The organism is Halomonas sp. E19, assembly GCF_052439355.1.
Classification (GTDB): domain Bacteria; phylum Pseudomonadota; class Gammaproteobacteria; order Pseudomonadales; family Halomonadaceae; genus Halomonas.
Genome location: NZ_JBNFWU010000001.1, coordinates 1539908 through 2462653, shown reverse-complemented (window position 1 = coordinate 2462653; position 922746 = coordinate 1539908). Strand labels below are relative to the sequence as shown.

The 922746-nt window shown below is 65.1% G+C and carries 690 protein-coding genes, 22 tRNA genes, 1 other RNA gene, 222 pseudogenes and 1 riboswitch (2 of these 936 only partly in view); of the genes and pseudogenes, 567 read left to right on the top strand and 368 right to left on the bottom strand.

Annotated features, from left to right (window positions below; all coding sequences use genetic code 11):
* Positions 1-1915: pseudogene (gene purL / locus ACUDAL_RS12910) on the top strand (phosphoribosylformylglycinamidine synthase) (it extends 2035 nt beyond the left edge of the window).
* An 81-nt stretch (positions 1916-1996) separates the two neighbouring features.
* On the opposite strand, the gene ACUDAL_RS12905 reads toward purL, so the two are convergent.
* A complete protein-coding gene (locus ACUDAL_RS12905; protein WP_444678399.1) occupies positions 1997-2458 on the bottom strand; it encodes a hypothetical protein in 462 nt (153 codons plus the stop codon).
* Between the two features lie 557 nt (positions 2459-3015).
* Between ACUDAL_RS12905 and ACUDAL_RS12900 the strand changes: the two genes are divergently transcribed.
* The 8 genes and pseudogenes from ACUDAL_RS12900 (at position 3016) to nadA (ending at position 9806) form a co-directional block, all read left to right on the top strand.
* Positions 3016-3600, top strand: coding sequence for an enoyl-CoA hydratase-related protein (locus ACUDAL_RS12900; RefSeq protein ID WP_444678398.1), 585 nt, complete (start codon positions 3016-3018; stop codon positions 3598-3600).
* A 12-nt stretch (positions 3601-3612) separates the two neighbouring features.
* Positions 3613-5517 (top strand): DEAD/DEAH box helicase family protein, encoded by a 1905-nt coding sequence (locus tag ACUDAL_RS12895; RefSeq protein WP_444678397.1) that lies wholly within the window; start codon positions 3613-3615, stop codon positions 5515-5517.
* A gap of 99 nt (positions 5518-5616) precedes the next feature.
* Positions 5617-6557: pseudogene (locus tag ACUDAL_RS12890) on the top strand (segregation and condensation protein A).
* Positions 6554-7471, top strand: coding sequence for an SMC-Scp complex subunit ScpB (scpB, locus tag ACUDAL_RS12885; protein ID WP_444678396.1), 918 nt, complete (start codon positions 6554-6556; stop codon positions 7469-7471). The pseudogene ACUDAL_RS12890 and the gene scpB overlap by 4 nt, the downstream one beginning before the upstream one ends.
* Positions 7389-8245: pseudogene (rluB, locus tag ACUDAL_RS12880) on the top strand (23S rRNA pseudouridine(2605) synthase RluB). The gene scpB and the pseudogene rluB overlap by 83 nt, the downstream one beginning before the upstream one ends.
* A 96-nt stretch (positions 8246-8341) precedes the next feature.
* A tRNA-Lys gene (locus ACUDAL_RS12875) sits at positions 8342-8417 on the top strand.
* A 30-nt stretch (positions 8418-8447) separates the two neighbouring features.
* Positions 8448-8523: transfer RNA gene (locus tag ACUDAL_RS12870), tRNA-Lys, on the top strand.
* A 255-nt stretch (positions 8524-8778) separates the two neighbouring features.
* Positions 8779-9806 (top strand): annotated as a pseudogene (nadA, locus tag ACUDAL_RS12865) (quinolinate synthase NadA).
* Positions 9807-9871: 65 nt separating this feature from the next.
* On the opposite strand, the pseudogene ACUDAL_RS12860 reads toward nadA, so the two are convergent.
* Positions 9872-11335: pseudogene (locus tag ACUDAL_RS12860) on the bottom strand (M48 family metalloprotease).
* A 146-nt stretch (positions 11336-11481) separates the two neighbouring features.
* Between ACUDAL_RS12860 and ACUDAL_RS12855 the strand changes: the two are divergent.
* Positions 11482-11730 (top strand): sulfurtransferase TusA family protein, encoded by a 249-nt coding sequence (locus ACUDAL_RS12855; RefSeq protein ID WP_444678395.1) that lies wholly within the window; start codon positions 11482-11484, stop codon positions 11728-11730.
* Positions 11727-12830, top strand: a complete 1104-nt coding sequence (locus ACUDAL_RS12850; RefSeq protein WP_444678394.1) for an AI-2E family transporter — start codon at positions 11727-11729, stop codon at positions 12828-12830. Before ACUDAL_RS12855 ends, ACUDAL_RS12850 begins: the two co-directional genes overlap by 4 nt.
* A 41-nt stretch (positions 12831-12871) precedes the next feature.
* Here ACUDAL_RS12850 and ACUDAL_RS12845 read toward each other — a convergent pair whose 3' ends face one another.
* Complete coding sequence (locus ACUDAL_RS12845) at positions 12872-13348, bottom strand: peroxiredoxin (RefSeq protein ID WP_444678393.1); 477 nt, start codon at positions 13346-13348, stop codon at positions 12872-12874.
* 184 nt (positions 13349-13532) lie between these two features.
* Between ACUDAL_RS12845 and dapA the strand changes: the two genes are divergently transcribed.
* The 5 genes and pseudogenes from dapA to purC all read left to right on the top strand — a co-directional run bounded on the left by dapA (position 13533) and on the right by purC (position 16997).
* The gene (gene dapA / locus ACUDAL_RS12840; protein WP_444678392.1) at positions 13533-14417 is read left to right on the top strand and encodes a 4-hydroxy-tetrahydrodipicolinate synthase; all 885 of its coding nucleotides are present in this window, start codon (positions 13533-13535) and stop codon (positions 14415-14417) included.
* Positions 14418-14595: 178 nt separating this feature from the next.
* The gene (locus ACUDAL_RS12835; protein ID WP_444678391.1) at positions 14596-14898 is read left to right on the top strand and encodes a hypothetical protein; all 303 of its coding nucleotides are present in this window, start codon (positions 14596-14598) and stop codon (positions 14896-14898) included.
* Positions 14899-14900: 2 nt separating this feature from the next.
* Positions 14901-15434 carry a hypothetical protein gene (locus ACUDAL_RS12830; protein ID WP_444678390.1) on the top strand — a complete coding sequence of 178 codons (534 nt, stop codon included), beginning with the start codon at positions 14901-14903 and terminating at the stop codon, positions 15432-15434.
* A 38-nt stretch (positions 15435-15472) separates the two neighbouring features.
* Positions 15473-16242 (top strand): annotated as a pseudogene (locus ACUDAL_RS12825) (MBL fold metallo-hydrolase).
* A 42-nt stretch (positions 16243-16284) separates the two neighbouring features.
* A pseudogene (purC, locus tag ACUDAL_RS12820) lies at positions 16285-16997 on the top strand (phosphoribosylaminoimidazolesuccinocarboxamide synthase).
* Positions 16998-17058: 61 nt separating this feature from the next.
* Here the strand turns inward: purC and tsaA are convergent.
* Positions 17059-17746: pseudogene (gene tsaA, locus ACUDAL_RS12815) on the bottom strand (tRNA (N6-threonylcarbamoyladenosine(37)-N6)-methyltransferase TrmO).
* A 120-nt stretch (positions 17747-17866) separates the two neighbouring features.
* Between tsaA and ACUDAL_RS12810 the strand changes: the two are divergent.
* A complete protein-coding gene (locus ACUDAL_RS12810; RefSeq protein ID WP_444678389.1) occupies positions 17867-18400 on the top strand; it encodes a GNAT family N-acetyltransferase in 534 nt (177 codons plus the stop codon).
* A 49-nt stretch (positions 18401-18449) separates the two neighbouring features.
* Here the strand turns inward: ACUDAL_RS12810 and nadC are convergent.
* A pseudogene (gene nadC / locus ACUDAL_RS12805) lies at positions 18450-19303 on the bottom strand (carboxylating nicotinate-nucleotide diphosphorylase).
* 79 nt (positions 19304-19382) lie between these two features.
* On the opposite strand from nadC, the gene ampD reads away from it, so the two are divergent.
* The 6 genes from ampD to ACUDAL_RS12775 all read left to right on the top strand — a co-directional run bounded on the left by ampD (position 19383) and on the right by ACUDAL_RS12775 (position 27477).
* The gene (gene ampD / locus ACUDAL_RS12800) at positions 19383-19955 is read left to right on the top strand and encodes a 1,6-anhydro-N-acetylmuramyl-L-alanine amidase AmpD (protein ID WP_444678388.1); all 573 of its coding nucleotides are present in this window, start codon (positions 19383-19385) and stop codon (positions 19953-19955) included.
* Between the two features lie 315 nt (positions 19956-20270).
* Positions 20271-22943: a pyruvate dehydrogenase (acetyl-transferring), homodimeric type gene (gene aceE, locus ACUDAL_RS12795; RefSeq protein WP_444678387.1), complete on the top strand. Its 2673-nt coding sequence runs from the start codon at positions 20271-20273 to the stop codon at positions 22941-22943.
* Positions 22944-23004: 61 nt separating this feature from the next.
* Positions 23005-25029 (top strand): pyruvate dehydrogenase complex dihydrolipoyllysine-residue acetyltransferase, encoded by a 2025-nt coding sequence (gene aceF, locus ACUDAL_RS12790; RefSeq protein ID WP_444678386.1) that lies wholly within the window; start codon positions 23005-23007, stop codon positions 25027-25029.
* Between the two features lie 237 nt (positions 25030-25266).
* Positions 25267-25923 (top strand): adenylate kinase, encoded by a 657-nt coding sequence (gene adk / locus ACUDAL_RS12785; protein WP_444678385.1) that lies wholly within the window; start codon positions 25267-25269, stop codon positions 25921-25923.
* A gap of 136 nt (positions 25924-26059) precedes the next feature.
* The gene (tsaB, locus tag ACUDAL_RS12780; protein WP_444679377.1) at positions 26060-26764 is read left to right on the top strand and encodes a tRNA (adenosine(37)-N6)-threonylcarbamoyltransferase complex dimerization subunit type 1 TsaB; all 705 of its coding nucleotides are present in this window, start codon (positions 26060-26062) and stop codon (positions 26762-26764) included.
* On the top strand, positions 26761-27477 hold the full coding sequence (locus tag ACUDAL_RS12775; RefSeq protein WP_444678384.1) for a class I SAM-dependent methyltransferase: 717 nt from the start codon (positions 26761-26763) through the stop codon (positions 27475-27477). The genes tsaB and ACUDAL_RS12775 overlap by 4 nt, the downstream gene beginning before the upstream one ends.
* Before the next feature lie 88 nt (positions 27478-27565).
* Here ACUDAL_RS12775 and ACUDAL_RS12770 read toward each other — a convergent pair whose 3' ends face one another.
* Genes ACUDAL_RS12770 through ACUDAL_RS12760 form a run of 3 tightly spaced genes read right to left on the bottom strand, consistent with a single transcriptional unit; the run spans position 27566 to position 29948 of the window.
* Positions 27566-28777 (bottom strand): hypothetical protein, encoded by a 1212-nt coding sequence (locus tag ACUDAL_RS12770; RefSeq protein WP_444678383.1) that lies wholly within the window; start codon positions 28775-28777, stop codon positions 27566-27568.
* Positions 28744-29154 (bottom strand): 1-acyl-sn-glycerol-3-phosphate acyltransferase, encoded by a 411-nt coding sequence (locus ACUDAL_RS12765; protein ID WP_444678382.1) that lies wholly within the window; start codon positions 29152-29154, stop codon positions 28744-28746. Before ACUDAL_RS12765 ends, ACUDAL_RS12770 begins: the two co-directional genes overlap by 34 nt.
* Entirely contained in the window at positions 29082-29948 is an 867-nt protein-coding gene (locus tag ACUDAL_RS12760) for a hypothetical protein (RefSeq protein ID WP_444678381.1), read from the bottom strand. The genes ACUDAL_RS12765 and ACUDAL_RS12760 overlap by 73 nt, the downstream gene beginning before the upstream one ends.
* A 117-nt stretch (positions 29949-30065) precedes the next feature.
* Between ACUDAL_RS12760 and ACUDAL_RS12755 the strand changes: the two genes are divergently transcribed.
* The 3 genes and pseudogenes from ACUDAL_RS12755 to ACUDAL_RS12745 form a co-directional block, all read left to right on the top strand.
* On the top strand, positions 30066-30392 hold the full coding sequence (locus ACUDAL_RS12755; protein WP_444678380.1) for a phospholipase D-like domain-containing protein: 327 nt from the start codon (positions 30066-30068) through the stop codon (positions 30390-30392).
* A 38-nt stretch (positions 30393-30430) separates the two neighbouring features.
* Positions 30431-31750, top strand: a complete 1320-nt coding sequence (locus tag ACUDAL_RS12750; protein WP_444677628.1) for an IS1380 family transposase — start codon at positions 30431-30433, stop codon at positions 31748-31750.
* 165 nt (positions 31751-31915) lie between these two features.
* Positions 31916-32764, top strand: a pseudogene (locus tag ACUDAL_RS12745) (phospholipase D-like domain-containing protein); the annotation flags it as partial.
* A gap of 4 nt (positions 32765-32768) precedes the next feature.
* Here the strand turns inward: ACUDAL_RS12745 and ACUDAL_RS12740 are convergent.
* Positions 32769-33443 (bottom strand): YecA/YgfB family protein, encoded by a 675-nt coding sequence (locus ACUDAL_RS12740; protein ID WP_444678379.1) that lies wholly within the window; start codon positions 33441-33443, stop codon positions 32769-32771.
* Between the two features lie 110 nt (positions 33444-33553).
* On the opposite strand from ACUDAL_RS12740, the gene ACUDAL_RS12735 reads away from it, so the two are divergent.
* Both ACUDAL_RS12735 and acs read left to right on the top strand, forming a co-directional pair.
* Positions 33554-34126, top strand: coding sequence for a SprT family zinc-dependent metalloprotease (locus ACUDAL_RS12735; protein WP_444678378.1), 573 nt, complete (start codon positions 33554-33556; stop codon positions 34124-34126).
* 144 nt (positions 34127-34270) lie between these two features.
* Positions 34271-36220, top strand: coding sequence for an acetate--CoA ligase (gene acs / locus ACUDAL_RS12730; RefSeq protein WP_444678377.1), 1950 nt, complete (start codon positions 34271-34273; stop codon positions 36218-36220).
* A 53-nt stretch (positions 36221-36273) separates the two neighbouring features.
* Here the strand turns inward: acs and ACUDAL_RS12725 are convergent, their stop codons facing one another.
* The 6 genes and pseudogenes from ACUDAL_RS12725 to ACUDAL_RS12700 all read right to left on the bottom strand — a co-directional run bounded on the left by ACUDAL_RS12725 (position 36274) and on the right by ACUDAL_RS12700 (position 41727).
* On the bottom strand, positions 36274-36675 hold the full coding sequence (locus ACUDAL_RS12725; protein ID WP_444678376.1) for a hypothetical protein: 402 nt from the start codon (positions 36673-36675) through the stop codon (positions 36274-36276).
* Positions 36672-37550 carry a non-homologous end joining protein Ku gene (gene ku / locus ACUDAL_RS12720; protein WP_444678375.1) on the bottom strand — a complete coding sequence of 293 codons (879 nt, stop codon included), beginning with the start codon at positions 37548-37550 and terminating at the stop codon, positions 36672-36674. The genes ACUDAL_RS12725 and ku (ACUDAL_RS12720) overlap by 4 nt, the downstream gene beginning before the upstream one ends.
* Positions 37543-38319, bottom strand: a complete 777-nt coding sequence (gene ku / locus ACUDAL_RS12715; RefSeq protein ID WP_444678374.1) for a non-homologous end joining protein Ku — start codon at positions 38317-38319, stop codon at positions 37543-37545. The genes ku (ACUDAL_RS12720) and ku (ACUDAL_RS12715) overlap by 8 nt, the downstream gene beginning before the upstream one ends.
* A complete protein-coding gene (locus ACUDAL_RS12710; RefSeq protein WP_444678373.1) occupies positions 38319-38537 on the bottom strand; it encodes a hypothetical protein in 219 nt (72 codons plus the stop codon). The genes ku (ACUDAL_RS12715) and ACUDAL_RS12710 overlap by 1 nt, the downstream gene beginning before the upstream one ends.
* A gap of 27 nt (positions 38538-38564) precedes the next feature.
* Positions 38565-41107: pseudogene (ligD, locus tag ACUDAL_RS12705) on the bottom strand (DNA ligase D).
* 167 nt (positions 41108-41274) lie between these two features.
* On the bottom strand, positions 41275-41727 hold the full coding sequence (locus tag ACUDAL_RS12700) for a hemerythrin domain-containing protein (RefSeq protein ID WP_444678372.1): 453 nt from the start codon (positions 41725-41727) through the stop codon (positions 41275-41277).
* A gap of 252 nt (positions 41728-41979) precedes the next feature.
* Between ACUDAL_RS12700 and ACUDAL_RS12695 the strand changes: the two genes are divergently transcribed.
* On the top strand, positions 41980-43269 hold the full coding sequence (locus ACUDAL_RS12695) for an ATP-grasp domain-containing protein (protein ID WP_444678371.1): 1290 nt from the start codon (positions 41980-41982) through the stop codon (positions 43267-43269).
* Between the two features lie 17 nt (positions 43270-43286).
* Positions 43287-45328: pseudogene (locus ACUDAL_RS12690) on the top strand (CocE/NonD family hydrolase).
* A gap of 197 nt (positions 45329-45525) precedes the next feature.
* On the opposite strand, the gene ACUDAL_RS12685 reads toward ACUDAL_RS12690, so the two are convergent.
* The 3 genes and pseudogenes from ACUDAL_RS12685 to ACUDAL_RS12675 form a co-directional block, all read right to left on the bottom strand.
* Positions 45526-46044 carry a ferritin-like domain-containing protein gene (locus ACUDAL_RS12685; RefSeq protein WP_444678370.1) on the bottom strand — a complete coding sequence of 173 codons (519 nt, stop codon included), beginning with the start codon at positions 46042-46044 and terminating at the stop codon, positions 45526-45528.
* Between the two features lie 40 nt (positions 46045-46084).
* Positions 46085-46920 (bottom strand): annotated as a pseudogene (locus ACUDAL_RS12680) (manganese catalase family protein).
* A 160-nt stretch (positions 46921-47080) separates the two neighbouring features.
* A complete protein-coding gene (locus ACUDAL_RS12675; protein ID WP_444678369.1) occupies positions 47081-47509 on the bottom strand; it encodes a general stress protein in 429 nt (142 codons plus the stop codon).
* Between the two features lie 309 nt (positions 47510-47818).
* Between ACUDAL_RS12675 and ACUDAL_RS12670 the strand changes: the two genes are divergently transcribed.
* Positions 47819-48481: a LuxR C-terminal-related transcriptional regulator gene (locus tag ACUDAL_RS12670; protein WP_444678368.1), complete on the top strand. Its 663-nt coding sequence runs from the start codon at positions 47819-47821 to the stop codon at positions 48479-48481.
* A 100-nt stretch (positions 48482-48581) separates the two neighbouring features.
* On the opposite strand, the pseudogene ACUDAL_RS12665 reads toward ACUDAL_RS12670, so the two are convergent.
* From ACUDAL_RS12665 to ACUDAL_RS12650, 4 genes and pseudogenes are all read right to left on the bottom strand, one after another.
* Positions 48582-52528 (bottom strand): annotated as a pseudogene (locus ACUDAL_RS12665) (hybrid sensor histidine kinase/response regulator).
* Between the two features lie 36 nt (positions 52529-52564).
* On the bottom strand, positions 52565-53140 hold the full coding sequence (locus ACUDAL_RS12660) for a hypothetical protein (RefSeq protein WP_444678367.1): 576 nt from the start codon (positions 53138-53140) through the stop codon (positions 52565-52567).
* 95 nt (positions 53141-53235) lie between these two features.
* Positions 53236-55030, bottom strand: a pseudogene (locus ACUDAL_RS12655) (sodium:solute symporter family protein).
* A gap of 6 nt (positions 55031-55036) precedes the next feature.
* Positions 55037-55296: pseudogene (locus ACUDAL_RS12650) on the bottom strand (DUF4212 domain-containing protein).
* Between the two features lie 736 nt (positions 55297-56032).
* On the opposite strand from ACUDAL_RS12650, the gene ACUDAL_RS12645 reads away from it, so the two are divergent.
* The 3 genes from ACUDAL_RS12645 to ttcA all read left to right on the top strand — a co-directional run bounded on the left by ACUDAL_RS12645 (position 56033) and on the right by ttcA (position 59558).
* On the top strand, positions 56033-57853 hold the full coding sequence (locus tag ACUDAL_RS12645) for a putative nucleotidyltransferase substrate binding domain-containing protein (protein WP_444678366.1): 1821 nt from the start codon (positions 56033-56035) through the stop codon (positions 57851-57853).
* Positions 57854-57900: 47 nt separating this feature from the next.
* Positions 57901-58434, top strand: coding sequence for an exonuclease domain-containing protein (locus ACUDAL_RS12640; RefSeq protein ID WP_444678365.1), 534 nt, complete (start codon positions 57901-57903; stop codon positions 58432-58434).
* A gap of 164 nt (positions 58435-58598) precedes the next feature.
* Positions 58599-59558, top strand: coding sequence for a tRNA 2-thiocytidine(32) synthetase TtcA (ttcA, locus tag ACUDAL_RS12635; protein ID WP_444678364.1), 960 nt, complete (start codon positions 58599-58601; stop codon positions 59556-59558).
* 112 nt (positions 59559-59670) lie between these two features.
* Here the strand turns inward: ttcA and fnr are convergent.
* The 11 genes and pseudogenes from fnr to ccoN form a co-directional block, all read right to left on the bottom strand.
* A pseudogene (fnr, locus tag ACUDAL_RS12630) lies at positions 59671-60415 on the bottom strand (fumarate/nitrate reduction transcriptional regulator Fnr).
* A gap of 117 nt (positions 60416-60532) precedes the next feature.
* Complete coding sequence (gene hemN / locus ACUDAL_RS12625; RefSeq protein WP_444678363.1) at positions 60533-61948, bottom strand: oxygen-independent coproporphyrinogen III oxidase; 1416 nt, start codon at positions 61946-61948, stop codon at positions 60533-60535.
* Between the two features lie 102 nt (positions 61949-62050).
* Positions 62051-62743, bottom strand: a complete 693-nt coding sequence (locus ACUDAL_RS12620; protein ID WP_444678362.1) for a sulfite exporter TauE/SafE family protein — start codon at positions 62741-62743, stop codon at positions 62051-62053.
* Complete coding sequence (gene ccoS / locus ACUDAL_RS12615) at positions 62743-62958, bottom strand: cbb3-type cytochrome oxidase assembly protein CcoS (RefSeq protein ID WP_444678361.1); 216 nt, start codon at positions 62956-62958, stop codon at positions 62743-62745. The genes ACUDAL_RS12620 and ccoS overlap by 1 nt, the downstream gene beginning before the upstream one ends.
* Positions 62955-65430 (bottom strand): annotated as a pseudogene (locus ACUDAL_RS12610) (heavy metal translocating P-type ATPase). Before ACUDAL_RS12610 ends, ccoS begins: the two are co-directional and overlap by 4 nt.
* A gap of 28 nt (positions 65431-65458) precedes the next feature.
* Positions 65459-65953, bottom strand: a pseudogene (locus tag ACUDAL_RS12605) (FixH family protein); the annotation flags it as partial.
* A 21-nt stretch (positions 65954-65974) separates the two neighbouring features.
* A pseudogene (ccoG, locus tag ACUDAL_RS12600) lies at positions 65975-67412 on the bottom strand (cytochrome c oxidase accessory protein CcoG).
* A 129-nt stretch (positions 67413-67541) separates the two neighbouring features.
* Positions 67542-68470: pseudogene (gene ccoP / locus ACUDAL_RS12595) on the bottom strand (cytochrome-c oxidase, cbb3-type subunit III).
* Positions 68467-68706, bottom strand: coding sequence for a cbb3-type cytochrome oxidase subunit 3 (locus ACUDAL_RS12590; RefSeq protein ID WP_444678360.1), 240 nt, complete (start codon positions 68704-68706; stop codon positions 68467-68469). Before ACUDAL_RS12590 ends, ccoP begins: the two are co-directional and overlap by 4 nt.
* 1 nt (position 68707) lies before the next feature.
* Positions 68708-69316, bottom strand: a complete 609-nt coding sequence (ccoO, locus tag ACUDAL_RS12585) for a cytochrome-c oxidase, cbb3-type subunit II (protein WP_444678359.1) — start codon at positions 69314-69316, stop codon at positions 68708-68710.
* A 22-nt stretch (positions 69317-69338) separates the two neighbouring features.
* Complete coding sequence (ccoN, locus tag ACUDAL_RS12580) at positions 69339-70766, bottom strand: cytochrome-c oxidase, cbb3-type subunit I (RefSeq protein WP_444678358.1); 1428 nt, start codon at positions 70764-70766, stop codon at positions 69339-69341.
* 588 nt (positions 70767-71354) lie between these two features.
* Between ccoN and ACUDAL_RS12575 the strand changes: the two genes are divergently transcribed.
* From ACUDAL_RS12575 to ACUDAL_RS12535, 9 genes and pseudogenes are all read left to right on the top strand, one after another.
* A tRNA-Val gene (locus ACUDAL_RS12575) sits at positions 71355-71430 on the top strand.
* Between the two features lie 38 nt (positions 71431-71468).
* Positions 71469-71545, top strand: a tRNA-Asp gene (locus ACUDAL_RS12570).
* A gap of 29 nt (positions 71546-71574) precedes the next feature.
* Positions 71575-71651 (top strand) — tRNA-Asp (locus ACUDAL_RS12565).
* A 112-nt stretch (positions 71652-71763) separates the two neighbouring features.
* Positions 71764-71840 (top strand) — tRNA-Val (locus ACUDAL_RS12560).
* Positions 71841-71843: 3 nt separating this feature from the next.
* Positions 71844-71920, top strand: a tRNA-Asp gene (locus tag ACUDAL_RS12555).
* Positions 71921-72222: 302 nt separating this feature from the next.
* Positions 72223-74165, top strand: a pseudogene (locus tag ACUDAL_RS12550) (FAD-dependent oxidoreductase).
* A 390-nt stretch (positions 74166-74555) separates the two neighbouring features.
* Positions 74556-76475, top strand: a pseudogene (locus tag ACUDAL_RS12545) (PrkA family serine protein kinase).
* Between the two features lie 23 nt (positions 76476-76498).
* A complete protein-coding gene (locus tag ACUDAL_RS12540; RefSeq protein WP_444678357.1) occupies positions 76499-77779 on the top strand; it encodes a YeaH/YhbH family protein in 1281 nt (426 codons plus the stop codon).
* Between the two features lie 18 nt (positions 77780-77797).
* Positions 77798-79356: pseudogene (locus ACUDAL_RS12535) on the top strand (SpoVR family protein).
* A 47-nt stretch (positions 79357-79403) separates the two neighbouring features.
* On the opposite strand, the gene ACUDAL_RS12530 reads toward ACUDAL_RS12535, so the two are convergent.
* On the bottom strand, positions 79404-79718 hold the full coding sequence (locus tag ACUDAL_RS12530; RefSeq protein ID WP_444678356.1) for a high-potential iron-sulfur protein: 315 nt from the start codon (positions 79716-79718) through the stop codon (positions 79404-79406).
* A gap of 255 nt (positions 79719-79973) precedes the next feature.
* Between ACUDAL_RS12530 and ACUDAL_RS12525 the strand changes: the two genes are divergently transcribed.
* A complete protein-coding gene (locus ACUDAL_RS12525; protein WP_444678355.1) occupies positions 79974-80393 on the top strand; it encodes a CopD family protein in 420 nt (139 codons plus the stop codon).
* A 54-nt stretch (positions 80394-80447) separates the two neighbouring features.
* On the opposite strand, the gene ACUDAL_RS12520 is transcribed toward ACUDAL_RS12525, so the two are convergent.
* Positions 80448-80912, bottom strand: a complete 465-nt coding sequence (locus ACUDAL_RS12520) for a DUF2231 domain-containing protein (protein WP_444678354.1) — start codon at positions 80910-80912, stop codon at positions 80448-80450.
* A gap of 21 nt (positions 80913-80933) precedes the next feature.
* On the opposite strand from ACUDAL_RS12520, the gene ACUDAL_RS12515 reads away from it, so the two are divergent.
* From ACUDAL_RS12515 to ACUDAL_RS12490, 6 genes and pseudogenes are all read left to right on the top strand, one after another.
* Complete coding sequence (locus tag ACUDAL_RS12515; protein ID WP_444678353.1) at positions 80934-81311, top strand: hypothetical protein; 378 nt, start codon at positions 80934-80936, stop codon at positions 81309-81311.
* The gene (gene coxB / locus ACUDAL_RS12510; protein WP_444678352.1) at positions 81269-82012 is read left to right on the top strand and encodes a cytochrome c oxidase subunit II; all 744 of its coding nucleotides are present in this window, start codon (positions 81269-81271) and stop codon (positions 82010-82012) included. The genes ACUDAL_RS12515 and coxB overlap by 43 nt, the downstream gene beginning before the upstream one ends.
* Positions 82009-84536: pseudogene (ctaD, locus tag ACUDAL_RS12505) on the top strand (cytochrome c oxidase subunit I). Before coxB ends, ctaD begins: the two are co-directional and overlap by 4 nt.
* The gene (locus ACUDAL_RS12500) at positions 84533-84883 is read left to right on the top strand and encodes a hypothetical protein (RefSeq protein ID WP_444678351.1); all 351 of its coding nucleotides are present in this window, start codon (positions 84533-84535) and stop codon (positions 84881-84883) included. The pseudogene ctaD and the gene ACUDAL_RS12500 overlap by 4 nt, the downstream one beginning before the upstream one ends.
* Before the next feature lie 138 nt (positions 84884-85021).
* Positions 85022-85297, top strand: coding sequence for an Lrp/AsnC family transcriptional regulator (locus ACUDAL_RS12495; protein WP_086508531.1), 276 nt, complete (start codon positions 85022-85024; stop codon positions 85295-85297).
* A 77-nt stretch (positions 85298-85374) separates the two neighbouring features.
* Positions 85375-86259 carry a DNA/RNA non-specific endonuclease gene (locus ACUDAL_RS12490; protein WP_444678350.1) on the top strand — a complete coding sequence of 295 codons (885 nt, stop codon included), beginning with the start codon at positions 85375-85377 and terminating at the stop codon, positions 86257-86259.
* Between the two features lie 209 nt (positions 86260-86468).
* Here the strand turns inward: ACUDAL_RS12490 and ACUDAL_RS12485 are convergent.
* The 3 genes from ACUDAL_RS12485 to ACUDAL_RS12475 form a co-directional block, all read right to left on the bottom strand.
* Positions 86469-86555, bottom strand: a tRNA-Leu gene (locus ACUDAL_RS12485).
* A 44-nt stretch (positions 86556-86599) separates the two neighbouring features.
* Positions 86600-86686: transfer RNA gene (locus ACUDAL_RS12480), tRNA-Leu, on the bottom strand.
* Between the two features lie 67 nt (positions 86687-86753).
* Positions 86754-86840 (bottom strand) — tRNA-Leu (locus ACUDAL_RS12475).
* A 221-nt stretch (positions 86841-87061) separates the two neighbouring features.
* On the opposite strand from ACUDAL_RS12475, the gene rnr reads away from it, so the two are divergent.
* From rnr to ACUDAL_RS12430, 9 genes are all read left to right on the top strand, one after another.
* A complete protein-coding gene (rnr, locus tag ACUDAL_RS12470; protein ID WP_444678349.1) occupies positions 87062-89458 on the top strand; it encodes a ribonuclease R in 2397 nt (798 codons plus the stop codon).
* Positions 89459-89555: 97 nt separating this feature from the next.
* Entirely contained in the window at positions 89556-90290 is a 735-nt protein-coding gene (rlmB, locus tag ACUDAL_RS12465; protein WP_444678348.1) for a 23S rRNA (guanosine(2251)-2'-O)-methyltransferase RlmB, read from the top strand.
* Positions 90291-90448: 158 nt separating this feature from the next.
* Complete coding sequence (rpsF, locus tag ACUDAL_RS12460; protein ID WP_444678347.1) at positions 90449-90832, top strand: 30S ribosomal protein S6; 384 nt, start codon at positions 90449-90451, stop codon at positions 90830-90832.
* A 23-nt stretch (positions 90833-90855) separates the two neighbouring features.
* Entirely contained in the window at positions 90856-91083 is a 228-nt protein-coding gene (gene rpsR, locus ACUDAL_RS12455; RefSeq protein ID WP_010629658.1) for a 30S ribosomal protein S18, read from the top strand.
* A gap of 12 nt (positions 91084-91095) precedes the next feature.
* A complete protein-coding gene (locus ACUDAL_RS12450) occupies positions 91096-91950 on the top strand; it encodes a hypothetical protein (RefSeq protein ID WP_444678346.1) in 855 nt (284 codons plus the stop codon).
* 15 nt (positions 91951-91965) lie between these two features.
* Positions 91966-92412 (top strand): 50S ribosomal protein L9, encoded by a 447-nt coding sequence (gene rplI, locus ACUDAL_RS12445; RefSeq protein WP_444678345.1) that lies wholly within the window; start codon positions 91966-91968, stop codon positions 92410-92412.
* 201 nt (positions 92413-92613) lie between these two features.
* Positions 92614-94002, top strand: coding sequence for a replicative DNA helicase (gene dnaB / locus ACUDAL_RS12440; RefSeq protein ID WP_444678344.1), 1389 nt, complete (start codon positions 92614-92616; stop codon positions 94000-94002).
* A gap of 72 nt (positions 94003-94074) precedes the next feature.
* Entirely contained in the window at positions 94075-94368 is a 294-nt protein-coding gene (locus tag ACUDAL_RS12435) for a hypothetical protein (RefSeq protein WP_444678343.1), read from the top strand.
* A 132-nt stretch (positions 94369-94500) separates the two neighbouring features.
* Positions 94501-94803: a DUF6482 family protein gene (locus ACUDAL_RS12430; RefSeq protein WP_444678342.1), complete on the top strand. Its 303-nt coding sequence runs from the start codon at positions 94501-94503 to the stop codon at positions 94801-94803.
* Positions 94804-94950: 147 nt separating this feature from the next.
* On the opposite strand, the gene ACUDAL_RS12425 is transcribed toward ACUDAL_RS12430, so the two are convergent.
* Positions 94951-95142, bottom strand: coding sequence for a hypothetical protein (locus tag ACUDAL_RS12425; RefSeq protein ID WP_444679376.1), 192 nt, complete (start codon positions 95140-95142; stop codon positions 94951-94953).
* Positions 95143-95365: 223 nt separating this feature from the next.
* Between ACUDAL_RS12425 and hemH the strand changes: the two are divergent.
* A pseudogene (gene hemH, locus ACUDAL_RS12420) lies at positions 95366-96452 on the top strand (ferrochelatase).
* 88 nt (positions 96453-96540) lie between these two features.
* On the opposite strand, the gene ACUDAL_RS12415 reads toward hemH, so the two are convergent.
* From ACUDAL_RS12415 to ACUDAL_RS12390, 6 genes and pseudogenes are all read right to left on the bottom strand, one after another.
* On the bottom strand, positions 96541-96975 hold the full coding sequence (locus tag ACUDAL_RS12415; protein WP_444678341.1) for a Na+/H+ antiporter subunit G: 435 nt from the start codon (positions 96973-96975) through the stop codon (positions 96541-96543).
* Between the two features lie 12 nt (positions 96976-96987).
* Positions 96988-97257, bottom strand: coding sequence for a K+/H+ antiporter subunit F (locus ACUDAL_RS12410; RefSeq protein ID WP_444678340.1), 270 nt, complete (start codon positions 97255-97257; stop codon positions 96988-96990).
* Positions 97251-97748 (bottom strand): Na+/H+ antiporter subunit E, encoded by a 498-nt coding sequence (locus tag ACUDAL_RS12405; RefSeq protein WP_444678339.1) that lies wholly within the window; start codon positions 97746-97748, stop codon positions 97251-97253. The genes ACUDAL_RS12410 and ACUDAL_RS12405 overlap by 7 nt, the downstream gene beginning before the upstream one ends.
* Positions 97745-99294: pseudogene (locus tag ACUDAL_RS12400) on the bottom strand (monovalent cation/H+ antiporter subunit D). Before ACUDAL_RS12400 ends, ACUDAL_RS12405 begins: the two are co-directional and overlap by 4 nt.
* Positions 99291-99631 (bottom strand): annotated as a pseudogene (locus ACUDAL_RS12395) (Na+/H+ antiporter subunit C). The pseudogenes ACUDAL_RS12400 and ACUDAL_RS12395 overlap by 4 nt, the downstream one beginning before the upstream one ends.
* Positions 99631-102440, bottom strand: a pseudogene (locus ACUDAL_RS12390) (monovalent cation/H+ antiporter subunit A). The pseudogenes ACUDAL_RS12395 and ACUDAL_RS12390 overlap by 1 nt, the downstream one beginning before the upstream one ends.
* Positions 102441-102889: 449 nt before the next feature.
* On the opposite strand from ACUDAL_RS12390, the pseudogene ACUDAL_RS12385 reads away from it, so the two are divergent.
* The 8 genes and pseudogenes from ACUDAL_RS12385 (at position 102890) to ACUDAL_RS12350 (ending at position 110154) form a co-directional block, all read left to right on the top strand.
* A pseudogene (locus ACUDAL_RS12385) lies at positions 102890-105219 on the top strand (putative monovalent cation/H+ antiporter subunit A).
* The gene (locus ACUDAL_RS12380; protein ID WP_444678338.1) at positions 105212-105643 is read left to right on the top strand and encodes a Na+/H+ antiporter subunit B; all 432 of its coding nucleotides are present in this window, start codon (positions 105212-105214) and stop codon (positions 105641-105643) included. The pseudogene ACUDAL_RS12385 and the gene ACUDAL_RS12380 overlap by 8 nt, the downstream one beginning before the upstream one ends.
* Positions 105644-105694: 51 nt before the next feature.
* Positions 105695-106041 (top strand): annotated as a pseudogene (locus ACUDAL_RS12375) (Na+/H+ antiporter subunit C).
* Positions 106038-107611: pseudogene (locus tag ACUDAL_RS12370) on the top strand (Na+/H+ antiporter subunit D). Before ACUDAL_RS12375 ends, ACUDAL_RS12370 begins: the two co-directional pseudogenes overlap by 4 nt.
* Positions 107608-108081, top strand: a complete 474-nt coding sequence (locus ACUDAL_RS12365; protein ID WP_444678337.1) for a Na+/H+ antiporter subunit E — start codon at positions 107608-107610, stop codon at positions 108079-108081. Before ACUDAL_RS12370 ends, ACUDAL_RS12365 begins: the two are co-directional and overlap by 4 nt.
* Positions 108082-108105: 24 nt before the next feature.
* Complete coding sequence (locus ACUDAL_RS12360) at positions 108106-108375, top strand: monovalent cation/H+ antiporter complex subunit F (protein WP_444678336.1); 270 nt, start codon at positions 108106-108108, stop codon at positions 108373-108375.
* Positions 108368-108772, top strand: coding sequence for a monovalent cation/H(+) antiporter subunit G (gene mnhG, locus ACUDAL_RS12355; protein ID WP_444678335.1), 405 nt, complete (start codon positions 108368-108370; stop codon positions 108770-108772). The genes ACUDAL_RS12360 and mnhG overlap by 8 nt, the downstream gene beginning before the upstream one ends.
* Before the next feature lie 104 nt (positions 108773-108876).
* Complete coding sequence (locus ACUDAL_RS12350; protein WP_444678334.1) at positions 108877-110154, top strand: lytic murein transglycosylase; 1278 nt, start codon at positions 108877-108879, stop codon at positions 110152-110154.
* Between the two features lie 45 nt (positions 110155-110199).
* Here the strand turns inward: ACUDAL_RS12350 and ACUDAL_RS12345 are convergent, their stop codons facing one another.
* Positions 110200-110784 carry a hypothetical protein gene (locus ACUDAL_RS12345; RefSeq protein WP_444678333.1) on the bottom strand — a complete coding sequence of 195 codons (585 nt, stop codon included), beginning with the start codon at positions 110782-110784 and terminating at the stop codon, positions 110200-110202.
* A 154-nt stretch (positions 110785-110938) separates the two neighbouring features.
* Between ACUDAL_RS12345 and rloA3 the strand changes: the two genes are divergently transcribed.
* Positions 110939-111553 carry a retropepsin-like aspartic peptidase RloA3 gene (rloA3, locus tag ACUDAL_RS12340; RefSeq protein ID WP_444678332.1) on the top strand — a complete coding sequence of 205 codons (615 nt, stop codon included), beginning with the start codon at positions 110939-110941 and terminating at the stop codon, positions 111551-111553.
* Positions 111554-111564: 11 nt separating this feature from the next.
* Here the strand turns inward: rloA3 and ACUDAL_RS12335 are convergent.
* Positions 111565-112274: pseudogene (locus ACUDAL_RS12335) on the bottom strand (16S rRNA (uracil(1498)-N(3))-methyltransferase).
* 92 nt (positions 112275-112366) lie between these two features.
* On the opposite strand from ACUDAL_RS12335, the gene phaR reads away from it, so the two are divergent.
* The 6 genes and pseudogenes from phaR to coq7 form a co-directional block, all read left to right on the top strand.
* Complete coding sequence (phaR, locus tag ACUDAL_RS12330; RefSeq protein ID WP_444678331.1) at positions 112367-112858, top strand: polyhydroxyalkanoate synthesis repressor PhaR; 492 nt, start codon at positions 112367-112369, stop codon at positions 112856-112858.
* 160 nt (positions 112859-113018) lie between these two features.
* Positions 113019-114311 (top strand): annotated as a pseudogene (gene purD, locus ACUDAL_RS12325) (phosphoribosylamine--glycine ligase).
* Between the two features lie 35 nt (positions 114312-114346).
* Positions 114347-114787, top strand: a complete 441-nt coding sequence (locus tag ACUDAL_RS12320) for an acyl-CoA thioesterase (protein WP_444678330.1) — start codon at positions 114347-114349, stop codon at positions 114785-114787.
* Positions 114787-115654 (top strand): annotated as a pseudogene (locus tag ACUDAL_RS12315) (phosphoribulokinase); the annotation flags it as partial. The gene ACUDAL_RS12320 and the pseudogene ACUDAL_RS12315, both read left to right, overlap by 1 nt.
* Before the next feature lie 162 nt (positions 115655-115816).
* The gene (locus ACUDAL_RS12310; protein ID WP_444678329.1) at positions 115817-116161 is read left to right on the top strand and encodes a histidine triad nucleotide-binding protein; all 345 of its coding nucleotides are present in this window, start codon (positions 115817-115819) and stop codon (positions 116159-116161) included.
* A 164-nt stretch (positions 116162-116325) separates the two neighbouring features.
* Positions 116326-116891: pseudogene (gene coq7 / locus ACUDAL_RS12305) on the top strand (2-polyprenyl-3-methyl-6-methoxy-1,4-benzoquinone monooxygenase); the annotation flags it as partial.
* Positions 116892-117068: 177 nt separating this feature from the next.
* On the opposite strand, the pseudogene ACUDAL_RS12300 reads toward coq7, so the two are convergent.
* The 3 genes and pseudogenes from ACUDAL_RS12300 to ACUDAL_RS12290 all read right to left on the bottom strand — a co-directional run bounded on the left by ACUDAL_RS12300 (position 117069) and on the right by ACUDAL_RS12290 (position 119257).
* Positions 117069-117487 (bottom strand): annotated as a pseudogene (locus ACUDAL_RS12300) (OsmC family protein).
* A 65-nt stretch (positions 117488-117552) separates the two neighbouring features.
* Positions 117553-118220 (bottom strand): annotated as a pseudogene (murU, locus tag ACUDAL_RS12295) (N-acetylmuramate alpha-1-phosphate uridylyltransferase MurU).
* Positions 118217-119257, bottom strand: a complete 1041-nt coding sequence (locus ACUDAL_RS12290) for an aminoglycoside phosphotransferase family protein (RefSeq protein ID WP_444678328.1) — start codon at positions 119255-119257, stop codon at positions 118217-118219. The pseudogene murU and the gene ACUDAL_RS12290 overlap by 4 nt, the downstream one beginning before the upstream one ends.
* Positions 119258-119422: 165 nt before the next feature.
* Between ACUDAL_RS12290 and ACUDAL_RS12285 the strand changes: the two genes are divergently transcribed.
* The 8 genes and pseudogenes from ACUDAL_RS12285 to ACUDAL_RS12250 all read left to right on the top strand — a co-directional run bounded on the left by ACUDAL_RS12285 (position 119423) and on the right by ACUDAL_RS12250 (position 127284).
* Positions 119423-121837: an LPS-assembly protein LptD gene (locus tag ACUDAL_RS12285; protein ID WP_444678327.1), complete on the top strand. Its 2415-nt coding sequence runs from the start codon at positions 119423-119425 to the stop codon at positions 121835-121837.
* Between the two features lie 45 nt (positions 121838-121882).
* Positions 121883-122548 carry a SurA N-terminal domain-containing protein gene (locus ACUDAL_RS12280; protein WP_444678326.1) on the top strand — a complete coding sequence of 222 codons (666 nt, stop codon included), beginning with the start codon at positions 121883-121885 and terminating at the stop codon, positions 122546-122548.
* A pseudogene (gene pdxA, locus ACUDAL_RS12275) lies at positions 122548-123611 on the top strand (4-hydroxythreonine-4-phosphate dehydrogenase PdxA). Before ACUDAL_RS12280 ends, pdxA begins: the two are co-directional and overlap by 1 nt.
* Positions 123612-123636: 25 nt before the next feature.
* Positions 123637-124447, top strand: a pseudogene (gene rsmA, locus ACUDAL_RS12270) (16S rRNA (adenine(1518)-N(6)/adenine(1519)-N(6))-dimethyltransferase RsmA).
* A complete protein-coding gene (apaG, locus tag ACUDAL_RS12265) occupies positions 124444-124842 on the top strand; it encodes a Co2+/Mg2+ efflux protein ApaG (RefSeq protein ID WP_444678325.1) in 399 nt (132 codons plus the stop codon). Before rsmA ends, apaG begins: the two are co-directional and overlap by 4 nt.
* A gap of 48 nt (positions 124843-124890) precedes the next feature.
* On the top strand, positions 124891-125718 hold the full coding sequence (locus ACUDAL_RS12260; protein ID WP_444678324.1) for a symmetrical bis(5'-nucleosyl)-tetraphosphatase: 828 nt from the start codon (positions 124891-124893) through the stop codon (positions 125716-125718).
* 101 nt (positions 125719-125819) lie between these two features.
* A complete protein-coding gene (gene glpE, locus ACUDAL_RS12255; protein WP_444678323.1) occupies positions 125820-126149 on the top strand; it encodes a thiosulfate sulfurtransferase GlpE in 330 nt (109 codons plus the stop codon).
* Positions 126136-127284 carry a polynucleotide adenylyltransferase gene (locus tag ACUDAL_RS12250; protein WP_444678322.1) on the top strand — a complete coding sequence of 383 codons (1149 nt, stop codon included), beginning with the start codon at positions 126136-126138 and terminating at the stop codon, positions 127282-127284. Before glpE ends, ACUDAL_RS12250 begins: the two co-directional genes overlap by 14 nt.
* 15 nt (positions 127285-127299) lie before the next feature.
* Here ACUDAL_RS12250 and ACUDAL_RS12245 read toward each other — a convergent pair whose 3' ends face one another.
* The 3 genes and pseudogenes from ACUDAL_RS12245 to folB all read right to left on the bottom strand — a co-directional run.
* Positions 127300-128229, bottom strand: coding sequence for an exopolyphosphatase (locus ACUDAL_RS12245; protein WP_444678321.1), 930 nt, complete (start codon positions 128227-128229; stop codon positions 127300-127302).
* 60 nt (positions 128230-128289) lie between these two features.
* Positions 128290-128786 (bottom strand): annotated as a pseudogene (gene folK, locus ACUDAL_RS12240) (2-amino-4-hydroxy-6-hydroxymethyldihydropteridine diphosphokinase).
* A 7-nt stretch (positions 128787-128793) separates the two neighbouring features.
* Positions 128794-129150 (bottom strand): annotated as a pseudogene (gene folB / locus ACUDAL_RS12235) (dihydroneopterin aldolase); the annotation flags it as partial.
* 131 nt (positions 129151-129281) lie between these two features.
* Between folB and plsY the strand changes: the two are divergent.
* Positions 129282-129872, top strand: coding sequence for a glycerol-3-phosphate 1-O-acyltransferase PlsY (gene plsY / locus ACUDAL_RS12230; protein ID WP_444678320.1), 591 nt, complete (start codon positions 129282-129284; stop codon positions 129870-129872).
* Positions 129873-129874: 2 nt separating this feature from the next.
* Here the strand turns inward: plsY and tsaD are convergent, their stop codons facing one another.
* On the bottom strand, positions 129875-130912 hold the full coding sequence (gene tsaD / locus ACUDAL_RS12225) for a tRNA (adenosine(37)-N6)-threonylcarbamoyltransferase complex transferase subunit TsaD (protein WP_444678319.1): 1038 nt from the start codon (positions 130910-130912) through the stop codon (positions 129875-129877).
* Between the two features lie 258 nt (positions 130913-131170).
* Here tsaD and ACUDAL_RS12220 point away from each other — a divergent pair, with 258 nt between their 5' ends.
* Complete coding sequence (locus tag ACUDAL_RS12220; RefSeq protein WP_444678318.1) at positions 131171-132670, top strand: nitrate- and nitrite sensing domain-containing protein; 1500 nt, start codon at positions 131171-131173, stop codon at positions 132668-132670.
* Positions 132579-133259, top strand: a complete 681-nt coding sequence (locus ACUDAL_RS12215) for a methyl-accepting chemotaxis protein (RefSeq protein WP_444678317.1) — start codon at positions 132579-132581, stop codon at positions 133257-133259. The genes ACUDAL_RS12220 and ACUDAL_RS12215 overlap by 92 nt, the downstream gene beginning before the upstream one ends.
* Before the next feature lie 13 nt (positions 133260-133272).
* On the opposite strand, the pseudogene ACUDAL_RS12210 reads toward ACUDAL_RS12215, so the two are convergent.
* Positions 133273-136754 (bottom strand): annotated as a pseudogene (locus ACUDAL_RS12210) (EAL domain-containing protein).
* Positions 136755-137283: 529 nt separating this feature from the next.
* Between ACUDAL_RS12210 and rpsU the strand changes: the two are divergent.
* From rpsU to rpoD, 3 genes and pseudogenes are all read left to right on the top strand, one after another.
* Positions 137284-137499, top strand: a complete 216-nt coding sequence (gene rpsU / locus ACUDAL_RS12205) for a 30S ribosomal protein S21 (RefSeq protein ID WP_444678316.1) — start codon at positions 137284-137286, stop codon at positions 137497-137499.
* 142 nt (positions 137500-137641) lie between these two features.
* Positions 137642-139474, top strand: a pseudogene (gene dnaG / locus ACUDAL_RS12200) (DNA primase).
* A 222-nt stretch (positions 139475-139696) separates the two neighbouring features.
* On the top strand, positions 139697-141553 hold the full coding sequence (rpoD, locus tag ACUDAL_RS12195) for an RNA polymerase sigma factor RpoD (protein WP_444678315.1): 1857 nt from the start codon (positions 139697-139699) through the stop codon (positions 141551-141553).
* Between the two features lie 128 nt (positions 141554-141681).
* Here the strand turns inward: rpoD and ACUDAL_RS12190 are convergent.
* Positions 141682-142619 (bottom strand): annotated as a pseudogene (locus ACUDAL_RS12190) (LysR substrate-binding domain-containing protein).
* A gap of 147 nt (positions 142620-142766) precedes the next feature.
* Here ACUDAL_RS12190 and ACUDAL_RS12185 point away from each other — a divergent pair.
* The 6 genes and pseudogenes from ACUDAL_RS12185 to ACUDAL_RS12160 all read left to right on the top strand — a co-directional run bounded on the left by ACUDAL_RS12185 (position 142767) and on the right by ACUDAL_RS12160 (position 149293).
* Positions 142767-144144 (top strand): annotated as a pseudogene (locus tag ACUDAL_RS12185) (L-serine ammonia-lyase).
* A 299-nt stretch (positions 144145-144443) separates the two neighbouring features.
* Complete coding sequence (locus tag ACUDAL_RS12180) at positions 144444-145214, top strand: ABC transporter ATP-binding protein (RefSeq protein ID WP_444678314.1); 771 nt, start codon at positions 144444-144446, stop codon at positions 145212-145214.
* Complete coding sequence (locus ACUDAL_RS12175; protein WP_444678313.1) at positions 145211-145963, top strand: ABC transporter ATP-binding protein; 753 nt, start codon at positions 145211-145213, stop codon at positions 145961-145963. The genes ACUDAL_RS12180 and ACUDAL_RS12175 overlap by 4 nt, the downstream gene beginning before the upstream one ends.
* A gap of 174 nt (positions 145964-146137) precedes the next feature.
* Complete coding sequence (locus ACUDAL_RS12170; protein ID WP_444678312.1) at positions 146138-147358, top strand: ABC transporter substrate-binding protein; 1221 nt, start codon at positions 146138-146140, stop codon at positions 147356-147358.
* Between the two features lie 59 nt (positions 147359-147417).
* Positions 147418-148305 carry a branched-chain amino acid ABC transporter permease gene (locus tag ACUDAL_RS12165; RefSeq protein ID WP_444678311.1) on the top strand — a complete coding sequence of 296 codons (888 nt, stop codon included), beginning with the start codon at positions 147418-147420 and terminating at the stop codon, positions 148303-148305.
* A 4-nt stretch (positions 148306-148309) separates the two neighbouring features.
* Positions 148310-149293: a branched-chain amino acid ABC transporter permease gene (locus ACUDAL_RS12160; protein ID WP_444678310.1), complete on the top strand. Its 984-nt coding sequence runs from the start codon at positions 148310-148312 to the stop codon at positions 149291-149293.
* Between the two features lie 67 nt (positions 149294-149360).
* On the opposite strand, the pseudogene ACUDAL_RS12155 reads toward ACUDAL_RS12160, so the two are convergent.
* Positions 149361-150256, bottom strand: a pseudogene (locus tag ACUDAL_RS12155) (LysR family transcriptional regulator).
* A gap of 123 nt (positions 150257-150379) precedes the next feature.
* Between ACUDAL_RS12155 and ACUDAL_RS12150 the strand changes: the two are divergent.
* The 3 genes from ACUDAL_RS12150 (at position 150380) to mtgA (ending at position 153201) form a co-directional block, all read left to right on the top strand.
* Positions 150380-151489, top strand: coding sequence for an S-(hydroxymethyl)glutathione dehydrogenase/class III alcohol dehydrogenase (locus ACUDAL_RS12150; RefSeq protein WP_444678309.1), 1110 nt, complete (start codon positions 150380-150382; stop codon positions 151487-151489).
* Between the two features lie 125 nt (positions 151490-151614).
* The gene (fghA, locus tag ACUDAL_RS12145; RefSeq protein WP_444678308.1) at positions 151615-152469 is read left to right on the top strand and encodes an S-formylglutathione hydrolase; all 855 of its coding nucleotides are present in this window, start codon (positions 151615-151617) and stop codon (positions 152467-152469) included.
* A 66-nt stretch (positions 152470-152535) separates the two neighbouring features.
* Complete coding sequence (gene mtgA / locus ACUDAL_RS12140; protein ID WP_444678307.1) at positions 152536-153201, top strand: monofunctional biosynthetic peptidoglycan transglycosylase; 666 nt, start codon at positions 152536-152538, stop codon at positions 153199-153201.
* A gap of 7 nt (positions 153202-153208) precedes the next feature.
* Here the strand turns inward: mtgA and ACUDAL_RS12135 are convergent, their stop codons facing one another.
* Positions 153209-154123, bottom strand: a complete 915-nt coding sequence (locus ACUDAL_RS12135; RefSeq protein ID WP_444679375.1) for a DMT family transporter — start codon at positions 154121-154123, stop codon at positions 153209-153211.
* 287 nt (positions 154124-154410) lie between these two features.
* Between ACUDAL_RS12135 and ACUDAL_RS12130 the strand changes: the two are divergent.
* From ACUDAL_RS12130 to ACUDAL_RS12120, 3 genes and pseudogenes are all read left to right on the top strand, one after another.
* Positions 154411-154799, top strand: a pseudogene (locus ACUDAL_RS12130) (DUF4168 domain-containing protein).
* 120 nt (positions 154800-154919) lie between these two features.
* Positions 154920-156827 (top strand): DUF294 nucleotidyltransferase-like domain-containing protein, encoded by a 1908-nt coding sequence (locus ACUDAL_RS12125; RefSeq protein ID WP_444678306.1) that lies wholly within the window; start codon positions 154920-154922, stop codon positions 156825-156827.
* A gap of 1 nt (position 156828) precedes the next feature.
* Positions 156829-157551 (top strand): 3'-5' exonuclease, encoded by a 723-nt coding sequence (locus tag ACUDAL_RS12120; protein ID WP_444678305.1) that lies wholly within the window; start codon positions 156829-156831, stop codon positions 157549-157551.
* Positions 157552-157560: 9 nt separating this feature from the next.
* Here the strand turns inward: ACUDAL_RS12120 and ACUDAL_RS12115 are convergent, their stop codons facing one another.
* From ACUDAL_RS12115 to ACUDAL_RS12100, 4 genes and pseudogenes are all read right to left on the bottom strand, one after another.
* On the bottom strand, positions 157561-158013 hold the full coding sequence (locus tag ACUDAL_RS12115; RefSeq protein ID WP_444678304.1) for an EAL domain-containing protein: 453 nt from the start codon (positions 158011-158013) through the stop codon (positions 157561-157563).
* Entirely contained in the window at positions 157920-158336 is a 417-nt protein-coding gene (locus ACUDAL_RS12110; protein WP_444679374.1) for an EAL domain-containing protein, read from the bottom strand. Before ACUDAL_RS12110 ends, ACUDAL_RS12115 begins: the two co-directional genes overlap by 94 nt.
* Before the next feature lie 78 nt (positions 158337-158414).
* Positions 158415-158779: pseudogene (locus tag ACUDAL_RS12105) on the bottom strand (diguanylate cyclase domain-containing protein); the annotation flags it as partial.
* A 26-nt stretch (positions 158780-158805) separates the two neighbouring features.
* Positions 158806-159171 (bottom strand): GAF domain-containing protein, encoded by a 366-nt coding sequence (locus tag ACUDAL_RS12100; protein WP_444679373.1) that lies wholly within the window; start codon positions 159169-159171, stop codon positions 158806-158808.
* A gap of 53 nt (positions 159172-159224) precedes the next feature.
* On the opposite strand from ACUDAL_RS12100, the gene ACUDAL_RS12095 reads away from it, so the two are divergent.
* Positions 159225-159377: a hypothetical protein gene (locus ACUDAL_RS12095; protein ID WP_444678303.1), complete on the top strand. Its 153-nt coding sequence runs from the start codon at positions 159225-159227 to the stop codon at positions 159375-159377.
* A 146-nt stretch (positions 159378-159523) separates the two neighbouring features.
* Here ACUDAL_RS12095 and ACUDAL_RS12090 read toward each other — a convergent pair.
* Positions 159524-161184 (bottom strand): annotated as a pseudogene (locus tag ACUDAL_RS12090) (BCCT family transporter).
* Positions 161185-161631: 447 nt separating this feature from the next.
* Between ACUDAL_RS12090 and ACUDAL_RS12085 the strand changes: the two are divergent.
* From ACUDAL_RS12085 to ACUDAL_RS12075, 3 genes are all read left to right on the top strand, one after another.
* Complete coding sequence (locus tag ACUDAL_RS12085) at positions 161632-162039, top strand: hypothetical protein (RefSeq protein WP_444678302.1); 408 nt, start codon at positions 161632-161634, stop codon at positions 162037-162039.
* Positions 162040-162156: 117 nt separating this feature from the next.
* Positions 162157-162621, top strand: a complete 465-nt coding sequence (locus ACUDAL_RS12080) for a hypothetical protein (protein ID WP_444678301.1) — start codon at positions 162157-162159, stop codon at positions 162619-162621.
* On the top strand, positions 162606-162911 hold the full coding sequence (locus tag ACUDAL_RS12075) for a hypothetical protein (RefSeq protein WP_444678300.1): 306 nt from the start codon (positions 162606-162608) through the stop codon (positions 162909-162911). The genes ACUDAL_RS12080 and ACUDAL_RS12075 overlap by 16 nt, the downstream gene beginning before the upstream one ends.
* Before the next feature lie 363 nt (positions 162912-163274).
* On the opposite strand, the gene ACUDAL_RS12070 is transcribed toward ACUDAL_RS12075, so the two are convergent.
* From ACUDAL_RS12070 to ACUDAL_RS12040, 7 genes and pseudogenes are all read right to left on the bottom strand, one after another.
* On the bottom strand, positions 163275-163556 hold the full coding sequence (locus tag ACUDAL_RS12070; RefSeq protein WP_444679372.1) for a helix-turn-helix domain-containing protein: 282 nt from the start codon (positions 163554-163556) through the stop codon (positions 163275-163277).
* Positions 163533-164665: pseudogene (locus ACUDAL_RS12065) on the bottom strand (sigma-54-dependent transcriptional regulator); the annotation flags it as partial. The pseudogene ACUDAL_RS12065 and the gene ACUDAL_RS12070, both read right to left, overlap by 24 nt.
* Positions 164662-166119, bottom strand: coding sequence for an ATP-binding protein (locus ACUDAL_RS12060; RefSeq protein WP_444678299.1), 1458 nt, complete (start codon positions 166117-166119; stop codon positions 164662-164664). The pseudogene ACUDAL_RS12065 and the gene ACUDAL_RS12060, both read right to left, overlap by 4 nt.
* Complete coding sequence (locus ACUDAL_RS12055) at positions 166059-166373, bottom strand: hypothetical protein (RefSeq protein ID WP_444679371.1); 315 nt, start codon at positions 166371-166373, stop codon at positions 166059-166061. Before ACUDAL_RS12055 ends, ACUDAL_RS12060 begins: the two co-directional genes overlap by 61 nt.
* On the bottom strand, positions 166300-167130 hold the full coding sequence (locus tag ACUDAL_RS12050; RefSeq protein ID WP_444678298.1) for a PQQ-dependent sugar dehydrogenase: 831 nt from the start codon (positions 167128-167130) through the stop codon (positions 166300-166302). The genes ACUDAL_RS12055 and ACUDAL_RS12050 overlap by 74 nt, the downstream gene beginning before the upstream one ends.
* Positions 167067-167306, bottom strand: coding sequence for a hypothetical protein (locus ACUDAL_RS12045; RefSeq protein ID WP_444678297.1), 240 nt, complete (start codon positions 167304-167306; stop codon positions 167067-167069). The genes ACUDAL_RS12050 and ACUDAL_RS12045 overlap by 64 nt, the downstream gene beginning before the upstream one ends.
* Before the next feature lie 107 nt (positions 167307-167413).
* The gene (locus ACUDAL_RS12040) at positions 167414-168289 is read right to left on the bottom strand and encodes an AEC family transporter (protein ID WP_444678296.1); all 876 of its coding nucleotides are present in this window, start codon (positions 168287-168289) and stop codon (positions 167414-167416) included.
* Between the two features lie 243 nt (positions 168290-168532).
* Here ACUDAL_RS12040 and ACUDAL_RS12035 point away from each other — a divergent pair, with 243 nt between their 5' ends.
* From ACUDAL_RS12035 to ACUDAL_RS12025, 3 genes are all read left to right on the top strand, one after another.
* Positions 168533-169366 (top strand): extracellular solute-binding protein, encoded by an 834-nt coding sequence (locus ACUDAL_RS12035; RefSeq protein WP_444678295.1) that lies wholly within the window; start codon positions 168533-168535, stop codon positions 169364-169366.
* A 52-nt stretch (positions 169367-169418) separates the two neighbouring features.
* Positions 169419-169577: a hypothetical protein gene (locus ACUDAL_RS12030; protein WP_444678294.1), complete on the top strand. Its 159-nt coding sequence runs from the start codon at positions 169419-169421 to the stop codon at positions 169575-169577.
* 61 nt (positions 169578-169638) lie between these two features.
* On the top strand, positions 169639-171459 hold the full coding sequence (locus ACUDAL_RS12025) for an ABC transporter ATP-binding protein (protein WP_444678293.1): 1821 nt from the start codon (positions 169639-169641) through the stop codon (positions 171457-171459).
* Positions 171460-171623: 164 nt separating this feature from the next.
* Here the strand turns inward: ACUDAL_RS12025 and ACUDAL_RS12020 are convergent, their stop codons facing one another.
* Positions 171624-172220: a YceI family protein gene (locus ACUDAL_RS12020; RefSeq protein ID WP_444678292.1), complete on the bottom strand. Its 597-nt coding sequence runs from the start codon at positions 172218-172220 to the stop codon at positions 171624-171626.
* A 145-nt stretch (positions 172221-172365) separates the two neighbouring features.
* On the opposite strand from ACUDAL_RS12020, the gene ACUDAL_RS12015 reads away from it, so the two are divergent.
* Positions 172366-172442: transfer RNA gene (locus tag ACUDAL_RS12015), tRNA-Ile, on the top strand.
* Positions 172443-172629: 187 nt separating this feature from the next.
* On the opposite strand, the pseudogene ACUDAL_RS12010 reads toward ACUDAL_RS12015, so the two are convergent.
* Positions 172630-173678, bottom strand: a pseudogene (locus ACUDAL_RS12010) (bile acid:sodium symporter family protein).
* Between the two features lie 5 nt (positions 173679-173683).
* On the opposite strand from ACUDAL_RS12010, the pseudogene ACUDAL_RS12005 reads away from it, so the two are divergent.
* A pseudogene (locus ACUDAL_RS12005) lies at positions 173684-174523 on the top strand (helix-turn-helix domain-containing protein); the annotation flags it as partial.
* A 101-nt stretch (positions 174524-174624) separates the two neighbouring features.
* Here ACUDAL_RS12005 and ACUDAL_RS12000 read toward each other — a convergent pair.
* The 6 genes and pseudogenes from ACUDAL_RS12000 to ACUDAL_RS11975 form a co-directional block, all read right to left on the bottom strand.
* Positions 174625-176286, bottom strand: coding sequence for a methyl-accepting chemotaxis protein (locus tag ACUDAL_RS12000; RefSeq protein ID WP_444678291.1), 1662 nt, complete (start codon positions 176284-176286; stop codon positions 174625-174627).
* Positions 176283-177715: pseudogene (locus tag ACUDAL_RS11995) on the bottom strand (uracil-xanthine permease family protein). The gene ACUDAL_RS12000 and the pseudogene ACUDAL_RS11995 overlap by 4 nt, the downstream one beginning before the upstream one ends.
* Before the next feature lie 298 nt (positions 177716-178013).
* Positions 178014-178427: an endonuclease/exonuclease/phosphatase family protein gene (locus ACUDAL_RS11990; RefSeq protein WP_444679370.1), complete on the bottom strand. Its 414-nt coding sequence runs from the start codon at positions 178425-178427 to the stop codon at positions 178014-178016.
* Positions 178379-179659 carry an ExeM/NucH family extracellular endonuclease gene (locus tag ACUDAL_RS11985; protein ID WP_444678290.1) on the bottom strand — a complete coding sequence of 427 codons (1281 nt, stop codon included), beginning with the start codon at positions 179657-179659 and terminating at the stop codon, positions 178379-178381. Before ACUDAL_RS11985 ends, ACUDAL_RS11990 begins: the two co-directional genes overlap by 49 nt.
* Positions 179660-179809: 150 nt before the next feature.
* Positions 179810-180334, bottom strand: coding sequence for an S-ribosylhomocysteine lyase (luxS, locus tag ACUDAL_RS11980; RefSeq protein WP_444678289.1), 525 nt, complete (start codon positions 180332-180334; stop codon positions 179810-179812).
* Between the two features lie 101 nt (positions 180335-180435).
* Positions 180436-180927 carry a YciE/YciF ferroxidase family protein gene (locus tag ACUDAL_RS11975; RefSeq protein WP_444678288.1) on the bottom strand — a complete coding sequence of 164 codons (492 nt, stop codon included), beginning with the start codon at positions 180925-180927 and terminating at the stop codon, positions 180436-180438.
* 229 nt (positions 180928-181156) lie between these two features.
* Between ACUDAL_RS11975 and ACUDAL_RS11970 the strand changes: the two genes are divergently transcribed.
* The 3 genes from ACUDAL_RS11970 to ACUDAL_RS11960 are packed head-to-tail and all read left to right on the top strand — an operon-like array spanning position 181157 to position 182657.
* Positions 181157-181432: an FAD-dependent oxidoreductase gene (locus tag ACUDAL_RS11970; protein ID WP_444678287.1), complete on the top strand. Its 276-nt coding sequence runs from the start codon at positions 181157-181159 to the stop codon at positions 181430-181432.
* Positions 181417-181782, top strand: coding sequence for a hypothetical protein (locus ACUDAL_RS11965; protein ID WP_444678286.1), 366 nt, complete (start codon positions 181417-181419; stop codon positions 181780-181782). The genes ACUDAL_RS11970 and ACUDAL_RS11965 overlap by 16 nt, the downstream gene beginning before the upstream one ends.
* Positions 181689-182657 carry an FAD-dependent oxidoreductase gene (locus ACUDAL_RS11960; RefSeq protein WP_444678285.1) on the top strand — a complete coding sequence of 323 codons (969 nt, stop codon included), beginning with the start codon at positions 181689-181691 and terminating at the stop codon, positions 182655-182657. Before ACUDAL_RS11965 ends, ACUDAL_RS11960 begins: the two co-directional genes overlap by 94 nt.
* A 26-nt stretch (positions 182658-182683) precedes the next feature.
* On the opposite strand, the gene ACUDAL_RS11955 is transcribed toward ACUDAL_RS11960, so the two are convergent.
* On the bottom strand, positions 182684-183439 hold the full coding sequence (locus ACUDAL_RS11955; RefSeq protein ID WP_444679369.1) for a cytochrome c oxidase assembly protein: 756 nt from the start codon (positions 183437-183439) through the stop codon (positions 182684-182686).
* Between the two features lie 31 nt (positions 183440-183470).
* Positions 183471-183853 (bottom strand): annotated as a pseudogene (locus tag ACUDAL_RS11950) (DUF2243 domain-containing protein).
* A 202-nt stretch (positions 183854-184055) separates the two neighbouring features.
* Here ACUDAL_RS11950 and ACUDAL_RS11945 point away from each other — a divergent pair.
* The 3 genes from ACUDAL_RS11945 to ACUDAL_RS11935 all read left to right on the top strand — a co-directional run bounded on the left by ACUDAL_RS11945 (position 184056) and on the right by ACUDAL_RS11935 (position 185753).
* Positions 184056-184700 carry an NnrU family protein gene (locus ACUDAL_RS11945; RefSeq protein WP_444678284.1) on the top strand — a complete coding sequence of 215 codons (645 nt, stop codon included), beginning with the start codon at positions 184056-184058 and terminating at the stop codon, positions 184698-184700.
* A gap of 115 nt (positions 184701-184815) precedes the next feature.
* Entirely contained in the window at positions 184816-184989 is a 174-nt protein-coding gene (locus ACUDAL_RS11940) for a hypothetical protein (protein WP_444678283.1), read from the top strand.
* Positions 184990-185012: 23 nt separating this feature from the next.
* Entirely contained in the window at positions 185013-185753 is a 741-nt protein-coding gene (locus tag ACUDAL_RS11935) for a zinc-binding dehydrogenase (protein WP_444678282.1), read from the top strand.
* A 204-nt stretch (positions 185754-185957) separates the two neighbouring features.
* Here the strand turns inward: ACUDAL_RS11935 and ACUDAL_RS11930 are convergent.
* From ACUDAL_RS11930 to ACUDAL_RS11915, 4 genes and pseudogenes are all read right to left on the bottom strand, one after another.
* A pseudogene (locus ACUDAL_RS11930) lies at positions 185958-187894 on the bottom strand (alkaline phosphatase D family protein); the annotation flags it as partial.
* Between the two features lie 297 nt (positions 187895-188191).
* A complete protein-coding gene (locus ACUDAL_RS11925) occupies positions 188192-189085 on the bottom strand; it encodes an isocitrate/isopropylmalate family dehydrogenase (protein ID WP_444678281.1) in 894 nt (297 codons plus the stop codon).
* Positions 188983-189924 (bottom strand): hypothetical protein, encoded by a 942-nt coding sequence (locus ACUDAL_RS11920; RefSeq protein ID WP_444678280.1) that lies wholly within the window; start codon positions 189922-189924, stop codon positions 188983-188985. The genes ACUDAL_RS11925 and ACUDAL_RS11920 overlap by 103 nt, the downstream gene beginning before the upstream one ends.
* A gap of 135 nt (positions 189925-190059) precedes the next feature.
* Positions 190060-190961, bottom strand: a pseudogene (locus ACUDAL_RS11915) (LysR family transcriptional regulator).
* A gap of 172 nt (positions 190962-191133) precedes the next feature.
* Between ACUDAL_RS11915 and ACUDAL_RS11910 the strand changes: the two are divergent.
* The 13 genes from ACUDAL_RS11910 to ACUDAL_RS11850 all read left to right on the top strand — a co-directional run bounded on the left by ACUDAL_RS11910 (position 191134) and on the right by ACUDAL_RS11850 (position 205487).
* On the top strand, positions 191134-192645 hold the full coding sequence (locus ACUDAL_RS11910; RefSeq protein WP_444678279.1) for a CoA-acylating methylmalonate-semialdehyde dehydrogenase: 1512 nt from the start codon (positions 191134-191136) through the stop codon (positions 192643-192645).
* Between the two features lie 19 nt (positions 192646-192664).
* Positions 192665-194314 carry a GMC family oxidoreductase gene (locus ACUDAL_RS11905; RefSeq protein WP_444678278.1) on the top strand — a complete coding sequence of 550 codons (1650 nt, stop codon included), beginning with the start codon at positions 192665-192667 and terminating at the stop codon, positions 194312-194314.
* A 200-nt stretch (positions 194315-194514) separates the two neighbouring features.
* Complete coding sequence (locus tag ACUDAL_RS11900; RefSeq protein ID WP_010629501.1) at positions 194515-194721, top strand: cold-shock protein; 207 nt, start codon at positions 194515-194517, stop codon at positions 194719-194721.
* Positions 194722-194910: 189 nt separating this feature from the next.
* Entirely contained in the window at positions 194911-196680 is a 1770-nt protein-coding gene (locus tag ACUDAL_RS11895; RefSeq protein ID WP_444679368.1) for an SLC13 family permease, read from the top strand.
* Between the two features lie 78 nt (positions 196681-196758).
* Positions 196759-197424, top strand: coding sequence for an alpha/beta hydrolase (locus ACUDAL_RS11890; RefSeq protein WP_444678277.1), 666 nt, complete (start codon positions 196759-196761; stop codon positions 197422-197424).
* A 5-nt stretch (positions 197425-197429) separates the two neighbouring features.
* Positions 197430-198362 carry a prenyltransferase gene (locus ACUDAL_RS11885; protein WP_444678276.1) on the top strand — a complete coding sequence of 311 codons (933 nt, stop codon included), beginning with the start codon at positions 197430-197432 and terminating at the stop codon, positions 198360-198362.
* Between the two features lie 89 nt (positions 198363-198451).
* Positions 198452-199654 (top strand): tryptophan synthase subunit beta, encoded by a 1203-nt coding sequence (trpB, locus tag ACUDAL_RS11880; RefSeq protein WP_444678275.1) that lies wholly within the window; start codon positions 198452-198454, stop codon positions 199652-199654.
* Between the two features lie 133 nt (positions 199655-199787).
* Complete coding sequence (locus ACUDAL_RS11875; protein ID WP_444678274.1) at positions 199788-200015, top strand: hypothetical protein; 228 nt, start codon at positions 199788-199790, stop codon at positions 200013-200015.
* 10 nt (positions 200016-200025) lie between these two features.
* Positions 200026-200700, top strand: coding sequence for an NADH-quinone oxidoreductase subunit K (locus tag ACUDAL_RS11870; protein ID WP_234261459.1), 675 nt, complete (start codon positions 200026-200028; stop codon positions 200698-200700).
* Complete coding sequence (locus ACUDAL_RS11865) at positions 200697-201974, top strand: complex I subunit 5 family protein (RefSeq protein WP_444678273.1); 1278 nt, start codon at positions 200697-200699, stop codon at positions 201972-201974. The genes ACUDAL_RS11870 and ACUDAL_RS11865 overlap by 4 nt, the downstream gene beginning before the upstream one ends.
* An 11-nt stretch (positions 201975-201985) precedes the next feature.
* Positions 201986-202186 (top strand): hypothetical protein, encoded by a 201-nt coding sequence (locus ACUDAL_RS11860; RefSeq protein WP_444678272.1) that lies wholly within the window; start codon positions 201986-201988, stop codon positions 202184-202186.
* A complete protein-coding gene (locus tag ACUDAL_RS11855) occupies positions 202183-203688 on the top strand; it encodes a proton-conducting transporter transmembrane domain-containing protein (protein ID WP_444678271.1) in 1506 nt (501 codons plus the stop codon). Before ACUDAL_RS11860 ends, ACUDAL_RS11855 begins: the two co-directional genes overlap by 4 nt.
* Positions 203685-205487 carry a proton-conducting transporter transmembrane domain-containing protein gene (locus ACUDAL_RS11850; protein WP_444678270.1) on the top strand — a complete coding sequence of 601 codons (1803 nt, stop codon included), beginning with the start codon at positions 203685-203687 and terminating at the stop codon, positions 205485-205487. The genes ACUDAL_RS11855 and ACUDAL_RS11850 overlap by 4 nt, the downstream gene beginning before the upstream one ends.
* 50 nt (positions 205488-205537) lie before the next feature.
* Here ACUDAL_RS11850 and ACUDAL_RS11845 read toward each other — a convergent pair.
* Both ACUDAL_RS11845 and ACUDAL_RS11840 read right to left on the bottom strand, forming a co-directional pair.
* Positions 205538-206952 (bottom strand): annotated as a pseudogene (locus tag ACUDAL_RS11845) (PhoH family protein).
* A gap of 280 nt (positions 206953-207232) precedes the next feature.
* Positions 207233-207718 carry a phosphate-starvation-inducible PsiE family protein gene (locus ACUDAL_RS11840; protein WP_444678269.1) on the bottom strand — a complete coding sequence of 162 codons (486 nt, stop codon included), beginning with the start codon at positions 207716-207718 and terminating at the stop codon, positions 207233-207235.
* A gap of 312 nt (positions 207719-208030) precedes the next feature.
* Between ACUDAL_RS11840 and ACUDAL_RS11835 the strand changes: the two genes are divergently transcribed.
* The 3 genes from ACUDAL_RS11835 (at position 208031) to ACUDAL_RS11825 (ending at position 210795) form a co-directional block, all read left to right on the top strand.
* A complete protein-coding gene (locus ACUDAL_RS11835; protein WP_444678268.1) occupies positions 208031-208405 on the top strand; it encodes a CidA/LrgA family protein in 375 nt (124 codons plus the stop codon).
* Positions 208402-209112, top strand: coding sequence for an LrgB family protein (locus ACUDAL_RS11830; protein ID WP_444678267.1), 711 nt, complete (start codon positions 208402-208404; stop codon positions 209110-209112). Before ACUDAL_RS11835 ends, ACUDAL_RS11830 begins: the two co-directional genes overlap by 4 nt.
* Before the next feature lie 474 nt (positions 209113-209586).
* Positions 209587-210795, top strand: coding sequence for a hypothetical protein (locus tag ACUDAL_RS11825; protein WP_444678266.1), 1209 nt, complete (start codon positions 209587-209589; stop codon positions 210793-210795).
* Positions 210796-210992: 197 nt separating this feature from the next.
* Here the strand turns inward: ACUDAL_RS11825 and ACUDAL_RS11820 are convergent, their stop codons facing one another.
* The gene (locus ACUDAL_RS11820) at positions 210993-211733 is read right to left on the bottom strand and encodes a dienelactone hydrolase family protein (protein ID WP_444678265.1); all 741 of its coding nucleotides are present in this window, start codon (positions 211731-211733) and stop codon (positions 210993-210995) included.
* Positions 211734-211929: 196 nt separating this feature from the next.
* Here ACUDAL_RS11820 and ACUDAL_RS11815 point away from each other — a divergent pair, with 196 nt between their 5' ends.
* Both ACUDAL_RS11815 and ACUDAL_RS11810 read left to right on the top strand, forming a co-directional pair.
* Positions 211930-212493, top strand: coding sequence for a hypothetical protein (locus ACUDAL_RS11815; RefSeq protein WP_444678264.1), 564 nt, complete (start codon positions 211930-211932; stop codon positions 212491-212493).
* A 296-nt stretch (positions 212494-212789) separates the two neighbouring features.
* On the top strand, positions 212790-213560 hold the full coding sequence (locus ACUDAL_RS11810; RefSeq protein WP_444678263.1) for an NERD domain-containing protein: 771 nt from the start codon (positions 212790-212792) through the stop codon (positions 213558-213560).
* A gap of 190 nt (positions 213561-213750) precedes the next feature.
* Here the strand turns inward: ACUDAL_RS11810 and ACUDAL_RS11805 are convergent, their stop codons facing one another.
* Positions 213751-214716 (bottom strand): integron integrase, encoded by a 966-nt coding sequence (locus tag ACUDAL_RS11805; RefSeq protein WP_444678262.1) that lies wholly within the window; start codon positions 214714-214716, stop codon positions 213751-213753.
* A 558-nt stretch (positions 214717-215274) separates the two neighbouring features.
* Between ACUDAL_RS11805 and ACUDAL_RS11800 the strand changes: the two genes are divergently transcribed.
* The 6 genes and pseudogenes from ACUDAL_RS11800 (at position 215275) to ACUDAL_RS11775 (ending at position 219725) form a co-directional block, all read left to right on the top strand.
* Entirely contained in the window at positions 215275-215718 is a 444-nt protein-coding gene (locus ACUDAL_RS11800; RefSeq protein WP_444678261.1) for a hypothetical protein, read from the top strand.
* 151 nt (positions 215719-215869) lie between these two features.
* The gene (locus ACUDAL_RS11795) at positions 215870-216232 is read left to right on the top strand and encodes a cupin domain-containing protein (RefSeq protein WP_065761995.1); all 363 of its coding nucleotides are present in this window, start codon (positions 215870-215872) and stop codon (positions 216230-216232) included.
* A 167-nt stretch (positions 216233-216399) separates the two neighbouring features.
* Positions 216400-216762 carry a cupin domain-containing protein gene (locus ACUDAL_RS11790; RefSeq protein WP_065761995.1) on the top strand — a complete coding sequence of 121 codons (363 nt, stop codon included), beginning with the start codon at positions 216400-216402 and terminating at the stop codon, positions 216760-216762.
* Positions 216763-217695: 933 nt separating this feature from the next.
* Complete coding sequence (locus ACUDAL_RS11785; protein ID WP_444678260.1) at positions 217696-217926, top strand: FAD-dependent oxidoreductase; 231 nt, start codon at positions 217696-217698, stop codon at positions 217924-217926.
* Between the two features lie 379 nt (positions 217927-218305).
* On the top strand, positions 218306-218884 hold the full coding sequence (locus tag ACUDAL_RS11780; RefSeq protein WP_444678259.1) for a flavin monoamine oxidase family protein: 579 nt from the start codon (positions 218306-218308) through the stop codon (positions 218882-218884).
* 356 nt (positions 218885-219240) lie between these two features.
* Positions 219241-219725 (top strand): annotated as a pseudogene (locus ACUDAL_RS11775) (VOC family protein).
* An 85-nt stretch (positions 219726-219810) separates the two neighbouring features.
* Here the strand turns inward: ACUDAL_RS11775 and nirD are convergent.
* The 5 genes and pseudogenes from nirD to ACUDAL_RS11750 form a co-directional block, all read right to left on the bottom strand.
* Positions 219811-220182 (bottom strand): nitrite reductase small subunit NirD, encoded by a 372-nt coding sequence (gene nirD / locus ACUDAL_RS11770; protein WP_444678258.1) that lies wholly within the window; start codon positions 220180-220182, stop codon positions 219811-219813.
* A gap of 71 nt (positions 220183-220253) precedes the next feature.
* A pseudogene (gene nirB, locus ACUDAL_RS11765) lies at positions 220254-222775 on the bottom strand (nitrite reductase large subunit NirB).
* The gene (locus ACUDAL_RS11760; RefSeq protein ID WP_444678257.1) at positions 222772-224100 is read right to left on the bottom strand and encodes an NAD(P)/FAD-dependent oxidoreductase; all 1329 of its coding nucleotides are present in this window, start codon (positions 224098-224100) and stop codon (positions 222772-222774) included. The pseudogene nirB and the gene ACUDAL_RS11760 overlap by 4 nt, the downstream one beginning before the upstream one ends.
* A gap of 266 nt (positions 224101-224366) precedes the next feature.
* Positions 224367-225406, bottom strand: a pseudogene (locus ACUDAL_RS11755) (CmpA/NrtA family ABC transporter substrate-binding protein).
* The gene (locus tag ACUDAL_RS11750; RefSeq protein ID WP_444678256.1) at positions 225403-226023 is read right to left on the bottom strand and encodes an ANTAR domain-containing response regulator; all 621 of its coding nucleotides are present in this window, start codon (positions 226021-226023) and stop codon (positions 225403-225405) included. Before ACUDAL_RS11750 ends, ACUDAL_RS11755 begins: the two are co-directional and overlap by 4 nt.
* Positions 226024-226610: 587 nt before the next feature.
* Here ACUDAL_RS11750 and ACUDAL_RS11745 point away from each other — a divergent pair.
* From ACUDAL_RS11745 to ACUDAL_RS11735, 3 genes and pseudogenes are all read left to right on the top strand, one after another.
* A pseudogene (locus ACUDAL_RS11745) lies at positions 226611-229399 on the top strand (nitrate reductase).
* A complete protein-coding gene (gene cobA, locus ACUDAL_RS11740) occupies positions 229359-230321 on the top strand; it encodes a uroporphyrinogen-III C-methyltransferase (RefSeq protein WP_444678255.1) in 963 nt (320 codons plus the stop codon). The pseudogene ACUDAL_RS11745 and the gene cobA overlap by 41 nt, the downstream one beginning before the upstream one ends.
* Positions 230322-230448: 127 nt before the next feature.
* Positions 230449-231513: an AI-2E family transporter gene (locus tag ACUDAL_RS11735; RefSeq protein WP_444678254.1), complete on the top strand. Its 1065-nt coding sequence runs from the start codon at positions 230449-230451 to the stop codon at positions 231511-231513.
* Positions 231514-231574: 61 nt separating this feature from the next.
* Here ACUDAL_RS11735 and ACUDAL_RS11730 read toward each other — a convergent pair whose 3' ends face one another.
* Both ACUDAL_RS11730 and ACUDAL_RS11725 read right to left on the bottom strand, forming a co-directional pair.
* Positions 231575-232054: a peroxiredoxin gene (locus ACUDAL_RS11730; protein WP_444678253.1), complete on the bottom strand. Its 480-nt coding sequence runs from the start codon at positions 232052-232054 to the stop codon at positions 231575-231577.
* A gap of 84 nt (positions 232055-232138) precedes the next feature.
* The gene (locus tag ACUDAL_RS11725) at positions 232139-232561 is read right to left on the bottom strand and encodes a GFA family protein (protein ID WP_444678252.1); all 423 of its coding nucleotides are present in this window, start codon (positions 232559-232561) and stop codon (positions 232139-232141) included.
* Between the two features lie 200 nt (positions 232562-232761).
* Here ACUDAL_RS11725 and ACUDAL_RS11720 point away from each other — a divergent pair, with 200 nt between their 5' ends.
* Positions 232762-234027, top strand: a complete 1266-nt coding sequence (locus ACUDAL_RS11720) for a phospholipase D-like domain-containing protein (RefSeq protein ID WP_444678251.1) — start codon at positions 232762-232764, stop codon at positions 234025-234027.
* Here the strand turns inward: ACUDAL_RS11720 and ACUDAL_RS11715 are convergent.
* From ACUDAL_RS11715 to ACUDAL_RS11705, 3 genes and pseudogenes are all read right to left on the bottom strand, one after another.
* A complete protein-coding gene (locus tag ACUDAL_RS11715) occupies positions 234021-235172 on the bottom strand; it encodes a histone deacetylase family protein (RefSeq protein WP_444678250.1) in 1152 nt (383 codons plus the stop codon). The genes ACUDAL_RS11720 and ACUDAL_RS11715 overlap by 7 nt on opposite strands.
* Positions 235173-235444: 272 nt before the next feature.
* Positions 235445-236796 (bottom strand): annotated as a pseudogene (locus tag ACUDAL_RS11710) (MFS transporter).
* A 270-nt stretch (positions 236797-237066) separates the two neighbouring features.
* Complete coding sequence (locus ACUDAL_RS11705) at positions 237067-237783, bottom strand: murein L,D-transpeptidase catalytic domain family protein (protein WP_444678249.1); 717 nt, start codon at positions 237781-237783, stop codon at positions 237067-237069.
* A gap of 214 nt (positions 237784-237997) precedes the next feature.
* On the opposite strand from ACUDAL_RS11705, the pseudogene ACUDAL_RS11700 reads away from it, so the two are divergent.
* The 3 genes and pseudogenes from ACUDAL_RS11700 to ACUDAL_RS11690 all read left to right on the top strand — a co-directional run.
* Positions 237998-239170 (top strand): annotated as a pseudogene (locus tag ACUDAL_RS11700) (peptidoglycan-binding protein); the annotation flags it as partial.
* A gap of 116 nt (positions 239171-239286) precedes the next feature.
* Positions 239287-239355: pseudogene (locus ACUDAL_RS11695) on the top strand (hypothetical protein); the annotation flags it as partial.
* A gap of 93 nt (positions 239356-239448) precedes the next feature.
* The gene (locus tag ACUDAL_RS11690; protein WP_444679447.1) at positions 239449-239628 is read left to right on the top strand and encodes a hypothetical protein; all 180 of its coding nucleotides are present in this window, start codon (positions 239449-239451) and stop codon (positions 239626-239628) included.
* A gap of 15 nt (positions 239629-239643) precedes the next feature.
* On the opposite strand, the gene ACUDAL_RS11685 is transcribed toward ACUDAL_RS11690, so the two are convergent.
* The 3 genes from ACUDAL_RS11685 to ACUDAL_RS11675 all read right to left on the bottom strand — a co-directional run bounded on the left by ACUDAL_RS11685 (position 239644) and on the right by ACUDAL_RS11675 (position 244460).
* Entirely contained in the window at positions 239644-241440 is a 1797-nt protein-coding gene (locus tag ACUDAL_RS11685) for an ABC transporter ATP-binding protein (RefSeq protein WP_444678248.1), read from the bottom strand.
* A 172-nt stretch (positions 241441-241612) separates the two neighbouring features.
* Positions 241613-243328, bottom strand: a complete 1716-nt coding sequence (locus ACUDAL_RS11680) for a peptidoglycan DD-metalloendopeptidase family protein (protein WP_444678247.1) — start codon at positions 243326-243328, stop codon at positions 241613-241615.
* A gap of 280 nt (positions 243329-243608) precedes the next feature.
* Complete coding sequence (locus tag ACUDAL_RS11675) at positions 243609-244460, bottom strand: pirin family protein (protein WP_444678246.1); 852 nt, start codon at positions 244458-244460, stop codon at positions 243609-243611.
* Between the two features lie 94 nt (positions 244461-244554).
* On the opposite strand from ACUDAL_RS11675, the gene ACUDAL_RS11670 reads away from it, so the two are divergent.
* Positions 244555-245448, top strand: coding sequence for a LysR family transcriptional regulator (locus tag ACUDAL_RS11670; protein ID WP_444678245.1), 894 nt, complete (start codon positions 244555-244557; stop codon positions 245446-245448).
* Between the two features lie 95 nt (positions 245449-245543).
* Entirely contained in the window at positions 245544-246548 is a 1005-nt protein-coding gene (locus tag ACUDAL_RS11665) for a glutathione S-transferase family protein (RefSeq protein WP_444678244.1), read from the top strand.
* A 7-nt stretch (positions 246549-246555) separates the two neighbouring features.
* On the opposite strand, the gene ACUDAL_RS11660 is transcribed toward ACUDAL_RS11665, so the two are convergent.
* The gene (locus ACUDAL_RS11660; RefSeq protein WP_444678243.1) at positions 246556-247005 is read right to left on the bottom strand and encodes a YaiI/YqxD family protein; all 450 of its coding nucleotides are present in this window, start codon (positions 247003-247005) and stop codon (positions 246556-246558) included.
* Between the two features lie 436 nt (positions 247006-247441).
* Here ACUDAL_RS11660 and ACUDAL_RS11655 point away from each other — a divergent pair, with 436 nt between their 5' ends.
* Positions 247442-249175, top strand: coding sequence for a DEAD/DEAH box helicase (locus ACUDAL_RS11655; protein ID WP_444678242.1), 1734 nt, complete (start codon positions 247442-247444; stop codon positions 249173-249175).
* A gap of 245 nt (positions 249176-249420) precedes the next feature.
* A pseudogene (locus tag ACUDAL_RS11650) lies at positions 249421-250538 on the top strand (alkene reductase).
* Positions 250539-250571: 33 nt separating this feature from the next.
* Here ACUDAL_RS11650 and argE read toward each other — a convergent pair.
* Positions 250572-251723 carry an acetylornithine deacetylase gene (argE, locus tag ACUDAL_RS11645; RefSeq protein ID WP_444678241.1) on the bottom strand — a complete coding sequence of 384 codons (1152 nt, stop codon included), beginning with the start codon at positions 251721-251723 and terminating at the stop codon, positions 250572-250574.
* A gap of 220 nt (positions 251724-251943) precedes the next feature.
* Between argE and katG (ACUDAL_RS11640) the strand changes: the two are divergent.
* Positions 251944-254167 (top strand): annotated as a pseudogene (katG, locus tag ACUDAL_RS11640) (catalase/peroxidase HPI).
* A gap of 249 nt (positions 254168-254416) precedes the next feature.
* Here the strand turns inward: katG (ACUDAL_RS11640) and ACUDAL_RS11635 are convergent.
* The 5 genes from ACUDAL_RS11635 to ACUDAL_RS11615 form a co-directional block, all read right to left on the bottom strand.
* Positions 254417-255295, bottom strand: a complete 879-nt coding sequence (locus tag ACUDAL_RS11635) for an alpha/beta fold hydrolase (RefSeq protein WP_444678240.1) — start codon at positions 255293-255295, stop codon at positions 254417-254419.
* Between the two features lie 129 nt (positions 255296-255424).
* Positions 255425-257431, bottom strand: a complete 2007-nt coding sequence (locus tag ACUDAL_RS11630) for an SbcC/MukB-like Walker B domain-containing protein (protein WP_444678239.1) — start codon at positions 257429-257431, stop codon at positions 255425-255427.
* Positions 257419-258720: an AAA family ATPase gene (locus ACUDAL_RS11625; protein WP_444678238.1), complete on the bottom strand. Its 1302-nt coding sequence runs from the start codon at positions 258718-258720 to the stop codon at positions 257419-257421. The genes ACUDAL_RS11630 and ACUDAL_RS11625 overlap by 13 nt, the downstream gene beginning before the upstream one ends.
* A 70-nt stretch (positions 258721-258790) precedes the next feature.
* Positions 258791-259489, bottom strand: coding sequence for an exonuclease SbcCD subunit D C-terminal domain-containing protein (locus ACUDAL_RS11620; protein WP_444678237.1), 699 nt, complete (start codon positions 259487-259489; stop codon positions 258791-258793).
* Positions 259456-260037 (bottom strand): metallophosphoesterase family protein, encoded by a 582-nt coding sequence (locus ACUDAL_RS11615; RefSeq protein ID WP_444678236.1) that lies wholly within the window; start codon positions 260035-260037, stop codon positions 259456-259458. Before ACUDAL_RS11615 ends, ACUDAL_RS11620 begins: the two co-directional genes overlap by 34 nt.
* Positions 260038-260169: 132 nt before the next feature.
* On the opposite strand from ACUDAL_RS11615, the gene nfi reads away from it, so the two are divergent.
* Positions 260170-260865: a deoxyribonuclease V gene (gene nfi, locus ACUDAL_RS11610; RefSeq protein WP_444678235.1), complete on the top strand. Its 696-nt coding sequence runs from the start codon at positions 260170-260172 to the stop codon at positions 260863-260865.
* Positions 260866-260910: 45 nt separating this feature from the next.
* Positions 260911-261477, top strand: a complete 567-nt coding sequence (locus tag ACUDAL_RS11605) for a DUF1415 domain-containing protein (protein WP_444678234.1) — start codon at positions 260911-260913, stop codon at positions 261475-261477.
* Here the strand turns inward: ACUDAL_RS11605 and ACUDAL_RS11600 are convergent.
* Positions 261474-262363: pseudogene (locus tag ACUDAL_RS11600) on the bottom strand (aldo/keto reductase). The gene ACUDAL_RS11605 and the pseudogene ACUDAL_RS11600 sit on opposite strands and share 4 nt — an antisense overlap.
* A gap of 132 nt (positions 262364-262495) precedes the next feature.
* Between ACUDAL_RS11600 and ACUDAL_RS11595 the strand changes: the two are divergent.
* Positions 262496-262927, top strand: a complete 432-nt coding sequence (locus ACUDAL_RS11595; RefSeq protein WP_444678233.1) for an OsmC family protein — start codon at positions 262496-262498, stop codon at positions 262925-262927.
* A gap of 50 nt (positions 262928-262977) precedes the next feature.
* On the opposite strand, the gene ACUDAL_RS11590 is transcribed toward ACUDAL_RS11595, so the two are convergent.
* Positions 262978-263649, bottom strand: a complete 672-nt coding sequence (locus tag ACUDAL_RS11590) for a gamma-glutamyl-gamma-aminobutyrate hydrolase family protein (protein WP_444678232.1) — start codon at positions 263647-263649, stop codon at positions 262978-262980.
* Positions 263646-264664, bottom strand: a pseudogene (locus ACUDAL_RS11585) (amidoligase family protein). The gene ACUDAL_RS11590 and the pseudogene ACUDAL_RS11585 overlap by 4 nt, the downstream one beginning before the upstream one ends.
* A 163-nt stretch (positions 264665-264827) precedes the next feature.
* On the opposite strand from ACUDAL_RS11585, the gene ACUDAL_RS11580 reads away from it, so the two are divergent.
* The 4 genes and pseudogenes from ACUDAL_RS11580 to ACUDAL_RS11565 all read left to right on the top strand — a co-directional run bounded on the left by ACUDAL_RS11580 (position 264828) and on the right by ACUDAL_RS11565 (position 269644).
* Positions 264828-265316: a hypothetical protein gene (locus ACUDAL_RS11580; RefSeq protein WP_444678231.1), complete on the top strand. Its 489-nt coding sequence runs from the start codon at positions 264828-264830 to the stop codon at positions 265314-265316.
* Positions 265317-265395: 79 nt separating this feature from the next.
* Positions 265396-267138: a mechanosensitive ion channel family protein gene (locus ACUDAL_RS11575; RefSeq protein ID WP_444678230.1), complete on the top strand. Its 1743-nt coding sequence runs from the start codon at positions 265396-265398 to the stop codon at positions 267136-267138.
* Positions 267139-267270: 132 nt separating this feature from the next.
* Positions 267271-268764: pseudogene (locus tag ACUDAL_RS11570) on the top strand (hypothetical protein).
* Between the two features lie 187 nt (positions 268765-268951).
* A complete protein-coding gene (locus ACUDAL_RS11565) occupies positions 268952-269644 on the top strand; it encodes a CBS domain-containing protein (RefSeq protein ID WP_444678229.1) in 693 nt (230 codons plus the stop codon).
* A gap of 55 nt (positions 269645-269699) precedes the next feature.
* Here the strand turns inward: ACUDAL_RS11565 and ACUDAL_RS11560 are convergent.
* Positions 269700-270823 (bottom strand): annotated as a pseudogene (locus tag ACUDAL_RS11560) (aminotransferase class V-fold PLP-dependent enzyme).
* Positions 270824-271026: 203 nt separating this feature from the next.
* Positions 271027-271629 carry a class I SAM-dependent methyltransferase gene (locus ACUDAL_RS11555; RefSeq protein ID WP_444678228.1) on the bottom strand — a complete coding sequence of 201 codons (603 nt, stop codon included), beginning with the start codon at positions 271627-271629 and terminating at the stop codon, positions 271027-271029.
* Between the two features lie 332 nt (positions 271630-271961).
* Here ACUDAL_RS11555 and ACUDAL_RS11550 point away from each other — a divergent pair, with 332 nt between their 5' ends.
* From ACUDAL_RS11550 to ACUDAL_RS11525, 6 genes are all read left to right on the top strand, one after another.
* Positions 271962-272540: an ABC transporter ATP-binding protein gene (locus tag ACUDAL_RS11550; protein ID WP_444678227.1), complete on the top strand. Its 579-nt coding sequence runs from the start codon at positions 271962-271964 to the stop codon at positions 272538-272540.
* Entirely contained in the window at positions 272438-273046 is a 609-nt protein-coding gene (locus ACUDAL_RS11545) for an ABC transporter ATP-binding protein (RefSeq protein WP_444678226.1), read from the top strand. The genes ACUDAL_RS11550 and ACUDAL_RS11545 overlap by 103 nt, the downstream gene beginning before the upstream one ends.
* 92 nt (positions 273047-273138) lie before the next feature.
* On the top strand, positions 273139-273675 hold the full coding sequence (locus ACUDAL_RS11540) for an extracellular solute-binding protein (RefSeq protein ID WP_444678225.1): 537 nt from the start codon (positions 273139-273141) through the stop codon (positions 273673-273675).
* An 85-nt stretch (positions 273676-273760) separates the two neighbouring features.
* The gene (locus ACUDAL_RS11535) at positions 273761-274198 is read left to right on the top strand and encodes an extracellular solute-binding protein (RefSeq protein ID WP_444679367.1); all 438 of its coding nucleotides are present in this window, start codon (positions 273761-273763) and stop codon (positions 274196-274198) included.
* Between the two features lie 97 nt (positions 274199-274295).
* Positions 274296-275561: an ABC transporter permease gene (locus tag ACUDAL_RS11530; protein ID WP_444678224.1), complete on the top strand. Its 1266-nt coding sequence runs from the start codon at positions 274296-274298 to the stop codon at positions 275559-275561.
* Between the two features lie 3 nt (positions 275562-275564).
* Positions 275565-276389, top strand: coding sequence for an ABC transporter permease (locus tag ACUDAL_RS11525; protein WP_444678223.1), 825 nt, complete (start codon positions 275565-275567; stop codon positions 276387-276389).
* A gap of 40 nt (positions 276390-276429) precedes the next feature.
* Here the strand turns inward: ACUDAL_RS11525 and pta are convergent, their stop codons facing one another.
* From pta to ACUDAL_RS11510, 3 genes and pseudogenes are all read right to left on the bottom strand, one after another.
* The gene (gene pta, locus ACUDAL_RS11520) at positions 276430-278604 is read right to left on the bottom strand and encodes a phosphate acetyltransferase (protein WP_444678222.1); all 2175 of its coding nucleotides are present in this window, start codon (positions 278602-278604) and stop codon (positions 276430-276432) included.
* Positions 278601-279662, bottom strand: a complete 1062-nt coding sequence (locus tag ACUDAL_RS11515) for an acetate/propionate family kinase (RefSeq protein ID WP_444678221.1) — start codon at positions 279660-279662, stop codon at positions 278601-278603. The genes pta and ACUDAL_RS11515 overlap by 4 nt, the downstream gene beginning before the upstream one ends.
* Positions 279663-279702: 40 nt before the next feature.
* A pseudogene (locus tag ACUDAL_RS11510) lies at positions 279703-279780 on the bottom strand (hypothetical protein); the annotation flags it as partial.
* 192 nt (positions 279781-279972) lie between these two features.
* On the opposite strand from ACUDAL_RS11510, the gene ACUDAL_RS11505 reads away from it, so the two are divergent.
* The 3 genes from ACUDAL_RS11505 (at position 279973) to ACUDAL_RS11495 (ending at position 281455) form a co-directional block, all read left to right on the top strand.
* Positions 279973-280731: an EamA family transporter gene (locus ACUDAL_RS11505; protein ID WP_444678220.1), complete on the top strand. Its 759-nt coding sequence runs from the start codon at positions 279973-279975 to the stop codon at positions 280729-280731.
* Positions 280637-280873 (top strand): EamA family transporter, encoded by a 237-nt coding sequence (locus ACUDAL_RS11500; protein WP_444679366.1) that lies wholly within the window; start codon positions 280637-280639, stop codon positions 280871-280873. The genes ACUDAL_RS11505 and ACUDAL_RS11500 overlap by 95 nt, the downstream gene beginning before the upstream one ends.
* A gap of 78 nt (positions 280874-280951) precedes the next feature.
* A complete protein-coding gene (locus tag ACUDAL_RS11495) occupies positions 280952-281455 on the top strand; it encodes a porin family protein (protein ID WP_444678219.1) in 504 nt (167 codons plus the stop codon).
* Between the two features lie 76 nt (positions 281456-281531).
* Here ACUDAL_RS11495 and ACUDAL_RS11490 read toward each other — a convergent pair whose 3' ends face one another.
* The 9 genes from ACUDAL_RS11490 to ACUDAL_RS11450 all read right to left on the bottom strand — a co-directional run bounded on the left by ACUDAL_RS11490 (position 281532) and on the right by ACUDAL_RS11450 (position 290953).
* Positions 281532-282767 carry a Card1-like endonuclease domain-containing protein gene (locus ACUDAL_RS11490; protein WP_444678218.1) on the bottom strand — a complete coding sequence of 412 codons (1236 nt, stop codon included), beginning with the start codon at positions 282765-282767 and terminating at the stop codon, positions 281532-281534.
* A 126-nt stretch (positions 282768-282893) separates the two neighbouring features.
* Positions 282894-284783 (bottom strand): phosphomethylpyrimidine synthase ThiC, encoded by a 1890-nt coding sequence (gene thiC, locus ACUDAL_RS11485; RefSeq protein WP_444678217.1) that lies wholly within the window; start codon positions 284781-284783, stop codon positions 282894-282896.
* A gap of 41 nt (positions 284784-284824) precedes the next feature.
* A complete protein-coding gene (gene tenA, locus ACUDAL_RS11480; RefSeq protein ID WP_444678216.1) occupies positions 284825-285493 on the bottom strand; it encodes a thiaminase II in 669 nt (222 codons plus the stop codon).
* 78 nt (positions 285494-285571) lie between these two features.
* Positions 285572-285705, bottom strand: a riboswitch (TPP riboswitch).
* A 52-nt stretch (positions 285706-285757) separates the two neighbouring features.
* Positions 285758-288040 carry a hypothetical protein gene (locus tag ACUDAL_RS11475; protein WP_444678215.1) on the bottom strand — a complete coding sequence of 761 codons (2283 nt, stop codon included), beginning with the start codon at positions 288038-288040 and terminating at the stop codon, positions 285758-285760.
* The gene (locus ACUDAL_RS11470; protein ID WP_444678214.1) at positions 287944-288393 is read right to left on the bottom strand and encodes a hypothetical protein; all 450 of its coding nucleotides are present in this window, start codon (positions 288391-288393) and stop codon (positions 287944-287946) included. The genes ACUDAL_RS11475 and ACUDAL_RS11470 overlap by 97 nt, the downstream gene beginning before the upstream one ends.
* Before the next feature lie 2 nt (positions 288394-288395).
* Positions 288396-289130 (bottom strand): hypothetical protein, encoded by a 735-nt coding sequence (locus tag ACUDAL_RS11465; protein WP_444678213.1) that lies wholly within the window; start codon positions 289128-289130, stop codon positions 288396-288398.
* Between the two features lie 56 nt (positions 289131-289186).
* Positions 289187-290029 carry a lysophospholipid acyltransferase family protein gene (locus tag ACUDAL_RS11460; protein WP_444678212.1) on the bottom strand — a complete coding sequence of 281 codons (843 nt, stop codon included), beginning with the start codon at positions 290027-290029 and terminating at the stop codon, positions 289187-289189.
* An 89-nt stretch (positions 290030-290118) separates the two neighbouring features.
* A complete protein-coding gene (locus ACUDAL_RS11455) occupies positions 290119-290493 on the bottom strand; it encodes a DUF4870 family protein (protein ID WP_086511184.1) in 375 nt (124 codons plus the stop codon).
* A 67-nt stretch (positions 290494-290560) separates the two neighbouring features.
* Positions 290561-290953 (bottom strand): VOC family protein, encoded by a 393-nt coding sequence (locus ACUDAL_RS11450; RefSeq protein ID WP_086511183.1) that lies wholly within the window; start codon positions 290951-290953, stop codon positions 290561-290563.
* 39 nt (positions 290954-290992) lie between these two features.
* Here ACUDAL_RS11450 and ACUDAL_RS11445 point away from each other — a divergent pair, with 39 nt between their 5' ends.
* The 6 genes and pseudogenes from ACUDAL_RS11445 to ACUDAL_RS11420 all read left to right on the top strand — a co-directional run bounded on the left by ACUDAL_RS11445 (position 290993) and on the right by ACUDAL_RS11420 (position 298900).
* Positions 290993-291643 carry a class I SAM-dependent methyltransferase gene (locus tag ACUDAL_RS11445; RefSeq protein ID WP_444678211.1) on the top strand — a complete coding sequence of 217 codons (651 nt, stop codon included), beginning with the start codon at positions 290993-290995 and terminating at the stop codon, positions 291641-291643.
* Positions 291644-291882: 239 nt separating this feature from the next.
* Positions 291883-293291 (top strand): annotated as a pseudogene (locus ACUDAL_RS11440) (MFS transporter).
* Positions 293292-293451: 160 nt separating this feature from the next.
* Positions 293452-295244 (top strand): annotated as a pseudogene (locus ACUDAL_RS11435) (acyl-CoA dehydrogenase).
* A gap of 81 nt (positions 295245-295325) precedes the next feature.
* Positions 295326-296955, top strand: a pseudogene (locus ACUDAL_RS11430) (acyl-CoA synthetase).
* Positions 296956-296969: 14 nt separating this feature from the next.
* Positions 296970-297818, top strand: coding sequence for a 3-hydroxybutyryl-CoA dehydrogenase (locus tag ACUDAL_RS11425; protein ID WP_103970546.1), 849 nt, complete (start codon positions 296970-296972; stop codon positions 297816-297818).
* 308 nt (positions 297819-298126) lie between these two features.
* Positions 298127-298900 (top strand): enoyl-CoA hydratase-related protein, encoded by a 774-nt coding sequence (locus ACUDAL_RS11420; RefSeq protein WP_086511176.1) that lies wholly within the window; start codon positions 298127-298129, stop codon positions 298898-298900.
* Between the two features lie 75 nt (positions 298901-298975).
* Here the strand turns inward: ACUDAL_RS11420 and ACUDAL_RS11415 are convergent, their stop codons facing one another.
* The 3 genes from ACUDAL_RS11415 to ACUDAL_RS11405 all read right to left on the bottom strand — a co-directional run bounded on the left by ACUDAL_RS11415 (position 298976) and on the right by ACUDAL_RS11405 (position 300697).
* The gene (locus ACUDAL_RS11415) at positions 298976-299857 is read right to left on the bottom strand and encodes a DMT family transporter (RefSeq protein ID WP_444678210.1); all 882 of its coding nucleotides are present in this window, start codon (positions 299855-299857) and stop codon (positions 298976-298978) included.
* A 111-nt stretch (positions 299858-299968) separates the two neighbouring features.
* Positions 299969-300349, bottom strand: a complete 381-nt coding sequence (locus ACUDAL_RS11410) for a Rieske (2Fe-2S) protein (protein WP_191225009.1) — start codon at positions 300347-300349, stop codon at positions 299969-299971.
* A 75-nt stretch (positions 300350-300424) separates the two neighbouring features.
* Positions 300425-300697 carry a DUF5666 domain-containing protein gene (locus ACUDAL_RS11405; protein WP_086511173.1) on the bottom strand — a complete coding sequence of 91 codons (273 nt, stop codon included), beginning with the start codon at positions 300695-300697 and terminating at the stop codon, positions 300425-300427.
* 109 nt (positions 300698-300806) lie between these two features.
* Here ACUDAL_RS11405 and ACUDAL_RS11400 point away from each other — a divergent pair, with 109 nt between their 5' ends.
* The 8 genes and pseudogenes from ACUDAL_RS11400 (at position 300807) to trkA (ending at position 308065) form a co-directional block, all read left to right on the top strand.
* Entirely contained in the window at positions 300807-301682 is an 876-nt protein-coding gene (locus tag ACUDAL_RS11400) for an MOSC domain-containing protein (RefSeq protein WP_444678209.1), read from the top strand.
* Positions 301683-301926: 244 nt separating this feature from the next.
* The gene (locus ACUDAL_RS11395) at positions 301927-302367 is read left to right on the top strand and encodes a YtoQ family protein (RefSeq protein ID WP_086511171.1); all 441 of its coding nucleotides are present in this window, start codon (positions 301927-301929) and stop codon (positions 302365-302367) included.
* An 86-nt stretch (positions 302368-302453) separates the two neighbouring features.
* Positions 302454-303955, top strand: a pseudogene (gene trkI, locus ACUDAL_RS11390) (Trk system potassium transporter TrkI).
* Positions 303956-303964: 9 nt separating this feature from the next.
* The gene (locus ACUDAL_RS11385; RefSeq protein ID WP_444678208.1) at positions 303965-304195 is read left to right on the top strand and encodes a hypothetical protein; all 231 of its coding nucleotides are present in this window, start codon (positions 303965-303967) and stop codon (positions 304193-304195) included.
* Positions 304192-305607 carry a DUF4118 domain-containing protein gene (locus tag ACUDAL_RS11380; protein WP_444678207.1) on the top strand — a complete coding sequence of 472 codons (1416 nt, stop codon included), beginning with the start codon at positions 304192-304194 and terminating at the stop codon, positions 305605-305607. Before ACUDAL_RS11385 ends, ACUDAL_RS11380 begins: the two co-directional genes overlap by 4 nt.
* Positions 305583-305966, top strand: coding sequence for a sensor histidine kinase (locus tag ACUDAL_RS11375; RefSeq protein ID WP_444678206.1), 384 nt, complete (start codon positions 305583-305585; stop codon positions 305964-305966). The genes ACUDAL_RS11380 and ACUDAL_RS11375 overlap by 25 nt, the downstream gene beginning before the upstream one ends.
* Positions 305956-306669, top strand: a complete 714-nt coding sequence (locus ACUDAL_RS11370) for a response regulator (RefSeq protein WP_444678205.1) — start codon at positions 305956-305958, stop codon at positions 306667-306669. Before ACUDAL_RS11375 ends, ACUDAL_RS11370 begins: the two co-directional genes overlap by 11 nt.
* 22 nt (positions 306670-306691) lie before the next feature.
* Positions 306692-308065: a Trk system potassium transporter TrkA gene (gene trkA, locus ACUDAL_RS11365; protein ID WP_010626617.1), complete on the top strand. Its 1374-nt coding sequence runs from the start codon at positions 306692-306694 to the stop codon at positions 308063-308065.
* Positions 308066-308123: 58 nt separating this feature from the next.
* On the opposite strand, the gene ACUDAL_RS11360 is transcribed toward trkA, so the two are convergent.
* The 8 genes from ACUDAL_RS11360 to ACUDAL_RS11325 all read right to left on the bottom strand — a co-directional run bounded on the left by ACUDAL_RS11360 (position 308124) and on the right by ACUDAL_RS11325 (position 314023).
* Entirely contained in the window at positions 308124-308567 is a 444-nt protein-coding gene (locus ACUDAL_RS11360) for a DUF411 domain-containing protein (protein ID WP_444678204.1), read from the bottom strand.
* Positions 308564-308716: a hypothetical protein gene (locus ACUDAL_RS11355; protein ID WP_176342912.1), complete on the bottom strand. Its 153-nt coding sequence runs from the start codon at positions 308714-308716 to the stop codon at positions 308564-308566. The genes ACUDAL_RS11360 and ACUDAL_RS11355 overlap by 4 nt, the downstream gene beginning before the upstream one ends.
* 14 nt (positions 308717-308730) lie before the next feature.
* On the bottom strand, positions 308731-309834 hold the full coding sequence (locus ACUDAL_RS11350; protein ID WP_086511163.1) for a YncE family protein: 1104 nt from the start codon (positions 309832-309834) through the stop codon (positions 308731-308733).
* Between the two features lie 69 nt (positions 309835-309903).
* Positions 309904-310215 carry a hypothetical protein gene (locus ACUDAL_RS11345; RefSeq protein WP_444678203.1) on the bottom strand — a complete coding sequence of 104 codons (312 nt, stop codon included), beginning with the start codon at positions 310213-310215 and terminating at the stop codon, positions 309904-309906.
* Positions 310216-310293: 78 nt separating this feature from the next.
* Positions 310294-310455 carry a DUF2933 domain-containing protein gene (locus tag ACUDAL_RS11340; RefSeq protein WP_444678202.1) on the bottom strand — a complete coding sequence of 54 codons (162 nt, stop codon included), beginning with the start codon at positions 310453-310455 and terminating at the stop codon, positions 310294-310296.
* Positions 310456-310553: 98 nt separating this feature from the next.
* Positions 310554-312833 carry a heavy metal translocating P-type ATPase gene (locus ACUDAL_RS11335; RefSeq protein ID WP_234251127.1) on the bottom strand — a complete coding sequence of 760 codons (2280 nt, stop codon included), beginning with the start codon at positions 312831-312833 and terminating at the stop codon, positions 310554-310556.
* A 70-nt stretch (positions 312834-312903) separates the two neighbouring features.
* Positions 312904-313515: a Spy/CpxP family protein refolding chaperone gene (locus tag ACUDAL_RS11330; RefSeq protein WP_234251128.1), complete on the bottom strand. Its 612-nt coding sequence runs from the start codon at positions 313513-313515 to the stop codon at positions 312904-312906.
* Between the two features lie 109 nt (positions 313516-313624).
* The gene (locus ACUDAL_RS11325) at positions 313625-314023 is read right to left on the bottom strand and encodes a hypothetical protein (RefSeq protein ID WP_444678201.1); all 399 of its coding nucleotides are present in this window, start codon (positions 314021-314023) and stop codon (positions 313625-313627) included.
* 703 nt (positions 314024-314726) lie between these two features.
* Here ACUDAL_RS11325 and lgt point away from each other — a divergent pair.
* From lgt to ACUDAL_RS11310, 3 genes and pseudogenes are all read left to right on the top strand, one after another.
* On the top strand, positions 314727-315542 hold the full coding sequence (gene lgt / locus ACUDAL_RS11320) for a prolipoprotein diacylglyceryl transferase (protein ID WP_191224375.1): 816 nt from the start codon (positions 314727-314729) through the stop codon (positions 315540-315542).
* A pseudogene (gene cls, locus ACUDAL_RS11315) lies at positions 315542-317003 on the top strand (cardiolipin synthase). Before lgt ends, cls begins: the two are co-directional and overlap by 1 nt.
* Positions 317004-317114: 111 nt before the next feature.
* Positions 317115-318199, top strand: a pseudogene (locus ACUDAL_RS11310) (L,D-transpeptidase family protein).
* 54 nt (positions 318200-318253) lie between these two features.
* On the opposite strand, the gene ACUDAL_RS11305 reads toward ACUDAL_RS11310, so the two are convergent.
* Positions 318254-318613 (bottom strand): c-type cytochrome, encoded by a 360-nt coding sequence (locus ACUDAL_RS11305; RefSeq protein WP_086511154.1) that lies wholly within the window; start codon positions 318611-318613, stop codon positions 318254-318256.
* A gap of 45 nt (positions 318614-318658) precedes the next feature.
* Between ACUDAL_RS11305 and ACUDAL_RS11300 the strand changes: the two genes are divergently transcribed.
* From ACUDAL_RS11300 to ACUDAL_RS11260, 9 genes and pseudogenes are all read left to right on the top strand, one after another.
* A complete protein-coding gene (locus tag ACUDAL_RS11300) occupies positions 318659-319009 on the top strand; it encodes a hypothetical protein (protein ID WP_444678200.1) in 351 nt (116 codons plus the stop codon).
* Positions 319010-319658: 649 nt separating this feature from the next.
* A complete protein-coding gene (locus ACUDAL_RS11295; RefSeq protein ID WP_140162527.1) occupies positions 319659-319991 on the top strand; it encodes a hypothetical protein in 333 nt (110 codons plus the stop codon).
* 71 nt (positions 319992-320062) lie between these two features.
* Positions 320063-320562: pseudogene (locus ACUDAL_RS11290) on the top strand (multicopper oxidase domain-containing protein); the annotation flags it as partial.
* A 15-nt stretch (positions 320563-320577) separates the two neighbouring features.
* On the top strand, positions 320578-321699 hold the full coding sequence (locus ACUDAL_RS11285; protein ID WP_444679365.1) for a multicopper oxidase family protein: 1122 nt from the start codon (positions 320578-320580) through the stop codon (positions 321697-321699).
* A gap of 72 nt (positions 321700-321771) precedes the next feature.
* Entirely contained in the window at positions 321772-322284 is a 513-nt protein-coding gene (locus tag ACUDAL_RS11280; RefSeq protein WP_444678199.1) for a WD40/YVTN/BNR-like repeat-containing protein, read from the top strand.
* Between the two features lie 65 nt (positions 322285-322349).
* Positions 322350-322640 carry a WD40/YVTN/BNR-like repeat-containing protein gene (locus ACUDAL_RS11275; RefSeq protein WP_444678198.1) on the top strand — a complete coding sequence of 97 codons (291 nt, stop codon included), beginning with the start codon at positions 322350-322352 and terminating at the stop codon, positions 322638-322640.
* 68 nt (positions 322641-322708) lie between these two features.
* Positions 322709-323479 carry a ferric reductase-like transmembrane domain-containing protein gene (locus tag ACUDAL_RS11270; protein WP_254914247.1) on the top strand — a complete coding sequence of 257 codons (771 nt, stop codon included), beginning with the start codon at positions 322709-322711 and terminating at the stop codon, positions 323477-323479.
* 137 nt (positions 323480-323616) lie between these two features.
* Complete coding sequence (locus tag ACUDAL_RS11265; protein WP_191224382.1) at positions 323617-323985, top strand: cation transporter; 369 nt, start codon at positions 323617-323619, stop codon at positions 323983-323985.
* A 127-nt stretch (positions 323986-324112) separates the two neighbouring features.
* Positions 324113-324400, top strand: coding sequence for a hypothetical protein (locus ACUDAL_RS11260; protein ID WP_444678197.1), 288 nt, complete (start codon positions 324113-324115; stop codon positions 324398-324400).
* A gap of 140 nt (positions 324401-324540) precedes the next feature.
* Here the strand turns inward: ACUDAL_RS11260 and ACUDAL_RS11255 are convergent, their stop codons facing one another.
* From ACUDAL_RS11255 to ACUDAL_RS11245, 3 genes and pseudogenes are all read right to left on the bottom strand, one after another.
* Entirely contained in the window at positions 324541-325500 is a 960-nt protein-coding gene (locus ACUDAL_RS11255) for an AI-2E family transporter (RefSeq protein WP_444678196.1), read from the bottom strand.
* 132 nt (positions 325501-325632) lie between these two features.
* The gene (locus ACUDAL_RS11250) at positions 325633-326064 is read right to left on the bottom strand and encodes an ATPase (protein ID WP_444678195.1); all 432 of its coding nucleotides are present in this window, start codon (positions 326062-326064) and stop codon (positions 325633-325635) included.
* A gap of 224 nt (positions 326065-326288) precedes the next feature.
* Positions 326289-327541, bottom strand: a pseudogene (locus tag ACUDAL_RS11245) (IS256 family transposase).
* 426 nt (positions 327542-327967) lie between these two features.
* On the opposite strand from ACUDAL_RS11245, the gene ACUDAL_RS11240 reads away from it, so the two are divergent.
* The 3 genes from ACUDAL_RS11240 to ACUDAL_RS11230 all read left to right on the top strand — a co-directional run bounded on the left by ACUDAL_RS11240 (position 327968) and on the right by ACUDAL_RS11230 (position 329590).
* On the top strand, positions 327968-328633 hold the full coding sequence (locus tag ACUDAL_RS11240) for a response regulator transcription factor (RefSeq protein ID WP_234245965.1): 666 nt from the start codon (positions 327968-327970) through the stop codon (positions 328631-328633).
* Positions 328634-329017: 384 nt separating this feature from the next.
* A complete protein-coding gene (locus ACUDAL_RS11235; RefSeq protein WP_444678194.1) occupies positions 329018-329212 on the top strand; it encodes a hypothetical protein in 195 nt (64 codons plus the stop codon).
* A gap of 129 nt (positions 329213-329341) precedes the next feature.
* On the top strand, positions 329342-329590 hold the full coding sequence (locus ACUDAL_RS11230; RefSeq protein ID WP_255777370.1) for a hypothetical protein: 249 nt from the start codon (positions 329342-329344) through the stop codon (positions 329588-329590).
* Positions 329591-330117: 527 nt separating this feature from the next.
* Here ACUDAL_RS11230 and ACUDAL_RS11225 read toward each other — a convergent pair.
* The 5 genes from ACUDAL_RS11225 to ACUDAL_RS11205 form a co-directional block, all read right to left on the bottom strand.
* Positions 330118-330471, bottom strand: coding sequence for a hypothetical protein (locus tag ACUDAL_RS11225; RefSeq protein WP_444678193.1), 354 nt, complete (start codon positions 330469-330471; stop codon positions 330118-330120).
* Positions 330468-330983, bottom strand: coding sequence for a hypothetical protein (locus tag ACUDAL_RS11220; protein WP_444678192.1), 516 nt, complete (start codon positions 330981-330983; stop codon positions 330468-330470). Before ACUDAL_RS11220 ends, ACUDAL_RS11225 begins: the two co-directional genes overlap by 4 nt.
* Positions 330984-331247: 264 nt before the next feature.
* A complete protein-coding gene (locus ACUDAL_RS11215) occupies positions 331248-332294 on the bottom strand; it encodes a multicopper oxidase domain-containing protein (RefSeq protein ID WP_444678191.1) in 1047 nt (348 codons plus the stop codon).
* On the bottom strand, positions 332291-332635 hold the full coding sequence (locus ACUDAL_RS11210) for a hypothetical protein (RefSeq protein ID WP_444678190.1): 345 nt from the start codon (positions 332633-332635) through the stop codon (positions 332291-332293). Before ACUDAL_RS11210 ends, ACUDAL_RS11215 begins: the two co-directional genes overlap by 4 nt.
* Positions 332636-332667: 32 nt before the next feature.
* Entirely contained in the window at positions 332668-333993 is a 1326-nt protein-coding gene (locus ACUDAL_RS11205; RefSeq protein WP_234245954.1) for a TolC family protein, read from the bottom strand.
* A 50-nt stretch (positions 333994-334043) separates the two neighbouring features.
* Between ACUDAL_RS11205 and ACUDAL_RS11200 the strand changes: the two genes are divergently transcribed.
* On the top strand, positions 334044-334817 hold the full coding sequence (locus tag ACUDAL_RS11200; protein ID WP_444678189.1) for a hypothetical protein: 774 nt from the start codon (positions 334044-334046) through the stop codon (positions 334815-334817).
* On the opposite strand, the gene ACUDAL_RS11195 is transcribed toward ACUDAL_RS11200, so the two are convergent.
* The 7 genes from ACUDAL_RS11195 to ACUDAL_RS11165 form a co-directional block, all read right to left on the bottom strand.
* Positions 334814-335686: a copper resistance D family protein gene (locus ACUDAL_RS11195; protein ID WP_234245948.1), complete on the bottom strand. Its 873-nt coding sequence runs from the start codon at positions 335684-335686 to the stop codon at positions 334814-334816. The genes ACUDAL_RS11200 and ACUDAL_RS11195 overlap by 4 nt on opposite strands.
* 9 nt (positions 335687-335695) lie before the next feature.
* A complete protein-coding gene (locus tag ACUDAL_RS11190; RefSeq protein WP_234245945.1) occupies positions 335696-336061 on the bottom strand; it encodes a copper resistance CopC family protein in 366 nt (121 codons plus the stop codon).
* A 73-nt stretch (positions 336062-336134) separates the two neighbouring features.
* Complete coding sequence (locus ACUDAL_RS11185) at positions 336135-336707, bottom strand: DUF2231 domain-containing protein (RefSeq protein WP_234245943.1); 573 nt, start codon at positions 336705-336707, stop codon at positions 336135-336137.
* 488 nt (positions 336708-337195) lie between these two features.
* Positions 337196-337915 (bottom strand): response regulator transcription factor, encoded by a 720-nt coding sequence (locus tag ACUDAL_RS11180; RefSeq protein ID WP_444678188.1) that lies wholly within the window; start codon positions 337913-337915, stop codon positions 337196-337198.
* A 362-nt stretch (positions 337916-338277) separates the two neighbouring features.
* Complete coding sequence (locus ACUDAL_RS11175; protein WP_444678187.1) at positions 338278-339594, bottom strand: ATP-binding protein; 1317 nt, start codon at positions 339592-339594, stop codon at positions 338278-338280.
* A gap of 544 nt (positions 339595-340138) precedes the next feature.
* Positions 340139-340561 carry a hypothetical protein gene (locus tag ACUDAL_RS11170; protein ID WP_444678186.1) on the bottom strand — a complete coding sequence of 141 codons (423 nt, stop codon included), beginning with the start codon at positions 340559-340561 and terminating at the stop codon, positions 340139-340141.
* A gap of 131 nt (positions 340562-340692) precedes the next feature.
* A protein-coding gene (locus ACUDAL_RS11165) for an IS630 family transposase (RefSeq protein WP_234245936.1) occupies positions 340693-341705 on the bottom strand; the annotation gives its coding sequence in 2 pieces (ribosomal slippage) (positions 340693-341318 and positions 341318-341705; 1014 coding nt in all).
* A gap of 64 nt (positions 341706-341769) precedes the next feature.
* Here ACUDAL_RS11165 and ACUDAL_RS11160 point away from each other — a divergent pair.
* Entirely contained in the window at positions 341770-341922 is a 153-nt protein-coding gene (locus ACUDAL_RS11160) for a transposase domain-containing protein (protein WP_422674304.1), read from the top strand.
* A 105-nt stretch (positions 341923-342027) separates the two neighbouring features.
* Here ACUDAL_RS11160 and ACUDAL_RS11155 read toward each other — a convergent pair whose 3' ends face one another.
* Entirely contained in the window at positions 342028-343167 is a 1140-nt protein-coding gene (locus ACUDAL_RS11155) for a DcaP family trimeric outer membrane transporter (RefSeq protein WP_444678185.1), read from the bottom strand.
* 185 nt (positions 343168-343352) lie between these two features.
* Here ACUDAL_RS11155 and ACUDAL_RS11150 point away from each other — a divergent pair.
* A pseudogene (locus tag ACUDAL_RS11150) lies at positions 343353-343664 on the top strand (transposase); the annotation flags it as partial.
* Positions 343665-343829: 165 nt separating this feature from the next.
* Here the strand turns inward: ACUDAL_RS11150 and ACUDAL_RS11145 are convergent.
* From ACUDAL_RS11145 to ACUDAL_RS11135, 3 genes are read right to left on the bottom strand one after another with little or no spacing between them, the layout of a single operon-like run.
* On the bottom strand, positions 343830-344639 hold the full coding sequence (locus tag ACUDAL_RS11145; RefSeq protein ID WP_444679364.1) for a heavy metal sensor histidine kinase: 810 nt from the start codon (positions 344637-344639) through the stop codon (positions 343830-343832).
* Positions 344564-345253 (bottom strand): hypothetical protein, encoded by a 690-nt coding sequence (locus ACUDAL_RS11140; protein ID WP_444678184.1) that lies wholly within the window; start codon positions 345251-345253, stop codon positions 344564-344566. Before ACUDAL_RS11140 ends, ACUDAL_RS11145 begins: the two co-directional genes overlap by 76 nt.
* Entirely contained in the window at positions 345253-345930 is a 678-nt protein-coding gene (locus tag ACUDAL_RS11135; protein ID WP_086511142.1) for a heavy metal response regulator transcription factor, read from the bottom strand. The genes ACUDAL_RS11140 and ACUDAL_RS11135 overlap by 1 nt, the downstream gene beginning before the upstream one ends.
* A 208-nt stretch (positions 345931-346138) precedes the next feature.
* Here ACUDAL_RS11135 and ACUDAL_RS11130 point away from each other — a divergent pair, with 208 nt between their 5' ends.
* The 5 genes and pseudogenes from ACUDAL_RS11130 to ACUDAL_RS11110 all read left to right on the top strand — a co-directional run bounded on the left by ACUDAL_RS11130 (position 346139) and on the right by ACUDAL_RS11110 (position 352923).
* Positions 346139-346555 (top strand): hypothetical protein, encoded by a 417-nt coding sequence (locus tag ACUDAL_RS11130; RefSeq protein WP_444678183.1) that lies wholly within the window; start codon positions 346139-346141, stop codon positions 346553-346555.
* Positions 346556-346701: 146 nt separating this feature from the next.
* Entirely contained in the window at positions 346702-347943 is a 1242-nt protein-coding gene (locus ACUDAL_RS11125) for a TolC family protein (RefSeq protein WP_444678182.1), read from the top strand.
* Positions 347940-349400 carry an efflux RND transporter periplasmic adaptor subunit gene (locus ACUDAL_RS11120; protein WP_086511139.1) on the top strand — a complete coding sequence of 487 codons (1461 nt, stop codon included), beginning with the start codon at positions 347940-347942 and terminating at the stop codon, positions 349398-349400. The genes ACUDAL_RS11125 and ACUDAL_RS11120 overlap by 4 nt, the downstream gene beginning before the upstream one ends.
* Before the next feature lie 11 nt (positions 349401-349411).
* Positions 349412-352377 (top strand): annotated as a pseudogene (locus tag ACUDAL_RS11115) (efflux RND transporter permease subunit); the annotation flags it as partial.
* 15 nt (positions 352378-352392) lie between these two features.
* Entirely contained in the window at positions 352393-352923 is a 531-nt protein-coding gene (locus ACUDAL_RS11110; RefSeq protein WP_444679363.1) for a copper-binding protein, read from the top strand.
* A gap of 58 nt (positions 352924-352981) precedes the next feature.
* Here the strand turns inward: ACUDAL_RS11110 and ACUDAL_RS11105 are convergent, their stop codons facing one another.
* The 4 genes from ACUDAL_RS11105 to ACUDAL_RS11090 are packed head-to-tail and all read right to left on the bottom strand — an operon-like array spanning position 352982 to position 356531.
* Positions 352982-353614: a response regulator transcription factor gene (locus ACUDAL_RS11105; RefSeq protein ID WP_086511136.1), complete on the bottom strand. Its 633-nt coding sequence runs from the start codon at positions 353612-353614 to the stop codon at positions 352982-352984.
* Complete coding sequence (locus ACUDAL_RS11100; protein ID WP_444678181.1) at positions 353611-355191, bottom strand: PAS domain-containing sensor histidine kinase; 1581 nt, start codon at positions 355189-355191, stop codon at positions 353611-353613. The genes ACUDAL_RS11105 and ACUDAL_RS11100 overlap by 4 nt, the downstream gene beginning before the upstream one ends.
* A complete protein-coding gene (locus ACUDAL_RS11095; protein WP_444678180.1) occupies positions 355191-355850 on the bottom strand; it encodes a 2OG-Fe(II) oxygenase in 660 nt (219 codons plus the stop codon). The genes ACUDAL_RS11100 and ACUDAL_RS11095 overlap by 1 nt, the downstream gene beginning before the upstream one ends.
* Positions 355851-355886: 36 nt before the next feature.
* Positions 355887-356531 carry a CoA pyrophosphatase gene (locus tag ACUDAL_RS11090; protein WP_103970125.1) on the bottom strand — a complete coding sequence of 215 codons (645 nt, stop codon included), beginning with the start codon at positions 356529-356531 and terminating at the stop codon, positions 355887-355889.
* A gap of 70 nt (positions 356532-356601) precedes the next feature.
* Here ACUDAL_RS11090 and ACUDAL_RS11085 point away from each other — a divergent pair.
* A pseudogene (locus ACUDAL_RS11085) lies at positions 356602-357157 on the top strand (NUDIX hydrolase).
* 51 nt (positions 357158-357208) lie between these two features.
* Here ACUDAL_RS11085 and ACUDAL_RS11080 read toward each other — a convergent pair.
* A complete protein-coding gene (locus ACUDAL_RS11080; RefSeq protein ID WP_444678179.1) occupies positions 357209-357520 on the bottom strand; it encodes an NGG1p interacting factor NIF3 in 312 nt (103 codons plus the stop codon).
* Between the two features lie 228 nt (positions 357521-357748).
* On the opposite strand from ACUDAL_RS11080, the gene ACUDAL_RS11075 reads away from it, so the two are divergent.
* The 5 genes from ACUDAL_RS11075 to ACUDAL_RS11055 all read left to right on the top strand — a co-directional run bounded on the left by ACUDAL_RS11075 (position 357749) and on the right by ACUDAL_RS11055 (position 364047).
* The gene (locus ACUDAL_RS11075) at positions 357749-358255 is read left to right on the top strand and encodes a fasciclin domain-containing protein (RefSeq protein ID WP_444678178.1); all 507 of its coding nucleotides are present in this window, start codon (positions 357749-357751) and stop codon (positions 358253-358255) included.
* Between the two features lie 220 nt (positions 358256-358475).
* A complete protein-coding gene (locus tag ACUDAL_RS11070) occupies positions 358476-359453 on the top strand; it encodes a lipid A deacylase LpxR family protein (RefSeq protein WP_444678177.1) in 978 nt (325 codons plus the stop codon).
* Between the two features lie 315 nt (positions 359454-359768).
* On the top strand, positions 359769-360779 hold the full coding sequence (locus ACUDAL_RS11065; RefSeq protein ID WP_444678176.1) for an efflux RND transporter periplasmic adaptor subunit: 1011 nt from the start codon (positions 359769-359771) through the stop codon (positions 360777-360779).
* Entirely contained in the window at positions 360779-360901 is a 123-nt protein-coding gene (locus tag ACUDAL_RS11060; RefSeq protein WP_444678175.1) for a hypothetical protein, read from the top strand. Before ACUDAL_RS11065 ends, ACUDAL_RS11060 begins: the two co-directional genes overlap by 1 nt.
* Positions 360901-364047 (top strand): efflux RND transporter permease subunit, encoded by a 3147-nt coding sequence (locus tag ACUDAL_RS11055; protein ID WP_444678174.1) that lies wholly within the window; start codon positions 360901-360903, stop codon positions 364045-364047. The genes ACUDAL_RS11060 and ACUDAL_RS11055 overlap by 1 nt, the downstream gene beginning before the upstream one ends.
* Before the next feature lie 42 nt (positions 364048-364089).
* On the opposite strand, the gene ACUDAL_RS11050 is transcribed toward ACUDAL_RS11055, so the two are convergent.
* From ACUDAL_RS11050 to ACUDAL_RS11030, 5 genes and pseudogenes are all read right to left on the bottom strand, one after another.
* A complete protein-coding gene (locus ACUDAL_RS11050) occupies positions 364090-364863 on the bottom strand; it encodes an efflux RND transporter permease subunit (protein ID WP_444678173.1) in 774 nt (257 codons plus the stop codon).
* A gap of 130 nt (positions 364864-364993) precedes the next feature.
* Positions 364994-367141, bottom strand: a pseudogene (locus tag ACUDAL_RS11045) (efflux RND transporter permease subunit); the annotation flags it as partial.
* 10 nt (positions 367142-367151) lie between these two features.
* Positions 367152-367721 (bottom strand): efflux RND transporter periplasmic adaptor subunit, encoded by a 570-nt coding sequence (locus tag ACUDAL_RS11040; RefSeq protein WP_444678172.1) that lies wholly within the window; start codon positions 367719-367721, stop codon positions 367152-367154.
* The gene (locus tag ACUDAL_RS11035; protein WP_444678171.1) at positions 367718-368203 is read right to left on the bottom strand and encodes an efflux RND transporter periplasmic adaptor subunit; all 486 of its coding nucleotides are present in this window, start codon (positions 368201-368203) and stop codon (positions 367718-367720) included. Before ACUDAL_RS11035 ends, ACUDAL_RS11040 begins: the two co-directional genes overlap by 4 nt.
* A gap of 108 nt (positions 368204-368311) precedes the next feature.
* On the bottom strand, positions 368312-368947 hold the full coding sequence (locus ACUDAL_RS11030; RefSeq protein ID WP_444678170.1) for a TetR family transcriptional regulator: 636 nt from the start codon (positions 368945-368947) through the stop codon (positions 368312-368314).
* Positions 368948-369104: 157 nt separating this feature from the next.
* Here ACUDAL_RS11030 and ACUDAL_RS11025 point away from each other — a divergent pair.
* A pseudogene (locus ACUDAL_RS11025) lies at positions 369105-370132 on the top strand (succinylglutamate desuccinylase/aspartoacylase family protein).
* 6 nt (positions 370133-370138) lie between these two features.
* Here ACUDAL_RS11025 and dusA read toward each other — a convergent pair.
* Entirely contained in the window at positions 370139-371134 is a 996-nt protein-coding gene (gene dusA, locus ACUDAL_RS11020) for a tRNA dihydrouridine(20/20a) synthase DusA (RefSeq protein WP_444679362.1), read from the bottom strand.
* A gap of 694 nt (positions 371135-371828) precedes the next feature.
* Between dusA and ACUDAL_RS11015 the strand changes: the two genes are divergently transcribed.
* Together ACUDAL_RS11015 and ACUDAL_RS11010 are read left to right on the top strand one after the other, a co-directional pair.
* Positions 371829-372404 carry a hypothetical protein gene (locus tag ACUDAL_RS11015; protein ID WP_444678169.1) on the top strand — a complete coding sequence of 192 codons (576 nt, stop codon included), beginning with the start codon at positions 371829-371831 and terminating at the stop codon, positions 372402-372404.
* Positions 372405-372524: 120 nt separating this feature from the next.
* Positions 372525-373124 carry a hypothetical protein gene (locus ACUDAL_RS11010; protein WP_444678168.1) on the top strand — a complete coding sequence of 200 codons (600 nt, stop codon included), beginning with the start codon at positions 372525-372527 and terminating at the stop codon, positions 373122-373124.
* 10 nt (positions 373125-373134) lie between these two features.
* Here ACUDAL_RS11010 and ACUDAL_RS11005 read toward each other — a convergent pair whose 3' ends face one another.
* Positions 373135-373728 (bottom strand): helix-turn-helix domain-containing protein, encoded by a 594-nt coding sequence (locus ACUDAL_RS11005; protein ID WP_444678167.1) that lies wholly within the window; start codon positions 373726-373728, stop codon positions 373135-373137.
* Between the two features lie 227 nt (positions 373729-373955).
* On the opposite strand from ACUDAL_RS11005, the gene gltX reads away from it, so the two are divergent.
* From gltX to ACUDAL_RS10990, 3 genes are all read left to right on the top strand, one after another.
* Complete coding sequence (gene gltX / locus ACUDAL_RS11000) at positions 373956-375437, top strand: glutamate--tRNA ligase (RefSeq protein WP_444678166.1); 1482 nt, start codon at positions 373956-373958, stop codon at positions 375435-375437.
* A 168-nt stretch (positions 375438-375605) separates the two neighbouring features.
* Positions 375606-375681 (top strand) — tRNA-Ala (locus tag ACUDAL_RS10995).
* A gap of 20 nt (positions 375682-375701) precedes the next feature.
* A tRNA-Glu gene (locus ACUDAL_RS10990) sits at positions 375702-375777 on the top strand.
* Between the two features lie 477 nt (positions 375778-376254).
* On the opposite strand, the pseudogene ACUDAL_RS10985 reads toward ACUDAL_RS10990, so the two are convergent.
* Positions 376255-377138, bottom strand: a pseudogene (locus ACUDAL_RS10985) (NAD(P)-dependent oxidoreductase).
* Between the two features lie 133 nt (positions 377139-377271).
* Positions 377272-378555 (bottom strand): citrate synthase, encoded by a 1284-nt coding sequence (gene gltA, locus ACUDAL_RS10980; protein ID WP_444678165.1) that lies wholly within the window; start codon positions 378553-378555, stop codon positions 377272-377274.
* A gap of 457 nt (positions 378556-379012) precedes the next feature.
* On the opposite strand from gltA, the gene sdhC reads away from it, so the two are divergent.
* The 9 genes and pseudogenes from sdhC (at position 379013) to sucD (ending at position 390565) form a co-directional block, all read left to right on the top strand.
* On the top strand, positions 379013-379390 hold the full coding sequence (sdhC, locus tag ACUDAL_RS10975; RefSeq protein ID WP_444678164.1) for a succinate dehydrogenase, cytochrome b556 subunit: 378 nt from the start codon (positions 379013-379015) through the stop codon (positions 379388-379390).
* The gene (sdhD, locus tag ACUDAL_RS10970; protein ID WP_444678163.1) at positions 379384-379731 is read left to right on the top strand and encodes a succinate dehydrogenase, hydrophobic membrane anchor protein; all 348 of its coding nucleotides are present in this window, start codon (positions 379384-379386) and stop codon (positions 379729-379731) included. Before sdhC ends, sdhD begins: the two co-directional genes overlap by 7 nt.
* A gap of 3 nt (positions 379732-379734) precedes the next feature.
* Positions 379735-381507, top strand: coding sequence for a succinate dehydrogenase flavoprotein subunit (gene sdhA, locus ACUDAL_RS10965; protein WP_444678162.1), 1773 nt, complete (start codon positions 379735-379737; stop codon positions 381505-381507).
* A 13-nt stretch (positions 381508-381520) separates the two neighbouring features.
* Entirely contained in the window at positions 381521-382225 is a 705-nt protein-coding gene (locus ACUDAL_RS10960) for a succinate dehydrogenase iron-sulfur subunit (protein ID WP_444678161.1), read from the top strand.
* A 270-nt stretch (positions 382226-382495) separates the two neighbouring features.
* Positions 382496-385324, top strand: a pseudogene (locus tag ACUDAL_RS10955) (2-oxoglutarate dehydrogenase E1 component).
* A gap of 42 nt (positions 385325-385366) precedes the next feature.
* Entirely contained in the window at positions 385367-386968 is a 1602-nt protein-coding gene (gene odhB / locus ACUDAL_RS10950; RefSeq protein ID WP_444678160.1) for a 2-oxoglutarate dehydrogenase complex dihydrolipoyllysine-residue succinyltransferase, read from the top strand.
* A complete protein-coding gene (lpdA, locus tag ACUDAL_RS10945) occupies positions 386952-388391 on the top strand; it encodes a dihydrolipoyl dehydrogenase (RefSeq protein WP_444678159.1) in 1440 nt (479 codons plus the stop codon). The genes odhB and lpdA overlap by 17 nt, the downstream gene beginning before the upstream one ends.
* Before the next feature lie 136 nt (positions 388392-388527).
* Complete coding sequence (sucC, locus tag ACUDAL_RS10940; protein ID WP_444678158.1) at positions 388528-389694, top strand: ADP-forming succinate--CoA ligase subunit beta; 1167 nt, start codon at positions 388528-388530, stop codon at positions 389692-389694.
* Positions 389694-390565: pseudogene (sucD, locus tag ACUDAL_RS10935) on the top strand (succinate--CoA ligase subunit alpha). The gene sucC and the pseudogene sucD overlap by 1 nt, the downstream one beginning before the upstream one ends.
* 101 nt (positions 390566-390666) lie before the next feature.
* On the opposite strand, the gene siaD reads toward sucD, so the two are convergent.
* From siaD to ACUDAL_RS10885, 10 genes and pseudogenes are all read right to left on the bottom strand, one after another.
* Positions 390667-391437 (bottom strand): biofilm regulation diguanylate cyclase SiaD, encoded by a 771-nt coding sequence (gene siaD, locus ACUDAL_RS10930; RefSeq protein WP_444678157.1) that lies wholly within the window; start codon positions 391435-391437, stop codon positions 390667-390669.
* Complete coding sequence (gene siaC / locus ACUDAL_RS10925) at positions 391434-391823, bottom strand: biofilm regulation phosphoprotein SiaC (protein WP_444678156.1); 390 nt, start codon at positions 391821-391823, stop codon at positions 391434-391436. Before siaC ends, siaD begins: the two co-directional genes overlap by 4 nt.
* Positions 391824-391840: 17 nt before the next feature.
* Entirely contained in the window at positions 391841-392362 is a 522-nt protein-coding gene (gene siaB, locus ACUDAL_RS10920) for a biofilm regulation protein kinase SiaB (RefSeq protein WP_444679361.1), read from the bottom strand.
* Positions 392363-392377: 15 nt separating this feature from the next.
* Positions 392378-394447, bottom strand: coding sequence for a biofilm regulation protein phosphatase SiaA (gene siaA, locus ACUDAL_RS10915; protein ID WP_444678155.1), 2070 nt, complete (start codon positions 394445-394447; stop codon positions 392378-392380).
* Between the two features lie 275 nt (positions 394448-394722).
* A pseudogene (locus ACUDAL_RS10910) lies at positions 394723-396661 on the bottom strand (exoribonuclease II).
* Positions 396662-396862: 201 nt separating this feature from the next.
* Positions 396863-397303: a universal stress protein gene (locus tag ACUDAL_RS10905; protein ID WP_444678154.1), complete on the bottom strand. Its 441-nt coding sequence runs from the start codon at positions 397301-397303 to the stop codon at positions 396863-396865.
* 104 nt (positions 397304-397407) lie between these two features.
* Entirely contained in the window at positions 397408-397845 is a 438-nt protein-coding gene (locus ACUDAL_RS10900; RefSeq protein ID WP_444678153.1) for a TIGR01620 family protein, read from the bottom strand.
* Positions 397833-398465, bottom strand: a complete 633-nt coding sequence (locus tag ACUDAL_RS10895) for a hypothetical protein (RefSeq protein WP_444678152.1) — start codon at positions 398463-398465, stop codon at positions 397833-397835. The genes ACUDAL_RS10900 and ACUDAL_RS10895 overlap by 13 nt, the downstream gene beginning before the upstream one ends.
* A complete protein-coding gene (locus ACUDAL_RS10890; RefSeq protein WP_444678151.1) occupies positions 398462-399853 on the bottom strand; it encodes a YcjX family protein in 1392 nt (463 codons plus the stop codon). The genes ACUDAL_RS10895 and ACUDAL_RS10890 overlap by 4 nt, the downstream gene beginning before the upstream one ends.
* A 96-nt stretch (positions 399854-399949) precedes the next feature.
* Positions 399950-400129 carry a hypothetical protein gene (locus tag ACUDAL_RS10885; RefSeq protein WP_444678150.1) on the bottom strand — a complete coding sequence of 60 codons (180 nt, stop codon included), beginning with the start codon at positions 400127-400129 and terminating at the stop codon, positions 399950-399952.
* A 97-nt stretch (positions 400130-400226) separates the two neighbouring features.
* Here ACUDAL_RS10885 and ACUDAL_RS10880 point away from each other — a divergent pair.
* A pseudogene (locus tag ACUDAL_RS10880) lies at positions 400227-400779 on the top strand (DUF924 family protein).
* 86 nt (positions 400780-400865) lie between these two features.
* The gene (locus ACUDAL_RS10875) at positions 400866-401108 is read left to right on the top strand and encodes a GlsB/YeaQ/YmgE family stress response membrane protein (protein WP_444678149.1); all 243 of its coding nucleotides are present in this window, start codon (positions 400866-400868) and stop codon (positions 401106-401108) included.
* A 69-nt stretch (positions 401109-401177) separates the two neighbouring features.
* Here the strand turns inward: ACUDAL_RS10875 and ACUDAL_RS10870 are convergent, their stop codons facing one another.
* The gene (locus ACUDAL_RS10870; RefSeq protein WP_444678148.1) at positions 401178-401852 is read right to left on the bottom strand and encodes a hypothetical protein; all 675 of its coding nucleotides are present in this window, start codon (positions 401850-401852) and stop codon (positions 401178-401180) included.
* Positions 401853-402088: 236 nt separating this feature from the next.
* Between ACUDAL_RS10870 and katE the strand changes: the two genes are divergently transcribed.
* Complete coding sequence (katE, locus tag ACUDAL_RS10865) at positions 402089-404239, top strand: catalase HPII (RefSeq protein ID WP_444678147.1); 2151 nt, start codon at positions 402089-402091, stop codon at positions 404237-404239.
* An 82-nt stretch (positions 404240-404321) separates the two neighbouring features.
* On the opposite strand, the pseudogene gabT reads toward katE, so the two are convergent.
* Both gabT and ACUDAL_RS10855 read right to left on the bottom strand, forming a co-directional pair.
* Positions 404322-405616: pseudogene (gene gabT, locus ACUDAL_RS10860) on the bottom strand (4-aminobutyrate--2-oxoglutarate transaminase).
* 34 nt (positions 405617-405650) lie between these two features.
* Positions 405651-407095 (bottom strand): annotated as a pseudogene (locus ACUDAL_RS10855) (NAD-dependent succinate-semialdehyde dehydrogenase).
* A gap of 251 nt (positions 407096-407346) precedes the next feature.
* On the opposite strand from ACUDAL_RS10855, the gene ACUDAL_RS10850 reads away from it, so the two are divergent.
* Complete coding sequence (locus ACUDAL_RS10850; RefSeq protein WP_444678146.1) at positions 407347-409824, top strand: DUF1266 domain-containing protein; 2478 nt, start codon at positions 407347-407349, stop codon at positions 409822-409824.
* Positions 409825-410063: 239 nt separating this feature from the next.
* Positions 410064-410684 (top strand): C40 family peptidase, encoded by a 621-nt coding sequence (locus ACUDAL_RS10845; protein ID WP_444678145.1) that lies wholly within the window; start codon positions 410064-410066, stop codon positions 410682-410684.
* Positions 410685-410697: 13 nt separating this feature from the next.
* On the opposite strand, the pseudogene ACUDAL_RS10840 reads toward ACUDAL_RS10845, so the two are convergent.
* A pseudogene (locus tag ACUDAL_RS10840) lies at positions 410698-411584 on the bottom strand (LysR family transcriptional regulator).
* A 107-nt stretch (positions 411585-411691) separates the two neighbouring features.
* Here ACUDAL_RS10840 and ACUDAL_RS10835 point away from each other — a divergent pair.
* A pseudogene (locus tag ACUDAL_RS10835) lies at positions 411692-412891 on the top strand (MFS transporter).
* Positions 412892-413009: 118 nt separating this feature from the next.
* On the opposite strand, the gene ACUDAL_RS10830 reads toward ACUDAL_RS10835, so the two are convergent.
* Complete coding sequence (locus ACUDAL_RS10830; RefSeq protein WP_444678144.1) at positions 413010-413492, bottom strand: FKBP-type peptidyl-prolyl cis-trans isomerase; 483 nt, start codon at positions 413490-413492, stop codon at positions 413010-413012.
* Positions 413493-413695: 203 nt separating this feature from the next.
* On the opposite strand from ACUDAL_RS10830, the gene ACUDAL_RS10825 reads away from it, so the two are divergent.
* Entirely contained in the window at positions 413696-413980 is a 285-nt protein-coding gene (locus ACUDAL_RS10825) for a hypothetical protein (protein WP_444678143.1), read from the top strand.
* Positions 413981-414122: 142 nt separating this feature from the next.
* On the opposite strand, the gene ACUDAL_RS10820 is transcribed toward ACUDAL_RS10825, so the two are convergent.
* The 10 genes and pseudogenes from ACUDAL_RS10820 to ACUDAL_RS10775 form a co-directional block, all read right to left on the bottom strand.
* Positions 414123-414590, bottom strand: a complete 468-nt coding sequence (locus tag ACUDAL_RS10820; protein ID WP_444678142.1) for a hypothetical protein — start codon at positions 414588-414590, stop codon at positions 414123-414125.
* A gap of 288 nt (positions 414591-414878) precedes the next feature.
* Positions 414879-416473: pseudogene (locus ACUDAL_RS10815) on the bottom strand (isocitrate lyase).
* Positions 416430-417233 carry a GNAT family N-acetyltransferase gene (locus tag ACUDAL_RS10810; protein ID WP_444678141.1) on the bottom strand — a complete coding sequence of 268 codons (804 nt, stop codon included), beginning with the start codon at positions 417231-417233 and terminating at the stop codon, positions 416430-416432. The pseudogene ACUDAL_RS10815 and the gene ACUDAL_RS10810 overlap by 44 nt, the downstream one beginning before the upstream one ends.
* A gap of 4 nt (positions 417234-417237) precedes the next feature.
* Positions 417238-418409, bottom strand: a pseudogene (locus ACUDAL_RS10805) (JmjC domain-containing protein).
* A 67-nt stretch (positions 418410-418476) separates the two neighbouring features.
* On the bottom strand, positions 418477-419250 hold the full coding sequence (locus ACUDAL_RS10800; RefSeq protein ID WP_444678140.1) for a cob(I)yrinic acid a,c-diamide adenosyltransferase: 774 nt from the start codon (positions 419248-419250) through the stop codon (positions 418477-418479).
* A gap of 28 nt (positions 419251-419278) precedes the next feature.
* Positions 419279-420644 (bottom strand): annotated as a pseudogene (gene purB / locus ACUDAL_RS10795) (adenylosuccinate lyase).
* Between the two features lie 45 nt (positions 420645-420689).
* A pseudogene (gene hflD / locus ACUDAL_RS10790) lies at positions 420690-421326 on the bottom strand (high frequency lysogenization protein HflD).
* A pseudogene (mnmA, locus tag ACUDAL_RS10785) lies at positions 421323-422434 on the bottom strand (tRNA 2-thiouridine(34) synthase MnmA). The pseudogenes hflD and mnmA overlap by 4 nt, the downstream one beginning before the upstream one ends.
* Before the next feature lie 184 nt (positions 422435-422618).
* Positions 422619-423071 carry an NUDIX domain-containing protein gene (locus ACUDAL_RS10780; RefSeq protein ID WP_444678139.1) on the bottom strand — a complete coding sequence of 151 codons (453 nt, stop codon included), beginning with the start codon at positions 423069-423071 and terminating at the stop codon, positions 422619-422621.
* Positions 423068-423674: pseudogene (locus ACUDAL_RS10775) on the bottom strand (pseudouridine synthase). The gene ACUDAL_RS10780 and the pseudogene ACUDAL_RS10775 overlap by 4 nt, the downstream one beginning before the upstream one ends.
* 284 nt (positions 423675-423958) lie before the next feature.
* Between ACUDAL_RS10775 and ACUDAL_RS10770 the strand changes: the two are divergent.
* The 4 genes and pseudogenes from ACUDAL_RS10770 to clpA all read left to right on the top strand — a co-directional run bounded on the left by ACUDAL_RS10770 (position 423959) and on the right by clpA (position 430533).
* Positions 423959-426195: pseudogene (locus tag ACUDAL_RS10770) on the top strand (NADP-dependent isocitrate dehydrogenase).
* A 138-nt stretch (positions 426196-426333) separates the two neighbouring features.
* Positions 426334-427590, top strand: a complete 1257-nt coding sequence (icd, locus tag ACUDAL_RS10765) for an NADP-dependent isocitrate dehydrogenase (protein ID WP_444678138.1) — start codon at positions 426334-426336, stop codon at positions 427588-427590.
* 188 nt (positions 427591-427778) lie between these two features.
* Complete coding sequence (gene clpS / locus ACUDAL_RS10760; RefSeq protein ID WP_444679360.1) at positions 427779-428117, top strand: ATP-dependent Clp protease adapter ClpS; 339 nt, start codon at positions 427779-427781, stop codon at positions 428115-428117.
* Between the two features lie 140 nt (positions 428118-428257).
* Positions 428258-430533, top strand: a pseudogene (gene clpA / locus ACUDAL_RS10755) (ATP-dependent Clp protease ATP-binding subunit ClpA).
* Positions 430534-430627: 94 nt separating this feature from the next.
* On the opposite strand, the gene infA reads toward clpA, so the two are convergent.
* From infA to aat, 3 genes and pseudogenes are all read right to left on the bottom strand, one after another.
* The gene (gene infA / locus ACUDAL_RS10750) at positions 430628-430846 is read right to left on the bottom strand and encodes a translation initiation factor IF-1 (protein ID WP_010627817.1); all 219 of its coding nucleotides are present in this window, start codon (positions 430844-430846) and stop codon (positions 430628-430630) included.
* A gap of 113 nt (positions 430847-430959) precedes the next feature.
* A pseudogene (locus tag ACUDAL_RS10745) lies at positions 430960-431712 on the bottom strand (arginyltransferase).
* A pseudogene (gene aat / locus ACUDAL_RS10740) lies at positions 431678-432465 on the bottom strand (leucyl/phenylalanyl-tRNA--protein transferase). Before aat ends, ACUDAL_RS10745 begins: the two co-directional pseudogenes overlap by 35 nt.
* 235 nt (positions 432466-432700) lie before the next feature.
* On the opposite strand from aat, the gene ACUDAL_RS10735 reads away from it, so the two are divergent.
* The 4 genes and pseudogenes from ACUDAL_RS10735 (at position 432701) to ACUDAL_RS10720 (ending at position 438539) form a co-directional block, all read left to right on the top strand.
* On the top strand, positions 432701-434044 hold the full coding sequence (locus tag ACUDAL_RS10735) for a DNA translocase FtsK 4TM domain-containing protein (RefSeq protein ID WP_444678137.1): 1344 nt from the start codon (positions 432701-432703) through the stop codon (positions 434042-434044).
* A gap of 146 nt (positions 434045-434190) precedes the next feature.
* Positions 434191-436032: a DNA translocase FtsK gene (locus ACUDAL_RS10730; protein ID WP_444678136.1), complete on the top strand. Its 1842-nt coding sequence runs from the start codon at positions 434191-434193 to the stop codon at positions 436030-436032.
* A 120-nt stretch (positions 436033-436152) separates the two neighbouring features.
* Positions 436153-436781, top strand: a pseudogene (gene lolA, locus ACUDAL_RS10725) (outer membrane lipoprotein chaperone LolA).
* Positions 436782-437098: 317 nt separating this feature from the next.
* Positions 437099-438539 (top strand): annotated as a pseudogene (locus ACUDAL_RS10720) (APC family permease).
* Positions 438540-438610: 71 nt separating this feature from the next.
* Here ACUDAL_RS10720 and ACUDAL_RS10715 read toward each other — a convergent pair.
* Positions 438611-439945, bottom strand: a complete 1335-nt coding sequence (locus ACUDAL_RS10715; protein ID WP_444678135.1) for a replication-associated recombination protein A — start codon at positions 439943-439945, stop codon at positions 438611-438613.
* Positions 439946-440169: 224 nt separating this feature from the next.
* Between ACUDAL_RS10715 and ACUDAL_RS10710 the strand changes: the two genes are divergently transcribed.
* The 5 genes and pseudogenes from ACUDAL_RS10710 to ACUDAL_RS10690 all read left to right on the top strand — a co-directional run bounded on the left by ACUDAL_RS10710 (position 440170) and on the right by ACUDAL_RS10690 (position 448901).
* Positions 440170-440715: a hemerythrin domain-containing protein gene (locus tag ACUDAL_RS10710; RefSeq protein ID WP_444679359.1), complete on the top strand. Its 546-nt coding sequence runs from the start codon at positions 440170-440172 to the stop codon at positions 440713-440715.
* A 96-nt stretch (positions 440716-440811) separates the two neighbouring features.
* On the top strand, positions 440812-441588 hold the full coding sequence (gene murI / locus ACUDAL_RS10705; RefSeq protein ID WP_444678134.1) for a glutamate racemase: 777 nt from the start codon (positions 440812-440814) through the stop codon (positions 441586-441588).
* Positions 441589-441627: 39 nt separating this feature from the next.
* Positions 441628-442737 (top strand): tRNA (uridine(54)-C5)-methyltransferase TrmA, encoded by a 1110-nt coding sequence (gene trmA / locus ACUDAL_RS10700; protein ID WP_444678133.1) that lies wholly within the window; start codon positions 441628-441630, stop codon positions 442735-442737.
* Positions 442738-442930: 193 nt separating this feature from the next.
* Positions 442931-447768: pseudogene (locus ACUDAL_RS10695) on the top strand (NAD-glutamate dehydrogenase).
* A 107-nt stretch (positions 447769-447875) separates the two neighbouring features.
* Positions 447876-448901 carry a quinone-dependent dihydroorotate dehydrogenase gene (locus ACUDAL_RS10690; RefSeq protein WP_444678132.1) on the top strand — a complete coding sequence of 342 codons (1026 nt, stop codon included), beginning with the start codon at positions 447876-447878 and terminating at the stop codon, positions 448899-448901.
* 90 nt (positions 448902-448991) lie between these two features.
* On the opposite strand, the gene rmf is transcribed toward ACUDAL_RS10690, so the two are convergent.
* Positions 448992-449198, bottom strand: a complete 207-nt coding sequence (rmf, locus tag ACUDAL_RS10685; RefSeq protein WP_043516906.1) for a ribosome modulation factor — start codon at positions 449196-449198, stop codon at positions 448992-448994.
* A gap of 277 nt (positions 449199-449475) precedes the next feature.
* Here rmf and rlmKL point away from each other — a divergent pair.
* Together rlmKL and ACUDAL_RS10675 are read left to right on the top strand one after the other, a co-directional pair.
* A pseudogene (gene rlmKL, locus ACUDAL_RS10680) lies at positions 449476-451665 on the top strand (bifunctional 23S rRNA (guanine(2069)-N(7))-methyltransferase RlmK/23S rRNA (guanine(2445)-N(2))-methyltransferase RlmL).
* Positions 451662-451955, top strand: a complete 294-nt coding sequence (locus ACUDAL_RS10675; protein WP_444678131.1) for a glutaredoxin family protein — start codon at positions 451662-451664, stop codon at positions 451953-451955. The pseudogene rlmKL and the gene ACUDAL_RS10675 overlap by 4 nt, the downstream one beginning before the upstream one ends.
* 77 nt (positions 451956-452032) lie before the next feature.
* Here ACUDAL_RS10675 and ACUDAL_RS10670 read toward each other — a convergent pair.
* A pseudogene (locus ACUDAL_RS10670) lies at positions 452033-452313 on the bottom strand (hypothetical protein).
* A gap of 153 nt (positions 452314-452466) precedes the next feature.
* On the opposite strand from ACUDAL_RS10670, the gene ACUDAL_RS10665 reads away from it, so the two are divergent.
* The 4 genes and pseudogenes from ACUDAL_RS10665 to ACUDAL_RS10650 all read left to right on the top strand — a co-directional run bounded on the left by ACUDAL_RS10665 (position 452467) and on the right by ACUDAL_RS10650 (position 455369).
* Entirely contained in the window at positions 452467-452829 is a 363-nt protein-coding gene (locus ACUDAL_RS10665; protein WP_444678130.1) for a hypothetical protein, read from the top strand.
* Positions 452774-453189, top strand: a pseudogene (locus ACUDAL_RS10660) (NAD(P)-dependent oxidoreductase); the annotation flags it as partial. The gene ACUDAL_RS10665 and the pseudogene ACUDAL_RS10660, both read left to right, overlap by 56 nt.
* A 147-nt stretch (positions 453190-453336) precedes the next feature.
* Entirely contained in the window at positions 453337-453642 is a 306-nt protein-coding gene (locus tag ACUDAL_RS10655) for a DUF3410 domain-containing protein (RefSeq protein ID WP_444679358.1), read from the top strand.
* A gap of 438 nt (positions 453643-454080) precedes the next feature.
* A pseudogene (locus tag ACUDAL_RS10650) lies at positions 454081-455369 on the top strand (sensor domain-containing phosphodiesterase).
* Between the two features lie 21 nt (positions 455370-455390).
* Here ACUDAL_RS10650 and htpX read toward each other — a convergent pair.
* The 4 genes and pseudogenes from htpX to msrB all read right to left on the bottom strand — a co-directional run bounded on the left by htpX (position 455391) and on the right by msrB (position 459167).
* Positions 455391-456290, bottom strand: a complete 900-nt coding sequence (gene htpX, locus ACUDAL_RS10645) for a protease HtpX (RefSeq protein ID WP_444678129.1) — start codon at positions 456288-456290, stop codon at positions 455391-455393.
* 128 nt (positions 456291-456418) lie between these two features.
* Positions 456419-457651, bottom strand: coding sequence for a pyridoxal phosphate-dependent aminotransferase (locus tag ACUDAL_RS10640; protein WP_444678128.1), 1233 nt, complete (start codon positions 457649-457651; stop codon positions 456419-456421).
* Positions 457652-457715: 64 nt separating this feature from the next.
* Positions 457716-458695, bottom strand: a pseudogene (ylqF, locus tag ACUDAL_RS10635) (ribosome biogenesis GTPase YlqF).
* A 70-nt stretch (positions 458696-458765) separates the two neighbouring features.
* Positions 458766-459167, bottom strand: a complete 402-nt coding sequence (msrB, locus tag ACUDAL_RS10630) for a peptide-methionine (R)-S-oxide reductase MsrB (protein WP_444678127.1) — start codon at positions 459165-459167, stop codon at positions 458766-458768.
* Positions 459168-459318: 151 nt separating this feature from the next.
* On the opposite strand from msrB, the gene ACUDAL_RS10625 reads away from it, so the two are divergent.
* The 12 genes and pseudogenes from ACUDAL_RS10625 (at position 459319) to ACUDAL_RS10570 (ending at position 464057) form a co-directional block, all read left to right on the top strand.
* Positions 459319-459393 (top strand) — tRNA-Glu (locus tag ACUDAL_RS10625).
* 48 nt (positions 459394-459441) lie between these two features.
* Positions 459442-459516, top strand: a tRNA-Gly gene (locus tag ACUDAL_RS10620).
* A 37-nt stretch (positions 459517-459553) separates the two neighbouring features.
* Positions 459554-459629 (top strand) — tRNA-Glu (locus tag ACUDAL_RS10615).
* Between the two features lie 52 nt (positions 459630-459681).
* Positions 459682-459756 (top strand) — tRNA-Gly (locus tag ACUDAL_RS10610).
* A gap of 18 nt (positions 459757-459774) precedes the next feature.
* A tRNA-Glu gene (locus ACUDAL_RS10605) sits at positions 459775-459850 on the top strand.
* Between the two features lie 45 nt (positions 459851-459895).
* Positions 459896-459970 (top strand) — tRNA-Gly (locus ACUDAL_RS10600).
* Between the two features lie 160 nt (positions 459971-460130).
* A complete protein-coding gene (locus ACUDAL_RS10595) occupies positions 460131-461093 on the top strand; it encodes an ABC transporter ATP-binding protein (RefSeq protein WP_444678126.1) in 963 nt (320 codons plus the stop codon).
* The gene (locus ACUDAL_RS10590; RefSeq protein WP_086511757.1) at positions 461090-461863 is read left to right on the top strand and encodes an ABC transporter permease; all 774 of its coding nucleotides are present in this window, start codon (positions 461090-461092) and stop codon (positions 461861-461863) included. Before ACUDAL_RS10595 ends, ACUDAL_RS10590 begins: the two co-directional genes overlap by 4 nt.
* The gene (queF, locus tag ACUDAL_RS10585; RefSeq protein WP_444678125.1) at positions 461860-462693 is read left to right on the top strand and encodes an NADPH-dependent 7-cyano-7-deazaguanine reductase QueF; all 834 of its coding nucleotides are present in this window, start codon (positions 461860-461862) and stop codon (positions 462691-462693) included. The genes ACUDAL_RS10590 and queF overlap by 4 nt, the downstream gene beginning before the upstream one ends.
* Before the next feature lie 104 nt (positions 462694-462797).
* On the top strand, positions 462798-463358 hold the full coding sequence (locus tag ACUDAL_RS10580) for a nitroreductase family protein (RefSeq protein ID WP_444678124.1): 561 nt from the start codon (positions 462798-462800) through the stop codon (positions 463356-463358).
* A gap of 3 nt (positions 463359-463361) precedes the next feature.
* A pseudogene (locus ACUDAL_RS10575) lies at positions 463362-463864 on the top strand (YiiD C-terminal domain-containing protein).
* A gap of 105 nt (positions 463865-463969) precedes the next feature.
* A tRNA-Ser gene (locus tag ACUDAL_RS10570) sits at positions 463970-464057 on the top strand.
* A 133-nt stretch (positions 464058-464190) separates the two neighbouring features.
* On the opposite strand, the gene ACUDAL_RS10565 is transcribed toward ACUDAL_RS10570, so the two are convergent.
* Positions 464191-464388 carry a hypothetical protein gene (locus ACUDAL_RS10565; RefSeq protein WP_444678123.1) on the bottom strand — a complete coding sequence of 66 codons (198 nt, stop codon included), beginning with the start codon at positions 464386-464388 and terminating at the stop codon, positions 464191-464193.
* A 969-nt stretch (positions 464389-465357) separates the two neighbouring features.
* Between ACUDAL_RS10565 and ACUDAL_RS10560 the strand changes: the two genes are divergently transcribed.
* Positions 465358-465624 carry a DUF3617 domain-containing protein gene (locus ACUDAL_RS10560; protein WP_444678122.1) on the top strand — a complete coding sequence of 89 codons (267 nt, stop codon included), beginning with the start codon at positions 465358-465360 and terminating at the stop codon, positions 465622-465624.
* A gap of 122 nt (positions 465625-465746) precedes the next feature.
* Here ACUDAL_RS10560 and ACUDAL_RS10555 read toward each other — a convergent pair.
* Both ACUDAL_RS10555 and ACUDAL_RS10550 read right to left on the bottom strand, forming a co-directional pair.
* Positions 465747-468867: pseudogene (locus ACUDAL_RS10555) on the bottom strand (efflux RND transporter permease subunit).
* Positions 468867-469999, bottom strand: a pseudogene (locus ACUDAL_RS10550) (efflux RND transporter periplasmic adaptor subunit). The pseudogenes ACUDAL_RS10555 and ACUDAL_RS10550 overlap by 1 nt, the downstream one beginning before the upstream one ends.
* Before the next feature lie 238 nt (positions 470000-470237).
* Between ACUDAL_RS10550 and ACUDAL_RS10545 the strand changes: the two are divergent.
* The 3 genes from ACUDAL_RS10545 (at position 470238) to ACUDAL_RS10535 (ending at position 474515) form a co-directional block, all read left to right on the top strand.
* Positions 470238-471443, top strand: a complete 1206-nt coding sequence (locus ACUDAL_RS10545; protein ID WP_444678121.1) for an NAD(P)/FAD-dependent oxidoreductase — start codon at positions 470238-470240, stop codon at positions 471441-471443.
* Positions 471444-471545: 102 nt separating this feature from the next.
* Entirely contained in the window at positions 471546-473816 is a 2271-nt protein-coding gene (gene egtB / locus ACUDAL_RS10540; RefSeq protein WP_444678120.1) for an ergothioneine biosynthesis protein EgtB, read from the top strand.
* Between the two features lie 45 nt (positions 473817-473861).
* Positions 473862-474515: a hypothetical protein gene (locus ACUDAL_RS10535; RefSeq protein ID WP_444678119.1), complete on the top strand. Its 654-nt coding sequence runs from the start codon at positions 473862-473864 to the stop codon at positions 474513-474515.
* 68 nt (positions 474516-474583) lie between these two features.
* Here ACUDAL_RS10535 and ACUDAL_RS10530 read toward each other — a convergent pair whose 3' ends face one another.
* From ACUDAL_RS10530 to ACUDAL_RS10515, 4 genes are all read right to left on the bottom strand, one after another.
* On the bottom strand, positions 474584-474907 hold the full coding sequence (locus ACUDAL_RS10530; protein WP_444678118.1) for a YqjK family protein: 324 nt from the start codon (positions 474905-474907) through the stop codon (positions 474584-474586).
* Positions 474888-475286 carry a phage holin family protein gene (locus ACUDAL_RS10525; protein ID WP_444678117.1) on the bottom strand — a complete coding sequence of 133 codons (399 nt, stop codon included), beginning with the start codon at positions 475284-475286 and terminating at the stop codon, positions 474888-474890. Before ACUDAL_RS10525 ends, ACUDAL_RS10530 begins: the two co-directional genes overlap by 20 nt.
* Complete coding sequence (locus ACUDAL_RS10520) at positions 475286-475618, bottom strand: DUF883 family protein (protein WP_444678116.1); 333 nt, start codon at positions 475616-475618, stop codon at positions 475286-475288. The genes ACUDAL_RS10525 and ACUDAL_RS10520 overlap by 1 nt, the downstream gene beginning before the upstream one ends.
* A 91-nt stretch (positions 475619-475709) precedes the next feature.
* Positions 475710-476723, bottom strand: coding sequence for a phospholipase A (locus ACUDAL_RS10515; RefSeq protein ID WP_444678115.1), 1014 nt, complete (start codon positions 476721-476723; stop codon positions 475710-475712).
* A 140-nt stretch (positions 476724-476863) separates the two neighbouring features.
* Here ACUDAL_RS10515 and ACUDAL_RS10510 point away from each other — a divergent pair, with 140 nt between their 5' ends.
* The 4 genes and pseudogenes from ACUDAL_RS10510 to ACUDAL_RS10495 all read left to right on the top strand — a co-directional run bounded on the left by ACUDAL_RS10510 (position 476864) and on the right by ACUDAL_RS10495 (position 480280).
* The gene (locus tag ACUDAL_RS10510) at positions 476864-477436 is read left to right on the top strand and encodes a hypothetical protein (protein WP_444678114.1); all 573 of its coding nucleotides are present in this window, start codon (positions 476864-476866) and stop codon (positions 477434-477436) included.
* Positions 477433-477654, top strand: a pseudogene (locus ACUDAL_RS10505) (hypothetical protein); the annotation flags it as partial. The gene ACUDAL_RS10510 and the pseudogene ACUDAL_RS10505, both read left to right, overlap by 4 nt.
* Positions 477655-478307: 653 nt before the next feature.
* Positions 478308-479240 (top strand): hypothetical protein, encoded by a 933-nt coding sequence (locus tag ACUDAL_RS10500; RefSeq protein ID WP_444678113.1) that lies wholly within the window; start codon positions 478308-478310, stop codon positions 479238-479240.
* On the top strand, positions 479198-480280 hold the full coding sequence (locus tag ACUDAL_RS10495; RefSeq protein WP_444678112.1) for a mechanosensitive ion channel domain-containing protein: 1083 nt from the start codon (positions 479198-479200) through the stop codon (positions 480278-480280). The genes ACUDAL_RS10500 and ACUDAL_RS10495 overlap by 43 nt, the downstream gene beginning before the upstream one ends.
* Before the next feature lie 9 nt (positions 480281-480289).
* Here the strand turns inward: ACUDAL_RS10495 and ACUDAL_RS10490 are convergent.
* Positions 480290-481053, bottom strand: a pseudogene (locus ACUDAL_RS10490) (TlyA family RNA methyltransferase).
* 94 nt (positions 481054-481147) lie between these two features.
* On the opposite strand from ACUDAL_RS10490, the gene ACUDAL_RS10485 reads away from it, so the two are divergent.
* The 3 genes from ACUDAL_RS10485 to ACUDAL_RS10475 all read left to right on the top strand — a co-directional run bounded on the left by ACUDAL_RS10485 (position 481148) and on the right by ACUDAL_RS10475 (position 484230).
* Complete coding sequence (locus ACUDAL_RS10485) at positions 481148-482170, top strand: AbrB family transcriptional regulator (RefSeq protein WP_444678111.1); 1023 nt, start codon at positions 481148-481150, stop codon at positions 482168-482170.
* Between the two features lie 69 nt (positions 482171-482239).
* A complete protein-coding gene (locus tag ACUDAL_RS10480) occupies positions 482240-483703 on the top strand; it encodes a cation:proton antiporter (protein WP_444678110.1) in 1464 nt (487 codons plus the stop codon).
* Positions 483631-484230 carry a TrkA C-terminal domain-containing protein gene (locus ACUDAL_RS10475; protein WP_444678109.1) on the top strand — a complete coding sequence of 200 codons (600 nt, stop codon included), beginning with the start codon at positions 483631-483633 and terminating at the stop codon, positions 484228-484230. The genes ACUDAL_RS10480 and ACUDAL_RS10475 overlap by 73 nt, the downstream gene beginning before the upstream one ends.
* 3 nt (positions 484231-484233) lie before the next feature.
* Here the strand turns inward: ACUDAL_RS10475 and ACUDAL_RS10470 are convergent, their stop codons facing one another.
* The 3 genes and pseudogenes from ACUDAL_RS10470 to ACUDAL_RS10460 form a co-directional block, all read right to left on the bottom strand.
* Positions 484234-484581, bottom strand: coding sequence for a P-II family nitrogen regulator (locus ACUDAL_RS10470; protein WP_086508445.1), 348 nt, complete (start codon positions 484579-484581; stop codon positions 484234-484236).
* 77 nt (positions 484582-484658) lie between these two features.
* Positions 484659-486678, bottom strand: a pseudogene (locus tag ACUDAL_RS10465) (hypothetical protein).
* A 66-nt stretch (positions 486679-486744) separates the two neighbouring features.
* Positions 486745-487968 carry an ATP-grasp domain-containing protein gene (locus ACUDAL_RS10460; RefSeq protein ID WP_444678108.1) on the bottom strand — a complete coding sequence of 408 codons (1224 nt, stop codon included), beginning with the start codon at positions 487966-487968 and terminating at the stop codon, positions 486745-486747.
* 190 nt (positions 487969-488158) lie between these two features.
* On the opposite strand from ACUDAL_RS10460, the gene ffs reads away from it, so the two are divergent.
* Positions 488159-488255: signal recognition particle sRNA small type (ffs, locus tag ACUDAL_RS10455), an RNA gene on the top strand.
* Positions 488256-488570: 315 nt separating this feature from the next.
* On the top strand, positions 488571-488876 hold the full coding sequence (locus tag ACUDAL_RS10450; protein ID WP_444678107.1) for a hypothetical protein: 306 nt from the start codon (positions 488571-488573) through the stop codon (positions 488874-488876).
* Positions 488877-489042: 166 nt separating this feature from the next.
* Here the strand turns inward: ACUDAL_RS10450 and ACUDAL_RS10445 are convergent, their stop codons facing one another.
* Entirely contained in the window at positions 489043-490254 is a 1212-nt protein-coding gene (locus tag ACUDAL_RS10445; protein ID WP_444678106.1) for an iron-containing alcohol dehydrogenase, read from the bottom strand.
* A gap of 41 nt (positions 490255-490295) precedes the next feature.
* Positions 490296-491504, bottom strand: a complete 1209-nt coding sequence (locus ACUDAL_RS10440) for an NAD(P)/FAD-dependent oxidoreductase (RefSeq protein ID WP_444678105.1) — start codon at positions 491502-491504, stop codon at positions 490296-490298.
* Positions 491505-491807: 303 nt separating this feature from the next.
* Between ACUDAL_RS10440 and dnaX the strand changes: the two are divergent.
* From dnaX to ACUDAL_RS10410, 6 genes and pseudogenes are all read left to right on the top strand, one after another.
* Positions 491808-493850 (top strand): annotated as a pseudogene (gene dnaX / locus ACUDAL_RS10435) (DNA polymerase III subunit gamma/tau).
* 31 nt (positions 493851-493881) lie between these two features.
* Entirely contained in the window at positions 493882-494208 is a 327-nt protein-coding gene (locus ACUDAL_RS10430) for a YbaB/EbfC family nucleoid-associated protein (RefSeq protein WP_444678104.1), read from the top strand.
* A 132-nt stretch (positions 494209-494340) separates the two neighbouring features.
* The gene (recR, locus tag ACUDAL_RS10425; RefSeq protein WP_444678103.1) at positions 494341-494982 is read left to right on the top strand and encodes a recombination mediator RecR; all 642 of its coding nucleotides are present in this window, start codon (positions 494341-494343) and stop codon (positions 494980-494982) included.
* On the top strand, positions 494972-496126 hold the full coding sequence (gene rnd, locus ACUDAL_RS10420; RefSeq protein WP_444678102.1) for a ribonuclease D: 1155 nt from the start codon (positions 494972-494974) through the stop codon (positions 496124-496126). Before recR ends, rnd begins: the two co-directional genes overlap by 11 nt.
* A 7-nt stretch (positions 496127-496133) precedes the next feature.
* Positions 496134-496445: a YcgL domain-containing protein gene (locus ACUDAL_RS10415; protein WP_444678101.1), complete on the top strand. Its 312-nt coding sequence runs from the start codon at positions 496134-496136 to the stop codon at positions 496443-496445.
* Positions 496446-496895, top strand: a complete 450-nt coding sequence (locus ACUDAL_RS10410; protein WP_444678100.1) for a YcgN family cysteine cluster protein — start codon at positions 496446-496448, stop codon at positions 496893-496895.
* 15 nt (positions 496896-496910) lie between these two features.
* Here ACUDAL_RS10410 and ACUDAL_RS10405 read toward each other — a convergent pair whose 3' ends face one another.
* The 3 genes and pseudogenes from ACUDAL_RS10405 to ACUDAL_RS10395 form a co-directional block, all read right to left on the bottom strand.
* Entirely contained in the window at positions 496911-497102 is a 192-nt protein-coding gene (locus ACUDAL_RS10405; RefSeq protein WP_444678099.1) for a prolyl oligopeptidase family serine peptidase, read from the bottom strand.
* 101 nt (positions 497103-497203) lie between these two features.
* Positions 497204-497515 (bottom strand): annotated as a pseudogene (locus ACUDAL_RS10400) (prolyl oligopeptidase family serine peptidase); the annotation flags it as partial.
* Positions 497398-498929: pseudogene (locus ACUDAL_RS10395) on the bottom strand (hypothetical protein). The pseudogenes ACUDAL_RS10395 and ACUDAL_RS10400, both read right to left, overlap by 118 nt.
* A gap of 146 nt (positions 498930-499075) precedes the next feature.
* Here ACUDAL_RS10395 and ACUDAL_RS10390 point away from each other — a divergent pair.
* The 10 genes and pseudogenes from ACUDAL_RS10390 to ACUDAL_RS10345 all read left to right on the top strand — a co-directional run bounded on the left by ACUDAL_RS10390 (position 499076) and on the right by ACUDAL_RS10345 (position 512023).
* A complete protein-coding gene (locus tag ACUDAL_RS10390; RefSeq protein WP_444678098.1) occupies positions 499076-499552 on the top strand; it encodes a hypothetical protein in 477 nt (158 codons plus the stop codon).
* Positions 499553-499827: 275 nt separating this feature from the next.
* Positions 499828-500343, top strand: coding sequence for a hypothetical protein (locus tag ACUDAL_RS10385; protein ID WP_444678097.1), 516 nt, complete (start codon positions 499828-499830; stop codon positions 500341-500343).
* Between the two features lie 76 nt (positions 500344-500419).
* Entirely contained in the window at positions 500420-501400 is a 981-nt protein-coding gene (locus ACUDAL_RS10380; protein WP_444678096.1) for a hypothetical protein, read from the top strand.
* A pseudogene (locus tag ACUDAL_RS10375) lies at positions 501393-502210 on the top strand (class II glutamine amidotransferase). The gene ACUDAL_RS10380 and the pseudogene ACUDAL_RS10375 overlap by 8 nt, the downstream one beginning before the upstream one ends.
* A gap of 234 nt (positions 502211-502444) precedes the next feature.
* Positions 502445-504122: pseudogene (locus tag ACUDAL_RS10370) on the top strand (AMP-binding protein).
* 211 nt (positions 504123-504333) lie between these two features.
* A pseudogene (gene hrpA / locus ACUDAL_RS10365) lies at positions 504334-508277 on the top strand (ATP-dependent RNA helicase HrpA).
* A 92-nt stretch (positions 508278-508369) separates the two neighbouring features.
* On the top strand, positions 508370-509491 hold the full coding sequence (locus tag ACUDAL_RS10360; RefSeq protein ID WP_444678095.1) for a beta-ketoacyl-ACP synthase III: 1122 nt from the start codon (positions 508370-508372) through the stop codon (positions 509489-509491).
* Positions 509492-509528: 37 nt separating this feature from the next.
* Positions 509529-510307 (top strand): annotated as a pseudogene (locus tag ACUDAL_RS10355) (MlaA family lipoprotein).
* Positions 510308-510318: 11 nt separating this feature from the next.
* A pseudogene (locus ACUDAL_RS10350) lies at positions 510319-511524 on the top strand (PP2C family protein-serine/threonine phosphatase).
* A complete protein-coding gene (locus ACUDAL_RS10345; protein ID WP_444678094.1) occupies positions 511511-512023 on the top strand; it encodes an STAS domain-containing protein in 513 nt (170 codons plus the stop codon). Before ACUDAL_RS10350 ends, ACUDAL_RS10345 begins: the two are co-directional and overlap by 14 nt.
* Positions 512024-512153: 130 nt before the next feature.
* Here ACUDAL_RS10345 and tal read toward each other — a convergent pair whose 3' ends face one another.
* Entirely contained in the window at positions 512154-513098 is a 945-nt protein-coding gene (gene tal, locus ACUDAL_RS10340; protein WP_444678093.1) for a transaldolase, read from the bottom strand.
* 149 nt (positions 513099-513247) lie between these two features.
* On the opposite strand from tal, the gene ACUDAL_RS10335 reads away from it, so the two are divergent.
* The 9 genes from ACUDAL_RS10335 to ACUDAL_RS10295 all read left to right on the top strand — a co-directional run bounded on the left by ACUDAL_RS10335 (position 513248) and on the right by ACUDAL_RS10295 (position 520387).
* Positions 513248-514432, top strand: coding sequence for a multidrug effflux MFS transporter (locus tag ACUDAL_RS10335; protein WP_444678092.1), 1185 nt, complete (start codon positions 513248-513250; stop codon positions 514430-514432).
* Positions 514425-515159: a sulfite exporter TauE/SafE family protein gene (locus tag ACUDAL_RS10330; RefSeq protein WP_444678091.1), complete on the top strand. Its 735-nt coding sequence runs from the start codon at positions 514425-514427 to the stop codon at positions 515157-515159. The genes ACUDAL_RS10335 and ACUDAL_RS10330 overlap by 8 nt, the downstream gene beginning before the upstream one ends.
* Before the next feature lie 137 nt (positions 515160-515296).
* Complete coding sequence (locus tag ACUDAL_RS10325; RefSeq protein ID WP_444678090.1) at positions 515297-516313, top strand: substrate-binding domain-containing protein; 1017 nt, start codon at positions 515297-515299, stop codon at positions 516311-516313.
* A gap of 72 nt (positions 516314-516385) precedes the next feature.
* Positions 516386-517756 carry a phosphate ABC transporter permease subunit PstC gene (gene pstC, locus ACUDAL_RS10320; protein ID WP_444678089.1) on the top strand — a complete coding sequence of 457 codons (1371 nt, stop codon included), beginning with the start codon at positions 516386-516388 and terminating at the stop codon, positions 517754-517756.
* A 6-nt stretch (positions 517757-517762) separates the two neighbouring features.
* Positions 517763-518077 (top strand): DUF3333 domain-containing protein, encoded by a 315-nt coding sequence (locus ACUDAL_RS10315; protein ID WP_444678088.1) that lies wholly within the window; start codon positions 517763-517765, stop codon positions 518075-518077.
* Between the two features lie 103 nt (positions 518078-518180).
* Positions 518181-518573, top strand: coding sequence for a DUF3333 domain-containing protein (locus ACUDAL_RS10310; RefSeq protein WP_444678087.1), 393 nt, complete (start codon positions 518181-518183; stop codon positions 518571-518573).
* Entirely contained in the window at positions 518570-519130 is a 561-nt protein-coding gene (locus tag ACUDAL_RS10305; protein ID WP_444679357.1) for a PstA family ABC transporter permease, read from the top strand. The genes ACUDAL_RS10310 and ACUDAL_RS10305 overlap by 4 nt, the downstream gene beginning before the upstream one ends.
* 2 nt (positions 519131-519132) lie before the next feature.
* Positions 519133-519945: a phosphate ABC transporter ATP-binding protein PstB gene (pstB, locus tag ACUDAL_RS10300; RefSeq protein ID WP_444678086.1), complete on the top strand. Its 813-nt coding sequence runs from the start codon at positions 519133-519135 to the stop codon at positions 519943-519945.
* Positions 519946-520033: 88 nt separating this feature from the next.
* Positions 520034-520387, top strand: a complete 354-nt coding sequence (locus ACUDAL_RS10295) for a metalloregulator ArsR/SmtB family transcription factor (RefSeq protein ID WP_444678085.1) — start codon at positions 520034-520036, stop codon at positions 520385-520387.
* Between the two features lie 7 nt (positions 520388-520394).
* Here ACUDAL_RS10295 and ACUDAL_RS10290 read toward each other — a convergent pair.
* A pseudogene (locus tag ACUDAL_RS10290) lies at positions 520395-521596 on the bottom strand (MFS transporter).
* 52 nt (positions 521597-521648) lie between these two features.
* A complete protein-coding gene (gene arsB, locus ACUDAL_RS10285; protein WP_444678084.1) occupies positions 521649-522719 on the bottom strand; it encodes an ACR3 family arsenite efflux transporter in 1071 nt (356 codons plus the stop codon).
* Positions 522720-522850: 131 nt separating this feature from the next.
* On the opposite strand from arsB, the gene ACUDAL_RS10280 reads away from it, so the two are divergent.
* Positions 522851-523465: an ABC transporter ATP-binding protein gene (locus tag ACUDAL_RS10280; protein WP_444678083.1), complete on the top strand. Its 615-nt coding sequence runs from the start codon at positions 522851-522853 to the stop codon at positions 523463-523465.
* Complete coding sequence (locus tag ACUDAL_RS10275; protein ID WP_444678082.1) at positions 523462-524265, top strand: ABC transporter permease; 804 nt, start codon at positions 523462-523464, stop codon at positions 524263-524265. The genes ACUDAL_RS10280 and ACUDAL_RS10275 overlap by 4 nt, the downstream gene beginning before the upstream one ends.
* A gap of 38 nt (positions 524266-524303) precedes the next feature.
* Here ACUDAL_RS10275 and ACUDAL_RS10270 read toward each other — a convergent pair whose 3' ends face one another.
* Together ACUDAL_RS10270 and ACUDAL_RS10265 are read right to left on the bottom strand one after the other, a co-directional pair.
* On the bottom strand, positions 524304-525080 hold the full coding sequence (locus ACUDAL_RS10270; protein ID WP_444678081.1) for an alpha/beta fold hydrolase: 777 nt from the start codon (positions 525078-525080) through the stop codon (positions 524304-524306).
* Positions 525080-526267, bottom strand: coding sequence for an acetyl-CoA C-acyltransferase (locus ACUDAL_RS10265; protein ID WP_444678080.1), 1188 nt, complete (start codon positions 526265-526267; stop codon positions 525080-525082). Before ACUDAL_RS10265 ends, ACUDAL_RS10270 begins: the two co-directional genes overlap by 1 nt.
* A gap of 220 nt (positions 526268-526487) precedes the next feature.
* On the opposite strand from ACUDAL_RS10265, the gene ACUDAL_RS10260 reads away from it, so the two are divergent.
* From ACUDAL_RS10260 to ACUDAL_RS10245, 4 genes and pseudogenes are all read left to right on the top strand, one after another.
* Positions 526488-527036, top strand: coding sequence for a TetR/AcrR family transcriptional regulator (locus tag ACUDAL_RS10260; RefSeq protein WP_444678079.1), 549 nt, complete (start codon positions 526488-526490; stop codon positions 527034-527036).
* Between the two features lie 220 nt (positions 527037-527256).
* Positions 527257-528932 (top strand): annotated as a pseudogene (locus ACUDAL_RS10255) (AMP-binding protein).
* Positions 528933-528948: 16 nt separating this feature from the next.
* The gene (locus tag ACUDAL_RS10250; RefSeq protein ID WP_444678078.1) at positions 528949-529716 is read left to right on the top strand and encodes an SDR family NAD(P)-dependent oxidoreductase; all 768 of its coding nucleotides are present in this window, start codon (positions 528949-528951) and stop codon (positions 529714-529716) included.
* Positions 529717-529953: 237 nt separating this feature from the next.
* A pseudogene (locus ACUDAL_RS10245) lies at positions 529954-531763 on the top strand (acyl-CoA dehydrogenase C-terminal domain-containing protein).
* A gap of 156 nt (positions 531764-531919) precedes the next feature.
* Here the strand turns inward: ACUDAL_RS10245 and ACUDAL_RS10240 are convergent.
* Positions 531920-532960 carry an alpha/beta fold hydrolase gene (locus ACUDAL_RS10240; RefSeq protein WP_444678077.1) on the bottom strand — a complete coding sequence of 347 codons (1041 nt, stop codon included), beginning with the start codon at positions 532958-532960 and terminating at the stop codon, positions 531920-531922.
* Positions 532957-533258, bottom strand: a pseudogene (locus tag ACUDAL_RS10235) (winged helix-turn-helix domain-containing protein). Before ACUDAL_RS10235 ends, ACUDAL_RS10240 begins: the two are co-directional and overlap by 4 nt.
* 211 nt (positions 533259-533469) lie before the next feature.
* On the opposite strand from ACUDAL_RS10235, the gene ACUDAL_RS10230 reads away from it, so the two are divergent.
* Complete coding sequence (locus tag ACUDAL_RS10230; RefSeq protein ID WP_444678076.1) at positions 533470-533730, top strand: hypothetical protein; 261 nt, start codon at positions 533470-533472, stop codon at positions 533728-533730.
* A gap of 21 nt (positions 533731-533751) precedes the next feature.
* Here the strand turns inward: ACUDAL_RS10230 and ACUDAL_RS10225 are convergent, their stop codons facing one another.
* On the bottom strand, positions 533752-534177 hold the full coding sequence (locus ACUDAL_RS10225; RefSeq protein ID WP_444678075.1) for a DUF721 domain-containing protein: 426 nt from the start codon (positions 534175-534177) through the stop codon (positions 533752-533754).
* A gap of 274 nt (positions 534178-534451) precedes the next feature.
* Here ACUDAL_RS10225 and ACUDAL_RS10220 point away from each other — a divergent pair, with 274 nt between their 5' ends.
* The 4 genes and pseudogenes from ACUDAL_RS10220 to ACUDAL_RS10205 all read left to right on the top strand — a co-directional run bounded on the left by ACUDAL_RS10220 (position 534452) and on the right by ACUDAL_RS10205 (position 539966).
* On the top strand, positions 534452-534775 hold the full coding sequence (locus tag ACUDAL_RS10220; protein ID WP_444678074.1) for a hypothetical protein: 324 nt from the start codon (positions 534452-534454) through the stop codon (positions 534773-534775).
* Between the two features lie 85 nt (positions 534776-534860).
* Positions 534861-537592: pseudogene (secA, locus tag ACUDAL_RS10215) on the top strand (preprotein translocase subunit SecA).
* 86 nt (positions 537593-537678) lie between these two features.
* Positions 537679-538906, top strand: a pseudogene (gene argJ, locus ACUDAL_RS10210) (bifunctional glutamate N-acetyltransferase/amino-acid acetyltransferase ArgJ).
* Positions 538907-539006: 100 nt separating this feature from the next.
* Positions 539007-539966 (top strand): Nudix family hydrolase, encoded by a 960-nt coding sequence (locus ACUDAL_RS10205; protein ID WP_444679356.1) that lies wholly within the window; start codon positions 539007-539009, stop codon positions 539964-539966.
* Between the two features lie 313 nt (positions 539967-540279).
* Here the strand turns inward: ACUDAL_RS10205 and ACUDAL_RS10200 are convergent.
* Together ACUDAL_RS10200 and ACUDAL_RS10195 are read right to left on the bottom strand one after the other, a co-directional pair.
* A pseudogene (locus ACUDAL_RS10200) lies at positions 540280-541180 on the bottom strand (carbon-nitrogen hydrolase).
* Entirely contained in the window at positions 541177-542238 is a 1062-nt protein-coding gene (locus tag ACUDAL_RS10195; protein ID WP_444678073.1) for an agmatine deiminase family protein, read from the bottom strand. Before ACUDAL_RS10195 ends, ACUDAL_RS10200 begins: the two are co-directional and overlap by 4 nt.
* A gap of 185 nt (positions 542239-542423) precedes the next feature.
* Between ACUDAL_RS10195 and ACUDAL_RS10190 the strand changes: the two genes are divergently transcribed.
* Positions 542424-543665, top strand: coding sequence for a lipoprotein-releasing ABC transporter permease subunit (locus ACUDAL_RS10190; protein WP_444678072.1), 1242 nt, complete (start codon positions 542424-542426; stop codon positions 543663-543665).
* Complete coding sequence (locus ACUDAL_RS10185; protein WP_444678071.1) at positions 543658-544389, top strand: ABC transporter ATP-binding protein; 732 nt, start codon at positions 543658-543660, stop codon at positions 544387-544389. Before ACUDAL_RS10190 ends, ACUDAL_RS10185 begins: the two co-directional genes overlap by 8 nt.
* Positions 544390-544484: 95 nt before the next feature.
* Here the strand turns inward: ACUDAL_RS10185 and ACUDAL_RS10180 are convergent.
* Positions 544485-545023 (bottom strand): annotated as a pseudogene (locus ACUDAL_RS10180) (DUF2062 domain-containing protein).
* A gap of 126 nt (positions 545024-545149) precedes the next feature.
* Here ACUDAL_RS10180 and ACUDAL_RS10175 point away from each other — a divergent pair.
* From ACUDAL_RS10175 to murB, 10 genes and pseudogenes are all read left to right on the top strand, one after another.
* Positions 545150-546190 (top strand): ComEC/Rec2 family competence protein, encoded by a 1041-nt coding sequence (locus ACUDAL_RS10175; RefSeq protein ID WP_444678070.1) that lies wholly within the window; start codon positions 545150-545152, stop codon positions 546188-546190.
* Positions 546118-547425, top strand: a complete 1308-nt coding sequence (locus tag ACUDAL_RS10170; RefSeq protein ID WP_444678069.1) for a ComEC/Rec2 family competence protein — start codon at positions 546118-546120, stop codon at positions 547423-547425. Before ACUDAL_RS10175 ends, ACUDAL_RS10170 begins: the two co-directional genes overlap by 73 nt.
* A gap of 50 nt (positions 547426-547475) precedes the next feature.
* Complete coding sequence (locus ACUDAL_RS10165) at positions 547476-548162, top strand: MotA/TolQ/ExbB proton channel family protein (RefSeq protein ID WP_444678068.1); 687 nt, start codon at positions 547476-547478, stop codon at positions 548160-548162.
* Entirely contained in the window at positions 548159-548587 is a 429-nt protein-coding gene (locus tag ACUDAL_RS10160; RefSeq protein WP_444678067.1) for an ExbD/TolR family protein, read from the top strand. The genes ACUDAL_RS10165 and ACUDAL_RS10160 overlap by 4 nt, the downstream gene beginning before the upstream one ends.
* A complete protein-coding gene (gene msbA, locus ACUDAL_RS10155; protein WP_444678066.1) occupies positions 548584-550338 on the top strand; it encodes a lipid A export permease/ATP-binding protein MsbA in 1755 nt (584 codons plus the stop codon). The genes ACUDAL_RS10160 and msbA overlap by 4 nt, the downstream gene beginning before the upstream one ends.
* Positions 550335-551365 (top strand): annotated as a pseudogene (gene lpxK / locus ACUDAL_RS10150) (tetraacyldisaccharide 4'-kinase). The gene msbA and the pseudogene lpxK overlap by 4 nt, the downstream one beginning before the upstream one ends.
* 30 nt (positions 551366-551395) lie before the next feature.
* Positions 551396-551605, top strand: a complete 210-nt coding sequence (locus ACUDAL_RS10145; RefSeq protein WP_444678065.1) for a Trm112 family protein — start codon at positions 551396-551398, stop codon at positions 551603-551605.
* Positions 551605-552378, top strand: coding sequence for a 3-deoxy-manno-octulosonate cytidylyltransferase (gene kdsB, locus ACUDAL_RS10140; RefSeq protein ID WP_444678064.1), 774 nt, complete (start codon positions 551605-551607; stop codon positions 552376-552378). Before ACUDAL_RS10145 ends, kdsB begins: the two co-directional genes overlap by 1 nt.
* A 12-nt stretch (positions 552379-552390) precedes the next feature.
* Complete coding sequence (locus ACUDAL_RS10135) at positions 552391-552870, top strand: low molecular weight protein-tyrosine-phosphatase (RefSeq protein WP_444678063.1); 480 nt, start codon at positions 552391-552393, stop codon at positions 552868-552870.
* 11 nt (positions 552871-552881) lie between these two features.
* Positions 552882-553874 carry a UDP-N-acetylmuramate dehydrogenase gene (gene murB, locus ACUDAL_RS10130; RefSeq protein ID WP_444678062.1) on the top strand — a complete coding sequence of 331 codons (993 nt, stop codon included), beginning with the start codon at positions 552882-552884 and terminating at the stop codon, positions 553872-553874.
* Positions 553875-554721: 847 nt separating this feature from the next.
* Here murB and rne read toward each other — a convergent pair.
* A pseudogene (gene rne, locus ACUDAL_RS10125) lies at positions 554722-557000 on the bottom strand (ribonuclease E); the annotation flags it as partial.
* A 574-nt stretch (positions 557001-557574) separates the two neighbouring features.
* Here rne and ACUDAL_RS10120 point away from each other — a divergent pair.
* From ACUDAL_RS10120 to sppA, 3 genes and pseudogenes are all read left to right on the top strand, one after another.
* A pseudogene (locus ACUDAL_RS10120) lies at positions 557575-558523 on the top strand (RluA family pseudouridine synthase).
* Between the two features lie 18 nt (positions 558524-558541).
* On the top strand, positions 558542-559192 hold the full coding sequence (locus tag ACUDAL_RS10115) for an HAD family hydrolase (RefSeq protein WP_444678061.1): 651 nt from the start codon (positions 558542-558544) through the stop codon (positions 559190-559192).
* 23 nt (positions 559193-559215) lie between these two features.
* The gene (sppA, locus tag ACUDAL_RS10110; protein WP_444678060.1) at positions 559216-560295 is read left to right on the top strand and encodes a signal peptide peptidase SppA; all 1080 of its coding nucleotides are present in this window, start codon (positions 559216-559218) and stop codon (positions 560293-560295) included.
* A 38-nt stretch (positions 560296-560333) separates the two neighbouring features.
* Here sppA and ACUDAL_RS10105 read toward each other — a convergent pair whose 3' ends face one another.
* A complete protein-coding gene (locus tag ACUDAL_RS10105) occupies positions 560334-560930 on the bottom strand; it encodes a Maf family protein (RefSeq protein WP_444678059.1) in 597 nt (198 codons plus the stop codon).
* 132 nt (positions 560931-561062) lie between these two features.
* Here ACUDAL_RS10105 and ACUDAL_RS10100 point away from each other — a divergent pair.
* From ACUDAL_RS10100 to ACUDAL_RS10005, 20 genes and pseudogenes are all read left to right on the top strand, one after another.
* Positions 561063-561585, top strand: a pseudogene (locus ACUDAL_RS10100) (YceD family protein); the annotation flags it as partial.
* 37 nt (positions 561586-561622) lie between these two features.
* A complete protein-coding gene (rpmF, locus tag ACUDAL_RS10095) occupies positions 561623-561793 on the top strand; it encodes a 50S ribosomal protein L32 (protein WP_102588615.1) in 171 nt (56 codons plus the stop codon).
* A gap of 35 nt (positions 561794-561828) precedes the next feature.
* Complete coding sequence (gene plsX, locus ACUDAL_RS10090; RefSeq protein ID WP_444679355.1) at positions 561829-562866, top strand: phosphate acyltransferase PlsX; 1038 nt, start codon at positions 561829-561831, stop codon at positions 562864-562866.
* Between the two features lie 5 nt (positions 562867-562871).
* Positions 562872-563825, top strand: a complete 954-nt coding sequence (gene fabD, locus ACUDAL_RS10085) for an ACP S-malonyltransferase (RefSeq protein ID WP_444678058.1) — start codon at positions 562872-562874, stop codon at positions 563823-563825.
* Positions 563826-563883: 58 nt separating this feature from the next.
* Positions 563884-564627: a 3-oxoacyl-ACP reductase FabG gene (gene fabG, locus ACUDAL_RS10080; RefSeq protein ID WP_444678057.1), complete on the top strand. Its 744-nt coding sequence runs from the start codon at positions 563884-563886 to the stop codon at positions 564625-564627.
* Positions 564628-564750: 123 nt separating this feature from the next.
* The gene (gene acpP, locus ACUDAL_RS10075; RefSeq protein ID WP_008956801.1) at positions 564751-564984 is read left to right on the top strand and encodes an acyl carrier protein; all 234 of its coding nucleotides are present in this window, start codon (positions 564751-564753) and stop codon (positions 564982-564984) included.
* A gap of 191 nt (positions 564985-565175) precedes the next feature.
* On the top strand, positions 565176-566417 hold the full coding sequence (gene fabF / locus ACUDAL_RS10070) for a beta-ketoacyl-ACP synthase II (protein ID WP_444679354.1): 1242 nt from the start codon (positions 565176-565178) through the stop codon (positions 566415-566417).
* 24 nt (positions 566418-566441) lie between these two features.
* Entirely contained in the window at positions 566442-567263 is an 822-nt protein-coding gene (gene pabC, locus ACUDAL_RS10065) for an aminodeoxychorismate lyase (RefSeq protein ID WP_444678056.1), read from the top strand.
* 10 nt (positions 567264-567273) lie between these two features.
* The gene (gene mltG / locus ACUDAL_RS10060) at positions 567274-568278 is read left to right on the top strand and encodes an endolytic transglycosylase MltG (protein ID WP_444678055.1); all 1005 of its coding nucleotides are present in this window, start codon (positions 567274-567276) and stop codon (positions 568276-568278) included.
* A 35-nt stretch (positions 568279-568313) separates the two neighbouring features.
* Entirely contained in the window at positions 568314-568967 is a 654-nt protein-coding gene (gene tmk, locus ACUDAL_RS10055; protein ID WP_444678054.1) for a dTMP kinase, read from the top strand.
* An 11-nt stretch (positions 568968-568978) separates the two neighbouring features.
* On the top strand, positions 568979-569959 hold the full coding sequence (locus ACUDAL_RS10050) for a DNA polymerase III subunit delta' (protein ID WP_444678053.1): 981 nt from the start codon (positions 568979-568981) through the stop codon (positions 569957-569959).
* 25 nt (positions 569960-569984) lie between these two features.
* Positions 569985-570320 (top strand): PilZ domain-containing protein, encoded by a 336-nt coding sequence (locus tag ACUDAL_RS10045; protein ID WP_444678052.1) that lies wholly within the window; start codon positions 569985-569987, stop codon positions 570318-570320.
* 38 nt (positions 570321-570358) lie between these two features.
* Positions 570359-571213, top strand: a complete 855-nt coding sequence (locus tag ACUDAL_RS10040; RefSeq protein WP_444678051.1) for a TatD family hydrolase — start codon at positions 570359-570361, stop codon at positions 571211-571213.
* A gap of 53 nt (positions 571214-571266) precedes the next feature.
* Positions 571267-571616, top strand: a pseudogene (locus tag ACUDAL_RS10035) (DUF1285 domain-containing protein).
* A complete protein-coding gene (locus ACUDAL_RS10030; RefSeq protein WP_444678050.1) occupies positions 571562-571819 on the top strand; it encodes a DUF1285 family C-terminal domain-containing protein in 258 nt (85 codons plus the stop codon). Before ACUDAL_RS10035 ends, ACUDAL_RS10030 begins: the two are co-directional and overlap by 55 nt.
* Positions 571816-574043 (top strand): annotated as a pseudogene (locus ACUDAL_RS10025) (ATP-dependent helicase). The gene ACUDAL_RS10030 and the pseudogene ACUDAL_RS10025 overlap by 4 nt, the downstream one beginning before the upstream one ends.
* A 260-nt stretch (positions 574044-574303) precedes the next feature.
* Positions 574304-574858 (top strand): sulfurtransferase, encoded by a 555-nt coding sequence (locus tag ACUDAL_RS10020; RefSeq protein WP_444678049.1) that lies wholly within the window; start codon positions 574304-574306, stop codon positions 574856-574858.
* 82 nt (positions 574859-574940) lie between these two features.
* On the top strand, positions 574941-575849 hold the full coding sequence (locus ACUDAL_RS10015; RefSeq protein WP_444678048.1) for a Gfo/Idh/MocA family oxidoreductase: 909 nt from the start codon (positions 574941-574943) through the stop codon (positions 575847-575849).
* Positions 575850-576679: pseudogene (locus ACUDAL_RS10010) on the top strand (DegT/DnrJ/EryC1/StrS family aminotransferase); the annotation flags it as partial.
* A 110-nt stretch (positions 576680-576789) separates the two neighbouring features.
* The gene (locus ACUDAL_RS10005; protein WP_444678047.1) at positions 576790-577017 is read left to right on the top strand and encodes a DegT/DnrJ/EryC1/StrS family aminotransferase; all 228 of its coding nucleotides are present in this window, start codon (positions 576790-576792) and stop codon (positions 577015-577017) included.
* Between the two features lie 202 nt (positions 577018-577219).
* Here ACUDAL_RS10005 and ACUDAL_RS10000 read toward each other — a convergent pair whose 3' ends face one another.
* Positions 577220-578890 (bottom strand): electron transfer flavoprotein-ubiquinone oxidoreductase, encoded by a 1671-nt coding sequence (locus ACUDAL_RS10000; RefSeq protein WP_444678046.1) that lies wholly within the window; start codon positions 578888-578890, stop codon positions 577220-577222.
* A 354-nt stretch (positions 578891-579244) separates the two neighbouring features.
* Between ACUDAL_RS10000 and ACUDAL_RS09995 the strand changes: the two genes are divergently transcribed.
* The 10 genes from ACUDAL_RS09995 to ACUDAL_RS09950 all read left to right on the top strand — a co-directional run bounded on the left by ACUDAL_RS09995 (position 579245) and on the right by ACUDAL_RS09950 (position 587066).
* Entirely contained in the window at positions 579245-579994 is a 750-nt protein-coding gene (locus ACUDAL_RS09995) for an electron transfer flavoprotein subunit beta/FixA family protein (protein ID WP_444678045.1), read from the top strand.
* 70 nt (positions 579995-580064) lie between these two features.
* Entirely contained in the window at positions 580065-580991 is a 927-nt protein-coding gene (locus ACUDAL_RS09990; RefSeq protein WP_444678044.1) for an electron transfer flavoprotein subunit alpha/FixB family protein, read from the top strand.
* 206 nt (positions 580992-581197) lie between these two features.
* Positions 581198-581809: a superoxide dismutase gene (locus tag ACUDAL_RS09985; RefSeq protein ID WP_444678043.1), complete on the top strand. Its 612-nt coding sequence runs from the start codon at positions 581198-581200 to the stop codon at positions 581807-581809.
* Between the two features lie 218 nt (positions 581810-582027).
* Positions 582028-582735 carry a DUF3450 family protein gene (locus tag ACUDAL_RS09980; RefSeq protein WP_444678042.1) on the top strand — a complete coding sequence of 236 codons (708 nt, stop codon included), beginning with the start codon at positions 582028-582030 and terminating at the stop codon, positions 582733-582735.
* Positions 582717-582917 (top strand): DUF3450 family protein, encoded by a 201-nt coding sequence (locus ACUDAL_RS09975; protein WP_444678041.1) that lies wholly within the window; start codon positions 582717-582719, stop codon positions 582915-582917. Before ACUDAL_RS09980 ends, ACUDAL_RS09975 begins: the two co-directional genes overlap by 19 nt.
* Entirely contained in the window at positions 582914-584287 is a 1374-nt protein-coding gene (locus ACUDAL_RS09970) for a MotA/TolQ/ExbB proton channel family protein (RefSeq protein ID WP_444678040.1), read from the top strand. The genes ACUDAL_RS09975 and ACUDAL_RS09970 overlap by 4 nt, the downstream gene beginning before the upstream one ends.
* A gap of 66 nt (positions 584288-584353) precedes the next feature.
* On the top strand, positions 584354-584818 hold the full coding sequence (locus ACUDAL_RS09965; RefSeq protein WP_444679353.1) for a MotA/TolQ/ExbB proton channel family protein: 465 nt from the start codon (positions 584354-584356) through the stop codon (positions 584816-584818).
* Positions 584811-585218: an ExbD/TolR family protein gene (locus tag ACUDAL_RS09960; protein ID WP_234250975.1), complete on the top strand. Its 408-nt coding sequence runs from the start codon at positions 584811-584813 to the stop codon at positions 585216-585218. The genes ACUDAL_RS09965 and ACUDAL_RS09960 overlap by 8 nt, the downstream gene beginning before the upstream one ends.
* Entirely contained in the window at positions 585215-585982 is a 768-nt protein-coding gene (locus ACUDAL_RS09955) for an energy transducer TonB (RefSeq protein ID WP_444678039.1), read from the top strand. Before ACUDAL_RS09960 ends, ACUDAL_RS09955 begins: the two co-directional genes overlap by 4 nt.
* A 4-nt stretch (positions 585983-585986) precedes the next feature.
* A complete protein-coding gene (locus ACUDAL_RS09950) occupies positions 585987-587066 on the top strand; it encodes a hypothetical protein (protein ID WP_444678038.1) in 1080 nt (359 codons plus the stop codon).
* A 51-nt stretch (positions 587067-587117) separates the two neighbouring features.
* On the opposite strand, the pseudogene xthA reads toward ACUDAL_RS09950, so the two are convergent.
* Both xthA and ACUDAL_RS09940 read right to left on the bottom strand, forming a co-directional pair.
* Positions 587118-587947 (bottom strand): annotated as a pseudogene (gene xthA / locus ACUDAL_RS09945) (exodeoxyribonuclease III).
* Positions 587947-588195 carry a hypothetical protein gene (locus tag ACUDAL_RS09940; RefSeq protein WP_444678037.1) on the bottom strand — a complete coding sequence of 83 codons (249 nt, stop codon included), beginning with the start codon at positions 588193-588195 and terminating at the stop codon, positions 587947-587949. Before ACUDAL_RS09940 ends, xthA begins: the two are co-directional and overlap by 1 nt.
* 147 nt (positions 588196-588342) lie before the next feature.
* Between ACUDAL_RS09940 and rhlB the strand changes: the two genes are divergently transcribed.
* Both rhlB and dinG read left to right on the top strand, forming a co-directional pair.
* On the top strand, positions 588343-589617 hold the full coding sequence (gene rhlB, locus ACUDAL_RS09935; RefSeq protein WP_444678036.1) for an ATP-dependent RNA helicase RhlB: 1275 nt from the start codon (positions 588343-588345) through the stop codon (positions 589615-589617).
* A 204-nt stretch (positions 589618-589821) separates the two neighbouring features.
* Positions 589822-591953: pseudogene (gene dinG / locus ACUDAL_RS09930) on the top strand (ATP-dependent DNA helicase DinG).
* 123 nt (positions 591954-592076) lie between these two features.
* On the opposite strand, the pseudogene ACUDAL_RS09925 reads toward dinG, so the two are convergent.
* Positions 592077-593152, bottom strand: a pseudogene (locus tag ACUDAL_RS09925) (3-deoxy-7-phosphoheptulonate synthase).
* 298 nt (positions 593153-593450) lie between these two features.
* On the opposite strand from ACUDAL_RS09925, the gene rpoE reads away from it, so the two are divergent.
* From rpoE to acpS, 11 genes and pseudogenes are all read left to right on the top strand, one after another.
* Complete coding sequence (rpoE, locus tag ACUDAL_RS09920; protein ID WP_444678035.1) at positions 593451-594056, top strand: RNA polymerase sigma factor RpoE; 606 nt, start codon at positions 593451-593453, stop codon at positions 594054-594056.
* A gap of 180 nt (positions 594057-594236) precedes the next feature.
* Positions 594237-594935 carry a sigma-E factor negative regulatory protein gene (locus tag ACUDAL_RS09915; protein ID WP_444678034.1) on the top strand — a complete coding sequence of 233 codons (699 nt, stop codon included), beginning with the start codon at positions 594237-594239 and terminating at the stop codon, positions 594933-594935.
* 55 nt (positions 594936-594990) lie between these two features.
* Positions 594991-595920, top strand: a complete 930-nt coding sequence (locus ACUDAL_RS09910) for a MucB/RseB C-terminal domain-containing protein (RefSeq protein ID WP_444678033.1) — start codon at positions 594991-594993, stop codon at positions 595918-595920.
* Between the two features lie 191 nt (positions 595921-596111).
* Positions 596112-597525, top strand: a pseudogene (locus tag ACUDAL_RS09905) (DegQ family serine endoprotease).
* A 191-nt stretch (positions 597526-597716) separates the two neighbouring features.
* Positions 597717-599532: pseudogene (gene lepA / locus ACUDAL_RS09900) on the top strand (translation elongation factor 4).
* Between the two features lie 13 nt (positions 599533-599545).
* Positions 599546-600349: a signal peptidase I gene (gene lepB, locus ACUDAL_RS09895; RefSeq protein WP_444678032.1), complete on the top strand. Its 804-nt coding sequence runs from the start codon at positions 599546-599548 to the stop codon at positions 600347-600349.
* Positions 600350-600373: 24 nt separating this feature from the next.
* The gene (rnc, locus tag ACUDAL_RS09890) at positions 600374-601066 is read left to right on the top strand and encodes a ribonuclease III (RefSeq protein ID WP_444678031.1); all 693 of its coding nucleotides are present in this window, start codon (positions 600374-600376) and stop codon (positions 601064-601066) included.
* Complete coding sequence (era, locus tag ACUDAL_RS09885) at positions 601063-601962, top strand: GTPase Era (RefSeq protein WP_444678030.1); 900 nt, start codon at positions 601063-601065, stop codon at positions 601960-601962. The genes rnc and era overlap by 4 nt, the downstream gene beginning before the upstream one ends.
* A gap of 3 nt (positions 601963-601965) precedes the next feature.
* Positions 601966-602651: pseudogene (gene recO / locus ACUDAL_RS09880) on the top strand (DNA repair protein RecO); the annotation flags it as partial.
* 46 nt (positions 602652-602697) lie between these two features.
* The gene (gene pdxJ, locus ACUDAL_RS09875) at positions 602698-603498 is read left to right on the top strand and encodes a pyridoxine 5'-phosphate synthase (RefSeq protein WP_444678029.1); all 801 of its coding nucleotides are present in this window, start codon (positions 602698-602700) and stop codon (positions 603496-603498) included.
* Complete coding sequence (gene acpS / locus ACUDAL_RS09870) at positions 603495-603872, top strand: holo-ACP synthase (protein WP_444678028.1); 378 nt, start codon at positions 603495-603497, stop codon at positions 603870-603872. Before pdxJ ends, acpS begins: the two co-directional genes overlap by 4 nt.
* Here acpS and ACUDAL_RS09865 read toward each other — a convergent pair.
* The 4 genes from ACUDAL_RS09865 to ACUDAL_RS09850 are packed head-to-tail and all read right to left on the bottom strand — an operon-like array spanning position 603812 to position 606538.
* Positions 603812-604714: a response regulator gene (locus tag ACUDAL_RS09865; protein ID WP_444678027.1), complete on the bottom strand. Its 903-nt coding sequence runs from the start codon at positions 604712-604714 to the stop codon at positions 603812-603814. The two genes, acpS and ACUDAL_RS09865, sit on opposite strands and share 61 nt — an antisense overlap.
* A gap of 35 nt (positions 604715-604749) precedes the next feature.
* Positions 604750-605427, bottom strand: coding sequence for an ATP-binding protein (locus ACUDAL_RS09860; RefSeq protein WP_444678026.1), 678 nt, complete (start codon positions 605425-605427; stop codon positions 604750-604752).
* Positions 605343-606152, bottom strand: a complete 810-nt coding sequence (locus tag ACUDAL_RS09855; RefSeq protein ID WP_444678025.1) for a histidine kinase dimerization/phospho-acceptor domain-containing protein — start codon at positions 606150-606152, stop codon at positions 605343-605345. Before ACUDAL_RS09855 ends, ACUDAL_RS09860 begins: the two co-directional genes overlap by 85 nt.
* Positions 606143-606538, bottom strand: coding sequence for a hypothetical protein (locus ACUDAL_RS09850; protein WP_444678024.1), 396 nt, complete (start codon positions 606536-606538; stop codon positions 606143-606145). The genes ACUDAL_RS09855 and ACUDAL_RS09850 overlap by 10 nt, the downstream gene beginning before the upstream one ends.
* Before the next feature lie 118 nt (positions 606539-606656).
* Between ACUDAL_RS09850 and cysM the strand changes: the two genes are divergently transcribed.
* The 6 genes and pseudogenes from cysM (at position 606657) to ppc (ending at position 614808) form a co-directional block, all read left to right on the top strand.
* Positions 606657-607553, top strand: a complete 897-nt coding sequence (gene cysM, locus ACUDAL_RS09845) for a cysteine synthase CysM (RefSeq protein ID WP_444678023.1) — start codon at positions 606657-606659, stop codon at positions 607551-607553.
* A 7-nt stretch (positions 607554-607560) separates the two neighbouring features.
* Positions 607561-608211 carry a TRAM domain-containing protein gene (locus ACUDAL_RS09840; RefSeq protein WP_444678022.1) on the top strand — a complete coding sequence of 217 codons (651 nt, stop codon included), beginning with the start codon at positions 607561-607563 and terminating at the stop codon, positions 608209-608211.
* Positions 608212-608512: 301 nt separating this feature from the next.
* Positions 608513-608971, top strand: coding sequence for a class I SAM-dependent RNA methyltransferase (locus ACUDAL_RS09835; protein WP_444678021.1), 459 nt, complete (start codon positions 608513-608515; stop codon positions 608969-608971).
* 2 nt (positions 608972-608973) lie between these two features.
* A pseudogene (relA, locus tag ACUDAL_RS09830) lies at positions 608974-611244 on the top strand (GTP diphosphokinase); the annotation flags it as partial.
* A complete protein-coding gene (mazG, locus tag ACUDAL_RS09825; RefSeq protein ID WP_444679352.1) occupies positions 611245-612210 on the top strand; it encodes a nucleoside triphosphate pyrophosphohydrolase in 966 nt (321 codons plus the stop codon). It abuts the pseudogene before it with no gap.
* Positions 612131-614808: pseudogene (gene ppc / locus ACUDAL_RS09820) on the top strand (phosphoenolpyruvate carboxylase). The gene mazG and the pseudogene ppc overlap by 80 nt, the downstream one beginning before the upstream one ends.
* A gap of 102 nt (positions 614809-614910) precedes the next feature.
* Here the strand turns inward: ppc and ACUDAL_RS09815 are convergent.
* The 3 genes from ACUDAL_RS09815 to ACUDAL_RS09805 form a co-directional block, all read right to left on the bottom strand.
* Complete coding sequence (locus ACUDAL_RS09815; RefSeq protein ID WP_444678020.1) at positions 614911-615636, bottom strand: hypothetical protein; 726 nt, start codon at positions 615634-615636, stop codon at positions 614911-614913.
* A 108-nt stretch (positions 615637-615744) separates the two neighbouring features.
* Positions 615745-616095 (bottom strand): ketopantoate reductase family protein, encoded by a 351-nt coding sequence (locus tag ACUDAL_RS09810; protein ID WP_444678019.1) that lies wholly within the window; start codon positions 616093-616095, stop codon positions 615745-615747.
* Positions 616092-616643 carry a 2-dehydropantoate 2-reductase gene (locus tag ACUDAL_RS09805; RefSeq protein ID WP_444678018.1) on the bottom strand — a complete coding sequence of 184 codons (552 nt, stop codon included), beginning with the start codon at positions 616641-616643 and terminating at the stop codon, positions 616092-616094. The genes ACUDAL_RS09810 and ACUDAL_RS09805 overlap by 4 nt, the downstream gene beginning before the upstream one ends.
* Positions 616644-616775: 132 nt before the next feature.
* On the opposite strand from ACUDAL_RS09805, the gene ACUDAL_RS09800 reads away from it, so the two are divergent.
* Positions 616776-617873 carry an SDR family oxidoreductase gene (locus ACUDAL_RS09800; RefSeq protein ID WP_444678017.1) on the top strand — a complete coding sequence of 366 codons (1098 nt, stop codon included), beginning with the start codon at positions 616776-616778 and terminating at the stop codon, positions 617871-617873.
* Here ACUDAL_RS09800 and ACUDAL_RS09795 read toward each other — a convergent pair.
* Positions 617827-619766: pseudogene (locus ACUDAL_RS09795) on the bottom strand (DNA topoisomerase III). The gene ACUDAL_RS09800 and the pseudogene ACUDAL_RS09795 sit on opposite strands and share 47 nt — an antisense overlap.
* Positions 619767-619973: 207 nt before the next feature.
* On the opposite strand from ACUDAL_RS09795, the pseudogene ACUDAL_RS09790 reads away from it, so the two are divergent.
* Both ACUDAL_RS09790 and ACUDAL_RS09785 read left to right on the top strand, forming a co-directional pair.
* Positions 619974-621217 (top strand): annotated as a pseudogene (locus tag ACUDAL_RS09790) (ABC1 kinase family protein).
* Between the two features lie 89 nt (positions 621218-621306).
* Positions 621307-623122 (top strand): annotated as a pseudogene (locus tag ACUDAL_RS09785) (SEC-C metal-binding domain-containing protein).
* Between the two features lie 37 nt (positions 623123-623159).
* Here ACUDAL_RS09785 and ACUDAL_RS09780 read toward each other — a convergent pair.
* Positions 623160-624488 carry an AmpG family muropeptide MFS transporter gene (locus tag ACUDAL_RS09780; protein ID WP_444679351.1) on the bottom strand — a complete coding sequence of 443 codons (1329 nt, stop codon included), beginning with the start codon at positions 624486-624488 and terminating at the stop codon, positions 623160-623162.
* A 196-nt stretch (positions 624489-624684) separates the two neighbouring features.
* Here ACUDAL_RS09780 and rfaH point away from each other — a divergent pair.
* The 7 genes and pseudogenes from rfaH (at position 624685) to ACUDAL_RS09745 (ending at position 628778) form a co-directional block, all read left to right on the top strand.
* Positions 624685-625223: pseudogene (gene rfaH, locus ACUDAL_RS09775) on the top strand (transcription/translation regulatory transformer protein RfaH).
* A gap of 188 nt (positions 625224-625411) precedes the next feature.
* Positions 625412-625528, top strand: a complete 117-nt coding sequence (gene ccoM / locus ACUDAL_RS09770) for a cytochrome c oxidase subunit CcoM (RefSeq protein WP_444678016.1) — start codon at positions 625412-625414, stop codon at positions 625526-625528.
* 161 nt (positions 625529-625689) lie between these two features.
* On the top strand, positions 625690-626175 hold the full coding sequence (locus ACUDAL_RS09765; protein ID WP_444678015.1) for a hypothetical protein: 486 nt from the start codon (positions 625690-625692) through the stop codon (positions 626173-626175).
* Positions 626176-626201: 26 nt separating this feature from the next.
* Positions 626202-626729 carry a hypothetical protein gene (locus tag ACUDAL_RS09760; protein ID WP_444678014.1) on the top strand — a complete coding sequence of 176 codons (528 nt, stop codon included), beginning with the start codon at positions 626202-626204 and terminating at the stop codon, positions 626727-626729.
* The gene (locus tag ACUDAL_RS09755; protein ID WP_444678013.1) at positions 626729-627289 is read left to right on the top strand and encodes a GGDEF domain-containing protein; all 561 of its coding nucleotides are present in this window, start codon (positions 626729-626731) and stop codon (positions 627287-627289) included. Before ACUDAL_RS09760 ends, ACUDAL_RS09755 begins: the two co-directional genes overlap by 1 nt.
* Positions 627290-627446: 157 nt before the next feature.
* On the top strand, positions 627447-628340 hold the full coding sequence (locus tag ACUDAL_RS09750) for an alpha/beta fold hydrolase (RefSeq protein ID WP_444678012.1): 894 nt from the start codon (positions 627447-627449) through the stop codon (positions 628338-628340).
* Between the two features lie 222 nt (positions 628341-628562).
* Positions 628563-628778, top strand: a complete 216-nt coding sequence (locus ACUDAL_RS09745; RefSeq protein ID WP_444678011.1) for a hypothetical protein — start codon at positions 628563-628565, stop codon at positions 628776-628778.
* Here the strand turns inward: ACUDAL_RS09745 and ACUDAL_RS09740 are convergent.
* The 3 genes and pseudogenes from ACUDAL_RS09740 to ACUDAL_RS09730 form a co-directional block, all read right to left on the bottom strand.
* Entirely contained in the window at positions 628770-629183 is a 414-nt protein-coding gene (locus ACUDAL_RS09740) for a lytic transglycosylase domain-containing protein (RefSeq protein WP_444678010.1), read from the bottom strand. The genes ACUDAL_RS09745 and ACUDAL_RS09740 overlap by 9 nt on opposite strands.
* Positions 629180-629395: a hypothetical protein gene (locus ACUDAL_RS09735; protein ID WP_444678009.1), complete on the bottom strand. Its 216-nt coding sequence runs from the start codon at positions 629393-629395 to the stop codon at positions 629180-629182. Before ACUDAL_RS09735 ends, ACUDAL_RS09740 begins: the two co-directional genes overlap by 4 nt.
* Before the next feature lie 37 nt (positions 629396-629432).
* Positions 629433-631153 (bottom strand): annotated as a pseudogene (locus tag ACUDAL_RS09730) (proline--tRNA ligase).
* Between the two features lie 371 nt (positions 631154-631524).
* On the opposite strand from ACUDAL_RS09730, the gene ACUDAL_RS09725 reads away from it, so the two are divergent.
* On the top strand, positions 631525-631962 hold the full coding sequence (locus tag ACUDAL_RS09725; protein WP_444678008.1) for a hypothetical protein: 438 nt from the start codon (positions 631525-631527) through the stop codon (positions 631960-631962).
* Positions 631963-631968: 6 nt separating this feature from the next.
* Here the strand turns inward: ACUDAL_RS09725 and ACUDAL_RS09720 are convergent, their stop codons facing one another.
* Positions 631969-632877, bottom strand: coding sequence for an N-acetylmuramoyl-L-alanine amidase (locus ACUDAL_RS09720; RefSeq protein WP_444678007.1), 909 nt, complete (start codon positions 632875-632877; stop codon positions 631969-631971).
* A gap of 31 nt (positions 632878-632908) precedes the next feature.
* On the bottom strand, positions 632909-633676 hold the full coding sequence (locus ACUDAL_RS09715) for a DUF3307 domain-containing protein (protein WP_444678006.1): 768 nt from the start codon (positions 633674-633676) through the stop codon (positions 632909-632911).
* A gap of 34 nt (positions 633677-633710) precedes the next feature.
* Between ACUDAL_RS09715 and ACUDAL_RS09710 the strand changes: the two genes are divergently transcribed.
* A complete protein-coding gene (locus ACUDAL_RS09710; protein WP_444678005.1) occupies positions 633711-634367 on the top strand; it encodes a hypothetical protein in 657 nt (218 codons plus the stop codon).
* 77 nt (positions 634368-634444) lie between these two features.
* On the opposite strand, the pseudogene ACUDAL_RS09705 reads toward ACUDAL_RS09710, so the two are convergent.
* The 5 genes and pseudogenes from ACUDAL_RS09705 to ACUDAL_RS09685 form a co-directional block, all read right to left on the bottom strand.
* Positions 634445-635622 (bottom strand): annotated as a pseudogene (locus ACUDAL_RS09705) (vWA domain-containing protein).
* A gap of 3 nt (positions 635623-635625) precedes the next feature.
* The gene (locus ACUDAL_RS09700; protein ID WP_444678004.1) at positions 635626-636480 is read right to left on the bottom strand and encodes an AAA family ATPase; all 855 of its coding nucleotides are present in this window, start codon (positions 636478-636480) and stop codon (positions 635626-635628) included.
* 82 nt (positions 636481-636562) lie between these two features.
* Positions 636563-637270 carry an SDR family oxidoreductase gene (locus ACUDAL_RS09695; protein ID WP_444678003.1) on the bottom strand — a complete coding sequence of 236 codons (708 nt, stop codon included), beginning with the start codon at positions 637268-637270 and terminating at the stop codon, positions 636563-636565.
* A gap of 69 nt (positions 637271-637339) precedes the next feature.
* A pseudogene (locus ACUDAL_RS09690) lies at positions 637340-638154 on the bottom strand (NAD(P)-dependent oxidoreductase).
* A gap of 316 nt (positions 638155-638470) precedes the next feature.
* The gene (locus ACUDAL_RS09685) at positions 638471-639046 is read right to left on the bottom strand and encodes a hemerythrin domain-containing protein (protein ID WP_444678002.1); all 576 of its coding nucleotides are present in this window, start codon (positions 639044-639046) and stop codon (positions 638471-638473) included.
* Between the two features lie 437 nt (positions 639047-639483).
* Between ACUDAL_RS09685 and ACUDAL_RS09680 the strand changes: the two genes are divergently transcribed.
* The 6 genes and pseudogenes from ACUDAL_RS09680 (at position 639484) to ACUDAL_RS09655 (ending at position 644468) form a co-directional block, all read left to right on the top strand.
* Complete coding sequence (locus ACUDAL_RS09680; RefSeq protein WP_444678001.1) at positions 639484-639957, top strand: cytochrome-c oxidase; 474 nt, start codon at positions 639484-639486, stop codon at positions 639955-639957.
* 109 nt (positions 639958-640066) lie between these two features.
* Entirely contained in the window at positions 640067-640348 is a 282-nt protein-coding gene (locus ACUDAL_RS09675; RefSeq protein ID WP_444678000.1) for a DUF503 domain-containing protein, read from the top strand.
* 507 nt (positions 640349-640855) lie between these two features.
* Positions 640856-641845: a patatin-like phospholipase family protein gene (locus tag ACUDAL_RS09670; protein ID WP_444677999.1), complete on the top strand. Its 990-nt coding sequence runs from the start codon at positions 640856-640858 to the stop codon at positions 641843-641845.
* Positions 641846-642038: 193 nt separating this feature from the next.
* Positions 642039-642434, top strand: a complete 396-nt coding sequence (locus ACUDAL_RS09665; protein ID WP_444677998.1) for a hypothetical protein — start codon at positions 642039-642041, stop codon at positions 642432-642434.
* A gap of 209 nt (positions 642435-642643) precedes the next feature.
* Positions 642644-643531: pseudogene (locus tag ACUDAL_RS09660) on the top strand (cache domain-containing protein); the annotation flags it as partial.
* 4 nt (positions 643532-643535) lie between these two features.
* Positions 643536-644468, top strand: a complete 933-nt coding sequence (locus ACUDAL_RS09655; protein WP_444677997.1) for a methyl-accepting chemotaxis protein — start codon at positions 643536-643538, stop codon at positions 644466-644468.
* 136 nt (positions 644469-644604) lie between these two features.
* Here ACUDAL_RS09655 and ACUDAL_RS09650 read toward each other — a convergent pair.
* From ACUDAL_RS09650 to ACUDAL_RS09610, 9 genes and pseudogenes are all read right to left on the bottom strand, one after another.
* A pseudogene (locus tag ACUDAL_RS09650) lies at positions 644605-645251 on the bottom strand (ABC transporter ATP-binding protein).
* A 71-nt stretch (positions 645252-645322) separates the two neighbouring features.
* Entirely contained in the window at positions 645323-646378 is a 1056-nt protein-coding gene (locus ACUDAL_RS09645) for an ABC transporter transmembrane domain-containing protein (protein WP_444677996.1), read from the bottom strand.
* 139 nt (positions 646379-646517) lie between these two features.
* Positions 646518-647531, bottom strand: coding sequence for a nucleoid-associated protein YejK (yejK, locus tag ACUDAL_RS09640; protein ID WP_444677995.1), 1014 nt, complete (start codon positions 647529-647531; stop codon positions 646518-646520).
* A 158-nt stretch (positions 647532-647689) separates the two neighbouring features.
* A pseudogene (locus tag ACUDAL_RS09635) lies at positions 647690-648450 on the bottom strand (ABC transporter permease).
* Positions 648447-649369, bottom strand: a pseudogene (locus ACUDAL_RS09630) (ABC transporter ATP-binding protein). Before ACUDAL_RS09630 ends, ACUDAL_RS09635 begins: the two co-directional pseudogenes overlap by 4 nt.
* A gap of 212 nt (positions 649370-649581) precedes the next feature.
* Positions 649582-649860 (bottom strand): peptidylprolyl isomerase, encoded by a 279-nt coding sequence (locus tag ACUDAL_RS09625; protein WP_444677994.1) that lies wholly within the window; start codon positions 649858-649860, stop codon positions 649582-649584.
* An 80-nt stretch (positions 649861-649940) separates the two neighbouring features.
* On the bottom strand, positions 649941-650117 hold the full coding sequence (locus ACUDAL_RS09620) for a DUF1330 domain-containing protein (RefSeq protein ID WP_444677993.1): 177 nt from the start codon (positions 650115-650117) through the stop codon (positions 649941-649943).
* Positions 650117-650227 carry a DUF1330 domain-containing protein gene (locus ACUDAL_RS09615; RefSeq protein ID WP_444677992.1) on the bottom strand — a complete coding sequence of 37 codons (111 nt, stop codon included), beginning with the start codon at positions 650225-650227 and terminating at the stop codon, positions 650117-650119. Before ACUDAL_RS09615 ends, ACUDAL_RS09620 begins: the two co-directional genes overlap by 1 nt.
* Positions 650228-650260: 33 nt before the next feature.
* Positions 650261-650581, bottom strand: coding sequence for a hypothetical protein (locus ACUDAL_RS09610; protein WP_444677991.1), 321 nt, complete (start codon positions 650579-650581; stop codon positions 650261-650263).
* A gap of 303 nt (positions 650582-650884) precedes the next feature.
* On the opposite strand from ACUDAL_RS09610, the gene ACUDAL_RS09605 reads away from it, so the two are divergent.
* The 8 genes and pseudogenes from ACUDAL_RS09605 (at position 650885) to ACUDAL_RS09570 (ending at position 658046) form a co-directional block, all read left to right on the top strand.
* Positions 650885-651388, top strand: a complete 504-nt coding sequence (locus ACUDAL_RS09605) for a hypothetical protein (protein WP_444677990.1) — start codon at positions 650885-650887, stop codon at positions 651386-651388.
* A 10-nt stretch (positions 651389-651398) separates the two neighbouring features.
* Positions 651399-652595 (top strand): methyltransferase, encoded by a 1197-nt coding sequence (locus tag ACUDAL_RS09600; protein WP_444677989.1) that lies wholly within the window; start codon positions 651399-651401, stop codon positions 652593-652595.
* 94 nt (positions 652596-652689) lie between these two features.
* The gene (locus ACUDAL_RS09595; protein WP_444677988.1) at positions 652690-654099 is read left to right on the top strand and encodes a PAS domain-containing protein; all 1410 of its coding nucleotides are present in this window, start codon (positions 652690-652692) and stop codon (positions 654097-654099) included.
* Entirely contained in the window at positions 654087-654695 is a 609-nt protein-coding gene (locus ACUDAL_RS09590; RefSeq protein ID WP_444677987.1) for a GGDEF domain-containing protein, read from the top strand. The genes ACUDAL_RS09595 and ACUDAL_RS09590 overlap by 13 nt, the downstream gene beginning before the upstream one ends.
* Positions 654696-654909: 214 nt before the next feature.
* On the top strand, positions 654910-655914 hold the full coding sequence (locus ACUDAL_RS09585) for a M28 family peptidase (RefSeq protein ID WP_444677986.1): 1005 nt from the start codon (positions 654910-654912) through the stop codon (positions 655912-655914).
* A gap of 68 nt (positions 655915-655982) precedes the next feature.
* Positions 655983-656528, top strand: a complete 546-nt coding sequence (locus tag ACUDAL_RS09580) for a PH domain-containing protein (protein ID WP_444677985.1) — start codon at positions 655983-655985, stop codon at positions 656526-656528.
* Positions 656525-656986 (top strand): annotated as a pseudogene (locus tag ACUDAL_RS09575) (PH domain-containing protein); the annotation flags it as partial. The gene ACUDAL_RS09580 and the pseudogene ACUDAL_RS09575, both read left to right, overlap by 4 nt.
* 256 nt (positions 656987-657242) lie before the next feature.
* A complete protein-coding gene (locus ACUDAL_RS09570) occupies positions 657243-658046 on the top strand; it encodes a PH domain-containing protein (RefSeq protein ID WP_444677984.1) in 804 nt (267 codons plus the stop codon).
* On the opposite strand, the gene ACUDAL_RS09565 is transcribed toward ACUDAL_RS09570, so the two are convergent.
* Positions 658025-658429, bottom strand: a complete 405-nt coding sequence (locus ACUDAL_RS09565; protein ID WP_444677983.1) for a glutaredoxin family protein — start codon at positions 658427-658429, stop codon at positions 658025-658027. The genes ACUDAL_RS09570 and ACUDAL_RS09565 overlap by 22 nt on opposite strands.
* 224 nt (positions 658430-658653) lie before the next feature.
* Between ACUDAL_RS09565 and ACUDAL_RS09560 the strand changes: the two genes are divergently transcribed.
* The 5 genes and pseudogenes from ACUDAL_RS09560 (at position 658654) to ACUDAL_RS09540 (ending at position 664049) form a co-directional block, all read left to right on the top strand.
* A complete protein-coding gene (locus tag ACUDAL_RS09560) occupies positions 658654-658989 on the top strand; it encodes a hypothetical protein (protein ID WP_444677982.1) in 336 nt (111 codons plus the stop codon).
* Between the two features lie 41 nt (positions 658990-659030).
* Positions 659031-660134, top strand: coding sequence for a heparan-alpha-glucosaminide N-acetyltransferase domain-containing protein (locus ACUDAL_RS09555; RefSeq protein ID WP_444677981.1), 1104 nt, complete (start codon positions 659031-659033; stop codon positions 660132-660134).
* A gap of 164 nt (positions 660135-660298) precedes the next feature.
* The gene (locus tag ACUDAL_RS09550; RefSeq protein WP_444677980.1) at positions 660299-661276 is read left to right on the top strand and encodes a serine hydrolase; all 978 of its coding nucleotides are present in this window, start codon (positions 660299-660301) and stop codon (positions 661274-661276) included.
* Positions 661277-661430: 154 nt separating this feature from the next.
* Positions 661431-662845 (top strand): annotated as a pseudogene (locus ACUDAL_RS09545) (bifunctional enoyl-CoA hydratase/phosphate acetyltransferase).
* 199 nt (positions 662846-663044) lie between these two features.
* Positions 663045-664049 carry an acetate/propionate family kinase gene (locus tag ACUDAL_RS09540; RefSeq protein ID WP_444677979.1) on the top strand — a complete coding sequence of 335 codons (1005 nt, stop codon included), beginning with the start codon at positions 663045-663047 and terminating at the stop codon, positions 664047-664049.
* 111 nt (positions 664050-664160) lie between these two features.
* Here the strand turns inward: ACUDAL_RS09540 and ACUDAL_RS09535 are convergent, their stop codons facing one another.
* On the bottom strand, positions 664161-664460 hold the full coding sequence (locus ACUDAL_RS09535; protein ID WP_444677978.1) for a hypothetical protein: 300 nt from the start codon (positions 664458-664460) through the stop codon (positions 664161-664163).
* Positions 664445-665461 carry an aminotransferase-like domain-containing protein gene (locus ACUDAL_RS09530; RefSeq protein ID WP_444677977.1) on the bottom strand — a complete coding sequence of 339 codons (1017 nt, stop codon included), beginning with the start codon at positions 665459-665461 and terminating at the stop codon, positions 664445-664447. The genes ACUDAL_RS09535 and ACUDAL_RS09530 overlap by 16 nt, the downstream gene beginning before the upstream one ends.
* A gap of 135 nt (positions 665462-665596) precedes the next feature.
* On the opposite strand from ACUDAL_RS09530, the pseudogene ACUDAL_RS09525 reads away from it, so the two are divergent.
* A pseudogene (locus tag ACUDAL_RS09525) lies at positions 665597-666159 on the top strand (LysE family translocator).
* An 18-nt stretch (positions 666160-666177) separates the two neighbouring features.
* On the opposite strand, the pseudogene ACUDAL_RS09520 reads toward ACUDAL_RS09525, so the two are convergent.
* From ACUDAL_RS09520 to ACUDAL_RS09505, 4 genes and pseudogenes are all read right to left on the bottom strand, one after another.
* Positions 666178-666883 (bottom strand): annotated as a pseudogene (locus ACUDAL_RS09520) (threonine ammonia-lyase).
* Positions 666874-667122, bottom strand: a complete 249-nt coding sequence (locus ACUDAL_RS09515; RefSeq protein ID WP_444677976.1) for a pyridoxal-phosphate dependent enzyme — start codon at positions 667120-667122, stop codon at positions 666874-666876. Before ACUDAL_RS09515 ends, ACUDAL_RS09520 begins: the two are co-directional and overlap by 10 nt.
* Before the next feature lie 9 nt (positions 667123-667131).
* Positions 667132-667539 carry an exopolysaccharide biosynthesis protein gene (locus tag ACUDAL_RS09510; protein ID WP_444677975.1) on the bottom strand — a complete coding sequence of 136 codons (408 nt, stop codon included), beginning with the start codon at positions 667537-667539 and terminating at the stop codon, positions 667132-667134.
* 290 nt (positions 667540-667829) lie between these two features.
* Positions 667830-668735 (bottom strand): cation diffusion facilitator family transporter, encoded by a 906-nt coding sequence (locus tag ACUDAL_RS09505; protein ID WP_444677974.1) that lies wholly within the window; start codon positions 668733-668735, stop codon positions 667830-667832.
* Between the two features lie 205 nt (positions 668736-668940).
* Here ACUDAL_RS09505 and ACUDAL_RS09500 point away from each other — a divergent pair, with 205 nt between their 5' ends.
* Entirely contained in the window at positions 668941-669831 is an 891-nt protein-coding gene (locus ACUDAL_RS09500) for a cytochrome P450 (protein ID WP_444677973.1), read from the top strand.
* Positions 669759-670286, top strand: coding sequence for a cytochrome P450 (locus ACUDAL_RS09495; protein ID WP_444677972.1), 528 nt, complete (start codon positions 669759-669761; stop codon positions 670284-670286). The genes ACUDAL_RS09500 and ACUDAL_RS09495 overlap by 73 nt, the downstream gene beginning before the upstream one ends.
* 27 nt (positions 670287-670313) lie before the next feature.
* On the opposite strand, the gene ACUDAL_RS09490 is transcribed toward ACUDAL_RS09495, so the two are convergent.
* The gene (locus tag ACUDAL_RS09490; protein WP_444677971.1) at positions 670314-671843 is read right to left on the bottom strand and encodes a diguanylate cyclase; all 1530 of its coding nucleotides are present in this window, start codon (positions 671841-671843) and stop codon (positions 670314-670316) included.
* Between the two features lie 206 nt (positions 671844-672049).
* On the opposite strand from ACUDAL_RS09490, the gene ACUDAL_RS09485 reads away from it, so the two are divergent.
* Positions 672050-672883, top strand: coding sequence for a helix-turn-helix domain-containing protein (locus tag ACUDAL_RS09485; RefSeq protein ID WP_444677970.1), 834 nt, complete (start codon positions 672050-672052; stop codon positions 672881-672883).
* A 23-nt stretch (positions 672884-672906) separates the two neighbouring features.
* On the opposite strand, the pseudogene ACUDAL_RS09480 reads toward ACUDAL_RS09485, so the two are convergent.
* A pseudogene (locus tag ACUDAL_RS09480) lies at positions 672907-673475 on the bottom strand (LysE family translocator).
* Here ACUDAL_RS09480 and ACUDAL_RS09475 point away from each other — a divergent pair.
* Positions 673405-673569, top strand: a complete 165-nt coding sequence (locus ACUDAL_RS09475) for a hypothetical protein (RefSeq protein WP_444679446.1) — start codon at positions 673405-673407, stop codon at positions 673567-673569. The pseudogene ACUDAL_RS09480 and the gene ACUDAL_RS09475 overlap by 71 nt on opposite strands.
* 56 nt (positions 673570-673625) lie before the next feature.
* Here ACUDAL_RS09475 and ACUDAL_RS09470 read toward each other — a convergent pair whose 3' ends face one another.
* Positions 673626-674312 (bottom strand): type 1 glutamine amidotransferase domain-containing protein, encoded by a 687-nt coding sequence (locus ACUDAL_RS09470; RefSeq protein ID WP_444677969.1) that lies wholly within the window; start codon positions 674310-674312, stop codon positions 673626-673628.
* A gap of 138 nt (positions 674313-674450) precedes the next feature.
* Between ACUDAL_RS09470 and ACUDAL_RS09465 the strand changes: the two are divergent.
* Positions 674451-674908, top strand: a pseudogene (locus ACUDAL_RS09465) (GFA family protein); the annotation flags it as partial.
* A gap of 32 nt (positions 674909-674940) precedes the next feature.
* Here ACUDAL_RS09465 and ACUDAL_RS09460 read toward each other — a convergent pair.
* Entirely contained in the window at positions 674941-675366 is a 426-nt protein-coding gene (locus ACUDAL_RS09460) for a DCC1-like thiol-disulfide oxidoreductase family protein (RefSeq protein ID WP_444677968.1), read from the bottom strand.
* Between the two features lie 231 nt (positions 675367-675597).
* On the opposite strand from ACUDAL_RS09460, the gene ACUDAL_RS09455 reads away from it, so the two are divergent.
* The 17 genes and pseudogenes from ACUDAL_RS09455 to ACUDAL_RS09375 all read left to right on the top strand — a co-directional run bounded on the left by ACUDAL_RS09455 (position 675598) and on the right by ACUDAL_RS09375 (position 695281).
* Complete coding sequence (locus tag ACUDAL_RS09455) at positions 675598-675981, top strand: nuclear transport factor 2 family protein (protein WP_444677967.1); 384 nt, start codon at positions 675598-675600, stop codon at positions 675979-675981.
* Between the two features lie 30 nt (positions 675982-676011).
* Positions 676012-676710, top strand: a complete 699-nt coding sequence (locus ACUDAL_RS09450; RefSeq protein ID WP_444677966.1) for a GNAT family N-acetyltransferase — start codon at positions 676012-676014, stop codon at positions 676708-676710.
* Positions 676613-677319: pseudogene (locus ACUDAL_RS09445) on the top strand (SDR family oxidoreductase). The gene ACUDAL_RS09450 and the pseudogene ACUDAL_RS09445 overlap by 98 nt, the downstream one beginning before the upstream one ends.
* Before the next feature lie 132 nt (positions 677320-677451).
* A pseudogene (locus ACUDAL_RS09440) lies at positions 677452-679643 on the top strand (OsmC domain/YcaO domain-containing protein).
* Between the two features lie 106 nt (positions 679644-679749).
* On the top strand, positions 679750-680226 hold the full coding sequence (locus ACUDAL_RS09435; protein WP_444677965.1) for a LabA-like NYN domain-containing protein: 477 nt from the start codon (positions 679750-679752) through the stop codon (positions 680224-680226).
* Between the two features lie 210 nt (positions 680227-680436).
* Positions 680437-682633: pseudogene (katG, locus tag ACUDAL_RS09430) on the top strand (catalase/peroxidase HPI).
* Positions 682634-683029: 396 nt separating this feature from the next.
* Positions 683030-683185, top strand: coding sequence for a cold shock domain-containing protein (locus ACUDAL_RS09425; RefSeq protein WP_444677964.1), 156 nt, complete (start codon positions 683030-683032; stop codon positions 683183-683185).
* 179 nt (positions 683186-683364) lie between these two features.
* Positions 683365-683643: a DUF1294 domain-containing protein gene (locus ACUDAL_RS09420; RefSeq protein WP_444677963.1), complete on the top strand. Its 279-nt coding sequence runs from the start codon at positions 683365-683367 to the stop codon at positions 683641-683643.
* Positions 683644-683910: 267 nt separating this feature from the next.
* Positions 683911-684243: a hypothetical protein gene (locus tag ACUDAL_RS09415; RefSeq protein WP_444677962.1), complete on the top strand. Its 333-nt coding sequence runs from the start codon at positions 683911-683913 to the stop codon at positions 684241-684243.
* A 199-nt stretch (positions 684244-684442) separates the two neighbouring features.
* Entirely contained in the window at positions 684443-685675 is a 1233-nt protein-coding gene (locus ACUDAL_RS09410; RefSeq protein ID WP_444677961.1) for an ABC-three component system protein, read from the top strand.
* Entirely contained in the window at positions 685665-686330 is a 666-nt protein-coding gene (locus ACUDAL_RS09405; protein WP_444677960.1) for an ABC-three component system middle component 1, read from the top strand. Before ACUDAL_RS09410 ends, ACUDAL_RS09405 begins: the two co-directional genes overlap by 11 nt.
* Positions 686305-688632, top strand: a complete 2328-nt coding sequence (locus ACUDAL_RS09400) for an AAA family ATPase (protein WP_444677959.1) — start codon at positions 686305-686307, stop codon at positions 688630-688632. Before ACUDAL_RS09405 ends, ACUDAL_RS09400 begins: the two co-directional genes overlap by 26 nt.
* Before the next feature lie 624 nt (positions 688633-689256).
* Positions 689257-689964, top strand: coding sequence for a class I SAM-dependent methyltransferase (locus ACUDAL_RS09395; RefSeq protein WP_444677958.1), 708 nt, complete (start codon positions 689257-689259; stop codon positions 689962-689964).
* Positions 689965-690133: 169 nt separating this feature from the next.
* The gene (locus ACUDAL_RS09390; RefSeq protein ID WP_444677957.1) at positions 690134-690802 is read left to right on the top strand and encodes a hypothetical protein; all 669 of its coding nucleotides are present in this window, start codon (positions 690134-690136) and stop codon (positions 690800-690802) included.
* Between the two features lie 167 nt (positions 690803-690969).
* Positions 690970-691482, top strand: coding sequence for a GIY-YIG nuclease family protein (locus ACUDAL_RS09385; RefSeq protein ID WP_234239118.1), 513 nt, complete (start codon positions 690970-690972; stop codon positions 691480-691482).
* A gap of 141 nt (positions 691483-691623) precedes the next feature.
* On the top strand, positions 691624-692160 hold the full coding sequence (locus ACUDAL_RS09380; RefSeq protein ID WP_444677956.1) for a hypothetical protein: 537 nt from the start codon (positions 691624-691626) through the stop codon (positions 692158-692160).
* A gap of 1198 nt (positions 692161-693358) precedes the next feature.
* A complete protein-coding gene (locus ACUDAL_RS09375; protein WP_444677955.1) occupies positions 693359-695281 on the top strand; it encodes a hypothetical protein in 1923 nt (640 codons plus the stop codon).
* A 53-nt stretch (positions 695282-695334) separates the two neighbouring features.
* Here ACUDAL_RS09375 and ACUDAL_RS09370 read toward each other — a convergent pair whose 3' ends face one another.
* Positions 695335-696645 (bottom strand): hypothetical protein, encoded by a 1311-nt coding sequence (locus ACUDAL_RS09370; RefSeq protein ID WP_444677954.1) that lies wholly within the window; start codon positions 696643-696645, stop codon positions 695335-695337.
* 107 nt (positions 696646-696752) lie between these two features.
* Positions 696753-697058: an FAD-dependent oxidoreductase gene (locus ACUDAL_RS09365; protein WP_444677953.1), complete on the bottom strand. Its 306-nt coding sequence runs from the start codon at positions 697056-697058 to the stop codon at positions 696753-696755.
* A gap of 259 nt (positions 697059-697317) precedes the next feature.
* Here ACUDAL_RS09365 and ACUDAL_RS09360 point away from each other — a divergent pair, with 259 nt between their 5' ends.
* The gene (locus tag ACUDAL_RS09360; RefSeq protein ID WP_444677952.1) at positions 697318-698259 is read left to right on the top strand and encodes a hypothetical protein; all 942 of its coding nucleotides are present in this window, start codon (positions 697318-697320) and stop codon (positions 698257-698259) included.
* Between the two features lie 67 nt (positions 698260-698326).
* On the top strand, positions 698327-698551 hold the full coding sequence (locus ACUDAL_RS09355; RefSeq protein WP_444677951.1) for a hypothetical protein: 225 nt from the start codon (positions 698327-698329) through the stop codon (positions 698549-698551).
* Between the two features lie 114 nt (positions 698552-698665).
* Here ACUDAL_RS09355 and ACUDAL_RS09350 read toward each other — a convergent pair whose 3' ends face one another.
* The 6 genes and pseudogenes from ACUDAL_RS09350 to ACUDAL_RS09325 form a co-directional block, all read right to left on the bottom strand.
* A complete protein-coding gene (locus ACUDAL_RS09350; RefSeq protein WP_444677950.1) occupies positions 698666-699592 on the bottom strand; it encodes a hydroxymethylglutaryl-CoA lyase in 927 nt (308 codons plus the stop codon).
* Positions 699593-699603: 11 nt separating this feature from the next.
* A pseudogene (locus ACUDAL_RS09345) lies at positions 699604-701650 on the bottom strand (acetyl/propionyl/methylcrotonyl-CoA carboxylase subunit alpha).
* A pseudogene (locus tag ACUDAL_RS09340) lies at positions 701647-702473 on the bottom strand (enoyl-CoA hydratase/isomerase family protein). The pseudogenes ACUDAL_RS09345 and ACUDAL_RS09340 overlap by 4 nt, the downstream one beginning before the upstream one ends.
* Before the next feature lie 7 nt (positions 702474-702480).
* Positions 702481-704088: a carboxyl transferase domain-containing protein gene (locus tag ACUDAL_RS09335; RefSeq protein ID WP_444677949.1), complete on the bottom strand. Its 1608-nt coding sequence runs from the start codon at positions 704086-704088 to the stop codon at positions 702481-702483.
* 79 nt (positions 704089-704167) lie between these two features.
* A complete protein-coding gene (locus ACUDAL_RS09330; RefSeq protein WP_444677948.1) occupies positions 704168-705337 on the bottom strand; it encodes an isovaleryl-CoA dehydrogenase in 1170 nt (389 codons plus the stop codon).
* Positions 705338-705778: 441 nt separating this feature from the next.
* Positions 705779-706720: a sodium-dependent bicarbonate transport family permease gene (locus ACUDAL_RS09325; protein WP_444677947.1), complete on the bottom strand. Its 942-nt coding sequence runs from the start codon at positions 706718-706720 to the stop codon at positions 705779-705781.
* A gap of 138 nt (positions 706721-706858) precedes the next feature.
* Here ACUDAL_RS09325 and ACUDAL_RS09320 point away from each other — a divergent pair, with 138 nt between their 5' ends.
* A complete protein-coding gene (locus ACUDAL_RS09320) occupies positions 706859-707824 on the top strand; it encodes a LysR family transcriptional regulator (RefSeq protein ID WP_444677946.1) in 966 nt (321 codons plus the stop codon).
* A gap of 87 nt (positions 707825-707911) precedes the next feature.
* Here the strand turns inward: ACUDAL_RS09320 and ACUDAL_RS09315 are convergent.
* Positions 707912-709386: pseudogene (locus ACUDAL_RS09315) on the bottom strand (sodium/glutamate symporter).
* A gap of 173 nt (positions 709387-709559) precedes the next feature.
* Here ACUDAL_RS09315 and corA point away from each other — a divergent pair.
* Positions 709560-710645 (top strand): magnesium/cobalt transporter CorA, encoded by a 1086-nt coding sequence (gene corA / locus ACUDAL_RS09310; protein WP_444677945.1) that lies wholly within the window; start codon positions 709560-709562, stop codon positions 710643-710645.
* Between the two features lie 52 nt (positions 710646-710697).
* Here the strand turns inward: corA and ACUDAL_RS09305 are convergent, their stop codons facing one another.
* The 9 genes and pseudogenes from ACUDAL_RS09305 to ACUDAL_RS09265 all read right to left on the bottom strand — a co-directional run bounded on the left by ACUDAL_RS09305 (position 710698) and on the right by ACUDAL_RS09265 (position 719294).
* The gene (locus ACUDAL_RS09305; protein WP_444679350.1) at positions 710698-711810 is read right to left on the bottom strand and encodes a pyridoxal phosphate-dependent aminotransferase; all 1113 of its coding nucleotides are present in this window, start codon (positions 711808-711810) and stop codon (positions 710698-710700) included.
* 11 nt (positions 711811-711821) lie between these two features.
* Positions 711822-712565, bottom strand: coding sequence for a DMT family transporter (locus ACUDAL_RS09300; RefSeq protein ID WP_444677944.1), 744 nt, complete (start codon positions 712563-712565; stop codon positions 711822-711824).
* Positions 712565-712753, bottom strand: a complete 189-nt coding sequence (locus tag ACUDAL_RS09295; protein ID WP_444677943.1) for a hypothetical protein — start codon at positions 712751-712753, stop codon at positions 712565-712567. The genes ACUDAL_RS09300 and ACUDAL_RS09295 overlap by 1 nt, the downstream gene beginning before the upstream one ends.
* A 133-nt stretch (positions 712754-712886) precedes the next feature.
* Positions 712887-714513: pseudogene (locus ACUDAL_RS09290) on the bottom strand (ABC transporter ATP-binding protein).
* Between the two features lie 14 nt (positions 714514-714527).
* The gene (locus ACUDAL_RS09285; RefSeq protein WP_444677942.1) at positions 714528-715244 is read right to left on the bottom strand and encodes an ABC transporter permease; all 717 of its coding nucleotides are present in this window, start codon (positions 715242-715244) and stop codon (positions 714528-714530) included.
* Positions 715245-715299: 55 nt separating this feature from the next.
* Positions 715300-715362: pseudogene (locus ACUDAL_RS09280) on the bottom strand (hypothetical protein); the annotation flags it as partial.
* A pseudogene (locus ACUDAL_RS09275) lies at positions 715359-716335 on the bottom strand (ABC transporter permease). The pseudogenes ACUDAL_RS09280 and ACUDAL_RS09275, both read right to left, overlap by 4 nt.
* Positions 716336-716397: 62 nt before the next feature.
* A complete protein-coding gene (locus ACUDAL_RS09270; RefSeq protein ID WP_444677941.1) occupies positions 716398-717948 on the bottom strand; it encodes an ABC transporter substrate-binding protein in 1551 nt (516 codons plus the stop codon).
* An 83-nt stretch (positions 717949-718031) separates the two neighbouring features.
* Positions 718032-719294, bottom strand: coding sequence for a M20 family metallo-hydrolase (locus ACUDAL_RS09265; protein ID WP_444677940.1), 1263 nt, complete (start codon positions 719292-719294; stop codon positions 718032-718034).
* A gap of 30 nt (positions 719295-719324) precedes the next feature.
* Between ACUDAL_RS09265 and ACUDAL_RS09260 the strand changes: the two are divergent.
* The 8 genes and pseudogenes from ACUDAL_RS09260 to ACUDAL_RS09225 all read left to right on the top strand — a co-directional run.
* A pseudogene (locus ACUDAL_RS09260) lies at positions 719325-719555 on the top strand (helix-turn-helix domain-containing protein); the annotation flags it as partial.
* Between the two features lie 308 nt (positions 719556-719863).
* Positions 719864-720346 carry a LysR family transcriptional regulator substrate-binding protein gene (locus ACUDAL_RS09255; protein WP_444677939.1) on the top strand — a complete coding sequence of 161 codons (483 nt, stop codon included), beginning with the start codon at positions 719864-719866 and terminating at the stop codon, positions 720344-720346.
* Between the two features lie 271 nt (positions 720347-720617).
* A complete protein-coding gene (locus ACUDAL_RS09250; RefSeq protein WP_444677938.1) occupies positions 720618-721697 on the top strand; it encodes a M20/M25/M40 family metallo-hydrolase in 1080 nt (359 codons plus the stop codon).
* A 267-nt stretch (positions 721698-721964) separates the two neighbouring features.
* Positions 721965-722732 carry a histone deacetylase family protein gene (locus ACUDAL_RS09245; RefSeq protein ID WP_444677937.1) on the top strand — a complete coding sequence of 256 codons (768 nt, stop codon included), beginning with the start codon at positions 721965-721967 and terminating at the stop codon, positions 722730-722732.
* Positions 722710-723018: a hypothetical protein gene (locus tag ACUDAL_RS09240; RefSeq protein WP_444677936.1), complete on the top strand. Its 309-nt coding sequence runs from the start codon at positions 722710-722712 to the stop codon at positions 723016-723018. Before ACUDAL_RS09245 ends, ACUDAL_RS09240 begins: the two co-directional genes overlap by 23 nt.
* 1 nt (position 723019) lies before the next feature.
* Positions 723020-723961 (top strand): ornithine cyclodeaminase family protein, encoded by a 942-nt coding sequence (locus ACUDAL_RS09235; protein WP_444677935.1) that lies wholly within the window; start codon positions 723020-723022, stop codon positions 723959-723961.
* A complete protein-coding gene (locus ACUDAL_RS09230; protein ID WP_444677934.1) occupies positions 723958-725103 on the top strand; it encodes a class II histone deacetylase in 1146 nt (381 codons plus the stop codon). Before ACUDAL_RS09235 ends, ACUDAL_RS09230 begins: the two co-directional genes overlap by 4 nt.
* Positions 725100-726068 carry a branched-chain amino acid transaminase gene (locus ACUDAL_RS09225; protein ID WP_444677933.1) on the top strand — a complete coding sequence of 323 codons (969 nt, stop codon included), beginning with the start codon at positions 725100-725102 and terminating at the stop codon, positions 726066-726068. Before ACUDAL_RS09230 ends, ACUDAL_RS09225 begins: the two co-directional genes overlap by 4 nt.
* A gap of 58 nt (positions 726069-726126) precedes the next feature.
* Here the strand turns inward: ACUDAL_RS09225 and ACUDAL_RS09220 are convergent, their stop codons facing one another.
* Genes ACUDAL_RS09220 through ACUDAL_RS09210 form a run of 3 tightly spaced genes read right to left on the bottom strand, consistent with a single transcriptional unit; the run spans position 726127 to position 728800 of the window.
* Complete coding sequence (locus tag ACUDAL_RS09220) at positions 726127-726798, bottom strand: hypothetical protein (RefSeq protein WP_444677932.1); 672 nt, start codon at positions 726796-726798, stop codon at positions 726127-726129.
* A gap of 8 nt (positions 726799-726806) precedes the next feature.
* Complete coding sequence (locus ACUDAL_RS09215) at positions 726807-727571, bottom strand: GntP family permease (RefSeq protein WP_444677931.1); 765 nt, start codon at positions 727569-727571, stop codon at positions 726807-726809.
* The gene (locus tag ACUDAL_RS09210; protein ID WP_444677930.1) at positions 727568-728800 is read right to left on the bottom strand and encodes a patatin-like phospholipase family protein; all 1233 of its coding nucleotides are present in this window, start codon (positions 728798-728800) and stop codon (positions 727568-727570) included. Before ACUDAL_RS09210 ends, ACUDAL_RS09215 begins: the two co-directional genes overlap by 4 nt.
* Before the next feature lie 194 nt (positions 728801-728994).
* On the opposite strand from ACUDAL_RS09210, the gene ACUDAL_RS09205 reads away from it, so the two are divergent.
* Complete coding sequence (locus tag ACUDAL_RS09205; protein WP_444677929.1) at positions 728995-729177, top strand: hypothetical protein; 183 nt, start codon at positions 728995-728997, stop codon at positions 729175-729177.
* A 110-nt stretch (positions 729178-729287) separates the two neighbouring features.
* Here ACUDAL_RS09205 and ACUDAL_RS09200 read toward each other — a convergent pair whose 3' ends face one another.
* Complete coding sequence (locus ACUDAL_RS09200) at positions 729288-729413, bottom strand: hypothetical protein (RefSeq protein WP_444677928.1); 126 nt, start codon at positions 729411-729413, stop codon at positions 729288-729290.
* A complete protein-coding gene (locus ACUDAL_RS09195) occupies positions 729410-730618 on the bottom strand; it encodes an MFS transporter (RefSeq protein ID WP_444677927.1) in 1209 nt (402 codons plus the stop codon). Before ACUDAL_RS09195 ends, ACUDAL_RS09200 begins: the two co-directional genes overlap by 4 nt.
* 162 nt (positions 730619-730780) lie before the next feature.
* Here ACUDAL_RS09195 and ACUDAL_RS09190 point away from each other — a divergent pair, with 162 nt between their 5' ends.
* From ACUDAL_RS09190 to ACUDAL_RS09170, 5 genes are all read left to right on the top strand, one after another.
* Positions 730781-730957 (top strand): hypothetical protein, encoded by a 177-nt coding sequence (locus ACUDAL_RS09190; RefSeq protein WP_444677926.1) that lies wholly within the window; start codon positions 730781-730783, stop codon positions 730955-730957.
* Between the two features lie 172 nt (positions 730958-731129).
* Positions 731130-731432, top strand: coding sequence for a hypothetical protein (locus tag ACUDAL_RS09185; RefSeq protein ID WP_444677925.1), 303 nt, complete (start codon positions 731130-731132; stop codon positions 731430-731432).
* Between the two features lie 149 nt (positions 731433-731581).
* Positions 731582-732616, top strand: a complete 1035-nt coding sequence (locus ACUDAL_RS09180) for a histone deacetylase family protein (RefSeq protein ID WP_444677924.1) — start codon at positions 731582-731584, stop codon at positions 732614-732616.
* 64 nt (positions 732617-732680) lie between these two features.
* A complete protein-coding gene (locus ACUDAL_RS09175) occupies positions 732681-733049 on the top strand; it encodes a RidA family protein (RefSeq protein ID WP_444677923.1) in 369 nt (122 codons plus the stop codon).
* A 132-nt stretch (positions 733050-733181) separates the two neighbouring features.
* On the top strand, positions 733182-734186 hold the full coding sequence (locus ACUDAL_RS09170) for an Lnb N-terminal periplasmic domain-containing protein (RefSeq protein ID WP_444677922.1): 1005 nt from the start codon (positions 733182-733184) through the stop codon (positions 734184-734186).
* Between the two features lie 268 nt (positions 734187-734454).
* Here the strand turns inward: ACUDAL_RS09170 and ACUDAL_RS09165 are convergent, their stop codons facing one another.
* The 5 genes from ACUDAL_RS09165 to ACUDAL_RS09145 all read right to left on the bottom strand — a co-directional run bounded on the left by ACUDAL_RS09165 (position 734455) and on the right by ACUDAL_RS09145 (position 739167).
* On the bottom strand, positions 734455-735189 hold the full coding sequence (locus tag ACUDAL_RS09165; RefSeq protein ID WP_444677921.1) for an RNA methyltransferase: 735 nt from the start codon (positions 735187-735189) through the stop codon (positions 734455-734457).
* 48 nt (positions 735190-735237) lie between these two features.
* Positions 735238-736032 carry a sensor domain-containing diguanylate cyclase gene (locus ACUDAL_RS09160; RefSeq protein WP_444677920.1) on the bottom strand — a complete coding sequence of 265 codons (795 nt, stop codon included), beginning with the start codon at positions 736030-736032 and terminating at the stop codon, positions 735238-735240.
* 398 nt (positions 736033-736430) lie between these two features.
* The gene (groL, locus tag ACUDAL_RS09155) at positions 736431-738071 is read right to left on the bottom strand and encodes a chaperonin GroEL (protein WP_444677919.1); all 1641 of its coding nucleotides are present in this window, start codon (positions 738069-738071) and stop codon (positions 736431-736433) included.
* 59 nt (positions 738072-738130) lie between these two features.
* Positions 738131-738424 carry a co-chaperone GroES gene (locus ACUDAL_RS09150; RefSeq protein ID WP_010628243.1) on the bottom strand — a complete coding sequence of 98 codons (294 nt, stop codon included), beginning with the start codon at positions 738422-738424 and terminating at the stop codon, positions 738131-738133.
* Positions 738425-738651: 227 nt separating this feature from the next.
* Positions 738652-739167 (bottom strand): FxsA family protein, encoded by a 516-nt coding sequence (locus ACUDAL_RS09145; protein ID WP_444677918.1) that lies wholly within the window; start codon positions 739165-739167, stop codon positions 738652-738654.
* Positions 739168-739425: 258 nt separating this feature from the next.
* On the opposite strand from ACUDAL_RS09145, the gene ACUDAL_RS09140 reads away from it, so the two are divergent.
* Complete coding sequence (locus tag ACUDAL_RS09140) at positions 739426-740187, top strand: SDR family oxidoreductase (RefSeq protein WP_444677917.1); 762 nt, start codon at positions 739426-739428, stop codon at positions 740185-740187.
* 147 nt (positions 740188-740334) lie between these two features.
* Here the strand turns inward: ACUDAL_RS09140 and ACUDAL_RS09135 are convergent, their stop codons facing one another.
* The 3 genes from ACUDAL_RS09135 to phhA all read right to left on the bottom strand — a co-directional run bounded on the left by ACUDAL_RS09135 (position 740335) and on the right by phhA (position 742208).
* On the bottom strand, positions 740335-740601 hold the full coding sequence (locus tag ACUDAL_RS09135; protein ID WP_444677916.1) for a ComEA family DNA-binding protein: 267 nt from the start codon (positions 740599-740601) through the stop codon (positions 740335-740337).
* A 381-nt stretch (positions 740602-740982) separates the two neighbouring features.
* Positions 740983-741324: a 4a-hydroxytetrahydrobiopterin dehydratase gene (locus tag ACUDAL_RS09130; protein WP_444677915.1), complete on the bottom strand. Its 342-nt coding sequence runs from the start codon at positions 741322-741324 to the stop codon at positions 740983-740985.
* Positions 741325-741377: 53 nt separating this feature from the next.
* Positions 741378-742208, bottom strand: a complete 831-nt coding sequence (gene phhA, locus ACUDAL_RS09125; RefSeq protein WP_444677914.1) for a phenylalanine 4-monooxygenase — start codon at positions 742206-742208, stop codon at positions 741378-741380.
* A gap of 135 nt (positions 742209-742343) precedes the next feature.
* Here phhA and ACUDAL_RS09120 point away from each other — a divergent pair.
* A pseudogene (locus ACUDAL_RS09120) lies at positions 742344-743563 on the top strand (sigma 54-interacting transcriptional regulator); the annotation flags it as partial.
* Positions 743564-743650: 87 nt separating this feature from the next.
* Positions 743651-744046, top strand: coding sequence for a TyrR/PhhR family helix-turn-helix DNA-binding protein (locus ACUDAL_RS09115; RefSeq protein ID WP_444679349.1), 396 nt, complete (start codon positions 743651-743653; stop codon positions 744044-744046).
* Here the strand turns inward: ACUDAL_RS09115 and ACUDAL_RS09110 are convergent.
* Positions 744019-746019 carry a RecQ family ATP-dependent DNA helicase gene (locus ACUDAL_RS09110; RefSeq protein WP_444677913.1) on the bottom strand — a complete coding sequence of 667 codons (2001 nt, stop codon included), beginning with the start codon at positions 746017-746019 and terminating at the stop codon, positions 744019-744021. The genes ACUDAL_RS09115 and ACUDAL_RS09110 overlap by 28 nt on opposite strands.
* Positions 746020-746298: 279 nt before the next feature.
* Here ACUDAL_RS09110 and ACUDAL_RS09105 point away from each other — a divergent pair, with 279 nt between their 5' ends.
* From ACUDAL_RS09105 to ACUDAL_RS09080, 6 genes are all read left to right on the top strand, one after another.
* Positions 746299-749079, top strand: coding sequence for an ATP-binding protein (locus ACUDAL_RS09105; protein WP_444677912.1), 2781 nt, complete (start codon positions 746299-746301; stop codon positions 749077-749079).
* On the top strand, positions 748971-749972 hold the full coding sequence (locus ACUDAL_RS09100) for an ATP-binding protein (RefSeq protein ID WP_444679348.1): 1002 nt from the start codon (positions 748971-748973) through the stop codon (positions 749970-749972). Before ACUDAL_RS09105 ends, ACUDAL_RS09100 begins: the two co-directional genes overlap by 109 nt.
* A 41-nt stretch (positions 749973-750013) precedes the next feature.
* Positions 750014-750640 (top strand): condensin complex protein MksE, encoded by a 627-nt coding sequence (locus tag ACUDAL_RS09095; protein WP_444679347.1) that lies wholly within the window; start codon positions 750014-750016, stop codon positions 750638-750640.
* Positions 750637-751875 carry a hypothetical protein gene (locus ACUDAL_RS09090; RefSeq protein WP_444677911.1) on the top strand — a complete coding sequence of 413 codons (1239 nt, stop codon included), beginning with the start codon at positions 750637-750639 and terminating at the stop codon, positions 751873-751875. The genes ACUDAL_RS09095 and ACUDAL_RS09090 overlap by 4 nt, the downstream gene beginning before the upstream one ends.
* A gap of 10 nt (positions 751876-751885) precedes the next feature.
* Positions 751886-752680 (top strand): hypothetical protein, encoded by a 795-nt coding sequence (locus tag ACUDAL_RS09085; RefSeq protein ID WP_444677910.1) that lies wholly within the window; start codon positions 751886-751888, stop codon positions 752678-752680.
* A 115-nt stretch (positions 752681-752795) separates the two neighbouring features.
* Positions 752796-753101, top strand: coding sequence for an MTH1187 family thiamine-binding protein (locus ACUDAL_RS09080; RefSeq protein ID WP_444677909.1), 306 nt, complete (start codon positions 752796-752798; stop codon positions 753099-753101).
* A 5-nt stretch (positions 753102-753106) separates the two neighbouring features.
* Here the strand turns inward: ACUDAL_RS09080 and ACUDAL_RS09075 are convergent.
* A pseudogene (locus tag ACUDAL_RS09075) lies at positions 753107-754041 on the bottom strand (LysR family transcriptional regulator ArgP).
* A gap of 107 nt (positions 754042-754148) precedes the next feature.
* Here ACUDAL_RS09075 and ACUDAL_RS09070 point away from each other — a divergent pair.
* The 13 genes and pseudogenes from ACUDAL_RS09070 (at position 754149) to urtE (ending at position 769834) form a co-directional block, all read left to right on the top strand.
* Positions 754149-754697 carry a LysE/ArgO family amino acid transporter gene (locus tag ACUDAL_RS09070; protein WP_444677908.1) on the top strand — a complete coding sequence of 183 codons (549 nt, stop codon included), beginning with the start codon at positions 754149-754151 and terminating at the stop codon, positions 754695-754697.
* A 363-nt stretch (positions 754698-755060) separates the two neighbouring features.
* On the top strand, positions 755061-756161 hold the full coding sequence (gene hppD, locus ACUDAL_RS09065) for a 4-hydroxyphenylpyruvate dioxygenase (protein ID WP_444677907.1): 1101 nt from the start codon (positions 755061-755063) through the stop codon (positions 756159-756161).
* Positions 756162-756323: 162 nt separating this feature from the next.
* Positions 756324-757784, top strand: coding sequence for a sodium-dependent transporter (locus ACUDAL_RS09060; RefSeq protein WP_444677906.1), 1461 nt, complete (start codon positions 756324-756326; stop codon positions 757782-757784).
* Positions 757785-757874: 90 nt separating this feature from the next.
* Positions 757875-759583 (top strand): annotated as a pseudogene (locus ACUDAL_RS09055) (ATP-binding protein).
* Between the two features lie 47 nt (positions 759584-759630).
* On the top strand, positions 759631-760377 hold the full coding sequence (locus ACUDAL_RS09050; RefSeq protein ID WP_444677905.1) for a response regulator: 747 nt from the start codon (positions 759631-759633) through the stop codon (positions 760375-760377).
* Between the two features lie 164 nt (positions 760378-760541).
* Positions 760542-761542: pseudogene (locus tag ACUDAL_RS09045) on the top strand (tripartite tricarboxylate transporter substrate binding protein).
* A gap of 109 nt (positions 761543-761651) precedes the next feature.
* The gene (locus tag ACUDAL_RS09040) at positions 761652-762134 is read left to right on the top strand and encodes a tripartite tricarboxylate transporter TctB family protein (RefSeq protein WP_444677904.1); all 483 of its coding nucleotides are present in this window, start codon (positions 761652-761654) and stop codon (positions 762132-762134) included.
* 19 nt (positions 762135-762153) lie between these two features.
* Positions 762154-763650, top strand: coding sequence for a tripartite tricarboxylate transporter permease (locus ACUDAL_RS09035; RefSeq protein ID WP_444677903.1), 1497 nt, complete (start codon positions 762154-762156; stop codon positions 763648-763650).
* Positions 763651-764018: 368 nt separating this feature from the next.
* Positions 764019-765364, top strand: a pseudogene (urtA, locus tag ACUDAL_RS09030) (urea ABC transporter substrate-binding protein).
* A gap of 210 nt (positions 765365-765574) precedes the next feature.
* Positions 765575-767154 (top strand): annotated as a pseudogene (gene urtB / locus ACUDAL_RS09025) (urea ABC transporter permease subunit UrtB).
* Positions 767155-767157: 3 nt separating this feature from the next.
* Complete coding sequence (urtC, locus tag ACUDAL_RS09020; protein ID WP_444677902.1) at positions 767158-768300, top strand: urea ABC transporter permease subunit UrtC; 1143 nt, start codon at positions 767158-767160, stop codon at positions 768298-768300.
* On the top strand, positions 768297-769136 hold the full coding sequence (gene urtD, locus ACUDAL_RS09015; RefSeq protein ID WP_444677901.1) for an urea ABC transporter ATP-binding protein UrtD: 840 nt from the start codon (positions 768297-768299) through the stop codon (positions 769134-769136). The genes urtC and urtD overlap by 4 nt, the downstream gene beginning before the upstream one ends.
* Complete coding sequence (gene urtE, locus ACUDAL_RS09010; protein WP_444677900.1) at positions 769136-769834, top strand: urea ABC transporter ATP-binding subunit UrtE; 699 nt, start codon at positions 769136-769138, stop codon at positions 769832-769834. Before urtD ends, urtE begins: the two co-directional genes overlap by 1 nt.
* A gap of 45 nt (positions 769835-769879) precedes the next feature.
* On the opposite strand, the gene ACUDAL_RS09005 is transcribed toward urtE, so the two are convergent.
* Positions 769880-770437: a phosphoribosyl-AMP cyclohydrolase gene (locus ACUDAL_RS09005; RefSeq protein WP_444677899.1), complete on the bottom strand. Its 558-nt coding sequence runs from the start codon at positions 770435-770437 to the stop codon at positions 769880-769882.
* Between the two features lie 373 nt (positions 770438-770810).
* On the opposite strand from ACUDAL_RS09005, the pseudogene ACUDAL_RS09000 reads away from it, so the two are divergent.
* From ACUDAL_RS09000 to ACUDAL_RS08930, 15 genes and pseudogenes are all read left to right on the top strand, one after another.
* Positions 770811-771705 (top strand): annotated as a pseudogene (locus ACUDAL_RS09000) (urease accessory protein UreD).
* A gap of 17 nt (positions 771706-771722) precedes the next feature.
* Positions 771723-772024: pseudogene (locus tag ACUDAL_RS08995) on the top strand (urease subunit gamma).
* Between the two features lie 10 nt (positions 772025-772034).
* Positions 772035-772403 (top strand): urease subunit beta, encoded by a 369-nt coding sequence (locus tag ACUDAL_RS08990; protein ID WP_444677898.1) that lies wholly within the window; start codon positions 772035-772037, stop codon positions 772401-772403.
* Complete coding sequence (gene ureC / locus ACUDAL_RS08985; protein WP_444677897.1) at positions 772400-774115, top strand: urease subunit alpha; 1716 nt, start codon at positions 772400-772402, stop codon at positions 774113-774115. Before ACUDAL_RS08990 ends, ureC begins: the two co-directional genes overlap by 4 nt.
* 249 nt (positions 774116-774364) lie before the next feature.
* Positions 774365-774910: an urease accessory protein UreE gene (ureE, locus tag ACUDAL_RS08980; protein WP_444677896.1), complete on the top strand. Its 546-nt coding sequence runs from the start codon at positions 774365-774367 to the stop codon at positions 774908-774910.
* On the top strand, positions 774888-775622 hold the full coding sequence (locus ACUDAL_RS08975; protein WP_444679346.1) for an urease accessory protein UreF: 735 nt from the start codon (positions 774888-774890) through the stop codon (positions 775620-775622). Before ureE ends, ACUDAL_RS08975 begins: the two co-directional genes overlap by 23 nt.
* 276 nt (positions 775623-775898) lie before the next feature.
* Positions 775899-776537, top strand: coding sequence for an urease accessory protein UreG (gene ureG / locus ACUDAL_RS08970; protein ID WP_444677895.1), 639 nt, complete (start codon positions 775899-775901; stop codon positions 776535-776537).
* A complete protein-coding gene (locus ACUDAL_RS08965; RefSeq protein ID WP_444677894.1) occupies positions 776530-777177 on the top strand; it encodes a HupE/UreJ family protein in 648 nt (215 codons plus the stop codon). Before ureG ends, ACUDAL_RS08965 begins: the two co-directional genes overlap by 8 nt.
* A 112-nt stretch (positions 777178-777289) precedes the next feature.
* A complete protein-coding gene (locus ACUDAL_RS08960; RefSeq protein ID WP_444677893.1) occupies positions 777290-777514 on the top strand; it encodes a lipopolysaccharide assembly protein LapA domain-containing protein in 225 nt (74 codons plus the stop codon).
* Entirely contained in the window at positions 777511-778533 is a 1023-nt protein-coding gene (locus tag ACUDAL_RS08955; RefSeq protein ID WP_444677892.1) for a CHASE3 domain-containing protein, read from the top strand. The genes ACUDAL_RS08960 and ACUDAL_RS08955 overlap by 4 nt, the downstream gene beginning before the upstream one ends.
* A 144-nt stretch (positions 778534-778677) precedes the next feature.
* Positions 778678-779997 (top strand): IS1380 family transposase, encoded by a 1320-nt coding sequence (locus tag ACUDAL_RS08950; protein WP_444677628.1) that lies wholly within the window; start codon positions 778678-778680, stop codon positions 779995-779997.
* 183 nt (positions 779998-780180) lie between these two features.
* The gene (locus ACUDAL_RS08945) at positions 780181-780783 is read left to right on the top strand and encodes a sensor histidine kinase (RefSeq protein WP_444677891.1); all 603 of its coding nucleotides are present in this window, start codon (positions 780181-780183) and stop codon (positions 780781-780783) included.
* A complete protein-coding gene (locus ACUDAL_RS08940; protein WP_444677890.1) occupies positions 780783-780977 on the top strand; it encodes a hypothetical protein in 195 nt (64 codons plus the stop codon). Before ACUDAL_RS08945 ends, ACUDAL_RS08940 begins: the two co-directional genes overlap by 1 nt.
* Positions 780961-781170: a response regulator gene (locus ACUDAL_RS08935; protein WP_444677889.1), complete on the top strand. Its 210-nt coding sequence runs from the start codon at positions 780961-780963 to the stop codon at positions 781168-781170. The genes ACUDAL_RS08940 and ACUDAL_RS08935 overlap by 17 nt, the downstream gene beginning before the upstream one ends.
* Before the next feature lie 15 nt (positions 781171-781185).
* Positions 781186-781954 (top strand): annotated as a pseudogene (locus ACUDAL_RS08930) (YaiO family outer membrane beta-barrel protein).
* 84 nt (positions 781955-782038) lie between these two features.
* On the opposite strand, the gene ACUDAL_RS08925 reads toward ACUDAL_RS08930, so the two are convergent.
* Complete coding sequence (locus ACUDAL_RS08925) at positions 782039-782239, bottom strand: hypothetical protein (protein WP_444677888.1); 201 nt, start codon at positions 782237-782239, stop codon at positions 782039-782041.
* 609 nt (positions 782240-782848) lie between these two features.
* Between ACUDAL_RS08925 and ACUDAL_RS08920 the strand changes: the two genes are divergently transcribed.
* Both ACUDAL_RS08920 and ACUDAL_RS08915 read left to right on the top strand, forming a co-directional pair.
* Entirely contained in the window at positions 782849-783073 is a 225-nt protein-coding gene (locus ACUDAL_RS08920) for a HEAT repeat domain-containing protein (RefSeq protein WP_444677887.1), read from the top strand.
* 9 nt (positions 783074-783082) lie between these two features.
* Complete coding sequence (locus tag ACUDAL_RS08915; protein ID WP_444677886.1) at positions 783083-784453, top strand: glycosyltransferase family 2 protein; 1371 nt, start codon at positions 783083-783085, stop codon at positions 784451-784453.
* Positions 784454-784486: 33 nt separating this feature from the next.
* Here ACUDAL_RS08915 and ACUDAL_RS08910 read toward each other — a convergent pair.
* The 3 genes and pseudogenes from ACUDAL_RS08910 to ACUDAL_RS08900 form a co-directional block, all read right to left on the bottom strand.
* Positions 784487-785397: pseudogene (locus ACUDAL_RS08910) on the bottom strand (YihY/virulence factor BrkB family protein).
* A gap of 402 nt (positions 785398-785799) precedes the next feature.
* The gene (locus tag ACUDAL_RS08905; protein WP_444677885.1) at positions 785800-786327 is read right to left on the bottom strand and encodes a hypothetical protein; all 528 of its coding nucleotides are present in this window, start codon (positions 786325-786327) and stop codon (positions 785800-785802) included.
* On the bottom strand, positions 786282-786761 hold the full coding sequence (locus tag ACUDAL_RS08900; protein WP_444677884.1) for a serine hydrolase: 480 nt from the start codon (positions 786759-786761) through the stop codon (positions 786282-786284). The genes ACUDAL_RS08905 and ACUDAL_RS08900 overlap by 46 nt, the downstream gene beginning before the upstream one ends.
* A gap of 398 nt (positions 786762-787159) precedes the next feature.
* Between ACUDAL_RS08900 and ACUDAL_RS08895 the strand changes: the two genes are divergently transcribed.
* From ACUDAL_RS08895 to dcd, 4 genes and pseudogenes are all read left to right on the top strand, one after another.
* On the top strand, positions 787160-787585 hold the full coding sequence (locus ACUDAL_RS08895) for a hypothetical protein (protein WP_444677883.1): 426 nt from the start codon (positions 787160-787162) through the stop codon (positions 787583-787585).
* A 135-nt stretch (positions 787586-787720) separates the two neighbouring features.
* The gene (locus ACUDAL_RS08890; protein ID WP_444677882.1) at positions 787721-788860 is read left to right on the top strand and encodes a hypothetical protein; all 1140 of its coding nucleotides are present in this window, start codon (positions 787721-787723) and stop codon (positions 788858-788860) included.
* A gap of 170 nt (positions 788861-789030) precedes the next feature.
* A pseudogene (gene apbC, locus ACUDAL_RS08885) lies at positions 789031-789833 on the top strand (iron-sulfur cluster carrier protein ApbC).
* Positions 789834-789929: 96 nt separating this feature from the next.
* Entirely contained in the window at positions 789930-790496 is a 567-nt protein-coding gene (gene dcd, locus ACUDAL_RS08880; protein ID WP_444677881.1) for a dCTP deaminase, read from the top strand.
* A 4-nt stretch (positions 790497-790500) separates the two neighbouring features.
* On the opposite strand, the pseudogene purN reads toward dcd, so the two are convergent.
* Positions 790501-791228: pseudogene (gene purN / locus ACUDAL_RS08875) on the bottom strand (phosphoribosylglycinamide formyltransferase).
* Positions 791225-792300: pseudogene (gene purM / locus ACUDAL_RS08870) on the bottom strand (phosphoribosylformylglycinamidine cyclo-ligase). Before purM ends, purN begins: the two co-directional pseudogenes overlap by 4 nt.
* A gap of 155 nt (positions 792301-792455) precedes the next feature.
* On the opposite strand from purM, the pseudogene ACUDAL_RS08865 reads away from it, so the two are divergent.
* Together ACUDAL_RS08865 and hda are read left to right on the top strand one after the other, a co-directional pair.
* Positions 792456-793531, top strand: a pseudogene (locus tag ACUDAL_RS08865) (AI-2E family transporter).
* Positions 793528-794225: pseudogene (hda, locus tag ACUDAL_RS08860) on the top strand (DnaA regulatory inactivator Hda). Before ACUDAL_RS08865 ends, hda begins: the two co-directional pseudogenes overlap by 4 nt.
* Before the next feature lie 3 nt (positions 794226-794228).
* Here hda and ACUDAL_RS08855 read toward each other — a convergent pair.
* From ACUDAL_RS08855 to ACUDAL_RS08845, 3 genes are all read right to left on the bottom strand, one after another.
* Positions 794229-794780 carry a carboxypeptidase-like regulatory domain-containing protein gene (locus tag ACUDAL_RS08855; protein ID WP_444677880.1) on the bottom strand — a complete coding sequence of 184 codons (552 nt, stop codon included), beginning with the start codon at positions 794778-794780 and terminating at the stop codon, positions 794229-794231.
* Between the two features lie 154 nt (positions 794781-794934).
* Positions 794935-795309: a phasin family protein gene (locus tag ACUDAL_RS08850; RefSeq protein WP_444677879.1), complete on the bottom strand. Its 375-nt coding sequence runs from the start codon at positions 795307-795309 to the stop codon at positions 794935-794937.
* Between the two features lie 184 nt (positions 795310-795493).
* A complete protein-coding gene (locus tag ACUDAL_RS08845; protein ID WP_444677878.1) occupies positions 795494-796243 on the bottom strand; it encodes a GGDEF domain-containing protein in 750 nt (249 codons plus the stop codon).
* A gap of 502 nt (positions 796244-796745) precedes the next feature.
* On the opposite strand from ACUDAL_RS08845, the gene ACUDAL_RS08840 reads away from it, so the two are divergent.
* Positions 796746-797495, top strand: coding sequence for a helix-turn-helix domain-containing protein (locus ACUDAL_RS08840; protein WP_444677877.1), 750 nt, complete (start codon positions 796746-796748; stop codon positions 797493-797495).
* On the opposite strand, the gene ACUDAL_RS08835 is transcribed toward ACUDAL_RS08840, so the two are convergent.
* A complete protein-coding gene (locus ACUDAL_RS08835) occupies positions 797492-797989 on the bottom strand; it encodes a hypothetical protein (protein ID WP_444677876.1) in 498 nt (165 codons plus the stop codon). The two genes, ACUDAL_RS08840 and ACUDAL_RS08835, sit on opposite strands and share 4 nt — an antisense overlap.
* Positions 797990-798263: 274 nt before the next feature.
* On the opposite strand from ACUDAL_RS08835, the pseudogene ACUDAL_RS08830 reads away from it, so the two are divergent.
* Positions 798264-799641 (top strand): annotated as a pseudogene (locus tag ACUDAL_RS08830) (class II fumarate hydratase).
* 7 nt (positions 799642-799648) lie between these two features.
* Here ACUDAL_RS08830 and glpD read toward each other — a convergent pair.
* Together glpD and ACUDAL_RS08820 are read right to left on the bottom strand one after the other, a co-directional pair.
* A pseudogene (gene glpD / locus ACUDAL_RS08825) lies at positions 799649-801150 on the bottom strand (glycerol-3-phosphate dehydrogenase).
* Positions 801151-801292: 142 nt separating this feature from the next.
* A complete protein-coding gene (locus ACUDAL_RS08820) occupies positions 801293-802051 on the bottom strand; it encodes a DeoR/GlpR family transcriptional regulator (protein ID WP_444677875.1) in 759 nt (252 codons plus the stop codon).
* Between the two features lie 161 nt (positions 802052-802212).
* On the opposite strand from ACUDAL_RS08820, the pseudogene glpK reads away from it, so the two are divergent.
* From glpK to ACUDAL_RS08805, 3 genes and pseudogenes are all read left to right on the top strand, one after another.
* Positions 802213-803699: pseudogene (glpK, locus tag ACUDAL_RS08815) on the top strand (glycerol kinase GlpK).
* Positions 803700-803791: 92 nt separating this feature from the next.
* A tRNA-Val gene (locus ACUDAL_RS08810) sits at positions 803792-803868 on the top strand.
* A gap of 18 nt (positions 803869-803886) precedes the next feature.
* Positions 803887-803963, top strand: a tRNA-Val gene (locus tag ACUDAL_RS08805).
* A gap of 130 nt (positions 803964-804093) precedes the next feature.
* Here the strand turns inward: ACUDAL_RS08805 and ACUDAL_RS08800 are convergent.
* The 3 pseudogenes from ACUDAL_RS08800 to ACUDAL_RS08790 form a co-directional block, all read right to left on the bottom strand.
* Positions 804094-804910: pseudogene (locus ACUDAL_RS08800) on the bottom strand (MetQ/NlpA family ABC transporter substrate-binding protein).
* Positions 804911-804981: 71 nt separating this feature from the next.
* Positions 804982-805634: pseudogene (locus ACUDAL_RS08795) on the bottom strand (methionine ABC transporter permease).
* Positions 805615-806702: pseudogene (locus ACUDAL_RS08790) on the bottom strand (methionine ABC transporter ATP-binding protein). The pseudogenes ACUDAL_RS08795 and ACUDAL_RS08790 overlap by 20 nt, the downstream one beginning before the upstream one ends.
* A gap of 407 nt (positions 806703-807109) precedes the next feature.
* Between ACUDAL_RS08790 and ACUDAL_RS08785 the strand changes: the two are divergent.
* The 7 genes and pseudogenes from ACUDAL_RS08785 (at position 807110) to ACUDAL_RS08755 (ending at position 813122) form a co-directional block, all read left to right on the top strand.
* The gene (locus tag ACUDAL_RS08785; protein ID WP_444677874.1) at positions 807110-807739 is read left to right on the top strand and encodes a riboflavin synthase subunit alpha; all 630 of its coding nucleotides are present in this window, start codon (positions 807110-807112) and stop codon (positions 807737-807739) included.
* 219 nt (positions 807740-807958) lie between these two features.
* Positions 807959-809250 (top strand): annotated as a pseudogene (locus ACUDAL_RS08780) (NCS2 family permease).
* A 24-nt stretch (positions 809251-809274) separates the two neighbouring features.
* Positions 809275-809820 (top strand): adenine phosphoribosyltransferase, encoded by a 546-nt coding sequence (locus tag ACUDAL_RS08775; RefSeq protein ID WP_444677873.1) that lies wholly within the window; start codon positions 809275-809277, stop codon positions 809818-809820.
* Between the two features lie 18 nt (positions 809821-809838).
* Positions 809839-810306 (top strand): annotated as a pseudogene (gpt, locus tag ACUDAL_RS08770) (xanthine phosphoribosyltransferase); the annotation flags it as partial.
* 16 nt (positions 810307-810322) lie between these two features.
* Positions 810323-811007: pseudogene (gene ung / locus ACUDAL_RS08765) on the top strand (uracil-DNA glycosylase).
* A gap of 120 nt (positions 811008-811127) precedes the next feature.
* On the top strand, positions 811128-811757 hold the full coding sequence (gene upp / locus ACUDAL_RS08760) for a uracil phosphoribosyltransferase (protein ID WP_444677872.1): 630 nt from the start codon (positions 811128-811130) through the stop codon (positions 811755-811757).
* 123 nt (positions 811758-811880) lie between these two features.
* Positions 811881-813122, top strand: a complete 1242-nt coding sequence (locus tag ACUDAL_RS08755) for a uracil-xanthine permease family protein (RefSeq protein WP_444677871.1) — start codon at positions 811881-811883, stop codon at positions 813120-813122.
* A gap of 126 nt (positions 813123-813248) precedes the next feature.
* Here the strand turns inward: ACUDAL_RS08755 and ACUDAL_RS08750 are convergent.
* A pseudogene (locus tag ACUDAL_RS08750) lies at positions 813249-813716 on the bottom strand (helix-turn-helix domain-containing protein); the annotation flags it as partial.
* Positions 813717-813998: 282 nt separating this feature from the next.
* On the opposite strand from ACUDAL_RS08750, the gene mobA reads away from it, so the two are divergent.
* The 6 genes and pseudogenes from mobA (at position 813999) to ACUDAL_RS08720 (ending at position 817857) form a co-directional block, all read left to right on the top strand.
* A complete protein-coding gene (mobA, locus tag ACUDAL_RS08745) occupies positions 813999-814496 on the top strand; it encodes a molybdenum cofactor guanylyltransferase (RefSeq protein ID WP_444677870.1) in 498 nt (165 codons plus the stop codon).
* Positions 814493-815067 (top strand): annotated as a pseudogene (gene mobB, locus ACUDAL_RS08740) (molybdopterin-guanine dinucleotide biosynthesis protein B). Before mobA ends, mobB begins: the two are co-directional and overlap by 4 nt.
* 96 nt (positions 815068-815163) lie before the next feature.
* Positions 815164-815964, top strand: coding sequence for a cyclic pyranopterin monophosphate synthase MoaC (moaC, locus tag ACUDAL_RS08735; RefSeq protein WP_444677869.1), 801 nt, complete (start codon positions 815164-815166; stop codon positions 815962-815964).
* 1 nt (position 815965) lies between these two features.
* Positions 815966-816408 (top strand): annotated as a pseudogene (moaE, locus tag ACUDAL_RS08730) (molybdopterin synthase catalytic subunit MoaE); the annotation flags it as partial.
* A gap of 9 nt (positions 816409-816417) precedes the next feature.
* Positions 816418-817416, top strand: a complete 999-nt coding sequence (moaA, locus tag ACUDAL_RS08725; RefSeq protein WP_444679345.1) for a GTP 3',8-cyclase MoaA — start codon at positions 816418-816420, stop codon at positions 817414-817416.
* A 151-nt stretch (positions 817417-817567) separates the two neighbouring features.
* A pseudogene (locus tag ACUDAL_RS08720) lies at positions 817568-817857 on the top strand (H-NS family histone-like protein).
* Between the two features lie 347 nt (positions 817858-818204).
* Here the strand turns inward: ACUDAL_RS08720 and ACUDAL_RS08715 are convergent.
* The 3 genes from ACUDAL_RS08715 to ACUDAL_RS08705 form a co-directional block, all read right to left on the bottom strand.
* Positions 818205-819065, bottom strand: a complete 861-nt coding sequence (locus ACUDAL_RS08715) for an HDOD domain-containing protein (protein WP_444677868.1) — start codon at positions 819063-819065, stop codon at positions 818205-818207.
* Between the two features lie 17 nt (positions 819066-819082).
* Positions 819083-819367 (bottom strand): hypothetical protein, encoded by a 285-nt coding sequence (locus ACUDAL_RS08710; RefSeq protein ID WP_444677867.1) that lies wholly within the window; start codon positions 819365-819367, stop codon positions 819083-819085.
* Between the two features lie 80 nt (positions 819368-819447).
* A complete protein-coding gene (locus ACUDAL_RS08705) occupies positions 819448-820227 on the bottom strand; it encodes an EAL domain-containing protein (RefSeq protein WP_444677866.1) in 780 nt (259 codons plus the stop codon).
* Between the two features lie 239 nt (positions 820228-820466).
* Between ACUDAL_RS08705 and ACUDAL_RS08700 the strand changes: the two genes are divergently transcribed.
* From ACUDAL_RS08700 to ACUDAL_RS08680, 5 genes are all read left to right on the top strand, one after another.
* Positions 820467-821285, top strand: a complete 819-nt coding sequence (locus ACUDAL_RS08700) for a motility protein A (RefSeq protein ID WP_444677865.1) — start codon at positions 820467-820469, stop codon at positions 821283-821285.
* Positions 821278-821466: a flagellar motor protein MotB gene (locus ACUDAL_RS08695; RefSeq protein WP_444677864.1), complete on the top strand. Its 189-nt coding sequence runs from the start codon at positions 821278-821280 to the stop codon at positions 821464-821466. The genes ACUDAL_RS08700 and ACUDAL_RS08695 overlap by 8 nt, the downstream gene beginning before the upstream one ends.
* A gap of 59 nt (positions 821467-821525) precedes the next feature.
* A complete protein-coding gene (locus tag ACUDAL_RS08690; protein WP_444677863.1) occupies positions 821526-821972 on the top strand; it encodes an OmpA/MotB family protein in 447 nt (148 codons plus the stop codon).
* Positions 821973-822048: 76 nt separating this feature from the next.
* The gene (locus ACUDAL_RS08685; RefSeq protein ID WP_444677862.1) at positions 822049-823599 is read left to right on the top strand and encodes a PAS domain S-box protein; all 1551 of its coding nucleotides are present in this window, start codon (positions 822049-822051) and stop codon (positions 823597-823599) included.
* Positions 823487-824659, top strand: a complete 1173-nt coding sequence (locus ACUDAL_RS08680; protein WP_444679344.1) for a putative bifunctional diguanylate cyclase/phosphodiesterase — start codon at positions 823487-823489, stop codon at positions 824657-824659. Before ACUDAL_RS08685 ends, ACUDAL_RS08680 begins: the two co-directional genes overlap by 113 nt.
* A 161-nt stretch (positions 824660-824820) precedes the next feature.
* Here ACUDAL_RS08680 and argF read toward each other — a convergent pair.
* A pseudogene (argF, locus tag ACUDAL_RS08675) lies at positions 824821-825740 on the bottom strand (ornithine carbamoyltransferase).
* Positions 825741-825901: 161 nt separating this feature from the next.
* Between argF and ACUDAL_RS08670 the strand changes: the two are divergent.
* Together ACUDAL_RS08670 and ACUDAL_RS08665 are read left to right on the top strand one after the other, a co-directional pair.
* On the top strand, positions 825902-826255 hold the full coding sequence (locus tag ACUDAL_RS08670) for a Grx4 family monothiol glutaredoxin (protein ID WP_444677861.1): 354 nt from the start codon (positions 825902-825904) through the stop codon (positions 826253-826255).
* A 224-nt stretch (positions 826256-826479) separates the two neighbouring features.
* Entirely contained in the window at positions 826480-827124 is a 645-nt protein-coding gene (locus tag ACUDAL_RS08665) for an HPF/RaiA family ribosome-associated protein (protein WP_444677860.1), read from the top strand.
* 90 nt (positions 827125-827214) lie between these two features.
* Here the strand turns inward: ACUDAL_RS08665 and rnt are convergent, their stop codons facing one another.
* A complete protein-coding gene (gene rnt / locus ACUDAL_RS08660; protein ID WP_444677859.1) occupies positions 827215-827880 on the bottom strand; it encodes a ribonuclease T in 666 nt (221 codons plus the stop codon).
* 204 nt (positions 827881-828084) lie between these two features.
* Between rnt and ACUDAL_RS08655 the strand changes: the two are divergent.
* The 3 genes and pseudogenes from ACUDAL_RS08655 to ACUDAL_RS08645 all read left to right on the top strand — a co-directional run bounded on the left by ACUDAL_RS08655 (position 828085) and on the right by ACUDAL_RS08645 (position 830889).
* Positions 828085-829304 (top strand): annotated as a pseudogene (locus ACUDAL_RS08655) (argininosuccinate synthase).
* A 72-nt stretch (positions 829305-829376) separates the two neighbouring features.
* Positions 829377-829676, top strand: a complete 300-nt coding sequence (locus ACUDAL_RS08650; RefSeq protein WP_444677858.1) for an HlyU family transcriptional regulator — start codon at positions 829377-829379, stop codon at positions 829674-829676.
* A 91-nt stretch (positions 829677-829767) separates the two neighbouring features.
* Positions 829768-830889, top strand: coding sequence for a DUF294 nucleotidyltransferase-like domain-containing protein (locus ACUDAL_RS08645; protein ID WP_444677857.1), 1122 nt, complete (start codon positions 829768-829770; stop codon positions 830887-830889).
* Between the two features lie 120 nt (positions 830890-831009).
* Here the strand turns inward: ACUDAL_RS08645 and ACUDAL_RS08640 are convergent, their stop codons facing one another.
* From ACUDAL_RS08640 to ACUDAL_RS08610, 7 genes and pseudogenes are all read right to left on the bottom strand, one after another.
* Positions 831010-831282: a hypothetical protein gene (locus ACUDAL_RS08640; protein ID WP_444677856.1), complete on the bottom strand. Its 273-nt coding sequence runs from the start codon at positions 831280-831282 to the stop codon at positions 831010-831012.
* On the bottom strand, positions 831279-832895 hold the full coding sequence (locus ACUDAL_RS08635) for a methyl-accepting chemotaxis protein (RefSeq protein WP_444677855.1): 1617 nt from the start codon (positions 832893-832895) through the stop codon (positions 831279-831281). Before ACUDAL_RS08635 ends, ACUDAL_RS08640 begins: the two co-directional genes overlap by 4 nt.
* A gap of 340 nt (positions 832896-833235) precedes the next feature.
* A pseudogene (locus tag ACUDAL_RS08630) lies at positions 833236-835966 on the bottom strand (ATP-binding protein).
* A gap of 3 nt (positions 835967-835969) precedes the next feature.
* On the bottom strand, positions 835970-836167 hold the full coding sequence (locus ACUDAL_RS08625) for a hypothetical protein (RefSeq protein WP_444677854.1): 198 nt from the start codon (positions 836165-836167) through the stop codon (positions 835970-835972).
* A pseudogene (locus ACUDAL_RS08620) lies at positions 836164-838224 on the bottom strand (exonuclease domain-containing protein). Before ACUDAL_RS08620 ends, ACUDAL_RS08625 begins: the two are co-directional and overlap by 4 nt.
* Positions 838224-838595, bottom strand: coding sequence for a response regulator transcription factor (locus tag ACUDAL_RS08615; RefSeq protein ID WP_444677853.1), 372 nt, complete (start codon positions 838593-838595; stop codon positions 838224-838226). Before ACUDAL_RS08615 ends, ACUDAL_RS08620 begins: the two are co-directional and overlap by 1 nt.
* Before the next feature lie 149 nt (positions 838596-838744).
* The gene (locus ACUDAL_RS08610; protein WP_444677852.1) at positions 838745-839005 is read right to left on the bottom strand and encodes a hypothetical protein; all 261 of its coding nucleotides are present in this window, start codon (positions 839003-839005) and stop codon (positions 838745-838747) included.
* 323 nt (positions 839006-839328) lie between these two features.
* Here ACUDAL_RS08610 and ACUDAL_RS08605 point away from each other — a divergent pair.
* From ACUDAL_RS08605 to ACUDAL_RS08595, 3 genes and pseudogenes are all read left to right on the top strand, one after another.
* Positions 839329-841001: pseudogene (locus ACUDAL_RS08605) on the top strand (carbon starvation CstA family protein).
* 15 nt (positions 841002-841016) lie between these two features.
* A complete protein-coding gene (locus tag ACUDAL_RS08600; protein ID WP_444677851.1) occupies positions 841017-841319 on the top strand; it encodes a cory-CC-star protein in 303 nt (100 codons plus the stop codon).
* 2 nt (positions 841320-841321) lie between these two features.
* Positions 841322-842329 (top strand): ArsA family ATPase, encoded by a 1008-nt coding sequence (locus ACUDAL_RS08595; protein WP_444677850.1) that lies wholly within the window; start codon positions 841322-841324, stop codon positions 842327-842329.
* A 9-nt stretch (positions 842330-842338) separates the two neighbouring features.
* Here the strand turns inward: ACUDAL_RS08595 and ACUDAL_RS08590 are convergent, their stop codons facing one another.
* The 5 genes and pseudogenes from ACUDAL_RS08590 to metG all read right to left on the bottom strand — a co-directional run bounded on the left by ACUDAL_RS08590 (position 842339) and on the right by metG (position 848748).
* Entirely contained in the window at positions 842339-843397 is a 1059-nt protein-coding gene (locus ACUDAL_RS08590; RefSeq protein WP_444677849.1) for a hypothetical protein, read from the bottom strand.
* Between the two features lie 112 nt (positions 843398-843509).
* Entirely contained in the window at positions 843510-844148 is a 639-nt protein-coding gene (gene nth, locus ACUDAL_RS08585; protein WP_444677848.1) for an endonuclease III, read from the bottom strand.
* 11 nt (positions 844149-844159) lie between these two features.
* Positions 844160-844939, bottom strand: coding sequence for an RnfABCDGE type electron transport complex subunit B (locus ACUDAL_RS08580; protein ID WP_444677847.1), 780 nt, complete (start codon positions 844937-844939; stop codon positions 844160-844162).
* Between the two features lie 197 nt (positions 844940-845136).
* Positions 845137-846515, bottom strand: a pseudogene (locus tag ACUDAL_RS08575) (diguanylate cyclase domain-containing protein); the annotation flags it as partial.
* A gap of 192 nt (positions 846516-846707) precedes the next feature.
* Positions 846708-848748 (bottom strand): annotated as a pseudogene (gene metG / locus ACUDAL_RS08570) (methionine--tRNA ligase).
* Between the two features lie 138 nt (positions 848749-848886).
* On the opposite strand from metG, the gene ACUDAL_RS08565 reads away from it, so the two are divergent.
* The 5 genes from ACUDAL_RS08565 to ACUDAL_RS08545 all read left to right on the top strand — a co-directional run bounded on the left by ACUDAL_RS08565 (position 848887) and on the right by ACUDAL_RS08545 (position 852205).
* Positions 848887-849435 (top strand): DUF421 domain-containing protein, encoded by a 549-nt coding sequence (locus tag ACUDAL_RS08565; protein ID WP_444677846.1) that lies wholly within the window; start codon positions 848887-848889, stop codon positions 849433-849435.
* Between the two features lie 238 nt (positions 849436-849673).
* The gene (locus tag ACUDAL_RS08560) at positions 849674-850045 is read left to right on the top strand and encodes an alpha/beta fold hydrolase (RefSeq protein ID WP_444677845.1); all 372 of its coding nucleotides are present in this window, start codon (positions 849674-849676) and stop codon (positions 850043-850045) included.
* 59 nt (positions 850046-850104) lie between these two features.
* Positions 850105-851130 (top strand): alpha/beta hydrolase family protein, encoded by a 1026-nt coding sequence (locus ACUDAL_RS08555; RefSeq protein ID WP_444677844.1) that lies wholly within the window; start codon positions 850105-850107, stop codon positions 851128-851130.
* Positions 851130-851330: a hypothetical protein gene (locus tag ACUDAL_RS08550; RefSeq protein ID WP_444677843.1), complete on the top strand. Its 201-nt coding sequence runs from the start codon at positions 851130-851132 to the stop codon at positions 851328-851330. Before ACUDAL_RS08555 ends, ACUDAL_RS08550 begins: the two co-directional genes overlap by 1 nt.
* 233 nt (positions 851331-851563) lie before the next feature.
* Positions 851564-852205 (top strand): penicillin-insensitive murein endopeptidase, encoded by a 642-nt coding sequence (locus ACUDAL_RS08545; protein WP_444677842.1) that lies wholly within the window; start codon positions 851564-851566, stop codon positions 852203-852205.
* A 51-nt stretch (positions 852206-852256) separates the two neighbouring features.
* Here ACUDAL_RS08545 and ACUDAL_RS08540 read toward each other — a convergent pair whose 3' ends face one another.
* Positions 852257-853408 (bottom strand): LBF_2804 family protein, encoded by a 1152-nt coding sequence (locus ACUDAL_RS08540; protein ID WP_444677841.1) that lies wholly within the window; start codon positions 853406-853408, stop codon positions 852257-852259.
* Positions 853409-853580: 172 nt separating this feature from the next.
* Between ACUDAL_RS08540 and ACUDAL_RS08535 the strand changes: the two genes are divergently transcribed.
* Positions 853581-853853, top strand: coding sequence for a hypothetical protein (locus ACUDAL_RS08535; protein ID WP_444679343.1), 273 nt, complete (start codon positions 853581-853583; stop codon positions 853851-853853).
* 294 nt (positions 853854-854147) lie between these two features.
* Here ACUDAL_RS08535 and ACUDAL_RS08530 read toward each other — a convergent pair whose 3' ends face one another.
* The 4 genes and pseudogenes from ACUDAL_RS08530 to ACUDAL_RS08515 all read right to left on the bottom strand — a co-directional run bounded on the left by ACUDAL_RS08530 (position 854148) and on the right by ACUDAL_RS08515 (position 857906).
* Complete coding sequence (locus ACUDAL_RS08530) at positions 854148-854822, bottom strand: penicillin-binding transpeptidase domain-containing protein (RefSeq protein WP_444677840.1); 675 nt, start codon at positions 854820-854822, stop codon at positions 854148-854150.
* Between the two features lie 20 nt (positions 854823-854842).
* Entirely contained in the window at positions 854843-855997 is a 1155-nt protein-coding gene (locus ACUDAL_RS08525) for a hypothetical protein (protein ID WP_444677839.1), read from the bottom strand.
* On the bottom strand, positions 855988-856710 hold the full coding sequence (locus ACUDAL_RS08520) for a transglycosylase domain-containing protein (protein WP_444677838.1): 723 nt from the start codon (positions 856708-856710) through the stop codon (positions 855988-855990). The genes ACUDAL_RS08525 and ACUDAL_RS08520 overlap by 10 nt, the downstream gene beginning before the upstream one ends.
* 915 nt (positions 856711-857625) lie before the next feature.
* Positions 857626-857906: pseudogene (locus ACUDAL_RS08515) on the bottom strand (hypothetical protein).
* A gap of 528 nt (positions 857907-858434) precedes the next feature.
* On the opposite strand from ACUDAL_RS08515, the gene ACUDAL_RS08510 reads away from it, so the two are divergent.
* From ACUDAL_RS08510 to ACUDAL_RS08485, 6 genes and pseudogenes are all read left to right on the top strand, one after another.
* Positions 858435-860576: a TolC family outer membrane protein gene (locus ACUDAL_RS08510; RefSeq protein WP_444677837.1), complete on the top strand. Its 2142-nt coding sequence runs from the start codon at positions 858435-858437 to the stop codon at positions 860574-860576.
* Between the two features lie 162 nt (positions 860577-860738).
* Positions 860739-862845, top strand: a pseudogene (locus ACUDAL_RS08505) (type I secretion system permease/ATPase).
* Positions 862845-864287 (top strand): HlyD family type I secretion periplasmic adaptor subunit, encoded by a 1443-nt coding sequence (locus tag ACUDAL_RS08500; RefSeq protein WP_444677836.1) that lies wholly within the window; start codon positions 862845-862847, stop codon positions 864285-864287. The pseudogene ACUDAL_RS08505 and the gene ACUDAL_RS08500 overlap by 1 nt, the downstream one beginning before the upstream one ends.
* 188 nt (positions 864288-864475) lie before the next feature.
* A complete protein-coding gene (locus ACUDAL_RS08495) occupies positions 864476-864898 on the top strand; it encodes a response regulator transcription factor (protein WP_444677835.1) in 423 nt (140 codons plus the stop codon).
* Between the two features lie 263 nt (positions 864899-865161).
* Positions 865162-871455, top strand: a complete 6294-nt coding sequence (locus ACUDAL_RS08490) for a retention module-containing protein (protein ID WP_444677834.1) — start codon at positions 865162-865164, stop codon at positions 871453-871455.
* A gap of 95 nt (positions 871456-871550) precedes the next feature.
* Positions 871551-871883, top strand: a complete 333-nt coding sequence (locus tag ACUDAL_RS08485) for a tryptophan synthase subunit beta like protein (RefSeq protein ID WP_444677833.1) — start codon at positions 871551-871553, stop codon at positions 871881-871883.
* A 58-nt stretch (positions 871884-871941) separates the two neighbouring features.
* On the opposite strand, the gene ACUDAL_RS08480 is transcribed toward ACUDAL_RS08485, so the two are convergent.
* From ACUDAL_RS08480 to ACUDAL_RS08460, 5 genes are all read right to left on the bottom strand, one after another.
* Positions 871942-873885, bottom strand: a complete 1944-nt coding sequence (locus ACUDAL_RS08480) for an EAL domain-containing protein (protein ID WP_444677832.1) — start codon at positions 873883-873885, stop codon at positions 871942-871944.
* Between the two features lie 60 nt (positions 873886-873945).
* Positions 873946-874650, bottom strand: a complete 705-nt coding sequence (locus ACUDAL_RS08475; RefSeq protein ID WP_444677831.1) for a transglutaminase-like cysteine peptidase — start codon at positions 874648-874650, stop codon at positions 873946-873948.
* A gap of 122 nt (positions 874651-874772) precedes the next feature.
* Positions 874773-875948, bottom strand: coding sequence for a cation diffusion facilitator family transporter (locus tag ACUDAL_RS08470; protein WP_444677830.1), 1176 nt, complete (start codon positions 875946-875948; stop codon positions 874773-874775).
* Positions 875945-877096: a 1-acyl-sn-glycerol-3-phosphate acyltransferase gene (locus tag ACUDAL_RS08465; RefSeq protein ID WP_444677829.1), complete on the bottom strand. Its 1152-nt coding sequence runs from the start codon at positions 877094-877096 to the stop codon at positions 875945-875947. Before ACUDAL_RS08465 ends, ACUDAL_RS08470 begins: the two co-directional genes overlap by 4 nt.
* 64 nt (positions 877097-877160) lie before the next feature.
* Positions 877161-878093: a recombination-associated protein RdgC gene (locus ACUDAL_RS08460; protein ID WP_444677828.1), complete on the bottom strand. Its 933-nt coding sequence runs from the start codon at positions 878091-878093 to the stop codon at positions 877161-877163.
* Positions 878094-878302: 209 nt separating this feature from the next.
* On the opposite strand from ACUDAL_RS08460, the gene ACUDAL_RS08455 reads away from it, so the two are divergent.
* The 7 genes and pseudogenes from ACUDAL_RS08455 to rpsA all read left to right on the top strand — a co-directional run bounded on the left by ACUDAL_RS08455 (position 878303) and on the right by rpsA (position 888900).
* Positions 878303-878728: an acyl-CoA thioesterase gene (locus ACUDAL_RS08455; RefSeq protein ID WP_444677827.1), complete on the top strand. Its 426-nt coding sequence runs from the start codon at positions 878303-878305 to the stop codon at positions 878726-878728.
* A 188-nt stretch (positions 878729-878916) separates the two neighbouring features.
* Positions 878917-881655 carry a DNA gyrase subunit A gene (gene gyrA / locus ACUDAL_RS08450; protein ID WP_444677826.1) on the top strand — a complete coding sequence of 913 codons (2739 nt, stop codon included), beginning with the start codon at positions 878917-878919 and terminating at the stop codon, positions 881653-881655.
* A 180-nt stretch (positions 881656-881835) separates the two neighbouring features.
* On the top strand, positions 881836-882921 hold the full coding sequence (serC, locus tag ACUDAL_RS08445; protein WP_444677825.1) for a 3-phosphoserine/phosphohydroxythreonine transaminase: 1086 nt from the start codon (positions 881836-881838) through the stop codon (positions 882919-882921).
* A gap of 4 nt (positions 882922-882925) precedes the next feature.
* Positions 882926-883999: pseudogene (gene pheA / locus ACUDAL_RS08440) on the top strand (prephenate dehydratase); the annotation flags it as partial.
* 55 nt (positions 884000-884054) lie between these two features.
* Positions 884055-886351 (top strand): annotated as a pseudogene (locus ACUDAL_RS08435) (bifunctional prephenate dehydrogenase/3-phosphoshikimate 1-carboxyvinyltransferase).
* Positions 886348-887036: pseudogene (gene cmk / locus ACUDAL_RS08430) on the top strand ((d)CMP kinase). Before ACUDAL_RS08435 ends, cmk begins: the two co-directional pseudogenes overlap by 4 nt.
* 188 nt (positions 887037-887224) lie before the next feature.
* Positions 887225-888900 (top strand): annotated as a pseudogene (gene rpsA / locus ACUDAL_RS08425) (30S ribosomal protein S1).
* 114 nt (positions 888901-889014) lie between these two features.
* Here rpsA and rimO read toward each other — a convergent pair.
* Positions 889015-890375: pseudogene (gene rimO, locus ACUDAL_RS08420) on the bottom strand (30S ribosomal protein S12 methylthiotransferase RimO).
* A 128-nt stretch (positions 890376-890503) separates the two neighbouring features.
* On the opposite strand from rimO, the gene ACUDAL_RS08415 reads away from it, so the two are divergent.
* From ACUDAL_RS08415 to ACUDAL_RS08405, 3 genes are all read left to right on the top strand, one after another.
* Positions 890504-890914, top strand: a complete 411-nt coding sequence (locus ACUDAL_RS08415) for an SRPBCC family protein (protein WP_444677824.1) — start codon at positions 890504-890506, stop codon at positions 890912-890914.
* Between the two features lie 128 nt (positions 890915-891042).
* On the top strand, positions 891043-891198 hold the full coding sequence (locus tag ACUDAL_RS08410; protein ID WP_444677823.1) for a hypothetical protein: 156 nt from the start codon (positions 891043-891045) through the stop codon (positions 891196-891198).
* A gap of 76 nt (positions 891199-891274) precedes the next feature.
* The gene (locus ACUDAL_RS08405) at positions 891275-891949 is read left to right on the top strand and encodes a TVP38/TMEM64 family protein (RefSeq protein ID WP_444677822.1); all 675 of its coding nucleotides are present in this window, start codon (positions 891275-891277) and stop codon (positions 891947-891949) included.
* A gap of 142 nt (positions 891950-892091) precedes the next feature.
* On the opposite strand, the gene ACUDAL_RS08400 is transcribed toward ACUDAL_RS08405, so the two are convergent.
* The 10 genes and pseudogenes from ACUDAL_RS08400 to pilB all read right to left on the bottom strand — a co-directional run bounded on the left by ACUDAL_RS08400 (position 892092) and on the right by pilB (position 901742).
* Complete coding sequence (locus ACUDAL_RS08400; RefSeq protein WP_444677821.1) at positions 892092-892919, bottom strand: universal stress protein; 828 nt, start codon at positions 892917-892919, stop codon at positions 892092-892094.
* Positions 892912-895359 carry a Lon protease family protein gene (locus ACUDAL_RS08395; protein ID WP_444677820.1) on the bottom strand — a complete coding sequence of 816 codons (2448 nt, stop codon included), beginning with the start codon at positions 895357-895359 and terminating at the stop codon, positions 892912-892914. The genes ACUDAL_RS08400 and ACUDAL_RS08395 overlap by 8 nt, the downstream gene beginning before the upstream one ends.
* A gap of 126 nt (positions 895360-895485) precedes the next feature.
* Entirely contained in the window at positions 895486-896355 is an 870-nt protein-coding gene (locus ACUDAL_RS08390) for a DNA replication terminus site-binding protein (protein WP_444677819.1), read from the bottom strand.
* A complete protein-coding gene (gene yacG, locus ACUDAL_RS08385; RefSeq protein WP_444679342.1) occupies positions 896352-896582 on the bottom strand; it encodes a DNA gyrase inhibitor YacG in 231 nt (76 codons plus the stop codon). The genes ACUDAL_RS08390 and yacG overlap by 4 nt, the downstream gene beginning before the upstream one ends.
* 69 nt (positions 896583-896651) lie before the next feature.
* On the bottom strand, positions 896652-896936 hold the full coding sequence (locus tag ACUDAL_RS08380; RefSeq protein WP_444677818.1) for a type II toxin-antitoxin system RelE family toxin: 285 nt from the start codon (positions 896934-896936) through the stop codon (positions 896652-896654).
* Positions 896926-897072 carry a hypothetical protein gene (locus tag ACUDAL_RS08375; protein WP_444677817.1) on the bottom strand — a complete coding sequence of 49 codons (147 nt, stop codon included), beginning with the start codon at positions 897070-897072 and terminating at the stop codon, positions 896926-896928. The genes ACUDAL_RS08380 and ACUDAL_RS08375 overlap by 11 nt, the downstream gene beginning before the upstream one ends.
* A 156-nt stretch (positions 897073-897228) precedes the next feature.
* Positions 897229-897831, bottom strand: a complete 603-nt coding sequence (coaE, locus tag ACUDAL_RS08370; protein ID WP_444679341.1) for a dephospho-CoA kinase — start codon at positions 897829-897831, stop codon at positions 897229-897231.
* 19 nt (positions 897832-897850) lie between these two features.
* Positions 897851-898687 carry a prepilin peptidase gene (locus ACUDAL_RS08365; protein WP_444677816.1) on the bottom strand — a complete coding sequence of 279 codons (837 nt, stop codon included), beginning with the start codon at positions 898685-898687 and terminating at the stop codon, positions 897851-897853.
* Positions 898684-899915 (bottom strand): annotated as a pseudogene (locus ACUDAL_RS08360) (type II secretion system F family protein). The gene ACUDAL_RS08365 and the pseudogene ACUDAL_RS08360 overlap by 4 nt, the downstream one beginning before the upstream one ends.
* 38 nt (positions 899916-899953) lie before the next feature.
* Positions 899954-901742 (bottom strand): annotated as a pseudogene (gene pilB / locus ACUDAL_RS08355) (type IV-A pilus assembly ATPase PilB).
* Between the two features lie 251 nt (positions 901743-901993).
* Between pilB and ACUDAL_RS08350 the strand changes: the two are divergent.
* A complete protein-coding gene (locus ACUDAL_RS08350) occupies positions 901994-902350 on the top strand; it encodes a prepilin-type N-terminal cleavage/methylation domain-containing protein (RefSeq protein WP_444677815.1) in 357 nt (118 codons plus the stop codon).
* A 1126-nt stretch (positions 902351-903476) separates the two neighbouring features.
* Positions 903477-903859 (top strand): annotated as a pseudogene (locus ACUDAL_RS08345) (histone-like nucleoid-structuring protein, MvaT/MvaU family).
* Between the two features lie 128 nt (positions 903860-903987).
* Here ACUDAL_RS08345 and ACUDAL_RS08340 read toward each other — a convergent pair.
* On the bottom strand, positions 903988-904404 hold the full coding sequence (locus ACUDAL_RS08340) for a hypothetical protein (RefSeq protein WP_444677814.1): 417 nt from the start codon (positions 904402-904404) through the stop codon (positions 903988-903990).
* Positions 904405-904430: 26 nt separating this feature from the next.
* Positions 904431-904805, bottom strand: coding sequence for a helix-turn-helix transcriptional regulator (locus ACUDAL_RS08335; protein WP_444677813.1), 375 nt, complete (start codon positions 904803-904805; stop codon positions 904431-904433).
* 509 nt (positions 904806-905314) lie between these two features.
* Here ACUDAL_RS08335 and ACUDAL_RS08330 point away from each other — a divergent pair.
* The 16 genes and pseudogenes from ACUDAL_RS08330 (at position 905315) to pseI (ending at position 918883) form a co-directional block, all read left to right on the top strand.
* Entirely contained in the window at positions 905315-905611 is a 297-nt protein-coding gene (locus ACUDAL_RS08330) for a hypothetical protein (protein ID WP_444677812.1), read from the top strand.
* 7 nt (positions 905612-905618) lie between these two features.
* Positions 905619-906044 carry a hypothetical protein gene (locus tag ACUDAL_RS08325; RefSeq protein WP_444677811.1) on the top strand — a complete coding sequence of 142 codons (426 nt, stop codon included), beginning with the start codon at positions 905619-905621 and terminating at the stop codon, positions 906042-906044.
* A 565-nt stretch (positions 906045-906609) separates the two neighbouring features.
* On the top strand, positions 906610-907146 hold the full coding sequence (locus ACUDAL_RS08320) for a hypothetical protein (RefSeq protein WP_444677810.1): 537 nt from the start codon (positions 906610-906612) through the stop codon (positions 907144-907146).
* Positions 907100-907522: a hypothetical protein gene (locus tag ACUDAL_RS08315; RefSeq protein WP_444677809.1), complete on the top strand. Its 423-nt coding sequence runs from the start codon at positions 907100-907102 to the stop codon at positions 907520-907522. The genes ACUDAL_RS08320 and ACUDAL_RS08315 overlap by 47 nt, the downstream gene beginning before the upstream one ends.
* A 101-nt stretch (positions 907523-907623) precedes the next feature.
* Positions 907624-909099, top strand: coding sequence for a UDP-glucose dehydrogenase family protein (locus tag ACUDAL_RS08310; protein WP_444677808.1), 1476 nt, complete (start codon positions 907624-907626; stop codon positions 909097-909099).
* Positions 909096-909773, top strand: a complete 678-nt coding sequence (locus ACUDAL_RS08305) for an MBL fold metallo-hydrolase (protein WP_444677807.1) — start codon at positions 909096-909098, stop codon at positions 909771-909773. Before ACUDAL_RS08310 ends, ACUDAL_RS08305 begins: the two co-directional genes overlap by 4 nt.
* Complete coding sequence (locus tag ACUDAL_RS08300) at positions 909710-910270, top strand: hypothetical protein (protein WP_444677806.1); 561 nt, start codon at positions 909710-909712, stop codon at positions 910268-910270. Before ACUDAL_RS08305 ends, ACUDAL_RS08300 begins: the two co-directional genes overlap by 64 nt.
* On the top strand, positions 910270-910536 hold the full coding sequence (locus ACUDAL_RS08295; RefSeq protein ID WP_444677805.1) for an MBL fold metallo-hydrolase RNA specificity domain-containing protein: 267 nt from the start codon (positions 910270-910272) through the stop codon (positions 910534-910536). Before ACUDAL_RS08300 ends, ACUDAL_RS08295 begins: the two co-directional genes overlap by 1 nt.
* Positions 910537-910587: 51 nt before the next feature.
* Positions 910588-911367, top strand: coding sequence for a Wzz/FepE/Etk N-terminal domain-containing protein (locus tag ACUDAL_RS08290; RefSeq protein WP_444677804.1), 780 nt, complete (start codon positions 910588-910590; stop codon positions 911365-911367).
* A gap of 1066 nt (positions 911368-912433) precedes the next feature.
* Positions 912434-913051: a lipopolysaccharide biosynthesis protein gene (locus tag ACUDAL_RS08285; protein ID WP_444677803.1), complete on the top strand. Its 618-nt coding sequence runs from the start codon at positions 912434-912436 to the stop codon at positions 913049-913051.
* An 81-nt stretch (positions 913052-913132) separates the two neighbouring features.
* Positions 913133-914129: pseudogene (pseB, locus tag ACUDAL_RS08280) on the top strand (UDP-N-acetylglucosamine 4,6-dehydratase (inverting)).
* 112 nt (positions 914130-914241) lie between these two features.
* On the top strand, positions 914242-915291 hold the full coding sequence (gene pseC, locus ACUDAL_RS08275) for a UDP-4-amino-4,6-dideoxy-N-acetyl-beta-L-altrosamine transaminase (protein ID WP_444677802.1): 1050 nt from the start codon (positions 914242-914244) through the stop codon (positions 915289-915291).
* Positions 915288-916019 (top strand): pseudaminic acid cytidylyltransferase, encoded by a 732-nt coding sequence (pseF, locus tag ACUDAL_RS08270; RefSeq protein ID WP_444677801.1) that lies wholly within the window; start codon positions 915288-915290, stop codon positions 916017-916019. Before pseC ends, pseF begins: the two co-directional genes overlap by 4 nt.
* Positions 916016-917185, top strand: a complete 1170-nt coding sequence (gene pseG, locus ACUDAL_RS08265; RefSeq protein WP_444677800.1) for a UDP-2,4-diacetamido-2,4,6-trideoxy-beta-L-altropyranose hydrolase — start codon at positions 916016-916018, stop codon at positions 917183-917185. Before pseF ends, pseG begins: the two co-directional genes overlap by 4 nt.
* The gene (locus ACUDAL_RS08260; RefSeq protein WP_444677799.1) at positions 917182-917841 is read left to right on the top strand and encodes a formyltransferase family protein; all 660 of its coding nucleotides are present in this window, start codon (positions 917182-917184) and stop codon (positions 917839-917841) included. Before pseG ends, ACUDAL_RS08260 begins: the two co-directional genes overlap by 4 nt.
* Positions 917828-918883 (top strand): pseudaminic acid synthase, encoded by a 1056-nt coding sequence (gene pseI, locus ACUDAL_RS08255; RefSeq protein ID WP_444677798.1) that lies wholly within the window; start codon positions 917828-917830, stop codon positions 918881-918883. The genes ACUDAL_RS08260 and pseI overlap by 14 nt, the downstream gene beginning before the upstream one ends.
* Before the next feature lie 988 nt (positions 918884-919871).
* On the opposite strand, the gene ACUDAL_RS08250 is transcribed toward pseI, so the two are convergent.
* The gene (locus ACUDAL_RS08250) at positions 919872-920081 is read right to left on the bottom strand and encodes a hypothetical protein (RefSeq protein ID WP_444677797.1); all 210 of its coding nucleotides are present in this window, start codon (positions 920079-920081) and stop codon (positions 919872-919874) included.
* A 48-nt stretch (positions 920082-920129) separates the two neighbouring features.
* Between ACUDAL_RS08250 and ACUDAL_RS08245 the strand changes: the two genes are divergently transcribed.
* Both ACUDAL_RS08245 and gmd read left to right on the top strand, forming a co-directional pair.
* A complete protein-coding gene (locus ACUDAL_RS08245; protein ID WP_444677796.1) occupies positions 920130-922262 on the top strand; it encodes a glycosyltransferase in 2133 nt (710 codons plus the stop codon).
* Positions 922262-922746: the beginning of a GDP-mannose 4,6-dehydratase gene (gmd, locus tag ACUDAL_RS08240; RefSeq protein ID WP_444677795.1), read on the top strand. Its footprint extends 652 nt past the window's final position; only the first 485 of its 1137 coding nucleotides appear in the window; the start codon lies at positions 922262-922264; its stop codon lies off the right edge, out of view. Before ACUDAL_RS08245 ends, gmd begins: the two co-directional genes overlap by 1 nt.

The following is a 922746-nucleotide window of genomic DNA, read 5'->3' as shown; positions in this document are numbered from 1 at the left end:
CCCGCGACCAGATGGTCGGCCCGTGGCAGGTGCCGGTGGCCGACGTCGCCGTGACCACGGCGAGCTACGATACCCATGCCGGCGAGGCGATGGCCATGGGCGAGCGTCCGCCGGTGGCGCTGATCGACCCCGCGGCCAGCGCCCGTCTGGCGGTGGCCGAGACCATCACCAACCTGGCGGCCGCGCCGATCGCCAAGCTGTCCGACATCAAGCTCTCCGCCAACTGGATGAGCGCCGCCGACCATGTCGGCGAGAACCAGGCGCTGTTCGATGCCGTGCATGCGGTGGGCATGGCGCTGTGCCCGCAGCTCGGCATCGCCATTCCGGTGGGCAAGGACTCCATGTCCATGCGCACCGCCTGGCAGGCCGAGAACGACAAGGGCGAAAGTGAAGAGAAGAGTGTCACCGCGCCGCTGTCGCTGGTGGTCACCGGCTTCGCCCCGGTCACCGATGCGCTGCAGACCCTGACCCCGCAGATCAACCTGGAGCAGGACGAGTCCGATCTGATCCTGATCGATCTGGGGGGCAAGAACCGTCTGGGCGGCTCGGCGCTGGCGCAGGTCTACGGCCAGCTCGGCAACGAGTGCCCCGACCTCGACGATCCCGAGGACCTCAAGGCATTCTTCGCCGTGATCCAGGGGCTCAACGCCGACGGCAAGCTGCTGGCCTATCACGACCGCAGCGACGGCGGCCTGCTGGTCACGCTGCTGGAGATGGCCTTTGCCGCCCATGCCGGCCTCGAGATCAAGCTCGACTGGCTGATCGACGAGCCGACCCAGGCGGTGGATGTGCTGTTCGCCGAGGAGCTTGGTGCGGTGATTCAGGTCAACCGCCAGTACACCGAGGAGGTGCTGGCCCAGTTCGCCGCCGCCGGCATCGAGACCTGTGGCGTCATCGCCCGGCCGCGCTACGACGACCAGGTGCGCGTGACCCTGTTCGAGGAGCCGCTGCTCGAGACCACCCGGCTGCTGGCCCAACGCACCTGGGCCGAGACCAGCTATCGCCTGCAGGCGCTGCGCGACAACCCCGACTGCGCCAAGAGCGAGTTCGACGGCCTGCTCGACGGTCGCGACCCGGGCCTCTCCGCGAGCCCCACCTTCGATGTCAACGAGGACATCGCGGCGCCGTTCGTCAACACGTCACGCCCGGCGGTGGCCATCCTGCGCGAGCAGGGGTCAATGGACACCTGGAGATGGCCTGGGCTTTCCACCATGCCGGCTTCGAGGCGGTGGACGTGCACATGAGCGACATTCTCGCCGGGCGTGTCGATCTTGCCTCGTTCAAGGGGCTCGTCGCCTGCGGCGGCTTCTCCTATGGCGACGTGTTGGGCGCTGGCGGCGGCTGGGCCAAATCGGTGCTGTTCAACCCGCGGGCGCAGGAGCAGTTCGCGGCGTTCTTCGAGCGCGACGACAGCTTCGGCCTCGGCGTGTGCAACGGCTGCCAGATGTTCTCCCAGCTGAAGGAGCTGATTCCCGGCGCCGACAGCTGGCCGCGCTTCGTACGTAATGAGTCCGAGCAGTTCGAGGCCCGGGTGGCGCTGGTGCAGGTGGAGCAGAGCCCGTCGATCCTGCTTGCCGGTATGGAAGGCTCGCGGCTGCCGATCGCCGTGGCGCACGGTGAAGGGCGTGCCGAGTTCCGCGACAGCGCTCACCTGCGCAGCATGCAGGGCAGCGCCCAGGTCGCCCTGCGCTACGTCGACAACTACGGCCAGGTGACCACCCACTACCCGGCCAACCCCAACGGCTCGCCTTCCGGCATTACCGGGCTGACCACGCCGGATGGCCGGGTGACCATCATGATGCCGCACCCCGAGCGGGTGGTACGGGCGGTCACCAACTCCTGGCGGCCCGCGGAGTGGACCCGCGACGGCGCCTGGATGCGGCTGTTCCGCAATGCCAGGGTATGGCTGGGCTGAGGCAGTCGATGCAGCAAGGACACGAGGCGACCCGCGGGTCGCCTCGTCGTTGAAGTTGCCGACCGTACGTCGGCGGATGGCTCAGGCGCGTTGCGCCATCGGCTCCAGCTCGATGCGTGAGGCGAGGAATTCTTCCAGCAGCGCATGCTCGCGGCGTTTCTGCTTGAGAATCGCCGTCAGCGCAGGGTAGAACGCCGCAACGCTGCTGGTGTCGCGTAGATGGCGATAAAAGCGCACCGAATAGTCGGCGTCGATCACGCTCTGCATGATGGCCTCAAGCGCCATGGTGGGGTTGGCCATGAACAGCAGCGGCGAGGCGGTAGCCGGCGCGCCATGGTCACGAAAGTCGGTGGGCGGGAGTCCCAGCTGCCGAACCAGGCGCCGCTGCTCCTCCAGGCAGGCTTCACACTGGATGCCCAGCGACGCCATCAGGTGGCTGACGGCGGTATCGTAGGGCAGGAAGCTGAACGCAAGGCGACGATAGCGGGTCAATTCTGCCCGCTCATGGGCCTCCGCCAGGTTGAGCTGTTCGGTGGGAGTCAACACAAGCCGAGTTGTCTTTGTTTGAATTTCTGGCATGGCAGTGTCCTCGAAACGGGCTTCACAGACGCTACCTGAGCATCCTGCGAAAGCGCTTGTCCTTTTTACATGATCTTCGTCAAGTCAAAGGGCATTCTTGATTGATAGACCAGTGATTCCATTCGCTAAGCATGACGAATTCCATTCCCACTATCCCCCTGGCCCTGAGCGGGTAAGGAATTCGTCTGACACGGCTCTGAAGCTTCACTATAGCCAAAGCGCAGGGGAAAACCTGGAAAGAAATAAAACAGATGTTTGACAATTGTCACGCCGCGGCCAGACTGGCTGGATCCACTCCGTCGAGGTGCTTGCATGACACAGCCATCTTTCCATGAACGTGTGACGCTTTCCTTTCACCGGCACGTGGCCGAGGTCGCCCTCGCCCGGCCCCGCGAACATAATGGCCTCGACTGGGCGATGATCGACGGCCTGCTGGCCGCCCAGCGGCACCTGTGCGAGCTTGAGGACCTGCGCGCGGTGGTGCTCACGGGGAGGGCGAGAGCTTCTGCGCCGGGCTCGACATGGCGGCGGTCATGTCGCGGCCCGAGCGGCTTCCCGCGCTGTTGGCACCCGACGAGCAAGGCATCAATCCGGTGCAGCGTCTGGCGCTGGGCTGGCGCGATGCCGGCGTGCCGGTGATCGCCGCGCTGCACGGGCACGTCTACGGCGGCGGGCTGCAGATCGCCCTGGGGGCGGATATTCGCGTGGTGCATCCCGAGGCTCGGCTGGCGGTGCTCGAGATCGTCTGGGGCATCATTCCCGACATGGGCATCAGCGTGACGGGGGAGGCGGTTCGCAGCGACGTGCTGCGCGAGCTGACCTGGACCGGGCGTAAGGTCGACGGGCATGAGGCGGTGAGCCTGGGGCTCGCCACGCGCCTGGCCGACGATCCGCTGGCCGTGGCCCGCGACATTGCCGCGGCGGTGGCGACGCGCTCGCCCCGGGCGGTGGCGGCGTCACGCGAGCTGTTCACCCGCGCCCCCGGCATGTCAGAGCGCGAGCGGCTGGCGCTGGAGGCCAGCCTGCAACGCGGCCTGCTGGGCAGCGAGCAGCAGCAGGAGGCGGTGGCGGCACGCCTGGCCGGGCGCGAGCCGCGCTTTACCTGAGGCTGCCCGGCCATGACCACCGCGCCCACTCCCGATTTTCGGCCCGCCGCCCCGACGCTGCGCCCCTACCAGCAGGAGGCGGTGCGCCGTGTGGTGGCGCATTTCCGTGGCTCCGACGAGCCTGCGGTGGTGGTGTTGCCCACCGGCAGCGGCAAGTCGCTGGTCATCGCCGAACTGGCGCGCCTCGCCCGCGGGCGGGTGCTGGTGCTGGCCCACGTGCGCGAGCTGGTGGAGCAGAACCACGCCAAGTACCTGGCCTACGGCCTCGAAGCGGATATCTTCAGCGCCGGCCTGGGGCGCAAGGAGAGCGCGCGGCAGGTGGTGTTCGGCTCGGTGCAGTCGGTGGTGCGCAACCTGGCGCGCTTCGATGCCTCGGCACAGGCACAAGGCCAGTTCACGCTGCTGGTCATCGACGAGTGCCACCGGGTCGCGCCGGACAAGGACGCCAGCTATCGCCGCGTGATCGAGGCGCTGAGGCGGGCCAATCCGCGGCTCAAGGTGCTGGGCCTGACCGCCACGCCCTATCGCCTGGGCCAGGGCTTCATCTACCACCGCCATTACCACGGCATGGTGCGCGGCGGCGACGACGGCTTCTTTCGCGACTGCGTGTTCGAGCAGCCGCTGCGGCTGATGGTCAAGCAGGGCTACCTGGCCGAGCCTAGGCGCGTGGATGCCGCCGTGGAACGCTACGATTTTTCCGCGCTGGTGCCGGGGGCGGGCGGGCTGTACCGCGAGGAGGAACTCAACCGCGTGGCGGCGGGCAACCGCGCCACGCCGGGTATCGTCGCCGAGATCGCCGAGCGCGCGCGCAGCCGCCAGGGCGTGATGCTGTTCGCCGCCAGCGTGGCTCACGCCGAGGAGGTGCTCGGCTACCTGCCGGCCGCCGAGGCAGCGCTGATCACCGGCGAGACGCCGTCGCGCGAGCGTGAGCGCATCATCGCCGCCTTCAAGGCGCGCGAGCTCAAGTATCTGGTCAACGTGGCGGTACTCACCACCGGTTTCGACGCACCTCATGTCGACCTGATCGCGATCCTGCGGCCCACCGAGTCGGTGAGCCTCTATCAGCAGATCGTCGGTCGCGGTCTGCGCCTTGCCTCGGGCAAGCGCGACTGCCTGATCCTCGACTACGCCGGTAACCCCTGGGATCTCTACGCGCCGGAAGTGGGCAGCCCGCGCCCGGCCTCGGACACCGAGCCGGTGCAGGTCGAGTGCCCCGCCTGCGGTCACGCCAACCTGTTCTGGGGCCGCAAGGAGGGCGAGATCGTCATCGAGCACTTCGGCCGCCGCTGTCAGGGGCTTGTCGAAAGCGCCCGAAGCCCCGCTCAAAGCGAAAAAACAGCAACGATGGCGGGTGGCGCTGATGGAGGCCATGGCGCGGCTTCGGGCGCCTGTAAACCGGAGCAGTGCTCGTTTCGCTACCGCTTCAAGGTGTGCGGCGAGTGCGGCGCCGAGAACGACATCGCCGCGCGGCGCTGCCACGGCTGCCAGGTGCTGCTGGTGGATGCCGATGACAAGCTCAAGGAGGCGCTGCGCCTCGGGGATGCCCGGGTGCTGCGGGTGGCCGGCATGCAGCTCGAGGCCACCATCAACGGCCGCGGCCTGCCGCGGCTCAGGGTTACCTACCACGACGAGGACGGCGCTAGCCTGAGCGAGTGGTTTGCCCTGGAGACCCCGGCTCAGCGCGCCGCCTTCAGCGCAGTGTTCCTGCGCCATCATCTGCGCGCGCCGGGTATCCGCTGGCAGCCGGTCAGCGCGGAAGAGGTCATCGCCGAGCGCCGGCGCCTGCGCCACCCCGACTTCGTGGTAGGGCGCAAGGTGGGGCGCCACTGGCAGGTGCGCGAGAAGCTGTTTGACTACACCGGGCGCTATCGCAAGGCCGAGGCGGCGGAGTCGGTGCTGTCGCCGGGCAAGCACTGAGCGAGCGAGGGGCGGTCGCATGGCAGCAGCGCTGTCTCTCAACCTGCCATCTTGCTAGACTGCGCTGTTGATCGTGTTCCCCGAGAGGCCAGCCCCCGCGTGAGCGAGACGCCCCCCACGGCTGTTGCCGAGCAGCCGGCCGCGAACGACGCCGAGACCCGGTCGGCGGTGCTGGCGCGGCTGTTCGACGAGCCGATCACCGAGCTGCCCGAGGATCTCTACATCCCCCCGAGGCGCTGCGTATCTTTCTCGAGGCCTTCGAAGGGCCGCTCGACCTGCTGCTTTACCTGATCCGCCGCCAGAACCTCGATATCCTGGCCATCGACGTGGCCGCCATCACCCGCCAGTACATCGAGTACGTCGAACTGATGAAGGCGATGGAGATCGAGCTGGCTGGCGAATACCTGCTGATGGCCGCCATGCTCGCCGAGATCAAATCGCGCACGCTGCTGCCGCGCCCGCCCCGCGAGGCGGGAGAGGACGACGAGGCCGACCCGCGCGCCGAGCTGATCCGGCGGCTGCAGGAGTACGAGCAGCTCAAGAGCGCCGCCGAGGCCCTGGCCGCACTGCCCCGGCTGGGGCGCGACTGGTTCCCGGCGCGGGCGGTGCTGCCGCCGCTGCAGGCGCGGGTGATTCATCCCGATGTGGAGCTGGGTGAGCTGCTGGGGGCCCTGGCCGGCATCCTGCGCCGGGCCGAACTCAATCAGGCCCACCAGATCGGGCGCGAGGTGCTCTCGACCCGCGAGCGCATGCTGGCGATCATGGAGCGGCTCAACCATGAGCACTACACCCCGTTCGAGGCGCTGTTTAGCCTGGAAGAGGGGCGCGCCGGGGTGATCGTCACCTTCATGGCCATTCTCGAGCTGGCCAAGGAGGCGATGATCGAGATCGTGCAGAATGCCCCGCTGTCGCCGATTCACGTGCGCGCCCGGGCGCCGCGCGAGTACACCGAGGAGGCGCCCTTCGAGGGTGAAGGCGACGAGGGCGAGAGCCCATTCGCCGAAGCGGACGAATTGCCGGGAGAGGACGACGGCGCATGACGGCCATGGAACTGCCTGACAGCCTCGATGAGATTCTCGAGGCGGCGCTGCTGGCGGCCGCCGAACCGCTCTCGCTGGAGCGGCTCGAGGCTCTGTTCGACGACCACGAGCGGCCGCGGCGGAGAAACCTGCGCGAAGCGCTGGAGCGGCTGGCCGGACGCCATGATCGCGGTGCGCTGGAGCTGATCGAGACCGCTTCGGGCTACCAGCTGCGCATCCGCCCGCGGCTGTCGCCCTGGGTGTCGCGGCTGTGGGATGAGCGGCCCCAGCGCTATTCTCGAGCGCTGCTCGAGACCCTGGCGCTGATCGCCTACCGCCAGCCGGTGACCCGCGGCGACATCGAGGAAGTACGTGGTGTGGCGGTCAGCAGCTCGATCATGCGCACCCTGGCCGAACGCGGTTGGATTCGCGTGGTCGGACAGCGTGACGTGCCAGGGCGCCCGGCCGTCTACGCCACCACGCGTCAGTTTCTCGACGACTTCGGCCTCAAGACGCTGGACGAGCTGCCGCCGATGCACGAGCTTAGAGGCATGGCGGAGCCGGTGTTCGAGGATGAGGCCGTGCCGCCGCCGAGTGCGCTGCTGGCCCAGGCCGATGCGGGACATGACGCGGAAGAGGGCGACGCGAACGACGAGGATGAGTGGGTCGATGACGACGACACGCTAGCCGACACGACGGCCGGGACGGCCGACGCAGCACACGCCGGGAAGGCGTCCGACCGGCCAGGGCTGAGCTTCGCCGATCTAGAAGCGCGCCTGGCCGAACGTGCCCGCACCAGCGTCGACGATGACGGCGGGGCGGGGCGGAATTCACCGACGACGAGAAGTCAGAATGACGAGCACTACCGAAAAATTGCAGAAGGTCCTGGCTCGTGCCGGGCTGGGTTCACGCCGCGAGATGGAGGCGGCCATTGAGGCTGGCCGCGTCAAGGTCAACGGCAAGGTGGCCACCCTGGGCGATCGTATCGAGATGCGCGACCGGGTCACCTTCGACGACCGCCCGGTGACCCTGCGCGGCGCCGAGGAGACCCGCGCCGCGTGATCATGTACAACAAACCGGAAGGCGAGCTGTGCACGCGCAAGGACCCGGAAGGGCGGCGCACCGTGTTCGAACGCCTGCCGCGCCTGAAGGGCGAGCGCTGGATCGCCATCGGCCGCCTGGACATCAACACCAGCGGCTTGCTGCTGTTCACCACCGACGGCGAGCTGGCCAACCGGCTGATGCACCCCTCCACCCAGATCGAGCGTGAGTACGCCGTGCGGGTGATGGGCGAGGTGCGCAAGGAGCACGTCAAGGCCATGGTCGAAGGCGTCATGCTCGAGGACGGCCCGGCGCGCTTCACCGACGTGCAGGAGTTCGGCGGCGAGGGGATCAATACCTGGTTCCATGTGGTGATCATGGAAGGGCGCAACCGCGAGGTGCGCCGGCTGTGGGAGTCCCAGGGGCTCACGGTCAGCCGCCTCAAGCGGGTTCGCTACGGCAATATCTTCCTCGACAAGCGGGCCAAGGCGGGCGAATGGGTCGAGCTGTCCCAGGACGAAATCGATGACCTGGCGCTGGCCGCCGGCCTGGCGCCGCGCAAGGTGCCTGAACTCACACCGGACGAGAAGAACCGCTGGAGCCGCGACAAGCACAAACGTCGCCCGGTGCAGGCGATGCGCAAGCCGAGTGGCGGCAGGGGCCGCTAGGTCTCGCCGATGGCGGTTCGGCTTGGCCTACGCCGAAAGGCGAAAAAATCCTTGCCAGAAAAGGGTGTGGCCAGTAACATCTGCCCCCGTTCGGAAGGGTCGTTAGCTCAGTTGGTAGAGCAGTTGGCTTTTAACCAATTGGTCGTAGGTTCGAATCCTACACGACCCACCACTCCGAACCTGGATGCTGTTTGCAAGCGTCGGGTCGTTAGCTCAGTTGGTAGAGCAGTTGGCTTTTAACCAATTGGTCGTAGGTTCGAATCCTACACGACCCACCAGATTCCACACCCCGCCTCGAAGAGGCGGGGTGTTTTTGGTCTTGGCGGGCGAAAAGCCAACGGCTCACTTCGGCCTGGCGAGATGAGCAAAGTGCCGGGGGTAGGCAAGGCCCTGCCAATGTGGTTTACAATGGCACGATGGGCCACGGCGAGAGACGCCGATGACCCGCAGGCGTATCGCCCGTGCGGAGTGCACGACACGCGATGCACCCGGCACATGCAGGGGGAGCCCTGCCAGTCACAGTGGTAGACACGATGACGATCATGACTTCCCAAATCGAGGTGCGTGAGCATCTTGCCCGCGCCTACTGCCCGACCCGCATCCCGGCTGAAGACGAAGCGCGTATCGAAGAGATCAAGCGCTTGCTCGTCCAGCACAATGCGGTGCTGGTGGCGCACTACTACACCGATGACGCGATCCAGCAACTGGCCGAAGAGACCGGCGGCTGCGTGGCCGATTCGCTGGAGATGGCCCGCTTCGGGGCGCGTCACTCGGCCGATACCCTGGTGGTGGCCGGCGTGCGCTTCATGGGCGAGACGGCCAAGATCCTCTCCCCGAGAAGCGTGTGCTGATGCCTACCCTGGAGGCGACCTGTTCGCTCGACGTGGGCTGCCCGGCCGATGCCTTCAGCGCCTTCTGCGACCAGCATCCCGACCGCACCGTAGTGGTCTATGCCAACACTTCGGCGGCGGTGAAGGCGCGCGCCGACTGGGTGGTAACCTCCTCCATCGCGGTGGATGTCATCGAGCACCTGCAGGCGCGCGGCGAGAAGATCCTGTGGGCACCGGACAAGCACCTGGGCGGCTACATCCAGCAGAAGACCGGGGCCGACATGCTGTTGTGGGATGGCGCCTGCATCGTCCACGAGGAGTTCAAGGCCAAGGGCATCGAGGATCTCAAGGCGATCTACCCCGATGCTGCCGTGCTGGTGCATCCGGAGTCGCCGGCTTCGGTGGTGGCGCTGGCCGATGTGGCCGGCTCGACCTCGCAGCTGATCAAGGCGGCCACGGAGCTGCCCAATGACAAGCTGATCGTGGCCACCGATCGCGGCATCTTCTTCAAGATGCAGCAGATGGTGCCGGGGAAGACGCTGTTCGAGGCCCCTACCGCCGGCAGCGGCGCAACCTGCCGGAGCTGCGCGCACTGCCCGTGGATGGCGATGAACGCGCTGGACAACCTTGCCGGCGCCCTGCGTGAAGGCAGCGGCGAGATCTTCGTCGACGCCGAGCTGCGCCAGAGGGCGCTCAAGCCGCTGGAGCGCATGCTCAACTTCCAGAAGTGAAAGGGGCGGTTACACCGCTGGACTTATGAGCCTCAAGCCGCCGCGCACCAGCGCGGGCCTTTGCGTTATCTAAACTTATCCATTGTCTCGCGATAGCCCACAAAGGCCTCGCGCCGCTGCTCGATGCGTGCCGCCGCGTTGGCGTCGCCGCTCTGCTCTGCGACCTGGCGTGCCACGTCGAGCTGGCGAATGGCGCGCTGGATGTCGCCGGTGAGCTGCATGTGCTCGGCGCGCGCCAGGTGGCCCCAGGCTTCGCGGCCGCTGCGCCCGGCGGCTTCAGCCAGCAGGTTGAACACCTGAGGGTCTTCCGGTCGCTGCTCCGCCAGCTCGCGCAGGATCCGGTAGGCCTCGTTGGGGTCGCGCTGCAGCAGCGCTTCGCCCAGAATGCGGGTCGCCGGCATGTAGCCGGGCATCACCCGCAGCAGGCGGCGGCTGCGTTCGATGGCGTCGTCGTAGCGACCGGCGGCGAAGGCTACCTCGGCGGTGCTGGCCCGCAGCAGAGCCAGGTCGGGCATTTCCTGGGCCAGCGCGTCGAGTTCGCGCAGGGCCGTGTCGGTCTGCCCGCGCTGTGCCGCGATCAGCGCGTCGAGGTAGCGCCGCGCCGAGGCGGGGCTGCGTCCTGCTCCATGCGCGTGGCGGCCTGCTGCGGGTCGCGCTGATGCGTCGTCAGCAGCGCTCTGGCGCGAATCATGGAATAGATGGGCCCGTCATGGCGCGAGGCGACCGGTTCGAGCTGGCTGGCGCGGTCTTCGGCGTCGCTGATGCGCGACTCTGTCAGCGGGTGGGTAAGCAGGAACTCCGGTGGGTTGCCCCCTGCAGGCTGGCCTGGCGCTGCATGGCGCGGAACATCCGCACCATAGCCTGGGGTCGAAGCCGGCCTGAGCCATGGTCTGCAGGCCGAGGCGGTCGGCTTCCTGCTCGAAGCGGCGGGAATAGGCCAGCTGATCCTGAATGAAGGCGGCCTGGGAGCCCATGGCGGCGGCGATGCCGGCCTCGCCGCCGCCGCTGGCGGCGATCAGCATGCCGGCCAGCATGGCGGCCATGGCCGGCAGCTGGGTCTGCTCGGCGCGCGCCTGGCCGCGAGCGTAATGGCGCTGGGCGAGGTGGCCGAGCTCATGGGCAAGCACCGAGACGACGGCGTCCTCCTCGTCGGCGAAGGCGAACAGGCCCGCATTGACGCCGATTACCCCGCCCGGCACCGCAAAGGCGTTGAGCGTGCGGCTATCCACTAGGGTCACCACGGTGCGGCTATCGTTGATGCCGCTATGGGGGGCGAGGCGTGACAGCAGGCTCTCGACATACTCCTGGGCGATGGCGTCGTGCCAGATAGGCGCGCGCGCGCGGAACTGTCTGAGCCAGGCGCGGCCCAATCGATACTCCTCGCCGCTCATGGCCTGACTGCTGCCCATCAGACTGGGCAGGCCGTAGTCATCCGCGGCGGCTGCCGGCGCTGGCGCCACGGCAGAGAGGGAGAGCGCCAGCGCCAGGGTGCCGGCGGTGCTCAGGTGGGTCAAGGGCTTGCGCAGCATGTGCCTGTCTCGCTCGAAGAGGCCTTGGGGTTAGCATCCGACATTGATTCGACCTGCAAAGTGCCTTTAAATCTCAAGGGTTTCGTCGTTGTCTGCAAGAGCGCTTCCAGGCGGCAAACCCCTCACGCATTCTCCCGGGAGACAACATGGCTGTGCAACCAGATGACGTACTTGATGCCTGCGGCCTGCCCTGCCCCCTGCCGCTGCTCAAGGCGAAGCAGGCGCTGGCACGGCTCAGTGCCGGCCAGCTGCTCGAGATCATGGCGACCGATGCCGGCTCCTGGCGCGACTTCGAAACCTTTGCCGAGCACAGCAATCACGAGCTGGTAGGGCGCGAGGCGCGAGGCGAGGTCTACCATTACTGGCTTCGCAAGGGCGAGGGGCGCACTACATGACCCTGCGGCAAGTCTTCAAGGGCTGGGTGGATCACTACTTCTCCGATGAGGAGGCGGTGATCCTGCTGGTCGTGCTGATCCTGGGCTTTGCCGCGGTGATCCTGTTCGGCCGCATGCTGGCCCCGTTTCTCACCGCGCTGGTCCTGGCCTTCCTGCTGCAGGGGGCGGTCAATGCATTGACGCGCCGCGGGGTGCCGCATCTGATCGCCGTCACGCTCATCTTCCTCGGCTTTCTTGGTGCACTGCTGGCGCTGGCCTTCATCCTGGTGCCATTGATATGGAACCAGCTGGTGGGGCTGGTGCAGGAGACGCCACGCATGTTCGCCAGCGGCCAACGCTGGCTCGATGACATGCAGGCGCGCTACCCAAACCTTGTCACCCCCGACCAGGTCCAGGAGTGGATCGGCGTGGCCGGGCGCGAGATGACCCAGTTCGGCCAGCGTGCCCTGACCCTGTCGCTGGCCTCGCTGGGCAACGTGCTGTCGCTGATCATCTACCTGGTGCTGGTACCTATCCTGGTGTTCTTCCTGCTCAAGGATCGCGAGCAGCTGGTGAATTTCACGCTGTCTCTGCTACCCCAGCAGCGGACCCTGATGACGCGGATCTGGAAGGAGATGGACGACCAGATCGCCAACTATGTGCGCGGCAAGTTCATCGAAATCATCATCGTCGGCACGGTATCGTTCTTCACCTTTGCCTTCTTCGGCCTGCCCTATTCGGCGCTGCTGGCCGTGCTGGTGGGGTTCTCGGTGCTGGTACCCTACATCGGCGCCGCCGTGGCCACCCTGCCGGTGGCCGCCGTGGCGGGGTTCCATTTCGGCATGAGCGAGCAGTTCCTCTACGTGCTGGTCGCCTACGGCGTGATCCAGGCGCTGGATGGCAACGTGCTGGTGCCGATCCTGTTTTCCGAGGCGGTGAACCTGCACCCGGTGTCGATCATTGTGGCGGTACTGTTCTTCGGCGGGATCTGGGGCTTCTGGGGGATCTTCTTCGCCATTCCGCTGGCGACGCTGCTCAAGGCGCTGGTCTATGCCTGGCCAAGGGGCATGAAGCAGCATCAGGCCGAAGAGGCGCGGATCGCGGAGCCGGCGGGCAAGTGAGGCAGTGCCGGCCGGGCCTGGCGGCTCGGCCGGCCGGTCACTCAGCTCTCGGCGTGCAGGGCCTGGGCGGCTTCCAGTACTTCCTGGGCGTGGCCGCCGACCTTGACCGCGCGCCATTCACGGGCAAGCCGACCTTCGGTGTCGATCAGGAAGGTGCTGCGTTCGATGCCGAGATGCTCCTTGCCGTACAACTTCTTCAGCTTGATGACGTCGAACAGCTTGCAGACTTCCTCGTCCTTGTCGGAGATGAGTTCGAAGTTGAAGGCCTGCTTGGTCTTGAAGTTCTCCTGGGCCCGCAGGCCGTCGCGGGAAACGCCGATCACCACCGTATTGGCCTCATCGAACGCTTCCTTGCGGTCGCGGAAGTCGCCACCTTCGGTGGTGCAGCCGGGCGTGCTGGCCTTGGGGTAGAAGAAGATCACCACCTGGTGGCCCTTGAGCGCCGACAGGGACAAGGTGGTGGCGCCGGTGGCGGGAGCGGTGAAGTCCGGAACGGACTGGCCGATGGCAAGCGTCATGCAAGACTCCTTGGCGGATGGAAGCCCTTCATTACACGCAGCGCGACAGCCGCTGTCAAAGAGCGCGTCGGCCGTGCTGTACAGGCCTGTGCGGCCTGAGTACCATTTACCCTTTGCTCGTGGCGGCGGCGGCGTACGACGCCCGGGTACGGCCTGAGCAGTCAATGCGTAGAGGAACGAGAGGATGATCACTGGCAGTATCGTCGCCCTGGCGACGCCGATGAAGCCCAATGGCGATATCGACTGGGAGGCGCTGCGCCGCTTGGTGAACTTCCACTTGGAGAACGGCACTGACGGCATCGTGGCGGCCGGCACCACCGGTGAACCCACCACCATGTCGTTCGCCGAACACTTCGACGTGATTCGCGCCGTGGTGGAGGAGGTCAACGGCCGCATTCCGGTCATCGCCGGCACTGGGGCCAACGCCACCTCCGAAGCCGTCGAGCTGGCCCGTTACGCCAGCGAAGTCGGCGCCGATTACTGCCTTTCCGTGTGCCCGTACTACAACAAGCCCACCCAGGAAGGCCTGTATCGCCACTTCAAGGCGGTAGCCGAGGGCAGCCGCCTGCCGGTGATCCTCTACAACGTGCCCGGCCGCACCTGCTCCGATCTCTACAACGAGACCGTGATGCGCCTGGCCGAGGTCGACGGTATCGTTGGGCTCAAGGATGCCACGGGCAACCTGGAGCGGGCCGAGGATCTGATCGCGCGCCTGAAGGGCAGCGACTTCATGCTCTACTCCGGCGACGATGGTACCGCCTGCGAGTACATGCTGATGGGGAGCAACGGTGACATCTCGGTGACCGCCAACGTTGCACCCAAGGCCATGCACGAGCTGTGCGTGGCGGCCGTGGCGGGTGACACCGACCGTGCGCACCAGATCAACACGCGCCTCATGCCCCTGCATACCAATCTGGGCATCGAGTCCAACCCGATTCCGGTCAAGTGGGCGCTGCACCGCATGGGCATGATCGACAAGGGCATTCGCCTGCCGTTGACCTGGCTGTCCGAAAAGTACCATGCAACGGTGGACGAGGCGCTGCAACTGGCCGGCGTGATCGAAGATTGACCGAGAGCGAGCCCCGCTGCCCGATAACCTGACTGCAAGGTGGATGCATGAAGTGTGCGCTGAAATGGATGCCGCTGGTGGCAATCGCTGCCATGGCCACCGCCGGCTGTGCCCGGGACGGCTTCTACGATGACCGCAATATCGACTATCGCGAGGCCCGGCTGAGCACACCCTGGCCTTGCCCGAAGGCCGCGACATGCAGCGCTACCGCGACATCATGCCGGTGCCGGAGGCCAGCGGCTCGCTGCGCGAGCAGGAGGGCCGCTTCCGTGCGCCGAGCCCCGAGCGCATGGTGGCGGGCAGTGCGGCCGAGCGCGACTACGTCGAGCGGCGTGAGATCGGTAGCGATCGCTGGCTGGTGATCGGCGCCGACCCCGGCATGGTTTGGCCGCAGCTGCAGGACTTCGCCCGCGCCCGCGGGCTGCAGGTGCAATCCAGCGATGATGCCCGCGGCGTGCTGGACACGGCCCAGGGCGGCTGAGCGTGCGTCAGGGGCTGCGTGCCGGCGACAGCGAGGTGCGCTGCGACCAGAACGGTCGCCCGGTGGCTGCCTGCCTCGATGCGCTGGAGCAGCACTTCAGCGCTCGCAGTGCCACCGCCAGCGCGGCCTCGCTGGCTGGCCAGCGGATGACCAGCGAAGACCGCCTGCGCTTCGAGCAGCTTGCCGGCGGCGACTGGGTAGTGCGCATCCCGCTTGACATCGATCGCGTCTGGGCCGAGCTGAGCCACCAGCTGGAAGCCGATTTTGCCGTCGAGGGCCGCCGCGAGCTGCTTGAGCAGAATCCGCAGCAGCATGACTTCCTGGTCAACTACATGACCGTATCGGAGCGCGGGCGAGGCTTCCTGCAGATCGCCCTCAGCCCCGACGTGCGCCAGATGCCTCAGGAGATTCGCCTGGTGCTTGAAGCCGACGGCAGCGGGCGTACCACGCTGCGGGCCGTCAACGAGAGCGAGCGTCGCTTCGAGGCCGAGGATGCACGCGAGCTGCTGGAACGGGTAGCGGGCCTGCTGCGCTGATGCAACCACCGCAGCCGGGCAAGGCACCACCCAGCGGGATGGCGCGTCTGCGCTTTGCCTCGCTGGGCAGCGGCAGCAAGGGCAATGCCACCCTGGTCAGCGACGGTGAAACCCAGGTGCTAGTCGACTGCGGTTTTGGCCTGCGCGAGACCGAGCGGCGGTTGGCGCGCCTCGGCGTGCACCCGCGCCAGCTCGATGCCGTGCTGGTCACCCACGAGCACGGCGACCACCTGCGCGGCGTGGGCCCCTGGCGCGGCGCTATCAGCTTCCGGTCTATCTGACCCCGGGGACCTGGCTCTCGGGCCGGTTGGGCGAGGTGGCACAGCGGCACTGGATCACGCCGCAGTCGCGCTTCGCGGTGAAGAGCCTCACCATCGACCCGGTTACGGTGCCCCACGATGCCCGCGAGCCGGTACAGTTCCGCTTCCGGGCCGGCGACCGCCACCTGGGGGTACTGACGGACCTGGGCCATGTCAGCGAGCATGTGGTCGAGGCGTTTCGCGGCTGTGATGCGCTGATCCTCGAGTGCAATCACGACCGCCATCTGCTCGAGGTCGGCCCTTACCCGCCGCGGCTCAAGCGCCGCGTCGGCGGCAACTGGGGGCACCTTGCCAATGCGCAGGCGGCGACCCTGCTGCGCCGGCTGGGGCTCGACCGCCTGCAGCAGATCGTCTGCTCGCATCTGTCCGAACATAACAACCGCCCCGAGCTCGCTCTCGAGGCCCTGACGCCGCTGCTCGACGGCGATGCGTCTCGTCTGACCGTGGCCGCCCAGGATGATGGGCTGCACTGGCAGGCGGTGAATTGAGTTGCCCCTTCAGGTCACGCGAATTCCTCTCTGGAGACTCCCATGGAAAAGCGCCAAGAACTCTACGCCGGCAAGGCCAAATCGGTGTACGCCACCGACGATCCCGATCTGCTCGTCCTGCACTTCCGTGACGATACCAGCGCCTTCGACGGCCTGCGCATGGAGTCGCTCGATCGCAAGGGCATGGTCAACAACTGCTTCAACGCCTTCATCATGGAGAAGCTCGCCGCGGCGGGTATCCCCACCCATTTCGAGAAGCGCCTGTCCGCCACCGAGAGCCTGGTCAAGAAGCTCGACATGATTCCGGTCGAGTGCGTAGTGCGCAACCTCGCCGCCGGCGGCCTGGTCAAGCGCCTCGGCGTGGAGGAGGACGCGAGCTGACGCCGCCGACCTTCGAGCTGTTCCTCAAGAACGACGCCCTGCACGACCCGATGATCAATGAGTCGCTGGCCGAGACCTTCGGCTGGGCCACGCCGGAGCAGCTGGCCGAGATGAAGGCGCTGACCTTCAAGGTCAACGCGGTGCTCAAGCAACTGTTCGCCGATGGCGACCTGCTGCTGGTGGACTACAAGCTCGAGTTCGGCCTGTTCAAGGGCCAGGTCGTGCTCGGCGACGAGTTCTCGCCGGACGGCTGCCGGCTGTGGGATGCCAAGACGCGCGACAAGATGGATAAAGACCGCTTCCGCCAGGGGCTGGGTGGCGTGATCGAGGCCTACGAGGAAGTGGGTCGCCGCATCGGCGTCACCTTCGCCTGACCGCGAGCTGCCGGCGTCGGAGAACCTGAAGGGCCCCGCGGGCCCTTCGTCGTGTTCGGCGTCAGGCGGGGACGAGGTCGAGCACTTCCAGCAGGGTGGCCTGCGCTTCCTCGCCGGCGCGAAAGTGCACGTCGACGTCACGCAGGCGCACGCCGTAAGTGCGGTTTTCGGCGCCCCTGCGGTAGGCCGGGCGCGGGTCCTGGGCCAGCACCTGGCGAATCAGCTCGCGCAGCGAGTCGGCATCCTGGCGGGCGGCCAGTGCAGCCTCGGCCTCCTTGCTAAAATGTACCGCCAGCCGCGGCGGGGGCGTGGGGGCGAAGCCGGCGCGGGCGTCGGGGCGTGCCTCGGCCCAGGGTAGGTAGGGCTTGATGTCCAGCACCGGGGTGCCGCTGATCAGGTCGCAGCCGATCAGCGTCAGGCGCACGCCGCGCCGCGTATCGATCTCGCCAAGTTCGACCAGCGACAGCCCCAGCCGATTGGGGCGGTGCGTGCTGCGGCTAGCGAACACCCCGACCTTGGCGTTGCCGCCGAGCCGTGGCGGACGCACCAGCGGCGACCAGCGCTCGGGGCTGTGGTGGAACACGAAGGTCAGCCACAGGTGGCTGAAGGCCTCGAGGCCGCGTACCGCCAAGGGGTCGTCGTAAGGGGGTGAGCACCAGGGTGGCGCGGGCCGCCGGCGCGAGACCGGGCTGGCGCGGCACGCCGAACTTGTCGGGAAAGTCACTCACGACGTAGCCGATGGGCGGCATCATGTAGTGGCTGGGCGCAGGCGGGGAGGTGGACATGGCCGCGATTATGCCTGCCATTGGCCGCGGCGGCGAGCTTGTGTAATCTGCAGGCGGCTATTTCACTCGAGGGACAGGCAATCGATGAATGCGAAGACGAGGGACGGGGAGTCGTCGACGTCAACCAGCCCGCGGATCATCTACCGCCAGGCGAGGGCGCGGGACGGTGCCGATCAGGCCGAGGTCTATCATCACGCCGTGATGCAGGGTGCGGCCGCGCACTACAGCGTGGAGGAGCGCGAGGCGTGGGCCGCGACGATGCCGCGCGAGGCCAGCGTCTGGGTGGCGCGCCAGGCGCTCTATACCACCCTGGTGGCCACCTGCGATGGGCGCTGCGTGGGGTTTCTCGAGCTCGATGTCCCAGGCGGGCGCATCCATACGCTCTACGTCTGGCCCTCGCTGGCGCGGCGAGGCATTGGCTCGACCCTGCTGGTGCACGCCGAGCGGATGCTGCTGGAACAAGGCCACGGCGTTGCCACCATCAATGCCAGCCGCATGCTGGCGGAGAGCCTGCTGCGCCGCGGCTGGCGCGACCAAGGCGTCGAATGGGTGACACGCGACGGGGTAAAGCTCGAGCGTCGGCGCCTGGAGAAGCGCCTCGCTGCCATCGAGACCTGAGCGCGCTCCTCCGTGGCGCGCCATTCGTCTCCTGGCAGGGAGCGCCGCTTCAGGTTTCGCGCAGCTCGATGATGCGCATCGACAGGTCGATCGCCTTGACGTCCTTGGTCAGGGCGCCGCTGGAGATGCAGTCGACGCCGGTTGCGGCGATCTGCCTCAGGGTGGTCTCGTCGACGTTGCCGGAGGCCTCCAGCGTCGCTCGCCCCGCAGTGCGCCTCACCGCCTCACGCATATCGTCCAGCGTGAAGTTGTCGAGCATGATGATGTCGGCCCCTGCCGCCAGCGCCTGGTCGAGCTCGTCGAAGGTTTCCACCTCCACTTCCACCGGCAGGTCGCGGGCGATGCTGCGCGCCTCCTTGACCGCGGCGGCGATACTGCCACAAGCGGCAATGTGATTTTCCTTGATCAGGAAGGCATCGTAGAGGCCGATGCGATGGTTGTGGCCGCCGCCGCAGGTGACCGCATACTTCTGCGCCAGGCGCATGCCGGGCAGGGTCTTGCGCGTGTCGAGCAGGCGTACGCCGGTGCCTTCGAGTAGGTCCACGTAGCGGCGGGTGCGGGTGGCGGTGGCGGACAGGGTCTGCAGCAGGTTGAGAGCGGCACGCTCCCCGTCAGCAAGCTGCGGGCGGGGCCTTCAAGCTCGAGAAAGCACTGGCCGGCGTCGAGGCGGTCGCCATCGGCGGCGCTCCAGCGCAGGGACACGCTGATATCCAGCCGGCGAAAGATCTCCTCTACCCAAGCCACGCCGCACAGGATGGCTGGCTCGCGGGTGATGACCCGGGCCGTGCCCCACTGGCTGGCGGGAATCAGCTGAGCGGTGATGTCGCCGGGGCCGACGTCCTCGGCCAGCAAGTGAGCGGCGGCTTCGCGGATCGCTTCGACAAGGGCGTCCTGATAATGCATGCGGCGGGCCTTTTCATGTTCATGGGGCGTCGGGAGCGTCATTATAGGGAATCCATGTCCGGCACGTCAGGGGAGCGAGATGAGAATCGAGGATGGCTGGCTTGAAGGGGCCCGGCGCGTGCCGTCGCCCAACCAGGACGCACGCCCCGGCGGCGAGGTTTCGGCGGTGGTGTTGCACTCGATCAGCCTGCCGCCCGGTGAGTTCGGCGGGGCGTACATCGAGCGCCTCTTCACCAATTCGCTGGATCCTGCCGCACATCCCTATTTTGCTGATATCGCTCACCTGCGGGTGTCGGCCCACCTTCTCATCCGCCGCAGCGGCGAATGCGTACAGTTCGTGCCCTTCGGCCGGCGTGCCTGGCATGCCGGCCGGTCGTGCTGGCTCGACCGAGGACGCCCACGGAGTGCGCTGAACGATTTCACCGTGGGCATCGAGCTCGAGGGTGACGAGGTCCATGCCTATCGCGATGCTCAGTACCGGGCCCTTGCCCTGGCTACCCAGGCGCTGATGGTGAGCTACGCTGAAATCGAGCCCGCGCGTATCACCAGCCATGCCAGGGTGGCGCCACTGCGCAAGAGCGATCCGGGACCCGCGTTTGACTGGGCCTATTTCAGGCAGTGTGTCGACTGCCTGGAACCGAGAAGTGATTGATTTCGCGGCGTTGCGCTTAATCATACGGTAGTTTTATTACATACCCGGCATTTTCGGCTGAAACTATCGCGAAGGCTCGTAACACCCTGTGTTGCAATGCAATATTGGTGTTTTGGAAAAAATTCCATTCTATTCCGATTGGCAGAAGAGGCGCTTTGCGGTATGTTCTACGCCATTCGTTGTATACGCTTCTGTAAAATGACTACAACAGCCGCGTCGCGGCCTGACATTCCCCTGATCGTCAGCAGTGCGAACCGCCCCGGTACCATCGCCAGGGGCTAGACTGACATCACATTGTCACTCGGAGAGACGTCTATGAGTCTGGAGGCAAGAGAAGATTTCGATCCGGTCGAAACCACGGAATGGTTGGATTCCCTGGAGTCGGTCCTGGATCGTGAGGGCGAGGAACGCGCCCGGTTCCTGCTGTCACGCCTGGCCGACCGGCTGCGCCGTGACGGCATGCAGGCACCCTTCTCGGTGACCACGCCGCATCGCAACACCATTCCGGTGCACCGCGAGGCGCCGATGCCGGGCGACCTGTTCATGGAGCGTCGTATCCGCTCGCTGATTCGCTACAACGCGATTGCCCAGGTCATCCGCAATAACCGCGCCAACCCCGGGCTCGGCGGCCACATTGCCAGCTTTATGTCCGCCGCCACGCTCTACGACGTCGGCTTCAACCACTTCTTCCGCGCGCCCAACGGCGACTTCGGCGGTGACCTGGTCTACATCCAGGGCCACGTGGCGCCGGGGGTGTATGCCCGGGCCTATCTGGAGGGGCGTCTCACCGAGGCGCAGATGGACAAGTACCGTCAGGAAGTCGATGGCGACGGTCTGTCCTCCTACCCCCATCCGTGGCTGATGCCGGACTTCTGGCAGTTCCCCACCGTCTCCATGGGGCTGGGGCCGATCCAGGCGATCTACCAGGCTCACGTGATGAAGTACCTCGACTCGCGCGAGCTGCGTGATATGCAGGATCGCAAGATCTGGTGCTTCATGGGCGACGGCGAGTGCGACGAGCCGGAATCGCTGGGTGCCATCCATCTGGCCAGCCGCGAGAAGCTCGACAACCTGATTTTCGTCATCAACTGCAACCTGCAGCGCCTCGACGGCCCGGTGCGCGGCAACGGGCGCATCATGGACGAACTCGAAGGCGTCTTCCGCGGTGCCGGCTGGAACGTGCTCAAGGTGGTCTGGGGCCGGCTGTGGGATCCGCTGTTCGAGAAGGACAAGAAGGGCATCCTGCAGAAGCGCATGGACGAGGCGGTGGACGGCGAGTACCAGAACTACAAGGCCATCGACGGCGGCTACACCCGCGAGCACTTCTTCGGCAAGTACCCGGAAACCGCCGAAATGGTCAAGGACATGTCCGATGAGGACATCTGGCGCCTCAACCGGGGCGGCCACGACCCGTTCAAGGTCTACGCGGCCTACCACGAAGCGGTGAACAACGCCAACGGCCGTCCCACCGTGATCCTGGCGCATACCGTCAAGGGCTACGGCATGGGCAGCGGCGAGGGCGAGGCTTCCATGGAAGCTCACCAGGTCAAGACCATGGAGTACGAGGCGCTGCGCAAATTCCGCGACCGCTTCGGCATTCCGCTGACCGACGAGCAGCTCAAGGAGGTGCCGTACTACAAGCCGGAGGACGACTCGCCCGAGCTCAGGTACATGCACCTGCAGCGCGAGCGCCTGGGCGGCTACCTGCCGCAGCGCCGCAGCGACTTCGAGGCGCTGACGATCCCGTCGCTCGAGGACAAGACCTTCGCTACCCAGCTGGCGGGCTCCAAGGGGCGCGAGGTGTCCACCACCATGTCGTTCGTGCGCATCCTCAACGGCCTGGTGAAGGACAAGAAGATCGGCCAGCAGGTGGTGCCGATCGTGCCCGACGAGGCGCGTACCTTCGGCATGGAGGGGATGTTCCGCCAGCTCGGCATCTACACCTCCGAAGGCCAGAAGTACGAGCCCGTCGACAAGGGCCAGATCATGTTCTACCGCGAGGATAAGAAGGGCCAGATCCTCGAGGAGGGCATCACCGAGGCCGGGGCGATGTCGGCGTGGATTGCTGCGGCGACCTCCTACAGCAACCACAACCTGCCGCTGCTGCCGTTCTACATCTACTACTCGATGTTCGGCTTCCAGCGCATCGGCGACCTGGCCTGGGCGGCCGGCGACCTGCAGGCGCGCGGCTTCCTGGTTGGCGGCACCGCCGGGCGTACCACGCTCAACGGCGAGGGGCTGCAGCACCAGGACGGCCACAGCCACCTGCAGGCGGCCACCATTCCCAACTGCCGCAGCTACGACCCCACCTATGGCCATGAGGTCGCGGTGATCGTGCAGGACGGCCTGAAGCGCATGTTTGCCGACAAGGAAAACTGCTTCTACTACCTGACGGTGATGAACGAGAACTACGAGCACCCCGAGCTTGAGAACGTGCCCGTCGACGACATCATCAAGGGCATGTACCTGCTGCGCGAGCACCAGGGCGACAAGGGCCACGTGCAGCTGCTCGGCTCCGGCACCATCCTGCGCGAGGTGGAAGAGGCGGCGCGCATGCTGGCCGACGAGTGGGGCGTGGGCTCCGATGTGTGGAGCGTCACCAGCTTCAACGAGCTGCGTCGGGAGGCGCTGCTGCTCGAGCGCGAGGCGTTCCTGAACGCCGCCGACGAGCCGGTCAAACCGCACGTTACCCGCTGCCTGGAAGGTCGCAAGGGGCCGGTCATCGCCTCCACCGACTACATGCGCCTGTTCGCCGACCAGGTGCGTGCCTGGGTGCCGATGGACTACCACGTGCTCGGCACCGACGGCTACGGCCGCTCCGACACTCGCGAGAAGCTGCGCCATTTCTTCGAGGTCGACCGCTACTTCGTCACCGTCGCCTCGCTCAAGGCGCTGGCCGATCGTGGCGAGCTGGATCGCAAGGTGGTCGCCGAGGCGATCAAGAAGTACGGCATTGATCCCAACAAGCCCAATCCGCTGACGAGCTGATCCGGCGGCCAGGCGGGCTTTGGCCCGCCTGTTCCAGGCACGATTTGGAAGGAGCGCGACCTTGAGTAGCGAAATCATCAAAGTTCCCGATATCGGCGGCAGTGAAGACGTCGAGATCATCGAAATCGCCGTATCCGAAGGGGATGTCATCCAGCCCGAGGACACCCTGATCACGCTGGAGTCCGACAAGGCCAGCATGGACGTGCCGTCGCCCAAGGGCGGTAAGGTGGTGCGCGTGCTGGTGAAAGAGGGCGACACCGTCTCCGAGGGCGACGACATCGTCGAGCTCGAGGTGGAAGGCGGCGGCAGCGGAGACGCCGGTGGCCAGGAGCAGGGCGCCAAGTCCGAGCCCAAGCGCGACGCAGCGCCGCAGAAGGCTGCCGAGCCTGCCGCAGAGAAGCCGGCGGCGAAGAAGGCCAGTGGCGGCGGCAAGCGTACCGTCGAGATCAAGGTGCCCGACCTGGGCGGCTCCGAAAACGTCGAGATTATCGAAGTGGCGGTTGCCGAAGGTGACGAGGTAGCTGAAGAGGACACCCTGATCACGCTGGAGTCGGACAAGGCGTCGATGGATGTGCCGAGCCCTTACGGCGGCAAGCTGGTCACGCTCACCGTCAAGGAGGGCGACACCGTCTCCGAAGGTGACGTGATCGGTACCATGGAGATTGCCGGCGAGGGCGGTGATGAGGCCGATGGCGGCGAGTCCGAGGCCGTCGAGACCACCGCGGAACCCGCCGAGCAGGCCGAAGCGCCGGCCGAGGAGGAAGCGGTGAGCGGCGAGCCCGAGCGCCGCGAGATCCGCGTGCCCGACCTCTCCGGCGCCAGCGACGTGCCGATCATCGAGATCGCCGTTAGCGCCGGCGACGAGATCAACGAAGAAGACCCGCTGATCACCCTGGAGTCCGACAAGGCCTCCATGGACGTGCCGAGCCCCTACAAGGGCAAGCTGATCGAACTCACCGTCAAGGAGGGCGACAGCGTCTCCGAGGGTGACCTGATCGGCTATATCGAGGTGGCCGGAGCCAAGCCGCGGGCGGCCACGCCGAAGTCGAGCCCGGCGCCCAGCGAGCCCTCCGAGAAGCCGGCCTCGCCCACCCAGGCCAAGCCGACCCCGGCCGGCACGCCTAGCCCCGAGGCGCAGATGGCGGCCCACAAGCCGCGCGACGGCAAGCTGGTGCATGCCGGCCCTGCGGTGCGCATGCTGGCGCGCGAGCTCGGCGTCGACCTGGGGCTGGTCAAGCCGAGCGGACCGAAGGACCGCGTGCTGAAGGAAGACGTCCACGCCTACGTCAAGCAGGCGATGGCGGGCAAGGGCCAGGCGGCTGCCGCCGCGCCGGCGGCGGCCGGAGGTGCCGGCATCCCGCCGGTCCCGGACCAGGACTTCAGCCAGTACGGCGAGGTCGAAGAGAAGGCGATGGGACGCCTGCTCAAGATGGGCGCCACCAACCTGCATCGCAGCTGGCTCAACGTACCTCACGTGACCCAGTTCGACGAGGCGGACATTACCGAGCTCGAGGCCTTCCGCAAGTCGATGAAGGCCGAAGCCGAGGCCCAGGGTGCCAAGCTCACGCCGCTGCCGTTCCTGATCAAGGCGTGTGCCTTCGCCCTGCGCAAGTTCCCGCAGTTCAACGTCAGCCTGAAGAGCGACGGCGAGACCATGGTGTGGAAGAAGTATGTCCATATCGGTATCGCGGTCGATACGCCCGATGGCCTGATGGTGCCGGTGATCCGCGATGCCGATAAGAAGTCGCTGATCGAACTGGCCAAGGAGAGCGTGGAGCTGGCCGGCAAGGCGCAGTCGAAGAAGCTCAAGCGCGAGGAGATGACCGGTGGCTGCTTCACCATCTCTAGCCTGGGCTCCATTGGCGGCACCGCCTTCACGCCGATCGTCAACGCGCCGGAGGTCGCCATCCTCGGCGTCTCCAAGGCGCAGATGAAGCCGGTGTGGAACGGCGCTGAGTTCGAGCCGCGCCTGATGATGCCGCTCTGTCTCTCCTATGACCATCGCGCAGTCAACGGTGCCGATGCGGCGCGCTTCACCGCCTTCCTGGCGGCGGCGCTAGGCGATCTACGGCGCTTGCTGATGTGATGCCCGCGTAGCGAGAACGGCGGCGCCTCACGAGGCGCCGCCGTTGTTTTGGTGCCACCGCCAGGTGGGAATACCAAAGTGCAACTAAGCAGCTAACCTTATGAATTTCTTGCGGCTTCAGCAGCAATTGGCGAAGCGGCCGGCGTAGCTGCGGTTGTCTGGCTGCGGTGGCACGGTTATCGTTCACGACAGTCCATTTCTCGGTAAAGATTTTCCACTTTTTAAAGGAGCAGCCAGATGCGTTTGATCCTGTTGGGCGCCCCGGGGGCCGGCAAGGGCACCCAGGCCCAGTTCATCTGCGAACGGTTCAATATCCCGCAGATTTCCACCGGCGACATGCTGCGTGCTGCGGTCAAGGAGGGCAGCGAACTGGGGCTCAAGGTCAAGGAGATCATGACCAGCGGTGGCCTGGTCTCCGATGACCTGATCATTGCCCTGGTCAAGGAGCGCATCAGCCAGCCCGACTGCGAGAATGGCTTCCTGTTCGACGGCTTTCCGCGCACCATTCCCCAGGCCGACGCCATGAAGGAAGCCGGGGTCAAGATCGATCACGTGCTGGAGATCGCCGTGGCCGACGAGGAGATCGTCAAGCGCCTGGCGGGCCGTCGGGTGCACCCGAGTTCTGGTCGCGTCTATCACGTCGAGTACAACCCGCCGAAGGAAGAGGGCAAGGACGACGTCACCGGCGAGCCGCTGATCCAGCGTGATGACGACCGCGAGTCCACCGTACGCAACCGCCTGGCGGTCTACCACGAGCAGACCGCTCCGCTGGTCGACTACTACCAGCAGTGGGCCGAGGAAGATCCGCAGGCGGCGCCGGCCTACCACCGTGTGGAAGGGGTCGGCAGCGTCGACCAGATCACCGCCCAGGTGATCGAGGCGCTGAAAGGCTGAAGCCTCGCTGACTGGCTGTGCCCGAGTGAACGACGCTGGCCCGCTTTGGCGGGCCAGCGTCGTTTCCGCCATCGTCCCGCGCCCGGCGGCAACGTATAATGTTCGCCCCATTCCCATTCCCGAGCGAAATCCCGCTATGCCGATTCTGCTGGCGCTCGACGCCTCTTCCAGTGCCTGCTCCGCTGCCCTGTTGCTCCAGCGTGAGGGGCACGAGGCCACCCTGGTCTCGCGCTTCGCGCTCACGCCGCGCGAACACACCCGGCGGCTACTGCCGATGGTCGACGAGGTGCTTGCCGAGGCGGGCATCGCGCCGTCGGCGCTGGATGCCGTGGCCTATGGCCGTGGCCCCGGCTCGTTTACCGGGCTGCGTATCGCAGCAGGCACCGCGCAGGGCCTGGCTTACGGCCTGGAGCGGCCCCTGCTGGGGGTGTCGACCCTTGAAGCGCTGGCGCTGGCCGCCCATCGGCGCGACGGCGTCGAGCATGCAGTGACGGCGCTGGATGCGCGCATGGGCGAGATTTACGTGGCCGCCTGGCGCTGCCGTGCGGGTGCCACCGAGGCGCTGCTGGATGAAGCGGTGCTTGCACCGCAGCGTCTTGTGCTGTCGGCGCTGGACGAAACGGCCGACTGGTACGGCATCGGCTCCGGCTGGGCGCTGCGCGATGCGATGCCGGCCGCCGTCCAGGCCGCGGTGACGCGCTTCGACAGCACCGCAGAGCCGGCCGCCGAAGCCATGGTGCTGCTGGCCGCGCGCGATTTTGCGCTGGGCATGCGTCCGGCTCCCCACGAGAGCCAGCCGATCTACCTACGTGACCAGGTCGCATGGCAGAAGGGCGGATGAGCCGCGGCGACCCGAGGGTGTCAGCGGAGCCGGCAGAAAAGCTGGTCCTGCGTCGTGAAGAGGGTGCCCTGGTGCTGATCGGTGACCCGGTTCGCCATGGCAAGCCGCTGCGCGTCGATTTCGCCGAGGGGCGAGCCGCTCACCGGCGCCGCTTCGGCGGCGGCCGCGGCCAGCTAATCGCCCGCGCCTGCGGCCTTGCCGCCGGGGTCACGCCCAGCGTGGTCGACGCCACCGCCGGCCTTGGCCGAGATGCCTTCGTGTTGGCGAGCCTCGGTGCCGAGGTGCTGCTCGTGGAGCGTGTGGCTCAGATCCACGCGCTGCTAGAAGACGGCCTGGCACGTGCCGCCCGGGATGCCGACACGGCCGAGATCGTCGCCCGCATGCACCTGGCACATGGCGACGCCACCCGCGATCTGGCGGCGCTGGTGGCCGCCAGCGGTGTCGCACCCCAGGTGGTGCACCTCGATCCGATGTTCCCCCACCGCGAGAAGTCGGCGCTGGTGAAGAAGGAGATGCGCCTGTTTCGCGAGCTGGCCGGCGACGACGACGACGCGCCGCGGCTGCTGCAAGCGGCGCTCGATGTCGCCACCCACCGCGTGGTGGTAAAGCGTCCGCGCAAGGCGCCGCCCATCGCAGGGCCGGCGCCGCAGCATGTCATCGAAGGCAAGACCAGCCGCTACGACCTCTACGTCCACCGCTCGCTCAAGGCGTGAGATGGAGTTTTCCCGCGCTGCCCGCCGGTTTTACGCCACGCCACAAGCGCTCATCGCTAGCCATGGCTGACGAGCTGCAGCCGATGCCTCAGCGCCGGGTCGTACAGCTCGCCGGTGCGCTGTGCGGCGCTGCGCAGCCGCTCGTCGTAGCACAGTACCCTGCCTCCTCACGGACCCACCCTTCGGCCTCCAGGTTCTGGATCAGGCTGGCGAACAGCGTGCGATCGAAGTACTCCGGCGCATCGCGCCCGGAAAGCAGGGCCAGCCGCTGAGTCAGCTGCTGGCTGCGCTCGGCGAGCGCCTCGCGATCGAGCGTGCCGGAAGGCTCGCCGAGCAGCAGGCTCAGTAGCAGGTAGCCGCGCTCGAGCGAGGGCTGCATCAGCCGCCCGAGCAGGCGCAGCTGCTCGCCAGCCTCGAGCGACCGGGAGCGCTGCCAGCCGCCCTCGCAGGGGACCAGTAGCCCTTGACTGCACAGGGCATCCAGCATGCTGGGCAGCCCCTGGTGCAGGTCGTCCGGCCCCAGGAAAAGCTCACGGGCCAGGATTGGCCAGGGCGGGGCAAGTCGGGCCAGCAGGCCTTCCAGGTCCTGCATCGGCGTGTGGCGAAACGCGAAGGCGCTCAGGCTCGCCAGGGCGAAGAGGTGCAGCACATTGTTGCGATACCACACCAGCAGGTTGGCCTGGTCGGGGGTAGCCACCAAGATATCGCCCAGCGCATGCGGGCGACGCTCGATCATGCCCAGCGAGACCACTTGGGCGATCCAGTCGTCGGGTTCACCGCTTGGCAGGCTGTAGTCGCGTCCGCCGGGGCAGTGGCGCTGCAGTGCGCTTAGCAGCGCGAGCTGGCGCGCCATCAGGCTGGCTTCGATGGCGCGGTGGGGCGTGGCCAGTAGCACCAGGGCCACCAGGTTGACCGGGTTGAGGGCCGCCGCGGCGTTGATGCGCCGGGCCAGCTCTTCACCGAGGCGAGGCACGGCCTGACTGAGCCAGGCCGGCTTCGGCGAGACCTCGTCGCGCCAGCCGGGAGCGCCCGCATCGAGCCAGGGCCCGAGCGCCAGCGGTTCACCCACGTTGACCGTCACCTTGCCGAACGGCTGGCGCAACTGGCCGAGCACGCGCAGCAGCCCCCAGGGCGTTTCCTTGGGTTTCTTGCCGCCACGCAGCTCGCGCTGATAGCTTCCGCCTTCGATGATCTTCTCGTAGCCGATATAGACCGGGATGAAGGCGAACCGCGAGGCATCGCTGCAACGAGCGAACGAGCGCAGGGTCATCGCCAGCATGCCGGGGCGCGGCGCCAGCATCCTGCCGCTGCGCGAGCGACCCCCTCCATGAAGTACTCCAGCGGATGGCCATGGGCCAGCAGCCGGTGCAGGTATTCGTGGAACACGGCGGCATAGAGCGGCTTGTCGCGAAAGCTGCGGCGCATGAAGAAGGCGCCGCAGCGGCGCAGCAACGGGCCGATCATCGGCATGTTCAGGTTGCGCCCGGCGGCGATGTGCGGCGGCATCAGGCCGTCGCGATAGAGCACGTAGGAGAGCAGCAGGTAGTCGATGTGGCTGCGATGGCAGGGCACGTAGACCAGCGTATGGTCGCCGGCCAGTGCCTTCACCCGGTCGAGCCCGTGCACCTCGACGCCGTCGTAGAGCCGGTTCCACAGGCGCCGCAGCAGGCCGTCCATGAAGCGCAGCACCGGGTACGACATGCTGGAGGCGATCTCGTGGCCGTAACGCAGGGCGCGGCGCTGTAGCCGGGCGGGGAACGTTTTTCGGTCGACGCCAGGGTATCGATGACCTCGCGAACCTCGGGGCTCTTGGCCACGCCTTCGATCAGCGTACGGCGATGCGAGAGATCCGGGCCCAGCACGCGTGTGCGCATGCGGCGAAAGTGAACCCGCAGCAGGCGTGCACACTTGCGGTTGGCCAGCGCGGCGCCGCGGGCGTCGAGCAGGTTGCTGAGCTTCAGCGGCGCACCGAACTGCACCTCCACGCTGCGGGTGTGCAGCAGGATCGACAGCGCCCGCCGCAGCCTGCCGGTGAGCTGCCAACTGTCGGCCGCCAGCAGGTGCCAGAGGCCGAAGCGCTTGCCGGGCGCGCGGCCCCAGAAGATGCTCACGGGCACCAGCTGGAGGTCTGTCCCGGGGTGCTGCGCCACCTGGTCGAGCGCCTCCTGAAAGGGCGCCTGTAGGCCGCTGCCGCGCCGCCACAGTCGGCGCTGCGGTGCCGGCAGCGCCAGGCAGGCGGGCAGGGCGACCTCCCCGATCAGGTGGCGGCCGCGGGCGGGAGGCAGGCCATGGCGTTCGCACAGGGTCTCCAGCAGCAGCGTGTCGGAGAGCGCGACATGGGGCAGGACGTACACGACGGGAAGCGAGGGGTCCAGCGGCAGCGCCTGCGGCGCGGGTTCGATGTGCCGGGCCTCGACCCAGGCTTTGATCAGGCGGCGCAACGGGGTGCGAAGGAAAGTGCCAGCTACCATTCCACGGCCTCGGCTTGGGGCGAAAAGCCAGTATAGACGCCTCGCCGGGGCCGGGTCAGGTGCTTTCCCTCGACACGCAAACGTGCGTCAATCACGGCTCGGATGAGGGGGCAGGCCATGCATGGCGTGTGGCGGGATGGTAATCGGTTTGAACTCTTGGCGGAGTCGGCGCGTTTCCTGCCGGCGATGTTTGCAGCCATCGAACGGGCGCAGCACTCGATCCTGATCGAGCTCTACCTGATGGAGTCCGGGCAGCTGGCTTCGGTGCTGATCGACTCGCTCACGCATGCCGCCGAGCGCGGCGTGAAGGTGGCGCTGATGCTGGACGGCTATGGCGCCATGGGGCTGGCGGGAGAGGACCGGCGGCGGCTGGAAGAAGCGGGAGTGGCGCTTAGCCCGAATATTGCACCAGGCATGAAAAAAGCGGCTGAAAATCGGTTATAATTCAAGAGCCTAACCAAGAATTAGCCGACACAGCCGCCATGACAAAATGTACCACGCCCACCGCCACCTTTCCACGCTGCAAAGGCCGTCAGATCACCGCCAGCTTCGATGGCGGCGAGGTCACCTCTGACGGTGGCATCCTGCTGCTGCGGCAGCTCGACCGCGAGATGGGCCTGACCCGCGCTATCGCTCGCCGGCTGAGTGATGACCGCGATCCTCAACGCTGCCTGCATCGCACCGAAACCCTGGTTCGGCAGCGCGTGTTTGGCCTGGCGCTGGGCTACGAGGATCTCAACGACCACCAGGCGCTGCGTCACGACATCGCCCTGCAGACCGCCGTCGATACCGACGGCGTGCTGGCCAGCCAGTCCACGCTGTGTCGCTTCGAGCAGCAAGCCGATCGGGACTGGGCGGTCACCATCCACGAGGAAATGATCGAGCAGTTCATCCGCTCGTTCCGGCGGCCACCCAAGAAGCCGCTCTACCTCGACTTCGATGCCACCGACGACCGGGTGCACGGCCAGCAGCTCGGGCGGCACTTCAACGGCTACTACAACCACTACATCTTTCTGCCGCTGTTCGTGTTCTGTGGCGATCAGCTGCTGGTCAGCTACCTTCGCCCGGCCTACCGAGATGCCGCCCACCACGCCGGCGCCATTCTTGCCCTGCTGGTTCGGCGGCTGCGCCAGGCGTGGCCTGAGGTAAAGGTCGTATTCCGCGGCGACAGCGGCTTCTGCCGCCCGCTGATCCTCAGTTGGTGCGAGCGCCACGGTGTCGACTACATCGTCGGCCTCGCCGGCAACCCGCGGCTGGCCAAGCTAGCCCTGGATATCGACTACGAGTCAGCTATCCGCTTCGAGAAGACCCGTGAGAAGCAGCGAGTCTTCGGCTTCATCGAGTACGCCGCCAAGAGCTGGAAGAAGCGCCGACGAAAGGTGGTCGTCAAATCCGAGACCAGTTGGCGTGGCTTCAACACCCGCTACGTGGTGACCAACCTGCGCGGCTGCAGCGCAGAGTGGCTCTACGACCACCGCTACTGCGCCCGAGGCGAGATGGAGAACCGCATCAAGGAGCAGCAGCTCCTGTTCTCAGACCGCACCAGCTGCCACCAATGGTGGTCCAATCAGTACCGACTGCTGCTCTCGGGGCTGGCCTACCTGCTCCTGGAGCGGCTGCGTCGGATTTACCTTAAGCGCACCGCCTTCGCCCAAGCCCAGGTCAACACCATCCGCCTGAAGCTGCTGAAGATCGGCGCCGTCATCACTCGCAACACACGGACCATTCGGCTGATGTTGAACAGCCAGTATCCGGAGCAGGACCTCTTCCTGATGTTGGCCAGCAAGCTGGTGCCGGGATAGCGTCGCGGCGTGCTGTCCCCGGCACAGAAAAGACATGGGGGTGGGGGAGGTGCGCCCTGAGCACAGGAACTTGATCAAAAAGCAGCCAAACTCCACCCCAGATCCCTTTTATCCCCACCGAGCCTGGCATCTGGGGACTTCTGACTGACCCGGTGCAACATCCGGGTTAGGTTCTTCAATCCGCTGGGCTTTCACTCGCTGGCGCTCAACCTCACCCGCGATCATCGCAAGCTGATGGTGATCGATGGCCAGGTGGCCTTCACCGGTGGCTTCGGGGCGGTCGACGAGTTTCTCGATGCCTGGTACGAGGTAGCGGTGCGCATCGAGGGGCCGGTAGTGGCCGACTGGGTGCGCTTGTTCTCGCGACTATGGGACTCCCCGCTGACGCGCGGCGGCGGCGATCCCGGCCTGGTGCGCGATCTGGGCCTGGCCTATACCCTGCGCGAGGATTACCGCGGCATGCGTGGCCGCGTGGTGTGGGGGCAGGGCTATCGCTACCAGGCCATTCGCCACTCCCTCTATGCGCGGGTCTCGGCATCGCAGCGGCGTATCTGGCTGTGCACGCCCTATTTCGTACCCACTTTCAGCCTGCGGCTGCGCCTGGTGCGTGCCGCACGGCGTGGTGTCGATGTGCGCCTGCTGCTGCCCGGCGTCGACCACGACCATCCCTGGGTGCGCTACGCCGGCCAGCGTTTCTATCGCCGCATGCTGCGTGCCGGAGTGCGCATCTACGAGTTCCAGCCCACCTTCATCCACGCCAAGTTCTCGCTGGTCGACCAGTGGTCGAGCGTCGGCTCGTGCAACTTCGACCACTGGAGCCTGCACTGGAACCTGGAAGCCAACCAGGAAGTGGAGGATGCCCGCTTCGCCGGGGAGGTGGCGGCGCTGTTCGAGCGCAACTTCGCCGCCAGCCGCGAGATCACCTATCAGATCTGGCTGCAGCGACCCCGCTGGCAGCGCTTCAAGGAGTGGATCTTCGGCACCTTCGACGCCTGGCTGACGCGGCTGCGGTAATCGGCTATCGCTTGCCGCCCGGCTTGCCCTTGCCAGAGCCCTTGCCAGAGCCGCGGCCTGCCGGCTTCTTCTTACGCGGCATGGGCTTGGGCGTTTCTGGGGGTACGCGATAGTGCAGGTAGAGGTCCAGCACCAGGTCGGGCAGCTGGGCCACCAGCGACTCCAGGCGAGCCCCGTCCGCTACCATCTCGGCCATGTCGGGCTCGTCATCGAACAGCCCCGACAGCGCCATGAACGGCAGTAGCAGCGTGGCCACCGTCTCCTCGTCCTGGGCGAACCAGGCGTCTTCGTCGAGGAACACGCCCTCCATGAAGCCCGCGCACCAGTCGCCGACCGGGGTCTCCTCTGCGGGCAGGCCTTCCAGGGTCAGGTCGAAGGGCAGCTCGGGCAGCCCGCCCTGCTCCAGGGTGTCGATGGCATTGACACGCAGTTTCTCAAGCAGGCCGAGGATCTCGCCGCGTTCGGCATCGTCGGCGAAAGTCGGCTCGCCGTGGAACAGCTCGGCGACCCAGGTGGCGGCATCGTGCTCCCGCGGGGCCACGGCCAGGGCCACGAGGAAGCCATGGGCCGCGATCAGGTCTAGGGCATCGGGATCGACGCTTTCCGAGTCGAGGAATTCATCGAGGCGCTCGAGCTCTTCGTCCTCGAGCAGGGGCTGGGGCAGGGGCGTGTCGGACATTGGGCCTCTCGCATGGCTTCGTGACATGACTTCGTGGCAAGGCTTCGTGAAGCGGGCGGCGGCCAGCCTGGGCTGGACGTCGCCGGGGCGGGGCGTCATTCTAGCACCCCATGAGACAACCCGCGCTGCCTGATCCTTGCCCACAATGGCTCGCTCGCCTCGACGATGCGGCGCTTCACCAGGCCTTGCTGGACCGCGTGGAGGCCGCCTGGCAGCTGTGCCGCCGCTACCACCCCGGGCTGCCGCGGCCGAAGGTTTGGTGCGACCTGCGCGGCCAGTGTGCCGGCCAGGCCCACTATGGCCGCGGCGGGCTGCGCTTCAACCCGGTGCTGCTGGGCGAGAACCGCCAGGCCTTTCTGGTTGAGGTGGTGCCGCACGAGATGGCCCATTGGCTGGTGCGGCACCTGAGCGACGGCCGCCAGGCCAGGCCTCACGGTCGGGAGTGGCGCACCGTGATGGCCCGCCTGTTCGGCCTCGAACCGCGGGTCACCCACCGCTTCGATACCCGGCGCGCGAGCCCGTCGCCCTTCCGCTACCACTGCGGATGCCAGGCCCATTTCTTCACTTCCCGGCGCCATTTGCTGGCCCGCGGCGGGCGGCGCTACCGCTGCCTGAGCTGCGCTCAGACCTTGGTCTATCAGCCCTTTGTCGACCCGGAGTCGACTTCCAACTCTATGAATTGAAACAGAAATTTCTTGATACCAAGGTCTAAGGGGAAGGCCGCTTCAGGCGGTATATCCTTGCTCATCATCAAGGTGCCGGCGCAGCCAACAATAACGGGCCGGTGAATACACCGAGAGGGTGCATCTCCTGGAAGAGGCTATTCAATGACCGATCAACAGAAACTCTATCCGGTACGCGACGAGGTCGCCGCCAATGCCTGGATCGATCGTGAAAAATATCAGGCCATGTATCGGCAGTCCGTGGACGACCCCGAGGGCTTCTGGGCCGAGCAGGCCAAGCGCGTCGACTGGATCAAGGCACCCACCAAGATCAAGCACACCTCCTTCGACCCGCACAATGTCGACATCCGCTGGTTCGAAGACGGCACCCTGAACGCCAGCGCCAACTGTCTCGATCGCCACCTGGAGACGCGCGGCGACCAGACCGCCATCATCTGGGAGGGCGACGATCCCAAGGATTCCAAGCACGTCACCTACCGCGAACTGCACGCCAAGACCTGCCAGCTCGCCAATGCCCTCAAGGAGCTCGGCATCGGCAAGGGTGACGTGGTCACGCTGTACATGCCGATGATCCCCGAGGCCGCCGTGGCCATGCTGGCCTGCGCCCGCATCGGGGCGGTGCACTCGGTGGTGTTCGGCGGCTTCTCCCCGGACGCCCTCGCGCAGCGCATCGTTGGCGCCGACTCCCGGCTCGTGATCACCGCCGACGAGTCCGTGCGTGGCGGCAAGCACGTTCCGCTCAAGGACAACGTCGATGCCGCCCTGACCCGCCAGGGCACCGAGGTCTGCGAGAAGGTGCTGGTGGTCAAGCGCACCGGTGGCGAGATCGAGTGGAAGGAAGGCCGCGACGTCTGGTACGACGAGCTGGTCGACAAGCAGTCCAGCGACTGCGCGGCCGAGGCGATGAACGCCGAGGATCCGCTGTTCATCCTCTATACCTCCGGCTCCACCGGCGCACCCAAGGGCCTCAAGCACACCACCGGTGGCTATCTGGTCTATGCCAGCCTGACCCACCAGTACATCTTCGACTACCAGGACGGCGAGACCTACTGGTGTACGGCCGACGTGGGCTGGGTCACCGGTCACAGCTACATCGTCTATGGCCCGCTGGCCAACGGCGCCACCACCCTGATGTTCGAGGGCGTGCCGAGCTATCCGACCCACGGTCGCATGGGCGAGATCGTCGACAAGCACAAGGTCAACATCCTCTACACCGCGCCGACCGCCATCCGCGCCCTGATGGCCCACGGCGACGGCGTGATGGACTCCAGCAAGCGCGACACTCTGCGCATCATGGGTTCGGTCGGCGAGCCGATCAACCCCGAGGCCTGGGAGTGGTATTACCGGGTCATCGGAAACGCTAAGTGCCCTATCGTCGACACTTGGTGGCAGACCGAGACCGGCGGCATCATGATCGCGCCGCTGCCCGGCGCCATGGACCTCAAGCCGGGCTCGGCCACGCTGCCGTTCTTCGGCGTGCAGCCGGCGCTGCTCGACAGCGAAGGCAACGAGCTCCAGGGTTCGGTTGACGGCAACCTTGTGATCAGCGACTCCTGGCCCGGCCAGGCGCGCTCGATCTGGGGCGACCATGACCGCTTCATCCAGACCTACTTCTCCACCTACAAGGGCTACTACTTCACCGGCGACGGCTGTCGTCGTGACGAAGACGGCTACTACTGGATCACCGGCCGCGTCGACGACGTGCTCAACGTCTCTGGCCATCGCATGGGTACCGCCGAGATCGAGTCCTCGCTGGTCGCCCACGAGGCCGTGGCCGAGGCTGCCGTGGTGGGCTTCCCGCATGACATCAAGGGGCAGGGTATCTACATCTACGTGACCCTGAACGACGGCATCGAGCCCAGCGACGAGCTCAAGAAGGAGCTGACCCAGTGGGTGCGCAAGGACATCGGTCCGATCGCCTCGCCGGACGTCATCCAGTGGGCGCCGGGGCTGCCCAAGACGCGTTCGGGCAAGATCATGCGCCGGATCCTGCGCAAGATCGCGGCCAACGAGTGCGACGGCCTGGGCGATACCAGCACCCTGGCCGATCCGAGCGTGGTCGACGACCTGATCGAGAATCGCGCCATTCGTTGAGCACTAGCCTGAGCCAACGACTCTCAGCCGGCCCCAGGGCCGGCTGTTTTGTGTTAGTCCAGTTTCGCGATCGCCTCGATCAGTTCGGCCTTGCTCATGCGGCTGCGGCCGGGCACGTCGTGCCGCTGGGCGCGGGCGTAAAGCGCATTGCGGCTGAGGCTTTCCAACGTGGCGGCGTGGCGCTTGCCGCGCGGTTTCTCCTTGGCGTCGCCTCGGGCGGCGTTCTGCTTTCGCGTGGTGTGCGGGTCTGACGACCCTTTCTTCGCCTCGCTGCGTGTGCCCTGCCGGCCGCTGTGGGTCATGTCGCGCTTGTTGCTCTTGGCGCTCTCGTTGTTCTTGCCGCTCTCTCTGTCCTGGCTGTTCGCGTTGCTCTGGCCAGTGTCGTTGCGGGTCGCCTGGCCGGGCGGACGGCCTTCGGCCAGGCTCTGCTTAAGCACCTGCATCAGGTCGATCACCTCGCCGCCTGCTTCCGCTGCCTCGTCGGGCGGGGCTCCTCGGCCAGGGCGATGACATCCTCGCCGCGTGCGAGCTTCTCCTCGGCCCGGGCGACGATGCGCTGGCTCTGCAGGTCCGTGAGTTCGTCACGCGAGAAGTCGTCCTCGGTCAGGGCCGCCATCGCCTGCTGCATGGCCTTGACCCGCTGGGCGTCGGCTTCGCCGGCTTTGGGCAGGGGCAGGTCGGCGGGGGCGCGCAGCTCATCGGCAAAGCGCAGCGTCTCGGCGCGCAGGATGCCGCGCTCGGCGATGATCGCCACCAGGTACTCCTTGCCGCGCATGACGAAGGTGGCAATGCCGGCACGCCCGGCGGACTCCATGCTTTCGGCCAGCAGGCGGTAGGCCTTGGTCACGCCCTTGTCGGGGGTCATGAAATAGGCACGCTGAAAGTACATCGGGTCGATCTCGTCCAGGCCGACGAAGCGCTTGAGGTCGATCTCCTGGGTCTTCTCCGGGGCCAGCGAATCGAGCTCGTCGTCCTCCACCACCACGAATTCGTCCTTCGCCACCTCGTAGCCGCGCACCAGCTCGTCGTGGTCGAGCACGCGGGCCTCCTTCTCGCAGAAGTAGCGTCGCGCCAGCGGGGTGCCTTCACTGTCGACCATGCGCAGCGACACCGGCTTGGCCCGGTTGGCCGGGTAGAGGTTGACGGGCAGGCTGACCAGGCCGAAGGTAATGGTGCCCGACCACAGCGGGCGTGGTCCGCTGGTGTGGAAGCGTGCCTTCTCCTCACCCTGGGGCGGCTCGCTCTTTTCCTTCTTCTTGCGGTTCGCCTTTGGGTCGGTGTCCTTCGGACGGGTCTTTGCCTTGGTGTTGGCTTTGCTGGGGCTAGGCACGCTTGCGCTCCTTCTTCAGGCTGGCCTCGAGCGCCTTGGTGAGATCGTCGGAGGGTTCGCGGCGGCGAATCGGCGTGACCTTGGGACGCTTGCCCTGCCGCTTGGCCTCGATCAGCGCCAGCACACGCTCGCGGTAGTCGTCGTGGTATTCGGTGGGGTCGAACTCGGCCTCCAGCATACCGATCAGCTGGCGCGCCATGCCCAGCTCCTTGGCGTCCAGCGCCTTGCCCCCGGGCGGCTCGAGGGCGTCGACCGAGACCACCTGCTCGGTATGGCGCAGCGACATCAACATCGGCACGCCGCGATGCAGGCGCAGGGCGCCAACGTAACTCTTCTTGCGCATGACCCAGTGCGCCAGCCCCTCCTTGCCGCTATTGCCCAGCGCCTCGGCCAGCGCGGCGTAGAGCGCCTCGCTGCCGTCGGGGCCCAGATAGTAGGGTCTGTCGTACCAGCGGTGGTCGATGGCCTGGGGCGGCATGAAGCGCAGCACCTCGATGTCGCGGCCAGTATCAGGCTCCAGCGCCTCAAGCTCTTCCTTGTCGAACACCACCAGGCTGCCCTTATCGGTGCGATAGGCGCGCCGAGTCTCGGCATAGGGCACGACCTCGTCGGTCTCGGGGTTGACCATGGCCTGCTTGACCGGCGAGCGGTCCTTCGCGTGGAGCAGGCGAAAGTGCACGCTGCGGTCCTGCACCGCGGAGTAGAGCTTCACCGGTACCTCCACCTCGCCGAAGCGGATCACGCCTTTCCACAGCGCCCGGGCGCTCATCAGCGCTCCTCCTGACGGGTAGCGTCTTCACTGCGGCATGCCTCTTCGTGGCACTCGGGGCACAGTGTGTCGCGGCTCGCGAAGCGCGCTGCCACGCAGCCGGGGCAGATCGGCCGGTCGCAGTCGACGCAGTAATGACCCGCCTCGTAGTGGAAGGTGCACAGGCAGAACAGGCAGGTCTCGGCGCCGGCTTCCAGCCACCAGGGTGCTTCGCTCATGTCGTTCTCTCCGGTACAAGGCCAGCGTCACTTAACGCCCATGGCCTTGAGCAACTTGGCATCCAGCGGGCGTGCCGCCTCGGCGAAATCCGCCCAGGGGTCGTGGCGCAGGGCGGAGAGCCGGCGGCGCAGATTCTGGACGTTGTAGCGATCGGCGCGCAGGGCGGCGTTGAGTTCGTCCCAGCGAATCGGCACTGCAACCGGGGCGCTCTCGCGGGCGCGCACCGTGTAGGAAGCCACCGCCGTGGCGCCGCGCCCGTTGCGCAGGTAGTCGATGAAGATGCGCCCCTCGCGCTTGGCCTTGGCCATGTGGGTGGTGAGCCGCTGCGGATCGTCCCTGGCGTGGGCTTCGGCGACGCCCTTGGCGAAGGCCTTGGCCTGCTCCCACTCGGCGCTGGGTTCGATCGGCACCACCAGGTGCAGCCCTTGCCGCCGGTGGTACGCAGGAACGGCGTGAGGCCCAGCGATTCGAGGCGCTCGCGCAGGGTGCCGGCGACGCGCAGGATCTCCTTCCAGGCCATGCCTTCATCCGGGTCGAGGTCGAACACCAGGCTGTCGGGCTGCTCGAGGTGGTCGATGCAACTGCCCCAGGGGTGGATCTCCAGGGCACCGGCCTGCACCAGGCCGATCAGGTCGGCGGCGGACTCGACGTAGACATACTCGGCGCTGCCTTTCTTCTCGGGCACGTCGATGCGCGGCACGTCGGCAGGAATGGCGCGGCGCGGGTGCTTCTGGAAGAAGCATTCGTCGGTGCGGCCCTGGGGGCAGCGCACCAGCGACAGCGGCCGGCGCGCCAGCCGGGGCAGCACCCACTCATGGATCTGTGCATAGAAGCGTGCCAGGTCAAGCTTGGTCAGCCCCTGTTCGGGAAACAGCACCCGGTCGGGGCTGGTCAAACGCACGCCAAGCAGCGAGGTCTCGTCCTTGCGCCTGCGTGCGCTGGGCTTGCCCGCTGGCGGGGTCGGCTCCGCAGCGTCGTCGGCAGCCAGCTCCTTGGTCGGGGTCATGCGGATCTCCTCGGGGTTGCGATCCTCGCGCAGGCCGCGGAAGGACGGGTGGCGCAGGCGACCGTCGCGGGTGCGCTCGGTGAACTCCACCTCGATCACCAGCTCGGGGCGCACCCAGTGCACCGCACGGCTGTCCGGTACGCTGCCATGGAAGGGCGAGCGCTTCACTTCGCGCTCCTGCAGGGTGGCGCTCAGCTGATCGAGCAGGCGATGGCTGAAACCGGTGCCCACGCGCCCGGCATAGACCAGCCCCTGCTTGCCGTAGGCGCCCATCAGCAGCGAGCCGAAGCCGCTGCGCGACCCGCTGGGCTCGGTGTAGCCGCCGACCACGAACTCCTCGTGGCTGACGCACTTCACCTTGAGCCAGTCGCGGCTGCGCTTCTGCTGGTAGCGGCTGTCGGCGCGCTTGCAGATGATGCCTTCGAGTCCCATCTGGCAGGCGCGCTCGTGAAAGGCTTCACCCTGGTGGTCGAGATGATCGGAGTAGCGTAGGGTGCCGGCCTGGAGACCGGCGGCGTCGAGCAGCGCGGCGAGGGTGCGTTTGCGCTCGCGCAGCGCGACGCCGGAAAGGTCATGGCCTTCGAGGTAGGGCAGGTCGAAGAGCTGGTAGACGAGGGCTGACGTGCGGCCGCTGGAGAGCGCCTCCTGCAGCTCGCCGAAGCGGCTGATGCCATCCTGGCCCAGGGCCACCACCTCGCCGTCGAGCAGCGCCGAGGTCACTGGCAGCGGTGCCAGCGCCCGGGCGATCTCGGGGAAGCGGTGGGACCAGTCCTTGCCGTTGCGGGTGATCAGCCTTACATCGCCCTGCTCGATGCGGGCCAGCAGGCGGTAGCCGTCGAGCTTGATCTCGTAAAGCCAGTCGCCCTTGGCCGGCACTTCGCGTGCCAGGGTGGCCAGCTGCGGCTTTACGTCTCTGGGCAGCCTGGCCTTGCGCGCCCCTTCGAGGCGGCTGGGGGCGGGTACGTTGCGCTTGCCGGCCTCGGCGGTGCCCCAGGTGTTGTCGCGATCCTCAGCGATCTCGGCCATGCTGCGGCCGCTGGCTATGCTTTCATCGAGCTCCGCGGTTAGCGAGGTGTCCATGCGCGGCTTGTCGTCGTGGCGCTTGATGAGCAGCCAGTTGCGTCCGTGCTTGTCCTGGCGCTTGCCGCTCATGCGGGCCAGGGTCCAGCTGCCCTTGAGGCGTTCGCCGTCGAGTTCGATGTCGATCCGGTCCTGTCTGGGTTTGCCCTTGAGCTTCCAGCGGCCGCGGTCCCACAGCATCACGCTGCCGCCGCCGTAGGCCTTTTCGGGGATCACCCCTTCGAACTCGCCGTACTCCAGCGGGTGGTCCTCGACCTCCACGGCCAGGCGCTTTTCGCCGGGTGCGAGGCTCGGCCCCTTGGGCAGCGCCCAGCTCCTGAGCACCCCGTCCTGCTCCAGGCGCAGATCGAAGTGATCGTGGCTGGCCGCGTGCTTGTGCATCACATAGCGATCGCCCGGGCCGGCAGCCCCGCCGCTGTCGCCGGCGGGCTCCCGGGTATGCGTGAAGTCGCGCTTGCGGCGGTACGCCTCGAGTCGTTCCATCGGCTGCATCCTTGGCCGCTGTCCAGACCGCTGGTTCGAGCCCGTAGTCGAGGGCTCCACCGTTCAGCCTAGTCGCCCCCTGCCGCTGCGCCAGTGCGGCGTAACGCAGGGGCCCGGCATTTGCCAGGCCCCTGTCCTTGCCTTGGCGCTGGTAGACCGGTGCAGACCTAGGCGGCCATGAGCTCCTTCTTGCGCGCCTGCATCTTCTCACCGAGTTCCTCGAGCTGGCGCTGCGACATGGTCTTGCGCGCCTGGGGGAACATCTCCTCCTCTTCCTCCTCGGCGTGATGCTCGATCAGCTCCTTGAGCACCTTGGCCCGCCCCGAGAACTGGGTGCTGGCGGGGTCGGCCTTCTTGAGGTCGGGCAGCACCAGGTCCTCGACGGCGCGATGTTCCTCATGCGCTTCGTAGTACATCTTGTCGTTGGCCTTGCCGCTTGCCTCCTTAAAGGCGGGGTAGAAGATCTCTTCCTCGATCTGGGTGTGGACCTTCATTTCCTTCTCGATTTTCGCCAGCAGCTCGGGCCGTTTCTTTTCGGCCCGCTCCGTGGTGTTGACCAGCTGTTCCAGCAGATCGCGCACCTTGTCGTGGTCTTCCTTGAGCAGCTCGAGTGCATTCATGACGTTACCTCCTGTAGTCATCCAGCCGGCAACTGGCGCCGGCCTGCGGCGTCACTTGTTCAACGTAGCCAGACCTGTGCCGCTGTCAAACCAGGGCCGGAGGTGTGCTACGGCTTTGTTTCGTGCGGGTTTGAATGCGTAAAGAATCGTCCTGTCCATGGAACCTTCGTTGGGCCCTGCATATCTTGAGTGGGGCATAGGGAAGAGCGGGGGCCTGAGCGCCCCTATCGATACTGTCAAGGAGAATGACGGATGAAGCGTAATATCTTTGTCGTGGCGCTTGAGGCGCAGCAGCGGGAAGAGCTGAAGACCCTGCGCCACTCAGAGGAGTTCGAAGTTCACAGCCTGCTGTCGGTCAAAGATGCCGTGGAAGCCCCCAGCTTCTCATTCGATGCGCTGCTCGACGAGGCGCGCCGCAAGCTCGACGCTTTCGACGGCTCGGTGGATGCCATCGTGGCTCAATGGGATTTTCCCACCAGCGTGATGGTGCCCATCCTGTGCCAGGAACGAGGCATTCCGGCTCCTTCGGTCGAAAGCGTGCTCAAGTGCGAGCACAAGTATTGGAGCCGCCTGGAGCAGCAGAAGGTCATTCCGGAAGTAGTGCCCGAATTCTGTGCCGTCGACCCCTTTGCCGACGACCCCCTCGCCCAAGTGACCCTGGATTACCCGTTCTGGATCAAGCCGGTCAAGGCGTTCTCGTCCCACCTGGGTTTCAAGATCGAAAACGAGGCGCAGTTCAACGAGGCCATCAAGGAGATCCGTGAAGGTATCCGCCAGCTGGGCGATCCCTTTAACGAAGCGCTTCGGCACGTCGAGCTGCCGCCGGAAATCCGGCAGATGGACGGCAACTCCTGTATTGCCGAACAGATCGTTTCCGGTGCGCAGGGCGCCCCGGAGGGCACGGTCTTCCATGGTGAATTCAATGTGCATGGCATCATTGCCCAGCCCAACTCGGTCAGCAAGGACATCCCCTACGACCGCCTGGAGTACCCGAGCAACCTGCCCGAGCGCGTGCATCGCCAAATGATCGATGTGTCGCGGCGTTTCCTTGAGCATATCGGCTACGACAACGGCTGCTTCAACGCTGAATTCATGTGGGACGAGGCGACCGACAAGCTCTGGCTGATCGAATTCAACACCCGGATCTCCCAGTCCCACAGCGAGATCTTCATTATGGTCGATGGCATGTCGAACCATGAGGTGGCGGTCGACATCGCCTTTGGCGAGCGTCCCTCGATGGCCAATCGCCAGGGCATCGCGGCCGTGGCGGCCAAGTGCTACATCCCCTACGAGCATCGTGACGGAATCGTCAAGCGAGTGCCGAGCGAGGCGGAGGTCCAGGCGATCTGCGAGCGTTTTCCCGGCACCAAGGTGCGGCTCGACGTGGAGCCCGGCATGCGCCTGGGCGATCTCATGCACCAGGACAGCTTCAGCTATCGCCTGGGAACGCTCTATGTGGCGGGCGAGGATCACGAGGAGATTGAGCAGCGCTATAAGGCGTGCCTGGAGGCGCTCCAGTTCGAGATCGAACCCATCGGATGAACCCAGGAGGAGGAGCCGTGAGCATCGTGGATTCGTTTCCCTACAAGGTTCGCGAGATCGAAAACGTCTTCATCCCGATGCGCGACGGGGCGCAGCTGGCCGCGCGGATCTGGCTGCCGGAGGAGGCCGAGCACACGCCGATGCCGGCAATTCTGGAATACATCCCCTATCGCAAGCGGGATATCACCCGGGCCCGTGACAATGCCAACCACGCCTATCTTGCTGGGCATGGCTATGTCTGCATACGCGTGGACATGCGCGGCAGCGGCGATTCCGACGGCGTGCTCACCGATGAGTACACCCAGCAAGAGCAGGAAGATGCGGTGGACGCCATTGCTTGGCTGGCGGAGCAGGCGTGGTGCGATGGCAAGGTGGGAATGTTCGGTATCTCCTGGGGTGGCTTCAACAGCCTGCAGGTAGCGGCCAAGCAGCCACCTGCATTGAAGGCGATCATCAGCCTCTGCTCGAGCGACGATCTCTACGCAGACAACATGCACTACATGGGCGGCTGCCTGCTGGGCGACAACCTCTCCGAGGCCACCGTCATGTTCGCCTTCAATACCTTGCCGCCCGACCCGCAGATCGTCGGCGACCGCTGGCGCGACATGTGGTTCGACCGGATGGAGAACAGCGGCCTATGGCTCGAACCGTGGCTGGAGAACCAGCGACGCAACGCCTATTGGACGACCAGTTCGGTGTGCGAGTACTACTCGGCGGTCCAGTGCCCCGTTTATGCCATCGGCGGCTGGGCCGATGGCTTCACCAATACCGTGCTGCGGTTGATGCAGCATCTCGAGGTGCCGCGCAAGGGGCTGATCGGCCCTGGGGGCACAAATATCCCCACCAGGGGCTGCCGGGGCCTGCCATCGGCTTTCTGCAGGAGGCGCTGCGCTGGTGGGACTACTGGCTGAAGGGCAAGGAGACCGGGATCATGGCCGAGCCGATGCTGCGCGCCTGGCAGCAGGACAGCGTGCCGCCCGATACCTCCTACGAGGAGCGGCCGGGGCGCTGGATCGGTGAGTCCGGCTGGCCGTCGTCCAACATCACCGAGCGGCGCCATGCGCTGGGCCCCTATACCATTGCGCTGGGGGAGGGGCATGGCGGCGCCCACCAGCGCCAGGGCCAGGAGAGCGTGCTGGCGCTTCAGTCGCCACTCAGCGTCGGCATGGCCGCAGGCAAGTGGTGCTCATATGCCGCCACGCCCGACCTGCCCGGTGATCAGCGCGAAGAGGACGGCGGCTCGCTGATCTTCAGCAGCCGCGAACTGGTCGAGCCGCTCGATATCTTCGGCATGCCGGAGCTGGAGCTTGAGATTTCCAGCCACAAGCCGCAGGCCATGCTGGCGGTGCGCCTGTCCGACGTGGCGCCGGATGGCAAGGCGACCCGCGTAACCTACGGCCTGCTGAACCTTTCCCACCGTGACGGCGATGCCAACCCCGAGCCGCTGGTGCCGCACCAGCGCTACCGGGTGCGTATTCCCATGAATGGTATCGCCCAGCGATTCCCCGTCGGGCACCAGCTGCGTGTTTCGGTCTCCACTTCCTACTGGCCGCTGGCCTGGCTGCCGCCCGAGCCGGCCCAGGTGGATATCTATCCCGACAGCAGCGCCCTGATCCTGCCCGTGCGTACGGCGGGGCAGGAAGATGCCCGCCTGCCCGAGTTCGACGAGCCGCAGGAAGCGCCGCCACTGGAGGTGACGACCTTCGAAGCGAGTGAGCATAACTGGCTGTTGTACCGCAACCTGGCGACCAAGGAATCGACCCTGGAAGTGATCAACGACCAGGGGCATTTTCGCATTGAGGATATCGGCACCGAGGTACGGCGCAGCACGCGAGAGTGGTACAGCACCGCCAACGACGACTTCTCCTCGGCGCGGGGCGAGACCTACACCGAGCGCTCCTTCAAGCGCGACGACTGGAATGTGGAGATCTACACCCGCACCGTGCTCAGTTGCACTGAGACCGACTTCCATATCCATGCCCAGCTGGACGCCTACGAGGACGACTACCGCGTCTTCTCTAAGAACTGGGAAAAGGTGATCCCGCGCGACCACATGTAGCGCAATCGCGCTAGATGGCACCACGGCCGCAGGCTCACTGAGTCTGCGGCTTTTTTCCGCTTTGTGCAGCGGGGCGCCCTGTTGGCGAGCGTTTGATTGCGGTTCGATGCAGTGGCAAACCGGAGCAGAGCGGAGCTAATAAAAGGCCCGGGTGGAATCCCGGGCAAGGAGGGGCATGGATAATAGGGGAAACGGGTTCAAGTCTTGGCGCGAAGATCGCCATCTTCTGAGCGTGCCAGGAACTGGCGAGTGGTATCGTCAAGGTGGTCGCCGAGCCACTGCGCCATGGCTTCCTCCTCTTTGAGAATTTCCTGGCAGATCCTCGCAATCTCGGACTTGCCGACGGTTTCGGCGGCCTGGATCAGCGCCTTGTAGCTGGCAATTTCGAAGTGCTCGAAGGCGTAATGGGCCAGGCCAGCCTTCATCACTTCGTCGCCAGACATCATGGCCCCCATGGCTTGGCCAAAGGCGCTCATTTGGGCGCCCAGGTCCTTGAAGGTAGAGACATCGGTGCCGAGCAGCGACAGGCATTGCTCGATCCGCTCGGTCTGGCCGCGGGTCTCGGTCAGGTGCTGTTCAATGCGCGCCTGCAGCTGCGGATAGTGCTCGAGGCGCTTGGCATGCGTCTCCAGCATCTGCTCTGCCTGCTTTTCCATGGCATGTGCATCGCGCAGCCAGTCTTCCAGATGCTTGGGTGCCTGCGGTTCGGTGCCCATAGGTTACCTCCTTGCGTGATGTGCATGATCCTGCCGGGTGTCACTTCGGCGGGTTGATCTGCTCTTCCTGAGCCCCGGAGTGGGGCTTGGCCGGGCCTAGCTTGGGCTCCTGGCCTTCCGGTGCCGGCTGGTTTCTGACCGAGAACTCGCCGCGGCCGTCGAACGAGGGCCCCTGGCCCCAGCGGCCCTGCGGTGCTTCCTTGTCCAGCAGGGTGTTGAGGTAGTAGTAGGAGTGTTCGGTCGCTTCATGGGCTTCAGGGGTGGAGTTGGGTATCGGAAGCTGGGCCTGCAGGCCGCCCATCTCCTCGATCACGGCCAGCCACTGCTGCTGATGCATGGTGTCGCGTGCAATGAGGAAGGCGAGAAAGTCCTTCATGCCGTGGTCGTCGGTCCAGTTGTAGAGCCGTGTCGCCAGCACTCGGCCACCAGCCTCGGCGGTCACGTTGGCCAACATGTCGGCTGCCACGTTGCCGGTAGCGTAGATATGGCTCATGTCGAACGGCACGCCGTTGGCATTGACCGGCATGGCCGACAGGCCCGACGAAAGCAGGTGGCGCGGGTTGGTGCCGCCGAGAATGGCGCGGATCACCGGGTCCTTGGCCGATTCCTCCTGATACGAGACCGGAGCGCCTTCCAAGTTGAGTGCCACGGCGTGGCCCAGCATCTCGATGTGCGAAAGTTCTTCGGTGGCCGTCGACAGCAGCAGGTCGCGAATACGGTCGTCGCCACGGGCGCCCATGGCCTGGAAAAAATACTGCATGGCCACGCGAATTTCTCCTCCACGCCGCCGATGGCCTGCTGCAGCAGCATGGCGAACTGTGGGTCGGGCTTGTCCACCTTGACCGGATATTGCAGCTTCGAGGAATGATGGAACATCGATAACTCCTTCGCTCTTCGTTACGCCATGACATCCCTGTCTTGGCCACTCGGGGACATGATAAGGCGCGGTATAAGGGGGAATGAAGCCCTAATCACCCAGCAACCAGTCGGGCTTCACGACTAAGGCTGCTGGAGTGACATCCAGCAGCCCCAGGGATCAATGCCCTTGGCTTTTGCCACCCTTGCGGCCGGCTTCGGCAGCTTTCTGGCGGTCGTTGGCGAAATTGCCACCGCTGTTCTTTCCGCCTTTCTGGCCAGCCGACGATGCCTTTTGCGTGTCGTTGGCGAAATTTCCACCGCTGTTCTGGCCGCCCTTGCGCCCTGCCTCGGAGGCTTTCTCCGGGTCGTTGGCGAAGTTTCCACCGCTGTTCTGGCCGCCCTTGCGGCCTGCTTCTGCCGCTTTCTTGGGGTCGTTGGCAAAGTTGCCGGGGTTCTGATTGCGCTGCGCCATGACTGACTCCTTCAGGTTGGTGCTGCAAACGGAACACGGTGTTCCGGTGCAATCCGTACTTCCTTTTATCGGCATTCCGGCGCGACTGGTTTCGCCGTTGACTTCAAAGTAGGTAATGAGAAGAAATTGCAGCAAGAACTAAGCTGTTTCCGTGTGAAAAGAAAGGTGTCGCTATGAGGGTGGGTAGGAAAATCAGGAAAAAGGGATGGGGCGGTGGGAAAGTTCACGCTACGCTTGGCAACAACCGTGCAGTTCAGAGGCGGTCGCTTGCTCCGGATGCGATTTCTGACCCAGGTCAGTAAGAGAGAGCTGGCCCCATGGCATTGTCGACAACGGCCGGGATAGGCTTGGGAAAGCCTTCCTGCATGGGGTAACATGCGGTATCACAAGATCAGCCCAGTGTGGCGGCTCAGGCCCGCTGCGCAAGGAACCGGAGGAGAATCCATGGCCTTTGCCCAGAAATTCATCGTTGCCGATGATCATCCGCTGTTCCGAGCAGCCTTGACCCAGGCGCTGCGCCAGCTGGCGCCCCAGGCTGAGATCGTGGAAGCCGACACCATGGCGGCGACCAGCGAAGTGGTCACACGCCACCCCGATGCGGACTTGATCCTGCTGGATCTGCATATGCCGGGTGCGCACGGCTTTTCCGGGCTGATTCAACTCCGTGGGCAGACCCCCGATATTCCGGTGGCGGTAGTATCAGGCAGCGACGAGCCGCACGTGGTGCGTCGGGCCATCGACTATGGTGCTTCGGGCTTCATCCCCAAATCCTCTTCGCTGGCGCTGATCGCCGAGGCCGTGGGCGAGATCCTCGACGGTGAAGTGTGGCTGCCCAAGGAGCTCGCCGATGTGATGGGTGACTCCAACGAAGAGGAGACGCGTTTTGCCGAAGCGATCGCCTCGCTCACGCCGCAGCAGTTCCGCGTGCTCAATATGTTGACCGAGGGGCTGCTCAATAAGCAGATCGCTTACGAGCTCAACGTTTCGGAAGCCACGATCAAGGCGCATGTCACGGCGATCTTGCGCAAGCTCGGGGTGCATTCGCGCACCCAGGCCGTGATTGCCGCTCAGAAGCTCGAGGTCGAGCCGCCCAAGGTCGACTCCTGATCCTCCCCGGCGATTCTCACCTACGCATCGGCCCGGCATCTGCCGGGCCGATGCGCTGAGCGGCGCCATAACGGATCACTCGCAGGCCTACTCGCGGCTTTCACTCTTCCAGGCGGTTGGCCCGGCTGGCCTGCAGGGTCCTTGTCAGCAGCGCGCGCAGGGCGGCGGGGCGCACCGGCTTCTGCAGCAGGTGGTAGCCGCTGCGACGGATCTCCTCGGCCACCTCCTCGGTACGATCCGCGGTGATCACGATGCCTGGTACGGCGCCCTGCAGCCGTTCGCTGATCGCCTCCAGCGCCATCAGTCCGGTGATCTCATTGTCGAGGTGGTAATCGGCCAGTATCGCGTCGGGCTCGCCATCGAGATTACGCAGGATCGACTTGGCGCCACCGATGGTGGTGGCGGTGAACACTACGCAGCCCCAGCCCGATAGCATCGCCTTCATGCCTTCCAGGATGAGCGTTTCATTGTCGATGCACAGGATGTGGGTGCCGGCGAGCTTGTTGCCGGCGCGTCGCGGGGCCTGCTCCTGCTCTTCCTGATGGGGGCGAGCGGCCACGATGGGCACCGTGACCGAGAACACCGTGCCGATGCCCTCCCACGAGCGTACCCGAATCGGATGGTCGAGCACCCGGCTCATGCGATCGGCGATCGACAGCCCCAGCCCCAGCCCCTTCTCGCTCTCCTTGTGCCGCGACGCCTGATCCAGGCGGCGAAACTCCTGGAAGATCTCGGTCTGCTTCGATTCGGGTATCCCTGGTCCGCTGTCCCAAACCTCGATCGACAGGCGCTGGCCGTGACGGCGGCAGCCGAGCAGCACGCGTCCCTCCTGGGTGTAGCGAATGGCGTTAGAGAGGAAGTTCTGAATGATTCGCCGCAGCATCTGGGGATCGCTGTCGACCCACTGACGAGTGGGCACCATGGCGAGATCGAGGCCGCGGTCATCGGCCATGACGGCAAACTCGGCGTACAGCGGCTTGAGAATGTCGGTGAGGGGGAAGTGGTTGCGCCGCGGTGTCAGCGCCCCGGCATCGAGCTTGGAAATGTCAAGCAGGGTGCCCAGCAGCTCCTCGGCGGCCTGCAATGAGTTGTCGATATGGCCGATGGTGCGCTTCATGGTGTCATCGGTCACATCCTGCGACAGTGCAGAGGTGAATAGGCGGGCCGCGTTGAGCGGTTGCAGCAGGTCGTGGCTGGCCGCGGCCAGGAAGCGGGTCTTGGAGGCGTTGGCGTCCTCGGCGAGCTGCTTGGCCTGGCGCAGGGCTTGCTCGGCCTCCGCGCGCACGCGATTCTCCTGGCGCAGCGCGGCGTTGGCCTCGGAGAGAGCCAGGGTGCGCTCGCGTACGCGCACTTCCAGGGTCTCGTTGGTCTCCTTGAGCGCGATCTCCGCCAGGCGTCGCTCGGTGATGTCCTGATACAGAGAGAAGAAGCCGAGGATGGCGCCGCTGTCGCCGAAGTGGGGAGTATAGGTCACCAGCATGTAGCGCAGCCCTTCTTCGCTGTGCATCGACACTTCGAAGCTGACCCGTTCGCCGGCCAGGGCGCGACGAATCCAGGGTTCGCGCTCCAGGGCCAGGTCCCCGCCGATCACCGAGTTGACATGCTTGCCGATCACCTCGTTGCGGTCGATGCCGAACGCCTGCTCGTAGGCACGGTTGGTGAAGAGGTAGCGGCACTCCTTGTCGAAGTAGGCGATCAGGGCCGGCACGTTGTCGGTGTAGATGCGGATATTGTTCTCGGAGCGAATCAGCGCTTCCTCGATGCGCTTCTGCTGGGTGATGTCCTGGTAGGTGTAGACGAAGCCGCCGCCCGGCATGGGGTTGCCCTGCACCTCCAGCACGCTGCCGTCCTGTCGGTAGCGCACGTAGCGGTGGGGCTGGCCGTCGCGGATATTGTCGATCAGCAGCTGAACGTGCTCCTCGGGGTCGCCGGGGCCGTATTCGCCGTTATGGGCGTTGTAGCGGAAGATCTTGTCGATGGGCGCCCCGACCCGGATCAGATGATCCGGGAAGCGGAACAGCTCGAGGTAGCGCTGGTTCCACACCACCAGGCGCATGTTCTGGTCGACCACGCTGATGCCCTGGTTGATGTTCTCGATGGTGGCCTGCAGCAGGGCGCGGTTGAACTCCAGCACCTGCGAGGCTTCGTCGACGATGGATATCACGTCGGAGATGCCGATCCCGCGCCCCTGCAGCGCCGAGTTGACCACGATGCGCGCCGACGAGGCGCCGAGCACCGAGGCGAGGAAGCGCTCGGTGAACTGGATCACGTCGATGGAGGCGCGGTTGCCGTCTTCCAGGGGCTTGCTGGTGCGTCGGGCATAGTCATCAAAGGCCCGCTGAACCTGGTTGGCGCCGAGGAAGCGTTCGCACAGCACCTTGAGATCACCCACCGTGGTGGCGCCGGTCCAGGGGCGGTTGATCGAGGTCTGACGGGTCTCGACGCTGTCGACGAACAGCGAGGCCTGGATTCTCTCCACGACACGCTGGGAAGTGACCTGCGAAATGAAGATGTAGCAGAACAGGTTGACCCCCAGCGAGAGCATCACGCCGTGAGTGAAGGTATCGCCGAAGTTGAGGCCGAACAGCGAGGTGGGAGTCAGCCAGGCGATGCCGAAGGGCCGCCGGCCAGCCAGTGGGCGGGTAACACGCCGCCCTGGATCATCGCCGGCATCAGCAGGCTGTAGGCCCAGATCAGGAAGCCGGCGTTCATGCCGACGATCACCCCCAGGCGATTGCCGCGTTTCCAGTACAGGCCGCCCAGCAGGGCCGGCGCGAACTGGGCGGCAGCGGCAAAGGAGAGCATGCCGATCGCTGCCAGCGAGCTGAATTCGCCGATCAGGTGATAGAAGCCGTAGGCCAGCGCCAGGATAAACACGATGGTGATGCGCCGCGCCTGCAGCACCAACCTGCCATAGTCGCGCGGCCGCGTATCCAGCCAGCGCAGGCGGAACAGCAGCGGGATGACAATCTCGTTGGAGATCATGATCGACACCGCCACCGTAGCCACGATGACCATGCCGGTGGCCGCCGAGAAGCCACCGATGTAGGTCAGCAGCGTCAGCCAGTCGTTCCCCGCTGCCATGGGCAGGGCCAGCACGAAGGTATCGGGCTCGACCGAGCCGTCGGGGAACAGGGCCAGGCCGGCCGCGGCGATGGGCAGGATGAAGAAGGCGAAGGCGATCAGATAAAGCGGGAAGAGCCAGCGCGCCTTGGCCGCATCGTCCGGGTGGGTGTTCTCCACCACGGCGACATGGAACTGACGCGGCAGGCAGAAGACCGCCAGCATGGCCAGCAGCGTCTGGGCCCAGAAGCTCTGACCGAAATTCTGGTCGGCCAGCTGGCGCTGCAGTTCAAGCTGGCTATCGGCCCGGCTCATCAGGTCGCCGAGGCCGTTGAACATCCCCCAGGTGACGTAGGCTCCGAGGAGCAGGAAGGCAAGCAGCTTTACCAGCGACTCGAAGGCGACTGCGTGAATCAGCCCCTCGTGGTGCTCCGTCGCATCGGTGTGCCGGGTGCCGAACAGAATGGCGAAGGCCGCCATGACCAGTGCCACATAGAAGGCTGTGTCGGCAAACAGCGGGGTGTGGGTGATGTCCGTGGCGTCGGTGAGCACCGCAAAGGAAGTGGCGACCGCCTTCAGCTGCAGGGCGATGTAGGGCAGGGTGCCGATCAGAGCGACCAGGCTGGCGAAGGCGGCCAGCGACTGGGTCTTGCCGTAGCGCGAGGCGATGAAATCGGCGATGGAGGTAATGTTCTGGCGCTTCGCCACCCGGATCATCTTGGCCAGTACGGGCCAGAACAGCAGGAAGGTCAGGATCGGCCCCACATAGATGCTGGCAAAGGACCAGCCGGCCGTGGCGGCCTGGCCGACCGCCCCGTAAAAGCTCCACGAGGTGCAGTAGATCGCCAGCGCAAGGATATAGATGATCGGCCGGCGGCGGCTAGCCCCATGCTTTCGCGCATGGCGATCGCCGCGCCAGGCGATGGCGAACAGTACGGCAATGTAGAGCAGCGAGACGGTAACCAGCAGCCAACCGGAATACATGCGTAGCCCCTGGGTGTCGCGTTTCATTCTATGGGATTACGGTGTCAGGAACAGCCGCGCTGGGTGCATGGCCGGCATGGTGAATGCCGGCCCGCCAGGGTCAGGCGTGGCAGACTGCCTGATAGAGTCGAGACTGCCTGTCGATGGCGCGCAGCTGTGAAACGCGCGGTTGGCGAGGTTCACCGGCCAGGGGGCCATTTCGGCGGAAGTGCAGTTCATCAGGTACGCCTGGTGCGAGAGCCTGTCGACGTAATCCTTCTCGAAGCGATAGAGGATGAATTCGACCAGTTGGTGCTCGTCGCTCTGGTAGACCGCCATGCTGGCGGTATCCACCACGGTGAAGGCAATGGTCATGGGGAAGAAGAAGGTCCAGGGGCGCCAGTACGCCTGGCCCTGTTCGGTCTCGACCACCTGGGAGGTGGCAGGGAGCTGGCTCTGCTTGTGGTCGATCCAGGTGTATTCATAGTGAATCTGATAGCCCAGCATGCCGAGGCCGGCAAACACCGGAATGATCCACCGCGGCAGGCGCTTGCCGCTGGCAAAGCGCAACAGTAAGCCAATGCCTGCGGCCCCCAGGCCAGCGAAGGCGGCTGCAATCAGATGCCAAATCATATGCCTTTTTCCTGAAAGAAATCGGGCTTCCCGAGGGAAGCCCGATCCAGATTGAGTCCCGGCCGGCATGGGCCGAGCCGGGATGCCATTATGGCTTAGTGGTCGATGGCTGCGCCAGCGCCTTCGGATAGCGCACGCTTTCCACCAGGTCCTGGATCTCCTGCGGCGGCTCCGCGGTGACGCTGGAGATAGCGTAGGCGACGCCGAAGTTGATGAGCGCACCGACGGCTCCGAAGGAGAGCGGCGAGATGCCCATGACCCAGTTCGGCTCCGTGTTGGGCAGCATGTTGGTGCCCGGAATGAAGAACCAGCCCAGGTAGGTGAAGATGTAGAGCAGCGTCGAGAGCAGGCCGGCCAGCATGCCGACGATGGCGCCCGTGCTGTTCACCCGCTTGGAGAAGATACCCATCATGATGGCCGGGAAGAGTGACGCACCGGCGATACCGAAGGCCAAGGCAACCACCTGCGCGGCAAAGCCAGGCGGGTTCAAGCCCAGGTAGGTTGCCAGCAGGATGGCACCAGCCATGGCGATCCGCGCGGCAAGCATTTCCCTTTCTCGGAAATGTTGGGATTGATGGTCTTCTTGATCAGGTCATGACTGATGGCGGAAGAGATCGCCAGCAGCAGGCCCGCTGCGGTGGAGAGTGCGGCGGCAATACCACCAGCGGCGATCAGGCCCACGACCCACGGCGGAAGGTTGGCGATTTCCGGGTTGGCCAGTACCAGAATGTCGTTGTTGACCACCAGCTCGTTGCCGGCCCAGCCGCGCTCTTCTGCGGTTCCCGCGAACGCCGGGTTGGCATCGTTGTAGAGCTGGATGCGGCCGTCGTTGTTGTGATCCGTGAAGGTGATCAGACCGGTGTCTTCCCAGGTACGGAACCAGTCCGGACGCTCTTCATAGAGGATCGGCTCGGCCATGGCGTCTTCGTAGCTGGCAACCTGGCCGGCCGCCTCGGGATAGACGGTGGTCAGCAGGTTCAGGCGTGCCATGGAGGCCACTGCCGGTGCGGTCAGGTAGAGCAGGGCGATGAACACCAGCGCCCAGCCGGCAGACCAGCGTGCATCGGCCACCTTCGGTACCGTGAAGAAGCGAATGATGACGTGGGGCAGACCCGCGGTACCCACCATCAACGATAGGGTGAACAGCGTCATGTTCAGCTTGTTGTCCACGTCTGCGGCGTAGTCGCGGAAGCCCAGTTCGACCAGCACTTCACTCAGCTTGGCCAGCAGCGGCATGCCGGACTCGTTGTGCGTGCTGAACATGCCGAACATCGGGATCGGGTTGCCGGTCAGCTGCAGGGCAATGAACACCGCCGGGATGGTGTAGGCGATGATCAGAACGATGTACTGCGCCACCTGGGTGTAGGTGATGCCCTTCATGCCGCCGAAAACGGCATAGAAGAAAACGATGATCGCCGCGATCCAGATGCCCGTGTTGTTGCTCACCTCGAGGAAGCGTGAGAACGCCACGCCGGCACCGGTCATCTGACCGATAACGTAGGTGACGGAAGCGATGATCAGACACACCACCGCCACGGTACGCGCCGTGGTGCTGTAGAAGCGGTCACCGATGAAGTCGGGCACGGTGAACTTGCCGAACTTGCGCAGATAGGGCGCAAGCAGCATGGCCAGGATGACGTAGCCACCGGTCCAGCCCATCAGGAACGAGGAGTTGGCGTAGCCGCCAGAGGCCAGCAGGCCGGCCATGGAGATGAACGAGGCCGCGGACATCCAGTCGGCCGCCGTTGCCATGCCGTTGGTCACGGGGTGCACGCCGCCACCGGCGACGTAGAAGTCTTTAGTGGAGCCGGCACGCGCCCAGATGGCGATGCCGATGTAGATGGCGAAGGAGCCGCCTACGAATAGCAGGTTGATGGCAAACTGACTCATACTGGCTTACTCCCCGAGGCCGTACTTCTGGTCCAGCCTGTTCATCTTCCATGAGTAGAAGAAGATCAGGCCGATAAAGGTCAGAATGGAACCCTGCTGGGCGAACCAGAAGCCGAGATCCGTTCCCCGATGGGGATGCCTGACAGCAGGGGGCGCAGGAGAATGGCGAAGCCATAGGAAACCAGGGCCCAAACGATCAAACAGCCTGTGATCAGGCGAAGGTTCGCCGACCAGTACGCAGCAGCATTGGATTTATCATCTGCCATAGTGTTGCTCTCCACTTGTTTTTGAGGTTGGGGAATTGCTCGGAGCGTTACCATGCCTCATCAGGGTCACCTACAAAGTCAAAGGACAGGTCGCTTTTTTGTCAGCGCTCGCTAGCGCCTTTTCTTGTCATGCTTCCTTGGTCTCGTGTCGCTGACAGCGTCGCCTTTTATCCTGGTGGCGAAGCGCTATTTTGATGTGCGTATGCCCTGTGTGACTCAGAAGCAATACTGGTCAATAACCCTCAAAAATAAATCCCAGACTTTGGTATCATGAGCAAAATGTAATCGACTGGTTTTTATTTTTCACGTTTTAAATCAATAACTTAATATTGTAATTAGAGTAAGATCGCCGCAAGATCCCCGCCGGGGTTGGACGATTGTCTAGCGCCGTATTCTCTTTGACTTTTGTCTATAAGGTGGAGGGTTATACCATCGTCTAGTGTTGTTGATGTCAATGTAACGTTCACCGGGTGCGCTAGGACGATGGTCTAGCTTATATCGCAAAAGATGAAGTTGTTATTCTGCCCTTGATGAAGCGCGTGCAGTGTGCGGATGCAGCATTTTCGTCACGGCCGGGGCTCACGGCTTGCCGCATCAAGCCGGTCTCGGTATCCGGTCAGCATGTGCGATAGCGACGGAAGCCGGCCTGCTTCGGCAGCGTCACGCGTCGGCGACTTCAGGGTGCCCATGAACAGGATTGAATCCGGCCGAGGCCGAACTACGAGGGCAGCAGCACATGGTCGATGTGGATCTCTCTCAGCCGCCGTTCTCCTTTCTGGATGAAGCCGGGCGTGAGCGCGTTCGTGGTGGCATCGACCTGGCTTACTTCGATCGTGACGAGATCATCCTCGAAACCGGGCAGCCGGGAGAGTACGTCTTCCTGATCCACAAGGGTGAGGTCGCCGAACTCGACACCACCCTGCCGGGCGCCCGCGAACGGATCGGCCACTACACGGCGGGCGATCTGTTCGGTGCCATCAGCATCCTGAACGGCAAGAGCCGCTACCGCTTCCGCGCCGAGCAGGAGAGCCTCTGCTACCTGCTGCCCAAGGCGCTGTTCCTGCAGCTGTGCGAAGATTTTCCTCCCTTTGCTGAGTTCTTCCGCCAGACCCTGGCCCATAAGGCGCGCCTGCTGACCGAGCAGCGCGCGGAGGGCGGGGTGACCATGGCGGGGTTCATGTTGGCGAAAGTCAGCGAATGCATGCGCGCCCCGTTATGCGTGGGGCCTCAGGCGACCATTGCCGAGGCGGTGGCCACCTTGCACGACAGCCATGCCGACAGCCTGCTCGTCAAGGATACCCAGGGCGCCGGGATGGTCACCAAGACCGACCTGCTCAATGCGCTGGTGCTCGAGGGGAAGGCGCTCGATAGCCTGATTCGGGATGTCGCGCATTTCGAACTGGTGACGGTGGGTCCGGACCAGTACCTGTTCGAAGTGCTGGTGACCATGACGCGCTTCAAGGTCGAGCGAGTGGTGGTCATGGACGCAGCAACGCCCATCGGGGTTGTCGAGCTGACCGATGTGCTGAGCTACTTCTCCAGTCGCAGCTATGTGGTCAGCCTGCAGGTCGAACAGGCCGAGAGCCTGGACGCGCTGTTCCGCGCCAGCCGCCGTACGCCGGAGCTGGTCAAGGCGCTGATGGCCCAGGGCGTCAAGCTGCGCTTTGCCATGGGGCTGTTGGCAGCGCTGAACGGCCGAATCATGTCGAAGGCGTGGGGCTTTCTCATCGACGAGCGCTACCACCGCGACAGCTGCCTGATGGTGATGGGTAGTGAAGGGCGCGGCGAGCAGATCCTCAAGACCGACCAGGACAATGGGCTGATCCTGGCCGACGGCCTCGAATGGCCCGATGTGCAGGCGCAGATGCAGCGGCTCACGGAGACCCTGATCGAGCTGGGCTATCCGCCGTGCCCCGGCAACATCATGGTATGCAACCCGGAGTGGGTCGGCAGCGTGGCGAAATGGCGCGAGCGAATTGCGCGCTGGGCGCGGGCCCGTGACGGCGACAGCCTGATGAAGCTGGCCATTCTGCTCGACTCCCATGCAGTGGCGGGTAACCCCGCGCTGCTGGACAGGGTGCGCGAAGCGATGTTCGAGCACTGTTCCCGCGACGAGATACTGCTCTCCTATTTTGCCCGTGCGGCGCTGCGTTTTTCCACACCGCTGACGCTGTTCGGCTCGCTGAAAAAACCGCAGCACGGTATCGACATTAAGAAGGGCGGGATCTTCCCCATCGTGCACGGGGTGAGGACCATGGCGCTCGAGCGGCGCATCAAGCCCACCTCGACGCTGGAACGGCTCGAGGCGCTGGCGGCCGACGGCCGCCTGGAGGAGCGCATGGCCGAGGATCTCGCCGAGGCGCTGTCACTGTTCACCGAGCTCAGGCTCAAGCAGCAGCTGGCACGCCTCGACGGCAAGGCGGAAGGCAAGAGCCCCGACCGTGTCGTGGTGCAGCAGCTGTCGTCGCTGGAACGCGACCTGTTGCGCGAAGCCCTGCATATCGTCAAGGAATTCAAGCAGCACCTCTCACAACGCTACCACCTGGAGTATTCCTGATCCGCAGGGTCGGAGGCCAGGCTTAGGACAACAACAGGAGGTCCTGAATGTTACGCGCACTGCGCCGGGTCAACGATCGGCGCCGACACGCCAATGGCGAATATGCCTGGCTGTTCCACCCCTATACCGGCGACGAGCTGGTGGCCATCGACTGCGAAACGACAGGTACCGACCCGCGTAAGGCAGAGCCTGTTTCCATCGCTGCCGTCAAGGTGCGGGGCGACCGGGTGCTGACCAGCGAGTCCCTGGTTCTGCATCTGCAGCGCCCGGCCACGCTGACCGGCGACTCCATCCGCATCCACGGGCTGCGAGGCGTCGACCTGGTCGATGGCGAGAACCTGGATCAGGCTCTGGACAAGCTGCTCGATTTCATCGGCAATCGCCCCCTGCTGGGCTGGCGGCTGGAGTTCGATCTGGCGATTCTCAACCGCCAGCTGAGGCCGCGCTTCGGCTTCGACCTGCCCAACAGCGGAATCGATGTTGCCCAGCACTATTTGCGCCAGCAGCGGCGCAGCGTCATGGAACCCGAGGCTACGGGGTTCGCTTCGAGGCGGCGGCGGAAAGCCTCGGCGTGCCGGTGATGGGTCGCCATACTGCCCTGGGTGACGCCGTTACCACGGCGCTGATCTACCTTCGCCTCGAGCAGGGTGCGCTGCCGCTGTGCCAGCAGGCGTGACGGCCGGCGCGGCATCGCCTGGCGACTCGGGTAATGGTAGGATGTGCGCCCATTACCCACCCCGTTTTCATGGCAGCGCCGACCATGCTCAACCCGATGACCTTCGATCCGCGTCACCTCGATGTGCGTAGCGACGCCGTTGTTCCCGAATCGCCAGGCAGCGTGAGGAACGACCCGCTTGCCGAGCTCGATGCCAAGCAGAAGCGCGAGTTCAACAAGCTGCAGAAGCGCCTGCGGCGCCAGGTCGGACACGCGATCATCGATTACGGCATGATCCATGAGGGTGATCGCGTGATGGTGTGCCTGTCCGGCGGCAAGGACAGCTACACGCTGCTGGAAATCCTGCGCAACCTGCAGCGCAATGCGCCGGTGAATTTCTCGCTGGTGGCGGTCAACCTGGACCAGAAGCAGCCCGGCTTTCCCGAGCACGTGCTGCCGGCCTATCTCGATTCGATCGGCATCGAATACTACATTCTGGAGCGCGACACCTATTCGGTGGTGAAGGAGAAGACCCCGGAGGGCAAGACCACTTGCGCGCTCTGCTCCCGGCTTCGCCGCGGCTCGCTGTACGGCTTTGCCGAAGAGATCGGTGCCACCAAGGTGGCGCTCGGCCATCATCGGGAAGACATACTGGAGACACTGTTCCTGAACATGTTCTACGGTGGCAGTCTCAAGGCCATGCCGCCCAAGCTGCTTTCCGATGATGGTAAGAACATCCTGATTCGCCCGCTGGCCTACTGCCGCGAGGCTGATATCGCCGAGTTTGCGAGGCTGATGGATTTTCCGATCATCCCCTGCAACCTGTGCGGCTCGCAGCCCAACTTGCAGCGCCAAATCGTCAAGGAGATGCTGGCCGAGTGGGAGGCCAAGCATCCGGGGCGGCTCGAGACCATGTTCAAGGCGGTGACCAATGTGGCACCCTCACAGCTGGCCGACCGCGATCTGTTCGACTTCGCCGGCCTGGAAGAGGAGCGCTCACGGCGGCGCGCCAACCGCATCGACGCCCTGGAGCTGGGCCGCCACGCCTGAGTTGGCCAGGCGGCGCTTGCCGCAAGCCACAGCATGAACAACCCCTGCGAAGCTTGCCTCGCAGGGGTTGTTGCTTTACGTCGTCTTGTTCAGGAGTGCGCGAGCGCGGTGTTCAGTGGTCGTCCTGGGCCTGGGCAATCAACGCCTCGAGGTTGAGGATATTGACCTCGCGACCGGAGACCTCCACCAGGCCCTGCTGCTGGAAGCGCCCGAGAATGCGGCTGACCGTTTCCACGGCAAGCCCCAGATAGTTGCCGATATCGGCACGCGACATGGAGAGCCGGAAGCTGTACGGCGAGTAGCCACGCCTCCGGAAACGGTCCGACAGGCTGGAGAAGAAGCTCGCCAGGCGCTGGTCGGCGGTCTTGCGTGACAGCAGTCGCATCATGCGGCGGTCGTCGCGCAGCTCCTTGCTCATGCTGCGATAGAGCTGGCCGCGCAGCTCTGGCAGCTGCTCGGAGAGCGAGTCGAGACGGTCGAAGGGATCTCGCAGACCGTGGTGGTCTCCAGCGCGATCACGCTGCCGGGGTAGACCTCTTCATCGATACCGTCGAGGCCGACCAGTTCGCTGGGCAGGTAGAAATTGGTGACCTGGTCGTCACCCGAGCCTTCGGTGGTGATCTGCTTGAGGCTGCCGGAGCGCACCGCAAAGACGCTGTTGAAGGCATTGCCCTGCCGAAACAGCGACTCGCCTTTTTCAGCGGGGCGCGCCGCCGAATGATGGCGTCAAATTGCTCCATGTCTTCCAGCTCGAGGGCGAGCGGAAGACAGAGAGAACTCAGGCTGCAGTTCTGGCACCGGGTCTCATGCAGTAGCGAACGCCGCTTGCCGACCGCATTGGCCGCATCGACAGCCATGGCCGCCTCCTTGATGGGGATCATGGAGGCATTATGGAACATTCTGCCTTCGGGGAAAATGCCCCCTTGTCGATTAGTGCACCATTTTCCTGACAGGGTGTCGCGAGGCGCCGGAGACTACAGGATTCGTGAGTAGCGAGCGGCGGCGTGCGGCGCTAGCCGACCGTCGAAAGCCATGGCCAGGTGCCGTACCAGCAGGCGTCCCATAGGGGTGGCAACGAGGCGCCGACCGTCGAACTCGACCAGCCCATCCTGCTGGGCAATCTGAAGCCGGGCCAGGGCCTCGGCGAAATAGCGCAAGGCATCGATGCCGAAGCGTTCACCCAGTAGGCCGAGATCCAGCTGCATGTCGCACATCAGCCGTTCGATGGCATAGCGCCTGACGCGGTCGTCGAAGCTCAGGCGAATGCCGCGGGCTATGGGCAGATGGCTGGCGTCCAGCGCCGTCTCGTAGTCGTCCATGTTGGTGGCGTTCTGGGCGTAGACGTCGTCGATGCAGGAGATCGCCGACATGCCCAGCCCCACCAGGTCGCACTGGGCATGGCTCGAATAGCCCTGGAAGTTGCGCTGCAGGGTGCCCTGGCGCTGGGCGATGGCCAGGCTGTCGCTGGGTCTGGCGAAGTGGTCCATGCCGATGTGAACGTAGCCCGCCTCGGTCAGCATAGTGATGGTGGTGCGCAGGATGGCCAGCTTTTCTTCCGCGCCGGGTAGGTCTTCCTCGCGGATGCGCCGCTGAGGCGCGAAGCGATCCGGCATGTGGGCATAGTTGAAGATTGATAGCCTGGCCGGGGCCATGGCGATCACTTGCTCCAGGGTGGCGGCGAAGCTATCACGGGTCTGGAAGGGCAGGCCGTAGATCAAATCTAGGTTCAATGAGCGAAAGCCGAGGCGGTCGGCCTCGTCGAGCAGTGCCTCGGTCAGGATGCGCGGCTGCACGCGATTGACGGCGCGCTGAACGCGGGGGTCAAGATCCTGAACCCCGAGGCTGAGCCGATTGAAGCCCAGTGCCTGAATATGGCGAAGGGTGAAGACGTCGGCCTCGCGCGGGTCAATCTCGATGGCATAGTCACGGCTACGGTCGCTGGAAAGGCCGAACCGGGCATCGAGGCGGTCGATGAGGTCGCTCATCTGGTCGAGGCTGAAATAGGTAGGCGTACCGCCTCCCCAGTGCAGCTGGGCTACCTCGCGACGGGTGTCGAGGTGCGACCTGGCCAGGACCATTTCCCGGTCCAGCCGCGAGATGTAGGGCTCGACCACCCGCGTCGCCTTGCTGACGATCTTGTGGCAGGCGCAGTAGGAGCAAGTCCTGCGGCAGAACGGGATATGCACGTAGAGCGAAAGCGGTTTGCCGCCGGCATTGCTGCGTGCCAGCGCCGAAACATAGTCCGCTTCGGTGAAGCGTTCCTCGAAGGAGAGCACGGTCGGATACGAGGCATACCTCGGGCCGCTGGTGTCGTAGCGGCGCAGCAGCGCCTCGTCCCAGACGAAGGGATCGGACATCGCTCGATGCTCGGACATCGCAGGGACTGACATGTGGGCACTCCGCAGTGCGTTGGGTGTTCACATGCTAGCGGCAGGCGGCTTTAGGCGGATTGAGCTGAGTCAAGCGAAGTGAAATGTGCCGTTAAAGTCGCGTCAATGGCCGTGCGGCAGTGCGGCGAACAGTTGCCAGACGGCGAATAGGATGATGAGCAATGCCGCCAGGGTGCGCGTGGCGCGGTGGCGTATGAGTGCCCCCAGCTGGCGCGCGGCCAGGCCGGTGGCCAGCAGCGCAGGCAGGGTGCCCAGGCCAAAGGCGCCCATCAGCAGCGCGCCTTGCAACGGCTGGGCCGTGGCGAGGCTCCAGGCCAACATGGAGTAGACCAGCCCGCACGGCAGCCAGCCCCATATTGCGCCCAGCGCCAAGGCCTGGGGTACCTTGACCACGGGCATCAGGCGCCGGCTGAAGGGCTCGAGGTGACGCCACAGCCGCTTGCCCATCGCTTCGACCCTGAGCAGCCCCTTCCACCAGTCGGCGATGTAAAGTGCCATCAGGATCAGCATGATTGCAGCGAAGACCTGCATCGCCAGGCGGGTGGCGGGCGCCAGGGCGATCACGGTGCCGAGCGCGGCGACCAGCGCACCGGCCGCCATGTAGCTCAGGATTCGCCCCAGGTTATAGCCGAGCAGCAGCCCGCTCAGACGGGCAGGGCTGCGCATGCTGGGCGGCACGGCGAAAGTCAGCGCGCTCATGATGCCGCCGCACATGCCGATGCAGTGGGCCCCGCCGAGCAGGCCGAAGACGAAGGCCGCCAGCAGCGGCGGCAGGCCGAGCCCCGTCGGGTCCATCAGTGCTTCGCCGGCCCGTCGTGCTTCTCGGCCGGCTTGCGACGCTTCTCGCGCTCCTCCGCGGTCAGGTCGTTCTCGTCCTCGTCGAACAGGATGCGGTGGGCAGGGCCTTCCAGGTCCTCGAACTGATCGTTCTTCACCGCCCAGAAGAAGGCCCATACGGCCAGGCCGAGCAGAATCAGCGAGAGCGGAATAAGCAGGTACAGAATGGTCATGCATTCACCAATCGTGCGTCGGGTGTCGGCACCGGCGCCGGGCGCAGCCGGAAACGGTTGAGCCGCAGGGCATTGCCCACTACCACCAGCGAGCTGCCCGACATCCCCAGCGCAGCGACCCAGGGCGGCACGATGCCGATGGCGGCCAGGGGCAGCGCCGAGAAGTTATAGCACACTGACCAGATCATGTTCTGGCGCATGATGCGCCGGGTGGCGCGGGCGATCTCGATCGCCTCGACGATACGCAACAGGCGCGGACTCAGCAACACGGCGTCGGCGCTGGTCCGGGCGAGGTCGGTGGCGCCATTCATGGCGATCGAGACATCGGCGCCGGCCAGCACCGGGACGTCGTTGATGCCGTCGCCGATCATGGCCACTTTCTCGCCGGCCGCCTGGCACTCGCGAATGCGCGCCAGCTTGTCCTCGGGGCTGGCGCCGGCCTGCCAGGTGTCGATGCCCAGCTGCTCGGCCATGCCGCGCACGGCCTCGGCGGTATCCCCGGAGAGCAGCTCGACCTGAATGCCGCGGTTTTTTAGCTCGACAATGGTATCTACTGCGTCTTCGCGCAGTCGGTCGCGCAGGGCGAACCAGGCGCGGGCTCCCCTCTTCGCCGAGCAGTAGCCACTGGCCTTCCCCGGGCGGCGCAAGGGTGAGATCCGGCGCAACGAAGTCGGCGCGTCCCAAGCGCCAACGCTTGCCATCTATCACCCCTTCGACCCCTTGGCCGGTGCGGCTGGCTCTGTCGCTGGCATCCACCGTGGCCTGACGCCATGGGCGGAAGGCGCGGGCAATGGGGTGCTCCGAGTGCGCTTCCAGGGCGGCGGCGAGGGTGCGTGCCCGCTCGCCGGTAATGCCTTCGAAGGGGCGGGTGTCGATGAGCTGCATTTCACCGCAGGTCAGGGTGCCGGTCTTGTCGAAGATCACCCGGTCCACCTGTGACAGCGACTCGATGGCGTCGGCGCGGGTGATCAGGATGCCCCGGCGGCGCAGCTGACCGTGGCCGGCGGTTAAGGCGGTGGGGGTGGCCAGCGCCAGGGCGCAGGGGCAGGTCACCACCAGCACCGAGAGCATCACCCACAGCATGCGGCTGGGGTCGATGAACCACCAGGCGGTGGTGACACAGACGGTCACCAGCAGCAGCCGCAGCACGAACAGGTGCGACATGCGTGCGGCCAGTTGGGCCAGGCGCGGGCGGCTGGCGAAGGCGCGGTCGGTCAGGTCGACGATGCTCGCCACCCTAGCGTCCTTGCCGGCATGGGTGACGCGCACCACCAGCGGGCTTTCGATGTTCTGGCTGCCGCCGGTGATGCTGTCGCCGACGCGGCGGGTCACCGGCAGATATTCGCCGGTGAGCATTGACTCATCGAGGCTCGATTCTCCCTCCTCGATGACCCCGTCGGCGGGCACCCCATGGCCAGGCTTGATCAGCACGCGATCGCCGGCGACGAGCTCGCTGGCCGGCAGAATGCGCTCTTGACCTTCAGGCTCCAGGCGCATGGCGGAAAGCGGCAGGGCGCCGGCCATGGCGTTGCCGCTGTGGCCGCTGCGGCGCCGCGCGCGGGCTTCTACATAGCGGCCGAACAGCAGGAAGAAGGTGAACATGGCCACCGAGTCGAAGTAGACCTCACCGGTGTCGGCAAGCACCGCGTAGCCGCTGGCGAGATAGGCGCCACCGATGGCGATGGAGACCGGTACGTCCATGCCCAGCACGCGGGTGCGCAGGTCGCGTACCGCATTGCGGAAGAACGGCATGGCCGAGAAGAACACCACCGGCGTGGCCAGGGCGAACGACAGCCAATGGAACAGGGCGTAGAAGTCCTCGCTGATCTCGCCGGGGCCGGACATGTAAATGGGGATCGAGAACATCATGACCTGGGCCATGCCCACCGCCGCCACGATCAAGCGACGAATGTTCATGCGCTCCTCGAACTGCAGCCGCTGCTGGGCGGCGTCCGGCTCGTAAGGCTGGGCGCTGTAGCCGATGGCGGCCATCTCGGCGAGGATACGCGACAGCTTGAGCCGGGCCGGGTCCCAGGCTACGCGGACGCGATGGTGGCTCAGGTTGACGGCACTGGACGTCACCCCCTCGAGGGCATTGAGCCGATGCTCGATCAGCCAGGCGCAGGCGGCGCAGGTGATGCCGTCCACCGCCAAGGTGGCGTACAGCTCCCCATCGTCCCCTTCCGTATGCACGAACTGGCGCTGCAACCCCGGGTCGTCGAACACTGCCCAAGTCTCGGCCTTGACCGCCTGGCGCTCGTCGGGGCGCTCGGGCAGCTCGGTGCGAAAGCGATAATAGCTGCCAAGACCGCCGTCGACGATGGCGTGGGCCACCGCCTCGCAGCCGGGGCAGCACAGCGGGTGCGTCCTGTCGTCCAGAACGATGGTCCAGGGCGCCCCTGGCGGTACGCTGCTGCCGCAGTGATAGCAGCCGGTGTCGGCCGGCTCCATCGGGTCGACTGACTGAGTCATGGTGGGCTGGCTCAAGGCGTGGCTCGGCTCACGTGCGTGCCGGTACGCCCGGCGTCAGATCAAAGCTCGTTTCGCTGGGAAAGCTGGCTTCGCCGACCAGGCGCCACTCGGGCTGCTGCTCGCTCGGATGCAGCTGCAGGTACCAGCGGTAGCGCAGGTTGTCGGGCGCCTGGCCAAGATAGCGGCCGTCGCGTACATGCTCGAGCACCAGGTCTTGGTCGCGGTTGTCCTGGGTGGGGAAGATCAGACGCAGGTAGAGCCGCTCGGGGCGGTCGTCGCCGTCGAGCTGGACGATGATGTCACTGGTCAGCGGGTCGACGCGCAGGTCGGCCGCAAGATTGAGCTCATGGGCGCGCTGCTGCTTGGCCAGCACCATGTTGATGGCGCGGCCGTGTTCGTAGTAATCCTCCTGCACCATGCCGTCCGCTGAGCGTACGGCGAGCACGGCGAAGGTGGAGCTGACGCTGATCGACAGCATCAGCAGGCTGAGCAGGAACCAGGGCCAGAACTGCTTGTACCAGGGGAGGGAGTCGTCGTCATGGGGTCATCTCCGGGTGTCGCCGATGAAGCGAGTGTCGCGATCGATGCGGATCTGCGTGTTTTGCTGCGACGCCAGGTGCAGCTGAATCGGATGGCTGGGGAGTTCCAGCACCGCAGGGTCTGCCGTGACCTGTACGGCGAACAGGCGCGAGCTCCCGGCGGGCACGCTGAGCGTTGCGGTGTCGAGTGCCAGCCCCGGCAGGCCGCTGGCGCTCAGGTCGTATACGTGGTCGCTGTCGTCGAGGTTGCGCACGGTGAGGGTGTAGACATTGCTGATACGGCCGTCGCGGGTCATGTGGTAGAGCTGGCCACGCTCGCGCTCCACTTCGAAGCCAAGCGGCATGCGGTCGCCCAGCGCCCACACGAACAGGCCCACCATCACCACCAGAGCGGCGAAATAGCCAAGCAGGCGCGGCCGCAGGATATGGGACCGCTTTCCTTCCAGGGCGTTCTCGGTGGTATAGCGAATCAGCCCGCGCGGGTAGTTCATGCGGTCCATCACGCTGTCGCAGGCGTCGATGCAGGCCGCGCAGGTGATGCACTCGTACTGCAGCCCCTTGCGAATATCGATGCCGGTGGGGCAGACCTGCACGCAGAGGTCGCAGTCGATGCAGTCGCCGTGCCCGGCGGCGCGCGCCTGCTCGTGGGTCAGGCTTTTTTCGTGAGCCGCGGGGCTCACCGCGGGCCGCGTCGTAGGAGACGATCAAGGTGTCGGCGTCGAACATCACCGACTGGAAGCGGGCATAGGGGCACATGTAAATGCACACCTGCTCGCGTAGCCAGCCGGCGTTGAGATAGGTGAAGACAACGAAGAACCCGACCCAGAAATAGGACCAGCCGTGGGCCCGCAGGGTAGGGAGTTCGATCACGAGTTCGCGGATCGGCGTAAAATAACCGACGAAAGTTACCCCGGTGGCCAGGGCGATGGCCAGCCACACGGCATGCTTGGCGCTCTTGCGCCAGGCCTTATCGAAGCTCATCGGCTCGCGGTCGAGCTTGATACGGCGATTGCGCGAGCCTTCCAGGCGGTGCTCCACCCAGATATAGAGATAGGTCCAGACGCTTTGCGGACACGTATAGCCGCACCAGACGCGGCCGGCAAAGACGGTGATGAAGAACAGTCCGAAGGCGCAGATGATCAGCAGCCAGGAGAGCAGAATGAACTCCTGGGGATAGAAGGTGGCGGCAAAGATATGAAACTCACGCCCCGGCAGGTCGAACCAGATCATCGGCCGATCGCCCCAGGTGAGCCAGGGCAGGGCGAAGAAGGCCAGCATCAGGGCCCAGTTCGCAACACGCCGCACCCGCTGAAACAGTCCCTTGATTTCACGCACGTAGATGTGCTGCCGCTTGGCATACATCTCCTGCTGGACGGTGCCAGGCGTCGCTGGCTGAACCGCCGGTTCCGGGGTCACGTCTTGCGTTGGGATTTTCTGGCTCATGTCGGACTCGCGGCGGGGTTGAGGGGCCCGCAGAAGGAGGGCAATGAAGAGGCTTCATTGTACCGAGCGCCCTGACTTAAACGGCTGGCCTGCGACAGGAGGTCGCAGGCCAGCCATGCCTGGCGTCGATTAATCGCGGAAACGCAGACTGTAGACGTAGGCGGCGACCAGATGGACGCGTTCCTCACCGATATAGGCAGCCTGAGCCGGCATGTGGCCGTTACGCCCGTTGCGCAGCGTCTGGCGCACGGAGTCGGCCACGCTCTGACCAGGGCCTGATACAGCCAGATATCGTTGGTCAGGTTGGGTGCGCCCAGCGCCTGGTTGCCGGTGCCGCTGGGGCCGTGGCAGGCCGCACACACCGAGGCGAAGACCGCGGCGCCCACTTCGGCCCGCTCGGCATCGTGCTCGAGGCCCGACAGCGCGAGCACGTGCTGGGTCACGTTCTCGATGTTGTTCTCGCCCAAGGTCTGGAACGAAGGCATGAGGCCGTTGCGGCCACGCACCAGCGTGGTCATGAGCTGTTCGGGCTCACCGCCGTAGAGCCAGTCGTCGTTGGTCAGGTTGGGGAAGCCGTAGCCGCCCTGGGCGTTGGCGCCGTGACAGACCGCGCAGTTGTTCTGGTAGATTCGCTCGGCGACCTGCATGGCCTCGGCGTCCCGCGCCAGCTCGGGGATGGGGATCTCCTGGAAGCGGGAGAAGATCGGGGTGAAACGCTCTTCGGCGCGCGCTACCTCGCGCTCCCACTGGCCTTCCTGGCTCCAGCCCAGTAGCCCGGTGAAGTTGCCCAGGCCCGGATAGAGCAGCAGGTAGCCCAGCGAGAACACCACGGTGGCCACGTAGAGTTGGAACCACCAGCGCGGCAGAGGGTTGTCGTACTCCTCGATCTCGTCGGCCGCGTGCCCGGTGGTTTCCACGTTGCCATCGGCATCCGGCACCTTGTCGGTCTTGCGGTTGGCGTAGAGGATCCAGAAGGCGAAGGCGATGGAGCCCAGCGTCAGAATGATGATCCAGGCACTCCAGAACCCGGAAAGGGAGTCATCCCAGAAGTTGCTCATGTGTTCTTGTCTCCCCTGTCTTTTCGGGAATCTGCGTCGCCTTCTTGACCACTCTGCGAGTACGGCTGCGAGGCGCTGCTGTCACGGTTGAGTTGCTCATCGTCTTCGGCGAAGGGCAGTTGGGCTGCCTCTTCGAAATCCGGCTTGCGCCGCCGGGAGTAGGCCCACCAGGTAATGCCCAGGAAAGCCACGATCAGCAAAAAGGTAATGATGCCGCGAAACGTCCCGGTATCCATGTCAGCGCGTGCCCTCGAGCACGGTGCCCAGCTGCTGGAGGTAGGCGACCAGCGCGGTGATCTCCTGCTGTCCGCGCACGTCGCGCGTGGCGTTGGCGATGTCCTCGTCGGTGTAGAGCACGCCCAGCCGGCGCAGGGCTTCCATCTTGCGCGGCGTGTCGCGGCCGTCGAGGGTGCGCTCGAACAGCCACGGATAGGAGGGCATGATCGAGGTGGGCACCACGTCGCGCGGGTTGTACATGTGGGCACGGTGCCAGTCGTCGCTGTAGCGGCCGCCAACGCGCGCCAGGTCCGGGCCGGTGCGCTTGGAGCCCCACAGGAAGTTGTGCTCGTAGATGAATTCGCCGGCCACGCTGTAATGACCGTAGCGCTCGGTCTCGGCGCGGAACGGGCGGATCATCTGCGAGTGGCAGCCGACGCAGCCTTCGCGACGGTAGATGTCGCGGCCTTCGAGCTCCAGGGCGGAGAGCGGGCGCAGCCCGTCGACCGGCTCTGTGGTCTGCTTCTGGAAGAATAGCGGCACGATCTCGGCCAGGCCGCCGAAGCTGATCACCACCAGTATCAGCACGGCAAGCAGGCCAACGTTCTTTTCGACAATCTCGTGTTTCATGGGTGACGTTTTCCCTGTTTGCTCAGGCGGTCTGTGCCAGCGGCTGGCGCTCGGCGGCTTCGCTGCGCTTGATGGTCATGAAGACGTTGTACGCCATGATCAGCATGCCGACGATCCAGAACAGGCCGCCGATGAGGCGTACGACATAGCCCGGACCGCTGGCCTCGACCGACTCGATGAAGGTGTACATCAGCGTGCCGTCGGGGTTGATGGCGCGCCACATCAGGCCCTGCAGGATGCCGTTGACCCACATGGAGGCGATGTAGAGCACGGTGCCGATGGTGGCCAGCCAGAAGTGCACGGCGATGAGCCCGACTGAATGCATCTCGGTGCGGCCGAACAGGCGCGGAATCAGGTGATACATGGAGCCGATGGTGATCATCGCCACCCAGCCCAGGGCGCCGGCGTGGACGTGACCGATGGTCCAGTCGGTGTAGTGGGAGAGGGCGTTGACGGTCTTCACCGCCATCATCGGGCCTTCGAAGGTCGACATGCCGTAGAAGGAGAGGGCGACGACCAGGAAACGCAGGGTCGGGTCGGTGCGCAGCTTATGCCAGGCGCCGGACAGGGTCATCATGCCGTTGATCATGCCGCCCCAGGAGGGCGCCAGCAGGATGATCGACATGACCATGCCCAGCGACTGCGCCCAGTCGGGCAGCGCGGTGTAGTGCAGGTGGTGCGGGCCGGCCCACATGTAGATCATGATCAGGGCCCAGAAATGCACGATCGACAGGCGATAGGAGTAGATCGGGCGCTCGGCCTGCTTGGGCACGAAGTAGTACATCATGCCGAGGAAGCCGGCAGTCAGGAAGAAGCCCACCGCGTTGTGGCCGTACCACCACTGCACCATGGCATCGATGGTGCCGGCGTAGATGGAGGTGGAGTACATGAAGGTGACCGGGATCGCCGCGTTGTTGACGATGTGCAGCACCGCCACGGTGAGGATGAAGGCGGCGAAGAACCAGTTGGCCACGTAGATGTGGGAGGTCCTGCGCTGCTTGATGGTCATCAGGAAGACAACGGCATAGCTGACCCATACCACGGCGATCAGGATGTTGATCGGCCACTCCAGCTCGGCGTACTCCTTGGTGGTGGTGTAGCCCAGCGGCAGGGTGATGACCGCCGACACGATGACGGCTTGCCAACCCCAGAAGGTGAAGGCCGCCAGCTTGTCGGAGAACAGCCGGGTCTGGCAGGTGCGCTGCACCACGTAATAGGAAGTCGCCATCAGGGCGGAGCCGCCGAAGGCGAAGATGACGGCGTTGGTGTGCAAAGGCCGCAGGCGGCCGAAGCTCGTCCAAGGCAGATCGAGGTTGAGTTGCGGCCAAACCAGCTGTGCGGCAAGGATGACACCGAGGAGCATGCCCACGATGCCCCACACCACTGTCATGATCGCAAACTGCCGAACTACTTTGTAATTGTAGGTCGGGTGCTCTAATGCTGTGCTCATGTCAGGTTCCCATCGAACGCGTAACGAGAGCCAGCATGGCGGGCTGCCATGGCTGACGCTCCCGGTTGGGTGATGCAGGTCGAAAAATCAGAGCGATTCTATCGCAGCCGCAGCAAAGACTGAAACACGCCCAATGGCGAAACTCGTATAGGAATTTGACGATTGTCGAACTTTGCACGAGTTGAGCCTGGTGCGTGAAGGCTTGGGCGGCTTGGTGATCGAGTGGTCACGGGGCTCTGGCAATAGGCGGTGCGAGGCAGCATGGTAGAAGAATTCTGCCGGGGGTGCGACATTCTGCCGCACCTGGGCGGAGGTACCTCGTCGCAAAGGACGCCTGGCGGGCGCGCAAGCGGGACCTGGCGGCGGCGTCGCCAGGCGGAGAAAATCGGCCTTCGGCAAATCGAATCGGCGCGACAACTGAGATCAGGTTTGGCAAGTGCCAACCGGTGGTCGTTGCGAGCGGGTGTCGTGGGTGCGGCGTCGGCTGAGCGGTCGGCTCTGCCTTGAAAACGCTGAATTCGCAGGGCTGGTTTCGAAGGGCGTTGACAACGTACGGAATCTCTGTAGAATTCAGCGCCACGTGACTAGGGGTGGTTAGCTCAGCTGGGAGAGCACCAGCCTTACAAGCTGGGGGTCACAGGTTCGAACCCTGTACCACCCACCATCGCCTCGGCGATCCCGATCACGTAGGAAGCACGCAGCGGACCGGTAGTTCAGTCGGTTAGAATGCCGGCCTGTCACGCCGGAGGTCGCGGGTTCGAGTCCCGTCCGGTCCGCCAATGTTTCCACCGCTAGTGTCATCGATTGTGGACCGGTAGTTCAGTCGGTTAGAATGCCGGCCTGTCACGCCGGAGGTCGCGGGTTCGAGTCCCGTCCGGTCCGCCACGATGGCATGACGGCAAAAGGTTAGTGGTAGTAAAAAGGCTAGTTGAAGTAATCGCATAGCCTGCAAAAAATTGTGCTAGCAAAACTAGCAGTAAGTCGTTGCGTTATCCGTGGGTGATTAGCTCAGTTGGTTAGAGCACCAGCCTCACATGCTGGGGGTCACTGGTTCGAATCCGGTATCACCCACCACGCGGACCGGTAGTTCAGTCGGTTAGAATGCCGGCCTGTCACGCCGGAGGTCGCGGGTTCGAGTCCCGTCCGGTCCGCCATCGAATTCCGAGACCCTGAGCCTATGCTCGGGGTCTTCTCGTTTTTGTCTATACTCCTTGCTCTGCCGGTTCCGTGACCGGGCCTGCCTGAGCGCGTGCCTCCAGGACGCGCCGAGCCAGCGTGGCCTGCAATACCCGTCGCTCTCGCCAAATCGCGCTTTTCCTTTGCGCCCGCCGCCTGGCTATCATACAGTTGTTTGAAAATAACCGTGACTCGACCCAAGAAGGAGTTCGGCGTGCGCTATCCTCATCTTTTCCGTCCGCTCGAGGTGGGCCACCTGACGCTGCCCAACCGTGTGCTGATGGGCTCCATGCATACCAACCTTGAAGAAACGCGAGGCGGCTTCGAGCGGCTTGCCGCCTTCTATGCCGAACGTGCCCGTGCCGGCGTCGGCCTGATCGTCACCGGGGGTATCGCGCCCAATCCGGAAGGGGCGGTATTCCAAGGGGCGGCCACGCTGGAGCGCGCCGAGCAGGTGGAAGACCACCGCCAGGTGGTCGAGGCGGTGCATGCCGAAGGTGGCCGGCTGTGCATGCAGATTCTCCACGCGGGGCGCTATGCGTATTCGCCCGAACTGGTGGCACCGTCGCCGATCCAGGCCCCGATCAATCCCTTTGCGCCGCGTGAGCTCAGCGACGAGGAAGTGGAAGGGCAGATTGCCGACTACGTGCGCTGCGCTTCTCTGGCGCGCGAGGCGGGTTACGACGGCGTCGAGGTGATGGGTTCCGAAGGTTACCTGATCAACCAGTTTCTGTGTCGGCGCACCAATCAGCGCGAGGATCGCTGGGGTGGGCCTTTCGAGCAGCGCATGCGCTTCGCCGTCGAGATCGTGTCGCGAATTCGCCAGGCGGTGGGCGACGACTTCCTGATCATCTTCCGTCTGTCGATGATCGACCTGGTCGAAGAGAGCAGCACCTGGGAGGAAGTGGTGACGCTCGGGCGTGCCGTCGAGGCGGCCGGCGCCAGCCTGATCAATACCGGCATCGGCTGGCACGAGGCGCGGGTGCCGACCATCGTCACCAGCGTGCCGCGGGCGGCCTTCACCGAGGTCACCCGGCGCATGAAGGCCGAGCTCTCGATCCCGCTGATCACCACCAACCGCATCAACATGCCGGAGGTGGCCGAGCGGGTGCTGTCCGAGGGGCATGCCGACATGGTCTCAATGGCGCGCCCGTTCCTCGCCGACCCGGCGTGGGTGGCTAAGGCGGCTGAGGGGCGCGACGACGAGATCAATACCTGCATCGCCTGCAACCAGGCGTGCCTGGACCACACCTTCCAGGGCAAGCTCACTTCGTGCCTGGTCAACCCCCAGGCCTGCCACGAGACCGAGCTGGTGATCGAGCCGGCCGAGACGCCGCGAGATGTCGCCGTGGTGGGCGGTGGGCCGGCGGGGATGGCGGCGGCGCTCACCGCGGCACGGCGTGGACACCGGGTGGTGCTGTTCGAACGCACCGCTGAGCTGGGTGGGCAGTTCAACCTCGCCCGCAAGATTCCCGGCAAGGAGGAGTTCGACGAGACGCTGCGCTACTTCAAGGTAATGCTCGACAAGCACGGCGTCTCGATCCGGCTGCGTACCGAGCCCGACGTGCAGCGGCTGCTCGAATTCGATGCGGTCATCCTGGCCTCGGGGGTGCGCCCGCGGCGGCTGGAGCTGCCGGGCATCGACCATCCCAAGGTCATGAGCTATCCGGCGGCCATCCTCCACCCCGAGCGCGTGGGGCGTCGGGTGGCGGTGATCGGTGCCGGTGGCATCGGCTTCGATGTGGCCGAGCTTCTGACCCATATCGGTCATCCGGCCCTGGATACTGCCGCATGGTGTGCCGAGTGGGGGTCGACCTCAGCGTATCCGGGCGCGGTGGCCTGGCGCCTCCCAGCAAGCCTGAAACGCCGCGTGAGGTGGTGCTGCTGCAGCGCAAGCACTCCAAGCCCGGCAAGGGGTTGGGCAAGACCACGGGCTGGGTGCACCGGGCGTCGTTGAAGCACCGCGGCGTGGAGACCCTGGCTGGCTGCGAGTATCTCGCGATCGACGATGAGGGGCTGCATATCCGCCACCAGGAGCAACAGCGGCTGCTCGAGGTGGACACCGTGGTGGTTTGTGCCGGGCAGGAGCCGGTGCGCGAACTGCTCGAGCCGCTGCAGGCAGCCGGCGTGGCCGTGCATTTGATCGGTGGTGCCGATGAGGCCGCGGAGCTGGATGCCAAGCGTGCCATCGACCAAGGCACGCGCGTGGCGGCGGGGCTGTAGCGACAAACGTTGACAGCAGTTTGTGCCGTATCGGCTACGCTGGCGATAATCCTCTGCGTGACTTCCTTCTCGCTGTGAAGCTTCCGCTGCGACCCGCCTTCCGGCGGGTCGCATTGTTTTTCCGTCTGTAGGGTGCACATGCACGGCGCGGCGTGTCGTCTACGGTTTTCCAGTCCGGCAGCCCGGTTTTTTTACCAGCGTCCTTTCAGCGTTTAAACCCTGAATGCGCGCAAGCGAACCCTCTCCCTGATCGGTACTCTCAAGTGGTGACTGCCCCCTGCGTTGAGAATTTGTCCCCATGTCGCCCGGAAGCTGTCTAGTCTGATGGGTAACTCATGACGACTAACCGGCTAACGGATCGTCGTCGGGGTGGGCAAACAGGAGGTTTCGATGAGCATCTTTGATCATGTGCAGAACCGCTTTACTCAGGTCCAGCAGGAAGAGATGAGCCTGCAGGAGTATCTGGAACTGTGTCGTGAGGACCCCATGGCCTACGCCAGTGCTGCCGAGCGCATGCTCAAGGCCATCGGCGAGCCGGAAGTGATCGACACCGCCAGAGATTCGCGGCTCTCCAGGATCTTTTCCAACAAGGTGATCCGCCGCTATCCGGCTTTTTCCGAGTTCTACGGCATGGAGGAGGCGATCGAACAGATCGTGGCCTACTTCCGTCATGCCGCCCAGGGCCTGGAGGAGCGCAAGCAGATCCTGTATCTGCTGGGGCCGGTGGGGGCGGCAAGTCATCGCTGGCCGAGCGGCTCAAGCTGCTGATGGAACGGATTCCCTTCTATGCCATCAAGGGTTCGCCGGTCTACGAGTCGCCGCTCGGGCTGTTCTCTCCGGAAGAGGATGGCGAGCTGCTGGAGAAGGAGTATGGCATTCCCCGCCGCTACGTGAAGAGCATCATGTCGCCCTGGGCGGCCAAGCGGCTCAAGGAGTACGGGGGGACATCACGCAGTTCAAGGTGGTGCGCCTGTACCCGTCGCGGCTCAACCAGGTGGCGATCTCCAAGACCGAGCCGGGCGACGAGAACAACCAGGACATCTCCTCGCTGGTGGGCAAGGTCGACATTCGCCAGCTCGAGCTCTACTCCCAGGACGATCCGGATGCCTACAGCTTCTCCGGCGGCCTGTGTAAGGCCAACCAGGGCCTGATGGAGTTCATCGAGATGTTCAAGGCGCCGATCAAGGTGCTCCACCCCTGCTCACCGCCACCCAGGAGGGCAACTACAACCCCACCGAGGGCATGGGGGCGATCCCCTTCGACGGCGTCGTGCTGGCCCACTCCAACGAGAGCGAGTGGCAGGCGTTTCGCAACAACCGCAACAACGAGGCCTTCCTCGACCGCGTCTACATCGTCAAGGTGCCCTACTGCCTGCGCGTGACCGAAGAGATCAAGATCTACCAGAAACTGCTCGAGCACTCTTCGCTCGACCAGGCGCCCTGTGCGCCCGATACCCTGCGCATGCTGGCGCAGTTTTCGGTGCTCTCGCGGCTCAAGGAGACGGAGAACTCCAGCATCTACTCCAAGATGCGCGTCTACGACGGCGAGAACCTCAAGGACACCGACCCCAAGGCCAAATCGATCCAGGAGTACCGCGACGCCGCAGGAGTCGACGAAGGGATGGACGGGCTCTCGACCCGCTTTGCCTTCAAGATCCTGTCGAAGGTATTCAACTTCGACAATCACGAGATCGCCGCCAACCCGGTGCACCTGCTGTATGTGTTGGAGCAGCGCCTGGAGCAGGAGCAGTTGCCCAAGGATACCTTCGATCGCTACCTGCGTTTCATCAAGGAGTTCCTGGCACCGCGCTACGTCGACTTCATCGGCAAGGAGATCCAGACCGCCTACCTGGAGTCCTACTCCGAGTACGGCCAGAACATCTTCGACCGCTACGTCACCTACGCCGACTTCTGGATTCAGGATCAGGAGTACCGCGATCCGGAAACCGGCGAGCTGTTCAACCGTCAGTCGCTCAATGAGGAGCTGGAGAAGATCGAGAAGCCGGCCGGGATCTCCAACCCCAAGGACTTCCGCCACGAGGTGGTCAACTTCGTGCTGCGGGCGCGTGCCCAGAACAACGGCATGAACCCGAGCTGGCAGTCCTACGAGAAGCTGCGCGGCGTGATCGAGCACAAGATGTTCGCCAATACCGAGGAGCTGCTGCCGGTCATCTCCTTCAACGCCAAGGCCTCGGCCGCCGACCAGAAGAAGCACGAGGACTTCGTGGCCAGGATGAAGGATCGGGGCTACACCGAGAAGCAGGTGCGGCTGCTTTCCGAGTGGTACCTGCGGGTGCGCAAGTCGCAGTAACCGGCGTGGCTTCAGGAGGTCACATGACCTATTTCATCGATAGACGCGCCAATGCCAAGCGCAAGAGTGCCGTGAATCGCCAGCGCTTTCTCGACCGCTACCGGACGCATATCAAGCGTTCGGTGGAGGAGGCGGTCAACCGGCGCTCGATCACCGACATGGAGCGTGGCGAGAAGGTCTCGATTCCCAGCCGCGACATCTCCGAGCCGGTGTTCCAGCATGGGCCGGGCGGCAAGCGCACGATCGTCAGCCCCGGCAACAAGGAGTTCGTGCAGGGGATCGCATCCGCCGCCCCGGAGGGGCGGCGGCGGTGGCGGCTCCGGCGAGGGCAACGCTTCCGACCAGGGCGAAGGCATGGACGAATTCGCCTTCTCCCTCTCCCGCGACGAGTTCCTCGACTTCGTATTCGACGGACTGGAGCTTCCCACCTCGAGCGCAAGGCGCTCAAGGATCTCGAGGAAGTGAAACCGGTTCGCGCCGGGGTCACCCGCGACGGTGTGCCGTCGCGGATCAATATCGTGCGCTCCATGCGCGAGGCGCAGGCGCGGCGCATCGCCATGCGCGCGCCCATTCGGCGTGCGCTGCGCGACGCCCAGGAAGCGCTGGATGAGGAGGAGCGCAAGGATCCTGTGCTGCGCAACCCGGCGCGGATCGCCGAGCTCAAGGCCGAGATCGAGCGGCTGGAGAAGCGGCTCGATGCGGTGCCGTTCATCGACACCTACGACCTGCGCTACAACAACCTGGTGAACCAGCCTCAGCCCTCGAGCAAGGCGGTGATGTTCTGCGTAATGGATGTCTCCGGCTCCATGACCCAGGCCCACAAGGACATCGCCAAGCGCTTCTTCCTGCTGCTCTACCTCTTTCTCGAGCGCAACTACGAAAAGGTCGAGCTGGTGTTCGTGCGCCATCATACGGCGGCCAAGGAGGTCGACGAAGAGGAGTTTTTCTACTCGCGCGAGACCGGCGGCACCATCGTCTCCAGCGCCCTGACCCTAGTCGACGAGATCATCACCCGCCGCTATCCACCAAGCCAGTGGAATCTCTACGTGGCGCAGGCATCGGACGGCGATAACTGGGACGACGATTCGGTGTCCTGCCGTGAGCTGCTGATGAAGAAGCTCATGCAGCGGCTGCAGTACTATACCTACGTGGAGATCACGCCGCATGCCCACCAGGCGCTGTGGGAGGAGTATGAGACGGTGGCGGCCGAGTTTCCCCAGCGTTTCGCCATGCGCCAGATCGTCGAGGCGGGGGACATCTATCCCGTGTTCCGCGAGCTGTTCCGGCGTCGAGCCGTCAACTAGGGCGTACGAGGAGGCACCATGACCCGACGCAAGCCGATCGCCACCGGCTCCGACTGGAACTTCGAGATTCTGGAAACCTTCGAAAAGGAGCTGGCACGCCTGGCCGACGAGTATCGGCTGGATACCTACCCTAACCAGATCGAGATCATCACTACCGAACAGATGATGGATGCCTATGCCAGCGTGGGCATGCCGGTGGGCTACCATCACTGGTCGTTCGGCAAGCAGTTCCTGGCGGTGGAACAGGCCTACCGCCGTGGGCAGATGGGGCTCGCCTACGAGCTGGTGATCAACTCCGACCCCTGTATCGCCTATCTGATGGAGGAGAACACCCTGATGATGCAGGTGCTGGTGATGGCGCACGCCTGCTACGGGCACAACTCCTTCTTCAAAGGAAACTACCTGTTCCGCGCCTGGACGGACGCCAGCTCGATCATTGATTACCTGGTCTTTGCCCGCAAGTACGTGGCCCAGTGCGAGGAGCGCCACGGTATCGCGGCGGTGGAGCAGCTGCTCGATGCCTGCCACGCGCTGCAGAACTACGGCGTCGATCGCTACAAGCGGCCTTCGCCGATCTCGGCCGAAGAGGAGATGCGCCGCCAGGCGGAGCGCGAGGAGTACCTGCAGGCGCAGGTCAATACCCTTTGGCGCACCATTCCGGGGCGTCCCTCGGCAGATAGCCTGCCCGGTTCGCTGAGCAGTGAGGAGGATCCCCTTGGCCTGCGCGAAGGCGGACGCTATCCGCCCGAGCCCCAGGAAAACCTGCTCTATTTCATCGAGAAGAACGCGCCGCTGCTGGCACCCTGGCAGCGCGAGATCGTGCGCATTGTGCGCAAGCTAGCCCAGTATTTCTACCCGCAGCGCCAGACCCAGGTGATGAACGAGGGCTGGGCCTCGTTCTGGCACTACACGCTGATGAACCGTCTCTACGACGATGGGTTGGTCGACGAGGGGCTGATCCTCGAATTCCTGCAGTCGCATACCGCGGTAGTCAACCAACCCGACTTCGATAGCCCCTACTACAGCGGCATCAACCCCTATGCGCTGGGGTTCGCCATGTTCAGCGACATCAAGCGAATGTGCGAAAACCCCACCGACGAGGATCGCGCCTGGTTCCCCGATACCGCGGGCGGCGACTGGCTGGAGGCCGTGCACTTCGCAATGCGCAACTTCAAGGACGAGTCGTTCATCCAGCAGTACCTCTCGCCCAAGGTGATTCGCGACCTGAAGCTTTTCACCGTGGTGGACGACGACCAGGAGGAGATGCTGGAGGTAACCGCGATTCACGACGAGCGTGGCTACCGCCGGGTGCGCGAGGCGCTGGCCACCCAGTATGCGCTATCGCTGCGGGAGCCCAATATCCAGGTCTACTCGGCCAATGTGCGCGGCGACCGCTCGCTGACCCTGCATCATGTGCAGGACAGCCGCCGCCCCTTGGCGCGCAGCGTCTACCCGGTAATTCGCCACCTGCACCAGCTGTGGGGTTCCCCGTCTATCTTGAATCGCTCGGCGGGGAGGGGGCGGTGGCGCGGCGCTATCAATGGCCACTGCCCGACGAGGAGGGGCGGGGGAACTGAAGCGGCACGAGTGGGCCAGGCCTGCTCGTGCCGTGCGTCCCAAGGGTTCAGTTCGCCGATACCCAGGACTGGCACCACCCCTGGGGTTCCACGCTGTGCTGCGGGAACAGCTGGCAGCCTTCGGTCGCGGGGTCAAAGAACATGCAGTTGCGACAGGCCTCGCCCGGTGCGTAGGCGGGGTGATCGCTGGCCTGCTCGGCTCGCGTCACGTAGTTCAGCGCCTGGGCCTGCTCGTCGGCTGGGTTGAGTCGCGGCAGCGTCTGGGCGAAAGCTTGGCGTGAAACGAGGCCGATGCCCAGGGGCAGTGCAGCGGCACCGAGAAGGGTAATGCGCAGAAAATCGCGGCGACTCTGTTTGGCCATGGTGTCTCCTTGGGGCTCGGAACCAGAGGGGTGAGCATACCCGGTTTTTCCGGCCCTGCCGCTGGGGTTCATGTGGGGGCGTAGGGAAATGTTCCGAGAGCGTGGGCAAGCGCTGACTCACCAGCTACGACCCGACCGCTGGTCGGAAGTTCGCACCGGCGGCGCGTGGCCGGCGTTTCAGCGCAAGCGAAGCCCTGGCGCTTGCTCCCCACTTTGGCTAGGGTGGGTGGACACCGCAACTGCAAGGATGCTGTCATGCCGTGGATAAAAATTGTTCATATCGCCACACTGCTGTGCTGGTGCGGCGTTCTGCTCTATCTCCCGGCACTGCTCATCACCAGCGCCAGGCCGCGAGCGGCATCGTCCCTCGACGTGCCGGCGCCGGTCGTCCTGCGGTTTCTCTTCACCCGAGTGGCCACCCCTTTTGCCCTGCTGGCCATCGCCAGCGGCACCCTGCTGTTCATCGTCGGGCAGCTGATCGGCGGCTGGCTGGCGCTGAAGCTTGGCGCTGTGACCGGTATGGTGCTGTGCCATGTGCTGTGCGGCGCCCTGATCGTGCGCCTGGAGCAGGGCAAGCGCTGGGGGCTGGTGCCGATCAGTGCGGCCATCGCAATGCTGTCGGCCGCGCTGATGCTGGCGGTGCTGGTGCTGGTACTCAGCAAGCCCTTCGATTGAGGCTGGACAAGGAGAGTCAAGATGCGCGATTCACCAGGGCGCGAGTGGCCAGCGCTACTTGTCGTCGATTTCCACCCCCACCGCCTCGTCATAGACGAGCATGCCACCGAGAATGCCGGCCAGCATGATCAGGCCCGCCGTGAGCAGGGTCAGCCCGATGGCCCAGGGCAGCAGGTCGACGATATCCTGATAGCGCCACAGCCAGTTGAGCGAGGCGAGCGACAGCATCATCACCGCCAGGATGGCATGACACCAGCCCAGAATCATGTGCCGAATGCGGCGCACGGTGACCAGGTCGATCAACCCCGCGACGCTGGCGACCCAGCCGCCCAGCGCGCCGATTCCCGCCAGCCACAGGCTGACGCGAGCCCAGAACAAGTCCTCGGTGTAGAGGAAGGCGCCGTCGCTGAGCACCAGCAGCATCAGGCAGGCGATGGGGAAGTGGATCATCACCGGGTGAAGCGGGTGGCCGGCAATGGCGGCACGACTCTTGATCGAACGGGGTTGTGTCTCGGCCATGTTCGCGTCCTTTGCGATCGGATGGGTTTGTCTACTGGCATTCAACGCGCCTGCTGCCGGTGGGTCAACCGCCTGCGCCGGCCTGCGATGCTGGCCACGGCGCCCGCCCTGTTGCTGGCAGGCTGCGGCGGGGAGATGTCGATCCTCGATCCCTCCGGCCCGGCGGCACGCTCCCAGTACTGGGTGTGGTGGGCCATGCTGATCGTAAGCCTAGTGGTCTCCGTCGCACTTTTCTCGCTCTGGCTCTACACGTTCTGGCGAAAAGCGCCGCCGCCGGAGCGCACCGCCCAGCAGGAGCACCGCATCATGCTGCGCTGGGTGCTGGGGGTGGCCTGGCGCTGCCCATCATCAGCATCGTGCTGCTGCTGGTCTTCGCCGCCCCCACCGGGCGCAGCATGATTCCGCTGCCGCTGCCCGACGGGGGCAGCGCCGAGGTCATCGAGGTGATCGGTCACCAGTGGTGGTGGGAGATTCGCTACCCCGGTGACGAGGAGGGCGAGGTGGTGACGGCCAACCGGCTGGTGATGCCGGCCGGCGAGCCCGTCGATTTCCGCATCACCAGTGCAGACGTGATCCACGCGTTCTGGATCCCCCGCCTGGGCGGCAAGCGCGATATGGTGCCGGGCCGCCACACGACCATCCGGCTAGAAGCCGATGCGCCTGGCGTGTTCGGCGCCCAGTGCGCCGAATTCTGCGGCGCCCAGCACACCAACATGCTGCTACACGTGGAGGCGGTGGAGCGCGAGGAGTACGACGCCTGGCTGGCGGCACGCCGTACGGCGCCCGCGCAGCTGGCCGGCCATGACGATGCGCGCGAGGCCTTCGGCGAGCACTGCGCTGCCTGCCACCGGGTTGACGGTTTTCCCGCCGAGTTGATTCACGATGACGTGGCCCATGACATCCTCGGGCCCGATCTCAGCGATATTGGCTCGCGCCCGACCCTGGGGAGCGGCGTCATGGCCCGGGAGGAGGGGGCGATCGCCTACTGGCTGCAGTTCCACCAGACACTGAAGCCGGGCAACCGCATGCCGCCCCACAACCACCTCGATAACGAGACGCTGCAGGACATCGGCGCCTGGCTGGAGACGTTGCAACCATGAGCGATACCTCGAACGCTTCCCTGCCCCCCGAGACCCGGCGGCTGCACGAAGGCCTGGATCGGGTGTGGGGCAATCCTAAGGGCCTAAGGGCGCTGACTGTGGTGAACCACACCACCATTGGCCTGCGCTTCATGGTGACCGGGGCGATCTTCTTCCTGATCGGTGGCCTGCTGGCGATGCTGATCCGCACCCAGCTGGCCTTTCCCGATAACGCCTTCATGTCGCACGAGATCTACAACCAGGTCTTCACCATGCACGGCACGGTGATGATGTTCCTGTTCGCCATTCCCATTCTCGAGGGGCTGGCGATCTACATGATCCCCAAGATGATCGGTGCGCGGGATCTGGTGTGCCCGCGCCTGACCGCCTTCGGCTACTACTGCTACCTGTTCGGCGGCATCATCCTGGCTTCCAGCATGGTGCTCGAGATGGCGCCGGAGAGCGGCTGGTTCATGTATACCCCGCTGAGCAGCGGCGACTATTCGCCTGGGCCTGGCTCCGACTTCTGGCTGCTGGGCATCACCTTCGTCGAGATCTCGGCGCTCTCCGCCGGCGTGGAGCTGGTGGTGTCGATCCTGCGCACCCGCACCCAGGGCATGGCGCTGCACAAGATGCCGCTGTTCGCCTGGTACATCCTGGCCATGGCATTGATGATCGTGGTCGGCTTCCCGCCGCTGATCCTCGGCAGCATCCTGCTGGAGCTCGAGCGCGCCGCGGGCATGCCATTCTTCGAGGTGGCGGGGGCGGCGACCCGGTGCTATGGGCACACCTGTTCTGGCTGTTCGGCCACCCCGAGGTCTACATCATCTTCCTGCCCGGCGCGGGATCGTCTCGACGCTGATCCCCGTGTTCGCCGGACGCCCGATCGTGGGCTACGCCTGGGTGGTGGCGGCGATCGTCATCATGGGCTTCGTCAGCTTCGGCCTGTGGGTCCACCACATGTTCACCCTGGGCATCCTGCAGCTGGCGCTGGCCTTCTTCTCGGCGGCCAGCATGCTGGTGGCCATTCCCACCGGCATCCAGATCTTTGTCTGGCTCTCCACCCTGTGGCTGGGCCGGCCGAAGATGACGCTGCCGATGCTGTGGATCGTCGGCTTCCTGGTGATCTTTGTACTGGGCGGCCTGACCGGGGTGATGCTGGCGCTGGTGCCGTTCAACTGGCAGGTCCACGACACCCACTTCGTGGTCGCCCACATGCACTACGTGCTGGTGGGGGATGCTGTTCCCGCTGCTGGCCGGGCTCTACTACTGGCTGCCGCAGGTGTCCGGACGCATGCCGTCGGAGCGGCTGGGCAAGTGGAGCTTCTGGCTGATCTTCCTGGGCTTCAACGTCACCTTCCTGGTCATGCACTGGACGGGGCTGCTGGGCATGCGGCGGCGCGTTTTCACCTACGACACCGCCATGGGCTGGGATATCTATAACCTGATCTCCTCGGTGGGCGGCTTCATGATGTCGGCCGGGGTGGCCCTGCTGATCCTGGATGTGGCGCTGCACTTCCGCTTCGGCAGAAAGGCGCCGCAGAACCCCTGGAACGCCGATGGCCTGGAGTGGGCCATGCCCAAACCCCCCACGGCGTACAACTTCGTCAGCCTGCCCGCGGTGGAGACGCGTCACCCGCTATGGGAGCGTCCCGAGCTTTCGCGCACCCTCTACGAGGGCCAGCATGGCCTCAATACCATCGACCATGGACGGCGCGAGACTTGGGGCAGCGACGCCCTGACCGGCAAGCTGCGCGAGACCATTCACCTGCCCACCAACTCCTGGTGGCCGCTATTCTCCTCACTGATGCTGGCGGTGGTCTGCATCGGCCTGCTGGTGCGGGTCTACTGGGTGGCGGCAGCGGCGGCGCTGGTGGCAGTGGTGCTGCTGCTGCGCTGGTCGTGGGAGAACGGCGCGCATCCCAATGTGGCGCCCGGGGCCAGCCGAGCGCCGACTGAACCGCCGCTGCACTACCGCACCATGAATGGTCCTGGTGTTTGGTGCATGTCGGTCTCTCACCTGGCCAACGGCTCGCTCTACCTGTCGCTGCTGTTCGGCTGGTTCTACCTGTGGGTGGTGGCACCTGAGTGGCAGATGCCCGACAGCTCACCGCTCTCGCTGCCGCTGCTGGTCGCGGCCGGCGTGGCGCTGACCCTGGGCACGCTGCTGCTGGCGAAGCTGGTAGCCCGGTTGCGCCGCCGCGAGGCCGCCGGACTCGGTGTACTGATGTATAGCGCAGGGGCGCTGGGTACGCTCGCGGCGGGGCTGGTCGTGGCGGTCATGTGGCTAGCCGACCTGGCCCCCACCGACAACGCCCACGACGCCACCCTGTTCGTGGCGCTGAGCTATGTACTGATTCTGACCTCCCTGGGTGGCGTGCTGTGCCTGCTGCAGGGGCTGCGCGTGGGATATGGGTATGTCGGCCTGGAGGCGCCCATGGAGCCGGTGGTGGTGCAGCGGCTGTGGTACTACAACCTGGTGGTTTACTGGACCCTGTTCGTGGCGATCTGGGTCATGCCGACCCTACTGGGAGGGGACGCATGAGACATCTGCTGCGACTGACTCATCCCATTCACCTGGTGGGCGGTGTCACGCTCTGGGGGATCTGGTTCGTGGCGATCTACGCCGGTCTCTCTGTGGCCTGCTCGGTGGCGCCGCCGGACCCCGGGCGCGACATGCTGACCGGCATCAACCTCGGGGTGGGGCTGGCCACCCTGGCAACCACCCTGGGGCTGCTGTGGCTGACCTGGGCCGGCGTCAAGGCGGCGCGCCGGGCGGAAGTGCGCCGCGACTGCTACTTCGCCTATACCTCGGCCGGCGTCTACTTCTTCTCGGCGGGGGCGACGCTGTTTGTCGGCTACCCGGTGGTGTTCCTGCCACCCTGCCTATAGGGCGCCATTAAAGCGTGACTAAGGCGTGACGCTAGCCGTCAGAGCGAGCCATTCAGCCGCCGCGGCTCGCCTGCTATACTCGCGCCAGGCTGCGGCGGCCCCATGCCGCCCGCGGCAATGCCAAACGGGGGAGTGTCGATGCAGAATGCCGTGATCCTGATCAATACCGAAAAGGGGCAGGTGAAGGCGGTGGCCGAGCGGCTTGCCGACGTCGAAGGAATCAGCGAGGTCTATTCCACCTGCGGTCGCTACGACCTGGTGGCGATTGCCCGAACCCGCGATTTCGAGAGCCTGGCCGAGCTGGTCACCGAGCGCCTCAATGCCGTCGAGGGCATCCGCGACACCGAGACGCTGAATGCCATGCAGGTACACTCCCGGCACGACCTTGAAACCATGTTCTCGCTGGGCTGGTAGCCCGGCGAGTCTCCTCTGGCTGACCTCGGCCTGCCGGTGCCCAAGCGTGCCGGCGGCGCCACCCTTCGGATCGAGACATGGCCCTAGCACGTTCCCGCGGCAGGCGGCGTCGCTCCCTGCTTTCCACCGGGCGCTTCCGCCTCCGCCAGTTCGGCATCACCCTTATTTTCGTGCTGGTGGGCAGCGGCCTGTGGTACGCCCAGGAGCAGGAGTATCGTGACCAGCTGAGCTGGATGGGCGTGCCCACCTGGGACAGCCTGACCCCGCTGACTGTGCACCGCGTGCTGCGCAACGACGGCTTCCTGGTGGGCTGGTCGGACGTGCGGGTCAATCCGCTGTGGGTCAGCTACCTGCTGCATGAGGTGGAGGAACCGCGCGCCGGCCCCCGACCCGAGTTCCGCAGCGATTGGCGCACGCTGTGGCCGATCGCCGCCGACAGCTATTTCGGCAGCGGCTACGATCGCGGCCACCTGGCGCCCAACTACGCTATCGCCGTGGTCCATGGTCGCCAGGCCCAGGAGCAGTCGTTCCTGATGAGCAACATCTCGCCCCAGCGTCCCGACCTCAACCGGCGGCTCTGGCAGCGCCTGGAAGAAGTAGTGATCGACCACTTCGTGCCGCGTTTCGGCGTGGTGCAGGTCATCACCGGTCCGGTCTTCCCCGAGCGCTTCATCGACAACGTCACCAACCGGGTGGGGCTGGTCGAGATTCCAGAAGCCTTCTACAAGATTATCGTGGTGCCGGCCGAGGCGCCGATGGCGCTGGCCTTCATCATGCCCCAGGAGGTACGCGGCAACGAGCCGCTGGACGCTTACCTGGTGAGCATCGACGAGGTGGAGGCGCGTACGGGGCTCAACTTCTTCCCGCGCTTGCCCGACGGCGTGGCGGAAGTGCTGGAAGGGGAAGTGGTGGCGGAAGGCTGGGACCTGGACAGGGTGGCTCGCCTGCCTGCCCGCTTCTAAAAGATGCAACGCTGCGCGAGCGGATTCCAAATGCAAGCCAGGCAAAAACCAGGCACAAAAAAACCGCGGTAGGTCGCGGTTTCTTGGATTGCTGCGTTGCTCGCAGCATTTCTTGCTCTTGCTCTTGCTCTTGCTCTTGCTCTTGCTCTTCTTGCTTCGGCCATTGCTAGGCCTTCAGCTTGCATGACGCAGTTCGCTCGAAAGAGCGGTGGTGCCCAGGAGAGGACTTGAACCTCCACATCCGTAAGGATACTAGCACCTGAAGCTAGCGCGTCTACCAATTCCGCCACCTGGGCGCATCATGCAGTCGTCATCTTGCGTCGTGTTCGCGTGTCTGGGCTGGTGCCCAGGAGAGGACTTGAACCTCCACATCCGTAAGGATACTAGCACCTGAAGCTAGCGCGTCTACCAATTCCGCCACCTGGGCGAACACGAGCGACTCGAACTGACAAAGAGCGTGGGTGCCTACCCGACCAGACCCTCGAAGAGAGCGATGGTGCCCAGAAGAGGACTTGAACCTCCACGTCCGTAAGGACACTAGCACCTGAAGCTAGCGCGTCTACCAATTCCGCCATCTGGGCAGGCGACGCGTATCTTACCCAATTCATGGCCCAATGCAAGCGTGTCGCTGTGCATGAGCAGAATTTTCGCCCGGGATCGGTGTTGCCACGGTTGGGTGGAGCCTGCTCCAGCGCTATACTGCCGGCATGACAAACGACTTCATTAGCAACACCCTACGTACGCGGCCCTCTGCCCGCGCCTTTCCCGTGACGCTGCTCCCGTTTCCAAGGATGCCTTACGCATGACTCACTGGACGCTCAGCGACGACCCCCATGCCAGCCGTGAGGCCCACAAGTACGACAATCCGGCTCCCAGCCGAGAGTACCTGCTGGCGCGCCTGGAAGAGTACGGCAAGCCGATCACCCACGAGAAGATGAGCCGCATGCTGGGCCTCGACGACGAGGACCTGCAGGAGGCGGTGCGCCGCCGCCTGGCGGCCATGGAGCGTGACGGTCAGGTGCTGCGCAACCGCGCCGGCGCCTATGCGCTGATCGACAAGCTCGACCTCATCAAGGGCAAGGTGCTGGGCCATCGTGACGGCTTCGGCTTCGTGCTGCGCGACGACGGCAAGAAGCCCGACCTGGTGCTGCCGCCACGGCAGATGCGCCGGGTCTTCCACGGCGACTACGTGCTGGTGCGTGTCAGCGGGCGCGACCGGCGCGGCCGCGACGAGGCCACCATTGCCGAGGTGCTTGCGCGCAACACCCAGACCATCGTCGGCGTCTATCGCGAGAACACCCCCGAATTCGGCGTGCTGATTCCGGAGAATCCGCGCATTACCCAGGAGGTGATCATCCCGCACAGCGCCTGTGGCGGTGCACGCGACGGCCAGGTGGTGTCGGCCCGGGTCGTGCAGCAGCCCGAGACGCGCGTACAGCCGGTAGGCGAGGTGGTCGAGGTGCTCGGTGAGCGCATGGACCCGGGGATGGAGATCGACATCGCCATCCGCAGCTACGAGATCCCCGCCGAGTTCCCGCCGGAAGTGCACGACCAGATCGCCGAGATGTCCGCCGAAGTGGTCGAGCAGGACAAGCAGCACCGCGTCGACCTGCGCGACATTCCGCTCGTCACCATCGACGGCGAGGACGCCAAGGACTTCGACGACGCGGTGTGCGCCTGGAAGACCAAGTCCGGCAGCTGGAAGCTGATCGTCGCCATTGCCGACGTCTCGCACTACGTGCGCCCCGGCAGCGCGCTGGACGAAGAAGCGATTCGGCGCGGCAACTCGGTCTATTTCCCCGGGCAGGTGGTGCCGATGCTGCCCGAGCTGCTCTCCAACGGCCTGTGTTCGCTCAACCCCCACGTTGACCGCCTGGCCATGGTCTGCGAGATGAACATCTCGAAGCAGGGCGTGATCAGCCGCTACCGCTTCTATGAGGCGGTGTTCCGCTCCCATGCGCGGCTGACCTACAACAAGGTGGCGGCGATCCTCGAAGGCGAGGATGCCGAGGCGGATGCGCTGCGTGAAGAGTACCGCGACCTGGTCAAGCCGCTGCAGGGGCTGCATGAGCTCTACAAGGTGCTGCGTCAGGCCCGCGAGGAGCGCGGCGCCATCGACTTCGAGACCACCGAGACGGCAATCCTGTTCAACGAGGAACGCAAGATCGAGAAGATCGTGCCGCGCACGCGCAACGATGCCCACAAGCTGATCGAGGAGTGCATGTTGGCGGCCAACGTGGCCACCGCCCGCTTCCTCGACAAGCACGACCTGCCGGCGCTCTACCGCATCCATGAGCGCCCCTCGCCGGAGCGGCTCGACAAGCTGCGCCTGTTCCTCAACGAGCTGGGGCTTGCGGTGGGTGGCGGCGACGAACCGACGCCGCAGGACTACCAGACCCTGGCCGAGGCGATTCGCGGCCGGCCGGATGCTGACGTAATCCAGACCGTGATGCTGCGCTCGATGAGCCAGGCGGTCTACTCGCCGCAGAACGAAGGGCACTTCGGCCTGGCCTATCCGGCCTATGCCCACTTCACCTCGCCGATTCGCCGCTATCCCGACCTGCTGGTGCACCGCGCCATCCGCTCGGTGATCCGCGGGCCGCGTCAGACCAATACCGTACTGCGCGTCGAAGGGGCGCCGGTCGAGCCGCCCAGCAAGTGGTGTCCTTACACCTTCGAGCAGATGCTCGAGCTCGGCGAGCACTGCTCGATGACCGAGCGGCGCGCCGACGATGCCACCCGAGACGTCGAGGACTGGCTAAAGTGCGAGTTCATGTCCGACAAGCTCGGCGAGGTCTATGAAGGCACCATCGCCTCGGTGACGCAGTTCGGCATCTTCGTGCGCCTCGATGAGGTCTATGTCGAGGGCCTGGTTCACGTCACCTCGCTGCCCTCGGACTATTATCACTACGAGCCCGAAAAGCACCGCCTCAAGGGTGAGCGCACCGGCATGAGTTATCGGCTCGGCGACGGTGTCACCGTTCAGGTGGCGCGCGTCGACCTCGAGGAGCGCAAGATCGACTTCGTGCTCGAAGACGAGAAGCCGCGGCCCAAGCGCCAACCGCGCAAACGGCGCGGCGACGGCGAGGCGGGCGTCACGCTCGACGCCGCGGCGCCGAAGAGTGCGGCGGATGAAGGCGAGCGCGGCAAGGGCGGCAAGCGTCGCCGCGGGCCGCGTCGGTCGAGGTCGCGCGGCTGATGGCTCAGGGACGCAGCAAGGAGAGGTCGCGAGCACAGGGCAGGGGGCACCGCGGCGCAAGCCGGAGCTGCCCGGTGTCCCAGGCGGCCTCGATGCCGTGTTCGGCGTGCATGCGGTGCGCGCCCTGCTGGACCGCGGTGAAACGATCAGGGTGCTGTGGGTGCAGGAGGGTGAGGCGCAGCAGCGCCTGGGCGACCTCGTCGAGGCGGCACGCAGGGGCGGCGCGCGCGTGGAGCCGCACCCGCGCGACGATCTCGATCGCTTGGCGCAAGAGGCCTCGCACCAGGGCGTCATCGCCTTCGCCGCACCGCTCGCCTGCGAAAGCGAAGCGGCGCTGTGGTTCAAGCTCGAAGCCTGGCCCCACGCCGCGCCGCCGCTGCTGCTGGTGCTCGATGGCGTCACCGACGTGCATAACTTCGGCGCCTGCCTGCGCAGCGCCGATGCCGCCGGCGTGCATGGGGTGATCGTGCCCAAGGACAAGGCCGCGCCGCTCAACGCCACGGTGCGCAAGGTGGCCTGCGGCGCCGCCGAGAGCGTGCCGGTCTATCAGGTGACTAACCTGGCCCGTGCCCTGGCCCGGCTCAAGGCGTACGGAGTGTGGATCACCGGCACCGCTGGCGAGGCCGAATCCCTGCTCTATGCCGCCGATTTCTGCGGCCCCACCGCACTGGTGATGGGCGCCGAGGGCAAGGGCATGCGTCGGCTCACGCGTGAAGCCTGCGATGGGCTGGTCAAGCTGCCCATGGCCGGCAGCGTTTCCAGTCTCAACGTCTCGGTGGCCACCGGCATCTGCCTGTTCGAGGCGGTGCGTCAGCGCGGCGGTGTCCGCTGAGCCGCCGCTTGGGTTGCGCCTTGCAAGTCGCGCCTCGGCTCACTAGAATGCATGCGCCCGTTCCTGTGTGAGCGGGCGTTGCCATTTCGACTATCACCTCCTTGCTTCCCCGGGGTCCTCGACCTCATGCGGAAGCTGCCAACCCGAAAGGAGATCCCATGCGTCATTACGAAATCGTGTTCATGGTCCACCCGGACCAGAGCGAGCAAGTGCCGTCCATGGTTGAGCGTTACTCCAGCATCGTCACCGAAAGCGGTGGCACCGTGCATCGTCTGGAGGACTGGGGCCGCCGTCACCTGGCCTACCCGATCAACAAGATCCACAAGGCTCACTACGTGCTGATGAACGTCGAGTGCAGCGGCGAGGTTCTCGAGGAGATCGAGAACATCTTCCGCTTCAACGACGCCATCATTCGCAGCCTGGTGGTGCGCTGCAAGGAAGCCATCACCGAAGCTTCGCCGATGATGAAGCCGGCAGACGACAAGCGAGCGCGTCGCGAAGAGCGTCCGCGCTCTGAAGAAGAAACTGCCGAAGCCCACTGATCGCACGTACCGAGGAGTCTCCCATGGCACGCTTTTTCCGTCGCCGCAAGTTTTGCCGTTTCACCGCTGAAGGCGTGAAGCAGATCGACTACAAGGATCTGGATACGCTCAAGGCCTACATCACCGAGACCGGCAAGATCGTACCCAGCCGTATCACCGGTACCAAGGCCCGTTACCAGCGTCAGCTGGCGACTGCCATCAAGCGCGCGCGCTACCTGGCCCTGCTGCCCTACACCGACAGCCACCAGTAAGCCGCCGACTCGATGCTGCCGATTGCTCGATGGCTGATGCGCGGCACGCCCTACGCCGTTGGCGGGGCGGCGCTGGCCGCGGTCATCCCCTGGCTGTTCTGGCTCAGTGGCGCCATCGTGGCCCTGGTCACACTGCGCCGCGGCCTGTCGCCGGCGCTGCCGGTGCTGGTGGCCGCGGCGGTGCCGGCCGGCTGGTGGTGGACCCAGGGTGACGCCATTCCGCTGGCCAGCGTGCTGCTGGTCACGCTTATGGGCGTGGTGCTGCGCTCGCGCACGCGCTGGAGCGAGGCGCTGATCGTCGGCACCCTGGCCGCGGCGGCCATGATCCAGCTCGGCGTTTTCGTGCCGCCAGGCGGAACCGGTCCGCTGCTGGAACAGCTGCGCCAAGGCTCGACCGAGATCGACCGCATGCTGACCGAGCTCGGCCGCCAGGGTTTCGACACTGAGGAGCTGGCGACGCTGCTGATCGGCGGCGTCACCGGGCTGATCGTGCTGCTGGCCGCCATCGGCTGTCTGGCCCTGGCGCGCAGCTGGCAGGCCGGGCTTTACAATCCCGGCGGCTTCCGCGAGGAGTTCCACGCGCTGCGCCTGGTGCCGCGTGAACTTGGCCTGCTGGTCCTGCTCGGCGTGGTGGGCATGGTGCTGGGGCTGCCGTCGCTCTCTATGCTGGCCTGGGTGCCGCTGCTGGTGGCCGGTATTGCCCTGGTGCACGGCTTCATCGGGCTAAAAGGTATGAACGGGCTGTGGCTGATCGTGTTCTACGTACTGCTGATCACCACCTGGCCCATGATTCTGATCGTGCTGCTGGCGGCCTTTATCGACGTGTTCGTGGATTTCCGCGGCCGTCTGGCCTCTCGCAGCGACTGACACGAGGTTAACGAGATGGAAGTCATTCTGCTCGACAACATTGGCAAGCTGGGCGGCCTGGGCGACAAGGTTGCCGTCAAGGCTGGCTACGGCCGTAACTATCTGGTGCCCTACGGCCTGGCCGTGCCGGCCACCAAGGACAACCTGGAGGCCTTCGAGGCCCAGCGCGCCGAGCTCGAGGCCCAGGCCTCCGAGCGCAAGGCGATCGCCGAATCCCGCGCCGCTCAGCTGGCCGAGATCGAGCTGTCGCTGGTCGCCAAGGCCGGTGACGAAGGCAAGCTGTTCGGCTCCATCGGTCCGCGTGACCTGGCCGAAGCGCTGGGCCAGGCCGGCATCGAAGTCGCCAAGAGCGAAGTCCGCATGCCCGAAGGTCCGATTCGCCAGACCGGCGAGTACGACATCGACCTGCACCTGCATGCCGAAGTCGACGCCACCGTTCGCGTGGTCGTGGTAGCCGAGTAATTCGCTGCCGCATGCTGCGAGGGCGCGGGGAGACCCCGCGCCCTTTCTGTGTCTGTACTACACGAATCCCCTCTCCCGACTCCCCGTTCCCTTGCCCAGATCGTCGGCGCACGAACCGGCCGCCTCAGTCATGCGCGGGCGCTAGGGTAAGCTCGGCGTTCGGGTAGAATGGCTACGCATGTTTCATCGAGGTTGCCCGCCATGAACGATACCTTCGAGCTCGACCAGGAAACCGCCGCCTTGAAGGTGCCGCCCCATTCACTGGAAGCGGAGCAGTCGGTGCTGGGCGGCCTGATGCTCGACAACCAGGCCTGGGATACGGTATCCGAACGCCTGGTGGCCGACGACTTCTATCGCTACGAGAATCGCCTGATCTTCAATGCCATGACGGGCCTGGCCGAAGCCGGGCAGCCGCTGGATGTGGTCACGCTTTCCGAGGCGCTGGAGCGGCGCGACCACCTGGATACGGTTGGCGGACTCGCCTACTTGGCCGAGCTGGCGCGCAATACGCCTTCGGCCAGCAACATTCGCGCCTATGCCGACATCGTTCGCGAGCGGGCTACCCTGCGCAAGCTGATCCGCGCGGCCAACCAGATCGCCGACGGGGCCTTCAGCCCCCAGGGGCGGCCGGCCGACGAACTGCTCGACGAGGCGGAGCGGCTGGTGTTCCAGATCAGCGAGGAGCGCCCCAAGTCGGGCGGTCCCATCGGCATGAGCGAGCTGCTGGCCAAGGCCGTGGACCGCATCGACGAGCTGTTCAACATGAAGGGCGAAATGACCGGCCTGTCCACCGGGTTTCGCGACCTCGACGAGATGACCTCGGGGCTGCAGCCCTCCGACCTGGTGATCATCGCGGGACGCCCCTCCATGGGCAAGACCACGTTCGCCATGAACCTGGTGGAGCATGCGGTGATCGCCAGCGACCGACCGGTCATGGTGTTTTCCATGGAGATGCCCGCCGAATCGCTGATGTTGCGCATGCTCTCCTCCCTTGGCCGCATCGACCAGACGCGGGTGCGTACCGGCCAGTTGGAAGACGAGGACTGGCCGCGCCTGACCTCGGCGGTCAACCTGCTCAAGGACAAGCAGCTGTTCATCGACGATACGGCGGCGCTGTCGCCCAACGAGATGCGCTCGCGCATCCGGCGCGTGGTGCGCGAGCACGGCAACATGGCGCTGATCATGATCGACTATCTGCAGCTGATGCAGATTCCCGGCTTCTCCGAGAACCGTACCGGCGAGATCTCGGAGATATCGCGCTCGCTCAAGGGCATGGCGAAGGAGTTCGGCTGCCCGGTAGTGGCGCTGTCGCAGCTCAACCGCTCACTGGAGCAGCGCCCCAACAAGCGCCCGGTCATGTCGGACCTGCGCGAGTCGGGCGCCATCGAGCAGGACGCCGACCTGATCGCCTTCGTCTACCGCGATGAAGTCTACAATCCGGATAATCCCGATAACCAGGGGCTGGCCGAGCTGATCATTGGTAAGCAGCGTAACGGGCCCATCGGTACGGTGCACATGGCGTTCATCGGCCGCTATACGCGCTTTGAGGACCTGGCGCCAGACAGCTACGGTGAAGCGTTTGGGGAGTGACAATGGGGGTTGAGCCCTGCGTACGGCCCCGTATAATGCCGGGCCCCGGACGGTAGATTGCAAGGAGACAACATGGCGGGCGGATTTCGGCGCGGCAAGCGCCAACGTACACCCAAGCTCGAGGCGCGCGGCGTGCTGCAATCGCTGGAGCGGGAAGGGCCCTTCAAGGAGTGGCTCGGCATGCCGGATCTCTATCGCTTCCGGCTGATGGTCGATGGCGAAACCTACAGCTACCAGACCGAGGACGCCGAACTCACGGTGGCGGTAGGCGACCGCGTGGTATTTCGCTACAAGGAAACCAAGGCGGGGAAGTGGGTCGATCGCAACTCGCTTGGCAAGGCCATCGATCCGTCCAGCCTATCCTAGGTTTTCCCGGGTGACAGGAACCTCTCCTGCGTAGCGGTGGTCATACCAGTGTTATGCTACTGTCATGAAGCTGATATCGGGCACAGAGATACTGTGCCCGACTTGTATCAGTTGACCGTCATGGAGGGAGCCATGGAATTCAAAGATCTCAAGGCATTTGTCGGCCGCCACGACAACTTCGAAGTTCGCGTCATCACCCATACCGGCAGCCACTGCTACCAGGTGGAGCTGGAAGATGTGGAAGGGAAGCGCCACATGCTGTCTCGGCGCGGCAAGCCGGCGGTGTTCCGCTCGCTGGAGGATGTCTACCTCGAGCTGCAGCGCGCCGGCATCCACCGTGCCTATCTGGTGCAGCATGTGCCGCATGAGGAGGTGATCGGGCGCGATGCGCATTACCACGACCCGTTGACCTCACGCATGCCGCTGGTGTTTTGACCCGCGCTGCGTGATAGCTCCGACTGGCGCTATCCCTTTCTCGCCGTCGCCTCGCAGTCATCCAGCGCCCCAGGCGCACGCGGCGGCGGGCACACAGGTAGCTGGCATCCAGCAGCGGGGCCAGGCCGGGCAGCAGACTCAGCCTGATCAGCCAGCGCTAGCCCAGCACCGCGTACAAGGCGCGGCTGGCGTCCATTCCGATATACCACCTCCCTGGGCATCAAGCGCATGCATCCTGCCCATCATCTTGGTGAAGGCCGTGCCCAGCGGTGCGGCATCGAAGTCTTTCGCCCGTATATCGACGAAGAGCCCCCTGTCGCTGTGCCGCTGTGCGGTCAGCCAGTCGACCTCCTTGCGGCACAGCGGGCATCGGCCGTCATAGAACGGCGTGGCCGGGGGGCCTGGGCGCGCAGTGTCTCGGCTCGATTCATCGTGCTCCTGGTGGGATCCACCCTGATCATTAGCTGTACAATTTTATGCGATAGTACAACTTCATTCCCGGCGACGCGACGACCCTGATAGACTAGCCGGCATGGCGACATCGACCTCAAGGAGCTCATGAATGACCACGCCTTCCCGGGACCCAGCCTCCGTCCTTCCGGACTCGGCAAGCCAGTATTGCCCGGTACATGCGCCGTCGGACCACCCCCGTGAATCGCCCTCGCGTCGGCGTGCTGCTGGCCAATCTAGGGACGCCCGACGGCACCGATTACTGGTCGATGCGTCGTTACCTCAATGAGTTCCTCTCCGACAAGCGGGTGGTCGACTACCCCAGCTGGAAGTGGCAGCCGCTGCTGCAGCTGATCATTCTTACCCGCCGTCCGTTCAAGTCGGGCGAGGCCTACCGCGGCATCTGGAACCAGGAGCGCAACGAAAGCCCGCTGCTGACCATCACCCGCGAGCAGACCCGCAAGGTGGCAGAGTCGCTCAAGGCGCTGTACGGCGATAGGGTGATGGTCGACTTCTGCATGCGCTACGGTAACCCTTCGACCGAGAGCGTGCTGCGCCGCATGCAGGCGGCCGGCTGCGATCGCATTCTCTTCTTCCCGCTCTATCCGCAGTACGCCTCGCCCACCACCGCCACCGCCAACGATCAAGCCTTCCGCACCCTGATGAAGCTGAAGTGGCAGCCGGCCATTCGCACCGTCCCGGCCTATTTCGAAGAGCCGACCTATCTCGATGCGCTGGCCGCTTCCGTGCGCGAGGCCTACGATGCGGCCGAATCCCGCCCTGAAGTGCTGGTGGCGTCCTACCACGGCGTGCCCAAGCGCTTCCTGATGGAAGGCGATCCCTACCACTGCCAGTGCCAAAAGACCACGCGCCTGCTGCGCGAGCGGCTCGGCTGGAAGGAGAGCGAGGTCCAGACGGCCTTCCAGTCCCAGTTCGGGCCGGAGGAGTGGGTCGGGCCGCAAACGGTGGACCACGTGGCCGCGCTGGCGCGCCAGGGCAAGAAGCATATTGCCGTGGTGTCGCCGGCCTTCTCGTCCGACTGTGTCGAGACGCTGGAGGAGATCAACGAGGAGATCAAGGAGAGCTTCTTGCATGCGGGCGGTGAGCGCTTCACCTACGTGCCGTGCCTCAACGCTCGCGGGGACCATGTCGCGGCGCTGACTGCGATCATTCGCCGCGAGCTGTCAGGCTGGTGTTGAAAGGCTAAGATGAAACGAAGAGGCGGCCCGCAGCCATGCTGCGGGCCGCCTCTCATGCTGGCGGCAGCTCCTTGCGACAGCGGCTATATCAGCGCTGCAGCCGCGAGCGCTTGGCCTTGCGGTACTTCCACGGATGCTTGGCGCTGGCAGGACGCGCCACCCGGCTCTGGCCCACGTCCTCGTCGCGGAACTCCGGCACCGAGCCGCGGGTGCCGGTGATGAAGCGCAGATGCATGTGCAGACCTGTCTTGGCCAGCATGTGGCCGGTGACCGGCGCGGTGATGAACAGGAACAGCGTGATCAGCAGTTCCTGCACGTGGAGTTCGCGTTGGGTGATGGAAAAGTAGAGCATCGAGGCGATCAGCACGCAGCCGATGCCCAGGGTAGTGCCCTTGGTGGGCCCGTGCAGCCGCATGAAGAAATCCTTGAACTGCAGCATGCCCAGCGAACCGGTGAAGGCAAAGATGCCGCCGGCCACCAGCAGCAGGGCGATCACGGCTTCGGCAATGACGTACAGGGTCATGGCACTGTCTCCTTATTCGATGATGTCGCCGCGCAGCAAGTAGCGACAGATGGCCATGGTGCCGACGAAACCCAGCATGGCAATCAGCATCGCCGCCTCGAAGTAGGTCTTGGTATTCAGCCATAGCCCCAGCAGCACGATCAGCGCAATGGAGTTGACGTACAGGGTGTCGAGGGCCAGCAGGCGGTCGGGCACATCGGGCCCGACGGCGAGGCGATAGACGTTCATCCCCATGGCCAGCACGATCAGGGCCAGGCTGATGAGCAGCGCGGTATCTAGCATTCGAAGATCTCCTTGAGCGGCCGCTCGTAGCGCTCGCGAATCTCGCGGATCAGCGCCTGTTCGTCGGTCATGTCCAGCACGTGGATCAGCAGCGAGGAGCCGTCCAGGCGAACGTTGGTGGAGACGGTGCCCGGCGTCATGGTGATGGTGTTGGCCAGCAGCGTGATGGTCAGGCGATCAGTGACTTCCAGCGGATACTCGACGAAGCCGGGGTGCGGCTCGCGCTTGGGCAGCAGGATCAGCAGGCTCACGTGTATGTTGGCCTTGACGATGTCATACAGCACCACCAGCACGAACCAGGCCAGCTTGAGCGGATGCTTGACCCTTGGCAGCGGGTCCCGAAAATTCTGCGTCAGCAGCGGGATGACCACGGCGAGGAAGGCCCCCAGCAGCAGCTGGCCCGGCGCGATGCTGCGCACCATCAGCAGCCACACCACCAACAGGACCAGCGACAGGGTGGGCGTGGGCAGGTAGCGACCCATGGCTTTCATAGTGCCTCTCCTTGTTGGCCTTGCGGCGTCACGCGCTGGGCTGGGACCTGGGCAAGCGGATCGCCGAGCAGCTGCTGGATCGGCTCGTGGGGAGCGGCCAGCCGGGCGGCGGTGGCCTGGGTGTAACTGCTGACCGGGCCGCCGAAGATGACCAGCAGCGGGGCGGCGGCCAGTAGCCATACGACGCCGGCCAGCTGGGCGCGACTGACCTTGCCCGAGGCCACTTCGCCCTTGTAGCTGGCCCAGAAGAAGACCGAGCCGGCACGCGACATGGCGATCAGGGCGGCCAGGCTGGCCAGCAGCAGCAGCGGCCAGAGCCACAGGCGGGCCGAGCCTTCTACTGCCTGCATCAGCAGCAGCTTGCCCAGCGCGCCTGCCAGCGGCGGCAGGCCCACCGCGCCGATGGCGGCAATCAGGAACAGCCCCCGAGCAGGAAGCGCTGGTGCAGGCGGCGGCCGCGCACCAGGCGCGTACCCGCCTTGCCGCGCTGCTGGCCGATCAGTTCGGCGATTAGGAACAGGGCGCCACAGATCAGCGTGGTATGCGGCAGGTAGTAGAGCAGGGCGGTGTTGGCTTCCGGCGTGCCCAGCGCGGTGCCGGCCAGCAGGGTGCCGACCGAGACCAGCACCAGATAGGCCACCAGCGGGCGCAGGTCACGTGCGGCGAGCACGCCAATACCGGCCAGCACGATGGTGGCCAGGCCGGACCACCACAGCCAGGCGGTGATTGCCGGGGCGGCCTCGCTGTCGATGAAGATCAGGCTCTGTACCCGCAGGATCGCGTAGAGCCCCACCTTGGTCATGATCGCGAACAGCGCCGCCACCGGCGCCGGGGCGGAGGCGCAGGTGCGCGGCAGCCAGAAGTAGAGTGGCAGCAGCGCGGCCTTGAGACTGAAGACGACGATCAGCAGCAGCGCACCGGCGGTGGCCAGGGCGGCCTGGTCGCCGGAAAGCTGGGCGACGCGGCGCGCCATGTCGGCCATGTTGAGCGTGCCGGTGGCGCCGTAGAGTACGCCGAGCGCGATCAGGAACAGCGCCGAGCCGGCCAGGTTAAGGATGACGTAGTGCAGCCCCGCCCCCACCCGCGCCTTGCCGCCGCCGTGCAGCAGCAGCGCATAGGAGGCCAACAGCAGGATCTCGAAGAACACGAACAGGTTGAACAGGTCGCCGGTCAGGAAGGCGCCGTTCAGGCCCATCAGCTGGAGGTGGAAGATGCCGTGGAAGTTGCTGCCCTGCACGTCGTCGCCGGCGCAGGCGAAGAGCACGCAGCCCAGCGCCAGGAAGGCGGTAAGGATGAGCATCAGGGCGGCCAGGCGGTCGAGCATCAGCACGATGCCGAAGGGTGCCTGCCAGTTGCCGAGGGCGTAGAAGGTCAGCTCACCGCCGGCCGCCTGGCGCAGAAGCAGCAGGTTGATCACTACCAGCAGCGCGGTGATCCCGACGCTGAGGCGACGATGCGTCGCGTGGCTGGCCTTGCTGGTCAGCAGCAGGACGATGGCGCCGACCATGGGGACTAGGATGGGGAGGGCGATCAGGTGTTGCATCAGCGTACGTCTCCATCTTCGCCTTGCTGGCCGTCCACATGGTCGGAGCCAGCTCGCCGCGGGCGCGAATCGCCAGGATCACCACGAAGGCGGTCATGGCGAAGCCGATCACGATGGCGGTCAGTACCAGCGCCTGGGGCAGCGGGTCGGTCGGGGTGATCGACTCGCCAATCACCGCGGCGGCGTGGGTGTTGAGGCCGCCGGTGGAGAACAGGAACATGTTCACGGCATAGCCGAGCAGTGCCAGGCCCACGATCACGGGGAAGGTGCGCCCGCGCAGCAGCAGGTAGATGCCGCTGGCGGTCAGAACACCCACCACGAGCGAGTAGATAGCTTCCATCAGCGTTCCTCCAGTCGAGGGCGGTCTTCGGTGGTGACACTGCCCAGGTTGACCAGGATCATCAGGGTGGCGCCGACCACCGCCAGATAGACCCCGATGTCGAAGAGCATGGCCGAGGCCAGCTCGAACTCACCGATCAGCGGGAGGTGGAAATGACCGAAGGCGGAGGTGAGGAACGGGTAGCCGAACAGCCAGCTCGCCAGACCGGTGGCCGTGGCCACGGCCAGGCCGGAGACGGCCACCGCGGAGTAGGATAGCGGCAGCCGCTCGCGGGTCCAGTCGTGGCCGCGGGCCATGTACTGCAGGATCAGCGCCACGGCGGTGATCAGGCCGGCGATGAAGCCGCCGCCGGGCTGGTTGTGGCCGCGCAGGAAGATGTATACCGACACCAGCAGCGCCAGCGGCAGCAGGATCTGGGCCACCACGGCAAGGATCAGCGGATAGCGGTGGCGCGACCAGCGAATCCCTTCCAGGTTGCCCGAAGGCTTGAACAGACGCAGGCGATTGAGCAGCTTGAAGGTGGCAAGCCCGGCCAGGGTCAGCACGGTGATTTCACCGAAGGTGTCGAAGCCGCGGAAGTCGACCAGGATGACGTTGACCACGCTGGTGCCGCCGCCGCCGGGGACCGATTCGCGCAGGAAGTAGTCGGCGATGGACAGGGTCTCGCGGGTCAGCAGGGCGTAGTTGAGCATTGCTACCGCCAGGCCCAGCGAGGCCGCCAGGAACAGGTCGCGCAGGATGCGCCGGCCCGACACCAGCAGCGGCGGGCGCTGCGGCAGGAAGAACAGCGCCAGGATCATCAGGATCATCGAGACCACTTCCACCGACAGCTGGGTGAGCGCCAGGTCCGGTGCGGAAAAGCGCACGAAGGTCAGCGACACCGTCAGGCCCACCACCGAGAGCATCAATAGCGAGACCAGGCGCCAGCGGTGGCTGAGCGCGCTGCCGATGGCGCCGAACACCATCAGCGCCGCACCCAGCACCAGGATGCCATCGACTGGCTGCACGCCGCGCTCGCCGGTCAGGTTGCCGAGCTGGGAGAGGCCGATGCCGGCCATGATCAGAGCACACAGGATCAACAGCGCCTGATAGCGCTGCAGCGAGCCGTTCTCCAGGCGCAGCGTGAGCCAGAGGGTGGCCTTGATGATGCGCAGCATGATGGCTTCGAAGAGCAGGCTGGCGTTGCGGGCCGGGAACAGCGAAGCGATGCGGGCGAAGCGGCGGTGCTGGCTGAGCACGGCCACACCCCTGCTACCGCGGCAAGGCTCATGATCAGCGGCAGGTTGATGCCGTGCCACAGAGCCAGCGTGAACAGCGGGGTGGTATCGCCCTGAACGGCCAGGCTGGCGGCATGCACCAGCGGGGCGGCCAGGGTCATCGGGAACAGGCCCACCAGCAGGCTCATGGCGGCAAGGAACAGGCCGGGCAGCAGCATGCCGCGCGCCGGGTCGTGGACCTTCATCGGCGGCAGCGCCTTCTGCTCGCGGGTCAGCTTGGGGGCGGCAAAGAACAGGCTGTAGACCAGGCGCATAGAGTAGGCCACCGAGAGCGTGGCGCCCACCATGACCAGCAGCGGGATCAGGGTGCTGAGCGCGCCGAACACGTCGTTGACCAGGCTCTGCTCGAACAGCATCTCCTTGGACAGGAAGCCGTTGAATGGCGGAAAGCCCGCCATGGCAGCGCCGGCCAGCAGGGTCATGGTGCCGGTCAGCGGCATCATCGACCACAGTGCGCCGAGGCGGTCGATGTCGCGGGTGCCGGTCTCGTGGTCGATGATCCCCACGCTCATGAACAGCGCCGCCTTGAAGGTGGCGTGGTTGAGGATATGGAAAACCGCGGCGACAATGGCCAGCGGGCTGCCGAGACCCAGCAGCAGGGTGATCAGGCCCAGGTGGCTGACCGTGGAAAAGGCCAGGATGCCCTTAAGGTCGCGTTCGAGCAGGGCGAACCAGGCGGCGTACATCAGCGTGGCCAGGCCCACCAGGGAGAGCGTGATGGCCCACAGCGGGGTATCGCCCAGCGCCGGATTGAGCCGCGCCAGCAGAAACACGCCGGCCTTGACCATGGTGGCGGAGTGCAGGAACGCGGAGACCGGCGTCGGTGCGGCCATGGCGTGGGGCAGCCAAAAGTGAAACGGGAACTGCGCCGACTTGGTGAAGGCGCCGAACAGCACCAGCGCCACGATCAGCGGATAGTTCGCCGAGGTGCGAATGGTGTCGCCAGCGGCCAGCACGTCGCCCAGCGCATAGCTGCCGGCGGCCTGGCCAAGCAGCAGCAGGCCGGCCAGCAGGGCCAGGCCGCCGGCGCCGGTCACGGTCAGCGCCATCCGGGCGCCGCGGCGGGCATCGCTGCGATGCCCCCAGAAGCCGATCAGCAGGAACGAGGAGATGCTGGTCAGCTCCCAGAACAGCCACAGCAGGATCAGGTTGTCGGCCATCACGATGCCGATCATGGCGGTCATGAACAGCATCATGTAGGAGAGGAAGCGGCCGTCGTCCTCCTCCTTGGAGAGATAGTGCCCGGCATAAAACAGGATCAGGCTGCCGATGCCGAGGATGAGCAGGGCGAACAGCAGGGTCAGCCCATCGATGCGCAGGGCGAGGTCGAGGCCCAGCAGCGGCATCCAGGACAGCCGCAGGCTGACGACGTTGCCGCCGATCACCTCGGGGGCATGCAGCAAGGCGATGCCCAGCGCCAGCAGCGGGGCGATCAGCGTGGCCGAGACGCATTTCTTGCGGCCATGGCGGGACGTCATCACCGGCACCAGGGTGCCGATGATGGTAAGTAGGGGTATCCACAGCAGCGACATGGGTGATTCGTCCATTCTGGTGGCGAGTCGGCGTCGAATCGCCACGTCACCGAAGGGGCGTGGCGTTGCTGCGCCTGTGACCACTAGGCTTAGTTGGAGCGATCGCAAGATCGACAGCGGGCCGTTGGAGGCGACGATGAAGAGACGGCAGAAAATCGTTATACTACAAGCCGTTTCGCTCAGGCTTCGGGGCTTGCCATTGCCAGCTGCGGCGCCGAGTTTAAAACTTTTGCGATGCAATAAACAGCCTGGCGAGGCGCTGTAGACTCATACCTTGGGCGTATCTTCTGCTAAAGAAGTGGCAATTGATCCAAGGCAAAAAATGCCCCGCTCGTGCGGGGCGAAACGACGCTGCCCAGTGGCGGCGGAATGATCTTGACGAGCTCGAAGCCCCTTGGTGGTAGCGCTGAGGGCGGCTCGGCACAGGAAAAGGGATTAGGGAGCTGCTGATGCAACTAGCCGTGCTGTCGGGTTTCGTGCTGGCCGCCTTTGCGCCCCTGCTGCATCGCTGGTTCGGCGAGCGAACCAGCTTCGTGCTGGCGGCCTTTCCGGCGCTGCTGGCGCTAGGATTCATGGTCCAGCTGCCGGCGGTGATGGCGGGTGATACGCTGCACTTCGCGCTGGAGTGGGTGCCTTCGCTGGGCATGAGCCTGACCTTCGTACTCGATGGCCTGTCGCTGTTGTTCGCCCTGCTGATCACGGTGATCGGCACCTTCGTGCTGATCTACGCGGGGGCTACCTGCGCGGGCATCCCGACCTGGTGCGCTTCCATATCGTTATTCTGGCCTTCATGGTCTCGATGCTGGGGCTGGTGCTGGCCGATGGCCTGCTGACGCTGTTCGTGTTCTGGGAGCTGACCAGCATCACCTCCTACCTGCTGATTGGCTTCAGCCACGCCGACATCGAGGCGCGCAAGTCGGCGCGCCAGGGCTTGTTCGTGACCTTCGCCGGAGGCCTGGCGCTGATGGCCGGGCTGGCTATGCTGGGCGTCGCCGGCGGCAGCTGGTCGCTCAGTGAGCTCAACGGCATGGGCGACGTGCTGCGTGAGCACGATCTCTACCTGCCGCTGCTGCTCTGCCTGCTGCTGGGCGCCTTCACCAAGTCGGCACAGTTCCCGTTTCACTTCTGGCTGCCCAACGCCATGGCCGCGCCCACGCCGGTCTCGGCGTTCCTGCACTCGGCCACCATGGTCAAGGCCGGCATCTACCTGATGGCGCGGCTGCAGCCGAGTCTGGGAGGCACCGAGGCATGGGTCGGCATCCTGACGGTGGTGGGGGCGCTGACGATGTTTACCGGGGCCTTCCTGGCCATCCGCCATACCAATATCAAGAAGCTGCTGGCGTACTCCACGATCATGGCGCTGGGCACCCTGACCATGCTGCTGGGCATCGGCACCGAAGGGGCGCTGATCGCCTTCGTCACCTTCCTGCTCGCGCACTCGCTCTACAAGGGGGCGCTGTTCATGGTGGCGGGGATTCTCGATCACGAGACCGGCACCAAGGACGTCACGGCCATGGGCGGGCTGCGACCGCTGATGCCGGTCACGGCCATCGTGGCGCTGATCGCCGCGCTGTCGCTGGCCGGGGCACCGCCGCTGTTCGGCTTCATTGCCAAGGAGCTGATGTTCGAGGCGGCGCTGGAAGCGGAGGTCTATGGCCTGCTGGTGCTGCTGCTGGCCTTCCTGTCGGCGTTTCTCACCATCGCCGTGGCCGCCATCGTCTCGCTGCGGCCGTTCTTCGGCGAGCGTCGGGCCACGCCCAAAGTGGCCCACGAGGCGCCGCTGTCGATGCTGCTGGGGCCGGGCGTGCTGGCGGTGCTGTCGCTGCTGCTGGGGCTGCTGCCGGTCATGGCCGGCATGGGCGTGCTGACTGCCGCGGCCTCGGCGGTGATGGGCGAGCCGGTGACCGTCTACCTGTCGCTGTGGCATGGCATCAACCTGCCGCTGGTCATGTCACTGCTCAGCCTCGGGCTCGGCTTCCTGCTGTTCAAGCGCTGGGACCGCGTGCGTGCGCACCTGGCCAGGCTCGATCCGCTGATGGCCCGCGGCCCGGAAGCGGGGTACGAGGCTTTCATGCACGGGGTCACGGTGGTGTCCGACTGGCAGACCCGCATTCTGCAGAACGGCTACATGCGCAACTACATCATGGTCATGGTGCTGGTGGTGATCGCCCTGGTGGGCAATTCGCTGCTGCTGCGCCATCCGTTGCAGATCGCCTTCGAGCTCGACGTGCGCTTCCATGAGGTGGTGGTGGTCACCATGATGGTGATGGGGGCGCTGTTTGCCGCCATCGCGCGGTCGCGGCTGGGCGCGGTGGTGTCGGTGGGCATCATGGGTTTCTCCATCGCGCTGACCTTCATCCTGTTCAGTGCCCCCGACCTGGGCATCACCCAGCTGCTGGTGGAGACGCTGACGGTGATCCTGCTGGTGCTGGTGCTGTTCCGCCTGCCGCGCTTCGCCAGCCTGTCCACGCCTGTCGAGCGGGTGCGCGACATCCTGGTGGCGGGCGCCTTGGGCGTACTGGTCACGCTGCTGATCCTGACGGCCTGGGGCGTGGACCAGTTCGTGCCGATCTCCGACTACATGATCGAGCAGAGCGTGCCGCTCGCCCATGGTCGCAACATCGTCAACGTGATTCTGGTGGACTACCGGGCGCTGGACACCCTGGGTGAGATCTTCGTGCTGGCGCTGGCCGCCATCGGCGTGATCGCCATGCTCAAGCTGCGGGCGCCGGTGAGGCCGGCCAGGGCGATCCCGGAAAAGGAGACGAAGGATGGTTAAGTCCGGCACCCTGATCCTGCACACGGCAGCGCGTATCCTGATGCCGCTGCAGCTGCTGTTTTCGGTGTTCCTGCTGCTGCGCGGCCACGATGAGCCGGGCGGCGGCTTCATCGCCGGGCTGGTGGCGGCGGGCGCCTTCACCCTCTACCTGTTCGCCTTCGGCGTCTCGGCCACCCGCGAGGTGCTGCGCATGGTCGATCCGCGCGACCTGATCGGCATGGGGCTGCTGCTGGGCATGATCTCGGTGTTCCCCGCCTGGTTCGTTGGCCAGCCGTTTCTCACCGCGCAGTGGTGGACCCTGCCCGGCGTCGACTTCTATGCCTCGACGCCGCTGATCTTCGATATCGGCGTCTACCTGGCCGTACTGGGGTCGGTGCTGGCCATGGTCATGACGCTGATGGAGGTGGACAAGGATGAGCCATGAACGCCTCGGCGCCCGCCGCGCCGCTTTGCCAATCCGCCCGGGAGGTTCGCCATGGAGCCGGTAATGGCCGTGTCCATCGGCCTGATGCATGCGGCCGCCATCTTCCTCATGCTGCGTCGTTCGATCGTCAAGCTGGTGATCGGGCTGATGCTGCTGTCGAATGCCGCCAACCTGCTGATCTTCACCTCGGCCGGCATGACCCGCGGCGCGCCGCCGCTGATCCCCGAGGGGCTCGCCGCCCCGCTGGGGCGGTCGCCGACCCGCTGCCCCAGGCCGTGGTGCTGACCGCCATCGTGATCGCCTTCGGCGTGCTGGCCTTCGCCGTGGTGCTGATTCGCCGTGCCTACGAGATCGTCAAGGCCGATGACCTGGACAAGATGAAGGATACCGACACGTGAGGCCTGAAGTTGCTCTGCCCGTTCTTCTGCCGCTGCTGTCGGGAGCCATCTCGCTGCTGTTCTGGCGCTCGCGGCCCATGCAGCGCTTCGTGGCGGTGGTCGGCAATGCGGCGCTGCTCGGCGTGGCGCTGTGGCTGCTGGCATCCGTCAGCCAGGATGGCTACGTGGTCATCCAGATGGGCGGCTGGGAGGCGCCGATCGGCATCACCCTGATCGCCGACACCCTAAGCGCGGTCATGGTGGTGCTGACCGGCATCATCGGCCTGGCGCTGGCCATCTACGCTCTGGCCTCGACCGGTCCCGGCCACGAGCGCTTCGGCTACTATCCGCTGATGCACCTGCTGCTGGCCGGTGTGGCCGGCGCCTTCCTCACCGGCGACATCTTCAACCTGTACGTGTGGTTCGAGGTGATGCTGGTGGCCTCCCTTGCGCTGCTCATCCTGGGCGGCGAGAAGGCGCAGATGGAGGGCGCGATCAAGTATGTGACCCTCAACCTGCTGGCTTCGGTCATCTTCCTCACCGCGATCGGCCTGACCTACGGCATGGTCGGCACGCTCAACATGGCCGACATCGCCCAGCGCCTGGCGGTGGCCGAGCACCAGGGTATGGTCGAGGTGCTGGCGGTGATGTACATGATCGCCTTCGGCATCAAGGCGGCGGCGTTTCCCCTGTTCTTCTGGCTGCCTGCCTCCTATCACACCCCGCCGGTGGCGGTCTCCGCCCTGTTTGCCGGGCTGCTCACCAAGGTCGGCGTCTACGCGCTGTTCCGCGTGTTCACGCTGATGTTCGACCAGACCATGGGCTACACCCAGGATTTGCTGCTGTGGGGTGCGGCGCTCACTATGGTGACCGGCGTGCTGGGAGCGGCGGCGCAGTTCGAATTCAGGCGCATCCTGTCGTTCCATATCGTCAGCCAGATCGGCTACATGATCCTGGGGCTCGCTCTCTACACGCCGCTGGCCATCGCCGGCGGGGTGTTCGCGGTGATGCACAACATCATCGTCAAGACCAATCTGTTCCTGATCAGCGGCATCACTCGGCGCCTGCAGGGCACCTACGAGCTGAAGAAGATGGGCGGGCTCTACCGCGAACGGCCCTGGCTGTCGGTCGCCTTTTCCTTTCCGCCTTCTCGCTGGCCGGGATACCGCCACTGTCGGGCTTCTTCGCCAAGTTCGTCATCGTGCGCGCCGGCATCGAGGCCGAGGCCTATGTGGTTACGGCGGTGGCGCTCGCGGTCGGCCTGCTGACCCTCTATTCGATGGTGAAGATCTGGAACGAGGTATTCTGGAAGACCCTGCCGGAGGACAACCTGGTGCCGGCCGAGGAAACCGTGATCGGCGACGACAGCCGCATGGTGCCGCCGAGCCTGTGGTTGATGTACCTGCCGGTGGCGGTGCTGGCGCTGTTTGCGCTGCTGATCGGCGTGTTTGCCGAGCCGCTGATGGGGATGATGAACCAGATCGGTGACCAGCTGATGCACCCGCAGGGCTATATTGAGGCGGTGCTGGGCAGCGTGGGTGGGGTGGAAGATGCATTCATTGAGCCCCTGGAACAGGAGGAGTGGCCATGACAGGCGCGATCTGGAACCTGCTGCTGGCGCTGGCCTGGGTCATCCTGTCCGGTGACTTCTCGGGCCTGAACCTGGTGGTCGGCCTGGTCTTCGGCTATATCACCCTGGTCCTGATCGAGCCCCAGGTCGAGGCGCTCGCCGGCTACCCGGCTCGAATACCGAGGATCCTCGGCTTCATCGGCTTCTTCATCAAGGAGCTGGTCCAGGCCAACCTGCGCGTCGGCTTCGACATCCTGACTCCGCCCTGGCACATGAAGCCCGGCGTGATCGCCATGCCGCTGGAGGCGCGCACCGAGCTGGAGATCACCATGGTGGCCAACCTGATCTCGCTGACGCCGGGCACGCTGAGCCTGGACGTGTCCGACGACCGCCGGGTGCTCTACATCCATGCCATGTTCCTTGACGACGAAGAGGAGCTCAGGCGCAACCTCAAGGAGATGGAGTCCCGTGCCCTTGCGCTGTTCCGCTGAGCCTGCCGATGACGAGAGAGTGATATGGAGACTGTGATCCTGATCAGCCAGGTGCTGATGAGCCTGGCCCTGGTGCTGGCATTCGTGCGCGTGGTGCGGGGCCCTAGCCTGCCCGACCGCGTGGTGGCGCTGGAGCTGTTTGCCAGCATCGTGGTGGGCCTGGTCGGGGTCTATGCGATCAAGGTGGATGTCTCCAGTTTTCTGGATGCCGCCATCGTGATTGCGCTGATGGGCTTTCTCGCCGCCATCGGCTTTGCCCGTTTCCTGGAGCGAGGAGGTCCGCGCGATGATTGAGGTGATCAAGGGCTTTCTGGTGCTGACCGGGGCTATCTTCATGCTGCTGGCCGCGCTCGGCATCCTGCGCCTGCCGGATCTGCTGACGCGCATGCACGCCACCACCAAGGCGGCAGCGCTGGGGGTGATCCTGATCATGCTGGCGGTGGCGCTGCACTTCGCCGAGGTGGCGGTCATGGCACGGGCCTTCGCCATCATCGTGTTCGTGCTGATGACGGCGCCGGTGGCGGCCCACGTGATCGGCCGGGCGGGCTACTTTGTCGGCTCGAAACTGTGGGCTGGCACCGTCAAGGATGAGCTACGTCCCAATTACGACCCGCTGACCCATGAGCTGAAGAGCGGTCTCGAGACCGAAGCCAATGCGATTCACCAGTCCCGCGACGACGATCCGCGCTGAGGCGGGCGTTACATGAAAGCCACGTTCCGTGGGGCTTGGATACTGGCCTGGTTTGCGCTTCTGAGCCATTATCGGTGCCAAATCGGCTTAGGAACGTCATCACCATGATTCGCCAGACATTACCCGCCTCACTGCTGCTCGTGCTGCTGGCAGGCTGCCAGAGTCCCCCGGTCCAGGAGGCTGCGGCCAGCGGGTCTGAGCCCTCCGCGACGGCTACCCAAGGGCAGGCGGCGTCGGCAGCGCCACAGGCCGAGCCGGCGGCACCGGCCGATTTCCAGGCATGGCTGGCGTCATTTCGGCGCGATGCCCGGGCCGAGGGCGTCAGCGAGGCGACCTTGGAGCGTGCCCTGACCGGTGTTCGCTATCGCCCGCGCGTGATTGAGCTCGATCGCTCGCAGCCCGAGTTCGTCCGCCCGATCTGGCAATACCTCGACTCTGCCGTGTCCGCCGCCCGGGTCAGCCAGGGGCGCGCCAAGCTCGATGAGCACCGCGCCACCGCGCAGCGCATGGCCCAGCAGTACGGCGTGCCTGCCGAGGTGATCGTGGCGATCTGGGGAATCGAGAGCAATTACGGGGGCAACTTCGGCGACTTCTCTACCCTGGAGGCTCTCGCTACCCTGGCGTTCGACGGCCGCAGGCGGGATTTCGCCCGCGGCGAGCTGATGGCTGCGCTGCGGATTATCGATGCCGGGGATATCGCCCTCGAGCGCATGGTCGGCTCCTGGGCCGGGGCCATGGGGCATACGCAGTTCATTCCCTCGAGCTTCGAGTCCTACGCCGTGGATGGTGACGGCGACGGGCGGCGCGACATTTGGGGCAGCATCCCCGATGTCATGGCCTCCACCGCCAACTACCTGGCGCGGGCCGGCTGGCAGCCCGGCGAACCCTGGGGCGTGGAGGTGCGTTTGCCGGCGCAGTTCGACTACGCCCAGACCGAGCTGAGCACCCGGCGCTCGAGCCGCGAGTGGGCCGACCAGGGCGTGCGCAGCCTCAGCGGTGCCGCGCTGCCGGCCTTCGACCAGGCCTCGGTCATCGCGCCCGCGGGTGCGCAGGGGCCGGCCTTCCTGGTCGGGCCCAATTTCCGCGCCATCCTGCGCTACAACAACGCCACCAGCTATGCCTTGGCCGTGGGCACCCTGGCGGATCGCATCGCCGGGCGTGGCGGCATCCAGTCCGACTGGCCGCGTGATGAGCAGCCGCTGAGCCGCAGCCAGGTTCGCGAGCTGCAGCAGGCCCTGAACGCGCGCGGCTTCGATGTGGGCACCCCCGACGGCATCATGGGGCCCAATACACGCAGCGGGTTGCGCCGGTACCAGCAGTCCATCGGCGTCACGCCGGATGGCTTCGCCACGGTCAGCCTGCTGCAGCGGCTGCAGCGCTAGCTGCACTCGGCCCCGGCGTGATTGCCGGGGCCGACAGGATCGGAATCAGTTGGTCGACCAGCGGTCGAAGGTTTCGCTGATGGTACGGCCGGCTCGATCAGCGCCCTCCTGGGTGCGCTGCCAGGCCTCGTCGGCGGCATCGCCGACGCGGTGTGCGCCGCGCTGGGTCTGGTGCCAGGCGCTCTCGGCGCCTTCACCGGCGCTGTGCCACACTTCGCGCGTGCGCTCGCGGGCCATATCCCACCACTGGGCGTCGTAGCGCGGCATCTCGTCCAGCGCATCGGCATCGATGTGCACGATGATGTCATGGGCGGTCTCGCCCTCTTCCTCGTGATTGACGAGGCGGAAGTGCGCATTGGTGAGCACCAGGCGGTCGCCGTTCTGGCCCACCTCATCGTGGGTATCGATGACCAGCGCGTGGACCCGCTTGTCGTCGCCCATCAGCATATCGAAGACGCTGCTGGGCGGGCTGTCGGGGGCCGATTCGAAGTGCACGTCGGCATTGAAGATGGCGCGTGCCGAATAGAGGCCCTGGGGATCGTATTGGGCGTGGGCAGCGAGCGCCAGGCTGCCCATGACCAGGCCGGCGGAGACGGCGAAGGCCGTCTTGGTCAGGCGTTGCATCCGCATGGTATTGCCTCCTTGTGGTACGTTTCACCCTTCCAGTGTAGACGACGACCTTTCTGCAGCGCCGAGCGCCGCCAGGCGAACGGCGAGCCTTACTGGCTGGCGCTCCGCCATCCGGCGGGGCCAAGACCAGCAACACAACAGGGAGTGTAGTGGTATGAAGCATCGTTTCGCATCAATGCGTGCATTTTCCGGGCGTGGACTGATCGTGGCCGGTAGCCTGCTGCTGGCCGGCTGGGCTGGTTCACTGGCGGCGGACGAACGGCCGGTGTTCGGCTGGGTCGAGAAAGGCACCCTGGAACCCTGGGGCGTCGAGGTCAAGACCAAGCTCGACAGTGGGGCGCTCACCTCGTCGCTGGATGCGCGTGACATCGAGACCTTCGAACGGGACGACGAGGAGTGGGTACGCTTCCGCCTGGAGCTGACCGATGAAGCGAGCGGTGAGGCGTTCGAGGAGCAGCTGGAGCTGCCGCTCTATCGCGACATTCGCGTGCGCGGCGCCGGCGGGCGCGACGAGCGTCCCGTGGTGCTGATGAAGATCTGCATGGGCGGTACCGTCTACGAGGAGCAGTTCAGCCTGCGTGACCGCGAGGAGATGATCTATCCCATACTGCTGGGGCGTCGCACCATCGGGCACCTGGGGCTGCTCGATGTGACCCGCACCTTCTTGCAGGCCCCGGGCTGCGATGCCGACTCCGACGTGATGCGCTACGAGGATGAGAGCGACGAAGAGCTCGAGGACGAAGAGGAGTTCGAGGACGACGAGGCCTAGGCACGGCTCGTTCAGAACAGCCGGGCAAGCAGGGCGGTGACCGCCGTTTCTACGCGCAGGATGCGGGGGCCAAGGTGGATGCCCTCGCAGCCGGCTTCGAGCAGTCGCGCCACCTCGTGGGGGATGAACCCCCTCCGGTCCCACCAGCAGCAGGGTGGGTTCGTCGATGCCGCGGGGCAACGCCTGCGGCATGCCGGGGTGAGCGAGCAGGCCACGGCGTCCGGCCAGCAGTCCCGGCAGCTTGTCCTCGATGAAGGGACGAAAGCCCTTGGCCAGCTCGACTTCGGGCAGGATCGTGTCACGTGCCTGCTCCAGCCCCAGCACGAGGTGCTGGCGAATCTTCTCGGCCTCGAGTTCCGGCGACTGCCAGTAGCTTTTCTCCACTCGGCGAGTGTGCAGCAGGGTGATCTGCTTCACTCCCAGCGCCGTGACGTGTTCCAGGCTGCGGGCCAGCATGCGCGGCCTGGGCAGCGCCAGCACTAGGTGCACCGGCAGGGGCGGCGGCGGGGCTGGTCCAGGCCTTCCAGGGAGAAGTGTGCCTCGTCGTCGCTCAGCAGCGTCAGCGTGCCGCGCCCGACGCCGCCCCTTCCACGCCAAGGGTGAAGCAGTCGCCGGGGCGGGCGCGGTGAACCTCGCGCAGGTGCTGCAGGCGGCGCGGGTCGCGCACGCAGGCCAGGTGCGGCTGGGGAACATCCTCGGCGGCCAGCAGAATCAGGTTCATCGCATCTCGTTGAGTCAGTTGGTTTTGCAAGGGCGGTGGCGCGGTGCACAATACGCTTAGGGCAAGCCTGCCTACCGACAAGGAGTGCCACTGTGCGCGTAATTCGCAAGTATGCCAATCGTAGGCTCTATGATACCCAACAGAGCCGCTATGTGACGCTCGAGGATCTGCGCCGCCTGATCCTCGACGAGGAGCCGTTTCGGGTCGAGGACGCCAAGAGCGGTGAAGACCTGACCCGCACCATCCTGCTGTCGATCATCATCGAACAGGAGCAGGCGGACGGCGAGGCCGAGGTTTTCTCCAACGACCTGCTGGCCCAGTTCATTCGCGTCTACGACATGGCCCAGCCGCTACCGCTGGCGCGCTATCTGGAGCAGGGCACGCGCCTGATGCTCGAGCAGCAGAAGCGCATGCAGGACCAGTGGCAGCAGGCCATGCGTCACTCGCCCATGGAGCTGATGCGGGAAATGGCCGAGGAGAACATGAAGTTCTGGCAGCAGGCGATCGGCCAGGGGCAGGCGGACAAGAAGGATCCCGGCACGCCAGGCGACGACAAGCAGCGGGATGACCCTACCGACCGATAGCGGCGTCGGCAGCGGCTTTCTGCCATAATGCCGCGATGTTTCCCCGGACGGATGCCGTGGCCGGCCGCCTGGCCGTGCGCAAGGCGCCTGGACGTTTGACAGGCTCGGTACGCCGCGCCGACTTCACAGCCCGACAGTATCGGTATAGGTAGAGCAGCGGATGAAGGTTCTGATCATCGGCGGCGGTGGCCGCGAACACGCCCTGGCCTGGAAGGTCAGCCAGTCCCCCGGGTCGAGGGTGTCTTCGTGGCTCCCGGCAATGCCGGCACGGCGCGCGAGCCAGGCTTGACCAACGTGGCCATTGAGGTGAGCGAGCTCGAACGGCTGGTGGCGTTTGCTCGTGACGAACGTATCGCGCTGACCATCGTCGGCCCAGAGGCGCCACTGGTCGAGGGGGTGGTGGACCGTTTCCGCGAGGCGGGGCTGGCCATTTTCGGCCCCACCCAGGGCGCCGCCCAGCTCGAGGATCCAAATCCTTCACCAAGGACTTCCTGGCGCGCCACGCCATTCCCACCGCGGCCTACCGCACCTTCACCGAGGTCGAGCCGGCGCTGGCCTACCTGGCCGAGCAGGGCGCACCCATCGTGATCAAGGCCGACGGCCTGGCGGCGGGCAAGGGCGTGATCGTGGCCATGACCCTGGCCGAGGCCGAGGCCGCGGTGCGCGACATGCTCGAGGCCAACGCCTTCGGCGATGCCGGCGCCCGGGTGGTGATCGAGGAGTTCCTCGAAGGTGAGGAGGCGAGCTTCATCGTCATGGTCGACGGCACCACGGTGCTGCCCATGGCCACCAGCCAGGACCACAAGCGCGCCCTCGACGGCGACCAGGGCCCAACACCGGCGGCATGGGCGCCTACTCGCCGGCCCCGGTGGTGACCGACAGCGTGCATGAACGGATCATGCAGCAGGTCATCATGCCTACGGTGCACGGCATGGCGGCGGAGGGGCATCCCTACACCGGCTTCCTCTATGCCGGGCTGATGATCGACGCTGAAGGCAACCCCAAGGTGATCGAATACAACTGCCGTTTCGGCGACCCGGAAACCCAGCCGATCATGCTGCGGCTGCGTTCCGACCTGGCCGAGCTGTGCCTGGCCGGGGCTCGTGGCGAGCTGGCCGGGCATACCTGCGACTGGGACCCGCGCGCCGCGATCGGCGTGGTGATGGCCGCCGCCGGCTATCCCGGGAGCTATCCCAAGGGCGACGCGATCACCGGCCTCGAGGCAGCGGCCGCCACCGGTTGCCTGGTGTTCCATGCCGGCACCGCGGAGAACGATCAGGGTCAGGTAGTGACCAGCGGTGGGCGGGTGCTGTGCGTGACGGCGCTAGGCGAAGGGGTCTCCCGTGCGCGCGACCTGGCCTATGCCGGCGTCGCCGAGATTCACTGGAACGGGGCGCAGTTCCGTCGCGATATCGCCTATCGGGCCATCGAACGGGAAACGCGGCGCGACTGACAGGACCCGGCCACTACGAGCATCAGGGAGCGAGAATGGAACGCATCAAGCTGGATTTTCCGGAAACCGCCATCCTGCACCGTCATCCGCTGACGGTGCGTATCACTGACATGAACTACGGCCGGCACCTGGGCCATGACACCCTGGTATCGCTGCTGCACGAGGCGCGCATCCAGGCGTTCGGTGCCCTGGGCCTGACCGAGTGGGACATGGGCGGCTTCCCCAGCGTGGTGGCCGATCTCGCGGTGCAGTATCAGTCCGAGGCACGCTGGCCGGATGCGCTGGTGATCGAGACGGCCATTCCCGAGCCGGCGGGCAAGGCGATGACCGTCTACCAGCGGATCCTTCATGCCGAAGGCGGCCGGCCGGTGGCCACGGCGCGCCTGAACGTGATGCTGGTCGACCCCGCTCAAGGGCGCAGCGTGGCCATTCCCGAGGGCGTGCGCCAAGCCATCGCCGGGGCGGAGCGCGCCTGATGTCGCGCGAATACCCGATCATCGCGGTCACCGGCTCTTCGGGGGCCGGGACCACTACCGTCAGGCGCACCTTCGAGCGCATGTTCGCCCGCGAGGACGTGCATGCCGCCTTCGTGGATGGCGACGCCTTCCATCGCTATACCCGCGACGAACTGGCGCGCATCTACCGCGAGGAGCCGGAGCGCAAGGACCAGCTCTCCCACTTCGCCGTGGAAGCCAACCTGCTGGACCGCCTCGAGGCGCTGTTCCATGAGTACGGCGAGGAGGGAACCGGCACCTATCGGCACTATATCCACGCCGAAGACAAGCAGATGATCGAGGCCGGCCAGCGGGTCGGAACCTTCACCGAATGGCAGCCGCTGCCCTGCGGCACCGACCTGCTGTTCTACGAGGGGCTGCACGGGGGCTGGTGACGGCCGAGCACGATATCGCCCGCCACGTGGATCTGCTCGTCGGGGTGGCGCCGACCATGAACCTCGAGTGGATCCAGAAGATCGACCGCGACATCAAGCTGCGCGGCTACTCCCAGGAGGCGGTGATCGACACCATTCTGGGGCGCATGAACGACTATGTGCGCTACATCCAGCCGCAGTTCTCGCGCACCCATATCAATTTCCAGCGCGTGCCCACGGTGGATACCTCCAACCCCTTCGAGGTGCAGGACATCCCCAATGACGCCGAGTCGTTCGTGGTGATCCGCTTTCGCGACCCCTCGACGGTGGACTTCCCTGGCTGCTGGCGATGATCCAGGATGCCTTCATGAGCCGCCCGCACACCCTGGTGGTGCCCGGGGCGCGCATGTCGCTGGCCATCGAGCTGATCCTGGCGCCGCTGGTGCGTCACCTGCTGGCTCAGCGGCGCTTTCGCCGAGGCCGGTGCCAAAGTGTCTCAACGGTAATGCGTCGAAGCATCAATGTGTCGAAGCGTCAACGTGTCTAAGCTCAATGACGTTGGCGAAGCCCCGCCGCGCTTGCCCGGCGCCGGACCGGCCTCGCCCTCAACCCATGTGATCCCAAGGAGCACAAGCCGATGCAAGACTGCCTGTTCTGCAAGATCATCCAGCGCCAGATCCCGGCCGACATCGTCTACGAGGATGAACATGTCCTGGCCTTCCGCGACATCAACCCGCAGGCGCCGACCCATATCCTGATCATCCCCAAGCGGCATATTGCGACCCTCAACGATATCGAGGAAACCGACCTGGCGCTGGTCGGACGACTGCAGTTCACCGCCGCCAGGCTGGCCCGTGAGCTGGGCTTTGCCGATGCCGGCTACCGGGTGGTGATGAACTGCAATGACCAGGGTGGGCAGACGGTCTATCATATTCATATGCACCTGATGGGCGGTCGACGCTTTACATGGCCGGCTGGCTAGCCGGCGCTCTGCGGATGCTTCCGCGCGCGTCGTGGCGTGCGACGCATCAGGTGCACCTGCTTCTGGCGGCGCCACCCCGCGGGTGGCGCCGCTGTGGTTTGCTGCCAGTAGCGGGTCACCAAGGGAGAGGCAGCGATGCCGCACCAAGATCGTGAGAGGGTGAGATGAACCGCAACTATTCCCGTGCCGACAACCTGATCCACCAGTTCGATACCGTGATGCGGACCCTGATTCCGGGCACCGCCCGCTCGTCGCGGCCGTCGCCGGTGACTGCCGATATCCAGGACGAGCCGATGACGGATGAGGAGCGCCGCCACGCCGCCGGGTTGATGCGCGTGAATCACACCGGCGAGGTGTGCGCCCAGGCGCTCTACCAGGGCCAGGGGTTTACCGCACGGCTGCCCGCAGTGCGCGAGCAGATGGAGCAGTCTGCCCAGGAGGAGATCGATCACCTGGCCTGGTGCGACGAGCGGCTGAAGGAGCTCGACAGCCACCCCAGCGTGCTCAACCCGCTGTTCTATGCCGCTTCCTTCGGCATGGGGGCGGTGGCGGGGCGATCGGCGACCGCATCAGCCTGGGCTTCGTCGCCGCCACCGAGGAGCAGGTCGGGCGACACCTGGAGGATCACCTGGTCAGGCTGCCGCCCGGTGACCACCGCTCGCGGGCGGTGCTGCGCCAAATGGCCATCGACGAGGCGCACCATGCCCAGCTCGCCCTGGAGGCGGGAGGGGCTCGCTTTCCGGCGCCGGTGAAGTTCGGCATGTCGCTGATGTCCAAGGTGATGACCAAGAGCGTCTACCGCTGCTAGGCCGCATGGCCGTGCAGGCGCCCGCGGCCCGCTACGGCGGGCCCTGGCGTTTTAGCACTGGAGCGCTTCAGGTTTTGGGCGTGTCAGGACGGGAGCGTCTCAGGCTTCCACAATGAAGAACGAGTGGCTTAGCGCCACACCGCCCTTGGCCAGCATGATCGAGGCGCTGCAGTACTTTTCGGCCGACAGCTCCACGGCTCGCTTCACCTGGCTCTCCTTGAGGCTGCGGCCGGTGACGGTGAAGTGAACGTGGATCTTGGTGAAGACAGCCGGGACGGCATCGGCACGCTCCGCCTCCACCTGGGCGCTACAGTCGGTTACCTCGGCGCGCGACTTCTCGAGGATCTCCAGCACGTCAAAAGAGGCACACGCGCCCATGCCCATCAGCAGCAGCTCCATGGGGCGGGGCCGGTGTTGCGACCGCCGTGGTCTGGCGGGCCGTCGATGACCACGCTGTGGCCGCTGCCGGACTCGGCCACGAACTGGCGGCCGTCGGTCCACTTGACGCTGGCTTTCATGGGTTGGGTTTCCTTGCAGGTAGTGAACGAGTGATGGCGCAGCATAGCACCCCGCGGCGCGGCGCTCAGCCCCGGCCGCGCAGTGCGTGGTCGAGCTCGGCCAGGCGCTGCGGCGTCCCGACGTCGACCCAGCCGCCGTGATGGTGGGTGCCGCCGACCCGCCCCGCCGCCATGGCCTGGCGCAGCAGCGGGGCCAGGGGAAGGCACCCGGCGGCCGGGCGGCCACCAGTGCCGGGTCGAGCAGGCTGATGCCGGCGAAGGTGAGCCGCGGCCCGCCGTTCGCCTGCACGCGGCCGGCTGCGGTCAGGTGGAAGTCGCCGTCGGGATGGTGGCCCGGGTTGTCGACCAGCACCAGATGTGCAAGATCGCTCCCAAGGGCCGGCAGCCCGCGCGGGTCGAGGTCGCACCAAACATCGCCGTTGACCAGCAGGAACGGAGCCTGGCCCAGCAGCGGCAGCGCTTGGCGCAGGCCGCCGCCGGTCTCCAGCGGCTCGCTTTCCCGGCTCCAGGCGATCGACACGCCGAAGGCGGCGCCATCGCCCAGCGCCTGGAGGATCTGCTCGGCGCGGTAGCTGACGTTGATCACTACCTCCTCGATGCCGGCCGCCGCCAGGCGCTCCAGGTGGTGGACGATCAGCGGCTTGCCGGCGACCGGCAGCAGCGGCTTGGGGCAATGGTCGGTCAGCGGACGCATGCGCGTGCCGAGCCCGGCCGCCAGGATCATCGCCTTCATGGCGCCGGCTCCGCGGCGGCGAGGGCCAGCCGGTGCGTCATGGCGGGCTGGAAGTGGTCGACGAGCCATTGCCGGAAGGCGGCGTGCTCGGGCAGATCGGCGAGGCTGTCCTGGAGGTGGTCGAGGAAGTGCGGCAGGCGCTCGAGGTAGCCGGTGCGCGCGTCGCGCAGGGTCAGGCGGCAGAAGATGCCGAGCACCTTGAGCGCGCGCTGGGCCGCCATGGCCTGTACCTGGCGGTGGAAGGTGGCCTCGTCCAGGCTGCCGCTCAGCCGGCCTTCGGCGACGGCCCGACGGCGGAAGGCGGCGACCCAGGCGGCGAAGCGATCGGCCGGGAAACGGCAGTAGCGCCCGCGCAGCAGTGAGATCAGGTCGTAGCTGATGGGGCCGGCCACGGCGTCCTGGAAGTCGATCACGAAGAGCCGATCGTCGCGGACCATCAGGTTCATGGCGTCGTAGTCGCGGTGCACCGTGACCACCGGCTGGGCCAGGGCGGCCTCGACCAGCGCCGTGCGCAGGGCGGGCCAGCTCGGCGGAGGCGGCAGCGACAGCCAGCGCTCGAGGCACCAGTCGGTGAACAGGTCGAGTTCACGGCCCAGCAGCTCGGCATCATAGGCGGGAAGGGCGTTCGGGTTGGCGCGGTTCTGCAATTCGTGGATCAGCGCCAGGGCGTGCTCGTGCCAAGCCAGCGTGTCCGGGTGGGCCTCGCCGGCCAGGCGTAGCTGCAGCGGCGTATCGCCGAGGTCCTCCAGTTCCAGGAAGCCGGCCTCGAGATCGGCGGCATGCAGTACCGGCACCGGCAGGCCGCCGGCGTGCCAGCGCCGGGCGATCTCGACGAAGGCGCGGCTGTCCTCTTTATCTGGCGGGGCGTCCATCAGCATGCGCGTGGCGCCGCCTGGCAGGGTCAGGCGGAAATAGCGGCGAAAGCTGGCGTCGCCCGCGGCCAGGCGCAGCTCGAGCGCGCTGTGGGGAAGTCCATGCCGCTCGGCGGCCCAGCGGTGCAGGGCATCAAGTCGCGGCGAAGTATCGGCCTGGGGCATGCGGGTTCCTCGGTAGTCTCGGGCGGCGGCGGTTGACGCCCGCTGGGCACCGCCGCATGCTGACCCGCTCAAGGAGCATACGACAGGCTGGATGCGGCCTGTATAATACCGATTCTCTTCGCCAAGGACATCGAGGGACATGGGCAAGCGACACGCAGGTGGCACTTGGGTTGGGCTGATCGCTTCCGCATTGGCGCTGGGAACGTCGCAGGCGGCGGCACTCGAGCCCTGCCGGCCGCCGAGCTGGACTGGCGCCCCTGGGGCGAGGATCGCCCGGCCGGCGCGCTGTGCCGCGGCACCTACGTGATGCCTGCCTACCGGCTTCCCGCCGCCGAGCCGTCGGACCTGGTGCAGACCGAATCCGATTCGGCCTACCACGGCGAGCAGGGCGAGGTGACCCTGGCCGGCGAGGTGGTGCTGCGGCGTGGCGACAGCCAGCTCGAATCGCCGCGGGTGAGCGTGCCGGCCAGCCGCGAAACCGCCCATGCCGAAGGGCCTCTGGCGCTGCGCGACCTCAACCTGCTGGTGCGCGGCGCCGAGGCCGAGGTCTCGCTGGTCAGTGATGAAGCCCGCATCGCTTCGGCGCACTACGTGCTCCACGACGAATTCCTGCGCGGCAGCGCGCTGCAGCTCTCGCGGCTCGAGGATGGCCGCTTCCGGCTCTCGTCGGCCAATTTCACCACCTGCGAGCCCGGCAACGAGCTGTGGCGGCTGGCCACCAGCGACCTGGTGCTCGACCGCGAGAGCGGCTTCGGCACCGCACGCCATGCGCGCCTCGAGCTGGGCCAGGTGCCGGTCTTCTACTGGCCCTGGGTGCGCTTTCCCATCGACGACCGCCGTCATACCGGCTTCCTGTGGCCCGAACTGGGTGTCTCCAGCGGGGGCTACGAACTCTCCACGCCGTTCTACTGGAACATTGCGCCCAACCAGGATGGCACTCTGACGCCGCGCTGGATCAGCGATCGCGGCCTACTGCTGGGCGGCGAGTATCGCTACCTCTTCCCCACCGATGCCGGGCAGCTGGAGGGGGCCTACCTGGCCAATGACGGCGGCGGCACGGATGAGCCGGGCACGCCGTCGCGGCGCTACGAAGGCGAGGAGCGCTGGTACCTCGACTATCGCCACAGCGGCTATTTCGATGCGCGCACGCGCTATAACCTGCGCTACGGCGCCGCCAGCGACGGGCGCTACTTCAATGATTTCGGCAGTGTCTTCGGCGACGACCCCGACAACCTGCAGCGTCTGGCCCAGATCGGCTACCAGGGCGAGCAGTGGCGGCTCGACGCCCGGGCCCAAGGCTTCCAGCGCCTGGACGACCCGCTGCGCGACAGCGACAAGCCTTTCTACCGCCTGCCGAGCCTGACCGCCAGCTCGCGCTGGACGCTTCCGGCAGGGATCTACCAGGAGTGGCGCTCCAACCTGACCTACTTCTGGCGCGACGTAGATCCCAACCGCGTGCCGCTGCGCGAGGCGGCGACAGGCAGCCGCCTGCACCTTTCGCCGGCCAGCGGCTGGCGCTTCGACGAGAGCTGGGGCCACCTCGAACCGCGGGTGGAGTGGCTCTACACCGCCTACGACCTCGACTACGGAGCGCGCGACACCGATCGCGACACCGCACCCCAGCGGGCGGTGGCGGTCTCCTCCATCGATGGCGGGCTGGTCTTCGAGCGCGAGCTGGACCTGGGCGGGCGCGACTATCGCCAGACGCTGGAGCCGCGGCTCAACTACGCCTATGTGCCGGCCCGCGACCAGAGCGAGTTCCCGAGCTTCGACGCCAGCGAGCGTGCCTTCTCGTGGAACCAGCTGTGGTCGCCGTATCGCTTCTCCGGCGCCGACCGGGTGGGCGATCTCAACCGGCTGTCGGTGGGCCTCGATTCGCGCCTGATCGAGGACGCCCGCGGGCGCGAGCGGCTGGCCGTCGGCGTGGGGCAGGCGTTCTACTTCGACGACCGTTTCATCGACATGAACGGCGACCCCGATACGCTGCCACGTGCGCCGGAGGCGGGCGGCAATTTCATGCGCTACTACAATGCTACCCGCGACCGCTCGCCGCTGGTGGCGCGGCTCGACTGGCGCATGACCGACGCCTGGCGCAGCCGCTGGGAGTGGCTCTACGACGACCACCTGCAGCGCACCGAGAGCACGTCGCTGAACCTGCACTATCGCAGCCCGGCCGGCCACGTAGTGAACCTCGGCTACCGTTGGGAGCTCCAAGGCTTCGACCCCTCGCTGCAGCCCGGCGATGACGACTACCGCAACTACAACCGCGAGGAGTACGACCTGTCGTTCGCCTGGAAGGCGTCGCATCGGGTCGACCTGATCGGGCGAGCGGTCTACGACCACACCAACCGCCGCTTCCTCGAGCAGCTCGGCGGGGTGCAGTGGAACGACTGCTGCTACGGCGTGCAGCTCGTGTGGCGCGAGTGGGTCGAGAACAACGATTCGGCGCGCATCGACAACGATACCACCGAGCGTGGCCTGTTCCTGCGCTTCGTCCTCAAGGGGCTGGGCGGGGTGGGCGGCGATGCCGGCAACTACTTCGAACGCGCCATTCCCGGCTACCGGGCCACGGCTTTCTAGCACCGTGACACTATGACACGCATCACCATGAGAGGAATGAACGACATGCGCACACCGCGAAATGCCGCCCTGGGGGCGCTCCTGGCCGCGGCGATCTGGCTGGGCGGCGTGCCGCTGGCGGCCCAGGCCCAGGACTTCCAGCCGGTGCAGCGGCAGTCGCTGGACCGCATTGTGGCGGTGGTCAACCAGCAGGCGATCATGCACAGCCAGCTGGCCGAGCGGCTGGCCCAGGCACGCAGCCAGATCGCCGCCCAGGGCCAGGGCCTGCCTCCCGAGGCCATGCTGCGTGAGCATGTGCTCGAGCAGATCATCCTCGAGGAGATCCAGCTGCAGCTGGCCGAAAACGCCGGCCTGCGCGTGGACGATACCGAGCTGAACCGCCAGATGCGTGCCATTGCCGAAAGCAACGGCATGTCCCTGGACCAGTTTGCCGACGCGCTGGAGGCTGACGGCCTGACCATGGCGGCGGTGCGCGAAGAGGTGCGCCGCGAAATGCTGCTGCACGAGCTGCACCAGCGCCAGGTGGGCAGCCGCGTCAATGTCAGCGAGCGCGAGGTGGAACGCTTCATCGAGCAGCAGGGCGGGGCGGTCAGCCGCGAGCAGGCGCGCCAGCAGGTGTTCCAGCGCAAGGCCAACGAAGCGCTGGACGCCTGGATCCAGGAGGTCCGCGCCGAGGCGTTCGTCGACAACCGCCTGAACAGCGGGCGCTGATGGCTCGCCCGCAGCCCCCGTCGCCGTCTCCCGTGCTGGCCCTCACCACCGGCGAGCCGGCCGGCATCGGCCCGGAGCTGGCCCTGCAGTTGGCCGCCGCCGAGACGCTGCCGGCCGCGCTGGTGGCGGTGGGTGACCCGCAGCTGCTGGCCGAGCGCGCGGCCCTGCTGGGTCTCGAGGTCGCGCTGCCGGTGCTGGCGCCAGGCATGGCGGTGCCGGCCCATCGGCCGGGCGTGCTGCCGGTGTGGCCGGTGGCGCTGCGCGAGCCGAGCCGGCCGGGGCGGCTAGCCACGGGCAATGCGGCCTACGTGCTCGAGACCCTCGATGTGGCCATCGCGGCATGCCGCAGCGGGCAGGCCGACGGCATGGTGACCGCGCCGCTGCACAAGGGCGTGATTCTCGATGCCGGCCACGCCGGTTTTCGCGGCCACACCGAATACCTGCGCGATGCCTGTGGCGTCGACGAGGTCGTGATGATGCTGGCCACCGACAGCGCGCTGCATGCACGGCAGCCGGAATGGGCGCAGGGCAAGGCGCTGCGGGTGGCGCTGGCCACCACGCATCTGCCGCTGCGCGAGGTCGCCGAGGCGATCAGCGGGCCGGGGCTGGCACGCATCCTGCGGATCCTGCACGACGACCTGCAGCGCTGGTTCGGCATCGAGGCACCGCACATCGCCGTCTGCGGGCTCAATCCCCACGCCGGCGAAGGGGGCATCTGGGCCGCGAGGAGCTCGACGTCATCGCGCCATGCCTCGAGCGGTTGCGCCGGGAGGGGCTGCACCTGGAGGAGCCGCTGCCGGCCGACACCCTGTTCACACCGCGCCACCTGGCGGGGGCGGATGCCGTGCTGGCGATGTATCATGACCAAGGCCTGCCGGTGCTCAAGTACGCCGGCTTCGGCCGCGCCGCCAACATCACCCTGGGCTTGCCGCTGGTGCGTACCTCGGTCGATCACGGCACGGCGCTGGACCTGGCCGGGCGAGGCGTGGCCGATCCCGGCAGCCTGCGCGTAGCCGTGGCGCTGGCCGCCGACATGGCGCGGCGCGGTGCAATTAACTCCTGAAGAACCTCACGACAAGGACACTTTCATGGCTGTGCGCCCGCCCGTCCATCGCGCCCGCAAGCGCTTCGGTCAGAATTTCCTGCGCGATCCCGGCATCATCTCGCGTATCGTGCGGGCCATCCAGCCGCGCCCGGGCGATCGCCTGGTGGAGATCGGGCCCGGCCAGGGGCGCTGACCGAGCCGCTGCTCATGGCCGCCGACGGCCACCTCGAGGTGATCGAGCTGGACCGCGACCTGGTGCCGGGGCTGCGTGTGAAGTTCTTCAACCAGCCGGGCTTCGTGGTTCATGAAGGCGATGCGCTGAAGTTCGACTTTCGCGCGCTGCGCGGCGAGGTGCGGCGCTGCGCGTGGTGGGTAACCTGCCCTACAACATCTCCACGCCGCTGATCGCGCATCTGCTCGATGCCGGCGATGCCATCGCCGACATGCACTTCATGCTGCAGAAGGAAGTGGTCGAACGCCTGGCCGCCGAGCCGGGCGGACCCGATTGGGGGCGCCTGTCGGTCATGGCGCAGTATCGCTGCCGCGTGGACTCGCTGTTTCTCGTGCCGCCCGAGGCGTTCGTACCGCGGCCCAAGGTCGATTCGGCCATCGTCAGACTGACTCCCCATGCCACGCTGCCGCATCCCGCCAAGGACGAGGCGCTGCTGTTCCAGCTGGTACGCCAGGCCTTCGCCCAGCGGCGCAAGACCCTGCGCAATAACCTCAAGGGGCTGGTCGAGGCGGAAGCGCTCGAGGGGCTGGGCATCGACCCGGCGCGCCGACCGCAGACGCTTGGCATCGACGAGTACGTGCGCATCGCCAACCATCTGGCCGACGCGGAGGTGAGGCCATGACCCAGCCGACCGGCACGGCGCCCGCCGAGGAGATCTTCGTCGATGTGGTGCCCACCTTTCGCGAGGAGGAGTCCTCGGCGGGTGAGTCGCGCTACGTGTTCAGCTACACCGTGACGATCCACAACCGCTCGGCGCACAGCGTTCAGCTGCTGGCACGTCATTGGAAAATCACCCAGGGCAGTGGCAAGGTGCAGGAAGTGCGCGGCAAGGGCGTGGTGGGCCAACAGCCGCTGATCGGCCCCGGCCAGACCTTTCGCTACACCAGCCGTGCCATCCTCGACGGCCCGGTAGGCGTGATGGAGGGTGCCTACACCTGCATCGAGACGGCCACCCAGCGCCCCTTCGAGGTAGCCATTGCGCCGTTTCGCCTGGCCAACCCCAGCCAGGTTCACTGAGCGCCGCCCAGGGATTCGCGCGTCGTAGAGCAGAGAAAAGGGAGAGTCATGACCACCTACGCCATTGGAGACCTGCAAGGCTGCCACGCGGAATTCGTCGAGCTGCTCGAGCGCATCGAGTTCGAGCCGCGCCGCGATCGCCTCTGGGTCGCGGGCGACCTGGTCAATCGCGGCCCGGCCTCGCTCGACTGCCTTCGCGAAGTGCAGCGCCTGGGCGATGCCGCCCGGACGGTGCTCGGCAACCATGACCTGCATCTGCTGGCGGTGGCCCGCGGCGGGGCGCGGCTCAATCGCAAGGATACCCTTGGCGGCATCCTGGAGGCGCCCGACCGCGAGGCGCTGCTTGACTGGCTGCAGGCGCAGCCGCTGCTGGTGCGCGCAGCCGAAGCCGGCCAGGATGCCACCGTGATGACCCACGCCGGGCTGCTGCCGCAGTGGTCGCTCGACGAGGCCGAGGCGCTCGCCGGGGAAGTGGCCCAGGCGCTTTGCGGCGAGCGCAGCGGCGCCTTCCTCGAGCGCATGTACGGCAACCAGCCGGCCTGCTGGCAGGCCGAGCTGGAAGGCATCGACCGGCTGCGCGCCATCGTCAACGTGCTGACGCGCATGCGCTTCATCGACGCGGCAGGCTGCCTCGACTTCCACGCCAAGGAGGGGCTCGACAGCGCCCCCGCAGGCTTCGCCCCCTGGTTCTGCTATCCACGCCAAGACGACGCCCGCCTGGTGTTCGGGCACTGGGCGGCCCTGGAGGGTCAGGCACCGGGCGCCAGGGTGCGGGCCGAAGCCCTGGACACCGGCTGCGTGTGGGGCGGCAGCCTGACTGCGCTGAACCTGACCACGGGCGAGCGGCTGCAGGTTCCCAGCCGCCAGCACCGCTGAACGGCGGAGCAAAAGAGCGCCAAGCAGGGCGTTAAGAAAAGGCGACAAGCAAAGGCGACAAGCAAAGGCGACAAGAGCGCAAAGCCAGAAAGGAGAGCCCCATGGCGTTTCACCACCTCGATATCGCCACGCTGCAGGCGTGGCTCGAGCGCGAAAAACCGCTGACGCTGGTCGATATCCGCGACCCGGCGAGCTTCGGTGCGGGCCATATTCCCGGCAGCGCCCACCTCGATAACGATAGCGTCGCGGCACTGCTCGCGGCCGCCCCGCGCGACCAGCCACTGGTGGTGGTCTGCTACCACGGCCACTCCAGCCAGCAGGCGGCGGCCTGGCTGGCCGGGCAGGGCTTCGACACGGTCTACAGTCTCGACGGCGGCTTCACCGAATGGGCGCACCGTCACCCTCAGCGGATCGATCGTGACTCCGCATGACGCCGCATGCGACCGCCGCCTGCAGGGGCTGGCGGTCTATCGCGTCGGCGGTGCGGTGCGCGATGCCCGGCTGGGCTGGCCCGTCGCCGACACCGACTGGGTCGTGGTGGGTGCCACCCCAGAGCAGCTGCGCCGGCGCGGCTTTCGCCCGGTAGGGCGCGACTTTCCGGTTTTTCTGCACCCCGATACCCATGAGGAGTACGCCCTGGCGCGTACCGAGCGCAAGTCGGGCCACGGCTATACCGGCTTCGAGGTGCATGCCAGCCCCGAGGTCACGCTGGAGGAGGACCTGGCCCGGCGCGACCTCACCCTCAATGCCATGGCCGAGACGCCGGAGGGTGAGCTGATCGATCCCTACGGCGGCCTGGCGGACCTAGAGGCGCGGGTGCTGCGACATGTTTCGCCGGCCTTCGTCGAGGATCCGCTGCGCGTGCTGCGCACGGCGCGCTTCCTGGCCCGCTATGCTTCGCTCGGCTTCGTCATCGCCGGGGAGACGCAGCGGCTGATGCAGGCGCTGGTGCAGAGCGGCGAAATTGGTCATCTGGTAGCCGAGCGGGTCTGGACCGAGACGGAAAAGGCGCTGGGGGAACCGCAGCCGGCGGTCTATTTCGACACCCTGGCGGCGTGCGGAGCGCTAGACGTGCTGATGCCCGAGCTGAGCCGTGATACGGCGACGCTGTCCCGGGCGCTGGCGAGAATGGCGCGGCTGCCGCCCGAACTTGCCGACGCCGAGCGGCCACGCTGGCGCTGGGCGCGGCTGGTCGAGCATCTCGACGATGCAGCCCGTGACGCGTTGGCTGAACGGCTGCGCCTGCCGCGGGCCTACCGTGACCTGGGGCGGCAGGCGGCATTGACGCGGCAGCTGCGCGAGCTGGCCGCGGCGGATGCCGATGCGGTGGAGGCCTGGTTCGGCGGCATCGATGCCTGGCGGCGCAGCGAGCGGGTCTCGCCGCTGCTGGCGCTGATGGCACTGGACGCCCCTGAGCTGGCTAATCGGCTCGCACGCGCCTGGGCCAAGGCCGCGGCGTTAGAGGCGAAGGCGCTGGTAACGGAAGGCTTTTGTGGCGGGGCGCTGGGCGAGGAGCTGGCCCGGCGGCGCCGGGCCATCATCGAGGCCGAGCTGGAGGCGCCGTAGCCAGCTCGGGAAGGCTCAGCCGTCGGCGTTGATACGCGCGATGATCTCGCCCAGTCGGGCTTCGGCTTGATCGTTGTCGATCTGGCAGGTGCCGGCGTTGAAGTGCCCGCCGCCGCCGTACTCCAGGCACAGCTGACCGACATTGGTGCGGCTGCTGCGATCGAGGATCGACTTGCCGATGGCGAAGACGGTGTTCTGCTGCTTGAGGCCCCACAGCACGTGGATGGAGATGTTGCACTCGGGGTAGAGCGCATAGATGACGAAGCGGTTAGTCGCGTAGATGGTCGCTTCGTTGCGCAGGTCTAGCACCACCAGCTTGTCGTGCACCCGCGCGCAGCGCTCGATCTGCTCTCGCGCCAGCTTGCCGTGCTCGCGGTAAAGGTCGATGCGCTCGCGCACGTCGGGCAGATCGAGAATCTGCTCGATCGAGTGATCTCGGCAGTAGTCGATCAGCTTCATCATCAGCTGGTAGTTGGAGATGCGGAAGTCGCGGAAGCGGCCGAGCCCGGTGCGGGCGTCCATGATGAAGTTGAGCAGCACCCACCCCTGCGGGTCGAGCACCTCGTCGCGGCTGAACTGGGCCGAATCGCCCTTGTCCACCGCCTCCATCATGTCGTCCCAGCGCTGGGGAAACGCCTGGTGGCCGCCGTAGTGCCGCCACACCACCCGTGCCGCCGAGGGGGCTTCGGGGTCGATCACATGGTTGTCGGCGCGATCGACGTTGCGCAGCGTCTCGCTCAGGTGGTGGTCGAAGGCGAGGTGGCAGCCGGCCACATAGGGGAGGTTGGTGGTGATGTCGCGTTCGCCGATGGCGATCTTGCCATCCTGCATATCCTTGGGATGGACGAAGAGAATGTCATCGATCAGGTCGAGGTGCTTGAGCAGGGCTCCGCAGACCAGACCGTCGAAATCGCTGCGCGTGACCAGGCGAAACTTGGCGGACATTGCCGACTCCTTCTTGTTGTCGGTTTTTCGAGTGCACTGCGCGTGAGTCTACCGCAATAGTTAACTATTGCTAACTAATGTAACGGGCCACAGGCGCTGGTTGTCCGCCCGGAATTCGGACCACAGTTCGGCGTAGCGGCGTCCCGCTACGGGGTGGGGGTGTCGGGCAGCAGCTCGGCGAGCGGCAGCAGCACGAAGGCGTGATGCAGGATCTCGTCGCGTGGCAGCATGACACCGTCGTGCTCGCCGACCAGGTCGCCCACCGTCAGCAGGTCAATGTCCAACGTGCGCGGGCTGAACTTGGGCGTGCCGTCCCGTCGGCCGTGCTCGCGCTCGATGCGCTTGCACCAGGCCTGGAGCTCGCCCACCGACCAGTCGCTGTCGAAGACGACCACCAGGTTGTAGAAATTGCGCCCGTCCTCGAAGCCTACCGGCTCGCTCTCGTATACCTGCGATACCGCCAGGTGGCCGAAGGTGGCGGCAAGCGCCGCCAGACAGGCCTGCACATGGTATTCGCGCTCGATATTGCTGCCGATGCTGACGCTGACCAGGGCCATCAGGGGCCTCCGGCCGCGTGCCGCGCTCGATGCGCACGCCGACGGCCGCGGCCGTGGCGACTGCGCCGGGCTTGCGCACGGTCAGGCGCAGCCAGGGAATGGCGAACTCTGTCGTCAGCAGCGCCGCCAGGCGCTCGGCGAAGGTTTCCACCAGCGCGAAGTCATGTGCTTCGGCGAAGCGGGCGATGCGCTGGCTGATGGCGGCATAGTCCAGGGTCAGCGCCAGATCGTCCGCTGCCGCCGCGGGGCGAATGTCGGTGGCCAGTTCCAGGTCGAGCACCAAACGTTGGCGTAGGCTGCGCTCCCAGTCGTAGACGCCAATGACCGTCTCGATCTCGAGCGATTCGATCAGTACGCAATCCATGGGCGGCTTCCGTGTCGGCTTTAGGGAGTCCGATTGTACGTGAGCGCTTTCGGCGAGGACAGCGCACGGCGCTGTTCCCGTGGCGGCGGGGCTGGCAGAATCGGGGCATTAACCAGGGAGGTGCGGGTGGCGTGACGTTAGAGGCAGGACTGCTGCTGAGTTTGATGCTGCTGGGATACCTGTGCGGCTCCTGGCTGGGGGCGCTGTGGGTATGTCGGTTGGCTGGCGTGGGCGACCCGCGCCGGGCGGGCTCCGGCAACCCCGGCTTTTCCAACGTGCTGCGCCTGCATGGGCGAGGGCTGGCCGCCCTGACCCTGCTGCTGGATGCCGCCAAGGGCATGCCGGTACTGTGGCTGTCCATGGCGCTGGGGCTGGCGCCCTGGGCACAGGGCATGGTCGGGCTGTCCGTGCTGCTGGGTCACAGCTTTCCGCTCTGGCATCGTTTTCGCGGGGGCAAGGCGGTGGCCAGCGCCTTTGGCGTCATGCTGGTGCTGACGCCCTGGGTGGCGCTGTGCTGTGCCCTGCTGTGGGCGCTGTTGGCGTGGAAGGTGCGCACCGCGGCGATCGCATCGCTGGCCAGCGCCGCGGTCGCCCCGCTGGCCAGCCTATGGCTGGCCCCGGCCTACGTGGGGGTAGTGCTGGTCTTCACCGGCCTGGTACTGCTGCGCCATCTGCTCAATATTCGCCGTCTTGGCCGGGGTGACGAACCCAGCCTGCATTGAGCCTAGGGCTTGGCAGGCGGCAGCAGGCTTTCCATGGGCCAGCGCGGCACCGCTTTCATCTGGCCTACGACATCGTGCTCGCCGGCCAGCAGCCGCTGGGCGCCGGTGTAGGCGATCATCGCACCGTTGTCGGTGCAGAAGCGTCCGCGCGGGTAGTAGACCTGCGCACCGCGCTGGCCCGCCTCGTACTCCAGGCGCTCGCGCAGCCGCGCGTTGGCGCTCACGCCGCCCGCCATCACCAGCCGCTTCAGGCCGGTGTCGTCCAGCGCGCGCCGGCACTTGATCACCAGTGTATCTACCACCGCTTCCTCGAAGGCCCGCGCCACGTCTGCCTTGGCCTGGTCGTCCAGATCGTCGGCCTGTTCGAGCTGGCGCAGGGTGGTCAGGGTGTGGGTCTTGAGCCCGGAAAAGCTGAAGTCGAGGCCGGGACGGTCGGTCATGGGCCGCGGGAAGCGGAAGCGCGTCGGGTCGCCGGCTTCGGCCAGGCGAGCCACCTGCGGGCCGCCGGGATAGGCCAGCCCCAGCATCTTGGCGGCCTTGTCGAAGGCTTCGCCAGCGGCATCGTCCACCGACTCGCCTAGCAGCCGATAGCGGCCCAGGCCCTGCACCTCCACCAATTGGGTATGCCCGCCGGATACCAGCAGGGCGACGAAGGGAAACGCCGGCGGAGCCTCCTCGAGCATAGGCGCCATGAGGTGGCCTTCCATGTGATGCACCCCAAGCACCGGAATGCCAAGGGCGCGCGCCATGCCGTGGGCGGTGCTGGCGCCGACCATCAGCGCACCGACCAGGCCGGGCCCGGCGGTGTAGGCGATGGCATCGAGCTGGTGGCAGCTGATGCCGGCACCGTCGAGCACTTGCTGGATCAGCGGCAGCAGGCGGCGGGTATGGTCGCGAGAGGCGAGTTCGGGCACGACGCCGCCAAACTCGGCATGCATGGCCACCTGGCTGTAGAGCGCGTCGGCGGTGAGGCCACGCTCGGTATCGTAGATCGCGACGCCGGTTTCATCGCAGGAGGTTTCGATGCCAAGGACTCGCATGGTTCAGGCTCATGAAAAAGTGGGAGGCGGACATTCTAGCAAACTCACCGGAGCCTCGGCTGGCGTTAGTGCCGGGAGCGGAAAAGCAAGCCCTGAGTTTGGGCGCCATTCAACGCCTTGCCTCCGGTCGAGGCTGGAGTGTTATCGGAAAACTTGATCTGAATCATGGGGAAAATTGGGTATTGGCCTAGGCTGCGGGGTTGGGAACAACAATAACAAGCTTGGCAGAGCGCTGCCGGCGCGTCTCGGGGGATCGTCATGCACCTGTTTCGTCATATTTCCATCGGCCACAAGATACTGCTGGCGCTGATGCTGCCGCTGCTGGCCATGGGAGGCTTCGCCGGCCTGCAGGTGGTAGAGCGTCTGCAGCTTGCCAGCAGCATGAGCCAGCTGCACCAACTCACCGGCCTGGCCCTGACCGCCGGTGATCTGGTCCATGAGCTGCAGCGCGAACGGGGCGGTAGTGCCATCTTTCTTGGTACCCAGGGGCGCCAGTACGGCGCCGAGCTGCAGGCGCAGCGAGCGCAGACAGACCGACGAATCGAGCGTTTCGAAACGCGACTGCAGGCGCTGGGGCAGGGCGATGGCAGCGATCCTGCCTGGCAGACGATGGGGGTCGTCAGTGATCACCTTGCCGGTCTGGCCGCACTTCGCCAACGGGTGGATGCCCACGCGGCCTCGGCCTCCGAGGTGACCGGCCGCTATACCGAGCTCAACGCCGAGCTGATCGGGATCGTGGGGCGGCTCACCCATGTCACCGGTGAGGCGCAGACCACTCGCAGCCTGGCAGCCTACTACAGCCTGCTGCGCGCCAAGGAGCTGGCCGGCATCGAGCGGGCGCTACTCTCGGGCGCGTTCGGAGCGGACCGCATCGATGGTCAGGCGTACCAGCGCTTCGTCTCGCTGATCGGTGCCCAGGACGCACAGCTGAGCACCTTCCAGATCCTCGCCTCCTCGTCGCAGCGCGCGCTGCTCGCTACTCAGCTGGCCGGCCCTGAGGTCGAGCGGCTGGAAGCGCTTCGGGAAACGGTGCTGCTCAGTGCCGCTCGCCAAGGCTTCGGCATCGACCCGGAGCGCTGGTTCGAGTGGCAGTCGGTCAAGATCGATCGTCTCAAGGTCGTCGAGGATACCGTCGCCGAGAGCGTACTGGCGCTGGTGGCCGGGCTGCGCGACGGCGCTCGGCGCGACCTGGTGCGCAACGGCGTGATAGCCGCCGTGATCGCGGGGCTGGTGGTGCTGGTGGCGGTGTCGATCGGGCGCAGCACCGTACTGCGGCTGCGCCAGACGGCGCAGGCCATGCGCGAGATTGCCGAAGGCGACGGCGACCTGACGCGCCGCCTGAGTGTGACTCACCATGACGAGATCGGTAGCCTCGCTGCCCAGTTCAATGCCTTTGCGGCGCGCATGCAGGGGCTGCTGCTGGACGTCAAGGAGAGCGCCCAGCGGGTCTATCTCAGCGCCGAGGAGATCGCCCAGGGAGCGAGACCCTGGCCACCCATGCCGAGCAGGAGGCGTCGAGCCTGCAGGAGACCTCGGCTTCCATGGAGCAGATCACCGCGACGGTCAACCATAGCGCCGACTCGGCCCAGCAGGCGGACGCGCTGGCACAGTCCACCGCCGAGGTGGCCCGCAGGGGAAGGCTGCCATGCAGGAGGTGGGCGGCACCATGGAAGACATCAGTACGTCTGCGGGGCGTATCGGCGAGATCATCACGCTGATCGACAGCATCGCCTTCCAAACCAACATCCTGGCCCTTAACGCCTCGGTGGAGGCGGCCCGCGCCGGCGAGCACGGGCGCGGTTTCGCCGTGGTGGCCCAGGAAGTGCGCACCCTGGCCAGCCGCAGCGCCAATGCCGCCCACGAGATTCGTCAGCTGATCGATGTCTCGGTAGTGAATACCCAGCGTGGGGCGCAGATCGTGGAGCATGCCGGCGCGACCATGGAGGAGATACTCACCAGCGTCGAGCGGGTCAGTGCGGTGATTGCCGAGATCAGCGCCGGCGCCCGCGAACAGAGCGCAGGCATCGTTCAGGTCAACCAGGCTGTCGGCGAACTGGATGGCAACACCCAGCGCAACGTCGCTCTGGTGGAGCAGACTTCCAACGCCGCTACCGACATGCGCGAGCAGGCCGAGCACCTCAATGCCTTGATGAACGCCTTCGTCCTGGGACAGCGTGAGCGGTGCGAACCCGAAGCCGCCTCCTCGCTGCCGGCTCCTGGGAGAAGCCGCTGCCGGCGCTGGCCTGAGCGCCAGGAGCAGGATGGCACGGCGAAGCGAGACGGCAAAGGGCGAGCCGAGGCGCAGCCGCTGTGCCAGGCGTGGCATCAGCGGCAGCTGCCGAAGTAGCAGTTTCACGGTGTTACGCTCGACGGGTCGGGGAGAAGGCCGCCTCCACCTGGGCGACCAGCGTCTCCGCCTGGCTGCCCGGGTCGATCCAGCTGTAGAGCACACCTTGCTCGACGGCGGTGGTGGCCAAGGGGGCGTCCTTCGCGGCGGCAAAGGCGAGACAGGCGATCTCGGGATAGAGCGCCCTGACGCGGCGGTGGAATTCGAGTCCCGGCATGTCAGGCAGGTGCATGCTGCCGATCACCACGCCGATGCCGTTCATGGCCAGCAGGTCGAACGCTTCGTTGCTGCGAGTGGCCGTCAGGGGCCGGTAGCCGGCTGCACGCAGCGGGTTGCTCAGTGCCGCGACGACGTCTGGGTTAGGGTCCAGCAGCAGCAGCGAGCGCTTGTCGGCAGCCGTGTCGATGGCCGGCAGCTCCAGCCGCCGCCGTGCTTGCAGCAGCTCTGTCATCTGCGCGCCTGGCAGTGGACGGCTGTACAGGTAGCCCTGCAGCTGGTCACAGTGCCGGCGGCGCAGGTAGGCCGCCTGAGCCAGGGTTTCCACCCCTTCGGCCACTATCTGCAGGCGCAACCCGTGGCCCATGGCGATGATGGTCTGCGCGATGGAGGCTTCATCGGGCGACGTGGTGACATTGGTAATGAAGCTGCGGTCGATCTTCAGGGTGTCGAAGGGGAAGCGGCGCAGATAGGCCAGGCTGGAGTAGCCGGTACCGAAGTCGTCGATGGCCAGGCGCACGCCTTGGGCCTTCAGCGCATTCAGCACGGCGATGGTCTCTTCGGGCCGCTCCATCACTGCGCTTTCGGTCAGCTCCAGCTCGAGGCTTTCCGGGGAAAGCCGCTGTCGGCCAGGATCCTGCCCACCGAGTCTGCCAATTCTGGCTGATGCAACTGACGTGCCGAGAGATTGACCGCAAGGATCAACGGACCCAGCCCCTGCTCCTGCCACATCCGGCCTTGCCGACAGGCCTCGCGCAGTGCCCATTCGCCCAGCGGCTGGATCAGTCCGGTCTCTTCGGCCACCGGGATGAAGTGCATGGGTGAGATAGGGCCTTTGCTGGGGTGGTGCCAGCGAGCCAGGGCTTCCACTCCCACTACCTTGCCGCTGGCAAAGTCCACCTTGGGCTGGTAATGCAGCTCCAGGGCGCCTTGCTCCAGGGCGCGGCGCAGGTCCTGCTCGAGCGAGAGTCGCATCAAGGCAGCGGTGTTGAGGTCCTCGGTAAAGAAACGGAACACCCGCTGCCCCTCACGCGCGGCGATATGCTGGGCGGTGGTGGCATTGCTGAGCAGGGTCTCCAGATCCTGGCCGTCCTGTGGCAGTACGCTGATGCCCGCATGCATGTTGATGTGCAGCTCGTGGCCGTCGATGGATATTGGGCGGTAGACGGCGTCGATCATGCGCTGGGCCACTGCGGCAATGCCGTCATAGTGGGGTATGTCGCTGAGGAGCACCACGAACTCGTCGCCGGCATAGCGGGCCACCGTGTCCTGGCCCCGGGCGCAGTCGGCAAGCCGTTGGCCGACTCTCTGCAGCACCTTGTCGCCGGTGCGGTGGCCCAGGCTGTCGTTGATCAGGTGGAAGCGGCTGATGTCCAGCGAGAGTACGGCGACCTGCTGGCCCCGTTGCAGCGCCCGTTCGGCGAGCTTGTCGAAACGCTTGGCCAGCAGGGTGCGGTTGGGCAGGCCGGTCAGGTCGTCGTAGTAGGCAAGCTGATTGATCTGTTCTTCCATCTGCTTGCGCTCGCTGATGTCGTACTGGATGCCCACGAAGTGGGTGACGATGCCGTGCTGGTTGCGTACCGGGCTGATGGAGGTCAGCTCCCAATAGGGTTCGCCATTCTTGCGGCGGTTGAGGATCTCGCCTTCCCACACCTTGCCCTGCTGCAAGGTGCGGCGCATGTTCTGGTACTGGCTGCGGGGGAGGTGCCCCGGCTCCAGCAGCGGGATGCGTCGTCCCTTGATCTCTTCGGGGTGGTAGCCGGTGGTGCGCGTGAACTGGGGATTGACGTATTCGGTGATACCGCTGGCGTCGGTAATGACGATCGAGCTGACGCTTTGGTCGATCGCCTGGTTGAGTTTCTTGAGCTCCTGCTCCGTGCGCATCCGTTCGGTCACGTCGCGCCCGTTGGCCACGTAGTGGCTGATCGCTCCGGCGTCATCGTACAGCGGCGAGACGGTGATCTCTTCGTAGTAGAGCTCGCCCTGGGCGCTGAGGTTGATCAGGATGGTGCGGAAGGCCTCGCCTTTTTCCAGCGCCTCGCGAAAGCCCTGGTAGACCTCCGGGGAGTTGCGCTCATGGCTTTTCAGCAGGCGGGCGTTCATGCCGATGATGTCCTCGCGGCGGTAGCCGCGTAGCTGCTCGAAGGCGCGGTTGACGTACTCGATGTTGCGGTGGCGGTCGGTGATGATTACCGAGTCCGCGCTCTGTTCCACAGCGTGGGAGAGCTTGCGCAGCTCGGCTTCACTGGCTTCGCGCCGTGCAATGTCCTCGACCAGGCTGGTGCGTAGCTGCTCGAAGGCGCCCGCCACGGTGCCGATTTCATCACGGCTGAAAGGCGGCAGCGGGCGGTCGAGATGGCCCTCGGTCACTTGGTTCATCGACGTTTCGAGCCGCCGCAGCGGATGCAGGATGCGGCGCCGTATGGACCAGACGGCAAACAGAAAGACGCTGACGGCGGTCGTGATCGATATGGCTACCATCAGCAGCGAGAGTCGGGCGTAATTGTGCAGCTGCTCCAGGTGGGCTTCGAAGTGCCCGCTGACCGCCTCGGAGAGGGCCAGCAGCGTGCCGATGCCGCTGGTTGAGCGCCGGTACCATTCACTGGCGCTGACCGGGTAGGGGTGGCCACTGCGGCTGGCCGCGTAGACCTCCTGGCGCAACGACTGATAATCCCCTAGGAATTCGGCCTCCAACGCTTTCCTGGCCGCGACCAGTCCGGGGACATCGGAAAGCTGCTCGATCAAGGCGTGAGCGCGTTCCAGCGAGGCGTCGACGGTATCGCGATAGCGCTGCAGCTGTGCCAGCTCGGCTCCGCTCAGTGGACGCCCTTGGGCAATGGCGGCGCCGACGAGGGCGCGCTCACGGCCGGCATGTTCGCTGGCGTTGAACAGCACTTCCTTGATGATCGGGTTGGAGGTATGGGAATAGAGGTTGCCTGGCTTGGGCTGGTTGGCCGCGTCGCGCAGATTGGAGAGTGCCTCGATATGGCGGGTTGCCAGCTGGATCCACTGCTGCTCGTTCAAGGGTGCGGCGTCGCCGACGATCAGCCGGTCCACCTGATGGCGTGCGTCGACGAGCGCTTCGCGTTGGCCGACCAGCTGGGCCAGGCTGCGCGATAGCGGCAGGTCGGCGTTAGCGGCGGTCAGCTCCGTCGCCAGCGCTTCGAGGGAGCGGTATAGCTCATCGCCGCTGCGGCGCTGCTGGGCCATCTCGTAAAGCATCTCCGGGTTGCCCCGGTCGGAAAGCGACAAAATGGCGGCGGTGATGCCCCGCTCCATGGCCATGACGCCGCTGGCGCGCAGGGAAAGGTCGGCCACCTGGTTGTTCTGGTGCACCCAGCGGGCGGCGTCCTGCTTGGCTCGAAGCTCGCGAACTTCCCAGCTGGAGCCGATCAGGATCAATAGCCCCATCACGGTCAGTAGCATGGTCAACAGGTTACGGATGGTCATCGGCGAAGCCACCTCTCGGCCCTGCCCACGCGTGATCGCGACTGGGAGCTCAGGGTTGATATTCTTGTAAAAAATTCATGTGTTGCTAATGCACCATGGCGCACGCTATCCCGTGGGGCGGATGGCTGGCAATCCACCCGTGTCAACGACTTCGGCCAGGTCAAGGGGAGGTGAGGTTCGCCCCTCGAGCGTTTGCAAAGCATCGATGCGACGACTAAACTACCGTGCGCTGTACAACTGGGTCGTGCATCCAGTGGCGTTTTACTCGTCGTTCATGCGGCTCTGGCCCAGGCGACGAGGCGTCGAAGAGGGTGTGCGTACAAACCGAACTCATGATCCTAAGGTAGGTGAGTGCTTAATGCCTTCTGTTAAAGTACGTGACAACGAGCCGTTTGACGTCGCCCTGCGTCGCTTCAAGCGTTCCTGCGAAAAAGCCGGCATTCTCTCTGAAGTTCGCCGTCGCGAGCATTACGAGAAGCCGACTTCCGAGCGCAAGCGCAAGGCAGCCGCTGCAGTCAAGCGTCATGCCAAGAAGCTGCAGCGCGAGCGCAAGCGCTTCGAACGGCTCTATTGATCCGTACAGAAGGAAGCGGCGAGGCGTCAGCTTCGGCCTTCCTGGAAGGATGAGCAAGCGGCCGCCGTTGGGTGGCCGCTTGTTTTTCACGCCCTAGCTCCATTCTTTGTTCATCTGCCTGCCAGGAGGTGGTATCGCTTGCATGGCCGGACAGATACCCCAACGCTTCATAGATGACCTGCTGGCTCGTGCCGATGTGACCGAAATTGTCGGCGAACGAGTGACGCTGAAAAAGACGGGTCGCAATTTCTCTGGCCTGTGTCCCTTCCATCAGGAAAAGACGCCGTCCTTCACCGTCAGTGCGGACAAGCAGTTCTACCACTGCTTCGGCTGCGGAGCGCACGGCAATGCGCTGCGCTTTCTGATGGAGTACGACAAGTTGCGCTTTCCCGAGGCGGTGGAGCAGTTGGCATCCCGTCTGGGGCTCGAGGTGCCGCGCGAGGGGCCGACGACCCCCGCGCCCAGGCGCGCGAGCGCAAGCGCCAGGAGGGTGTCAACCTGCTGGAGCTGGCGGCGAGCTTCTTTCGTGAGCGCCTCAAGATGGCCGAAGGGCAGCATGCCCGCGACTACCTGGCGCAGCGCGGCCTGTCGCGGGAGGTGCAGCAGGCGTTCGGCATCGGCTATGCGCCGGATGGCTGGGAGGCGCTCAAGCGACACCTGAGCGCTCGAGGCGTGGCCGAAGCGGTGCAGGTCGAGTACGGCCTGCTGGTGCAGCGCGAGGAGAGCGGCCGCACCTACGACCGCTTCCGCGATCGGGTGATGTTCCCGATCCGCGACGTGCGGGAGCGCACCATCGCCTTCGGCGGCCGGGTGCTTGGCGATGCCAAGCCCAAATACCTCAACTCGCCCGAGACACCGGTCTTCCACAAGGGGCGCGAGCTTTACGGGCTGTACGAGGCACGGCAGGCCGAGCCGCGGCTCGAACGGCTGCTGATCGTGGAAGGCTACATGGATGTGGTGGCGCTGGCTCAGTTCGGCATTCGCAACGCCGTGGCCACCCTGGGTACCTCGACCAGCGAGGAGCACCTCGTGCGGCTGTTTCGCCTGGTCAGCGAGGTGGTGTTCTGCTTCGACGGCGACCGGGCCGGGCGCCAGGCCGCCGCCCGGGCGCTAGAAACCGTGCTGCCGCTGATGATCGATGGACGGCAGGCGCGCTTCCTCTTCCTGCCGGAGGGGAGGACCCGGATACGCTGGTCCGGCGCGAGGGAGCTGAGGCCTTTGTCGATCGCATCACTTGTGCGAGCCCGCTGTCGGAATTCCTGTTCGACCAGGCGGCGCAGGGTCGCGATCTGGCCCGTATCGAAGACCGCGAGCGCTATGCCAGCCAGGTGCTGGGAGCCCTGGGCAAGCTGCCGGAGGGCGTGCTCAAGTCGCTGCTGCTCAGCGAGCTGGCGCGACGTACCGGAGTCGAGCCGGCGCGCTTCGAAGCCTTGCTAGAAGCGGCTCGTCCGGCCCACGAGGCTGGTGCCGACCCGGGCGTCGCGCCGCCGGCGCCTTCGCCCCAGGCGACGCCGAGCCGCAGCGAGCCGCAGTTGCCGGCCATGGGGAGAAGTGCGCCGCTGGGCGTCATCTCGCGGCTGGTTCAGCTGCTGGTGCACGAGCCGACGCTGGTCGCGCAGCTGCCGGAGGGGGTGACTGGATCGAAGTGTCGCAGCAGGACGCCGAGCTGTGCCGTGAGCTGGTGGCGCTGCTGCGTGCCGGCCGTTACCGCAGCCCGCATGTGCTGCTGGCGCACTTTCACGGCAGTCAGCACGGCCAGCGGCTGCAGGCGCTGGCGCAGCGCGAGCTGCTGATTCCGCGCGAAGCTAGGGCGCGTGAGCTGGAAGGACTGGTGGAATGCTTGAGCCGCGAGCGGCGGCGTCAGTCGCCGCAGCAGGAGCTCGAATCGCTGCTGGCGCGTGACCGCGGCGGTGAACGTCTATCCTTGGAGGCAAGGCGGCGGCTGATGGAGTTGTTGCGGGAGCTTAAGGGGTAGGCGAACGCGTGGAGAGGTTGAAAGCGCGGCGTTCATCACTATATATAGCCGGCATGCGAATTCCGGCAGCGGGATAACCGACTAAACTAACACACCTGAGTCGAGGTGCAACAGGGCCGGGCTGGCGGGCAGTAGGGTTGACCCGCTATAATATCGGGCTTCGCAACTTTCTCCACTCCACCGCTCAGGTGCTTCATTCTTCTTCGTCGAGATAGGGTTTCTATGGCTGGAAATGCGCAGCAGCAGTCACGTCTGAAGGAGTTGATCGCGCGAGGCAAGGAACAGGGCTACCTGACCTATGCCGAGGTCAACGACCACCTTCCCGAGGATATTGCCGATCCCGACCAGGTGGAAGACATTATCGGCATGATCAACGACATGGGGATCAGCGTCGTCGAGGAAGCTCCCGACGAAGATACCCTGATGATGTCGGATCACTCTGCCGACGAGTCGGCTGCCGAAGAGGCAGTGGCTGCGCTGGCGGCCGTGGAGAGCGATGTCGGACGCACCACCGACCCGGTGCGCATGTACATGCGCGAAATGGGCACCGTGGAACTGCTGACCCGCGAGGGCGAGATCGAGATTGCCAAGCGCATCGAGGAAGGGACGCGTGAGGTGATGTCGGCCCTGGCCTGGCTGCCTGGCGCCGTGGAGTCCATCCTCGACGCCTACGATACCACCCAGGACGAAGAGGTTCCTGGGCGCCTTTCCGACCTCTTTTCCGGCTTCATCGACCCCGACGAGGGCATTCCTGGCGTGGCTGAGGCCGAGGAGCCGGAAGTCATCCTCGACGAAGACGGCGTCTCCGACAGCGACAGCGACGACGATGATGACGATGATTCATCCGGCGAGGAAGAGAGCTCCGGTGGCCCGGACCCCGAGGAAGCCAGGGCGCGCTTCGAGCAGATCCGCGAGCAAAATGCCCTGGTGAGATCCGCCATCGAGGCGCATGGGCGCAACAGCCAGCAGGCGAGGGTCGAGCTCGAGCGTTTGGCCGAGCTGTTCTCGCCGATCAAACTGGTGCCCAAGCACTTCGAGCGCCTGGTGGGCCAGGTGCGCATCAGCGTCGAGCAGGTCCGCACCCAGGAAAAGGCGGTGATGCAGCTCTTCACCAAGATGGCCAAGGTCCCGCGCAAGACCTTCATTAAGGCCTTTCCGGGCAACGAGTCGCGCCAGGCGTGGCTCGACGAGTTCATCGCCGAGCACAGCAAGTATGCCGATCGCCTGGAGCCGCTGCGGGCCGACATCCAGCGCGCCCAGCGTCGCATCGGCTTCGAAGAGGACATGGTGCAGCTGCCCGTGCCCGAGCTCAAGGAGATCAATCGCAAGCTCTCCATCGGCGAGGCCAAGGCGCGCCGGGCCAAGAAGGAGATGGTCGAGGCCAACCTGCGCCTGGTGATCTCCATCGCCAAGAAGTACACCAACCGTGGCCTGCAGTTCCTCGACCTGATCCAGGAAGGCAACATCGGCCTGATGAAGGCGGTCGACAAGTTCGAATACCGCCGCGGTTACAAGTTCTCGACCTACGCCACCTGGTGGATCCGCCAGGCGATCACGCGTTCGATCGCCGACCAGGCGCGCACCATCCGGATTCCGGTGCACATGATCGAGACGATCAACAAGCTCAACCGGGTGTCGCGCCAGATGCTGCAGGAGATGGGCCGCGAGCCGACGCCCGAGGAGCTGGGCGAGCGCCTCGAGATGCCTGAGGACAAGGTGCGCAAGGTGCTCAAGATCGCCAAGGAGCCAATCTCCATGGAGACGCCGATCGGTGACGACGACGACTCGCACCTGGGCGACTTCATCGAGGACAGCACCATGCAGCTGCCGGTTGATCTGGCCACCGGGGAGGGCCTGATCGAGGCCACCCGCAACGTGCTGGGTGGGCTGACCGCTCGCGAGGCCAAGGTGCTGCGCATGCGCTTCGGGATCGACATGAACACCGACCACACCCTCGAGGAGGTCGGCAAGCAGTTCGATGTGACCCGTGAACGGATTCGCCAGATTGAGGCCAAGGCCCTGCGCAAGCTGCGCCACCCCAGCCGCTCGGAACCGCTGCGCTCGTTCCTCGACGACTGAGCCTGGCCGCTGCCTGAGGCCGAAGGCGAGGAGCCGATGGCTTGGAGAGTGAAGTGTCAAAAACCGCGACCCCAAGGTCGCGGTTTTTTTATGGCAGCACTACCGGCGTGACGATGGAGAAGGCTCGCTCATCTGGCGTGAGCCGGCGGGCCGGCATGGCGCTGCGCCTCCTCCACGATCCAGTCATGCACGGCGGCCACCCGGCGGTCATCGAGGGCGCCGCTGGGGTAGACGATGCCGTAGCGTTTGCCGGTGTCGATACGCTGGGGAAAGGGGGCGATCAGCGCGCCCGTGGTGAGCTCGTCGGCCAGCAGCGCTTGGCGGGCGATGGCGACCCCCATGCCGGCCATGGCGGCCTCCATGGCCAGGCGATGGCGATTGAAGGTATAGCCCCGTCGGGGATTCAGCGCCGTGACGCCCAGTGCCTGCAGATAGTGCTCCCATTCGGCATAGGTGTGGCCGCCACGCCAGGCCGTAACGTCATGCAGCAAGGGGTACCAGGCGAGGTCCTCGGGGCGCGACAGGGGCGGGCGCCGGCGCAGCAGGGCGGGTGCGCAAACGGGAAAGATCACCTCTTCCATCAGGGGGTGATCGAGAGGCCGGGATAGTGGCCGTCGTTCAGGTCGATGGCCAGGTCGAACTCACCTTCACGCAGCGACAGGCTGCTGTCCTCGGCGATCACGTGCAGCTCGATATCGGGAAAGCGGGCCTGCAGGCGTGGCAGGCGAGGCATCACCCACTTGCTGAGGAAGGCCGGTACGCTGCGCAGGCGAATCACCCCGCTCATCACCCCGCTGCGCAGGCGCTTCACCTCAAGGCCGACCGCCTGGTAGGCCTCGTCGACCACCGCCGCCAGACGCTTGCCTTCCTCGGTCAGCTCCAGGCGGCGTGGCAGTCGGCGAAACAGCTTGAAGCCCAGACGCTCTTCTAGCTGCTTGATCTGCTGGCTGACGGCCCCGGTGGTCACGTGCAGCTCCTCGGCGGCGCGGGTAAAGGAGAGGTGGCGGGCGCTGGTGGCGAAGACCTTCAGCCAGGCGTGGGTCTGGGCATGCAGTAGGCGGCTCATGTCCTGCTTATTCGTTTAGTTTTACTATACTGAAGGCGAGTTTTAATCGTTTGTTCAGCGCCAAGTCAGCCTCCACCATAAGGTCAAGAAAGGGCTTTGCGCAATGTTGTTTAGCAAGGCTCATTTATTGAAGCATCGGGAGAGGTTATGGCAATCAGCGTCTTCGATCTGTTCAAGATCGGCATCGGGCCGTCCAGCTCGCATACCGTGGGGCCGATGCGGGCCGCCTATGATTTCGTCCAGCAGCTGAAGCAGGTCGAATTACTCGAGCGCACCGCCCGCGTGGAAGTGCATCTGTACGGTTCGCTGAGCGCCACCGGCAAGGGGCATGGCACCGACCGTGCGGTGATCATGGGGCTTATGGGCGAGCGTCCCGACCGGATCGACCCGGCTATCGTCGAGCCGTGCCTGGAAGAGTTGCTGGAATCCCATACCCTGCAGCTCGACGGGCGCCTGACGATTCCCTTCCTGTGGTCGCGCGATCTGCAGTGGCACGAGCGCAGCCTGCCCTACCACCCCAATGCGCTGACACTGGTGGCGCACGGGCACAGCGAGGAGCTGTTGCGCAACACCTACTACTCCGTGGGTGGAGGCTTCGTCATCGACGAGGCCCAGGCGGAGCGGGGCGAGCTGGACCAGGACCACACCACGCTGCCCTATGACTTCAACTCTGCGGCCGAGCTGATGGCGCTGTGTCGCATGCACCGCCTGAGCATCAGCGAACTGATGCTGGAAAATGAGAAGGCCTGGCGCAGCGAAGCCGAGATCCATGACGGCCTGCGGCAGGTCTGGCAGGCCATGCAGGCGTGCGTCGATGCCGGCCTGCAGCATGAGGGTGTGCTGCCTGGCGGCCTCAACGTCAAGCGCCGCGCCGCCTCGCTGCATCGCCGCCTGCTGGCGGCGCGCGATGACAGGAGCCTGATCGCCTCGACCTTCGGTGCCATGGACTGGGTCAATGTCTTCGCCCTGGCGGTGAACGAGGAAAATGCCGCCGGCGGACGCATGGTTACCGCGCCTACCAACGGGGCGGCGGGTATCATTCCGGCGGTGCTGCACTACTACATGAAGTTCCAGCCGGGGCCAGCGAGCGCGATGTGGTGAAGTTCCTGCTGGCCGCCGGTGCGGTAGGCATCCTATGCAAGAAGAACGCTTCGATCTCCGGAGCGGAGGTGGGCTGCCAGGGCGAGGTGGGTTCGGCCTGCGCCATGGCGGCGGCCGGGCTCGCCGAGGTCATGGGGGGCAGCGTGGGCCAGGTCGAAAACGCGGCCGAGATCGGTCTGGAGCACAACCTTGGCTTGACCTGCGACCCGGTGGGGGGCTGGTTCAGGTGCCGTGCATCGAGCGCAACGCCATTGCCTCGGTCAAGGCGATCAATGCCGCCCAGATGGCGCTGCGCGGCGATGGCGAGCATTTCATCTCGCTGGACAAGGCGATTCGCACCATGCGCGACACCGGGCGCGACATGCAGGACAAATACAAGGAAACCTCCCGCGGCGGCCTGGCGGTCAACGCCATCGAATGCTGACGTCCTGAAAGGCGTTTACTTCTCACTGTTTAGCCAAGCCAACTGCACACGACGAAGCGATGCCGCCTTGGCATCGCTTCGTCGTGTGCGCCTTAGCAACAACACCATAACGACTTCAGAACTACACCATTGGTCGAGTTCAACGATTCAGGTGTTGCCCAGCGAGTGGCCCTCCTCTAGCTTACGTTAACGTAAAGGTCAGAAAGGCTCAGGCGACCCAATAACAACGGCAGCCTTGACGACGCAACAACGACAACAAAGCACAAGGATCGCTGCCAGCGGTCCGGAGAGGACGTCACATGACCCAGGAGTTCATTCTGGAAACTCGCGGGTTGACCAAGCAGTTTCGCGGCTTCACCGCCGTGGACGATGTCAACCTGCAGGTCCGGGAAGGGCATATTCATGCCTTGATCGGCCCCAACGGGGCCGGCAAGACAACCGTCTTCAACCTTCTCACCAAATTCCTGCCGCCCACCCAAGGCGAAATTCTGTACCGCGGCAAGCCGATCACCGGCATGAAGGCCAACGAGATCGCTCGCCTGGGCCTGGTGCGCTCCTTCCAGATCTCCGCGGTGTTCGCCCACATGACCGCGCTGGAGAACGTGCGCGTGGCGCTGCAGCGCCCCATGGGCACCTCGTTTCATTTCTGGAAGTCCGAACGTAGCCTGGAGCCGCTCAACGAGCGCGCCATGGAACTACTGCACCAGGTCGGTCTTGCCGACTATGCCGACGTCCTCACCGTAGAGATGCCCTATGGGCGCAAGCGCGCCCTGGAAGTGGCCACTACCCTGGCGATGGAACCGACCCTGATGCTGCTCGATGAGCCGACCCAGGGCATGGGCGCCGAGGACGTCGACCGTATCGTCGAGCTGATTCGCCGGGTCGCCAAGGGCCGCACCGTGCTGATGGTAGAGCACAACCTCAGCGTCGTGAGCCGGCTGTGCGATCGCATTACCGTGCTGGCGCGCGGCGCCGTGCTGGCCGAGGGCGACTACGCCAGCGTGTCTGCCGACCCGCGGGTGAAGGAAGCCTACATGGGTAGAGAAGCAGAAGAGGAGGTCGGCGCATGAACCAGGTAGTGGAACAGCCGACGGCGCTGGAGTATCGCGACCATGACGGCGCCGAGATGCTGCGCGTGCGCGACCTGCATGCCTTCTACGGTGAATCGCATATCCTGCACGGGGTCGACTTCGAGGTGCGCCGCGGCGAACTGGTGACGCTACTGGGGCGCAATGGCGCCGGGCGCAGCACCACTCTCAAGGCGATCATGAACATGGTCGGCCGCCGCACCGGCTCGATCATGATCAACGGCACCGAGACCATCGGCATGAAGGCCCACCGCATTCCGCGGCTGGGCATCGGCTACTGCCCGGAAGAGCGGGGCATCTTCGCCAGCCTCGACGTGGAAGAAAACCTGCTGCTGCCGCCCACGGTACGCTCCGGGGGCATGTCGATCGACGAGATCTACGCGATGTTCCCCAACCTCTACGAGCGTCGCCGCAGTCAGGGCACGCGGCTGTCGGGCGGGGAGCAGCAGATGCTGGCCATGGCGCGCATCCTGCGCACCGGGGCGCGCATGCTGCTGCTCGACGAGATCACCGAGGGCCTGGCGCCGGTCATCGTGCAGAAGCTTGGCGAGGTGCTGGTGAAGCTGCGTGACCGGGGCATGACCATCGTGCTGGTGGAGCAGAACTTCCGCTTCGCAGCACCCTTGGCCGATCGTCACTACGTGATGGAGCACGGCCGCATCATCGAAGAGATTTCCGCCGCCGAGCTGCCATCGCGGCGCGACCACCTTCACACCCTGCTGGGAGTCTGAGCCAACCCGACAGTGACAGCCTGGGCGGTGCCTCGCGCGGCCCGGCCGAAACATTGCGCCATCGGCGCGCCAAGAAGAACCACAACAGCAACTTTCGTAACCACAGCAGAACAGCGACCTGCCGTGCAGCGTCGCCACAACAACAAGCCGCCCGGATGGGCTACGGAGACGAAAATGACCTTCATCAAGAAGACACTCGCCAGCAGTATCGCCATTGCCGCCACCGCTGCCATGGCCACCGCCGCCCAGGCGCAGATCAGCGATGGCGCAGTGCGCATCGGCTACCTGGCCGACATGTCCGGTACCTACCGTGACCTGGCCGGCCCCGGCGGCCTGGAAGCGCTGCGCATGGCCGTGGAAGACTTTGGCGGCAGCGTCAACGGCGCGCCGATCGAAGTCTTCAGTGCCGATGACCGCAACAGCGCCGACGTAGGCGCCAACACCGTGCGCGAGTGGGTCGACCAGCGTAACGTCGACCTCGTTGCCGGTATGGTGGCGTCGTCGGTCACCATCGCCGTGACCAATGTGCTGCAGGCCAACGACAAGCTGGGGATCATCTCCGGGTCGGCTGCCTCGAGCATCACCAACGAGCACTGCTCGCCTAACCACATCCACTGGGTCTACGACACCTACCCGCTGGCCAACGGCACGGCCAAGGCCGTTGTCGAGCAGGGCGGCGACACCTGGTTCATGCTGACTGCCGACTACGCCTTCGGCCATGCGCTGGAAGGCGACGTGGAGCGCGTGGTGACCGAGAATGGTGGCACCATCGTGGGCAAGATTCGCCATCCGTTCCCCACCGACGACTTCTCGTCCTACATCCTGCAGGCGCAGGGCTCCGGAGCCAAGATCATCGGCCTGGCCAACGCCGGCGCGGACACCGTCAACGCCATCAACACGGCTAGCCAGTTCGGCGTGGTGGAGGCCGGGCAGCAGCTTGCCGGCCTGCTGGTGTTCCTCAACGATGTTCACGCCATGGGCCTTGACGCCACTCAGGGCCTGCTGCTGACCACCGGCTGGTACTGGGACATGGACGACGAGGCGCGCGAGTGGTCCCAGCGCTACTACGACCGCGTTGGCCGTATGCCGACCATGGTGCAGGCGGGCGTCTACTCTAGCACCATGCACTACCTCAAGGCCGTCGAGGCCACCGGAACCGACGACACCCAGACGGTGCGCGAGCACATGATGAGCCAGGAGATCAACGACTTCTTCGCTCGCAATGGCCGCCTCCGCGAGGATGGCCGCATGGTGCACGACATGTACCTGGCTCAGGTGAAAACGCCGGCCGAGTCCGAGCACGAGTGGGATCTCTACGAGATTCTCGCCACCATTCCTGCCGAAGAGGCGTATCGCCCGCTCTCCGAAAGCCAGTGCAAGCTGGTGCAGAACTGAAGCACGCAAGACCGGCGGCGGCCACGGCCGCCGCCCTCTGACGGCGAGGAGAACCTAACATGACGATGATATTCGGGGTGCCGTTGGCGGTGTTCATGGGTCAGCTGCTGCTGGGCCTGATCAACGGCGCCTTCTATGCCCTGCTGAGCCTTGGGCTGGCGGTAATCTTCGGTCTGCTGAAGATCGTCAACTTCGCCCATGGGGCCATGTACATGCTGGGGGCGTTCGCCACCCTGCTGGGAATGCGCTATCTGGGCATCAACTACTGGACGGCCCTGCTGCTGGCGCCGCTGTTCGTCGGCCTGTTCGGCATGCTGATTGAGCGGCTGCTGCTGCGCCGCATCGGCCATCTGGACCACCTCTACGGCCTGCTGCTGACCTTCGGCCTGGCGCTGATCTTCGAAGGTACCCTGGTCAACTTCTTCGGCGTGTCCGGGGCGCGCTACCCCACGCCCGAGGCACTGCAGGGCGGCTTCCAGACTGGCTTCATGTTCCTGCCCAAGTACCGTGCCTGGGTATTGGTAGCAGCCATCGCCGTCTGCCTAGCGACCTGGTACATCATCGAGCGCACGCGGCTTGGCGCCTACCTGCGGGCCGGCACCGAGAACCCGGCGCTGATGCAGGCCTTCGGCGTCAACGTGCCGCTGCTGGTCACCCTGACCTACGGCTTCGGCGTTGGCCTGGCCGCCTTTGCCGGGGTGCTAGCTGCTCCGCTCTACCCGGTGTCGCCGACCATGGGCTCCAACCTGCTGATCGTGGTCTTCGCCGTGGTGGTCATCGGCGGCATGGGCTCCATCCTCGGCGCTATCGTCACCGGACTGGCCATGGGTTTGATCGAAGGCCTGACCAAGGTGTACTACCCAGAAGCCGCCAATACCGTGATCTTCCTGGTGATGATCCTGGTGCTGCTGCTCAGACCCGCCGGCCTGTTCGGCAAGGAGGCATGACATCATGGCCATTTCGCAAACGATGACGCCTTCCATGAAGCGCCAGCGGCGTGCCAACCTGCGCCGCAACGCCTTCTACCTGGCGCTGGTCGCCATTGGCCTGGTCGCGCCTTTCGTCGCCTACCCCGTGTTCCTGATGAAGGTGCTGTGCTTCGCGCTGTTCGCCTGCGCCTTCAACCTGCTGCTGGGCTACGCTGGGCTGCTTTCGTTCGGCCATGCGGCCTTCCTGGCCACCGGCGGCTACGTCACCGGCTACCTGCTGTCGAGCTACCCCGGCATCACGCCGGAGCTCGGCATCCTCGCCGGTACTTCCGCGGCGTTGGTGCTGGGGGCGGTGTTCGGTGCGCTGTCGATCCGCCGCCAGGGCATCTACTTCGCCATGGTGACCCTGGCGCTGGCCCAGCTGGTGTTCTTCTTCTACATCCAGGCGCCGTTCACCGGCGGCGAGGACGGCCTGCACGGGGTGCCGCGGGGTCACCTGTTCGGCGTGATCAACCTGCGCAGTAACCTGGCCATGTACTACTTCGTGTTCGCCGTCTTCCTGTTCGGCTTCGCGCTGATCCAGCGCACCGTGCACTCCCCGTTCGGGCAGGTGCTCAAGGCGATTCGCGAGAACGAGCCGCGGGCGGTGTCGCTGGGCTACAACGTCGATGCCTACAAGCTGGTGGCCTTCATCCTCTCGGCCGGCCTGGCCGGCCTGGCCGGCTCCACCAAGACCGTGGTGTTCCAGCTCGCCTCGCTGACCGACGCCCACTGGCACATGTCAGGCGAAGTGATCCTGATGACCCTGCTGGGCGGCGTCGGCACCCTGTTCGGCCCGGTGGTCGGCGCTGGCATCGTGGTCAGCCTGCAGCACATGCTGGCGCAGTCGGCGCTGGGCAATTGGGTGGGGCCGATCCTCGGTGTGATCTTCGTCATCTGCGTGCTGAGTTTCCGCAGCGGCATCGTCGGCGAAGCGATGAAGATGTATCGCAAAAATTTCAAGTGAGCGTGACCGCAGGTCTCTTCCTGGCGCCCTTCGGGGCGCTTTTTCTTATTCATCGCCACCTGGCGTTTCAGCGCTGGGTGGCCTGCTGGAGCCGCTGCGGTAGCTGGGCGACCAGGTAGTCGACGAACTGACGAACCTTGGCGGCATGCTGGCGGTGCCTGGGCATCACGGCCCAGACCCCGGTGTCGCAGCACTGGAAGGCATCGAGCACCGAGATGAGTTCGCCGCTGGCCAGGTAGGGCGCCACGTAGTAGTCGGGCAGCTGGGCCAGGCCGAGGCCCTTGAGGGCGGCATCCAGCAGCGCCGGGCCCGAGTTGGCCTGCCAGGGGCCTTGCACGCGGACGTCGCGATGCACGCCGTCGATGTCGAAACGCCACAGGTCGCGGGTGCCGATCAGGCAGCGGTGGCGGCTCAGCTCCGCCACCGAGTGCGGTTGGGACACGCCGAGGAAATAGGCGGGTGAGCCGACGATGAACTCGCGCCGCCCGCTGAGCCTGCGTGCCACCAACGAAGAGTCCTGCAGCGTACCCATGCGGATGACCACGTCGTAGCCTTCGTCGATCACGTCGACCTGTCGGTTGGTCAGGTGCAGGCGCAGTTCCAACTGGGGATGCAGGCACAGAAAGTCATTGACCATCGGTGCGATGAAGCGCTCGCCAAAGGTGGTGGCGCAGCTCAGGTGCAGCACCCCTGGGGCCGTTCCTGCAGCTGCTGCAGCGCCGTTTCGGCGTCGCGGAAACCGTCGAGCAGCTCACGGCAGCGCAGGTAGTAGCGCTCGCCGGCATCGGTAAGGTGGATCTGGCGCGTGGTGCGGTAGAGCAGCGGCAGGCCCAACTGCTGCTCGAGCTGGGCGACCTGGCGGCTGATGTGCGAATTGGACACCTGCAGCCGACGAGCGGCCGCCGCGAAGGTACCGAGGCGTACGACCTCGACGAAGGCTTCGATACCGTCCCAGTGCGCCATGTGTCTCCTCTTGTTCCTGAGATTATTGCTGAGCGGAAATAATATTGTGCCGTTGTTTCGGTATCAACTTGAGGGCTTGCACGCCTAGACTGGTAGCCATCAATCCATCTCGGGAGTTGCATCATGAAGTCGCGTGCCGCCGTTGCCCTGGAAGCTGGCAAGCCCCTGGAGCTGCTGGAGATCGACGTGGAGGGGCCGAAGGCCGGCGAGGTGCTGGTGCGCATCAAGGCCACCAGCGTCTGCCATACTGATGCCTACACGCTTTCCGGCGCCGACCCGGAAGGGCTGTTCCCCTCGGTGCTGGGCCATGAAGGCGCCGGCATCGTCGAGGCGGTAGGTGAAGGCGTCACCAGCGTAAAGCCCGGTGACCATGTCATTCCGCTCTATACCGCCGAGTGCGGCAAGTGCAAGTTCTGCCTTTCCGGCAAGACCAACCTGTGCCAGGCGGTGCGCGCCACCCAGGGCCAGGGCCTGATGCCCGACGGCACCTCGCGCTTCTCGCTCGACGGCAAGAGGCTGCACCACTACATGGGCTGCTCCACCTTCAGCGAGTATACCGTGCTGCCCGAGGTCTCCCTGGCGGTGGTCTCGAAGGAGGCGCCGCTGGACAAGATCTGCCTGCTCGGCTGCGGCGTGACCACCGGCATCGGCGCGGTGCTTAACACCGCCAAGGTGGAGCCGGGTTCCACCGTGGCCGTGTTCGGCCTCGGTGCCATCGGCCTGGCGGTGATCCAGGGCGCGCAGATGGCCAAGGCCAGCCGCATCATCGCCATCGACGTCAACCCGGACAAGTTCGACCTGGCGCGCCAGTTCGGTGCCACCGACTTCGTCAATCCCAAGGAGCATTCCGATCCGATCCAGCAGGTGATCGTCGACATGACCGACGGTGGGGTCGACTACTCCTTCGAGTGCATCGGCAACGTCAACGTGATGCGCCAGGCGCTGGAGTGCTGCCACAAGGGTTGGGGCGAATCGGTGATCATCGGCGTGGCCGGGGCCGGCGAGGAGATCTCGACGCGGCCGTTCCAGCTGGTCACCGGGCGGGTGTGGCGCGGTTCGGCGTTCGGCGGGGTGAAGGGGCGCAGCGAGCTGCCCGGCTACGTGCAGCGCTACATGGACGGCGAGATCAAGATCGACGAGTTCATCACCCATGACATGCCGTTCGAGAAGATCAACGAGGCGTTCGACCTGCTGCATGCGGGCAAGAGCATTCGTACGGTGCTGCACTTTTAATAGGCACCCGGAGCCGCGCCGAACGGGTTACAGGCGCCCGGTGCCGCCCCGGACGGGGGCGCCTGGCGCCGCGTGGCGTGTGAGCCCCAGCGAAGCCACAACGAACAGGTGGAAGGAGACGCAGCATGAGCATGACTGAACATCTCGAGCTGGTATCGGCCAACAAGAGTTTCGGCGGCTGGCACAAGCGCTACCGCCACCGCTCGCGCGCGCTGGACTGCGAGATGGTATTTGCCATCTACCTGCCGCCCCAGGCGGAAACACAGCGCGTGCCGCTGCTGTGGTGGCTATCGGGGCTGACTTGTAGCGACGAGAACTTCATGCAGAAGGCCGGGGCACAGCGTGTGGCGGCTGAACTGGGCATCGCCATCATCTGCCCCGACACCAGCCCCCGCGGAACCGACCTGCCGGGCGAGCACGACAGCTACGACCTGGGCTCGGGAGCAGGCTTCTACGTTAATGCCACACGCGAACCCTGGAAGTCGCACTACCGCATGTATGACTATGTGTCCGAGGAGCTGCCGTCGGTGGTGCGCCAGCACTTTCCGGTCAATGGGCGCGAGGCGATCAGCGGGCACTCCATGGGCGGCCATGGGGCGCTGATGCTGGCTCTGCGACGGCCCGGGCACTACCGCTCGGTCTCGGCGTTCTCTCCCATCGTCAACCCCTCCCAGTGCCCCTGGGGGCGCAAGGCGTTCCAGACCTACCTGGGCGACGACCCCGGCAACTGGACGCAGTACGACGCCTGCGAGCTGGTGGCCAAGGGCGCCTCGCGCCAGCCGTTGTTCATCGACCAGGGGGAGGCGGACGACTTCCTCGATGAACAGCTGAAACCGGAGCGGCTGGAGGCGGTGTGCGCCGAGCATGATCACCCCCTGACGCTGCGGCGTCAGCCAGGGTATGATCACAGCTACTTTTTCATCGCCAGCTTCATCGAGGATCACCTGCGCTACCATGCGGAGCATCTCTTCAAGTCATGAGCGGACCTGGGGCGCGCCCTGATGCGCGTTCTGCTGATCAGGGTTATACGTTGGGCGGCCATTTCCATGGCCGCCTTCGTCGTACTATCGGTGATGCTGGTATTGCTGCTGCGTCATGTCCCCGCCGTGGGTTCGATGGTGATGGTGGAACGCAAGCTCCAGGCGACGCTAGCCGGCGAATCCCTGACCATCCAACACCAGTGGCGGCCCTGGGAAGAGCTCTCCGTCAATGCCAAGCTGGCGGTGATCGCAGCGGAAGATCAGCGCTTTCCCGAGCACCGGGGGTTCGATGTGGCCGAGATGCGTCGCGCCTGGGAGGCCAGCCGCAGCGGGGCGCGGCTGCGCGGGGCGAGCACCATCAGCCAGCAGACGGCCAAGAACCTGTTCCTGTGGACCGGGCGCAGCTGGCTGCGTAAGGGGCTCGAGGCGTGGTTCACCGTGCTGATCGAGGCGCTATGGCCGAAGCAGCGAATCCTCGAGGTCTATCTCAATATCGTCGAGTGGGATCATGGCGTGTTTGGGCTTGAAGCTGCCGCACAGCACTACTTCGGCGTGCCGGCCGATCGCTTGACCGAGGTGCAGGCCAGCCGGTTGGCGGCGATCCTGCCCAACCCGCGCGCCTGGGATGCGGCGCGGCCGGGGCCGCACGTAGAGCGGCGCAGCCAGTGGATTCGCCAGCAGATGCGCAATCTCGGCGGGCCGCGCTACCTCGAGCGGCTCGACGCCTCCTGACCGCCGCCTAGCGTGTCGCCTTGCCGCGCACGGCCATCACTACCCCCACGATGGTGATCAGCATGCCAAGCAGCCCGGCCGGCGGCAGCCGCTCATCGAACAGCCACCAGGCCTGCAGCGCAGTGACCGGCGGCACCAGATAGAACAGACTGGCCACGCGTGATGCCTCGCCACGTCGGATCAGCGCCATCAGCAGCAGGATGGCAGCGATCGACAGCACCAGCACCAGCCACGCTAGGGTCAGCACGAAGGTGGGGCTCCATTCGATTTGCCGCTCTTCGAAAAGCAGCGCCCCCAGGCCCAGCAGGACGCCTGCGGCCAGGTACTGCACCACGGTGCCGGAGAGCAGCGGCATGCCGGTACAGAAGCGCTTCTGGTAGAGCGTACCGAAGGTGATGCCGCCCAGTGCGATCAGCACGCAGGCCAGGGCGTCGAGCCCGAACCCCTGAAACAGCGCGGCGCCAGGGTCGAGCTTGCTGCCCAGTACCAGCACGATGCCACCCAAGCCTACTGCCAGCCCCAACCATTGCACCGGGGCGATGCGTTCACCCAGCAGTGGCCCCGCCAGGGTGGCCGTGAGCAGCGGCTGCAGGCCTACCAGCAGGGCGGTCAGCCCGGCCGGCATGCCCAGGTAGATGCCGTAAAAGACCCCGCCCAGGTAGGCACCATGCACCAGCATGCCCGAGACGCCGATATGTGCCCATAGCCGTGCACCGTTCGGCCAGCCGCTGTCGAGCAGGCGTACCAGCGGCACCAGCAGCGCCAGGGTAAGCGCGAAGCGCACCACCAGGAAGGTGAAGGGCTCGGCGTGCGGCAGCCCGAACTTGGCGCCGATGAAGCCGGTGCTCCATAGGGCCACGAAGAGGATGGGCATGGCGGCCAGCAGCAGAGGCTCGAAGCGGGAGGAGGGCGAGGGCGGCATCGGGGGCGGTGTCCTGGGCGGCGCTGTCACGGCGATACTGCGTCATCGACGCGGCGAAGGATAGCAGAGTAAGCATTATCGCCCGGACAATCCAGCTGGCTGCGCTTGCGGCAGTGAACCCATGCAACGGCAAACTCATGCAAGGGCGCTCTGTGCGGGCGCTCAGCACCATCGGCAACTCCTAACGATCTTGCGGGGTTGCATTTCGTTACAATAAAATCTGAACCCTGCCGGTTCAGCTACGTCAGACCTTCTACATTCACCGCAAGACCCTTGGAGGTTTCAAGATGCAAAGGATGACTGCACTGTTCTCGGCCGCTCTGCTGGCGGCAGGCATGATGACCGCCCAGGCCCAGGCGCAGCAGGATCCGCCCAGGACCCGGGTGCCCAGCCGCAGGCCACTGCGCCCGCTCAGGAATTTTCCGATGAGCAACTGCAGCAGTTCGCCGATGCCTCCCAGGACATCGCGGTGATCTCCCAGGAGTACACCGAGCGCCTGCACGCCGCCGAAGATGAGCAGACCCAGCAGGAAGTTCGCATGGAAGCCAATGACCGCATGGTGGAAGTCGTCGAGGACAGCGGCCTCGATGTCGACACCTTCAACGCCATCGGCCATGCGATTCAGCAGGATCCCGAACTGATGCAGCGCGTGCAGCAGATGGCCGAGCAGTCCTGATACTCGCCGCACTGACAGACGAAGCGCCGCCCCCGGGCGGCCGTCGCATTTCGGGCGGGCTTTACAGGGCTGGCCCCGGTAAACACACTGGGCGTATTCCCCAGCCGGCGAGCGTGTTGCATGGAACTGCTGGAAATTCGACGGCACATGGGCCGTTTCCCACCCTTCGACGGGCTGTCTGATGCGCTGCTCGACGCAGTGGCCGGCCAGGTTGAGGTCGGCTACTTCAGGGCCGGTACCGACATCCTAGTGCTGGACCAACCCATCACCGAGCTATGCTACATCCGCAGCGGGGCGGTGGAGGTCTTTCGCCGCACTGGCGCGCTCTACAATCGCCTGGGCGAGGGTGATATCTTCGGTCACTTCAGCCTGCTGCGCAGCCAGCGGGTGCGCTTTCCTGCCCGCGCGCTCGAAGATACCCTGATCTACTTCATCCCGGCCGACGTCTTCCAGCACCTGTGCGAAAGCGACGACCACTTCGCCGACTTCGTCGAGCTGGAGCAGCCACGGCTGGAAGCCGCCGTTGCGGAGCTGAGCAAGGCCAACGACATGACGGTCACGCGGATACGCAAGCTGCTGTCACGTCCGCCGGTGATGCTCGAGGCCACCACCACGGTCCAAGCCGCGGCGCAGCAGATGAGCGAAGCCCAGGCCTCAGCGGCGCTGGTGCTCGACGACGACGACGCGGACCCACGCCATACCTTCACCGACGCAGGAGGTTGCGCCTGGCGGCTGCGCGGCATCCTGACCAACAGCGATTTTCGCACCCGCGTGGTTGCCCGCGGCCTGCCCCCACAGACCCCCATCGGCGAACTGATGGGGGAAAGGCTGATCACCGTGCAGTCCGATGAATCCGTGCATGAGGCAATGCTGTGCATGCTGCGCAACAATATTCACCACCTGCCGGTGCTGCTGCGGCGCCTGCCGGTAGGCATCGTGCATCTCTCCGACATTATCCGCTACGAAACCCAGAGCAGCCTCTACCTGGTCAGCAACATCTTTCACCAGCCCGGCGTCGAGGGGCTGGCGCGGCTGGCGGGAGACGTGCGCGGGGCCTTCGTGCGCATGGTGGGGGAGGGCGCCACCTCGCAGATGGTGGGCAGCGCCATGTCGACCATCGGGCGCAGCTTCATTCGTCGGCTGCTGGAACTTGCCGAAGAGGCGCTGGGGCCGCCGCCGGTGGCCTACTGCTTCATGGTCAACGGTTCCATGGCGCGCAACGAGCAGACCATCGTCACCGATCAGGACAATGCCCTGGTGCTGGCCGACGACTTCGTCCCGCACCTCCATGACGCCTACTTCAAAGCCCTGGCCCAGTTCGTTTGCGATGGGTTGGCCGCTTGCGGCTACGCCTACTGCAAGGGCGATGTGATGGCCACCAACGCCAGGTGGCGCCAGCCGCTGGCGGTATGGAAGCGCTACTTCTGCGAGTGGATCGAGCAGCCCACGCCGGAGCGGCTGCTGCGTAGCTCGATCTTCTTCGACCTGGACGCGGCCTATGGCGACGAGGCCTTCATCGAGCAGTTGCAGGACCTGATTGCCGCGAAGGCCCCGCAAAGCCCGCTGTTCCTGGCGGCGATGGCGCGCAACGCGCTGCAGCGCACGCCGCCGCTGGGGGTCTTTCGCACCTTCGTGATGGAGCAGGACGGCAAGCAAAACAACACGATCAACCTCAAGCGGCGCGGTACGGCGCCGATGGTGGACCTGATCCGGGTGCATGCCCTGGCCTGTGGTTCTCGGGCCCAGAACAGCTTCGAACGGCTTGATGACATCGCCAGCACCCAGCTGTTGGCACCGGGGGCCGGCGAGAAGTTGCGCTATGCGATGGAGTACCTCTCCATGGTGCGCATTCGCCACCAGGTGATCGACCTCGAGCGCCACCAGGCGCCCGACAATACGTTCGTGCCGGAGGACGTCGACGGCAGCGAACGCCACCACCTCAAGGATGCCTTCCAGGTGCTGAGCAACGCACAGAAATTCCTCAAGTATCGCTACCCGATCCCGGCGCGCACTGGGGCGGTGCGCTGAGATGCTGTCGCATCGAATGCCCTCGCGCCAGGCGCAGGGATGGCCGGACTACCTTGAACAGCGCGCCCGGGCGGCCAGCCACCCTGTGCTCAAGCGCTTCCTGGAAGCCGGCTGCCCGGCGACCGACACGCCGATCGGCGAGGCAGCGCTGGTGGCGCTCGACCTGGAAACCACCGGGCTCGATGCCCGCCGGCATGCCATCGTCAGCATCGGGCTGGTGCCGTTCACGCTGGCGCGGATTCACTTGTCGCAGCGGCGCTACTGGGTGGTCCGGCCGGGCGGCGCGCTGTCGAGCGAATCGGTGGTACTGCACCGCATCACCCATGCGGAGGTGGCCGAGGCGCCCGCGCTCGAGTCGGTCCTGCCTGAGGTGCTTGACGCCTTGGCAGGCCGGTTGGCCGTGGTCCACTTTCGTCATATCGAACGACCCTTCCTCGATGCTGCGGCCCAGCGCTGCCTGGGCGAGGGGCTACGCTTTCCCATGATCGATACCATGTCGCTCGAAGCGCGACGTCACCGGCTCTCGCCGTGGTCGCGGCTGCGTCGCTGGCTGCGGCGGCCGCCGGTGTCGATCCGGCTGGGCGACAGCCGCCGCCGCTACGGGCTGCCCGATTACCTGGGGCACCATGCGATGGTCGATGCGCTGGCGACGGCCGAGCTTCTGCAGGCGCAGATCGCCACGCACTATCGCGCCGAGACGCGGGTGGCAGAGCTGTGGAGCTGAGCGGTGCCGCTACAGCCAGCGCTTGGCGAAGGTGGCACCGTCCACCGGGCGACCGTAATGGAAGCCCTGCACGCTGGTGCAGCCCAGTGAACGCAGCGCCTCGGCCTGCTCGGGGCTCTCGACCCCTTCGGCCACGGTCAGCATGCCGAGGGTCTGGGCCATGGCGATGATGGTTTCCACGATGGCATGGTCGTGGCTGCTCTTGAGCATGTCCCGAACAAAGGACATGTCGATCTTGAGCGTATCGGCGGCGAAGCGCTTGAGGTAGGAGAGCGAGGAGTAGCCGGTGCCGAAGTCGTCGATGGCCAGGCCGATGCCCGCATCGCACAGGGTGCGGGTGATGCGCACGGTCTGCTCGGGGTTGCGCATCAGGCCGCTTTCGGTGAGTTCCAGGCCGAGCCGGCCGGGGCTGATGCGCGTGGCGATGCGCTGCACGTGCTCGGCCAGGCAGGGGTCGTCCATCTGCTGGGCCGACACATTGACGCACAGCCGCCCGGGAAAGGGGTGCACTGAGCATCCCACTCTTGCAGCTGCTGGCAGGCCGTATCCAGCACCCACTCACCGAGCTGGAGCATCAGCCCCTGCTCTTCGGCAAGCGGTATGAAGGTGGCGGGGCTGACCTGGCCGAGTACCTCGTCCTGCCAGCGGCACAGCGCCTCGGCACCGACCAGCTTGCCGGTGGAGAGGCTGAACTGCGGCTGGAAGTGCAAGGTGAGCTCGCCCTGGTTCAGGGCATGCACGAAGCGCGCCTGCAGAAGCTCCCGCTGATGCAGCTCGTCGGCCATGGTGGTGCTGAAAAAGCGCGTGCGGTTGTTGTCACGCTTGGCGTGGTTGAGGGCGATGCTGGCGTGCTGGAACAGCGACTGGGCGTTGTCGGCATCGCGGGGAAACAGGGCCGCCCCGACGCTGGCCGATATCGAGAAGCAGCGCCCGGCAATCTGCAGCGGCTCGGCCAGGCAGTGGCGGTAGCGCTCGATGGCATGAGCCATGGCGGCAGGCCGGGTGTCGCTCAGCAGCACCATGAACTCATCGCCGCCCAGGCGTGCGACGAATTCGCCAAGCTCGGCCATGGCGCCGAAGCGCCCGGCAACTTCCGCCAGCACCTGGTCGCCGAATTCATGCCCTGGGTGTCGTTGATCTGGCGAAAGCGCTGCAGGTCGAGGTAGAGCAGGCCGATATGGCTGCCTTGCAGCCTGGCCTGGTCGCAGGCCTCGGCCAGGCGATCCATGAAGCAGCGCCGGTTCGGCAGCCCCGTTACGCTGTCCCAGTGGACCAGCTGCTGGAGGCGGTAGTCGCTGTTGCGCTGTTTCTCCTCAGCCGCTCGCCGGGCCATCTCCACGCCTGCCTGGGCGGCGGCGATCCGCAGCACCTCTTGGGCGTAAGCGGGAAGCGCCAGGGGCGGTTGCGCATGACCGCCAGCAGGCCAATGAGCGAACCGTCGGGTGCACGCAGCGGCAGTCCGATATAGCTCTGGGCGCCCAGCACGTGCAGCAGTTCGTCGGCGGGGAAGCGCTGGGCCAGGTTGTCGGGGAAGGTGCAGATGCGGTCGTGCAGCACATGCTCGCAGGGGAGCCTGCCAGGGCATAGACGGCCGCCGGCTGCAGCGCGCCGCGGGACCAGAAGGCAACGGTGCGAATTGTGGGGCTTTCGGCCTGGATCTTGCCGATGACGACATGGTCGCCGTCGAGGATTGCTGCAAGTCGCTCGACCAGATGGTCGAGCGCCTGAGGAGTACCGGCTTTGCCCAAGCCATCAGCGAGCAGACGGAATGCGTCTTCGGGGGCCATCATGGGCGACAGCGGCTCCTTGGCATCATTATCGAGTGACTGAAATATGCACGAACCAGCATCACGATGCTAGTGGGCTTATGTTGCTGCCCTTTTCCTGGGTGTCAGGTCGTTTTTCCTTAGGCGAATCAGCCAGGCGGTTCGCCGGGAAGCAGAGGCGGCCCGAAGGCCGCCCCAGGGTAGGTTCAGGCCCGTGGTTCGCTCATCAGTCCCTTGAGGATGGCGTAGCAACCCACCAACAGTACCAGCGTGAACGGAAGCCCGGTAGAGACGGCCATGGCCTGCAGGGCGACCAGCCCGCCGCCGAGCAGCAGGGCGATGGCGATGACGCCTTCGATGATGGCCCAGAATACTCGCTGCGGCTTGGGCGCATCGACCTTGCCGCCGGCGGTGATGGTGTCGATCACCAGCGAGCCTGAATCCGAGGAGGTGATGAAGAACACCACCACCAGTACGATGCCGATGAAGGAGGTGATGGCACTGAGCGGCAGCTCGCCGAGCATCACGAACAGCTGCAGTTCGAGAGCCGCGTCGCGCACGCCCTCGACGCCATCGTTCACCAATTGGTCGATCGCCGTGCCGCCGAAGGCGGTCATCCACAGCACCGAGACCAGCGAGGGCACCAGCAGCACGGCGATCAGGAACTCGCGCACCGTGCGCCCGCGGCTGACCCGCGCGATGAACATGCCGACGAAGGGCGACCAGGAAATCCACCAGGCCCAGTAGAAAGCGGTCCAGCCTTGGGTGAAGTTGGCGTCTTCGCGGCCGAAGGGATTCGACAGGGCCGGCAGGTGGCGCAGGTAGCCGCCCAGGTTCTGGAAGAAGCCCGACAGGATCGCCAGCGTCGGGCCGACCAGCACGACGAACAGCAGCAGCAGCAAGGCGAGCCCCATATTGATTTCAGAGAGGCGGCGGACCCCTTGTCGACGCCTGCCACGATCGACAGGATGGCGACGGCGGTGATGCCGAGGATCAGCAGCACCATGGTGGCATTGGTGGCCGGTATGCCGAACAGCTGGCTGAGGCCGGCCGTGGCCTGGGAGGCGCCCAGCCCCAGCGAGGTGGCCAGGCCGAACAGCGTGGCAAACACCGCCAGGATATCGATGACGTGGCCGGGCCAGCCCCATACCCGCTCGCCCAGCAGCGGATAGAAGATCGAGCGCATGGTCAGCGGCAAGCCCTTGTTGAACGAGAAGATGGCCAGGGCCAGGGCCACCACGGCGTAGATTGCCCACGGATGCAGGCCCCAGTGGAAGATGGTGGCGGCCATGCCGAGCCCGGCAGCCGCAGCGGTATCGCCTGCGGCCGCCCCCAGCGGTGCCCAGTCGGTGCGTACCCCGTCTTCCACGCTGGTACCGCCCAGAGCGGCGTTGAAATGGGACATCGGCTCGGATACGCCGTAGAACATCAGCCCGATGCCCATGCCGGCGGCGAACAGCATGGCGAACCAGCCGCTGTAGCTGAAATCCGGTGTGGCATGCATGCCGCCGATTCTCACCTTGCCCAGCGGTGAGACGATCAGGCCCAGGCAGAGCAGTACAAACAGGTTGCCGGCCAGTAGGAAGAACCACGCCAAGTGGCTGGTCAGCCAATTGCGCACCGCGTTGAACAGCGGCTCCACTTCGGTCTGCAGCGCCAGGGTGAGCACCACGAAAAAGACCGTGACCAGCGCGGAGATGGCGAACACCTTGCCGTGCAGATCGATGCTGAACCCTAGCCTGTCCGTCGCCAGGTTGTCCTGGCCAATGACGTAGTCGGTGTCGATTAGGTTGGCTGGGCCCTCTGGCGCCGGTACGCCTTCCGAAGGAGTCTCTTCGCTGCGGTTGTCGTGTGAAGACTCGTTCACTTTTTATTCCCCTGCAGGTCGTTGGTTGCGACATGGCGGGATCAGCTGCACCTGGTGGGCGGTACGGCAGGTGGAGCTTGCGTCGCGAGACGAGGCTGAGCAGCGTTGCATGCCATGCCATAGGAAGAGTGCGGCCGGACATGGTCGCTACATTTCTGCTGAACCTCCCGCCGCCTGATGCGACCGGTCGCTTTGCCGGTCATTGTTGAGATTTTCATTATACCGCAAAGCGGAGTGGCTTCCGACCGTAGCGGCCCGCCTGCCTGTGACAGTAAGGCCCATGTGTCACTTTGCGCCATCCGATAGAGAGGCGGAGGAGGCATTCATGGCGTCTTTCTGTTTTTATAAATGTTTGTTTATAAATAATTTTTATTTTTCATTGCTGCCGTTGGCACAACCCGTGCTACTTGTTGGGTGAAGACGGATCAACCAAGGGAGACCATCCGTATGAGCCACGATAAGCAATCAGGGTTTATGTCAAAGGGACGTTTGACAGCCTTGGCCTCGGCGATCGCACTGACGCTGGGTACGGTATCTCTGGCTGGCTGTGGCAATGACGATGACAACCTGCCGCCGGTCAACGAGGAGCGTCCTACCATCGAGGAGCAGGGCTCACCGATGCAAGACACCACGGCAGATCCTGGCCTTGACCAGACCAACACGGCCGGTGGTGATGGAAGCGAAGAGCCTGTTGGCAGCGTCCAGCAGCCTGAGGGTGATCAGTTCCCGCAGGAGGAAACGACGCCGCAGGCCGAGCAGGAACCGGTGCCGCAGGGCCAGCAGGATACGATGAATCCAGACGATGGCGGCCAAGACCCGTTGTTGCAGGATGAGGACGAGCAAGGCGGTATGTAATACGCCGCGCATCGATCTCAAGCTGTTGCCTGAGGCAACATCTGGCGACAGCCGAGGGTGAGAAGCCCTCCCACAAACAGTCGTTAACACGACGCTAGTAGGAGGAGAGGAACTATGATGTCCAAGGAATTTCTCAAGAAACTCGGCGTTTTGGGTGTAACCGTCGGCTTGACCGCGAGCCCCTTCGCAATGGCCCAGCAGGGCACGCAGCAGGACTCGCGTGCCGACAATATGCCGGAAGCCGTTCAGGGCGCGCCGGGTGCCGAGCCTACCCCGGGCACTGATGCCGCCGCGGGTACCGGCCCGGGCGCAGACCCGGATCGCATGGAAGGCGGCGTGGCGCCGGGCGATGCTGAGATGGGCACGCAGCAGGGTCAGGGTGCTGGTGTCGGGGCCGATACTGGCGTTGGCACGGGTGCCGGTGCTGGCGCAGGCGCGGGTGCTACCCAGCAGCAGCCGGGTACGGCCGAGAGCATGCCGGAAGCCGTTCAAGGTGCACCGGGCGCGGAGCCGACCCCGGTACCGATGCCGCACCGCGCATGGGGCCTGGAGCCGACCCGACCGCCATGGATAACGGCGTAGCGCCGGGCTTCGATGGTCAAGATCAGCAAGGTCAGCAAGGCGGCTTCGACCAGGGCACCCAGCAGGGTGGCACCGATGCCTTCGAAGACCAGGGCACCCAGCAGGGCAGCGCCGGTGGCTTCGACCAGGGTACTCAGCAGGGTGAGGCCGGCTTCGGCCAGGGTACCCAGACCATGCCGGGCAACGACGGTTACGATGCGGACATGCCGCAAGAATTCGAGGAAGAAGAAGAGGAATACCCTATCGAGGACCATGACAAGGACCGCGATAAGGATAAGGATCGCTACTGATTGAAGTTCGAATGATGGAGGTTTGCGGCTCCGGCGGGATGCCGGAGCCGGTCAGGCTCATCGGGCAGGAAGCCCACGACCGCAAGGAGGCGGTAGAGCAAGGAGGCAACCTGGCGGCAAGGATGCAGCCACAAGGAAGCCACTCTGCGCAAGGAAGCGAAAGCAAGGATGCAGAGCCTGACCCTATCTGCGGGTGATCCTCCCGCCGGCTGCCCCTCCCCTTTGAGCCGTCGGCAGGATTGCATGGCGCACTTCGCCCCCGAACTCCCACGGGGGCTTTTTTATGTCGCCCTTTCTTGCTCTTGCTCTTGCTCGTCGTCTTGCTTGTGTTCTCTTTCAAGCCATCATGCTGACTTTTTCCCGCTACTCATCTTCTAATCGGCGATAGAGGGTGCGCCTGGCGATGCCGAGGATGTCCGCAGTTCTGCGCTTGTTGCCTCCGGTGGCTTCCAGCACTTTCTGGATATAGCGTTTTTCGACCTCCTCCAGGCTTGGCCAGCGCTGCTGGGGTAGGGCCACCAGCGCGCCGCCCTGGGGTTCGACCTGGGGTATGACCCGGCGATGTTCCTGTTCATACTGGCGGATGCGCTCGGGCAGGTCGGCGTGGCTCAGCACCCCTTCTTCGGCCAGGGTCACGGCCCGCATGATGGCGTTCTCGAGTTCGCGCACGTTGCCGGGGTAGGGGTATTCCAGCAGGGCATGCAGCGCCTCCGGCTCGACTTGCTCGATGCCCTTGCCCTGGCTGGCAGCGTGCTTTTCGATCAGCGCCGAGATCAGGCGCTCGATGTCGCCGTTGCGCTCGCGCAGGGGCGGTATACGCAGCGAGAAGGTTTCCAGGCGATAGAAGAGGTCGCTGCGAAAATTGCCATCCTCGATTTCTCGTTCCAGGTCGCGGTGGGTGGCGGCAATGATGCGCACGTCCACCGACTCTTCCTTCTCCGAGCCCACGGCCTTGATGGTCTTTTCCTGCAGCGCTCGCAGTAGTTTGGCCTGCAGGCCTGGCGACATCTCCCCGATCTCGTCGAGAAACAGGCTGCCGCCGTTGGCAGCTTGAAACAGGCCCTGGCGGGCATCGCTGGCGCCGGTAAAGGCCCCCTTCACGTGACCAAAGAATTCGCTCTCCATCAGCTCCGAGGAATGCTGGCGCAGTTGATGGCCACGAACGGTCCCGTGTTGCGCTCGCTTTCGGCATGAATGGCGCGGGCCAGCAGCTCCTTGCCCGTGCCGCTCTCGCCGAGAATCAGAATGGGGGCGTCGCTCTTGGCCAGCCGGGCGGCATCGTGGAACAGGGTCTGCATCGGCTCGCTCTCGCCGACGATGCCGTGGAAATGGCCGGGCGGGCGGTCCTGGTGAAAGCGTTCGGCCAGGCGGTGATTCTCCAGCACGCGATAGACGGCCTCGCCGACGCTCTCCAGATCCAGCGGCTTGGTCAGGAAGTCGTCAGCGCCGATCTTCAGCGCCTCAACGGCCTGGTCGATGGTGCCGAAGGCAGTGATCACGATGAAGCCCAGTCGGCTGCCTTCGCTGCGCAGCTGTTCAAGCAGCTGCATGCCGCTCATGCCGGGCAGGCGAACGTCGCTAATGACCAGCGCCACGCGACTGTGGCTCAGGGTGGCCAAGGCTTCCTCTGCGCTGCTGGTGCCCAGGGTCTGATAGCCGGCTTCCTGCAGCTCTTCCTCGAGCAGCTCGAGAATGGCCGCGTCGTCCTCGACGATGAGAATCGGCAGTTCAGGTGGGTTGTGGTTTCCGTTCACTTGGCGACTCCTCCTAAGGCGGTATCGTTCAGCGGCAGCCCGACTTCAAAGCCTGCGCCGCCCAGTTCGCTGTCGAAGACGCCAACCGTACCGCCGTGATCATTGATGATGCGATGCACCATGGAGAGCCCGAGGCCGCTTCCCTGGCCGACGGGCTTGGTGGTGAAGAAAGGGTCGAACACCCGGGACTGGTTTTCCGCCGCAATGCCTGGCCCGTCATCCTCGACCCACAGGGTCAGCCAGCTATCGTCATGCCGGCACGTGATCCTTACGCGGCTGACGCCCTTGGCCTGGGCCGCGTTGCGCAGCAGGTTGGTGAGCACTTGCACCAGCTGCTGGCCGTTGGCCAGCAGTTCCGGGGTAGGCGAGGTCAGGTCCAGCTCCAGATCAATGGCATTCTGCTCAAGGTCCTCCTCAACCAGGCTGCAGCTGGTGTTGACCAGCTCGCTTAGCGACAGCGGCGCCTTCTCGACGTTGTGGCGGCGGCCCAGTTCCATAAGCTGGCGCACGATCTCGACGATGCGCTCCACCTCGCCGCGAATCCGGCCGAGCCGGGCGCGCTCGTCGTCGCCGATGCGCTCACGGCGCGAGAGGCGCTGGGCCTGGCCATTGATCACGGTAAGCGGAGCGCCGATCTCGTGCGCCACCCCTGCGGCCAGCACGCCGAGCTCGGCCAGCTTCTTCGACTTGCGCAGGCGCTTCTCCAGTTCGATCTCCTTGCGGCGGCGGGCCTCGATATCGGCATCCTTCTCGACCATGGCGTCCAGCATGCCGTTGAGCGCCGTGGCCAGCCGCTTGTACTCCTGCGGGCCTTCGACCACGGCGCGCTGGCGGCGGTCGCCCTCTTCGACGCGCTGCATGACCGCCAGCAGCCGCTCGAGCGGCCGTTCGATGTGGCGACGAAAGCCCCACCAGATGCCGAACACGATGCCGCTGGCGCCGATGATGAAGGCCAGCAGGGCAAGCTGGCTGAGCACCCCGGTGTAATTTTCGATCCCGGTATTGAGGCGATTGACCTGCAGCACGCCATGCACCTCGCCGGTGGGTGAGGTGAGCGGCTTCAGCACCGAGTAGTAGTGCCAGCCTTCGTGCTCGCGGTAGGCCGCGCGCATTTCGCGGTGCTCGGCGACATCGCGGATGACCTGGGGGCTGAACAGGGCCTGCCCCAGCCCCAGCCCATAGATCTCCTGGCCGTTGGGGTCGAATACATAGGCGCCATAGATACGGTGGAAGGAGAACGCCGAATAGAGCGACTCCTCCAGCGGTTCGGCGGCGTCACGGCTCAGGGAGTGGCTGAGGGTGGTGCCGATCACGTTGGTGATGACCTGCACTTCGCGCTCCAGGCGCGAACGCACGTTGTCCTCGAGCGACTTGATGGCCACCAGGCTAAAGATCAACAGCACCAGGAACAGCGGTGCAATGACCGTGAGAATGATGAGATTGCGTAGGCGCATGTGGGCTCGCCGGCTGGTCGGGAGAAGTCGGCGCCGCCGAAAGGGGCGGTGCCGTGGCGGTCATTCGGTTGGTACCAGTCGGTACAGGCTGCCCTGTGCGGCGTCGTCGAGCAGATAGATGGCCCCGTCCGGCCCTGTCGAACGTCGCGGATGCGCCCGATCTGGCCATCAAGCACGATCTCACTGGCGGTGACCTGTCCGTTCTCGATCACCAGACGCTGCAGTTGTTCGCTGCGCAGGCCGCCGGCCAGCAGATGGTGCTCCCAGGCGGGGAAGGTGTCCCCGCTGACCTGGGTCAGGCCGGATGGCGCGAAGCGCCCTCGAAGACGTGCACGGGCTCGCGCATGCCGGGCAGCGAGCGCTCGCCGATGGGGGCACGCGTGGCGTAGTCCGCTCCTGGCTCACCTCGGGCCAGCCGTAGTTCTCGCCGGCCATCAGGTAGTTGAGTTCGTCGCCGCCCAGCGGGCCGTGCTCGGTGGCCCAGGCCTCGCCCTGGGCGTCGACGATCAGGCCCTGGATGTTGCGGTTGCCGAGCGTGAAGAGCTCATCGAGGGCGTTGTCGTCGATGAAGGGGTTGTCGGTGGGAGCCTGCCCGGTGGCCGTCAGGCGCAGCACGCTGCCGGCATGATCGTCGCTTGCCTGGGCGCGCTCCGGCGACTGGCCACGGTCACCGATGCTCATCAGCAGGGTGCCGTCGGGCCGCCAGGCAAGGCGGGAACCATAGTGGCGGCCGGGGCTGGAGTAGCGTGACTGTTCGAACAGGGTCTCGACGTCAGTCAGGCTCGTTTCGGCGAGCCGAGCGCGGCTCAGCGCGGTGGCAGTGCGGCCGCTGTCGGGCTTGCTCCAGGTGAAGTAGATCCAGTCGTTTTCGCCATCGCCATAGTCGGGATGCAGGGCGAGATCGAGCAGCCCGCCCTGGCCATGGGCGTGCACCTCGGGGACTCCACCTAGGTGGGTGATTTCGCCGCCGGGTTCGACCAGTGCCAGTCGTCCGGCACGCTCGCTGACCAAGTAGCGCCCATCCGGCAGGAAGGCCAGCGCCCAGGGTTCTCGAATCCGCTGGCGAGTCGCTCCAGGCGCAGGTCATGGTGTTCGGTGGAGATAGGCGCTTCGATGAGTTCGGCGGCCTGAGCGGTGGCGGCTCCTGCCATCAGCGGGGCCAGTAGCCATTTGCATGACGCATGCATCCCGTCGTTCTCCCTTTGTTGATGTTCCGCTATCAGGATAGTGACTCCCCGGCAGCGTGGGTGTTCCGATCACCCAGCGTTGGCTCGTGACGCAGCCTGCCCGCATGCTACAGCAACAGCGCCAGCAATATCGGCAGATAGAGCAGCGAGAGCAGCGTGGAGCAGAACACCAGGCTGGCGACATACTCCGGCTCGCGACCGGCACGCTGCGCGAACAGGTAGTTGAATACCGCCACCGGCATACTCATCTGCAGCACCAGGATGCTCAGTGCCAGCGGCGGCGGCTGCAGCAGGCTGCCGATGCCCCAGGCCAGCAACGCGGCCAGCGGCAGGCGCAGCAGGCTGAAGCCCACGCCGGACGACAGGCTCTTCACCTGGATGCTGGCCAGTGAGACACCCAGCGTGATCAGCATCAGCGGCACGGTGAAACCCGAGATCAGCTCCACGCTGTTGTAGAGCCAGCGCGGCAGCGTGGTATCGGTCAATAGCAGCGTCAAGGCGAGCAGGATGGCATAGACGGTGGGCGTGCGGGCGAGGGTCTTCAACGGGCTGCCCTGGCTCGACAGCACCGCGCCCAGGGTGAACTGGAACAGCGATACCGTCACCATCACAGTAATGCCGAAGGCGAACCCAGCGCTGCCGAAGGCATACAGCACCACCGGCAGGCCCATGTTGCCCGTGTTGGGATACATCATCGGTGCCAGCAGCACGCGCCAATCGCGCTGCAGCAGCCTGGCTACGATGAAGGTGGCGCCTCCCAAGGTAATCATCACCAGGGCAGTGGCGAGCATGGTGCGGCCGAAGCTGCCGGCGTCGATCTCGGCCCCGGCGAGAGAGGCCAGCACCAGCGCCGGGGTGCCGATGTTGAACACCAGCCGGGTGACGAACTCGACGGGATAAGGATGCCCCAGGCGAATCCAGGTATAGCCGAGCCCGGCGCCTGCAAGAACGGGCGCCATCACGGCGAAGAGGTTGGCGAGCATGGCATCCTCGAAAGATAAGCAGGCGAAACATTGTCGTGAATCATGCCCGGCCGATGCAAGCGCTCACTCCGCGGCGGGCATTTTGTCCTGCAAGCCGGGCTTGGCGTGAGCCGCTCCGGGGCCTGCCGAGCTGTGCCGCTTGCGGTTGCGCACAGGCGAACATGTCGTTCGGCGTTGGCTCGACGTTTTTGAGGGTGAGATTGATTAACATTCGTTGCCTGCCAACTCTCTCTAGGAAACCCCATGTCATCGATCTCTCGTACGCTATGGCTGCTCTTGCTGTCCGGCTCCCTGGCGGCTCCCGTTGCACAGGCCATGGAGCCGCTGCGGGTGGCCGGCCCACGCCTGGATGATCCCCAGGCACCGATCTTCACCTCCTTCACCGAGGCCACCGGCATTGCCGTGGCGCTGGTGACCCTGCCCATGGACGAGCTCTCGGCGGCACTGGCCGAGAGCGCGCAGCACGGGGTGGAGCCTCCCGTCGATGTGCTGATGGTCGTCGACAGCGGCACCATCCAAGGCCAGGTGGCGGAAGGCTGGTTCCAGCCGGTTGAGTCCACGCGGCTGGCTGAGCGCGTGCCTGAAGGGCTGCGCGATCTCGCGGCGGGGTGGAGCGGCTATGCGACCCGCGCGCGGGTGATCTACGTCAACCCCGACAAGCTGGCGTGGGTTCCGCAGAGCTACGAAGCGCTGGCCGACAAGCGCCTGGCCGGCCGGCTGTGCCTCGGCAATGGCCGTTCGCCCTATAACGCGTCGCTGGTAAGCTCGATGCTAGCGCATCACGGCGAGGCCGGCGCCGAGGTTTGGGGCGAGGCGCTGATGGCGAACCTGGCCCAGCCGACCGGCGGCCGTGACGGCGAGCTGCTGCGCGCCGTGGCTGAACCCGGTGAGTGCGCCGTGACCCTGGCCAACCACTACTATTACCTGCGCATGCTGGCCTCGGACGACGCCGAGGAACGGGCCTTGGCCGAGCAACTCGAGTTGATCTGGCCCAACCAGCAGGGCGAAGGGCTTGAGGGCGTGGCGCCTACCGCAACGTGGCTGGATTTGCCATGGTGCGTGGCACCCCCATGCTGAGGCGGCGCTGCGCTTCCTCGAGCATACCGCCGGGGACGAGGTGCAGCGTGACGTGGCCGATGGGATCTTCTACCCGGTCGTCGAGGGCGTGAGCGACGTCGAGGCCGAGCGCCAGCTCGGGGAAGCGCGCATGGATGCCATCGCGATGCCCGAGCTGGGCCGCCACTACCCGGCGGCTGTTGCGTTGCTGGAACGGCTCGGCTGGCAGTAACGCCATGGTGGGGGAGGCGGCTCTCGGGTAAGCTTCGCTGGCTAACGACAAGGACACGCGAATGACGACTTCCGCCTCTCCCAACAGCTTCCACGCGCTGGTGCGCCTGCTGCGCTATGCGCGCGGCTACCGACGCCGCATCGTTGCCGCCACCACCTGCTCGGTGATCAACAAGATCTTCGACATCGCACCGGAGATCCTCATCGGCGTGGCCATCGACGTGGTGGTCAACCAGGAGCGCAGCTTCGTCGCCCGGCTCGGCTTCACCACGCCCCAGGAGCAGATCCTGGTGCTCGCCGTGCTTACCTTCTTCATCTGGGCCGGCGAGTCCATCTTCGAATATCTCTACAAGATCCTGTGGCGCAACCTGGCCCAGCGGCTGCAGGCCGACATGCGCCTGGACACCTACGAGCACGCTCAGCGTCTCGACATGGCCTACTTCGAGTCGAAGAGTTCGGGCCAGCTGGTGGCGACCATGAACGACGACGTCAACCAGCTCGAACGCTTTCTGGACGGCGGCGCCAACTCGCTGATCCAGGTCGGCGTCACCGTGGTGGCAGTGGGTGCGGTGTTCTTCGTCATCTCGCCGCTGATCGCACTGCTCGCCTTCACGCCGATCCCATTGATCATCTGGGGCGCCTTCTTCTTCCAGCGCAAGGCTGGCCCGCTCTACGCCGACGTGCGCGAGAAGGTGGGCGATCTCGCCAGCCGGCTCTCCAACAACCTGGCCGGCATCGCCACCATCAAGAGCTTCACCAGCGAGGCGCGCGAGGCCGAGCGGCTGCGCACGGTCAGTGAGGCCTACGTAGAAGCCAACCGTCGCGCCATCCGGGTCAGCTCCGCCTTCATCCCGGTGATCCGCATGGCGATTTTGGCCGGCTTTCTGGCCACCTTCACCGTGGGCGGCATGCTGGCGCTGCGCGGCGACCTCAACGTGGGCGCCTACGGCGTGCTGGTGTTCCTCACCCAGCGCCTGTTGTGGCCGCTCACCGGCCTCGCCGAGGTGATCGACCTGTTTGAACGCGCCATGGCCAGCACGCGGCGCATCCTCGACCTGCTGGCGGTACCGATCACGGTGAAGGACAACGAAGGCCAGCCGCTGGCCGAGCCGGTGCGCGGCGAGGTGAGCTTCAGTGATATCAGCTTCCGCTATGCGGCCAGCGGCGTCGGCGTCGATGGCATCAGCCTGCACGTGCCCGCCGGCAACACCCTGGCGCTAGTGGGGGCCACCGGCTCCGGCAAGTCGACCCTGATGAAGCTGCTGCTGCGCTTCTACGACCCCTCGGCCGGCGAGGTGCGCATCGATGGCCAACCGATCGCCGAGGTCAGTCTCGAATCGCTGCGCCGTGCCATCGGTCTGGTGAGTCAGGATGTCTATCTGTTCGAGGGTTCGATCCGCGACAACATCGCCTATGGCAGGCCCGACGCCTCTGAGGAGGCGGTGATCGAGGCGGCGCGCACCGCCGAAGCGTGGGAGTTCATCCAGGCGCTGCCGCAGGGGCTCGATACCCCCGTGGGCGAGCGCGGCGTGCGCCTCTCCGGAGGCCAGCGTCAGCGGCTTTCCCTGGCCCGGGCGCTGCTCAAGAACCCACCGATCCTGGTGCTCGACGAGGCCACCAGCGCGGTGGACAACGAGACCGAGGCGGCCATCCAACGCTCGCTGGCCAAGATCGGCCACGGCCGCACCGTGATCATGATCGCTCACCGGCTCTCCACCATCGTTCACGCCGACGAGATCTTGGTCGTCGACGGCGGGCGGGTGGTGGAGCAGGGCAGCCATGCCGAGCTGCTCGAGCGCGGTGGCCGCTACGCCGCGCAGTGGCGGGTGCAGACCGGCGCGCTGACGGCCAGTTTCCGCGAAGGAGAGATCAGCGATGCATGATTTGCCCGCGCTGGCCGGGGTGATCGCGCAAGGCCGGGCTTGGGTTGGCGGTACGTGGCGTTGGCACGTCGAGCCGGGCGCTGCGCGAAGCATGCAGTCTTCATTACTACAACAAGGGCTTGGCCGGCTCATGCCGGGCCGAGCCCTTGGCGGTATTGCGTTTCTCAGCGCTTGATCAATACGGCATCCAGGCTGACCGGCACGTCATCGCCGATCTGCTCATAGCCAAGCAGCAGCATCACCGTGCGCAGGGAGGCGTCAGCCATCAGGGCCTGGCCGTCGAGCGAGACCCGCTCGGCGTTGGTGACCTGAACCTGCCCGCTGCCGGTTTTGGTGAAGCGCACCGGCAGCGACTCCTCGCGCACAACATTGCCCGACTGGACCCGCATCGTCAGGGTTTCCACCAACGAATCGCCCACCGTCAGCCGCTCCAGCCGCTCCGGCGGGAACTGGGTGGTCAGAGTGGCCATGGGCCGCTCGGTTAGGCCGGAGAGCCAGGGCGGCAGCGGCCCCAGCCGCTCCACCACGTCGCTCTGATTGAGCCGCAGCGGCAGCTGTAGGGTGCCGCTGGCATCCGCGCTGCCGGAGAGTCGACGCACCTCGTGCTGGCGTGGTACCGGGCCATCGGGTGTGATCTGCATGACGGTGGCAGATACGCGTGAGTGCTCGGGAGCCAGCTCCCAGGCCGCCAGCGGCAGGGCAAGCAGCAGGGTGGAAGCACCCAAGGCCAGCATGGAAAAAGAGGACAATAAGCGTTTCATGGACGGCGTATCTCCTGGAGCGAAAAGGCTCACCCCAAAGACACGCCAAACGCCGGGAAGTGCCCGGCACAGCGGCGCGAATTTGCCGCCGCCCAGGCTCTGGCCACACCCACCAGCTTTCGCTATCATACGGCGGCGCAATGCAGGGCCTATAGCTCAGTTGGTTAGAGCAGGGGACTCATAATCCCTTGGTCGCTGGTTCGAGTCCAGCTGGGCCCACCATCCTCTGTTACCTTCTCGATCTACTGCTATTCGGCAAGTTTATGGCTCTTGCCCAGTTACCATGCGCAATGTGGCTTCGCTGGTTTTTAGCATTCAATGGCGGGTTACAAAGCTCCCGAACAGCTCCATCGCCACTCCATAGGCCGCCGGGAGCTAAGGGACGATTTCGTCACCCATCACTGCATCATCATCGCGCTTCCTTCCTCGGGCTTGCGCCGCTTGCTTCCATCAGCGTGTCACCCGTTCCAAAAGAGGGCGGCTTTTCGACGACGCCCGCAAGATAGCGTCGGGCGAGCACGGCACACGCCATCAGCTGGATCTGGTGAAAGATCAATAGCGGTAACAGCATCGGGCCCAGCGCGGCGCCGGGGAACAGAACCTGGGCCATGGGCACGCCCGTGGCCATGCTTTTCTTGGAAGCGCAGAACACGATGGTCACTTCATCGTCGCGGCTGAAACGCAGCCACTGGGCCAGTCGAGTCGTCAGCCACAGGACCAGGGCGAGCAGCACGCAGCAGACCAGGGTCAGGCTGAGCAGTGCGGTCGGGGATACGCTGTGCCACAGCCCGGAGACGACCGAAGCGCTGAAGGCGGTATAGACCACCAGCAGGATCGAGCCTTGGTCCACCCCGGTGAGCCAGTGTCGGTTGCGCTCTACCCAGACGCCAATCACCGGCCGGGCGAGATGGCCCGCGACAAACGGGAGCAGTAGCTGAAGACTGATCTTGCCGACGGAATCGACGAGGGCAATGCTGCTGCCGGCGTCCTGAGCATCCAATAGCCACAGCAGCAGCAGCGGGGTGAGCAGAATGCCGATGAGGCTGGAGGAGGAGGCGCTGCAGATCGCCGCAGGCACGTTGCCACGTGCCAGGGATGTGAAGGCGATGGCCGATTGGACGGTACCCGGCAGCACGCACAGGTAGAGCACCCCCAGGGCCAGCTGCTCGCCCAGCAGTGGGCTCAGCAGGGGTGCAGCAGCAGGCCGATCAGCGGAAAGGCACCGAAGGTAAACACGAAGATGACGAGATGCAGGCGCCAATGGGTCGCACCGGCAATGATCGCCTGGCGTGACAGCTTGGCGCCATGCAGAAAGAAGAGCAGGGCGATGGCCGCCTGGGTCAGCAGTTCGAAGCCGCTGGCCGCCGCTCCTCGCGCCGGCAGCAGGCTGGCGATGAGCACGACCGCGATCAGGATCAGGGTGAAGGCATCGAGATTCGCCTTGAGGGTTTTCAACATGATCGATGCTCCTAGGTGGAAAGCTTTTCCACAAGATCATATCCTCGTGTCGTCAGGAGCTTTTGCGGATATCGGAAGTGATTCGTCGAGAAACGGACATGCTGGCCGCCCTTGCTGCCTTGTCACGGCTGCCAAGGCCGCTCTATGGCAGTGAGCACTCGCTTCCCAACCAGGCGATCGGCCATCCCCACCGCCATCCCTGGGCACAGCTCTCCCATGCCCTGCGCGGCACCCTGCGTGTGGAGACCGAGCGCGGGCATTTCCTGGCTCCTCCAGGCCAGGCGGCCTGGGTGCCGGCGGGCATGCGTCATGCGGTGCGCTGTTCACCGGGTACCGTCATCCGTAGCCTCTACGTCGCGGCTGATGCCGTTCCCTCCTTGAGCCAACGCTGCCGCGTGCTGCGTATCGATGCGCTGCTGCGAGAGCTGATCCAGGCCTTCAGCCAACTACCGGAAGCGTATGACGAGAGCGGGGCGGATGGCCGGTTGGCCGCGGTCCTGATCGACCGGCTGGCAGTGGCCGAAGAGGCCGGTATCAGGCTGCCCTGGCCGGAAGATCCTCGCCTGCAGGCACTTTGCCGCCATCTTCAGGCGCGCCCCGACGACCGCGCCGGACTGGAGGAGCATGCTGAACGCTTCGGGGTATCAGGGCGCACGCTTAGTCGCTGGTTTCTCGCCCAGACCGGGCTGAACTTTCGGCAATGGCGCAAGCGCTGTCGCGTGATTGCCGCCTTGCCGCTGCTGGAACGAGGGGAGCGCGTTACGGATGCCGCGCTGGCGTGCGGCTACGACAGCTTGTCCGCTTTTATTGCCGCCTTTCATGAACAGCTTGGGGTTCCGCCCGGCGCCTTCCAGCAGGAGGGGGCGCGGGTGGGTGACAGCGACGCCCGCTCTTACAAGCCAGGCGCCGCCGCAAGGTGGCGCCTGGTGGTGCGGTCAGGGTGGGCTCAGGCGGCTACCAGGCCCGCCTTTTTCGCTGCGTTGGGCGCAGTGCCCAGGGTGAGGGTAACCGCAGGGACGGGTGCCTGGGCCTCTGTCAGCTTGAACCTGGCAACGGCTTCATCCAGGCGCTGCGCTTCGGCCTGGAGCTGGCTGGCGGCCAGGCTGGCCTGCTCGACCAGGGTGGCGTTCTGCTGGGTGGTGTGATCCATGTCGCCTACCGCGGTGTTGACCTCGCCAATGCCGGCACGCTGCTCGTTGGAAGCCATGGCGATCTCATCCACCAAGGCGTTTACCCGCTGTACCGAGGTCATGATCGAGGCCATGGTGCTGCTGGCGCTGTCGGCCTGCTGGGTGCCGGCCTCTACCTGACGCACGGCAGTCTCGATCAGCTGGCGAATCTCCGTGGCGGCGTCGGCGCTGCGCGTGGCGAGGTTGCGGACTTCGTTGGCCACCACCGCAAAGCCTCGACCGTGTTCACCGGCACGAGCCGCTTCCACCGAGGCATTCAAGGCCAGAATGTTGGTTTGAAAGGTGATGGAGTCGATCAATCCGATGATCTCCGTGACCTGCTGCGAGCTTTCGCGGATCTCCTGCATCCCGAGCACCACGTGAGCCACGACGTCGCCCCCTTCATGGGCCCGCTCGGCCGCCTCCCGGGCCATGGCGCTAGCCAGCGAGGCATTCTCGCTGTTGCGCTCCATCGTGGACGCCATTTCTTCCATGCTCGACGCCGTTTCTGACAAGGAGGCGGACTGGCGCTCGGTACGCGCCGCGAGGTCGCGGTTGCCGCTGGCGATTTCGCGTGAGTGGGCAAGGATCTCCGCGCTGCTGTCGCGCACCGTGACCACGGTGGAGGCCAGGCCCTGCTGCATCGCGGCAAGGGCCGCGTAAAGTTTGCCGATCTCATTTCTGCCGTGGGTCTCGATGGTCGCAGAGAGGTCGCCGGCGGCCATGCGCTGGAAGTGCTGCACAATGCGCTCCAGGGGACGAATCAAGTTGGCGCTCATGCCTCGGTAGACGACGCCGATCACCGCCAGGGCAATGAGGAAGACGAAGACGATCACCCGCTGTGCGGTCGTGACCACCGAGCCGAAGCTCTCCGCTCGTGCAGCCCCTTCGGCCTCCACCTGGTGAAAGAAACCCACGGCAGCCTGATAGAAACTGGCGTTCTGCGTGGCGGCCCGCTCACGCAGTGCCCGGTAGCCGGCAAGATCGCCGCTGGCCAGCGCTTCGGCCTGTGGCCGCAAGCTGTTCTCCAGTAGGGCATGGAAACTGGCTTCAATGGGGCCCATCAGCTGCGCATGCTCGGAGCGAACGGGCAGCTCGAGAAAGAGGCTGAAGATGCTGGCCACTTCATCGAGCTGCGCGCTGAGCCGCTGGGCGTCGGCCTGGATAGCGGCGTTGCCGGTGCCACTGACCTCACGGGAGCGTTCGAGCAGCGCTTCATAAACGTCGGCCATGTCGATGCGGGTGCTCAGCAGCACCGAGTTGGCCCGGTTGAGTGCGGCCTGTTGGGTGACGTTCACCGCGCTGAAGGTATCGAAGTTGCGCTGGCTATGCTGAACGGCATAGAGCCCCATGGCACTCAGGGCGATCAACAGGCAAAGAAAGGTGAGCAGGACCAGCGTCCAGCTCATTCTGACGGAAAGGTGGTTCAGGCTTTTCACTTCTTACTCCTGGTGGCCCTGGACGGGGCGCAAGATGCATCGCGTGGAAACGAAGGCTCGGCCCCGGGGGCCGAGCCGGTCTCAGCTGCTGCTGGCGTTACCAGCCGAGCCTTCCTGCCGATGGGAGCGAAGTGAGGACTCGCGGGCTTGAAGGGGCTGCAGTCGGCGCTGTCATCGGTGCGGGCCATGAGCTCGCGCTCGCGCTCCTCGTCGGCCAGGGTGACCCTGGGCAGCAGCAGATTGAGGCTGAACGCGGTAATGGCCGCCACTACGATGGGTGAGCCGCCGATCACGCTTTGTATCCAGGTGGGGAGCTGCGCTATCGCTTCGGGCACCTGGGCAATGCCGAGGCTCAGCGCCAGCGACAGGCCGACGATGGTCATGTTGCGAGCCGAAAGCTCATCCTTGATCAGCAGCTTGATGCCGGTCATGGTGATCATGCCGAAGACGATGACCGTGGCACCGCCGAGCACGGATAGGGGATGGTCGTTACCAGGGCGCTGAACTTGGGGCTGAACCCGGCCAGCAGCATGAAGCCACCGGCGAGCGCCAGCACGAAGCGGCTGATCACGCGGGTCATTGCCACGATGCCGACATTCTGGCTGAAGGTGGCGGTGGGCAGGGCGCCGAAGAAGGCGCTCAGCGCGGTGGTCAAGCCGTTGCCCAGCAGGCCGCCGGTGAGTTCACGCGTCTTCAGCTCGCGGTTCATGCCGCCCACGGTGGTGGCGGAAAGATCGCCGATGGTCTGCACCGAGTTGATCACGCAGATAATCACCATGGCGATGATTGCCGAGGTATGAAACTCCAGCTCGAAGGGCATGAACTGCGGTACTGCCACCCAGCCGGCTTCGGCCACCGACTCGAAGCTGACCATGCCGAGCAGCAGCGACAGCAGGTAGCCCACCACGATGCCGACGATGATGGCCGAGAGCTTCACCACGCCCTTGCCGAACTGCGAGGCGATCAGCACCGTGGTCAGGGTGACCAGGGCCACGAACCAGTTGATCGGCTCGCCGAAGCCAGGCGCTTGTACGTTGCCGCTTCCCGCCATGTAGCGAATCGCGATGTCGTAGAGCGACAGCCCGATTACCAGTACCACAGTGCCGGCGACCACCGGTGGAAACAGGTGGCGGATGTACTGAATGAAGTAGCCCACCACGAGCATGCTGATGCCGCCGATGAGCTGGGCGCCGAGGATGCCGGCAATGCCGAACTGACTGCCCACGGCGATCAGCGTTGGCACATAGGCGAAGCCCACGCCGAAGATGGCCGGCAGGCGGGCGCCGAATTTCCAGAAGCCATAGAGCTGAAACAGCGTACTGAAGCCTGACGCCAGGACGGCGACCTGAATCAATAGGAGTCGCTCCTCCACGCTGGCGCCTATCACGCCTGCCACGATGATGGGCGGCGTGATGACCCCGGCGATCATCGCCAGTACATGCTGCAGCGAGAGGGGCAGGGCCTTGCCTAGGGACGGCCTGCCGTGAAAGTCAAAGATGGAGGCGTTGACTTGCTTGGGCATAGGATTTCCGATCTGTTCTTGGAATTGTATTACTTAGTGAGCTGCTAATGACTACCGTAGCCTATAAAATTGTATACTAAAATCCTTTTTTCGTATCCTGTGCAGCCTGGCAGGCACCTCTGTCGCCTGCAGCGCGCTCACAAGCGCAACGGCCGCCCTATGGGGAGCGGCCGTTGCGTACGTGGCACAAGCAGGTCGACGGCACTCAGGGCCAGCGCAGGTCCACCGCGATCGGGTCGTGGTCGGAGGAGCGGAAGGGGTCGGGACGGAAGTAGGCTGCCGCATTGCCCGGTGCGGCGTAGCCGAGGAACGGGGGCTCGTCGGCGTTGATCGGCCACGGCTGCACCGCTGCCACCGCCGCGGCCAGCCCGGGGCTGGCCATGGCATGATCCAGATAGCCCGACTCACCGCGGAACACATAGGTATAGCGTTGTTCCGGCGGCAGCCTTGCGGCCATCAGGTCGACCATGCCCGTGCCGGTCAGGGTTCGAATCGGGTCCTCGGCACCGTAGGCGTTGAGATCACCCAGCAGCAGCAGGGACGATTGCCCTTCGGCCGCAGCCAGGCGGCCTAAAAAGCGTTCAAGGCCTGGGCCTGTTCCACCCGACGCTGGTTCCAGCAGCCCTGGCCGCGGTCGATATCGCCCCGGGGCGGGCAGCCGGTCTTCGACTTGAAGTGCGCGGTGACAACCCCGAACGTCGAACCACCTTCCGCCCTGCGGAAGAAGGCCGCCAGCGGCGGGCGGTGGTGGGCTGGATGGGGGTCGGCGTGGAGCTCGCTCACGGCCTCGACCCGGTCGGGCCGGTAGAGCAGGGCAAGCTTGATGGCATCGCTGCCGCGGTCGACACTGCCGCCGACCGCACGATAGCGGACCCCGGTGCGCTCGCTGAGCTGCTCGACCAGGTCGGCGAGTGCGCGCGGGTCGTTCTCTACTTCCACCAGCGCGAGGATGTCGGCCTGCAGGCCCGCTACCGCCGCGGCGAGCTTGGCCCGCTGGCGCTCCAGCGCGGCGGCACTCTCGGCGCCGCGCTGGCCCAGGGTGACGAAATAGTTCTCGACGTTGAACGTTGCCACGCGCAGGTGGTCACCCGGTTCGGGCAAGGGCGCCGGGCGCGGGTTGGCGGCCACGAAGCGTGGCTCGAGGGTCGGGTGCAGACGGTAGGCGTCGAAGGCGTGGGTTAGTATCCCTGTCAGGCCCTGTACGGTGCTGCCGACGCGTCGGCTGCCGTTCTCGTCCACGTAGGGGATGGGGCTCGGAGAGGCGCGGTAGCTGCCGTCGTCGAGCTCGAGAATGTCCCGCGGCTGGGGCTCGTCGGGCGTATTCGTGGGGCGGAACAGGCGGTTGGCGGCCAGTCTCAGGGTGCCGTAGCGGCCAAGCTCGTAGTTGCCGGTCACGGTCAGCGGCTGAGGAAACGTGAGCAGCAGCCCTTCCTTGCGTGACAGCTGCGCGTTGCTGAGCGGCCATGCTACCGGCAGCGGTTCAGGCAGCCGGTCGCCGACGCAGGTCTCGATCCGCTCGACCCGCTGCAACTGGGTCTGGCCGCGGTACTCGCCGGTGCGGGCATGCAGCTGCAGGTGAGCACCGGGGACGATGAGCCCGGCCTGGTTCGACGAAGGCTGCGGCAGGTAGACGAACAGGCCGACGGGGCCATGCTCGGTCTCCTGCTGCAGGTAGAAGCCATTGAGCCGTTCGCGGCCGAGAAACTCGCCGGTCACCACTCCGTCGACGATCACTTCCTGGCCGGAGGGCAGGGCCGGGCGCTTGTCGATACCTTTGACGACGGCCAGGTCGGCGCTGGACGGGACGGGGCAGCTGGCCGACGCCGGTGCGCTTGTCAGCAGCAGGGACATCAGCCACGCCAGGGCGGCCAGGGGAAGGTGCCGCCCCTTGCCGCATGGGCGGGGCTGGGAACTATCGGTCAGTAAGAAAGGCATGTCCCGGCGCTCGCTAGAGACCAGTAGAGGGGCATTTCGCCCCTTTGGCCGCTGTGGGGGTCTCGGTCAGCTGGGTTTGTTGCCGAGTGCCTGCAGCTGTTCTGCGCTCAGCGCGAGCTCCTCGTTTCGGTTGACGCCGATGCCGCGCTCGATGATGCCCCTGGCGATCTGCTGGGCTTCTTCGAGCGAGTGCATCACGAAGGTGCCGCACTGGTACTCGTTGAGCTCCGGAATGTCTTCCATCCGCTTGACGTTCAGCACATCCTGCATGGCGGCAAGCCAGGCGTCGCCGACGCGTTTCTCGCTGGGGCTGCCCAGCAGGCTCATGTAGAAGCCCGTGCGACAGCCCATGGGGGAGATGTCGATGATCTCCACGTCGCTGCCGTTGAGGTGGTTGCGCATGAACCCGGCGAACAGGTGCTCCAGGGTGTGGATGCCTTTCTCGCCCATCATGTCTTCGTTCGGCTTGTTGAAGCGCAGGTCGAACACCGTGATGGTGTCGCCGGAAGGCGATGTCATGGTCTTGGCGACGCGGACCGCCGGGGCGTTCATGATCGTGTGGTCGACGGTGAAACTATCCAGTAACGGCATGCTCGACTCTCTCTTCCAGCCAGGTTGCGAAGCCCTTCATGGTAGCAGAATGACGTCGCAATGGCCGCCTGCGCAAGGCGGCGGCCTTCTCAAGCGCCTGTTCAGCCCGCCTTCCTGTTGATATCCATCTTGGCCAGCTTGCTCAGCTTGTCGTCAGCCGCCTTCTCTTCCTTGAGCGTTTCGGCCAGGATCTGCTTGGCTTGCGTATGGCCCAGTTGTTCGGCCAGTTCGCAGAGCGTTCCGTAGGCGGCGATCTCGAAGTGCTCGACCTTCTGGGCGGAAGCGATCAGCCCGGCATCGCGAACCGGCCCCTTCTCGGTGGCATCGACCAGATCCTCGGCCTCCTGGATCAGGCTCTCCATGGCATGGCACTTGAGGCGCTTCACGCGCACTTCGGGAATCGAATCGGCGGCCTGTTCGATGCGCTCCAGCTGGCCCTGGGTCTCCTCAAGGTGCTCCTTGAAGGCTTCCACCAGCTTCTGGTCGTCGGCGGCCCGTGCCATCTTGGGCAGCGCGCGCGTCATTTGCTTCTCGGCACTGTTGGCCTCGGACAGTAGGCGGATAAACAGTTCCTGAGCGTTCTTGATGACCATGAGGTGCCTCCTCTTACGTTGAACAACGTCCGTTTTCCTTCACGGTCCACCTAACGTAGCAGGCGCATCGCGTCACGTTCTTTGCCGTTTGGCGAAGATATGTAGGGAACTGCAATGCTTGCCGGATCCGGCCGCCGCGCTGCTGCCGCATCCGGTTCGCATCCCCCGGCGCTTGCTTCTATAAATTGTGTCAGCACAGGACGCTCGCAGGTATTGAAGGGAGATACGAATGGATGCCATCTGGAAACTGGGCAGCAAGGGTGTGGCGCAGTACGCACCGCTGGATCGGGACATGTCGGTCGATGTCGTGGTGATCGGGGCTGGCATTACCGGCCTGACCACTGCCATGGCGCTGGCCGAGGCCGGACAGCATGTGATGGTGCTGGAGGCGCTGTCGGTCGGGGCGGGAGTCACGGGGGTTCTACCGGAAATCTCTATGCCACCTTGGCGTCCGGGCAGGCGCCGCTTCGCCGCAAGTGGGGTGATGAGGTGGCCCGTGAGGTAGTGAAGGCCCGCGCCGAGGCGGTGGACGACATCGAAGCTATGGTGGATCGGCTGGGCATTGATTGCCAGTTCAAGCGCCAACCGGCCTTTCGCCTGCTCAATGACGATCGCCAGAGCACCCAGCATGACCTCAACGACGAGCTGGACGCCTTGATCAGCGCGGGGCTCGATGCCGAACGGGTCGATGCCACGGCGCTGCCGTTCGACAACTGGGGAATTCGCATTTCCAATCAGGCGCAGTTCAACCCCTGCACTACGTGCAGGGGCTGGCCAATGCCGCGATCCGTCAAGGCGTGGTGGTGCACCCGCACACGCCGGTTAGGGCGGTGGATGCCAGGCAGGGTATCGTGACGACCGACCGTGGCCAGGTGACGGCGCGGGAGATCGTCTTTGCCACCCACACTCCCAAGGGCATCAACCTGCTGCAGGCAGGCATGCTGGTGTCGCGGGAGTACGCGGTGGCCGCTCGCCTGCGCAGCGGCGACTATCCGGAAGGCATCTTTTGGGTGCTGGACCCCTTCCACTCGCTGCGCAGCTACCATTACCAGGACGAGCGCTACCTGATCGTGATCGGCGAGAAGCACAAGACGGGTGAGCACCACGCGGACCACTACCAGCAGCTGCGCGACTACCTCTCGGCGCATTTCGATATCGCCGCCTTCACCCACCAATGGTCCGCCCAGCAGTACAGCTCGCCCGATGGGCTGCCTTACATCGGTCGCGTGCATGGGCATGACCATCTCTACATGGCCACCGGCTTCGCCGCCGACGGCCTGGTGTGGGGCACGCTGGCCGGCCAAATCATCGCCGACCAGGTTATGGGCAGCGATAGCCCTTGGGCGGCGCGCTTCGGCGCCCGGCGTATCACGCCCGGAAAGTCGGCGCTGCAGTACGCCAAGGAGAACGCCACGGTCACCAAGCACATGGTCAAGGACTACCTGGGCACGGCCAAGCTGGAGGATTTCGACGATATTGTCGCCGGCGAAGGGCGGGTGGCCACGGTAGATGGCGAGAAGCTGGCCATTCACCGCAACAGCGCCGGCGAGCTAAAGGTGCTGTCGGCGGTCTGCCCGCACATGAAGTGCATCGTGCACTGGAACGGCGCCGAATCGACCTGGGACTGCCCCTGCCATGGCAGCCGCTTCGATATCGACGGGGAGGTGTTGGAAGGGCCTGCCTTTCATGCGCTGGAGCGCAAGTACAACAACGGCGATCGGCAAGGCTGAGCGTACCTCAGCCGGCGCGGCGCCCTTCAGCGGGTGAGCAAGCCCTGGCGGCGTTCGGGTGGCGTGCGCAGCCAGAGCGCCAGCAGTGCCACTGCAAGCAGGAGTTCGGCCAGGTCACCGCCGTAATACATCCACTGGGCGGCGGCCTGGATCTCCGCCACGCTGTGGCCGGTGCCGCGTGGCCAGTGGTAGCCGTACATTAGCTTGCCCAGCAGGGCGTGAGCGGCCATGGAGAGGAACAGCACCCCCAGGCGAAAGTGCAGGCTGAGCCGGTGGGGCGAAGCATCGGGAGCTGCCAGGATCGCCCAGCAGAAGAGATAGCCCGCCACCAGGAAGTGCAGGTGAACCCAGTGGTGCAGGAGGGCGTGGTGCAGCGAGAGGGCATACAGCGGGGTGAGGTAGAGCAGGTACATGCCGCCGATGTTGAGCATGAGGGCGCTCAGCGGATGCGATACGACGCGAACCGGTACGCTGCCGAGCCAGGCGGCGACTCGGCGCGCCGCCGGCTGCGGCAGCGTGCGCAACAGCAGCGTCACGGGGGCGGACAGCACCCAGGCCAGCGGCGCCAGCATGCCCATCACCAGGTGCAGGGCCATGTGGCCGCTCAGCTCGTGGTGCGCCCGGCTCATCATGGGAGGCGCCAGGGCCAGGATAACCAGCAGGCTGCCCAGGACGAAGAAGGCGCTGCGCCAGGGGCTCCAGGGTTGCCTCGCCGCCGTTGTCGCCGGGCGGCCAGCAGGTAGGCCACGGTGACCAGGCCGGCGAGGGCAAGGGGCAGCCAGGCCAGCAGCGCGGTCTCGTCGGTGTGCATGGTCAGCGATCCAGCCGCCTGGCACGCCGATAGAGCCATGCGCCTACCAGCAGCAGCGCCAGGGCGGAGAGGTTCCAGGCGAGGTCATAGGCGAACAGGTCGACCCCGTAGCGGATCTGGTGGATGCGCAGCAGCTTGTGGCTGACGATTCCGTCGAAGAGCTGGAAGCCGCCCATGCCGAGGAAAAACCTGCCCAGGCCCAGTGCGTCGCCAGCCTGCGCCGCTGTGCCAGGTCGATCAGCAAGAAGGCGCCGACCACGATGGCGAGCAGCTCTGCGGCATGCAGCAGGCCATCCGAGACGATGCCGACGGTCGGCGTGGCATGGTCGAAGAAGTGATGCCACTGCAGCAATTGATGGAAGACGATCTCGTCGATACCGGCCATGATGCCGGCGCCGACCAAGGCAGCGGACCACAGTGACCGCCGAGCGGCCGTCTCCTTGGGCGGTGGGGTCAGGGAAGTCGGCATGGGCATCCTTGCGCTTGGTGACGTCTCTCAAAAGTAGGCCAGCCGCGTCACCCTGCAAGCCGGTGCCCGCTCCGGCGGCGCCGTGCGCGGCGAACGAAGGTTGGTGTCACCCGCCGGTGTGGTTAAGCTGCACACTGTTTCACTGCCGGTCGCCGCAAAGCCGCCGTATCCATCTGCACTGCACAGGAAGCCACCCATGCTCGTGATGATCCTAGGCCTCGTGATTTTTCTTGGCTCGCACTCCGTACGCATCGTTGCCGAAGACTGGCGCACCGCCCAGGTCCAGCGCTTGGGCGAGCAGCGCTGGAAGCTGTTGTTTTCCCTGGTGTCTCTGTTCGGCCTGGCGGTGGCCATCTGGGGCTATGGGCGCATGCGGCTCGACCCCACCTGGGTATGGTTCCCGCCGATGGGGCTGCGCCATGCCGTGGCGCTGCTGATGATCCCGGCATTCATCCTGCTGGTGGCCGCCTATGTGCCCAACAATCACATCAAGGCCAAGCTGGGCCACCCCATGGTGCTGGCCGTCAAGCTGTGGGCATTCGGGCATCTGCTGGCCAATGGCAGGCTGGGCGACATCATCTTCTTCGGTGCCTTCCTGCTGTGGGCCGTGCTCGACTTTCGCTCTGCTCGCCGCCGCCAGCCCAGCCCGTCCGTCGCACCGCGTCCGGTCGGCACCGCCATTGCGGTCGTCGGCGGCCTGATCGCTTACTACCTCTTTGCCTTCCATCTGCACGTATGGATCACCGGTGTGCCGGTGATGTAATCAGCGCGTGTCCCTGCGGTGAAAATGACGTTGATTTAAATCAAGGCGGCATGGCAGCGCATGGTCAAAGCTAGGAGAGTCGCCGGTTGCCGGCTTCACGATCCGAGGAACGACCATGCCTGCCATGATGAAAGCCGCGATCTTCGTTGAGCCTGGCCGCATCGAAATCGACGACAAGCCCATTCCCGAGATTGGCCCCAACGATGCCTTGGTGCGCGTCACCACCACGACCATCTGCGGCACCGACATCCATATCCTCAAGGGGAGTACCCGGTCGAGCGGGGCCTGACCATCGGCCATGAGCCGGTCGGCGTGATCGAGAAGCTGGGCGCCAACGTTCAGGGTTACCAGGAAGGACAGCGGGTGATCGCCGGCGCCATATGCCCAAGCTTCACCTCCTACGCCTGCCAGGATGGCTGCAGCGCCCAGGATGGCGGGCACCATGCCCACGGCTACAAGCCGATGGGCGGCTGGCGCTTCGGCAACACCATCGACGGTGCCCAGGCCGAATACCTGCTGGTGCCCGATGCCCAGGCCAACCTGGCGCCGGTGCCCGACGGCCTCAGCGACGAACAGGTGCTGATGTGCCCCGACATCATGTCGACCGGCTTTGCCGGCGCCGAGTCCGCGGGCATCAAGATCGGCGACAGCGTGGTGGTGTTCGCCCAGGGCCCGATCGGGCTGTGCGCCACGGCCGGGGCCAGGCTGCGTGGCGCCGGGCTGATCATCGCCGTGGACGGCGTCGACGAGCGCCTGGCCATGGCACGCCAGATGGGCGCCGACATTACCCTCGATTTTCGCAAGGTCGACGTGGTCGAGGAGATCCTGCGCCTCACCGGCGGGCGGGGCGTGGACGCTTCCATCGAAGCGCTGGGGCTGCAGTCCACCTTCGAGGCAGCGCTGCGGGTCATCAAGCCGGGCGGCACCCTGTCGAGCCTGGGCGTCTACTCCAGCGACCTCTCCCTCCCCTCGGTGCCTTCTGCGCCGGCCTGGGCGACCACAAGATCATTACCTCGCTGTGCCCGGGCGGAAAGGAGCGCATGCGCCGCCTGATGCAGGTGATCGAAACCGGGCGCATCGACCTCGGCCCCATGGTGACCCACCGCTACGCCCTGGAGGACATCGTCGCGGCCTATGATCTCTTCTCCCACCAGCGCGATGGGGTCTTGAAGGTCGCCATTCAGGCAAGTTGAGCCCTGCGGGCCGTTTCTTTTCGTACCGAGGCGGCGGCGTCGGCCGTCGTCGCTGAGTCGCCAAGGGAAAGCGGACATCGAAGCCGCGGGCGTCGAGCTGGCGAATCTCGCGGGGTCGGCCCTGGTCGTCGAAGTCCACCAGGCCGATCCCGCAGCCGTTCCACAGCCGCTCGCCGGCCCTGGCACGGTCCGGGTCGCGGGGGTGATGGCCAGGCGCCGGCGCTTGGTGAACCAGTTGAGCGGCGAGCAGGGCGCGTAGAGCCAGCGGTTCAGGCGGTCGAACCAGTCGAGCAGGGTGTCGGGGAAGGTGTTCTTGATACCGCTGGAGGTGATCTGCCACAGGTGCGGTCCCTGCCGGCGATGGCGCACCCGGATGTCGTAGGCGAAGGAGTAGTGCACGTCGCCGGAGAGGACCACGTAGTTCCCCGGGGTGCGCGAGTGGCGGAAGATGTTGAGCAGCACGCTGGCTGCGCCGCGGTGGGCCATCCAGTTCTCGGCATCCACCATCAGCGGCTTGCCGGCCAGGGTGAAGAGCTTCTGCACCACCTCGATCAGCTTGACGCCGAACATCGGCGCCGGCGAGACGATGATCACCGAGCGGTGGTCGAGCAGCGCCTGCTGGAGTTCGCTCAAGGCCTCCCAGTCCATCAGCCCCGAAGGGCGCCTGGGGCTGTGCTCGCTGCGCCAGCGTCGGGTGCGGGTGTCGAGGACCACCAGCGGTGGTTCGCCGGGCACCCGGTACTCCCAGCCCTCGAAGCGCAGCAGGCGGCGGATCAGGGTGTCCAGGGCCTCGCCGTCGAGCCAGCCGTCGTTCGCGGCGGCGGCTTCCAGCAGGCGGGCACATTCGTCGAGCGGCTCGGCCAGGCGGCCCGGGTCGTTGCCCCAGCCCTGGCAGAGCAGGTAGCCGATCAGGGCGTTGCCGATGATGCGCCGGGAGAAGGGATGGCCATAGGCGGTGCTCTCCCAGTCGGCGGTGAGGTTCCAGTCGTCGGTGACATCGTGGTCGTCGAAGATCATCAGCGTCGGCAGGCGTGCCAGCAGCCGCGCGCAGGCCGGCATGCCCTGCACGAAGCGTTCGATGACCGCCTGCTGCTGCTGAAACAGGGCGCGTTGCGTCTCCGCCAGCGGGGGCGCTTCGATCTCGATCAACCGCCAGGGCGTCGGTGACCAGGTCAGCAGGTACATGGCCACCATCTCGGCCAGGGTGACCAGGTGGTTGTGGGCGTTGGCCGAGGTGAACACCGGCTTGCGCACGCCACCGAAGAAGCGCTCGCGCAGGTTCTTGCTGCTCTCGACGTCGGGCAGCAGCGACTCGCGGGCATAGTAGTGGGCGGCCTCGCCGTGAAGGGCGCGGCTGTCGGTCGCCACGGCGCCCTCCAGCGGCTCGTCGAACAGTCCCAGGCGCCGGATCAGCGCATGGATGGCCACCAGCATCGGGCCGGCGACGTCGTCGGCGTATATCTGGTCGCCGGTCATCAGCAGCCAGGCGGGGCGCTCGTCGGGCTGGTGGCGCCTTTCCGCCAGCCAGGCCTCGGCGCGTACCAGGCCATCGGGGCCATCGTGGTGGGGCTTGCGGCAGGAGCCATGGAGCAGCCGGTGGTGGCGGCTGCTCAGCACGAAGCTGGGCAGCTCGCCGTCGGTATCGAGCAGGTGGGGCCCCCAGTCGGCGATTCCCCGCGCCAGGCCTGCGTCGCGAAAGCCGAGGTCGTAGGTGATCAGGCTGTCGCGGGGCAGCGGTGTTTCCAGCGGCAGGTCGATCAGGTGCAGCCAGGCGTGGCGCCCCACGGGCAGGCACCGGCAGTGTTCGTCCAGGGTGAGCCACCGGGTTGCCTCACCCGCCGGGGTGAGGACGAGGGTCAGCTCGAGGCGGCGGGTGGTGGCCAGCCAGAGCACCAGGCGCTCGGGCGACAGGCGCCGCAGCAGCGGGCCGGCCAGGACTGCAGGAAGCGGGACTTCGTTGCAGAGGGTGCCGTTCAAGTTAGCTCCATATCGCAGTGGCATGATCATCGGAGACCTGGCGGCGCTAGCGAAGCGGGCTCGACGGCAGCCAGCCCCGGCGGGTCCGGGGCGCGCCTGCGCTGGGCGGCGAGCCATGAACCCGGGAAGCGGGGCGAAACCGTAGCGTCAAGCGGCCAAGGAATGCCGGGTCCGGCATGAACGCAGCATGAACGCTAACGCCAGCATCGGGCAAGCCGGCGCGGCAGGGTGTCATCGTCAACGCCCGCCGGGTACTCTCCGGCGGGCTTTTCGCTGGGATAGAAATGATGGCTCGCGCGTGGGCGGCCTTCGGGCGCGGCGCTACAGGCGGCTGGCGACGGCGTCGAGGAAGCCGTTCATGTCGACCAGGGTCTCGTTCTGCGGGTCGTGGGTCTTGCCCTTGAGGTCGCCGGTGATGATGCCGGCGTCAACGGTGTCAATCAGCGCCGCCTTGAGGCGGTGGGCATAGTCGACCAGGGCATCGTTCTCCTCGCGCTCGCCCAGGGTCTCCAGGGCATTGGCCACGGCGAAGAGCAGCGCCGATGAGTTGAAGTGCGCCTCCTTGCCGTCGGTTTCCAGGTATTTCAGGTAGAGGTCGTGGGCGGTGCCGTGAGGCGCCTCGAAGAGCATGGTGCCGTCCTTGCTCTCGATGATGGAGCTGGCAGTGGCGAGGCTGCCGCCCAGCGCCGCGGAGATGTCCGAGAAGATGTCGCCGTCCAGGTTCTGGGCCGGGTATAGGGCATTGCGCGGTGGGTCGGTAATCATCTTGATGAGCTGGCTGGAGGGCCGCATGATCATGAAGGACGGCGGCGGTGTGCCGCCCTGGGCCAGCTCGCGGCGCACGTCGGTGATCACCGTGCTGAATACCTCGTCGTACTCCATGTACTCGCGCTTGAGGCCGAAGTAGACCTCCTTGTCCTTGCGCGAGGCGTCGCGGAAAACCTGCAGCACCCAGTCCTTGATCGCTGCATGGTCGTTGGACATCAGCAGGATGGGGTCGCCCTTGCTGACCCGGCGTGCGTGCTTCTCCTCGCCGTCGATGATCACCTTGAGGATGCCATCCTCCTCGGCCGGGGCGTTGAAGCTGCCGTACTGGTCACCGCCGCCGGCGCTCATGCGCGAGATGGAGACCTGGACCTTGCGGTCGGGAATACCATAACGCTTGAGCTGCTCCACCAGCTTGTAGAGCTTGCGGCCGGTGGTGTTGTCCGGCACCCCCACAGGGCGCGCTCCGGCGGATTGGCCACCAGGCGGGCGGCCTGGGCATCGATCAGTTCGTAGTGATAGGAGAGCCCCAGCGCTTCGACCTGCTCGCGGTAGTCGCGATCAAAGATCTCCTCGATGGCGGCCCGCATCACGCCGTCGTAGCCGGCGATGACGGTATCCTTGAGGCCCAGGTAGATGTCGCGCTTCTCGCCGATGGCGCGCTGGAAGAAGCGGTGGGCCCACGCCTTCACCTCCTCCAGGTCGTTGGTGGCCAGGAGCCAGGGGTCGCCCTTGTTGACCTCGCGTCGGTGCAGCTCCACCGGGTCGCCGCTGGCCCCCACGAACATCAGCTTGACCACGCCGGTCGCCCGGGAGAGCTCGTTGTAGCTGTCCTTGATGCCGCCGAACTCCATGGTGTCGACCACGATGTCGCGGCCGATCCATTCGGGGCGCGAGAACTTGAGGTTGCGAAACTCGATGTCCTCGCGGGTGATGTTGCCGCCGATGCCCTTGCGGATGGCGCCATTGGGTGACTTGGTGGCCAGCGGGTGCAGCCGGGTGCCGTCGATCTCGGGGTGCTTGGCGAGCAGCTCGCCGAGCTGGCTGCGGTTGACCGTCATGCCGGCGTTCTTGATCCCCACGCCGTGCTTGCGCAGCGCCTCGATGGCGTCGATCACCACCTGCCCGTTGGAGACCAGCCGGTTTTCCGCCGAGAGATCGATCTCCACCAGGGGAATCTCCAGCCGGGAGGTCACGAAGGTCTCGAGAATCCTCGCGAAGGCGACCTGGGCCATCTCGTCGCCATGCAGGATGACGAGAGGGGCATCGACGCGGATCTTGTTGCTCATCACGGCTCCCTGTCTGTGGTAGACGCTTGCTTGTGTTGGGTGATCGTGGCGCTGCGCGACTGGCCCAAGGGTACGCCTGGTGCGGCCACACCGCTACGCGCAGAAAGCAGTAAGGCGTGCAGTAGGGAATGCGCTTCAGCGCTTCCCCCATACGTTCTCCAGCACTTCCAGCGCTGCCGCGATGGCGGGCTCCTCGCCGCGCTCGCGCCGCCAGGCGAAGCACAGCGCGCAGGGCAGTCGGACCCCTCGACCACCACCAGCCCGCGCTCCTGGCGCTCGGCCATGGCCAGAGCGTCGCGGGCCAGGCTCAGGCCCACGCCGGCGCGCACCAGGTCCAGCATGCACGCCTCCTGGTCCACCTGGGCCACGCCGTGGGGCGTCACGCCCAGCGGGTCGAGCACGCCGTGCAGCAGCCGGTGGTGGGCCGAACGCGCGGGGGTGACGATCCACGGCAGGGCGGCCAGGCTCGCCCAGTCGCTGCTGGCCACCCGGTTGCCCCAGCCGGGCGGGGCCACGACGTGGTAATCGAAGTGGGTCAGCTCGCGATGGGCGATCTCCGGCGCTTCCGGCCCCGGGCCCTCTCCCGGCGGGGCGAGGAAAAAGCCGACGTCGAGCTCGTCGCGGCGAATCCACTCCAGCACGCTGCCGCTCATGCCGTGCTGCAGCTCGGTCTCGAGCTGCGGGGCGCGTTCCACCAGGCGGTGCAGGAAGGCGCCCAGGCGGATGAACTCGGGGTCGACGATGGTGCCGATGCGCAGCCTGCCGCGCAGCGTGCTGTGCAGGCTGCGGGCGCTCTGCTCGAAGTCGGCCATGGCGGCCAGGGCCCGCTCCGCCGCGGGCAGCAGGGCCTGGCCGTCGGCGGTCAGCGAAAGCCCCTGGGGGCGGCGCTGGAACAGCGCCAGCCCTAGCCCTTCCTGCAGGTGCTTGAGCTTGAGGCTGACTGCCGGCTGGGTCAGGTGCAGGCGTTCGGCGGCGCGCGAGACGCTGCCTTCACGGGCCACGGTCACGAAGGCGCGCAGGGTGGGGAGGTCATGCATGCGAGTCGTCCCTCCAAGATATAAGCGTAACTTATATCTGGCTTTTGAATTACTCAATTGATCCTTGCCGTAGGCAGCGTAGGCTAGTCGGTCAATGTCATGTGCCTCTCGCTGAAAGCGACGAATGACGCGGCACTCGACCATAGATAGCCAACGACAAGACGGAGACCTCATGACGCAGAACATGATCGGACATTATATCGGTGGGCAAATGACGGCCGGCGAGTCGGGCCGCTCCCAGGATGTCTTTAACCCGGCGACGGGGCAGGTCTCCGGTCAGGTGGCGCTGGCCGCTCGCGCCGATGTGGCGACTGCCGTTGCCGCCGCCCAGGCTGCCTTCCCGGCCTGGGCCGACACGCCGCCGATCCGCCGCGCGCGGGTGCTGTTCAAATTCCTCGAACTGCTCAACGCCAATAAGGACGAGCTGGCCCGCGCCATCACCCTGGAGCACGGCAAGGTGTTCACCGATGCCCAGGGCGAGGTGGCGCGCGGCATCGACATCGTCGAGTTCGCCTGCGGCATCCCGCAGCTGCTCAAGGGCGACTACACCGAGCAGGTGAGCACCGGCATCGACAACTGGACGATGCGCCAGCCGCTGGGCGTGGTGGCCGGCATCACGCCGTTCAACTTCCCGGTCATGGTGCCGATGTGGATGTTCCCCGTGTCCATCGCCGCCGGCAACACCTTCATCCTCAAGCCGAGCCCCACCGACCCCAGCGCCTCGCTGCTGATCGCCGAGCTGCTCAAGCAGGCCGGGCTGCCCGACGGCGTGTTCAACGTGGTGCAGGGCGACAAGGAGTCGGTCGATGCGCTGATCGAGCATCCCGACGTGCAGGCGCTCTCCTTTGTCGGCTCCACGCCCATCGCCAACCTGATCTACGAGAACGGCGCGCGCCACGGCAAGCGTGTCCAGGCCTTGGGCGGGGCCAAGAACCATATGGTGGTGATGCCCGACGCCGACCTCGACAAGGCCGTCGACGCCCTGATCGGTGCCGCCTACGGCAGCGCCGGCGAGCGCTGCATGGCGATCAGCGTGGCGGTGCTGGTAGGCGACGTGGCCGACAAGATCGTCCCGCGCCTGGCCGAGCGTGCCCGCGCGCTGAAGGTCAAGAACGGCCTCGAGCTCGACGCCGAGATGGGCCCCATCGTCACCGCCCAGGCCCACCAGCGCATCACCGGCTACATCGAGAAGGGCGTGGCCGAAGGTGCCGAACTGGTGGTCGACGGCCGCGAGTTCGATGCCGCCACCACCGGCGATGGCTGCGGCGAAGGCTTCTGGATGGGCGGGTCGCTGTTCGACCACGTCACCCCGGAGATGACCATCTACAAGGAAGAGATCTTTGGCCCGGTGCTGGCCTGCGTGCGGGTGCCCGATATCGCCACCGCCATCCAGCTGATCAACGACCACGAGTTCGGCAACGGCGTGAGCTGCTTCACCGAGAGCGGCAGCGTGGCCCGCGAATTCGGCCGTCGCATCCAGGTCGGCATGGTCGGCATCAACGTGCCGATCCCGGTGCCCATGGCGTGGCACGGCTTCGGCGGCTGGAAGCGCTCGCTGTTCGGTGACACCCACGCCTACGGCGAAGAGGGTGTGCGCTTCTACACCAGGCAGAAGTCGATCATGCAACGCTGGTCCGACTCGATCAACGCAGGCGCAGAGTTCGCCATGCCGACCCATAAATGAGTGGGACGGGAGAGCCCCCATGGCAGAGCAGGAATTCGACTACATCGTGGTGGGAGCCGGCACCGCCGGCTGCCTGCTGGCCAACCGCCTCAGCGCCGACCCGGCCAACCGGGTGCTGCTGATCGAGGCGGGCGGTCGCGACAACTACCACTGGGTGCATATCCCGGTGGGCTATCTCTACTGCATCAACAACCCGCGTACCGACTGGTGTTTCAAGACCGAGCCGGACAAGGGGCTCAACGGCCGCTCGCTGATCTACCCGCGCGGCAAGACCCTGGGCGGCTGCTCCAGCATCAACGGCATGCTCTATCTGCGCGGCCAGGCCCGCGACTACGACGGCTGGGCCGAGCTGGTGGGCGATGACGACTGGCGCTGGGAGAACTGCCTGCCCGACTTCATGAAGCATGAAGACCACTACCGCCTGGATGAGGGCGGCGATGCCGATGCCGCCCACCGCGACTATCACGGCCACGGCGGCGAATGGCGGATCGAGAAGCAGCGCCTCAAGTGGGAGGTGCTTGACGACTTCGCCGAAGCGGCGGTGCAGGCGGGCATCCCGCGTACGCGGGACTTCAATCGCGGCGACAACGAAGGGGTCGACTACTTCGAGGTCAACCAGCGCGACGGTTGGCGCTGGAACGCCGCCAAGGCCTTCCTGCGTCCGGTGTGCGAGAAGCGCGACAACTTTACCCTGTGGCACTCCACCCAGGTCCACCGCCTGCTGTTCGACACCGCGGAGGGCAAGCCCCGTGCCAGCGGCGTCGAGCTCGAGCGCAACGGCACGGTCAGCCGGGTCAGCGCTAAACGCGAGGTGATCCTGGCCGCCGGCGCCATCGGCTCGCCGCAGTTGCTGCAGCTCTCCGGCATCGGCCCGGCGGGGCTCCTGGCCGAGCATGGCATTCCGCTGGTTCACGAGCTGCCCGGGGTAGGGGAGAACCTGCAGGACCACCTGCAGATCCGCTCGGTCTACAAGGTCACCGGCGCCAAGACGCTCAATACCCTGGCCGCCTCCTGGCTGGGCAAGGCGAAGATCGGCATGGAGTACCTGCTGCGCCGCACCGGGCCGATGAGCATGGCCCCCTCGCAGCTGTGCATCTTCACCCGCAGCAGCGACGAGTATGAACATCCCAACATCGAATACCACGTCCAGCCGCTGAGCCTCGAGGCCTTCGGCCAGCCGCTGCACGACTACCCGGCAATCACCGCCAGCGTGTGCAACCTCAACCCCACCAGCCGCGGCAGCGTGCGCATCAAGAGCCGCGACCCGCGTCAGGCCCCGGCCATCGCGCCCAACTACCTCAGCACCGAGGAGGATCGCAGGGTGGCGGCTGACTCGCTGCGAGTCACGCGGCGTATCGCCGAGCAGCCCGCCTTCGCCAAGTATCGGCCGGAAGAGGTCAAGCCGGGTGTGGAGTACCAGAGCGATGAGGACCTGGCGCGCCTGGCCGGCGACATCGGCACCACCATCTTCCACCCGGTGGGCACGGCCAAGATGGGCCGTGGCGACGATCCCCTGGCGGTGGTGGACGCCCACCTGCGCGTGCATGGCGTCGAGGGGCTGCGGGTAGTGGATGCCAGCATCATGCCCACCATCACCAGCGGCAACACCAACTCTCCGACGCTGATGATTGCCGAGAAGGCGGCGGGCTGGATTCTCGCGGGGCGGTAACAATTACGTCATCCACACAAAATAGTATTTGACGTGGGTGAGTGAAGAGCGCAAGATGCGTGCAGTTGGTTGGCAAGTCGAACATCGCAAGTGGTCATCGTAACGCTCCGGCGTCGATTTCCCGGTGAAAAGTTTCTTGTTTTGCCCACTGCAACTCGGGTATTTCCCGGAAAATCAATGCTGTTAGAGGAATTACGATAATGGCTACTGGTACTGTCAAGTGGTTCAACGACACTAAGGGCTTCGGCTTCATCTCTCCGGACGACAACGGTGACGACCTGTTCGCTCACTTCTCCGAGATTCAGGCTGACGGCTTCAAGACTCTGCAGGACGGCCAGAAGGTTTCCTTCGACGTCACTCAGGGCAAGAAAGGCCTCCAGGCTTCCAACATCAAGGTCATCGGCTAAGCTTCGGCTCACCATGAACTGATGTGCCACCTCGGTGGCAAGAAAGGCCCGCGAAAGCGGGCCTTTTTGCGTGAGTGCTGCTTCGGTTTATATTCGTTTTTGGCATTTAGGAATTTCTAAAAATAACTTTTTAGAATATGCGGCTGCCGTCACAATGGCCGGGCTCCTTGGTGAACGGAACCCATGAACATGCCGCTGGATGCCTGGATCTCTTTGGCCGTGGTCACGGCCGTCTTTCCCCTGATGGCTTTCTCGCGCCTCGGCCCCGACATCGTACTGCTGGGGGCGGTGATCCTGCTGCTGACCTTGGGCGTGATCGACCCGAGCCAGGCGCTGGGCGGTTTTTCCAGCACTGGATTGTTCACCGTGGCCTTCATGTACGTGCTGGTAGCCAGCATCCGCGAGACCGGCGGCATCGACCTGATCATTCGCCATGTGCTGGGTCGGCCGCGGCGTGAAGGCATCGCCCTGGCCCGCCTGGTTGTACCGGTAGCCGCCCTCAGCGGCTTTCTCAACAACACGCCGGTCGTTGCTACCTACATTCCCGCCGTGCTGAGCTGGAGTCGCCGCCTGCAGCTGCCCGCACATCGCCTGCTGATGCCGCTCAGCTTCGCCTCCATCCTAGGGGGCACGGTTACCTTGATCGGCACCAGCACCAACCTGGTGGTGCACGGCCTGCTGGTGGAGCGCTATCCGAGCTTGGCGATGGGGCTGTTCGACCTCGCCTGGGTGGGGTTGCCCGTGGCGCTGATCGGGGTGCTCTATCTGATCTTCATTGCCCCGCGCCTGCTTCCCGCCCGCCGTGGCGCAGCCTCGGCCTTCGAGAATCCCCGCGAATTCACCATCGAGATGGAAGTCGACCCGGCTGGCCCGCTGGTTGACCGCAGCGTGGAAGAGGCCGGCCTGCGCCACCTGCGCGAGCTGTTCCTGGTAGAGATCGAGCGCGAGGGCAACGTGGTCAGCGTGGTGGGGCCAGGCGAACGGCTCAAGGGCGGCGATCGGCTGGTGTTTGCCGGTACCTCCGACGGCGCCGTGGAGCTGCAGCAGATTCGCGGACTTAGGCCGTCGCGGCACGGTGAATCGAGCCTGGAAAAGGAGTTCCAGGAGCGGCGCCTGGTGGAGGCGGTGGTGTCCGACCAGTGCCAGTTCGTCGGCAAGCGCATTCGTGACGGCCACTTCCGCAGCCTTTACGGTGCTGCCGTGCTGGCGGTGTGCCGCGGCGGCGAGCGCGTGGCGGGCAACCTCGGCCAGGTGCGCCTGCAGCCTGCCGACGTGCTGCTGCTGGAGGCGCGTCCGCCGTTCATCGAGCGCCACCGCCAGTCGCGTGACTTCCTGCTGATCAGCCAGGTCAACGGCCAGGCGCGTCCCAAGCACGAGAAGGCCTGGCTGGCCTGGAGCATCCTGGCCGGCGTGGTAGCGCTCGCCACCTTCGGCGTGATGAGCATGATGAACGCCGCCATGCTGGGTGCGGTGCTGGTGCTGGTCACCGGCTGCTGCTCGGTGGGAGCGGCCAAACGTGGGCTCGATACCCAGGTGCTGCTCACCATCGCCGCCTCCTTCGGCCTGGGCGCGGCGCTGGAGAGCTCCGGCGCCGCCGCCACCCTGGCCGGCCTCGCCCTGGGCCTGGCCGACGGCAACCCCTGGCTGCTGCTGATCGGCAGCTACCTGCTGGTAGCGCTGCTGACCGAGCTGGTCACCAACAACGCGGCGGCGGTGATCACCTTCCCGGTGGTCATGGCGAGCGCCGAGAGTCTGGGCGTCAACCCCATGCCCTTCGTGGTGGCGGTGATGTTTGCCGCCTCGGCCAGCTTTCTCACCCCTATCGGCTACCAGACCAACCTGATGGTGCACGGCCCCGGTGGCTACCGCTTCGGCGACTTCCTGCGCGTGGGCGGCCTGCTCAACGTGCTGACGGCGATCGTTGCCCTGGCGCTGATTCCTCTGGTGTGGCCGTTCTGAGCCGCCCGATGCTCGCCGTGGTCATGGCTTTGCGGTAGGGTGTCGGCTTTCGACCGACTGCGACGAAGGAAGCCCGCCATGAGCCACCCCGGCGAACTGATCATCGAACCCAGGAGCGGCCGTCCCGCCGACGCCTGTGTCTTTATCCTGCATGGCCTGGGGGCCGACGGCCACGACTTCGAGCCCCTGGTGCCGGCGCTTCCGCTGCCCGCCGAGGCCAGCGTGCGTTTCATCCTGCCCCATGCGCCGCGGCTGCCGGTGACCATCAACGGCGGCATGGTCATGCCGGCGTGGTACGACATTCTCGAGATGAGCCTGGACCGGCGTGTCGACACGACACAGCTGGTGGCCTCCGCCGAGCGCATTCAGGAGCTGATGCAGGAGCAGATCGACCTCGGCATCGACAGTCGGCGCATCATCCTCGCCGGCTTCTCCCAGGGCGGGGCGGTGGCCTACCAGGCGGCACTCTCGTTCCCGGCGCCGCTAGGCGGGCTGTTGGCGCTCTCCACCTACTTCGCCACCGCCGACACCATCGAGCTGAACGAAGCCAACCGCGAGCTGCCGATTGCCATCCACCATGGCAGCTTCGACCCGGTGGTGCCCGACATGCTCGGCAGGGCCGCCAGTCAGCGCCTGCAGGAGCTGGGCTACGCCGTGGAGTACCACAGCTACCCGATGGCGCATGCGGTCTGCCCGCAGCAGGTAAGCGACATCGCCAAGTGGCTGAGCGCCCGACTGGGTTGAGCGGCATGCGCGAGACCGTCGCGGCCCCCAGCCGGCTGCGTACCTGCCTGCACAGCAGCCGGCCGAACTTCCTGCTGCTGGCGCCGCTGTGCGCCGGACTTGCGCTGACCGCCGCCTGGGCCGACGGCCTTGGCACGAGCGGGCTCGATGCGCTGCTGGTGCTGCTCGGCGCGCTGCTGGCCCACGCCGCCGTCAACCTGTTCAACGAGCACCATGACTACCGCTCAGGGCTCGATGCGCTGACCCAGCGCACGGCGTTTTCCGGCGGCAGCGGGGCGCTGCAGGCAAGCCCCGCTGCCGCCCGGGCGGTGTTGGCCGCCGCGCAGGTCTGCCTGGCCGGCGTCGTCGGCATCGGTGCCTGGTTCCTGTGGCGTACGGGCCCCGCCATGCTGCTTTACGGTCTCGCCGGCGTGGGGCTGGTGGTGGCCTATACCGGCTGGCTGACTCGCCGGCCCTGGCTCTGTCTGATGGCGCCGGGGGTCGGCTTTGGCCTGCTGATGGTGGCGGGCGGCTACCAAGCGCTGACCGGTACGCTGAGCGCAACGGCGGTGTCGGCGGCGCTGGTGCCCACGTCCATGGTGAGCGCGCTGCTGCTGCTCAACCAACTGCCCGATATCGAGGCCGATCGCCGGGTGGGGCGCGACCACCTGGCGATTCGCCTGGGGCCGCGGCGAGCGGCCCGGCTGGTGGCGCTGCTGATGGTTGCGGCCTTCGCTGTGGTGCCCCTGGCCTGGCAGCTCGGCGCGTTGCCCAGCACGGCCTGGCTGATGTGGCTGGCGCTGCCGCTGCTGGCCTGGCTGGTGCGCGGCCTGTGGCGGCTGCCGCCCGAGGTGGAACAGGGCGAGCTGGCGCTGCTGCTGCCGCTGATGGGGAGCAATGTGGCCGTGCTGCTGGGAAGCTTGACCTTGCTCAACCTGGGGCTCATTGCGGCGGCCTGAGCGGCGTTTGCGCCCTTGGCTGTATCGACACGGCCAGGCCTGCTGGGCAAGATGGCAGCATCCGTTTCCGTTACCCTCAGGACGCTTCAATGAGCACTTCCCCGTACGCCAACCTTCCCGACGCTCAAGGTTTCTTCGGCCGCTTTGGCGGGCAATTTATCCCGCCCGAGCTCAAGGCAGTGATGGACGAGATCCACGCTGCCTACGAAGAGATTCGCGTACGCGACGACTTCCAGCAGGAGCTGGCCGAGCTGTTTGCCGACTACGTCGGTCGCCCCAGCCCGATCTTCCACGCCCGGCGCCTTTCCGAAAAGCTCGGCGGTGCCCAGCTGTACCTCAAGCGCGAGGACCTCAACCACACCGGCGCGCACAAGATCAACCACTGCCTGGGCGAGGCGCTGCTGGCCAAGTTCATGGGCAAGACCAAGGTGATCGCCGAGACCGGTGCCGGCCAGCACGGCGTGGCGCTGGCCACCGCCTGCGCCCTGGTAGGCATTCCCTGCGAGATCCACATGGGCCAGGTGGACATCGAGAAGGAGCACCCCAACGTCACCAAGATGAAGATCCTCGGCTGCAAGCTGGTGGCGGTCACGCGTGGTACCGCCACGCTCAAGGATGCCGTGGACAGCGCCTTCGAGGAGTACCTGAAGGACCCGCAGAACTACATCTATGCCATCGGCTCGGTGGTGGGGCCGCACCCCTTCCCGAAGATGGTGCGCGACTTCCAGTCGATCATCGGCCGCGAAGCGCGCGAGCAGTTCCTGGCGCGCCACGGGCGGCTGCCCGACTACGTCACCGCCTGCGTCGGCGGTGGCTCCAACGCTATCGGTATGTTCACCGCCTTCCTCGATGACGACGCGGTTCGGCTGGTGGGTGTGGAGCCCGCCGGCGAGGGCCTCGATACCCAGCGCCACTCGGCCACCCTGACCCTGGGCAAGCCCGGCGAGATCCACGGCATGGCGTGCTACGTGCTGGAGGACGAGCAGGGCAATCCGCTGCCGGTGCACTCCATCGCTTCGGGGCTCGACTACCCGGGCGTGGGCCCGCAGCACAGCTACCTCAAGGAGCAGGGCCGGGTCGATTACGAGACTGCCACCGACGCCGAATGCCTCGACGCCTTCCTGACCCTGTCGCGGGTGGAGGGCATCATCCCGGCGCTGGAGAGCGCCCATGCGGTGGCCTGGGCCATGCGCGTGGCGCCCCGTCTGCCGAAGGACCACCATATCCTGATCAACCTGTCCGGCCGCGGCGACAAGGATGCCGACTACGTGGCGCAAAAGCTCGGACTCTGACAGGCTAGTAGGGGACGTACCTGCCCGAAATTGGCCTTCCACGGTTGAGTCGGGCAGGATAAATCCCAAGGTATTGGACGAGAACGCCCAATCCGTTCACTCGATGCTGGACATTCAACACAAGGAGACTGTGATGATGCCCGATACTTCCGAGGATCTTCGCCTGCCGGTGGCCTGTCCCTCATGCGGCAGCCACCTCTACCGCGTCAACCAGGTACGCAACCCCACCGATCAGGTCCACTGCGCGTCCTGCAAGCGCTATCTGTGCGACTACCACGAAGCCGTCGACATGCTCGAAAAAGTGCCCAAGGATGAGTCCGAGGCGTTGATCGAAGAGGTCGTGAACCGCCGCCATCACTGAGGCACGGTGCATGCCGCTATTTCTGGAGGTGCTATCGGCCCTGGCCATGACGGTATTGGCAGCCTTGACGCTGCTGGACCGGCATATGGTCAGGGCATGCGCCTGGTTTGTGTTCTTTGCGCTGAGCGTGGCGCTGACCTGGTGGCTCTCCGGTTTCATCTGGCTGGCGCTGCTGGAGCTGCTGCTGGGCGCCGCGCTGACCAGCCTGTTCCTGTTCCATTCACTGGGGATGCGGCGCGGCGAGATCACGCCAAGGGGGCGTCTCACGCGCTGGCGCGACCCGGTGCCGCTGACCTGGCGGCGCGGCCTGCTGCGGCTGATGCCTGCCCTGCTGGTGATGGCCATGCTGGGCATGGCGCTGGCGGCGCACCCCAACGAGAGCGGCACCGAGCCGCTGCGCCTCGGCGGGCTGGGGCTGGTCGGCCTGGGCCTGTGGGCCTTCGCGCTGCACCGCCACCTGCTGCGCCGGCTGCTGGCCTTCAATGTGATCGGCACCGGCATTTTCCTGATGCTGATGTCCCTGGTGCGTGACACCACCCCGGCGGCGGGCCATGGCCTGGTCATCACCGGGCTGGTGATTGCGCTGCTGGGTACTGCCCTTGGGTCATTGCTGATTCGCCGAATCAACGGACTCGAGGCGTTCAGCGCCGCGGCCTTCCATCCGCCAGGGCGGGGCGCCGAATGATCGAACGCCTGGGCCTGCATGTGCTTCCCCACGCCACTTCCACGGAGCTGCACTGGGTGCTGCTGGTGCTCGGCCTGCCGCTGCTGATGGGCGTGCTGGGCGCGCTGACCCGCCCGGTGCGCAGCTGGCCGGTGATCCTGGTCTGCCTGCTGCCGCTGGTGGCGCTGGCGCTGCTTTCGCGCCAGGTGCTCGACGAGGGCGCCCAGGCCTGGCTAATTGCGCTGGGCCCGCTGGAGCTGCACTGGCGGGCCAACGCCCTGACCCTGCTGCTGCTGCTGCTGACCCAGCTGCTGACGCTGACCAGTGCCGCCTACGCGCCGGCCTACCTGAGCGTGGAGATCGGCGCCCGCGTCGGCCAGGCATGGCTGTGGCCGCTGCAGGGCGCGCTGGCCAGCAGCCTGTCGCTGATCTGGCTGGCGGGAGACCTGCTTACGCTCTATATCGGCCTGGAGCTGATGGGGCTGGCGGCGGTCGGACTGATGCTGCTGCCCGGGCGGGTGGAAGCCCTGGCCGCCGGGATGCGCTACCTGCTGCTGGCGCTGGTCGGCTCGCTGGCGTTCCTGCTCGGGGTGGCGCTGCTGCTGGGCGCCTGGCAGCGCCTGGACCTGGCCGGGCTGGCATTGGCGGCCGAGCCCGGCCCGCTGCTGTGGGTCGCGGTGGCGCTGCTCAGCGCCGGGCTGCTGCTCAAGGCGGCGATCTTTCCCTTGCATGCCTGGCTGGCGCCGGTGCACGGCGCGGCCTGGACGCCGGTCAGTGCGCTGCATGCCGCGTTGGTGGTGAAGGGCTCCTTCTTCATCGCCCTGCAGCTGATCCTGGTGCTGGTGCCGGGCGCCAGCGTGGCCGGCTGGCTGCTCGGTGCCATGGGCAGCGCCGCCGTCGTCTGGGGCGGGCTGCTGGCGTGGCGGGCGGCCAAGCTGAAGGATGTGGTGGCCTGGTCCACGGTGTCGCAGCTCGGCTATCTCATGCTGGGGCTGGCGCTGATGGTCGGCACCTCGCCGTCGGTATCGGCCGCCGCCTGGGAGGGCACCTGGCTGCAGCTGGCGGCGCATAGTCTGGCCAAGGCGGGCATGTTCTTCGCCACCGGTAATCTGGTCTTCTCCACGCGGCAGTCCAGCGTGCGGGGGCTGGCCGGCGTCAGTCGAGGCATGCCGCTGTCGCTGCTCAGCTTCGGCATCGCTTCGATCAGCCTGATCGGGCTGCCGCCCAGCGGCGGCTTCACCGCCAAGTGGCTGCTGCTGCAGGCGGCGCTGGAGGGGGATACTGGCTGTGGCTGACCGCCCTGGCGATGGGCACTCTGCTGGGCGCGGCCTACGTGTTTCGCATCCTGCGCTATTCGTTCGTCGAAGGCGGCGAACTTGGCGAGTTCCGCCGCGTACCCTGGAGCATGGAGATCCTGGCCCTGATGCTGGCGCTGGCCTCGCTGCTGCTGGGGCTGGTGGCGGAATGGCCGCTGTCGCTGCTGCGGGTTGCAGGAGGTGCGCCATGAGCCAGGCCTGGCTGCCGCTGGCCACGTTGGCCACATCGCTGTTGATGGTGCCGTTGATCTTCGCGCTGCCCGAGCGGGCCTGGCGCCTGCGCACCGTGCTCAACCTGACGGCGGCGCTGCTCAAGCTGGGGCTGGTGGCACTGATGGTGCTGGGGGTCTACCAAGGCGCGGAGTACCGCTTCAGCTTCACCGTGGTGCAGGGGGTCACCTTCCTGTTCCAGGTCGATGCGCTGGGCCTCATGTTTGCCGGCCTGTCGTCGCTGCTGTGGCTGGCCACCACCATCTTCGCCATCGGCTACCTGGAAGACTCGCCCAATCGCAAGCGCTTCTTTGGCTTCTTCAGCCTGTGCGTGGCCAGCACCATCGGCATTGCCCTGGCCGGCAACCTGTTTACCTTCCTGCTGTTCTACGAGCTGCTCACGCTGTCGACCTATCCGCTGGTGGTGCACCGCGGCCACCCCAAGGCGCTGGCGGCGGGCACAGTCTATTTGCGCTATACCCTGACCGGCGGGCTGCTGCTGCTGCTCGGCGTGGTGGCCCTGCATGCCCTGGTGGGTGACGTTGCCTTCGGTGAACGCGAGCGGCTGGCCGAGCTGGGGCCGGACGCCCACCTGATGCTCACCGTGGTGTTCGTGCTCATGCTGGTGGGGCTGGGGGTGAAGGCCGCGCTGGTGCCGCTGCACGGCTGGCTGCCGCGCGCCATGGTGGCGCCGGCGCCGGTCAGTGCGCTGCTGCACGCGGTAGCGGTGGTGAAGGCGGGTGCCTTCGGCATCGTGCGGCTGGTGTACGACGTCTACGGCATTTCGCTGACCTATGAGCTGGGCCTGCTCACCCTGCTCAGTGTGATCGCCACCGTGACCATCCTATATGGCTCGCTGCGTGCGCTGGCCCAGCAGGAGCTCAAGCCGCGGCTGGCCTTCTCCACCATTAGCCAGGTCTCCTACATCGTGCTTGGCATCAGCCTGTTCGGTCCCTTCGGCACCATTGCCGGGCTGATGCACCTGATGCACCAAGGCCTGATGAAGGTCACGCTGTTCTACTGCGCCGGCAACTATGCCGAGGAGCTCGGTATCCATCGCATCGATGAGCTCGACGGCGCGGGGCGGCGCATGCCGCTGACCAGCCTGGCGTTCACGGTGGGGGCACTGGGCATGATCGGCCTGCCGCCGGTGGCCGGCTTCGTCAGCAAGTGGTACCTCGGCATGGGCGCGGTGGAAGCGAACATGCCGTGGGTGATCGGCGTGCTGGTGGCCAGCAGCCTGCTCAATTCGGCCTACTTCCTGCCCATCCTGTACCGCCTGTGGTTCCGCCACGGGCCGGCGCACGGGCAGGGCGAATGGCCGGACGAGCGGCGCCGGGGGCGCTTCGAGACCAGCGGCTGGCTGCTGTGGCCCACCGTGGCCACCGCCGTGTTCAGCCTGATGGCAGGACTGTTCGCCGGGCTGCCGTTCAGCCCGCTCGACCTGGCCTCCTTCGTTGCCGCCGAGGAGTACCTGCCATGACGGGAACGCTGCTGTTGCTGCTGGCGCTGCTGTGGCCGCTGCTGCTGGCACTGCGCAACCCGCTGCGCCTGGCGCTGGAGCACGGGGCTCTGGCGCGGCCCGGCAAGCGCCCGCAGCTGCTGGATGCCTGGTGGGTGTCGGCGCCCGTGCCGGCGCTGCTGCTGGCGCTGTGGCCCGGCGATGCCTGGCTGGTGCTGAATGGCTGGCTGCTGGGTGGCGATTGGCAGCTCGACGGCACACGGCGCCCGTGGCTGCTGTTCAGTGCGCTGCTGTGGGCGCTGGCGGGGCTCTATGCACGCGGCTACCTGCAGCCGGAGCAGCAGGCGGCCGAGCAGGGCGATGCCGATGCTTTCCGCCGCCTGCTGGGTTTCGCGCTGCTGTGGCAGCTCACCCTGGCCGGCAACCTGCTGCTGCTGCTGGCCGAGGACATCCCGAGCTTCTACCTGGGCTTCGCCCTGATGACCTTCGCCGCCTACGGCCTGGTGGTGCATGCCGGCCACCGCGATGCCCACCTGGGCGGGCGCGCCTACCTGGTCATGGCGGCGCTCGGCGAGGGCATGATCCTTGGCGGCCTGCTGTGGTCGGCCGGCTCGGCCCAGGTGCTTACCCTCGGCGAGCTGCGGGTGGCCATCGCCGCGGCCGAGTACGGCCACTGGATGGCCACCATCCTGTGGCTCGGGTTCGGCGTGAAGGCCGGCGTGCTGGGGCTGCATGTCTGGCTGCCGCTGGCCCACCCGGTGGCGCCCACCCCGGCCAGCGCGGTGCTCTCCGGGGTGATGGTCAAGGCCGGCCTGGTGGGCTGGCTCAGCACCCTGCCGCTGGGCAACCCCGAGGCTGGGCTCGAACTGCTGGGCCGGGTAGTGATGGTGCTGGGGCTGCTTGGCGCGCTGGCGGCGGCGCTCTATGGAGTAACTCAGCGCCACCCCAAGGCCGTGCTGGCCTATTCCAGCGTCAGCCAGCTGGGCATGATGGCCACGCTGGTGGGGGTGGGCATGATGGCACCCAGCCTGTGGCCGGCGCTGCTGGTCGCGGTGGCGCTGTTCGCCACCCACCACGCCATGACCAAGGGCGCGCTGTTCCTCGGGGTGGGGATCAGCCAGCACCCTCCGCGGCTGCCGGTCTGGCTCGTCTGGCTGCTGCTGGCGCTGCCGGCGCTGTCGCTGACCGGCGCCTTCACCTCGGGCCTGGTCACCAAAGGCACCTTCAAGGAAGTGCTCTACGACGGCGGCTACGGCACGCTGGTGACCTGGCTGAGCGTGGCGGCGATTGGCACCACGCTGCTAATGGCGCGCACCCTGTGGCGGCAGTGGGACGAGCGCAGCGACGACTCGGTGCCCTGGTACGCCCCCATGTCGCTGGCCTGGCTGGGCAGCGTGGCCGCCGCGCTGAGCGTGCCGCTGTGGGTGCCGCTGGCCGGCGGCGTGCTGCACTGGCCGCCACTCGCCGAATGGCCAAGCCTACTGTGGCCGCCGCTGCTGGGCCTGGTGCTGGCGGGGCTGGCAATGGCGGTGCTGGCACGCTCCCGGCACGAGTGGCGTGCCCTGTCGCGCCTGCTGCCGGGCGACCTGTGGTGGCTGTATGCCCGTCTGGCCCGCGGGCTGGCCGCTCGGCTGCGCCGCTTCAACGATGCCGGCGAGCGGCGCGGTGCCCGGGTGCGCGAGTATCTATCGGGGTGGGAGCAGCGTGCGGTGCACTTCGCCACCGGCCTGGTGGCCTATGAGCGCAGCTTCCGCCGCTTGGCGGTGCCGCTGCTGGTCGCGGTGGCGGTAGCGCTGCTGCTGGGGCTATGGCTGGGCTGACCCGATGACCTGGGCGCCCAGCCAGGGTGGCGAAAGCGGGGCGGGCCCCGCTACATCAGCTCCTCGCCGGCCAGCGCCAGGCGCGAGCGTTCGACGCTGCGCAGCGTGACGTGCCCGGCATGGGGCCAGTTGCTGAAGCGCTGCACCACCGCCGCCATGCCGCAGGTGTTGGCGGTGAGGTAGGGCGTGTCGATCTGGCCGACGTTGCCCAGGCAGACGATCTTGGTGTTGCGCCCGGCGCGGGTGAGCAGGGTCTTGAGCTGCTTGGGGGTGAAGTTCTGGGCCTCGTCGATGATCAGGAAGGTGTCGTTCAGGGTGCGCCCGCGCATGAAGCCGGGGCGCGGATCTGCACGCGTGAGCCGATCAGGCTGCGCGTGGCGTCCTGGCTCCAGCTGGTGCTGCCGTCGCCCTCGTCGCGCAGCAGGTTGTCCATGTTGTCGTGGAAGGCGCCCATCCAGGGCGACATCTTCTCCTCTTCGGTGCCGGGCAGGAAGCCGATGTCCTCGCTCATGGAGATAGGCGCACGGGTGAAGACGATGCGCTCGAAGCGCTTGACGTCCAGGGTCTGCTGGAAGGCCGCAGCCAGGGTCATGAAGGTCTTGCCGGTACCGGCGCTGCCGGCAATGGTGACCAGGTCGATCTCGTCGTCCATCAGCAGGTTCAGGGCGAAGTTCTGCCGGCTGTCATGGGCGTGGACCCCCCATACGCCCTCCTTGTGGCGGTAGTTGGTCAGCAGCTGCAGCCGCGCATGGCCGGGGCTCAGTTCGCGCACGATGGCCTCGAAGCTGGCGCCGTTCTCGCTGTCGGACACCAGCATGCCGAGGTGCCAGTCGCCGGGCATGCGCCCTTCCAGCCGGTAGAAGGTGTGGCGGTCGACCCGTTCCACCGATACCTCTGCGTCGAGCTGACTCCAGGGTCCGCTGCCGCCGGTCTCGGCGCCGGGGAAGATGCGTACGCCCTCGAGCATGACATCGCTGTCGCTGAAGGCGCGGTCGGTCAGGTAGTCCTCCACCGGCATGCGCAGGGCGGCCGCCTTGACCCGCAGGTTGATGTCTTTGGTGACAAGCACCACCGACGCGTCGGGGCGTTCGTCGCGCAGGCGGAAGGTTTCGGCCAGGATGCGGTTGTCGGGGCTCTCCTCGAGTTGCTCCAGGGATTTCAGTTCGGGGTAGCAGAGAAAGCGCAGGTGGCCCAGGGTCTGACCGCCGGCACGCGGAATCGGTATGCCTCGCTGTATCTCGTCGAAGGTGACCTGGCTGGTGAAGTCGGAAAGGGTACGGCTGACCTGGCGGGCGGTGCGGGCGATTTCGCGCAGGCCATTCTTGAGTTTGTCGAGTTCCTCGAGGACGGTCATCGGGATGACCACCTCGTGCTCCTCGAACTGGTAGAGGGCAGCGGGGTCGTGAAGCAGGACGTTGGTGTCCAGCACGTAGAGCCGCTTGGCTTTCTTGTCGAGTCGTACCATCGGGCAACACTCCTAGTAGACGGCACCCATGACACTGGCCTACGAATCATTCCGTTGCGTGACAGTTCGTAGCACTGGAGGCCAATGCCCCTGCAGACTGCTTTTTCCTCCCCGGGTTGGCTGCGGTTAGTTCTAGCATGGTGCCTAGCGGCGCCCTGCGCCATCGTTTCGCTTCAACGCCGACAGCGAAGCGTTGAACGGGGCGGGGCGAGGCGCGCTGCTCCTCGCCCCTGATCGACGTGACCAGCCGTTGTTGCCATTGGTGGTCAAGGCGTCTCGCTCAAGGCCTTCGGGTCACCAGCCAGTGGGTGATGCCCAGGGCCAGTACCACGGCGGCAATCGCCATGATCTCCATGGCGGTGACGTAGTCGGTATCCATGATGATCACCTTGCGCGCAATCGCCATCAGCGCGGTCGCGATAACCAACTGGATCGGCAGCATGTTGGTGCCGAGGTAGAGGCGGATGTTGATGAAAATCTCGATGGCGATCAGCACCACCATGAAGGCGCTGAAGATGGCGAAGATATCGCTCACTTCGAACAGCATGAACGGCGGCGTCATCAGCCGGGTGTAGAGCATGTAGACCACGTCGATCACGCCCCAGATGATCACCACCACCATCAGGATCGAGAGCACCTTCACGGCAAGGCGGATGATCCGGTGCAGCTGGCGGATCAACGGGTCTTCATGCTCCTGAGGCAGTTCGTCATGATAGAGGCGATGGTTCAACAAGCGCTTGGGGTCTTCTTTGCGAGACTCTTCCATTGTGCCCACCCTTAAGGCTGCGTCAGGCCTTGTTGCCTCGCCGTTGGATCGCGTTAAGCCCTGAAAAGTTTGATGAGTAGGCGCAAATGTAGGCTGCAGCCCCGCCGCCCGAGCCTTGGCGTAGGTTTGCAATACGCTAGGCAAAGGCTATCCCATGCCCGGTTGGTTGCCTTAAGCGAGGGGCCGCTAAAGTGAGCGGTAGAACTCGGCATCTCTCGTCAAAATTGTTAGCATAGTAATCTTTTTTGGCGCGGACCTTAGCCCGGCCTTGTCGCTGCTGCGTTACAGGCCGGTAACGATGCCTGGAGGCACATGAAACTACTGCAAGGGTTTCTCTGGCTGCTCGGCTTTCAGCTGCTCGGCCACCTGCTCGTCGAGCTGCTGGCGCTTCCCGTTTCCCACGCCATGGCCGGGCTGCTGCTGCTGCTGGCCTGGCTGCTGGCGCGGCGGCGGCTGAACGAGCCCGTGGCCACGGCCAGCCAGGCGCTGATACCGCTGCTGGCCATGCTGGTGATGCCGGGAGTGGTAGGGGTGTTCTTTGTCATCGATGAATTTGCCGGCCACTGGACCGCCGTGATGGTGGCACTGGTGTTGGGCACCTTCCTCAGCGTGCTGACCACCCTGTGGCTGATGCGCCGCTTCATTCCCGGCGAAATCCCGCCGACCGACAGGCAGGGCCAGGCATGAGCGCGCTGCACGCTTCGCTGCTCGATACCCCTATCCTGGCCGTGGCGCTGACCCTGGCCGCCTATCTGGGCGGTGTGGCCCTGTTCGAACGGCTCGGTCGGCCGAGCTGGTGCCCTGCGGTATTGATCGGTGCGCTGTTCACCGCCGCCGGCCTGTGGCTGCTGGGCTATGAATTCGCCGACTACCAGCGTAACGTGGCCTGGCTGACCCTGCTGCTGGGCCCCGCCACCGTGGCGCTGGCCGTGCCGCTCTACCAGCAGCGCCAGCACATCTTTGCGCTGTGGAAACCCATCCTGTGCTGCCTGCCGCTGGCCGCCGCCCTGGCCGCGCTCTATGCCGTGCTGATCGCCTGGCTGCTCGGCGCGCCGCCCGCGGTGCTCGCCTCGCTGGCGCCCAAGTCGGTCACCGCGCCCATCGCCATGGGCATTCTGGAGCAGATCGGCGGCTCGCTCTCGCTGATGCTCGGCGGCCTGCTGATCACCGGAGTAATGTCGACCATCTTCGTCTCGCTGCTGGCCCGCCCGCTCAAGATCACCGACCCGCGCATCCTCGGCTTCGCTTTGGGCGTGAACGGCCACGCCATCGGCATTGTGCGTGCCTTCGAACTCGGCCCCACCGCCGGTGCCTTCGCCTCGCTCGGCATGAGCCTGACGGGCGTCTTCACCGCGCTGTTCCTGCCGCTGGTGTGGCGGCTATTCCTCGGTTGAGCAGGGGTACCACTGGAGCGCTTCAAGTATGCGCTGATCAAAGAACCCCTAGCGCCTTGGAAGCGAAGACCTTGAGACGTCACGCGCAAGAAACATGCTAAATCAATAATTCCTTCGTTCTCATGCCAGGCTCTGCCACTCTGAGTTTATGGGTCGCTCACCATGGATAGGTGAGACTATCCATGGGCTGGGGATCGGGCTTGGTTCATTGTGTAAAGAAATAAGGTTATTTACGAAAGGTGCGCCTACGTGCTGCGGTGGAAATTTTAGTCGAATGGTTTTCTTTTGGCCGTAGGAGGAGCGTTAGACTAAGCTAAACAGCAGCGTTTGCCTGCTCTGGATCCTCGGCATGGTAGTTACAGTCTATGCTACCGAATAGCACTCTTTTATTTAAATAATTGGGAGTAAGGAAAAAATGGCAAATGCATTAGGGGTTTAATGAAAATCTCAATATTCCATATTGGGTGATTAAATATGTTTGAAATTTTTACTGATGGGCAGCCCGAAAATTCTCTCATCTACCTTTTGTTAGCCTCTATTATTGGCGGGGTAATAGGTGCTTCCCTGAAGCTTGTATTTGAAGTTGTGCTGGGGGGAAAAATTGCGCATCAGCGCCACGTAGAGAATTCACTTCAACAATACAAGGTTCCGTTAGTCTCTGCATCTGAGGCTCTCGCGGCTCGTATTGGAAATCTTTTGTCACCACAAGGTAAAAATTGGTTCCAAACTTCCGATTACTACTATTTAAGCACTTTGTATATATTTTGTTCGTATTTTGGATGGGTTGAGATCATGAATAATAAGATCCTCCAGTTGCGGATTTCCGATACGAAAAGATCGCGTGAGATGTTTAGGGCGTTTATACTTGTTGAGAAAGCCCTGAATAACAACATTTATTTTCGCTGTGGTAATTATCGAAAAAACAACCTGGGCACTGGGGAACTTCCCAAGTTAATATGCAAGGCGTTAGGGGAGTTGATTGTTGTTGAGAATAGTCAGGGGGAAAAAGAATGTTTAGGATTCGCAGAATTTTGTGAAAAAGTAGAGAATGATAAGGGGCTTGTTAGATGGCTGATTTATTTGGAGGATTTTATAAGTTCTGCCAATGATGAATTCGGTAATGCTCGTTGGGATAGGTTGCATTTAGTAGAGCTTGCTTTGTTGGTTCTTTCCAATGTCCTTGATCCAAAAAACCTGCATAGCTCTAAATTGCCTAGAGCGAAAGCTAAGGCAATTTTATCTGGCGTTAAGGAGCCATATGCACGCGAAGTATTTGTTGCTGATACGGTAAAATGGTGCCTGCCTATTCACGTAGAGCCTGCATTTTCCACTTTCAAGAGAAAGTTTAGGCGAGTTGTGGGAATGTCGCCAGAGCTTGGCTGTTTCAAGCGTTATTATGAATACCCAAAGAGTGGGGTTGAATATGTCTTCGAGCCTAAGAACAGGCAGCTTGAATCTGAGAAAGGGAGGTCGAAATTTTATCAACAAATTAGGCAGCATTTTAAAAAAGAGATTAATAATATCCCATTTGGAGTCAGGGTTAATCTCGTTGTGAGGTTTTCCGAGGATAAAATTCCGGATGATGCGCTGGAAAGAATTCCTAAAAATATCGCTAATGCAAGTAGAAAGTTCACTCTTCCTGAATGGGTTTCACTGACCAAAATACATTCTGCTAATTTATAGGGTTTTAGTTGATTTTTTACTTCAGCGTAGCTGGTTTTCGCTTGCGATGTGAAACGTCCCTCTACGTCAGGCTTAATCAGACATTGCTAAACCTCCAATAATCCTAAAAGAAGCCAAAATTTGGCAAGCATAACTAATCTCGTCTGTCTCCTCTGCGGCCCACACCGGGGCCGCAGCTGGCTCACCAAGTTCTCCAACTACAGCGCCTCCTCCAGCAGCAGCGCGATCCGCCTGTGATGCAGGGCATCGGCGGTAGCATCGTAGGAGGGTGCATCCTTGGCGGTGAAACCGTGGGCGGCACCCTGGTAGAGCTCGGTGGTGAAGTGCACGCCGGCGGCGGCCAGCGCTTCGTCCATGCGGGCGATCTGCTCGGGGAGCAGCAGATCGTCCTTGTCGGCGTGGCCGAGGTAGACCCGCCCAGCGATGCGGTCCACTACCTGCACGACGCTGTTCGCGTCGCCGGCTACCGCCAGGTTGGCAGAATGGAAACCCGCCGCGGCGGCGATGCGCTCGGGGTGTTCGGCCGCCATGCGCAGCGCGAAGGCCCCGGTCATGCAGTAGCCGACCACACCGATCTTCCCTTCGGCAAACTCCGCCTCCTTGTCGATGCAGTCGAGCAGAGCGGTGAAGTCGCGTGACTGTGCCACGGGGGTGAGCAGGCCGGCATAGCCGAACAGCACCTGGCGCACGTCCGGGTCGCGGAACGACCTGCCTTCCGGCACCACGCGGCCGCGTGCGCTGCGGTAATAGATGTTGGGCATCAGCACGGCGTAGCCATTGTCGGCCACGTGCTGGGCCTTCTCGTGGTAGCAGGGGCGCAGGCCACCGATATCGGTGAAGAGCACCACCGCAGGAAGCGGGCCGTCGGCGTTGGCGGGCGTGAAGATATGGGCATCGATGGCGCCGTCGGTACTGGCGATTTCGATAGCACGAGACATGGCGGGCTCCGGTTGTCGATGGCGAGTGCTGCTCAGCATAGCGGCAACGCATCCAGCCTGCTTCTATCGCGTCAGCCAGCTTACAAGGTGGCGAAGCCGCTTTTGGCCGGGCGCGCCCCCTGGCCTATGCTCACAAGATATCGGGATCGTGGTTGGATGTCCGTGTACACGAAGAGCGCATAGGGAGTCCATCGATATGAACGTCGGGGAGCTCACAGCCTTTATTGCTGAGCATTGGGCGACGATCGTGGCCACGGTCGTGGTGGTAGCGCCAATATTATGGGTGATGCTTCACTTCTTGTTCAGGCATCGAATCGAGCTGTTCAAGGCGCAGGAAGAGGCGCTGAAGCAACAGAATGACTCTCTCAAGCAAGAGAATAACGCGCTTCGCCAGCAGTTAGACGCCATGAAATCGCAGCATCTGCAAGCACCTATGCCCGCCCGGGCAAGCGCAAACCACGACACCGCTGAGCTGATCGGCGAGTGGACGAGGCTGATTTATGAGGTCAAGTCGCGGTACCAAACTGCGATGCAGAATCAGCTGCCTTGGCCGGGAGACTCGCTGCCGCTGGTGGAACGCGAAAACGCGCTCTATTCGAAGATACTGAGCCGGCTCGACCGTAGCGAACTCGCCCAGGACAGGCTGGCCAGCGAGCTTTCATCATTCAGGGAAATGGACGACACCAGCAGCTGGTACAAGCGAAGGGAGAGCCTGATGAGCTCCTTGAGCTATGCGCTGCGCAGCGACACTAGCCGCTGACGCTTGCCGGTGCAGTATTGAACGCTACACCGTTGTGCGGTGGCTGGGAGGAGGCGTGACCTTGTATTGTCCAGTAGCCATGGGAGTAGGAGAGCTCGGTTCCTTATTTTGAAAGAGGAAAATCGCAACGACTTTTGTATGATATTTCTTACTACAAGTAAGCCACTCGCCACACGACTACGACCAAGATCAAAATCCAAGCTTGTTACGTGGCTTTACACGAAGGATGGGGTTAGGTTTGCCTAATCAGGCAGAAGCCAAGGCTTCATGCACTAACCTTTCCGCGAGACGAGATCTTGGATTACTCCCTCTTCCTTGAAGTCGCCAGGCCGCTGTGGTGGGTGCTGCCCCTCCTGGTGATACTCGGCATTCTCAAGTCGCGCTCGGTCAAGGGCATGTTCGGCGAGGCCTTCGTCAAGCTGATCGCCAAGGTGCGGCTGCCGGCGGAGGAGTACCGCGGCGTTCACAACGTCACGCTGCCCACGCCCGACGGCACCACGCAAATCGACCACGTGCTGGTGTCCCGCTACGGCATCTTCGTCATCGAGACCAAGCACATGGCGGGCTGGGTCTTTGGCAGCGAACGCCAGGCCCAATGGACCCAGAAGCTCTACCGCAAGAGCTTCAAGTTCCAGAACCCGCTGCGCCAGAACTACAAGCACGTGAAGGCGCTGGAAGCCCTGCTCGACGTGCCGGCAGATACCATCCATTCGCTGGTGGTCTTCTCCGGCAGCGCCGTATTCAAGACCCGCATGCCCGACAACGTCACCATCGGCGGCGGCTACGTGCGCTACATCAAATCGTTCCGCGAGCCCGTGCTGACACAAGCCCAGGTAGAGCAAGTGCTGGAGAAGATCACCACCGGCCGCCTGGCGCCCACGCGACAAACGCACCGCCAGCACGTGAAACAGCTCCAGGCCCGCTTCGAATCTCGCTCCGACAGAACCTGCCCCAAGTGCGGCAGTGCCATGGTGCTGCGCACGACAAAACGGGGAGCAAACGCCGGCAACCGATTCTGGGGCTGCTCGGCCTATCCCAAGTGCCGGGAGGTGCAGGATGTGGCGTAGGGCGGGATATCAGGCTCAAGATGTCGCTGCGCGTGCCGATGGTTTATTTGGCAAGGCTAATCTACAACAGTGCTTTGAATCGGAGTTCAGCATCGTCCGATAGAGACATGCGGCGGCCTGATAACGCCAAGTGGGGAGGCCGATGAGCGGCATTTCCTGGCGGTAGCGTGCCTGAAAGCCTGGCGTCCTCCTACCCCAGAGGGCTGCGCACGCCGGCAAAGCCCTTGCCCAGTACATGCGTATAGATTTGAGTGGTTTCCACGCTCTTGTGTCCCAGCAATTCCTGAACGGTGCGGATATCGGTTCCCTGGCTCAACAACTGGGTGGCGAAGCTGTGCCGCAAAGTATGGCAGGAGCCGGGGCGTGGTAGCGATGCGGCTCGCATGGCGTGTCTGACGGCTCTTTGCACTGCCGATGGGTGAATATGGTGGAGAACCACCTTGCCATCCATGTCGCAGCAGGGCCGTGTGGCAGGAAAAAGCCACTGCCAAGCCAAGGAGATGCCCGCATTTGGGTACTTGCGATCCAGCGCGTGAGGTAGCGTCACCGGTACGCGGCCACGCAGTAGCCGATTGTCAAGTTGCTGTTTGGCCGTGGAGATTTGACGCTGCAAGGCAGGAATACAGGTCGCAGGCAGCAAAGTGGTTCTGTCCTTGTCGCCCTTACCAGCTCTCACTGTAATCACCTGACGCTCGTAATCGATATCCCGAACACGTAGGCGGCATGTTTCGATGAGCCGCAGCCCTGAGCCGTACATCAATGCCCCCATCAGATACATGGAGCCGGAAAGGTGGCCCAGTACGCGCATCACTTCTTCGTGGGATAGCACTACTGGCAGCCGGCGAGGTCGCTTGGCGCGTGAGAATACACCGATCTCTCCCAAGGGCTGCTCAAGAACATTGCGATAGAGAAAGACGATAGCATTCAGCGCCTGGTTCTGCGTGGCAGCTGCCACTTGGCGCTCCACCGCAAGGTGCTCCAGAAATGCACGCACCTCGGAACCGCCCATGCTGGCAGGGTGGCGCACGCCATGGAAGCGAATGAAGTAGCGAATCCAGTAGCAGTAGGTTTTCTCGGTACGCGGGCTGTAGCGTTTTACCCGCATGGTAGCCTTCACCCGGTCCATCAGCTTCGGTGGCTTGTTGTGCGCATCCATACGTCGGTCCCTTCGCGGCATGTATATACATACAGTATTATTGGTTCCGGCAAAACGCGCAAGCGCACGAATTCTGGATAGGTAGCCGAGCTATACTTAGGTCATCGAAAAATCAATGAGTTGGAAGAAATGAAGCGCGTCAGATAATATTGTTGAACGCGCAGGATGTTCATTGAATATCAGGACGCGCAGTCCAATCACTGTTAGGCAGATACAAAGAGGAGAAAGTTGTGCCACGAGGAAGAGATGTCCGCCCCGCAAAATGGACAAAAGTGATTGAGCTGTATGACGATGGGGATTATTCGGCGATTTGGGGGTACTTTGAAGGGGCAAGTCAAGAAGACTTGGGGTTCGTTGGAACGGAAAAGGTGATCATGTAGGGTATCCATCCCAAGGTGGAAATTCGTTATGGTATGCGGAGCCAAACTTTCTGGTTATTCCAATCCTCTTCAAATTGCTTGAGGTAGTTTCATCGGATAGCAATGAAGAAAAAACTACCTTTATCAATAATATTAATATTGCAATATCAGAAGCTTGCGCTCGCCAGGGAGAAAAACAATGAAATTTATGAAGCTATCCTCGATTCTAATGGTTATTTTGCTGGCTGGGTGCTCAGGGTCTAAAGAGCTATCTTGTAGTGATAAAAATATTACAGATACGGTCATGTCAATTACTGTAGCAGAGCTGAGAGAGCAACTTTTTAAAATATATCTTGCTAGTGAACTGGGTGGTCTTCCAAGAATTGCTGCAAATATGTCATATGATGAATACAGGTCTATGGAGTCGAATGACGTTCAGCGAAGAGTTGTTTCTGAGACCGAGGCAACCGTTTCTGCTTTCAGTTTAGCAAATATCAGGCTCAACTCTGTTAATGACAGAACCGGCCAAGTTTCATGTGCAGCATCTTTACGAGGGCGCAATAACGAAAGTATGAATATTCAATACACAGCCCAGAGAACTGAGGATGGAGAGGTTTACGTCGAAGTTTTCGGGTTGAGGTAAGCACTTTTGCCTAACAAACGCAGGCACAGTGACGGCTTTTACGTTACGGCTTCGCCTTCACTGCAAAGCCGCACGTGCTGCGGGCGTTAGAACGTCCAGGCGCAGTTGCGTTTTTAGTACGTGTCCAATCAGTTTTAAATGAGGTGTGAACATGAAAGCAGAAACGGAATCGCGGATTTTTTCGGTGGATGAATATGTCCGTCCGTCTAACGGCGAACCGATTCGTTCGGTTGTTCTGGAAACCAACGACTCCGTCATTGTTGTTTGGCACGCCCACCCTGGGCAGGAAATAGCTGCCCATGTCCATCCTCACGGCCAAGATACTTGGACGGTTATCTCAGGAGAAGCCGAGTACTATCAAGGTGACGGCGTAGCCACTCATATTAAAGCTGGAGATATTGCCATCGCAAAACCTGGGCAAGTACATGGTGCAATGAACTCTGGCCCAGAACCTTTTATATTTGTCTCAGTGGTTGCGCCGGCCAATGCCGGTTTTGCGTTGGCTGAAAAATAAACAGCCACATATGAGTGCCAAGTTACTACGTTCTAACAATCGGCTGCACGGCGACCGGTTTTCCGCTGCTTCGCAGCTACAAACCGGCGCGTGAGCCGGGCGTTAGAACGTCCAGGCGCAGTTGCGTTTTTAGTACGTGTCCAATCAGTTTTAAATGAGGTGTGAACATGAAAGCAGAAACGGAATCGCGGATTTTTTCGGTGGATGAATATGTCCGTCCGTCTAACGGCGAACCGATTCGTTCGGTTGTTCTGGAAACCAACGACTCCGTCATTGTTGTTTGGCACGCCCACCCTGGGCAGGAAATAGCTGCCCATGTCCATCCTCACGGCCAAGATACTTGGACGGTTATCTCAGGAGAAGCCGAGTACTATCAAGGTGACGGCGTAGCCACTCATATTAAAGCTGGAGATATTGCCATCGCAAAACCTGGGCAAGTACATGGTGCAATGAACTCTGGCCCAGAACCTTTTATATTTGTCTCAGTGGTTGCGCCGGCCAATGCCGGTTTTGCGTTGGCTGAAAAATAAACAGCCACATATGAGTGCCAAGTTACTACGTTCTAACAATCGGCTGCACGGCGACCGGTTTTCCGCTGCTTCGCAGCTACAAACCGGCGCGTGAGCCGGGCGTTAGAGTTGGAGGGAAAGCCCAAGAACGGAGCCGTATTGGTCCGTGCCACCGTCTGCTAACCGCGCGCCTGGCTCAGTGATCCAACGGTCGCCACTTCGGCCAGAACTTGGTGCCAGATTCCGCGCGAGCCGCGCGGCAGCTTCCCAAGTCAACTGCAGGTGGTTCTTCTTGGGCGGGTGGTTTGCACGGTAGCGGTGGTAGTCGGCTGGACCAGAAGTCGCTCAAAGATCGCGGTATTCTGCAGCAGGTAGACCGTTCCGCACGGGCGGTTGCTTCGGCAGCGGTGTCCTTCTTGGCCAAAGGCAGCAAGAGAATGGCACGCTTCGTTTAGCAGCGGCAGTCTGGTCCAAGGCCAGTGGTTGTCGTCAGTGGCAGTGGAATTGGTGGTTGCGGCAGGGTTTGGGTTCTTTTTCTCTAACGAGGGCGTGGATCCGACAAACCCCTCCAAGGCTTCGCCTTTCCGGGGTTTGCGGCTCACGCTGGCGTTGGAGCTCATAAGAAAAAGGTGTCCCGCATTTTGCCCGGTCTAATCACCACTGAGCGGTGTATCAGTCCGATCGAGGCGCATATCCTCGCCGGGCGGCTTGAGGCGGAAGGCATCTCTGCGTTCGTGGCGCACGAACACCATGTCTGGGCGAACTGGTTCATGTCGAACGCGTTGCACCGCGTGAAGGTGCAGGTGGTAGTTGAGCAGGCGGAGGAAGCGTTTGGCGTTAAACCCCAATTCTGCAATGCTGGACTCGGCACCTCTGGCCCCAATTCTGGACTGTTGCCAACCTCGCCAGGACAGCGCTCGGGACCTATGAGCCCACCTGAGAGGAGGAGAGCACGTGGCCTACGAAGATGATTCGGATGTCGCAGTCGACGTCGTGGTAGTCGGTGCAGGTTTGAGTGGGCTGATGGCCGCGCGAACGTTGCAACGAGCCGGCCGCTCGGTGCGCGTCCTGGAGGCAGCCGATCGCATCGGTGGTCGGACGTTCACAGGCCGGGTGGGTGGCTCTCCGGTCGATTTCGGGGGCTGTGGGTGGCGCCTGCCCACCACGAGGTTCTCTCGTTGGTAAGGGAGCTGGGACTGCGCACGCGTCCCCACCCCTTCCGCGGACGCCACATCCTGGTCCTCGACGACAGACGGCACCGCATTTTCAAGCTACTGCCCGTGCTGCCCCCGCTCGTCGTCATCGACCTAACTCAGGGGATGCTGCGGCTGCACCGGCGAGTCCGCGCGACTCGCTCGCGGATTCGATCCATCGAAGCCGACGTCCGAGGCGAGGCCGTCTCCACGGCCGCCCTTCGCGATACACTGTTTCGCACCCCCATGGCGCGGGATATCTTCAGTCTGTTGGTCAGCCTTCTCATCGGCGAGGATCCCGAACGCCTTCCAGCACGTTGGCTGATCAAGAACCTCCAATCCGCCGGGGACTGTTCACCGCGCTGTCCTCCGTGCGCGACACCATCGAAGGCGGCGCACAGCAACTCGCGGCAGGTCTTGTAGCGGAGCTTCATGAGCCGGTGGCGCTCGACGCCGCCGTGCTCGCGATCGAGCAGGCCGCACGGGCCGTGACCGTCACCCACACGGGCGGGACGATTCGCAGCTCCTGGGTCATCGTCGCCTGCCCACCACCACGGTCAGCGGAGATCAACTTTGACCCGCCTCTCCCGGCCGAACGAGCCGCCCGGCTCACCGCCAGCCGAATGGGTTCCTACGCAAAGTACGTGGCGGCTTACGATCGTGCCTTTTGGCGCGAAGAAGGTGCATCCGGCAACGCGTTCGACCTGCGCGGTCCGCTGCAGCTCGTGATCGATGGAAGCGCGGATCGGGGAGGCGTGCTGATCGGGTTCAGCACCGGTGATGCCAACCGTCGGCTCGCCGCCATGCCTCCTGACGCACGACGCGACACCGTGCTCGCCGCGCTCTCGCGACTGTTCGGGCCAGGAGCCGCTGCGCCCACCGCGTTCGACGAGTACGACTGGACGGTCGATCCGTGGACGCGAGGGGGGCGATCGCCTATCCCGCGGTAAGCGCCCTCGCACAGAACGACGACGACCGACCTCCCGAAGCACACGGACGTGTGTTCTGGGCCGGCACAGAGTCCGCCCAGGAATGGCGTTCCTTCATGGAGGGGCCCTCCGCTCCGGCAAGCGTGCCGCCGACGCGATCCTCTCCCGAAGCCGTTGATTCGTGACTGAATGCAGCTCACGTCGGCGGTGTGAAGTGTACGCCAGCCGACTGTGCAAGCCGGGCCCAGCAAGTGCGTCGAGTTGACGGCGCTAAGAGCGTGGCAACTCACATACAACGTTACCCCCTGTCGATTCCGACCAGCTCCGTTCGACATTCGATTGCCACCACAGCATTCACCCACAGAAGGGAGCCGACCATGAAGCCCATAGCGAAGAACACGATCTGCCTTTGGTACGACGGCGGCGCTGAGGAAGCCGCACGTTTCTATGCCGCGACCTTCCCCGACTCATCGCTCGACGCGGTGCATCGGGCCCTGGGGATTTTCCCTCGGGCAAGGAAGGCAGCGTGTTGACGGTCGAGTTCACCGTACTGGGCGTGGCGTGCCTGGGGCTGAACGGTGGCCCTATGTTCAAGCATAGCGAGGCGTTCTCGTTTCAGGTGGCGACCGAAGACCAGGAGGAGACGGATCGCTACTGGAACGCCATCGTCGGTAATGGCGGCGAGGAGAGCCAATGCGGCTGGTGCAAGGACAGGTGGGGCATCTCCTGGCAGATTACTCCGGTTGCGCTGACGAAAGCCTTCACCAGCCCGGACCGTGCTGCTGCCAAGCGGGCGTTCGACGCCATGATGACGATGCGGAAAATCGACATCGCACAGATCGAGGCTGCGTTTCGCGGTTGACGCGGTTGAGATGAGAACGGGCTTACCTAAAGCCGCCGACGCTTCCCCAGCGTCGGCGGCTTTTTCGTTTCTAAGGGCTGCAACCTCACGCCTCGATCCACACCTCATCGCCCTTGAAGCTCACCTTCCAGGTGCGAAGCCGGACGCTTTCGTCTTCCAGGCACTGGCCGTCTTCCAGGCGGAAGTGCTGCTTGTAGATCGGCGAGGCGACGACGGGCTGGCCCTTGAGGTCGCCGACGATGCCGCGAGCGATGACGTTAGCGCCGGAGAAGGGGTCGTGGTGGTCGATGGCGTAGAGTTCCTGGTCGTGACCTGGCAGGTAGAAAATGGCTACCTGGGCCGGGCCTTCGGCGGTTTCCACCCAGGCGGCAATGCCGGAGTAGGGCACCAGGTCGGCGTGGGTGCAGAGGGTTTGCCAGGTCTGGGTCATGGTCTTGGCCGCAGTTGCTGTGCTCATTTCGAATCCTTTTGATCTTTTATGCCAGTAGCGGTCAGGGAAGGGCGGCGCGCTGGGCGCCGCCACTCTCCTTAGGCTGGCCTAAGCTGGCCGCGCTCGCTGGTGGTGATGATGTCCGGGTCCGGGCGGGCGTCGTTGACGAAGCTGCGGAAGCGCTTGAGCTTCTCCGGGTCGCTGATGGCGTTGGCCCATTCGCACTCGTAGGTGTCGACCACGGCCTGCATCTGCCGCTCCAGCTCCTCGCCGATGCCGAGGCTGTCCTCGAGGATCACCTGCTTGAGGTAGTCCAGGCCGCCTTCCAGGTTCTCGCGCCACACCGAGGTGCGCTGCAGGCGATCGGCGGTGCGGATGTAGAACATCAGGAAGCGGTCGATGGTGCGGAACAGCGCCTCGTCGCTGAGGTCGGTGGCGAACAGCTCGGCGTGGCGGGGGCGCATGCCGCCGTTGCCGCACACGTACAGGTTCCAGCCGTTCTCGGTGGCGATCACGCCGACGTCCTTGCTCTGGGCCTCGGCGCACTCGCGGGTGCAGCCGGACACGGCGAACTTGAGCTTGTGCAGGGCGCGCAGGCCCTTGTAGCGGTTCTCGATTTCGATCGCCATGCCGACGCTGTCCTGCACGCCGTAGCGGCACCAGGTGCTGCCCACGCAGGACTTCACGGTACGGGTCGACTTGCCGTAGGCGTGGCCGGTCTCGAAGCCGGCCTCGATCAGCTCGCCCCAGATCGCCGGCAGGTCCTCTAGGCGGGCGCCGAACAGGTCGATGCGCTGGCCGCCGGTGATCTTGGTGTAGAGCGAATACTTCTGCGCCACCTGGCCCAGCACCACCAGCTTGTCGGGGGTGATCTCCCCGCCGGCGATGCGCGGCACCACCGAGTAGGTGCCGTTCTTCTGCATGTTGGCCATGAAGGTGTCATTGGTGTCCTGCAGCGGAATGTGGGCCGCGTCGGTGATCGGCTCGTTGAAGCAGGAGGCCAGGATCGAGGCCGCGGCCGGCTTGCAGATATCGCAGCCCAGGCCGTGGGTCTCGGCGTTGCCGTGCTTCTCCATCAGCTCGCTGAAGGTCTTGATGCCCTCCACCCGGACGATGTCGTAGAGCTCCTGGCGGGTATGGGCGAAGTGTTCGCAGATCGACTTGTCGACCTCCACGCCGCGGCTTTCGAGTTCGTGATCCACCAGGGTCTTGAGCAGGGCGGCACAGCCGCCGCAGCCGGTGCTGGCGCGGGTCTCGCCTTTCACTGCGCCGAGATCCACCGCGCCGCCGTCGATGGAGGCGCACACGTCCGCCTTGGTGACGTTGTGGCACGAGCAGATCATGGCCGTATCGGGTAAGGCGTCGGGCCCCAGCGCGGGGCGGCGCCGCTGCCGGCGGGCAGGATCAGCGAGGCCGGGTCGGCGGGCAGTTCGATGCGGTTGGCGTAGTACTGCAGCAGGGTGTCGTAGACGCTGTTGTCGCCCACCAGCATGGCGCCGACCAGGCGCTTGCCGTCGCTGGAGACCACCAGCTTGCGGTACTGCTGCTTGAGCGGGTCGAGGAAGCGGAACATGCGCGCGCCTGGGGTGCGGTCGCCGTGGGCGTCGCCGATGGAGCCCACGTCGACCCCCATTAGCTTGAGCTTGGTGCTCATGTCGGCGCCCTTGAAGGTTTCGCTGGCCTTGCCCTCGCCGGCCAGCAGGGTGGCGCAGGCCACCTTGGCCATCTGGTAGCCGGGGGCGACCAGGCCGAAGATGCTGTTGTTCCACAGCGCCACTTCGCCGACGGCGAGGATCGCCGGGTCGCTGGTGAGGCAGCGGTCGTCGATCACCACGCCGCCGCGTTCGCCAAGCTCCAGGCGGCAGTCGCGGGCCAGCTCGTCGCGCGGGCGAATGCCGGCGGAGAAGACGATCAGGTCGGTTTCCAGCACCTTGCCGTCCTGGAACACCATGCGGTGGCGGCTGGCCTCGCCGTCGACGATCTCCTGGGTGGCGCGGCCGGTGAGCACCTGCACGCCGAGCGACTCGATCTTCTCGCGCAGCAGTTCGCCACCTTCGCTGTCCACCTGCATCGGCATCAGGCGCGGGGCGAACTCCACCACGGCGGTATCGAGGTTCAGCCCGCGCAGGGCGTTGGCCGCTTCCAGGCCGAGCAGGCCGCCGCCCACCACCACGCCGGTAGAGGCGCTTGCAGCGGCGTCGCGGATGGCGTCGAGGTCTTCCAGGGTGCGGTAGACCAGGCAGCCCTCGCGCTCGTTGCCGGGAATCGGCGGCACGAAGGGGTAGGAGCCGGTGGCCAGCACCAGGCGGTCGTAGCGGTGGCGGCCCTGGTCGGTCACCACTTCGCCGGCGTCGCGGTCGATCGCGCTCACCGCTTCGCCAAGGCGCAGCGCGATGCCGTGCTCGGCGTAGTAGTCGGCGGTGGAAAGCGCGAGTGAGGCAGCGTCGCGGCCGCTGAAGTACTCCGAGAGGTGCACGCGGTCGTAAGCCAGGTGGCGCTCTTCGCCGAACACGGTGATGGCGTAGCGCGCGGTGGCGCCCTGTTCGACCAACTGCTCGACCAGGTGGTGGCCGACCATGCCGTTGCCGATGATGATCAGGTTCTGCTTGGGCGTGTTCATGCGGCCTCCTTCGCGGGGCTGTGCGGTGATTCGTGGGCGTGTTCGGCGGCGTCGTCGAGCAGGGCCTGGGCGTCGGCGGCACCAAGCAGCAGCGCGGCGCGGCAGGCGGTGAGGTCGCGCCCGGCCAGGGCCTGTTCGAAGTACCAGGGGCCGGCGGCGGTGTCGCCGTAGAGCACGGCGCCTTCCAGGCGGCCGTTACGCAGCAGCAGGCGGCGGTAGTCGCCCTGCTGGGGGTCGCGGTAGCTCAGCACGTCGTGGTCGGGCTCGGCCTCGGTGGGGCCGAAGGCGTAGAGCGAGATGCCGCTTACCTTGAGCTTGGTGGCGGTCGGTTTCTCGACGTAGCCCTGGGCACTGTTGGCATCAGAGCGCTCGGCGTCAGAGCGGCACAGCTTGTCGGCTAGCACCTCGACCTGGCGCCAGATCGGCTCGACCAGGCCGTAGAGGTTGCCGCGGTGCTCGCAGCATTCGCCCAGGGCGTGAATGGCCGGGTCGCTGGTGGTGAGCCACTCGTCGACGATCACCCCGCGTTGGGTGTCGAGGCCGGCGTCGCGCCCCAGCGTGGCGTTGGGCACGATGCCGATGGCCACCACCACGCAGTCCGCGGCCAGACGGGTGCCGTCGGCGAGCAGGGCAGCGCATACCTGGCCTTCGGCATTGGCTTCCAGGCGCTCGAGCTGGGCGTCGGTGTGAATGTCGAGCCCGCGCCCGCGCAGCTCGCTTTCCAGCAGCCGGGCGGCGGTGAGGTCGAGCTGGCGGTTCATCAGGCGGTCGTCGCGCTGCAGCAGGCTCACCTGCATGCCGCGCTTGCGCAGCCCTTCCGCCGCCTCCAGGCCAAGCAGACCGCCGCCTATCACTACGGCGCTTCCGCCACGCTGGGCGGCGCGCGCCAGGGCGTCGGCGTCGTGCAGGTCGCGGAACACGTGCACACCGGGTAGCTCCAGCCCCGGCACCGGCGGGCGGGCCGGGTTTGAGCCGGTGGCCAGCACCAGGCGGTCATAGGCGAGCTCGCGTCCGGCGCCGGTGGTCAGCCGTTGGGCGCAGCGGTCGATCTGCTCCACCCGTTCGCCGAGGATCAGCTCGATGCCGTGTTCGGCGTACCACTCGGCGCCGCGCAGGGTAAGGTCGCGCTTGTCCATTTCGCCGGCCAGCAGCGGCGAGAGCAGGATGCGGTTGTAGGCCGGCGCGGATTCGGCACCGATCACGGTGATCGTGGCGGGCCGCTCGGGCCGGGCCAGGAGCGCTTCCACCAGGCGGTGGCCGGCCATGCCGTTGCCGACGATGACCAGGTGCTCAATGGCGGAACTCTCGGGATGTCGCTGGGGCATGCGAACACCTCCTTTCGCTGCGCGTCGTGATGACGGAGACAAAACGCAACGACGCCTCGGCGCTTGCCCTGTCGATGCGAGGATCGAGCCGGGGGCGCAGAGACGTCGTTGTCCAGTCATGCGAGCGATCGCCGTTGATCGCGTTATGCCCAGATGGTTTCAAGAACCTGGCCAGGGTGCCTTAAAAAGAAGGTTAATTCTTTTTTCATTGGTTTACTAGTATGGTTGGGGTGGGCCGGAGTGCCGCCTCCGGCCGGGGCTGCACATCAGTGGTGCATGGCAGCATCGAAATGCACAGGGCTGTAGCATGCCGCGACGCTGGCGGGATCGAAGGTGTCACCGGCAGCTTCCAGCTGGCGCGCCATGGGACTGGCGAAGTGCTGGGCATCCTGCGGCGTGGGGCGCAGCATGCCGGCACCGTAGAAGCGTTGGTGAATCGGTGCGGTATCGAGGTCGAGCGTTTCCAGGTGGCGCACCGAGCGGTCGAGGTAGGGCGGCAGCGCCAGCCAGGCCAGGGCCTGGCGGCGATGCTCCGGTGAGTCGGCCAGCCACACACTGGCCGCCGCCAGGGCGCGCAGCAGGGCGGCCAGGGTGGCCGGGTAGCGTTCGGCCCACGAGCGCGTCACGCCGAGCACCTTCTCGGGGTGGTCGGGCCACAGCTGGGCGCCGGTGGCCGCCAGCCGGCCCACGCCGCAGTGGCGCGCCAGGGTGCCCCAGGGTTCCCCGGCGCAGAAGCCGTCAATCTGGCCGATGCGCAGCGCTTCCACCATGCGTGGCGGCGGCATGGCCACCAGTTCCACGTCGCGTTCGGGGGTGATGTCGCCCAGGTCGAGCCAGTCGCGCAGCTGATAGTGCTGGCAGGCGTAGGGGTAGACCATGGCCAGGCGCGGGCGGGGGCGCTGCCTTGGCGGCGCAGCCAGTCGCCCAGCGCCATGGCGCTGGTGGCGGGGTCGTCGGCCAGCTCGGCGCCGCACGCCTCGCTCAGCCGGGTGGAGAGCGTCAGTGTGTTGCCGTTGCGGCTGAGCAGCAACGGGGCCAGGGTGTCACAGGGCGCTCGGCCAAGCCCCAGGCTCATGGCCAGCGGCATGGGGGCAAGCATCTGGGCGCCGTCGAGCAGGCCGGCGGCGACCTTGTCGCGCAGGGTGCTCCAGGCGTTCTCGCGCGAGAGGTTTACCTCCAGCCCCTGGTCGGCGAAGCAGCCGCGTTCGCGGGCCACCACCAGCAGGGCGGCATCGAGCAGGGCACGAAGCCAAGCGTTGAGGCAGGTGCGTTCCGGGGTGGCGGCGTAAGGGTGCGTCGGGCTCATGAGCGGGGTTCCCGTTTGTCGGCGGATCGCCCCTGGGGCGATGACGTATTCAGGCGGCCAAGCACGTCGACGACGCTGTCGGCAACGTCGGCGATGCGCTGGCCGCGGTCCATGGCCAGCTTGCGCAGCATGCGGTAGGCCTGCTCTTCGTCGCAGTCTTGGTGCTTCATCAACAGGCCCTTGGCGCGCTCGATGCGCTTGCGCTCGGCCAGCTGGCTGCGCGCCTTGTCGAGTTCCTGGCGCATGCTGTGGAAGGCGTCGAAGCGGGCAATGGCCACCTCGACGATGGCTTCCACGCGTTCCGGCACCAGGCCGTCGACCACGTAGGCGCTGACCCCGGCCTTGAGCGCGGCCTTGAGCATGTCGGAGTCGTGCTGGTCGGCGAAGAACACCACCGGCCGCGGGTTCTCGCGGTTGAGCAGGGCCATGCTCTCCAGGGTGTCGCGGTCGGGGCTCTCCATGTCGATGATCACCACGTCGGGCTGGTATCGCTCGACCATCTCGTTGAGGTTGGCGGGGCTGGCGAGCCGGCAGATGACCTGGTGTCCTTCGGCCATCAACGCCTCCTCGACCATGGCGGCCCGCACCATCTCGTCGTCGACCAGCAGAATGTTCAAGGGAGAAGGCATAGAGAGTCGCTCGTGTCGGGCTGAGGGGCTAGGCGCTGCATAGCCCAACCCTAGCAAGAAATATTCCAGCTGCGACCTTTTCGGCCTGGCATGGCATACGACAGGTGTTTGCCTGCGCGCTGCTGGCCGACGTATGACCAGAAGTCGCGACAGGAGCTGCCGATGGTCAGGAAACTGGCCGGGATCTTGAGGATGTAAGGGGATAGGTGAGGGTGAGGACTCGATGAGGACGGTAGAGCGCCGGGTGAAGGCAGCACGGTGGAATCCCCGACACGGATGCACCATGCGGGTGCATCGGCGGCCGCCGCTGCCGACCGATGGTGCGCCATGACCCCCTCGCATCACGCCGCGGGCTGCGGTGTGCCGCCGGGCGAGGGGCCATATCTGACTGAAACACTCGGTTGAAGCCGCTCGATGGCACGTTTTCTGCTTAAAGCATGGCATACGTCAGGTTTAATCCTGACACAGGTGAGCGCAGAGCCGCGCTTCCCATGGCAACGACGCCCGCCACCGCCGCCCTTTGGGGGCGGCAGTGGCGGGCGTCGTCGTTTCGACAGCAATGACAGGAGAGCGACATGCGCGAGGCCCGAACCACTTGCCCCTACTGCGGCGTTGGCTGTGGCGTGGTGGCCAGCGTCGAGAACGGCGAAATCGTCGACGTGCAGGGCGATCCGCAGCATCCGGCCAACTTCGGCCGCCTGTGCGTGAAAGGCTCGGCCCTGCACGAGACGCTGGGTCATGGCGGTCGTCTGACCCGGCCCATCGTCGACGGCGTGGAGAGCGATTGGGACACCGCGCTGGATGCGGTGGCCGGCCGCTTGAAAGAGGCGCGTGCCGCCCACGGCCCCAATGCCATTGCCGCCTACCTCTCCGGGCAGCTGCTCACCGAGGACTATTACGTCGCCAACAAGCTGTTCAAGGGCTTTCTCGGCACGCCGCACCTGGATACCAATTCGCGCCTGTGCATGGCCTCGGCGGTGGCGGCCCACAAGCGTGCCTTCGGCGCCGACGCCGTGCCGTGCAGCTACGAGGACCTCGAGGAGGCCGAGCTGGTGGTGCTGGTAGGCTCCAACCTGGCCTGGAACCATCCGGTGCTCTATCAGCGTCTCAAGGTGGCCAAGCAGCGCAACCCGCTGCTGCGGGTGGTGGTGATCGACCCGCGGGTGACCGATACCTGCGAGCTCGCCGACCTCTACCTGGGGCTCAAGCCGGGCAGCGACGCCCGTCTGTTCACCGGGCTGCTGGCATGGATGGCTGCGCGCAACAAGCTCGACCGCATCTATCTGGAGGCGCATACCCAGGGCTTCGACGAGGCGCTGGCCGCGGCGCGGGAGCAGGATGCCGACGTGGAGGCCATCGCCGCCGACTGCGATCTCGACCCCGAGCGTCTGGAAACCTTCTTCTACTGGTTCGCCAGCCACCTGCATGTGGTCACGCTGTTTTCCCAGGGGTGAATCAGTCGAGCAGCGGCACTGACAAGGGCAACGCCATCATCAACTGCCACCTGGCCGGCGGCAAGATCGGCCTGCCGGGGGCGGGACCGTTCTCGATCACCGGCCAGCCCAACGCCATGGGCGGGCGCGAGGTGGGCGGGCTGGCCAACCAGCTGGCCGCCCACATGGACTATGACATCCCCGGCGCACGGGATCGCGTCACACGCTTCTGGGCCACCGAGCGGCTGGTGCCGTGCCTGCCGGAAGGGCCCGGCCACAAGGCGGTGGCACTGTTCGAGGCGATCGAGCGCGGTGAGGTGCAGGCGCTGTGGATCATGGCCACCAACCCGGCAGTGAGCCTGCCGCGCACCGACCGCGTGCGTGCGGCGCTGGCGAAATGCCCGCTGGTGATCGTCTCCGAGTGCATGGCCAATGCCGATCTGCTGGCCTATGCCGACATCGTGCTGCCGGCTTCGAGCTGGTCGGAGAAGGACGGCACCGTGACCAACTCCGAGCGACGCATCTCACGCCAGCGCGGCATCCTGTCGCCACCTGGCGAGGCCCGGCACGACTGGTGGGCGCTGTGCGAGGTGGCCAGGCGGCTGGGCTTCGGCGAGGCCTTCGCCTACACCCATCCGTGCGAGATCTTCGACGAGCATGCCCGGCTCTCGGGCTTCGAGAATGGCAAGGGCCCGGGCGATAGCCGCCGGCTGTTCGACATTTCGGGCCTGGCCGGGCTCGACCGCGCCGCCTACGATGCGCTGGCGCCGATCCAGTGGCCGGTCAACGCCGACGCCCCCCACGGCACCGCGCGGCTGTTCACCGACGGCCGCTTCGCCACGCCCGACGGCCTGGCGCGGATGGTGCCGGTGCGCCCGCGCCCGCCGGCCCAGGCGCTGGACGCGGCGCGCCCGCTGCGGCTCAACACCGGGCGCGTGCGCGACCAGTGGCACACCATGACCCGTACCGCCCGAGCGCCGCGGCTGATGAACCACCGCGCCGAGCCGTTCATCGAGATCGCCCCGGAGGATGCCGCCGCGCTGGGGGTGGAGGAACAGGGCCTGGCGCGCCTGGAAGGGGTGGGTGGCACCTATGTTGGCCGGGTGCGGCTGTCGCGGGGGCAGCGCCGCGGGGAAGTGTTCGTGCCGATGCACTGGAGCGGCCACTTCAGCGGCTCGGCCCTCTCCGGGGCGCTGATCGAGGCGCATGTCGATCCCGTTTCCGGCCAGCCGGAATCCAAGCACGGGGCGGTGGCGCTGGCGCCGCTGGCGGTGGCGTGGGAGGCCACCCTGCTGGTGGCCGACGACCTGGGCGTGGCGGAATCGAACTGGTGCGATGCCAGCCGCTACTGGGCACGCATACCGCTGGGCGCCGCCCAGCGCTGGCAGCTTGCCGGTGATGGCCAGAGCGCCCGCGGCGCGGTTGGTAGCGTCAGCAGTGAGGATAAGGACCTGCCCCAGCGTGACTGGCTTGCCTGGCTCGAGGCGACCCTGCCGGTGGCGCCCACCCTGTGGTGCACCGACCCCGCCAGTGGGCGACTGCGCGCGGCGGGGGTCGATGAGCACGGGCGCCTGCGCTGGTGGTTCATGTCGGGGGCGCCGGTGGAGCTGCCCAACCTGGCCTGGCTGGTGGCCCGCTTCGCCGAGGCGGCAGCGGGGCAGGCCCTGGCGTCGACGCAGCGCCGTCGCCTGCTGGCCGGCTGCGACGACGGCGCCGCCAATCAGGGCCCGGTGGTATGCAGCTGCCACCAGGTGGGCCAACGCGCTATTCTGGGAGCCATCCGTGACGGCGACGACAGCGTCGAGGCGCTGGGCGCCCGGCTGGCCTGTGGCACCCAGTGCGGTAGCTGTATTCCCGAGCTGAAATCGCTTATCGAGGAGGAGAAGGCCCATGCGCGCACTGAGCCAACTGAAGACCCTGCTGTCGCCTGAGGCCTGGCTCAAGGCACAGCTGCCCGGAACGCTGGGCCATGCGGCCCTGTCGCGGCTGCACAGCCTAGGCCATCTCGTACGCTCGCCGTTCGGCGGCACGCGCGGCACCCCGGCGCCCACCCTGACCCTGGACGGCGACTGCCGCGCCGGGCGTGTCTACCTGGTGGGCGCGGGCAGCGGCGACGTCGAGCTGCTCACACTCAAGGCTGCGCGGCTGCTGCAGCAGGCCGATGCGGTGGTGTATGACCGCCTGGTGGGTGGCGACGTGCTGGCGTTGATTCCCACCGGCCGCGAGCGCTACTACGTGGGCAAGGAGCGTGGCCACCACAGCGTGCCCCAGGAGGAGATCGGCGCGCTGCTGGTGAAGCTGGCGGGGCAGGGCAAGTCGGTGGTGCGGCTCAAGGGCGGCGACCCCGGTATCTTCGGGCGCATGGGGGAGGAGCTCGCCGCACTGGTCGAGGCCGGCATCCAGGCCGAGATCGTGCCGGGCATCACCGCCGCCTCGGCGGCGGCAGCCGGCATGGGCATTCCGCTCACCGACCGCGCCCACGCCCAGCAGCTGCGCTTCATCACCGCGCAACTGTGCCGCAAGGATGGCGAGCCCGATTGGGCCACCCTGGCGCGCCAGGATGAGACGCTGATCTTCTACATGGGCCTGACCAAGGTCGATGCCATCTGCAATGGGCTGCGCCATGCCGGGCTGCCCGACGACTGGCCGATCATGCTGGTGGCCAACGCCAGCCTGCCCGAGCAGGCCTCGCTGGTGGGCACCCTGGCCGACATGCCGGCCAGCCTTGCCGCCTCGCCGCTGCCTTCACCCTGCCTGATCGTGGTGGGCAGCGTGGTGCGCATGGTGGCCGACAGCCCCGCGGCGCGTCACATGGCCACGCCTGCCGGCCACGCGGGTCGCACCGCCCATTGAGGCGCGCCTTGCCGTAACTTGGACGCTGACGGCACGCAGCGTCTAGGCTGATGACAACCGTCACGCGGGCAGCACATCGCTCGACAGCGGGCAGGAAGCCCATCGGCAGGTACGGCAAGGAGCTGACATGGAGGATGGCGTTCAATCCATTACGGGGTTCACGCGGCGGGTACTGATCGTTATCGGGCTGGCCAGCCTGGTGGCGGTGCTGATCTACTTCGCCGGCCAGCTCATCGACGTGATGCTGCTGGTCTTCGCCGGGGTGCTAGTGGCGGTGGCCATCGACGGTGCGGTGCGGTTGTGTCAGCGCTATCTGCCGCTTGGCCGGCAATGGGCGCTGGTGCTGGCGCTGGCGCTGATCGTGCTGATGCTGACTGGCATAGGCGCGCTGATCGGGCCGCGCATTTCGTCGCAGTTGCCGCAGCTGGTCGAACAGCTGCCTCAGGCGTTTAGCCGCCTGCTCGAGCTGGTCCGCGAGCTGCCCGGCTTCGATGCGCTGATGCGCGAGGTCGACGAGCCGGCCCAACTGATCGGCCAGCCCGTCATCGACCGCTTCACCGGGTTCTTCTCCACCACCTTCGGCGCCATCGCCAGCTTCCTGCTGATCGTGCTGATCGGCTTCTACCTGGTGCTCAGCCCATCGAAGTACATCGGCAACGTGGTGCAGCTGTGCCCACCCGCCTACCGCCCGCGGCTGGAGCAGGTGATGTGCATGCAGGGGCGCGCGCTGCGCCTGTGGCTGCTGAGCCGGCTGGTCTCGATGGTGTTCGTGGGGGTCTCGGTGGCCCTGGGGCTGGTCTTTCTTGGCATTCCCATGGCCGGTGCCCTGGGGCTAATCGCCGGGCTGTTCACCTTCATTCCCTACCTGGGGCCGATCATCGGGGCGATCCCGACCGTGCTGATCGCCTTCCTGGAGTCGCCTCAGCTGGCGGTCTACGCCATCGTGCTCTACTTCGTAGTCGAGACGCTGGAGTCCAACCTGGTGATGCCGCTGGCGGCCAAGGGCATGGTGCGCCTGCCGCCGGCCTATACCGTGGTGGTGCAGCTGGCCGGGGCGGCGGTGGCCGGGGTGGGCGGCGTGATTCTGTCGACCCCGCTGGCGGTGGTGGCGGTGGTCACGCTGCAGGCGCTTTACATCAACGATGTACTGGGTGACGACATCGAGGTGCTGGGCGAGAAGAACGAGGAGTAGCGGTTCGGCGGGGAAGCGCCGGGCCGTGGCGAGCCCGGCGTGGTGATAAGGTAGCGGCAGCCTAGAGCTGGGCCAGCACGGTGTCGACGCTGCTCTTGTCGACCACGCCGCGCTCGGTGTCGATGCCAACGTAGCTGACCACGCCGTCATCGGCGATCAGCGCGAAGCGCACGCTGCGAATCCCCATGCCGGCCTCGCTGGCGTCTTTCTCCATGCCGATTGCCCGGGTGAACTCGGCATTGCCGTCGGCCAGCATCAGAATTTCCTGGGCATTCTGGCTTTGCTGCCAGGCGCGCATCACGAAGCCATCGTTGACCGACACGCAGGCCAGGATATCGGCCTTCTCCAATACCTTGTCGGCCTGAACGACGAAGCCGGGCATATGGGTGTTCGAACAGCCAGGGGTGAAGGCGCCGGGCACGCCGAACAGCACCACGCGCTTGCCGGCGAACAGCTCGCCGGTGGCGATATCCGCGGGCCCTTCGGGGCCACAGGTCTTGATCCGGACATCGGGGATCTTGTCGCCTACGGAGATGGGCATGGAGCGCTCCTTCCTGCGGTTTGATGAGTGTCACTCACTGTAGCGCAAGCCGTCCGTACATGGTGGTCTGCGGCTTGCCAACGGTCACGTCCCCGGATAAGCGTCGAAGACCTCCTGGCCGGTCATGTTGTGAGTCTCGTTGGCGAAGTGGTAATAGGGCGGCTTCTGATCGATGAAGATCTGGGTGTCGAAGGTCCAGGCCTCGCCGCCGTCGACCAGCCCGACCGGAATGGCGTAGTGGTCGCCGGTCTTGAGGCGGTAGAACAGGTGCGTGCCGCAGCGCTGGCAGAAACCGCGCTCCGCCCAGTCCGACGAGGCGTAGACCGCCACGTTCTCCTCGCCCTCTATGCGGACCTCGCTGACCGACTCTAGCGCCAGCAGCGGACCGCCGCCCCAGGTGCGGCACATGCTGCAGTGGCAGGCGCCGACATTCTGCTTGCGTGTGGCGACTGCCACGTTCACGGCGCCGCACAGGCAGCTACCACGCGCACTCATTCCGTCCTTCATGATTGTCTCCTGCTGTGCCAAGGCAAAGCCTCCATCGACTTCCGCAGTTTAGACACATCAGCGCCATGCTACTCGCCCACTTTTCACGCAGGCCCCACGCGGTGCGGCTGGGCAGGAACGTCGAGAGGCGGCCAAGTTTGCTAGGGTGTGTAGAGACGTTGAAAAGGGGAGCCACTTTGAAGCGACGAACCAAATGCCGCTTGATTGGCGGGACTGCGCTGGCGGTGGCCATTCTGCTGGTGATCGGCGGCGTCATTCTTTCCAACGCGACCCCCAAGCCCAAGCGGCTGGTTGAGCCCGTGGTAGTCGACTATGGGGTCGAAGACGCCCGCTTCGTCAGGTCGCTGCAGCACATCCTGCCCCATCCCATTCTCGACGGTAATCACATCGAACATATCGAGGGCGGCGAGGCCATCTACGCGGCAAAGCTTGCCGCCATCGCTGCGGCAGAGCACACCATCTCCTTCGAGGTTTTTGAGTTCTTTGGTGACAAGGCGGCAGCTGCCTTCGCCGAAGCCTTGGCGGAAGCGGCGCAGCGAGGGGTGACCGTGCATGCGCTGCTCGATTTCGTCGGCTCCATGCCGGCCGAGGAAGAGCACCTCAAGCGCATGGAAGAGGCCGGCGTCGAGGTGATTCGCTGGCGCGAGCCCTCCTGGTACCAGCTGCCGCAGTTCAACCACCGCACCCACCGCAAGCTGCTGATCGTCGATGGCCAAATCGGCTTTACCGGGGGCGCCAACGTGACCGACAGCTGGCTGCCGGATGACGACGAGCCGGGCTACCGCGATCATCACTTTCGCATTACCGGCCCCGTGGTGGGCAACATGCAGGGCGCTTTCGCCGAGGTCTGGCTCGAGGCAAGCGGCGAGCTACTGCATGGCGAGGCGTATTTTCCCGAGCTTGAACCCCAGGGCGAGCTGCGCATGCAGATGGTCAGCAGCAAGCCCCGTGAAGGCATGCATCGCATCCGCATGATGTTCAAGTACGCCGTCGCCGCTGCCCAGGAGCGCATCACCATCTCCTCCGCTTATTTCTACCCCGATCCAAGCTTCCTCGAGGCCCTTACCGAGGCGGCAGAGCGAGGTGTCGAGGTGCGCATCCTGCTGCCTGGCGACAGCATCGACTATGGCTTCGTCAGGCAGGCCTCGATCAACCGCTGGCGACCCATGCTTGAAGCAGGTGTGGAGATCTACGAGTACCAGCCGTCGATGTATCACGCCAAGCTGATCAGCATTGACGACCGCTGGGCCAGTATCGGCTCGACCAACATCGACAACCGTTCCTTTCGCATCAACAAGGAGGGCAACGTCAACATCTACGACGAGGACTTCGCCCGCTACGTTCGCGGCCTGGTCGAAGAGGACCTGAACGACGCGATCCCCTTCACCTTGGCGCGTTGGGAAGAGCGTCCTTGGCACAAGCGGCTGGCTGGCTGGGTGAGCATGATCGCCGGGGCGCACTATTGAGTATCGGGAGCATCCGTGTTTGGGGTGTGTTGTGTGGTCGGGCAGGGCGCTTCTGTGGCAAAGGCCGGAAGGTGAAATTCGGCCGCTGCCTTGACCTCATCCATGCCGGCGCTACCTGGTGGGGAGACGCTGCCCCCAGCCAGTACGTCGAGAACCGTCTTGACCCCGCGGGAGAGCGACAGCAGGTGATAGCCTCCTTCGAGCACGAAAACCAGGCGCCCCAGACAATGGCGACGCGCTACCTGCTGCAGGATGCCGGCCATGGCGGCAAACCCTTCGAAGGAGACGTTCATGGCCAAGTCGAAGGGGTGCGGGTCGAAGCCTGCCGAGACCAGCAGCAGCTCCGGTTCGAACCAGTCGGCAGCCGGCACCAGAATCTCGTTGAAGGCCTTAAGATAGGCCTGGTAGCCAGCGCCGGCGGGCAGTGGTACGTTGACCGTGGTGCCTTCCCCTAACCCGGCGCCGGTTTCTTCCAGTCGCCCCGTGCCCGGGTAGAAGGGCGATGCCCGGTGTATGTCGAAGAACAGCACGCTGGGGTCAGCATAAAAGATGTCCTGAGTGCCGTTGCCGTGGTGGGCGTCCCAATCTACGATCATGACTCGCTGGCAGCCCCACTCGGCCTGTGCATATGTTGCGGCCACCGCGACGTTGTTGAGTAGACAGAAGCCTCGGGCCCGGGCCGGCTCGGCATGATGGCCTGGCGGGCGGACTAGGGCGAAGGCACTCTCGCAGCGGCTGTTCAGCACGGCCTCGACTGCTGTGACCGCGGTACCGGCGGCCACTTCGGCAGCCTCGATGCTGCCGGGCGATACGGCTGTGGTATCAACGTCGAGCCAAGCATTCTTGCCGCACAATTCGAAGATGTGACTGAGATAGGAGCTGGTATGGACGCGCGCCAGCTGCTCCCGTGTGGCAGCCTTGCCGCCCTCGAAGATGAGGCCGGCTACCGGTTCGATTTCTAGCAGGTGGCGAATGGCTGTCAGTCGGCCGGCATGCTCGGGGTATTTCCACGGAACGTTCAAACTGGAAAGTCGCTGACGTATTCGGCGATCCATGCGGCCGGGCAGGAAGGAGGCTTCGCCATCCGGCTGGTGGGAGAGGACGCGTTCGTCGTAGAAGGCAATGATGCTATTGGGCTCGGCCACACACAGCTCCATGCGGGGCAGCTCTCGGTAGCCTTCAGCATAGTCTCTTTGCCAACGCTTGCGGGACCGCCTGGTTGGCTGCCCTTAGGCGTGTCGGCGGATGGGTGCTACGTGGTTAGTACTGGCAAACGAGCCACCCGTCGGTGGCCCGTTTGTCTTCGCGTATTAGTGGCCAGATGAAAATTTTCGTACGGCTGTCGGTATACATGGGCAATACGCCAGCCGCCGCCCGAAGGCGGCGGTTGTCAGGGGCAACGCAGCGCTGCCAGAGGCTAGCGCAGCGACAGCGCGCCGGCGCCGGTGTCCTCGCCCATGGCCTCGCGGTAGGCCTTGGCCTCCTCGGCCTCTGTCTCGTCGCTGAAGCGCACCAGCAGCGCGCACGAGGCCAGTACCAGCACCACCAGGCCGAGGTAGAACAGCCCCTGCTGGTAGGTGATCGCCTCGGAGCGGAAGAGGAAGGCCGCGGCCACCGCGCCAGCGTTGCCGCCGGCCCCGACGATGCCGGCCACTGCGCCCAGGGCCTTCTTGTTGATGAACGGCACCACGCCGTAGGTGGCCCTTCGGCCATCTGAACGAACAGGCTGAATACCAGCATGATGCCGATGGCGTACGACAGCACGTGCATCTGCGAAAAGGCGACCAGCGCGATGCCTTCGCAGATCAAGGCGATAAACAGCCAGCGCACCCGGCCCTTGAGCCCGCCGTTGCGGGCGAACAGGTCGGAGAAGACGCCGCCCAGGGTGCGGGCGAACACGTTCATCAGGCCGAACAGGCCGGCGATCATGCCGGCGGTGGCCAGCGTCAGGTCGAAGTGGTCGAAGAAATAGATGGCGGCGATGTTGTTGATGGTCAGCTCGACGCCGAAGCAGATGGCATAGACCACGAACAGCGCCCACACGCGGATGTCCTTGGCGGCGGCCATGAAGCTCTTGCCGGCACCGTGCTCGCCGTTGGCCGGCGGCAGCTCGCCGCGCGCACGCAGTTCGTCGAAGTTCCCGTTGGGTGCGTCCTGGGTGAACAGCCAGTAGCCGATGCCGGTCACGAACATCACCACGCCCGGTACCACCATCGCTAGCCGCCAACCGAGGGTTTCGCTGACCCCGAGCATCAGCAGCCCGGAGAAGATCAGCGGCATCACGATCTGGGTGGTGCCGCCGCCCAGGTTGCCCCAGCCGGCGCTGGTAGCGTTGGCGGTGCCGACCACGTTGGGCGCGAACATCATGGTGGTGTGGTACTGGGTGATGACGAAGGCGGCGCCGATCGCCCCGATGGCCAGGCGCGCCAGCAGGAAGGTCTCGAAGCTGTTGGCGAAGCCGATGCTCATCACCGGCACGGAGCCGAGCAGCAGTAGGCCGGTGTAGGTCTTGCGCGGGCCGATGCGGTCGCACAGCACGCCGATGGCCATGCGCACCACCACCGTGATCAGCACCGAGGCGATGATGGTGTTGCCGATCTGGGTCTGGGTCAGCGCCAGGTCCTCGCGCACCACCGCCATCAGCGGGGCGATGCCGAACCAGCCGAAGAAGCAGATATGAAAGGCAAACCAGGAGAAGTGGAAGGCACGCATCTGCGGCGTGCTCAGGCTGAGCAGGCGAATCCTGTTGGCCTTGTTACGCAGTTCCATGGGCAGACCTCATACGGATGAGAAATGGGGTTGTCCTTCTCCGTTGAAGGTCAGGTCTGACGCACTCGTACTCCTGGGGAGCCTGGTCCACGTCTACCAGTGGTTGACCTGGATCAGGCAATTCATTTGCCAATTTAGCGATAGGCGAGGGGGACAAGGAGTTGCGAAGGAATGTGGCGAAAGCGGGCGCCAGGCCATGCCGCGGAGGAGCACAGCCATGGTGCAGCGCCGCACGCCGGCGCCCCGCGCTGGTGCCGCCGCCGGTCCCGGTCAGTTCATGGCCAGCTGGCGGTCGGCGCGGTCGCAGCGGAGGAAGGCGGAGCCTTCGAGCCAGGCCTGGTCCGGGTAATAGGCGAACAGGTAGTGCTCCTCCTTGAGGCTGTCGATCAGCGGGTAGGTGACTTCCTGGCGTACCGCCGGGCAGCCGTGGCTGCGCCCGAGCCGCCCGGTCTGGCGAATGAACTCCTCGCTGACGTAGTCGGCGCCGTGGATCACGATGGCGCGCTGGTAGGCCAGATCGTTGACGCCTGCCTCCAGCCCTTCCAGACGCAGCGAGTAGCCGTTGCGCCCGTAGTAGCTGTTCAGCGTGCGAAACAGGCCGAGGCTCGACTGGTAGCTCTCCGGAGTGTTGGAGAATATCGTTGCTTCGGCATCGCCCGAGCCGCGCCCGTGGGAGACCAGTTCCTCGAACAGCAGACGCTCTTCGGCAAGATCGAACACCCACAGGCGCGGCTCCACCGAAGGCCGCGAGAAGTCGATGACCGCCAGCCGTTCGGCCTGGGGGTCGGCGCAGGCCATGGCATTGGCGGCAAGGGTGAGCACCTGCGGGTCGGCGCCGGGGGCCAGCTGTGCCAGGCTGGTGGCTAGCCGTGCCTGCGGCGTAGCGTCCAGCGTGGCCTGGGCCAGGAAGGTGCCTGCCTGGGTGGCAAGCGGCACGACCAGCAGGGCCAGGGGCAGGGCCGAGCGGGTTAAGAAAGAGCGGGCCAAGCGTGCACGGGTCGAGAAAGAGCGGGTCAAGCGGGAGCGGGTTTGGATTCGCATCGTCAGGCACCTGAAGCGTCATCGTGCCGCCGGCTGCGGAAAGCCGTGGGCGGCTTGGGCAAAAGGCCGCCGGGCCGCTTCCAAGCGCCCCGCGGAACCGCCACTATTATGAAGAGGACGGCCGGGAACGCCAGGCGCGGAATCAACGGAGCAGGAGGAAATGATGCGTGCAATTGCCTGGATGGGCATGCTGCTGTGGCTGCTAGGCTCGGTCGGTGCAAGTTGGGCCGAGGAGAACGCTACGCCCGATGCGTCCGTGGAGGCGCCGCTGGCGGCTGAGCTGGCGCGGCTAGTGGCGTCGGAAGACGTCTTAATGCAGGCATGGTATGCCCAGCGTGCCTATCGCCCGGCCTGGCATGATGGCGAGACGGTGGCGGCCTTCACCTCGGCTCTGCACACCCTCGACAGCGATGGACTCTCGCCCCAGGACTACCGCCCGGAAGCCCTCAAGGCGGGGCATCGCCACGCCTATGGCGAGCATGGCAGCGAGGTGCTCCAGGCCCAGTTCGATCTCGATGCCAGCCGGGTGCTGCTCACGGCCCTGACGCACCTGCAGCGCGGCAAGGTTGACCCGCATTCGCTCGGCACGGGCTGGGAGGTGCCGGTCGAGGCGCCCGACCTGGATCTGGCGCTGATTGCGCGCGCGCTGGATGCCCAGCGCTTCGAGCAGGTGCTGGCCGCGGCCCGCCCACCTTATGCCCCCTACGAGCGGCTGCGCTCGGGGCTTGCCCGCTATCGCAACATCGAACGGCTGGGAGGCTGGCCACAGCTGCCGGAGCGCGAGCGCGCCCTGCGTCCGGGTGACATCGACGACGACGTGGCGCTGCTGCGCGAGCGCCTGGCCGTGGTAGGCGAGCTGGAGGTGATGGCCGCCGATACCACCGCCTTTCCCGGCGCCGAGCTCGAGGCACCCGACCCGCGCCGCTACGATGCCCGGCTCGAAGCGGCGGTGAAGCGCTTTCAGCGGCGCCACCTGCTGGAGCCGGATGGGATCGTCGGGCGCCAGACCCGGGCCGCGCTCAACGTGCCGGTGGAGCGGCGCATCGATGAGATCCGCCTCAACATGGAGCGCGCCCGCTGGCTGCTGCACGGCCTGCCGGAGGCCTACGTGCTGGTGGATATCGCCGGCTACCGGCTGAGCTATTTTCGCCCCAACGGCGAGGTGTGGCGCTCGCGCATCGTGGTCGGCACGCCCTATCGCCACACGCCCTCGCTGCGCTCGGAGATCACCCACATGACGGTGAATCCGACCTGGACGATACCGCCGACCATTCGCCGCGAAGACGTGCTGCCGCGGGTGCGCGAGGACCTCGGCTACCTGATCAGGGAAAATATCCGCGTGCTGAGTCCTGCCGGCGAACCGCTGGACCCGCGCGAGATCGACTGGGCCAACCCCGGTAACGTTGTGCTGCGCCAGGGGCCGGGCCGCAAAATGCGCTTGGCCAGCTGGTGGTGCGCTTCCCCAACGACCACCTGGTCTACCTGCACGATACGCCGGCCCAGGGCCTGTTCGCACGGGAGCAGCGAGCGTTCAGCTCCGGCTGCATCCGGGTCGAGAACATCCAGCAATTCGGTCAGCTGCTCTCCGACGATACCGGTAGCGGCCATGAGGTGCGGCGGCTGATCGAGGCCGGCAGAACCGGCAACGTACCGCTGGCACAGCGGATGCCGGTCATCCTTCACTACTGGACCGTGCATCCGGCCGAGGATGGCGAGCTGGCGTTCCGGCCCGATATCTACCAGCGCGACGATGTGCTGCTGCGCGAGTTGGACCGCCCGCTGGCGCTGTGAGCGTGGGCCCCAGGCTCAGCGGTAACCTTCGGCCTGCAGGCGGAACAGCCGCGCATAGCGCCCGTTCTGCGCCATCAGGCTGGCGTGGTCGCCGCGCTCGATCACCTCACCGCCGTCGATCACCAGGATCTGGTCGGCGGCGCGCACCGTGGAGAAGCGGTGCGAGATCAGGATAGTCATCTTGTCCTGGCTGTGGCGGCGGAAGTCGGCAAAAACCGCCGCCTCGGCCGCCGCGTCCATGGCCGCGGTGGGCTCGTCGAGCACCAGGATGTCGGCACGCTCGCGCATGTGGGCCCGGGCCAGGGCGATCTTCTGCCATTGCCCGCCGGACAGCTCCTGGCCGCCCTTGAACCAGCGCCCTGGCTGGGTGTGGTAGCCGCCGGGCATGCTGCGGATGAAGTCGTCGGCCAGGCCGCGCTCGGCCGCCTGATGCCAGCGCTGCTCGTCCTCGAACGACTCGACGTCGCCGGCGCCGAGGTTCTCGCCCACCTTGAGCTGGTAGCGCACGAAGTCCTGGAAAATCACCCCAATGCGCCGGCGCAGCGTGGCCACGTCCCACTCGCGCAGGTCGCTGCCGTCGAGCAGGATGCGCCCTTCGCTGGGGGCATAGAGCCGTGTGAGCAGCTTGATCAGGGTGGTCTTGCCCGAGCCGTTGGCGCCCACCAGGGCCAGGCTCTGCCCCGGCGCCAGGTGCAGCGATACCTGGCGCAGCGCCGGGCGCTCGGCGCCGGGGTAGGTGAAGCTCACCTGCTCGAAGCGAATGCCGTCGCCTGGCTGCGCCCCTTCGGTAAGGGTGCCTTGCTCGGGCGCCACCGGCTGCTCCAGGTACTCGTAGAGGTTCGACAGGTAGAGGTTGTCCTCGTACATGCCGCTGATCGAGGTGAGGCTGGCCGAGAGCGCCGCCTGGCCCTGCTTGAACACCAGCAGGTACATGGTCATCTCGCCCAGGGTGAGCGCGCCGGAGATGGTTTCCGCCACCACCCAGGCATAGGCGCCGTAGAAGGCCAGGGTGCCGAGCAGCCCGAGCAGGAACCCCCAGCTCTCGCGGCGGATCGTCAGGCGGCGGTCCTCGCCGTTGAGGGTGTCGAAGATGCGGCGGTAGCGTTCGAGCAGCAGCGGCTCGAGCCCGAACAGCTTGACCTCCTTGATGCTGTCCTCGCGGGCCAGCACGGTTTCCAGGTACATCTGCATGCGGGTCTGGGGCGAGCGCCAGCGGAACAGGCGGAAGGCGTCGCCGGAGAACTTGGCCTCGGAGATGAACACCGGCAGGGCGCCGACCAGCAGCACCAGCAGCGCCCAGGGCGAGAACTGCACCAGCAGCACGCCGAAGCTGGCCAGCGAGATGGCGTTCTGCAGCAGCCCGAAGGTCTTGTTGACCAGCCCCAGCGGGCGGATCGAGGCTTCGCGGCGAGCGCGGGTGAGCTTGTCGTAGAACTCAGAATCCTCGAACTGGGCCAGCGTCAGGGTGCCAGCCTTCTCCAGGATCATCACGTTGACCTTCTGCCCCAGCAGCGCCCGCAGCAGCGACTGCTGCGCCGACAGGCCGCGCTGGGCCAGGGCGATGGCGGCGATCACCCCCGCTTCCGCCAGCACGTAGCGCATCACCGGCCAGGTCGACTCCAGGCTCAGCTCGGCGCCGGTCTCGCGGTGGTAGGCCATGGCCTCGACCACGGCATCGACGATCAGCTGGCCAAGCCAGGCGGCCACGGCGGGCAGCACGCCGGCGATCAGCGTGCAGATCGCCAGCCCCACCGTCAGCCCGCGCGAGGTCTGCCAGACCAGCGCCAGCGCACGGCGGCTGTAGCGGAACACGCCGAAGAAGGCGGCCAGGCGGTTGGCTTCGGGGGCGGGGTGGGAATGGCGCGCTGCATGTGGGGCGAGGACACGCGGGGTCTCCGATCAGGCGAGCCGCGGCGGCGGCGGTGGGCCAACGCACCGACGCCCCAGCAGTGTGGGGCGTCGAAGAGGGGTGCTGGGCGGTGGATCAGCCGTCGCTGTCGTCGCTGGCGCTGCTGGCCTGCGCCACCACCGGGCCGGTCTGGCCGGAGCGCAGGGCAGCCAGCAGGGGCTCGGCCTCGCGCTGGAAGGCCAGCAGCTGTTGGCCCTGCAGGCTCTTGCTTTCCGGCAGCTCGACCTTCATGGCATCCACCGCGTTATTGTTGACGATCACCTCATAGTGCAGGTGTGGCCCCGTGCTGCGGCCCGTATTGCCGGACAGCGCGATGCGTTCGCCCATGCTGACGCGGTCGCCGCGATTGACCAGCGCTCGCGACAGGTGCAGGTAGCGGGTGCGGTAGCCATTGTCATGCCGAACGACCACGTAGCGGCCCGCCACTGGGTGGTTGCCAATCTTCTCGACGCGGCCGTCCGCCGGCGCCACGATCGGCGTGCCAATGGGCATCGCCCAGTCGGTGCCGCGATGCGGGCTCACGCGGCCGGTGACCGGGTGCGTGCGGCGCGGGTTGAAGCCCGAGCTCATGCGGTAGCTGCCCTCGAACGGGTAGCGGCTGAAGGCGGGGTCGAGGCTCTGACCATCCGGGGTGTAGAAGTTGTTGTCGGCGCTGTTGCGCACCAGGGTCAGGTCCATGCGGTCGCCCTGGTACTGGATGGCCAACACGCGGGGATCGAAGCTGGTGCCGTCGATGATGTCGGACTCGATCAGTACCTGGAAGGTGTCTCCACGGCGTGAATCGCGGCGGAAGTCGAGCTTCTTCTCCAGCAGCCGCGAGACCTGGGCCACTTCCGTGCTCGACAGACCGGTAGCCTGCGCCGAGCGGGCGAAGCTGCCGCTCACGCTGCCGGCGAACAGGCGCTGGGAGGCCTCCCCGGCACGCTGGATGGTGGCGACCTCGAAGCCGTCGTCGCTGCGCTCGAGCAGGAAGCCTTCACGGGGATTGTGCATCAGGCGCATGGCCAGCAGCCGATCCTGCTCATCGAGCTGGTATTCGAAGGTGTTGCCGACCCGCCAATGCGTCAATGCGCGCTTGTTGGGGAGGCTGTCGAGCAGGCGCATCGCCTCGCTGTAGCCAAGCCCCAGCTCGTTCTGGGCCAGCACCGCGAAGGTGTCGCCCTGTCTTACGGTGTAGGTGCGCCACTGCGGCACGAACGGTTCGGTGGCGGCGATCTCGCGCTCAAGCAGGATCGGGCCGTCCTCGAACAGCTCCAGCTCGTCGTCCGGGTAGTCCTCGTAGGAAGTGGCGTCGGCCGCCAGGGCTTCGTCGTCGGTGAAGGTGTCGTCGAGCATGCCGCTGGCCAAGGTACCAATGACCAGCGCCATGTGCACGGCGCCGGAATCGAGCACCGGGCCAACATCGGCAACGCTATCCATTGGTGCATCGGCAACCGGCTGCTGCACGGCCACCCACTCGGCTTCCGCACGAGCACTGGCCATGCCGCTCAGGTCGATGATCTCGCTGGGTTTCAGCTGCGACAGCGGGATGTGGTCACGGGTGGCGTCCAGGGCCTGGGCGGCGATTTCGATGGCATCGGCGACCGAGTAGCGGTCGCTGTTCAGGGAGGGCAGGCCGGGTTGGGCCTCGGGCGACAGCGGGAAGAGCACGGTGGCGGGTGCTTGCCCCTGTCGCTGGGTGGTTTCCACAAGGGTGACGATCTTTTGCGCGCCCAGCACCGTCACCATGGTGGCGACCGGTAGCAGCATCAACTTATGCGTGCGGGGCAGCGAATGAAGAATTCGCAACATGAGCAAGGGCCATAAAAAAGGTGACATAACGATAATAAAGGCATGGGAACCTTACCCCATGACATATGGCCTGCCTAGTCTGTATAAGCATACAGACCGGCTCGCTTCCAGGGAGTCAGTTCCCGAGGAGGCGTATCATCATGTTGTCGAACGGCGTTCAACAACACTCATGGGCATTGAACGTGAACGAAGCGCGGCTTGACAAGCCCGATTTCGGAAAAGAAGTGTGTGAAAATGTCACCTTTTCGACCGGAGCGACTGAGCGCTCCGGTACGCTGAGTTACAGGGATGTGAACGTTCCGTTACGATAATCTCGCAATGCCTCCTCGATTTCGCTCATGTGATTCATTACGAACGGTCCGTAGTGGGCGATCGGCTCGCCGTGCGGCGTGCCGGCCAGCAGCAGGGCCTGGGCACCTGCAGTAGTCGCCAGAGTGAGGCTGTCGCCGGGGCCGAGGCGCGCCAGCTGCCCCGCTTCGATGGCGGTATCACCGACCTGCAGCGTGCCCTCGAAGACATAAAGCGCCACGGTTGCCGCACTCAGGGCCAGCGCCAGCTCACCGCCTTCCTTCAATCGCACGTGGGCCACCGCGCCGTCTCCGGCCAGCGCATCCAGCGGGCCCTCCACGCTTTCGCCATCGTCACTCTGCCAATGTCCGCCGAGCGCAATCAGCTCGCTTGCCTGGCCCGCCAGGTGCGGCATCTCATCGCTGCGCACGTCGCGGTAGCGGGCGGGGCTCAGCTTGTCCTTGGCCGCCAGGTTGAGCCAGAGCTGGAAGGCGTGCAGGCCGTGGCTGTCGGTCAGCGGCATCTCGGAGTGCACGATGCCACGGCCGGTGTGCATCCACTGGGCGTCGCCGGCGCGGATGCTGCTGGCATGACCGAGATGGTCTTCATGGGTAAGCCCACCGTGGATCACGTAGGTGAGGGTCTGGATGCCGCGGTGGGGGTGGGGCGGGAAGCCGCCGATGTAATCGTCGGGGCTGTCGGAGCCCAGCTCGTCGAGCATCAGGAAGGGGTCCAGCGAGCCTTCGAAGCGGTGAATGCGCTTGATTTTCACGCCGTCACCGTCCTGGCTCGGCTGGCTGCGGATAATGTCGATCACGTGGCGAAGCAGCGGGGATGCGGCCATGGGAAACCCTCCAGGCAAGTGATACTGGTATTTTAGGCCGTTTTTTTCGAAAATTAATCGCATAGTTTTGCTTTAACGGTTCGAGGAATTCGAAATGTCCCGTGTCACCCTGGCCCAGTGGCGTATGCTGGCGGCGGTCGTCGAGCATGGTGGCTTCGCCCGTGCGGCCGAAGCGATCCACAAGAGCCCGTCCACGCTCAATCATGCGGTACATAAGCTCGAAGAGCAGCTGGGCGTGCAGGTGCTCGAACCCGTGGGCCGCCAGGTACGGCTGACCGAGGCGGGCGAGATGCTGCTGCGCCGGGCACACCAACTGCTCGAAAGCGCCGAGGCGCTGGAGGATGTCGCCGGGCGCCTGGCCGCCGGCCTGGAGGCGGAGGTGGTGCTGGCGGTGGACCAGATCTTCCCCAGCGGCGCCTTGGCGCAGGCGCTGAACCGCTTTTCCGCCGCCTTTCCTTACGTGCAGGTGCAGCTGCACGAGACGGTGCTCAACGGTGGCATCGAGATGCTCTATGACGGTCGCGCCGACCTGACCCTGACCGGGCTCGCGGCCCAGGGTTTTCTCGGCGATCCGCTGGTACAGGTGCGCTTCATTGCCGTGGCGCATCCCGACCATGCGCTGCATGCGCTGGGCCGCGAGCTGGACCTGCGTGACCTGCTGCGCCACCGCCAGATGGTGGTACGCGACTCGGCCCAGCGCCAGTCGATGGACGCCGGCTGGCTGAAGGCGGAGCAGCGCTGGACGGTGAGCCACCTGGAGACCTCGATCGACATGGTGCGCCGCGGACTCGCCTTCGCCTGGCTGCCGGAAACCCGCATCCAGGCCGAACTGGAGCGCGGCGTGCTGGTGCCGCTGCCACTCGCCGCCGGCGGCAACCGCGAGGTGTCGATCCAGATGATCTACCGCGACCGCGATCGTGCCGGCCCGGCGACCCACGCCATGGCCGAGGCGCTGAAGGCGGCCGTGAGCGAGCAGTGTACGGCGTGAGCTTTCGCTTTTTACGACGATTGGGCGCAATTTCTCCGCTTGAGCCACGAGGCGATCGGCTTACCCTGAAGAAAAGCCATTCGAGGAGAGCAAAGATGGGTCTGTTGATCGACGGCACCTGGCATGACCAGTGGTACGACACCAAGAAGCACGGCGGCGAGTTCGTGCGGGAATCCGCCCAGCTGCGCGACTGGGTCACCGCGGACGGCTCGCCGGGCCCCGACGGCCAGCGCGCCGTGCCGGCAGAGGCGGGGCGCTTCCACCTCTATGTCTCGCTGGCCTGCCCCTGGGCGCACCGCACCCTGATCATGCGCAAGCTCAAGGGGCTAGAGTCGCTGATCGGCGTTTCTTGGGTCAGCCCGCTGATGCTCGACCAGGGCTGGAGCTACCACGAAGAGGAGGGCGCCAGCGGTGACTCGGTCAACGGCGTGGCCTATCACCGCGAACTCTACACCCTGACCGACCCGCACTACACCGGCCGGGTCACGGTGCCGGTGCTGTGGGATAAGCGGGAAGGGCGCATCGTCAACAACGAGTCCGCCGAGCTGCTGCGCATCCTCAACGGTGCCTTCGACGGCCTCACCGGCAACCAGCTCGACTTCTATCCGGAGGACCTGCGCGAGACCATCGACGAGGTCAACGCCGAGGTGTACGAGCACATCAACAACGGCGTCTATAAGTCGGGCTTCGCCACCGAGCAGCAGGTGTACGAAAAGCACGTCACCGCGCTGTTCGCCTCGCTCGACCGCATCGAGGCACGGCTGGGCGAGCACCGCTACCTGGCCGGTGAGTGGCTCACCGAGGCCGACATCCGCCTGTTCACCACCCTGGTGCGCTTCGACGCCGTCTATTACGGCCACTTCAAGTGCAACTTCCGCCGCATCGAGGACTACCCCAACCTCTCACACTACCTGCGCGAGCTCTATCAATGGCCGGGCGTGGCCGAGACGGTCAACCTCGATCACATCAAGCGCCACTACTATTACAGCCACGACACCATCAACCCGACCCGCATCGTGCCCAAGGGGCCGCTGCTCGATTTCGACCGGCCTCACGACCGCGAGCGGCTGGCGGGACGGGGAGTACGTGAGAAGGGATGAGCTAGCCTCAGCGCTGTTTCGCCAGCCACCTGTCCAGCGCGTTGGCGAACTCACGGCGGTCGCTGTCCGAATAGCCTTTCGGCCCGCCGGTGTGTTCGCCGCTGGAGCGCATCGTTTCCATGAAATCGCGCAGCTGTACCTTGGCGCGAATGTTGTTCCTGTCGAGGATCTCGCCGCGGGTGGTCATCACCGCCGCGCCCTTGTCGATGGCCTCCAGCGCCAGCGGCAGGTCGGAGCTGATCAGCAGGTCGCCTGACTCTAGGCGCGCCACGATCTCGTTGTCGGCGGCGTCGAAGCCGTGGCTCACCGACAGAGCCTTGACCCACTTGGAGGGCGGCAGCGGGATCGAGTGGTTGGCGACGAACCAGGCCGGCGTGGTGGTGCGCTCGGCGGCGCGAACGATGATGTCGCGTGCCACCCGGGGGCAGGCATCGGCATCGACCCAGAGCGTGGGCATTCAGGCGGGCTCCTCGAAGAAAATTTAAGGTTTAGGTGAACGCAGCGTTGAAAGTGCTGGTTTTGGCTCGGGCCCGATGGTAGCATGCGCGCTCCTCGCATGTGCTGACCCCGCCATCATGACGATTCGCTCCATACGCCCCGCGTATGAGAGGCAATCACCGAGACCGACAGCTATCGCTGCGTCCGAGATGTGAAGATGGAGCGCCAAACAAGATGCCGCCAACCGGGCAGCATCGGCGCAGAAAGGTCGCCACGCGGTTCGATGCCCGTTGGCGCGAACCGGATGCCAGGTGCGACCGGCGTCCCACGTACCCCGTGATCCGCTCTGTTGAGGCCAGTTGGCCTACGACGACAGGGCCACCGACCTGCCTAGTGCTGCGTCGGGGATGCCTCAATGTTTTGCCGGCGAGTGCCGGCCTACCAAGGTGTGATTGATGACCTCGACTTCTGTCGCCTCGCCGAGCTTCGGCGATCTTGCTCTGCTGCCTGCCGTTCTCGCCGCTGTAGAAACACTGGGTTACGAAACTCCCTCCCCGATTCAGACACAGACCATTCCGGCACTGCTGGAAGGGCGCGACATGCTGGGCCAGGCCCAGACCGGCACCGGCAAGACCGCGGCGTTCGCGCTGCCGCTGCTCTCGCGGCTGGAACTGACCCGCCGTGAGCCCCAGGTATTGGTACTGGCACCGACCCGTGAGCTGGCCCAGCAGGTGGCCGTCTCCTTTACCAAGTACGGCCAGAACCTGCAGGGTCTGGAAGTGGCCATCCTATGCGGTGGCATGGAATACCGCGACCAGCTGGCCGCCCTGAAGCGCGGCGCCCAGGTGGTGGTGGGCACCCCCGGCCGAGTGATCGACCACCTCGACCGCGGCAGCCTCAAGCTCGACGGCCTGAATGCCCTGGTGCTGGACGAAGCCGACGAGATGCTGCGCATGGGCTTCATCGACGACGTGAAGCGCGTGGTCGCCGATACCCCGAAGGACGCCCAGCGCGTGTTCTTCTCTGCCACGCTGCCGGCCGAGATCGAGCGCATCGTCAACCGCTACCTGGTCGATCCGGTGAAGGTGGCGATCGAGTCGCGCACCACTACCGCCGAGCTCATCGAGCAGCGGCTGGTGCGCGTCGAGGGTGGCGCCAAGCTGGAAGCGCTGGCGCGCATCCTTGAAGTCGAGCCGGTGGATGCCGCCATCGTCTTCGTGCGCACCCGGGCCGCCTGCACCACGCTGATGGAGCAGCTTTCCGCCCGCGGCGTGAACGTGGCTAGCCTGTCCGGCGACCTGGACCAGAGCCTGCGCGAGCGCACCATCCAGCGCCTGAAGCGCGGCAAGATCGACGTGCTGATCGCTACCGACGTGGCCGCCCGCGGCCTCGACGTGCCGCGCATCACCCACGTGATCAACTACGATCTGCCCCAGGACAGCGAGGCCTACACCCACCGCATCGGGCGTACCGGCCGGGCCGGCCGCGAAGGCGTGGCGATCACCTTCGCCGGCTTCCGCGAAGGCCGCAAGATCGGCTGGCTGGAGCAGGCCACCGGCCAGCGCATGAGCGAAATGGCGCTGCCCGACGAGGCGGCCATCCGCGCCCACCGCGACGAGGTGTTCCACCAGCGCGTCATCGCCGCACTGACCGCCGGTGCCGACGAGCAGCGTGCCCTGGTCGAGCGCCTGGTGGCCGAGGGTCATGACCCGCTCGAGCTGGCCTGTGCCTTCGCCGCCCTGGCGCGTGCCGACGAGGCGCCCATTGGCCGCCTGCAGGCGCCGCGCAAGGAGCGCACCGATCGCGGTGAGCGCGGCGAGCGTGCCCCGCGCGACGGCAAGCCGCCGCGTCGCGGTGAGCGCGATGGCCGTGGCCCCAGCGAGGGCATGACCCGCTATCGCGTCGCCGTTGGTCACAAGGATGGCGTCAAGCCGGGCCAGCTAGTCGGCGCCCTGGCCAACGAAGGTGGCATCGAAGGTTCGCGGATTGGCCGCATCGATATCCGCAACGCCTTCTCCGTGGTGGAGCTGCCAAGCTCGCTGCCGCCGAGCATCCTGGCCAAGATGGCCCGCGCCCGCGTCGCCGGTCGTGCGCTGGAAATCAGCGAGGATTCCGGCGCCCCCGAGCGTGCCCCGCGCCGCCGCCGTGAGGATGGCGAGGCACCGGTGCGTCGCCGCACCAGCGCCTGAGAATCGCCGGGCCCGCTGCCCGGCAGCTTGAAACATCCCGGCAACGCCTGATGTCCCCGGCAGCGCCTGAAAAGCCCCGGCACCGTTCTTCGGTGTCGGGGTTTTTTCTATTAAGCTATTGTTTTGCGTGACATTTTCCTGGAGATCATCGTTACGATAGCCGCATCCTATTGTGAGCGGTGCTACTGTGGTGCGACGGAAGTCATTAACGTGCTCATCATTTCGATCCGCGACAGGAGAACACCGTGCAGGAGACGAACCTCTTTACCCCGCTTCAGCTGGGCAAGCTGAGCCTTCCCAATCGCGTGATCATGGCCCCGCTGACCCGCTCGCGCACGCCCGATAGCGTGCCCGGCAAGCTGCAGGAGTTCTACTACGGCCAGCGCGCCAGCGCCGGGCTGATCATCAGCGAGGCGACCAATATTTCGCCCACCGCGCGCGGCTACGTCTATACGCCGGGCATCTGGACCGACGAGCAGGAAGCCGGCTGGAAAGGCGTCGTCGAGGCGGTGCACGCCAAGGGCGGGCGCATCGCGCTGCAGCTGTGGCACGTGGGGCGTGTTTCCCACGAGATGGTGCAGCCCAACGGCGAGCCGCCGGTGGCGCCCAGCGCCATCAAGGGGAGGGCGCCGAGTGCTTCGTCGAGTTCGAGGACGGCAGCGCGGGGCCGCATCCCACCAGCACCCCGCGGGCGCTGGAAACCGACGAGATCCCCGGCATCGTCGAGGATTACCGCCAGGCCGCCGTGCGCGCCAAGCGGGCCGGTTTCGACATGGTCGAAGTGCATGCGGCCAATGCCTACCTGCTCAACCAGTTCCTGGCCACCGGCACCAACCAGCGTACCGATCGCTACGGCGGCTCCGTCGAGAATCGTGCGCGTTTCCCGCTGGAAGTGGTGGATGCGGTCGCCGAAGTGTTTGGCCCCGAGCGGGTCGGCATCCGCCTGACGCCGTTCATCGAGCTGTTCGGCCTCACCGACGATGAGCCCGAGGAGATGGCTTACTACCTGGCCGAGCAGCTCTCAAGACGCGGCCTGGCCTACCTGCACTTCAACGAGCCCAACTGGGCGGGTGGGGACATCCACTTTCCCGAAGGCTTCCGCGAGCAGATGCGCCAGCGCTTCCGCGGTGCCCTGATCTACTGCGGTGGCTACGACGCCGAGCGGGCCCGCCAGCGGCTCGCCGACGGCACCGCCGATGCCGTGGCCTTCGGGCGCCCCTTCATTGCCAACCCGGACCTGCCCGAGTGGCTGCGTGTCGGTGCCAAGCTCAATGAGCCTGATCCGAACACTTTCTACGGCGGTGCCGAAAAAGGCTACACCGACTATCCCTTCCTGAATAACGGCCACGACCGCCTGGGCTGACCTCGTGCAAGGCAGTGGTTGGCAGCGCCGTTGCTACCGGCCTAACCGCTGCCCCAGGGCCTGCATGAAGCGGCTGCCTGCGGCAAGTTGCTCGAGCTCGATGAATTCGTCGGGCTGGTGCGCCTGGCGAATGCTGCCGGGGCCGCAGATCACCGTGGGCAGGCCCACGCGCTGGAACTGCCCGGCCTCGGTGGCGTAGGCCACTGCGCCGTGGGGCTGTTCGCCGAGCAGCTCGCGGCACAGGTCGGTCGCCGCGGCATTGTGCTCGTCGGCCAGTGCCGGCACGGTGGTGTTCAGCGCCTCGGTGACGATGCTGGCCTCCGGCGCACGCCGCTGCATCTCGGCTTCCAGTTCGGCGGCATAGGCTGTGACCCGCTCGAACAGTTCCTCGAAGCGGTCGCTGGGCAGGTGGCGAATCTCCCACTCGAAGGTGCACTCGCGGGCCATGATGTTGATCGCGGTACCGCCGGCGATCTTGCCCACGTGCAGGCTGGAGTGGGCGACGTTGAAGGCCTCGTCGACACGCCCCTCGGCGCGCAGCTCGCTCATCACGTCTTCGATCTTCGTCACCAGCCGTGCGGCGACGTGGATGGCCGACACGCCCTGGTCGATCTGGCTCGAATGGGAGGCACGGCCGGTCACGGTGGTGCGCAGGTTGGTGGCGCCCTTGTGCGCCACTACCGGCTGCATCAGGGTGGGTTCGCCGACGATCACCGCGGCGGGGCGGGGGTGGTCGGCGACCAGCCGTTCGATCATGCGCGGTGCGCCGATGCAGCCGACCTCCTCGTCGTAGGAGAGCGCCAGGAGGATCGGCGCCTGCAGGTCGAGCCGGGTCCAGGCGGGAACTTCGGCCAGGGCGCAGGCGATGAAGCCCTTCATGTCGCAGGTGCCGCGCCCGTAGAGCTTGCCGTCGCCCTTGTCGACCAGGGTGAACGGGTCGCTCGACCACGGCTGGCCGGCCACCGGCACCACGTCGGTATGGCCCGAGAGCACCACGCCGCCCGCCACGTCGGGCCCGATGCGGGCCAGCAGATTGGCCTTGGTGCCGTCGTCGTTCTCGACCCGCCAGTGTTCCACGCCGTATTGATCGAGATAGCGTTCAACGAAGGCGATCAGATCGAGGTTGGAGTCGCGCGAAACGGTGGCAAAGCCCACCAGGCGCTCAAGCATCTCGGCGGCGGTCATGGGTCCCTCCTGACAGTTATTGTTCCTAGCCTATCACGCCATCGGCTCGCAACGATGGCTTGGTGCCTGAAAGTCTGTCTCAATCGAATTTTTCATTATTATTGAAAAAGACTATTAATCCGGTGTTGAAAAACAAGTCTCTCTCTTTCAGTTTCGCTGATATACCTATTCTTACGGTACAGCAACATACACGACAGCCACGTCACCGAAGGAGAGCGTCATGGATAAAAAAGTCGACAGCAGCGCAGGCAAGTGTCCCGTCATGCACGGGTCGCGTACCAAGCATGGAGACACCGGGAATTCCGTCTTCGATTGGTGGCCCAACCAGCTGAACCTTAACATTCTTCATCAGCACGCCCCCAGGTCCAATCCGTTGGGCGAAGCGTTCGATTATGCCGAGGCGTTCAAGTCGCTCGACCTGGGCGCGGTCAAGCAAGATCTCGAAGCCCTGATGACCGACTCCCAAGACTGGTGGCCGGCCGATTACGGCCATTATGGGCCGCTGTTCATCCGCATGGCGTGGCATAGCGCCGGCAGCTACCGGGTGGGCGACGGGCGGGGCGGCGCCGGCACCGGCACCCAGCGTTTCGCGCCGCTCAACAGCTGGCCCGACAACGGCAACCTGGACAAGGCGCGCCGCCTGCTGTGGCCGATCAAGCGCAAGTATGGCAACAAGCTCTCCTGGGCCGACCTGTACATCCTGGCGGGCAATGTCGCGCTGGAATCCATGGGCTTCAAGACCTTTGGCTTCGCCGGTGGGCGCGAGGACGTCTACCAGCCGGAAGAGGATATCTACTGGGGCGCCGAGGACGAGTGGCTGGCCGACAGTAGCCATGCCAAGAGCCGCTACACCGGCGAGCGCGACCTGGAGAACCCGCTGGCGGCGGTGCAGATGGGCCTCATCTACGTCAACCCCGAAGGGCCGGACGGCAACCCGGACCCGCTCGCCTCGGCCAGGGATATCCGCGAGACCTTCGCTCGCATGGCGATGAACGACTACGAGACGGTGGCGCTCACCGCTGGCGGCCACACCTTCGGCAAGGCCCACGGCGCCGGCGATCCGGTTAACGTCGGCCCCGAGCCGGAAGCCGCGCCCATGGAGGAGATGGGCTTCGGCTGGAAGAGCGGCTACAAGAGCGGCAAGGGCCGCGACACCATCACCAGCGGCCTGGAGGGCGCCTGGACGCCGACACCGACGAAGTGGGACATGAGCTACTTCGACGTGCTGTTCGGCTACGAGTGGGAGCTGACCACCAGCCCGGCCGGTGCCAAGCAGTGGGCGCCGAAGGGACTTGCCGAGAAGGACATGGCGCCGGACGCCGAGGACCCGGCCAAGCGCGTGGGCATCATGATGTCCACCGCCGACATGGCCATGCGCGAGGACCCCGAGTACCGCAGAATCGCCGAGCACTTCTACAACAATCCGGACGAGTTCGCCGACGCCTTTGCCCGCGCCTGGTTCAAGCTGACCCACCGTGATATGGGCCCCAAGGCGCGCTACCTCGGTCCGGAAGTGCCGACCGAGGAGCTGCTGTGGCAGGATCCGGTGCCCGCCGTGGACCATGAGCTGGTCGATGCCCAGGACATCGCCAGCCTCAAGGGCAAGATCCTTGCCTCGGGCCTGACGGTGGCTGAACTGGTCTACACCGCCTGGTCGTCGGCTTCCACCTTCCGCGGCTCCGACATGCGCGGTGGAGCCAACGGGGCCCGTATCCGCCTGGCGCCGCAGAAGGAGTGGGAAGTCAACCAGCCCGAGCAGCTGGCCAAGGTGCTGAAGACCCTGGAGAGCATTCAGAGCGACTTCAACGCGACCCAGGGGGCGCAAGCGGGTCTCGCTGGCTGACCTGATCGTGCTCGGCGGTGCCGCCGCCATCGAGCAGGCGGCCGGGGATGCCGGTCACGCCATCGAGGTGCCGTTCACGCCGGGCCGCACCGACGCCAGCGCCGAGCAGACCGACGCCGACTCCTTCGAGTGGCTGCGCCCCGAGGCCGACGGCTTCCGTAACTATCGCCGCGCTCGCTTCACCGTCTCCGATGAGGAGATGCTGGTCGACAAGGCCCAACTTCTGGGGCTTTCTGCCCCGGAAATGACCGTGCTGGTGGGCGGTCTGCGGGTGCTCGAAGCGAACTACGGCAATGCGCGCCATGGTGTGTTCACCGACCGCCCCGGGACGTTGACCAACGACTTCTTCGTCAACCTGGTCGACATGGGCACCCAGTGGCAGCCCGCCTCGGTAGATGCCGATGTGTTCGAGGGCCGCGACCGTGCGACCGGCGAACTGAAGTGGACCGGCACCCGCGTCGACCTGGTGTTCGGCTCCAACTCGCAGCTGCGCGCCATCGCCGAGGTCTACGCCCAGGACGATGCCAAGGAGAAGTTCGTTCGCGACTTTGTCGCCGCCTGGAACAAGGTGATGAACGCCGACCGCTTCGACCTGGCCTAAGCCCGGATTGAAGAGAAGTGAAAAAGCGCCCCGGTAACGGGGCGCTTTTTTCGGTTTCAGGGGGCTGCCTGGCCGAATGTGCTGGGTAGAAACCTTGATCAGGCCGTTGCAAAAAGCCAGCTTATTCGACGCCGTGACATGTTCACGCTTCTTGTTTTTTTCGACACGTTCCAGGACATGTGGATGGCATGCAAGCTGCAGCAGCGCGTTCTGAGGACGCTGTTCGGGCCTTCCTCAACAGCCCGGCCGTCACGGCGGCGTGCCGATGATCCGCTCCAGCTCCCGGTTGAACGCTGCCGGCCGGGCCATGTGCAGGAAGTGGTCGGTGCCTTCCATGATCACGGCGTCGAACTTGGCCAGCAGCTGCCGGTTGGCGTCGATGTCGGTCGGCCACAGGTCGGCGTTGATGGCCACCACCGGCACGCTGAGCTGCTCGAAGCGCCGTGCCGCCTCGCCGTCGGCATGCCGGGTGAGCATCTCCTGCATGGCACTGATTGCGACCTGGGGAGGTGCTGCCGCCATGTCCTGCACCACCCAGTCGCGCAGGTTGGCATCGGTGGTGTCGATGAACATCGAGGTGACGAAGTGAGCAGCGGCCGAAACGAAGTCCTGCTGGATCGGCGCCAGCATGGCGTCGATCTCGGCCTGGCTGAGCGGTGCCGCCATATCATGAAAGGTATCGACGCCGATGATGCCGATCACACGCTCGGGCATGAGGTGCGCCGCTTCTACGGCGACGGGCCCGCCCATGGAGTGGCCAATCAGCAGGGCCTGCTGAACCTCCAGGTCGTCCAGCACCGCCCTCACGTCTTCGCCGAAGGCGCGCATGGTGAAGTCTTCACGCGCCAGGCCGGAATGGCCGTGACCGGCAAGGTCGATCGTCACCACCCGATGCTGCTGCGAGAAATGCGGCACCTGTCCGCGCCAGTAGCGCCCGTCGCAGCTCCAGCCGTGGAGGAACACGAGGGTCGGTTCGCCACTGCCGTGAACCTCATAGGCAATCGGCACGCCGTCTGCCGACTCGGTCATGCGCGGCCAGTTGACTTCGGCTGCCAGCGCCTGGCCCGCCACGGCCAGCAGCAGCGCCAGGCCCAGAATACGCATGCCGTGCAGTGCGAACGCTTTCATGAGGCTCTCCCTTATCTGAGCGGGGCTGTGACCTATGCAGCATAGCCGAGCCGCCGAATCCCCAGCTGGCCTTTTGACCGCGGCGGGCAGCTATAGGAGCGCCCCGGTTGCGGTGCCAGGGCGGCGACGCTAGAGGCTGACCAGTCGCGCCCGGCTGGTGCCATTGCCCAGCGGTTCGACCTGGATCTGTACCGGGATTCTTTCATGCATCTCCTGCACGTGGGAGATTACCCCGACGCGGCGGCCCAGAGCCTGCAGGCCGTCGAGCGCTTCCATGGCCAGCGCCAGCGACTGCGGGTCGAGGCTGCCGAAGCCCTCGTCGATGAACAGCGACTCGATGACGAGCTCTCCCGAGGCCATGGAGGCGAGCCCCAGCGCCAGGGCCAGCGAGACGAGGAAGGTCTCGCCGCCGGAGAGCGAGTGCACCGAGCGGCGCTCGTCGCCCATGTCGTGGTCCACCACCAGCAGGCCCAGCTCGCTGCCGCCGCGGGCCAGCCGGTAGCGGCGGCTGAGGTTGGCCAGGTGGGCGTTGGCGTGCTCCAGCAGCTGCTCCAGGTTGTAGGCCTGGGCGATGCGGCGAAACGCCTTGCCGTCGGCGGAGCCGATCAGTTCGCTGATGCGCCCCCAGCGCACCTGTTCGGCACGGGCGGCTTCCAGTTCGGCCTGGCCCTGCTGCTGGCGCAGGCGCCGACGGTCGTCGTCGCGCAGGACATGAACGGCATCGTCGCGAACCTGCTGGGCTTCCGCCAGTTTGGGCTGTAGTGCCGCCTGCTGGGCGTCCAGCGCCTCCCGGAGGCTGGCGATCCGGGCTTCGACCGCTTCGCTCAGCAGTTCGGCCTCGCTGTCGGCCAGCGCCCGCTCGCGGCGGTGCTCGAGCAGAGCATGACGCCGCTCGGCGAGGCTGGCCTCGCTGCGCTGGCGTGCCTCGTCGGCATCGGCAAGCTCTCGTTCCTGGCGGGCGGCCTCTTCCTCAGGCTGTGCCAACAGCCGCGCCAGGGTGGCGTCGTCCAACTGCGGATGGGCGCGGCGCCACTCGGCCAGTCGAGCTTTCAGCTCGGCCTGCTCCTGACGCAGCTCTTCGATGCGCTCGGCTTCGTGAGCGGCCTGCTGGGTGAGCCGGGCCTGCTCGCGTTCGGCGCCGTGGCAGCGCTCGATGGCCTGGTCGCGCTCACGACGGGCGGCCTCCTGGCCGGCTTCCAGCCGTTGTTGCCAGGCGTCGGCCGAGGCGTGCTCGCCGAGCAGGGCCTGGAGCCGCTCGGCAAGTGATTGCCGCTCCTGGCGCAGAGGTGGCAGCTGGACGTCGAGCTGGGCCTGGGTTTCCGCCAGCGAGGCGCGCCGGGCCTCATGCTGGGCGCGTTCGAGCTCGACCTGGCGCAGGGCCTCTTGCAGCGGGCTCAGCGCCGCCTCGGCGCGGGCCAGCTCCTGCAGCGTACGCTCGGCCCGTTCACGCTCGGCGGCGCTGTGCTGGCGCTGGTGAGCGAGCCAGGCTTCACGCTCCGCAGGCGCAGTGTCGGCCAGCTCCGTGTGCAGGGGATGGCCGCTCAGGGCGTGCCGGGCCTGGGTCAGTCTCTCCTCGGCCTGCTGCAGCTCCTGCCGTCCGCGTGCGATCGACGCCAGCGCGGCGCGGTACTCGCCCTCGAGTTCGCTGCGTGCCAGCTGGGTCTGCTCGAAGGTCTGTCTGGCCTCGGCCAGCTGGGCCTCTTCCTGCTCCTGTTGGGCGGCCAGCTGGGCTGCCTCCGGGGTGGCCGGCGGTCGGTGACGGAAGGGGTGGTCGTGGCCGCCGCAAACCGGGCAGGGCTCGCCTTCCCGCAGCGTGTCGCGCAGCCGTGCCACGCTCTCGCTGCGGGCGGCCCGGCTGCGCTCGATGAAATCGCGCAGGGTGGCGTAGCGCTGTTCGCTGCCGTCGAGCCGCTCACGGGCAGCCTTGCCCTGAACGGTCAGTTCGGTCTGTCGCTTCTCATCCCCGGCCAGGCGTTCGCTCAGCTGACGCTGGGCCAGTTCGGTGTGCAGAAGCTCCTGCCAGCGGCTGGCCAGTTCCTCCAGCGCCAGGCCGCGGCGGGCGGCACGGTCATGGGTCTGCTGCGCCGCCTGGCGGGCGGCATCGAGTCGTTCGTGACTGCCCATCAGCTGGCGCAAGGTGGCCTGCCACTCGTCGCGCCGGCGTTGCAGCTCGCGCAGCCTGGTCGCGGTGGCCTGGTGCTGCTGGTCCAGTGCCTCTGCCTGCTGGCGGCAGTCGTGATGGCGGGATTCGAGTTCGGCCAGCTGACGCTCCAGGCTGGCCAGCGCCTGGGCGTGCTCGCGCGTCTCGCGCAGGCTCGGTTCGGCCTGCTGGCGGGCCTGGCTGGCGGCTTCCAGTTGACGGGCGGCCTGATCCCGGGCCTGCTCGGCCTGGGTTTGCAGGACGCGGGCCTGCTCGAGCGCCTCTTGGGTCCGGCGATGTGCCTGCTCCAGCGCGGCGACTTCGTCCGGCAGCGCGGCCTGGCGCAGCAGGTGGTGGCGCTGGGGCGCAAGCAGGCGGCGACAGGCGCGGTCGGCTCGGGCAGCGGCCAGCGCCTGCCAGCGATCCTCGGCATCGCGCTGCTGGTGAATCCCTTCGGCGTAGGCCTGGCGCAGCCGTTCGTTGGCGCTATGCCACTGTCGCTGGGCATCGAGCTCCTGGCCTGCTGCTGCAGGTCGGTCAGGGCCTGTTCGGCGCTTTCGGCCTGGCGTTCCAGCGCGCTGCGGGCCTCGGGCTCGGCGGGCAGGTCATCGGCGAGTTTCGCCTGCAGGGCATCGACGTGCCGCTTCGCCGTGATGGCCCGCCGGTAGGCGGCTTCGGAGATGCGCGAATACTCGGCGGTGCCGGTGAGCCGTTCCAGCAGGTCGCTGCGCTCGTTGTCGTCGGCCTTGAGGAAGGCGGCGAACTCGCTCTGGGCCAGCAGCACGGCGCGGGTGAACTGATCGAAGGTCAGCCCCAGACGTTCCGGCAACAGCTCGGCGAACTCGCGCTTCTGGGCAGTGAGCAGGCGTTCGTCGTCGAGGTCGGTGAGCGATTGTTCGACCGCCTGCAGGCGCCCGCTGGCCTTCTCGCGGGCGCGGCGCACGGCCCAGCGGGCGCGGTAACGACGCCCGTCGCGACCGAGAAAGTCGACTTCGGCATAGCCGCCGGCGGTGCCACGGCGCAGCAGGGTGCGCGGGTCGGCGGTGCTCACCGTCTCGCCTTCCACGTCGGGCAGCGGCGCGTTCTGGCTGGGCGCATGGCGCAGCCGCGGCGTGCTGCCGTAGAGTGCCAGACACAGGGCGTCGAGCAGGGTGCTCTTGCCGGCGCCGGTGGGGCCGGTGATGGCGAACAGGCCGGCATCGCTGAGCGGAGGAGCCGTGAAATCGAGCTCCAGCGGACCGGGCAGGGAGGCGAGGTTGGCCAGGCGCAGGGCGAGGATCTTCATGGGCGACGCTCCCCGGTGCGCGGCTCGGCGGGGCTATCGAGCACGTCCTGCAGCAGCTGGTCGAAGTCGGTCAGTACGTCGTCGCCGGGGGCTCGCCCCACTGCTTTTCCCAAGTGAGCTGAAACAGCTTTCTCGGCCCCAGCTGCTGCAGATCGACTCGCTCCGGCCTGCCATCGGCAGCCTGCTGGGGCAGACGCCGCTCCAGGCGCAGCAGGCGCACGGCCTTGCCTTCGAGGGCCGTTTCCACCCGGGCGCGCAGGTCGGGTACGGGGGCGGTGAGGGTGACGCGCACTTCCAGCCAGGGCCATTGTTCCCGTGGCAGGGCGGGGGCATGGGGCAGCCCCTCGAGCTCCGCCAGCACCGCGTCGAGCTCGCCGGGGCCGACACGCTGCATGGCCACGGGGCGCGGCACGGGGATCGCTTCCGTGGTGGCCAGGGTTTCACCCTCCAGCACCGCTTCCACCACCTGATGCGGGTAATTCACCTCGCTGAAATCCAGCGGCAGCGGGCTGCCGCTGTAGCGGATGCGTGCCTCGCCCACCTGCTGGGCGCGGTGCAGGTGGCCCAGTGCCACGTAGGCGATGTCGGCGGCAAAGAGCCCGGCGGAGATCGACTCCTCGCCGCCGATCACGATGGGCCGCTCGCTGGCCTCGGAAACGGCGGCGCCGTGCAGGTGGGCGTGGCTCATGGCCACCAGCGCCTGGCCGGGCTGACGACGCTTGCGGGCGGCATCGATCAGCTGCTGGTGAACGCGGGAGATGCCGGCCACATAGTCGTTGCGCGCGCTGTCGTTGCGAGCGCAGTCTTTGCCCGGTGTGCCGTGCTCCGTCTGGCCTGCATCGTCGTCGCGGGCCAGGCCGCGGCCGGTGACCTCGGCGGGGCGCAGAAGGGCAGCGCCAGGCACCAGGCGCGGGTCTCGCCGCTGGCGTCGGTGAGCGGCAGCAGCAGGCGCTCGGCGTCGAGGCTGCCGTCGTCGAGCCAGCTCACCCGGCCCAGGGCGTGGGTGCGCAGGCGACGCATCAGCGGCGCCGGCAGCTCGATGCGATTGCCGCTGTCGTGGTTGCCGGCGATCAACACGATGTCGAGTGCCGGCAGGCGCTCGTGGGCACTGACGATGAAGTCGTAGAGCAGCGCCTGGGCGGCAAGCGAGGGATTGACCACGTCGAAGACGTCGCCGGCGACGAGCAGGGCGTCGGCCTCGCGCTTGACGAGGGTATCGAGCAGCCAGTCGAGAAAGAGACGGTGTTCGGCGTGGCGCTCCTGGCCGTGGAAGGTCTGGCCCAGATGCCAGTCGGCGGTATGGATCAGCTTGAGCACGGTATCCCTCGTCGTCGGTTCTGCGCCGATGATACACGAACGTACCCCGCCCTCGTCGTTGTCGACCGCCCTTGGGAAGTGCACCCTGACCGCCTACACTGCGGACCAGCTTACGCTGTGAGGAAGGCAAGGATGACGCCACTGCATGAATGGACCCCTACGCCGGAGAAGGCCATCGCGCTGCAGCGCGAGCTGGCGCCACGCATCGAGCGCGAGGACCGCCTGGCACCGGTGCGTCATATCGCCGGGGTCGACATAGGCTTCGAGCAGAACGGCGAGATCACCCGGGCGGCGGTGGTGGTGCTGGCCTGGCCCGGCGACCCCATGGTCGGCTTCGAGGTGGTGGAGCAGGTAGTGCATCGCGAGCCGACCCGCATGCCCTACATTCCGGGGCTGCTCTCCTTTCGCGAGATTCCCGCGGCGCTGGCGGCCTTCGACAGGCTCGCCACACGGCCCGAGCTGGTGATGGTCGACGGCCAGGGCATCGCCCATCCGCGTCGTCTCGGCGTGGCCTCGCACCTGGGGCTGTGGCTCGACCTGCCGACCATCGGCGTGGCCAAGTCGCGGCTGTGCGGGGTGCACGACGAGGTGCCCACGGGGCGCGGTGAGTGGACGCCGCTGCGCCATCGCGGCGAGACGATCGGTGCGGTGCTGCGCAGCCGGGTAGGCGTCAAGCCGGTGTTCGTCTCGCTGGGGCATCGCATCAGCCTGGCGGCCTCTCTCGACTGGGTGGTGCAGTGCCTGGGCCGCACCAAGCTGCCGGAGCCCACGCGGTTGGCCGATAGGCTCGCCTCGCGGCGCGGACCCATGCCGCAACCAGGGGATTGAGCCCCCTGGTATACTGCCAGGCCCTTTTTGCCGACGAGGCCCATCATGCCCGACACCCTGACCCCCGCCTGCGCTGCCACTCGTGACTGGGTCGAGGGCTTCGTCGTGGCCCACAACGTCTGCCCCTTCGCCCGCCGCGAGCTGGTGGGGGAGACCATTCGCTTCGTCGAGGTGGCGGCCAGCGAATGGGAGCCTGCCCTCGAGGCGCTGATCGACGAGTGCCGCCGACTCGACGCTACACCGGCCATCGAGACGACCCTTATGGTGCTGCGCCCGGGGCTCGAGGACTTCGACGACTATCTCGACTTCCTCGCCGTGGCCGAGGCGCTGCTGGTCGAGCAGGGCTACGAGGGGATCTACCAGCTCGCCAGCTTCCATCCCGACTACTGCTTCGACGGCGCCGAACAGGACGACCCGGCCAACTTCACCAACCGTTCGCCCTGGCCCATGCTGCACCTGCTGCGCGAGGCGGGGCTCGAGCATGCCCTGGCCCATTACCCGGACCCCGAGGCGATTCCCGAGCGCAACATCGAACGCATGGGTCAGCTCGGCAGCGAACGCCTGGCCGACGAGTTGGCGGCGCTGCGTGGTCAGGTCCCCGACCGAGACTAGACGATATCGAGCGGTACCTTGCGCCCCGGCGCCGGGAAGGCCTCGTCGAGTCGAGCCAAGGCCTCATCGGTGAGCTCGACCTCGAGGGCGGCGGCGTTCTCTGCGACGTGCTGCGGCTGCACCGCCTTGGGGATGGCGATGGCGTCGCGCCGGCCGTTCAGCGGTCGAATGGCCCAGGCCAGCAGCAGCTGGGCGGGGTGATGCCGAGCCCGTCGGCCACCTCGCGTACCGCGCTGTGCTCGAACAGGTCACGGCGCAGCTGGCCGGCCTGGGCCAGCGGGCAGTAGGCCATCAGCGGCATGCCGAGGCGCTGCATTCGCGGGCGCAGGGCATGTTCGATGCCGCGCGAACCCAGATGGTAGAGCACCTGGTTCACCGCACACTCGCCACCGCCGGGCAGTGCCACCAGCGAGTCGAGCTCCTCCACGTCGAAGTTGGAGACACCGAAGCGGCGAATCTTGCCCTGCTCGCGCAGGCGCTCGAAGGCTTCCAGCGTCTCCGCCAGCGGGATGCTGCCGGGCCAGTGGAGCAGGTAGAGATCGAGATGATCGGTGCCCAGGCGCCTCAGGCTGCGCTCGCAGGCGTCAATGGCGCTGTCGCGTCCGGCGTTCCAGGGGTAGACCTTGGAGACCAGGAAGGCCTGGTCGCGACGGCCGACCAGGGCTTCGCCGACCACCTCCTCGGCACCGCCGTCGGCGTACATCTCGGCGGTGTCGATCAGCGTCAGCCCCAGTTCCAGGCCCTGCTGCAGGGCGCGCACCTCGTCGCTTCGCGATGCCAGGCCCTCGCCCATGTACCAGGTGCCCTGGCCGATGGCTGGAAGTTGCACGGCCGGGGCATGGGCGCTGGCAGGAAGCGTGACCAGGGGGATGGGGGCGTTTGGCATGTGTCACTCCATTTTGTGGAAAATGTTTTCAAAATCATTTGCAAAAGGGATGGCGAAGACAAGGCGATGCGCTATGGTGAGGAGGGCGGCTTTCAAGGCCGCCCCCTCGTTCTATCGCAAGGAGTCGTGCACATGAGCAACAAGAAAACCGGTAGCGCTGTCTGGGAAGGTAGTCTGAAGGAGGGCAAAGGGCAGGTTTCGACCGAGAGCGGCGCACTCCAGGATGCTTCCTACAGCTTCGGCAAGCGCTTTGAAGGGGAGGCCGGCTCCAACCCTGAGGAGCTGATCGGTGCCGCCCATGCCAGCTGCTACTCGATGGCGCTGTCGATGATCATGGGCGATGCCGGCCTGACCCCTGAGCGCATCGCGACCGAGGCCGCGGTGACTCTGGAGCAGGGTGACGGCGGTTTCAGCATCACCAAGATTCATCTCACCACCCGGGTGCGCAGCCCCGGCGCCGACGAGCAGGCTTTCCAGGATGCCGCGAACAAGGCCAAGGAGGGCTGCCCGGTCTCCAAGCTGTTCAAGGCCGAGATTACGCTCGACGCCTCGCTGGAGAGCTGAGCTGTTCTCCGCTCCCGCTGCGGCCACCCTGAGGGTGGCCGCTGTCGTGTTCAGGGCATGGTGCGCCGTGCGGCATCGACCAGGGCGCGAATCAGGCGCTGCTGGGGGCGATTGAAGATCAGCCACTCCGGATGCCACTGCACGCCGATCAGGAACTCGTGGTCGCGGGATTCGATGCCCTGCACCAGTCCGTCGCGGTCGCGGGCGACGATCTCGATGCCGCGCCCTGCTTCCTGCACGGCCTGGTGATGCAGGCTGTTGATGCGGCACCAGCTCACCTTGAGGATACGACGCAGCTGCGTGTCGGGAACGATGTCCACGGTCTTGCGCGGCAGCACGGTGCGGCGGCGCTTGAGCCCCTCATGGGTGGTGTAGATGTCGGGGTCCAGGGTGCCGCCCAGGTGGACGTTGAGCATCTGGGCGCCACGACAGATCCCCAGCACCGGCTTGCCCTGAGGAATGAAGCGCTCCATCAGTTCCAGCTCCAGCTCGTCGCGCTGGGGGTCGAGGCGCACGTCGAGCTGCACCTCGCCGCCGTAGAGATGCGCCTGGATGTCGTCGCCGCCGCCGATGATCAGACCGTCGAGCGCTTCCGGCAGCGGGCGCGAGGGCGACAGCCGCAGCGGCCTGCCGCCGTGCCGCCATACGGCGAACCAGTCGAACCACCAGGCGATGCGGCTCTTGTAGTCGGAGGTGGTGATGCCGATAAGGGGGCGAGTCATGACCGGGGGCGCTCCTCCTTGAGCCAGAAGCGCAGCTTGCCCAGCCAGCGCGACAGCCTGGTCTGCGTATGGTAGCGCACGAAGGCGGCCGCGCGTTCGGCCAGCAGCTTGCGGTTGGCGGCGAGTCGTTCGACTTCCACCCAGCGGTTCCACTCCACCACCGCGCCCCAGCCGGGCTGGGAGAGCTGGGCGTTGGGCAGGCGATAATGAAAGGTGGGCCGCGGCTTGACCAGGCTATTGTGGAACAGCTCGTTGGGATAGTCGGGCCGCAGGTGAGCGAACAGCGGGTAGAGGTCGAGCTCGCGATTGCGGGTGGGGTTGCACTCGATGTAGTCGGCGATCAGGCCGTCGAGGTCCGGCGCATAGCCGGCGTCCAGCACTTTCAGTACGTAGGGCCTGGGAAAGGGGTTGGCGTGCGGCAGCACCTCGCGGGTGATGTCGACATTGATCTCCTTTCGCAGCCAGGCGGCGCTGAGCAGGAAGGCGCGGAACTGGGCCAGGATGGCCTCGACGCGATGATCGGCCACCTCGGGGTTGAGATGCAGCCCGAAGCCGTACAGCAGGCTGGCATCGGTGCCCTTGGCCCCATGCGCCTGCAGGGCGGCGAGCAGGGCATCGAGCTCGCCCAGCTCGTGCCAGGGCACTGGGGGACAGACGATCTCGGTGGGCACCAGGCCGGTCACCACGTCGCCGATCAGCTCGCGCGTCTTGTTGTGCAGGTCCAGGCGCATCTGGTGGCGGTGGCGCTCCCACTCGGTATCGCGCCTTGGCACCTTGGCCATCACTCGGGCGTCGGGGTGGGCGTACTGGGTGTCGAGCTCGATGATGAAGTCGCCCCAGCGCGTGGCTTCGACTCTGAAACGATGCGGGCTCAGGGGGCAGAGCGTGCCGCCAAACAGGCGGCGTACCAGCTCCGCGGTCTGCACGGGGGCAGCCCGGCAAACTCGATCTCGACGCCGACCCGGCGCGGATTTCCCTGTGGATTCAACGGCTCGGGCGGTGTTTGCGGGAGCATGAGGCGTCCTGTGCAACTCGAGCGATTCTCGACGCCAGCCTAGCATAGTGCGAAGGTGAACCGGCAGGAGCCCGGGGGCTCCCAATTCACAGGAGACAAACCGACAAGGAGTGCAGTGGCAATGCCAGGCGGTTTTCCTCGTATCGCGAAGTATCGTTCAGGGGTGCATGCAGGGGCTTGGTGGTGGCGCCTGCTGTGTGGCGTGGCGCTGCTGCTGCTGGTCAGCGGCCCGCTGAACGCCCAGACGCTCTCCCTTGCCGGGCTGGGGGCGGAAGGCGAGCAAGACCCCGATGCCAGCTACGACAGCGCCTCGTTCCTGCAGTCCCTGGACGAGGTGATCGCCACCCTGGAAGACGAGCAGCGGCGCGGCGCGCTGCTCGACGAGCTGCGCGAGATGCAGGTCGCGGCCGAAGCCACGGCCGATACCAGCCCGGTGCAGCGCCAGGGGCTGCTGGGTGCGCTGGCAGGAACGCTGAGCGACCTGGGCGAGCAGGCGGAAGCCGGCGAGTCGCCGCTCGACGACTGGCAGCGGCAGCTGGAGCAGGGCTGGGGGACCTCAGCGAGCTGGTGGTGGAAACCGGCACGCCGCAGATGCTGCGCTTCCTGGTCGAGAGCGCCGTCATGTTTGGCATCTGGGCCGGTATGCTGGTGATCCTGGTGGCGCTGGGGCGAATGTTGTTCGTGCGCCGCCAGCTGCCGCTCGACCTGCCGCGCGACCCCGGGCCTGGCTATTGGCGCTGCACTTCCTGCGCCGTATGGCGCCCTGGGCGATCGCCTTCCTGCTCATCCTGGGCCTGGACCAGGTGCTGCCGCCAAGTCCGGGGCGCACCCTGGCGCTGATCGTCGGCTATTTGGCGCTGTGTGGGCGCACGCTGTCGGTGATTGTCGAATGCGTGGTCTCGGTGTTTACCCGCGGCCACCGTTTCGTGGCCGTGCAGATTCTGCAGCAGCAGGGCCTGCGCATGCTGTTCCTGATCGGCGCGCTGATCGCCCTGGGCGATGCGCTCAATGCGGCCCGTCTGTCCTGGATCGTCGGCGAAGAGCTGGCGGCGCTTGGCTCGTCCTTGGCCAACATGCTGGCGGCGCTGCTCACCCTTCGCTTCATCACCAAGTTCAAGCGTCCGATCAAGCACCTGATCCGCAACCGCGCCTGGCGCGTGCGCCGCGAAGGTGGCACCACCGTGGAGCTGGCGCGCATCGTCGCCAAGCTGTGGCATATACCCGCGCTGCTGCTGGTGGTGGTTTCGCTGCTGGCGATCTTCATCACCGTCGGCGATGTCGGCACGGCGCTGGCGCGCTCGGTGATCTCGGCCGCGCTGTTGATCCTGACCCTGGTGGTCACCGGGCTGATGCAGCGCCACAGCGAGCGGCGCGCCAAGCGTCGCCGCATCAGCGAGTATCGCCGGCGGCTGGAGCGGGTCGGCTACGCGCTGTCGCACATGCTGACCTGGGTGGTGTTTGCCGAGCTGTCGATGCAGGTGTGGGGCGGTTCGCTGTTCGGGCTGGGCCAGCAGGGCATGGCTGGGGTGGGCATCGGCCAGGCCCTGCTGGCGCTGGGCTTCACCATTCTGCTGGCCTGGCTGGCCTGGATCTTCGCCGACACCGCCATCCAGCGCGCGCTGATGTCCTCGGCGCGTTCGCGCGGACGGCGCGTCAACCAGGCACGGGCCCAGACGATCACGCCGATGATCCGCAACGTGATCTTCGCTACCATCGTGATCATCGCGGTCATCGTCGGGCTGGCCAATCTCGGCGTCAACGTCACGCCGCTGCTGGCGGGTGCCGGGGTGATCGGCCTGGCCGTGGGCTTCGGTGCCCAGACCCTGGTGCAGGACCTGATCACCGGCATCTTTATCATTGTCGAGGACTCTCTGGCGGTGGACGATTTCGTCGAGATCAACGGCCACATGGGTACGGTGGAGGGGCTGACTCTGCGCACGGTGCGCCTGCGCGACCTCGACGGCATCCTGCACATCATCACCTTCAGCGCCATTCAGTCGATCCACAACATGTCGCGCCACTTCGGCATCGCGCTGATGCGCATCCGCATCCCCCACACCATGAAGATCGACGATGCGATCACGCTGATGCAGGAGACCGCCCAGGAGCTGCGGCAGGACCCGGTGATGCGCCACCACATCTGGTCGCCGCTGGAGATGCAGGGCATTGACCGCTTCGATGAAGGTGCCGCGGTGCTGCGCATGCGCTTTCGCACCGCACCGGTAATGCAGTGGGACGTGGCGCGCGCCTTCAACCTGCTGCTCAAGCAGCGTATGGAGAGCCAGGGGCTCGACCTGGGCCTGCCGCGGCTCAGCGTCAGCATGGAGGGTGTGCCCGGCGACACCCTCACCGATCGCGGCCGCGACGAGCCGGCGCCGCCGCGCGATGCCAAGGGGCGCGCGCCGGGCGAAGCCGGTATCGCCGACCTGGAGGGCAGCCTTAACCCCCAGCGCGCCTCGCCAGACTCCTCCTGACCCGCGATCCGCCGCGCCGCGATGGCAAGCGGCCGGCCCTTGCTCGTACTATGGCAGGATGGCAGCCCCACCCGCCGGGACCATCGCCCAGCCGCGGTTGGCCCCCGATCCGTGACAAGGAGCAGCGACGACGTGATCACCGTCGAGCGCAAGGACAGCTATCACCTCAAGGTTTCCCGCGTGCTGCAGGAGGAGACCTCGCATCGGCTCGACCTCTTCCTCTTCGTGCCCGGCGAGCTCGGCCTGAACACTCATGTGCTGTCCGAGGATGAGTTCTACCACGGGGCGATTCACGTCAAGCGCACCTACTTCAGCGACAAGCACCACCTGCCGCTGGTGTTAAGCCGCCTGGCCAGTCGCGGCAAGCTCAGCTCCGAGCAGTACCGTCTGAGCCTGAGCCTTTACGCCTACCAGTACGTGGTGGCCCTGGAGCGCGCCACCCAGAGCCTGCTCGATGCCGCTCGCGAAGTGAAGGAGGCCGAGCAGCGCAGCGGACGCAGCGACGAACCGGAGGGCGGCGAGACCGGCCCGGGGAAGCGGACCCGGCGGGCGTCGAGGGCGCCGACGAGGAGGAGGAGGAAGCCCCGACACGCCGGCGGGGCGCTTGCAGGAGCGCCTCGAGGAGCTCTGCGAGCTGGCGCTGGGCATCCTGCGCCGGCTGCGGCGCAACAAGCCGAACGGCGAAGAACTCTACAAGTACTACGCCAATATCGACAACTACCTCTCATGGTTCACCGAGCAGCGGCTGCTGGCGCTGGTGGCGCACATGCCGCGCGGGCGCGGCTTTCGCGCCATCCGCGCGCGGCTGCTGGAGATCTGCGAGCTGGAGGGCAGCCACCGCGAGCAGGCGGAGTACAACTCCCGGCGGGTGACCGAAGACCCCACCCGCATGTCCAACAAGATGCGCCTGCTGCGGCGCCTGATCGAATATCCCGTCACCCTGAAGCAGAAGAGCCAGGAGCTGGGCGAGGGGAGCAGAAGGCGGTGAAGGGGCTCGCCACCGGGGTGGTGATGATCTTCGTGTCGCTGGGCCTGCTGCACCTGCGCGATATCGTGGGCAACATCACCGCCCTGTTCGTGCTGGCCATGGCGCTGCTCTATGCCATGCGCGAAGTGTTCAAGGACGACCTGCGCAATACCCTGTGGCGCTGGCTGCGCAAGGGTCGGCCCAAGTGGCGTCGCCAGTACTTCGATGCCACCAGCAACGAGCTGGTGGGCCGCCAGCTCGAATGGTTTGACTACAAGCGCTACGACAAGCTCGACGAGCCGATACGCCGCGTGCGCAAGCGCAACGTGGCACAGCGCGAAGAGGTCGTGCTGCACTACCGTTCCAGCTCGCGGATGTCGCCCACGCGGTTTCTCAGCGGCTACGAGAAGACTCGCGAGACCCTGACCCTGGACCTGACGCCGTTGACCCGGCTGATGGACAAGGGCACCCACCACGTCTATCGGCTCAAGGATGGCCAGGTCTCGCGGGAATCGGTGGAGAAGCGCCACCTGTTCAATCTGGTGATCCGCGAACAGGGCGGGCAGGCCGAGCCGGTGCTGCAGCGCTGGAAGATCGTCATGAGCCGCTCGCGCATCGTCGACGTGGAAAAGGTCCATCAGGAAGGGGAGCAAGCCTGAGCGGACAAGGCCGCACGCGATGCGGGCGGGCTGAGGATGTCTTCCCGCACCAGAGCCTTGTGTCGTGTGGTTGGCTTGTGTCAAACCTTGTCTACGGCGGGTCTGCTAACGTGAAGAGAGCGGCCCCTGCAACGCTGCGCTTGCCCTGCGCCGACCGCTTCCCTTTCGCAACTTCGGAGAAATTGCCATGCAAGCAGTGGATGTCATGACACCCAAGGTGGTGACCGTCTCGCCCGACACCGACGTCAGAGAGATCGCCCGCCTGCTGCTCGAACACAACATCAGCGCCGTGCCGGTGGTGGACGACGGCGACAAGGTGCTGGGCATCGTCAGCGAAGGCGACCTGATGCGGCGGATCGAGAACGGCACCGAGCGCAAGTCGTGGTGGCTGAAGTCGATCTTCTCCGCGGCCAACAATGCCAACGACTACATCAAGTCCCATGCGCGGCGGGCGAGCGAGATCATGACCCGCGACCCCATCACCATTCCCGAGGATATGCCGCTTGCGCGCGTGGCCAAGCTGCTGGAAAAGCACTGCATCAAGCGGGTGCCGGTGGTGCGCGAGGGCAGGCTGGTCGGCATCGTCAGCCGCGCCAACCTGCTGCGCGGCTTTTCCGCCACGGCGCCGGACGCGGTGACGCCGGTGAGCACCAGCGACCGCGAAATCCGTGAGGCCATCCTCAGGGAGGTGGACCAGAACACGGGAGTCTGGGTCGACCGGATCAACGTGATCGTGACCGAGGGCGCCGTGCAGCTGTGGGGGCTGGTGGAGAGCCAGGAGGAGCGGCTGGCGGTGCAGGTGGCGGCGGAGAACACTCCCGGCGTGACGTCGGTGGAGAACCACCTGGGCTTCTTGCCGAGAGGCGTGGGCGGCTACTGAGCGGGCGCTTGGCAGTATGATAGGTAGCGGGGCGGCATGGACCGCCCCGCGGCCGTTAGCCGACCTGCTTGAGGGCGGCTTCCAGGTTGGCCAGGCTGCGCTCGCGCGCGTGGAGCTTGTCGAGGCCGAACAGGCCGATGCGGAAGGCCTGGTAGGCGTCGCCTTCGTCGCACATCAGCGGTACGCCGCCTGCCACCTGAATACCGGCTGCGGCAAACTTGCCCACGATACCCGCATCGGTGGTATAGCAGACCACCACGCCGGGTGCCTCGAAGCCGGGGCAGCCACGCTGCGGTAGCCGTTGCGTGCCAGCAGGTCGCGCACGTCGCGGCCCAACGCCCACTGCTCCTCGCGCACCCGCTCGAAGCCGTATTCCTGCGTTTCGGTCATGATGTCGCGCAGCCGGGCCAGGCCGTCGGTGGGCATGGTGGCGTGGTAGGCGTGGCCGCCGTTTTCATAGGTTTCCATGATGCTCAGCCACTTGCGCAGGTCGCAGGCGAAGCTGGTGCTGACCGTCTGCTCGATACGTTCGCGAGTGCGCTCCGAGAGCATCACCATGCCGCAGCAGGGCAGGCCGCTCCAACCTTTCTGGGGAGCGCTGACGAGCACGTCGACGCCGAGCTTGCGCATGTCCACCCACAGCGTGCCGGACGCGATGCAGTCGAGCACCAGCAGGCCGCCAACCGCGTGCACGGCGGTGGCCAGTCGCTGCAGGTAGTCGTCCGGCAGCAGCAGGCCGGCCGAAGTTTCCACATGCGGGGCGAACACCAGGGCGGGGCGCTCGTCGCGAATGGTCTGCTCGACCTCTTCGATGGGCGCCGGGGCAAAGGGCGACTGCGGGTCGTCCGCGGCCAGCCGCCGTGCCTTGAGCACGCTGGTCGAGGCGGGGATGGCACCCATCTCGAGGATCTGCGACCAGCGATAGCTGAACTGCCCGTTGCGCACGATCAGGCAGTGCTGGCCGGTGGCGAACTGGCGGGCCACCGCTTCCATGCCGAAGGTGCCGCTGCCGGGCACGATGGCGACGCTGTGCGCCTGGTAGACCTGCTTGAGCGTGGCCGACACATCGCGCATCACGCCCTGGAAGCGCTGGGACATGTGATTGAGCGAGCGGTCGGTGTAGACCACGGAATATTCGAGCAGGCCATCGGGGTCGACATCGGGCAGCAGGCCGGGCATGGGTTTCTCCCTTGCGGTAGGTGACTGATGAGTCTGGAAACGATGAGGATATGCCGATTTTCAGCACCGAGCCAGCGGGGTTCCCGCGAGCCGCAGGCGGGCGGGTGGCGTCGACCTGGCTAAAGCCGGCTGTCAACGGGGGTGGGTCAAGGAAGCGTGAGGCGAGCCGCCGGCCGAGCAGGCCTGCGGCCCGTTCCTGATGACTACTTATGACAGAAGTAGACCCTGGCCGGTGGGATGTTGATCGGCTCGAAGGTGCTTTCCACGCGGTTGAAGGTCTGGCGCAGGTCGGAGGAGACCTTGGGCGAGAACTGGTAGATCAACATCGAGCCCTCGGGCGCAAGCGCCTCGTGGCTGCCTTGCAGGATGCGTTCGCGGATCTTGGCGGGCATGGTGCTGAACGGCAGCCCTGCTACCACGTAATCGGCGGCGGGCAGTCCTAGGCGCTCAAGTTCGGCTTCGATTGTCTCGGCCGAGCCTGCGATCACCTTGAGACGCGGGTCGGATAGGGAGCGATTGAGGAAGTCCACGAAGTCGTCGTTGGTCTCGATGACCACCAGGGTGGCATCCGGGTGTAGGCGGTTGAGGATCTCGCGGGTGATGGTCCCGACGCCGGGGCCGTACTCGACGATGACTCGTGCGCGTTCCCAGTCGACCGGTTCCAGCAGGCGGCGTATCAAGAAAGAAGAGCTGGGAATGATCGACCCCAGCATGCGCGGATGTTTGAAAAAATTGCGCGCGAAAAGCGTAAGCTGGGCACGTCGTTCCGGGCCGGCTGTGATCGAGGGTCGATCTTGCACCGCCATGGCATTCCTCCTCCATTATTCGTACATGCCTCCACTCTAGGCCAGGCGTCGCTGGCATGAAAGGCTGAGTTGCATTCGCACCTTGGCAGACAATGCGCAGAAGCGGGCGGCGTAGGGCTTGCCCAAGGCTGGAAGGGCGACGCAGCGTGAAGCGTTGAAACTGCGGCTAAAGGAGGGTGTGTAATATACTTGACGACGAATTTGTTCACCTTTAGCTTCGAACGTGGAAATTCCGGGTGAACGTCTTATATTGTTGACGCCGCTTCACCCCTTCTCAACACGTCCTCGGGTGAGCCGATGTCCAACAACAAGACCCGCGAACCGACCCCTCTTTGGCCAGCAGTCTGATCCGTTTCGTCGGGGTGCAGAAGACCTACGATGGTGAGCACCTGGTCGTGAAGGATCTCAACCTGACCATCCAGCAGGGCGAATTCGTGACTCTGCTGGGCCCGTCCGGCTCCGGCAAGACTACTTGCCTGATGATGCTGGCAGGTTTCGAAGTTCCTACCAGCGGTGACATCTTCCTTCGCGAGCAGCGGCTCAATAGCGTGCCTCCCCACAAGCGCAACTTCGGCATGGTGTTCCAGAACTATGCGCTGTTCCCGCATATGACGGTCGAGGAGAACATTCGCTACTCGCTCAAGACCCGCAGGCTGCCGGCCGCCGAGGCCGACCGCAAGGTGGCCGAGGTGCTCGACAAGATCCAGCTGCGTCAATTCGCCAAGCGCCGCCCCACCCAGCTTTCCGGCGGTCAACAGCAGCGCGTGGCGCTGGCCGGGCCCTGGTGTTCGAACCGCAGCTGGTCCTCATGGACGAGCCGCTGGGTGCGCTGGACAAGCAGCTGCGCGAGCAGATGCAGCTGGAGATCAAGCACCTGCATGAACAGCTCGGTCTCACCGTGGTCTTCGTGACCCACGACCAGAGCGAAGCGCTGACCATGTCGGACCGCGTCGCGGTGTTCAACGACGGCGTCATCCAGCAGATCGACTCCCCCAGCGCGCTCTACGAACACCCTGCCAACGCTTTTGTCGCCCAGTTCATCGGCGAGAACAACACCTTGCCCGGGCGCATCGAGTCGGCGGCCGGCGGGCAGTGCCGCGTCAGCTTCGGCAGCGGCTTCAGCACCGGCGCGCTGCTTGGACCCAACCTGGCCTCGGGCGACAGCGCCTGCCTGTCGATCCGTCCGGAGCGCGTCAAGCTCAACGGCTCCGCGCGGCAGTTGCCCAACCGCCTCCAGGCGCGGGTGCAGGAGTTCATCTATCTCGGCGACCACCTGCGCGTGCGCTGCGAAGTGGCCGGCAACAGCGAATTCATGGCTCGCGTGCCCGTCGACGAGGTGTGCAGCAGCATGAAGCCTGGCGATGTGATCGAGCTGGGCTGGCGCGACGAGGATGTGCGCGCCCTCAGCGAAGGCTGAACGGCGAACGAAAGCAACAACAACCTGGCGCCCTTGTGGCTGCCACTCTGCGTCATACCAACAACAAGGCCTTTCGGCCGGGAGACAACACCATGACCCACCACCGCTTCCCACTGTCCCGTCTTAGCCGTGGCGTCGCCATCGGCAGCCTGCTCACGGCCGGGCTGGTGCTGTCCGCCAGCGCCCAGGCGCTGACGGTGATCTCGTTCGGCGGCGCCTCCGGCGATGCCATGCAGCAGGCCTACTACGGCCCCTTCGTCGAGAAGACCGGCATCAACCTCACCCCGGGCGACTACAACGGCGAGCTGGCGCGCATTCGCGCCATGGTCGAAACCGGCAATGTCAGCTGGGACCTGGTCGAGATGGAGTCGCCGGAGCTGGTGCGCGGCTGCTTCGAGGGATTGTTCGAGCCGATCGACTGGGCGCGCCTGGGGCTCGGCGGTGAACTGATCGACGCAGCCTTCGACGAGTGCGGCGTGGGTACCTTCGTGTGGTCCACCGTGCTGGCCTACGATGCCGATGCGCTGGCGACACCGCCGACCTCCTGGGTCGATTTCTGGGACGTGCAGCAGTTCCCGGCACCCGCGGGCTGCGCCGCGGCGCCAAGTACACTCTGGAGTTCGCCCTGATGGCCGACGGGGTGCCCGCCGAGGAAGTGTACGCGGTGCTGGCCACCCCGGAGGAGTCGACCGCGCCTTCGCCAAGCTCGACGAACTGAAGCCGCACATCCAGTGGTGGGAGGCCGGCGCGCAGCCGCCGCAGTGGCTGGTGGCCGGCGACGTGGTGATGACTTCGTCCTACAACGGCCGGATCGCTGCCGCCCAGGAGGAGGGCAGCAATCTGGAGATCGTCTGGAATGGCAGCCTCTACGACCTCGACTACTGGGCCATCGTGGCCGGCAGCGAGCACGTCGATGAAGCCTACGAGTTTATCAAGTTCGCCAGCCAGCCTGAGACCCAGGCGGCCTATTCGGCGCAGATTCCCTACGGCCCCGTGCATCCGGACGCCATCGCCCAGCTCGACGATAAGCAGGCGCGGCGCATGCCCACCTATGCCGCCAACATGGAGGGCGCCCTGGCCATCGACACCGCGTTCTGGGTCGACCACGGCGAGGAGCTGGAGCAGCGCTTCAACGCCTGGGCGGCGCGCTGACATCTCCTGACCGGCGGTGACCTACGGGTCGCCGCCGCTTCTTTCGAGGGCGCGCTCGGCCGGGCCGGGCGTGCCAGGCTTTCGCATGGGGAAGGCAATGACCCAATTTGCAACGGCAGCGACGGCCCAGCCGCTCGACGGGCGTCGCCTCAAGGCACAGCTGCGACGAGCCGAACGGCTGCGCAAGCTCAAGGCGATCGGCCTGGTCGCTCCCCTGGCGCTGTTTCTCTTCGTGATCTTCGTGGTACCCATCGGCAGCATGCTGTGGCGCAGCGTCGACAACACCGAGTTTGACTCGGTGATGCCGCTGACGGCGGCAGGGCTGCGCGAATGGGACGGCACGGGGCTACCCCACGAGGCGACCCTGGCGGCCTTCGCCGCCGAGCTGCGCGAGTCGCGCCAGGGCGGCGGGCTGGGCCGCATCGGGCGGCGCCTCAACTACGAGGACCCGCAGTACCGCGGGCTGCTGATGCGCACCCTGCGCGAACTGCCGGCGGCGGAAAGCGTCACGCCCGATACCCTCTGGAGCGAGACGCTGATCGCCATCGACCCGGCTTGGGGCGAGACCGCGACCTGGCGCGGCATCCAGCGCGCCGCCCCCACCACGACCGACCGCTACATGCTGGCGTCGCTGGACTTCGAGCGCGGCGAGGACGGCAGGCTGCAGCGCATCGCCGAGCAGGAGCGTATCTACCAGGCGGTGTTCCAGCGCGCCCTGGTGATTGCCGGCGGAGTGACCCTGATTTGCCTGGCGCTGGGCTTCCCGCTGGCCTACCTGCTGGCCACGCTGCCGGCACGCACCAGCAACCTGCTGATGATCCTGGTGCTGCTGCCGTTCTGGACCTCGCTGCTGGTGCGCACCGCGGCCTGGATCATCCTGCTGCAGTCCAATGGTTTGGTGAACAAGTCGCTGCTGGCCACGGGCCTGATCGACTCCCCGCTGCAGCTGGTGTTCAACCGCATCGGCGTGTTCTTCGCCATGGTGCACATCCTGCTGCCGTTCATGGTGCTGCCGCTCTACAGCGTGATGAAGGGCATTTCGCCCAGCTACCAGCGTGCCGCGGTGTCGCTCGGGGCGCACCCGTTCGCCGCCTTCTGGCAGGTGTACGCACCGCAGACGATCTCGGGCGTGGCGGCAGGCACCATCCTGGTCTTCATCATGGCGCTGGGCTACTACATCACCCCGGCCCTGGTGGGCGGCCCGGCCGACCAGATGGTGAGCTACTACGTGGCCTACTACACCAACACCACCAACAACTGGGGCATGGCCGCCGCCCTGGGCAGCCTGCTGCTGCTCATCACGCTGCTGCTCTACCTGGTCTACCACCGCCTGGTGAACCGCAAACAGCTGATCAGGAGATGAACCATGGCACTGCCTCCCTATGCGTCACCCCTGGAAAGGGTCTGGTTCTGGACGTTCCGCCTCTTCTGCGGCCTGGTGCTGCTGTTCCTGATCGCACCGGTGCTGGTGATCATCCCGCTGTCGTTCAGCAGCGGCTCCTTCCTTACCTACCCGCTGCCGGGTTTCTCGCTGCGCTGGTACGAGGCGATCTTCACCTCGTCGGCCTGGATGGGGGCACTGAAGAACAGCATGATCGTGGCACCGCTGGCCACGCTGCTGGCCATGGTGTTCGGTACCCTGGCCGCCGTCGGGCTCAACCGCGCCGACTTCCCTGGCAAGGGGCTGATCATCGCGCTGCTGATCTCGCCGATGGTGGTGCCGCTGGTCATCGTCGCGGTGGGCATGTACTTCTTCTTCGCCCAGGTGGGCCTGCTCAACTCCTTCACGGGCCTGGTGCTGGCGCACACGGTGCTGGGGGTGCCCTTCGTGGTGATCACGGTGAACGCCACGCTGCAGGGGTTCGACTTCAACCAGGTGCGCGCCGGGGCGAGCCTGGGAGCCAACCCGCTGCGGGTGTTCTTCACGGTGGTGCTGCCGCAGATCGTGCCGGGCGTGGTTTCGGGCGGGTTGTTCGCCTTCGCGACCTCGTTCGATGAAGTGGTGGTGGCGCTGTTCATCGCCAGCCCTACCGAGCGTACGCTGCCGATCCAGATGTTCTCGGGCATCCGCGAGAACATCAGCCCGGCCATCGCCGCCATGGCGACCATCCTGATCCTGATTTCGACGCTGCTGCTGCTGACTATGGAGCTGCTGCGGCGGCGCAGCGAACGGCTGAAGGGCACGGCCTGAGCCACCGGCCGGCGCAGCGCTGCGCCGGCCGGGCCTCCGCTCAGTCGCGCTGGGCGGCCTGGATGGCGGTCAGCGCGATGGTGTAGACGATGTCGTCGACGAGCGCACCCCGCGAGAGGTCGTTGACCGGCTTGTTGAGGCCCTGCAGCATCGGCCCCACGCTGACCACCCGGGCGCTGCGCTGCACCGCCTTGTAGGTGGTGTTGCCGGTGTTGAGGTCGGGAAACACGAACACCGTGGCGCGGCCCGCCACCGGCGAGTCGGGCGCCTTCTGGCGCCCCACGCTCTCAATGGCGGCGGCGTCGTACTGCAGCGGTCCGTCGATCAGCAGGTCCGGCGCCAGCTCGCGCGCCAGCCGCGTGGCCTGGCGCACCTTGTCGACATCGGCACCGCTGCCGGACTCGCCGGTGGAGTAGCTGATCATCGCCACCCGCGGCTCGATGCCGAAGGCCTGGGCCGAGCGCGCGCTCTGGATGGCAATCTCGGCCAGCGCTTCGGCGTCGGGGTCGGGGTTCACCGCACAGTCGCCGTAGACCACCACCTGCTCCGGCAGCAGCATGAAGAAGATCGATGACACCTGCCGATAGTCGGGCGAGGTCTTGATCAGCTGAAAGGCGGGGCGCACGGTATTGGCGGTGGTGTGTTCCGCTCCCGACACCAGGCCGTCGACCTCGTCGAGCTGCAGCATCATGGTGCCCAGCACCACGTTGTCCTGCAGCTGGTCTTCCGCCGTCAGCTCGTTCACCTTGCCGCGCCGGCGCTCCACCATGGGCGCCACGTAGCGCCCGCGGATCTGCTCGGGGTCGATGATCTCGAGCCCCTCCGGCAGTTCGATGCCGCGGTTGCGGGCCACTTCCTCCACTTCCTCGCGCCGGGCCAGCAGCACGCAGTTGGCGATGCCGCGATGCTGGCAGATCGCCGCGGCCTCGACCGTGCGCGGCTCGCTGCCTTCGGGCAGCACGATGCGCCGGTTGGCGCGCTGGGCCAGCTTGACCAGCTGGTGGCGAAACGCCGAGGGCGAGAGGCGCCGGGCGAAGCCGCGGCTCAGGTGGTCCTTGAGCCACTGCAGGTCGAGGTTGCCAGCCACGTAGCGCATCACCTGCTCGGCGCGCTCGAGGTCGTCCATGGGGATGTCGTTGCCCATCCGCCCGAGGTTCTTGGCCGTGGTGAAGCTGTCGGTGTCCACCGCCAGCACCGGCATGCCGGTCTTCAGCGCGGGGCGGCACATCTCGATCATGTTGTCGTTGGGCATGTAGCCGTTGGTCAGCAGCACGCCGGCCATGGGTACGCCGTTCATGGTGGCCAGCGCCGAGGCCAGCACGATGTCGTCGCGGTCGCCGGAGGTCACGATCAGGCTGCCGGGGCGGAATACGTGCAGGGCATTGGCCGCGCTGCGAGCGCACAGGCTGGTGGAGAGCACCCGGCGGGTAGCGGCCTCGCCCTCGTTGAGGAAGCGCGCGTTCAGCGCGCGAGCCACGTCGACCACGCGCGGCGCCACCAGCGTCGGGTTGTAGGGCACTACGCCGATCAGGTGGAAGCGGTCGGTGGCCAGCGCCGGCGAATAGCGGCGCAGCTCGGCGAGAAAGGCATCGTCGAGCAGGGTATGACCGTTGCCGGCGGCGAGCGCCGGATTCTCCTCGACCCCCGGCAGGTTGTGCATGCGCATCAGGATGCAGCCGAGCGTGCGCGTGGAGCCCACACCGCCGAAGGCCTGGGCGTGCATGTCGAGCTGCTCGACCAGCGCCTCCGGTTCCGCGGCATCGCCGCTGCCGACCAGGATGATGCGGGCGTTGAGCGCATGGGCCAGCTGGGCATTGAGCTGGGTGGCGTAGGTGCCGTGGGCGGTGGGCACCAGCCCTTCCACCACCACCAGGTCGGGCGTGGCGTCCTCCTGGTTGAGCGCGTCGTCGAACAGCTCGATGACCTGCTCCATCAGCACGTCGAGGCGATCCTGGCGCAGTAGCCGCTCCATGTTGGCCTGGGCGATGGGCGCCGGCGGATGCAGCCCGAGGGTGCTGCTGACCAGTGCGGTGGAGCGGTCGGGGCCGGGGCCGTTCAGCTCGTCCTGGCGGAACGGCTTGAGAAAGCCGGTCTTGAGGCCGATGGTGTCGAGCGCCTGCATCAGCCCGAGGCTGGCGGAGGTGAGGCCAACCCCGACGCCGGTTGGCACCATCAGCAGGACCTGGGTCTGGGGGCGTACGTCGCGGGGCGTCATGCGATGGTCTCTTTCAGTCGTTGACAGGTTTCGGTGGCGATCTGGCCTTCTTCATCGGTGGGGATCACCCACAGCTGGCGGCCGCCGGCGTCGATGCGCCCCTCGCGCCCGCGCACCGTCTCGCCGTTGACGGTACGGTTGAGCTGCAGGCCGAAGTGCGGCAGCAGGGCCACAACCTGTTCGCGCACCCGCGGTGAGTTCTCGCCGATGCCGCCGGTGAAGACCAGGCCGTCGAGGCGGGGCAGGGCGCAGGAGAGCGCGGCCAGCGACTTGGCGATGCGATAGCAGAACACCTCGACGGCCAGGGCGGCGCCGGCGTGGCCTTCGGCTTCGGCGGCTTCCAGTTCGCGCATGTCGTTGCTCAGGCCGGACAGGCCCAGCAGGCCGCTCTCGCGGTTCAGCAGCGTGTCGATGCGCTCCAGCGTCCAGCCGAGCTGGCGTGCCAGGTGGGCGTGCAGGCCCGGGTCGACGTCGCCGCTGCGCGTGCCCATCACCAGCCCCTCCAGCGGCGTCAGCCCCATGCTGGTGTCGAGGCTCCGGCCCTTCCATACCGCACAGGTCGAGCAGCCGTTACCCAGGTGGGCGGTGAGCCAGCCGCCGCCCTCCAGGCCGCTCAGTGCATCGGCGCGTCGGCTGACATAGGCATGGCTGGTGCCATGGAAGCCGTAGCGGCGAATGGCGTGGTCGCGGTAGAGCGCCTCGGGCACGGCGTAGCGATACGCCTGGGCGGGCAGGGTCTGGTGAAAGGCGGTGTCGAACACGGCCACCTGGGGCAGGTCGGGGAACAGGCGGCGGGTGGCGGCCACGCCCGCCAGGTTGGCCGGGTTGTGCAGCGGGGCCAGGGCGGAGGTCTGTTCGATGGCGGCGATCACCGTGTCATCGATCAGCGCGGCTTGGGTGAAGTGCTCGCCGCCGTGCACGATGCGGTGGCCGACCGCCTGCGGCAGGCGTCCTTCGAGGCGGTCGAGAATGGCTTCCAGCGCCGTGGTAGGGTCGGCGTTGCCCAGCGGCTGCTCGAAGGGCTCGCCCAGGCTGTCCAGTGCCCTTGAGCCGGGCATTGCCGCTGCCGAGGCGCTCAGCCAGCCCGGCCAGCCGCACGTCGCCGGGGTCGCCGGGCACCAGCGCGTACTTGATCGAAGAGGAACCGCAGTTGATGACCAGTACCGTAGCGTTCATCAAGTCTCCACTCGGAGGGGTGTAGGGGCAGCATAGACATAAGACCTTGGTCTATCATGACTACATCGACGGACACTGCGTCACGTCATGTTGCGAACGGTTGCCAAAGGTTCGGTTGGGTAGCCGTCGCAACCCTGGCATGCTGGGCGCTTTGTGTTCGGAAGCCCCGCGATGCCCGCCTTGTCTCCCTCCGTGCCCTCCTTGTTGCCCCGCCGAGTCGCCTTCGCGCTGCTGGCCGGCGTGGCCACGCTCTTTGCCGGCAACCATGTGGCAGCACGCCTGGCCTTCGACGAGGGCACCGGCCTGCTGCTGGCCGTGCTGGTGCGCTCGTCCGTAGCGCTGCTGGTGCTGGTTGGGCTGTGGCGGTGGCAGCGCCAGCGGCTTTGGCTACCGCCCGGCACGCGGCGCTGGCAGCTGCTGGCCGGCGTGATGGTGGCGATCCAGAGCCTGTGCCTCTATTCGGCGGTGGCGCGCATCCCCGTGGTGGTGGCGCTGCTGCTCATGAACACCTTTCCTATTCAGCTGGCGCTGCTGACCTGGGCGCTCGGCGGCCCGCGGCCGACCTGGCGCGCGGCGTTGATCATGACGGTGATTCTGGTTGGGCTGGTGGTAGTGCTGGACGTGCCGGCCTGGCTGCTGGCACCCGAGACGCTGGGCCCCGAGTGGCTGACCGGAGTGGCGTTCGGGCTGGCCGCGGCGAGTGCGTTCGCCTGTGCGCTGTGGATCACCGAGCACCATCTGGGTGAGGTCGGCAGCACCCTGCGCAGCCTGCTGACCATGCTTACCGTGCTCGTCGTGATGCTGCTGGGAGCTGCGCTGCAGCTGGTGCCAGGGGCATGGCCCTGCCGGCAAGCCCCTGGGCTGGGGCGCGCTTGGCGCGCTGGCGCTGCTCTACAGCGTGGCCTTCTCGGTGCTGTTCATCAGCGTGCCGCGCCTGGACATGGCGCGTAACGCGCCGGTGATGAACGTCGAGCCGGTAGCCTCACTGGCACTGGGTTACCTGGTGCTGGGGCAGATACTGGCTCCGCTGCAGCTGCTGGGCGGCGCGATCGTGCTGGGGGGCATCGTGGTACTAAGCTTCTCGCCGCGGTAAGCGGCCTTGCGCAATCCCGATGGCTGTACCAGACTTGGAACGGTGATAGGAAACGCTGTTTCTTAACGGAGGTTTGCCATGAAACTGCTCGCCATTCCCGCCGCTCTGATCCTGGCCGGTGCCTTTGCCAGCACTGCCCAGGCCCAGCAATACCAGATGCCCATGTATCCCCAGGGCTATTTTGGCGGCGATGCCATGTTCTGGGATCTCGACCGCGACCACGGAGAAGATGCCAACAGCGTCGGCCTGCGCCTGCACGGCGGTGCCCAGTTCAACGAGTTCTTCGCCGCCGAGGCGCACCTCGGCATCGGCGGCTCGGATGGTCCGGTGGAGCTCGACTATCTGGTCGGCGCCTATGCCAAGGGCATCCTGCCGCTCTCCCAGGAGTTTCGCCTCTATGGCCTGGTCGGCGTGACCGAAGTCGACTACGACGTCGATCGGGAAAACGGCTTCTCCTACGGGGCCGGGGCCGAGTTCGACGTGGCACCGAACCTGGCGGTGGGCGCCGACTACATGCGCTACCTGGACAAGTCCGACCACACCTTCGATGCGGCCAGCGTGGGGCTGACCTTCCGCTTCTAGCCGCTTTCGCACCGGTGGCGCTCCTCCAGCGCCCTCGGCCATCGCCGGGGGCGCTGTCGTGTGTGGCTCATGTGACTCAGCTACCGGGCCAGCGGCCATGCTCCTTCCAGTGGCGCAGCAGGGCGGGCAGGTGACGCAGCTCGGCGCCCTCCAGCACCTCGATGCGCCGGCCTCGGCGGTGCTGCAGGTCGTCCAACTGCCGGCGCGCCGGGCCGAAGTCGCCGCAGGCCAGCAGCACGCGGGTGGCATCCAGCCCGGCGGTATGCTCGAGCATCGCTTGCAGCCGCTCGAGGCCCTGCGCCAGGCACGCGCCCGGCCCCGACCCGGCTACCAGGCATTCGATGCACAGCAGGCGGTTGTGCTCGATGGCCAGGCAGTCGGCCACCACCGGCAGCGCGTTGCGGTCGACGTCCAGATCGAGGATGTGGGTGGCGCCGCAGACCTGCGCCAGCCCGGCGTCGCAGGCGCTGTGCCAGGCATATTCGGCGAGCCAGCCGCCGCCCAGGTAGTCGGCTGCGTCGGCCGAGGTGAAGGCCACCTGCTGCGGTGCGTCGCTGGACCACCTCAGCAGGCCGGCGTCCGCCAGCCGCGCAAGTGCCTCGGTGGCGGGAAAGGGCGGTGGCTGCGGCAGGGTCAGCCCGGCGGCAGTTGTAGTCGCTGCATCGCCCCGGTGCTCTCCCAGGCCTTCTTGCACCAGCCGGGCCGCCAGGTCGCCGAGCAGCTCGCCCAGGCGGTCGGCGTGCTGGGCCAGGCAGAGGGTCGCGGCGCGCCGCTGCTGGCTGCGGCGGCGCCACTCGGGGCGCTCGGAGAGCGTGCGCACGCGCTTGCGCCCGCTGGCTTGCAGGTAGCGGTCGACGTCGAGTACGGGCTCGATGGCGGTGGCTTCGGGAACGTCGTCCGGGGCGTCGTGCGCCAGGCGATAGAGCACGCCGGCCTCGCGGTCCACGTAGAGCCAGTCGGCCGCCAGGCGGCGCATGGCCTGCTGGAACAGCAGGGCGGTGAAGGTATCGCAGTGACCCAGGTCGTAGGTGAGGGCGAGGCCGGGGGCGGCGAACTGTTCGCGCTGCAGTGCATCCACCAGCGGGCCGATATGCTGGGCGAGGCGTACGGGGTCGCCACAGGGCAGGGTCGGGTGCAGCGCCACCTCGCTGCTGGAAGGCAGCTCATGGCGCAGCAGGATCGCCAGCCGCTCGGCGGCCTGAGGTGACGACTGGCACGGCACCAGCACGATTCGACGAGGGCGCAGCTGGAGAATGGGAATCAGGCTGGTTTCAGGGCGCTCGGTAACCAGCGCGATGTGCAGGTGTGGCATAGGCTCGCTCCCCAACGCGGATTCCTGGCTGATGCCTACAGGCTAATCCGAGCGTGGCGTGCTGTCGCCTGTGCCGGTAACAAAACACGCCGGCCTGGGCCGGCGTGCTGTATCGCAGGGCAAGGCTCACACTTTCTTGTAGAGCGCCGCCCCCGACTCGCGGAACTTCTCCGCCTGCGCTTCCATGCCCTTCATCACCGCATCGGCGTCGCCGGTGAGGCCGTGCTCGGCGGCGTAGTCGCGCACTTCCTGGGTGATCTTCATGGAGCAGAACTTGGGTCCGCACATGGAGCAGAAGTGAGCCACCTTGGCGGAGTCCTTGGGCAGCGTCTCGTCGTGGTACTCGCGGGCGGTGTCCGGGTCCAGGCCGAGGTTGAACTGGTCCTCCCAGCGGAACTCGAAGCGCGCCTTGGACAGCGCGTTGTCGCGGCGCTGGGCGGCCGGGTGGCCCTTGGCCAGGTCGGCGGCGTGGGCGGCGATCTTGTAGGTGATGATGCCGGTCTTGACGTCATCCTTGTTGGGCAGGCCGAGGTGCTCCTTGGGCGTGACGTAGCACAGCATGGCGCAGCCGAACCAGCCGATCATCGCCGCGCCGATGCCGGAGGTGATGTGGTCGTAGCCCGGGGCGATGTCGGTGACCAGCGGGCCGAGGGTGTAGAAGGGCGCCTCGTCGCAGTACTCCAGCTGCTTGTCCATGTTCTCCTTGACCAGGTGCATGGGCACGTGGCCGGGGCCTTCGATCATCACCTGCACGTCGTGCTTCCAGGCGATGTGGGTCAGCTCGCCGAGGGTCTTGAGCTCGGCCATCTGCGCTTCGTCATTGGCGTCGGCGATGGAGCCGGGGCGCAGGCCGTCACCCAGCGAGAAGGCGACATCGTAGCGCTTGCAGATCTCGCAGATCTCCTCGAAGTGGGTGTAGAGGAAGCTCTCCTGGTGGTGATAGAGGCACCACTTGGCCATGATCGAGCCGCCGCGGGAGACGATGCCGGTGACGCGCTTGGCGGTGAGCGGCACGTAGCGCAGCAGCACGCCGGCGTGGATGGTGAAGTAGTCTACGCCCTGCTCGGCCTGCTCGATCAGGGTGTCGCGGAACACCTCCCAGGTGAGGTTCTCGGCTACGCCGTTGACCTTCTCCAGCGCCTGGTAGATCGGCACCGTACCGATCGGCACCGGCGAGTTGCGGATGATCCACTCGCGGGTCTCGTGGATGTTCTGGCCGGTGGAGAGGTCCATGATGGTATCCGCACCCCAGCGGATGCCCCAGGTCATCTTGTCGACCTCCTCCTCGATGGAGGAGGTGACCGCCGAATTGCCCAGGTTGCCGTTGATCTTCACCAGGAAGTTGCGGCCGATGATCATCGGCTCCGACTCCGGGTGGTTGATGTTGCAGGGAATGATGGCGCGGCCGGCGGCCACTTCGGCGCGTACGAACTCCGGGGTGATCTCCTCCGGCAGGCGGGCGCCGAAGCTCTGGCCGGCATGCTGATGGCCGAGGATGCGCTCGACCTCTGCCGTACCCAACGCCTGGCGGCGCTGGTTCTCGCGGATGGCGATGAACTCCATCTCCGGCGTGACGATGCCCTGGCGGGCGTAGTGCAGCTGGGTGACGTTCTTGCCTTCCTTCGCGCGGCGCGGCGTGCGGCTCAGGTCGAAGCGCAGCTGGGCCAAAGTCGGGTCGTTGGCGCGGCGCTTGCCGTATTCGCTGGTGGGGCCGTCGAGGAACTCGGTGTCGCCGCGCTCGTCGATCCAGGCGCGGCGCAGCTCGGGCAGGCCGCGGCGCAGGTCGATCTCGGCCTGCGGGTCGGTATAGGGGCCGGAGGTGTCGTAGACCAGCAGCGGCGGGTTCTCCTCGTCGGCGCCGGAGGTCTTGGTCGGCGACAGCGAGATCTCGCGGAAAGGCACGCGGATGTCGGGGCGCGAGCCCTCGACGTAGAGCTTGCGCGAGCCGGGCAGCGGCTGGATGGCGGCCTCGTCGACCTTGGCGGTCTCGGCGAGAAAGTGGGCGGTCTTGCTCATAAACTGGAATCCTTGATGCGTTGTTGTCGGTCGGGGGAGCGTCAGAGGCTGCGGTCGAGCCCCATCTGCCAGAAATCGATCTCGAGCCGGGTGGCATCGCGGAACACCTCGACGAGCTCGTCGAAGCGCGCCGGGGTGACATCGGCCAGGCGGGCGTCGAGCCATGCCAGTTCCGCCTGCATGGCGGCCTGGAACTCCTCGCCTTCGTACATGGCGATCCAGGCGTCATAGGGGTTGGTGGTACCGCGTACCGTGGAGTCTTGAGCGTTGAGCCAGTTGGCGATCTCGCCGTAGCCCACCAGGCAGGGAGCCAGCGCCACGTGGAGGTCGAGCAGGTCGCCACGGTTGCCGGTGTCGAGCACGTAGCGGGTGTAGGCCATGGTGGCCCGGGCCTCGGGCAGCGCGGCGAGCTGCGCCTCGGAGATGCCCCATTCGCGGCAGTAGCCCACGTGCAGGCCGAGCTCCACGTCGACGATGGCCTTGAGCCCCTCATGGGCCTGGCGCAGGTCGGCCAGGGTGCGGCTCTTGTAGGCGGCCAGTGCATAGGCGCGGGCGAAGTGGATCAGGAACAGGTAGTCCTGCTGCAAGTAGTGGCGAAAGGCGCCTTCGTCCAGGGTGCCGGTGCCCAGGCCGCGGACGAAGTCGTGCTCGATGTAGGCACGCCAGTCGTCGTGGCAGGCGCGGGTCAGGTCGGTGAAGCGATAGCCCATCTTGCCTCCAGGTGTGAACGGATCCGGAGCGCGGGCGAAGGGGAAGAGTGGGTCAGGGCTGAAAAGGGAGGTACTGGTGCCTGGCCACCGCTTGATTCCTACGCCGGTACGAGCCGGATCAGGTTCAACGGGCCCCGCCGTGACGACGCGTCTGCAGCAGACATGTCGTATGGCGATCTCAGCCGGTTCCACCGGCACCCCGTCAAGCGTTGTGGCCAGTCTAGCAGGTCGGCGGCCGCTTTCCAGCCATGCGTGCCACTTGGTTCATTCCATCTGCACATCGAGCCGTTCGAACCAGGCCTCGCTCTCGGGCAGCGCCAGCTCGCTGGCGGGCTGCCCGCTGGCGTACCACGCGCGGGCGTTGCGCAGCTGCCAGCGACGCCTGCCGTCATCGATTTCGATGCCCAGCCGCAGCGGCCCGAAGCGGGCGAAGGCGCGACCGGCAAGCTGGGAGTCGCGCAGGGCGAGGTTGGCCAGCAATTCCAGGCGCCCACCGGCCTGCACGGCGAGGTTCTCGAGGCGAACGGTGTCGTCGTTCAGCATCACCCGCGCCTCGCCCTGCACCTCGCCGAGGGTGAGACGCTCGCGCAGCCGGCGTCGTTCGCGGGCGGCATCGACGAGCAGGTTCACCAGCAGACCGCTGTCGCGCATGGCCAGTTCGAGCCGGGCGTCGAGTTCGAGTGGCCGCTCCCAGCGCATGCGTCCCTCGGGCAGCTCGAGCCGCGCCCACCAGCCGTGGCTGAGGCTGCCGTCGGCGTCCGCCAGGCGCACGCCGTCGAGACTGAGCCGCGAGCCGGAGACGTCGAAGTCGAGGGTTTCCAGGTCGCCATCGGCGAGCCTGGTCTCCAGGTGCAGAGCGCCCTCGAGGGTCTGCTCGTGCAGAGCGAGCCGGGCATCCGGCGCGTGCAGCGCCAGCCGGCCGCGGGCACGCGTGCCTTCGAGCTGCAGATGGGTGGCGAGGCGTGCCTGGCCGCCCAGCAGCTCGATGGCGCCGCCCTGGGGCAGGTAGTCGTTGAGCGCGGCCAGATCCGGCGCCACCAGGTGAGGCAGATCGATGCGCGTACTCAGTTCGCGCAGCCCTTCGGGCAGATCGAAGTGGCGTGCCCGGCTGTGCAGGTCCAGCAGCCGGCCTTCGATCAGCGCGCCACCGTCGGCCTGGCGGCGCAGGCCGAAGCGGGGCAGCGACAGGCTGAGTTCGGCGCCGGGGTCGCCGACCGTGACGATCAGCGAGCCGTCGCCGAAGGCCTCGTAGTGCAGGAAGCGGGCACCGAGCCGCTCGGAGTGAACGCGCAGCTGGCTGCCGGGCATGGCCTCGCCGTCGGCGAAGCGCAGGTCGGCGCTCAGGCGCCCGCCGCCCTGGATCGCCAGGCCGTGCTCGTCGGGCAGAAAGGCGTTGAGAAAGCCGAGCCGGTCGAGCAGGCCATCCAGCCGCAGCGTGCCGGAAAGTGGCCGGCGTGGCGCTTCGCTGCCGGGCCAGTCGAAGCCGCCCTGGAGCCTTGCCTGGCGAACCGCCAACTGGGTACGCAGGGGCTCGCCGCCGTTCGTTGCGGCGTTCAGGGTCAGGCGGCTGCCGGAGAGATCGAGGTGCTGGCGGGCGGGGTGAAGGTCGCGCAGCACGAGGCTCACGTCCAGTTCGCCGTCGAACGCTTCCTGCAGCAGGCGGCCACGAATGGCATCCCCCGTCAGGGTAGCCCGTCCCTGGGCACGCTCCCCGACGATCACCAGCTCCCCATCGCTGGCGGCCCGGCCGCCGTGCAAGCGTAGCGGCGCCGCCTGGGGCAGGTAGGCGCCGAGCACGCTGACGTCGGGAATGCGCGCGCCGCGCCAGGCGATCTCGGCGGTGGTGGGGCGCGCCGTCCGAGGGCTCGCCGCGGCGCTGGCGGCAAGCGCGAGGCGTTCGGCCTGGAACAGCCGGCGACCGTCGCTGAGTCGGGTGAGGTCCACCTCGCCGAAGACGAGTTCGAGGCTGGCCTCAGGGTGGGGCTCGCCGGGGCCGAGCACGAAATGCGCGCGGCCGTCGCCGCGGGCGTGAAAGCCGAGCAGGCGTGCGCCCAGCGCTTCGGAGTAAACGTCGAGCCGGCTGCCCGGCAGTGGCTGCCCATTGCGCACCTGGAGCGCACCATCGAGCCGGCCGCCACCCTCCAGGGCGAGGCCGCGCCCATCGAACAGGCCGCTGAGAAAGGGGTCGAGCACACCGAGATTGGCGACGTGGCCGGACAGTTCCAGCTCCGCTTGCCATGGCGTTTCGCGATCGCGCAGGGCGTCGTCATCCAATGCGCGCCAGGCCAGCGGCGAGCGGAAGCTCGCGACGGGCAGCTCGAGGGCGGTGACCAGTGGCTGCGCCTCGCCTGGGGCGGCCGCCTCGAGCTCGAATTGCGTGCCGGAAACGTCCACTGCGCCACCTTCGACGTCGAGTGCGACGATAGGCAGGTGCAGGCCCAGTCGGCCGCTCAGCGGCTGCTCCCCGAGGCGCACCGAGATGGCCTCGCCATTGAGATCGAAACCGCCGGTGAGGTGCTCGGCATCGTAGCTGAGTCCGCCTTGCAACCTGGCCGTGCCCCTTCCAGCGTCAGCGGTACGGGAGGCGGCAGGTAACGCTGGAGGGCGGCGATGTCGAATGCCTCGGCGTTGCGCCAGTGCAGATCGGCACGCTGCAGCTCGTCCGGCGGAGCATACAGGCGCAGCGCGGGGGTCTCCAGCACCAGCCGGAACCCTTCACCACCGAGCAGGGGGCGAGCCGAGGCCGCGGGCGAGGGCTGCGGAGTCGCCTCGCCCATCTCGATGTCGTCGAGTTCAAGCGCCAGGCGTGCGCTCTGTGCCACCTCGACCTCGACGGCGCCGGAGCCGTCGATGCGGTAGAGCGCTCCTGCTTCCAGCCAGTGGCGCTCGTCGAGCCGCACGCTCAGGCGAGGGAGTCCAGACGCAGACGGCTGCCCGGCAGCACCTCGCCGCGCTCGATGGCGATGTCGCCGGTGAGATCGCCGCGTCCGTCGATCTCGAGCCAGCCCAGCGCCGCAAGGTAGGGATTGAAGACGTCGTAGGCGTCGCTGCGTCCGGCCAGCGTGAGGGTGCCGGAGACGAAGCGTGTCGCCTCGCCGCCGGGGTGCTCGGCCAGCCTCAGCGGTGCCAGGCGCAGGTCGGCATCAAGCGTTACGCCTTCCACCAGTGCGGTGTCGTCATGCAACACCGTGCCCTCGTCCAACTGCAGCGAAACGCGCTCGGCGCCGATCTCGCCGGCGCGCCAATGAATGCCGGCCAGCTCCAGGTTGCCGCTGCCCTGCAAGCGGTAGGCGTCGAGGCCGGCCTGGCGGATGCCCTCGGCTTCCAAGGTATGGATGCTGACTTCACGGTCGAGCAGGGGAGTGAGGGCGAAACGCAGGCTGACGCGTTCGGCCGCCAGCGTGAAGCGCCGCTCGGCGGTGCGGCCGGCCAGGTGCAACTGGGTGACCTCGAGGTGGCCGGGGAAGAGCGTCCAGGCACGCTCCCACTCGAGCGAGAGACGCGGCGAACGCTCGAGCTGATCGCGGCCCCAGGCGCTGGCGAGCAGGGCGTTTGCGGTGGCGAGATAGAGCGCGTAGAGCAGTGCCAGAAACAGCACGAGCCAAGTCAGCGCCTTGAGCGGCCTGGGCAGGATCATGGATGGCGTACTCGTCCTTGAGGCATTCACCCCCTGCGTATGAACGGCGGCGGCGTTCAGTAGAGCCGAAACTCCCGGTGGTTCGGCACGCCCTGTTGTTCCTCGATCACCTTGCGGTAGCGCTTGTACTCCCACTGGTACTGGGCCGGGTCCAGGGCGATGGCGTCTTCCACGCAGGCGTTGACGCCGGTGGCCGACTGCTCCTCGTCGGTGGCGTAGACGCGCTCGTCGGCGGCGAGGAAGTGGATGGCGAAGCCGCGCCCGGGAATGCGCCGGGCCACGCCGGTGACGACCCGCGCGTCGGTGCGTGCCACCAGCTTGGGCAGCAGGGTCGCGGTGTAGGCCAGGCGATGGTAGAAGGGCGCGAACACGCCGCTGCCCCAGTTGGGCTCCTGGTCGGGCAGGATGCCCACCGCTTCACTGCGTTTGAGCGCCTTGAGCAGGGCAGCGACGCCGCGCGGATTGGTCGGCACCAGGCTTGCGCCCATGCGCTCGCGCCCTTGCCGGATCACCGCATCGAGTTCGGCGATCTTGGGCGGCTCGTACATGGCGGTGAAGGGAAAGTGACTGGAAAGCCAGAAGTTGAGCACCTCCCAGTTGCCGAAGTGCGGTGCCAGCACGATCACGCCGCGCCCCTCGGCGCGGGCTTCGTCGAGCAGTTCGCGGCCGTGGATCTCGAGAATCGAGTCCTCTACCCGCTGCGGCTCGCCCATCCAGGCGAAGCCCAGCTCGAGCATGGTGGCGGTGGAGTGGGTCAGGCTCTCCCGGGCCAGCCGGCGGCGCGTGGCGGCATCCTGTTCGGGGTAGACCTCGGCGAGATTGATCTCGGTGACCTCGCGCTCGCGCCGGCTGAAGCGATGCACCAGCGGGCCGGAAACACGTGCCAGGCGCCACAGCATGGCGGGGCGACGCCCGGCCAGGGTGCGCCACAGGGCGGCGATGGCGCGGCCTTGCAGGGTGGCGGTGGGGGCTGTGACTCGCTCATGGTTCAGATCAGCCAGGCATCCACGTTGTCGGGCTCGCGATGCTCCTGCAGGCGCTTGATGCCCTTCACGCAGCGCACCACCAGCCATACTACGGCCAGCAGCCAGGTCACGAAGCCGATCATCACCAGGGTGAGCACGCCGGAGATGGCAAAGTAGAGCACGGAGAGCCAGAAGGTACGGATCTGGTAGCGGTAATGCTCGTCGAACCAATGGGGACCCTGGCCGCGATAGACATAGGCGATGACCACGCCGACGATGGCCGTCAGCCCACCGCTGACCACGCCGGCCAGAAGCAGGGCATAGACGACGATAGGTAGGGTGATGTCGGGAGTGCCGTTCGGTTCGATGACGCTGCGGCTATCGGGGCTGTCGTTCATGGGCCATCCAGTCAAACACGGTTTGCCCCAATGATACCGGTCACGCGCGTCATTGCCAGCGGGGCCACTATTCCAGCGTTTCTTTCAGTGGCCGGCTGAGTTCGAGCAGGTTACCGTCGGGGTCGCGCAGATAGATCGATTCGATGGGGCCGGTGGCGCCCTGGCGTGAGACCGGGCCGAGCTCGACCTCCACGTCCAGCGCCTCGAGGTGGCGCTGGACCTCGTCCAACGGCAGCAGGCTGCGCAGGCACAGATCCAGGCTGCCCGGGGTGGGCGTGGCGGCACGCGGCTCGATGTCGGTCGCCGTCCAGTGCAGGCGCAGGGCGATGTCGCCGAGTAGCAGATCGACTCGCTCACGATCGCGATAGCGCACCTCGAGCCCGAGTACGCGAGAATAGAAATCCACGGCGCGGGAGATGTCGGTCACGGTGATGACCAGGTGGTCCAGACCTGACAGCATTGCCGGCCTCCTCGTTGTGAAGTGTTTTTTCGTCAGGCCATGAAGGATACGACGATGCCGACCTGCCCGCTATGCGCTTGCCCGCATTCGCGCCATTTTCATCGCGATGCACGACGCGACTACTACCGCTGCGACAATTGCCGGCTGGTCTTCGTGCCGCCTGAGCAGCGTCTGTCGCCCGAGCAGGAGCGGGCGGTCTACGACCAGCACCAGAACCGCCCCGACGACCCCGGCTATCGGCGTTTCCTGTCGCGCCTGTTCGAGCCGCTGCAGCACCGGCTGGCGCCGGGAGCCAGCGGCCTCGATTTCGGCGCCGGCCCCGGCCCGACGCTGTCGCTGATGTTCGAGGAGGCGGGCCACCCGATGGCGATCTACGACCCGTTCTATGCGCCGGACGCCAGCGTGCTCGAGCGCCGCTACGACTTCATCACCGCCACCGAGGTGGTGGAGCATCTGTTCGCCCCCGGGCGTGAGCTCGCGCGGCTTGCGGCGCTGCTGCCCTCGGGCGGCTGGCTGGGGCTGATGACCAAGCGGGTAACCGGCGAGGAGGCGTTCGCTCGCTGGCACTACATTCTCGACCCCACGCACGTGTGCTTCTTCAGCGAGGCGAGCTTCGAGTGGCTGGCCGCGCACCTAGGCATGAGCGTCGAGTTTCCCGGCGCCGACGTGGCCCTGCTGCAGAAGAAGTAATTCGGGCTCTCTTGGCCTGTCTTGCTGTTTTTCCGATCTAGAATGGTGAATTGTTCTGGCCGAGAGGTGGGGATGGGATTAAGCGTTTGACACCGGCGCTGTCAGGCGTATGATTCGCGCCGCCCCACCCAAGCGTTGGCCGTTCGAATGCCAAACGCAAGGGCGATGGGCAGCGTTCCACGGCGTTTTCTGCCATCTTTCTCCCTTTACATTCTTCGGTTCTGTCGAGAGGCGCGCTGATGTCGCGGCAACTGCTGGCCATGGCCCTGGCTCCCCTGCTGGGTCTCTTCATCCTGGGTATCGGTAACGGCTTCCTGGCCACGCTGATCACGCTGCGGCTCGACGCTGCCGGCGAATCGCCGGTCGTGATCGGCTGGGTCTCCTCGGCCTACTTCATCGGCCTGGCGCTGGGGGCGATGTTCAACGACCGGCTGCTGTTGCGCATCGGCCATATTCGCGCCTACGGCAGCTTTGCCTCGCTGGTGGCGGTCACGGTGCTGCTGCAGGCATTGATCTTCGACCCCTGGGCCTGGTTCGGCCTGCGCCTGATCGGCGGCTGGGCCACCGTGGGGTCTATCTGGTCATCGAGAGCTGGCTGCTCACCTCGGGCGATCAGAAGGTGCGCGGCAGGCTGCTCGCCCTCTACATGATCTCGCTGTACGCGGCCGGTGTGCTCGGTCAGCTGCTGCTCGGCGTGACCGATGCCATGGGCGAGGCCGCGCCGTTCATGGTCATCGGCATGCTGGCCTCGCTGTCGGTGCTGCCCATGGCGATGATTCCGCGGGTTTCGCCGCTGATCGAGCACGCCGAGCCTCTCTCGCCGATGCGGCTGATCGTCATGACCCCCACCGGGGTGATGGGCAGCTTCGGCTCGGGCCTGGCGGTAGCCGCCGTCTACACACTGCTGCCGCTCTACCTGCAGCGCATCGGCCTGACGGTGGCCCAGGTCGGCCAGATGATGGCGGTGGTCATCCTCGGCGCCATGCTACTGCAATATCCCATCGGGCGCTGGTCCGATCGTCATGACCGGCAGATCGTGCTGATCATGATCGGGGCCTTCTGTGCCCTGATCTCGGTCGGCATGCTGTTATTGCCGCTCCACACCTGGGTGCTGGCGGCGCTGCTGTTCCTGCTGGGTGGCGGTGTCTTCGCCCTTTATCCCGTGGCGGTGAGCCATGCCGCCGACCGCGCACCGGCCGGGGCGCTGGTGCGCATGAGCCAGGGCCTGCTGCTGATCAACGCCATCGGCTCGACGGTCAGCCCGCCCCTGATTTCACCGGCCATGGCCTGGGTGGGCGATGCCGGGCTGTTCTGGGCCTTCGGCGCTCTGGGGCTGTTCCTGGTGGCCTTCTTCACCTGGCGCCGCAGCGTGCGCCCGGCGCCGGTACCGGTGGCGCCGTTCTCGCCCAATACGCCCATGTCGCCGGTGGGTGCCGAGCTCACCGTCACCGAAGAGTTGGTGCAGGGGGCCATCGGGCATGAGCATGTGGAGGACCTCTCCAACGTGGTGCCTGAGGTGGAAGTGGCCGAACCCCTGGTCGGCCCACCGCCGCCGGACGAGCCGCATATCGTCTTCTATCACGGTGAGGATGACGTGGCGTACGGCGACCAGGAAAAGGAAGCGCTCGACAGCGACGCCCGACGCTGAAGCCCCGGCCACCGCCCCATGACGCCCGATGCTCTCGCATCGGGCGTTTTTTTTGCGTGCCGAGAGCGGGCGCTGGTCACCAGGCTGCGACCTAGTGATAATGGCCAACGAAAAGTAGTATATCTACTATCGCCGTTATCATTTTTCCTGAGGTGTCTCCATGTTTCCCTTCGTCGCCCCCGTTCGTGACCTTCGCTTCGTGCTCGAGGAATTGCTCGAATACCGCTCCTCGCCCTGCCCGGCTTCGAGGAAGCCAGCCCCGACCTGGTCGAAGCGGTACTGGAGGAGGCGGCCAGGCTCGCCGGTGAAGTGTGGGCACCGCTCAATGCCAGCGGCGATCGCCAGGGTTGCGTACGGCGTGAGGACGGTGGCGTGACTCTGCCGGACGGCTTCGCCGAGGCCTACCAGGCTTATGCGGAAGGCGGCTGGAACGGCATCGGGGTGTCCCAGGCGCTGGGCGGCCAGGGCCTTCCCGAGGTGGTGGCGAGCAGCGTGCAGGAGATGCTCCACGGCGCCAACATGGCGCTGGGGCTGTGCCCGATGCTCACCGCCGGCGCCATCGAGGCGCTGGCCCACCACGGCAGCGACGCGCTCAAGGCGACCTACCTGCCCAAGCTGGTCGAGGGCAGCTGGACCGGCACCATGAACCTCACCGAGCCCCAGGCCGGCTCCGATCTCTCCAAGGTGCGCACGCGGGCAGTGCCATGCCCTGATGAAGAGGGTGACCACTACCGCTTGTTCGGCCAGAAGATCTTCATTACCTGGGGCGAGCACGACGCCAGCGAGAACATCATCCACCTGGTGCTGGCGCGCAAGCCCGACGCCCCCGAGGGCAACAAGGGCATCTCGCTGTTTCTGGTTCCCAAATATCTGGTCAAATCCGATGGCTCGCTGGGCGAGCGCAACGACGTCACCTGCGCCTCCATCGAGCACAAGCTGGGCATCCACGGCTCGCCCACCTGCACCCTGAGCTTCGGCGAGAACGACGGCGCCATCGGCTACCTGGTGGGTGAGGAGGGGCGCGGCCTGAACCACATGTTCACCATGATGAACGAGGCACGTCACAAGGTCGGCATCCAGGGCATCGGTGTGGCCGAGCGTGCCTGCCAGCATGCCTTCGCCTATGCGCTGGACCGCGTACAGGGCAGGGCGCGGGGCGCCGAGGCCACCATCAGCGAGCATCTCGACGTGCGCCGTATGCTGCTCTCCATGCGCGCTCGCACCGATGCGCTGCGGGCGCTGGCGCTCTACTGCGCCGCCCAGTTGGACGTGGCGCGCCACGCGGCAGACGCCGCCGAGCGCGACGCGGCCCAGGCCCGGGTCGACGTGCTGATCCCGGTGGTCAAGGCGTTCTCCACCGATCAGGCGGTGGAGATCGCCTCGCTCGGCGTGCAGGTGCACGGTGGCATGGGCTTCATCGAGGAGACCGGCGCCGCCCAGTTGCTGCGCGATGCCCGCATCGCACCGATCTACGAGGGCACCAACGGCATCCAGGCGCTCGACCTGGCCGGGCGCAAGCTCTCCCGTGACAGCGGCGCGGCGCTCGCCGAACTGATCGATGAGGTCGAAGCCACGGCCGGCGAGCTGCGCGCGAGCGCTGAGCTGGCCGCCCTGGGCGAGAGTCTGGCCGCCGGCGCCGCCGATCTACGTGCCGCCATGGCGCTGGTGCTCGAAGCGAGCCGTGACCCGCAGCACGGCGCCGACGCCGTGCAGGCCTACGCCACGCCGTTCCTCAGCCTGGCCGGCCATGTGCTGTGCGCCTGGCAGATGGGGCGGGCCGCACTCAAGGCGCGTGCCGCCCAGGAGGGTGGCAACAGCGACCCCTTCTATCGGACCAAGCTGGCCGCGGCGGATTTCGCCCTGCGCCAGTGGTTGCCGGTCGGTCGTGCCAACCGCAGCGTGATCGAGGCCGGCATGCAGAGTCTGGCCGACTATCAGGTCACGCTTTCCTGAGCCGTTACTCCACCGGCTGCCACATCGGCGGCCGGTGATCTGGACAGTACCTATAAGAACGATACCCACTCGGAGCCCACCATGAACGACAGCATCTTCGAACAGGACCTGCCCAAGACGCAGGCCAACCATGTGGCGCTATCGCCGCTGACCTTCATCGAGCGCAGCGCTTCCATCTACCCCGACTACCCGGCGGTGATCCACGGCGACATCCGCCGCAGCTGGCGTGAGACTTGGGCGCGCTGCCGGCGGCTCGCCTCGGCGCTGGAGAAGCGCGGCATCAAGCCCGGCGAGACGGTGGCCGCCATGCTGCCCAACGTGCCGGCGATGTTCGAGGCGCACTTCGGCGTGCCGCTGGCCGGCTGCGTGCTCAATACGCTGAATATCCGTCTCGACGCCGAAGCCATCGCCTACATGCTCGAGCACGGCGAGGCCCAGGCGGTGCTGGTCGATCCGGAGTTCGCCGGGGTGATCGAAGACGCCGTCTCGCGGCTGGCGATCAAGCCGCTGGTGATCGACGTGGACGACGCCCTGTTCGAGGGCGAGGCGCGTCGCATCGGTGAGCTGGAGTACGAGGCGCTGCTGGCCGAGGGCGACCCGGAGTACGCCTACCAGCTCCCGGAGGACGAGTGGCAGGCGATCTCGCTCAACTACACCTCGGGCACCACCGGCAAGCCCAAGGGGTGGTCTACCATCATCGCGGCGCCTATCTCAACGCGGTAAGCAACATCCTCGAGTGGGCCATGCCGCATCACCCGGTCTATCTCTGGACCCTGCCGATGTTCCACTGCAACGGCTGGTGCTTCCCTGGACCATCGCCGCCAATGCCGGCGTCAGCGTTTGCCTGCGCAGAGTCGATCCGAAGAAGATCATGGACCTGATCGTCGACGAGAAGGTCACCCACTTCAGCGGTGCGCCGATCGTGCTCAACGGCCTGGTCAACCTGCCGGCGGAGCAGAAGCGTGCTTTCGACCACCCGGTGAAGGTCACCACCGCCGGTGCCGCGCCGCCCGCCTCGGTGATCGCCGGCGTCGAGAAGCTCGGTATCGAAGTGACCCATGTGTACGGTCTCACCGAGGTCTACGGGCCGGTAACGGTGTGCGCCTGGCGCGAGGCGTGGGACGAGCTACCGCTGGAGGAGCGGGCCAGGATCAAGGCGCGTCAGGGCGTGCGCTACCACATGCTGGAAGCGCTCTGCGTCGCCGACCCCAACACCCTGGAGCCAGTGCCCAAGGACGGCGAGACCATCGGCGAGATCCTGATGCGCGGCAACAACGTGATGAAGGGCTATCTCAAGAACGAGGCCGCCACCGAGCAGGCGCTGGAGGGCGGCTGGTACCACACCGGCGATCTCGCCGTATGGCACCCTGACGGCTACATCGAGATCAAGGATCGCTCCAAGGACATCATCATCTCCGGCGGCGAGAACATCTCCACCATCGAGGTGGAGGATGCCATCTACTCCCATCCCGCCGTGGAGGAGGCCGCGGTGGTGGCCAAGCCCGACGAGAAGTGGGGCGAGACGCCCTGTGCCTTCGTCAAGCTCAAGGTGGGCTATGGCGAGGTCACCGAAGCCGACATCATCGAGCACTGTCGCCAGCATCTGGCGCGCTTCAAGGTGCCCAAGACGGTGATCTTCACCGAGCTGCCCAAGACCTCCACCGGCAAGATCCAGAAATTCGTCCTGCGCGAAGAAGCGCGCAGGCAGTGAACGGGAGCAAGACAATGACACAGCAGACAATCGGTGTGGTCGGCGCCGGCACCATGGGGCAGGGCATCGCGCAGGTACTGGTGGCAAGCGGCTTTGCCACACGACTCTACGACGTTGCCGACGAGCAACTGGGCCGTGCCCAGGCCGTCATCGACAAGGGCCTTGGCAAGCTGGTGGCCAAGGAGAAGCTCAGCGAGGCCGACAAGGCCGAGGCCATGGCACGCCTGGAGACGACCACGTCGCTCGAGGCCCTGCGCGGCTGCGAGGTGATCATCGAGGCCGCGCCCGAGCAGCCGGCGCTGAAGGAGAAGCTGTTTCGCGACCTGAGCCGGCTGAGCCACGATGCCATTCTGGCCTCGAACACCTCGTCGCTGTCGCTGACCCGGCTCGCTGCGGTGTGCGAGCGCCCCGAGCGGGTGGTGGGCATGCACTTCTTCAATCCGGTGCCGGTGCTCAAGCTGGTCGAGGTGATCCGCGCCGAGCAGACCTCTGATGCCACCGCGGCGCGCATCGAGGAACTGACCCGGCAGCTCGGCAAGACGCCGGTGGCCATCGCCGACTCGCCCGGGTTCGCCGTCAATCGCCTGTTGATCCCGATGATCAACGAGGCCGCCTTCCTGTTGCAGGAGGGCGCCGCCAGCGCCGAGGACATCGATCAGTCGATGCAGCTTGGCGCCGCCCACCCCATGGGGCCGCTGGCGCTGGCCGACCTGATCGGCCTGGACGTCTGCCTGGCGATCATGGAGGTGCTGCAGGAGGGCTTCGGCGACCCGAAGTATCGCCCCTGTCCGCTGCTCAGGCGCATGGTGGCAGCCGGCTATCTGGGGCGGAAATCAGGACGCGGCTTCCATATATATAGCTGACCTCAAGCCGGGGCTGTTCCGGCGACGGGCCCACGAGGAGGCGCTGTGAACCCTTCCCTGGGCGCTATATTTGCCCTGCTTCGCTTTCGCGTCCTGCTCCGCTTGCAGGACCAGGGCTGGCCATCCATGGCCAGCCCGTTCGGAGCAATGCTCCTCACCCATGGCAAATAACCTCCTCGAGTGCCCGCCCCCGGCGCCCCTGATGCTGATAGATACTGCAGTCGTTTCGACGAAAAAGGGGATTGCCGACCAACCAAGCGTTCGCTAGGGTTGGTCGGTATCGTTCTGACTACAAGCAAGGAGCCCCCATGAGCGAGAAGCTGATCGAGATGGTCGACAACGCCGGTGTCGTGCGCCTGACCATCAACCGTCCCAAGGCGCTGAATGCCCTCAACAGCGCCGTGCTCACCGAGCTGGAAGCGCTGCTCACCGAGCTGGAGAAGCGCAGCGACCTGCGCGCTCTGCTGATCACCGGCGCGGGTGAGAAGGCCTTCGTGGCCGGTGCCGACATCACCGAAATGCGCACCAAGACCCCGGAGGAGGCACGCGCCTTCGCCAGCCAGGCCCTGCGCACCATCAAGCGACTGGAAACGTTGCCGGTGCCGGTGGTCGCCCTGGTGAACGGCTTTTGTCTTGGCGGCGGCTGCGAACTGGCGCTGGCCTGCGACTGGGCCGTAGCCAGCGACAACGCCATCTTCGGCCAGCCCGAGGTGCTGCTCGGGGTGATTCCCGGCTTCGGCGGCACCCAGCGCCTGCCGCGTCGGGTAGGACCGGCCATGGCACTGGATCTGGTCACCACCGGGCGCAAGATCGACGCCCAGGAGGCCCTGCGTATCGGTCTGGTCAACCGCGTGATGCCCCAGGCCGAGCTCGAGGCCTACGCCGAGGAGCTGACCAAGCAGCTCGCCGGCAACGGCCCGCTGGCGGTGCGCAGCGCCAAGCAAGCGGTGCACGACGGCATGGACCAGGATCTCGACAGCGCACTGGCGCTGGAGACCAGCCTCTTCGCGCTGGGCTTTGCCGGCAGCGAGCAGAAGGAGGGCATGAGCGCCTTCGTCGAAAAGCGCAAGCCCAACTTCTGATTCATCAGCGGTGCGGTAACGCGAGAGCGGCAGCGTAACGACGCTGCCGCTCTCTTTCGTTTAGGCCGTGTCGGTTCAGGCCAGCTCGCGGCGTCGCCAGCGAATCATGCCGGTGGCAATGGCGGTGCCCGCCAGGGTGATGGCCATACCCACCAGCACCTGCAGGCTGAGGCGTTCGTCCAGCAGCAAGTAGCCCCATAGCAGGGCGCTTACCGGCACCAGGAAGGTAACCGTCGAGGTGGCGGTGGCGCCGGCGCTGGAGATCAGCCCGAAGTAGAGCAGGAAGGCCAGGGTGGTGCTGAACACGGCCAGGCCCAGGGCGTTGCTCCAGGCCAGGCCGCTGATCGGTTCGCTGGGCCACAGCCACAGGCCCGGGATCAGCAGGATCAGCGCCGACATGGCGGTGCTGCCGGCGGCGAGAACGCGTACCGGCAGGTGCGACAGGTAGCTCTTGGAGTAGTTGGTCGCCACGCCGTAGCAGAAGGTGGCGCCCACCGCGGCGAGGATGAACCAGCCGTCGCCGCCGAGGCTGAAGTCCAGCCGGTTGGCCGACAGCACGTAGACGCCAAAGAAGGCCAGTGTCAGGCCCAGGTACTGCTGACGCTGGATGGGCGTGGTGAAGAACAGCGCACCGAGCAGGGCGGTGAAGATCGGCGTGGTGGCGTTGATCAATGAGGTGAAGCCGGCTTCCAGGCGAATGGTGGCCAATGCCAGCAGCACGAAGGGCAGCACGTGGTTCACCAGCCCGAGCAGCAGCAGGCCGCCCTTGTTCTCCCACACCAGCTTGAGATAGCGCAGGCCGAGCAGCAGCGGAAGCAGCAGCAGCGCACCGATACCCATGCGCACCAGGATGAGCGGTACCGGCCCGAATTCGGGTACGGCCACGCGCATGAAGATGAACGACATGCCCCATAGCGTGGAGAGCAAGATCAGACGTAGGGAATCGGCCGGCGACATGCGACGTCCTTGGCAGGCAGGGAGAGTATGAAGCCTAAACCATGCCGCCAGCCTATGAATAGGTTGTTTTTTATCAATAATGCTGATGTGAAGTATCAGCGATCGTGCTGGTCAAGCGCCGTCGCCGACGACGACCCAGCCATCGGCGTCGACGCTTACCGGCACCGGGTCGAGCGCACAACCGACGCCGAGTCCGCCGGTGCCTTCACCGGTGCGGGTGGCGAAGGTGGCATCGTGATTGGTGCAGCGAAGCACTTCGCCATCCTGACTGAGAATGCGCGGGCCGCGCTGGTCGAGCGGCAGGTATTGATGCGGGCAGGCGTTGACGTAGCCGAGCAGCGCGTCGCCGAGGCGCACCAGCAGCAGTGGAAAGCTTCCGTTCTCGCCCTGCAGGGTCAGGCTGTGGGTGCTGCCCACCGCCAACTCGTCGTGTCGAACGAGGCGCGTGCCAAGCGCGGGTGCGCTACGATACTGTTGCCAGGCCTGGGTCATGACGGTGTCCTGAAAATACAAACGGGCCGACATTGTCGCCAATGCCGGCCCGCCTGTCAGCGCTGGACGATGAGGTCAGTCCTCGAGCTCGATCTCCTTGGCGAGGTGGCGTTCGCCGTCGTACTCGAAATCGATCTCGACTCTTTGCCCCTCTTCGAGATCGTCGAAGCTGCTCAGCCCGTCGTCGTAATCGGTATTGTCATCGGTGTGAAAGACAATGCCCTGAACGGTCAGGGTGCGCGCTTCACGATCCAGCGACTCGATCTCGCCTTCGAGATCGTTGGCATGAGCGGTTGTCGAGAAGGTCAGCAGCAGGGCGGCAGCCAACAAGGCAAGACGTTTCAGCATGGTTCCTCTCCTTGGTCCACTGGGACTTGCATCGGTTCAACTTGCGTCATCAGCTTAATTGGGGCGTATTGCTATAGCGAGTTACGAAGTGTTCGGCAGAGGAAGCAGAGTGAAAATATCGAAACTCAACGTTTATCCGGTCAAGTCGCTGGGCGGCATCAGTCTGCAGCAAGCCACGCTGGGAGTGCGCGGCCTGGCCTATGACCGTCACTGGATGGTGGTCGATCAGGTGGGGCGCTTCGTCACCCAGCGGCAGCTGCCAGGCATGGCGCGAGTCTCGGTGCGTCTCGAGAGCGACTGGCTGGTGCTGGAACATCCCGAGGCGGAGCCGCTGGCCATCGAGCTGGCGAGCCGCGATCGGCCGAGGCTGACCGCCTATGTGTGGGACGACGCCTGTCGGGCCCTTGACGAAGGTGCCGAGGCCAGCGACTGGCTGACGGCGGTGCTGGGCGATCTGCGCGGTAGCAGCCTGCGTCTGGTGCGCTTCGACGAGGAGCATCGGCGCCCGGTCGAGTCGCGCTACCTGCAAGGTGAGGAAGCCCATACTGCCTTCGCCGACGGCTATCCGTTCCTCATTGTCTCGCAGGCCTCTCTCGACGCTCTCAACCGGAATCTGGCGCAGAAGGGGCTTGCACCGCTGCCCATGAACCGTTTCCGTCCGAACATCGTGCTCGAGGGGGCTCCCGACTTCGCCGAGGATGGTTGGCGCGAGCTGGCCGCCCAGGATGGCAGGTATCGTTTCGGGCTACGCAAACCCTGTCAGCGCTGCAAGATCACCACCGTCGATCAGGCCAGCGGCACCATCGACATACCCGGAGAGCCGCTGCAAACGCTGATCCAGATGAAGACGCAGCCGCTGCGCCCGGGGCCTACTTCGGTCAGAACGCCACGCTTCTCGGCGGTGCGGGGGAGCGCGTCTCGGTCGGGGATGAGCTACAGGTCGGCCAGTGAGACCAAAAGAAGCCCGCTCGGAGAGCGGGCATAAGCAAGGGACTCACGACTGCTGTGCAAGAACCGGCGTGAGTAAGTTCAAGGTAGCGCCTTTTTCGCATTGCGAATGTCATCCATTTCCTCTCCATTCTGTAAGAGATTGCCTACAACTTGTGTAGGGATCCGTCTCGCCGCTACGGCACGCTTTGGCAAAAAGGAGATTTCGAACGGGTACACAAGACTTGTATACAAATATCGGCTGGCTATGATGGAGAACCATTTCCTTCAGGAGCGCCCCGATGAGCTTACATGTCTACCTATCCGGCGAGATCCATACCGACTGGCGTGACGAGATCGAGCGCGGCGCAAAGGCTGCCGGTCTGGACATCGTGTTCACCGCGCCTGTCACCGACCATGACGCCAGCGATGCCGCAGGCGACCACCTGGGGCGCGAAAGCGACGCCTTCTGGCGCGACCACAAGTCGGCCAAGGTCAATGCCATTCGTACCAAGACCCTGATCGAGCAGAGCGACCTGGTAGTGGTGCGCTTCGGCGACAAGTACAAGCAGTGGAATGCAGCCTTCGATGCCGGCTACTGTGCAGCACTCGGCAAGCCGTACGTGACCCTTCACGGCGAGGAGATCGTCCACCCGCTGAAGGAGGTTGATGCCGCGGCCATGGCCTGGGCGACCACCACCGAGCAGGTAGTCGAGATCCTGCGCTATGTGACGCGCGGCTGAGGCTGGTCAGCGGCGATTTTTTTACGGTTTTTTTAGGTAGGGCTGTGCTTTCATGCCGTCATGCTCGATGCAGAGGTGATGGCTGAATGCGTACCGCCGGATACGGTGTAAACGAGGTCGGCGTCAGGCTCAGGTACCACTGGCGTAGCTGGTCGCCCGTGCTCAAGGTCATGTCGGTGCTGTGGACGGTGCTGGCTGTCTTCATGACCGTTCCTTGGCTGGTGCTGGTCGTCGAGCGTGACCCCGACGCCCGCGCCTTCGGCCTCTCGATCATGTTGGTGATGGTGGCCGTGGCGCTGGTGTGGCTGTCCACGGCTCGCACGCGGATCGAGCTCAAGCCCTGGCAGATGTTTGTCGTCACCACCTTCAGCTGGATCAGCGTCAGCGGCTTTGCCAGCCTGCCGCTGGTGCTGGGCGCGCCGCAGCTCAGCTTCACCAACGCCGTGTTCGAGTCGGTATCGGCCATTACCACCACGGGCTCCACCATCCTGGTCGGCATCGAAAATCTTTCCGATGGGCTGAAGCTGTGGCGGGGCATCATGCAGTGGCTGGGCGGTATCGGCATCATCGTCATGGGTATCGCCATCCTGCCCTTCCTCAAGGTGGGCGGCATGCGCCTGTTCCATACCGAGTCGTCGGACTGGTCGGACAAGGTCATGCCGCGCACGGGTGGCATCGCCAAGGCCACCCTGGGCATCTATTGTGGCTTTACCCTGATCGCGATGTTGGCCTACTGGGCAGGTGGCATGACGCTGCTGGATGCAGTGGTGCACGCCATGACGTCGTTGGCTACCGGCGGCTTCGCCAATTCCGATGCCTCGTTCGGTGCCTACGCCGAGCAGCTCCATCTGCTGTGGATGGCGTCGCTGTTCATGCTGACCGGTGCGCTGCCTTTCGTGCTCTACATCCGTACGCTGCGCGGCTCGAGCATGGCGCTGTGGCGTGACCAGCAGGTGCAGGGACTGCTGTTCCTGCTGGCGCTTGTCATTCTGGGCCTCTCGCTGTGGCGCATCTGGCACGGTACGGCGCCGTTCGAGGCGCTCACTCACGTTACCTTCAACGTCATCTCGGTGGTCACCACCACCGGCTATGCCTCCGACGACTACAGCGCCTGGGGGCCGCTGGCCTACGTGGCGTTCTTCTATCTCACTTTCATTGGCGGCTGCAGCGGTTCCACCAGCGGCGGCATGAAGATCTTCCGCTTTCAGGTGGCCACCATCCTGCTGCGCAACCAGCTGCGTTTTCTGGTCCACTCCCAGGGGTCTTCGCTTCGCGATACAACGGCCAGCCGCTCACCGACGACATTACCCGTGGCGTGGTGGCGTTCTCGTTCTTCTTCTTCCTCACCATCGCCGGCCTGGCCCTGGGGCTTGCGCTGATGGGGCTGGATTTCACCACGGCCCTTTCGGGAGCCGCTACCGCGGTGGCCAACGTAGGCCCTGGGCTTGGCGACATCATCGGGCCGGCGGGCAATTTCGCACCGCTGCCGGATGCGGCGAAATGGCTGCTGTGCGTCGGCATGCTGCTGGGACGGCTGGAGATCCTCACCGTACTGGTACTGCTGACGCCGATGTTCTGGCGCAAGTGAGGAGGAACGATGTCAGCGTCACCACCGCCACAGGAAGCGCTCTCACTCGACCCGGTCAAACCGGTGCGGCCGCAGTTGCTGGTCGCGTTGGGCGGCCGCAGCGAGGAAGATGCCGCGCTGGTACGGGCGGCGCATCGCCATGCCCAGCGCGAGGAGTCGCCTGGCGGGCGGTGCATGTCGACAACGGCCGTGCAGGCCCCAGACAGCGGCTGGCGCTGGATCAGACCCTGGCGCTGGTGAGCAGACTCGGAGGTGAGGTACGCATCCTGCAGGGAGCAGGGCGGGCCCGGGAGCTGCATGAGTATGCGCTGGAGCAGGGTGTCGCCACGCTGATGGTAGGGCGCACACGTCCTTCGGGGTGGCGCTTCTGGCGTCGACCGCTGGCGGAACGCGTGCTGCATCATGGCGGTGCCTACGACCTGGTGGTGGTCGCCGAGGCCCGGCCGCGGCCTCGATTTCGTCATGCTCACCACTTGCGCCGCTGGCAGCCGCTGGGTTGGCGCGAGGCTTGGGTCGTGGCTGGCTGTTTCCTGGTGGCCGTGACCATGGCCTGGGCACTGGAGTTCTGGCTGGAACTGGCCAACCTGTCGTTGATCTTCCTCGCCGCGGTTCTTGCCAGCGCCGCCCTGGCGGGCACGCGTGCCGCCATGATTTCCGCCGTGCTGGGGTTTCTCGCCTTCAATTTCCTGTTCACTCGGCCGCGTTTCTCGCTGGCGATGGTCGAGCGCGAGCAGCTGCTGACCGTCATCTTCTTCCTGCTGGTGGCAGTGGTGGTCGGCCAGCTCGCCGGCAGCGCACGGCAGCGTCTCATGGCGCTGCGCAGCAGCCGTGAACAGACCCATCGACTGCTCACTTTCTCCCGCGCGCTCTCCGTTGCCACCGACCGGGAGCAGGTGCGTGACGCCGGCGTCACCACGCTGGAGCGCTGGCTGGGAGTGCCGGTGGCGTTCCTCGATGAGGATGAGGCAGGCACCGGCCTGTCACTACGCTGTGCGTTACCGGCGAACGTCAGGCTGAGCCCCGCAGAGGAAGCCGCCGCCGCATGGAGCTGGCAGCATCGCAAGCCGAGCGGTACCGGCACGGCGACACAGTCGGGGCTGCGCTGGCGCTTCATTCCGCTCGTCGAACAGGAGCGTGTGCTGGGAGTCCTGGGGCTGGAGCTCGCCGTGCGTGACCGTCCCCTGGGCCCCGATCAGGAGACGATGATCGTTACCTTGACCCGTCAGCTCGGCATGGCCCTGGAGCGTACGCGGCTGGTGGCAGAGCTGGGCACTTCACGGCTCTCGGAAGAGAACGAGCGGCTGCGCTCGGCGCTGCTTTCATCGGTATCCCACGACCTGCGTACGCCGCTCGCTTCGATCATCGGGTCGGCAAGCTCGCTCAGAGAACTGGAGCCACAGCTCAGCCGCGCCGATCGGCATGAGTTGCTCGATGGCATCCTGGCCGAAAGTGAGCGCCTCAACCGCTATATCCAGAATCTGCTCGACATGACACGGCTCGGCCATGGCGGCCTCAAGCTCGAGCGGGACTGGGTCTCGCTCGACGACCTCATCACCGCGGCGCTGAAACGGCTCGGTGCCTCGTTGGAAGGCGTGAGAGTGGAGCGCGAGGGGCGGCTGGGCTGCCGTTGCTCTACGTACACCCGGCGCTGATCGAGCAGGCGCTGGTCAATGTCATCGACAACGCCGTGCGTTTTTCGCCGCCGGGCGGGAAGGTGGGAATCGTGGCGGGTCTCGACGCCACCCATCGCGGCCTGGAGATTCGCATCACCGACGAAGGACCGGGCATCCCGCCGGCGCAGCGCGAGGCGGTTTTCGACATGTTCTTCACCGGCGGCGAGGGCGACAGGGGGCGCCACGGCAGCGGGCTGGGCTTGGCCATCTGCCGTGGCATGCTGGGTGCCCATGGCGGCAGCGTCGAAGCGCTGCCCGGACCCGATGGGCGTGGCACTGCCATCGTCATGCGACTGCCGCTGGCCAACCCCGAGGAGGCGGCCGCCGATGACGACTGAACGCTCGCGCATACTCATCGTCGATGACGAGCCGCAGATCCGCCGCTTCCTGCGTATCAGCCTGCTGTCCCAGGGCTTCGACGTCAGTGAGGCGGGCTCGGGGAGAGAAGGACTCGAGCTGGCCGACACTCAGCGGCCCGACCTGGTGCTGCTGGATCTCGGGCTGCCGGACATGGATGGGCAGCGTGTGCTCGACGAGCTGCGCAGGACCAGCCAGGTCCCGGTCATCGTGGTGTCGGTGCGGGAGCAGGAGGCGGAAAAGGTGCGTGCACTCGACTCGGGGGCCAACGACTACGTCACCAAACCGTTCGGCATACAGGAGCTGCTGGCACGGATTCGTGGGCTATTGAGGCGCCAGAACGTGGCGGGGAGCGGCTTCAGCACGCTGCGTCTGGGGCGCGCAGGGCTCGAGATCGATCTGGCGGCGCGCCGCGTGACGCTGGAAGGCAACGCCGTGCACCTCACCCCCAAGGAGTACGCCGTGCTCGACCAGTTGGCACGCCATGCCGGCCGGGTGGTGAGCCAGACCCAACTGCTGCGCCACGTCTGGGGCCCCACTCACACACACGACACCCACTATCTGCGCATCGTCATCAGCAAGCTGCGTCACAAGCTGGGTGACGACCCCCATGCGCCCCGGTTGCTGCAAACCGAAGCCGGCATCGGCTACCGCCTGCTGGTCGATCCACTGGAAGAGTCTTGAGCATGCCGCAAGGAGCTGTGAGATGAAGATCATCATCCTGGGGGCCGGCCAGGTCGGCGGCACGCTGGCCGAACACCTGGCCCGCGAGGAGAACGACATCACCGTGGTGGACACCGACGGCGAACGGCTGCGCGAGCTGCACACCCGGCTCGACATCCGCACCGTGGTGGGCCCCGGCTCCTACCCTGTGGTGCTGCGCCAGGCCGGCTGCGAAGATGCTGACATGCTGATCGCGGTGACCAGCCAGGACGAGGTCAACATGATCGCCTGCCAGGTCGCCCATACCCTGTTTCGCACACCCACCAAGATCGCCCGGGTGCGCGCCACCGCCTACCTCACCCGCAAGGGGCTGTTCGCCCACGAGGCGGTGCCCATCGACGTCTTGATCAGCCCCGAGCAGGTGGTCACCGACCACATTCGCCGGTTGATCGAACACCCCGGTGCACTGCAGGTGCTCGAGTTCGCCGGCGGCCTGGTGCAGCTGGTGGCGGTGAAGGCCTACTACGGCGGCCCGCTGGTGGGTCAGGACCTCGGCTTCCTGCGCCGCCACATGCCCAGCGTCGACACCCGGGTGGCGGCCATCTACCGCCGCAACCGGCCGATCATCCCGCGTGGCGACACCGTGATCGAGGCCGACGACGAGGTCTTCTTCATCGCCGCCCGGCGCGACATCCGCGCGGTGATGAGCGAGCTGCGCCGGGTCGACCGCGACTTCCGCCGGGTGGTGATCGCCGGCGGCGGCAACATCGGCGAGCGTCTCGCCGAACACCTCGAGCACAGCCACCAGGTCAAGATCATCGAGCATGGCCTGGAGCGCTGCACGGTGCTCTCCGAACGCCTCAACCGCACCGTGGTGCTGCACGGCAGCGCCACCAACAAGCGCCTGCTGGAAGAGGAGAACATCGAGGAGTGCGACATCTTCTGCGCGCTGACCAACGACGACGAGGTCAACATCATGTCGTCGATGCTGGCCAAGCGCATGGGCGCCAAGAAGGTCCTCACGCTGATCAACAACGCCGCCTACGTCGACCTGGTGCAGGGCGGCGAGATCGACATCGCCATCTCGCCGCAGCAGGCCACCATCGGCAGCCTGCTGACCCACGTGCGCCGCGGCGACATCGTCAACGTGCACTCGCTGCGTCGTGGCGCCGCCGAGGCCATCGAGGCCATCGCCCACGGCGACACCCAGTCGTCGAAGGTAGTGGGCCGCGCCATCGGCGAGATCGACCTGCCACGCGGCACCACCATCGGTGCCATCGTGCGCGGCAAGGAGGTGCTGATCGCCCACGACGACGTGGTGGTGGAGTCCGGCGACCACCTGATCCTGTTCGTGATTGACAAGCGCCGCATCCGCGACGTCGAGCGGCTGTTCCAGGTCGGGCTGACGTTCTTCTGATGGTCTGCTCGATGTCCACCCGCGACGAAGGCACCGGCCGCACCGGTGCCTGTCAGTCTCACAGCGTCATGAACGGCATCGGCTCCTGATCGGTGAACTGGTAGACGTCCCAGTCACCGCGCTTGGGTCCGGGCATGCCGGGGGTGCCGATGGGCATGCCGGCCAGCCCGATGCCGCCGATCCTCGGGCGCTCCTGGAACAGTCGCTCCACGGCTTCGAAGGGCACGTGGCCCTCGATGGCGTAGTCGCCCATCAGCATGGTGTGGCAGGAACCCAGGCCGAAGGGCAGGCCGACCTGCTGCTTGATCTTGCCGACTTCCACGTCGTCGATGATGGTGACCGAGACGCCTTTCTCTTCCAGTTGGCGGGCATACTCGTGACAGCAGCCGCACTCGGGGTTCATGTAGAGGGTGGCCTCGGCGGGCAGTGCGGCGTGGGCGGTGCCGGCGGCGCTCAGCAGCAGGCTGGCGGAAAGCAGCAGGGATGAGGTACGAGGGTTCATGAGCTTGCTCCGGTGGTGGGCTTGGACGAGGTGAACAGGTACTTGAGCAGGGCGGCAATGCCGAGGCCCAGCAGAGCGAGAACGGCTAGCGGCAACAGCCAGCCCAGCCAGCTCATGTGGCCCATCAGGGCGAGGCAGTCGGTCATCATGGTGGTGCTCCTTCTCAGTGGGCCAGCCAGGTCACGCCGTTGGGACCGTGGCCGGTGGCATGGGTGGCAACGATGTCGCCGGTTGTCAGATCGATGATCGACAGCGAATCGTCGAACAGGCTGGTAACGAAGGCGAAGCGACCGCTGGCGTCGATGCTGATGCCGTGAGCGCCCGCACCGACCTCATGGGTGGCAACGATCTGCTGGGTAGCGGTGTCGATCACCGAGACGCGGTTGTCGGGCTCGTCGCTCGTTCCTTCATTGGCCACCAGCATGAGCCGGCTATCTGGGGTGCCGTAGACCTGGATCGGCAGCCGATTGACCTCGACCGCGGTGGTGACTTCCCGAGTGGCGGTGTCGATCACCGCCACTCGGTTCTCGTCACGCAGCGAGACGTAGAGCTGGGCGCCGTCGGCGGTAAAGCCCACCTGTACGGGGGTTGCCCCCACGGGGATGCGCGCTACTTCCTCGCGGGCTGCCACGTCGATCACCGAGACGCTGCCATCCATCACGTTGGCCACGTAGAGTTCGCTCCCGTCGGGGCTCAGACGCAGGCCGTGGGGGTACTCTCCGGTGGCGATGGTGGCGACCACTTCCCGGGCGGTCAGATCGATCACCGACACGCTGGCATCGCCGGCATTGGTCACGAAGGCGAACTGGCTGCTCAGGTCGCTCACCACGTGCGCCGGATGGCTGCCTACCGGTATGACGGCGAGCGGTGTGCCATCGAAATCGAGGGCATCGAACACCTTCAGCTTGCCTGGCTCGTCGCCATGGGTGTGGCCATCGTCGCCATGCGCGTGTCCGGCGCGCTCGCCGACCGCCAGCAGGTAGCGCCCGTCGGCGCTGACCTGAACGTTATGCGGTGCGATGGCGATGTCATGTGTGGTCGTGGTGCCTTCGTCCAGTTGGATATGAGTCAGCGAGGCGCCATGCTCGTTGGCGGTGAACACTTGGCCGTGAGGCATCTGACCGGCCTGGCTGACGGTGCTGGCAAGCGTCAGACCGACGGCGAGCAGCCAGCCGAAGGCAGGGTGGAACCGCGTGGCCAGGTGTGTGTGGGAAATGGCAGCGGTGACGGGGCGACGAGCAAGGGTGCCTTTGCGAAAAAGGGTCATGATGAAACTCCTGATCTACGAAATCGTGTACGGCTCGGAATGGCCAGGCGGCGAGGCCGCCGATGTCGATCAGGCTCTAGGAGGGCGCTGCGGGGGCAACGAGGAGTGGGGCATGAAGGCCGCGTCGGGCGTGGCCGTTTGCTCGGCGGGCCCGGTGAGAGCCAGCCGCGTGCGGGGTATAACTGCGGTGCAGGTGCCGCAGTTATGTTCTTCGCTGTCGTTTGCTTCATGAAGCTGTTCGACGGCGATGCAGTCGACCGAGTCGGCCTGTATGGCGGCGTGCGTCGTGAGGCTGCTCATCGCCACCAGCAACGCGAGCAGCAGCGCCAGCAAGCGCAGGATGCGTCGATGTTGCAGGTTAAAAGGGGCGAATCGCGTCATGGTGTTGCCTCACGGTGCTTGGTCTCATCCTAAGGCGAGACGAGCTGCGCTGCATTGACCCAGCGCAACTCATCACCGTCACTCATCGCGATGCCGATGGCCATGGCCATGACGGTGCATCAGGAAGTGCATGCCCAGGCATAGCAGCATGGGCAGCAGCAGCCAGGCGCCGCCAGCGGTTTGTCCGCGCCACATGACCAGGACGAAGGCGCCGCCCATCAGGATCAGGCAGAGGGGCATCAGCCAGGCGTGCAAACCGCCTGAAGACGAGCCTCGGGATTCATCCCTCGAGCCGCGGTCCTGATGGGATTTCTGCGGCCGGGGGTCGGGAAGGGCGTTCATGAGGCATCTCCTCGGGGTTGTAGGCGGGCGTAACGGCGCTTGAGCAGCAGCGAATTGCCGATCACCGACAGCGAACTGGCGGTCATGGCGATGACGCCGATCATGGGGTGCAGCAGGCCTGCGGCGGCCATGGGAATCGCTGCCACGTTGTAGCCGCTGGCCCACAGCAGGTTCTGCACGATCTTGCTGAAGGTGGCGCGGGAGAGGTGCATGGCCTCCACCACGCCGGTGAGCTCGCCGCGTACCAGGGTCACGTCGGCGGCCTCGATGGCCACGTCGGCGCCGGCGCCGATGGCGATACCGACGTTGGCCTGCTTGAGGGCGGCGGCATCGTTGATACCGTCACCCACCATGGCCACGTGGGGGCCGTGCTTCTCCTGCAGCTTGCGAATGGCCTCGACCTTGCCTTCGGGCAGCACGCCGGCCTGGACCTCGTCGATGCCGACCTCGGCGGCCACCGCCCGGGCGGCGCGCTCGTTGTCGCCGGTGATCATTACCACGTGCAGGCCGAGCGCGTGCATCCCGCGAATGGCCTCGACCGACTCGCCCTTGAGCGTATCGGCGACTGCCAGGACACCTCGGGCACGGCCCTCGGCGGCGACGATGACGGCGGTACGCCCCTTGCCTTCGAGCTCATGCATGGCCGCGTCCAGCGCTTCCAGCCCTGTGATGCCCTCCTCCTCGAGCAGCCGGCGGTTGCCGATCAGCACCTGCTTGTCTTCGACTCTGCCGGAGACGCCGCGGGCGCCGGTGGAGCGAAACTCGCTGACCTCGCCGGGCTTGATGCCGCGCTCGATGGAGCCGTCGACGATGGCGCGAGCGATGGGGTGCTCCGAGGCGTTCTCGACGCTTGCCGCCAGTCTCAGCAGCTCTTTCTCTTCGACTCCTTCCGCCGTGACCACCGCAGTGAGCTTCGGCTCGCCGCGGGTGATGGTGCCGGTCTTGTCGAGCACCATGACCTTGATGTCCTTGAAGGTCTGGATCGCCTCGCCGGAACGGATCAGGATGCCGCGCTCGGCGCCGATGCCGGAGCCGACCATCAGGGCCGTCGGCGTGGCCAGACCCAGCGCGCAGGGGCAGGCGATGACCAGCACGGCGATGGCGGCGATGAGTGCCAGCACCGGTGTACTGGCTTCCGGGTTCACCCAGGGCAGGAAGTTCGCGCCCCAGTCGAGGATCGGGCGCAAGACGTCGGGAATCAGCAGCCAGGCGACCAGGCTGGCCAGCGAGATCAGCAGCACCGCCGGCACGAAGCGGCCGGTCATGCGGTCGGCGAACTCCTGGATCGGCACCCGCGAGCCCTGGGCCTGGTCGATCAGGCGTACCACCTGGGAGAGGAAGGTATCGCCACCGACCTTGGTGGCCCTCACTCGCAGCCGCCCCTCCTTGTTGATGGTGGCGCCGATCACGCTGTCGCCGACGCTCTTGTAGACGGGGATCGATTCGCCGGTGGCGATGGATTCGTCGAGGTGGCTCTCGCCCTCGATCACCTCGCCGTCGGTGGGGATCTTGTCGCCGGGGCGCACGACCATGATGTCGCCGGGCTCGAGCTCCTTCACCGGCACTTCTACCTCTTCGCCACCGCGTTCCACTCGAGCGGTCTTGGCGCCGAGGGTCAGCAGGCGACGAATGGCTTGCGAAGCGCGCCCCTTGGCCAGTGCCTCGAGATAACGACCCAGCAGATGAAAGGTCATGATGGTGGCCGCCATCTCGATGAAGGAGGTCATCGGGTAGACGAAGCCGATCAGGCCGATCAGGTAGGGCGGCAGGCTGCCCATGGAGATCAGCACATCCATGTTGAAGGTGCCGTTCTTCAGCGAGCGCCAGCTCGAGCGATGGGTGGCCGCACCGCCATACAGGAACACCACCGGGAAGGCGAGCAGGGCGACGATGGCCAGGTAGCCGGGAATCGGCTGCCAGAACATGTGCGGCATCATCAGGATCATGATCAGCGTGGTGGGCACGCCGGCGATCCACAGCCGCTTGCGGGCCTGACGCAGGTAGCCTTCCTCGATGACGGCATCTGCCTCGCCATCCGCCTCGGCTTCGCCGCTTACCGCCGCGACGTCATAGCCGGCCCCCACCACCGCCTGCTTCAAGGCATCGGCGTCGGGGCCGCCCTGCTCAACGCCGACGCTGACTCGGTGGCTGGCGATATTGGTCTGGATTTCGCCGACGCCGTCGAGGCGCTGGAGCGTCGTGCGTACGATACCGGCACAGTGGTCGCTGCCCATGCCGGGTACTGTCAGGGTGATCCGTTTCGTCGCTGTGGTCATCGCATGCTCCCTCGCGCCGTGTTCCCGGGCGGCCGTGGCCGGCCGCCCGATACCAGGCGACTATCGACGATCAGTGGTGGGCCGCGTGGTCATCCGACTCGTCGGCTTGCGGTGTGGCCTGCTGTTGCCATTGCTCGCGCTGCTCGTCGGTGAGCAGGTCGTGCATGGCGTTACGCATGCGCACCATCTCCGCCATCATCTCGCCATGGAGTTCCGCCATCTGGGCATGAATGGCCTGCACCTCTTCAGGATCGGGCCGTTCGGTATGCATGGCAGCCATCAGGTCGTCGCGCAGGTTCATCAGCTGCCCCATGCGCTCGAACTGGGCGGGGCGATGCTCACGCATGAGTTCGCGCAGTTCGCTGCGCTGTTCGGGCTCGAGCATCTGCATCATGCCTTTGGCGCCATCCATCATCGGGCAGGGCATCATGCCGCCGCCCATCATGCCGGGACCCATGCCGCCGCCCATCATGCCGGGGCCCATGCCACCGCCCATCATGCCGGGGCCCATGCCACCGTCCATCATGCCGGGGCCCATGCCACCGCCCATCATGCCGGGGCCCATGCCACCGCCCATCATGCCGCCTCCTGGCCCCATCCCCTGGGCAAGAGTCAGGCTGGAGGCGGTAGTACCGATAGCCAGGGCGAGACCCGTGGCAATTGCGAGCTTGCGCAGTTTCATGTCGTTCTCCTGTGAGCGTGAACGCTCGGGGTTTGCTGCCGGAATTGGCGAGCGTCCAGTGGGACGTCACCGGGAATTGCCGCAAGACAGATGGGGTGCTGCAGAAGAGTCAGGGACGCAGGCGCTTCGTCAACAGATAGAGCGGTGGGTTGGCAAGCGTGGGAGCGGCACTGGGCAGGCCGATGGTGACGGCGACGGGCGGCGGTGTCACCGCGGGAACAGGGCGATGGCAAGGAGTGCCATCGACGTCCAGGCGCTCCGCGCGCAGCAGGAGCTCTGCGGCATGTTCCCCGCTGTGGCCGTGCTCGCAGTGTGGCGCAGGTGCTGGCGGGTTCGCTTGCGCAAGGCTTTCGACGACGGAGTGTGGGGATGCCGGCGCTGGATGCGCCGTGGCCTGAACGCCGAACACTACGGCCATCGACAGCAGCAGCAGGCTGAAAAGCCAGCTGCGGCACCACCCGCGGCGGGTGATGCGGTGCTGCGTGACAGTGGATGCTCGCTGCGACATGGCGTAGCGCTCCGACTTGAATAGGCAATATCAGAATAGACGAACCCGCTGAGCCTCCCTTTGACTTGTATCAATCAGCATCGCTTTTCTCAACCTGGGTGCCGCACATAGGTTTGTTGTTTTCTTGCTTTTTTTGTCATGAGAACAGGGGCGCTTGCGACTCGCTTGCGAGCATGGAAGACTAGGCACGACCATGACCTACACTCGGTTGATCCATTTCGATGCGTTCTCGCCCTTTCGCCTGGCTGCTCTGTCTCCTCTTCGGCATCGTGCTTACGCTGCCGCAGGTGGCCCTGGGCGCCTGGAATTACGCTGACGCCGATTGCCAGACGGGCACCTCTTCGTCTCTGGACGCTGGCCTCGTGTTCGAGGCCGACAACGGCCAAGCCCAGGGGGCGAACAACCTGCCTGTACGAGTGCAACACCGGTTTGCTCCAGTGCCGGCCTAGCGCTTGCCTCAGTGGCCCCTCGCTCACTCGAGCCTCGTCGGCCCGTCGACACGACGCTTCTCCACGCCCCTCGCGAGCGACCGGAGCGCCCTCCGCGGGCATAGCGCCTGCCCCTTTCTGAATGATGCTTGCCCGCACAGCGGTGTCGCTGTGCCCGGCATTGGATTCGGAATGTCGATGCTCAGCGGCATTCACACTCAATTCGCCGCAGGTGCGATGGCTCCAGCCATGTGCCTGCAAGGAGCATGATCGAGATGAACTATCCCGACATCGATCCGGTGGCCATCGCCATCGGGCCGCTGCAGATACACTGGTATGGGTTGATGTACGTGGTGGGCTTCGTCGCCGCTTGGCTGCTGGGGCGCTATCGCGCCCATCGCCTGGGGCTCACTCATGACGACATTGGCGATCTGCTGTTCTATGCCGCCATCGGCGTGGTGGCCGGAGGACGCCTGGGGTATGTGCTGTTCTACGGTATGGAGCAGTTCCTGGCCAACCCGCTGTGGGCCTTCCGGCTCTGGGATGGGGGAATGAGTTTTCATGGCGGCCTGATCGGCGTGCTGCTGGCGGCGCTGCTGTTTGCGCGCAAGAAGAATCTCGCCTTCTTCCAGCTGACCGATTTCATCGCTCCGCTGGTGCCGATAGGGCTGGGCGCTGGGCGCATCGGCAACTTCATCAACCACGAACTGCCGGGACGCGTGAGCGATCTGCCCTGGGCCATGCCGTTCCCGCACCTGGGGCCCGAGCCACGCCACCCTTCGGCGCTCTACGAGTTTGCCCTCGAGGGTGTGGTGCTGTTCGCGGTGCTGTGGTGGATCTCGAGCCGCCCTCGGCGCAGAGGTCTGGTATCGGGGCTGTTCCTGCTGCTCTATGGGGTCTTCCGCTTTGCCGTGGAGTTCGTGCGCCTGCCCGATGCCCATATCGGTTTCATCGCCTTCGGCTGGGTGACCATGGGCATGCTGCTGACCCTGCCGATGATCGCCGCCGGCGCAGCGCTTATCGCATGGTCGCGGCGGCAGGCTCGCGATGAGCGAGTCGCGGTGTCGACTTCCGTGCAAGAGGCGAGTTGATGGTCGCCTGGTTGACGCGCTCACGGCCCCGGGGGCGCCGCTCCTGGGGCAAGCTGGCCGTGTTCATGCTGGTGGCGCATGTGGTAGGGCTGGTCTCGTCGGTGGAAGCGCTGATGTCGAGCCGCACGTCCCAGGGGCAATCGCCTGGATCGTCTCGCTCAACACCATTCCCTACGTCGCCGTGCCGACCTACTGGATCTTCGGGCGCAACACCTTCGAAGGCTATGTCACCTCGCGGCGTGACGAGGATTCCGAGCTGGCCCGAGCCCTGGCGGACAAGCTCGGCGAGCTGCGCGCGCATGGCGTCGAGTGGCCGCACGAGCACCGTCACCTGGCCGGCGTGGAGCAGTTGGCCAAGCTGCCTTACCTGGGCGGTAACGACGCCACGCTGTTGATCGACGGCGAGGAGACCTTCGCCAGCATCTTTGCCGGTATCGACGCTGCGGAGCGTTACCTGCTGGTGCAGTTCTACATCGTGCGCAACGACGACCTCGGCCGCGAGCTCCAGCAGCGCCTGATTGCCAAGGCCAGCGAAGGTGTCGAGGTCTATTTCCTGTACGACGAGATCGGTAGCTACAAGCTGCCGAACGCCTATCTGCAGGCGCTGCGCGATGCCGGGGTGAACGTACACCGCTTCCACTCGACGCGTGGGCCGGGCAACCGCTTCCAGCTCAACTTTCGCAATCACCGCAAGATCGTGGTGGCCGATGGCGCGAGGGCCTGGGTCGGCGGCTTCAACGTCGGCGACGAATACCTGCAAGGGCACCGCAAGCTAGGGCCCTGGCGGGATACGCATCTCAAGCTGGAGGGGCCGGCGGCGCTGGCGCTGCAGCTCGTCTTCATCGAGGACTGGCATTGGGCCACCGAGGAGGTGCCCGATCTGCCCTGGGAGCCGGCCGTGCCGTCGGTCAATGGGGTGCCGGCGCTGATCCTGCCCACCGGTCCGGCGGATCGCTTCGAGACCGCCAGCCTGATGATCCAGCAGGCGATTCATTCCGCGCGCGAGCGGATCTGGATCTCGAGCCCCTATTTCGTTCCCGACGAGGGGTGCAGGGTATGCTCAAGCTGGCGGCACTCAACGGTATCGATGTCAGGATCCTGATTCCCGAGCGACCGGACAATCTGCTGACCTTCTATGCGGCCTATGCCTTCCTGGGGCCGCTGATCGACGCCGGGGTCGAAATTCATCGCTATCAGGAAGGCTTTCTGCACGGCAAGGCGTTTCTGGTGGACGACGTCTGGGCCGCCGTGGGCACGGTGAACCTCGACAATCGCTCCTTCCGCCTCAACTTCGAGGTGACGGCGCTGATCATGGACCGGGAGTTTGCCAGCGATGTGGAAGCGATGTTCGACCGTGACTTCGCCAGATCGCGCCAGATGACGGCTGAGGACATTCTCGACCGGCCGCTTTGGCATCGTGTCGCCGGGCGGGGCGCCTATCTCTTTGCCCCCGTATTGTGAGCCGGCGAATGGTGAACCTGGAGCCCTTGAGGTGTCGAAACTGGCACAGATCGTTATGATAGAGGCATTTTTCATTAGTTTCCTAAGGATGGACAGGCAAGAGGCAATGCTATGAACCTTTACGCTACGGTACGTGAGTGCAACTGGCTCTTGCGACGCCAGACCTGGTTGTCCCTTGGTCTGGGCATACTGGCCACCGTGTTGCTGGCCGGGATGAGCTGGGCCGAGGAAGCACCGGAGGAAAACGGCAACGAAACGGAGCAGGAGTGGCCCAAGGGGCACTATCCTCTGCCTGAGCAGGGCGACGTCATCGGCGAGGATTACGTTGTCAAGGCACAAGCCGAGGAGACCCTGCTCGACATAGCCCGCGCCAACAACGTCGGCTACGAAGAGATCCGCCGTGCCAACCCCGATGTCAGCGTGTGGATGCCGGGCGAGGGCACCGAAGTGCTGATTCCCGGCCGCTTCATCCTGCCCCCGGTAGAGCGCAAGGGCATCGTGATCAACGTGGCCGAACTCAGGCTCTATTACTACCCGCCGACGAGGAGGGTGAGACACCGCGCGTCGAGACCTATCCCATCGGCATCGGTCGCGAAGGTTTCGATACGCCGCTGGGCATCACCAAGACCACCATGCGGCTCAAGGACCCGGCCTGGTATCCGCCCCGCTCGGTACGTGAGGAGGCCGCCGCGCGTGGCGAAACGGCGCCCGCCGTGGTGCCACCGGGGCCGGACAACCCGCTGGGCAGGCATGCCATCCTGCTCGATATCCCCGGCTATCTCATTCACGGCACGAATCTGCCCGATGGTATCGGCATGCGGGCAAGCCGCGGCTGCATCCGCATGTTCCCCGAGGACATCGAGTCGATCTTCGACCGCGTGCCGGTCGGTATGCAGGTACACCTCATCAACCAGCCGATCAAGGCGGGTTGGGACGGCGACACGCCCTACGTGCAGGTCTACGAGGCGCTGGGCGAGCAGGAAACCGGCATGGCCAACCTGATGGAAACGCTGGCCATGCTGCAGCGTGACGATGACGAGCCGGCAACGGCCCTGAACTACGAAATGCTGCGCGAGCTGCTCGAGAATCCCAGCGGGGAGGTCATTGCCCTGACGCCGGCGCCCGAGCCGGAACCGGAGCCCGAAGAAGAGGAGCCTGAAGAGGATCATCTGCTCTGGCGCGAACTGGCCGTCTAGTAGTCTTGGTAAGGCCGTGAGCGAATCGGGCGCCCTTGGGCGCCCGATTCGTTTTCAGTGCTGGTGAGCCTGGGCGTACTGCTCGTCCGGCGCTTGCGTCAGGCCATGGCGAATGTAGTGCACCACGGACCAGATTTCCTTCTCGCTCAGCTTGGTGTCGAAGCGCGGCATGGCGCTCTCGGCATTGCCCTCGCTGATGATCCAGGCATATTCCGCGGCGCCATGGGCCGGCCCGTGCAGCGCCAGGTTGGTGGGGCTGGGATCGAAGTAGGCGACGGCGGGCGCCAGGCCATCGCCTTGGCCCAGCGGGCCATGGCAGGCGGAGCAGTACTGCTGGTAAATCTGCTTACCGCGGGCAAGGGTTTCGGCGCTCAGCGGCAGAGGGTTCTCACGGGCTGCCCATGCCTCCGGCATGGCCCGATCGTGAGCATGCTCATGCGCGTGGTCATGTGCGTGGTCATGATCGTGCGCATCATGAGCCGCTTCCGCGTGCTCGGCATCGTGGGTGCGATGAGCAGGGTCGTGCTTCTCCGCGCTGCCTGCGTGGTCGTGACCCTGGTGGTCGTGGCCGTGATCGTGCTGATGACCGTGATCGTGGGTCGCCTTACTTCCATGCTCCTGTTGGTCATGGTCATGGTCATGTGCCGCATGGCTCACACTCGTTGGAGCGACATGCGTATGTGCCGGCTCGTCATGCGCGAAACTCTGCGTTGCCTGTGTGCCGGCCAGCAGCATGCCGGCCATGAGTACGGCGGCTCGGGCGGTTATTCCTGGCATGGCGGGCTTGCCCGACAGCAAGGGGCTGAATAGGTGAGAAGGGTCGCCATGGTGGGCTCCTGATAGACAGCATACGAGGTCAATGGCACTGGCGCGCCGGGTCGTTAGCGGCAAATCAGGCGGTTCTGGGAGGTCGCTCATCCATGAAGCAGGGAGGAGTGGGCCGGACCCCGGTATGGCAAGGGGGCCGCGTCGCCAGGGCAGGCGAGCTCAGGGTCGCAGCGAGCGGCATGGCCCCACTCATGCAGTGGCTGCTGCTCAGGCAGCTGACCTGGCACTCGGTCACATCGGTGTGGGCCGTCTGGCCGCAGGCGGGGTGCTCGTCTCGGGCTGCCTCATGCTGGCCATGGGCGGCATCGCGCACAGCGTCCACGCTGGCAAGTGCCGTTGAGCCTGCCGACAGCGACAGGACCAGGCACAGGCTGACCAGGACAAGCAGTATTCTGCGCATGAGCGGCTGGTATCCGATGAAGAGCTACCCGTTCATCATCGCGATGTGAAGAAAGGCAGACAAGCGCCGCCGGCTCGCAAGCCGCGAAAAGTCACCATTTCCTGATCTCGGTCAGCCGACCACCCCGAACGCAAGAATCTTTCAGGCAAGGTATGGGCAGGACCCAGGTTGCTCCCCCTCTCCCGAGCATGAAATACTCCGGTTACCACTGGCTCATACGTCCCTACCTCCATGCGTCGATTCTCCTGGCACTGGCTACTGAGCCTGTCGCTGGCCCTGATGTTGGTCATCGTGCCACCCGTGGTTGCCGGTGGGCACCATGGCGATACTTCCTGCCTGGATAGCCTGGTAGCCCAGGAGCAGCCGCTGGCCTGGGAAATGACCGATCCGGATGAGCCGCATTCCTCCGCAGCGTCTCCCTGCTGCCTACCCTGCCTGCAGTGCGGAACCGTCGTGATGTCGTCGGACGGTCGCGCCTTGGCGTCTTCATTGATCTCGTTCGATGCCGTTCCCGACGGGCCTTTTGGACCGCCGGATCCCATCGAACGCCCTCCTCGGGTCTGAACCTCTTTTCCCTGATGGCGCCGCGGACGATCGATTCGCGGTGAGAGCGTACATGTCTCGAGGACAAGTCAATGAAACGTCGTGAATTCTTGGGCTACTCGGCGCTGGGCGCGCTGTTGCTGTCGACGGCTGGCACCATGGGTTACGCCCTGTCTCGCCAGCACCCCCATGGGGTGCCGCCTGCCAGCCTGGCCGCCTTGCCGAAGGGCGGCCAGCCGCTACAGCCGCTGCCGCGTATCGTCAACCTGAGCGAATCCGCCGGCCGCTTTCGCAGCGTGCTGACCCCGGCTCCCCACAGTGTGCCCCTGAGCGATGAGCTCGAGGCCAGGCTATGGCTCTACAACGGCAAAGTGGCGCCACTGATCGAGGTGAGAGAGGGCGATGAGCTGGATATCACCCTGATCAACGAGCTGGAGCAGGAGACCACCTTGCACTGGCACGGCGTGCCGGTACCGCAGGCGCACGACGGCGCCCCTGGGACGCCGTGGCGCCGGGTGAGTCGCGCCAGTACCGCTACGCCTTCCCCAGCGGGAGTGCGGGCCTGCACTGGTTCCACCCCCACCCTCACGAGGGCACGGCCAGGCAGGTGGCGCATGGCCTGGCGGGAGCGCTGCTGGTTCGCCCCGCCGAGGATGCACTGCCTGCCGGGGTCGAGGAGCACCTGCTGGTGATCAGCGACCTGCGCCTGAGGGCGAATGGCGAGGTCGCGCCGCATACCGCCAAGGACTGGATGAACGGCCGCGAGGGCGAGCTGCTGCTGGTCAACGGCCAGCGCGAACCGCGGCTCGATGTGGCGCCGGGCTCTACCTTGCGCCTGCGGCTGATCAATGCCTGTGCCGGACGCTATCTGCGCCTGCGTCTGGATGATCACGAGTTGATCCTGATCGGCACCGACGGCGGGCCGATCGAGCGGCCGCAGCCGCTGGAGGAACTGCTGCTCACTCCGGGCGAGCGGGCCGACCTGCTGGTGCGGGTCAGCGAGCGGGCCGAGGGACACTTCCAATTGGCCAGCCACCCCTACGAGCGTGGCTGGATGGGCGACAGGCCGCCCCATCTGGACGACGTGGCACCGCTGCTGGCGATTCACACGCTCGACTCGGCGGTTCAAGCTCCCATCGCACTGCCCGAGCGCCTGGGCCGTGTCGAGCCGTTGGGTGAACCGGCAGTGCAACGCCGGGTGGAACTGACCGAAGTGATGCCGGGCCATGACGATCACGGTGCCGGCCACGGCGATCCGCATGCCGGCCATGGCGATCCGCATGCCGGCCATGGTGATCCGCATGCCGGCCATGGCAGCGGCAGTCATCATGGTACCCACGGTCCTGGCCATGGGGCTGATCATGCAATGGACCAAGCGGCTGAGCGCCCCGAGGTGGATTTCCTGATCAACGGTCGTGCCTTCGCCATGGATGAGATTCTGTTCGAAGGCAAGGTGGGCGAGGTGGAGGAGTGGGAGGTCTTCAACAACTCCCACATGGATCATCCCTTCCATGTGCACGGTACCCATTTCCAGGTGATCGCCACCCGCGATGCCGAAGGCGAATGGCAGCAAGCGCCTTGGCTGGCCTGGAAAGACACCGTCAATCTGGCGCCTTATCAGCGTCTGAAGCTGCGAATGGTGTTCCGTGAACCCGGCGACTGGCTGTTCCATTGCCACATCATCGAGCACGAGGAGCTCGGCATGATGGCGACGATCCGCGTGAGCTGAGATCGCCGCTGCTTCTTCAATCCGGGGCCGCCGGGCGGCTCCGGGTCCAATCATGATGAGAGAGATTTCACGATGCGCTATTTCCAAAGCGCCTTTCTGCTGCTGACTGCGTTGGCGACCCTGCTGTTGGCGGGCTGCTCACGCGAAGAGAAGGGTATCAGCCTGGAGCAGCTGCGCCAGCAAACCCATATACACGGCCTGGCCTTCGACCGCTCGGACAGCGATCGCCTCTGGCTGGCTACCCACCATGGCTTCTACGCCGTTGGTGCCGACCGAATGGCGCGCCGGATTTCGGAAGAGACCCATGACTTCATGGGCTTCACGCCGCACCCTGCCGACGCCGAAACGTTCTTCGCCAGCGGCCACCCGGCCCGAGGCGGTAACCTTGGCCTGGTGGTTTCCACCGATGGCGGCAAGCGCTGGGAGCAGCGTTCGCCAGGTGTCGATGGCCCGGTGGATTTTCATCAACTTACCGTCAGTGAGGCCGACCCGAATGTGCTCTACGGCGCTTACGCTGGCTGGCTGCAGGTCAGCCATGACGGGGGCATCAATGGCAGATCCAGGGACGAGCTCCCGACGGCCTGATCGCTCTGGCGGCTTCCAGCCGTGACCCCGAGCATCTTTTTGCTGCCACCCAGGGCGGATTGCTGATGAGCCCCAATGGCGGCCAGCGCTGGCGTCCCATTCACCCCGAGCGCCGTCCCGTAAGTCTGGTGGTGGCCCATGATGGGCGGCTCTATGCCTTCATGCTGGATAGCGGTCTGTTGATGGCCGAAGAGGCCAACCGCGAGTGGGAAGTCGTGAAGCGTGGTTGGGGAGAGCGTTATCTCCTGCACCTGGCGGTGGATCCCAGCAACCCTGAGCGCCTGGTGGCAGCCGATGACGAAGGGCGGCTGCTGCAGAGCGACAACGGCGGTCGCGACTGGGTACGCCTCGACTGACGCCATTTATCAGCGCGCTTAGCCCGGCGAAGTCGAGACGTCAGGATAAAGAGGAGAGAGGGTTGGAGATGGAGCATAGAGCACAGGCTAGTGGAATCATGGATGAAGGGGCATCACCAACAAAAACCAAGGAGCAGACAAAGAGCTGGCACTTTGGCAAGCACTTCGCTGTCGCCCTGACCGGTGCCGCGGCAGCCGGGCTATTCTGGTTGAGCCGTATGGAGTGGGACGCGGAAATGCGCACTTGGCGGGCCTTCGGTGATGCCGCCTTCATTCTATTGGTTGTCGTCATGGCGATAGGTCCGCTGGCAAGGCTGTGGCCCCGGAGACTAGGTTATCTCGTCAATTGGCGGCGAGCTTTTGGAATCTGGTTTGCCATTTTTGCCTTGGTACACGGTTTCCTGGTGTGGGATGGCTGGGCACGCTGGTCGATCCGCGGTCTTTTAGGCTATCAGGACTTGCCGGTAGTGGGGCTTTCGGACCCAGTTCTCGTTGACCCGGGCTTCGGGCTTGCCAACATGATCGGTCTGATCGCTCTCTTCCTTGGGCTCGTGCTGTTCGCCATATCGTCCGACAAGGCCATGCGCTTCCTGGGCAGCTCAACATGGAAGCACCTTCAGAATTACGCTTACGTAATTTTCTATCTTGTAGCCCTTCATGCAAGCTACTTTCTCTTCTTGCACTATGAGCTGAGCCTCAGGAATCTGGTTTTTCAGCGTGGGGTTCCGGATCCAAACTGGTTTCGATTCTGGTTCCTTGCTCTTATCGGAAGCGTCTTGATCTTGCAATCGGCAGCTACGTTGAAAATTCTCTTTCAAAGAAAGCGAAGAGGTGCATAAAGTAATAACGTCATGTCTGGCTGTTTTTTTAAGGTGAGATCAAACTTGATCCATATCAATGTGAGTGGCTCCAGTCCGAGCAATACTTAAAGGACTGATGCGCTAGCACGATACTCTTGAAGAATAAGGTAATTGATATGAGCGATAAAGATCGCCGCTTGGGTGTGTCCGAGATCAATCTGGTAACCCGGCATCTGAAGCTGGTGCCCTGTGATGAGGCGGCGATTCAGGCGGCAATCGCCGACATCGATCAGCTTTATGGGCTAGAGAGTGTATCGTATGACTCAAGGAAAAGTCGGCTCGACCTTGCTTATGATGCAACGCGAATATGCCTCGACTGTGTGGAGGATATACTGAGGAAGCATGCAGTCGAGGTAAGCCATGATTGGTGGACGAGGTTGAAGGAAGAACACTACCGTTTTGTCGATCAGAACGTAAAGGATAATGCAACTCATGAGCCTTGGAGTTGCCACCAAAAAACGCATGGTAGTGGGAAGAGAAAATAGGAGAAGCTTTTTTGGGAGAAAGGCCATGAATTGTTTTAGAAAGTCTCTGCTTCTTATTGCCTGCTTGACATTATGGAGTACTGGGTCATTGTCAGCCGAGGATAGATACTCCCAGTCGGCTGATGGCATGACCGTATATATTGGTATTCTGCCAGCAGAGATGATAAGGGAGCATCGAGTCATTCATCAGGGGCGTGAGGGTATCACGACCCGGGAGCAACACCTCATCGTTACTGTAGTAGATGAGGAATCCGGCCAGCGAATCGAGGACGCTGAAGTTGCTGCACGCATACGGCATGAAGGTCATGCTGGAACGTATCGGTCGCTGGAGCCCATGTCTATCGCCGATACGATTACTTATGGCAATTTCTTCAGTTTTCCAGAAGAGGGGAGTACCATCTTCAGTTGCGGATAAAACGAAGTGGAGAGCCCGCCACAGAGATGGAATTTCATCATCGCCATGTGCTTGAGTGAGGGGTTTTCGTCCACCTGGAGTCAACATTCGCGTTATCCAGCAGGTGTCATGAAAATGATGACAAATCGTGACGATGGCGATCAGTAAGGGGACGCCCATAAAAGCCCCGGGTATGCCCCAGAGCATTCCCCAGAAAAAATGGAAAATACGACGGAAATTGGTGAAATGGCCAGCGCATGACCTTCGAGTTTGGGATCCAGGAGGTTGCCAATCGAAAACTGTATCAATGTCATACCGAGAAGAATCAGAGCCGGATCTTGCCAGCTATCGAACTGGACAACGGAAAAAATTACTGGTGGGAAAACGGCTAGAATGGAACCCAGGAAAGGAATGTAGTTCAACGCAAAGGCCAAAATTCCCCAGGCGATGGCGAGATCGAGACCTGTCAGCAATGCGAATAGCCAGGTCAAAATGCCTGTCAAGAAGCTGACTACGGAGCGGACGAGCATATAGCGGCGGAATTTCCATCCGAGAGCATGGCATGCACTCAACAACCGTCCGGCTACGTCTTCTCCCAGGGCATGCGGAAGACGCCGCTGCATGTCATTGGCTTCCAGTAACCCCAAAATAAGAAAGATCAGGGATAACGCCATAAATCCAATGATTGCATTGATGCGCATCACTGTCTCATGGAGCAGATGAAACACTTGGCTGAGACTGAATGGGTCGCCGGCGGTGGGCCAAAATGCAATACCCCGCTCTTCGACCCACATGCCGATGCTGTAGTAAGTCTCCTGCGCACGCGGACCGTACTGCGATAGACCGTCCACAACGACGCGGACGCCGTAGCCCATAAGCAGGAGAATGGCTGAGGTTGCAATGAGCACAAGGAGCACTGCAATGACAAGGGCGAGTACACGCAGCGCTCGCTTCCCCTTGAGCATACGGTGCTGGTATACCGGCCACACCAGTGCCATAAGAAAGAGGGAAAAAGCCATGGGTGCGACAAGAACGCGAAGCCAATATAGCGAAGCTGCAAAGAGTATTATCGCAATCAAGCCAAGGGCGGTGATATGAGGTGACCTTCGATCATCATTCATGGCCTTGCTTTGCCTCTGCATGATATAGATCGGCCTCTAACGCCCAGCAGCTCTGTGACGAACCGCCGAGCGGGATATCGCTCGGCGATGCTTGCGTCAACGGTGCCGTTGGCGTGGTGGAAGCATTGTCCTTCATAGATCCCGTGTGCGGTTGGTCTGGTGGGCCAGGCGCATTGCTTCATGATGTTCCAGCTTGAGTAGCTCGCCGATCAGCTCACGTGTTTCGGGAATCTCTGTACGTCCCTCGAGGTAGCGATAGAAGTCGATGATTTGATTGTGAAGATCGAAGATTTCCTGGCAGATCTCGTCGAAGCTCATTTCCGCATAGGGTGCATTGCATGACTGGTGCGGCTTGATGGGCTGGTAGGAAATGTAGTCGTAGAGCCAGGTATTCAACGCCTTGGGATCGGCCTGTTTCTCGAAGCCGGCGTCGACCTTTTCCAAGGCCGCCTCATGGTCTGCCAGATAGGTCAGCAGCCACTTGGCGCGCTCTTCATCCTGCTGCGTTGAGCAGTGTTTCAGGCAGTGCGCCATATGTTCATGCAGGGTGCGTGTCCACTCCACCACGTCTTGGAAGGTTGAGACGTACATGATTCATTCTCGCTGTATTGATGGATTCTGAAATCTGGCCTGTGCAAAGGCCAGCTGTAGGCGAGCTGATTCGCAGCATCAGGTTCAACCCGCCATTGATTGGCACGGCGTATGGGTGTCTGACGCCGATTGGTCTTTTCACCATAGCTCACTGTCCAAGGAGATCGCGAGTTATCGTCAAATCTGGTGGATGGCGATCAGGCCGCATTCCTGTCTGATTGATCAACTACTTGCTCCCCGTCCTGGAACTTGACGTTGCTGACGACCAGTTCCAGCTTCTGGAAGTGCTTGATCCTCCTCCATCGCTTTTGAGCGCTCTGGAGCAGCTTGAAGACCATCGCCAGGGTCGTCGCCCGGGAGCCGCAGTTCCGGCTCCGTTTGGTCCTCAGGCGGACCGTGGCGAAGGTCGACTCGATCGGGTTGGTGGTGCGGATATGCACCCAGTGCTCTGCCGGGTAGTCGTAAAACGCCAGCAGCTCGTCCCGGTCCTTGGCCAGGCACCCCATCGCCTTGGGGTACTTGGCCTCGAAACGCTTCACCGTGCGATCGAAGGCCCTGTGTGCCTCGTCGCGGGTCTCGGCCATCCAGATGTCATGGAGGTCCGCCTTGACTTTGGGCTGCACCGATTTTGGCAGTTTGTTCAGCACGTTGGCCGTCTTGTGGACCCAGCAGCGCTGATGGTCGGTTTCCGGGTAAATCTTGCTCAGCGCCGCCCAGAACCCCATGGCACCGTCACCCACTGCCAGCTTGGGAGCCTGGGCCAGGCCACGCTCTCGTAGCCCTGTCAGCAAGGTCTCCCAACTGGCCGCCGACTCGCGAAAGCCGTCCTCGACGGCCACCAGCTCCTTGCGGCCCTGCTCGGTGACGCCAATGATCACCAGCAGGCACAGGCGGTCACCCATGCGGACGTTGCTATACACACCGTCGGCCCACCAGTAGACGTAGTGTCGGTCGGCGAGGTCCCGCTTCCTCCACTCGGTATGCTCGTCTTCCCACTGCTTCTTGAGCCGTGACACGGTGTTGGCCGACAGACCCTTGGCCTGGTCGCCGAGCAGCGCCGCCAAAGCCTCCTGGTAGTCGCCGGTAGAGATCCCTTCAGGTAGAGCCAGGGGATCAGCTCCTCGATGCTGCGGGCCCGCTTCAGGTAGGGCGGCAGCAGACTGCTGTTGAAGCGAGCGCCACCACCGCTACGGTCGCGCACCTTGGGCACCTGCACGCTGACATCCCCGACCCCGGTCTGGACGGTGCGCTCGGGCAGGTAGCCGTTGCGGACCACCGCTTGGCGCCCATCATCGAGCCGCTGGTCGGCGTACTGTGCCAGGAAGGTGGCCAGTTCAGCCTCGACGGCCTTGGCGATCAGGTCACGGGCACCTTGACGAAGCAGCTCGTGCAGCGGGTCAGTGACCGGGGGTTCTGGTTGTGAAAGAGCCCGGAGGGTAGAATCCGTCATGGCGTATCCACTCATGTTGATTGAGATCTTGGTCGTGATCAATCAACAGGATACGCCACCCTTCCTACCTCCTCCCATACACCAGAAATCACCATAGCTCGAAGGTGGATCGCGTCATCTAGTTCGAAGCGGGCGAGATGATGTTCGGACCTGAGGCATTGGCGGTCGCCTCGGAGAAACGGTAAAGTTCGAAATACACAATAGTGGTCACGTGTTCATCATTATTGACAGCGCGGCGGTCATGACATAGCCGAGGGTGAGCATGGCGACCATAAGCCTGATGCCTGCCGTGACCATAGCCCTGGCGAGGCTGCCACCCCGTTCGGACGGCACCCTAGGGGATAAGCCAACTGGAAGACGCCAGCAGCATACCCGGCCACTACGAAGCCGGCATGGTGGGAAAATCGACTTTAAGGGGTAAGTACGATGAAGCTGTTACTTCTCGAGGATGATGACTTGCTGGCAGAGAGCTTGTCAGAAACTCTGGAAGACAACGGCTACCGTGTTGATTCGGCTGCCACTGTTCAGGCAGCCGAGTCCTTGATGGAGACAGAGGATTATGCCCTAGCGATTCTTGACCTGGGGTTGCCGGACGGCTCAGGACTCGACTTGATCGCGCACTGGCGCTCTCAAGGGCGTCGCTTGCCTATACTGGCTCTTACCGCACGGGATACCTGGGAAGACAAAGTCGCTGGCCTGCGCCGAGGAGCCGATGATTACCTGACTAAGCCGTTTCACGAAGCAGAACTGTTGGCACGCCTGCATGCTATTTTGAGACGGCAGACAGGTCATTTGAATGCCATGCTCAACGTCAATGGTATACAGCTCGATGAGGAGAAACGTCAGGTCAGCACTGACGGGTGTCATTGGCAGCCGTTGACGGCGACGGAATTCCGGCTGTTGCGCTATCTGATGCATCATCCCGACCGCGTCTTGTCCAAGGCGCAACTGCTCGACCAACTCTACTCCCTAGAACAGGACGCTCCCGCCCTGAATCTGGTGGAGGTGTATATCGCTAAGCTACGACGCCGACTGGGCAAGCACACCATTCAGACCCGGCGCGGCCAGGGCTATTTCTTTGCGTCGCGTTGAGCGTCGCAGCCTGCTCTTCCGCCTGCTAGTCTTAGGGAATTAGCGCTAATCGTGGTAGGCGTGACCTGGCTGTTGCATGGCACCCCTGTTGCACGATCTGGCACGAAGCTTTCTTGATGAACGGTTGCGTATATGGGCAGAGCATACGCTGCTCCAGTTTCGCCAGAGGCAACTCTCGGCGCAATTATGGCAGGCGGGGAGTCCTGCCTTACAGGTTTTCCATCACCTCTAGGTGCTGGAGTTCTATGGTGAGATCACCACGTTGCATCCAAGCTGGCACGAAACGTTGGCGCCTTACCTAGGGGGCAAGGATGGAGCATTGGATATCCGTTTCCTCTGGCGAACGACGGGCCAGGACGCCACCTTTCCGGCCTGCAGGAGCAGATGGGCCACGCGGGACCGATCATCATTGGTACCGCCGAGCGCGAGCCGTTCCGCTTAGATCACGAGCTTGTGGTGTTGCTAACTGTCTGGACCTACGAAGATCCGGCCATGGTTTTTACGCAACCTGAAGACTGCCGAGGGCTATTACACCTCCAGAAACACACCATAACGGACTTCCTGGCCGACATGAGCTAGAACGGCTTACGGGAAACGGCCCTCACGCGTGCTATGTGGGCACGAATGCGCATGAGTTCGCTCGACATCGCCGACTGCATGTATACCTACTTGGTGAATGGCCAGGCGCCTGAGCAAAACTAGACGGATCTGTTCAAGCCGAGTGAGCAGCTACGCCTGAGGTTCATCAATGGCTCGGCAATGACTTACTTCGATGTGCGTATTCCGGGGTTGAAGAAGACGGTGGTTGCATTCGACCGCCAGCCCGTGCCGGTCGACGAATTCCGTATCGCCGGTGCTGAGATCTTTGACCTCATCGTGACTCCCGAGGCGGATTCGGCGAATACCGTATTCGCCGAATCCATGGCCCGCAGTGGCTTTACCCGAGCGACCTTCTGACGCTACAACGGTGACCGTCGGACATCCTTGAACTCGATTTTTTGAAGATCGACACGCGGCATTCCTTGAGGCAACACGAACTGGTCATGCCGGCAATGCGGTCCTTTTTCGCGCCACGTTTCAACATCCTCAGCGGTAGAAACGACCTCCACTAACACGCTTTGCTCGAAATCACCCGCACCCACACTGGGGTTCGGGGCCTCGGCATGGGCCAGAGCGAGTCCACTGAGCAGCGCTAGCAGTCCGAACAGCGAGAGCCTTGCCCACTTCACGGGAGTTTAAGACGCTTTGTGTTTGTATAAGCTGCGAGAGTGCATGGCGCATCGTGTCTGACACTGTGTGATTCATTCACCATAGCTCACTGGCATCTAATACCGCTTGATCGACATCAAGAGATATTCGCCTGTCAAACTGCGGACAGTGCTCTGGTGGCCGGGATGCGTACGGCATGGGATACTGGATGACCTTGACCTTTCCTCCCAGCCGACGCCCCGCGGCCTAGACGCAGCCTGGAGCATGGTAATCATTTAAAAGTGATAGATTGCGCTCAGGATCGTGCTGTAGTCGATGTCGCGGCGCCCGCCCACGGGAAACTGGTAGGCGGCACGCAACTCGACGGCATCAGTCACGCTGTAGCCTACCCCGAGCAGCGCCTCGAAGACGTGGCGTCCGGCCTGCTCGCCGCGCATCTCGCTACTGCCGATCAGTTCTGCCATCACCGTGGTCAGCCCCGACGGATAGTGGCCGGGCGTAACCTCGCCGTCGGCCATCGCGAAGAGCTGCGGCGCCCGGAAGGTGTAGGCGAGCCCGGCACCGTAGAAGAGCTCCACATCACCGCTGCTCAGCCCGTACCGGGTCCCGAGCTCGGTCTGCAGGGTCACCCAGTTGCCAAGATCAGACCAGGTCGTGATCGACGGGCCGAAGGCGTACTCATCGCCGTGGCCCATCGGGATTGCGAGCTTGAGGTTGGTCGAGAGCAGGAAGCGGGGGCCTCGACCAGGAGAAAGCGCGGCGCGATCTTGAAATCCCCCAGCTCGGTCTCGGTTTCGCCTGCTTCGCGTTCACGCTCTAACTCCGCCTCCACCATCAGACCGATCCGGCGCGTGAAGGCCCACTCGAGCTCCACCTCCAACTCCTCCTCGATTGCGTGGGGCTCGCGCGTGTAGCGATAGACGAAGAAGAAATCCCGGTCGAGGTAGGCGGGCTCGAGATTGAACAGGTGCACGAACGGGGTACCTTCCCGGCTGTAGTGGCTGTGCACCCAAGGATCGAGCCAGCCTTCGGTCAGCGAGAAACCCAGGTACGGGAGGTACTCGGCCGTCGGCGCCGGAACCTCGCTCGCGCGTGGCGAAGCCGGTTCATGCGCCAGTGCGCTCTGAGCAGCCCCTGCCACAGCCAAGGCACCGAGCAGCGCCGGGACCAGGCATCGCTGAAGGTGGCGGGAAGTACGGGTGCCAGCCGGCTGCGGTCGCAGTAAGGCATTCGATGCGCTCATCCTTTGATTTTCCATCAGGTTCTTTCTCTCTTTTCACTGGAACGATATAACATTGCATTCCGTCGCTGCACCCACAGGTGGGCGAGCGCCCCGGCCCGAGGTTCACGCTAAGGGTGAACCTCGGGGTAACCCCGGAGCGAAAGGGTTCTTAAGTAGGCGTGCTCAATGATGGCCCTCGTGGCCCGGTCCACCGCGCGCGGGCGCCGCCTCGCGCGGCACGACATCAACCCCGTCGCGTCTGAGCTCCTCCTCGCGGGCAAGCCGCGCCTCGGTGCCTTCCGGGTTCTCGTACCAGCCCGGATCGACGTCGTAGCTTTCGAGCTCGTCGCGGACCTTGAGGATGGTCACCATGCCGCCCATGGTGATGTAGCCGCGCGGACCGCGCTTGCCCACCATGGGGATGCTGTTCTCCGGCACCCGCATGTGACCCGCCTCGACGTGGACCCCGTGATCCCCCATCCCCGTCTCGCCCATGGTCATGTAACCGGGCAGAATGCTCCGCATCCGCTCATCGAAATTTCCGCGCTCGAAGCCGATCATATTCGGGATGCCGTGGCCCATCTGGTTCATGATGTGATGGGTCATATGGCAGTGCAGCCCCCAGTCGCCCGGGTTGTCGGCGACGAACTCGATGGTGCGGGTCGAGCCTACCGGCATGATCACGGTGGTCTCCGGCCAGCGTCCGGCCTCAGGGATGACCCCACCGTCCGTTTCGACGACATCGAACTTATGGCCATGGATATGAATCGGATGGTGACTATCGGCGCTGAGGTTGGCGATCCGGATCCTAACTCGATCCCCCGTGCGCACCACCAGCGGCGCGGTACCGGGGAAGGCTTTGGCATTGATGGTAAAGATGTTAAGCGCCCCCATCTCGTTAGGATCCGGTCGTTCGGTGCCGGCGTGGATCGCCCACTCGCTCAGTAGCAGCGCGAAGTCGCGGTCCACCGGCCGGCGATCCGCCGCGCGCCGCGGATGCACGACCAGGGCCCCCATCATCCCCATCGCCATCTGCGTCATCTCGTCGTGATGCGAGTGGTACATCAGCATCCCGTGCTGATGGAAGGTCCATTCGTACTTGAAGGTCTCGCCCGGGCGGATCGGCGCTTGATTGAGCCCCGCCACACCGTCCATGCCGCTTGGCAGCAGCACACCGTGCCAGTGGATCGAGGTCTCGGCAGGCAGGCGGTTGGTGACGTAGATCCTCACCCGATCCCCTCCACCGCCTCGATCGTCGGACCGTGCACGCGACCGTTGAAGCCCCAAACGTTCGCTTCGAGGCCCGGTGCGAACTCGTGGCGCACGGGCTCGGCGATAAGGTGGTAGACCTTGATCCCGTCGACCACGCGATACTCGAGGCTCACCCCGTTGGGCGTCACCACCGGCTGGTAGTCCTCCCCGCGCCGACCCGGCTCGAGCGGCGGTCGGGCCCAGGCCGGGCCATGTCCTGCCGCTGCTGCCTCCTGGGCGTTGACCTTGCCGGCATAGTGCAGCACGCCGGTGCCAGCAACGAGCGCCGCGCCCGCCCCTTTCAACATATTTCTACGCATCAAATCCATCGTTCAGTCCTCTGCAAGGGTCGTCAGTCGCGCCCGCCGGGCAGCCGGCCGGCAAGGATCTGATGAAGTTCGGCATCCGCTCGCCAGTAGCGGTAGAGCTCGTTGACGTATTGCTCGCCGAGCTCGATCTGCTGCTGGCGGGCGAGCAAGAGCTGCGGAACGCCGATCTGCATGGCGTTGTACTGAAGCTGCGACTCGCGGGTAATGCGCTCACGCAGCGGCAGGAGCAACTCTCGGATGAGCGCCACCCGCTGCGCGGCCAGTTGCCGGCGCAGGTAGGCCTCGCGAGTCACCGCCCTCACTTCGACTGCGCGGGCGACGTAGAGGTGCTGCTGACGGCCGATCTCCTCGCGCGCGGCGGCCCGCCGCGCTTGGCCGCGGTCGAACAGTGGTAGGCCGATCGAGATCTCCGGGCCGGCGGACCAATCGCCGCCGTCACGCTCGGCCTCGACACCCACCTCAAGCGCCGGTACGAGTGTCGTCGCGTTGACGATCCCTAACTGCTGGCCTAGCGCCTCGAGCTGTCGACGTGCGATCTGCAGATCGAGGCTGGCCTCGATTGCCCGCGCTTCGACCGCCTCGATCGGCGCGGGTTCTGCCGGCACTTCAGGTAGGCGGTCGGCAATCGTCCACGTCGTCTGCGGCCCCCACACGCCCATCAAGACATTCAGCCGCTCGCGCGCGGTGATCAGCTCCACCTCGGCCTCGGCTTGCGCCAGGCGCGCCTCCTCGTGCAGCGCCCGCTCCTCCGCGAGTGAGAGCGCGGTGATATTGCCCGCATCGCGAAGCCGCTGGGAGAAGTCCAGCGCAAGCCCGGTGGCCTGCACGATCTGCTCGCGCATCTCCAACCGCTGCTGGGCCGCCTGCACACCGTAGAAGGCCACGCGCGTGCGATAGGCATGATCCAACACAGCACCGGTCACCCGCTTCTTGGCCGCGTCGAACTGCGCCTCAGCAACCCGAGTTCGCAGCGGGATGTAGAACACCTCGAGAAAGCCCTGGCTCACGCCTAGCGTGAGCTCCGAGGAGCCGCCGTTGAGCGGGAAGAGCACGCCGGCGTTGAACACAGGATTCTGCAAGAGGCCCGCCCCCACGACTTCGGCCTGCGCCACGCCGAGATCGGCATAGACGGCTTGAAGGTTGCGGTTGTTGAGCAACGCGATTTGGACTGCCTCTTCGACGTTGAGCGCGTCGCGCTCGAGGATCTCACGAACCGCCGCGGCGACCTCTTGATCCTCTTCCGTGCCACGGATCCATTGAACCTCAGGCAGGCCAAGCTCCGCCGCCTCGGTACGGACTTCCGCGAAGCCAGCACGCGGCTCGATCGTGGCACAGCCTGCCAGTAGCACCAGGGCACCTGCGACGGACACTATCCGAATAACGGGTCGAGCCATAATTAGTGTCCTCCGTGGTTACGGTGGCCATCATGGTCCATGTCACCGTGGTCCATGTCACCGTGATCCATGTCGCCGTGATCCATGTCACCGTGATCCATGTCACCGTGGTCCATGTCACCGTGGTCCATGTCACCGTGGTCCATGTCACCGTGGTCCATGTCACCGTGATCCATGTCACCGTGATCCATGTCACCGTGATCCATGTCACCGTGATCCATGTCGCCGTGATCCATGTCACCGTGGTCCATGTCACCGTGGTCCATGTCACCGTGATCCATGTCACCGTGATCCATGTCGCCGTGATCCATGTCACCGTGATCCATGTCGCCGTGATCCATGTCACCGTGGTCCATGTCACCGTGGTCCATGTCACCGTGATCCATGTCACCGTGATCCATGTCGCCGTGATCCATGTCACCGTGGTCCATGTCACCGTGGTCCATGTCACCGTGATCCATGTCACCGTGATCCATGTCACCGTGATCCATGTCACCGTGGTCCATGTGATCGTATTCATGCATGACGCCGGGTTCGCCGGCGCGCGCAGCCGAATCGATCGGCGGACGGTCTCGGAGCACGTTGGAGGCTTGCGGCATCGGCGCCTGGGGCCCCTCCACGCTCGCCGGATGGGCGGCGCTGAGCGGTTGCGGCTCGTAGGCGGTCGCACAGCCGGCGAGGGCCAGCGGCAGGGCAATCAGAAGCCCTTTGGAGCTGAGGTGTCGGTATTTTTTATGCGCAGCATCAGGAGTATCCTTGTCGTTAAGTCCGATCGCTAGCCGAACGGCGAGAAGTACGTGGTCAGCATGGTGGTGGTCAGCAGGATCAGCAGCGCGAGAACGATCTCGAGGGCGATCACCCCCTTGAGCGCGCCAGCCGCCTGCCCGCCGCCCGCCATCAACCCAGGCACCAGACGGAAACGGTTGAGCGCCGCCAGCAAAAGCAGCGCAGCGACCAGGGCGAGCTTGATCATCAGCGTGATCCCGTACGCGGTCTGCCAAAGCGCCGCGAGGCTGTCCAGCAGCAGGACGGTAAGCACCACCCCGGCCAGCACCAACGCGCCGACCAGGAACATCGCGATCACCCCGAAGCGCTCGAGAATCGCCGCGGCCCGCGCGTGTTCGCCCGATCGGACAACAAGCAGCAGCGGCCAAAGCGCCCCCAGCCAATAGGCGGCGCCCGTGAGGTGAATCGCGACCAGGCTGCGTCCGATCACCGCATCGTATACCCCCGCGTGGCCGGTCACGGTGAGCGAGGCGAGCACGAACAACGCGCCGGTGCCGCTAAGCCAGATGCCCAGCGGGTGACGACAAATCACCAGCACGATCAAGGCGAAACCAAGTGCCCGCATCAGCACGCTCACCCCCACCGGTGAAAGGGCGAGCATCCCGAGCAGAAACGGATCGAACATCCCGTCGATACCGCCGCCATTGAGGTAGCCCACCCGCACGGGGATGGCGAGCGACGCCACCGCAAGCCCAATCATGGCAAGCACGAGCGTCGCCCGCGCGATGCGGGCGCGCTCGGCCGCCGTCACGCCGGAGAAGAGCAGGAGAAACAGCACGCCTCCCGCCGCGAAGAGCCCGGTCGCGTAGGTCAACAGCTGAAGCGCGAAACTTGCCAGCTGCCATGCGGTGTCAGCGCTCATCATCCGGCCTCATCGCGCCGCCGCAACGGTGAACTCGACGTTCCCCGACATGACGTGCCCATCGACCGCCATGCCCCGCCACTGCACGACGTAGTGGCCGGGCGCGAGTTCGGGCAGCGCCAGACTGTGTTCGGAGCCGAGCCGGTTCGAGGTGTCGAGGCTCACCGCCTCGCCCTCATGGGGACGCAGCATCACCGAGGTCAGACGTAGGGTGTGGCCGAACTTGAGCTCGAGCTGCTCAGGCACTGCCTCGGCGCTGAGGGTGGCGCCGTCCTTCGGCACCGACCCTTGGAACGGGGCGTGAGCCTGCGCGGTGGAAACCGCGAGCAGCCAAATGGCCAGGGCGAGCGTGCTGAAGAGCTTCGTGTGTTGCATGATTCGTACTCCTCCTTGTCGATTCGATAAGGCACGGCGCTGCCGCGCGGTTGGCGTACTTGATCGGTCCTGCTCAATGCGCGTGGGGGTGATCGTCCTCCTCCGGCGCGTCGGCCGGTGCGGGGTGGCCCAGCGGTAAGATTCCCATCTCCGGAGCATCGGTCTCAGCGTGAGCGCCGTGCTCGTGGTCGTCGACATCGGGCAGCCGCTCCACCCCGACACCGTAGCGGAAGACCACCTCCGCTCCCCGGTGTCCAGTCACCGTGAGCAGCACCGCGCCGATCAGCAGCGCCACCACGAACAGCCGGGATTCGCGCCGGTTACTCAGCAAACGCGTATACGCCGCCCACACGACCAGGATCACGAACACGACGAAGGTGGTCAGCGCCCAGTTGCGGTGGACCGTCATCGCCTCATGCGCCGGCGCGTCGTGTACCACGGTGTTGTAGGCCTGCAAGCCGGTGAGCACGGTCAGCACAGTGAACGCGGTTCCAAGCCACAGGTTCCAGCGCGCGACCAGCCGCGTGCGCTCGGCCCACTGCTCAGGGAGCACGAGCGCGACGAGGTAGAGCATGACCGCCGTGCTCAGAAGCCCGGCAGTGAAATTGACGAATATCGGATGCCAGTTCGGGATGATCTCCGGCATGTGAGCCTCCTTATTCTTACTCTTATGACCCGCCGAACCCTAGGCCAGTTATGTGAAACACAAAGATAACTGGCTTTTTTGAAATAGAGCTGAACAGCATGCATGGATTGGAAGCCATAGCAGACTGTCAGAGCGATCAGGTTAGTTGACATTAAATATTTGTATCTAGGTGCTGCGAGGCAAGGCTGGACTACACCGGATCTTGAGCTTGCAAATCGGCGGGGATCGCCAGAATGCTTGCAGCTCGACTCGATACCATTCAATCCCCGGCAATTCGTCTAGTCAGACCGTGTTACATTGCGCTGTCTCAATTCTGCCTTCCACCTCAAAATTCTGACAATAAACCGCACCCGCACCTAGAAAAATCGCACGCCACAGCAGTTTTAGATCATGGATAAGCACTTGAGAGGGGCATTCATACTCCTTGCCGATGGCTGGACTTGAACCCGCAAAGCTTTTGAAGCATGACATCTTTATTCCCATTTCAGTCAATGCGATACAAAGAGATACCCTTGACCGCGACGAGTCTGGATATATTCCTTGCCGAGTCGACGTCGAAGCCGGCTAATATATACCTCAACCAAATTCGGATCAGCAGCATCTTGCTCCAGAGAGTACAGCTGATCAAGCAATTGTAATTTAGAGTACACTCGATCCGGGTGCCGCATCAAGTAGCGCAATAGACGATACTCAGTAGATGTTAACTCTTGCCAGCACCCACCATTTACCGACACACGTCGAGAAAACTCATCCAACTCGATACCGTTGACAGACAATATGTTAGCGACCCCACCCGATCGACGCCGTATTAGCGCATATATCCTGGCCATCAATTCAGACATATGGAAAGGTTTGGTTAAATAATCATCGGCCCCTCCTCTCAACCCAACAACTTTATCCTCCCATGTATCACGAGCCGTAAGAATTAAAATGGGAAGCTGCCACCCTTGCTTTCTCCAGCGCTCAAGCAGCTCAAGCCCAGAACCATCAGGCAAACCAAGGTCAATAATTGTTAACACGTAACTTTCAGTAGACATTAACGACTCTGCCTCACGTATACTGGCCGCCCAGTCCACGACGTAACCGTCTTCTTTAAGCGTATCCTTCATACTTTCGGCCAACAAGTCATCATCTTCAAGCAATAACAGCTTCATAATGCAGCTCTCACGGACGATGGCGGCATAGGTGCTCGGCGCATTGAGATACAAGGATAGACCTGGTCTTCCTTCAGCGACGAAATTGGACGCTCATAAAAGCCTTTGTGAATCGCCAGCACCTCACACCGTATGGCAGTGGCAGGATTAGCCTCTGCCATCTCTCCCTGAGAATAAGCATTATCCATTACCCGACAATTAACTCTAGCCAGGCTCAGCCGCAGCGTTGTCGATCCAAGAACAACGGCTGCACCACGCTTGGTGAGACATCTGCACACTTGGCGAAATAACCGGTAGCTAGCTAAAGACAAATTGTCAGCTTTCGAGCTGGCCATTTTGGGCTCCGTCAGGTAGTAGCACTATAGGCCAGCATGACCGCACTTCTTGAAAATATCCTGAAACGGCGCCAAGAAAGCTCAGCTGACGGGCAATGTGATCTCTACCAGCAAACCTCCAAGAGATGAATTCTGAAAGCTCACCTGTCCGGAGTATTGCCCGACCAGATGCCGAAGAATTGACAGTCCCAAACCATGACCCGGCCGAGCCTCATCGAGGCGGAAGCCTCGTTGTCCTAACCGATCCAGCTCGCTTTTGGTCACCCCAGGGCCGTCATCTTCGATCAAAATAGATAGATAGTCACCATGAAGTATGCGGCAGCGTATCTCTCGAGATGCCCATTTGCCGGCATTGTCTAACACGATTCCCAGCATCTCAGTAAAGTCTTGACGCTCTATGTTTGTAGTAGCCGGCACAGAAGCGGCAATTTCGAAGCAGAAATCGCAATGGGGATAGAGTGTTGCGAACATCTCGATCAATTGCTCGACGTCACGCCGGAAAAATGCTCGCTGTCCAGCACTGGGGCCTGCAATCCGGGAGCGCTTCAGCTCGCCCTCTAACTGGGTATTCATGTTTTCGAGTCGTCGCAGCATTTTCTGTCTACGCTCGGGGTCAATGGGACGCGAGCCTCTGAGAACTTGGATTGTAGCGGCTAAAGGGGTCTTGAGGGCGTGGGAAAGGTTGGCCAACGACTCACGTGAGCGTTGGAGACGTCGCGCATGCTCGTCCATCACCTGGTTGAGCTGCTGGACAAGACCGTCTAGTTCGGAAGGTATTTCGATTTCTAGGCGCTCACGCGCTCCTGAGCGAAGCTCTTCAATCTGTTTGCGCAATCGATAAAGCGGGCGAAGAGCACTTTTGACTGCTATCAAGTTCAGAGTGATGAGTAGAACTAACAGCAGACTGGCAACGCCGCCCACCCACCAATGCAGGGCCTCTAGCCCGGCCTCGACTTTACCGAAATCCTCACCAATCAGCAGCACTCCCGGACGATCATCCATCTCAAAGGTCTTTCGGTACACCAGCAAATGGCGATCGCTCCAAGCCACATCCACGAGCGCATCTTCTTGGCCCTCAAGTAAGGGTGCAAGCTTTGTCAGCCAGTGTGGGTGAGAAGTTGTTATTTCATCGTCTAGCTCCAGAACGTAGAGATGGTGAAACACCTGCAGAACGGGGACCTTCGCTTCCTGCCATAAGTGGCGGGAGAGATGCCCCTGAGCTAACTGAAGCAATGTATATTCCGCTTCCTGCTTTAACCGCTCGCCGAGAAAGCTTCGTGCAAGGTCATTCAATAAGATACCGTGCAATAACCAAGTCAGGCCAACAATGACCAGTGCTACGCCGCCAAGCCATACCAGGAGGCGAAAGCGAAGACTTCGAAGATCAACGTAACGCAAAGATTTAGCCCTGTTCTGTTCGCATCTGGATTGCTACCTTATCCAAGGTGTGGTTCAGTCGTCCGATATATGCATCAAATAGATTCGGGGAGTACGCTTCCTGCCTCTTTGGATAGAGCTGTTCAAGAACTTGAGGCGGGGAGAGACACACCAATGACGATTCTACCCCCAATCTCCTCCAGAGCCAAGAATTGCCTCAATTTTCCAGCTCGTCTTCTACGCCCAAATTGTCAACACTGACCACATCATCCAGCAGGCCGAGAGAGGCAGCACGTGATGCGCTTGTTGCTTTGATAGGCACGTGGCACTTGGTAACACGCTGAGTCCGTGCCTGTACCAGCGGCTGCTTTAATTACTCGCAGCGGCGAAGCACCTTCGCCAGCTTGAGGAGTTGCTCGGGAGAGAGGTGGGGTATTTTGACTATGCGCCCGGCCCCGCGTGATTAATCACGCGGGACCGGGCCGCCATTAACGCACAGCCATGCATTAACTTTAGCGCATGATCAGCCTGTGCCTAAACTTGCTGCTCAATGCAGCTCGATCGATTAGTAGCTCACGTGCAATTCATACCGGTCACGCATTCCTTCTCTTTTAGCACCTGTCGACGCACCACTAACTTCTAACACATAATTACCAGGCTGCACTTGCCGCTCGATCTTGAAATGGCCTCGAGGGCTTGTCGCCTCCTCCACTAGCCGACCTGAATCATCATACAGCCTAGCGGTTATACGCACCCCCACGCTTGACTCGCCAGGAAAGTGATCACTAGCCACCCTCAGGGTGGTCGGTTGATCAATATTAATCTGAAAGCGTTGCGGATGGCCTGGCGATGATAAAATATAGGAAGACGATATGCCGCTATCCAGCATGGGGAGTTCCCGATCGGCCCCAGCTCCAAAGCCTGCCATGGCAGGTGCTGAAAGCAGGCTAGCCAAAACAATTCCTAGAGCAGCTACTTGAAGTTTCATGTGAACATCTCCTCCTTGGTGATTTAAATCTCATCCTAACAGTCATCCTTGAAAATTAGCTGAACGCAAGCAGGGCCGAAGCTACCTCCGACGGCATTCCAATGAACCTGCCCAGCAACAGTGGTAAGTGATTATGCAAAATTAATCGTGCGCTCTGTTCCGTAGTCTCTGAGCAGGAGCTGTACCTCCTTGCAGAGCCGATCGAACGATAAGTAGGCTCCCAAGGGTAGCCAGTAGTATTTGACCTGCCGCCACAGAATCTCGATCAGATTCAGCTCCAGCGAGTAGGCCGACAGGTAGACCAGATGCACGCGATATGACATCCACTCCAGAATCTTACGCTTGAAGGCCTTGGAGCGATGCATGCTGGCATTGTCTAGCACCACCACAGCGAAGGCATCGGGGTCTTTCTGGGCGACAAACTGATCAAACGCCTTGATGACCGTGTCGGTGGTGACCGTCTCGATGGTGGTGTGGTAGACCAGCTTCCCTTTTCGGCTGAGGAACCCCAACACGTTCAGCCGTCGGCTATGTGAGTACGCGGTCACTTCCCAGGGCTTGCCCATGGGGCTCCACGCATAGGGCACCGATGAGGATTGCGAAAATCCCGACTCATCAAAGTAGTACAGGTCATGCTCGCCTTGGTCTTCCCTCTCCTGCAGTGCTTTCAGGAGGCCCTGCGTATTGCGGAAATCGGCTTCATCACGGCGGCCCTTCAGAGAGTGCCGAATGCGCTTGAAGCTGTTGTCATTTTTTTCAATGCCCGGCGCAAGGTGTCCGTGCTGAAGTTTTTTCCGGTCTCCTCCTGCAGCTGTGCCTGCAGGGTGCGTAGTTGGTGAGGGTGCTCCTCCACCAAGGCTTGCAACCGCGCTCGATCACTCTCATCCAGAATGGGGTGTCGGCCACTACGCGGCTTGTCGACGAGCTCGTCGAGACCGGAGGCTTCCCACTTCTGAAACCAGATCGTCAGGGTATTCCGCCCGACCTCCAAAATGTCGCTGATCTGGGTGATGGTATAGCCTTGATTACTCAACAGGATGGCATGTGCGCGGCGACGCAAGGCACGCTTTTGCCCGTACTGATGGACCTCTGCCAACGCTTGTCGATCGGTGTCTGTCAGCGAAGAGATGAAGCGCCGTGCCATGGTACCGTCCTGGTTTGATATCCCAGCTGACAGTATGCATGAAAATATCTGCCTAGGCACTTAGCTGTGCTGGTGCAGGGCCTGCCCTGGCAGCGTCTCGTCGCCGGGCGCCAAGCTGAATGGCCATGAGCCCTACACCTACCTGAATGGCGTGCTGGTACGGCTGCCGACCCAGAAGGATCTGATCATCCAGGATCCTACAGCTAGCAGAGGTTAAGTCATACAGACGATTTAATCATCGGGCACTGCACCAATGCGCAAAAAGGCTTGGGAGATTTCCCAAGCCAATCGATCAAAACAGGTTTTCGCGAACAAAATCTAGCTAGAAACTATATTGCGCAGCCACCATGATACGGCTCGCATCTCCCCTTTCGCCTCGAAGCTCCGTCTCGTAATAGCCGTATTCCACCCCATACATCAAGCGATCAGTGGGTGTCCACATCAGGTTAAGGAACGCATTCCGATTAACTCTATCAGCATTTCCACCCACGGCCTCATCACCTGGGTCGACATCTGTAAACCCTGAAGTAGCATTCATGGCTAAGTGTGGGGAAATCTGATAAGAAAGGCCGACCGACGCCCCCTTCCCGGAAAGGGTCTGCAGATTTCCGTTAGAGTCAATATAGGCATCAGCGCCATTAAACAACCCGCCTGACAAATAAAGGTAGCTATTTGCGCCTTCACTGAGGTTAACCAAACCCCGGATGGTTAGTGGGCCAATATCGTACGCTCCCGCAACAAAGCCCCCATACCCCATCGTAGTATCTTTCTCGTTTCCAGTATCATATTTCAGCTGGCGTGCAACGCCAGCCACGGAATATGAAAAATCCCCAATATTGTCTTCGTAACGCAAAGTCAATGCCGGCATGGATGATACAGCATTGCCATGTGCCTCTAGTGAGTCGTCCGCATTTGGAGCTAGCTGTACTTGTGGGGCTTCTAAAGCGACAGAGAAGCCTTCAGTAGTATAGCGGAGCTGGTTAAGGCGCGACCCAAAACCGTTACTTCCCGCCGTGCCAAAAAAATTCACAGTCGGTGTGGACGCCACAAAAGTGTTGTAATTAGACCAGTTCTGTCCTGCCAAAATGCCATTCCATGACCCAGAAGCAAGCCTTAATCTAGCATTGCTAGCATCATCCCAGTCCCAAAAATCGAACTCGAATACAGTATCAATCGAACTTCCAGCTGCGGGGGTACTTGTTCGAAAACCAAGTCGACTGGTGTTCGCAGCCATTCGAAACTGGTCGCCAATCTCGTTGTCAGATTTTTCAACCCTTTCGAAATAGGTTTCGTTAGCCGGACCTGCCCGATCGAAATTGTAAGCCATGTTCAATCTGGCGAAGCCATAGATAGAGGCTGTCGTGTCTCCCGCCACTTGGATGTCTACTGCCGAAGCAGAAGGTGCACCAATAGCAAAGGCCAAAGCCGTCATGCTAGCCCAAGATAGCTTGTTATTTTTCATAGCTTGATCCCATTGTTATTTCAGATAGTCAATCTTGACATATCGAACTTACAACACAGAGCTGAACATAACCTGAACAATCTCTCCCATTAAAGAAACACTGTATCAATCCTGCCGCGGCTGCCTGGCAGCCAGCGGCGGGGTAGAATTCGGCTCTCTTATCATCGCCTGATCAGAGCCGCCCGATGAAGCAGATCTCGTTCGCCCAAGCCGAGCACCAGAACAAGAAGAAGGTCACCCGCCACGAGCGGTTCCTGGCCCAGATGGAGGCGCTGTCGCCCTCCTATTTCCCGAACGTAGCCTGTAAGCGAGGGCGTCCGCCGATCGGCTTGGAGCGCATGCTGCGCGTCTACTTTCTCCAGCAGTGGTATGCCCTGGCCGATGAAGCGCTGGAAGACGCCATCTACGACAGCCAGGCTATGCGCGACTTCATCGGTATCGACCTAGCCATCAAGAGCGTGCCGGACGCGACCACGCTGCTGCGCTTATTGCTTGAAGTCAGGAGTTTGAGGCCGCCCGGCCAGAGTTATTCTCCCAAGCGGGTGATTAATCACACTGGACCGGGTACATCGGCTTCTTCTGTTTCCGCTGACTCCGTGGGTTGCACGACGGGGCTATTTACAGCGAATCGACCAGTAGAGCTGGTCATGGACTTTTGCCAGTCACTCGTCATCAGCGTCGGCGCCGTGACGGTGTGATGCACCTTGCCTGCCGGAGCGTGACAGGGTGAGGCAGAAGGTAGTGAGGCCATCCTGCGAATGGACTGCAACGTCTCCACCATGAGCCTTGATGATGGATTGGGTGATGGCGAGCCCCAGCCCTGCTCCTTCGCCATGGTGGCTGCGGATGTTGTCGGCGCGGTGGAAGCGCTCGAACAGTCTCGGTAACTGATTGGCGGGAATGGTCTCACCAGGATTGCTGACACACAGCCGCGCCATGTCCCGAGCCTGGGTGATCGTGATGTCTATGGTACCGCCAGGGGAAGTGTGCCGCACTGCGTTCGAAAGCAGGTTGGCAATCGCGCGGCGTAACATCAGGTGGTCGCCGGTGACCGTAGCGGCCCCATTAAGCTGCATCGTGACCTGCTTCTCCTCGGCAAGAGCCTCGTAGAATTCCAGCAAAGCGTCTACTTCCCGCTCCAGATGCACCGGCTCGGCGGGATTGGGCAGCAAACCATGATCGGCCTTGGCCAGGAACAACATGTCGGCGATCATTCGCGCCAGCCTTTCCAACTCCTCCAGGTTGGAGTGCAGTGTGTCCTGGTATTCCCCTGTGCTACGTGGTCGTGACAGGGCAACCTGGGTTTCGGTAAGCAGGTTGGACACCGGGGTACGCAGTTCATGGGCGATATCCGCTGAGAACTCGCTGAGGCGCTGAAAGTCGGCCTCGAGCCTGTTCAGCATGCCATTGAACGCATTGGCCAGTTCGAGCATTTCCGGTGGGGTGGCTTGCAGGTCGAGGCGCTCACCCAGGCGCTCAGCTGAAAGCCGCTTGGCCGTTGCCGTGATCCGCTTGAGGGGGCCAGACCTTGACGTGCGACCAGCCAGCCGAGCAATGCCGTCAGCAGGGCGGCAAGTGCAATGCCCGTCCAAAGATAACGTCGAATGTCCTGGAGAAAGTGGGCATGATGGGTGATATCCAGGCCCAGCAGGACGCGTACCGGTATGGGCTGTGCAAGAGGAAGGAGCTGCTGAACTTCATGGCCAATGAATTCGTGGCCGGCCACGCTCCAGCGAGCGCTGGGTGAGCTGACCTCTCCATTCTTTACTGGCTCGAGAAAGTCCGGTTGGTAGGCGTAGAGTATTTGTCCCGCTTCATCGCGGATGGAAACGGAGAGTGTGGCATGGCTCGTCAATAGGTCGTCGAGATATCTGGGCAGTGTATTCAGCGCGGCAGGGCTATCGACTCGATCAAGCAGGTTCTCGATCATGTTCAGCTTTGCTGTCAACTCCATATGGTCGATTTCGTCGAAGTGATCCCGAATCAGGTACTCGAGCCACAGGCCAAGCAGCAGCAGCAGGATTGCCACCAGCAAGGAGTAGAGTGTGGCCAGGCGGGCCGTCAAGGAACGTGGGTAAAGGCTCATTAGCTATTTCCCGGCTCCAGCACATAACCCATGCCGCGTACGGTCCGGATCAACTTCTCGGGGAAGGGACCATCGACCTTGGCGCGTAGCCGTCTGACGGCTACGTCGATGACGTTGGTATCGCTATCGAAGTTCATGTCCCACACCTGCGAGGCTATCAGTGAACGTGGCAGAACCTCTCCCTGGCGGCGAATCAAGAGCTCTAGCAGGGCAAACTCCTTGGCGGTGAGGTCGATACGTTCGCCGGCTCGAGTCACACGCCGTCGCAGCAGGTCGAGTTCCAGGTCGGCAGCGCGGAACACTTCCGGCTCACGTGCCTTGCCGCGCCTGAGCAGGGAGCGAATCCGCGCCAGTAGTTCGGAGAAGGCAAATGGTTTGACCAAGTAGTCGTCTGCGCCGAGCTCGAGCCCCCGCACTCGGTCGTCCACTTCGTCTCGTGCCGTCAGAAACAGCACGGGTACGTCCTGCCCTGCGCGGCGCACCATCTGCAGGATGGTCCAGCCATCCATCCCGGGCAGCATGACGTCTAGAAGCAACAGATCATATGCTTCGTTCTGGGCCAGGTGCAGGCCATCCAGCCCATCGCGGGCGAGGTCGACGACGAAACCGGCTTCTCTAAGGCCTTGAGCCAGGTAGTCACCGGTTTTTGGCTCATCTTCAACGATCAATATCTTCACAAAGCCTCCGTCAACCTGCTCCGATCGAAAATGACAAAAATGTCATTTTCGAGTCAGTTTCCTGTCCGCTACTGCATCGTACTATGCCTACATGAACAAGCAACAAGGGGGATGAGTAGGCTGAGTGGTTACTCTATCACGCCCGAAGTTGAAATTTACAGTCCTAGTGTTTGCATAGCTTAATTTTATCTGAAAAGTGAGGTGTATCATGATCAAGAAAATTGCTCTTACCGCTGCCGTTGTCAGCATGTTCTCTCTGCCTGCCTTTGCTAGTTTTGGCACTTCTGCATCAAATGGAAATATTCTGCAGGAGGGCAGCACGCCCAGCACCATTATCAACACCGGGCAGCCGCACACTTATCAGCTGAACCTGGATCAGGCCGCAACGGTCAGGATCGCCAGCAGCCACTTTCCAGGAACACAGACCCCCATGCTGCCCATGAGCGCCCAGTTGATCGATGCTCAGGGTAACACCGTGAAGGAAGTCCGTTCTTCAGGTGGAGAGTTCGAAATTCGCGAAGCCTTGCAGGCGGGTCAATATCGCCTGGTAGTGTCAGGAAATTCGGCGCCGGGTGGCGATGGTTGGGATGCTCATCGCTACAGCCTGCACGTCGCTTTCCAATAACACTATTCCAAACCTTGTAGTTAAGACTGGCCGGCTCGAGCTGGCCAGTTTGGTAAGTAATGTCAGACGGTTTGGTTGATCATTTATAAAGAATATAACGGGGTGTCGTTTTTTAGCAGCACTCTGGCGAGCGTGGAGGGTGGCTCATGGCATTTCGATTACCAACGATGCTCGCAGTGTTGCTGAGCACAGCATTTCTATTACCTCTCTCGGCACTTTCAGAGCAAGTGTTATCGCTCAGTGAAGCGGAACGACTTGCTCTCATCGACGACCCAGCCACGCTGCGTTATCGAGAGCTGGCGGAGGCTCGCCGCGAGGCCGCCATCTCAGTCAGACAGCTCCCTGACCCCATGCTGATCATGGAGGTCATGGATGTTGCAAGAGATGGTATTTCCATCGATGACGATTCCATGACCCAGCTCCGTGTGGGCGTGCGCCAGACCTTCCCTCGAGGTGACAGCCGTCGGTTGGCTAGCGAGCGGGAATCGGCCATGGCCCAGGCGGAAGCGGCGCGAAGCAGCAATGCAGAACTGGCTGCAGTGCGCGCCGTACGGCGCTCTTACCTGGTGCTTGCCGAGCAGCGCGCCATCCTCGGCGTGCTGGAGCAGAGCCAGCCTTTGTTCGAGGACCTGCGTGAAATCACTGAGCGCGAGTTCGCTTCCGGCTTTGCCGACCAGCAGGATCTGCTGCGCGCCGAGCTGGAGCTGAGCCGATTGCATGACCGCTTGTTGAATGTCCAGGCGCAGGAGGCAGTAGCACAGGCTCAGCTAGCGCGCTGGGTGGGTAATGAAGCCCTCTCGCGCCCCTTGTCTCTCGACCTTCCCGAGCTGGCCGAGCCCGCGGGAACCTTGCTGGCGCATCCACTGCTGGATGCCGAGCAGGCCGTTATCGATGCCGGCAACCATGGCGTGGAACTGGCTCGTCAAGGATACAAACCGCAGTGGTCGGTCGAGCTGACCTACGGTACGCCGACGCAACGGGGCATGGGCATGCCGGATCGCATGTCGGCGATGGTCATGGTCGACCTGCCGCTTTTCACTCGTCAGCGCCAGGATCGCGACCTATCGGCCAGCGTGCATCGACGTGAAGCCGCCCAGTATGCCTGGGATGAACAGGCCCGCGAGTTGCAGCGCCAACTGGGAGAGAGCCAAGCCAGATGGCAGCTGCTGAGCGAGCGTGAACGCCGTTATCAGCAGCTTCTGCTGCCCCAGGCCAGGGAGAACGCCGAAGCCGCCGAGCATGGGTATCGCAACCGTACGACGGATTTCAATTCGCTCGTGCGCGCCCGCCTGACCGAACTGGAAACACGCATCGAGGCCGTGCGTATCGGCACCCAGCGCCGCCTCGAGCAGGTGGATCTGCTCTATCTGTTGGGAGAAAACGCATGAAGGCATTGGCTGTTATCGTCCTGCTGGGGGCAGGGGCGGCGGCAGGCGCCGCCGCGGTGATCTATTGGCCGGATTCACATGCCCATGTCGCGCAAGCGGCGGGCGCGGCCAATGGTGAGAGGCAGGTCCTCTACTACCGGCATCCCCATAACCCTTCCGTGACCTCTCCCGAACCGCGTAAGGATGAGATGGGCATGGATTTCATTCCAATCTACGCGGGTGATGGCGACGCGACGCCCGGCACCGTGAGCATCAGCCCTGTCGTTCAGCAGAACATGAACGTACGTATCGGCTCGGTGGCTCGTGGCGATCTGGCGCGCCTGGTCGAGACAGTCGGCTTCGTCGACTACGACGAATCGAGACTCAGCCATATTCACCTGCGTACCCAAGGCTGGATAGAGGATCTCAGCGTAAGAACCACCGGCGAGCGGGTAGAGGAGGGGCAGCTCTTGTTCCGCCTTTATTCGCCGGAACTGGTCAATGCCCAGGAAGAGCTGCTGCATGTCATGCGGCGTGGTGGTAGCCCAGCTCCGGCACGGGAGCGCCTCAGGGCGCTGGGGATTAGTGCCGCCGAAATTGCCGAGATCGAACGGGCCGGCCAGCCGCGCCGACTGATCTCCGTACGGGCGGGGCAGAGTGGGGTAGTGGAGTCGCTGAACGTGCGTGAAGGCATGTATGTCACACCGGGCACCGAGGTGATGACCATTGCCGACCTCTCGCAGGTATGGGTGATTGCCGACCTGTTCGAGCATCAGGTGGATGCCGTGGCTCGAGGTGACGCCGCCCATGTGAAGCTGCCATTCCGCCCGGGCGAGCGTCTCGAGGGCAAGATCGACTATATCTATCCGAGCCTGAACAGCCCGACGCGAACCGTTCAGGTTCGCCTGGCCTTCGACAATCCCGGTGAGCGACTCAAGCCGGGAATGTATGCCGATGTCCAACTGACCACTCGACCGCTGCAGGGCGTCCTGTACCTGCCGGCCGAGGCCGTGATCCGTACCGGCAGGCAGGACCGCGTCATCCTGGCGCTGGGTGAAGGGCGTTTCCAGGCGCGTGAAGTTCAGGTAGGGCGTCGTGCCAACGGCGACCTGGAGATCATCGAAGGCCTCAAGGAAGGAGAGCGCGTGGTTCTCTCCGGCCACTTCCTGCTCGACTCCGAAGCGGCAGCCAGCGCTGAGCTGGCGCGCATGACCGAAGCCGAGGAGGAGAGCGCCGACGACGACATCTGGGCCGATGGTCGTCTGCTTGGTATCGATCGCGACGCCCGCATGTTGAACGTCGACCATGAACCGATCCCGCTATTGGGCTGGCCGGCAATGGTCATGGACTTTGCCATGGCTGATGGGCTCGAGCTCGATGGGCTGCACGACGACATGCCGATGCGCTTCCGCATGCGTGAGCGCGAGGAGTTCGTCTTCGAAATCACCGCTATCGAGCCGCTGGCTCACGACCACTGAGGAGTCGTTTCATGATCGAAAGGATCATCACGTGGTCGTTGCATAATCGTCTGCTGGTGCTCTTGGTGACGGCTATTTTCGTCGTCTGGGGGCTCTTCACAGCCAGGCAAATGCCGCTGGATGCCATCCCCGACCTCTCCGACGTCCAGGTGATCGTGCACACCAGCTATCCCGGCCAGGCACCTCAGGTGGTAGAGGATCAGGTCACCTACCCGCTGTCGACGGCCATGCTGGCCGTGCCCCAGGCGCGGGATGTGCGAGGTTTCTCCATGTTCGGTGATTCCTACGTCTACGTGCTGTTCGAGGATGGCACCGACCCCTACTGGGCACGCTCTCGCGTGCTGGAATACCTGAGCCAGGTGGCACCCCGCCTGCCGGCTGGCGCCACGCCGGCGCTGGGGCCAGATGCTACCGGGGTGGGCTGGGTCTATCAGTACGCCTTGGTGGACCGCAGCGGTAAGCTCGATCTGGCGGATCTGCGCTCACTGCAAGACTGGTTTTTGAAGTTCGAATTGCAGTCCGTGGTAGGCGTTTCCGAGGTCGCTACGCTAGGCGGCATGGTCAAGCAGTACCAGGTGGTGCTCGATCCGCATCGGGCGCGCGCTTATGGCCTGACACTTGCCGGCATCCGTTCGGCCATCGAGGGCGCCAACCGGGAGGCGGGCGGTTCGGTTATCGAGATGGGTGAAGCGGAATACATGGTTCGCTCCCGTGGTTATCTGACCGGCATCGAGGAGCTTCGCCTGGTGCCGGTTGGCCTTGGCGGTGACGGCACTCCAGTACTGCTCGAAGATGTGGCCGAGATCCGCATCGGCCCCGCTGCCCGCCGCGGCATCGCTGAGCTGGATGGCGAGGGCGAGGCTGTGGGAGCCCTGGTAGTCATGCGCCATGGCGAGAATGCGCTTGCCACCATCGAGCGTGTCAAGGCCCGCCTCGAAGAGCTGCGGCCGAGCCTGCCGGAAGGCGTCGAAATCGTGGAGACTTACGACCGCTCAGTACTGATTCAGGAGTCGGTGGACAACCTGACGGTCAAGCTGTTGCAGGAATTCCTCATCATTGCGCTGGTCTGTGTCGTCTTTCTGCTCCATTTCCGCTCTGCTCTGGTGGCGATCGTTGCACTGCCGATCGGCATTCTGGCGGCACTGATGATCATGCAGGCCAAGGGCATCAACGCCAACATCATGTCGCTGGGCGGCATTGCCGTGACCATCGGCGCCATGGTGGATGCCGCCATCGTCATGGTGGAGAACCTGCACAAGCGACTGGAAAAGGCGCCGCCAGGGGAGGATCGCTGGCATACCGTGGCGGAGGCGGCCAAGGAAACAGGGCGGCCGATCTTCTTTGCGCTGTTGATCATCGTGGTCAGCTTTCTGCCGCTCTTCACTCTCCAAGGGCAAGAAGGCCGCATGTTCCAGCCCTTGGCCTTTACCGGTACCTATGCCATGGCAGCGGCGGCCGGGCTGGGTATCACCCTGGTCCCGGTGCTCATGGGCTATCTGGTGCGCGGGCGTATACGCCCTGAGTCTGCCCATCCGCTGAGCCGCATGTTGATCGCCATCTACCGCCCCGGGCTCGATGCCCTGCTGCGCTACCCTTGGGCAACCATTGCAGCAGCAGTGTTGGTTGCCGCCAGCGTGGCCTACCCGGCCAGCAAGCTTGGCAGCGAGTTCATGCCTCAGCTCGACGAAGGCGATCTCATGTATATGCCGTCGCTGGAACCTGGCGCCTCGATTGGCAAGGTGCGTGAATTCGTGCAGCAAACCAACCGGTTGATCATGTCGGTGCCGGAAGTGGAAGGGGTCTTTGGCAAGGCAGGGCGGGCCGATACGGCCACCGACCCGGCCCCCATCGGCATGCTGGAAACCGTCATTCGCTTCAAGCCACGCGACCAGTGGCGCGATGGCATGACCAAGGCCGATATCATTCGCGAACTCGATGAGGCAGTCAGTTTCCCGGGGGTGGCCAATGTCTGGGTGCCGCCGATCAAGACGCGCATCGACATGCTCTCGACCGGCATCCGCTCGCCGGTGGGCATCAAGGTGGCTGGATCCGACCTGGCAGAGATCGAGCGTGTTGGGCGGGAGATCGAACGCGTGCTCCAAGATGTGCCGGGTACAGCGTCGGCGTATGCCGATCGCACCGCCGCCGGGCGTTACGTCGAAGTGGATATCGACCGGCGAGCCGCCGCGCGCCATGGCGTCAATGTCAGCGACCTTCAGGCCATCATTCAAACCGCCGTCGGGGGATGAATGTAAGCGAAACCGTCGAGGGGCTGGAGCGCTACCCCATCAACCTGCGCTATCCCCAGGACTGGCGCGACTCGCTGGAGAGTCTGCGGGATCTACCGGTGATCACCTCGGCGGGGGCCTACCTTCCCCTGCAGGCGCTGGCACAGGTGGACATCGTGGACGGTCCGGCCATGATTCGTACCGAGAACGCACGTCTCAACGGCTGGGTGGTGGTCGACATCCGCGGGCGCGATATCGGCTCCTATGTGGCCGAGGCGCGGCAACGGGTGATGGAACAGGTCACGTTGCCTGCCGGGTACTCGGTGACCTGGTCAGGCCAGTACGAGTACATGGAACGGGCCAAGGAGCGCCTGCAGTGGGTGGTCCCGGTGACCATCGTGCTGATCTTCCTGCTGCTATACCTATGCTTCCGTAACGCTGCCGAGACTTTCATGCTCATGGGTTCGCTGCCATTCGCCGCCGTCGGTGGCGTGTGGCTGCTCTACTGGCTCACCTATGACGTCTCGGTGGCCGTGGCGGCGGGTTTCATCCTGTTGATAGGCCTGGCAGCAGAGTTCGCCGTGGTGATGCTGATGTATGTCCGCGGGGCAGTGGAGCAGCGGCGGCCCCGTACCCGAGGTGAACTGCGTGAAGCGATCATCGACGGCGCGGTCATGCGGGTACGTCCCAAGGCCATGACCTCGCTCACGGTGGTGCTGGGTCTGAGTCCGCTGCTGCTGGATTCCGGCCCAGGATCCGAGGCCATGCAGCGTATTGCCACGCCCGTGGTCGGCGGCATGATTTCTGCCCCCTGGTATCGCTGCTGCTCATTCCCGTTCTTTATTGGCTATGGCAGCGACGACACTTCCCCGAGTCCGTCTCATCCGAGGCTGCGCTCAGCAACTCCAAAACCGAAGGAAACCTTTGATATGAAAAACAGTATGCTTCAGTTGGTGGTCGTGATGGGACTCATTATGGCAGCTCCGGCAGTGGCGAGCAGTGATCATGGACATGGCAAGCACGCGGCTCATGGTGCTCAGACTGGTCATGAACATCAGGAAATGCGCACGGCGGAAGGTGTCGGGATCGTACGGTCGATAGCGCAGGATGGCAGCAGTGTGCTGGTAGCACATGAACCTATCGCCGAGCTTCGCTGGCCAGCCATGACCATGGAGCTGGCGCTGGCAGATCCGGCGCTGGCCGAGCTGGTGAATACGGAAGACCAGATCATCTTCGTACTGCGTCAAACCGGCGAGACCGACTACGAAATCGTCTCTCTCGAGACCATCGACTGAGATTGGGTGCGCTACCAGCAAGAAGCCGGACGGCCGCTCTCTTCGGAGGCGGCCGTTCTTACTTCGGCAAGGGCTCCACCAGCCCCAGCGCCACGCAGAAGCGCACCAGCTCGGCCAGGTTGCCGGCACCCAGCGCCTTCATGCCTCGCAGGCGGTAGATCTCCACCGTCTTGGCGCTGACGTCGAGGCGCTCGGCGATCTCACGGCTGGTCAGGCCCTCGGCCACCAGCACCAGGATTTGGCGCTCCTTGGGGCGCAGGGCGTCGTAGCGCGCGCGCAGGGTGTCGATGCGCTCGCTCACGGCGCGCTGGCGCCGATACTCGGCGAGCGCCTGCTGCACGGCGTCGATCAGCTGCTGCTGGTTGAAGGGTTTCTCGATGAAGTCGAAGGCGCCGGCCTTGAGGGCGGCCACCGCCATGGGCACGTCGCCGTGGCCGGTCATGAAGATCACCGGGGCGCTGTCGCCACGCTCCAGCAGGCGCTGCTGTACCTGCAGGCCGGAGAGACCGGGCATGCGTACGTCGAGCAGTACCGCATCGAAGCTTGCCGGGTCGGCGGCGAGAAACGCCTCGCCGTCGGCAAAGGCGCGCGTGGCCAGGCCTACGGAGTCGAGCAGCCAGGCCAGCGAGTCGCGCAGTGCCTCGTCGTCGTCGACCACGGCGATACGGGGGGCACGAGTAGGCTCGGTCACGGCTGGCTCCGGGGCGGCTTGCTGCGGTGGATGGGGCTTGGTTCGGCCAGCAGTGTACCGGTAAAGGTGGCGCCCTCGGAACCGTCGGTCAGTGCCAGGCTGCCGCCCATGGCTTCCATCAGCGAGCGGCTGATGGCAAGGCCCATGCCGAGGCCCTCCGGACGGCTGGAGTGGAACGGTGCGAAGATGGCCTGAGCGTCGTCGTCGGTAACGCCGGGACCCTGGTCGCGGACGCTGAAGGTCACCTCACGCCGGCCGCTGCGTCGTGCGCGGATCTCGACCCGCACGGCGGCAGGCCGTTCGCGGCTCGCTTCCAGCGCGTTGAGCAGCAGATTGACCAGCACCTGCTCCAGGGCGATGGGGTCGGCCATCACGCGGGGCAGCGTTTCCGGCAGGTCATGGGTCAGGCTCACTCCGGCCTGCTGGTACTGCCACTCGCACAGCCGGCAGGCGGCATCCACCACCTCGAACAGCACCACCGGGCGCGGGCGGGTCTGCCCCTTGCGCACGAAGGTGCGAATGTGACGCAGCCGCTGCGCCAGCCGCTGTACCTGGGTGTCGATCCGCTCGAGGGGCAGCGCGAGGTCGCTGGCCGGGCGATTCGGATCGGCACGGAGTTGCAGCAGCGCGCCGCTGACGTAATTGGCAATGGCCCCCAGCGGCTGGTTCAGCTCGTGGGCGATGTTGGAGGCGAGCTCGCCGGTGGTGGCCAGCCGGTTGGCGTGGGCGATCTGTTCCTGATGGCGTCGCGCCTGGGCCTCGGCGGCCTTGCGCAGGCCGATGTCGCGATTGAGCAGCGAGAGGTGGTCGGGCTCGGCGCCGGGGCCGCGGTGGGCCAGTACCACGCTGAGTACCGGCACCGGCCCCTTGGGGCCCGGCATCTCCAGCTCGCCGCTCCAGGAGCCGTAGCGGGCCACAGCGGGCAGCACGATCTCTCGCAGGATGGCAAGCGAGCTCGGGGTATAGGCCCGCTCGAGCCGGGCATCGAGCCCTTCGCGCGGCAAGCCCAGCAAGCGTCGCGCCGCCTCGTTGGAGTAGAACAGCCGCTCTTCGCCGTCGCAGAACAGCACGTAGTCGGTGGTCGATTCCACCACCCGGGCCAGACGCTCGCGATTGGCCTCGGCGCGAATGCGCCGGCCCACGTCGCGGGAGACGCAGAGCACGTCGATCAGCTCGCCGGTGGCCGGGTCGCGGCGGGTGCGGCTGGTGGTCTCGAACCAGACGTAGTGCCCATCCTTGGCACGGAAGCGGTAGGTCTGCTGATAGAAGCCGTCGTGGTAGTAGACCCGCGGCGACTTGTTGAGCAGGTCGGCGAGGTCGGATGGGTGGAACAGGTCGTAGGCCGAGACGCCGATCAGCTCCTCGGGCTCGTAGCCGAGCAGGTCGCGGGCGGCCTGCGAGGCGTAGAGGAAGGTGCCGTCGCGGGCGTGGCGCGAGATCAGGTCGGTGGTGCTCTCCGCCAGCCAGCGATAGTGGCGCTTCTCCTCGTCGAGCTCGGCGATTCTCGCTTCGAGAGCGGCCTTGTGGGCCTCGAGTTCGGCCAGCCGGGCGCGCAGCGCCTCGCGTTCGTCGGCCATCAGCGCGCCGGGTCCACCAGGCCGCCGAGCGAGGCGTTGCGCCGGAACCAGCCGGCGATGCTGGCTCGCGGCAGGCGGGTGGGCAGCACCTCGTGGGGCACGGTCTCGGCGAGAAAGCAGGCGAAGTTGCCGGCTTCCGGGCGTACCCGGGCCACTTCGCGTTCCGGTTCGTCGGCGGCGAACATCGCCATCTCCCCGCCGCCGTCCGCCGGCCAGGCGGGGTTGAGGTAGCCCACCGTGGAGACCACCCGGTTGGCGCGTCCGCGAAAGCTGTCCAGATGCTTCTTGTAGAAGGCCCCGGGCGGGTAGTGGGCAAAATGCGCCTCGTATTCGAACAGCCCCAGGAACAGCGCCTGATTCAGTTCGCGCTGCAGCTCGCCCATGGCTTCGAGGTAGCGGCGCTGGGCCAGGCTCTCACGGTCGAGCCAGCGGATGGCGTCGCCGCGGATGTCGCGACGCAGCTGGTGCTCGTCGCCGCGGCCGATGCCGGCGGCAGCCAGGGCGTCGCGCTCGGCCATTTCCATCAGCTCCCGATGCAGCGCCTGGCACAGCTCGGCGTCGAGAAATCCCTCGCCGACGAACCAGCCCTGTTCGACCAGGGCATCGACCAGCTGAGGCAGGGCATTGGCCGCAAAGGCCGGGCGGGTGAGCAGCGACATGAATGCGACGAACCTCCAGGAAGGCAGGCAGCAGGATCAGGAGCGGCGCGTGGCGGTATCCGGACTGCGCAGCAGACGTTCGGGAAAATAGCATAGCCGACCCTGCGGCGGCTCATCGAACAGGCTGATGGGACGCTCGAAGCCCTCCGCCAGCAGCTCCACCAGCATCATGGCCGAGAGCCCCCAGATCACCTGGCCCTGGGTGTGGTAGCTGGGCACGTAGTGGGGGCGTCCGTTGACCGGAATCACGTCGGTATGGTGACGGCGGTCCTCGAGGAACAGCTCGAGCGGCACCTCGAAGATGGCGTCCAGCTCGGCGGGGTCGGGCGTGAGCGGCAGGTCCGGCGGGATCAGCCCCACATAGGGCGTGACCAGAATGCCGTGCAGCGAAATCACGTCCGACAGGCGGCCGAGCAGCTCGACCCGCTCCGGCGGCAGGGCGATCTCCTCGTGGGATTCGCGCAGCGCGGTGAACAGCAGGTCGCGGTCGGCCTCCTCGCGCTTGCCGCCGGGAAACGCCACCTGGCCGCTGTGCGTATTGAGATGCCCTGCACGGCGGGTGAACAGCAGCGTCGGTTCGGGGCGCTCGACGATCGGCATGAGTACCGCGGCACGCGGCATGTCGAGGCGCAGATGGCGGGGCTCGTGCGCTTGCAGGCGCTTGCGAAGTTTCTCTAACATGGGGTTTCCGTCGGGTTTGATTCCTTCTACCCGGGGGCCTTTGCCGACGTCAAGCCTGCCAGGGAGACTCATGAACTTCTGCAGCCACTGTGGCCAAACCGTGCGTTTCGCGATTCCGGCAGGAGACGATCGGCCCAGGTATCTGTGCGACGCCTGCGGTTCGATCCACTACCAGAACCCGCGCATCGTGGCCGGCACGCTGCCGGTGAGCGGCTCGCGCATCCTGCTCTGTCGCCGCGCCATCTCCCCCGCAAGGGCTTCTGGACCCTGCCGGCGGGCTTCATGGAGAACGCCGAGACCACCGTGCAGGCGGCGGCCCGCGAAACCTGGGAAGAGGCCTGTGCCGAGGTCGACATTCATGGACTCTACACCCTGATCAACCTGCCGCACATCAACCAGGTCTACATGATCTTCCGCGCCGAGCTCACGGGCGGCTTTTCCGCCGGCCCGGAGAGTCTCGAAGTGGCCCTGTTCGAAGAGCACGAGATCCCTGGGACGAGCTGGCCTTCCCCACCATCGAGCGCACCCTGCGCCATTTCTATGCCGACCGCGACGACGGTCACTACCCGCTGCACATCAGCGACATCACCGCCGAAGATCGCGAACGCTACTTTGGCTCGGCCTGAGGCCGCGTGCCGCCTTGCCCGCAGGCGCAGCGGCACGGCAAGCCTGGCGCGTCACAGTGCTTCCAGCTTCCACACGTCGAAGGCCGGCTCCTCGTAGGGGTGGGCTGCCCTAAGGGCGTCGACGGCGTCACGGATCAGGTGATCCTCACAGACGAGCTCCACCTTCAGTTCCTCGACTTCTTCCAGGGTGCCCACCTGCCCGATATGCGGGTTGGCGCCTTGCAGCGGGCGGAACTGCCCCGTGCCAATGGTCTGGAAACAGCACCCTTCGTAGTCGCCGATGCGCCCGGCGCCGGTGGCGAAAACGGCGTCCTTGACGGCTTCGGCATCGTTCAGCGGAACGAAAAACACCAGCTTGTACATGGCGTCTCCTTGTCTTGGTGGCTGTCTGCCGTGAGTTGAGCGGGCCGCTGGACTGTGCCCCTCGCTGCCTTTTTGCCTAGCGTAGCGGTCTCGCAAGCCCAGGTCATGGTGGCGCGTTCAGGCTTGGGTCAAAAATTATTTGTTCAAAACTTGTACAGAATATATATTTAGTACAGGGAGTGGCGGCCATCGCCACCCCTTAATCATCCCCTGCGAGGTAAAACACTGATGAAAACGCTTCAAGTGGTTGCCATGAAGTGGATGAGCGCAAGCCTGCTGGGCCTGATGACGGTGGGTGCCGTCCAGGCTGACCATCATGGTGACAAGCAGGATATCGTCGATACCGCGGCGGCAGCTGGGCAGTTCGAGACCTTGGCCGCCGCGCTGGAAGCCGCTGGGCTGGTGGAAACGCTCAAGGGCGAGGGTCCGTTCACCGTCTTTGCCCCCACCGATGAGGCTTTCGCCGCGCTGCCGGAAGGCACCGTTGAGTCGCTGCTCGAGCCGGAAAACCTGGACCAGCTACAGGCCGTGCTGACCTACCACGTGGTACCGGGCAAGGTGATGGCCGAGCAGGCCATGGACCTGGACAGCGCCACCACGGTGCAGGGCCAGGACATCACCATCAGCACCTCGTATGGCAACGTGATGGTCAACGATGCCACGGTGATCCAGGCCGATATCGAGGCCAGCAATGGTGTCATCCATGTCATCGACAGCGTGCTGCTGCCCGAATAAGGCAGTCGCCCATGGCTGCACATTGCCAGCCACCCCTAGGGGTGGCTTTTTGCTGGCCGCCGCTTGGGCGTGGTTGCCAAGGGCCGTCGAGCGAAGCCTAGAACGGTTTGGGGCTGCGGGGTTTGAGTTTCAAAAGTGCGTTTGATTGAACTTGCCTGTCTCGCGCTTGGCTACATACACTCCAGTATGTTTGTTAGCTTGCTCAAGGAAGAGGCCCCGCATGAATCGAAGTCTCGGTTGCCTGATCGGTGCGCTGCTCCTGTCGTTGGCGACACCGGCGCTGGCGGATGTGCTGACGCTGCAGGTCGACAACGACGGCCTGGTGAGCAGCGACGATGACCACTACACCTCCGGCGTCGAGTTTGGCTGGGCTCGGTCAGTTACGGCCGACCACTGGTCCCAGTCACTGATGGCGGGTCTACCGGACGCCTGGTGGCGCCAGGTCGATAGCGTGGGCTACCGCGTCAGTCATCGCATGTATACCCCGGTGGACGTTGAGCGGCGCAGCCTGATTCCTGATGACAGGCCCTACGCCGGGCTGGTGCTGGCGGGTTTCTCGCTGCACGAGATCCGCCAGCGGGGCGCCTGGGAGCGGCTCAATGTGCTGCAGTTCGATGTCGGTCTGGTGGGCCCGGCCACCGGCACCGATAGTCTGCAGCGCGAGGTGCACCGTTTCACCAACAGCGATCGCCCGCGTGGCTGGCGGCATCAGCTGGGCAACGAGCCGCTGTTCAACCTGGCTTACCGACGCAGCTGGTGGCGCTCCCATCAGCTTGCCGGGCTGGAGTGGCTGCACGGCCCTGCCGCGGTAGGCGCGGTGGGCAACCTGATTACCCAGGCCGGGCTCGGCTACGGGCTGCGCCTGGGTCACGGCATGGTGAACCGTCATGCCGTACCGTCGGCAGGCCCGGAGCGCATGGGCCTGCTGCCTGTGCAGCACCAGTCCGGTTTCGGCTGGCAGCTCTTTGCCGGCGCGGAGGGGCGCTATGTGGCGCATAACCTGCTGCTGGACGGCAACACGCTACGCGACAGCCATTCGGTCGAGCGCCAGGAGTTCGTCGCTGACGCTATCGTGGGGCTGGCGCTGAGCTGGGAGCGCTGGCAGGCCAGCCTGGCGCACGTCTGGCGCAGCAAGGAGTTCCGCGGGCAGGAAAGCGCCGACACGCATGGCTCACTGTCTCTCTCCTATCGGCTGTAGCGTCGCTGTGTGCGGCCTGTAGGCGTTTTCTTGTACACCACCCTGTTGTGTCCTGCCGCTATGCAGCGGCGCTTTTCACATAGCGTCCAGGCTGATACAAGACTGGCATACATGCATGTATGTAACTATAATCGCCCACCTGTTTTCATCCCTGAGCGAGAGCGGGCGCCGGCCGGGCTCTCGCCGAAGCATCAGCCTTCCTGCAGCGGAGACCGCAAATGAACTTGTCGCCACGAGGGGGATTCCCCGCGAAATGGATCTTGCCATTGGGCCTGCTCGCCGTGCTGCTGGTCGGCTGTGACCGCGACGAGGGCGGTGGCGGTGCGCCCATGGGCGGTGGCGGAGAGCGTCCGCCCCCCGGTGGTGGTGGTAGGCGTCGAGCCGCGCAGCGTGGAGGTGATCGAAGAGTATGCGGCACGCGCCCGGGGCTCCCGGGAGGTGCAGGTGCGCGCCCGTGTCGAAGGCATTCTTGAGGAGCGGCTCTATACCGAAGGCCAATTGGTCAGCGAGGGCGACGCGCTGTTCCGCATCGACCGCGAGCCCTACGAGATCGCCCTCAAGCGCGCCGAGGCCGAACGCGCCAACGCCCAGGCCGAGCTGAACCAGGCCAACCGCGAGTGGCGGCGCATTTCGACCCTGTTCAACCAGAGCGCCATCAGCGAACGCGAGCGCGACAGCGCACTCTCCGCGCGGGAACTGGCGGAGGCGCGCTACGCGCTGGCGGAGACTGGCGTGGCCAATGCCGAACTCAACCTCAGCTATACCGAAGTGCAGGCGCCGCTGGATGGCCTGACCGGCCTTGAAAGCTTCCCCGAAGGCAGCCTGATCGAGCGTGGCACGCTGCTGACCAGCGTGACCCAGCAGGATCCGATCCATGTGCGCTTCTCGCTGCCCGAGCGTGATGCTGCGCTGCAGCGTGCCGCACGCCGCGCGATGAGCGATGCCCAGACCGAGGCGCCGCGGGAGGCGTGGCTGACCCTGCCCGATGGCAGCGAGTACGCCGAGCAGGGCCTGATCGACTTCACCGATAGCACCATCGACCCGCGTACCGGCAGCGTGTCGGCGCGGGCCGTCTTTCCCAACTCGGAAGGACTGGTGGTGCCGGGGCAGTTCGTGCGGGTGCGTGTGCTGGTTCAGGAGCTTGACGACGTCTTCCTGATCCCCCAGCAGGCGGTGGGCCAGGGCCCCGGCGGCCCGCGCGTCTTCGTGGTCGCCGAGGACCGGGCGCAGGCTCGCGATGTGGACCTAGGGCCCATCGTCGATAACCACCAGGTGGTGCTGAGCGGACTCGATGCGGGGATCGCATCATTGTCAGCGGCTTGGTGATGCTGCAGGACGGCATGCCGGTTCAGGCTCGCGAGGCCGAGTCGGCCGATCAAGCCACGGGCGACGAGACCGCCGCCGAGGTGTCGCTCGACGCCGCCGACGTCGACGACGAGGAGGCGTGATGCTCAGGTTCTTCATCGATCGACCGATCTTTGCCTCGGTCATCTCCATCATCATCATGCTGGTGGGGCTGGCGGCGCTGCGGGCGCTGCCGGTGGAGCAGTACCCCGACGTGGTGCCGCCCCAGGTGGTGGTGCAGGCCGCCTATCCCGGCGCCAGCTCCACGGTGATCGCCGAGGCGGTGGCCGCGCCGCTGGAGCAGGAGATCAACGGCGTCGACAACATGCTCTACATGGAGTCGACCTCGACCGATGCCGGCAGCCTGCAGATCACCATCTCCTTTGCCATGGGCACCGACCCCGACCAGGCGGCGATCAACGTCAACAACCGCGTGCAGGCCGCGCTCTCGCGGCTGCCCCAGCAGGTGCAGACGCTGGGGGTGAGGGTCGAGGCGCGCTCGAACAACATCCTGATGGTGCCGGTGCTGTTCTCGCCGGATGGCAGCCGCGACGTGCTGTTCATGTCCAACTATGCGCTGCTCAACGTGCTCGACGAGCTGGTCCGCATCCCCGGGGTGGGTGACGCCTCGCTGTTCGGCGCCCAGGACTACTCCATGCGCATCTGGCTCAGTCCCGACAAGCTGGCCCAGTTCGACCTGACGCCCAACGACGTGGCCGCGGCGATTCGCGAGCAGAATGCCCAGTTCGCCGCCGGCAGCCTGGGCGCCGAGCCTTCGCCACAGGGCCAGGCCTTCACCTTCTCGGTGACCACACGCGGCCAGCTCTCCGAGGCCGAGGAGTTCGAGGCCATCATCCTGCGCGCCGAGCAGGATGGCAGCACCCTGCGCCTGGGCGACGTGGCCCGCGCCGAGCTGGGCGCGCAGAACTACTCCTTCTCGGCCACCTACAACGGTCAGAACGCCGTGCCCATGGGGGTCTACCTGCAGCCGGGGGCCAATGCCCTGGATACCGCCACCGCCGTCCACGAGGCGCTGGAGGAGATGTCGTCACGCTTCCCGGAAGGCCTGACCTACACGGTGCCCTACGACACCACCGAGTTCGTCGAGATCTCCATTCGCGAGGTGTTCATCACCCTGCTGATCGCCGTGGCGCTGGTGGTGGTGGTGACCTTCCTGTTCCTGCAGCACTGGCGCGCCACCCTGATTCCAGTGGCGGCGATTCCGGTATCGCTGATCGGCACCTTCGCCGGCATGCTCGCCTTCGGCTTCTCGGTCAACCTGCTCACGCTGTTCGGGCTGGTGCTGGCCATCGGCATCGTGGTGGACAACGCCATCATCGTGCTGGAGAACGTCGACCGCCTGATCAAGGAGCAGGGCATGAAGGCCCGCGAGGCCTCCATCGAGACCATGAAGCAGGTGGCCGGGGCGGTGGTGGCCTCGACCCTGGTGCTGGTGGCGGTGTTCGCCCCGGTGACCTTCCTGGGCGGCCTGACCGGCGAGCTCTATCGCCAGTTCGCGGTGACCATCGCCGTCTCCGTGGTGGTCTCCGGCGTGGTGGCCCTGACGCTGACACCGGCCATGTGCGCGCTGCTCCTCGACGGCCAGTCGCACAAGGTGGCCAAGCCGTTCCAATGGTTCAACGCCGGCTTCGATCGCCTGACCCGCGGCTTTACCTGGCTGGTCGGCAAGCTGCTGCGCCATGCGCTGATCGGCGTGGTGCTGTTTGCCGGTGTGATGGCCGCCACGCTGTTCTCCATGTCGCGCCTGCCGCCGGGGCTGGTGCCCCAGGAGGACCAGGGCGTGGCGCTGGTGATGTACCAGCTGCCGCAGGTGTCGGCGCTGCCGCGTACCGAGGCGGTGCGCGACCAGGTCTCGGCGATGCTGCTGGAGATGGACGAGGTGGATGAGTTCACCTCCTTCGCCGGCTTCGACATCATTGCCGGCGCCCTGCGCAGTAACGTCGGCGTAGGCTTCGCCAACCTGGCCGACTGGAGCGATCGCGAAGGCCCCGGCCAGGACGCCCAGTCGCTGACCGGCCGGATCATGGGCATGGGCGGCGGCATGCCCGAAGCCTTCGTGATCGCCTTCACGCCGCCGCCGATCATGGGGCTGTCGCTGACCGGCGGGGTGGAAGGGTATGTGCAGGTGCGCGGCGATGCCACCACCGAGGAGATCGCCGAGCTGGCCGGCCGACTGGCCGCCGCGGCCAATGCGCGCCCGGAGCTGACCAACGCCCGCACCACCCTGGACACCTCGATTCCGCGCTATCGGGCCGAAGTGGACCGCGAAAAGGCCCGCGCCATGGGCGTGCCGATCAACGACGTCTTTGCCAGCATGCAGAGCACCTTCGGCGCCATGTACGTGAACGACTTCACCCTGGCCGGACGCAACTGGCAGGTGAACCTGCAATCCGAAGGGGAGTTCCGCAGTCGCCCGGAGGATCTCAATAAGGTCTTCGTGCGCTCCCAGAGCGGCGAGATGATCCCGCTGAGCTCCCTGGTGACCCTGACCCGGGAGGCCGGGGCGGACATCCTCAATCGCTACAACGTCTATGCGGCCGCCAAGTTCCTGGCCGATGCGGCGCCCGGCTACACCACCGGGCAGGCCAAGACGGTGATGGAGGAGGTGGCCGCCGAGGTGCTGCAGAGCGGCGATGTCCAGCTGGGCTGGACCGGCGAGGCCTACCAGCTCGACGCGGCCGCCGGCGCCGGCGGCCTGGCCTTCGGCCTGGGACTGCTGATGGTGTTCCTTATCCTGGCGGCGCAGTACGAGCGCTGGTCGCTGCCGCTGGCGGTGGCCACGGCGGTGCCCTTCGGGGTGCTGGGGGCGGCGCTGGCCGCCATGCTGCGCGGCTTCCCCAACGACATCTACTTCCAGGTGGGCCTGCTGGTGCTGATCGGCCTGGCGGCCAAGAACGCCATCCTGATCGTGGAGTTCGCCGCCCAGAACCGCCGCGAGGGGCACAGCTCCACCGAGGCGGCCCTGGCCGCGGCCCAGCAGCGTTTCCGCGCCATCCTGATGACGGCGCTGACCTTCATCATCGGCACCCTGCCGCTGGTGTTCGCGACCGGCGCCGGCGCCAACAGCCGGCAGGAGATCGGTACCGTGGTGGTGGGCGGCATGATCCTGGCCAGCTCGCTGGCGCTGATCTTCGTGCCGCTGGCCTACAAGCTGCTCGACGACCTGACCACCTGGCGGCGCGAGCGCAAGGCGTCTCGCCAGGCGGCGCAGCCGGAAGCCAGGGGCTGATTCGCTGCCCGCCAGCGCCAGGAAGCGGCTGGCGGGCGACGGTCAAGCCTTGCGGCGCTGCCGCTCGGGCCGGATGCCGAAGAACAGTGCGTAGAGCACCGGCACTGCGATCAGCGTCAGCAGGGAGGCGAAGGCCAGCCCGCCCATGATGGTCACCGCCATGCTGTTGAAGAAGGCGTCGGCCAGCAGCGGGAGCATGCCGAGGATGGTGGTGCCGGCGGCCAGCAGGACCGGGCGCAGGCGGCTGACGCTGGCGTCGATCAGTCCGTCCAGGCGCGCCTTGCCGGTGTCGATCTGTGCGTCGATCTCATCCACCAGCACGATGGCGTTCTTCATCAGCATGCCCGACAGGCTCAGCATGCCCAGCAGGGCGGTGAAGGAGAAGGGCAGCCCGGTGACCAGCAGGCCGATCACCACTCCGCACACCGACATCGGGACCACCAGCCAGATGATCAGCGGCTGACGCAGCTTGCCGAACAGCAGGATGGAGGTCAGCAGCATCACCAGCGCACTGATCGGCAGCTGTCGGGCCAGGGCGGCCTGCGCCTCCGCCGAATCCTCATGCTCGCCGCCCCACGCCAGGCGATAGCCGGGCGGCAACGCCATGGCCTCGATCTCCTCGCGTATCGTCGTGAAGGCCTGGTTGGCGGTGTAGCCGTCGGCGGGATCCGCCTCGACCGTCAGGGTGCGCACCCTGTTGCGACGCACGATCAGCGCTTCCTCGCTGTGGGTCTCGAAGGCGTCCACCACCTGGGTGATGGGAATGAAGGTCTGCTCGGCGGCGCTCCAGATCAGCCTGTCGGCGAGCAGCGCCACGTCGTTGCGTTCCGACTCCGGGGGCGAGCCACGATGGGCAGCAGCGTGTCGTGTTCCCTGTAGGTGCCGGCCTGGACCCCGAGGAAGCGAACTGCAGGGTCTGGGCGATCTCGTCACGCCCGACGCCGGCCATGCGTGCCCGCTCCTCGTTGATCCTTGGCACCACCACCAGCTCCTGCTGGCGCCAGTTCTGGCGAATATCGATCAGCGCAGGCTGCTGCGCCATCCTGCGCTGGGCCTCGTTGCCCAGCTCGCGCAGTACGCTCGGGTCGTTGCCGCTGAAGCGCGCCTCGATCCTGGCGCCGTCGCCGGGGCCGAACTGCAGCCGGCGGGTGCGTACTTCCGCGTTCGGATAGGCCTCGCTCAATTCGCGGTAGATGCGCCTGTCGAGTTCCGGAATGTCGTCCAGGCTCCCGGTGCGGATGATGAACTGGGCATAGCCGGGGTTGGGCTGCTCGGGTGCGTAGGTGAGCATGAAGCGCGTGGCCCCCTGGCCGATGAAGCTGGATACCGCCACCACGCCCGGCTGCTCGAGCAGGTAGCGGTCGATCTCGCGGGCATCGCGCGCCGTGGCGCGGATGTCGCTGCCCTGGGGGAGCACGTAGTTGACGTAGAAGATCGGCGTGTTGGAGTCGGGAAAGAACGACTGCGGGATGAAGCCGAAGGCCCAGAAGCACAGCGCCGTGATGGTGACCAGGAGCCCGACGGTCAGAGCCCGCAGCTTGAGGGCCAGGCCCAGCATGCGCCGGTAGAGGCGGTAGAGCAGGCCCTTGTACGGGTCCTCGTCGCCGTCGCCGGACTGGCGCAGCAGGTAGTAGCCGAACAGCGGCGTGACCGTGATGGCCAGCAGCCAGCTGAGCATCAGCGAGATCAGGATGACCATGAACAGGGAGAACAGGAACTCCCCGGTCACGTCGTCGGACAGCCCGATCCCGGCGAAGGCCATGATGCCGATGACGGTGGCCCCGAGCAGCGGGATCTGGGTGCGTCGAGCGGCGGCACTGGCGGCTTCGGTGGCGTTCTGCCCGCGCTTCATGTTGATGACCATGCCTTCCGCCACCACGATGGCGTTGTCCACCAGCATGCCCATCGCGATGATCAGCGCCCCCAGCGAGATACGCTCCATCTCGATGTTCAGCAGCGCCATGAACAGCAGGGTGCCGAGCACGGTGAGCAGCAGGGTGGCCCCCACCACCAGGCCGATGCGCCAGCCCATGAACAGACAGAGGACGCCGATCACGATGGAGACCGACATGGCCAGGTTGAGCAGGAAGTCATTGATGGCGTCATCGACGACGCGGTGCTGCTCGTAGATGGGGTGCAGCTCGACTCCCAGCGGAATGCGACCCTGCAGGCTTTGCAGGTGCGCCTCGACCGCGTCGCCCACCTCGATGATGTTTTCCGTCTCGATGCCGGCCACCGCGAGGGTGAAGGCATCGGTACCGTTGTGACGTACGAGGTGGCCGGGAATCTCGCTCGGCTGGCGATAGACGTTGGCGATATCGACCAGCGAGATCTGCTCGGTGGTGCCGGGCCGCCCGATGCGTATTGCCTCGATCGCGGTCACGCTGTCGACCGCGGTACGGGCGACGATGCGCACATGGCTGTCGCCCACGCGCAGCGCCCCGGCGTCCTCCACCGTGTTCTCCGTCTGGATGGTGTTGACCACCTGCTCCACGGGGATGCCGAGCGTGGTCAGGCGCTCGTTGGGGATCTCGACGTAGATCGTCTCCTCGCGCTCGCCCGCCGTGGTGACCCTGGCCACGCCGGGCACGGTCAGCAGCTCCCGCTGCAGGAAGGTGGAGATGTCGCGGATCTCCTGCGCCGAAAAGCCTTCGGCCGTGACCGCGTAGAACAGACCATAGACCTCGCCGAAGTCGTCGTTGACCTGCGACGGCTGGGCGCCGGCGGGAAGTGCCCCTTGGGTGTCGTTGATCTTGCGTCGCAACTCGTCCCAGATCTGGGGCAGCTCGTGGCTGCGATAGTCGGAGTGGACTTCTACCTCGATCTCGGAGCGCCCGGGCAGCGAGGTGGAGGAGATCACATCGATCTGCTGCAGCTCCTGGATGGCACGCTCCAGCCGTTCGGTGACCTCCTCCTCGACTTCACTGGCGGTGGCGCCGGGGTAGGGGGTGTTGATGATGGCGTTGGGAATGGTGAAGGCAGGGTCTTCCAGCTTGCCCAAGGTGTTGAAACCCCACAATCCTCCGAAGAAGCACACCACCACGATCAGCCAGGTATTGAGCGGGCGCTCGATGGAGCGTCGTGCGATATCCATGCGCGGCTCCTTACAGTGAATCTCGCAGCGGTGTGACCGACATGCCCTCGCGCAGCAGGTGCACGCCGGCGGCGACGATCGTCTCGCCGTGAGGTAGTCCGGCGATCACGGCGACATGGTCGCCGCTGATTTCGCCGACGGTTACCGGCTGGGCCGAGACGGACTGGCTGTCCTCGTCATAGCGCCAGACATGGAACCGGCCGGCCTCGTCCTTGGCCAGCGCGCTGGCCGGCACCATCACGATGGGCGGCATGACCGCCTCGCGCAGCTCAACGAAGACGCTGGCGGTCATGCCGGGCAACGCAAGCAGGGGGTGGTCGTCGTCCAGCGCGAATTCGACTTCGTAGGTCTGGGCAACCGGGTCGGGTTCGGTGACGAGTTCGCGAAAGACCAGGGAAAATTGCCGGCCCGGTATCGAAGCGAGCTCCGCCCGCACCCGGAAGCGCGTAGGATCTTCGAGATGACGCACCAGCGATTCGGGCACGTTGATGCGTATGCGCAGTTCGGATACATCCTGCACGCGCACGATCTCGGCATTGGCCGGCACGTTGCTGTGGTTGTCGACCAGGCGCCGTGTCACCAGGGCATCGAAGGGGCTTCCAGGGTGGTGTGCTCGAGGTCGCGCCTGACGCTATCCAGCTGAACGTCGGCGAGCTCGTACTCGGTGCGGGCCGCATCGAAGCTGGCCTGGGCGACGGCGTTCTGCTGCAACAGGCTGCGCTGGCGCTCCATCTGGCGCCTGGCCAGCTCCTGCTCCGCCTCGGCGCGGCGCACGGCGAGCTCGTAGTCGGTGGGGTCGAGGCGGGCGATCAGCTCGCCGCGAGGAATTACCGTGCCCTGGACGGCTGGAAATTCCTGCAGCCGACCGCTGACGCGAAAGGAGAGATCGACGCTCTGCAGCGCCGCGACACGGCCGACGAAGCGCCGGCTGGGCGCGATCTCCTGCTGCCCGGCCTGGTAAAGCTTCACCACCCGCGTGGTGGGCTCGGTGTGCTCTTCCGTGTCGTCACAGCCTGACAGGCCCAGCGCAATGAGCAAAAGCCACGCGATGGCGCGTTTCATGGTGGGCCTCCCTGCCTTGATCGACGATGACGCAATCTAGCTGCTGGGGCGTCAAGTTGCACGCTTTCAGAAAACGGAATGCTTGCTCTTGTACTACTGTGCAGGTGCTCAACGTTCGGCGCTGGCGCCCGGCTCGCGGGCGACCAGACGCAGCAGAGTATCCACCAGCTCCATGCCGCGCTCTACCAGTGAATATGGCTCGTGGTTGCGCAGCCAGTCGTGGAACAGCCCGCCCAGCGATGCCTGCAGGAGACGGGCAGCCTGCTCGGGCGAGATATCCTCGCGCAGTCGCTGCTGCTGGGCGGCGACACCGAAGTACTCGATGAGGGCGCCGCATGACTCCTGGGCAATCTCGTTCTGCATGGCCAGGGGATCAATCTCGCCGAAGACCTCGCAATGATGGATCAGGATCGCGTAGACGCGGCGGTAGCGAGGCTGCTCCAGCCTGACGAAGCCTTGGCGGCATGCCAGCCGAACGGCTTCGAGAGGCGCATTGGCCAGCGAAGGTTCGTCGATCTCCTCGACCAGTTCGCGAAATGGCATGCGCACCCGGTCCAGCATGGCGCGAAACAGGTCGGCCTTGTTGCGGAAATGCCAGTAGACGGCGCCGCGCGTCATGCCGGCGTGACGGGCGATCTGCTCCAGCGAGGTGCGTGCGACGCCGTGCTCGAGGAAGATGGCTTCTGCAGCGTCGAGCAGCATTTCTCGGGTGGCGGCGGCTTCCGCTTTGGTACGTCGGGCCATGATGGGGACGACTCTCTTCGTGCAGACCAGCGATAGGGCTATTCTAACCCAATTGAGAGTTTTTACATACAGCTATGTATGGTTGGTTGGCCCTGCCTCGTCAAGCCTAACGCACTGCGGTATAAAGGAAACGTCGTTTCCTGTCACGGAGTTGCCCATGGCTCGACCCTCCTTCGAACTCGCCGGTACCCGGGTCAAGCCAGGCAGTCGGCTGCAGATCGACGTGCCGGTAGCGCGACTCTACACCCACGCCCCCTGCACATCCCCGTGGAAGTCGTGCATGGCCGCCTGGACGGTCCGGTGCTGCTGGTTTGCGGCGGCATTCACGGCGACGAGATCAACAGCGTGGAGATCGTGCGCCGGCTGATGCGCCGCCAGATCCAGGGCTTGCACGGCACCCTGATCGCAGTGCCCATCGTCAACGTGTTCGGCTTCATGCAGCACAGCCGCTACCTGCCCGACCGGCGCGACCTCAACCGTTGCTTTCCCGGTAGCGAGACAGGTTCGCTGGGGGCGCGGGTGGCGGCACTCTTTCGCGAGCAGATCGTCGATCACGCCACGCACATCATCGATCTGCATACCGGCGCCATTCACCGCACCAACCTGCCGCAGATACGCGCCCAGCTCAGTCCCGGCAGCGAGACCGAGCGCATGGCCAATTCCTTCGGCGCGCCCGTGATCCTGAACGCCGAGCTGCGCGAAGGCAGCCTGCGTCACTATGCCCAGACCCGCGGCATCCCGGTCCTGACCTATGAGGCGGGCGAAGCACTGCGCTTCGACGAGTGGGCCATCGCCCCTGGCGTGCGCGGGGTGCTGCGGGTGATGCGCCGACTCGGCATGCTGACAGGCGAGCACCGACGTCGCCCGCCGCCGCTGGCCGAGCTGGCCAATGGGTCGAGCTGGGCACGCGCACCGATCGACGGCATCCTGCGTCCCAAGGTGCGGCTCGGCGCGCGGGTGGCCAAGGGCGACGTGCTGGGCAAGGTCGCGGACCCCTTCGGCAATGCGGAGGCCAGCGTCCGAGCCATGGCCGACGGCATCGTGATCGGCATGAGCCGGCTGCCGCTGGCCAACGAGGGCGAGGCGCTGTTCCACATCGCCCGCTTCGATGCCATCGAGGAGGCCGAGAGCGCCATCGAGACCTTTCATTCCAGCCTCGAGCCGCTCCCCGATCCGCTTTATTGAGGCGGCTCAGGCCGTTTCGGCGGGCTCCCGCTCCGGCACCAGGCTCAGGGCGTCGTCGTACACCCGCAGGCAGGCGCCGTCCAGGTGCCCGTTCTCGGAGAGATGACGGCGGAAACGGCGCCCTCCCGGCTGGCCCTGGAACAGGCCCAGCAGGTGGCGGGTCACGTGGTTGAGCTTGGCGCCCTCTTCCAGCCGCTGGGCGATGTAGGGGCGAAAGGCGCGGGCTGCGGCGTGGCGGCTCCTGGCTGGTCCCTCGATGCCGTACAGCGCCCGGTCCACTCCGGCCAGCAGCCAGGGGTTCTGGTAGGCTTCGCGGCCCACCATCACGCTGTCGACGTGATTCAGTTGCTCGCGGCACTCTTCCAGCGTCTTGATGCCGCCGTTGATGCCGATGTGCAGCTCCGGCCGGCTGGCCTTCAAGCGATGCACCCGCGGATAGTTGAGCGGCGGGATATCGCGATTCTCCTTGGGCGAGAGCCCCTTAAGCCACGCCTTGCGGGCATGCACGATGAAGGTCTCGCAGCCGGCGTCCGCCACCTGGGCGATGAAGCGCTCCAGGTCGGCGTCCTCGTCCTGGTCGTCGATGCCGATGCGACACTTCACGGTGACCGGGATGGCGACGGCTTCGCGCATGGCGCGCACCGCCGCGGCGACCTTTTCCGGGTGGCCCATCAGGCAGGCGCCGATCAGGTTGTTCTGCACCCGGTCGCTGGGACAGCCGACGTTGAGGTTCACCTCGTCATAGCCCCACGCCTCGGCAATCGCCGCGCACTCGGCCAGTTCGCCCGGATCGCTGCCGCCAAGCTGCAGTGCGATGGGATGCTCGACCTCGTCGTAACCGAGGAAACGCTCCCGCGGGCTGCCGTGCAGGATGGCGCCGGTGGTCACCATCTCGGTATAGAGCAGCGCCTGGCGGGTCAGGGTACGGGCGAAGGCCCGGTAATCGCGGGTCGTCCAATCCATCATGGGCGCCACGGAAAAGGTACGGTCGAGCTGACGCATCGGGATCACGGGTTGGGGGATGACCACTCATTTTACCAGCCTGCCGATGGCTGTGTCAGGTTGGCAGACCCTGCTTGCCGCAGCGCCGCCTCCCTGTGTCGAAGCTTTTGAGCGCTCTTTTGTAAGCTATATCCTACAAAGTTTCAGTCAATTTCCTACAATTTTGTTAACACATGTTAATTCATCGAGTGTAGCGAAATGTCACCTTAGTCGGCGGGGAGCATGGACGCTCTTGCAAGGAAGCGGGTCAGGACGACCAGCCCAACCCAGGGAGGCATGAACAGGAGGTTCATGGCAGGCAAAAGGACTTGGGATCGAAGCCCGACGAGCGTCGGGCTTTCTCATGGCCCTTGCGCTGTGCTGTCCGGTTCTTGCCCTTGGGCAGTCATTCAATGCTTCCCGTCATTCACGGCCGGCCGCTTCGGTCACCTTGCCGCCGTGAGGGGCGCATTGCTATTACCTTCATGCCACCCCATCGGGGCGCAGTCGCCAGGGAGCACGCTGTGCACATGATGAGCTGTCATCGACCGTCATGACGGTGGCAGGTTGCTGCTGAATCGCATCTCTCGCTGTGCCCGCTGGGTGCAGCAATGAGCTGCGCGCCGGTTTTATCGAGGAGTCGAATTCAACATCTAAGAATAGCTAGCGCAGGAGGAAGGGACATGTTCAGGATGAATTGGAAAAAAGGCTAGGAATGCTCGAGCGCAAGGCGCCGGCGTTCGCTTTGTTACTCTTCATGACGTTTGCGTTGGGAAATGCGCTGTGGCCCTTGCATTCTGCCATTCGGGTCGCAGAAGGGCAGGGGCAGGAGCCAAGGCAGGCGCAATATCAGCAAGCCCGGCTTGCCTACACCGCTGGTGTAGCCGAGCTCGTGGTCAACCATAGCTATCTCTTTGACTTGTCACAGGGCATCCTGGAGAACAAGAAGCTCTATTGCCTCATGGGGGAGTTCCTGCAGCAGAGCTCCGACGCCATGCCCGTCTCAGCCGAAATGCTCAGCCGCTACGCCAACCTGTGTAATGTCTTCAGCACGGCAGTGGACATGTTGGATACCTACGCGGACCGTATGGCCCAGCATGAAGGCCTGCCGCCGACGCTGTATCGCTTCACCTTCAAGGAGCGCGGTGAGGTTAAGGAGGTCGGGCCTTTTTTCACCCTGCAGGAGTGCGGTGAGATCACGTCGCGCATGGCCTTCCTGGAAGTCCAGGTATCGGCCTGCGTGCCCTATGAAGACTGGCATTACCCCTACATCTTTTCCCAGCACAGTTAGTCGGAATCGCCCCATTGCCTGAGACGCAAGGTGCCGGCAAGCCCTTTCCCGTTGACCGGCAGGACGAACTGACCGCCGCGATGGTAGTCTAGAAAGGCACGAATCGTCTGGAGGATGCCCATGAAGACACGCCGTCGACTGGTCTATGCGGGAGGTATCATGCTGCTGCTGGCGGGCTGTGGCGGGGATGACAATGGGGATGAGGCGACCAACGGAGCGCTGCAGGAGCCGCAAGGCGCTGAGGCGCCGCCGCCAGACGAAGCCGAGCCGCCGGTCGCCGAGGTGGCGCCCGTCGACCCGCTTGAGGTGGAGGTCGAGGCTTCGGCCTCGCTGCGCCCCGACAGACGGTTGATGGTGGAGGGCGAGACCAACCTGCCGGATGGCGCGCTGCTGCGTATCGTCGTCGAGCGTGAACTCAGCGGCGTGCGCTGGCAGTCGCGCACCAGCGTGCAGCAGGGTGGCTTCAACGCAGGACCTTTCGGCCCGGGCAGCGGCCTTCCCGATGGCGGCTATACCATCAATGTGCTGTTGACTGAGGCCAATGTGCAGCCTGCCGGTGTTCGCGAGCGTATCGGTGAACAGGGGCAGTATCTGGCCGGTCCCTTGGTTCAGACCTCGCGGCATGGGTTGGGTCAGACCATTGCTTATTCCCATCGTTTGCTGATCGGCAGCGAGCCACGCCGTACCAGCGATCGCGTCGAGGTGCTGCAAGTTGATTGAAGGCGCCGACTCAGGCCAGGGTAGACCGCCACCGGGCCAGCAGCTTGCCCACCACCCGGGCCTGGTTGCCAAGCGGCTGCGGAACGTCACCCAGCCGGCCGGAACGTTGGCACAGCAGCTTGCCGCTGATGCTCTGCTCGAGCCTGCCGATGAACAGGGTGTCGTCTTCAATCAGGTAGTGCCCGGGCGCCTCGAACGCTTCGGTAGCGCCAAAGGCTGCCAGGTCTCCTCTCTCGAGGTAGTCGAAATGCACCCCAGGGGCGGGCGTGACCAGATACCATTCTCCCTGCCAGTGGGTTCCGGGAGGCAAGGCCTGATCCAGGTTGGCAGCGTGCGCGCCAAGGTTCAGCCAAGGCACGGGCGGGGTGCTTTCCAGCACGAGGATGCCGGTTGCTGGCCGGGGGTCGTCGTCGAGCAGCGCCTGCAGGGAGCAGCCCAGCGCGCCGGCCAGGGCCAGCAGCCGCTCGTGGCCGATCTGCTTGATCGCGCCCGACTCCCAATAGGAGACGGTGACATCCGAAACGCCAACCTGCCTGGCCAGCGCGGCCTTGTTTAGCTTGGCCTGCAAGCGGAGCCGCTTGATTCGATTTCCCAGGGATTCCATCTGTCAGCCTGCCGAACGAGGTGGGAGAGAATGGTCTTGTAACTTTACAGTCTGTGCAAATCCGGGCAATCAACGATAAAAATCCTTTCTGTAGATGTTTCGACCCGTTGAGCGCCCGCCAAGGTGCGTGGGCGAGTTGCCCGGGCAATGCCGAGCCGAGCGCGGCTGTCGGACACTCGGCAGGTGCGTATAATGCCGCCATGCCATCCACAACGGATAAGGACGACATGACCGTACGTACCCGTATCGCGCCATCGCCGACCGGCGATCCCCACGTCGGCACGGCTTATATCGCGCTGTTCAACCTCTGCTTCGCACGACAGCACGGCGGGCAGTTCATTCTTCGCATCGAAGACACCGACCGGGTTCGTTCAACGTCGGAATCCGAGCAGATGATTCTCGACTCGCTGCGCTGGTTGGGGCTCGAGTGGGACGAGGGGCCCGACGTCGGCGGGCCACACGGGCCTTACCGGCAGAGCGAGCGCGGCGACATCTATGCCGAATATGCGCGCCAGCTGATCGAGGCCGGTCATGCCTTCAAGTGCTACCGCACCAGCGAGGAGCTGGACGAGCTTCGCGAGGCCCGCAAGGCGGCCGGGATGCACCTGGCGCTCAAGCCTGCCGACCTGGCCCTGCCGGAGGACGAGCGTGCCCGCCGGGAGCGGGAGGGTTGGCCCTATGTCGTGCGCATGAAGGTGCCGAGCGTCGGGACCTGCGTCATCGACGACATGCTGCGTGGCCCCATCGAAGTGGATTGGGCGCAGGTGGATGCGCAGATCCTGCTCAAGTCGGATGGCATGCCCACCTATCACCTGGCAAACGTCGTCGACGATCACCTCATGGGCATCACCCATGTGCTGCGCGGTGAGGAGTGGATCAACTCGGCACCCAAGCATCAGCTTCTTTATGACTACTTCGGCTGGCAGATGCCAGTGCTCTGCCACATGCCGCTGCTGCGCAACCCCGACAAGTCAAAGCTTTCCAAGCGCAAGAACCCGACCTCTATCAACTATTACCGGCGCATGGGCTTCCTGCCCCAGGCGGTGATCAACTACCTGGGCCGCATGGGCTGGTCAATGCCCGATGAGCGCGAGAAGTTCAGCCTCGACGAGATGATGACCCACTTCGATATCCAGCGTGTGTCGCTGGGCGGTCCGGTGTTCGATCTCGAGAAGCTCACCTGGCTCAATGGGCTTTATATCCGCGAGGATCTGGATGATCAGGCTTTCCTCAAGGCCCTGATGACATGGGCCTTCAACGAGGAGTACCTCCGCGAGATCCTGCCGCAGGTGAGGACACGGGTGGAGACGCTCTCTCAGGTCGCGCCCCTGGCAAGCCACTTCTTTTCTGGCTTGCCGGCACTCAAGGACGAGGACTTCGACGGCGTCAAGCTGGACCGCGAGGAGCTCGTTAGGCTGCTGCAGTTCCTGGTCTGGCGCTTCGAGGCCGTGCCCGCCTGGGACAAGACGCTGCTGCTGGAAGAGGTGAAGGCGCTTGCTGGGCACTTCGAGCTGAAGATGAAGGACTTCCTTGCGCCAGTGTTTATCGCGATCACCGGTTCGGCGTCGAGCACTTCCGTCATGGATGCCATGGCCATACTCGGTTCCGACGTAACCCGGGCCAGGCTGCGACATGCCATCGAGGTGCTGGGTGGTGTCTCGAAAAAGCAGGCCAAGCGCTTCGAGAAGGAGTTCCGCGAGCTGGCCTAAGGCCTCTCGTTTCGCGGCTCTGCCATCGTGTCCCTGGCTTCGTCGTGTCACTGGCCTGGTTGCCTCTGTTCCAACTGCGGAGGCTTCATGGACCCGAGCTGAGAAGCGGAATAGGTGTTGACGGAGGCGAGGCGAATCAGTACTATACGCCTCGTCTTCGCGACATGTGGGGCCTTAGCTCAGCTGGGAGAGCGCGACACTGGCAGTGTCGAGGTCAGCGGTTCGATCCCGCTAGGCTCCACCATTTCTCGTCAAGAGACTTGCGTCCCATTCGTCTAGTGGTCTAGGACACCGCCCTTTCACGGCGGGAACAGGGGTTCGAACCCCCTATGGGACGCCACTTCTAGCTCTCAATTTCTGCAAGATCTCTATCAGTATTCTCTTCTGATATTTCGCCTGAGCCTCTGCCCGGAACATCCGTGCGGATGGTTTCCTGTTGCGTTCTTCGTGCCAAAGCACTGGTTTTTTCAGTGTTTAGAGGTTGACTTGTCCACTTGTTCAGTGCTGGCCCCGCCTGGCTGTGGGTAATCGCCTGGCTGACGGCTTGCGCCCTCGCATCTGCAAAAAATCTATTTAAATCAATGCACTAAAATTGGTCAAAAAATGACCAATCTAAGCCCGGGCCCCTGATCATGCCGATTCGATGGGGTTATAGGAGGGTTTTTAACAGGGTTATCCACAGAATGTGTGGAAAACGCTGGGCGGCCTGAGATGGGGCGCCGGCAACGTGAAAAATGGCGTATGTCAAGCGGGCGAGGTGAGATTTTTGATGCTTTACGTAACGGGGTGCGGCGCGGTGCGCAGCACCCCGAGTGCGTCATCCGATCGCGCGCAGCCGCTTGAGCAGAGCTGACGTGTCCCAGCGCCCTCCGCCCAAGGCCTGGACATCACCATAGAACTGATCGACCAGCGCAGTGACCGGAAGCCGGGCCTGGAGCCGCCGAGCCTGCTCTAGGCAGATGCCAAGATCCTTGCGCATCCAGTCGACGGCGAAGCCGTGCTCGTACTCATCGGCGATCATTGTCTTGTGGCGGTTCTCCATTTGCCAGGAGCCGGCAGCGCCCTTGGAGATCACGTCGATGACCCGCTGCTGGTCGAGCCCGGCCTGTTCGGCGAAATGCAGTCCTTCGGCGAGGCCCTGCACCAAGCCGGCGATGCAGATCTGATTGACCATCTTCGTCAATTGCCCGCTGCCGGCCGGACCCATGAGCGTGACCGCCTTGGCATAGCAGCGAAGCGTGGCTTCGGCCCTGGTAAAGTCCGCCTCGGTGCCGCCGCACATGACCGTGAGGGTGCCATTTTCCGCGCCCTGCTGGCCGCCGGACACGGGAGCGTCGAGGAAGCCGACGCCGCGCGCGCGGCAGGCGGCGTCCAGTTCAGCGGCCAGGTCGCAGGAGGCCGTGGTGTGGTCGACCAGCAGGCTGCCTTCGTGCATGCCGAGAAGCGCTCCGTCACTCCCCGTGGTGACGTGGCGCACATCATCGTCGTTGCCGACACAGACCAGCACGAGATCGGCGCCCTGGGCGGCCTCCTCGGCGTGGTGTGATGGCTGCCGCCATGCTCCGCGACCCAGGATTTGGCTTTGGTCTCGGTGCGGTTGTAGACGCGTACGTTAAGCCCTGCGCGGGCCAGGTGGCCGGCCATGGGAGAGCCCATGACGCCAAGCCCGATAAAGGCGACGGTGATAGCGGCGTTGCTCATTGGTGCTTCCTCTTCATAGGTGATGCTGCATGCGGAGCGGGAGGAGGGCGCCAGTGCGCCGAGGCCAAGACGCATGAAGCCGCCCGAAGGCGGCTTCATGACATGGCGCCCCGCTAGGGTCGCGGCTGCCGGCTTACTTGGCAGGATAGTCGCGCTGCGGGTGGCCGGTGTAGAGCTGACGCGGGCGACCGATCTTGTAGTCGTTGGACAGCATCTCGTGCCAATGGGAGATCCAGCCGATGGTGCGCGACACGGCGAAGATCACCGTGAACATATTGGTCGGAATGCCCATGGCCTTGAGGATGATGCCTGAATAGAAGTCGACGTTCGGATACAGCTTGCGCTCGATGAAGTATTCATCTTCCAGCGCGATCTGCTCCAGGCGCTTGGCGATCTTCAGCTGCGGATCGTCGATACCCAGCTCTGCCAGCACCTCGTCACAGGTCTCCTTCATCACCTTGGCGCGCGGATCGAAGTTGCGGTAGACGCGGTGGCCGAAGCCCATCAGCTTGAACGGGTCGTCCTTGTCCTTGGCCTTGTCGATGAAGCGCTGGATGTTCTCTTCGGAATCATCGCCGATCTCGTCGAGCATCTTCAGCACCGCTTCGTTGGCGCCGCCGTGGGCCGGGCCCCACAGCGCAGCGATGCCGGCGCTGATGCAGGCGAAGGGGTTGGCGCCGGTGGAGCCTGCCAGGCGCACCGTGGAGGTCGAGGCGTTCTGCTCATGATCGGCATGCAGCATGAAGATCCGATCCATTGCCTTGGCGTAGACCGGGTTGACCTTATATTCATCGCACGGGGTGCTGAACATCATGTAGAGGAAGTTCTCTGCATAGTTCAGGTCATTGCGCGGATAGTTGAACGGCTGGCCCACATTGTACTTGTAGGACATGGCCGCAATGGTCGGCATCTTGGCGACCAGGCGAATCGCGCTGATAACGCGATCCTCTTCCACCGTGATATCCATGTGGTCGTGATAGAAGGCCGCCAGGCCGCCGACCACGCCGCACAGGATCGACATCGGATGGGCGTCGCGACGGAAGCCCTTGAAGAAGTTGTTGATCTGGTCGTGCACCATAGTGTGGTTGCGGACCCGTGACTCGAAGTCGGCGTACTGCTCGTCGTTGGGCAGTTCGCCGAACAGCAGCGTGTAGCACAGCTCGACGAAGTTGGATTCCTTGGCCAGCTGGTCGATCGGGTAGCCGCGATGCAGCAGCACTCCCTTGGCGCCGTCGATATAGGTGATCGCCGACTGGCAGGAGGAGGTGGCCATGAAGCCCGGGTCGTAGGTGAACAGGCCTTCGGCGCCAAGGCCGCGTACATCGACCACGTCAGGCCCGAGGGTGCCTGAGTAGACTGGCAATTCGATGGTTTTCTCCAGGCCGTCTACCGTCAGTGTCGCTTTCCTGTCAGCCATTCTGGCCTCCTCTCGAAGTCGAATTGATCGTTAACCTGTTCTTTCGCAAACCCTGTTGGACGGGTTGGTCGGCGAAAAAGGTTCGCCCACTATAGAAGCGTTCCCGGGATTGTCAATTAGGCATAAGTGACTGCTTTGTTGTGCGGGATTTCCTATACAATACAAGCTTTGTATAGATAATGGTGCTTTGCATCAGTCCCGTCTGAAGGCGGCGCGATGCGGCGAGGCGGCCGTTTCCGGCGTGCAATCGCCAAGGGCAGCAGCAGCTTGAACCATGGTCGAGTTCCGCCGGAGTGTATTTGTCACTGGGTGTTCATATCCCTATAATCCACTCCGCGCGACTGGCAGGTACTCGTTGTCATGCCCGTCCCGGCAGCGGCGAGCCCCTACCTCAAACCACCGCCCGCTTGAGCCTGGTCCCACTGCAAGAGCGAGCCAAGAGAGTGTGTATAGAGCCGTGAATAGCAAACGACCCGTCAACCTAGACCTCACCACGATACAGTTTCCGCTACCCGCCCTTACGTCGATCGCTCATCGGATCAGCGGCGTCATTCTTTTCGTGGGCCTCATCTTTGCCTTCTGGGCCCTCGACAAGTCGCTGTCGTCACCGGAAGGCTTCATCGCCGTCCGCGATACGCTGGCCAACAATGTCCTGGCCAAACTGATCGCCTGGGGTCTGCTGTCCTCTCTGGCGTTTCACTTTGTGGCCGGCATCACCCATATGCTGATGGACGCCGGTTATGGCGTGACCCTGGAAGGGGGCACCAAGAAGGCGCAGATCACCGTGGTGGCGAGTGCCGTTCTGATCATTCTGGCGGGAGTCTGGGTATGGTAACCAACATCACCAATCTGGGTCGCAGCGGCCTCTCCGACTGGCTGATCCAGCGCGTAACGGCGGTCATTCTCGCGCTCTACACGGTTTTCATCGTCGCGTACCTGCTCTTCAATCCGGGCCTCGACTACATCACCTGGAGCAACCTGTTTGCCCAGACCTGGATGCGCATCTTCTCGCTGCTGGCGATTATCTCCCTCGTCGCCCATGCCTGGGTGGGTCTGTGGACCGTGACCACCGACTACCTCAAGTCGACCGGCCAGCGTATCGGCGCCCAGGTCGTCATCATCCTGGCCATCTTCGTGTTCCTGGTTTGGGGCATCATTGTTCTTTGGGGAGCCTGATTCATGCCTACCATGCGTACCTTGTCCTACGACGCCATCATCATCGGCGGTGGCGGCTCCGGTCTGCGGGCCGCGCTAGAGCTGGCCAAGTCCGGCAAGAAGACCGCCGTGCTCTCCAAGGTCTTTCCGACGCGCTCGCACACCGTGTCCGCCCAGGGCGGCATCACCTGCGCCATCGCCTCGGCCGACCCCAACGACGACTGGCGCTGGCACATGTACGACACGGTCAAGGGCGGTGACTACATCACCGACCAGGACGCCGCCGAGTACATGTGCTCCGAGGGCCCCAAGGCCGTGTTCGAGCTGGAGCACATGGGGCTGCCATTCTCGCGTTTCGATAACGGCCGTATCTATCAGCGCCCGTTCGGCGGCCAGTCGAAGAACTTCGGCGAAGGCGGCCAGGCGGCGCGTACCTGTGCCGCGGCCGACCGTACCGGTCACGCCCTGCTGCACACCCTTTACCAGAACAACCTGAAGAACAACACCGTGTTCCTCAACGAGTGGTTCGCGGTGGACCTGGTCAAGAATGCCAACGGCGACGTGGTCGGCTGCATCGCCATGTGCATCGAGACCGGTGAGGTGGTGCACGTTCAGTCCAAGGCCACGGTGCTCGCCACCGGCGGCGCTGGCCGCATCTACGCCTCCACCACCAATGCGTTGATCAATACTGGTGACGGCATCGGTATGGCGCTGCGCGCCGGCTTCCCGATGCAGGACATGGAGATGTGGCAGTTCCACCCGACCGGTATCTACGGCGCCGGCGTGCTGGTCACCGAAGGCTGCCGTGGGGAAGGCGGCTACCTGGTCAACAAGGACGGCGAGCGCTTCATGGAGCGCTATGCGCCCAACGCCAAGGACCTCGCCGGCCGCGACGTGGTGGCGCGTTCCATGGTCATGGAGATCCTCGAGGGCCGCGGCTGCGGCGAGAAGGGCGACCACGTCTACCTCAAGCTCGACCATCTGGGCGAAGAGGTGCTTAACAAGCGCCTGCCCGGCATCAGCGAGCTGTCCAAGATCTTCGCCCACGCCGACCCGGTCAAGGCGCCGATCCCGGTCGTGCCGACCTGTCACTACATGATGGGCGGTATTCCGACCAACGTGCATGGCCAGGCGATCATGCAGGACGCCGACGGCAACGACCGCATCGTCAACGGCCTTTTCGCCTGCGGCGAAGCAGCCTGTGTATCGGTGCATGGAGCCAACCGCCTGGGCGGCAACTCGCTGCTCGACCTGGTGGTGTTCGGCCGCGCTTCCGGCATGTTCATCGAAGGCGCACTCAACGAAGGCATCGATTACCTGGCGGCCTCCGAGTCCGACGTCGAGGCGGCCATGCAGCGCATGACCCGCTGGAACGAGTCCAAGGGTGGCGAATCCGTGGCGGCGCTCAAGACCGAGCTGCAGAGCATCATGCAGAACGCCTTCGGCGTGTTCCGCCAGGAGGATCACATGCAGGAAGGCGTCAAGAAGCTGGCCGACCTGCGCGGTCGCATCGGCGAGGCGCACCTGGTCGACAAGTCCGGTGCCTTCAATACCGCCCGCGTCGAGGCGCTTGAGCTCGACAACCTGATGGAAGTGGCCGAAGCTACCGCCATCGCCGCTCTGGAGCGCAAGGAGAGCCGCGGCGCCCATTCGCGCTACGACTACCCGGATCGCGACGACGCCAACTGGCTGAAGCACTCCATGTACTTCCCGGCCGAGAAGCGTGTCGGCAAGCGTGACGTCAACTTCAAGCCGAAGACCGTCGCCACCTTCGAGCCGAAAGTCCGTACCTACTGAGGGGAGTCACGAGATGCTTCAGGTATCCATTTACCGCTACAACCCGGAAACCGACTCCGCGCCCTACATGCAGGAGTACCAGCTCGACACCCAGGGCCGTGACCTGATGGTGCTGAACGTGCTGGAGATGCTCAAGGCCCAGGACACGACCCTGGCCTTCCGTCGCAGCTGCCGCGAGGGCGTGTGCGGCTCCGACGGCATGAACATGAACGGCAAGAACGGCCTGGCCTGCATCACCTCGCTGTCCGACGTGGTCAAGGACAACAAGCTGGTGCTGCGCCCGCTGCCGGGCCTGCCGGTGGTGCGCGACCTGGCAGTCGACATGGGGCTGTTCTACAAGCAGTACGAGCGCATCCAGCCGTACCTGCAGAACGACACCCCGGCGCCGGCCATCGAACGCCTGCAGTCGCCGGAGGACCGCGACAAGCTCGACGGGCTCTACGAATGTATCCTGTGCGCCTGCTGCTCGACCTCGTGCCCGTCGTTCTGGTGGAATCCGGACAAGTTCGTCGGCCCGGCCGGTCTGCTGCAGTCCTACCGCTTCCTGGCCGATTCGCGCGACACCGCGACACGCGAGCGCCTGGCCGAGCTGGAGGATCCGTTCAGCGTGTTCCGCTGCCGCGGCATCATGAACTGCGTCGCCGTCTGCCCCAAGGGGCTCAACCCGACGCGGGCCATCGGCAAGATCCGTGACATGCTGCTGGCCAATGCCACTTAAATCGTGGCGCGGGGCTTGCTATCATGGCAGCCGGCTTCTGGCCGCGACGCGCTGTCGCGGTTGGAAGCGTCAAGCATGTTACGCATGCCAAGCATAAAGAGAGCCGGTGCCTTGGGCGCCGGCTCTCGACCATGGATTTCCAGGTTTCTGGCCGACGGTCGGATTCGCCGGGTAATGAAGACGCCCCCTCCCGGCAGGGCATCAGCCAAGCCGCCGCGGCTGGCCCGTGACGGCGCCGACAACACCCCATCAGTGTAGGGTGACCGAGAGATGCAACAAGGCATAATGGAGTTGATGTGGAACAGCTCCCATGTGAGCGGCAGCAACGTTCACTATGTGGAAGCGCTCTACGAGCAGTACCTCGACGACCCAAGTACCGTGCCCGACGAGTGGCGAACGTACTTCGACCAGCTGCCCGGCGTCGAAGGCGGTGCCGCCCACGATGTCCCCTCAGTCCTGTGCGCGAGCAGTTCCAACAGTTGGCTCGTGCACGCCGGACTGCCACGGCAGCCTCCGCCGACAGCGATGAAAACCGAAAGCAAGTCAAGGTGTTGCAGCTGATCAACGCCTACCGCTTCCGGGGCCATCAGAAGGCCGATATCGATCCGCTCAAGCTGCGCAGCCAGGCCTCGGTGCCTGACCTCGACCTCTCCTTCCACCAGCTTTCCAAGGCCGATCTGGATACCGAGTTCCAGACCGGCTCTTTCTTTCTGGGAATGGACAAGGCGCCGCTGCGCGAGATCGTTGACGCCCTGGAGCAGACCTACTGCCGCTCCATCGGCTGCGAGATCATGCACATCGTCGATACCGAGGAGAAACGCTGGCTGCAGCAGCGCTTCGAGTCGGTGCGCTCGGCTCCCAAGTTCAGCGACGAGGTGCGCAAGCACCTGCTGGAGCGCCTGACCGCGGCGGAAGGCCTGGAGAACTATCTGGCCTCCAAGTACCCCGGCACCAAGCGCTTCGGCCTCGAGGGCGGCGAATCGTTCATACCGATGATGGACGAGATCATTCAGCGCGCGGGGGGTACGGGGTCAAGGAAGTGGTCATCGGCATGGCCCACCGTGGCCGCCTCAACCTGCTGGTGAATATCCTCGGCAAGAATCCGTCTGAGCTGATCGACGAGTTCGACGGCAAGAAGCTGATTGAGCGCGGTTCCGGCGACGTCAAGTACCACCAGGGCTTCAGCTCCAACGTGATGACGCCTGGCGGCGAGGTGCACCTGGCGCTGGCCTTCAACCCCTCGCACCTGGAGATTGTCTCCCCGGTGGTCGAAGGTTCGGTGCGGGCTCGCCAGGATCGCCGCGACGACTTCGAAGGCACCAAGGTACTGCCGATCAACATCCACGGCGATGCCGCCTTCGCCGGCCAGGGCGTGGTCATGGAGACATTCCAGATGTCCCAGACCCGTGCCTACAGGACCGGTGGCACGATCCATGTGGTGATCAACAACCAGGTCGGCTTCACCACCTCGAATCCGCAGGACACGCGCTCCACCGAGTACTGCACCGACATCGCCAAGATGGTTCAGGCGCCGATCTTCCACGTCAACGGTGACGACCCGGATGCGGTGCTGCATGCCACCCAGGTGGCGCTGGACTTCCGCCAGCAGTTCCGCAAGGACGTGGTCATCGACCTGGTCTGCTATCGTCGTCGCGGCCACAACGAGGCCGACGAGCCCTCCGGCACCCAGCCGATGATGTACCAGAAGATCAAGGATCACCCCTCTTCACGCACCCTCTATGCCCAGCGTCTGGTGGAGCAGGGCGTGGTGAGCGAGGAGGAGACCCAGGCGATGGTCGAGACCTATCGCGAGGATCTCATGGCCGGCAACCATGTCGCCAACGCCCTGGTGCAGGAGCCCAACACCTCGCTGTTCGTCGACTGGAAGCCTTACCTCGGCCACGAGTGGAGCGGTCATGCCGACACCGGCGTCGAGATGAAGCGCCTGCAGCGGCTCGCTGCGAAGATGTGCGACATTCCCGACGGCGTCGAGGTCCAGCGTCAGGTCGCCAAGATCTACGAGGACCGTCGCAAGATGCAGGCCGGCGGACTGGCCTTGAACTGGGGCTTCGCCGAGACCCTGGCCTACGCCACCCTGCTCGATGAAGGGCATCCGGTGCGCATCACCGGCCAGGACGTGGGCCGCGGCACCTTCTCCCACCGTCATGCCGTGGTGCACAATCAGAAGGACGGCAGCACCTACGTGCCGCTGCAGCACATGGCCGATGGCCAGCCGCGCTTCACCATCCACGACTCCTTCCTCTCCGAGGAAGCGGTGCTGGCGTTCGAGTATGGCTATGCCACCACGGCGCCCAACGATCTGGTGATCTGGGAGGCGCAGTTCGGCGACTTCTTCAACGGCGCCCAGGTGGTGGTCGACCAGTTCATCTCTTCCGGCGAGACCAAGTGGGGGCGGCTGTGCGGCCTGACCATGTTGCTGCCCCACGGCTACGAAGGGCAGGGGCCGGAACACTCTTCCGCGCGCCTGGAGCGCTTCCTGCAGCTGTGCGCCGAGCACAACATGCAGGTCTGCGTGCCGACCACCCCGGCGCAGATCTTCCACCTTCTGCGCCGCCAGGTAATCCGTCCGCTGCGCAAGCCGCTGGTGGTGATGTCGCCCAAGAGCCTGCTGCGCCACAAGGAGGCGATTTCCAGCCTCGACGACCTGGCCAACGGCCACTTCCAGATGGTGCTGCCGGACCAGGGCAACCTCGAGGCCAAGCGAGTCAAGCGGGTCGTCATGTGCGCCGGCAAGGTCTACTACGACCTCGCCGCGTGGCGTGAGGAGAACGCCTGCGAGGATACCGCCATCGTGCGTATCGAGCAGCTGTACCCTTCCCGAAGGAAGAGCTCTTCGAGGCGCTCAAGGAGTACGACAACCTCGAGACCGTGGTGTGGTGTCAGGAGGAGCCGCTCAACCAGGGTGCCTGGTACCCGAGCCAGCATCACATGCGTGCCGTGGCCGACATGCTCAAGAGCGGCCTGGGCGGCAGCCTGAAGTTTGCCGGACGCCCGGCATCGGCGGCACCCGCGGCGGGCTACATGTCCGTGCACACCGAACAGCAGCGCCAGCTGGTGGAAGACGCCTTTACCCTCTAAGGCGACCCACCGGGACGAGAGAGAACATACAAGGGAAACGACATGGCTACCGAGATCAAAGCGCCCACCTTTCCGGAATCCGTTGCCGAAGGCAGCGTGGCCGCCTGGCACAAGAAGCCAGGTGACAGCGTCGAGCGCGACGAGCTGATCGTCGAGATCGAGACCGACAAGGTGGTGCTCGAGGTGCTGGCGCCGGAAGCCGGCACGCTGACCGAGGTGATGGCCGAGGAAGGCGACACCGTGCAGTCCGAGCAGATCCTGGGCAAGATCGGGGCGGCGGGTGCCAAGGGAGGCGAGAGTAAGGGTGGCAAGGCCGATGCGAAAGCCGAGGCCAAGGCTGCGCCGGCTGCCGGCGGCAAGTCTCACCAGGTGAAGGCGCCGACCTTCCCCGAGTCGATCCAGGAAGGCACCGTGGCCACCTGGCACAAGAAGGTGGGTGAGGCGGTCAAGCGCGACGAGGTGCTGGCCGACATCGAGACCGACAAGGTGGTGCTGGAGGTGGTGGCGCCCGCGGATGGCGTTATCGCCGAGATCAAGGCTGAGGAGGGTAGCCAGGTGGCCTCCGAAGAGGTGCTGGCAATCTTCACCGAAGGTGCCGGCGGCGAAGGTGCTTCCGCCGAGTCCCATGGCGACGAGGACGAAGCCAGTGCCGGCGGTGACGCGGACGAGAAGATCGGCGACAAGATCCTGGCGCCGGCAGCGCGCAAGCTGGTGGCCGAGCACGATCTCGACGTCAGCAAGATCGAAGGCACCGGCAAGGGCGGCCGCATCCTCAAGGAGGACGTGCAGCGCGCCGTGCAGGCCGGTTCAGCCAAGAAGAGCGCCGCGCCTGCCGCCGCGCCGAAACAGGCCGCAGCGGCGCCGGCCTTCGAGGGCGAGCGCCCCGAGAAGCGCGTGCCGATGAGCCGCCTGCGCCAGACCATCGCCAAGCGCCTGGTCCAGGCCCAGCAGACCGCCGCCATGCTGACCACCTACAACGAGGTGGACATGGGTGCGGTGATGGATCTGCGTGCACAGTACAAGGACGCCTTCCAGAAGAGCCACGACGTCAAGCTCGGCTTCATGGGCTTCTTCGTCAAGGCGGCCTCCGAGGCGCTCAAGCGCTTCCCCGATGTCAACGCCTCCATCGACGGCACCGACATCGTCTACCACGGCTATCAGGACATCGGCGTGGCAGTTTCCACCGAACGTGGCCTGGTGGTGCCGGTGCTGCGCGACACCGACAGCATGAAGATCGCCGACGTCGAGAAGGGCATCGTAGACTTCGGCAAGCGGGCGCGTGACGGCAAGCTCGGCATCGAGGAGATGCAGGGCGGTACCTTCACCATCACCAACGGCGGCATCTTCGGCTCGCTGATGTCCACGCCGATCCTCAACCCGCCGCAGACCGCCATCCTGGGCATGCACAAGATCCAGGAGCGTCCCATGGCCGTCAAGGGTAAGGTCGAGATCCGCCCGATGATGTACCTGGCCCTGTCATACGACCACCGTATGATCGACGGCAAGGATGCGGTGCAGTTCCTGGTCACCATCAAGGAACTGCTCGAGGATCCGGCTCGCCTGCTGCTGGATATCCGAGGCGCTGCCGCAACGGACTCAAACGCGAACCGATCAACAGGAAAACGACATGGCCGACAAATTTGATGTGATCGTCATCGGCGCGGGCCCCGGGGGCTACGTAGCCGCCATCCGCGCCGCCCAGATGGGGCTGAAGACCGCCTGCGTCGAGAAATGGGTCAACAAGGAAGGCAAAACCGTCCACGGCGGCACCTGTCTGAACGTAGGCTGCATTCCTTCCAAGGCGCTGCTCGAGACATCCCACAAGTTCGTCGAGGCACGCGATCATTTCGCCGAGATCGGCATCGACCTGGAGCCGCCCAAGCCCAACGTCGCCAAGATGCTGGAGTTCAAGAACTCCGTCATCGCCAAGAACGTGGGCGGCATCAGCGCCCTGTTCAAGGCCAACGGCGTCACCGCCATCGACGGCACCGGCAAGGTCGTGGCTGCCAAGCAGGTCGAAGTCACCGACCATGACGGCGGCAAGACCACCTACGAGGCCGACAACATCGTCATCGCCGCAGGTTCGGTGCCGGTGGAGATCCCGCCGACCCCGCTGCACGAGGACATCGTCGTCACCTCCACCGGCGCGCTGGAGTTTACCGAAGTGCCGAAGCGCCTGGGCGTGATCGGCGCCGGCGTCATCGGCCTGGAGCTGGGCAGCGTGTGGAGCCGCCTGGGCGCCGAGGTGACTGTGCTCGAAGCCATGGACAGCTTCCTGCCGATGGTCGACACCGCCATCGCCAAGGAGACCCAGAAGCTGCTCAAGAAGCAGGGCCTGGACATCAAGCTGGGTGCTCGCGTCACCGGCTCCGAGGTCAAGGGCAGCGAGGTCGTGGTCAAGTATAGCGACAGCGCCGGCGACCAGGAGCTGACCTTCGACAAGCTGATCGTCTGCGTCGGCCGCCGCCCCTACACCCAGGGCGTGGTCGATGAGAACGTCGGCGTGGGCCTCGACGAGCGTGGCTTCATCCATGTCGATGACCAGTGCCGCACCAGCGTGCCGGGCATCTACGCCATCGGTGACTGCGTGCGCGGTCCGATGCTGGCGCACAAGGCCTCGGAAGAGGGCGTGATGGTGGCGGACATCATCGCTGGCCACAAGGCCGAGATGAACTACGACGCCATTCCCAGCGTGATCTACACCTCGCCGGAAGTGGCCTGGGTTGGCCTGACCGAGCAGGACGCCAAGGCCAAGGGCATCGAGGTCAATATTGGTACCTTCCCGTTCTCGGCCAACGGCCGGGCGCTGGCCAACAACGCGCCGGAAGGCATGGTCAAGATCATTGCCGATGCCGAGACCGACCGTATCCTGGGCATGCACATCGTCAGCCAGCACGCCGGTGAGCTGATCGCCCAGGGCGTCATCGCGCTGGAGTTCGGCTCCAGCGCCGAAGACCTGGCGCTGACCTGCTACGCCCACCCGAGCACGGCGGAAGCGATTCACGAAGCGGCCCTGGCCGTGGATGGCCATGCCATTCACATGGCCAACCGCAAGAAGCGCAAGTAAGCCAGTTCACGCAGTAGCCGTAACAACAAGCGCCACCTGCGGGTGGCGCGTCGCGCCCGACCATGCATCAGGCGCGAACGGGGTGGCCCGTTCAGTGGCCACCATTCGAGTCACATGCAACCAATGGCATGAATCGATGAACCTTCACGAGTATCAGGGCAAACAGCTGTTTGCCGATTATGGTCTGCCGGTCTCCAAGGGCTTTGCCGTCGACACCCCTGAGGAAGCCGCGGAAGCCTGCAAGAAGATCGGTGGCGACATGTGGGTCGTCAAGGCCCAGGTGCACGCGGGTGGCCGCGGAAAGGCCGGCGGCGTCAAGCTGATCAAGAGCCCGGAAGAGGCCAAGGCCTTCGCCGAGCAGTGGCTGGGCAAGAACCTGGTGACCTACCAGACCGATGCGAACGGTCAGCCGGTGGCCAAGATTCTGGTCGAGAACTGCACCGACATCGCCAGCGAGCTCTACCTGGGCGCCGTGGTCGACCGCACCACGCGTCGCGTGGTGTTCATGGCTTCGACTGAAGGTGGCGTCGAGATCGAGAAGGTCGCCGAGGAAACCCCCGAGAAGATTCTCAAGGCCGAGATCGACCCGCTGGTCGGTGCGCAGCCGTACCAGGCGCGTGAGCTGGCCTTCGCCCTGGGCCTGAAGGGCGACCAGGTCAAGCAGTTCACCAAGATCTTCCTGGGCCTGTCGCGGCTGTTCCACGAGAAGGATCTGGCGCTGCTCGAGATCAACCCGCTGGTGATCACCGACGAAGGCAACCTGCACTGCCTCGACGCCAAGATCAATCTGGACAGCAACGCCCTGTACCGTCATCCGGACCTGCAGGCCATGCGCGACCCGTCGCAGGAGGACGAGCGCGAGGCCGAAGCGGCGGCGTGGGAGCTCAACTACGTGGCGCTTGACGGCAACATCGGCTGCATGGTCAACGGCGCCGGTCTGGCCATGGGCACCATGGACATCGTCAACCTCAACGGCGGCAAGCCGGCCAACTTCCTCGACGTGGGCGGTGGCGCCACCAAGGAGCGCGTGGCCGAGGCCTTCAAGCTGATCCTGTCCGACGACAACGTCAAGGCCGTGCTGGTCAACATCTTCGGCGGTATTGTGCGCTGCGACATGATCGCGGAAGGCATCATCGGAGCCGTCGAGCAGGTCGGCGTCAACGTGCCGGTGGTGGTTCGCCTGGAAGGTAACAACGCCGAGCTGGGCGCCGAGAAACTGGCCTCCAGCGGTCTGAACATCATCGCTGCCACGAGCCTGACCGATGCGGCTCAGCAGGTTGTCAAGGCAGCGGAGGGCAAGTAATGAGTATCCTGATCGACAAGAACACCAAGGTCATCTGCCAGGGTTTCACCGGCGGCCAGGGGACCTTCCATTCCGAGCAGGCGCTTGCCTACGGTACCAAGATGGTTGGCGGCGTGACCCCGGGCAAGGGCGGCCAGGAGCACCTGGGTCTGCCGGTGTTCAATACCGTCAAGGAAGCCGTCGAGAAGACTGGCGCCGAGGCCAGCGTGATCTACGTGCCGGCCGCCTTCTGCAAGGATTCGATCCTCGAAGCCGCCAACGCCGGCATCAAGCTGATCGTCTGCATCACCGAAGGCATCCCGACGCTGGACATGCTCGACGTCAAGGTCAAGTGCGATGAGCTGGGCGTACGCCTGATCGGGCCGAACTGCCCCGGCGTGATCACCCCGGGCGAGTGCAAGATCGGCATCATGCCGGGCCACATCCACAAGCCGGGCCGGGTCGGCATCGTGTCGCGTTCCGGCACCCTGACCTACGAAGCGGTCAAGCAGACCACCGACCACGGTTTCGGCCAGTCCACCTGCGTGGGCATCGGCGGCGACCCGATCCCGGGTTCCAACTTCATCGACATCCTCGCGATGTTCGAGAAGGACCCCAAGACCGAGGCCATCGTGATGATCGGTGAGATCGGCGGTACCGCCGAGGAAGAAGCCGCCGCCTACATCAAGGCCAACGTGACCAAGCCGGTGGTCTCCTACATTGCCGGCGTCACTGCGCCTCCGGGCAAGCGCATGGGCCATGCCGGCGCGATCATCTCCGGTGGCAAGGGCACTGCCGACGAGAAGTTCGCCGCGCTGGAAGACGCGGGTGTCCGCACCGTGCGCTCCTGGCTGAGATCGGCGATGCGCTGAAGGATGTCACCGGCTGGTAAGCTGTTGGTATCTGGCAAGGCTGAAGCGGCACCCTCGCGGGTGCCCTTTTTCATGAGATGCTTTCAGCCGCTGAGGCCGCCATACTGCGCTAACGGCACCTTCAGGCCGCAATGCAGCTGCGGTTGCGCCCAGTGCGCTTGGCTTCCAGCAACGCCTGGTCGGCACGCTGTAGCGTATGGTCGAGTAGGTCCTCTCCCTCGCGAAACTCACTCAAACCGGCGCTTGCAGTGATCGAGAGCTGGGTTTGATTCACCGTGACCGACAGTGCAGACAGCCGCTGGCGCAGGCGATCGACAATGGCCCTGGCTTCGTCGAGGCCGACGTTGGCCAGCATGAGCAGAAACTCCTCACCTCCCCAGCGTGCACAGAGATCGCAGTCGCGCAGCGCCGCGCGAATTTCCTGGGCGATCGCAACCAGCACTCTGTCGCCTGCCTCGTGACCGTACAGGTCGTTGATCTGCTTGAAATGATCGATGTCGAGCATCACTAGCGTGTAGCGTCGGGTCAGCTTGGACAGCCGCTCGTCGATCATGCGTCGGTTGGGCAGGCCGGTGAGGGCGTCGTGGGTTGAGGCTTGCTGGAGATCCTGGTTGTGCTCACGCATGAGCTGTTGATACCCATCGGAGATGCGTGACAGTTTCTCCTGGCGGCGTAAGGTGTTCTGGTAGCGTCGCCGGGCAACGATCTCGTCTTCGCGAAGGTAGCGCTGATAGTTGTCGGCGATCGTTACCAGGCGCTCGAGGCGTTTCTTCTCGGTGCAATGAAACGCATACAGCTGGGCAAGCGCGTCCGTAAGCGGATGCTCCGCATGGGCGGCATCGCTGAGCAGGGCTTCGACCCGTGCCAGAAGTTCCGACTCTTCACGCATCATACGCAAGCCGGGGCGGGCGTGATGTCGAACGGGAAGGTGCAATCTTCTCGAAACTCCTCGGCCAGCTCCGCGATTCGCTCATTGCGCGGATCGTAGTGCCAGGTGACCTGGATGCCGCGGCCGCCCTGGTGCGCCTCTTCGAGCAGGTCGAAGATATCCATCATGGCCTTCACCGAGCTGGTGTTCAGGTAGATGAGTGCCAACGTCAGCGTCAGCGGTCGCGTTTCTTCGGCGAGAAAGCGTTGGACCCAGTCGATGACGCTGTCAAAGAGTTCGAAGGAGTTCTCCGGATAGGAGTCACCCTGCATGGAAAGCATGCCGGCCTGCCAATCGCTGACGATGGTGGGCGTCGACTGGCTGCCGGAAATGTTGAGGTCATTTGTCATGGCAAAGACTCGATTGATCAGATCACGGCGGTGAGGCTGAAGAAGCCCTGTCCGTCGGCAAGGGGCTGCAGGGAAGCCTGCATCGGCTCGCTCGACTTGCGCGCAATGTCGAGCAGGCCAAGGCCGGCCCCTGAGCCAGACTGAAGATCGTTGCGTGGCACGCGCAGCTGCTGCTTGTACGCCTTCTTCAGGGCTTGTGCATCCAATAACGCGAGCTCGCCGATGGTCTCCAGCAGACGCTCACCATCGGCGAGCTCGACAATGTTCCCGGCCGAGACGAGGTATAGCCCCTGCTCGTTCTTGGCAACCGCCACGGTGGCCGACGCCGTTTCCTCGTCATACCCCTGGCGCGCGGCATAGTGGCGAATGTTCTGGGTCATCTCGATGTAAGCGGCGAAGACGTCCATGGCAGCCGATGGCGTGGCCTGCTGGGAGCTGAGGTAGTTGCGCAGGGCATTACCGATCTCCTCGATCAAGCTGCGCGAAATCGGGCCATTGAAGCACAGCATAATGCGCTGCTCGAGATAGTTTTCTCGCATGCTCAACAGGTTCATTCACGCCTTCTCCTGTAGGGGGACGACTGCCTCGGCAGGCAGCAGGGGGATGCGGTCGCTACCGCGGGAGCAATCCTGTTCGGTGAAGCGAAAGCTCAAGAGGGTGATGTCGTCGCGCTGGGGAAGCGTGCCCTGATAGGCGTTCAGGGCCAGCTCGAAGGCTTCCATTTGTGCCGTCAACGAGTTGGGTGCCTGGGCCTTGAGCAACGCCTCGAAGCGTGAGCTGCCAAAACCGAAGCCGTCGCTGCCGCCGGCCTGGTCGAAAAAGCCGTCGGTGCACAGCGTATAGGTCCAGCCGGGCTTCAGCTCGAGTGACTGGTTGCGGTAGGCGATCCTGCGCTTGTGGCCAAGGGGGCGCTTGTCGCCGGTGAGGTGAACCAGCGCCGTGCCGTCGGTGGCATACAGGCCGATCTTGGCCCCGGCGAAGGTGATCTGTCGAGTGACCAGGTCGACCCAGGCCAGGCCGACATCCATATGCGTGGCGACCGACGCCGGCAGCTGCTCGGCTCCAAGCAGCTCGCGGCTCTGTCCATCGGTCTCGTTGAGGATGGCCGCAGGGTCCTGGCAGCCTACCTTGAGAATGGCATGGTCGAGGATGGCCCTGGCCAGCATGGTCATCAATGAACCGGGTACGCCATGGCCGGCACAATCCACTACCCCGAAAAGATAGCCGCCGGCCGCCGGGCGAAAGAGATAGAAATCGCCGCCGACCGTGTCACGAGGCTTCCACAGTACGCCGTGGTGATGCTCCAGATGGCGCGCGAGCTGGCGGTCGGGGAGGATAGCGCGCTGTATGAAGCTGGCATAGTCGATCGAGTCGCCCAGCTTCTTCTGCGTCGCCGCCATTTCCGCATTGGTCTGCTCAAGCGCCTGGGTGCGTTCACGCACCTTGGCCTCCAGCTCGCGGGTATGGCGCTGGACCTGGTCGACCATGTGCGAGAAGGCCTGGGAAAGCTGGCCGATCTCATCGTTGCGAGAGGTGGGCAAGGGCGAATCGTAGTGGCCGGCGGCAATGGCCTGGGCCGATTGCCTGAAACGATTGAGTGGCGCGAGGATCAACCGCTCGATGGCCAGAGCGAAGACGATGAAGACAATGACCAGAACCAGCGCGGCGGCAAACAGCAGCGGCCACAGCCAGCGGCGATCGAGGATCTGCGCCACGCTCATGTCCAGTGCCGTGATCAGGTACCAGTCGAGTTCGGGAATGAAGCCTACCGAGAGCAGGCGCTCCTGGGTTTCCAGCGTGGCCCACAGAGTCTGGGTGGTGTCGGGAGCCAGCGCGGCGGCCTGCAGGGCGTTGGCGAGTGCGGCACGCTGCTCTTCGTTGCCGAGCAGGGCGTGGATGGTGTGTCTCTCGTCGAGCTCGCCTGCGCCGGAGCCGAATGCAATGTGTTCACGGGACGGGTGCGCCTGCAGGGCGCCGTGCCGATCGACGATCATTGGGGTCAGTCCCTCGGCTTCGTCGCGAATGAAAGCATTGAGAAAGTCGCCAAGCTCGAAGCCGGTGCCGGCTAATCCCAGCAGCCTGTCGCCATCTCGTACCGGGACGTTGAGCCAGACCTTGGTCACGTCGAGCTCCCGGTCGATGTTGACGTTGAGGTTGTAAGGCCTGTCGGTGCGGCGTAGCTGGAAATACCAGGCGTCGTTCGGTTGGCTGGCGTCGAGGCGATAGCGGGGCGTCTCGGCGCTGGGATCGTCAGCGCTGGCATAGTAGCAGTTGCCGCTGGCATCGGCGATCACGAAATAGGAGCGGTCGGCAAAGGCATGCCGATAGCCCTCCGCTTCTGTCAGGAACCGATCGCGGCGCGCAGTATCTTCTTCGCCGATCAGCCACTCCCGCAGCGAGAGACTCTCTGCGAAGCGCTGGGCCAGTGCCAGTTCGCGCGACACCGGCGCCAGGATTCGCTGCATGTGCAGCAGGGTGTAGTTTTCCGCGTAGGCGTGTGCGAAGTGGCGACGAATATCATCGACGGCCTTCCAGCCCAGCAGTAATGCCGGTATCAAGGAAAGCAGGCAGGCGAGTAGCAGCGTCGCAACCGATTTGCCACGCAATCCCCATCGTGCGGCCATGATGTATGTGTTCCCTGCTGCGCAACGCCTAGAAAGGTCACGCTTATGGTTTGATTTTTATCAGTAGGAAAATGCCACAAGGCAGAGGGCAAAGCGAGAGGGAGGCAAGCATAAATACGTCGTAGGCGAACTCGTGCGCCTACCTGGCCTTGCTTCGTCACGTGCGAGCGGATACGAGCCGCATATCCCAGGCCGCGGTCATACGGCTCGCATGCGGCGTGACAAAAAACGCCTCGACCCAGGTCGAGGCGTGTTGCATGGTTTGCCGGTCGGAGTCAGACGGCAGGACGCGCCACCAGCGAGCGGGTCTCCTCACGGGCCTCGACCAGCTCGATGCGAATCACATCCCCAAGCTTGTAGCGCTCTTCGCCTTCGACCTGAATGCGGCCTTCCTTGTCGTCGATGATCACTTTGTCGCGATCGCTGTGGATCATCGGGGCGGGCACGAAGGCCGTGGCACCGTTGGCGGTCAGGCGCACGCGCATGCCGCCGCGGCTGATACCGAAGATTTCCGCCTCGAAGGCTTCCTGCGCCTCGGCGGCCGGGCTCAGGTAGCGCACATAGAGCCAGTCCTTGACGTCGCGCTCGGCCATGCGGTTGAGCCGGCGGCGCTCGGTCAGCTGTTCGGTGAGGGCCTGAGTGGCTTCCGCCGGGGCCTGTTCACCCTTCAATACCCGCTTGATCAGGCGATGGTTGACCATGTCGCCGTACTTACGGATCGGCGAGGTCCAGGTGGCATAGGCTGCCAGGCCCAGGCCGAAGTGTGGGCCGGGGCGGGCCGACATGCTGGTGAAGCCCTGGAAGCGGCGCAGGCGGGCGTCGAGCCAGGCGTCGTCGCGGCTCTCCAGGGCACGCTTGAGCTCCTTGTAGCGCGGCAGCTCGGAGAGCGCTTCGAGCTCCACTTCGATCTGCTGGGCGGTGAGGAACTCGTGGGCGGCCTCGGCCTTTTCCGGGTCGAAGGCGCGATGCACATTGAAGATGCCGTGGCCCACGTGCTCGGCAAGATAGTGCGCACAGCAGGCGTTGGCCGCGATCATCGACTCCTCGATCATGCGGTTGGCGATGCGGCGCTCTTCGATGCGCACGTCGAGCACATTGCCCGCCGGGTCGAGGTCGAACACGTAGTCGGGCCGGTCCTTGAACACCAGCGCATGCTCGGCGCGCCAGGCGGCGCGCGCCTCGGTCATGTCGCGCAGGGCGCGCAGCTGCTCGCCGATCTCGTCGGTCGGCGTCCACTCGCCCTGGCCGTCCAGCCAGTCGGAGATCCGGTCGTAGACCAGCTTGGCGCGGGAGCGCATGGTGGCGGCGAAGAAACGGTAGTCACCCAGGCTGCCGTCGGCTTCGACGTCGAGCGTGCATGCCAGCACCGGACGCGTCTCGCCCTCGCGCAGCGAACAGAGATCGTCGGCCAGAAGCTCGGGCAGCATGGTGACGTTCTGGCCCGGCAGGTAGACCGTGAAGGCACGGGTGCGGGCCTCCAGGTCGGCAGCATGGCCCTCCTCGACATAGGCGGTGGGGTCGGCAATGGCCACCGTCAGGTGCCAGCCTCCTCCTCGCGTGGGGCGATACGCAGGGCATCGTCCATGTCGCGGGTCTTCTCGCTGTCGATGGTGAAGAAAGGCTCGGCGGTAAGGTCCTCGCGCACGAGCCCTTCGTCGCGCAGCGGCCAATCGTCGCCCGCATGCGGGCATTCCTGCTCGAGCGCATGGCGAGCCAGGGTAACGCGCCACGGCACGGCGGGGTCGTCGACCTTGGCCACCAGTTCGTCGATCTGGGTGAAGAAGGCTCGGTCGTCGGGCTTGAGCGGATGGCGCACCAGCCGCGCCACGACCCAGTCGCCGTCGCCGATGCTGGCCTCGTCGAGGCTGTTCTTGATCCTTGCCTTGAGCGCGCTCTTGATCAGCGGGTGATCGGGCACCACGGCCAGGCGACCTTCGCGCTTCTGCACCCGGGCGATGAAGCGGCTCAGACCTGCTTCGAGCAGGGCGTCCGGCTCTACGGAGGTCTTGTCGCCATTCTCGTGGATCACGGCTTGGACGCGATCGCCGTGCAGCACCAGCTTCATGGCCGGCGGCGGCACGAAGTAGGACTGGCCATCGTCGGTTTCGAGGAAGCCGAAACCCTTGTCGGTGGCCTTGATGACCCCTCGGCGCGCGGCGTGGTTTCACGGATCTGTTGCTTGAGCTGGGCGAGCAGCGGGTTGTTCTGCAGCATGGTCACGGACGTGTGGCGGGATAGGAGGGCCACTATACGGATTCCCGCGGCCGGCGCCAAACGTGTCGGCGGGGATGACAGGAAATCAGCGGCTTGCCGCCGTCGGGCGACACCGGCTGTGAAGAGCGCCGGTGCGCCATGAACTGACGGATAAAGGGAGCGATTGCCCGACCCCAGCCCGATGGCTGGTCGGGCCCGGAATCAGCGCACGGTGATGACGGTGCAGTCGGCGGTATGACTGACCTTGTGCGATACGCTGCCGACCATCAGCCCCTTGAAGTCGCTGAGGCCGCGGCTGCCCATGACGATGGCGGCGATGCCGCGCCGGCGCGCCTCGCTGAGAATGGTGCGGGCCGGGTCCCCCTGGCCAATGACCGTCTCGACCTTGGTGATGCCCTGGGCACGTGCCTCGGCGGCGGCTTTCTCGACCACCTGGCGGCCAATGTCCTCGCGCTCCTGGCGGGACGCCTCGATGGCGATGGCGCCGATGCCCCATACCAGCGTGGTCTCGTGGGAGAGCTCTTCGGGGATGCGCAGCAGGTGCAGGGTGGTGTCGGTCTGGCTGGCGAGCTGGCAGGCGACGGCCAAGGCTTTCTTCGCGCCTTCCGAGCCGTCGACGGGAACGAGGATGGAGTCGAACATGACGTTTCCTTTTTCTGGTTTGAGCCCGAGCATACTCACTTCGAGCCTAGCGGTTTGCGCCGAGGTTGTCATGACCCGGGTCAAGACCCTGGGCTGACGCTGGCTTATTCCGGCTTTTCCAGCCGACGCAGCTGCTGCCACAGTTCGCTGCGCAGGTCGGCCATGCGCGGCGCCTCCTGGGCGGTGAAGACCAGAGGGCGGGTCAGGCGCTGGGCCCTCAGCCCCAGCCGGGCGCTAAGCAGCCCCACGCCCATGCCCTGGCCGGCGCGCGCCGAGAGGCGTCCGGCCAGGTTCAGCGAGATCAGCTCCATGCCCGCTTCGCTGGCCATCTCCGTGGCGCCGGCAAAGGCCATGTTGTAGAGCACGCTGCGCAGCAGGCGCAGGCGGCTGGCGTAGCCGAGCTCGAGACCGTAGAGCCGGCTGATGCGGTCGAGCATGGCCAGGTTGCGCCACGCCACCAGCGCCATGTCGACCAGGGTGAGAGGGCTGACTGCGACCATCACCGCGGTTTCGCCGGACATGCGTGAGATCAGGCGTCGCACCTCGCGGTCGCGCGGGGCCAAAGGTGGTGCGCGAGCAGGGCGTGGATATCGGCGCCAAGGTGATGGGGCTGGCGGGCGGCGAGATAGGCCTGCCAGTGAGGGTGGTCGTCGTCGAGGCGTAGCTGCTGCTTGAGTGTCTGCGCCAGGGCGTGCGCCTCTTCGGCGCCGGCCTCGGGCAGGCGGCTGAGCCGGGTGCGCAGCCGGTCGTGACGGCGCAGCCGGCGCAGGCGCCAGGCTTCGCGTACCAGCGCCATGGCGCTGAGGCCGAGTGCCCCCAGGCCCAGCAGGCTCCAAGCACCGCTCAGCCAGTTACCGCCCAGCATCGCCGCCGGCAGGTTCAGGGCGAGTTCCAGCGTGCCCAGGACCAGGCCACCGCCAAGCACTGCCAGCAACCCCCAGCGACGCTTGCGCGGCCGGGCCAGGCTGGCATCCAGCGCCAGTTCGGCGGGTGTTTCCTGCGTGGCGGGCAGGGCGCGGCTGGGCAGGTCGGGGGCGAAGGCGTGGCGCGGCCGGGGCGGCTCAGGCTGCGGCGCACTGCCGGGTTGCGGCTCGTCCAGGGTGAAGCGATGCGCCGGACGGGGGTCGCCGGTGGGCGGGTCGCTGCGGCGTGGATCACTCATTTCAGCTTGTCTCCGATCAGCCAGTCCAAGGCGGCGTCGAGGCGAATGTGGGGCAGGGCGCCGCCTTCGCGCGAGGCGGGCTGGAAGGCACGGAAATCGAACCCCTGGCGGTGCCAGAAGTCGGCCTCGGGCAGGCGTGCCGGTACTTCGCCGGGAAAGACCAGCACCGACTCGCCGTCGAGGGTCGTGCCGCGCAGCGCCGGGGTTCGCTGGCCCTGGTGAACCACCTCGTGCACCTCGGTGGCGCGAATCGAGGCTAGCGACAGCGCTTTGACCGGCACGGCGGCGTAGCGCAGGTCCTGCAGCGGCTCGGCCAGCAGGGCCTCGAGCAGCGCGGTGAGGTTGGCGTGCTGCTCCGGCGTGACGTGGTCGGCCTTAGTGGCGGCGATCGCTAGGCGGTCGATTCGCGGAGAAAACAGCCGCGACAGCAGGCTGCGCTTGCCGTAGTCGAAGCTTTGCATCAGCGTGGCCAGCGCCCGCGAGAGATCCTCGAAGCGCTCGGGACCGGCGTTGAGGGCGCCGAGCACGTCGACCAGCACGATCTGGCGGTCGAAGCGACGAAAGTGGTCGCGGTAGAAGGGCCGCACGATGTGCTGCTGGTAGTGGCGAAAGCGCGCCGACAGGGTGGCGTAGTTGCTCTCGGGCGGAAGCTTGGCAAGCTCGGCCTCGTTGCGTTGCAGCAGCGCCGGCAGAGGGAAGAACTGCAGCACCGGGGCGCCATCGAGATCGCCCGGCAGCAGGAAGCGCCCCGGTTGCAGGTTGGCGAAGCCGGCCTCGCGGGCGGCCTGCAGGCTGCGCGCATAGAGCGCGGCGATATCGGCCAGCTGCGCCTCGTTGGCTTCCGCGGCGGGGTCGAGCGCGGCGGCAGCCTGCTCCCACTCTGCTAGCAGGGCGCGCCGCTGCTCGCCGGTATCGGTGAGCATGGCACGGCTCCAGCCGGGGTAGTCGTGGTCCATCAGCGGCAGGTCGAGCAGCCACTCGCCTGGGTAGTCGAACAGATCGAGGCTCAGCTCGGCGGCCTCGCCGCCGAGCAGCGAACGGCGCGCCGGGCGATAGCGAATCGACAGGCGCAGCTCGCTGATACCACGCGTGGGCTCGGGCCAGTGGGGCACCGTGGCGTCCAGGGCCGCCATGGCCTGGTCATAGGGAAAGCGCGGTACGCCGATGTCGGGCTGGCTGACCCGTCGGGCGCCGAGCAGGCGGCCTTCGCGGGCGGCCGGCATCAGGTCCAGTCTCGCTTCCAGGCCGGCGTGGCGCAGTTGGTTGACCAGCGAGGTGAGAAAGGCTGTCTTGCCGGCGCGAGACAGGCCGGTTACCGCCAGGCGCAGCTGGCGGTCGCGACCGCGCTCGATCAGGTTGCTCAGTTCTCGGGTCAACGACTGATGCATGGGCGAGGCATCCCTTCTCTACGGTTCAGTTCAACGGCTAATGTGAGGCTCATGGCCGTGTCTGGCAAGGCATGCCGGGAAAGCGCCGGGGCGGAATCACTGGCCGGTGAACAGTCGCATCCACAGCGGCAGGGCGGCGATCAGGAAGCCTGCCACCGCCAGCGCATAGCCGGGCCAGCGCCGCGTCATGCGCTGGGCGAGGGTCAGGCCGACCAAGCAGATCACCAGGCCGACGAGGTTGAAGACGAAGGTGAACATGCCGAGCATCGGAGTCATGGAGTCTCCCTTGGCCGATGATGGAGGAACGCGGCAAGCGTGAAAACAGGCATAGCCAAGTCCATGATATCAGGAGCACTCACCACGAGGACATGCGATGGACAACCGGCTTCCCGACCGCGCTGCGGTGCTGCACTTCTGGTTCGAGACGCTCGAACCCGCCCATTGGTTTCGCAAGGACGCGGCGCTCGACGATACGATTCGCGCTCGCTTCGGTCTGCTGCACGAGGCGGGCGCCGCCGGTGAGCTGTGGGAGTGGCGTGATACGCCCCGGGGCGGCTGGCCGAGATCCTGGTGCTCGACCAGTTCTCGCGCAACCTGTATCGCGATGACGCGCGGGCCTTCGACCAGGACCCCATGGCGCTGGTGCTGGCGCAGGAAGCCGTGGCGCAGGGGCTCGACCTTGCGCTGCCGGTGGTGGAAAGAAGCTTCCTCTACATGCCCTACATGCACAGCGAGTCGCTCAAGGTTCACGAGGAAGCACTGCGTCTGTTCGACCAGCCGGGGCTGGAAGACAGCCTGCGTTTCGAACATCTGCACCGCGATATCCTGCTGCGTTTCGGCCGCTACCCGCACCGCAATGCCGTGCTTGGCCGGGAGTCGAGCGCCGCGGAGAGGAGTTCCTCACGCAGCCGGGCTCGTCATTCTGAGCTACCCTTGGCAGTGAAGCTGCGCTTCGGCACCCTCAAGGTTCACCACGGGAACCGAAATCGATCAAAAGGAGAGGAGAGAGGACATGGGACTTATCGCCTGGCTGATCATTGGCGGTCTGGCCGGCTGGATTGCCGGTAACATCATGCGGGGTGGCGGCTTCGGTATCCTGCCCAACATCGGCGTGGGCATCGTAGGCGCGGTAATCGGCGGTTTCCTGTTCCGCCTGCTGGGGCTGGGAGCCGAAGGCATGATCGGTTCGCTGGTTACGGCAACGGTGGGGGCGGTGCTATTGCTGTGGATCATTTCGAAGGTGCGCAAGACATAGCCCCGCACGCCTGAGACGATGCGGCCCGGGCTTTGCTCGGGCCGCTTGCGTTATGACTGGCCGCAGGCGTTAGAAGGTGTAGCTGATGCCGATCACGGCCACCGGGTAGAAGGGCAGCTTGTCGGCTTCGTCTTTCAGGCGCTGCTCTTCACTACGGATATTCTGGCGCAAGTCGGTGTCTCTCTGCTCGCGTCCGCTGGACGTGCTCAATGAAACATCGATATTAGTGGTCATTACGCCCACTTCGGAGAAGAAGCCGAAGCCGCTGCGGTGCGAGCTGCGCCAGCCCAGCCCGGCATAGGGCTGCACGCCGTCGGCGATGGTCAGGGTGCCATTCAGCGTACCGATCTCACTAGTCTGGTAGTCGGTCTCTCCGATCTTTATCGTTTGATTGTCCTTGGCGCGACCCACCACGTTGGCTTCCATGTCCGGCAGCATCACACCGGCGGTGAGGAAGAAACGACCGCCGAAAGGATAGTAGTCCAGCGCGAGCTTGCCCGCGGAAAGGCTCACGTCGCCTGTATAGTTGATGTCGTCGCTATCGAAGTCGCCGTCCCAGTCCAGCCCGCCGGTATAGCGCGCCGAGACCCCCAGCCGTTCATGGAAGCGCCATGCGACATCCGCGCCCACGCCGGTGGTGCCGGCAACCGCACCCAGCGTGACGCGGTTTTCGAAGGCTTGGGCCTGGGCCGTGCCCAGGGTGACGAGAGCCGCGGCGATTCCTGTGGCCAGTAATTTTTTCATTGCAATTTCCTTGGTAGGTGAAGCGAGGCACATCACGTACCCCATACCCCTATCGGCGGCCTGCTGGGCAGCTTGAACCGGATTGGCTGCGCCTTTCGTCGTGATAGGCGGAGTCGATTGGCGCTGCCCAGCCTGCCAGCTACCTTTGACAGGCGAGGCCCGAACGCAGCGCGATGGCCGGACGTGCAGGAAGCGCGGCGCAGGGTGAAGTCAGACCGGACAAAAGGAGCTTGCCCATGGCGAACAATCCCCACACCACGCCCAACAGTGGACCGCCCAACGACACGGATTTCAGTACCGACGAACACAGCAAGTCGGCGCAGCTCGAGACGTATCGACGCGATGCCACCGGTCACGACCTGCGTACCAACCACGGTGCGCGCATTGCCGATAACCACAATTCGCTGAAGGCGGGCGAGCGGGGGCCCACGCTGCTCGAGGACTTCATCTTCCGTGAGAAGCTCAACCACTTCGACAACGAGCGCATTCCGGAACGCATCGTGCACGCCCGCGGCGCGGCGGCCCACGGCTACTTCCAGCCCTACGACAATGCCGCCCAGTACTCCAAGGCGGGGCTGTTCCAGGACCCGGGCAAGAAGACCCCGGTTTTCGTGCGTTTCTCCACCGTGCAGGGCGCGCGCGGCTCCAACGACACCGTACGCGACGTGCGCGGCTTCGCCACCAAGTTCTATACCGATGAGGGCAACTGGGACCTGGTGGCCAACAACATGCCGGTATTCTTCATCCAGGATGCAATCAAGTTTCCTGATTTCGTCCACGCGGTGAAGCCCGAGCCGCACAACGAGATTCCCCAGGGCCAGTCGGCCCACGACACCTTCTGGGACTTCGTCTCGCTGATGCCGGAATCGACCCATATGGTGCTGTGGACCATGTCCGACCGCGCCTTCCCACGCCACTACCGCAACATGGAAGGTTTCGGCGTGCACACCTTCCGCCTGATCGACAAGCAGGGCAAGGCGCGCTTCGTCAAGTTCCACTGGAAGCCGCTGGCCGGCACCTGCTCGCTGATCTGGGATGAGGCGCAGAAGCTGTGGGGCCGCGACCCCGACTTCAACCGGCGCATGATGTGGGAGGATATTGAGAACGGCGATTTTCTCGAGTTCGAGTTCGGCATTCAGGTAGTCGAGGAGGAGGATGAGCACTCCTTCGACTTCGACCTGCTCGACCCGACCAAGCTGATCCCAGAGGAGCTGGTGCCTGTCGTTCCCATCGGCAAGATGGTGCTCAACCGCAACCCGGACAATTACTTCGCCGAGACCGAGCAGGTTGCGTTCAACCCTGCCCATATCGTGCCGGGGATCGACTTCAGCAACGACCCGCTGCTGCAGGGCCGGCTGTTCTCCTACCTGGATACCCAGATGCTGCGCCTGGGCGGGCCCAACTTCAACGAGCTGCCGATCAACCAGCCGGTATGCCCGTTCCACAACAACCAGCGTGACTCGATGCATCGCCAGACCATCGACAAGGGCCAGGCCTCCTACGAGCCCAACTCCATCGACGGCGGCTGGCCCAGCGAAACCCCGGCAGGGCCGGAACATGGTGGCTTCGAGTCGCACTACGAGCGCATCGACGCACACAAGGTTCGCGCCCGCAGCGCTTCGTTCGGCGATCACTACTCGCAGGCCACGCTGTTCTGGAACAGCCAGACGGACGTGGAGAAGGAGCACATCATTGCCGCCTACACCTTCGAGCTCTCCAAGGTGCAGCGCCCCTGGATCCGCGAACGCGTGATCAAGGAGATCCTGCCCAATATCGACCTGGAGCTGGCGCGCCGGGTGGGCGAGAGCCACGGCATCGAGACACCCAGCAAGAAGCCGGCCTCAGCGGAGCAGCTGGGCAAGAGCACCCAGCTCGAATCGCCGACCCTGAGCCTGATGGCACGGCTGCCGGGGAACATCCAGTTCCGTAAGGTGGCGATCCTGGCCGCCGACGGCGTCGATGCCGGCCAGGTCGAGGCGATCAAGCAGAAGCTCGAGGCCGAGGGTGCCGAAGGCAAGGTGATTGCGCCCAGCATGGCGCCGCTGAAGGCCGCCAACGGCAAGAGCGTGACGCCTGACGCCATGCTCAATGGCATGCCGTCGGTGGCGGTGGATGCAGTGATCGTGCCCGGTGGCAGCGCCAGCGTGGATGTCCTGGCAAGCTCGGGACTGGGGCGCTACTACGTGCAGGAGGCCTACAAGCACCTCAAGGCGATTGCCGCGGTGGGCGACGGCAAGGGATTGCTGGACGCTGCGGGCGTGCCCACCGGCGAAGAGGGCGTGCTGACCGACAGCTCGCTGGATGCTGTCTTCACGCAGCTGCGTGACGCCATGGCCCAGCACCGGGTGTGGGCGCGCGACGCCAAGGCCAACGACATGCCGGCCTGAGGGGGAGTCGCACGTCTACCCTGCCTGAACGACGACGCCCGCCGGCAGCCGCCAGCGGGCGTCGTCAGGTGCACGGGTGAGATCAGGCGGTGGCCGGGCTGCCCACCAGTTCCTTGAGGGAAGCCTCGATGATGCCCAGCCCCTCTTCGAGCACCTCGTCCTCGATGGTCACCGGCATCAGGAAGCGGATGGTGTTGCCGTACATGCCGCAGGAGAGCAGGATCAGTCCCTTTTCCCGGGCCTTCTTGCACAGCGCCGCGGCCAGATCGGCGTCGGGCGTGCGGCTGCCCTTGTCGGTGACCAGTTCGAAGGCGGCCATGGCGCCCAGGTGGCGCACGTTGTCGACGCACTCGTAGGCCTGCTGCCAGGCGTTGAAACGCTTGGCCAGCGTCTCGCCCAGGGCGTGGCTGCGTGCCAGGATGTTCTCCTCTTCCATCACCTCGATCACGGCCAGGGCTGCGGCGCAGGAGAGCGGGTTACCGCTGTAGGTGCCGCCCAGCGAGTTGGGGCCGGAGCTGTCCATCACGTCGGCGCGGCCGACCACGGCGGAGATCGGCATGCCGTCCGCCAGGCTCTTGGCGGTAGTCAGCAGGTCCGGCTTGACCCCGCTGTGCTCGCAGGCGAACAGCTTGCCGGTGCGGCCGAAGCCGGACTGCACTTCGTCGATGATCAGCATGATGCCGTGCTCATCGCAGATTGCCCGCAGCGCTTTGAGGAAGCTGGGTGGGGCGACATAGAAACCGCCTTCGCCCAGTACCGGCTCGATCACGATGGCGGCGGTGCGGTGGGCGGGGATGTCGGTCTTGAACAGCATCTTCAGGCCGCGCAGCGCCTGCTCTTCGGTGATGCCGTGGTAGGGCACCGGGAAAGGCGCGCGGAACACTTCCCCGGCATGGGGCCGAAGTCGTTCTTATAGGGCACAACCTTGCCGGTCATGGCCAGGGTCATGAAGGTGCGGCCGTGGTAGCCGCCGTCGAAGCAGATCACGCCGCTGCGGCCGGTGGCGGCCCGCGCGATCTTGACGGCGTTCTCCAGGGCTTCGGCACCAGAATTGACCAGCATGACCTTGGCGGCATCGCCGTTGACGGGAGTGAGGGTGGCCAGCTTCTCGGCCAGCTGCACATAGGGTGCGTAGGGCATGACCACGGCGCAGGTGTGCATCAGCTTGTCGAGCTGCGCCTTGACCGCCTCGACCACGCGAGGGTGGCGATGCCCGATGTTGAGCACCCCGATGCCGCCGGCGAAATCGATCAGGCGATTGCCGTCGGCGTCCCAGATCTCGGCGTTCTCGCCGCGCTCGGCGAACTGGGTAGCGGGGCTGGCGCAGCCGTTGGCCACGTAGCGCTGTTTGAGTTCGTTGAGCTGTGCGTTGTTCATCTAGCGTACCTCCATGGAAAGACGGTGAAGGCGATCAGAGGCCGCCGACACAGACGTATTTTAGTTCAGTGAATTCGTCCAGGCCGTGATGCGAGCCTTCGCGGCCGAGGCCCGACTCCTTCACGCCGCCGAACGGGGCCAGCTCGGTGGACAGGATGCCTTCGTTGACCGCCACCATGCCGTATTCCAGGCCTTCCATGACGTGCCAGATGCGCCGATAGTCACGCGCATAGAAATAGGCCGCCAGGCCGAATTCGGTGGCGTTGGCCATGGCGATCGCCTGCTCATCGCTGTCGAAGCGGAACACCGGGGCCAGCGGGCCGAAGGTCTCTTCACGGGCCACGCGCATCGCGTCGGTGACGTCCGCAATGACCGTGGGCTGGAAGAAGGTGCCGCCGAGGGCATGGGGCTCGCCGCCGCACACCAGCCGGCCGCCCTTGGCCAGGGCATCGGCGATGTGGGACTGCACCTTGTCCACCGCCGCCTGGTTGATCAAGGGGCCCTGCACCACGCCTTCCTCCAGGCCGTTGCCAACCTGCAGCTGGGCGACCCGGGCGGCCAGCTTGTCGACGAAGGCGTCATACACGCCGGACTGAACCAGCAGGCGGTTGGTGCACACGCAGGTCTGGCCGGAGTTGCGGTACTTTGACGCCACGGCGCCCTCCACCGCGGCATCCAGGTCGGCATCGTCGAAGACGATGAAGGGGCGTTGCCACCGAGTTCCATGGAGGCCTTCTTGACCGTGCTAGCGCACTGGGCGAGCAGCCGTTTGCCTACCGGGGTGGAGCCGGTGAAGGAGATCTTGCGTACCCGCGGGTCGGTGGTCAGGACCTCGCCGATCTCGGCGGGGCGGCTTGCGGTAACCACGTTGAGCACCCCGGCGGGGAAGCCGACGTCCTGCGCCAGCTTGGCCAGCGCCAAGGCGGTGAGCGGTGTGGCCTCGGCCGGTTTGATCACCACCGGGCAGCCGGCGGCCAGCGCCGGGGCGCACTTGCGTGTGATCATCGCTAGCGGGAAATTCCACGGGGTGATTGCCGCCACCACGCCGATCGGCTCGCGAAATACCAGAATGCGCTTGTCGGCGCCGTGGCTCGGCAGGGTCTCACCAGCCATGCGCTTGGCTTCCTCGGCATAGAACTCCACGAAGGAGGCGCCGTAAGCCACCTCGCCGCGGGACTCGGCCAGCGGCTTGCCCTGCTCCAGGGTCATCAGGCGGGCCAGCGCTTCCTGGTGCGCCATGATGGCGTCGAACCAGGCGCGCAGCAGGGTAGCGCGCTGCTTGGCGGTCTGCCGCCGCCAGGCCGGCCAGGCGGCTTCAGCGGCGGCCACGGCATCGCGGGCGTCGGCGGCGGTGAGGTCGGGCACTTGGGCCAGCACCTCGCCGGTGGCGGGGTTGGTGACGGCGAAGCGCAGCTCGGCATCGCGCCACTCACCGCCAATCAAGGCCTTGTCGATCAGGATTTCCGCAGGGAGAGACATGGGGGCTCCATGTGTGTTGATTATCTTGTCTATAGAGTGTGCATTATTTAAAACGAGGCGCCAAGATGCGCATTGCTCGGCAGAACACCTTTTTTGCTTTGGCAAGGATCCTGCCCGGGCTGAGTAGCGCCGGGTCAAGGGCACCGATGTCTACCTGTTGCCCATCGGCGAAAGGGGCGCTTTCCGCTACACTAGGCGCCGATTCGTTCTGGCGCGGTGAACCGTGCCGTTCCCTTGAGGCAGACTCCGAGGTGAGACTTGGTCGACCCCTTTACGCCTGGTGGGCCCAGCAGCTGGTGCTGTGCGAATGGGCTTTCGAGCCTGAACCCATCATGATCGAGACCGATGCCGCAACGGCCAGGCTAGCCGAGCTCGGCGTCATGGAAAGCGGTGAGCTCGGCTGGCGCCTGATCGAGGCACTGCGCACGGGAAGCCCCGACCCCGCCCGTCTGCTGGCGGGGCTCGAGCTGGTGGCGCTGGCGGGGGCTGCCGGCTGGCTGACCGAGACGCGTGCCCGCCACTGGGCACTGCGGCTGGCCGACGAGATCACTGGCCACTTCGCCAGCCTGGATGCCTGGCACGAGGCGCTGCTGCATGCCAAGAGTGCCGAAGGCTGGGTGCGGGGCGACGATGTCTTCTGGGAGGCCTGCGAAGCCCTGGCCGCCTTGGAGCATCAGGGCGAGGGCATCACCTGGGAACTGATCGCCGAGTGGGTAACGCACCACCGGCGCAAGCCGCTGTCGCTGTGGCCCGATGGGCCGGGTGAGGGCGTTTGGCGGCTGCGCGCCGCCTTCGCTCCGCTGCCAGGGTTGCCGGCGGCGCGTCCCGACGGCCCTGAGGGCGAGGAGGCGCGGCGTTGGCTCAGCCATGACTGGCAGCTCGAGGATCGCACCGCACTGATCCAGAACCTGCTGTGGATGGCGGGCCAGGGGCAGCGCCACGGCTGGGATCTCGACGCGACCCGCCTGCTGCAGGCGCAGGGCGATGCCCGTGGCCAGTGGCGCGAGAGCCTGGGTGAAGCCGAGCAGGACTATGGCCAGGTCATGCTCGACTTCATCGACAAGGGCGAACCGCTGGAGTGGGCCGCCTGGGACTGGCTGAGAATGGTCGACCTGGCGTGGCTCGGGATCTGCGCGGGCTGGCTCACGCTCGATGAGGGCCATGACTTCGCCGTGCATGCGGCCGACCTGCTGCAGCGGCGCTACAGCGACTGGTCGGCGTTGGCACGCTCCTACCAGCGTGGCCGTAGCCTGTTCGAAGGCAGCAACTGCCTGGCGGACATGGCTCGCGACTGGGAGCTGCTGCTGGGCTCCCCGGTCAGCCCCTGGCGAGTGCCGCTGCAGGAGCTGCTCGATGAGCAGGAGAAGCAAGCGTCGCGTCAGGCGGTGGCCGAGTGGCGGCGCTCCGCCCGGCACTGGGTGCTGGCGCTCGCCTCGGTGCGCGAACCGGAGCTCGCCATGCGCCAGGGCCTGCTGCAACCGCTGCCCCAGGCGCGCCGCGATGACGCGCTGCAGTATCTGCAGGAAACGCTTGGCCTCTACCCGGATGAAGGCATCGAAGCCCTGGCCCGCTATTGGCTACCGGCCCAGGCGCATCACCTGAACCAGCTGGCCGCAGACGCCGCCCATAGCGCCTTGCCGCCCAGCGACACGCCATTCGGTAGGCCGGCGCTTGCCGATCTGGGCAGCCTAGCTGCGCTGAAGCAGGGCAGCCGCCATGCGGCCACCATCCACATGGCCGAGAAGTACGCCTTTTACCTGCAGATGGCGATGGACAGCGAGGCCTTCGATCCGACAGCGCTGGAAGCGCTGGCCGAATCGCTGCGGGGTACTCTGAGTCGCTTCTATCCCGATGCGCGCCGCCTGCTCGAAGCCTGGGCCCAGTGGGAGGCACTGCTGCCCGAGGGAGAGCACCCGCCGCTGGTCAACGAGATCCGCTGGCACCTCGACGACCCGGGCAGTCCCTTCCATTGGCTCGACTGGCGCAGCACTCAGTGGCAGGAGCCGGGCCCGCGTCCCACGCTGTCGCGCTTCACCGCCATGGCGTTGGTCGGACCGCTGAACAGTGCGGCCTGGAGCGAACCTCACCGCGAGAGCGAGCGCGAGGCGGCGTCGATCCATGAGTGGATCGACAGTCACTACGGCTTGCATGGACAGGCCGAGCTCATCGAGTTTCTCGATTTCCTGCTTGAAGCGGGGGATCGGCAGGATTACCAGATCAACTATGCCCCCTATACCCTGAACGCCCAGCGCCTTGCCTCCGAGATCGCCATGCTCGACTCCGGCGACCTCAGCGAGGAGGACCGCAACCACCTGCTGCGACTGCAGCGAGTGCGAGACAACACCGACGGCTGCAACGAGCTGGACATGACCGCCTGGGACATCGCCCAAGCGGTGGACCTGGCAATTGCCGGGCGCCAGCTGGGATGGCTGGACGAGTCCGCTTTTGCCAGTGTGCTGGAGCGATCCCATGCCCTGGCTGCCGCACACTATGGTGGTTGGCGTGCCTACGCCAGCGGCCTGCATGCCGGCTTCTCGTTCTTCATGGGCGACACCCCCGAACGGGAAAGCTTCCTGGAGGGTTTCCGCCAGGCGCTGGTGGCGTGGCTGTCGGGAGCGCCGCCGCTGGCCGGGGCCTGGGCAAGCCTGGATTTCCCGGGCGCCAGACCGTCTCACTGGGCGCCCCAGCACATCGATACCTTGCCGGGGGATACACGCACGCTACATTAGGGCTCGCTCTAGTGAAAAAGTGTGGTTATAGTCATCACGTTTATGGGAACGGCCCCGCGCTCTAGGGGCCTTTAAAAAAATATCGCGAGCCGCCAAAGGCCGCTTTGGCAGTGGTACGGGCAGGTTGCCAGGCACCACTACCACAGCGAATGTCCTGAAGTTAAGCAGCAGTTGGTCAGCGCTGAGCCAGCCTTGGCTCATCGGGACGCGTGCGGCTCAGGGAATAAGGAATTCGCAGGATGGTCGCAACGGGATCGACGCGTATCGTGTTGCTTTGCATCTCTCTGGGGTTATTGACCGGATGTGCCGGTTCGGCGAAGCAGTCCCAGGGCGTGGAAGATTACTTCGCCCTTCAGCTGCCCGGCATGCCAGCTTCCTGGAACCCCATGATGTCCCCGGTGGACAACCCGCTGTTGCGCGCCGACAGCCTTCACGGCCCCAACCAGGCCGTGGTCCGCGAGGCGCTGCTGGCACAGCATCGCCGCTGGGCGGGCACCCCCTACCGGCTGGGCGGCACCACCGAGCGAGGTATCGATTGCTCGGCGCTGGTGCGCAACGTCTTCAGCGAAACTTTCCGCCTCGACCTGCCTCGCTCCACCGGGGAACAGGTTCAGAAGGGCACCCAGGTCGGGCTCGATGAGCTGCAGGTCGGTGATCTGGTCTTCTTCCGCCCGCCAGGCGCCTATGATCATGTCGGAATCTATGTCGGCGAGGGTTTCTTCCTGCACGCTTCCACCTCGCAGGGCGTGATCCTATCGGAGCTCGACAATACCTACTGGAAGCGTCACTTCTGGCAGGCGCGCCGAACGCTGGAGCCGACGACCCTGGCGCAGCGCGTCGCCGACCTCGGCGAAGGCTGAGTCCAGGCTTCCGCTAGAGCGTCTCATGGTGTTCGGTCACGAACGCCACGAAGGCGCTCTCGGCGCGAGACAGGTACTCCCCTTGGCCCAGGCCAGCGATAGGTCGAGCCAGGCCGGGCGGTCGAACGAGACCGCGGCAAGGCCAGGCTCGTCAACCACCCGGCGCAGGAAGGTGGTGATGCCGAAACCCTGGCGCACGATCGCCTTGGTCAGCGGGATCAAGTTCGACTGGAAGGCAATATTGGCGACAAGCCCGGTTTGACGCGACAGGGCGTCGACAAATTCGCGATGGAAGTAGCCATCCTGAAACAGCACCAGCGGCTCCTGAAAGAATTCGGCGGCGCTCACGCTGCGCCGCTGAGCAAACGGATGGTCGCGGGGCACGCAAACCACCATCTCTTCCCGCACCAGCCGTCGCCGCTCCATCTGACGGCTCTGCTCGTCGTCGATTACCACCCCCAGATCCAGCTCCCCCGCGGCAATCATGCTCTGCAGTCGGCGTGCGCCCGCTTCCACCACGGTCAGGCGAATGCCGGGATGGCGTGCCTTGAACCCCATCAGCAGCGGCGGGAAATAGTACGAGCCGAGCATCGACGGAATGCCGATGCGGACCTCGCCCTTGACCAGTCCGTGCAGTTCCCGCATGGCCAGGTGGGTCGCCTCGGCGCGCTCGAGCAGTTCGCGGGCATGGGCATAGAGCGCCTCGCCCTCCGGGGTCAGGGCGATGCGCCGCTCGTGGCGGTGGAAGAGCCGCAGCTCCAGCTGGCGCTCGAGGTTGGCGATGGTCTGGCTGACGGCCGACTGGGCCACGTGCAGCTCGCGGGCCGCGGCGCTGAAGCCGGCATGTTCGGCTACGGTGACGAAGACGCGCAGGGCACGCAGGTCGAAGGGCAGGCTCATATCGCTCCGCAATAAGAAAAAGAGATGTTTGTCATCGTTTTCTTCTGTTTGGCTTATTATGTGGCATCACTGATCATGTGACACCGGTAATCGCTCAGGTTCTTCGCATGATCGCTGCACACTCGCGCGCCTGGTGGCGCGCTACCCTGGCTCTCTGCCTGGGTTCCATTCTGGTCTTCTTCAATCTCTATGCGCCGCAGCCGCTGCTGCCCGACCTGCGCCAGCTGTACGGGGTCTCGACCCTGGCGGTCAGCCTGATCATGTCGGTCGCTACCCTGGCCCTGGCGGCATCGCTGCTGGTCTTCGGCCCGCTGTCGGATGCCATCGGGCGCGGCGGAATTATGCGCATCACTCTGCTGCTGACCGGACTGTGCTCGCTGGGGCTAGCCTTGGCGCCCAACTTCGAGACGCTGCTGGCCCTGCGCCTGGTACAGGGCTTCGTGCTCGGTGGGCTGCCGGCGGTGGCCATCGCCTGGATGGGCGACGAGTTCGATCGCCCGGCGCTGATGGCGGCGGTGGGGCTCTATATCGGCGCCAATACGCTGGGGGAATCGGCGGTCGCCTGATCGGTGGCGGCGTCGGTGAGCTGGGGGGCCGGCGCCGGCTTCCTCACCGTCGGGCTGGTCACGCTGGTTGGTGTGGCGCTGTTCTGGAAGCTGCTGCCGCCGCCTCGCCAGTTCAGCCCGCGGCGCTTCGAGCTGCGTGCCGCCCTGGCCGACCTGGGCGGGCACCTACGCCACCCGCTGCTGCTGGCCGCCTACCTGCTCGGCGGCATCAACTTCCTCATTTTCATCAACCAGTACAGCTACATCACCTTTCGCCTGGCCGATGAGCCGTTTGGCCTCAGCGCCCGCTGGCTGGGGATGATCTTCCTCACCTACCTCGGCGGCACGCTGAGTTCGGCGCTCTCTGGCCGGCTGACCCGGCATCTCAGCCAGCCGGCCTGCATGACGCTGGGCATCGCCATCCTGATGGCGGGTACCTACATCACTCTGTCGCCCTCGCTGGCCTGGATCATCGCCGGGCTGACGATCAATGCGGTGGGGTTCTTTCTCGCTCACTCGATGGCCTCGAGCTGGGTCAGCCGCCAGGCGCAGACGGCACGCGGCAGTGCCTCGGCCCTCTACCTGGTGTTCTACTACCTGGGTGCCAGCCTGGGTAGCCTGTGGCTCGAGCCGTTCTGGCAGCGGGCCGGCTGGTTCGGGGTTGCCGTCGGTTCGTGGCTACTGCTCGGCGTCACCCTCGCCATCGCGCTGTGGTTGTGGCAGGGCGAGCGCAGCCGTGCCCGGGTAGCCCTGGTACGCTAGGCGGGTCGCTCCTCGCCGTGGCTAGCCCGATGCTGGCCGTTGTAAGGCGGGGCGCTGAAAAACAGAGGGGCAGCCATCTGGCTGCCCCTGGTCGTCTCGCGTGGAAACGTGCGTCGACTCAGTGTTCGACGCCGCCTTCACCGTGGACGTGGCCGTGCTCGATTTCTTCCTGGCTGGCTTCACGCACGTTGGCGATCTCGACATCGAAGTTGAGCTTCTGTCCGGCCAGCGGGTGGTTGCCGTCGACGGTGACGGTATCGCCTTCGACTTTGGTGACGGTGACCATCATCGGACCACCTTGGGTCTGGGCCTGGAACTGCATGCCCGGCTCCACGGCCTCCACGCCCTGGAAGGCATCGCGCGGCACTTCCTGCACGAGCTGCGGCTGCACCTCGCCGTAGCCTTCTTCCGGCGACACGGAGACGTTCAGCTTATCGCCGGCGGCACGACCCTCAAGCTGGCGCTCGAGCCCGGGAATGATGTTACCGGCACCGTGCAGGTAGGTCAGCGGCTGACGGCCCTCGGAGCTGTCGAGCACTTCGCCCGCATCGTTGGTCAGGGTGTAGTGGAATGCGACGACGGAATTCTGCGCAATCTGCATGAGTAGCCTTTCTTTGGGTGCATGTAGCCAATATGGTAACGCGCCATTCCAAGGCTGTCAGGGGAGGAGAGACATTTTCAGGTTGCTCGCCAACGGCCTGAGCCTCATTCACGCCTATTGGCCTAGTTGCGCGGCCCGTGCCGCGAGGCTACCCTAGCGGGATTCTTTTGCCCTGTCCCTGAAACCTACCATGGAGCCTACCCATGACCGAGATCGTGCTCTGGCTGATCGCCTTTGCCCTCATCCTGTACTTCTGCATCAAGCAGTGGGAAACCACCGTCAGCGCCGGAGTGAGCAAGGTCGTTCCGCGTGTGATCAAGAGCAACGACGACAACCGCTGGGTCTGGAGCCTGGCGCTGGCCGTGCTGGGTGCCACCGCGTTGGTACGTCCTGTCGATATGCTGCTGACTCTGATCCTGGTTGCACTGCTGGCCCTGATCGTGCGCAAGGCGGTGAGCTGGGGCATGAACAAGGCCACCTTTCACTAACACATGGTGGCCGGGTCGGGGCGACACCCGACCCGTGGCTCGCAGAGTTGCTGCATAAAGCTGCGCTATGAAAGAAGCGCCCGTGGCATCGCCACGGGCCTTCTTATTACTGGGGCCTACGCTTGCTGCGAGAGAGTGGGCTTCAGTAGGGCGCTACGCTCACATCGGCGCCGCTGCCAATGATGCGAACGCGCTGGCCGACCTGGAAGGGGCGGTCGGCTTTCTGCACGATCACCACGTTCTGGCCGTCGTCGCGGCGGATCTCCATTTCCCAGGCGCGCACGCGGTTGGTGGACTCCTCGATGGCGCTGCCGGCCACGGCACCGCCGATCACACCCGCCGCGGTTGCCAGCTGACGGCCAGTGCCGCCACCTACCTGCCTGCCGAGCATGCCGCCGACCACGGCGCCGCCGCCGGTGCCGACGATACCGCCCATGCGGCTGTCAGCTTGGAGCTGCACCTGACGCAGGGCAGTGATGGTGCCGAAGGTGACGGTCTGGGCCGTCTGGGCCTGGCTACCGCGATAGACGTCGCCGCCCATGGTCGAGGTGTTGGCACAGCCGGCCAGGGTAAGCGCGCCAAGGGCCAGCACGGGAAGAAGACGCTTCATGGACACCTCCTGAGGGCAAGGTCGATTCCGATCTCGTAGGAGCATCGTCGTTGCCGTGATTATACGAAACACTGTTTGCTAACTAGCCTAACTCGTCATGGCCCATTTGACCAGTACGGCGCCGGGGAGTGCCCGGGGCAGCGAAATAAGCCAGGCTCAAGGCTGACTCACCAGCGACAGACGCAAGGTCTGTTCCGGCTGCACCCGCCAAGGCGCTGGGCAAGGGAAGCACGAAAAAGGGAGGCACAAGGCCTCCCCAAGGGTTCCAGTCGTTTACGTCACGCCATGTCAGCCGAACTGGTTCATGGTGTTGTCCTTGCCACCGGCCTTCAGGGCCGCTTCGCCGTGGAAGAACTCCTTGTGGTCGTCGCCGATGTTGGAGCCGGCCATGTCCTGGTGCTTCACGGTGGCGATACCTTCGCGAATCTCGCGGCGCTGAACGCCCGCCACGTAGGCCAGCATGCCTTCGTCGCCGAAGTAGCCCTTGGCCAGGTTGTCGGTGGACAGCGCGGCGGTGTGGTAGGTCGGCAGCGTGATCAGGTGGTGGAAGATGCCTCGCCTCGCGCGCGGCGTCGCGCTGGAAGTTGCGAGTCCACTCGTCGGCCAGCTTGCCCAGGTCGGTGTTGTCGTACTCGGCGCTCATCAGCTTGCTGCGCTCGTAGGCGGAGACGTCCTTGCCTTCCTTCTCCCAGGCGTCGAACACCTGCTGGCGGAAGTTCAGCGTCCAGTTGAAGGACGGGGAGTTGTTGTAGACCAGCTTGGCGTCCGGCACCACTTCGCGGATACGGTTGACCATGCTGGCGATCTGGCCGACGTGGGGCTTCTCGGTCTCGATCCACAGCAGGTCGGCGCCGTTCTGCAGGCTGGTGATGCAGTCCAGCACCACGCGGTCCTCGCCGGTACCCGGCTTGAACTGGTAGAGGCCGGAGGCCAGGCGCTTGACCTTGACCAGCTTGCCGTTCTGCTTGATCACCACGTCGCCGTTGTCGATGTCGGAGGCGCTGGTGATCTCGTCGCCGTCGAGGAAGCTGTTGTACTGGTCGCCCAGGTCGCCCGGCTCCTTGGTCACGGCGATCTTCTGGGTCAGGCCGGCGCCCAGGAGTCGGTGCGGGCGACGATGACGCCATCATCAACGCCCAGCTCGAGGAAGGCGTAACGCACGGCGTTGATCTTGGCCAGGAAGTCCTCGTGGGGCACGGTGACTTTGCCGTCCTGGTGACCGCACTGTTTCTCGTCGGAGACCTGGTTCTCGATCTGGATGCAGCAGGCACCCGCTTCGATCATCTTCTTGGCCAGCAGGTAGGTCGCCTCGGCGTTGCCGAAACCGGCGTCGATGTCGGCGATGATCGACACTACGTGGGTCTCGTGGTTGTCGATCTTGGCGATCAGCTCCTCGGCCTTCGCCGTGTCGCCGGCCTTCTGGGCCTCTTCCAGGTCACGGAACAGGTGGTTGAGTTCCCAGGCGTCGGCCTGGCGCAGGAAGGTGTAGAGCTCTTCGATCAGGCCTGCGACGGTGGTCTTCTCGTGCATGGACTGGTCGGGCAGCGGGCCGAATTCGAGCGCAGCGCGGCCACCATCCAGCCGGAGAGGTAGAGGTAGCGGCGCTTGGTGGTGCCGAAGTGCTTCTTGATGGAGATCAGCTTCTGCTGGCCGATGAAGCCGTGCCAGCAGCCCAGCGACTGAGTGTACTGAGCGCTGTCGGCGTCATAGGCGGCCATGTCCTCGCGCATGATCTTGGCGGTGTACTTGGCAATGTCCAGGCCGGTCTTGAAGCGGTTCTGGGCGCGCATGCGGGCAGCGCTCTCGGGGCTGATGCTAGCCCACTTGCCTTGCTGGGCTTCACGCAGTTGAGCCAGTGCCTTGATGTCGTCTTTGTAGGACATGGAACCATCCTCCTCGGGTCTGGTGCGGTCGAGCAGGGCATGCATAATGCTGCACCCGCGAAATGAGATCAGGTTCGGCCTTCGGAAGCGGCTTGTCTGTGCTGCCTTGGTCGTACCTTGGCGAATTTGAAACGTCTGTATGAATTCGACTACAGGGATGTGATCGAACAGTCGTTTCGTCCCTCGCCCTGGCATGCACTATGGCGCATGTGGCGCGGGCTTCACAATGGGCACTTTGGGGAAGGCAGGGTTGTAGTATGACTACAAGAGGGCGTTGGGGCGCCCTCTTGCTGTAGTGGTTTTTCGTTTGAAGTTCGGGGAGACGCCTAGCTACCGTTGAGCAAAAGGCGCATGTTGCGGTGCGGAATGCCGGCGTCCATGAAATTTCGCCGAAGGCGACGAAGCCCAGATTTTCATAGAAGGCGAGGGCGTGGGTCTGAGCCGCGAGTTCCACCTGGGCGTGGCCCAGGCGTCGCGCGGAGTCGATGGCGGCTTCCATCAGCGCCGCGCCGATGCCCAGCCCGCGCGCGTCGCGCAGCACGGCGACCCGGCCGATATGGCCGTCGGGCAGCAGCCGGGCCGTGCCCAGCGCCGCCTCGCCGCGCAGGGCGACGAAATGGCGGCAGGTGTCGTCGCGCCCGTCCCACTCCTCGGCGAGCGGTACTCGCTGCTCGTCAATGAACACCACGCGGCGGATCTCGCCGGCCAGCTTGCCAAGCTCCGCCCAGCTGCCCTCCTGAATGATGACTGGCTCTGGCACTCGCTTACTCCTCTTCGTCATACCAGCCGAGGCTGCCGGCATCGAGCAGCCTGGCAAGCAGTTCGGCAGCGCCTTCGAGCAACAGCAGATCGGCGTCTAGCGGAGTGTCGGCGGCCAGGGCACGGGCCAGCGGCAGCGCGCATTCGATGCCGTCGCCATCGACGAACAGGGTGGCGCGCTCGCCCTCGCCGGCGCGCCAGGCGAAGCGCGATCCGGGGCTGCGCAGCAACTCCTCGCCATCCTGTAGTATCGCGACAAGCGCATCGACGTCGGTCGGGCGTTCGCTTGGCACCAACTGGTCGGGATACTTGGGCTGAGTCATCACCCGGCCGAACCACTGGGCCAACTGAGCCGGGTCGTCGAGGGTGGCCAGGATCAGGCGGCGCATGCGCTCGAGCGAGGCGTCATCGAGTTCCGCGGGGTCGGCGGGCGGTGCCATGCCGGCATCGCCGTAGCGCAGCGACGCGGGCAGCTGCTCGCCGAGGTAGTCGGCGAACGAGGTGATAGCTTCATCCGCCGACGGGGCGCGAAAGCCCACCGAGTAGGTCATGCAGTCGTCGGACTGGCTGACGCCATGGTGGGCCCAGCCCGGCGGCAGGTAGAGCATGTCGCCGGGTTCCAGCACCCAGTCGTCGCCGGGCTCGACCTCGAAGCGCTCGAGAATACGCAGGTCGATGCCGCCGAGGATCGGGGCGTCGTCTGCCACCTTACCGCCGAGCTGCCAGCGACGCTTGCCCAGGCCCTGGATCAGGAAGACGTCGTACTGATCGACGTGGGGGCCGACGCTGCCCCCGGCGGGGCGTAGCTGATCATGATGTCATCGAGTCGCCAGCGTGGCAGGAAGTCGAAATTCGCGAGCAGCTCGGCCACCTCAGGCACGTAGTGGTCTACCGCCTGCACCAGCAGGGTCCAGTCGCGCTCGGGCAGCTCGCCGAACACGGCCTCGTCGAAGGGGCCGTGGCTGACCTGCCAGGGGCCGTCTGGGCCATCCTCCTCCACCAGCCGGGCCTCGACGCCCTCTTCGCAGGCAAGCCCGGCCAGCTCGTCGGGATCGAGCGGACTTTCGAAATCGGGAAAGGCGCCGCGGATCAGCAGCGGCTTGCGCTGCCAGTAATCGTGCAGGAACTCGGCGGCGGTGAGGCCGCCCAGCAGGGTGAGGGGGCTGTCGGTCGGCATAGGGACTCGCTATCCGGCTAAGGGCACGAAGGCCGCAGGCGGCAAGTGCCGCCTACGGAAGCAAGCGCTAATGGTAGCGTATCGTGCAGTGGCTGGCGCCAGTCAGTGCGCCCTGCGGCTCGGCAGCTGGCGCAAGATGGTGCGACGCCTGGCGTCGTCGAGCGACGACCAGGCGGCGATCTCGTCCAGTGTGCGCAGGCAGCCGAGGCAGTGCTGCGAGGCTGGGTCGAGGCGGCACACGCCGATGCAGGGCGAGGCCGCTGTGGCCTTGTCGGTATTCATCGGTTGGCGCCGGGCACCCAAGCACATCGCCTTCGCCATTGCCGTTGGCCCGCCGCGCCAGGACGAACAGCAGGTCGGAGAGGCGGTTGAGGTAGCGCAGCACCTCGGGATTGACCGTCTGCTGCGTCATCAGCGCCGTGACCGTGCGCTCGGCGCGGCGCGTCACGGTGCGGGCCAGGTGCAGGTGGGCGGCAAGCGCGGTGCCGCCCGGCAGGATGAACGAGCGCAGGGTGGCGAGCTCGGCGTTGTAAGCATCGATGCGCGCTTCCAGATACTCGACCTGGCCAGCCGTGACCCGCAGCGGCGGGTACGGCGGGTTCTCCTGCTCCGGCGTGCACAGGTCGGCGCCGACGTCGAACAGGTCGTTCTGTGCTCGGGTCAGCACCTCGGCGAGCTCGCCCTCGGCGTGAAGCTGGGCCAGGCCGAGGGTGGCGTTGGCCTCGTCCACCGTGCCGAAGGCCTCGACGCGCAGGTCGTGCTTGGCCACGCGGCTGCCGTCGCCGAGCCCGGTGTCGCCCTTGTCGCCGGTGCGGGTGTAGATTTTGGTCAGCTTGACCATGGCGCCTCCTGGTGCGTTGCCGGCCGGCTCACAGCCGGCGGGCCTGGGCCTCGGCGTTGCCGATGTAGCTGGCCGGCGTCAGCGCCTTGAGCTCGGTCTTGACCTCGGCCGGCAGTGCCAGCGTATCGATGAAGGCGGCAAAGCCGGCCTGATCGATGCGCTTGCCGCGGGTCAGCTCCTTGAGTTTCTCATAGGGCTTCTCGATGCCGTAGCGGCGCATCACCGTCTGGATCGGCTCGGCGAGCACCTCCCAGCTGGCGTCGAGGTCCTCGGCCAGGCGCGCCGGGTTGGCCTCGAGCTTGCCGATGCCCTTGAGCGCCGCCTCGTAGGCGATCAGGCCGTAGGCCAGGCCGACGCCGAGCGTTGCGCAGCACGGTGGAGTCGGTGAGGTCGCGCTGCCAGCGCGAGATCGGCAGCTTCTGCGCCAGGTGGCCGAGCACCGCGTTGGCCAGGCCCAGATTGCCCTCGGAGTTCTCGAAGTCGATGGGGTTGACCTTGTGCGGCATGGTTGAGGAGCCGATCTCGCCCTCGACCGTCTTCTGCTTGAAGTAGCCCAGCGAGATGTAGCCCCACACGTCGCGGTCGAAGTCGATCAGTACGGTGTTGAAGCGGCACACGGCGTCGAACAGCTCGGCAATGTAGTCGTGGGGCTCGATCTGGGTGGTGTAGGGGTTGAAGGTCAGCCCCAGGCCCTCGACGAATGTGCGCGCGTTGGCCTCCCAGTCGACGTCCGGATAGGTGGCCAGATGAGCGTTGTAGTTGCCTACCGCGCCGTTGATCTTGCCCAGGATCTCGACGCTTTCGATCTGGGCGAGCTGGCGGCGCAGGCGATAGGCGACGTTGGCCATCTCCTTGCCCAGGGTGGTGGGGCTGGCCGTCTGGCCGTGGGTGCGCGAGAGCATCGGCTGGGCGGCGTGCTCGTGGGCCAGCTTGGCGATCTCGTCGGCGACCCGGTGCATCACCGGCAGCAGGGTCTTCAGGCCGTCGGCGAGCATCACGCCGTAGGAGAGATTGTTGATGTCTTCGCTGGTGCAGGCGAAGTGCACGAACTCGGTGATGGCGTGCAGCTCCGGCTGCGCGACGATCTTCTCCTTGATGAAGTACTCCACCGCCTTGACGTCGTGGTTGGTGGTGCGCTCGATCTCCTTGATGCGCTCGGCGTCGGCCAGCGAGAAGTCGCGGATCATCGCCTCGAGGAAGGCCGTGGCCTCGGCCGAGAGCGGCGGCACCTCGACGATGCCGCCCTGCTCGGCGAGGCGCTGTAGCCAGCGGATCTCGACGATCACGCGGGCGCGGATCAGGCCGAACTCGCTGAAGTGCTCGCGCAGGCTCTCGGCCTTGCTGCCGTAGCGGCCATCGACGGGGGAGAGGGCGGTAAGAGCGGTAAGGGGCAGGGAAGCGGCGTGCATGGTCAGTGTCCGGGTACGTGTAGGAAAAGGTCAGCTCAGCTGGTCCAGGGCGTTCTTGAGGGCGCCGCGCTGGAACACCAGCTTCCAGCGGCGGCCACCCTGCTGATGCCAGAGCAGGGCGAAGCGGATGCCGGCGAGCAGGATGGCGCGTACCCGCTCGGGCATCATGCGGCTTTGCAGCATCGAGGGGTCGCCTTGTACCACGATGCGGGTCTTCAGGGTCGAGAGCGTCTCCTGGTAGGCCTCACCGAGGCTGGCGATGACGTTCTCGTGGGTGGCGCCGAAATGCTCTGCCTGGCCCTGGATGCGGTTCAGATGCTGGCCGAGGGTGCTCATCATGGCATCGTCCTGGCGCAGCTTGCTCATCAGCAGCAGCAGTGAGAAGCCATAGCGCAGCACCACCGGATTGGCCTGGCGGCGCCCCACCACGGCTTCGAGCACTTCCAGGCCGCGACGCAGGTTGTTGGGGTGGCCGCCGTAGATCGCCTCGAAGCTTTCCGGGTCGGTGTCCAGCGTGGCACGAATCAGAGTTTCCCAGGGCGCGGTTCGACCTGGCCGGTGCGGGCCAGCTCGTCGACCAGACTGGCGGCCTGGAACACGCCGGCAAGGGCCAGCGCCTGGCGCGCCGCGGGGAGTCCGGCGCACGGTGAATCGGGGTGGTGGTCATGCGGCTCGCTCCGTGGCATTCCAGATGTCGCGAATCACCCCGCCGCCCAGGCAGATCTCGCCGTCATAGAGCACCAGCGACTGGCCGGGGTGACGGCGCGCTGAGGGTCATCGAAGCGTACCTCGACGCCGCCATCCTCCCGCGTGTGCATGTGGCAAGGCACGTCGCTCTGGCGATAGCGGGTCTTGGCGGTGAAACGGCCCTCGGCGGCAGGCGGCTCGCCGGCGACCCAGTCCATCGCCTCGGTGGCCAGCGAATCGGTGTACAGCAGCGGGTGGTGCTTGCCCTGCACGGCGACCAGCACGTTGCGCTCGAGATCCTTGCCCGCCACGTACCAGGGCGCCTCGGGGTGGTTGGCCAGCCCGCCGATGCCGAGCCCCTGGCGCTGGCCCAGGGTGTAGTACATCAGCCCCATGTGCTCGCCGATGGCTTCGCCCTCGGCCGTCTCGATCACGCCCGGCTGCGCCGGCAGGTACTGCTGCAGGAAGTCGCGGAAACGCCGCTCACCAATGAAGCAGATGCCGGTGGAGTCCTTCTTGCGTGCGGTGGCGAGATCGTGGCGCTCGGCGATGGCGCGTACCTCGGGCTTCTCCAGTTCGCCTACCGGGAACAGCGTGCGGGCGATGGCGGCTTCCGGCACGGCGTGCAGGAAATAGCTCTGATCCTTGTTGGCGTCGATGCCCTTGAGCAGCCGTGGCCGGCCGTGGCGCACGCCGCCACGAACATAGTGGCCGGTGGCGATCTTCTCGGCGCCGAGCATCTCGGCGTATTCGAGGAACACCTTGAACTTGATCTCGCGGTTGCACAGGATGTCCGGGTTCGGCGTGCGGCCGGCCTTGTACTCGGCCAGGAAGTGCTCGAACACGTTGTCCCAGTACTCGGCGGCAAAGTTGGCCGTATGCAGCTTGATGCCCAGCTTCTCGCACACGGCCTGGGCGTCCGCCAGGTCGGCCTTGGCGGTACAGTACTCGGTGCCGTCGTCCTCGTCCCAGTTCTTCATGAACAGGCCTTCGACCTGATAGCCCTGCTCCAGCAGCAGCAGGGCGGAAACGGAGGAGTCGACGCCGCCGGACATGCCGACGATCACCTTGCCTGAGGTGGCGGTCATGGGCGCTCTCGGAATCGGTGGTTTACAAATGGGGCGGAATTATACCCGATCTCGGCGCGAGGCGCCGAGCCTGTTGGTGCGATCCCATCGAGCGGCTCGTCGCACTTAGGCCAGGCCAGGCGGTTGGGCCGGGCCTAGCGATGCCCGGGCTCTTGGGGCGGCCTGGCGGCGCGGTGAGCCACCGCTACCGCTCGTGGATCACCTCCATGGGGAAGAAGCGCTCGGCCAGGGCGTCGCGTAGGCGACGCAGCACCAGCGGGCTGCGCAGCCGCCCCTCACGGTCCAGCGCTTCGATCTCGTCGAGGGTCAACCAGTGCACGCCGAGGATGGCCGGGTCGAGCGGCGTGCCTTGATGCGCCAGCGCCATGCCCAGAAAGCCGTGGCTATGAAAGGTTTTCCCATCCGCAGAAGCGTAGACGTACATGCCGAGGTAATGGGTGATGCCCACCTGCCAGGCGGTCTCCTCGCGCAGTTCGCGCAGAGCGGCTTCCTTTATTCTCTCGCCGGGCTCCAGATGGCCGGCCGGCTGGTTGAACAGCGTGGTCGGGCTGCCTCGCGGTGCTTCCTCCACCATCAGGAAGCGTCCGGCGCGCTCCACGACCGTGGCCACGGTGACGTGCGGTTGCCAGCGACTCATCGACGATCTCCTTGGTGGCGCGTCGGGCGCCGTGATGGGGTGCGCGGGGCGTGCAGGATTTCCTTGCGCCAAGCGCCGGGGGCAGGCCATCTAGGCGCCAGGGACCGATGGCCACGCGCACCAGCCGCAGGGTGGGGTGACCGACATGGGCGGTCATGCGGCGTACCTGACGATTGCGGCCTTCGCTGATAGTCAGTTCGAGCCAGGTCGTGATCGGGTGGCGCCTCGGGTCGAGCGGCGGCGTGCGCTCCGCCAGGCCGCTCTCGGCCAGGCGCCGCACTTTGGCCGGACGGGTCATGCCGTCGCTGAGCGCGACACCTTGACGCAGTGCCGCCAGTGCCGACTCGTCGGGGCTGCCTTCCACCTGCACGCGATAGGTCTTGGGTTGCTTGTGGCGGGGTCGCTGATCCGGTGAATCAGCGCACCGTCGTCGGTCAGCAGCAGCAGGCCTTCGGAATCGTAATCCAGGCGTCCGGCCGCGTAGATGCCCGGCACGTCGATGACGTCCGCCAGGGTGGCACGCTGCGCTTCACCGGCGTGTCGGCCGTCGGTGAACTGGGAAAGCATGCGGTAGGGCTTGTGCAGCAGATAGAGAGTGCTCATGGAGCAAGCTTACCGGCAAGCGAGGCGGGATGGGAGAGGGCGGCGTGTCAGTCTTATTGACCATACGCAGCGGCGGGGCGGCTGATATAATGCGCTCGCTCGCCGGGAGCGCCCTCGTCGTCACGGGGCCTGCCGTGACTCCGCCACCGGGTCGATGCCAAGTGCATCCCCGCCTGTAGAGAATCGTAGGTGGAGCATGCCGGGGTCCCTGTTTCGTACAGTGTGAGTGCGCGCAACCGTTCCAGTTATTGCCACCGCAAGCGACCAGAGAGATCAACGTCACCATGTCTAAAACGCCGAAGATTATCTACACCTTCACCGACGAAGCGCCTGCGCTGGCGACTCACTCGCTGTTGCCGATCATCGATGCCTTCACCGACGCCGCCGGTGTCGAGGTGGAGACCCGGGACATCTCCCTGGCGGCTCGAATTCTCTCCCAGTTCCCCGATTACCTGACCGCCGAGCAGCGCGTCGAGGATCACCTTGCCGAGCTGGGTGCCCTGGCCAAGACGCCGGAAGCCAATATCATCAAGCTGCCCAATATCAGCGCTTCCGTGCCGCAGCTCAGGGCGGCGATCAAAGAGCTGCAGCAGCAGGGCTACGCGCTGCCGGAGTATCCGGACGAGCCGAAGAACGACGCAGAGAAAGAAATCAAGGCGCGCTACGACAAGACCAAGGGCAGCGCCGTCAACCCGGTGCTGCGCGAGGGTAACTCCGACCGCCGCGCGCCCAAGGCGGTCAAGGAATACGCCCGCAAGTACCCGCACTCCATGGGGAGTGGAGCCAGGCTTCACGTACCCATGTCTCGCACATGCACGGCGGCGACTTCTACCACGGCGAGAAGTCGATGACGCTGGACCGCGCCCGCAACGTGAAGATGGAGCTGATCACCAAGAGCGGTGAAGCTCGGGTGCTCAAGCCCAAGGTTGCGCTGCTCGAGGGCGAGATCATCGACAGCATGTTCATGAGCAAGAAGGCGCTGTGCGAATTCTATGAGCGCGAGATCGAGGACGCGCGCAAGACCGGCGTGATGTTCTCCCTGCACGTCAAGGCCACCATGATGAAGGTCTCGCACCCGATCGTCTTCGGCCACTGCGTCAAGATCTTCTACAAGGAGGCCTTCGAGAAGCACGGTGCGCTGTTCGAGGAGCTTGGCGTCGACGTCAACAACGGCATGGTGAACCTCTATGACAAGCTCGACACCCTGCCCGAATCCCAGCGTGAGGAGGTCATCCGCGACCTGCACGCCTGTCACGACCAGCGTCCGGAGCTGGCCATGGTGGATTCTGCCCGCGGCATCACCAACTTCCACTCGCCCAGCGACGTGATCGTCGACGCCTCCATGCCGGCCATGATCCGCGCTGGCGGCCAGATGTACGGTGCCGATGGCCGCATGAAGGACGTCAAGGCGGTGATCCCGGAGTCCACCTTCGCGCGCATCTACCAGGAGATGATCAACTTCTGCAAATGGCACGGCGCCTTCGACCCGGCCACCATGGGCACCGTGCCCAACGTTGGCCTGATGGCGCAGAAGGCGGAGGAGTACGGTTCCCACGACAAGACCTTCGAGGTGCCGGAGGACGGCGTCGCCAACATCACCGACCTGGAGTCCGGCGAGGTGCTGCTGTCCCAGAACGTCGAGAAGGGCGATATCTGGCGGATGTGTCAGGTCAAGGACGCCCCGATCCGCGACTGGGTCAAGCTGGCTGTGGACCGCTGCCGCGATTCCGGCATGCCGGCGGTGTTCTGGCTCGACCCCTATCGCCCGCACGAGAACGAGCTGATCAAGAAGGTGAAGACCTACCTCAAGGATCACGACACCAGCGGGCTCGACATCCAGATCATGTCCCAGGTTCGTGCCATGCGCTACACCCTGGAGCGGGTGATCCGTGGCCTCGACACCATCTCGGTGACCGGCAACATCCTGCGCGACTACCTCACCGACCTGTTCCCGATCATGGAGCTTGGCACCAGCGCCAAGATGCTCTCCATCGTGCCGCTGATGGCCGGTGGCGGCATGTTCGAGACCGGCGCCGGCGGCTCCGCGCCCAAGCACGTGCAGCAGCTGCTGGAGGAGAACCACCTGCGCTGGGACAGCCTTGGCGAATTCCTGGCGCTGACCGCCTCCCTGGAGCATCTCGCCAAGCGTTTCGACAACGCGCGTGCCGCGCTGCTGGCCGACGCCCTGGACAAGGCCATCGGCCAGTTCCTGGAGAACGACAAGTCGCCCTCGCGCAAGGTCGGCGAGCTGGACAACCGCGGAAGCCACTTCTACCTGGCGCTGTACTGGGCCCAGGCCCTGGCCGCCCAGGACGAGGATGCCAATCTCAAGGCGCTGTTCGCCCGCCTGGCCGAGACCCTGGAGGCCAACGAGGCGACCATCCTCGATGAGCTGAATGGCGTGCAGGGCCAGCCGGTCGACATTGGCGGCTACTACCATGCCGACCCCGCGCTTGCCCGTGCGGTCATGCGCCCCAGCAAGACCTTGAACGAGGCGCTGGCGATGGTTGCCAACGGCTGACGTTCCGCTAGGTCCTTTCGGCCTGCCCAGGACCCCCGTTCGCCGTTCGGCGGGCGGGGTCCTTAGGTCATATGGGCCGGTTGGGAGGGAATGCTATACTCCGCGCTCCACTGAACCTACCAGACAGGGGAGTTCTCAATGGGTTTTCAGAAAATTGTCGTCCCTGAAGGCGGCGAGAAGATTACCGTCAACGCCGACAACACCCTGAACGTGCCGAACCATCCGATCATCCCGTTCATCGAGGGTGACGGCATCGGCGTCGACGTGACGCCAGCGATGAAGATCGCCATCGACGCTGCCGTGCAGAAGGCCTACAACGGCGAGCGCAAGATCCACTGGATGGAAGTCTACGCCGGTGAGAAGGCGACCCAGGTCTACGACGCCGACACCTGGCTACCCGAGGAAACCCTGGAAGCGGTCAAGGATTTCGTGGTGTCCATCAAGGGCCCGCTGACCACGCCCGTAGGCGGTGGCATTCGTTCCCTGAACGTGGCCCTGCGCCAGAAGCTCGACCTCTACGTCTGCCTGCGCCCGGTGCGCTGGTTCGAAGGCGTGCCGAGCCCTGTGAAGAAGCCCGCCGATGTCGACATGGTGATCTTCCGCGAGAACTCCGAGGATATCTACGCTGGCATCGAGTGGAAGGCCGGGACCCCGGAAGCCGACAAGGTCATCAAGTTCCTGCGAGAGGAGATGGGGGTCACTAACATCCGCTTTCCCGAGAACTGCGGCATCGGCGTCAAGCCGGTTTCGGTGGAAGGCACCAAGCGCCTGGTGCGTCAGGCCCTGCAGTACACCGTGGACAACGACCGCGAGTCGCTGACCTTGGTGCACAAGGGCAATATCATGAAGTTCACCGAAGGCTCCTTCAAGGATTGGGGCTACGAGATCGCCAAGGAGGAGTTCGGTGCCGAGCTGCTCGACGGCGGCCCGTGGATGCAGTTCAAGAACCCCAAGACCGGCAAGAACATCGTGGTCAAGGACGTCATCGCCGACGCCATGCTGCAGCAGATCCTGCTGCGTCCGGCCGAGTACGACGTCATCGCCACCCTCAACCTCAACGGTGACTATCTCTCCGACGCTCTGGCGGCCGAAGTGGGCGGCATCGGCATCGCGCCGGGTGCCAACCTGTCCGACAACGTGGCCATGTTCGAGGCTACCCACGGCACCGCGCCGAAGTATGCCGGCCAGGACAAGGTCAACCCCGGTTCGGTCATTCTCTCCGCCGAGATGATGCTGCGCCACATGGGCTGGGTCGAGGCGGCCGACCTGGTGCTCAAGGGCATGGAGAAGGCCATCGCCAAGGGCGAAGTCACCTATGACTTCCATCGCCTGATGGACAATGCCAAGCTGCTGAAGTGCTCCGAGTTCGGCCAGGCCGTCGCTGACAACATGTAAGCGGCCTCTAGCCTCTCGGGCCCCGTCCGCTCGGCGTTCGGGGGCCTTTTGCGTGGAAACCCTGAACCCTGCTGCCCCTGCCGCGTCTAACCGATGCGTAGACGCCTGGACGGGACGGCATGTCGAGATGGTGCGTGGCTCTTATGTGGAAAATGGAAGGCGCAAGTGAATGGAGGGCGGTGGCGATCATGGCCGGCATGACGCAGCCGCCTCAGTCCGACCCGGAAGACGAAGGAGACCTGGCGGTAAGGCCGGCCGACCCGGAAGTGGCGCGGCCGCCGCTGTACAAGGTCGTACTGCACAACGATGACTACACTCCCATGGAGTTCGTGGTCGAAGTGCTGCAGAGCTTCTTCCATATGGATAGCGAAAAGGCGGTGCAGGTGATGCTGGCGGTCCACACCCAGGGCAAGGCGACCTGCGGTATCTTTACCCGTGATATCGCGGAAACCAAAAGCCACCAGGTCAATCAATATGCAAGAGAGCGGCAGCATCCGCTGTTGTCTGATATCGAGGCGGCGGACTGACCCAGAGGTATGCGCGGCACGGGGCGGGAATGGCAGTCGTTGAGGAAGAGACTTGCAACGGCAGCGTTTGTGCCCGATGTTGAATATGCCGGACCACGAAAGATCCGATGCAAGCCCTATGCGGCGATAAGGGGACTGCCATGCTGAGCAAAGAACTTGAACTGACCCTGAACACGGCATTTACCGTGGCACGCTCCAAGCGCCACGAGTTCATGACCGTCGAGCACCTGCTTCTGGCCTTGCTGGACAATGCGTCAGCCGCAGACGTGCTGAGAGCCTGCGGGGCCAACCTCGACAAGTTGCGGTCCGACCTGCAGGATTTCATCAATTCCACCACACCCTGATCCCCGAGGATCAGAGCGACCGCGAGACCCAGCCCACGCTGGGCTTCCAGCGCGTGCTGCAACGTGCCGTGTTTCACGTGCAGTCTTCCGGCAAGAGCGAAGTGACCGGAGCCAACGTACTGGTCGCCATCTTCTCCGAGCAGGAGAGCCAGGCGGTCTACTTCCTGAAACAGCAGAATGTGGCTCGGGTCGATGCGGTGAACTACATCGCCCACGGCATTTCCAAGGTGGCCGGCCACGGCCAGAGCCCTTCGTCGTCGCCCAACGATGCCGAGGACGCCGAGGAGGGCGGCAGCGAGAGCGGTGCCAATCCGCTGACCGGCTATGCTACCAACCTCAACGAGCAGGCGCGGATGGGCAAGATCGATCCGCTGATCGGCCGTGAGCACGAGCTTGAGCGGGTCATCCAGATACTTGCCCGGCGGCGCAAGAACAATCCGCTGCTGGTGGGCGAGGCCGGGGTGGGCAAGACCGCCATCGCCGAAGGCCTGGCCAAGCGCATCGTCGAGGAAGACGTGCCCGAGGTGATCGGCGATGCCGTGGTCTACTCGCTCGACATGGGTGCACTGCTGGCCGGTACCAAGTACCGCGGCGATTTCGAGAAGCGCCTGAAGAGCCTGCTGGGCGAGCTGCGCAAGCAGCCCAACGCCATTCTGTTCATCGACGAGATTCACACCGTGATTGGTGCTGGCGCGGCCTCGGGTGGCGTCATGGACGCCTCCAACCTGCTCAAGCCGCTGCTCTCTTCCGGCGAGCTGCGCTGCATCGGCTCCACCACCTTTCAGGAGTTTCGCGGCATCTTCGAGAAGGATAGGGCGCTGGCGCGTCGCTTCCAGAAGGTCGACGTCATGGCGCCTTCGGTGGACGACACCATCCGCATTCTCAAGGGCCTGCGCTCGCGCTTCGAGGAGCACCACCACCTCAAGTACACCGACGCCGCTCTGGAGAGCGCGGCACGGCTGTCGGATCGCTACATCAACGATCGCCACCTGCCCGACAAGGCTATCGACGTGATCGACGAGGCCGGCGCGCACCAGCGCCTGCTGCCGCCCGAGGTGCGGGTCGACACCATCGACGTCGATCAGGTCGAGGCGGTGGTGGCCTCCATTGCGCGTATTCCGCCGAAGAGCGTCTCCAGCTCCGATCGCAAGCTGCTCGCAAACCTCGACCGCGACCTGAAGATGCTGGTATTCGGTCAGGACGAGGCCATCGATAGCCTCTCCGCCGCCATCAAGCTGTCGCGGGCCGGACTCAAGTCGCCCGACAAGCCGGTAGGCAGCTTCCTCTTTGCCGGCCCCACCGGGGTGGGCAAGACCGAGGTGGCCCGCCAGCTGGCGCGCAACATGGGCATCGAGCTGGTGCGCTTCGATATGTCGGAGTACATGGAGCGGCACACCGTGTCACGGCTGATCGGCGCGCCTCCGGGCTACGTCGGCTATGACCAGGGTGGGCTGCTCACCGAGGCGATCACCAAGCAGCCGCACTGCGTGCTGCTGCTCGACGAGATCGAGAAGGCGCACCCCGAGGTCTTCAACCTGCTGCTGCAGGTGATGGACCATGGCCGGCTCACCGACAATAACGGCCGGGAGGCGGATTTCCGCCACGTAATCCTGATCATGACCTCGAACGCCGGGGCGGAGCAGCAGTCGCGTCGCTCCATCGGCTTCCAACATCAGGACCATTCGACCGATGCCATGGAGGTGATTCGCAAGACCTTTTCACCGGAGTTCCGCAACCGACTGGATGGCATCATCCAGTTCCATGCCCTGCCCACCGCGGTGGTACGCAATGTGGTGGACAAGTTCCTGGTGGAGCTGCAGGCGCAGCTCGACGAGAAGCGGGTCCAGCTCGATGTGGACCTGGAGGCGCGGGACTGGCTGGCGGAAAAGGGCTACGACCCCAGCACGGGCGCAAGGCCCATGGCGAGGCTGATCCAGGAGAAGCTCAAGAAGCCGCTGGCGGAGCTGATCCTGTTCGGGGAGCTCTCCGAGCACGGCGGAGTGGTTCACGTCACGGTGGAGGAGGGCGAGCTGCATCTCTCCACGGAGTCGGAGATGGCCGACGCACCCTGACCTTGAAACTTGCCTCAACTCGTACAGCGCCCTGTCTTCGGACGGGGCGTTGTCATAAGGGCTTACGGATCGCTGCCGTGAGCTGGGTCGGGGCTCAGCGTGAGCGGTAGACGATGCGGCCCTTGGTCAGGTCATAAGGCGTCAGTTCGACCTTGACCTTGTCGCCGGTGAGGATGCGGATGTAGTTCTTGCGCATCTTGCCGGAAATATGCGCGGTCACGACGTGGCCGTTCTCCAGCTCGACGCGAAAGGTGGTATTGGGAAGGGTGTCGACGACGACGCCTTCCATTTCGATATGGTCTTCACGTGCCATATAGGCGGTTCCTCGCTGAGCAAGTTATGCAACGTAGCAGCAGGCGCAAAACGCCCAGCGCTACGGATAGCGCGGTATTGTGCCGCAAGCGGGGCGTCAAGGCAAAGCGGGCCTTAGGGTGAGGAGGCTTCCGCCAGCGTCAGCAGGCGTCGCCAGTGGCGTCCGTCCAGCACTTCCAGTGGACGGTAGGCCTCCTTGTAGGCCATCTTGTGGCATTCCCGAATCCAGTAGCCCAGGTAGACATGGGGCAGCCCCTGACGGCGGGCTTTCTCGATCAGGCTGAGCACGGCGAAGGTGCCCAGGAGCGGCGATCCCATTCGGGCGCCGGATCATAGAAGGTATAGATGGCCGACAGGCCGTGTTCCAGGTGGTCGAAGGCCGACACCGCTACCAAGCGATCGCCGTGGCGAAATTCAAGCAGGCGCGAATAGGGTTCGTCGAGAGTCAGGAAGGTGCGGTACTGCTCATGGCTTGGGGGAACATGTCCCCATCCGCATGGCGAACCCGAATATAGCGGTCGTACAGCGCATAATGCTCCTCTTCGAATAGCGCCGGCCGCTCGACCAGGTGCAGGTCGGCGTTGCGCCTGGCCACCCGGCGCTGGCTGCGGCCGTAGCGGAAGTCCGCTACCGGGATACGCACGGAAACGCAGGCGCTGCAGCCCTCGCAGTGTGGGCGATAGAGGTGGCGCCCGCTGCGGCGAAACCCCAGCAGTGCCAGGGCGTCATACACCCCTGGCTATGCGATTCCTGGGGATCGAGGAACAGCGTGGTGGCCTCGCGCGCCTCCAGGTAGCTGCAGGCATGAGGCACCGTCAGGAAGAAGCGAAGATCACGCACGGGATGGCGAGGCGCATTGCTGCTCACGTCGGTCGCCTCCTTGGCTCAAGCGGAAGTAGCAGGTTGCAGGTGGCAGCGTCCGGCAGGGCCAGCAGGGCAGCGGGTAGCTGCCATTCGTTGCATCCCCGGTGGACAGGCAACTCTCAAGATAGTCGATGAATACGGCACGGGCGATACCGCGGGCGCCGAGGGTAGCGAGGTGGCGTGTGTGCATCTGGCAGTCGATCAGCCGGCCGCCCCCGGCCCGCATGGCCTGTACCAGGGCCACCAGCGCCACCTTCGAGGCATCGGTGACGCGGGTGAACATCGACTCGCCGAAAAACACCGGGCCCATGGCGACACCGTATAGCCCACCAGCCAGCCGCCCTGCCTGCCACACTTCAACAGAGCGGGCATAGCCCAGGCGGTGAAGCTCACGGTAGGCGTTTGCCATCTCCTCGGTGATCCAGGTGCCGGGCTGTCCGCTGCGAGGGCTGCGCAGGCGTGAATCACGGCGTCGAAATCGCGGTTGAAGGTCACGGTGAAGGCGCTGCTACGCAGGCGCTTGACCAGGCTGCGGCGGATGTGCAACTCATCGGGGAAGAGCACCATGCGCGGGTCGGGGCTCCACCACAGGATCGGCTGATCATCGCTGTACCAGGGGAAGATGCCGTGGCGATAGGCGGCCAGGAGCCAGTCGGAGGAGAGTTCGCCACCGGCTGCCAGCAAACCATCGGGATCGCGCAGGGCACGCGCGACAGGAGGGAAACGCACCGGTCGCCGGGGTAACCAGGAGAGCATGCCAGAGAGCTCCAACGCCACGGAAGCGACTAGTCTGACGCTCTGATCGCTGCAGCTCAAGCCGTGCCCTGTGCCGAAACTTTGAGTCCCGGTATGATGGCGGCTGAATCTGGTACCTGACTGTTGGAAACAGCGCTATCGGAGATGGCGCGAGGGGGTTGGCGAGTTGAGTGCAAAGGAGAAAAGCGCGCCTCGGCGCGTGGCGGAGGAGAATTCCCGGCAGACGACGCGGCGCATGGGGCTCCACCTGCACGGCGCTGCCCGGGAAGGGGCGACGATCATTCTGCTGGCCGGCTGTGTATTCCTGCTGCTGGCTCTGTTCAGCTATACCCCGGCGGACCCCGGCTGGTCGCATCGCGGCCCGGAAACCGACGTGGCGAACTGGATGGGGCCCATCGGTGCCTGGCTGGCCGACGTGCTCTATTCCCTGTTTGGCGCCAGTGCGCTGTGGTGGCCCGGCATGCTTGGCTATGCCAGCTGGTGGATGATCCGCACACGCCGGGCCAGCATCGACTGGGACGCCACGGCGGCTGCCGTGCGCCTGGGCGGCTTGGTCCTCTTGCTGCTGGGCACCACCACCCTGGGGGCACTGCACTTCTATTCGCCGCAGAGCGTGCTGCCCTACTCGTCGGGAGGCATTCTGGGAGAAGGGCTGGTCGGTGCCCTGGTGCCCCTGGTCGATTCCGGCGGCACAGGGCTGCTGGCACTAGCTGCCATGCTGTGTGGCTTCCCGCTGTTCACCGGTGTTTCCTGGTTCACGGTGATGGACGAGCTGGGCCATCGCATGCTCAGGCTCTGGCGCTGGGCGGCCACGCCCTTCGGACTGGTGCGCGAGCGCTATGAGGCGCGTCACGAGGCGCATGAACCTGGGCTGGGTGACGGCAGCGAGGCGCAGGAGGCGGAGGAGGTCCAGGAGGAGGATGCCTACGACGAGCCAGTATCGCGTCGCCCGCGGCGCTGGGCTTTCTGGCGCCGTAAGGCGGTGGAGCCGGCTGTGCCTCATGCTCAGCGCGAGCCCGGCATGTCCTCCGCGTTCGGCGCTGATGGCGACACCCAGATTCCCTGGGACGTGGTGGAGCAGACCCCTCGGCGAAGCAGCCGGAAGCGGCCTATGCTGAGGCGCACAAGGCGCCCAATAATAGCGCTGTGGGCTCCGCTCCCCAGGGCCCTGTCGTGCCGCCTTCCGCACCGATTTCTGCACCGACGGCTACGCCCGTGTCTGCTTCGACGGCTGCCTCGTCCACTGTGCCGCCTGCTGCCTCAAACGGCGCTGTTGCGGCGGCCTCCGTCGCGGCGGCGGGGGCTGCCTCGGGCGGCCTCAAGGCGAGCCGTGACGAAGAGCCGACGCCTTCCGTCGCGATGCCGCTGCGTGCCACCCATGATGACGAGGCGCCCGCCGCAACTGCCAGCCCCGAGCCCGCGAGCGAGGCGCCCTCGACGCTCACAGCCCCCACAAGTCCCGAACTGCGCGAACCTTCGCTGGCCGCGCCTGCCTTCGATACGTCGCCTGCGCGCAGCCCGTCGGGCGCGGAAGCTACCGCAGGCAAGGCCGCATCGGCACGTCGCGAGCCGGAGCTGAGCGCCTGGCAGCCCGCCGAGCCTGAAGACACTCACGAGCCGCGCCTGAGCTGGGGTGACAGTGATGCGGCAACGGAGGAGGCCGCGGCCACCGAGCCAGCCCGTACGGATTCGCCGCTTTCGTCATCGGCGCCTGCACCGTTAGCCGTGCAAACGCCTGAGCTGGAAGAGAAGGCGCCGCCCATGGCCGGCGACCAGGCGGCGGGGCTACGGGCCTGGCGCGAGCCCCCGACACCGCCGCACGCCGACCCCCGTGTCGACCCGCGAACGCCGGAAGCCGCCGTGCCTTCGGCACCAGCACCGGAGCCCGCCCCTGAGCCCGCGTCTCATACTGAACCGGCGACGAGTCCGGCAGCCGAGCCGTCGATCGCCACCGCCGAGCAGGCGCGTGCGGCGGCAGCGGACCCCGAAGGCCCCACGCTGTGGACGGTGGAGCACCTGCAGAGCCAGCGCCCCGTGCTCGACGACATGCCGGAGCCAGACGGCGAGCTGCCAAGCCTGCGGCTGCTCACGCCGCCGGAGCCGCACCAGCAGAACTATACCGAGCAGCAGCTGGCCGACATGGCCGAGCTGCTCGAGACGCGCCTGCGCGAGTACGGCGTCAAGGCAGAGGTGGTGCACACCTGGCCGGGCCCGGTGATCACCCGCTTCGAGATCAAGCCTGCCGCCGGCGTGAAGGTGTCGAAGATCAGCAACCTGGCCAAGGACCTGGCGCGTTCGCTGATGGTCAAGAGCGTGCGCGTGGTGGAAGTCATCCCCGGGCGGCCCACGGTCGGCATCGAGATCCCCAATCCGCACCGCGCCATGATCCGCCTGCGCGAGGTGATCGACTCGGACCGCTACCAGCAGGAGGGCTCGGCGCTGACCCTGGCGCTGGGACAGGACATCGGCGGCGGGCCCGTGGTGGCCAACCTGGGCAAGATGCCCCACCTGCTGGTGGCCGGTACTACCGGCTCGGGCAAGTCGGTGGGGGTCAATGCCATGCTGATCTCGATGCTGCTCAAGGGCACACCCGACGACCTGCGCCTGATCATGGTCGATCCGAAGATGCTGGAGCTTTCCGTCTACGATGGCATTCCGCACCTGCTGGCGCCGGTGGTCACCGATATGAAGGAAGCCGCCAACGCGCTGCGCTGGTGCGTGGCCGAGATGGAGCGTCGCTACAAGCTGATGGCGGCCATGGGCGTGCGCAATATTGCCGGCTTCAACGGTAAGCTCGACGAAGCCGAGCGCGCTGGCGCCCAGGTGGCTGACCCGCTGTGGGAGCCGCAGCCGTGGGAGATGCACGAGCCACCGCCCGTGCTGGAAAAGCTGCCTTACATCGTGGTGGTGATCGACGAGTTTGCCGACATGTTCATGATCGTCGGCAAGAAGGTCGAGGAGCTGATTGCCCGCCTGGCACAGAAGGCGCGGGCAGCCGGCATCCACCTGATACTCGCCACCCAGCGACCCTCGGTGGACGTGGTGACCGGCCTGATCAAGGCCAACATTCCCACCCGCATGGCCTTCCAAGTATCGTCCAAGGTCGACTCGCGCACGATCCTCGATCAGGGCGGCGCCGAGAACCTGCTGGGGCATGGTGACATGCTCTACCTGCCTGCGGGTTCGGGACTGCCGACCCGCGTACACGGTGCCTTCGTCGATGACGACGAGGTGCACCGGGTGGTCGAGGACTGGAAGCGCCGTGGTGAGCCGGAGTATGTCGACGAGATCCTTTCCGGTGGCGTTTCGGCCGATGCCCTGACCGGGCTCGAGGCCGACGCCGGCGAAGGCGGCGGCGACGCCGAACAGGATGCGCTGTACGACGAAGCGGTGCAGTTCGTCACTGACAGCCGGCGCGCCTCCATCTCGGCCGTGCAGCGCCGCTTCAAGATCGGCTACAACCGCGCCGCCCGGCTGGTGGAAGCCATGGAGGCGGCCGGCGTGGTCTCCTCGATGGGGTCCAACGGCGGCCGTGAAGTGCTGGCGCCGCCGCCGGTAGGCCATTGATGTCGTAAGCTGGCGACAACCCATGCAGCAATCATGAAAGCACAGGCGGGCATGCAACCCGCCGTCATGCCGCGGGTCGGAGAGACAGGATCCATCCGGACCCGCCCAGGAGAGAGACGAATGAGCGTAAAGAAGACCTTGACCGTACTGGCACTCACCCTTGCCATGCCGGTTGCGGCCATGGCCAGTGAAGGCGCCGACCGTCTGGCGCGGATGCTGGAGCCGCTGCAGACCTACGAGGCCCGCTTCGAGCAGCAGATCCTCGATGCCAGCGGCCAGCGCCTGCAGCAGGCCAGCGGCCATATGTGGTTGTCGCGCCCTGGCAAGTTCCGCTGGGAGGTGGCCGCCCCTATCAGCAGGAGGTAGTGTCCAATGGTAGCGAGGTCTATCTCTACGACCCCGACCTGGAGCAGGTCACGGTGCAGGCTCTGGACCAGCGGGTCACCCACACGCCGGCGCTGCTGCTGTCCGGCAGTGCCAGTGAGCTGACCGCAAATTACGAGGTCAGCCGCAGCCAGCAGGGCAGTGCCGAAACCTTCCGGCTAGTGCCGAAGACCGCCGATACCCTGTTCGAGGAGCTGGAGATGACGTTCCGCGGCGAGCAACTGCGCGGCTTGCAGATGACCGACAGCACCGGCCAGCGAACCGCTATCGAATTCCTGGACGTGCGCGCCAACCATGCTATTGACGATGGCATTTTCACCTTCGATATTCCGGCCGGTACCGATGTGATTCGCGACACGCACTGACCTTGTCGTACCTTCCTGCGTCAGCGCCGCCCCTCGAGGCGGCGCTGTTGTTTTCTATGCCAGCGAGGGAGGTGTGTTTCCCAGAAGGCTGGCCGTTGTGATCATTAACGCTCACTCGGTGTTGTGCAATGTTCTTTACACAAAGAGGCCGGGGAGCTGTTGTCTTTCTGTATAATTTCTTGTTTTTCAGTTATTTGTTTGTTTTTTCGACTAATGTCTAGAATAAAAAATATGAAACATCCTTGATGATGCTTCTGATGTTTTTTCTCGACAGCTTGTGCAAAATTTTATGACAATATGCCAAATCTGAGAAACTTATGACTCAAGACACTACGACCTCACAGAACCAGCTGGCGCGTGTGCTGGCGCGCAAGGATGTCCTCGCCCTGGCCTTTGGGGCCATGATCGGCTGGGGCTGGATCGTGCTCACCGGCAGTTGGATCCAGACCGCCGGTAGCCTGGGCGCCATCACTGCGTTTCTTCTGGGCGGGCTGGTCATCGTGCTGGTGGGCTTGACCTATGCCGAGCTGGCCTCGGCCATGCCACAGGTCGGCGGCGAGCATGTGTACAGCTACCGGGCCATGGGCCACTTTGCCTCTTTCCTCTGTACCTGGGCGATCACCCTTGGCTATGTGAGCGTAGTCGCCTTCGAGGCCGTGGCGCTGCCGACCGTGGTCGAGCATCTCTTCCTGGCTATGCGGTGGGGCACCTGTGGACCATCGCCGGCTGGGAGGTAAAGGCGACCTGGGTGGCGGTCGGCGTGGCAGGCTCGGTGGCAATGATGTGGGTGAACTACGTCGGTATCCGCACCGCAGCCCTGCTGCAGAAGGTGGTCACACTGTTGATTCTGGTCGTCGGCATCCTGTTCATCACCGGGGCGCTGTTTCAGGGCGAGCGTGCAACCATGGAGCCGCTGTTCAACGTTCGCGAAGGCGTCGTCGGTGGGGTGATGATGGTGATCATCATGGTGCCCTTCATGTTCGTGGGCTTCGACGTCATCCCCCAGGCGGCCGAGGAAATCAACCTGCCGTTCCGGGAGATCGGCCGGGTGCTGATGATTTCGGTGATCCTGGCGGTGTTCTGGTACTCCTTCATCATTCTGGGCACTTCGCTGATGCTGAACCCCGAGGCGCTGGCCGCCAGCTCGCTGGCCGTGCCTGATGCCATGCAGGCGGCGTTCCGTGCGCCCTGGGCCGGCACGCTGATGATCCTGGCTGGGATCGCCGGCATCGTCACCAGCTGGAACGCCTTCTACGTGGGCGGCTCGCGCGCCATCTACGCCCTGGCCCATTCGGGGATGCTGCCGGCTTTCCTGGGCAAGCTGCACCCCGACATCGCACCCCGACCAACGCCATCCTGGTAATGGGCGTGCTCTCTTGTATCGCACCCTTCTTCGGACGACCGGCGCTGGTCTGGCTGGTGGTGGCCGGTGGCCTGGGGATCGTCATTGCCTACCTGTTCGTGGCGCTGTCGTTCGTGCTGCTGCGCCTGCGCGAGCCGGAGATGCCGCGTCCGTTCCGAGTGCGCCACGGCAAGCTGGTCGGGACTCTCTCGGTCGTCCTCTCGCTCTGCCTGATCGGGCTTTACCTGCCGGGCAGCCCGGCCGCGCTCGCCACCGTCGAGTGGATCATGTTCGCCGGCTGGATGCTGATCGGCTTGGCCCTCTACGCCTGGTCGTGGGCGCGTTATGGCACGGCCTACAGTGACGAGATGATGAACCGCGAGCTGGTCGGGGCAGACCCCTATCCAGGGCGCTGACAGCACTCTTGCGCTGTGTCACAGCCCCGGCCCGGTGCCGGGGCTGTGGTGTTTCTTCTCGGCCGGCCGCGCTACGCCTTGCCGTCCGCCTCGGCGTCGCGCTGTTCACGCCACGCCATCAGCTGTGCGTAGCGCTTCTCCTGGCCGTGTTCGGTAGGGCGGTAGAAGGCCTCGTGCGGCAGCTCCTGGGGCCAGCAGTCGTGGGCGCTGCCCGCCGGATAGCCCTCTGGCTCGTGGTGGGCATAGCGATAGCCCTGACCGTGGCCGAGCGATTCCATCAGTTTGGTAGGAGCATTGCGCAGGTAGGTGGGAACCTCCAGGCGCGGCTGGGCCGCCGCGAACGCCTTGGCGCGCTTCCAGGCCTGGTCGATGGCATTGCTCTTGGGCGCGATGGAGAGGTGAATGGCGGCGTGGGCGATGGCGCGCTGGCCCTCGTAGTCACCCAGGCGCAGGTAGGCGTCCCAGGCCGCCATCACCAGCGGCAGCGCACGCGGGTCGGCATTGCCGACATCTTCGGAGGCGATGGCGGCGAGGCGGCGGATCACGTCGAGCGGGTCGCCGCCGCCCTGCAGGAAGCGAGCAATATAGAGCAGCGCCGCGTCCTGGCGCGATGAGCGGACCGACTTGTGAATCGCCGAGAGCAGGTCGTAATAGTAGTCGCCTTGCTTGTCGAAGGCGCTGGCCTGGTGGCCGATCACCGCCGCCAGGGCTTCGCGGGGCAAGCGCTCGCCTTCGCCGGCGGGTTCGGTGAAGTCGCAGGCGACTTCCAGCAGGCCCAGCGCGCGGCGGGCATCGCCAGCAGCGGCGCGGGCCAGAATGTCCAGCACCTCGTCGTCGGCAACGATGCGGCGGCTGCCCAGCCCGCGCGCTTCGTCGGCAAGGGCATGCTTGAGCACCGTCACCAGCTCAGCCTCATCGAGCATTTGCAGCACGTAGACCCGGGCGCGCGAGAGCAGGGCGGAGTTGACCTCGAAGGAGGGATTCTCGGTGGTGGCGCCGATCAGCGTCAGCAGGCCCGACTCCACATGCGGCAGCAGGGCGTCCTGCTGACTCTTGTTAAGGCGGTGGATTTCGTCGAGAAACAGCAGGGTGGCGCGGCCCTGGGCCTGTACGGCGCGGGCGCGCTCCACCGCGGCACGAATCTCCTTGACCCCGGCCATCACGGCCGACAGCCGCTCCAGGTGGGCACCGGAGTGCTCGGCCAAGATCTCGGCCAGGGTGGTCTTGCCGGTGCCTGGAGGTCCCCACAGGATCATCGAACGTACGCTGCCGCTTTCGGCCATGCGCCGCAGCGGCTTGTCCGGCCCCACCAGCGCCTGCTGGCCCACGTACTCCTCCAGTCGGCGGGGGCGCATGCGGTAGGCCAGCGGGGCGCCGGCGTCATTGGCCTGACCGAATAGATCCATGCTTCTCTCCTTGAATGCCTGGGCCGCTATTGCGCCCAGCAGGCTGAGCCTGCCTTACGACCTTGGCCGTTATGCAGAAGTGAGTCAAACGGGCTACGGTTAAACGATATCTTGCCTGAACGGGCCGCTCCGTTGACGGTTCGTTCAATGAACCTGCGCCCGTCCCGCGACTCCAACGTAAGACACCCCGCCCATCGGAAGGTAGAGGAGGCCTCGACATGCCCATGCTGACTCAATTGCGTCAGGATCATGCCAACATGGCGCGCATGTTGCACGTTCTTCAGTTGAAGCAAAAATCGCTGGCGGATGGCAATCGCCCGAACTTCAAGCAGGTTCGGGAGGTAGTCGATTACATTCTGGAGTACATGGAAGGCTTCACCGTACCGCTGGAGCGGGTCTGCGCCGAACGGCTCCAGGCGATCAGTCCGGCTTGCAAGGAAGTGACCGAGCGGCTCTCCAGCGACTACCTGGCCCTGCGCCAGCGCCTGCTGCGACTCTCCGACGACATCGATATGATCCTGATGGACGCGGTCGTGCCCATGGACCGTTTCGCCGCCGACCTCAAGGCCTATCTCGACGCGCATCGCCAATACCTGCGCGACGAGCGTGAGCTGCTGTTCCCGATGCTGCGCGAGCACTTCGACGACCGTGATATGGAGCGGCTGGCCGAGGCGCTGCCCGAGGGCGCGGCTGCCAGGCTGGAGCGCTTGCAGCAGTCCTATCCCGAGCTCTACGCCGAGCTGAAGGAGGCGCCGGAGCCGGCTACCTGAGTGCTCGGGCCGGGCAGGCCCTTCGGCGCCACGACAGGCTGTTTAGAATGTGGGCTTTTCAGCCGTCGAGCGAGTCCGAATGAGCGACGTTGCGTCATGCCCGGCCCGATCCTGATCTTCGACTCCGGCGTCGGCGGCCTCTCGGTCGTGCCGTCGCTGCGTAGCCGCCTTCCGGGCGTGGCGCTGACCTACGCATGCGACAATGCCATGCTGCCCTACGGTACGCGGCCCAGCGCCTGGCTGGTGGAGCGCATCCTGGCCGTGTGCGAGGCGGCCGTGATCGCCAGCGGTGCCAGCGTGCTGGTGGTGGCCTGCAATACCGCCAGCACCCTGGCGCTGGACGCCCTGCGTGCCCGGCTCTCGGTCCCGGTCGTGGGCACGGTGCCGGCGATCAAGCCCGCCGCCGCGCTCAGCCGCAGCCGCCATATCGGTCTGCTGGCCACCAGCGCGACCGTCTCGCGCCCCTACACCGACCGGCTGATCGAAGCCTTTGCTGCCGACTGCCGGGTCACGCGGGTCGCCGGCGATCCGCTGGTCACCCTGGCCGAGCGGCTGTTGGCCGGCGAGGCGCCCGAGCTTGCTGCGGTGCAGGCCGTGACGGCGCCGCTGTGGGTGGCCGAGGACCTGGACACCGTAGTATTGGGGTGCACCCACTTTCCGCTGCTCGACCAGTGGATCGCGGCCGCCGCGCCGCGCCCCATTCAACTTGTGGATTCCAGCGACGCCATTGCCAGGCGTACCCAGGACATCAGCCGAGGGCTGGCGCTGAGCCACGGGCGCGACCTGAGCCTTGCTACCGCTCCCGATGCTCGCCTGGTGCGGGCCTTGACGCGCTTTGCCTTCGAGGAGCCGCGTCCTCTCGTCGTCGGCTGATCCCACGCTTTCCTTTTCCAGCACGCGACAGGAGCTGCCGTGTCCCTTCCCGTTGTCGACCCTGCCCGCTACGACCAGCAGCTCGAGGCCAAGCGCGAGCGCATCATTCGCCAGTTCGAGCGCTTCGCACCGCCCCCTCTGGAGGTTTTCGCCTCTCCGCCGAGCCATTACCGCCAGCGCTGCGAGTTTCGCATATGGCACGAAGGCGATGACCTCTACTACGCCATGTTCGAGGTCAATCCCGACGACCCCAAGCAGAAGCGCGTGATTCGCCTCGACGACTATCCCGTCGCCAGCCATCGCATCAATGCACTGATGCCACGGCTGCGCCAGGCACTGCTGGAAAGCGACACCCTGCGTCGGCGTCTGTTCCAGGTCGAGTTCCTGACCACCCTCTCCGGTGAGGCGCTGGTCACATTGATCTACCACCGACCACTCGATGCGGAGTGGGAAGCGGCGGCGCGAGCGCTGCAGGCCCAGCTCGAGGTGTTCATCATCGGTCGCTCTCGCAAGCAGCGCCTGGTACTGGAGCGCGACCATGTGTGGGAGCGGCTGGAGGTTGAGGGGCGCACCTATCGCTATCAGCAGGTGGAGAACAGCTTTACCCAGCCCAATGCCGAGATCAGCCGCGCCATGCTGAGCTGGGCGCGGGACGTGACCCGAGACAGTCAGGCCGGCGATCTGGTGGAGCTCTACTGCGGCAACGGCAACTTCACGGTCGCCCTGGCCGAGAACTTCCGCCGCGTGCTGGCCACCGAGATCTCGCGCACCTCGGTGGCCAGTGCACGTGAAAACCTCGCCGCCAACGGCATCGACAACGTCGCGGTGGGGCGCATGTCGGCCGAGGAGTTCGCCGACGCGCTCAAGGGTGACAAGGGCGGCAGGCGAGTCGAGGAGATGGCGCTCGACGCCTACACCTTCACAACCGTGCTGGTGGACCCGCCGCGGGCCGGGCTGGATGACGCCAGCTGCGCTCAGCTCGGCGACTATTCGCGCATCGTCTATATTTCATGCAATCCCGATACGCTGGAGCGCAACCTGGAGTCGCTGTGCCGCACCCATCGCATCGCTCGCTTTGCCTTGTTCGATCAGTTTCCCTGGACGCACCACTGCGAATGCGGGGTACTGCTGGAGAAGAGGCGCGACTGATTGCCCACGTTCGTCGCCCTTTTGCAAGCGGCAATACGCTGCCTGTCGATGCACAACCGACATGCTCCATGAGAAGGCTGGCAAGTCGATGGGGTGGGGCACGGTGCTGCAGTAAGCTTGCCGCAAGTGGCTGGCAGGCCACGCTGAATCCATCCCAGGGCCGACCCACGGCCCCAGGCAGCCGAGGTGAGGAATGCAAGACGAGACGATCGATGCAGGCAGGCAGGACATTCTCAAGCAGCTGCGGGAGCGCCTGGACAGCCGGCTGCCGAAGGAGCGGGCCGACGAGGTAGAAGCCTTTGCCCGCAACTTCTACGCCACGGTGCCCCTGGAAGACCTGGCCGACCGACGGCTGGACGATCTGTATGGGGCCACGCTGTCGGTGTGGCACTTCATCCAGCAGTTTGACGCCGGCTCGCCCAAGGTCCGGGTCTTCAACCCCGATTTCGAGGAGCACGGCTGGCTGTCGTCCCACTCCTTCGTCGCCGTGCTGCATGAAGACATGCCGTTCCTCGTCGACTCCGTGCGCATCGAGCTCAACCGCCGCGGCCTCACCGTGCATGCCATCCACAATGCGGTACTGGCGGTGGAGCGTGGCGCCGACCATGCGCTCAAGCGCGTCACCTCGCCGCGTGACGCGAACGCGCCGAGCCAGCGTGAATCGCTGATCGCCATCGAGATCGATCGGCACTCGAGCAAGGCGATGCTGGCCGACATCGAACAGGCGTTGCACGATGTGCTGGGCGACGTGCGCATCGCCGTGGGCGACTACCAGGCCATGTGCGACAAGGTTTCCGAAGCCCTGCATGAGCTGCGCCTGTGCCGCCCCGAGCAGGTGAACGAGCAGGATCACGACGAGGCCATCGCCTTCCTTGAATGGCTGCTGCACGACAACTTCACCTTCCTGGGCTATGACGCCTACACCATCGCTTCCGGTGACGCTGGCGATGAACTGGTGAAGGTCGAGGACAGCGAGCTGGGCGTGTTCCGCCTGGATCTGCCACGTTACCAGGAGCGCATCCGCACCGAGCTGGGCGTCGAGGGCAACCGCTTCGTGCTGGTGCCGCAGCTGCTGTCGTTCGCCAAGAGCGCCCATCATGCCCGGGTGCATCGCCCCACCTACCCTGACTACATCTCGGTGGATCGCTACGACGAGCACGGCCGCGTCATTGGCGAGCACCGCTTCCTTGGGCTGTTCACCTCCAGCGTCTACAACGAGTCGCCGCGCAACATCCCGCTGCTGCGGCGCAAGCTCAAGGCGGTGATGGAGATTGCCGGCTTCAACCCAAAGGGTCACAACGGCAAGCAGCTGATGCAGATCCTCGAGGTCTATCCGCGTGACGATCTGTTCCAGATCGATACCCAGGAGCTGGCGCGTACGGCGCTGGGGATCCTCGACATCCGCGAGCGCCGCCGGGTCAGGCTGTTCATCCGCACCGACCGCTCCGGGCGCTTCCACTCCTGCCTGGTGTTCGTACCCCGCGACGTCTTCTCCACCGACTTGCGCATGCGCATCCAGAACCTGCTTTGCGAGGAGCTCGACGCCAACTTCGGCGACTTCAACACCTACCTCTCCGAATCGATCCTTGCCCGCATCCAGTTCATCCTGCGCTTCAACGGCGATGCGCCACGTGAGATCGACCGCAAGCGGCTCGAGGCCAAGGTGGCCCAACTGGCGCGCAGCTGGCGTGACGAGCTGCACGAAGCGCTGGTAGAAGGCTTTGGCGAGGAGCAGGCCAACCGGCTGATGGACCGTTTCCGCGATGCCTTCCCGTCTAGCTACCGCGATGACTTCGGCTCGCGTACCGCGGTCTTCGACCTGCAGTACCTGGCCGAGCTTGACGAGGGCGCCCCGCTGGCCCTGACCCTCTATCGGCTGGTCGAGGAGGAGAGCAGCGGGGTCAACCTCAAGCTGTTCCAGCGCGACCGTACCATTCCGCTCTCCGACGTGCTGCCGGTGATGGAGAACCTGGGGCTGCGCGTGATCGGCGAGCGCCCCTACGAGATCGACACACCCGAGACCCGCTACTGGCTGCACGACTTCGACCTGGAGCACCACACCGCCACCGAGGTCAGCCTGCAGCAGATGCGCGAGCCCTTCATTGAAGCGTTCAAGCGCATCTGGGTGGGCGAGGCCGAGAACGACGGCTTCAATCGCCTGGTGATCGCAGCCAACCTGGACTGGCGCGAAGTGGCCATGCTGCGTGCCTATGCGCGCTACCTTAAGCAGATCCGCTTCGGCATATCCCAGGACTACATCGCCGCCGCGCTGACCAACTACCCCGAGATCACCCGCGAGCTGGTGACCCTGTTCAAGCTGCGCTTCGACCCCGAGCAGCGCCCGGACGAGGCGCAGATGACGGCTTGCCAGGAGCGCATCCAGCGGCATCTCGAGGGGGTGGCCAGCCTCAATGACGACCAGCTGCTGCGCCGCTTCATGGAGCTAATCCTGGCCACCCTGCGCACCAACTACTACCAGCGCAGCGCCGATGGCCAGTTCAAGGACTATATCGCCTACAAGCTGGAGCCGCGGAAGATTACCGGCATGCCCAAGCCGCGGCCGGCCTACGAGATCTTTGTCTGCTCGCCGCGGGTAGAAGGCGTGCATTTGCGCGGCGGCAAGGTGGCCCGCGGGGGCTGCGTTGGTCGGACCGCCACGAGGACTTCCGTACCGAGGTGCTGGGGCTGGTCAAGGCACAGCAGGTCAAGAACGCCGTGATCGTGCCGGTGGGGGCCAAGGGCGGCTTCGTCTGCAAGCGCCTGCCCGAGGGCGGCGACCGCGACGCCATCCAGCAGGAGGGCATCGCCTGCTACAAGATCTTCATCCGTGCCCTGCTCGACATCACCGACAACCTAGTTGGCGGCGAGGTGGTCCCACCGCAAGGCGTGGTGCGCCATGACGACGACGACGCCTACCTGGTGGTTGCCGCCGACAAGGGCACCGCGACCTTCTCCGACATCGCCAACGAGATCTCCGCCGAGTATGGCCACTGGCTGGGCGACGCTTTCGCCTCGGGCGGCGCCAACGGCTACGACCACAAGAAGATGGGCATCACCGCGCGTGGCGCCTGGGAGTCGGTCAAGCGGCACTTCCGCAACCTGGGGCTGAACACTCAGGAAGAGGAATTTACCGTGGTCGGCATCGGCGACATGGCCGGCGACGTATTCGGCAACGGCATGCTGCTCTCCGACAAGATTCGCCTGGTGGGCGCGTTCAATCACCTGCATATCTTCGTCGACCCGACCCCCGACGCCGCGGCCACCTTCGCCGAGCGCGAGCGGCTGTTCAAGCTGCCGCGCTCCAGCTGGGAGGACTTCGATGCCTCGCTGATCTCCGAGGGCGGCGGGGTGTTCAAGCGCAGCGCCAAGTCGCTCGTCATCACGCCGCAGATGCAGCAGGCGTTCGGCATCGAGGAAGAGCGGCTGTCACCCAACGACCTCATTCGCGCCATGCTGCAGTCGCAGGTCGACCTACTTTGGAATGGCGGGATCGGCACTTACGTCAAGGGCAGCGGCGAGACCGATGCCATGGTCGGCGACAAGGCCAATGACGCGCTGCGCATCGACGGTAGCGAGCTCAACTGCCGCGTGGTCGGCGAGGGCGGCAACCTGGGCCTGACCCAGCGCGGCCGCCGCGAAGCCGCCGCCAAGGGCGTGCTGGTCAACACCGACTTCATCGACAATGCCGGTGGCGTCAACTGCTCCGACCACGAGGTCAATATCAAGATCCTCATCGACGAGGTAGTCAAGCGCGGCGACATGACCGAGAAGCAGCGCAACCAGCTGCTGGCCGACATGACCGAGGAGGTGGCTCACCTGGTCATCCTCGATAACTATCGCCAGACCCAGGCGCTGGACCTGTCGCAGATCCTGTCGCGCTACGGCATCGACCCCTACCGGCGCTTCATCAGCGAGCTGGAAGCGGCCGGCCAGCTCGACCGCGAGCTGGAGTTCCTGCCTACCGACGAGGAGCTGCAGGAACGGGCGGGCAGCGACCAGGGCATGACGCATCCGGAGCTGTCGGTGCTCATCTCCTACGCCAAGAGCGTGCTCAAGGGCCATGTCCTCGCTTCCGATGTGCCTGACGACCCCTACATCCAGCAATACGTCGAGCGTGTCTTCCCGCGAGCGCTGGCCGAGCGCTTCCACGACGAGATGTACCAGCACCGACTCAAGCGCGAGATCGTCACCACCCAGGTGGCCAATGATCTGGTCGATCACATGGGCATCGTCTTCGTGCGTCGCTTGATCGATTCGACCGGGGCGAGCCCGGCCGATATCGCACGCGCCTACATCGTGGCGCGCGACAGCTTCCAGCTCTCGACCCTGTGGGAGCGCATTGAGGCGCTGGACAACCAGGTGCCGAGCCAGGTGCAGTACGGCATGATGCTCGACCTGATGCGCCTCATCCGGCGCACTACCCGCTGGTTCCTGCGCCAGCGCCTGGGGCTCTCCACCCGCGATGCCATCGAGTACTTCGCGCCAAGGGTCGCCCAGCTGCAGGAGGACATCGGCCAGCTGCTGCGAGGTGAAGAGCGCAGCCGCTGGGAGCTCAAGCGCGACGAGCTGCTGGCGGAAGGCGTACCCGAGGAGCTGGCGGCCACGGTGGCAGCCTCGAGCAGCCTATATGGCGCTCTGGGCATCATCCAGTCGGCGCGCCAGGCCGATGAGAAGCCGCAGCGGGTGGCCGAGGTGTTCTTCGAGATCGGCAACCGCCTCGAACTGCCGTGGATGATCCAGCAGGTGAGCAACCTGGAGGTGCGCGACAGCTGGCAGGCCCAGGCCCGCGAAACCTTCCGCGACGACATCGACCGCCAGCAGCTGGCCCTTACCGTCAGCGTGCTGAAGAGCGAGCAGGGTCGCGAGCCGGATGAGCGCGTCGAGACCTGGCTGGCGGCCCACGCCTCGCTGCACGAGCGCTGGTGCCGCCTGATCGCCGAAGTGCGCGGCGGCAACCAGGCGAGCTTCCCGCTGTTCGCGGTGGCCGTGCGTGAGCTGGTTGACCTGGCCGAGAGCAACGGCGAAGGCTGATCTCGCCCTTGCCGCGAGCCGTGACGAACCCCGCCTTGGCGGGGTTCGTCGTTTCTGGCGGCGCTGCTATAATCCGCCCGCTTCCTTCCCGACCGCCCGGAGTTGCCATGTACGCGCTTGCCCGATCGATCCTCTTTCGCCTCGATGCGGAAACCGCCCACGGCCGCGCGCTCGGTGCTCTGGATCTGGCTTACCGCCTGAAGCTGGCCGGCTGCCTCGGCGGACGGCGGGTGGATGACCCGGTGTCGCTGATGGGGCTGCGCTTCCCCAACCGGGTGGGGCTGGCCGCGGGGCTGGACAAGAGCGCCGACCACCTCGACGCCCTGGGCGCGCTCGGCTTCGGCTTCGTCGAGGTGGGCACCGTCACGCCCAGGGCGCAGGAGGGCAATCCCAGGCCGCGCCTGTTTCGCCTGCCCGAGCGCGGCGCCATCATCAATCGCATGGGTTTCAACAATGCCGGCGTCGACCATCTGATCGAGCGGGTGAAGGCCGCGCGCTTCAACGGCGTGATCGGCATCAACATCGGCAAGAACCTCACCACGCCGGTCGAGCGGGCGGTCGATGACTACCTGATTTGCCTGGAGAAGGTTCACGCACATGCCCACTATGTGACGGTGAACATCTCATCGCCCAACACGCCGGGGCTGCGCAACCTGCAGTTCGGTGAGCACCTGGATACCCTGCTGGGCACCCTGCGTGACGCGGGGACCCGGCTGGACCAGGCGGCCGGCCGTCGGGTGCCGCTGGCAGTGAAGATCGCGCCGGACATGAGCGACGAGGAGGTGGGACTGGTGGCCCAGAGCATCGCCCGCAGCGGTATCGATGCGGTGATCGCCGCCAACACCACCGTTGCTCGAGACGCGGTGGCTGGACTGCCCCATGCCGACGAGCAAGGCGGCCTGTCGGGGCGGCCGGTGTTCGAGGCTTCCAACCGGGTGATTCGCGAGCTGCGCCGGCACCTGCCCGAGCTGCCCATCATCGGCGTGGGCGGCATCGACAGCGGCGAGGCGGCGGTAGCCAAGGTAGCGGCCGGGGCCGACCTGGTGCAGCTCTATACCGGATTCATCTATCGCGGCCCGGCCCTGGTGGGCGAGTGCGCCGAGGCGCTGAAGGCAGGCGTGGCGCGCCGCTAGGCACAAGAAAGCCCGTGAGATTGTCACGGGCTTAGCTCATGGTATTGGCGGGTCGAACACCCGGCAATGACAGTGGTTTGGAAAAACGTGTTACAAGACCATGGGGTTCTTGTGAATCCCGGAGACACCGGTCATGCCGGCCCACTGGTCTCCTCGGCCTTCACGCCAACCACTCATCCAGTATTCACGTATATTGACATCCTGACTGGGACAGTCGTCGCGGGAGCGCCCGGATATGCCGGCCTTGTAGCCATGAAGATAGGCGCGCTGGAAGCGATCACGTTTCTGTCTTTTCATCGGATGACCTCTTGTAAAGGTACCAATTTGGGACGCACGACATGCACGCCCCGGCGTTCCACCGTTGTTCGCTAGCCGCATCAATCCATTAACGACGGCAGAGCGAGGTCATTCGGGGCCTGACGGGACCCCGGGAGAACACATGTGTCTTTACAGTAGCTACCATGACTACCTTTAGCCCATCATGGGGGGCATTGTCGACCTATGTTTCGTCATAAGACCGAGATGAAATGGTAACGAAAGTAATATACCCGGCCGAAGGGGGCGGGCATCCAGCATGAGTGAGACATCGCAACGCGCAACATCCGCCTATCTGGCAACCTGTCCCCGGGGCTTGGAAGAACTGCTGGCCGACGAACTGCGCGCGCTGGGAGCCGAGCCGCACAGGACGACGGTCGCCGGCGTGCACTTCCAGGCCGACTTGGCGACTGCCTATCGCGCCTGCCTGTGGTCGCGGCTGGCCAACCGCGTCGTGCTGTGCCTGCTGCGCGAGGAGGGATCGAGCGCCCCGACGCGCTGCATCGGGCGGTTGGCGCCGTCGACTGGAGCCTGCACCTGCGTCCCGGCGCCACCTTGGCGGTGGATTTCCACGGTCGCAGCGAGCAGATCCGCCATACCCGCTTCGGCGCGCAGACCGTCAAGGATGGCGTGGTCGATGCCCTACAGGCACAGGGGCGGGCGCGTCCCGGCATCGACCTGCAGCGTCCGGACCTGCGTCTCTATGCGCACTTGCACCGCGGGCGGCTGACGCTAGGGGTGGACCTCTCTGGCGACAGTCTGCATCGGCGCGGCTATCGCCGCGACGTGGGCCATGCGCCGCTCAAGGAGAACCTGGCCGCGGCCCTACTGATTCGCGCCGGGTGGCCGCAGCGACTGCGCGACGGCGAGGCGCTGGTCGACCCGCTGTGTGGCGCCGGTACGCTGCTGATCGAGGCGGCGCTGATGGCCGCCGACATGGCGCCCAACCTCCATCGGGTGCGCTTCGGGTTCCATGGCTGGGCGCAGCACGACGAGGCGCTGTGGGCCGAGCTGAAACGCGAGGCCGAGGCGCGTGCCAGCATCGGCCGCAAGCGCTGTCGCAACCGGCTGTACGGCTTCGACCAGAGCCCCCGGCGCTGGCGGCGGCCAAGGCCAACGCCATGCGTGCCGGCATCCCGGCGCTGATCCAATTTCACGGCGAGGCGCTTGGCCAGCTGCAGCGGCCGGCAGCACTGGGCGAGGCGGAGCGGGGGTTGGTGATTGCCAACCCGCCCTACGGCGAGCGGCTCGGTGAACTGCCCGAATTGGTCACGCTTTACCGGGAGCTGGGCGAAGGGTGCGCCGCGCCTTCCCGGGCTGGCGGCTGGCCGTGTTCACTGCAAACCCTGACCTCGGCCACCGCATCGGGCTGCGTGCCGACAAGCAGTACTCGCTGAAGAACGGCCCGCTGGAGGCCCGGCTGCTGCTGATGGACGTACCCGTCGAGAGCGGCGAGGGCCAGGCGGAAAGCCGCCCGACCCCACGCAGCGAAGGCGCGCAGATGTTCGCCAACCGCCTGGAAAAGAACCGCAAGCGGCTGAAGAAGTGGCTCAAGCAGTCGGGTGAGACCTGCTACCGCCTGTATGACGCCGACATGCCCGAGTACGCCCTGGCGGTGGATGTCTATGACGGCCGGGTCCACGTTCAGGAATATGCGCCGCCGCGCTCGATCAACCCGGCCCAGGCGCAGAAACGGTTGTTCGATGCGCTGCAGGTGATTCCCGAAGTGCTGGGCGTCGATCCCGGCCAGGTAGTGATCAAGCGCCGCGAGAAGCAGAGCGGCAAGGCTCAGTACCGCAAGCAGGCCAGTACCGGGGAGCGTTTCCAGGTGCGCGAAGGGCGCGCTAGGCTGTGGGTCAATTTGCGCGACTACCTTGATACAGGGCTTTTCCTCGATCACCGGCCGGTGCGCCGCCTGCTGGGTGAAATGGCCGCCGGCAAACGCTTTCTCAACCTGTTCTGCTATACCGCCGCGGCCACGGTGCAGGCAGCGTTGGGTACGCAAGAGGCGGGCGGTGCCAGCGACAGCGTCAGCGTCGATCTCTCCAATACCTATCTGGACTGGGCGCGCGACAACTTTACCCTCAACGGTCTCGATCCGGCGCGCCACCGAGTGGTGCGCGACGACTGCCTGCGCTGGCTGGAAACCGCCAAGGCCGAGTTCGACCTGATCTTCCTCGACCCGCCGACGTTCTCCAATTCGAAGAAGATGGAAGGCACGCTGGACGTGCAGCGTGACCACGTGCGCCTGATCGAGCTGGCCATGGCGCGCCTGGCGCCGGAAGGCACCCTGGTATTCTCGAACAATCAGCGGCGCTTCCAGCTCGACCAGGCCCTGGCCGAGCGCTTTGTGGTGAAGGAGATCTCCGCGCGTACTTTCGATCCGGATTTCGAACGCCGGCCCGACTTGCACCACGTGTTTCTGCTGCGCCATAGGGAGGCGACATGACCCACCTGACCCTGTATACCACCCTGGGCTGCCACCTATGCGAGCAGCTCGAGGCGCTGCTGGGCGCTCTCCATCAGGGCGAGTATCGGTTGGAGAGGGTCGAGATCAGCGAGAGCGATGCCTTGATGGCGCGCTACGGCGTGCGCATTCCGGTGTTGATGGACGAGGCGGGCGAGGAGCTCGACCTGGGCTTCGAGGCGCCGAGGTTGGCGGCATGGCTGGCCAAGCGCGGCTGGCTGGATGAGGCAGCCTGGCAGCGCCTTGAGCAAGGGAGGCGCTCGAGCCGGTGAGGGGGCCGGCTGCTCCCGATGCGCCTCGGCGCCCTGCTGGGCGGCGCTATCTGGCCTAGACAGGCATCCTGGTCTGGTCAGGCATCGCCCAGCAGCGACAGTTGCCGGACGGCCGCCTGGCCTTCGGTGCTTTCCGCTTCCACTTCGAGCACCTTGCGCAGGCCCCGTGACGAAAGGATGGTGGCTTCGTCGGCAAGCCACATCAGCGCCTGGTCATGATCCTCGGCCAGCATGTGCTTGAGCCCCCGAACTGGGTGCCGATCTGGCCCCAGGCGCGGCTGAAGATCCAGTCGCCGAACATGTCCTGATGAATATGCACCAGCACATAGTCGTGGTCACTTTCCCAGCGAACGATCACATTGGCTCCACGGGGGTTGATTCGCCGCAGCATGGCGGCAGCGGGGTTGCGAGGCGGTATTGTAAGGCTTCCCGAGAAAGGGCAAGCAGCGGGGTGCTTCGCTGAGCAGGGCCATCACTTGGGCTATGCAATTACGTTGGCAAGGAGAATGCTGTGAAACTGCTGGTGGATGCCCAGGTGCCTGGCGCCGAGGCCTGCTTCGGGCCGCTGGGCCAACTGGTGAGAATGCCGGGGCGAGCAATAGATGCCGAGGCCTTGCGCGATATCGACGGGCTGGTGATTCGCTCGATCACGCGGCTGGATGCGGCCACCATCGACACCGCCAAGGCGCAGGGCTCACCGCTGCGCTTCGTCGGCACCTGTACCATCGGGACCGATCATGTCGATCAGCTTGCCCTAGCGCGTCATGGTATTGCCTTTGCCAGCGCGCCGGGATGCAACGCCGAAGCGGTGACCGACTATGTGCTGGGCAGCCTGCTCTGCCTGGCGGAGCGTCAGCGGCTGGCGCCTGGCTGAGCGGCGTATCGGCATCGTCGGTGTGGGCAACGTGGGCCGCCGAATTCAACAGCGGCTGTCGGCCATGGGTGTGAGCACGCTCGCCTGTGACCCGCCCCGCGCCGAGACCGAGGGCGCGGGAGGCTTCCATGACCTGGAGTCCCTGATCGAGGCCTGTGACGTGATCTGCCTGCACACGCCGCTGGTGCGCGAAGGCCGGCATGCCACGCGGCATCTGATGGATGCCGAGCGAATCGCGCGTCTCTCCCCGGGACCGTGCTGCTCAATGCAGGGCGCGGCGATTGTATCGACTCCGCTGCGCTTAAACGGCGCCTGACGCAGAGCGCTGACATCAGTGCCATCCTCGATGTCTGGGAGCACGAGCCTGGCATCGACTGCGCCTTGCACGCGCTGGTGGATATCGCCACGCCGCACATTGCAGGCCATAGCCTCGATGGCAAGCTGCGCGGTACCTACCAGATCTATCGCGCCCTGGCGAACCACCTGCAGCGGCCAGTGGACCTGGATATGCAGGCCTTGCTGCCGCCGCCTCCACTGCGACAGCTGACGCTGGGACAAGGGCTGAACCGGGAAGAGGTGCTGCGGCTCTGCGTGCGCGGGGTGCACGATGTTCGACGCGACCACGACAGCTTGCGGCGCGAAAGCTACCGGTTCGGCATGGCCAAGGGCTTCGATATGTGTCGCGCCGACTATCCGTTGCGGCGCGAATTTTCCTCGCTTAGTGTGAACTGCCCCGCTGGCGAAACTGAGCTTGCCGCTTGGCTGCACGGTGCCGGCTTCCAGCAAGTTAGCGAGGCCCGAGTCGACGGGTAGCGACCCGCGTGACTTCGCAAAACTTTAGTGAATGCCGATCATGACTGGCGAGACGACAACCGTCTACAAACCGCCGGTGGTTGAGCAAGCATTCCGGCCACTCTGGTTTCGTGCCTCTCCTCTGGTGGGCCTCACACGCTGTCGTTAAGAGAGGCCAGCAGCTCGTGGGTATTAGCGGTCAGTGGTTCGTCGGCGAGTAGGTCTGCTACACCCATCACGCCATTGAGCGGCGTAGCCTCTCTGAGCGTTACCCTTCGTTCTCCTTCCTGCGGCCCGACCGAGTGAGCCTTGTCCCGCCAAAGTCTGGCATTGCTGGTGCCTTGGATAGGCGATTTTTCCTGCTTGCTTCTCTATGCTGCGTCTATGCTCTCTCGACATGGCGCATGGATGCTCAGGAAGTGAATAAAAATCAACAAAATTCAGCATGGTAGGTGGGGTATGCTCCAGACTAGTTCAGCAGCAACTTTGGCCGGTGCCCTGCGTCTCATAGGCCAGGCTGAGGAGCGTGGCGAGAGCGTCAGCGAGTCGACCGACAAGCTTTTCCAGGAGGTGGTGCAGGCCATCCGCCTGCACCTCGGTATGGAAGTTGCATTTCTCTCTGAATTCAAGGATGGCCAGCGTGTGTTCCGGATCGTGGACCATGATGCAGCGGCGCCTTTTATCCAGGTAGGCGACGCCTCGCCGCTGACTTCGAGTTATTGCCAGCGGATCGTGGAGGGCCGGCTGTCGCAGCTGATACGCGATGCTCAGTGCGAACCGGCGGCGCTGGAACTGCCCGCCACCCGCTTGATGCCAATAGGGGCGCATATCAGCGTGCCGATTCGCTTCCAGGACGGGCGTGTCTTCGGCACGCTCTGTGCCTTCGACCGGCGCGGTGACGCCACGCTCAACGACCGCGACCTCGCCATGATGCTGGTATTTGCCGATTTCATGGCGCGCCAGCTGGAGCGGGACGAGGCAGTTCGCCAGGCTGACCAAGCGCTGTGCCGGCGAATCCGTCACCTGCTCGAGACGGATGGGTTGCGAACCGTGCTGCAGCCGATACACGATCTGCGCACCCAGGCAGTGGTGGGCTATGAAGCCCTGAGCCGCTTTGCCAACACACCCGCCACCGACAAGAGCAACTGGTTTGCCGAGGCAAGCAAGGTGGAACTGCAGGTGATGCTGGAGCTGCAGGCGATTCGCTCTGCGCTGGCCTGTCTCGATGATATGCCTGAAAGTGCTTATCTCTCGCTGAACGTCTCCCCGAGACCCTTCTTTCAGAGGCTCTCGATCCCTTGTTGAGACAGCACCCACTCGAACGACTGATGCTGGAGGTGACGGAGCACAGCGTGGTGGAAGACTACCAGGCCCTGGCCGAGGCGCTGGCTCCGCTGAGGCGAGATGGATTGCGGCTGGCCATCGATGACGCCGGTGCCGGCTATGCCAGCTTTCGCCATATCCTCAAGCTGATGCCGGATGTCATCAAGCTGGACCAGTCGCTCACGCGCAAGATCCACCGGCGTGCCGAGAGTCGGGCGCTAACGGCTGCGCTGGTGGCGTTTGCCGCGGAAACCCGCATTACGCTGGTAGCCGAAGGGGTAGAAAGGAGGAGGAGCTGGCTTGCCTGCGTCAGATTGGTGTTGCTCTGGTCCAGGGGCACCTTCTCGGCAAGCCCCTGTCGCCGCCTGAGTGGCTCAAGCAGAAGGCGCCCGCTCAGGGGCGGGCGCCTTAGGTCTGCAAGGTAGCGTTGCGCTGATTCCGAGCGATCAGCGGTAGGCGGCTTCCTTCAGTGCGCGAATGCGGTCGTCCAGCGGCGGGTGGCTAGCGAACAGTCGTTCCATGACCTTGCGTGTCTGACCCGCATTGATGCCAAAAGCGGTGAGGGTATCCGGCATCTGGTTGGGCATTTCGCTCTCTGCCTTTAGCCGGGCCAGGGCGTTGATCATCGCGCCGGTGCCGGCCAGCTGAGCGCCTGCGGCATCGGCGCGGTACTCGCGGAAGCGCGAGAACCAGGCGACGATGGCCGAGGCGATCAGGCCGAACACGATCTCGGCGACGATCACCACCGCGAAGTAGCCCATGAAGCCAAGCCCGGCACCGTCGCTGCGCGAGCGCAGGAAGTTATCCACCAGATGCGCCACGGCACGGGCGAAGAACATCACGAAGGTGTTCACCACGCCCTGGATCAGCGCCAGGGTGACCATGTCGCCGTTAGCCACGTGGCCGATCTCGTGGGCCAGCACCGCGCGCACTTCCTCGGGGCGCATGCGGTTGAGCAGCCCGGCGGAGACCGCCACCAGGGCGTCGTTCTTGTTCCATCCGGTGGCGAAGGCGTTGGACTGCTGGGCGGGGAAGATGCCGACTTCAGGCGTCTTGATGCCGGCTTCGCGAGACAGCTCCTCGACGGTATCGAGCAGCCACTTCTCGGTGCTGTTGCTCGGCTGGGTAATGATCACCGTGCCGGTGCCGCGCTTGGCCATCCACTTCGACATGAACAGGGAGATCATCGAGCCGGCCATACCGACGATGAAGCAGAAGAGCAGCAGGGCATTGAAGTTGAAGCCCTGGCCGCGCAGATAGCCCTCCACCCCCAGCAGTCGCAGCGTGATGCTGGCGACGAGGATCACCGCCAGGTTGGTGCCCAGGAAGAGCAGAATTCGCATCATCGTTCGGAATCTCCGTGCCTATCAAGGAAGTGAGCGGCCGCAGGGCGGCCCGGAAAATCTGGTGATTAGATACGGCTGGTTAACGGAGGTTTCAAGCCCGAAGTGAAAAACCAGCCGGGTCTGTGCCGCTATTGGCGGTAGCGCGAGAGGAAGCGGGCGAAGCGATCCAGCGCGTCGCCCAGCTGGTCGGCCCAGGGCAGGGTGACGATGCGCACGTGGTCCGGCTCGGGCCAGTTGAAGGCGGTACCTTGCACCAGCAGGATCTTCTCCTGCAGCAACAGGTCGAGCACCAGCTTCTGGTCGTCTTGGATGGGGTAGACCTTGGGGTCGAGTCGCGGGAAGGCGTAAAGCGCTCCCTTGGCCTTGGTGCAGCTCACGCCGGGAATGGCGTTGAGCTTTTCATAGGTGATGTCGCGCTGGGCCAGCAGTCGCCCGCCGGGCAGGATCAGGTCATTGATCGACTGGTAGCCGCCAAGGGCCGTCTGGATGGCGTGCTGGGCGGGTACGTTGGCGCACAGGCGCATCGAGGCGAGCATGTTGACGCCCTGCAGGTAGTCCTTGGCGCGCTGCATGGCCACGCTGCCGGAGAAGATCATCCAGCCGGAGCGGAAACCGGCGCAGCGATAGCTCTTCGAGAGCCCGTTCAGGGTCACCACCAGCTGGTCCTCGTCGGCCAGCGCCGCCGTCGAGACGTGCTCGGTACCATCATAGAGAATCTTGTCGTAGATCTCGTCGGAGAACACGACGAGATCGTTCTCACGGGCGATGGCCAGCAGCTCGCGCACCACCTCGGGCGGATAGACCGCGCCAGTCGGGTTGTTGGGGTTGATGATGACGATGGCGCGGGTGTGGCTGGTCACCTTGGCGCGTACGTCGGCCATGTCCGGCGCCCAATCGGCCTGTTCGTCGCAGCGGTAGTGCACCGCATGGCCGCCGGCGAGGTTGGCGGCGGCGGTCCACAGCGGGTAGTCGGGGGCGGGAATCAGTACCTCGTCGCCGTCGTTGAGCAGCGCCTGCAGCGCCATCACGATCAGCTCGGACACCCCGTTGCCGATGTAGATGTCTTCGATGCCGACATTGGGTATGAGCTTGCGCTGGCACTCCTGCATGATCGCCTTGCGCGCCGAGTAGAGCCCCTTGGAATCGCAGTAACCCTGGGCGGTGGGCAGGTTGCGCATCACGTCCTGGAGGATCTCCTCCGGGGCCTCGAAGCCGAACGGTGCGGGGTTGCCGATGTTGAGCTTGAGGATGCGCTGGCCTTCGTCTTCCAGCCGCTTGGCGTGTTCGAGCACGGGCCCGCGGATGTCGTAGCAGACGTTGTCGAGCTTGTGCGATTTCCTGAACAGGGAGGGCGTGTCCATGAGGTGTCCGAGATTCCAGTGGTGTCCGGTGGTTCCGGTCAGCCGTGCTGCCGGAACTCAGTGATTATGCGGAACTATTGCCAGTGTCGCTATCGTTGTTCTCTGCTTCGTTGGCGCACTCTTCAGCGGCCTCCGGCACGGGAATATCGGCAGGAGTTTCCAGCGTGAGCCGGCCCAGCTTGCCGTCGCGCAGCTCGTGCAACAGCACTTCGGCGCCGCGATGCAGGTCGACCTCGCCGCCGGCGCGTAAGCCCCGCGACGCCGCGCGATCTCGGCGAGAATTGCATGACCGTCGAAGCCGGCCAGCGCCATCAGGTCGATGCGCCGCGGGCCGTCGGCCTCGACCTGTTCGGCCTCGGGGTTGGCGGCATAGGGCGGCAGCTCGGTCAGCTTGTAGCGCGCCTTGAGCGCCTCGGGATAGCGCCGCGCCAGCTCGGCGGCGGTAACCACGGCTACGTCGACATAGTCGATGGCAGTGTCGCGAATGGCGCCGCTGGCGGCCAGGCGGTAGGCGCTGGCCTGATCCTCGATCTTCGGCCACAGCACCCCGGGTGTGTCGATCAGCGCCACGCGGCCTTCGATGCGTACCTTCTGCTGGCGCTTGGTCACCGCCGGCTCGTTGCCGGTCTTGGCGATGGCCTTGCCGGCCAGGCCGTTGATCAGCGTCGACTTGCCGACATTGGGGATGCCCATGATCATCACTCGCACATCGCGATCGGCGCGTACCTGGCCGGCCAGCTCATGGCACAGCTTGGGAATGCGCTTGAGCTCGCGGGCGTTGGTGGTGGTCACCGCCAATGCGCGGGTATCGGGCAGCGCATCGAAGTGCGCCACCCACTCTTGGGTGCGCTCCGGGTTGGCCAGGTCGGCCCGCGAGAGGATCTTGAGCACCGGCTTGTGGCGGGTCAGGCCGGCCAGCATGGGGTTGGCGCTGGAGTAGGGCAGGCGGGCATCGAGCACCTCGATCGCCACGTCGATTTCCGGCAGCGCTTCCTGAATCTGGCGGCGCGCCTTGTTCATGTGTCCCGGATACCAGCCGAGCATGTGCCACTCCTGCAAACCGTACGAGGCCGCCCATCATAGCAGAAGGGCGGCCTCGGCAGGGTGGTGCGGGCTATTCGCCGGGATGGAAGGCGATGGACACCGAATTGATGCAGTAGCGTAGCCCAGTGGTGTGGGCTGGGCCGTCGGGGAACACATGGCCCAGATGGGCGTCGCAGTGGGCGCAGACCACCTCGGTGCGGCGCATGCCGTGGGAGTCGTCGAAGCGCTCCTCGACGGCGGCCTTGCCCAGCGGGCGGTCGAAGCTGGGCCAGCCGCAGCCGGCCTCGAACTTGTGCTCGTTCTCGAACAGCGGGGCATTGCAGCAGATGCAGTGGTAGATGCCGTGCTCGTCCGATACCTGGTAGTCACCGCTGAATGGACGCTCGGTGCCCTGCTGGCGCGTCACGCGAAACTGCTCCGGCGTGAGCTGGGCTTGCCACTCGGCATCGCTCTTGACGATCTTCTTGCGCATGGCCTCTCTCCTGCTGTGGCGATGTCGACATCAGACACCCAAAGCTTGGCCGTTTTCCTACCTTTCGGCCAGCCCCGGGCGACAGTTGACAGCCTTCGGGGGCTTGAGTAAGATTCGCGCCACCTCGTTGAGGCGAAAGCGAGACGGCTACGTCCCATTCGTCTAGTGGTCCAGGACACCGCCCTTTCACGGCGGGAACAGGGGTTCGAACCCCTATGGGACGCCACTCGTTTTGCAGCAGGTTTCAACGGGTACCGGAGTGCGGGACTGAAGTGCGGGAATAGCTCAGTGGTAGAGCATCGCCTTGCCAAGGCGAGGGTCGGGAGTTCGAATCTCCTTTCCCGCTCCAACTTCTGCTTCGGCAGGATGAGCAGATGCTCCAATGCGTCCCATTCGTCTAGTGGTCCAGGACACCGCCCTTTCACGGCGGGAACAGGGGTTCGAACCCCCTATGGGACGCCATCTTCCGGTTGCGGTAGCGGTTGCTTTATCGATAGCATAGCTGTGCGTGCATGCGGGAATAGCTCAGTGGTAGAGCATCGCCTTGCCAAGGCGAGGGTCGGGAGTTCGAATCTCCTTTCCCGCTCCAGCACGTCCTGGCTTTTGCGTCCCATTCGTCTAGTGGCCTAGGACACCGCCCTTTCACGGCGGGAACAGGGGTTCGAACCCCCTATGGGACGCCACCTCGATACTCTGTGATGCCCATGTCGACATCCCAGAGGCAATAAGCGGGAATAGCTCAGTGGTAGAGCATCGCCTTGCCAAGGCGAGGGTCGGGAGTTCGAATCTCCTTTCCCGCTCCAACATGTTCAGCCTTAGCAATGCCAAGGCTCATCCTCTCACACTTTTTGATGACCTTGCCCATGGGCGAGGGTTTCGGCGTTTTTCCAGGCGGCGACTTGAAAAAAATCTTCACGCCCTAATCTCTTGAACTCGCTTTTCATCCCAACGCAAGGATGTCTCATGGCCGAACCGGCGCTGTCGATCCGTGGCCTGACCAAGGTCTACGGCAACGGCTTTCACGCATTGAAGGGCATCGACCTGGACGTTCAGCAAGGCGACTTCTTCGCCCTGCTGGGCCCCAACGGGGCCGGCAAGTCCACCACCCTCGGCGTGGTGTGCTCGCTGGTGCAGAAAACCGCCGGCCGGGTCTCGATCTTCGGCATCGACATCGACCGCGACTTCGCCCGGGCCAAATACCACCTGGGCGTGGTGCCCCAGGAGTTCAACTTCAACCAGTTCGAGAAGGTGCTCGACATCGTGCTGGCCCAGGCGGGCTACTACGGCATGCCGCGCCGCGAGGCGCTGCCGCGTGCCGAGCGGTTGCTCAAGGATCTCGGCCTGTGGGACAAGCGCGGCGGCAGCGCGCGCATGCTCTCCGGCGGCATGAAACGCCGCCTGATGATCGCCCGCGCCCTGATGCACCGCCCTAAGCTGCTGATTCTCGATGAGCCTACCGCCGGCGTCGATATCGAGCTGCGGCGCAGCATGTGGGAGTACATGCGCCGTATCAATCGCGAGGAGGGCACCACCATCATCCTCACCACCCACTATCTCGAGGAGGCGGAGAGTCTCTGCCGCAATATCGCGATCATCAACCATGGCGAGATCGTGCGGAATACCAGCGTGCGCGAGCTGCTCGCCGAGCTCGATACCGAAACCTTCCTGCTCGACCTGGCGCGTCCCGTGGAGCAGGCCCCGCAGGTCGAGGGTTTCGAAGTGCACAAGGTGGAAACGGCGCAGCTCGCCGTGGTGGTGCATCGCGGCCAGCGGCTCAATGACGTGTTCGCCGCCTTGGATGAACAAGGCATCGAGGTGGTCTCCATGCGCAACCGCGCCAACCGGTTGGAGGAGATGTTCGTGTCGATGGTGGAGCAGGGCAACGCAGCGCAGCGTGAACTCGACACAGTGGAGGTGAACAAGTGAGCCCTGCTCAGATCGCCATCGCCCTGTGGACCCTGGTGCTCAAGGAGATCAAACGCTTCACGCGGATCTGGCCGCAGACGCTGCTGCCGCCCTCGATCACCATGGCCATGTACTTCATCATTTTCGGCAGCTTGATCGGCCCGCGCATCGGCGAGATGGACGGCTTCAGCTACATGGACTTCATCGTCCCGGGGCTGATCATGATGGCGGTGATCACCAACAGCTACTCCAACGTGGCCTCCAGCTTCTTCTCCAACAAGTTCCAGCGCAGCGTGGAGGAGATGATGGTCTCGCCCATGCCCAACTGGGTGATCCTGGCCGGCTTCGTGCTGGGCGGCATGGCCCGCGGCCTGGGGGTGGGCGCCATCGTCACCCTGGTGTCGCTGTTCTTCACCCGCATCAGCGTGGCCCACCCGCTGCTGACCCTCGGCGTGGTGGTGCTCACTGCGGCGCTGTTCTCCATCGGCGGCTTCATCAATGCGCTGCTGGCCGACAAGTTCGACGACGTCTCCATCGTGCCGACCTTCGTGCTCACGCCGTTGACCTATCTGGGCGGGGTGTTCTACTCCATCTCGCTGCTGCCGACCTTCTGGCAGAACGTCTCGCTGCTCAACCCGATACTCTATATGGTCAACGTGTTCCGCCACGGCTTTCTCGGTATCTCCGACATCCCGGTAGGCTGGGCACTGACGGCCATCTTCGCTTTCATCATCGTGCTCTTCGCCATCGCCCTGTGGATGCTGGAGCGGGGCAAAGGAATACGCTCATGAATCACCGACCCGATACGCTCGAGCATGCCCCGCTGGGGCGCGAGTCCGCCTACCCTGAGCACTACGATGCCGGGCTGCTCTATCCCATTCCCCGCGCGGCCAATCGCGCGCCGCTGGGCATCGAGGAGGGTCGGCTGCCCTTCGTCGGCGAGGACGAGTGGCACGCCTTCGAGGTGAGCTGGCTCAACGCCCGCGGCAAGCCACGGGTGGCCGTGGCACGTTTTCGCCTGCCGGCCCAGTCGCCCAACCTGATCGAGTCGAAGTCGTGGAAGCTCTACCTCAACGGCTTCAACCAGACCCGTTTCGACAGCCGCGAGCAGGTGATCGACACCCTCGAGCGCGACCTGGCCCAGGCCGCCGGGGCACCGGTTTCGGTGGAGCTGTTCGATGTCGACGACGCGGCGCTGGCGGTGTGTCGACTGCCCGGGGAGTGCCTGGACGAACTCGACATCGAGATCGACGCCTACTCGCCCAGCGCCGAGCACTTGAAGGTGGGGGAGGCGATCGTCGAGGAGACGCTCTACTCCCACCTGCTTAAGTCCAACTGCCCGGTCACCGGCCAGCCCGACTGGGGCAGCGTGCTGATTCGCTACCGCGGCCCCAAGCTCGACCGCGAAGGCCTGCTGCGCTACCTGATCGGCTACCGTCAGCATCAGGACTTCCACGAGCACTGCGTGGAGCACATCTTTACCGACCTGATGGCCAAGGCGAAGCCGGAGCGACTGCTGGTGCTGGCGCGCTACGTGCGCCGCGGCGGGCTCGACATCAGCCCTTGGCGCGCCACTCCCGGCGAGCGTCCGCCCGAGCCCCTGCGCTTGGCGAGACAGTAAGCCCTTCGCAACAGTAGCGCTGCCAAACGCTAGGCCCGGCACGACAGCCAGCGGGGCAGCTGGTAGAGTTTGATCTATTTCGACGACCTGGCATGGGAACTGGTATGGACGCACTGACCCTGCTGCACCAGCGCAGCTCGATGGGCAAGCTGATGGGGCCGGCCCCCGGCCCCGAGCAGATGGAAGCGATCTATCGCGCCGCGCTGCGCGCGCCGGACCACAAGGAGCTGCGCCCCTGGCGCTTCATCGAGTTTTCCGGTGAGGGCCTCGAGCGGCTGGGCGAGCTGTTCGCCGAAGCCGAGTACCGTGAGGACCCGAGCATTGAGGATGCTGCGCTCGATGCCGTACGCAAGAAGCCGCTGCGCGCGCCCATGATCATCGCGGTGATCGCCAAGGTCACTCCCGATGTGCCCAAGGTACCCAAGATCGAACAGGTGATCTCCGCCGGCTGCGCCGCCCACGGCATCCTGCTCGCGGCCCATGCGTTGGGGCTCGGCGCCATGTGGCGCAGCGGTAAGTACGCTTTCGACCCCACCGTGCGCAAGGGGCTAGGTCTGCAGGAAGAGGACGAGTTGATCGCCTTCCTCTATCTGGGCCAGCTCGGCGGACGCCACAAGCCCATTGCCGAGCATGATATCGGCGACTTCGTCGAGCGTTGGACCTGACCCATGCGCGAGGTCGGCATATCCCACCCACGCCTGCCGCTGCCCGAGCCCGGCCAGGGCGACGACCCGCAGGCGTTCCTGGCCTGGCTCATGGATGCCATCCCCATGGTCGAGCATCTGGGCATTCGCGAGATGCGCTGGGAAGGGAGAGCCTGCTGTGGGAGCTTGCGCTTGGCCCCAATCTCAACGACAAGGGCACCGGTTTCGGCGGGGCGCTCACCGCCCAGACCACCCTGCTGGGCTGGTGTTGGACCACCCTGTGGCTGCGCCAGCGCGGCTACGCCCGCGACGTCGTCGTGGCCGAAGCCAGCCAGCGTTTCCTGGCCCCCGTTACCGGCGATTACCGCATCGTCTGCGCTGCCCAGAGCGAACAGGGCCCGGCGAGCCTGGCGGAGCGCCTGACGAGCCGTGGGCGCGGCCGCATCGGTCTTGTCCAGCAGCTCTGGTGCGGCGATGTGCTGTGCCTGGAAGCCCACGGCGACTACGCCGTGCTGGCCGCCGGCTGAATGCGCTTGAACCGAAAAACCGGCTTGCAAACGCGTACTTAAGCCGTTAGACTTTGCGCCGTTCTGAAGCACAAGGGCGTTGCCCCCGTGGAAGAACCACAATGTGGAGAGGTGTCCGAGTGGTCGAAGGAGCACGCCTGGAAAGTGTGTAAGTCGAAAGGCTTCGAGGGTTCGAATCCCTCCCTCTCCGCCACAGAATTTTAAAGGGGAATCAAGCGCTTAGCTAGATTCCCCTTTATATTTGGTGCATTCAGCGTTATCGCCTTCATCGCTGGAGTGGCTGGAACCCGCCTGGGAGCGCTTGCAGCTCGGGCCTGGCCAAGCCGCTATTTCTTCTTGCGCATAAAAGGCAAGACCTTGCCCATCGCATCCGCGAGCTCCTGGTCGAGAGGCTTATGGTGCAAGCTCACGGCGGCTCTCGCTGCTGTATAGGTTCCTTTGTATTCCTGGGCTATTTCGCGATCCGTCATGCTGTCTGGGAGGTTTTCTTTCTCCCGAATCGCATCGATTACCGCTTTGTCCATGTTGCCCTCCATAGCAGTGCCTTTGTCCGAGCATAGTGCAGAACGGCCAGGATGGTGGGCGCGCCACTATGACCTCACCAAGAGAGGAATTGGCTGACGTGTTATGTCAGCAATTTCCTACAGCGATTCTTATCCTGTGTTACATACAGGCGCAGCCGAGCCTGGCATTCTGCAACCCTGAGCCAGGGAGGCTCACCAGGGAAGACCGAGTCAGGACGACTCACTCCAGGGAAGCTTGAGCAGCGGGAGGCTCAAGGTGGGATGTAGGGAAGCGAAGATCTAGCCCGGCCGAAAGGCCGGGCTTTCTTTTGTGGCACCAGCTTTTTTTGGTGTCTCCATCAGTTTGGCGCCATCCGTTGTTTCTGGCGGCCTTCCTCTCCTATCTTTCTTCTATGCTGCACCGGGCTGCTTTCCAAGGGATTCTTGGAGGTATGTCGGAAGGGATACGCCGTAGTAGGTATTTTCAGTACAAAACCTGTCGGCAATCTCTTACAACATTCTTGGCATTGGCGGGGTGTCATCCCGACCGCAAGCTGCCATGATGGTGTCCATGAGCACGGAGGCTCTACCAGGGAAGGCGAGGTCAGGATGACCAGACTCCAAGGATGCTTGGGCAGGACGCTCGAGGTTGTCGTAGGGATGCCAAGATGCAGCCCGGCCGAAAGGCCGGGCTTTGTTGTTTTTTGCGAGCTGGAAGTTGCCGTCATCATGGTGGCCGAATAAGCATCCGGCGTTTTCGCACTGGGTGGGTGTGTGAGGTAAGCTTGTGACGTGCCATGCCTACGACGAAAATGAACGGAGATTCCTCATGTCCTATCGTGTTTACCTGGCGGCTGCCGCCGCGCTGCTGCTGCCATTGTCGGCGCTGGCTGACAAGCCCAACATCGTTCCCGGGCAGTGGCAATTCACCAGCACGACCTCAGTGGTTGGCGATATTCCCATTCCTGATCAGACCGATTCCCACCAGGAGTGCATCGCCCAGGGGATCTGGACGATGCCGACTTCCAGTTTCTCGACGTGGAAGAGGGCTGCGAGCTGCTCGAGCACAATGTCTCGGCCGAGGGCATCGACTACCGCATGGTGTGCCATGCCGAGGGCGGTGAAGCCAATATCGATGGGCATATGGCATTTCTGGGCGAGCGCGTGGAAGGCGGGGTGAATATCCATACCCAGTCGCCCATGGGCGAAATGACCATGCAGACCGTCATCGAGGGTGAGCGGATCGACGACTGCTAAGCGCTGCGAAAACAAATGCCTTGCAAACTGGCCACCCCCTAGGGTGGCCTTGTCGCTTGTGGCGCCGGGCTTCTTGTGGCAGCAGTGTCTCCGGCGTTCGTTCCTCCACTTCATCGGTGCATTCAGGCGTTGCTGTCGTTGCCATGAGCCGCGGCCATCTCCGCTTCCAGGCGGCGACGGACGTCACCGGGCGAGCCAGTGCGTCGGGCCAGCAGGTCGTAGGCCACCGGCACCACGAACAGGGTGAAGAAGGTAGCGGCCGCCACGCCGGCCAGGATCACCGTGCCGATCACCATGCGTGATTCGGCGCCCGCACCTGTCGAGACGATCAGCGGAATGGCGCCGGCCATGGTGGTCACGGCCGTCATCAGGATCGGCCGCAGGCGCGTCACCGAGGCATCGAGCAGGGCGTCGCGGAAGGCCAGCCCTTCGTCGCGCAGCTGGTTGGCGAACTCGACGATCAGAATGCCGTTCTTCGATGCCAGCCCGATCAGCATCACCAGCCCCACCTGGCTGTAGATGTTGAGCGACTGCCCGGTGACGAACAGCCCCAGCATGGCCCCGCTCATGGCTAGCGGCACGGTGAGCATGATCACGAAGGGGTGGATGAAGCTCTCGAACTGGGCGGCCAGCACCAGAAAGACGACCAGCGCGCCGAGGATCAGCAGGTAGGTGGTGGCCCCGCTAGCTTGCTGAAAATCCCGCGAGGCCCCGCTGACATCGGTCTGCGCCTGGGGCGGCAGCACCTCGGCGGCGGCTGCCTCCAGGTACTCCAGTGCCTCGCCCAGCGAGTAGCCATCGGCCAGGTTGGCCTCGATGGTGATGGAGCGTATGCGGTTGAAGCGGTTGAGCGTGCTGGCCCCGGCAAAGTCGGAGAAGGTCACCAGGCTGGCCAGTGGAATCAGCTCGCCGGTGCGCGCCGAGCGCACCTGGATATTGTCGAGTGCCCGCGGGCTTGACTGGTTGGCGCGGTCGCCTTCCAGTATCACATCATACTCCTGGCCGTTGGCGAGGTAGCGGGTCACGTTGCGCCCGCCCAGCAGCACCTCCAGCGTGCGGCCTATCTCGGTTACCGTGACGCCGAGATCGGCGGCGCGGGCGTAGTCGATATCGACCCGCAGCTGCGGCTGGGTCTCCTGATAATTGCTGTCGACGCCGATCAGGCGCGGATTATCGGCGCGGATATGGTCCATCAACAGGTCGCGCCATTCGACCAGCTCCTCGTAGGTACCGCCGCCCAGCACGAACTCCACCGGCTTGCTGATGCGCTGGCCGAAGCCCTGGCGCATCACCGGGAAGGCCTGAACGCCGGGCAGGCCGGCGAGCTCGCGGCGCACCGCGTCCATGATCGTCCAAGCATCGCGGCGCTGGCCCCAGTCGGCCATGCTGATGATGACGAAGCCGTTATTGAAGTTTTCGATGTTGCCGAAGCCGCGTGGCGCCCGAACCACCACCCGCTGCAGTTCGCCGCTGTGCAGTAGGGGTCGAGGCGTGCTTCGATCTCGTCCATGTAGTCCATGACATAGTCGAAGGTGGCGCCTTCCGGCCCATTGACCAGGATGATGAAGCTGCCGCGGTCCTCCTGAGGGTGTACTCGCTGGGCAGGCGATCGGCCAGCCATACTGTGGCGGCGATCAGCCCGACGAACACTGCCAGCACGGCCATCCGTGCCTTGAGCACGCCCACCAGCAAAGAACGGTAGAGGCGCTGGGAGAATTCCAGCAGCCACTGTACGGCGTGGGCGATGCGCCCCTCGTGCATCGAGGGCTTGAGGATCTTCGAGGCCATCATCGGCGTGAGCGACAGGGCCAGCACGCTGGAGATGATCACCGCCGCGGCCATGGTCAGGGCGAATTCCGAGAACAGCCGCCCCACGTTGCCCTGCAGGAAGCCCAGCGGCACGAACACCGCCACCAGTACCAGGGTGGTGGCGATGACGGCGAAGGCGATCTGCCGCGTGCCGCGGAAGGCCGCCACCAGCGGCGTCTCGCCGTAGTCGTGCATGCGCCGGTGGATGTTTTCCAACACCACGATGGCGTCGTCGACGATCAGGCCGATGGCCAGCACCAAGGCGAGCAGGGTGAGCAGGTTGATCGAGAAGCCCATCAGCGCCAGCGCCATAAAGGCACCGATGAGGGCTACCGGCACGGTGACGGCGGGGATCAGGGTGGTGCGCACGTTGCCGAGGAACATGAAAATCACCACCACGACCAGGCCAAGGGCGATGAACAGCGTGACCACCACCTGCTGGATGGCGCCGGCCACGAACACTGAGGCATCGTAGTTGAGCGAGAGCGACATGCCCTCGGGCAGGCTGTCCTGCACGCGCTCGAGCTCGGCCTGAATGCCGCGCGAGACCTCCAGCACGTTGGCGGTGGACTGCTTCATGATGCCCAGGCCGACCATGGGGATGCCGTTGGCACGAAAGGTGGAGCGATCCTCCACCGAGCCGATCTCCACCCGGGCTACGTCGCCCAGCCGCACCAGGTAGCCGTCGCTGCCTTGGGCCAGGGCCAGGCGCTTGAAGTCGGCCGGTTCGACGAAGGCGCGTGGTAGGCGCACCACGAACTGGCGATCCTGAGACTCGATGGAACCCGCCGGCAGCTCGACGTTCTCGGCCCGCAAGGCGTTCTCGATGTCGCTCACGGTCAGGTTGCGTGCGGCCAGCGCGTTGCGGTCCAGCCATACGCGCATGGCGTATTCGCGCCCTCCGCCCAGGCGCACCCGCGCCACGCCGGGCTGTACCGAGAAGCCGTCGACGAGATAGCGGTCGGCGTAGTCGGTCAGCTCAGGAATGGTATAGCCGGCGCCGGAGAGCGAGAGCCACAGCACCACCTCCTCGCTGGAGTCGGCCTTCTGCACTTCGGGCGGGTCGGCCTCGCTTGGCAGGTTGCGCAGTGCGCCGGAGATGCGGTCGCGAATGTCGTTGGCCGCGGCATCAATGTCCATGTCCAGGCGGAATTCGATATTGATGCGCGAGCGGCCGTCTTCGCTGGAGGAGGTAATCAGCTCGATGCCTTCCACCCCGGCGATGCGATCTTCCAGCACCTGGGTGATGCGGGTCTCCACCACGCTGGCCGAGGCCCCGGGGTAGCGCGTGTCGATGCTGACCACCGGCGGGTCGATGGCGGGGTACTCCTGCAGCGGCAGGCGCTGCAGGGCGAGCAGGCCGAAGGCGACGATCAGCAGTGCCAGCACGGTGGCCAGCACCGGCCGCTGTACGGAGAGATCGGACAGCCGCATCAGGTGTCGCCCTCGCTGCGGTTCGCTTCGAGGATCTCGCGGATCGAGGTGTCGTCATCGGCAATGCCGATCAGTCGCACCCGGTCACCCTCATGGGCACGCTGCAGGCCGTGGCTGACCAGCAGTTCGTTGCCCTCCAGCCCTTCGACGATCTCGGCCTGGCCGATACGGCGTTCACCTACTTGCACCTGGCGGCGCACCAGCCGGTTGTCTTCGGCTTCGTCGATCACCAGCACGAACTGCTTGTCACCGCTGGGAATCAGCACCGACTCCGGTACCACCACCGCCTGGCGCAGGCTGCGCTGCAGCACCACTTCCATCAGCATGCCGGGGCGCAGGCGCAGTTCGGGATTGTCGAGTTCGGCGCGCACCGTGATGCTGCGGCTGACCGGGTCGACGCGCGAACCGATCATGGCCACCTCCCCTCGAAGGCTTCATCGGGAAACGCAGCGCTGTGTGCGGTGAGGGGAAGGCCCGGCGCCAGAAAGGCGAGAAACGTCTCCGGCACGCTGAAGTCGAGCTTCATCACGTCGAGCTTGTCGAGAGTGACCAGCGCGGTACCGGGCGTGACCAGACTGCCGACGCTGATATTGCGAAAGCCGACCCGCCCGTCGAACGGAGCGCGCAGCCGGTAATTGGTCAGCCTCGCCTCCAGTGCCTGTATTTCTGCTTCCACCTGCCGCAGCCGCGCCTGGCTGTCCTCCACGTCGGCGCGTGGGGCCAGGTTGCGGCTCTGCAGCTGGCTGAGGCGCTCCACGGCGCTGCGGCGTTCGTCGCGCAGGGCCTGGGCCGCACGCAGCTGGGCCTGCTCTTCGCCGTCTTCCAGGCGAATCAGCAGCTGCCCGGCCTCCACCACCTCGCCGTCGCGAAAGTTCAGCTCGGCCACGATCTCGGTGACCGTGGCCGACAGCGTCACGCTTTCGTCGGCGCGCAGGGTGCCCAATGCCTCCACGGGGTCCGACCAGGGCTGCACCTTGGCGTGAGCGCCGATCACCGCGGCTCGCTCCTGGGCGGCGACGAGCGGGCTTGCCAGCAGCGCGATGGCCAGCAGCGTGACGGTCAGCAGCAGGCCTTGACTCACCTGGAAGGTAGTGGCAGCCCGTTCACGGGCAACAGAGCGCGATAGGGTCATGGTAGGGTCTTGTTCGTTCTTCTAGGTTCGGTGAGTCGCGAGGCACTCGCGGTGTCAGCGTATCGCTTAACAGGCTACCTTTCTTGCCGGCCAGGAATGCGGCAATAAATTCGCAAGATGGCGCCATATGTCGTCCTGAATTTATACGAAACAGGGAGGATTGTATAATTTATTGGGCAACTCCTACCGCCCTTGGCTGCTAGAATGCCCCTCTTTGCGGACATGACGAGAGCAGCGCATGACCTATGACGTGGTGATCATCGGCGCCGGTGCCGCCGGCCTGATGTGTGCACTGACGGCCGGCTATGCGGGGCGGCGGGTGCTGGTGCTCGACCACGCCAACAAGGCAGGCAAGAAGATCCTGATGTCCGGAGGCGGGCGCTGCAACTTCACCAACCTGGCCACCGGGCCGGCCAATTTCTTCTCGGCCAATCCGCGCTTCTGCATCTCGGCGCTCAAGCGCTACCGCCCCGAGCACTTCGTCGAGCTGGTCGAACGCCACGGGCTCGAATACGTGGAGAAGGCGCCGGGGCAGCTGTTCTGCGCCCATTCGGCCAAGGAGCTCCTCGACGTGCTGCTCACCGAGTGTGAGTGGGCGGGCGTCGAGCTGCGTCTGAAAACGAGCGTGGAACGCATCTCGCCGCAGGGCGAGGGGATGCGCCTGGTCACCTCGGTTGGGCGAATCGAGGCCGGGGCGGTGGTGGTCGCTACCGGCGGGCTCTCCATTCCCACCCTGGGGGCGACCGGCTTCGGCTACGACATCGCCCGCCAGTTTGGCCTGAGGGTGACCGAAACACGCCCGGCGCTGGTCCCCTTCACCCTGACCTCGCAGTGGAAGGGCCGCGCCGCGGCGCTGGCCGGGGTGGCCTGCGACGTGGCGGTGTCGGTTTTGCGAAACGGCCAGCGCTTGGGGCCGGGGCGGGATCGGCAGTATTGTGAGCCGATGCTTTTCACCCATCGTGGACTATCGGGGCCCGGCATGCTGCAGATCTCCAGCTACTGGCAGCCGGGCGATGAGCTGGCGATCAACCTGCTGCCCGGGATAGATATCCCCGGTGCGCTTGCCGAGGCCCGCCGTGCGACGCCGCGCCGCCAGCTTTCCACGTGGTTCGCCGAGCGGCTGCCGCGGCGCCTGGCCCAGGCGCTGGCCGAGTGGCATGGCGAAGACCCCACGCTGGCAGAACTTTCCAATGGACATATCGATGTGTGGGCGGAACGGCTAGGCGAGTGGCGTATCAAGCCCGCCGGCACCGAGGGGTGGCGTACCGCCGAGGTGACGCTGGGCGGAGTGGCTACCGATGCGATCTCGTCGCGTGACTTCAGCGTCGAGGGCCTGCCCCAGCTGCGCTTCATTGGCGAGGTGCTCGACGTGACCGGGGAGCTTGGGGGCTACAACTTCCAGTGGGCCTGGGCCTCGGGCGTGGCCTGTGGCCAGGCCGTCTGAGCGCAACAAAGTCTTACGCGTCGTTACGGGCTGGCTTTTCCCGTGTTGCTACGCTTGTGACATTGCTTCGTCACGGTTGTGGCTCGTCACGGGAGTGCCTCCATGCCTCACGCCATCCAGCAGCTTGAAGTGTCCGATACCCTGCATACCAAGGAGTGGCTGAGGCGCTACCAGCGCGTTCGCCAGGCCAGCGAAGCCCTGTGCGCGCCGCTATGCACCGAGGACTACGTGATCCAGAGCATGGCGGACGTCAGCCCGCCGAAGTGGCACCTGGCCCACGTCACCTGGTTCTTCGAAGCCTTTCTGCTCACGCCCTTCCAGCCGCACTACCGACCGCTCGATCCCGTCTACGACTTCCTGTTCAACTCCTACTACGAGACCCACGGGGTGCCGTTTCCACGGCCCCGGCGCGGTACGCTGTCAAGGCCGACGGTGGCCGACGTCTACCGTTTTCGGGCCCATGTCGATGCCGCCATGACCGAACTGCTCGAATCGCCCCCTCCCGAGCATGCCGAGGAGATCGCCCGACGCGTCGAACTGGGACTGCACCACGAGCAGCAGCACCAGGAGCTGCTGCTGATGGATATCAAGCATATTCTGGCCCAGAACCCGCTGTGCCCCGCCTACCGGGACGACCTTGCCGCACCGCCGAGCCAAGTGCCGGGGGAGCTTGCCTGGCTCGACTACGCGGCCGGCGTGCGCCTGATCGGCCACGACCGCGATACCGGGTTCGGCTACGACAACGAAGGCCCGGTGCATCGCCAGTTCGTCGAGGCGTTCCAGCTTGCCAATCGCCCCGTCAGCAACGCCGACTGGCTGGCCTTCATGGCCGACGGCGGCTACACCCGCCCCGAGCTGTGGCTTTCCGATGGCTGGCAGCAGGTGGGTGAGGCGGGCTGGCAGGCGCCGCTCTATTGGGTCGAGCGTGACGACGGTTGGCATCACTACACCCTGGGCGGGCTGCGCCCGGTAGACCCGCATGCGCCGGTGGTGCACGTCAGCTTCTATGAGGCTGACGCCTACGCCCGTTGGGCCGGGGTGCGGCTGCCCAGCGAGGCCGAATGGGAGGTGGCCGCCCACGATGCCAGCCTGCGCGGCAACCTGGTCGAGAGCGATCACCTACAGCCGGTGGCGGCTCCGCCCCTGACCTCCGCGCCGGTTCAGCTGTACGGTGACGTGTGGGAGTGGACCGGCAGCGCCTACCGGCCCTACCCGGGCTTTCGCCCGCTGCCGGGCACGCTGGGGGAGTACAACGGCAAGTTCATGTCGGGGCAGATGGTGCTGCGGGGCGGCTGCTGTGCCACCCCCGCCGACCACCTGCGCCCGACCTACCGCAACTTTTTCCCCCGCACGCCCGCTGGGCGTTCTCCGGGCTGCGGCTTGCCCGGGAGGCCTGAGATGACACCCGTCGTGCATTTCCATGACCAGCACCTCCCCGCGGCGTCGCAGTCCCTGTGCGAAGAACTGCTGGCGGGCCTGGTGGCCAGCCCCAAGGTATGCTCGCCCAAGTTCTTTTACGACCGACGCGGCTCGGAGCTCTTCGACGCCATCTGCTGCCAGCCGGAGTACTATCCCACGCGCACCGAGGAAGCCATTCTCCAGGCGGCAGCCAGTGAAATTGCCGAGGTGGTGGGGCGCGATGCCACCCTGATTGAACTGGGCAGCGGCGCCAGGTCGCAAGATCCGCCTGCTGCTGGAGGCGCTACGCCCGGCCTGCTACCTGGGGGTGGATATCTCCCGCGACTTCCTGCTCGAATGCACCCGCCGGCTGGCGGCGGATTACCCTGGCTCGAGGTGCACGCCGCCTGTGCCGATTTTTCCCGGCCCATGGTGTGGCCCGACGGCCTGGCGGGCGAGCGCCCGGTGGCGTTCTTTCCCGGTTCCAGCATCGGCAACTTCACGCCCGAGGAGGCCGAGGTGTTCCTCGACGGACTGGCCGCACTGCTGCCACCCGGCGGCGGGCTGCTGATCGGCGTCGACCTGATCAAGGAGCGCAGGATACTCGATGCCGCCTACAACGATGCCGCCGGAATCACCGCGGCCTTCAACCTCAACCTGCTGGAACGCCTGCGCCGTGAATTCGAGGCCGAGGTGGAGCCGAAACGCTTTGCCCACAGCGCTTTCTACAACGCTGAGGCGTGCCGCGTGGAGATGCACCTAGTGAGCCGCTGCGAGCAGGTGATCCGCCTGGCCGGGGCACGCATTCCCTTTGCCGAGGGGAAAGTCTGCACACCGAGAATTCCTACAAGTACAGCATCGACGGCTTTCGTGACCTGGCCGGTCGCGCCGGTTTCGTACCGCAGGCGCTGTGGACCGACCCGGATGCGCTGTTCAGCCTTCACTACCTGGAGCGCGCCGCCTGAGGCGCCGTGACTGGTCTATGCTGCTGTCAGGACCACGCTGACGGGGAGGCCCGCCATGACCATGATCGCCATTCACGAAGCCTCTGAGACCTCCGGTTCGCACTTCGCCGACCGAGTGGTCGAGGAGGCCGTGCGCCAGGCTGAGGCGACGCACTGGCAAGCCGTGCGGCTCAGTGACGTTGCTGAAGCCTTGGCGCTGCCCATGAGCGTGGTGCTGGAGCGCTTTCGCGACATGGACGACGTTGCCAATGCCTGGTTCGCGCGCGGCTGGCACGCCATGCTGGGCGCCAAGCCCGACACCTTCGCCGACTGGCCGGAGCGAGTGCGCATCGAGCACTGCCTGATGGCCTGGTTCGATGCCTTTGCCGCGCATCGCCGCGTCACGGTGCAGATGCTGCGCACCAAGGCGCACCTGCCGCACCTGCATACTTGGGTGCCGCTGGTGTTCGACCTGTCGCGCACCGTGCAGTGGCTGCGTGAAGCGGCGCGGCTGGAGGCGCGCTACGGCACCCGGCGAGCCCAGGCCGAGGAAATCGCCCTGACCGGGCTGTTCCTGGCGGCGTTAGGTGTGTGGGCGACCGACGCCAGTGACGGGCAGCGGCAGACGCGGCGCTTCATCGACCGTAGCCTGAGGCAGGGCGAGCAGTGCATGAAGTGGCTGCCGGGGGGCATGAAGCGCGGGGCTCGGCGGGCCGAAGCGCAGCTTTGAGGAAGCAGTCGCTTGGAGATAGCCGTAACGATTTGACACTGCGCGATGTGTACGACGCTTACGCCCGCCTAGCGCCGCGTCCGCAGCAGGCGACGTACGCGGTAAAACAGCAGGCCTGCCGAGGCAAGGTGCCGAGAAAGGCGGATCAGGCTGCCGGGATGGCGCGCATAGGCCACCACCAGCGCGCCGCCTGCCAGGTAGCACAGGCCGCGATAGCGCTGGGCCTGCTGGTACATGCCGTCGAGCGAGCGGCTCGCCTTCTGCCAGCGCTGGGTTTCCACCAGGATATCGATGCGCTGCTGTTCGATGCGCTTGAGCAGCAGGGCCTTAGACTCGCTGCGATCTGCGGGGGCAGGGGAAGATGAATGCCGTTCAGGCCTGGCGGAGGTCATCGCGGGAGCCTTCTGCCAGTTCGCGGTCCAGCGCCAGTTGCGCCAGGGTTTGCTTGAGCAGCGTATGGCGCCTGGCCTGACGCACGGCCAGCGCCGCCAGCAGGGCGCCGCCTCCCAGCAGGACGGCGGCACACAGGCCGATGGCGAGCAGTCGATGGGTGTCCCAAAAGACCACCACCACCAGCAGAATGAGCATGCCGAGTCCAAGCATGAGCATGATCATGCTCAGCCCCACCATGATCAGCAGGGCGATGAGCCGGGCGCGCTCCTCTTCGAGCTCCAGCACGGCGAGACGCAGGCGCGTCTCGCCGGCCGCCAGCAAGCTCCCGAGCAGGCGCTTGCCGGCACCGAACAGGCGTAGCGCAGGCCCGGGCTCCATCAGCGTCGCCCGATCAGCAGGCCGATGACGATCCCAGCAGCGGCGCCGATGCCGATGCTGGTCCAGGGGTTGTCGTGCACGTAGCGGTCGTAGACGTCGGCTTGGTGATGAAGCGACTCCCTGGCGTCGTCGTACAAACGCTCGCCGCGGGCTTCGAGGCGCTCGCGGGTCTCCTTCAGGCGCTTTTCGGCGCGTTCGCGCAGCTCCTTGACGTGACCGCGAGAGTCGTCGGCCGTGGCGCTGACCAGATCTTCGATGGTGCGGGTGAGGTGGTGGAGGTCTTCCTTGAGCTGGCGTGTGGTGTCTTCGGTGAACGGATTGCGGCTTGCCATGGCAGTCTTCCTCTGACGATGAATGACAGGCTCAGCATAGCAGTCACCCATTTGAGTTCAATGTGAGCGGCTGTGGCAGAATGTATCGTGCTCAGCGCGTACCGGTGCCGGTAAACAGCGGATTGACGCTGAAACCGAGGCTCAGCCGATGGCTGCGGTGATCGTAGTCGATCATGCTTTCCCCGTAGCCGTAGTAGTACTGCACGTGGCCGCGAATATTGCCGAACATGGGCCAGGAGTAGTCGAACTGCGTGCCCAGGTTGCCGGCACTGGGGTTGCCGCGCATCATCAGCGTGGCCTCCTGGTCGCCATTGATGCGGCGTGCCACGGTGACGTCGCCATAGCCCATGTAGCGGTCGATGTCGGGATTGTCATCGTCGCTCTTGGATTCGGGAACGCGCCAGTGCGGTGCCACGGCCACGGCCCAGTCGCCGCGCTGGAAGATGCTTTCCAGATAGAAGCGGTTCCAGCTGCGCGACAGCGGCATGGAGCGTCCGTTCGACAGGTGGTTGAAGGCGATGCGATTGCGCGTGTTGGTCCAGCCGAACAGGCGGAAGGCGTTGTCGAACTCCATGAACACTTCCGGCTCGTAGTTGGTCTCGCGGAAGGGAGAGGAGGATTCGGTATTGTAGGCCTGCCACCAGCTGCGCTGGGTGTAGGCGAAATAGAGATCGCCGGTGTTGCCGAAGAAGTCCTCGACCAGGTTCACCTTGGCGCTGAACTGAAACTTCACTTCAAGATCGTTCGGCCCGCTGGCGGTCGAGATATCGCGAAAGGCGGTGTAGTTGGGATGGGTGGCATAGCTCAGCGGAAACAGGTAATTGCGCCGGTGCGTGGTGATGGCAAAGGGGTTGCGGGTCGACTCGCGCTCGAGCTGACGACGCTGGGCGATCTCTTCGCGCACCGCGTCCTCGTCGTCGAGGAACGGGCTGGTCTCGTGCTCTGGCAGCGTGTCGAGCTGCAGCCGCAATGTCTCGATTTCCCCCGTGAGCGCGTCGATGCGTGCTTCGATGGCATCCCGCTGGGCATCGCTCTGGGCCAACGCAGTGAAGGGCACCAGGCCGAGCAGCGTCGCGCTGGTGAGCAGGAGGGAACGGATGGTCATAGGAGCACTCGAAGCGGGTCATGTGAGGTTCCGTTTCTACCATGTCGCCTTGGCAAGTCAACAGCTGAGCGGACATTGTCATCTTTCCACCTGGGGCCGAGAATCGCCTGGGGCGAGAGTCGTTACCAATGAGGGTTAATGTGAGCGCCAAGTGTCACTCCCTAACCGGCGTCTGGCGGGCCGGCCTGACCATCTGCCTGCTGTGGCTCGGCCTGCTGCTGCCGCTGGTGGCGTTGTCCGAAGAGGTGCTGCCCGACCCTCAGGCCGTTGAGGCTCGGCTCGCCGAGCTGCGCGGCGAAGAGGGCGAGACGCCAAGCGCTGCCCAGCAGCGTGATATTGAAGCCCTGGAGGCGACCCTGGCGGCGCTGGAGCGCCTGGAAGCGGTCAACGAGCGTCTCGCCGCGCTGGAGCAGCGGTTGGAGGACGCGCCTGCCGAGCTGCTGCGGCTGGAGCGCGAGATGCTGCAGGAAGAGGAAGCCTCCATGGCGCGGTCGATCGCCGACCTGGATGGCCTGCCGCTCGACGAGCTGGAGTACCGCCAGCAGGAGGCGGTGTTCGACCTGCAGCAACTGCAGGACCGCCTGGCCGAGGTCAATGCCCAGCTGCTGTCGGCGCAGACCCTGCCGGAGCGCGTCCAGCAGGCAATCGGCGAGGCGATGCAGAATGCCGAGCGTTCGCGTCGGGCGCTGGATACGCTGGAAGCCCAGGGGTGAGCGAGAACGCCCCGCGGCTGTGGCAGCGCCAGGCCGAGCGCCATCTGGCCGAGCGCTCGCTGCGGCTGCATCAGCGGGAGCTAGGCAGCAACACGCGGCTGCGCGAGCTCAGCCAGCAGCGCCGTGACCTGCTGGTCCAGCAGATCGCCAGCCAGGAAGCCGAACTGGTGCTGCTGCAGAGCGTGATCGACCGCCAGCGGCGCATTGCCTCCGAGCAGGCGATTGCCGATGCCGCGCGCAGCGACCCGATGCTGGAGGCTGGCCATCCGGTGCTCGAGCGCGCCCAGCAGGTCAACCGCGAGCTCAGCCTGGAGCTGCTGCGGGCCAATGACCGCCACAACGGGCTGGTGCGCGAGAGCCTGGCCACGCGCAGCCAGCTCGATCACGTGCGCCAGCTGCAGCGTAGCCTCAACGAGCAGATCGAGGCGATCCGCGGCAGCCTGCTGCTGTCGCGCATCCTGCGTGAACAGCGCCGCTCGCTGCCCCAGGTAGACGCACGGCGCACCCTGCAGGACGAGATCGCCGATCTGCGGCTGCGTCAGTTCGACCTGGTGCGCCAGCGCGATGCCCTGCGTCAGAGCGAGCGCCTGGCCAGCCAGCGCCTGGAGGAAGCCGGGGTCGAGGTGAGTCCGGCGCTGCTCGACTCCCTGCAAGGGCTCTACTACTCGCGTCGCCAACTGGTGGACCAACTGGAGCAGACCTACGGCAGCCTGCTCAGTGCGGCTATCGAACTGCAGCTCAACCAGCAGCAGCTGCTAGAAAGCTCTCGCGAACTGCGCACCACCATCGACGAGCAGCTGTTCTGGATCGCCAATGCGCGACCGCTGGACATCGCCTGGTTCCGTCAGCTCCCGGCGCACCTGGCCGACGAGTGGCAGAACGGCGAGTGGCGGGCCGTGCTGCCGGCCAATTGGCGCATGCCGCAACCGTCGGGGCTAGCGGGGCGCCCTTCGTGCTGGCGGCGCTGCTGCTGCTGTGGCAGCGCCGCCGTATCCAGCGCCGCCTGGCGGTGCTGCATGACCAGATCGGGCGCCTGCGCAGCGACTCCCAGGCCCATACTCCGCAGGCGGTGGCGCTCAATGCGCTGCTGGCGCTCCCCGGCCCGCTGGTACTGGCGGGCATCGGTATCGGCCTGATCGCCGATGGCGAGGGTGTGGCGGATGCGCTTGGGCAGGCGCTTGGGCATCTGGCGCTGGCCTGGGCCTTCATCGCCTGGTCGCGACGCCTGCTGGTGCGCGACGGGGTGGCCACCAAGCACTTCTATTGGCCGGCCGGCTATGCCTCGCGGCTGCGCTGGCTGCTGCGCTGGTTCGGCCTCGCGCTGGTGCCGGTGCTGATGATCGCCACCCTGGCACGAGACGGCGAATTCAGCCTGACCCTGCGCCCGCTGGCGCTGACACTGCTGCTGCTGGGCCTGCTCTCCATGAGCGTGGTGCTGGCACGCCTGATCCTCGCGCATACGCCGTTCTTCGGCGTCAAGCTGTTCCGGCTGGTGCTCGGGCTGATCATGGCGGCGGTGCCGCTGGCCCTGGTCGGGCTGATCGTGACCGGCTACGAATACACGGCGCTGAGCCTGGTTGGGCATTTCGTCGTCACGCTCTACCTGCTGGCCACCTGGGTGCTGGTCGAGGCCACGGTGGTGCGTGGCCTGGCAGTGGCGGCGCGGCGGCTGGCGTTTAAGCGGGCCCTGGCGCGCCGCCGCGCCCAGGTGCAGGAAGGTGCGGAAGGGGGCTCGAGGTCGTGGAGGAGCCCCTGCTCGACATGGAACAGATCAACCAGCAGTCGCTGCGCCTCTCCAAGCTGATCCTGCTGATCGGTTTCGCGCTGCTGCTCTACCTGGTGTGGGCGGACCTGCTCACGGTGCTGGGCTACCTGGACAACGTGGCGATCTGGGAAGGCGGCGAGGGCGTGGGCGCGGAGCTGGTGACCAGCGCGCTGTCGGTGACCGACGTTTTCACGGCGCTGCTGATCTTCGTGCTTACCCTGGTGATGGCGCGCAACCTGCCAGGTCTGCTCGAGGTGGTGGTGCTGTCGCGCCTGGAGCTGAAGCAGGGCAGCGCCTATGCCATCACCTCGCTGCTCTCCTACGCCATCGTCGGCGCCGGCTTCATCATGGCGCTGGCTACCCTGGGGGTAGCCTGGAGCCAGCTGCAGTGGCTGGTGGCGGCGCTGGGCGTGGGGCTGGGCTTCGGTTTGCAGGAGATCTTCGCCAACTTCGTCTCGGGTCTGATCATCCTGTTTGAGCGGCCGGTGCGTATCGGCGACACCATCACGCTGGGCAACCTCACCGGTACGGTGAGCCGGATCCGCATTCGTGCCACCACGGTGACCGACTTCGACCGCAAGGAAATCATCATTCCCAACAAGACCTTCGTCACCGATCAGCTGATCAACTGGTCGCTGTCGGACACCATCACCCGCGTGGTGCTGGGCTACCGTGTTTCCTACGGTTCCGATCAGGTGCTGGTGCATCGGTTGCTTTACCAGGCGGCCGAGGAGAACCCGCGGGTGCTGGGCGATCCCGAACCCCAGGTATTCTTCATGGACTATGGCGAGAGTACCCTCAACTTCGAGCTACGGGTCTTCGTCAACGCGTTGGGCGATCGGCTTTACGCCACCGATGAGCTCAACTGCCGGGTGGGTGAACTGTTTGCCGAAAATGGCATCAGTATTGCTTTCAACCAGCTCGAGGTGTGGTTGCACCGGGAGGATGGCGAAGAGAGAAAAGTCAAAAGTGTATCGCCCAAGTCCAGTAGGGTGTCTCGTCACCCGCCGCCCGGCGCGGGGGGCGACCCAGGCGATATCGATATCGGCGGCAGCGACGGCGGGGATGGCGGACGCTGAGCAACGCCGTCACTGCTTGACGGCGTGTAGCAGGAACTCGCGGTTACCGTCGCCGCCGGCCAGCGGGCTCTCCTGCCAGTGGCGAACGTCGAGTCCGTGCTCGGCGCAGCAGGCGCGAACGGTGGCTTCCACCTCGCCGTAGCGGGCCGGGTCGGAGACGATGCCGCGGGAATTGACCCCGCCCGGGCCCACCTCGAACTGCGGCTTGACCAGACTCAGCAGTTCGCCGCCGGGGCGCAGCAGCTGGGCGATCTGGGGCAGGATCAGCGTCTGCGAAATGAACGAGACGTCCATCACGACGATATCGGGGGCCGCGGCGCTCTGAGCGGCGAGGGCGTCGTGCAGGCGCGGCTCGTCGTGCATGGCCCGCGCATTGAGCCCCTCCAGGCAGGTCACGCGAGGGTCGCCACGCAGCTCCGGGTCTAGCTGGCCGTGGCCCACTTCGATACCGATCACATGGCGCGCACCGAAGGCCAGGGCACAGTCGGTGAAGCCGCCGGTGGACTGCCCCACGTCGAGCACCAGTCGGTCCGTCAGGTCTAGCTCCAGCGCTGCGACCAGCGCTTCCAGCTTCAGCCCCGCCCGTGAGACGTAGCGCTCCTCGGGGTCTTCGGTCACCGCCAGGCGCACCCCTCGGGCAGCTTCTCACCGGGCTTGCTGAGTATTTTTCCGCTCTCCGCCAGGCTGACCCGGCCGTGGCGGATCAGCCGCTGGGCGCGGGTTCGCGAGCGGGCCAGGCCCTGGGAAACGAGCAGCTGATCGAGGCGGGGCATGCAAAAGTTCCTCATGCGGCAAGAGTGGCAGCCAGAAGCGGGGCCGCCATTATGGCATAATCGTTTAGTTAGCCAGTTAACAGAAGGGAGCCGCGTGGAGCGAAGCGAAGGAACGGCACTGGCCAGGTCGCTGGCCATCGGGGCGCTAGGCGGGCTGATTTTCCACCTCATCGGTATGCCGCTGGCGTGGATGCTGGGGCCGCTGACGGCCAACCTGATCGCGTCGGCGAAGGGCGGCGACGTGCGCGTGCCCGAACCGCTGCGCGAAACCTTCCTCGGCGTGCTCGGCCTGGTGCTGGGCAGCCAGGTCACGCCGCAGCTGGCCGAGCGGGTGCTCGACTGGCCGCTCTCCGCCGTTCTGCTGCTGCTGGGCGTGGCCGCTTCCACGGCGGCGGCCGCCGCCTGGTACCGTCGCTGCGGCTTCGATTCGGTGAGCGCCTGGTTCGCCTCGGCGCCCGGCGCGATGACGGCAATGATCCTGATGGGGGAGAAGTGCGGCGGCGATCCGCGGCGTATCGCCATCGCTCAGTCGCTGCGCATCGTGCTGGTGATCATGATCCTGCCGCCGCTGTTCTGGGCCTATGAAGGTGGCGCAGCGCCGCAGCCAGCGGAGATCGAGAACGGCTTTGCCTCCGCCTGGATGCTGCTGGCCCTGCCGCTGCTGTTTCCCCTGGGGCGTCGGTTGCGCCTGCCCAGCCACACGCTGCTCGCTCCGCTGCTCTTCGCCGGCCTGCTCTCCGGCTTCGACATTGCCAGCCTGCGCCTGCCGGACTGGGGTATGAACGTCATGCTGTGGGTACTCGGCTGTGCCATCGGCTCGCGCTTTCGCGGGCTCTCTTCCGCCAGGCTGGGACGCTATCTGTTCGAAGCCTTCATCGCCACGCTGCTGGCGCTGGCAGTGCTGGCGGGCTTCGCCGAACTGATCCATCGCCTGGTCGACGTGCCCCGCGACGTGGCGCTGCTGGCGCTGGCCCCCGGCGGTATCGGCGAGATGGCGATACTCGCCGTGGCGCTGGATCTCGACCCTGTCTTCGTCGCCTTTCATCACCTGCTGCGCATGGTGGCGCTGATGCTCTTCGCGCCGTTCTGGGCGCGCTGGTTGCTGCGTACACGTTGAATTTCAATGTCATGATACCCATTCAGGAACTTCACAGGGACGCTCCATCCAATGAGCAGGAACGAATGAATGCTTGAGCAGGCGCTGGTGCAGTTACTGCTGTTGCTTGGTGCAACGGTATTGGTCGTGCTGGTCTTTCAGCGCTTCAGGATCCCACCTAGCCTGGGATATCTGCTCGTCGGCGTAATGCTGGGCGCCCATACGGCCGGCCCGGTAATCGACAACGACTACATTGACGTCATCGCCGAGTTCGGCATCGTGTTTCTGCTCTTCACCATCGGCCTCAGCTTTTCCCTGCCGCAGATCTATGCGCTGCGCCATACCATTCTTGGATTGGGTACGGCACAGGTGGCGTTGACTACTCTGGTGGTGGCAATGATCGCATGGTGGCTGGGGTTGCCCGGGCCGGCGGCGTTCGTCGTCGGAGCGGTGTTCGCCCAGTCATCTACCTCCATCATCTCCAAGCAGCTGCTGGAGCAGGGTGAAAGCCAGGCGCGACATGGGCGGCTCGGCACTACCATGTCCGTCTTCCAAGACATTACTGCCGTTCCTTTCGTGGTAATCATCCCGGTGTTGGGTGTGGCTGCCATGCATGAGGTGGCAGGGGCGCTAGGGATGGCTCTGGCCAAGGCCTTCCTCGCGTTCGTGATCGTGCTGTTGTCGGGAAGATATCTGCTGCGTCCTCTGTTTCACCTGGTAGCCGAACGGCGCTCAGCGGAGCTGTTCACCCTCACGGTATTGTTCGTCTCTCTGGTATCCGCCTGGACCACCAAGACGCTCGGGCTGTCCATGGCGTTCGGCGCCTTTCTTGCCGGCATGGTGCTCGGTGACACGGAGTTCCGCCATCAGGTCGAGTCCACCATTCGTCCGTTCCGCGACGTATTGCTTGGGCTCTTCTTCGTCAGCATCGGCATGCTGGTCGAGCCCGCTCTGTTACCCGATATCTGGCTCGAAGCGCTGCTGGGAGCGCTGGGGCTGCTGGGCATAAAGGTGGTGCTGGTCACGCTGATCGTACGTTTCTCGGGGGTCGATCCCCAGACGGCGTTTCGTACCGGGCTGGTGCTGGCCGTCGGCGGTGAGTTCGGCTTCGCGCTGCTGGCCATTGGCCTGGATGGCAACATCATCGCCAGCCGGCCGGCACAGATCGTGCTGAACTCGGTACTGTTCTCGATGATCCTGGCGCCACTGCTGATTCGCTTCAATCAACCTTTGGCGCTGTGGGCATTCGGCCGCTCAAGAGGCCGAGCGAAACCGGCTGGCGACGTACCGACGCCGTCCGAGCCCACCGAGAGCCAGGGGCATGTGGTGATTTGCGGCTTTGGCCGTACCGGCCAGACGGTGAGCCGTTTTCTCGAAAGCGAAGGCTTCGACTACCTGGCGCTGGATATGGATCCGGCCATCGTGAGGAGGCGCGGCTGGCGGGGCAGCAGGTGTTCTATGGCGACTCATCGGACCTTACCGTGCTGGAAAACGTCGGTGTGGAGCGTGCGGCGCTACTGGTCATCAGCCATGACGACAGGCCGGCGGCGCTGACGACGCTGCGCAATGCCAAGCGCCTGAATCCCGAGCTGGCGGCAGTGGTTCGTACGCGGGACCAACAGCATGTGGAGGAGCTGCGCAAGGCAGGTGCCACCGAGGTCATACCCGAGACACTGGAGGCGAGCATGCTGCTGACTTCCCATGCGCTGCAGTCGCTGGGCGTGCCCCTGTACCGGGTGGCACTGCGGCTGCAGGAGCAGCGCAGCAGCCACTACAGAATGCTCAGGGAGCTGTTTCGCGGTACGCTGGACAGCATCAAACCGGAGGCATCGGAGCAGGAGCGATTGCACTCGGTGCTGATGTCTGAGGGCTCACCGGCAATTGGCCAGAGCCTCTCGGAGCTTGATACCGAGCGGGATGATGTCTCCGTCACGGCACTTGTACGTGATGATAAGCGTGAGCGCTATCCGGGCGGTGCCACCGAAGTCCAGATCAACGACGTGCTGGTACTGTTGGGCTCGCAGGACAATCTCGAGCGGGTGGAACGGCGCCTCACCGGCTCCGGTCAGCCACCCGAGTAGCGCTCAGTCGAGCGGGTGCTCCTTGCTCAGGGCCTTGATATGTTCCGTCAGCCCCAGCGCCTTGGACACCTCGATTTCCAGCGCAATGCCCGTGTCGAGACTCTCGTCGAGCTTGCCCGCCGTGCTCACGGCGTTCAGTACATCCTCTGAACGGCGGGCTTCCACCAGAATGAGAATCACGCTGCGAGACGCCATGAATTCCAGGCCGAAGAAGGTCAACTGCGGCTTGAGCCCCTGGCCTTGGGCGTTGTTGATGATGGTAGCCCCGGTGGCGCCTGCTTCCCGTGCGGCAGTCAGAACGGTATCGGTCCGGTCCTGATCGACGAAAACCATCAATAACTTGAAATCCATTCGAACTTCCTCGAAGCGAGCCTCACATTGAGATACTGCCATTCTGGCAGAGCTCCGCAGCATTGTCCTGATATGGGTCAAGTGCCAGGGTTCAGGTGGCCGCTATCGGCCTGCAGATCGGCGGCAGGTACCCGGTTCGCGCCCCAGCTGCGGTGCACGTAGCTGGTGACCCGGTTGAGCTCCTCCTGGGTGACGTTGGCCAGCTCGCCGCGCTCCAGCGGATCGTAGTGGAAGATGTAGAGCCGCGAGGCGAACTGCTCGAAGGGCAGGGAAGCCTCGCCGAAGCGTTCGCCGTTGCCCGCCGTACTGACCTGTACGCCGTCGCCCCAGTCCTGGCCGCTGTCATTGTTGGGGTTGTAGAAATAGACGCGCATGACCTCCGAGGGGTCGAGGGCGACCCGCAGAATGGTGATGGCGTGCCAGCCGATGAAGCGCGCGGCGCTATCGGTGATGGCGATACCGGCAGGCTGCGGATGAATGAGCGGTTGGTTGCCGTTGTAGTAGGGGTGGTAGCTGGCGTAGAAATGGCGCAGGAAGCCGTCGAGGTCTGCAAGCTGCCCTGTGGCCACGTCGACGTTGATGCGAAAGCCGCGGCCCGACCACCAGCCGTGAAATTCGGGATTCACCCAGCGATGGGGGTCGCCCTCACGGTCGGCGCAGCGCCGGCCCATTTCCGCATAGATGCGATCCAGATGTGGCACCACGATCAACGAGACGGGATCGAGGTCCATGGGCAGGCTTTGGGCCACGCCGGCACCGCTCTGCATCGAGGAGATGGCCTGCCCTTCGAAGTGCATGATGATCTCGTCGTCACGGGCCGCCCAGGCCACCATCTGCAGCAGGTAGTCGGGGTCGTTGTAGGCCCACATGGAGAGCGCCCGCGCCGACTGGCAGGTCGGGTTGTTGCCCTGGCCCACTCCCAGCGGCTGGCCGAGCATGCACAGCACGCCCTCGAGCAGCCTGGCGCGGGGGAAACCGCCTCGCCGCAGGCCAGGTTGAGCCGCGCCTGGGACCAGGGTGAGGCGAAAGCCCAAGCTGGCGCCACATGGCCGGCGCCACCGGTGGCTGGTAGAGAATCCCGCGTTCCAGCAGCAGGGCCAGGCCGTAGGCGGCCTGAGCGGTGTCGGGAAGCACGGCGCCGCGAATCAGCGCATGTACCAGCTCGCGGTAGCACAGCAGGCAGTCGCGGCCGGTGGAGGAGAGCCCCAGGGCCTCGGCGAGCAGGTGATCGCCGTGGTCGAGCAGGTGGCGCAGCAGCACCGGATGGTAGGCCGATACCAGCCCGGTGTCGTGCATGGCGCGGGCAAAGCCGGTAGCCTCGTTCTGCAGCGCCTTCTGGTCCATGCCGAACAGGCGCTCGCGGTAGAGTTCCACCCCGGGATCCTCGCGACACGCCTGGGTAGGCCCGAACAGCGAGCTGACCAGGCGGTCGGCGCCCTGTCCGCTGACGCCGAAGTCGATGTCGGGATTGGCCTGGCAGATGGCGATCTGGGTGATCATGCGCTTGACCGAGTCGACCTGGATCGGGCGCTGCTGCAGCAATCGCCAGATCTCCTCGATCAGCTTGTCGATGATGTGCTCGTACCCGATGCGCTCGGCCAGGTGCTGGAACAGCTGCCTGGGGATCAGAGCCAGCCGCCCCTGGGTTTCTCGCTCCGCCTCGCTGGGGGTGCCGAACAGCAGCCACAGGTTCAGTGCCATTACCTGCGTCAGGTAGTGATGAGCCTGCTCGGCGGAGATCAGCGGATGCTGGTAATCGCCCTCGGCCACCGCCAGCAGGCGCAGCTCGCTCAGGGCTTCGATCACCACGATATTGGCGTCGGGGCTCTTGAGCGCCTGGGTTGTCAGCGAGGGCACCAGGTACTGCGGGGTCTGCCAGTCGGAGCCAAGGAACACGCCGGCAGCTTCCAACTGGCGCGAGCGCTGCTCCACCGCGGCGGCCCCGCCGGGCTGCTGCAGCACGCGCCGGGCGGTGTCCAACACCCGGGGCAGCTTCAGCGGCTTGGCGAAGTCGCGCGACTCGCCCAGCAGGGCAGTGGCCTCGTCCAGCTGGGCCAGCAGCCCTGGCAGCTTGTCTTGGCCTGGCGACGGATTCATGTGCGGGTAACCGTGGGGGCTCACGCCGGTTCCTTGTCCATGGGGCTCGCTCCCATGACGCCTGGCTCACACGTAGAAATCAAGCTCTTCCTGGTGCTTGAGCAGGTCGCGCAGTCGATTTGGGTCATCGCCCTTGAAGTAGATCAGCCCCCAATGGGTGCCGAAGGCGGTTCGCTTGGTCACGGTCTCCTCCATGGGCGGGGTCAGCTCGTGGGATTCGAAATAGGGGTCGTCTTCGACCTCTTCGGGTATCTCCAGGCGGCTGACCACGCGGCGCCGCGGATAGACGCCGAAGCAGCCTGCATAGCACCGGGCATCCTCGATCTCCTTGGGGAAGAAGGCCTTGACCTCCTCGGCACTGGTCTTGGGGTCGAACACCAGCATGCTGGCCTGGTAGGCATTGAAGCCGTACACGCGTTCGAGCAGCTCGAACACCTTGAACCCCGGCGGGCGATAGGCCACCTCACCGAAGTACATCTCGCCGTCGCTGGTGACGAAGTATTCCGGGTGGATCAGGCCGAAGTCGATATCGAAGGTCTTGATCAGCTTCTCGATCTGGGCGGTGATCTGCGGGCGATACCGTTCCAGCTCAGGCGAGGCGGGAACGAACACCGAATAGCCGAGGGTGACGTACTCCGAGATATTGAGAAAGGCGATCTTGCCGTCATGGATCCAGGCTTCAACGGCGAATTCCCAGCCATCCAGGTGCGACTCCATCAGCACGGGAAACTCTTCGTCGGGAATGGTATCGACCTCGTCCGGCGTGCGAATCACGCGGTGACCCAGGCAGCCGGCCTTGTCGAAGGCCTTGAGGTGAATCGGGTCGTTGGGATCGCCGTCGAGCTTGAGCAGGGTCTGGTTGACCCGCTTGAGGAAGCGGATGACGTCCGCTTTGTCGTGCGCTTCCTCGAAGATGCCGACGCGAATGCCGCCCAGTTGGGCGCGCCGCTTCATCAGTGCCTTGTCGCGCAGCAGCAGCGATTGGCCGTAGAGGCGCGGGTTGTCGAGCAGCAGGGAGTTGATGGCTCCCGCCCATTCGACGGTCTCCTCGAACAGCGGTATGGCGACATCGACGCCTATTTCCTTCAGGGTTTCGGCAATTTCCAGCGAGCGGTCGTTCAGGCGCTCGAAGTTCCAGGCCACGTGGGGTATGTCATGGCTCTTGCAGTACTCCTCGGCCCATTCCGGGGCGACCACGATATAGCGTCGGTCGAAATTTTCGGCGGCCTCGATGGCATTGAGGCTCCAGCCGAGCAGCGCGATGTAACCTTTGTTGGGATTCTTGTCCATGTGTGCCTCCTTGGGCCCTGCGTTGTTTCCCTTCGTTCCTACCTACAGGTTAGTTCATGGGTGGTCGGTTCACCGTGAATCCTTGGGGCGCCCTTGCCGCCCCAGGGCGGCGCTGGTATAGTGCGCGCACTCGGCAAGCCCTTGATGCAGGCCGGGTTCGATGCCTGAAGGCGTCGTGTCGTGGTGGCCCCGTCGGTCCTCCCGCAACGCTAAACCGCAAACCCCGCCAGGCCCGGAAGGGAGCAACGGTAGTGGTGGCCGCGTGTGCCGGGATGTGGCTGTCGGGGCCGCCTCCAATTCGGGCGTCATGTTTCCCTTCGCCCGCGCTTGTTGTCGCCAGCCTGTGTTGCCGCTCTGTTCTGCGCGCCTCCTGTCCTTTGTATTTTTGCTTTCCCTTGCCTTGCGCAGCCACTTCGTCTGCCGCCGGTCTGCGTTGCCGTTGCCGTTGCCGTTGCCGTTGCCGTTGCCGTTGCCGTTGCCGTTGTAAGGCAGGCCGAGCTTCTAGCCGCTGTGCTTGCTGCGCCGCTTCGATTAGACCTTGGTAGATATCGACTTTGGTGTTAATATGCGGCGCAGCAAAGCTCATGGGAGAGGATGTGTACATGCAGATCGACACCACGCCCAACGCCGGTATTCAGCGCAGCCTGCGCCAGTGCCTGTCGAATGCCGCCTTCCTGCTCTATCAGCAGGGCCATGTGCTGGAAACCATCACCATTCCCTTCCGCGGGCTCGACAGCCGCGCCCTGCGCCAGCTGCGCGAAAGCTCCCAGGAGTGGCTCGCCTGCCAGCGTGTGCTGGAGAGCAGCGAAGCCGCCGTCTACAACGAGCAGGGGCGCTTCGTGTTGTCGAGCCTGGGCCGCGAGCTGCTGTTCGACATGTTCGGCGAAGGTGCGGCGGACTGCGCCTGAGCTAGCCAGTCCTGTTGGTGGCAAGGCATAGGAATTCAGCAAGGGAGGCCATTGGCCTCCCTTGCTGCGTTTTGGGCTTCCATAAGCGCCATGTGGCTCGCCGTTCGCTATGTGCGTTTAGGTCTTGAAACTGCGAGGTGAGCTGGGCCTGGCGGGCCGACACCGTCTATAGACGAGCCGTCACGATCTCGCCCAGCTCGGCGTCGGTGAGTACCAGGGGGTTGGTCTTCATGCTGCCGCCCCGAGCGCCGGCGACCACGCGTGGAATATCGTCATGCGTCATGCCGTAGTCGCCGAGCCTTGGCATGGCCAGTCGCCGGGTCCATTCGCGTAGCGTTGTTACCAGGGCGTCGCAGGCCTGGGCATCCTCCAGCGCATGGTTTTCGCTGACCAGCCGGCCGGCCTCGGCGTACTTGGCCAGGGCCGGGCTGCTTGCGTCGCGCTGGCGCAGGGCGGCGACATTGGCTGCCGTGGCTTCGGCCAGCAGGCTGCCACACACCGCGCCATGGGGAATCGGGAAGAAGGCGCCCAGCGGTGAGGCCAGCCCGTGTACCGAGCCCAGGCCCGCTTGGGCCAGGGTGATACCCGACATCAGCGACGCGTAGGCGAGCTGTCCATAGCCTTGCTCGGCCTCGGGGTGGTTCGCTTGCCAAGCCGGCCAGAAGCCGCGGCAGAATGCCTGCATGCCGGACCAGGCCAGGGCATCGGTGGCGGGGCTGGCATTGCGCGAGACGTAGGATTCGAGCAGCTGGGTGAAGGCGTCCATGCCGTTGGCGGCGATCTGCGCCTTGGGGCACCCCGCCAGCAGCTCTGGGTCGACCAGCGCCACGGCGGCGACCAGCCGCTCATCGCGGAACGACTTCTTGAACCCGTCGGCGCCCTGCACGCTGAGCACGGCATTCTTGGTGGCTTCGCTGCCGGTACCGGCGGTGGTGGGCACGGCAATCAGAGGTACCGCTGGACCGCGGTAGGGTAGGCCGCGGCCGACGCCCTCGAGGTGATCCATCACCGAATTGCCGGGGCGCAGCAGGCCGGCCACCGCCTTGGCCGCATCCAGCACGCTGCCGCCGCCAACGGCGACCACCACGTCGATGGCGTGGACCTGGTATTCGGCGACCATGGCATCCACTCGCTGCGGCGAGGGCTCTCCGTCCACGCTAACGTGATGCCAAGTGGCGCCTTGCGTCTCGAGCGCTGCGACCAACGCCTGCCAGCGTGGCGTCGCGGTAAAGGAGCGCCTGCCGGTGACCAGCAGCACGCACGTGCCGTAGTCGGCGATCAGCCCAGGCAGCAGTTCGATGCTGCCGGCACCGAAGCGGATATCCGGCAGGCGGGCGATACGAAAGGCGTCGATACGTTCGGGAAAGGAAGCTGTCATGGGCGGCCCGCTATTCTAGTTGTTGGATTATCAGACACAGCTTAACGCCAGCGCTCGAGCAGTTGGTAATACCACATCCCCGCGGCCAGCAGCGGATTGCCCAGGGCGTCACCGAATGGCACCTTGAGGTGGCGGCAGGCGGCGAAAGTGTCGAACTCCTCTAGGTGACCGGCAATCGCCTTGGCCATGATCTCGCCGACGATGTGTGACGTGGCCAGGCCATGACCCGAGTAGCCCTGGGCGTAGTAGACATGGTCCGACAGCTTGCCGAGCATGGGGATACGGTTGACCACGATACCGGCCATGCCCTGCCAGGCGTAGTCGATCGGGGTGCCCCTGAGCTGGGGGAAGGTCGCCTCAAGGCGCGGGCGCAGTTCGGCGGCGATGTCTGGGGAGTCCTTGCCCGAGTAGTTGGCGCCGCCGCCGAACAGCAGTCGGCCGTCGGCGGTGAGGCGATAGTAGTCGAGTACGAAGCGACTGTCGTAGACGGCGAGATCGTAGGGGTTGATGGCCTCGGCCAGTCCGCCCAGCGGTGCGGTGGCGATGATGCCCAGCGAGGCCGGAAACAGCTTGCCGCCCAGGCGGCGACGCTCGAGCCGGTGGTAGGCATTGCCTGCTAACAGCACCCGTTCGGCGCGTATCTTGCCCTTGGCCGTGACCACGGTCGGCGTGGCGCCGTGCTCGATGCGCTCTACCGGGGAATGCTCGAATAGTTGGCCGCCCAGCCGCTCGGCGACGCGCGCCTCGCCCAGGCACAGGTTGAGCGGGTGAAGGTGCAGGTTGTAGCGGTTGAGCAGCCCGCCGTGGTAGCACTCAGTGCGGATGACCTCGCGTACCTGGCGTGCATCGAGCAGTTCGACATGGTCGCCCATGCCGCGGGCCTGGCAGGCCTCGAGATCGGCGCGCAGTTCCGCCATGTGGTCGGGTTTCCAGGCGGCCTGCAGGTGGCCGGGCTTCAGGTCGCAGGCGATGGCGTATTCCTCTACCCGCTCGCGGATGATGCGCTGGCCGCGCCAGCGCAGGTCCCAGATGAAGTCGTCCGCGGCGTCGCCCAGGGTGCGGCGCATCTGCTTGCGCATGGCGGCCGCGCCGGAGAGGCTGCCGGTCACCTGGCCGCCGTTGCGCCCGCTGGCGCCCCAGCCGATCTTGTTGGCCTCGACGAGTGCGATCCGGTAGCCGCGCTCGGCCAGCTCCACCGCCGTGGCCACCCCGGTGAAGCCGCCGCCGACGATGGCGATGTCGGCTTCCACCACACCTTCCAGCGGGGGTAGGCGGATTCCTGCTGGATCGAGGCGGTGTAGTAGGAGGTGCCGCGCGGCTGGGTCATCTTGGCTCCGTTGGGCGTCGAAAATACTCAACGCATGCTAGCATATCAACGATGCTGTGCCTCCACGGGGCGGAGTGCAGCGGGAGGCGTGCTTTGCGCCCCCGACGCCAGCCGGTAGAATGGAACTTTTCGCGTGTCGGCGTTGCGCCGGACGACTCGCTGGGGAGCGTCAGGCCCTTTCTCGCCCGGCTGAACGCCGGCCACGCTGCAAGGATATCGTGCTGCAATGAGCTATCAGGTTCTGGCCCGCAAGTGGCGCCCGCGTACCTTCCACGAACTGGTCGGGCAGGAGCACGTCCAGCGTGCGCTGGTCAACGCGCTCGACCAGGGCGCCTGCACCACGCCTACCTGTTCACCGGCACGCGCGGGGTCGGCAAGACCACGTTGGCAAGAATACTTGCCAAATGTCTCAACTGTACGGCCAAGGGAAGGGGAGACGATGGCGTCACCTCCATGCCCTGCGGTGAGTGCAACAGCTGTCGCGCCATCGACGAGGGGCGCTTCGTCGACCTGATCGAGGTCGATGCGGCCTCGCGCACCAAGGTCGAGGATACTCGGGAGCTGCTTGACAACGTGCAGTACGCGCCCACCCAGGGGCGCTACAAGGTGTACCTCATTGACGAGGTGCACATGCTCTCCACCAGCAGCTTCAATGCCCTGCTGAAGACCCTCGAAGAGCCGCCGCCCCACGTCAAGTTCCTGCTCGCCACCACCGACCCGCAGAAGCTGCCGGCCACGGTGCTGTCGCGCTGCCTGCAGTTCACCCTCAAGAACATGCCGCCGGAGCGCATCGTCACCCACCTGGCAAAGGTGCTCGAAGCGGAGGGCATTGCCTACGACGAAAGCGCCCTCTGGCTGCTCGGGCGGGCCGCCGACGGCTCCATGCGCGATGCCATGAGCCTGGCCGACCAAGCCATCGCCTTCGGCCAGGGGCAGGTGCGTCAAGCCGACGTCGCCGCCATGCTGGGCACGCTCGACCATCGCCATGTGCTGGCGCTGGTCGAGGCGCTGGCCGACGTCGACGCGCCGCGGCTGCTGGCCGAGATCGCCCAGTTGGCCGAACAGGGCCCCGATTTTGCCGCCGTGCTCGATGACTTGGCCGCCGTGCTGCATCGCCTGGCCGTGGCGCAGATGGTGCCGGATGCCGTGGACAACGGCCATGGCGACCGCGAAACGATTCTGGCGCTGGCCTCACGCTTTACCGCCGAGGACGTACAGCTTTACTACCAGATCGGCATCCAGGGGCGCGGCGACATGGCCAATGCGCCCGACCTGCGTACGGCGCTGGAGATGACCCTGCTGCGCATGCTGGCCTTCCGCCCTCAGGGCGTGCCGCAGCCGGCCAGGACGCCACTACCGCTGCGTGGCGGTGCACCAGGCGCCGGTTCAAACGGCCAGTCAGGACAGAAAGGCGGCCCGGCTGCCTCCGGCGAGGAAGGGAGAGCGCCTCATCCTCGCTCGCGCCGCTGGCGGGAATGGCGGCACAGGCCTACGGTGAGAGCCAGGTGCCCGCGCCGCAGGGTGGCAACACCGAGCCTGACGCTGGGCCTGGGCAAGCATCGCCTGCATCACAGCAGGCGATGCTTACTGCAGCGGTGGCTTTCGAGCAAACGCCGCCGCCGGAGGCGCCGCCCCCTGGGAGTCGCTGCCCGAGCCCGAACCCCAGCCGGAAGCAGCGTGGCCCGTTGCTTCGGTACCTGTCGAGGCGGCGCCCAAGGCCGAAGCGCTTGCTGACAGCGGCGTTTCCCCGGAGTCAGCCGGATCGACCGACGCAGCCGTTGAGCCGGTGGGTGAAGCAGTGGCCCCTTCGGCTGACGCAGCGCCGGTGGCGCCGCACAGCGAGCCGGCAGCGGCGGGCGAAGCGTTTGATCACGAGCGCTGGCTGGCTTGCTTCGAGCGCCTGGGGCTGGGCGGGCTGACGCGCAACCTGGCGGCGCATTGCGTCGTCGAACAGGATGACGGCCAGCGGCTGCTGCTGCGCCTTGCGCCATCCCAGGAGGCGATGGCGGCTGAGATCCATGTCCGCCGGGTGCAGGAGGCGCTGGCCGGCTTCGGCGTGGTCCGCAAGGTGGTGATCGAGGTCGGCCCGCTGCCCGACCAGGTGGAAACGCCGCGCCAGCAGGCCGAGCGGCTGGCCGCGGAGCAGCATGCCTGCGCCATCGAGGCGCTGCAGAGCGACCCCCATGTACGCAAACTTCAGGACGCCTTCGGTGCACGGCTGATCGAATCCTCGGTCAAGCCGGTAGCCGCCGATGCGGCGAGAGCCTGAACCCCTTTACTGACAAGCGAGAGGAATCACCATGTTCAAAGGCGGAATGGGCAACCTGATGAAGCAGGCCCAGGAAATGCAGGAAAAGATGCAGCGCGTCCAGGAGGAGGTGGCCAAGGCCGAGGTAACCGGCGAAGCCGGCGCCGGCATGGTCAAGGTGACCATGAATGGACGCCACGACGTGAGCAAGGTCGACATTGACGCCAGCGTCATGCAGGAAGACAAGGAGCTGCTGGAAGACCTGCTGGCGGCGGCGGTGAACGACGCCGTGCGCAAGGTCGAGGCGAGCTCCCGGGCCAAGATGGAAGAGGCCACGGCGGGCCTCAATCTGCCGCCTGGTTTCAAGCTGCCGTTCTAAACCGGCTCGGCGCTGCCTGGGCGCCAGCGGCCGGCAGGCTGCACGAGGCAACGGCTATCGTGTACACTCGCTCCTCCTTTGCGAGGGTCGCCCGGTCGTTACGCCGGGACGTCACGATAGCCGTGTCGTTACATGGCCCTGGCAGCTTCGGTCGCGTTGAGAGCGGATCATGAGTTTTTCCCCCTTGTCGAGCGGTTGATCGAGACGCTGCGGGTGCTGCCCGGCGTGGGCCCCAAGACGGCCCAGCGTATGGCGATGCATCTGCTCGAGCGTGATCGTGACGGCGGGCGCCGCCTGGCCAGCGTGCTCGAGCTGGCGCTCGAGCGGGTCGGCTATTGCCGACGCTGCCGCACCCTCACCGAAGAGGAGCTGTGCGGGCTGTGCACCAGCACGCGGCGCGACGATGCCCTGCTGTGCGTAGTGGAGTCGCCGGCCGACCAGCTCGCCATCGAGGATGCCGGAGGCTTCCGCGGTCGCTACTTCGTGTTGCATGGCCATCTCTCGCCGCTCGACGGCATCGGGCCTGAGGATATCGGCCTGGACCAGCTCGAGGCACGTGTCGCCGAGGGCGGCATTGACGAAGTGATCCTGGCCACCAACCCGACCGTGGAGGGCGAGGCCACCGCCCATTACATTGCCGCCCAGCTCTCGCCCTACGGCGTGGTGCTATCACGCCTGGCCTACGGCGTGCCCATGGGTGGTGAACTCGAATATGTCGACGGCGGCACCCTCAGCCGCGCCTTCAACGGCCGCCTGCCGTTTCGTGGTGACTGATCTCGCCGCTTACCTGGATGACTGCATGACCCTGACCCCCGAGATACGCTGGATCGATACGCCCGACGCCCTGGATGCCGCCTGTGCTGAAGTCGCCCAGGCCGAAGTGCTGGCGCTGGATACCGAGTTCTTCCGCGAGAAGACCTTTCATCCGATTCCGGCCCTGATTCAGTTCTCCGCGGGTGGGCCGGCGTGGCTGGTCGACCCCCAGGAGGTCGCCTGCACCGACAGCTTTCGTCGGCTGCTGGGCGAGGGGCCGCTGAAGCTGCTGCATGCCAGCAGCGAAGATCTTGAAGTGCTGGCGCACTGGGCCGGGGTCACCGTGGCACCGCTGGTCGATACTCAGGTGGCCCAGGCGCTGCTGGGGGAAGACCCGGCAATGGGCTACCAGCGCCTGGTGCAGCACTGGACCGGCGAGACGCTGCCCAAGGACGAGACTCGCTCCGACTGGTTGAAACGCCCGCTGAGCGACTCCCAGCAGCTTTATGCGGCGCTGGACGTTGTCTGCCTGCTCAAGGTGTGGGAGTGCCAGTGCGAGGCGCTCGACCGGCTGCAGCGTCGCGCCTGGCTCGACGCAGACTGCCGCGAGCTGATGGCCCAGGCGCTGCGCAGCGACGAGGCCGATGGTCAGTGGTATCGCCGCCATCGCCAGCTGTGGCGGCTCGCACCGCACCAAATTGAAGCGTACCGGCTGCTGACCACCTGGCGCGAAGGCGAGGCGCGGCGGCGCAACCTGCCACGTGGCTGGCTGGTCAACGACCGCGTGCTGTACGGTATCGCCGAGCGCATGCCGGAGAATCGCTACCAGCTCGCCGAGGTCGAGGAGATCAAGCCGAGCCTGATCAAGCGCGATGGCGATCTCCTGCTGGCGCTGGTGAAGCAGGCCCGTGAGTGCGCGGCGCAAGCGCTGCCGGCGGCACAGCCATCGCCGATGGAGGCGCCCTACAAGCGGCGTCTGAAGGTGCTCAAGCGGGTCGTCAACGAACAGGCCGAGCAGCTCGGGCTGGCGCCGGAGGTGCTGATGCGCCGACGCGACCTGGAGGCCATCATTGCCGCCGACCTGGCCGGCGAGCCGCTGCCGCTGCCTGAAGGCTGGCGCGGCGAGCGCCTGGCGGCCCCCTCAAGCAGGCCTTGGACGAGGTAAACGCCGAATGAACGATGACCGCATGCAAGGCAACAAGCTCCTGTGCGAGATCTTCAAGAGCCCGCGCAAGGATGAGATGTATCTCTACGTGGACAAGCGCCAGGGGTTGGCCGAGGTGCCTGCGGCGCTGCTGGAGCGTTTCGGTAAGCCGATCTCGCTCATGACCCTGATCCTGACGCCGGAAAAGACGCTGGCGCGGGCCCAGGCAAGTGATGTCATCGCGGCGATCCGCGACAAAGGCTTTTACCTGCAGCTGCCGCCGGTCAAGGATGAGTATCTGCTGGACCTGTACCGCACCCCCACCGAGGCGCGCTACTAGATGCGCGAGCTGTTCTGGGAGCGCTTCGATCTCGAGGAGCTCACCGCCGAGGAGTGGGAGGCGCTGTGCGACGGCTGCGGGCAGTGCTGCCTACTCAAGTTCCAGGACGAGGAGAGCGGTGACCTGGCCGTGCTCGGCGTGGCCTGCGAACTGCTCGACATTCACAGCTGTCGGTGCAGCGACTACGCCAATCGCCAGGCCCAGGTGCCCGACTGCGAGCGGCTGACGCCCCAGCGCGTCGACGAATTCCGCTGGCTGCCGAAATCCTGCGCCTATCGCCGCATTGCCGAAGGGCGCCGCCTGGCCGGCTGGCACCCGCTGATCTCGGGCGACCCCGAGCGGGTCCATCGCAAGGGAATCAGCGTTCGCAACTTTGCCATCTCCCAGCGCGAGGTGCCGGAAGAGGCGCTGGAAGACCACATCATCGCCATCCTGCCCATCGACGGCTGAATTCGGGACGCACGGTCAGTCGCGCGGTTCCACCCCTAGCGCCCAGAGAATGAAAGCGTCCTGCCGGGCGTTGTCATGCCACGCCTTGAAGCGGCCCGACGCGCCGCCATGCCCGGCGGCCATGTCGGTGCGAAGCAGCACCGGACCGCGTGCGGTGCCCATTTCCGTGAGTCGGGCGTAGAGCTTGGCCGGTTCCCAGTAGGGCACGCGCGAATCGTGCCAGCTTCCTGCAGCAGCACCGTTGGCCACGGCTGGGCCTCGAGGTTGTCCAGCGGCGAGTAGGCGCGGATGCGCTTGCGCGCGTCGGGCTCGTCAGGGTTGCCCCATTCGGTGTACTCGGCGGTGGTCAGCGGCAGGTCGGGGTTCTCCATGGTGCGCAGTACGTCCACGAAGGGCACGTCGAGCACCGCAGCACAGAAGGCCTCCGGCGCCAGGTTGAGGCTGGCGCCTACCAGCAGGCCGCCAGCGCTGGCGCCGTAGGCGGCGATACGCGCGGCGTCGCTCACGCCGTGCTCGACCAGCGCGTCACGCGCCGCCAGGAAGTCGCGGAAGCTGTTCTCCTTGTGCTCCAGCTTGCCGGCCAGGTACCAGGGTTCGCCGCGGTCGCCGCCGCCGCGCACATGGGCCACGGCAAAGGCCACGCCGCGGCTGAGCAGTTCGAGCCTGGACACCGAAAACCATGGGTCGAGCACCTCGCCGTAGGCGCCGTAGCCATAGAGCAGCGTGGGCAGGGGTGGCCGGCCAGGTCGGCGCGCCGCACCACCGAGACGGGAATGCGCTCGCCGTCGTGAGCGCGCGCCCAGATCCGCTCGCAGCTGAGCGCTTCCGGCTGCAGGTCACCGTGGATCGGCTGGCGCTTGAGCACTCGCCGTGTGCCGCTGTCGAGGTCATGCTCGAGCCAGCACACCGGCATGGTGAAGGACTCCTCGCGCAGGCGCAGGCGACGCTCGTCGAAGTGTGGCATGTCGCCCAGCGCCAGGCTGCAGGGCGATTCGGGCAGGGCCAGTCGCTCGTCGCGAAGTGGCCGATGCTGCGGGTCGAGTTCGATCACGCGGACGTGGACCTGGGCCTCGTGGTGATCGCGTTCGGTCAGCACCAGCCCCCAGGAGAAGGCGTCCACGCCCTCCAGGGTGGCCTCGTCGCGATGGGCGATCAGCGGCTGCCAGGGCGCCTCGGGGGACGATTCCTCCACCAGGTCGAGGCAGAAGTGCGGGGCCGCCCGGTTATGTAGCAGGTAGAAGTGGCCGGGGCGGTGCTCGATGCCATACTCGACCCCTTTTCCCGCGCGCGAAAGCAGCGCGGCAGCGTCTCAGGTGCGTGGGCGGGGATGAGATGACATTCGCTGGTGTCCTTCGAGGCGCTCTCCAGCACCAGCCACTGCCGGGAGCGGGTCTTGCCCAGGCCCAGCCAGAACTCGGGGTCCTCCTCGCGTAGCAGCAGCACCGGCTCGCCGGCGCGGCCCTGGTCGAGCCGCAGGCGCCACACGCTGTCGGGGCGCTGGGTGGCGTCGTAGCGGGTGAACAGCAGCGTGGCGTTGTCCTCGGCCCAGGTCAGCTCCGGGCCGATCTCCTCCAGCAACGGTTTGGGTTCGCCGTCCGGCAGCGCCTTGAGAAAGAGCGTGAAGCGCTCGTCGCCGCTGGTGTCCTCGGTCCAGGCCAGCCAGCGCTCGTCGGGCGACAGCGCCATATCGCCGAGCTCGAGAAAGGGCACCGCCGCGGCGCGGGCCTGCAGGTCGAGGAAGGGGGCGGCCTGCTGCTCGCAGCCGATGGGGTGGCGCCACCATACCGGGTAGTCGGCGTCCGCCGCGGTCTCGCTCCAGTAGGTGTAGTGATCAAGCGTTGAGCGCAAGCCGTGAACGGCCAGCTCGCGCCGCGCCAGGTGGCCGTGGTAGAGCCGTTCGACCAGCCCGCCCAGCGGTGCCAGCCAGGCCTTGGATTCGGCGTTGGCCGCATCGAGAAAGGCCTGAACACCGGGGTCGTCGCGCGCCTCCAGCCAGTGCCATTCAGGGTCGTCGGCGCGGCGGAAGCGTGCCACGGGGAGGGTTCCCGGGCGGCATTGAAGGCGGAATCAGGGCGATGAGGCGGCTGTGCTTTCATTGGGGCGCGTGTACCATACTCAGTGAAGATTTCCATCCTCTACGTTCCGCGACATGGCGGATCGTCATACGAAATGAGGTGTCGATGCTGACGACCGACTCGATGTCCCTACTATGGCTGACCTATCTGGGTTTGTCGCTCGTTGTACTGGTCACCGGTTATCTGGGACTGGCCTTCCTGCCTCGCCTGGTGCGCCTGCCCCTCACCTGGGCGGTGGCCGGCATGCTGTGGGTGCCGACACGCTTCAGGCTACCGCTGGTCGAAGAGGGGGAATTCTATACCGGCTTCGCGCCGGCGGTGGTAGTCACCGCGGTGGCGTTCCTCGAACGCAACCTGTCGGGCGTACTGGCCTCGGGCCTGCTGGTGGCAGCCGGCGCTGGGCTGGGAGTGGCCTTCGGCCTGCTGCAGTGGTGGTGGCTGCGCTCGCCAGACGCAGACGAGGAAGCGCCGCGCAAAGGCGCCAGCGCCAAGGGGAAGGGCAAGAACAACAACAGGCGCAGCGAGCATGATGGCCGTCAGGCCCGCAAGCCGCAGGTGCGCCGGGAGCCGCGAGTCGGCTAGGGAGCCTCGATGGGGAGGGGATGGGGTATGTGTCGCGGGGGCTGGCTGGGACTGGTCGCCGTGCTGGCAGGCATGCTGCTTTCGAGCGGCGTGCAGGCGACGCCGATGGCGCAAGAGGAACGCCGCGACATTCGGGTGATCATCGATGTGTCCGGCAGCATGCGTCACAACGACCCCGACCAGCTGGCGGGCGAGGCCCTCGAGCTGCTGGTCGGCCTGTTGCCCGACGGCGCCGTGGCGGGATCTGGACCTTCGGCGAATACCCCGCCAATCCGTTGCCGTTGGCCAGGGTCGACGAGGCCTGGCGGGAGCAGGCCCGGGCGCTCTCCGCGGAGCTGGCCGACTACCAGCAGTTCACCGACATCGAGTTCGCCGTGCGCGAGGCTGCCTCGGCGCCATCCAATGGGCGTCGCCACTTGGTGCTGCTGACCGACGGTGTCATCGACCTGCCCGCCTGGCGCGGCAGCAAGCCGCAGATTGATGCGGCGTCGCGCGCCGCGCTGTTGGATGAAGCGGCGCCCCTGCTGGTGGCACAGGATACGGTGGTACATGCCATCGCCTTCTCGGCGGAGGCCGACGGCGATCTGGTGGAACGCTTGGCGCAGCAGACCGGCGGGCTGTCGGCCACCGTGGCATCGCCCGAGGAGCTGCTCACGGCCTTTCTCGCCATCGTCGATCGCATCGTGCCGAGCGACCGCGTGCCGCTGACCGACGAGCGCTTCCTGATCGAGCCGGGGCTGGAAGCCTTCACCGCGCTGCTGTTCCACGGTGAGGAGCCCCGGTACTGGTAGCGCCGGACGGTCGCCGCTACCGGGCCGACGCGCCGCCCCCGGGGCGAGCTGGCGCAGCACGCCACGCTATGACCTGGTGCAGGTGCCGTCGCCGATGCCCGGCCAGTGGCGCGTGGAGGGCGGCCTCGGCAGTGACAGCCGGGTCAGCGTGGCACCGCTGCATCTGCGCACCGCGCGTATTCCGAGCACGCTCTATCTGGGCTTCGGCGTGCCGGTGGAGGCCTGGTTGGCCGATGAGCAGGGCGATGTGGCACCCGAGGCGCTGCCGGCCTACCTGAACATGTTTGCCGAGCTGCACGACGACAGGGGAACGGTGCAGTCGCGCATCACGTTGCAGCAGGAGGCAGGGCATTTCGTGGGCGAGCTGCCGGCACCGGCGCTGGTCGGCACGGCCAGGCTGCTGGTGCGCGCCGAAGGGCAGGGTTTCCGCCGCCAGCGCGTGCAGCCGGTCAATGTGTTGCCGGCTATTGCGGCGTGGCACGAGGTGGCTCGGGGCGAGGTCGTGCTCAAGGCCGAGCATCCCGCGCTCGACCATGCCAACACCAAGCTGTACGGCCTGCTGCACGGCGCGCGCCTCGAGGCCCGGCCCGATGAGCCGGAACAGTGGCGCATCGCACTGCCTGAGCTGGATGAGGGCATTAGCCAGCCGCTGCTGCTGCGCGCACAGGTAACGCTGGACGGCAACGCCCGCGAACTCACGCTGCCGCGCCTGCTGCTGTTCCCGGAGGGCGCGATCGGGGTCGATCGGGCCGAGGCGCCGGTGCGCCTTGGCGTCGAACGTTTCCATGAGGAGCTGGCGCCGGTGCGCGAACCCCGCGCCGCGCCGCAGCGCCTGCCGGAAGGTGTGGAAAGGGTGATCGGTGCGATCCAGCGCCTGCCCCACGTGGCGCAGGAGCGCTGGCGGGCGTGGCGCCCACCGAGCGGGCCCGAGACCCACCTCGGGGTAAGCACGGCGTGGGCGTGGGCGCTGGGTGCCGGGCTGCTGCTGGTGCTGGGCGTGCTGTGGCAGGTGCGGCGGCGTCGCCGTTCCGTACAACGGGAGGAGCCGCATGTGTGAACTGTTGGGTATGAGTGCCAATGTGCCCACCGATATCTGTTTCAGCTTTACCGGTTTTCTGCATCGCGGGGGCGGCACCGGCCCGCATCGCGACGGCTGGGGAATCGCCTTCTACGAAGCAGGGGCTATCGCGACTTTCGCGATCCCCACCCCTCGGTGCGCTCGCCGATCGCCCGGCTGATCAGCGACTACCCGATCCAGTCGCACATCGTGATCAGCCATATTCGCCAGGCCAACGTAGGCGGGGTACGGCTTGCCAACACCCACCCTTTCACGCGTGAAATGTGGGGTAAGACCTGGTGCTACGCCCACAATGGGCAGCTGGAGGCCTGGCAGGGCCTGCCCCTGGCGTTCTACCATCCGGTCGGTGACACCGACAGCGAACACGCCTTCTGTTGGCTGCTGGGTACGTTGCGCCAGCACTTTCCCCACCTGCCGGATGCCAATGACACCCAGCGCCAGGCCTGCTGGGCACGGCTCCATGCGCTGTGCGAGGAGCTGCGCTCGCTCGGGGTGTTCAATATGCTGCTGGCCGACGGCGACTATCTCTACACCTTCTGCTCGACCAAGCTGGCGCACATCACGCGGCGGGCGCCGTTCGGCCAGGCGGAGCTTTCCGATGCCGAGTTGACGGTCAATTTCGCCGAGCACACCACGCCCGCCGATATCGTCTCGGTCATCGCCACCGAGCCCCTGACCAGCAACGAGGCCTGGGTGCGCATGCAGCCCGGTGAGCTGCTGGTGTGGCATCAGGGCCGGATCGTGGCCCGCTTCACCGCCGAGGAGAAAGGCGCCGATAGCCCGCAGTGAGCACCGCCGCGACTGGCGGCGATGGCGGTGGCACCACTTGCCTTTCTCTGCGCCGTTGCCCAGCTTGAAGGCTAACACCCACCCAAAGAGGGATGCCTTCTGAAGCCAACATCTGTTTGAATCGTACGTTTTACAGTGGCGCGACCCCTGGTATATCGTAAGGGGCTGTCACAATAAAAACGTCGATGCTGAGGGGTGAGCGACCGACATCGACATGCCGTGGAGATATCGCCAATGACTGAGCAAGACAACGCGCAGATGCTGAACGGGCCCGAACTGGAGGGCATGGAAGAGTACCGGTCGCTCATGGATGTGTTCCATGGGGCGGTGAAGCGGTTCGCCGACAAGCCGGCCTTCAGCTGCATGGGGCAGACCCTCACGTTCAACGATCTCGACCGCCTGTCGGCCAATTTCGCCGCCTGGCTGCAGAACGAGACCCGCCTGCAGCCGGGGATCGCATCGCGATCCAACTGCCCAATGTCCTGCAGTTCCCGGTGGCGGTGTTCGGTGCCATGCGTGCCGGCCTGGTGGTGGTGAACACCAACCCGCTCTACACCGAGCGCGAGATGGCGCACCAGTTCAAGGATTCCGGAGCCAAGGCCATCGTGATCCTGGCCAACATGGCCGACAAGCTCGAGCGGGTGCTCGACCGCACCGAGATCGAGCACGTGCTGGTCACCGAGCTTGGCGACCTGCACGGCTTCCCCAAGCGGCTGCTGATCAACGCGGTGGTCAAGCACGTCAAGAAGATGGTGCCGGCCTATTCGCTGCCGCAGGCGGTGTCGTTCCGCAAGGCGCTCAAGGCGGGAGCCTCGAGCACGCACCGCGAAGTGCAGCGCGAACTCGACGATATCGCTGCCCTGCAGTACACCGGGGCACGACCGGCATGCCCAAGGGCACCATGCTGACCCACTGCAATCTGGTGGCCAACATGCTCCAGGCCGAGGCGGCCATCGGCCCAGGGCTGGATGAAGGGAAGGAAGTGGTGATCGCGCCGCTGCCGGTCTATCACATCTACACCTTCACCGTGAACTGCCTGTTCCTGATGAAGACCGGCAACCACTCGATTCTCATCACCAACCCGCGCGACCTGCCCAATTTCGTCAAGGAGCTGAAGAAGGTGCAGTTCACGGCCTTCATCGGCCTGAACACCCTGTTCAACGCCCTATGCAATCGCGAGGACTTCCGCCAGCTTGACTTCTCTCGGCTGCACCTGACGATTTCCGGCGGCATGGCCCTGACCAAGGCCGCGGCGCAGCGCTGGGAAGACGTGACCGGCTGCTCCATCGCCGAAGGCTATGGTCTGACCGAGACCTCGCCGGTGGTGAGCTTCAACCCCGTCGATGCCATCCAGCTCGGCACCATCGGCAAGCCGGTAGCGGGCACGGCGGTGAAGGTGGTCGATACCGACGGCAATGCCCTGCCGCTGGGCGAGCCGGGTGAGCTGTGCGTGAAGGGGCCGCAGGTCATGAAGGGGTACTGGAACCTCGATGACGAGACCGCCAAGGTGCTGAGCGACGATGGTTGGTTCCAGACCGGCGACATCGCGGTGCTGCAGGAGGATGGCTACATCAAGATCGTCGACCGCAAGAAGGACATGATTCTGGTCTCGGGTTTCAACGTCTATCCCAACGAGGTCGAGGATGTCGTTGCCGCCCACCCCGGCGTGGTGGAAGTGGCGGCCGTGGGTGTTCCCGACGACAACAGCGGCGAAGCGGTCAAGCTGTTTGTGGTCAAGCGCGACGAGAACCTCGACGAGAAGAGCCTGCGCGAGTGGTGCAAGAAGGAGCTGGCCGGCTACAAGGTGCCCAAGCACGTTGAGTTCCGCGACGAGCTGCCCAAGACCAACGTCGGCAAGGTGCTGCGTCGCCAGCTGCGCGACGAGGAAATGGCCAAGCAAGAGACGGCCTGACGGCCCGCGGTCGCAGGCGCCGCCGCCGGTTCGGATTGGCGGCGACCCGGCCGCCGGCGTTACAATCTCTGCCCGCTCCGGCTCCGGCCGGTGCGGGCAGCTTATTTTCATTGGTGCGAGGACGTGCGTGACCTCCCAGAACCGATCCGACGATAGACGGGCCGAACAGCCACCCACCCTCGAGCGCCTGCGGCGCGCCCTCGGTGAGGTCATGCTGCGCGACCGGCCTGCGCTTTCACGTCGCCTGGGCGGCCTGGAACGGCGGCTCAAGGAAGGCAAGCCCATCGACCGCGGACTCGAGGAGCTCGCCACCGTGCAGGCGCGCTCGGCTGCCCTGGTCGCCCGGCGGGCCGCCCAGCCGGTGGCGCTGAACTATCCGCCCGAGCTGCCGGTGGCCGAGCGCCGCGATGAGATTCTCGCCGCCCTGCGCAAGCACCAGGTGGTGGTAGTGGCCGGCGAGACCGGCTCGGGCAAGACCACCCAGCTGCCCAAGCTGTGCCTGGAGCTGGGACTGGGGCGGCGTGGCCTGATCGGCCACACCCAGCCGCGGCGTCTGGCGGCGCGCTCGGTGGCCGCACGTCTGGCCGAGGAGCTGGAGGTGCCCTGGGCGAGCAGGTCGGTTACCAGGTGCGCTTCACCGACCAGAGCAGCGATACCACCCTGGTCAAGCTCATGACCGACGGCATCCTGCTGGCCGAGACCCGCCACGACCCGGATCTCACCCGCTACGAGGCGATCATCATCGACGAGGCCCACGAGCGCAGCCTCAACATCGACTTCCTGCTTGGTTACCTCAAGCGTCTGCTGTCGCGGCGGCCCGAGCTCAAGCTGATCATCACCTCGGCCACCATCGACGTGGCGCGCTTCGCCCAGCACTTCGCCTCGCCCGGCCCCGACGGCGAGCCGCTGCCGGCGCCAGTGGTGGAGGTATCGGGGCGCACCTATCCGGTGGAAGTGCGCTACCGGCCGCTGGTGCGCGAGGCCGACGACGAGGAGGACCGCACGCTGCAGGAGGGCATTCTCCACGCGGTGGAGGAGATCGAGCAGGTCGAACGCGACAAGCGCTGGTTCCACGGTCCGCGCGACATTCTGGTATTCCTACCCGGCGAGCGCGAGATTCGCGAGACCGCCGATACCCTGCGGCGTGCCGATCTCAAGGGCACCGAGATCCTGCCGCTCTATGCGCGGCTCTCCAATGCCGAGCAGAACCGCGTGTTCGCCCCTCACGCCGGGCGGCGCATCGTGCTGGCCACCAACGTCGCTGAAACCTCGCTCACCGTGCCCGGCATCCGCTACGTGATCGACCCGGGGCTGGTGCGCATCAGCCGCTACAGTTACCGGGCCAAGATCCAGCGCCTGCCGGTGGAGCCGGTCAGCCAGGCCAGCGCCGACCAGCGCAAGGGGCGCTGCGGACGCGTGGCGGAAGGGGTCTGCATCCGGCTCTACGACGAGGAGGACTTCCTCTCTCGCCCCGACTTCACCGATCCCGAGATCCGCCGCACCAACCTGGCCTCGGTGATCCTGTCGATGCTGTCGCTCAAGCTAGGCGACATCGAGCAGTTCCCCTTCGTCGACCCGCCCGACTCGCGTTTCATCACCGACGGTTTCCGTCTGCTGTTCGAGCTGGGCGCGGTGGATGACGCCAATCGTCTGACCCCGGTGGGGCGCAAGCTGGCCCGGCTGCCCATCGACCCGCGCCTGGCGCGCATGGTGCTGGCCGGGGCCGAGCAGGGCGGGCTGCGCGACGTGCTGGTGGTGGTCTCGGCGCTCGCGGTGCAGGACCCCCGCGACCGCCCGGCTGACAAGCGCGAGGCCGCCGACCAGGCCCACCGGCGCTGGCACGACCCGGACTCCGATTTCGTCGCCCTGCTCAACCTGTGGCAGGGCTTTGAAGCGGCCCGCGAGGAGCTTTCCGGCAACCGCCTGCGGCGCTGGTGCAAGGATCACTACCTCAACTACCTGCGCCTGCGTGAGTGGCATGACACCTTCCGTCAGCTGCGCCAGCTGCTACGCGAGATGGAGATCGAGGTGCCGCCGCCCGCGCCGCTGCCCGAGCCCGCCGGTGAAGGGGAAACCCTCGACCAGGCGCGGCAGCAGGCCCGCCGCCAGAGCGCCGTACAGCTGCACAAGGCGCTGCTGCCGGGGCTGCTCTCGCACCTTGGCACGCTGACCGAGAATCGTGAATACCTGGGCGCTCGCAACCGCAAGTTCGTCATCCATCCTGGTTCGGGGCTGGCGAAGAAGTCGCCCAAATGGCTGATGGCCTTCGAGCTGGTGGAGACCACGCGGCTGTTCGCCCGCACGGTGGCCAGGATCGAGCCGCAGTGGATCGAGCCGGTGGCGGGGCACCTGGTCAAGCGCAGCTACAGCGAGCCGCACTGGGAGATGAAGCGGGCCCAGGTGGTAGCCCAGGAGCAGGTCACCCTGTTTGGCTTACCGATCGTGGCCGGGCGCAGCGTGCACTTTGGGCCGATCGCCCCCGCCGAGTCGCGTGAGCTGTTCATCCGCCGCGCCCTGGTGGAAGGGGACTTTCGCACCCGGGGCGAGTTCTTCGCCCACAACCGTGCCCTGGTCGAAGAGGTCGAGGAGCTCGAGGACCGCGCCCGCAAGCGTGACATCCTAGTCGACGAGGAGACCCTGTTCGCCTTCTACGACGAGCGCATCCCCGAAGCCATCTTCAACGGCAAGGGCTTCGAGGCGTGGCGCCGCAAGGCCGAAGCTGCCGATCCGGCCGTGCTCAAGTTCGACCGTGCCGCCCTGTTGGCGCGGCAGGCCGAGGAAGTCACCGAAGCCCAGTACCCCGACGAGCTGAGCCTGAACGGCGTGCGCTACCCGCTCAGCTATCGCTTTGAGCCCGGCGCGCCGAACGATGGCGTGACCCTGACGGTGCCGGCAGCAATGCTGCCGCAGCTGCCGCGGGCACGGCTGGAGTGGCTGGTGCCTGGGCTGCTGCGCGAGAAGTGCATCGCCCTGCTCAAGTCGCTGCCCAAGGCGATCCGCCGCCAGGTGGTGCCGATTCCCGACTGGGTCGATGCGGCGCTGGAGACGCTCACCCCCGATGACGTGCCGCTGACCGAGGCGCTGGGCGAGTTCCTGCGGCGGCGTACCGGCGCACGGGTGCACCCCGACGACTGGCGTGCGGAGCAGCTCGACCCGCACCTGATCATGAACGTGCGCGTCGTCGACCATCAGGGCCAGACGTTGGGGCAGGGGCGCGATGTCGATGCCCTGGAGCGACGCTTTGAGGCCGCAGCGGGCGAGGGCGCACGGGCCCTGGCTGCCGAAGCCAGCGAAGCGCCGGCCATCGATGGCCTGCCGACAGTGCCGCTGCCGGAATCGCGCGTGACCACGCAGGCTGGCATCCGCGTCGAGGCCTTCCCGGCGCTGGTGAGAGAGGGCGAGGCCTTCCGTGTCGAACTCTACGATCACCCCGGCAAGGCGGAGCAGGCGCACCGTCGCGGCGTGGCGCGCCTGGCCATGACGCGGCTGCCGGACCAGGTGCGGGCCATCGAGCGGCTCAAGGCGCTGGAGACCTGTGCGCTGCTGTTCGCCAAGGTGGGCAGCAAGCGTGCCTTGATCGACGATGTGGTCGAGGCGGTATTCACGCGCACGGTGGGCGTGGCGCCGCTGCCGCGCAGCGCCGCGGAGCTCGAGGCGCGCCTCGACGCCGTGCGCGATACCCTGGTGCCGAGCGCCGAGGCGCTGGTGGCGACGCTCAAGGCCGCCCTGGAAGGGCATCTGGCGGTGACCAAGGCGCTGAAGGGGAACCTGAACCTGGCGCTGGCTCTGGTATACAGTGATCTCAAGGCGCAGATGCAGCGGCTGGTGCATCCCGGCTTCGTGGGCGAGGCAGGCGAGTGGCTGGCGGAGTATCCTCGTTATATGGAAGCCGCGCTGATTCGCCTGGAGAAGGCGCCACGCGAGCGCATGCGCGACCAGATGCAGATGCAGACCGTGCAGGACTTCCAGTCGCGCCTGGCGGCCCGCCGCGAGAGCCAGCGCCGCGGCGGCCACGAGGACCCGGCGCTGGTGGAGTTCGGCTGGTGGATCGAGGAACTGCGGGTGTCGCTGTTCGCCCAGCAGCTGGGTACCCGCATGCCGGTATCGGAGAAGCGCCTGGAGCGCCGCTGGGCCGAGCTGGTGGGGCAGCGCTGAGCGCCGCCACGCCGAAGAATGAACATGAGCCATCGCAGCGGTTCGCCGGTGCAAAAATTCTGCGGTAGAGACGCCGCACGAGGGAGATAAAGATGACAGACGTCGTGATGACCGGTACGGGCCTGTTTACGCCGGAGCACGCCATCGACAATGATGCCCTGGTGGCTGCGTTCAACGCTTGGGTGGACGCCGAGAATACCCGCCATGCCGCCGCCATCGAGGCGGGCGAGCGCGAGCCCCTGGCGTATTCCAGCAGCGAATTCATCGTCAAGGCCTCGGGCATCCACAGCCGCTTCGTGATGGATGCCGCCGGCATTCTCGATCCCGAGCGCATGCGTCCGCATCTGCCGAGGCGTAGCAACGACGAACCCTCCATCCAGTGCGAGATGGGCCTGAAGGCGGCACACCAGGCCCTGGCCGCCGCCGGCGTGCAGGCCACGGACATCGACATGATCATCGTCGCCTGCTCCAACCTCGAGCGGCCCTATCCCGCCATAGCGGTAGAGCTGCAGGCCCAGCTCGGTGCGGCGGGCTTCGCCTTCGACATGAACGTGGCGTGCAGCTCGGCCACCTTCGCCATCGACCTGGCAGCCAACGCGATTCGCGCCGGCAACGTTCGGCGGGCGCTGATCGTCAACCCCGAGATCTGCTCGGCGCACCTCAATTTCCGCGACCGCGACAGCCACTTCATCTTCGGCGATGCCTGCACCGCCATCGTGCTGGAAGATGCCGCACTGGCGACCGCCGCGTCGCGCTTCGAGATTCTCGGCACCCGGCTGGTGACGCGCTTCTCCAACGCGATCCGCAACAATGCCGGCTTCCTCAACCGGGTTACCGACAGCGATCCCCTGGCCACCGACAAGCTGTTCGTGCAGGAGGGGCGGCGGGTGTTCAAGGAGGTCTGCCCTATGGTGGCGGCGCTGATCAGCGACCACCTGGCGAGCCTGGGGCTGAGCGGCCAGGATCTTGCGCGGATGTGGCTGCACCAGGCCAACCACCACATGAACGACCTGATCGCACGGCGCGTGCTGGGGCGCGACCCGGCGCCGGGTGAGGCGCCGATCATCCTCGACCGCTACGCCAATACCAGCTCGGCGGGCTCGATCATCGCCTTCCACCTGCACCGCGAGGATCTCGCTTCCGGTGCCACGGGGGTGGTCTGTTCCTTCGGTGCCGGGTACAGTGCCGGCTGCATCGTGGTGCGTCGCGTTTGACGCACCGGCTGGCGACAACCTTCAGGAGACCAACTCCATGGTCGTGAAGCACACCGGCTTTTTCACCCGGGCCCTGGTGGCCATGGCGGCCATGGCCATGCTGGCCGGCTGTGCCGGGCGCGTGGCGGTGGAAGACCGCCACCCCGATGACCCTGGGAAGGCTTCAACCGCCGCGTCTTCGCCTTCAACGACGTGGTCGACCGTGCCGTGCTCAAGCCGGTGGCACGCGGCTATCGCACCATCACGCCGCAGCCGGTGCAGACCGGGGTGGGCAATTTCTTTTCCAACCTGGGCGAACCTCGCACCGCACTTAACAGTCTGTTGCAGGGCAAGCCGGGCAATGCCGGGATCGCTACCTCGCGCTTCGTGATCAACTCTACCGTGGGGATCGCCGGGCTGTGGGATTTTGCGACCCACATGGGGATAACCGGGCGCGACGAGGACTTCGGCCAGACGCTGGGGGTCTGGGGCGTGACGGAGGGCCCCTACCTGGTGCTGCCGTTCCTCGGCCCGAGCACGCTGCGCGACACCGTGGGCCAGCCCGTGGACACCATGACCTACCCGGTCTACTACGTTGAAGACGACGCGGTGCGCTACGGGCTGACCGCCCTGCGCATCGTGGACCTGCGTGCGGGCCTGATCGACCAGGAAGCGCTGATTCGCGGCGATCGCTACGTGTTCATCCGCGACGCCTACCTGCAGCGCCGTCGCTTCGAGGTCAGCGACGGCGAGCTGGGCGACGACCCGTTCGCCAGTGACGATTTCGACTTCGATTTCGACGATGCCGACTTTGACGACGCCGAGTTCGCCGACTGAGGCCTGAACCGATGGATGTAGCCAAGCCGCTGATAGGCGTACTCGATGAGCCGGGCGCATATCGTGACGCCCTGGCCGATACCATCGCACGCGATGGGCTGGCCGTGCTCGCCGCCGAGCGGCTGGAGGATCTGCCGCGAGACATCTCGCTGGTGGTGGCCCATGCCAGGACCGTGCCGAGCCTGGAGTGGGCCAAGCTGACCGAGCGGCTGCCCACGGTGGTGGTCAGCGATTCGCGCCTGGACGCCGACCTGCTCACCGCAGTGGACGTGGGACTGGTGGATTACGTGGTGGAGCCGATGCGTCACGGCCAGCTGCTGCGACGCATGATCCGCAAGGCGATCGAACTGCATCGACTCGAGGAGGGGCGGGCCCGCGATCGGGAAAGGCTGGCCCAGCTCAACCGCCATCTCGAGGAGCTCAACGAAAGCCTCGAGACGCACCTGGCGCTGCTGCGCCTGGACCAGCAGGCAGGGGGCAGATCCAGCGCAAGCTGCTGCCGCCCCGCACCAGGCCGCCAATGGCGTAGTCTGCCACTACTGGCTGAGGCCGTCGCTCTATCTCTCTGGCGACTTTCTCGACTTCCAGCGCTTTGACGAACGCTACACGCTGTTCTACTTTGCCGATGTGTCCGGCCACGGGCTTCGTCGGCCTTCGTGACGGTGCTGCTCAAGTACCTGTGCAACCGGTGGCTGGGCGAGTGGGATGGTCAACACCCCGAGGCGCTACCGGCACGCTGGCTGAAGGCGTTGAACCAGGAGCTGCTGGAGACCGGTATCGGCAAGCATGCGACCCTGTTCGTCGGCGTCATCGACCGCAACGAGCGCTGCCTGCACTACTCGATTGGCGCCCAGCTGCCCAAGCCGCTGCTGGTGGCCGACGGCAAGGTGCTGGAACTGCCCGGCGAAGGCATGCCGGTGGGGCTGTTCCCCGACGTGGACTATCCACGTTTGACGTATGGGTTACCGCAGCACTTCCAGCTATGGTTGTGTTCGGATGGTATACTGGAGTGCCTGCCGGGCGACACGCTCGACATGCGGCTCAGGGAGCTCGAGCAGCGAGTTCTGACCTGCACCACGTTGGAACATTTTCGCGATGGTCTGGCCCTGGTTTCCCCTAGTGACGTCGATGACGACGGCGAGGGCGGCGGCGGCCAGGAGTTGCCTGATGATCTTACGATCATGATGTTGAGCGGATTTGGCAATGATCACGAATGAAGGCCGCATCAAGGCGGCGTTCGACTCCGGTGTCTTCGTTCTGAAGCTCTGCGGCGATGTTCGGCTTACCCTGTGTGCCACCCTGGATACCCAGGCGCAACAGCTGGCCAGAACCCCGGGGCTGCAGTCCTTGATCATCGATCTGCGTGAGGCGAGCAACGTCGATTCGACGGCGCTGGGCTTTCTCGCCAAGGTGGCCATGGCGGTCAAGGACCGCATCACCTACAAGCCGACCATCGTGGTAGACAACCCCGACGTGAAGCGCATGCTGGAGGTGATGGGGTTCACCCAGTTCTTTGCCATGGTCGATGCCCCCATCACCGAAGGCTGCGCGATGTGCGACCTGCCCGAGGTGCCGGCCGACCTGGAGGCGACGCGCCAGCGCATCCTTGAGGCCCATCGCATCCTGATGCGCATGAGCGAGCACAACCGCGAGGAGTTCCAGCCCTTGGTGGAAATGCTGGAAGCTCAGGAAGCCGCCTCGCACACCCACCATTGACTCGCGGTACCGTCTTGTCTCCTGGCCGCAGCGCCCGGCACGGCCCCGCATTTTTCTATCGTTGACACCAAGGTCCTTGGGCGGTTAGCAGCATGGCCGGCGCCCCCTCGGGGCGCCGGCTGAGCGTCGTTCAGCCGCGCCCTTCGCGCAGCTCGCCGAGCAGCTTTTCCAGCTTGCGCTGGTCGTCGGTGAAGCGGCGGATGCCTTCGGCCAGCTTGGCGGTGGCCATGGCATCTTCGTTGTGCGCCCAGCGGAACTCGGCTTCGTCTAGCGGCTCCGGCGGCGACGTCTCGGCGCCGCTTGGCGAGAGTCGCCGCTCCAGCGGCTGGCATGTCTCTGCCAGCTCCTCGAGCAGAGTGGGGGAGATGGTCAGCCGGTCGCAGCCCGCCAGGGCGATGATCTCGCCCGTATTGCGGAAGCTGGCGCCCATCACGATGGTGCCGTAGCCGTGGCCCTTGTAGTGCTCGTAGATCTTCTTGACCGACTTGACGCCCGGATCGTTGTCGCCGCTGAAGTCGGCGTCGGGCCATTCGGCGCGATACCAGTCGAGGATACGACCCACGAACGGTGAGATCAGCGTGACGCCGGCATCGGCGCAGGCCTGGGCCTGGACGAAGCTGAACAGCAGCGTGAGGTTGGTGCGTATGCCTTCACGCTCCAGCTGGCGAGCGGCGCGTATGCCTTCCCAGGTGGCGGCCACCTTAATCAGGATGCGCTCGGGGCCGATGCCGTGGCGGTCGTAGCGCTCGATCAGCGAGCGGGCGCGGTTGAGGGTGGCGTCGGTGTCGAAGGAGAGGCGGGCGCTGACTTCGGTAGAGACGTAGCCGGGTACCAGGGAGCTGATCTCGCTGCCGATCTCGACCGCGACCGCATCCAGGGCGTCGTCGATATCGGTGGCCTGGCGGGCGATTTCGGCCAGGCGTCCGCGGCGGCCCTCGTGCTGGGCGGCCTGCAGGATCAGCGAGGGGTTGGTGGTGGCATCGGTGGGCTCGAAGCGGCGTATGGCGTCGATGTCACCCGTATCGGCTACCACCGTGCTCATCCCTTTGAGTTGTGTCAGCAGGTCCTCTGCCATGGTGTAGTGCTCCTGAGTGTGTGGGTCTGGCCACTTTAGCAAGCGGTTGAAATCGGTAACAGTCGCACGGCAGGGGCAAGCAACGAAGCCCTGCGCTATCATTAGCCGACTAGCGATATGCGCCGCTCTCTCACCGACACGGAGTCGCCTTGATTCTCACCGCTCGACGCGTGGCCATACTGGCTGCCGTGAACACGGCCCTGGCCCCCTTCGCCATCGATGCCTACCTCCCGGCCATGGCGGTGCTGGCTGACCACATCGGCACCAGCATTCACCATGCCGAACTCTCTATCAGCGTGTTCCTGGCCGGCTTCGCCATCGGCCAGCTGCTGTTCGGGCCGCTCTCCGACCGCTATGGCAGGCGGCCGATCCTGCTCGGCGGGCTGGTGGTGTTCCTGCTGGCCAGCTTGGCGATCACTTCCATCGGCTCGCTGGGTGAGCTGCTGGCCTGGCGTTTCGTGCAGGCCTTGGGCGGTGGGGCCTGCGTGGTCAATTCAGCGGCCATCGTGCGCGACTGCTTCAGCGGACGCGAGGCCGCCAGCGTGCTCTCGACCATGGCCATGGTGATGATGCTGGCGCCGCTGGTGGCGCCGGTGGTGGGCAGCGGGCTACTTTATCTCGCCGACTGGTGGCTGATCTTCGTATTCCTGGCGGCGTACGCCGCCTTCCTGCTGTGGCTGATGGGCACGCAGCTGCCCGAGACGCGCCCTCCCGGCCAGCCGGCCGCCTCGTTTCGCCAGGTGCTTGGCCACTACGCCAGCCTGATGCGTCATCGTGAGGGCATGGGATATGTCTGTGCCGTGGCGGCGTCGTTTGGCGGCCTGTTTGCCTTCGTCACCGCCTCGCCCTTCGTCTACATGGAGCACTTTGGGCTGTCGCCGGCCAGCTATCCCTTCGCGCTAGGCTGCAATGTGGTGGTCATTGCCGCCTCTAACCGGATCAACATTGCCCTGTTGAAGCATCGGGCGCCGCTGCAGAATCTCTTCCTTGGCCTGGGGCTACAGGGCATTGCGGTGCTGCTGTTGGTCGTGGCCGTGGCGCTGGGTCTGGCGTCCCTGCCCGTGGTGGTGGTGCTCGTCATGCTCTATTCCGGCATGCTCGGGCTGGTCACGCCTAACGCCATGTCGCTGTTGCTGGATCGCTTCGGCCATGTGAGCGCCACGGCTACCGCCTTCATGGGGGCGGCAAAATTCGGCGCGGCGGCGCTAGCCGGGGTGATGGTGGGGGTGTTCGAGATCGAGGGCCTATGGCCCATGGTACTGACCATGCTGGCGGCCTCGCTGTTCGGTAACGTCATGCTGTCGCGGCTGGCCGGGCGCCCCGTGCATGCCTGATGCCTTCCTTCTGTGGCTCGACATGACGCCGATCACCTGGCTCGGCTGTGCCCTGGTATTGGCCCTGGGCGCCTTCGTCCAGCGCGCCACCGGCTTCGGCCTGGCAGTGGTCGGTGCGCCTTTGCTGCTGATGTTCGAGCCGCGCCTGGTGCCGGTGATCCTGGTGCTGTTCGGTTTCACCGTGTCGCTGATGACGGTGCGTCATTACCGTCACGAGGTGCGGATCGGCGAGATCGGCATGGCGTTGATCGGGCGCCTGCCCGGCAATGCCCTGGGCCTGTGGCTGTTGCTCGCCGCCCCGATGGCGATGCTGGAAAAGCTCATCGCCTTCAGCGTGCTGTTCGCCGTGGCGGTGACGCTGTTTCGCCTGCGCCTGCCGGTCAACCGGGCGAGCCTGTTCGGCGCCGGCGTGGTCTCGGGCATCTTCGGCACCGTGGCCGCCATCGGCGGGCCACCCATGGTGCTGCTGATGCACGGCCTGTCGCCGGATCGGCTGCGCGGCAACCTGTCGGCATTCTTCATCCTCACCGCCAGCCTGACGCTGGTGACCCTGGCGCTGGCCGGCCAGGTGCGCCTGTGGCACCTGGGGCTGGCGCTCACCTTCCTGCCGGCGGTGCTGGCCGGCAATGCCCTGGCTGATCGTATCGCCCACCGGCTCGACCGCCGCCGCCTGCAGGGCGCTTCACTCGCCTTGTGTACGCTGGCGGCACTGGGCCTTCTGCTGTAGTTCGTTACGCTTCGTTCGCGTGTCATCTTTCTGCAATCAAGCGTCTCCAGAATCACTCCTGCGAACGGCCCTCGGGCCAAGACGACACTGCCAGGCCGTGGGGTCTGTCGGATCAAAACGCAGAGAGGATCGTGAAGATGAGCTTCAAGAAGAGCACGCTGAGCATGGCGATCGCCGCTTCCCTCGCCGCCGGTCTGTCGACCGCCGCCCAGGCCCGCGACACCATCCAGATCGCCGGTTCCTCCACGGTGCTGCCGTTTGCCAGCATCGTTGCCGAGGAGTTCGGTGCTTCCTTCCCGCAGTTCAACACCCCGGTGGTGGGGTCCGGCGGCTCCGGCGGCGGCCTGCGTCAGTTCTGCCAGGGCGTCGGCGAGAACACCATCGACATCGCCAACTCCTCACGCGCCATCCGTTCCGGCGAGCTCGAGAACTGTGCCGCCAACGGCGTCAACGAGGTGCTCGAGGTCATGTTCGGCTATGACGGCATCGTCTTCGCCTCGCGCGCCGACCGCGGTGAGTTCGCCCTGACCCCGCAGCATGTCTTCGCCGCTGCCGCCGCTCAGATCCCCCAGGACGGCCAGCTGGTCGACAACCCCTATACCCGCTGGTCCGAGATCGACGCCGATCTGCCCGACCAGGAGATCGTGCTGGTCATCCCGGCCTCCAACCACGGCACGCGTGAGGTCTTCGAGGAGAAGGTGCTGCACGCCGGCTGCGACAGCTACGCCGAGATCGAGGGCGATGCCTGTAACAACCTGCGCGGCGACGGTCGCATCATCGAGATCGCCGGCGACTACACCGAGACCCTGGCGCGACTGGATGCCCAGGCCGATGCGGTGGGCGTCTTCGGTCTGAGCTTCTATGACCAGAACCGTGACCGTCTGCAGGTGGCCACCGTCGACGGCGTGACGCCGAGCCTGGAGACCATCGGTTCCGGCGAGTACCCGGTATCGCGCCCGCTGTTCTTCTACGTCAAGGGCGAGCACCTCGACGTGATTCCCGGCCTGGCCGAGTACACCGAGTTCTTCCTCAGCGATGCCATCTCCGGTTATGGCAGCCCGCTGGAGGATGCCGGCCTGATCCCGATGGACGACGACGAACGTGCCCAGGCGCTGGAGCAGTTCCAGGCGCGCACCGTGGTCTCCGCCGAGTAACACGGAAGCCGTAACGGGGAGCGGCAGCCGCCGCTCCCCGACGCGGACGCAAGAGCGCAAGCTGGAGAGACGATGAATCTTGTCTTGATCGCTACCGTGTTGATCGTGATGGCCATGGCCTATCAGGTCGGGCTGTCTCGCAGCAGGGCGGTGGCAAGCGGTGGGGTGCGCCTGCACTCTCGCCCCGGATATTACGGTGTGCTGGTCGCCCTCTGGTGCGGGCTGCCGGCACTGCTGCTGTTTGGCGTCTGGCTGCTGCTGCAGGACGCCATCGTCGAAGTGCTGGTCATCCAGCAACTGCCGGCCGAGCTGGCCGGGTTGAGTGAGCGCGAGACCCAGGTGCTGATGCGCCGCATCGGGGCGCTGGCCTCGGGGCAGGGCGTGAGCGGAGAGGTACAGTCCTTCGAGGTGGCTGCCGCCCAGCAGATGGCCCGCCTCGAGAGCATGGGGCGGCTGGCCATGATCGCGGCCATGGCCGTGCTGGCCGTCGTCGGCCTGGTCGCGGCGCAGCGGCGCATTGCGCCGCAGCTGCGTGCGCGCAACCATGTCGAGCGGTTGGTCACGGCGCTGCTGGCGTTGAGTTCCGGCGTCGCCATTCTGACCACGGTGGGGATCGTGCTGTCGCTGGTGGGCGAGGCGCTCCATTTCTTCCGCTACATCAGCCCCGCGGAGTTCTTCTTCGGCACCGTCTGGAACCCGCGCTTCAGCACCTCCGGTACCGGTCAGCAGGGCGAGTTCGGGCTGTTACCGTTGCTGTGGGGCACGCTCATGGTCAGCGCCATCGCGCTGCTGGTGGCGATTCCGCTGGGGTTGATGACGGCCATCTACATGGCCGAGTATGCGCCGCCGTGGCTGCGCAACGTGGCCAAGCCGATCATCGAGGTGCTGGCAGGCATCCCGACCATCGTGTACGGCTTCTTCGCCCTGATCGTGATCGGCCCGTTCCTGTCCGGGCTGGGCGACATGCTGGGAATCGGCATACGTGCCACCAGCGCGCTGACGGCGGGGCTGGTGATGGGGATCATGATCATCCCCTTCGTCTCTTCGCTCTCCGACGACATCATCACCCAGGTGCCGAAATCGCTGCGCGACGGCGCTTTGGGGCTCGGTGCCACCAAGTCGGAGATGATTCGCCAGGTCGTGCTGCCCGCCGCGCTGCCGGGCATTGTCGGTGCCTTCCTGCTGGCTGCCAGTCGGGCCATCGGCGAGACCATGATCGTGGTGCTGGCGGCCGGCAACAATCCGGTGCTGCATGCCAATCCCTTCGAGGCGATCTCCACCATCACCGTGACCATCGTCAACCAGTTGACCGGCGACATGGACTTCTCCAGCCCGCAGTCGCTGGTGGCGTTCGCGCTCGGCCTTACGCTGTTCGTCATCACCCTGGGACTCAATGTGATCGCCCTGGTGGTGGTGCGCAAATACCGTCAGCAATATGAGTGACGCCCCGTGACCGCTACCAATTTCGACATTGCCGATACCCGACGCCGTCAGCGCCTTGCTACCATCCAGCGCTCGCTGAACGCCCGCCATGCCCGCGAGCGTCGCTTCAGGTTCATGGGCCTGGCCGCCGTCGTCACCGGCCTGGTGCTGGTGGCGATCCTGTTCACCAGTATTCTGGGTCGCGGGCTGCCGGCCTTCTGGCAGGCCACCCTCTATCTCGACGTCTACCTCGACCCCGAGATCATCCAGGTGGACGAGCGACCGGTGCGCCAGGCAGGGAGAGCCCGGCCCAGTTTCGGGAGCGCGAACTCGCCTGGCTGAATCAGCTTGGCCTGGTCAACTGGAATGCCCTGATCGACGAGGCGCTCAAGGCGCATCTGCCGGGGAGATCGAGTCGCGCCAGGCCCGCGACCTGCGTGCCCTGGTGGCCAGCGGTGAGCGCTTCGCCCTGCGCGACCGTGTCATCGAGAATCCCGGGCTGATCGGGCAGACCATCACCGTCAAGATGCTGGCCAGTGCCAACGTGGACGTCTGGCTGAAGGGCAACATCGACCGCAGCCTTCCGGACCACCGCCAGCAGCTGAGCGCCCAGACCCGAGAATGGGCGGATCACCTCGAGGCTCAGGGCGTGATTCGCAACGCCTTCAGCACCTCACTGTTCCTCAATACCGATTCGCGCAGCTCGCCGGCCTCGGCGGGTCTGGCCGGTGCCTTCATGGGCTCGCTGTTCATGATGCTGATCGTCATCCTGCTGTCGGTGCCGCTGGGGGTGGCCAGCGCCATCTATCTGGAAGAGTTCGCCCCCGGAACCGCCTGACCGATCTCATCGAGATCAACATCAACAACCTGGCGGCAGTGCCTTCGATCATCTTCGGCCTGCTGGGGGCGGCGATCTTCATCGGCTATCTGCGCCTGCCGCTTTCCGCGCCGCTGGTGGGCGGCCTGGTACTCACGCTGATGACGCTGCCCACCATCATCATCGCCACGCGTTCGGCGCTGCGCGCGATTCCGCCATCGATTCGCCAGGCGGCGCTGGGCATCGGTGCGTCGCGGGTGCAGACGGTGTTTCATCACGTGCTGCCGCTGGCGCTGCCCGGCATCCTGACCGGCTCGATCCTGGGCGTGGCCCAGGCGCTGGGGGAGACGGCACCGCTGCTGCTGATCGGCATGAACGCCTTCGTCGCCAACGTGCCCAGTTCGCCCATGGACCAGGCCACGGCGCTGCCGGTGCAGATTTACCTGTGGCAAGGCAACGAACTACGCAACTTCTTCGAGGCGCGCACCTCGGCGGCCATCATCGTGCTGCTGGGGCTGATGCTGAGCCTCAATGCGACGGCCATCTGGCTGCGCAAGAAATTCGAGACGAGGTGGTAACCATGACTGTATCCGTCACCGTGCCAACGGCCCTCAACAAGCGCACGGCGCAAGCGGCGAGCGTCAAGATGAGCGCCCGTGGCGTCAAGGTCTTCTACGGCGAGAACGAGGCGCTGCACGGCATCGATCTCGATATCATGGAGCATGAGGTGATCGCGTTCATCGGTCCGTCGGGCTGCGGCAAGTCGACCTTCCTGCGCTGCCTGAACCGTATGAACGACACCATTGCGGGGAGTCGCGTCGAGGGCCAGGTGACTCTCGATGGCAACGACATCTACGACCCCTCGCTCGACGTGGTGCTGCTGCGTGCCCAGGTCGGCATCGTGTTCCAGAAGCCCAATCCCTTCCCCAAGTCGATCTACGAGAACATCGCCTACGGCCCGCGCCTGCACGGTCTGGCCCGGCGGCGTGCCGAACTCGACGACATCGTCGAGAGCAGCCTGCGGCGTGCCGGGCTGTGGGACGAGGTGAAGGATCGCCTCAACGAGCCCGGTACCAGCCTCTCCGGCGGTCAGCAGCAGCGCCTGTGCATTGCGCGCACCATTGCGGTGAGCCCCGAGGTGATCCTGATGGACGAGCCCTGCTCGGCCCTCGATCCCATCGCCACGGGCAAGATCGAGCAGCTCATCGACGAGCTGAGCGAGAGCTACACCATCGTCATGGTGACCCACAACATGCAGCAGGCGGCGCGGGTGGCGCACAAGACGGCCTTCTTCCACCTGGGCGACCTGGTCGAAGTGGGCGATACCGACGACATCTTCACCAACCCGCGCGAACAGCGCACCCACGACTACATTACCGGTCGCTTTGGCTAGGCTGGGGTGCAGGCTCGAGGCGAACGCTGACGCCCGGGACGCCACTTCGCTAGAATGGGGGCTCCTATCGCGCCGTTGGAGACGTCTCGTGCCCGAGCTCGATCCCGTTCGCCTCTTCAAATGCCTTGCCGACGAGACCCGCCTGACGCTGACTCTGCTGATTCGTGAGGAAGGGGAGCTGTGCGTCTGCGAGATGACTCACGCCCTGCAGGAGTCGCAGCCCAAGGTCTCGCGGCACCTGGCGCAGCTGCGCGCCTGCGGGCTGCTCAGCGACCGCCGCGAGGGGCAGTGGGTCTACTACCGCATCTCCGAGGCGCTGCCGGGCTGGGTGACCGAGGTGCTGGCGGCGGCGAAGGCAGGGGAGAGGCGGCGCCTGGTCGAGCTGCAGCGCCGCCTGCAGGGCATGGGGAATCGGCCCGAGCGGAGAGCCGCTCTCTGCTGATTCGGCTTCATGCCTGCCGTGCCGGCGCGGGTTCTGCCGAGCCGCTCACGCCACGCAGCGCCCACAGGCCGAGGATCGGTCCCGGCAGCAGCCACCACAGCACCCAGAGTTCCTGCAGCGACCACAGCGTGGTGGTCAGCGAGATGGCGGGAATGGTCAGCGCGAAGCCGATGGCGTTCATCACCGCCAGGGTGGAGCCGACCCGCTCGCGGGGAGCCGTCGCGGCGGCCAGGGCGGAGAACTGCGGCGAGTCGGCGATCACCGTGAGTCCCCACAGGAACAGCAGTGCCAACAGCAGGCCCGGCGGAGCCCAGGCCAGCAGCGGGTAGATCAGGCAGAGCGCACCGGAGGCCGTCAGTGCCCAGCGCGCCACCCACAGGCTGCCCAGCCGCCGGCTCAGCGCACCGCCCCCCACGCACCCCGCCAGCCCCAGCGCAATGATGCCGAAGGAGAGCCACGCCACCAGATCGGTGGAGGCCATGAGCCGTTCGACTTCGCGCATGACCAGGAAGGGCGTCAGCATCCAGAAGGCGTAGAGTTCCCAGCAGTGACCGAAGTAACCGCCGGCCACGGCGCGAAAGCGCTTCACCCCCAGCGCAGCGAGCCCTCGGAAAGCCGCGCCTTGCCCGCGGAAGGCGGCAGGTGCGGGCCGTCGCCGAGCCGCAGCACCAGGGCGCCGCCCAGCAGGGCCAGCAGCGAGGCGCCCAGCAGCGGCCACTCCCAGGGCATGCCCAGCGTACTGCCACGCAGCAAGTGGGGCAGGGCGGTGCCCAGGGTGAGCATGCCCACCAGCCAGGCGAGCGCGGCGCCGGTGTGCCTGGGCGTCCAGCCGATCACCAGCTTCATGCCCAGTGGGTAGATGCCGGCCAGGCACAGTCCGGTGACGAAGCGCAGCAGCACCGCCAGCGGAAACTGGGTAGCCGCCAGCACGAAGGCGCCATTGACCAGCGCGCCGGCCAGACAGGAGGCGGCGAAGATGCGGCTGGCGCGAAAGCGGTCGGCAAGCCCGGTGGTGGCGATGAACAGGGTGCCGCAGATGAAGCCCGCCTGTACGGCGAGCGTCAGCCGACCCAGGTCGACCTCGGAGAAGCCGAGATCCCGCGACAGCGAGAGACCCACGCCGTTGACGGAGAACCACAGCGAGGTGCCGCACAGCTGGGCGAGGACGATGACGGTAAGCGCATGGCGCTGCAATGAGGTGGCGTTCATGCTTGCATCTTCATTGCGCCCCTTCGGCGAGGCAAGCCGCCATTCGTCGGTCTCAGGCCGGGGAGAAGCGATGGCGGGTGCGGTTGGCGATGCGCACCAGGGCCAGCATCAGCGGTACCTCCACCAGCACGCCGACCACGGTGGCCAGCGCCGCGCCGGACTGCAGGCCGAACAGCGCGATGGCCACCGCCACCGCCAGCTCGAAGAAGTTGCTGGCGCCGATCATTGCCCCGGGGGCGGCCACGTTGTGCGGTACCTTCCAGGCCTTGGCCCAGCCATAGGCGATATAGAAGATCAGGAAGGTCTGCACGATCAGCGGAATGGCGATCAGCACGATGTGCAGCGGGTTGGCGAGAATCACGTCGCCCTGGAAGGCGAACAGCAGCACCAGGGTGACGATCAGGCCGATGGGGGTGATCGGTCCGATCCGCTTCATGAAGACATCGTCGTACCACGCGCTGCCGCGCCGGGCGATCAGGGTGCGGCGCGTCAGGTAGCCGGCCGTAAGCGGGATGACGATGTAGAGAAACACCGACAGCGCCACGGTATCCCATGGCACCTGGATGTTGGAAACGCCAAGCAGCAGCACCACGATGGGAGCGAAGGCGAACAGCATGATCAGGTCGTTGAGCGAGACCTGCACCAGGGTGTAGGCGGCGTCGCCGCGGGTCAGGGTACTCCAGACGAAGACCATGGCGGTGCAGGGCGCGGCGCCGAGCAGGATCGCCCCGGCCAGGTATTGCTGGGCCAGCGGCTCGGGGATCCACGGCCGGAACAGCACCATCAGGAAGAACCAGGCGATGGCGAACATGGTGAAGGGCTTGATCAGCCAGTTCACCGTGGTGGTGATGACGAGTCCCTTGGGCTGGCGGCGAACGCCGAGTACCGCGGCAAAATCGATCTGGGCCATCATCGGGAAGATCATGGCCCAGATCAGAATGGCCACCGGAATCGATACCTGGGCGACCTCGAATCGGGCCAACGTCTCGGGTATGGCCGGGGCGAACTGGCCAAGCAGTACGCCCGCGACGATGGCCAATGCCACCCACACGGAGAGAAAGCGTTCGAAGCGTCCCATGCCTGCGGCAGAGGAAGGCGCCTGGGGGAGGGTGTCCTCGGACATGTGTCGCTCCTGCGCGAGATGGGCTTGGCGAAAGATATATGGTTTTCCATATATGAGCAACGCCAGCCGGCGTGTCGAACCCGGCGCCTGCGCTGTTATGATTCGGCCAATACCGATGATGGGGAAGTGATTTGGGCTCAACCGAACCTCTGCGGCTTGCTGGCGTCGGCATCGGCGCGCTGAGCGATATCGATCTCGGGATAGCGCCCGGCGAGATCGGCTGCATCTCCGGCGCCAGCGGCTCGGGCAAGAGCCGGCTGCTGCGCGCCGTGGCCGATCTGGAACCTCACGCCGGCGAGGTGTGGCTGGGTGAGCAGGCCCAGTCGCAAACGCCGGGGCATGCCTGGCGCCGCCAGGTGATGCTGGTGCCGGCCGAGAGCCACTGGTGGGAGGAGCGGGTAGGGGAGCACTTCGCCCAGCGTCCCGCAGAGAGCGAGCTTCAGGCGCTGGGCTTCACGCCCGATACCCTGGAATGGCAGGTGAGCCGACTCTCCACCGGCGAGAAGCAGCGCCTCGGGCTGCTGCGGGCGGTGAGCCTCGAGCCGCGGGCGCTGCTGCTCGACGAGCCGACCGCCAACCTGGATGACGCTACCAGCGAGCGGGTGGAAGCCTGGCTGGTCGCGCATATCCGCTCCCGCGGCTGGCCCACCCTGTGGGTGGCCCACGACCGCGCGCAGATCGCCCGGGTGGCCAGTCATCACTGGCGGATTGCCGGTGCGCGGCTCGAGGAGTTGGAGCCCGCATGAACCTGATCGAACTCTCCTGGTGGCAGCTGGCGCTGGCAGCACTGATGGTGGTGGTGCTTGCCGGCTGCACCGCCGCCATGCGCCTGGGCATGAGCCGCAGCCTGCTGGTTGCGGCGCTGCGCACCGTGATTCAGCTGGCGCTGGTGGGCCTGGTGCTGGAGGCGCTGTTCGCCGCCGAACGGCTGGTATGGGTGGTGCTGATGGCGCTGGCGATGCTGCTGATTGCCGGACGCGAGGTGATGGCGCGCCAGAAGCGCCGGCTGCTGGGCGGCTGGGCCTTCGGCATCGGCACGCTGTCGATGTTTCTCTCCTCGTTCACCGTCGCCGTGCTGACGCTGACCGTGATCATCGGCCCAGAGCCCTGGTACCGGCCGCAGTACGCCATCCCGCTGCTGGGCATGCTGCTGGGCAACACCATGACCGGCGTCGCCCTGGCGCTGGATCGGCTGACCGATACCGCCTGGCGGCAGCGCGGCGTGATCGAGAACCGGCTGATGCTCGGTCAGCCCTGGCAGGAGGCGATCGGCGACATTCGTCGCGAGGCGATGCGCAGTGGCTTGATGCCGATGATCAATGCCATGGCCGCGGCGGGCGTGGTCAGCCTGCCGGGCATGATGACCGGGCAAATACTGGCCGGCACCGCGCCGGGCCTGGCGGTGAAGTACCAGATCCTGATCATGTTCGCGATCACCCTGGGCACCGGCTTCGGCACCCTGGCGGCGGTTTCGGCGGGCAGTCGGCGGCTGTTCGATGGGCGTGAACGCCTGCGCCTGGATCGCCTGGCGCCACCGCGTGGGTGAAGCCTGATACAGGCTGGCGGCAAGGCAGCTTGCGCCGTTCAGGGCGAGTCGGTCAGGAAGCTCGCTACCAGGTCGGCAAGGCGCTGCGGGCACTCGCGATGAGGCACGTGGCCACAGGGCAGAATGTCGGGTTCGCGCGGCCCCGGGGTCCGCTGACTGATGCGCCAGGGCTGCTCGATCGAGCCGTACTCGTCCAGCTCGCCGTGAATGGCCAGGGTGGGGCAGGTTACCCGCGCCAGGGCGGGGTCCAGACTCCAGCCATGGAAGGCCTCGGAGTGCCAGTTGTCGACCCAGGCGCGCAGCACCCAATCGGCCTTGTCGCCGTGGTACCTGGCCAGCCGGGCCATGGCGTCCGGTTCGGCAAAGGCCTGCTCGGCCTGGCGTATTCCGGCCAGGGTGCGGGGCTCGACGAAGGCCTGGGCGGCGACGGTAACCAGCGCCGTGCAGGCCTCTGGATAGCGCCCCGCGACCTCCACCGCCATGCCGCCGCCCACGCTGTGGCCCAGCGCAACGAAGCGCTCGAGCTCCAGATGTTCGCGCAGCACGGCGAAGGCATCCCGGGGTTCGTCGGCGATGAAGCTGCTGGGCTGCGGCCCCGGGTAGGGCGCGGAGCGGCCATAGCCGCGGCGGTCATAGGCGATCACCTCGCGGCTGCAAGCGGCGGCAAGCAGGGCGGGGAAGTCCCGCCACAGCGCCACGCAGCCCAGTGAATCATGAAGCAGCACGATGGGGCTGCGCCCGGCGGTGCCACCGTCGGGACGCCAGCGGGCGGCGTAAACGCCGCCCGCCGGGGTGTCGAGGGTGAACCCCTGCATCAGTCGATCAGCTCGACGGCCACCGCGGTGGCCTCGCCGCCGCCGATGCACAGGCTGGCGATGCCGCGCTTGCCGCCCTTGGTGCGCAGGGCGTGGATCAGCGTGGCGATGATGCGCGAGCCGGTGGAACCGATGGGATGGCCCTGGGCACAGGCGCCGCCGAAGACGTTGACCTTGTCGTGCGGGATGTCGAGTCCGTCCATGGCCAGCAGGGTGACCACGGCGAAGGCCTCGTTGATCTCGAACAGGTCGACGTCGGCCACGCCCCAGCCCAGCTTCTTCATCAGCTTGTCGATGGCGCCCACCGGGGCGATGGTGAACTCGCTGGGGTGCTGGGAGTGGGTGCTGTGGCCGAGCATGCGGGCCAGCGGCTTGCTGCCGAGCCGGTCGGCCGCGGCCTGACTGGCCAGGATCAGCGCCGAGGCACCGTCGGAGATGGAGCTGGAGTTGGCCGCGGTGATGGTGCCGTCCTTGGCGAAGGCGGGGCGCAGCTGGCGGATCTTGTCGAGCTTGGCCTGGAACGGCTGCTCGTCGTGCTCGACCACGCTTTCACCCTGACGGCCGGTGACGGTGACCGGGGCCATCTCGGCCGTGAGATGACCGGCATTGGTGGCCGCCATGGCCCGCTCCAGCGAGGCGATGGCGAAGTCGTCCAGGCGCTCGCGGGAGTAGTCGCGCTGGCTGGCGATCTCCTGAGCGAACACGCCCATCAGCTTGCCGGTTTCGGCGTCTTCCAGGCCGTCGAGGAACATGTGATCCTTCAGCTCGCCGTGGCCCAGACGGTAGCCGGTGCGCGCCTTGGTCAGCACGTGCGGCGCATTGGACATCGACTCCATGCCGCCGGCCAGGATCACCTCGCCGCTGCCGGCGCGGATCAGGTCGTGGGCCAGCATGGCGGCCTTCATGCCCGAGCCGCACAGCTTGTTGATGGTGGTGGCGCCGATGCCGTCGGGAATGCCGGCCTGACGCATGGCCTGGCGAGCCGGCCCCTGCTTGACGCCGCCCGGCAGCACGCAGCCCATGATGCCCTCGTCGATGCTGCCGGCCTCGATGCCGGCGCGCTCGATGGCGGCGCGAATAGCCACGGCGGCAAGCTCGGGGGCGGTGATGCTGGAGAGGCTGCCCAGCATGCCGCCCATGGGGGTGCGGGCCGCGGACAGAAAGACGATGTCGGTGGGGCTGCTCATGGTGGCGATCTCCTGATGGTTCATCCGTTATGATTGTCGTCGAGCCGAACACAGCCTGACCAGTTCGATCATTTCCTGGCGCGTTCTGGCGGTATGTCGCGTTGACCTGTCGGCAGGGCTATGCTTTTCTCAAGATCAACCAAGCAAGCGCTAGTGTAAACCCGATGAATGCCATTAACGAGTCCCCCGCCGCAAGGAACTGACCCGCCTGGCCGCTCAATTGTTCGTCCAGGAGGGCTTCGATCGGACCACCGTGCGCATGCTGGCCCAGGAGATGGGCATCAAGTCCGGCAGCCTGTTCCACCATTTTCGCGACAAGCAGGAGATTCTCGCCGCCGTCATCGAGGAGGGCACTCAGAACGCGCTGACGCTGGCCCGCCAGGCCCTGGAGGAGTGCGATGATTCCGCCGAGGCACGCCTGCACGCCATGGCCCGGGCGCATCTCCAGACCCTGCTGACCGATCGCAACGCCCATGTGGTGGCCCTGTACGAATGGCGGCGCCTGGACCCGGAGGCGCGCGACCATCTCATCCACCTGCGCGACGCTTACGAGGAGCTGTGGGAGCGGGTAATCGACGAAGCCCTGAATGATGGCCTGATCCACGGCGACCGCTTCCTGGTCTCGCGCTTCGTCATGGGGGCGCTCAACTGGACCGTGCGCTGGTACGACCCCGACGGGCCGCGCAAGCCCGAAGACCTGGCCCATGAGCTGATCGCCATGATCACGCCCTCCGCTGTGCCCGCGCGGGCGGAATCGACCAAGGTCTAGCCGTTTACCGCTCGCCAGGGGTTGCCCCGCTGTGGCTTTGCTTCTAGCTTGTACCTAGCGCTTGCTAGGTTGACGCTTACGTCAACTGTACTATGCAAACTGTACGGTAAAAGATTCGACGGTACCGAATAGTCTTTGCAGAGTGACGCGGCTGCCAGCCATGGACGTGGCAGCCGTCCCAAGCTCCTACAACAAGCACAACAGGCCAAGAGGGCAGTCAATGAGCACGCAATCCCTTCCTGCGTATTCCGCCTACTACGAGCGTTTCTCGATCGATGAAATCATCGCCCGTCTCGACGACCACGGCGACGGCAAGTTCAATGCCTACGAATCCTGCTGCGGTCGCCACCTGCGTGCCGGCCGTGGCGATGTGCTGGCGCTGGTCCACGAGGATACTCAGGGTCGCGTCAACCGCCTCACCTACGCCGAACTGGAAGCCCGGAGCGCGCGTCTGGCCGGCTGGTTCGCCGAGCGCGGTCTGGGGGTTGGCGACCGCATCGCCTGTATGCTGCCCCGCTCGCCGGAGCTGCTGGTAGCGGTGCTCGCCACCTGGCGCATCGGTGCGGTCTACCAACCGCTGTTCACCGCCTTCGGCCCCGATGCCGTGGACTATCGTCTTGGTCGCGCCGACACCAGACTGGTGATCACCGATCACGCCAACCGCTTCAAGTTCGACGGCCTCACCCAGAGCCCCGCGGTACTGGCCGTGGGTGGCCCGAGCGAGGGGCACGCCGACGACCTCGACTGGCGTGATGCCCTTGCGCACTCGCCGTTCCAGGCCACCCCGCCGCGGCTTGCGCCAGATGCGCCGTTCCTGCAGATGTTCACCTCGGGTACCGTGGGCAAGCCCAAGGGGGTGGCGGTGCCGCTCTCCGGCATGCCGGCCTTCGCGCTCTACATGGAACTCGCCATCGACCTGCGCGAGAGCGACCGCTTCTGGAACATGGCCGACCCGGGCTGGGCCTACGGCCTTTATTACGCCATCGCCGGGCCGCTGCTGCTGGGCGTGACCACGCACTTCTGCGAAGCGGGCTTCAGCGCCGACGGTGCGCTGGCGTTCATGCAGCGTCACCGTATCACCAACTTTGCCGCCGCCCCCACCGCCTACCGGCTGATGAAGGCCTCGGGCCTGTTCGACAATGCCCGCCAGGCGCTGGAGCTGCGCGTGGCCAGCTCCGCCGGCGAGCCGCTCAATACCGAGGTGGTCACCTGGGTCGAGCGTGCGCTGGGCTGCCCGGTGATGGATCACTACGGCCAGACCGAGACCGGCATGACCTGCTGCAACCATCATGCGCTGGAGCACCCCAAGCACGTCGGTGCCATGGGCGTGCCCATGCCCGGCTACCGGCTGGCGATTCTCGATGCCGAATACAACGAGCTGCCCCGGGCGAGCCGGGCGTGCTGGCGGTGGATATCGAGCGTTCGCCGGCGCACTTCTTTCAGGGCTACACCTGGCAGGAGAAGCACCCCTTCGCCAACGGCTACTACCTCACCGGCGACGTGGTGGTGCGCAACGAGGACGGCACCTTCCAGTTCGCCGGCCGCGATGACGACATCATCACCACCGCCGGCTACCGCGTCGGTCCCACCGACGTGGAGAACACCGTGCTGACCCATCCGGCGGTGGCGGAATCAGCCGCGGTAGGTCAGCCCGACGAGATCCGCGGCGAGATCATCAAGTCCTATGTCGTGCTGCGCGAAGGCTTCGAGGCGAGCGATGCGCTGGCCGAGGAGATCCGCCAGCGGGTGCGCGAGCGGCTCTCCACCCACGCCTTCCCGCGGGTGATCGAATTCGTCGATGCCCTGCCCAAGACGCCCAGTGGCAAGATCCAGCGCTTCAAGCTGCGTGCCGATGCTGCCGACAAGGCGGACACGGCCGAACCCGCAGCGAAATGAACCGGGAGACCCCTGAATGCAAGTGAAGGACCGTACCTTTCTGATTACCGGCGCCGCTTCCGGGCTTGGGGCGGCAACCGCCGAACGACTCGTCGCCGCGGGCGGCCGGGTGGTGCTGTGTGACTTGAGCGACGCCGTCGAGCGTCATGCCGAGGCGCTGGGGGAGGTGGCTCGCGCGGTGCGCGGCGACGTTACCTCGGCCGACGATATGCAGGCCGCGGTGGAGGCAGCCGTGACCCTGGGCGGCGACGCCGGCCTGGCCGGCGTGGTGCACTGTGCCGGCGTGGTCAGCGTGGCCAAGCTGGTCGACCGCCAAGGCCAGCCCGCCGATCTCGATGCCTACGCACGAACCGTGCAGATCAACCTGGTCGGCACTTTCAACGTGATGCGCCTGGCGGCGGCTGCGATGGCGAAGAATTCGCCAGGCGAGGATGGCGAGCGCGGCGTGATCGTCAACACCGCCTCCGTTGCCGCCTTCGACGGCCAGGTGGGACAGTGCGCATACAGTGCCTCCAAGGCCGGGGTGGTGGGCATGAGCCTGCCCGCGGCGCGCGAGCTGTCGCGCCACGGCATTCGTGTGATGGCGATCGCCCCAGGGGTGTTCCAGACGCCGATGATGAGCGAGATCCCCGACGAGGCCGCCCAGGCGCTGGCCGCCTCGGTGCCGTTTCCCAAGCGGCTGGGACATCCCGACGAGTTCGCCCGCCTGGCCGAGCAGATCATCACCAACCCCATGCTCAATGGCGAGGTGATTCGCCTCGACGGCAGCATTCGCATGCAGTGAAGGCAGTGCAGGAAGAACGCCCGCGGCCAATGGCTGCGGGCGTTCTCTTATTTCTCCCCAATAAAATTGCGACTAAAGTCCTAGCCTGAATCGCGCCCAATTTCAAACAAGCGCTTGACTAGCGTCGATGCGGCGGCTAGTTTCAAACACATGTTTGAAAGCGGCTGCCGCCGCCCCCACGCGCCTACGTTCGGCGACTTATTTGTGGTTCGGCGACCAATTTTGTGGAGAGTTGAGATGCCCGATTATCAGGCCCCCTGCGCGACCTTCGCTTCGTGATGGATGAAATGCTGGACTATCCCGCTCACTATGCCAGCCTGCCGGGCGAGGAAGAGGCGTCGCCCGACGTGGTGGCGGCGATTCTCGAAGAAGGCGCTCGCTTTGCGCGCGACGTGCTGCTGCCGCTGAACCAGAGCGGCGACCAGGAAGGCTGCCTGCTGGAGGGGGCGAGGTTCGCACTCCCAAGGGCTTCAAGCAGGCCTACCAGCAGTATGTCGAGGGCGGCTGGCCGAGCCTGGCTGCCGACCCTGCCCATGGCGGCCAGGGCCTGCCGCACTCGCTGGCCATGGTGCTCAACGAGATGGTCTGCTCCACCAACCTGGCCTGGGGCATGTACCCCGGCCTGTCGCACGGTGCCGCCGACGCGCTGCGCCATCATGGCACCGAGGAGCAGCAGGCCACCTACCTCACCAAGCTGGTGGAAGGCGTGTGGACTGGCACCATGTGCCTCACCGAGCCGCACTGTGGCACCGATCTGGGCCTGATCAAGACCCGTGCGGTGCCCACCGCCGACGGTGCTTACGAGATCACCGGCACCAAGATCTTCATCTCTGCCGGCGAGCATGACCTGGCCGAGAACATCGTGCACCTGGTGCTGGCCAAGCTGCCCGATGCCCCGGAAGGCTCCAAGGGCATCTCGCTGTTTGTGGTGCCGAAGTTCATGCCCGATGCCGATGGCAACCCCGGCGAGCGCAACGGCGTGGCCTGTGGTTCGCTGGAGCACAAGATGGGCATCCACGGCAACGCCACCTGTGTGATGAACTTCGACGCTGCCCGGGGCTTCCTCGTCGGCCCGCCCAACAAGGGCCTGGCCTGCATGTTCACCATGATGAACGCCGCCCGCCTGGGTGTGGGCATCCAAGGGCTGGGCCTGACCGAGGCGAGCTTCCAGAACGCCCTGACGTATGCCCGCGATCGCCTGCAGATGCGTGCGCTTTCCGGCCCCAAGGCGCCGGAGAAGGCCGCCGACCCGATCATCGTGCATCCGGACGTGCGCCGCATGCTGCTGACCCAGAAGGCCTTCGCCGAGGGCGGCCGGATGCTGGTGCTCTACACCGCCCAGCTGCTCGACGTGGTCGAGCACGGCCAGGATGCCGTTGAGCGCGAGCGCGCCGAGACCCTGCTGGGCCTGCTGACGCCGATCGTCAAGGCGTTCCTCACCGAGGTGGGCTTCGAGGCCACCAACGAGGGCGTGCAGGTCTTCGGCGGCCACGGCTTCATCCAGGAGTGGGGCATGGAGCAGCTGGTGCGCGACGCCCGCATCACGCGCCTCTATGAGGGCACCACCGGTATCCAGGCGCTCGACCTGCTCGGCCGCAAGGTGTTGATGAGCCAGGGTGAAAGCCTCAAGGTCTTCACCAAGGAGATCCACAAGTTCTGCCAGGCCGAGGAAGGCAACAGCGAGCTGGCCGAATTCATCGCACCGCTGGCCAAGCTCAACGCCGAGTGGGGCGAGCTGACCATGGGCATCGGCATGAAGGCCATGAACGATCGCGAGGAAGTGGGCGCGGCCAGCGTCGACTACCTGATGTACTCCGGCTACGTGGCGCTGGGCTACCTTTTCGCCCGGGCGGCCAAGCAGGCCAAGGCCACACTGGCCGCCGGTACCCAGGAAACCGCCTTCTACGAGGCCAAGGTGCACACAGCCCGATTCTACTTCCAGCGCCTGCTGCCGCGTACTCGCGCCCATGCGCAGATGATCCAGGCCGGTGCCGGCTCCCTGATGGCGCTTGGCGCCGAAGACTTCGGGCTTGGCTTCGAGATCTGATTCACCAGGCATCTCTCTCGGTCAGAATGACTGATCGGTGGTTTGCGGCGGGCCTTGCCCGCCGCTTTTTTTATTTTTCAGAGTGAGCGCTCGAGCGGCGGCGGCCCCGTGTGCTGGCGGGGCGTGCCGTGCGTTGCTTCGTCGTGGCATCTGCGTTCAGTCGGCGCACAGGGTCGCTTGCAGGATCGCCGGGGCCACCTCCAGTCCGGAGGGCAGGGCGGCGTGCGGGTCGCGCAGCCAGGCCGCTAGATCCCGTTCGGTACGCTGGCGCTGGCTGTAGCGCGTGAGCATGTGGTAACCGCCGGGGTAGAAGGCGAGGCGGATCGCATCATTATCGGGCAGGCGTTCGATCAAGGCGCAGTAGGCCTGGGTGGGGATCACTTGGTCCTCGTCGCCGTAAAGGATCAGCGCCGGGCCGGGCAGGTCGTCGACTGCGTCCAGCGCCAGCCCCATGGTGTGCGTCAGGCCGTGCAGCGTGTCGATGCGGGCGCTGCGCAGAATCAGCGGGTCGCTGGCGAGCTGGCGCTTGATCTCGTCGTCGTCGGTAGGCTCGATGCCCAGCCGGCGGGTGGCGCGAACCGAGAAGGTGGCCTGTGGCATCAGCCGCACACCGAGCCACAGTCCCAGCCGCTGGTACCACGGCATGGTGTACGAGCCCCACACGGCGGGGGCGATCAGCACGCTGCCGTTTACCGGCGGGGGTGGCTCGGCGCTCATGGCCAGCAGCGTCACCGCCGCGCCCATGCTCTTGCCGACCAGATAGATCGGCGTGTCGGGGTGGCTCTCGTGCAGGAGGCTGGCCAACAGCAGCACGTCGTCACGCATCCGCTCGTGCCCGGCCCACAGTCGGCGCTGGTCGGTGGTGCCGAAGCCGCGCTGGTCGTGGGCATAGACCTCGATGCCCAGCGGGTTCAGGGCCTGGGCCATGATGTCGAAGCTGCCGGCGTGGTCGTTGAAGCCGTGCACGGCCAGCACCACGGCCTCGGGTTGCCCGGTGGCGGGCCAGTGACGCAGCGGCAGGCGGTAGCCATCGTCGGCGATCACCTGGTGAGGCAGCAGCCGAGGCTCGCCCTGGGTGGGCCCCGGTGTCTGTTCCACCGGGCCGGCGCAGCCGCCGTTCGGCAGCAGCAGGGCGGCGAAGGCAAGCCGGCCCAGCGAGCGGCGAAGGCGCTGCGAGTACGAACGGCGAAGCGTCATGGCAACGCAGGATAGCCGAGTGCCGCTCGGATGCGCTCTGCGTGCTTGGTGACCCAGCGACTGTCGATCGGGCCCCAGTCGTCGATGCGGTAGCCACCGCTGTTGTGCCGCTCCCTGGGGTAGCGGCGAAGCTGCAGAGGATGTCGAGCTCTGCCAGGGCCTTGAGTGTGTCCTGCGCGGTACGCCGCGGCATGCCGGTGGCCGCCATCAGCCCCGGCACGCTGTCGATGCCGAGCGTGACCAGGTGGGCGACGTAGAGCCGGCGATAGAAACTGGACTGGGTCTTGCTGAGCGACATATGCGTTCCCCGAGCTAGCTGGGCGAGGCGTTTGATGCGCTAGGTGAGGCCACAGCATAGCGTCAGCCGGGCGCGGCTTGCCAGCGCGTGGCATGGCGAAAGCGTCTCACTCTTCTACAGTGAGCTATAGCGGCAGCGGGCGGTTCGCTGCCGGCTTCGAAGGTATGTACGCCCCCGCCGAGGTGGCGGGGCAAGGCGAAAGGAGATCGCGATGACGGTTCAACGAGTCAGCGAAGAGGAGCTGATGACGCAGGTACAGCGCTGCATGTTCGGCGAGCGGATGGTGGTCGAGCATGAAGGCAAGTGCTTCTCGGCGCGCGTGCAGCATGTCGGCATGACGGGCGTGAAGGTCATACCCGAGACGCGTCTCGCCGAGCATGAAGGGGAGCCGGGCGACATGAACGGTGTCACCATTGCCTACCATGAGATTCGCGAGGTCGAGCTCGACGGCATCACCTACCAACGGCAGTAACCGCCTGCGGCGAGCCGCGGCTCAGTCCGGGCGCTCGGCGTGGGAAGCCAGCCGCTCCAGGGCGCGCCTGAGCCGCGGGTTCTCGGTGTCGGCGGCGCAGGCGGCGATCTCGTCGGCGGCCCGTGCCGGCAGGTGGCGTGTCTGCCTGAGCGGTGTCTTGAGCGGCCTGACCGGGCGTACCTTGAGGTGAAAGCCGCGCACCGGGGCGAACTCGGGCAGGCGGTGCAGCAGTTCCAGTAACCGCGCCTGCTCGTAGCGCAGCCAGGTCGACCATACGGCGCGGTCGGTGATCAGGGTCAGCCTGCCGTCGCGGAAGCCTCCTACGAACACATGCTCCCTGACCTCCTCGGGCAGATGCTCGCGCAGATGTTGCTGGGCGTGGGCGATCAGCCGAGCCGTGCGCATCAGCGGCGCCAGTTCACCCTTTCCGTCGAGCAGGCGAGACATGGACTGTGCGCGTGAACGCTTAACCTTTATACTCATGGGCTTATTTTCTCGACTCGGCGGCCCCTTGGCCGGGTGGCAGCGGCCGGTTAAGGGCTGACGCTTAGCAGCGGCACTCCTTCAGATCGTCGCCACCGTCGACCGTGTAACGTCGACTTTGACAGCTGACCGTGAACATTTGACCGTGAACAAGAGCCTACCACGCTCGGGAGCACTCCTACAGCATGACCTCGGACCCGCACGCCCGCCTCGCTGACGCCTCGTCCAGGGAGGCGCGATGCGCTGTCGGGCGCGTTCGCGCTGGTGGCTGGCGGGGCTGCTGGTCAGCTGCCTGCTTCCTGCAGGCCTGACCCAGGCGGAAACCCTGCGCCTGGCCGAGCGCGTCGTGCAGACCTGCATTCTGGCGCCCACCCTGATGCGCGCCCGCTGCCGCTACGTGGCCCGGCGTCGCGCGCTGTTGCCTTGTCTTGCCCGCCGTCGGCGGGCCTTGCCGCGCCTCGCCTCGGTGTGGCGCAGCGCGCCCGTTCTCCGGCGACGCTGGACGGCGGCACACGACGTGCTGACCCGTCGTGGCCCACCCACGTACCCGCACTGCAGCTAATGGATAACCGCCAGTGGGCGGCCCGGCGGAATTCACCTGCCGGAGCCCGGCCGCTACAAGCGAATTGCAGCTTTTGGGTCCTTTCATGATCAATACATTGTTACGCAAGGTGGTCGGCTCCAAGAACGACCGTGAAGTCAAGCGCATGCAGCGCCAGGTCAATCAGGTCAGCGTGCTGGAGCCCCAGGTCGAAGCGCTCGACGATGCCGCGCTCAAGCAGCGTACCGTCGAGCTGCGCGAGCGGCTCGAGCGTGGCGAGAGCCTCGACGCCCTGCTGCCGGAAGCCTTCGCCACGGTGCGCGAGGCGGGCAAGCGGGTGATGGGAATGCGCCACTTCGATGTGCAGATGATCGGCGGCATGACGCTTCATCGCGGTCGCATCGCCGAGATGAAGACCGGCGAGGGCAAGACCCTGGTCGCCACCCTGGCGGTCTACCTCAACGCTCTGCCCGGCAAGGGTGTGCACGTGGTTACGGTGAACGACTACCTGGCACGCCGCGACGCAGAGTGGATGCGCCCGCTGTATGAATTCCTCGGGCTTTCGGTAGGCATCATCTACGCCGGACAGTCGGCCGAGGAGAAGCGCGCCGCCTACGCCTGCGATATTACCTACGGCACCAACAACGAGTACGGCTTCGACTACCTGCGCGACAACATGGCGTTCTCACTGGAGGACAAGGTCCAGCGCGGCCTGCACTTCGCGATCATCGACGAGGTAGACTCCATCCTCATCGACGAGGCGCGCACGCCGCTGATCATCTCCGGCGCGGTGGATGAGAACACCGAACTCTACAAGGTGATCGACCGCCTGGCGGCACACCTGGAGCGGGGTGAAGTCTCCGAGGATGCCGATGCGCCGGTGGATGGCGACTTCCTGCTCGACGAGAAGCAGAAGCAGGTGGAGATCACCGAGGCAGGCCACAACAAGGTCGAGGAGCTGATGCGGGCCGAGGGGCTCTTGGGTGAGCACGACTCCCTCTATGCCGCCCAGAACCTCAACCTGCTGCATCATATGCACTCCGCGCTGCGTGCCCGCCATCTCTATCATCGCGACGTCGACTACATCGTGGCCGATAACCAGGTGGTGATCGTCGACGAGCACACCGGCCGTACCATGCCGGGCCGGCGCTGGTCGGAAGGCCTGCACCAGGCGGTGGAGGCCAAGGAGGGCGTGCCGGTACAGCGCGAGAGCCAGACCCTGGCTTCCACCACCTTCCAGAACTACTTCCGCCTTTACGAGAAGCTGGCCGGCATGACCGGGACCGCCGATACCGAGGCGTTCGAGTTCCGCCAGATCTACGGCCTCGATGTGGTGGTCATCCCGACCAACCGTCCGCTGGTTCGGCGCGACCTCAACGACCTGGTCTACCTCTCGGCGGAAGAGAAGTACGAGGCGATCATCAAGGACGTCAAGGCCGAGACCGAAGCGGGGCGCCCGGTGCTGGTCGGTACCGCCTCCATCGAGACCTCGGAGTACCTGGCCGGGCTGATGAAGAAGGAGGGGCTGCGCTTCAACGTGCTCAACGCCAAGCAGCACCAGAGCGAGGCGGAGATCATCGCCCAGGCCGGGCGACCCGGGGCGGTCACTATCGCCACCAACATGGCCGGACGCGGTACCGACATCGTGCTCGGCGGCAACTGGGAAGCCGAGGCGGCCAAGCTCGACAACCCCAGCGAAGAGCAGATCGCCAAGCTGCGCGAGGAGTGGCGCGCACGCCACGAGGCGGTGCTCCAGGCCGGGGGCCTGCACGTGATCGGCTCCGAGCGCCACGAATCGCGGCGCATCGACAACCAGCTGCGCGGCCGCGCCGGCCGCCAGGGCGACCCGGGTTCGACGCGCTTCTTCCTCTCCATGGAAGACAGCCTGATGCGCCTGTTCGGCTCCGATCGGGTGCAGCGCATGATGAAGGCGCTGGGGCTGGAGCGCGGCGAGGCGATCGAGCACAAGATGGTCACCAACGCCGTGGAGCGGGCGCAGAAGAAGGTCGAGAGCCGTAACTTCGACATCCGCAAGCAGCTGCTCGAGTACGACGACGTGGCCAACGATCAGCGCCGCGTGATCTACGAGCAGCGCAACGAGATCCTGGCCGCCGACGACGTTTCCCAGAACGTGCTGGGCATTCGCGACGAGGTGCTCGACCTTGCCATCAGCGACTTCGTGCCGCCCCAGAGCCTGCCGGAACAGTGGGACCTGGCAGGCCTGCAGGAGCACCTGAAAGCCGAGTTCCACCTCGATGCGCCGCTGGTCGATTGGGCAAAGCAGGACCAGCGCTTCCACGAAGAGCAGCTGCGCGAGCGACTGCACGAGCTGCATCGCCAGGTCTACCAGGAGAAGATCGACACGGCCGGCGCCGAGTTGATGCGCCGCTTCGAGAAGCAGATCATGCTCCAGGTGCTCGACACCCGCTGGAAGGAGCACCTGCAGTCGATGGATCACCTGCGGCGCGGCATTCACCTGCGCGGCTATGCACAGAAGAACCCCAAGCAGGAGTACAAGCGCGAATCCTTCGAGCTGTTCCAGTCCTTGCTGACCAACATCAAGGCCGACATCACGCGCATCACCAGCCATGTGCAGGTGCGCAAGCCGGAGGAGGTCGATGAGCTCGAGCGCCAGCGCCGCGAGGCCCTGGAGCGCGAGAAGGCCTCGGCCGCCAGCCGCCACGATGCCGCGGAGCTCAGCGAGGGCGAGGCGCCGACCGGCCCCGCAGCCGGCGATGGCCGTCCGGTGCGGCGCGAGGGGCCCAAGGTGGGGCGCAATGACCCTGCCCGTGCGGCTCGGGCAAGAAGTACAAGCAGTGCTGCGGCAAGCTGAACTAGTCACTGGCCTGCCTACCGGCACCAAGGCCCGGAAGGCCTGGTGCCGGTGGTGCCTCGGCCGAGCATTCACGTAGGAGTTGCGCAACATGGCAGTGGGTGAGACACGTTTTCCGGCCATGCCGGGCATCGAGGGGCTGCGGCTGGGGACTGCCATGGCGGGCATTAAGAAGCCGGGCCGCCGCGACCTGGTGGTGATCGAGATTGCTGAAGGCGCGACGGTGGCCGGCAGCTTCACGCTCAACGCCTTCTGCGCCGCCCCGGTGACGGTGGCCAAGGCGAACCTGGAGGGCTGCCAGGCTCGCGGCGAGGGGCTCGCTTCCTTGTCATCAACACCGGCAATGCCAATGCCGGTACCGGCGAGATCGGCCTGCGCGATGCCAGGGCCACCTGTGCCGAGCTGGCCAAGCTGGCCGGCGTGGGCGAGGACAGCGTGCTGCCGTTCTCCACCGGGGTGATCGGCGAGCCGCTGCCGATGGAGCGGCTGCTGGCTGGCCTGCCCGCCGCCCTGGATAGCCTGGGCGAGGGCGCGCAGGCCTGGCAGCAGGCCGGCGAGGGTATCCTGACGACGGATACGCGGCCCAAGGGGTCAGCGTGACCCTGGAGATCGGTGAGCAGCAGGTGACCATCAACGGCATCAGCAAGGGCTCGGGCATGGTCAATCCCAACATGGCGACCATGCTGGCCTTCGTCGCCACCGATGCTGCCATCGAACAGTCGCTGCTGGATTCGCTGCTGCGCGAGACGGTGGATCGCTCGTTCAACTGCATCACCGTTGACGGCGACACCTCGACCAACGATGCCTGCATGCTGATCGCCACCGGGCGTGGCGCGACGGTGGCCAGCGATGAGCAGGTGGCGATCTTCCGCAACGGCCTGCAGCGCGTCATGACCGAGCTGGCCCAGGCCATCGTGCGCGACGGCGAGGGTGCCACCAAGTTCGTGACGCTGCAGGTGGGCGAGGCGGCCACGCGCAAGGAGGCGCTGGACGTGGCCTTCACCGTGGCCCACTCGCCGCTGGTGAAGACAGCTCTGTTCGCCTCCGATGCCAACTGGGGACGGATCCTGGCGGCGGTGGGACGCGCCCCGGTGGCGGATTTCGACGTCAACCGCGTGGTCATCGACCTGGGAGACGTGCGCCTGGTCGAACATGGCGGGCGCGCCGCGGGCTACACCGAGGCGCAGGGCAGCCGGGTCATGGCGGGTGAAGAGATCACCATCCGCATTGCGTTGGGGCGCGGCGAGGAGAGTGCCACGGTGTGGACCACCGATCTCTCGCATGACTACGTCAGCATCAATGCCGACTATCGTAGTTGAGTCAGGGCACCGTTGAGACGGGCTATCGTTGAGACACAGGGCCGACGACGATCCTCCTGCCGAAGCCGGCTTGGAACATGTGGAAGAGTGAATGAACGTTATGGTGAAAAGAAGGGTGCACGCGGCGGCGGCGGCCATTATCAGTTCGGATGGCAAGAAGGCGCTGATCGCTCGTCGCCCCTCCAACGTCGATCATGGCGGGCTGTGGGAATTCCCCGGCGGCAAGCTGGCCCCCTACGAGACCGGCCTGGAGGGGCTCAAGCGGGAGCTACATGAGGAGCTGGGGGTGGAGATTCGGCGGGCTCAGCCGCTGATCCGCATCCACCACGAGTATCCCGACAAGCACATCCTGCTGGACGTGTGGCAGGTGCACGAGTTCAGCGGCGAGCCCTTCGGCCGAGAAGGCCAGGCGGTGCGCTGGGTGCCGCTCGAGGAGCTGGTCAGCTACCCGTTCCCCGCCGCCAACCTGCCCATCCTGCAGGCGGTGATGCTGCCTACCGAGTATCTCATCACCGATGAGGAAAGCGATGAAGGCCTGTTCGTCGCCTGCCTGGAGCGTGCTCTGGTGGAAGACGGCGTGCGCCTGGTGCAGCTGCGGGCCAAGACGCTCGACGAGACGGCCTACCTGGCCCGTGCCGAGCGCGCCCTGGCGCTGTGTCGCCAGTACGGTTCACGCCTGCTGCTCAACGGCGAACCCGCCCTGCTGGGCACGGTCGATGCCGATGGCATCCACCTTACCAGCGAGCGTTTGATGCAGCTGGAGCGGCGGCCCATCGCCGAAGGCAAGTGGCTGTCGGCCTCGACCCACGACCAGACGCAGCTCACCCAGGCCGCTCGCATCGGTTGCGACTTCGTCACGCTGTCGCCGCTGCGCACCACACCGTCGCACCCCGAGGTGGCGCCGATGGGCTGGCACGACTTCCAGCAGCTGGTGGAGCGGGCCGCCATGCCGGTGTTCGCGCTGGGCGGAATGACCCGTTTCGATGCCAACCATGCCCGCGCCGTGGGCGCCCAAGGCATCGCCTCGATCCGCGATTTCTGGAAAGCGCCGGACGCCTGAACCTGGCGGCAAACGAAAAACCCACCGCATGCTTTGGCAGCGGTGGGTTTTTCTTTATGAGTCCGACCAGTTCCAGCGAGAGCTCCCTGAGGTTCCGGAGATAGACCGGAGAGGAGGTTTTTTGCCATGGGTGAGGAGCAACGCTCCGAACGGGCTGGCCATGCATGGCCAGCTCCGGCCCTGCAAGTGGAGCAGGATGCGAGAGCGCAGCAGGGCAAAATTGGCGCCCAGGGAGGGGTTTACAGCGCCTCATCGACGGTCCGGCGCTCCGGGGCCTGTCGCCGGAGCCGTTTGCGCGTAAGGCCCATGGGTGTCAATCCCGGTAGCGCCGGGTGAGGTCACCATAGGCATCGATGCGGCGGTCGCGCAGGTAGGGCCAGATGCGCCGCACGTCCTCGCCGCGGCTCATGTCGAGCGTGACCAGCATACGCTCGGCCTCGGTGCCGGCGTGGGCCAGCAGCTCCCCTGGGGCCCGGCGACGAAGCTGCCCCCCAGAAATCGATTCCGGCACCGACGCCCGAGTGGTCAGGCTCATGGCCGACGCGATTGGCAACGATGACCGGCAGCCCGTTGGCCACCGCGTGGCTGCGCTGGATCAGCGTCCAGGCCTCCTTCTGGCGCGTCTTCTCCTCGTCGTCATCGGGCGGGTTCCAGCCGATGGCGGTGGGGTAGAGCAGCAGTTCCGCGCCGGCTAGCGCCATCAGTCGCGCCGCCTCGGGATACCACTGGTCCCAGCACACCAGCAGGCCCAGCCTGCCCACCGAGGTGTCGATGGGCTGGAAGCCCTGCTGGCGGCTGTCGTCCTGGTCGCCCGGGGCGAAGTAGAACTTCTCGTAGAAGCCCGGGTCGTCGGGGATGTGCATCTTGCGGTACACGCCCACCTGGCCGTGGTCGCGGTCGTAGACCGCGGCGGTGTTGTGGTAGAGGCCCGGGGCGCGGCGCTCGAACAGCGAACCGACCAGCACGATGCCGAGCTCCGCCGCGAGCGCTGACAGGCGCTGGCCGGTGGGGCCGTCCAGCGGCTCGGCCAGGTCGAACAGTTCGGTGTCCTCGTACTGGCAGAAGTAGTGGGTGGCATGCAGCTCCTGCAGCAGCACCAGCTCGGCGCCGTGGGCAGCCAGCTCGCGCACGCCGGCCTCGCTCTCGGCCAGGCTCCGGCTCTTGTCGGGCCAGGCGGGTTGCTGGACCAGGCCGACCTTGAGGGTGCGGGTCATGAAGTTTCTCCTTGCTGAGTGGCGGCAGCGAGGCTGCCCCGGGGCAGCTGCATGGTCAGGCAGTGCAGGCTGCCGTGCTGGCGGATCACGCTGGTGCAGTCGATCGGCACGATGTCGCGGCCGGGGAAGGCGCCGGCCAGGGCGATGAGCGCCCGGCTGTCGGCAGCATCGCCATAGACAGGCACCAGCACCGCAGAGTTCACGATCAGGAAGTTGGCGTAGGTGGCCGGCAGGCGATGCCCGTCGGTGGGGTCGAAGCAGGGGCGCGGCCAGGGCAGTGCCACCAGGCGGTAGGGCTCGCCGTCGGAGCGGCGCAGCGCCTGAAGTTCGGCTTCCATGGCGGCCAGGGCCGGGTAGTGTGGGTCGCTTTCGTCGTCGCAGCGCACATAGGCGATGGTGGAGGGGTCGCAGAAGCGCGCCAGGGTGTCCACATGGCTGTCGGTGTCGTCGCCTTCCAAGTGGCCGTTGGCCAACCACAGCACCCGCTTGACGCCCAGGTCGGCCTTGAGCCGGGCCTCCACCGCCTGGCGGTCGAGCTCGGGGTTGCGGTTGGGGTTGAGCAGGCAGGCCTCGGTGGTGAGCAGCGTGCCCTCGCCGTCGGTTTCGATGGCACCGCCTTCGAGGACGATCGCCTGCGATTCCACTGGGCAGGCATAGTGGCCGGCCTCGGCCAGGCGGCGAGTCAGCGCGTTGTCGCGGTCCGCCTCGAACTTGCCGCCCCAGCCGGTGAAAACGTAGTCGAGCAGCACCGGCTTGCCGTCGCGTTCGATGGCGATGGGGCCGTGGTCGCGGGCCCAGGTGTCGTCGGCTTCGACCACCGCCATGTGCAGCCGCGAGGCATCGACCCCGAGGTAGGCGAAACGCTGGGCCAGGTGATGGCGCGTGGCAGCGTCGGGCACGGCGATAAGCACGTGCTGATAGCGGGCGATGGCCACTACCATGGCTTCCATGGTGGCCTCGATGCGCTCGATCAGCGGCGCCCAGTCGCTTTCGGGGCTGGGCCAGGTGAGCTGGACGGCATCCTGAGGGTGCCATTCGGGAAGCAGGCGGTGGGCCATGGGATAACCTCGCGGGTGGCGGCGGGGGCGGTGTCAGGAACCTGGGTGATGCGGTGCGTGGCACCAAGACGGCGCAATGTAGGCGCAGCGTGGCAATGATGCAAGCTTGGGGAAAGCGCATCGCAGCCGATGCAGTCGTCAGTAAAAAACCGTACCATGGGCCCCCTCTGACTAGGAACGCGATGATGCTCGACCGCCTGCCACTGCTGATCGGGTTGCGCTATGTCCGCGCCAAGCGCCGCAACCACTTCATTTCTTTTATCTCACTCACCTCCATGCTAGGCCTGATGCTGGGCGTGGCGGTGCTGATCCTGGTGCTCTCGGTGATGAACGGCTTCGACCACGAGCTGCGCACGCGCATCCTCGGTATGGTGCCGCACACCAAGATCGAGTCGCGCAGCGGCCTGGTCGAGTGGGAGGCCCTGGCCGAGCAGCTGATGCAGCGCGAAAGGGTGATCGGCGCCGCGCCTTACATCCAGCAGCAGGGCATGTTCTCGGTGGCCGGCCGCAACGAGGGCGCCATGGTCAACGGCATCCACCCGGAATGGGAGGATCGCGTCTCGATCATCGGCCGCCACATGCAGCGCGGCAGCCTCGACGACCTGCAGCCGGGCGAGTGGAACATCGTGCTGGGCTCGCTGCTGGCGCGTCACCTGGGGGTGGGCGTGGGCGACCGGGTCACGCTACTGGTGCCGGAAGCTTCGATTACCCCGGCCGGGGTCTTTCCGCGGCTCAAGCGCTTCACCGTGAGCGGCATCTTCAGCGTCGGCGCCGATCTCGATGCCAACCTGGCCTATGCCAACATCGAGGACATGCAGACACTGGCGCGACTGGGCGATGCGGTGGGCGGGCTACGCCTGGAGCTGGACGATCTGTTCGTGGCGGCCAGCGAGACCCGCGCCATCATCAACGAGCTGGGGCCAGGCTATCGCGGCATCGACTGGACCTTCTCCCACGGCAACCTGTTCCAGGCGATCCAGATGGAGAAACGCATGATCGCGCTGCTGCTCACCGTGATCATCGCCGTGGCGGCCTTCAACATTGTTTCCACCCTGGTGATGGTGGTGACCGACAAGCACGCCGATATCGCCATCCTGCGCACCATCGGCGCCACGCCGCGCTCGATCATGGGCATCTTCGTGGTGCAGGGGCTCGCCATCGGGGTGATCGGCATCGCCATCGGCGTGGGGCTCGGCATCCTGCTGGCGCTGACGATCTCCGACCTGATCGGCTGGGTGGAGTCGGTGCTCGGCATCCAGTTCCTCGACGCCGGGGTCTACTTCATCAGCGACCTGCCGTCGCGCCTGCACTGGGACGACGTGCGCGACATCGTTGCCGCGGCCTTCGTCCTGACCTTCCTGTCGACTCTCTACCCGGCCTGGCGCGCGTCGCGGGTCCAGCCGGCGGAGGTCCTGCGCTATGAGTGAGGCGGCCGTGAATAACGAGAATTCCGTGAGCACCCCTGCCAAGGCCCGGGTCATGCTGTCCTGCCGCGACCTGACGCGGGTCTATCGCGAGGGCCCTCAGGACATCACGGTGCTGGACGGCCTGTCGCTGGAGGTACGCGCCGGCGAGCGTGTGGCCATCGTCGGCAGCTCCGGCTCGGGCAAGACCACGCTGCTGAATCTGCTCGGCGGGCTCGATCGTCCCAGCCGCGGCGAGGTGGTGATCGCCGGCGAGTCGTTGCTCGAGCTTGGCGAGGCGGCGTTGGGCAAGTTCCGCAATCGACACATCGGTTTTGTGTACCAGTTCCATCATCTGCTGGCGGAGTTCACCGCGCTGGAGAACGCCGCGCTGCCGCTGATCATTCGCGGTCAGCGCAAGAAGGTCGCCGAGGCGAGGGCACGGCAGCTGCTGGTCAAGGTGGGTATCGAAGCGCGCGCCGACCACAAACCGGGCGAACTCTCGGGCGGCGAGCGCCAGCGCGTGGCCATTGCCCGGGCGCTGGTCACTGACCCTAGCCTGGTGCTGATGGACGAGCCGACCGGCAACCTGGACCAGAGCACTGCGGCGAGCATCCTGGCGCTGATGGACGAGCTGGCCCGAACCACCGAATGCGCTTTCGTGGTCGTCACGCACGATCCCTCGCTGGCCGCGCATCAGGATCGGGTGATGAAGCTCGATGCCGGGCGGCTCGAGGAGCAGCGCTGACCCCGGTGGGGTCGCCACGCCACGTCCTCGCCGGCCGAGTCGTCAAGCTGCGACTCGGCCGGCACTCCTGCCTTGCCTGACCGGGCACCCGCCCGTCAGTCGTCCAATTCCAGCCTCCTGAGGCGGCGACGCATGGCGCGCTGTTTCCAGCTGCGTGAAATGTGCCAGCGCCACACCAGGCGGATGAGGACGTTGCCCACGATGGCCAGCACAATGGCCGAGACCACCGAACCCAGCGCCAGGGCCGGCAGGATGTCGGCCATGCGTTCGGCGATCCAGCGCGTCGAGACGCGGTGTGGGGCCTCCTCACGGGCATATCCATCAGCCAGGCGCCGATGCGGTAGTTGCCGTAGAAGATCAGCGGCATGGTCAGAGGATTGGTGATCCACACCAGCCCCACGGAGAGCGGCAGGTTGCAGCGCAGCACCCAGGCTCCGAACGCGGCTACTACCATCTGGAACGGAATCGGCAGCATGGCGCTGAACAGGCCCACCGAAAAGGCGTTGGCCACGCTGCGACGCGACAGAACCCACAGACCGGGGTCGCCGATGAGATGGCTCATGAAGCGCAGCGAGCGCTGGCGCCTGAGCGTATCGGGATTGGGCATGTAGCGCTGCAGGAATCGGCGCGGCATGTCGTATGGCTCGCTGCTTCGGGACCCGGGTATTATCCATGGATGCCACCTGCCTCGCCATGCCGCATGGGGAAAAGCGCTGGTTGGGGTGGCGTCGGGGGCTGGCCGTGGGGGCCAGGGAGGGGGATGAGAATCGGGTGGGCGATGGGACTGGCCGCGTCGACGCTGGCCGGCGTCGTGCTGGGCGCGTGGGTGCCCGCGGGGCTACTGGAAGGGTTGGCCATCGGCCTGCTGCTGCTGTTCGGCTGGGGCAGTCGGCTCGGCGTGATGCTGTGGCTGGTGATGGCCGCAACGGCGGGGCAAGTGCTGCTGGCGCAAGGGGCCGATCTGCCGGAGGGGCTGCTGCGCGCCGACCTGCGGCTGGAGGGACGGTTGGAAAGCGTCGATCAGGACGGCCAACTCACCCGGCTGCGCGTGCGCGTCGACGCCTGCCGGCCGCTCGACCCCGCACGGTTGCCGTGCGACCGCCTGCGCCGCGTTCGCGTCACGGCCTTCGAGGCGCCTCCCATGAGCGAGGGCGAGCGCTGGGCGCTGACGGTGCGCTTGCGGCCACCGAGCGGTTCCGCCAACCCGGGCGGCTTCGACTACCGTGCCTGGCTGTGGCGGGAAGGCATCCAGGCCACCGGCAGCATGCGCAATGAGCCGCCGCCCGAGCGGTTGAGCGAGGCGGGCGCCAGCCTGCGCCGCCTGGCACTGGCTCACCTCGACCGTCAGTCGCTCTCGCCGGAGGCGTCACGCTGGCTGGCGGCGCTGACTCTCGGTGCCGGCGAGCGGCTCGAGCGTGACGACTGGCAGCTGCTCAACGCCAGCGGCACCACGCACCTGGTGGTGATCTCGGGCCTGCACGTGGGACTGGTGGCAAGCTTCGTGCTGCTGCTTGCCCGCGTGGCGGCGCGCCTGCTGACCCCGCGTAGCTGGCGGCTGGCGACCTGGCCCTGGTGGCTGGCCGGGATCGCCGCCGTCGCCTATGCCGTGCTGGCGGGGCTGCAGCCGCCGGCCATGCGCGCCATGATCATGACGCTGGTCGGCCTGTGGGTGGCGAGCGGGCGCCATGCCCCGGGCCGTGGCAGGCGTGGTGGCTGGCTCTCGGCCTGGTGGTGGGGATCGACCCGCTCTCGGCGTGGCGCCCCGGGCTGTGGCTGTCGTTTCTGGCCGTCGCCTTGCTGATCCTGATCTGGCAGGGGCGAGAGCGGCCGCGCGGGCTGCGCGGCTGGGGCTGGGCGCTGCTTCGCACGCAGCTGCTGCTGGCGCCGCTGATGGCCGCCGCCGTGCTGCTGGCCTTCGCCCGGCTGGCACCGGCTGCACCTTTGGTCAATCTTCTGGCGGTGCCGCTGGTCAGTACGGCGCTGGTGCCGCTCGGCCTGCTCGGCTGGCTGACGCTGCCGCTCGCACCCGTGAACGCGGCGTGCTGGTGGCTATTCGAGCAGCTAGCCACCGGGCTCATGCACCTGCTTGCCTTTGCCGTGGAGCGGCTGCCGCCCTGGACCCCGCCCGTCGAGCTCGTGGTGCCGCTGGCCGCCATGCTGGGCCTCATGTCGCTGCTTTGGGCGCTGCCCGGCCTGGCGGCTCGGCTGCGAGTCGGCGCTACGCTGCTGCTGGTGCCGGCCATGCTGGGGCTGCGCGAGCCCGCCGTGGCGCCGGGCCTGCTCCAGGTACGCATCTTCGACGTGGGCCAGGGTCAGCTGGTGGAGCTGCGCAGCGCCAATTATCGCCTGCTCTACGATACCGGCCCGCGCTTTGCCTCCGGCTTCGCGCCGCTGGCCACGCTGTGGCCAGAGGGCCAGCGCTTCGACGAGGTGATGGTCAGCCACGGCGACCTCGACCATGCCGGGGGCGTGGCCGCACTGACCCGGCTCCATTCGGTGGGGCGCTTCCTGGCGCCGCTCGGCGAGTCGCTCGACGCGCCCTTCGAGTTCTGCCTTCGCGGTCAGGCCTGGCAGCGCGACGGCGTCGCCTACCGCGTGCTGTGGCCGCCCGACGAGTCGGCGGGGCTCTCCAGCAACGATCGTTCCTGCGTGTTGGAGGTCACGGCGGGCCGACACCGCCTGCTGATCACCGGCGATGTCGGGCGAGAGATCGAACGCCGCTTCCTGCTCGACGTCGAGGGGCCCGTCACACTGCTGGTGGCCGGCCATCACGGCAGCCGCACCAGCTCCGGCCCGCAGCTGGTGCAGAGGCTCGCGCCTGGACACGTCATCTACAGCGCCGGTCGCTACAGTGGCTTCGGCCATCCGCATGGCGAGGTGGTGAGGCGCTTTCGTCGTGCCGGCAGCTGCCAGTGGAGCACTGCGCTGGAGGGTGCCGTGACGTTCTGGCTAGGCGGCGAGGAAACCTTGGCGTATCAGGCGTCTCGCCCCATTCCCTGGCGCCGCGGCGGTGTCGAAGGGGGTGCCATGGGGTAGAATCGCCGCATTGATCGCGCCGCTTGCCATGCGCGAGGAGGGAAGACGGGATGGACATGATCGATGCGCTCATCGCCGGTGGCTGGCTGATGATCCCGCTGCTGGGCTGCTCGCTGCTGGCCACGGTGATCATCATCGAGCGCCTGTGGACCCTTCGCGCTCGGCGCATCGCGCCCTATGGGCTGGGCCAGGAGGTGTGCTCACCGGTGGCGCGCGGGCAGGTCAACCTCTTCTGGCTGGAAAGCCACTCGCCCCTGGGCGGGGTGCTAGCGGCCGGGCTGCGCAATGCGCGGCTGGGCCACGAGCAGGTGCGAGCGCGGCTGCAGGAGGCGGCCACGGCGGTAATCCATGACATGGAGCGCTTCCTCAGCCCGCTGGGCACCATCGCCGCCATCACCCCGCTGATCGGACTGCTGGGAACCGTGGTCGGCATGATCGAGGTGTTTGCGGTGATCGTCTCGGCGGACGGCGTGGGCCGCACCGCCGAGCTGGCCGGCGGCATCTCCCGCGCGCTGGTCACCACTGCGGCGGGGCTCACCGTGGCGATCCCGGCGCTGATGTTCCATCGCTACTTCGTGCGTCGGGTTGAAGAGATCACCGTGCGCATGGAGGAGCAGGCCGGCCAGGTGGTCGAGTTCCTGGCCCACTATCCGGGCGAGCTCGTTTTTCAGGAAGGAGCGGCAGGGCGCACTCCCCGCGAGGCGGGCGCCGGCCTGGCGGAGGCTCGCAGGCCGTGAGATTTGCCCGCCGTCGCCGTGAGCCGGTGGAGGTCAACCTGACGCCGCTGATCGACGTGGTGTTTCTGCTGTTGATCTTCTTCATGGTTTCGACCACCTTCGAGACCCGTCAGGCCCTGGAGCTGGAACTGCCGGAGAGCAGCGCCGGCGTTGACCTGGAGCGTACCCCCGTCGTGCTGGTCGTGACCGAGCAGGGCGACTACCGTTTGGGCGAACGCCGGCTGCCGGCGGATAGCCTCGCCAGCGCCATGGCCGGCGACGCCGAGCAGGCGCGCCAGCAGGGCCTCATCGTCGAAGCCGACGCCCGCGCCAGGCACGCCGATGTGGTGCGTGCGCTCGACGCCGCCGGCTCGCTCGGCATCCGTCAGGTCCGCATCGCCACGCGGGCGGCCCCGGCGACACCCACGCAAGCGGAGACACCGTGATACAAGACCACAGCGAAGCGACGGGCTGGGCCCTTTACAAGCGCCTGCTCGCCTACGTGAAGCCCCACTGGGTTTCCTTCCTGCTGGCCATTGTCGGCTACGCCCTCTACGCCGCCTCGAGCACCGCGCTGGCCGAAATGATGAAGCGCCTCATCGACGGCATCCAGAACCCGGATGCCGCCTTCCGCCTGCTGCTACCGCTGTTCGTGGTGGGCATGTTTGCCGCCCGAGGGGTGGGGACGTTCCTCGGCACCTACTTCATGAGCAACGTGGCACGCAACGTGGTCCATGCGCTGCGCTGCAACGTCTTCAACCACATGCTGCACCTGCCCAGCCGATTCTTCGACGCCCACTCCAGCGGCCACCTGATTTCGCGGGTGACCTATCACGTCGAGCAGGTCACCGGGGCGGCCACCAACGCTATTACTATCTTGTTGCGCGAAGGGCTGTTCGTCATCGGCCTGCTCGGCTACCTGTTCTGGACCAACTGGATGCTGACCCTGCTGTTCCTGGCAGTAACCCCGCTGATCGCCGGCGTGGTCAGCTATGCCAGCAAGCGCTTCCGGCGTATTTCGCAGCGCATCCAGAACTCCATGGGCGATGTCACCCACGTGGCCTCCGAGGCGCTCTCGGGCTACCGCGTGGTGCGTACTCACGGGGCCGAGGAGTACGAAAAGGCGCGCTTCGCCGGGGCCAGTGACTACAACCGCCAGCAGAAGATGAAGGAGGCGCTGACCAAGGCGATCAGCACGCCGGTGATTCAGCTTCTGGTGGCCCTGTCGCTGGCCTTGCTGGTATGGCTGGCGATGTCGCCGGCGCTGCTGGACAACATGACCCCAGGCGAGTTCGTCGCCTTCATTACCGCCGCTTCGCTGATGGCCAAGCCGGTGCGCCAGCTCACCGAGATCAACAGCGAGGTCCAGAAGGGCATCGCCGCCGCGGGCGAGCTGTTCAGCCTGCTTGAGGTGCCGACCGAGCAGGATGAAGGCACCCTGGCGCCGGCGCGGCTCGAGGGGCGGGTCGAGCTCAAGAACGTGCGCTTCCGCTACGATGATGACCAGCCCGAGGTACTCAAGGGCATCAACTTGGCTATCGAGCCGGGTGAGATGGTGGCGATCGTCGGCCGTTCCGGCAGCGGCAAGACGACTCTCGCGGGTCTTTTGCCGCGCTTCTACCGGGCCAGCGCCGGGCAGGTGCTGATCGACGGAGTGCCGATCGACGATTATCGCCTGGCCCCGCTGCGCCGCCAGATCGCCCTGGTCTCGCAGCAGGTGACCCTGTTCAATGCCAGCATCGCCGAGAATATCGCCTACGGCATGCCCGGCGCCGACCCCGCGGCCATCGAGGCCGCCGCGCGCGCAGCCTATGCCCATGAGTTCATCGCGCCGCTGGCCCAAGGCTACGCCACCGTGGTCGGCGACAACGGGGTGATGCTCTCCGGCGGCCAGCGCCAGCGCCTGGCCATCGCCCGTGCCATCTACAAGGATGCGCCGCTGCTGATCCTCGACGAGGCGACCTCGGCGCTGGACAGCGAGTCGGAGCGCTATATCCAGCAGGCGCTGGAGGAGGTCTGCCGGGGGCGCACCACCCTGGTCATCGCCCACCGGCTCTCCACGATCGAGCGGGCCGACCGCATCGTGGTGATGGAACAGGGGTGCATCGTGGAGCAGGGCTCCCATGCCGACCTGCTGGCCCGTGACGGCGCCTATGCCGCCCTGCATCGGTTGCAGTTTCAGGAGAGCCCGGCATGAAGGAGGCGCTGGCCAGGCAGTGGCTGAAGGCCGCCTACGAGGACGGCGCCTGGCTGCGGGCGCTGCGTCCGCTGGAAGCGATTTACCGCTGTGGGGTGCAGCGCCGAGCCGAGGCCTACCGGGCCGGGCGCCGCCCGACATGGCGGGCCGAGGTGCCGGTGATCGTGGTCGGCAACGTCACTTTGGGCGGCACCGGTAAGTCGCCGCTGGTGGCCTGGCTGGCGCGGCACCTGGCGGCACGTGGCTGGCGGCCGGGCATCGTGTCGCGGGGCTACGGCGGCAAGGCGGCCCAGGGCGCCGGCTACCCTCTGCGAGTGACGCCACAGACCCCGTTGGCCCACAGCGGCGACGAGCCGCGCATGCTGGCACGCCAGACCGGCCTACCCGTGATGGTCGACCCCGATCGCCCGCGTGGCGCCAGGGCGCTGCTCGCCGAGGGGTGCGATATCCTGATCAGCGACGATGGCCTTCAGCACCTGGCGCTGGGGCGCGACCTCGAGCTGGTGGTGGTCGACGGCCGGCGAGGCTTCGGCAATGCCCGCTGCCTGCCGGCGGGGCCGCTGCGAGAGCCCTCTCTCGCCTGGACGGCGTGGATGCGCTGCTGATCAATGGCGAGCCCGCCTTCACGCCACCCGACCGGGCCTGGGGCTTTCGCCTCGCGCCGGTGCGCTGGCGTGAGCTGCGTTCGGGCACGGCCCAGGCGCTCGTGCCGCTGCCGTTTGACGGCCCGGTGCATGCGGTGGCAGGCATAGGCAATCCGGTACGCTTCTTCGCCACGCTGGCCGAGCTTGGGGTTGAGGCGGTGCCGCATGCCTTTGCCGATCACCACCCTTTCACGCCCGGCGACCTGGCCTTTTCCGACGCACGTCCGCTGGTGATGACCGCCAAGGACGCCGAGAAGTGCCAGGCGATCGCGCCAGAAAACAGCTGGGTACTGGAAGTGGAGGCCGTGCCGGAGCCAGGCTTCATCGATTGGCTGGAGGCTCGGCTGGTCGCGCTGAACGACTCATTTCACCGTGGCCGATAAGCGGCGGCGGATATCTTGCGGAGGTGAACGATGGACAAGGAGCTGTTGGCCATGCTGGTCTGCCCGCTGTGCAAGGGCAAGCTCAAGTACGACCGCGAAGCCGGAGAGCTGCTGTGCCACTATGACGGCCTGGCGTACCCGATCCGTGACGGCATCCCGGTCATGCTGCCGGAAGAGGCGCGCCAGATGACGGTCGATGAGAAGCTGCCGGCTTCGCCCGGACGTACCGGGGAGGCGTGATGGCCGAGCGGAACGCGTACATCGCGGTAGTGCCGGCGCGCTTCGGCTCGTCGCGTCTGCCCGGCAAGCCGCTGCTCGATATCGCCGGCGAGCCGATGGTGGCGCATGTCTGGCGGCGTGCCGGGGAAAGCGCGGCCGAGCGCGTGGTCGTGGCCACCGACGATGAGCGGATACGCGAGGCGCTGAAGCCCTATGGCGCCGAAGTGATCCTGACGCGCAGCGACCACCCCTCCGGCACCGACCGGTTGGCCGAGGTGGCCGAGCGCCTCGGGCTCGCCGACGACGCCGTGCTGGTCAACGTGCAGGGCGACGAGCCGCTGATCCCGCCGCGCCTGATCGACCAGGTCGCCCAGCGGCTGCACGACGACCCCGGAGCCTCCATCGCCACCCTGGCTGAGCCGATTGGCGACGTCGAGACCCTGTTCAATCCCAATGTGGTCAAGGTGGTGCGCTCGCTGGCGGGGCGTGCGCTCTATTTTTCCCGTGCCCCCATTCCCTGGGACCGCGAGGCCTTTGCCGCACGCCCCGAGTGGCTACAAACCGATGCCTGGCTGCGCCATATCGGCTTGTACGCCTATCGCGCCGCCTTTCTCGATGAATATCGGCACTGGGCGCCCTCGGCGCTCGAGCAGCTCGAGCAGCTTGAGCAGCTCCGGGCGCTGCAGCACGGCCACGCCATTCAGGTGGCGCTGGCCGCCGAGCCCAACCCGGCGGGCGTCGATACCCCGGAAGACCTGGCACGGGTACGGGCGCTGTTGGCTGGGCAACCGTGACAAGGAGGAAGCATGCGCGTTCTGTTCGTCTGCCTGGGTAACATTTGCCGCTCGCCGACCGCCGAGGGCGTGTTCCGGCGCGAGCTGGAGAAGGCGGGGTTGGCCCACCGGGTGGAAGTCGACTCCTGCGGCATCGCCGGCTGGCACGTGGGCAAGGGGCCCGACCCGCGCACAACGGCGGCCGCGCGTCAGCGTGGTATCAACCTGAGCGAGCTGCGGGCGCGCCAGCTGGTGGCCGAGGACTTCTCGCGCTTTGATTATCTGCTGGCGATGGACCACGACAACCTGGCGGCCATCCGGGAGCAGTGTCCCAAGGGCTGTGTCGCCCATATCGGTCTGTTTCTCGACTTCGCCGGTCACGTCGACCGCGCGGTGCCTGACCCTTACTACGGCAGCGAGCAGGGCTTCGAGGAAGTGCTGGACCTGGTCGAGGCGGCTTCGCGGGGGCTGCTCCAACAGATCGCCCAGCGCCTCGAAGGGCGGCGGCATTGAACGAGGCGCTGTTGAGCGACTACGACCTCACCGCGGCCAACACCTTGGGACTGCCGTGCCGCGCCGAGCGCTTCGCCGCGCCGACCGGCGTCGAGGCGCTGCGTCGGCTATTGCGCCTTGCGAGCGAGCAGGGCTGGCCGCTGACGGTACTCGGTGGGGGCAGCAACCTGATCCTGCCGGAGCGCCTGCCGGGACTGGTGCTGTATCCGGCGCTGGATAACTGGTGGCTCGAGCGACAGGGGAGGCATGTACTGGCCCATGTCGGAGCGGGGGTCGAATGGCATCCGCTGGTCATGGCCCTGGCCCGCCGCGGGCTGTGGGGTACGGAGAATCTGGCCTTGATTCCGGGACGCTGCGGTGCGGCGCCGATCCAGAACATTGGCGCCTACGGCGTCGAGCTCTGTGACGTGGTCGAGGCGGTGCAAGTACTGTTCATCGAAGAGGGGCGCCGCGAAGTGCTGAGCGCCGAGGCGTGCGCCTTCGGCTATCGCGACAGTATCTTCAAGCGCGAGCTGGAGGGCAGGGTGGTCATTACCGGCCTGACCCTGCGGCTTCAAGATAGTGCCGCGCCACGCCTGGATTATGGCGACCTGGCGCAGCGGGTAGGGGCGAACCCCGGCCCGCTGGAGGTGGCCCAAGCGGTGTGTGCCATTCGCCGCGAAAAGCTGCCGGACCCGGCAGAGCTTGGCAATGCCGGCAGCTTCTTCAAGAATCCTGTTGTGACCGGCGAACAGGCCGAGGTGCTGCTGGCTCAGTGGCCCGACATGCCGCACTTCAGGCTGGGGGATGGAGGTGTCAAGCTGGCGGCCGGCTGGCTAATTGACCGCTGCGGACTGAAGGGCTGGCGGGAGGGCCATTTCGGCGTACATGATCGCCAGGCGCTGGTGCTGGTGCACTTCGGTGGTGGCAACGCCAGCGAGCTGCTGACATTCGCCCGTCGCGTCAGCGAACGGGTCGTCGCCCGGTTTGGCGTGCAGTTGGAGCGTGAACCCCGGCTGGCTTGAGGCGCTGGCACTGGTCGGTGCGGTTGTCTGCGTCAACGAAAATGGCCCGCGCTATGCGCGGGCCATTTCGTATCGACAAGCGGGGCCGTCAGCCCTGATTGCCCTTCTGCGCTTCCTGCTCGCGACGGCGAATCTCACGCGGGTCATTGTGCGCGCGGCGCCGCCGGCGAGGTGAAGCCTCTTCCTCGGCCTCTGGCTCCGCGTTGGCCGTCTCCGGCGCCTCGGGCTTGGGCGCGGCTGTTGGCTCGTCGGCTTTCGCTGGCGCTTCAGCTTTTACCGCAGCGTCCGGCTTCTCTTCCGACTTGGGCGCTTCGGCTCCGGCCTTCACCGCAGCGTCCGGCTGTGCTGCTGCCTTGGACGCTTCGGCCTTGGCTTGCTCGGGCTTGGGCGCCTCGGGCTTGGGCGCCTCGGTCTTCACCGCAGCGGCCGGCTGCTCTGCCGCCTTGGGCGCTTCGGCCTTGGCTTGCTCGGGCAGCTTCGACTCGGGCTTCGCCTGCTCGGGCTTAAACGCCTCGGTCTTCACCGCAGCGTCCGGCTGCTCTGCCGACTTGGGCGCTTCGGCCTTGGCTTGCTCGGGCAGCTTCGACTCGGGCTTCGCCTGCTCGGGCTTGAGCGCCTCGGTCTTCACCGCAGCGTCCGGCTGCTCTGCCGCCTTGGGCGATTTGGCCTTGGCTTGTTCGGATGTGAGCGGCTCGGACTTCGCCTGCTCGGGCTTGGGCGCCTCGGTCTTCACCGCAGCGGCCGGTTGCTCTGCCTTGGCAGTGTGTGTGTCCGCTGTGTCAGTGCTGGGCGGGGCGGTCGGCTTGCTTGGCTCGCCGGCCTGTAGCTGGGCGACTGGGCCGTTGGCGGCATCCTCCGCTACGCTCTCCTGTAGGCGTTGCTGTTCGGCTTCCGCCGCCGGATTGATGGCGTGCTGGCGCGAGCGGCTGCGCGGGTTGTTGCGGGTGCGCTTGGGCTTGCCGTCTTCTACCTTGTCCGCTTTGTCTGCCTTGGCCGGCTCGGCCTGCTTCTCGGCGGGCTTGTCCTGGCTTTCGGGTCTCTGGCGGCGCGGCTGGTCATCACGGCTGCGCGGCTGTTCGTCACGGCTGCGCTGCGCCGGCTTGCTCTGGCGGCCTTCTTCCTGCTGGGGCTTGTCTGCGCGGGCGTTGCGGCCGCCGCGGCCATTGCGCCCTTCACCGCGTCCGCCGCTGCTTTCCTGGCGAGCTTCGCCACGCGCATTGTCTTGCGGCTGCCGGGAAGCAGTGCGCTGGGGGCGGTTGTCGTCCTGCGAGGTTTCGCTGCGGCTGCGACGCCGCTGGCGGCCGTTGCGATCGCTGCGTTCTTCGCCGTCAGCGGTCCGCTCCATCTGGGTGCCGGCAGCTTTGGTGGGCTCCGGCTTGGCGGGCGCGGCGCCTTCATCGCTGCCGAGCCAGCGAGCCACGCCTTTGACCAGGCGGGACAGTACGCCTGCAGCCGGGGCCACCGGTGCTGTCGACGGTACCGGCTGGCTTGCCGGCTCCTGCTGCAGCGAGACGGGGGCCGGCTCGTTGTGGATGACCGTCTTTACCGCCGCTTCGGTGCGTACCACCGGCCTGGCAATGCTGGTGTCAGGCTCCTTGCCGATATCGGTCTCGATGGAGAGTTCGAAGCTGGATTTCTCCTGCTCGCCTTCCTCTTCGATATGGTCGTCGCGCAGGCGCTGCACATCGTAGTGGGGCGTGGACATGTCCGGATTGGGCAGCACCAGTACCTTCACGCCTTGGCGCTTCTCGATATCGGCCAGCACCGCCCGCTTCTCGTTGAGCAGGTAGGTGGCCACCGGCACCGGCAGGATGGCGCGAATCTGAGCGCTGCGCTCCTTCATGGCTTCTTCCTCGATCAGGCGCATGATCGAGAGCGACAGCGAGCGCACGTCGCGAATGGTGCCCTGGCCGTTGCAGCGCGGGCAGACCACGCCGCTGGTCTCGCCCAACGAGGGCCGCAGGCGCTGGCGCGACATCTCCATCAGGCCGAAGCGCGAGATGCGGCCGATCTGCACGCGGGCGCGATCGAGCTTGAGTGCGTCGCGCATGCGGTTCTCGACCTCGCGCTGGTTGCGCGCCGGGCTCATGTCGATGAAGTCGATCACCACGAGGCCGCCGATGTCGCGCAGGCGCAGCTGGCGGGCGATCTCGTCGGCCGCTTCCAGGTTGGTCTGCAGCGCGGTTTCCTCGATATCGCTGCCGCGGGTGGCGCGCGCCGAGTTGATGTCGATAGAGACCAGCGCCTCGGTGTGGTCGATCACGATGGAACCGCCGGAAGGCAGCTTCACTTCGCGCTCGTAGGCGGTCTCGATCTGCGACTCGATCTGGAAGCGCGAGAACAGCGGCACTTCGTCGGCGTAGAGCTTGATCTTCTGCTGGTAGGAGGGCATCACCTGACGGATGAAGGTCAGGGCTTCCTGGTGCACCTCGGGGCTGTCGATCAGCACCTCGCCGATGTCCTGGCGCAGGTAGTCGCGCATGGCGCGAATGATGACGTTGGATTCACGGTAGATCAGGAAGGGGGCCGGGCGTTTGCCCGCTTCTTCGGTGATGGACTCCCACACCTGGACCAGGTAGTCGAGGTCCCACTGCAGCTCTTCGGCACTGCGGCCGATGCCGGCGGTGCGCACGATGACGCCCATCTTGTCCGGCACGGTGAGCAGGCCCATGGCTTCCTTGAGCTGAGTGCGCTCCTCGCCTTCGATGCGGCGCGAGATGCCGCCCGCGCGCGGGTTGTTGGGCATCAGCACGAGGAAGCGGCCGGCCAGGCTGATGAAGGTGGTCAGCGCCGCACCCTTGTTGCCGCGCTCCTCCTTGTCGACCTGAACGATGACTTCCTGGCCTTCCTTAAGAACTTCCTTGATGCTGGGGCGGCCCGAACTCTCCTTCAGGAAGTACTCGCGAGAGATCTCCTTGAGGGGAGGAAGCCGTGGCGATCGGCGCCAAAGTCGACGAAAGCGGCTTCAAGGGAGGGTTCGACGCGGGTGATTTTGCCGCGGTAGATATTGGCTTTCTTTTGCTCCCTGGCACCGGATTCGATGTCCAGGTCATAGAGGCGTTGTCCATCGACCAGCGCGACGCGCAGCTCTTCCGGCTGGGTCGCATTGATGAGCATCCGTTTCATGTTGTCTCGCAATCTGGACGCGCCGGGGGCATCGAAGAAGGCGAACCTCTGGGTGCTGCGTGCTTGTGCTCAGCGCATGTCGCGGATGCACAGTGGCGCCCGATCGTACCGGTACCCGAAAGGGCCCAGCACGACATGATCATGTTGAGTACGCGGCGGAGGCAGGACATGTCTCGGTGGGGCTTCTCCCATCCGGCCCTGCGGTCACCGCCAGACACCTGGCATTCATCGATTCGCCAACGCCGGCCACCGGCACGATGTGGAACGATTCCCGTGGCCACCGCCTGCCATCTCACTAGGCAAGCCGGGATCCGGGCGTGGCGTCACTGCTTGTCTTTAACTTCGTGTTTGTCGCTGGTTCGTCACTCGACGGCGGCGGAACCGCTCGTGCGGGTCGGCGCGCCTGATTTCGTCGCTCCGGCCTGCGTGTCTGTCGGGCAGGCGCCATGGGACCGAAGGGATCCATCCGAGCGAGCTGGCAATATAGCAGCAATGCAACTGGGCAGCAATTGGCGCAGCCCGCTCCAGAGTGCGTTAGAATGCTGGCTCACAACGAATTTTCAGCAGGAGAGTCATGGCCGACGGTCGCGACGTACAGTGGGTGGAAGTGGGCGAGGGGCAGTCCGGCCAGCGGGTCGACAACTTCCTCATGGCGCGCCTCAAGGGGTTCCGCGGGCGCTGGTCTATCGCATCGTGCGCAAGGGCGAGGTGAGGGTCAACAAGAAGCGGGTCAAGGTCGACCATCGTCTGGCGGCGGGTGACCTGGTGCGGATTCCGCCCTTGCGCGTGGCGCCTCGAGAGGCGGTCAAGGAGGTCAGCGAGGGGCTGCGCAACCTGCTGGCCGGCAGCGTGCTGGTGGAGGAGCCCGACTGGCTGGTGATCAACAAGCCGGCCGGCCTCGCCGTGCACGGTGGCAGCGGGGTCAAGATCGGCCTGATCGAGGCACTGCGCCAGGTGCGTGAGGATCTCGACTTCCTCGAGCTCGTGCATCGCCTCGACCGCGACACCTCGGGCTGCCTGCTGCTGGCCAAGTCGCGCCCGGCGCTGCTGGCGCTCAACGACTCTTTGAAGAAGCACCAGATGGACAAGCAGTACCTGGCCCTGGTGGGCGGGCGCTGGCCTGCCCGGCGCGACTTCGTCAGCGCTCGCCTGGAACGCTATGAGCTGGCCAACGGCGAGCGGCGCGTGCGCGTGGATCCGCCGGCAAGGTGGCGCGTACGCGCTTCGCCGTGCGCGAAGCCTTCGCCGGGGTCACCCTGGTCGAAGCCGAGCCGATCACCGGGCGCACCCACCAGATTCGCGTGCATGCCGCCCACGCGGGGCATCCTCTACTTGGCGACGACAAGTACGGTACCCGCGAGGGTGAGACCCAGGCACGCAGGCTGGGACTGTCGCGCCTGTTCCTGCACGCGGCGTCGCTGACCTTTCCGGAGCCCAGCAGCGGGCGGCCGGTGCAGATCCGGGCACCGCTTCCGGAAGAGCTGGAAGCCGCGCTGGTGCGAGCGCGGGCGGCCCTGGCCTGAATCGACCATGGAGTTTGCATGCGCTATCGGCTGGTGATCTTCGACTGGGACGGCACTCTGATGGACTCCGTCGCCCGCATCGTCTCCTGCATGCAGGCGGCGTCGGTGGATGCGGGTTGGGGCCGTCTGGAGGAGGCTGCGGTGCGCGACATCATCGGGCTGGGGCTTCCGGAAGCCATCGACCGGCTCTGTCCCGGTATCGACGCCGAACGCTTCGAGCGGCTGCGCAGTCGATACGCCTACCACTTCGTCGAGGGCAGCCGCACACCGATGCCGTTCTTTCCTGGCATCGAGGCGGGGATTGCGGCGCTGCGTGAGCGCCCGACCCGACGCCTGGCGGTGGCGACCGGCAAGAGTCGCCGCGGGCTCGACCGGGTGTTCCGCGAAAGCCGCAGCGGAGAATGGTTCCATGCCAGTCGCACGGCGGATGAAACGCGATCCAAGCCGCATCCGCAGATGCTCGAGGAGCTGCTGATCGAACTGGACATGCCCGTCGAGGACGCGGTCATGGTGGGTGACACCGAGTACGACCTGGCGATGGCCCAGGCGCTGGGCATGGACCGGGTGGGCGTGACCTGGGGCGTGCATGCCCCGGAAAGGCTGGCGGCATGCCGTCCCGTTTATACGGCCGGAACGGTAGGTGAACTGTTCGACTGGCTGACCCAATAGCAGGCGTAAAGGAAAGCGTGCCCATGAGTGACGACAAGCGTGAAGACCGCTGGACCGAGGGGCCGGAGCTGACGCCCGAGCAGGCGCGTGAAGCGCGCCGGGAGGCGTCGGTCGCGGCGGTGGCCCCGAGGGGCGAGAGCGCCGAGGCGCTGCGCGAGCGCCAGCGGCTGGCCCAGCAGGAGATGCTGGATCGCTGGATCGGCGGCGTGCTGACCGAACAGCGTCGCACGCGACGCTGGAAGCTCTTCTTCCGCTTCTTCTTTGCGCTGCTGATCCTGGCGTCGCTGGCCACCTCCTTCTATAGCCTCTTCGGTACGCCCGACCGGGAGCCCGAACGACGTCACATCGGCGTGGTGACCGTGCGGGGCGTGATCGACAGCGAATCGCCGGCCAGCGCCGAGCGCATCATCACCGGGCTCAACCGCGCCTGGGAGGCGCGCAATGCCGCGGCGGTAGTGGTGCATATCGACAGCCCCGGCGGCAGTCCGGTGCAGTCCCAGCGGGTGTACCACGAGATCATGCGGCTGCGTGAGCTGGGCGACAAACCGATCATCGCGGTAATCGAGGACGTGGGGGCCAGTGGCGCCTACTACATTGCCTCGGCGGCCGACGAGATCGTGGCGGCGCCCTCCAGTCTGGTCGGTTCCATCGGCGTCATCTTCGCCAGCTTCGGTTTCGAGGAGGCTATCGATCGCCTGGGAATCGAGCGGCGTATCTTCACCAGCGGCGAGAACAAGGGCTTCTTGGACCCCTTCACACCGCTGTCGAACGACGAGCGCGAATTCTGGCAGACGGTGATGGACACGACGCACCGGCAGTTCATCCACGATGTGCAGGCGGGGCGCGGCGAGCGGCTGGCCGAAGATGCGCGGCTTTTCACCGGTTTGGTGTGGAGCGGTGAGCAGGCGCTGGGGCTAGGGCTGGTCGACGTCATCGGCAGCCTCGACGCGGTATCGCGTGAGCTGCTTGGCGACGTCAGGCTGCACGACTATACCCCGCGCCTCGATCCGTTCGAGCGGCTCTCCCGCCAGTTCGGCCGGGTGGCGGCGGAGTGGGTGGGCATCCCCTCCAGCCAGTCGCCGGTGCGCTACCAGCTTCCCTGACGCGGGCGCATGCCGGCCCTGGCCGCCGGTACGCTTGCTCAGGCCTCGGCCGGCGTGCCCAGTGGGTCGAGGCCGGCCTCGCGCAGCAGGGCGCACAGGCGAATCAGCGGCAGGCCAACCAAGGTGTTGGGGTCGTCGCCTTCGAGCCTATCGAACAGCGTGATGCCCAGCCCCTCCATGCGAAAGCTGCCGGCGCAGTCAAGCGGCTGCTCCCGGGCGACGTAGCGCGCAATCTCCTCGCTCCCCAGCGAACGGAACACCACGTCGTAGTGCTCGTGGCAAACCTGATGTCGGGCCCTGGCGGTGTCGACCAGGGCCAGGCCCGTCAGGAAGCGCACCCGCTGGCCCGAAAAGCGCTCGAGCTGAGCGCAAGCGGCGGCTTCGCTGCCCGGTTTACCGAGTATTTCGTCGTTGAACAGCGCCACCTGGTCGGAGCCGATGATGATGTGGCGTGGGTACTGTTTGGCCACGGCGGTTGCCTTGGCCAGGGCGAGGCGGTGCACCAGCACCTCGGGAGGCTCGTCGGGTCGACGGCTCTCGTCGATATCGGGGCTCGCACAGAGGTAGGGCAGTCCGAGGCGATCAAGCAGCTGACGGCGCCATGGGGAGCTGGAGGCGAGGACGAGTTGAAGCATGGCAGGTGACTCCTGTTGAAGCAGAGGAAGAAGGCGCAGGCGCGCTGCCTGCCGACGCCGGTGGTCGCTATTGTAGCGCGCAGTGATGGTGTCTTTGACAGGCGCAGGGCGAGTGCCTATCATTGCGCGCCTATGTTGACCACACGACTCCCCGACAAGGTCGAGCCCTACCGGCTCGCCGCACGCGCCGAACGCCTGGCCGGTCTGATGTCGCTCGATCGTTTCGAGCGCTTGGCCGAGCAGGTGGGTGCCCAGTCCGGTGACTGCCGGGTCTGGCTCGAGTTCGGCATCGATGCCCAAGGCCGGCGCGAAATTCGTGGGCGCCTCGAGGCCGAGCTGCAGCTGCCGTGCCGACGCTGTCCTCGAGCCGCTGGCGCAATCGGTGGCAAGCGACTTCCTGCTGGGGATGGTGACCAGCGACACCCTGGCGGCCGACCTGCCGGGAACCCACGAGCCGGTGCTGGTGGAAAACGAACAGCTGAACCTTCTGGAGGTGGTCGAGGATGAGCTGATCCTCAGTCTGCCGCAGGTGGTTTACCACGATGAGGCCCATTGCCGGGTCTCGCGCGACCAGCTGAGCAGCGGCGAGGCGCCCGAACCTTCGGAGCCGGCCGCGAATCCCTTCGAGGTGCTGCGCCACCTCAAGGGAAAAAGTGATGGTTGTTTATTGTCTCACTCTGGAGTGACACCCCATGGCAGTTCAACAGAATCGCAAGACCCGTTCCAAGCGCGGTATGCGTCGTAGCCACGATGCGCTGAGCGCGCCGACCCTGTCCCAGGACAAGGAAACCGGCACCACTCACCTGCGCCACCACGTTTCCCCCGACGGCTTCTACCGCGGCCGCAAGATCGTCGACGCCTGAGTCGTATCCCCGCCGGTGACGGACGGCAGTTGAGCGTGCGGATCGCCGTCGATGCGATGGGCGGAGACATCGGCCCGAAGGCAGCCGTGCAGGGCGCGGCGATCGCTGCTGAGGCCACGCCGGCGCTGACCATCGACCTTTTCGGCCCTGCAAGCCTGCTGGAATCCGAACTCGAGAGCCTGCCGCGGCACCTCGCCGCGGCGGGCTCGCGTTTGGTCGTTCATCACGCTCCGCTGGCCGTCAGCCAGGAACAGAAGCCTTCCGATGTCCTGCGGCGTGGCGGCGACACCAGCATGGCTCGCATGCTGGCGCAGGTGGCCAGCCGCCAGGCCATCGCCGGCGTCAGCGCCGGCAATACCGGGGCCCTGATGGCGCTGGCGCGCCGCGAGCTGGGCACGGTGGCCGATATTCCCAGGCCGGCGATCAGTACGGCCATTCCCACGCGTGGCGATGGCCGCTGCTACCTGCTCGATCTGGGCGCCAATGTCGATGTCTCCTACCAGCGTCTGGTCGACTTCGCCTGTATGGGTGACGTCATGGCACGCGAGGTGGATGGGCTGGCATCGCCGCGGGTGGCGCTGCTCAATGTAGGCAGCGAAGCGACCAAGGGGAGTGCCACGGTGCGCGAGGCCGATGCCAGGCTGCGTGCCATGCCGTCGTTGAATTACTGCGGCTTTGCCGAAGGCGACGCCATCTTCACCGGTGCGTACGATGTGGTGGTCTGCGACGGTTTCGTCGGCAATGCGGTCCTCAAGGCGAGTGAAGGGTTGGCGCGAATGCTCATCGAGCGGGTTCAGACCACCTTCGAGGCCCACTGGAGCAGTCGCTTGGTGGGCATGCTGGCACGACCGGCATTGAGGCGGCTCAAGGGCGAGCTGGACCCGGTACGATACAATGGCGCCAGCCTGCTCGGGCTTGGCGGCATCGTGATCAAGAGCCATGGCAGCGCTGATGCCATCGGCTTTTCCTATGCCGTGCTGCGGGCAGTCCAGGAGGTCAGTCGGGATCTTCCCTCCCGCATGGCCAGCGAGCTGCGCAGTCGGCATGACAGGACTCTACAAGATCAATGGTGAACGACATGACTCAACCCCTCGCCCTCCTTTTCCCCGGGCAGGGCTCACAGCAGATCGGCATGCTGCGTGAGCTGGCCGAGCGCTACAGCGTCGTGCGCACGACGTTCGAGGAGGCCGCCGATGCGCTGGGCTACGACCTGTGGAAGGTGGTGCAGGAAGGGCCGGAAGATGCGCTCAACGCCACGGCCTGCACGCAGCCTGCGCTGCTCACGGCCAGCGTGGCCATCTGGCGGGTCTGGCAGGAGCTCGAAGGCCCGCGGCCCGGGGCCATGGCGGGGCATAGCCTTGGCGAGTACAGCGCCATGGTGTGCGCCGGCGTAATCGGCTTCGCCGACGGGGTGCGCCTGGTCAGGCTGCGCGGTGAGGCCATGCAGGAGGCGGTCCCGCTGGGGCAGGGCGGCATGGCGGCCATCCTCGGGCTTGACGATGCGATGGTGGAGCGCGCCTGCGCCGAGGCGGCGCAGGGCGATGTGGTCGCCGCGGTGAACTACAATGCGCCAGGACAGGTGGTCATCGCCGGCAGCAAGGCAGCGGTCGAGCGCGCCATCGCGTTGTGCCAGGAGGCCGGGGCCAAGCGGGCCATGGCGCTGCCGGTGTCGGTGCCCTCGCACTGCACGCTGATGAAGCCAGCCGCCGAGCGGCTCCAGGCTGCCATGGAGGCGCTCGACATGCGCCCGCCGCGCTATACCATCTATCAAAACGTGGATGCCCAGGCGCATGCCGATGTGGGTACGCTGCGTACCCGGTTGATCGAGCAGCTCTATCAGCCCGTGCGCTGGACCTCCTGCGTGGAGGCGATGGTGAACCGTGGCGCCGAGGTATTCATCGAGTGCGGTCCTGGCAAGGTGCTGACCGGTCTTGGCAAGCGTATTGCCAAGGGCAGCAAGGGACTGGCGGTGAACGACCCCGACAGCCTTGAAGCGGCGTTGGAACTGGCGCGGGAAGCGGCCAGCCAGTGAGCCAGGAAGGAGACAGCCTCCTTCATCCGAACAATCACGACTCATATCGGAAGCAGCTATGACGAGCGAACGCAGAATCGCCCTGGTCACCGGGGCCAGTCGCGGCATCGGACGCGCCATCGCGCATGAACTGGGCCGCCAGGGGCAGGTGGTGATCGGCACGGCCACCACCGAAGATGGCGCGGCCAAGATCGGCGAGGACCTGCGGGCCCAGGGTTTCGAGGGCGCCGGTCGCGCGCTGGACGTAACCGATCCGGAGAGCGTTGATGCGCTGATCAAGGCGATCACCGAGGAGTTCGGTGCACCGACGATCCTGGTGAACAATGCCGGCATCACGCGCGACAACCTGCTGATGCGCATGAAAGAGGACGAGTGGGATACGGTGCTCGACACCAACCTCAAGTCCGTCTATCGCGTCACCAAGGCATGCCTGCGCGGCATGACCCGCGCTCGCTTCGGCCGCATCGTCAATATCAGCTCGGTGGTGGCCACCATGGGCAACCTGGGCCAGACCAACTATGCTGCCGCCAAGGCGGGGATGGAGGGCTTCACCCGTGCCCTGGCCCGCGAGGTGGCGTCTCGGGCCATTACGGTCAATGCCGTGGCACCTGGCTTCATCGCCACGGACATGACCCATGCACTGCCCGAAGAGCAGCACAAGATGCTGCTGACCCAGATTCCCCTGGCTCGCCTGGGCGAGCCGGAGGAAATTGCCGCGGCCGTCGGCTTCCTGACGGGCGAGAGCGCTGGCTACATCACCGGCGAGACGCTGCAGGTCAACGGCGGCATGAACATGCGTTGACGCTTCCGCGGGTCGGCGGTTGCGCCGACCGGGGGGCGTCTATAAACTACCCCGCAGCTTGAGTTTGCGGACCAAACGGTTGGTCATCCGAACGGCTAACTTGAACGACTGGAGTACGTCATAATGAGCACCATCGAAGAGCGCGTGAAGAAGGTTGTGGCCGAGCGCCTGAACGTCAAGGAAGAGGATATTCAGAACAGCTCCTCCTTCACCGAAGACCTGGGCGCCGATTCCCTGGATACCGTTGAGCTGGTCATGGCGCTCGAAGAGGAATTCGACACCGAGATTCCCGATGAGGAAGCCGAGAAGATCACCACCGTTCAGGAAGCCATCGACTACGTCAACGCCCACCAGTAAGGGCGCGGTCGTCCCCGCTTGCTGAGGTGACGGGCCTCCCAGTGAAGCCCATCAAGAGCCGTCCTGAATCCAGGGCGGCTTTTTGCTTCATGCCTTGGCAGTGGCTGCCCAAGCCGGGAGCTTGTTGGGTATAATGCGCGCAACGTCGGTCCCTGGAATGGGCCGTGTCGTCTAGGTTGTCTGGAGGAAAACTGATGGCTCGTAGAGTTGTGGTGACCGGGCTTGGCCTGGTCACGCCGGTGGGCAACACCGTCGAGGAGAGCTGGGAGAACATCCTGGCCGGCAAGAGCGGCATCGCCCCCATCGAGCATTTCGATGCCAGCAGCTTCAACACGCGCTTCGGGGGCTCGGTCAAGAACTTCGACATCAGCCCGTACCTGAATCCGAAGGATGCGCGCAAGATGGACCTGTTCATCCAGTACGGGGTGGCCGCTGGCGCGCAGGCCATCAGTGACTCGGGCATCGAATGCACCGAAGCCAACGCTGAGCGAATCGGCGTGGCCATCGGTTCGGGCATCGGCGGGCTGCCGATGATCGAGCAGAACCACAACGCGCTCAACAAGGGTGGCGCCCGACGCATCTCGCCGTTCTTCGTCCCCGGCTCGATCATCAACATGATCTCCGGCAACCTGGCGATCCAGCACGGCTTTCGTGGCCCCAATATCGCCATCACTACCGCCTGCACCACGGGCACGCACAACATCGGTTACAGCGCTCGCACCATCGCCTACGGCGATGCCGACGTGATGATCTGCGGCGGTGCCGAGATGGCCACCACGCCGCTGGGCCTGGGTGGCTTCTCCGCTGCCCGCGCGCTCTCGACCCGCAATGACAACCCGCAGGCGGCCAGCCGCCCGTGGGATCGCGATCGCGACGGCTTCGTGCTGTCCGACGGCGCTGGCGTGCTGGTGCTCGAGGAGTACGAGCATGCTAAGGCCCGCGGTGCGCGCATCTATGCCGAACTGATTGGCTTTGGCATGAGCGACGATGCCTTCCACATGACGGCACCGCCCGAGGATGGCAGCGGCGCGGCGCTCTCCATGCGCAACGCCATTCGCGATGCGCGCCTCGACCCCGCAGACGTTCACTACATCAATGCTCATGGCACCTCGACGCCGGCCGGCGACCTGGCCGAAAGCCGTGCGGTCTCTAAGGTGATGGGTGCTGCGGCTTCCTCGGTGGCCGTCAGCTCGACCAAGTCGATGATCGGCCATTTGCTGGGCGCTGCCGGGGCGGTCGAAGCCGTGTTCTGCATTCTGGCGATTCGCGACCAGGTGGCACCGCCGACCATCAACCTCGATAACCCGCAGGAAGGCTGCGATCTCGACTACGTACCGCATACGGCGCGCCAGATGAAGATCGACGTGGCGCTGTCGAACTCCTTTGGTTTCGGTGGAACCAACGGCACCCTGCTGTTCTCCAAGTTGCGCTGAAGCGAGTGAGAGGAGGGCGCTGCCGTGACGGATTGGCCTGGCCACGACAGCGTCCCGCTCGATGATCGTGGCCTGGCCTACGGCGACGGCCTCTTCGAGACCGTGCTGGTGCGTGATGGCCAGGCCCTGCTGTGGGACGAGCATATGGCGCGGCTGGCGCGTGGCTGTCGGGCGCTGTCCCTGCCGCCGCCCGACACGGCGCGCCTTGCCCAGTTGCCCGCCCGGGCCGGCCCCGGCCTGAAGGTACTCAAGATCATCCTGACGCGGGGCAGTGGAGGGCGCGGCTACCTGCCGCCCGAACCGGCGCAGCCACGGCTGCGCTGGAAGGTCGCTGACTTTGCGCCGCAGCCGGCCCGCTGGCGCGATGGAGTGCGGGTGCGCCATTGCCGGCTTCGGCTCGGCAGGCAGCCCGCACTGGCCGGCATCAAGCACCTCAATCGTCTCGAAAACGTCCTGGCGCGCCGTGAATGGCAAGACGCCGAGCTGGCCGAAGGGCTGCTCTGCGACAGCGAAGGCCTGCTGGTGGAAGCCACCGCGATGAACCTGATCTGGCGCCGTGACGGACGGCTCGAGACGCCGTGCCTGGCCCGATGCGGCGTGGCCGGTACCCTGCGCGCCGCGCTGATGGCCCGCCAGGCGATCGTCGAGGTGAGCTGCGGCCCCGAGGTGCTGGCCGAGGTTGAGGCGCTGTGGCTGCTCAATTCCGTGCAGGGCGTCTGGCCGGTGACGCGGCTGGATGACACGGCGGGCACAGAACTCAGGCGCTGGTGCATCGATGATGCGAATCGCCCGCTGCAGGCGATGGCACATGAGCTGCTGGGCTACCCGGCGGCGTTCGAACGGTGAGAGGAAAGGCATGCTGCGTCTAGTCAAATACCTGTTGCTGCTGGTGGTGGTCGCCGCGGTTGCCGCCCTGGCCGGCTATCACTATTGGGAGAGCCGACTGGAGGCACCCATTGCCGTCGACGAGGAGACGCTCTACGAGGTGCCACGCGGCGCCGGCTACAACCGCGTGGTCACTGACCTGGCCAGTCGCGGCATCATTCAGGACGACTGGGCGTTTCGCCTGCTGACGCGCCTCGAGCCAGAGGCAATTCCGCGGCTGCGCGCCGGCGAGTACATGCTCGAACCCGGCATGAGCGGTCGCGACCTCATTGCTCTGCTGGGCAGCGACCGGGTGGTGACCTATCCCATGACCTTCCCGGAAGGCTGGACCTTCCGCCAGATGCGGGCACAGCTGGATGCCGCCCCCAAGCTGGAAAACCTGACCCACGGACTTTCCGATGCCGAGGTCATGGCGCTGCTAGGGCGCGAGGACCGCCATCCCGAGGGGTGGTTCTTCCCCGATACGTACCGCTATTACAAGGGGATGAGCGACTTGGACATCCTGCGCCAGGCGCTGCTGCGCATGGAGCGTATTCTTGAGGAGGTGTGGGAACGGCGCAGTGATGAGCTGACCATCGATACCCCCTACGAGGCGCTGATCATGGCCTCGCTGATCGAGCGCGAAACCGGAGCCCCGGAGGAGCGCCGTGAGATTGCCGGGGTCTTCAAGCGTCGCATGCAAACCGGCATGCGCCTGCAGACCGACCCCACGGTGATCTACGGCATGGGCGAGCGCTATGAGGGGCGTATCACCCGGGCGGACCTGCAGGAGGCCACCCCCTACAACACCTATGTGATCAACGGCCTGCCGCCGACGCCCATTGCCATGCCCGGTCGTGCCTCGCTGGAGGCCGCCGTCGACCCGCTGCCCGGTGACACCTACTATTTCGTTTCTCGTGGCGACGGTACCCACCACTTCTCGCGGACCTTGCGCGAGCACAACAACGCCGTGAACCGCTACATCCGCAACCGCTGAGCAGGATGCACGCCATGCTGGCACAAGGAGTTTCGATGCAGCCGCGAGGACGTTTCATCACCCTGGAGGGCAGCGAGGGTGTTGGTAAGAGCACCAATATTGAAGCGGTGGCACAATGGCTCTCTTCGCGCGGCGTTGAGGTGGTGCGAACGCGGGAGCCCGGCGGCACCCAGCGGGCCGAGGCCATTCGCGAGCTGCTGCTGACGCCCGACAGCGACGAGACGCTGTGCGTCGACGCTGAGCTATTGCTGATCTTTGCCGCCCGCGCCCAGCACGTGGCGCAAAAGATCCTGCCCGCGCTGCAGCGCGGTGCCTGGGTGCTATGCGACCGCTTCACCGATGCCACCTTTGCCTACCAGGGCGGTGGACGGAGCATATCGTCCGAGCGCATCGCCGAGCTTGAGCGCTTCGTGCTGGGCGATTTTCAGCCCGACCTGACGCTGCTTTTGGACATGCCGGTGGCCGCCGCCCAGCAGCGGCTGCAGGACCGCCTGGCGGCCAGCGGCGGTGAGCAGGACCGCTTCGAGCAGGAGCGCGGCGCGTTCTTCGAGGCGGTGCGCCAGGCCTACCTGGCGCGAGCCGAGGCGGCGCCCGGGCGGTTTGCCGTGATCGATGCCGCCGCACCGCTGGCCACCGTCCAGGCCCGGCTGGCCGACTGCCTGGATCAGCGGGTTGGCCCATGGCTCTAGGCGAACCGGGTATGGCGACACCGCTGCCCTGGCAGCTGCCCCTGTGGCAGCACTTCCTCGAGCGCTTCGAGCAGCAGCGCCTGCCCCACGCGCTGCTGCTGTCGGGGCCGCGCGGCGTAGGCAAGCAGCGCTTCGGCGAGGCGCTGGTGGCTCGGCTGCTGTGCACCTCGCCGGGCAGCCAGGCGTGCGGCCACTGCCATGGCTGCCACATGCTGGCGTCCGGCTACCACCCCGACCTGATGCGGGTGATGCCGGAAGAGGGCAAGCGGCAGATTCGCATCGACCCAATTCGCACGGTCAACGGCTTCGTGGCCCAGACTGCCCAGCAGGGCGGGCGGCGGGTGATCGTGGTCGCCCCGGCCGAGGCCATGAACGTGGCGGCCGCCAACGCGCTGCTCAAGAGCCTCGAGGAGCCGGGTGCGAATACCCATTTCCTGCTGCTCGCCGACGTGCCGTCGCGCATGCTGGCCACGATCCGTTCGCGCTGCCAGCACTGGAGCCTGCCGCTGCCCGAGCGTGAGGCGAGCCTGGCCTGGCTGACCGAGCGGCTTGGCAGCCATGAGGAAGCGCAGTTCTGGTGGCAGGTTTCGGGAGGGCTGCCGCTGCTGGCGGTGGAGCTGGCAGACCCCGGTTCACGGGCTCTGCGCAAGCAGCTTCACGACACCTTCGATGCCCTGGTGCGCGGCGCCGAGCCGGTGGCCGAGGCCGCGCGTCTCGACCGCCAGGCTATCGAATCGATCCTGTGGTACGGTATCGCCTGGCTCGAGGACCTGATTCGCCTGGGCCTGACCGGCGAAGCATCGCGGCTGCGCAACCCCGACCTGTTGCCGCTCTACCGCCAGGCGGTGAAGAACGCCCGGGTGCGCGACTGGTTCCGCCTGCTGGACTACGCTCGCGAGCAGCGGCGGCTGCTGGCCAGCGGGGGCAATCCCAACCCGCAGCTGGTGCTCGAGGCCTGGCTGGTGCGTTGGTCGGCGCTACTGCGTTCATGAAGCTCAACGGGGAGGAGTGAGGTCGATGTCACCGCAAAAGGCACTGTCGCTGACGATCCAGGACGAGCAGACGCTGCTCTCCGCCTACATGCCGTTGCTCGAGCGTGGCGGCATCTTCGTGCCTACCCGCGAGCGCTATGAGCTGGGCCAGGAGGTCTACCTGCTGCTAACGCTGCCGAGTGACAGCGAGCGGGTGCCCGTTACCGGCCAGGTGGTGTGGGTCTCGCCCGACGGCGTGGCAGGGCGACGGGTGCCCGGCATCGGCATTCACTTCAGTGCGGAGGACCAAGCCGTACGCGACCGCATCGAGACTCTGCTGGCGGGTCAATTGGACAAGGGAGCGCCTTCCTACACCCTGTAAGCCCTTCTCTTCACGGAACGCTATGAGCCGATTACCGCATGTTTGTTGATTCACACTGTCATTTGGACCGTCTCGACCCGGCCACGCATGCGGGTAGCGTGGCGGCCGCCCTCGAGGCCGCACGCGCACGCGACGTGCGCCAGTTTCTGGCCATCGCGGTGACGCTCGAGGACGTACCGTCGCTGGCCGCGCTTGGCCGCGAGCACCTGGACGTGGCCATCTCCGCCGGCGTGCATCCCCTCCACCTGCTGGAGCGGGAGCCGGAGATCGAAGGCATCAAGGAGGTCGCGGAGCGCTTCGGCGCGGTGGCCATCGGCGAATGCGGCCTCGACTATCATTATCTCGACAAGACGCCCGAGCGTGTCCCGTCGCGTGATGTGCAGCGCGAGCGCTTTCGCCGTCAGCTGATCGCCGCCACCGAACTCGAACTGCCGGTTATCGTGCATACCCGCGACGCCCGCGAGGATACGCTCGCCATGATGCGCGAGTACAGCGACCCGGCCATCGGCGGCGTGCTGCACTGCTTCACCGAGGATCTCGACATGGCCCGCGAGGCGGTGCGCCACGGGTTCTACATTTCGCTGTCGGGGATCGTCACGTTTCGCAACGCCGAGGCGCTGCGAGAAGTGGCCCGTCGGGTGCCGCTGGACCGGCTGCTGATCGAGACCGACAGCCCCTACCTGGCGCCGGTGCCCCACCGCGGCAAGCCCAATGAGCCGGCGTGGGTGGTGGAAGTGGCCCAGTGCATCGCCGAGGCTAGGGGAATCAGCCTCGACGAGGTGGCAATGCAGACCACGGCCAATTTCTACCAGCTGTTCCGCGCCGCCGCGCCTGACATTTCGGCAGAGGTGCGCCAGGCGCTGGCCCACGCCGGCCTGATCTCGGGCCGCTGACCCGAAGCAGCGGCTGGGCTAGAGTAGAACTCGAGCCTGGTGGAGTAGCGATCATGAACCTCGAACCTTTGCTGAAGCATGTCGAGCCGACCGGCGGGCTGCCTCCCGTCGAGACCTGGCACCCCGAGCGCGTGGGGGAAATGGACCTGGAAATAGCCGCCGACGGGCGCTGGTTCCACGAGGGGGCGAGATGACCCGGCCGGCCCTGGTCCGGCTGCTCTCCACGCTGCTGCGCCGCGAGGCCGATGGCCATTACTACCTGGTGACGCCCGCCGAGAAACAGCGCATCCGGGTCGTCGATCGCCCATTCTTGATCGTCGATGCTGAGCGCGATGGTGACGGCGACTGGTGGTTGACTACCAATGCGGGGATCGCCTGCGCCTCGATGCGGCACGCTCGCTGACGCCGAGCGCCACCCCCGAAGGCGAGGAGATTCCGGAAGTGCCCGTGCGACTGGGGCTTACCGCTCGGCTGGGGCGCAACGTCTACTATCGACTGGTGGAAGAGGCCGAGCAGCGCCCCGGCCGGCCGGGGTGGGTCGAGCTGGGGCTATTCAGCGGCGAAACCTGGCAGCCGCTGGGCAGCGTACCGGCTGAGGCCCTGTGAAGCTGACCGACGAGCAGCGTGCCGTCGTCGAGCATGGCGCGGGCCACGCTCGAGTAGCCGCCGTGGCCGGGGCGGGCAAGACCACTACGCTGGTGGCACGGGTGCTGCACCTGCTGCAGCGGGGCGTGCCGGCCCAGCGTATCCTGGTGCTGATGTTCAACCGCTCGGCGCGAGAAGACTTCCAACGCCGTCTGGCCACCATGGCACCGAGCGGCGTTGCGCTGCCCGATATTCGCACCTTCCACTCGCTGGGGCATCGCCTCACGGCCAGCCTGACCCGCTGGGGCGCCCTGACGCCACGCCAGCTGCTTTCCGCCGACTGGCAGCTGGAGCGGCTGCTGCGCCAGGCCACGCAGGAGGTACTGAGCGGGGAAGCGGCGCAGCGCGACATGGCGCTGGAGCCGGATACCCTGGATGCCCTGTCCCATTTCTGTGCCCTGGTGAAGGCGGAAATGGTGACGCCGCAGGCGCTCTACGAGCGGCTCGACCTGGGCGAGGGCACCGGCCACTTCCCCGAGGCCTTCCAGCGGCTCGAGGCGCTGCTGGCGGAGCATGGGCTGATGACCTATGCCGACCTGCTCTACCGTCCGCTGCTGGCCTTCCAGGCCGAGCCCGCGCTGGTGGTGCGGGTGCAGGGTTTCCTCGACCAAGTCATCATCGACGAGTACCAGGACATCAACCAGGCCCAGCTGCGGCTGCTCGCCACCCTGGCCGGCCGCAGCGCCGAGGTCATGGCCGTCGGGGATGCCAACCAGTGCATCTACGAGTGGCGCGGGGCACACCCCGACACCATGCGCGATCATTTCACCGCCACTTTCGGCCCGGCCAGCGATTACCCGCTTTCCACCACCTTCCGCCATGGCCATGCGCTGGCGCTGCTGGCCAACCATGCGATTGCGGCCAACCAGCGTCGCCCCGACCAGCTGTGCCTGGCCGCGGAGGGCAATCCTGCGACCACCCTGAGCGTGGCGCAGGGCAGGGGCGCTGCTGGAGACGCTCGACGCCTGGCTCGCCGCGGGGCGGCGGCTCGATGAAGCCTGCCTGCTGGTGAGAAGCTGGGCCCTGTCGGTGCCGGTTCAGCTGCGGCTGCTGCAGGCGGGGGTACCGTTTCGGCTGTCCCGCGAGGCTCACTTTGTGTTTCGCCTGCCGCTGGTGCAGGCGCTCTCCGGCTACCTGCGGCTGGCACGTGACGGCGCCTTGCTGCGTGACCCGGGGCTGCTCCTGCGGCTGCTGGAACAGCCGACGCCGTTTGTCGCGCGTGAGCGGCTGGGCGCGCTGGCGCGACGGCTGGCCGAGACCGGCGAATTTCCCGGCAACCACGACCCCTTGATGGCGAGCCTCAAGCCCGTGCAGCGGCGCAACCTGAAGCGGCGCTGGGCGCTGCTAGGTGAGCTGCCGCGGCTGGGCCATTGGCCGCCGGCGCGGCTGCTGGCGCATATCGTCGATACCCTCGAGGCCGAGAAGGTGCTCAAGCGTGCGGCGGCGCGCCGGAAAAGGGCGAACAGGACGTGCGCCTGCTGGATGTGCTGATTGAACAGGCCGGCGAGGCGCAGGCGATCGATGCCTTCATCGAGCTGCTCGAACGGCCGGTCGAGAACCACGCCGAGGGCCTGCTGATTACCACCGTGCACGGGGCCAAGGGGCTGGAGTGGCCGCTGGTGGCCATGGCCGGCGTCAATGAAGAGGATTTTCCCCATTACAGCCGGGACAACCCGCTGACGCCCGAACGGCTGGAGGAGGAGCGGCGTCTCTTCTATGTCGCCGTCACGCGGGCCCGAGAGCGGCTGCTCATCCTACACGACGGGGGCGAGCATCGCCCCGGCCGCTTCATCGCCGAAACGGCGTGGCAGGACTGCCTGCGACTCGACGCACGCCTGCGCGGGGCCGATGTCGGCAATGAGGCGCTGGCCGTGTCTTCTCCGCGGCTGATGTCGCGCTACCTCGAGGCATTGTCGCGGCAGGTGCCGCTGACGCAGCGCCAGGCAGAGGGGCTGCCGCTGGCCGCGCCTGTCGACGCGGCAAGCTATCGGCCAGGGCAGTGGCTGCGTCATGCCGTGTTCGGCGAGGGGAAGTCGTGCAGGTCGAGGGCGACCCGGCCGACCCCATCATCGAGGTCAATTTCACCCGGGCCGGTCGGCGCCGGCTGCTGGCCGGGCGAGCGCCCATCGAGCGCCTCGACGCCGGCCGCGCCCGCCCAGGCCTTGCCAAAGGAGAGCGAGCATGAACAGCCTGCTGATCACGGCGCACGAGCTGAGCGAAGCCCTGCAGGGCCAGCACCCTTGCGGGTGCTGGACTGCCGGCCCGGCTGGGAAAACCCGAGGCCGGGCGCCAGATGTGGGAAGCGGGGCATGTGGCGGGTAGCCTGCCGGTCAGCCTCGACCATGACCTGGCGGGGCCTCCGGGCGCAGGTGGGCGCCATCCGCTGCCGACGCCCGAGGCCTTCACCGCCACGCTGCAGCGGCTCGGGGTCTCCCCGGCGAGCCGGTGGTGGTACTCGACGACCTGGGCGGGCAGCTGGCCGCGGCGCGGGCCTGGTGGATGCTGGCGATCTGGGCGGGGCATCCCGATGTGCGTGTGCTGGACGGCGGATTGCAGGCTTGGCTGGCGGCCGGCGGCGAGCTGGTGCAGGCCGCGTGGCAGCCTCCCGAGCCTGGCCGCTGGCAGCCGACGTTCAACGCCGGGGCGTGGATCGGCGCCGACCAGGTGCTTGCCGGGCGGGCGCTGCTGGTCGATGCGCGCAGCGAGGAGCGTTTTCGCGGTGAGGTCGAGCCCATCGACCCGGTGGCCGGCCGCATCCCGGGTGCGGTATGTCGGCCGAGCGCCGCCAACCTCGATAAGCAGGGTAAATTCAAGCCGGCGCAACGGCTCGACGCCGAGCTGCCCCGGGCCGACCAGGTGGTTGCCTACTGCGGCTCGGGTGTGACGGCTTGCCACAATCTCCTGGCCTACGCCATCGCCGGTCGCCCCGTTCCGCGGCTCTACCCCGGCTCCTGGAGCGAATGGATCACCGCTCCGGCTAGGCCGGTGGCAAGAGGGTGACCGACCTGTCAAGCTTTGGCCGGCAGGTACCGTCAACCGGCTGGCAAGCTGATAACAACACGGACTTCAAGGAGGATAGACCATGAACTTTGCGCTGATTGGCGCGGCAGGGTACATCGCGCCGCGCCACATGCAGGCGATCAAGGATACCGGCAACGACCTGGTGGCGGCCTATGACATCAACGACTCGGTCGGCATCATCGACTCCATCTCTACCAACTGCTCTTTCTTCACCGAGTTCGAATACTTCCTGGAACATGCCTGGCGGCTGAAGCGCCAGGGCGAGCGGGCCATCGACCACTGGGTGGTGTGTTCGCCCAACCATCTGCACAGCGCCCATATCACCGCGGGGCTGCATCTGGACTGCGACGTGATCTGCGAGAAGCCGCTGGTGTCGACGCCGGCCCAGCTCGACGAGCTGCGCCAAGTCGAACAGGCCACCGGTCGGCGCGTCTACAGCATCATGCAGCTGCGCCATCATCCTGCCATCCATGAGCTGCGTGACAAGGTGCTGGCCGAGCAGCGGGACGGCCAGTATGAAGTCGAGCTGACCTACATCACTGCCCGCGGCCCCTGGTACCTGGCCAGTTGGAAGGGCGATTCGCGTAAGTCGTTCGGGGTCATGTCCGAAATCGGCATTCACTTCTTCGACATGCTGCACGTGATCTTCGGCGAGCTGAAGCGCATGGAGCTGCACCATCACGACGAGCGTAAGGCCGCGGGCTTCCTTGAATACGAGAAGGCGCGGGTACGCTGGTTCCTATCCATCGACGCCGAGGACCTGCCCGCGCGGCTGCGTGGCCACCATTCGACCTTCCGCAGCATCACCTGCGACGGCGAGGAGTTCGAGTTCTCCAGCGGCTTCACCGACCTGCATACGGTCAGCTACCGTGAGATCCTGGCCGGGCGTGGCTTCGGCATCGAGACCGTGCGCCACTGCCTCGAGACGGTGTACGCGCTTGGCCAGGCCACCCCGGAAGCCCCCGCGTAGATGAAGCGCATCCGCAGCTCGCCGCCGTGCTGGCGGCGCAGGACGCGCTCGCGGCCAGTCAGCGCTAAGGGGAGCCTACGCATGCATTTCATTGATCTTGCCGCGCAGCAGGCGCGGATCAAGCCACGCCTGGATGCCGCCATCCAGAGCGTGCTGGAACACGGGCGCTACGTGCTGGGCCCGGAAGTGACCGCGCTTGAGGAGCGCCTGGCCGAGTATGTCGGCGTGGCGCACTGCATCGGCTGCGCCAACGGCACCGATGCGCTGCAGATCGCGCTGATGGCGCTGGATATCGGCGCCGGTGACGAGGTGATCGTGCCCGGTTTCACCTTCATCGCCAGCGCCGAGAGCATCGTGCTGGCCGGTGCTCGGCCGGTCTACGTGGATATCGATCCGGCCACCTACCTGCTCGACCCGCAGCAGCTCGAGGCGGCGGTGACCCGCGCACGCGGGCGATCATGCCGGTGTCGATGTTCGGCCAGTGTGCCGACATGGAGGCCATCGAGGCGGTGGCCCACCGCCATGGCCTGGCGGTGGTGGAGGATGCCGCCCAGAGCTTCGGCGCCACGCGCCACGGGCGGCGCTCCTGCGGGCTCAGCCGCGTGGCCTGCACCAGCTTCTTTCCGAGCAAGCCACTGGGCGCCTACGGAGACGGCGGGGCGCTGTTCACCGACGATGACGACCTGGCCGCCGGCATTCGCCTCGTGGCGCGCCATGGAGAGGCGCGGCGCTACCACCATACCCGGCTCGGCATGAACAGCCGGCTGGATACCCTGCAGGCCGCGGTGCTGCTGGCCAAGCTGGAGATCTTCGACGACGAGGTGGCGCGCCGTCAGGCCGTTGCCGAGCGCTATGATCGTCTGCTGGGTGAGGCCGGCATCGCCACTACCCCCGCCTGGCGCCTGGCAACACCAGCGTCTATGCCCAATACAGTCTGCGGGTGGCGAACCGCGACCAGGTGCAGGCGCGGCTCACTGAAGCCGGGGTGCCGACGGCCGTACACTACCCGCTGCCGCTCAATCACCAACCGGCCGTGGCAGACCCCGGCTGCCGCCTGCCGGTGACCGAGGCGGTATGCCAGGAGATTCTCAGCCTGCCGATGCACCCCTACCTGGAGGCCGAGCAGCAGCGGCATGTGGTAACGGCGCTGGTGCAGGCGCTGGCCTGAGCTTCGGCAGCGTATCGCTGCGTGCGTGGCTCACTGGACGCTGTTCGCCCGACTGTACCGACAGCGGTGGCCAAGGGCGAGGCAAGAGAGAGCAGCCTAGGACAAAAGGGAAAGGGCAAGGCGAGGGGAGGCAAAAAGGGCATGCCGCGAGGCATGCCCTTGTCGGGTCCGAGCCGCTTCACCGCGGAAGCGAGCCCGGGCATTACATGTTGGGATAGTTCGGGCCGCCGCCGCCTTCCGGCGCCACCCAGCGAATGTTCTGCGCCGGGTCCTTGATGTCGCAGGTCTTGCAGTGCACGCAGTTCTGGAAGTTGATCTGGAAGCGTGGCTGGCCGGCGTCGTCCTCCACCACCTCGTAGACCCCGGCCGGGCAGTAACGCTGCGCCGGTTCGGCGTAGGTTGGCAGGTTGTCGCGGATCGGCACAGCCGGGTCCAGCAGCTGCAGGTGGCTGGGCTGGTCCTCTTCATGGTTGGTATTCGACAGGAACACCGAAGAGAGCTTATCGAAGGACAGCTTGCCGTCGGGCTTGGGGTAGACGATCTTCTCGAACTCGCTGGCCGGCTTGAGTGCGGCATGGTCCGGCGTGGTGTCGTGCACGTTGGGCAGCTTGCCGCCCAGCAGCTGGTTGATGAAGTTGTAGGCGCCACCACCCACGGTGCCGTACTTGTGGATGGCCGGGCCGAAGCTGGCGCTCTCCTTCAGCTCGGCGTAGGCCCAGCTCTGCTCCCATTTGGCGCTGAACGCGGTGAGCTCCTGGCCGCCTTCGTCGCCGGCGGTGAGCGCCTCGAACACGGTTTCCGCCGCCACCATGCCGGACTTCATAGCCGTGTGCAGGCCCTTGATCTTGGAGAAGTTCAGCGTGCCGGCATCGCAGCCGATCAGCAGGCCGCCGGGGAAGGTCATCTTCGGCAGGCAGTTCAGGCCGCCTTTGGTGATGGCGCGAGCGCCGTAGGCCACGCGCTTGCCGCCCTGGAGGTGCTTAGCCAGCACCGGGTGGTGCTTCATGCGCTGGAATTCGTCGAACGGCGAGAGCCAAGGATTCTGGTAGGCGAGGTCGATGATCAGGCCGACCACCACCTGCTGGTTCTCGGCGTGGTAAAGGAACCAGCCGCCGTGGGTGGACTTGTCGAGCGGCCAGCCGGAGCCATGCAGGACCAGTCCCGGCTCGTGCTGTTCGGCCGGGATGTCCCACAGCTCCTTGATCCCGATGCCGTAATGCTGGGGGTCCTTGCCGGCGTTGAGCTTGAAGCGCGAGATCAGCCCCTTGCCCAGGTGGCCGCGGGCGCCTTCGGCGAACAGCGTGTACTTGGCGCGCAGTTCCATGCCCGGGGTATAGCTGTCCTTGGGCTGGCCGTCGGTACCGACACCCATGTCGCCAATGAGAATGCCACGTACGGTGCCGTCCTCGTCGTGGAGCACTTCCTGTGCGGCAAAGCCGGGGAACACCTCGACGCCCAGCGCCTCGGCCTGCTCGGCCAGCCAGCGGCATAGGTTGCCGGCGCTGATCACGTAGCGGGTCAGGTCGCCCCCGGTATTGTGCATGCTCTTCGGTACCAGGCCGTTGGGCAGCTTTTGGGCCTTGTCGGCGTCCTTGAGCAGATAGACTTCATCGCGAGTGGCGGGGGTGTTCAACGGGGCGCCGCGCTCTTCCCAGTCGGGGAACAGCTCCTGCAGCGCACGTGGCTCGAAGACGGCGCCCGAAAGGATATGGGCGCCCACCTCGGAACCCTTCTCGACCACGCATACCGTCAGTTCCTGGCCGGCCTCATTGGCCTGCTGCATCAGGCGGCAGGCGGCCGATAGCCCGGAAGGGCCGGCGCCGACGATCACCACGTCAAAGTCCATCGAATCGCGTTCTACTTGCTCAGACATCCCCTTGCTCCTCCCTCGGCTTCGGCGTCGGGCCTGTTCCACCAACGTCGAAAGAAAATAAAACGGTCGTTTGCTTCTCGATATTCTCCATGATAGGCATAATAAACGACTCAGGATACCCCTACGATGGCAATGTGCGACCAGACTGCGCTGCGCCTGCGAAGGGATTGTTGCCACCTGCAGGGCTGTGGCACATTGGCAAGGTTTTTGGGTGTGGCGCCTATCAAACGCTTGCATGAAACACATAAAGGAAGACCACCCGGTTCTAAGGAGTCGCCGCCCTTTTCCTGCACAAGCCGGGCGTCAGCGAATCCCCAACCCAACGGTTCACCCAGCGAACCAAGCGAGGACACCATGAAAGTACTCGTCGCGGTCAAACGCGTCATCGACTACAACGTCAAGATTCGCGTCAAGGCGGATCACACCGACGTCGACCTCACCAACGTCAAGATGGCCATGAACCCCTTCTGCGAGATCGCCGTGGAAGAAGCGGTGCGCCTGAAGGAGAAGGGCGTGGCCAGCGAGGTCGTCGCCGTGACCATTGGCCCCAAGGCTGCTCAGGAGCAGCTGCGCACCGCGCTGGCGCTGGGCGCCGACCGGGCGATTCATGTCGAGACCGACGAGCGCGTCGAGTCGCTGGCCGCCGCTAAGCTGCTGGCCAAGGTGGTAGAGGCGGAGCAGCCGCAGCTGATTATCCTGGGCAAGCAGGCCATCGACACCGACAACAACCAGACCGGCCAGATGCTGGCTGCGCTGGCCGGGCTGCCCCAGGGCACCTTCGCCTCGGAAGTCGTGGTCGAGGGTGACAAGGTGCAGGTGACCCGCGAAGTCGATGGCGGCCTGCAGACCGTCGAACTGAGCCTGCCGGCCATCGTCACCACCGACCTGCGCTTGAACGAGCCGCGCTACGCCAAGCTGCCTGACATCATGAAGGCCAAGAAGAAGCCGCTGGACGTCAAGACCCCGGCCGATTTCGGCGTCGAGGTGAAGAGCAGCCTTACGCTGGTGAAGGTCGAATCTCCCGCCGAGCGCAAGGGCGGTATCAAGGTGGGCTCGGTGGACGAGCTCGTGGACAAACTGAAGAACGAAGCCAAGGTGCTGTGACGCAGTTCGCTGGCAACGGTTCTTTGAAGACAGCGCTTGGAAAAGCAGCGCTTGGAAAGGAGTGGAATCCATGAGCATCCTGGTACTCGCCGAACATCACGACGGTCAGCTCGCTGGTGCCACCGCCCACGTCGTGGCGGCCGCCCAAGCGATTGGCGGCGACATCGATATCCTGGTCGCCGGTGAAAATGTCGGCGCCGTGGCTGAAGCCGCCGCCAAGCTCGACGGCGTGGCCAAGGTCCGCGTGGCCGACAACGCCGTCTACGCCCACCAACTGGCCGAGCCCCTGGGCGCGCTGCTGGTCGAGCTCGCCGGCGACTACAGCCACCTGCTGGCCGCCGCCTCCACCACCGGCAAGAACGTGCTGCCGCGTGTTGCCGCGCTGAAGGACGTCAGCCAGATCTCCGAGATCGTCGAAGTGGTCGACGCTGACACCTTCAAGCGCCCGATCTACGCCGGCAACGCCATCGCCACGGTGAAGAGTGCCGACAGTCTCAAGGTCATCACCGTGCGCAGCACCGGCTTCGATGCCGTTGGCGCCGGCGGTAGCGCCAGCGTCGAGAACGTCGAGGTGGTGGTCGACAACGGCCAATCTACCTTCGTCAAGCAGGAGCTGGCCCAGAGCGACCGTCCCGAGCTGGCCGGTGCGCGCGTGGTCATTTCCGGCGGGCGCGGCATGGGCAGCGGCGAGAACTTCAAGCTGCTCGACGGCATTGCCGACAAGCTGGGCGCGGCCATTGGCGCCTCGCGCGCCGCGGTGGACGCCGGCTTCGTGCCCAACGACATGCAGGTAGGCCAGACCGGCAAGATCGTCGCCCCGGAGCTCTACATCGCCGTGGGTATTTCCGGTGCCATCCAGCACCTGGCCGGCATGAAGGACTCCAAGGTGATCGTGGCGATCAACAAGGACGAAGAGGCGCCGATCTTCCAGGTGGCCGACTACGGCCTCGTCGGCGACCTGTTCCAGCTCCTCCCGGAGCTCGAGAGCAAGCTATAAGACGCAGCAGGCAAGACAAGCAAGCCGGCCACCGCGCCGGCTTGCTTGTTTCTGCGCTCCCAGGCTTTGGAAACTCGATGGCGAGCGGCTATGACAAGACTTGGGCGACGCTATTAGCGTGAATCGCGGGTATTTGCCATGCTGGATGAATGCAGCGAGGGGCCGTGTGCGTCCCCGCCTTTCATTGACGCCAAGGAGGAGCCAACATGCCGCACCAATTGCCCGAGCTACCGTACGCCTATGATGCGCTTGAGCCGCACATCGATGCGATGACGATGGAGATCCACCACTCGCGCCATCACAAGACCTACGTGGACAAGCTGAACGCCGCGCTGGAAGGGACCGGCCTTGAGGAGCTGCCGGTGGACGAACTGATGGCCAGCATCGACCGGGTGCCGCAAGAGAAGCGGCAGGAGGTCATCAACAACGGTGGGGGCCACTCCAACCATGCCAAATTCTGGCAGATGATGTCGCCCAACGGCGGCGGCCAGCCCCAGGGTAAGGTGGCCCAGGCCATCGACAGCGAGCTGGGCGGCTTCGACGCCTTCAAGGACGCCTTCACCAAGGCGGCGCTGGGGCGCTTCGGTAGCGGCTGGGCCTGGCTCAGCGTGACGCCGGAGAAGAAGCTGGTCGTCGAGAACACCCTCAACCAGGACAGCCCGCACATGCACGGCAACACCCCGGTGCTGGGTCTGGATGTGTGGGAGCACGCCTACTACCTGAAATACCAGAACAAGCGCCCCGACTACGTCTCGGCCTTTTTCAACGTGGTCAACTGGGAGGAGGTGGAGCGCCGCTATCAGCAGGCCGTTTCCTGACCTTTCCAGGCTTTCCCGTCAACGCCGCCGCAGCCCTTGGGCTGCGGCGGCGTTTTTACGCCGGTGCGTTTTTTGGGGCGTCATGAACGAAGGTCGATCGTTCGCGGGCGACGGGGCAGCCTGAGGCACCTCCGGCTGCGTCAACTTGCCGCTCTGTGGCGTGGTAGGAAAATGAACGAGCATGGGCACAATGGTGCCGCGTCGTCCATCGCGGAGCATTGATCTGCGTCATCGGCCGGGGCGCGCGCTTCATTGATAAGGATTATCATTCGTGGCAATATCGTGACCCTATCAAAGGCAGTGGAATTGCCTGTTCATCGCCGTTCCCGGGAGCTTTCCGTGACATCGTTTCGCCATTTCTGCCTACGAGCCGGCATCCTCTGGTTCCTTCTGCCTGCGTTGGCCTTCGCCGATCCCGCCTTGCAGCAGGAGGCGAGGAGGCGCAGCGCACCCAGGCCGAGCTGCAGGCACGCATCGACGCCGCCGATGACGAGGCGCGCGCCATGCTTGAGTCGCTGCGCGAACTGGAGCGCGCAGAAACCCGGCTGTCGCGCGAGAATGCCGAGCTTGCCTCGCGCCTTGCCCAGCAGGCCGAAGCGCTCGACCGTCGCGAGGCCGCGCTCGATACCTTGGAGGAAACCCGCGAAGCACTGCCGGTGCTGCAGGAGCGCCTGGTCGAACGCCTGGAGCGCTGGGTCGAGAACGACATGCCCTTCCTGCATGAAGAGCGGCGGGCCCGGGTCGCCAGTCTGCGCTTCGGCGAGGAGCTCTCCACTGCCGAGCGCTGGGAGCGGGCCGTCTCGGCATGGCGGGCCGAGCTTGCCTATGGGCGTGAGGTCGATGCCTGGCGCGGCTACCTCGGCGAAGGGAGTCGCGCCGCGAGGTCGACTACCTGCGGCTGGGTCGCGTGGGCTTCTACTACCTGACGCCGGACGGCCGTGCCGGGCGCGTCTGGCAGGCCGAGGCCGGTAGTTGGGCGCCGCTCGACGAGGCGCAGCGCCGCGAGGTGCGCAACGGCCTGCGAATTGCCCGTGACCGGCGCGCCCCTGAGCTGCTGACGCTGCCCATATCCCAGCCGCTGGAACGAGCCACGGAGGAGGACGCATGAGCCGGCCACGTTTTCTTGCGGCTCTGCTTGTCGGCGTGCTGCTGAGCCTTTCTGTCCTGTGCCAGGTGCAAGCGGAGCCGTTGACCAGCCTGCGCGCCGAGCGCGAGGCTGCTGAGGCGCGCGACCAGGCACGCCTGATCGCACTGCTCGAGGACCGCGATGCCCTGGAGGCGGCGCTGGAAGCGGCGCAAGCCGCCCATGCGCAGGCCGAAGCGCGTAACGAAGCGCTCAAGGCTCAGGCCCAGGCGCTGAGCGAGCGCCAGGCCGAACTGGAGGCGCGCCGGCAGGAGCAGGGTGACGATCTTGAGGCCGTGTTGGCGTCGCTGGCCCGTCACAGCGGCGAACTGCGTGACAGTCTCGCCGATAGCTGGCTGGTCGTGCCGAGCCCGGGGCTGCCGTCGCGGCTCGACGATGCCGAGGTGCTCGAGCTCGCCCATCTCGAGGAGTTCGCCGACCGCCTGGTGGCGCTGACCGCCGATACCGCCCGGGTGGTTCGCTTCGAGGCGCCGGTGGCCGCGGCCAGCGGCGAGATTGCGCCGCGGGAGGTGATCCGCCTTGGCGATTTCACTGCCTTCACTGCAGGCGAGCTGTTGCGCCGCGGTGCCGACCACCAGGCCCTGTCGGTAGTCGAGCGCACCCCGCGGGAAGTGGCCGCCAGCCTGGCGGCCTTTCATGCCGGTGAGTCGCGCTCGCTGACCTTCGATCCAACTCGTGGCCAGGTCATGGCGGCGCTGGCCCAGCGGCCGAGTCTGGTCGAACGCTTCCACCAGGGCGGGGCGGTCGGCTACGTGGTGGTGGGGCTGGGAGCCGTCGGCCTGCTGGTCGGCCTGCTGCAGTACGCTTACCTGCTGAAAGTGACGCTGGCCATGCGCCGCCAGCTGCGCGACCTCACCACGCTGCGCGAGGACAATCCGCTCGGGCGTGTGCTGCTGCGCTTTCGCGCACTGCGCGACGATCCCGTGCCGGAGGCGCTCGAGGCGCGCCTCGACGAAGCGGTGCTGGCCGAGCTGCCGCGCCTGGAGCGCGGCCAGCCGCTGGTCAAGCTGCTGGCCGCCGTGGCGCCGCTGCTGGGGCTGCTGGGCACCGTTACCGGCATGATCGTCACCTTTCAGGCGATCACCGTGTTTGGCACCGGCGACCCGCAGCTGATGGCAGGCGGCATCAGCCAGGCGCTGGTGACCACCGTGCTGGGCCTGGTCACCGCCGTGCCGCTGTTGTTCGTGCATACCGCCCTGGCCGGCCGCAGCCGTCACCTGGCCGGGCAGGTGGAAGGGCAGGCCAGCGCCGCCCTGGCCGAGCAGCTCGAACAGCGCCCGCACGGTCCCGATGGTGTCACTGGGAGCGCACGCCGCGATGCCGCCTTGGCTTGAGACAGGGGGCTTGAACCGCTCCAGCGTTTGATCGAGGCCGGAGGCACGGTACTGGTGGTGATCGCGATGGTGGCGATGGTGCTGTTCAGCCTGGCCCTGGAGCGGGTGTGGTATTTCCGCCTCACCTACCGCCGGGCCAGACGCGCCCTTATCGCACGTTGGGCGGCGCGCCAGGATCACCTGAGCTGGAGCGCGCTGACCCTGCGCGAGGTCTGGGCGCGCGAGCTGATCGGGCGGCTGCGTCGTCCGCTGCCGTGGCTCAAGCTGCTGGTGGCGCTGTGCCCGCTGCTGGGTCTGCTGGGCACCGTGACCGGCATGATCGCCGTGTTCGACAGCCTGGCGATGACCGATACCAGTCAGGCCCGCGCCATGGCCGATGGCGTGGCCCGCGCCACCCTGCCGACTTTGACCGGGATGGCGGTGGCGGTGGTGGGGCTGCTGTTCACCAGCCGCCTCGAGCAGATCATTCGACGCGAGGACCAGCGGCTGCACGACCGTCTGGCCCGCGCCGTGGAGGAGTCCGATGCGTAGACGCCGAGTTGGCGCCGACGACGGCGAGGCCAGTGAGGTCAACCTGACCCCGATGCTGGACGTCGTCTTCATCATGCTGATCTTTTTCATCGTCACCACCAGTTTCATCAAGGAGAGCGGGGTGGAGATCGAACGGCCGGAGTCGAGCGCCGCCACGCCGCGGCCCGATGCCCAGGTGATGGTCGCCATCACGCCCGAAGGGGCGGTATGGGTCGATGGCCGAGCGGTGGATCTGCACCGTGTGGGTAACGAGGTGGCCGGGCTGGTAAGCGAAGAGGGCTCGGTGGTGATCCAGGCCGACCGCGACTCCACCACCGGTTTGTTGATCGAGGTGATGGACCGCATTCGCGAGGCCGGCGTGGAGCAGGTGGCCGTCGCCGCCAGCCGGAGTCGGTCGTGACGCGCATACCGCTCTCTTCGCTTGGCGGGGTGGCCCTGGCGCTGCTGCTGTTCTGGCTACTGGCGCTGCTGGTGTCGCCACCGGAAGAAGAGTTCGATGTGCTCGATGCCAGCATGACCATGAGCATGGTCGAGGCGCCGGAGCCGGTGCAGGAGGAGACGATCGAGCCCAGTGCCGAGCCACCGCCCCCGCAAGTAGAGGCCACTCCACCTCCGCAGCCGGAGCCGCTGCCGCCGCTGGAGAGTACGATCGCCATGCCGGAGCCGGAGCTGCCGCCGGAGCCGATGGAGCCGGTAGAGCTCGACGCCACGCTACCCGAGCTTGCCGAGGCGAAGCCCGAACCGCCGCCTGAGCCGAGGCCGGAACCGCAACCCCAGCCCGAGCCGGCGCCACAGCCGGCCCCCGAGCCAGCGCCTGCGCCACAGCCGGCCCCAGCGCCCAGCGCTGCGCAGGAGGGGCCGGTTACCGAGCAGGCGGCGCCTGCCGAGTCGGGGCCGGTCGACGTGGGAGAGCTGACGCCGACCAACCGTGTGCCGCCGACCTATCCCTCGCGCGCTCAGCGGCGCGGCCTGGAAGGGCATGTCGAGCTGCAGTTCCTGATTCGGCCCGATGGTAGCGTCGACGCTTCGTCGATCCGGGTGATCGCCGCGCAGCCGCGCGATGTGTTCGATTCGGCCGCCGAGCAGGCCGTAGCGCGCTGGCAGTTCGAGCCGGCCAGCGGTGTGCGCCGGGCGCGACAACGTCTCGAGTTCCAGCTGAGGTAAGGCCATGATGATGCGAGCCGCGATTCGCCTGATCGCCTGTATCGGTCTGCTGCTGGCCGCCGCGGCGCAAGCCGATGCGCCGGCACTCCCAGGCGATATCATCGCCGATCTGGAGCAGCTCCAGCGGCAGCTGCAGCAGGGCGCGCATGACAGCGTGGCCGAGCGTGCACGCACGCAGGCGCAGCGCCTGGAGGGTGGCAACACCGCCGACCGCTGGGCCGCTGCGCTGTATCGCCAGCTGGCGGCGGGGGCGGAAGCCGGGGCAGGGCGCAGCGAATCCGCTGCCGATCAGCTGCGCCAGGCGCGGCGGGTGCAGGAGGCACCGCTCTCTGAGCGCGACCGCTGGCTGCGCGAGGAGGCACGTTTGCGCTTGGCCTCGGGGCAGACCGAAGAGGCGGTGGCGCTGTGGCTCGACTGGCACGAACGCCACGCTGGCAGCAGCGATGACCGCTGGCGCCTGGCGCGTGCTCTGGCGGAGCTACAACGCTGGGACGAGGCGGCGGCGTGGGTCGAGCGTGCCTTGGCCGCTGATCCGGCTCCACTCGTGCGTCGCCAGGCCCTGGCCGCTACCGTCTTCCAGCGTGCCGGGCGCGGCGAAGACGCATTGGAGCAGCTGGAGGCCGTACTGAACGCCGAGGCTTCGCCCGAGGCCTGGCGGCGGGCGGCGGCACTGGCCCACGGGCTGGGCGATGCCCAGCGGGCTGCGGCGACCTGGGAGGCCGGCTGGCACCTCGGTGCGTTGAGCGGGGAAGAGGATCTTCGCCAGCGCATCGAGCTGCATCTCGCCGCGGGCACGCCGGCGCGTGCCGCCGAGTATCTCGACGCGGCCCTGGCCGAGGCGGCCTTGCCGGATAGCCTGGAACATCGACGCCTGCTGGCCCGGGCCTGGGAAGCGGCGCGCGACCGTGAGCGGGCACTGCAAGCCTGGCGCGAAGTGGCGCTGCGCAGCGGCGAAGGCGACGACTGGCGTCGGCTGGGACTGCTGGCCCATGCCTGGGGGCGGCCGGAGCTGGCGCGCCAGGCGATGCAGCAGGCCCAGGTCAAGGGCAGTGAGGTGCCGGAGCGCTGGCTCTCGGCCGGCTGACAGATCAGCCCCGGTCAGGCCTGGGCAAGGGCGGGTCGTCAGCCGGGGGAATCAGAGCGCGAAGTCGGTCCACACCGGGGCGTGATCCGATGGACGCTCCATGCCGCGCAGCTCGTAGTCGATGCCGGCGTCGTGCACGCGTTCGGCCAGCGGCTGTGTGACCAGCAGGTAGTCGATGCGCAGGCCGCGCCTGGGGTCGCGCTCGAAGGCGCGCGAACGGTAGTCGAACCAGCTGAAGCGGTCGTCAACGCTCGGGTGGCGCACCCGATAGCTGTCGCTGAGTCCCCACGCCTTGAGCGTGCCGAGCCACTCCCGTTCGATGGGCTGGAAGCTGGTCTTGCCTTCGCGCAGCCAGCGCTTGCGGTTGGCCTCGCCGATCCCGATGTCGATGTCTTCCGGCGAGATGTTGAAATCGCCCATTACCACCAGCCGCTCGTCCGGCCGATGGCGCTCGCGCAGCATCTCGGTCAGCCCGGCGTAGAACGCTTGCTTGTCAGGAAACTTGGTGGGGTGTTCGACATTCTCGCCCTGGGGAAAGTAGCCGTTCCATACCGTCAGCGCCTCGCCGTCGGCGGTGCGCAGCCGGGCGCCGATGAGCCGTCGCTGGGATGTCTCGCCGTCGCCGGGTAGGCCGAAGAAAACCTCTTCCGGGCCTTCGGGGCACAGCTCGCGGTGGCACAGCAGGGCGACGCCGTAGTGGCCCTTCTGGCCGTGGTAATGAACGTGGTAGCCCAGCGCTTCCACCGCCTCGCGGGGAATTCATCGTCGTGTACCTTGGTTTCCTGCAGGCCGATTACCAGCGGACGATGGCTGGCGACCAGCGCCTCGAGCTGATGCAGTCGCGCGCGCAAGCCATTGATGTTGAACGAGACCAGGCGAATCATTCGCTGGGCTCCGGCGGCGGCTCTGCGCTGCGCTCGGGGTGGATGGCAATGCTGGCGGCCTGCTCCTGGCGCGCCTGCTTGCGTGCCGCCTGCAGCTTGCGCTGCTGGCGCTTCTTCTGGCTGAAGCGCTGCGACGAGGTCACCTGGTCGGGATTCTCGTGGCGCCACTTCTTGTAGTCCTTGCGCTTGCCGGTGCGGATGGTCACCTTGTCGGCCAGCGAACGAGTTTTCTTGCGACGTGTCATCGGGCCTGGCTCCATGGGTGGCGTTTGTCGTCATCGGGGTACCATTCTACCAGTCCGATGCAAGAGGCGCGCCCTCATCGCCATAGGCTGGTACACTAGGCGGCTGTATGAGCTTTCACCCATTGCTACGGACAAGACACACAGCCTATGAGCGAGTCGGAACAGACCACAGCCCCGGCCGAGAACCGCAAGCCCAAGCGTCGTCGTCGCAAGCCGCGTCGCAGCCAATCGAACTGGGATCTGCGCCAGTTCCAGGTCCCTGCCGTGGCGGGCAAGTGGCGCTTTCACGACTTTGATCTGCCCCTGCCGCTGATGCGCGCCATCCATGCCCTGGGCTTCGAGTACTGCACGCCGATCCAGGCCGAGGCGCTGACCCACACGCTGCTGGGCGGCGACGTGGTCGGCAAGGCCCAGACCGGCACCGGCAAGACCGCCGCCTTTTTGATCTCGATTCTGGCCTACTTCCTCGAGGAAGAGGCGCCGGACGGCCAGAAGCCCGGTGCGCCGCGTGCGCTGATCGTGGCGCCGACCCGCGAGCTGGCGCTGCAGATCGAGAAGGACGCCAAGGCATTGGCGCGCTTCACCGACCTCAACGTGGCCAGCGTGGTCGGCGGCATGGACTATCAGAAGCAGCGCGAGCACCTGGGCAAGAAGCTCGACATTCTGGTGGCCACTCCCGGACGGCTGCTCGACTTCCACGAGAAGCGCGACGTCGATCTCACCCAGGTCGAAATCCTGGTGCTCGATGAGGCCGATCGCATGCTGTCGATGGGCTTCATCCCCGACGTCAAGCGCATCATTCGCCACACGCCGAAGAAGGAGGAGCGCCAGACCTTTCTATTCTCGGCCACCTTCTCGCACGACATCCTCAACCTGGCCAGTCAGTGGACGCACCAGCCGACGCACGTCGAGATCGAGGTGACGGTCGACAACAAGGCCAACATCGATCAGCGCGTCTACATGGTCAGCGACGACGACAAGGCGAAGCTGCTGGTCAACTTGTTGAAGCAGGAGAGCTTCGACCGGGTGATGGTGTTCGGCAACCGCCGCGACCTGGTGCGCAAGCTCGAAGGTCTGCTGAAGAAGGCCGATATCAACGTGGCCATGCTCTCCGGCGACGTGCCGCAGAATCAGCGCATCAAGACCCTGGAGCGCTTCCGCGAGGGCGAGGTGCAGGTGCTGGTCGCCACCGACGTGGCCGGTCGCGGCATCCACATCGAGGATGTCAGCCACGTGATCAACTACACCCTGCCGGAAGACCCGGAGGATTACGTCCACCGCATCGGCCGTACCGGCCGTGCCGGGGCCACCGGGGTGTCGATCAGCTTCGTCGGCGAGGAGGACGCCTTCTCGCTGCCGGAAATCGAGCGCTACATCCAGGACAAGCTGCCCTGCGAGCACCCGCCCGAGGGGCTGCTTTAAGCTATTTCGTTACGCTGAGTTGAGCGCTGATGTGCCTGCCTGTATCACCGTGGCGGGGAGGCCGTCGACAAGGTCTTCGAGGAGGCGCTGTGAACCCATCCCTGGGCGCTACTTTTGCCATCCATGGCAAAAGACCTCCTCTTCGACCTGTCCCCGGCCTCGCACATGCCGGGCAAGTCCCTTCGGCCTCGAGAGGGAGCGGCCATGCTGGATGACGCCCTCAAGGGTGAGATACAGGCCGCCTACCGTCGCGTGCTGGAGGCCCAGGGGCTGACGCCACGCTACGGCCAGCGGCTGATGATCGCCGAGATCGCCCGTACGCTGGGCGGCATCGAGGCCGACGACGCCGGCCGGCGGCTCTCCGACGAGCACGTCTGCGTGCTCGAGGCGGGTACCGGTACCGGCAAGACCCTGGCCTACCTGCTGGCGGCACTGCCGGTGGCCAAGGCCAAGGGCAAGCGCCTGGTGGTGGCCACCGCCACCATCGCCCTGCAGGAGCAGGTGCTGCTGCAGGACCTGCCCACCCTCAAGGCCTACAGCGGCATCGACTTCGACTACGCCCTGGCCAAGGGGCGCGGTCGCTACCTCTGCCTGACCCGCCTGGAGCAGGCCCTCGACGGCGTCGAGGACAACCCCACCCTGTCGCTGTTCGAGCAGAGTCTGGCCCAGGGCGCCGGCGATCACTTCCAGGCGCTGGTGCAGGAGATGGCCGAGGCCTACGGTAGCGGTCGCTGGGAAGGGGATCGCGAGAGCTGGCCGGTGGCCATCGACGACGGCGACTGGCGGCGGCTGACCATCGACCATCGCCAGTGCACCAATCGCCGCTGCGGTCATTTTGCCGCCTGCGCCTTCTTCCGTGCCCGCCGCGACCTCGAGAGTGCCGACATCATCGTCGCCAACCACGATCTGGTGCTGGCCGACCTGTCGCTGGGCGGCGGCGTGGTGCTGCCGCCCCCAGCGACTGCATCTACGTCTTCGACGAAGGCCACCATCTGCCGGACAAGGCGTTGAACCACTTCGCCCACCGCGTGGGCGTCAACGGCGCGCTGCGCTGGCTGGGCAACCTGAAGAAATCCCTGACCGAACTCAACCAGGCGCTGGCGATACAGCCGACCCTGGCGCGGCTGCTGGCCGGCCTGCCGGAAACCATCGCCGCGCTGGAGCCGCGTCTGGGCGAGGCCTACTCCCTGGGCCATCAGCTGGCCGGACGGCAGCACGGGCTCGCGGAAGACGAGGAGACTCACCAGTTTCGCTTCGAGATGGGGCGCGTTCCCGAGGCCCTGCGCGAGCATGCCGGTAGCCTGCTGGTGGGCTTCGCCGAACTCTCACGCACGCTGGAAACCATGAGCGACATCCTGCGTGAGAGCCTCGACCCCGACAAGCATACCGGCCTTCCCCGCGAGCAGGCCGAGGCGTGGCTGCCGCTGCTGGCGTTGTTGCACGGCCGCGCGCTGGAGGCCCACGGGCTGTGGGAGGCGTATGCCGAAACCGACATGGAAGGGGAGGCGCCGAAAGCGCGCTGGCTGACGCTGGAGCGTTTCGGTAGCGAACCCGAGCTGGTGTTCTCGGCAAGCCCCGTGTCGGCGGCGCCGACTTTGGCCAAGAGCCTGTGGGGCAGCTGCTTCGGTGCGGTGGTGACCTCGGCCACGCTGACCGCGCTGGGTCGCTTCGAGCGCCTGCAGGAGCGTGCCGGGCTGGCCAATCGCTACCGCTACCAGCGCCTGCCGAGCCCCTTCGATTACTCCCGTGCGGTGCTCAGCGTGCCGCGCCAGGCCGTGGATCCCGGTGACCGCGATGCCCACGAGCGGGCCATCATCGATTTCGTCAGCGGACTGGACGACAAGGAGGCCGTGCTGATGCTGTTCTCGTCGCGAGCGCAGCTGCGCGCGGTGGAAAAGGCGCTGCCGGCGACGTGGCGCGAGCGGGTGCTGGCTCAGGACCGCTTGCCCAAGCGCGAGCTCATCGAGCGCCATCGGGCACGGGTGGATGGCGGCGAGGGCAGCGTGATCTTCGGCCTGGCGAGCTTCGCCGAGGGCATCGATCTGCCCGGCGACTATCTCACCCATGTGGTGATCACGCGGCTGCCGTTCGCCGTGCCCGACGACCCGGTCGGCGCCACCCTGGCCGAATGGATCGAGAGCCGGGGCGGCAATCCCTTCATGCGCATCAGCGTGCCCGATGCCTCGATCAAGCTGGTGCAGGCCTGTGGACGATTGATTCGCAAGGAGGCCGACCAGGGGCGCATCACGCTGCTCGACCGACGCGTGCTCACGCGGCGCTACGGCCAGGCGCTGCTCGATGCGCTGCCGCCGTTCAGAAGAGAGATCGACGGCTGAGCGAAGGGCGGCCGCAGCGTGAGAAGCCGCACCTCAGCCAGCGCTAGGGTGCGAATATAGGCGATGAAAACGAAAAAGGCCCGCTAGCGGGCCTTTTTCTCTGGTGCGAACCCGCGACCGGCTTCAGTCCTGGCGGCGAGCGGCCAGCATCGGGGTGAGCTTCTGCGCCATGCGGGTCAGGGTTTCCTCGGTGGTCGGCCAGTCGATGCAGGCGTCGGTCACCGAAACGCCGTACTGCATCTGGCTGTGGTCGTCGAGGATCTTCTGACTGCCCCAGCCGATGTGGGATTCCACCATCAGGCCCATGATCGAGCGGTTGCCTTCGAGGATCTGGTTGGTGACGTTGTCCATCACCAGCGGCTGCAGGGCCGGGTCCTTGTTGGAGTTGGCGTGGGAGCAGTCGATCATGATGTTGGGCTGGATGCCGGCCTTGTTGAGCTCCTGCTCGGCCAGCGCCACGCTCACGCTGTCATAGTTGGGCTTGCCGTTGCCGCCGCGCAGCACCACGTGGGCGTAGGCGTTGCCGCGGGTGCGGATGATCGCCACCTGGCCGCTCTGGTTGATGCCGAGGAAATTGTGCGGGTGCGAGACCGACTGCAGGGCGTTGATCGCCACGTCGAGGCTGCCGTCGGTGCCGTTCTTGAAGCCGACCGGGCTTGAGAGGCCGGAGGACATCTCGCGGTGGGTCTGGGATTCGGTGGTGCGCGCCCCGATGGCCGACCAGCTGATACAGTCCTGCAGGTACTGCGGTGAGATGGGATCGAGCGCTTCGGTGGCCAGCGGCAGGCCGAGTTCGGAAAGCTCCACCAGCAGCTTGCGGGCGATATGCAGGCCTTCCTCGATCTCGAAGGAGCCGTTGAGATGGGGGTCGTTGATCAGCCCCTTCCAGCCCACCGTGGTGCAGGGCTTCTCGAAGTAGACGCGCATCACGATGAACAGGCTGTCCTTCACCTCGTCAGCCAGCCGGCGCAGGCGCTGCGCGTAGTCGAGCGCGGCGTCGACGTCGTGAATCGAGCAGGGCCCACCACGACCAGCAGGCGCGGGTCGCTGCCATCGAGTATGTTCTGGATCGTCCGGCGGCCCTCGATCACCGTTTTCTCGGCGACCGCGGTCAGAGGAATCTCGTTCTTCAGGGCTTCGGGAGTGATCAGGACGTCCTGGGACAGAACGTTGAGGTTGCTGACCTGCTGATCTGACATTTCGCTACCTGTGTCGTGATGCGTGGAAGGCAAAGGGGTGATCTACTATACACCCGCCAAGGTGGAAAATATCAATCGCCGGGAACCATAAGCCGGCGTGCGTGTCGCAGCGCCTGGAGCGGGCAACCGGCTTGATGCGCGGGCAATAAACAGGAACACTTGGGGTCAGACAGGACCGATGCGTCCAGCAACTCACAGCGGCCGACAGGCGCCAGGTTGAAGCATGTACCCAGATTTCACTACCACGTTGGACCCCACCATTAGACCTTGCCTTCTCTCCCGGCCGGGGAGGGTGTGAATGGGCAGCCGGGAAACCGACCAGCAGCTCGTCGAGCGAGCGCAAAAAGGCGATACCCGTGCGTTCGACCTGCTGGTGAAGAAATATCAGCACAAGATCATTGGACTGATAGGGCGCTATGTCCAGGATCATGCCGAAGTGCAGGACGTGGCCCAGGAGGCCTTCATCAAGGCCTATCGGGCGCTGGGCAAGTTTCGTGCCGAAAGCGCCTTCTATACCTGGATGTACCGCATTGCCATTAATACGGCCAAGAACCATCTGGTGTCGAGGGGCCGGCGTCCGCCGGGCAGCGACCTGGATATCGTCGATGCCGAGATCCTCGATCATAGCGGGCGACTGGCCGATATCGAGACGCCCGAGTCGGCGATGGCGCGCGATCAGCTCGAGGCCGCGGTGTTTGAGGCCATCGAGAATCTCCCCGATGACCTGCGTACCGCGATTACCCTGCGCGAGCTCGATGGCCTCTCCTACGAGGATATCGCTAACATCATGCAGTGCCCGGTGGGGACGGTGCGCTCGCGGATTTTCCGGGCGCGGGAAGCTGTAGACCAGCATATCCAGCCGCTGGTGACCACGGCCAGGACACGCGAGTCGGTGGCGGAATGACATTTTCGTGCACAGAGTGCGCTTGGCGCTGAACTGTCTTGCGCCGATGGCGTCTGAAGCTTTGATCGCTGCCCTACCAGCAGTGGCGAAACGGGCTGTCGACATTCCGGTGCGGTGTGTAAGGAATGTCGGGAATCTAAGGTTGCAAGGCAGGGCGCCTTGACACTTGGGGGTGTAAGAATGAGTCAGAATGCACGGGAATCGCTTTCTGCCCTGATGGACAATGAAGGTGATGACCTCGAGCTGCGCCGGGCGCTGAAGTCCTTGGAGGACGACCCGGACGCCGCTGAAGCCTGGCGACGCTATCATCTGATGCGCAGCCTGCTGAATCGGGATCGCAGCATCGATGTCAGCACGGATCTGTCCGCCGGCATCATGGCCAGGTTGCAGGATGAGCCGGTGCCGGCCCCTGCCGAGGCGGAAACCGCACCACGCGCCTCCCTTTCGCTTACGCGCGGTGCCGGCATCGCCGCCGCGGTGGCGCTCATGGTGATCTCGGGCGTTCAGTTCTACCAGGGCAGCGGTTTTGTCGGCGGCGGCACCGAGCTTGCGGGTAGCGATGCCCAGGCGCCCGCGGCGCAGCCCCTGCGCAACCTCGCAGCCTCACCCGTGGGCGGTCAGGCTGCCCCGGTGGGCATGCCGCTGTTCTCGCCCGTCAGTGCGGGCGGTCAGTCCGGCTTCATGCCCGTCGGGGTAGGGTTCGACAACCCGCTGTTCATGACCCCCAGCCCGCGCCAGTCGCAGACCACCGACCAGGAGCAGGCGCGCCTGTTGCAGTCCTACCTCGATCGCCACGCCGAAGGGGCGACCTATCGCAGCGGCGATGCCTGGATGCCCCTGCTGCGCGCGTCGGGTAGCGAGACGCTGGGGCAACGCTGATGCTGGGGAGGCGCCTGCTGCACGCTCTGTTCGTCTCCTGCTCCTTGGGGGGCTTGTGCTCTCCCTGCCCGCTGTCGCCCTGGCCGAAGATAGCGACGCCGAACGCTTCGACTGCCGTCAGCTGGCTGACTGGGAGGCGCCGGATTCGGCGCTGGCCTGGTTCGAGCGCAGCCTCTGGGCCAGCCACTGCCATGTCTTCAACGCCCGCGCCGTGCGCATCGGAATCGATGGCGTGCGTACCCTGGCGCTCTCCCATGATATCCAGGATGGCGTCGAGCGTGAGGTGGCTCGCTTTCTCGACGGCCCACCGGTGTTCTTCGAGCGGCGCGGACGCATCGGCCGGCTCGGCTGGTCCGACGACGAGGGCGAGACGCCGGTCTCACCCGCCGGCATCGCGGCCCACATCGACCGTTACTACCGATTCGCCCTGGGCGCCGATGAACGCATCGCCAACCGCAGTGCCGTGCGCTTGGACATCGAGCCCCTCGACGGCATGCGCTTCGGGCAGCGCCTTTGGCTCGACGTGAATACGGCACTGCCGCTCAAGCGTGAACTGATCGACGACCGCGGCAGAGTGGTGGAGACTTTCCAGTTGACCGAGCTGCAGCCGCCGCGCCTCTATGAAGGCGGCGTGAATCTCGACACGGGTCGCGCTCCGCCGCGACAGCCCTGGCGCCCCGGCTGGCTGCCCGAGGGTTTCATCGACCAGCCGGTGGATACCCGCAGCGAACGCCATGACGCTTCGGTCGGGCATCGGATCTACAGTGACGGGCTGTCGTCCATCAGCCTGTTTGTCGAACCGCTGGAAGAGGGGCGGCCGCGCCTGATACCGGGACTGCATCGCCTGGGTATTTCACTGGCGGTGGTGCGGCATGTCGCCGTGGAGGGACGCCCCGTGCAGGTGGTGGCGATGGGCGAGCTGCCGCCGCGCGTGTTGGTGGAAGTGGCCGAGAACCTGACCTGGGCCCCGCCCACTAACGGCTGACAGCCCCGTCCTGGACGCTATTGCTGACGTAGATAGGCTAGTGCTGATCTAGGCAGAGAACTGCGCGGCTGCTGGCCGAGTTGGAAAACGATGTCCCCCTGCTGGATGTCGTGTGTTTGAAACTGTGACCTTTTTTCGCTTTCGAGCTGATTGGCATGAAAACAAGCAAGCAGATGCAGGAGCGTTTTTTTATGAAGCCAATGACGCGATACCTCTCCTTCTGGCTGCTGTTGGCGGTGCTGTTGCTGCCTTGGCAGTCGGGCTTCGCCCGGGAGCTTCCTGACTTCACGGTGCTCGTCGAGCAGGCGGCGCCCGGCGTAGTCAACATCTCCACGACCCGTACCGTTCCTGGCCGGGCTCAGACCTTTGAGGACTTCGGTCAGGATGTGCCCGATATCTTCCGCCATTTCTTCGGTGACCGCTTCCCGGCGCCCCTGGCAGCGGCCCCGGGCGAGGGATGGAGCGTCAGTCGCTGGGCTCCGGCTTCATCATCAGCGACGACGGCTACATTCTCACCAACGCCCATGTGGTGGAGGGGGCCGACGAAATTCTGGTACGCCTGGCCGATCGCCGTGAGCTCGAGGCCGAGCTGATCGGCGCCGATCGGCAGACCGACGTGGCCCTGCTGAAGGTGGAGGCCTCTGAGCTGCCGACCCTGCGCATGGGCGATTCCGATCAGCTGCGTGTGGGGGAGTGGGTGGCGGCCATCGGCTCGCCGTTCGGCTTCGATCACTCCGTGACCGCCGGCATCATCAGCGCGATCAACCGCACCCTGCCGCGCGACGCCTACGTACCCTTCATCCAGACTGACGTGGCAATCAACCCGGGCAACTCTGGGGGCCGCTGTTCAACCTGGACGGCGAAGTGGTGGGCATCAACGCGCAGATATTTACCCGCAGCGGCGGCTTCATGGGCGTGTCGTTCGCCATTCCCATCAACGTGGCGATGGATGTCGCCAACCAGCTGCGTGACGACGGTCGCGTGCGGCGCGGTTGGCTTGGCGTGATGATCCAGCCGGTCTCGCGCGACCTGGCCGAGTCCTTCGGCATGGAGAGCGCCAGCGGCGCGCTGATCGCCGATGTCGACCCCGCTGGCCCCGCCGCCGGCGCCGGCCTGCAGGCGGGCGACGTGGTCATCCAGGTGGACGGCGAGGAGGTCGAGCAGTCGCGCCACCTGCCGCGCCTGATCGGGCGCGTGTCGCCGGGCGACGAGGCCGAGCTGGTGATCATGCGTGACGGCCAGCGTCGTGAACTCTCGGTGACTATTGGCGATTGGCCGGACAGCGAAGGTGCCGGCGAGCAGCGCGAGGAGCGTGGTTCCCAGGCGCGCCTAGGCGTGGCGGTAGCCCCGCTCGAAGCGGCGGAGCTCGAGCGTCTGGGGCTGGAGGCCGGCGTGCGCGTCAGCGACGTCGACCCGCGCGGTGCGGCGGGACTGGCCGGCATTCGCGCGGGCGATATCCTGGTGAGCATCGACCACCATGCTGTCGAGAGCCCGGCGCAGTTGGTGGAGCTGGTGGAGTCCCTGCCCACGGATCGCGCACTGCCCGTGCGCCTGTTCCGCGAGGGGCGTTCGCTGTTCGTGGCGCTGCGGCTGGGGCAAGGCTGACACGACCCGGCTGGTCGGCTACCGGACACCTCCCGCCTGCGCGGGAGGTGTCTTCATTAGGGCCTCGGGCGGCTGTGCTGTCCAACCCCTGGCCATGCCGGTACAATACCGGCCATCGCTTTCATATGACGTGAACGGGCGCCGTTGATACCGCCGCTGCCGCGCTCGTGTCGAACACCGGATTGGGCTAGATGAGCAACGAAGCACGCAACGAAAAACTCAAGCATATTCGGAATTTCTCGATTATCGCCCACATCGACCACGGCAAGTCGACCCTGGCGGATCGACTGATCCAGAGCTGTGGTGGGCTTTCGGAACGTGAGCTCAAGGAACAGGTGCTCGATTCCATGGATCTCGAGCGCGAGCGCGGCATCACCATCAAGGCGCAGTCGGTCACCCTCGACTATATCGCTCAAGACGGCAACACCTATCAGCTCAATTTCATCGACACCCCGGGCCACGTGGATTTCTCCTACGAGGTATCGCGCTCGCTGTATGCCTGCGAGGGCGCGCTGCTGGTGGTGGACGCCGCCCAGGGCGTCGAGGCGCAGTCGGTGGCCAACTGCTACACCGCCATCGAGCAGGGGCTCGAGGTGCTGCCGGTACTCAACAAGATGGACCTGCCCCAGGCCGATCCCGATAAGGTGGCCCAGGAGATCGAGGAGATCATCGGACTGGACGCGACCGACGCCTGCCAGGTGTCGGCCAAGAGCGGGCTTGGCATCGATGCATTGCTCGAGCGCCTGGTGCGTGACATTCCGCCGCCCAAGGGCGATCCGGCCGCGCCGCTGCAGGCGCTGATCATCGACTCCTGGTTCGACAACTACCTTGGCGTGGTGTCGCTGGTGCGCATTTTCGACGGCACCCTGAAGAAGGGCGAGAAGATCCGCATCAAGTCCACCGGCCGCGACTGGCAGGCCAACGAGGTAGGCATCTTCACCCCGCTGCGCAAGGAAACCGATATCCTGCGCGCCGGCGAGGTAGGCTTCGTGGTAGCCGGGATCAAGGACATTCACGGCGCCCCGGTAGGCGACACCATCACCCACGCCAAGACCCCGGACGTACCGCGCCTGCCCGGCTTTCAGAAGGTCAAGCCGCAGGTCTACGCCGGCATGTTCCCGGTCAGCGCCGACGACTATGAGGACTTCCGCGACGCGCTGGAAAAGCTGGCGCTCAACGACGCCTCGCTCGAGTACGAGCCCGAGAACTCCGATGCCCTGGGCTTCGGTTTCCGCGTCGGCTTCCTCGGCACGCTGCACATGGAAATCATCCAGGAGCGGCTCGAGCGCGAGTACGACCTGGACCTGCTCACCACCGCGCCCACCGTGGTGTACGAGCTGGCGATGAAGAACGGCGAGGTGAAATACGTCTCCAACCCTCCAAGCTCCCCGACATGGCCGACGTGGAGGATATGCGCGAGCCGATCGTGCGGGCCAGCATCCTGGTGCCGCAAGAGTACGTGGGCAATGTCATCGCCGAGTGCGAGAACCGTCGCGGCAACCAGCTCGACATGCAGTTCCTCGGCAGCCAGATCCAGCTCACCTACGAGCTGCCGATGTCCGAAGTGGTGATGGACTTTTTCGATCGCTTGAAGTCGATTTCCCGCGGCTACGCCTCCTCGACTACAACTTTGAGCGCTTCCAGTCGGCCAAGCTGGTGCGGCTCGACGTGCTGATCAACGGCGACAAGGTCGATGCGCTGGCCGTGATCATCCACCGCGACCATGCCCATACGCGTGGACGGGTGCTGGTGGACAAGATGAAGGAGCTGATCCCGCGCCAGATGTTCGACGTCGCCATCCAGGCGGCCATCGGCGGGCAGGTGGTAGCACGCTCCACGGTCAAGGCGCTGCGCAAGAACGTGACGGCCAAGTGCTACGGTGGCGACGTGAGCCGCAAGAAAAAGCTGCTCGAGAAACAGAAGGCGGGCAAGAAACGAATGAAACAGGTCGGTCGGGTGGAAATTCCCCAGGATGCTTTCCTGGCCGTACTCAAGGTGAACGACTAGGACCGACGTTAACATGGATTTCTCTCTTCTGCTGGTGATGGCCGTCGCGGTCACCGGCCTGATCTGGTTGCTCGATCTGCTCTGGTGGCGCCCCGTGCGTCGCCGCCGCCTGGCTGCTGCCGAGTCCGGCGCGCCCGAAGGACTGGATACGAATACACGCGAGCAGACGCTCAGGGAGCCCTGGCCGGTCGACTATGCGCGCTCCTTCTTTCCGGTGCTGCTGGTCGTGCTGCTGCTGCGCAGCTTCCTGGTGGAACCTTTTCAGATTCCCTCCGGTTCCATGCGCCCGACCCTGGAAGTGGGTGACTTCATCCTGGTCAACAAGTTTGCCTACGGGCTGCGACTGCCAGTGACGCATACCCGTGTCGTCGAGCTGGGTGAGCCGCAGCGCGGCGATGTCATGGTGTTCCGCTTCCCCAACGAACCGTCGGTGAACTTCATCAAGCGGGTCGTGGCCCTGCCGGGCGATACGGTGCGCTACGAGGAGAAGCAGCTCTACATCAACGGCGAGCCGGTTGCCAAGCGGCTGCTCGAGGAGAGCCCGGCCACGGCACGCGGCGAGTGGCTGATGGAGGAGCGGCTGGGCGAGGCGCAATACCGAATCTACAATAATCCTCGAGACCCCGGGCCGAGGGTGCGTGAGCTGGTGGTGCCGGAAGGCCACTACTTCACCATGGGCGACAATCGCGACCACTCCAATGACAGCCGCTACTGGGGCTTCGTCCCGGAAGAGAATATCGTTGGCCGCGCCTTCGCCGTCTGGATGCATTGGGACGGTGGATTGCCAAGCTTCACCGACGTTCGACGCATCCAGTGATGCCTTCGTTTTAACAGGAATTTCGTGAGCCATACTCTTAGCGCTTTCAGCCGACGCATCGGCCACTCCTTTCGTGACATCACCTTGCTGGAGCTGGCCATGACCCACCGCAGCTTCGGTGGTCGTAACAACGAACGCCTTGAGTTTCTGGGCGACTCCATCGTCAATTTCGTCATTGCCGAGGCGCTCTACGAGCGCTTTCCGGAAGCGCGAGAGGGCCAGCTGTCGCGTCTGCGGGCCCGCCTGGTGCGCGGCCAGACCCTGGCCGAGCTGGCCCGGGAGATGGCCTTTGGCGAATGCCTGCGGCTGGGCTCTGGCGAAATGAAGAGCGGCGGGCATCGGCGTGACTCGATCCTGGCCGATGCGGTGGAGGCGGTGCTGGGCGCCATCTATCTGGATGCCGGCATGGACGTGGCGCGCGCCCGTGTGCTGGCCTGGTACGCCGAGCGGCTGGAAGCCATCGACCTGCAGGACACTCAGAAGGACCCCAAGACTCGCCTGCAGGAGTTTCTCCAGTCGCGCCAGGTTCCGCTGCCGCGCTACGACGTGGTGTCGGTCGAGGGCGAAGCCCACGACCAGACCTTTACCGTGGAGTGTCACGTCGAACTGCTCGCGTCCCATACCCTGGGGCGTGGGTCCAGCCGTCGCCATGCCGAGCAGCAGGCCGCCGAACTTGCACTCGTTCAGCTCGAGAATCGGGGAGGAAACAAGGCATGAGCCAGACCTGTGGTTTCGTGGCCATCGTTGGTCGCCCCAACGTCGGCAAATCGACGCTGATGAACCGGATTCTCGGCCAGAAGATATCGATCACCTCGCGCCGGCCCCAGACCACCCGGCATCAGGTCATGGGCATCAAGACCGAAGGCGAGACGCAGTTCATCTATGTCGATACCCCAGGGATTCATATTCTCGGGCGCGATCGCAATAAGGCGATCAACCGCTTCATGAACCAGGCCGCAACCCAGGCCCTACGCGACGTCGACTGCGTGGTCTTCATCATCGACCGCACGCGCTGGACCGACGAGGACCAGGTGGTGCTGACACGCCTGGAGCACGTCGAGGCGCCGGTGATCCTCGCGGTGAACAAGGTCGACCGGCTCGAGGACAAGAGCACCTTGCTGCCGTGGCTGGCCCAGGTGGGCGCGCGGCGTGAGTTTGCCGCCATCGTGCCGATCTCCGCCAAACATGGCACCAACGTGCCGGAGCTGGAGGCCGAGGTCGCCAAGCACCTCCCGGAAAACGTGCATTTCTTCCCCGAGGACCAGGTCACCGACAAGAGCCAGCGCTTCCTGGCCTCGGAGCTGGTGCGCGAGAAGATCATGCGCCAGCTCGGTGACGAGCTGCCCTACCAGGTCACGGTGGAAATCGAGGAGTTCCGTGACGAAGGCAAAGTCGTGCATATCAGCGCCCTGATCCTGGTCGAACGACCCGGGCAGAAGAAGATCCTGATCGGCGACAAGGGCGAGCGCATCAAGAGCATCGGCCGCGAGGCGCGGCTCGACATGGAGCGTGCGCTGGATGCCAAGGTGATGCTCAACCTGTGGGTCAAGGTGAAGCGCGGCTGGTCGGATGACGAAAGGGCGCTGAAGAGTCTGGGCTACGACCTGGACTGAGCCATGCAGCCGCAGCCGGCCTTCCTGCTTCACAAGCGCCCCTATCGCGAGACCAGTGCGCTGGTCGAGCTGCTGACGCTAGGGCATGGCCGGGTGCGTGCGGTGGCCCAGGGCGTGCAGCGCCCCGGCTCACGCTCGCGCGCCCAGCTGCAGCCCTTCGCACCGCTGCATGTGACCTGGGTGGGCGAGGGTGAACTCAAGCGCCTGCGCCTGATGGAGAGCCGCGGCGCGGCGGCCCTGCTGGTCGGCGAAGGGCTGCTGTGCGGGCTCTATGCCAATGAGCTGCTGACGCGCACCCTGCCGGTGGAACTCCCCGTCGCCGACGTGTTCGCCTTCTATACCGCCCTGCTCGAGGCGCTGCCGCGCCCGAAGGGCGCGCCGAGGCCCTGCGGCGGCTGGAATTCACCCTGCTTGATGCCCTCGATGCCGCACCGCGTTTCACCACCCCGGAAGGCGCGGCGCTCGATCCCCAGGGCCGTTATCGCTTCGACGCCGCCTCGCGCGCCTTCGTGCCCGGTGAACCGGGCCTGGATGGGCGTACTCTGCGCCTGCTGGCGGGAGGCGACTGGGCGGCGCCAGGCCTGGCGGGGCCAGCCAAGGCCATCGCTCGCGCCGCGCTGGCGCCCTTGCTTGGCATGCGCCCGCTGCGGTCCCGTGAGCTGATGCGTCAGCTTGCCGAACGGCGCCGTCCCCCTCACACTGATTCACTCATTCGACCAGCTGCTGGAGGCCATCATGCATCCCCCGCGCATTCTGCTTGGCGTCAATATCGACCACATTGCCACGTTGCGTCAGGCGCGCGGCACGCGCTACCCCGACCCGATCCAGGCGGCGCTGCTGGCCGAGGAGGCCGGTGCCGACGGCATCACCGTGCATCTGCGTGAGGACCGACGGCATATCCAGGAGCGTGACGTGCGCCTGCTCGCGGAGGTGCTCAACACTCGCATGAATCTGGAAATGGCGGTGACCGAGGAGATGCTGGCACTGGCCGAGGAGGTTCGTCCGGCCCACGTCTGCCTGGTGCCCGAGAAGCGCGAGGAGCTGACCACCGAGGGCGGACTGGACGTAGCCGGCAACTTCGAGGTGATCGCCGCAGCCTGTCGCCGGCTAGCCGCGGCCGGCTGTGAGGTTTCGCTATTCATCGACCCGGAGCCGACGCAGATCGAAGCCGCCAAGCGCACCGGGGCGCCGGTGATCGAGCTGCATACCGGGGCCTATGCCGAGTGCAGCGGGCAGGCCGCTTGCAACGAGCACGCCAGGCTCTCGGCCGCTGCGGAGATGGCGCTGGAGCTGGGGCTCACGGTCAACGCGGGGCACGGGCTGAACTACCACAACGTGGAGGCCATCGCGGCGATCCCAGGCCTGCATGAGCTCAACATCGGCCATGCCATCATCGCCCGGGCGCTGTTCGTCGGGCTGAAGGAAGCCGTGGCGGAAATGAAGCGGCTGATTATTGCCGGCCAGGAGGCGGGCTTCGTCGCCTCGCTTGAGCACGACCATGACCATGACCACGCGGAGGATGAGGCGTCCGCATGATCCTCGGCATCGGCACGGATATCGCCCGCGTTGCGCGCTTCGAGGCAGCCATGGCACGCCATGGCGCCCGCTTTGCCCAGCGCATCCTGGGAGACGCAGAGCGCCGCCAACTGGCCGGGCGGCAGGACAAGGCAGCTTTCCTGGCCAAACGTTTTGCTGCCAAGGAAGCCTTCGTCAAGGCGTTGGGCAGCGGGTTGCGCCATGGCATGCGCTGGACCGATATCCAGGTCGTCAATGATGCGCTGGGGCGGCCCGGCCTGGCGTTGAGCGGTAAGGCGCAGGAATTGGCCTGCGCGGCCGGGGTGCGGCGCCTTCACTTGTCGTTGAGCGACGAGGCCGAGCTGGCGCTGGCCATGGTGCTGCTCGAAAGCTGAGTGGGGTGGTTGGCCTGCCAGTCCTTGAGGCGGTCCATGGCCCGGAACAGATCGTCGATCAGCGTTTCCATGCCGGCCATGCCTCTTGAACGCAGTCGAGTCTCCAATGTTTCCGCCACCAGCCCCAGCTCCGGTGCACCGCAGTAGCGGCAGGCGCCATTCAGGGCGTGTACGGCGTCCAGCAGTGCTTCCTCATCGTGGCTCGACAGAGCGGCACGCAGCTCGGCTGCGGTGGCCGGCAGCGTACCGATGAGTTCGCCAATGAGTTCGCGGGCCAGGCCAGCGTTGCCATTGGCCAGGCGCGTGCCGAGCGCCAGGTCGACGACGGCCAGCTCGGAGCTCTCCTGGGTTTGCTCGTCCTCCTCCTCTTGGGTGAGGCTGATCGAGGGCGGCGGCTTGGCAAGCTGCAGGTGGCGCTGCAGGATGCCTTCCAGCTCGTTGCTGTCCACCGGCTTGATCAGTACCTCCTGAAGCCCGGATTTCAGGAACATGGCGCGATCCGACTCGAGGGCATGGGCGGTGATCGCCACGACGGGGCAGTGCTGCCAGGCGGGGCTCAATCGGCGCAGTGCCTGGGTGGTTTCCACGCCGTCCATGCCGGGCATGCGGATGTCCATCAGCACCATGTCGAAGGGTTGGCGTTCGGCCAGCGCCAGCGCCTCCTCGCCGCTTGCTGCCTCTTCCACCACCATGCCGGGGCGGCGGAGAAGTTCCCGCAGCAGGCGGCGGTTGCTGGCGTTGTCGTCCACCACCATCACGCGAATCGAGGCGGGCGGGTGGGGCAGAGCTTGCTGCGGCGTCCGGCAGCGGCGCAGCGCCTCTGCCAGCACTTGCCGCGGCACCGGCTTGCACAGGATCTCGCCGCCGTTGGGCAGCCTCAGGTCGGGTATGTCGAGGGGGTGGCGTTGACCAGCAGCAAGACCGGGCAGGGGCAGGAGGCCAGGCGCTCACGCCACTCATCCAGCACTTCGTCGCTCAGGCCGACAGGCAAGGCCGCCACCCACAGGGTCGGCGGCATGCCCGGCAGCAGGGGACGGGCGAGCTCCACCACGTTGGCGCCCCAGCCTTCCAGTAGATGGCACAGCACGTGGCGGGTGACGGCGTGCGGCTCGTACAGTGCGACTCGCTCGCCCTCGAAGATGGGAGCCTGCGGTGGCTCGCTGGCGATGATGACATCCAGCGGCAGGGTGAAGGAGAAGGTTGAACCCACGGTCGGCTCGCTCTCGACCGTGATGCGGCCACCCATCTGCTCGACCAGCTGCCGGCTGATAGCCAGCCCCAGCCCGGAGCCACCGTACTGGCGCGTGTGCCCGGAGGAGGCCTGGCGAAACGCCTGGAACAGGTCATGCTGCTCCTGTGGGGTGAGTCCGATGCCGGTATCGCTGATGCTGACCCGCAGCAGGGCGCGCCCCGCGCCAGCCGGCTCGTCGACCATGACCCGCACGACGACTTCGCCCCGATCGGTGAACTTCAAGGCGTTGTGCACCAGATTGGTGAGCACCTGGCGGATGCGCAGCGGATCGCCGCGCAGCAGGAGGGGAACGTCATCGTACACCAGCCCGACGAGCTGAAGCCCCTTTGATGGGCCAGCGGCGCCTGCAGGCCCAGCGCCTCGTCAACCAGGGTGACCATGTCGAGCTCGGAGCGATTCAGTTCGAGGCGACCGGCCTCGATACGCGAGAAGTCGAGCACGTCGTTGACCAGCGCAAGCAGGTTGTCGCAGGCGACCTGCACCTGGTCGAGCCATTCGCGCTGGCGGGGCTCCAGACGCGAGCGTCCCAGCAGTCGACAGAAGCCGATGATGCCGTTGAGCGGAGTGCGAATCTCATGGCTCATGCTGGCAAGAAACTCCGACTTGACGCGGTTGGCCTCGAGGGCGCGCCGGTGGGCCAGGTCGAGCTCGATGTTCTTGATCTCGATGGTCTCCATCGACTCCTGCAGCTCGGTGGTGGTCTGCTCGATCTGGCGCTGCATGTCCTCTTGCGACTGCTCCAGCTCGTCGCCCAGGGCATTGATGTGCCAGGCCAGATGATGCAGTTCGGGGGCGCCTTCCTCGGGCAGGCGGGCCGGCAGGTCGCCGCTGCGCAGGCGTTGAAGGGCTTCGGTGGCGCGGCGCAGGCTGCTGTCGAGGCGGCGGCCAAGGCTTGAGGCGAACACGAACAGCAGCAGGCCGATGAGCAGCAAGCCCAGGCCGGCCGTGGCGAGACGGCGATAGTGCGCCAGGGTGAGCGGGCGGGTGTCGATGTCGATCTCGAGCCAGGCGGGGTCTGTCAGGGGCAACTGATCGAGCAGCTCAAGCGGTACGAAGAGACGCCAGAGATCCCCCGGGTATCGAGCACGATTTGCTGTGGTGGTTCGTTCGCTAGCTGGGCGCGGGCGCGGCCGAGCTCCAGCAGCGTCATGCCGCTCTGGGTGTAAATGCCGATGCCGCGGGTTTCATCGATGGTCAGTAGGCGGTGCGCCATGCCGTCAAGCTGAGCCTCGTCTTGCTGGCTCAAGGCATAGGCCATGGCCGGTGACTGTAGCTCGACGGCGGTGACCACGCGGTCGCGCAGCGCCGACTTGCGCCAGTCGGTGTCAAGATAGAGGGCGACGGCGGCGGCCAAGGTCAGCACCAGCAGCGGAAGGCTCAGTATCCAGAGGGTCAAGCGGTTTCCGAGCGACATCGGAAGATCCTGTTCAGGGGGAGTCTTCCTTTCAGTATGCCACAGCCGGGCAGGATGCCTGTCCACTCCCCCGTGCCCGGATATAATCAAGAAAAGACCTTGCTCTAAGGACGCTTACATGCATTTTCCCACTATCGAGGACGTCATCGGCCAGACGCCGCTGGTTCGCCTCAGGCAGATCTCGGCAGGCCGTAACAACACGCTGCTGGCCAAGCTCGAAGGTAACAATCCCGCGGGTTCGGTCAAGGATCGCCCGGCGCTCTCGATGCTGGCGCAGGCCGAGGCGCGTGGCGAGATTCAGCCGGGCGATACGCTGGTCGAAGCCACGTCGGGCAATACCGGGATTGCGCTGGCCATGGCGGCGGCGATCAAGGGCTACCACATGGTGCTGATCATGCCGGAGAACGCCTCGAGCGAGCGCAAGCAGGCCATGGCGGCCTTCGGTGCCGAGCTGATCACCGTCAGCAAGGCCGGCGGCATGGAGGAGGCCCGTGACCTGGCCGATGCGATGATCGCTCGCGGCGAGGGCAAGCCGCTCAACCAGTTTGCCAATCCCGACAACCCGCTGGCGCACTATCGTGGTACCGGCCCCGAGCTGTGGGAGCAGACCCGCGGCACGCTCACGCACTTCGTCAGCTCCATGGGCACCACGGGTACCATCATGGGGGTGTCGCGCTATCTCAAGGAGCGCAACCCCGAGATCCAAATCGTCGGCCTGCAGCCGGAGGATGGCGCCAGCATCGCCGGGATCCGCCGCTGGCCGCAGGAGTACCTGCCGAGCATCTTCGATGCGTCGCAGGTTGATCGCGTGCTCGACATCGGCCAGCACGAGGCGGAGGTGCACATGCGCCGCCTGGCCCGCGAGGAGGGTATCCTGGCCGGAGTCTCGTCCGGTGGGGCACTGGCCGGCGCCCTGCGCATCGCCGAAGAGGTTGAGAACGCGGTGATCGTATTCATCGTCTGCGACCGCGGCGACCGCTACCTCTCGACCGGGCTGTTCGCCCCGGAGGCTTGAGTTGGCCATGCTAGGCAAACGCCGTGCGGGGCGACAGCATTCCGGCGGCTCGGGGCTGCAGAAGCGCTCGAACGAATCCCGTGCCGTCGCGCCGTCTGCGGTCGACACGACGATCGTCGTCGAGCGGCTGGCCCACGATGGGCGCGGCGTGGCCCGTACCCCCGAGGGCAAGATCCTGTTCATTGAAGGGGCACTGCCGGGCGAGCGCGTCGAGGCCGCCGTGCACCGGGCGCGCAAGCGTTTCGACGAGGCTCATGTGCGCGCGCTGTGCGAGCCGGCAGCGACACGCGTCGATCCCCCTTGTGCCCACTACGGCCAGTGTGGCGGCTGCGACCTGCAGCATCTGGCGGTGGCAGCGCAGCGTGAACACAAGCGCGCGGCGCTGGTCGAGCTGCTGGCAAGGGAGGGCATAGTCCTGCCTGAGCCACCGCAGCTGCTGGCGGGCTCGCCGCTTGGCTATCGGCGGCGCGCCCGGCTGGGGGTCAAGGTGGACGCCGAGGGCGGCGTGCATCTCGGCTTTCGCGCCCGCCACACCAGCCGGCTGGTCGACCTGCAGGGCTGCGCGGTGCTGGAACCCCAGCTTGCCGCCCTGCTGCTCCCCTGCGCGAGCAGCTGGCCCGGCTCGAAGCGCCTCGCCAGGTGGGCCACTTGGAACTGATCGCAGCTGACAGTGCGTGCGCGGTGGTGGTGCGCCAGCTGCGCGACAACCCCGCCGACCGCCGCCGCTGGCAAGTCTTCGGTGAGCAGCACGGGGTGGCGGTGGGGCGTCTGCTGGGGCGCGAAGCGCCCACGCTCGAATGGCTGAGCCCCACACCCGAGCTGTTCTATCGCCTGCCCGGGGCCGGGCGGGAGCTGCAGCTGGACTTTGCGCCCGGCGACTTCGTGCAGGTCAATGCGCAGATCAACCGCGAGCTGGTGGCCACGGTGCGCCGCTGGCTGGCACCGGTGGCCGGGCAGGGGTGCTCGACCTGTTCGCCGGCATCGGCAACTTCAGCCTGCCGCTGGCCGCCGACGGCGCCCACGTCGTCACGGTGGAGGGCAGCCCGGAAATGGTGGCCCGCCTTCGGCTCAACGCGAAAGACAACGCGCTGGGCATCGACGCGCGCCAGGCGGATCTCAACGACAGCGCGGCCGTGGTCGAACTTCTCGCACGGCAGGCGCCCGATGCGGTGGTGCTGGACCCGCCCCGCGACGGCGCCGAGGCGGCCTGCCGGGCGCTGGTGGAACGCCCGGTGGCGCGCCTGGTCTACATCGCTTGTGACCCGGCGACGCTGGCGCGTGATGCGGCACGCCTTGTGCATGGCGGTTATCGCCTCACACGAGGGGCCGTGGCCGACATGTTCGTGCACACCTCTCACCTCGAATCCATCCTGCTGTTCGAACACCCTGAACGGCAACCGCCACCTCAAGGAGCCTAGAGATGGTGAAAGTGCGCGACGACCAGCCCTTCACCGACACCGGCGAAGTCGATATCGGCCACTGGATCGTGCGTCTGCAGGACGACGTCAAGCTGCGCGATCCCGATGAGATGCGCGACGCCTGCGAGCTTGCGCTGCGCCTTTCACAGCAGGCTGACAAGCCGCACAAGGCCTGGCTGCCCCAGGACTCGAGCTTTCGCATGGGCCTCGAGATGGCCGATATCCTCGGCCAGCTCAAGCTCGACCAGCCGGCCCTGGAGGCTGCCGTGCTCTATCGCGCCGTGCGCGAAGGGCAGCTCACCCTGGAGGCCGTGAGCCGCCGCTTCGGCAGCGAGGTGGCGGGTCTGATCGACGGCGTGCTGCAGATGGCGGCCATCAGCAAGGTGCAGAGCCCCAGCCACGGCATGGCCCAGCACGACCAGCAGGACAATCTGCGCAAGATGCTGGTCAACATGATCGACGACGTGCGCGTGGCGCTGATCAAGATCGCCGAGCGTACCTGCGCCCTGCGCCAGGTGAAGGACGCCCCGCGCGAGAAGCGTCTGCAGGTTGCCCGTGAGGTGTTCGACATCTATGCGCCGCTGGCGCATCGCCTGGGCATCGGCCAGGTCAAGTGGGAACTCGAGGATCTCTCCTTCCGCTACCTGCACGAGGATGACTACAAGACCATCGCCCGCCAGCTGGCGGAGAAGCGCCTCGATCGCGACCGCTACATTCATGATGTGGTGGACGTACTCAAGGGGCTCCTGGAGGCCCACGGCATCACCCACTACGAGGTCAACGGCCGAGCGAAGCACATCTATTCGATCTGGCGCAAGATGAAGCGCAAGCGCATCGATTTCTCCCAGGTCAACGACGTGCGCGCCGTGCGCATCCTGGTGCCGTCGCTGTCCGATTGCTACACCGTGCTGGGACTGGTGCACTCGCGCTGGCACCATGTGCCCAACGAGTTCGACGACTACATTGCCAATCCCAAGAAGAACGGCTACCAGTCGCTGCACACCGCTGTGCTCGGCCCCGAGAATAAGGTGCTGGAGATCCAGATCCGCACCTTCGCCATGCACGACGAGGCCGAGCTCGGCGTCTGCGCCCACTGGCGCTACAAGGGCCACGACACCGGCGGCAAGAGTTCCAGCTACGAAGAGAAGATCGCCTGGCTGCGCCAGGTGCTGGAGTGGCAGGAGGAGGTCGGCGACTTCAGCGACCTGCGCGAAGGGCTCTCCAGCGACGTGGCGCCGGATCGTATCTACGTGTTCACCCCGGACGGGCACGTCATCGACCTGCCGCGTATCGCCACGCCCATCGACTTCGCCTACCGCGTGCATACCGAGGTTGGCCACCGCTGCCGCGGCGCCAAGATCGATGGGCGCATCGTGCCGCTCACCTACAAGCTCAAGACCGGCCAGCAGGTCGAGATCCTCACCGCCAGCAAGGGTGGGCCCAGCCGCGACTGGCTCAACCCCAACCTCGGCTATGTGCGCACCTCGCGAGCGCGGGCCAAGATTCAATCATGGTTCAAGCACCAGGCGCGCGAGCAGAACCTGGAAGAGGGCAGGGCGCTGTTCGATCGCGAGATGCGCCGGCTCGACGTGGAGGACATGGACCTCGAGACCCTGGCGCGCAAGGTCAATTACCAGAATCCCGACGACATGTACGCCGCCCTGGGGGCGGGCGACCTGCGCATCGGCCAGGTGCTGCACCAGGCCCAGCAGCTGTTCGGCGAGACCGATGACCAGGAGCAGCTCGACCGCCTGCTGGCCAAGCCCAAGCGCGACCAGGCCAAGGGCGGCGCCAGCGACATCACCGTGCTCGGCGTGGGCAACCTCAAGACCAGCATGGCCAACTGCTGCCATCCGGTGCCCGGTGAGCCGATCGTCGGCTTTATTACCCAGGGCCGCGGGGTCACCGTGCATCGCCAGGACTGCCCCAATATCCTGCAGCTGCGCATCGACGAGCCGCAGCGGGTGATCGAGGTGGAGTGGGGGCAGCGCGCCCGTACCCAGTACCCTGTCGATATCGAGATTCAGGCCTGGGATCGCTCCGGCCTGCTGCGCGACGTCACCGCCATTCTCAGCAACGACAAGGTCAACGTGCTCTCCGTGAACACCCTGACCGACACCCGCGATGGCATTGCCCGCATGCGCATTACCGTGGAGGTGGATGGCCTGGAGACCCTGGGGCGCCTGTTCTCGCGTATCCAGCAGCTCTCCAACGTGATCGAGGTGCAGCGCCTGCGCACCGGGGTCAAGGGTGCCAAGCGCAAGGGGGCGGCCATGAGCGAGACCGGCTACCGCCTCGATGATCTTCTTGCGTTGATGGCCGTACTGCGCGATCCCGCGCAGGGCTGCCCGTGGGATCTCAAGCAGGACTGGGACAGCATCGTGCCGCACACCCTGGAAGAAGCCTATGAGGTGGCCGATGTCATCGAGCGGCGCGCCTGGGACGAACTGCCCGGGGAGCTCGGCGACCTGCTGTTCCAGGTGGTCTACTACAGCCAGTTCGCCTGCGAAGAGGGGCGCTTCGATTTTCATGACGTGGTGCACACCCTGACGGCCAAGATGGTGTATCGCCACCCGCATGTCTTTCCCGACGGTACCCTGGCCTCGCGGCGACCGCCTGGCGTCAGCGCTGAGCAGGCCGAGGCCCGGCAGGCGGAACTGGAACAGGTCAACCGCCGCTGGGAGTCGCTCAAGGCCGATGAGCGCGCCCGGCGCGCCGACGACGCCAGCCCGCCCTCGCTGCTCGATGACGTGCCGCGCACGCTGCCGGCGCTGTCACGCGCCGCCAAGCTTTCCAAGCGTGCCGCGCGGGCTGGCTTCGACTGGCCTGACACGACGGGCGTGATCGCCAAGATTCGCGAAGAGCTCGATGAGGTCGAGCAAGCCCTTGCGGCCGGTGACCGCGACCATGCGGCCAGCGAGGTCGGCGACCTGCTGTTCGCCGTGACCAACCTGGCGCGCACGCTGAAGGCCGACCCCGAACGCTGCCTGCGCGCGACCAACGCCAAGTTCGAACGGCGCTTCCGCTACGTCGAGGCGGCGCTGGCCCGGCAGGGCATGACGCCCCACGACGCCGACCTGGATACCATGGGGCGGCATTGGCAGGCTGCCAAGCGGCTCGAACCCCTTTTTCCCCCACCCCTTCGGAAGGAGATCGGCCATGAGTGGCGATCTGCACGAATCCCTGCGCGACAATGTCCGCATCCTGGGCGACAGCCTGGGCCGTACCATCGCCGATGACCTGGGCCAAGGCTTTGTCGATCGCATCGAGACCATCCGCGGCCTGGCCAAGAGGGGACGTCAGGGAGACGTGCACAGCGGCCGTGAGCTGATCGAGTTTCTGCGCAAGCTGCCCGACCGCGAACTGCTGCCGGTGACCCGTGCGTTCAACCAGTTCCTCAACCTGGCCAACATCGCCGAGCAGCACTATCGCGCCCGCTTTCGCCGCGTGGAGGACTACAAGCCCGGTTCACAGCCGGTGCTCTCCGAGCTGCTCGAGCGTGCCCGTAGCGCCGGCCACGCGCCGCGCAAGCTGGTCGAGAACCTCGCTTCCATGCGCGTAGAGCTAGTGCTCACCGCGCATCCCACCGAAGTCATCCGGCGCACCCTGATCCAGAAATACGATGCTATCGACGAGTGTCTCACGGTGATCGAATCCTCCCTCGACTATCCCGAGCGCGCCAGCCGCGCCCGCGGTCGCCTCGAGGAGCTGATCAGCCAGGCCTGGCATACCGACGAGATTCGCCACGAGCGGCCCACCCCGGTGGACGAAGCGAAGTGGGGCTTCGCAGTGATCGAGAACTCGCTGTGGCAAGCGGTGCCGGCCTTTCATCGCGATCTCGACAACCTGCTGCTGGCCTCGGCCGGCGAGCGCCTGCCGCTGGACGCCGCGCCGATCGTCTTCGCCTCGTGGATGGGCGGCGACCGCGACGGCAACCCCAACGTCACTTCGCGGGTCACCCGCGAAGTGTTGCTGCTGGGACGCTGGATGGCTGCCGATCTCTACCTGCGCGACCTCGAGCAGCTCAAGGCCGAGCTCTCCATGTGGAAGTGCAACAGCGCGCTGCGGGCCGAGGTGGGCGGGGTGGCTGAACCCTACCGCGAGCTGCTGCGGCGGCTGCTGCAGCGGGTCGAGGCGACCCGCGACTGGGCCAAGGCCCAGCTCGACGGCAACGGCTTCGAAGGAAGAGCTACGAAGGCAGGAGCTACGAAGGCGGGCCCATCATCGAGAACAGCGACCAGCTCTATGCGCCGCTGCTCACCTGCTACCGTTCGCTGTGCGACGTGGGTCTCGACACCATCGCCAACGGGGCGCTGCTCGATACCCTGCGTCGCGTGGCGGTGTTCGGTGTGACCCTGACCAAGCTCGACATTCGCCAGGAGGCCAGTCGCCATGCGCTGGTGATGGAGGAGCTGACCCATGCGTTGGCGCTGGGCAACTATCGCGACTGGAGCGAAGAGCAGCGCCAGGCCTTCCTACTGGCCGAACTCGAGTCGCGCCGCCCGCTGATCCCGCGCCGCTGGGAGTGCTCAGCCGAGACGCGCGAGGTGCTCGACACCTTCCGCGTCATCGCCCATGAGCAGGCTGAGGCGCTGGGCACCTATATCATCTCCATGGCGGCCCAGCCCTCCGACGTGCTCACGGTGGCGCTGCTGATGAAGGAGGTGGGCGGCGCCGTTTCGCTGCCCATCGCGCCGCTGTTCGAGACCCTGGACGATCTCAACCGGGCCGGTGACGTAATCGACCGGCTGCTTGCGCTGCCAGGCTACCGGGTCCTGGTCGGCGATCGCCAGGAGGTGATGATCGGCTACTCCGATTCGGCCAAGGATGCCGGCCAGCTGGCTGCCGCCTGGGCCCAGTACCGCGCCCAGGAGCGCCTGGTGGAGGTATGCCGAGGCCATGGCGTAGCGCTGACCCTGTTCCACGGCCGCGGCGGGGCGGTAGGCCGCGGCGGCGGCCCGGCCTACGCGGCCATCCTGTCGCAGCCGCCGGGCTCGGTGAACGGCAGCCTGCGTGTGACCGAGCAGGGCGAGATGATCCGCTTCAAGTTCGGCCAGCCGGACATCGCCCTGCGCTCCATGGAGATCTACGCCTGTGCCGTGCTCGAGGCGACCCTGCTGCCACCGCCGGCGCCTGAGCCGCGCTGGCGCGAGGAGATGGACCGCCTGGCGGCGTTGGCACACCGCAGCTACGTCAGCGTGGTTCGCGAGGACCCCGACTTCGTGCCCTATTTCCGTGCGGTGACCCCGGAAGGGGTGCTGGGACATCTGCCGCTGGGCTCGCGCCCCACCAAACGGCGCCAGGATGGCGGGGTGGAGACCCTGCGCGCCATTCCGTGGATCTTCGCCTGGACCCAGATCCGCCTGATGCTGCCGGCCTGGCTGGGCAGCGGTGAGGCGTTTGCCGCCCGGCTAGAGGAAGACGGCGGGCTCGAGGTGCTGCAGGAGATGCGCGACCGCTGGCCCTTCTTCGGTACCTACCTGGACATGCTGGAGATGCTGCTGGCCAAGGCCGATGTCGGCATTGCCGCCTACTATGAGCGGCGGCTGGTCGACGAGCCGGCGCTCAAGGAGCTGGGTGATGAGCTGCGTCAGCGCTTCACTCAGCTGCATTCGGTGCTGCTGGCGATTCTCGACCAGCCGCAGCTGCTGGACCAGACCCCGCTGATTCGCCAGGCCATTGAGGTGCGCAACCCCTACATCGACCCGCTGCACGGGCTGCAGGCCGAGCTGCTGCAGCGCAACCGCGACGCCGATGGCGCCATCAGCGGCGAGCTATCACGCGCGCTGATGGTGACCATGGCGGGTATCGCCGCGGGGCTGCGCAACACGGGCTGACGATACGCGGCAAGACGCCTCCCATCGGTCAGCGCCCCGCTTCGACTTGCGTCGAGGCGGGGCGTATCGCTTGTCAGGTCTGGGGCGGTCGGGCGTGGGTGCTCAGAAGGTGTAGTGCAGCGAAGCCGTGATCAGATTCAGGTGGGCCATGCTCGGCGCATTGATCTCTTCGAATTCCAGGCGGCTGACCAGGCGGTTGTGCTGGATTCGAGCGCCGAAGCCCTGGATTCGCGCCGTGCCGGTGGTGGCGGCATAGAGCGCGTCGCTCTGGGACACGGGGTCACCTTCCCATTCGGCGTAGCCCGACTTGGCGTAGACCCCGACCTGGCCGATGCGGATGCCGGCCATCAGGCTGCCACCCACGGTAGTGGTGTTGAGCAGCATGGCCTCGTCGCTGAGGCGTGTCGGCACTTCATCGCTTTCGCGGTAGGTGATCTCGGCGCCGATATCGAGGCGCGGCAGGTTGACCGGCGAGAACCCCGCCGTCAGGCGAAAGCCCGAGGTATAGCCGTCGGGCGATTCCAGGCCGGCGCCCTCCAGCACCATACCGTTGTCTAGGTAGAGCAGGTCGCTGCCCTTGCCCGCGTAGGCGGGCGTCTCCCAGCGGACCTGGCCAAGCGAGGCCAGCAGGTCGTGAGGCACTTCTTGGTAGGCGGGTTCGTCGCTGGAGCCATGGAGAGGCCAGTGCGCATCGATGGCGGTGGAGCGAGTTTCGCCGACAAGGCCGGGGTCGCGCTCCCAGGCGTCGCCCTCGTCTGCCGCGGCCAGGCTCGTGATTAGTGTCAGGCCGGCAACCATGGCAATGGTGCATGCGTAAGCCGTTTTCATGTTTCCTGACTCGCTTCCCTTGCTGTGTCCCTCGCCTTGTGTCGCCAAGGCTCATGGCACTGGTCGTTCAAGCTTAGCAGCCCTACGTCGGAGGTACCAGGCGTCGCCTCAGGGTGCGCTGGCCAGCCGTGCGAGCTGGGTGTAGAGCTCCCTGAGGGCAGGGGCGGCGAGCCGGTGGCGATCGGCGACGCTGAGCAGCGGGCGCAGGATCGCTTCATGCTCCAGCGGGCGGTCCGCCAGCACGTCCTGCAGCATCGAGGCGCGATTGTTCGCCGTGGCCTGCACCACCTGCCACACCAGCGCCTGCCAGCCCACCTCCGGTGGCGCAACCCCTGTGGCCGCCATCAGCGTGGCGATCTCGTCCACCACCCGCTCCACCATGGGGCGGAAGGGACGGTCGCGCAGTTGGCCATTGCGAATGCGAAAGCGCGCCACCAGCGGGTTGATGGCGGCATTCACCGCCAGCTTGTGCCACAGCCGGGTATCGATGTCCGCGACCGCCTGGGCCCTGAGCCCTGCGCCTTCGAGCAGCGCCGCCAGCCGCTGGGCGAGCTCTGCATGGCGGCCACCCAGGCCACCGATGTAGGTGAGTCCGCGACCGGCGTGCACGACCCTGGCGTCGCCCGGTAGCCAGGCCCTTCGGTGGTGGAAGCGCACAGCACGGGCCCTGGGTGTCGCTCGTCGAGCCTCGGCTGGATCTCGTAGCCATTTTGCCATAGCACCAACGGCGTGGAGGCAGGCACGCGTGCCATGATCTGGGCATAGGCCGCTTCGGCACTGTAGGCCTTGGTGGTCAGGTGCACCCAGGCCGGGGCCAGGGCCGGCAGCTGGTCGCTGAGATGGCAGGCGAGCCTGTGCGTGTACGCTGCGCCTTCCGGGGTTACCAGCGTCTGGTCGGCAGGCAGCGGCCGGCGGCCTGCCAGCTGCACCGGAACCGTCTTGGCCAGGGACAGGGCGAGTAGGCGGCCCAGCGCGCCCGGGCCGACGATGAGATGGGTATCGGACATGTCGAATGCCTTTTTGCCAGCGAGGGCGGCGTGCGGCCGCTTGGTGTCTCTACACTGAAGCCCAGGACAGTAGCAGGCTTTGGCGCAGGCGGCATGTGTCGCCTGCGCCATGGCGCAATGAAAGGAGGCTTCATGCATCTCAAGCCCTTGCGGGAACAGGTCCTGGTCTTGACCGGTGCCACCAGCGGTATCGGCCTCGTCACGGCGCGACAGGCCGCGCGGCGTGGCGCCCGGCTGTCGCTGGCGGCGCGCAGCGAGGAGGCCTTGGCGCAGCTGGTGGAGGAGCTTCGTCGCGATGGCTGCGACGCCATCTACACGGTGGTGGATGTGGGCGTCGAGGCGGACGTGCGCCGCCTGGCCGAGGCCACGCTGCGCCATTTTGGCGGCTTCGATACCTGGATCAACAACGCTGCGGCGGCCATCTACGGCAACCTCGAGGAAGTACCGCTGGAAGACCAGCGCCGGCTGTTCGAGACCAATTTCTGGGGCATGGTGTACGGCTCGCTGATCGCCTGCGAGCATCTGCGCCAGCGCGGCGGCAAGCTGATCACGATCGGCAGCGTGCTGTCCGAGCGGGCGATTCCCGTGCAGGGCGTCTACAGTGCCTCCAAGGCCGCGGTGATGGGCTATACCGACGCCCTGCGCATGGAGCTTGAGCAGGAGCGGGCGCCGGTCTCGGTGACGCTGATCAAGCCGGGCGCCATCGATACGCCTTACCAGGACCATGCGGCCAACTATACCTATCGCGGCGTGAAGAACCCGCCACCGGTCTATGCCCCAGAAACCGTGGCGAGAGCCATCTTCCATGCCGCCGAGCATCATGAGCGGGAGATCGTGGTCGGTGGCGGCGGCAAGGCGGTGACCACCCTGGGCAATGCCGCCCCGCGCCTGGCCGACAAGGTAATGGGTCACCTGATGCCTTGGCTGCAGCACGACCGCCGCCGCCTGTCCCATACCACCCAGGGGCGCTCTACACGCCGAGCAACACGCTGGAGGAGCGCGGCGGCTACCCCTCACCTTCGAGCACAGCCTCTATTCGGTGCTGATGCGCCACCGCGGCAAGGCGGCCATCGCCCTGACGCTGGCAGGCGGCACCTACTACGTGCTGCGCCGCCTGGCCGGTGCTCCCCGCCTCAGGTTCCCGCGGCCGCCGCGATAGCCCCGGCCATGGCGCTGAGCGCGCTCAGGCGCTGCGTCGCGGCTTGCGGCGTTTCGGTGCGGTGCTGGTAGCGCTCGTGCGGCGCGTGGCCCCGGACTTGCGCCGCTTGGCACTCGTCGTCCGGGTGGTGGCGGCCTCGCCCTGGGCAGCGGCCATGGCCTGGCGCAGCCGAGCGGCATCGGCGCGGGTCAGCAGGCCGCGCAGATCGTCGATGAGGGCAGCGAGGAACGGGGCAGGGTCGGCGCCATGCTCGGCGATGGCGGTCAGCCGCTGTTCCCACAGGGCGGTGCGCTCTGGCCGCGAGGCCGCCTCGGGCAGTGAGGCGATCAGGCCGCTGCCCAGGCGGGTGGCACGCAGCGCCTTGTGCTGGCGCACCAGATAGCCGCGCTCGATGAGTGTCTCGATGATGCCGGCACGGGTTGCCTCGGTGCCCAAGCCGTCATGTTCGCGCAGGGTTCGCTTGACCTCCGGGTCGTCGACGTAGCGACCGATGTTCATCATCGCCTTGATCAGGCTGGCGTCGGTGAAGGGCTCCGGGGGCCGGGTTTCGCGGTCCTCGACCGCGCTTCCGGCCACGCGACAGGTCTCGCCTTGGGTCATGGCGGGCAGCGGCGGCGCCTCGTCGCGAGTGGTGAACAGCGGCTTCCAGCCGGGCTCCAGCAGCGCCTGGCCGCTGGCACGGAAGCGTTCGTCGAGCACCAGGAACTCTGCCTTGACCTCCTGGGCCACCAGTGGCGGGTAGAACTGGGCCAGCACATTGCGGGCGATTAGGCGGAACACGTCGGCCTCGGCGCGCTCCAGGCGCGCGAGGTCGGCCGGCTTGCCGGTGGGGGCTAGGGCGTGGTGGGCGCCGACCTTGCTGTCGTCCCAGGCCTTGGAGCGCAGCCTGAAATCGGCTCCGGCGAGCCAGCCGTGCAGCGTCTCGTCCTTGCCGCAGGCGCTCGACAAGGTGGCGGGCGCCTGGGCCAGGTGCTCCTCGGGCAGGTAGCGGCAGTCCGAGCGGGGGTAGGTGATCAGCTTGTGGCGTTCATAGAGCCGCTGGCAGATATCCAGCACCGCCTGGGCCGAGAGGCCGAAGCGGCGAGCGGCGTCCACCTGCAGCGCGGAGAGCGAGTACGGCAGCGGCGCCGACTGACGCTTGCGGCGGCTGTCGAGGGCGACCAGCCGGCCCTCGGCGCCGGGCAGCCGGTCGGCCAGCGCCTGGGCCGGTGCGCGCTCCAGCAGGCGCCCCTGGGCGTCGAGCCGGTGGGCCTCGCCGGGCTGCCACCAGGCGCGCAGCTCGCCCTGGGCGACCCTGAGGTCCGCCCACAGCACATGGAAGGGGTAGGGGGTGAAGTCGCGGATCTCGGCGTCCCGGCGCACCACCAGCCCGAGCACCGGGGTCTGCACGCGACCCACCGAGAGCACGCCGTCGTGGCCGGCCTGGCGCCCGGTCAGGGTCCAGGCCCGGGTGAGGTTGATGCCGTACAGCCAGTCGGCCCGGGAGCGCGATTCGGCGGCACGGTAGAGCGGCTGGTAGCGGGCGTTGTCTTCCAGCCGGACCAGGGCGCGCTGAACCGCCGGCCGGTTGAGGTCGCTGACGAGCAGTCGTGATACCGGGCCCTTCCAGCCGAGGTACTCGATCACCTCTTGCACCAGCAGCTGCCCCTCGCGGTCGGGGTCGCCGGCATGCACCACCTCTTGCGCCTGCTTGAGCAGGCGGCGGATCACGCCGAGCTGGCCCCTGGCCTTGGGCCGCGGAGCCAGCTGCCAGTGTGCAGGCAGGATCGGCAGGTGATCGAGCCGCCACTGCTTGTAGGCGGGGTCGTAGGCGTCGGGCGGAGCTTGCTCGAGCAAGTGGCCGAGGCACCAGGTCACCACCGTGTCGCCCGCACGCAGTGCCCCTCCTCGCGCTGCAGGCCGCCCGGCAGGGCCTCCGCAATGGCTCGGGCCAGGCTTGGCTTTTCTGCAATGATCAGGCGCATGCGACACTCTCCCGTTGGGGTATGGACATTTTTACAGCATTGCCTGCCCCAGGCCAGGTGTCATGCTAGGAAATCGTTGTACAAGCCTTGTATCATGCAGCGATGCCGTGTGCTGCTGGCGGAAGACGCCCCGGCAGGCAGGCGTGCAAGGTACAGCGGCCATGCCATTTAAAGGCGGCTATGCCATTCAGTCAGGAGAGCGACACCATGCGTGAGCGAGGTAGAACGCGGCGGCTGCTGGGCCTGGGGGCCCGCACGGGAGGCGCCATCCTGCGCACTCGCCTGGGCGGGCAGGCCGACTGGCGCGCGCTGGGCGAGGCCCTGTTCGAAGGGCTGTCCGAACTCAAGGGGCCGGCGATGAAACTGGCCCAGATCATGGCCCAGTGGGATGACCTGCTGCCCCCGATCTCGCCGAGGAGCTGTCGCGCCTGCAGCGCCAGGCCGAGCCGATGCCGTGGGAGAGCATCCAGAGCACCCTGCAGGCGCAGTACGGCGAGCTCGAACGGCATTTTCGCAAGGTCGAGCCACAGCCCTTTGCCAGCGCGTCCATGGGCCAGGTACACCGCGCCGTCACCCATGACGGCGAGTGTGTGGTGCTCAAGGTCCAGTACCCTGGACTTGCCGAGGTGCTGGAAGGCGACCTGGCCCAGCTCAAGCGCATCATGCGCATCGGCCGCTGGCTGAAGATCCCCCAGGCGCGCCTCGATGCGCTGTTCGAGGAGCTTGCCGCGAGCCTGCGCGGCGAACTCGACTACCATGCCGAGGCCTGCGCCCTGGCGCGCTATCGCCAGCGCTATGCACAGTTGGACGGCCTGGTGATTCCCGAGCCGCTGCCCGAGCTCTCCGGCCCGCGGGTGCTGGCCATGCGCTACGTGGCGGGCACGCCGCTGCGCGAGCTGGAAGGCGCCAGCGAAGGGGTACGCCAGCGGGTGGCGACGACGCTGGCCGACTGGCTTACCCTCGAGCTGTTCACCCACGGCGAGCTGCATGCCGACCCCCACGCCGGCAACTTCGCCGCCGACGAGCAGGGGCGGCTGGTCATCTACGATCTGGGTGCGGTGATCCCGGTGGCGCAAGGGCATCTCACGGCCATGCTCCAGCTGCTCGAGGCCGCCCTGGCCGACGATGCCATGGCCATGGACGACGCCCTGCACCGGCTGGGTGGGCGTCAGGGGCAGGGCGCGCCGCTGGCGCTGTATCGTGAATCGGCGCAGGCCATCGCGCCGCTATTCCAGCCCGGCAAGCAGGACTTCGCCGATGTTCGCGTTCACCGCCGCCTGCGCGACCTGAGCCCCAAGGTATGGGCCGCCATGGATCGCCTGCAGCCGCCTGCGGATATCCTGCTGCTGTCGCGCACCCTCAATGGCCATTACTGGAATCTGGTGCGCCTGGGCGCCAAACTGGACATGCATGCCCGCACGCGGCCGCTGCTGGAAAGCCTGCGGCATTAAGCGCCGTCCGGCTTCGCGGCATGACGCTTCACGGCACAAGGGGCACGCTACCTGTTAGAATCAGCGGCTTTGGGATGGCGGAGAGCACAATGCTGGCAGTATGGGTCGAACGACTGCTGGGCTTTTCTTCAGGCGCGCTGGAAGTGATCCGCGAACAGGAGAACTACCCGGCCCTGATGGCATGGGCCCGTGAAGAAGGGGCCAGGCTCATGGGTGACCTGGCTATGGCCCAGGCGCTGGCGCCCGAGCTGTGGTCGCAGACGCCGCTTGAGCGCGCCGGCTTCGCCTGCGAGCCGCTGGCGCGTCCGGGCCGCAACGAGCCCTGCTGGTGCGATTCCGGGCGCAAGACCAAGCACTGCTGCGGGGCGGTGTCGATGCCGGCCGAGCTGCCCGATCACCTGATGTGGATGCTCTCGCTGCGCGACTGGAAGGGCCGACCCTCAAGGCGGCGCTGGAAAGCGGGCGGGCACCGGCTCAAGCGCTGCTCGAGGCCGGGTTGATCGCCGCCGAAACGGGGCAGCGCGGGCGCGCCCAGCAGATTCTCGAGGCGCTGTTCCAGCGTGCCGACTGGTCGCGTCTGCCGGCCCAGGCCGAGCCCGCCTTCGAACTGCTGATCGACCTCTATCAGGAGCGCGGCTTCACCCGCAAGCGTGCCGAACTGCTCGATGAGGTGCTCGACCGCGGCCCGCTGTTCCTGCGCGGTGTGGCGTTGGAGCGACTGTGCCTGATGCACCTCGACAGCGACGACCTGGACAGTGCCCGAGCCGCCTTCGTGCGGGCCCAGCAGGCGCTGCCCGACTCCCCGACCCTTGCCTACATCGAGGCCATGCTGTTGCTGCATGAAGGTCATGAGAAGGAAGCTGCCGAGCGGGCGCGCTTCTGGTTTCGGCGCCTGGCGCGCAAGGGCGACCTCGAACCCGAGCAGCTGCAGTTCCTGGCCGACCTGGCGGAAAACCCCGGGGCCACCCTGGCCGACCAGCTGCTCAACGCCGAGGAAGACCTGGCGGAACCGCTCGCCGCGCTGCAGGCCCTGCTGGCGGAGCTGACCCCGGCCCCCGGGCTCGACGTCCGCTGCACGCCCTCGGGTGAGCTCGAATATCACAGCACCGCCCGCGAGGACACGCTGTTCGCTGCCTGGCAGAAGCATTTCCAGGTAGAGGTGGATGACGACAGCGCGCTGGGGCTCAAGGGTGACCCCTGGCTGCATGCCGGCGACTGGCTGGGTGCGCTGTGCGCCCACCCCGAATGGCTCGATTCGCCGCGGGTGGTGCAGGCCCTGACCCTGGCCCTGACCAGCCGTTTCGGCAGCCTGCCGTGGATGTCGCCGAGCCTGTTCGAGCCCTTGGCGGGGCGCCTCGAGCGCTGGCTTGCTCGCGTGCGCAGCGAGGGCGAGGGCTCTTTCCTGTGGGACGAAGCCGATAACGCCGTGCTGCTGCGTACCGGCCTGGCGCTGGTGGTAGGCATGGAGCGCGGTGCGCGTGCGCGTTCGCGCCAGCTTGCCGAGCAGCTGCTCGCCCTCGACGACCAGGACAGCCTGGGTCTGCAGGAGCTGGTGCTCGATCAGCTGCTGCGCGAAGGGCGCGACCAGGATGCGCTGGCGATGACCGAGGCTCAGGGCGACGAGCCCGTGGCGCTCGGCCTGCTGATGGGGCGGGTGCTGGCGCTGTTTCGCCTGCAGCGGCGCGACGAGGCGGAAGCCATGCTGGCAGAGGTGCAGCGCTACAATGCCCACGCCCTGCCCATGCTGTGTGCCGAGAACCCTCGCCCGGTGTCCTCGGGGCAGGAGGGGTCGCCGACCCCGGCACGCGGGCCGAGGCCTGGCAGTACCGCACGCTCATGCGCGATCAGTGGCGCGCCACGCCGGGTGCCCTGGACTGGCTGCAGGCGCATGCCGTGCCGGGCTAGGGCACCCGGCGTGGCGCCAGCCCGGCAGGGGGAACGCTCAGGCAGGGCGCGGGGCGGGTGGCGGCACGATGTTGGGGTCGCGGCTGACCCAGATCGCCAGCGCGATGGCCGGCAGTCCCAGCGCCGTGGCAATCACGAAGAAGGTGGCATAGCCCTCTGCGGCCACCACCAGCCCGCCGAACCCGCTCAGGAACTTGCCTGGCAGTGTCATCAGCGAAGAGAACAGCGCGTACTGCGTGGCGGTATAGGCGCGCGAGGTCAGGCTCGACAGGAACGCGATGAACACGGCGCTGGCCAGCCCATTGGCCAAGTTGTCGCCCACGATGGCCAGTACCAGCATCGGCAGGCTCTGGCCTGCCAGCGCCAGGGCAGCGAACAGCAGGTTGGTCAGTGTGGCCGCGGCGGCGCCGAGTATCAGGATCGGCCCGATGCCGTAGCGGGCCACCAGCAGTCCGCCCAGAAGTCCGCCGCCCACGCTCATGGCAATGCCGAACACGTTGGTCACGTTGGCAATGGTGGCAAGCGAGAACCCTAGATCGATATAGAGCGGGTTGGCCATCGAGGCCATGGCCAGATCGCTGATGCGAAACACCGCGATGAACGCCAGCAGCCACAGCGCCTTGAACCGGTGGCGGCTGAAGAAGTCGGTGAAAGGGCAGACCACCGCACCGATCAGCCAGGCGCCGAGGCGCCGAGCGTGGCGTGGCTTGCCGCGGGTGGCGCGCAGGAAGGCGCGCACGCGCGGTTCGTGGATCAGCTGGGTGTTGAGCGAAAGGCGCTGGGGTTCGGGGCGCAGTAGCACCGTGACCACGCCGATGCCCACCAGCGCCGCCATGGTCAGGTAGGCAGCCTGCCAGGAGATCCATGACGCGACGTACAGCGCCCCGGCGCCAGCGGCCAGCAGGCCGCCGCGATAGCCGATGATGTAGGTCGAGGCCATGGCAGCCTGGACATCATCGGGCGCCGACTCGATGCGAAAGGCGTCGATGGCAATATCCTGCGTGGCTGAACCGAAGGCGACGAGCAGCGCGAAGGCAGCCACCAGCGCCAGGTTCTGCTGCGGGTCGAGGCTGGCCAAGCCCACCAGACCGGCGGCGATCAAGGCCTGGGCCAGCAGCATCCAGCCTCGCCGCTGGCCAAAGGTGCGCGTCAGTACCGGCAGGGCCAGGCGGTCCACTACCGGCGCCCAGAAGAACTTGATCGAGTAGAGCATACCGATCCACGCGAAGAAGCCGATGGCTGCCACCTGCACGCCGTCGCTGCGCAGCCAGGCGGAAAGCGTCGAGAACACCAGCAGAAACGGCAGGCCGGCCGAGAACCCCAGGAACAGCATGGTGAGGACGGGGGCGCGTAGGTAAATGGCCAGGGACGCTCGCCAGCTGCGCTGAGCGGTAAGGGGGACATGCGCTTAGACACTCCTTGCGGATCGGGGCGGGTGCCGCCCGATGCCGGTCTCAACGATGATAGAATGGGCCATCGCTCGGCGGGGCGGGCGCCAGGCTGCCCGATTGTTGCAAAGCCCCGGCAGCGATACCAGCAGGATATCCGTTCAGGAGCGAACCATGCCTCATTCCGATCCACAGCCGAACGAACTCGAGGATAGCCTGCCGCGCTGGTACGTCATCCAGTGCAAGGGGGAGAGTCCTTTCGCGCCGCCGAGCATCTGAGCAACCAGGGGTATGAGCTCTTCCATCCCGTGCTGGAAGTGCAAAAGAAGCGCGGCGGCCGGCTCGTCTGGCTGACCGAGCCGCTGTTTCCTTACTATCTCTTCATCCGCCTGGACAAGGTGGCCAGCAATTGGCGCCCAATTCGCTCCACCCGGGGCGTGCTGCGGCTCGTCACCTTCGGCGACCAGCCGCTGCCGGTCGAGGACGGGCTGATCGACATGCTGCGCGAGCGTGGCCACGCCAAGCCAGGCGAGACGGGCAGCATCTACTTTCGTGCCGGCGAGCAGGTGGAGATCATCGAGGGGCCGTTCAGGGACCTTCAGGCCGTGTTCCAGAGCCACAAGGGCGAGGAGCGTGCCATCGTGCTGCTCAACCTGCTGAACCGCCAGCAACGCCTGGTGATGCCCGTCGCGCAGCTGCGCTCCCGTCACTGAACCAAGTTTGCCGAGCTCAGGCAGACTGCCCAGCGGTTTTCAGGCGCTATCCGCCTCCAAAAACTGACCTGTATCAAGTCTCGCGCGGCGCACCGCAGGGGCTCGCTTACTGTTTTGATTCAGGTCAGTTTTCCTTCCCCCGACCGAGCTAGAGTGGAGCCATCAACAGACGCGACGGGAGAAGCACCATGTACTGGGATGATGCCGTAATCTTTGGACTGGTCACTGTCGCGATGATGATCGCATTTATGGGAGGTTGGGTAGGCTTCGTGATCCGCGACCATCGTCGCAAGCGCAAGCACTGACTACCCCGCCTGCTCAGCAAGTCGTCAGGAGGGGGGATTTTCCTCCAGTAGCCGGCCCGCAAGGGCCGGCATTTTTATATGCCTCATTTGTATGCCTCAACGGAGCATAACGTTACACTCCCACACAAAACGCTACCGATAACAATATAGGGTGATTCGCCATGCCGACTCTCGCTTGTTTCAAGCCTTGGCTGCTGTGGCTGCTCCTCTCCTGCTGGTTTCCCGTTCAGGCCTGGGCCTGGTCCAACACCGACTACGTGCTGCTGCGCGACGGCGAGCGTGACATTCCGCTGGCCGTCGACGAGCTGCGCGCCGCGGCGAATGTCGAATTCCGCTTCTTCGACCCTTATATGGCCGAAGAAGTAGAGGTGCGTGGTCTGGTCTTCCGTGAGGTACTGATCGAACAGCTTGGCCGCGTGCCGGAAGCGCTACACTTCCTGGCCTGGGACGACTACGACGTGACCCTGGGCGGGTGGGACGACCCCAACTGGATCCTCGTGACCCACCAGAACGGTGAGCCGCTCTCCTTGCTGCAGCGCGGCCCGGTGCGACTGGTGGAGCGTGACTATGGTCGTCGCGATCCTGCCAACCTGCGTAACTTCAACGACTGGATCTGGATGATACGCAGTATCGAGGCGGTTAGGTGAAAATTGCCCCTCCCTGGAGGCGGCATATGCACTGGCTCTGGCTGAGCCTGATGTGTTTCACCGTGCTGGTGCTGTTGATCGCCTACCAGTCGCGCTGGGTCTACCCTGAGATACACGCCTACTTCAGTCAGACCGGCAACCTAACGGGACAGCAGCTGGCGACGCGCTCACGCGATTATCTGCAGGAGGCACTGGATGTCCTGCTTCTCGATCCTGATGACGAAGCGGCCAGGCAGCAGGCGCACTTCCGGGTAACCTTGGCCTACAGCCTGTTCGATATCGGCGTGTATCGCCGCGAGTATGCCTGCACGGCGACCAGCCTGGGCCGCCTGGACGTGCTGCTGCCACGGCTCGAGGCGGGAACGCTGCTGTCGCCCGCCGAGTTGAGCCATAGTTTGCTGGAGCCGATCCGCTGCCTGACGCAGATTGAAATGGACCAGCTCGACCGGCGTTCCGCCGTCACCCAGGCGTTCGTGGAAGAGACCCGCCGACACCAGGGGCAGGTGCCGAGCGGCAGCCTGGTGATCTTCCTGCTTGGGCTGACCTTTGGCTGATGCACGAGCGCCAGCGTCGACAAGCCGCCAGGTCGGCGCGCGAGAGCCTGGAATGGATGGCGCGTGCGCTGCGCGACCCGCTTACCGGCGTCGGCAATCGCAGCGCCCTGGATGACGATGTCCTGGCGGCACAGGGCAGTGAGTTGGGCCTGCTGCTGGTCGATATCGACTACTTCAAGCAGTACAACGACAGCCTGGGCCACCCCGACGGCGATCGCCTGCTGCGTCGCCTGGTGCAACTAATCGAACAGTGCCTCGGCGTCGATGCACGGCTCTATCGCTTGGGCGGTGATGAGTTCGCTGGACTGATCGCATGCCACGACGATGCGACCCTGGCGCTGGCCTGCCAGCGCTTGATCGAGGGAGTGCATGATGCGGCCATTCCCCACCCTCGCATCCAGGCTCCGCTTGCGTCACCCTCAGCGTGGGGGCGGTGCGCTTCAGGGCCGGGCATGCCGAGCTGGAAGCCAGCCATGCCGCCGCCGACGAAGCGCTTTACCGCGTCAAGGCGCGCGGGCGTGACGCCTGGGCCATGGCGCAAGTGGACACCCGCCGGGTGACTGGCTAGGTTCACTAGTGCATGGCGGGCCAGCGGGACAACGGGGTTTCGCCAGCCGCACCAATTCGTAGCCTTTTCGCAGCCAGTAAAAGGGGAGCCAGGATGACGATCCCCCACGGCAACAGGGATGTGTCTCGCCCACCTGATCGCCAAAGCAGATGCCCAGAGTCGCGACTCAGCCGTCGCCGCTTTCTGTGCCTGGCCGGCGCTGGGGGCTTGCGCTCGGCCTCGGCGGCTGCGGTGACGAGGAGCGCTTCGCCCCGCAGCTGCCTTCGCGGGAAGAGTGGCTCGACCGCGGTCCGTTGACTCCCCGGCTGATCGAGGTGAACGGTGTCTCGCTGCATGCGCTGGAAGCCACCGAGGCAGCGCCTGCCGATGCCACGCCGCTGGTGCTGATCCACGGTTCGGGCCTGTCCGGTCGCTACATGATTCCCACTGCGCGGGAGCTGGCGCCCCATTTTCCCGTCTACGTACCCGACCTACCCGGCTATGGCGACAGCGGCGACCCCGGGCGAGTGCTGAACATCCCGCAACTGGCCGACTGGCTGGTGGCGTGGATGGATGCCATCGGGCTCGAGCGCGCCTCGTTTCTCGGCAACTCCTTCGGCTGTCAGGTCATCGTCGACCTGGCGATGCGCTACCCCGAGCGCACCGAGCGGCTGGTATTGCAGGGGCCAACCACGCCCCCCGACGAGCGCTCGACCTTCTGGCAATTCATTCGCTGGCGGCAGAACGAACCCTACAACCCCGAGATGTTGGGTGAGGTGACGATGCCGGAGTACGGCAAGGCCGGGCTGTGGCGCATGATTCGCTCCTATGTCTTCCAGGTCACCGACCCCATCGAAGAGAAGGTGCGTGAAATCGAGGCGCCGACCCTGGTGATCCGCGGCGAGCACGATCCCATCACCCACCAGGCCTTCGCCGAGCTGCTGGCGGACCGACTTCCCCGTGGCGAGCTGCTGATCCTGCCTGACGTGGCCCACACCCTGGTGTTCACCGCGCCGGTGCCACTGGCCGAGGCGACCCGCGCCTACCTGGAGGAAACCGCATGACGCCCACCGCGAGAAAGCGCGTGATGCTGGCAGAGGTCGTGCTGTTGCTGGTGCCGCTGACCCTGCTGATGGCGCTGCTGGTGCCGCTCACCTACGTGGCGTACCCGATCCCTGAGCTGCATGCGACACTGCTGGTATTCGACCTCGGCATGCTGCTCAAGCTGCTTGGCATCCTGGCGGCGTGGCGGCTGGCGGTGGGTTTCCTGCGCTTCGGCGCCGGGGGTGCGGCGTGCTCACCTGGCCTGGTTCGTGCTGCTGCTGGCCGCCGTCGTGGTCGGCATTGCCAGCGGGGTGGTGGCCATCGAGCAGAACCTGTTCTCGTCGGTGTATGCGACGCGGGTCGGTTTCAGCCTGCTGGCTCCCGCCGTGGTGCTGACACCGCTGGCCGCCCACCTGTGGTGGGAGCGCAGGCACGGTTCCGCCCAGGCGTCAGCGTGACACCCACCAGTGCTCCGTCCAGGCGCGCATCACCCGCTCGGGGTACCAGGTGTGGCCGAGGCTGCCGTTGTAGCGGGCCAGGGCGCGGGTGAGGTCGCCGCGCTCCACGGCGAGATAGTGGGCAAGAATGGTGCAGCCGTAGCGCAGGTTCAGCCACGGGTCCATCAGATCGTCGGCGGAGCGGCCCAGCTCGCGAATCCAGAACGGCATGATCTGCATCAGCCCCACCGCGCCCGCGGAGGACACTGCCTCGGCGCGAAAGGCGCTCTCCACCTGAATGACGGCGAGCACGATTTCCGGCGCCAGGCCGGCCAGGTGCGCTTCATGATAGACGCGCGTAAGCAGCTCGGCGCGAAGCGCCTCGTCGCGCACGAAGCGCGCCAGGCGCGGCTCCATCTGGCTCATCCACTGGCGGGTGGCCCAGAGCTGATCCGGCGAGGGGGCGCAGACATCAGCGTATCGAGAGTCTGGCGCAGCGAAGGGGGAATAGCCGGCTCGGCCGACAGGCGGGCTGGGGCGGCGTTCAGCGACACGGGCAGCGCGCCGAGGAAGCTGGCTTCCCCGGCATGGCCGTCACTGTCGATGCGCGGCTCTGCCACCACGGGTGCGGCGAGCAAGCCGGCCGCGACCAGCAGGGCCGCAGCCAGCGGCGGCTTAGGCGTTGACCTGTTCGCGCAGGAACTCGACGATCGTTTCGGCAGGCACCATGGTCGCTTCACTGTCACGCCGCCCCTTGTACTCCAGCTCGCCATTGTCCAGCCCGCGGTCGCCGACCACCAGGCGGTGGGGAATGCCGATCAGCTCCTGGTCGGCAAACTTCACCCCGGGCGCAGGTCGCGGTCGTCCAGCAGCACGTCGATACCGGCCGCCGTCAGCGCCTGGTAGAGCCGCTCGGACTCTTCGCGCACGCGCTGCGACTTGTGGGCGTTCATCGGCACCAGGGCCACCTGGAAGGGGGCGATGGCGTTGGGCCAGATGATGCCGGCATCGTCATGGTTCTGCTCGATAGCGGCGGCCACCACGCGGGTCACGCCGATGCCGTAGCAGCCCATCCAGGGATGTGCCGCCTTGCCGGTGTCGTCGAGCACCGTGGCGTTCATCGCCTGGGAGTACTTCTTGCCCAGCTGGAACACGTGGCCCACCTCGATGCCGCGCTTGATCGAGAGCGTGCCCTTGCCATCCGGCGAGGGGTCGCCTTCGACCACGTTGCGGATGTCGGCCACCTTGGGCAGTGCCACGTCGCGCTCCCAGTTGATGCCGAAGTAGTGCTTGCCGTCGATGTTGGCACCGGCGCCGAAGTCGCTCATCAGCGCCACGCTGCGGTCGACGATGATCGGCATGTCCAGGTTCACCGGGCCCAGCGAGCCGGGGCCGGCACCCACCGCGGCGCGAATCTCTTCTTCCGTGGCCATGGTCAGCGGTGCGGCCACCTCGGGCAGGTTCTCGGCCTTGACCGTGTTGAGCTCGTGATCGCCGCGCACCAGCAGGGCGATCAGGCCGCCCTCGGCGGCGCGCACCATCAGGGTCTTGATGGTCTTCTCGATCGGCAGGCCGTGCTGCTCCACCAGGGCGGCAATCGTCTTGGCGTTGGGCGTGTCGACCAGGCGCAGTTCCTCGCCAGGCGCGGCGCGCTCGGGGTTGGTGCCCAGCGGTGCGGGCAGCGCCTCGGCCTTCTCGATGTTGGCGGCATAGTCCGACTCGGTGGAGAACACGATGGCGTCCTCGCCGGAGTCGGCCAGCACGTGGAATTCGTGGGAGCCGGTGCCGCCGATGGCGCCGTTGTCGGCTAGCACCGGGCGGAAGTCCAGGCCCAGGCGGGTGAAGATGCGCGTGTAGGCATCGTACATTGCCTGGTAGGTCTCCTTGAGGCAGGCCTGGTCCAGGTGGAAGGAGTAGGCGTCCTTCATGATGAATTCGCGCGAGCGCATCACGCCGAAGCGCGGGCGGATCTCGTCGCGGAACTTGGTCTGAATCTGGTAGAAGTTGGCCGGCAGCTGCTTGTAGCTGGAGAGCTCGCGACGCATCAGGTCGGTGATCACTTCCTCATGGGTGGGGCCGACGCAGTAGTCGCGCTCATGGCGGTCCTTCAGGCGCAGCAGCTCGGGGCCGTACTGCTCCCAGCGGCCCGATTCCTGCCACAGCTCGGCGGGCTGTACCGCCGGCATCAGCACCTCCTGGGCACCGGCGCGGTCCATCTCCTCGCGCACGATGCGTTCCACCTTGCGCAGGGTGCGCAACCCGACCGGCAGCCAGGTGTAGAGGCCCGAGGTGAGGCGGCGGATCATGCCGGCACGCAGCATCAGCTGGTGGCTGATGACCTCGGCGTCGGCGGGCGTTTCCTTGAGGGTGGCGATCAACAGTTGGGTGGCGCGCATGGGTCCGGCGTTTCCTTCAGCGTGGGCTGACCTGAGTCGAGATGCCGCAGCGAGCGGCGTTCGGGGCATTGTAAGGCCAACGGGGAATCGCGGCAAAGGCTCAGCCCCGGGCCGCACGTTATCCGAGCGAGTATCGTCATAGCGCCAAGCAGAAGGCGTTGGCAGGGAAGGACGACGTCTGTTGTGCGCAGGCCATTTGAGGATGGCGCCCGGCGCTGCGGCGTGGCGGTTCGATCATCCGTTCCAGGTGAGAAATGTAAACGTTCGTATCAGGACGTATTGTGGTAATCTCCCGCCATTCCCATAGGCGCTGCGGTGAGCGATCACTGCCTCGACGCCGATAACCGATCATCCTGCGGAGCATCCATTCCATGCGGAATCGATTCCATCGCGTCCTGACCGGCCTAGTGCTGGGTGTTTCCCTCACCGCCCTGGTGGGCTGTGGCACCGTCTTCCATCCCGAGCGCAAGGGCCAGATGAGCGGCCGCATCGACCCGGTGGTGGCCATTGCCAACGGCGTGGGCCTGCTGTTCTTCATCGTCCCGGGTGTGATCGCCTACGCGGTGGATTTCTCCAACGGCACCATCTACCTGCCGGGTACCCAGGATAGTGCCAGCGTCGATACGCTGTTCCTCGATGTGAACATGGATGTCGCCACCCTGGAGAAGCTGCTCTCCGAGAAGACCGGCCAGCTGGTCAGCCTGGACAGCGAACTGCTGCGGGTCGAAGAGGTGGAAAGCCTCGACGAGGCCCTGGCCCTGGTGCGCATGGCCGGGATCAACGACAGGCAGCGCCTGGCCACGATGTAAGCGCGCCTACCGTTCCGCCATCGCCGCCTCGAGCCGTTCCAGCTCCTGGGGGCGATAGCGTTCTAGCAAAGCCCATAGCCTGGCGGCGGTTTCTGCGTCTGCCCGGCCACGATAGTCGGCGGGTCGAAAGCGCATCTGAAAGGCGCGCAGCACCGCCCGGGTCTCGCGGTCCAGCTCCCCTGTTGCCTCCAACGCATAGCCCCAGGCTTGCAGCGCACGCTGCAGCTCGGCAAGCGTTGGCGGTGTCTGCACGAATTGCTTCTGCCAGCGCGCCACGCTGTGCTCCTCCGGCCATGCCCCGATCCCGGCCTCGTGGAGTTCGTGCCAAGGAAAGCGCGGGCCGGGATCGACCTTGCGTGTTGGGGCGATATCGGAGTGCGCCACCACGTCGGTGGGGTGGATGCCATGGCGTTCGATGATGTCGCGCGACAGCGCGATCAGCGCCGCGATCTGTGCTGCGGGATAGGGTGCCCAGTCGATCTCGACCGCAGTCTCCGGATCCGCTTCGAGCAGGCGTTCCACCTCGGCGAAGGGGCGGTCGGGCCCCAGGTTGACGATCTCGATGCCGATGGAGGTGTCGTTGATCTGAGTGCGCTGTTTCCAGGCGCTGGCGCCGGCATGCCAGGCGCGACGCTCCTCGTCGACGAGCTGGAACACCAGCGGCTGGCCTTGCCGCTCCCTGGCGGGCAGCGGCAGCACATAGTGGGCGCTGACGTGAGGGCCGGTCAGTACCGCCAGCGATTCCGCCTCGCCCACATCGGTGTAATGAAGTACGAGATGCCGCACGCGGCTGGTGTGCGAGGGCGAAGCGTGGGAGCGGTCCACCACGTAGCCGTCACGCGGCTCCAGGTGAGTGGGCGTGCAGCCGCCCAGCAGGGGTAGCAGGACGAGAAGCGTGCCGAGGGGGCGCCGCATGATGAGCTCTCCTTGAAGATCCGTTCCCGGCTCAGGTCGCCATCACCAGCAGGCGCAGCGTGAGGCCGAGTATCAGCGTCGAGGCCACGCTGAGCAAGGTCCCCAGCAGCACGTATTCGGTCAGCTTGCGGTCCTGGGATTCGCGCAGGTCGCCGTAGCGCAGCACCGACTTGGCGGCCAGCAGGAAGCCAACCGCGGTGAGCTGGTCGAGCAGCACCAGGGTCAGCACCAGTACCCGTTCCAGCATGCCGATGCGAGCACCGGCCCGGGCTAGGGTGTCTTTGTCCTCGATCTCGTGGCTCCAGCGCCGCATCACCATGGCGATGGCGAACGAGAACGGCCGCGTCACCGCCAGGTAGGCCACAGCGACGCCCAGCACCTGGGGCGAGATCAGCCAGGCAACTATCTCCAGGAGCGGCGCCGCGGTGCCGATCCAGGCCAGCCACAGGGCGCCCAGCACCAGTAGATGCAGCGCCTGGTCGAGCAGGAACCAGCGCAGCTTGTTGGCGGCGAGATGCGCCTTGCCCAGGTCGATCAGCCAGTGGCTGGCGCCCACCGCCAGCGCACCGGCCAGGGCGGCGGGCAGCCCCGGTGCGCCGGGTGCGGCCAGGCTGGCGACGACCAGCACGGCGTGGGTGAGCGCCGTGTGCACCAGCACGTGCTTGAGCAGAGACACGGAGCGATGCTTGCGGCGTTCGCGGTCCGCGACCCAGCGGTAGGGCTGCAGCAGGAAGTCGCCGACAAGGTGCGCCAGCACCAGCGCCATCAGCAGCGAAAGCGGCATCGGTTCCATGATCATTCGGGCAGGCTCCTGCGGCCAGGCGGGCCTCGAAATGCGCCAAGGTGTCGGCAAGCAGCGTCCAGCGTGCCACACGCAGGCGCTTGTGTACGCTGGGCTGGCGAATGCCGAGCCGTTCGGCCATCGCCTGCTGCGACGGGCTGTCTGCAAGACTCAGGCCTACCACTTCCGCCGAATAGCGCGACCAGCCGTCAATCAGCGCGTCCAGGTAGCGCAGCAGCAGCGCCAGGCTGGCATCGTCATCGGTGCCGGGCGCCAGGGCGAGGCGTTCGTCGCTTTGGCCCAGGGCATCCAGGGCGAGGCCCGACTGCACGAAGGGCGACTCGTCGGCATCGGCCAGGCGCTGGTCGGGCTGCCAGCGGGCCGGGCCCACCGCGATGGCGATGCGGGCATCCCAGCGCTGCTCGGGTTCGGAGTGCTGGATCAGAGCGGCGCGCAGGGCGACGGCAGCCGCCAGTGCCTGCCCGGGATGAGGCAGGGCGAGCTGGAAACCATCGCCGCGGAAGCGTTCGGCGCGGCCGCCATGGCGCTGTGCCAAGGTCGCCAGGCTGTCGTCCAGCCTCCGATAGAGCCGGGGGCGATCGCTGACGCGGCGCGATTCGACCACGTCACCGGTCAACACCGCGATCCGCGCAAGGCCAGTGTGTGTCTGGGGCATGGGGCGCTCCTTGAGGAAACGCCTCTAGTATAGCGCTTAAAGGCTATGGCAATAGAAAATAGCCCTAAAGGGCTATTTTCTATTTAAATAACCTATTATGGCTATTATTTTTATTTGGCCAGCTCCCGCATGGCATCCTCGAGCCCTGCGAGCGTCATGGGGAACATGCGGTGGTCGATCAGCTGGCGAATCAGCTGGGTGGAGTGGGTGTATTCCCAGGCGCGAGCTGGCATGGGGTTGAGCCAGGCCAGGCGAGGAAAGCGTCGGCCAACCGCTTGAGCCACACCGCGCCGGCCTCCTCGTTGAAGTGCTCCACGCTGCCGCCGGGGTGGGTCACCTCGTAGGGCGACATGGCGGCATCGCCGACGATCACCACCTGGTAGTCGCGGCCATAGGTATGCAGCACGTCCAGGGTCGGAATGCGTTCGCTGCCGCGCCGATGGTTATTGCGCCACACGCCCTCGTACAGGCAGTTGTGAAAGTAGTAGTGCTCAAGGTGCTTGAACTCCGAACGGGCGGCGGAGAACAGCTCCTCGCAGACGCGGATGTGGTCGTCCATGGAGCCGCCCACGTCGAGGAACAGCAGCACCTTTACTGCGTTGTGCCGCTCCGGGCGCATGCGCACGTTGAGCAGGCCGGCGTCGCGGGCGGTGTCGCGAATGGTGGCGTCGACGTCGAACTCCTCGGCCGCACCCTGGCGGGCGAACTTGCGCAGCCGGCGCAGCGCCATCTTGATGTTGCGCGTGCCGAGTTCGAGGGAGTCGTCGTAGTCGCGAAAACGGCGCTCGTCCCATACCTTCACCGCCCGACGATGGCGTGAGCCCTCCTGGCCGATACGAATGCCCTCGGGGTTGTAGCCGTAGGCGCCGAAGGGGCTGGTGCCGCCGGTACCGATCCACTTGTTGCCGCCGGCGTGGCGCTCCTTCTGTTCCTCCAGGCGCTTCTTGAAGGTCTCGATCAGCTGCTCCAGGCCGCCCAGCGATTCGATCTGCGCCTTCTCTTCCTCGGAGAGCTGCTTCTCGAACTCGCGGCGCAGCCAGTCATCGGGAATCAGCGCCTCAATGGCCGCGTCGAGATTCTCCAGGCCGTCGAACCAGGCCGCAAAGGCGCGATCGAAGCGGTCGAAATGGCGCTCGTCCTTGACCATCACGGTGCGTGCCAACTGGTAGAACGCCTCCATGTCGGCGAACACCACGCCGCGCTCGACCGCCGCGTGCAGGTCGAGCAGCTCACGCAGCGACACCGGCACGCCGGCGCGCTTGAGGGTTTCGAACAGGCTGATGAACATGGCTCAGCGCCTCGGGTTGCCTTGGCGACGCAGCATGAACGCCAGCCGTTCGAGCAGGTGGGTGTCCTGCTCATTCTTGACCAGGGCGCCGGCCAGCGGCGGGATCGCTTTCACTGGATCGCGATGGTAGAGCGCCTCGCGGGCAAGTTCGTCGGCCATCAGCAGCTTGAGCCAGTCGACCAGCTCCGAGGTGGAGGGCTTCTTCTTCAGCCCCGGTGCCTGGCGCAGGTCGAAGAACACCTCCAGCGCCTCGCCCACCAGCCTCGGCGCGATGTCGGGGAAGTGCACATCGACGATCCGCTGCATGGTGTCGCGGTCGGGGAACTCGATGTAGTGGAAGAAGCAGCGGCGCAGGAAGGCGTCGGGCAGCTCCTTCTCGTTGTTCGAGGTGATCACGATGATCGGCCGGTGACGGGCGCGCACGGTCTCGCCGGTCTCGTAGACATGGAACTCCATGCGATCCAGCTCCTGGAGCAGGTCGTTGGGAAATTCGATGTCGGCCTTGTCGATCTCGTCGATCAGCAGCACTACGCGCTCGTCGGCGGTGAAGGCCTCCCACAGCTTGCCGGGCTTGATGTAGTTCTCGACGTTCTCCACGCCTTCGACGCCGAGCTGGGAGTCGCGCAGGCGGCTCACCGCATCGTACTCGTAGAGCCCCTGGGCGGCCTTGGTGGTGGACTTGATGTGCCAGGTGATCAGCCGTGTGCCCAGCGAGGCCGCCAGCTCCTCGGCCAGCAGGGTCTTGCCGGTACCCGGTTCGCCCTTGATCAGCAGCGGGCGCTCCAGGGTCACGGCGGCGTTCACCGCCTGCTTCAGGGCATCGGTAGCCACATAGGTAGAGGTCGAATCGAAAGCCATGGTCGTGCCTCGGCGAAAGCGTCGTGTAGGGGAAAGTCAAACAAGTGTACGGAAGGGCGGAGCGAGGGACAAACGCGAACCTTCACTCGGCATAGATCATCTTGCGCGTCATGCCGCCATCGACCACGAAGTTCTGCCCGGTGATGAAGCCCGCCGCATCGGAGAGCAGGTACTCGGCCATGGCGGCGATATCCTCGGGTCGGCCGATACGGCCGGCCGGGTGCTGCGCCAGGTCGACGGGGCGGTGTTCCACCGTACGGCGCTGCGTGGGTTTCTGCCAGTCGCCCACCTCGATCCAGCCGGGGCTGATGGCATTGACGCGCACCGCAGGCCCGAGGCTCACGGCCAGGGCGTGGGCCAGCGCTATCAGGCCGCCCTTGCCGGCGGCATAGGCCTCGGTGTGCGGCTCCGACTGCAGGGCCCGTGTCGAGCCGATCAGGATCAGGCCGCCGTTCGTGGTGCGCAGGTGGGGTGCGGCGTGCTTGGCGCACAGGAAGCCGCCGGTCAGGTGGGTGTCGAGATAGGCCTGCCAGGTAGCGAGCTCGAGGGCTTCCACCGGGGCCTGGAAGGGGTCGGCTAGCCCGGCGTTGTGGATCGCGCCGTCGAGCCGACCGAACTGTGCCATGCTGCGTGCGATGCTCTCGGCCACCTGCGTCTCCTCGCGCACGTCGGCCACCATCGCCAGCAGCTGCCCGGGCCGGCCCAGGCGCTCGCGGCACGCTTCGATGGCCTCGGCATCGATGTCGATCAGTGCCACCCGGTAGCCGCGGGCGAGGAAGTGGTCGGCCATGCCCAGGCCGATCCCTGGGCGCCGCCGGTAAGAAAGATCACGCGGGCATCCTGCATGGCTAGGCTCCTGTCAGTCTCGCTGGCGATACGCGTCCACCAAGGTGGCTGGGTCGTGCTCGGCGTGACCATGGCGGGCATGGGCGCGCATCAGCTGGGCGGCCAGGGCGCTCATCGGCGTGGCGCTGCCGGCGCGCTGGCTCTGGGCCACGGCCATGTCGAGATCCTTGAGCAAGGTGCGCAGGTGCCAGGGCGGATTGGCGAACTCGCCGGCCGCCATGCGCGGGGCGAGGATCTGGAACGGCCTGGAGTCGGCGAAACCGCCTGCCAGCGCCTCGGTGAGGCGGGTGGCATCCACGCCGCTGGCCTCGGCCAGCGCCACCATTTCGGCGATCACCGCCGCCTGGCAGCCGACGATCATCTGGTTGCATACCTTGGTCACCTGGCCCGCGCCCACCGGGCCCATATGGGTGACACGGGCCGAGAGCGGAGCGAGCAGCGGGCGCACGGCCTCGATGTCCGCCTGGGCTCCGCCGCACATGACCGCCAGGCTGCCGGCCTTGGCCCCGGCCACGCCGCCGGATACCGGCGCATCCACCCAGGCCATGCCGCAAGCGCGTGCCAGGCGCTCGGCATAGTCGCGGGTGGCGGCTGGGTCGCTGCTGGAAAGGTCGATCAGCCGCTGCCCCGGGCGGCCATGGGCGGCCACGCCGCCTTTGCCAAACACCACCGCTTCCACCACGGCGGTATTGGCCAGGCACAGCATTACCACATCCACGCTTGCCACCAGCTCGCCAATGGAACCGGCCAACGTGGCGCCGGCCCCCGCAGCGGTTCGGCCTTGGCCGGGGTGCGGTTCCACACCGTGACGGCGAAGCCGGCGTCCAGCAGGCGTCGGGTCATGGGATCGCCCATCAGACCGATACCGATGAAGCCGAGGCGAGGAAGTGTCATGGGGAGTCTCCGCGAGGCAATTAGGCAGGTTCTGCGCCATCATGCGGGATGGAAGGGATTTCCATCAACCATCCTCCATCCACCATCACGGGCAGCGGTGGAACAGTCAGTGCGAACTCGCCTTGCGAATGAGCCGAAGAAAGCAGGGCAGGGCGTGGAGAGGAGGTTGCCAAGAGGTGTCATGAGACCATAGGGAAAGCAGAGAGTTAGCGCAAAGGCCCGGGCCCGACCTGCAGGCCCGGGCGAAATCTCAGCCGGTGGCACGCCCGCTGAGCTTGTCGCGCAGGCGGTCGATCATCCCGACCCCAGCACCAACGCTCTTGTGAAAGAGTTCGGAGTGCGGTGCGCTGGGGTGCGGGCGGGTCGGGGCCAACTGTTTGGCGTTTTCGACTCGCCGCCCCATCTCGACCAGCTCGTCGCCCGGGATATGCGAGCGCAGCTTGGGAAACTGATCCGACTCTTCGTCGTCGGCGTGATGGCGCAGCTTCTGTTCCAGCTCGTGGATCTTGTCGAGAAAGCCCGGTGCGTCAGCGTCGCTATCCTCGAGCTGCTTCATCACCTGGACGATCTCGTCATGCTCCTGCTTGTCGTGTTCCACCTCTTCTTCACCGTTGGGCAGCTGCTTTTCCATCACCGGGTAAACATGCATCTCCTCGGCGACGGAATGGCGCATCACCTCGGCGATCAGCATGTCGGTGAGGTCTCGGCGCTGAGCGGCGTCCGGTGAACGTTTGATCTCTCCGATCAGGTTCACCATGTCCTGATGGTCCGAGGTGAGGATGTCGACGACATCCATGGCGGACCGGGTCACGTTAGGTTCCTTCATGAGACTCCCTCCATTGAGTCATTGCGCCCTTTGCAACAGGCCATCTCAACATAGACAGAGTCGGCTTCATCAGCCAAGCCCGGCGCAGGATATTGCGAGCTGCTGGGGTAACGCCCTCACGCGGCGAGGGCAACGGGTTGTGCAACGGTAGCCGGAACAGGATCTGGGCTGCCTAGGCCGCAAGTGCGTTGGCTGGTGCTTGATGACAGCCTCTTCGTACAGCCGGAAGGAGGCTTTGACGCCAGCCCAACCAAAGCTAGTACCCAATCGCCTGATTTGTGCCATAAAGAGATAGCGTGCCATGGTGCGTGGTTGCGCCATTTCAGCCCTGGCAGCGCAGATTGTTACCACCCTGACAATGACGAAATCGACCCGTCGACGGCAGGCTGTCCGCGCCGTGCTGGCTTCATGAAGGCGCCGCATGCCTGATCGGGGCCATGGCCAACCCGACGCCGCTCGCCGAGCAGGAGATTCGTGGGAGAACGACAATGACCGGTGCAATGGCAGACAAGAAAATGGCCCTGTTGTGGCTGAAGATTGCGGTAGTGTATCTACTGGTTGGCGTCATCTACGGCATCGTGATTGCCGCCAGCCATCAATATGCCTTCCGAAGCGTGCATGCACACATCAACCTGCTGGGCTGGGCAAGCCTGGCCCTGGCCGGTCTGATGTATCACCTGTATCCGGTTGCCGCGCGCAGCGTTCTCGGCCGCCTTCACTTCTACCTTCACAACGCTGGTCTCCCGGTGCTGCTGGTGTCTCTGCATTTCTATGCGGGTGGCATGCGACAGCTCGAACCCGTGGTGGCGTTGGCTTCCGTGATCGTCGGCCTGGGCATCCTGGCGTTTACGGTCAACGTCATCATGAACATGAAAGTGGCCTTGTCGACTGGCAACGTCGATAGCGCCTGAAGCGCCACGGCTGCCGGTTGAAAGCGGCCTGCCTGGGCCGCATCTGAACAGGAGGGGGCGTCAGCACGACTGGCCCAGGCGACCATCCACCGACAGGAGCCTCAGCCGCATGTTCATTGCCGTACTGACACTCGAAGTTGCCTTGCCGGGCTGCGCATCGCTCAAGGAGAAGCGCCAGCGCATGGGCGGGATTCACGAGCGCTTCGGCCGCCACCCGGCCGTGGCAGTGTGCGAGAGCGGTCAGCACGACCGGCTCGAGGCAAGCGAGTGGACTTTCGTGGTGACAGGAAACGAGCGACAGAAGGTGGAGTCGCTATGCAGCGAGATCGAAGACAAAGTACAGCGTACGGTGGACGGGCGAGTGATGCAGGTCTCGCGTGACATGCTGTAGATGAGCGCCGGGGCTGATAGGCGCCTTGATTTCGCATTGCATCAAAATGCGTCAGCCAGCCATTTTCATGATCATCGATGGTGCAGAAAGGGGGCGGCTGGCGGCGGCTGGCACAAAGCCTGCGTGCTGTTTTTCTCGCAAGTCTTTGTATTTTAAGGAGTTGTGTGATTGTTGGCTCGGCTGTCGCATTGTGTTTGGCAACGAGGCAAGCAACTCAGTATCGGGTTACCCGCTCAGCACTGAGTTACCAACCAACGCCTAGGAAGCTCGAAGTGGTCCCGCCTTCCTGGGTAACGTCGCCAGACGCTGAAAGACAGCAGGCGATATAGCGATGTGAGCTGGCGTGCTCCACCTGACCCCTTCGGGGGTCTTTTTTATTTTCCCGAGCGTGTGCGAACGTGTCGGCAAAGGCAATGCGACCTTTGTCGGTCGCAGTGTTCACATTTGCTTGGCCGGTCTACCCTTGCGGAACGGTATTCGCAATGCAGCAAGTCGCAGGGAGGTGACATGCGGGAAAGAATCGTGCTCGTGCTCAATGGCGGTGGTGCCCTGGGGGCCTACCAGTACGGTGTCTATCGAGCCCTGGTGAGACACCTCGACGAACAAGCGAGACGTGACATGGTGGTGGTGGGCGCCTCGATCGGTGCCGTCAACGGGTACCTGATCGCAACGCACCAAGGAGCGCCTGACGGGGGCCTGGACGCCATGGCGCGCTTCTGGCGTGCGGTCACGCAGCCTTCGCTGCCGTTCGTGCCGTTCTTCGACGCCAATAGCAAGCGCCTCAGCGCCAGCCTGACCGGCCTTGCGCTGGGTAACCCGCCGGTATTCTCGGCCGTGCCCGGCGGCTTCCTCGCTGGGCTGGCGACCTATCCCGCCACGGCAGGCTACGACAATCGCAGGCTGGTCGATACCGTGGCTTGCCATGCCGAGCGCTATTCAGCCAAGGAGGGCGAAGGCCCGCGGCTGATGATTCGTGCCATCGATATCGAGGCGGCCAAGCCTGTCTGGTTTGACAGCGCGGAGCAGCCCATCGTACCCACCATGATCGGTGCCAGCAGTGCCATTCCGCTGCTGTTCAAGCCGGGCTGGCATGAGGGACGGGCCTACTGGGACGGCGACATCTGGCACCGCGGCCTGTTGCAGCCTGCCCTGAAGCGGCTCGACTCGACGCTGCCAGGGCAGCGCTGGCATGTCATTACGGCGGAGCTGTTCAAGCAGACGCCGGGAACCCCTCAGGGATTTGGCGAAAGTCTGGATCACTTCAGGCGTCTGTTCTTCGGGGCGCGCAGCGACGATGAGGCCAATGAAGCGCTCCAATCGTATCCCGAGCTGCGCATAACGCGCATTCGACGTCAGCCTCACCCGGGCGAGAGCACTTCGCTGTGGGTCATGGACTGGGCGCCGGATCGGTTGGCGTACCTGATCGAGCAGGAGAAAGCGACGCCCGCCGGGCTCTGGCCAAGGCAGGCACTCGCAGTGCTTGATGCTGGTCTATAACGACAAGAGGCTGCCAGGTGAGTCTGGCAGCCTCTTCCCACCTTGAACGGCCAGCGCAGCGGTCATCCTGTCTCACTGCGCGGCGATCTTGGCTGGCGTGTTTCCTTCATGGGGCTTGCAAGCCGTGCCTTCCTTGGCTCAAAGGGCCGTTCACCTATCCGGCGAACGGCCTGTGGCTTGGCGCCGCTCGGCAATGGCCTTAGCGGCCCTGGTTCTTGCCGCCCTTACGGCCGGCCTCGGCGGCCTTTTCACGGTCGTTGGCGAAATTGCCACCGCTGTGCTGGCCACCTTTCTGGCCCGCCTCGGAGGCGCGCTGCGGGTCGTTGGCGAAGTTGCCGCCGCTTTGCTGGCCGCCCTTGTGGCCTGCCTCGGAGGCGCGCTGCGGGTCGTTGGCGAAGTTGCCGCCGCTGTGCTGGCCGCCTTTCTGGCCGGCTTCGAGGCCTTCTTCGGGTCGTTGGCAAAATTGCCTGGATTCTGGTTTTGTGCCATGTCAGAACTCCTTCCTCGTTTGCCTGTTGAACCACACAAGCGAGATCGTACTTCCGTTTACCGGCTTTCCGGCACTGCTGGCTCCTGCCATCACGACTAAACGTAGGAACCCCCAAGCCACCCATCAAGCTGTGCCGGGTTTCCTAATGCTAAGAATGGTGTAGTACCTAACGACACAATCCCTCGCACTGGGTGGCTTGGGCAGTCAGGGTGGCTTGGGGCGATAAATTGACATGGATCAATAAATGATGAGGTGGTCCCATGCATTAGTATTAAGTTGACTAGTGCTTCGCTGCGGCGTGAGGCTTGATGGCATGTCAAATACCCACATGCCTTTTCACTAATAATAACGGTCTCTCCATGAAAGCGACTCCTCCCAAACAGGCTGGTTTCACCCGCCTGAAGCAGCTGTTGGCCTTGAATCTGCAGAACAAGATTCTGCTCCTGGTCCTGGTGCCCCTGATCATCTCTTCTTCCTGCCTGCTGGTCCTCGAAGCACTCGAGCGCATCGATTCCAACCGCTCGCAGCTGGCGCAGCAGCGCGAGCTGATGCTCGAGGCACGCCGCCACGGGGTCGAAAGCATCGTCGGTATGGCCAGAACCCTGGCGCAGAGCGTCGGCAACGAAAGCGACGATCCGCGCATGGCGCAGCAGGTGGCCCTGGGCCTGCTGCGCGAGCTGCGTTTCGAGGAGGACAACTATGTCTTCGTCTTCGACTACGACGGCACCATGCTGGTCCAGCCGGCCGTGCCCCAGCAGGAGGGGCGCAACATGCTGGATGTGCAGGACGCCAACGGCAAGCCGCTGATCCGTGACATGATCGAGATCGCACGCGGCGGAGGCGGGCGGTATGCCTACGAGTGGACCAACCCGGCCACCGGCGAGGTGGAGCCCAAGTACTCCTACGCCACCCCCATCGCCGAGTGGAACTGGGTGATCGGTGCTGGCGTCTACGCCACCGGGGTGGATGCCGCCATGGCCGTGATCGAGCAGGTGGCCAGGCAGAATCTCATCGAGACGCTGGTTCGCCTGTTCTTCATTGCCTCGGCCATCAACCTGACCATTACCTTCTTTGCCATCTGGATCACCCGGCGTACGGTGCGCCAGATTCGTCAGACCGCCACCGACATGAACGAGATTGCCCAGGGCGTGGCCGAGGGGCGGGGTGACCTGACCCGGCGCCTGCGCGTTACCAGCAAGGATGAGATCGGCGAGCTCGCCCGCCAGTTCAACGGCTTCCTGGCACGCATCCAGGCCACCCTGCGCGAGGTACGGGGGAGCCAACGACGTCTTGCTGGCGTCCCAGAGCATTGCACGCAGCAGCGACGAACTCGCTTCACGCACCGACCAGGCCGCATCGAGCCTGCAGCAGACGTCGTCGGCCATGGAAGAGATCACCTCAACGGTGCAGAACAACGCCGAACATGCCCAGCAGGCCGACCAGCTGGTCAGGGCCAGCGCCGAGGTGGCTCGCCAGGGCAAGGAGTCCATGGAGCTTGTCGAAACCACCATGGAGGACATTCGTTCCGCTTCGGCCAAGATTGCCGAAATCGTTGCGCTGATCGATGGCATCGCCTTCCAGACCAATATCCTGGCGCTCAATGCCTCCGTCGAGGCGGCTAGGGCCGGTGAGCATGGACGCGGCTTTGCGGTGGTGGCACAGGAAGTCCGTACGCTGGCGCAGCGCTCTGCCAACGCGGCACAGGACATTCGCCAACTGATCGATGACTCGGTGGCGCGCACTCAGCACGGCGCAGAAATCGTCCACAAGGCTGGGGCGACCATGCAGGAGATATTTGCCAGCATCACCAAGGTGAACGATGTCATTGCCGAGATCAGCGCCGGTTCGCGGGAGCAGAGCATCGGCATCCACGAGGTCAATGCCGCTGTCAGCCAGATGGATACCATGACCCAGCAGAACGCCGCCATGGTGGAGCACAACAGCGACACCTCCACGGCCATGCGCGACCAGGCCGAACGGTTGACCCGACTGATCAATACCTTCGTGCTGGGCGACGACCCGGCTGCCGCGCCGGCGCTTCCGGCCTTGGCCATGCACTTGCCGGCGCCGGGCGTGGCTTCGTCGGCGCCGAAGCGCCAGCGTGATGCCGAGGTGGAGTGGGAAACCTTCTGACGCCTGCCTGCCGGCAGGCCTAGTCACTGCCCTGGGGCGCCGAGAGGCGAGCGGGGCGGCACATGCAACACCGCAAGCGGGGAGGCGATTGCCTCCCTTGCACTGCCGAGGTAGGAATCGGCAGGGTGCTGCCCGCTCAGGCTTCCTCTCGGTGTTGCCCGAACTGCAGTTGGGCCAGGTGGCGGTAGAGCGGGCTTTGTACGAGCAGTTCGGCGTGACGCCCGGCGGCCACCAGCCGGCCTTCGTCGAATACCAGCAGGCGATCGGCGGCGGTGACCGTGGCCAGCCGATGCGCGATCACCAGGCTGGTCCGCCCGGCCATCAGTCGGTCGAGTGCCTGCTGCACCAGGCGTTCGCTCTCGGCGTCCAGCGCACTCGTCGCCTCGTCGAGCAGCAGCACGCGAGGGTCCTTCAGCAGCGCTCGGGCAATCGCCAGGCGCTGGCGCTGGCCACCGGAAAGCTGCACGCCGCCGGGGCCGAGTTCGGTGTCGAAACCGGCCGGCAAGGCCTCGACGAAAGCGAGGGCATTGGCATCGCGGGCGGCAGCGCGCAGCTCGTCCAGGGTGGCGTCGGGCTTGCCGTAGCGCAGATTGTCGGCCACCGTGCCGGTAAACAGCACCGGCTCCTGGGCCACCAGGCCCATGGCGGCTCGCAGCACCTTGGGGTCGAACTGGCGCAGGTCGATGCCGTCCAGCGTGACCCGGCCACGCTCCGGGTCGTGAAGCGCAGCAGCAGCGCGAACAACGTGCTTTTGCCGGCGCCGGAAGGACCGACCAAGGCCACGCGCTCGCCGGCACGAATCGTCAGATCGAGTGTGCCGAGGGCCGGCGTGTGCCGTGCGGGATAGGTAAAGCTCACCTGCTCCAGGCGGATCTCGCCGCGCAGCGGCACAGGCAGGGGGCCGGCTCGTCCGGTGAACGAATATCGGGCTTGGCATCGAGCAGCTCCAGCAGCCTTTCGGCGGCGCCGGCGGCGCGCTGCACGTCGCCGGCCACTTCGGCCAGCGTGGCCACCGCGCCTGCCGCCAGTACCGCATAGAACACGAAAGCCGAAAGCTCGCCGGCACTGATCTCGCCGGCCAGCACCGCCTGGCCGCCTTGCCACAGCATCAGCCCCACGGCGGCAAATACCGCCAGCATGGCCGCCGCAGTGAGCCAGGCACGCTGTTGTGTGCGTACCACGGCGGTGGCAAACGCCTGCTCGACGCGTTCGCCGTAGTCGCGCCGATCGATCGCTTCATGGGAGAAGGCCTGCACCGTACGGATCCCATTGAGTGCCTCGCTGGCATAGCGGCCAAGTTCTGCCACCCGGTCCTGACTATGGCGGGAGAGCCGCCTTACGCGGCGTCCGAACCACAGGATCGGCAGCAGCGTGGCGGGAATACCGATCAGTACCAGCGCCGATAGCCACGGCTGAGTCACCAGCATCAGCGCCACCGCACCCAGCAGCATCACCAGGTTGCGCAGCGCCAGTGAGATCGACGAGCCGAACAGCGTCTGCAGCACGCTGGTATCGGCGGTCAGGCGCGAGGCGATCTCGGCGGCACCGCGGTCGCGCCGGCCGGCGCTCTCGAAGTAGGCCGGCTCCAGCTCCAGCAGGTGATCGAATACCTGCCGTCGAAGGTCCGCGGCCAGGCGTTCGCCGATCCAGCTCACCTGGTAATAGCGCAGCGCCGAGGCGCCGGCGAGCAGGCTGACGATGGCCAGCATCACGCCCAAGGTCTGGTTGAGGCGGGTGGCATCCGCGGCGAGAAAGCCCTGATCGATCACCAGGCGCAGCCCCTGGCCCAGCAGCAGCACGCTGCCGGAGGCCGCCAGCAGCGCCGCGGCGGCAATGGCAAGGCGGCCACGATAGGGAGTGAGCAGCGTCAGCAGGCGCAGCAGTACCTTGGGGCTGGGGCGGTCGTTCATGTCGGGCGTGTCGCTCTTGGCTGGCAGGGGAACACCTTACCAGCGGCGGCAGTTGGCCGACAGCGATGCAGAACCGTCTTGCTCTGGCGGTTACGCCAGCCGCGATTTCGCCGGCATCTGGCTGGGCGTGAGGCCGGGATCAACCCTGGCGCTTGAGCTGTTCCTTGAGCTGCTTGGGCACCTGCTTGATGATCAGACGGTCCTGCTGCTCGTCGTACTCGATGCTGGACCCGAGCAGGTGGGAGTCGAAGCTGATGGATACGCCGCCGGCGCGACCGGTGAAACGGCGGAACTGACGCAGGGTGCGCTTGTCGGGCGGAATTTCCGGCGACAGGCCGTAATCGGCGTTGCGGATATGCTCGTAGAAGGCCCGGGGCTGCTGTTCGTCAAGCAGCTCCGAGAGCTCCTCCAGCGTAATCGGCTCGCCGCGGCTTGCCTGTGCGCTGGCGTAGTCGATCAGCGCTTCGGTCTTCTCCCGGCTCTGCTCCTCGGGCAGCTCCTCCTGTTCCACGAAGTCGCTGAAGGCCTTGAGCAGTGTGCGGGTTTCGCCGGTGGCGTCGATGCCTTCGGTGGCGCCCAGCGCGCCGGCCAGCGCCTCGGCGAGCTTCTTGCCGCCGCGGTCGTGGATCCACGAGAGATAGTGGCGCGAGGCGACCCCTTCCTGCCACTGGCTCAGGTTGAGGCGCAGTGCCAGGCTCATGCGCGCCAGGTTCAGCTGGGTCGCCGGCACCAGGGTGAGTGCGTCATCGATGCCGAAGCCCTCGCGCTGATGCACCAGCCCCAGAGTCAGGTAGCGGGTCTCGCCGTGGCGATAGTCGAAGCACAGCAGGTGGCCCGACGTCGATAGATGGTCGTCGACCAGCGGCAGCAGCCGCTCGGCGAGAGCGCGGGTCAGAGCGGGGAAATCGTGGCGTTCCGCCAGGTAGTCGGCCAGCGCCTGGGTGACAGGCTGGGTCGCAGCCTCGGCCTGGGCCTGCTCGGGCAGGAAATGCCCCCACGCCTTGGTCTTGGCATGGTAGGCGTCGTGGAAGGCGGCAAGCAGCGAGTCCACCAGCGGGGTGGCCGGCAGCGGGGTGCCTGCCGCGCGCAGGGTGGCAGGCTGCTCGCTGGTGGCCTTGTCGATGTGATGGACGATGCAGTGCAGTATCGGCATGGCCGTCTCCGCCGTGAGCGCGCTGCAGGCAGCGCGGGGTGGGCTGTGCCGCTAGGCAGGGAAGGCGAATGATACCGGCGTGCAGGTCGAGTTCAACCGGCGCTTCGCCCAGCGACGAATTGGGCGCCGCTGGCGGTGACCTGGCCGGCGGCACCCGGTCAGGGCTTGAGGCGGTAGCCGGTCTTGAATACCCAGTTGACCACTGCCAGGGCAACGGCCAGGAACAGCGCGATGATGACCAGGCTGAGCCAGATGCTTACGTCGCTGGTGCCGTAGAAGCTCCAGCGGAAGCCGCTGACCAGGTAGACCACCGGGTTGAGCAGCGTCACGGCTTGCCAGAAGGAGGCAGCATGTCGATGGAGTAGAAGGTGCCGCCGAGGAAGGTCAGCGGGGTGACGATCAGCAGCGGCACCAGTTGCAGCTTCTCGAAGCCATCGGCCCAGATGCCGATGATGAAGCCGAGCAGGCTGAAGGTGATGGCGGTCAGCACCAGGAACAGCAGCATCACCAGCGGGTACTGGATGGAGAAGGGCACGAACAGGCGCGCCGTGGCCAGCACGATCAACCCCAGCACCACCGACTTGGTGGCTGCCGCGCCGACGTAGCCGAGCACGATCTCGAGATAGGAGATCGGCGCCGAGAGAATCTCGTAGATCGAGCCGGAAAAGCGCGGGAAGAAGATGCCGAAGGAGGCGGTGGAAACGCTCTGGGTCAGCAGCAGCAGCATGATCAGACCGGGCACGATGAAGGCGCCGTAGCTCACCCCGTCGACTTCGTTGATCTGCGAGCCGATGGCCGCGCCGAACACCACGAAATAGAGCGAGGTGGAGACCACCGGCGAAACGATGCTCTGCAGCACGGTACGCAGGCTGCGGGCCATCTCGGCCAGGTAGATGGTCTTGACCGATTGCAGGTTCATGCGCTCTCCCGAACCAGGTTGACGAAGATGTCCTCCAGCGAACTCTGGCGCGTGTGCAGGTCCTTGACCCGCACGCCGGTCGCCTCCAGGTCGGCCAGCAGCCCGGCGATGCCGGTGCCTTCTTCCTGGGGGGTGGCGTCGTAGGTGTAGACCAGCGCCTGGCCGTCGTCCGCCAGGGTCAGCTCATGGCCCGCCAGCGCCGCGGGGAGGCGCTCGAGCGGTTTGGCCAGGTGCAGGGTCAGCTCCTTGCGACCGAGCTGGCGCATCAGCACGGTTTTTCCTCTACCAGCACCAGCTCGCCGCGGCGGATCACGCCGATGCGGTCGGCCATCTCCTCGGCCTCCTCAATGTAGTGGGTGGTGAGGATGATGGTCACGCCCTGGTCGCGCAGCCCGCGCACCACTTCCCACATCTCGCGGCGCAGCTCCACGTCGACGCCGGCGGTGGGTTCGTCAAGAAACAGCACCTGGGGCTGGTGCGACAGCGCCTTGGCGATCAGCACGCGCCGCTTCATGCCGCCGGAAAGCTCCAGCAGGCGGTTGTCGCGTTTGTCCCACAGCGCCAGCGCCCGTAGTACGTTCTCGATGTGCGCGGGGTCGCGGGGCTTGCCGAACAGCCCGCGGCTGAAGCTGACCGTATCCCACACCGTGGTGAAGGCCTCGTTGGTCAGCTCCTGCGGTACCAGGCCGATGCGCTCGCGGGCCTGGCGATACTCGGTCACGTTATCGAAGCCATCCACCCGCACGCGCCCGCTGCTGGCGTTCACCAAGCCGCAGATCACGCTGATCAGGGTGGTCTTGCCGGCCCCGTTGGGACCGAGCAGGGCGAAGATCTCGCCGCGGCGAATGGTCAGGTCGACCTCGTTGAGCGCCTGGAAGCCGTCGCGGTAGCGTTTTGAGAGTCGCTCGACCTGGATCATCGGCGTGCCGACAGCGCCTCCGGCGCTGGGGCTAGGGTCGGTCAGCGTCAGCGGCAAGGGGTGCGCTGGTAGGGTCATCGGGTGTCCCTGTCTCGGAGAAGGCGAATCATTCCCCCATCCTAACCCGTGGGGAACGCCGCTGCAGAGCGCAGAGGCGATAAGCCGCCGTGGCAGGCACGGCGGCTAGCGGCGAGGTCGCGGTCGACGCGGCCTCAGCTGCGGCTGGTGATTTCCAGCAGGTGGTAGCCGAACTGGGTCTTCACCGGGCCGTGCACCTTGTTGAGCTCGCCGGAGAACACCACCTGGTCGAACTCGCGCACCATCTGGCCCGGGCCGAAGCTGCCCAGGTCGCCGCCGCGGGCGCCGGAGGGGCAGGTGGAGTGCTCGCGAGCGACCTCGGCGAAATCGCGGCCGCCCTCGATCTCGGCCTTCAGGGCCTCACACTTCTCTTCGCTGTTTACCAGAATATGCCGTGCTGTTGCCTTGGCCATGCCGTTCTCCTTATGCCTTGGGTGGGCTGAGTGTCTTGCCGGGTGCGCAGCATAACATGCGCGCCCGGCGAGGCAGAACGCTACCCCTCGTAGGCGGCCAGGTCGACCTGGGCCGCAGCGTCGCGCAGCGGGATCAGCGCCTGGTAGGCCGGCGAGGCGTACCACTGCGCCACGGCGTCGCGGTCGGGGAAACGCAACACCACGAGATTGGGGTGGCCCGGCTGGCCCGCCAGCACCTGGGTACGCTGGCCCCGCATCAGCAGCTCGCCGCCCCAGGGGTCAGCGTGGCGGGCACCCGCGCCACATACTCCATCCAGCGCTCGGGGTCATGCACGGTCACCTGACCGACGACATAGGCATGGCTCATCTGTAGGTCTCCTGGCGGGTTGTGTATGGCGCGTTAGCCGCCCACGCCAAACCTTAGCCGCAGGTTCTGCAGCCCGTCGAGCTCGATGCGCACCTCGTCGGAGAAAACCGGATGGCCGTGTACACGCACGGTGACCGTGGCGTCCGCGCCGCGATAGCTGACTTCGGCGCGCAGCGTGGTCTCGGTGCTCACCGGGGCCAGCCAGTGGTAGTCGATGCGGCTCACTTCCAGCGCCGACAGGCCGCGACGCTCCAGCTGCTCTTCGACGATGCGTTCCACGGCGATGCCGTAGTAGACGTAGAGGCCGCCGTAGGCGAGAGCGGCAAGCACGATCAGGGAGAGGAAACGCCCCACTCGAATTCTCCTTGGTGAAGATAGTCAGTTCCGCGCCGGCCCCTAGGGGCCGGCGTGCATGCTCCGGCCCGCTGCGCCATTGCCCGGGCGCGAGGCCGGAAGGAAGTGTGGCAGCAGACGCGACGGCAGGATAGAGGCAGTTGGGTGGGAAGCGCGTGCCGGGCAGGGGAGACGCTGCCTGGCCAAGGTCGAGGCGGCAGGTATGGCCCCGCGTGGTACACGAGGCTTGTCACGGGCGTGCCGGTTCCTGACAATTCCGCCTGGAGCGGGTTCTGTGGATGCGAGGTGCGTCGAGGAGGCGATATGGCAGGCAAGCGCAGGTGGTGCAGCTGGCTGCTGCTGGCCATGCTGTGGCCCGCGGCGGCGGTGGCCGAGCGTCTGGAAGGCGTTGTCGGCGATACCCACCACGCGTGGTTCATCCATCGAGAAGGTGGTGATTCCAGCGCCACCTTCTTAGACCTGGAGGACCGCTACCGCATTGAGGTCGTCGGTTTCATCGCCCCCGGGGCCATGCAATGGCGCGATTCGCTCTCGCTCGGCATCACCCTGGTGGAGGGAGAAGTGACAAGTTTCGACGTGCTGCACGGGCTCGGCCTCTCCGCCATGCCGCCGGTCTATACCTCCGAAGGAGGCGCGGTGATCCTCACTCTCGATGCCTTCGCGGTGGACGGCGGTCAAGCTCGGTTGGCCGGTCGCCTCGACGGACGGCTGGCCCTGCAGCCCGCGCTGGGGGCGACTCCTGACATCGACCAGGGCGTGGACATCGCGATTCGCTTCGATGTCGTGGCCTCGCGCATCGAATACTGAGCGTTTCGCCATGTCCCCTTCGTCACGCCTGGCCCGGCTGACCGAATGCCTGGCCCAGTGGCAGCCGCTGTGGCGTCCGCTGCCGTTTCAGCATCTTCATGCGCCCTGGCTCGAGCGTTTCCCCGGCCTCGCTGCGGCGCTGCTGCGGTTGAGCGATGCGGACGTCGACCGGCTGCAGGCCGAGCCCTGGTACGATTCGCCGCTGGCGTTCTGGCTACCTGTGACCGAGCTGGCCGATCTGGTAGCGCTGCCGCGGCTCGAAAGCGACGCCGCACCGCTGCCGGGCACCTGGAGCCAGCACATCGAGGGGCGCAAATGGCAGCAGATCGAGGCGTTCCTGGCTCATGCCCGGCTGAGCCCCGCCGCGCTGGCGGTAGAGTGGTGCGCTGGCAAGGGGCACCTCTCCCGCACCCTGGCACGCCAGCAGCAGCGGGCCGTCACGGCGCTCGAATGGGAGCCGGCGCTGTGTCGCCACGGTCAGGCGCTGGCCGCTCGCCAGCAGGTGACCGTGGACATGCGCTGTCAGGACGTGATGGCCCCCGAGGCGCTTACCTGGCTCAACGCAAGGACCCACGCGCTGGCCCTGCACGCCTGCGGCGACCTGCATGTGCGGCTGCTGCAGGCGGCCATTGCCACCGGCAGCGCGGTGACGCTGTCACCTTGCTGCTACCAGCGCACCGCCAGCCCGAGCTACTCGCCCCTTTCGCAGCAGGCGCAGCGCCTGTGTCACCTTCATGGCCTGGCGCTCAGCCGTGACGACCTAGCCCTGGCGGTGCAGGAAACGGTCACGGCGCCGCAGGGTGTGCGCCGCCGTCGCGAGCGCGCCGGCGCCTGGCGGCTGGGCTTCGACCTGCTGCAGCGCGAGGTGCGCGGAGAGCACGACTACCTGCCGGTGCCGAGCCTCGCCTACGGCAAACTGCCTGATACCTTCGATGAATTCTGCCGCTGGGCGGCCGCCTGCAAGCAGGTCGTTCTGCCGCCGCGGGTGGACTGGCAGGCGTTCGAGGCGCAGGGCTGGCAGCGCCAGGCGCAGGTATCGCGCTTCGAGCTGGTGCGCCACGTCTTTCGCCGGCCGCTGGAGGTGTGGCTGGCGCTCGATCGCCTGGCACTGCTGGAAGAGGCCGGCTTTGCCGCAGATATTGGCATTTTCTGCGAGCGTGACTTGACCCCGCGCAATCTTATGCTGCGCGCCGTCAAGCTAAACTGAAAAACGAGCACAGTCCTGCTGGGGCGGTCTCATAAAGATGACGATAAGCGCGGGCGCTGGCGCCAGGCCAGCGACCCGGCACGCGGGGAACGCAGTGGCGATATCCTATGAGAAGAACCTGGCCGGCGAGGCGGATTTCGCCGGGCTGGTCGATGACCTGGCGCTGCCGCTGCTGGTGGCCACGCAGGAGAGCTGCACGCTGCTGTACGCGAACCGCTCGGCGCGCCGCCAGTTCCAGCTCGCCAGCTACGCAAGGCTGCCCGAGATGGTGCAGTTGCTAGGCAATGCCGGCTACTCGGAGCTGGTAACGGCCCTGCAGGGCGCAGAGCGTCGCAGCGTGCGGCTGACGCTTCCTGCGGCGTCGGCCTCCATTGACTCCACGACCTCCGCCACTACCGTTTCTGCCGCTCTTGCCGACGTGCAGGTGTCGCGGCTGACCTGGGCCGGCCAGGAGGCCGTGGCGCTGCTGTTCGTGGTCCCGTGCGAAGTGCCCGCACCCAGCTGCAATCCGCTCTACCAGCAGATGTTCAGCACCAACCCGGCGATCAAGCTGCTGGTCGAGCCGCACAGCGGCCGCATCATCGATGCCAACGCTTCTGCGGCGGCTTTCTACGGCTATTCGCTCGATACGCTAAAGCGCATGAATGTCGCCGAGATCAACTGCCTGCCGCCAGGGGAGATTCAGCTTCGCATGCAGGCGGCGCGCGACCGCCGCCAACAGTTCTTCGAGTTTCGGCATCGCACGGCTGCCGGCGACATACGCGATGTGCATGTCTACGCCGGCCCGGTAACGGTGGACGAGCGTGAATACCTCTACTCGATCATCGTCGACGTCACCGACCGGGTGCGCTACTACAGCCAGCTCGAAGGCTACAACGAGCTGTTCCAGCACCTGCCCCTGGGGGTCTATCGCAACACCATCGGCCCGCGTGGGCGTTTCGCCACGGTCAACCCGGCGATGCTGAGACTGCTCGAGGCGGATAGCGAGGCGCAGCTGCTGGCGACCTCCATCGTCTCCCTGTTCGATTCGGCGGAGCAGCATCGCCAGCTCGGTGCGGTGCTGGAAAGGCACGCCAGCGTCACGCGGATGCCGCTGCGCCTGCGCACGCTCAAGGGGCGGCTGATCCACGTGGAGATGACTGCCCACCGTACCTGTTCGCCCGACGGCACCGTGGCCTACAACGGTGTCGTGGAAGATGTCACCGCGCGCAACGCCGTGCAACGCAACCAGCAGCGCCTGATCCACCTGCTCGATGCTTCGCCGGACTTCGTTTCGATCACCGATGCTGCGCAGCAGGTGGTCTACCTCAACAAGGCGGGCAGAGCGATGCTCCATTGCCAGGATGTTCCCTTGCACCTGCCGGATGCCCTGGCACAGGCGCACCCCGCCTGGGCGCGGCGACTGATCGAGCAAGAGGGCATCCCGCATGCCCTCAAGCACGGCCACTGGTATGCCGAAACGGCGCTGAACGGCCCGGAGGGGAAGTCCCGGTGTCGCAGCTGATCGTTGTACGCCGGGACGAGGAGGGCGAGCTGGACTGCATCGCCACCATCATGCGGGACATCAGCGAAACCAAGCGCTACCAGGCCGAGCTTGAGCACCTGGCCGGGCACGACTCGCTGACCGGGGCGGTCAACCGCAACCGCTTCCTCGGCGTGCTGCGGCGGGAGCGCGAGCGCGCCCGCCGGCATGGTGGCACGATCAGCCTGGTGATGTTCGACATCGACCACTTCAAGCGCGTCAACGACACCTTCGGCCACAGCGTCGGCGACGATGTGCTGCGCCAGCTGGTGACGCTGTGCGGCGCCATGCTGCGTGAGGTCGACGTGCTGGCCCGCTGGGGCGGCGAGGAGTTCATGCTGCTGCTGCCGGAAACGAGCCTGGGCGGTGCCGAGGCGCTGGCCGAGCGTCTGCGCCGGGCCATCGAGGTCTCGGACTTTGCCCCGGTAGAAAGGCTGACCTGCAGCTTTGGCGTCGCCGAGCTGATGGCCCAGGAGGCCGAATCGGCCTGCTTTCTGCGGCTCGATGCGGCGCTGTACCAGGCCAAGGCCAGCGGACGCAACCGCACCTGCCTGGCCGCCGACCGACCACCGGCCTGAAGCCGGGCACAGGCCCCGAACTCGCCCATCGGCCTGTGCAGTTGGCGCTTTGGCTCCTATCTTGAAGCAGGCCAGCGGGCCAGGCTGGCCCGGTTGGGTCTGGGCTTGCCAAGGCGGCTGCCAGACCAGGAGAGCCAACCAAGGAGGGCGAGATGACCTACGGACGGGGGCAAGCGGCTCGCGGCATGGCAAGGAAGTCGGTCGAGGCGGCAGGATGAGCCTTGTGGGAAGCGTTCGCGTGGCGACGGGAGTGCTGCTGGCACTGGCCATGCCGCTGGCCTGGGGGTACTGGCTGATGTTTGCCATGCCGGGCGGCTCCTATCAGGGCACGCCGCCGCCGCTGGACGCCGACGGCGAGGCGCTGCGCGAGCGGCTCCACGCGCATGTGCGGGTGCTCTCCGAGGAGATTGGCGAGCGGCACTACTGGCGGCCGGAGGCGCTCCATCAGACAGCCGACTACATCGAGGAGGCCTTCCGCGCGGCGGGGCACGAGCCCCTGCGCCACCCCGTGCCGACCGGCGATCGTACCTTTCACAATATCGAGGTGCAGCTCTCCGGCAGCGGCGAGGCACAGGAAATCCTGGTGGTCGGGGCGCATTTCGATACGGTGCGCGGCAGCCCCGGGGCCGATGACAATGCCTCCGGTGTGGCGGTGCTGCTCGAACTGGCCCGGCTGCTCGAGAGTGCGCCGCTGGATCGCTCGCTCCACCTAGTGGCCTTCGTCAACGAGGAGATGCCGTTCTTCGGCAGCAGCGCCATGGGTAGCTTGCGCTACGCCCGTCAGGCCAAGGCGCAGGGTGCCAACATCGTCGGCATGCTGTCGCTGGAGATGCTCGGCTACTTCACCGATGCGCCAGGCAGCCAGGCACATCCGCCCCTGCTCGGGCATCTCTTCCCCGACCGCGGCGACTTCGTGGCGTTTATCGGCAACCTGGAGTCGCGCGAGTTGGTGAAACAGGCCATCGGCGCCTTCCGCACCCATGCCCAGGTACCCTCCGAAGGCTTGGCCGCGCCCGAGCTGATTGGCGACATTCGCCGCTCCGACCACTGGTCGTTCTGGGAAATGGGTTACCCGGCGATCATGCTCACCGACACGGCGAATTTCCGGAACCCGTACTACCACGGGCCCAGGGATACCCACGATACGCTCGACTATGACACCATGGCTCGACTCACCAAGGCCCTGGCCAAGGCGCTGCAAGCCATGGCACAGGAGTAGGCGCCAACGAAGCTTCGCCGGACGCCCGTCCCTTGAGCTGTCGCCCGTTCCTTGGCTTAGGAGCCGCCGTGTCCTTCCATAATGCGCCACTCGACCTGGAACGCCTTCCTCGTCTCGAGGAGGCGCCCCTCACGCCGGTATCGCGCCGGCTGGCTCCCTGCCTGGCGCTGCTGCGGCTGATGCACTGGAGCGTGCCGGTGCTGTTGCTGCTTTTTGTACCGCTGCACAGCGAAGAATTTGCGCGTCTCCAGCCGTGGCTGGCGGCCGGCCTGGCCGGGCTCGGGCTGCTTATGGTGGGGCTGGCCTGGTGGGAGGCGCGTCGGCGCGCCTACGGCCTGCGCGAACATGACCTGATCTACCGCCGCGGGCTGCTGGTGCAGCGCCTGCAGGTGCTGCCGCTGGCTCGGCTGCAGCACGTCGAAACCCTCAGCAACCCCATCGAACGGGCCTTCGGTCTGGTCAGGCTCGCCTGCTTCACGGCAGGCGGAAGGGGCGCGGACCTGCTTCTGGAAGGCCTGCCGACGGCACGCGCCGAGGCGGTCAAGCAGCACCTGCTGGCGCGGCTGGCCGGTGCCGCCGACCGCGGCCCCGACGAGACGGCGGACGAGGCATGACGTACGGACACGGCACGCAGCAGGACGGCGCGGTAGAAGACGCCTGGCAGCGGCTGTCGCCCTTGGCTGTCGGCCTGGTGCTGCTCAATGCGGTCGTGGGAGGGCTGCGTCAGCACCTGCCGCTGCTGCTGGGGGCGGGGGCGGGCCTGGCCATGATCGAACGCATCGGGCTGCGCGAACTGGCCCTGGGTGCCGGCGGCCTGCTGGGCCTGGCGCTGCTGCTGAGCCTGCTCTACTACCGGCGTTTCCGCTATCGCCTGGAAGGCGACGTGCTGGTGGTGCAGAAGGGGCTGTTCGAGCATCGCGAATTCAAGGTGGCGGCGGGGCATATCCAGCACATCGTGCAGCACCAGCCGCTCTACCTGAGGCCCTTCGACGTGGTGCTGTGGGAGGCCGAGTCCCCGGCGGGCGAGGCGTCGCGCATCGCCCTGCCGGGTATTCCGCGGCGGCGGGCCGAGGCGCTGGAGCGTGGCCTGCGCGAGGCCGGGGAGCGCAGGCCGAGCCGCCTGTCGACGCCGACGCCCGGCCGGCCAGGCGCGAGGCGCCTGCGTTTCGCATCACCTGGCAGGGGGTGGTGCTACATGGCCTGGCCAGCCGCTCGGTCTACCTGGTGGCCGCCATGCTGTCGCCGCTGGTGCGTCCGTTGGAGCGCTGGCTGCACGATAGGCTTCCGCAACTGGCCATGGCCGGCGGGCTGCCTTCCCTTGGCTGCTGGTGCCGCTTGGCATCCTGGCGGTGCTGGTGCTGCTCGTTGCGCTGGCCATCCTGGCGGCCTGGTGGCGCTTCCATGGCTATGTACTGCACGACGAAGGCACCCGGCAGGTGCAGATCAGCGGACTGTTCCATCGCCAGCAGCAGACCCTGAGCCTGCCGCGGCTGCAGGTGGTGGAGTGGGTGCAGACCGGCCTGGGCCGACTCCTGGGGCGCGGCTATCTGGTGTGCCATCAGTTCGGGGCCCTGGGCAGCGAGGCCGCGGAAGCACGTCGTTTCGTGGTGCCGGGGCTCTCCTGCCGCCAGGGCGAGACGCTGACCGCACGCTTCTGGTCCGGCCATCGGCCCGCTGTGCCGCTGCGGCAGGTCGACCCCGGCTATCGGCGGGTGCTGCTGTGGCGTCATTTGCTGGTGCTGGGCGCACTGGGCGGGGCGCTGCTGACCCTGGTGGCAGTGCCCACGCTGCCGGCACCGGCCTGGGCGGCGCTGCTCGTGATGGGGCTGGGCGGCTGCGCGGGGCTGGCTCAGCTGCGCTGGCGAGCCACCGCCTGGGCGCAGGACGACGACTACCTGCGCATCCGCCGCGGTGTGCTGGGGCGGCGCCTCAGCGTCTTTCCCTTGCACCACCTGGTGGCGCTGAGCCTGCAGCAGAGCTGGCTGCAGCGCCGGCGCGGCTTGGTCACACTGCATATCGAATTGGCCAACGGCCGCCAGACCCTGCCCTACCTGAACGAAACCGAGGCGCGAAGGCTCGCCGACCGGCTGCTGGCCGGCGTCGAGGCGGGTCAGCTCGCCTGTTCGGGGTGACCGAAGCGGCGGTGCAGCCAGGCATTGATCGCATCGGACTCATAGAGCCACTCGTCGCGGCCATCCGCGTGGGCGATGCGCAGGCAGGGCACCTTCACCTTGCCGCCGCCTTGCTCCAGCGCACGGCGGTGGTCCGGGTCGAGCTGGGCATCGCGGATCTCGATCTTAAGCCCTAGGCGAGCCATCTCCTTGCGCACCTTGATGCAGAAGGGGCAGGCGCGAAACTGGTAGAGCGCCAGCTGGCGGCACTGCTCGTCGACCTGCGCCTGCGCCTCGGCGGTGCGTTCGACGCTCTGCGGCGTCGACAGCTTCTCGGCGATCAGCATGACCGGCGACAGGACCACCCGGACGCCGCGGAAGAAATAGCGAATCAGTTGGCTCATCGTGGCTCCGCTGCAAGTGTCGTGAAAGAAGGGGGCCCATGATGCCGTGCCGGGCCCCGGGTGCCAAGCGATGCGGCACTTGGCGCCGGGGGCGATATGGGGCAGGCTGGCAGCCACGATAGCAGCGAGGGCGAACATGAACGAGCGCAAGCGGTGGCGAGAGGCGTTGAGGCTGCAGTTGAGACAGACGGGGAGAGAGGGGGAGAGTGCAGTGGCGAAAGCCAATGCATCAGGCAGCGGCGGGGCTGGCCCTGCTGATGCTGACGGCCTGTTCGCCGCCGTCCGATGGCGTGCGGGAGGCAACCCTGGCGGTGCTGGTGCAGCAGGCCGAGCAGTTCGACGGCGCCCGCGTGGCCACCGAGGGCAGGGTGCGGCATTTCGAGACGCCGCTGCACTACTGGATCGAGGATGAGGATCTCAACCGGGTCGAAGTCTTCCCCCATGAGGACATTGCGCCCTACCTGGGCGAAACGGTGCGTATCATCGGCCACTTCGAGTACTCTTCCGGTGAGGGGCGTCGCTTGACGCTCGAACGCCTCGAACGGCCGTCGATGCCTTAGAGCGGACGCCGGCCAGGCAGGTCACGTGCGAGGGAAGCGCCATGATTCGACTGGCCCAGCGGCCACAGCTGCCGCCCCTGTCGGCCAGGGTAGAGGCCATCGACCTGGCGCGTGGCGTCGCCATTGCGCTGATGATCCTCAGCCATACGGTCAGCGGCCTGCACGGCCTCCGCCAGGTTCCCGACTGGGGCATGGTGCCGATCCATCTCCTCACCAAGTTCTCCTCCTCGCTGTTCATCGTCGTGTTCGGCATCGCCCTGGCCGTCGCCTTCCTGCCCAAGGTCACCGCCGAGGACTGGCCCAGGCGGCGCCTCAGGCTGATGCTGCGTGGCCTCGAAGTGCTGTTCTGGTACAAGGCGCTGACCATCGTCGAGATGCTGCCGATGTTCACGCCCCAGGACATCCTCGATACGCTGCTTTACCAGCGCTTCGCCATCTGGGTCGAGATCCTCGGCTTCTACGCGCTGGCGCTGCTGTGGCTGCCCTGGGCGCTGCCGCTGTGGCGGCGCATGCCGCTGTGGTCGCGCTTGCTCGCCCCGCTGGCGATCGGCCTGCTGTCGGCGCTGCTCGAGCGCCACTTCCACTTCTGGGACAGTGCGGTGCTCAAGGCCCTGCTGGTCGAGGACGCCGGCCACTACACCTGGGGGCAGCTGGCACGCCTGCCGCTGGTCATGCTGGGCCTGCTGATCGGGGAGGCGATCCTGCGCTGCTACGACAGCCCGGGCTTGCGGCGCAGGCTGGTGGCGGGGCTGGCAGTCTGCGGCGCGGTGCTGCTGGCAGGCTTTTTCACCCTCGCCTGGCCGGCGTTTGACGAGGCGCTGATGGCCGTGGCGTGGAACGTTGGCAAGCATCCACCGGAGCTGCCGTTCATGCTGTTCAGCCTCGGCGGTGCGCTGATGGTTCTGGCACTGTGCCTGTGGGGCGGCCGCCGGGCGGCGACCTGGCTGCTGCCGCTGACACTCATCGGTGGCGACGCCCTGCGTGCCTTCATCTTTCATATCGTGGCGATCTTCCTGGTGCTGCGCTTCCTGCTGGGGGCCTGGCAGGTCTACAGCTACCCGCAGGTGCTCGGCATCGGCGCACTGCTGATCCTGGCCACTGCCGGCTGGATCGCCCTGTTGCGCTGGTTTCGACGCCATGCGTGAGGATCGCTGCGGATGAGCCACCTTGGTCTTGTGTTAGGTGCACGGCGCGGCCTGCTGCCGTTTCTCGGTCTGCTGCTGGGAGTGTTGATGCTGCATCCCGGCCACGGCCAGGCCGATGGCTGGCTGGAGCGGCTCGACGCTGCGCAGGCGGAGCCCCCTGGGCGGTGCGCCTGCGCACCAGTCTCGGCCTGCTGGAAGCGGGCTTCGGGGGCGAGCTCGGCGTGCACGTGCGCCCACTGGACGGTGGCGACGCCTTCGGCTGGCGTGATGAGGAGTTCTGGTACCTGGCGTCGCTGGTCAAGGTGCCGGTTGCGGTGGAGCTGCTGGCGCGGGTCGAGGCGGGCGAGGTTAGCCTGGACGATCGGCTGGTGCTGCGCCGGCACGACTACGTGGACGGGGCAGGGCCGACCAACTGGGCGCCGGTGGGCACCGAGCTGACCCTGCGCACCCTGCTCGAAGCGATGCTGATCGTCAGCGACAACACCGCCAGCGACATGCTGATCCAGCTTCTCGGGCTCGACGCCGTCAACCGGCGGGCCGCAGCGCTGGTGGGCCCGCCTGGCGGGCTTGGCCCGATCACCACCCTGGTGGATGTGCGCCGCCACGCCTATGCGGCGCTGCATCCCGCCGCCTTCACCCTGTCCGGCATGGACTTCATCGCGCTGCGCCGGCACGAAAGTGACGCCGAGCGTCGGGCGGCGTTCGCCCGCCGCCTGGGCCTGACCCCGGGCGAGCTGCAGGCGGAAAGCCTGGATGAGGCCTTCCGGCGCTACTACGCCACCCCGTACAACAGCGGGCGGCTCGATGCCTTCGGCGAGCTGCTGGCCTCGCTGGCCGAAGGGCGTGCGCTGGGGCCGCAGGGCAGCGCGGAACTGCTTGCCGTGCTGGCGCGCACCTCCAGCGGCCCACGGCGGCTGAGAGCAGGGTTGGGGCGCGACATTCGCCTGGCCCACAAGACGGGCACGCAGCATCGGCGCGTCTGCGATGCCGGCATCGCCACTCGGGGCATGGGCGACGCCACGCGCCGGGTGGTGATCGTGGCCTGCGTGCGCGGCGAGCTCGACCTGGCGCGCAGCGAGCAGAGGCTCGCGGCGATAGGCCGTGCGATTCGTGAGGCCGGGGTCTTCGACGCCTTGCCCTGAGCGGTGAGGCCGGACCGATTGCTTGATTTCGATTCCGGTATGCTGCGCAAGGTGTTGCGTTATCGTATTTTTTGCTCGATGCTGGCTTTCTTTGCTGCATCGCCGCACTTCGTGGCCGCCCGGCTCGCTCTCCTCGTAATACAAGGCGTACCCTATGCACACTCAACGGCCCTCCGCACAAGAGTCCATCGAGAATCGCACCTTCGACGAGATCCAGGTCGGCGACAGCGCCTACCTCGAAAAGCGTCTGACCCTCGACGACATCAAGCTGTTTGCGATCATGTCGGGCGACATCAACCCTGCCCACCTGGACGATGACTTTGCCAAGAGCACGCGCTTTCAGGAAGTGGTGGCGCACGGCATGTGGGGCGGGGCGCTGATCTCCACCGTGCTTGGCACCGAGCTGCCGGGTCCGGGTACCCTCTACCTGGGCCAGACCCTGCGCTTTCGCAAGCCGGTGCGGCTCGGCGACACGCTGCGTGTGAGCGTACGCGCCAAGCGCAAAGAGGCCGAGCATGCGCGGATCACCTTCGAGTGCCTGTGTACTAACCAGAACGGCGAGACCGTGATCGAAGGTGAAGCCGAGGTGCAGGCGCCTACCGAAAAGGTGCGCCGGCCGCGTGCGGTATTGCCGCGGCTGCGCCTGGCCGAGCGGGGCCACCTGCATGAGATGCTCACCGCCGCCGAGCACCCGGCGCCGGTGAGCATGGCCGTGGTGCACCCGGTCGACGAGGTGTCGATCCTCGGCGCCTTCGAATCGGCACGCCAGGGGCTGATCCGCCCGGTACTGGTGGGGCCCGAGGCCAAGGTGCGTGCCGCCGCCGACGTGGCCGGGGTCGATATCTCCGACTTCGAGCTGATCGACGTGCCCCACAGCCATGCCGCCGCCGCCGAGGCGGTGGCGCTGACGCGGGCCGGCCGCGTCGAGGCGCTGATGAAGGGGCGCTGCACACCGACGAGCTGCTGCACGAGGTGGTCAAGCGCGACACTGGTCTGCGCACCGAGCGCTGCCTTAGCCACGTGATGGCCTTCGACGTGCCCACCTATCCGCGCCCGCTATTCATCACCGATGCGGCGATCAACATCTACCCCACGCTGGCCGACAAGAAAGACATCGTGCAGAACGCCATCGACCTGGCCCATGCGGTGGGCCTTGCCTCGCCTCGGGTGGCGCTGCTCTCGGCGGTGGAAACGGTCAATCCCAAGATCGCCTCGACCCTGGAGGCCGCCGCCCTGTGCAAGATGGCCGAACGCGGGCAGATCCGCGGCGGTGTGCTCGACGGTCCGCTGGCCTTCGACAACGCCGTGTCCGAGGCGGCCGCGGCGGCCAAGGGCATCGTCTCGCCGGTGGCGGGACGCGCCGACATCCTGGTGGCGCCCGACCTCGAGTCGGCCAACATGCTGATGAAGCAGCTCACCTACCTGGCCGACGCCACCGGCGCCGGCCTGGTGGTGGGCGCCCGCGTGCCGATCGTGCTCACCAGCCGCGCCGACGACGCCATCACCCGGCTGGCGTCCTGCGCCCTGGCGCTGCTGGCGGCAGAGCAGCAGAAGAGGGCACGGGCATGAGCGGCGAGATCCTGGTCGTCAACAGCGGTTCGTCGAGCCTCAAGTTCGCTCTGTTCGGCGCGGCCGCCGCGCCAAGCCCCATGGGCATGACGCTGCGCTGCCGAGGGCAATTCTCCGGGCTCAGCAGCCGGGCCAGGGTGGAGCTGGGAGAAGGGTTTGCCGAGACGCTCGGAGAGCCCCACGATGCCCCCTGTGCGAGGTGCCCCCGACCCTCGACCACGACGGCGCGCTGGCACGCCTGCTCGCCTGGGTGGAGGCCAATCCGGCGCTGGGCGACCTGCATGCCGTGGGCCATCGCATCGTGCACGGCGGGGCACACTACCGCGAGCCGCTGCGCCTCGACCCGGAAAGCCGGCAGGCGCTGGAAACGCTGGTGGCTCTGGCGCCGTTGCACCAGCCGTTCGGCCTGGCGCCGGTGCGGGCCCTGGCCGATTTGTGCCCCGCGCTGCCGCAGATCGCCTGCTTCGACACCGCCTTCCACGCCACTCAGCCGCTGTTGGCTCAGACCTTTCCGCTGCCACGACGCTTCCGCGAGCAGGGCGTGATCCGCTACGGCTTCCACGGGCTCTCGTTCGATTACGTCAGCCGAGCGCTGGCCGAGCAGTTGCCGGGCGGGCTACCGGGTGGGCGCGTGGTGATCGCCCACCTGGGCAACGGCGCCAGCCTGTGCGCGCTGCGTGATGGCAGGAGCGTGGCCGCCACTACCGGCTTCACCGCGGTGGAGGGGCTGATGATGGGCACGCGCAGCGGCAGCCTGGACCCGGGGCTGGTGCTGCACCTGATCCTGCAGGAGGGCATGAGCGCCGAGGCCGTGCAGCGCCTGCTGTACAAGGAGTCAGGCCTGCTCGGGGTGTCCGGCATCAGCGGCGACATGCGCGAACTGCTGGCCAGCCAGGCGCCGGAAGCCGCCGAGTCCGTGGCGCTGTTCGTCTACCGCATCGTGCGCGAGATCGGCAGCCTGGCGGCGGCCCTGGGCGGGCTCGACCATCTGGTGTTCACCGCCGGTATCGGCGAGCGCGCCGCGCCGGTTCGTGCCGCCGTGGCGCAGGGCTGCGAGTGGCTCGGTGCCCGGCTTGATGCTGCGGCCAATGAGGCCCATGCCGCCCGCATCAACGCTGCCGACAGCCGGCTGGGGCTGTGGGTCATTCCCACCGACGAAGAGCGCATGATCGCCTGGTACACCGCCGCGGCGCTGGCGCGCTGAGCGCGGTCAGGGCGGATCACAGCGGCTGCCAGGGCACCGCGGGCGGTTCGGCGAGCAGCTCGGCCACGATCTCCAGCGCCTGGCTCAGCGCCTCGCGGGAAGCGGCGGCGCTCAGGCACAGGCGCAGCGCCTGCGGGCGGGCTCGCTGCCGACGCAGAAGGGTTCGGCGCTGGTCACCCGCACGTTGCGCTGGGCCAGCGCATCGACCAGCACGGCGCTGCGCAGCCCTTCGGGCAGTGGCAGCCACAGGTTGGCGCCGTGGGGGCGGCCGCCGAGCGGGTGGCCGCCCAGCACCTCCCGCGCCAGGCGCTGGCGGGCGCCAAGCTCTTCGGTCTGCCAGGTGAGCAGGGTGCGGCTCTCTTCGCCGCTTACCCAGCGGCACACCGCCTCGACCATCAGCGGCGGCACCATCCAGCTCTGGGCGCGCAGGGCTTCGCCCAGGCGTTCGCGGGGCCGGGCGGGGCTACCAGGGCGCCGATGCGCAGCCCGCCGGCCAATACCTTGGCGGTGCTAAAGGCGAACAGCGTGCGTTCCGGCGCCAGCCGGTAGAGCGGCGTGCCGCGCTCCGCCTCCGGCAGGTACTGCACGCCATCCTCCAGGATCCAGAAGTCGTGGCGCCGGGCCAACTGCGCCAGCTGCTCGCGCCGGTCCTCGCCGAGCAGGCGGCCGGTGGGGTTGTTCTGGTCCGGGGTGACGTAGACCAGCCGCGGCGGCTGCTGGGCGCACAGCCGGCCCAGCGCCTGCATGTCCATGCCGTGCTCGTCCATCGGTACGCCCAACACCTTGAGGTGGGCCTGGCGCGCGGCGCCGATCAGCCCGGGGTAGGTGAGCACGTCGGCGGCGATGCGCTCGCCCGGCCGCGCCAGGGTCTGCAGCACCAGGCTGATGCCGTGCTGGCCGCCTTGGGTAACCAGCAGCGCCTCGGCCTCCACCGGCATGCCCAGTGCGGTCATCCAGGCCGCCAGCTGCTCGCGGTGCGCGGGCACGCCGCGCTCCGATTGATACTCCACGGCACGTTGCAGCACCGCATCGTCGGTGGCGATCTCCGCGAGCACGCGACCCAGGGCCTGGGCGCGCAGCGGGTGCGGCGGCGGCAGGCTCAGGCTCAGGTCGAAGGTGCCGGCCGCGGCGTCGCTGCGGCCGGCGAGAAAGGCTGCCGACGAGCCGGCGTCTTCCTCGCGTACGTAGGTGCCGCTGCCGACCCGCGCCACGACCCAGCCCTGCCGCTCGGCTTCGGCGTAGGCGCGGGTCACGGTGCCTATCGTGACGCCAAGTCGATCGGCAAGGCGACGCTGCGGCGGCAGCTTCTGACCCGGGGCCAGCTCGCCGCGGCGAACGGCATCGGCAATGGCCTCGGCAATGCTGCGATAGCGAGTGCCCTGGGAGGAAAGCGAGGGGAGCCATATTGTCATGGTGACAATAAAACCTTTGACGGAAATATTGCCCACATTATGCTGACAATTGCGCGCACAATCCAACCAAAACGCATAATTGTATGGGTGCAAAAGAATGGAAGCTCTGGCGTTCCTCGGCCTGCGGCCCTTTACATGATCTCGATGACCATCACTCCCGGGCCCAACAACGTGATGCTCACGGCCTCGGGCGCCAACTATGGCTTCCTGCGCACCCTACCGCATATCTTCGGCATCCTGGGCGGCTGCTTCCTGCTGTTCGCCGGCATTGCCCTCGGCCTCGGCCTGGTGTTCGAGCGCTACCCCGCGGTTCAGCTGCTGCTGCGCGTGGTGGGCAGCATCTACCTGCTCTACCTGGCGTGGAAGATCGCCACCGCGCCGCCGCCCGACCTGCGCCAGCGGGGCGAGGGCAGGCCACTGAGCTTCTGGCAGGCGGCGGCCTTCCAGTTCGCCAACCCCAAGGCCTGGGTGATGGGGCTGGCGCTGATGGCCGGGTTCTTGCCGGAAGGGGTAACCCGCTGATCAATGCGCTGGTGCTGGCGGCCTTTGCCGAGCTGGTCGGCCTGCCCTGCATCGCCCTGTGGGCAGGATTCGGCGTGGCCATCGGCCAGTGGCTCGACACGCCGCGCGCCTGGCGTATCTTCAACTGGGCCATGGGCGCGCTGACCGCCGCTTGTGCCTACTTCATCCTGGCCTGATCGAGACGCTAGCCGTATCTAAAGGAATTCGGATAGCTCCTCCGGGCTCATGTTGCCGCCGGTGATCACCACCACCACGTCGCCGTCGGGAGGTAGCGCGACCCGATCTTCCAGCAGCGCCGCCACGCCCACGGTCGCCCCCGGTTCCGCGACGATCTTGGCCTGGCAGAACAGGTGGTACAGGGCGCGGCCGATGGCATCGTCGTCGACCTGCACCAGGGCCCGGGTGGTTTCGCGGCATACCGGGTAGGTGAGCTCGCCGACGATGGCGGCGCCCAGGCTCTTGGCGCAGGTATCGACCCTGTCCAGCCGCGTAGGCGCCGCAGGCCCAGGCCTTGGCCATGCTGGCAGCACCTGCCGGCTCCACGCCGACCAGGGCAAGCTGGGGGCGCAGCGCTGCGACGGCCGAGCCGATGCCGGCGATCAGGCCACCGCCGCCCACCGGGCACACAATGGCGGTGGCTTCGGGCGCCTGTTCGAGTATTTCCAGTCCCACCGTGCCCTGGCCGGCCATGATGCGTTCGTCGTCGTAGGGGTGCACCAGGGTCAGGTCGCGTTCTGCCACCAGCCGATGCATCATTTCCCATGCCGCGTTGATATCGCCGTGCAGGATTACCTCGGCGCCGAGCTCGCGGCTGCCAGCTACCTTGAAGTGGCTGGCGTTCTCCGGCATTACGATGGTGACGTGTGCGCCGGCCTGGCCGGCCGCCCAGGCTAGCCCCAGGGCATGATTGCCCGCCGAAACCGCTCCCAGCCCCCACGCAGCGTTTCTTCACTGGCGGTGCGCACCCAGTGCAGGGCGCCGCGCGACTTAAACGAGCCGGTGCGCTGGAACGGCTCGCCCTTGAGCCAGACCCGCCGGCCCAGCCGCTCGGACAGGCCATGGTCGAGCAGCAGCGGGGTGGGCAGGAGCGCATCGGCAATGCGGCGCTGGGCTGCCTGCAGGCGTTCGAGCGGGAGCATGCGGCCTCCTTACAGCAGGAAATAGAACATGGTGAACAGGCTGGCGCCGGTGACGAGGAAGGCGAGGATCGACAGCAGGCCGTCGCTGGCCATGATCGCCAGGCCGAACAGGGTCAGCGCCACGCCAGCGATGTTGACTGTCAGTGGCACCAGTTCCATGGGCGGCATGGCCAGCGAGAGCACGAAGCACGCGAGGGCGGTCATCTGCATGCCTCGCGTGCCGGTCATGAAGGAGATGCGGTGCTGGATCAGGCGGTCGATCAGGCGCGAGGGCTTGCGCATCCAACCGAGCCCCTTGTGCACCTTCTTGCTCGACAGCTCCCGGTTGCGCAGCCAGGCTGGCAGCCAGAAGGTGCGCCGGCCGATCAGCAGCTGTCCGCACACCAGAAAGGTGAAGAAGCCCATCAGCGAGGGCATCGCCGGGGATACCGCTGATCACCGGCGCCAGCGTGACCAGCCCGGCCAGCAGCAGCAGGGGGCCGAAGGAGCGCCGTCCGGTGGCTTCCAGCACAGCGTCGAAGCGCAGCTTGCCGGACGGCGTTTCGATCGCCTCGATGGTGTCCAACAGCTCGATCAGATTGTGTGGTTCCTTCCGCTCCTTGGGCTCGTGCTCGCTCCCTTCCTTGCGATCTTCCATGCTCTCCTCGTCGGGGCGCTGCTTGCGCGTTCTGGAATCGAATGTCCTCCCAGCATAGCCCCTAGCGCGGCTAGGCCCAGCGCGGGTCGGCGGTAAAGGCCACCGTGAACCAGCGTCGCTCGGGCGGTGGGCTCAGCTGGGCGGCGATCTGCTCGCGGATCTCGTCGAGCACGGCGATACCGCGCTCGGCGGCAAACTCGGGCGTGGTGACGATATGGATCTCGATATAGTGGCCACGCCCGGCCTTGGCCACATGGCTGTGGTAGTGCAGCAGCCCCTCGCGCTGCATTACCGGCGCCATGGCGGCATGCACCTCGCGGTCGATGTTGTCGGGAGCGATCAGCAGGATCTCGCGCAGGGCACGCCGCACGATGCCGATCGGCACCGGCATGAAGCAGACCGTGAGCACCACCAGCAGCAGCGAATCGATATAGCGCGTCAGCGGCTCCCACTCGGTGCCCTGCAGCAGCAATCCGATGCTGAAGGCGACCAGCAGGGAGGTGGTGATGAGCGCCGACATCAGCCAGCCCTGCATGTCGATGCGGACGAACTCGGATTGCGCCCGTCGGTTGAGCCGACGCTGGTAGAACACCATGACGTAGCACAGCGTGGCCACCACCACGGCATAGCTGATGGCCACGTCGAAGGCTAGCGCCTGACCGCCTTCCATCAGCCCCAGCAGGGCGTTGAGGAAGGCATAGAAGCACAGCAACATCAGGATGCTGCCGTTGAGCGCCGCCACCAGCGGCTCCAGGTGCCAGTAGCCGTGCTGAAAGCGCTGGCTGGCCTCGCGTATCGCCAGGCGGGCCACTACTAGCGACAGCGCCGACATGGCGGCGTCGATGGTAGAGAACACCCCATCGAACAGGATCGACTGCGAGCCGGCCAGCAGGCCGAAGGTCACCCCCAGGCTCGAGACCACCAGGGTGACGACAATGGAGACTTTAAGCGCACGTTGCTCGAGAGAGGCTTGCATATCAGGTTCCCCGAAACCAAAACCCTTCATCCTAGCGAAGATGGCAAGCGTGCGGGAGAGGCAAGCCCCTCTGCGGGCGCGTAGGGCCAGGTCGTTCGGTAAGAAATTGTAGCGTTGTGGCTGATGATGAGCCCAGCGGTAGATTCATGGGCGCTCGCTACTAGACTTGCCGTTAGGGAAGCCTGGCAAGCAAAAGGAGAGTGACATGACGAAGGACTCGTACGGCACCTTGCCGAAAGCCACGGTAGGCGAAACGCTTGCGGTAATGGGCGACGTCTTTGTGCCCAACATCGCCAAGGGCGTCATCATCCGTCGCCCCAAGGTAGTGGGGGCGGCGGAAAAACTCGGCCTCGATGCGCGGGCCATTAGCCGTCTGCAAAAGCTGAACGAAAAGTACGGTTCGGGCCCGCTGATGTTGAGCACGCCCGAGGGCAAGCCGATGGCGTTGATCCTCGACCCCGACCATGCCAATCGGGTGCTCAACGAAACCCCCGAGCCGTTTGCCACGGCCGAATGGGCCAAGCGCAAAGCGCTGGAGCACTTCGAGCCCGATATGGCATTGGTTTCTCACGGCCCTGAACGTGCTGAGCGGCGGCGCTTCAATGAAGAGGTGCTGCAGAGCGAGTGTCCGGTACACGGCCTGGGGGCTCGTTTCGTTCAGGTGGTCGAGCAAGAGGCCAATGAGCTGCTCACTCAGGTCGGAGGCCAGGATGGCAAGCTCGACTGGGACATGTTCGAGGCGAGCTGGAATCGCGTGGTGCGACGCGTGGTGCTGGGCGATACCGCTCGCGACGACCATGCCCTGACGGAGATGCTGGAGAAGCTGCGCAGTGCGGCCAACTGGGCCTTCCTCCACCCGGGACACGATAGGGTGAAGGACGACTTTCTCGAGCGAATCCGCACCTACCTGAGGCGCGGGGAAGCGGGCAGTCTGGCGGGGAGATCGCTGGCGTTTCGACCAACGACACCACCCAGCCCGAACATCAGGTGCCTCAGTATCTGTTCGCCTTCGACCCGGCGGGCATGGCGACCTTCCGCGCCCTGGCGCTGCTTGCCGCTCACCCCAACCAGGCCGAGCGGGCCCAGGCCGAAATAGTCGAGAATGCCGGTAAACCCGCCCCCGAACTCGTCTTCTTGCGCGCCTGCCTACTCGAGTCGCTGCGGTTATGGCCCACCACGCCCCTGGTGCTGCGCCAGACTACCGAGGTTACCGAGTGGGAAAACGGGACCATGCCGGCAGAGACCTCGATTCTCATGTTGGCACCGTACTTCCACCGCGACGATCGCCACCTGGATGAAGCCGATCGCTTCAACCCCGATCTTTGGCTCGAGCCGGAAGCCGCGCGTGATTGGCCGTTCATCCCTTTCAGCGGCGGTACCGCCATCTGCCCCGGTCGCCGCGTGGTGCTGACGGTGACCAGCCATATGCTGGCGAAGCTACTGCATGGCCGAGAGTTCCAGCTGAACCCACCGACGCGTCTTCTCAGCAGCAAGCCGATGCCGCCGCTGCTCAACAACTACGACTTGGAGTTCCAGGTCAGGACGCAATGAGTTCTCGCGTCGCCATCGCGCATGGCGTCAGCTATGGGCGGTTCGCTGCGCGCGCCGACGGGCCTTGTCTTCGTACATCCGCTCGTCGGCGAGAGAGAGTACCTCTTGGGCGGGTGTTTCCGTGGAGCTGGCACTGCCAAGGCTCAAACGGAGCTCCAGCGACAGCTGCTCGCCACTGGCGGTGGTAATGGTGCAGCACTGGCCTTCCAGATGCGTTCTGATCCGCTCGGCCAAGCGATTGGCGGCGGCCAGCTCCGAGGAAGGAAACAGCACGACGAATTCGTCGCCGCCGTAGCGTGCCAGAATGTCCTCTGCGCGACAGTGCGCCTGCAGGCGCTCGGCGACACAGCTGATGAGCTGGTCGCCTGCCACGTGGCCATACTGGTCGTTGACCTTCTTGAGCCCGTCGACATCCATCATCAGCACGGCGAAATCCAGCCCGGGCGGCTGGCTCTTGCCTTGAACGCTTGAAATAAGCGCCGACTCGAAGAAGCCCCGGTTATAGAGACCGGTCAAGCCGTCGCGCTCGGCCGTCTGCTTCAGTGCAAGACTCAGCAGCTTGTTCTCGGTAGCCGCCGCCAGTTGATCGACGAACAGGGGCAGCGTGCGCTCCAGAGCGCCGTCCAGAGTAGAGGCGCGCACGATCAACCAGCCCTCGTACCGGCTGAGGCGGCCTGCCATCGGCGTAGCGTATAGCGGCTCGCCTTGCGTGCCTGCGCGCAGATTGATGCTGCTCTCCTGCCGCTCTTGCAGCTGAGCCAGCAGGCCACCGAGGCGGCGTTCATCTTCCGGGCCGAGGTGCAAGCCGGCAACGGCCGCGTAGCGTGTCACTTCCGGACGCTGTCGTTCCTGCAGGAAGACGGCAAAGCCATACTCCGGGAAATTGGCCCGCAGATGCTTCAAGGAGTCGTCCAGCAGCGTTTGCGTGTTGCTGGCAAGGTTGGCCACCTCGCCGAGATCGAGCAGGGCGTGAAAGACCCGATTCTGAAACTTGATTTCTCGCATACTGCGGCCGATCTGGCGATTTTGCCCGTACATCACAAAGGCAATGGCCAGAAAGTAGACCGTTGCGCCTGCCCCCTGGTAAATGTCCACCCCGGTGCTGACGTAAGGCCGAAATGCAAAGCCGGTCAACGCGCCCCATCCCAAGGCGCCGCCAGCGAACAGGCCAATAGAGGCCAGCACCCGCCGTAGGCCACCCACGACCATGTTGTTCATGACGCAGGCAAGGGCGATGGCCACGGTAGCAAGCACATAAAAGTCCAACACGCTGCACCACAGGCCGAACAGCAGGCTATCGAACAGCAGGTTCTTGAACTCGGCTCGCTTCGAGTCCTGAGCCTTGACCGCATGCAGGTAGGCGACTGCCGGCCAAAGAAGCAGAAGCAGCCCGGGGAGAATCAGCGACCACCCCCTGTTTTCCACCACCGCTATCCATACCGTAAGGCCAAAGGTATGGAGAAAGGCAAAGGCACGCGGCGGTAGCGTTGCCCGGGCAAGCCGATGAGGACGCCTGGCACCCTGCAGCTTGTGAGAGAGGGCCGTGGACGTCAGCAAGAGCTCACTCTGAATTGAAAGCTAAACGAATGAGGCGGCACTAGCATTTTGGGCCCTGGGCGTCTCGAGGGTATTTCCGCTAGCCTAGCATTAGTGAAGCAGTAGACAGTACTCATCAATAGGATTGTTCGCATGAGGCGTACTCGTGGCGCATCGAGCCTCGCAAGGCGCTAGACTGTGTCGAGTCGCCGGTAAGGAAACTCACCATGACGCTCCCTGATAAGCCACTGTTCTGGCGCGATACGCGCATGCCCCATGTGGAGCTGCGCAAGGTAGAGGATGGACGCAAGGTCTGCTATGCGCCGCACAGTCATGCCCAATGGTCGCTGGGGGCGATCACGGCGGGAGAGAGCACCTTTCGCTACCGGAACGAGCGTCATCACGTCAGCGCCGGCACCCTGGTGACGATGAATCCCGGCTGGCTGCACGCCTGCAGTGCCCTCGAGGATCGGCCCTGGGGCTATCTCATGCTTTACGTGGATACCGAGTGGCTGACCGCGCTGCGCTGCCAGGCGGGGCTGCTGGAGGCACCCTACTGGCAGGACATCGCCACCGCGGTGATCGAGGAAGAGAAGTGGTACCAGGGGTACTGCCGCATGGCGGCCTGCCTGCTGGACCCCACGCGTAGCCTGCTCGACAAGCAAACCGAAGTGGTGGAGTACCTGTCGGCGCTGATGCACGAGTTGGCCGGCCAGCCGGCACGGCCGTTAGCCCGGGCGCCGGCCACGCTCACGGCATTGGCGGCCTATTTGGATGAGCACGCCAGCGAGGAAATATCCCTGGACGAGCTGTGCGAGCGCAGCGGCTACAGTGCCGGCCACTTGATCCGGGCCTTCAAGCGCCATTTCGGGTTCACACCGCATGCCTATCTGGTCAATCGGCGCGTCCAGCTCGGCCAGCACGAGCTGAAGAACGGCACGCCGATTGCCGAAGCGGCGCTGAACGCGGGTTTTGCCGACCAGCCGCACTTTCAGCGCACCTTCAAGCGGATGGTGGCCGCCACGCCGCAGCAGTATCGCCAACCCTCACTCGAACAATAGGCTCTCACCCGAGCTATAAGCTCTCACCCGAGCAACAGATAGAGGCAGCTGGCGGCCAGCAGCAGCGCCAGCGTTCGATTGACCGTCACCAACACCGCCGGGCGATGCACGTAGCGGCGCAGGAAGGCGCCGGCATAGACCCAACTGCCCAGCGACAGCCAGCAGATCGGCAGATAGAGGGCGGCGAACAGCAACACCTGATTCAGGTCGCTGCCACTGGTGTAGGCGCCGATGCCCGATGCCGAGGCCAGCCACGCCTTGGGGTTGAGCCACTGCATCAAGACTCCCGTCATGAACCCCGGCGCCTGCTGGGCTTCGTTGTCGGGCAGGCGGCCATCGTCGCGAAACAGCCGCCAGCTCAGGGTGAGCAGGAACGCCACGCCGGCCCAGCGCAGCGCCTGGTCGAGGCCCGGCACCAGGGCCAGTGCCGAATAGAGTCCCAGCCCCACGGCTATGAACAGCGCAATGAAGCCCAGCGTGGCGCCAGTGACGAACACCAGCCCCTGGGGAAGGGGTAACGGGTGCCGCTGCTCAGGCATACCAGGTTCACCGGCCCGGGCGAGATCGAAGCCGCAAGGGCAAACGCCGACATTGGCAAAATCATGGCAAGGCTCATCGTCATCCTCCTGGGTGGCAATGGCCTAGTCTCGCCGGTGGCGGCGTGGTGCGGTATTGAAGGAAATTGACGTGCAAGCGAGAGGATCGCTACCGGCCGAGGCTGGCCGGTAGCGTGGCCAGGCGCCTATTTGCCCAGCGCCTCCAGCAGCAGCTTGGCGGTGGGCTCCGATGAGGGCGGGTTCTGCCCGGTGATCAGCTTGCCGTCCTGGCGGGTGTAAGGGGCGAAGACTTCGGCTTTGGAATAGAGGGCGCCACCCTCCTTGAGAGCGTTTTCCACCAGATGCGGCACCACCTCGGTAAGGCCAACGGCCTCTTCTTCTTCGTTGGTGAAGCCGGTGACCTCACGGCCGTGGAGGATCGGATTGCCCTCGGTGTCGCGGGCATGAATCAGCACGATGGGCGCGTGGCATACGGCGGCGACCGGTTTTTGCTGCGCCCAGAAGGTCTCGATCAGGCGGATCGAATCCGCATCGTCGACCAGGTCCCACAGCGGACCGTGGCCGCCGGGGTAGAAGACGGCGTCAAAATCGTCGGCGCTGACCTCGCCCAGCTTGTGCGTATTGGCCAGCGCCTGCTGGGCCTTGTCGTCCTGCTGAAAGCGGCGGGTCGCGTCGGTCTGGCTCTCCTCGGCGTCGCTCTTCGGGTCCAACGGTGGCTTGCCGCCCTTGGGCGAGGCCAGCACCACCTCGGCGCCGGCGTCCAGGCAAACGTAGTACGGTGCCGCCAGCTCCTCCAGCCAGAAGCCGGTGGGCTCGCCGGTGTCGCCGAGGCGGTCGTGGGAGGTCAGGACCATCAGAATGCGTGGGCTCATGCTGCGCTCCTCTCTTGCTACCGGTGGACCATCGGGTCCATGTTGGTTGAAAGGCTATACAGGAGCGTAGCGTGTCTGCCGAGGTACGGCCCAGTCCCGTGCTGAACCGGTCTCGGCTTGCCGCCAAGGAGGAGAACCATGTTGCTCGAAGGGTCTTGCCACTGTGGTGCGGTTCGTTTCCGCGTCGAGTCGCCGCATCCATACCCGTATCAGCGCTGCTACTGCTCGATCTGCCGCAAGACGGCCGGGGGTGGCGGCTACGCCATCAATCTGAGCGGCCGCACCGAGACGCTGCAGGTCGAGGAGCGGAGCACCAGGGCGTATACCATGCCGTGATCGACGGCCAGAAGAGCAGCGGCGAGCGCCACTTCTGCAAACATTGCGCCTCGGCGCTATGGGTTTACGATCCCAGTTGGCCCGAGCTTGTGCATCCGTTTGCGTCGGCCATCGACACCGAGCTGCCGGTGCCGCCGGAGCGGGTTCACCTGCTGCTGGACAGCAAGGCCGCCTGGGTGGAGGTCGAGGCGAAGGAGGGCGACCAGTGTTTCGCCGGCTACCCCGAGGAGAGCCTCGCCGAGTGGCATCAGCGCAGGGGCTGGAAATGCCTTGAGCGTTCCGCCAGCCAGGCTTACTTTCGCCCCAGGTTGTCGATGGCGCCCCTTCCCAGCACCTTGAGCAGGCCGGCGCGGCAGGCTCGGAACAGGGGATAGAGCCGAGCCGTGCGCTCGGGACTGGCAAACAGCCGATACATCAGGCGATTGAACAGGCCGCTGCGGGTTCCGAGCAGCGTGAGGCGGTGCAGGGCCTCGCTGCCGTGATACCAGCGTTCCCCAATCTGCAGGGCAAAGCCTTCGTCCAGGTCGACGCCCATGGCGGTCAGTTCGCGGCGCGCCTCACTGTCCTGCCGGGCATCGATCAGTTCAAGTTCGCCCACGTCACGGCGGATGCGCTGCCAGCGTACGTAACGCCGGCACATCGGGCACTTGCCGTCGTACACCAGGTGCAGGCGACGGTTCGAGGCTGCCGGCACGTTCGAATCTTCCGCAGGCGGCATCTGGCGATTCCTTACTTCAGTGGCGAGGTGGGTTGCACCAGCATGGAGGTCAGGGCGGCCAATGCCCAGGCATCCTTCATTGTCGGCCGCCAAGCCGAACATAGAGGCAATGCCTTGGGGCAGCCAGGACATGACGCTGGCCGACCCGTTCGGCAACCGGCTAACCTTCACTAACGCAATCAGTACCTGAACTGAGCATTTTCCCCGCCAGGACCTGTCAGGAGAGCTTTCATGGACGAATCGAAGCAACGCGAGCTGATCGAGCAGTATATCGCTGCCTATAACGACTTCGACATCGAAGGGATGCTGGCCGTCCTGGCACCGGACGTCGAGTTCGAGAACTATTCGGGCGAGGAGCTGACCGCCTCGGCCAGCGGCCTCGAAGAGTTCCGCCTGCTCGCACAGCGGGCCAAGGGGCTCTTCACCGAGCGCTTTCAGCGTGTGACTTCTCTGGTCTTCAACCAGGACGGCGCCACGGCCGAGATCGATTACCGCGGCCGCCTGGCACAGGACATTCCCGGCGGGCCGAAGGCGGGCAGCCTGCTCGAACTGAATGGCGCCACCGAGTTTACGTTCGGCGGAGAGCGGATCGTCAGAATCGTCGACCGTAGCTAAATTGGCCATCGGCCGCCATGGGGCACCTAAATGGAAGCAAACATCGCCATACGTGAAGAAACAGCTGCCGATATCGATGCCATACACGACCTAACTGTCGCGGCTTTTCGAGAAATGGAACACAGCAGCTATACCGAGCCGTTCATCGTCGCCGAATTACGCGCCGCTGGCGCCTTGGCAGTATCGTTGGTGGCGGAGAGGGAAGGTCGGGTGGTGGGCCATATCGCTTTCTCGCCGATAAGCATCTCGGACGACACCACGGGCTGGTATGGCTTGGGGCCGGTTTCCGTACTGCCGGAATACCAGCGGCAGGGTATCGGCAAGGCGCTGATCGAAGAGGGCTTGGCTCGGCTGCAAGCCATAGGCGCCCATGGCTGCTGTCTCGTCGGCCACCCTGAGTATTACGTCAAGTTCGGGTTCCGTCATGTGCCTGGGCTCGTCTACGAGGGAGTGCCAGAGGAGTATTTCTTCGCCTTGCCCTTCGGCGATCGTGTTCCGCAGGGTAGCGTTACCTTTCATGAGGCGTTTCTTACAGTGGGACCGGAGGAGAGCAATAAGCCCCTTCGAATTGGCCCGTGCGGGAGGAAGCACATTGAAAAAGGTCCTGGTGGTTACCGGCGGCAGCCGGGGCATTGGCGCGGCCACCGCCCGCCTGGCCGCGGCCAGAGGCTACGCCGTGTGCATCAACTATCGCCACAACGAGGCGGCAGCACTGGCCGTGGTCGATGAAATTGCCCAAGCGGGCGGCGAGGCGATAGCCGTGGCGGGCGATGTCGGCCACGAGGCCGACGTGGAACGCTTGTTCGCCGAAGTCGACGAAAAGCTCGGCCCGGTCACGGCGCTGGTCAACAACGCCGGTATCCTGGAAAGGCAGATGCGAGTGGCGGAGATGGACGCCGCGCGCCTGAACCGGGTACTCACCACCAACGTGATTGGCAGCTTCTCTGCGCCCGCGAGGCCATACGGCGCATGTCGACCCGGCATGGCGGGCAGGGTGGGGCGATCGTCAACGTCTCCTCCATCGCCTCGCGGCTCGGCGCGCCGGATGAATACGTCGATTACGCCGCTGCCAAGGGCGCTATCGACAGCTTCACCATCGGCCTGGCCAAGGAGGTCGCGGGCGAGGGCATTCGGGTCAACGCCGTACGCCCCGGGGTGATCTTCACCGAGATCCATGCCAGCGGCGGCGAGCCCGACAGGGTCGAGCGGGTAAAAGCGGGCGTGCCCATGCAGCGCGGCGGCCAGCCGGAAGAGGTGGCCCGCGCCATCCTCTGGCTGCTCTCCGATGAAGCCTCGTACTCTACCGGCACGCAGTTGGACGTAACCGGCGGAAGATAGTACGGGTCGCACTTTATGTCACCGCCGTGGATGGGCGCCTCAGGCATAGCCGGTTACCGAAAGGCCCCGGGCGGTGTGATAGACTGCGCGCCTCGGCCTGCGCCAGCAACACTTCCCCATCGGTAGCCCGTCATGGAAATCAAAGTCAATTTTCTCGAAAATCTCAGGCTTGAAGCCAAGTTTGACGATTTCACCGTCATCACCGACCAGCCCATTCGCTACAAGGGCGACGGCTCGGCGCCAAGCCCGTTCGACTACTTCCTGGCGTCTTCCGCCTTGTGTGCGGCCTACTTCGTGCGGGTCTACTGCCTGGCGCGCAACATCCCCACCGAGAACATCCGCCTCTCGCAGAACAACATCGTCGACCCGGAGAACCGCTACAACCAGATCTTCAAGATCCAGGTCGAGCTGCCGGAAGACATCTCCGAGAAGGATCGTGAAGGCATCCTGCGCTCCATCGACCGCTGCACCGTCAAGAAGGTGGTGCAGACCGGCCCCGAGTTCCAGATCGAGACGGTGGAGAACCTCGACGAGGACGCCCAGGCGCTGCTGATGGTGCAGCCCGACGAGGACGCCTACACCTGGATCGAGGGCAAGGACCTGCCGCTGGAGCAGACCATCGCCAACATGTCCGGCATGCTGGCGGAGCTGGGCATGAAGATCGAGATCGCCTCCTGGCGCAACATCGTGCCCCACGTGTGGTCGCTGCATATTCGTGATGCCGCCTCGCCGATGTGCTTCACCAACGGCAAGGGCGCCACCAAGGAGAGCGCGCTGTGCTCGGCGCTGGGCGAGTTCATCGAGCGCCTGAGCTGCAACTTCTTCTACAACGACCAGTTCTTCGGCGAAGAGATAGCCAATAGCGCCTTCGTCCACTATCCCGACGAGGAGTGGTTCAAGCCAGGGCCCAACGACGCGCTGCCCGAGGGCATCCTCGACGACTATACCCGCGAGATCTACGACCCGGAGGGCGAGCTGCGCGGCTCGCACCTGATCGACACCAACTCCGGCAAGCGTGAGCGGGGCATCGTCGCCTTGCCCTTCGTGCGCCAGTCGGACGGCGAGACGGTCTACTTCCCTCCAACCTGATCGAGAACCTCTACCTCAGCAACGGCATGAGCGCCGGCAACACGCTGCCGGAAGCGCAGGTGCAGTGTCTCTCCGAGATCTTCGAGCGGGCGGTGAAGCGCGAGATCCTCGAGCAGGAGCTGGCGCTGCCCGACGTGCCCATGGCAGTGCTCGAGCGCTACCCGGGCATTGTCGAAGGCATCCAGGCGCTGGAGGCACAGGGCTACCCGGTATTGGTCAAGGATGCCTCGCTGGGCGGCCAGTTCCCGGTCATGTGTGTGACCCTGATGAACCCGCGCACCGGCGGCGTATTCGCCTCCTTCGGCGCCCACCCCAGCTTCGAGGTGGCGCTGGAGCGCAGCCTCACCGAGCTGCTGCAGGGCCGCAGCTTCGAGGGCCTGAACGACTTCCTGCCGCCGACGTTCAACTCCCAGGCCGTCTCCGAGCCGAACAACTTCGTCGAGCACTTCATCGATTCATCGGGGCTGGTCTCCTGGCGCTTCTTCAGTGCCAGGAGCGAGTTCGAATTCGCCGACTGGGACTTCTCCGGCACGAACGAGGAGGAAGCGGCCACGCTGTTCGGCATTCTGGAAGCGCTGGGGCTCGAGGCCTACATGGCCGTGCACGAGGACCTGGGCGCCCCGGTGTGCCGCATTCTGGTGCCGGGCTACTCCGAGGTGTACCCGGTGGAGGACCTGGTCTGGGACAACACCAACATGGCGCTGGACTACCGCGAGGACATCCTCAACCTCCACGCCCTGAGCGACGAGCAGCTCGCCCGGCTGCTTGAGCGCCTGGAGGAGAGCCAGCTCGACGAGCACATGGACATCATCACCCTGATCGGTATCGAGTTCGACGAGAACACCGTGTGGGGACAGCTCACCATCCTCGAGCTGAAGCTGCTGATCAACCTCGCTCTTGGCCAGCACGAGGAGGCGCTGGAGCGGGTCGAGATGTTCCAGCAGTACAACGACAACACCGTGGAGCGCGGGCTGTTCTACCAGGCCATGGCCGCGGTGCTGGAGATCGTGCTCGACGACGAGCTGGAGCTCGACGACTACCGGCACAACCTCACCCGCATGTTCGGCGAGACCACCATGGCCGCGGTGGTCGGCTCGGTGACTGGCGAGGTGCGCTTCCATGGCCTCACGCCCACCAACATGCAGCTCGAAGGCCTGGAGAAGCACCAGCGCCTGATCGAGAGCTACAAGAAGCTGCACGCCCACCGCGCCAGGCGCGCAGGCGTGGCCCTGTAAGCCAGCCAACAGCTGCAACGGCGAAGCACACAAACGCCCCGGGCCGGTTCATACTGGCTCGGGGCGCTGCGCTTTGTGCCATCTGAGCGAGATAAAGGGGGATCCAGTGGACAAGGTGGCGATATTCGTCGACGTCCAGAACGTCTACTACACGGTGCGGGAAGCCTATCGGCGTAACTTCGATTACAACGCATTCTGGAAGGAAGCGACCGGTGGCCGGGAGGTGGTTGGTGCCTTTGCCTATGCCATCGACCGGGGCGATCCAAAGCAGCGAGAGTTTCAGAATATCCTGCGTGCCATCGGCTTCGAGGTGAAGCTGAAGCCCTTCATCCAGCGTGCCGACGGTTCCGCCAAGGGCGACTGGGATGTCGGCATCACCCTCGATGCCATCCGCTATGCCCAGCAAGCCGATGTCGTGGTGCTGGTTTCCGGTGATGGCGATTTCGACCTGTTGGCACAGGAGATCCGCCATGTGCAGGGCAAGCGGGTGGAAGTCTATGGTGTGCCTCAGCTCACTGCCGCCTCCTTGATCAAGGCGGCAAGCGAGTTCCGGCCGATCGACCGAGGGCTGCTGCTGGGCTGATGTAGTACCCGTTATAGGCTGCCCCTATCAAGGCGAAAGCCTCCCCTCAGCTTGACGGTTGCGTGTCTGAATCCTTCACTGTATGTGCCGGTTTACAGGGTATTGCCTCTTCTTCTGACGCTGCTCAGAAGCGCCTAACAACAAAGCAAGCGATGCCATGCCATCGCCTCGCAAGCCCTGTAGGCCTCCATCTTGCCGAGGAGACACACCGTGACGGATCAGAAGCCTACACGCCGGGAGTATGGGGCGCGCACCACGTCCCGTCTGCAGGGCAATGAGCATTGGTGGCCCGACCAGCTCAACCTGAACGTATTGCACCAGAAGCACCCCGATGCCAGCCCGTTCGGGCCCGACTTCAAATATAGCGAGGCGTTCTCCCAGCTCAACGTCGACGAACTCTGCGCCGATCTCGATGCCTTGATGACCGACTCGCAAGACTGGTGGCCCGCCGACTGGGGCCACTACGGCCCGTTCTTCATTCGCATGTCGTGGCACGCCGCCGGTACCTATCGTGCGCTCGATGGCCGTGGGGGCGGTGGCACCGGTGCCCAGCGTTTTGCTCCGCTCAACAGCTGGCCCGACAACGGCAACCTGGACAAGGCACGCCGCCTGCTGTGGCCCATCAAGCAGAAATACGGCGAGAAGATTTCCTGGGCCGACCTGCTGGTGCTCGCCGGTAACCGTGCGCTGGAAACGATGGGCTTTCGCACCTTCGGCTTCGGCTTCGGTCGCTCCGACATCTGGGCGCCCGAGGATGACATCTACTGGGGCCCCGAGACCGAATGGCTCGCCACCAACGACGAGCGCTACACCGGCAGCTGGGAAGACGGCAGCCGCGTGCTCGACAACCCCTTGCCGCGGTGCAGATGGGCCTCATCTACGTCAATCCCGAAGGCCCCAACGGCGTGCCGGACGCCCTGAAGTCCGCCCAGGACGTGCGCGAAACCTTCGCTCGCATGGGCATGAACGACCGTGAGACCGTCGCACTTACCGTGGGTGGCCACACCTTCGGCAAGATGCACGGCAACGGCTCGCCGGATGCCGTGGGCGAAGCGCCGGAAGGCTCGAAGATCCACCTGCAGGGCTTCGGCTGGGCCAACAAGAACGAGACCGGCCTCGGTGAGTACACCGTGACGTCCGGCCTTGAAGGCGCCTGGACCCCGACCCCGACCAAGTGGGACCACACCTACCTGAAGACCATCTTCGCCCACCAGTGGGAGGTCAAGAAGTCGCCGGCCGGTGCCAACCAGTGGGAACCGGTTGAGGTGAAAGAAGGCTATTGGGTGCCCGACGCCCACGTGGAAGGCAAGAAGAACCCCCGGTGATGAACACCGCCGACATGGCGATGATCACCGACCCCGCCTATCTCGAAATTTCCAAGGAGTACCACGATAACCCCGAGGTGCTCGCCGACGAGTTCGCCCGCGCCTGGTACAAGCTGCTGCATCGCGACATGGGCCCGCAAGCCCGCTACCTCGGCCCCCATGTGCCGGATGAAGAGCTGATCTGGCAGGACCCGGTACCCGCACACCAGGGGCCGTTGGTCAACGACCAGCAGATCGCCACGCTCAAGCAGCAGATCGCCGATTCCGGCCTTACCGCCAAGCAGCTGGTGAGCACCGCCTGGGCCTCGGCCTGTACCTACCGCCAGACCGACCACCGCGGCGGCGCCAACGGTGCGCGTATTCGTCTTGAGCCGCAAACCGGTTGGGATATCAACAAGCGCTCCGGCGTGTTCGAGGTGATCGACAAGCTCGAGCAGATCAAGAACGACTCTGACGCCAACATCTCCCTGGCGGACATGATCGTGCTGGGCGGCAGCGTCGGCGTCGAGATGGCGGCCAAAGCGGCGGGGCACAACGTCACCGTGCCGTTCACCCCGGGCCGCACCGACGCCACCCAGGAGATGACCGAGGTGGATACCATCGCCTACCTGGAGCCGAGGCACGACGCCTTCCGTAACTACATGCAGCCCCAGGCGACCTCCATCCCGGCCGAGCACCTGATGGTGGACCGCGCCTTCATGCTCAACCTCAGCGTACCGCAGATGACCGCGCTGCTTGGCGGCATGCGGGCCATCGGCGTCAACGTGGGTGACAATAACGACGGCATCCTCACCGACCGCCCCGGCCAGCTGACCAACGACTTCTTCGTCAACCTCATCAGCATGGGCACCGTGTGGGAGCTGCTCGACGAGAGCGAAGAGCGCTTCGAAGGCCGCGACCGCAAGTCGGGCGAGAAGAAGTGGACCGCGACCCGCGTCGACCTCGTGTACGGCTCCAACTCCCAGCTACGCGCCATCGCCGAGGAGTACGCCGCCAACGGCGGTGAGGAGCGGATGATCGACCGCTTCGTGAAAGGGTGGGTCAAGGTCATGGAGAACGACCGCTTCGACCTGCACCGCTGAGCTAAAGCGCCAAAGCAGAATCCATTCCTGCAATGAACGAAACCCGAAGGTGGCTACTCACCTTCGGGTTTTTTCGCTTCCGACTTAAATCAAAAATGGTTGTCTTATCCCGCCTCATGCTTTTGTTGGAATTGCCCTAAGCGTTTCGGTTGGTTACGGTTGGTAAAAAGCTGCAGTAGATAGCTTAGGTGACCACATATACGCAAGGACTGCCGCATTAGGATGATGCGAACACCATCCATTCTGCCAGCAGGGGCGGTAGCGTGCCCCGACTCCCCAATTCCCCGCCAGACGAAACCAAGTCTTATTTACTTTTTCTAGTAACTTACTGAATTCAAATAGATTCGACTGCGTATGGTATTCTCTGACAATTGATTGATTCAGAAGAGATAACCCATGCGCCATGAAGGCAAACTCACCGAGTGGAACGACGCCAAGGGCTTCGGGTTCATCACACCGACCGCAGGCGGCCCTCGCGTGTTCGTTCACATCAGCGCCTTTCCCGCGATGGGCGCCGCCCAACAGTCAACGAGCCGATTACCTACCAGCTGACACAAGATAGCCAAAACAGACCGAGAGCCCAGAAGGCGTGCTACCTGAAAGCGGCACGCCACGCATCCCCACGCTCCAGAGGGCTGATATTGGCATGCGCCATAGCCGCTGCGTTCTTCGCACTCCTGGCAGCCCTAAGCGCTACCGGCCACATGCCAATACAGCTCCTAGCGGCATACGTGCTGCTGAGCATGATCACCTTCGCCATGTACGGCATCGACAAAGCCGCAGCAGGGAAGGGCAGAAGGCGCACACCGGAAGCCACGTTGCTCTTCGCAGGCTTGATCGGCGGCTGGCCCGGCGCGCTGATAGCGCAACGGCTGTTTCGGCACAAAACCAGGAAACAGCCGTTTCAAGCCATATTTTGGTGTGGGGTGGTGGTGAATTGTGTGGTGGCTGGGTGGCTGGTCTATTCAGGAGAGGCTGTGAGAGCTTGGGCTAGTTTGGGGTTCGGTTAACTGGCATGGTTCGTAGCACTTGAAGCGCCAGCTGCCTCTACATCTATTAGTTTGTATGCACACAGTATTATTGCTTCCGGCAAAACGCGCAAGCGCGCGAATTCTGCATAGGTGGCCGAGCTAAACTTAGGAGTCAGAAAAAACAATAAACTATAGATAGAATGGCGCGTTGGATAACTTTGTGGAACGTGCCAGCGCGTTCATCCAATATTAGGACGTGCAGTTCAATCACTGTTAGGCATCACAACCATCATCTCAGGTAGCTTAATGGAATCAGATACGACGATCTTCGATCACGACAGTCGTTTTGAGGTAGCACCAAAGGACCTCAAAACGTCCATTAGGAATAAATACAAACGTAGGCTTCGCTTCTTGGTGAACTCGCTTGATGATTTTATCTACCACGCAGAGCTCAGGCTTGATGCAAAAAAGGCTGGAAATATTCACAAGCGAAGTGAAACAGAGGACTTGCTGGAGAGCTGTAAGTCGCTCCGAGAAAAGCTTCCAGTACATGATGACGGAACCATTGATGAGCAGGTTTATAAGAATCTGTGCGATTTCTTTGATATCCCATACGATGATCCCGCAGATAGACAGTGACGCCTAACCAAGCCATTAAGTTCGCGCACTTCGTGTGCCGGACCTCGTTTCGCTCGGCCGCTTATGCGATCGTTAACTGCATTGGCGCAGGATTGAAGCTGACCAATCTTTTAATGTTGCTTGACGAAAAATAGCTGCAAAAATATATCCATAATCTTTATGGTGCTTGGTCAAAGTATGGGGTTGGTGGAGTTTAAAAGTGAGTAAAAATACGGAGCTTGAATACCCAGCTAGTGCTATAACAACGTGGAGTGGTTTTGTCTATCAAGGAAAAATTGCGCTCTATCACTGCCTCAAAATGATTTATCAAGGTGATGTGGGGTTTGAACTTCAATTAGACAGTAGTGACGATTTCGCCATTTACAAAAATGGTGCTTTGATAAGCGCTCATCAAGTAAAGGCTAAGATTGGAAAATATCGCAGCGAGTACATTGAAGCCTTGGAGAAATCTTCAGTTATCGAGTTCGACCGAACCAAGGGGGTTTCGCGTTACTTTCATGTATCCGTTCAGCTAGACAATACTAACGATTACATGGGGGAAAATGGAGAGATCGTACAGTTCTACGTGTATGGAAGCAATAAATATTGTGGCTTGGGCGAAATCGAGGGGTTGACAAAAGAGGTAATTAGGCAGATCTGTAACAACAAATCTATTGCTCTTAGCGAAGACCTCTTGAATTATAATTACTGCCTTCTCTCAGAAAAAATAAGCTCTAAGGCAGTGGCAATACATCGCCTTGTACAGGATGACCGCGAAAAGGCTAATAACGCTGCTTACGAGAACCGCCTTACGGCACAAAGCTTACTTGACGACATCTTGACCAAAAACCCCTACAATAGCACTGAGTATTATGCCGTTGATCTGAAAGCCAGACTTGCCAGTCATCTTGAAGAAAGGCTCGATCAAGCTTTGCCTAGCATGAATGATGAGATGTATGCCAGAGCTCAGAGTCTCTTTGAGCATATTCGCATTACAGATGCCAACGAATTGAAAACACTCTGCCAATTAATGAAGCCATCAGAGCGATTTTCAAGTATCCAAAAGGCAGATATCAGGCGCTATTCTTGGCTGATTGAGGCCATGAGTATTGAGCCGATACTAGAACATTTTCCTCACTACTTGGATAGTGAAAAAAGATTTTACCTACCTACCGCCCTCGACTTACCCTTACTTGATGACCGAGAAGGCTGTACGGCAGACCTGTTAGGAGAAATGGAAAGTAACGAAGATCTTCTCAAGCTGCTATTTGAATACAATAATCTCATTGCCAGCAGATCTACTGAGTCTTTCGTTATTAGCACCAAATACACCCATCCCGACGAACTGACTGACCAAGAGAGTAAAGACCGTATTGACAGCAATATAACCAAATCATTTTGCCTAAGAATAATGACCAAGGAAGACGCAGAGGCTCTACTAGATGATAAATAAGATTATTGATGAGGCGCTCATCGCTCATAAATTCACAAAAGAGCATGAGACTGAACTCACTAGTTTTTACAAGCGTGAATCTGGTTCCGCGATCAGATTTGCAATCCTGCATAAGCTGGACGAGCTTACCAGCCCAGCCGAACTGAATGCCGCTATTAACCAATCGGCACCCGATTCTTTCCACAGCCATCCAGCGTTCAAGAAGAACTGCGATCTGATCTGCATTCATCACTTAAATAAGTTGGCCGAATTCAAAGAACACGAAGAGCAGATATTCGCAATTGAAGAGGATCCTCACTTCTTCAAAAAGTATATTTTGTATTACAGTGACACTGAAGAAGCCGCGATTCAAGGTTATTCCTTTGACAAACTCGTAACCACTATCACGGACAAGAGCCTGTTCAGCAACTACAAGGACGACCCTCTGGCTGCTACACAGTATAGTGTGGCGGCGAAGATATTTATCAAACTTCCATTCCTCGAGCTCCCATTCGCCAAGGGGGAGCTTGTTTCCTTGCGCCTTCAGGCAGGCGAAGCGGTAACGGAAGAAGACCTCGACGAAACTTACGCAATCATTCAAAAATGCACGACGAATAATATAGATGAATTGATCAAGGAGCTGATAGCCAATGAGCTGGAAAATAACGCGAATTGAAGTTTCTAGCTTCAAAGCTTTCAGACACATAGATTTGGATTTGGGCACTTCATCCCTGTTAACCCTAGACGGGCCTAACGGGTATGGGAAGACCAGCATCTTCGATGCAATTGAGTTGTTACTTACCGGCCAGATCAAGAGAATTCATAATCTCTTTTCGACGCTGATGACAAAAAAACAAAAGAATTATGATGACAATCTGTTTTGGAATACCCGTTCTGGAAAGCAAGACCTGTCAATAAAAATCGAATTTTTAGATGGCGAACGCAAGCTGGTTTTAGCCCGGTACGCACCTGTTAGAGTATTCGATACCAAAACGAACAATCGAGCAGACGAATTCAAGCACTTTTCCCTCTACGAGTTGCCGGATTTCGACTCAAATTCCTATACAGCAGCCAACAAACGTGACAATAAGTTTCTCGATGAAGTATTTGGTAAAAATTTCAGGGAAAACTTCTCATTCCTGAACTACCTAGAGCAAGGGCAGAACAAACTGCTCCACACTCGTGTGGATGAGCGTAAAGATGCGCTCGGAAGCCTTTTCAACATCAGCGATATCGCTACTGAAATTGAAAACTGCAAGTCGGTTGCAGCAAAAATTACCAGGTACATAGGAGACGAAGAGCGCAAAGCTAAGGAGGCTTCACTCGAAGCCGAGTGTACAACCTTGCGTGAAATACTTCAGGCTGATCTGGGAAGCGTTGAGTACAAAAGACTATCGACTATTGAACCTGAGCCTGGTTGGGACAAAGAGGTGCCATTCCTCACCTATGACCAGGAAACTTACACTCAATTCCTTGAGTCCATCCATAAGCTGAATGACCTACTTCCTCAGAAAGCTGCCATTCGCATCCGAGCTGAAAATGAAGTAATCGAAGATGATATAAAACGACATTCGGAGTCGCTAAATAGCTTGGCGAAATTGGGCTCGGACATTAGCAAGCTCGACAATCTGGATAAAGTTAAAAGTGAGCTTGACCTACTAGCGAAAGCTTCGGCCATCATCAAAAGAGGGACTTCGGTTATCACCGCGGAGCAAGCCCGCACACTACCAGGCTGGGCAGCAGATCGGCTAGAGTGGTTTGAGTCGCAGATTACGTCACGCAATAACCTCCAGACAAAGAGCGTAGCCAACGATAGCACTGCAGCTGAGCTCGCTCGCTTGAAACAACAGCTCCTTGAAGAACACGCCAAGCTTTACCCGGACGATAAATTTTGTCCTCTCTGCGGTAACGACTGGAAAGCTCATGTGTCGATGCTCGAAGCTGTTGAGGAAAGAGCCCAGAAGATAGCTGACGCCTTGGACAAGGATGGTAAAGCCCTCATCGCCTTGATCACCTCGATGACTACTGAACTCTCCGCCCTTGAAAACTACATCCAAGGCCGCGAAGCGGTCCTGAAACCGCAGTACAATGATGCACTACATAAAGCACTGAAAGAAGCCAAGAGCCGCTTACCGGCAATCCAGCAGCTAGCCGAACGGCTGAAGTCTGAAGGCATCCAAATCACCTTCACGTTCAACGATGACGAAGTGGTGGTAGCGGCCCGTCTTGAAGAACTGCGTAATTTAATGAGCGCCAAGAAAACGGACGAGGCCTTGGTGCCACCGGAAGATTGGCGCCAAACCATTAATGCGGTGTTCAAGGACGTGCAGGACTTCTACATTCTCGATCCTAAAGATCTGAAAAATAAAGAGCGCTATATCAAGGCCAAGGCTAATGAAGCGCAGAGCATCAGGCTTCAAAAATGCCTAGAAGAACTTCAAAAAATCCAACGCGAGAACGATGCTGCTGGCAAAGCCAAAGACAAGGTCAACAAGCTGTATGCTACATTGAAGAAAGCAGAGCAAAAGTATTCTGATCAAACTATCTCGGAAATTGAACTCATTTTCCACATCTACAGTGGACGGCTCATCCAGAACTACCAGCGCGGTCTCGGGCTGTTTCTCGATAGCAGAGACGGTAAGCAACTACGGTTCTTGACGGCAGAAAAATCCGAGCATGATGCGGTGATGTCGATGAGTACGGGGCAGGTGTCAGCACTCAGCCTTGCCTTCTTCTTGTCTCTCAACAAGGTTTATTCAGACGTTCCGATCATTCTCATCGACGACCCATCTCAGTCTCTGGATGAGGTAAACATCGCTTCACTGACTGACCTGCTACGCTGTGAGCTCAATCATTGCCAGCTTATCGTATCCTCACATGAAGACGATATTTCTGCGTACATGCGTTATCGCTTTAGTCGCGCTGGGTTGACAACGAGCTCACTCAACATGCAACGTCTGGCAAAAGAAGCATCGTAACGGTTTGAGGAAATTGGTCCAGGTATTGGAGGTGGGGGTAACCGTGTTGTATACACCAGTTCATTTTTTAGCTTTGACTGTTTGGTCGAAATTAATTGTCATGTTGCCTTGGTTCTTGGTACAGCAGTTAACAAGCAGCTGCTGTCGGACTGTCAAAAGGTTTGGCTTCGCCACCACTTTTGCCAGCCGCAGAGCTGGGCGTTATGTGTCGCAAAGCTGGAGATAAGGAGTTTCGTTATGGCGAAAATAAGAACTACTGTGAGCCACCCGGATGGATTCCACGGGCTACCGTGGTATGAGATTAAAGATAACAAGATATATCCCACCGTTTCTCATCCAGACGGTTGGAGTGGGCTGCCGTGGTATGAAATAAAGGGCGACAAAATATATCCCACTGTAAGCCATCCCAAAGGATGGTCAGGCTTGCCATGGTTTGAAATTAAAGGTAACAAAATCAATTGTGCTGTTAGTCATCCAGATGGGTGGCAGGGCCTCCCGTGGTATGAAATCGTATAAACACATAACCAAGCGCAGCACTACGCAGTCTTCGGCTGCCGGACGCTCGAAAGCTCGCGCCGGTGTGCGCGGCGTTAGGGCGCTGCTTGCCCATACAAAGGAGGTAAAATGAAACGAGAGCTAACTGATCACGAACAATATTCGGATCTTTGGGAAAAGGAGTCACAGTTTCTAGAGTCGCATGGAATTTATAGCCTACTCTCAAAGATCACACCTTCAGGAAAGATTCTTGAATTCGGGTGCGGCATTGGGAATGGGACTCATCATTTATCTATAGATCATGATGTTCTATCTTTAGACAGCAATGGTCGGCTGATTGAAAAAGCCAGAAGCCGTGTAAACGGGAATGTGGCGTTTCATCAATGTGACTTTTTCCATCTGAACGATACAGATAAGGCTGTTATTTCTGACTTTAATCCTCAAGTTGTCGTTGGCTGGTTTATTGGTGGTTGTGGTATTGATATATTTAAGCATACCGAAGAAGAGCCAAATGAAGTAACAAAGTCAAAATTATATCGTGAGAAAATTGAAGATATTATCGTTTCTCCCAGCATCTGCTTAGAATCGGTAGAGTGCATTCACTTGGTAAATCGAGGTGGTCTTGCTGCTGGATTTTCCGAAGCTGAGGTTTTTAGAAGTACAAAAGATGACTATGATACACATGTGTTTGGAAAAGTTGGATTTGAAGTTGTTGAAGTAAAGAATATTGACTGGCCTAGAGAGGGTAGTGATTTCCAATACGGGTATGCTCATAATCCAAATTTTGCTGAAGGGCAAGTAACTCCTACTATCACGTCCATAGTGGCAAAAGAGTGAAGCCCTAACAATCGGCTGCAACAGACAAATTTTCGCTGTCACCTTTTGTGCCAAAATACGCACAAAAGTCGCCATCAAAAAATTGCCCGGTGAGCCGGGCGTTAGGGTCGCTCGTGGCTTGATTGGAAAGATAATGATAGATTTAGGATCGACCGAGTTCTTAATCCGAGTGAAAAGCCTTCCTGAGAAGGATTTCGAACTCTACTCATCCCGGTTGTTTGATGAGTGGGAAGCTAGTGTCGAGAGAGCGCTATCGATTCCTGATTATTACATTTCTCTTGTCATTGAAGAGGGATCCATAAGCGGGAGGGCTAAAATAGCGGCGGTTGCTGGTGCTATATATATGGGTGTTGCTAACTACGGTGGGTTTGTATCCGGGCTACAAACAATACACAGTCAAGTGAAGTATGTGAATAGCCTATTGTTCGAAAACGCTAAAGCCCCGTTTGATTGCACTAAGTCGAACGTTAAGGTTAAAAATAGCGGTGGCGCCATCTCCAGCTTGAACTCCTTGTTCCGTAAGGTTCAAAAAGGCGTCCTTACAGTCGAAGAGGCCATGTTCCAAGTCATGAAAATCTTCGGTGAAGAAGGTGAAAATATTCCAGGTTTTGTTGAGCAGCTTGAGCGAGAGCTGAATAACCTTCCGAGATATCCTAAGCAGCTCAGCTTTATTGATGCGGATGTTTATGAGTGCGAGGAGCTCGTTGGAGATATCAAGGCGGATAGACCATCAAGAGAACGAAGTCCAAAGCCCATTCCAGTCTCTCAGCAATATAGAATTGAAATTTGGCGCGAGTCTAAGAAATCCAAGAAGCAGGTTAAGTTTAGTAGAAGTTGAAGTTGCATACATAAGTGACCGTTTTCCTGGGTTCCTTCTTCATTGCCTTGAGGTATCCTTTCTTGAAGTCGATATAGCCCGCCATCCGTTTCATGTTACTGGCCTGCAGCAAGTGTTCGTGTTGTAGGTGATTCTATGGCCACATACTATTTTATGAAAGAGTTGGTATGGATAAAAAATTGCCCACCTACGAAGATCTGGTATTTGCTATTGCTAATTTTAACGAGCTGTACCCACGGCAGGGTGTTACGATTTCTTTGGGTGAAAAATTCGATTTAGCAAAAGACTATAACGATTTATCCGATTGGTTTTTCGGGAAAGTCGGTGTTTACATTCTTCTTAATGGTGAGAAAGAAGTAGTCAGGGTTGGATCGGCTACGGAAAACTTGTACTCGCGTTTGAATAATTATTTTGACTACCTAGATGACAAGAAAGTAGTGGGTACGGGGTTTTGGAAAGAGGGCGTAAGCACAAAATATATATGTGTGTGTGAAATTCCTCATGAGCAGGTGTTCGAGGCGCTGGCTTTGGAGAAGTACTTGTTGAGAATTTTGACCCCGCCATTGAACAAAGAAGGAAAGTCTAAGTATGTTTGGTATCGCAAAAAAATGCTAGCGGAACTGGATAGGCTTTCTGAGGTTTATGGCTGGGAAAAGGTGAGTGAGAAGTGGCACAATTAATATAGAGATTTATGTTTATTGAGATGCTTTTATATGCGCTAGTGCGTGCAGTGATGTCATTCACCTGATATATACTCTTCGCGGGCAGAAAAGAAACAATGCCTAGCATAGGTTTCATTAAAAGCTACGGCCCCTGAAACTATGGTCTTATCTTCTGCCGAACTTCACCTGTTGGCTGGCCTTCAAGGCTTGCCCGTACGCCAGCTCATCTGGGACCTGAACGCCATTTACTTTGTCAGCAACCAGCACACTCTGAAGCTCGAAGCACTTGCCGACCGGCCTCCGACATCGGACGCGGACCGATACGATGAAGCAAGCTACATCTGCGTCCATGAGCCGGAAACCTCCGGCCCCTTCAGCGATGCAGGCGAGGAAGGCTACTGGTATCGGGTTCTTGCCCGCGATATCCGAGTCGATAAGGTCGAGCTTGTTCGTTCCTATATTGGCACCCCCGGTTCTGTGTTGATCCGGCCTAACCACCGCGAGCTCTCCTCCGTGACGGTCACTCCTGCAGACTGCGGTGCGCTGATTACAACGGAGCTTGGCATCCTGCCAGCGGTTCAGCTTGGTCACAGTTTCGGCTTCTCTCATTGGCCGGAGCTACGGTTCTACTCGCGCGGCGAGGTAAAATCTGAGCTCGACGGCAACTACGAAATCCTGCAGCTTGGGGGTCAGTAGTCCAGATGCTGTGTACAACTGACTTGGTCGGCTGCCATCACGGCCCACAAGCGCATGAAGACCTCCCGAACGCTCATCCATAGCGTTGCATTTGGAACCTGAGACAGCCAAGGATCCCACCTGTGATCATCCCCCAAGACGGGCGCTTGCGGCTGGATCGTGAGCGCTTGAAGCAGCACCGCAAGCGGCTGGGCCTGAGTCAGGAGGCGCTGGCCGAGTACTGTTTTGACCGGCGCTTGTGCGTCTCTATCGCGTCCATCAAGCGGGCGGAGAGTGGCAAGGCGGTGCTGTATCGTACCGCGCGCCATCTGGCCGAGATCTATGAGGTCGAGGTCGAGGAGCTGTCGGCGGAGGCTGAAGAGGCTGCCGTTGTCGCTGCCGATATCGAGGAGATGGAGAGTGCCCGCGTACTGATCCAGTTGCACGCCGTGGCGGCGGATCCGTCGGCGCTGGCGAGCTGGGTGCAGCATTTCGGCGGTAGCCTGGAAGAAGGTGGCACGGCGCTATTCGGGCTGCCCCGGGCTTATCGCAGCGATGCGCAGCGCGGCCTGCTGTGTGCCGCTACCCTGGTGGAACAGGGGTGGCCCGCGGCGTGTATCTTCAGGCCGGCCATTGGCCCACGGCTGTGCCGCTTTCCATGTCGGGTGGGCAGAGCGGCGTGTGGGTCGAGCGTGGTGTGGCGGTGCAGTTGGCGGAGCGCTTCGTTTTCGATGACGAAGGTGGCGAGTGGCTGCGCTATCGCCAGCCCCGAGACGAGGCTCATGACGCCCGCTTCGAGCTGGTGGGGCGCCGGGTACAGCTGGGCCAGTTGCAAGCCATCCTGGAGAGCACTCCAGGCCTACCAGGCCGGTCATCTGATCTACATCCGTGGTGTGGCCGGCATCGGCAAGACGCGCCTGAGCGCCGAGTTTGCCGAGATGGCCGCGGCCCATGCCGATCATCACCAGGCCGAGGTGCTGGATTTCGGTACCCGTGCCGACGAAGGCCCGCTGATGCAACTGGCGCGTTCGCTGCTGCAAACCTCTGCCGAGGCGCAAGCGGAAATTCTGGACGAGGCTCTCCTGCTGGCCCGTCTCTCGGCGCTGCGCCTGCCGATGGATCACGCCATGCTGCTGCGTCCGCTGCTGGGCTTGCCTCAGTCGGAGGAGGCGCAGTCGCTCTATGCCGCCATGACCCCGCGACCCGCAGCCAGCGCTTGGTGCTGGCACTGCGCGATCTGCTCCTGGCGCGCTCCATTCATCGCCCGCAACTGGTGGTGGTGGAGGACCTGCACTGGGCCGACGAGGCGCTGCTGGCCACCCTCACCGGGCTGCTGCAGGGTACCCAGGAAGCGCCGGTGATCTGGCTGTTCACCTCGCGCCTGGAGCAGGACCCGCTGGAGAGCCGCCTGCGCCCGCAGCTGCCGGAGCTGCCGCTCACCCTGATCGAGCTGCCGCCGCTGCGCCCGCAGGAGGCCGAGGCCCTGGTGGCCAGCTACGGCACGGTGCCCGCCGAGCATGCCGCCCGCTGCGTGACCCAGGCCCAGGGCAACCCGCTGTTCCTGACGCAACTGCTGCTGTTCCATCCTCATCGCAGCCTGCCGGCCAGCCTCGCCAATCTGGTACAGAGCAAGCTGGATCAGCTCACCGATCTGGATCGTCGGGCCATGTGCATCGCCGCGGTGATGGGGCAGCGCTTCTCCCTGGCCTCGCTGCAGGAGGTGCTGGGGCAGGCCGATTATCAGCCCGAACTGCCCCAGCGCTACAGCCTGGTGCGCCCGCTGGAAGAGGGCAGCTACCGCTTCGTGCACGACCTGATCCTGCAAGGCATCTACGAGGGGATTCCCAAGATCCAGCGGGACAGGCTGCATCTGCGCCTGGCTGCGCTCTACGGTGAGGCGGAACCGGGCTTGCGGGCGCGCCACCTTCATCGCGCTCGCTCGCTGGAGGCGCCGAATGCCTTCCTGCTGGCGGTGGCGGCGGAAATGGCCCGTTACCGGCACGAGGAGGCGATGGCGCTGCTGAGGGATTGCCACACCATCGACTACGCGCCGAAGGATGAGTACCGGCTGATGCTGCTGCAGGGCCAGGTGGCGATGGCCACCGGGCAGATCCAGGCGGCGCGGGAGCACTTCGAGGCGGCGCGCAGCTTCGCCCGGGACGAACAGGAGCGCATCAGCGCCGACCTCTGGCTGGCCCGGGTGCTGAACATGCTCGACGAGCTGGCGGCGGAGGAGGCGATACTCGACGGCCTGCTGCCCCTGGCCGAGTCGCTGGAAGACCCCTTGCCGCTGGCCGAGGCGCTCTATCTCAAGGGCAATCTCTATTTCCCCCGGGGCGACTTCGCCACCAGCCGCGCCTACCACACCCGTGCCCTGGAGCAGGCCCGCCGTGGCGGCGACGTGCGCACCGAGATCCAGGCCATGAGCGGGCTGGGCGATGCCCACTATGCCGAGGGGCAGATGCGCAGCACCCTCGAGCTGTTCGACCACTGCGTATCGTTGTGCCGAACCCACGGCCACGCCGACCTGGAGGCTTCCAACCTGTTCATGCTGGGTACCGCCCGCATCTACGCCAATCAGACCGAGGCGGCGCTGGCCGACTGCTTCGATGCCGCTGAGTTGGGCAAGCGGGTCGGCAATCGGCGTGCCGAGGTGGTGGCGCGGCTCACGGCGGGGTGGATTCTGCTCTCCCAGGGCGAGCCGTATGCGGCGGAAGAGCAGATCGAACAGGCGCTGACGGTGGCGCGTGGCCTGGGTTCCGGCCGATTCGAGGCGTTCCTGCTGGAGAGTCGGGCCAGGGTCGAGCTGATCGGTGGGCGGCTGGGCGAGGCGCGGGCCAGCATCGAGCGTGCCTGGGAGCTGGTCGAACAGCACGGCCTGAAGGCCTTCATCGGCCCCTGGGTGCTGGGCACCCGGGCGCTGCTGGAAGAGGAGTCCGAGACGCGCCTGGCGACGCTACAGGAGGGCGAAGCGCTGTTGGATGCCGGCTGCGTGGGCCACAACGGCTATCGCTTCCTGATCGCGGCGGCGGAGGTCAGCCTGCTCGACGGGCGCCCGGAAGCGGCCCGCCACTACGCCCGGCGCCTGACCCAACTGATGGGGCGGAGCCCTGTGCCTGGGGCGAGCACCACCGTGCCCTGATCGAGGCCCATGCCGAGTGGTTGGAGAGCGGTGAAGCCGGCGCCTTGGAGCGTCTACAGGCTTGCTGGCAGCGGGGCGAAGCCGCTGGCCTGGGAATGACGCTGCCTTGCCCGGCCGCCACTCGCGGCTAGACGCAGGGATTGAGCCGCCGCTCGGGGGCCGCCAGCAGTAGGGCGACGAGATGCGCCGACTGCTCCAGGCACTGCTCCTGCAGGCCGGCGCCGCGGGTCCAGCCCCCGGCGAACAGCAGCGGGCAAACGTCCCGATGGCCCTCGTAGCGCCGGCGGGCCGTGCGCTGGTTGTAGCGCTCGATCTCCGTCTGCGCCTCGAGGCATTCGGCATCCAGCACGTTGTGCTTGAACAGGGTCCAGGCCTTGGCCTCCAGGGCGCTCTCGATCGCCGGCAGCCGGTCGCGGTAGCCGGCTGCGCCCAGGGCCGCACCGGCCAGCGATGCGGGGGCATCCGGGGCGAGGCATGTCGGTCGAGCATCTCGCTGCGAGGGATGCGGTTGAGGTCATCCACCAGGGAGACGAAGAACTGCGGCAGGCCCGCCCGGTCGTAGCAGGGTTCTCGGCGTCGTTCTGATGACGATTCACCACGTAGTCGATGCGGTAGGGGTGGAAGGTATCTTCGCGCCCCCGTACCTCGACATTGCGGGTGCGCCACAGGTTGGGGTTGGGCGGCAGGCGGGCGGCGGAGGTGTGACAGACACCGAAGCTGCGGGTATAGCGCACCTTGCCGATGATGTACTGCAACTCACGACGGGTCTCGCTCACCTCGTCGCTGAACGTCAGCAGCGGCAGGGCATCCTCGGCATGGGTGGCCATGATCAGCAGGTCCGCTTCCCAGCGGCGCTCGCCGGGGGCGCGCTCGGTGAGCGTCACGCCCTGGGTCGATAGCCTGGCTTCCACCTCGATACCCCGCAGGATCTCGACTCGCGGACCCTGCTTCAGCGGGCCGGTGATATGCGCAGCCAGTGCTTCCAGCCAGTGCTGGACGCCGTGCTCGAAGTAACGACGATCGGGCGGTGAGCCACCCTCTTGCAGGCGGTAATACTCGAAGGGCGCCTGCAGCGGCATGCCGCCGGGGCCGCGGTCGTCGGCGAAGTACATGGCCGAGATGCGCGGGTAGTAGACGGTGTGGCGGAGGCGCTCGAGCCGCTCCGGCAGCGCCGGGTCCTCCCAGTCGATATCGACATTCAGTGCATTGGCCGCCGCGCTCAGCATCTCGGCGGGTGCCGCAGCGCAGGCGTCGAAGAAGTCGTCCACCGTATAACGCGGCGTGATGCGCCGGCTCTCCACCAGGTCGATGGCGCTGCGGTGAAGCAGGGCGATCAGCACGGCCAGCCGGCCGCCATCGGCCAAGCTCAGCTCGTGGCTCGGGTCGCTGGCGCCGCGGAACAGCTCCCGGTCGTCGGTGAGCGCAACACTGCCGTCACGGCTGAAGTAGCTTGCGGTGTTTTCCAGCGGCTTCAGGCGCTCCAGTTCGCCGATCTCGGCGAGCAGCGTGCGCAGGTGGGGCTGGTCGCCAGGTTGACGTCATTGACTCCCAGGTCGGCCCAGCGCCGATACGGCGTATTGGGCTTGCCCGGCAGGCGTCGGTTGCCCAGGTCGACCCACACCGTCTCCGCATTGCCGCCCAGGCTGGCCTTGCGCTCGAACAGGGTAACCTCGATCTGCCGGGCCGACTCACGCCCCAGCTTCTGCAGGTAATAGGCCAGCGACAGGCCGGAAACCCCACCGCCAATGATGGCGATCCGCAGCGGTGTGTGGTCCATGATGAAGCTCCCCAGGCGATGAATGGCTCAAGGATCAACCAAGAGCCCGCTGCGACCAAGGGGGTAAGATGAGGTGATACCGAAGTGATCCGTTACGCTTCGGGCGGGTGATACCGGCGCTCGTGGTGGTGCCGAGGTGATTGCTAATGCAACAAAATCACTGTGTGTAATTAAAGCATGGCTTTATGATTTGTGTTGGCTGGCTGAGCCGGCCTCAAAAATATTATTCATATTTGGATGCGTGCAACGGGATTAATAGATGTTAGATCAAGTGATGGGGGCGGTCGCAAATGATGCTTCTTCGGAATTATTTTTCCTGCTTTTTGGTTCTTTTATTTTGTATGTGCTTCAGCAGTCCTACAGGAAGGTTAAAAACATAAGGCATAGACGTCGACTAAGACATGAGTTGTCTTTATATAAGAAAAGAAAAGACTCGATTAATGTGGTTGATCTTGCTAATGGAGATCCTGAGTTTGAGAAAAGAAACATTTTTTCTAGAGAGGTGTCAATTTTTGGCGCCCATCGTAGCTTGTTTTTGAGTATGCCTGTCGAGATAGAAGAGAAAATAATTTCAAGAGAGCGAGAGGCCGGCTACATGGATTCTCAGCTTTCAAAATTTCACGCTGACACATCATTTGATGGCGGCAGTGATTTTAAAGACCTGGCTGAGCTGACTGGTATAATAGAACTTCCATGCCTGATAAATAAACATAAAAACATTGTTGGGGAGGAGTTTCTTAATGCTAAGGAGAGGTTGATATTCAATGGGGATAAATATGGCGTATTCAACCTCAAGTTCACGCGTTTCGGTGATGACGAAAAGCCAGGAGTGGAGATTGATTTTTTCAAAACGGATTACTATACCCATAGAGTTTTTAGGTCTATCTATCAAGAGCTAAAGTTGAATGGCCATCCTATTGCATCAGCCGGGCTTTCTGATTTTTTAAAATATAAGCCATTTCTCACTTCTTTTGGTATAAATGCTCTGCTTATTTGCGAAGGAGGTCATGGAAAAGAGATAATATTGAGCAAGCGTTCTGGCAGAGTGCAGGGTGGGGTTCAAAAATACCATATTACAATGAATGAGGGGCTGTCGCAGACAGATAAAGATCCTTTTGGTAAGGTTGATCTCGAGCTTTGCTTCAAGCGGGGCTCCTCGAAGAGCTGGGAATTAATGATAAATTATATCAACACGGGGTGAAGGCTTCGTTTTATGATTTTTTCTTGAAAAAAACAATTTTGAGATTGGTCTGTCGGCAGTTTTTGAATTGGATCTTGATTACGAAAAAGATATAGAGCCACTGATTGCTCGCGATAAGCATCTGGAAGTGGATTCGTTTGTCGCTTTGCCGCTAAAAAGTAAGGTCATAGAGGGCTTTATTAATAGTAATGAATTTATCCCGCATGGGTTGTATGTCTTGGAAAGGGTATTGTTGAGAGAAAATATTAGTGTCGCGAAGAATGTTGCAAACGCATCATTTCGTACACGCTGAGTGACGTGAGCCATTCCTGTCTGTGAGTAGAGCTGTATGTGCTGTGAGTACAGGGATCGTATGCACAGTGATGGTATTCACCTGACAAAAAAGCCCCTGAGCCAGTTATCTGGCTCAGGGGCTTTGCGTTTCTGTTGGCGGCTTACTTCGCCGCCAGTGCCACGCCCACCTTGAGCGGTTCGGCCGACCGATGGTCTGGGTGATCCAAGTGCCGGTTTCGGCGAGCTTGTTGAGGTCGATGCCGGTGTCGATACCCAGGCCGTTGAGCAGGTAGACGACGTCTTCGCTCGCCACGTTGCCGGAGGCGCCCTTGGCGTAGGGGCAGCCGCCGAGGCCGGCGACGGAGCTATCCACCACGCTGATGCCCTCTTCCAGCACGGCGTAGAGGTTGGCCAGCGCCTGGCCGTAGGTGTCGTGGAAGTGGGCGGCGAGCTTGTCCATGGGGATGTCGCGGCTCACGGCTTCGATCATGCGCTTGGCGGCGAGCGGGGTGCCGACGCCGATGGTGTCGCCGAGCGAGACTTCGTAGCAGCCCATGTCGTACAGCGCCTTGCTCACCTCGGCGACCTTGGCCGGGGCGATCTCGCCTTCGTAGGGGCAGCCGAGCACGGTGGAGACGTAGCCGCGTACGCGCACGTTGGCCTTTCTGGCTCGCTCCAGCACGGGGGCGAAGCGCTCCAGCGATTCGGCGACGGAGCAGTTGATGTTCTTCTGCGAGAAGGCTTCACTTGCCGCGCCGAATACGGCCACTTCCTCCACGCCGCACTCCAGCGCCGCTTCCAGCCCCTTGAGGTTGGGGGTAAGGGCGGCGTAGGTCACGCCTGGGCGGCGCTTCAGGCCGGTCATCACCTCGCGATGATCGGCCATCTGCGGCACCCACTTGGGCGAGACGAAGCTGGCCGCTTCTATGTACGTGAGCCCGGCGGCGCCCAGGCGGTCGATCAGTTCCAGCTTGGTGGCCGTGTCGATCGGGTTGGGCTCGTTCTGCAGCCCATCGCGGGGACCGACTTCGACCAGGCGCACCTTTTTCGGAAATGCCATCTAACGTCTCCTTATTCCGCTGGCGCAAACTCGAGCAGCACGTCACCCTGGCCCACCGTATCGCCGGCGTTGAAGTGGAAGCTCTCCACGTGGCCGTCGGCGGGGGCGGTCATGGTGTGTTCCATCTTCATGGCTTCCATGACCATCAGCGGCATGCCTTTCTCCACCTTCTGACCGGCTTCCACCAGCAGCGCGACCACGGTGCCGTGCATCGGCGCGGTGAGGGTCGATTCGGCTTCGTGGTGGCCGTGGTCGATGGCGTCGATACGGCGCCAGAACAGGCGGGTTTCGCCACGCGGGTCGACCATGACGACGACGTTACCGTCGCGGCGGGCCTGCAGGCGGCGGCGGTGGCCGTTGAGGGTAACGGCCACGGCGTCGCCTTCCAGGTGCTGCAGGCGGGCGGTGAGGGTCTCGCCACCGATGGTCAGGTCCCACGGATCGGCGCCGCTGGCGCGGGTGCCTTCCACAATCACCACGCCTTCGGCATCGTGCACCTGGGCCACGGCCGGGTCGCACAGGGCGATGCGGATGGTGTGCGGGGCGTTGAGGCGGAAGCCGTCGTGGCGGTCCCAGGGGAGTCGCTTTCACATTCGCGGGCGAGCTGGTTGAGGCCGATCAGCGCGGCGCCGGCGTACTCTTCGATGCTGAACTGCTTGGGCGCGAAGAGGGTGGCCTCGTTCTTCTCGATGAAGCGGGTGTCGAGATCGCACGCCTTGAAAGCGGGATGGGTGGCCAGGCGCTGCAGGAAGGCGCGGTTGGTCACCACGCCCTGCACGTCGAGAGCTGCCAACGCCCGGTTGAGGGTGGCCAGGGCCTGGTCGCGGTCGTCGCCGTGGACGATCAGCTTGGCCAGCATGGGGTCGTAGTGCATGGAGACCACGTCGCCGGTTTCCACGCCGCTGTCCAGGCGTACCTGGCGCGGGTCGAGTCCGGCGCCTTTCAGGTCCATGGCGAAGCGCTCGAGCCTGCCGGTGGCGGGCAGGAAGTCCTGCTCCGGGTCTTCGGCGTAGAGCCGCGCCTCGAAGCTGTGGCCGGTAATGGTCAGCTCGTTTTGCTGCAACGGCAGCGCCTCGCCCATGGCCACGCGCAGCTGCCACTCGACCAGGTCCTGGCCGGTGATCATCTCGGTGACGGGGTGCTCCACCTGCAGGCGGGTGTTCATCTCCATGAAGTAGAACGAGCCGTCCTTGTCGAGCAGGAACTCGACGGTACCGGCGCCCACGTAGCCGATCTCCTTGGCGGCGCGTACGGCGGCTTCGCCCATCTCGCGGCGCAGCTCTGGCGACATGCCGGGGGCGGGGCTTCTTCGAGTACCTTCTGGTGGCGGCGCTGCACGGAGCAGTCGCGCTCGAACAGGTAGACGCCGTTGCCGTGGCTGTCGCAGAACACCTGGACCTCGACGTGGCGCGGCTGGGTCAGGTACTTCTCGATCAGCATGCGGGTGTCGCCGAAGGCGGCCTGGGATTCGCGGCGGCAGCCGTCCAGTGCGGCCTGGAACTGCTCGCCGCTTTCCACCACGCGCATGCCCTTGCCACCGCCGCCGGCGCTGGCCTTGAGCAGCACCGGGTAGCCGATCTGGTCGGCTTCGCGGCGCAGCAGGGCGTCGTCCTGGTCGTCGCCGTGGTAGCCCGGCACCAGCGGTACGCCGGCGTTGGCCATGCGCGCCTTGGCCGCGGACTTGTCGCCCATGGCGGCAATCGCCGAGGCGGGCGGGCCGACGAAGGTAATGCCGGCGGCGTCCAGCGCTTCCACGAAGGCGCCGTTCTCGGAGAGGAAGCCGTAGCCGGGGTGAATGGCGCCGGCGCCGGTGCGCTTGGCGGCTTCCACTACCGCTTCGACCTTGAGGTAGCTCTCACGGGCGGCGGCCGGGCCCAGGCGCACGGCCTCGTCGGCCTCGCGCACGTGGCGGGCGTTGGCGTCGGCGTCGGAGTACACGGCCACGGTGCGCAGGCCCATGGCGCGGGCGGTGCGCATTACGCGGCAGGCGATTTCACCGCGGTTGGCGACCAGCAGGGTGTCGAAGGGCGTGGTGCGGGATTCGTTGTTCTGGCTCATGAGCGGCGCTCCGTGGCGGTCTTGTCGGGGTCGGCCCAGGCGGGGCGGCGCTTCTCGAAGAAGCTGGCCAGGCCCTCCTGGCCTTCGGCGCTCACGCGCAGTTCGCTGATCACACGGCAGGTGTGCTCGCGAGTGGCCTTGCTGTCGGGTTCACGGGCCACGTCGGCCAGCAGCGCCTTGGTGGCGCGCTGGGCCTGGGGCGAGCCGCCCAGCAGGGTATCGAGCATGCCGCTTACCGCGGTGTCCAGCGACTCGTGCTCGACTACCTGGTGGGCCAGGCCTAGCTCCAGCGCCTGGGCTGCTTCCATAACCTCGGCGGTGAGCGCGAAGCGGCGCATCTGGCGCGGACCCAGGGCACGCTGCACGTAGGGGCTGATCACGGCGGGCGAGAGGCCGATCCTGACCTCGGAGAGGCAGAACTTGGCCTTCTCGCTGGCGATCACGATGTCGCAGCAGGCCGCCAGGCCCACGGCACCGCCGAAGGCGGCACCCTGCACGCGGCAGACGGTGGGGCAGGGCAGGGTATCCAGGCCGTGCATCAGCTGCGAGAGCTTTCGCGAGTCGGCCAGGTTGCCCTCGAAGTCGTACTCCACCATGCGCTTCATCCAGCCGAGGTCGGCGCCGGCGGAGAAGCTCTTGCCCTCGAGCCCAGCACCACCACGCGCACCTCGCCGTGGTGGGCGGCATCATGCAGCTTGGCCAGATGTGCATTGAGCTCGGCGATCAGGCTGTCGTCGAAGGCGTTGTGCACGTCGGGGCGATTCAGCGTCAGCCAGGCAACGCCGCGTTCGTCGATCTTGAGTTCGGAATATGTCTGCGTCATGGCTGCCTCACATCCGGAACACGCCGAACTTGGTGTCTTCCACTTCCGCGTTCATGGCGGCGGCAAGCGAGAGCCCCAGCACGTCGCGGGTCTGGGCCGGGTCGATCACGCCGTCGTCCCACAGCCGGGCGCTGGCGTAGTAGGGGTGACCCTGGCGCTCGTACTGCTCGCGGGTGGGCTGCTTGAAGGCCTCTTCCTCTTCCTTGCTCCACTCGTTGCCTTCGCGCTCGTACTGCTCGCGCTTGACCTGGGCCAGCACGCCGGCGGCCTGCTCGCCGCCCATTACCGAGATACGCGCGTTGGGCCACATGAACAGCAGGTTGGGGTCGTAGGCGCGGCCGCACATGCCGTAGTTGCCGGCGCCGAAGCTGCCGCCGATCAGTACGGTGAACTTGGGCACCTTGGCGCAGGCCACGGCGGTGACGAGCTTGGCGCCGTGCTTGGCGATGCCTTCGTGCTCGTACTTGGAGCCGACCATGAAGCCGGTGATGTTCTGCAGGAATACCAGCGGGATCTTGCGCTGGGCGCACAGCTCGATGAAGTGGGCGCCTTTCACCGCGGATTCGGAGAACAGCACGCCGTTGTTGGCGACGATGCCCACCGGGTAGCCGTGAATATGGGCGAAGCCGGTGACCAGGGTGTCGCCATAGTAGCGCTTGAACTCGTCGAAGTCGGAGTCGTCGACGATACGGCCGATCACTTCGCGCACGTCGAACGGCTTCTTGAGGTCGGTGCCAACGATGCCGTAGATCTCGCTGGGATCGAGACGCGGAGCCTTGGGTGCCTGCATCTTGAGCTGGCCGCGCTTCTGCCAGTTCAGCCGCGACACGCAGGCGCGGGCGAGCTGCAGGGCGTGGGCGTCGTTCTCGGCGTAGTGGTCGGCCACGCCGCTGATCTTGGCGTGTACGTCGGCGCCGCCCAGGTCCTCGGCGCTGATGCTCTCGCCGGTGGCGGCCTTCACCAGCGGCGGGCCGCCGAGGAAGATGGTGCCCTGCTGCTTGACGATGATTGACTCATCGGCCATGGCCGGCACGTAGGCGCCGCCGGCGGTGCACGAGCCCATCACCACGGCGATCTGCGGGATGCCCTCGGCGGAGAGGGTGGCCTGGTTGTAGAAGATGCGCCCGAAGTGGTCGCGGTCGGGGAACACTTCGTCCTGGCGGGGCAGGAAGGCGCCGCCGGAGTCGACCAGGTAGATGCACGGCAGACGGTGCTTGCGGGCGATCTCCTGGGCGCGGATGTGCTTCTTCACCGTCAGCGGGTAGTAGGTGCCGCCCTTGACGGTGGCGTCGTTGGCGACGATCACGCACTCCACGCCACTCACGCGACCGATACCGGTGACCACGCCGGCGGCGGGCACGTCGCTCTCGTAGACCTCATGGGCGGCCAGCGCCGAGAACTCGAGGAAGGGTGAGCCTTCGTCGATCAGGTGGTCGATGCGGTCGCGCACGAACAGCTTGCCGCGCGACTCATGCCGGGCGCGAGCCTTCTCGCCGCCGCCCTGGCTGATCGCCGCGGTCAGCTCGCGCAGCTTCATGACCTCGTGGCGCATGGCCTGGTCGTTGGCCTGGAAGCCGCCGCTGCGCGTATTGACTTGGGTGTTCAGGATGGCCATCTATCGGCTCCCTCAGATCTGGTAGGCAACAGAGTGAGCGCCGCCCGGGCCTGCGGGGTCCGGGCGAACGCCGTCAGGCTTACTTGGACTCGTTGAAGAGTTCGCGGCCGATCAGCATCCGGCGGATCTCGCTGGTGCCGGCGCCGATCTCGTAGAGCTTGGCGTCGCGCAGCAGGCGTCCGGTGGGGTACTCGTTGATGTAGCCGTTGCCGCCCAGCAGTTGGATGGCGTCCAGCGCCACCTGGGTGGCCTTCTCGGCGCAGTAGAGGATGACGCCGGCGGCGTCCTTGCGCGAGGTCTGGCCGCGGTCGCAGGCCGCCGCCACGGCATAGAGGTAGGCGCGACAGGCGTTCAGGGTGGTGTACATGTCGGCGATCTTGCCCTGCACCAGCTGGAACTCGCCGATCGACTGGTCGAACTGCTTACGCTCGTGGACGTAGGGCACCACGATGTCCATGGCCGCCTGCATGATCCCGATGGGGCCGGCGGCAAGCACGGTGCGCTCGTAGTCCAGGCCGCTCATCAGCACGCGTACGCCCTTGCCAACTTCGCCCAGCACGTTCTCTTCCGGCACTGCGCAGTCCTGGAACACCAGTTCGCAGGTGTTGGAGCCACGCATGCCGAGCTTGTCGAGCTTCTGTGCGGTGGAGAAGCCGGCGAAGCCCTTCTCGATGATAAAGGCGGTGATGCCTTTGGAGCCGGCGTCGGGATCGGTCTTGGCATAAACGACGAGCACGTCGGCGTCGGGGCCGTTGGTGATCCACATCTTGTTGCCGTTGAGGATGTACTTGCCACCCTCCTTGCGTGCGCGCAGCTTCATGCTCACCACGTCGGAACCGGCGCCCGGCTCGGACATGGCCAGCGCGCCGATGTGTTCGCCGCTGATCAGCTTGGGCAGGTACTTGGCCTTCTGCTCGGCATTGGCATTGATCTTGAGCTGGTTGACGCACAGGTTGGAGTGCGCGCCATAGGAGAGACCCACCGAGGCGCTGGCGCGGGAGATCTCTTCCATGGCGATACAGTGGGCCAGGTAGCCCATGCCGCTGCCGCCGTCCTCTTCCGGCACGGTGATGCCGAGCAGGCCCATGTCGCCGAACTTCTGCCATAGATCGTTGGGGAACTCGTTCTTCTCGTCGATCTCGGCGGCGCGCGGGGCGATCTCGTCACGGGCGAAGGCGTTGACGTGATCGCGCAGCATGTTCAGTTCGTCGGCGAGGCCGAAGTCGAGGGGCTTGTAGGACAGGTGCATGGCAGTACTCCTCTTGCCGTTGTCGCTGGCCACCGCGGTTGGCCATGTCGCTGGCCTTAGTAGTGGCGAGTGGTTGTGGCGAGTTGTTGTGGCGATGTCAGGTGGAGCAGGGGTGGCGCCGCACCCCTCGCAGTGTCTGGATGAGACAAGACTAGGGGAGGTTTACGTTAACGTAAAGTGCAGCCTATGCGCCTGCGACGAATGTCGAAGATATGCTGCCATGACTGGCTGAAAAGCGGACAAGCGTAGGGGGAACTGGGGCAAAGGGTGGGCCTGGGTGACGGGGAGGCGTGAGCAGCCGCCGTGACCGAGCGGCTGCTACCGGAGAAAGACAGGGCTAGCTCTAGTGACGAACTCAAGAGGGCTATCCGAAGCGGCGGCTATTTACGAGATGGCTTTAGAAAGAAGCGGGCCATCGCCAATGGCGATGGCCCGCAGCGCTCAGCCGGCGAACCAGAGCGCCAGCTGGTAGTAGAGCGGGATACCCACGATCACGTTCAGCGGGAAGGTGAAGCCGAGGGCTGCCAGCATGGCTAGGCCGATGTTGGCCTGGGGTATCGCCGTTCGCATCGCCGCCGGGGCGGCGATATACGAGGCGCTGGCGGCAAGCGCCGTGAGAATCATCAGCGAGCCCATAGGCAGGCCGAGCAGCAGGCCGACGGTCAAACCGGCCATGGCCAGGCAGAACGGTGCTACCAGGGCGAAGGTGAGCAGGCGCCAGTGGAACCACGGAATGGGGCGCAGGGTTTCCGCTGCGGTGAGGCCCATCTGCAGCAGGAACAGGGCGAGCACGGCGTGGAAGGCGCCCATGAACAGTTCGGTCACGGCTGCCCCTTCCCGGGGACCGTACATGGCGCCGATCACCGCGCCGCCGGCCAGCAGGATGACGCCGCGGTTGGTCAGGGTTTCATGCCAGATGCCCTGGAACGCCTCGCCTGCCTCCTTGCCGGCATGGCGGCGATAGAGCGCGATGGCCACCATGATCGCCGGCAGTTCCATCATTACCAGGTAGAGGGTGACTTCGGCGCCGATGGGCAGGGCGCGGCTTTCGGCGAAGGCCAGCGCCACGGCGAAGGTGCCCGCACTGACCGAACCATAGTGCGCCGCGATACTGGCACTGTCGGCAGGCGACAGGCGAATGAAGCGGCGCAGGATGGGCATCAGGATCAGCGGAATCAGGGCACCGAGAACGGCGACCGCCAGCAGTTCGTGGAACAGCGACCAGCGCAGGTTGCCATACAGTGCCATGCCGCCCTTGAGGCCGATGGTGAGCATGAGCAGCAGGCTCAGGGTGTCGTAGGCCGCCTTGGGAATGTTCAGGTCGGACTTGACGATGCCGGCAAGCAGGCCAAGCAGAAAGAACATTACGACTATGTCTGGCATAGGCTTCTCTTTTCGCGAAAGCGGTGACTAGGAATCATGCTAGCCGCGGATTGTGAGGATTGCGTGATATTGATACCAATAGAATCTCTGGGCAATTAATATAGAAAATAAACTATATCCCTGCTGGAAGCGCCTCTCATGAATATCCGTCACCTGACATTCCGTTTACTGCAAGTCTATGTGGCCGTCGTGCGCAGCGGCTCGGTCAGCGAGGCGGCGCGCCAGCTTCACCTGACCCAGCCCACCGTGTCCCAGCAGCTCAAGCGGCTCGGCGAGGCGGTAGGCGAGCCGCTGCTGAACAACCGCCAGGGCCGGCTGGTGCCCACCGAGGCGGGCCGCGAGCTGTACCGGGCCAGCCGGGAGGTGCTAGGCCGCTTCGATGACTTTCAGGATTATCTGGGTGCCCTGCGCGGCGGCGAGCGCGGCCGCTTCAGCATCGCCCTGGTTAACACCGCGCAGTACGTGCTGCCGCGCCTGCTCGGCCCCTACAGCCAGGCCTTTCCCGACGTTGATGTGACGCTGCATATCGGCAACCGCCGCCAGGTGCTCACACGCTTCGAACGCCAGGACGACGATCTCTATGTGTTCAGCCATCCTCCCTCGCTGACCCACGCCCTGGCCGGGCGTTTCCTGCGCAATCCCCTGGTGGTGGTGGGCCCGCGCGGCCATCCGCTGGCGGCGCTTGAGCGTGTCATCATGAGCGACTTGCTCGAGGAACGCTTCCTGCTGCGCGAGCCGGGCTCGGCCACGCGCATGCTGTTCGAAAGCTGGCTGCAGGAGCACGGCCTGTCACTGGGGCCGACCCTGCAGATGGCCAGCAACGAGGCGATTCGCGTCGGCGTGGCGGCCGGCATGGGGCTGGCCGTGCTCTCAGAGCACGTGCTGCCGCCGGAACACCCCGACCTGGTGATTCTGCCGGTGGAGGACTTTCCCATCGAGAGCCACTGGCAGTTCATCGTGCGTCGCGACCGCCGGCTGCCCCATGCCGCCTTGGGCTTCCTGCGCTTTGCCTCGGAGCATCTCGATGAGTGCGTGCAGCCGCGCTTCCTGGCCAATGAGCTGGTAGGGCTCCTCGGGCGGCTGGGAACGGAAGCCGGGGTTTAGGTGAGCTGCGCCGTTGTCATCTTCAGCACGACTTGGCAAAGCTACCCCTGCTTAAAAGGCACACCACGATCTACAACGAAAGGAGGCTCAAGAGGATTTGACTCCCCACCTGCCGCGCCCGCGCTCCGGTACCAGGCGGCCGAAGTAGAGCAGGCCGAAGATCAGCCAGGCCAGGGTGAGTATCAATGTGAAGACCAGCACCGCCGGTGCGCCGAACTGGGCGATGAGCGGCAGTGACGCTGCGGTGAACAGCCCGCCGCCGACCACCGGTTCGAACATCAGCTGCTTGTAGCCGAAGCTTTCGAAGGCGCCGGAGCGGTTCTTGGGGTCGGCCATGCGCATCAGCAGCAGGCCGGTGACGGTTACGCCCATGGACTGGCCGAAGTCGCCGATGCCGCGCTCGAACCAGTTCTCGGGGATCACCCGCGGGGCGATCACGATCAGTACGAATAGCGACCAACCGATGCCTGCAAGTGCCAGCAGCAGGAATGGAATGAAGTGCTCGCCGAGGGCGGTGAGCGACAGGGTGGCCAGCGCCGCGACGATGGTGAAGTCCAGCGCGGTGCCGGCAATGCGCGCCATGGTGCGGCTGGAGACATGCGGTTCGAGGCCGAAGCGTGTCACGCATAGCTGCACGATCACGCCGCCGATCATGGCGATGGGGAACAGCGGCACGTGGGCGAGGATCTCCAGGCCGTCGTTGGCGGCCCAGGTCTGCTGCTCGATCCACTGCAGGGCCGTGAGGATCAGCCAGCCGATGGCGATGGCGATGCCGACCAGGCCGATATGCAGGCTCAGCGGGTCGGCGGTTTCCTCTTCCTGGGCCAGGTCTTTCTTGAACTCGCTGTACTCCTCGGTGGGCGGCAGCTCGTTCTCCTCACCCTGGGACATGGCCTGGGCCTCGTCCAGTGCATCCGAGGTCTTGCGGGTCTTGTCCAGGTGGATGACGCCGCGCCGGGCGGCGATGTTGATCATCAGCGTACCGATCAGCACGCCCGAGACGATGCCCACGGTGGCAAGCACCAGCGCCAGGTCGGCCCCTCCTCGAAACCGAGCTCGGCGAAGGTGTCGGCCATGCCGGCCGCGGTGCCGTGGCCGCCCTCGAAGCCGATCTCTATCAGCGCGCCGGCCATGGGGTTCATGCCGAACACGGGCGCCAGGATGATCAACGCCAGTGACAGGCCCACGACGTACTGGCCCCAGGCCATGGTCTGGCCGACCACCACCTGGGGCCCGGCACGCATCCAGATGGTGCGCAGCCCGGGAATGGGGCGGCCGATGAAGAGGGCGGCGAACACCACGTTGATCAGCAGGCCGGGCAGGGCGGCCCAGCTTTCGAAGACATACTCGGGAAACAGGCCGGCGGCTTCCTCAAAAGGGGCCGTTACCGCACGGCCCGCCACCTCGGGGCCGAGCAGCAGCAGGATCGCACCGCCGATCACAGAGCTTGGTAGGAACAGTCGCCGCAGCCAGGGCGTCACGTTACGAATGGCATTGCTGGCCAGCAGCACCAGCGAGATAAGTACCAGCGCGATGAAAAGCTCGCCCACCGTCATGGTCATGTCGATCTCCTTCCTTGGAATCGCTCTCACGCTTCGACGCGTTTAGCTTAGTCGAACTTTGGGGCGCCACGTCTTCAGCGCCAAGCGCTTTGTTGCAGCCGACGTGCTTGGCTTGCCGAGCCGGGGTTGAGCATGCCATTAGTAATAGTTGATGCGTTCAGGACCCTTTGGCGATGACACGTTTATTCAAGAAGCACTATCACCCGGCCGGGACGGAGCCGGGCACCTTGCGCAATCTCACGCTGGAACAGACGGCCTTGCTGGGGCCCGCCAGGTACACGTTGGCCTGTCGCGATGCGGGCCGCTGGGGTGAGGTGCATCAGATCCGCCCCGCCGATATCCCAGAGGCCAGCGCACAGGGTCCGCTCTGCTGGCTGCATGTGCAGGGCATGCCCACGGCGGAGGCGCTGGAACTGCTGGGCAACCGGGTGGGGCTGCATCCGCTGGCACAGGAGGACATCCTCAACGGCGGGCAGCGGCCCAAGGTCGAACGCTTCGATGATTCGCTGGTCGTCATCCTGGGGATTCCCGAGATCGATGACGAGGGTGCGCTACATCTGTACCAGACGACCCTGTTCATGGGCGGCAATATCGTGGTCAGCGTGTTGGCGGAACGCCTTGACCCCTTCACCGAGGTGCGGCGTCGGCTCAGGGAGCGCGGTGGACGGGCGCTGTCCGAGCCCGACGACTTGCTCTATGGCCTGCTCGATGCCGCCGTGGATCACGCCTTCCCGGTGCTGGACAGCGTGGGCGAGCGCATCGAGGAGCTCGAGGTGGAAATCCTCGACCGTCCCGACAGCTCGACCCTGGAGCGGCTGCATGGCTTGAAGCGTGAGCTGATCATGCTGCGCCGCTATCTATGGCCAACGCGTGAGGTGATCAACCAGTTGCTGCGCGATCATGACGATCTGTTCACGCCCGATACGCGCATGTGGATGCGCGACGTCTACGACCACACCGTGCAGATAATGGACCTGGTGGAGAGCTATCGCGACATGACGGCGAGCCTGCTCGACGTCTATCTCTCGAGCATGAGCAATCGCCTCAACGAGAGCATGCGCACCCTGACCATCATCGCCACTGTGTTCATGCCGCTCACCTTCATCGTCGGTGTGTACGGCATGAACTTCGAACACCCCACCAGCCCGTTCGCCATGCCCGAGCTGGGCTGGTACTGGGGTTATCCGCTGGTATGGGGCGTGATGATTCTGGCGGCCGTCGCCATGGTGGCATGGTTCAAGCGCAAGCGCTGGTTTTAGCGCAGCGCGGGGCAGGTCGCGCCAGCTGCCCCGTTACCGCCGGCTGGGGAACTCAGCCCTGGCGAGGTATCAGGGCCTGCTCCAGGGTGGCGAGCCGACCGGGAACCAGGGCATCCTCCACTGCCGTGATGCGCAGCACATGGCCCAGCGCCGGATCGGCAGGGCGGGAGATCAGCTTGCCTTCGTCCAGCAGTGCCTGGTGCACTCTTCCGGCCAGCTCGGCGCTGGCCAGCCGCAGCCCCACGAAATTGGTGGCGCTGGGCAGCACATCGGCACCCAGTTCGCGCAGGTGGGCCGCCAGGCGTTCGCGGCGCTCACGCACCGACGCCACGTGGGCGTTCACCTCGGCAGGGTAGTCCAGCACGGTTTCGGCGGCGGCCTGGCTCAGCGTCGACACTGCATAGTGGATTCGTACCTTCATCATTACCGCCAGGGTTTCCGGCTCGGCGATGGCGTAGCCCACCCGCAGCCCGGCCAGGCCATGGGCCTTGGAGAGAGTGCGCAGGCGAATCACGCCCGGCAGCGTACGCCGCCCGAACTCGCCGTCGGCATCCTCGCGAAAATCATGGTAGGCCTCGTCGAGCAGCAGCCAGCAGTCGGCGGGTAGCGCGTCACGCAATGCCACCACGTCGGCGTCGCGGTGAAGGTGGCCGCTGGGGTTGTCGGGGTTGGCCAGGTAAACCAGGCGCGCGCGCTGTTCCCGGGCGGCCCGAGCCAGGGCGTCGAGGTCCGGTGCCAGGCGACCGGGCCCTTCGTCGTAGGGTACCTCCACCAGCCGGCAGCCGTGGCCCCGGGCAAAGTAGCTGAAGGTAGGGTACGTGCCCCTGGTGCTCACCACCACGTTGCCCTGCGCGACCACGGCGCGCAGCGAGAGTGCGATCAGGCTGTCGGCGCCGGCGTCTACCAGCATGGCCTCCAGGGGAATGCCCTTCTGCTCGGCGAGGCGCCGGCGGATGCCCAGCGCCTCGCCGTCACCGTAGCTGTAGACGTGGGCCGCCATGGCATCGCCGAAGCGTTCGCGCAGGGCCCGGTGGGGCATGTCGAGCCCCTCGTTCGAGCCCAGTTGGTGGGGGATCTCCCGGCCCAGCCGGCGCTCCAGCACGCGCACGCCGGGAAAGGGATTGTGGGGGCCGTCACCGGTCAGGTGCTCGGGAAAGTGGGGCATCGGATCCTCGTTCATGGGCTTTTTCCTTTTTCCAGCATCACGATCGCCACGGCGGCCAGCGTCAGCAGCAGGGCGAGGAATACCTTTATGCTCAACGGCTCGCCCAGCAGCAAGATGGCACTGGAGACGCCGACGGTGGGGATGATCAGGGTGCTGATGGTAGCTTGGGCGATGGTCAGTCGGTTGACGTTCATGAACCAGAGCATCTGGGCGAGGGTAATCGAAAACAACAGGTGGTAGCCAAGCGCCAGCCAGGTGCTGGCTTGCCAGGCGGCCGGGGGCGGCGGTGTTTCCCTGGCCATCATCATCACGATCATGGGCACCGCACAGAGCACGAATTGCCAGCCGGTGATCACCACCGCATGGCTCTGCCAGATGCCCCGCTTCTTGATCAGCACCGTGCCCAGCGCCCATGAAAGCGCCGCCCCCAGCATGATGGCCGGCCCCGCCAGACCCTGGGGCCCACTGGCCAGCGCCATCGGCCCCAGCAGCACGAGCAGGCCGGCCTGTCCGCACGCCAGCCCCAGCCACTGGCGGCGCGTGATGCGCTGGCCGAGAAGCCACCAGCCCAGCAGCAGCGCCCAGCAGGGCATGCTGAAGGCGATGATGGCCGCCTGGGAGGTCGGCATCCTGAGCTGGCCGAAGGCCGTGGCCAGGTTGAAGCCCAGGATGGTGAAGAACCCGGTGGCGATCAGCCAGGGCCACTCGCCGGCCGGCACGCGCAGCGGCAGCCGCCGCCAGCGGGCCCAGCTCATCAGCAGAAGGGCCCCGTGGAGAAGCCGATCGCCCGCAGCGTGAAGGGCGGCACGTCCATCAGGATGAACCGCACCGCCGGCCAGTTGCCGCCCCAGAACAGGCCGATGGTGGCGATCAGCAGCAGGGTGGTCAGCCGTCTGCTGTGCCGCAGGAGGGCAAGCTGGCTGCGTGCCAGGGTCAGGTTCATCGGGTTGCGCTCGGTAACGGTGCGGCACGCTGGCGCCACCCGCTGGGACCAAGCCCGCCGCCTTTCGTCACGAGTGTCAGCGTGACCTCGCGGCTGGCTCTTTGGCCTCTCCCGGGCCGGGTTGTCTTCGGGCTCATGCCGTTTCCAGTGCCTCCGGGCGGCCGGGAATGGCCTCTAGAAGCTGCCTGGTATAGGCCTGCTGCGGAGCCAGGAAGACGTCTCGCGCCGGGCCCTGCTCGACGATTCGCCCGTGCTGCATCACGATGATGCGATCGCAGATCTGTGCCGCCACCCGCAGGTCGTGGGTGATGAACAGCAGCGACAGCGACAGCTTCTGCTTGAGCTCCTCGAGCAGTTCGAGGATCTGCGCCTGGATCGAGACGTCGAGCGCGGAAACGGCTTCGTCGGCGACGATCAGTTCCGGCTCCAGGGCCAGCGCTCGGGCGATGCCGATGCGCTGCCGCTGGCCGCCCGAGAACTCGTGGGGAAAGCGGTCGGCGGTGCCGCCCAGGCCAACGAGTTCGAGCAGCTCGTCGGCCTGGGCCATCGCCCTGGCCTTGGGCGTGCCGTTGGCGATGGGGCCCTGGGCGATGGCGTAGCCGACCCGATGGCGCGGATTGAGCGAAGCGTAGGGGTCCTGGAAGATCATCTGGACCCGGTGGCGCTCGCGGCGCAGCGCCTCACCCTTCAGGTGCATGAAGTCGGTGCCGGAGAGGTGCATGCTGCCGCTGTCAGGGTGCTCGAGCCGCACCACGCAGCGCCCCAGCGTCGACTTGCCGGAGCCCGACTCGCCCACGACGCCGACGGTCTCGCCTTTCACCAGGGCAAAGGAGACGTCGCGCAGGGCGTGGACCTCCCGCGCCGGCTTGAACAGCCCGCCTCGCGAGCGGAACACCTTGTTGAGCCCCTCGACCTTCAGCAGCGGTGTGTCGGTTTCGGCACCGCGAGCCTCGGGAATCACGTCGCTGGGAATCGCCTCGATGAGCGCCCGGGTGTAGGCGTGCCGGGGGTTGTCCAGCACCGCCTTGGCGTCGCCCAGCTCGACGACCTTGCCGTGGCGCATCACGCAGACCCGGTTGGCGATCTCAGCCACCACCCCGAAGTCGTGGGTGATGAACATGACCGCCATGCCGCGGCGGCGCTGGAGGTCGAGGATCAGCTCGAGGATCTGGGCCTGGGTCGTTACGTCCAGGGCCGTGGTCGGCTCGTCGGCGATCAGAAGCTCCGGCTCGAGGGCCAGGGCCATGGCGATCATCACCCGCTGGCGCTGCCCGCCGGAGAGCTGGAAGGGGTAGGCGCGGATGGCTTTCTCGGGCTGCGGAATGCCCACCTCGTTGAGCAGGGCCAGTGCCTTCTCCTGGCGCTCCTGCCTCGTTCAGCCGGCCGTGGGCCTCGAACACTTCGCTGATCTGGGCGCCGACCCGCATCAGCGGGTTCAGGGCGGTCATCGGCTCCTGGAAGATCATGCCGATGCGCAGGCCGCGCAGCTGTCGATGCTGCTTCTCGGAGAGAGTCAGGAGCTCCTGGCCGTCGAAGATGGCCTCGCCGCCTGCCGGGCGTACCCCCTTCGGCAACAGGCCCATGACGGCGTTGGCGGCCATCGACTTGCCGGAGCCGGACTCGCCGACCACGCAGAGGATCTCGCCGGGATGGACGTCGTAGCTGACATCCTCTACGGCGTAGGCGCGATCGGCGCCCTTGGGCAGGGCGATGGTCAGCTGGCGCAGGCTCAGCAGGGGGCTTGGGTCTGTCGGGTTCATGGTGTTCCCCTCGCTCAGGAGCGCTCGCGGCTCAGTTTCGGGTTCAGGGCGTCGTCCAGCCCTTCACCCACCAGGTTGAGCGCCAGCACGGTCAGCAGGATCGCCAGCCCCGGGAAGAAGCTCAGCCACCAGGCCTGGCGAATTACCGTGCGCGCCGCCCCGATCATGTAGCCCCAGGACATCACGTTGGGGTCGCCGAGGCCGAGGAAGGAGAGCGACGATTCCAGCAGGATGGCGGTAGCGACCATCAGCGAGGCCAGCACGATGATCGGCGACAGGGTATTGGGCAGGATCTGGCGCAGGATGATAGTGCGGTTGGACTGACCGACCAGGCGGGCCGCCTCGACGTATTCACGATGGCGCAGCGACATGAACTCGGCGCGCACCAGGCGGGCGACGGGCGGCCAGCTGACCAGCGCGATGGCCACCACGATGGAGGTCACGCTGGGCTGCATGATCGCGACCAGCACGATGGCCAGAGCGAAGTTGGGAATGGTCTGGAAGAACTCGGTGAAGCGCATCAGGGCGTCGTCGATCAGGCCGCCGTAGTAGCCGGCCATGGCGCCGAGCGGAACGCCGATCATCAGGGCCACCAGGGTCGAGACCAGCCCGATCAGCAGCGAGACCCAGGCGCCATGCATGAGCCCGGCGGCCACGTTGCGTCCCATGGTGTCGGTGCCCAGCGGAAAGCCGTCGACCTCCAGCGGGGGCAGGAAGGGCCGCTGGACCATGCGCCAGGGGATTCGGGAAAGACAAGGGGGCGGAAATGGCCATCAGGATGATGGTGACCAGGATGATCAGCCCGACCAGGGCCCCGCGGTTCTGGGCGAAACGGGCGAAGAAGTTCATGAGGCCTCCTTGATGCGCGGGTCGGCCAGCCGGTAGACGAGATCAGTGAGGATGTTGAACACGATCACCAGGGCGGCGGAGAAGAAGAAGATCCCGAGCAGCAGGTTGTAGTCACGCTGCATCAGCGCCTCGTACATCAGGCGGCCGATGCCGGGCCAGGCAAAACCGTCTCGGTGAGGATCGCGCCGCCGACCATCTGCCCGGCCTGCAGGCCCGCCAGGGTGATGATCGGCAGCAGGGCGTTGCGCAGGATGTGACGGCGCTGGATGAGCCGTGGCGACAGCCCCTTGGCGCGGGCCGTCTTGACGTAGTCCTGCTGGCTGGCTTCGAGCATCGAGGTGCGCGTCATGCGGGTGTAGATGGCCATGAAGAACAGCGCGAGGGTGGTGGCGGGCAGCACCAGGTGCTTGGCGACATCCAGCGCCAGGGCCAGGCCGGTGTAGCCGGCGCCAACGGTGACCATGCCGTAGGCCGGCAGCCAGTCGAGATAGACCGAGAACAGCACCACCGCCATCAGGGCGACCCAGAACAGCGGAGTGGCGTAGAAGAGCAGGGCGAGTGCCATGATCAGCGAGCCGGTGGGCTTCTTGGCACGCGCGGCGGCCAGGGAACCGGCCAGGATGCCCAGGGCCAGCGACAGCACGAAGGCGGTACCGGTCAGCAGCAGGGTGGCGGGCATGCGCGCCATGATCAGGTCGAAGACCGGCATCTGCTGGCGGTAGGAGTAGCCGAAGTCGAGCATGGCGATGCCGGAAACATAGCGCCAGAGCTGGACGTACATGGGCTGGTCGAGGCCGAACTGCTCACGTAACTGGCGCAGGAACTGCTCATCGGTGGCTCCCGCCTCCCCGGCCAGTACGGCTGCGGGATCCCCCGGTGCCATATGGATCAGAAAGAAGTTGAAGATGACGATGAGAAACAGGACGACGACGGCCTTCAGTAGCCGCATGACGATCAATCTTGCATAGAGCATGCCATTACCCCCGTGACGACATGGTGCAGGTATAGGGCGGCCGAGGGCCGCCCCAGGCGGGCTCAGCGGTCAAGCCAGGCGTTCTTGAAGCCGTCGTTGAGGCCGATGCCGGTGGTCACCAGGTCCTGCACGTCGCAGCGGTAGATGGTCGGGAAACCGAGCTCCAGCAGCCAGCCCACCGGCACGTCCTCGTGGAGGATCTCCTGGACTTCCTGGTAGTAGGCCTCCCGCTGGGAGTCCGGATAGGCGGTGGCGGCCAGGTCGAACAGCTCGTCGACCCGCTCGTTCTCGTAGCCCTGCACGTTGTTCCAGGGCGAACCCTTGGCGATGTTGCTGGAGACATAGGTGCGCGAGATGCCCAGCGCCGGGTCGCCGTACTGAAAGAGGTAGGTGAAGGCGAGGTCGTAGTCCCAGTCGCCCAGGCGCTGGTTCCAGCCGCCCACGTCGGTGGACTGGGTGCGCACATTGATCCCCACTTCGCGCAGGTTCTGCTGTACGGCTTCGGCCCAGCGCACCCAGGTCTCGCCGTAGGGGATCGGCAGCAGGCGAACCTCTTCGCCGTCGTAGCCCATCTCCTCAAGCAGCTCGCGGGCGCGCTCGGGATCGTAGTCGTACGGCGGCAGGCTATCGTCCTGGAAGCGGGCGTTGGAACCGAAGGCGGACAGCGGCACCTGGCCCAGGCCGTTCCACAGCACATCGCGGGCGAACTCGCGGTCCATGGCATACATCACCGCCTGGCGGAAGCGCTTGTCGGCGGTGGGGCCCTCGCGGTTGTTCATCCACAGCATGGCGAAGGGGCTGAAGTACTCGTGGCCCGCCTCGGTGCGGCAGGTGTTGTCCAGGGCGCTCAGCCGCGGGATGTCGAAGTTCTCGACGGAGTTGGCCGGCAGCACGTCGAGGCGGCCGTTTTCATAGGCCACCGCTCGCGAGGAGGCATCGGGGATGATGTGCCAGTTGATCCCGTCGAGGTAGGGCAGGCCCTCCTCGTAGTAGTCGTCGTTGCGCACCAGTTGGATGACGCTGCCGCGACTCCAGCGTTCGAACTTGAAGGGGCCGGTGCCGATGGGGTGGCTGTTGGCCGGATTGTCGCGGAAATCGGTCCCTTCGTAGATGTGCTTGGGCATCATCGGCATGGTGCCCGCCTCGAAGGAGAGCAGGAAGGGGCCGAAGGGGTTGTTGAGCGTAAAGACCACGGTGTGGTCGTCCGGCGCCTCGATGCTTTCCACGTGGGAGAGAATGGTGCGGGTGCGCGGGTTCATCTCGCGCAGGTAGACGTCGGTGGAGAAGACCACGTCCGCCGAGGTGAAGGGCTCGCCGTCGTGCCAGGTGACCCCTTCGTGCAAGTGGAAGGTGTAGACCAGGCCATCGTCGCTCACCTCCCAGCTATGGGCGAGCTGCGGCATCGGGTTCAGCTCGGTGTCGTAGCGCAGCAGGCTTTCGTAGATGTTGCCGGAAACGGTCTGGGTCGGGGCATTCTGGTGAACGCCGGCGATCAGTCCCGGGGGTTCCGGCTGGAGTACCGTGTTGATGACCCCGCCCGAGCGTGGCTCTGCCAGCGCCGCGGTAGAGGCCAGGGTGGCGGCGGCGATGGCAATGGTCAAAGGCTTCTTCATGGTCTACCCCGTAGTGTTATGGCTTGTTGGTGGGACAGGTCGACTCTTGCGAGCCAGGGTGGAAACGCGCGATCAGCGTTGCGTCATGGCCGACTCGCCGCTCGCAGCACTGCATCACACAAGACTTGTGTGCCAAGGGCACAGTGTTCGGGCTCCGCGTACTCCCTTTCGTTGTGGCTGATGCCTTCCCGGCAAGGAATGAACAGCATGGCGGTTGGCGTCACGTAGCTCAGGTTCACCGCGTCATGGCCGGCACCGCTCATCATGGTGAAGGGGTCCAGACCGTGGCTGCGCGCCGCTGCCGACAGGTCATCCACTAGGGTAGTGTCGAAACGCGTCACCGGCATGTGCCAAAGCTCCTCGATGTGAGTCGTGACACCCTCGCGTTCGGCCGCCGAGGCCACGTGGGCGCGCAGGCGCTGATCGAGCTCTGCCAGGCTGGCTTCGTCGGTATGGCGTATATCGACCTGCAGGGTCACCGTGCCGGGAATCACGTTGCGCGAGGGTTCGGCGACCTGGAAGTCTCCCACCGTCAGGCGCGACACCCCTTCGGGATCCTCCAGTACGGTGCTGCGCATGGCCTCGATAAAGGCGGTAGCGGCCATCAGCGGATCTCGCCGGTAGCGCATCGGCGTGGGGCCCGCATGGGCGGAATCGCCGGTAAACGTGATGTCATACCAGCGCAGGCCCTGAACGCCGCTGACCACCCCGATGGGCAGTGCCTTGTGCTCCAGCACGGGGCCCTGTTCGATATGCAGCTCCAGATAGGCGCCCAGGGGCAGGTCGTCGCGTGTCAGGGTACCCTGGAAACCCGACTGATCGAGCGCCTGGCCAAGGGGCATGTCGGCGCGATCGCGGGCGGCGCGGAACGCCTCCAGCGAGAGGCGACCACTGTAGACGCCGCTACCGCCCATGGCGGGAGCGAATCGGCTGCCTTCCTCGTTGGTCCAGACGATGAGTTCCAGGGGCCGACGGGTGGTAATCCCCGCTTCCTCCAGCGTGCGAAAGATCTCGAGCCCCGCCAGCACCCCCAGGATGCCGTCGAATCGCCCTCCCAGCGGCTGGGTGTCCAGGTGGCTGCCGATGCCGACCGGCGCCAGGCTGTCATCGCGCCCCGAGCGGCGGATGAAAAGGTTGCCGGCCTGATCGGTGCGCCACTCACAGTTCAGCGCATCGGTCCAGGCGAGCAGCTGCCGTCTCCCTGCGATATCGTCATCGCTGAGAGCCAGGCGTCGACTGCCCCCGTTGGGCGATGGACCAATGCGGGCCATGTCCATGAGCGAAGACCAGAGTCGTTGGCTATCGATGCACGGGTTGTCGATGTACGGGCTGGGGGTGGCGCTCATGCCGCTTGTCTCCATGCCAGGTGGGATAAGATGACGCTGCGTTCGGCGTGCCGCCCAGCGGCGCCTGGCGCCCTGTCGAACGGTTTCATTGGATTGCCACAGGAGGTGGGCCCGATGCGGTCTGTGCATGACACCCTTGACTGGAACTTGCTGCGAACCTTCGTGAGCATCGTTCAGGAGAAAAGCATCAGCCGGGCAGCGCAGCGCCTCAACCTTTCCCAGCCTGCGGTCAGCCTTGCGCTCAAGCGGCTGGAGTCGCACCTGGGGCAGACGCTCATCGAGCGCGGCAGCCATCGGTTCCGGGTCACCGAGGCGGGCGAGCTGGTGTATCGAGACGCGCTCGAGATCTATGCCAACGTGGCACGGCTCGGCATCACGGTGCGCGACACCTCCCCCGAAGTGGCCGGCCAGATCACGCTGCTGCTGGTCAGCGGCATCCATTGCTCGTTCCTGGACGCGGTGTTGCGCGACTTCCATGTCCAGCACCCGCGCATCACCTGTGAGGTGAGCGTCATGTCGAGCCAGGATGTGGTGCAGGCGATGCTGCAGAAGATGGGCACCGTGGGGGTTTGCCTGATGCCCCATCCGGTCGAGGGCTCAGCAGCCAGCTGCTTGCTCACCAGCGCTACCGCTTCTACTGTGGCCGCTCCCACCACCTGTTCGGCAAGCAGAATCTTCCGTTGCAGGCCCTGGGGCGCGAGCCGTTTGTCTCCTTCACCAGTGCCCAGCTGTCCGGTGCGCTGGCGGAAATCGCTGTGTTCCGCGCCAGTGCGGCCATGACCGGGGATGTGGTGGTCACCTCCAGCAGCCTGGAAGAGATTCAGCGCTTCGTGCGCGCAGGCTGGGGAATTGGCTGCTTGCCGGAGCATACGGTCCAGGCGGATGTGGACAAGGGCAACCTGTGGCCGCTGCCGCCCTATGACGGCGTGCCGAATATCGACATTCACCTGGTCTGGCACGAAGATTCTCGCTTCTCCCAGGCCGAACGGTTGTTCTTCGATTACCTGCACAGCGCCATGGCATCGGTTGGGCTGGAACAGCGGCTGCCTTGAGGTGGCCTTGGTCGAGGGCATCCTGGTCGATCCGTCTTGTTGTTTACTCTAGGGGTACCGTTCCGAATCGCATAAGACAATTTTCCATTTTTTATCCATTGTATTAGCCCTGCTTATGCACCAGCGGGGCTTTTTTTACTTGCAAACCGGCGATAAGGGTGCAAAGCATAAAAAGCATGCTGGGTGGCCTGGAGGCGGCACACGTCGTGATGCCATCAGGAATATCTACCGGCTGGCGTTCTCGCTTCCACGACAATAACGGAGTCAATTCATGCTTAGCGAGTCGGAGCGTCGGGTCATCAATGTATGTGATGAGCTCTTTGAAGAGACCCTGTTATTGACGGAATCCTTGGTCAGGGCCTATAGCACACTGGGCAATGAGCGTGAGGCGCTTGAGATCATGGAGGCGTGGTATCGCCAGGAGGGTCTTGAGGTAAATCGAGTGCCCATGCGGCAGTCCATCCTTGACGAAATGACGGGTAATACGGCGTCGATAGAGGCCCGATACAACGTGATGGGCACGCTCAATGCGGCATCGACGGGGGCGCATCTGGTCTTCAATGGCCACTTGGATGTGGTGCCGGCGGAGCCGGCTTCCTTATGGACGCGCGCGCCCTGGGAGCCGTGGCGCGATGCTGACTGGCTCTATGGTCGAGGGGCAGGCGACATGAAGTCGGGTATCGCCGCCATGGCCATGGCTGTCAAGGCAGTTCGGCAGGCCGGTATCGCGATCGAACATCCGCTGACGCTGCAGACCGTCATCGAGGAAGAGTGTTCAGGCCATGGCGCACTGGCCTGCGTGAAGGCGGGCCATGCCGGCGATTTCGTGCTTATTCCCGAGCCTTTCGGTGCCACGCTGGTGTCTGGGCAGGTGGGCGTGCTGTGGTTTCGCATCGGCCTCGATGGCGTGCCTGCCCATGTGCTTGATACCAGCGCCGGAAGCAACGCCATCGAGGCGATTGCTTCGCTGTTTGGCGCCTTGAAATCCCTGGAAACAGAGATCAATGCGATGCCTCGTCATGCGCTCTATCAAGGCATGGAAAAGCCCTTCAACCTGAATGTCGGGCGCATCGAAGGAGGCGACTGGGCCTCCAGCGTTCCTGCGCATGCGAGCCTGGAAGGTCGCCTTGGCTTTCCTCCGGATATGGCTGTCGAAGACGTCATGGAAAGGGTCAGGCGCTGTGTCGATGAGGCGACAGCAGACCTGGGGGGCGGTATCTCCAATTTAAAGGTCGATTTTCATGGTTTTCGCTCCGAAGGTGTCGTTGTCGACATGCGCCATCCTGCGATTCATTTGCTCGGAGAGTGCCACCATGACCTCACCGGTGAAGCGGTCACGTCCCGGCCCTGACCTGCACCACTGACCTCCGGGCATTTCATGTGCATGGGGGTGACGGGCACCTGCTATGGACCGGTGGCAGAAAACATCCATGGCATCGATGAGCGGGTCAATCTCGAGTCTGTGCGGCATGTACTCAAGGCCTATGCCCTGTTTCTGTGCAGGTGGGGTCGAGAAACACCGCGGGATGCCACCTTGGCGCAAGGGCGCTGAATCCTACCGGCCTCGCTTCGGCGTGATGCGATGGGCTATGACTTCTCACCTTAAGGAGATGGTGCTGTGGAATTCTTCTATCACCCGGACCAGGAGCGGCATGCACCGCCCAGCTTCCTGTTGAGAGGACGGCAGGTCGCCTCACCGGAAGGGCCGGTGCGGGCGCGGATGCTACTGGAAGGCTTGGCCAGCCTGGGCATTGCGGTAACATCGCCGGCGACGACGGATAGCCCCCGCCTGCGCGAACGCCTTGCTCGGGTTCACACCAGGCGCTACCTCGACTTCCTCGAGACCATACATGCGCGCTGGTCCGCGCTTCCGGAGGCGGCCGAGGTGGTGTCGCCCAATGTGCATCCTTGCGGGGGCGGCCATCACTATCCTCGCCATCCGGTGGGTCAGGTCGGTTGGCACATGCACGACATGGCCTGTCCCCTGACGGCAGACACGTTTCGCGGCGTCATGGCGAATGCCGCCAGCGCCGAGGCGGCGGCAGAAGCCGTGCTGGCTGGTGCCGCGAGTGCCTACGCGCTGTGTCGCCCGCCGGGACACCATGCGGGGCCGGATCGCGCCGGTGGCTTCTGCTTTCTCAACAATTCGGCGTTGGCCGCCGAGGTGCTGCGCGAGCGGTATGCGCGGGTGGCGATCCTCGACGTGGATCTCCACCATGGCAACGGCACCCAGGACATCTTCTATGCCCGCGGGGACGTCTGGACCGGCTCCGTGCATGCCGATCCGGCTGACTTCTACCCGTTCTTCTGGGGCGGCGCCGACGAGACCGGCGAGGGTGAGGGCCGGGGAGCCAACCTGAATCGTGCCGCTGCCGCTGGGCAGTGACGGTACTGCGTTCATGGCCGCGCTGGAGACGCTGATCGAGGCCATGTCGTCGTTTCAAGCCGAGGCGCTGGTGGTGCCGCTGGGACTCGATGCCCACCGCGATGACCCGCTGGCAGGCCTGGCACTCGAGACCGAGGATTTCGAGGCGATTGGCCGGCGCCTGGCGGCCATTGCCCTGCCTACGGTGCTGATCCAGGAAGGCGGCTACCCCACCGAACACCTGGGCCGCAACCTGGCCGCCTTCATGCGTGGCTTCAACGGGGCCGAACGCCTCGGGGAGGGATGACATGCGCGTCGTGACCGCAAGCGAGGTGGCCGCGGCGCTGCCCTGGGAACCCCTGGTGCAGCGCCTGGCACACACCTTTCGAGAAGGCGTGGAGGCGCCGCCTCGTCATCACCATGCCATGCACCGGCCCGACGGCGAGGCCACCATGCTGCTGATGCCCGCCTGGGAGCGGGCGGGCTATATCGGGGTGAAGGTGGTCAACGTCTTTCCGCAGAACGCCGACCACGGGCTGCCGGCGATTGCCGGCGTCTACCTGCTGAGCGAGGGCGCCCACGGCCGCCCGCTGGCCTGCCTCGACGGCAGCGAGCTGACCCGGCGGCGCACCGCCGCGGCCTCGGCGCTGGCGGCCCGTGAGCTGGCCCGCGACGACGCCGTCACGCTGCTGGTGGTAGGCACCGGCAAGCTGGCGCCCATGGTGATCGAGGCGCATGCGGCGGTTAGGCCCATCCGGCGGGTGCGAATTTGGGGCAGGAACGCCGGCAAGGCCGCGGCGCTTGCCGCCGAGTATGCCGACCGCTTTGACAGCCGGGCGGTCAGCGACCTGGAAGCGGCTACGCGGGAGGCGGATATCATCAGCTGCGTGACGCTCTCCACGCAGCCGCTGATCCGTGGCGCCTGGCTTTCTCCCGGCACCCATCTCGACCTGATCGGGGCCTTCCGCCCGACCATGCGCGAGACCGACGCCGAGTGCCTGGTGCGTAGCGAGGTCTTCGTCGATACCTACGCCGGCGCCCGGGGCGAAGCCGGGGATCTTCTCCAGGCCATCGACGAAGGCGCCTTCGCCTTCGACGCCATTCGTGGCGACCTCGCCGAGCTGCTGCGTGGCGAGAAGCCAGGGCGCTCGTCTGCCGAAGCGATCACCTTGTTCAAGTCGGTGGGAGCGTCGCTGGAGGACCTGGCCGCAGCCATCGAGGTGTGGGAGCGGCTGGAGTCGCCCGAATGAACCGCGCGGCCACGGGTTTCTTCTGGCACGAGCGCTGCTTCTGGCATGACCAGGGCGCCATCGGAGTGTTCTCGGCGCCCGGTGAGTTCCTGCAGCCCCAGCCCGCCTCGGAAAGCCCCGAGAGCAAGCGGCGGCTCAAGAACCTGCTGGAAGCCTCGGGCCTGATCGACGAGCTTGCGGTAGGCAAGCCGCCGCCGGCCTCGCGCGAGGACCTTCAGCGCTTCCACACGCCGCGCTACCTGGACGCGCTCGAGCTCGGCGACCGCACGGGCGAGGGCGATGCCGGCGAGTGCGCCCCCTATCGGCCGGGAAGTCTGGCGGCGGCAAGCCAGGCTGCTGGCCTGGCGGTGGCTGCCATCGAGGCGGTGGCCACCGGGGCCTTGGCCAACGCCTATGCGCTGTGCCGGCCTCCCGGGCACCACGCCGAGGCCGACCGCGGCCGCGGCTTCTGCCTGCTTGGCAATATTCCGGTGGCAGTGATGCGCGCCCGTGCGCTTGGCCAGGTAGGGCGGGTGGCGATTCTCGACTGGGACGTGCATCACGGCAACGGCCAGCAGGAAGCCTTCTGGCACACCCCAGAGGTGTTGACCATCTCCGTCCACCAAGCGGGCAACTATCCGCTGGAGACCGGCGCCTTCGAGGAGCAGGGCGGGGCAGGGGCGCTCGGCACCGATCTCAACCTGCCGCTGCCCCCGGGTTGCGGCATCGGTGCGTATGAATACGCCATGGACACCCTGGTGCTGCCGGCGATCGAGGCCTTCGCGCCGGAGCTGATCGTCGTGGCCTGCGGCTATGACGCCTGCGCCAAGGACCCGCTGGGCAAGATGCTGCTCAACAGCGCCACCTTTGCGGCCATGACCGCCCGGGTGAAGGCCTTGGCCGAGCGGATCTGCCAGGGCCGCCTGGTCATGGTCCACGAGGGCGGCTACTCGGAGGGCTATGTGCCGCTGTGTGGTCATGCCGTGATCCAGACCCTGGCGGGGAGCCGGATCACCGTGCCCGACCCCCAGAATGACGAAATCGCCGCTTGGGGCTACCAGGCTCTGCAGCTCCACCAGCAGGCGCTGATCGACGGCTGGCGAGAGCACTGGCAAGCAGCCTGTTGGCGTAGCCCGCCACACCATGAAGGAGAAAGGAGATGACCCCGCTGCACGATCGCGATGGCTGGATCTGGATGGACGGCGAATGGCTGCCGTGGAGAGAGGCGCAGGTGCATGCGCTGACCCACACCCTGCACTACGGCATGGGCTGCTTCGAGGGCGTGCGCGCCTATGCCGGGCCCAACGGCACCCACCTGTTCCGGGTGGCCGAGCACACCCGCCGCCTGCTGGACAGCGCCCACGCCCTGGACATCCCCGTGGCCTTCGATGCCGAGACCCTGATCGACGCACAGCGCCGCTGCCTGGAGCGCAATCGGCTGGCGAGTGCCTACCTGAAGCCCACGATCTTTCTCGGCTCCGAGGGGCTTGGGCTGCGCGCTAGAGGCCTGTCGACGCACCTGATGATCGCGGCCTGGGACCTCGGCGCCTACCTGGCACCGGAGGCCGCCAGGATCGGCCTGCGCGCCCTGACCTCGTCGTGGGCGCGCCACCACGTCAACATCAGCCTGTGCCGTGCCAAGACCAGCGGCCACTACGTCAACTCCATGCTGGCGCTGAACACGGCGGTGAAGGCGGGCTTCGACGAGACCATCATGCTCGACCCCGAGGGCTATGTGGCCGAGGCCTCCGCAGCCAATGTCTTCGTGGTCCGCGATGGAGTGCTGCACACCCCCGAGGTCACCTCTTGCCTGCAGGGCATCACCCGCGACAGCGTCATTCGGCTGGCCAGGGACGTGCTCGGCATGGCGGTGGTGGAGCGGCGCATCACGCGTGACGAGCTCTATCTCGCCGACGAGGCCTTCCTGACCGGGACCGCCGCCGAGATCCTGCCGCTGCGCGAGCTCGACGGCCGTCATATCGGTGCCCGCAGCGGCGCCCCTGCCGTCGGGGATGCCATCCCAGAGGGCTCGGTTACCGCACGCCTGCAGGGTCTCTACCGTCGCCTGGTGCGCGGAGAGCTGGAAGACGACCTGGCGGCCTTCGCGGCCTGGCTGACCCCGGCGTGACGAAGCGCCAGTGCGGCGAGGTGGCACGCCGGGGGCTCCCTGAGCAGGGCGCCGGCACTTAGAACGTGCCCACCAGCGAGCCCACCGCGATGAGTACGATCAGCGAGATGATCGGCCCCACCACGGCCACCGCGGCAATGTCGAGGTAGGCCTGGCGGTGCGTCAAGCCGCAGATCGACAGCAGCGTGATCACCGCGCCGTTGTGCGGCAGGGCGTCCAGACCGCCGGTGGCCACGGCGGTGACCCGGTGCAGCAGATCGGGCGAGATGCCGGCCGCCTGGCCCATGGCCAGGTAGGTATCGCCGAGGGTGGAGAGTGCGATGCTCATGCCGCCGGAGGCGGAGCCGGTCATGCCGGCCAGCAGGTTCACCGCGATGGCCAGTGAAATGAGCGGATTGTCGCCGCCGGCGGTGGTCACCCAGGCGCTGATGGCGTCGAAGGCCGCCAGCGAGGCGATTACCGAGCCGAAGCCGACCAGGCTCGCGGTATTGAAGATTGGCAGCAGCGAGGCGTTGGCCCCGCTGTCCAGCGAGGCGGTCAGCTGCTGCAGGCGCGGCCAGTTGAGCGCAATCAGCACCAGGATGGAGAGCACCAGGGCGGCGATCACCGACCACACGCCGCGTACCGACTCGATGCTGGTGGCGCCATACACCGGGTTCGCCAGGTAGCCGGTATCCATGGCCGGGATGATTACCGTGGTGAACAGCAGATTGAGCGCGATCACCAGCACGATGGGGGCTAGTGCCAGGGGCAGCGAGGGCAGCCCCTGGCGCGGCTGTGGCTGTACCTCGGCCAGGTCGAAGCCTTCCCCGCGGCGCGCTCGCGCAGGTGATCGGCCGGGGTGGACTCGCTGTCATGCTCGCCATAGCCTTCGCCAGCGGCGCGGGCCTGCCTGGCGCGGTAGGTGAGCCAGGCCTGGCCCAGGCCCAGCATGACCAGTCCGGTCATGATGCCGAGCCCCGGTGCGGCGAAGGGCGAGGTGCCGAAGAAGGGCATCGGGATGGCGTTCTGGATCGCCGGCGTGCCGGGCAGGGCGGTCATGGTGAAAGTGAAAGCGCCGAGCGCGATGGTGCCGGGGATCAGCCGCTTGGGCAGGTTAGCCTTGCGAAACAGCGCTGCGGCGATGGGAAACACCGCGAAGGCCACCACGAACAGCGACACGCCGCCGTAGGTCATCACCGCACAGGAGAGCACCACGGCGAGAATGGCGCGGCTTTCGCCCAGGCGCTCGACGATGGCGCCGGCCAGCACCTCGGCGCTGCCCGAATCCTCCATCAGCTTGCCGAAGATCGCTCCGAGCAGGAACAGCGGGAAGTACTGGATGATGAAGCCACCGGCCGAGCCCATGAACACCTGGGTGTAGCTGGCCAGCAGCGGCGTATCCACCGACACCAGCGCCACCAGGGCGGCCAGCGCCGGGGCCAGGATCAGCAGGCTCAGGCCGCGGTAGGCCAGGTACATCAACAAAAGCAGTGCTATGACGATGGCGGCAATGCCGGTCATGCCTCGTCTCCCTTGCCGGTCTTGCCGTCACTAGCGCCCTTGTTGTCAGGCGCCTTGTGGTTGCCCCGCTTGCTGCCGGGCGACTTGTCGGTGGGCTGTTTGTCGGCAGGCAGCTTCGCACTGGGCTCTTCGGCGCTGGGCTTGTCCTGCTTGTCCTCATCGACATCGAGGCTCGTGCCGCTGGGGCGGGCGAGTGGGCGGAAGGTGTCGCTGAACACCGCATTGAGATCGAAGGTGGAGCACTGTCCCAGCTTGTCGAAGTTCTCCTTCAGCCACAGGTCGGCCCAGCCGCGGCCCTGGCGATAGAGGCGCGAGACGAAGTCCCACTGGGCGTTGAGCTTGCTCGAGGCGGAGAGCTTTTCAACCTCCTGCTCGGCATGGATCAGATGCAGGCGCATGGAGCGGTAGCGCTCCACCTCCAGTCCTTCGGCGTCGATCAGCTGCTGCAGCAGCTGGATGCTGCGCAGCTCCTTGATCAGGCTGGTATTGAAGGTGATCTCGTTAATGCGGTTGATGATGTCCCGGGCGCTATCTGGCAGCTTCTGGCGCACCAGCGGATTGACCTGAATGACCACCAGGTCCTGGCAGTCCATGTCGTCGACCAGCGGAAACAGCGCCGGATTGCCACTGTAGCCGCCGTCCCAGTAGGCCTCGCCGTCGATCTCCACCGCTGGGAACATGAACGGCAGGCAGGCCGAGGCCATCACCGTATCCACCGTGATATCGGGCTGTGAAAAGACCTTGGCACGCCCGGTACGCACGTTGGTGGCGGTGACGTACACCTTGGCCTTGCGACACGCATTGACCCGCTCGAAATCCACCAGCTTGCAAACCAGGTCCTTAAGCGGATTGAACTTCATCGGGTTGAGCTTGGCCGGGGCGATGAGCTGGGTGAGGCTCTCGAACATCAGGTAAGTCGGCGAGTTGTCGAGGCTGCTGTTGCCCATCAGCTGGTCCCACGGCGTCGGCTGGATGGGCGAGAAGCGCGCCGCCTCGCTGACGCCGCGCCAGAAGTTGTGCAGCGCCTGGCGGGCACCCTCACGTCCTCCGCGGTGCAGCCCGTCGGCCAGCACCACGGCATTCATCGCGCCTGCGCTGGTACCGCTGACGCCGTCGATCTCCAGCCGCTCCTCTTCCAGCAGCCGATCCAGCACACCCCAGGTCAGGGCACCATGCGAGCCGCCGCCCTGCAGGGCGAGATCGATATGCTTGCGTTCTTCCTTGGCCATGCCATCTCCCGGTGGTTTTCATATTGCATTGCAGTATAGGCCCTTGTGGCCGGCTTGCCTCCCACAATGGCGAAATGCCGAAGTGGGCCACATCGCGCATGAGGGCTTGAACTAAAGTCTAACAAAATGGATAATATGAAAAATGCTTCCATAAATAACGTCGGAGGCGGTTCCGCGAGGACCGTAGCGAATCCATGACTACCCTGAATTTCACCAGCATCTGGGATCTGCCCTTGATCAGCCGCCGCGAGCCGACGGAACCCGCCGCGACGGCACCTGCCGCCGAGCGCTTCCTCACCATCTGGGACAGCCCACAGCGCGTCGAGTCGGCCAGCCGCAAGCGCCCGGCACGCAAGCTGCCTAAGTTCTATCTCTAAGCGGTCGGTTTCCTGCGCCAGGCAGGGCCTGGCCAGAAAGCAAAGCGCCCATGCCGATCGGCATGGGCGCTTTTTTCAGCGTGCCTGCGCTGGGCGCGCCAAGTTACGCTTCAGCATAGTCGCACGCCGAGCAGCAGCAGCGAGGCATCGGCGGTTTGCCAGCCCCACCAGACCAGTGCCAGGGTGGCGGTCAGGGCGCTCAGCGCAGCGAGTGTCGTAAGATGCAGGCGAATCATGCCTGGGCCTCCTGTGGTGTGGCCCGCTTGACGGGCGCCTCGCTGATGAACCAGTGCAGCAGGGCGGCGATCACCGAGAGCAGAATGGCAAGCTTCCATACCACATCATAGTCGCCGTGCAGGTCGTAGAGCATGCCGCCCAGCCACACGCCGGTGAACGAGCCGACCTGGTGGAACAGGAAGACGATGCCGCCGAGCATGGAGAGGTGGCGTACCCCGAATACCGAGGCCACGATGCCGTTGGTCAGCGGCACGGTGGAGAGCCACAGCAAGCCGATGGCGATGCCGAACAGATAGGCGCTGGCGGGGCTCAGCGGCATGAAGACGAAGGTGGCGATCACCGCACCGCGGATCAGGTAGAGCCAGCTGAGCAGGCGTGGCTTGGAATAGATGCCGCCCAGCCAGCCGGCGGCGTAGGTGCCGAAGATGTTGAACAGGCCCACCAGGGCCAGCACCGTGCTGCCGACGTGTACGGCCAGGCCGTTGTCGAACAGATAGCCGGGCAGGTGCACGCCGATGAACACCACCTGGAAGCCGCACACGAAGAAGCCCAGGCACAGCAGCCAGAAGCCGCGGTGGCCGGCGGCTTCGTCCAGCGCCTGGCGCAGCGAGAGATCCGTGGCCAGGCGCGTGGAGGGGCGGTCCTTCAGCATGGCGCCGAGCGGTACCATCATCGCCGCCAGGGCCCCCATGGCCAGCAGCGCAGCCGACCAGCCCAGCCAGCCCAGCAGCCCCAGGGTGCCTGGCAGCATGGCGAACTGGCCGAACGATCCCGCCGCACTGACAATACCCATGGCCATGCTGCGCTTCTCCGGGGCTACGGCACGCCCCACGGCGCCCAGGATCACCGAGAAGGTGGTGCCCGAGAGCCCCAGGCCGATCAGCAGCCCGGCCGAGAGCGACATGCCCAGCGCCGACTCGGAGATCCCCATGAACAGCAGGCCCAGCGCGTACAGCGCGCCGCCGATGGCCACCACCCGGGCGGCCCCATAGCGATCCGCCAGGGCGCCGGTGAAGGGCTGGGCGAAGCCCCAGATCAGGTTTTGCAGCGCCAGGGCGAAGGCGAACACCTCACGCCCCCAGCCCAGGTCGCTGCTCATTGGCGCCATGAACAGACCGAACCCATGGCGCAGCCCCATGGCCAGTGAAATGACCAGGCTGCCGAGCAGGATCAGCAGCAGCGAGTGGCGGCGAAGGGCGTCCATGGCGTATTTCCCGTTTGCAGGCTAACGAGCATGAACTATCGCCCGTTATGGGTGCGGTGACAATGTCGCTGTTTGGCGACGTCGATGTTGCCGCTGTGCCACATGTGTAACAGCGCTTTACTTCGCTATCATGAACAGTGTTCGACAAACTGGAGAAACATCATGTCACGGCGCCTGTTACTTCCTTTTGTGCTCATCTTGGCCGCGATGCTGGTGGCTGGCTGCAGCTACCAGCCCGCACGCATCAAGTCGGAACCGCTGATTGTCATCGACGACGATCGCAGCGGGCATGCCGGTCGCTTCTGTCCTCCGGGGCAGGCCAAGAAGGGGCGGTGCTAAGCCGCATCGAGGCGGCAACGCATCGGCAATCAGCTGGCAGGTAACCCCCACGGTTCACGGAGTGGGCCACTGCCGGCAGACAGCTATAGAGAGTCGCACCCAGGATGGTGAGTACGACGACTCCGCATGGGACCTGAAGGGCATCTTCCGCTCAAGCCAAGAGGTTAATGCCATGAAACCGTTCCTGCGTCTTTTCGCCCTGGCCTTCCTGCCGCTCCTGCTGGTGCTGGCCGGCTGTAGCTATTCACCGGCACGCATCAGTCCCGAGCCGTTGGTGGTGGTCGATGGTTCCCATCGGCATCATCATGGCGACAGGCACCGCTATCGGGAACGCCATGTCGAGCGCCACTACTATTACGACGGCAGGCGTGACGACCGGCGCCGCTACCGGGGTTTCTGCCCCCTGGCCAGGCCAAGAAAGGCCGCTGTTGAAGCATTGAGCAGTTTCACAAAGCGTCGTGGCAGGGTATTTTGAAGCCCCTGACCAGAACGCTACAAGAAGCCGACATGCTCCACGTCTGCCTGCCGTCGTGCCCTCCAGCTGAACGAACTGCCCCAAGGAGCGAGGGGCGTGCACCGCCACCTCGGGGGCGGTGTTTGCCTGCTGCATCAAGGAAGAGCGCAATGAAGCTGTTCTATCATCCTGACCAGGCGCTGCATGCGCCGGCTTCGATTGTGCTGCACGGCCAGGAGATGCCTTCACCGGAGAGCACGAGACGGGCCGAACTGCTGGCTGCGGGCGTGACCGCCTGCGGGTTCAACCTGCTCGAACCGGATGACGTGGATACGCCGCGCCTGCGCAGCCGCCTGAGCCGTATTCACTCCGCGCGCTACCTGGCGTTTCTCGAAACCATCCATGCCCGTTGGTCTCGGCTTCAGCAGGCTTCCGGCCCGGTCACCTCCAGCGTGCACCCCTGCGGCGGTGGGCTTCTCTATCCCGAGCATCCCATCGGCCAGGCCGGCTGGCACCTGCATGACCTGACATGCCCCATCGACGCCGACAGTTTTCGCGGCATCCTGGCCAGCGCGGCCACGGCTCAGGCCGCGGCCGAAGCGTTGCTGGGCGGGCATGGCACCACGTATGCGCTGTGCCGACCGCCTGGCCATCATGCGGGCCCCGACCGGGCCGGCGGCTTCTGCTTCCTCAACAACGCGGCCCTGGCAGCCACGGTGCTGCGCGAGCATTTCTCGCGGGTGGCGATTCTCGACATCGATCTGCACCATGGCAATGGAACGCAGGATATCTTCTATTATCGCGGCGATGTCTGGACCGGCTCGCTGCACGTCGATCCTCGGCAGTCCTACCCCTACTTCTGGGGCGGGGCGAACGAGGAGGGCATGGGCGAAGGCCTGGGCGCCAACGTCAATCTGCCGCTGCCGCTCGGCAGCGACGCCGCCCGCTACCTCGACGCCCTGGATGCGCTCTCGGCACGAATGGCGGCCTTTCGCCCCGAGGCAGCGGTTGTAGCGCTGGGGCTGAACGCGCACCGCGACGACCCTGCGGGCGGCATGGCCCTGGTCACCGACGATTTTCATGCCGTGGGGCGCCGCCTGGCGGCCCTGGGCCTGCCCATGGTTCTGGTGCAGGAGGGTGGCTACCCTACCGAGAGCCTCGGGGCCAACCTGACTGCCTTGTTGAAGGGCTTGTTCGGCGAATGATCCGACCTGGCCCGTGGCACGAATGCTGTTGCTGTACCTCCCCCACTAAAACAGAGGAAAAGAGATGTCGGTCAACTACTTCGAAAGCAACGCCCGCATGAGCCAGGTCGCCGTGCACAATGGGACCGTCTACCTGGCCGGCCAGGTGCCGAGCGACGCCAGCGCTGACATGCGTGGTCAGACCGAGCAGGTGCTGGCGCGCATCGACGAGCTGCTGGCTCAGGCCGGCAGCTCCAAGGAGCACCTGATTTCGGCTCAGGTCTGGGTTACCGACATGGCCGAGTTCGACCAGATGAACGCCGCTTGGGAAGCCTGGGTGGTGCCGGGTCGTCCGCCGGTTCGTGCCGCGCTGGAAGCCAAGCTGGCCAAGCCCGAATGGAAGGTCGAGATCATGGTGATTGCGGCGCTTCCACAGGCATCCGCCTCGAACTGATCGGGATACCTCGCTCACCACGCATAAGCCGGTGCCGCCTGCCGGCGTGACCCTCGACCGCGCTGGGTCGTAGGGTGTCGCTTGGCCGGCGGCCTGGGGCAAGCAAGCGATCGCAGCAGACGCGGGAGCGACATGAGTCAAGCCTTATTCATTGGAGGATTGCAGGCGCTGTGCCTGATTGCCATGGCATGGGGGGCGGCGGCGTTGTGGTATCGCCTGCTGTTGCCGCAGCCGTGGCGCAAGGCGGTGTTGGTCGGCTGGCTGTTGCTGGCACTGTTGCTGGTCGTGCTGAACCTGCAGGGGATGCGGCTGGCGCTGCTTGGTCAGGCGCTGCTGGTGGCGGGCCTGCTGATCTGGTGGTTTCGCCTGCGCCCCACGCATGATCGCCCTTGGGCCGATGATGTCGTGCACCTGGCCACCGGCGAGGTTCGCCAAGGTGAGCTGATCCTGCCGCATGTTCGCAATTTTCGCTGGCACACCCGGGACGATGCCGATGTGGCTTGGGAGAAGCGTCGCTACGAACTTGCCAAGCTCGATTCGGTCGACCTGATCGTATCGAGCTGGGGGCGCCCCGGTGTGGCCCATGTCATGGTCTCGTTCGGCTTTGAAGGGGCCGACTTCGTGGTCTTCTCGGTGGAGGTGCGGCGCCTGAGCGGAGAGCGGTTCTCGGAAATTGGTGGGTTCTTCCGCCAGTACGAGATTGCCATCATTGCCGCCGACGAGCGTGATGCGGTGGGCCTGCGAACTCATGTGCGCGGGGAGAGGGTTTCGCTGTTTCGCCTGCGGATGCCGCGCAGTGCGATGCGCTCGCTGCTGCTGGCCTATGTCGAGGAGGCCAACGACCTGGCCGCTTCGCCACGTTTCTATAACACCTTAACCGCCAATTGCACCACGCTGATCTTTGCCATGGCGCGAGGTATCGGTGCCCGCCTGCCGTTTGACTATCGGCTGCTGGTGACCGGTCGGTTACCTGGGTATGTCTATAAGGTGGGCGGGCTGTGGCCCGGCTTCAGCCTGCCTGAGTTGATGCGCCGCGGCCGGGTCGACGAGCGTGCCCGGCAGGCCGAGCGGGACCTGCACTTCTCGCAGCGGATACGACACGACGTCCCCGGCTGGGACGACGACCGGCGGGCCTGAAGGCAGGCTTCCAGCATGACAGCGCGTCGTGCGCCAAGGGTGCTGAACCAAAGAAAACGCCACGCTGCGGCTCAGCGTGGCGATGGCTCCCTTGGCATCTTCCTGATGCCCGGCTGTCCCTGGCGCACTTCCCGTGCGCCTGCTTCCGTGTCCCATGATCGGCAGTGTCCGTTGCCTTTCCCTCTTCGGGTGGCGTCATCATTTCACCTTGCCGTGACAGCGACGTGACGTCCTGAAGGCGGCGAGATGAACGCGACGCCTTTCCAGCCTAGCCGTCCGAGGCGGCCGCTTCCAGTGAGCTGAGCAACCCCCGCAGCAGCGAGAGCTCCTTGCGGCTGGGCTGGGCCCGGGCGAACAGGGCCTGCAGCTGGGCCTCGGTGCGAGCGTGGGGCTGGGTCAAAAAGCCGCTGACCTGCATCACCCGGCTTAAGTGCTCCTGGAAATGCGCCATCTGCTCGCGGGTCGGCTGACGCTCCTCGGCAGGGCGCGGCAGGCGATACTCGCTCTCGGGCCGCAGGCGCCACGCCTTGAACGTTTCATAGGCGAGTACCTGTACCGCCTGGGAGAGATTGAGGATGCCGTACTCGGGGTTGGCGGGGATGCTGACCTGATGGCTGCACAGCCGAATCTCGTCGTTGGTCAGGCCGGAGCGCTCGCGGCCGAACACCAGCGCCACCGGGTCGCTTCCCGCATTGGCCACCAGCTCCCGGGTCATCGCCTCGGGTTCGTCGTAGTGGGGCAGGGGCAGACTGCGCAGCCGGGCGCTGGCGCCCACCACCTGAACGCAGTCGGATACCGCCTCTTCCAGCGAGGCCACCACTCGGGCGCGGTCGACCACGTCCTCGGCGCCGGCCGCCAGCCGCGACGCCTCGGCATCGGGAAAGCCGCGAGGATTGACCAGCACCAGCTCGGTCAGGCCCATGGTCTTCATGGCCCGCGCCGAGGCGCCGATGTTGCCGGGGTGATAGGTCTGCACGAGTACGATACGAATGTTGGCGAGCATGGGTCGGCTTGCTGACTAATGAAGAAGACGATAGTAGCGCAAAGCGTCTCAATTGGAACGGGCCGGGGGTACCGTCGGGCCGGTTTTGCGACGGGACTGCTTCGTCTGATACATGGCCTCGTCGGCGCGAGCCAGCAGGGCTTCGATGTCCTTTTCTCCAGGACGAGAGGTGGCGACGCCCACACTGGCACCCGCGTAGTCGAGCTGGATGATACCGAGGTCGAATACTCCACGGGTCAGGTCGGAGAGACGTTGGGCAATCACCTCGCGGACCGCGTCTGGCTGCTCGCGCGGGACGTTGCCGAACACGACGAACTCGTCGCCCCCGATGCGTGCAAGGGCGTCACCATCCCGGATGCCGGCTTTCAACGTTCTTGCCATCTCGATGAGAAAGCGGTCGCCGGCATCGTGTCCATGTTGATCGTTGATGTGTTTGAATCCGTCAAGATCGATGAAAGCCAGGTGAACGGTTGTGTTCATGCGCTCCGCATTGGCCAGCGCCCGCTTGAGTTCGGTTTCCATGGCGCGGCGATTGGGGATTCCCGTCAGCGGATCGGAAAGGGCGTACTCCTTGAATGTGGTGTGCTCCTGTCTGAGAGCGTCCAGCAGCCGATCCCTTTCGAGTTGACGGGCGATCAAGCGGCTGAACATGGCGAGCAGGCGCCGCGCGCGGGGACTGACAGGTTTCTTGTGCTTGCTGGCTCCGCACAGAGTTCCGTAGAGCTCGTGCTGGCCGATATGTACCGGCTCGCTGATATAGGTCTTGAGGCCAAGGGCACTCGCTGCCTTGGAATCTCCCCAGCAGCCAGGCACATCGTCGGTGAAGGGCGTGTTCTCATCCATTGCGCGCTTGCACAGGGTGTCCCCCAGGGCACCGTCAAGCCCTCGGGAATCTCGAGATCTCTGGAATTACGAGAGAAGACGACCCTCTGCACATTGTTTTCCGAGTCGATACGGGTCAGATAAGTCGATTCGAGTCCGGTGACGGCTTCCAGCAGCTCGAGCAGAGAATTGACCAGCGATTCCAGGCTGTCATCTTCGGCAACCGCCACGGCCAACTTGTCCAGTATATCCACCATGCTCGTCTCGTTCTCGCTTGTGACCGGTCGTGACGGCAGCGGAGCCGACCGTTTCCACCATAGTAACGCTTTTGAAACCGAGTCACATTCCTGCAAGACCGTCCATAAAGAACAAGCCCCGCACGATGGCGGGGCTTGCGAAGGGCTAAGGGGATGGCTGGCTTACATCATGCCGCCCATACCGCCCATGCCACCCATGCCGCCCATGTCCGGACCTTCCTTCTCTTCCGGATCGTCGGCGATCATGCACTCGGTGGTGATCATCAGGCCTGCCACGGAGCCGGCGGACTGCAGCGCAGTACGGGTCACCTTGGCCGGGTCCAGCACGCCCATTTCGAACATGTCGCCGAATTCACCGGTCTGGGCGTTGTAGCCGAAGTTGCCTTCGCCTGCTTTCACCTCGTTGAGGATCACGGAAGCTTCCTGGCCGGCGTTGGTGACGATCTGACGCAGCGGAGACTCCATGGCGCGCAGCGCGATGGCGATACCGTGGGTCTGGTCCTCGTTCTCGCCCTTGAGGTCCTTGATCTTGGTCAGCACGCGCACCAGGGCGGTACCGCCGCCAGGCACCACGCCTTCCTCGACCGCAGCGCGGGTGGAGTGCAGGGCGTCTTCGACGCGGGCCTTCTTCTCCTTCATCTCGACTTCGGTAGCGGCACCGACGCGGATCACGGCAACGCCGCCGGCCAGCTTGGCGACGCGCTCCTGCAGCTTCTCGCGGTCGTAGTCGGAAGAAGTCTCTTCGATCTGCGCGCGGATCTGGTTGACGCGGGCTTCGATGTCGCCCTCGTTACCGGCGCCGTCGATGATGGTGGTGTTCTCCTTGGACATGGTGATGCGCTTGGCGCTGCCCAGGTGATCCAGGTTGGCCTGCTCCAGGGTCAGACCGACTTCCTCGGAGATCACGGTGCCGTTGGTCAGGATGGCGATGTCCTGCAGCATGGCCTTGCGACGGTCGCCGAAGCCGGGCGCCTTGGCAGCCGCAACCTTGACGATGCCGCGCATGTTGTTGACCACCAGGGTGGCCAGGGCCTCGCCTTCGATATCCTCGGCGATGATTGCCAGCGGCTTGCCGGACTTGGCGACGGCTTCCAGCACCGGCAGCAGTTCGCGGATGTTGGAGATCTTCTTGTCGACCAGCAGCAGGTAGGGGTCTTCCAGCTCGACCGCCATGGTGTCCTGGTTGGTCACGAAGTAGGGCGACAGGTAGCCGCGGTCGAACTGCATGCCTTCGACCACTTCCAGCTCGTCCTCGAAGCCGCGACCTTCGTCGACGGTGATGACGCCTTCCTTGCCGACCTTCTCCATGGCTTCGGCGATGATCTCACCGATGCGCTTGTCGCCGTTGGCGGAGATGGTGCCGACCTGGGCGATGGCCTTGGAGTCGGTGCAGGGCACGGCCAGGGCCTCGATTTCCTTGACTGCCGCGATGACGGCCTGGTCGATGCCGCGCTTCAGATCCATCGGGTTCATGCCGGCGGTCACGCCCTTCATGCCCTCGGTGACGATGGACTGGGCCAGCACGGTGGCGGTGGTGGTGCCGTCGCCAGCGACGTCGGAGGTCTTGGAAGCGACTTCCTTGACCATCTGCGCGCCCATGTTCTCGAACTTGTCCTTCAGTTCGATTTCTTTGGCCACGGAGACGCCGTCCTTGGTCACGGTCGGTGCACCGAAGGACTTGTCCAGTACCACGTTGCGGCCTTTCGGGCCCAAGGTAGCCTTGACGGCGTTGGCCAGGACGTCGACGCCACGGGCCATGCGCTTGCGGGCGTCATCGGAGAACTTGACTTGTTTCGCTGCCATTTTTCGTAACTTCCTGTGAGTTCGTGAACGACGTATGAACGGAGTTGCGTAGGAGTGGCTTAGCCTTCAACCACGGCGAGAATGTCGGACTCGCTCATGATCAGGACTTCCTCGCCATCGATCTTCTGCTTCTCGACGCCAAAGCCATCCTTGAAAATCACGGTGTCGCCAACTTTGACGTCCAGCGGGCGAACGTCACCGTTGTCGAGAATCCGGCCGTTACCGACGGCGAGCACTTCGCCACGAGTCGGCTTTTCCTGGGCGTTGCCCGGAAGCACGATGCCGCCAGCGGTTTTTTGCTCTTCTTCAACGCGACGGATGACGACGCGATCGTGCAAGGGACGGATGTTCATTGCTCACGTTCTCCTGATGGTCTGTTATGCCATGATGAAAGGCATGGCGGTTCACATCACCCTTCCAGCGCGGCTGGAAGGTGGAGGCGAGGACGCCTTCCTTGTCAAAGACGCCGAGAGGTTCTCGGCATCGTAGCCTAGTGCTGACCGTGAAATGGGGCCGGGCAAGTTCCTTTCAAGGGCCAGCGCGAAAAATTTTTCGCCGCACGGTACAGCCGCCCGTGGCGCTAGCGGCGCGGCTCGTCACGGCTGATGAAATCACCTTCCAAGGGGTCACCCTGGCGGCCCTGACGGGGTTTGTCGTGGGCCTGGTGGTGCTCGGCGTCGGCATTCGTCTCCTGCTCATGTTGCCCAGGGCGAGGCCCTTGGCCACGGCCCGCGGCGGCAACCAGCACGCGAAGATGGGCGCCGGCCAGCAGCCGGCCCAGCGTGCGGCGGGCGCCGGGAACGATACATGCCAGCCCGAGCAGGTCGGAAAGAAAGCCGGGGGCCAGCAGCAGGGCACCACCGAAGATCAGCGCGGCGCCGGTCAGCAGTTCGCTGGAGGGCAGTTCGCCCTGGCTCAAGCGCTGCTTGGCCCGGCTCAATGCAGCCGTGCCCTGCCGGCGAATGAGATGCAGGCCAACGAAGCCGGTGGAGAGCAGCAGTGCCAGAGTGACCGGCAGGCCGATATAGCTGCCGACGGTAAACAGGACGACGAAGTCGAGCAGGGTGAACAGCGTGAAGAGGATCAGGATGGGCATGACGACTCCGTCTAGGTGGCTTCACGCTATGTGGGGGCGTCTGGTCGCAAATCAAGCGTAGCTGAAGGCGGCTGGCAATGGCGCTGGCCGGGCGCTACGCTGCAGTGCAAAAAGCGGCGAATCAGTTCAAGTTATGGCATCTTGCCGCCGATTAACCCTGTAGCCGCAGCTGCGGGAATAAGCGACGTCCAGGGAAGGGCGCTTGCCTGTGAGATAGCCGGCAGGCAATGAATGACAGACCACCTCTGGGGACAGTGAATGAAAGTCGAGAAACGTGTAATTGCCATTACCGGTGGGGCCCGGGGCCTCGGGCTTGCCATGGCGCGTCGCCTTGGGCGTCAGGGCGCGTTGGTGGCCTTGCTGGACACCGATGCCGACGCCATGGACAAGGCAGTATCCGCACTGCACAAGGAGAACGTGCGAGCCAGTGCCTTCACTGTGAACGTGGCGGACGAGGCCTCGGTGAAGCAAGCCTTCGGTGCGGTGTCGGCATCGCTGGGTCCGGTCAGCGGCCTGGTGAACAATGCCGGTATCCTGCGCGATGCGCTGCTGGTCAAGGCGAAGGACGGCAAGGTCGAAAAGACCATGTCGCTGGAGCAGTGGCGGTCGGTCATCGACGTCAACCTCACCGGGGTGTTCCTGTGCGGGCGTGAAGCCGCTGCCCAGATGATCGAGGCGGAGCACGACGGGGTGATCGTCAATATCTCCAGCATTTCCCGTGCCGGCAACATGGGGCAGAGCAACTATGCGGCCGCCAAGGCTGCCGTGGTAGCGCTGACCACCACTTGGGCCAAGGAGCTGGCACGCTACGGCATTCGCGCAGGCGCGGTGGCGCCAGGTTTCATCAAGACCGACATGACGGCCTCGATGCGTGACGACATGCTGGAGAAGCTGACCTCAGGTGTCCCGCTCAGGCGCCTTGGCGACCCCGAGCATATCGCCCAGAGCGTGGCCTTCATCATCGAGAACGATTACTTCACCGGCCGCGTGATCGAGTGCGACGGCGGCCTGCGGCTGTAGCTCGTTTCAGCCATGCATCCCCAAGGCGCTTATTGAATCGACGGCCTGCTGGTGGCCTGTCGCTGGGACAGCCGCTCTAGTGCCGAAGAGATGAAGCGCAGCGAGACCGGCATTATGCCGGCCTCGCCGTGTCGCCCAACCCAGTTGTCAGAACGTGATCTGATCCCGCAGCCTGGCGACCGTCGCCGGCCCGATGCCGCTGACCCGGGTCAGGTCGTCGGCGCTCTCGTAGTCGCCGTTCGCTTCACGGTCTTCGATGATTGCCTGGGCGCGGGTTGGGCCGATACCCGGCAGTTCTGTCAGCAGCTCCGCATCGGCCGTGTTGACGTTGATGGGTGCTACCTCCTGCGCCGAGGCCAGCGTGGCCACACTAAGCATCAGGCCCAGCAAGGCGGCTCGCAAGAAACCCTTCATGGGTCTTCTCCTTTTATCGTTGTCGATGCCGGGCACCGGCTGGTGCCCGATAAACGCTAATGCAGAACACGCTGAACCATGCAGAGTCCTGAGGCGATGCGAGACGTAAGCGTGAGCGCATTTCGCACGCGGTAGTGGTCCTGGCACGCTGTCAGCCAATCACGCGAAACAGAGTAGGCTCAAGCCTGGTAAAGGCGGGGTGGTGATGTCTGGAAAGCCGAGTAGCGTCAGAGCGCTCCGAAAAACAAAGACCGGAAAGGGAAAAGCCGGGGAAGGAAATGCAAGGAAGGTAATGCAAGTAAGGCATACAAGCGCCAGGGCAGTGCAGCTGCCGAAGCCTGGGCATTTTGCCTACCGGCGAGCGCCGGCAGGCATGGTCGGCTAGGCGTTCGCCACGGCGTCGGTGCGCGCCGCCAGGATGAAGTCGTTCTTGTGCAGGCCTTTCATTTCATGAGACCACCAGGTCACGGTGACCTTGCCCCATTCGGTGAGCAGGGCGGGGTGGTGGCCCGCTTCCTCGGCAATCTCGCCGACCCGGTTGGTGAAGGCCAGCGCCTGCTTGAAGTTGCGGAACTTGAAGACGCGCTCGAGCTGCTTGATGCCGTCGCGCTCCTCGACGCTCCACTCGGGAATGTCGCGCCTGAGCGTCTCGAGTTCGTCGTCGGTGACATGGGGTGCGTCCCAGCTGCACGCTTCGCACTGCTGTTCGGAAAGTTGGGTCATGGTCGCTCCTCGTCGGGGTTTGTTGGTATGGGTGTCGTCGCTTATGTTCAGGCTTACGCCTTGGCTGCCTTCGGGGCCGGCTCGAAGCGCGGTTCGTGCAGGCCCAGCTCCATGGCCCGGTGCACCATGGCCATGATGTCCTGCTGGGAAAGGTCGTGCAGGGTCGTGAGATCGTCCAGTACGTAGTAGAGCGGCTGCAGGATGTCGATGCGGTACGGGGTGCGCAGCGCCTCGATGGGGTCGAATGGCAGATGCTCGGGCGTATCCGACAGTGCGTGCAGGGTCTCCTTGGGCGAGGAGATGATGCCGCCACCGTAGATGCGCCGGCCGGCCGGGGTATCCACCAGGCCGAACTCCACGGTCATCCAGTACAGGCGCGCCAGGTAGACCCTCTGCTTGGGTTCGGCTGCGAGGCCCAGGCGGCCATAGGTGGCAGTGAACTCGGCGAAGGCCGGGTTGGTGAGCATCGGGCAGTGGCCGAAGATCTCGTGGAAGATGTCCGGCTCCTTGAGGTAGTCGAGCTCTTCCGGGGTACGGATGAAGGTGGCCACCGGGAAGCGCCGGTTGGCCAGCAGCTTGAAGAAGGTGTCGAACGGGATCAGCGCCGGTACCTGGGCGGTTTGCCAGCCGGTGGCCGCCTGCAGCACGCGGTCGATGTCGGCGAGCTGGGGGATGCGCTCCTCGGGCAGGGCGAGGCGCTCCAGGCCGTCGAGGTACTCCTGGCAGACGCGACCTTCGAGCATGCCGAGCTGGCGCTGCATTAGGGTCTGCCAGGTGGCGTTGTCCTGTTCCGGCCAGTCGATATAGCCATTCTCGTCGGGCAGGCGGGCGCGGTAGCCGGTCTTGCTGGCGACATCGCTCAGATGCGGATGGGATGACGTCATGGGGCACTCCGGTCGGCTGAAATCTTGTGTTTGTGTGGCGAACCTTTGACTCGAGTCTAGGGCCGGTGTGCGCCTTGCCTGTCAGGCTGCGGATGGCTTTTTTGACCGCAATTGAGGGTTTTGCGTAAAGAAATCATGACGGTGGATGCCGTTTCGCCTTCCCATAGCGTCGAGTTCGGCAACTTGGAGGTTTGTCCTGTCTCGGGTGTCACGTTATCTTTACAGGCGAGTCACGTCGGCTTGACGTGCTTTTTCGCGCCCGGAGGCACCAGCGCCATGAGATTGAGGTTTCACTGCCAGAACCGCATCGGCATCCTGCGCGATATCGTGTCCCACTTCGTCGACTACGGCCTCAACGTGGCGCGGGGCGAGGTGGGCGGTGAGCATGGCAACGCCATCTATCTGCACATCCCCAACCTGCTCAATGCGCAGCTGGCCACGCTGAAGCCGGTGCTCGAGGCGATACCGGGGGTGTTCGGGGTGCGCCGGGTCAGCCTGATGCCCAGCGAGCGGCGCCATCTCGAGCTCGATGCGCTGCTCTCGTCGCTCTCCGATCCGGTGATGTCGATCGACATGGAGGGCCATATCGTGGCTGCCAACCGGGCGGCGGGACAGCTGCTCGGGGTGCGCATCGACGAGGTGCCGGGGCTGTCGCTGAACCGCTACCTGCCCGACGTGGATCTGCCGGCGCTGGTGCGGCGCAACAATGCGCGGGTCAACGGCCTGCGCATCAAGCTGCGCGATGCGACCTTCCTCGCCGATATCGCGCCGCTGCACCGCGAGCACCTCGACGATGTGGCTTCCCTGGCCGGCGCGGTGGTGACCCTGCACAGCGCCGACCGGATCGGCGAGCGCATCTACCAGGTGCAACGCCAGGAGCTGCGTGGCTTCGATGCGCTGTTCCAGGCCAGCCCCCGGCTGGCCGCGCTGATCCGCGAGGCGCGGCGCATGGCGCCGCTGGACGCGTCGCTGCTGATCCACGGCGAGACCGGTACCGGCAAGGAGCTGCTGGCGCGCGCCTGCCATCTGGCCAGCGCCCGCGGACAGTCGCCGTTCATGGCGCTCAACTGTGCCGGCCTGCCGGAGTCGATGGCCGAGACGGAGCTGTTCGGCTATGCGCCGGGCGCCTTCGAGGGGCTCGCCCCGAGGGCAAGCTCGGGCTGCTGGAGATGACCGCGGGCGGCACCATCTTTCTCGACGAGGTGGGGGAAATGAGCCCGCGGCTGCAGGTCAAGCTGCTGCGTTTCCTGCAGGACGGCGGCTTTCGCCGGGTGGGCAGCGACGAGGAGACCTATCTCGACGTCCGGGTGATCTGTGCCACCCAGCAGGACCTGCCCCGGCTCTGCGCCGAAGGCCACTTCCGTCAGGATCTCTACCATCGGCTCAACGTGCTGTCGCTGGCGGTGCCGCCGCTGCGCGACTGTCTCGACGGCATCGAGGCCATGGCGCTGCACTTCATCGATCGCGCCGCGCGTCAGATCGGCTGTCGCATGCCGGCGCTGTCGCCGGCGGCGCTGGCCAGACTCTCTACCTATCACTGGCCGGGTAACGTGCGCCAGTTGGAGAACGTGCTGTTCCAGGCGGTATCACTGTGCGAGGGCGACGCCATCGAGCCGGGCCACCTGCGCCTGCCGGACGTGGGCGAGGCGCCGGGGCTCTCGGGCATCGATCTCGACGGCTCGCTCGCCGGCATCATGGGCGACGTGGAGCGTCGTATCCTGGCCTCGCTCTATCCGCAGTATCCCTCGAGCCGCCAACTGGCCAAGCGGCTCGGGGTCTCGCACACCACCATTGCCAACAAGCTGCGCCATTACGGCATCGGTGCGGGTGACGCCTGACCCTCGACCAGCGTCGTGCGAGCGGCCAGCTCCCTGACCTCGGCGTAACGGTAGGCTTCCAGCGCGCCGAAGCCTGCCAGGCGGCGCGCCTTGAGCCGGGTGAGCAGGGGGCTGGTCAGGCCGCACAGGAAGCGCGCCAGCAGGTCCGGCGTGGCGGGATGAGGCTCGTCGCTGGCTGCCAGCTGTTGCGCCAGCTCGCCCGCGAGCCGTGCGACGGTCTCGCGTGTTATGGGCTCGAGCGGTTCGGGTTCGGGCAGGTTGGCAATGGCGCCGCGGCAGGCCGAGCAGTGGCCGCAGCGCTCCGGCGCCCGGGTGTCGCCGAACCATTCGGAAAGCCGGCGGCTCAGACACGCCGCGCTCTCGAACAGCGCCAGCATGGCGTGCAGGCGCTCGATCTCGGCCCGCTCCTTGTCGTGGAAATAGGCGTGCAGCTCCTCGCTCAGGGCCGCGGCGTCGATGTCGCTGCGCAGCACCTCATAGACCTCGGTCATCTGCTTGCTTTCGAGCACCATCCAGCCCTGGGCGACGAAATAGTCCAGCGCGGTGAGCACGCGGGCGCGTTCGACGTTGAGCCCGCGCTCCTCGCCCAGCCGTTCGAGGGCCGCGAAGTCGAGGTTGAACCAGGTGCGGGCACGCTGCGAGGCGTCGACAATCGCCTGGACGAAGGTGCTGCGTTCGCCCTCGAAGCGCGATACCAGGACCTCGGGTTCGTCGTGCAGGCGGAAGCGGTACTCGGCGAAGTAGCTGTAGCGCGGCGCGATGACGCCGCGCAGCTCGAGCTGCACCAGCAGCGTCTTGAGCGGCAGCGGACGAATGTTGCTGTGCTGGGAGAGCGAATTGAGCACCAGCTCCCACTGGCGTGCGGCCCCGGCCGCCTCGATCAGCTCGTCGATCACCTTGCGGATGCCGTGAAGCTCCGGGGTGTCGCCGTAGACGAAGTTCTCCAGCACGTTGACGTGATCGCGCCCGGCCAGCATCAGGCAGTCGGAAGGCTTCCCGTCGCGGCCGGCCCGACCGATCTCCTGGCTGTAGTTCTCCACCGACTTGGGCAGGTCGAAGTGCACCACGTTGCGAATGTCGGCCTTGTCGATGCCCATGCCGAAGGCGATGGTGGCGACGATGCAGGGCGTTTGGCCGGCCATGAAGTCGCGTTGGATGCGCTCGCGGGTCTCGGCGTCGAGCCCGGCATGGTAGGCGGTGGCAACGAAGCCGGCCTTGCTCAGGTAGGCGGCCAGACGCTCGGCGGTCTGCTGCAGGGTGACGTAGACGATGGTGGGCTGGGGCGCCTCGCCGCCCAGCCTGGGCCTGAGCCACTCGACCAGCCGACGCGCCCGGGTCTCGGCCGGCACCGGCGCTACTTCCAGGTTGAGATTGGGCCGGTAGAAGCCGGTGGCGGTGACGTCGCCCTCGGCGATGCCGAAGCGCTCGCGCATGTCGGCGATGACCCGCGGCGTGGCCGTGGCGGTCAGCAGCAGTACCTGGGGGATGCCGAACTCATGGCGGTAGTGGGGCAGCTTGAGATAGTCCGGGCGGAAGTTGTGACCCCACTCCGAGATGCAGTGGGCTTCGTCCACGACCAACAGCGAGATCGGCACGCGGCGGATGAAGGCGCGGAAGCGCTCGTTCTTGAGCCGCTCCACCGAGACCATGAGGATGCGGATCTCGCCGCGCTTGACGCCTTCCATCACTGCCGCCGTTTCCTCGCGGCTCTGGCCCGAGTCGATGCTGGCGGCGGCGATGCCGTGGCGCGCCAGGAAGGCCAGCTGATCCTGCATCAGCGCCAGCAGCGGCGAGATGACCAGAGTCAGGCGAGGCAGGTGCAGCGCCGGCAGCTGATAGCACAGCGACTTGCCCGAGCCGGTGGGAAAGATCGCCGCCGCCGAACGGCCGGCGGTGATTGCTTCGATGACCGGGCGCTGGCCGGGGCGGAAGTCGTCATAGCCGAAGACCTGCTGTAACGTCTGGTCGATCACTGGGGCACTCCCTGCTCGGTTATTTTGCGTTGCGCTTATGCGAAAGGTGAAGGCCATGACGACCACCGGACGCACATTCTCGCATATCGTCGGTTTCGACGAATGTCCGTTCCGGCATGCACAGGCGGTACGCCATTCGCGCATGGCGGCGTGATACCGCTGTCAATGGCGCGGCTGCCAGCCTCGTGGTGGCCCTGAACGTGCAGCCGATTGGTGCGCCTGGCCCGGGTGGGTAGAATGGCCGTTTGCGATCCAGCGCTAACCGATCAAGGACGCGGCATGGCTCACCTGCTACGCATCGTGATGATTCACGGCCATCTGGAAGGGGTGGTCGAGCTCGGTGTGGACGGGCACACCAACATCTGCGGCACCAACGCCTCGGGCAAGACCACCCTGCAGCGGCTGGTCCCGGTGTTCTTCGGCGAGCTGCCCAACCGGGTGGTGCCCAAGACCCGGCTCAAGTTCGACGCCTTCTACCTGCCGCACCGCAACAGCTACCTGGTCTACGAATATCGCCGCGAAGAGGGCGACATCTGCCAGGCGGTGCTGACCCGCAAGAGCGAAGGCGGCGTGGAGTACCGCTTCGTCGCCGCCCCCTATCGCCCGGAAGACTACCTGGTGCAGAGCGAGGCCGGCGTCACCGCCCTCGACTACGCCCAGTGGTTCAGCGGCCTGCGCCGCGAGGGGATCACCACCTCGCCCAAGCTGGGGGCCACTTCCGAATATCGCGCGGTGATCCAGAACGACTTCACCCAGCACGGCAGCGGCGCCGGCAGCCGCCGCGAGCTGCTGCGCCTGCGCCAGGTCGCCGCACGTTTCAGCCTGGTGCGAGCTGGGCAACGCATTCGCCACATGGAGAAGCTGGTCTCGGCGGTGCACGCCAAGGAGGGCAAGATGGATACCCTCAAGACCATGCTGGCGGCCATCTTCGAGGAGGATGGTGTCGAGCTGCCGGTAACGCGGATCCGCAATACCAAAGCGCGCGAGTGGATCGCCCGCATGCGTCAGTCGAAGCGCCTGGAACCATTGCAGCGCGCCCTGGAGTCCCTCGAGCGCCTCGACCGGGAAACCGCCGAACTCGAGGCGACGCTGTGGCAGCTGCGGCCCCAGCTCGAGGCCGACCGCCATCGCGCCGAGCGCGCCGGCGCCGATCTCGAAGCGCAGCTGAACGAACGCCAGCGCGGCTTCCAGACCCTTGAGCAGGCCCATGAGGAGGCGCGTGGCCGCCTTAATGCGCGGATCAGCGAACTCGACAGCGTGCTGGACCAGACACGCCGCGACCTCGACGACCTGCAGCGCCGCTTCGAAGCCTACGCCGAGGCCGACATGCCGGGGCTCGAACGCGACCTCGCCGCGCTGCCCCAGTGGCGCGAGCAGCGCCAGCAGCTGCACGACCACCTCGAGGAGATCCAGCGTGTGGCGCGCGAGAGCCGCGCGCGCCTGGATGCCAGGCTGGTCGAGCTCGGCGACCTGCAGGCACGCCACGGCGAGGAGATCCAAGGGCTGGTCGATGCGCTGGGCGACGAGAAAGAGCGCAGCCGTGAAGCCCATGACGAAGAAGAGCGCCGCCTGGATGCCGACTACCAGACTCGCCGCGAGGCGCTGGACCACGGCTACCGGGAACGCCTGGAGCAGGGCACCGCCGCCATTTCCGAGCTCAAGGCGCGGCTGGCCCACGGCGCCCCGACCCCGGAGGAGACCCGCGAGGCCGAGCAGGCCCAGGCACGGGTGGACCAGGCCCAGAGCGAGCAGCGCGCCGCCGCCGCTGCGGTGGAGAGCGTACGCAGCGAGCACGAGGCCTGCCGTGAGGCGCGCGATCTCGCCGAGCGCGAACTTGAACAGGGGCGAGCGCAGCGCTCCCGGGCCCAGGCGCGGCTCGATGGGCTGCTGGCCCAGCGCGACCCCGCCCAGGGCAGCCTGCGCCACTTCCTGCGTCACCACTGCCCGGGCTGGGAGCAGAGCCTGGGCAAGGCGATCGACCCGGCACTGCTCGAGCGTCGTGACCTTGCCCCGCAGCTGAATCCGCACGCCAGCGACGACCTGTTCGGGCTGACGCTGGATCTTGCTGCCATCGCCTTGCCCGAGCATGCCCGGGACGAGGCCGCCCTGCTGGCCGAGATCGACGCGGCCGGACAGGCGCTGGCCCAGGCCCAGGAGGCCGAGCAGGGCGCCGAGAAGGCGCTCAGGGCGTCCCATGCCAAGGTGCAGGAGGCTGCTGCACGCCTAGAGCGTGCCCGCAGCAGCGCCCGTCGCGCCGCCGAGGAGGTGGATTACGCCCTGCAGGCCCGCAGCCAGTGCCATCAGCGCCACGCCGCCGCACGCCAGGCGCGCGAGGCCACCTGGCGCGAGGCGCTGGAGGAGCGCCAGGCCCAGCAGCAAGCGCTACGCGATGAACAGCGCCAGGCCCTGCAGGCGTTGGCCGATACCCACCGCGCCCAGCGTCTGGAACTCACCGCCGATTTCCAGGGGCGTATGGCTGGCCTCGACGGGCAGATCGCCCAGCACCGCCGCCAGCTGGCCGAATTCAAGGAGGAGACCCGCCGCCAGCGCGAGGAGCTGCAGGCCGCCTACGATCGCGAACTGGCCGAGCAGGGCGTGGATACGGTGACCCTCAGCCAGACTCGCACCCGCCTCAAGGCGCTGGACGAACGCATCCGCCAGACCGAGGCGCGACGCGAGGAGCTGGACGACTACACCCGCTTCATGCGGGTGGCCTGGGGCGAGCGCAAGCCGAGCCTGGTGGCGCAGGAGGCCGACCTAGCCCGTGACCACCAGGCCGCCGAGCGCGAGCGTGAGACCCTCGACCAGCAGTTCCAGGCCGCCCGGCGCGAGCACCAGGCGGCGGTGGGCGAGCTCAAGGCGCGGCGCAGCGTCGAGCAGCAGCTGCTGGAGATGCTGACGCCGCTGCTGGCCAGGCTCGAATCGCTGCCGCTTGCGAGCGCTCCGGCTCCCTGGGCGAGGCCCCGGGCGACACCGAGGAGCGCATCGAGCGGGCGCGCCAGGCACTGGCCGAGCATGCCCGGACCCTGGAGGCGCTGCGCCGCGGCTGCGAGAAGCTAGAGGCGGACCTGATCAAGGGCGCCAGCAGCGACTTCCAGGAGACCCTGGAGGCCGAGCGAGCCCGGCTCGAAGACCCGAGTCCGCGTCGCCTGCTGGCCGTGCTGGCCGGCATGCTGACGCTGCTGGAAGGGCAGCAACAGCAGCTGCTGCAGGAGGGCCGCAACCTTTCCGACGACCTCGACAAGTTCTTCACCGTGTTTCGTGACCTCAACCGGCGCATCAATGCCCAGAGCCGGCGCCTCTCCGACGAGGTGGCCGACGACCTCAAGCTGGAAGGCATCGGTCGCGCCGAGGTGAAGATCCAGTCGACCATCGACGAGCTCGGCTTCTGGGAGCCGCTCAAGCGCTTCGCCCAGCACTATCGCGAATGGCGCGACTCCGGCCAGCCGCTGCCCGGCGACGACTACCTCGACACCCTTTCCGATGTGGTGGAGCTGCTGCGCAGCGACCAGCAGTACAGCTTCGAGAGCCTGCTGCGCCTGGAGCTGCACCTCAATGAGGGCGGCACCGACCTGGTGATCAAGAACGACCGCCAGCTGCTGGAGTCCTCCAGTCACGGCATGGCCTACCTGATCCTGTGCAAGTTCCTGCTCGCCTTCACCCGGCTGCTGCGCGGCCAGGCCGAAGTAGCCATCCACTGGCCGATCGACGAGATCGGTACCTTGGCCTACCACAACGTCGAGAAGCTGTTCGATGCCTGCAACAACAACCGCATCCATATCGTCGGCGCCTTCCCCAATCCGGAGTCGGACGTGCTGCTGCTGTTCCGCAACCGCTACCTGATCGACCGCGACGAAGCCGACCCCGGCAAGCGTCGCCTCAAGCGCATCGAACCGCGTCTGAGCCGCCTGGCCCAGCGCCTGCAGGCCCGCGCCGAGGAGGTGGCGTCATGAGCGACGTGACTCACATCGAAGGCGCCGGGGCCGAGCGCTCCATGGTCGAGCTGGGCCCGCTGCTCGAACGCCTGTTGGCCGGCGAGTTCATCTGTGCGGTGAGCGATGAGGGCGCCTTTCGCCGCCTGCAGGATGAGGCCACCCGCGAGCGGATCGACGCCTACCTGCGACCGCTCAACCGCCGGCTGGCCGCCACCGATGAAGGCAGCGTCTACTTCCTGGCGTGGCGGCGGCTCGACGACGCGGCCCGCGAGCAGCTGTCGCGCCAGCTGGGCGACACCGTGGCCAGCCTGATGCCGCTGCTGGAGTGGCTGCAGCTGGTGCAGGAAGCGCTGGGCCGCGACGGCCTGGCCGCTCCCGGCGACGTGCTCAAGCCCGCCGACTTCAGCTCGCGCTGCGAGGATCACCAGGGCCTGCGCGAGCGTCTGGAGCGGCTGGCCACCGACCCCTTCTTCGGCTCCCAGAGCGACCAGCTCGACGCCCAGCTCAAGCAGGTCTTCAAGCGCCTCAAGGAGCACGGTTACCTGCAGCAGCCCCACGCCGATCGCCAGTACTTCGTGGTTACCGGCAAGATCGATTACCTGATCGACCTAGTGCGCTTCATCCGCGATGAGGAGAACCTGCCCATCGACGACCAGGCGCCGGCAGAGCAGGAGCGCCTGCTGTGAGCGGCGCCTCTCCCAATGCCCTGGAGAGCCGCCTGATCACGACCGGCGTGGAACGCCTGGCGCTGCTGGGCAGGCACGCCGAGGCGCTGATGGCTGGCTACGCCCGCGACGAAGTGCCGCTGGAAGGGCTGAGCACCACTGCGCTGAACCGGCTGCTGGCGGCGCGAATCCTATGGCGGCCGGACGAGCAGAGTGGAGTGAAGCTCGCGCCCAAGGTGCGCGAGCTGATCGCCGAGATGCTGGCCGACGAGACTCGCCGCCACGTCAACGCCGACGTGGCCGAGACCCTGGAACTGATGCGCAGCCTGGTGCAGAGCTATCGCGAGGCACGGGATGCCGGTGAATACTGGCGCCAGGAGCAGCTGTTGCTGCGCCTGCGCCAGGAGGTCGACGATCTCAACGGCCGCTTCGCCGACGCCATTGACAGCCTATGGCGGCGTCTCAACGGCGACTTCGGCTTCGTCGCCCGACTCACCGACAAGATCCGCGAGAACGAGCGCGCGCAGAAGCAGATCGTGCGCCTGCTCGACGGCCTGGCGCTTATCGACTTCGATGAATTCATCACTCTGGTGGGTGCCGATGGCGCCCTGCGCAAGCTGCTGGTCAGCCGGCTGCAGCACCAGCTCACCCACCACTTCACCAGCCTGCGCGAAGTACAGCGGCGCCTGATCGAGCTGATGGCACGTTTCCGCCAGCAGCAGTCGCGCAGCCGGCTGGTGGCCGGCATGGTGGGCTTCCTGCGCGAGCATCCCGGCTTCGTGCCCGGCAACTATGCGCTGCGCAGCGATGTGCCGGCGCTGGTTAACCGTGCCGCGCCGCTGGTCGCCGCCGGGGCGGTGGCGCTGGACCGAGATGCCGATGCCCACACGCTGGCTGAGCTGCTGCATCGCCTGCCGCGACCCAGCTCGCGTTCCGAGCCGGTTGCCGCGGCTGCCGCCACCGAGCGCCACGAGGAGAGCCGGGTGGCGGCCCGCCAGCAGGCGCTGAAGGAGGACGTCGAGCGCTTCTACCTGGCGGTGGTGGACCGCGCCGGCGAAGTCGTCAGTGCCCTTGACTATCTGCAGCAGGCCGAGCACGAGTGGGGCGCGGAGATCTGGCTGTTTCAAGTCATCGCCGAATACCAGGGCCTGCCGCGCAGCGAGCAGGGCGCCTTTCGCCTGCGCCAGGAGGAGACCCAGGCCAGCCCCTTCAACCAGCTGCGGCGGATCCACGACGTGGTGCTGCAGCTCGCCTGAGGACGTTACCATGCCGCTCTCACCGCGTGCCCGCAGGCTGTTGCGTGACATCGACCAGCGGCTGCGTCGCGGCCCCGTGGTGGATAAGCCACGAGGGAAGATCGTCGACGAAGTGCTGGCCTGGCTCGACGAGCGACACATCGATCCCGGCCCACGGCTCACCCACGCCTGGCTGCGCTTCGACCGCGCCCTGCTGGCGCAGATCGAGGACGCCATGGCGCTGAACGCAGAGGCGCCGCTGTCGGTGGTTCTCAGCGGGATGAGCAGCCTCGAGCAGGCCTGTCATGGCAACGCCGAAGAGAAGGGGCCTAGGGAAAAGCCCCGGGCGTACCGGGTGCTGGCCAGCCTGCCTGCCGGCGCCCCGCGGCCGGGAATTGCCCAGGGCACGCGGGAAGTGCTCGACCTGGACCGGCGCCGGCTCGATCTCGATGCCTTCGAGGTGCTGGTGCAGGTCGAGAACCTCGACTGCCTCTATGCGCTGCCGGCCGAGCTTCCGGCACTGGCCGCCTGGGCGCGGCCGCTGATTCTGTACCGCGGCGACAGCCACTACGGCGGCGGCTTCAGGCCCTGGTCGCCGCCTGGTCCCGCAGCGGCAAGCCGCACTTCTACCTCGGCGACTTTGATGCCAGAGGCGTCGGTATCGCCATGGAGACGGGCGCGACGCACCTGCTGCTGCCGCCGCTGGCGGGGTTGCCCAGCGCGCCAACGCCGAGCACTTGCCTCCGGAACAGCAGAAGTACCTGCCGACCCTGCGCCAGCGCAGCGCCAAATTGCCGGCAGGACATGCGCTGGCCGGCTACCTTGAAATTTTGCTCTTCGAGCAACGTGGCCTGCGCCAGCAGTGGTTCGGCAGCGAGCTGGTCCGAGTGCCGCTTGGCTAGGGCTGGCCTGCTTTTTTACTCAACCAGAAAGGTGACGTCATGCACGTGATCATCGACCTTTGCGTGGTTCCTCTCGGCGTCGGCGTGTCGGTCTCGCCGCAGATCGCCGCCTGCCAGCGGGTGATCGAGGCCTCGGGCCTGGAACATCACATGCACGCCTACGGTACCAACATCGAGGGGCCGTGGGATGAGGTGATGGCGGTGGTCAAACGCTGCCACGAGGAGGTGCATGCCATGGGCGCGCCGCGCATCACCACCACCATCAAGCTGGGCACCCGCACCGACCGCGAGCAGTCCATGGCCGACAAGGTGTCGAGCGTAGAAAACAAGCTACGCGGTTCGTGATTCGCTCATGCCGTGGGTAGCGGCGTAAGCCAGGCATCGCCCAGGCGCAGCAGGTGGTCGGTGAGGGCGTCGAGCACCTTGCCGCCCTGGCGCCAGTGATGCCAGTAGAGCGGTACGTCGATCACCTGGCCGGGTGACAGATCGACCAGCCTTCCTTCGGCCAGGTGCGGGCCGGCGTCGATCTCCTGCAGGCGGCCTTCGCTCAGTTCGCGCTGGGCCTGACGCTCCGGCACCATGCCGTAGCCGAGCCCGGCCAGGGCCAGGCCGACGAAACCCTCCGAAGAGGGGCAGAGGTGGTGGGGGAAGGGCGGCTCGACGCCGTGCATGGCCAGGTAGCGATGCTGCAGGCGGTCGTCGGGGCCGAACACGATGGCCGGCGCCCGGCGCAGCGCCTCCGGGGTGACACCATTGGCGAAATGACGCGCCACGAAGGCGGGGCTGGCCAGGGCGCGATAGCGCATGCTGCCCAGCGGATAACTGCGCGCGCCCTGAACCGGCGTGGGCGAGTCGCAGATACAGCCGGCCACGTCACCGTCGCGCATGCGCTTGAGCGCCACCTCCTGATCCTCCACCACTAGGTCGAACAGCACGGGATGCTCCTCGCAGAAGCGCCCGATGGCCTCCGGCCACCAGGTGGCCAGGCTGTCGGCGTTAATCGCCAGGCGCAGGCGCTGCTCGCCGCTGCCGAGCGCCGGTACCTCGCCGAGCAGGTCGCCTTCCAGCAGGCGCACCTGCTGGGCATGGTTGAGCAGCTTCCGCCCCAGCGGGGTGGGGGCGAGGCGGGGCTGCGCACCAGCACCGGCTGGCCCAGGCGCGCCTCGAGCAGCTTGATACGCTGCGACACCGCCGATTGCGTAAGGCCCAGGTAGCGTGCGCCGCGCTCAAAACCGCCCTGATCGAGCACCGCCACCAGCGCCTCGAGCAGTTTGTAGTCGAACATTAGCTAAGCTAATCCCTCAGTTAGTTTATTCATTTCTTTCATGGCTGCGGCGAGCTTAGCCTTGGCGACACGAACCGTTCAAACGAAATTGCCAAGGAGAAGACGCAATGTGGTTGTCATGGCTCAACGGACTGTTGATCTGCGCCGGGCTAATCGTTGCCATCGGTGCCCAGAACGCTTTCGTACTGCAGCAGAGCCTGCGCCGTCAGCATGCCTGGCTGGTGGCGGGGGTCTGTGCACTGTGCGACTGGCTGCTGGTTGGCGTCGGCGTGTTGGGCCTCGGCCTACTGATCGCCCAGCAGGAAACGCTGATGGAAGTCGCCCGTTGGGCAGGTGCCGCCTTCCTGGCCTGGCAGGCATCGCTGGCGTTTCGTCGGGCCTTCATCGGGCAGGCGCTGGTCGCGGGTGGCGGCGGTATCCAGTCGTGGCAGGCTGCCCTGGCAGCGACGCTGGCGGTGACTCTGCTCAACCCCCAGGTCTATCTCGAAACCGTGGTTCTGCTTGGCGCCATCGGCGCGGTGCAGCCGAGCCCGCTGGGCTTTTTCATCGGTGCCGCCATGGCGTCGTTCGGCTGGTTCTTCGGCCTGGCGGCGGCAGCGGGCTGGCTGGCGCCGCGGCTGGCCAGCCCCGTGTGTGGCGAGCCATCGACCTGGTGATCGGGCTCATCCTGGCCTGGGTGGCGTGGCGCTTGGCCAGCGGTGCCATGCTGCCGTGACGCGGGTAGACGAGGCTTGCTGTAACGTTTTTCTTACGGGGTGTCACGCTGACGCACCGCCGGCCAGGGCCGCCGCATGGCGCTTGGCCCGGGTGGCAAGTTTTCCTTACGCGCCGCCGTCGGTGGGGCGGCATTCGCGGTCTCGCTAAGCGACGGGGCGGCGTTCCGGCAGGGCAGGGGGCGCAGTAGGCTGCAGGCAGGTGTCGGCCCGCTGGAGCCGAATGCGACCCAAGTCAGTGCGCCTGACTCGTCAGGCTGACCCGCCCGCTGACCTCATAACAACGGCACTACCCCTGGAGGAAACATGAACGCACCCGCCAACACCGTCTCCCCGATCACCCGGGACAATCCGATCGGCACCAACGGCTTCGAGTTCGTCGAATACAGCGCCCCCAGCGCCGAAGGCATCGAGGAGCTGCGCGCGCTGTTCAACCGCATGGGCTTCACCGAGACGCGCAAGCACCGCTCCAAGCAGGTGTTCCTGTTCCAGCAGGAGAACGTCAACTTCGTGCTCAACGCCGAGCCGGACAGCCACGCCGCCGAGTTTGCCAAGGTGCACGGCCCCTGTGCCTGCGCCATGGCGTGGAAGGTGGCCGACGCCAAGCAGGCCTTCGAGTATGCCCTGGCCCACGGCGCCGAGGCGGTGGAGAACCCGGTCGGTCCCGGCGAGGTGGGCATTCCCGCGGTACGCGGCATCGGTGGCTCGCTGCTCTACTTCGTCGACAACAAGGTCGACAGCGAAGGCCGCACCATCTACGACATCGACTTCGAGCCTATCCCTGGCCGTTCGCCCAACGACAACAGCGTGGGTCTGAAGGTGCTCGATCACCTGACCCACAACGTCGACCGTGGACAGATGGACAAGTGGGCCGACTTCTATACCGAGATCGCCAACTTCCGCGAGAACCGCTACTTCGACATCAAGGGCAAGAAGACCGGCCTGCACTCCCGCGCCATGACCGCCCCCTGCGGCAAGATGCACATCCCGATCAACGAGTCCGCCGACGATAGCTCGCAGATCGCCGAGTTCCTGCGCGAGTACAACGGCGAGGGCATCCAGCACCTGGCCATGGCCACCGACGACATCTACGCCACCGTGCAGGGCCTGCGCGCCAACGGCGTGACCTTCCTCACCACCCCGGATACCTACTACGAGAAGGTCGACACTCGCGTGCCCAACCACGAGGAGAACGTCGAGGATCTGCGCGAGCTGAGCCTGCTGATCGACGGCGGTCCGGACGAGGGCGTACTGCTGCAGATCTTCACCGAGACCGTGATCGGTCCGATCTTCTTCGAGATCATTCAGCGCAAGGGCAACGACGGTTTCGGCGAGGGCAACTTCAAGGCTCTGTTCGAATCCATCGAGGAAGATCAGATCCGCCGCGGCGTGCTCAAGGCCGACTGACCGACAGGCGGCTCCCGGATGCGACGGGAGCCGCTTTTGGTTCCAGGCGCCAGAATGAAAACCTGAACACCTGACCTGATACAAGAAATTGACGTTGCACGCCTGGTGTTGCGCCGGGCATATTGCTGCGTCGATTCAGAACAACGACTCCCCGGGTGACTGATGACTACCGAGCAACAACCCCGTGTCCAGTGGCTAGGCCGCTGGGGCTTCGTGCTGGCGGCGACTGGCTCCGCCGTCGGCCTGGGCAATATCTGGAAGTTCCCCTACATGACCGGCGAGCACGGCGGCGGCGCCTTCGTGCTGGTCTATCTGGTCTGTATCCTGGCGGTGGGTGTGCCTGTGATGATGACCGAGATCGCCTTTGGTCGGCGCGGCCGCGGCAGCCCCATCGATGCGGTGCGCCGCGTGGTAACGGAGTCGGGGCGGTCGCCGCTGTGGTCGCTGCTGGGCTGGATGGCGATGCTGGCCGGCTTCATGATCCTCTCCTTCTACGTGGTGGTGGCCGGCTGGTCGTTCTCCTATCTGTGGAAGATGGTGACCGGTCAGCTGGGCGGCAGCGGCGTGGACGACATGGTGGCGATCTTCGTCGCCAATAATGAAAATCCCTTCAACCTGAGCTTCTGGAGCACCCTGGTAACGCTTGCCACCATGCTGATCGTGGGCAAGGGGGTACAGGCGGGCATTGAGCGCAGCGTCAGCTGGATGATGCCGGGCATGGTCATCATGCTGCTGATCCTGATCGGCTACGGCGTGTTCTCCGGCGGCTTCGGCGAGGCGTGGCGTTTCCTGTTCTCATTCAATGCCGGCAGCCTGACCAGCGACGGCATGCTGGCCGCCCTCGGTCATGCCTTCTTTACCCTGTCGCTGGCTTCGGGGGCCATCCTCACCTACGGCAGTTACCTGCCGGCGCGGGCTTCCATCGCCCGCACCACCTTTACCGTGGCCGCTGCCGACACCCTGGTGGCGCTGATGGCGGGGCTGGCGATCTTCCCGATCATCTTCGCCAACGGCATGAGCCCGGAGGGCGGCCCGGGGCTGCTGTTCATGAGCCTGCCGCTGGCGTTCCAGGCCATGCCGCTAGGCACGCTGTTCGGCATCCTGTTCTTCGTGATGCTCTCCATGGCGGCGCTGACCTCGTCAATCTCCATGGTCGAGGCCACGGTCTCCTGGCTCGTCGACAACAAGGGCATCACGCGGCGCACCGCAGCCTGGGGCACCGGGATCGTGCTGTGGCTGGTGAGCACTCTGGCGATGCTGTCGTTCAACCTGGGCGCTGACTGGACCCTGGCGGGACGCCATTTCTTCGACTGGCTGGACTACCTGACCTCGCGCTGGATGATGCCGCTGGGCGGCCTGGGCATGGCGCTGTTGGCCGGCTTCGTGCTGAAGAGCGAGAGTTTCCGCGAGGAGCTGGGCCTGGCGCCGCACTGGCATGCCCTGTGGCTGTTCATGGTGCGCTACGTCAGCCCGCTGGGCATCCTGGTGATCTTCGTCGATGCGCTGGGGATCGCCCGCGTCGAGTTCGGCATGCACTGGCCCTGGCTGCTGGCCGTGCTGGCGCTGATCACGCTGGTCGGCGAGGTGGCAAGCCCGCGGCTGCGTCGCACCCTGGCGGGGTGAAGGCAAGGCTTGCCCCGCCGGGGCAAGCCGCCTCGTGTCGGGCCGGCGGTCATGCGACAATGACGGCCCTGCACGTTCCGAGCGTAGACCATGCCTTCCCCAAGCAGTGAATCCATCGCCGAACTCCAGCGCCTGCGTCGCGGCCGTGCGCGGCGCGGCTGGCTCACGCGCAGCTTCCGCCTGCAGGTGATGCTGCTGGTGGGTGTGCTGCTGGCCGGCATGCTGCTGGCGCAGGGGGCCTATCTCAACCACCGCAAGGCCGAGATCATCAGCCAGCAGATGGGCGAGCGGGCGCTGGCGGTGGCGCTCAGCGTGGCGAACATCCCCGAGCTGATCGCCGCCTTCGACGACCCCGACCCCAGCGCTACCATCCAACCGATTGCCGAACGCATTCGCCGCGAAACCGGGGCCCGCTACGTGGTGGTGGGCAACACCGAGAGCCTGCGTTATTCCCACCCGCTGCCGGACCGCCTGGGCTTGCCGATGGTGGGGGCGACAACGACCGTGCGCTGCTGCACGGCGAATCCTATATCTCCGAGGCAACCGGTTCGCTGGGCGAGGCGATGCGCGGCAAGACGCCGGTCTTCGATGCCGACGGCAACATCATCGGCCTCGTCTCGGTGGGCTTCATGCTCGACCGCGTGGCGCTGGATGTCGGCGAGCACACCAGCCTCGGCTGGTGGCTGGTGGCGCTGATGATCCTGCTCGGCTTCGCCGGTGCCTACGGGCTGTCGCGCCACCTCAAGAAAGTGATCCTCGGCCTCGAACCCTATGAGATCGCGCGCCTGGCCATGGAGAAGGAGGCGATCCTGCAGTCGATCCACGAGGGCATCCTGGCCATCAACCGCGACGGCCAGATCACCTTGGTCAATCACCAGGCGCGGCGCTTCCTGCAGCTGCCGCCCGCCGAGCAGGTGCTGGGTCAGCCGATTCAGGAGGTGGTGCCCAATTCGCGGCTGCTGGAGGTGCTGGCGAGCGGCGAGCGGCAGTTCGACCAGGAGATGTGGCTCGGCGACCATCCGGTGGTGGTCAACCGGGTGCCGGTACGCGGCAGCGGGGAGATCGAGGGGGCGGTGGCGACCTTCCGCAGCCGCCGTGAGATCGTCGACCTCTCCAATGCACTAAGCGCCGCCAGCCGTGACGTGGACACTCTGCGTGCCCAGGCCCACGAATATTCCAACAAGCTCTACACCATTTCGGGCCTGCTGCAGCTCGACCGCATTTCGGATGCCCTGGCGCTGATCCACCACGAGACCCAGCGCCAGCAGGCGCAGATGAACTTTTTGATGAAGCAGGTAGGCGACCCGGTGATCAGCGGCACGCTGCTCGGCAAGCTGACCCGAGCCAGCGAACTGGGCGTGACGCTGGAGATCGACGAGCAGAGTTCGCTGGCGGCGCCCCTGACGGTGAGGGGCCAGGAGGTGGTGATGACCGTGATCGGCAACCTGCTGGACAACGCCTGCCACGCCGCGCTGCAGCAGGGGCACCACCAGCCCCGGGTACGGCTGTTCTTCACCGACCTCGGCGAGCAGCTGCTGATCGAGGTCGAGGACAACGGCCCCGGGGTGCCGCCGGCGCACGTTGAGAAGATCTTCGACGAGGGATTCTCGACCAAGCCGGGCAAGCATCGCGGCATCGGCCTGGCCCTGGTGGCGCAGCTGTGCCGCGACCATGGCGGCGCCATCACCCTGGAGGAGAGCGAACTGGGCGGCGCCTGCTTTGCGGTGGTGCTCGACCGCTCGCTGTGCAGGACGGTGCCGGATAGTACACCCGCTCAGCCGGTGCCGCGCCCGACCTGACCCGTCTGATTACACAAGCACAACGACGCCGCCACAGGGGAGACGCGATGACACCCACGGACAGCCTGGACGCCTGTTACGGCATTCTCATCATCGAGGACGACTTCCGCATTGCCGACATCCACCGTGCCTTCATCGAGCAAAGCGACGGCTTTCGCGTGGTGGGGCTTGCCGCCAACGGCGCCGAGGCGCGCCGGCTCATGGCCCGCCACGGCGACGAGGTGCAGCTGGTTCTGCTGGATGCCTACCTGCCCGATGTCGAAGGGCTGGAACTGCTGTGGCAGCTGCGCCGCGACTACCTGCATGCCGATATCGTCATGGTCACTGCGGCGCGGGAGGTGGAGACCATCTCCGAGGCGCTGCGCGGCGGCGTCTTCGACTACCTGATCAAGCCGGCGGAAGCCTCGCGCATGGCGCAGATGCTGGCCCGCTTCCGCCGTGAGCGGGCGGCGCTGGCCGGGCGCAGCGAGATGAGCCAGGAAGAGCTTGACCGGGCGCTGGCCCGGCTGCGGCCGGAGCAAGGCGTGGCGGCGGGGACGCGAAGCCTGCCCAAGGGCATCGACCGCTTGACGCTGAGGGCCGTGATCGCTGCCCTGGAAGCGGCGCGCGAACCGCAGGCCGCGATGCAGGTGGCGCGCGTGATGGGCGCAAGCCGGTCTACGGCACGCCGCTATCTGGAGTTTCTCGTGTCGGTACAGGTGGTCAGTGCGGAACTGGGCTACGGTGATGTGGGAAGGCCGGAACGCCGCTACCGGCTGACCGGCGATGTGACGGCCTGGTGTGAAGAGGGTTGATAGGCCCCGTGAACACAATGCGCAAAATGCCCATAACGCACAATTTATCGTTTATGGTCATAAGCTTGTCGCTTCCGGTCGGCATCTTCTAACGTTCACGGCGTATGCGGGCAGAGACCCGCCGTCACCACAGCACAACAACATGACAGTTCCAGGAGTACGCCATGACTGCCAAGCCTGCCCTTATCCGTTTCAGCGCCCTCGTGCTTCCGCTCGCCGCGGTAGCCGGCATGAGTGCCGCCGCCCACGCCGATGACTGGACCCCGACCCGCAATATCGAATTCATCGCCCCGGCCAACCCGGGCGGCGGTTGGGACACCCTGGTGCGCACCACCTCCCGAGTGATTCAGGAAGAGGGCCTGGCTGAGCGCAGTTTCGGCGCCATCAATGTGCCGGGCGGCGGCGGTGCGGTGGCCTGGGCGCAGATCGCCCGTGACCGCGGCAACCCGCACAAGCTGTTCGCCACCAGCCCGCCGATCATCCTGGTGCCGCTGGCGGGTGCCTCCCGCTTCGACCACAACGATTTCACGCCCATCGCCCGGCTGATCACCGACTACTCCATCGTGCTGGTGCGGGAAGATTCCGATTACGGTGACCTGAACGAGCTGTTCGAGGCCATGCGCGAGAATCCGCAGCTGAGCGTGGGCGGCGGCAGCGCCCCGGCTCCATGGACCATATCTCCATGGCCGGCCTGGCCGCGGCGGCGGGCCTCGATGCCTCCAGCGTCAACTACATCCCGTTCTCCGGCGGCGGTGAGGCCATGACCAGCCTGATGGGCGGCCATGTCGCGGCGGTGATCACCGGCGCCGGCGAAGCCTCCGGTCAGCTGGGCGAGGGCAGCCAGCTGCGTGCCCTGGGCGTCTCGGCACCCGAGCGCATGGGCGGCAACCTGGAGCAGGTGCCGACCTACCAGGAGCAGGGTATCGACTACACCTTCGATATCTGGCGCGGCGTAATGGGCACCCCGGACATGCCGGCCGAGGCGGTCGCGTACTACGAGGAGCTGTTCGCGCAGATGCTCGAGACCGATGGCTGGCAGCAGGCGCGCGACCAGCTGGGCTGGATCGATGCCTACCAGGACAGCGAAGCGTTCGGTGCCTTCCTGGACGAGCAGAAGGAGCAGTTCAGCACCATCCTCGGCGACCTCGGCCTGCTGGGCCAATAACCGACACGACAGCTCCGCTCGGGCCCGGGCCTCGCCTTGCGAGGTTCGGGCGCTCTCGAACGCGACACTTGGGTGACGCCCGCACGGCGGTCGCCCGGGGCAGACTTCCATGACACGAATCAACTCCAACCAGGTCATCGCGGTGATCCTGGCGCTGCTGGCGGCGGGCTACCTGGCCATGGCCTGGCAGATCCCTTCCTTTCCGCTGCCGCGTCCCATCGATTCCGATCTCTTTCCCAAGGTGCTGGGCTTCACCCTGCTGGGGCTTTCGGTGCTGCTGTTCTTCGAAAAGCCGACCGCCAAGGACGTGCCCGAGACGCCCGAGGCCGATGCACAGCCAGAACCCCTGCTGCTGCGGCCCTGGTCGCGCGTGGTGGTGACCGCCATCGCCCTGGCCGCCTATGCGCTGCTGCTGGTGCCGGTGGGCTTCGTGCTGACCTCGGTGGCGCTGGTGTTCGGCCTGGCCGCGTACTACGGCTACCGCCGCCACGCCGTCAACCTGGCCACGTCGCTGGGCGTGGTCCTGGCGCTGTACCTGACCATGACGCGCATCATGGGCGTCTATCTACCCACCGGCGTGCTGCCGATCTGAGCGAACGGAGAGCAAGCCCATGGAAGCCTTGAACAATCTCATGTACGGCTTCGGCATCGCGCTGGAGCCTATCAACATCTTCTACGTTTTCGCCGGTGTGTTTGCCGGCACCGTCATCGGCATGCTGCCGGGGCTGGGCCCGATCAGCGCCCTGGCGCTGATGATCCCGCTGACCTTCGGCATGGACCCCTCGTCGGGACTTATCCTCATGGCCGGGGTCTACTACGGCGCGATCTTCGGCGGCTCGACCTCGTCGATCCTGCTCAATGCCCCGGGTGTGGCAGGTACGGTGGCGACCTCCTTCGATGGCTACCCGATGGCCAAGCAGGGCATGGCGGGCAAAGCGCTGGCCATTGCCGCCTATGCCTCCTTCATCGGTGGCACCGTGTCGATCATCTTCCTGATGATGGTGGCGCCGCTGCTCGGGCGCGTGGCGGTGAGCTTCGGTCCGGCGGAGTACTTCGCACTGATGGTGCTGGGCCTGACCGCCGTAGTCAGTCTGTCCGACAAGTCGCTGGTCAAGGGGCTGATCGCCGCGGTGGTCGGGGTGATGATCTCGATCATGGGCATCGACCTGCAGACCGGCACCGAGCGCTTCACCTTCGGCTCGGTGCACCTGCTCGACGGCATCGAGTTCCTGGTGGTGGCATTGGGCATCTTCGCCCTGACCGAGGTGTTCTTCATGCTGCTGCGCGGCGGCGGCGGGAAGGAGCAGCCGCGCAACGCCATCGGCTCGCTGAAGCTGAGCCGACACGAGGTGCGCGAGATTGCGCCGCCGATCGCCCGCAGCTCGGTGCTGGGCTTCTTCACCGGCGTGCTGCCGGGTGCGGGCGCCACCATCGGCTCCTTTCTCGGCTACAGCATGGAGAAGCGTCTGGCCAAGGATGGAGACACCTTTGGCAAGGGCAACATCAAGGGCGTGGCGGCGCCGGAGTCGGCCAACAACGCGGCCTGTACCGGTTCCTTCGTGCCGCTGTTGACCCTCGGGGTGCCCGGTTCCGGCTCCACGGCAGTGCTGCTCGGCGCGCTGCTGGTGATGGGCGTGTCGCCCGGCCCGGCGATGCTGGTGGATCGCCCCGAGGTGTTCTGGGGCGTGGTGGCCAGCATGTACCTGGGCAACATCTTCCTGCTGGTGCTCAACCTGCCGCTGATCCCCTTGATCGCCAAGGTGCTCGACATGCCGCGGCCGCTGCTGCTGTCGCTGATCCTGATCTTCTGCATGCTGGGTGTGTACGGCATGAGCTTCAGCGTCTTCGACCTGCTGCTGCTGCTCGGCTTCGGCCTGCTGGGGCTCGGCATGCGCCTGTTCGGCTTCCCCGCTGCGCCGCTGATCCTGGCGCTGATCCTCGGCGATATCATGGAGGAGTCGATGCGCCGTGCGCTGCAGATCTCCGGCGGCGACTGGATGATCTTCCTCGACAAGCCGATCTCGCGCTGGCTATTGATCATTGCCGTGGCCTCGCTGCTGCTGCCGATGGTGAAGCGCTTCGTGCAGCGCCGGAATACGGCCCGCTAGCCGGACCGCCGCCTGCCACTCACGAAGGAGCCCCACGGGGCTCCTTCGCTGTTTAGGGGCGGGCGCTGAAACCTTCGACTGGTCCTGGCTGCGCCTGCGCGGCGCGGTTGCACGCTGCTGGTGCAAGCGGTGAGTGCGCCGGCGTCGGCATGCACCGCCAGGACTCCCCTGGCTGCACGCCCGTGGTGCGACAGGGTCGCTTCGTTGTGTGATTGGCAATCACATCTTTTTGAAACTATGGGTAATTTTTTCTCGGTGCAGGGGTTGGCGCATGGGTTGCAAAGTCTTGTCGGTTTGCCGGCACTGCCGTTGGGCAGTGTTCGTTCACCACAACAAGCCCTTCCAAAGAAGGCGACAGGAGAACCCATATGAACGCTTCCCGTCACACCAAGGCTTTCCCGCTTCGTCCCATGGCCACGGCGCTGCTTGCTGCTGGACTGCTGGGGGTGGGCAGCCAGGCGCTGGCCGACAGCCATCCGATCAAGGTCGGCATCCTTCACTCGCTCTCCGGCACCATGGCGATCAGCGAATCGACGCTGAAGGATACCGTCGAGATGCTCATTGCCCAGCAGAACGAGCAGGGTGGCCTGCTTGGGCGCGAGCTCCAGGCGGTGGTGGTCGACCCGGCTTCGAACTGGCCACTGTTCGCCGAGCGTGCCCGTGAGCTGCTCGAGCAGCACCAGGTGGACGTGGTGTTCGGCAACTGGACCTCGGTGTCACGTAAGGCGGTGCTGCCGGTGTTCGAGGAGCTCAACGGCCTGCTGTTCTATCCGGTGCAGTACGAGGGCGAGGAGTCCTCCGAGAACGTCTTCTACACCGGGGCGGCGCCCAACCAGCAGGCGATACCGGCGGTGGAGTACCTGATCAACGAGATGGGCATCGAGCGTTTTGCCCTGATCGGCACCGACTATGTCTATCCGCGCACCACCAATCGCATCCTCGAGGCCTTCCTCAAGGAGGAGCACGGCGTGGCGGATGACGACATCCTGGTCAACTACACCCCTTCGGGCACTCCGACTGGCAGAACATCGTGGCGGAGGTGCGCCGCTTCGGCAGTGAGGGCAAGCGCACGGCGGTGGTCTCGACCATCAACGGCGATGCCAACGTGCCGTTCTACCGCGAACTCGGCAACCAGGGCATCGACGCCGGCGATATCCCGGTCATCGCCTTCTCGGTGGGTGAGCAGGAGCTCTCCGGCATCGACACCGCTCCGCTGGTGGGCCACCTGGCGGCATGGAACTACTTCATGAGCGTGGACACCGACGCCAACTACGACTTCATCGACGCCTGGATCGAGTGGAGCGGTGATGAGGAGGCGGTCACCAATGACCCCATGGAGGCGCATTTCATCGGCTTCAACATGTGGGCCGAGGCGGTGCGCAAGGCCGGCACCACCGATCCCGATGCGATCAAGGATGCGATCATCGGCGTGACCGTGCCCAACCTCTCCGGTGGCTATGCCGCGATGATGCCCAACCACCACATCACCAAGCCGGTGCTGATCGGCGAGATCCAGGACAACGGCCAGTTCGACATCGTGTGGCAGACGCCCTCCACGGTGGCCGGCGATGCCTGGTCCGATTACCTGCCCGGCTCCCGCGACCTGATGGCCGACTGGCAGGCGCCGATGCGCTGCGGCAACTTCAACGTGGCCACGGGCCGCTGCGGCGGCAGCACGGCGGCCGAAGAGGCCGAAGCGGCGCTGGCCGAGTAAGTCCCGCCCCCGCTGCCCAAGTGCAGTGGGGGAGCACGCCTTCTCTACCGATTCGAGGAACGCTGCGATGAATTACCCCCGATTCCCGGCCAGGAGACGGCCGGGGCGAGGGCCGGCGGCGCCGTGGCCAGGGGCGAACATGACGCCACGCCTCGCGCCTTCTGGCCGATACGGATTGTGCTGGCGCTGGTGTTGGCGCTCGGTTTCATCATGACGACTCCCGCCATGGCGCAGGATGCCGACACGCACGATGCCGCCGAGGCGCTGCTCGAGGCGCTGGACGTTACCAGTTTCGTCGCCAAGGGCGAGGCCATCGCTGCCGTGGCCGAAAGCGAGGATCCGCGGTCGCGCTACTGGCTGCAGGCGCTGCTCGACGGACGCCTGCAGCGCGACCAGGACGGGCGTTTCGTGGTGGTGGTCGACAACAGCGGGCGCAACTGGCCGGTGGAGGATGCACTGACCGGCGAGCCGCTGGGCGAGATGTCGCGCCGCGAGCTGGACCGCATCGGCATCAACAACGCCCTGCGCAACCAGCTGCGTAGCCTGATTGCGGTGGTCGACCTGTATGCCGCCGACGTGCGGCTGCGGCGGGCCTCGGCCGAGCGTCTGCTGGGCGAGGTCGACGACGACCTGGCGGGACCGCTGGCCGAGGTGATCGCCGAGGAGCCCGATGCCCGGGTCCGCGAACGGCTGGTCCAGGCGCTGGCCATCTACCGCCTGGAACAGGGGAGATCGAGGCAATCGACGATCTGCGCGGCAGCCTGCACCCCCGCGTGCGTGTTGCGCTCGCCCGCGCGGCGTCGGGCGCGATGGAGGGCCGTGCCGCCAACGGCGACGATCCGATCGTGGCCGACGCCGCTCGTGAGGCATTGAACGGCATCGAGCAGATGCTCAAGGTCAACCGCGCCGCCGAGACGCTCTACTTCGGTCTTTCGCTGGGCTCGGTGCTGGTGCTGGCGGCGATCGGCCTGGCCATCACCTTCGGCGTGATGGGCGTGATCAACATGGCTCACGGCGAGCTGATCATGCTCGGCGCCTATACCACCTGGATGATGCAGCAGCTGCTGCCCGGCCAGCCGGGGCTGGCGCTGATCCTGTCGCTGCCCGCCGGGTTCCTGGTAGCGGCGCTGGCGGGCATCGCCATCGAGCGTGGCGTGATCCAGTTCCTCAAGGGGCGGCCGCTGGAGACGCTGCTGGCCACCTTTGGCATCAGCCTGATCCTGCAGCAGCTGGTGCGTACCGCCATCTCGCCGCTCAACCGCACGGTGGTCACTCCCGAGTGGATGAGCGGCTCCATCGCCATCAACGATGCGCTGTCGCTCACCCTCAATCGGCTCTACGTGCTCGGCTTTGCGCTGGTGGTGTTTGCCGCGCTGATGCTGATCATGCGCCGCACCCGGCTAGGGCTCGAGGTGCGGGCGGTGACCCAGAACCGCGCCATGGCGCGTTCGATGGGCATTCGCGCCACGCGGGTCGACATCATGACCTTTGCCCTGGGCTCGGGGGTGGCGGGGCTGGCCGGTGTGGCGCTCAGCCAGCTCACCAACGTGGGGCCCAACCTGGGCCAGAGCTACATCATCGACTCCTTCATGGTGGTGGTGTTCGGCGGGGTGGGCAACCTGTGGGGCACGCTGGTGGCGGGGCTCTCGCTCGGTGTCATCAATCAGGTTCTCGAACCCTGGGCCGGTGCGGTGCTGGCCAAGATCATCGTGCTGGTGTTCATCATCCTGTTCATTCAAAAGCGCCCCCGGGGACTCTTCCCGCAGAAGGGCCGGGCGGCGGAGGGCTGATTCATGCAAGCACAACGATTCTGGCTGCTGCGGCCGTTCGGCGAGCGTTCAACGCTGATCTTTCTCGCCGTGCTGCTGGCGGCGATGACGCTGGTGACCGTGCTGCACGTGGCGCTGCCGCCAGGCCATCCGCTCTACGTCAGTGCTTATACCGTTAACTTGTTCGGCAAGTATCTGAGCTATGCGCTGCTGGCGGTGGCGGTGGATCTGGTGTGGGGCTATCTCGGTATCCTCAGCCTCGGGCACGGCGCTTTCTTCGCCCTGGGCGGCTACGCCATGGGCATGTACCTGATGCGCCAGATCGGCGACCGCGGCGTCTACGGCCACCCGGTGCTGCCCGATTTCATGGTGTTCCTCAACTGGGACAGCCTGCCGTGGTACTGGTACGGCTTCGACATGGCCTGGTTCGCCTTTCTGATGGTGCTGCTGGTGCCGGGGGCGCTGGCGCTGGTGTTCGGCTTCCTGGCGTTTCGCTCGCGGGTCACCGGGGTCTATCTGTCGATCATCACCCAGGCGCTCACCTTCGCCCTGATGCTGGCCTTTTTCCGTAACGAGATGGGCTTCGGCGGCAACAACGGGCTGACCGATTTCCGCGAGATCCTCGGCTTCAACCTGCGCAGCAGCGATACCCGGCTGGGGCTGTTCCTGGCCACCGGCGTGGCGCTGGCGCTGGGCTACGTGCTGTGCCGGGCGATCGTCACCAGCAAGCTGGGCCGGGTGTGCGTGGCCACCCGCGACGCCGAGGCGCGCACGCGCTTCCTCGGCTACCGGGTCGAGCGCTTCCAGCTGTTCGTGTTCACGGTCTCGGCCATGCTGGCGGGCCTGGCCGGGGCGCTCTACGTGCCCCAGGTCGGCATCATCAACCCCAGCGAGTTCTCGCCGCTGTTCTCCATCGAGATCGTGCTGTGGGTGGCGCTGGGCGGTCGTGCCACGCTCTACGGCGCGGTGATCGGGGCGATCCTGGTCAACTACGCCAAGACGGTGTTCACCGGGGCGATGCCGGACGCCTGGCTGTTCGCCCTGGGCGGGCTGTTCGTGCTGGTCACGGTATTCCTGCCCAGGGGCGTGGCGGGGCTGCTGGCGCTCAGGCTACGCCGCCGCCAACACGATGACGCATCACCCACGGGCAAGGAGGCGACGGCATGAGCATCCTGCGTTCCCTGGCCGACCGCGACCGGGTATTCGATTTCCTGGTGCCGGCGGCGTCGCCTGTCGACGTGCGCCACGGGCCGATCCTCTACCTGGAGGACGTGACGGTCAGCTTCGACGGCTTCAAGGCGATCAACGACCTGAACCTGACCATCGACGACGGCGAGCTGCGCTGCATCATCGGGCCCAACGGTGCCGGCAAGACCACCATGATGGACATCATCACCGGCAAGACCCGGCCGGATACCGGTTCGGTGTGGTTCGGCAGCCGCCATGACCTGCTGACCATGAACGAGCCAGAGATCGCCAGCCTCGGTATCGGGCGCAAGTTCCAGAAGCCCACGGTGTTCGAGGCGCTCAGCGTATTCGACAACCTGGAGCTGGCCATGGCCGCCGACAAGCGCATCCTGCCCACACTCACCGCGCGAATGAGCGGCGAGATACGCGACCGCATCGACGAAGTGCTGGCGACCATCGGGCTGTTGGCGCTGCGCGAGCGCCAGGCGGGGATTCTCTCCCACGGCCAGAAGCAATGGCTGGAGATCGGCATGCTGCTGATGCAGCGCCCGCGCCTGCTGCTGGTGGACGAGCCGGTGGCGGGCATGACCGAGCAGGAGATGGAGCGTACCGCCGAACTGCTCACTGGGCTTGCCGGCAAGCAATCCGTTGTCGTGGTGGAGCACGACATGGGCTTCGTGCGCTCGATTGCGCGCAAGGTAACGGTGCTGCATCAGGGCAGCGTACTGGCGGAGGGCAGCATGGATCAGGTCGCCAGCGACCCACGGGTGATCGAAGTCTACCTGGGTGCCGAAGCCGAAGAGGAGACGCTCTGATGCTGGCGATCGACAAGCTCAACCAGTTCTATGGCGAGAGCCACACGCTGTGGGATCTCGACCTGGCCGTGCCGGCGGGGCAGTGCACTTGCGTGATGGGCCGCAACGGGGTGGGCAAGACCACCCTGATGAAGGCCGTCATGGGCGAGGTGAAGGTCTCTTCCGGCAGCATCCGCTACGCCGACGACGTGGAGCTGACCAGGCGGCGGGTGGAGGATCGCTCGCGCCTGGGCATCGGCTACGTGCCGCAGGGGCGGCAGATCTTTCCGCTGCTCACGGTGGAGGAGAACCTGCGCACCGGCCTGGCGGCACGGGGCGACGGCAGGCGCAGCATCCCGGAGCGCATCTACGAGCTCTTTCCGGTGCTCAAGGAGATGAAGCATCGCCGCGGCGGCGACCTCTCCGGCGGGCAGCAGCAGCAGCTGGCCATCGGCCGGGCGCTGGTGATCGAACCGCGCCTGCTGATCCTCGACGAGCCGGGCGAGGGCATCCAGCCCAATATCGTGACCCTGATCGGCGAGGTGATTCGCAAGCTGATCGCGGAAGACGGCCTCACCGTGCTGCTGGTGGAGCAGAAGCTGCCCTTCGCAAGGAAGTATGCCGACCGCTTCGTGATCATGGATCGCGGCAGGCCGGTGGCCAGGGGCGAGATCGGCGAGCTCACCGATGGGCTGATCAAGGAGCACCTGACGGTATAGCACCGCAGGAGCGTGCCCTGCGGTGCTGGCGCCGGCGCGCCCTGGTCAGTGGCTGAAGGGGAGCGAGGAGTGGTGCAGCACGATGCGCAGCTCTCCCTCGTCGTCCAGGTGGTAGCCCCAGGTCTTGTCGACGGTGGTGGTGTTGCCGTCGGCATCGAGAATCGAGACGGTGCCCAGGGTCATGGCAACGTCACCGCTGATGAAGATGGCGGCGTTGTCGATCTCGACCTCCTGCCAGCCCTTCAGTGCGAAGCCGCTGTCGGCGGGGAAGTCCTCGTCGTGCCCGACGAAGTAGGCCAGCGCGCCCTCGGGAGTGGTGCGGAAGGTATGCGGGGCCTCGGCCAGGGTGGGCTTGAACAGCACTGGCCCCATTGCATAGCCGTACGCGCTGTCGATGATGTCGCGGGCAAGGGCGGTGGCGGCATCGATGCCTTCTTCCTCGTAGGTGCTCGAGATCGCGACCAGGGCGTCGCCCCAAGCCTGCTGGGCTGCAAGCACCTGCTCCTCGGTGATGTCGCCACCCAGGTGAGTGACTGGGGCGGCGCTGGCCAGTGCGCTCATGCCAAGACCCAGGGCGGCAGCGGCAATCGTCGTCTTGAACATCACGAATTCTCCTTTCGGTTAGGTGAACAGTACATTCGAAAATGCGCTGTCACTCTAGCGCAGCCCTGCGGCGAAGCCATTGCGGCCGTCGGCGCTTCCACGGTTTTTCCCCTTATTCGGCTGCCCTGCGGCCTGCTGCGCTCGAACCGCTCGCTGTGCTGTTGCTCATGCACCATCGTGGTTCGACTGTTCGGGCAGCTGCACCGGCGTGATGCAAATGAGCGCCGGCAGCTGCACCTCGATGTGGCAAGAATGTGTCTCGGGTCTTGGGTGGGTGTTGTTCAAGCTTTTGATAATAAACAATTTAAAGAGAGTGCTCAGGCTGTGGTACGGGCCTTGCTACTTCTGGGCAGATACGCTGAACGAGCCGCCAATGACCGCTTTCGCCACCTCCGCTTTCGCCAAGCCAGCGCCGCACTCCGGCCATCGCTTCGATGCCGAGCGTCACTGGGCGGCGTCGCTGACGCTCGGCTTCGACTGCCGCGATGGGCGCACGCGTATGGTCGAGGCGCGCCACCGCGGCCCGCTACGAGTGCAGCGGCCTTTCTACCCGGAAGGGCGAGATGGCGCCTGCCACGTCTACTTGCTGCATCCACCCGGCGGGTTGGTCAGCGGCGATGCCTTGAGCATTTCAGCGCGGGTCGAGCCGCAAGCACATGCGCTGCTGACCACGCCTGCCGCCAACAAGCTCTACCGGGCCGACAGCCACGGCGTGGCGCTGGGAACAGCGCACCAGTCTTAGGGTATCGCAGCACGGCATTCTCGAATGGCTGCCCCAGGAGACCATCGCCTTCGATGGCTCGCGGGGCGTGCAGGAGACGCTCATCGAACTCGATGCGGGGGCGCGTTGCCTGGGCTGGGAAGTACTGGCGCTGGGCCGGCCGGCGAGCCGACTGCCTTATGTGTCGGGACGCATCGATCAGCGCTTCCGGCTGTATCGCGACGGCAAGCCACTGTGGCTGGAGCGCCAACCGCTCGATCCGGCTCACCCGCGCTTCACCGGTCGCTGGGGGCAGGGCGGCGCCAGCGTACAGGCCACTTTATGGGCCCTGGGTCTCAGTGACGAAACCGCCGCCATCGAGGCACTGCGTGAGGCGCTCGCGGCGAGCCCGCGCTGGGCGGTGACCGTGCGCCACGGCGTACTGCTGCTGCGCTACCTCGGCCATGAACGCAACGAAGCCTGGGAGATCTGCCGGCAGGCCTGGGCCTGCCTGAGGCCGCTGCTCATCGGTGTGCCCGCTCATCCGCCCCGTATCTGGTTCACCTGACTCACCAGGAGAGACGCATGGAACTGACCCCGAGAGACAAGGACAAGCTGCTGCTGTTCTCCGCCGCCCAGCTGGCCGAACGACGCCGGGCCCGCGGCCTCAAGCTCAACTATCCCGAGGCCGTGGCGCTGATCAGCTTCGAGATCATGGAAGGTGCGCGCGACGGGCGCAGCGTGGCCGAGCTGATGAGCTACGGTCGCGAGATCCTCGGCCGCGACGATGTGATGGAGGGGTCGCCGAGATGGTGCACGAAGTGCAGGTCGAGGCCACCTTTCCCGACGGCACCAAACCAGTGACTGTCCACTCACCCATTGTGTAAGGAGCCATCCATGATTCCTGGTGAGTATCAGCTGAAGGGCGGCGAGATCGAGCTCTGCGCGGGGCGCGAGCGGATCACGCTGGAGGTGGCCAATACCGGCGACCGGCCGATCCAGGTCGGCTCCCATTATCACTTCGCCGAAACCAACCCGGCGCTGGTCTTCGACCGTGCCAAGGCGCGCGGCTTTCGCCTGGACGTGGCGGCGGGAACGGCGATTCGCTTCGAGCCGGGCCAGACCCGTGACGTCACGCTGATCCCCTTTGCCGGCAGCCGGCACATCTACGGCTTCCGCGGTGAGGTGATGGGCCCGCTCTCTATCGCGCCCGCCCCCGCGCGCAAATCGTCATCCGGCGACGCAGCGAATGGAGACCCGTCATGAGCACGCCTAACAAGATCGGCCGGCAGGCCTATGCCGACATGTACGGCCCCACCGTGGGCGACCGGGTGCGCCTGGGCGACACCGAGCTGTGGATCGAGGTGGAGCGAGACGCCACCCACTACGGCGAAGAGGTGAAGTTCGGCGGCGGCAAGGTGATCCGCGACGGCATGGGTCAGAGCCAGCGCGCCGACGCCACGGTGATGGACACGGTGATCACCAACGCCCTGATTCTCGATTGGTGGGGCATCGTCAAGGCCGATGTCGGCATCCAGGCGGGCCGCATCGCGGCCATCGGCAAGGCGGGCAACCCGGACACCCAGCCCGACGTGGAGATCGTCATCGGCCCCGGCACCGAGATCATCGCCGGCGAGGGCAAGATCCTCACCGCCGGCGGCATCGACGCCCACATCCACTTCATCTGCCCCCAGCAGGTGGAGGAGGCGCTGATGAGCGGCATCACCACCATGCTCGGCGGCGGCACCGGGCCTGCCACCGGCAGCAACGCCACCACCTGCACGCCGGGCGCCTGGCACATCGGCAGAATGCTGCAGGCGGTAGACGAGCTGCCGATGAACATCGGCCTGCTCGGCAAGGGCAACGCCAGCCTGCCGGAGGCGCTTGAGGCGCAGATCGAGGCGGGCGTCATCGGCCTCAAGCTGCACGAGGACTGGGGCACCACGCCGGCCTCCATCGACACCTGCCTGAGCGTGGCCGAGCGCTACGACGTGCAGATCGCCATCCATACCGACACGCTCAACGAGTCGGGCTTCGTCGAAGACACCCTGGCTGCCTTCAAGGAGCGTGGCATCCACACCTACCACACCGAGGGCGCCGGTGGCGGTCACGCGCCGGATATTCTCATCGCCTGTTCCAAGCCCTACGTGCTGCCATCGTCGACCAACCCGACGCGACCCTACACGATCAACACCATCGACGAGCATCTCGACATGCTGATGGTGTGCCACCACCTCGACCCGAACATTCCCGAGGACGTGGCCTTTGCCGATTCGCGCATTCGCCGCGAGACCATCGCCGCCGAGGACATCCTGCAGGACATGGGGGTGATCTCGATGATTGCCTCGGACTCCCAGGCCATGGGGCGGGTGGGGGAGGTGGTGTGTCGCACCTGGCAGACCGCGCACAAGATGAAGGTGCAGCGCGGTCTGCTGCCGGAGGACGAGGCGCTGGGCGCCGACAACTTCCGCGCCCGGCGCTACGTGGCCAAGTACACCATCAACCCGGCGATCACCCATGGCATCGGTCATGAGGTGGGCTCCATCGAGGTCGGCAAGCTGGCCGACCTGGTGCTGTGGAGCCCCGCCTTCTTCGGCGTCAAGCCGGCGCTGATCCTCAAGGCCGGCATGATCGCGGCGGCGCCGATGGGCGACCCCAACGCCTCGATCCCCACGCCGCAGCCGGTGCACTACCGTCCCATGTTCGGTGCCTTCGGCCGCGCGGCGAGCAAGAGCCGCGTGAGCTTCGTCAGCCAGGCGGCGCTGGACGCCGGCGTCGGCGAGCGGCTGGGGCTCGCGAGCCCACTGGTGGCGTGCAAGAACGTGCGCGGGGTGCGCAAGAGCGACATGAAGCTCAACGACGCCTGCCCCGAGCTCAGCGTCGATCCGCAGACCTATGAGGTGCGCTGTGACGGCGAGCTGCTGACCTGCGAGCCGGCTACCGAGCTGCCCTTGGCGCAGCGCTACCACCTGTTCTGAAGCCTTCGAGGATAGTGCCATGCTCGCAACCCCGCACTCACCACGCCACGCGCCCGAAACCCTGGCATTCCGGTCGGACTCCTGCGGTCGGAAAGACGGCACCTCCCTGTACCGGCTTTCCTCGATCTTCATCCATGAAGATCGCCCGCATCGTCTCGCCCGGACTGCCAGCGGTCGCGCGAGGTGGTTCGGCGGGGTGCGGCCTGTCACCGGCATGGCCCAGGGCCTGAATTCAACGAGGCAATCGCAATGCTGAAACTGATCGAACGCCTGGGACCCATTGAGGGGCGCCAGGCCAGCGACACCCTCACGCTGCCCTATGAGCTGCGCATTCGCGGTCGGCTCAAGGCGGTCAGCGACTCCGGTCGCGATCTGGGGCTGTTTCTCGACCGTGGCCCGGTGTTGCGCCATGGCGAGGGGCTGCGCGCCGAGAGCGGCGAGATCGTGCGGGTCAGGGCTGCCGACGAGCCGGTGGTGACCGCCCGGGTCGAAGCGGGCTTGCCCCTGGCGCGGCTCGCCTACCACCTGGGCAATCGCCACGTGCAACTGGCGCTGGGCGAGGACTGGCGGGGTGGTTACGTACGCTTCCCGCCGGATCACGTGCTGGAGGAGCTGGCCGAGCTGCTGGGGGCGAGTCTGGAGCGGCACGAGGCGCCTTTCGACCCCGAGCCGGGCGCCTACAACCAGCTTGGTCATTCACATACTCATGGTCATGACCACGACCACGCTCATGATCACAGCCACGACCATGAACATAGCCACAACCACGGTCATGGGCATCACCATGCCCCGTGAGGCGGCCCCCGTGAATGTCACGGCCCAGAGCGACGACCTGGCGCTGCTGGGGCTGTTGCAGTTGGTCAGCCCGGCGCTGCCGATCGGGGCCTTTGCCTTCTCCCAGGGCCTCGAGAGCGCCTTCGAGCTGGGCTGGGTAAAGGACGAGGCGAGCCTCGGCGACTGGCTGGCCGGCGTGCTCGACGACGGTCTGACCCGCTGCGAGCTGCCGGTGCTGGCGCGCCTGCAGCAGGCCTGGGCGGATGAGGATGCCGAGGCGATTGCACAGTGGGATGGCTGGCTTGCCGCCAACCGCGAAACCGCCGAACTTGCCGCGGAGGATTCGCGCCTGGGCGCCTCGCTGGCGCGGCTGCTGGGCAGCCTGGGGCTGCTGCCCGCTGAGTTGCCGAATGGGACTCCCGCGCTGACCGCAGGGGCAGGCTACGTGACGGTGTTTGCCTGGACCGCCCAGGTGCGCGGGGTGGCACCGCGCCAGGCCATGCTCGGCTTTGCCTGGGCTTGGCTCGAGAACCAGTTGGCGGTGGCCTGCAAGGCGTTGCCGCTGGGGCATACCGCCGCTCAGCGCCTGGTCGAGCGGTTGCGCCCGGCGTTGGTCGCCGCGGTGGATGAAGCCCTCGCGCTCGGTGACGACGCGCTCGGCCCTGCGCTGCCCGGCCTGGCGCTGGCCAGCGCGTTGCACGAAACGCAGTACTCGAGGCTTTTTCGGAGTTGATTGTGATGAACCGTGGCGTCAGGTGAATTGGTACATGACGCACTGGGGACATGGGGAGCGCTGGCGAATCCACCTCGCGCGGCCGCTGGCATGACGGCCGAAGCGAAGCGGTCGATCTTCATGGATGAAGATCGAGGAAAGCCGGCACAGGGATGTGCCGTCTTTCCGACCGCTGAGACCGGCCGTCGGGCCAGGGTTTCGGTCGCGTGGTGTGGTGAGTCGGCGTGTTCCCATGTCCAGGCACGCTGCATTCAAGAATGAACAAGGAGTAACGACATGACACATTGCCTACGCGTCGGCGTCGGTGGCCCGGTGGGGTCCGGCAAGACGGCCCTGCTCAAGCAGCTGTGCCTGGCGCTGCGCGACCACTACGACATCGCCGTGGTGACCAACGACATCTACACCCGCGAGGATGCCGACTTCCTGCTGCGCCACGAGGCGCTGCCGGCCGACCGCATCCTCGGTGTGGAAACCGGCGGCTGCCCGCACACGGCGATTCGCGAGGATGCCTCGATGAACCTCGCCGCCATCGACGAACTGCAGGAGCGGCATCCAGGCCTGGAGCTGGTACTGGTGGAGTCCGGTGGCGACAACCTCTCGGCCACCTTCAGTCCCGAGCTTTCCGACCTGACCCTCTACGTGATCGACGTCTCCGCCGGCGACAAGATCCCGCGCAAGGGCGGCCCCGGTATCACCAAGTCGGATCTGCTGATCATCAACAAGATCGACATCGCCGAGCAGGTTCACGCCTCGCTCGAGGTGATGGAGCGCGATTCGAAGAAGATGCGCGGCGAACGCCCGTTCGTCTTCACCAATCTCTACGACGGCATCGGCCTCGAGGAGATCATCCGTTTCATTCTCGACCGCGGCATGCTGCCGGAGCGCCGGCCCCAGGCCCAGCCGGCCAGTGCCTGACGACCATTCGACTACCTTCGGCCAGGAGATCGCCATCATGAAAACGACCTGTTCATCATCCACGCAGCTGGCTCTGCTCGCGGCACCGATGCTCCTCCTCCTCGCCGGGCTGGCCGTGGCCCACCCGGGGCACGACCATGTCCACGGCGGTGGTTTTGCCGCCGGCCTGGCCCACCCGTTGCTGGGGCTCGACCACCTGCTGGCGATGCTGGCGGTGGGGCTGTGGAGCCTGCGTCAGAGCCGCGCCTTCAGCCTTGCTGCGCCGGCTCTGGCCGCGGGCGGGATGTTGTTGGGAGCAGGGCTGGCCTGGGCCGGCATGGTATTGCCGGGCGTGGAGTTCGGCATCGCCATGTCGGTATTGCTGGCAGGGGTGCTGATCGCGGCGCTGGTCAAGGTACCCACGCTGGTGGGGGCGGGTGTGGTCGTGCTGTTCATGCTGTTCCACGGCCATGCCCATGGCAGCGAGATGCCCCACGGTGCCTCCATGCTGGCCTATCTGGCCGGCTTCACCCTGGCGACGCTGGCCATCACCTACGCAGGGCGTGCGGCGGGGGCGTGCCTGATGGCGCGTGAGAACCGTATCCTGCGGGCGCTGGGCGTTGCGATCGCCGCTGCAGGGGCGCTGTTCGCCTTCGGCTGATACTCGGTCGTCAGCGCCGCCCTGGGCTCATGCCGGGGGCGGCGCTATATCAAAAAGTTGACATGGAAGGCTCAACCGCGCAGCTTGAAAAGAAAATAGCTAGGAGAGGCGTATGGATACGCTTTGGTTGGCGCTCAAGATCGTCGTCACGCTGCTGGTTGTGATTCTTTTCGTGCAGAACATCGTGCTGGTCGAAGTGCGTTTCCTGACGTGGAGTGCCCGCATTCCGCTGGCGCTTCTGCTGCTGGGTATCTATCTATTCGGCATGCTCAGCGGCAAGTCGCTGTTCCATCTGCTGAGCCGACTGCGCAAGGATCGCCAGCGATCTACGAGGTGAGCCGGGTGGTGAATCGACTTTCTGCCGTTGCTCTGCATCGCCTTGCCTCGCTGTTTGCCTTCATGCTGCTGATCGTTCTTGCGCTACAGGCAGGAAGGGCTCAGCAAGCCCTGCTTGTCACCCATGAAGCGGTCGATGAAGGCCTCGCGCTGATCACGGCCATCCAGGATCTCCAAGTCTCCCTGCTCGAAGTGGAAACTGGCGAGCGGGGTTTCGTCATTACTGGGCGCAGCGACTATCTGGTGCCTTACCAGAGCGCTCGGCAGCGGCTCGACGCCGAGCGCAGCTTGCTACTCGAACGGCTGGAAGCGAAACAGCGCCTATCGAATGATCGGTTGGCCCAGCTTGCGGCATTGATCGAGCGCCGGGTGAGTATTGCCGAGAACAACATTGCCGTGCGTGGGAGCGACGGGTTGGAAGCGGCCGCATTGCGGCTTCTGGCTGCCGGAGGGCGTCAGACCATGGCGCAAATTCACGGCATCCTCGACCCCCTCAAACGGGACGAGCGTGAGCGGCTGGCCGTACAGAGTGCGCGTGCCGCTGAGCAGGCTGCTCGGGCAAGAACGGTGGGCATCATCGGGATCGTGTTCGTGGTGATCCTCTTTTTGGCGGCCTTTGGTGCCCTGAATCGCGTGCTCACCATTCGACGCCTGTTGCTCGAACGTGCCGAGCATCGCGAGGCAAGGCTCCATGCTCTTCTACACGCCATGCCTGATGACCTCTATGTGATCGATCATGATAGGCGTGTCCTGCGACTGGTGGGGGATATGCCAGTTTCGGAAGCTTTCGTGCGTGAATTACACGAGCATCTGGAGAGCAGCGGTACCGAAGAGCTGCTGCATAGTTTCGTCTGGCATGACCCCTACGATGCCGAGTTTGAAGTACGCATGCTTCCTACCTGGGACGATGAGCATCTTGTGATCGCTCGCAACATCACTCAGCGTCGGGAGATGGAGCGCATGAAGGCAGAATTCATCGCTACCGTCAGCCATGAGCTGCGCACCCGCTCACGGCGGTGAAAGGGGCATTGAGCATGCTGCAGCAGGGTTACGCAGGTGAGTTGACTGACGATGCTAGCCCGAATATTGCACCAGGCATGAAAAAGCGGCTGAAAATCGGTTATAATTCAAGAGCCTAACCAAGAATTAGCCGACACAGCCGCCATGACAAAATGTACCACGCCCACCGCCACCTTTCCACGCTGCAAAGGCCGTCAGATCACCGCCAGCTTCGATGGCGGCGAGGTCACCTCTGACGGTGGCATCCTGCTGCTGCGGCAGCTCGACCGCGAGATGGGCCTGACCCGCGCTATCGCTCGCCGGCTGAGTGATGACCGCGATCCTCAACGCTGCCTGCATCGCACCGAAACCCTGGTTCGGCAGCGCGTGTTTGGCCTGGCGCTGGGCTACGAGGATCTCAACGACCACCAGGCGCTGCGTCACGACATCGCCCTGCAGACCGCCGTCGATACCGACGGCGTGCTGGCCAGCCAGTCCACGCTGTGTCGCTTCGAGCAGCAAGCCGATCGGGACTGGGCGGTCACCATCCACGAGGAAATGATCGAGCAGTTCATCCGCTCGTTCCGGCGGCCACCCAAGAAGCCGCTCTACCTCGACTTCGATGCCACCGACGACCGGGTGCACGGCCAGCAGCTCGGGCGGCACTTCAACGGCTACTACAACCACTACATCTTTCTGCCGCTGTTCGTGTTCTGTGGCGATCAGCTGCTGGTCAGCTACCTTCGCCCGGCCTACCGAGATGCCGCCCACCACGCCGGCGCCATTCTTGCCCTGCTGGTTCGGCGGCTGCGCCAGGCGTGGCCTGAGGTAAAGGTCGTATTCCGCGGCGACAGCGGCTTCTGCCGCCCGCTGATCCTCAGTTGGTGCGAGCGCCACGGTGTCGACTACATCGTCGGCCTCGCCGGCAACCCGCGGCTGGCCAAGCTAGCCCTGGATATCGACTACGAGTCAGCTATCCGCTTCGAGAAGACCCGTGAGAAGCAGCGAGTCTTCGGCTTCATCGAGTACGCCGCCAAGAGCTGGAAGAAGCGCCGACGAAAGGTGGTCGTCAAATCCGAGACCAGTTGGCGTGGCTTCAACACCCGCTACGTGGTGACCAACCTGCGCGGCTGCAGCGCAGAGTGGCTCTACGACCACCGCTACTGCGCCCGAGGCGAGATGGAGAACCGCATCAAGGAGCAGCAGCTCCTGTTCTCAGACCGCACCAGCTGCCACCAATGGTGGTCCAATCAGTACCGACTGCTGCTCTCGGGGCTGGCCTACCTGCTCCTGGAGCGGCTGCGTCGGATTTACCTTAAGCGCACCGCCTTCGCCCAAGCCCAGGTCAACACCATCCGCCTGAAGCTGCTGAAGATCGGCGCCGTCATCACTCGCAACACACGGACCATTCGGCTGATGTTGAACAGCCAGTATCCGGAGCAGGACCTCTTCCTGATGTTGGCCAGCAAGCTGGTGCCGGGATAGCGTCGCGGCGTGCTGTCCCCGGCACAGAAAAGACATGGGGGTGGGGGAGGTGCGCCCTGAGCACAGGAACTTGATCAAAAAGCAGCCAAACTCCACCCCAGATCCCTTTTATCCCCACCGAGCCTGGCATCTGGGGACTTCTGACTGACCCGGTGCAACATCCGGGCTAGGCTGTTAGTACAGGTGGCCGATAAGAATGGTCAGCGTTTGGTGCGTCTGATTGATGACATACTCGATATCGAAAAGCTTGAAGCAGGTCAGCTGAAGGTTCACCTGCAGCAGGTTGATCTGCTGGCACTGGTCGAACAGGCGTTGGTCGACAACACGCCGTATGCCGAGAGCTTTGGCGTCAAGCTGCAGCATGAATTTGTCGTAACCCAAGCTGAGCTCGAGCTGGATCCGCATCGTTTTTCCCAGGTGCTTGCCAATCTGATTTCCAATGCCTGCAAGCACTCTCCGGCAGGCGCCACCGTGACCATTATCGTCAGGTTGGTGAAACATGCGGGGGCCGACTGGTGGGAGGTGGCGGTGTCTGACAGCGGCGATGGAATTCCGCTGGAGTTTCAACCGCGCGTGTTCGAGCGTTTCGCCCAGGCGGATAGCTCAGATCGCAGACGCAGCGGCGGCACTGGACTCGGCTTGGCGATCACTCGAGGCCTGGTCCATGCCATGGGCGGTGAGATCGGGTTTACCTCGGTGCCCAAGGCCGGTACGGAGTTCCAGGTGCGCTTTCCTGCCTTGCCTAAGGACGGTCGATACACAAAACAAGCTAAGGAATCGACATGATGACCACGAGCGACCACAAGCCTCGAATCCTGTTGGCGGAGGACGAGGAGGATGTTGCCTTTCTGATTCGCTTTCTGCTCGAGCGCCAGGGATTCGTGGTGGAGCACGCGCCAGACGGTCGTCAGGCGATCGAACTCCTCTCCGACACCCCCGGTCGATTTGGCGCTGCTCGACATCATGCTGCCCTACCATGACGGCCTTGAAGTACTGGAGCACCTGCGCCGACTGCCGGCCTGGCAGGACGTGCCCGTTATCATGCTCACCGCCAAGGCGCGTGAGACTGACGTGGTACGGGCCCTGGAGCTCGGTGCCGATGATTACGTGACCAAGCCGTTCCAGCCGGAGGAGCTGCTGGCTCGGCTGCGTCGTTTCATGAGGAGGCGTTGATGCAAGGTAGGGTGGATGCCCGATCTGCTGTCGTGGGGGCTGATCGGGGCGCTGCTGCTCGTGTCGACGCTCTCCAGCGCTGCACAGGCTCAGGAGCGGCGCACCGAAGTGGAAGCTTCGCTGCGCTACGATGCGCTGGACAGCGGTTTCGACGACTGGCTGACCCAGCGGCTCGATGTGCAGTCGACCCAGCGGGGCGAACCGACCTGGTACGGGGCACTGCACCGGGAGCGTCGCTATGGCACGTGGGATGAAGCACTGCTAGCGGGGGCTGCCGTGCCCTTGGGCGAGGCCTGGGTCGTGCAGCCCGAGGTGGGGCGCACGTTTTCGGCCGATTTTCTTGCCCGATGGCATGCCGACCTGCGCGTTCAGCGCGTGCTGGGGAGGCTACGTGGGCAGTGCCAGCCTGCGGCGCACCCGCTACGCGGGCTCCCAGGTCGACAGGCTGGCCCTGGGCATGGAGCGCTACTGGGGCAACTGGCGCGGTGCCTACACCCTCAATGTCAGTGACGTGGATGTGGCCGGCACCCCGGTAGGGCATGCGGTTGCGCTGGATTACTACTACGGCGAACGCAGTTCGGTGGGGGTGCGCGGCGCCCTGGGTCGTGAGGAAGAGGGACTGCCCGGCGGTGAGGTGGCGACCACGGATGTGGCCTCCGCGGCGCTGCTTGGTCGCCACTGGTTCGAAGAGAATTGGGCGCTGAGCTGGGAGCTCGGGGCGATCCGTCAGGGTGATCTCTACGACCGCTTCGGCGTTCAGCTGGGTGTGAGATATGCCTTCTGAGCTGGCGGCGCTGCCGCAGTTGCTGTACCAGGCAGTTCAAGTCTTGACCACGCCGCCCGAGGACCCGGTGCTGCGTTTTGCCGTCTACAGCGCCATGGCGCTGGCCGCATTGACCCTGGCGGTCATGCTGCAGGTGCTGGTGCTGACCGAGCTGGCCAGCCGGCGCGAGCGTCGCCGCCAGGCGTTCACCGAGCAGTGGCGGCCGCGTCTCGCTGCATGGAGCATGGCGCATGGCGATGCGCTGCCCTGGCCGCCACGCGGCAGGCAGCAGGAGATCTGGTTCATGTTGCTGTGGCTGCGGCTGCGACGCCAGGTACGTGGGCCGTCGCAGCAGCGCCTCAATGCGCTCTTCGAAGGCATCGGCATGAGCAGTCGCGTGGTGAGGCTGCTGCGTGGACGTGGCGTCCATCGGCGGCTGCTCTCGCTAAGCTGTCTGCAATACCTGGCTGATACGCGCTACTGGGCGGAGGTGACGCCGCTGGTGGACGACAGCAACCCGGTGGTGGCGCTGACCGCGGCGCAAACCCTGGTGGCGATGGATTCTGACCGCGCTATGCAGCGCATCATCCCGCTGGTAGAGCTGCGCCACGACTGGGCTCTACCACGTCTCGAGGCGCTGTGTCGTCAGGCTGGCCCGGCGTCAGTCAGCGGCCCTCTGCTATCGCAACTCGTCGAAGGAGAAGATCCACCGCTACGTCTGACATCGCTGCTGGTCTGGGCGGAGCCTAATCGTGTGGCCCCCTGGGCCAGTCGCCTGCTTGCCGAGGGCTTCAGTACACAGGAAGGAAGGGAGGTTTCCCTCTGTGCCGCCTTGAGCTGTCTGGGGAAGCGCCGTGATCCGCGTGACAGGGCGCTACTCCTGCGCTGGTTGGAGGCCAGCTCCCTCAGGTCCGCTTGGCGGCGGTTCAGGCGCTGCGTCGCCAAGCGGGGCCGGATGAGGTTCCTTTTCTCCTCGAGCGGTTGGCCGACGCCAGCTGGTGGGTGCGTCAGGCTGCCGCTGATGCCCTGGTCGAGCTGCCTGGTATGGCTGACGCCGACATTGAGGCCTGGCTGCAAGACGTGACGGATCGCTATGGGCAGGATGCCCTGAGGCGAGCCATTGCCGAGCGGCGTCGTTGAGGAGAGCGCATGGGCATCGATTGGGTGTGGTGGGGGCAGGTCGGTTTCATTGGTTATTTCATTTTGCTCAACGGCGGTTATCTGGCGCTCAATCTGCTCTCGATGGTGAGCCTGCGGCGCTATATGCGCCAGCGCGCTGAACTGGGGGAGCTGGCGCCCTATCTGGGGCTCGAGCCCGCCGTGTCGATACTGGTGCCTGCCTACAACGAGGCGGCCACCATACGCACCTCGCTGCTCTCGCTGCTGCAGCTGCAGTACCCCGAGTTCGAGCTCGTAGTGATCAACGATGGTTCCAAGGATGAGACCCTGGCGGTGCTGGTCGAGGCCTTCGAGCTTGAGCCATATCCTGAGCCGCTGCGACGCAGCGTGCCGCATCAGGAGGTTCGGGGCATCTACCGCTCCCGTCGCTACCCCAACCTGAAGGTGATCGACAAGGCCAACGGCGGCAAGGCCGATGCGCTGAATGCCGGGATCAATGCTGCCCGCCATGGACTGTTCTGTGCCGTGGATGCGGACTCCATCCTGCAGCGCGACAGCCTGCTGCGTGTGGTCCAGCCGTTTCTTGAGGACGAGCGCACCGTGGCCGCGGGCGGGACGGTGCGCATTGCCAACGGCTCGACGGTCCGCGGTGGCTTTCTGCTCGAGGCGGGAATCCCGGATAGCCTGCTGGCACGCTTCCAGATCGTCGAGTACCTCAGGGCGTTCCTGTTCGGCAGGCTGGGCTGGTCGCCGCTCAATGCGGTGCTGATCATCTCCGGAGCCTTCGGCCTGTTCGACCGTGAGCGTGTGGCCGAGGTGGGCGGCTACAGCACCACCACGGTGGGAGAGGACATGGAGCTGGTGGTGCGCCTGCATCGCTACCACCGCGAGCGCAAGATTCCCTATCGCATTCGCTACCTGCCCGATCCCATCTGCTGGACCGAGGCGCCGGAGGATCTGGGGACGCTGGGTCGCCAGCGCAGCCGCTGGCAGCGCGGGTTGGCGGAAAGCCTGAGCCGTCATGTGCGGCTGGCGTTCGGCCGGCGGGGCGGTGCGCCGGGGCGCCTGGCGTGGCCGTTCATGGCGCTGTTCGAATGGCTGGGGCCGCTGGTCGAACTGGCCGGCTACGCTTTCATGTTCGGCGGATTCGCCATGGGAATCATCTCGCCGGTGGCCCTGACCGTGTTCCTGCTGGTGGCTATCGGCATGGGCATCCTGCTGTCGGTCAACGGTCTGCTGCTGGAAACCCTGTCGTTTCGTGTCTACCAGAGGCGCCGGGACATGCTGCGGCTGTTTCTCGTCGCCGTGCTGGAGAACTTCGGCTATCGCCAGCTCAACACGCTGTGGCGCTGCCGCGGCCTGTGGCAGTGGTTTGCGCGGCGCAAGCACCAGTGGGGGTGATGAAGCGCAGCGGCCAGTGGGGGCAGTAAGCCGTTAGTCCACCCGCGATACCGGCTGGCGTCGAGGGTCGACATACCACGGCAGGCCCCGCCTGGCGTTGTGCTCGAGTTCGGCGATCACCTGGGCGCCCAGCAGCAGGATCACGGCACCGATTTCCAGCGTGAGCAGCACTACGATCAGCGTGGCAAGCGAGCCGTAGACGACGTTGACGAACGAGAGGTTGGCAAAATAGAACATCAGCAGCAGGCGTACCCTTCCCACAGCAGGGCGGCTACGAACCCGCCCACCACCGCCCGCCGGAGTGCGATGTTGACCACCGGCAGCACCTTGTAGATGGCGCTGAAGAGCAGGAACACGCCGATGAAGCTGAACAGGTTGAGCAGCGGGTCGGAGAGACCGGCGAAAGGCATGTGGCGCCCGACGATAGCCAGCCACAGCGCATCGATGGCCGCGGCCAGGCTCGCCAGCAGGGTAAGGGCCAGCAGGCCGGCACCCAGTACCAGCATGAACAGATAGGGCAGCAGCACCGACACCCACAGGCTGCGCTTTTGCGGCACTTCCGGCGCATGGAAGATGATCGCCAGCGCGTCTTCCAGCATGCGAAACACGAAGGAGCTGAACACCAGCAGCACCACGATGCCGAACAGGCCGATCATGTCTCGCGAGTCGAGCAGGGCGCGTACCGCGTCGAGCAAGACTTCGGCATGGGTTGGGGCGAGGTGCTGCACCTGCACACCGATCACTTCGAGCAGCAGGGCCTCGTTGAACACCTGGGTCAACAGCACGGTCAGCAGGGCGAACAGCGGAACGATGGAAAGCAGGATGTTGTAGCCGACGCCACCGGCCAGCAGCAGCCCCCGATTGCGCAGAAAGGCGGCCAGCACGCGCCAGAGAAAGCGCGCCACATGCGGCATCAGGACCAGCAACGCGCTGAATCGGGTCATGCGGACGGTAACTCCCTGTATGCGTTTTGGCCCATTTTGAATCCGTATTGGAACTCAGGCTTTAATCCTTTCCTGAACAAGGTATTACCGAACCCGGAGGCTCACAAGCGAGCCGCTTCGCTGGATGGATGCTGAAGGTTCGCTACACTGGTGGCTGACGGCAGGCGTGGCGCTTGCCATGCCGGCCCCCGTTCATCCGGACAGCAAGGAGAGCTGTAATGCGCAATATCATCTATATCATTGGCCTGATCGTCGTGGTTCTGTTCATCCTGTCGATGCTGGGCCTGCGCTGACACGGAGCGACACTGCCCTACCCGGAGTTCATGGCCGGTGCGGTAATCCCGCCCGGCCATGCTTTTGACTGGCCGTGTGATCGGCAAGGGGGCTGATAGCGGGTCACCGTCATGTTCCGTTCTGTGTCTCGGTTTGCAGCAGGAGGCTCACGATGCGATGCAGCTGCTCCTGCGAGAAACGTTGGCCCGCGGTGTCGGGGTGCGGGTCGGCGGTGAACACGACGGTCAAGGCACGGGCGGGAATCACATAGAGCCCCTGGCCGCCGAAGCCTCGCCCATAGTAGACCGGCGTATCCTCCAGGGTGGTGATGAACCAGCCGTATCCATAGCGGTCCCCCGTCCAGCGTGACGTGCCACGAGGCTGCCAGGAAGCTTCCACCCAACCCTCGGGCAGCACCCGTGTATCGCCGATCTTTCCATCGTGCCGATACAGCTCGCCAAGGGCGATCAAGGCATGAGGCGAGAGCGCCATGTCGTTGCCTCCGAAATAGATACCCTGTGGGTCGCGAGGCCAGGCTGGAAGGGTGATGCCGAGCGGCTCGCCCAGCAGGCGCCTGGCCAGGGCCAGGGTGCTTTCGCCGCTGGCCTGGGTCAGCGCTGCCGAAAGGATATGGCTGCTGCCGGTGGAGTAGAGCATCTCACCCCCGGGCCGATCAACGAAGGGGCGGGAGAGGGCATTGGCCACCCAGTTCCGGCTCGCCACCCACCCCCGTAGTGGCGCCCCGAGGTGGGCTCCAACCCGGCCTGGAGCGACAGCAGGTGTCCTACGGTGATCTCTTCGACGCGAGGATCGGTATCATCGGGTACCAAGGGGCCAAGCAGCTCGACGACGGGCTGGTCGACGCCGGTAATCAGCCCGTCGGCGATGGCGGCTCCGGTCAGGGCGGCCAGTACAGTCTTGGACAAGGACTTGATATTGACCGGCTGGGTAGCGGGAGGGCCGTTGTAGGTTCGCTCCAGTACGATCTCGCCCTGTTCGGCCACGACCAGGGTATGCAGGCGCTCGATGCGTTCGGCCGCTTCGCTCGTGCGGGTCAGGATGCTGTGGCTCAGGCGCTCGGCGGCATGCACCGGAGCGGTAGTAACCGCGAGTCCCGCAAGGAGCAGGCCCGCCAGGGCCAGGGAAGCAGAGCCCGGGACAAATGGATTCGATGCAACGCGCTTACGCTTGGGCTCGACATGCTGTGTCCTCCTTGGTCACATCCGGTCACGGTGCCTTGTGCCGATGTCGCCTTGCAGTTACCCGGTTCCTACTGCCATCTTGTGCCGGAAGAGGCATTCTGACAACTGAACGAACGGGGTTGCCATGGGCCATGATCTCCGCTTCCTGCTGCTGCTGACGCTGCTGCTGGTTGGCTGTGCCGGGCGCGTATCCCCGCCGCCCGTGGATACGCTCGAGGCGCCTGTCGAGATCTTTCTGTTGGACCATGGTCGCCATGCGAGCCTGGTCATGCCTCATCGAGAAGGGGGTGGCCCGGTACAGCTATGGCGAATGGAAGTGGTATGTCGAAGGCAGGCAAGGCGTGTGGCGCGGGGTTGCTGCCATGCTTTGGCCGACCCGCAGCGGCATCGGACGGACCCTACACGGTGACATCGACTCGCCCCATTCCCATCTTGATCGGCTGGCACCCGAGGGCATCGAGACGATCTATTCCCTGCAGGCCGACGCCGAGCTTGTCATAGCGCTGCAGCAGTCCCTGGATACGCACTTCGCACGGGCGCGCATGGAGCCTGTCTTCAGCGAGGATTACGGACTGTATTTCGTGCCCTACCCACGGGACTACTCCGCGCTTCATCAATCGAATCTGGTGGTTGCCCAATGGTTGCGCCAACTGGATGTCGAGGTGAAGGGGTCTCCCTGGCTCTCCAACTGGCGCATCGAAGCCGCGCCCTGACCGGCACACGCTCCCCGGAGGCGCCTTGCCGCAGCTTTCGCCCGGCCACTTCGCTATGTATGCTGACTGTGAACACAACAGCGCTGCCGCCCCTGCGCGGTAAGCTCATATCGACCAGCAAGAGGGACTTGCCCAATGTCGGAGACAACCGAGAGCCCACTCTACAAGGACAGGCGCGTCATGGGGGTGGTGGCTGTAGCGATTCTTGCCATTCTTTGGGCGATCTTTGCCCATAACAGTGCCAGCAACCAGCGTGAGCGCAGTGCCGTTCTCGAAGAGCAATTGGCCGCCGCGCAGTCAGAGCAGCGTCGCCTGGTGGCGGAACTGAGCGAGCGCGATCAGGCAGGCGAGGATATCGCTGCCCTGCAGGCCCGTCTCGATGACCTCGAGCAGCAGCGCCAGGCGGCAGAAGACGCCATGCGTGAAGAACAGGAGGCTGCACGCGCCCAGCTCGAGCAGCTGCAGGCCGAGGCGCAGCAGGCCCAGCAGCAGCTTGAAGAGCTGCAGGGGCAGCGCGGTGAGCTCGACGCTGAAGTGGAGTCGCGTCAGGCTGAAATTACCGAGATGGAGCAAACGGTTACACAGCTGCGCAGCGACTACGAAACGGTCGATCAAGCGCGCAGCGATGCCCAGACGGCTCGCCAGGATGCCGAGGATGCGCGTCAGGAAGCCGAAGCCGCTCGCCAGGCCGTCGAGGAAGAGCGCCAGCAGGCCGAGGCCGCCCGCCGCGAAGCAGAAGAGCAGCGTGAGCAGGCTGAGTCGAGCCTGCAGGAGTTGCGCCAGGAGACCGAGGCGGCCCAGCAGCGTTTCGATGCGCTGAGCGAGGCGCTCAATGAGCGTGAGCAGACCTTGCAGGCGATGGAAAATGACATCGAGGCGCTGGAAGCCTGGCGCACCGAGGTTGAGCGTGAGGTGGGCAACGTTAGGGATGAGCGCAGCGCCGCCATGAGCGAGCTGGAGGAGACCCGTCAGGAACAGGAGTCGCTGGCCGGCGAGATCGAGGAGGGGCGCAGCCAGCTAGAGGAGCTCGAGCGTCAGATCGAGCGTCGCGAGCAGCAGCTGCAGCAGCTCGAGACCCAGTTGGCCCAGTGGCGTGAAGCGTTGGCCGAGCTGGAGCTGCCGGCACAGCAGAACCTGCAGCAGCAGAGCGAGCAGGGTCAGCAGCAGCGCCAGCAGCAGGGCGAGCAGGGCCAGCAGCAGGGCGAGCAGGGCCAGCAAGAGCAGGAGCCGCAGGCCCAGCAGCAACAAACCGAGGCAGCCGCCGAGCGCGGTTGATTCGTCCAGCGGAACACGATGCGGCGGGCTTCGGCTCGCCGCATCGTCGTTTCAGGCCAAGGCTATCGGGCCCTCGGCGAGGGGCCAGGCACGTTATACTGTCGCCAGAGCAAGGCACGTACGCGCCTGCAAGGCACGTTGCCAACGTAGCAACCAAGGAGTCAGTCGTGATCGAAGGGGTCAAGCATATCGTGGCCGTGGCATCCGGCAAGGGTGGTGTCGGCAAGTCCACCGTTACCGTGAACCTGGCGCTGGCCATGGTGGCCGAGGGCTACCGCGTCGGCATTCTGGATGCCGATATCCATGGCCCAAGCCAGGCCCAGATGCTGGGCGTACCGGAAGGCGTGCGCCCTCAGCAGGCCGGCGAGAACAAGTTTCGGCCACTGGAGACTCATGGCGTACAGGCCATGTCGATGGCCTTCATGGTCGACACGCGCGAACCCATGGTCTGGCGCGGCCCGATGGTGGCGGGAGCCTTTCAGCAGCTGCTGACCCAGACTGCCTGGCAGGATCTCGATGTGCTGTTCATCGACATGCCGCCGGGCACCGGGGACATCCAGCTTACCCTGGCGCAAAAGGTGCCGGTAGATGGTGCGGTCATCGTCACGACCCCACAGGACATCGCCCTGCTCGACGCGCGCAAGGGCATCGAGATGTTCCGCAAGGTCAACGTGCCGGTGCTGGGCGTGGTGGAGAACATGAGCCTGCACGTGTGCTCCAACTGCGGGCACGCCGAGCCGATCTTTGGCGAGGGCGGCGGCGAGCGCATCGCCGGCGAATACGATACCCGTGTGCTGGGCAGGCTGCCGCTGGCGCTGTCGATTCGCGAGCAGGCGGATGGCGGCAGGCCCACGGTAATTGCCGAGCCGGAGGAGAGGTAACCGCCACCTTCCGCGACATGGCACGCCAGATCGCCGACACGCTGCAGGGGCACTCGCCCGAAGCAGGGCCGAGCATCTCGTTCAGCGACTGAGCGGCAACGGTGGCGTGGCCGTGACGCCCGCCTGCGGGGCCGCTATCATGGCGGCCCCACATCTATCATTCTTCGGCACTTCTTTCAGGACGTCCCATGAGCATCAAACCCGACAGCTGGATCCGCCGCATGGCCGAGCGGGAAGGCATGATTGAACCCTTCGAAGCCGACCAGGTGCGTTACGTGAACGATCAGCGGGTGATTTCCTACGGGACCTCCAGTTACGGTTACGACGTACGCTGTGCCGATGAATTCAAGGTGTTTACCAACATCCACTCCGCGGTGGTCGATCCGAAGAACTTCGATGAGAAGAGCTTCGTCGACATCAAGGGCGACGTCTGCATCATTCCACCCAACTCCTTTGCGCTGGCGCGCACTGTGGAGTACTTCCGTATCCCGCGCAGCGTGCTGACCATCTGCCTGGGCAAGTCGACTTACGCTCGCTGCGGCATCATCGTCAACGTGACGCCGCTGGAGCCGGAATGGGAAGGGCATGTGACCCTGGAGTTTTCCAACACCACCAACCTGCCGGCCAAGATCTACGCCAACGAGGGCGTGGCTCAGATGCTGTTCCTGGAGTCGGACGAGGTGTGTGAGGTTTCCTACAAGGACCGCGGCGGCAAGTATATGGGGCAGAGGGGAGTGACTCTGCCCCGTACCTAATCATTTACTCTTCGTCGAGCTCTTCGGCGGCGTCGGCGTGGGAGAGGCGTAGCCCCTGGGGCGGCAGCGGAGTGCCGTCGAGCTGGGCGTCTTCGCCTTCCAGGCGCAGGCGCCCCTCGAGGAACCACTTCACCGCGATGGGGTAGATCAGGTGCTCCCGGGCGTGCACCTTCTCCTTCAGGCTGGCTTCGGTCTCGCCCTCGCTCACCGCCACCACGGCCTGGATGGCGACCGGGCCGCCGTCGAGCTCCTCGGTGACGAAGTGCACGCTGCAGCCGTGTTCGGTCACGCCGTCGGCCAACGCCTTGGCGTGGGTATTCAGGCCACGGTAGGCGGGCAACAGGGAGGGGTGGATGTTGAGCATGCGGCCATGGAAGCGCTGCACGAAGCGCGGCGTGAGGATGCGCATGAAGCCGGCAAGCACCACCAGGTCCGGCTCGTGGCGCTCGATCACCTTGATCAGCGCGGCGTCATAGCTGTCGCGGCTGTCGTATTCGCCGTGGGGCAACACCACGGCGTCGATACCTGCGTCGCGGGCGCGCTGCAGGCCGTAGGCATCGGCCACGTTAGAGATCACCGCCACGATCTCACCGCCCAGACGGTCGTGGGTTTGCTCGTCGATCAGCGCCTGCAGGTTGCTGCCGCTGCCCGAGATCAGCACCACCACCCGGCGTGCCCCGGTGGGCTCGGGGTGAAGTCCGTCATCGTGTCGCCGTCGTACGCTCCACTCATGCCCCCAGATTCTCCAGCTGCACCGCTTCCTCGCCATCACCGCGGGCGATGATTTCGCCAATGCGATAGACCGTCTCACCCTGGGCCTGCAGGTGCGCACGCGCCTGATCGGCCTTGTCGGCAGGCACCACCACGACCATGCCGATGCCGCAGTTGAGCACGCGGTACATTTCCGTCTCTGCTACGTTGCCCTGCTGCTGCAGCCAGTCGAACAGCGCGGGGCGGGTCCAGCGCTTCACGTCGATGCGAGCGGCCAGGTGCTCGGGCAGCACCCGCGGCACGTTTTCCAGCAGGCCGCCCCCGGTGATATGGGACAGCGCGTGAACGGCGATGCCGCTCTCCTTGATCAGCGATAGCAGCGGCTTGACGTAGATGCGGGTAGGGGCGAGCAGGGCGTCGCCCAGCGACTGGCCGTCGATGGCGGTATCCAGCGATGCGCCGCTGACGTCGAGGATTTTGCGGATCAGCGAATAGCCGTTGGAGTGCGCGCCGCTGGAGGCGATGCCCAGCAGCACGTCGCCTTCGCCGACCTGGCTGCCGTCGAGGATCTCGGATTTCTCCACCACGCCGACACAGAAGCCGGCCAGATCGTAGTCGCTGCCCTCGTACATGCCGGGCATCTCGGCCGTTTCACCCCCACCAGGGCGCAGCCGGCCCGCTCGCAGCCTTCGCCGATGCCGGCCACCACGTCGGCGGCGATGTCCACATCGAGCTTGCCCGTGGCATAGTAGTCGAGGAAAAACAGCGGCTCGGCGCCGGCCACCACCAGGTCGTTGACGCACATGGCCACCAGGTCGATGCCGATGCTGTCGTGGCGGCCGAGGTCCATGGCAAGGCGCAGCTTGGTGCCCACGCCGTCGGTGCCCGAGACCAGTACCGGTTCGCGATAGCCGGAGGGCAGCTGGCACAGGGCGCCGAAGCCGCCCAGCCCACCCATCACCTCGGGGCGCAGGGTGCGCTTGGCCACGCCCTTGATGCGATCGACCAAGGCATTGCCGGCATCGATGTCGACGCCGGCATCCTTGTAGCTCAGCGATGCCTTGTCGGAGTGGGGAGAGGTGGAATCGGTCATGGCCTGTCCTGTACGCAAACGCGGTGAGTGGTTCATTGGCTGGTGCGACGCCCGGCCGCCTTGGCGGCGAGGCGCAGTGGGCAAGATCGGGCCGGAATTGTAGCATCACGACGCACGGCTCGCATCGCCGTGGATAGCCAACGCAGGGAGGTGGGATGCGTAGAGAGTGGTGGGTCCTGATCGGGGCGGTGGCCATGGTGTGGCTGCTGTTCCAGTTGGAAACGATGCTGATGCCGTTCATTGCCGGCTTGATCCTGGCCTACCTAGCCGATCCGCTGGCCAATCGCTTCCAGCGCTGGGGCATGTCGCGAACCCTGGCCGTCAGCCTGGTGTTCCTGGTACTCACGTTGATACTGGTGGTGGCGCTGCTGGTGCTCATTCCGCTGGCGATCCAGCAGGCGCGCCAGTTCGGTCAGGTGATTCCCGGTATCTTCGAGTGGGTCGAGACGGCGCTGGCGCCGCAGATTCGCGCATGGACGGGCCTGGACGTGGCCGCCGACCTCGACAACCTGCAGGAAACGCTCGGTCAGCATTGGCAGGACGCCGGTGGCTACCTGGCCCAGTTTCTCGGACAGGTGGGGCGCTCCGGTGCGGCATTTCTGGCCTGGGTCACTTATTTCGCCCTGATCCCGGTGGTGACGTTCTACCTGCTGCTCGACTGGGAGCGGCTGTTGACCAACCTGCGCGCCTTGGTACCGCGCCGGCTCGAGCCCGACGCGGTCCGCCTGTCGCAGCGCTGCGACGAGGTGCTTTCGGCCTTCCTGCGCGGGCAGCTGCTGGTCATGCTGACGCTGGGCGCGATTTACGCTATCGGCCTCACGGCGATGGGGCTTCGCTTTGGTCTGTTGATCGGCATGCTGGCGGGGCTGGCCAGTATCGTGCCGTTCCTCGGCTTTATCGTTGGCATCAGCGTGGCGCTGATCGTGGCTTTCTTCCAGTTCGGCAGCCTCCTGCCGCTGCTGGGAGTGGTCGGCGTGTTCACGGTAGGGCAGGTCATCGAAAGCGTGCTGCTGCAGCCAAGCTGCTGGGGGATCGCATCGGGCTGCATCCGGTGGCGGTCATCTTTGCCGTACTGGCCGGCGGCAATCTGTTCGGTTTCACCGGCGTGCTGCTGGCGCTGCCGGCCGCCGCCGTGATCATGGTACTCTTGCGCGAACTCAAGGATCGCTACATGCAGAGCACGCTCTACGATGCCAGCAAGCGACCGGGCTGTGACGAGGATTCCGCATGAGCCGAGCGCCGGCGCAGCTGCCCTGGGGGTCGGGCTGCGTGACGATGCCACCTTCGACAGCTTTCTGCCGGCGGCAAACGCCAGCCTGCTAGAGCATCTTTCGCGCCAGCCGGAAGCCGACGGCGAGCCTTTCCTCTATCTCTGGGGTGCGCCGGGCAGTGGGCGCAGCCACCTGCTGCAGGCCGCCTGCCATGCCGCCTCGGATCGCGACCTGCGGGCCCTCTACCTGCCCCTGCGCGAGCTGGGCACTTCCCGCCGCTGATGCTCGAGGATGCTGAGCGGCTTGACCTGGTGGCCATCGACGATATCGATTCGGTAATCGGCCGCCGCCGCTGGGAAGAGGGCTTTTCCATGCCTTCAACCGCTTGCGTGATGCCGGCAAGCGCCTGGTGGTATCGGCAGGGGCTGCGCCGCGTCAGCTACCGGTGAAGCTGCCCGACCTGGCGTCGCGGCTGACCTGGGGGTGACCTTCCAGCTGCAGCGGCTCGACGACGGCGAGCGCCTCAAGGCCCTGCAGCTGCGCGCCCGGGTGCGTGGCATGCAGCTGCCCGATGAGGTGGCGCGCTATATCCTGCATCGCGGTTCGCGGCGGCTGGATGAGTTGTTCGAGGCGCTCGCCGAGCTGGACCGGGCGTCGCTCTCCGCCCAGCGCAAGCTGACGATTCCCTTCGTCAAGCAGGCGCTGGGCTGGTAGCGCCTAGCGGCTGAGATTGACCTCGAGGCGCTGGCCGTTGCGCAGCGAGACCTGGCGCAGGATCACCTGGCGCTGACCGTTGGCCGGGTTGACCATGCTCCCCGACACGTAGAACTCACCCGGTGGCAGCCCCTGCAGCGAAGAGTGGCCGTTGCCGTCGGTGCGCGCATTGTGGGTATAGGCCTGGGCACGCGGATCGGCACGCTCCACGGCGCGTCCGGCCAGGGCGTGCTCGGCGGCCTCGGCCGAGTACGTGGTGACGGGGGCGACAGATATCGTCTCGTTGCCGCCCGGCGTGCCGTTGAGGCTGAGCCTGCCGCTGAGCGAAGCGCTGCCCGACTTGGGCAATGCGGCGTATTCGGCCGCGGGAAAGGCGACCTGACGCGCCACCCGGCCTGGTTCGGGCGCCGGGGCGCGCGCGGAAGGCTCGGCCTGCGGCGCATCGGGATCGCTGATATCGATGACTTCGATCCGCTCAGGGGGCGGCCCTGGCTCGATCATTTGACAACCGGCAAGCGACAGGCCCAGTAGGGCCGGAATGATCCAGGCTTTCATGTCTTGCTTCCTTTTGGCTATGCCCGTGCCGCTACGAGAATAAACGATGAATGAGTCGCGCAGACAGCCCGTGAGCTGAAAAAGCGCAGCCCCCGGCGAGTCAAGCTCGCCGGGGGCTGCTGCGTGAAGCGGGCGGCCGTCGGGCCGCGCCGGCTTACTTCGCCTGGGAAGCGGTCTGCGCCTGCTTCAGGTTGCTTTCCGCCAGCTTCTGGCTCTGCTGGAAGAAGTCCTGGTTCAGGGCGACGACCTTCTCGGCATCGCCCTTGAAGCGCTCGCCCAGTTCCTTGGCAACCTGCTGCTGACCTTCCAAATAGGTGCGCAGTCCGGCGGCATCCTGGACGTTCAGCAGGCCGCGCAGCTGGGCCAGGCTGGCATCGGCATAGGCCTTGGTGGCCTCGTACTGGGCGTTGACCAGCTTCTCGGTGTAATCGACCGACAGCGAGGCATAGGCGCGGGCCGGACCGGTGAAGAGCGAGTCGAGCTGCTTGGTGTCAAAGCTAAAGGCGTTGAAGTTGAAGGCATTTTTCATGGCGGAAATCTCCGTGGTCGCTAACGTGCCGAGCGGTGATTCCGCTCCGTTGATGGCAACGTATCAAAGCCTTTTTTGCACTGCAACATTTTTCTCGTTTCGTTATGTGCCACGGATTTCTTGTGGATCATGCGTCGCGGAAGGCATGTGCCGGCTGCCGCCGGGCGGTTGGGTGGGGCTGCCTTCAGGCCATGATTTCAATCCGATTGCGCCCGTTGCGCTTGGCCTGGAACATCAACTGGTCGGCGCGACGAATCAGGTCGTCGACGAACTGATCGCCTGGCCGCAGGGAGGCGATGCCGATGCTGATGGTCAACCCGCTGGTCTGGAGCAGGGTGCTGCGCAGTCGTTCGGCAATCTCGCGGGCACCGTCGGCCTGGGTTTCGGGCATGAGAATGAGAAATTCATCGCCGCCGTAGCGTCCGACCAGGTCGCTTTCCCGCACGCTGCTGCGAATTGAGCGTGAGACATCGCTCAGCGCTTTATCGCCGGCGGGGTGGCCCTGCTCGTCGTTGATCCCCTTGAAGTTGTCGATATCGAGCATCATCAGGCACAGCGACAGGTTGTAACGGTAGGCGCGCCGGAGCTCAGTCTCGGCCAGCTCCATGAAGTGGCGTCGGTTGAAGGTATCGGTAAGGTGGTCATGGGTGGCCAAGTGCGTCAGCTTCTGGTTGGCCGCCATCAGCTCGGCGGTGCGCTCCAGCACGCGGCGCTCCAGCGTCTCGTCTTCCTTGAGGCTGGCCGGCGTGGCCTCCTTGGAGATGCCGAATAGGTGGGTGACCTGGCCCGACGAGCCGGTGAGCGGAATCAGCAGCGTCTGCCACAGCCCCTGACGCTGGTTGCCATGTGGGTCCAGACTTTCGCCTTCTTCCTCGTAGCGTAGCGGAGCCGGGTCTCGACGCAGCGAGTGAAATAGGCGGTGATTCGGCTGCAAGTCGGAGTGGGAAGCACTTTCTCGATGCGTTCGCCGATGCAGGCGGCATCGTCGCGCAGCGTGGCCAGGCGAGTCGGGTTCACGGCTTCGACGATGTACTCGCCGGGCCCTTCCACCCGTACGATGAACATTTGCTCCGGGCAATATTCCCAAAGGCTGCGCAGCAGCATCATACCGGCGTTGGCATTGATCCTGTCCAGAAAGTGAGACGCCATCAAGGATGACGTAATCATCTGATATCCCTCCGTAAGTCCTTTTATTCGCAAGCTCCGTTCGTCCAGCCCTGTCTGGCCTGCCTGCTCATCGTTATGGTATCGCGCCGCAGCATAACCTTAGTTTGGCGAAGCTCTTGTTGCAGCATGGTTTTTTCATTCGGTTCCGGGGTGGTGACAAAGCCTGTGCGGCTTCCCGGCATGGTGCATCTCAGCCGGCGGGATGGGGGTGCTTTTCTATACTCACAGGACATCGCTAAGTGAAATGAAACGAAAACGGCGGTTCAAGCATGAACGGGCAGACACGGAACGCTTCCTTTGCCAGCTGCAGCACCTGCTTTCTCGGCGCCCTGTGCCTGGCGCATGGATTGACCCACCAGGAATCGGCGCAGCTCGACGCCATCATTCCGGCGCCGCTTCGGCTGGAGAAGGGGCAGCTTCTTGTGCGCCAGAACGATTCGTTCACCAGCCTCTTTGCCGTGCGCTCCGGCAGCCTCAAGCAGGTGACCGTCACGGACTATGCGGAAATGCTGGTCACGGCGCTGTGCCTGCCCGGCGACATGGTCGGATTCGACGCTATCGGCAGCGAGCGCATTGCGGGAGATGTGGTGGCGCTGGAAACCACCACGCTCTGCGAGTTTCCCTTCGCCGAGCTGGACGCCCTGTGCGGCCGCCTGCCCGGACTGCGCCGACGCCTGATGGCCAACCTCAGCCAGGCCATGCACGAGGAGCGCCAGCGGTTGCACCTGCTGCTCAGCAAGAAGGCGGAGGTGCGCCTGGCCTGCTTCCTGCTGGCCGTTTCCGAGCGCTTTCGTCAGCGAGGATTCTCGTCGCGCCATTTCCGGCTGCCCATCTCCCGCAGCGAGATGGGCAACTACCTGGGCCTGACCCATGAGACGGTGGGCCGGACCCTGACGGCGCTCCAGGCCAACCGGCTGCTCAGCGTGCGCGGGCGTGACTATCATTTGCTGGACCTCGAGCGGCTGGCGCTGCTGGCGGAGTCCACCGGGCGGCGCCAGCGTCGTTCCGATGGCGCTTAGCCGGCGCTGCGGCGCAGGGCGATGCCGTTGCGCTGCTCGATGAATTCGAGCATCACGCGTGCTTCGCTCTCCTTCTGCTGGGCGAACGCCAGGAAGGGGCGGTGCAGCTCCGGCGTGGCATTGGTATCGCTGAGCCATTGGAAGAAGTGGTGCGACTCGATGGCCGCGCCGAGGGCTTGCTGCAGCACCTGCTCGCCCATGATGTCATCCACGATGAAGGCGTGGCTGTGCGTCATGGCAAAGCTGCCGGCGTCGCGCGGTTTTTCTTCCACGCAGGCGCCCAGCGCCATGTCGTGAGCAACGGCTCGCAGGGCCTTCAGGCGCTGCTCGCACTGATTGCCCAGGGACGCCATGAGCTGGCTGGCATGCGGCATTGCCGGTAGGAAGCTAAGCGAGAGTCGGCGATAGCGTTGCAGTTCGCCTGCCTCGTGGGTGTGAGCGAGGGTGAGCTGTTCCTGGGGCAGGAGCGTAAGTGCGAGGGTCGTGGGTGTCATGACAAGATCCGCTGTCGTTGTTCTGGCCATCCGGCCTTCATTGTGTACCGCCGCCTCGGGTGGCGATGGCGAAGGCATAGTAAGCAACTCGCCACGCTGCGTGCGACGATAATTATCAAATCCCCAGCCGATATCGGTGTATCAAATTGTTGACTTGATATTCGTCAAATCGTGTGTTGCGCCTGCCTGTCGTCCGCATGCGATTGTGCTGTGCTTGCAAGGCTCGGGACGAGCCTCCATGGTGAAGGCAACAAGAGGCAGACGAGGGAGCGACATGAGCGACTTTCGTAGCGAGCGCGACAGCATGGGCGAGCTGCGCGTGCCGGCCCAGGCGCTTTACGGCGCCCAGACCCAGCGGGCGGTGGAAAACTTCCCGGTTTCGGGGCAGCCCATGCCGACGGCATTCATCCATGCCATTGCACGCATCAAGCTGGCCGCGGCCAGAGTCAACCAGGCGCTGGGCCTGCTCGATGATGAGCGGGCCGTGGCCATCACGCAGGCTGCCCAAGCCGTCATCGACGGTCGGCACGACGACCAGTTTCCGGTGGATGTGTTCCAGACCGGGTCGGGCACCTCCAGCAACATGAACGTCAACGAGGTGGTGGCCCACCTGGCCAGCCGCGAGGGGCTAAGCGTCGGCCCGAATGACCACGTCAACATGGGGCAGTCGAGCAACGACGTCATTCCTACCGCGATCCACCTGTCCGCCGCGCTGGAAGTCACCGCCCGCCTGCGCCCGGCACTGGTGCAGCTGCGCGCGACCATCGATGAGCGCGCCGTTGAGCTGGACCACGTGGTAAAGACCGGGCGCACCCATCTCATGGATGCGATGCCGCTGCGCCTCGGGCAGGAGCTGGGGGCTGGTCGAGCCAGGTCGGGCAAGCGATCGAGCGGCTGGACAGCACCCTGCTGCGGCTGTGCCGGCTGGCGCAGGGTGGCACGGCGGTGGGCACCGGGATCAATGCCCACCCGGAGTTCGCCGAGCGCATGGCGCGTGACCTGAGCGAGCAGACCGGCCTGGAATTTGTGCCCAACGACAGCTTCTTTGCCAGCCTGGGGGCCCAGGATGCCGCCGTCGAGCTCTCCGGGCAGCTGCGGGGCTGGCCTGCGTGATCATGAAGATCGCCAATGACCTGCGCTGGATGAACTCCGGGCCGCTGGCCGGGCTGGGCGAGATCGAGCTGGAGGCATTGCAGCCGGGCAGCTCGATCATGCCGGGCAAGGTCAACCCGGTGATTCCAGAATCCGCCGCCCAGGCGGCGGCGCAGGTGATGGGGCTGGACGCGGCGGTCGCCGTGGCCGGCCAGAGCGGCAACTTCCAGCTCAACGTGATGCTGCCGCTGATTGCGAGCAACCTGCTAACGTCCATCACACTGATGAGCAACACGGCACGGCTGCTCGGCGAGCGAGCGATCGCCACCTTCCGCGTCAGGGAAGACCGGCTGGCCGAGCCGCTGGCGCGCAATCCCATCCTCGTCACGGCGCTGAACGGTGTGATTGGCTACGATGCCGCTGCGGCGATTGCCAAATCCGCCTACCAGGCCAGGCGGCCGATCATCGACGTCGCCGAAGAGCAGACCGACCTCGGCCGCGAAGAGCTCGAGCGCCTGCTCGACCCGCAGCGCCCGACGCGCGGCGGTATCCCCGAATAGGCGGCTTTCAGGCGGCCAGGCCTTCGCGCTGCGCGGTGATGTAGGCGCCGAGGCGTTCGACCTGGCGCGGCGTCAGACGCAGGGTGAGCTTGGTACGCCGCTGCAGGATGTCTTCGCCGCTCAGGGCCCACTCGTGGCCGATCAGGTAGTTCACTTCGGCGGCGCTGAGGCCGCCTCCGAAGTGCTCGCCGAGGTCGCGCTCGCTGGTGGCACCCTGCAGGAAGGTCAGGCACAGGCTGCCGTAGCTGCGAGCGAAGCGGGCGGCTCGCTCGGCGCCAAGCCACGGGTACTCCTTCAGCAGCCGCTCGGTGAAGCTGGACTGATTGTCGATGTCGCCGCCCGGCAGCGGGCCGTCGCCGTCCAACTGGGGCCCATGTGGGGCAGGGCGGGGGCGAGCTGCTGCAAGGCGGCCTCTGCCAGCTTGCGATAGGTGGTGATCTTGCCGCCGAAGACCGAGAGCAGGGGAGCGCCGGAGGCGTCCAGCGCAAGGGTGTAGTCGCGGGTCATGGCGGAAGGGTCGGTGGACTCGTCGTCGCACAGCGGACGCACCCCGGCGTAGGTGGCAATCACATCCTGACGTGCCAGGGGCTTGCGGAAGTGGGCATTGACGACGCCGAGCAGGTAGGCGATCTCCTCCTCGCTGGCGGCGACTCGGCGCGGATCGCCCTCGTAGCGACGGTCGGTGGTGCCGATCAGGCTAAAATCATCCTCGTAGGGCAGCACGAAGACGATACGGCGATCGTCGTTCTGCAGGATATAGGCGCGCTCGTCTTGGTTGAGCCGCGGCACGATGATATGACTGCCCTGGATCATGCGAATCGAATAGCGCGAGGGGCGCTTGGCCTGCTCGCGCACGACGCGCTCTACCCAAGGGCCGGCAGCATTGACCAGCGTTCTGGCCTGGCGTTCGAAGCGTTCGCCGCTGCGCTGGTCTTCCAGCTCGATATGCCAGCGCCCCTGCGCTTCGCGTAGGCCGACACAGCGGGTCCGCACCAGGATCTCGGCCCCCTGCTGATGTGCCTGCAGGGCGTTGAGCACCACCAGGCGGGCATCGTCTACCCAGCAGTCCGAATATTCGAATCCGCGCTTGATGTCGGCCCTGAGTGGGTCGCTCGGCGTGAAACGAACACCGTGCGAGCCGGGCAGGGTCTTGCGCTTGCCAAGATGGTCATAAAGGAACAGGCCGGCGCGGATCATCCAGGCAGGGCGCAGGTGCGAGCGGTGGGGCAGGATGAACCGCAGCGGCCAGATGATGTGGGGTGCCTTGTTCAGCAGGATCTCACGCTCGCGCAGCGCTTCTCCCACCAGGCGAAACTCGTGGTGCTCCAGATAGCGCAGGCCGCCATGGATCAATTTGCTGCTGGCTGACGAAGTTGCGCCGGCGAGGTCGGCCTGTTCGCACAATCCCACGCTGAGCCCGCGACCGGCTGCATCGTTGGCGATGCCGGTACCGTTGATGCCGCCGCCGATCACGAAGAGATCAAGCAGGTCGTGGGAGGGAGATGCCATGGGTGAGGCTCCGATCGATCGCCGGCACGTGCCGGCCTGTAATGGTTGAAAACGAACATAGACCAATCGAAAACGAACATCAAGAGGGCGTGCGAAGATTGCCGGCGGGCAAGATGCCGGTGGCGTACAGCGAGAGCGGGCGTTAGGCGATATGCAGTGCCACGTCATTGGCCTGCATAAGGTGCAGGATACTCTCCGGGGGCTGGCGGTCGGTGAACAGGGCGTCGAGCTGGGCGATGTTGCCCTGACGTACCACTGGGTTGCGATGGAACTTCGAGTGGTCGGCGATGAGGAAGACCTTGCGCGAGTTGCGGATGAGCGCCTGGGCGACCCGGGCTTCCTGATAGTCGAACTCCAGTAGTGAGCCGTCCTCGTCGATGCCGCTGATGCCGATAATGCCGAAATCGACCTTGAACTGGTTGATGAAGTCGATGGTCGCCTCGCCGATGATGCCGCCATCGCGCGAGCGCACCTGGCCGCCGGCTACGATCACGTTGAAATCCTCCTTGTGCTGGAGAATGGCCGCCACGTTGAGGTTGTTGGTGATGACCTCGAGCCCCTCGTGCTCGAGCAGCGCCTCGGCCACGACTTCGTTGCTGGTGCCGATGTTGATGAACAGCGAGGCGTGATCGGGAATATGCCTGGCCACCAGTGCCGCGATGCGCTGCTTGGCCTCCAGGTTTAGGCTCTTGCGCGTGCTATAGGCGGTGTTCACCGTGCTCGACTCGAGGCCTGCACCGCCATGCACCCGGCGGATCAGGCCTTCTTCGGCCAGGGCATTCAGATCGCGGCGAATGGTTTGCGGCGTCACCGAAAAATGCTCGGTCAGCTGTTCGATGCTGGCGTATCCCTGGCGCTTCACCAGGTCGACGATGGCCGCTTGGCGCTGTTGCTGGTTCATCTCGGCTCCCTTGGGCTCTTGCCATGGGCGGGTCTGGCCGCGGGCGGGCCCGTCGGCACGGCGGACGCTGGTGCGCCGGGTATTCGAGGAGGCTGGCGCGTTGCGAACCTACTACAGTACCCTAAATGATCAAAAACGAACATGACGGGACGGGGCGTGCCATGGCCGACTATCTGCTTGCCATCGATCAGGGAACCACCAGTTCGCGAGCGATCCTGTTCGATCGCCAGGGGCGCGTGGCAGGCGTCGCGCAGCAGGAGTTCGCCCAACAGTACCCTCGCGACGGCTGGGTCGAGCACGATCCCGAGGCGATCTGGGACACGGTGCTCGATACTTGTCGCCAGGTGATTCGCGATACCGGGGTGGCGGTCGACGCCATCGCCGGGATTGGCATGACCAACCAGCGCGAGACGACGCTGCTGTGGGATCGTCAGACCGCGGAGCCGGTCTATCCGGCTATCGTGTGGCAGGACAGGCGCACGGCCGAGGCATGCTCAAGGCTGCAGGCGCAAGGTCACGAAGCCCTGGTGCAGGCAAGCACGGGGCTGCTGATCGATCCCTACTTCTCGGCAACCAAGCTGGCCTGGCTACTGGACAACGTGGAAGGAGCGCGAGAGCGGGCCGAGCGCGGCGAGCTGGCGTTCGGCACCGTCGACACCTTCTTGCTGTGGCGGCTGACCGGAGGCGAGGTGCATGCCACTGATGCTACCAATGCATCGCGCACGCTGCTGTTCAATATTCATACACAGCGGTGGGACGAAAGGCTGCTCGCCCTGTTCGACATTCCTGCCGCGCTGCTGCCCGAGGTGCGCGACTCGAGCGACGACTTCGGCATGACCGAGGCCAAGTGGCTGGGCGGGGCGCTGCCGATCGCCGGCGTGGCGGGAGACCAGCAGGCCGCGCTGGTGGGTCAGGCGTGCTTCCAGCCGGGTATGGCCAAGAGCACCTATGGCACCGGCTGCTTCATGGTGGTGAACACGGGCGACACGGCGGCCATGTCGCGCAACCGGCTGTTGACCACGGTGGCATACCGGTTGCGCGGCAAGCCCACCTACGCCATGGAGGGCAGCATCTTCGTCGCCGGTGCCGCCGTGCAGTGGCTGCGCGATGGCCTCAAGCTGTTCGCCGATGCGGCCGAGACCGAGGCGCTGGCCAGCCAGACCCGTGCGGGTCACAGCGTCTATCTGGTGCCGGCCTTCACGGGGCTGGGGCTCCGCACTGGGATCCCAAGGCGCGCGGCGCGATTTTCGGTTTGACTCGCGATACCGGCATCGCGGAGATCGTCGCCGCCGGGTTGCAGGCGGTGTGCTACCAGACCCGTGACTTGCAGCGCTGCATGAGCGATGACATGGGCGTCGAGCCCGGCACGTTGAGGGTCGATGGTGGCATGGCGGCCAACGCCTGGTTGGTGCAGTTCCTGGCCGATATGCTGGGCGTGCGCGTCGATCGGCCCCGTGTGCTCGAGACAACGGCGCTGGGAGCGGCTTATCTCGCTGGGCTGCGGCTGGGCTGGTATCGCGACCTCGACGAAATCGCCGAACTGTGGCACTGCGAGTCGAGCTTCGAACCCCAGATGCCCGACGCCGAGCGAGAACGACTTTATCAGGGTTGGCTGGAAGCGGTGGAGCGGGTCAAAAGCGCGCCGTGAGGCTTGCAAATGTCAGCGATATCGGTAAGATATGCATCCGTTGCCACGCGGTATTGGCAGCAAGGCAGCGTCTGACTTAGGTTGTCTGATACAGGACCATAGCTCAGTTGGTTAGAGCGCCACGTTGACATCGTGGAGGTCGGCGGTTCAAATCCGCCTGGTCCTACCAGTCATTCGATTTGCCAGCAGGACCATAGCTCAGTTGGTTAGAGCGCCACGTTGACATCGTGGAGGTCGGCGGTTCAAATCCGCCTGGTCCTACCAGATTCCGAAACGCCCCGTGACCTTGCGTCACGGGGCGTTTTGCCATGCGCGGGTCAATGAACGGCTTTAACGGCGGGCAACGGGCCGCCGCTCGAAGGCGCCGGCCCGCTGTCTACCGCTCGCGGGGTGCTTATTCCCAGCCGGGTACGGCGCCGCCGTCGAAGAGTTCATAGGCCCGCTGGGCCACTTCTTCGCTCTGGTAGGCGGAGACCAGCTGGCGAATCTCCTCGCGCTCCTCGTCGCCGGCACGTACGGCGATCAGGTTGACGTAGGGCGATTCGGCGCCTTCGCGGATCAATGCATCGTCCAGTCTCCAGGCCGGCCGGCTGGGCGAAGGTGTTGTTGATGAAGGCCAGGTCGACGTCAGGCAGCACGCGCGGCAGCTGGGCGGCCTCGATCTCACGGAAGCGGAAATTCTGCGGGTTCTCGACCACGTTGACCGGCGTCGCTTCGAGGTTTTCCGGGTCATCGAGCGTGATCAGCCCGGCGTTGTGCATCAGGATCATGGCACGACCGCCGTTGGTGGGATCGTTGGGCAGCGCGATGAGGGCGCGCTCCGGCAACGCTTCGATGGCCTCGTGACGCGTCGAGTAGGCGCCGATCGGATAGACGAAGGTGTACCCCGCCACGGCCAGGTTGTAGCCGCGGTCTTCGATCATGCTGCGCAGGTAGGGCTCGTGCTGGAAGGCGTTGGCGTCGAGGCTGCCGTCGGCCAGCGCCGCGTTCGGCGAGACATAGTCGGTAAACTCGATGACTTGCACGGTCAGGTCGTAGCGGTCCCGGGCGATCTGCACGGCTACTTCCATGACCTCGGATTCCGGCCCCGACATGGTGCCGACCTTGATCGTACGAGTTTCCGCGGCGCTGTCGTCGTTGCCGCAGCCGGCCAGCATGACGGCGCTGGCCAGAGCGGCGATGCCGAACAGGCGGTTGAGGGTCACTTGCATGTCACTCTCCTTGGTTGTGTCGCCAGGGTGGCGGTGTCACAGCGATGACGATAATGGGCTGGGTCGATGCGTTACTTGCGGTCGCTCTTGCGTACCAGGGCGTCGCCCAGACTCTGGAAGCCCTGCACCATGATCACCAGAATGGCGACGGTGATCAGCATGATGGTGGGGTTGAAGCGGTTGTAGCCGTAGCGAATGCCCAGATCTCCCAGCCCGCCGCCGCCCACCGCGCCGGCCATGGCCGAATAACTGACCAGCGTAACTACGGTGATGGTCAGCCCGGTGATGATGCCGCCCCGCGCTTCCGGCAGCAGCACCTTGCGGATGATCTGGTAGGGGGTGGCGCCCATCGACTGGGCGGCTTCGACCAGGCCAGGGGAATTTCGTTGAGCGCACCTTCGACCAGCCTCGCGACGAACGGAATGGCGGCAATGGTCAGCGGCACGATGGCGGCATTGGTGCCGATCGAAGTGCCCACGATCATGCGCGTGAAGGGGATGATCGCCACCATCAGAATGATGAAAGGGATCGAGCGGCCAATGTTGGTCACCATGCCCAGCACCTGGTTGAGCACCGGGCGGGCCAGGATCTGGCGCGGGCGGGTGACGTAGAGCAGCACGCCCAGCGGCACGCCGAGCAGCGCCGAGATCACGCCGGACACGGCGACCATGTAGAGCGTATCCAGGGTCGCCTGGAGGATCAGGTCAATCATCGCGCTGGACATGGCCGAGCACCTCCACATGCAGGTCGTGTTCTTCGAGATAGTCGATGGCGCGGCGGGTCTGCTCGGGGGGCCGAGCAACTCGGCGATCATCAGCCCCAGCGTGCGCTCCTGAATCGACTCCACCTTGGCCTGAAGAATGCTGACGTCGACCCCGCATTCGCGCGCCAGGCGCGAGATCAGCGGCGTCGAGACGGTATCGCCGGAGAACGCCAGCCGCACCACGGGGTGGGTGTGGTCGCCGGGTGCCTCCTCGAGCCGCTCGACCAGCGCCTTGGGCGGCTCGAGCTGTAGGAAGTCGTTGAGAAACTCGCGTCCCAGCCGGGTTTTCGGTGCGGTGAAGAAATCGCCAACCTCGGCCTCTTCGACTAGTTCGCCTGCGGAGATCAGGCTCACCCGGTGGCAGATCGACTTCACCACTTCCATTTCGTGGGTGATGAGCAGGATGGTGAGGCCGAGCTGCTGGTTGATCTCGCGCAGCAGGGCCAGAATGGAGCCGGTGGTCTGGGGATCGAGGGCCGAGGTGGCTTCGTCGCACAGCAGCACGCGGGGCTCGCTGGCCAGGGCGCGGGCGATGGCGACGCGCTGCTTCTGGCCGCCGGAGAGCTGTGCCGGGTACTGGCGAACCTTGTCTGCCAGGCCGGTGAGCGCCAGCAGCGGCATCACGCGCTCGCGGATGGCGGCTCGCGTCATGCCCATCAGCTCGAGCGGCAGCGCCACGTTGTCGTAGACGTTGCGCGTGGTGAGCAGGTTGAAGTGCTGGAAAATCATGCCGATGCGGTGGCGTGCACGATTGAGCTCAGCGGAGGAGAGCGAGGTCATCTCCTGGCCGTCTACCACGACGCTGCCTGTGGTCGGTCGTTCGAGCAGGTTGACGCAGCGGATCAGCGTGGACTTGCCGGCACCGGACAGGCCTATTACCCCGTGGATGCTGCCCTTGGGTACATGGAGGTCGACGTTTTTCAAGGCCTCGACCGTGCGCGTGGCGGCGGGTCGGGATGCGCCGAGGCGAAGGCCTCGCTTGGCGCTGCTGAGCGTATAGCTCTTGGAAACGTTGCGTAGCGTGATCATCTGGCTTCCACTGTAGGCATGCCGTGCGGGCGGCAGTGGGAGCGCCGAAACAAAAAGGCCACCCTGGCGGGTGGCCATCAACGCTGGACACACCCTTTTAGCTGCACTTCACGTCGAACCTCGGCAAGCCGATGCAGCAACGTGGGCGCCCGCAATCCGGGTACAAATCGGCGCCTGAAAATGTGGCGAGCATCTTACGACCAATGGCGAATGTTGTCAATTTATCTGGTTCATGTTTGCAGTAGGCGGGTTTGAGGCAGAAAGAAATCCTTTTTCTGAAAGTAAGTGCAGGTTTTTATTCTTTAATGGCGGGTGGCGTCTTGCCGCGGCAGATAGACGTTCGGGCCGCAACTTCTTTACACTTCGCCTTTCGTCCATCGCCTAGCCGGGCAGCTGAGGAGTCAGCCATGTTTACGGGCATCGTTCAGGGTACGGCGGTCATCGTCGCCATCGAGGAAGCCGAAGCGTTCCGAACCCATATCGTGGAACTGCCTGAGGCGCTGCGCGAAGGCTTGGCCCTCGGCGCCTCAGTGGCCCACAACGGCGTGTGTCTCACCGTGACCCGTATTGAAGGGGAGCAAGTGAGCTTCGATCTGATGCGCGAAACGCTGCGCGTGACCAATCTTGGTGCAGTGCAGGTGGGCGACCGGGTCAATATCGAGCGCGCGGCACGTTTCGGTGATGAAATTGGCGGCCATGCGATGTCCGGGCATGTCATGGCCATGGCCGAGCTGGTGGAGCTGGATGAGGCGCCCAACAACCGCCGGCTGTGGTTCGAGGTACCGCATGCGCTGGGCCGTTTCCTGTTCGACAAGGGCTATGTCGGGGTCGATGGCATCAGCCTGACGATCGGGCAGGCGCGGCGAGCGAATGCAGAGCATGGCCCGCGCTTCTGCGTCGACCTGATCCCCGAGACGCTGGCGCGGACCACCCTGGTCGACCGCATTCCCGGCGACCGCGTGAATATCGAAATCGACCCCCAGACCCAAGCCATCGTGGAAACGGTGGAGCGGGTGCTCGAGGCGCGAGGAGCCTGAGCAGGGCGGGTAAAACATCCGTTTCGTCAAGTCTGCGTTGGCTGCCGTTGTGGCGCCTGGCGCAGACTTTGCTTATACAGAGCGAACCGTGTCGCCGCCTTGCGTGGCGATGGGTGCCGGGCTCGCATCGCGAGCCGCCATTGAGTACCATGTGCGGCTTTTCTCGCCCCCTGGTCTCCAGTCCAGCCCTTGTGCGCAGGAACGCAAAACATGAAGAACATGCTCGAAAGACGCTTCAAGCTGACGGAACACAATACAAGCGTGAAGACCGAGGTTATTGCGGGAATCACCACCTTCCTGACCATGGCCTACATTATCTTCGTCAACCCCAGCATCCTCTCCCAGGCGGGTATGGACTACGGGGCGGTGTTCGTCGCTACCTGCCTTGCCGCGGCGGTGGGCTGTCTGATCATGGGGCTGTGGGCCAACTATCCGATTGCCCAGGCGCCCGGCATGGGGCTCAACGCTTTCTTCACCTACGGTGTGGTGCTCGGCATGGGCTACACCTGGGAAGCCGCGCTGGGCGCGGTATTCTTCTCCGGCTTCTGCTTCTTCCTGCTCAGCGTGTTCAAGGTGCGTGAGTGGATCATCCACTCCATTCCGCTCTCCCTGCGCCTGGGCATCGCCGCCGGTATCGGCCTGTTCCTGGCCATGATCGCGCTGAAGAACGCCGGCATCGTGGTGTCCAACCCCGCCACCTACGTGGCCTTGGGCGATCTGTCCGAACCGGCTGCCATCTACGCGCTGCTGGGCTTCTTCGCCATTACCGCCATGGCCTACCTGAAGATCACCGGGGCCGTGATGATCGGTATCCTTGGCGTTACGGTGCTGGCCATGGTGCTGGGCCACAACGCCTACGGCGGTCTGATGTCGATGCCCCCTTCCATTGCGCCGACCTTCATGGCCATGGACCTGATGGGCGCGCTCGACGTCGCCATGCTCAGCGTCATCTTCGCCTTCCTGTTCGTCGACCTGTTCGACACGTCGGGCACCCTGGTCGGCGTGGCCCACAAGGGGGCCTGCTCGACAAGGACGGCAAGCTACCGCGCCTGAATCGCGCCATGATGGCCGACAGCGGCGCATCAATGGCTGGCGCTGCCCTGGGCACCTCGACCACCACCAGCTACATCGAATCCACCGCTGGCATCGCTGCCGGTGGGCGTACCGGCCTGACCGCGGTTGTCGTGGCCGGGCTGTTCCTGATCAGCCTGTTCTTCGCGCCGCTGGCCGGTTCCATCCCGGCCTATGCCACCGCCGGTGCGCTGCTCTACGTGGCGGTGCTGATGGCCGGCAGCCTGGCCCATGCCAATTGGGACGACCCCACCGACGCCGCGCCGGTACTGATCGCGGCACTGGCCATGCCGCTGACCTTCTCGATCGCCGAGGGCATTGCGCTGGGCTTCATCAGCTACGCTGCGATCAAGGCACTTTCCGGGCGTTTCCGCGATCTCAACCCGGCGGTGGTCGTGCTGGCGATACTGTTCGCCCTGAAGTTCCTCTTTCTGGACTGATCCATTTTCTCACCGAGACCCGCGATGAGCATTTACGGCGACTACATCAAGTCTGTCATCCGTACCGTCCCCGACTGGCCGCAGCCGGGGGTGAACTTCCGCGACATCACGCCCTTGCTGCAGAACAGCTCGGCCTTTCGCAAGCTGATCGACAGCTTCGTGCACCGCTACCAGGAGATGGAGCTGGATGCCATCGCCGCCATCGATGCCCGCGGGTTCATCATCGGTGCCCCGGTGGCCTACGAGCTGGGCTGCAGCTTCGTGCCGGTGCGCAAGAAGGGCAAGCTGCCGTTTCGCACCATCAGCGAGACCTACACGCTGGAATACGGCAAGTCGGAGGTGGAGCTGCATTCCGACGCCTTCCGTCAGGGTGACCGTATCCTGATCATGGACGACCTGATCGCCACCGGCGGCACCATGCTGGCGGCCGCCAAGCTCATCACCCGCTCCGGCGGGCAGGTGGTGGAAACCGCCACCATTATCGACCTGCCCGAAATCGGCGGGTCGAACAGGATTCGCGAGGCCGGCTTCGGCGTCTTTGCAGTTTGTTCCTTCAATGAAGACGAGTGATACCACCATGAGCACCCCCGCTACCATCAGCACTTCACCGTCTCCTGGGATCAGCTGCATCGCGATGTGCGCGAGCTCTGCCATCGCCTGATCGAGCGCGACTTCAAGGGTATCGTGGCGATCACCCGGGGCGGGCTGATTCCCGCCGCGCTGATTGCCCGCGAACTCAATGTGCGCCTGATCGATACCGTATGCATCAAGAGCTACGACCACATGGACCAGGGCGGGCTGGATGTGATGAAGGGCGTGGAGCACGACGGTGACGGCTGGCTGCTGGTCGACGACCTGGTCGATACCGGCAAGACGGCGCGCAAGGTGCGCGAGATGCTGCCCAAGGCGCATTTCGTCACCGTCTATGCCAAGCCGGAAGGGCGCCCGTTGGTCGATCAATATCTCACTGAAGTGGCGCAGGACTGCTGGATCCAGTTCCCGTGGGATATGGGGATCGCCTACGTTGAGCCGCTGGCGGACCAGCTCAAGCGCTAGCAAGGGCAGGAGGAGCATGAACGGACCGCTACCCGATAGCTGGCGACGCTGGCTGGGGGATCAGTTCGACGCCCCCTACATGCAGTCGCTGCGTGACTTCCTGGCTGCCGAAAAGGCGGCCAGGAAGGTCATCTACCCGCACTCGTCGAACTGGTTTCGCGCCTTCGAGCTGACCCCGCTGGAGCAGGTCAAGGTGGTGATCCTTGGCCAGGATCCCTACCACGGCCCGAACCAGGCCCACGGGCTCAGCTTCTCGGTGCGCCCGGGTGTGGCGATACCGCCTTCGCTGGCCAATATCTACAAGGAGCTGGTCGCCGATGTGGGCTTCAGGCCGGTGGCGCATGGCTGCCTTGAACACTGGGCGCGCCAGGGGTGCTGCTGCTCAACACCTCGCTGACGGTCGAGCAGGGCAGGGCGGGTGCGCACCGTGGCCAGGGTTGGGAGCCTTTCACCGATCGCGCGATCGCCACCGTCAGCGAGCACGCCGAGCCCAGCGTCTTCCTGCTGTGGGGCAGCCATGCGCGCCAGAAAAAGCGTTGATCGATGCCTCGCGACACCTGGTGCTAGAGTCGCCGCATCCCTCGCCGCTCTCCGCGCACCGGGGGTTTTTCGGTAACCACCATTTCTCGCGGGCCAATGCCTTTCTCGAGCAGAACGGGCGTACGCCCATCGACTGGCAGCTGCCTGAAACCGCTGACTGAACGAAGGTAACCGGGTCGCAAGCCCGCCTTAACCTCTTGCGTCGATGAGGGTAGAATGGCGCGCGATTCGTCCATGCGACCAAGGTCGTTATGTCCATCCGCCGCGAAGAGGGTCTCCCCATGAGCGTCCACGCCATTCGACATCCACTGGTCCAGCACAAGCTCGGCCTGATGCGTGAAGCCGGCATCAGTACCAAGAGCTTTCGCGAGCTGGCCGGTGAGCTGGCCAAGCTGCTCACCTACGAAGCGACCCAGGACCTCGAGCTGGAAGAGCAGGAGATTCCCGGCTGGAGCGGCAAGCCGATTCCGGTGAAGCTGCTCAAGGGCAAGAAGGTGACCATCGTGCCGATCCTGCGCGCCGGGCTCGGCATGCTCGACGGCGTGACCGACCTGATTCCCAGCGCACGCATCAGCGTGGTGGGGCTTTATCGCGACGAGGAGACGCTGGAGCCGGTCCCCTATTTCGCCAAGTTCGCGAATGACCTGGACGAGCGCATGGCCATCGTCATCGACCCGATGCTGGCGACCGGTGGCTCCATGGTTGCCACCCTGGACATGCTGCGCGAGCGCGGCTGCCAGCAGATGAAGGTGATCGTGCTGGTGGCTGCCCCCGAAGGTATCCGGCGGGTGCAGGAGGCCTATCCCGACATCGAGATCTATACCGCTTCGGTGGACGATCACCTCGACGAAAATGGCTACATCGTGCCCGGCCTCGGTGATGCCGGCGACAAGATCTTCGGCACTCGATAGATCGGAGCCATACGGAGAAGACGCCCCTGAGATTGCCATCCAGGGGCGTTTTTCTGGCAGGACGCCTTCGCTTCAACCGACAAGACCTTCGCTTCACTACACGAGACAAGAAGGAAACCACCCATGAACGAACGCGTGGCGGCTGCGCAGGCGCCTTCCGAATCCCCAATGCGAGTGATCCTGACCGGGGCGCAAATGCTCTTTGTGGCCTTCGGTGCCCTGGTGCTGGTGCCGCTGCTGACCGGGCTCGACCCCAGCGTGGCACTGTTCACCGCCGGCGTCGGCACGCTGGTCTTCCACGGCGTGACCAAGGTCACGGTGCCCGTCTTCCTGGCCTCTTCCTTTGCCTTCATTGCGCCGATCCAGGGCTCGGTGGTGAATTTCGGGGTGCCCGCCACCATGGGCGGGCTGATGGCGGCGGGGCTGGTCTATGTGGCGATCTCTCAAGCGGTGCGGCTCAAGGGCACGGCCTGGCTGCACCGCCTGCTGCCGCCGGTGGTGGTGGGGCCGGTGATCATGGTGATCGGCTTGGCGCTGGCGCCGGTGGCGGTGAGCATGGCCACGGGTGAAACCAGTGACAACATCAGCTACGGGCCGGCCATCCTGCTGTCGATGGCCAGCCTGCTGGTGACCCTGGTGCTGGCGGTGTTCGGCCGGGGGCTGCTGCGGCTGATACCGATCATGGGCGGTATCGTCACCGGCTATGTGATGGCGCTGATAATGGGTTTGGTCGACTTCACGCCCGTGCGTGAGGCGGCCTGGCTGGCGCTGCCGAGCTTCACCGCCCCCAGCTTCCACTGGGCGGCAATCCTGTTCATGATCCCAGTGGCCATTGCGCCCGCGGTGGAGCATATCGGCGACATGGTGGCGATCGGCTCGGTCACACGCAAGAACTACCTGGAAAAGCCCGGTCTGCACCGCACCCTGCTGGGCGACGGCCTGGCCACCACCACCGCCGCGCTGTTCGGCGGCCCGCCCAACACCACCTATTCGGAAGTCACCGGCGCCGTGACCCTGACCCGGGCGTTCAACCCGAAGATCATGGTGGTGGCGGCCTGTATCGCCATCCTGCTGGCCTTCGTCGCCAAGCTCGGGGCGTTGTTGCAGACCATTCCCGGCCCGGTCATGGGTGGCATCATGACGCTGCTGTTCGGCTCCATCGCCGTGGTGGGGATGAACACCCTGGTGCGCGCCGGCCATTCGTTGACCGCGCCGCGCAACCTGGTGGTGGTCTCGCTGATCCTGGTGTTCGGCATCGGCGGCATGCAGTTCGGCGGCGGCCAGTTCACCCTGCAAGGGGTCAGCCTGGCCGCCCTGGTGGGCATCGTGCTCAACTGGGTCCTGCCCGGCGCCGAAGAGGAGTGAAGCGCTTCGCCCTTTAGGCGTGATGCAGCTCCTGCCGCCTTCGGAGAAGGTCGGTGGGGAGTTGGCGCTGACGATCACGCACTCCTCCTCGCCGAGATTGCGGAAGCGGTGGGGCAGGCGCGAATCGAAGTAGTAGGCGTCGCCTGCCCGCAGAATCCGTGCTTCGCCCGCCACGGTGAGTTCAATCTCGCCAGCGATCACCACCCCACCTTCCTCGCCCTCGTGCTCGAGCATGTCTTCGCCGGTATCGGCTCCCGACGGGTAGCGTTCGTGAATGATCGACATGCTGCGCCCGGGGCGGCGTGCCGCGACAAGCCGCCAGGAGAGATGTCCATCGCCGATCTCGGTGAGCTCGTCGGCACTGTAGAAGGCGCGGGGTACGGCCGGCTCGTCGCCGGCGAAGAAGGCGCTGATCGATACCGGAAGGGCATCGAGGATTTTCTTCAGCGAGCTCACCGAGGGGCTGACGCTATTCTGTTCGATCAGCGAAATGGTGCTGTTGGTGACGCCGGCACGCTTGGCCAGCTCACGTTGAGAGAGCTTGCGGGCCTTGCGCAGTTCGCGCAGCCGGGCTCCCACGTCAAATCCTGCCATTGGGTCGAATCCGTCGGGTCGTTCAATTTGTTTGACACATCATACCCGCTGAACCGGCCCGGGATAAGCGCCAAGACCTCCCTCGTGCCTCTTTCGACGGCGCATGGCGGCCTGACGTGGCACCGCAAGGGCGGGTCAGGCATCATGTTCCCTTTGCCGATGGACCCGCGGGAGCCGCTATGAACCCCAAGCACGATGTCACGGGTGTGATCCTGGCCGGCGGCCAGGGCGCCGCATGGGGGCTGCGACAAGGGCTGGGTCGAACTGGACGGCCGACCGCTGGTGGCACTGGCCCTGGAGCGCCTGGCTCCGCAGGTAGCCGAGGTGGTGATCGTCGCCAATCGCCATCTCGACGCCTACCGGCGCCTGCCGGCTCGGGTCGTGTGTGACGCCGAGGCGGGCTACCACGGTCCGCTGATGGGCATCTACAGTGCCATGCGGGCCGCTGCCACGCCCTGGGTGGCGATCACGCCCTGTGACAGCCCGGCGCTGCCGCACGACCTCGTGATGCGGCTGGCTGAGGCCATTGGCGACGTTGACATCGCGGCCGCACACGATGGCGAACGCCTGCACCCCGTGGTCGCCCTGCTGCGTACGCGGCTGGCCGATGACCTGCACGCAGCCTTGCAGGGGGAGCGAGCGATACGGCGCTGGTATACCGGCCACGCCTGGCGTCCGGTCGACTTCGCCGACTGCCCCGAGTCGTTTGCCAATCTCAACACCGAGGACGAGCGACGGCGCCTGGAAATGCGCCTGCAACAGGAGAAAGGAAATCCATGAGTTCTGCCATGCCAGCGCCGTTGCGTTTCGATGATCGGTTGCCCTTGCTCGGCATCGCGGCGTGGAGCGGCACGGGCAAGACGACGTTGCTGGAGCGCCTGCTACCCAGACTGACCGCCCGCGGGATGCGTGCCGCCGTCATCAAGCATGCGCACCATGCCTTCGATGTCGATCAGCCGGGCAAGGACAGCCACCGCCTGCGCCAGGCCGGTGCCGCGCCCATGCTGGTGGCCTCGGGGGCGCGCTGGGCGCTGATGATGGAGACCCCGGCCAGCAGGAGGCCGACCTGGCGGCGCTGATCGAGACGGTGCGCCCGCTCGCCCCCGACCTGGTGCTGGTGGAAGGCTTTAAGGCTTGGCCGCTGCCCAAGCTGGAGCTGTACCGCGCCGAGCTGGGCCAGCCGCTGCGGGTCGCCGACGACCCCTGGATCAAGGCGGTGGCCAGCGACGCGCCCCTGGTGACACCGCCCGGCGTCGATGCCCTGGCGCTGGACGACCTGGAAGCCATCGCCGACTGGGTGCTGGCATGGCCGGCGCGCTGGCCGACCGAGCAGGTGCCGCGTCTGGAGTAGGGCAGGACACCGTTATCCCGGCAGGCTTGCGTCCGCCCCGGTGGGCCGAGCGTACGCCATACTGACAGTCATCCTTCGTTAATCGAGGCCTTTTCCATGCCCCTCACACACCTCAATCAGCGCGGTGAAGCCCACATGGTGGATGTCGCCGACAAGCCCGAAAGTCGCCGCGAGGCCAGCGCGGCCGGTTATATCCAGATGAAGCCGGCGACCCTGGCGCTGCTGACACAGGGCGGCCTGCCCAAGGGCGACGTGCTGGCCACGGCACGCATCGCCGGCATCCAGGCGGCCAAGCGCGCCCATGAGCTGATTCCCCTGTGCCATGCCCTGGCCCTGACCAAGGTGAGTATCGACTTTCGCATCAATGAGGAAGCGTCGCGGGTCGAAGTGACCGCCGTATGTCGCCTCAATGGGCGGACCGGTGTCGAAATGGAGGCGCTGACCGCCGTTTCGGTGACCTGCCTGACGCTCTATGACATGTGCAAGGCGGTGGATAAGGAGATGGAGATCGGAGGCGTGCACCTGCTCTCGAAGCGGGGCGGCAAGTCGGGGGATTATCAGCGCCATGCCGCGGACCCCATCGTGACCGGAGAAGGCGCAGTGGGCCAGGTATCAGTCGGCACACGCTGCGATATCGATGCGGCCTGCGTGCAGGTGAAGTTTCTGGCCGAGCTGCGTGAACGCCTGGGCGTAAGCGAGGTTTCGATTCCCCTTGATAGCCTGGAGAGCAGTGATGTCGGCGGTCTCAAGGCATCGCTGCTGAAGCGTGACCAGCGCTTTGCACGACTGACCGAAGGCCGGGTGCTGTGCGCCGTCAATCAGGTCATGGCCATTGACGCCACGCCCATCACCAGCGATGACGAAGTGGCTTTCTTTCCGCCCGTCACAGGAGGCTGAGATGATCAGGGTTCAGCACGCCGCCTTCGACGCCGGTGCCGAGCAGCGCGACCTGTTGGCGGGACGCAGCGATATTGGCGCCATCGTCAGCTTCACCGGCCTGGTCCGTGACTTCAACGAACGGCCCGATGTGTCGGCGCTGACGCTCGAGCATTATCCCGGCATGACCGAGGCTGCGCTGCAGGCTATCGTGGCCGAAGCCGAAACGCGCTGGCCGCTGCAAGGGGTGCGCGTCATTCATCGGATTGGACGGCTTGCCCCGGGGATCCTATCGTACTGGTGGTAGTGGCGAGCGCGCATCGGCGTGCCGCCTTCGAAGCCTGTGATTTCATCATGGACTATCTCAAGACCAGAGCCCCCTTCTGGAAAAAGGAACACAGCGATACGGGCGATTATTGGGTCGGCGAACGTGAGTCGGACCTGCGCGATGCCGGTCGCTGGGAGAGAGAAACGATGACGACACCCTTGCAACTGATCGACGATTTTGGCAGGCGCGTTCGCTATGTACGCATCTCGGTCACGGACCGCTGTGACTTTCGCTGCGTTTATTGCATGAGCGAAGAGATGACCTTCCTGCCCCGCGCGCAGATATTGACGCTGGAGGAGGTAGGCATGGTGGCGCGAGCCTTCGTCGAGATGGGGGTGGAAAAGATACGCTTGACCGGGGGCGAGCCGCTGGTCAGGCGCGGGATTGATGCGCTGGTGGAACAAATCGCAGCGCTGCCGGGGCTTAAGGACCTGGCCATGACCACCAACGGCGCGGGGCTCGACAAGCACGCCGGCCGGCTGCGCGAAGCCGGGCTTTCCAGGCTTAACATCAGCCTGGATACGCTGGATGCTGAGCGGTTTCACCAGCTCACACGAACGGGTAATCTCGAGCGCGTGCTCAGCGGAATCCGCGCGGCGCGCAGCGCCGGCTTCGATAGAATCAAGCTTAATGCAGTGATCCTCAAGGGGCGCAACGACGACGAGATCGTGGATCTCGTCGACTTTGCCCGAACAGAGCGCGTCGACATCAGTTTCATCGAGGAGATGCCCCTCGGCGAGGTATCGGATCACTCGCGTGCGGAAACCTTCTGTTCGAGTGATGAGGTGCAGGCCGCCATCGAACGGCACTATCCGCTGCTGGCCACCACCGAGACCACGCTGGGTCCCTCGCGCTATTTTCGCATGCCCGACAGCGAGACCCGAGTGGGCTTCATCTCGCCGCACAGCCACAATTTCTGCGCCAGCTGCAACCGGGTTCGCGTGACAGCGGAAGGCCGCCTGCTGCTGTGCCTGGGCAACGAGCACTCCGTCGATCTTCGTGCTGTTCTCAGGCGCCACCCGGGCGATCTCGATGCCTTGAAGCAGGCGATCGTCGAGGCACTTCCGCTCAAGCCCGAGCGCCATCATTTCACTACGGATGGCGATGTCCAGATCGTTCGCTTCATGAACATGACCGGAGGCTAAACCCACCATTGCGTCTGATTTACGGGTGCCTTTCTCAGCCCGACTGAGCGCGATGGTCGAGCGGCTTTTCTTGCCTATTTGCTTTCACAGCATATACTTTTGACGAGTAAGCGATCCGCTTGCTCGTTTTTTTCTTGCATGGAGGAGGCCAATGTCCAGCGAAACTCTGGAGCGCATTGCTCGAAACAAGAACGTGGCGCGTGCTGCGGCCCGCCAGCTGAGCATGGAGCAGTTGCACAAACTCTCCGAGGTGATTGTCGAGGTCATCGAACAGAAAAAGAGGAAGACCAGCAGCGCAAGCAGGAAGAGGCCGACAAGGAACGCAAGCTGGCCGAGATCCGCGAAGCCATGAGCGATGCGGGGCTCTCCGTGGAAGATCTTGTCGGCGAGCCGCCGCGCCGCCGTCGCGGCCGTCCACCGAAGAACGCCACTCTTTCTTGAGCCAAGGATGCACCAAAGGCCTCCTGCCTGCCCATGGCCAACGGGCAGGGCCGGCAGGGTTAAGCCGAGCTGCTTGCCCTGCCGTCCTGCTGACGAGTCCTAGCCGTTTTCCAAGCGGCAGCCCAGAGAAGAGACCTCCGGTTTGACGGTATTTCCCTGCTAGGCGCCGCCTGACTGTAGCGCCTTTATCTAGCCATCCAGTGCCCGACGGGTGTCCCGACAGCGGCATGCGGCGTCGCAGCGCTGTGCCGCTGTTTACGATCTGCCAATGCGTCGGCCAGGCGCCAGGCCGATAGGCGCTTTTTTTACTCTTTATGCCAGGGCGCCCAGCAGCGACTGGGTGCTGACTAAGGCGTCGAGATAGCAGCGATGGAGCTGGTCAGCCGCCACCTCATCTTCCCCTGCCGCGAGTTGGTTCTCGTGGTTTTCGCATAGCTGAAGCAGTGCTCCCAGGGGCCTGTCCGTTCCGTCAGCGCCGCCATGACGGTTGGCGGGAGGGGAATCTGGGCCAACAGGGTGTCGCGTTCTTCTTCCAGCAGGGCGTCCATCAACGAGAACAGCCCCGTATTGAAGGCATCGTCTGGGTTCAGCGCAGGAAACGGTGCCGCCAGGTTGCGGCACATGTAGGCGCGGGTCAGCGCCGTTCTCAGCAGCAGCAGGGAGGTGGGCTGGAGGTTGGCCAGGGTCAGGGTAAGAATCAGGCGACGCAGCTCGATCAGGCCGAGCACCTGGACGGCGCGCTGCAGGTCGGTCACCGTACCGCCGCGATTGAAGAAGGCGGAGTTGGCGCGACGCAAGATGGCTACATGCAGGTGCGGTACCTGCAGCACAAGCGCCTGCAGGCGCTGCAGGTCGTCGTCCTCTTCATACAGGCTGCGGACCAGGCGGATCTGCGCGGCCCGGTTGCCGTGCTTGCCGCGTGATGTCGTGGCGATGACCTGGGGGCGGGTCAGGTAGCGTGCATTGAAAAGCTGACAGCCGATGGCCTGACAATGCGCCAGCTCTTCCATCGAGCGGACGTCTTCGGCATACAGCTTGATATGGCTCGAAGACAGCTGTTGATGCAGCGTCTCGTTGAAAGGACTCGATCCGGTGAGTGTCACGATGTCGGTGCGTGACCAGAGCGCCTTGGCGTGCTCGTTGAACAGGCTGCAAGGCATGATAATGCGATAACCCCGTTCGCGCAGGTCGTCGAGCCGCAGCAGCAAGGCCTCGTTGATGTCGCTCAGCTCGGCGACGGCGATGGCCAGCCGAGGGGCAGGGGTCGGCAGTAGTTCCGGCCGATCCAGCCACGCCAGGGAAGGGTCACAAAGAGTGACCTGCTTCCGAGCAGGCCGGCATCGCCAAGTTCGTACACCGTGCTGGCCAGCGCCTTTGCCGTTGCCTCCAAGGGTTCATCGCTGCTCGCGCCGCTGCGGTAAAGCAGTTGATCGGCTACGTGCCCGTGCTGGGCGTCATGGATCGGATACAACGCGATCGTGAACGTGGCGGGTTCGGAATGTGCAGGCATGGCGTGGCTCCTGGGCGGCGGTCACTTGTTATCACGAGTGACGTCTTGTTGTCAGCGCTGTTTGCGATTAAAGCGTCGATTCACAGCGCCTGCTGCAATGTCGTCAAGCGCGCTGCAAGCGTTGACTCTGCCAGCCCTTCCAGCCGAGGTCGCGCAAAGACATAGCCCTGCTGCTTGGTGATGTCATGGCGGCCCAGCCACAGTGCCTCGGCTTCGGTTTCCACGCCCTCGGCGACCAGGTCGATGCCCAGCGCTCTGCTCAGTCCTACCAAGGCCTTGAGGATCGCCTGGCGGCGTGGATGGCTGTCGCAGTCGATGATCAGCAAGCGGTCGATCTTGAGTCGGTCCGGCTGCAGCTCCGTGAGTAGGTCAAGGTTGGCGTAACCGTTGCCAAAATCGTCCAGTGCGGTGGTGAAACCCATGCCGCGATAGGTGTCGATGATGCGCTTGAGGTGCTGCTTGTCCTGCACCTTTTCGCTCTCGGTGATCTCGAAGATGAGATGCTGCAAAGGCCAGCCTACCTGTCGCGATATTTCCAGCGTTGCCTGGATGCATGCTTCGGGCTCGTAGACGGCATTGGGCAGGAAATTGATCGACAGCGGCACGCGCATGTTCAGCCGGCTGGCCAGCTCGATGGCGCGTACCCGGCAGGCCTGGTCGAAGCGGTAGAGCAGCGCAGGGGTGACCTGGGACAGGATATGATAGGCCGATTCATTGTGTGGCCCACGCACCAGCGCTTCATAGGCAATGACCTGCGCACTCGCGAGGTCCACGATGGGCTGGAAGGCCATGGTGAAATCGAACGGTAGCTCGCCCTCGCAGCGGACACATTTGCCCTCTTTTTCAGCGCATTGCCGCATGCTCTCTCCTTGTACGATGAACCTGTGCCCGTGACTTGCTCCGGCATGCCCTGGCTACCCTAGCCACTAAGGTCGGCACCGGCACGCGGAACTTGAGGCCAGTCGGGACGATATCGCAATGTCTGCCGCTGAGCCCTGCCGCAGCGTTCTTGCGGCTAGAGTTCCTTTCGCTAAAGTTCCGGCCCCCAGCGCCGATAGTCTAGTTCAGGACACGATGTCTCGTTCTCGCAGGAGTTTGCATGAACCCGTCTACCATCATCGGCATGCTTGCCAGTATCGTGTTGCTGGTCAGCGTGCTGTTCTTCACCGCCGAGTCGCCGCAGAGCTTTCTCAACCTGCCGGGTCTTGCCATCGTGCTGGCCGGCACCATGGCCGCCACCTTCATCAGCTATCCCCTTAGGGAGGTGCTGCGTGTCGTGCGTCTGGTAGGGCTGGTGTTCCGTCGCGAGAATACCTATACCCGCGATGACATCAAGGAGCTGGTGGACATCTCGCGGCTGTGGCTCAAGGGCGATGTGCGAGCGGTAGAAGAGGCGCTGGCCAAGGCGCGCAACCCTTTCCTGAGAACCGGTATCCAGCTGGTGATCGCCAACACCAAGGAGGAGGAGATCTTCGACCTGCTGCGCTGGCGGATCGCCCGGCTCAAGGCACGTGAACACGCCGAGGCGCAAATCTTCCGTACCATGGCCACCTACGCGCCGGCGTTCGGCATGATCGGCACGCTGGTGGGGCTGGTCAACATGCTGGAGGTCATGGAGGCGGGCGACCTTCACGTCATCGGCCCGCGCATGGCCGTTGCGCTGCTCACGACCTTCTATGGCATTTTGCTCGCCAACCTGATCTTCAAGCCGATAGCGGTCAAGCTGGAGCGCAGAACCGAAGAGCGCTTGATCGCTATGAACATGGTGCTCGAGGGCATTTCGCTGATCACCAAGCGCCGCCTGCCTTCCTTCATCGAAGAGACGCTGAACTCCTTCGTCGCCAACTACCACGATGAAATACGCGACCCGGCTCTGGCACGGGACGCCGCTGCAGGTGGGCAGGCGAGTAATGCTTGATCGTGACACGCGGCATGCGCTGCACTCCCCGAGTGTGGATGAGGGCGAGGGCGAGAGCTGGTTGGTGAGCTACCTGGATGTCCTGACGCTGCTCATCACCCTGTTCGTGCTGCTGCTCTCCATGGCCGGTAACGGCATGGCCCCCAGGGCAGCCAGTTCGGTGGCGATGCGCCACGCCTGATCACCCCCGAGGCGGAGCTGGCAGCGCTGCAGGTGGCCGGGCGGCTCTCGCCCGGTCTGATGCCTCGCAACGACGGGCTGCAGCCGCGCTTTCAGGGGCTCAACATCCAGGGAGTGAGTGTTGCCCAGGGGCAGGAGGGCATCACCCTGAGGATCGACGACAACCTGCTGTTCGATAGCGGCCAGGCCGCGCTGACGCTGCAAGGGCAGCAAGTACTGGCCAGCCTCAAGGAGGTGTTGGAGGGCTTCGAAGGCACGATTTCCGTCGAAGGCCACACTGACAGTATTCCCATCGCCACGGCTCGGTTCCCCTCTAACTGGGAGCTCTCGTCCTCACGGGCCATCGCCGTGCTGCGTTACCTGACCGAAATCGGCATCACGCCGGAGCGGATGCGCGCCGTGGGCTATGCCGAGACGCGCCCGCTGGCCAGCAACGACAGCCAAGAGGGGCGGGCCGCCAACCGTCGCGTCGAGCTGTTGCTGAAACAGACCCTGGGCAGCCCTTGAGCCGCAGCACCGCGGGGCAAGAGACTACGACGGATCGCCAAGCGAGCCAGAGGCAAGCACTGCATGACCGAGATCGATGAATAGGCAGGAGCGTTCGGCATATCGGCGCTGGACGGCGTGGCAGGCCACGGCGTTCTACCTCGCCATGATGTGCTGCCTGGTGCTGGCCGTTGGCTGGGCGCTGAAGGATCGTCACGCACGAGAGCTGGCTGCCGCCCGCGTGAACAGCCTGGCCCACGCCGACCTGGTCGCCGAGTGGGCGAAGGGCGCTTTCACCAGCACCGACAACACCCTAAGCGGCATGGCCAACCTGTTTGCCCTGGCATTGAACGATGAGCGCGGCGAAGGCCTGGCCGAGGCCTTCGAGATGCTGTTGGCGCAGCGTCAGCAGAGCCTGCCGTTTCTAGACTCGCTAGGTGTCATCGATCACCTGGGCGAGCCGCTGTATTCCACCGGCAACCCCGGCTTTCCCGGGCACGATCCCGAGGAGCGGGCTCATATCCGCCGCTTCCTGCAAGACCACGCGCAGCGGCTCTCGGCGGTTCACTGGCCAAGCGAACCGGGTGAGCACCGCATGCTCTACCTGCGCCGCATGTTCGATGGCGAAGGGCGTTTCACCGGGTTGGCGGCGGCGCGGCTGGACCTGTTCTATTTCACCCATGCGCTGGAGCGCCTGCAGCTCCACGAGGGCCAGAGCGTCGCCTTCCTCGACGACCAGATGCGCCTGATTGCGCGCCGCCCCGGGCTGTCCGGTCGCTCCGCGTCCCAGGCGCTGGGCATGCGGGTCGAGTCAGCGGAGCTGGAACAGGCTCTGCGTGGCGAAGAGGTGCGCTCGCTGACGCTACTTTCGCCGCTGGATGGCGACCGTCGTGTGGTGAGCATCGGCCGGGTCGAGGAGCTGCCGTTCTCGGTCATTGTCGGCCATAGCGTCGACCAGGTACTGGGCGCGTGGCGCGAGATGGTGCTCGTGCTTTCGCTGGGAGTGCTGGTCATGGCGGCGCTGGGCTGGCTAATCCTGCGGCACTACCTGCACCTGGTGCGCACCGAGGATGACCTCTACCGCAGCGAGCAGGCGCTGCGTACGCTGAATGGTTCGCTGCAGGCCGAGCTGAAAATCGCCGACCTGGCGTTCAATACCCATCTTGGCATGCTGATCACGGATGCCGACGGCATTATCCTCAAGGTCAACGCCACCTTCGAGCGCATCACGGGTTACCACGCGTCGGAGGTGCTGGGGCGCAATCCGAGCATCCTCAGCTCGGGCCACCATGATGCCGACTTCTACCGCCAGATGTGGGGAGCTATCGACGCCCAGGGTAGCTGGGAAGGTGAAGTCTGGAACCGGCGCAAGAGTGGGCAGATCTACCCGCAGTGGGTCACCATCAGCGCCGTAAGTGACCCCTCCGGCAGCATCAGCCACTATGTGGCCACCTTCAGCGACATGAGCCTGCGACGCGCCGCCGAACAAGAGGCGCACCGGCTGGCCTTCTATGACCCACTGACCGGCCTGCCCAATCGACGCCTGGTACTCGAACGGCTGGGGGAGGCGATCAGCCTGTGCCAGGGGCAGGGGGTTCGGTGCCCTGCTGCTGGTCGACCTCGACGGCTTCAAGTACGTCAACGATAGCCTGGGCCACGAGGTGGGCGACGAGCTGCTGCAGGCGATGGCTCGACGGGTCGAGAGCGCAAGCCGAGAGCACGACCTGGTGGCACGCATCGGCGGCGACGAATTTCTGGTGCTGGCCGAAGGCCTCGGCGTTACCCTCGAGGAGGCCTCGCAGCAGGCCGAACGCCTGGCGAAGCGGCTGCTGATTAGCCTGGGCGAGCCGTGCTGGCTGGGTGAGCGGCGCCACCTGCTCTCCGGCAGCATCGGCATCACCTTGCTCGGGGATGACGACAGCAAGGTCGAGGAGTGTCTGCAGCAGGCCGAGATGGCCATGTACCAGGCCAAGCAGGCGGGGCGCAACACGCTGCGCTTCTTCGACCCGGTGATGCAGGCGGTGGTAGTGCGGCGCGCCATCCTCGAGGCCGAACTGCGCCAGGCCGAACGCCACCAGCAGCTGCGCCTGCACTACCAGATTCAAGTCGATGCGCAGGAGCGGGTGACCGGGGTCGAGGCGCTGCTGCGCTGGCAGCACCCCGAGCTCGGCATGGTGCCGCCCTACGAGTTCATCCCTATTGCCGAAGCGAGCCAGCTCATCGTCAGCATTGGCCGCTGGGTGCTCGACACGGCCTGCCGTCAGCTGGCGTCCTGGGCGCAGATGAAGCACACGGCGGAGCTGACCATGGCGGTCAACATCAGCCCGCTGCAGTTCCAGCAGCCCGATTTCATTGACACCCTGGAGAGCATCCTGACGGCCACCGGGGCCAATCCGCAGCGGCTGAAGCTGGAGCTTACCGAGACGCTGTTCATGGCAGAGCCCGACGCCGTGTGTCGCACCATGATGCGTATCAAGGCACTGGGTGTGCGCTTCTCGCTGGACGACTTCGGCACCGGCTTCTCGTCGCTCTCCTACTTGAACCGGCTGCCACTCGATCAGCTCAAGATCGACCAATCGTTCGTGCGCACCCTATTCGAGGATAGCGCCAACGCGGTGATCTCCGCTTCGATCATCGACCTGGGCCGCAACCTGGGGCTTGAGGTCATCGCCGAGGGGTCGAGAGTAGGGCACATCGTGACTGGCTGAAGGCCCACGGCTGCTACGCTTACCAGGGCTACCTTTTTCTCGTCCGCTGCCGATCGAGGACCTGATGCCGCTGCTGGAAAACGCCGACGCCACCGCCGGCTGAGCCGGGGTGGCGTCGTGGGGGAAGCGGGTGCCTTCAGGCACGCCTGGCGCTTAGGGTGTCAGTGGTCCACGCGGCCGAGCAGCAGGAACTCGATCAATGCCTTCTGCGCGTGCAGGCGGTTGCCGGCCTCCTGCCATACCACCGCACGCGGGTCGTCGAGCAGCGTTTCGCTGATCTCCTCGCCGCGGTGGGCGGGCAGGCAATGCAGGAACAGGGCGTCGCGCTTGGCCAGGTCGAGCAGCGCCTCGGTCACCTGGAAGCCGCGGAAATCGGCTTCCCGCTTGGCCTGCTCCTCCTCCTGGCCCATGGAGGCCCATACATCGGTGGTGACGAGGTCGGCACCCGCCACCGCTTCCTGGACGTCGCGCAGCAGGGTGACCCGCTCGCCCGCCGCCGCCACAATGTCCTCGCGCGGTTCGTAGCCCTCCGGGCAGCATATCTTCAGCTTGAAGTCGAACTGGCGTGCGGCGTTGATCCACGAATGGCACATATTGTTGCCGTCGCCGATCCAGACGGCCGTACGCCCGCGTACGCTGCCGCGCAGTTCGGTCCAGGTCATGACGTCGGCCAGCAGCTGGCAGGGGTGGTAGTCATCGGTAAGGGCGTTGATCACCGGCACGCTGCTGGCGGCAGCATACGCCTCGAGGCCTGCATGGGAGAAGGTGCGAATCATCACGATGTCGACCATCTCGGCCAGAACGCGTGCGGTGTCCTCGATCGGTTCGCCGCGGCCAAGCTGGGTGTCGCGCGGAGAAAGGAAGAGCGCGTGGCCGCCGAAGTGCGCCATGGCCGTCTCGAACGAAACCCGTGTGCGCGTCGAGGATTTCTCGAAGATCATCGCCATGGTGCGGTTGGTGAACGGGGTGTAGCTGGGCCCTGGGCCCGCAGGCGGTTCTTGATCGTGATGGCGCGTTGGATCAGGTAGTGCAGCTCTTCGGGACTCAGGTCCAACAGGGTCAGAAAATGGCGTGTCGCCATGACGATCTCTCCGCGCGAAAAAACCCCCATCCTAGCCAGCCCGCAGGGATGCGCAATGCGCCGTGCATCAGTAGAATGAGCCCATGAAGAAGACTGAGTGCAGCGCTCGGGTAAGGCCTGCCTCGCTAGTCACCCTCCTATACACGCTACAGGGAGCGCCCATGAGCACGACCATCGAGAACATTCAGCGCCAGATCAGCGACAACCCCATTCTGATCTACATGAAAGGCACGCCGCAGCTGCCCCAGTGCGGTTTCTCCGCGCAGACCGTGCAGGCGCTCATGTCCTGCGGCGAGCGCTTCGCCTTCGTCAACATCTTGGATAACCCCGACATCCGTGCCGAGCTGCCGAAGTACGCCAACTGGCCGACATTCCCTCAGCTGTGGGTTGAGGGCGAGCTGATCGGCGGCTGCGATATCGTCACCGAGATGTACCAGACCGGCGAGCTGGAAACCCTGATCAAGGACGCCGCGGCGCGTGCCAAGGCCAACGAAGGCCAGTCCGGCGACGCCTGATTCAGGCTGTTACTGCCAAAGGCAAGCGCTACGCTCAAGCTTCAACAACCCGGCCCGCGCGCTATGGCTCGCGGGCCGGGTCGTTTCTGGCGATCTGCCAGCCCAGGGGGCGCATGGATACGTAAGGAAACCAAATGGTCCTGCCAGGCCATTGAAATCGCGGTGCGCGGCGGCCACGCTGGAACAGGAGGAGTACCCAGGCTGGAAGTTAACAGGGAGGTACCATGCAGACACCGCTGGAAATCACCTATCAGCACGTTTCACGCTCGGAGTGGATCGACGAGTACGTGCGCTCGCGGGTGGCCAAGCTGGAGCATTTCAGCAAGGATATCGTCTCTTGCCGCGTGGTCATCGAGCAGACCCAGAACCCCCATCGAACCGGCAATCCCTACCGTGCCTTGGTCGAGGTGACCCTGCCGGCCAAGGGTGAGCTAGTGGCGGAGAAGACGGACAAGGTCGTCGACCCCCAGGTGCAGCTGCGTCCGATCATCCGCAATGCCTTCGAAGCGATGGAGAAACAGCTCAAGAAGCAGACCGCAAAGCGTGATGGAAAGGTCAAGCAGCACTTCGGCGATCCGCTACCGCCGGTGGCAATGGTGGTGCGCAAGTTCGAAGCCGATGGCTACGGCTTCCTCAAGAGCGTGAGCGGCCAGGAGTACTATTTCCATCGCAATGCGGTGCTGCACGATGATTTCGAACGGCTCACCGTGGGAACGCAGGTTCGCTTCGAGCCCAACGAGGGCGATGAGGGGCTGCAGGCCAGCTCCGTGCAGATCCTCGACAAGCCCGGGGGCGGTGGGGCGGTCGAGGGCGATGAGGATCTCGACATCCCTGCCGGCTGGGAGCAGGATCCCGCTACCCGCCACTGAGGGCGGCTGACCCGGTCCGCATCGCCGGTGCGGGCCGGGGCGAACCGGATCTTTGGCGGAGCCTCTTCAACCAGACTGTTAAACAGTCTGTTAGAGCTCTTCCAGGCCCTGTTCGCGCTGGGCCAGCGCCCAGCCGCCGAGATCCTTGTAGCGATTGACGATGGCGCAGAACAGCTCCGCGGTGCGCTCGGTATCGTAGCGCGCCGAGTGGGCTTCATGATTGTCGAAGGGAATGCCCGCGGCACGGCAGGCGCGAGCCAGCACGGTCTGGCCATAGATCAGGCCTGACAGTGTGGCGGTATCGAAGCTGGAAAACGGGTGGAAGGGGTTGCGCTTGACGCCGCAGCGGTTGACGGCGGCATTCAGGAAGCCATGGTCGAAGGCGGCGTTGTGGCCGACCAGCACGGCGCGGGTGCAGCCGTGGGACTTGATCGCCTTGCGTACCGGGCGAAAGATTTCGCCCAGGGCTTCGGCCTCGGAAAGCGCCACCTTCTGGCGCAGCGGGTCGTCGAGCTTGATGCCGGTGAAGTCGAGCGCCGATTGTTCCACGTTGGCCCCGGAGAAGGGCTGCACGTGGTAGGCGTAGGTGGCATCGGGCATCAGATTGCCCTCTGCATCCATGGTCAGGGTCACCGCGGCGATTTCGAGTATGGCGTCGCGCTCGGCGTTAAACCCGCCGGTTTCCAGGTCCACCACCACTGGCAGGAAGCTGCGAAATCGCTGGGCCATCATCTCACGGCTGATCGCCTCGCTCATGCCCCTCTCCTCATGCTGTTCCTCTCCGCTGACATTGGGCGACCATTCGCCGGGCGGCGGCGCTGGCGCCGCGGCCGGGGTGCTTCCCTTCCGGGGCGAAAGTCTATCAGTTTGCCTGCGATACGTCCTGCGGCCGGTATTCGCCGGGCGGCAGCCACGCTATACTTCTCGTCTTGTGACGTTTACCTCAAAGGAGCCCTCCGAATGTCCGATGTCAAGAAGGTCGTGCTTGCCTATTCTGGCGGCCTGGACACCTCCGTCATCGTCAAGTGGTTGCAGGAAACCTACCACTGCGAAGTCGTGACCTTTACCGCCGACATCGGTCAGGGCGAGGAAGTCGAGCCGGCGCGCGCCAAGGCCCAGGCGCTGGGCGTGAAGGAAATCTACATCGAGGATTTGCGCGAGGAGTTCGTGCGCGACTACGTCTATCCGATGTTCCGCGCCAACACCATCTACGAGGGCGAGTACCTGCTGGGCACCTCCATCGCCCGCCCGCTGATCGCCAAGCGCCTGATCGAGATCGCCAACGAGACCGGCGCCGATGCCATCTCCCACGGCGCCACCGGCAAGGGCAACGACCAGGTGCGCTTCGAGATGGGCGCCTATGCGCTGAAGCCCGGTGTCAAGGTGATCGCGCCGTGGCGCGAGTGGGACCTGACTTCCCGTGAGAAGCTGATGGCCTACTGCGAAGAGCACGACATTCCCGTCGACTTCTCCAAGAGCAAGAAGAAGTCGCCGTACTCCATGGACGCCAACCTGCTGCACATCTCCTACGAGGGCGGCATCCTCGAGGATCCGTGGGCCGAGGCCGAGGAGGACATGTGGCGCTGGAGCGTGGCGCCCGAGGCCGCTCCCGACCAGCCCACCTATGTTGAGCTTACCTTCGACAAGGGCGATATCGTTGCCGTCGACGGCAAGGCGATGAAGCCCCATGAGGTGCTCGAGACCCTCAACAAGCTGGGCGGCGACAACGGCATCGGTCGTCTCGACATCGTCGAGAACCGCTACGTCGGCATGAAGTCCCGCGGCTGCTACGAGACCCCGGGGGCACCATCATGCTGCGCGCCCATCGCGCCATCGAGTCGATCACCCTCGACCGCGAGGAAGCCCACCTCAAGGACGAGCTGATGCCCAAGTATGCCAAGGTGATCTACAACGGCTACTGGTGGAGCCCGGAGCGGCGCATGCTGCAGGCGGCCATCGACGAGACCCAGAAGAACGTCTGCGGCGTGGTGCGCGTGAAGCTCTACAAGGGCAACGCCACCGTGGTTGGACGCAAGTCCGAGCAGTCGCTGTTCGACGAGTCCATCGCCACCTTCGAGGACGATGCCGGCGCCTACAACCAGAAGGATGCCGAGGGCTTCATCAAGCTCAACGCCCTGCGTCTGCGCATTGCCGCGGGCAAGGGTCGCCAGCAGGGCTGATCTCCCCGCTGCGCAGCGCATCCATGACGCCGGCCCACGGGCCGGCGTTCGCATTGAGGAAGGAAACTTCGCATGTTGAGGAAACTGTTGGGCGGCCTGTTCGGCGGCAGCGAGGCCAAGCCGGGCAACGCCGGGGCCGCCGAGCCGGTCGAGTATCACGGCTACCAGATCATCTCGGAGCCCGCCGAGCAGGGCGGCCAGTTTCGCGTCAGCGGCTGGATTCGCAAGCAGGGGGCGGATGGGGAAATGCTGGAGCATCGCTTCGAGCGCTCCGACCTGGTGCCGGGACAGGAGGCCTGCGACCAGCTGATGGTCAGCAAGGCACAGCGATTCATCGACCAGATGGGCGAAGGGCTGTTCGACGCCCGTTGACGCCATGAGTGGCGGCTCTTCGTCTTTTGCCCAAGGGCAACGGCGGCTGGGTGCCTTTACACTGGGCCAAGTGTGATAGCCCGGAGCCGCCATGCGCCTTCTTCACCGTGCCTCTCCGTGGCGCGACCTTTTCAGTGCCGATAATCTGCCCTCACCCGGTGAGCTGCCGCCCCTGCTGGCACCCTTGCAGGATGCGCTGCGCGAGCTGGGGCCCACGCCCAGCCTGGCGGCGGCCCATGCCTGGCAGGGCCGCCTGGTCGAGGCCTTGCAGCGGCTCGATCTTCCTGCCTGGCGCATCAGCCAACTGATCAGCGACCACAACGACATGCTCTATCGCCAGGCGATTCGTCTATCGCTCAACGAAATGCAGGGGCAGGGCTGGGGCGAGCCGCCGGTGGCCTACTGCGTGTTGACGCTGGGTTCGGCGGGGCGGCATGAAAGCCTGCTGGGGCCGGACCAGGACAACGCCATGATCGTGGCCGACTATCCCGATGCTCGGCACACCGAGGTCGATGGTTACTTCCAGTCGCTGGGGGAGCGCTTCACGGCGCGTCTGGACGAAGCGGGCATTCCGCTGTGCAACGGCCACGTGATGGCGCGCTGGCCAATGTGGCGCAAGCGGCTCTCCGAGTGGCGCGAGCAGCTCTCGCTGTGGACCCGGGAACGGCGGGTGAAGCGCGTGCAGCAGAGCAACATCCTGTTCGATTTTTCGCCGGTGTGGGGCGATGCGTCGCTGGCCGATGCGCTGGCCGACCATGTGGCGCGGCTCATGCCGCGCGCGTCGCTGTTCCTCGACGAGATGGCGGCCCTGCTCGATGAATTGCCGGTTGCACTGGACCGCTTCGGCCGTCTGGTCGGAGGCGGGCAGGAGGCGCCCCACGACCAGGCGCTGAATCTCAAGCGGCAGGGCGTGCTGCCGCTGGTCAATGCGGTGCGGCTTCTGTCGCTGCGCCATGGGGTGCGTGCCGCGGACACTCGCTCGCGACTGGCCGGGCTGGTGATGAAAGGAGCGCTTGGGCAGCGCCAGGCCGAGGCGCTCGTGCGTGCGCTGGACCGCTGTCAGGAGCGGCTGCTGGTCGTACAGCTGGCCAATCTCAAGGTTGGCGCCATGCCAGACGGCTGGGTGGACCTTTCACGACTTGAAGAGGACGAGCGACTGCTGCTGCGTCATGACATGCTGGTCATACGCAGCCTGGTGCGTTCGGTTCGCTAGGGCGCGTGTAGCGTCGCGCCTTGGTTGCGGCTACGCCTGGCAAGACACCCTCTTCGTCAGAAACAAAACGCCTCCTGCCGGCGCGGGCCGGGCAGGAGGCGAGTACCAAGGAGATTCTGCCTAGAAGGTTTCCCACTCCTCTTCCGCCGGGCGCTGCGCCCGCTTGCCGCCTCCTGCCGACGGCAGGGCGGGCCTGGGATCAATGACCGGACGTGCCATGAGCGTGGTGCTGGTGCTGGTGCTGGTGAAGGTGGCGCCGGCAGGCTGACGCACGGCGTCGTTGTCGCCGAGTACGAATTCGGCCATCAGCTCGTCGAGCCTGCGTGCATTTTCATGCATGGCGGAGGCCAGCCCGGCGTTCTGGCTCACCATGGTGGCGTTCTGCTGGGTCATGGTGTCCATTTCGGCCACGGCGGTATTGACCTGTTCGATCCCTGGGTCTGCTCGCGGGCGCCGGCGGTGATCTCGCTGATGACATCCGAGACCTGGATCACGCTCTGGCGCAGCGCCTGCATGCGCTCGGCCGCGCTCTTGACGATTTCACCGCCCTGTTGGGTGTGCTGCACCGAGGCGTCGATCAGTTGACGAATGTCCTTGGCCGCATCGGCCGAACGGCTGGCCAGGTTGCGTACTTCCTGTGCCACCACGGCAAAGCCGCGCCCGTGCTCGCCGGCTCGTGCCGCCTCGACCGAGGCATTCAGCGCCAGGATGTTGGTCTGGAAGGCGATGGAGTCGATCAGGCCGATGATATTGCTGATCTTGTTGGCCGACTCGTCGATCGCCGCCATCTTCGTCTGCATGTCGGTCATCGACAGGTTGCCGCGCTCTGCCAGGTCGGCAGCGCTGACGGCAAGCCCATTGGCCTGCTCCGATGCCTGAGCGGTATGCGCCACGGTGGAGTGAATCTGCTCCATGGAGGCGGACGTCTCCTGCAGATTGGCAGCGGCTTGCTCGGTGCGTGAGGAGAGTTCCCGGGTACCATCGGCAATGTCGCTGGCGCCGGCCAGCACGGTGCGGGCGCTGCTGCGCACCTCCAGCAGGGTGCGCTGCATGCGTTCTACGAAGCCGTTGAACTGCATGGCCAGTTCGCCCACTTCGTCGTGGCTCTGGGCGCTTAGGCGGCGGGTCAGGTCACCCTTGCCCTGAGCGATGTCGGCCATGGCCCGCGTGGTCTGCTTGATGGGGGCCAACACTTTGCGCGTTGTGAAATAGATGATCGCGAGCAGGGCGGTCAGCATCGCAGTGCCGACGATCAAGAGGGTGAACAGCAGGGTATGGGTGACGGCGGTGAAGGCGGCGTTGGGCATGGCAGCGGCCAGCGTCCAGCCTTCGGTGCCGGCAATCGGCTGCCACACCATGGTGGTGCCGATGCCTTCCGGTGAAACCACCCGGCCGATGCCGGGTTCGCCGGCGAGCATCTGCCGGCCGAGCGCGTTGGCGCCCTGAAAGCCTGCCTCGTCGGCTTCGGTGACGCGCAGGTTCATTCGCGTATCCGGGTTCGGATGGGCAACGACCATGCCGCTGCGATCGACCAGGTAGCCGTAGCTGTCGTCGCCGACGTCGATGGCGGAGGTGATCTCGGAGATCGCCGCCATGGAGAGCGTAAAGCCCAGCAGGCCGACGCGGTTGCCTTCGGCATCGATGATCGCCTCGGCCACGATGGCGGTGGGTTGGCCGGTGATCATCGAGATGACAGGGTCGGCGAGCAGTCGGTCGGCGCTGCCTTCCACCACCAGCGTCTGGAAGTAGCCGCGCGAGGAAATGTCGGCGCGTACCCCGGTGTGGGTCACGGTGTCGCCGCGTGCATTGGCGAAGTAGAAGGATTCGATCGTGGCATCGCCCGGGTGGCGCGAGATCAGCCAGTCGAGGTGAGCGGCCACGTCGACGCGCTCGGCCAGGCGTTCGTCCTTGGCCAGGCCGGACAGCAGCGTGCGATAGCCGTTGATCCACTGGCCGATCTCGTCGGCACGGGCTTCCACCTGGCGCACCGTCGTGTGCTCCACCATGGGGGAATGGCGCTGCTGAGCTGGACTTGCACGATCGCCCCGAGGGCGATGAAGGCCAGCAGAAGAGGAATGCCGACGGCACCGAGCAGTTTCTGGGTCAGCGTCAAGCGGGTAAGGCGTGTCATCTGTGAGATTCTCTTTGGTGTCTTCGATGCATGTGCGGTCCGACCGCTCGGCCGCCTGGCTCGCCTCCGGCGTGATAGCCTGCGGAAGCAACGGTCGTCGAGAGGCAGGGTCCTTGCCGCATGGTCCTTTTATCGTTAGGAAAGCGTTCTGCGTCTGCTGTCGTTATCGGCAGGCAGCAATGTTTCTTTAACTGTTCAGGAGTGTCAGGGGGACGTCATTCTGGCGCGCGCGGCAGTTCCAAGACCAGGCAGGCGCCCTTGAGCACGCTGGCCTCTTCCACCCATAGCCGCCCACCCAGGTGGGCGACGATGCCGCGGCTGATCGGTAGACCCAGGCCGCTGCCGCGCGGCCGCCCGCGGCTCTTGCCTGAGCCGGCGCCATAGCGCTTGATCTGGTGAAACTTCTCGAACACGCGCTCACGCTCTTCCGCGGCGATGCCGGGCCCGTTGTCCTCGACGCTGAGGCAGTAGTGCTGCTGGTGCGGATAGAGCCGCAGCAGCACCTGGGGGTTATCGTCATCGGCGAACTTGCCTGCATTGTCCAGCAGGTTGATGATCACCTGTTCGAGCCGGTCGGGATCGCCGACCACGAACGCCTCGTCGACCTCGATCTCGACGCTGAGGGTCACGCCGCGATCCTCCTGCAGGCGATGTACTGCATCCACGCTGTGTCGGGCCAAGGCGGCCAGGTCCAGGCGCTGCGGAGAGAGGGTGAGACGGCCGCTCTCGAGGCGGGCCAGGTCGAGGATCTCCTCGATCAGCCGCGACAGCCGCTGGCTCTCCAGCACTACCACTTCAAGGAAATGCACGCGCTTATCTTCGGGTAGGTCCTTGCCGTCGCGCAGGATCTCGGCAAAAGCCCGGATCGAGGTGAGCGGCGTGCGCAGCTCATGGCTGACCATGGCCACGAACTCGTCCTTGAGGCGATCGAGTTCGCGCAGCCGCTCGTTGGCCGCACGCAGCTCCTCGCCGATTCGGGCCAGCTCGTTGGACTTCTGCTCCAGGCGCCGGTTGTACTCCAGCGTCTGCGAGGTGGTATCGAGGATGCTGAGGATCGACTCCAGGTCCAGCGCCTCGCCGCGTACCACCGAGTTGATCAGTACCCGCGCCGAGGCGCTGCCCAGTGCGCCGGAGAGGGCCTGCTCGGCGCGGGCGATCAGTGCCGGGGGGCAGGGTCCTCGTCGGCCAGGTGCACCTCCTGGTCGGCCAGGATGCGCGCCGTGGCGGCGGCGCCCAGGTAGCGGTTGAGCAGGCTCTGCAGCTCGCCGCGGGTGGTCTGGCCACGCCACAGCGAGGTGTGCTGCAGGCTGGGGTTCATGGCTTCGGTGAACAGAGCCGCCTGGGTCTGCTCGACCGGGGTCTGGCGGGTGAACAATGAGACGCCAAGCAGCAGGCCGACATTGGCCAGCAGGCTCCACAGCAGGGCGTGGCTGTAGATGTCCCAGCCCTCCAACCCGAACAGCGCATAGGGCCGCAGCCAGGCGATGCCCCATGGACCCTGGGCCAGGAAGGCGGCGTCCAGCCAGCCGGACTGAGCGAAACCCGGCAGCAGCAGCGTGTAGACCCAAATGGCGAAGCCGGCCAACAGCCCCAGCGAAGCCCCAGCCCGGGTTGCGCCGCGCCAGTACATGCCGATCAGCAGGGCGGGGGCAAACTGGGAGGCGCCGACAAAGGAGACCAGGCCGATGGTCACCAGGCTGTAGGAGTCGCCGATCAGGGCGTGATAGAGATAGCCAAGCAGCAGGATCAACACGATCGCCACCCGGCGTATGCCCAGCAGCCAGCCGGCCAGCTCCCTTGGGAACTGAGGTGCAGGCGCTTGGAGCGCAGCAGCAGCGGCATCACCAGCTGGTTGCTGACCATGGTCGAGAGCGCGATGGTTTCCACGATGACCATGCCGGTGGCCGCCGAGAGCCCGCCGATGAACACCAGCAGCGGGATGCCCTCGAGCCCTGCCGAAAGCGGCAGCGTCAGCACGAAGCTGTCCGGGTCGCTGTTGCCGACCGGCAGCAGCAGCCCGGCCATGGCGATGGGGATGACGAAGATATTGATGGCCACCAGGTAGAGCGGGAATAGCCAGCTGGCGCGGTTCAGGTGGCGCTCGTCGACGTTCTCGACCACCAGTACCTGGAACTGCCGCGGCAGGGTGAGAAATGCCAGGAAGGCCAGTACCAGCGTGCCCACCCAGCCGGTGGCGCCTCCCGGCACGGCGTCCAGCCCCAGCGCGCCGCTCAGTTCGGGGGTGGCCGCGACCTGGCGGAACAGATCGAAGGGGCCGTTGAACAGCACGAAGACCACGAAGACGCCGACGGTCAGAAAGGCCAGCAGCTTGACCAGCGATTCGAAGGCGATCGCGGCGACCATGCCTTCATGGCGCTCGCTGGCGTCTAGGTGGCGGGTGCCGAACAGGATGATGAACACGGCCAGCACCAGCGCCACCCAGAACGACTTGTCGACCCAGAAGCTCTCTTCGGCCAGGCGCAGCTCCGCCGCTTCGGGATAGTTGACCAGCACGGCATGGCTGAGGGTGATGGCCTTGAGCTGCAGGGCGATGTAGGGCGTGATGCCAATCAGCGCGATCAACGCCACCAGGGCGCCAAGGCTCGAGCTCTTGCCGTAGCGGGCGCTGATGAAGTCGGCAATGGAGGTGATGCGCTGGGCGCTGGCGATACGCACCATCTTGCGGATCATGAATGGGGCCATCAGCATGGCCAGGGTCGGTCCCAGGTAGATCAGCAGAAAGCTGGGGCCGAATTCGGCGGCACGACCGACGCTGCCATAGAAGGTCCAGGCCGTGCAGTAGACGGCGATGGAGAGGGCGTACACGGTGGGCGAGCCGATCACCGAGCGGCCGCGTTCCGCGCGGCGATCGCCCCAGGCGGCGATCACGAACAGTAGCGCCAGGTAGCCGAAGGCTACCGTCAGCACCACCGGATCGGTTCTCATGGCTCAGCCGTCCTCTCGCCAATGCTCCAGTAACCAGGCGGCAAGCCCCAGCACCAGCCCCCAGGCGGCAAACAGGTAGAGCGGCAGCCAGGACAGCCCGCCGTTGGCGCGGTCGAAGACCAGCACCATTGGCGGCGTGAACAGCAGCAGCGCCAGGGCGACCAGGGCGACCAGCCGAGCCTGGCGGGTGGCCTCGTTCATGTGCAGGCGTCCTCCTTGTCGAAGGCGCTGGCCTGAAGCGCCAGGGCGCGCTCCAGGGTGTCGATGCCACGCGCCTCGAGCCGCGGCAGCAGTGCCAGCCACAGCTCGGCCGTCACCCGGGCGTCGCCCAACGCCGTGTGGCGCGTGCCGGGAGGGAAGCTGAGGTCGTAGCGTTCCGCCAGGGTGTCGAGGTCGTGGCCGTCGAGGCTCTCGTCCAGCGCGCGTGACAGCAGCAGGGTGTCCAGCACCGGCATGTCGAGGGTGACGCTGGCCCCGGGCGGCTGCAAGGCAAGGAGATCGAAGGCGGCATTGTGCGCCAGAATCACCGCATCGCCGATGTAGTCGCGAAAGCGCGGCAGGATCACCGGCAGCGGGGGGCGCCCATCACATCGTCGTCGGTGAGCCCGTGGATGGCGGTGCTGGCCGGCGGGATCGGCTTGCCGGGATCGACGCGAACGTCGAACACCTCGCTGGCCAGCAGCCGGGCGTTGACGATGCGGCAGGCGCCGATGCTGATCACGGTATCGCCGCGGCGCAGCTCCAGCCCCGTGGTCTCGGTATCGAAGGCCACCACTTCCAGGGCGCGCAGCGGGCACCTGGCCAGTTCGGCGTCCGGCGGCGGCAGGTCGGCAATGCCGAAATCGTGGAATTCCGGGCGCGGCGGCAATGCTTCGCGCGGGGCGCCGACGCGTTCCACCGAAGGCAGCGGCAGGCGCAGCCGCGCGTGAATGCCGTCGGCATCGGCGAGGCTCCAGGTGTCGCTGGCATGCTGGCGCAGCAGGTCGCCGACCCGCGGAGACAGCGGCAGGGAGTCGAGCCGCCGCTCGCTCCAGGCGGCCAGCTCCCGCTGGGCCAGCGGCGTGCCGCGCCATACCAGGTCGAGGTAGACGCGGCGGTTGCCCAGCAGCATCTCGCCTTCGAAGGTGGTATGGCCGGTATGCTGACGCAGCTGTGCCAGCAGCGACTCCAGCAGTGCCAGCAGCGCCGGGGCGTCGCCCTTGAACCAGGCCGGCATGCCGATGGGCACGACCTGGAGCGGGTCGTCGCCCAGGCGCTCGTTGAGCGACTGCCAGAGATCGTTCGACCACAGCGGCACCAGCCGCTCGCCCTGCTGCTGCATGTCCTCGATCAGCCGACCGAGCCCCTCCAGCGCCTGGCCCAAGGCGCGGCTCTCCTCTTCGATCACCGTTTCCAGGCGGGCGCGTAGGGCATCGTCGCCGCGCCCCGCATGGCGGGCGCTGCCGAGCGCCTCGGCGGCGCTGCTCAGGCTGGCGCCATGGCGGCGCAGCGGCGGCAGGCGCTCGGCCAGCTCGGCGCGGGCGCCCATCTCGCTGTTCCAGGCGGCGGTGGCGTCGGTCAGAGTCAGCAGCGTCTCCCCATTGCTGAGGGGACGCGACGCAGCACCGCGTGCAGCCAGCGTTCGTCGCAGGGGATCAGCAGCTCGCGGGGCGAGCCGTCCTCGAGGCAGCTGGCCGATGGCATCCTGTAGGCTGGTCACGGGCAGCAGGGTGTCCAGGCGTTTGCCCAGCCCGAGCCCGGGGTTCTCCTCGAACAGGCTCTCGGCAGCCTGGTTGAACAGCAGCAGCCGGCGGTGGTGGTCGCACAGCAGCAGCGGGGTGTCGAGCACTTGCAGCAGGGTTTCGAGCTCCTGGCGGATCCGGGCGGCGCTGCGGGCGCCTTCGGCATGAGCGGTAGCCAGGCGACGGCGATCGGAGCGCCACGCTTCGCGCACGCGCACCAGGTCGGGGCCCAGCCCGCGCAGCCGGCCTTCGGGGGATAGTCGTCGCGGGCGTCGGGATTGGCCACCAGCCGGGCCAATTGGACCTGCAGGTGACGCAGCGGGGTGAACAGCATGCGCTCGAGTAGCAGGCCGCAGAGGAAGATCGTGCCGCCGCCGGAAAAGCAGCCCAGCCACAGCACCAGGCGGGGAAACCCTGAGGCTGGAACAGGCTATCGAGCCAGGCGGCGAAAATCGCGCCGCCCATGATGCTGATGCCGCTGAGCAGCAGCCAGAGGCCGATCAGCCGCTGGCGCTTGGGCAGCCTGCCCTTGTTCATCAGGCATCCTCGGCCAGCAGGCGCTTGACCTTCTCGACCAGGGCCTGGGTGGAAAACGGCTTGGTCACGTAGTCGTCGGCACCCAGCGCCAAGCCCTTCTCACGTTCGACCTCGCGCCCGTGGGCGGTGAGCATGATGATCGGCAGGTTCGCATGTCGCGGGTCCTGGCGCAGCTGTTCCAGTACGTCGAAACCGCTGATGCCGGGCAGGCTGATGTCGAGCAGGATCAGATCCGGTGGGGAATCCTCAACGCTGGTCAGCGCCCCCTCGCCGTCTTCCGCCGTGACCACGTCGAAGCCGGCTTGCTGCATCAGGAATTCCAGCGACAGCACGATGTTGGGTTCATCGTCCACCACCAGTACCTTGGCCATTCACCACTCCTTAACAAGCTACTTTTATGTGTTGTTAGCCTCAGTCTAGTGGGGGCGTGCAGGCCGGCAAAGACGACCTTGGCAGAAGATGAGAGCCGGCGGCGGCCGCGGTGACTCGCCGCCGCGGCTGCCACCGAGAGCGAGGCGCGTCAGCGACGCGGTTCGCCCTTGGTTTCGAGCGGCTTGATCTTGGGGCCCAGCGGGCCGAGCCATAGCCATACCTGCAGCACGACGAGCAGCGGCAAGAGCCACGCCGGGGCGCCGGTGGTGGAGGCCAGCACGTGGAAGATCATGTAGGCGGTGATGCCGGCCAGCAGGCCGACCACGGGAAACATGAAGGGTCGGTTGTACCCGGGGCGGCGCGTCAGGCGAAACAGCGAGCCGGTGAAGGCGCCGAAAGTGGCAGCCATGGCCAGGGAAGCAGGATCTCTTGCATCGACAATGTCGCTCTCGGGAAGGCGGGTACCTCAGCCTAACGCGACGCCGCCCGGCGGGCTTTAAGACCTTGGGTGCAGCCGCTGCGCGCACCTGAAGCGGGAAAACCGCCTGCATTGGGTCGGGTGATCCTCTTCGACTTTAGGCGTAATCGCATGTGTGGGCAGGGGCACGGGTTGGACTTCACCGGCCCGGCTGGCCATCCTAGCCGTGCGGCGCCACGCTTGCCGCACGATAACTCTCGCCAAAAAGGTGAGCGTACAAGAAGAAAACCATGTCCTTACCAAGGAGCTGACCTATGAGCGCCATTGTCTTGCTGCTGCTAGGTCTTGGCGGAATGGCGGCGGGGTACTTCCTGTATTCGCGCTTCATTGCCGACAAGATCTATCGTCTGGACCCTGACTTTCGAACCCCGGCGCACGAGTTCGAGGACGGCGTCGACTACGTGCCGACCAACCGTTTCGTGCTGTGGGGGCACCACTTCACCTCGGTGGCCGGGGCCGCGCCCATCGTCGGGCCTGCCATCGCAGTGATCTGGGGCTGGCTGCCCGCCTTCCTGTGGGTCGTGCTGGGCACCATCTTCTTCGCCGGGGTCCACGATTCCGGTGCCATCTGGGCCAGCGTGCGCAACAAGGCGAAATCGGTCGGCGCCCTGACCGGCGACGTGGTGGGCAAGCGCGCCCGCAGCATCTTCATGATCGTCATCTTCCTGGTGCTGCTGATGGTGAACGCGGTGTTCGCCGTGGTCATCGCCGGGCTGATGATGAATTTCTCCACCGCCGTGGTGCCGGTATGGGGCGCGATCCTGGTGGCGCTGATCATCGGTCAGCTGATCTATCGCCGCATCCTCAGCCTGCCGGTGGTGTCGATCCTCGGCGTGATCGCGCTCTATGGGCTTATCTTCATCGGCCCGTCGGTGCCGATCCAGATGCCCGCCGAAGTGGGCGCGCTCTCCGGCAACGCGGTATGGATCCTGATCCTGTTCGGCTATGCCGCCATCGCCTCGCTGCTGCCCGTCTGGGTGCTGCTGCAGCCGCGCGACTACATCAACGGCCTGCAGCTCTTCATCGGGCTGATCGTGCTCTATGGCGCCATCCTGTTCCTCAACCCGTCCCTGGTGGCCCCGGCGATCAACACCGACGTGCCGCCGGGCACGCCGTCGCTGCTGCCACTGCTGTTCGTCACCATCGCCTGCGGCGCCATTTCCGGTTTCCACGGTCTGGTCTCGTCGGGCACCACCTCCAAGCAGCTCAACAAGGAGACCGATGCGCGCTTCGTCGGCTACTTCGGTGCCGTAGGCGAGGGCATGCTGGCGCTGGCCGCCATCCTGGCCGCCACGGCAGGCTTCGCCACCTTCGCTGACTGGCAGGCCATGTACACTGCCTTCGGCCAGGGTGGGGTGAACGCCTTCGTCCAAGGCGGCGCCTACATGATCCACAACGGCCTGGGTCTCGATGAAGTGACCGCCGCCACGCTGCTCACGGTAATGGCCGCGCTGTTCGCCGGCACCACCATGGATACCGGCCTGCGCCTGCAGCGCTACATCTTCCAGGAGTGGGGCGAGATCTATCACCAGCCGTGGATGAAGAAGAGTGCACCGGCCACCCTGCTGGCGGTGGGCAGCTGCCTGCTGCTGGCCTTCGGCGCAGGCGGTGCGGGCGGCACCGGGGAATGATCATCTGGCCGCTGTTCGGCACCACCAACCAGTTGCTGGCTGGCCTTACCCTGCTGGTGATCACCGTCATGCTGGTGCGCCTGCGTCGGCCGATGTGGTACACCCTGGCCCCGCTGTGCTTCCTCCTGGTGATGACCATTGCGGCCCTGCTGATCCAGCTGCGCTCCTTCTACGAACAGGGCAACTGGTTCCTGCTGATCCTCGACGTCGTGGTGCTGGTGGCGGCGATCCTGGTGGCCATGGAATGCGCCTCGGCGCTCAAGCGGTCGCGCGCCGAGATGGCACGGCAGGAGTGACCGCACGGAGGCACGATGAAAGACGATCATGACAAGCGCCATGATCCTCGTCTCGAGCGGATGCGGGCCTGGCTTGGCCAGGCCCGCTTCTTTGCCGAGGAGGTCTACTCGGCGCGCTACCGTGGAGCGATCGCCCGGGCGCGACGCGACGAGGACGATCTGTTCATGCTGCTGGTGTTCTCAGAAATGATGGGCGTGCCCAACCCGGCGGCCTACTACACGCTGGAGCTGCAGCCGCTGCTGCTGGAACGCTTCCACGACTGGCACCGGCGCATGGGCATGGAACACTCTCCTCTCGACCACTTCCGGTGTTGCTGACCATGAACGAACTGCTGAACAAGCGTCTTCTGTGGGTGGGCGGCAAGGGCGGGGTGGGCAAGACTACGGTGTCGGCGGCGCTAGCGGTGCTGGCGGCGCGGCGCGGCCGCCGCGTGCTGGTGGTGTCCACGGACCCGGCCCACAGTCTGGGCGATGTGTTCGACCGTGAACTGGGTGATGCGCCCAGGCGCCTGCTGCCCAGCCTCGATGCCATGGAGATCGACCCGGACGCCGAGGTGGAGGCGCACCTGGCGCGTGTCACCGAACAGATGCGCCGCTTCGCCGCGCCCGAAATGATGAAGGAGCTGGAGCGCCAGATGCGCCTGACCCGGCAGTCGCCGGGTACCCAGGAAGCCGCGCTGCTGGAACGTTTGGCCCGGCTCGTTACCGCCGATGACCTCGGCTATGACCTGATCATCTTCGATACCGCGCCCACCGGGCATACCCTGCGGCTGCTGACCCTGCCCGAGGCGATGGCGGCCTGGACCGATGGACTGCTGGCACACAACCGCCGCTCAGAGTCGCTGGGCAAGGTGCTGGGGCACCTGACTCCCAAGCGCGGGCGCGACGTGGCCACGCCCTTCGACGACCCCGAGGAGGACCCGCTGAGCGATCTCGATGATCGTACCCGCGAGGTGGCGCGTACGCTGCTGCAACGCCGCCGCCTGTTCCACCGCGCCCGGCGGCAGATCGAGAACGCCGAGACTACCGGCTTCCTGTTCGTGCTGACTCCCGAGCGGCTGCCGATCCTCGAGACCGTGCGGGCAGTCGAGGCGCTCGAGGCAGTCAAAGTGCCGGTTGCCGGCACGCTGATCAATCGGGTCCTTCCCGAGGAGGCCGACGGCGAGTTCCTGCGTGCGCGGCGCGAGCAGGAGGCGACCTACCTGGCGCGCATCGACGCCGAGCTGGCCAGGTGGCCGCGGCCGCGGCTGCCCTGGTTGCCGACCGACGTGCAGGGCATCGAAGTGCTGGAGGAGCTGGCCACGCGGCTGGAGGCGCTGGGGTTCTAGCCGGCGCGCTCAGCCGGCAAGCAGCTCCAGGCGGCGGCTCTGCCAGTGCACCACGGCGGTACGCGAGAGCATCTTGCGTGCCAACTGCGGGTGCTCGCGATGTATCACCTCGGCGGCGAAGTCGGCCAGGAAGCGTGATTTCATCTCGGCGCGGGCACGGTCGACGCCGATCGTTTCGAACGGTGTCGAGGCCAGCAGCAGGAAGCCGTCGTCCGGAATCCGCCCGGCCTGCATGTTGGACGCGATGATTGCCGCGGCGGTGCCGATCGGCTGCGACAGGTCGGGGCTGTAGGGGCCAACGATCAGGGCGGTATTCGGCAGGTGCAGGAAGTCGAACCCGCGCCCGACGCAGATCACCCATTCACGGTGCTCCAGGTCGAGTTCGCGAGGTGTTCCGCGCAGCGCTTCCACGTGCGCCAGGTTGCCGATGAGCAAGGGCAGCAGGTCGCGGCGGATATCGGCCGGCATGTCGGGGCATAGGGTGGCGACGCGATGGTCCAGGCTGTCGGCGGCGCCTGGGTCGAGCGTGCTGAGGTCGAGGATGTCGCCACTGTCGCCGTGCAGCACCAGGGCATCCTGATCGGTTTCGAAGCCGCACACCAGCGGGTAGACGTGGCGCTGCTCGCGGCCGAAGATCCGCTCGGCCTGGTGGCGAATCTCGTGGGCGTGGGCCAGCGCAGCCTCGGCGTTGCAGGCGAAGCCAGCGCAGCCACGCCGGCGGTCGCCGCGCGAGAAGTGGTAGCTGATCAGCATTAGCACGCCGTGGCCGGTATGGATGGCCTGTTCGACCGCGTCGGTGAGGATCTCGCCCAGGTAGGGCCAGCCCAGGTGGAAGATGCCGCCAAGGTTGCGAAACGGCGTGATGATGCCGAGCGGCGTGCGGGTCGCGTGGGGCAGGTGGATGCGCCCGTCCATGCACTTCATGGCCAGGATGCGGGTCGGGTGGGCGGCCAGGTAGCGTTCGCGGGCCAGCCAGGCCGAGGGGCTGCAGAAGGTGTCGGCGTGCTCGCGCGACAGCGCCAGCAGCGCCTCGATCCGCTGTTCGATGGGGCGGTCGTGAAGTGACATGGGGGGCTCAAGTAGCGTTGTTATCGGGTTATCGTCACCGACTCGGCCGCGAGATGCAAAACGCCCTTGGTCGCACGAGTGGTTTTTCACGCCTTGGCCCACCCGATACGCCTCAACCGATGTCGACCTTTTCCTGGTACTCGCACAGATCCTCGATCACGCAGCTGCCGCAGCGCGGGCGGCGTGCCACACAGGTATAGCGGCCATGCAGGATCAGCCAGTGGTGGGCGTCGTGCAGAAACTCCTTCGGTACATGGCGCAGCAGTTTCTGTTCGACCTCGACCACGTTCTTGCCCGGGGCAATACGGGTGCGGTTGGAGACCCGGAAAATGTGTGTGTCCACCGCCATGGTGGGTTGCCCGAAGGCGGTGTTGAGGATCACGTTGGCCGTCTTGCGCCCCACGCCGGGGAGCGCCTCGAGTTCGGCGCGGGTGTCGGGTACCTCTCCGCCGTGCCGCTCGACCAGGATGCGGCAGGTCTTCATCAGGTTCTCGGCCTTGGTGTTGTACAGGCCGATGGTCTTGATGTGCCCCTTGAGCGCGTCGAGCCCTAGCTCGAGGATGGCCTGAGGGGTGTTGGCCACCGGAAACAGCCGTGCGGTCGCCTTGTTCACGCCCACATCGGTGGCCTGGGCCGAGAGCAGCACGGCGGTGAGCAGCTCGAAGGGGCTCTGCCAGTCCAGCTCGGTAGTGGGATGGGGGTTGTGTTCCCGCAGGCGGGCGAAGATTTCGTAGCGTTTCTGGGCGTTCATGCGGCATTCGCTTATCGCGGTTGGGTGGCCAGCAGGGCGTCGCGGGCCTCGGTGAGCAGGCGGGTCGCCTGGTCGAGCTGCGCCTCGGCCAGGTGCATGGCCTCGTCGTCCTGGCGGCGCTTGGCGCTGTCGTACTGCTGGCGCGCCCGCTTGAGCGCCTGCTCGGCGGCCTTCACCGCCATCTGGCGCTGCCGTTGCTCGCCGCCAGGGGCGGCGCTGCGCGAAGCCCGCGAGCGCTGCTGGATGGCACGGCGCTGTCGTTCGCGCTGCTTCTGCTGGGCTTCGCGTGCCAGCCGGGCCGTGCGCGCCTTGAACCGCTGGCGTGCAAGGCTGGCGCGCTGCCGCAGGTAGGCCTGACGCGCCGCGTCGCTGTCGGCGGCCTGCCATGCGGGGTGCGGCAGCAGGTCGATACAGTCGACGGGGCAAGGGGCCACGCACAGCTCGCAGCCGGTGCACTCCTGAACGATCACCGTGTGCATGCGTTTGCTGGCGCCGAGGATGGCATCCACCGGGCAGGCCTGAATGCACTTGGTGCAGCCGATACATTCCGCCTCGCGGATCACCGCCACTAGCGGCAACTGGGCGGGCTGGGCGAGAGGCAGTAGCGACTGGCCGGTGAGTTCGGCCAGCTGGGCAAGGGTGGCCTCACCGCCGGGTGGGCAGCGGTTGATGGGCTCTCCGGCCGCGATGGCCTCGGCATAGGGGCGGCAGCCTGGATGCCCGCACTTGCCGCACTGGGTTTGGGGCAGCAGGGCGTCGATGGCATCGATCAGTGTCGGTTGACCCGTCACGAGTGCTCCTGTTGGGCGCGTGAGAAAGCGTCGGCCCGTGCCGACAGGCAGGCATTATACGTGCTGGCCCGGGGTGGGCCTACCTGGGTGGGTTGACCAATGCCGCTTCAGACTGCCTGGTCGGCTACCTCGTGGAATAAGCACACCCGGTTGCGGCCGCTGTTCTTGGCCTGGTATAGCGCCTGGTCGGCGGCGCGCATGATTTCGCCGATATCGTCCAGAGTCTCCGGCACCCGTGAAGCGACGCCGATGCTGACGGTGACGCAGGCCCCGGTAAGCGATGCGGCATGGGGCAGCGCCAGGGCCTCGATGGCGGTCAGCAGCGCGGCGGCATGCTGCCTGGCGGCGTCGAGGGGGTATCGGGCAGCAGTGCGCTGAACTCCTCGCCGCCGGTACGGGCCAGCAGGAAACCGTGCTGGCTCAGCTGCTGGTCCATGCATTTCGCCAGCTCGATCAGGCAGGCATCGCCGGCGGGGTGTCCGTAATGGTCGTTGTAGCGTTTGAAGTGGTCGATATCGATCATCATCACCGCCACCTCGCCTGGTGCCGGCTGGCGGCCAAGCAGGGTGGCGAAGCGCTCGTCGAACAGGCGGCGGTTGGCGATGCCGGTCAAGGGGTCGCGCTGGGTCAGCGTCAGCAGCTGGGCTGACTGCTGGCGCTGATGGCGCCACAGGTGCCGGAATTCGCGTGCCAGGGTGCCGATCTCGTCGCGGCGGGCAAGGAAACTGCTGGGCATGGTCTCGGCCTGGTCATGCTGTAGGCGCTGGGTGAAGCGTGAAAGCTGGCGAAGGGGCGAGAGGACGATGTGCTCAAGCAGCCACAGCACCAGCAGCAGGGTCACGATCAGCACGCCGCTGGTCCAGTAGAGTGCGAAGCGGAAGGTTTCGAGCGTGACCTGGTAGCGCTGTCGCGGCAGCACTGCCTCAATGCGAACGGCGCGGCTTGGCGGCAGGGCAGGCACATAGCGGCTGGCCTGCATCTGCATGGGTGATAGGCGTACCAGCTCTTTGTGGGGCCCAGTGGATGGCACGCCGGCCAACGTCAGGTCGATGCCGGTGGTGTTGCGCAACTGGTCGACCCAAGGCTCGGAGAGCGGGCGCACCATGGCCAGCCAGCCTGCGGAAGGGGCTTCTTCTCGGCTCTGGTAGATGGGTGAGAGCGCGGCCATAGCGAGGTTGGGGAGTACCAGCAGCCAAGTGTGCGAAACCGGCTCCACGCCGCTGCGAATATAAGCATCGAGAAACGAGACTGCCGGAGCGGCCCAGCCGCAGGATGACAAGGCGCCGGGACAGGATCGGAACTGGCCCGCTTCATCGTAGCCGACCACCCAGTAGGCGGCGTTCTGGTTATCCAGGAACAACATTGTCTGCAGCTCGAGGGTTTCGAGCGTGGCTTCGTAGAGGTTCGAGTCGACGTATTCCGGCCGCTCGCCGCGCACGAAGTCGTAGGTGTCGTCCCAGTGCGCCCAGTCTTCCACAAGGCGTCGCATATGGTTGAGTTCGCCGCCCAGGGCGCGCTCGACCCGGTCGAGTTCGCTGCTGGCGAAGGTTTCTTCGTCTTCCAGCAGGATGGGCATCACCTGGTAACGCGCGACCAGCACCAGTGCCAGCAGCGCCAGCAGCAGCACGCCAAGCAACGCCAGCAGGAAGCGCTGCCTCAGGGAAGCCAGAGTGGCAAGATTCATGTGTGTGGCATGCCTACGGCCGGGAGCGAAAGCCCAATATATGCTTTCTTCGACCGCAGGCGGCCAAACTTTAATCTAGCCCGGTTATTTGACTCGCTGGCCGGGCTCCGCGCCGGCATCCGGCGAGAGCAGGTAGATGCCGTCGCCGCTACCTGCCGCCAATACCATGCCTTCGGAAACCCCGAAGCGCATCTTGCGCGGGGCGAGGTTGGCGACCATCACCGTCAGTCGGCCTTCCAGGGCTTCTGGCGCGTAGGCGCTGCGAATGCCGGCAAAGACGTTGCGCGTCTCGCCGCCCAGGTCCAGCGTCAGCTGCAGCAGCTTGTCGGCGCCTTCAACATAGTCGGCCTTGGCAATGCGGGCGATGCGCAGGTCGACCTTGGCGAAGTCGTCGAAGGTGATCCCCTCGGCAATGGGGTCGTCGGCCAGCGGCCCTTGGCGGCCTCTTTCAGCTTCTGCTCTTCCACCAGATCCTCCTTGGATGCCTCGATCATGGCATCGATCTTGTCGCGCTCCACCCTGGTCATCAGCGGCTTGAAGGGGCGATGGGGTGGTCGAGCAGTACGCCATGGCGGCTCGACCAAGCGAGAGAATCCAGCGCCAGGAATGCCTGCGCCTGCTCGGCCATGGCCGGTACCACCGGGGCCAGGTAGACCATCAGCTGGCGGAACAGGTTGATGCCCACGGAGCAGATGTCGAGCACCTCCTGCTCTTGCCCTTCCTGCTTGGCCAGTGCCCAGGGCGCTTTGTCGGCGATGTAGGTGTTGGCCTCGTCGGCCAGTTCCATGATCTTGCGCACGGCGCGTCCGAATTCACGCGCCTCGAAGTCCTCGGCGATGCCGTCGCCGGTGGCGATGAAGCGTGCCACCAGCTCCGGCTCGGCGCAGTGGGCCGAGAGCCTGCCGTTGCCCAGCTTCTTGACGAAGCCGGCACAGCGGCTGGCGATATTGACTACCTTGCCTACCAGGTCGGCATTCACTCGGGCGGCGAAGTCGTCGAGGTTGAGGTCAAGGTCGTCGACCCGTGAGGTAAGCTTGGCGGCGAAGTAGTAGCGCAGGTACTCGGGGTTCAAGTGTTCGGCGTAGGTGGCGGCCTTGATGAAGGTGCCGCGGGACTTCGACATCTTGGCGCCGTTGACGGTGACGAAGCCGTGGCAGTTCACCGCGGTGGGGGTGCGGAAATCGGCGCCGTGCAGCATGGCCGGCCAGAACAGTGCATGGAAGTAGACGATGTCCTTGCCGATGAAGTGATAGACCTCGGCCTCCGAGTCCTTCTGCCAGAAGGCGTCGAAGTCTATCCCTGTGCGGTCGCATAAATTCTTGAAGCTGGCGAGGTAGCCGATGGGGGCGTCGAGCCACACGTAGAAATACTTGCCCGGGGCGTCGGGGATCTCGAAGCCGAAGTAGGGCGCGTCACGGGAGATATCCCACTCGTTGAGCCCAGACTCGAACCACTCCTGCAGCTTGTTGCCGATCTGGGTCTGGACGTGGCCGCCGCGGGTCCACTCGCGCAGGAAATCGGCGAAATCCGGCAGCTTGAAGAAATAGTGGGTGGAGCTGCGAACCTCGGGGGTGGCGCCGGAGATGGCCGACACCGGGTCGATCAGCTCTGCCGGGGTGTAGGTGGCGCCGCAGGCCTCACAGTTGTCGCCGTACTGGTCGGCGGCCTTGCACTTGGGGCAGGTGCCCTTGATGAAACGGTCGGCCAGGAACAGGCCCTTTACCGGGTCGTACATCTGCTCGATATCGCGGGTGGCGATATGGCCACGGTCGCGCAGTCGGGTGTAGATCAGCTCGCTGAAGTAGCGGTTCTCATCGGAGTGGGTCGAGTGATAGTTGTCGAAGGCGACGCCGAAGGTGGCGAAGTCGTCCTGGTGCTCCCGGGAGACGCGTTCGATCAACGCCTCCGAGCTGATCCCCTCCTGCTCGGCGCGCAGCATGATCGCGGTGCCGTGGGCGTCGTCGGCGCACACGTAATGGCATTCGTGGCCGCGACTCTTCTGGAAGCGCACCCAGATGTCGGTCTGAATGTACTCGAGCAGGTGGCCGAGGTGGATCGAGCCGTTGGCGTAGGGCAGGGCACTGGTGACCAGGATCTTGCGCGGGGCGCTTGCATTGTTCGACATATCGGCTCTGGAATTCCCAAGAAAATCAGACCCTCGATTGTAGCCCTGTTGGGCGGTGACTGCACCCGGTGCGGTCATGCCCGGCAGGCTGACGCTTGAGCTAGGCTGAAGCTAGAACGGTGAGACAGGGAGGCCGACTTGGATCCGATCTTTTTCGAGGCGTTTCCGGCGCTGCTGCGCACGCTGGTACTGGGGGTGCTGGGCTACGCGAGCCTGGTGTTTCTGCTGCGTATCTCAGGGCGACGTACCCTGTCGAAGATGAACGCCTTCGACCTGGTGGTGACGGTCGCGCTGGGTTCGGTACTGGCGACCGTCATGCTGAGTCAGGACGTGACCCTGGCGCAGGGGGTGCTGGCCTTCGCGCTGCTCGTCGGCATGCAGTACCTGGTCACCTGGATGAGCGTGCGCCAGCGCTGGGTACGCCAGCTGGTGACCGGCGAGCCGGCGCTGCTATTGCTGCGTGGGGAGTGCCTTCCCCAGGCGCTGCGCAAGGCAAGGGTGACCCCGGATGAGATACGCGCCGCCGTTCGTGCCGCCGGCATGGCCTCGCTGAACGACGTCGAGGCCGTGGTGCTGGAAACGGACGGGTCCTTCAGCGTGGTGGGGCAGGCGCCCAGTGGTGAGGCGCCCAGCCTGGAAGGCGTGAAGGTGCCTGGCGCCGGACAGGAGGCTTGGAGAAGCCACTGAAAGGTGGCGCTCGCCGGTGCCAGGACTCCCCCATTAAGGAAGGAAAAGCCAATGCATGGAAAGATGCGTGGAGGGAAGCCGCTAGGCAGGGTGCTGCATTCGCACCCCTGGCTGGTGCTGGCGGCAGGCCTGGCCGCGGTGATGGCTGGTGCCACGCTGGCGGATCGTGCACGGCGCTGGCGCCTGGTGCGGCAGGGCCACATCGCCAGACGGTACAGTGCCGGCGTGGAGCCAGTTCGTGCGGTTGCTGCTCAGCGGTCTCTTCGAGCACCCCGCCGTCTTCTGGCTGATGTTGCGCGACTACGTGCGCATGAATGTCGCCTTGGGGCCCGAGCTGCGGGGCATGATGGCGGATGCCATCGAAACGCGCCTGCCGGGCCTCACCCAGCCTGTCATGCTGGTACGCGGCGGCAGGGATCTTCTGGTGCCTGCCAAGTGGTTCTTGCGTGCCGCTCGCCTGACCGATGCGGCACAGGTGGTACAAATTCCCGGCCGGGGGCATGCCGTTCACATCAGCGCGGCTGAACGGCTGGTGCAAGCCCTGCGTTCCTTCCTGCTGGAAGGGAAGTTGCCCAGCGGCACGGCTGGCAAGCTCAGCGGTGGCAACTAGACTGTTGGCAAGTGAAAAGACACAACGAAAGGAAGCCCCCACCGTCAGGGAGAGTCGCCATGGAACGTTCAGGCCGTATTGCCCCGCTGCATCCGTGCTGCGTCAACACAGATTCCAATACCCATTCCCTTCCCAATACCAACGCCATCCGCCCGGCATCGGCCCGCCTGCAGGGCACTGGCCGTGCCTGGCTGCTGGGCGCTTCCGCCGCCGTGCTGCTGGCGGGTGTCGGCCCGGCCCAGGCGCGTGAGCCGGCGGCTGAACAGCTGCTTGGCCATGAAGCGTCGGGCGAGGCTGCGTCGCTCGAACATCCCAGCGAGTATCTGCGGGTCAGCGAATTTCCTGGCGGGCTGGTGGACGCCGACCTGGCAACCTGGCAGGAGTACCTGCCCGACATTCAGGATATCGAGATACCCTCTTCGGCGGACGATTACCAACAGCCGGCACTGTTCTACGCCCCCGAAGGTGAGGAGGAGCGGCCGCTGCTGATGGTGCTGCACAGCTGGAGCACCGACTATCTGCAAAACATCGATATTCCGCTTGGACAGTTCGCCGCGGCCAACGACTGGGCGTTCATTCATCCCGATTTTCGCGGTGAAAACGACGGCCGGCCCGAGTCGACGGCCTCCGACCTGGTCATGTCCGACATGGAGGATGCCCTGGCCTATGCGCGCGAGCATGCCAACGTTGATGAATCGCGCATCTATCTGCTGGGCTATTCCGGCGGCGCCATGAACGCACTGCACCTGGCGAGTCGCAATCCCGACGTCTTCGCCGGGGTAGCCGCATGGGTGCCGGTCTACGATCTGGTTCGCTGGCACGAATGGAACGCCGAGCGCGGCGAAAAATATGCCGAGGAGATTGCCGAGGCCTGCGGCGGCGTGCCGGAAGAGGGCAGCGAGGCGCACGACGAGTGCGTGCAGCGCAGCCCCAAGGCGCATGTCCCCGACGTGGCCGGCCAGCTGCGCGTGCTGATCGCCCACGGCATCGACGACGATACCGTCCCCCCAACCAGGCGCTGTGGGCATTCAACGACCTGGTGGATGAGGGTGAACGGATTCCTGATGCTCAGATCGAGCAGCTGATGGAACAGGGCGAAATCCCGCAGGAGCTGCTCGAGCGTTCCACCCATGACGAACGGGAATTCCCCCTGTTCGACGAGGCCGAATCGCCGGTGCTGCTTTATATCCAGTCCGGCCCGGTGGAGCTCGTGCTGTTCGAAGGCGAGCATGAAATGCTCTATCGCCCTGGCTTGGAATGGCTGGCCCGGCAAGAGCGTGAGTAAGGATCAACACCCAGTTAAGGAAGAGAGATGAGCGACACGACCAAGGTTCGACGCCCACGCAATGTGGGCGTCCTGTTATTGGCGCTTGCTGCCCTGGCGGCGGGCGGGGCGGCGCATGCCCAGCAGGCACCGCCCGCCAGCCCGGGCACCTGGGCGGAGGTGAGTGAACCGCTGGCCGGCCCCCGCGCGTTATCGGTCCTTTCGATGGAGGCTGTATTGCAGGAGCCGAAGCGTTGCCACTGGAAGGAATCGGCTACCAGGCCGTGGATATCGAACGTAACCGCCACTATGGCCACCCGTCGCTGATTGCCTATATCGAGCGCCTTGGGCTGCGCGTCAACGAGGCGGGCTTCGGGCCGATGCTGGTGGGTGACATGGCCCAGCCGCGCGGTGGCCCCATGCCCTACGGGCACGTGAGCCATCAGACCGGGCTGGATGTCGACATCTGGTTTCGGCTCGACCTGCCGTTCCTCGAACGCAGCGAGCGGGAAGAGCTGGAGCAGCCGATCCTGGTCGACCCGCGCACCCAGCGGCTGGATGAGCGGTGGACGGCTGAACACGCCGAGCTGATTCGGCTGGCGGCCGATGATCCGCGGGTGGCGCGCATCTTCGTCGACGGGGCGGTCAAGCGTGACCTTTGCGAGCGCGAATGGGACGACCGCTCCTGGCTGCGCCTGGTGCGCCCTTGGCACTCCCATGATGAGCATCTGCACGTGCGGCTGCGCTGTCCGCCCGACCAGCCGGAGTGCATCGACCAGCCCGCGCCGCCTCCCGGTGATGGCTGTAATGCCATTGCCGCCACGCCGCGCCCCGAGGTCTACCCCAGCCCGGGACGTTCGCTGCCGCCCGCCTGCCGGGCGATTCTCGAACAGTAGTCCAAACCGCTGTTGTCGGCTCGCTGCGGAAGACCGAGCCGGGAAAGATACTCAGGGCCTGCCTCCGGCTTGAGCCACCAGAGACTGGCCTTTCAGGAACCTTTCGCGCCAGGCCCTCACCCGCTGGATGGGGTAGGGTTTGGCGCAAGCAATATGGGCTTCCATCAGGAAGTTCATGCGTGCTCCGCTGGGCTTGCCCGATACCACGGTGGCCAGCAGCAGTGTATCCAGCACTAGGCGCTGCTCCTCAGCGGATAACCGGGCAAGAGTCAGGCGGTGGCGGGGCCAGTCCACCTCCAGGTGCCGCTCCGCTGCGCCGGCCAGCGGCATCAGGCGAGACAGTAGATAGACGTGATTGGGATGCGCGTCCTGGTTGCGCATGAGCATCTCACCGACGGCATGCAGCAGGGCGTGGCGCGCATTGGCCCCTAGCGGTTGGCGCCTGGCCTCAAGATGGTCCATCCAGGCGTCGATGGCGTAGGGCCCTAGGGCCTGCTCCCAGGCCTTGTTCAGGATGCGCCAGGTGATGATGGCGTTCCAGGCGGCATACAGCGGCCCGGTGATCAGCGGCAGCACCCCGCGCAGGGCGACGCGACCCAGCACGCGACGTACCAACACCCGCAGCACGAAGGTGCTGACCCCGACCTTCATGCGATACATCACGGCCATGAGCGTGAGCTTCCAGCCGGCCATGTAGGCATAGGGGTCGATGCCGTAGATGCGATGGCGTGGGCTTGGAAACTCCAGGGCCACCCGAGCAAGGCCGCGCAGTATCAGGCCGGGGTGGGAGTCGCCGTGCAGCGGGGCCTCGGCGATGCGACTGATCGAGGCCACGCCACGCAAAGCATTCCAGTACAAAAACAGGATCTCCACCGCACTCACCACGCCTGCCACGGCGAAGAAGCCGATCCAGTAGGGCATCTGTTCCATCAGGGTCATGTCCTGCATCCCGTCCAGCATGCCCTGGCGCATGAACCACTCCATGCCGCCGATGATGCCCCCCGATAGGATGCCGGCCAGCATGGCCCAGCCTACCGCTCGGCGCCGGACACGACGCAGCGCTTCGATCTCACGGGGCTGGCGCGGCCGCTTCGGCAACTGCTGCCGGGCATTGTGCTTGCGTAGAAAGCGGGCCGCCCACCGTTCCAGCAGGCTGGGATCGGGGTCGTAGTGTCGTTCCGGTGCGGCATCGGCCATGGTCATGACATTCCATTGTCCAGAGAGGTTGCCTTCAGGTTAGCGCTTCGACCGGTGTCCGACGAACCGCAAGCGAAACGCTGTTTGAAAAACGTTGACGCTTCGGCTGGGCGAATTCTATTTAGCGCTACCGGCAATGTCTGCCGGAGCACCAAAACACTCTTGAGGGTACGTGAACATGGCTCTGCGCCGCTGTTTGCCCATTCTGCTGGTGGCCACCCTGGTGGCTGGCTGTGCCGGCAATACCACCATCGCTCCCCGCTACACGACCGAGAATCCGGATCTCCTGCGTATCGGTGGGGAACGCCCGTCCAACCCCGACGTGCGGACCGAGCCGTCCGGCTCCTTCTGCATCGAGGTGACCGAGCGCTGGAACGATCATGGCAAGACGCCAGACGGCCAGACGCTGTGGGCGAAGGACACCCTGCGCAAGGTCGTGCCCTGCAACTAAGTCATGCCTGCCACAAGCCATGCCTTGTAACACTATGAGGCCCGTCGCCAACCGTCGCGACGGGCCTTTTTGATGCGCATTGACCAGTTGCGCCGGATGGTACTTGGCTCAGGCCGAGGTGTGGCGGGGCGGGGGTGCCGGCCTGCATCAGTCGATCCACCTGGGGCAGACAGCGTGTCTGGGCGCCGGGAGTGAGGTAGGGACGAAGGATCGGCTCCATGCCCTTGAGTACCTGTACCGGCAGCGCCGAGGTGAAGCGGAAGCTGTCCGATTCGCTGCCTGGTACGAAGGCCGTCAGGGTGCCGAAATGGTCGTCGCCCAGGAAAAGACGTAGGTAGCGGTGCGGTTTCTAGCCTTGGACTGAAGCACCTGGCCGCTGCGGGACAGGGTCTCGATACGATTGTTGCCGGTGCCGGTCTTGCCACCCATGGCCAGAGGGTCGCCATTTTCCAGCGTGAAGCTGCCCTGCAGGCGACGAGCGGTGCCGCCTTCCACCACTTGCGAGAGCGTTTCGCGTAGCACTGCCGCTACTTCTGGTGCCATTACCCGATAGCGCTGGTTGTCGGCGGGTAGCCAGTGCGTTTCGTAGGGGGTATCGACGGCGAAGTGAAGGGTATCGATGCGTAGGGTGGGCAGCCGCACGCCGTCGTTGAGGATGATGCCCACCAGCTCGGCCAGCGCTGCCGGGCGGTCGCCCGAGGAGCCGATGGCGGTGGCCAGAGAAGGCACCAGATGGTCGAACGGGTAGCCGAGGCGCTGCCAGCGCTGGTGCAGGCCGACGAAAGCTTCCACCTCCAGCATGGTACGGATGCGCACGTCGCGTGCGCTGCGATGGCGGGTCTTGAACAGCCAGCCGTAGACCTCCTGGCGCTGCTCGCGGCTGGCCGCGGTGGCCTCTGCCAGTCTGGCCTCCGGATGGTCGAGCAGGTAACCCACCAGCCACAGTTCCAGCGGATGCACCCGAGCCACATAGCCCTGATCCGACAGCGTCAGGGCTTCCGGGGCATAGCGTGCATACAGTGCTTCGAGCTGCCTCTCTTCGAGCCGGGTGCCTTCGGGGAGCCACGCGTGCAGGAAGGCTGCAAAGCTGTCCCGATCGGCTTCGGGGAACAGGTAGCGATGCACTGCCGCCAGTCGGGGGCGGAAAGTGTCAACCCGCCGAGGAAGGCGGTGAGGCGTGCATCGCTGTCCTGCCCCTGGTACTTGCGCCAGAAGCGCTGCAGGAATACCTGGCTTTCGCGGTCGGCGAAACGCGCCAGGTACTCCTGGCGGCGCGGGTCGTGGTCGTTCTCCAGCAGGCTGCTGCGCGGTTCGCGCTGGTGGGTGCTGTAGCGCACCAGGTCGCGCATCAGGCGAATGAAGGGCAGGTTGAGCGACTCGCGCATCGCTTCCGTGAGGGTGGGGTTGCGGCCGTTGTCCTCGCGTCGAAAATTATTGAAGGTGTGGCGACCGCCGCCGGTGAAGAAGGCTTCGGCCGGACTGGCCGAATAGCGCCGTTCCATGGCGGCCTGCAGCAGTTCATGAAGGCCGAGCTCGGGATTGGCCGCCAGTTGGCCGAGCACCCAGTGGCTGAGGGTGTCCTGCCGGTCGATCTCGACCTGGCGCAGGGCTTCGCCGGGCTGGCCGGCGTGGCGCTGGTAAAGCTCGGCGACCACTTCCAGGTAGGTGGCGAGCACCCGAAGCTTGGCGGTAGAGCCCAGCTCCAGCTTGCTGCCTTCGTTGATATCGAAGGGCTGGCCGGTGTTATCGGTCTGCACGCGCACGCGGAAGCCATCGTCGCTGCGCTCCAGTAGCGTGAAGCTGTAACGCACGTCGGCGGTCTTATCGCCGCTCAGCAGCCGTTCGCCGAGCAGGCCAATCTCGGCGGCGAACTCGGGCTCGGCAAGGCGGTGCAGGTAGGCCGTGACCTCGCGCTGCAGGGCGCCGTTCAGCGTGGTGCGCGCCTGGAAATCGATGCGGTCCAGGTCATAGAGCGAGGTACCCAGCAGCGTCGCCAGGCGCTGGCGCGCCATCTGCAGCCCCTTGTCCTGCTCGACGCGAAGCCGCACCGGGTCCTGACTGAAGTCGCGGAAGGTGAGGTGCTGGCGCAGCGCCGCCTGGCTGAGCGCCGGGCTGATCCAGCCACTGTCGGCCATCAGGCGCAAGTAGCTGTCGGTGAGCCGTTCCAGCGCTGCTCGCCCTTCGGCCAGATACCATGAGGGCGCCGCTGCGCGATCATCAGCGCCGTGATCTGGCGCAAGGCCAGCCCGGCGGCCTCCTGCTCGCCCGGCTTGTCGGAGTGCGCGGAGAGCGTCTGGTTGAGCTGGTTGAAATCACTGCCGAACCAGATCCACAGGCCATCGCCCAGGCCGTGCACCTCGCCGTAGCCGGGGGCGGCTGCCAGCGGCACGGTGTTGAGATACTGCAGCGCCACGTCCTGGCGGGCGGTCAGCGTTTGCGGGCCATGCTGGTAGCTGCGCACGCTGGCCGAGACCATCTGGCGCAGTTTTTCCATGGGTGAATCGGTTCTTCCGCGGGGCGAATGGCGGTATTTCTCCATTTGCGTAGCCAGGGTGCTGCCACCAGATGACTGGCCGGGCATGTCGAGCGCGCGGCCCATTTGGGAGAAGGCCGCCTTGGTAAAGCGCGGCCAGTCCACGGCGGGGTTGGCGTAGGGTGTGCTCTCGTCCAGCAGATGGCGATTTTCGATGAACAGCAGGGTCTGGACAACCAGCGAAGGAATGGCGTCGAAGTGCGGATATTGCCGCTGAGGGTGGCGAAACTGGTAAAGCGTTTCGCCACGACATTCGTTCAGGGTAAGACCTGCCTGGGCCTTTTCTGCATAGGGAGCAAAGAAGCCCCGTTCGGTGAATTCCAAGAGCGGCCTGGAGAAGCGGGCCTGATGGGTGATGTCGTAACCGTTGTCCGTGAGGCGTTGTGCAAATTCGGGCAGGTGCGTATAGCCCAGCCGTTCGTCGAAGGGGCCATGGGTAGGAAAGTGAATACGGTCACTCTTGCCTGGGGCCAGGCGATAGCTCAGGGTGCTGGCGTAACGGGAAAGCTCTTGTGCCTGGAAGTGCGAGGTTCTGGCTTCGGCGACCAGCAGGGTGGCCAGGGTGACGCCAAAAAAGCCAGCAGAATGGCCAGTGTGATGTACAGGTAGCGATGGGAACGCACGCGTGCGGGAGCCGGCGTCAGCCTAGGTTCCTGCAGGAAAGGGGAGCGATGCTCGCTCGATTCACCGTCCGCAAGCCATGCTATGTCCGTGTCACGGTGATGTGGCGGATGTTGCCTGCGTGACCCCATGCGTTACCCCCTACTGGCCGGTTGCAACTCCCAGGAAACACGGGCGTCAGGTCTGCGCGTCTTCCACGGCAACGAAGTGGTGAGGCTGTTCGGTAGGCGCTCTTTGGCCCAAGGCGATGTTCGCTGGGCCAGCAGCTGTCACGTTTCGCTGTCGCTCACTTTTCGTTGTAGCTCACTAGAGCAAGGGGAGAAAGAGGATGGCCGAGTTATTTTTAAGGGCCGGTGGAGGGGGCGGCGGCAGTGACTCCCGCCGTGAAGAGCCCATCGACTGAAAAGCACAATGAAAGCAGTTGGACGTAGGGTAGTGTCCCCAGTAGAGGTTGTGGGGCAGTAAGTATGGCTTGTTTGGGTAATGATAGGGAAAATTGGATTAAAAAAAGCAAAATCCACTACGTGCTTTACCCTGAAACGGTCGGGCGTTTTACCGGCGCAGCGAAATGCCACCTTGCAAACGCAGCGCCGGGCACCTTCTGCGTACTCCTCGTCCTTAGTAGAGTGCCTGCTCTTCACTGACGACTTCTTTTAGTAACTCTAAAAACAAGCGGTCGGCTTCGGAATGCTCGGCGGGGTCCTCGGGAATGTGCACGCTGGTGGATTCGGAAATCTCGTTGGCGATGCGCGTCATGGCATCGTCGGCTCGGGCGTCGCCATAGTGTCGACGAGCGATGTCAAGGAGCGCTCGAGGATCTGGGGCTCCTGCAGAAGCTTCTTGATGAACCCACGCAACTCATTAATTACTCTGATTTTTTGAATTTCCGAGGCGGACATGGCGGTCTCCTTTTCGTATCGGCCGTGTCGTGTCAGAACCGACCATAGCATGTTTGTGTATGGGCAAGAGCGCCCTTTGCTCAACCGCCCCCTCCAAGCGCCGAGTTGGCTGCGTTGAAATGGCGTCAGTCTTACAAAAAAGTCGCGTTCCTACTGTTGGACAAAGGATAAACTTCGGTTACGCTTACTTACATTCATGAGAGAGACTGTCCATGCTCACCCTTGAAGTGCAAGAGTTTGCTACTTGGTGTTCGGGGAAGTGCAGCAGTCATAACATGCATAAGACTTGCTTATTTTAGTGAGTAAGAATCCAGCCTGCGGCCCTCTCCGAAGGCGTCGAAAAATAACAAGAAACGTCAATGACTCGCCGACACTGCTTTCGCCACGGGCACTGCGGGTGCGGCCTCATGTAAGGGAACCCCAATGAAACCTTCCGCCGAACCGTTTCGTGTCCATCGCTTGGCCAGGGCCGTAGCGGTGGGATCCACCTTGGCACTGCTCCCACTGTCTACTGCTCTTGCGCAAACCTTGCCGCCTGGCCTGGCGTCGCCGGGCTCCATCGACCTGCAGCAGGCAGTACGCCAGGCCATCACCACCAACCCCGAAGTGCTCGCCGCCTGGAGCGGGTTGAATGCCGCCGGGCATGACGTGGGCGTGGCGCGCGGCAATTACCTGCCGAGCCTCGATGCCGCGGCTGGTGTGGGCCGCGAGTGGCGTGAAGGTGACAACCGTGGCAGCTACAACACCGAGTTTGCCGAGCTGCGCTTGACCCAGATGCTCTACGATGGCTTCGCGACCCGCAGCGAGGTCGCGCGGCTCGATCGGGCCAAGCTGGTGCGCTACTACGAACTGCTCGGCGCCAGCGAGAGCATCGCACTGGAGGCGGTGCGGGCCTACCTGGACGTCAGCCGTTATCGTGAACTGGTGCGGCTGGCCCAGGACAATTATGCCGATCACCTTCGCGTGTTCACCCAGATCGAGGATCGGGTGCGCTCCGGAGCGGGGCGCGGGGTCGATCTCGAGCAGATCAGTGGTCGACTGGCACTGGCCGAGTCGAACCTGATGACCGAAGCCTCCAATCTGCACGATGTCACTGCTCGCTACCTGCGTATTGTCGGTACTCTGCCGGCCGAGAATCTGACGCCTGCGCCACCGCTGGATGACCGCCTGCCGCCTTCGGTCGCCGAAGCGGTCAATCTGGCCTTCCAGGGCAACCCGGACTTCCATGCGGCGATCGAGAACATCGAAGCCGCTCAGGCCCAGAAGAGCGGCACCCAATCTGCCTTCCAGCCACGCCTCGACCTGCGTGGTCGCACCGGCACCAGTAACAATGAAAATGGCTTCGATGATGTCGGGCGTCGCGACCGCCACAGCGTCGAGCTGGTCGCCAGCATGAACCTGTATCGCGGCGGCAGTGATCTCGCCTCTTTCCGGGCCGCCAGCGAGCGCGTCGAGCAGGCCGTCAACCAGCGCGACCTGGTCTGCCACAACGTACGCCAGTCCACCCAGATCGCCTTCAACGATACGCGGCGCCTGCGCGAGCAGATCCGCTATCTCAATGAGCACCGCCAGTCCATCGATCGGGTGCGCGGGGCCTACCAGCAACAGTTCGATATCGGCCAGCGGACGCTCCTCGACGTGCTCGACAGCGAGAACGAATTCTTCGAGGCGAGCCGGGCCTACGCCAATGCCCAGTACGATATCGCTCTGGCCGATGCCCGCACCCTGGCGGCCATGGGGCAACTGATGCAGACCCTGGGCGTGATGCGCGATGACATGCCGTCGCTGGCGGAGCTGCGCAGCGACGGTGTGGCACTCGAGCCGAGCATGCTGTGCCCCGTATCAGGTCCGGAAGGCTTCACGCTGGCCGACTTCACCCGTGGTATCAGCGCCCCGGCGCCTACGCGGGCTCCCGACGTGACGCTCTCTGCCGATGCGCTGTTTGCCGTCAACAGCGCGGAGCTTGGGCCCGATGCACGCCAGCAGCTGGCTCAACTATCCCAGCAGATTCGCGACCGAACCGACCTCGCGCGGGTCTTCATCGCCGGCCATGCCGACAGCTCAGGCAGCGATGCCATCAATGATCCGCTGTCCCAGCGTCGTGCCGACAGCGTAGGCGACTACCTGGCCGGGCAGGGCGTCGATCGTAGCCTGATCGAGACCCGTGGCTACGGCTCGCGCCAGCCGGTCGCCAGCAACAGCACGCCGGAAGGGCGCCGCCAGAACCGTCGTGTCGAGGTCACGCTCGAGCGTGTGGGTGAGAGCCTGGACATGAGCGCCTGGCCCGGCCTGCAGAGCCAGACGAATGGCGATGTACCCCAGCCGGCTGCTGCTAGCCCGTCCGAGGCATGGGCCGCTACACAGCCCTTTGCCGGGATCTACGCAGAAGTGCTGGCGGACGTGGTGCAGCAGCCTTTGGTGGCAAGTCAGGCAGAGCGTATCGCACCGGCGGGCACCTACCTGCAGGTCGTAGCCCTCAAGGATGCGCAGCGCGCCGAGAGTGTGGGGCATGAACTTAGCGACATGCTGGCTCAGCCGGCACGACTGGTCAGTACGCCGGGTCTGCATCGCGTGCAAATCGGTCCGATAGCTGACCAGCGGGAGCTCAGTGCACTGCGCCGCCAGCTGGAGCAGCTCGGTTATCCCGACAGCTATGCGGTGCAAGGGTAAACGTTGCGGTCGAGGCGAATCGCCGGGCCAAGGCTCGGATAAGCATGGCTGAAGGCCCGCCTGGTGAGTCACCGGGCGGGCGATATATCCGAGGTGACTGTGACGCAACAAGAAGTGCTCGATTCCGTGGCAGGCGCGGCTCGCTCGGCGGTTCGTGACGAATTGCTTGAGTGCCTGCAAACGATTGCCCTGGCACATGATCATGCTGTGACGGCCGAGTCGCTGACTGCCGGGCTACCGCTCGAAGAGGGGCGTCTTACCCCCGGGGTATTTGCTCGAGCCGCATCGCGAGCCGGCATGACGGCTCGCATCGTCAAGAGTCGCCTGGTTCAGCTCAACCCAGCGCTGTTTCCGGTCGTGCTGCTGCTGGAACCCGGGCGTGCCTGCGTGCTCCAGGCGCTTGACCTCAAGGGGCGTCGTGCACAGGTGATCTTTCCGGAGCTGGGGGATGCCGTTTCGGAGGTCAGTCTCGATGGCCTGGCCGAAAGCTACAGCGGCCAGGCGATCTACGTGCGCCCACGTTTTCGCTTCGACGCCCGTGGCCCCGAGGTAGGCACGCAGCGGGCGCGGCACTGGTTCTGGGGGTGATTCGGGAAAATCGCCGTCTCTATCGCGATGTCGTGGCAGGCTCGGTAGTGATCAACCTCTTCGCCGTGGCCATGCCGCTTTTCGTGCTCAATGTCTATGATCGCGTGGTGCCCAATCACGCTACCGAAACGCTGCGGATGCTCGCCGCCGGGATTTTTGTGGTGCTCTGCTTTGACCTGGCGCTGCGGCTGATGCGCAGCACCTTCGTTGATCTTGCCGCCAGCCGGGCCGACGTTAAGCTGTCGTCAACCCTCATGGGCCAGGTGCTAGGGTTGCGGATGGAGGCGCGGCCGGCCTCCACGGGCTCTTTCGCCTCGACGCTGCACTCCTTCGAGTCGGTGCGTGCCTTCATCGGCTCGGCAACCGTGGTGGCCCTGGTGGATCTGCCTTTCGTGCTGCTGTTTGCCGGTGTGATTGCACTGATCGGGGTGCCGCTGGTACTGCCTGTCGTGGGTGGAATCTGCATCGTGCTGCTTTATGCCCTGGCCGCCCAGGGCAAGATGCATGAGCTTTCCGAAACCACCTGGCGTGTCAGCGCGCAGCGTAACGCCACGTTGGTCGAATCGCTCTCGCACCTGGAAACGGTCAAGACGCTGCGGGCGGAGAGTCGACTGCAAAGCCAGTGGGAAAAGGCCACCGCCTTTCTGTCTCGCACCTCGGCCCAGATGCGGCTGGTCAGTGCCTCGGTGTCCAACGTTGCCATGTGGGCACAGCATACCGTTGCGGTGTGCGTCATCATCATAGGCGTCTACCTGATCATAGATGGCAACCTCACCCAGGGCGGGCTCATTGCCGCCTATATGCTCTCCTCGCGCGCCATGGCGCCGGTAAGCCAGGCGGCGGCCTTGCTAGCCCAGTATCACCAGTCGTCGACTGCACTGCAGTCGCTGGATGGCGTCATGCAGCGGCCGGTGGAGCGCCCTGAAGGCAAGTCCTTCATTAGCCGGCCCGTCGTGCGGGGCGAGATACGCTTCGACAAGGTATCGCTGCGCTACCCCGATGAAGAGCGCGACGCTTTGCGTGAGGTATCGCTTTCCATCGCGCCGGGTGAAAAAGTGGCGCTGCTGGGGCGAGTCGGCTGTGGCAAGACCTCCCTGAACAAGCTGCTGCTGGGGCTCTATGCGCCCACTTCCGGGGCCGTGATGCTCGATGGCGTCGACCTGCGCCAGTTCGACCCGGTGCAGTTGCGTCGCCATATCGGCTATGTGCCCCAGGATGTCAGCCTGTTTTTCGGCTCTCTGCGCGACAACATCGTTGCCGGTGGCGGCAGCGATGGCGTCGATGACGATGCCCTGCTGCGTGCGATCAAACTCAGTGGGCTAGAGAGCCTGGTCAATGCGCACCCCCATGGCGTCGACCTGCAGGTGGGCGAGCGTGGGCAGATGCTTTCAGGTGGCCAGCGCCAGGCTGTCGCCATCGCACGGGCACTGGTCCATGACCCCAAATCCTGCTGCTCGATGAGCCGACCAGCTCCATGGATCACGCCAGTGAAGAGAGCTTCAAGGCCAACCTGAAACAGTATGCCCATGGCAAGACCATGCTTGTGGTCACCCACCGAACCTCGCTGCTGTCGCTGGTGGATCGCATCATTGTGATTGATGGCGGCAAGGTGGTAGCCGACGGACCACGCGACCAGGTGGTGGACGCGCTGCGTAAAGGCCAGATCGGGAGGGCAGGCTGATGGCGATGCAACAAACCCCCACCCGCGGCAAGAGCGCCGAGCAGCAGGGATTCGAAGCGATTGGCCGGTTTTCGGACGTTGGAGGCAAAGCCTTCCGGCCCTTCATGGACCGGCTCTTCTCCACGCGGGTGACGGCGGCGCACCTCAATCGTGACTGGAGCAGCGATGCCGATTGGGCCAGGCTGCAGCAGGATCCGATTCGTGCCCGCCTGCTTCTTTATACCGTACTGATCGCCTTCTGTGCCCTGATTGCCTGGTCCTACTTTGCCTCGATCGATGAGGTGACTCGCGGCACCGGGCGAGTCATCCCCTCGAGCCAGCTGCAGCGCGTGCAGTCCTTCGACGGAGGCGTCGTGCAGGAAATACTCGTGCGCGAAGGCCAGCGGGTTGAAGCGGGCGAGGTGCTGATGCGCATCGATCCGACGCGCTTCGTGGCCACCTTCCGCGAAAACCGTGCCCAGGCGCTGGCGCTGAAGGCCAGGGCCGAGCGATTGCGCGCGCTGATCTCGGATACCCCCTTCGAACCGAGCGATGAGCTGCGTACGGAAGCGCCGCAGATCGTGGCCCAGGAGCGCGAGCTCTACGAAAGCCGAAGGGAAGAGCTGCGCGAACAGGAAAGCATCCTGCGCGACCGCATACGCCAGCGCGAAGAGGAACTCAACGAAGCCAAGGCACGGCGTGATACCGCTCAGCGCGAGGCCAACATGGCCACCCAGGAGCTGAACCTGACGCGGCCGCTGCTGCAGTCGGGCGCGGTGTCCGAAGTCGATGTTCTGCGGCTGGAACGGGAGGTCTCGCGCGCCTCGGGTGAGCGGAACCAGGCGGCGGCGGCCGTGGCACGCCTCGAGGCCGCCGTGGAAGAGGCGCGAACCCAACTGCGCGAGCTCGGCGTCGAGCGTCGCAGCCAATGGCGCAACGACCTGGCGCTGACGCTTGGCGATCTCAACGCGCTCGATGAAACCAGTGCCGGCCTAGAGGACCGGGTGCGCCTGGCCGAGGTCCGCTCGCCGGTGGACGGCGTGGTGCAGCGCTTGAGCATCACCACCCTCGGCGGTGTGGTTCAGCCCGGCCAGGAAGTGGTGGATATCGTGCCCAGCGGTGACCAACTGCTGGTCGAAGCACGGATCGCCCCGCAGGACATCGCCTTCCTGCGCCCCGGGCAGCCGGCCACCATCAAACTCACGGCCTACGATTTCGCCATCTTTGGCGGTCTATCCGCCGAGCTCGACCATATCAGCGCCGATACGATTACGGACGACAACGACAACACCTTTTACCTGGTGCGCGTGCGCACGCTCGAAGGCGAGGGTCTGGGTGGCGAGATCCAGGTCATCCCGGGCATGACCGCACAGGTCGACATCATGACCGGCAAGCGCACCGTGATGCAGTTCCTGCTCAAACCCGTTCTGCGGGCCTGGAGCAACTCCATGGGGGAACGATGATGGCACACTGGTTTGTCAGTTCACGGCAAGGTGATGTCCCGCGCTGGCACAGCGCATTTCCCGATGGCCGGCGAACCGGCGCGGAGCAGGCACGCACACGGGTTCAGCCTGGTGACCATGCCTGGATCATGACAGATTGCCCTGGGTGGTCGGCACTGGCTTCCTCCTTGGTCAGTCAGGGAGCGACTGTGCTGGTGCTGTCGATGGCGCCGAGCGAGCAGGAGGCGATGCTCGCCTTGCAATCGGGCGCGCGAGGCTATGCCCATGCGCTCTTGGCGCCCAATCTCCTGCAACAGGCTGCGCTGGTTACCGCCAACCAAGGCGTCTGGGTGCCGGCTGAGCTGCTGAACAGGGTGCTTGGCGCTACCTACAAAGGGCTAGGCGGAGCCGAGCGCGTATCGCAGGAACTTCTTTCCGAGCTGACGGAGCGTGAGCGTGCCGTGGCGATGGCCGTTGCCGAAGGGGTCAGCAACAAGGAAGTGGCGCGCCGACTGAACATCACGGAGCGTACCGTGAAGGCACATCTCGGCGCCGTTTTTCGCAAGACGGGCGTACGCGACCGCATGCAACTGCTGCTCAAGCTTGCCGTTCAGGATGAACGCATCGTCTGAAGCGGAGTGCCTTGGCCTTAGTAACCGGGCTTGTAACAGCTAAGCCCGGTGTGGCTTGCCTTAAGATCGTGTAGCCACCTCTTGGTTCTCCTCATCACTCCTTTCGCCTCCAGTATTTCCTGCCTTCCTCCTCTGCCGTTACCCGGCTGTCCTTCGGTCCAATAGCTGTGTATCGAGATGTAACGTAGCGTAGAGATATCACCATCACCTCGCATGGCCATTCCGATCGAAATTGGCCGGCACACATCCGAAAAGGGCATCTCATGGCGATTGCAACCGTCATTTCCATCACCGGTCAGGCATGGGCCCGTGATGCGCAAGGCAATCTGCGCGAACTGCGCATCGGTGACACCCTTCAAGAGGGTGACGTGCTGGTCACATCGGAAGGTGGTAACGCGCAGCTGGATTTCGACGATGGCCTGGCGCCCACTCTGGTGGAAGCCGGCGAACAAGTTTCTCTGCCTTCCGAGCTGGGCACCGAGAGTGACCTCGATGCCTCCGATTTCGCCGCGCTGGATGACGACCTAGAAGCACTGCTCGCCGCGCTGGACGACGACACGATCGACCTGCTGGATATTCTTGATGCGACCGCCGCGGGTGCCGGCGGTGGCGGTGGTGCCGATGGCGGCCACAGCTTCGTGCGTCTGGCGCGAGTGGCCGAAGAGACCGACCCGCTGGCGTTCGATTATGGCCTGAATGACCTGGGTGGGGCGCCTGAGGAGGAGGGCGGCTTCTTCACGCTGACGGAAGATGAAGTACCCGAAGAGCCTGTTATCCCCGTAGTCATCGCGCCCACGGCCGAAAGCCTGCAGATTAGCCTTTCAGACGCCCTGGTGGGTAATTCTGGAGCGATTGTCAGCGGTACGCTTAACTTCAGCTTTGGCAATGGTGAAAATGGCAGTATTTCCTTTGCCAATATGGATGGTGTGGAAAGCCAAGTAGGCCAAGAAACTATCCTCTATGTATGGGATGCGTCGACCAATACGTTGACGGCTTTTTCCCCGGCACGCGAACTCGAACTCTTCACTATTCAAGTGAACCCAGCCACCGGCGCGTTCACCCTCACGCAGTTGAACAACTTGCTGCACGCAGCGGGGACGGACGAAGCGCTGGCAAGCCTTGTATATACCGTGACCAGCAGTAGTGGGACGGCAACGGGCACGTTCAACATCGTAATTGCAGATGACCAGCCCAGCGTCAGCGTCGGCAGCATCGACCTAGGCAGCCTCGAACTCAGCACCGACGACACCCAGACCCGCGGGGAAGGCACCTCCACGGCGACTGGCAGCGTGGCCACGGCCTTCGCCGCGGCCATCACCGCTAGCTACGGTGCCGACGGTGAAGGTAGCGTCGCCATCGACGGCTACACCCTGAGCCTGGGCGAGGTCGAGCACGGCCTGACCAGCGGCAATGTGCCGATCGTCTTCACGCTTGAAGACGGCGTCGTCATCGGCCGCGCCGGTGAAGCCGAAGTGCTACGCATCGAGATCGACACCGCCAGCGGCGACGTCACCGTGACCCAGTCCGCGCCCGTGGACCATCCCGCCCAAGGCGCTGACAGCGTCGGCCTGCCGGCTGGCCTGGTGAGCGTGAGTGCGAACGTCACCGTCACCGACGGCGATGGCGACACCGCCACCGATACGCTGACCGCCGACCTCGGCGGCACCATCCGCATCGTCGACGACGTGCCGGGCGTGGAGGTGGGCAGCGTCGACCTGAGCGACGTGGTCCTGACCACCTACGACCAGGACACCGTCGGCAGCCCCTCCGTGGCCACCGGCAGCGTGGCCACGGCCTTCGAGAACGTGGTCGACGTCCAGTACGGCGCCGACGGTGCGGGCAGCGTCGTCGTCGACGGCTACGCCCTGAGCCTGGGCGAGGTCGAGCACGGCCTGACCAGCGGCAATGTGCCGATCGTCTTCACGCTTGAAGACGGCGTCGTCATCGGCCGCGCCGGTGAAGCCGAAGTGCTACGCATCGAGATCGACACCGCTACCGGCGACGTCACCGTGACCCAGTCTGCGCCCGTGGACCATCCCGCCCAAGGCGCTGACAGCGTCGGCCTGCCGGCTGGCCTGGTGAGCGTGAGTGCGAACGTCACCGTCACCGACGGCGATGGCGACACCGCCACCGATACGCTGACCGCCGACCTCGGCGGCACCATCCGCATCGTCGACGACGTGCCGGGCGTGGAGGTGGGCAGCGTCGACCTGAGCGACGTGGTCCTGACCACCTACGACCAGGACACCGTCGGCAGCCCCTCCGTGGCCACCGGCAGCGTGGCCACGGCCTTCGCCGCGGCCATCACCGCTAGCTACGGTGCCGACGGTGAAGGTAGCGTCGCCATCGACGGCTACACCCTGAGCCTGGGCGAGGTCGAGCACGGCCTGACCAGCGGCAATGTGCCGATCGTCTTCACGCTTGAAGACGGCGTCGTCATCGGCCGCGCCGGTGAAGCCGAAGTGCTACGCATCGAGATCGACACCGCTACCGGCGACGTCACCGTGACCCAGTCTGCGCCCGTGGACCATCCCGCCCAAGGCGCTGACAGCGTCGGCCTGCCGGCTGGCCTGGTGAGCGTGAGTGCGAACGTCACCGTCACCGACGGCGATGGCGACACCGCCACCGATACGCTGACTGCCGACCTCGGCGGCACCATCCGCATCGTCGACGACGTGCCGGGCGTGGAGGTGGGCAGCGTCGACCTGAGCGACGTGGTCCTGACCACCTACGACCAGGACACCGTCGGCAGCCCCTCCGTGGCCACCGGCAGCGTGGCCACGGCCTTCGCCGCGGCCATCACCGCTAGCTACGGTGCCGACGGTGAAGGTAGCGTCGCCATCGACGGCTACACCCTGAGCCTGGGCGAGGTCGAGCACGGCCTGACCAGCGGCAATGTGCCGATCGTCTTCATGCTTGAAGACGGCGTCGTCATCGGCCGCGCCGGTGAAGCCGAAGTGCTACGCATCGAGATCGACACCGCTACCGGCGACGTCACCGTGACCCAGTCCGCGCCCGTGGACCATCCCGCCCAAGGCGCTGACAGCGTCGGCCTGCCGGCTGGCCTGGTGAGCGTGAGTGCGAACGTCACCGTCACCGACGGCGATGGCGACACCGCCACCGATACGCTGACCGCCGACCTCGGCGGCACCATCCGCATCGTCGACGACGTGCCGGGCGTGGAGGTGGGCAGCGTCGACCTGAGCGACGTGGTCCTGACCACCTACGACCAGGACACCGTCGGCAGCCCCTCCGTGGCCACCGGCAGCGTGGCCACGGCCTTCGCCGCGGCCATCACCGCTAGCTACGGTGCCGACGGTGAAGGTAGCGTCGCCATCGACGGCTACACCCTGAGCCTGGGCGAGGTCGAGCACGGCCTGACCAGCGGCAATGTGCCGATCGTCTTCACGCTTGAAGACGGCGTCGTCATCGGCCGCGCCGGTGAAGCCGAAGTGCTACGCATCGAGATCGACACCGCTACCGGCGACGTCACCGTGACCCAGTCTGCGCCCGTGGACCATCCCGCCCAAGGCGCTGACAGCGTCGGCCTGCCGGCTGGCCTGGTGAGCGTGAGTGCGAACGTCACCGTCACCGACGGCGATGGCGACACCGCCACCGATACGCTGACCGCCGACCTCGGCGGCACCATCCGCATCGTCGACGACGTGCCGGGCGTGGAGGTGGGCAGCGTCGACCTGAGCGACGTGGTCCTGACCACCTACGACCAGGACACCGTCGGCAGCCCCTCCGTGGCCACCGGCAGCGTGGCCACGGCCTTCGCCGCGGCCATCACCGCTAGCTACGGTGCCGACGGTGAAGGTAGCGTCGCCATCGACGGCTACACCCTGAGCCTGGGCGAGGTCGAGCACGGCCTGACCAGCGGCAATGTGCCGATCGTCTTCACGCTTGAAGACGGCGTCGTCATCGGCCGCGCCGGTGAAGCCGAAGTGCTACGCATCGAGATCGACACCGCTACCGGCGACGTCACCGTGACCCAGTCTGCGCCCGTGGACCATCCCGCCCAAGGCGCTGACAGCGTCGGCCTGCCGGCTGGCCTGGTGAGCGTGAGTGCGAACGTCACCGTCACCGACGGCGATGGCGACACCGCCACCGATACGCTGACCGCCGACCTCGGCGGCACCATCCGCATCGTCGACGACGTGCCGGGCGTGGAGGTGGGCAGCGTCGACCTGAGCGACGTGGTCCTGACCACCTACGACCAGGACACCGTCGGCAGCCCCTCCGTGGCCACCGGCAGCGTGGCCACGGCCTTCGCCGCGGCCATCACCGCTAGCTACGGTGCCGACGGTGAAGGTAGCGTCGCCATCGACGGCTACACCCTGAGCCTGGGCGAGGTCGAGCACGGCCTGACCAGAGGCAATGTGCCGATCGTCTTCATGCTTGAAGACGGCGTCGTCATCGGCCGCGCCGGTGAAGCCGAAGTGCTGCGCATCGAGATCGACGCCGCCAGCGGCGACGTCACCGTGACCCAGTCCGCGCCCGTGGACCATCCCGCCCAAGGCGCTGACAGCGTCGGCCTGCCGGCTGGCCTGGTGAGCGTGAGTGCGAACGTCACCGTCACCGACGGCGATGGCGACACCGCCACCGATACGCTGACCGCCGACCTTGGCGGCACCATCCGCATCGTCGACGACGTGCCAAGCATCGACATCGGCGCTGCCGCCGAGCTGGCCAGCCTGCTGACCACCGACGCCGCGCTAGGCACCGACAGCGCCGCGCTGCGCGACTTCTTCAACATCGTGAGCACGTCCTTCGGTGGCGACGGCGCGGCCGCCGAGGGCAGCAAGGCCTGGAGCTACAGCCTGAGCCTGGGCAACGGCGTTGCCGGCAGCGTGGCCCAGGACGGCAGCGGAGAAAATATCTCCAGCGGTGGCCAACTGGTCTACTTACACCTGATCGACGGCAGCGTCGTCGGCAGCACGGCGGCCAGCGCCGATGACGTCGACGGTGACAACACCGTCTTCGTCGTCTCCCTGGCCGACGGTAACCTGGTGCTCGACCAGCAGCAGGCCATCGACCACCCGACGGCGAGCAATGCCAGCGAAGTGCTGCACCTGGGCGCCGGTCAGATCCTGCTCACCGGCAGCGTGACCGTCACCGACGCCGACGGCGACCAAGACACCGATAGTGCCATCGTCGACCTGGGTAGCCAACTGGGCTTCCAGGACGACGGCCCGAGCCTATCTGCCCTCAACCTCGCCATTGCCAACGTAGCCGGAATATACGAGGGGACGTACGAGTTCGATGTAGGCGGCGATGTGCAGGGCTTCCTTGGAAGCTTTGGCGAAGGCTCGTTGATCTGGACTGGCATGCCGGCGGGTTATGAGCTGACCATCACCGACTCCGGTAATACCTGGATCACCTACACGGCGAAGTCAGGTTCCTTTGAGTTCTTCAATCTCACGCTGAACGCGGACGGCACTTATGCCTTCGATCTGCTGTCGCCTGCACCTGTCGTTGAGACGACTATCGATAGCTTGCTGAGCGCTTTCGATAAGGACAACTTCTATAAGGAAGGAGGTAAGGATGCCTATCTGTTCACGGCAGACGTATTCGACGGTAAATTTGCCTTGGCAGTAACGGCTTACAGGAACGGTAAACTTGAAGATGTGAGTATGTCTTCGACCGACCTGGGCGTAAAATCGAATGTGGTGCAAGGCCAGCACAACGAAGTGCTAAGGTTCAATGTACTGCCTGTAGAGGGCCAAGGAGCGATAGGTGTTTCCACCTTCGCATTCAGCGTTTCCGGCACTGCCGGCTCCAGCGCCGGTGACAGGGCGAAACTCACCATATTCGACGTGAATGGCGGCACAACCATATACTATGCCACCTTGTTGACCGGCAACGGTGAGTTCATCTTCAACATTGATCCGACGATTAATGTCGATTACATGGAGCTGGCACCGGCAGGCACCAACAGCTTTAAGATTGATGGCGTTTCGACCAGCTATGTCACCCAGATCTACCCGGACGACTATCAGCTCGATTTCGTGCTGACGGGGTCGGATGCCGATAGTGACACCGCTATCGCTGACTTCTCCGTCTTCGTCAAGACCACTGAGACCGGCAGCTATGAAATCACCGGTTCCGATGGTAACGATGTGGTGCATGGTACTGAGGGAGACGACACCCTCATCGGTGGTGCCGGAAACGACACTCTAATCGGGGGTGCCGGAAACGACACCCTAATCGGGGGTGAAGGCAATGATGTCTTCCAGTGGAATCTGGGCGATCAAGGGACCAGTGATACCCCGGCCATCGACACCGTCAAGGACTTTAGTCTGGGTAACAACGTGCTGGACCTTGCCGACCTGTTGCAGAATGAAAGCATCGAGACCTTAGATCAGTACATCTTTGCAGCACAGGAGGGAGCTGACACGGTGCTATACATCAACCATGGGGGCAATATCGGCGTAAATGGCGACAACGCTACTCAGGTGATCGTGCTGGAGAACTACGTGATAGAAGAGGCAGTCGACTCCTCCGCCATCTTGGCCGAGCTGCTGGCCAGCAACCAGCTCAACATCGACCAGTAACCTTTCCTTTAGCAAATAGCTAGACCCACGCCCTGCCTGGCGACACCGGGCAGGGCGTTTGTTACTCTACGTAAAGTCCTTCCAGAGGCACTGCCATGTACATCAAGCGCAACGAATCGGGCCAGGTGATCCAAGCCAGCATAGAGAAGACAGAAGAGTGCGATGAGTTCGTGCTCCCCTGCACGCCTGACCTGCAGCAGTTTCTTGAAGTGAACAAGGAGATCGAGAACCTGGCCATCTCCCGCACGGACATGGCCTTTGTGCGCGTGCTGGAGGATGTCATCAACGTACTGATGGACAAGGGAGTGATCAGCTTCACCGACCTGCCCGAGCCCGCGCAGCAGAAGCTACTCGAACGCCAGTCGCTGCGGCAGCGCATCAATCACGTGGGCTTGCTCTCGGATTCCGACGATGCCGGGATCATCTAACCCAAGGCAGCCATAGGCCGGGGCGGCCGACCTTTGGCAGTGGTTCTTGTCTGTCGTTCTATCCGCTGCGGTTGCTGTCGTCCTTCTCGTCGAGGCTGGCGGAACCCTGCCGCACCCCCGGTCCCGTCACGCCATCCAAGCCCAGCTCGAACAGCGCCTTGGCGGCGTTGCGGTGTGCCACGCCTTCGGCAATGACCAGTATCCCAAGCGAGTGGGCCAGGGTGGCCATGCCGCGTAGCAGGCTTTGCTGGTCGTTGCGCTGCTCGATGTCCTGGCTCAGTGCGGCGTCCACCTTCATGAAGCTAAGGCCTAGGTCCTGCAGCCCAGGTAGCTTGCCGAACTGGGGGCCCACATGCTCCAGGCCGACCTTGCAGCCCAGGCCAAGCAAGGCGTTGCACAACGTTTTCAGCGCCTGTGGCTGTTGCACGGCGACCGACTGCGGCAGCTCGAACCAGAGCCGCGGGGCCAGGTCCGGCCGTGCACGCAAGGTTGTCAATAGCTCTCCCATGAAGTGGCCGTCCTTGAGGGAATCGACCGACAGGTTGATGCCGACCGGCTTGCCGCTGATCGCCGTGTCGTTCAGGGCGGCTTTGGCGACGGCGAGGTCCAGCTGCGGGGTCAGTGAAAGGCGAGCCACCCATGGCAAGAACACGCCGGCGGGCTGCCACTCGCCTTTCAGGCGCAGGCGAGAGGGCACTTCGTGGTGAATCAGCTTGCCGGCGCTGTCCAACACGGGGTAATGGGCTAGAAAAACGCCTTCGTCCAAGGCCTGTTCAAGGGCTTGGCGCCACTCATCATGGCTGGTGAAGAGCACATTGGCGGCAGGTACCGCTACGATGCGCTGACCGGTAGCACCTTGCTGTTCCGCGGCGGCCAAGGCGCCGTCCAGGCTGGCCAACAGGTCGGCCCGACTGTCGCCCTGGGTATAGGCGCACAGGGCGGAAGGCAACGAGAGGTCATTGCCGAACTCATTGGCCAAGGCTTCCAGCGCCTGTTGCAGGTGCTTGCCCAGCGCGTCGAGGTCATGCTCGCGTGGCAGTATAAGGGCAAAGTCGCTGCCGTTCAGTCGTCCTACCTGCCCAAGGCCATGCTGCTTGGCGACTTGGGAAAGGCATTTTGCCAGTTGGGCCAGCAGGCTATCGGTCCTGCCATGGCCGAGCCGTTGGTTAACGTGGTTGAGCTGAGCTACGCGAACCATGGCAAGGGCGCCGCTGGCGTCATCGCCTTCGCGATTGAGATGCGCGTGCAGGCTGTCGAGGAAGGGGCCTCGAATCAGCGTGTCGGTGACCGGGTCGTGCTGCATGCGCCGGCGCAATTGGTCTAGCTTGTCGCTCTCTTCGCTGAGCATGTGGCGAACTGCCTCGGAAAGGCGGTTCATGGCCTGCACCACCTCGCGCAGTTCCAGCGTGCGCGGCTCATGTGCCATGGTAAAGCGGCGTTCGCCGATCGCCTGGGCCTGGCTGACCACGTCGCGCAGCGGGCGGCGTATGGTGCGCACAATCCAACTGGCCAGCAGCAGGCTGAGCACGCCGGCAAGGGCGAACCAGCCGGTTAGTTTCAGCGTGCTCTGCCAAAGCGAGCGGTAAGCAAAACTGTGTTGGCTGGCCAATTCCAGGGTACCGTACTGCTGCCAGCCATCCTGGACCACGGCCTGGCCGGGCGGCACCTCGAAGCGCACCAGGGAGACGAACCAGGCCGGGACGTCGTTGATATGATCACCTGTGCTGCGCTGGGTGATGACCCGGCCGGCTGGGTCCCGGAGTTCAATCAGCCGGTAGTGGCCGGTATCGAACTGAGCGGCAAGCAGTAACTCGATGATTACCGGGTCCTTCTCCATTTGGCTCATGGATAGGGCGAGGGCGTTGGCGTTGTCGCTGTTCTTGATACGAACTTCCTGCTCGATGTAGTGCCGGCTGGTAGTGACGCCGATCAGCAGGCTGCCGGCAAAGGCCAGCAGCAGCAGGGTGGCGATGGTCAGCCAGAGCTGCTTGATCAATGACATCGTGTGTTCCCCGTTCCCCGAGACGTTGTCGCGTTATGGGTGTTGTCGGTTCTGGCTGCGTCATAGAAACCCCTGCTGCTGCATGCGTTCGATCACGCTGCGCCAGCGTGACAGCCTGGCCACCGGGTCGGCCCGCGACTGGCTGGTACCGCCGGCCCAGAGTCCTTCGCTGTTGAAGCTGAATACGGGGTCGAGGTCGGTCCGCTGGCTAGCGGGGGTGATTGAGGGCACCAGGTTGTCGAGTACCAGCGGTATCGCCGCGGGAGTCTCGTAATAGCCAAGCACCATGTGGGCCTGGGAGATCTGGCTGCGGCCTATTCGGGCGCGCACGTAGATCATGCGCAGTCTTGCGCCGGGTACGCCAAGCTCCTTGAGGCTTACGTATTTAGCGATGGAATAGTCCTCGCAGTCGCCCTGACGCTTGCCCATGGTCTCAAGTGGGGTTGCCCAGTGATCCTCGCGCCCCCAGTTGTCGATGTCGTCTACCCAGCGGATATGGCGATTGAAAAAGTCGTTGACCTCGCGAAGCTGCAGGTCGAGTGCGCTGCCAGTCAGTCGGTCAAGTAGGGCGAACCACTCATTGAGCAGCGCAAGCCCTTGGGCTCCGTACAGCCGCTGCATGCTGTCGCGCAGCCTGGCGCGGTCAATTCGCGCCTCCAGGGAAGGGGCAAGCCCGAGCCCACCGGCCAGCAGCATGGCTCCCAGGCCCGCCAGGAAGCGGCGGCGGCCGGGAGAAACGCCGGAGGAAAATGGGCGCGGGGGCATAGGAAACTCGAAGTGTTTCTAAATGTAAGCAAGCCTTTGCCGAGTATAGAGGAGGGCAGGCAAGGGAACGATATTTTTCATGCCAGAATAAGGGGCATTCTAGGGCAGGTGTTCGGTTCGTCTCAGCCTTTGCCGGGCCCTTGCCAGACTCGCAGCCGGCCGACCCAGGGCAGTGACAGGGAGCTCTCCCGCAGGTCGCGTGCGGCGCCGTCAAGGCTCTGCTGAGGGGGTAGAACACCCACATAGACGGAAATGTCGATGCGGTCGGCGAGGTAGTGAAGATCCACCGCTACGCGCTGCTGCCATGCCGGGCAAGCGTGCCAGGCATCATCGAGCATGGTCTCTACATCCTGGCGCAGCGGCAGGCCGGGGCGCAGGCTGTGCTCGGTTTCGCCGGCATCGTCTTCGGGGTCGATGTGGAAGGTAACCTCGGCCAGGTCGGTAAAGGCCTCGCGCAGCCGGCGACTCACGGCATTGCCGATTTCATGCGCCTCGGAGACCGTCAGCCTCGGGGCTACCACGATGTGCAGGTCAAGCACGTTCTGGCTCCCCAAGGAGCGGGTGCGCAGGTCATGCACGCTCTCCACGCCGGGCACCGACTCGGCCAATGCCTGCATGCGCGTGCGCTCGGCTTCCGGCAGGGCGGTGTCGATCAGCTCGCGGCTCGACTCCCACATCAGCCGCCACCCCACCTGGCCTACCATGACCCCCACCACGATGGCGGCCAGCGCATCCACCCAGCCGGCACCGAACTGGGCGGCTACCAGGCTCACCAGTACCACCACGGTCGAAAGCGCATCGGAGCGGGAGTGCCACGCATTGGCTTCCAGCAGGCGGGATTTCACCCGTCGCGCCACGCGAAGCGTATAGCGAAAGATCCACTCTTTGGCGACCAGCGCAACCACGGCCACGCCAATCGCCCAGGCGCCAGGGGCGACGAACGGTTCGCCGCCTATCAGGCGCATCAGGCTGGCCCAGGCAATGCCGCCAGCCACGAAGATCAGTACGCTGCCAAGCATCAGCGTGGCCAGGGTCTCGATACGCCCATGGCCGTAGGGATGGTTGCTGTCCGGCTCCTGGCGTCCGTAGTGGGTGGCCGCCACCACGAAGCCGTCGGTTACCAGGTCCGAGAAGGAGTGGATACCGTCGGCTACCAGCGCCGCCGAGCCTACCAGCAGGCCGGTCACCAGCTTGAGCAAGCCCACAATTAAGTCGATGACGGCGCCGATCAGCGTGACCTTGTGGGCCTCGCGTGTCTGTGCCCCGCGATCGAGCGGCAGATGGGCGTGCTGGCTCACGCATCCCCCAGGCTGCAATCGGCTAGGCGTTCCGCCTTGTTACGCACCGGGTTGGCATACTGGGCCAGCCACCAGGGGTGCAGTTCGGCCGGCACCTCTTTGAGGCGGGCCTGGAAACGGGCGCGATCGGCGCTGCTTACCTGGCTCAGGTCCACCAGCTCGGGCGCATCGCCCAGTGCCTCCAAGGCAAGATAGTGGCTGGGGAACAGCTCATAGCCACCTATCACCTGGCGGTCGATCTCGGCGGCCACGGCCTCTGGCGTGTCGAAGCCAGGGCCGAGCGGCCTGCCGAAGCGCAGCTGGACACGCCCCTTGTGCCCGGTGATACCGGCGACGATCGACTGGATATCCTCGAACTCGCTCTTCTCGTAGCGCCCCTGGCTATGTATGGCATGCAGCTCGCGCGCCTTCTGCAGGTCGCAGGGGTCGTACTCGTAGCTGATCGATACCGGTACCAGCCGCAGTTCGGCGATTGCCTCGCCGATCGGTGCGGCGCGATCCTCGCGCCGGCGCGCCATGGTCAGCATCTTGATGATGGCCGTGTCGGTACGGTCGATGCCGTCCTTGGCACGGCCTTCGCGCTGCGCCATCCAGATCGAGTGCTGGTCTTCCACGATGGAGTGGCGAATGTAGTCGGAAAGGGTCTGGTAGGCGGCCAGCATGGCGCGCTTGCCGCGCAGCGCGCGCGGCACGATGAAGCTCTTGTTGAGCCGCATCAGGTCGGTCACATAGGGCTTCTTCAGCAAGTTGTCGCCGATGGCGATGCGCACCGTGTCGCGGCCTGCCAGGTGCAGGGCGTAGTTGACGAAAGCCGGGTCGAGCGAGATGTCGCGATGGTTGCCGATGAACAGGTAGGCGCCTTCCGGCGGCAGGTGCTCGAGGCCTTCCACGCGAAAGTCGTCGGTGGAGGTGCGAATCATGCGCTCCATGTAGTAGGCCACGCGCAGCTGGAAATCGCGCACGCCAGTCACATCGCGGGTCTGTCGCCGGATGGCATGGGAGGCCAGGCCGCGCGCCAGCCAGGGCAGCGAGCGGCTGAGGCGCGGCAGCCGATAGCGCGTCAAGGCGTCGAGCAGTTCGCGGTCGCTGGCCAGGCGGGCCAGTACATCGGCCACTTCACTGTCCTGGTAAGGACGAATGGCGGCCAAGGGTCCGGCGCGGTAGGGCCGGCGGGGGTATCGGTCATCTGCGTATCTTGTTTGCCGGGGTCGTTCATGAGTGGCTCTGGGGTGTGCTCTGGGTGGCTTCGCCGCCCAGCCATTCGATCAGCTGTTCGATTTCTTCCGCCAGCGCCTGGGTCATCAGCATAAAGTCGGCCTCCAGCCGCACCAGCGCATCGCCATCGTCCTCGGTTTCATTGGCGGCGTCGATCAGGGCGTCGCTGAACCGCAGGGACTTGAGCGTCAGGTCGTCGTGCAGCACGTAGCCCAGGCGGCCCTCAACTTCGATGGCCAGGCGGCTGGCCTGTTTGCCGGCGGCAAGCAGCTGCTGGATCTCTTCGCTGTCCAGGTCGACCTGGCGAGCACGCAGCACGCCGTCGTCGCCCTTGGCCTTGAGCTCGACCTGGTCGCCCAGCTGCAGGCCGGATGGGCGTGAACCCTCCTCGGCAAGCCATTGGGTCATGGCGCGCATCGGCAGCGTCTGGGCGGTCAGCGGCGTCACCTTGAGGCTGCCCAGGGTCTCGCGCAGCAGGTCGAGTGCCTCTTCGGCACGCTTGCGCGAGCTGGTGTTCACCGCGATTAGGTGGCGTCGGGTATCCCACCACAGGTCGACCTTCTGGCTGCGGATGAACGCCCGCGGCAGCAGCTCCTCGTAGATCTGCTCCTTGAGCTCCTGTTTCTCCTGGCGGCGTAGCTTGCGCCCCTCGCGGGCCTCGATCTCGGCACCGCGCTCTTCCAGCTCCTCGCGCACCACGCCGGCGGGCAGCAGCCGCTCCTGGCGTAGCAGGGTCACGAGCCGCTGGCCCTGTAGTTCGTGCAGCAGGGTGGTGGCGTTGCGACCGGCGGGAGGGCACCAGCCAACGCGCCTGGCCTCTTGGCTCGCCGGTGCTCGCGCCGCCTGCGCGGCCAGGGCCTCTTCGAGGTCGGCGGCTGCGATGGTGGCTGCGTCATGCAGGCGATAGAGATGCAAGTGCTTGAACCACATAGCGGGTACCCGGAGCAAAAAGGAGGCATATTATGGACAACGGCGATGGGCGGTTCCAGTGGCAAGCCGAAGCGCTGGCCAAAGATTCTGCGTAGATCAATTTTCATACCGCCATTTTCAAACCCCTGTTTGAATTTGGACAGGCGGGCCGCCTAGAATTCAGGGTTGCCGCATTGGCGGCCTTTAGGCGAGTCAACAAGGAGAGCTGCATGGATACCCGCTTGTCCCGTGTCACCCTGCGCGTGCGTGGCTACCACCTGGATGGTTACGGCCACGTTAACAATGCGCGCTACCTGGAGTTTCTGGAAGAGGGGCGCTGGGGCTATTTCGATGACCGTCCCGAGCTTGCCCGTTTCTTCGCTAGCGGTAATCCAGCCTTCGTGGCCGTCAACCTCAACATCAACTATCGGCTGGCGGCGGTGGCAGGCGACGATCTGGAAGTGCTGACGCACCTTGCCGAGGTGGGCAGCCGTAGCGCCCGCATGCACCAGGTGATCCGCCGCCTCAAGGATGGCAAGCCGGTTGTCGATGCCGACCTCACCTTCGTGCTGCTAGACGTCAAGGCCCAGCAGTCCCTGGTCATCGAAGGCGAGATTCGCGGTGCCCTGGAGCCACTGGTGCTGAGCGAAGGCTGAGAATGGCGGGGTGGGCGTCGTCGCTGCGGCCAGGCTCGCCCCCGAAGGGCGCCTTAGCGCCCTGGCGGCATGCATGGGCGGTGTCTCCTGCGGTGCCCTTGTGGGGTCCGCAGTGGTATCATGGCAGGCTGTAATGGCGCGCCATGAGGACGCGTTACCCCGCTGCTGTGCAAAGGATTCGACAACCCATGGGTGACATCGCCAGAGAGATTCTGCCAGTCAACATCGAGGACGAGCTCAAGCAGTCGTACCTTGATTATGCGATGAGCGTGATCATCGGGCGTGCGCTGCCCGACGTGCGCGACGGCCTCAAGCCGGTGCACCGGCGCGTGCTGTTCGCCATGAACGAACTCGGCAACGATTGGAACAAGCCCTACAAGAAGTCGGCCCGCGTGGTGGGCGATGTCATCGGTAAGTACCACCCCCACGGCGACAGCGCGGTCTACGACACCATCGTCCGCATGGCCCAGCACTTCTCCATGCGCCATGTGCTGGTCGACGGCCAGGGCAACTTCGGCTCCATCGACGGCGACAGCGCCGCGGCCATGCGTTACACCGAAGTGCGCATGGCGCGGCTCGCCCATGAGCTGCTCGCCGACCTCGATAAGGACACCGTCGACTGGGTCGACAACTACGACGGCACCGAGCGTATCCCCGAGGTGCTGCCGACCCGCGTGCCCAACCTGCTGATCAACGGCTCCTCGGGCATCGCCGTGGGCATGGCCACCAATATCCCGCCGCACAACATGGGCGAGGTGATCGACGCCTGCCTGGCGCTGGTCGACGACTACACCCTTACCGTTGACGACCTGCTGGCCTACATCCCTGGCCCCGACTTTCCCACTGCCGGCATCATCAACGGCCGGGCCGGCATCCTCGAGGCTTACCGCACCGGCCGCGGGCGCATCTACGTGCGCGCTCGGCACACCATCGAGCACGACGACAAGAGCGGCCGCGACCACATCATCGTCACCGAGCTGCCGTACCAGGTGAACAAGGCGCGGCTGATCGAGAAGATCGCCGAGCTGGTCAAGGAAAAGAAGATCGAGGGCATTGCCGAGCTGCGCGACGAGTCCGACAAGGATGGCCTGCGCGTGGTGATCGAGGTCAAGCGCGGCGAATCCGGCGAGGTGGTGGTCAACAACCTCTTCGCCCAGACCCAGCTGCAGAACGTTTTCGGCATCAACATGGTCGCCATCGAGAACGGCCAGCCGAAGATTCTCAACCTGAAAGAAGTGCTGGAAGCCTTCATCCGCCACCGCCGCGAAGTGGTCACCCGGCGCACGCTGTATGAATTGAAGAAAGCGCGCGAGCGCGGCCACATCCTCGAAGGCCTGGCCGTGGCCATCTCCAACATCGACGAGGTGATTGAGCTGATCAAGGCCTCACCGAACGCCGCCGAGGCCAAGGAGAAGCTGCTGGCCAAGCAGTGGCAGCCCGGACAGGTCACCGCCATGCTCGAGCGTGCCGGCGCCACCTCATGCAAGCCCGAGGAGCTCGAAGAGGGCTTCGGCCTCAATACCACCGGCTCCGAATATCGGCTTTCGCCGGCCCAGGCCCAGGCCATCCTCGAATTGCGCCTGCATCGCTTGACCGGCCTCGAGACCGAGAAGCTGCTCGACGAATACCTGGCCATCCTGCAGAACATTGCCGAGCTGATGGCGATCCTTGCCTCCAGCGAGCGCCTGCTCGAGGTGATCCGCGAAGAGCTGATCGCCGTGCGCGACCAGTTCGGCGACCCGCGCCGCACCGAGATCCAGGCCAGCCACCTGGACCTTTCCATCGAGGACCTGATCGCCGAGGAGGACATGGTGGTCACGGTGTCGCGCACCGGCTATGCCAAGACCCAGCCGCTCTCCGACTACCAGGCCCAGCGCCGCGGTGGTCGCGGCAAGTCGGCCACCGCCATGAAGGATGAGGACGTCATCGAGCACCTGCTGGTGGCCTCCACCCACGACACCGTGCTGCTGTTCTCCAACAAGGGCAAGGTGTACTGGCTCAAGGTCTACGAAATGCCGGCCGCTAGCCGTGGCTCCCGTGGCAAGCCGCTGGTCAACCTGCTGCCGCTGGACGAAGGCGAGGCGATCAACGCCATCCTGCCGGTGAAGGACTACAGCCCCGACTGCTACATCTTCTTTGCCACTGCCAAAGGCACGGTCAAGCGCACCAGCCTTGACCAGTTCTCGCGTCCGCGCAGCGTCGGCCTGATCGCCATCGACATCGAAGAGGACGACCGCCTGGTGGGCGCGGCCATTACCTCGGGCAACGACCACGTGATGCTGCTGTCCTCCAACGGCAAGGCGATCCGCTTCGAGGAGACCACCGTGCGCGCCATGGGTCGCACCGCCCGCGGTGTGCGCGGCATGCGCCTGCTGGAAGGCGCCGAGGTGATCAGCCTGATCATCCCCCAGAGCCAGCAGATCGATGCCGACGCCGACAATGATATCGAAGGCGGGGAAGATGCCGTGCTGGAGAACGGCAACGGCGGCCAGATCTACATCCTCACCGCCTCCGAGAACGGCTACGGCAAGCGCACCCGGCTCGAGGAGTTCCCGCTGCGCGGTCGCGGCGGCCAGGGCGTCATCGCCATGCAGACCAGCGAGCGCAACGGCTCCCTGGTTGCCGCCATGCAGGTCTACTCCGCCGACGAGATGATGCTGATCACCGACCGCGGCACCTTGGTGCGTACCCGCGTCGATGAGGTCTCGATCACCTCGCGCAACACCCAGGGCGTGATGCTGATTCGCCTGGGCAACGACGAGACGCTGGTCAAGACCGTGCGCATCGACGAGCCCGAAGCCGAGAACGAAACCGAGGCGGAGGTCGAGCCTGGCAGCGGTGCCGAGAACGCCTCGGAAGATGCCCTGCAAGCCGAGCGCCAGGGCGGGCCGGATGTGGACAAGGGCGAAAGCCAGAACGACGAATAAGGCTAGCCACCAAGTCGAGCGATGAGCGCCGGGGGCAGGTCATAGCGAGGTCTTTTGCCAGGGCTGGCAAAAGTAGCGCCAGGGAAGGAGTCACAGCGCCCTCGCATGACGTGTCGACGGATCCGCTCATCGCTCATCGGTTCAGTAACCATGCTGGAGCTGAGACGGAACACCACGCTGATGACACGCCACTATAATTTCTGCGCCGGTCCCGCGGCGCTGCCCACCCCGGTACTGGAACGCGCCAGGGAAGAGCTGCTCGACTATCAGGGCCGTGGGCTCTCGGTCATGGAGATGAGCCACCGCTCGACCGAGTTCGTCGCCATCGCCGAGCAGGCCGAGGCCGACCTGCGCGAACTGCTCACCATCCCCGAGAACTACAAGGTGCTGTTCCTGCAGGGCGGGGCGAGCCTGCAGTTCTCCATGGTGCCGATGAACCTGCTGGGGCAGGGTGGCACCGCCAACTTCCTTTATACCGGTATCTGGGGCAAGAAGGCGCTGGCGGAAGCCAAGCAGCTAGGCTTCGCCGCGCACATGGCTGGCTCCAGCGAGCCCAGCGGCCATGCCGAAGTGCCGAGCCAGGCCGATATCGCGCTCTCGGCCGATGCCGCCTACCTGCACTACACCGCCAACGAGACCATCGGCGGGCTGGAGTTCGACTACATTCCCGAGGTTGGCGTGCCGCTGGTATGCGACTACTCCTCCAGCATCCTGGCCGAGCCGCTCGACGTGTCGCGCTTTGGTGTGATTTACGCCGGCGCCCAGAAGAACATCGGCCCTGCCGGCCTCACGCTGGTCATCGTGCGCGACGACCTGCTCGACCGCCGCTGCCAGCGCATCCCCAGCCTGTTCGACTATCAGGCCATGGCCGAGGCCGGCTCCATGGTGAACACGCCGCCCACCTACGCCTGGTACCTGGCGGGGCTGGTCTTCCAATGGCTTAAGCACGACATCGGCGGGCTCGACGCCATGGCCGCGATCAATGCGCGCAAGGCGGCCAGGCTGTATGCCGCCATCGATGCCAGCGACTTCTATTCCAACCCCATCGCGCCACGCAACCGCTCGCGCATGAACGTGCCCTTCGTGCTGGCCGACGATCGCCTCGACAAGCCGTTCCTGGCCGAGGCCGAACAGGCCGGGCTGCTCAACCTTCAGGGGCACCGCAGCGTCGGCGGCATGCGGGCCAGCCTCTACAATGCCGTACCCGAAGCGGCGGTAGAGGCGCTGATCGACTTCATGGCCGACTTCGAAAAACGCAGGGGATAAACCCATGACCGATATCGCCAATCTCGATGCGCTGCGCGAACGTATCGATGCGCTGGACAGCGAGATATTGCGCCTGATCAGCGCGCGTGCCGAATGCGCCCAGCAGGTGGCCGAGGTCAAGACCCAGAGCGACCCCGGCGCCGTGTTCTACCGCCCCGAGCGCGAAGCGCAGGTGCTGCGCCGTATCATGGAGCTCAACACCGGCCCGCTGGACAGCGAGGAGATGGCGCGTCTGTTCCGCGAGATCATGTCCGCCTGCCTGGCCCTCGAACAGCCGGTCAAGGTGGCCTACCTGGGGCCGGAAGGCACCTTCACCCAGCAGGCGGCGCTCAAGCACTTCGGCGCCAGTGCCGTTAGCCTGCCCATGGCGGCCATCGACGAAGTGTTCCGCGAGGTCGAGGCGGGGGCGGTCAACTACGGCGTGGTGCCGGTCGAGAATTCGACGGAAGGCGTCATCAGCCATACCCTCGACTCCTTCATGGACTCCTCGATCCGTATCTGCGGCGAAGTGGTGCTACGCATTCACCACCACCTGCTGGTCTCCGAGTCGACCCTGCGTGACAAGGTCTCGCGCATCTACTCCCACCCGCAGTCCTTCGCCCAGTGCCGCAAGTGGCTCGACGCCCACTTCCCGCGCGCCGAGCGTGTGCCGGTTTCCTCCAACGCCGAGGCCGCCAAGATGATCAAGGGCGAGTGGCACAGCGCCGCCATCGCCGGCGACATGGCCGCCAAGCTGTATGGCCTCGAGAAGATTGCCGAGAAGATCGAGGATCGCCCCGACAACTCCACGCGATTCCTGATCATCGGCAACCAGCACGTGCCCATGTCCGGCGAGGACAAGACCTCGCTGGTGGTGGCCATGCGCAACCAGCCCGGCGCGCTGCATGACCTGCTCGAACCCTTCCATCGCCACCAGATCGACCTCACCCGCCTGGAGACGCGGCCTTCGCGCACCGGGGTGTGGAACTACGTGTTCTTTATCGACTTCAAGGGCCACATCGACGAGCCCCGGGTGGCGGCGGTACTCGAGGAGATACGCCTGCGTGCCTCCGAAATGAAGGTTCTCGGCTCCTACCCCTGGGCGTGCTCTAGTCGTGGTGGAGCGCGGAATGGCAGAGGCAACGCCGAGCCGCATGACGGGCGGCTTGGTCGACGAGCCCAAGGTGCTCATCGTCGGCCTCGGGCTGATCGGCGGTTCGCTGGCGGCAGCGCTGCGTGCCGCCGGCTTCGGCCAGGGTGGCCACCCCGGAACGATCGTCGCCTGCGACCCCAGCGCCGATGAGATCGCCCGCGGCATCGACATGGGGCTGATCGACAGCGGCGCGACGCAGCTGGCCTCGCTGGTCGAAGGCGCCTCGCTGATCGTGCTGGCGGTGCCGGTGCTGGCCATGCAGAGCGTCATGAGCGAGCTTGCCGCGCTGCTGCCCGAGGCGCAGGTGAGCGGCGGCGCACCTCAGGTGGTGGTTACCGATGTCGGCAGCACCAAGGCCGCCGTGCGCGACTGTGCGCTGCGCGCCTTCGGGCGGTTGCCGTCCGGGCTGGTGCTGGGCCACCCCATCGCCGGCTCCGAAAAGAGCGGCGTGTCCGCCGCCAACCCCGCCTCTACGTCGACCACAAGGTGATCCTCACCCCCACCAGCGAAACCTCCCCGGGCGCCCTGGCGCGGGTCACGGCACTGTGGCGCGCCTGCGGCGCCGAGGTGCTGGAGATGGACGTGGCGCGCCACGACCAGGTGTTGGCGCGCACCAGCCACCTGCCGCACCTGCTGGCGTTCTCCCTGGTCGATACCTTGGCACGCCAGGACGAACGGCTGGAGATCTTTCGCTACGCCGCCGGCGGCTTTCGCGACTTCACCCGCATTGCCGGCAGCGACCCAGTGATGTGGCGCGACATCTTCACCGCCAATCGCGAGGCGGTGCTGACGGCCCTGAACGACTTCGAGGCGGGGCTGGCGCGGCTGAAGCTTGCCGTGGAGCGGGGCGATAGCGACGCCATGCTCGCCATCTTCGACCGCGCCAGCCATGCTCGACACTACTTCGACTCCCTGCTGAATCAGACCAGTTATCAGGCGGAATACCAGATGCAACAACAAGGAAAGCTCACCTTCCGAGCCGCCCCCGGCGGACGCGTGGCCGGGCGCATTCGCGTGCCCGGCGACAAGTCGATCTCCCATCGTTCGATCATGCTGGGCGCACTTGCCGAAGGCGTGACCGAAGTGAAGGGCTTCCTGGAAGGGGAGGACAGCCTGGCCACCCTGCAGGCCTTCCGCGAGATGGGTGTGGCCATCGAAGGACCGCATCAAGGCCGTGTCATCGTGCATGGCGTCGGCATGCATGGGCTCAAGGCGCCGGCCGGGCCGCTCTACGTGGGCAACGCCGGCACCGCCATGCGCCTGTTCGCCGGGCTGCTGGCGGGCCAGGCCTTTGACAGCGAGCTGATCGGGGATGCCTCGCTGACCAAGCGCCCCATGGGCCGCGTGGCCGACCCCTTGCGCCTGATGGGCGCCAAGATCGACACCGCCGAAGGCGGGCGCCCGCCGCTGAAGATCCATGGCCGCCAGCCGCTCAAGGGCATCGACTACGACATGCCCATGGCCAGCGCCCAGGTGAAATCCTGTCTGCTGCTTGCCGGGCTCTACGCTGAAGGCGAGACCCGCGTGCGCGAACCGGCGCCGACCCGCGACCACACCGAGCGTATGCTCGCCGGTTTCGGCTACGAAGTGCACCGCGAAGGCGACACCTGCTGGCTCCGCGGCGGCGGCAAGCTTACCGCCGCGCCGATCGACGTGCCGTCGGACATCTCCTCGGCCACCTTCTTCCTGGTGGCGGCGGCGATCACCCCAGGCTCCAACCTGACGCTCGAGCACGTTGGCATCAATCCGACCCGCATCGGCGTGATCAACATCCTCAAACTGATGGGCGCCGACCTGTGGCTGGCCAACGAGCAGGAGGTGGGCGGTGAGCCAGTGGCCGACCTGCATATCCGCTACGCCCCGCTCAAGGGGATCGACATTCCCCTCGACCAGGTGCCCCTGGCGATCGACGAATTCCCCGCGCTGTTCATCGCTGCCGCCAACGCCACCGGCGTGACGCGCCTGCGCGGCGCCGAGGAGCTGCGGGTCAAGGAGTCCGACCGCATCCAGGCCATGGCCGACGGCCTGGCCGCCATCGGCGTGACGCATACCGTGGTCGAGGATGGCATCGACATCGTCGGCGCCGGCGACCGTGAGATTGCCTACGGCGGCGGTCGCATCGACAGCCTGGGCGATCACCGTATCGCCATGTCCTTCGTGGTGGCGGCGCTGCGTGCCGGCGAGGAGATCGTCATCGACGACTGTGCCAATGTGGCCACTTCGTTCCCCGGCTTCACCGAGCTCGCCCGTACGGTGGGGCTGATGGTCAACGAAGAGCGAGGAGGGAGCGCATCATGAAGGGCACGGCCCCGGTGCTGACCCTCGACGGCCCCGGCGGGGCCGGCAAGGGCACCATCAGCCGTCTGGTCGCCGAGCGCCTGGGCTGGCACCTGCTCGACAGCGGCGCGCTGTATCGGCTCACCGCGCTGGCGGCCATGCGCCATGGCGTGGCGCTGAACGACGAAGCCGCGCTGGAGCGGGTGGCCGCCGGTCTCGACGTGGTGTTCGTTGCCGAGGCAGAGAGCACCCGCGTGCTGCTCGAAGGTGACGACGTCAGCCGCGAGATCCGCACCGAGCAGGTGGGCGATGCCGCCTCCCGGGTGGCGGCGCTCAACGGCGTGCGCCAGGGCCTGCTGCAGCGTCAGCGCGACTTTCGCCAGGCCCCGGCCTGGTGGCCGACGGTCGTGACATGGGCACCGTGGTGTTCCCTGAAGCCGAACTCAAGGTGTTCCTCACCGCCAGCCCCGAGGAACGGGCGCGCAGGCGCCACCTCCAGTTGCAGCAGGCGGGGGTGGATGCTAGTCTATCGAGTCTTTTGAAGGAAATTCAGGCGCGCGATGCTCGCGACATGCAGCGCAGCGTGGCACCGCTCAAGCCGGCCGATGACGCCATCACGCTTGACACCACGAGCCTGAGCATACCGGAAGTGGTGGAACGGTTGACGGAGTGGCTGGCCCAGCGCGGCCTCGCCCCTGCGACTTGATCTCCCTTGCGGCTCCCTCGTTCGGATGTCATGGCATGGTCGGGCAACACCTCATACTTGCACTTGCAAGCCCGGCCAGGTCCAACCAGCGTTAACATCCGCGTGGGATTGGGTAAATAAGGCCCGCACTCGCTGGTGGTGCGGAGAAGGCGGCAACGCCTCAACACCGTTGATCACGTAGGAAAATCATGAGCGAAAGCTTTGCTGAACTGTTTGAGCAGTCACTTCAGGACATCAACATGGAGCCGGGCGCCATCGTCACGGCTACCGTCGTCGACATCGAAGGTGACTGGGTCACCGTCAATGCCGGCCTGAAGTCCGAAGGGCAGATTCCCGCGGCGCAGTTCCGCGACGACAATGGCGTGCTCAGCATCGCCATTGGCGATGAAGTCAGCGTTGCCCTGGAAGCCGTCGAAGACGGTTTCGGCGAGACCCGTCTGTCTCGCGAGAAGGCCAAGCGTGCCGAAGCGTGGAAGATTCTGGAAGCCGCCTTCGAGAAGGAAGAGATCGTCAAGGGCGTGATCAACGGCAAGGTCAAGGGCGGTTTCACCGTCGACATCGACTCCATCCGCGCCTTCCTCCCCGGTTCCCTGGTCGACGTGCGTCCGGTTCGCGATACCACGCACCTCGAGCACAAGGAACTCGACTTCAAGGTCATCAAGCTCGACCCGAAGCGCAACAACGTGGTGGTTTCCCGCCGTGCCGTGCTCGAAGCCGAGAACAGCGCCGAGCGTGAGGCCCTGCTCGCCACCCTGCAGGAAGGCCAGCAGATCATCGGTATCGTCAAGAACCTGACCGATTACGGCGCCTTCGTCGACTTGGGCGGCGTCGACGGCCTGCTGCACATCACCGACATGGCCTGGAAGCGCATCAAGCATCCGAGCGAGATCGTAGCCGTGGGCGACGAGATCAACGTCAAGGTGCTGAAGTTCGACCGCGAGCGCAACCGCGTCTCCTGGGTCTGAAGCAGCTGGGCGAAGATCCGTGGGTCAACATCAAGGACCGCTACCCCGAGGGTACCGTGGTTCAGGCGCGCGTCACCAACCTCACCGACTACGGCTGCTTCGCCGAGCTGGAAGAGGGTGTCGAAGGCCTGGTTCACGTTTCCGAGATGGACTGGACCAACAAGAACATCCACCCGTCCAAGGTCGTCAACATCGGCGACGAAGTGGATGTCATGATCCTCGATATCGACGAAGAGCGTCGTCGTATCTCCCTGGGTATCAAGCAGTGCACCCCGAACCCGTGGGAAACCTTCAGCGGTCAGTACAACAAGGGCGATCGCGTCTCCGGCTCGATCAAGTCGATCACCGACTTCGGCATCTTCATCGGCCTGGAAGGCGGCATCGACGGCCTGGTTCACCTGTCCGACCTCTCCTGGTCCGAGACTGGCGAAGAAGCCGTGCGTCGGTTCAAGAAGGGCGACGAAGCCGAAGCCGTCATCCTCTCCATCGACCCGGAGCGCGAGCGCATTTCGCTTGGCATCAAGCAGCTCGACTCCGACCCGGTGGCCGAGTACCTGGCCGTCAACGACAAGGGCTCCATCGTCACCGGTCGTGTGATCGAAGTCGACGCCAAGGAAGCCCACGTCGAGCTGGCTACTGACGTCGTCGCCGTGCTCAAGGCGTCCGAGATCAGCGCCGACCGCGTCGAAGACGCGCGCAACGTGCTGAGCGAAGGCGACACCGTCGAGGCCCGCATCGTCAACGTCGATCGCAAGAACCGTGCGATCAACCTGTCGATCAAGGCCAAGGAGCAGGACGACACCCGTCAGAACCTGAAGAAGCTGCGCGAGCAGGAAGTCGACACCGGTGGCCCGACCACCATCGGCGACCTGATCAAGCAGCAGATGGGTCAGGACTGATCGTCCTTCGGGCTCCGTTCGCGGAGCCCGAACCCGGCTCTCGTAGCCAAAGAAAACGCCACCCTAGGGTGGCGTTTTTGCGTCTGGGTTTCGCTTCAAGCGGTTGCTTTCAAATCAAGCGCTATAGAAGTCCATGAACTTGACGGGTTGCTCTTCTTCTATCACCTCGGCCCACAGGTCGTATTCGTCGGCGTGGGTGATGCGGGCGCGTACCACGTCGCCGGGGCGCAGGGTGCGCTTGGAGTCGAGGAACACCATGCCGTCGATCTCCGGGGCATCGGCTTCGCTGCGCCCCACCGGGCCCTCCTCGTCGACCTCATCCACCAGCACCTCGATCTCGCGGCCGATCTTCTGCTCGAGGCGCGCGGCGGAGATCGCCTGCTGGTGCGCCATGAAGCGCTCCCAGCGCTCCTGCTTCACCTCGTCCGGCACCGGCTCCAGGCCCAGCTCGTTGGCCGGTGCGCCCTCCACCGGCGAGTACTGGAAGCAACCTACGCGGTCGAGCTGGGCTTCACTGAGCCAGTCGAGCAGGTACTGGAAGTCCTCTTCGGTCTCGCCGGGAAAGCCGACGATGAAAGTGGAGCGAATGGTCAGCTCGGGGCAGATCTCGCGCCAGCGCTGGATGCGGGCCAGGGTCTTGTCCTCGAAGGCCGGGCGCTTCATTGCCTTGAGCACCTTGGGGCTGGCGTGCTGGAAGGGGATATCCAGGTAGGGCAGGATCTTGCCTTCCGCCATCAGCGGGATCAGCTCGTCCACGTGGGGGTAGGGGTAGACGTAGTGCAGCCGCACGCGAATGCCCAGCTCGGAGAGCGCCTCGCACAGCTCGGTGAGGCGGGTCTTCACCTCGCGGCCGCGCCATTCGCTCGGCGCGTAGCGCAGGTCGACCCCATAGGCGCTGGTGTCCTGGGAGATGACCAGCAGCTCCTTCACGCCGGCCTTGGCCAGCCCCTCGGCTTCGCGCAGTACGTCGCCTACCGGCCGGCTGACCAGCTTGCCGCGCATGGAGGGGATGATGCAGAAGCTACAGCTGTGGTTGCAGCCTTCCGAGATCTTCAGGTAGGCGTAATGGCGGGGCGTCAGCTTGACCCCTGGGGCGGCACCAGATCGATGTGCGGGTCGTGGGTAAAGTCGTACGGGGCGGCGGCATGTACGGCATTGACCACCTGCTCGTACTGCTGGGGCCCGGTGACTGCCAGCACGCTTGGATGCACGTTGCGAATCGCACTCTCGTCGACGCCCATACAGCCGGTGACGATGACCTTCCCATTCTCGGCGATTGCCTCGCCGATGGCATCCAGCGACTCGGCCTTGGCGCTATCAATGAAGCCGCAGGTATTGACCACCACCACGTCGGCGTCGTCGTAGCTGGGCACGACCTCGTAACCTTCGGTGCGCAGCTGAGTCAGGATACGCTCGGAATCTACCAGTGCCTTGGGGCAGCCCAGCGAGACGAAACCGACCTTGGGAGTGGACATGCAGAACCTCTTGGAAAATGCGAAGCCAGTGGGGGGCGCAAGCCCGGGCTGGCCCGAAAAGGGGCAGGGCGGTTACCCTGAAAGTCGAAGGCGAAATTTTAGCGCTGTCCACGAGCATAGGGAACCGCATGGCCACCATTGAACACAGTGCAATTCTCAAGGCGTCGCCCGAACGCGTCTTCGCCCTGCTGGAGCGCGTCGAAGAATTTGTCGACTATTCCGACCTGATCCAGGCGATCGAGCCGCTTGGCGACGAGCGCTACCGCTGGCATGTGCGTGCGGTGGGCATGGACTGGACCTTTGACGTGGCCGTAACCGAACGCACGGCGCCGCATACGCTGGCCTGGGAGTCGATCGAAGGCGTGCACAATCAGGGCTGCTACCGGTTGACCCCGGTGGAAGAGGGCACCGAGGTGTCGCTGACCCTGACCTATACCATCCGCAACCGCCTGGTGGAAAAGGCCGTGACCAAGGCCGCCCGGCCGCTGGTGAACAAGGTGAGCCGGCAGATCCTCGAACGGGTCGAGGCCAGGCTATAGCGTCAGGCTGTGCTGTAGAAGCGTGGAGAAAGGTCGTAAAAAAGTTAGCGCCCTACCTGTTTCTTTGCCACGGCCAGGACTAGAATCTGCTTGACGAGGCCGCTTCGGTCTCGATCGAGGATAGGACCATGATCAAAGGGCTGATGTGGTGTCTGGCCGTGCTGTTCGCCCAGCTGGGGCTGTTGAAGTATGTGGATCTTCGCGTGGCGGCCATGCCGCGTCTGGAGGATTCGCCGCCTGCCGACACGCCCTCGAACGAGGATGACGCGAGCCTGAATGCCTGAGCCTTGCCGGCGGGGTGACCCGGCGCGCCCTCCATGGCAACATGGCCCTTCGCAAAAAGGGTCGGGTGGAGAGTCGATGGCAGAGGTTTCCTCGCTGCGCAGACGCTGGCGCTGGGTCGTCCTGGGGGCCAGCCTGGCCATGGCGGCCTATCTTTGGGTCTGGCACTCTCCTGATCTCAGCGCCTTTCGGCAGTGGGCCGAAGAGACCAGCCACCACCCCCTGGTGGTGACCAGCGTTATTCTGGTGATGGCAGTGACGCTGGCCATCGGCCTGCCCGGCAGCATCGGCCTATGGCTGATCGCGCCTTTCTATCCGCCCCACGTGGCTACGCCCATGCTGATCTTCGGCAGCGTGCTCGGTGCACTGGGTGCGTACCAGCTGGCGGCGCTGGCCGGCGACCGCTGGCAACCCAAGGGGCTGACCCGCAAGGTCATGCTCATGCTCGAAGCGCGCAGCGATCTTCTCACCCAGTGTGCGCTGCGCGTATTGCCGGGCTTCCCCCATTCGGTGATCAATTTTGCTGCCGGCCTCCGGCGGCTGCCGCTGGGTACCTACCTACTGGCGGCCACGCTCGGGCTCGGCATCAAGTGGGCCGTCTATGCCAGCGCCATTTATAGCGGCCTGGACGCCATCGCCAACGATGAAAGCTTTCTCAGTGCCGATATCCTGCTGCCGCTGGTAGCGCTGACGCTGCTGCTGCTGCTGGGCTCCTGGATGCGACGCCGGGTGGAAGAGGGGCGCGAGGTCTAGCCACGCGCCCCGCCTTGACCGGCTGGCAGGCTTGGCCGGTTGGTCGACTTGTCCGGCTGGCAGGCGCCCAATCCCGTCCCCTTGCCGCCAGGGCCACTGCCTAGCGGGTCACCATCAAAGCCTAGCGGGTCACCACCACTGCCTAGCGGGTCACCACTACGGGCAGCGGGATGCGCGCCAGCAGCTCCGGATCTTCCTCCAGCAAGTGGGCAAGCTCCTGACGTGTCAGCAGCAGGCCGCCAGCGTCGGCATGCAGTAGGGCGCGCTCGAGCTCGGCGGCATGCTGCCACGGCAAGGGCAGAGTGCCTTCGAACAGCACCGACATCCACCCGGGAAACGCCAATGCCGCATCAGGAAGCGGCTCGGCCGTACGAGCCGGTTGCGCAAGGCGGTGCAGCGGGCCGCGACGAAACGGGTGGCGCTCGTCCCACAGCAGTACCGTGCAAGGCGCCTCGAGGATCAAGCGGCGGCTGGTGGAGCCCAGGCGGGTTCCGTAGCGCTCGGTCGCACCGGCCTTGCCCAGCACCAGTACATCCGCCGAGGCGGTGCGGGCCAGGGCCTCGTTGACCACCTGGCCGCGGCCCACTTCTAGCCGGTGCGACAGGTCACGGCCGGCCACCGCCAGCTGCAGCGCTTGGTGCACACGCTGAAGCTGGCGCGCAATGACGCTTTCCAGCCGCTCCGCCGTGAGCGGGCGCGACAGGCCGGACTGGGCGCCGATCTCGCAGGAGAAGGGAAAGGCCGCGCAGCGCAGCAGGTCCAGATCTTCCACATAGACCGCCACCAGCTCGGCGCGGCGGCGGCAGGCCAGGTCCACGGCGGCGGCCAGTGCCGCCTGGCTGTGGCGCGAGCTGTCCAGCAGCGCCAGAACCCGCGACAGGGGTTCGCCCGGGGCATCACTGCCGCCCTGCGCATCGGCGGGTGTTGCCACGCTGCGCACGTCATCCTTTCGTCCGCTGTGCCTAGGCATCGCCGCGCTCCTCCGGTGCCTGGCCGCTGCTCCGGCCCGAGTCGCCATCTTGTCCGCGCTCGCCGTCCTCCTTCGCTTGCTCAGCCGCCCCTGCCTTGGCCGCGCGGTGGAAGGCCGCCAGGCGCTCTACCACCAGGGCATTGAGCGAGCCAGCAGGGTAGCTGCCCTCGGCATCGGCTTCGCCAAGGGGCATGCCGGTCAGCAGGGTCAGCGCCTCGTCCAGGTGGGCAATGGCATAGACGCGGAAGCGGCCGGCCTCGATGGCATCGCGCACCTCGCGCTTGAGCATCAGGTGCTCGACGTTGGTGGCGGGCAGCAGCACGGCGTTGCCCTCCGTGTCGCCGCGTGCCTGGCAGATATCGAAGAAGCCCTCGATCTTCTCGTTCACGCCTCCCACCGCCTGTACGTTGCCGTGCTGGTCGATAGAGCCGGTGACGGCGAAGCGCTGGTCGATGCCGACCCGGGCGATGGCCGAGATCAAGGCGCATATCTCCGCCACCGAGGCGCTGTCGCCCTCAATGCCGCCGTAAGACTGCTCGAAGGCCAGGCTGGCGGAGAGCGAAAGCGGCGTGTCGGGGGCAAAGCGGCTCGCCAGGCAGCGCGACAGGATCATCACCGCCTTGGAGTGAATGCGCCCGCCCAGCCGCGCCTCGCGTTCGATATCGACCACCTGGCCGGGCCCCGGGCGGGCGGTAGCGGTGATGCGGGTTGGCTGGCCGAAGGCGAAGTTGCCCAGGCTGAGCACCGACAGGCCGTTGACCTGACCGACTCGGTGCCCGCGGGTTTCGATCGCCACGGTGCCGCGGGCGATCAGCGCATGGCTGCGCTCGCGCAGGCGGTCGGCGCGCAGGCGCTGCTGGGCAATGGCCTTTTCGACGTGCGCCCGGGCGATGAGGCTGGCGCCGTCGCGGTCGGCCCAGTGATCGGCCTCCTCGAGCAGGTCGCTCAGTGGGCGGCGGCGCGCCGTCAGCCTGGTCTGGTCGTCGGCCAGGCGGCTGGCGTGTTCAAGGGTGGCGGCCACGCCGCTGCGGTCGAGCGGGCGCAGCGAGGATTCCCGCGCCAGGGTGGCGACCATACGAGCGAACAGCGGCTGGTTGGCCGGGTTGCGCTCCAGTTCGTCCTCCAGGTCGGCCTGCACCTTGAACAGTTCGAGGAAGTCCGGATCCTGCTCGCACAGCAGGTAATAGAACATCCGCTCGCCCAGCAGCACCACCTTCAGATCCAGCGGAATGGGCTCGGGCTCCAGGGTTGTGGTGCTAATCAGGCCGTAGGCCTGCTCCAGCGACTCGGTGCGGATCTCGCCTGCCCGCAGTACCCGCTTCAGCGTTTCCCAGGCACCCGGCTGCATCAGCAGGCTGCGCACGTCCAGCACCAGGTAGCCGCCGTTGGCGCGGTGCAGCCCGCCGGCGCGGATCAGGCTGAAGTCGGTGAGCAGCGTACCGTTGTGCACGTGGTGCTCGATGCGCCCGACCAGGTGCTGGTGGCTAGGCAGGTCGAGGTAGACCACCGGGCCGCCCTCGCAGCCCAGGTTGTCGACGATCAGGTTGAGGTGGAAGCGGCTGAACACTGCTTCCGGCGGAATGTCGGGCTCCTCCTCCAGGAAGGCGTCGACGTGCATCACCAAGGCTTCGCGTATCGCCTTAAGGTGGGCCATCACCTCGTCATGGTCGGAATAGCGCTCCTCCAGCTCTGCCAGCGGCGCGCCGATGGCCGCCTGCAGCATCTCCTCGTTCAGCGCGGTGACCTGTTCACGCAGCTGCTTGGCCAGGCGCGGCATCTGGCGGATGGCCTGGGTGAGCTTGCGCTGCAGCACCTGCACGGTGCCTTCGATGCGCTCGCGCTCGTCCTGGGTCAGCTGCTCGAAGGCATCGGGCGTCATCATCTTGTCGTCGGCGGTGGCCGGGGCGAAGGTGAAGCCGTTGGGCGTGGAGAGCAGCAGGATGTCGTGCTCGCGGGCCTCGCGGCGCACCACCTCGATGGCGTCGCGCTGGCGCTCGCCCATGGCCTGCTTCAGCTCATGCAGGCGGTTCTGGTATTCGTCGCCCTCGAAGATCGCCGGAATGGCGGTACGCAGCTCCTCGGCCAGCTGCTCGATGTCGGCGCGCAGCACCCGACCCATGCCGGTGGGCAGCAACAGGTGGCGCGGTCGGCTGGGGTCGTCGAAGTTGTAGCGATAGGCGATGTCGGGCGGCGTCGGCTCGTCCCGCGAACGTTCGGTCAAAAAGCGCCCCACCATCTGGTGCTTGCCATGGCCAGGGTCGCCCAGCACATAGAGGTTGAACCCCTCGCTGCGCATGGCCGTGCCGAAGTCGAGCGCCTCGCGTGCCCGCGCATGGCCGCTGAGCATGTCCAGCGAGGCCAGCTCGCTGGTCACCTCGAAGTCGAAGGCGTCTTCCGGGCAGGCGCGATAGACCTGCGTCACGTTCAGGGGTGTCGGCACAGGGCCCTCCATCGTCTACGGGTACGCTGCCAGGCGGCGCCGGGCGTGCGGCAGCCTTGTTCGCAGTATGGCGAACTCCCGGCGCCAATGCATGATGCATATCAAGCCCTTGGCGGATGCAGCGGCTCAGCGATAGCGGTAGACGCGCAGGCTCGGCAGGTAGGGCAGCTCTTCCAGTTTCTCGTCGCGGCGGCGTGCCCGGGTGCGCTGCTGGGGCGGGGCGGCTGGCGGCAGGTTGTGGTCGGGCAGGCGCCCGCGCGGCGCAGGCAGAAACAGCGGCAGCGCCACGTTCATGGCACGGCGGGTGCGGCCATCTTCCAGCGGCTCGCAATAGAACAGGTTGGCGCGCATCAGCGGCGCCTGGCTCTGCACCTGCGCCAGCGGCTCGCTGGAAGGCAGCGCGGCCAGCTTGCGTAGCTGGATGCGCACGTGCGGGGCGTCGCTGTCCAGCGCCAGCAGCTTCTGCTCCACCTCGCGCACCGTCAGCCGCTTGATCGAGCGGCCGCTGGCGTACCAGGCCAGCCGCACCCGTGCCACCGGCGCTTCGGCCACGGGAATGGCACGCCAGCACTGCTTGAGATGCAGCCGGGCGAGGCCGCTGCCGCGCAGGTGGTCGTGCAGGTGGGGGTGGCGGAAGGGCAGCACCGCCTTGGCCTCGGCTAGCAGCGGCGGATATTCCGTCTTGATCCTGGCTAGCCGTGCGGCGAAGTCGGCCTTGGCGACGTTGACCCTGGCCACCTCTTCGAGCAGCGCTGGGGTGGCGGCCACCAGCCCCACGTGGCTGCGGGTCACGCGGCCATCCTGGCCGTCGGCGTACCAGAAGTCGAGCAGGGCGCGGCGCAGCCATTCGGGGCTGGCCTCGGCCTGGAAGGCCCAGGCCTGGGCGGGCGAGGCGGCGTAGGCGTCCAGCAGGGCCTCGCTGCGTTCGATAAGCGCGTCGAAGGCGGCTTCCAGCTCGGCCAGCAGCCGGTAGGTCGGCGCCGCGGGCTGGGTCACGGCCGGTGGTCTCGCTCGGCCCGGGCCAGCCACTCGTCGATGTTGGTCTCGTCGAGCGCCGGCTCGCCGGCAATACGGTGCGACTCATCGGCCCAGGCGCCCAGGTCGATCAGCTTGCAGCGTTCACTGCAGAAGGGACGGTAGGGGTTCTGCTCGCTCCATGCCACTTTCTTGCGGCACTGCGGACAGGCGACGGTCAGGGGCGTTGATGATGTTGGCTCATGAATCCAAGGTGGTGGTGACTTTGCGCTAGTGTAGCGGCTAGCCGTCGCACCAGGCCAGGCTGAAACACCGTATCACTGACGACGGTCGGCCTTGAGATAAACCGCGTTACGGTCACGCTTGCCAACGGCAATGACGAGAACGACAAGTTCCTGTCGGCGAACTTCGTAGACGAGGCGAAAACCGGCGCTGCGCAGCTTGATCTTGAACCGGCGGTCGCTGCCTGAAAGTTGCGCTGCCGGTCGAATCGGGTTTATCAATACGGCGGCCAGCTTTTTCTTGAACTGAACGCGCACGCTCTCGTCAAGCTTGTGCCACTCCTTCAGGGCCTCCTTGCGAAAGCGCAGCTCATAGCTCATCGAGGGTAACCGTAATTTCCTCTTGGGTGCTGCGCTTATCTGCGATTCGGTTCAACTCGGCATCCTCCAGCTTTTCCAACAATTCCTCATAAGCTGCAGCAGGTATGCAGTAGAAGGCGGGTTCATTGCGATTCAACACGGCGACGGAAAACCTTCCCCAGCCGCGACAGTCGCCATGGGGTTCTTTTTCAGTTCGGAGATGCTGGCCGTTGTATTGGCAAGAATGGTATGGGGCATGGGACCTCCTCATTATCATCAAGGAGACCATTTTAAAGATCTTTTTAGCGGTCTTTCAAGTGGTCGCCATCTGCCGATAGCGCCGATCCAGCTCGGCTATCTGCGCGGCCAGCGCCGCTTCGCCGCCGCTGTTGTCGAGCACGTCGTCGGCACGGGCCAGGCGCTCGCTGCGCGGCATCTGGGCGGCGACGATGGCGCGGGCCTGGGCTTCGTCGACGTCATCGCGGGCGGCGGTGCGCTCGATCTGCAGGCTTTCCGGCACGTCGATTACCAGGCAGCGGTCGGCCAGCTCGCTCTGGCCCGATTCGAACAGCAGCGGCGACACCAGCAGCACGTAGGGGGCGCCTTCGGCCTGCAGCCGCGCCAGGTGGGCAAGGATACGCTGGCGAATGCGCGGGTGCGTCACGCCTTCCAGCCAGCGCCGCTCGGCCTCGTCGGCGAACACGATCTCGCGCAGGGCGCGGCGGTTCAGGCTGCCGTCCGCCAGCAGCACTGGCGGGCCAAAGCGCTCGGCAATGTCGTTCAGCGCCGGCTCGCCGGGTTCGACCACTTCGCGGGCCACGTCATCGGCATCCACCCAGGGAATGCCGTGCGCCGCGAAAGCGCGTGCCACGGTGCTCTTGCCGGAAGCAATACCGCCGGTGACGCCTACGATCACAGCCATTCTCCCGTCTTGTTCAGAAAGTGAAGCCAAGGTAGGCCGCCATCAGCGGCTCGCCGACCAGCAGCGCAATCATGCCGGCGCTGGCCAGGAACGGGCCGAAGGGCATCGGCGCGCCGCGCAGGCGGGGCAGGGCGAGCTGCATGGCGATGCCGACGATGGCCCCCACGCCGGCGGAAACGATCAGCACCATCGGCAGGTAGGGCCAGCCCAGCCAGGCGCCCAGGGCCGCCAGCAGCTTGAAGTCGCCGTAGCCCATGCCCTCCTTGCCGGTCGCCAGCTTGAACAGCCAGTACACGCTCCACAGCGCAAGATAGCCTGCCATGGCGCCGATCACTGCGCCGGGTAGCATCAACGGCTGGAACAGCAGCTGGTAGAGCAGGCCTGCCCACAGCAGCGGCAGGGTGATGGCATCGGGCAGCAGCTGGGTGCGCAGGTCGATCACCGCCAGCGCCAGCAGTGCCAGGCAAGCGGCGTAGAGGAACAGGCTCTGCCAGCCGGCGCCGAACAGCGCCAGTACGGCCAGCGCCAGGCCGGCGCCGGCCAGCTCCACCAGCGGATACTGGGGGCTGATGCGCGCCTGACAGTGGGCGCAGCGGCCGCGTCGCTTCAGCCAGCCGACCACCGGCAGGTTGTCGTGCCAGGCTATAGGCGTTTCGCACCGCGGGCAGATCGACCGCGGCACCAGCAGGTTGAAGCGGGGCGACTCCTCCTCGGGGAGTTCGAGCGCCTCGCGGGCCTCGGCCCGCCAACCGTGCGTCAGCATCACCGGCAGGCGCACGATCACCACATTGAGAAAACTGCCCAGGCATAGGCCCAGCAGGGCCGCCAGCGGCCATATCGCCCCATTCACAGCACCGTGCCCAGCTCGAAGATCGGCAGGTACATCGACACCACCAGGCCGCCGACCAGTATCCCTAGCACCACGATGATCAGCGGTTCGAGCAGGGAAGTAAGGGCGTCGACCTTATTGTCGACCTCCTCCTCGTAGTAATCGGCCACGCGGTTGAGCATGGCGTCCAGCGAGCCGGACTCCTCGCCGATGCCGACCATCTGCACCGCCAGCGCCGGAAAGCGCTCGGTCAGGCGCATGGCGAAGTGCAGCTGCTGGCCGGTGGCCACGTCTTCGCGGATCTGCCGCGAGGCACGCTCGTAGACCAGGTTGCCGGTGGCGCCGGCGGCGATGTCCAGCGCCTCCACCATGGGCACGCCGGCGCCGTAGGTGGTCGCCAGGGTGCGCGAATAGCGCGCCACCGCCGACTTGTCGAAGATATCGCCCAGCACCGGTAGCCCGAGCAGGAAGGCATGCACGCGATAGGCGAAGGCAGGGGAGCGCTTGATGCCCTGGCGCATCAGGTAGACGAACGCCACCAGTGCGCCGAGCCCCCACAGCCAGTACTGCTGGGCAAACTCGGAGAGCGCGATGGTCATGCGGGTCATCGCCGGCAGCTCGGCGCCAAAGCCGTGGAACAGGCTTTCGAACTGCGGCACCACCTTGATCAGCAGCAGCGCCGTCACGCCGATCCCCACCAGGATCACCGCGATGGGGTACCACAGCGCCTTCTTCACCCGGCCCTTCAGCGACTCCACCTTCTCCTTGTAGGTGGCAATACGATCGAGCATGCGGTCCAGCGAGCCGGAGCTCTCGCCGGCCTCCACCAGGTTGCAGAATAGGCTGTCGAAGTGCTCGGGGTGCTGGCGCAGCGCCTGGGAGAAGCTCGAACCCGCCGCCACCTCGTTCATCATCTGCTGCACTACGGCGCTCATGGCCGGCTTGCGAATGCTTTCGGCCACTACCTGGAACGCCTGCAGCACCGGCACCCCGGCGCGGATCATGGTGGCCATCTGGCGGGCGAACAGCATCACGTCGCGGGGCCGAATGGTGCCCATACCGCCGCCCAGCCCGCCCTTGCGGCGCACGTTTTTGACGATGATGTTCTGGTTGGCCAGCTCGCGTTCCACCTCGAACTTCTCGGCGGCGACCATCTCGCCATTGACCCGGCGCCCGCCCGGCCCTTCCCCGTCCAGCGCCAGCGGTGCAGTTTCAGCTTCCGAGGCGCTTTCGCCGTTCTGGTTGCCATAGGTTCCCTGCTGCGTGTCGTATCGTTATGGTAACGCGTCAATCTTTGGTGACGCGGTTGATCTCAGTCAAGCTGGTGATGCCCTGCATTACCTTGAGCAAGCCGCTGCGGCGCAGGTCCGGGTGGCCCTCCTGCCGCGCCAGGCGGTCGAAATCCATCGAATTGCCGTTGCGCATGATCAGCTGGCTCATGGCGCTGCTGATCGGCACCACTTCGTAGATTCCCGTGCGCCCCTTGTAGCCGTGGGTGCAGTGGCGGCAGCCCACCGCCTCGTACACCGTGGCGCTTTTCACCTCCTGCTCGGTGAAACCTTCGGCCAGCAGCGCTTCGCGGGGATCTCCGCCTCCTGCCGGCAGTGCTTGCACAGCCGCCGCGCCAGGCGCTGGGCGATGATCAGGCTCACCGAACTGGCGATGTTGAACGGCGGCACGCCCATGTTGGCCAGGCGGGTCAGGGTTTCCGCGGCGGAGTTGGTGTGCACGGTGGAGAGCACCAGGTGGCCGGTCTGGGCGGCCTTCACTGCGATCTCGGCGGTTTCCAGGTCGCGGATCTCGCCCACCATCACCACGTCGGGGTCCTGGCGCAGGAAGGCGCGCAGGGCGCTGGCGAAATCCAGCCCGATCTTGGGCAGCACGTTGACCTGGTTCACCCCCGGCACCTTGATCTCCACCGGATCTTCGGCGGTGCAGACGTTGCGCTGCACCTCGTTGAGCAGGTTCAGTCCGGTATAGAGCGTCACCGTCTTGCCGCTGCCGGTGGGGCCGGTCACCAGGATCATGCCCTGGGGGTGGCTAAGCACGTTCTCGTACAGGGTGCGCTGCTGCGACGTGAAGCCCAGGGCATCGATGCCGATCTGCGCCGAGGTGGGGTCGAGGATTCGCAGCACGATCTTCTCGCCGTACACCGTGGGCAGCGAATTGACGCGAAAGTCGATGGAGCGCGACTTCGACACCCGCAGCTTGATGGCACCATCTTGGGGCAGGCGCCGCTCGGAGATGTCCAGCCGCGCCATGACCTTCAGCCGCGCGGCGATGCGGGTGCGCATGGCGAAGGGCGGGCGGGCGGCCTCGATCAGCATGCCGTCGACCCGCATGCGCACCCGGTAGCTGGTCTCGTAGGGCTCGAAGTGGATGTCCGAGGCGCCGCGGCGAATGGCGTCGAGCAGGATCTTGTTGACGAACTTGACGATGGGCGCGTCGTCGGCGCCGCTCTGGCTGAGTTCGGCGGCGCCTTCGTCGGCGATGTCGATGCCTTCGTCGAACTCCAGCTCGCTGACCGCGTCGTCGACCCCGGTCAGGGTATCCATCATGCTGGTCTCGAACTGGGCCAGGTAGGCTTCCAGCACCGGCACCAGCTGGTCGACCGGGCACAGCACGGCGTCGATGCTCAGCCCGGTGGCGAACTGCAGCTCGTCGAGCAGCGCCAGGGTGGAGGGTAGGGCACCGCCACGGTCAGGCGGTGGCTGCGCCGTACCAGCGGCACCACGCACAGCTTGCGCAGCAGCTTTTCCGGGTACTCCTTGGCCGGCGGCAGGCTGGCCAGGCGCAGCGCGTCGAGGTCGACCAGCGGCAGGCCGTACTCCCAGGCTGCGCACAGGGTGGCCTGGCGTGCGGTGGCCAGGCCCGAATCGATCACATGCTGCAGCAGGCTCACCTCGGCTTCGCTGGCCTCGCGCTCGGCGCGCTCGGCGGCGGCCCGGTTCAGCAGCCCGTACTCCACCAGGCGCCTGGCGAAGCCGCGCAGCTCCTCGATGTTCACCGCCCGGCCTGGTGCGGTAGCGGTGGCGTCCTGGTCAGCCCCGGCAGGGAGCGTGCGGTAATCGTTCATGGTGCCTCGCCGTTGAGCCGCAGGGTGGGAAAGGTCATCCCATTCTAGAACGTCGTCAGCCGGTGTCCTACCCATGTAATTCATGCGTCCTTTATATTAGTTATGGTGCATTTCATGCATTGTTACCGGTGCAACAGGTCAGTCAATAGTAGGTCACCCCTTGCACAGTGACTAACTGTAAATTAATGTAATTGTTAGGGGCAACTCCGTTTAAACGCACGGGCCATGCCCGGCGGCAAGCAGCGGCGGCAATGCCGCCACGTGACGACGCCCGCCAAGGCGCACGACCGCAACGGGCACAGCAGGGGAACCATGGCGATGAAGATGATACAAGCAATGCGGTGCAAGCCGGCAGCGAAGCGCGGTCAAGGGGCTTTACGCTGATCGAACTGTTGATCGTGGTGGCGATTATTGGGATTTTGGCGGCGATTGCGGTGCCGCAGTATTCGCAATATCAAGAAAGGGCAGCGATCAACGCCTGTAGTGCTGAGCTTAAGTCTTATGCTACAGCTGCAGCAGGTTCTATTCTTAACGGTATGACTGTGCCTCAGCTCCCGGATGGAGGTGCTTGTACATTTGCCGAGGTGCAGCGGTGCCAACTAACTTAGAAAATACTGTAGCCGGATCACCCCGCTCACCTGCGAATGGGTTTACTTTGACTGTGACAATTGGTACTGGTGCAATTGTTACAACTGGGCCTACTGGTTAAGACCTAAAAAAACTTGCGATTCAGCTCAGCATGATCTAAGAGTGCTATGCAATCTTAGATCATGTTTGCGTTTTGAGAAAAAATATATTGAGAAAACATAGGACACCCACTGATCACCACCTCGCCCCGAAGAGTTGATTTCGCTTGTTGCTCCCTGCCAAAGCATGACCCTGCCTCGCGCTGCATTGGTATAGCTGGCCGCACGCCTGATATCACCTCGCCAATCGCTGCGCGCCATGCCTTCCTGTGCGGTGCCGATAGCATCAGCGGGGCTGCCAGAATAGCCGCTCGTTGGGTCGTCTAGCGGCTTAAAAAGTCTTGTGAAAGATGTGTTCTAAATAGATCTTAACATCATCGCCCATCAAGTCATTTTCGAAAAAATTATGTAACAGCGCATTTACGCGAGCGCCACGTAAAGCGCCAGGCAGTGCTCGGCGAAGCGGCAGCGCTCAATCCGGTCGCCTACGTTGTCCAGAACGCCATTCGGAGCAGCGTTATTCTGACGATGGTGAGGCCAGCATTGCCGTTTCACTTCGCCCGCCAAGCAGCCGCTTTTTCGCTACCAGGTTTTATCTTGCAGAACTTGCGCGGGCGGCAGGGCACCGCAAGCGTGTGCCAAGCCGCGATTGGCCATGCGGTTTGAAGCCCTCTACCCCCTCTGCCGCCTTCAACGCGTGAGCACAGGCGGCAGGCAATAGCAGGCTGAAGGCATTCGCTGCAGGCTTATTCCGGCTGGTCAGGTTTGTTTTAGCGCTTTGCTGGGAATTTTCAAAAAAGGCGTTAAATCAATAGGATGTGGCTGGTTTTATGTTGTCGATTTTATCTTGAAGGGTTTGGTTATGTTGTCGGGAACTTCTTCGGTGGGCCCCGCCATACGACCTGGAAGCGCGAGAAAATAATGCGCCGGCTAATTTGACGCTGCGCCTTGGGTTGAACTAAAACTCACTACATGTATTGTCATTCGTTTCCTGTTGAGGTATTTATACCCCGCATCCGGTCATTTCTACATAGCAAGGAACCTGCCCATGTCTCTTCTCAGCGAATTCATGCAAAAGGAACAGCAGCTCAAGCAGCTGCAGGCGGAGATGGAGCGCCTGCAGAACGACGAGCGGCTTAAGGCCGAGCTTGAGTTCAAGGACAAGCTCGAAGCCCTGATGCGTGAGTTCAACAAGAGCTCCGCCGATGTGATTAACCTGCTTGAACCCCAGGGCGGTAGTCGGGCGGCCAGTTCCGCCAAGGCCCCGCTGCGGCCGGTTCGCGCCGCAAGCGCAAGCTGAAGATCTACAAGAACCCCAACTCCGGTGAAGTGATTGAAACCCGCGGCGGTAATCACAAGACGCTGAAGGCGTGGAAAGACGAGTTCGGTTCCGACACCGTGGAAGATTGGCTGGTTCGCGTGGAGTCTTGATCCGGATTAAGCCGCTGGCGGGGCAATGAAGAGTATTCGCCGCCGCGCAGGATCGCTTTCCCCGCAACGATAAGGCCGGGCCCCGCAGGGCTCGGCCTTGTTGATGGAAGAAGCTTCGAGAGCGTGCGCTATTCCTGGAAGATCGGCACCTGCATTTCGATGCCTTTGGGGGTGTCGATCAGCGCTATCGCTTCGCCGGTGGTAAAGGCGTGCCGACTTGGCAGAACTTCACTGATCAAATGGTAGGCCGCGGTCGCTATCGCTGCCTCGTCGTCGATATGCGCGCAGGCATACTCCTGTGCCGGCAGTTCTACAACGCGAAACGCCCAGGGTATGGCCATGCCGCTGGCGGCTTCTGTGGTGATTTCGGTGCCGATATCTATCTTGTCGAGCCGGCACGGCAGCAGCATGTTATGCAGCAGGGCGACGGCAGGCGCTTGCCTTAATCGTTCAGGCAGGGCTTCGGCACCTTTCGTGGCATCCGCCCAGTGCTGCAGGGTAGGAAATAGCGCCATTGTCTTGTAATGATAAAGCCGCGATACCAACGCTTGACGCGCCGGCAGGCGGCGAATCAGGAAGCGGGGGAATCGCTGGCGGGCAGGCGCTGGGCGTTGGCATATAGCTTGGCATGAAAGGCCCGTCGAAACTGCCGTGGGGTCAGCTCGTGCAGGCGCTGGAAGGCGCGGCTGAAGGCCGAGTGGTTCAGATAGCCGCAGCGCATGGCGATGGTGTGAATGGGGTAGGGCGTGAAGGCCAGCAGCTGGGCCGCCTTTTCCAGCCGCAGGGTGTCGCGGTAGGCGCTGGGCGACAGCCCGAAGCACTGCTTGAACCGGCGCCGCACCTGCGAGGTTGAATACCCAAGCCGGCCGGCGAGATCCTCTATTCCTTGCTGGCTGCCTAGCTGCTCCTGCAGCCAGACTTCCGCCCGCATCATCTCGTCATACATCGTTAGTCCCTTGTACTTGAGCCTGCAGCAGGGCGATGCCTGCTGTTCCTTTTTATGCGCTGCGTGGAGGGGGCTTCGTAGGAGGCAAGTGCGGATGAAGCCGGTATGTGGGCTTCACCCCTGGGGCGTTTGAAGGCGCTAGCGCAGAGCTGCGTATTGCCTGTTACACTGCCTCTCTTGCCAATTCCCTGAAGACCGCTTCCTTCAGCCATGGCTGAAAATGGGCCTGTAGATTTGTGCGTTGCGGCACAGCAGCCAGTGTTGTTATGGTTTTTCTCGTTCTCTTTATGCGCTTTTGATAGAGGCAAAGGCAAGTTTGGTGAACAAGAGTGACCGTTTGTGCATATTTTGTTGCAATAACAAGAAATGAGAATAAATTAGATGCGTAATTCTCTTTACCCCATGCCCAAGGGAGGAGGGGTGTGCTTCGCTAACCAGGCCAATGGCGCTATACTCTGGCCGAGCCACTCTTCGAGTGTCGTCAGGCACTTGAGCATTTACGGAAGCCGATGAAACAGCAAAAATCCAATCGATCGATGGACGAGCGCGAAAAGCTGCGCAAGTTCCGCGAGCTCGACGACGCCTTTGCCGAAGCCCTGCGCGAATTGGAAAAGCCCAATTCGCGGCTTTCCATTCCCACCGGCCCGCCGGTGCGCAGCCTGGCCGAGCTGGAAGAGGAAGATGAGCAACAGCGTCAGCGCCTGTTCGAGAAGCGCCTGATGTCGTTGATGCGCGAATACGCGCAGCCAAGTGAGAGCGTGGCCGTTCTGCTGCGCACCCTGCATTCCCTGGGTCATATCGCTTGACCCCGCCATGACCTATTTGCTGGTGATGGGCGGCGTGATGCTGTCTGTCCTGTTCACCCTTGGCTGGCTGCTGTTCCGCCTGCTGCGGCTTGCCGGCGGCGCGCTGCCGGGCGGGCGGCGCAGCTCGGTGCGCAAACCTGCCAAGGGGCGGGCTAAGGCGGCAAGGCCTGCCGCGAAATCGAAGGGCAAGGCGGCGGCCAACAAGGCCGCCAGCGCCAAAGCTGCCCCTGCCAAGCATACTGAGAAACCTCCCTGGCGGCTGACCCAACGGCTGGCGCAGTGGCATGCCGCTCTGCCGCTGGCGCTGGTGCTGTCGCTGATCTACCTGGCCGCACGCCTGGCGGAACACGGCATGAGCTTTCGCCCACCGCATACGGTGCCGGGGGCTATCAAGTGTTGGTGGCCGGGCTTGGCTGGCTTGCCGCCTTGTTGATCGGGCTGGCGCTGGTGCAGCGTGTGGCGATGTGGCGCTGTCGTTGATGCGTTGAATAAGTGTCGAAAATCTCACCGCTACCAATGACTTAAGTGTCGCGAACCGCAATCACGATTTGTGACTGGAGCCATGCAGATGAGTGCCGTAGAATTGTCCGACTCCAATAACGATACATGCAGGGACCAGTCGAGCCAGGCTCGGCGGCGGATCGTGAAGGGGCGCCACAAATAGTTGGCTGCCGCAAGTCGTTTTGATCAATTCGCTTCCGTCCCCGGTATCGCTCAGGCTTACAGGGCAAGGGAACTGTCCGGCGAAAATCCCCGGGCGGTAGCGTGTCGCGAATTATTAGACAGTAGCAATGCTTTTTTGCCAGCGGGCATTTGCTTGCTTTGCCTTCGTTCAACTTCTTTTGCTTTGTCGAGGCAAGCTCCGACATCAAGCGCCTCATGCGTGCCCATTAGCTTTTTCAGTACCAGATTGCATAGCCCCTTGCGTCACAATTGTCTACAGTGTGTCGAATTGATGACGATTCGATGGCACTAACTAGTGATGGGGCTGGTGACCTATGGGGCTGGCGAAACAATTGAATGGGCTGCTGGCTCCGGTGGGCTGGCAGCTGCGGCGAATACCTGATCGTGTTCCGCTAGGCAAGAAATATGTGTCCGCGGGTCATCTGGTCGAGCTGATTGGACCTTCCGGGGTTGGTAAGTCGCATCTTTATGCGCAGCTGCCGGCCTCGCTCAAGTCAGGCTGGCTTTCGCGGCGATGCGTGAGAAACCATGTTCGGCACAGTGAAGTGCCATTTGATGATGTCGCCAGCCCCGACAACGAATTAATGGAAACCCTGTTGCGCTGGAAGCATGAGAATCTCTGGGCTGAGGAGATCAGCCTGGGCCGCAAGGTGAAGCTCACCGATTTTTTCACCTACGAAATGGCGGCTGATGCGTATGCGAGGCTGCACTGCCTGCTCAGTTGCGGGGTGCTGTCCGACGAAGGTATCACCCACAACTTCACGCACGAGCTCCTGACCTGGTACGACACCCGCGCCAAGCACAATGCCGGCGATCTCCGAGCAGCTGCGCTTCTTCTTGCAAGGCCGTAGCATTATCCTGCTGGATGCCTCTGAAGAGTTCATCATGACCAACCTGAAGCGTCGCCATGCCGCTCAGCAAGGTAAGACAATGAACGATAGGGTGGCATTTCGGCAGGAGCGAGAGATCATTGAAGGCACCATGGCATTGAGAGCGCTCAAGCAGCGCTGGGTCGACGTAGCTCAGTCCATAGGCGTCCCTGTACTCAAACTCGATGCTAGCCGGGACCTAGCGCTCAACGTGAATGAAGTGGTGGGTTTTCTACAAGAGCGCCTCAGGGGCAGAAGCGGAAATCCTCTACAGCATGCCCCAGAATCGCGAGTGGCGCCTGGTGGTGAGGCTAGAGTGTCAACGCCGGGTCGGCGCAATGTGCGCTTCAACGGGTAGGGGATTCACTGAGGGGTATGAGCATATTCATGCTTCACCTGTAGCGAAGCAGGTTTACCATCGGCATACCGTGTAAACCGAGAAACGACGAAGGGACGCAAATGAAGATCACCGTATTCGGAACCGGCTATGTGGGATTGGTGACTGGCACCTGCCTTGCCGATGTCGGACATGACGTCATGTGCATGGATGTGGATGCCGACAAGATCGCCCGGCTGAAAGAGGGCGAAGTGCCAATCTACGAGCCGGGTCTCGAACCCATGGTGAAGCAGAATACGGCAGCCGGGCGGCTGCGCTTCACTACCGACGCCGCCGAGGCAGTGGGCTTCGGTACGCTGCAGTTCATTGCCGTGGGCACCCCGCCCGATGAGGATGGCAGTGCTGATCTGCAGTACGTGGTTAGCGTGGCCAAGAGCATCGGCGAGCACATGCGCGACTACAAGGTGATCGTCAATAAGTCGACCGTGCCGGTGGGTACCGCCGACAAGGTACGTGAAACCGTCACGCAAGTGCTGCAGTCGCGCGCCGAGCAGGTCGACTTCGATGTGTGCTCCAACCCGGAGTTTCTCAAGGAAGGCGCTGCCATTGAAGATTTCACCCACGGTGCGCGCATCGTCGTGGGAACCGATTCCGAGCGCGTCAAAGACCTGATGCGCGACTGCTACGCCCCCTACAACCGCCTGCGCGACAAGCTAATGTTCATGGATGTGCGTGCCGCCGAGCTGACCAAGTATGCCGCCAACGCCATGTTGGCCACCAAGATTAGCTTCATGAACGAGATCGCCAACCTGGCGGAAAAGCTGGGTGCCGACGTCGAGCAGGTGCGCCACGGTATCGGCTCGGACCCGCGTATCGGCTATCACTTCATCTATCCCGGCTGCGGCTACGGTGGCTCCTGCTTTCCCAAGGATGTTCAGGCGCTGGCCCGCACCGCTGCCCAGGTGGACTACCAGGCCGAACTGCTCAACGCCGTGGAAGCCGTTAACCACCGGCAGAAGCAGACCTTGTTCCGCAAGCTGGAGCAGGCGTTCGACGGCGACCTGAGCGGCAAGTGCATCGCCCTGTGGGGGCTCTCGTTCAAGCCTGAAACCGACGACATGCGTGACGCCCCCAGCCGCATGCTGATGGAAGCGCTATGGCAGGCGGGCGCCAAGGTACAGGCGTTCGACCCACAGGCGATGCGCGAGTGTCGCCGCATCTATGGCGACCGAGACGATCTGGTGCTGGTAGGCGACCGTATTCAAGCGGTGAAAGGCGCCGATGCGCTGGTGATCTGCACGGATTGGAAAGACTTCCGCGCCGTCGATTTCGAATGGCTGAAGCAACAGCTTTCCACCCCTGTCATCGTGGATGGGCGTAACCTGTTCGATCCGCAGCGGGTGAAGCAGGCTGGGCTGCTTTATTATGCCGTGGGGAGAGGGATTCGCTGCGCTAAGGCAACGCCCCGGCCCGCCTTGGGCAGCCCCGGATTCAACGTGGCTAACCAAATAAAGACGATACCTTACCCGAGCTGCTTAGGCGGCTCGGGTAAGTCGTTAAAGGCCAATACGTTTCGAATAAGAACAACGCCACCATGAGCACGCCATTCCAGATTATTCATCACGGCGGCGGCAGCGGTGTTACCGGCAGCTGCCACCGACTTCAGATAGCGCCCGACCGAGCCCTGCTCATCGACTGCGGCATTTTTCAGGGGCAGGACGCCGAACAGCTCGACAGCCTGGCCCAGCACCAGGTGCGCTTCTCGGTGGAGGACGTGCTGGCGTTGGTGGTTACCCACGTGCACATCGACCACATCGGCCGGCTGCCCTACCTGGTGGCGGCGGGCTACAAGGGGCCGATACTCTGCTCGGTGCCCTCGGCGCGGCTGCTGCCGCTGGTGATCGAAGATGCGTTGAGGGTCGGCTTCACCCACGACCGCGCGCTGATCGAACGCTTCCTGGCCGAAGTGCAAGAGCGGCTGGTGGCGCTGGACTACAAGACCTGGCACACCCTGCTCGACGACGATCGCCACTGCATACGCATCAAGCTGCAGCGCGCCGGGCACATTCTCGGCTCTGCCTACGTGGAAGTGGACACGCTGGACAAAGCCGCCGGCCAGCGCCAGCGCACCGTGTTTTCCGGCGACCTGGGCGCCCCTTCGCACCGCTGCTGCCGGCGCCGAAAGCACCGTACCGCGCCGACGTGCTGGTGCTGGAAGCCACCTACGGCGACCGCAAGCATGAGGACAGGCGACAGCGCCGCAGCCGCCTGAAAGCGGCTATCGACAGGGCACTGGAAAACGGCGGCACCGTGGTAATCCCCGCCTTCAGCGTGGGGCGCACCCAGGAGCTGCTCTACGAACTGGAAGGGCTGATCCACGACGCCCGAGACGCACGCTGGCAAGACCTCGAGATCATCGTCGACTCGCCCCTGGCTGCCCGTTTCACCGAGGTGTACCGCGAACTCAAGCCCTACTGGGATGCCGAAGCCCACCGCCGGCTGCGCAGCGGCCGCCACCCGCTCAGCTTCGAGAACCTCTATACCGTTGACAGCCACGACGCCCACGAGCGCACCGTGAGCTACCTGAGCGATACCGGCAGGCCGGCCGTGGTGATTGCCGCCAGTGGCATGGTCAGCGGCGGCAGGGTAGTGAACTACCTGAAGCACATGCTGGGCGACGAGCGCCACTGCGTGCTGTTCACCGGCTACCAGGCGCCCGGCACCCCCGGGCGCGACATCCAGCGCTTCGGCCCCGCGGCGGCTGGGTGATGCTTGAAGGCCAACGCATCGACATTCGTGCTCGCGTGGAAACCGTGAATGGGTACTCCGCCCACGCCGACCAGCTCGACCTGCTCAACTTCGTGCGCCGCATGCGCTACCCGCCGCGTGAAGTGCGCCTGGTGCATGGCGATGCCCACGCCCAGGCTGCACTCAAGGCCACGCTGCAGGAATGGGCCGAAGGGGCAGGGCACGAGTTGGAAGTGACGTTGGGGGTTGAGCAAGGTGCCGGTGCGGCGCTGCCTGAGATTGCGTGAATAACAGCGTAAGTATTAATTGGTTTGACACTAGAGACAGTAAAAAAATCTATGACGACTCCAAATAGCCCGTACCCCTACCAAAATGATGATGAAATCTCGTTGGTGGACCTCACGAAAATATTGATCCATCGTTGGAAAGCGATGGTGCTGGTGTTTTTGGTGGTGGTCTTGGGCGCGCTCGGTTTTGCCTTAATGCAAGATAGAACTTATCACTATACTTCTATCTACGAAGTGGCACAGCGGTCGATCGGGAGTGGAAGTGACGCCGGGCTGGAATCACCTGCTGCGGTAGTTGCCAAAATCAACAGTCTGTACCTAGGACCAACAACCCGCCAATTGCGCGACCAGGCCGAAGTCGAGCGCCTACCTTTTGACGTCAATGTCAGCAATCCGCAGGATACTCTGCTGATCAACGTGACGTCGGAAGCTAGCGAAAACGACCAAGAGTTGGTTCTCGCCATGCATACCCTGCTGCTCGAACGGGTAGAGCAAAACCAGCAGCGCCTGCTGGAGCGAACCCGGGAAAACCTGGAACGACAGCTTGAGCGGGCTGAGCGCAATTTACAGGCAGCAGAGCGTGTGGAAGGCTTGCGTGCCGCAGAGATGCTGGTGAGTCATATGGAAAGGGTGGCTAATCTTCAAGATCGGCTGACTCAACTGAACGAAGGCCAAGTGGTTCAGGTTGCGATACAGAGCTTGGAGCCTACGGGCACAAGTCGAAGCTTGATACTTGCGCTTGGTATTGTGCTGGGTGGAATATTGGCGCTGATGGCTGCGTTTCTTTCGCATTTTGCCAGCTTAGTGCGGTTGAGTTTGAATGATGAGTGAGGTGATAACCCTTGCTTATCGATGAGGTGCATATAAAGCAATGGCTTGCTGTATGTGGCGTTGTAATTCTGAAGCGCCATACTGAATTTTTGCAGAGGGTGTGGTGAAGTGCCTTTTCTTGTGAAATTGCAGAATTTTTGAGCTAACTAAGGGGATGCTTAATAAGGCTTGCATTGAGAGTCTCCAATTAAGCCATAAAATATAAATAATCGTTTAACTTTCGATAGTATATTTTTGTTTCAATACATATATTTTTTTAAATTTAAATATATGCAGTCTGAATGGTTGCTTAATATCTAATTAACTCATTTTTTCGCTATGGGTTGCGTGAGAAGTAGGGTGGCTAGCAGCTGGCGATTTTTTATAGCTTGCTTTATTTGATCAGCAAAAATTAACTCAAAGAGGTTTTAATTGGCTTTTCTAGTTAATACTGTCGTCAGCTTTCCAATGGCAAAAATTGCTAACTTGGGATTACGCGGAAGTACATTAATAGCTAAGTTCATGCTTTTGTTCGTCTTGGCATATTACCTTGAGCCGATTGATGTCGCCTTGTACGGCTTGATCTCAGTTACGATATTCTACGGGCTCTATTTTCTTGGCTTTGATTTTTATACTTATAGTACTCGAGAAATTCTTGGGAGCTCTCATCAACATTGGGCAAGATTGTTGAGAGATCAAGCCGTTTTTTTTGGTTTGACTTACTGCATTGTTCTTCCATTTTTTTTACTGCTTTTTCTTTTGGATTATTGCCTTGGTCCGTGGCGCCATGGTTTCTTGTTTTGGTCGTACTTGAACACCTCGGTCAAGAAATAAATCGTTTGCTAGTAGCAATGTCGCGACCGCTGCTAGCCGGGGTCGTGCTTTTTTGCGATCAGGCCTCTGGTCTTTTGTTGTTGCGATCATGTTTTGGTCCTCAGAGGCTTCCAGGAGTCTTGAGTTTGTCTTTCTAGCCTGGGCCATTAGCTCTTTTCTGGCTTGCTTGCTAGGTGTCTGTGCGCTGAGGACGCTGGACCGATATTGTCTTAAAGATAAAATCGATTGGCACTGGATAGGTCAGGGTGTCAAAGTGGCCGTGCCTCTTTTATTGGCTACTTTGGCAATCCGTGCAGTATTTACTATTGATCGCTATTGGATAGAAAATATCGCCGGTGCCGAAGTGCTGGCTGCGTATGTCTTGTTTGCCGGCATTGCTAATGCGGTGATGGCTTTTTTGGATGCGGGAGTTTTTGTCTTCTTATACCCAAGAATAGTCAGTGCCTTCAAGGAAGGTAATGCGCTAGCTTTCAAGAAGGGTATGTCATTGCTTTCTAAACAAACTTTTATTGTTACAATTTTCTTGTGTCTGATGGCAATAATTATTATTCATCCAGTTCTTAGCTGGTTAGAAAGAGATATCTATTCGCAACATGTAGAACTTTTATATTTATTGCTGGCTGCCATATTTATTTTTGCTATAAGCATGGTGCCTCATTATGGTGTTTATGCTATGTCAAAAGATAAATATATAATAGGCAGTCATCTTTTAACGCTAATCGTTTTTTTATTAGTTGCTGCTGGGTTGGCTAGTGTCTCGCCAGTTTATGCTGTGCCGGTGGCCCTTTGTATTTCTTTAGCATTTATGTCCGTTTGCAAGTTTTCGGCATATTTCTTTTTGAAGTCAAGATTGACCTGGGTTTCAGCCTAAGTGAATTGATATTGGAATATGAGTTTAAAGTGTGAGCTCCAGCTAATTGCTAGAGTAAAAAGGTAAAAATAGGAAAATAGAATGTTTAACGATGCATCTATCTTGGTCACCGGCGGCACCGGTTCCTTTGGCCACACCTTCATCCCCATGCTGCTGGAGCGCTACAACCCCAAACGCGTGATAATCTTCTCTCGCGACGAGATGAAGCAATGGGAGATGGCCAAGAAGTTCGAAGGTGACACCCGCGTGCGTTTCTTCATTGGTGACGTGCGTGACCGCGAGCGGGTCTACCGGGCGCTGGATGGCGTCGACTACGTGGTGCATGCAGCGGCCACTAAGATCGTGCCTACCGCTGAATACAATCCCTTCGAGTGTGTCAAGACCAATGTGATGGGCGCCATGAACCTGATCGATGCCTGCATCGACAAGGGCGTGAAGAAGGTGGTGGCTCTTTCCACCGATAAGGCCAGCAGCCCCATCAACCTGTATGGTGCCACCAAGCTCACCTCCGACAAGCTGTTTGTGGCCGGCAATTCCTATGCCGGCGGCCACGATACCCGGTTTGCGGTAGTGCGCTACGGTAACGTCATGGGCTCTCGCGGGTCGGTGATCCCTTTTTCATGTCAATCCGTGACAAGGGCGTGCTGCCGATCACCGATGACCGCATGACCCGCTTCATGATTAGCCTGGAGCAGGGCGTGGAGCTCGTTTGGCACGCTTTCGAGGACATGGAAGGCGGCGAGATCTACGTCAAGAAGATCCCTCCATGAAGGTCACCGACCTGGCTCGGGTCATCGCCCCGGAAGCCCGGCAGGAGGTGGTAGGTATCCGCCCCGGCGAGAAGCTGCATGAGCAGATGATCGGCGCTGAAGATGCCTACTACACCTACGAATACCCCGAGCACTACAAGATCCTGCCCGCCATCAACAGCTGGGACAAGGACGCCAACCGCATCAAGGATGGCAAGAAGGTGCCGGAAGGCTTCGTCTACGCCAGCGACAACAACGGTGAGTGGATGTCTGATTCTGAGCTCAAGGCCTGGATCGACGCCAACTGGGAAAAGATCGGAGCCATCTGATGATTCCCTACGGACGCCAGGATATTCAGCAGGCCGACATCGACGCCGTGCTGGAGGTGCTAAAGTCAGACTTCCTGACCCAGGGCCCGGTGGTGCCCGCTTCGAGCAAGCGGTGGCAGGGAAGGTCGGCGCTCGCCATGCGCTGGCAGTCAATAGCGCCACCTCGGCGCTGCATATCGCATGCCTGGCGTTAGGCCTGGGGGAGGGCGACTGGCTGTGGACGACGCCGATTACCTTTGTTGCCTCTGCCAATTGTGGCCGCTACTGCGGCGCCCAGGTCGACTTCGTGGATATCGATCCGCGCACCTATAACCTCTGCCCGCAAGCGCTGGCGACCAAACTCGAGCAGGCCGAGGCGGAAGGGCGCCTGCCCAAGGTGGTCGTGGCGGTGCACCTGTGTGGCCAGCCGTGCGATATGCAGGCGATCTACGCCCTTGGCCAGCGCTATGGATTCCGGCTTATCGAGGATGCCTCCCACGCCATCGGCGGCAAATATCAAGGCGACTACATCGGCAGCGGCCGCTACGGCGATATCACCGTGTTCAGCTTCCACCCGGTGAAGATCATCACCACCGCCGAAGGCGGCATGGCGCTGACCAACGACGATGATCTTGCCCAGCGCATGGACCTGCTGCGCAGCCACGGCGTGACCCGCGATCCCGCGCTGATGACCCACGAGGCGGATGGCCCCTGGTACTACCAGCAGGTCGATCTCGGCTATAACTACCGCCTGACCGAGCTGCAGGCAGCCCTAGGGCTTTCCCAGTTGGAGCGCCTGGACGACTATGTGGCACGGCGCAATGCCCTGGCCGAGCGGTACGATAGCGCTCTGGCCGAGCTGCCCGTGACCACGCCCTGGCAGCAACCCGACAGCTATTCCGGCCGTCACCTCTACGTGATCCGCCTCCAGCGCGACCGGATCACCCCGACCCACCGCCAGGTGTTCGAGCGCCTGCGCGAACAGGGCATCGGCGTGAACTTGCACTACATTCCAGTGCATACCCAGCCCTACTATCGGGCGCTCGGCTTCAAGCCCGGCGACTTCCCCGCCGCGGAAGCCTACTATGCCGAGGCGATCAGCCTGCCGCTATTCCCGACGATGACGGAAACGCAGCAGGATGAGGTAGTGACCGCACTGGCCCGGGCTCTGGAGGTCGCATGACACAGGTGCCAGAAGGGCAGGCCATCGCGGTCATCCCCGCCCGCGGCGGCAGCAAGCGGATTCCGCGCAAAAACATACGCGAGTTTGCCGGCAAGCCGATGATCGCCTGGTCGATTGATGCAGCGCTGGCCAGCGGCTGCTTCGCCCGAGTGATCGTCTCCACCGATGATGACGAGATCGCTGCCGTGGCCGAGGCGCAGGGCGCCGAGGTGCCGTTTCGCCGCCCGGCCGCGCTCTCCGATGACCATACCGGCACGATCCCGGTGATTGCCCACGCCATCGATTGGCTGGACGAGCAGGGCGAGGTGCCTGACGCGGTTTGCTGCCTCTACGCCACGGCGCCGTTCGTGCAGGCCAAAGATTTGCAGACTGGGTTTCGCGCCCTGCAGGCAAGCAGTGACGTCGATTACGCCTTCTCGGTGACCAGCTACGCCTTTCCCATACAGCGCGCGTTGCGCCTGACGCCGGAAGGGCGCGTGACGATGTTCCAGCCCGAGCACTTCCATACCCGCTCCCAAGATCTCGAGGAAGCCTGGCACGACGCCGGGCAGTTCTACTGGGGCCGCGCCGCCGCCTGGGGCAAGGGCACACCGATCTTCAGCGAGCGTGCCGTGCCGGTGCCGCTGCCGCGCCACCGCGTCCAGGATATCGACACGCCGGAAGACTGGCAGCGGGCTGAATGGCTGTTCAAGGCCTGGCAGGCCCGGCAACAGGGCGACTGGGCATGAGCGAAGCGCCGATAGCCTCCCGCCTTCAGGGGCAGGTAGTTGCCTTCCGCGCCGACGCCTCGCTGGAGATCGGCAGCGGCCACGTCATGCGCTGCCTGACCCTCGCCAATGCCCTTCAGGCCCAAGGCGCCCAATGCCATTTCCTCTGCCGGGAGCACCCGGGGCATCTGTGCGAGATGATCGAAGCCCGTGGCTTCATGGTCCATCGGCTACCACAGGAAAAGAATGAAACCGAAACAGGTATCATCCCTAGTTCTGAGCCTGAGCCTGCCCATGCCACCTGGCTGGGCGCGAGCTGGGCCCAGGATGCCGCAGCTAGCGGAGCGATCCTGCCCGAGCTGGCTCCCGCCTGGCTGGTGGTGGACCATTACGCCCTGGATCATCGCTGGGAAACGGCTGTACTCAACTATCTTCCTAGGTCAGCAACGCGTCTGCTGGTGATCGACGACCTGGCGGATCGGCGCCACATTGCCAATCTGTTGCTGGACCAGAATCTCGGGCGTAATGCGGAGGACTATCGTGGCCTCGTGCCCGAGACCTGCCAGGTACTGGCAGGGCCACGCTATGCGCTGCTGCGCCCCGAGTTCTGCGAATGGCGCGAGGCCAGCCTTAGCCGGCGTGCCCAAGAGCCTGGGCTGAAGCGCCTGCTGATTAACCTTGGAGGCATGGACAAGGACAACGTCACCGGCCAGGTGCTAGATGCCCTGACCAACTGCGACCTGCCTCATGATTTGCAGATTAGTGTGGTGATGGGAGCCACTGCCCCCTGGCGTGAGACGGTAACGGCTCAGGCCAAAGCGATGCCCTGGTCCACGGAGGTGGTGGTCAACGTCAGCGATATGGCCCGGCGCATTGCCGAGGCGGACCTCGCCATCGGTGCCGCCGGCAGCACCTCCTGGGAGCGCTGCTGCCTGGGCCTGCCCACCCTGATGGTGGTGCTGGCCGACAACCAGCGGGAGATTGCTGACGCCCTTGCTGCAAAAGGCGCGGCGCTGCCGCTGGACTCGGCGGATCTCGGGGCGTCGCTGCTAGGCCAGTTGGCCATGCTGGACGCCCACGGCGCGCTGACGGCGATGAGCCTGCAGGCCGCAGTCCTGGTAGATGGCGGTGGGAGTGATCGGGTAATCATGGCACTTGGCAGTATGCATCAGGAAGAATCGAGATGAATATTACCCTGCTCTGTACAAGTCCTGAGCACCCAGTCAATGACTGGTTGCTGCGTTGGAAAATACGTCACCAAGGCTTGCACGATGTTGTGGTGTGCCGTGATCGTGAAGAGCTTCCTGGTGGAGATATTCTCTTTCTGATTTCTTGCAGTCAGATCATCGATGCTGAGACAAGAAATAATTACTCACATGTCATGGTTCTTCATGCTAGTGATTTGCCAAAGGGGCGGGGATGGAGCCCACACATTTGGGAGTTGCTCGCAGGAAATGACACTATTACTGTGAGCCTCCTTACGGCTGCGGACGGAGTCGATACTGGCGAAATCTGGGCTAAGCGGAGATTCTCTGTTCCTCCACATGCGCTTTATGACGAGATCAATGAGAAGCTTTTTGACACCGAGCTGGCATTGTTGGATGAAGCGATAAAGCTAGTCGAGGGCGGCGTCAGGCCGATGAGTCAAACCAGTGACATTATGCCTAGCTATTACAGGAGGCGAACTCCATCCGATAGTGAAATTGACCCGCATCAGCCACTGAGTGAACTATTCAATACCATTCGTGTTATGGACCCACAGCGCTTCCCGGCGTTTTTCACGCTGCATGGCCATACTTACACGATTGAAATCAAGAAGGTGTCTCCTGATGAAAGAGATTAGTATTAATGGTCGGGTGATTGGTCCCAGCCATGCCCCCTATATCATTGCTGAACTTTCGGCCAATCATAATGGCAAGATAGAAACGGCCATGCGCATCATCGAAGAGGCCGCCAAGGCGGGCGCAGATGCGATCAAACTGCAGACTTATCGTCCCGACACCATAACGCTTGATAGTGACCTGCCAGACTTTCAAATTACTGAAGGGCTGTGGAAGGGGCGTACCCTGTATGAGCTGTACGAGTGGGCCCATACACCCTGGGAGTGGCACCAGCCGCTGTTCGAGCATGCCCGCAAGTTCGGTATAACTATCTTCAGCTCCCCCTTCGATACCACCGCGGTTGACCTGCTTGAAGAGCTCGGCGCCCCGGCCTACAAGATCGCCTCCTTCGAAGCGGTGGACCTGCCGCTGATTGAGTACGTGGCCAGGACCGGCAAGCCGATGATCATTTCCACCGGCATGGCCGACGCCGAGGAGATTCAGGAAGCCATTGACGCCGCCCTTGGCGCCGGCTGTGAGCAGCTTGCCATCCTGCACTGCGTCAGCGGCTATCCGGCTCCGCCGGAGGACTACAATCTACGCACCATTCCCGACATGGTCGAGCGCTTCGGCCTGGTCACTGGACTTTCCGACCACACCATCGACAACACCACCGCCATCACCAGCGTCGCGCTGGGCGCCAGCCTGGTCGAGAAACACTTCACCCTCGACCGCAACGGCGGTGGCCCCGACGACAGCTTCTCCCTGGAACCGGCCGAGCTCGCCGCCCTGTGCCGCGATGCCAAGACCGCCTGGCAGGCTCTGGGCAAGGTCGACTACGGCCGCAAGTCCAGCGAGCAGGGCAATGTGAAGTTCCGGCGCTCTCTATATTTCGTCAAGGACCTTAAGGCAGGAGAGATCATTACCGAGGATGCAGTGAGGAGTGTGAGACCGGGATATGGTTTACCCCCGAGCCATTTTAAAAATATTCTTGGAAAGAAAGTTACCAAAGATGTTTTTGCCTATACTGCCGTCAATAATAATTTAATCGAAACTTGCTTATAGGTAGGTTAACATGCATATTTTCATATGCACTAAGCCACTGCAAATTATGGTTGCAATGATGCTCAGGAAAATGAGTGTTTTATCTTGCCTATATGTGGTTAATAGCTTTGATTCAGCAAAGGAAGTCTCACGATCTCCTGAACTTGCTTCTTATTTTGATGAAGTGATTTTTTGTGGTTCCCGAGAAAATGCTATTCATGCAGCAAGAAAAAAAATGTAAAGATACTTTATGTGGACTCTGATATGGGGCTCAGAACTCATTTTAGCCTTCTTTTTTTAAATTTAGGAGGATGTTTTCTGAGGTCCATGTTTATGAAGAAGGTTTAGGGACTTATCGTGATGACATAGTGGCAACTAAAGCCAAGAGAATTTTTTACAGGGTGTTTGGCGCACCCATATGCATGGGAGGCGGCATAGTATCAAAGAATATACATGTCTTTGACATATCAGAGCATAACGCCAAGCTTCCACAATTGATAAAAAAAGTGTTTTAATAACTCGACCTCTCTCTGAGTTCGTAAAGGAAAATGAGGCTAGCCTTACTCGCATTTTCTCTCCTGGTTTTTCTAGTGAGAGCCTTGGGGAAGGCGAGGAAGCCTACATTTATTTAAGTGATTGGACTATCAATTTCGATGATTTGAAGAGCATGCAAGGGAAAAAACATTCATTTCTAAAGCCACATCCTCACATTGATACTAAGGGACTTAAATGCTTGAATAAGAGTATTGGTGGCATTCGACTATTGCCTGCATCGTTGCCGGCCGAAATTGTCCTGCTGGTTCTTGCTGGAAAGTTCAATAAGGTGCATGTACTACATAAAGGTAGCAGCACTATGCGTTACTTGGCAGGAGAAAAAAACATCCTCCATTGATAGACCTTTAGTAGAGCATTTATTATTTCATATACATCTTTAGTGCAAGCATAATTGCATCTCTTTATTAATGTGACTTTTGCTATGTTTATAAGAGCTAGCGGGGTGCTTTTTACCTCAGTATTTTTTTCTTTTTTTAGGCGGTTGGGTTCTGTCGGAGCCCGTAAACAGTAACGCAAGTTTAAAAATATTATTTCTTATTCTTATCGCCGCTTGTTTTTTTCTATCAATATTGTCAAGCGGTGTTGATGCATTAAAGTATTTTTTGCTTCTTTGTTTTTCATCAATCCCATTCTTGCTTTTTTTAGAAATACATATGCCGTGCATTTGATGGTTTCTGCGATAATGTTTTGCATATGGTATATGATAAATTCTGTGGATTATGAAAAATCCAGGAGAATATTATTAATTGCTTGGTGGGGAGGGGCTGTTTCATGCGTTTCTGTGATTTCTTCCATGTATTTTGGCTTAATTGAAAATGAAGAGTATTATGTTGCTACAAGCGGGGTAATAAAAAATTCGTTAGGGTTTTTTAATCCTAATTCCGTAGGGCTGTTGTCACTGAGTGTTTTCATTATTGCTATGTTGGCAAAGAGTAGGCTTGCTGTATTCTCTTCTGCGCTGTTGTTTTTGTTTGTGGCAGTGAATGCTATGCCTAGGGCATCTTTAGGATTGTTGCTGGTATTTCTTTTAATAATCTTGTTTTGCAAAACAAGCGATATCTCAGTAAAAAGAGTTGCATTGTTGATTGTGTGGACTTTTTCCTTCATTTGCATTTCCTTTTTTGTGTTTTACGACTTGTGGGGTCTGGAAACAAATAGTGCGTTTTTTCTCATGGTCGATAAGTTTCTTAGCTACCGCGTTTCGATAGCGGTTCATTCTGAAAGTTTCACGATGGCGAATATTTTTTTGCCATCGCCCGATTTTATTAACTTTGATCTTGCCTTTGTTACCATTGTTTATAATTTTGGAGCCTTGTTGTCCTATCTTTTCTTGTTTGTCCTGCTTCTTGTGATTTTCTGTGCGCGAAGAGGTGATGTTGACATCTTGCTAGTCTCGTTGACTTTAATGTTTTCATCTCTATTTGTGGAAAATATAATGTATGCGTATTTTGCTTTAGGAGTGATAGGGGCTGCTCCTCTTGCAATGTCTTTAATGTATGTTTTGAGAAGCATTTCCCCTAAAAATTCCCCCACTAACTTTGGGATAAAAATGAAAGTCATTGCTATTTCTTTTTCATTCTCTAGGGGGGCTGCGATAGCTGCGTCCAAGTTTTCTAACATCCTTTTAGAGATTCCGTGGGTTACGTTGGATCAGGTCAAGGCTGATTCGGATGTTAATGAAGGCGGCGGTGTTGCATACACAATTCACTTAATGAAGCGCATTATTTCTTATTCTCTCCTAAAAGTCATGAATGATAGTAATCCTGTCAAGCATTCTTTGAATATTTTTTCATCTCGTAGCCTGCTGAAGTGCTTTCGTTCTCAGGGTAAAGATCTTGAACTGGTCTTTAATTTTCATTGGTTGAATAATGATCTGCTAAGTGTGTTCAGGTTTTCAAGCTTTCCCAAGTGTAGTGTCATCACGCTTCATGATGAGTGGTTGTATTGTGGTGCTGAGCACTATGTAGATATTGAAAGTGGAGATATGTCATTCCGCGATGGCTACCGTTTTTTCAATAGGAAAATACTCGGATTAAATTGGAATTATATAATATGGAGGTTAAAGCTTCGGAGTCTTAGGGGTCGAAATGATATAATCTTTACAGTACCTTCTTCTTGGATGCTTCAGCGCGCTAGTTCCAGTCTTATCTTAAAGGGAAAGGATGTGCGGCTTATGCCGAACCCGATACCTACAGATATTTTTATACCTGCTTCCGATGAAGAGAAAAGACAGCTTAGGGAAAAGTTCGGGCTTTCTGGGAATGATGTATTGATTTGTCTTGGGGCTGTGAATGGAAAATTAAATCCTTTGAAAGGATATGATTTGGCCGAAAAGGCTTTGGCCAGCCTTAATAAAAAACTTAGTCAAGATGTTATCGGAAAGGTGTGCTTGGTTTTCTTTGGGCATGGTGATTTTGAAAGAGGCTATTTCCAAGGCGTGCGCATGATTAATGTCGGCAAGGTGTCAGGCGCTTCAGCCATGCGTGATATATATGCCATGTGTGACTGGACCCTCGTTCCTTCAAAGGTGGAAGCTTTTGGGCAGGTGGCGGCAGAAAGCCTGGCATGTGAAACTCCGGTGATTGCTTTCAATACTTCCGGCCTAAAAGATGTTGTAAAGGATCGCGTTAGTGGCTTTTTGGCCGAGCCTTTCAATTGTGACGATTATGCAGATTGTATAATGAGCGCGCTCATGATGGATTCAGATTGTTATCTGGAAATGTCGAGGGCTGGGAGAAGTCATATCGAAGAAAGCTTTTCTACCCTTGTCGTAAAAGAATCGTATTTGTCTGTGTTGAATGATTCGCTGATGCGAAAGCGAGAACTGATGGAAAAGGAGCGGTGATGCCTAAAAAAATTGCTTTGATCACAGGAGTTACTGGGCAAGACGGTTCCTATCTCGCTGAGTTTTTATTGGGTAAGGGTTATGAGGTCCACGGTATCAAGCGCAGGGCTTCGCTGTTTAATACACAACGTGTCGATCATATCTATCAAGATCCGCATGTCGAGAATCAAAACTTTGTTCTGCATTATGGCGACTTGTCAGATTCCTCGAACCTGACTCGGATAATTCAGCAGGTGCAGCCCGACGAGGTTTATAACTTGGCTGCCCAGTCCCACGTGGCTGTAAGCTTTGAGTCGCCGGAGTACACCGCGAATGTAGATGCGCTGGGTACGCTTCGGCTTCTTGAGGCGATTCGCTTGCTGGGGCTTGAGAAGAAAACGCGATTCTACCAGGCCTCCACCTCTGAGCTTTTCGGCGAGGTGCAGGAGACACCCCAGCGCGAGACTACGCCGTTCTACCCGCGCTCGCCCTATGCAGCGGCCAA

Coding starts and splice junctions, on each gene's coding strand:
- ACUDAL_RS12900 (WP_444678398.1), top strand. CDS start 3,016: ATGGCGGCGGTCATGTCGCGGCCCGAGCGGCTTCCCGCGCTGTTGGCA.
- ACUDAL_RS12895 (WP_444678397.1), top strand. CDS start 3,613: ATGACCACCGCGCCCACTCCCGATTTTCGGCCCGCCGCCCCGACGCTG.
- scpB (WP_444678396.1), top strand. CDS start 6,554: ATGACGGCCATGGAACTGCCTGACAGCCTCGATGAGATTCTCGAGGCG.
- ACUDAL_RS12855 (WP_444678395.1), top strand. CDS start 11,482: ATGGCTGTGCAACCAGATGACGTACTTGATGCCTGCGGCCTGCCCTGC.
- ACUDAL_RS12850 (WP_444678394.1), top strand. CDS start 11,727: ATGACCCTGCGGCAAGTCTTCAAGGGCTGGGTGGATCACTACTTCTCC.
- ACUDAL_RS12845 (WP_444678393.1), bottom strand. CDS start 13,348: ATGACGCTTGCCATCGGCCAGTCCGTTCCGGACTTCACCGCTCCCGCC.
- dapA (WP_444678392.1), top strand. CDS start 13,533: ATGATCACTGGCAGTATCGTCGCCCTGGCGACGCCGATGAAGCCCAAT.
- ACUDAL_RS12810 (WP_444678389.1), top strand. CDS start 17,867: ATGAATGCGAAGACGAGGGACGGGGAGTCGTCGACGTCAACCAGCCCG.
- ampD (WP_444678388.1), top strand. CDS start 19,383: ATGAGAATCGAGGATGGCTGGCTTGAAGGGGCCCGGCGCGTGCCGTCG.
- aceE (WP_444678387.1), top strand. CDS start 20,271: ATGAGTCTGGAGGCAAGAGAAGATTTCGATCCGGTCGAAACCACGGAA.
- adk (WP_444678385.1), top strand. CDS start 25,267: ATGCGTTTGATCCTGTTGGGCGCCCCGGGGGCCGGCAAGGGCACCCAG.
- tsaB (WP_444679377.1), top strand. CDS start 26,060: ATGCCGATTCTGCTGGCGCTCGACGCCTCTTCCAGTGCCTGCTCCGCT.
- ACUDAL_RS12775 (WP_444678384.1), top strand. CDS start 26,761: ATGAGCCGCGGCGACCCGAGGGTGTCAGCGGAGCCGGCAGAAAAGCTG.
- ACUDAL_RS12770 (WP_444678383.1), bottom strand. CDS start 28,777: ATGCTGGCGCCGCGCCCCGGCATGCTGGCGATGACCCTGCGCTCGTTC.
- ACUDAL_RS12765 (WP_444678382.1), bottom strand. CDS start 29,154: ATGGACGGCCTGCTGCGGCGCCTGTGGAACCGGCTCTACGACGGCGTC.
- ACUDAL_RS12760 (WP_444678381.1), bottom strand. CDS start 29,948: ATGGTAGCTGGCACTTTCCTTCGCACCCCGTTGCGCCGCCTGATCAAA.
- ACUDAL_RS12755 (WP_444678380.1), top strand. CDS start 30,066: ATGCATGGCGTGTGGCGGGATGGTAATCGGTTTGAACTCTTGGCGGAG.
- ACUDAL_RS12750 (WP_444677628.1), top strand. CDS start 30,431: ATGACAAAATGTACCACGCCCACCGCCACCTTTCCACGCTGCAAAGGC.
- ACUDAL_RS12740 (WP_444678379.1), bottom strand. CDS start 33,443: ATGTCCGACACGCCCCTGCCCCAGCCCCTGCTCGAGGACGAAGAGCTC.
- ACUDAL_RS12735 (WP_444678378.1), top strand. CDS start 33,554: ATGAGACAACCCGCGCTGCCTGATCCTTGCCCACAATGGCTCGCTCGC.
- acs (WP_444678377.1), top strand. CDS start 34,271: ATGACCGATCAACAGAAACTCTATCCGGTACGCGACGAGGTCGCCGCC.
- ku (WP_444678374.1), bottom strand. CDS start 38,319: ATGAGCGCCCGGGCGCTGTGGAAAGGCGTGATCCGCTTCGGCGAGGTG.
- ACUDAL_RS12710 (WP_444678373.1), bottom strand. CDS start 38,537: ATGAGCGAAGCACCCTGGTGGCTGGAAGCCGGCGCCGAGACCTGCCTG.
- ACUDAL_RS12700 (WP_444678372.1), bottom strand. CDS start 41,727: ATGAATGCACTCGAGCTGCTCAAGGAAGACCACGACAAGGTGCGCGAT.
- ACUDAL_RS12695 (WP_444678371.1), top strand. CDS start 41,980: ATGAAGCGTAATATCTTTGTCGTGGCGCTTGAGGCGCAGCAGCGGGAA.
- ACUDAL_RS12685 (WP_444678370.1), bottom strand. CDS start 46,044: ATGGGCACCGAACCGCAGGCACCCAAGCATCTGGAAGACTGGCTGCGC.
- ACUDAL_RS12670 (WP_444678368.1), top strand. CDS start 47,819: ATGGCCTTTGCCCAGAAATTCATCGTTGCCGATGATCATCCGCTGTTC.
- ACUDAL_RS12660 (WP_444678367.1), bottom strand. CDS start 53,140: ATGATTTGGCATCTGATTGCAGCCGCCTTCGCTGGCCTGGGGGCCGCA.
- ACUDAL_RS12645 (WP_444678366.1), top strand. CDS start 56,033: ATGGTCGATGTGGATCTCTCTCAGCCGCCGTTCTCCTTTCTGGATGAA.
- ACUDAL_RS12640 (WP_444678365.1), top strand. CDS start 57,901: ATGTTACGCGCACTGCGCCGGGTCAACGATCGGCGCCGACACGCCAAT.
- ttcA (WP_444678364.1), top strand. CDS start 58,599: ATGGCAGCGCCGACCATGCTCAACCCGATGACCTTCGATCCGCGTCAC.
- hemN (WP_444678363.1), bottom strand. CDS start 61,948: ATGTCAGTCCCTGCGATGTCCGAGCATCGAGCGATGTCCGATCCCTTC.
- ACUDAL_RS12620 (WP_444678362.1), bottom strand. CDS start 62,743: ATGGACCCGACGGGGCTCGGCCTGCCGCCGCTGCTGGCGGCCTTCGTC.
- ccoS (WP_444678361.1), bottom strand. CDS start 62,958: ATGACCATTCTGTACCTGCTTATTCCGCTCTCGCTGATTCTGCTCGGC.
- ACUDAL_RS12590 (WP_444678360.1), bottom strand. CDS start 68,706: ATGGATACCGGGACGTTTCGCGGCATCATTACCTTTTTGCTGATCGTG.
- ccoO (WP_444678359.1), bottom strand. CDS start 69,316: ATGAAACACGAGATTGTCGAAAAGAACGTTGGCCTGCTTGCCGTGCTG.
- ccoN (WP_444678358.1), bottom strand. CDS start 70,766: ATGAGCACAGCATTAGAGCACCCGACCTACAATTACAAAGTAGTTCGG.
- ACUDAL_RS12540 (WP_444678357.1), top strand. CDS start 76,499: ATGACCTATTTCATCGATAGACGCGCCAATGCCAAGCGCAAGAGTGCC.
- ACUDAL_RS12530 (WP_444678356.1), bottom strand. CDS start 79,718: ATGGCCAAACAGAGTCGCCGCGATTTTCTGCGCATTACCCTTCTCGGT.
- ACUDAL_RS12525 (WP_444678355.1), top strand. CDS start 79,974: ATGCCGTGGATAAAAATTGTTCATATCGCCACACTGCTGTGCTGGTGC.
- ACUDAL_RS12520 (WP_444678354.1), bottom strand. CDS start 80,912: ATGGCCGAGACACAACCCCGTTCGATCAAGAGTCGTGCCGCCATTGCC.
- ACUDAL_RS12515 (WP_444678353.1), top strand. CDS start 80,934: ATGGGTTTGTCTACTGGCATTCAACGCGCCTGCTGCCGGTGGGTCAAC.
- ACUDAL_RS12500 (WP_444678351.1), top strand. CDS start 84,533: ATGAGACATCTGCTGCGACTGACTCATCCCATTCACCTGGTGGGCGGT.
- ACUDAL_RS12495 (WP_086508531.1), top strand. CDS start 85,022: ATGCAGAATGCCGTGATCCTGATCAATACCGAAAAGGGGCAGGTGAAG.
- ACUDAL_RS12490 (WP_444678350.1), top strand. CDS start 85,375: ATGGCCCTAGCACGTTCCCGCGGCAGGCGGCGTCGCTCCCTGCTTTCC.
- rnr (WP_444678349.1), top strand. CDS start 87,062: ATGACTCACTGGACGCTCAGCGACGACCCCCATGCCAGCCGTGAGGCC.
- rpsF (WP_444678347.1), top strand. CDS start 90,449: ATGCGTCATTACGAAATCGTGTTCATGGTCCACCCGGACCAGAGCGAG.
- rpsR (WP_010629658.1), top strand. CDS start 90,856: ATGGCACGCTTTTTCCGTCGCCGCAAGTTTTGCCGTTTCACCGCTGAA.
- ACUDAL_RS12450 (WP_444678346.1), top strand. CDS start 91,096: ATGCTGCCGATTGCTCGATGGCTGATGCGCGGCACGCCCTACGCCGTT.
- rplI (WP_444678345.1), top strand. CDS start 91,966: ATGGAAGTCATTCTGCTCGACAACATTGGCAAGCTGGGCGGCCTGGGC.
- dnaB (WP_444678344.1), top strand. CDS start 92,614: ATGAACGATACCTTCGAGCTCGACCAGGAAACCGCCGCCTTGAAGGTG.
- ACUDAL_RS12435 (WP_444678343.1), top strand. CDS start 94,075: ATGGCGGGCGGATTTCGGCGCGGCAAGCGCCAACGTACACCCAAGCTC.
- ACUDAL_RS12430 (WP_444678342.1), top strand. CDS start 94,501: ATGGAATTCAAAGATCTCAAGGCATTTGTCGGCCGCCACGACAACTTC.
- ACUDAL_RS12415 (WP_444678341.1), bottom strand. CDS start 96,975: ATGACCCTGTACGTCATTGCCGAAGCCGTGATCGCCCTGCTGCTGGTG.
- ACUDAL_RS12410 (WP_444678340.1), bottom strand. CDS start 97,257: ATGCTAGATACCGCGCTGCTCATCAGCCTGGCCCTGATCGTGCTGGCC.
- ACUDAL_RS12405 (WP_444678339.1), bottom strand. CDS start 97,748: ATGAAAGCCATGGGTCGCTACCTGCCCACGCCCACCCTGTCGCTGGTC.
- ACUDAL_RS12380 (WP_444678338.1), top strand. CDS start 105,212: ATGGTTAAGTCCGGCACCCTGATCCTGCACACGGCAGCGCGTATCCTG.
- ACUDAL_RS12365 (WP_444678337.1), top strand. CDS start 107,608: ATGACAGGCGCGATCTGGAACCTGCTGCTGGCGCTGGCCTGGGTCATC.
- ACUDAL_RS12360 (WP_444678336.1), top strand. CDS start 108,106: ATGGAGACTGTGATCCTGATCAGCCAGGTGCTGATGAGCCTGGCCCTG.
- mnhG (WP_444678335.1), top strand. CDS start 108,368: ATGATTGAGGTGATCAAGGGCTTTCTGGTGCTGACCGGGGCTATCTTC.
- ACUDAL_RS12350 (WP_444678334.1), top strand. CDS start 108,877: ATGATTCGCCAGACATTACCCGCCTCACTGCTGCTCGTGCTGCTGGCA.
- ACUDAL_RS12345 (WP_444678333.1), bottom strand. CDS start 110,784: ATGCGGATGCAACGCCTGACCAAGACGGCCTTCGCCGTCTCCGCCGGC.
- rloA3 (WP_444678332.1), top strand. CDS start 110,939: ATGAAGCATCGTTTCGCATCAATGCGTGCATTTTCCGGGCGTGGACTG.
- ACUDAL_RS12320 (WP_444678330.1), top strand. CDS start 114,347: ATGGAACGCATCAAGCTGGATTTTCCGGAAACCGCCATCCTGCACCGT.
- ACUDAL_RS12310 (WP_444678329.1), top strand. CDS start 115,817: ATGCAAGACTGCCTGTTCTGCAAGATCATCCAGCGCCAGATCCCGGCC.
- ACUDAL_RS12290 (WP_444678328.1), bottom strand. CDS start 119,257: ATGCCCCAGGCCGATACTTCGCCGCGACTTGATGCCCTGCACCGCTGG.
- ACUDAL_RS12280 (WP_444678326.1), top strand. CDS start 121,883: ATGCGCACACCGCGAAATGCCGCCCTGGGGGCGCTCCTGGCCGCGGCG.
- apaG (WP_444678325.1), top strand. CDS start 124,444: ATGACCCAGCCGACCGGCACGGCGCCCGCCGAGGAGATCTTCGTCGAT.
- ACUDAL_RS12260 (WP_444678324.1), top strand. CDS start 124,891: ATGACCACCTACGCCATTGGAGACCTGCAAGGCTGCCACGCGGAATTC.
- glpE (WP_444678323.1), top strand. CDS start 125,820: ATGGCGTTTCACCACCTCGATATCGCCACGCTGCAGGCGTGGCTCGAG.
- ACUDAL_RS12245 (WP_444678321.1), bottom strand. CDS start 128,229: ATGTCCGCCAAGTTTCGCCTGGTCACGCGCAGCGATTTCGACGGTCTG.
- tsaD (WP_444678319.1), bottom strand. CDS start 130,912: ATGCGAGTCCTTGGCATCGAAACCTCCTGCGATGAAACCGGCGTCGCG.
- ACUDAL_RS12220 (WP_444678318.1), top strand. CDS start 131,171: ATGCACCTGTTTCGTCATATTTCCATCGGCCACAAGATACTGCTGGCG.
- ACUDAL_RS12215 (WP_444678317.1), top strand. CDS start 132,579: ATGGAAGACATCAGTACGTCTGCGGGGCGTATCGGCGAGATCATCACG.
- rpsU (WP_444678316.1), top strand. CDS start 137,284: ATGCCTTCTGTTAAAGTACGTGACAACGAGCCGTTTGACGTCGCCCTG.
- rpoD (WP_444678315.1), top strand. CDS start 139,697: ATGGCTGGAAATGCGCAGCAGCAGTCACGTCTGAAGGAGTTGATCGCG.
- ACUDAL_RS12180 (WP_444678314.1), top strand. CDS start 144,444: ATGACCCAGGAGTTCATTCTGGAAACTCGCGGGTTGACCAAGCAGTTT.
- ACUDAL_RS12175 (WP_444678313.1), top strand. CDS start 145,211: ATGAACCAGGTAGTGGAACAGCCGACGGCGCTGGAGTATCGCGACCAT.
- ACUDAL_RS12170 (WP_444678312.1), top strand. CDS start 146,138: ATGACCTTCATCAAGAAGACACTCGCCAGCAGTATCGCCATTGCCGCC.
- ACUDAL_RS12165 (WP_444678311.1), top strand. CDS start 147,418: ATGACGATGATATTCGGGGTGCCGTTGGCGGTGTTCATGGGTCAGCTG.
- ACUDAL_RS12160 (WP_444678310.1), top strand. CDS start 148,310: ATGGCCATTTCGCAAACGATGACGCCTTCCATGAAGCGCCAGCGGCGT.
- ACUDAL_RS12150 (WP_444678309.1), top strand. CDS start 150,380: ATGAAGTCGCGTGCCGCCGTTGCCCTGGAAGCTGGCAAGCCCCTGGAG.
- fghA (WP_444678308.1), top strand. CDS start 151,615: ATGAGCATGACTGAACATCTCGAGCTGGTATCGGCCAACAAGAGTTTC.
- mtgA (WP_444678307.1), top strand. CDS start 152,536: ATGGCCGCCTTCGTCGTACTATCGGTGATGCTGGTATTGCTGCTGCGT.
- ACUDAL_RS12135 (WP_444679375.1), bottom strand. CDS start 154,123: ATGCCGCCCTCGCCCTCCTCCCGCTTCGAGCCTCTGCTGCTGGCCGCC.
- ACUDAL_RS12125 (WP_444678306.1), top strand. CDS start 154,920: ATGGAACTGCTGGAAATTCGACGGCACATGGGCCGTTTCCCACCCTTC.
- ACUDAL_RS12120 (WP_444678305.1), top strand. CDS start 156,829: ATGCTGTCGCATCGAATGCCCTCGCGCCAGGCGCAGGGATGGCCGGAC.
- ACUDAL_RS12115 (WP_444678304.1), bottom strand. CDS start 158,013: ATGGACGACCCCTGCCTGGCCGAGCACGTGCAGCGCATCGCCACGCGC.
- ACUDAL_RS12110 (WP_444679374.1), bottom strand. CDS start 158,336: ATGGCCGACGAGCTGCATCAGCGGGAGCTTCTGCAGGCGCGCTTCGTG.
- ACUDAL_RS12095 (WP_444678303.1), top strand. CDS start 159,225: ATGGTCGCCGTCGAGGATTGCTGCAAGTCGCTCGACCAGATGGTCGAG.
- ACUDAL_RS12085 (WP_444678302.1), top strand. CDS start 161,632: ATGAGCCACGATAAGCAATCAGGGTTTATGTCAAAGGGACGTTTGACA.
- ACUDAL_RS12080 (WP_444678301.1), top strand. CDS start 162,157: ATGTCCAAGGAATTTCTCAAGAAACTCGGCGTTTTGGGTGTAACCGTC.
- ACUDAL_RS12075 (WP_444678300.1), top strand. CDS start 162,606: ATGGATAACGGCGTAGCGCCGGGCTTCGATGGTCAAGATCAGCAAGGT.
- ACUDAL_RS12070 (WP_444679372.1), bottom strand. CDS start 163,556: ATGCGGGCCGTGACCCTGGCCGAAGAAGGGGTGCTGAGCCACGCCGAC.
- ACUDAL_RS12060 (WP_444678299.1), bottom strand. CDS start 166,119: ATGCGCCTACGCAATCTCATCATTCTCACGGTCATTGCACCGCTGTTC.
- ACUDAL_RS12045 (WP_444678297.1), bottom strand. CDS start 167,306: ATGCATGCGTCATGCAAATGGCTACTGGCCCCGCTGATGGCAGGAGCC.
- ACUDAL_RS12040 (WP_444678296.1), bottom strand. CDS start 168,289: ATGCTCGCCAACCTCTTCGCCGTGATGGCGCCCGTTCTTGCAGGCGCC.
- ACUDAL_RS12035 (WP_444678295.1), top strand. CDS start 168,533: ATGTCATCGATCTCTCGTACGCTATGGCTGCTCTTGCTGTCCGGCTCC.
- ACUDAL_RS12025 (WP_444678293.1), top strand. CDS start 169,639: ATGACGACTTCCGCCTCTCCCAACAGCTTCCACGCGCTGGTGCGCCTG.
- ACUDAL_RS12020 (WP_444678292.1), bottom strand. CDS start 172,220: ATGAAACGCTTATTGTCCTCTTTTTCCATGCTGGCCTTGGGTGCTTCC.
- ACUDAL_RS11985 (WP_444678290.1), bottom strand. CDS start 179,659: ATGTCCCTGCTGCTGACAAGCGCACCGGCGTCGGCCAGCTGCCCCGTC.
- luxS (WP_444678289.1), bottom strand. CDS start 180,334: ATGCCGTTACTGGATAGTTTCACCGTCGACCACACGATCATGAACGCC.
- ACUDAL_RS11975 (WP_444678288.1), bottom strand. CDS start 180,927: ATGGTCATCAAGAACGCTCAGGAACTGTTTATCCGCCTACTGTCCGAG.
- ACUDAL_RS11970 (WP_444678287.1), top strand. CDS start 181,157: ATGGATGCCATCTGGAAACTGGGCAGCAAGGGTGTGGCGCAGTACGCA.
- ACUDAL_RS11940 (WP_444678283.1), top strand. CDS start 184,816: ATGCCTGCCATGATGAAAGCCGCGATCTTCGTTGAGCCTGGCCGCATC.
- ACUDAL_RS11920 (WP_444678280.1), bottom strand. CDS start 189,924: ATGAGCAACAAGATCCGCGTCGATGCCCCTCTCGTCATCCTGCATGGC.
- ACUDAL_RS11910 (WP_444678279.1), top strand. CDS start 191,134: ATGACGCAGAACATGATCGGACATTATATCGGTGGGCAAATGACGGCC.
- ACUDAL_RS11905 (WP_444678278.1), top strand. CDS start 192,665: ATGGCAGAGCAGGAATTCGACTACATCGTGGTGGGAGCCGGCACCGCC.
- ACUDAL_RS11900 (WP_010629501.1), top strand. CDS start 194,515: ATGGCTACTGGTACTGTCAAGTGGTTCAACGACACTAAGGGCTTCGGC.
- ACUDAL_RS11895 (WP_444679368.1), top strand. CDS start 194,911: ATGCCGCTGGATGCCTGGATCTCTTTGGCCGTGGTCACGGCCGTCTTT.
- ACUDAL_RS11890 (WP_444678277.1), top strand. CDS start 196,759: ATGAGCCACCCCGGCGAACTGATCATCGAACCCAGGAGCGGCCGTCCC.
- ACUDAL_RS11885 (WP_444678276.1), top strand. CDS start 197,430: ATGCGCGAGACCGTCGCGGCCCCCAGCCGGCTGCGTACCTGCCTGCAC.
- trpB (WP_444678275.1), top strand. CDS start 198,452: ATGAGCACTTCCCCGTACGCCAACCTTCCCGACGCTCAAGGTTTCTTC.
- ACUDAL_RS11875 (WP_444678274.1), top strand. CDS start 199,788: ATGATGCCCGATACTTCCGAGGATCTTCGCCTGCCGGTGGCCTGTCCC.
- ACUDAL_RS11870 (WP_234261459.1), top strand. CDS start 200,026: ATGCCGCTATTTCTGGAGGTGCTATCGGCCCTGGCCATGACGGTATTG.
- ACUDAL_RS11865 (WP_444678273.1), top strand. CDS start 200,697: ATGATCGAACGCCTGGGCCTGCATGTGCTTCCCCACGCCACTTCCACG.
- ACUDAL_RS11860 (WP_444678272.1), top strand. CDS start 201,986: ATGGGCACTCTGCTGGGCGCGGCCTACGTGTTTCGCATCCTGCGCTAT.
- ACUDAL_RS11855 (WP_444678271.1), top strand. CDS start 202,183: ATGAGCCAGGCCTGGCTGCCGCTGGCCACGTTGGCCACATCGCTGTTG.
- ACUDAL_RS11850 (WP_444678270.1), top strand. CDS start 203,685: ATGACGGGAACGCTGCTGTTGCTGCTGGCGCTGCTGTGGCCGCTGCTG.
- ACUDAL_RS11840 (WP_444678269.1), bottom strand. CDS start 207,718: ATGGAAGAGTCTCGCAAAGAAGACCCCAAGCGCTTGTTGAACCATCGC.
- ACUDAL_RS11835 (WP_444678268.1), top strand. CDS start 208,031: ATGAAACTACTGCAAGGGTTTCTCTGGCTGCTCGGCTTTCAGCTGCTC.
- ACUDAL_RS11830 (WP_444678267.1), top strand. CDS start 208,402: ATGAGCGCGCTGCACGCTTCGCTGCTCGATACCCCTATCCTGGCCGTG.
- ACUDAL_RS11825 (WP_444678266.1), top strand. CDS start 209,587: ATGTTTGAAATTTTTACTGATGGGCAGCCCGAAAATTCTCTCATCTAC.
- ACUDAL_RS11820 (WP_444678265.1), bottom strand. CDS start 211,733: ATGTCTCGTGCTATCGAAATCGCCAGTACCGACGGCGCCATCGATGCC.
- ACUDAL_RS11815 (WP_444678264.1), top strand. CDS start 211,930: ATGAACGTCGGGGAGCTCACAGCCTTTATTGCTGAGCATTGGGCGACG.
- ACUDAL_RS11805 (WP_444678262.1), bottom strand. CDS start 214,716: ATGGATGCGCACAACAAGCCACCGAAGCTGATGGACCGGGTGAAGGCT.
- ACUDAL_RS11800 (WP_444678261.1), top strand. CDS start 215,275: ATGAAATTTATGAAGCTATCCTCGATTCTAATGGTTATTTTGCTGGCT.
- ACUDAL_RS11795 (WP_065761995.1), top strand. CDS start 215,870: ATGAAAGCAGAAACGGAATCGCGGATTTTTTCGGTGGATGAATATGTC.
- ACUDAL_RS11790 (WP_065761995.1), top strand. CDS start 216,400: ATGAAAGCAGAAACGGAATCGCGGATTTTTTCGGTGGATGAATATGTC.
- nirD (WP_444678258.1), bottom strand. CDS start 220,182: ATGAGCACAGCAACTGCGGCCAAGACCATGACCCAGACCTGGCAAACC.
- ACUDAL_RS11760 (WP_444678257.1), bottom strand. CDS start 224,100: ATGCCCCAGCGACATCCCGAGAGTTCCGCCATTGAGCACCTGGTCATC.
- cobA (WP_444678255.1), top strand. CDS start 229,359: ATGCGCGCACTGAGCCAACTGAAGACCCTGCTGTCGCCTGAGGCCTGG.
- ACUDAL_RS11735 (WP_444678254.1), top strand. CDS start 230,449: ATGGAGGATGGCGTTCAATCCATTACGGGGTTCACGCGGCGGGTACTG.
- ACUDAL_RS11730 (WP_444678253.1), bottom strand. CDS start 232,054: ATGCCCATCTCCGTAGGCGACAAGATCCCCGATGTCCGGATCAAGACC.
- ACUDAL_RS11725 (WP_444678252.1), bottom strand. CDS start 232,561: ATGAAGGACGGAATGAGTGCGCGTGGTAGCTGCCTGTGCGGCGCCGTG.
- ACUDAL_RS11680 (WP_444678247.1), bottom strand. CDS start 243,328: ATGTTGCGAATTCTTCATTCGCTGCCCCGCACGCATAAGTTGATGCTG.
- ACUDAL_RS11675 (WP_444678246.1), bottom strand. CDS start 244,460: ATGGCCGCATCCCCGCTGCTTCGCCACGTGATCGACATTATCCGCAGC.
- ACUDAL_RS11670 (WP_444678245.1), top strand. CDS start 244,555: ATGTCCCGTGTCACCCTGGCCCAGTGGCGTATGCTGGCGGCGGTCGTC.
- ACUDAL_RS11665 (WP_444678244.1), top strand. CDS start 245,544: ATGGGTCTGTTGATCGACGGCACCTGGCATGACCAGTGGTACGACACC.
- ACUDAL_RS11660 (WP_444678243.1), bottom strand. CDS start 247,005: ATGCCCACGCTCTGGGTCGATGCCGATGCCTGCCCCCGGGTGGCACGC.
- ACUDAL_RS11655 (WP_444678242.1), top strand. CDS start 247,442: ATGACCTCGACTTCTGTCGCCTCGCCGAGCTTCGGCGATCTTGCTCTG.
- argE (WP_444678241.1), bottom strand. CDS start 251,723: ATGACCGCCGCCGAGATGCTTGAGCGCCTGGTGGGCTTTGCCACCGTT.
- ACUDAL_RS11635 (WP_444678240.1), bottom strand. CDS start 255,295: ATGAAAGCGTTCGCACTGCACGGCATGCGTATTCTGGGCCTGGCGCTG.
- ACUDAL_RS11625 (WP_444678238.1), bottom strand. CDS start 258,720: ATGAAGATCCTCGCCCTGCGCCTGGCCAACCTCGCCTCCCTGCCCGGT.
- nfi (WP_444678235.1), top strand. CDS start 260,170: ATGACGCCACTGCATGAATGGACCCCTACGCCGGAGAAGGCCATCGCG.
- ACUDAL_RS11605 (WP_444678234.1), top strand. CDS start 260,911: ATGCCCGACACCCTGACCCCCGCCTGCGCTGCCACTCGTGACTGGGTC.
- ACUDAL_RS11595 (WP_444678233.1), top strand. CDS start 262,496: ATGAGCAACAAGAAAACCGGTAGCGCTGTCTGGGAAGGTAGTCTGAAG.
- ACUDAL_RS11590 (WP_444678232.1), bottom strand. CDS start 263,649: ATGACTCGCCCCCTTATCGGCATCACCACCTCCGACTACAAGAGCCGC.
- ACUDAL_RS11565 (WP_444678229.1), top strand. CDS start 268,952: ATGCAAGCAGTGGATGTCATGACACCCAAGGTGGTGACCGTCTCGCCC.
- ACUDAL_RS11555 (WP_444678228.1), bottom strand. CDS start 271,629: ATGGCGGTGCAAGATCGACCCTCGATCACAGCCGGCCCGGAACGACGT.
- ACUDAL_RS11545 (WP_444678226.1), top strand. CDS start 272,438: ATGGACGAGCCGCTGGGTGCGCTGGACAAGCAGCTGCGCGAGCAGATG.
- ACUDAL_RS11540 (WP_444678225.1), top strand. CDS start 273,139: ATGACCCACCACCGCTTCCCACTGTCCCGTCTTAGCCGTGGCGTCGCC.
- ACUDAL_RS11530 (WP_444678224.1), top strand. CDS start 274,296: ATGACCCAATTTGCAACGGCAGCGACGGCCCAGCCGCTCGACGGGCGT.
- ACUDAL_RS11525 (WP_444678223.1), top strand. CDS start 275,565: ATGGCACTGCCTCCCTATGCGTCACCCCTGGAAAGGGTCTGGTTCTGG.
- pta (WP_444678222.1), bottom strand. CDS start 278,604: ATGACGCCCCGCGACGTACGCCCCCAGACCCAGGTCCTGCTGATGGTG.
- ACUDAL_RS11515 (WP_444678221.1), bottom strand. CDS start 279,662: ATGCCCGGCTCAAGGGCACTGGACAGCCTGGGCGAGCCCTTCGAGCAG.
- ACUDAL_RS11495 (WP_444678219.1), top strand. CDS start 280,952: ATGAAACTGCTCGCCATTCCCGCCGCTCTGATCCTGGCCGGTGCCTTT.
- ACUDAL_RS11490 (WP_444678218.1), bottom strand. CDS start 282,767: ATGCCACACCTGCACATCGCGCTGGTTACCGAGCGCCCTGAAACCAGC.
- thiC (WP_444678217.1), bottom strand. CDS start 284,783: ATGAGCAAGACCGCCCACTTTCTCGCCGAGACCGCCAAGGTCGACGAG.
- tenA (WP_444678216.1), bottom strand. CDS start 285,493: ATGGGCTATCGCTTCACCGACCTGACCCGCGCCTGCCACGACGACTGG.
- ACUDAL_RS11465 (WP_444678213.1), bottom strand. CDS start 289,130: ATGATCCTGCCCAGGCCGCTCAAGGCGCTGACTTGGCTCGTGCTGTTT.
- ACUDAL_RS11460 (WP_444678212.1), bottom strand. CDS start 290,029: ATGCTGTGGCGCCTGGCACGTGTTTCCGGCCCGCTGGTGCATCGCTTC.
- ACUDAL_RS11455 (WP_086511184.1), bottom strand. CDS start 290,493: ATGAACGACAGCCCCGATAGCCGCAGCGTCATCGAACCGAACGGCACT.
- ACUDAL_RS11450 (WP_086511183.1), bottom strand. CDS start 290,953: ATGCTGTCAGGTCTGGACCACCTGGTCATCACCGTGACCGACATCTCC.
- ACUDAL_RS11445 (WP_444678211.1), top strand. CDS start 290,993: ATGAAGGATACGACGATGCCGACCTGCCCGCTATGCGCTTGCCCGCAT.
- ACUDAL_RS11425 (WP_103970546.1), top strand. CDS start 296,970: ATGACACAGCAGACAATCGGTGTGGTCGGCGCCGGCACCATGGGGCAG.
- ACUDAL_RS11420 (WP_086511176.1), top strand. CDS start 298,127: ATGAGCGAGAAGCTGATCGAGATGGTCGACAACGCCGGTGTCGTGCGC.
- ACUDAL_RS11415 (WP_444678210.1), bottom strand. CDS start 299,857: ATGTCGCCGGCCGATTCCCTACGTCTGATCTTGCTCTCCACGCTATGG.
- ACUDAL_RS11410 (WP_191225009.1), bottom strand. CDS start 300,349: ATGACCCAGGCCTGGCAACAGTATCGTAGCGCACCCGCGCTTGGCACG.
- ACUDAL_RS11405 (WP_086511173.1), bottom strand. CDS start 300,697: ATGCTGAAACGTCTTGCCTTGTTGGCTGCCGCCCTGCTGCTGACCTTC.
- ACUDAL_RS11395 (WP_086511171.1), top strand. CDS start 301,927: ATGAGCTTACATGTCTACCTATCCGGCGAGATCCATACCGACTGGCGT.
- ACUDAL_RS11385 (WP_444678208.1), top strand. CDS start 303,965: ATGTCAGCGTCACCACCGCCACAGGAAGCGCTCTCACTCGACCCGGTC.
- ACUDAL_RS11370 (WP_444678205.1), top strand. CDS start 305,956: ATGACGACTGAACGCTCGCGCATACTCATCGTCGATGACGAGCCGCAG.
- trkA (WP_010626617.1), top strand. CDS start 306,692: ATGAAGATCATCATCCTGGGGGCCGGCCAGGTCGGCGGCACGCTGGCC.
- ACUDAL_RS11360 (WP_444678204.1), bottom strand. CDS start 308,567: ATGAACCCTCGTACCTCATCCCTGCTGCTTTCCGCCAGCCTGCTGCTG.
- ACUDAL_RS11355 (WP_176342912.1), bottom strand. CDS start 308,716: ATGATGACCGACTGCCTCGCCCTGATGGGCCACATGAGCTGGCTGGGC.
- ACUDAL_RS11350 (WP_086511163.1), bottom strand. CDS start 309,834: ATGACCCTTTTTCGCAAAGGCACCCTTGCTCGTCGCCCCGTCACCGCT.
- ACUDAL_RS11345 (WP_444678203.1), bottom strand. CDS start 310,215: ATGACGCGATTCGCCCCTTTTAACCTGCAACATCGACGCATCCTGCGC.
- ACUDAL_RS11340 (WP_444678202.1), bottom strand. CDS start 310,455: ATGCCCCTCTGCCTGATCCTGATGGGCGGCGCCTTCGTCCTGGTCATG.
- ACUDAL_RS11335 (WP_234251127.1), bottom strand. CDS start 312,833: ATGACCACAGCGACGAAACGGATCACCCTGACAGTACCCGGCATGGGC.
- ACUDAL_RS11330 (WP_234251128.1), bottom strand. CDS start 313,515: ATGAAACTGCGCAAGCTCGCAATTGCCACGGGTCTCGCCCTGGCTATC.
- ACUDAL_RS11325 (WP_444678201.1), bottom strand. CDS start 314,023: ATGTCGCAGCGAGCATCCACTGTCACGCAGCACCGCATCACCCGCCGC.
- lgt (WP_191224375.1), top strand. CDS start 314,727: ATGAACTATCCCGACATCGATCCGGTGGCCATCGCCATCGGGCCGCTG.
- ACUDAL_RS11305 (WP_086511154.1), bottom strand. CDS start 318,613: ATGCCGGAGGCATGGGCAGCCCGTGAGAACCCTCTGCCGCTGAGCGCC.
- ACUDAL_RS11300 (WP_444678200.1), top strand. CDS start 318,659: ATGATCGTGCGCATCATGAGCCGCTTCCGCGTGCTCGGCATCGTGGGT.
- ACUDAL_RS11295 (WP_140162527.1), top strand. CDS start 319,659: ATGCGTCGATTCTCCTGGCACTGGCTACTGAGCCTGTCGCTGGCCCTG.
- ACUDAL_RS11280 (WP_444678199.1), top strand. CDS start 321,772: ATGCGCTATTTCCAAAGCGCCTTTCTGCTGCTGACTGCGTTGGCGACC.
- ACUDAL_RS11275 (WP_444678198.1), top strand. CDS start 322,350: ATGAGCCCCAATGGCGGCCAGCGCTGGCGTCCCATTCACCCCGAGCGC.
- ACUDAL_RS11270 (WP_254914247.1), top strand. CDS start 322,709: ATGGAGCATAGAGCACAGGCTAGTGGAATCATGGATGAAGGGGCATCA.
- ACUDAL_RS11265 (WP_191224382.1), top strand. CDS start 323,617: ATGAGCGATAAAGATCGCCGCTTGGGTGTGTCCGAGATCAATCTGGTA.
- ACUDAL_RS11260 (WP_444678197.1), top strand. CDS start 324,113: ATGACCGTATATATTGGTATTCTGCCAGCAGAGATGATAAGGGAGCAT.
- ACUDAL_RS11255 (WP_444678196.1), bottom strand. CDS start 325,500: ATGAATGATGATCGAAGGTCACCTCATATCACCGCCCTTGGCTTGATT.
- ACUDAL_RS11240 (WP_234245965.1), top strand. CDS start 327,968: ATGAAGCTGTTACTTCTCGAGGATGATGACTTGCTGGCAGAGAGCTTG.
- ACUDAL_RS11235 (WP_444678194.1), top strand. CDS start 329,018: ATGGGCCACGCGGGACCGATCATCATTGGTACCGCCGAGCGCGAGCCG.
- ACUDAL_RS11210 (WP_444678190.1), bottom strand. CDS start 332,635: ATGCGTAGAAATATGTTGAAAGGGGCGGGCGCGGCGCTCGTTGCTGGC.
- ACUDAL_RS11195 (WP_234245948.1), bottom strand. CDS start 335,686: ATGAGCGCTGACACCGCATGGCAGCTGGCAAGTTTCGCGCTTCAGCTG.
- ACUDAL_RS11190 (WP_234245945.1), bottom strand. CDS start 336,061: ATGCAACACACGAAGCTCTTCAGCACGCTCGCCCTGGCCATTTGGCTG.
- ACUDAL_RS11185 (WP_234245943.1), bottom strand. CDS start 336,707: ATGCCGGAGATCATCCCGAACTGGCATCCGATATTCGTCAATTTCACT.
- ACUDAL_RS11170 (WP_444678186.1), bottom strand. CDS start 340,561: ATGAAACTTCAAGTAGCTGCTCTAGGAATTGTTTTGGCTAGCCTGCTT.
- ACUDAL_RS11155 (WP_444678185.1), bottom strand. CDS start 343,167: ATGAAAAATAACAAGCTATCTTGGGCTAGCATGACGGCTTTGGCCTTT.
- ACUDAL_RS11140 (WP_444678184.1), bottom strand. CDS start 345,253: ATGAGCCTTTACCCACGTTCCTTGACGGCCCGCCTGGCCACACTCTAC.
- ACUDAL_RS11130 (WP_444678183.1), top strand. CDS start 346,139: ATGATCAAGAAAATTGCTCTTACCGCTGCCGTTGTCAGCATGTTCTCT.
- ACUDAL_RS11125 (WP_444678182.1), top strand. CDS start 346,702: ATGGCATTTCGATTACCAACGATGCTCGCAGTGTTGCTGAGCACAGCA.
- ACUDAL_RS11120 (WP_086511139.1), top strand. CDS start 347,940: ATGAAGGCATTGGCTGTTATCGTCCTGCTGGGGGCAGGGGCGGCGGCA.
- ACUDAL_RS11110 (WP_444679363.1), top strand. CDS start 352,393: ATGCAGCGTATTGCCACGCCCGTGGTCGGCGGCATGATTTCTGCCCCC.
- ACUDAL_RS11100 (WP_444678181.1), bottom strand. CDS start 355,191: ATGGCCGACGAACGCGAGGCGCTGCGCGCCCGGCTGGCCGAACTCGAG.
- ACUDAL_RS11095 (WP_444678180.1), bottom strand. CDS start 355,850: ATGTCGCTGCTCACCCGCCCGGCCTTTGCGGCCAATGCCCTGCCTCAG.
- ACUDAL_RS11090 (WP_103970125.1), bottom strand. CDS start 356,531: ATGTTAGAGAAACTTCGCAAGCGCCTGCAAGCGCACGAGCCCCGCCAT.
- ACUDAL_RS11080 (WP_444678179.1), bottom strand. CDS start 357,520: ATGTACAAGCTGGTGTTTTTCGTTCCGCTGAACGATGCCGAAGCCGTC.
- ACUDAL_RS11075 (WP_444678178.1), top strand. CDS start 357,749: ATGAAAACGCTTCAAGTGGTTGCCATGAAGTGGATGAGCGCAAGCCTG.
- ACUDAL_RS11070 (WP_444678177.1), top strand. CDS start 358,476: ATGAATCGAAGTCTCGGTTGCCTGATCGGTGCGCTGCTCCTGTCGTTG.
- ACUDAL_RS11060 (WP_444678175.1), top strand. CDS start 360,779: ATGCTGCAGGACGGCATGCCGGTTCAGGCTCGCGAGGCCGAGTCGGCC.
- ACUDAL_RS11055 (WP_444678174.1), top strand. CDS start 360,901: ATGCTCAGGTTCTTCATCGATCGACCGATCTTTGCCTCGGTCATCTCC.
- ACUDAL_RS11035 (WP_444678171.1), bottom strand. CDS start 368,203: ATGAAACGCGCCATCGCGTGGCTTTTGCTCATTGCGCTGGGCCTGTCA.
- ACUDAL_RS11030 (WP_444678170.1), bottom strand. CDS start 368,947: ATGGCCCGACGTACCAAAGCGGAAGCCGCCGCCACCCGAGAAATGCTG.
- dusA (WP_444679362.1), bottom strand. CDS start 371,134: ATGCGTCAGCTCGACCGTACCTTTTCCGTGGCGCCCATGATGGATTGG.
- ACUDAL_RS11015 (WP_444678169.1), top strand. CDS start 371,829: ATGCTCGAGCGCAAGGCGCCGGCGTTCGCTTTGTTACTCTTCATGACG.
- ACUDAL_RS11010 (WP_444678168.1), top strand. CDS start 372,525: ATGAAGACACGCCGTCGACTGGTCTATGCGGGAGGTATCATGCTGCTG.
- ACUDAL_RS11005 (WP_444678167.1), bottom strand. CDS start 373,728: ATGGAATCCCTGGGAAATCGAATCAAGCGGCTCCGCTTGCAGGCCAAG.
- gltX (WP_444678166.1), top strand. CDS start 373,956: ATGACCGTACGTACCCGTATCGCGCCATCGCCGACCGGCGATCCCCAC.
- gltA (WP_444678165.1), bottom strand. CDS start 378,555: ATGGCTGACAGGAAAGCGACACTGACGGTAGACGGCCTGGAGAAAACC.
- sdhD (WP_444678163.1), top strand. CDS start 379,384: ATGGTAACCAACATCACCAATCTGGGTCGCAGCGGCCTCTCCGACTGG.
- sdhA (WP_444678162.1), top strand. CDS start 379,735: ATGCCTACCATGCGTACCTTGTCCTACGACGCCATCATCATCGGCGGT.
- ACUDAL_RS10960 (WP_444678161.1), top strand. CDS start 381,521: ATGCTTCAGGTATCCATTTACCGCTACAACCCGGAAACCGACTCCGCG.
- odhB (WP_444678160.1), top strand. CDS start 385,367: ATGGCTACCGAGATCAAAGCGCCCACCTTTCCGGAATCCGTTGCCGAA.
- lpdA (WP_444678159.1), top strand. CDS start 386,952: ATGGCCGACAAATTTGATGTGATCGTCATCGGCGCGGGCCCCGGGGGC.
- sucC (WP_444678158.1), top strand. CDS start 388,528: ATGAACCTTCACGAGTATCAGGGCAAACAGCTGTTTGCCGATTATGGT.
- siaD (WP_444678157.1), bottom strand. CDS start 391,437: ATGATGCGTGAAGAGTCGGAACTTCTGGCACGGGTCGAAGCCCTGCTC.
- siaC (WP_444678156.1), bottom strand. CDS start 391,823: ATGACAAATGACCTCAACATTTCCGGCAGCCAGTCGACGCCCACCATC.
- siaB (WP_444679361.1), bottom strand. CDS start 392,362: ATGCGAGAAAACTATCTCGAGCAGCGCATTATGCTGTGCTTCAATGGC.
- siaA (WP_444678155.1), bottom strand. CDS start 394,447: ATGGCCGCACGATGGGGATTGCGTGGCAAATCGGTTGCGACGCTGCTA.
- ACUDAL_RS10905 (WP_444678154.1), bottom strand. CDS start 397,303: ATGTTCGACTCCATCCTCGTTCCCGTCGACGGCTCGGAAGGCGCGAAG.
- ACUDAL_RS10895 (WP_444678152.1), bottom strand. CDS start 398,465: ATGAGTGATCCACGCCGCAGCGACCCGCCCACCGGCGACCCCCGTCCG.
- ACUDAL_RS10890 (WP_444678151.1), bottom strand. CDS start 399,853: ATGCATCAGTCGTTGACCCGAGAACTGAGCAACCTGATCGAGCGCGGT.
- ACUDAL_RS10885 (WP_444678150.1), bottom strand. CDS start 400,129: ATGACTCCGATGCTCGGCATGTTCACCTTCGTCTTCAACCTCGTCGGC.
- ACUDAL_RS10875 (WP_444678149.1), top strand. CDS start 400,866: ATGGGACTTATCGCCTGGCTGATCATTGGCGGTCTGGCCGGCTGGATT.
- ACUDAL_RS10870 (WP_444678148.1), bottom strand. CDS start 401,852: ATGAAAAAATTACTGGCCACAGGAATCGCCGCGGCTCTCGTCACCCTG.
- katE (WP_444678147.1), top strand. CDS start 402,089: ATGGCGAACAATCCCCACACCACGCCCAACAGTGGACCGCCCAACGAC.
- ACUDAL_RS10845 (WP_444678145.1), top strand. CDS start 410,064: ATGGTCGCAACGGGATCGACGCGTATCGTGTTGCTTTGCATCTCTCTG.
- ACUDAL_RS10830 (WP_444678144.1), bottom strand. CDS start 413,492: ATGCAGATTGCGCAGAATTCCGTCGTCGCATTCCACTACACCCTGACC.
- ACUDAL_RS10825 (WP_444678143.1), top strand. CDS start 413,696: ATGACCGAGATCGTGCTCTGGCTGATCGCCTTTGCCCTCATCCTGTAC.
- ACUDAL_RS10820 (WP_444678142.1), bottom strand. CDS start 414,590: ATGAAGCGTCTTCTTCCCGTGCTGGCCCTTGGCGCGCTTACCCTGGCC.
- ACUDAL_RS10800 (WP_444678140.1), bottom strand. CDS start 419,250: ATGGTCAAGCTGACCAAAATCTACACCCGCACCGGCGACAAGGGCGAC.
- ACUDAL_RS10780 (WP_444678139.1), bottom strand. CDS start 423,071: ATGAGTCGCTGGCAACCGCACGTCACCGTGGCCACGGTCGTGGAGCGC.
- icd (WP_444678138.1), top strand. CDS start 426,334: ATGGGTTTTCAGAAAATTGTCGTCCCTGAAGGCGGCGAGAAGATTACC.
- clpS (WP_444679360.1), top strand. CDS start 427,779: ATGGCCGGCATGACGCAGCCGCCTCAGTCCGACCCGGAAGACGAAGGA.
- infA (WP_010627817.1), bottom strand. CDS start 430,846: ATGGCACGTGAAGACCATATCGAAATGGAAGGCGTCGTCGTCGACACC.
- ACUDAL_RS10735 (WP_444678137.1), top strand. CDS start 432,701: ATGGGGCTCCACCTGCACGGCGCTGCCCGGGAAGGGGCGACGATCATT.
- ACUDAL_RS10715 (WP_444678135.1), bottom strand. CDS start 439,945: ATGGATCTATTCGGTCAGGCCAATGACGCCGGCGCCCCGCTGGCCTAC.
- ACUDAL_RS10710 (WP_444679359.1), top strand. CDS start 440,170: ATGCTGACTCAATTGCGTCAGGATCATGCCAACATGGCGCGCATGTTG.
- murI (WP_444678134.1), top strand. CDS start 440,812: ATGCCCGGCCCGATCCTGATCTTCGACTCCGGCGTCGGCGGCCTCTCG.
- ACUDAL_RS10690 (WP_444678132.1), top strand. CDS start 447,876: ATGTACGCGCTTGCCCGATCGATCCTCTTTCGCCTCGATGCGGAAACC.
- rmf (WP_043516906.1), bottom strand. CDS start 449,198: ATGAAAAGACAGAAACGTGATCGCTTCCAGCGCGCCTATCTTCATGGC.
- ACUDAL_RS10675 (WP_444678131.1), top strand. CDS start 451,662: ATGACCCACCTGACCCTGTATACCACCCTGGGCTGCCACCTATGCGAG.
- ACUDAL_RS10655 (WP_444679358.1), top strand. CDS start 453,337: ATGCAGGCCTTGCTGCCGCCGCCTCCACTGCGACAGCTGACGCTGGGA.
- htpX (WP_444678129.1), bottom strand. CDS start 456,290: ATGATGCGAATTCTGCTCTTCCTGGGCACCAACCTGGCGGTGATCCTC.
- ACUDAL_RS10640 (WP_444678128.1), bottom strand. CDS start 457,651: ATGGACACGCCCTCCCTGTTCAGGAAATCGCACAAGCTCGACAACGTC.
- msrB (WP_444678127.1), bottom strand. CDS start 459,167: ATGCGCAAGAAGATCGTCAAGAGCGATGCCGAGTGGCAAGCCCAGCTC.
- ACUDAL_RS10595 (WP_444678126.1), top strand. CDS start 460,131: ATGGCCGAACCGGCGCTGTCGATCCGTGGCCTGACCAAGGTCTACGGC.
- queF (WP_444678125.1), top strand. CDS start 461,860: ATGAATCACCGACCCGATACGCTCGAGCATGCCCCGCTGGGGCGCGAG.
- ACUDAL_RS10580 (WP_444678124.1), top strand. CDS start 462,798: ATGGACGCACTGACCCTGCTGCACCAGCGCAGCTCGATGGGCAAGCTG.
- ACUDAL_RS10565 (WP_444678123.1), bottom strand. CDS start 464,388: ATGGACAAAGCGGTAATCGATGCGATTCGGGAGAAAGAAAACCTCCCA.
- ACUDAL_RS10545 (WP_444678121.1), top strand. CDS start 470,238: ATGACCTATGACGTGGTGATCATCGGCGCCGGTGCCGCCGGCCTGATG.
- egtB (WP_444678120.1), top strand. CDS start 471,546: ATGCCTCACGCCATCCAGCAGCTTGAAGTGTCCGATACCCTGCATACC.
- ACUDAL_RS10535 (WP_444678119.1), top strand. CDS start 473,862: ATGACCATGATCGCCATTCACGAAGCCTCTGAGACCTCCGGTTCGCAC.
- ACUDAL_RS10530 (WP_444678118.1), bottom strand. CDS start 474,907: ATGACCTCCGCCAGGCCTGAACGGCATTCATCTTCCCCTGCCCCCGCA.
- ACUDAL_RS10525 (WP_444678117.1), bottom strand. CDS start 475,286: ATGGAGCCCGGGCCTGCGCTACGCCTGTTCGGTGCCGGCAAGCGCCTG.
- ACUDAL_RS10520 (WP_444678116.1), bottom strand. CDS start 475,618: ATGGCAAGCCGCAATCCGTTCACCGAAGACACCACACGCCAGCTCAAG.
- ACUDAL_RS10515 (WP_444678115.1), bottom strand. CDS start 476,723: ATGACCATCCGTTCCCTCCTGCTCACCAGCGCGACGCTGCTCGGCCTG.
- ACUDAL_RS10495 (WP_444678112.1), top strand. CDS start 479,198: ATGGAACAGATCAACCAGCAGTCGCTGCGCCTCTCCAAGCTGATCCTG.
- ACUDAL_RS10480 (WP_444678110.1), top strand. CDS start 482,240: ATGCTTGAGCAGGCGCTGGTGCAGTTACTGCTGTTGCTTGGTGCAACG.
- ACUDAL_RS10470 (WP_086508445.1), bottom strand. CDS start 484,581: ATGGATTTCAAGTTATTGATGGTTTTCGTCGATCAGGACCGGACCGAT.
- ACUDAL_RS10460 (WP_444678108.1), bottom strand. CDS start 487,968: ATGGACAAGAATCCCAACAAAGGTTACATCGCGCTGCTCGGCTGGAGC.
- ACUDAL_RS10450 (WP_444678107.1), top strand. CDS start 488,571: ATGCAGATCGACACCACGCCCAACGCCGGTATTCAGCGCAGCCTGCGC.
- ACUDAL_RS10445 (WP_444678106.1), bottom strand. CDS start 490,254: ATGACAGCTTCCTTTCCCGAACGTATCGACGCCTTTCGTATCGCCCGC.
- ACUDAL_RS10430 (WP_444678104.1), top strand. CDS start 493,882: ATGTTCAAAGGCGGAATGGGCAACCTGATGAAGCAGGCCCAGGAAATG.
- recR (WP_444678103.1), top strand. CDS start 494,341: ATGGCCCTGGCAGCTTCGGTCGCGTTGAGAGCGGATCATGAGTTTTTC.
- ACUDAL_RS10415 (WP_444678101.1), top strand. CDS start 496,134: ATGAACGATGACCGCATGCAAGGCAACAAGCTCCTGTGCGAGATCTTC.
- ACUDAL_RS10410 (WP_444678100.1), top strand. CDS start 496,446: ATGCGCGAGCTGTTCTGGGAGCGCTTCGATCTCGAGGAGCTCACCGCC.
- ACUDAL_RS10390 (WP_444678098.1), top strand. CDS start 499,076: ATGCTGACGACCGACTCGATGTCCCTACTATGGCTGACCTATCTGGGT.
- ACUDAL_RS10360 (WP_444678095.1), top strand. CDS start 508,370: ATGACAGACGTCGTGATGACCGGTACGGGCCTGTTTACGCCGGAGCAC.
- ACUDAL_RS10345 (WP_444678094.1), top strand. CDS start 511,511: ATGATCACGAATGAAGGCCGCATCAAGGCGGCGTTCGACTCCGGTGTC.
- tal (WP_444678093.1), bottom strand. CDS start 513,098: ATGGCAGAGGACCTGCTGACACAACTCAAAGGGATGAGCACGGTGGTA.
- ACUDAL_RS10330 (WP_444678091.1), top strand. CDS start 514,425: ATGCCTGATGCCTTCCTTCTGTGGCTCGACATGACGCCGATCACCTGG.
- ACUDAL_RS10325 (WP_444678090.1), top strand. CDS start 515,297: ATGAGCTTCAAGAAGAGCACGCTGAGCATGGCGATCGCCGCTTCCCTC.
- pstC (WP_444678089.1), top strand. CDS start 516,386: ATGAATCTTGTCTTGATCGCTACCGTGTTGATCGTGATGGCCATGGCC.
- pstB (WP_444678086.1), top strand. CDS start 519,133: ATGACTGTATCCGTCACCGTGCCAACGGCCCTCAACAAGCGCACGGCG.
- arsB (WP_444678084.1), bottom strand. CDS start 522,719: ATGTCCGAGGACACCCTCCCCCAGGCGCCTTCCTCTGCCGCAGGCATG.
- ACUDAL_RS10275 (WP_444678082.1), top strand. CDS start 523,462: ATGAACCTGATCGAACTCTCCTGGTGGCAGCTGGCGCTGGCAGCACTG.
- ACUDAL_RS10270 (WP_444678081.1), bottom strand. CDS start 525,080: ATGCAGGGGTTCACCCTCGACACCCCGGCGGGCGGCGTTTACGCCGCC.
- ACUDAL_RS10265 (WP_444678080.1), bottom strand. CDS start 526,267: ATGAGCAGCCCCACCGACATCGTCTTTCTGTCCGCGGCCCGCACCCCC.
- ACUDAL_RS10250 (WP_444678078.1), top strand. CDS start 528,949: ATGCAAGTGAAGGACCGTACCTTTCTGATTACCGGCGCCGCTTCCGGG.
- ACUDAL_RS10240 (WP_444678077.1), bottom strand. CDS start 532,960: ATGACGCTTCGCCGTTCGTACTCGCAGCGCCTTCGCCGCTCGCTGGGC.
- ACUDAL_RS10230 (WP_444678076.1), top strand. CDS start 533,470: ATGACGGTTCAACGAGTCAGCGAAGAGGAGCTGATGACGCAGGTACAG.
- ACUDAL_RS10225 (WP_444678075.1), bottom strand. CDS start 534,177: ATGTCTCGCCTGCTCGACGGAAAGGGTGAACTGGCGCCGCTGATGCGC.
- ACUDAL_RS10220 (WP_444678074.1), top strand. CDS start 534,452: ATGCGCTGTCGGGCGCGTTCGCGCTGGTGGCTGGCGGGGCTGCTGGTC.
- ACUDAL_RS10205 (WP_444679356.1), top strand. CDS start 539,007: ATGGTGAAAAGAAGGGTGCACGCGGCGGCGGCGGCCATTATCAGTTCG.
- ACUDAL_RS10195 (WP_444678073.1), bottom strand. CDS start 542,238: ATGGCCCACCGCCTGCTTCCCGAATGGCACCCTCAGGATGCCGTCCAG.
- ACUDAL_RS10190 (WP_444678072.1), top strand. CDS start 542,424: ATGCTCGACCGCCTGCCACTGCTGATCGGGTTGCGCTATGTCCGCGCC.
- ACUDAL_RS10185 (WP_444678071.1), top strand. CDS start 543,658: ATGAGTGAGGCGGCCGTGAATAACGAGAATTCCGTGAGCACCCCTGCC.
- ACUDAL_RS10175 (WP_444678070.1), top strand. CDS start 545,150: ATGAGAATCGGGTGGGCGATGGGACTGGCCGCGTCGACGCTGGCCGGC.
- ACUDAL_RS10165 (WP_444678068.1), top strand. CDS start 547,476: ATGGACATGATCGATGCGCTCATCGCCGGTGGCTGGCTGATGATCCCG.
- ACUDAL_RS10145 (WP_444678065.1), top strand. CDS start 551,396: ATGGACAAGGAGCTGTTGGCCATGCTGGTCTGCCCGCTGTGCAAGGGC.
- kdsB (WP_444678064.1), top strand. CDS start 551,605: ATGGCCGAGCGGAACGCGTACATCGCGGTAGTGCCGGCGCGCTTCGGC.
- ACUDAL_RS10135 (WP_444678063.1), top strand. CDS start 552,391: ATGCGCGTTCTGTTCGTCTGCCTGGGTAACATTTGCCGCTCGCCGACC.
- ACUDAL_RS10115 (WP_444678061.1), top strand. CDS start 558,542: ATGCGCTATCGGCTGGTGATCTTCGACTGGGACGGCACTCTGATGGAC.
- sppA (WP_444678060.1), top strand. CDS start 559,216: ATGAGTGACGACAAGCGTGAAGACCGCTGGACCGAGGGGCCGGAGCTG.
- ACUDAL_RS10105 (WP_444678059.1), bottom strand. CDS start 560,930: ATGCTTCAACTCGTCCTCGCCTCCAGCTCCCCATGGCGCCGTCAGCTG.
- rpmF (WP_102588615.1), top strand. CDS start 561,623: ATGGCAGTTCAACAGAATCGCAAGACCCGTTCCAAGCGCGGTATGCGT.
- fabD (WP_444678058.1), top strand. CDS start 562,872: ATGACTCAACCCCTCGCCCTCCTTTTCCCCGGGCAGGGCTCACAGCAG.
- fabG (WP_444678057.1), top strand. CDS start 563,884: ATGACGAGCGAACGCAGAATCGCCCTGGTCACCGGGGCCAGTCGCGGC.
- acpP (WP_008956801.1), top strand. CDS start 564,751: ATGAGCACCATCGAAGAGCGCGTGAAGAAGGTTGTGGCCGAGCGCCTG.
- mltG (WP_444678055.1), top strand. CDS start 567,274: ATGCTGCGTCTAGTCAAATACCTGTTGCTGCTGGTGGTGGTCGCCGCG.
- tmk (WP_444678054.1), top strand. CDS start 568,314: ATGCAGCCGCGAGGACGTTTCATCACCCTGGAGGGCAGCGAGGGTGTT.
- ACUDAL_RS10050 (WP_444678053.1), top strand. CDS start 568,979: ATGGCGACACCGCTGCCCTGGCAGCTGCCCCTGTGGCAGCACTTCCTC.
- ACUDAL_RS10045 (WP_444678052.1), top strand. CDS start 569,985: ATGTCACCGCAAAAGGCACTGTCGCTGACGATCCAGGACGAGCAGACG.
- ACUDAL_RS10040 (WP_444678051.1), top strand. CDS start 570,359: ATGTTTGTTGATTCACACTGTCATTTGGACCGTCTCGACCCGGCCACG.
- ACUDAL_RS10015 (WP_444678048.1), top strand. CDS start 574,941: ATGAACTTTGCGCTGATTGGCGCGGCAGGGTACATCGCGCCGCGCCAC.
- ACUDAL_RS10000 (WP_444678046.1), bottom strand. CDS start 578,890: ATGTCTGAGCAAGTAGAACGCGATTCGATGGACTTTGACGTGGTGATC.
- ACUDAL_RS09995 (WP_444678045.1), top strand. CDS start 579,245: ATGAAAGTACTCGTCGCGGTCAAACGCGTCATCGACTACAACGTCAAG.
- ACUDAL_RS09990 (WP_444678044.1), top strand. CDS start 580,065: ATGAGCATCCTGGTACTCGCCGAACATCACGACGGTCAGCTCGCTGGT.
- ACUDAL_RS09985 (WP_444678043.1), top strand. CDS start 581,198: ATGCCGCACCAATTGCCCGAGCTACCGTACGCCTATGATGCGCTTGAG.
- ACUDAL_RS09970 (WP_444678040.1), top strand. CDS start 582,914: ATGAGCCGGCCACGTTTTCTTGCGGCTCTGCTTGTCGGCGTGCTGCTG.
- ACUDAL_RS09965 (WP_444679353.1), top strand. CDS start 584,354: ATGGTGGCGATGGTGCTGTTCAGCCTGGCCCTGGAGCGGGTGTGGTAT.
- ACUDAL_RS09960 (WP_234250975.1), top strand. CDS start 584,811: ATGCGTAGACGCCGAGTTGGCGCCGACGACGGCGAGGCCAGTGAGGTC.
- ACUDAL_RS09950 (WP_444678038.1), top strand. CDS start 585,987: ATGATGATGCGAGCCGCGATTCGCCTGATCGCCTGTATCGGTCTGCTG.
- ACUDAL_RS09940 (WP_444678037.1), bottom strand. CDS start 588,195: ATGACACGTCGCAAGAAAACTCGTTCGCTGGCCGACAAGGTGACCATC.
- rhlB (WP_444678036.1), top strand. CDS start 588,343: ATGAGCGAGTCGGAACAGACCACAGCCCCGGCCGAGAACCGCAAGCCC.
- rpoE (WP_444678035.1), top strand. CDS start 593,451: ATGGGCAGCCGGGAAACCGACCAGCAGCTCGTCGAGCGAGCGCAAAAA.
- ACUDAL_RS09915 (WP_444678034.1), top strand. CDS start 594,237: ATGAGTCAGAATGCACGGGAATCGCTTTCTGCCCTGATGGACAATGAA.
- lepB (WP_444678032.1), top strand. CDS start 599,546: ATGGATTTCTCTCTTCTGCTGGTGATGGCCGTCGCGGTCACCGGCCTG.
- era (WP_444678030.1), top strand. CDS start 601,063: ATGAGCCAGACCTGTGGTTTCGTGGCCATCGTTGGTCGCCCCAACGTC.
- pdxJ (WP_444678029.1), top strand. CDS start 602,698: ATGCATCCCCCGCGCATTCTGCTTGGCGTCAATATCGACCACATTGCC.
- acpS (WP_444678028.1), top strand. CDS start 603,495: ATGATCCTCGGCATCGGCACGGATATCGCCCGCGTTGCGCGCTTCGAG.
- ACUDAL_RS09850 (WP_444678024.1), bottom strand. CDS start 606,538: ATGTCGCTCGGAAACCGCTTGACCCTCTGGATACTGAGCCTTCCGCTG.
- cysM (WP_444678023.1), top strand. CDS start 606,657: ATGCATTTTCCCACTATCGAGGACGTCATCGGCCAGACGCCGCTGGTT.
- ACUDAL_RS09840 (WP_444678022.1), top strand. CDS start 607,561: ATGCTAGGCAAACGCCGTGCGGGGCGACAGCATTCCGGCGGCTCGGGG.
- mazG (WP_444679352.1), top strand. CDS start 611,245: ATGAGCGAGACCGGCTACCGCCTCGATGATCTTCTTGCGTTGATGGCC.
- ACUDAL_RS09815 (WP_444678020.1), bottom strand. CDS start 615,636: ATGAAAACGGCTTACGCATGCACCATTGCCATGGTTGCCGGCCTGACA.
- ACUDAL_RS09805 (WP_444678018.1), bottom strand. CDS start 616,643: ATGTCCGATACCCATCTCATCGTCGGCCCGGGCGCGCTGGGCCGCCTA.
- ACUDAL_RS09800 (WP_444678017.1), top strand. CDS start 616,776: ATGCATCTCAAGCCCTTGCGGGAACAGGTCCTGGTCTTGACCGGTGCC.
- ccoM (WP_444678016.1), top strand. CDS start 625,412: ATGTACTGGGATGATGCCGTAATCTTTGGACTGGTCACTGTCGCGATG.
- ACUDAL_RS09765 (WP_444678015.1), top strand. CDS start 625,690: ATGCCGACTCTCGCTTGTTTCAAGCCTTGGCTGCTGTGGCTGCTCCTC.
- ACUDAL_RS09760 (WP_444678014.1), top strand. CDS start 626,202: ATGCACTGGCTCTGGCTGAGCCTGATGTGTTTCACCGTGCTGGTGCTG.
- ACUDAL_RS09755 (WP_444678013.1), top strand. CDS start 626,729: ATGCACGAGCGCCAGCGTCGACAAGCCGCCAGGTCGGCGCGCGAGAGC.
- ACUDAL_RS09750 (WP_444678012.1), top strand. CDS start 627,447: ATGCCCAGAGTCGCGACTCAGCCGTCGCCGCTTTCTGTGCCTGGCCGG.
- ACUDAL_RS09740 (WP_444678010.1), bottom strand. CDS start 629,183: ATGAGCCAGATGGAGCCGCGCCTGGCGCGCTTCGTGCGCGACGAGGCG.
- ACUDAL_RS09725 (WP_444678008.1), top strand. CDS start 631,525: ATGCGGAATCGATTCCATCGCGTCCTGACCGGCCTAGTGCTGGGTGTT.
- ACUDAL_RS09720 (WP_444678007.1), bottom strand. CDS start 632,877: ATGCGGCGCCCCCTCGGCACGCTTCTCGTCCTGCTACCCCTGCTGGGC.
- ACUDAL_RS09715 (WP_444678006.1), bottom strand. CDS start 633,676: ATGATCATGGAACCGATGCCGCTTTCGCTGCTGATGGCGCTGGTGCTG.
- ACUDAL_RS09710 (WP_444678005.1), top strand. CDS start 633,711: ATGCGCCAAGGTGTCGGCAAGCAGCGTCCAGCGTGCCACACGCAGGCG.
- ACUDAL_RS09700 (WP_444678004.1), bottom strand. CDS start 636,480: ATGGCTTTCGATTCGACCTCTACCTATGTGGCTACCGATGCCCTGAAG.
- ACUDAL_RS09695 (WP_444678003.1), bottom strand. CDS start 637,270: ATGGCCGACCACTTCCTCGCCCGCGGCTACCGGGTGGCACTGATCGAC.
- ACUDAL_RS09685 (WP_444678002.1), bottom strand. CDS start 639,046: ATGAAGGAACCTAACGTGACCCGGTCCGCCATGGATGTCGTCGACATC.
- ACUDAL_RS09680 (WP_444678001.1), top strand. CDS start 639,484: ATGGCCAACCCGACGCCGCTCGCCGAGCAGGAGATTCGTGGGAGAACG.
- ACUDAL_RS09675 (WP_444678000.1), top strand. CDS start 640,067: ATGTTCATTGCCGTACTGACACTCGAAGTTGCCTTGCCGGGCTGCGCA.
- ACUDAL_RS09670 (WP_444677999.1), top strand. CDS start 640,856: ATGCGGGAAAGAATCGTGCTCGTGCTCAATGGCGGTGGTGCCCTGGGG.
- ACUDAL_RS09665 (WP_444677998.1), top strand. CDS start 642,039: ATGGCCTTAGCGGCCCTGGTTCTTGCCGCCCTTACGGCCGGCCTCGGC.
- ACUDAL_RS09655 (WP_444677997.1), top strand. CDS start 643,536: ATGAGATCGGCGAGCTCGCCCGCCAGTTCAACGGCTTCCTGGCACGCA.
- ACUDAL_RS09645 (WP_444677996.1), bottom strand. CDS start 646,378: ATGAACGACCGCCCCAGCCCCAAGGTACTGCTGCGCCTGCTGACGCTG.
- yejK (WP_444677995.1), bottom strand. CDS start 647,531: ATGCCGATACTGCACTGCATCGTCCATCACATCGACAAGGCCACCAGC.
- ACUDAL_RS09625 (WP_444677994.1), bottom strand. CDS start 649,860: ATGGCCAAGGCAACAGCACGGCATATTCTGGTAAACAGCGAAGAGAAG.
- ACUDAL_RS09620 (WP_444677993.1), bottom strand. CDS start 650,117: ATGCGGGGCCAGCGTACCCAGGTGCTGGCGGGCCAGCCGGGCCACCCC.
- ACUDAL_RS09615 (WP_444677992.1), bottom strand. CDS start 650,227: ATGAGCCATGCCTATGTCGTCGGTCAGGTGACCGTGCATGACCCCGAG.
- ACUDAL_RS09605 (WP_444677990.1), top strand. CDS start 650,885: ATGGCAGGCAAGCGCAGGTGGTGCAGCTGGCTGCTGCTGGCCATGCTG.
- ACUDAL_RS09600 (WP_444677989.1), top strand. CDS start 651,399: ATGTCCCCTTCGTCACGCCTGGCCCGGCTGACCGAATGCCTGGCCCAG.
- ACUDAL_RS09585 (WP_444677986.1), top strand. CDS start 654,910: ATGAGCCTTGTGGGAAGCGTTCGCGTGGCGACGGGAGTGCTGCTGGCA.
- ACUDAL_RS09565 (WP_444677983.1), bottom strand. CDS start 658,429: ATGAGCCAACTGATTCGCTATTTCTTCCGCGGCGTCCGGGTGGTCCTG.
- ACUDAL_RS09560 (WP_444677982.1), top strand. CDS start 658,654: ATGCATCAGGCAGCGGCGGGGCTGGCCCTGCTGATGCTGACGGCCTGT.
- ACUDAL_RS09555 (WP_444677981.1), top strand. CDS start 659,031: ATGATTCGACTGGCCCAGCGGCCACAGCTGCCGCCCCTGTCGGCCAGG.
- ACUDAL_RS09535 (WP_444677978.1), bottom strand. CDS start 664,460: ATGGTGCCGCCGCTGATGGTCGAGGCGGTGTGCCGCTGGGTAAGCGGC.
- ACUDAL_RS09530 (WP_444677977.1), bottom strand. CDS start 665,461: ATGACAATATGGCTCCCCTCGCTTTCCTCCCAGGGCACTCGCTATCGC.
- ACUDAL_RS09515 (WP_444677976.1), bottom strand. CDS start 667,122: ATGCTCCCGCTCGAACGCCTGCAGGCAGCCCAGCGCCGCATTGCCGAT.
- ACUDAL_RS09510 (WP_444677975.1), bottom strand. CDS start 667,539: ATGCCCTCGCTGATGGGCTTCTTCACCTTTCTGGTGTGCGGACAGCTG.
- ACUDAL_RS09505 (WP_444677974.1), bottom strand. CDS start 668,735: ATGCAAGCCTCTCTCGAGCAACGTGCGCTTAAAGTCTCCATTGTCGTC.
- ACUDAL_RS09500 (WP_444677973.1), top strand. CDS start 668,941: ATGACGAAGGACTCGTACGGCACCTTGCCGAAAGCCACGGTAGGCGAA.
- ACUDAL_RS09495 (WP_444677972.1), top strand. CDS start 669,759: ATGGCGACCTTCCGCGCCCTGGCGCTGCTTGCCGCTCACCCCAACCAG.
- ACUDAL_RS09485 (WP_444677970.1), top strand. CDS start 672,050: ATGACGCTCCCTGATAAGCCACTGTTCTGGCGCGATACGCGCATGCCC.
- ACUDAL_RS09470 (WP_444677969.1), bottom strand. CDS start 674,312: ATGAGCCCACGCATTCTGATGGTCCTGACCTCCCACGACCGCCTCGGC.
- ACUDAL_RS09460 (WP_444677968.1), bottom strand. CDS start 675,366: ATGCCGCCTGCGGAAGATTCGAACGTGCCGGCAGCCTCGAACCGTCGC.
- ACUDAL_RS09455 (WP_444677967.1), top strand. CDS start 675,598: ATGGACGAATCGAAGCAACGCGAGCTGATCGAGCAGTATATCGCTGCC.
- ACUDAL_RS09450 (WP_444677966.1), top strand. CDS start 676,012: ATGGAAGCAAACATCGCCATACGTGAAGAAACAGCTGCCGATATCGAT.
- ACUDAL_RS09425 (WP_444677964.1), top strand. CDS start 683,030: ATGCGCCATGAAGGCAAACTCACCGAGTGGAACGACGCCAAGGGCTTC.
- ACUDAL_RS09415 (WP_444677962.1), top strand. CDS start 683,911: ATGGAATCAGATACGACGATCTTCGATCACGACAGTCGTTTTGAGGTA.
- ACUDAL_RS09405 (WP_444677960.1), top strand. CDS start 685,665: ATGATAAATAAGATTATTGATGAGGCGCTCATCGCTCATAAATTCACA.
- ACUDAL_RS09400 (WP_444677959.1), top strand. CDS start 686,305: ATGAGCTGGAAAATAACGCGAATTGAAGTTTCTAGCTTCAAAGCTTTC.
- ACUDAL_RS09395 (WP_444677958.1), top strand. CDS start 689,257: ATGAAACGAGAGCTAACTGATCACGAACAATATTCGGATCTTTGGGAA.
- ACUDAL_RS09385 (WP_234239118.1), top strand. CDS start 690,970: ATGGATAAAAAATTGCCCACCTACGAAGATCTGGTATTTGCTATTGCT.
- ACUDAL_RS09380 (WP_444677956.1), top strand. CDS start 691,624: ATGGTCTTATCTTCTGCCGAACTTCACCTGTTGGCTGGCCTTCAAGGC.
- ACUDAL_RS09365 (WP_444677953.1), bottom strand. CDS start 697,058: ATGGACCACACACCGCTGCGGATCGCCATCATTGGCGGTGGGGTTTCC.
- ACUDAL_RS09360 (WP_444677952.1), top strand. CDS start 697,318: ATGTTAGATCAAGTGATGGGGGCGGTCGCAAATGATGCTTCTTCGGAA.
- ACUDAL_RS09350 (WP_444677950.1), bottom strand. CDS start 699,592: ATGGCATTTCCGAAAAAGGTGCGCCTGGTCGAAGTCGGTCCCCGCGAT.
- ACUDAL_RS09335 (WP_444677949.1), bottom strand. CDS start 704,088: ATGGCCATCCTGAACACCCAAGTCAATACGCGCAGCGGCGGCTTCCAG.
- ACUDAL_RS09330 (WP_444677948.1), bottom strand. CDS start 705,337: ATGCACCTGTCCTACAAGCCCCTCGACTTCGGCCTCGCCGACGAACTG.
- ACUDAL_RS09325 (WP_444677947.1), bottom strand. CDS start 706,720: ATGCCAGACATAGTCGTAATGTTCTTTCTGCTTGGCCTGCTTGCCGGC.
- ACUDAL_RS09320 (WP_444677946.1), top strand. CDS start 706,859: ATGAATATCCGTCACCTGACATTCCGTTTACTGCAAGTCTATGTGGCC.
- corA (WP_444677945.1), top strand. CDS start 709,560: ATGACACGTTTATTCAAGAAGCACTATCACCCGGCCGGGACGGAGCCG.
- ACUDAL_RS09305 (WP_444679350.1), bottom strand. CDS start 711,810: ATGCCCCACTTTCCCGAGCACCTGACCGGTGACGGCCCCCACAATCCC.
- ACUDAL_RS09300 (WP_444677944.1), bottom strand. CDS start 712,565: ATGAGCTGGGCCCGCTGGCGGCGGCTGCCGCTGCGCGTGCCGGCCGGC.
- ACUDAL_RS09295 (WP_444677943.1), bottom strand. CDS start 712,753: ATGAACCTGACCCTGGCACGCAGCCAGCTTGCCCTCCTGCGGCACAGC.
- ACUDAL_RS09285 (WP_444677942.1), bottom strand. CDS start 715,244: ATGGTCCAGCGGCCCTTCCTGCCCCCGCTGGAGGTCGACGGCTTTCCG.
- ACUDAL_RS09270 (WP_444677941.1), bottom strand. CDS start 717,948: ATGAAGAAGCCTTTGACCATTGCCATCGCCGCCGCCACCCTGGCCTCT.
- ACUDAL_RS09265 (WP_444677940.1), bottom strand. CDS start 719,294: ATGAGCGCCACCCCCAGCCCGTACATCGACAACCCGTGCATCGATAGC.
- ACUDAL_RS09250 (WP_444677938.1), top strand. CDS start 720,618: ATGCTTAGCGAGTCGGAGCGTCGGGTCATCAATGTATGTGATGAGCTC.
- ACUDAL_RS09235 (WP_444677935.1), top strand. CDS start 723,020: ATGCGCGTCGTGACCGCAAGCGAGGTGGCCGCGGCGCTGCCCTGGGAA.
- ACUDAL_RS09230 (WP_444677934.1), top strand. CDS start 723,958: ATGAACCGCGCGGCCACGGGTTTCTTCTGGCACGAGCGCTGCTTCTGG.
- ACUDAL_RS09225 (WP_444677933.1), top strand. CDS start 725,100: ATGACCCCGCTGCACGATCGCGATGGCTGGATCTGGATGGACGGCGAA.
- ACUDAL_RS09215 (WP_444677931.1), bottom strand. CDS start 727,571: ATGACCGGCATTGCCGCCATCGTCATAGCACTGCTTTTGTTGATGTAC.
- ACUDAL_RS09210 (WP_444677930.1), bottom strand. CDS start 728,800: ATGGCCAAGGAAGAACGCAAGCATATCGATCTCGCCCTGCAGGGCGGC.
- ACUDAL_RS09205 (WP_444677929.1), top strand. CDS start 728,995: ATGACTACCCTGAATTTCACCAGCATCTGGGATCTGCCCTTGATCAGC.
- ACUDAL_RS09200 (WP_444677928.1), bottom strand. CDS start 729,413: ATGATTCGCCTGCATCTTACGACACTCGCTGCGCTGAGCGCCCTGACC.
- ACUDAL_RS09195 (WP_444677927.1), bottom strand. CDS start 730,618: ATGGACGCCCTTCGCCGCCACTCGCTGCTGCTGATCCTGCTCGGCAGC.
- ACUDAL_RS09190 (WP_444677926.1), top strand. CDS start 730,781: ATGTCACGGCGCCTGTTACTTCCTTTTGTGCTCATCTTGGCCGCGATG.
- ACUDAL_RS09185 (WP_444677925.1), top strand. CDS start 731,130: ATGAAACCGTTCCTGCGTCTTTTCGCCCTGGCCTTCCTGCCGCTCCTG.
- ACUDAL_RS09180 (WP_444677924.1), top strand. CDS start 731,582: ATGAAGCTGTTCTATCATCCTGACCAGGCGCTGCATGCGCCGGCTTCG.
- ACUDAL_RS09175 (WP_444677923.1), top strand. CDS start 732,681: ATGTCGGTCAACTACTTCGAAAGCAACGCCCGCATGAGCCAGGTCGCC.
- ACUDAL_RS09170 (WP_444677922.1), top strand. CDS start 733,182: ATGAGTCAAGCCTTATTCATTGGAGGATTGCAGGCGCTGTGCCTGATT.
- ACUDAL_RS09165 (WP_444677921.1), bottom strand. CDS start 735,189: ATGCTCGCCAACATTCGTATCGTACTCGTGCAGACCTATCACCCCGGC.
- ACUDAL_RS09160 (WP_444677920.1), bottom strand. CDS start 736,032: ATGGATGAGAACACGCCCTTCACCGACGATGTGCCTGGCTGCTGGGGA.
- groL (WP_444677919.1), bottom strand. CDS start 738,071: ATGGCAGCGAAACAAGTCAAGTTCTCCGATGACGCCCGCAAGCGCATG.
- ACUDAL_RS09150 (WP_010628243.1), bottom strand. CDS start 738,424: ATGAACATCCGTCCCTTGCACGATCGCGTCGTCATCCGTCGCGTTGAA.
- ACUDAL_RS09145 (WP_444677918.1), bottom strand. CDS start 739,167: ATGCCCATCCTGATCCTCTTCACGCTGTTCACCCTGCTCGACTTCGTC.
- ACUDAL_RS09140 (WP_444677917.1), top strand. CDS start 739,426: ATGAAAGTCGAGAAACGTGTAATTGCCATTACCGGTGGGGCCCGGGGC.
- ACUDAL_RS09135 (WP_444677916.1), bottom strand. CDS start 740,601: ATGAAGGGTTTCTTGCGAGCCGCCTTGCTGGGCCTGATGCTTAGTGTG.
- ACUDAL_RS09130 (WP_444677915.1), bottom strand. CDS start 741,324: ATGACCCAACTTTCCGAACAGCAGTGCGAAGCGTGCAGCTGGGACGCA.
- phhA (WP_444677914.1), bottom strand. CDS start 742,208: ATGACGTCATCCCATCCGCATCTGAGCGATGTCGCCAGCAAGACCGGC.
- ACUDAL_RS09115 (WP_444679349.1), top strand. CDS start 743,651: ATGGCGCTGCACTTCATCGATCGCGCCGCGCGTCAGATCGGCTGTCGC.
- ACUDAL_RS09105 (WP_444677912.1), top strand. CDS start 746,299: ATGGCTCACCTGCTACGCATCGTGATGATTCACGGCCATCTGGAAGGG.
- ACUDAL_RS09095 (WP_444679347.1), top strand. CDS start 750,014: ATGGTCGAGCTGGGCCCGCTGCTCGAACGCCTGTTGGCCGGCGAGTTC.
- ACUDAL_RS09085 (WP_444677910.1), top strand. CDS start 751,886: ATGCCGCTCTCACCGCGTGCCCGCAGGCTGTTGCGTGACATCGACCAG.
- ACUDAL_RS09080 (WP_444677909.1), top strand. CDS start 752,796: ATGCACGTGATCATCGACCTTTGCGTGGTTCCTCTCGGCGTCGGCGTG.
- ACUDAL_RS09070 (WP_444677908.1), top strand. CDS start 754,149: ATGTGGTTGTCATGGCTCAACGGACTGTTGATCTGCGCCGGGCTAATC.
- hppD (WP_444677907.1), top strand. CDS start 755,061: ATGAACGCACCCGCCAACACCGTCTCCCCGATCACCCGGGACAATCCG.
- ACUDAL_RS09060 (WP_444677906.1), top strand. CDS start 756,324: ATGACTACCGAGCAACAACCCCGTGTCCAGTGGCTAGGCCGCTGGGGC.
- ACUDAL_RS09050 (WP_444677905.1), top strand. CDS start 759,631: ATGACACCCACGGACAGCCTGGACGCCTGTTACGGCATTCTCATCATC.
- ACUDAL_RS09040 (WP_444677904.1), top strand. CDS start 761,652: ATGACACGAATCAACTCCAACCAGGTCATCGCGGTGATCCTGGCGCTG.
- ACUDAL_RS09035 (WP_444677903.1), top strand. CDS start 762,154: ATGGAAGCCTTGAACAATCTCATGTACGGCTTCGGCATCGCGCTGGAG.
- urtC (WP_444677902.1), top strand. CDS start 767,158: ATGCAAGCACAACGATTCTGGCTGCTGCGGCCGTTCGGCGAGCGTTCA.
- urtD (WP_444677901.1), top strand. CDS start 768,297: ATGAGCATCCTGCGTTCCCTGGCCGACCGCGACCGGGTATTCGATTTC.
- urtE (WP_444677900.1), top strand. CDS start 769,136: ATGCTGGCGATCGACAAGCTCAACCAGTTCTATGGCGAGAGCCACACG.
- ACUDAL_RS09005 (WP_444677899.1), bottom strand. CDS start 770,437: ATGTTCAAGACGACGATTGCCGCTGCCGCCCTGGGTCTTGGCATGAGC.
- ACUDAL_RS08990 (WP_444677898.1), top strand. CDS start 772,035: ATGATTCCTGGTGAGTATCAGCTGAAGGGCGGCGAGATCGAGCTCTGC.
- ureC (WP_444677897.1), top strand. CDS start 772,400: ATGAGCACGCCTAACAAGATCGGCCGGCAGGCCTATGCCGACATGTAC.
- ureE (WP_444677896.1), top strand. CDS start 774,365: ATGCTGAAACTGATCGAACGCCTGGGACCCATTGAGGGGCGCCAGGCC.
- ACUDAL_RS08975 (WP_444679346.1), top strand. CDS start 774,888: ATGGGCATCACCATGCCCCGTGAGGCGGCCCCCGTGAATGTCACGGCC.
- ureG (WP_444677895.1), top strand. CDS start 775,899: ATGACACATTGCCTACGCGTCGGCGTCGGTGGCCCGGTGGGGTCCGGC.
- ACUDAL_RS08960 (WP_444677893.1), top strand. CDS start 777,290: ATGGATACGCTTTGGTTGGCGCTCAAGATCGTCGTCACGCTGCTGGTT.
- ACUDAL_RS08950 (WP_444677628.1), top strand. CDS start 778,678: ATGACAAAATGTACCACGCCCACCGCCACCTTTCCACGCTGCAAAGGC.
- ACUDAL_RS08940 (WP_444677890.1), top strand. CDS start 780,783: ATGACCACGAGCGACCACAAGCCTCGAATCCTGTTGGCGGAGGACGAG.
- ACUDAL_RS08935 (WP_444677889.1), top strand. CDS start 780,961: ATGCTGCCCTACCATGACGGCCTTGAAGTACTGGAGCACCTGCGCCGA.
- ACUDAL_RS08925 (WP_444677888.1), bottom strand. CDS start 782,239: ATGAACCAGATCTCCTGCTGCCTGCCGCGTGGCGGCCAGGGCAGCGCA.
- ACUDAL_RS08915 (WP_444677886.1), top strand. CDS start 783,083: ATGGGCATCGATTGGGTGTGGTGGGGGCAGGTCGGTTTCATTGGTTAT.
- ACUDAL_RS08905 (WP_444677885.1), bottom strand. CDS start 786,327: ATGCTCTACTCCACCGGCAGCAGCCATATCCTTTCGGCAGCGCTGACC.
- ACUDAL_RS08890 (WP_444677882.1), top strand. CDS start 787,721: ATGTCGGAGACAACCGAGAGCCCACTCTACAAGGACAGGCGCGTCATG.
- dcd (WP_444677881.1), top strand. CDS start 789,930: ATGAGCATCAAACCCGACAGCTGGATCCGCCGCATGGCCGAGCGGGAA.
- ACUDAL_RS08855 (WP_444677880.1), bottom strand. CDS start 794,780: ATGAAAGCCTGGATCATTCCGGCCCTACTGGGCCTGTCGCTTGCCGGT.
- ACUDAL_RS08850 (WP_444677879.1), bottom strand. CDS start 795,309: ATGAAAAATGCCTTCAACTTCAACGCCTTTAGCTTTGACACCAAGCAG.
- ACUDAL_RS08840 (WP_444677877.1), top strand. CDS start 796,746: ATGAACGGGCAGACACGGAACGCTTCCTTTGCCAGCTGCAGCACCTGC.
- ACUDAL_RS08835 (WP_444677876.1), bottom strand. CDS start 797,989: ATGACACCCACGACCCTCGCACTTACGCTCCTGCCCCAGGAACAGCTC.
- ACUDAL_RS08820 (WP_444677875.1), bottom strand. CDS start 802,051: ATGAACCAGCAACAGCGCCAAGCGGCCATCGTCGACCTGGTGAAGCGC.
- ACUDAL_RS08785 (WP_444677874.1), top strand. CDS start 807,110: ATGTTTACGGGCATCGTTCAGGGTACGGCGGTCATCGTCGCCATCGAG.
- ACUDAL_RS08775 (WP_444677873.1), top strand. CDS start 809,275: ATGAGCATTTACGGCGACTACATCAAGTCTGTCATCCGTACCGTCCCC.
- upp (WP_444677872.1), top strand. CDS start 811,128: ATGAGCGTCCACGCCATTCGACATCCACTGGTCCAGCACAAGCTCGGC.
- ACUDAL_RS08755 (WP_444677871.1), top strand. CDS start 811,881: ATGAACGAACGCGTGGCGGCTGCGCAGGCGCCTTCCGAATCCCCAATG.
- moaC (WP_444677869.1), top strand. CDS start 815,164: ATGCCCCTCACACACCTCAATCAGCGCGGTGAAGCCCACATGGTGGAT.
- moaA (WP_444679345.1), top strand. CDS start 816,418: ATGACGACACCCTTGCAACTGATCGACGATTTTGGCAGGCGCGTTCGC.
- ACUDAL_RS08710 (WP_444677867.1), bottom strand. CDS start 819,367: ATGCCTGCACATTCCGAACCCGCCACGTTCACGATCGCGTTGTATCCG.
- ACUDAL_RS08705 (WP_444677866.1), bottom strand. CDS start 820,227: ATGCGGCAATGCGCTGAAAAAGAGGGCAAATGTGTCCGCTGCGAGGGC.
- ACUDAL_RS08700 (WP_444677865.1), top strand. CDS start 820,467: ATGAACCCGTCTACCATCATCGGCATGCTTGCCAGTATCGTGTTGCTG.
- ACUDAL_RS08695 (WP_444677864.1), top strand. CDS start 821,278: ATGCTTGATCGTGACACGCGGCATGCGCTGCACTCCCCGAGTGTGGAT.
- ACUDAL_RS08690 (WP_444677863.1), top strand. CDS start 821,526: ATGCCTCGCAACGACGGGCTGCAGCCGCGCTTTCAGGGGCTCAACATC.
- ACUDAL_RS08685 (WP_444677862.1), top strand. CDS start 822,049: ATGAATAGGCAGGAGCGTTCGGCATATCGGCGCTGGACGGCGTGGCAG.
- ACUDAL_RS08670 (WP_444677861.1), top strand. CDS start 825,902: ATGAGCACGACCATCGAGAACATTCAGCGCCAGATCAGCGACAACCCC.
- ACUDAL_RS08665 (WP_444677860.1), top strand. CDS start 826,480: ATGCAGACACCGCTGGAAATCACCTATCAGCACGTTTCACGCTCGGAG.
- rnt (WP_444677859.1), bottom strand. CDS start 827,880: ATGAGCGAGGCGATCAGCCGTGAGATGATGGCCCAGCGATTTCGCAGC.
- ACUDAL_RS08650 (WP_444677858.1), top strand. CDS start 829,377: ATGTTGAGGAAACTGTTGGGCGGCCTGTTCGGCGGCAGCGAGGCCAAG.
- ACUDAL_RS08645 (WP_444677857.1), top strand. CDS start 829,768: ATGCGCCTTCTTCACCGTGCCTCTCCGTGGCGCGACCTTTTCAGTGCC.
- ACUDAL_RS08640 (WP_444677856.1), bottom strand. CDS start 831,282: ATGACCCAGCAGAACGCCACCATGGTGAGCCAGAACGCCGGGCTGGCC.
- ACUDAL_RS08635 (WP_444677855.1), bottom strand. CDS start 832,895: ATGGTGGAGCACACGACGGTGCGCCAGGTGGAAGCCCGTGCCGACGAG.
- ACUDAL_RS08625 (WP_444677854.1), bottom strand. CDS start 836,167: ATGAACGAGGCCACCCGCCAGGCTCGGCTGGTCGCCCTGGTCGCCCTG.
- ACUDAL_RS08615 (WP_444677853.1), bottom strand. CDS start 838,595: ATGGCCAAGGTACTGGTGGTGGACGATGAACCCAACATCGTGCTGTCG.
- ACUDAL_RS08610 (WP_444677852.1), bottom strand. CDS start 839,005: ATGGCTGCCACTTTCGGCGCCTTCACCGGCTCGCTGTTTCGCCTGACG.
- ACUDAL_RS08600 (WP_444677851.1), top strand. CDS start 841,017: ATGAAAGACGATCATGACAAGCGCCATGATCCTCGTCTCGAGCGGATG.
- ACUDAL_RS08595 (WP_444677850.1), top strand. CDS start 841,322: ATGAACGAACTGCTGAACAAGCGTCTTCTGTGGGTGGGCGGCAAGGGC.
- ACUDAL_RS08590 (WP_444677849.1), bottom strand. CDS start 843,397: ATGTCACTTCACGACCGCCCCATCGAACAGCGGATCGAGGCGCTGCTG.
- nth (WP_444677848.1), bottom strand. CDS start 844,148: ATGAACGCCCAGAAACGCTACGAAATCTTCGCCCGCCTGCGGGAACAC.
- ACUDAL_RS08555 (WP_444677844.1), top strand. CDS start 850,105: ATGGAACGTTCAGGCCGTATTGCCCCGCTGCATCCGTGCTGCGTCAAC.
- ACUDAL_RS08550 (WP_444677843.1), top strand. CDS start 851,130: ATGGAACAGGGCGAAATCCCGCAGGAGCTGCTCGAGCGTTCCACCCAT.
- ACUDAL_RS08540 (WP_444677841.1), bottom strand. CDS start 853,408: ATGACCATGGCCGATGCCGCACCGGAACGACACTACGACCCCGATCCC.
- ACUDAL_RS08535 (WP_444679343.1), top strand. CDS start 853,581: ATGGCTCTGCGCCGCTGTTTGCCCATTCTGCTGGTGGCCACCCTGGTG.
- ACUDAL_RS08500 (WP_444677836.1), top strand. CDS start 862,845: ATGGCGATGCAACAAACCCCCACCCGCGGCAAGAGCGCCGAGCAGCAG.
- ACUDAL_RS08490 (WP_444677834.1), top strand. CDS start 865,162: ATGGCGATTGCAACCGTCATTTCCATCACCGGTCAGGCATGGGCCCGT.
- ACUDAL_RS08485 (WP_444677833.1), top strand. CDS start 871,551: ATGTACATCAAGCGCAACGAATCGGGCCAGGTGATCCAAGCCAGCATA.
- ACUDAL_RS08480 (WP_444677832.1), bottom strand. CDS start 873,885: ATGTCATTGATCAAGCAGCTCTGGCTGACCATCGCCACCCTGCTGCTG.
- ACUDAL_RS08475 (WP_444677831.1), bottom strand. CDS start 874,650: ATGCCCCCGCGCCCATTTTCCTCCGGCGTTTCTCCCGGCCGCCGCCGC.
- ACUDAL_RS08460 (WP_444677828.1), bottom strand. CDS start 878,093: ATGTGGTTCAAGCACTTGCATCTCTATCGCCTGCATGACGCAGCCACC.
- ACUDAL_RS08455 (WP_444677827.1), top strand. CDS start 878,303: ATGGATACCCGCTTGTCCCGTGTCACCCTGCGCGTGCGTGGCTACCAC.
- gyrA (WP_444677826.1), top strand. CDS start 878,917: ATGGGTGACATCGCCAGAGAGATTCTGCCAGTCAACATCGAGGACGAG.
- serC (WP_444677825.1), top strand. CDS start 881,836: ATGACACGCCACTATAATTTCTGCGCCGGTCCCGCGGCGCTGCCCACC.
- ACUDAL_RS08415 (WP_444677824.1), top strand. CDS start 890,504: ATGGCCACCATTGAACACAGTGCAATTCTCAAGGCGTCGCCCGAACGC.
- ACUDAL_RS08410 (WP_444677823.1), top strand. CDS start 891,043: ATGATCAAAGGGCTGATGTGGTGTCTGGCCGTGCTGTTCGCCCAGCTG.
- ACUDAL_RS08405 (WP_444677822.1), top strand. CDS start 891,275: ATGGCAGAGGTTTCCTCGCTGCGCAGACGCTGGCGCTGGGTCGTCCTG.
- ACUDAL_RS08400 (WP_444677821.1), bottom strand. CDS start 892,919: ATGCCTAGGCACAGCGGACGAAAGGATGACGTGCGCAGCGTGGCAACA.
- ACUDAL_RS08380 (WP_444677818.1), bottom strand. CDS start 896,936: ATGAGCTATGAGCTGCGCTTTCGCAAGGAGGCCCTGAAGGAGTGGCAC.
- ACUDAL_RS08350 (WP_444677815.1), top strand. CDS start 901,994: ATGCCGCCACGTGACGACGCCCGCCAAGGCGCACGACCGCAACGGGCA.
- ACUDAL_RS08335 (WP_444677813.1), bottom strand. CDS start 904,805: ATGTATGACGAGATGATGCGGGCGGAAGTCTGGCTGCAGGAGCAGCTA.
- ACUDAL_RS08330 (WP_444677812.1), top strand. CDS start 905,315: ATGAAACAGCAAAAATCCAATCGATCGATGGACGAGCGCGAAAAGCTG.
- ACUDAL_RS08325 (WP_444677811.1), top strand. CDS start 905,619: ATGACCTATTTGCTGGTGATGGGCGGCGTGATGCTGTCTGTCCTGTTC.
- ACUDAL_RS08320 (WP_444677810.1), top strand. CDS start 906,610: ATGGGGCTGGCGAAACAATTGAATGGGCTGCTGGCTCCGGTGGGCTGG.
- ACUDAL_RS08315 (WP_444677809.1), top strand. CDS start 907,100: ATGCCGGCGATCTCCGAGCAGCTGCGCTTCTTCTTGCAAGGCCGTAGC.
- ACUDAL_RS08310 (WP_444677808.1), top strand. CDS start 907,624: ATGAAGATCACCGTATTCGGAACCGGCTATGTGGGATTGGTGACTGGC.
- ACUDAL_RS08305 (WP_444677807.1), top strand. CDS start 909,096: ATGAGCACGCCATTCCAGATTATTCATCACGGCGGCGGCAGCGGTGTT.
- ACUDAL_RS08295 (WP_444677805.1), top strand. CDS start 910,270: ATGCTTGAAGGCCAACGCATCGACATTCGTGCTCGCGTGGAAACCGTG.
- ACUDAL_RS08290 (WP_444677804.1), top strand. CDS start 910,588: ATGACGACTCCAAATAGCCCGTACCCCTACCAAAATGATGATGAAATC.
- pseF (WP_444677801.1), top strand. CDS start 915,288: ATGACACAGGTGCCAGAAGGGCAGGCCATCGCGGTCATCCCCGCCCGC.
- pseG (WP_444677800.1), top strand. CDS start 916,016: ATGAGCGAAGCGCCGATAGCCTCCCGCCTTCAGGGGCAGGTAGTTGCC.
- ACUDAL_RS08260 (WP_444677799.1), top strand. CDS start 917,182: ATGAATATTACCCTGCTCTGTACAAGTCCTGAGCACCCAGTCAATGAC.
- pseI (WP_444677798.1), top strand. CDS start 917,828: ATGAAAGAGATTAGTATTAATGGTCGGGTGATTGGTCCCAGCCATGCC.
- ACUDAL_RS08250 (WP_444677797.1), bottom strand. CDS start 920,081: ATGCACGGCATATGTATTTCTAAAAAAAGCAAGAATGGGATTGATGAA.